Raw genomic sequence first — 922,746 nt, forward strand, 5'->3', positions numbered from 1 at the left:
AAATTAGGATTATAGGGGATAAAAGTACTACTTTTGCCCCACTGAAAAACGGAGAGTTGATTAGGTAGCGCAGAAGAGCTTTTAAGAAGAGCGGATAAATTAAAAAGAACTCCTTTATATTTAATAAGGATGCATTTAAAAGTCGGATTTAGTTCACAAATTTTTTTAAGAAAATATTTGTGAGAATAAAAAAGATTAGTATCTTTGCAGTCCCGATAAAACGGGAGCGCAGGAGTAGGTTTGACGGATGTTTGAATGGAAGTTAGGGTTATCAAAAAACTTTAAAAATTCTTTAAAAAACATTTGGTTGATAAGAAATAATTTATTACTTTTGCACTCGCAAATACGGCGTGAAACTGACAGAGAAAGTAGCGGAGTATGAAGCGGAAGATTTGAAGATCATTGACATACAATATAACAACCAAGTAAGGAAAAACTAAAGCGTTAAAAAACTTTGAGTGAGTCAAGAACAAACATACAATGGAGAGTTTGATCCTGGCTCAGGATGAACGCTAGCGGGAGGCCTAACACATGCAAGCTGAGCGGTAGAGATCTTTCGGGATCTTGAGAGCGGCGTACGGGTGCGGAACACGTGTGCAACCTGCCTTTATCAGGGGGATAGCCTTTCGAAAGGAAGATTAATACTCCATAATATAATAGATGGCATCATTTATTATTGAAAACTGAGGTGGATAGAGATGGGCACGCGCAAGATTAGATAGTTGGTGAGGTAACGGCTCACCAAGTCGATGATCTTTAGGGGGCCTGAGAGGGTGATCCCCCACACTGGTACTGAGACACGGACCAGACTCCTACGGGAGGCAGCAGTGAGGAATATTGGACAATGGGTTAGCGCCTGATCCAGCCATCCCGCGTGAAGGACGACGGCCCTATGGGTTGTAAACTTCTTTTGTACAGGGATAAACCTATCTACGTGTAGATAGCTGAAGGTACTGTACGAATAAGCACCGGCTAACTCCGTGCCAGCAGCCGCGGTAATACGGAGGGTGCAAGCGTTATCCGGATTTATTGGGTTTAAAGGGTCCGTAGGCGGATCCGTAAGTCAGTGGTGAAATCTCACAGCTTAACTGTGAAACTGCCATTGATACTGCGGGTCTTGAGTAAGGTAGAAGTGGCTGGAATAAGTAGTGTAGCGGTGAAATGCATAGATATTACTTAGAACACCAATTGCGAAGGCAGGTCACTATGTCTTAACTGACGCTGATGGACGAAAGCGTGGGGAGCGAACAGGATTAGATACCCTGGTAGTCCACGCCGTAAACGATGCTAACTCGTTTTTGGGCTTTCGGGTTCAGAGACTAAGCGAAAGTGATAAGTTAGCCACCTGGGGAGTACGTTCGCAAGAATGAAACTCAAAGGAATTGACGGGGGCCCGCACAAGCGGTGGATTATGTGGTTTAATTCGATGATACGCGAGGAACCTTACCAAGGCTTAAATGGGAATTGACAGGCTCAGAAATGGGTTTTTCTTCGGACAATTTTCAAGGTGCTGCATGGTTGTCGTCAGCTCGTGCCGTGAGGTGTTAGGTTAAGTCCTGCAACGAGCGCAACCCCTGTTACTAGTTGCTACCATTAAGTTGAGGACTCTAGTAAGACTGCCTACGCAAGTAGAGAGGAAGGTGGGGATGACGTCAAATCATCACGGCCCTTACGCCTTGGGCCACACACGTAATACAATGGCCGGTACAGAGGGCAGCTACACAGCGATGTGATGCGAATCTCGAAAGCCGGTCTCAGTTCGGATTGGAGTCTGCAACTCGACTCTATGAAGCTGGAATCGCTAGTAATCGCGCATCAGCCATGGCGCGGTGAATACGTTCCCGGGCCTTGTACACACCGCCCGTCAAGCCATGGAAGTCTGGGGTACCTGAAGTCGGTGACCGTAAAAGGAGCTGCCTAGGGTAAAACAGGTAACTAGGGCTAAGTCGTAACAAGGTAGCCGTACCGGAAGGTGCGGCTGGAACATCTCATTTTAGAGCGTCTATTGACGATAAACAAAAAAAGTATCGCAAGATACATTGTACTTACTTAAAGTAAAGCTTTAGTTTTTTATTGGTTGCTTATATTAAAAATACAAACCCACTAGAAATTAGTAAAAGGGAGGAAGAGATTTTAGATTATAAATGATAGATTTTAGATTTGAAAATTAATTTAAAATTCAAAATTTAAAATTTAAAATTAGATGAAGTCTCGTAGCTCAGCTGGTTAGAGCGCTACACTGATAATGTAGAGGTCGGCAGTTCGAGCCTGCCCGAGACTACTAATTATATAGAGGTTAGAATCTAGAAATTAGAAGTTAGTTTTAACTAATCTCTAACTTCTAACTACTAACATCTACACTAGCGGGGAATTAGCTCAGCTGGCTAGAGCGCCTGCCTTGCACGCAGGAGGTCAAGGGTTCGACTCCCTTATTCTCCACATATTATATGATGTACGTAAGTACAGAGTATAATTGTAAGAGTGTAATAAAAGAAATTGTATATCTACATAATGACGGAGCCGTCATTAGTACATTTTACTTGATTACAGGATTACAAGCATAAAGATCATTGACATTACCGGTAAAGACATCACAAAGAGAAAACCGAGCACTTATAAGTGCTTGAGTAACCTAAAAATAGGAAAGAAATCGTTAAGGGCGTATGGCGGATGCCTAGGCTTTCAGAGGCGAAGAAGGACGTGGTAAGCTGCGAAAAGCTGCGGGGATTGGCACACACGAATTGATCCGCAGATGTCCGAATGGGGCAACCCGTCAGGTTGAAGACCTGTCATCCCTTAGGGGAAGCAAACCCGGAGAACTGAAACATCTAAGTACCCGGAGGAAAAGAAATCGAAGAGATTCCGTAAGTAGTGGCGAGCGAAAGCGGATTAGCCCAAAAGTCTTTATATGTTTAGAAGAATGTTCTGGAAAGAACAGCCATAGAGGGTGATAGCCCCGTATTTGAAAGGCATATATAGATGATAAATGAGTAGGGCGGGACACGTGAAATCCTGTCTGAATATGGGGGGACCATCCTCCAAGGCTAAATACTCCTGAAAGACCGATAGTGAACAAGTACTGTGAAGGAAAGGTGAAAAGCACTTCGAATAGAAGGGTGAAATAGAACCTGAAACCGTACGCCTACAAGCGGTCGGAGCAGATTAATTCTGTGACGGCGTGCCTTTTGCATAATGAGCCTACGAGTTAATTTTACTAGCGAGGTTAAGGACTTCAGGTCCGGAGCCGGAGCGAAAGCGAGTCTGAATAGGGCGCATAGTTAGTAGGATTAGACGCGAAACCTTGTGATCTACCCATGGGCAGGTTGAAGCTTTGGTAACACAAAGTGGAGGACCGAACCGGTTGACGTTGAAAAGTCTTCGGATGACCTGTGGGTAGGGGTGAAAGGCCAATCAAACTGGGAGATAGCTCGTACTCTCCGAAATGCATTTAGGTGCAGCGTCGATTTATAGTTTATTAGAGGTAGAGCTACTGATTGGATGCGGGGGTTTCATCGCCTACCAATTCCTGACAAACTCCGAATGCTAATAAATGATGGTCGGCAGTGAGGGCATGGGTGCTAAGGTCCATGTCCGAGAGGGAAAGAACCCAGACCAACAGCTAAGGTCCCCAAATTTCTGTTAAGTTGAAGCAACGCGGTTGGACTGCATTGACAGCTAGGATGTTGGCTTGGAAGCAGCCATTCATTTAAAGAGTGCGTAACAGCTCACTAGTCGAGCGGTCCGGCATGGATAATAATCGGGCATAAACAGAATACCGAAGCTATGGATTTATAATTAATTATATCTGGTAGGAGAGCATTCTATCGGCGTAGAAGCTGAGTCGTGAGGCTTGGTGGAGCTTATAGAAAAGAAAATGTAGGCATAAGTAACGATAAAGGGGGCGAGAAACCCCCTCACCGAAAGACTAAGGTTTCCTCAGCCATGCTAATCAGCTGAGGGTTAGTCGGGACCTAACGCGCACCCGAAAGGGGAAGTGGATGGACAATGGGTTAATATTCCCATACTTGCTCACACTAAAAAGGGGACGGTTCGACGTAGCTATTGAAGACGGACGGAAGTGTCAAGGCCTAGCCTTCGGGCGAAGCTGTTATAGTGAAATCGGATCCAAGAAAAGCCGAAGTGAAGCAACCCGTACCAAAACCGACACAGGTGGTCGAGGAGAGAATCCTAAGGTGCTCGAGTGAGTCGTGGCTAAGGAACTAGGCAAAATAGTCTCGTAACTTCGGAAGAAGAGACGCCAACAGCAATGTTGGCCGCAGTGAAGAGGCCCAGGCGACTGTTTATCAAAAACACAGGACTCTGCTAAATCGAAAGATGCTGTATAGGGTCTGACACCTGCCCGGTGCTGGAAGGTTAAGGAAGGGCGTTAGCGTAAGCGAAGCGTTTGACTGAAGCCCCAGTAAACGGCGGCCGTAACTATAACGGTCCTAAGGTAGCGAAATTCCTTGTCGGGTAAGTTCCGACCTGCACGAATGGTGTAACGATCTGGGCACTGTCTCAGCCACGAGCTCGGTGAAATTGTAGTATCGGTGAAGATGCCGATTACCCGCAATGGGACGAAAAGACCCTGTGAACCTTTACTATAACTTCGTATTGACTTTGAGTAAGTAATGTGTAGGATAGGTGGGAGGCTTTGAAGCCGGCACGCTAGTGTTGGTGGAGCCGACGTTGAAATACCACCCTTTACTTACTTGGAGCCTAACTTCTTTCAGAAGGACATTGCGTGGTGGGTAGTTTGACTGGGGTGGTCGCCTCCAAAAGAGTAACGGAGGCTTTCAAAGGTACCCTCAGCACGCTTGGTAACCGTGCGTAGAGTGTAATGGCATAAGGGTGCTTGACTGTGAGACCAACAAGTCGATCAGGTGCGAAAGCAGGACATAGTGATCCGGTGGTTCCGTATGGAAGGGCCATCGCTCATAGGATAAAAGGTACTCCGGGGATAACAGGCTAGTCTCCCCCAAGAGCTCACATCGACGGGGAGGTTCGGCACCTCGATGTCGGCTCGTCACATCCTGGGGCTGGAGAAGGTCCCAAGGGTTGGGCTGTTCGCCCATTAAAGTGGCACGCGAGCTGGGTTCAGAACGTCGTGAGACAGTTCGGTCTCTATCTATTGCGGGCGTTAGATGTTTGAGAGGGCTTGATTCTAGTACGAGAGGACCGAATTGAACAAACCTCTGGTGTATCAGTTGTACCGCCAGGTGCACCGCTGAGTAGCTATGTTTGGAAGAGATAAACACTGAAAGCATATAAGTGTGAAACTCGCCTCAAGATGAGACATCTTTTAAGGGTCGTGGGAGATGACCACGTTGATAGGCTACAGGTGTAAAGACAGTAATGTCATAGCCGAGTAGTACTAATTACCCGTAGATTTATAGCCTATAAGGTTGCAGTAAGCTTAAAGCAATATGCTGTAAGCCAAGCCTTATAAGTGCGAATACTGGTTTTGCCTTTGTGATGAAATTTACCGATAAAAAGCAGTATGCTTTACGCTGTAAGCCTAAAGCTTATAGCCTACTGCCTACAGCTATATACAACTTTTAGGGTGGTTTTAGCGGTGGGGCTCACCTGTTCCCATTCCGAACACAGAAGTTAAGCCCACCAGCGCCGATGGTACTGCTAACGCGGGAGAGTAGGTCGCCGCCAGTTTTTATTTAAAGTCTCACAGAATACTCTGTGAGACTTTTTTGTTTTTACCATACTCTAAAATATCATATATCCCCAAAAAGCCTTCTCCTTTTTTAGAACAAGACTCCCACACCCCGATACCCACAATCCTGTATTCCCTATATCCCATCATCTTCAACCTCACACCTCTACATTCTGCATCTTAACGCGCTCTACTCCCTTTATTCTGCTAACACACAATGCGAATCTGAATAAAACGATCCTGAACTGAACCAAAGATGATAGTTGAATAAACTAAACTATAGCTATAAGCGAAAAAAGCTACAGAAAAATGTCGGATTTATTTGCTGAATGAAATGGTCAGCGCCTAAAAAGCTGATTGTTTTTTCTTAAGGAAATCAATATTTATAGTTTACGGACTGCCACCCTAGCCTCGATAGAAGCGGTTACCCCGCAACGGGTAGCGAAGGCCGTTGGATCAGGTGTCGGAAAGCATCGGCGTGAGGAGTATAAGCGGATAGCGAGAGTAAGCTCCTGAAAAAAATTAAAGTTAGTTGCAGCTGGTATATAGCAATATTTCAGCTATTGAGAAATAGGTTTTATATTCATGATTATTTTATCCGAATATTTATCATTTTTTACCAAGTGTATGGTTGGATATAATGTTTATTCAAATAAAAACCTCCGGCAGATAGCCAGAGGTTGAATTTTTTCATTAATTAGAATATCCTATTAATTCTTCTTTTTTTGAATTATAAATTCTGTATTCTAAATATTTAAAAGAGTCTCTTGGGACAACGGTTACCCATTTTTTGTATTTCATGAACCATTTCATCTGAATACTGTTGACACCTTTGGTAAGATATGCTTCAACAAACGGATGTACATGAAGGTAAAGCTTCCCTTTTTCCTTTTGCATAATGGTTCTGAGGGTTTCACCCATTCTTTCCACGATAACGATAGGAGCGACGATTTCTCCGTCTTTATTAGGGTTTTCTTCTTTGGTATCGATCTGTTTTTCCGGGCGGTTTCTTTGTCTGGTGATCTGTATCAGCCCGAATTTGCTTGGAGGAAGTATTTTGTGACGAGCTTTGTCACGTTTCATTTCTTCTTTCAGATGTTCGTACAGATCTCTTCTGTGTTCGGGATTTGTCATGTCGATAAAATCGATTACAATGATCCCGCCCATATCACGGAGACGCAACTGCCTTGCGATCTCTGTTGCTGCCATCTTATTTACATTTAAGGCATGTTCTTTATTTACGGCAGCTCCTGTTGTGATATTATTACCGGAGTTTACGTCGACTACGTGCAGGGCTTCGGTATGTTCTATGACAAGATAGGCGCCTTTTGAGCTTGGAATATTGACGTGTTTTCCAAAGCTTTGCTTGAGCTGTTTTTCAACGTTATAATATTCCAGAAGAGGAATATGAGCATTGTGAAAATGAACAATATTTTTTCTTTCCGGAGCAATTACTTCCAGGTAGTTTTTCATTTCATCAACCATTTGTTCATCATCACAGGTGATGCTTACAAAATCCTGGTTGAAATTGTCTCTCAAAATAGCTGAAGCTTTATCGTCTTCACTTAATACTCTGGACGGAACTTTATTTTTCTGAAGATTTTTAAATGTGGTTTCCCATTTCTGAATCAGCTGATTCATATCGTTGTGAAGATCTGCAACTTTTTTTCCTTCTGCTACAGTTCTTATAATGACTCCGAAACCTTCCGGCTTAATACTTTCTATGAGTGTTCTCAGCCTTTCTTTTTCTTCAAAGCTTTTCACTTTTTTTGAAACTGACACTTTATTGTCGAAAGGTATAAGCACCAGAAAGCGGCCTGTAAGCGAAATCTGAGTAGATATTCGCGGTCCTTTTGTAGAAATGGGCTCTTTGGTAATCTGCAGTAAAATAACGTCATCTTTTGCGATGACTTTGTCTACGGTTCCGTTTTTATCTATTTCGCGCTGTATTTCGAAATTTTTTAAGCTTGAAGTGCTTTGTGCTTTGGAAATAGTATCCTTCAAAAATTTTCTGTAGGTAAGATATTGTGGCCCAAGATCCTGATAATGGAGAAAGGCATCTTTTTCATAGCCAATATTTACAAATGCGGCATTCAGATTGGGAGCCAGCTTTTTTACTTTTCCGATAAACAGATCTCCAACTATAAAGTCACTTTTGTCCTCTTGCTCATGAAGTTCACATAGTCTTCCGTCTTCCAGCAGTGCAATCTTTGTAAGATCATCCTCATGCGAAACTATTAGTTCTTTCTTCATTTTGATGTAAGATAAAAATTGTTAAGAAGGTAGAAAACAGATATATATATCATCATATAAATTTATCCTTAAGTTAAGAATTAGTATTGAATGAATAACAATTTTTTTGATAAAATATAAAATCCTTTCATTGCCATCTTAATAGTTACAAAACAAAATATAGTCGGTGAATTTTTAAAAATTTAAAATCACCAACTATATTGTATATTATAAATCTCAGGAATGAGATTATTTTTTCTTATGTCTGTTTGCTCTTCTTCTTTTCTTTCTTTTGTGAGTTGCAACCTTGTGTCTTTTTCTTTTCTTTCCGCTTGGCATAATTATAATTTTTTAGTAACTAGTTAATATTCAGTTATTATTTCGTTTTAACTTTTGTTTTTACTTTCTCCACAAAAGATTTTGATGGTTTGAAAGCAGGAATGTTGTGAGCAGGAATTACAATTGCAGTGTTCTTAGAGATGTTTCTTCCCGTTTTAGCCGCCCTTGTTTTAATGATAAAAGATCCAAAACCTCTCAAATAAACATTATCTCCATTATACATAGAAGTTCTGATTTCCTGCATAAAAGCTTCTACAACTTTCTGTGTTTCATTCTTTTCGGTTCCCAACTTATTTGAGATGGTGTTTACCAATTCTGCCTTTGTCATTTCCTTTTTAAATTTTAAATTTTAGGTGTGCAAATTTAGTTAAAAAAATTGAATATTAGCAAATTAGTGGCAAAATATTTTTCGTTAAGAGATTGAAAATTGAATGTTTAGTCTGTATTATGGAGTTATTAAATCAACATTACATACTGGAATTGTAATATCCGTTCTCTACGCAAAAGCGTATCAGGTGAAGTTTTGTTTTCAATCCGAGCTTTTCCGTGAGGCGATTGATATAGGTATCTATGGTTCTTGTACTGAGATTCAGCTTTTCACCGATTTCCTTGTTGCTGAAGCCTTCGTAGCAGAATTTCATGAGCTGGATTTCTGTTGGAGAAAGTTCTTCCTGGCTTTTTTTCTGTCTGTCCATGTACTCCATTACCGCGAGCGGCTGCTGTTCCCATTGTTTTGTATAATTGCTGTAATCGAAAGTATCGGATGTGATTTTTCCTTTGATAATATCTTTGATGACGTTACTCTTTTTCTGACAGTAATAAACATTCGGTATTTTGGAAAGGATCTCTGCCATATCCTCCTGATAGGTCCCGGAATAGGTAATGATGGGGGTTTCAGTATTGCTTTTCCGTATGTATTTTATGGCTTCAAGCCCGCTAAGTACCGGCATGAATAGCTCTACAATAAAAACATCTTCCTGCCTTCTGTAATTTCTGCTGATCAGCTCATGACCATTGTTGCAGTCATTAAGAAGCATATAGAATGGGTTTTCGGTAAGCATTTTGATTAATATTTTTTTAAAATAAAAATCACTGTCTGCAATGGAAAACCGCACAGTATTGGTCAATAATTTGCTCACTTTAATATCGATTTGGTGTGTGATGATTAAAAAATCAGATCACTAAATTATGAAAATAAGATGAAAGTGAAAATTAATCTTAATTTAATTGAAAAAATAATATTACATCAACATAATATTTAAATTTTGTGAATAAATTATTTTTTTATAATTTCACATTCCAAACAAATCACATTATATGTCTTCGAACCGGGAGAAAAAACTAAACAAGGCAGACGTCAGGATAGGCATTTGGAAATTTGTTCTATCGTTCATCGTTTTATCAGGTGTTTCTTTCATCTGTGTATTTTTCTTTTTTAAAAGCTACGACATCCAAAGAGAAGGGATAAAGAATGAAGCGGACAAGTACCGGGATCTGCTTACCAGAAGCAATGTCCTGAAAGATCATATCGGCAGCATATTTTACCGCATGGATCAGCTTGACATCAACAGGGTACAAAATGATATTTTCCTGAGAAACGCCATCATGGAGGATGTCAGGAACGCAAGAGGTGCCATGGGTACAGACAGTGCGGGTAATTTTAAGCACTATTCCATCCTGATGAAACAGATTGAGCCGATGCTGGCCTTAAAAAAACAGATCATTGACGTTTCTTATAAGGAGCAGGTAGCGCTGAGAAATCTCAACGAATGCAAAGGGAAAATAGGAATTATCAATAGTGAACTTAAGGTAGATCCTACCAGGAAATTTTCAGGAATGCGAAGAAGAAGATAAAACGAACACTATGCAAGCACAAGTTACCTTATCAAAAAAAGAAAGGCGTTACCAGTTTTTATATTTAATTCTGATGCTCTTTACGGCGCTTATTTTTATGGGAATCATTTTCTTAAGAGGTTTTCAGTCTCCTTTTTCGGATAACGATATCGTATCAGTCCAGATGCTGGAGGAAAAGGCGAAATTTGACCAGAAGCAAAAATTGTCTTATAAAGTACTGGACAGTACTTTTTCAATGATTAATAAGCTTACCGACGAAGCTCCGCAGCCTTTTGTGGAAAACAACATTATGTATGGGATCAATGATGTAGCCGGCTATTACCAGAACGGTGAAAATATCAATGACATCAGAAAAGAGGCATATCCGCAGATCGCGGAATTTTATAAAATGTATTTCAACGACAAAAAAATTATTTCAAGCAAAACTGAGAATATCAAAAATTTTGAAAAACAATTTGAAGAATGCTCCATTGGTTTTAAGGAAAAGAAAAGTCAGCTTTTCCAGCGCGAAACAGCTTTGAATTCAAGGTCTCAGTAAGCTTTTTACACTAAGGAAAATTATTACACAAACACAATACACACATCACACAATCATTAACTATGAATTACTTTCAGAAAAACAAGAAGAACATTATTATCGGTGTTATTGCAACATTGTTAATAGCGGCATTGGTTGCATTATGGCTGCAGAAGAAAGTGATACACTCTTCCGACGATATTGTCGGACTCGTCTATCCGTCTACCCTGAAAGAGGGAGATACGCTTTCATTCGAAGACAAAACACAGTTTGCCAAAACCAAAAGATGGAATTTCGGAGACGGAACCACCAGCGATAAAAGCAAGGGCATTCACTTTTACAACAAACCGGGATATTATCAGGTAACATTGATTATCGATAATAAATATTCCAAATCTTTTCCCATCATTGTTTCTTCAAGAACAGTTCCGAAAAAGGACAGTGTAAAAACGGTAACACTCATTGACGCCCCTTCTCAGGCCATGCAGTTCGAAAATGTGCAGTTCCGTGCCATTTCAGACGGTAAACAGTTTACCTGGAAATTCGGGGAAACCGGGAGAATTGATTCTAAAGACAAACTGGCGATCTATTCCTATCAGAAGCCAGGTGATTATGTGGTAAGTCTTATCACCGATGAAACAGCAGAACCGGTTCTTCACCAGATCAAAATTCTTCCTTACTATGATGCATTGGAAGATGAAGTAAGTGTAGAAGACACTTATGCTAAAATTGATAATGATTTTAAATATCATCTTCAGCAGATTGCCTACGGAAACAATTTCAACATGCATTACAATTATCTGTTGAGAACGTATCTCTGCAACAACGAAAATACAGTAGTGAAAGTAAACGACAGCAAAGTAAATAACTTTTACATGTATTGCGCAGGACTGCAGTTTGATAAGAATAATGTCATTCAGACCGTTAAAGTAAATTTTGATGATGCACAAAACTGCGTTACCAAAGTAGATATCAACCAAAGCAAATAATATCCGTCTCATTTCGGGATTCACACTCACACTATCATAAAATATTAATAAGGATGAAAAATAAACTTCCTCTAGCAGCATATTATATCGGAATTTCGGTATTACTGACAGCCTGTCAGGTAAAATTACCGTCTAAAAGAACGCCCGAGCCGGCACATTACGGACAAGTTGATAATTCACCTGTCGTTAATGGTTTTCCGAAAAAAGCAGTTCCATGGATTGCTATTTCAGACCGATCCAGAAATACGGCCTATCTGGATAAAAGTGATGAAAAATCTTATAAAGAAGTTAAGTTTCTGGAACCGTTGATGGTTTTAAAGCACCGCGACGGTATGGTAAAGGTAGCAGAATACATTCCTGATGCTTTAATGAAAAAAGTTTCATCTAAACAGGTGAAAACCTATGGCTGGATCCCGGAATCTGACCTCCTCTTGTGGAGCAACTCCCTTAAAAGCGAAAAAACAGGTTTTCCGGTGAGAGTTGCCGTGGTGCCAAGCAACAGCGAAGTCATCAGAAACTCCGAAAGATATTATAAAAATGATTCGATTATGGTGTTCAATTCACCGAGTCTTATTGAGCAGGCGAATGTGAAAATCCCGAACGGCCAGATGGTTTACGTTTACAAACAGGCAGAAAATAATAAAAGATTTCTCGTAGGGAAAAGTCCGACTATTGATATCGACAGTATAGGGACAAGTCTTTACGGGTGGGTAAGTTCCAATGTTATTTCCAGCTGGGGTGAACGTTCTGCCGTCAAAATGAAAAATACTACAGGAATCACGGATACCACTTTAGGCATTCATGAAGGTGCTCCCGGAGGAAATGACTCTGAAAACAAAACGGCCATTTTGCTGACGGATGTTAACAAAAGAACACCACTCGAAAATATTTTCCCGGTGACTTTACCTTTAAATGAAACACCAGCTCCGGATTCTAAAACCAAATATTTTACGAACATTCTGGATTACAGCAAAAATTATGTTTTCAATGTTTTAGGTGAACCTATTGACTTTGAAAGATATAGAGAAATAACAGATAAAGATAAGAAAATAAACATTGTATTTACACTGGATATCAGCGCTCCGAATGCGCCGTATGCTCCCATTGTAAAATCCCTTTTGCAGGATTTACAGCTAAGGTTTGAAAAGCCTTCCTATTTTAATCAGGTGAAATATGGCGTAGTTTTGTATAAAAATAATCCGTGCGGTGATAATGTGGCGGTTTCTCCTCTGAATTCTGATTACAGCAAGATCACAACATTCATCGATCAGAAAACCAATGAGATGAACTGTGCAAGCAACAGCGGATATCAGCCGGTAAACGAAGGCCTGATGGCAGCAGGAAATCTGTTGTCTAATTTTCCGGACGAAACAAACATTGTGGTTACCGTAGGAACATCAGCAGCCCAGAATGGAAATATGTATGGGGTGATCAATTCTCTTACTCAGGCCCAGGCAAGAATGATTATGTTCCAGACAAGCGCAAGATCATCAGATACATACAATGATTTTGTTTTGATGGCTGAAAACGTAGTAACGAATACGGCTAAAAATATTGCAGAGCTTAAAAAACAGAAAATCATCAATCAGAATGATGTTTTAACGAAAAATAATTTTAATCTTGTAGAAGGTGACGAAGGCTTTTTCTCATTGGATTATCCGAAGCAGAGTATGTCTCAGGGATTCGTTATTTTCCCTAAAAAAGGAGACATTGCAACCCCGGGATATCTTAAAAAATCTGTAGACAGCCTGATATCGCAGGTTACCCTGGATAATATGACTTTAGATAAATCTTTAAACGATTATTTCCATTCATCGGTGGGAGCCGGAAGAACGGATGTTGATCTGAAATACAAATATCTGTATCCGGGACTTACCAATCCTGTTCCTGCGGGCATTGCGGCGCAGCTCATCAATTATGGAAACCCGTTTTTGGTAAAAGGATATATTCCGAAAGATCTTAAAGATTATAAGCCCGGACTTGAAAAAGGAATCTTAATTTCTGAAACCGAATATGATAATTTAAAATTATTCTATACTGAAGTTTATCAGAAAACCGGTGCTGAGAGATCAGATTTCAGCCAGGCGAGGGCGGTAAGAGAATTTGTGAAACTTTTAAAAAAATACAATCCGACGCTACAGTTCCTGGATAAAGGTGAGCTATACAAAAAGCCGATGTCTTATGCGGTAGGAGTAAGCACAGGTTTTGATAATTCTGAAGAAGAGATGATGTCAAAATATATGCTGAAAGGCTGGAAAAAATCTAAAATTGTAACCAATGAAACGGCAAGAACTTACTTCCGTCACTACAAAGATTTAGCTGAGAGAATGCTTTCTCACAGAAATGATCCGGCGGTAAAAATTCAGCAGAACGGGCAGACTTTCTATTGGCTGAATGAATACTTTATGCCGACAATGCTACCCACCGAACAACCGGAATATACTAAACATTAACAACTTAATCATACGAAAAGCGGAATTAATTTCCGCTTTTTTTATTTTTTTAATGTAAATTTTTTATCTTTGATAGTATCCAAACCAAAATATTATGTCACAGCAATCATCTCCCCATGACGGCAAACACTTTGTCGTACAGAAAGGTAAAGCCCAGTGCAACCAGGGTGATCAGTTTCCTCAGTATAAAGTTACCTCTCATCAGCATCACTTCTGGAATGATTCAGACGGAAACGCAGATTTTCTGGCCGTTACCGAAGACGATCTTCAGTTCAATCCTTCCGGGCCCAGTTTTGGAAAATGTAAATTAAAACCTTCTTCAGGCGGAAATTTACCCTGCTCTTATGCACCTTCCGGAAAATGGCAGAAAACCTATGAAAAGGTGAAAATATTAGGTAAAAAGATCGTTACAGAGGCCTCTGAGCTACAATGTACGGTAGGAGGAAAAATTACCATTAAAGATCACGGACAACGCGGACAAATGAGTAAACAAAATGTGAAAAGTGCTGATAGTAAAACATTGCGGCACATCAATCCGCTGGTAAATATACAGAACTATAAAGAAACTGTTCTGGAAAGTGAAATTGACGCGTACTAATTAATCTTAAAAACACTTTCTATGTCTAAAAAAGGAGTTTCAAAAATTTCAGGAAATCCTACCCCTACAGTAGGTGAAAAGACCACTTATATGGTTACAGACTGGTATCCTGCAACGCCGGCGGACGAAAGAAATCCTGCTGAAGTAATCTGGGAGCTTTTTAAGAAACGTGACAATGGAAGCTTTACAACGACTAATATCAAAAAGAAAGGTGACGGAAGTTTTACATTTGGTGAAGTGGCAGCTAAAAATACCTATCGCCTGGAAGCTTATCTTCATGAGCCTGAAGGGCAGGGGCCCACAACGCTTGATATTACACCACAACCTGCAGGAGTTCCACAGATCACGAAAGTTGATCTGAGGTATGTCGATGATTCTCCCGGAACTGTTTTCAGCTATACCGAAAAACTTGTAGCTAAAGCCCAATGTGTGAATCTTACGGGAAAGAAGTTGCTGTTTACCCTTTGGGAAGATGATGCTCCCGGCGAAGGACATAATAATGCCAACAATCAGTTTGTTGAAAGTCGTGAAGCTATAGTAGACAGAACGGGAACGGCTACTGCGGAATTTGTTTTAACGAAAGCTTTAATGCAGAAGGCTTCCCAAGGAGAAAGAGATCCGAAGGAATTAGAATTCTATGTGACAGTAGAATATTATAAAGATAAAAAACATGCTACAGAAAACCGGGAAGTAAAAAATCCTGATTACAAACCGCCTGTGCCACAGTCAGGAGCAAGTACGCCAAAGGCGAAAACTCCAACTGCTACTCCTACAGCTCCGCCAAAAGCAGCCGGTTCTCCTGCCGCCCAAAAACCTCAGTCTAAAAAGGAGGAAAAAGGGATCATGGATAAAGCGGCAGAATGGTGGGATGAGCTTTGGGACTGGGCAGAATCAAAAGGTACGGTAAAACCGGATAAGAAACCTACACCACAAAAACCGGAAGGAAAAACGACAAGCGTTGTAAAAAATGAAGATGCACAAAGTACCGATTGCGGCGAAAAATACTGCATCAAAAAAGGGGATAAAAATGAGGTTATCAGGGAGATCAATATCCGATTGGCAGGATTCGGAGGAAATGTACCGACAGATGAGTTTACAGACCGCACCGAGAAAATGATAAAACAGTTTCAGAGAGACTATATGAAAGTTCCCGAAACCGGTAAAGTATGTGGAAATGTTTTGAGAGCAATCGACGAATTTTCTACAAATTTTGATCTGTCTGCTACTGTCTGGAACCAGCTTAGTTGTTCCTGTACGACCAAAGGCAAGGAAGTGACAAGTAAACTGAGAGGTATAAAAGAACTTAATAAATGTGATAAATTCGGAGATAAAACAGGAGATAATACCGAACCTGAAAAGTCAAACCGTTATGAATATCCGGGGATTCACAGATCGCTTTTGTTTGGACTTAAGGCTGTTAAGTTTTATTTAAGCAAACAGGCAACATATAGTTTGGGGAAAATAAGCTCAGGCTACAGATGTCGGTTCAAAAATTTCAGAACGACCAATCATCAGGGGAAGGCAATTGATATTCAGTTTGATAAGGGAACATGGCAGATTCGTGGGCAGCTCTATAAAAATATTGCTGAGCTTAAAAAAATAAGAGAGGATATTTTTTATAAATATCTTAATGCAAAAACCAGCTGGACAGAAAAGAATAACTTTAGTTTAGAGCCTATTGGATTGAATACCGATAATTCATTGGTTGATTCCAATCATACTTATAGCTGGATACATATGGATGTAAGGGAGTTTGATAAGAAGTATCTTGATGATAAATATTTTGCCAAAAACTCATCCTCTCTGAATGGCAAAAGCATTATGCAGCTTGCTCTTGAAGCAGGATTTAGCAATACATGCAAATGTATTAAGAAATTTGAATCTCAGCAGAAAGATACAACTACATCGCCTGCTGCGGATTGCGATACGAAATTTAAGAAAGTAGCACCAATTATTCTTGCTCACGAAGGAGGATTTGTAGATCACCCTTCAGACAAAGGCGGAGCAACTAATAAAGGCATTACATTTGCTACATGGAAAAAATATGCAAAGGAAGACGTAGATGTAGAACCAACGCTGGAAAATTTAAAGACAATAACCGACGAACAGGCTACTACAATTTACCGCAAAAGATATTGGGAACCAAAAGGATTCTGTAAAGTGGAAGATGAAAGAGTAGGACTGATGGTGTATGACTGGACGATTACTTCAGGTGGTGCCGGAAAACAGGTACAGAGGCTGCTGAAGAATGAATTTGAACAGGATATTAAAGACGACGGAACAATAGGCTCCAAAACCATTGAAGCGATCAATAACGTTCATGATCAGGACAAGCTGCTCACAAGGATAGCCGAAATAAGAAAGCAATATTATACAGATCTTACTTTTACAAATGGTAAAAAGAACGATCAGGATGTTTTCCTTAAAGGCTGGCTGAACAGAGTAGATGATTGTCTGAATTTTAAACCTTAAGTAAGCATATGAGATTTTTAATATTAATTTTTTTACTGATTGTAAGCTGTAAAGAAAATAAGGCTAAAGCAACCGATACAAAATCTGTCATCAGTTCCCCTGCAGAAAACAACAATAATGCATCAGCACACAATTGGTCAGGCGAATGGATCTATCAGAAAAGACAGGCTAATGCAGATGTTCCCGAAGAGCAGTTTACACTTACCATTATTCAGGAAGGAAATAGTATCAAAGCACAGTATTGTGCCATTGCCAACAGCGGTGGGAAAATAGACTGCGAAAGTGAGCAGAAATATAACGTAATAGGAAACATTAAAGATGATAAAATCGTCGGTGAGTTCTTCAGCTTTTTTGGCGCTCCATCAGACAAAGGCGAATTTGAAATCTCTTTAATTGATCATAAAATCCATTGGAAAGTAATCAAGGCTCCCAAGGGAACGTTTTATGCCCCGGATGACTGTGTACTTACCAAAAAAGAACATAATTACACCGCTACAAAACCTGTTAGCTCTTCCGGTAACGAAGCTGTAGATCTTTTGCCAGTAGACTATAAAGATCTTGAAAATCAGAATAAAATAAAATTCACAGATCATCCTGAAGACTGGCTAAAGAAGGCTTTTATGGATAAGTTTGATCTTACTGCCGATGCAAGTGCGAAAATCCTCTCAAAAGACGGCTATGATCTTTATATTGTAAATAATGTGGGCGGAGACAGCGAACTGATCTATTTAGTTTCAGCAAAAGGGAATGCAATGTTAAACGGAATAAATGTAGCAGACAGCAATGGCGACAGCGAAACAACAAAAACATTTTCTATAGATGCAAAGAATACGATTAATATCTTCAGCGAAACCAGAGGCAGGAGAAGCTTGATTGAAAAATATGTCTATAATCTTGGTAAATTTGAGAAAAAATAAAGTTTAAAACTATTTTGAAACTTTAAAGAGGTTGTGCTGATGCATGGCTTTTTTAAATTTTATTATAATTAAAAATAAAAATATTTTTTGATAGAAATTTATGGTATTTTTGATTAATCAATCACATAAGAAGTAAACTTTTATGATTAAACAAAACTTTATCGGCCTATGTCTTTTCACAGGACTCACTGTTATTTCATGTAAGAAAAATGAGGCTAAACAGGAAAAGAATATTCAGGATTCATCAGCTGTTTCCGGCGTGATAAAACACGATTCAAATCCGGCTTCGGAACAACAAAAGGCAATAATAGATTCTGCAGACACAGGCATCAATGATAATGATAAAGTAAACTCGGCAGTTTCTAAAAAAATAGTTGAAGGAACCTTTGTCGCTAATAACTGTGACGGTGGCAGGTTTTCAATTGAATTTAAAAATAACGACGGGAAGCCAACTTTTAAAATCTTTGATAAGAAGAAAATTATTGCTGCCGGCAATGTGTCTTCTGAAACCGATGAAAAAACGGGCGAAATAACAGGTCTTGTCATGGGGGAAATCGGCGGATTGTTTGATGGAGATAAAATTACCATTCAGAACTATGGAAATTCCATGAATGAATTTGATCATTTTACACAATGCGGCGATAAGTATTTAGAATTTACAAAAGAAAAATAATGCTCAATAAGTATTTTTCGCCTTCTTAAAAATACCTTTATAAACATTTTTGTAAAATAATTTTTTACACTACATTAGGGTAAGTCAAAAATCGGAATATATGATCGTTCATTTTATACTTTCCGGAGAAACGCTGGAAAGCATATCTGAAGAAATTCAACTCGAAAATCCGGAATATCTTAAAGAATTTCACAATAAGCATTGTGCAAGAGAAGATTTTATTTACGATAATCTTATTCCACGGAAAAAACTACTGATTCCTGATATTGATAAAATTCGTGAGTACAACAGCCGGAACGATGCTTATTTCAAAAATCCCAGACTTAATCCCGTATTGCCTTTCAGGCCAGAAAATTTCAGCAAAATTTATGCTGTTACCAATAAAGAAATTGAAGAAAATCTGTTGGATAGGCAGCAAAATGCTCTTACATACACCGTTTCTGTAAAATGGATCAGAAATGAAGATGACTCTCATATTTTTCACCTTTTTAAAAATAATTTTTCAGACGAACAGGGAAGCATGATGGCAGATCTGGCCTCAGAATCCGTCCGCTCGCTTAACCCCTTGGAGATAAAAACAGATCGTAAAGGGAATATCATCAATGTGAGCCTTACTCAGCATACAATGGATCAATTTAAAAAGATAAAAGAGCGCCTGAACGATCTTTTTCCTGATCAATACGCGAAAATTTATCTCGATGAATTTGAATTCGCCATTCTTAACAAAGAAATTTTTGCTGAAAGAATGAGGGAAGATGTCTTTATTAAAAACTATTTTGCTTCTTTACGGAATACATTTATCAATGGAAAATCGTTTTTGCAGCAATCAATAGGAGAGGAAAATACACCTGTTGATCTCCAGCAGAAAATAGAAAATACTGATTATGATGAAGAAATTATTCTGCTTCAAACTCCGATATCATCTGGCAGTGAGATGAGTTTTTCCGGAAAATACACCCTGAATACTCATACCGGAATGATTAAAAATATCGATATTCAATACAGTATTTTCCAGTTCGGAGTTAAAAATTTCAGTTTTTTTACTCTTGCAGAATTGGTGTAAATCCTCATTAATAAAGGATTTTATAGTTTAAATATATTCAATGTCGTAAAACTACTACACGAAATCGTAGTATTACTACAAAAAGTCACATTTGCGTGTAAAAGTTTTTCTAAGAAATTTGTTGCCTATATCTTTGTAACACAATCACCGAATCACAAAATATTATTAACGATTAAAATTTACCATCATGGCAGCAAATTCAAGAGGAATTCTAAAATTCAACGGAGGCGAAGGTCAAAAATTATTAAAGCTGAACTACAGCGTGTCAAGATCTACTGACGTATCGGGCAGAGTAGCTTCAGATCCTTCCAACGCAATCATCAAAGTAACCGTAGAAGCAACTGAAAAATCAGATATTCTGGAAAGCTTACTGAACGGAAAATACAAACCTACAACAGGTGAAATCACTTTCAACAAATCTCACGAAGAAGGCACATTAATTACTTTAAACTGGGAAAACGGTTATGTCATCCAGCACGAAGTAGATTTCGATGCCGTAGACGAAAACAGCATGCTGATCAGCTTTATCATCAGTGCTGAAACCATCGACTACGGAAATTCTAAGTTTGAAGGACTATGGCCTTCAAGCTAGAAAACTGAACGTAATTTAATATTCATATGAAAAAGACTGTCATCACGAGGCGGTCTTTTTTTACCATTATAATAGCGAAATTTGCTATGCTTAAGATAATATTATTGAATGCTTAGCGAATTGATATTTTATCCTCTCAAAAAAAACGGATATATTAGTAAAAGGTAAAAGATTCAGATCATTATGGATTAATTTTTGCTGCACTTCAGCAAAAACATAATTGGTGAGAATCTCACACCACAATAGAATATAAATTTGAAAAATACACAATGGGAGTACTAGTAACCAACGAGACCGTAAAACAGCTGTTTCATATTGCTCAGTCTATCGCTAGGGAAAATTATAATGCAACTTTTGGCGGGCCGCACATTCTTCAGGCATTAATGCATAAAGATATTGGTCTTTCAGATTTCCTGAAAAGCATTGATAAAGATCCGGGATATTTTTACGAGTGGGCAGACGTGCGAATTGAAGATTATCCTAAAACCACCCATCTTCCCGATGAGGTAAAAGAAGACGAATCGGTAGATACTATCGTTGAGGAAGCCGATGATATCCGTTTAAAGCTTGGTTTGGACGAGATTACGCCAATCTGCATCCTTACGGCTATTGTAAAGCCTCAGGTAGCTTTTTCGCTTCAGCAGCTGAAATCACTTCCTCTCAGAGAACACGAAATTTTCAATCTCTACAGAAAAGATACGCCTTACGAAAGCTTAGGAAACCAGGAATTTTCTTCCATTTTTTCAAACGGATCAGATTATTCCGATAATTCCTTTCCTTCCATTAAAAATTATTGTGTAGACCGAACGGCGCAGGCCAGAAAAGGCGAGTTGGAAAATATCATTGGCAGAGATAAAGAACTGAGAATGCTGGTAGAAATACTTTGCAGAAGAAGTAAGCCCAATGTAATTATCATCGGTGAGCCGGGAGTCGGAAAAACAGCTTTGGTAGAAGGTTTTGCTATTGAAATTACCAAAGGAAATGTTCCTGAAATGCTTAAAAACGGAACATTACTGGAGCTTGATACAGGTGCTTTATTAGCCGGAACTTCTTATAAAGGCGAAATTGAAGACCGTCTTAAAAAAGTAATTAATGAATGCAAAAAAATAGAAAAAGCCATTCTGTTTATTGATGAAATTCATACGCTCTTAGACCCGAAAGGCAGCATCGGAAATGTTGCCAATTTATTAAAACCTGAACTGGCAAGAGGTGAAATTACCGTAATCGGAGCAACCACACAGGAAGAATACAGAAAAATTATCGAGCCTGAACAGGCTTTTAACAGACGTTTTGAAGTACTTACCGTCAACGAGCCGGACGAAAAAACCTGTGTTAAAATGATCGACGTTTTGCTCGAAGGTTACAAAAAGCACCACGGAATTGAAGTAGAAAAAACAGCACTTCCCGAATGTGTACGTCTCGCAAAAAGATATTCTAAAGGCAAAAAATTACCGGATGCGGCGATCGATTTATTAGACAGGACGATGGCAGCTATTAAAATGCTTGATGAGCTTTCAGAAAAAGAACTGGAAAGCTGGAAAAACAGATATGATGAAATTCTTAAAGAAGAATTTTTTGATGATAAAGATAAAGCTGATGAATTGATCTGGACCTACAATTTGCTTAGAGACAAGATAAGCCCAATTTTATGGGGATCTCTGAGCGAACAACCTCAGATTGACAATTCAATGCCGGTAGAGCAGATTCAGAAAACAATTGAAGATACTTATGCTGAACTTTTGGAGCATGCGGCGAAGAAAAGAGAAAAGGTTGACCGTCTGGAACTGGCGGCAGTAATGGCTGCTAAAACAAATATCCCGATAGGAAAAATTCAGGCGCAGGAAAAAGAAAAGCTTCTTAATATGGAATCTCTTCTAATGAACAGAGTTGTCGGGCAGGATCATGCGTTGAAAATTCTTTCTGATGCTATTGTTGAAAACCGAAGCGGACTGAATAAACCGGGACAGCCAATCGGGTCTTTCTTCCTTTTGGGACCAACCGGAACCGGAAAAACAGAGTTGGCAAAATCAATGGCGGAGCTTCTTTTCAATGATGAGAAAGCAATGGTCCGTTTCGATATGTCAGAATTTAAAGAAGAACATTCTGCAGCACTTTTGTATGGCGCTCCCCCGGGATATGTGGGTTATGAAGAAGGAGGAATGTTGGTCAATAAAATCAGACAGCAGCCTTACACGGTGGTTTTATTTGATGAAATTGAAAAAGCACACCATTCGGTTTTTGATGTGTTTTTACAAATTATGGATGAAGGAAAAGTGCATGATAAGCTTGGGAAAGAAGGAGATTTCAGCAATGCTTTGATATTATTTACCTCAAATATCGGAAGTGAAGAAATCGTAAAACAATTTGAAGAAGGTAAAATTCCGGAATCATCATCTTTAATGCAAATTATGTCGAATTCCGGAAGATTCAGACCGGAATTCCTGGCGAGAATTACAGAGATTATTCCTTTTGCTCCGATCACCGAATCTATTGCAGAAAGAATTTTTAATATTCAGTTAAAATCGCTTCACACGTCACTGACAAGACTCGGAATTGCGCTTAAAATTTCTGATGAAGCGGTGAAAAACCTTGCATTAGGCGGCTTCAGTAGTAAATATGGAGCAAGACAGATCTCAGGAGTCATCAGATCTCAGCTCGCAAGGCCAATCTCCAAAATGATTGTTCGCGAGGAAGTAAAATCCGGGCAGATCATTCATGTAGACTGGAATACAGAAGAGGAAAAATTAAATTGGAAAGTGGAATAAATAAAACGATATACGTTAAATTTTTAATTTACGTTAATAATATATGAAACCAAATCTCAAAAATATTGTCCTTACAGGAATGTTGCTGTTGTGTTCACATTTGATGAATGCACAGTTTCTGGCGGCTTCTGATACGTCAGAAAGCAGTGTGAGACGATATAAGAGTATTATCAGCGCAAATAAGGATATTGTTGATTTCATCGAATATTCTCTTGCAGAAAAAGGTTTGCCCAAACACCTCAGAAACCTGGCCTTAATTGAATCTCATTTTAACAGAAATATTACTTCGGGAGCAGGAGCGGTAGGTGTATGGCAGTTTATGACTTCACATGCCAATCAGTACGGGCTCACCCAACAAAACCGGAACGATCTTTATAAAAGTACCAAAACAGCGGTAATCTCTCTGGCTAATTTATATAAAAAATACAATAACTGGGTGACGGTAGTAGCTGCCTACAATTGTGGCGAGGGAAATATTGCCAAAGCCATGGCGGCTGCCAATTCTTCTCAATACCATGTATTTTATAAATTTTTACCGGAAGAAACCATCAACCATGTCAAAAAATATCTGAATGCGTGCTATGCTACCGGAGAACTTCAAAATGTTTTAAGCAACTACAATTCTTCCAGAATGAATACCGTATTTTTCGTGAATGGGGGAAGCGGTAAAAATAATGAGTCACTCGCGGAAACGGATATCAATGCAGGATTTAATTTAAATGTCATTGCCGATGAGCTTGATGTAGATGTTGCCAAACTTCTATCCTGGAACCCTGGAATTTCACAGGAGCTTCAGGATAAAGGAGAAGGAATCCTGTATCTTCCGAAAGATCTTATGCCGGATTTTTTATTAAGGAAAAACAAAATTCTTTCAAGATCAATAAAAGAAAGTAATACGATTAACACCAAACAGTAAAGAACTTAGCGATAATGTTTAACCTATCCAAATCACAGGTCATATGAAAACAGAATCACCAAACATACCGAAAACCCCTTCATTCCGTCCTTCCCAGAATGCCGACGGAATTTCTGAAAATCATCATGCGGGAATTAACAGATTAGTAAAGCTTTCCCTCGTTATTGAAGGAAAAGTAATAAAATACTACAAGCATTTTAAGCTGACTCAAAGTGCGAGAAAACACCACGAATTCAGCGTAACGTTAGCACATGATGCATTGGGTGACCGCCAGACCCATACTCTCGAAGAAGCCAATAAGTTTTTGGGAAAACGTCTTACTGTTGTCATTTCGTACAAAGACATCGACAACAGCCCTGAAAGAACTTTTGTAGGAGTCATCACCGGGGTTGGATTTAGTCAGGAAAGAATGAGCCTTGGCAATATTGTTTTAACGGGCTACAGTCCGACCATTTTATTGGATGGCGCGCCTCATATTCAGAGCTTTGGCGGAACATCACCTGTGAATATGGGAATTATTGCCAATGAAGTGATTAAACAGGGCATCGATACCGGTCGTTTTGATGTAAGGGTTGATACCAATGATTATTCACAAATTATTTACAGCAGCCAATACGACGAAACGCATTATAATTATCTTGCAAGAATGGCTGAAGCCTATGGCGAGCAGTTTTACTATGACGGAGAAGTTCTTCATTTCGGTAAACTGCCTCCTCAGAATAAACCCATTAAATTAACATACGGAAGCAGCGCAAACAATATTAAAGTTGAATTAAAAGCTGTTCATACAAAACCTCAGTTTTATGGTTATAACAGCAGTAAAAATGAGAAGTTAACTTCAGGAGACACACCAATCCAGCATGTGGGAGATTTAGCCAAAACGGCTTATGCACACAACGAAAAAATTTATAAAACTCCTGCGCTTCAGATTGCCCCGATTAAAGCAACCACCCATCTTGATGTAGAATATTCGCAGAAAAGTACATCGGGAAGTCAGGCTGTCAATGTATTTTCTTTATCAGGTAATACTACAGTGCCATTTTTACATCCAGGCTGTGTTGTTGACGTTCAGATGCGGAAAATTGATACCAACGAATCTTCTTATTTTACCAGAATTATGGTGACAGAAGTTTCACACGAAGTCGACACCATTGGGCATTATACAGGAAGTTTTGAAGGAATTGCTTCCGATACGGGATTTTTGCCTAAGCCTGAGTTTAAAACCCCTAAAGCAGAACCACAAATCGCTACCGTTATCTCCAATACAGATCCGGAAGGACAGGGAAGAGTGCAGGTAAGATTTGACTGGCAAACGAACGATACTACTCATTTTATAAGAATGATGAGTCCTGATGCCGGAGGAACCGACCAAATTACTCAAAACAGAGGATATGTGGCCATTCCGGAAGTAGGCGATCAGGTGATGGTGAATTTCGTTCACAGCCATCCCGACAGGCCATTCGTCATGGGAGGAATGTTCCATGGAGGGATAGGACTTGGCGGAGGTGTGGATAACAGGGTGAAATCTATCCAGACCAGGAGCGGTCACAGAATTGTTTTTACGGAAGATGAAAGCATTATTATTACCGATAAATCAGGGAACGAAATTCATTTGGATACAACGGGAAGCAATATTACCATGACCGCTCCGGAAACGATGACGCTCAACTGTAAGAATATGAACATCAATGTTGGTGAAAATATGAATACGAATGTCGGAATGAATATTTCTGAAATTGCCGGAATGAACAGGAACAGCAGCATCGGAATGCTTAATATGATGAGCGTTGGAACTGATTTCATTACCAATGTGACGGGAGAAATGATAGAATATATTCAGGGGAATAAAGAATCGCATACCGACAAAGACAGGGTAAGCACGAGCAACGGAAAAATTACTACGCAAAGTGTAGGAAACCACGAACAGCATTCTGATAAAGAAGTACAAAACAATTCCGGAGAGAAATCTAAAAACTATTAATGCGCTATGAAACAGACATTCGTAGGAGGAAATATTTTGGAAACAACCGGAGGAAACAATCTTTCCTACGCCAAAGATGTTATTGAAAATGTCGGCAGTCAGGTTATACAGAAAGGTCAGGAAAGTGGTGTAAGCTACGGAAAACAGGGTGCTCCACCAAAAAATGAAAAAATTTACGATGTGGTCATGTTTGTGGCAGGAACAACAGATCCTGTCAACACAACAGGACTAAAACATCAAGCCAATACAGATTACTGGCAAAGCAGCAAAGACAACTTCTGGAACAAAATAAAAGCATTAAAGCCGCAATTTCTGAATCTTCATATCGAAGGAAGTTTTTTCAGCTGGTCCGGAGATAACGATACCAAAGAAAGAAATCTGGCAGCAAACAGACTGTTGGATCTGTTTTTAAGGGTTTATAAATTCTGGAAAAATCAGGAAGTTCATCTGCATCTTATCGGGCATTCGCATGGCGGAAATGTCATCAACCAGTTTACCGAGCTTATTGCGACAGATCCGAAATTTCCCAAAGCCTGGAAGGTAAAAAGCATCACTTATTTATCAACGCCATTTTTTCAGCACAAGCACCAGCTCAATCATTCTAAATTGCATAAGCAGTGTCAGATTATTAATGTACACAATGAATATGATTTAACACAACAATTGATTGCAGATTTCAGCCTAGTGAATCTTGAAGGACTCATCAAGCAGTTCCAGATGGAAAAGTTTGACAACGGAATCACAACGCTGAAAAGTGTAAATAAGGAAGCAATTACAAAATACCTTAAAGGATTTCCAACCAGGAAAACGGCAACCGCCGCATGGGCAGAAATGGCAAAAGGCTTTTTAGGGATCGGTATGATTACGACAGAATTTATTATCTATATTAATTCATTAAAACTCGAAAATTCTAACCTTACCGCAGAAAAAAATACATTTGTAAATCTTCTGAATAATTTCCTGCAATGGACCAATGATGTTCGCAGAAACTATGAAAACGGCGGAAGCTACGATAAAATAACCTGGGCGAAAAACCTGAACCTTACTCAGGGAATGAGAGTTTTAAATATCCTTTTCGACATAAGAAGCGGAGTGAATGACAGCTATATTTTGAGCTTACTGGCAAAACTATTCAGGGCTCAGGCAGGAATTACAGATACTATCGAAGTAACCTCCTGGAATCCATCAAAGCAAACCAAAAGTTTACCGCTGACACATGTTCCGATCTATGATAAAGATCCTTATCACAGCAGAAACAAGAGAAATCAGTGCAAAAACTTCATTGCAGGCGCTTCTGCTGCGGTACACAATAATAATCTGGAAGAAGTTTTAATGAGGCTGCTCAGCCAGTTTATAAAACCGGATCAACTGGCAGATTATATTGACTATATCAACTACGCTGAATTTGTTTTTACCGGAAATCTCGACGCAGAATTAAAAATATTAAGAGGAAATTTTGAGAGATATCATACACTGGTAGAAAGATATTATGCAGATCTTGTAACTCCTAAAGATGAAGCAGAAATAAAAGATATGATGCACAGACCAGGAACCGTTCCGTATCTGGCAATGGCATCTCATAGTCTCAGCCATACGCAATTCTGGCCGGAAGTAGAAGCAGGTCTGAAAAAATCTTTCAGCTCGGGCAGAAATCCGGGATATATGAAAAAGTAATATGAAAAACCAAAAAAAGCTGGCGCTGTTCAGTGTTATTGTATTTATTATATCCACGGCAGCCGCGTCGTATTGGTATATTTTATTGCATTATACCAGAGAACATGATCTTGAGAATATTTCTACCATAATTAGTCAGGTTGGTTTAGTCTCAGGAGCAATTACGACGTTCATATTCTTTATTATTAATCTGTGCATAAAGAAGATAAAAGATAAAGGATTACGGTCTTTTCTGGTAGTTATTTTAGTGATATTTTTTATTGTTTTTGTATATCATCTCACGTTAAATATGGTTTTTTACCATACGGACAGTCCTCAGTCTTTTATAGAATCCTTAATTGAATTTTGATGAGGTTTTCTGTTAATCAAGTAATAGCATTATGAAAAAAACAGCTTTTTTATTCTTCATCAGTTTATCTTTATCGGCTTTCGGGCAGTCTGTTCAGGAAATGGTAAAAGATCTGGACGGAGATTCCGTAAAAGATACGGTTCGTATTGACAGCGATTCCAAGACAATAGTATGCATGCTGTCCACCCAGAAATTTAAAAAAATAAAAAGCGGGAAAATTCAGAAACTCAACTTTGGAAATACACTTGTTGCGACGAAAAAAGGATTTGAATTCTGGAATGATTTTGACAGATCCGGCTTCAGATGTGTTTTTGAATATGATCCGAAGGCAAAAAAAATGCAGCTCGTACAGATGAGAAGAATTGATGATATTTTAAGTTATGATTACGGTGAAAAAGCTAAAGGAAAATCAAGTATTAATCTTCTTACCAACCAGTATGTTGGTGATTTCTATAAAGTCAATCATGGAAAACTACAGAAAATTCCAACGATTAAAGCAAAAATGACATTTCCAAAAACTTACCTGGAAACATTTACGGATTCTGTTTGTTTTGATTATGAAGCAAAATGCCTGGCTTTGTATAAAAAGTTTGAAATTTGATAAGTTGTTTTTTATATAGAAATCCGATAAGTTATTTTTCCTTGTCGGATTTTTTTAGGTTAAAATTAAAAAAAGAGATAGGTTAAAATAAGTTTAATTCTACCTTAAATTAATCTTACTATTTCCCTGGTTTGTGTAATTATATATTGAAAATATAGAGTGTATTTTCATTTTAAAGTGCTGTATTGTAGATGTTTGATGTAAGTTGTATTTCTTTTGTCGTAGAATTACGACATGAAATCGTAGAATTACGACAAAAAATAAAATTAATATTCCAAAGCTTTTAAAATAAAAATTTGTGATCTATCTTTGACTCAACAAATCAGACAAACCAACCAAATCACAAAATATTATTAACGATTAAAATTTACGAATCATGGCAACAAATTCAAGAGGAATTTTAAAATTCAACGGAGGCGAAGGTCAAAAATTATTAAAGCTTAACTACAGCGTTTCAAGATCCACTGACGTATCTGGTAGAGTAGCTTCAGACCCTTCAAACGCATTGATTAAAGTTACAGTGGAAGCTACTGAAAAATCAGACATTCTTGAAAGCTTACTCAACGGAAAGTACAAGCCTACAACAGGTGAAATCACTTTCAACAAATCTCACGAAGAAGGAACTCTAATCACGCTTAACTGGGAAAACGGTTATGTGATCCAGCATGAAGTAGATTTTGATGCCGTAGATGAAAACAGCATGCTGATCAGCTTTGTGGTAAGCGCTGAAACCATCGACTACGGAAATTCCAAATACGAAGGTCTGTGGCCGAGTAGCGGTAACTAATACCTACAATCATCTTAGTAAAATAAAATTGGTTACAGAATAGCTCAGCTCACCCGAGTCGCTATTCTGTTTTTTGTTTTTTTGGAATGAAATTAACCTGAATTCAGTTTAATGGTTAATTACTTATCAGCATTATATCAATCTGATAATGAATTTATTCGATTTTTGTATTGGATAAATTTCAGCATTTTTAAAATTAATATACACCATCAATCAAAATTGTAAGGCTATGTTTCAAGATGATAAAACACCGAAAGTATCTTCTGCAGGAGTACCTTCCAAGGTAGAACCTATGGGAGAAATCAGAAAAATGGCGGAAGATCAGGCGGTAAATAAAGCTACGGAAAAACTTCAGCAAAAAACAGACGGGACCGTTCAGAAAACGACACAAAAACTGGCGCAGGCACAAGCTTACACCGGAGTTGTCGCAGGAGCTTCCGGAATGCTGATGAATCAAAAATTACAGCCGAATACGCCGTCTTTAGTTGAAGATAAAGTCTGGTCCCAGCAGCCTACTTCAAAAATACATAATGCGCAGGCAATTCCTGAAAGCCAGATTTTGGGCATCAATCGTGTCGTAAAGCTGGATATTGTGGTGGAAGGAAAATCGGTAAAACATTTTAAACATTTCCAGCTGAAACAAAGTGCAACCAGACATCATGAATTCAGCTTAATGCTGGCTCACGATTCTTTGGGAAATGCAGAAAATCATAATCTTGAAGAAGCTCAAAGTTTTTTAGGAAAAAGAATCACGGTTATTTTTAAATATAAAGATGTTGAAGAGGGTCCTGAAAGAAGTTTCGTAGGCGTTATCACAGAAGTAGGCTTCAGTCAGGAAAAAGGCAGTCTGGGAAATATTGTACTTACCGGTTACAGTCCCACAGTGCTCCTTGACGCCGCTCCACACATTCAGAGTTTTGGCGGTGGCCAGGAGATAAGCCTCAACAGTATTGCAGATCAGGTTATTAAAGAAGGCCTTGGAAATGGAAAATTTGATTTCAGAGTAGATGCCCGGCATGGAAATGTGTCTTACAGTTCTCAATATGAAGAAACTCATTACAATTATCTTGCAAGGATAGCAGAAGCGTATGGCGAACAGTTCTATTATGACGGCGAAGTCCTCCATTTCGGGAAACTTCCGCCTCAGGAAAAGCCGGTGAAGCTCACCTATGGAAGCAGCGTAAGTGATGTTAAAATCAAAATGAAAGCTCAGCATGTCAATCCAAGTTTTTACGGATACAACAGCAGCAAAAATGAAAAATTAACCACAGGAAACTCCAAAATTACCCATACCTCAGATATTGCTAAACGCGCTTACGAAATTTCAGAAAAAACATTTACAACTCCTTCACTCAGAGTAGCACCCATTAAAGCTGCCTCCTTCATGGATGTGGAAACTTCACAGAAAGGAACGGCCGGCAGCAAGGCATCAGATGTATTTGTAACCTCGGGCAATACTACGGTTCCGTTTTTATACCCAGGCTGTATTGCAGACATCGAAATGCGTAAAACCGACAGCAACGAAACTTCTTTCTTTACCAAATTAATGATTACCGAAGTACGTCATGAAGTGGATGCGCGAGGATATTACACAGGAACCTTCGATGCGATTGCTTCCGATACAGGTTTTATTCCTCGTCCTGAATTTCAGTTTCCAAAAGCAGATGCCCAGTTTGCCAAAGTAATTTCCAATACAGATCCTTTAAATCAGGGAAGAGTACAGGTGCAGTTTGACTGGCAGAACGGATCAACAACTACAGAATATATCCGCGTGATGACTCCAGACGGTGGTGGCAGCGAAAAGGTAAGTAAAAACCGTGGATTTGTAGCCATTCCCGAAGTCGGGGATCAGGTGGTGGTTAATTTCGCCCATCAGCATCCGGACAGACCTTTCGTCATGGGCGGAATGTTCCATGGTGGAGTCGGTGGTGGTGGCGGTGCAGGAAATAATGTTAAAAGCCTAAGCAGTAAAAGCGGGCATATCATCAGTCTTGACGACGGTGGCGGAATGACCGTGAGAGACAAAGATCAGAATTCGGTTTTTCTTGATGGTGCGGGGAATATCAGTGTTGACAGCAAAGAAACGATTACTTTAAAATGTGGAGAAAGCTCCATTTTTATGGATAAAGCAGGAAATATTATCATTAAAGGAAAAGAAATCATGGTTCAGGGTGATAATATCGGTGTCGGTGGAACATCCAGTATAGGAATCGGAGTCGGACAGGAAGGCGGAAGCCCCACATCCGGAATCGGTATTGAAGCAACAACATTGGATGTCGGAACGACAACTCTTTCTATGGGTGCAAAAACCGAAGCAAACCTGAGCAGTAAAAAAATCAACATCGGTGGTGGAGATGAAACCAATATCGTAAGCGGAACGGTAAAACTGAATTAATCACAGACAGGACAACTGAAATATTTGTGTTTTTCACTGAAAATAAATAGTAAACTAAAGCTAATGAATCCGGTAGATTTGGAACTGGTAAAATTAAAGAGACAATGGCAGAATATCGTTAAAAATAACGTAGAAAAACCCATGCTCATTGCTTTAGGTGAAAAACATGAAACTGATCTTTTTGACGGATTTATAAAATCCAGGTTATCCGAAGATTACGATGGTGAAGATGTTTTTTTACCACATTATCAGGAGTTTAACGGAATGAGTTCTTTCGGGGAAATTTTGTTTCAGGAATGGAAAGAATATTATGAAATGCTTGAGAAAAGCGAAGAAAATATTCCGGAATGGAAACTTGCGATTTCTGAAAATCATTTCAAAACCGATGCTTATAAAGCATTTTTTCCTTTACTGGAATTAAAGAAAAAATTTTCCAATATTAAAAATTCAAAGATCTTTCTCTACATCGCTCCGGTCAGGATCAGTGAGATCGGGGAATTGTCGATATGGGTGAAAGAATGGTGTGAAATCTGCAAAAAATCAGGAAACCAAGATATTAAGCTGGTTTGGGCAGAGCATCATTTACATAAGACTTTACCGGAAAATTCTTCTGCACACGGTTTCAGGGTTGAGGTTGATATTCACCAATTGATGCAGAATACCGCAGTGCATACCAACAGAACGAAAAACAGTCCGGATACGGATTTTCAGCAACAGATTCTCACGGCAAGCAATCATCTAAGCAAAGGAAGATGTAAAGAAGCTGAATTTGCATTAAAAAATGCCGTAAAACTGGCGAAAGAGCAAAAGAATAAATCAGGAGAAATCTCAGCCTATTTCATGCTGACACAGGCTTATATGGCAGATAAGAAAAAGGAAAAGGCAGAAGATACTTATCAAAAAATATTTGAAGAAGTGGAATCAGATTCTCCTTTGGAAGTGCAAATGTATATGAATTACGGAACTCATTTGCTGGGTAATTCCAAAAAGTCGAAAGCAGAAACAGCCTTTGAAAAGGCTGCAGAAACAGCAAAGAGAATAGGAGAATATGCGATGGCTATTGAGTGTTACAGAATTATCGGAACACTGAATGATACGGCTCTTACCAGAGATAAGATGATCCGCCATTTCGAAAAATGTCTGGAAATCGCAAAATCGATGGAGCCTTCGGCAAGAGAGTCAAGCAGTCTCAAATTTGTAGCATCCATGCTGATGATAAAATATGAAAATGACACAGAAAAGAAAGATGCTTTAGATAAAGAAATGAAAAATTATTTTGGGGAAGACTGGAAAGTAAGTGTGGAAAAACCAAAATATGATTAAAATATTTTAACAGGTAAGGTCTAAAATTTTAGATCAACCAAAAACAAAATCACAAATTACAATATCATGGCAGATCAAAATAAAATTAAAAAGATTAAGGTTGCAAAGCCAGATATGAATCCGGACCGGTCATGGAAAGTGAATGCGGATGTTACTTCATTCAGCAAAGAAAAAACCACACAAGGCTGGAAAAACGGGATGAAAAATAATTTCGATTCACTCAATCCTGTTTCTATGGTGAAGTCTGTAGCCGGTAAAGACAGCGGGCAGTCACAATCATCAGTAAGTGGTGGCGGAGAAACATCCGTAACGGCAAAAAATGCAGCACCACAAAGCAAGGTGAAATTAATTAAAGTTAATACACCTGCTATTACTCCAACTGCAGTTCAGCATACGAGCAAACATTTTGATATTGTTCTGGCGATTGATATTCACTGGACTTTAATTCCGCCGCCGCCGTCATTCATGCTGATACCTTTGCCTTTGCCGCATCCGTTTGTAGGAATTGTTTTCGATGTGATGGATTATCTTACCTTCACCATACCGATACCGCAGTTTATCCGAAACATAAAACCTGATCTGCCAGAAGGAATTCCAATGGGAGGATCAATATTCGTTCACGGAAGACACAAGGCAACTACAACAACCAGTGTGATGGGCGTTTTGATTCCTTTCAGGCATATTACTTCGTTGATTCCTGTTTACATGATTCCTTTTCCGCAGGAAGCGCCGCACGAAGGAGAAGTATATTACGGTGCACAAACTGTGTTGGGACAGGGAAGTAAAATGAGCGGAAATCAGCCTCAACAGGTTCTTACCTGTATGGGATTGCCTTTCGGAATGACGATGTTGCCTGCAATGCCCGATAAACCGAAGAAAAATCCGTTGGCTTATTTTGCCTTTTATAATAATTTTTCAAGTTTATATATTCAGATCAATACAGGAGGCCCTGTGTTGGTTGGTGGAGCTTTTGTTCCGCACGTTTACACACCGGGTGAAATGTTGATGCGTTTTGCAGGTATGGCTTTGATGAGAGGTTTAACGAAAAGCCTGGGTAAAGGAGTTACGAAATTCAATCATTTTTTGCAGGGTAAATTCGGGAAAACCAATCCTATTTCGAAAGCTTTGTGTAAAGTTGGTTTAGAGCCTATAAATTTTGCATCAGGAGCGATGTTGTTTGAATGGGATGATTTTGAAATCGAAGCAGGGACATCCTTAACATGGACAAATGTTTGGTACAGCGACAGACCTTACACCAAAGGAATGCTTGGAAACGGAATTTTTAATTCTCATGATCTTTATATTGTTCCTGACGAAGAAGATGATGTTGCTGCATGGGTTCATCCCGAAGAACTGCAACCGATGCCGATTCCTGTTCCGCCAGTTGGAGAAGAATTAACCTATTATAGAAGTCAGAAAATCTGGCAGTACCATCCAAACGAAAACACCTGGATCATCAGAAAAGGAACAGATGTTTATACTTACAAACGTTTCTCTCATGTCACGGAAGGAAATATTTTTAAAGTAATTTACATCGAATATGGTGACGGAACGGTGAGAGAATACGAATATGAAGGAAGAAATATTGTTTTAAAAAGTATTAAAGATGTTAAAAGCGATTTTACCATAGAAACAACAATTCATCCTGAACTTAAAAAAATTACCGAAGTTTATTATTGTTTTAAAAATAAAAAAGAGCTGCAGGTTCGCTATACCTACGATGAACGTGGAAATCTCACACATGTCTGGGATATTCATAAAAAGGCGATCGTTTTCGAGTTTGATGATCACAACAGAGTAGTCAGACGAACCAACAGGAACGGAATGAGCTACCACTGGGAATATGATAAAAAAAGCAGGGTGGTTCATACAAAAGGCTTGGAAGGTTTTATGGAAGGATTTTTAAACTATAATGAAGATGAAGGCTATACGGAAGTTATCTATCCAAGACAAAATAATAAAACCGAAAAATATTATTACGATGAAGACTTCTTAATATATAAACAAGTCGACGGTGAAGGCGGAGAAACCTGGTACGATTATACTTCCCACAACGAATTAAAAATGATCGGAACGCCGGAAGGAAGAGTTCATGGTTATACCTATGATGAGTTTGGAAATATTAAAATTTTCCATACGCCGGACGGAGAAGAATATCATTATCAGTATAATGAATTCGGACAGATTACTGCGCGCTTTTCCCCTGCAGGAATTTCAGAAATTTGGAATTATGATGAAGAAGGAAGGCTGATAAGTTATACTGATCCTACAGAAGAAACATTGAGCTATCAATATGAAAATGACGAAAAACTTCCTGAAAGCAGCAAAAAACAAAATATTGAAACGCGTTACGAGTACAATGACAGAAACCAGATCATAAGGCTTACGAATAATATTGGTGCCGAACAATACTGGAAGTATGATGATTATGGAAGACTTTTAATTTTTAGCCCGAAACCTTTAAACAGAACCGTCTGGAACCGCGATAAAATGGGACGTGTCGTTGAGGTGAACGAACCCGGACAATTACCGCTGAGACTTCGCTACGATGCTTACGATCTTCCGGTTTACGCTACAGACGGAAGAGCAGAATGGCTCATGAGTTACACGCCAATGGGAAGCCTGAAACGGCAGGTTCGAAGAAATGCTTTGACCTTTAAAAAAGAAGAAACTTTAATTTTCGGCTACAATGCTTATGAAAATTTAATGAGCATCACCAACGAAAAAGGAGAAATATACCATTTTGAAAGGAACAACAATGATGAGATCATCGGGGAAACCGGTTTCGACGGACAACAGAAATTCTTCGTAAGAGATAAGGACGGACTGGTAACTCAAACCCGAAATTCGCACGGAAAAAATATATTTTATGAATACGATTTAGGAGGAAGATTAACACAGGCACACTATCCCGACGGAACTTGGGAAGCCTATCAGTACGACACTTCAGGATTGCTGATAAGAGCAGATAATGCAAACAGCAGCGTAGTTTTTCAACGGAACAAATTAGGATTGGTGACCAGTGAAAAACAGGGCGAACATTCCATTAATTATGAGTATGATGATCAGGGAAATCTGATAAGCTTAAAAAGCAGTCTGGGCGCTGAAATAGACTATGCTTACAATGATATCGGTCAGCTTAAAAGAGTAACAGCAGCTGCAAAAGATATTCATCAGCCTTGGCAAATGAGTTTAGGCATTGGTCAGGACGGTCAGATATTCTCCCGTGAAATGACAGGAGGTGTAGAAAGTATATTTGAATTTGATCATTCCGGAATGCCGGTAAGCCAGAAAGTAATGGTCAATAAAACCCAAATGGCTTTTCATAAAGAGTATCAGTGGGGATCAGGTAGTCGTTTGATGCAGGTTTTGGATCGCGTAACAGGAGGCAGAACAAGATTCGATTATGATGCTTTCGGAAGTCTGGTGGTTGCAGAATATCCGAATGGAGAAATTCAGTACAAAAATCCGGATGCAACGGGCTGTTTATACGAAAGCACCAAACAAACCGACCGTATTTACGATAAAGGCGGAAAATTGATGCGCGACAAAAACTGGTTTTACCATTATGATGAAGAAGGAAATTTATTGTTAAAAAGTAAAAGACCTGTTAATAATGTAAGATCAGATAAGAAAGATAAACAAGAAAATACACATCCTTATTATAAATCCATAGCAGAAGATTGGCTTAATAAGCCTAAGCACAACGAAAATAATTTACCGGACGTTCGTGAAAATTCTCCGGAACAAATTCAAAATCCTGAATGGGAACCCGGCGACTGGGCCTATTCCTGGAATGCCAATGGAATGCTGGCCAAAGTAAAACGTCCCGACGGGAAAGAAATAAGCTTTGAGTACGATGCGCTGGGAAGAAGAATTTCAAAAATTGGAAACAAGAAAATAACTCGGTATATTTGGGATGGCAACGTTCTTTTACATGAATGGAGTTATGATATAGATGATGAACCGAAAACTTCAGTCAATGATGATGGAAATTTTATTGTTGAGAAGGAGAAGGTTGAGAATGTTGTGACGTGGGTGTATGAGAAAGGTGAATATGTTCCGTGTGCTAAAATTATTGACGGAAAAAAATTCAGTATTATTAGTGATTATTTGGGAAGACCTTCTCAGTCTTTTGATGAAAATGGCAATTTGCTTTGGTCTGCAGAATATGATATATTTGGAATATCAAGCAATTTAAAAGGAGAAAAGAATTTTATTCCTTTCAGGCAGTTGGGGCAATATGAAGATGAAGAATTGGGAGGTATTTATTATAACCGATTTAGATATTACGATAGTGAGCAGGGAAGTTATATTTCTAAAGATCCGATTGGTTTAAAAGGAAATAATCCCAATTTATATGCATTTGTTTTTAATAGTAATACCTGGACAGATATTTTTGGTTTAAATCCTAGGAATTTACCTGGTATTGCTACAGGAAACGGAGTAAATACAGGTGCTGGAAAATGGCTAAAAGGTACGCATGGTAATGCAGGATTATTTCCTAAAGAAATTGCCGATAATTTAAGAGGAAAAACATTTAAGTCGTTTGATGATTTTAGAGAGGCATTTTGGCAAGAAGTGAGCAATCATCCGCAATTATCAAAACAGTTTAGTAAATCCAATATTACCAGAATGAAAGGAGGAAACGCTCCAATAGCACATGCAACACAGTGGGATGGGAAAGTAGGATCATATGTTTTACATCATAAAACTCCAATTCATGCTGGAGGAGGAGTATTTGATATGGATAATCTCATGATTCTTACACCACGTTATCATAAAGAAGTTTTGGATCCCGATTATCATTACAAAAAAGGATCATATCATTAAATAAATTTATTATGAATAAAGAAGAATTAATTCAGCTGGCAAAAGATATAATGAATGCCATTGGAAAGACTGAAGAAGAAAATGACGCAATGTTACAGAGGTTTTTGGATAATGTTCCTGATCCCAACGCATCTGATCTTTTCTTTTCCCAAGACTACGAAGATTTAACTGCTGAAGAAATTGTTGAAAAAGCTCTTTCTTATAAATCTATTCAATTGTAGAACATAAATATTGAATATCATTAACATTCTTTCCACAAAAGTTAATAAATGTTATAAAATATCACCCAAGCTCAAAATTTATTATCTTTAATATCATTTAAAAATAATAAAGTATGGAAGCGTACAATTTTGAAACGGCGATTAAACCCTTTTTTTGGGTGGCCTCAGAAAAGACTTTTTCAGTATGTTTAAATGCAGGAACCTACAAACCTGAAATTTTCGAATGGCGGAAAGATGAAGGCTTCGAAGGCAATGGTTACGATTGGGCGTCACTCGCGAAGATTTTCGTGGAAGAAAAAAGACCCGACCTGGCAGATGAGATCAAATTCGATCCGGAAGCAGATATGTTCTGCGCCTATTCCGAGAATCCTGAACACCTAAAGGACTTCATTACCGAATTCAAAAAAACCTGTGAAGACGAAATTCAGATCCAGGATCTCTTCCTCAAAGCAGAAATAGATTAACCATAAAAGGCCTCGATGAGGTCTTTTTTAATATATATCTTTAACAGTAAGATTTAAAAATCCGATATCAAATGGGTTTGTACATTCCTTTCAATCATCAAAATTATTTGCATACATCCCGAATAAATTCAATAAGTTTGCAACAGCTTTTCCTAAAAATACGACCATGTCTGGAAACATTCTCATCATCGATGACGAGATCAAACTCCTGAAACTCTTAGGAATGATCCTCTCCCAGGAAAATTTTACTGTAAAAGAAGCGTCTACCGCAAGATCGGCGATGAATATGCTTGAGCAGTACGAATTCGATGTCGTGTTAAGCGATGTCAGGCTTCCGGATGCCTTCGGTGTCGATCTGGTAAAGACGATCAAGACTAAATATCCCCATCTGGAAATTATTCTCATGACTGCCTTCGGGAACATTACGGATGCCGTTCAGGCTATGAAAAATGGGGCGTATGATTATCTGGTTAAAGGGGACGATAATGAGAAAATTATCCCGCTCGTGTACAAAGCATTGGAAAAAGCCAAAGATAATGCAACAAGGAAAGCCCAGAAAAATACGGTTCAGAAAGGTTTTGAAGCTATTATCGGAACTTCACCGCTTATTCTCCAGGCTAAAAAACTTGCAGAAAAGGTGGCCATTACCGATGCTACAGTTCTGCTGACGGGCGAAACAGGAACCGGCAAAGAAGTTTTTGCCAACGCCATTCATCACAGCAGTGACCGTAAAAAGAATAATTTTGTTGCGATCAACTGTTCGGCATTTAGTAAAGAAATACTGGAAAGCGAACTTTTCGGATATAAAGCAGGGGCATTTACGGGAGCGGCAAAAGATAAAAAAGGATTGATAGAAGAAGCCAATAACGGTACTTTGTTCCTGGATGAAATTGGTGAAATGCCGATTGAACTTCAGGCCAAGTTACTCAGAGTTCTTGAAACCAAAGAATTCATCAAAATGGGTGAAACAAAAATTTCAAAATCAGATTTCCGACTGATTGCCGCAACCAACCGCGACCTTGAAGAAGAAATCAGACAGGGAAATTTCCGTGAAGATCTTTATTTTAGGCTGAATATTTTTGAAATCAGGCTTCCTGCGCTTCGTGAAAGAAAAGAAGACCTGAAGGCTTTGGCTAAAAATTTTATTGCCGTTTTCTCCCAAAAACTACATATTTCCGATATTCAGGTGGCTCCGGATTATTTTAAAGCTTTAGAAAAAAACGACTGGAAAGGAAACATCCGCGAACTGCGAAATACGGTGGAACGAAGCCTGATCCTGATGAATGACCATATCCTTGATGCAGAAATTCTGCCTCATTATAGCGAAAAAAATTCGTCAGAAAAAGATTCTTTAAGTATAAAATCCCTTGAAAAAGAACACATCCAGAAAGTTCTACAATACACGAAAGGCAACAAAGCAGAGGCCGCAAGATTGCTGGAAATCGGCATCGCAACATTATACCGTAAGCTTGAGGAATACAGCTTAAGATAAATTTCACATATTATTTCAAAAAGATTCGGCATTGAGGTAAAAAGGCTGAATGACGAGTGTAAAAGGTTCAACGGTGAGCCTAAAAGCTTCAACGACCAGGCAAAAAGGCTCGTCAACGAGTATAAAAGATTCAACGACGAGTATAAAAGGTTCAAAAATCAACCTAAAAGGGTCAAAAACCAGCCTAAAAGGTTCAAATTTGAGACAAAAAGGGTGGTTTTAAAATATTAAATAATCAGATTACATTCATTAAGATCTCCTGTTAATCCTTCCCATATTTCAACATAAAAAGAACACTTTTTCTTATATTTGTTCCTTATGGATACTATGGACGCAACACAGGATAAAAGATTATTTCTCATCGATGCTTATGCAATGATTTTCAGAGGCTATTACGCACTGATCAGGAATCCGAGGCTTACCAGTAAAGGCCTGGATACTTCTGCTATTTTCGGATTTACCAATTCCCTGATCGAACTGATCAGAAGGGAAAAACCGACTCATCTGGCAGTGGTTTTTGATGTGGGCGAAGCAAGTATCAGAACGGGAGATTTTTCAGAATATAAAGCCAACAGAAGCGAAACGCCTGAAGCGATCAAGAATGCGATCCCGTACATTCACAGAATTCTGCAGGCCATGCATATTCCTATTTTAGGCGTTCCGGGTTACGAAGCAGATGACGTTATCGGAACAATTGCCTGCAAAGCGGAAAAAGAAGGTTATACTACGTTCATGGTAACTCCGGATAAAGATTTTGCACAACTCGTTACCGATAAAATTAAAATCTATAAACCCGGTCTGAAAGGTGGAGATATTGAAATTTTAGGCGTAGAAGAAGTTAAGGCCAAATATGAAATTGAAGATCCCAAGCAGGTCATTGATTTCCTGGCGATGATGGGCGATTCTGTCGACAATATTCCCGGGCTTGAAGGGGTGGGTGAAAAAACAGCCATGAAATTCCTGAAAGAATTCGGAAATATTGAAACTCTCTTGGCCAACACAGACAAACTGAAAGGTAAACTAAAAGAAAAAGTGGAAGCTTCAGCGGAACGGGGAATTTTGTCTAAAAAGCTGGCGACCATTATTTGTGATGCGCCGGTCGAATTCCACCAGGAGCAATACGATCTTGAGACACCCGATTTTGAAAAAGTAAAGGAGGTTTTTGACGAAATAGAATTCAGAAGACTCTATGAAAATCTTTACCGTGCGTTTGCTCCTTCAACTACTGGAGCTGTTGTGGTTGCCGAAGTGGATATCACCATTGCCGAAACCCCACAGCAGAAAGTCGCGCAGGCAGTAGGACAGCTTGATCTTTTTGCTACGTATGAAGAGTTGGATCAGGCCACTTCCACCAAATCGACCATCGAACAGAACGATCATCTGTATCAGTTTATTGATAATCCTAAAGCCCAAAAGATCCTTGTCCAAAATCTTCTGAAGCGGAAAGTCGTGTGTTTCGATACCGAAACCACTTCTCTGAACGAACTGGAAGCCGAGCTTGTGGGAATGAGTTTCAGTTATAAAAAAGGACTGGCCTACTACATTCCTCTATCGGAAGATCAGGGTAAAGTGCTTCAGACCCTGGAAATTTTCAGGCCGTTCTTCGAAAAAGAAGACCTTGTGAAAGTAGCGCATAATTTAAAATTTGATTATAAAATTCTTAAAAAATATAATATCACCGTAAAAGGCGCCATGTTCGATACGATGATCGCCCATTATCTTTTAAACCCAGACGGCAGACACGGGATGGATTATCTTTCTGAAATGTATCTGGGGTACAAACCTGTTTCCATCGAAACCATTATCGGAAAAAAAGGTAAAAACCAGGGTAATTTCAGGGATGCTGATCTCAGAACTCAAACGGATTATGCTGCGGAAGATGCTGATGTTACCTTTCAGTTGTATGAACTTTTTGCGCCACAGTTAAAAAAAGAAAACTTAGAAGATTTGTTCTTCAGTATAGAAATGCCTCTCATGGAAGTATTGGCTAAAATGGAACTGGCCGGAATTTCTCTTGATGAAAAATGGCTTGCCCAGGAAAGTATTGATCTGGAAAACGATCTGAAACAACTGGAAGCCAAAATTTTCGAACTTTCTGGAGAGGAATTTAACGTCAATTCACCCAAGCAGCTTGGAGATATTCTTTTTGAAAAACTTCAGCTTGATCCGAAAGCCAAGAAAACCAAAACAGGACAGTACGCCACTTCGGAAGATATTCTCCAAAAGCTGGCTTCCAAACATGAGATCATTCAGCATATTCTTGAATACAGGACGTATCAGAAATTAAAATCAACCTATGTGGATGCATTGCCATCACAGATTGAAAAAACGGATAATCGTGTTCATACCAATTTCTCACAGACAACAGCAGCAACCGGACGTCTGGCAAGTGTAAATCCAAATCTTCAGAACATTCCGATCCGAACGTTGAGAGGTCAGCAGATCCGTGGAGCATTTGTCTCCGGAGAAGGGAAAAAGATCATTTCTGCCGATTATTCACAAATTGAGCTGCGTCTGATCGCCGAAATTTCCGGGGAAGATAATATGATCAAAGCTTTTCAGAACGGGGAAGATATTCACGCTTCTACAGCGGCAAGACTATTTGATATTCCGCTTGAAGAGGTTTCGAAAATCCAGCGAAGCCAGGCTAAAACCGTAAACTTCGGAATTTTATACGGACAGGGAGCATTTGCCCTTGCCGAGCAGACCGGATTATCCAGAAGCGAGGCTAAACAGATGATCGATGCCTATTATGCTACCTATCCGAAACTGAAGGAATATATGGCAGAGCAGGTAAAAAGAGCTCGTGAAATCGGTTATGTGGAAACCATTTTGGGAAGAAAACGTCATTTAAAGGATATCAATTCCAATAATTTCGTAGTTCGCGGTCATGCTGAAAGAAATGCCGTGAATGCCCCGATTCAGGGAAGTGCCGCCGATGTGGTGAAAATGGCGATGATTAAAATTCAAAAAGAATTGGAAAAGGAAAAGCTACAGACCAGAATGCTGTTGCAGGTACACGACGAATTGGTTTTTGAATCGCCGATCGATGAAGTCGAAGTTGCGACCAACATTATTAAAACCGAAATGGAAAATGCCATTGAAACAGAAGTTCCGTTATTGGTAGAAGTAGGGGTTGGTAATAACTGGCTGGAAGCGCATTAAATATTTTAAATCATACGGATGCTTCGACAAGCTCAGCATGACATCGTTACAAATTCACTGTTAAAATTATTGCAGTTGGTATTAGGGTTGTCATGCTGAGCCTGTCGAAGCATTTTTATTTATCTCTAGTTGATAGTAGATCTTTTTATTTTATTGCGTTATTGATTTCCCTATTCATTTTTTCTTCCCAGCCTTTTCCGTTTCTTTTTTCGAGGTAAGGTTTTACGGTTTCTTCATATTTTTGTTGTCCTTCAATATCAATGAGATCGACGTAGCCTGTACATTTAGAAACCATAATTTTAAACTTAAGATAAAGCTAAGGTAAAAAATGCGGCAAACATTATTCCGCTGATCAGCAAAATAAAAATCGCAAATTTTTTAATGTCTTCCAGATCTCTGCCCTCTTTTAGAATAAGTTTTCTGAATCCACCGGAAACGAGCGTCATCAAAGCCATCAGGAAAAGTAAACCTAACGCGCTGCAAACTCCGAATCCAAATGGTCTACCGGAATCTTTCTGTAAGAAAAAAGGAACAAAATCATATAAAAGAAGACCGTTCCAAAGCAAAATAAAGACAACTGGCAGAAAAGGCTTCAATGGAAATCCGCCCTGTCTTTGCTGACGGATGATCTCCTGATCTTTCTCAGTTAAAGGAAAGTTGGCTTTTTCCAAAAATCCGGTCTGTTTAATCTCGCTGATCACAAACTGAGGATCTTTCATTGTCCAGAAAATCACATTCTGTTTGTAATTGTCTACTCTGTGTAAAATTTTAATCCCTTGCCCGATAAGAGGAATGGCAGAGTAAGGTTTAATCATAATAATATCCTGTGGCTGAAAAATAAGACTGCCGACAAGCGAAGCATTTATTTTCAGGATATTTTCATCTACGTAAAGATCTGCAAAAGGATAGGTAGCGTTGGCTCTTCCGATTCTCGCGCCACCAGTGAGCTTGAATTGTTTCATGGTTAGTTGTTACTTTGTAATTCTAATAATAGCCAATTATCAGTAGGTTTTTCCATAATGATATTATAGTCTTTTAACTGCTGCAAATGAAGTAATTCCGCCTGTTGCTATAGAAACGTATTCAATTTAAATGTTTTAAAATTAATTTATGCAGAATACTCAATCTCACCCACATACGTCAGCGAAAAAAAGTCATTTTCCACGGAAACCGGTTTCGGAACCTGACCTTTATTCAGGAAAATAATGGCATTGACTTCAAACTTAAGATTGATCTCATTGAGCCTGTTGACGAGGATCGGAAGCCATTGTTCGGCAAAAGAATATTCCGCAAACTTTTCATAGATTGTTCTGTTTCCGCCTTCAAAACCGTATTCTACAAAATCGTGATCAAGCCAAACTGTATCCTGTGATTCCGCGAATTTTGAAATATGGATGTCATCAGATTCTTCAAGGAGATAATAGTTTTCGTCTTCCTCTACAAAATCATAAAAATCCTCTTCACTGTTGAAATTTCCTACCCAAAAATCTAATATATCTGTGTTCATTATTAACTTTTTTTTAAAAGCCAAAGGTAAAATAATATTGTCAAGTATCAGAATGCGGGTAGTCTTTTTTCCAACCTCAATAGATCTTCTCACGCCGTCAATCCAACCGAAGCATAAAGCCTGATCCACCGATTCCGGTCAGGTCATGAACGGTTTTCCGGATCCGACTTCATAAAACCTACCAGCAGTTCTTTTTCTGTCTGATGGTTTTCTTCAAGCCATTGACGGAATTCCTTTGGTATAGGGAAGAAGGTTGGTTTCATTTTTCTACAATATAAGTATTACTATTTTTCAAATATGAATTTAGGATTATGATTAATTTTTTAGTTTTAACATTTAATAGATTAGATTGTATTGCATATTGCACATTTTCAAATTGCGGGAAAATAGTTTTGACAATTTTATTTTTTTTCAGCTTTGCATTTTTCATCACAATATTTATTTGATGTGTCTTAATTCCTCTATGAGAAGTTGAACTTATAAAGAAACTTTCTATATCCTCAAGAGGTATCAATACTTTTTTTCTGAGAGGATCGAAAATAATAATTTCATTATCATTAATAGTAAGCAATGGTTTTCTACGAAAAAAAAGGATTATAGAATATATAATACCAAAAGAAAAAATTATAAATACAAAATGACTCATCATTATTATAAAATAACTTTTATACTTAAGTTCTTCATAGGAATAAATAAAAAAGTAAACAAAAACAAAGGATATAATGAGTAGAATTATACTTTTTATTTTGCTTGAATAGAAATGGATTTCATTCATGATATTTTAATGCAAACAGTATTTTGACCTCAAAAATATAGAAATAATCTAAACCAACGGCAGCAAAAAATAAAAAGTACTCCCTTGATTCAGTGAGCTTTTTACGCCGATTTCACCATGTTGTTTTTCAATGAAATTCTTTGAAATGGCCAGTCCGAGTCCGGTACCGTTTTGATGTTCGCCCGGAACCTGAAAATAGCGGTCGAATATCTGGCGGTGATACTTTTCATCGATTCCTTTTCCGCTATCGGTAATGCTGAATTTTATTGATGTTTCGTATTTTTCAACCTGTACGGAAATGCTTTCATCCTGAAAAGAATGCTTTATGGCGTTGCTTAGGAAGTTATTCATCACCCAGACCGTTTTGTCAAAATCAGCGGCTACAAGATCCGAATCTTCAACTTCAAACTGGGTTTTAATGGAAATATTCTTCTGTTCCGCCAATTTTTCAACATTTTTAATAGCAGTCTGAACCATCTCTTTCGGAGAGCAATGTTCGATATTTAATCTGATGTTTCCTGTTTCAACCTGTGATAGATTCAAAAGTTCTCCGGTAATATCCAGAAGTCGCTGTCCGTCTTCATTAATCCCTTTCACAAGTTCTTTCTGCTGGTCATTAAGTTCACCGAATTTTTGATTTTCCAATAATTGTACACCCATTTTAATAGCCGAAATAGGTGTTTTGAGTTCATGGGAAATGGTAGCGATAAAATTGGTTTTGGCGAAATCAAGCTCCTTAAAAGGCGTGATATTTCTCAAAAGAATAACTCTTCCGATGTATTTTTTCTCCTTTTCTCCGGTTTTTACAATATTGATCGGAATAACATCCTGCTCAAAATAATTTTCTTTATGATCGGAAACGATTTTGATCGGATCTTTTTGAGGGTGATCCATATTTTTCAACAGTTCCCTGACCAGATCGTTGTTTACTGCCACTTCATGCACGGTTTTCCCGATAATTTCTTCTTTATTTAAATTCGTAATTTTTAAAGCTTCATCGTTAATCATGTAGATAAAATGGTTTTCATCCAGACCAATAACTGCATCGTGCATATTATTGACAAGAGTTTCGATGCGCTTTTTATCCATCAGCTGTTTAGAAAGCGTACTGCTTTCATATTCCTGAAGCTTTTCAGCCATAACGTTGAAGGATTGTGCCAGGTCATTAAATTCTTCACTTCCTTTAAAATGAACTCTTTCGTTGTAATTTTTATTCGCAATCTGCCGGATACTGAAAGTAAGCTGACTGATAGGCTCCGCAATCGTCTGTGGAAGATTAAAAAGCAACACAAAAGCAATCAGGAAACAGACGGTTCCTAGGCTGACGATCCAGAATGTTGCGTTTTCTGCAGTGATGATCGCTATATCACTTTTCCGCTCAATCCCTTTCATATTAAGGGTCATGATCTTAACAAGATCTTCACGGATTAGTTTCTGCTTTTCATTATCAGGATACTTCAGGTAGCTGTTGAAATGTAAGTTAAGGCTTTGGGTGGCTTCTTTTTCCCCGAATTCCGTGAGGTTTTTTTCCTGGAGCTGGTTGTTTTTCTTAAAAGTCTGTATAGCCACAGCGCTGTCGGTTCCGATTCTGTCCAGCGCCAGAAGCATATTCTTGGAAAATTCAATACTGTTGTAATTGGCATTAAGAATTTTTTCGGTATCTGATTTCAGCTTATTGATATAAACGGAACCCATGACTGAAAGCAGGACAATCAGTAAAAAGAGGAGACCGACACCTAAGGTAAGTTTTGTTTTTAGTTTCATCTATTTCAGGATAAAATAATAATATCGATCTGCCGTTCATTCAGACGGTTCATCAGGGTGTAGATCCAGCTGTACCCGAAAATCCTCTGCCATAATCTTGCGTGCGGTTTTCCCATGCATACTGTGGTGATATTATGCTCCACAACATATTCCAGAATGCCTTTGTGTAAACTGTTGTTTTTCATACGAATCACTTTGGCACCCAATTCCTGTGCTAAATTAAAATTATTAATTAAATAACGCTGTTTATCCAGTGCAATTTTTTCAAGGCTTTCTGATGGTCTCTGAATATAAAGAACCGTCCACGGACTGTTGTAATAACTTGCAAGTCTTGCTGTCTTCCGGATGATATTTTTGGCCACCTTTCCGTTGCTGCTGATGCAGGCGAGAAATTTTACAGGCTTAAAATTTTCAGTTCTGATTTCGGTTTCTACCTTTTTTTCGACATGGGTAGCAACTTCCTTTAATGCAAGCTCACGAAGCTGAAGGATATGCCCGCTCTGAAAGAAATTCTGTAAAGCTGTCTGGATTTTTTCTTTTTTATAAATTTTCCCTTCTTTCAGACGTGTCAAAAGCTCATCTGCCGTAAGGTCGATGTTCACCAATTCATCTGCAAGCCCTAGAATTTTGTCGGGAATACGTTCTGAAACTTCAATTCCGGTGATCTTTCTTATTTCTTCATTTAAACTTTCAATATGCTGGATATTCACAGCACTGATCACGTTGATGCCATTATCCAGAATTTCCAGCACATCCTGCCATCTTTTTTTATTCTTAGAACCTTCAATATTGGAATGCGCCAGCTCGTCTACAAGAATGACTTCGGGATGACTGTTAATGATGGACTGAAGATCCATTTCTTCCAGATTTTTACCTTTATAAAATGACGATCTTCTCGGAATTTCGGGAATACCTTCCACCAGCGCTTGGGTTTCTTCCCTTCCGTGGGTTTCTATGTATCCTATCTTTACATCAATTCCGTTTCGCAAGAGCGCATGCGCTTCCTGGAGCATCCGAAACGTTTTTCCTACACCCGCACTCATTCCGATGTAAATTTTAAATTTCCCTTTCCTGGATTTCTGAATAAGTTCTAAAAAATCTTTCGCTGACGACATGGGTTTTATTTTTTTTAATTTAAATTTTGTAATCATACATTTTCAAACCTAACCGATTTTTGAAACCTGGTAGGTTTAACTATTTCTTACAATAATTCATCTATTCCTTAAAACCAGGCAGAAAGACTTGACGTAATAAAAAAATCTCCTTTTTTAAATTCATCATTCTTTATGAAAATGGCATCTTTAGAACTGAAACTTCTTGCTTCCGTCCGGAAAACGACATTTTTAGAAATTGCATAATCGAGATTCAGAGAATAGCCGAAAGTCTGAAAACCGTTTGGTGTCTGGGTATTAATGATAACTCCGTTTTTATCACTGTAATATTCGATTCTGCCGGCTAGTGCCCATTGATTGTTTAATTGGTATTTCAATAAAATATTCGGGGAATACCACAGGTTATAACCTTCACTTCCTTTCTCTTTCTGCTCGGCCCCGACATCAAATCCCAATGTTGTTGAAAACTGATTGGTGAGCTGAAAATTTCCGTAAAGATCATGAAAATACCTCATCCTCTTCTCACTTTTGGCTTTATCATTTCCGATGAAAGAGTTGCTGCTCAGGGTAATTTTTTCATTCGGTTTGTAGGTAAGCTGATGGCCGAATGAAATCGTTTGGTTTCCTTCCGGTTTGGCAATACGCTGCCAGCCGTTCAGTACCAGTGCGCTAAGAAACCATTTTCCACTATCTGAAGTATAGGAGATCTTGGCTCCGGTTTCAAAATACGGTGAATTTTCAGCGGCAAGGCTTCTGGTAAGGTTGATATTGTCTTTCCCGATTGCGCTTTCCCATCCAATGTGAGATGGCATAATTCCGGCATCGATCCATAAATCTTGAGTTTTTGAAATTTTAACTCCGATATTGGCTTCATTGACGTATCGTAGTGCATCCTGTTCCGCAGCCATATTATCTTGGACATATGTTCCAGCCATCAATGCCAGATTTGCTCTGAAATTTTCGTCCTGATAAGAACCTTTTACTAAGCCCAGATTCAGATTCACTTCATTATGACGGTTGTAGGAGTATAAAAAATTCTGACGGATATGATTGGATGGCTCGTTAAAATCATAAGTATAGAATAATTCTGCATATGCAGAAAAATTGATTTTATTATTCGTCTTTACAGAATCTGCCGACTGTGCTTTTGGGAAAAATATTCCTAAAATAAAACTGGCAATAATATATTTTTTCATGGATTTATACAAAATTAGTGTAATTCGTTAAGTGCAATATTCAGTTTCAGAACATTTACTTTAGACGGTCCGAAAAGCGATTTTTCTGTTTGATTGTTAATAAGATTTTTAATTTTTTCAATTGAAATATTTCTTTCTTTGGCAATTTTTTTTGCCTGATAAAAAGCACCTTCGGGAGAAATGTCAGGATCCAGTCCGCTTCCGCTGGCAGTTACAAGCTCTACCGGAACTTTTACATCATGCATTTCCGGATTCTGCATTTTTAAGGTGTCAATTCTTTTCTGAACCATTTGCAGATACTCTTCATTGCTCGGGCCTTTATTGCTTCCGGCGCTTCCGGCCGCATTATAGTTTACCGCAGACGGGCGGCCGTGAAAATATTTCGGAGATTTAAATTCCTGCCCGATATTGGCGTAAAATTTCTGCCCTTTATAATGGATGATTTCCGCATTTCCCTGAGTCGGTAAAACTTTGGAACCTGCGTAAACGATGCCTAAATAAATTCCGACAATCACAAGCATGACAAGAGTCAGTCTTAATGCGGATATAATATGATTTTTCATTTTGATTTAAATTTTTGAATTAATTGTTTGAAGATGGAAGAGGGATGATGGAAGTTAAAACGGAATTGTATTCACTTCCAGCCTCCTGCTTCAGGCTTCCGGCCTAAAAGAAAAGGCTGATTCCTAAATCGATGAGCTTGATCCCTATAAATGGTGCAATAATTCCTCCCAGTCCATAGATTAAAAGATTTCTTCTTAATAAAGCACTTGCCCCAATCGGTTTATAAGCCACCCCTTTTAAAGCCAACGGAATAAGGATCGGAATGATGATCGCATTAAAAATAATGGCCGATAAAATCGCCGATTCAGGGCTGTGGAGGTTCATAACATTCAGCTTCTGAAGAGCCGGAATGAAAGTGATAAATAACGCAGGAATAATCGCAAAGTATTTGGCAACATCATTCGCAATACTGAAGGTTGTAAGCGTTCCTCTGGTCATCAATAATTGTTTTCCAATTTCCACAATTTCGATTAGTTTCGTGGGATCATTATCGAGATCTACCATATTACCGGCTTCTTTGGCTGCCTGTGTTCCACTGTTCATCGCAACACCTACGTCGGCCTGGGCAAGGGCGGGTGCGTCATTCGTTCCGTCTCCCATCATGGCGACCAGCTTTCCTTCCTGTTGTTCTTTTTTGATGTAGTTCATCTTATCTTCCGGTTTTGCCTCGGCAATAAAATCATCAACGCCGGCTTTTTCAGCAATAAACTTCGCGGTTAAAGGATTATCTCCTGTTACCATTACGGTTTTTACACCCATTTTTCTCAACCGTTGGAAACGTTCCTGAATTCCTGTTTTGATGATGTCCTGAAGTTCAATCACTCCCCATACTTTTTCATTGACTGAAACTACCAGAGGCGTTCCTCCGTTTTCAGAAATTTTGGTCACGGCTTCCTGAGTTTCCTGCGGGAAATTATTTCCTGCTTTTTCAGTGATCTTTTTAATGGTATCGTAAGCACCTTTACGGATTCTTGTGTTTTCAAAATCAATTCCTGACGTTCTTGTTTCTGCTGTGAAATCGATGTACACAGGATTCGGAACAAGGAGTTCTTCAGGCTTCAGCTGACTTAATTCAATGATCGATTTCCCTTCAGGCGTTTCATCAGCTACTGAGCTTAATGCAGAAGCTTTGATAAATTCATTCAACTCGATATTATTTGAAGGATGAAATTGTGTTGCCTTACGGTTACCGATAGTGATCGTTCCGGTTTTATCTAAAAGGAGAACATCAATATCTCCGGCAGTTTCCACGGCTTTTCCGCTTTTGGTGATGACGTTGGCTCTTAAGGCCCTGTCCATTCCCGCAATACCGATAGCAGACAGCAGACCGCCGATCGTTGTAGGAATCAGGCAAACGAAAAGTGAAATAAATGCCGCAATCGTGATCGGCGTCTGCGCATAATCTGCAAAAGGTTTCAGGGTAACGGTAACGATGATGAAGGTCAGCGTAAACCCGGCCAATAATATAGTGAGTGCGATTTCGTTCGGTGTTTTCTGTCTTGAAGCGCCTTCTACCAGGGCAATCATTTTGTCAAGAAAAGATTCTCCCGGTTTGGTGGTTACTTTTACTTTGATCCTGTCGGAAAGTACTTTTGTGCCACCTGTTACTGAACTTTTATCTCCTCCTGCCTCGCGGATTACAGGAGCACTTTCCCCGGTAATAGCCGATTCGTCGATGGTAGCAAGTCCTTCAATAATCTCTCCGTCCATCGGGATTTGGTCGCCGGATTCGCATAGGAAAATATCTCCCAGTTTCATCTCGGCTGATTTTTTAAGGACAGTTTCTACCTGGAATCCCTGTTTGTTATTCATGACCACTTTGGCAGGGGTTTCTTCACGGGTTTTTCTTAAAGTATCTGCCTGGGCTTTTCCCCTTGCTTCGGCAATGGCTTCAGCAAAGTTGGCAAACAGGACGGTGAAAAATAAGATGATAAACACTAAGAAATTATAACTGAAACTGCCTTGCGACCGATCACCGGTTAAGCTGAACAAGCTTACGATGAGCATCACCACTGTTCCTATTTCCACCAGGAACATGACAGGATTTTTTACCATGATTTTCGGATTCAGCTTAACGAAAGACTGTTGGATGGCTTCGTTAACCAGATCTTTCTGAAATAATGTCTGTGACTGATTTTTCATTGCTTTTGAATGATTTTATTTTTTATTTGAACCATTAAGATTTATTAAGGAGTTAAGTTTGAATTAAGAAAATATTCTTTGAATATTTTAAAGCTTAATGAGTTATGAACTTACTATTCTTATAAGATCTTAATGGTTGAATTAATTATTTAGAAAAATATTGTAACTGTTCTGCGATTGGTCCCAAAGTCAATGCCGGGAAGAAAGATAATGCTGCAATCAGCAAGATAACGGCTAAGGTCATGAATCCGAAGGTAGCGGTATCTGTTTTCAGGGTTCCGGCACTCTCAGGAATGTATTTCTTCTGAGCAAGGAGTCCTGCAATAGCAATAGGACCGATGATCGGGATGAATCTTGACAGGAGCAAAACGATTCCTGTAGAAATATTCCACCATGGCGTATTGTCGCCCAAGCCTTCAAATCCGGATCCGTTGTTTGCGGAAGAGGAAGTAAATTCATACAGCATTTCACTAAAGCCATGAAATCCCGGATTGTTCAGTGTTTTTGCTCCGAATTCCGGCAGATAGGCGGTTAAAGCTGTTCCCATTAAAATTAAAAACGGATGGAATAAAGCGACAATCATGGCAATTTTCATTTCTTTGGCTTCGATTTTCTTTCCTAAAAATTCCGGGGTTCTTCCTACCATCAGTCCGCTGATAAATACGGCAAGAATGATGAAAATAAAGTAGTTCAGAATCCCTACGCCGCAGCCTCCGTAGAAGCAATTGATCATCATGGCCAGCAGCTCATTCATTCCCGATAAAGGCATGGTGCTGTCGTGCATGGCATTGACGGAGCCTGTGGAAATGACCGTTGTCGCAATACTCCAGTAGGCCGAAGACGCACTTCCAAAACGGATTTCCTTACCTTCCATGGCCCCGAGATGAGGATCGGTTCCCATTTGGGTAATCAGAGGATTTCCGTTGGTTTCGTTTATAATGTTCGGAATGGTTAAGGCCAGAAAACCGATCGTCATTACGGTAAAAATAGTCCATGACAGTTTTCTTTTATTTAGATAAAAACCTAATGCAAAGACCAAAGCGAAAGGAATAATCATTTGTACAATCATTTCAGTCATATTGGTAAGGTAATTAGGATTCTCAAGTGGATGTGCGGAGTTGGCCCCGAAAAATCCACCACCGTTGGTTCCCAAATGTTTGATGGCGATAAATGCTGCCGCCGGACCTCTGGAAACCTCAGCTTTCTGACCTTCCAGCGTAGTGATATGGTCTTTTCCTTCGAAGGTCATCGGACTTCCGTTAGCAGAAAGAATGAACGCTACAACAATACTTAGCGGAATTAAAATCCGGATGACTGATCTTGTAAAAAAGTCATAGAAATTACCTAATTCTGTAGTCGTTTTGTCTTTAAAAGCTTTGAATAGAACAGCCATGGCAGCCATTCCTGTTGCTGCCGTTACAAACTGCAGGAACATTAAATATAACTGACTTAAATAACTGACCCCGGTTTCTCCGGAATAATGCTGAAGATTGCAGTTGACCAAAAAGGATATGGCGGTATTGAAAGAAAGATCGGGAGACATATCCGGGTTTCCGTCGGGATTCAGGGGAAGCCAGGACTGATTCAGCAAAATAAAAAATCCGATAACGAACCAAACTGCATTAATGGTGAGCATGGCAAACATATTCTGTTTCCAGGTCATCTGCTTATTTGGATTGATGCCTGAAATTTTATAGATCACATTTTCAACGGGCTGAAAGATTTTATCTAAGAAAGTTTTTTTATAGCCATAGACATCAGCAATATATTTTCCTAAAAAAATACCGATAACTAATGTAATGGCAAACATGACAATAATGCCTAAGATTTCTGTATTCATTGTTTCAGATTAAAATTTTTCAGGTTTCATTAAGACATAGCAAATGTACCCGAAGGCAAGGATGGAAAGGAAAAATAAACTCCACATAATTTATATTTTATCAAAAAATTCAACGGTACGGTACAAGATCCAGAAGAGGACCACACACAGGATGATTAAACTGATCAGCATCATAGCGCAACAATAAGGGTTAGAAGGGTGAATACTGCATACGAAACGATCAGCAGGCTCAGTGCCGAATGTTCTCGTTCTTTTACGATTTTTCTTGAATTTGACATTGTTTAGTATTTTATTCTTTATCCTTAATGCCAAAAGAAATTCCATTTAAGAAATAATCAATTCAAGTAACTGAAAGGTAGTGTGTTATTGTATTTAAAGCCAATGCCGAAAAAGAGGGAAACCTATCAAAATGATAGGCTCATTATTAAAATGATAAATTACGGCGCATAGATTTTTAGTGTAGTTATGGATATCTTTAGTTCAGTTATGAAGATCTTCAGTTCAGTTACAAGGATTTTAGTGTAGTTACAAAGGTTTTCGGTCTGATGTAAAAGAATTTTATGCTGGTTGGGATAAATCTATTTGTGAAGATCAAGATAAAACCGACTAAAGTCTGCTGGCTGATTTTTAAAATAAATAATGAAATGTAAAACCATGATTTTTAAGAACCATTGCTAATATGGATAAAACACGCAGAGTTCCTTTTCTATTGCTTACATTTGTATAGCATTCTGGTTTTTTAGAATGAAAATGATTTTATATGACAGATAAAGAATACAGCGAAACAATTTATAAAGATAAAAATTACGAATACTTTACAGTTCCCAATGACGAAAACAAGGTAAGGATTTACACCTTGAAAAACGGTTTAAAGGTTTTTCTTGCCCAGAATTTTGATGCTCCCAGAATCCAGACGTATATTCCGGTAAGAACGGGTAGCAATAATGATCCTTCTGACAATACAGGCCTTGCTCATTATCTTGAACACATGATGTTTAAAGGAACTTCAAAGCTCGGTACCTGGAATTGGGAAAAAGAAAGCGTGTTACTGGATAAAATCTCGGATTTGTACGAAGAACACAAAGCGGAACCTGATCCGGAGAAAAAGAAAGTTATTTACCGGAAAATAGATGAGCTTTCTCAGGAAGCAAGTCGGTATGCTATTGCTAATGAGTACGACAAAGCTATTTCTTCATTAGGAGCAACGGGTACCAATGCCCACACATGGTTTGATGAAACGGTGTACAAAAACAATATTCCGAATAATGAGCTGGAGAAATGGCTTAAAATTGAAAAGGAAAGATTTTCAGAGTTGGTTTTACGACTTTTCCATACAGAGCTGGAGTCGGTGTATGAAGAATTCAACAGGGCGCAGGATAATGATTCCAGGCTGGTTCAGTATGAATTGATGGATGCTCTTTTCCCGACACACCCCAACGGTCAGCAAACCACTTTAGGAAAGGCGGAGCATCTTAGAAATCCTTCCATGAAAACGATTCATACTTATTTTGATGAATATTACGTACCCAATAATTATGCAATAGTAATGGTCGGTGATCTTGATTTTGATAAAACGATCCGGCTTATTGATCAGTATTTTGGAACAATTCCTTACAAAGAGCTGCCGAAAAAGACTCCTGTTATTGAGCAACCCATTACGGGAATTATTGAAAGAACCGTCAAAAGTCCGACGACTCCAAGAGTTCAGCTGGCCTGGAGAACGGAAAGCTACGGAACCAATGAGGTTATGCTTGCTGATATCGTAGCCAATATTTTAAGCAACAGGGGAGAAGCGGGGTTATTGGATTTAAATATCAATCAGACTCAGAAATTGCTTTGGGCGCAGGCTTATTCCATAGGTTTAAAACAATATGGCTATTTTTCTATTGTTGCCGTTCCGAAGGAAACACAGACCTTAGAGGAAGCAAAAAATCTCGTGTTGCAGCAGCTTGAGCTGGTAAAGAAAGGAGAATTTCCTGACTGGATGCTGACAGCAATCATTAATGATTTTAAAGTTCAGAGAATGAAAGCCCTGGAAACGGCTGATGGGTTGGCCACCAACCTTTACGAAGCTTACATCAAAGACAGAACCTGGGAGCAGGAGCTAAACGAAATGGATGAATATGCGAAATTTACAAAGGAAGATGTTGTGAATTTTGCCAACGAATTTTTTAAAGAAAACTATGTGATCATTAATAAAGAAAAAGGAATTAATGATAAACTGATTCGTGTTGAAAATCCAGGAATTACGCCGGTGAAGATTAACCGTGAGGCACAATCTGAATTTCTACGGGAGATTTTGGCGGAAAAGACAGCAGATATTCAGCCGGAATTTATTGATTATGACAAAGAAATTCTTACGGATGTCATTAAAGATAAAAAACTGAGTTTCGTAAAAAACAGATACAATGATATTGCTCAGGTACATTTTATTTTTCCTTTCGGAAGCGACCATGACCGTGATCTCGGGATGTCTACGCAGGTTCTTCAATATTTGGGAACTGAAAAATTTTCGCCGGATGATCTTAAAAAAGAGTTTTTTAAAATCGGAATTACGAATGATTTTAAAACAACAAACGATCAGCTTACGATCTCACTGAACGGTCTTGAAGAAAACATCAGGAAAGGTATCGAACTTTTGCAGCACTGGATGAAGGAAGTGAAACCTGATCAGGATATCTACAACCAGTTTGTGGAAACAGTGCTTGAAAACCGTGCGGCAGTAAAGAAAGACAGGGCCCGCATTATGACGGCCTTAACGAATTATACAAAGCTGGGTGAGTTTTCCAGATACACGGATATTATATCAAAAGAAGAGCTTGAAAGCAGTGATGTTGAGATTTTCACGGAAAGAATAAAGAAATTGTTCAGTTTTCCGTACCAGATATTCTTTTATGGAAGGGATCTTGAAGCTTTTAAAGGCTATATCGGGAAATATATTGAAACCGAAAGTATGATTATTCCTGAACCTAAAAATTACCCTGAACCGGAAACCAGCGGAAACGTTTATTTCACAAGTTATGACATGGTTCAGATGGAAATGAGCAGAGTAGGAAGGGGACAAATGGTAAATACTGAAAATTTCGGGAAGATTAATGTGTTCAACGAATATTTCGGAAGAGGGTTGTCATCGATTGTTTTCCAGGAAATCCGCGAGAGTAAGAGTCTTGCTTATTCTGCGTACGTTTCTTATGCAGCCAATTCGGAATTGAATCATCCTGATTATATCACCACTTATATCGGTACGCAGCCGGATAAATTACAGATTGCAGTAGATACAATGACTGAATTGATGGCTGATCTTCCTGAAGTTCCGGCACAGTTTGAAAACGCGAGAAATGCAGCTTTAAAGCAGATTGCTTCTACAAGAATTACCAGAACGAATATTTTCTTTAATACCTTAAGGCTTAAAAAACTGAATATTCATTATGATTTCAGGAAAGATATTTATCAGCAGATCGAAAGCCTGAAGTTTGAGGATCTGAAAGACTTTTATAACAATTATATCAAATCAGTTCATTTTAATACAGCCATTATCGGTAAAAAAGAAAATCTCAATATGGATGCTGTGAATCAGATGGGGAATTTTAAAGAAGTAAGTTTGAAAGATATTTTCGGACATTAATTTAAATGATATTAAATGCTTCGCCAGGTTCAGCACGACACCGCTACAATTGATTTTTAAATAAAATTTAAACACATAGTATCAGAAATGTCATGTTGAGCTTGTAGAAGCATCTCCAAAAATAAACCCCGAAAGAAGAACTTTCGGGGTTTATTATTGTTTTGGTTAAAACTATTTTACAATTTTCATTTCATTAATAAGCCATTTCGAATCGGCAAATTTATCAATGATAAAAAGGATATATTTAGTATCCACCATAATATTTCTGCTGAAACGCGGATCATAATTAATATCACTCATGGTCCCTTCCCACTGTCTGTCGAAGTTTAATCCGACAAGATTTCCGTTAGCGTCCAGAGCAGGACTTCCTGAGTTTCCCCCTGTCGTATGGTTGGTAGCTGTAAATCCTACCGGAACGTCACCTGTTTTGTCCTTATATTGTCCGAAATCTTTTTTACTGTAAAGGTCGATCAGTTTTTTAGGAACATCAAATTCATAATCTCCCGGAACATATTTTTCCATTACCCCGGCAAGATGCGTCTGATAATTGTAGGAAACGGCATCTCTTGGTGAAGAGCCTTTCACTTTTCCGTACGTAACGCGCATTGTCGAGTTGGCATCCGGGAAGAATTTTCTGTCTTTATCCGCAGCCATTTGTTGAGCCATGTAAGTTTTTTGCAAGGCATCAATTTTCGTTTGCAGAGAAGTAAACTGAGGATCAGCTTTCGTCATATAAGCATCCCTCATAGCCGTATAGATCTGAAAAACAGGATCCTTTTTCAGGGTCTTAATTAATTTATCCTGATTAGAAAATGCTTTTTCAATGTCTTTGCTTAAAAAAGCACCGTTCACATCACTTCTTCCCGTAATGATCGAATTTTTAGAGGCATCCTCAATCGTCTGGATGTTTTGAGCTTCATTTTTGTACTTTTCAAATCCTGCAGGCAGGAATTGAGCGTCTGTTTTATTGGCGTACAATGCCAGTAATTTGGCTGTTACTTTTGCATCAAGTTCTGCATTGTAATCTTTGTAGAAAGAAGTCAGTCTGTTTTTTAATGCTGCTGTACTTTTTTCATCCATTCTTCCAGCTTCTACCGAGGTGATAAAATTGTAATAAAGACTGGCTAGCATCAGTGTTTCTGCATTTCTGATCGTTTCAGAATAATAGGCATTATTTAAGGCATACGGAGCCTGATCGTTGTAAAGCTTGTTTAATTGATCTAATGTCGTTTTGATCTCGTGATTTTTAGCAACAAGAGAACCTTCGTACATTACTTTTTTCTCTACAGCATTCGATTTTTTCAGTCCTTCGACTTCGCCGATCCATTTTTTCCAGTAATTGGCTACTGAAGCATATTTAGAAGCATACTGAATACGCGTGGCATCATCGGTACGCATTTTTTCATCCAGCGTTTTCAGTGCAACATCTCTCACTGCGATTCTTGCAGGATCAATCTCTTTCATGATTTTTTCAACTGCAATGGCAGGAAGATATTCCGTAGTTCTACCCGGAAATCCGAAAACGAAGGTGAAATCATTTTCATTTTTATCCTTAATGGAAACCGGAAGGTAATGTTTCGGAACGTAAGGAACGTTGTCTTTGGAATATTCTGCCGGTTTGTTGTTTTTATCAGCATAGATCCTGAACATAGAGAAATCTCCGGTGTGTCTTGGCCAGACCCAGTTGTCGGTGTCGGAACCAAATTTTCCGATACTTTGTGGTGGTGCACCTACCAGTCGGATGTCTTTGTAAGTTTCAATAGTATAGGCGTAGAATTTATTTCCGTAATACATTGGCTTTACGGAAATCGACTGATACGGCTCAGTTTTCTGTGAGTTTTTATAAATCTCAATGTTTTTGGCAATCTGTTTGGAAAGCTCAGAATCTGTAAGATTATCCGTTCCCTGAAGAATCTGATTGGTCACTTCTTTAATGTCAACAATAAAATCAACAGTCACACCCGGATTCGGAAGTTCACCTTCGGTATTTTTGGCCCAGAATCCATTAGACAAAAGGTCATTCTGAACGGTTGAATGTGCCTGAATTTGCCCGTAACCACAGTGATGATTGGTCAGCAAAAGACCTTTGGGAGAAATGATTTCCGCAGTACATCCGCCGTTGAACTGTACTACCGCATCTTTTATGCTTGCTTTCTGAGGATTGAAGATGTCTTTGGCAGAGATTTTCATTCCCAGATCTTTCATTTCCTTTTCATTCAGCTCTGTCGGTATCCACATTCCTCCGTATTGCTGTGCAAATGTCATTACAGCCGGCAAAAGAAATACGGATAAGAGTATCTTTTTTGTCATAATCAAAATTTTGCTCCAATTTACGAAGAAATTGTGAGTTTGACATTTTGGGAGATATGGTTATTTTAATTATTGAAAATGAATTTATTATGTTTTTATTTGTCAAATTTAAAAACACATTATTCAAACATGATTAGTGAAATAATTTAACCTTATATTAAAAAAAAATTAAATTAGTTTTTTGTCAAAACTGATAGGCAATAATACGCTCATCCTCCATCAGGCTTTTCATCAAAGCTTCATGATTGATATTTTTTCCTGTGATGATCCAGGAAGTAGCGAGGTTTCCCTGTGTATATTGCTGTTTTGAAATTGCAAACTTCAGATGGTGTGCTCTGAAAAGTTCCTCACAATAAGGAACATCGTGATAATTAACGACAGCAATTTTATATTCCCTGATTTTGTGTTCTCGGTCGATAAGCTTTTCAAATTGATTTAAAGAACTTAATATCAACAATACCAAAACGGTACCCATGAAAGCAAGGTAAACATATCCGGAACCGACTGCCATTCCGATTGAGGCTGTTGCCCATATGGTGGTTGCGGTAGTGATTCCGTCTATTTTATTATCCCCTTTAAAAATAACGCCGGCTCCCAGAAAACCGATTCCTGTGATGATATTGGCAGCAATGCGGTCGGGATCATCTACCCCGATTTTTATGGACAGAATCGTGAAAAGACTGGAACCGAAGCATATCAGGATGAAGGTTCGTAAACCAGCCGATTTGTTTCGGTATTCGCGTTCCGCACCGATCAGTAATCCAAGGATAACCGAAATGAAAATCAGCAATAATTCATTTTGAATAGAGTGATCTTTTAGAAATTCCATTTTTTTATACTTTAGGCACAATAAAGTTACAATAAAAAAGAAATGATAATTATGATCTCGGTTATAGTCATAAAAAAAGACTGCCCGGAAGACAGTCTTACTTATTTATTTGTAATTTAATTAGTTTTTGATGATTTTCTGAGTGAAGGTTTTATCTTTTGTAAATAATTTGATGATGTAATTTCCTTTTGGAAGCTCAGAAACATTGATTGAATTTCCTTTTACCGAAGCTGAGATTAAAATTCTTCCCGCTGCATCGTAAATTTCTGCTTTTACAATTTCATTTTTCGACTGAATATTTAAAACATCTTTTACAGGGTTCGGATAAATTGAAACAGTATTGTTTTCTTTGTTGATTTCCGAAGCAGCCAAGGTGTTTTGAACAGTTGTCGTAAAGTTGTTGGTAATAATCGGAGCATTATAATCAAAGTAGATTCCCGCTTTGTTGCTGAAGCTGTCGCCGATATTCAGTGTAGATTTTGTTTTAATTTTAAATGAAACATATCCGTCATTATTGGCATCATCAAAAGGAAGCTGGATGTTTTCAAAAATAAATTCTACTGTATTTCCTGTAATTCTTGTGATGAAATTATGGCTTCCGTTCATGGCAACCAGGCTGGATATATCGTATTTCAAAATATCTATATCATCTTTCACGACAATATTCTGTGCATTTGCCGTTCCTGTATTTTCAAAACGGATCAGGTAATGAACATAATCTCCCACTTTTGCCTGGGTAATTGTTGTTCCCTCTAAACATGTTTTATCATTCGGGTCAAAAGAGTTTACGACAGTTTGGTTTAAAGTAAATGTATTATCCAAAGGAGTTTCGTCTGTTCCGGCATTTACCTGAGCTGTATAATGAAGGATGTCTCCTGCAGTTAATGGTGGTGTCTGGGTAGGTGTATTCAAGGTGAACGATACCGTTATCTCCTTTAGTTCCAAAGGGGCAAGATTCGTGAAATTCCAGTTCAGAACTCCTGTTGACTGAGATGCAGGAATCACTGATGCGGTAAGATAGTTCATCAAATTATCATTATAATTAAATGATAAACTTCCAGACTGTGTGGTTGTTCCTTTATTTTTGTAAATGATCTTGTATCTTGCATCAAAACCAGGTCTTGCTGCAGTAATTGGGATAATGACAACTTCCAGATCATTGTGCGCTCCGTTTGCAGACAGGCAAAAGTTTTGGGTAAGAGGGCTTGTCTGTGCAGGAAAACTTGCAGTTACACTTGTAGGCGAAACCGTGAAGTATGTCGGATTTTCCAGTACAGGTGTAATGACATGATTACCAGCCTGAACAGGAATTGAGTAATTTCCTGAAGCGTTCGTTATAATATTACCGGAATTAGCGGAATTTGTTATTAAGAATTTTTGAAATGCTTTTGCAGGATCATTAGCGTCACAACCATTGTTATTGATATCATACTTTGTGTTTCCCTGAATCGTGTAAAAATTTCCTCCGGGAGTGAAGGAGCAGTATGCGTTTATTACAACATTAGGTTGATTGTACCAGTTTATCAGCGCACCGATCATTGCCTTTTCAAAATCATCAGCACAGATATAGCTTAAGCTTGGTGTATTTGAAAACATCGGAGTAGCTCCTTGTGCATAATTATCTTTTCCGTTCTTAATATTAAAGCTGATAAGATTAGGATTGTTGGAAAAATCGAAATTGTTTAGTCCTGTCAGCTGTCCGGCGTCAATTGTAGTAAAAAGATTATTTTTAAGATACAGATTACTCAGGTTAGGAGCTTCCTCAAAAGCAACAGTTGTAAGCTTATTATTTGCTGCTTGGATGTTTAATAAACTATTATTGTTGTTTAAAATTATTGTTGTTAATAAATTATTGTTGCATTCTAAGGTTACCAAATTTGGGAGTCCGGAAATATCGATTGATTCCAGTTGATTATTTACGATATCCAAAGTATGTATACTGTTTAAATTACTGACAGAGAGATATGTAAGACTATTGTTACGCACGCTTAAAGACTGGAGATAAGATAATCCTGTAATTTGCAGATTGGTTAAAGCATTAGAAGAAGCATTTAAAAGTACAAGATTAGTAAACTCATTAATTCCTGTAAGATCGGTGATCATGTTGCCTGGCTGCCCGGAAACATTTAATCTGGACACATTCAACGCTTCTGAAACCTGAATTTCAAGATCTCCGTTGGTGTCAATTACCATATTTTGGTTACTGCTGTTCGTTGCGATGCCGTTGCTTGTATTTGCTGACATAAGTTTTGCCTTAAAATTTGCATCAGGAATATTCACAATCTGTGCCTGAAACGCAGCAAACATAATCAGAGAGATGATCAGGTAAATTTTTCTCATGGTTATTATAATTATCAATTTTAAATTTCGGGCAAAAATAAACCATTAAGAAAGAATCTCAATGGCTTATTATGTTAAATATTTTAGAATATCATTGCTTTTCTATCAAATCCAAAAACTGCTGTTCATCAAGGATACCGATTGTTCCGATATCCTGAGCCTTTTTCAGTTTGCTACCCGCTTTTTCACCGACCACCAGATAATTTAGGTTCTTGGAAACTGCGGAAATATTTTTACCGCCGTGCTTTTCTACCATTTCCTCCGCTGCTTCTCTCGTAAACAACGATAGTTTTCCGGTGAAAAGAAAGGTTTTTCCTTCTAAAACGTTCGATAGAACTTCATTGGTACTTTCGCCTTTTTCCAACTGAACACCATAAGATTTTAATCGTTCCAGCATCAGAACATTTTCAGGATTGGCGAAAAAATCCACGATGCTGACGGCAATTTTAGTTCCGATATCTTCTACCTGGCAAAGCTCTTCTACCGTAGCGCGTTTAAGTTCTTCTATGGTTGGAAAATTTTTGACTAATTTCTTGGCAACCGTTTCTCCCACGTGCTTTATACCAATTCCATACAATACTTTTTCAAATGGAATTTCTTTTGACTTTTCAATTCCGGAGATGATATTCTGGGCAGATTTTTCCGCCATTCTTTCCAAAGGAAGAAGTTGCTCTTTGGTTAAAGTATAAAAATCGGCAGGGTTTTCAATCAGTCGTTCCCTGTAAAGCTGTTCGATGGTTTCGCTTCCCAGATTTTCAATATTTAACGCCTTTCTGGATACATAATGAATCATTCTTCCGACAACCTGTGGCGGACAGTGCAAATCATTAGGGCAAAAATGTATCGCCTGATCTTCGATTTTCACAAGCTCGGTTCCGCATTCAGGACAGTGTTTGATATATTCTATTTCTTTGCTTTCGGAAGTTCTTTTTTCTGTATTTACGCCAACGATTTTAGGAATAATTTCGCCACCTTTTTCTACATACACAAAATCATGTTCGTGAAGATCAAGCTTTTTAATAATATCTTCATTATGCAAAGAAGCTCTTTTAACAATAGTTCCGGCCAATAAAACAGGTTTTAAATTCGCCACCGGAGTGATTGCTCCCGTTCTTCCCACCTGATAAGAAACACTCTGTAACTCAGTTTCCACTTTTTCGGCTTTAAATTTATAAGCCATTGCCCATCGCGGAGATTTTGCGGTGTATCCAAGCTGTCGCTGCTGTTTTAATGAATTGACCTTCAATACGATGCCGTCAATCTCAAAAGGAAGATTGTGTCTTTCGATATCCCAATAGTTAATAAATTCTTTTACCTCATCCAACGTCGTACACAATTTGGCCTGCTGTGATGTTTTGAAACCCCAGGATTTTGCTTTTTCCAGAAGCTCCCAATGCGATTCAGCAGGGATTTCTTCTGAAATAAACTGGTACAGAACCGATGAAAGTCCGCGCTTTCTTACTTCGCCGCTGTCCTGCATTTTCAGGCTTCCGCTTGCTGTATTTCTTGGATTCATAAACGGATCGAGGCCATCTTCTTCACGCTGTTTATTGATTTTATCGAAATTTTTCCGGGTTAAATAAATCTCGCCGCGCATAAAAAAATGTTCAGGAAAATCGCCTTTCAGCTTTAAAGGAATATCGGAAATGGTACGTACATTAGATGTGATTTCATCTCCCTGAAAACCATCGCCCCGTGTTACTGCCTGAGCAAGTTTTCCTTTTTCATACAGAATGGAGATAGAAGCACCGTCATATTTTAATTCAGCCACAAACTCTACAGGATCATCGATAGTTTTAATAATTCTTTTTTCCCAGTCTTCAAGATCGTCAAAATCATAAGAATTGTCCAGAGAGTACATTCTGAATTTATGCTGAACACTAGGGAAGACCTTTGTAATTCCGCCACCCACTCTCATCGTAGGAGAGTTTTCATCGTAGAATTCGGGATATTTGGCTTCCAGATCCTGAAGTTCTTCCAGCAGCATATCAAAGTCATAATCTGAAATTGTAGGGGTATCAAGAAGATAATAATTTTCATTATGCTGATGAAGTTCTTTACGGAGATCTTCGATTTTCTGTTGAATGTTTTCGGACATCGGGTTTCTATCTTTTTAGCAAAAATAATTAAATACAATTTAAAAAATAAGAGAATTAAATATTCCGGGAAAATTAAAAAGACGTAACATATTTCAATGGACTGACTATCTATCAGATAAATTAAGTGTTTAAGATTATTTAACATCGTGTTCCGAAATAATTAAAAAAATGTTAAAGCTCCCTTAAACAGACAGGTCTCAAAGTCAGGATACATTTGCATGCAGCTAATTTGAAAAAATGAGAAAAGTAAAGATTGTATTGGGATTATTGTTCCTGAGTTTCGGAACACTGGCATATGCGCAAACCACGCAGGCTTCTATTGTAGGAAAAGTGACCGGAGTCGGGAAAGCACCTCAGGAAAAAGTAAAGGTGACGATTATTAATGAATCGACAGGTTTCAAAACAGAAACGGAAACCAACTCAAAGGGAGAGTATATATTTAAAGAAATTCCTTTAGGAGGGCCTTATACCGTTGTGGTGAATGATGAAAAAAGAGAAGGCTACAATGTGAACTTTGGTGATCAGGTGACGGTAAATATGGATCTGGCAAGCGAGAAATCGATCGAGGAAGTCGTAGTAACAGGAAATCTTAAAAACAAGATAGGAAATTTAGGAGCTGCTACGGCAATTACTACCAAAAACATCGGAATATTGCCTGTGAACGGAAGAAACTTCACCAATTTGGCGGAGCTTTCTCCTCTAAGTGGTAAAAACGGAAGTATTTCCGGACAGTTGAGTTCTTCTACCAATTTTACCATTGACGGGATGACAGCTAAAAACCCGACTTCTGCAGGTTCTACGACAAGCCGAAGCGGTGCCCCGTTTTCAATCTCGATTGAAGCAGTTCGTGAGTTTAAGGTAACAACTAACCAGTATGATGTAACATTGGGAAGAAGCGGTGGGGGAACAGTAAGTGCTGTTACAAAGTCAGGAACCAACAAATTTTCCGGAAGTGCATGGGAATATCTGAGAACAAACTGGCTTTCCAGCAAGTATGATATCAGAGGAAATGAGATTCATAATGATTTTTCTACTTCTCAGTTCGGTTTTTCACTGGGCGGGCCAATTATCAAGAATAAACTGCATTTCTTCGTGGCATGGGATCATCAGCTGGATTCGAGACCGTTGCAGATTGCAGATATCAAGTCGCATGATGATGAATTGAGACTTAACACGACTACTGCTACTTTGAATAAATTTTTAGATATTGCTAGAGCGAAATACGGCGTAGGAAATACACCACAGTTCGGAAGCTTCGATAAAGTAAGGAATTCTGACGCAGCATTTTTACGTTTAGACTGGCAGATTAATGATAAAAACTTATTGACTTTAAGAAATAACTTCACGTACGATTTAAATAAAAACGGACTGGGAGACAATACGGCAATCAATGCTTTTGAATCTTATGGTAATGATAAAAATCTGGATAACAGTTTGCTATTAACTTTAAGATCAAACTTAAAGCCGAATATGACGAACGAACTGAAGGCGCAATATCTTTATACGTTTCAGGACAGTTATCAGAACGATCAGCTTGGTCATCCTGTTCCGAGAGCCATTGTCGAAAATATCGTAACCAGCATTGACGGAAAAGACAAGGCAACCAATATTCAGATCGGAGGACATCGTTTTGCACAGGAAAGTTTCAGAAATAATGTTTTCCAGATTGTAGATAATTTATATTACAATACCGATAAAATCAAATATACATTCGGAGCAGATCTGATGTACACGATGGCGAAATCGATCTACGGAAGTGAAGTGAACGGAAGATTCCATTTCAGGGAAAATCCTGCAGCAAATGGTGGTGATAATTTATTTAATTTTAATAACCTCATCGCGTACAGATTTTACAGAGAAGTTCCTTTAATGGAAGATCCTTCGGTGAAATCCAATATTTACAATTTAGGAGTTTACGGACAGATTCAAACTAAAATTGCCAGAGGTCTGGATTTAATGGCAGGTTTACGATTGGATTACAGCGGGTATCCGAAAGCAGGATTCAATCAGAAATTATTTGATGAAATGGGAATCCGTACGGATAATCAGATCAAATCATTTATTATCCAGCCAAGATTTCAGTTTGATTGGAATATTAATGAAGGAAATAAGGATTTCTTAAAATTCGGGGCCGGTATTTTCTCGTCTGATATTAATAATTATATGATTATCAATAACCTGGTGTTCGACGGAAGACATTTGGCTACGGTTGATGTCAATCCTTCACAGATCGGTCTGGTACCTGATTTTAACAGTTACAGAAATGATTACGGAACTGTTCCTACATTATCTCAATATCAGCTTCCTACCATCAATTATACAGGAAAAGATGCGAAAATCCCGATCGTTTACAAGGCAAATATTTCTTATACTCATTTCTTCAACGAGAGATTCAGAGCGGGAGTGGCTGCTTATATGGCTTTAGGCAGAAACAACTATTTCTATTATGACAGAAATATGGTAGCTAATCCTTATTTCACGCTGGATAATGAAGGCGGAAGAGGAGTTTATGTTCCTGCTGCTTCAATTGCTGCCAATGGAACGATGAACTGGAAAGATGGAAGAATTAATAAAAACTTCGGTAGAGTTCTTGAGCTGGTAAGCGATGGAAAGGTAAATCAATTCTCATTCGTGGCAGATACAAGTTACCGTTACTGGAGAGATGGGGAAATTACAGCAAGTTATACCTGGGCGGATATTAAAGATAACACTTCTTACAACGGAAATGTTGCCAATTCTGCGACATTGTCTACGATGGTTAGCGGGTGATCCAAGAAACCTGAGAATGACATATTCTGACAATCAGTTCAGAAATAAAGTGGTAATCTATGGTAATTCGCCGACGATCGCAGGGTTTACTTTAGGAATCCGATACGCAGGAATGGGAGGAACGCGTTTCTCTGTAACTGCAGGAGGAAACGTAAACGGAGATTTCGTTGATACTAATGATCTTGCCTATATTTTCCCGAATCTTACCCAGACTTTAATTGACAATCCTGAAGTAGGAACGGCTTTAAAGAACTATATTTCAGATTATAATAACAAAATCGCGGAAAGAAACGGCGGAAAAAACGGATTCTACGGAGTTTGGGATATTCGTGTGGCGAAGAAGATCAAGTTTGAAAAGATTGGCGGTTTTGAGCTTTCTGTGGATATTTTCAACGTAGCCAACTTACTTAACAAAGAAAAAGGGATCAACAAGTCTTACGGAAATACAGCACTTTACAGAATCACAGGATTTGATCAGGCTACAAAGCAGCTTAAATACAGTCTGAATACAAGTGGTCTTGAACCATTATCCGGAAATCCTTATCAAATTCAGATCGGAGCAAAATATACGTTCTAGAATATTGTAAAATGTGAATGGTCAGTTGTGAATTTTCATCATTTAAATAAACGGAATCTGTTTAAATAATTGACGATTGACTGGCGAAGCAAAATTGACCATTCACTTTAATTTAATTACCTTTATCTCAAAGTTGAAAGGCTTTTAGTTTAATATTTTAATTTATATTATGAAAAAACTTATCTTAGGGTTAGCAGTAGCAAGCACAGTTTTCATGAAGGCACAAACCCAGATTATTGCCCACAGAGGGTATTGGCAGACACAGCCACCGACGACGGAAAATTCTTTGAAGTCCTTGGAAAATGCTCAAAATTTGAAGATTTACGGATCTGAATTCGATGTAAGAATGACCAAAGATGGCGTTTTGGTAGTAAACCACGATGAGCATCATGCAAAAATGGAAATCTCTGAAACCGATTTTAAAGAACTTGAAAAAGTAAAATTATCCAACGGCGAAGATTTTCCAACCCTGAAAGATTATTTAAAACAGGGAAAAAAAGATAAGGCTCTCAAACTTATTGTTGAAATAAAGCCTGATAAAACCAAAGAAAAAGAAGATGAACTGACGGCGAAAACCATTAAAATGATTAAAAACATGAAGTTGGGAGCTCAATGTGAGTTTATTTCTTTCAGTTTGAATATCTGTAAAGAAATTAAAAAACTGGAACCTACATTCAAAGTACAGTATTTAAGAGGGGAGCTTTCTCCGCAGCAGATCAAAGATGAAGGGTTAGACGGAATTGATTACCATTACAGTGTTTTCCAGAAAAACCCAACCTGGATTGCTGAAGCCAAAACTTTAGGATTAATCACGAATGCATGGACGGTAAATGATGTTGCTATTTCAGACGAATTGAAAAAACAAGGAATCGGATTTATTACGACCAATATTCCGGATCAGCTTAAGGATAAATAATCTTCAGAAAATAATGAAATGAAGTCTGTCTTTTTGAGGCAGACTTTTTATTTTACTACCTATAATGATAATTTTATTACTATTTATTATATATGGTAGGCGTGTGGTATGTATTATTGTCTCCGGAAAAGACATTAAAGATACGCAAATAATGGAGGTAATTTATATTAAAAATCCTTAATTGTTTTAACCTCTTGCTGCTCAAACGTCTATAAGATATTGTTAAAAATAAGTTAATATAGTGTTTAATAATTCTTTAATAAATGTTAAAATCAAGTTAAAATTTTAACCATAATGTCGGATTAATTTTGCGCAAACAAATAAGGATATGCGTAAAGAGACACAAAAACTGATAATATTATCATTATTAGGACTGGTCAGTGTGAACTTGGCGGCTCAGCAAAAGGTAAAAAGAGACACCATTAAAAACATTGACGAAGTTGTAGTAACGGCTTTAGGGATCAAAAGACAAAACAAGGCTCTTGGGTATTCTACGGAAACCGTCAATTCAGACCAGCTTTTAAGGACACAGAATAATCACTGGACGAGCGCTCTGGAAGGTAAAGTAGCAGGACTTAAAATTCAGACTGCCGGTGCAGGGCCTTTGGCAACACCGAGAATTACCTTAAGAGGCGATGTTTCTATGAGCAGCATGGGTGATAATCAGGCACTCATTGTTTTGGATGGTGTTCCGCTAAATTCAAGAACGGTAGGAACTGGAACTCCTGCTTACGGTGCGGGCGCAGGAGGTGATATCCCGATCGATTACGGAAATGACCTCAGCAGCATTAACCCTGATGATATCGAAAGCATCACGGTTCTGAAAGGGCCAAGTGCATCTGCTTTATATGGCTCAAGAGGAGCACTTGGAGCCATTATGATTACGACGAAATCCGGAAAAACTAAAAATGGTAAAATCCAGGTATCTCTAAACTCTTATACCAGTTTTGAATCTGTTTTAAAATGGCCGGATTATCAGTATGAATATGGCCAGGGAACAATGCAGAAAGATAAAAACGGAAATTACTACTACTCATACGGATTGTCACCGGACGGGGTAAATACAGGATCTACCAGTAGTGCATTCGGACCAAAGTTTGACGGACAGTCTTTTTTTCAGTATGACCCGAACGAACAGGGACAAAGCAAAGAAAGACAGCTTTGGAGACCCTACAAGAATAACATAAAAGATTTCTGGGAAGTAGGAACTACATTTTCAAACAATCTTGCGATAGAAAGTTCCAATGACAAGACGGCATTCAGAGCATCGCTTTCTTATCTGAAAAATGAATGGATGATGCCAAACACAGGCCTCGAAAAATGGGGAGCGGCTATATCTGTCGATCATAAAATTAATGAAAGGTTTAAAGCCAATATCAAGTTGTCTTACAATCAGATGAAGAGTGATAATCTTCCTGCAACGGGATACAATAACCAGTCGATTTCCTATTTCATGATCTTCCAGAATCCAAACGTTGACCTCGCATGGTACAAACCCATCTGGAAAGCAGGGCAGGATCAGGTTGATCAGATCCATCCTTTCAGCTCGTACATTGACAATCCTTATCTGATTGCCTATGAAATGACCAATAGCTTAGATAAAAAAAATATCGTGGGAAATGTGAGTTTAAGCTATCAGATCGACAAACATTTTGATGTCCTGTTACGATCAGGAATGGCAATAAATGACGAACTCCGTACCCAGAAAAGACCATGGAGTTCTGCCAACTTCCTACAGGGATATTACCGGGAGCAATATGTAAACGGATTTAATTTTAATAATGACTTAATGGTCAATTATAAAAATACATTCGGAGCATTCAACTTTTCGGCAACAGCAGGTGGATCTACGCAGTATTTTGAGCAGCTTACCAAAGATTACTATGCTTTAGGATTAAAAAAAGCAGGAGTGTATAGTCTTACCAATGCGGTAGCACAGCGTTTTGATCTTCCGCAGCCTTATGATAAAATGGTAAGCAGTGTGTATGGCTTGGCATCATTTAGTTATAAAGACAAAATCTTTTTGGATATCACGGCCAGAAATGACTGGAGCAGCACCCTGCCAAAGGCAAACCGCTCTTATTTTTACCCATCGGTTTCCTCTTCATTTATTCTTTCCGATATTTTCGGGTTGAAGGGTAAGAAATTTAATTTCTGGAAACTAAGAGCTTCCTGGTCACAGACCGGAAACGATACAGAGCCTTATCAGCTGTTGAATTATTATAATCCTAGCCTCTCATTTCCGGGATCCGTTGAGGTATCTAACCGATATCTTAATCCGAATCTGAGACCTGAAATGATTACCAACATCGAAGGGGGAATGGATTTCAGCCTATTCAATAACAGATTAACGTATAATATTACGGCTTATCAGAGTAATTCTGTGGATCAGATTATCAGAAACGTGCCGGTTTTATGGGAAACGGGATATACACAAAGGGTAATCAATTCCGGAGAGATCAGAAACAGAGGAATTGAAATGATGATGAATGCATATCCTGTGAAAAATAAAAACTTCTCATGGAATGTATCGGCAAACTGGTCTATGAACAGAAATAAAATCTTATCGCTTCCTGAAGAATTTAAAGGTGAACCCTATACTTATGCAAGCGTTGGCGGAGCAGTTTACTATAATGCAGTTGTGGGAGGATCACTTGGAGATCTTTATGGGTACGGACTCGTATATTCGCCGGACGGACAGGTTGTATTTGGAAGTGACGGACTGACTGCCAAACCTGCCCAGATGAAAAAGATCGGAAATGCGTATCCGAAATGGAGAGCCGGAATCCAGAATGAGTTCAGGTATAAGAATATTTCCATCAGCTTCTCGTTCGACGGACAGTACAAAGGAATGGCTTACTCACAGTCTCACCATAAAATGACTGAGCAAGGCAAGCTTGGCCACACTCTGGAAGGAAGAGATAATCCCGGCGGCCTGATCGTTGGCCAGGGTGTCGTACAGAATGCAGACGGTTCTTATTCTGCCAATACAAAAGGAATTCAGGTATCTGCTTACTACGCCGATTACTACAGGAGAGCCAATGTAGAAACCAATACATTTGATACTTCCTTTATTAAACTTAGAGATGCAAGAATCGCTTATTCTTTCCCCAAATCGGTTACAGCTCCTTTAAAAATAACAGAGCTTACCCTTGCGCTTTTCGGAAAAAATCTCTGGATGTGGACCAAGTTTCCGCTGTTTGATCCTGAAGCGGCTACTTTAGATAATGCAACCATTACTCCCGGTGTTGAAATGGGTCAATTGCCTGCTTCACGCACGATCGGTTTTCAGCTAAATGTAAAATTTTAAATCTTAAAACATGAGAAAAACAATATTTAAATATATCTTATTGGCGGGGCTTGCATTTACGGTGGCTTCCTGCGACAGAAGTTTTGATGAAATAAACGTAGATGACAGTAAAATCTACGAACCTGAAGTGTCCAGTTTTTTAGCGCCTCTTCAATACAATCTTGCTTCTGTAGGATATTTAAGGGCCAATGATTTCACGTTTGATATCATGCAGGTTTCTCTGGATTTTCCGAATGAGGGAAATACGCTGAGCCGTTATAACATCACTGAAAATACAGGAGCCGGCTATTGGAACAACAGCTACAAATGGATCAAGCAGATCTATGAAATGAAAAAAGCGGCGGTAAGCAGCAATGATAAAAACTACGAAGCGATTGCTCTTGTTCTGAATGCGTGGGCGTATTCCAATCTTACCGATACGTATGGAGATGTTCCCTTTACGGAAGCTTCAAGGCTGGATGAAGGAATCAGTCAGCCAAAGTTTGATCAGCAAAAAAATATTTATATCCAGATGCTGGATGATCTGAAGAGGGCGAATTCTCTTTTTGTAACCACTAAAACATTGACAGGAACAGATCTTTTCTATAATGCAAACAATGACGTAAACGGAATAACCAGCTGGAAAAAGTTCTGTAACTCACTTTCTTTAAGACTTTTGACGAGAATTTTAAAGAGAAACGATGAGGTGAATGTCTACGAAAGAATTCAGGAAATTGTCAATAATCCGACTATTTATCCTATTTTCCAAAGCAATTCAGAAACGGTAAAGTTAAATGTTACTGGTGTAGCTCCATTGATGCCGCCTATTGCAAGACCTCAGGATTTTACCACAGGACGTGCTGCTTCAGCGTTCTTCGTTGAAACATTAAAAGGAAATAATGATCCTAGAATGTCTATGTTTTTCAGTCAGGCAAAAAATCTTTCAGGCACAAACATCGGATATAAAGGAGCGCCTTCAGGGTATGCTTACGGAACAGTTTTCGATTATCAGCCTTCCAATATGAACCAGAATCTGGCGAAAGCACCCTTAAATATGCTGGTGTATCCCTATGCCGAATTGCAGTTTATCTTATCAGAACTTGCTTTTAAAGGAGTTATTTCAGGTAATGCACAGACCTTCTACGAAAATGGGGTAAAAGCTACGATCGAACAATGGGGGGCAACACTACCGGCTAATTACTTTTCCAATCCTAAAGTAGCTTACAACGGAACTCTGGAAAGGATTATGCTTCAGAAATATGTGGCTTTATTCTTCGTAGATCAGCAACAGTGGTTTGAAAAAAGAAGAACAGGCTTTCCTGTACTTCCCAATAACGGAGGTCTTTTGAATAATGCAGAAATGCCGTCAAGACTAATGTATCCGCCAAACCCAAGAGTTTTGAATACCAACAACTACCAGACTGCCGTACAGCAGATGGGCGGAGACAACATCAACGTAAAAATGTGGTGGAATAAGCCTTAGAATTTATCAGTGGGATCGGGCTTTAGCCCGATTCTTAGAAAAAATAGACAAATTGGCTTCAGCCAAAACTTAAATTTAAATATCAATACAATGAATATAAAACTTTTAATGCCATGCATGCTCATTTCAGCAATGGCATTCTCACAGGCTTCTGTTTCGGGATATGTATATGAAGATCTCAATAAAAATCAAAAAAAAGAGAACAGGGAAAAAGGAATTGAAGGCGTAGCGGTATCCAATGGAGCGCAAGTAGTTCTTACCGATAAAAGTGGGAGATACAGCCTGCCAATCATGGAAGGACAGTCGATTTTTGTAATCAAGCCTTCAGGATATATGACCCCGGTAAACGCAAATAATTTACCGCAGTACTACTATCAGTACAAACCGAAAGGTTCACCCGCAGATTTTAAATACAAAGGTTCTGCACCGACAGGCGAGCTTCCCAAAGAGATCAATTTTGCTTTAAATAAACAGAATGAAAGCAAAAACTTCGATATTCTCGTGTTCGGAGATCCTCAGCCTTATACAGAAAAGCAGCTGGATTATTTTAAAAGAGCTATCGTGAATGAAGTAAAAAACACCAGGAAAAATGCCGTACTGGGAATCAGTCTTGGAGATCTGGTGGGAGATAATTTGAGCCTTCAAAAGCCTTATGCAGATGTAATGAAAGAGATCGGATTGCCTTGGTACAACGTAATGGGAAACCACGACATGAACTATGATGCAAAAGAAGATATGCTTTCCGACGAGACTTTTGAGTCCAATTTCGGTCCGGCCAACTATTCCTTTAATTATGGAAATGTTCACTTCATTGTGCTGGATGATATTCTGTATCCGGATCCGAGAGACGGAAAAGGATATTGGGGAGGTTTCCGTGAAGATCAGCTCAAATTTATCGAGAATGACCTGAAGCTGGTGGATAAAAATAAACTGATTGTTGTTTCTTTCCACATTCCGCTGGAACATAAGAATGAAGATAATTTCAGGAATTCTGACCGTCAGAAGCTATTTGACTTTTTAACGCCTTTCAAAAATGCTTTGGTTTTATCGGCTCACACGCATATTCAGCAACAGCTTTTCTATGGAAAAGAAGCGGGTTGGAATGGCTCAAAAGATCTTCACGAATACAATGTCGGAACAACTTGTGGCGACTGGTGGTCCGGAACATCGGATGATCTGGGATTGCCTACCTCAACCATGAGAGACGGTACTGCCAAAGGATACTCTTTTATCAGTTTTAATGATAATGAATATAAAGTTAAATATAAAACAGCAGGAAAACCGGAAGATTACCAAATCAACTTATACGTTCCGAAAGTGATTCCGTTCCCTTCAAAAACATCGGCAAAAGTGTTGGCCAATTTCTTTATGGGAAGCAAGAAAGACAAAGTAGAATACAGAATAGACGATGACAAATGGGAAGAAATGCAGTACGACGAAACCGTAGATCCGAGTTTTGCCATGTCGGTTTTCAAATGGGATACAACGAAGAATCTTTTCCCGGGAAGAAGGCCTTCAAACCCTGAAATATCAAAACATATCTGGACGGGAGATTTTTCCAAAAAACTCTCTCTGGGAAAGCATAAGGTTGAGGTGCGGGCAGTAGACATGTATGGAAACAAGTTTTCAGCATCAGAAGAATTTGAAGTTCAAAATCAGATCCTTATACCTTAATTTTTCATTTATTACTATACTTTCAAAGAAACCGGCTTCCTGTGAAGTCGGTTTTATTTTATACAAACGTTTCTGTTATTTTTAATGTCTATGCTTACAATATCATTATTCATCAATGCTATGCAAATCATGTTTCGTAAATTTGTATCAATAATAAAATAATTACAATGAACATCAACGGAAAAAATGCCATCATCACTGGTGGAGGAAGAGGTTTGGGTAAAGCGGTTGCCCTCGTATTGGCCAATGAAGGCGTGAATATCGGAATCACGGGAAGAAATGAAGAGAACCTGAAAATGGCAGTTGACGAAATCCAGAAGCTTGGGGTAAAGGCGGCATATGCGGTTTTTAGCGTTGATAATGAAATACATGTAAAAGCCGGGATTGAGCATTTGGCAGAACAGTTAGGAGGAATTGATATCCTTATTAACAATGCAGGAATTGGTGATTTCGGGTCTATTGAAGAAATGCCTTCCGAAATATGGGAGCAGGTGATTAAAACCAATCTTTTCGGTGTGTATTATGCTGCAAAAGCGGTTTATCCTTATATGAAGTCTAAAGGAGAGGGCGATATTATTAACGTGGCATCAACTGCCGGTTTAAAAGGCGGTCCGAATATGTCAGCGTATGCGGCCTCGAAAGCAGCGGTTGTTTCCCTTTCACAATCCATGATGGCAGAATGGAGAAAGCAGAATATCCGTGTGATTACGCTTACCCCAAGCACTATTGCCTCGGATATGTCTATTCAGGGAGGTCTTACGGACGGAAATCCGGATAAAGTTCTTCAGCCGGAAGATTTTGCAGAATGGGTGAGAGATATTCTCAAAATGAACCGAAGAGCATTGATTGCCAACGGATCGATTTTTTCTACAAATCCATAATAGAGAAGTTAGAAACTAGGTATTAGAAATTAGTTTTTTACTTGTTGTTATATATAAAGCGGACTTCGGTTCGCTTTTTTTATGAGTAGTATTTGTCATTCAGAGCGAAGCAAAGCGGAGTGAAGAATCTACAATTTATCATTCATCATTTTTTTATAGCTATTTCCCGCTTTCCATTACAATCTTTTTTTTCAAAAAAGGATTTTCATTGCAATCGGGGCTAGGATTTTTGTCTTTCTTTTCATTATTGAATGTAACTTACAATCATTCTATTTATCATTCTAAATGAAACATGATGTAATGAAATAAAAATAGATTCTTCCTTCGTTCAGAATGACATACTTTTTGCTGAGTGAAACGCCTTTGCCTCAATTTTATGATTGATTCATTGGAATCGGCGAAACTTCGTTTTGCGAACGAAGGATATTCTCAATAATTTCAAAAAACTTAGCCACTTTGCGCTAAAACACTTCTACATCGCTCAGTGTGACATCTCTAATACTAACAGCCAAGATTCTAATGTTAATTCTTTATTTTTGCAACAAATTATTGACATGCAAAATTATTTAGAATTCAATTTCAAGATTTCTCCGCTTCAGCCATGGAACGAAATATTGATGGCAGAACTTATTGAGATCGGTTTCGACAGCTTTACGGAAGAAATTGACGGTATTTTAGGATATATTCAGAAAGATTTATTGAATGAAGAAGATTTAAAAACACTTCCGCTTTTTCAGAATGAGGAGGTTAAGATCGATTATACTTTCCAGGAAATGCCGAATATCAATTGGAATGAAGAATGGGAGAAAAACTTCGAACCAATCAACATTGATGATAAAGTGCTGATCCGTGCAGAATTTCACGAGTCAGTTCCGGGAATGCATGAAATTGTTATTCAGCCGAAAATGTCTTTTGGAACGGGACATCACCCGACTACCCATCTTATGATCCAGCAGATGATGGATATGGATTTTAAAGGGAAAAAAGTTCTGGATATGGGTTGTGGAACTTCAGTACTCGCTATTTATGCAAAACAAATCGGCGCCGGTGATACAAAGGCGATCGATATCGACGAATGGTCAGTAGAAAATTCAAAAGAAAATGCAGCAAGAAATCATGTGGAGCTGGATATTGAGTTGGGAACTGCAGAAAATCTCGGAAAAGAAAATTTTGATATTATTCTGGCGAATATTAACAGAAATATTCTTATTTCAGATATTCCAACATACGTTTCGGTACTGAATAACGGCGGAAAATTACTGCTTTCGGGATTGTGTTTCTTTGATGTGGATGATATTCTGGAAGTATGCAAAGAAAATGGTCTGCAGCTTAAAAAACAGCTTCAGCGGGAAGAATGGGTAAGTCTTCTGCTTGAGAAATAAGTAATTTAAGTTCGAATCCTCTTATTAGTTTTATTAAGCTTTCTGACTCTTTCGGATAATCAAAACACGTATTTTTTAGATTGGAGTTGATAATAAATCAACTCCAATTTAGTTTATAAAAAAGAATGTGTTTGAAATATTTCATAATTAGCCATCTTTGGCTATACTAGTCTGCCGGAAGGTTTTCCTCACTTCCCTTAAAAGACAATTCAATATAACATTTGATGTTTCTTCTTCACTCTTTCCCTATTTGGATCGATACACTTAACTATTAAACCGGCAGATTTGTAATCCGTATTCACAAATCTTATGAAGATTATAGCATTATCAATCGTCGATTTAAACCTTGGGCGACATCATCATACCACTCTCAATCTATATAGTCAATGTTTCAATGTATTTCTCTCTTGAAAAATTTAAGCACAAATTTCTTTATTTAAATCTGGATTTGTGAAGTTCATGGCTATGTGTGATAGGTGTAAGTATTTTTGGTTGGTTTGTAAGGTTTTGATTTCTAATAGGATGTACCTTTACACTATTGAAACAATGAAGTTTCGAGTAAATCACTACAAAATGAAAACAAATGCACAATTACAAAAAGATGTTCAGGACGCTATAAAATGGGAGCCCCTATTACATTCAGCGGAAATTGGTGTTACGGCTAAAGATGGCGTTGTTTCTTTAACAGGTGTTGTGGATAGCTTTTCAAAAAAAGCCGAGGCTGAAGCAGCTGCTAAAAGCATAAAAGGAGTAAAAGCCATTGTTGAAAATATTGAAGTAAACTTTCCCAATTCATATACGAAAAGTGATTTGGAAATTGCCAATGAGGTTTTGTCAGCATTAAAAACAAATTATTCTGTTCCCGATGATAAAGTGAGTGTTAAAGTTGAAAACGGGCGGGTTACATTAGATGGGGAAGTCCATTGGAATTATGAAAAAGAAGCGGCGAAAAATGCTGTACACCTTCTTCCCGGCGTAAAAGCTATCATCAATAATATTAAAGTAAAGTCAGAATTCCATGACCGCATTGAGCAGACCGATATTGAGAATGCTTTAAGAAGGAGCGTTATTGATGATGAAGATATTGAGGTATCGGTTGCAGGAACAGTTGTTATCTTAACCGGAACGGTCAATTCATGGTACGCTAAAGAAGAAGCTGCGCGTATCGCATGGAAAACACCTGGCATCTGGGAAGTGAAAAATGAGCTTACCGTTGATTATGAATATGCTTTTTGATCAAAAATAAAGTAAACTTAAAAGCATAGTGGAAAGTGCTTGTAAGTTTTATTTCAAAAAAAATTTAATAATTAAAAAAATTTATTACCGCTACTACGCAGGTGATTGATGGTGGAATGTGTTTCCAATCATTACGATTGATCTGCTTTTGTAGGATTCAGACGAAAATTTTAAAGACGATAAGAAATAGGCTTTCGATTAATAAACTATTATACAATTACTATTATCATCGTTGAGACTATTCTGCCTCAACATAATTTAGAAAAAATGAAAAATAAAACAGTAAGATTATTTGCAATAGCGGTCATGTCTATTGCATGTACAGGAAGTGTCTTTGGGCAGAGGCATACAAGCCCTCCACAGAGAGCAGAAAATGAAAACGGAGCCCAATCAAGGATTCCGAATTTAGTAAGTCAGAATTTTGTTAATGAATATCCAAAGGTAACAGATGCCGTGTGGCGTGGTTATCCTCAGCAAAGTTTCATTACAGAATGGTATGATGATAATCCTTCAGCACAATCCTCACAGCCTGCTGAATACTATACAGCAAGATTTACAAGCGGTAAATCTCATCTTAAAGCAATATATACCAAAGACGGAGAGAAAATTTCAGTTCGTCAAATGATCACTTCAGAGCTTCCAAAGCCTGTTTTATACGCTATAACAAATGGTGATTACAGCGACTGGAAAATTGCGAATGAAAAAGAAGTTATATTTAAAAATAATCCTAGAGACGCGATGAAAGTCTATAAGATTAAGGTAGAAAAAGGGCCGTCCAAACATGATTTGTTCTATTCTTCGGAAGGAGTTTTGCTAAAAGATAAAACCATTCGATAATATTCATTTGAATTCCATTACGAATATACCTTTGCCCTAATTATTGAAGGAAAAGCAGACCGGATTATCTGGAAGACCTGATGAATGTCCTTAAAAAAAATAAACTATTTAGTTTAATTAAATTCTAAATGGAAGTGGAAAAATTCTTGATATTACAGATCATTTAAAGCCGATTGCGGTTTGCTGTTCAATAATTACTACTAAAATCGGTATTCAGATAACGTCGTAATCATTCATAGTTGTTGCAAAATAATGCTCAATCGTATGCTTGGTATTTTGACACATCGCTAACAGATCGTCTCCGGTCTTATCCTCAAAAATAAAATCATCGTGAACTTCAATGATGAACTCAGTTACTTTTTCCGTATTCATCAAATCAAAAGTCATTAAATCGTTTAAACTGTCTAATCTATGCTCCTCCTTAAAAAAGGGGATCTTCCTTGAAATGGAATTCTTGAACTGAAAAAGGTGTATTGTTTTCATGACTTTCTGGGTTGGGTTAATACTAAGAGAAAACTGATAAATAAAGAAATACCCGCTTCTTTAATTAAAACTTCTGAGAAAGATCTGGTATTTTACAGGATTTTAGTCATTTCCAAGTATAAATTCCCGATTTTATAATACAAATATGACCGTTTCAGTATATACTAAGCTATATATATCTAAAATAATCTTACATATATCATACCTTTTATAAATCTTCCAGATTTCCAAGGCGTTTTTGTTTCAACTGCTTATAAAATGAAGGGGAAAGCCCTGTGATCTTTTTAAACTGGTTGGAGAGATGAGCTACACTGCTGTAATTTAGTTTATAAGAGATCTCTGTAAGATTCAGCTCATCATACAACAGCAATTCTTTTACCTTTTCTACTTTATTGATAATAATAAAATGCTGGAGCGTCATTCCTTTCACTTCTGAAAATGTATTCGCCAGGTAGGTGTAATCATATCCTAATTTTTTACTGATATAATCTGAGAAATTTTCTGTGGGAAGAGCATCTGAATAATGAATCATTTCTGTGACTATATTTTTTATTTTTTCGATCAGGATACTTTTTTTATCATCCAGTACTTCAAGTCCCGTTTTAAGTAAGTTTTCTTTCAGAGCCTGTCTTTGTCCGGCGCTGATATCATCCATTAACTCTACAGTACCCAAATCTACCACAGCATTTTTAATACCCAATCTTTCCAGTTCCTGATGGACAACCATTTTGCAGCGCAAACTTACCATATATTTTACATACAACTTCATTGTCCTTACTGTTTTTTAACTATCAATTGTTTCATTAACAGTTATTTATCCAAATTTAGTGTATTAAATCGGAAATATCTATGATTTATACAACAAATCGAAAGACAATTGCAAAGCTTTCGTTTTTTAATAATTGAAATTTACAGTTAACAAAAAAAAAATTTCACAATGTCAAAAGAAAAGGACGTAAAAAGAAAATCAGACAAAACTCCTGCCGCAAAATCAGCAAAAGAAAAGCGGGAAGATAAGATAAACAAACGAAAAAGCAGGGAAGACGAAGCCCGAAATACCGGTAACTAAATGATACCTGTCAAAAAAGAAGGAATTTTACTTAGAAAAACTGCATTATCCTTTGAAAACGAGGGCGTTTTAAATCCCGCAGTCATTAAGGACAACGGAAAGATACATTTATTTTACAGAGCTGTTGCAAAGAATAATTTATCCAGTATCGGATATTGTATGCTATCAGATTATAAGACTATTGAAACCAGATTAAGCAGTCCGGTTATCATACCCGAGTCTGAATATGAAAAGCAAGGCGTTGAAGATCCAAGAATCGTAAAAATTGATCGTTTATTTTACCTTACATATACCAGTTATGACGGAATCAATGCAGTGGGGGCCCTTGCAACATCCAGTGATCTTAAATCATGGGAAAAACGGGGAATCATTGTTCCGAAAATTCCTTATGAAAAGTTTAAAGTCTTATCAGAAGCAGAAGGTTTAATCCCGGAAAAATATAAAAGATACAACGAATTTCAGGTGAGTCATACAGACAGCGGTCCTGTTTTTTTATGGAACAAAAATCTGATATTCTTTCCAAGAAAAATCAACGGTAAATTTTATTTCCTGTATAGAATAAAGCCTGATATTCAGATTGTAAGCGTAGAGAATATTGAAGATTTAAACGCGGAGTTCTGGGATGATTATTTTTTTCATTTTAAAAATAATATCGTTTTATCTCCGAAATATGATCATGAATCCAGCTATATCGGAGGCGGTTGCCCTCCTATAGAAACAGAATACGGTTGGCTGATGATCTATCACGGTGTTCACGATACCGTTAACGGATATATTTACAGTGCCTGTGTGGCTTTACTGGATACTAAAAATCCCGGAAAAGAAATTTCCAGACTTCCTTACCCGCTTTTTAAACCGGAAGAAGAATGGGAACTGAAAGGCGAAGTTAATAATGTCTGCTTCCCAACCGGAGCTATAGTAGAAAATGATAAGCTGTATATTTATTATGGAGCCGCAGACGAAAGAATTGCTGTTGCATCACTAAGCATTTCAAAGTTACTGAAAGAACTGATGATTTATTCTGTATAATACAATCATTCAATACGAATAATCAGTTTAAAAACGGAATATATATATATGAGTAAATATACTAAATCAGACGTGGAGAAAAAGATAGAAAAGCGATCTGCCCAAAATGAAAGAGACAGTACTAATGATAAACCTGAAATTATCTTTATAAGTAGTTTTCCTCCAAAGGTCTGTGGAATTGCCACTTATACGCAGGACCTTATTAGATCGCTTCGGTCAAAATTCGGGGGTTCATTCAATGTCCTCATCTGCCCGATGGAAACGGAAGAGGAGAATTATGAGTATGAAGAGCAAATTCAGTACAAATTAAATATCTCGGATTCCTTTTCCTATCTGGAGCTGGCTTCAGAAATCAATTTGAATGATAGTGTACGTCTTGTGATGATCCAGCACGAGTTTGGTTTTTTTAATGAAACAAAGAATGGTCTATATCTTCTCCTCAAAAACTTAAAAAAGGAAATCATTGTAACCTTTCATACAGTTTTGCCTGGTCCTGATAAAGAGCTAAAGCGAAAGGTAAAAGAAATTGCGGATTTTGCGAAATCAATTATTGTAATGACAGGTATATCAGCAGAAATTTTAGCAAATGAGTATGATATCGCTTACGACAAAATTACGATCATTCCGCATGGTACGCATCTTCTGCCTTTCACAGACATTCTTGCTTTGAAAGAAAAATATGGACTTAAAGATAAAAAGGTCTTGTCTACGTTCGGGTTGTTAGGTTCGGGAAAAAATATTGAAACTACCTTAAAAGCGTTGCCAAATATCATTAAACTGAATCCGGATGTCATTTTCCTTATCCTTGGTAAGACACATCCTGCAATCGTGAGGAGTGAAGGTGAAAAATATCGCGAATTTCTGGAAGATCTTGTGTGGAAGCTCCATCTGGAAGATAATGTCCGTTTTATTAATGAATATTTACCATTACCGGAATTACTTGAATATCTTCAGCTCAGTGATATTTATCTTTTTACTTCAAAGGACAGGAATCAGGCCGTGAGCGGGACTTTTTCCTACGCCATCAGCAGTGGATGTGCGATCGTTTCAACACCTATTCCGCACGCTGTGGAAGTTCTGAAAGAAGAGACAGGGATTATTATTGATTTTGAAGCCCCTGAACAATTGGCTTCTGCTGTTAATAATTTACTTAGCAGTGAAAAAAGCAGAAAACTTCTGCATGTAAAATCATTGGAAAAGATGGCTCCGACAGCTTGGGAAAATTCGGCCATTTTGCACGCCTTATTATTTCAGCAATACAACAGAGATAAAATGACATTACATTATACTTTACCCCAAATTAATCTTAGCCATATTAAAAATATGACGACAGATTTTGGAATGATTCAGTTTTCAAAAATCAATAAGCCTGATATAGATTCCGGATATACTTTGGATGATAATGCCCGGGCTATGATTGTAGCCTGCAGACATTATGAACTTAGCGGAGATGAATCTGATCTTGCACTCATTTCAACGTACCTTAGTGTAATCAAGTTTTGCCAACAATCAGACGGAAGTTTTCTCAATTATGTCAATCGTCGAAAGGAATTCGCGCAACAGAATTATGAGACCAATCTTGAAGATTCCAACGGGAGAGCCATCTGGGCATTAGGATATTTACTTTCAATAAAAGAGATCTTACCTCAGCACTATTGTAATAAAGCAGAATCAATCATTGAAAAAAGTTTTTCCTCTATAGAAAAAATTCACTCTACCAGAGCTATGGCTTTTATTATAAAGGGTTTGCATTATCAAAATTCCGAAAACAATATTCCATTACTGGAAAAACTGGCCAATCGGCTGGTAAAAATGTATCAGCATGAAAAACATGGCGAATGGCATTGGTTTGAAAGCTATCTTACCTATGGAAACAGCCTGCTGCCTGAAGCTTTATTGTGTGCATGGATGACCACCAAAGTCGAAACCTATAAGCAAATTGCCGATGAATCTTTCCGGTTTCTGCTTTCTAAAATATTTATTGAGGGAAACATTAAAGTAATATCGAACAAGGGATGGCTGCAAAAAGAGATTATTAAAAATACTACATCAATTGGTGGTGAACAGCCCATTGATGTAGCTTATACAATTCTCGCATTATCTACCTTTTACAAGGTTTTTAAGGATGAAAAATATTTACATATGATGCAGAATGCTTTTAATTGGTTTTTAGGGAAGAACCATTTGCATCAAATAATTTATAACCCTGCAACAGGTGGCTGTTATGACGGACTTGAAGAAGAAAATGTTAATCTCAATCAGGGAGCGGAATCTACCGTCAGCTATCTTATGGCAAGGCTTTGCTTTCCTAAATAACAAACCTTTTTACATATTTCATCTATGAATTCCCAAGGTATGTCTTAAGGGATTTTATATATTTAAAAACATAATAATTTAAGGTACTATGGTAATGAAAAGGTAAATTAAAAATATAGCGATAAGTACAATTCCCTGCATGATATTGGTTCTGCCTGTTGCCAGTGAAACGGTAATAATAAAAAGTGATAATCCCAAAAGTATAGTCGATTTAATATCTATTCCTAATGTCATTCTTATACCAGTTATTACAGATATAATGGCTATGGCAGGAATGCTGAGTCCGAGACTTGCCAAAGCAGAACCAAAAGCCAGGTTTAACGAGGTTTGAATCTCATCACTTTTTGCAGCTCTGAATGCAGTCAGTCCTTCGGGAAGAAGAACAATACCGGCAATAATGATACCTACAAGAGACTTGGGAGCACCCACTGAAACCACTATATGCTCTACATCCTTTGAAAGAAGTTTGGCCAGTAAAACGACTATTCCCAGGGATAAAATTAATAATATGCAACTGATATACAATTGTTTTTGGGAAATTATTTCATTGTCATCCTGTAAAGGCTGGTTGCCGGATAGTTTGTTTTGTGGAGAAATGAAAAAACTCCGGTGTCTAATCGTCTGAATCATGGTAAATCCCAGGTAAAGTCCTAAAGAAATTAAAGCGATAAAAAGGAGCTGAAAGGAAGTGTACTCACCCCCCAGATGACTTATCGTATAATTGGGTAGGATAAGTACAAAAATAATAACAGATGTAAGGGTAATCAGTGCAGTGCTTACTCCCTGCAGTGTAAAGCTTTGTTCTCTGTATCTTAAAGATCCGATCACAATACAGCTGCCAATGATTCCTGTAAGGATTATCATGACTGCAGCAAAGACAGTATCTCTGGCAAGAGTGACGGTTTCTAAACCTTTCGCTCCCATCATGATGGAAATAATCAACCCTACTTCTATTACAGTAATAGCAAATGCCAGTAGTAACGTTCCAAATGGCTCGCCTAAGCGATGGGCAATAACCTCAGAGTGATAGACCGCGGCCAAAATACTTCCCATTAAAAAGAAGGCGAGAAGAACAGAGTAATATCCGGAAGAAAAAACAAAACTTCCCATATAAGAGAGCCACGCAAGAATGGGAACCGAAAACGCCCACATCCCTAAATATTTTTTTATGTTCATAACTTATTAATAATTTGGTGATTATATATCATTTAATATTGTTTTACGAAGCTTATTACATTCAGATGATGCAGCAAAATAAAACAGGTGAAAATGTATATATTCACTTATTTTTGTATAATTGAATTGGTCTCTGGAGAAAATCAGCAGATTAATATTCCTTCTTTCAACATATTTTATAGAAATAATTATAAGCATACTGATAATGCCATACCGGAAATAGTAATGATGAATGGAAGTAAAACTATAGGAATCCAGAGCCTCGCCGGCCAGTTCAATTTGGTTACTGAGCAAGATACAAATAATCAATTACTTATATTGTAATTATATAACATTATTTAATATAAGTAGAGGATACGGATGAAAATTGATAAAACTATATTTATCAATTAATAGAATTGTACTGTAGCCCTTATCATAAGAATTAATAAATTCCCATCTCCAGCGAGACGTTTAATGATAATTATATCTTAAATAGAAAAGAACCCGAAATTATTGTAAAGTGTGATATCTGCAACATTAAAAAAACAATCTGTAATGCAATAGATTATAAAATATCCACCTTTGTACTGTAACAATTACGTTACGCTAAAATTCACCTTATGGACATAAATCACAACAAAGGCGACAAATCTTTCAAAATTCCGGAAAATTGGGATGAACAATCAAAACAATTGAAAGAAAAATTTTCAATATTAACGGATCATGACCTGAAACTTCAAGAAGGTAAAGAAAAGGAAATGCTTGAAAGAATAGGAAACAGGCTAAGAAAAAACCGTGAAGAGGTTCTCAATATTATCAAAGAAATTAATCTTTCATAAATTGTTTTCAGGGACAGTTAAAACCTATGAAAATAATATTTATCAAAAGTTGTAACTGAAAAAAGGGACGGAATTTTATACAGTTCTGTCCCTTTTATTCAAAATAACTCGTAAGCTATATTAATAACCAGATTGTAATATCCAGATGCAGAATCTGTTATATGCAAAAAAATCGAAAACTAGCTGTATAGCAAAAATATTTTGCAAATTATAATAAAAACTTTAATGAAAAAACTTAATAAACATCAGAATAGGCTAAAAATCAGAGATGAAAAAAATATTTTAAGAAAAACCTATTACTCTCAGTTTGTTGCTTTGTTCTATATCAGGAGTACCAATATCAAGATGGAAAAGGATGTGACAGAAGTTCTTAGAATGTTAAAAGAATTACAGCAGCTTACTAACGGGTCAAGATTGGTATTTAGCACTCACAGCAGCTTAAGTAAACGTAATTTGTGGCAGCCTGTTTTGGGAGATTTGATTGATCATATAAAATATCTTAGAATTCAGTTTGAATATATAAGAGAAAATTCTACTAAAAAAAATAGAATCAATTCACTGATGTTCTGGCAACAGAACGAGATCTATGTTCATCAACTTGAAGAAATTTATAAAAAACTCATTCAATTGGCTTTTCAGATTCTGCCCAAAGAAGAAAGGTTATCATGGAAAACAACTATTTGTAACTTTTATGATGAAATTTTTTCTTTACTTATTCCACTTACCGTTATATGCAGGCTCGAATCAGACTTTCTCGAAAAATATTCGCCTAAAATCTTTGACAAAGCTGTCCTGGATATTATTAAACGTATTCCTGAAGATTATACATTACAGGAAGCACGGGAATACGAGCATGAATATTTAAAATTAACAAAATACAGCCAAGAATCTGGTAAAAAAAATAATTTTTGGGACAGCTTATTGTATATACTTTCAGGCGGTTTGTCCCCGTTACCACCAAAACTTAGCCCTTCCAAAAGATCGATCAGTAGAAAAATGAAAGATAAGTTGACCCAATGAATTCCAAACTGAAATTTTCATGTTATTACATATTCTTTTCCGGTATCAGACCGGTTATCGGCTTGGATGAGATAACCAAATTTTCTTTTATGGCTTCTAACATCAAAAAATAAGATATTTGTTTTTTAAAGAAGAAATTCTGTTTTAGAAAAAAAGAAAACAAAGAAAAGAATGAAAAATACTTTAAATAGGCTGAATAGGAAGTATTTATAAATAAAATGACACCATTTGGCCTAAATTGTCCTAATGGTGTCATTAAGTGAGCGCGAAAGGATTCGAACCTTTGACCGTCTGCTTAGAAGGCAGATGCTCTATCCAGCTGAGCTACGCACCCTAAAGTTTTTTTTGAATAAAGTCGGGGCGGCAGGATTCGAACCTGCGACCTCCTGGTCCCAAACCAGGCGCGATGACCGGACTACGCTACGCCCCGATTGAAGCCATCTTGTAACAAGAATTACCTTGTTTTTTGTGGGTGCAAATATAGAATGTTTTTTTTAATTATAAAAATAAAATTTGTAAAAATTTAAATTATTGTGAAATAAAAAACTTCAGTACACGTTAGTATTCTCAGATTCAATATTCTGGAGCAGCATGACAAATTTCTGATTAATTTGAAATAGTTTATTAGTTGAACATTTTTTACTTCATTATTGCATCACACGATCATGGGTGTAATTTTAAAAAATAATCCAATATTAACCATGAAAATGAAAGGGAAATTATTTATTTCATTTATTGTAGCTGTCTTTTTATCATTTAATGCAAATGCACAACAACGGGAAAGTAATGGAAAAACTATGATCTCATATGTGCAGAAAAAAGAGATGTCTGCAGAAGATTTTTTTCAGAAGAGAATGAGGCAGTCGAAGATGTATAAAGTTACAGGCAAAAAGCTTGAAATATTCTTTGAAAAAGATAATACCTTCTTTCTGGGAAGAAACTTGCTTGCCGGAACTGATAAAACAAGTATAAAAGTAGATACGCTGTATATAATCTCTCAAAAGATTCTTGTAAATTATTTTTCTGATTATCAGTTGGAAGGGGAGGATGTAAGAGATGTTGTTTATAAATATTTGTATAAAAATATTCCGGGATTCAGTGGGAATATTAGCAGTAAATTTACCTATAAAATTGATAAAAATATTATCGATGTTGATTATAAGAATATTACTCGTAAATATATTGCTAAAAAAAGTGCTATTTATCACTTTAAAATCAATACTGAAAATTTAAAAATTTTAGAGTTTAAAAAAGATTAGAAGACGCATGATCAGAAGCTGGCTTTATCAGACAGATATAAAAAAAACTCACAAGAAATTGTGAGTTTTTTGTGAGCGCGAAAGGATTCGAACCTTTGACCGTCTGCTTAGAAGGCAGATGCTCTATCCAGCTGAGCTACGCACCCTAAAGTTTTTTTTGAATAAAGTCGGGGCGGCAGGATTCGAACCTGCGACCTCCTGGTCCCAAACCAGGCGCGATGACCGGACTACGCTACGCCCCGAAAAAAGATATATAGAAAAGCGGAGGGTAAGGGATTCGAACCCTTGCGACACTTTCGCGTCGACAGTTTAGCAAACTGCTCCGTTAACCACTCCGGCAACCCTCCTGTTTATCTTCGTTTATTAATGATCGTTACTGCTTTATTGCGAGTGCAAATATAGAATAGATTTCTTTATTTACCAAATATTTTTCAAGAAAAATTTGCGTATTTTTGAGCTGATAAACTGAGAAAAAAAGTAACAAATGCGTAAAACATTATATATCATCGGATTAAGTATGGTCGTTTTTTCCTGTACTTCGCAGCGAAATGCAAAAAACAGACAGTATATCCCCAAAACCCCTTCAGTACAGCCAAAAACGGCAGTGAAAACCCCTTCTGAAAAGCCGAAACCAAAGGTTACTTCTGAACACGGGGTAGAATTTTTTACTACTAATATTGCAGATCCTGCCAAGAATGATAATACCGCAAGTTACGGATCCATTGTTTCCGCAAAACCGGCTGGCTACAAAGTGGTTAAAACCTATTTCCCGGCTATTGCCCAGAATTTCAGACAGAGATATCTCATTCTGCATTATACAGCACTGCCGGATGATAAATCGATTACCGTTCTTACCCAGCAGGCTGTAAGCTCACATTATTTGGTAAATAACACTGGAGATAACGAAATTTATCAGCTGGTAGACGAAAACAAACGTGCTTATCATGCAGGAGTGAGTGCATGGAGAGCAGATAAGAATCTTAATGATACTTCTATTGGGATAGAAATCGTAAATACAGGTTATACAACAGATTCTACAGGAAATAAAGTATTTGCTCCTTTTGATGATGCCCAGATAAAAAAGGTGGCTGCTTTGGTAAAAGATATTGTAAGCAGATATCAGATTCCGGCAACAAATATTCTGGCGCATTCTGATATTGCCCCTACTAGAAAGCAGGATCCGGGACCATTATTTCCATGGAAAAAATTATATGATGAATATCAGATCGGGATGTGGTATGATGAAGCGCAGAAGCAAAGTTTCTATGATCTTGCGACATCTACAGATTTTCAGTCGAAATATAACGATCCTGCATTTATTTTTAACGTTCAGACCCAATTGCAGAAATTTGGTTACGGACTGAATCTTAGCGGAAAATGGGATGATGCTACCAAGAAAACCATTGAAGCTTTTCAGTATCATTTCCGTCCGCAGAATTATAATGGAATCATGGATGCCGAGACATTCTCGATATTACAGGCATTGCTACTCAAGTATCCGGTGAAGTAGAATGTAACAATATAAAAATCTAGCAGTGTAACAATGTATAATTTAATTGTTAAATTGGTACATGGTTAAATTGTTACATTAATTTATAACGTAAATTATGGAAAATTTCAGAAAAGAGAGCGATTTACTGGGCGAACTGGATGTGCCTGTAAATGCTTATTATGGAGTGCAGACACAAAGAGCGATTAATAATTTTAAAATTTCAGGTCAGCTTTTATCTTCATACCCGCAGTTCATCAGGGGGTTGGCTTTTGTGAAAAAAGCGGCTGCCAAAACAAATTATGAATTGGGTCTTCTTGATGAGAATCTGTATTTCAATATCGCTGAGGTCTGTGATGAAATTATCAACGGCGAACTTCACGAGCAGTTTCCTGTAGATATGATACAGGGAGGAGCAGGAACTTCAATCAATATGAATGCTAACGAAGTGATTGCCAACAGGGTTTTAGAGAAATTAGAAAAAAATAAAGGACAATACGAATTTTGTTCACCCAATGACCATATCAATCTTTCACAATCTACCAACGATGCGTATCCTACCGCAATAAAAATGGGATTGCTGCAGATGAATGCTACACTGGTAGAAAAATTGGAAAAAATCGTTGAAGCTTTCAGAGAAAAAGGAAGAGAATTTCACGATGTGATCAAAATGGGACGTACACAGCTTCAGGATGCCGTTCCGATGACTTTGGGACAGGAGTTTGAAGCATTTGCCGCAACACTGGAAGAAGATATTTCTAAATTAAATAACAACGCAAGCCTTTTTGTAGAAGTAAATATGGGGGCAACGGCCATCGGAACCGGACTGAATGCTCCCGTTGGATATGCTACACTTTGCGCGAAGAATCTGGCTCAGATTACTGGATTTCCGGTAGTTTCTGCGCCCGATCTTGTGGAAGCAACCCCTGATACTGGTTCTTACGTGATTTACTCTTCTGCAATGAAGCGTCTTGCTGTAAAGCTGTCGAAAATTTGTAATGATCTGAGACTGCTTTCTTCGGGACCAAGAGCCGGACTTTCTGAAATCAACCTTCCGCCGATGCAGCCGGGATCTTCCATCATGCCGGGTAAAGTGAATCCTGTTATTCCGGAAGTTGTTAATCAGGTTTGCTTTAAAGTTTTCGGGAACGATCTTACGGTGACTTTTGCCGCCGAAGCAGGACAGTTACAGCTTAATGTCATGGAGCCGGTACTTTCCCACGCCATCATGGAAAATATTCACTTTCTTTGCAATGCGTTGGATACGCTTCGTGAAAAATGTGTAATGGGAATTACCGCCAACCGTGAAGTTTGTTTAAACATGGTAAAGCACAGCATAGGAATTGTAACGGCACTCAATCCGTATATTGGATATAAACATTCGACAGAAATTGCAAAAGAAGCCCTGGAAACAGGAAAAAGTGTGTATAATCTGGTATTGGAAAAAGGTATTTTATCACAGGAAAAGCTGGACGAAATCCTTGATCCCAGAAATATGCTGAAACCACATAACAAATAAAATAAGTGATAATCTTAAAGTGAGGTTTTTAATCATAATTCCTGCACATAACGAAGGAAATAATCTTCCCTTTACTCTGGATTCTTTACAGCAACAAAGCTTTAAGGAATTCAAAGCAGTAATCGTGAACGACGGTTCTACTGACAATACAGCCGAAGTAATCCGAAAATATACGGATCTTGATTTGCGTTTTGAAACGGTTGATCTTCAAAAATCTGCACATCAGCCCGGATCAAAAGTTGTAAATGCTTTTAAGAACGGCTTAAAAACTCAGGATTTAAATGAATTTGACATTATATGTAAATTTGATTCGGATGTTATTTTTCCTGAAAATTACCTTGAAAAAATAGAAGAATCATTCCGGAGTAATCCTGATTATGGTTTGGTAGGTGGTCTTTTGTACGTTGAAAAAAATGGAGGCTGGGTGTATGAAGGTAATTCAAATAAATATCATGTTCGTGGGCCTTTAAAGGCTTACCGTAAAGAAAGTTATCTGCAAATGAACGGAATCAGAGAAACGTTAGGCTGGGATAATATCGACTCGGTTCTTCTTCAAAATCTCGGTTGGAAAGAGGTTGTTCTTTCCGAGCTTCATGTAAAGCTAATCAAAGTGAAAGGAGCGGATTATACCATAAAGCCAGCCGAATATTATGGAAAATATTTTTATTTTTTAGGGTTAAACAGATTTTTGGCTTACATTGCTTCATTTAAAGAAGCTGTAAAAATCAGATCTGTGTCTTTTTTCTTTACAATAATCAGATCGTATGAAAAGTGTCGCGCAGGAAAATTGGAATTAAAAATATCCGAAGAAGAACAAAAGGTCATCAACAGGCAACGCTGGCAAATGCTGAAGAAAAAATGGCTTAAAATATAAAAATGAACTTAATTGTTTAAATAAAACCAAAACAAGTTGGCTTTAGCTAAAATATAAAACTTGAAGAAAATAGCCTACATAGAAATTGATACTCACGCAGAAATTGCACAATCTTTCATGGAAATCATGAACGGTGCAGACTCATTTTCAGTGGATTATTATTTTTCGGAAAAGATTAAAAATCAGGTTGTTGAAAACGGAGAGTCAATTTTTATTTCTGACAGTTCAATGATTTTGGATCAGCTAAAATCAAAAAGATATGATCTTATTATTGTCGGGACTGTTCATCGTTATTTTAATACATTCAGGATAATTGCTGAAAAATATAATACTTCAGTTATTGTTCATAATATAAATTTCGTCAATATTTCTGCCTTAAGTTTATTCAAAAGTATTTTCAAAGCAGATTTGATGTACCGGCTGAAACTATGGTGGAAAGAAGGTTTATTTTATTCATCAAAAGCTTATCAGAAAGCGAAAAATCTTCTGGTTCTGGATGATGAACTGAGTTCTGAACGTTTCAGGTTTTTACCCCTTTTTTACACGAAATATGCAGAAAAACGGGACCGTAAACTTCTGACAATCGTTATTCCGGGAGGGGTTTCTCAGCAACGGAGAGACTATAAAAAAGTATTTTCAGTCATAAAAAAACTGGAGGAATTATATAATTCAGATCTTCAGAAAAAACTGATAGAGTTTGTTTTTTTAGGAAAAGCAAAGAATGATGAATTGAAGCAAATTATTGATCTCGAAAGGTATTTAAAATATATAAATATTACGTATTTTTCCGAAAGAGTTTCGCAGGCAGATTTTGATAAATGGATGCTGAAAGCTGATGTCTTATGGTGCCCGATTCAGCAGGAAACAGTTTTTTTCAGTCAGAAGGAAATATACGGAAAAACAAAAATGACCGGAAATTTAGGTGATGCCATAAAATTCGGAAAGCCGGCTGTTTTCCCAAAAAATTATCATTCTCATTTAGGATTTATTTTCCCTGAGCAGTCTGATATTATCACACAATTTCAAGAACTTAAAAGTTTTCACTTTGATTTTCAGAAGGATTACAATAAAATAACAGTTCAGCAAAAGCTACAGAAAGTTCTCGGTGATCTGATTTCTATTTAAATTTAAAAATACTTTTAATAAAATTTTTGTTTACATAATCTTCAATCGGGAAAACCTTTGTAAAATAATTCCCTATGAAAATTAAAATCAGAACAACCGCAGGTTTGTAAATCAGATTGATGAAATTATTACTGAAATTCGGTAAAACAATCGCCACGGTAATTGCCAGCGTACAGATAATCGAAACAAAGATCATCTCAATCGTGAGTGGAGAGACTTTAAATACAATATAATTGAAAACAATTTTCACAACGTTGTAGGTCGTTAGTGAAATCGCTGTAGACAATGCAATACCGATCAGCTTTAAATCTGTATTTTTCAGAAAATAGAAATTCAAACTTATGGTTAATCCGGCAAGCAGAAGCATTACCAGAATATTGAATTTATAATACTTTGAAAGTGAAATAATATTACCGTTGAATCCTGTAGCAAGATCAATTAATACTGCTGATCCCCAGATCCAGACTACCGGTTCGTATTCCCTGAGCAATACCCCGTTTTTTGGCATGAAATACGTGAGATAAGGAAATCCGATCATAATACATGAAAACAGAACGGCTCCCAAAAAATACAATGTCAGCGATGTTTTTTTATGAAACTTATCCAATCCTTCCATGTCACCATCTGCCAGGTTTTTGCTGATAATCGGTGCTGAAATATTAAATAAGCCCAGCTGTGGGATTGAGATTAAAGAAATCAACGCATACAAGGTAGAGTAGATCCCATTTTCTTCCATTCCCATGTATTCGCCGATCATAAAGCTATTAATGGCCAGGTAATTCCCGAAAGTACCTAAAAAGCCGAAGAAACTGTAATTGGTAAATTCCTTCCAGAATCCGTCCTTCTTAAAGTAATCAGTACTGAAATCAAGATTGATTTTTTCCAGCTTATTCGTGTAATAGATGTACCCGAAGAGCATCAGTGCAAAGATCCCGAAGAAAAATGCCAGTGCAACTCGTTGTGAAAATGCAAAATAAAAAAAAAGGCAAAAAGCGCCAAGATTGGCTATCTTAGGAAAAAGATTATCAAAAATATTGGAAACTACAATTCTTTTAAAGTTTGATACATATTTATTGAATATAGCGCAGAGCGATAAGACCAAAATGAGCGGAAGGACAATTTCTTTTAAATTCCATGCTTTTGTATTCAGAAATCTAGGATAAAAGTGGGGTAATATAAAAAATATGCCACAAAAAATGAGAAAATTGATCAGAATGGTAAGCAATGACAGGGAAAGCATATTCTGGTTTTTTCCGTCTTTCTGCACACTATGATAAAATTTTACATTGGCGTAAGAAATTCCAAATACCACAAACGGAACCAGCATCTCTGCGGTCTGCATGCTATATCTGAGTGTGCCATAAAACACAAAATCGTTCGGAAAAATAAAAATTGCGGAAACGGTACCGAGCAGAAAACCTACATAGCCAATGATAGAATATTTAAAGCCTTGTCTTGCTACTACACTCATTTTATTGGCTTTTAGGGATGAAAATGATATTGTTGATGTATTCTTTTTTGTTTTTTTCGTCGCTTATGTTTTTTAACAGTATTTCTTCCGTTAGTTTTTCTAGATTAAAAGTGGTTCTGTTCAGATATTTTGCATCATAGCCCCAGGATTCTACTTCAGATATTTCCTGCCAAATTGGGGTTTCATGATGTCTTTGCTCCATTTCCACCATCAAAACCGGTAGGAACCTGCGGATAACTTCCCTGGCTCCATAAAGTGTTTTCATTTCATTGCCTTCAACATCTATTTTGATGAAATCCATTTTGCTGAAGTTTTCAATAGCAGCCCAGTCATCAAGTCGTATTACTTTTACCTTTTCGGTATAGCTTTTTTCTTCGCCTTTTTCCTTGTAAGATGTATTCAGGGTTCCTCTGGACGCAATTGTTTTCCCGTTGATAACAGGGACTTTAAATTCTGCCGTCGTATTTTCATCAGAAAGAGCTAACGGAAAAACCCTCATCGCGGGGAAAATTCTTTTCAGTCTTCTGTACAATTTTTTGTTGGGTTCAAAAGCATAAATATTTTCATGATTAAGCTTTTTTTCCAGCTGATACAAAAATGTACCTACATTGGCGCCGATATCGAGAATTACAGCGTTTTTGGGCAAGAACTCTTTGATCCAAACCAATTCCGGTTCAACATTTCTCACGGAGAAATTGTCTTTGTTAAGATTATTTAAACTTTTAAAAAATCTTTTCTTATAAAAACCAGGACTGATATATTGTAGATTTTCAGCAATTCTTTGGTATAGAGACATTCTTTCGCTTTTGACAACAACAAAGATACATAAAAATGTTAAATAAGTGTTAAAACGATGTGTTTGTAAGCGATTGATTATCAGTGTTAAAAATTTAAGCTAATAAAAAGATGCGTTAAGGAAATCATTCAGAGGTTTCATTACTTTGAAAATTTTTGAAAGGTTTTCAGCCGCGTTTTTATCTGTGATTTCATCATCTTTAAGATCGTAAACAACAATAAAACTCTTTAGTTTCAGGTATTCTGCCATAGGATCTTCCTTTTCGAATCCCTGTGGTACTTTTTTAAGTTTGTCATCCTGATCCAGTTCCGGAAAATATTTTTTAAACTCTTTATCATTTAAAATTTTAATAAAATCCTGTCCATACACTGAAATTTCTTTTCTCAATGTTTTCAGGACAGAAGATTCCGGCATATAAATTCCCCCGGCAATAAAAGATTTCCCGGGTTCCAGGTGAAGGTAATATCCGCCTTTCTGGCTTCCTTTTCCCATGCCCAGCGAAGCTCCGAAATTGGTTTTGTAAGGGGTTTTGTCTTTTGAAAACCGGGTGTCACGGTAAATTCTGAATAAGGATTTTTTAGCATCAATTTTTCCAAGCTCAGCATCGAATTCCGACATTTCTTTAATAAGCTCTTCCATGAATGATATGATGTTTTCCTGAGCTTCCGTATAAAGATTTTTATTTTCCGTAAACCATTCCCGGTTGTTATTTTTGGTCAGTTTTTTTAAGAAATCAAAAATTTTCGGAGAAATTGCTGCTGACATATTTTTTTATTTTCAATCAAATTTAATTAAAATTGATCAAATCGGAAAAACATTTTTTGTAGTATCAGGAGCAGCTGCGGAAAGAATAGTTATTAAATTAAAATTAAAAATAATGCGTTTTTTCTGCGGAAACTACAAAAGCATTATATGTTTTAAATATTAAATTATTGTTTCTGTAATAATAGTTAAAATGTAATTCAAATAATAATTGTATCTTTGCAAAAATTTTAAAATATTTAATGAATTTATTTACGGAAACCAATTTAAGTCCTGATATTCTTAAGGCAATTGGCGAACTGGGCTACGAAAGCCCGACAGAAATCCAAAAACAGACTATCCCTTTCATTCTTTCAGATATTCGCGACTTGATCGCACTTGCGCAGACTGGGACAGGCAAAACAGCAGCATTTTCGCTTCCGATTTTGGATATGATTGACGATACGAGTCGCAAAATCCAACTTTTGGTGCTTTGTCCGACACGGGAATTATGTCTTCAGATTACGAAAGACATTAAAAACTACTCCAAATACATGAAAGACATCAAAACGACAGCCGTTTATGGTGGAAGCAGTATTATGGATCAAATCAGATCTCTTAAGGATAAACCGCAGATTATCGTGGGAACTCCGGGTAGAGTAATCGACCTTATCAACAGAAAAGCATTAGATTTCTCCGCTATCCACTGGCTGGTTTTGGATGAAGCCGATGAAATGCTTTCCATGGGTTTCAAGGACGAACTGGAAACTATTCTCAGCGAAACGCCTGAAACCAAGCAGACTTTTCTTTTCTCTGCCACAATGAGCAAAGAAGTGGAAAGGATCTCTAAAAATTATTTAACAAAACCGCACAGAATTTCAGTGGGTTCTATTAACGAGGTTAAAAAGAACATCAAACATGAATATTATGTAATCGGTTATCGCCAGAAAAAAGAGGCCTTGAAGCGTCTTATTGATTCCAACCCGAATCAGTATTCCATTATTTTCTGCAGAACGAGAATGGAAACCCAGGAGATTGCTGATTTCCTGATGCAAAATGGATACGCAGCAGATGCTCTTCACGGAGATCTTTCTCAGGCACAGAGGGATACGGTAATGAAAAAATTCAGGTTAAAGAATATTGATATCCTGGTAGCGACAGATGTAGCTGCAAGAGGACTTGATGTAAATTCCCTGACACACGTTATTCATTATTCTTTACCTGATGATCCGGAAGTGTTTGTTCACCGAAGCGGAAGAACAGGAAGAGCCGGAAAAGACGGTATTTCCATTGCCCTGATCAAACCTGAAGAAAGCAGAAAGCTGAAGCAGATAAAATCGGTGACGAAGATCGAAATGCACGAAGGCAAAATTCCTACAGGAGAAGATATTATCAAAGCTCAGGTTGGAGGTGTTTTCGAAAGTCTTTTTGAGATTCACGAAGATTTCTTTGAATTTGACGATTCTCTGATTCCTGACTTGTCAGCATTTACGAAGGAGGAACTTGCTCATAAATTACTTCAGTTCCAGCTGAAAGATCTTGCGCTTTATTACAAAGACAGACATGATCTGATGGATCAGAAACTGACCAGCAGAGATGATGATGGTTCAAGAAGGGACAGAAGAGATCGCGACAGAGACAGAGGAAGAGATCGTGACAGAGGCGAAAGAAGCGAAAGAAGTGAACGTAGCAGTAAACCGAGAAGAAAAAATGAAGATATGGTAAGATTCTTCTTTAATCTTGGTAAAAAAGATCAATTGAAGAAGCTTGACGTATTGGATATCATCAATAAAGCGACTTCAGGTAAGAGCAAAAAAAGAGCAGAAATCGGCGATATTGAAATTCTTGAGAAATTCTCATTCTTTGAAGTTGAAAAATCATTTAAAGACAATGTATTGAGCAACATCGGATCAATGAAATTTAAAGGAAAGGAAATGAGAGCCGAAGTAGCAAACTAAGCTTCTCAAAATATACTGAAAACCGGCCGTAGCGCCGGTTTTTTTAGCTGATAATCAGTTTGTAGCACAATGTTAACAAAACTTAACCTAGTATTGTTTCACGTAAGGTCCTTTTTTAAGAAATTTGCACACGAATTATAAATACTTAAAAATGGGAATTGGTAATATTTTCCACGCTTTTCAACCAAAAGATAAAATCTTCTTTGTACTTTTCGAAAAAGTAACTGAAAACCTAGTTGCAATGTCTGAAGATTTCAATACAGGAATCAAAGACTTTGATCTTAATGATGATTCCATGCTGAAAAAAATGAGCGACTTCGAGCATAAAAATGACGAATTGACTCACGAGATTTTTGTGGAACTGGGGAAAAATTTCATCACTCCTTTCGACAGAGAAGATATTCACACACTGGCAACGGGATTAGATGATATTGCTGATTACATTTATGCTTCCACGAAGTATATTTTCCTGTACAAATCACCAGAGATGAAAGCTTATTCAGATTTCTCATTACTGATCCACAAGGCATGTCTTGAAATTCAGAATGCAATGAAAAACCTGAAAGGATTCAAAAATATGGAACAGGTAAAAGAAGCTTGTATTAAAGTAAATTCTATCGAAAATATTGCAGACGACCTTCTTTCCAATTCAATGGTAGAACTGTTCGAAACAAATGATGCCATTAATATCATTAAAGTTTCTTCTGTACTTAATTATCTTGAGATCGTAACTGATAAAGCAGAAGATGTTGCCAATACGATTGAGAACATTATGATTAAATACGCTTAATTAATAATTATAATTAAACAATGGAATTTCCGATTTTACTTATAGTTATTATTGTCTTGGCATTAATATTTGATTATATCAACGGTTTTCATGATGCAGCCAATTCAATTGCGACTATTGTTTCTACAAAAGTTTTAACCCCTTTCCAGGCTGTACTTTGGGCAGCGCTCTGGAATTTTGCAGCATTTTTTCTAGCTGCCTATATTTTTCAGGATTTTAAGATTGGTAATACAATTGCCAAGACCGTCAACGAAAATTTTATTACGCTGGAAGTAATATTCTCAGGTCTTATTGCAGCAATTGCCTGGAACCTTTTGACATGGTGGTTTGGGATCCCTTCGTCATCTTCCCATACACTGATCGGAGGATTTTTAGGAGCAGCTCTGATGCATGCTTTTATGATGGACTATCATGATGTGGCAGCTGCGCAGCCTGCCCTTGGATTCTGGGACACTTGTAAAGAAGCTTTCAATCAGGTAATGCACCAGAGCGTAGTGAAATTTAATAAGGTAATTCCTATTTTCCTGTTCATTTTCATGGCGCCGATCATAGGAATGATTATTTCAATCATTATAACTTTGATTATTGTTCACCTCTACAAAAGATCAAATCCTCACAAAGCAGATAAGTCATTCAAAAGATTACAGTTGGGGTCTTCAGCGCTTTTCAGTTTGGGGCATGGTCTTAATGATGCTCAAAAAGTAATGGGTATCATTGGTGCAGCTTTGATTTATTATCATGTTGAAATGCTTCGGGATCCTGTATATTTAAACATACCAAGTGCCGATCGTTTCAAATTTTTCTCGGAACATTATCTTTGGGTACCATTGGTTTCTTTTGTTGCAATTGCATTAGGTACCATGAGCGGTGGATGGAAGATCATCAAAACGATGGGAACCAAAATCACAAAAGTTACTTCTTTAGAAGGCGTAAGTGCTGAAACAGCGGGAGCGATTACTTTATTTATCACCGATCACTTCGGAATTCCGGTTTCAACGACGCACACAATTACCGGTTCGATTATTGGGGTAGGTCTTACGAAAAGAATTTCTGCGGTAAGATGGGGGATAACGGTAAGCCTTCTTTGGGCCTGGGTTCTTACCATTCCTATTTCAGCAATCGTAGCAGGAATTACATATCTTGTCGTAACATTTTTATCTTAAATTTCAGAATTAATTTAAATAATAATACAACTTTGCTCATTTGGGCAAAGTTTTTTTGTTTTATTGAATTGATATTTAGTTTTTTTAAGTATGTTATTAGCTAATGATAGAGATGAATTTTGTTTATTTTAATCAAATGAATTTAACACAAACTCTTTAATATTATTGATAAAACAGTGAGGATTTTTACTTTAAAAAGCCCCGAAAAATTGTATTTTTGCTTAAACTATTAGAATTTATGGAATTTTTAGACAGATACCAGCAGATTGTTGCGGACGCTATTGCTAAATATACTTTCAAAGACAAACCTGAAGAATTATATGAGCCGATGAATTACATTATTTCACACGGCGGAAAACGTCTTCGTCCGATTATGGTTCTTATGGCTTGTGATCTTTTCGGGGGCAATTTGAAAGAAGCGATCAAACCTGCCTTGGCAATCGAGTTTTTCCATAACTTCACGCTGATTCATGATGATATTATGGATGAAGCGCCGTTAAGAAGAAATAAGCCCACTATTCATACCTTACACGGAATTAACGTTGGTATTCTATCCGGAGACGGCTTGATGCTGAAAGCCTACAAATTCTTTGAAGACCTTGAACCTGAAATTTTCAAGGCATGTGTAAGGATATTTACCCATACGGGATTACTGTTGTGTGAAGGACAACAATATGACATTAATTTTGAGACTCAGGAAAACGTGACTTTTGATGATTATATCAGAATGATTACCTACAAAACCGGTGTCCTGAGCGCTTCATCATTTGAAATCGGCGCATTGATTGCAAAAGCGAACTTTAAAGACGCAAAAGCGGTCTTCAATTTCGGAAAACATATCGGAATCGCATTCCAGATTATGGATGATTATCTTGATGTATTCGGAGACCAGGCTCAATTCGGGAAAAAGCACGCCGGAGATATTTATGAAAATAAAAAAACGGTTCTTTATCTGATGGCAAGAGAACATGCAACCGAAGAGGAAAGGAAAGAACTGGATTACTGGTATTCTAAAAAAACCGACAATATTGATAAAGTCTATGGAGTAGAAAAAATATTCAGAAGAACCAAAGTAGACGAGAAAGCATTACGATTAATTGAAAAACACAATGAAATCGGCCAGAGCTATCTTCAAAAAATTGATATTCCGGAAGAAAAGAAAAAACCGTTTGCGGAACTTGCCAATTATTTATTACGAAGAGAAAGCTAAAAGAGGTAGTAGATTTTAGGTTGCAGCTAGCAGTTTTGCCTGCAACCTAAGACCTTCAACCTATCATCTATACAATGAAATTCAGAACAGAAGTTAATATCAAAGAATCGAAGAAAAAAATAGATCTTGAGGATAGAATATTTTCAATAGGCTCCTGTTTTGCATCTGAAATGTCTGATCTTTTTCGGCAGGGACAACTCCAGGCTTTGAATAATCCTTTTGGAACTGTTTTTAACCCCTTTTCCATCAGTAATTCTGTGAAAAGGCTCCATGATGCAGATTTTTATCATGAAGAGGAATTAATCACCTTTGAAGATGAATTTATCTCTCTGGATCATCATACAAGTTTTGATACACGATACATTCATCAGACATTAGAGCGAATTAATACTAATATTGAAGAAGGAAATTCTTTTCTTCAGGAAACGGACTGGGTAATCATTACTTACGGAACATCCTTTATTTACGAGTTTCTTCCGAAACAGAAGCTGGTAGCCAACTGTCACAAGATTCCGCAAAAATTCTTTGAGAAAAGATTACTAAGCCATCAGGAACTTACGGATTCCATTTGTAATACCGTACTGAACCTGAAAGATATCTGTAAAGATGATGTTCAGATTCTCTTTACCGTTTCACCCGTTCGCCATACAAAAGACGGAATGATTGAGAATCAATTAAGTAAATCTAAACTGATTACGGCTGTTCATGAAAGTATTCTGCAATTTGAAAACTGCCATTATCTTCCTGTATATGAAATTTTGATGGATGATCTCAGGGATTATCGTTTTTATAAAGAAGATATGATTCATCCTAATAACCAGGCGGTTAATTATATTTTTGAAAAATTCGGGAATGCTTATTTTTCTGATGCAACCAAAGAGTTTATCAAAGAAAACTTTAAAATTAATAAAGCATTAGAACACAGAACTAACGATGAAAAAGATCCTAAATATATCGAGTTTAAAGAAAAATTAAACGAGAAAATCGAAAATCAGCGGCAAAAAGTAAAGCATAAAATCTTTCAAAATGATTGATTTTACGACAATTAATTATCTGAAAACAGGAAATCAGAAACAAAAAAGAGCTTATGAAGTTCTAACGAAATACAGGATTTTTGAGAAATTAAAAGATTTTTCTCCACTTTTAGCCGGAACTGTTCCTATTGAAATTGATACTGAAGAGAGTGATCTTGATATTATTTGTGAGGTTGATCTCAGATTTGAAGAAGATTTTTTGGATGAGTTGATGTTCAGTAAATTGATTCCTTTTGATGGAGATGTCAAAGTTTCATATCCCATTTTGAATGGCGAAAAATGTATGACTTTAAATTTCATGTTAGAAGGATTTTCTATTGAAATTTTCGGACAAAATAAACCGACATTGTTGCAAAATGCTTATCGTCATATGCTTGCCGAATATAGGATATTACAGGAAAAAGGAGAAGAATTTAAACAAAAAATAATAGAATTAAAGAAAAAAGGAATCAAAACAGAACCGGCTTTCGGAATGTTGCTGGGACTGAAAAACCCTTATGAAGATCTATTAAAATTTTAAGAAAATGATTGATACACATACACATCTGTACGCAGAAGAATTTGATGAAGATAGAAAAGAAGCTATTGAAAGAGCTTTAAATAAAGGGATTGACAAATTTTATCTTCCCGCCATTGATTCAGAATCTCATGGGAAAATGCTTCAGCTTGAAGCAGAATACCCTGATCATATTTTCTCTATGATGGGACTGCATCCTTGTTACGTAAAACCCGAGACTTGGGAAAATGAGCTTGAAATTGTTAAAAATTATCTCGGCGAAAGAAAATTCCCGGCAATCGGTGAGATCGGTATTGATCTGTATTGGGATAAAACAACGCTTGATATCCAGGTAAAAGCTTTTGAACAGCAGATTGACTGGGCGATAGAAAAAGATCTTCCGATTGTGATCCACACCAGGGAAAGTTTTGATGAAACATTTGAGGTGCTGGAACGGAAAAAACATCCAAAACTGAGAGGAATTTTTCACTGCTTTTCAGGGAATCTCGAACAGGCAAAACATGCCATTGATCTTAATTTCATCCTGGGAATCGGTGGAGTAGTGACCTTTAAAAATGGTAAAATCGATCAGTTCCTGAATGAAATTCCTTTAGATAAAATCGTTCTGGAAACAGATTCTCCATATCTCGCGCCTGTTCCGCACAGAGGAAAAAGGAATGAAAGCGCTTATCTTGATCTGGTTGCCGGAAAACTCGTGAATATCTACGGAAAAGATTTTTCAGAAATCGACAGGATCACGACAGAAAATGCAAGCAAAATTTTTAATCATTAAATATAAAAGTCTTCCGATTTGGAAGACTTTCTTTTATTTTTTTCGTGTAAAGTTTTTGTTCTTAGGCTTCTTAAATCCAACAGGTGCAGATGAAGATTCATTATTCCTGTTTTTGGGTCTCGGAGGATTTGATCTTGGAGGTCTTGGTTTGTCGGCTCCGGCTGTAAAAGGTTTGTTATTAGAATCTCTTTTCTGCGCGACAAGATTGTCTGTGTGGAAAGGATGATCTTTAATCACAGGGATCTTTTTTCCGATCAGCTTTTCAGTATTTTTAAGATTTAATAAATCCAATCCGTCCACAAAAGAAATAGAGGTTCCTTCCGCACCGGCTCTTCCCGTTCTTCCGATTCGGTGAACATAGGTTTCAGAAACGTCAGAAAGCTCGAAATTAATGACGAATTTAAGCTCATCAATATCAATTCCTCTTGCAGCAATATCAGTGGCTACCAAAACCCTTGTCTTGCCGGATTTGAAATTGTTTAAAGCATTCTGACGCGCATTCTGGGATTTATTTCCGTGAATAGCTTCCGTCGTAATATGATCTTTCTGCAGTTTTCGGGCAATCTTGTCGGCGCCGTGTTTAGTTCTTGAAAAAACCAGTACGGAATCCGAAATATCATTCTTTAAAATATGGGTCAAAAGGTCCAGCTTATTGTCTTTTTCCACAAAATAAACCGATTGCTTTATCGTATCCGCAGTTGAAGAAACCGGTGTTACTTCTACCTTCACAGGATTGTTGAGAATAGAATCTGCAAGTTTCTGAATCTCTGCCGGCATGGTAGCCGAGAAAAATAAAGTCTGTCTTTTCTGAGGTAATAGCTTGATAACTCTTTTTACATCATGCACAAAACCCATGTCAAGCATCCTGTCAGCTTCGTCCAATACGAAGATTTCAATATTTTTTAGACTGATGATACCCTGTGAGATAAAATCCAGTAATCTTCCGGGAGTTGCTACCAATATATCAACACCTTTTTTCAATGCATTTTCCTGATTTCCCTGCTTTACACCTCCGAAAATAACGAGATGTCTTAACGGTAAATATTTTCCGTAGGCTTTAATATTTTCTTCAATCTGGATTGCCAGTTCTCTGGTAGGTGTCAGGATTAAAGCTTTGATATGATTAGTGGGCTTATTTCTGGAAAGATTCTGTAAAATAGGAATAGCAAATGCCGCCGTTTTTCCAGTCCCTGTCTGCGCGCATCCCAGGAAATCTCTTCCTTTCGTAATTTCAGGAATAGATTTTTCCTGAATGGGCGTAGGGTTGGTATATCCTTGTTCCTTAATTGCTTTTGCAATAGGCTCGATTAAGTTTAAATCTGTAAAATTCAAATGAATTGTTTTTATAATTACAACAAAAATTCCTTCATCTTGAAGGAATTGTATTTTGCAAAGGTAGTTTAAATATTTTTAAATAAGTTAATTCACTTTTGTCCACTGCTGATTCTTTCTCAGATCCTCAAAAAACTTGTACAATTCTGATAATTTTTCACTTCCGCGTTTACCGTAATCTTCAATGTGTTTTGTGGTTCCGTCTGCAAACTGGATCCTTAGATGTGAGGAAGGAAGATCAGTTACATTCTTTTCTCCGTAATTATCATTAAGGTTTTTTACGTCAAGTCCGTCCAAAAGGGCAATCAGTTTATTGTAATCTTCCTGTTTAATGGTACCTTTAAAAGTTCCTTCGCGAGGTTTTGAAAATTCATCTTTGGAAGGTTTGTCACTGAAATTAAAATGTTCTGCTTCAAAAACTGCAGTTCTGTCAGGATTAATGGTCAATTTAAAAACCGGGCAGAATCCAAAGCAAGGTGTCGCTTCATACTCAATTTTAGAGTATTTTGAATCCAATTTCTGAGAAGTGCATGAAAATAAAAAGATGAAGGCACAAATGCCAAGTAAATATTTCATAGTATAAATTTGTTTTTGGTCTTTCAAGAACCGTTCCAAAGGGAGATGTAAGAAAATATTACAGAGAAATTTAATGTAGCAAAGGGCTTTTCAGATAATTTTTTGTTATTTTGAGGCTTGTAATTTCATGCCTTTTATTCATGTATAATTTTTTTAAATCAATTGCTAAAGTTTTAATTCCCCAGCAAGTACTGATCAATAATGAAGAAAACTTCAGAAAATTAATGATTCCTTTTTATAGAGGAAATAATAATGAATGTAATGTTTGCGGAACAAAACTGAAAGGCTTCGCGGAATTGCCTAATGGAGAAAAAATATGTCCGATATGTGGCAGTCTTCCCAGGGCGAGAAGGCTCTATGATCTTTTGGAGACAGAATTTCTGAAGCCAGGGATTTCCTTTCTGGATTTTTCTCCCTTCAGAATTTTATATAAAAAATTAAAAAGTAAAAAAAACATCCAGTATTTTTCATCAGATTATGAAGACGATTTTCTGGCAGATTATCATTTCGATATCAGAAATATAGATGTTGAAGATAATAAATTTGATCTTATCACGTGCTATCACATTCTGGAACACGTTATTGAAGATATAGATGCCATGAAAGATTTGTACAGGGTATTGAAACCCGGCGGTAGTTTGTTGGTGCAGACTCCGTTTAAAGATGGCGATATTTATGAAGATTACAGCATTACGACTCCTGAGGACAGATTAAAATATTTCGGACAGGATAATCATGTAAGGATATATTCCGTTGAAGGTTTAAAAGAAAGACTCGAAGGCGCAGGTTTTAATGTTGAAATAAGAAATTTTTCGGCTGACCGTTACTATGGATTGTCGGATCAGGAAAAAATACTGGTCTGCACAAAATAAAAATTATTAATTGAATAAAAAAGGAGAGACTCGTAAGTTTCTCCTTTGTTTTTTTTGAATGTTTTATTTAAATCTGTATCCTACGCCGGCCTGTAGAAAACCAATTTTAGTTTCAATTCCTCCTTTATTAATTTTAATAAAATTAAAATTATATCTGGCATCTACGAAAAACTTGTCGTTAATTTTATATTCTGCACCTAAAAATGGAAATAGGTTAAGTGTTTTGGCATTAGAATTAGTACTAAAAACATTGTCACCGGAATCTGTACGCTTTATTTTATCTGAAATATTAAAGCCAAAATTCATTCCTGCAGAAGCTGAAAGTTTAGGGATAAAATAATATTTTAGAGAAACAGGAACCTGAATCTGATTAAACTGGTGGTCATATTCAGCATCGTCCATTTCTACCACATTATTATTGACGATCTTTACCCATGGATAGCTTTCTTTTCCACCAATTTGGGTATAAAGAATTTCTGCCTGAACACTGAACGTAGAAGAGATAGACTGTTCTCCCAAAATTCCGACATAAAAATAAGATTTAGGATCTATTTGACTGCCGAAAAATTTCATATTGGATAATGAATATCCTGCCTTTACTCCAAAATTAATTTTTGAATCTGATTTGGAATTTGCATTTTCCTGAGCATTTGCAAATGCTGATAATGATAGTAACAAAGCGAGTGCAAGGTTCTTTTTCATGTTTTAAAATGTTATGGTTTTAATTTTTAATTAGCATAAAAAAGTACACGGTAAGGTGTACTTGTATTTTGGGCAAATTATTGAAAATTATCCATGCAATTGCTTCCAGATGGCATCTTTCAACTCAATAAGACCTTCTCCGGTAACGCCCGAGAAAAATAACGGTTGTTTGTTTTCCGGAAATTCTGCGGCGATTTCCTTTTTCAGTTCGTCATCCAGAAGATCAGATTTTGAAATGGAGATAATGAAATCTTTATCCATTAATTCAGGATTGTACTCTTTCAGCTCATTTTCCAATATTTTAAACTCCTGGAAATGATCTTCAGAATCAGCCGGAATTAAAAACAAAAGGATGGAATTTCTTTCGATATGTCTTAAGAATCTGTGTCCTAGTCCTTTACCTTCCGCTGCTCCTTCGATAATTCCCGGAATATCTGCCATTACAAAAGATTTATAATTTCTGTAATCAACAATTCCTAAATTGGGTGTTAAAGTGGTAAATGCATAATCGGCAATTTTCGGTTTAGCCGCAGAAACAGATGCCAATAAGGTAGACTTTCCGGCATTCGGGAAACCGACAAGACCTACATCTGCAAGAATTTTAAGCTCAAATACGACATAACCTTCCTGACCATCCATTCCGGGTTGCGCAAATCGGGGAGTCTGGTTGGTAGAAGATTTAAAATGTTCGTTTCCTTTTCCTCCCATTCCTCCTTCCATCAGGATGATTTCCTGACCGTCTTCCATGATTTCTCCGATGATCTCTCCGTCTTCATTTTTGGCAATTGTCCCGATCGGAACTTCGATATATACATCGGCTCCGTAAGCTCCTGTTAATTGGTTTTTTCCTCCGTTTTCACCACGTTCCGCTTTTACGTGACGGGTATAACGAAGAGGGAGTAAAGTCCATTCGTTGGCATTTCCTTTCATGATGACGTGACCGCCGCGGCCTCCGTCGCCACCGTCAGGTCCACCTTTAGGAATGTATTTTTCACGGCGAAGATGTGCAGAACCTGCACCTCCATGACCGCTTTTACAATGAATCTTTACGTAATCTACAAAATTTGACATAATTTTTAATCGTCAGTTAATGGTTGACAGTTGATGATGATGACAATCAACTGTCAACGATCAACTTTAATCTATTTTACTTTTTCTACTTCAGCGAAAAGTTTTTCGGAGATTTCGTTGATGTCTCCGACACCATTGATCTCTACATATTTGCCTTGCTGCTTGTACAGTTCGGCCACTTCTGCTGTTTTTGCGTAGTATTCTTTTATTCTGTTTTCGATGATCTCTACATTGCTGTCGTCTGATCTTCCGCTGATTTCTCCTCTTTTCAAAAGTCTTTCAACTAAAATCTTATCTTCAACGACCAATGAAAGGCAGATGTCGATCTCATCATTCAATTCTTCTTTTACGATTTTTTCCAGCGCTTCTGTCTGAACAGCAGTTCTCGGATAACCGTCGAAAATAAATCCTGCAGTATCGGTCGGTTTTCTGATCTCGTCTACCAGCATATCAGTTGTTACCTGATCCGGAACGAGTTCTCCCTTATCGATATAAGATTTTGCAAGTTTCCCCAATTCTGTATCATTTTTCATGTTGAATCTGAAAAGGTCACCTGTTGAGATCTGCTTCAAATTGAATTTCTCGATTAAGTTTTGCGCTTGTGTACCTTTTCCACTTCCCGGAGGGCCGAACAGAACAATGTTTATCATAATGTTGAAGGGCTTCTGGCGATTGGCATATGGCTTTTGGTTTTTACCATTCGCATATTTGCTTCCTGCCTTTAGCATTTTTAAGTTATTATTAAATTTATTTCTTTATTTTACTTTTTAAGCTAAAAGCTATCAGCTAATAGCCAACAGCGTTTAATGATTGATTTGTCCTTCTTCCAGTTGGTACAAATTGGGTAGATTTCTTCCCAGTTCATCGTAATCCAGTCCGTATCCTAAGACAAATTTATTGGGGATTTCCTTTCCGATATAATCCAGCTTGAAATCTTTTTTATACACTTCGGGTTTCAATAAGAAAGAAGCTATTTTTACCGATTTCGGGCGCTGTGTTTCATTGAAATATTTAAAAAGACTTTCAACGGTATTTCCTGTATCTACAATATCTTCTACAAGAATGATATGGCGATCTTTTACATCTTTCGTAAGTTCCATTTTCTGGTAAACAATTCCTGTAGATTCTGTTCCTGCATAAGAGCTCATCTGGATAAAAGCAATCTCACAGTTTCCGGGATAATGCTTCAGAAGGTCCGAAAAGAACATGATCACCCCATTCAGAACTCCGATGAAAACCGGAACTTCATCCTTATAATCTTCATAAATTTTTAGAGCCGTAGCTTTTACAATCTCCTGAATTTCGGCATCCTCCAGATAAGGAACGAAAGTTTTGTCGTGAACTTGAATACTTTCCATAAAATTTTTAGTAGTCTGCAAAGTTAAGGATTTTTGATGAAAGTATTTTATGAGTTTGAATAGGATTGTTTTAGGGTAAATGAATTCTGTGCATTCTGAACAAAGTAAGGAAAGTAATTTACCATGAATAGTATTTAAATCTTATAAAATACTCTCAGGGGTCCTTTAGTTATTCTTGCCATTTTTTACATTTTTTTAAATTAACAGAACTAAAATAGAATGAAATTTTCCATTTTCAAGCACTTGTGAAAACTATGACGGGAATTGACGGCTTTTGACCGGTTTCCGAGGTACTATCCTTAAGCGACTACCTTTTGAGAGAGTGTATAGGCGTTCATAATGCATTCTGAACTCTGAAAATAATGTGTCTTTGCGAAAAGTTTTCAAAACAATATTGAGCTATCATACTTTGAATCTATCACCCATGTCAATAATTATATTTTGTTCATATTATTTTAAACAATCTTTCTAACATTTTCAATCTTTCTGAAAAAACATGATTTTCAAACTAATACTACAATATTTTCTTTTTCTTGGGATTATTTTTGTAAAAAAAATTTAAAAACTAATTAAAATCATGGAAACAATCTTTCCGTACATTTTTGATGTATATACTTTTATTTTCCCAGATCACAGTTTTCGGTAGTATTCCCGGACTTTCTTTTCGTGAGAATAATGTAAAAGACAGTATTTATACAACAGATTCTTTAACAATAGACTAATGAACTATCACCTCGTTAAAAATCCTGCAGCAAGAATCAAAGAATTCGGAAGATGAGCATATAATTATATTTATCACGTCAAGTTCTGCCGCTTACGGTTCTGATTTTTGCCTTAAGGAAGAACAATAAAAATAATAAAGACTTAAACCTTTTCACTTTGATGATTAAAAATTAATGGTGGAATATTTAAAGTTAATTAATATAATAAACCATAATGATGTTTTATTAGTAAATTCTTAATAATATTTAAATTATTTATTGATTTTAGTGTTTTATGGATTGATATATATTAATAATCGTCATAATATTATTTTTTATTATATTTTTAGTAAAACTAATTTTTTAAATTTAATAACCATAATCCCGGATACTTTTTTCATAACAGTAGCAAAAAAATTAACCGTTTATAAAAACGGAATACTCAAATAACATAACCCAAACAAAATTACAAATGGCAGAAAATGAAATCACTGCAGATTCGATTGCAGAGAACACCCCGACCCAAACACTTTTTAGATTTGTGAGCTTACGAAGTCCTCAGCTTTCTGATGAAAAGAATCAGGAGAAGAGATTTATTCTTTTCCCTGAAGCGATGAAAACCGATACTGTTTTTTATAAGCCTGTAACTGAAGGTACTGGATCTAAGCAAAAACTCCTACATGAGAGAGCTGAGGTCTTTAAAACAAATGCAGACCGAATTGAGAATTTAAATGATTTTAAAAATGAATTTAATGATCTCTGTATGTTTGCTTCCTGGCTTGCCGTAAATAAGGCGACTTGTACTTATGAAGAATTTCAAGCCAAAAAAACGGAGATATTGCCTCCTATCTATCCGACTCCGGAACTTCATGTTTTATGGAATAATTTAATTTACCAGGTAGTTACACAAGAAAATTTCTATCTCAAGGAGACACTTTTACAAATGCTTTTGGCACTACATACTCTTGCTGTTACAGATGAGGACGATGTTTTGCTGGCTCTTGCAGCGAAAGTTGTTCTTCCAAAAGAACTGATATTGGATGATAATAACATAACAGCTATAACTTCCGGTTCTAGAGCGCTGTCTAATGAGGTTGTGCAAACCCTTCCTACTGATGATATGAAAAAACAGCAGGAAATTTCTGCTGCAAAAACAAAACTCAGTAGAATTGAACTGTTGAACAGGAATCTTTCTGCCATCATAAAGCAATACAAAAAGGATTATGAGATAGAAATTAAGATTCAGAAGCAAGCACATCAGGAAATGATAATTCCGCTTCTTGAAGAATATGAGAGAGCTGTTGCCGCAGCTAAACAAGAATATTGCAGCACGCGTCCACCCGGAACAGAATATAATCCTGAAGATCCATGCCAGCAGCTTCCAATAGTTCCTTTTCCAAGACTGCCGGAGTTTGAGTTTAATTTTAGGGATGAAGTAAGTGCAGAATCGTTGGTAACAGATCTAAAACCGGAAAATTTAGAAGCTTTACTCGACGTATTAGGATATAAGTTTGATCCAGAAAGAGAACAGTCTTCACGTTCCGTAGAAGAAAATATTAGTGATCTTGAATCTGTTTTAGAAGGGAGGGATACATTTGGAGAAATCAGCACTGCAGTTGATAAAAATGTAGAAGAGCTAAATAATCTGATCGTTCAGAATTTTCAGGGAAATGAAGAAGTTTATAAAAGTATAGGAGGTATTCTTATTCCTGTATCAAAGACTGTTTCGGTTCCTTTTACTTTCCAGATTTGTCCAAATTTCATATACAAAGGATATACCCTTAATTTGGCTCTGAATGTACCCGATTCCTCGTGGGATGTAAATTTATTATCTTATGCCCTTACTCCCAATGGAACGCCATCTTCAATTGATGGGGGTTATTTTGTAAAAACCAGAACAGGGAATACCATTTTCTTAAATGATTTATACAACCCAGGTTTGGATTTTTATACTATTCAGGATTCCACATTAAGGATTAAAGTGGTATTTACTAATGGTAGGGTTGCCGAATTCACCGTTCCTGGGATTACGGCAAGGGCATGCAGCTCGGGAGACTTTGTCCTTCAGATGGAAGAAGGAGAGCCTCCTGTAGTTATTGAAGATGAGAATAACTTTATTCCATCCGGATTTGGCTTTAAAAATATTGGTATTGCAGATTATCTAAAGGTTGAGCAAAGTACCCATGCATATGTAGAAGGAGAAGTAGCCCATATAGAAAATGTAATGGCCAGGGAATACAGGGAGAAATCTACCAGAAGATTAAGAAGAAGCGAAAATACAACTACTACATCTTCTGATACCGAAAGAGAACAGCTTACAGATACCACTACAGCTAATCGTTTTGAAATGCAGAGTGAGATCTCGAAAATGGCACAGGAAGCTTCCGATAATAGTACACAATTTGGTGTAAATGCTGGCTATAGTAAGGGCGGTTTTTATGCTAATGCAAGTTTAGGTTTAAGTAATGCTCATCATTCCTCAAAAGAAGAAAGTACTAGGCAGGCAACAACCCTGGCGCAGGATATTACCTCCAGAGCAATGGACAGAATTGTTTCCAAAGTTCATGAGGAAAGAATTGAAAAAATTATTGATGAATTTGAAGAAAACAATTCTCACGGTTTAGATAACAGGAAAGGAGACAAACACGTTGTAGGGGTCTATAGATGGGTTGATAAATTAATGAAAAACCAGATCTATAATTACGGCAAAAGAATGATGTTTGAATTTATGATTCCTGAACCTGCAAAGCTTCATTTGCTGGGAATGAAAGAAGTGAAAGATCCTGATCAGATGGATTTAATAAAGCCTGTAGACCCAAGAGCTGAAGGTGGTATGCAAATCAGTGATTACAGTGCTTTGAACAATGAGATAAAATTAAAATACTGGCTGGGTAAGTACAATGCTGAGATTGATGAGAAGCCGAGAGAACTTTTTTCCGTTACCAAAGCTTTTGCAGGTCGGGACTCTGCATTTACCGGTAAAGATGACGGAAATATTCAAGTCGTAAATGGAAACGGTGAAGTTATTATTCCGGAAGGGTATATTGCTACTAGTGTTGAGTATGTATTTAATACCTGGCCTCATGGTTTTAATGGGAATCATGCCGCTTTTATGTCTATAGCAGGTAAAAGTTCATCATGGATTACAGATGCCGGAAGTACCCAGATAGACGGTACCATTGATGGATTGAATGTAAAGGATAGGCTGGAATTTTCTTTTGGAACCGGAGAAAGCCCGATTATACAAGGGGCTTTAAATATCACCTGTGAACTTACTGTGGAAGCCAGAAATGCATGGCTGCAAAAGACGTTCAATGCTATTATTAATGCCTATGAAGATGCGCTTACAGCTTACAATAATGCTAAGGCAGAAGCGGATAATAAAGCTGTAGTCATTAAAGATTCAAATCCTAATTTCTACAGACAAATTGAAAATACGATTTTGCGTAAAAACTGTATCTCCTACATGTCAGACAGAACAGCGGATTCTACGCGTGGATATGGCTTGTCCGGATTAACACAAGGCAATTCATTTAATGATTATGAAACCGTTCTTTCATCAAAACTGGATCAATACACTGCTTTTGTCAAGTTTATGGAGCAGGCTTTTGAATGGGATAATCTTTCTTATTACCTGTATCCTTATTACTGGGGAAATAAGAAAAACTGGATAGATCTATATCAATCGGAAAATACAGACCCATTATTCAGAAACTTCCTGCAAAGTGGTATGGCACGGGTGATTGTGACGGTGCGCCCTGGCTTCGAAGATGCAGTCCAATTCTATCTGGCAACCGGTAAAATCTGGAATGGCGGTGAGGTTCCTGTTATTGGAGACGAACTTTATTTATCGATAGTGGATGAAATGAAACAGCCAAAAGGAGAAAAACAAGGAAAAGCTTGGCTCACGAGACTTCCTACGACATTAAATATCCTTCAGGCAGAAAGTATTGGGCTAAAAGTGGCACACGCTTTACCATTTACCACAGAAAATCCTGATGACTTTGAAGTACCATCGGAAGTAATTACTCCGGAGAAATTCAATTTTGAAAAGAATAATAACCTTTTGGGTATTCAACCCGGAGAAGAAGAAAAAATCATTACGGGAGACTGGCTTTAAGAAAACTATTAAATTAAAAAACAAGATTATGTCCAATATAGGAAAAATTATAAGAGTAAATGCTTTGCCACCAATAGGAGAAAGGGAGACTAACGTTATTTACCAGGTAGCGGTACCGGGTGGGGCTACTTACACGGATTATGCGGTTGACGAAAGCGGTGATTTAAAGACCCATGCCGTTGTAGACGGATCAATTCCTGTGGAACTTTCAGACAATCATGTAAGCATTACTGATCCTGACCTAATAGCAGAAGGCATCGCGAGCCAGGCCAATTACAATACAAATATCCGCGAAAGAGTAACCTTAAAATTAGATATTCCTTCAGTAGACGGCAACGCTCAGGATTATCCTAAAATTATAGGGATGAATGATAACGGAGAAGTGGCAAAACTTCCTGCAGGTGATTTAGGAAAAAATATGATGAATGCAAACCTTTCAAATAGTTCAGCAAGAAGCCATACCCTTAATGCTTCATTTTCGATCAATACTTTAGGAAATCCCTATGTATTATCCGGTTTGCCGAATAAAAATTCTGATACCGCTAATTTTCAAAAAGTTGTAGTTCAAAATACAAGTGGGCTAAATGCTGTGATAGACAGCAAAAATCTACTCCTGGAAATGCCAAACCAATTGACAGAAGCAGAAAGAGCATTATGGAAGACTAAAATGAATGGGGGTTGGAATACAGGAACCATGAGTGTAGCTTTAATATCCCCGCCCGTTGTGGATAAAACAGATCAATCTTTCTGGGTCAATCTTAAAGGAGCAAATTTAAATCTCCCTTCTACCAGCTTTAAAATTGAGTTATGTACTCATGATAGTGTTTCTGCTGATACTGCTACTGTCATTAAAGAAATACCGGGTGCACAGGTTCAGCTCTATACCAATGGTATTGATCTGACATTTTATTACAACTTTAAAGATATTCCGGTTGGACAGTATAAAATAAGGTTATGGAATGGTGTTGCATGGTATTTAACAAGTTTTACCATCAATGTGGTCAATCAAATTCAGCGAATAGCGTTAAATAACATTGTCTGGCAAAAGAAAATATACAATGATGCCGTATCACCTGCCATCATACAGTCCGGATCATCGGTGAGTTATAATTCCGATAGTACTATAAAAACTCCCGCAGATGACTCTTCTTTTATTGCAGCCAGGATGACCAACGAGTTGATTGGTGCTGACGAAGATTTTTATATGAATGTTGAAATTACAGGCAAAACAGCGAAAATTAATATAGGCAACACAGGTATGACTCACTTTGTCGGGCTCTTAAATCCGGCGAATACTGTGGCACTTATAAACCAAACCATTGTTAACGTAAGGTTGCAACAATCATACTGGTACCCAATGGCTATAATGTTTGCTGATAATTCGGCAGAAGCCTTATCTACCAGTGATCCGACTTATGCCCTTAATGCAGTATTTGTAAGACGTGGCGTAAACTGGACTGTTATTGTAAATTTTAATAATAAAACGGTTATCCATACCAAAACAGGCTATACAGGCCCCATCGCTTTTGGAATGTATAATATGAATACACTGGGAAATACCGGTGTAATCGCCAATATCGTTGAAATATATAAACTATAATATATACCCAACTTTTGAGATAACTCAGTATTAAAAAAGGCAGAGCCTGAAAAACTCTGCCTTTTTATTTTAGATGTAACAGACAACTAGCTAAAAAAAGATTTTATGGGAAATATTTTAGATGGCATTGATGATTTTGACGAAGAAAGTAAACGAATGCTTCGTGGAAGTCGTATCATCCAATTTGCAGAACTCGAAAAAGGAATTTATGGAAGTGCTAAAGCCCCTTTTGAAGGAATAAGAACCAATAAAACATTTGATGAAATTTCTAATGAAATTGCATTAAGTACACCTTTTGGGAAAGAAAGCGTGTTCTATAGAGAATTAAGAGAAATAATAACAGGTCAAATACCGAAACTGTAAGTTATGGGCTATTGGAAATATGAAATCGTACATGATTACAATGCTACGAAACTCATCAAAGAATTCGAGGAAGAAAACTTGACACTCAAAAATTCAATAGGAGCCGAAGATGATGAGACAGACTTTATTGTGTATGCAGAAAAAGACGATCACACCATTAATCTGGGAAGAGTATTGCTCATAAAGATGAGCGATGCAATGGTAAAGTATCATCATGAGTATAAAGGTACGGAGGATCTGTCGAAATATTGGGCAAAATATATTTATGAACAATGCAAAAGCAATAAAACATTCTGGTTTACAGAGGATGAAATTGCCGGAGCTTTTTTAGAATCTGTAAAACGGCAGACGAAATTAATTTCTAATGTCTCGGCTTTAGATATCGAAAACTTTATCAAGAAAATAACAGAAAGTATTTCGGATTCTTTCCGCAAGGATGAACGGTTTTCCAGGGAGCAGTGGGATCCTACACTGAAATCTGATGAATATCTATTTGCACAGCCTGAGAAGGCAGTAAATATCTTTATACAGAGATGTGATTCCTTAAAAAGAATGCTTAAAAAAGTTACGGATCAATTAGAAATTTTAAATTCTTTTAAATTATTTGGTAAGGAAGTTAAAATACAGCCCCTGGACGATATCATAAAAGGAATTGACGAGCAAATAAAAAGCGTTGAAGAATTTAAAAAATGGCTAATTGAAAAAAGGGATGATATTAAGCTGACGATCCCGTTCCTTTGTGGAGTATGGAATGGTTTGGTAGAATTTGTTGGCGGATTTTTGGATCTCGCTTTGTTAGCGGTTAATATTACCGTTAGCGATCTGGCGGGAGGAGAAACTAATCTGGAATTTTTAGAAATAAGAGAAGGAGTGGAAGAAGCTTTGGGAGCTGTTCTTAAAGACCCTACCAAAGTTTTTAAAGATGCAATAGAAGGCATTAAAAATTATAAAAATTCCCGTTACGACGATCCTAAATTAAATGAATACCAAATACAGCATAATGAAGGAGAGGATCTTATTTTGGCAATAGATCTTATTGTAACGATCATTACTATAATAAAAGGTATTGCGAAACTTGCTCGACTTTTATCTAATTTTACGAAGTGGATTGATGATGTTTTGGCGAGAGGAGGAAAAGGGGCTATAAAAGTTGAAGAAGCTTTGCAAAAAGCCAAACGGATTGAATTATTTTCTAAAATTGTAGGAAAACCTATAAGCAAAGAATTACTTAGAGAATTACAAGATGAATTTAAAAAACTCGGCGGAGATTTAGTATATGATAAAAATTCTTTTGAGTATATAGCATCACGAGAGAAGGTCTATAATGAAGAAATTGAAGCACTTACATTTAATGAAGAACTTATATATCTTAATAAAAATGCAACAACTTCAGCTGTATATGAGGAATTAATTCATGCTGAACAATTTAGAAGTGGAAAGTATAATGATTGGGTAAACAAATATAATAATATTATTGCTGAAAACTTAATGGAAAAAGAAGCGGCAGAAGAACTGTTGGAAAATGCAACAAAATGGAATTTACCAAAAGAAGAAGTAAAATTAATAAAAGAAAGATTAGAATATTTTACAAACGAATTAAATAGATTAGATTATGACAAATAAAATAGAAGTGCTTGAAGTATTTAATTTATCGAACAAAATAATTTTTGTAGTAAAAGTTGAGGGAAAATATTTGATAAATGATAAATATCAAAACTCTGAAAATAATTTAGTATTTATTTTAAAAGGAGTAGGAATGGAGAATAATCCTAATAGTGAAAGTAAGTCTATTTTAGTAGAGATCTTAAACGAAAATTATTCATTAGAAGATTTTAAAGATAAAATTTTCATCAAGAAAGATTAATTCCGCAAAGAAGCTGTCCAAAAAGGGCAGTCTTTTTTTATTTACTCAAAAAGTATATTGATGATGCTATTAAAATATGTAAAGAAAGAGGAATTAACCTTGAAATAAAATGATAGATAATACACATCCTCGCTTTAATGAACCAGACTATTTAGGAGGATTCAGAATCACAAATGAAAAAAATAAGGTAATTTTAAGTTTAAGGCCAGAATGTCCAAAGATAACCTGGCATCATGAGAGAAGACATTTGGAAGATTTTTTAGAACTAGGCTGGAAAAGATATAGTAAAATTTCTAAAACAACTCCTTGGAAACATGAAGAATCTGTATGGAATTATATTCTTAAAAACAGAAACAAATGGAGCGAGCCTGAATTGGTAGATGCGTATTTGTATTATCAAGACTATGTAAGAAGAAAAACTTTAAGCAAAATAAAAATTGAAATTAAAGAAATGGAAGATTTAGGAAAAAAATTAGGTTTAATAAAATAATTTTAAAAATGAAATTAACAGAAGATCAAGTAAAAGAAATAACAGCAAAAGTTCATAAAGATTTAAATTTAACACACAGCAATAAGTATCCAATTGAATTTATCTACATTTATAAGAATGATGAGCATAACAGATTTGGGATTGACTATTGGTCGACAGGTTATGACTACCGAGACCCGGAAGCAGTTGGAGATGAGATTAACTATGGAGAATTTCCAGAATACATAATTTCTATTGATGATGAAAAAGGTGAAGCTTTTGCGTATCATTATTACACTGGGCATATCCGAATAAAACTAAATGAACAGGGAAATTATGAAGTTGTGGGAAAATTATACGATTACAAAGAAAAATAATTAAATCTATAAACCTCTGAAGCGACAGGCTTCAGAGGTTTTGTTTAGCTGAGTTTTTATCTAATTTTACGAAATGGGTTGAAGAGGTTTTAGTAAGAGGAGGAAAGGGTGCAAAGAGAGTTGAAATTGCACTACTAAGAAGAGGGAAATATTTGGGGCAGATTCTTGATGATGCAGATTTTATAAAGATAGAAAGTTATCTGAAACAGTTAAAAGTAGAATTGCAAATTGGAAAAGGAGCCGGAGCTTTTGAAATAGAAGGATTCTTCCTTAAATCAGGAAATCCTTTAATGTTGGAAGCTCATAATGCAGCAATGTTCGTTACAGATGGAATAAAAATGAAATTGATTTTACGTGAAAATGCTACAATTTACGAAACATTACATGAATTAATGCATATGCGAGATTGCCAGAAGACAGGGATGAAAGAATTTATGTATACATCTCCGGTAAAGCGGGAGAAATTTGTGTATGATAAAATGATAGAACACTATAAGTATTTGAATAGAGAAGAATTAAAGCACGCTGAATGGTATATTAATGAAAAGTATAGACAATTTGGAGTAACAGATAATGCGGGTGTAAGCTACCCAATTTTGTGACCATTCTAAATGATAGATTCTTTCATTTTTTGTTTATATTTTTTAGGGCTTATATTTCCTAATGCTTCGTGCGGTCTGTTGTAATTATATTCTATCCACCACTGATTTGCTTTTTCTTCGGCATCCTGTAGATTTTTAAAGACATACATATTGAGAAGCTCATTTCTACAGCTTTTATTCAGTCTTTCAATAAGGCTGTTTTGTGTAGGTTTCCCTGGTTGTATATAATGGATCTCTATTTTATTTTCCTGAGCCCATAGCTGAAGATTTTTAGATATAAACTCAGGGCCATTGTCAACTCTTATGCGTTTAGGCTTACGCCCTTGTTGTTTTAACTGTTCTAAAACTCTCACTACTCTTGCAGAACAGATACTTGTATCAATTTCCATAGACAGTAATTCCCGGTTATAATCATCAGCAATATTTAATATTCTGAATCTTCTCCCGTCATATAAACTGTCGCTCATAAAATCCATACTCCAACATTCATCAGGCTCCAGAGGAATATTGATGTTTTCTTTGATTCTGGTGGGAAGTCTTTTTCTTACCCTTCTGCGAATGCTCATTTTTAAGGCCACATAAACCCTATGAACCCGTTTATGATTCCAAATATATCCCAAATTCCTAAGTTTATGATATAGCTTCCAAAAACCATAACCTGGATGCTCTTGCGAAAGTCTGGTCAGAGCATCAATTAATTCATCGTCGTTCTTTCTGCTTTTGTACCGATAGCTGCGCCTGCTGATACCAATTGTTAAACAACTTTTCCTCTCACTGAAATTATATTTCTCCCGGATAAAGTTGACAATTTCACGCCGTCCAGAAGGCTTTACCACTTTTTTGACAGAACATCTTTTAAAGCTTCAATCTCTAAACATCTTTCTGCATAAAGTTTTTTAAGTTTAGAATTTTCGGATTCCAGATCCCGCATCTTTTGAATATCCGAACTTTCCATCCCAGAATATTTACTCTTCCAACGATAAAATGTACCTTGTGTAATACCATGAGTACGGCATATTTCTATCACACTCTTCCCAAGTTCTTGTTCTTTCAAAATTCCAAAAACCTGACTCTCTGAATACTTACTCTTTTTCATATTTAAATTTAAAGTTTTTTAAAGCAAAAACTCTATCTTTAAATGGATACATTTTCAGGGAAGTTTACACGGGAAATCCTATTAAAGAAAATTTACCATTTGATTTAAAAGATATTCCAAAGAAAAGACAGGAAGTTAATATTAATGTAATTTTAAATTTAAAGTAAATGATAACAAAAGAAAAAGCATTAGAAAATGTAAAAGAATATCTTAAAGAAAGAAAAAGAAACTTTAAAAATATCAATGAAAACTTAGATGAAATTTTTTTTGATATTGCTAGAGAAATACCATATCCATACAGTAAATACTACGAACAAAAAAGGGATATTTATACTATAGCATATTATTGTGAAGGTTATTACGAAGATGAATCTCTTTTTGTAATAGTTGATGCAGAAACGGGAGAAGTCTTATTTACTATGACAGAACACGGTTATGTCGAAGACTGGGAAGAGTAAATCATTCATTTTTAATATATCACTTCAGACTTTTTAATTTCGGAGTTTTTTATACGGGCCATATTCGTATTAAACTCAATGAAAAAAGCAATTATGAAGTTGCAGGGAAATTATACGATTACAAGGAAAAGTAATAAAATTTATAAGTCTTTGAAGCCTTTCATTTCAGAGATTTTGTTTAGCCAACTTGTATCCAATTTTACAAAGTGGATTGAAGAGGTTTTAGTAAGAGGAGGAAAGGGTGCAAAGAGAGTTGAAATTGCACTACTAAGAAGAGGGAAATATTTGGGGCAGATTCTTGATGATGCAGATTTTATAAAGATAGAAAGTGATCTGAAACAGTTAAAAGTAAAATTGCAAATTGGAAAAGGAGCCGGAGCTTTTGAAATAGAAGGATTCTTTCTTAAATCAGGAAATCCTTTAATGTTGGAAGCTCATAATGCAGCAATGTTCGTTACAGATGGAATAAAAATGAAATTGATTTTACGTGAAAACGCCACTGTTTACGAAACCCTCCACGAATTGATGCATATGCGGGATTGCCAGAAGATAGGGATGAAAGCATTTATGCAAAAATCTTTTGTGGAGAGAGAAAAATTTGTGTATGATAAAATGGTGGAATATCAAGAATATCTGAATAGAAAAGAACTTAAGCATGCAGAAGATTACATTAATTGGCATTATGGAAAAGTAGGAAAAACAGATAATCTTGGTAACCCTATTAAAGAAATTTTACCGTTTGATCTGAAAAGTATACCAAGAAAAAGACAGGGCATAAATATTAATACAATAATAAATTTAAAATAACAAAAATGATAACAAAAGAACAAGCATTAGAAAATGCCATTGAATACATTAAAAAACGAAATAGGAATTATGTATATATTGTTACAAAAGAAAAAATTATATATGAAGAAAAAAAATATATAAATTATGGAAAATATGAAGAACAAGAACGGAATATTTATGTAATTAATTATGATATAGAAGGCTATACTGAACCTATTCCACATTTTATTGCAGTAGACGCAGAAACTGGCGAAGTCTTATTTACAGCCACTCCACACGGTTACGTTGAAGATTGGGAGGATTAAAATAAAGTGAATGTAAAAACTTTGAATATGAATAATCATTTTATTCTACAATATAAGAAACGTGATGAAAATGGAGCTTTTATTTTGAACGATAAATACTTTATGGTATATTCCCATAAAATATTGGAAGAATTGGACAAAGCAGAAAATTCTTAATATTTTTGAACCGCTCTTTGCTAAGCGGTTTCACTTTTTGAAAAATTAATATATATTACTTTAACAAATCTACAATTCATAAAAACACAATGATAATATTATCAATTTTGCTTCATATTTTAGGAAACTCTTTCCCCCAAATGGGTTTTGCCAAAAAACAAACAAAATAATCCATTCCTGAAATTATCAGGATTGATTTTTGATTTTTTTATAGCATTTTTACTACTTTTTTTAATTCATTTATTAGCTCCAAAAACTTATTATATTGATAATAAAGATGCAATTTATGGGTTAGAATTTAGCAATACTATGCAGGAATTAGGATTTGAAAATGGTGATAAAATTATTTCAATTAATAATCAGCCTGTCAAAAAAATATCTGAAATTACTAATATGATTTTATTGAATCCCAATTCTATCATAAAAATAAAAAGACAAAATACGGATAAAGAAATAAAAATAACGGATATTGATGTTATGAAAATTATTCAGTCCAAAGGAACTCCAATAAAAGTGAAATTTACACCTAGTATAGAAGAAGGTAAAATTCAGAATATAAAACAAACCAAAGAAAAATTTAGTTTCACAAAAGTTTTAGAAAATTACCAAACTTATACTAAAGGAGCCTATGATTTTATTAATCCAAAGAAAGATTACAAAAAAGTCGGTAGAATTCGTACTGTTCCTAAAGATTTTAGTGGACAGTTGTCACTATTACCTTTTTGCTGTCTCGTTGTCGGAATTATGAATTTATTACCATTACCTGGATTCAGTTTAGGCAATTTTGTTATTTCAATTATAGAATTAAAAAGAGATGAAAAATTTAATCTCAAAAAGAAAAATATTGTGGGTTGATGTTTGATTTTCATTGTAATTCTATTTATTTTCTTGCTTAATATTTAAAAACTATTGAAAAAGTATATTTACAACTATGCAGAAGTTCTTGTAGGAATTTCAATAAAATAAATTCAATGTTCCTCTCAACCACATGATTTCCACCCATCCCAAAAATAAAATCCACCACAAATTTGCGCACCCAATTTTTTAAAAGTAATTTTGCATGAATCTAAAATAAAAGTAAAATATGTCAACTTACGTAGTTGTAGGTCTTCAGTATGGAGATGAAGGTAAAGGAAAAATCACGGATGTTTTATCGGCAAAATCGGATTATGTGGTGCGTTTCCAGGGTGGAGACAACGCAGGTCACACGGTGTATGTCGGGGATGAAAAATTCGTTTTACACCTTCTTCCATCGGGAGTTCTTCAGTGCAAAGGGAAATGTATCATTGCTAACGGAGTAGTGGTAAACCCTAAATCTTTCATTAAGGAGGTTAATCAGATAGAAAATAAAGGGCTGAGAACAGACCATATTTTTATCAGCAGAAGAGCGCATGTCATCATGCCTTACCATATTCTTTTGGATACATACCGTGAGGAAGAACATGGAGGAACGCAGATCGGAACCACCAAAAAAGGGATCGGACCTTGTTACGAAGATAAAATCGCAAGAGTAGGAATCAGAATGGTAGATCTTCTGAATCCTGAGATTTTAAGAGAAAAAATCGAGAAAAACTTAAAAATTAAGAATTCTCTTTTCGAAAAATATTTCGGAAAACCGACATTGGACGTTGAAGAAATGTACAACGAATATGTAGAGATCGGAAAACAGCTTCAGGACAGAATTGTTGATACGGAATTAGAATTAAACGAAGCGATTCAGGAAGGTAAAAATGTTTTATTTGAAGGAGCGCAGGCTTTGATGCTTGATATCGACTTCGGAACGTATCCGTACGTAACTTCATCTTCTCCGTCAACAGGCGGTGTCTGTACAGGAGCTGGAGTTCCGCCAACTTCCCTTCAGAATCTGATTGGTGTTGCAAAAGCATACTGTACAAGAGTGGGTAACGGACCTTTCCCATCTGAATTAGACAATGAATTAGGAGAGAAAATCAGACAGATCGGTGGTGAGTTCGGAGCGACAACAGGTAGACCTAGAAGAACAGGTTGGTTGGATCTTGTTTCTTTGAAACATGCTTGTATGATCAATGGTATCAATAACTTAGTAATTACTAAACTGGATGTTCTTACCGGAATCGATACCATTAAAATCGCTACCCATTATAAAACGGAAGATGGAAAAATTATTGATTATTTCACTTCTTCTACTACAAAATTGTACGATTACGAAGCAATTTACGAAGAGCTTCCGGGCTGGACAGAAGATATCACGAAAGCAAGAAGCTACGATGAGCTTCCTGACAATGCTCAGAAATACATTGAGTTTATCGAAAAATATCTGGGAATCAATGTTTATTTAGTTTCTGTTGGTCCTGAAAGAAGTCAGAACATTATCAGAAAAGAATTATTCTAAAATATTTTTTATTAAGAATTATCATTAAGGCTGTCGTCAGACAGTCTTTTTTTTGAATTAGTTGATAATTAAATAAATGATACTAGATAATAAAATTTTATGAACATTCTTTTATTTTGAATCTGATTATGGTTTCATAAATTTATTATTTCGAACATAGTTAAATTTTAATATTATCATATAAATTTTTAAAATGGTATAATTTTAACAAATTTATGGCAAATATTTTGATGTTAAATTAGTAACCATGGATTAAAAGTGATAAACTGATAATCTGAATTTAACAATTAAATATTTATAAGGATGAAACACATGCATCAGAATCAGGAATTTCGTTTTAATGAAGTTCTTTTTGAGCACCGCAACAAAGAATACGGTGCCTACGTACTAAGAAATGAATCGGATAAAATTTTAACAAAAGCACTTTTTATAGGAGTAAGCTTTTTGGCTGCGGTTTCTTTGACGCCACTTGTAATTAATTTATTTAAAAGTGAACCTGTTATTGATCGTAATATTCATGGCGGAGAGCATATCTTTAAGCCGGTTGATATACCGGAAAAAGATCCTCTTGCAAAAGTGAAACCACAACCAGCTCCTGAAAAAATAAAAACAATTGATAAAACTGTACCGGAGCCTAAGGCGATTGTGACTAATGAGAAAAAAATAATAACTCCTAAAGATGAGCAAAATGCGGTGGCTGGTGTACAAACGTCAGAAGGAAAAGAAGTTCCTACTGTAAAATACGTTCCAATTGCGCCACCTGTTACTCATGGAGGAGGTGTACAGCAGGTAGAACCACCTGGCACACAGCCAAAAGAAGATAATTCTCCTAGAGTTTCTGTCGATGTAGAGGCAAATTTTGTCGGAGGACTTGATTCATTCAGAAATAAGGTAATGAACAATTTCGATGGATCAGGATTTGAATCCGGTGATGTAATGAAAACGACAATTACTTTTATTGTTGAGAAAGACGGTACAATTTCAGGCATCAAAGCCGATGGAAAAAACGCTGATTTTAACAGCGAAGCGATGAGAACAATCAGAAGTATTAAAGGAAAATGGGTACCTGCCAAAGTGAACGGACAACCCGTAAGAAGCTACTTCAAATTCCCGATATCTATGAAGTTCGATAATTAAAAATAAAATTAGATCTAAACAGTTATCCACAAATATTTTTTTTTGTGGATAATTTTTTTTATTGTTAAAAGGCTTATTAACAATATTTTAACTCATTTTTCGTTTTATCGGTTCATTAATAGCAAGGAAAAATGTGTATTTTTGAAACTTAAAGTTCTAAGAATGGCAAAAATCATAGGTATCGCTAATCAGAAAGGAGGTGTTGGAAAAACAACAACAGCTGTTAATTTAGCCGCGGCATTAGGGGTATTGGAAAAGAAAATATTAATCATTGATGCTGATCCTCAAGCTAATGCAACTTCAGGTTTAGGAGTTGATGACGTTCAGTATTCTACATACAACCTTTTGGAGCACAGTGTTGATACAAAAAACTGTATCAAACAGACCGCAACTCCTAATCTGGACATTGTTCCGTCTCATATTGACCTTGTAGCGGCAGAAATCGAGTTGGTTGACAAGGAAGACAGGGAATATATGCTGAAAAAAGCGCTGCAGCCCGTAAGAGATGATTATGACTATATTATTATCGACTGTGCGCCGAGTTTAGGACTTATTACAGTGAATGCACTTACCGCTGCAGATTCTGTGATCATCCCGATTCAATGTGAATACTTCGCACTGGAAGGACTTGGAAAGCTTCTCAATACCATCAAAAACGTACAGAAAATCCACAATAAAGATCTTGATATCGAAGGTTTACTGCTTACAATGTACGACAGCAGACTGAGATTGTCTAATCAGGTTGTAGAAGAAGTAAATGCGCACTTCCCAGAGATGGTTTTTGAAACGATTATCAGCAGAAATGTACGATTAAGTGAAGCGCCAAGTTTTGGTGAAAGTATTCTGAACTACGATGCGGAAAGTAAAGGTGCGGTTCAGTATATTCAGCTTGCAGAGGAAGTTTTGTTGAAAAATGAAAAATTAGTAAAGAATTAAAAGCCGATAGCGATACGCTACATGCTATAAAAATATGAAGGATAAAAAAAGAGCGATGGGACGTGGTTTGGGTGCTATTCTGAGTGCTGAATCCAAAGCAACGATCAATTCTGCAACCGATGAAGGAGCAGACAAGTTTGTAGGGAATATCGTGGAAATTTCCTTGGAAGATATTTATCCAAACCCAACCCAGCCAAGAACTTATTTTGACGAAAAAGCATTGAATGAGCTAGCTCAGTCTATCAAAAACTTAGGGGTAATACAACCTGTTACTTTAAGAAAAGATGGCGAGAAGTTTGAAATCATATCAGGGGAAAGACGATACAGGGCGAGTAAAATAGCTGGTCTTGAGACGATTCCTGCCTATATCCGTCTGGTAAATGACCAAGAGCTTCTCGAGATGGCGCTTGTTGAAAATATCCAGAGGGAAGATCTTGATGCGATTGAAATTGCGCTTACTTATCAGCGATTGATGGATGAGATTGGTCTTACTCAGGAAAACCTCAGCCAAAGAGTAGGGAAAGACAGAAGTACGATCACCAATTCAATCAGGCTGTTAAGATTAAATCCGGATATTCAAAACGCGATCAGAAGCGGAGAGATTTCTGCGGGACACGGAAGAGCGATTATCAGTCTTGAAAATGAAGAACATCAGCAAATTCTTTTTGATCTCATCATTAAGGAAAAACTGAATGTCCGTCAGACCGAACAGGCTGCTACAGCGTTGAAAAATCCGAAATCTGCAGCGGCAAAAAGAGCAAAAGCCGAGCTTTCCAATAATTATAAAAGAGCTCAGAAAACAATCGCGGATTTACTGGATGTAAAAGTAGAAATCAAAACCTCCGGAAACGGTAAAAAAGGTAAAATTGTTCTGGACTTCAAGAATGAAGACGAGCTGGAATATATTTTATCTCATATTAAATAAATGAAAAAATTACTTTTCACATTTTTTCTGTGTCTTTCCGTAATTGCCTTTTCTCAGGTGAATCCCAATGACACAATCCGGGTAGAACATCATCCGAAGGATAGCGTGTCTGTAGAAAAAAATAATACGAAGACAACGGAAAATGTAGTTTCGGACCTGGAAGGAGCGAACGGACCGACCAATAAAACGCTTAAGCTTAATCCTACAAAAGCAGGACTTTATTCTGCCGTTCTGCCGGGATTAGGACAATTCTACAATAAAAAATACTGGAAAGTTCCCATCGTATGGGGTGCGGTGGGTGCCGGTGTAGGTATCGCTGTATGGAATGATAATCAATACAAAAAATACAGGGAATATTATATTGCTAAACTCAACGGAACTCCTAATCAGTTTGTAGATGAACATCCGTGGCTTGATAAAGTTGCCTTGGGAAATGCCCAGGACAGAGCCAAAAGGCAGCGGGATTATGCGATCGCCATTACAGGATTAATCTATATTTTAAATATTGTGGATGCTGTTGTGGATGCGCATCTCTACGAAAGCCGTCACGACCCGGATCTGTCATTCAGTCCGGCTGTCATTCAGGATCATTATGGAATTACTCCTCCGAAAACTGGTATCAGTTTAAGTTATAAATTTTAATAAAAAAATATAAAACTGCTTTAATTAAATATGCCTTTGCTGAGTGAAACGCCTTTGCGAACGAAAATATGAAGGATGATTTTGAACAAAAACTTTGCGATCTTTGCGTTAAAAATATAAGCAGACAAACAAATAAAATATGAAAATAGCACTTGTTGGATACGGCAAAATGGGCAAAATCATCGATGAAATTGCCACTAAAAGAGGTCATGAAGTGGTTGCCAGACTCAAAGAAACTCCAACTGCTGAAAATCTTAATAATGCGGATGTTGTCATTGAATTTTCGCTTCCGGAAGTGGCTTACGAAAACATTAAAGCCTGCCTTGAAAATAAAATTCCTGTCATCTGCGGAACAACCGGCTGGCTTGAGAAAAAGCCTGAAATTGAGCAATTGGCCGTTGAAAATGAGACGGCTTTCTTATATGGTTCTAATTTCAGTTTAGGCGTTAATTTGTTTTTTGCTTTAAATGAAAAGCTTGCAGATTTGATGAAAAATAGGGATGAATACTCTTGTCAGCTAGAAGAAATTCATCACATTCACAAGAAAGATGCCCCGAGTGGAACAGCAATTTCTATTGCGGAAGGCATTTTTAAAAACAATCCGAAATTTGATTCGTGGAAACTAGAAGAAACTCAGGGGAATCAGCTTGGGATTTTTGCCATCCGTGAAGATGAGGTTCCGGGAACGCACAGTGTGTTTTACAGAAGTGATGTAGATGAAATTGAAATTAAACATAAGGCGTTCAATAGAAATGGTTTTGCATTAGGAGCGGTAGTCGCCGCAGAATGGATTAAAGATAAAAAAGGAAATTTCACAATGCAGGATGTTTTGGGACTTTAGTTTGTAACAAAATTCCTACATTGCAAACTAATTAGCAGTAAATGATCAGCAATACAGAATTACTCATTGCCCATTACTCATTACTTATATTATAGATTAGGCACAAAAATTTATGAATTATTTTTTAACTTATACAGTTTACGTTCTCATTTTGTCTGTACTGATGGGGATTTCTACCTGGAAACTGTTCAAAAAGCTTGGGTACAATCCTTTGTTTGCTTTTATTCCTTTTTACAATTATTTTATTGTTTTAAAAGAAACCAAACATCCGAAATGGTGGGCGATTTTGTCTTATTTACCAATCGTAGGACCCATCATGATGTCGGTGTTTCATTTATATTTAATGAAAAAATTCGGGAAAATACTTTTTAAAGACAAACTTCTTACGGTAATTCTCCCGTTTATTTATATGGCAACGGTGAACTACAGCAAAGATGTTGAGCTGGAAGATGAAAATGAATTATTCCTGACAGATGAAGAAAAGAGTGAAAAAAAGAAAGACTCTTTCATCGGATCTGTTACTTTTGCCGTAGTCTTTGCAACGATCATCCACGTTTTTGTAACGCAGCCTTTCGGAATTCCTACAGGATCTATGGAAAGAACTTTATTGGTGGGTGACTTCCTTTTTGTGAATAAATGGAGCTATGGTTACAGACTACCGATGCGTCCTTTAGCTATACCATTCCTGCAGGGAACCATTATGGATACCGGTGAAAAAGGTAATCCTAAAGACGATCCGAAATCTTATGTAGACGCTGTAAAACTGCCTTATGAAAGAATTTTGCAGTTTAATAAACCGCAGAGACATGACGTAGTTGTTTTCAATTATCCTCAGGACTCCGTGCATACGGCAATTGACAGAAAAGATCCTTACGTAAAGAGATGTGTTGCCGTTGCTGGTGATACTTTCGAGATGAGAGCCGGAAGACTTTACGTGAATGGAAAACCGGAAACTATTTTAGGGGATCAGGAAATTCAGCATGCTTATACCGTTAATACAGGAACTCAGTTAGATATTCCAAGTTTATACAATACTTATGGATTCTTACCTGTAAGAGAAATGCAGGATGAAAAAAACGGCGGATTTGTTTATATATTCCAAGGTCTTACAGATAAGACAGCTAAAGATATTAAAGCCCTTCCGAATGTAATCAGCATGGAAGAAAACATTTATCCTAAAGATTCTGCTACAATTTCTTATAAATTAAATGCTGACAAAACAGCTTATACAAAAAGTATTGATACTACCCAGTCAATTTTTCCAATCAACAAACCTTGGAATCAGGATTGGTATGGACCTCTAAGGATTCCTAAAAAAGGTGATGTTGTCACACTTAATCAGGAGACTTTGCCAGAATACAAATGGATTATTTCTAAATATGAGCACAACAGCTTAGAAAATAAAAACGGAAAAATTTTCGTCAACGGAAAAGAAACGAATCAATATACCATTCAGCAGGATTATTATATGATGATCGGGGACAACAGAGATGCTTCTTTAGATGCGAGATTCTTTGGTTTCGTTCCTGAAGAAAATATTGTAGGAAAACCAATGTTTACATGGATGAGTTTGCAGGGTGCTTTTGCAGATAATTCTTCATCCTATCAGGCGCCATTCAAAATCCGTTGGGACAGAATGTTTAAAGCAACCAATACAGGTGAAGCCAATAAAACTTCGTACTGGTGGATTGCAGCGATGATTCTTATTTTATTCTTTGGGTGGGAATATTTCGTTAAATTATTTAAAAAGAAAAAAACAGAAGACGATTTATAATATCTGATGTTTAGAAATAAAATATTTAATAGAGTTCTCCTTACAGGAAGCTTTGTTGTAACGCTTTTAATTATTGCAAAACTCTCCGGGGTTTTGCAATATGCTTATGTACCACAGGCTGGTGGTGAACCTAATATCAAAAAAGGCTCATTTGTAATAATTACTAATATCCTTCCTTATGAAAAATTTAAATTACTGACCTACAATCAGGATAGACAAGAATTTGGTAAAGGTGTTTATGTCCAAAGGTTAGTGGGAACGGAAGGAGATAAGGTTGAGATTAAAAATGGAAATCTTTTGGTAAATAATAAGTTAGCAAGAACGGGAATTAATTTAAAACATTTATATAAAATTGACAGAGCTTTTGTCAATGATTTGATGTTAAAAGGAATATCAGAAAATGAATTCTATCAGTTTGATAATGATTATTTCCTGACTAACCTAAGTGAAAACGAATTGAATGATAATTTCTTTTATGAGAGGTTTATTAATCCCAATCCTGATCCGGAGATTGCTAAAATGTATCATAAAAACTGGAATGCAGACAATTTCGGGCCAGTAACAATTCCTCCGGGAAAAGTCTTTTTTCTTGGCGACAATCGAAATGCAAGTTTAGATTCAAGATATGTGGGATTTATTGATGAAAATGAAATAACCGGAAGAATTATTTATCCTAAAAATTAAGTTATGAACAATATATTATTACCGGCATTTTATTTACCGCCGGTTTCATGGTTTTCGGTATTCCTGAATCCGGAAAACGAAATTTTATTTGAGCAGTTTGAAAGCTTTCCGAAACAAACTTATAGAAACAGAGCCAATATATATGGTGCAAACGGAAAATTGTCTTTAATAATACCTATTTCCCATAACGGTAAAAGGGAATTTAAAGATATTGAAATTTCTTACCGCGAAGACTGGAGAAACCTTCACTGGAAGTCTATTAAAACAGCCTATCAGAGTTCTCCCTATTTTGAATTTTATGAAGATAAAATCAGAAAAATATTTGAGATAAAGGAACAAAATCTGATTAATTTTAATCTTAAAGCACTGGAAATTATCCAAAATATCCTTAAAACTGAAAAGGCATGGTCTTTGAATACAGAATACATCAGAAATCCCGAAGAAATTAGTTTCAGAGAAAAGTTTTCAGCAAAAAATCCTTCGGAATTTGAAATGGAAGAATATTATCAGACATTTTCAGATAAATTAGGTTTTTTAGGAGATTTGTCAATTTTAGACCTGATCTGTAACAAAGGTCCTGAATCTCTTACTTATATTAAAAATATTAAACAATCATACTAACATGAAAAAGGTATTATTAGCCGCTATTTTTTTAGTGGGATTTGGCTTCTCGCATGCGCAGGAAGCTAAAGCAGGCACTGATCCGATGAAGGATAAAGATCTTATGACATGGTATCATAAAGATTTCGCTGCTACAAAAGTTTATGGAGTTAATACTGGAAACGCGTATAAATATTTAGAATCGAAAGGTCTTAAACCTAAAACGGTTGTTGTAGGTGTTCTGGACAGTGGTGTTCAGGTAGATCATCCTGGGTTGGTTAGCAATATCTGGTCAAATCCTAATGAAGTTCCGGGCAATGGTAAAGATGACGATGGAAACGGATACATCGACGATGTTCACGGATGGAATTTCATCGGTGGAAAAAACGGAGATATAGACATTGACAACATGGAGGTAACGCGTGTTGTTGCTAAATACAAGCCTGTTTTTGAAGGAGATGATTCTGCCAAAAACAAAGTAAACCAGGCTAAAATGCCGGAAGAATTTGCGATGTATATGAAATCTAAAGAGCTTTTCACTAAGAAAAGTGTAGAAGCAAAACAAGGTTTGCAGACTTATACAATGATTAACGATGCGATTCCGACAATGGTAAAATTGTTAAACGGAAAAGCCGTTACTCCTGAAAATATTGCTTCAATAAAACCTGCAGACCAAACAGAAGCTATGGCTGCACAGGTTCTTGGCAGGGTTGCTCAGAGTCCTGAATTTAAAGGAAAATCTGCTGCTGAATTTGAAAAAATGATGCGTGATCAAATGAAGGAGGCATTAGATTATTTTGGACCGCAGGAAAAGCAGTATAATCTTGATTATGATCCGAGAAAAGAAATCGTAGGTGATAATTATGACGATTATTCAGAAAAAAAATACGGAAACAACCATTACGAAGGTCCTGATGCCATGCACGGAACACACGTTGCGGGAATTATTGCAGGACTTCCAAACGGAACTGAAATACAATATGGTGTCGCTTCAAAAGTAGCCAAGATCATGTCTGTAAGAACTGTTCCTAATGGTGATGAAAGAGATAAGGATGTTGCCAATGCAATCCGCTATGCTGTAGACAACGGAGCTAAAATTCTTAATATGAGTTTTGGAAAACCCGTTTCACCCGGGAAAAATGTAGTTTGGGATGCTTTCAAATATGCACAGGATAAAGGAGTTTTACTCGTGAAAGCAGCGGGTAATGAGAATGAAGATGTGGCTGAACATTTAGCTTATCCTACAAACTTCAAAAATGTAACTGACGAAAAACCATTTGTAAACAATGTTTTGGTGGTGGGAGCAAGTACTAATGATAACAACGCCTTAAGAGCAAGCTTTTCCAATTACAATAAAAAAATGGTAAATGTATTTGCTCCGGGTGATGAAATTTATTCTACCGTTCCTCACAATGAATATAAATATCTTCAGGGGACCTCTATGGCTTCTCCTGTTGTTGCGGGTGCAGCGGCTATTCTATTGGCCTATATGCCAACTCTTACACCTGCTCAGATTATTGAATCTTTAGTGAAATCAAGCAATCCGAGTACCGCAGAAGGATTTGGAGATTTCTCTCAGGCCGGGGGAGTTATTGATGTTAAAAAAGCTGCGGAGTACGCTTATACTAACTTTTATAACGGAAAATCACCTGCTGTAAAAAAGGTTCAAAAATCCGTAAAAAAGACTGTTAAAAAATAGCATATCCACCTGTAATTAAGGTTGAATCATACAAAGTCCGAAATTTTCGGACTTTTTTTATTTTTATCTTTCAATTTTGGCACGGTTTTTTGTAATTTTATATTAACAAATAATAATAAACTACAAAATGAAAAAGTTACTATTTACAGGGATGTTAGGAGCATCACTTTTTGCGGTGTCTTGTTCCGGAGTGAAAAATGCCCAAACGGCTCAAAGTCAAAGATCAGAATTTCTTAAAATGAAAGGTGACTGGCAGATTGTCAGCATTAACTATGATAAACAATTTAAAATTAAACCATTTGATGATGGAATTGATGCGCAGTGTTTCGTAGGAAGCCACTGGAGACTGATTCCTAATAACTGGACTGGTGCTTATACGGTAAGTGGAGGAGGAACATGTGGCGGAGGTTATACGCAGCCAATTAAAATAGATGTTGTAAGCGGAAATACTTTTAACTTTAAAAAAATAGCGGACGGTACGAAGGCAAAGCAAAATACTGCAGGTTATACACTTACCCTTACAAATCAGATGACAGATCAGTTTTCACTGGAACAGAATATTCCTTTTGACGGAGAAAATGTAAGAGTTGTTTATAACTTTGAAAGAACAGGAATGAAATAATTAACTTAAAAATTAAATAAAATGAAATTTACAAAAACATATATAGGAGGATTATTTTTATCTTCAGTTTTATTACTTACAAGCTGTGAAGCTGTACAGAATTCTAACCACCAGCAAAGAGGTACTGCAGTAGGAGTTGCATCCGGAGCAGTAATTGGAGGGATTTTAGGAAATAATGTAGGAAGAGGTGGAAACGGAGCAATTGGCGCTGTTTTAGGAGGTGTTATCGGTGGTGTTGCAGGTAATGTAATCGGTTCTAAAATGGACAAGCAGGCTAGAGAAATTAAAGAAACTTTACCGGGTGCTGAAGTGGAAAGAGTAGGTGACGGTATTAAGATTACATTAAATGAAAGCATTGTAAACTTTGACTTCGATTCTTCTGCGCTTACCAGTACTGCTCAAAATAATCTTGATAAACTGGCTCAGGTTCTTATCAATAATCCTGATACCAATATCAATATCTATGGTCATACCGACAGCAAGGGTAGCGATTCTTACAATATGTCTCTTTCAGAAAGAAGAGCAAATGCTGTAAAAACTTATCTTACAGGTAAAGGGATTGCTTCAGGAAGAATGTTTGCAAAAGGTGAAGGCGAAAGCATGCCTGTAGCTTCAAACGACACGGATGCAGGAAGAGCAAAAAACAGAAGAGTAGAGTTCGCGATCACAGCGAATGAAAAAATGATCAATGATGCTAAGAACGCACAATAGTAATTAACATATAAATATTTTCATCAATAACCGCATTTGCGGTTATTTTTGTATTTTTATCGTAATATTCTTTGAAAATTATTATTTTTGTATCTGAAATAACATAGATGAAGAAATATTTGAAACTGCTCCGTGTCGAGCAATGGGTAAAAAACCTGTTTGTTTTTGTTCCATTATTTTTCTCCGGAAATATAAAAAACCTCGATTTACTTACTAAAAGTATTTTCGCTTTCATTATTTTCTCTTTGGCAGCAAGTGTCGTTTATATTCTGAATGATTATAATGATATCGAAGCAGATCGTAAACATCCCGAAAAAAGAAGAAGGCCTTTGGCGAGTGGTGAGATCTCGAAATCTCAGGCAATAGGTATTTTCATAGGGCTTATTGCTGCTGATATCGCACTTGTATTTTTTGCACAGGCTTATTTTCATGAAAATCTCTGGAAATTTGCTACCATCGTAGGATCTTATTTTTTAATGAATCTCGCCTATACATTCAGATTAAAGCATGTTCCGATTATTGACATTTCCATTATCGCCCTGGGATTCGTTCTCAGAGTGTTGGCCGGGGGGTATATGACGGGTATTACTATTTCTCAATGGGCTATTTTACTTACATTTGTTCTTGCTTTGGTACTGGCAATCGGTAAAAGGAGAGGAGAACTTATCAATGCACAGGTTTCGGGGAAAACGAGAAAAGCGCTGGACGGATACAATGTGCAGTTTGCCGATATTGCTCTTTCCATTTCTGTAACGCTGGCCATTGTCTGCTACATCATGTTTACCCTGTCGCCGGAAGTTCAGGCAAAATTTCACCAACGTGTTTTTTATACGGTAATTTTTGTTGTATTTGCTTTTTTAAGGTATTTGCAACAGACTCTGGTGTACAACAGAACGGAATCTCCTACCAAAATTGTTTATCGTGACAGATATATTCAGATTACTTTGCTGTTGTGGGTTGCTACATTTTTAATTCAAATTTATTTTAAAAAATGAAGCCGAATTTTATACAGAAAGTGACCAACTGGGGAAATTATCCCATTGTAGAAAAGGAAATGAGATCTGAAGACAGTTTCCTTAAAATAAAAGAATTTGTATTAAACCATAATGAAGTTATAGCAAGAGGAAATGGAAGATGCTATGGTGATGCATCGTTGGGAGAGCATATATTTTCTACAAAAAAACTAAATAAATTCATAAGTTTTGACCGTCTGAACGGAATCATCGAATGCGAATCCGGTGTTTTGCTTTCAGATATTCTTGAAATTACAGTTCCGCAGGGTTATTTTTTATACGTTACTCCCGGTACGAAATTCGTGTCTGTAGGAGGCGCTATTGCTTCCGATGTTCATGGCAAAAATCACCATATGGAAGGCTGTTTTTCAGAATACGTGATTGAGTTTAAATTAATGATTGAAACTGGTGATATTATTACCTGTTCGAGAGAAGAAAACTCAGATAAGTTCTGGGCTACAATTGGAGGAATGGGGCTTACAGGAATTATTCTTACTGCAAAATTTAAGCTGAAAAATATCCAGACGGCATATATCCGGCAGGAAAGCATAAAAGCTGAAAATCTCGATGAAATTTTCAGTTTGTTTGAAGAAAGCGAAAACTGGACTTATACCGTTGCGTGGATTGACTGTCTTCAAAAAGGAAAAAATATAGGCAGAAGTATTTTAATGAGAGGGGAACATGCTTTTCAGCACGAGCTTCCGCAAAATTTAAAAGAAAATCCCTTACGTTTAAAGAAAAAGTTTGAACCTACCGTGCCGTTTTATTTTCCCGGGTTTGTTTTAAATGCTTTAACGGTGAAGATTTTTAATTTCTTCTATTTTAAAAAGCAGTCTAAAAAAGAAGTGACGAGTTTTATTGATTACGAAACGTTCTTTTATCCTTTGGATTTCGTTAAAGACTGGAATAAAATTTACGGAAAATCAGGATTTATCCAGTATCAGATGATGATCCCGAAAGAAACAGGCAAAGAAGGAATGAGAAAAATCCTTGAAACAATTGCCAATAGTGGAAACGGATCTTTTCTGGCTGTTTTAAAGCTGTATGGAAAAGAAAATCCGCAGGCTTACAATTCTTTTCCTTTTGAAGGATATTCACTGGCCCTGGATTTTAAAGTAAATTCAAAGCTGAAAAAATTGATTGACAGGCTGGATGATATTGTTCAGGAATACAACGGAAGAATTTATCTTACCAAAGACAGCGTGAGCAGATCTTCTCTTACGAATTATCTCAAAAATGTTCAAAGTTCAAAATTTGTGTCTTTGCAGCATAAAAGAATCATAAATAATATCTAGCCAATGATCATTATAGGAAGCACATCGGAAGTGGCACAGGCTTTTGTAGAAGAAGCTTTGAGGGAAGGAGAGAGGTTTGAGAAAATTTATCTCATCACTTCCAGCAAGGAAACCTCCGAAAGATTTGCAAGACATATTGACGTGAAGTTTCTTCAGCTGGCTGAAGTCATAGAACTTGATCTTATGAAAGAAACAGATTACAGCAAGTTTGAAAACATCAATTCAAATCTTTTGTTTTGTGCAGCAGGATATTTAGGCGAAGGGACAGAAGATGGATTGTATGACAATAAAAATACGGAAAGAATAATTGACATCAATTATGCGAAACTGGTGCCGGTTTTGAATTATTTTGTGCAGAAATTTGAAAGCAGAAGATCAGGAACGATTATCGGTCTTTCGTCTGTAGCGGGAGATCGCGGCAGACAGAGCAATTTTATCTATGGAAGTGCAAAGGCTGCTTTTACAGCTTATTTAAGTGGCTTGAGAAATTATCTCTCTGATAAAAAAGTTCATGTTCTTACTGTGAAACCTGGGTTTATGGCTACAAAAATGACGGAAGGTCTGCCTTTGAATCCGAAACTTACGGCAACACCCAATCAGGCTGCAAGGCATATTTTTAAAGCTTTCAGGAAGAAGAAAAATGTTGTATATGTACTGCCGGTTTGGGGATTAATTATGTTAATTATCAGAAATATTCCGGAATTTATATTTAAAAAGTTAAAGCTGTAAATGTTTATAGTGAATGAAAATTTACAATAATAAAAATATCTTTACGACATTTGCGTTAAGATAAATTAAACGAAAATTCCAATGAAGAAATTGTATTGTTTTGATTTTGACGGAACTCTGACTTATAAAGATACTATGTTTATGTATCTTAAGTTTTATGATCCCGTAAAATTCAGATTACAGTTTTTAAAGCATGTTCCGCTTTTCGTTTTATTAAAATTAAAACTCGCTGAAACCGAAAAAGTAAAAAAAAGTTTCATTGGCTCTATTCTTAAAGGGCAAACGCAGGAAAAAATAGAAAAAAAATCCAAACAGTTCTTTGAACAGCATTATCCGAAGATTGTGCGGGAAAATGCATTAGACTTTATTCAGAATATTGATCGTGAAAATACACACAGCCTTTTGGTGACAGCCTCGCTTGATATTTGGGCAAAACCCTTTGCTGATGCATTTCAGATGCAGCTTGTTGCGACAAGAGCAGAGTTTAAAAATGGTGTTTTTACGGGTAATTTTATAGGGAAAAACTGCAACGGAAAAGAGAAACTGATCCGCATTCAGGCAGAAATTATCAATAAAAAATACGATAAAATCATTGCTTTCGGAGATACTTCCGGAGATAGGCCAATGCTTAAATGGGCAAATGAAGGACATTATCAATTTTTTCACTAATTTTGGGTACTGAAAATGAATGTATAGAATTGAGCTTTTTTAAGTTGAAATAATTCTTTATACTTTGTTTTCAGGTATAAAACTGTATTCCGTAGAAATAAAATCTTCAAAGTAAAATGAATAAAATATACTTAGATAACGCTGCTACAACCCCTCTTTCAGAAGAAGTTATCGAAGCCATGGTAGATACCATGAAAATGAATTTTGGAAATCCGTCTTCAACACATAGTTTTGGACAGGAAGCAAAAATTCTTATCGAAAATGTAAGGAGACAGGTTGCAGATTATCTTCACGTTACCCCTGCCGAGATCATCTTTACCTCTTGCGGTACAGAATCCAACAACATGATTATCAAATCGGCTGTTGAGCATCTTGGCGTACAGAGAATTATAAGCTCACCTCTGGAGCATAAATGTGTTTCTGAAAGTATTCTCGACATGAAAAACAGAAAGGGAGTAGAGGTAAATTATATTCGTCCCAACGGAAAAGGAGATATTGATCTTGTAAAACTTGAAGAATTATTGAAGTCTTCAGATAAAAAAACATTGGTAAGTTTAATGCATGCCAATAATGAAATCGGAAATCTTACGGATATAAAGAAAGTGGCGGAATTATGCAAAGCTAATCAGGCGATTTTCCATTCAGATACGGTACAGACCATGGCCCATATGAAACTTGATTTTTCTGATATTCAAGTCGATTTTGCATCTTGCAGTGCCCATAAGTTTCATGGGCCTAAAGGAATTGGTTTTGCTTTTATAAGAAAATCAAGCGGGTTAAAAGGAATTATTACCGGAGGGCCCCAAGAGAGAAGCTTGCGAGCGGGAACAGAGAATGTAGCAGGAATTGTTGGTTTAGGAAAAGCTCTGGAGATTTCTCTTAACAACCTGGAAGCATATACCAACCATATGCAGGATATCAAAAGCTATACTGTAGAAAAACTTATGGAAGCTGTTCCCGGAATTAAATTTAACGGAAGAAGTGCAGAAAAAAGCGGGAGTCTTTATACGGTTTTAAGTGCTTTGTTACCATATAAAAATTCTTTAATAGGTCTTCAGCTAGATATGAAGGGAATTGCGATTTCACAGGGAAGCGCATGTTCTTCGGGTGCATCTAAACCTTCTATGGTAATGATGATGGTTCTTTCAGAAGATGAAATGGATCACTGTACGCCTTTAAGAATTTCGTTCAGTCATCTGACTACCAGACAGGATATTGATGCTTTAGCTGATGCCTTACATGAGATTTCTAAAGATTTTGTTATAGAAAATACAAATGTTGAGCATAGATAATTCTATTACCCAAATGGCGTAATTTTGGAGTTGTATTTAGCGATAGATAAAAGAAGATAATATTAATTTAAATAAAGAAACAAAATGGCTTTAGAAATTACAGACAGCTCATTTCAGGAAACGGTTTTAAAATCAGATAAGCCGGTATTGGTAGATTTTTGGGCGGTATGGTGTGGACCTTGCAGAACGTTAGGGCCAATCATCGAAGAAGTTGCAACAGATTTTGAAGGAAAAGCAGTAGTAGGAAAAGTAGATGTAGACAACAACCAGGATATTTCGATGCAATATGGTATCAGAAATATTCCTACGGTTCTTATCTTTAAGAATGGTGAGGTTGTAGATAAATTAGTTGGGGTAACTCCAAAACATGTGATCGCTGAAAAATTAAGCGCACACTTGTAAAATAATAAGTTTGATAATGAATGCCTTCCATTTTTGGGAGGCTTTTTTTTAGGAAATAATTTGTACGTAAGGAAAAAAGTTGTACTTTTGCAATCACAAAAAAGAAACAAGCTCTTTATAAAATTTGATCCGGTAGTTCAGCTGGTTAGAATGCCGCCCTGTCACGGCGGAGGTCGCGGGTTCGAGTCCCGTCCGGATCGCAACTATTAAATCAAAATAGTGCAAAACGCTTTAAAACGTATGTTTTAAAGCATTTTTTGGGTAATGGTACAGATGTGGAGTTTTTAATTAACTTCATTGATTATCAATACCATATAAAGATATAATAAAAAAAACGATGTACTATAGTTCATCGTTTTTTATTTTTGCCGACTAAAAAAGCAAAATAGCGACTCCGGAATGCATTAGTCCAAAAGCTGATGGTTCAGATGTGGAGTTACTAATTTACTTTAAATCATTATGAATAAACGGCGGAATCAATGTATTCACTGTAATTACAGCTACTGTATCAAGGCAGGAATAACATCTCAAAATAAACAGCGCTATCAGTGCAAAAAATGTAAAAAGAAGTTCATAGGGAACTATTCTTATCGTGCATACCATAAAAATACTAATCACAATATTCAACAGCTGATAAAAGAAGGAGTTGGTATTAGAGGAATTAGCAGATTACTTGATGTCAGCAAGACGACAGTACTAAAAAAGATTTTAAAAATCGCTTCTAAGGTTGTTAAGCCACCAATCCCTCAGAATATTACAATCGAAATTGATGAGTTAAAAACATACACTCAAAGTAAAACCAATGAACGGTGGGTAGTTGCAGCCTATTGCAGGGAGACAAAGAGAGTAATTGACTATAAGCTTGGCAGAAGAACGACTAAAACGCTACAATGTATTATAGATACTTTGCTTTTTGCGAATCCTAAAAAGATATACAGTGATCGCTTGAATATCTATCCTAAATTAATTCCTAAGCATCTTCATAGCACAAAACGAAGAGAAACCAATCATATTGAGCGAAAATTCCTTGATTTACGAACTCATATAAAGCGATTGGGAAGAAAGAGTATCAATAAAGCTCAAAAGGATAAATACACGGACGCTATATTGAAAATCTATTTTTGGGGAATTTCTTTTAATGAAAATAAGGAATCAAAGAGTTTATTAAGTCGAACTAATCATTTAATAAAGGGATAATATGAACTTGTAATTTTACATATATACCTCAACAAGTGAATTTACAAAATGACTTTTTCCAACTCCCGGCTTGCCTTCAATTAATAATAGTTTATCAAATTCAACAAGTGTATGAAGGATTTTTATCGATTCTTGCTGTAAAGCCGTACTATACGTTTTTAAGCTTGGAAGATCAAATCTGTTAATAAGCCAAACTCTGTTATCTAGTGTTTTACTTAGATAATAATTTCAATTTCCTATTTAAGTTTCCATTGTATAACTCATCAATAAAGACGTCTACATCAGTACGATTCATTGATATGATATGTAAATTGTCGTTTTTAAAACAATCAAAATCCAAGACTTTTGAATTTGGAATAATATCGATATGCTAAAAAAAAGAATATTTTTGCTTTTTGACAGTTTGGAGTATTCTCTTATTATAAATAAAACTAACTAACTTTTATGGATACAAGATCAACAATCTATACTTTATTTGATTATCATCTGTACTACGGTACCGAAAAAACAATTGAGGATGCCGAGGAATTAATCAGTAATATTTCTTCGGTTGCATTATTAGATTACATTTCGGAATGCATCGTGAATTTATATTTGTCTAATAATGGTAATGAAACCGGAAAAATTCAGTTTAAACTGGTCAGCCGACTGCTTGACAAATGCGATGTCACGGCTAAGAAAAAATGGAAAGATGAGGTTCTAAAACAAGGAAAAAATGGTAATTCTCCCATAATGTTATGGGATTATTCCTGCCTGTTGTTTTACGGGTTGATTTTCAAAAATTTCAATAATTCTGCTGAAAGAAATCTGTCAAGCGATGAAGCAAAAAGAGTATTTGATGCATTGCTTATTGTGAATGGCATTGCTAATGGCAAAGTTGATTTCGATGAGGATGATCTTCAGAATACTCAGGAAGAAGATAAAATGAACGAGTTTTTAATAACTAATCTTATCTATCAAAAAGATTATGCCTCCTCCCTTGATTTTAACAATCAAGTCGCCCGAGGTGCATCTTTTTTTAAATATTTGGAAAATAATGCTAAGTATAGGGATTTGGTTATAGAATATTATGAGAATAAAAATGTGAGTGGTTATCTGAGAATGTTTAGAAACTTAATGGTTCTGTTTACGGAAGTTAATATTGGACATCCTACAGAAGAGCGCAGTCATCAAATTAATCTACAGACCAGTAATGGGTTTGGAGAGATTGATCTTGATTATATCGAATCTTTCTGTATAAATTCTGAAATTTCAAATTACAGGGCAGATGACAGTTTTGGAATGATTAGAAATAAATTTCTTTTTAAAATAAGTCAATTTGAATTTTTGGTTTTGAATATAAATTTTCTTCTGGATCAATTTTACAAGGCACAAGTATTCTCATTTATGGCATTTCTCAAAACAAAAGGTATAGAAACTAATTTTCTTTCTGAAAAGGGCAAAGATTTTTCGGAAGAAATATATCTGCGAGAAGTATTAGATTTATGCTTTCCAGGCTTGATAAAATTCTATGGTAGCGAGTGTATCAATTCAAAGAGGGAAGAGCTGTGTGATGTTTATATGCGGGATTCTAATAAAATATGTCTGATAGAATTTAAAGATGTTTTATTGAGCGCATCAGCAAAAAACAGTGGTAATCAAGAGAGATTATTCAAAGCACTGGAAGAAAAGTTTTTAAAAAACAAGAAGAATAAATCTAAAGGTATAACACAGCTTCTTAATGCTGTTGAAGATGTTGACAATCATTCTGTCTCGTTTGATACTTCAGTTCCCGATATTGATTTGGAAATTTTCCCGGTAATTGTTTACACGGATAATACATTTGGTGTAGAAGGATTCAATTACCATTTTAAAAAATTATTTACCAAAGAAATAGAAAATCTTGATATTAAAAACGTTAAAGTAAGGGATGTTGTATTTATTAATTTAAATTATTTTGAAATGCACCAAGATTATCTGAACCATAACTATCTGGATATTTTTGTGATTATTGATCAATACTTGCAACATATAGAAAATACAAACTTTAGCTTAACACCATTTGAAGTATTTTCTCGTTTTTATATGAACAAATATGTTCCCGAAGAATTGGGAATTCTTTCTTCATTTACCGAAATTATGAACAATATAATTTCTGCGGAATAGAAGGGAGGCAAATGATACTTTATCGGAATGATTGGTATTGTCAAGATATTGTAGATCAAAAACTAGGAATCAGATTAATCTGTATATTTCTGGTTTTTGAAAACATCAATTAATTGCTTTAATTTTTTAGAGCATTGTATACTTCAAAAGAATTTCTTTCAAGTGATTTCTATTCCCTTGTCAGCGATAACTAACTGGTAGATAAATTATAATACTGCCCATAAATATGGATTTAGTTTTTAAAATATTGCTACAAACTATGTGTTTTTTAAACTAAAATTATGAATTTAATGTTAGTAAATATTTAAGTTAATAATTTCAACGAAAGAATTGATTTGACTTTTAAGTTGATACATTGACTGATGCTAATATTCATCAGGGTCTCTCGTGTAAATTGGGTCTCCAACGATTTCTATTGTTCTAGAACTCTTAGAAATTTTTATGGTAATGGTCATAGATTGGTCTTCGTCTGTTGAATCTAGATCTTTGCATCCACTATAGTACTGTACATCATAAATAAAGTCACATTTTACAATAATTTCAGAAAGAGCATCTGTTACTTTATAGTCATCATCAACCTTGAAAAGATTTATAGTTCCTCGATCTATAGACGAATAATATTGGTTGATAAAAGCAACGATTCCGATTGGAATTCTATTTCCAAAATTTCTTTCAATGCTTCAAAATCTATTGGTGTTTTTGTAAATAAAGTTGAATGGTTCAAACTCGATAATTCAAATTCCTGAGTATTGGAGTAGTACATTTTATAGTCTTTTTGTAAAATTACAAATTTTACATACAACATATTTACAGTGTATTATTTAAAAAAAGTTGCAAACAAAAGCGTTTTGCTTTTGTTTGCAACTTTAAATTTATGTTATTAAGAATGAGCTTCGAGCCTTTAATAGATAAAAACCCAATTTTAGTTTTAGTTCTTTCTTTTATTAATCCAATCAAACATTGCTTTTATATGATCTATATCTTCCAGATATTTATCATTATCCTGTTCCCAAGGGTAAAGGTTTAGATGAAATGTTTTTTCTTCTTCAAATTTATTATTTAATTTATCCAAGACATCTGAAATATCATTGATTGGGCAAGGTAAGAATACTCCAAATTTTCTTAAACTATTACCTGTATCAAGGTTGAAAAGTACTAATATGGACTCAAGTCCCTTATCGCAAACAAAATAAACGCCTTCCAGCTCTTTAGGATAGGGAGGAGTAAACCAAAATTTCTCAGGAAAAATTCTTTCATCAGGATTATTCAATTGTTCTCTAACGATATTGAAACAGTCATCAAAAATCAGAGAGTTGCCTAGCTTTTGAAATGCCAAAATATAGGCAGTCTTCAAAAGTGCATATTCTAGTTTTTCTGGTATTACCCTTGTTTTCAAAAAATTAAAATCTACAATTTGGCCACCTTTTAAGCCAATCATTTTTTCTTCAAGCTTTACAGGATGATTATTTTTTTTAGTATTAAACATAGAAATGTTACCCTCAGAATCCACATTTAACGTTCCGTTAAACACTTCTTCTCCTAGTTTAATTTTTACTTTTGTCTCTGTATCAGGAAGAAATTTTGCACTATCAAGCTCTCGGAGTCTTTCTGTCAAATGAAAATCTATTAGATGTCCCGCTTTGTTATTACAAGATTTACAAGTTAAAACATTAGATTGGCCTCCTAATGATTTTGGCGGTGCATCTTCTAAAGATAAAGGATTATCGCTTTCTATAGAAGTGTAAGATTCGAGACACATCGGGCAAATGTATATGTCTTTTTCTCCTTCAAGTAATTCATTATCAATAAGAAGATTTCTATTTGCTACGTATTTATCAAAGATTCTTTGTCTTTTTTCGTCTCCTTTAGTCATAGGTTAATGTATTAAGGTTTATAAATTGCCAATTACTTACACTTTCCATCAATACTTCCAACTTGTGCATTTTCTGCAATTTGCAAAATATATCCACCATTAGATTTATATACAGAATTGGTTTCTTTTTCAACTTTGTAGTTAAGATTTACGCCAAAATCTACCTCTAATCCTTGCATTTGCAGGTTTTTCATAGATGCATCAATGTCCATCACGATAGAGTTTACAACATTGGTTACTTTAGTTTTATCAAATTTATACGAGATATATTGCATATGTGTAATTAAAAAAACTCTGTAAACATCCATATATCTCTTGTAAAAATCCTTTTCAAAATTACTTAGCTCCAGACTTTTATTCTTTTTTTCGCATATATTTTCCGCAAACTTATTTACCAAATTATAAAATGTACCATTCAGTTTTACCCTATAGTATTTGATTTCAATATTGTTATTATTTTTCAATTTTTTATCAATACTTATCTGAGCTTCTGCTTTGATTGTATTTGCTTTTTGATTGTCAGCAGATATGCTTTTTAGGTATTTATCCAAATCCGCTCTAATATCAGCCTCTATTTTAAGGTTCATTTTTATTTCTTTTTTAGTTTTTTGAGAATATTCTGCAGTATTTTCCTCGTCTAAAAATTTGCTAAAGAACAAATCTTTGATTGCTTTGTTTTCAGGCTTCATCAGTAATTCCCGTTTCATTTGAGTAGATGAAAATTGTGAAGAATTCCACTTTTGCATAAACTCTTCAGGTATGTCGTCAGAATGATCTGTGAAATAATTAAAAATAAGCTTGTCCCAATTTTCATCACTTCTTTTTGTTGAGTACAATGGCAAAAACTCACTGGGAGATTTATAGTCAATTACATTCAAACCTCTATCAGCTTCCGGACATAAGTACCCTAAAACAGAATATGCTACTTCAGTTAAAGAGCTTTCTTTTAATTTAATTGGGTTTTCTTGTCCGAAAAAGGGAGATATATACAAATTATCTCTATTGTATGCCATTCGATTAAAATAATTTCCATCGTCTGCTAAAAAATCCTTTGTCAAAATTCTCTCCCCATTAATTTTAATAGAGTTTTGTGCGGATAAATCTATTGGAATGCTCAAAAGTAAAAGCAATGTTAATGCATAAAATAAATTTTTCATAGTATTAGTTTTTTTTAAGGTTATTTATCTTATAAAAATACAATTTGTACGGAATATAAATTTGAATCATTAATTAATTTTTTAACAAATATTACAGACACACCCATATATGTATTATGTAAAAATTTTGTGTGGGATAATCTAAAATACTATCATTTAATTTTCATTAGTAAAGTGATTACCAAATATATGATTCAGAATTTGTACACTGTGGCGTCGGTATAATATGATTTTTATGCTGAACTAACATCTGAAGAATCACTGCTTAATTGCAATTACAAGATGCAAAAAGATCAGAAGATGGTGAAATGTTTAATTTTATATTGATATTACAAGTGAAATTCTAGTTGATTCAGATTAAAATGGAGTAAATTTGCATCTATAAAAATTGTACTTTTAAGATAGATTTTTATAGATGTAAAATTATAAAATAGCTGATGGATATACTTAAATTTCTTGATCTAGAAAGGTCAAAATCCATTCATTCCGATGAAGAGAAATCATTGGGGAATGAGGCTGTTATTATACAAGAATTAAAGGAAAAGGAGTTTGGTGTTGACTTAGTTTATTTTAACAGAGACGAAAATACCAACAGTAGTTTTCCTGCTGTATTTTTAAAAAAAGTTTCGAACTTCAGTAGTGAAGAGATATTAAAAGATATTGCTGAAACTCAGCGTAAGATTTGGAACTACAAAAAAGTCCTTTTTTTATACGTTTACTCTGATAATGAAATTAGAATTACAATTGTTCCGAAAAACCACTTCTTTTAAGTAAAGATGCTTTTAATTACAAAAGTGAACTTCAAACTATTGAAATACAATCCTATCTATATTCGGATAAGATTAGGTTACAAGAGCTTAATCAGCTGTTTTCGAGAATAGCAATTGATACTGGGATTATCTGGACTTTGGATGAAGCACAATTTATTAGAGATAAAGTCAATTTACAAAAACGAGTAGATAGTTTTTTAGTAAAAAGTTTTGTCAATACGAGTTCTTTTATACAGAGTCAGGGATTAGGAATTGAACTGATTCATAAAATTATACTTCGTTCATTATTTCTTTTGTATCTTGAAGACAGAGGCGCAGCTGAAAAAGATTTTTACAATCAAATAAAGGAAGGTGCAGAATCATATTTTGATATTTTAGATGATGTTGATGCTACTTATACTCTTTTTACAAAGTTGGCTACACATTTTAACGGCAATGTATTTACTATAGATGATTCGGAGCAGCGTCTAAGCCAAGAACAGTTACTTATTATTAAGACTTGTTTTATCAGAGGAAGAGAAAAGAATGATACAAAACAATTATTTGATGATGATTGGAAACATTTCAGACTTTTTAACTTTAAGATAATTCAAATTGAATTATTAAGTGAAATATATGAAAATTTCTTATCGGAAACCGATCCTATTTTTAAGGAGGATTCTGGAACCTACTATACGCCACCTTCTTTGGTGGAGTTTATTTTAAACGAAAAACTCCCTGTTAATTCTGGGGAAAAAGAATATAAATTAAAAGTTTTAGATCCCAGCTGCGGGTCTGGGATTTTCTTGGTAGAAAGTTTCAAACGGTTAGTAAAGAGGTATGAAAATGCACATAGTCTATCATCTCTTTCTGATTTTGACACTTTGGTTCAAATTTTAAAAGATAATATTTTCGGCATCGAGATTCATCCGCAAGCTATTAAAGTTGCTGCTTTTAGTTTGTACATGGCTTTAGTCGATAAACTAGATCCTAAAAATCTTTGGAAGGACAGGAAATACAGGTTACCCTATCTGATTGATGACTCAAATGAAGCGAACGAAGAAAAAAAGGGGAAAAACCTTTTTTGTAGAGATACCATTTCTGATTTATCTGCGATAGACGAATTAAAAGATTTTCAACTGGTTGTGGGGAATCCGCCTTTCGGAACAGATCAATTATCTGAAACTATTAGATATTACTGTGATAAAGAAAAGTTTGCTAAAGAAAAGGTTTTACCTTTTCTTCATAAAGCAACCACATTTGCACCTAAAGGGGAAATTGTATTGATTTTTAATACAAAAGTACTTACTAATACAGGTACAACTTACCAAAACTTTAGAAATTGGCTTTTTAATAAGTGTTATGTTGAAAAGGTATTTAATTTTTCGATTTTACGCAAAGCAAAAAAAGGTTTCGGAGGTCAATTATTTGGAGATGCGACAGGTCCAATTAGTATCGTTTGTTATAAAAATGAAATACCAGATCATCAAAGCGATACCATTACTTACTACGCGCCAAAAACGTATGTCAAATCTAATGTTATTGAGGGTTTAAGTATTGATTGGACGGACATAAAATACTTACCTAGGGAGGAATGTAAGCAGCCTGATACCAAAATATGGAAAGTTGCGATGTGGGGAGGGTTAAACGACTGGGAGTTGATAAAACGTCTCAGTTCTCCTAAGTTGGACACAATCGAACAATTTATAAATAAAACAAATATAAGCTCCGGAGTAGGGTTTCAAATTCTTACACAAGAAAAAGATGCCCCAAAGTATTCAGAAGTTTTAACAAAATTAGATTATTTAGATACTGATTTTATTAAAAAGTATTATACTCCTAAAGAGGATTTGGCACCAGTGGTCAATGTTATAAAAACACAAAAAGCAAAAAAATTCTATAAAGAGTTTTATAGTGTAAATCACGTTGATGAAATTGAAGAGCTTACAGCATTCCGACGATTAGGTGATATCGATGCATTTATTAATCCACACATTATTGTAAAAAAAGGATTAGAAAATAATAGCGTTTGCGCATCCTATATTGAACAAAAATGTTCATTTAGAGATGGTGTATATGGTTTTTATACCGATGGTAGCAATGATGATAATTTGTTTGTTTTATTAAGTTATTTCAATTCAAAGCTAAGTTCTTATTATCTATTTATGACAATTTCTTCTTATGGAATAGAAAGGGAGCAGATAATGAAAAACGAGTATTTATCTATTCCAATTAATTTAGATGAAGAACAAAGCGCAAATATTAAGGACTCAACAAAAAACATTTTGTCCCAAATTAAATCTAAGATATTCTTAGAAGATGATTTTGAGAATCAAGAAATTGATTATTTTATAAGTCTAAATATAGATAATGTAATATATGAAAGTTTTGATTTTGATGAGTATGAAAGAGCACTTATAAGTGACAGTATAATCTACAATATTGATCTATTTCATAAACAGGAAAGTTCCATCGCACTGCGGACAACTTTAAAAGAGCAACCCTATGAATATGCGCAAATAATTGTTGCAAAATTAAATGAATTTCTGGAGGGTCAAGATGTTTTTGTAAATGCAACAGTTTACAAAGTAAGAAGCTTAAAATCTTCTCCATTGATGATAATAAAGCTTTCGCACGACACTGTAAAAAAGGATATTTTAGTCTCTGAAGAAATGGTTGATGATGAATTAGAAGAGTTGGACAGGAATCTGTGGGAGAAAAAAGCTACAAATATCTATTTTAGAAAGAAACTTAATTTCAAACTAGATAACGATATCTATATGGTTCGTCCCAATCAACGAAGGTTTTGGTCTCAATCAATGGCCTTGGAAGATTCTTCTGAGTTAATCGTGGAAATATTAAATGGAATTCACGATGAAGCTTAGTGATGTTTACATAAAAGCTTTTGCTGAAGATTGTATTGTACTAATTGTTAATGCGTATAATACTGTAATTGCTGAAAAAAAATATCAAACTGATTGGCTTGAGAATGATTTCTCAGAATTGCTAGGGCATTATGTTAATGAGAATGAACTTTCCTTGAAAAAAGGTATTACCTGTAAAACTGAAAAAAAGTTAATTAAAGAGGTAGACAGTCAGTTGAAAGGGTTTGCAGATAAACTTCCAAGAATCGATTTTGTGTATTTTAAAGTCTGGAAGATGCAGAGATTTGAATGTTATATGGAGGCCAAAAGACTAAAAGAAAATGATTCTGCTCTAAAACGAGCTTACATAAATGAAGGGATGGACAGATATATATCTGAAAAATATCCAATAGGATGCATGCTGGGGTATAATCTTGAAGGAGATATAGAAAAAACAATTGATGGTGTAAATTCTTTAATAATAAAAGATAAGAGAAATTCTGAAACCTTAAAACTTATTTCAAACAAACTCCATAAATCTTATTACGAGTCTAACCATACGGCAATTGGTGTTTTGAAGCACATAATATTTCAATTTCCAACTATTTGAAAAATTAGTTCCTTCTAGTAGTAGTGGTTCATATGGAGTTTTATACAAGATTTTTAATAATCATAATAATAGAAAAATATATTGCAAGATAAAATGATGACTAAAGAATGTACTAGCTTATACAAGATGGTACAGATATGGAACTGTTAATTTGGTTTAAATTACTATGAATGAATTTCAGAATCAATATATTTTAATTGAGTAGTACAAATATTTAAGAATTTTATATTTGAGACTCTGATATTTACAATGATTTTTCGTGAGATTTAGTAAAATAATTTGCAAAAAATAAAAAAAGACCTATATTTGCACCAGTAAAAACAAACAATCTTAATCTTGTTTAAAAAAAGTGACCTATTCGGTGACCTAAAAACAAGAGAACGATATAAAGCTTATGGATAGGGAGTTTTTCAAATAAGAACAAGTCCCGTCCGGATCGCTGAAGTTTTATCAATTTCTTTAAAAAATTGATCCGGTAGTTCAGCTGGTTAGAATGCCGCCCTGTCACGGCGGAGGTCGCGGGTTCGAGTCCCGTCCGGATCGCAACTATTACATCAAAATAGTACAAAACGCTTTAAAATGTATGTTTTAAAGCGTTTTTTGTTTTATAGCTGTTCAAGCAGGGTTAAAAATTAACAATATAAAAGTGACCTATTCGGTGACCAGACGAATCTGCTAAAAATAGGTCACTGAGAAATTTGAATATTCAATTCGGTTTTTTTCAAAAGTAATAATGGAAAAAGTGACCTCGGTCAGTGACCTATAGATTTGGTTAAAAAGGGTCACTAAAGAATTAGAACAGTCGACGAAATGGTTATCGGTTTATTAATGCAAAGCGACTCATAATAGTGTCCTTCTTCAATTGATCTAGCGGGGTCACTAAATCTCTGGAAATGACTTCTGATAAGCCAGTTTACAAATGTATTTCAAGTAGCTACTTAAGACAATCTTATCCTATGTAATAAAAGCGCCATCTAAAATGTCTTTTAATAGTAGTTACTTATAAATTTTATGATTAAAAAAACATAAAATAAAAATATTTTAAAAGTATCACCTATTATAGAAAATAGCAATGAAAAAAATCTTAATCCTCTTTTTAATGATCCATATATATTCATTTGGTCAAAAAAATATTACTGTAAAAATAGATCATAGAATTGAAGCAGTCAGTATTTTCTATACCTTGGCAACAATGGATACGTTAGATACCAAACCTACTCCATCAATTTATTACAAACAGTTCAATCAGTACTTTGCAGATTGTAAGAACCATAAATCACTGGATTGGTATAGAAATCTTAAAGTATGGGACGGCTATGATCTTTCGAGTATAGGTTTATATTTATCTGATAAATATCCATTCAAATTGAAAATCCCATACTCAGGTAGTCAATTACGCAGCTCAGAGATCAATATTTTTTTAGAAAAATTTAATGCTTTTTATAAAGATTGTAAAGTAGATGCTTTCTTGAAAGCCCACAAGGCAGATTATGCCGAAATTGTAAAATATACTAAAGATAAAATTATTGCAAGCAACCTATTAGTTGATGCTGAAAAGTATTATAATAAACCTACCAAAGGAGAAATAATCATTTTTGTAGATATTCTAAACAACCTGGGGAGTAATGCAATTTCAATTCAAGACAAAAGTTTTAAAGGGAAAAAAATATTTAAGCTGGCCTACCTAAAAGATAACAATATTGTTCAGACCAATGATTCGAAAGTGACATTCATACCATTACCAAATGTCGTAATTCACGAAGTATCCCATTTATATCTCCGTGATTTTATTCCGCTGTATAGGCAAAGATTAATTAAGAAAAAAAATATTTTCTTAGTTACGGCAAAAGGGGAAAAGCTTAAAGAAGCAGAATGGGAAAATGAACTCGATGAATTAATTGTTAGGGTTTGTGTGTCTAAAATAATGGGTGAAAAATATGGCCCTGCAACAGAAATGAAGGAAGTTCAAAATCAGTCCATACATTTTAAATACTTTAAAGAGTTAAATTCCTTTTTTAACAATTATACTCAGCATAAGAGCAAGTATAAAAGTATATTAGATTTTTATCCGGAACTAATTAATTATTTGGAAACACTGAATTAATTAGTGGAGTATCCTTTTGTGAGAGTAATCAATTATATATTAAGAACAATTTCCATTGCGGTTAAAAGTTAAAATTTTATCAAATTTATAATTTTCACCATTATTGATTTTATTTGTGCATTTTACGAATTTGAGTTTTCGTAAAAATACTCTGCGTCATCAATAAGAAATGAATTATCCAAAGATATATATTAGCAAATCTTTACAATTATTCCTCTTCAGTCAAGATGTAGATTTGTTCCTTTCCACACAAAGCCAAATGGTGCCAAGTGTCTTCAATTGGCACCATTTTTTATATTCTTGCTAATTTATTTTAATGATTGTTAATTTGTCTATGTTTTGTGCAATAGATTTACGTCTTAAAGATTAGATGATAATTTTAAAACTATTTTTTATAATATACATCCTATAAAAGCACCGGCAGCTCTCCAGTCCCGATTAAGATCCTTAATTACGTTGCTGCCTACAATTTCCAGAGCAATACATCCACTAATCGCATTTGCCACAACCATTTCTTTTAATTTATCTGAAGGAAGATTAGCGATATAATTGTCCGACATTACAGATAACTGTCCTGAATTTGAAGGATTATCATTCAATACAATACTAAAAATTTCCTGAAAATAATGGGCAATTAATTTAGATCCCTGAAATTCCAACTCTCTTTTTAATTCTACTATTTCACTTGTAGTCACCAGATCGGCAATCGCATTAACGTCAACATCATGAACAGAATACAAAGCTTCTCCCATATTGGATGCCGTAATGGTAAGATCCATTTTAAGAATGCAGTTAGATTTTTCAAGATTTACTGTTAGAAGCCTTGATTCGGATTCCGTTACTGCAATGTCACTTAATGTAGAAAGAGGTAAAATTCTAACATTACAAAAGAATGTCTGCTGCTCTTCTAATTTAATCATGATAACTGCAATACCTGTGGATTTATCTTTTGGCTCGATCACAAAAGACTGATAGCCGTTGTATCTTTTGTTTTTATTGAGACAAATCACGTTTCTTACTTGCGGTTTAATATTTATATCTGATGTTTGCAGACTAAATAAGACACGATCATTGTTATTTTCAGTTTTCTTAACGTTGAAATAAATAGTATCGTTAGTTCTTATTAAATTAAGGTTCTCACAAACTTCCTCAAGAGAGCTAAGGTTTAAAATTTTTGCAGGTTTTGTTTCATTTGAATAATTCATCTTTTATTTTTTAATTGATTAAATATTTTGTCTGTAAATTTCGTAAACCAAAACATATTATCATTAAGGGAAAAAACTGAATTTTAGAAAATAGAGAAATTCTCACAGTTTCTGAAAATCGAGAGTTATCCAATAAGACAGGGATTTAGAAGATACAAAAGAATATTATTTGATGAATATAAAACAACAAGATGATATTCTAAATGACTTCATATACTTCAAATTTGATTCTTCCCATTTTTTTTAAACTAAATCATTTTTTTATGTAACATAAGCCATTTTATTAAGAGTATATTTGAGGAAGAACTAAACTTTATGTTTAAAACTTTTCTTTCATCGTCCTCAATAAAATCTTCCGTCTCTGAAGTGGGAGATATAGGTCTATTTGCCGGACGTTTTTTTCGGGAAGTTTTCATACCGCCCTTTGAATTTAAAGAACTTATTCGGCAATGTTACAATATTGGCAACCGTTCATTGCTCTTGGTCATGGTTACAGGATTTATATTAGGTTTGGTCTTTACCCTGCAATCCCGCCCGACACTGGAGCAATTCGGTGCTGAATCTTGGATTCCATCGATGATCAGTATTTCGATCATCCGTGAAATTGGACCCGTGATCATCGCCCTGATCTGTGCCGGAAGAGTTGGTTCTGGGATTGGAGCAGAGTTAGGTTCCATGCGAGTGACAGAGCAGATAGATGCCATGGAAGTTTCCGGTACCAATCCATTCAAATACTTGGTTGTCACGCGCATCGTTGCCAGCACATTAATGCTTCCACTCTTAATTATCGTAGGTGACAGCATTTCGCTTGTAGGTTCGGCGATTGTTGAAAATTTAAAGTCTGATGTTTCATTCACACTTTATTTTAATAAGGTTTTTACTTCTATAAAATTTGGTGATATTATTCCTGCGACCATAAAATCGATATTTTTTGGTTTTGCCATAGGTTTAATAGGCTGTTATAAGGGTTATAATTGTGAGAAAGGAACTGTAGGAGTAGGCGATGCCTCCAACGCTGCGGTCGTCTATACCTCGATGTTGATCTTTATCATAGATTTCATAGCCGTATTTGTAACCGATATTATTTTTAATGTATAATGGAAACAGATCATAACATACAGGCGGTTTTAGAACTAAAAAATATTACTAAAAATTTTGGTGAGAACCATGTTTTGAAAGGGTTTAATCTAAAACTACTGGAGGGGGAAAGTTTGGTGATCATGGGCAAATCCGGCTCCGGAAAATCAGTCATGGTAAAATGTCTTGTTGGTTTAATAAAGCCGGATGGGGGAACCATTACGATCAAAGGGGAGGATATTACAAAAATGGGTCAACGAGAACTGGATATACTTAGAACGGAAATTGGCTTTCTTTTTCAGGGAAGTGCTTTGTATGATTCAATGACTGTTAGGGAAAATTTAGAATTTCCTCTTAGACGGAATATCGATAAAATTAAGAATTTCACAGGGACCGAAGTTTTAGTGAAAGAAGCTTTAAAAGATGTCGGTCTTTCACAAACCATCGACATGATGCCTTCTGAACTTTCAGGGGGAATGCAAAGAAGGGTTGCATTGGCGAGGGCTCTGATCCTGAAGCCTAAAATCATGATCTATGATGAACCTACAACAGGTTTAGATCCGATCACTTCAAAAGAAATTATAGAATTACTGCGAAGTATTCAACTAAAGTACAAAACATCGTCTATCATTATTACCCATGATGTAGATTGCGCCAGAGTTATCTCAAGCCGCATGATCCTTTTGGTAGACGGTACTAATTATGCCGAAGGAACTTTTCAGGAACTATCAAATTCTGACGATCCTCAGGTAAAGGCATTCTTTAAAAATTAAAATTATGGAAAACGCTACCTCAAAAAAAATAAGTGTCGGTATTTTTATTATCGTTGGGACCATGCTTCTGATTACAGCACTTTATTCAGTAGGGAAAAGACAGCATCTCTTCAGCAAGAATATTCAGTTGTACGCTGTTTTTACTGATGTAAGCGGTTTACAGGTTGGAAACAATGTCCGCTATTCCGGTGTCGATGTGGGAACTGTTGGCAAAATACAGATGACAGCAGAAGGTAAAATAACGGTAGAAATGTCCGTGGATGAAAAAGCGGCTAAATTCATCAAAAAAAATGCGGTGGCAAGCATTGCTTCAGACGGGTTGGTAGGGAGTATGGTTGTCAACATTATACCAGGAGAAAACAAAACAGGAAAAATGGTCGTTTCAGGAGACTACATCCAGGTGAAGACGAAAATCACTATCGATGAAATTATGGAGACCTTTAGCAAAACCAACGAAAGTGCTGTTTTGATCACTGCTGATCTTGCTAAAATCACGCATAAGATTGTTGAGGGCAAAGGTTCTTTGGGCGCCATATTAAGTGATACTTTGCTTGAAAATGATCTACGTTATTCCGTATCCGGAATGAAGAGAACGGCAGAAGGTGCTTCTGATGCTGTGGCCAAAGTAAATGCCATTATTTCAAAAATAAACTACGACGAAAGTGCAGCAGCAGTTCTTCTAAGTGATCCGAAATCGCGCGCACAAATTCAAAATGTTTTTTCTAATTTGGAAAAATCCAGTAAAGACATCAACAAGATCTCTCAAAGTTTGGACGATTATGTCGATGAGATCAAGTCTGGAAAAGGTTCTTTAAATTATATAACAAAAGATGAAACATTGGTGAAAAATATCGATTCGACAATCATCAGTGTGAAAGGGGCTGCGGAAAAATTAAATGAAAACATGGAAGCGCTGAAGCATAATTTTCTATTCCGTGGTTATTTCAGAAAAGCAGAACGCAAGCAGGAAAAAGAACTCAAGAAAAAGGAAATAAAACCATAATCGCTAGTTTTTAATTTTTTGGTAATTTCTTTAAAACTAATTATCTACTTTACCGAACCGGGTTTTTAATCGACATGTCTTTGTCGGAAAATTCATTGCACTAAACTTACAGCAGATTTTCAAGACATGTGAATCAACATGGGAAAGACCTCCCCGAGATCCTAAACTGGAAATGGAAGGCAACAGACACTAAAAAATAAAATTTTAATTACAGATAAATTCAACAATAATGGAAACAGAAAGAAAAACAGGTATTTGCATGGATCATTCACATGCCCATTTGATAGAATATGGTGAACCTATGGTTACCAAAGTCGTGATCTCAAAATTCACTGATGCCGAAAGGGAGAGATCGCTGGTAAAAAGTGAAAAAATGATGCACAAAAAAAAGCAGCACGATGATTACGAATATTACAAAGAAATAGGCAAATACATCAGAAACTATGATGATGTGTTATTGTTTGGTCCTACGGAAGCTAAAACTGAACTTCTGAATGTTTTAGAAAAAGATCATCTTTTTTCAAAAATAAAATTTGAGATAAAACATACAGATAAGATGACGGAGGGCCAGGAGCACGCCTTTGTTCGCGATCATTTTAGTGTGGAGAACTTACACTAAAAATATTAATCACATGAATCACAGATATTAAAAAAGACGATTGCGCAACTTTTTGCCAACGGAAAGGATATTCTTGCAATGGATGAAAGCAGTATAACCTGTGACACGCGTTTTGAAGCATTTAATGATGGCAACTTTGGCAATATCCAATAAGCTATCTAATAATCTGGCCATCTCCTGATCTACAGATGATTTGCTAAGAGCCAAAGTGCCGTCCAGATCAAAAATAATGAGCTTTTTCATTTACTGATTTTTATCGAATGGATATCTTCAATGGAATTGATAGTTGTTGAGTCGCATAACATAGTCAGAATATTTTTCTTTTCGTCAGCATTTTTTTTAAACAGATATTCTCAATGGTCTTAAATGAAAATGAATTAAATAATTGGTTTTCTCATCATCTGCCTTTTATAGAAAACACAGGCTACGATTAACTAAAATTAAGCAGTCGGCATTTGCCCATTTTTTCACTGTACAAAGATTGTACTTTTTTCTGCACAGAAGTTGTATGTTTCTGTGGGAAAATAACAGATTTCACACCTTTATTTTTGACTGTAAAATGTGGATTTTTGGAAGTGCCATTTTAATATCTTATATCATGTCAGCTATTTTTCACGAACATTATGTATTATCCGTGTGGTGTTTTTTTTCAGCGATCATCGGTTTATCTATTTATTTGATAATAAGATATATTACAGGTTCCGAACAAAGAAAGATGAATGTTGGTGTATCTGGATAATAATAGTCTACCTTTGATAGCAACGATAAGATAATCATAAAGATCCCCGAATTTTCATTAAGGAAAAGCCTTTCTTACTATCCGTTTAATATCATAAATCATCATCATACGATGCAAATACTTAGAAATGCTTATGAAATTATACATCAAATATATGGTAAGCCTTCGCTGCAAAATGGTAGTTAAGGATGCTTTGGATAGTTTAAATATAAAATATCTGAGTATAGAGCTGGGTTTGGTAGAAACCCCTGAAAAAACAAGTGAAGAGCATAGGTTACAGCTTTCTGAGATTTTATCAAAATCCGGATTGCAGCTGCTTGATGACAAGAAAAGTATTTTAATCGAAAAAATAAAAAGTGTCATCATCGAAATGGTGCATTACGCAGATGAACTGCCAAAACAAAACTTCTCCGACTATCTCAGTGAAAAACTGGGTTATGACTATACCTATCTCGCCAATACATTTTCAGAGGTGAAAGGGATCACCATCCAGCATTACATTATTAATCACAAGATAGAAAAAGCTAAAGAATTACTGCTTTATGATGAGCTGAACCTTACAGAGATTGCTTATAAACTCAATTACAGCAGTGTTGCTCATTTGTCCAATCAGTTCAAAAAAGTAACAGGACTAAGTCCATCATACTACAAGCAGCTAGGTCAAAAAAGAAAGCAAAATCTTGAAGATATTTAGCGTCTTCTTGTTCTTTACTGTATCAATTTAATAGAAGAAATAAGATACTTACTTTTTAATATTCATCAGAACAACTATATTATGGATAATAACGAACTCGAAAAATCAACAGCCTATATCACGGTAGAAATCATCGAATATATTCCCAATTCAGTCGTCATCAAAACGATTTTGAAAAAATCTACGGGCAATATCAGCGTGATGTCCTTTGACAGCGGCGAAGGCATAACTGAAAAAATATCGCCATTTGACACCTTTGCCCAGATTATAGAAGGTAAAGCTGAGATCGCCATTGACGGAAAATCCTTTGTTTTAGACACTGGACAATCGATCATCATTCCTGCGCATAAACCGAATGTTGTCAAAGCCAATGAACGCTTTAAAATGATCTTGACCATTATAAAAAACGGTTATGAATGATCATAATAGAACACAGGTTTTGGAAGTAGAAATCTTTGATGGTACTTCTGAAACGCAAACACAGTTTGTGGAATTATATATTCTTTCAGATGAAAAACCACAGCTTAAAGCCGGAACAAAAGATATATTATTTGTCAGTGATCTGGAATATCCCCGCAATTCAGTGATAAGACAATTAAAAAATTTTCAGGAATGGAAATTAAGATTGACCGATAAAAATTCATTACATTTTGGTATTTCATTTTTTATATGAATAGAATGAAACTCCTGTGTAACAATAATTCTGCTAATTTAAAAGTAAATCTGTTACAATGGAAACAAGTTACCTCAGTCATCAGGAAATTCGGGAAGGAGAAGAAGTGAAGGGAGAAGATCTCCGGGAAGGAATTTTCGATCTCATCAACAGAAAATTTCCTGAGTTCGGTAAAAAAGATTTTATTTCTATCACTGAACTTAATCAGTACCGTAGATTATACCTGACCTCATTGATTGTCGAAGAAAGGGGAGAACTGGAGATCATAGATCTGGATGTCATGGATGCCATTAAAAACAATTCCATTCTTTCTGAGAATATCCAGAACGAAATCGAGGCAGATCTTACCACAGGAGAAAAGCTAGCAGACAAGGTGGCGTCTTTTGGCGGAAGCTGGTCATTTATTATTGTATTCTTCTCTTTTATCCTGATCTGGATCTTCATCAATATCTTATTTATATCAACGAAGCCCTTTGATCCATATCCATTCATTTTACTGAATTTAATTCTTTCCTGTCTGGCAGCGATCCAGGCCCCCATCATTATGATGAGCCAGAACCGTCAGGAGCAAAAAGACAGAATAAGAGGCGAACACGATTACAAGATCAATCTGAAAGCCGAGCTGGAGATCAAACTTCTGAGTGAGAAAATAGACCATCTACTGGTCAACCAAAATAAAAAACTACTGGAAATTCAGGAACTACAGACCGATTATCTGGAAGACCTGATGAATGTCCTCAAAAAGAAATAAGCGATTCAGTTTAATTAAATTCTAAAAAATAGAATTATCAAACCATACAAATTCTAAAAAAAGTGGAAAAAATTCTTGTTACAACGGATTTTTCGGATCATTCGAAATCCGGATTGCGGTTTGCTATTCAGTTAGCTGCCCAGAATGCCTGTCACCTTACCTTTCTCAATGTCCACCATCTGCAGACGCCTTCCGCCTGGGATGCTGTGAGGATGGATGAATATGAGGATGAACAAAAGGAATTGATTCATGCTAAACTCGTTCGTTTTGTAGAAAAAATATACGCTGCCATGCATATCAAGCCACAACATATCCAGTATGCTGTAGAGTTGTCTGTCTTGCCCGAATCGAGTATCTTAGAATATGCCGAGAAACATACCTATGACTACATTTGTATAAGCACCAGAGGTACGGGAATCTTCAAAAAAGTCTTGGGAACCATCACATCAAATTTGATTCATGACTCCAAAGTTCCTGTTATAGTGGTACCTCACGATTATAAACCAAGTAAAATTAGATCTTTTATCTATGCATCCGATCTTGATGATTATGAACATGAAATCATCAGGGTCGTGTCATTTGCCAGAGAACTTGGGGCTTCTGTTGAGTTGCTGAATTTCACCTCTATGTCTTTGAAGGAAGAAAACAGAAAAATTGTAGAAAAAAGGATAGAACAAATAGCAAACTATCCTGTGAGTATCTATATTAGCGATAAAAGGGAAGAGGATGACCTGATCAAAGCTATAGAATCTGCTGTTCAAAAAGTGGAACCTTCCGTATTGGTCATGTTTACACAACAAAACAGAAACTGGTTTGAGAATATATTCTATACCGGCAATTCAGAAGAGTATTCATTTCACACCAAAGTTCCTTTGTTGGTGTTTAGAAAACTATAGATAATTTTTCACCAAAAGGAAACTTGAAAAATGTCGAATGACAGTTTTTAAATTTAAATAAACGGGTTTGAAAAGATTAATGAACTGTTATGGATAGGAGAAATTTTATAAAGTATACCACTGCAACAATTGTTATTGCTGGTACCACTTATTATTTGACGAGTGATACATCCAATTTTGAAAGAGCCGATCTGGAAACAGATCTAAAAACTAAAATCCCGATGCAAAGTGATGAAAAGGAGATTTTGATGCTGGCATCACTCGCTCCCAGTGGTCACAACACACAACCTTGGTTTGTCAAATATCACGAACCTTTCCATTGGACTGTTTGTAATGACAGGACGAGATGGCTTGATGGCGTGGATCCGACACAACGCGAAACCATTCTATCGATCGGGGCTTTTCTTCAAAATTTAGAATATGCAGCCAATAATTTAGGGTACAGCTGTGCATTCGACATACTGGCGTCGAGTAATGAGGATGAAGAAATTGTAACCGTAAAATTATCCATATCATTACCTGTTCAAAAATTTGACATCAAAAAAATACAGGACAGAAGAACACTGAGATCGAATTATCTGAATGACATTATTAACAAGAAAGATCTGTACTATTTACTAGAAAATGAAACAGACTTTATAACATACTTCCCTAATACATCAAAGGCGCATTTGTATTTAAATGAGCAAACAATAGAAGCCAATAGAATACAATCCTATCGGGATGTTGCCCAAAAAGAATTGGCAGATTGGATTCGGTTTTCCAATGAAGATGCAGAAAAATACAGGGACGGGCTTACGCCTGCGAGTATGGAAATTGAAGGATTTTCAGGCTGGATTGTTCGTAATTTTTATGATAAGCAAAACGTAATGAAGCAGGAATTTAGGGAAAAGAGCATTGCTAAAGTTGTAGAACAGGTTTCGCAATCTGCAGGCTGGCTGGTGATCTCAAGTCCTGATCATTCGGTATTATCATTATTAGAGGCGGGCAGAAGACTACAGCGCGTCTGGTTGAAAGCCCGTGACAGAAAGATTGCCATTCATCCGATGACGCAGATCTTAGAAGAAGAAAAAACCAGGACAACGGTTAATAAAGCTATTGGGATAAAAGAGAGTATCCAATTCTTACTGAAGGTCGGCTATGTGGAAAATTATCCCGATCCGGTCACGCTCCGACGTCCCATTAACTGGTTTATCAGGAACTGATTTTATAATATGCAACAATAAGATAACGTTATGAAAAAGACAGTTCATTCCATATACATTTCACTTCTCCTGTTTCTGGGAATAAGTGCAATTTTTGGTGGTGGAGCATTGATCATTTGTGGTTATGATTTTGGATTCTTTTTATTGAAATCAGATTTAATCTGTCCAAAACAAATATTTGAACAGGTTAAAACAATGATTGTTATAATTTTCATGGTTAGTTATTTAAACCTTCAATTTAAGGAAATAATATCCGATTTCATCCTATTGATTTGGTATAATGATGTTTGACTAAGAATTTTAAATTATGGTGGCAATATACTTGATTGTACCAAAATTTAATTTTACTTATAAATTAATGCAATGAATGGGATTACAAAATGAGTAATGTTTTAATTTTTTGATGCCGTTTATGGCCACTTTTATTAAAGCGATCATTATTGTAGAAATAAAAATAGAGAGAGTGATTTTTGTCTTTGATAGTCTGTGTTTTAGTAAAAATTTGTAGTCAAAAGGAGTCTTTTTTTTGGAAAAACTAAAAAAAGACATATATTTGCACCAGTAAAAACAAACGCTCTTAATCTTGTTTTAAAAAGTGACCTGTTCAGTTACCTAAAAAAAAGAGAACGACATAAAGCCTATGGATAAGGAGTTTTTTTAATAAGAACAAGTCCCGTCCGAATCGCTGAAGTTTCATCAGTTTGTTTAAAAATTGATCCGGTAGTTCAGCTGGTTAGAATGCCGCCCTGTCACGGCGGAGGTCGCGGGTTCGAGTCCCGTCCGGATCGCTGAAAATGGTTAGACTTGTATTGTAATAATACAGGTCTTTTTTATTTCTAATCTTCAGTAAATTTAATTCCAAATCAGACAGGCCTTGAATGTTGAACAGAACTTACTTGTGGGTCTTCTTATTCTTATTGTTTCCACCTTACATGATAAATTTTCCTTAAATTTATCATCTATTGTTTTTTACAGAAATTTTATGGAAGTTGTATGTCATATTTAAACATTCAATAATGAAAAAAATAAAAATTATCCTGTTCTCATTAACTGCTGTTTTAGTCGCTGCTCAAAGCAATCCAAAGAGAGATATTTTTATAAAAAACCTGATGAGCAAAATGACCCTGGAAGAAAAAATAGGTCAGCTCAATCTCATTTCGCCGCCGGGAGACGTGAAAACTGGCGCAGCAGTAAGCGCTGATGCAGAGCAATATATTAAAGAAGGAAAGCTGGGTGCTGTTCTAAATATGACAACATTGAGCCGGATAAAGAAAACACAGGAAATTGCAGTAAACGAATCTCGGCTTAAAATTCCACTTATTTTCGGGCTGGATGTGATTCATGGCTACAAAACGGGATTTCCTATTCCTTTGGCATTATCAGCATCATGGAAACCGGCACTGGTTCAGAAAGCGGCCTTTATTGCAGCAAAGGAAGCTTCTGCGGATGGAATTAACTGGACGTATTCTCCAATGGCAGACATCAGCCGGGATCCGCGGTGGGGAAGAGCAGCTGAAGGTGCGGGCGAGGATCCGTTTCTTGCTTCCAGAATCACGGAAGCTTTTGTTAAGGGGTATCAGGGAGATGACTTGTCGAAGAACTATACCATCCTGGCCTGCCTTAAACATTTTGCATTATACGGAGCTGCTGAAGCGGGAAGGGATTATAATTCTGTGGACATGAGCAAAAACCGTATGTACAATGAATATTTTCCTCCTTATAAAGCGGCAATAGACGCCGGGGCTGCTACAGTAATGACTTCATTCAATGATATCAATGGGGTGCCTGCTACGGCCAACAAATGGCTGCTTACAGATGTACTACGAAAGGAGTGGGGATTTAAAGGATTTGTAGTGACTGATTTTACTGCAATTAAAGAACTTAAGGCACATGGGCTGGGAGATGAGCAAAAAGTTGCAGCCAGAGCTTTAAAAGCCGGAACCGATATGGATATGGTAGGGGAAGATTACCTTAAAACATTAAAAAAATCAGTTCAGGAAAATATAGTCTCTGAGGAAGAAGTAAACAAGGCCTGCCAAAGAGTTTTGGAAATGAAATATAATTTAGGATTATTTGATGATCCATACCGTTATTTGGATGAGAAAAGATTAAAAACAGATATTCTTACTCCCGAAAACAGAAAAACAGCCAGAGAAATTGCTTCCCAGACTTTTGTGCTGATGAAAAATAATAATCAGGCTTTACCTTTAAAGAAAACGGATAAGATTGCTTTCATCGGGCCATTGCTTGATGATAAAGCAAATATGCCGGGAACATGGTCTGTTGTGGTAGATTATAAGGAATCAGTTACCTTAAAAAATGCACTGGAGGAGCTTTCAGAGAAAAAGAACTTTTCGTATGCAAGAGGATGCAATATTACCGAAAATCGTAATCTCGAAAAGAATTCATTTATAGAATTTACGAAAGAGCAGCCCAGAATATCAGCAGAAATTCTTTTAAAGGAAGCTCTGGAAAAGGCAAAAACTGCGGATAAGATCGTTCTTGTATTAGGCGAGGCTTCGGAAATGACAGGTGAATCTTCCAGCAAAACAGACATCCGTTTTCCTGAAAATCAATTGTTACTGCTTAAGGAGATGAAAAGATTAAATAAACCTGTAGTCGTTGTATTGTTTACGGGAAGGCCTTTAGATCTGTCGCAGATGATTGATATTCCGGATTCCGTTATCAACGTTTGGTTTCCGGGGATTGAAGCAGGACATGCTATTGCGGATGTGCTGTTTGGAAGTGTAAATCCTTCGGGAAAACTTCCGATGACTTTCCCACGTTCCGCAGGACAGATTCCGATTTATTATAATCATAAAAATACAGGTCGACCGTTGGAATTCAATGACGGTCGGTTTGAGAAATATAAATCTAATTATCTTGATGAAAGTAATGATCCCTTATTTCCTTTTGGGTTCGGATTGAGCTATACACATTTTAAATATGGAAATCTACAGCTTTCCAACAATCAATTAAAAGGAAATGAAACTTTAAAAGTAAGCATTGATATTACCAATTCAGGACATTATGATGGCGAAGAGGTGGTACAGCTTTATATTCGTGATAAAGTGGCCAGTATTACCCGACCGGTAAAAGAGCTTAAAGGATTTGAAAAGATTTTTATTAAGACAGGAGAAACAAAAAATATAGTTTTTAATATTACGCCTGAACTCTTGAAATTTTATAATGAAGACCTTGTTTTTGATTGGGAAGAAGGTGAATTTGAAATAATGATAGGTGCAGATTCCCACAATTTAAAATCCAAAACAGTAATGTGGAGTAAATAGTTTTTTAATTTTTAACAAATACATAAAATATCTAAGTAATCACCGTATTGTAAGTATCCCCGGTTTTTTACGGTATTTTATGTATTGATTTTTATTATTCGGATTTAGGTCTGATATTTGTACTGAGTAGCAAAACTATTCCGGTAATTTTATTTATGAAAAACATATCTGTAAAAAAATCATTTCTCTACACATTATTTATCGCTTTAACACTGGTTTCCTGTAAAAAGGACATTGAGAAAATAAGTGACAAAATCGATGATACAGTTTCATCTGTTACGGAAAATTCTGAAGAAAAAGATTCTTCAACAATAGAAAAAGATTCTGTAGTTCAAAAGGAATCACTGCCGCCTGCCGTTCAGGAATACGGCTTCTACAATGCCTATATTTTTCCTAAAGATAAAAAAGTCAGAGACTCTCTGTTTGCTTCATTCAACAAAAAATTTACGGAGAAAGAACGCTATGTAATTCTGGCTCTAAATAGGCTTGATTCCAAAAACAAATGGAACGCAGACACCTTGGTGGTTCCTGCCAAAATTGATACTACATTAATGGAATATTCACCATTTCCCATGCAGATTGATGTGCTGAGTCCTGTAAAAAAATTCGTTGTATTCTCATATCCTATCCAGGCATATGGAGTTTATTCAAACGGAACTTTGGTTAAATGGGGCCCGACAAGCATGGGTAAAAAATCTGCCAAGACAAAAACCGGACTTACTTTTGCAAACTGGAAAAAACAGCTTGCCATTTCTACGGTAAGCAGTGAATGGAAATTACCTTATAATTTCAATATTTTCAATCTTGATGGGATCGGATGGCATCAGTATGACCTTCCGGGCTATCCTGCCTCGCATTCTTGCTTACGATTGCTCATGAATGATGCAAAATGGCTTTACGGCTACGCTGATACATGGGTTCTGAATCCGGGAGGTGCGACTACGAAAGCAAAAGGAACACCCGTGCTGGTGTATGGAGATTATCCGTGGGGAAAACGTAAGCCCTGGAGAAAATTACTTAATGACCCGAATTCCAACAATGTTTCTGTTGAACAGATGACCCAAATGATTGAACCGAATATTCAGAAAATCCTGAAAGAACAGGATAATAGAGAAAGGGTAGTGGATTCCATCAAAGCGGCAAAAGCCGTTGTGGAACAAATGCCACAGACTACAAAAACGGTTGAACCTTAAGTGAATTCTGATTAAAATTTTATACAAATATTTTCAGCATCACAAGATGATGCTTTGAAGTACTATAAAAGGTGCGCAGGTTTTATAGTAAACCTGCGCACCTTTTGATCAAAACCTAAGCACCTTTCACCTAAAACCTGCGCAGCTTTTTTACGGATGCTGGGAGCATTATTTCTATAAGGTTTTCTTATTGCTTCAGATTTCAGTTTTAACTATTAATTTATCTTTTCAAATTGTAAAGTAGATTCTTCGGCAAATCTTCTGAGCTTCAGCATTTCATCTTTGGCTTTATGTTGCCCGAATCTTGCTGCGGCATAGGTAATCGCTATACAAAAAAGCATGGCAAAGGAAGCGTTGAGCGCCCACGGAAAATCATGGCTCTTAATCTGTTTTTCAACATAATACATAGAGAAAAATACCATCCAGAGGATAGAAAAGGAGAAATAAAGAAACATAAAAAATGTCCATACCGCAGAGCTGGGCCCGAAAATACCTCGTATTGCGATCTGGTCATCTTCGATCTCTATCCGCAGAGAAAGTCTTGGTTTCCAGTAGCCTTCATATTCGGTTTCTACACAAATGGTAGCAACCTCTTTATTAATGTTTCCGGAAAACTCATCTTTATGCTCTGCAAGATATTTCTTGAGATTTTCTGCATACTCCTCTTTGGTAAGATGCGTGAACATCTTAAACCTTGGTCTTGTTCTTATTTTGTCGAGTGTTGTTTCTTCTGTATTCATATTATTCTTGATAAGGGATGGGGTCTTCCAAAGTAAACCGTAGAGACATCTGCCTGTTTTTTCTTTCAATAAGCATTTCTATGGTTCTTCCTTCTTCAGATTTCATAAGTTCCATTATTTTCTGTAAAGTCATATCAGCGGTTTTCTTGCCATTAATGCTGATCAGCCGGTCATCTTTCTGCAATCCGGCTTTTGCTCCGGGAGAATCTTTACGTACACCGGCAATTGAAAATATAGGCTTTAAAATAAAATTGTACTGCAGGTTATTATTTAATACCTCAACTCCTCCGGATAAATTGCCCTGGTTTTTAGCCGGAAGATTCACCATGTCTTTGGTCCATTCCATCCCGTCCTGTTTGAAATCCAGTCCGCTCATATTGAAATGAAAAGGATCGTCATAATTCCTGTTTTTTCTTATATATATTTTTTCGTGAGGATAATCAAAAACCACCGTAAAACGTCGCATAATGTCTCCGCCTAAAGATCCTTTTCTGTTTTCAACAAGATTGACATGCTGGATAGAATACTCGTCAGGCATTGCTGTGAGTGGCTTTTCAAATCTGAAATTACCTAAATAAAAGTTATGAATTCTGCTTCTCTTGCCATAAATGTCGCCATTAAAACCTCTTCCGAGAAAATCATCAATATTCGGACGGTTATAAACGAAGTCTTTAATAAGTTTAGGAAAGAGCCATATCGGGTCGCTGTTTCCGAGATCAATAAGTAGTTTTGAACTTTTTCGTTCGTTCGTCATTTCCACGTCAGCAATAATGTAAGGCTTACTTTTTTCAATGCTTATATCAAGTTCGCTGAAATTCTTAACCTTTTTTCTGAATAAATTTTCGTCGTTATAAATGATGATCTTTTTTGAAGTATAGTCGATCAGGACAGGGTGGTTCTTGAAAAAATGATAGCCAATAATGCCGTTAACAGGAATTCCGACGTGGGAAGAGATATTAAAATCCTGATCGGTAATAATAAATATCGTCATGGAATCATTCACATAATTCTTGCCTATCTTTCCAATATTATCGTCAGATCGGAAGCCATCAATACTTTTTTCGCCACCTAGCCCGGAAAATTTTATTTTTTCAACATTGGTAAGTTTTACTTCTTTGTTTTCGAGACTGAAAATGGATGTTTCCGCGACACCCGTATCCAGTAAAAAGGTGAGATCGGCACCGTTAATATTTACCGGAATAAATATTAAATTATTGATGAGTTTAAAGGGAATCACCGTTTTTTTTCCTTCCTGAACTTTAAAGGAATTTTGGGCATTCGTGAAAATACCAAAGAAAAATATCCAGAGAAAGTAGTTCAGTTTCATGTATTGAATTTACTCATTTTATCTTTATAAAATGAAAAAAGCATTCTCTGTTTCAAGAATGCTTGTCTATTTTTTAATGAATAAATAAAATATCTGAACTTTTATAAATCTTATTTTGAAAAGAATTCCATCAGATCCATATAATTTTTCTGGTTCACGCCGTGTCCGCTCATGTATTCTCTGAAACTAAAATAACAGCTGAGGTCATACAGCAGATCAGCTGCTTTTCTTCCCCATTCAATGGGAATCACCGCATCATCGGTACCGTGAGAAATGAAGAAGCGCAGTTTTTCAAGTTTTTTCTTGTCTTTTACAATGCCAGTTAATAATTTTTCTTCAGGATAACTGCTCAGACACGCCACCAAATTAAACATTTCAGGATATTTAAGAGCTAGGGCATAACATAGAATTCCACCCTGGCTGAAGCCGCAAAGATGGGTTTTCCCTTCTGTAATTCCATAATGATTGATGATTTTAAGAATGCTTTCCAAAACACTGTTTAGTGATTCTGTAGCCTGTTCGGTGTCCACAAAACGGTCAGGATTGTTAAAATCGATATCATACCAGGAATATCCTTCAAACTGTGTTGCTCTTGGTGCCCGGAAACTTACGATAATCCAGTCTTCAGGAAGCGTTTCCCTAAAGCTGAAAAGATCCTGCTCATTACTTCCGTATCCGTGAAGCATAAAAAGAACGGAGGTTTGTGGAGTGATATTTTCAGGTTCTCTTACGATGTAATCTAAATTCATGAAGCAAAGATAATTAATAAAGATTTATACTATAAAAATAACGCCATCTGAAATGTTGTGACAATCTGTCTTCCTCTTTCGATTAATATCGAAATATAATAAAATGCAGTTTTGAATATTTATTAATTTGACAGTATTTGCAAATCTTCGTTGGAAATTTTTCATAAAAGGTATTTTTATATTGATAAAAAACCTATATTTGGAACATTAAAAATCTATTTGGAAAAATGAAGCAATTCTACAAATCAAAAAGTTTACTTAGGCTTTCCTTTTTATTCGCCGTATTATTATCGGTAATTTCTGTAGTAAATTCGTGTAAGGACGATGATGATGACGACGAATTCACGGATCACATTGTTCAGCTTGAAGCAAGAATAAATGTGAAAGGCCCGACTCCTGCGCCGACTACACCTCCTACAGTTAATTTTAAAGCTGTTGTTACTCAGATAGGAACCAGTCCCCAAACGACTTTCAATCCAACAGGATTAGTTTGGACTTCAGGAGACCAGTTTGTCAATTCAAGTCAGTCTCAATTAAATATTGCTGCCAATGCGGTTCTTCCTTATGCAGATTCAGAATTGATCGTTAATATTTACGTTGACGGAGAACTGGTAAAAACAAATAAAGTAGTAGGATCCGGCGAGCAAAATACGGCCACTTTCTACAGTTTCTTAGGTTTATAAGAATAATTAATTAAATATATAATAAAAAAGACCGCTTTAGCGGTCTTTTTTTATTGAAATAAGAGCTAAAAGATCGGCGCGGAATTGAAAATTCCGCGCCGATCCTGTTTTTTATTAATGATAAGATTTAAATAACTTTTACAATAAAATAATTTTTCTTTCCTTTTTGAAGTAACAAAAATTTACCGTCAATAAGATCAGTTTCATTAGCTATAAAAGTATCGTTTACCTTTTGCTTATTCACAGAAATTGCATTGCCTTTGATTTCTCTTGAAGCTTCACTTTTAGATTTTAAAAAACCTGATTTTTCCGAAAGAAGATCAATAATATTTATTCCCAAAGCATCAGCTTTTGCGATCTCTTTCTGTGGAACTCCGTCAAAAAGTTCAAGGAAAATTTCTTCATCCAGACTCATCATATCTTCAGCAGTTGAACGTCCAAAAAGAATTTCAGAAGCTTTCAGGGCTTTTTCATATTCTTCTTTTCCATGAACCCAAACCGTTACTTCTTCTGCCAGTTTTTTCTGAAGTTTTCTTTCGTTTGGAGCGGTTTTATGTTCTTCAATTAAAGCTTCAATCTCTTCTTTTCCTAAGAAAGTGTAGAATTTGATAAACCTTTCAGCATCATCATCTGTAGCATTCAGCCAGAATTGGTAGAATTTGTAAGGCGAAGTTTTCTTTTTATCCAGCCAGTAGTTTTCCCCGCTTTCTGATTTTCCGAATTTAGAGCCATCAGCTTTAGTAATTAAAGGAACAGTTAATGCAAATGCTTCTCCCTGAGCTTTTCTGCGGATTAATTCTGTACCTGTGGTGATATTTCCCCATTGATCAGAACCCCCCATCTGAAGCTTTACATTATTGTTTTGATATAAATGCAGGAAATCATATCCCTGGATAAGCTGGTAGGTAAATTCTGTAAAGCTCATTCCATCTGCTCCGGATTCTCCTGAAAATCTCTTTTTCACAGAATCTTTAGCCATCATATAGTTCACGGTAATATTTTTTCCTACGTTTTTTGCAAAATCAAGGAAAGAAATATTTTTCATCCAGTCGTAGTTGTTCACCAATTCTGCCTTATTAGGCTCGCTTCCTGAAAAATCAAGAAATCTTGACAATTGATTTTTTAAACAGTCAACATAATGAAGTAGCGTTTGTTCATCAAGAAGATTTCTCTCTGAAGATTTTCCTGAAGGATCACCGATCATTCCTGTTGCCCCGCCTACCAATGCGATAGGTTTATGACCATGCTGCTGAAAATGAGCAAGAATTTTTATCTGAATAAGACTTCCGATATGTAAAGAATCTGCGGTAGGATCAAAACCGATATAGGCAGTTGTCATTTCCTTATCCAGTTGTTCATCCGTTCCGGGCATCATGTCTGCAAAAAGACCGCGCCATTTCAATTCTTCAATAAAAGAGTTCATTATTTTTAACTTTAAAATTTAGTGTGCAAAGATAATCATTTCAGGGAAATAAGGACTAAAGGAACATCTGTCATTTATAACTCATGTAAACTGCAATTTCTTTTTTAGGAGCTTTTTCCTGCTCTCCGCACTCGCTATTTTTTGATTTCGGCGCGGCAGCGAAGCTGCCGCGCCGAAATCAAAAAATGAGCTCAGACAAAATGCTTCGATCAAGGCTAAACTTCAGTCAGTAATACAACTTTACAGAAAAATTCATTTAATGTCATGCTTTGTATTTTCAGCTGAAAACGATTATATTTGTTATTAATGAACGACGAACAATTATTCCAGCTTATTGCTAAGGCAAAGGAAAAAGACCAGAAAGCTCAAACCAGGCTCATCAACGTTTTTTGGGTTAATGTTTTTTCTTTTGTAATGAAAAAAGTTCATGATGAAAATGATGCAGACGAAATCACGGTGAATGTTTTTTCTAAAGTTTTATCAAAGCTGGATATGTATGATCCTCATTTTCAGTTCAAAACTTGGGTGCTTACCATTGCCCAAAATACCATTATTGATTTCTGGAGAAGAAAAAGCCGCGAAAACCAGGATCCTACCGAAAATCTGGAAGAAGTAAAAAACCAATACGCAAAATCACCGGAAGAACTCATGATTTCCGATGAAGAACAGAAAAAGATCATTAAAACCATTGAGTCTTTGGATGTCAATTACCAGGATATCATCAGGCTGCGATTCTTTGAAGAAAAAAGCATTAAAGAAATTGCTGAAGAATTAGGAATTTCTGTTGCGAATACAAAAGTTCGTGTTATGCGAGCCAAGAAAGTGTTGGCAGAATTGTTGAAAAACAATGAATTTAATGATAATTAACTGATTTTTAAGTTTACAGATAAATCGTTTCCTTCGTTTTTGGCAAAATAATTTTTCTTCGGTCCTTTAGATTTCTGTTTTGAAGATTGATTTTTAATCCTTTCTTTACAAAAATTTCCTTTTTGGATTTTCCGTATTCCTTGGTATTTTCAACTTCTTTTACAAAGGTTAATTGGCCTGTAGACAGATTAAAATCAACATCTGTCGAGTACTCTTCAGGCTTTCCGCTAATGGATGAATAACCTATTAATTCAAAATGACCATTCTGAAATCTGTATTTATCCGTATATCCCCATTTCCAACTGCTTCCGCCAGCCTGAGTAATCATTAATATCCCATTTTTAATCTCCGTTGTCTGGTATGGATCGCCCATCATTCCGCCGTCTCCGCTGCTGAGTATTGCATTTCTTGATTTTTCAAGAATGGCCCATTTCCCATTAACCTTTTTTAATATCTGTATTTCTCGGATATTTCCAAAATCGGTGCTGTCTTTTGTATTGTAAATAATGACTTTTTCCGGAATCTTGTCTCCATCAAGATCGCCATCCACGGTTTCAATGATGGTTGAACCTTCAGGCTGAAGTTCTTTTTGCGCAAAAGAAAATATGCTGAATAAGAATAATGAGAAGCAGAACAGATTTTTCATAAATAAAATTTGGATTCTTAAAATTACAAAATTATATGTTTCATCAATCTCTGTCTTTGATTGTTTCGATAAAAAAATCACTAACTTTGACCCTCAATTTGAGAGTACATGGAGGATTTAATTCAAAATACAACTGTTCAGAAACCAAAATGGATCCGTGTAAAACTTCCTACCGGTAAGAATTACAGAGAACTGCGAACTTTGGTTGATAAATATAAATTAAATACAATCTGTCAGAGCGGGAGTTGCCCGAATATGGGAGAATGTTGGGGAGAAGGGACAGCAACTTTCATGATTTTAGGAAATATCTGTACCAGAAGCTGTGGATTTTGTGGTGTAAAAACCGGAAAACCGCTTGATGTAAACTGGGATGAACCTGAAAAAGTGGCCCGTTCAATAAAATTAATGAAAATCAAACATGCTGTTTTAACCTCGGTTGACCGTGATGATTTGAAAGATATGGGTTCAATTCTTTGGGCTGAAACTGTAAATGCAGTTAGAAGAATCTCCCCGGGAACAACAATGGAAACATTAATTCCGGATTTCCAAGGAATTACAAAACATATCGACAGATTAGTTGATGTAGCCCCGGAAGTGATTTCACACAATATGGAAACGGTAAAACGCCTTACGAGAGAAGTAAGAATCCAGGCAAAATATGAAAGAAGTCTTGAAGTTTTAAGATATCTGAAAGAAGCCGGACAAAGAAGAACGAAAACCGGTGTAATGCTCGGTCTTGGTGAAACAAAAGATGAAGTTTTTCAGACTATTGAAGACATCAGAAATGCAAATGTGGACATTATTACTTTAGGACAATATCTGCAGCCTACAAAGAAGCATCTTCCTGTAAAGAAATTTATCACCCCTGAGGAATTTGATGAATTCGGAGATTTTGCAAGAAGTCTGGGATTCAGGCATGTGGAGAGTTCGCCCTTGGTGAGAAGTTCTTATCACGCAGAAAAACATATTCACTAAAATATAAATCGCTTCATTTAAGAAGCGATTTTTTTAACACATAAAAGTTGAAATCATAGCAGACCAGTTAATGGCTGCTTGATTATTAATTGGATTAAGTGTTTATCTAAAGATTCACTTTTATCTGAAAATTAACTTTATGTTCTTTCTTGATTTATATTGAGTTTAAATTTAATGCAAAAGGTTAATATAGTGGAGATTTAAATCATTTTGGTTAAAGTATAAATGATTATCTCTGCCGAATTTTGCACCTCTAAGAAAAGATAATGAAAATAGATAAAAAAATATTACCTCTGGCGATCGGCGGGCTTGGAATAGGCACAACAGAGTTTACTATAATGGGGCTGCTTCCTGATATGGCAAAAACATTACAGATAAGCATTCCCGAAGCGGGACACCTGATTTCTGCCTATGCTTTCGGTGTTGTGGTCGGTGCGCCTTTACTGATCGGATATTCGGTAAAGTTTCCTCCAAAAAAAGTATTAATGGCTTTGATGATCATTTTTACTTTATTCAATGCGCTGTCTGCAATGGCACCCGACTATACAACGATGATGATCATCCGTTTTCTTTCCGGTCTTCCGCATGGAGCATTTTTCGGAGTAGGAACAGTGGTTGCTGCCAGAATGGCGACAAAAGGCAAAGAAGCTTTTAATATTTCATTAATGTTTACCGGACTTACGGTTGCCAATCTTGCGATGGTTCCCTTAGCAACCTATATTGGTCACACTTTTCATTGGAGATGGTATTTTGTTATTGTTTCTGTGATAGGATTACTGGCTTTGCTATTTCTAAAACTCTGGCTTCCCGCTATGGAAGCCAATAAAGACACTCATTTTATGGAAGAGCTTAAGTTTCTTAATAAAAGACAGGCATGGATGGTATTAATGATTACTGCGATTGGCTTTGGCGGCTTATTTACCTGGTTTAGTTATATTACGCCGCTTATGACTATTGTTTCAGGAATAAAAGAAAGCTATATGGCCTATGTAATGATTCTTGCCGGAGCCGGAATGGTGGTCGGTAATCTTGTCGGTGGCTATTTATCGGACAGGCTGAGCCCTGAAAAAACATGTTCTTTGCTGTTGTTCTTGATGTTGATTTCATTGGCCGGAGTCTTTTTTCTTTCGGAGTATCGTAATGTTTCGCTTGCTCTTACCTTTGTCTGTGGAGCATTATCAATGTCCGTTGCTGCGCCGATTAATATTATGATGATGAAAGCCGCCCCGAAAAGCGAAATGATGGCTGCTGCTTTTATGCAGGCGGCATTCAATATTGCCAATGCGATGGGAGCATTTCTTGGAGGAATTCCTTTAGAAAAAGGTTATAGTTACAACTATCCTTCACTTGTTGGAGTATTCATGACGATTATAGGTTTGGTAATCAGTATAAGATATAAATATCTCTACGCCTCAAAAACAAATAGTGAAACTTTACCTGAATGTGTTTCCTGCGAAAAATAAAACAAAAAGTACCATCTCTAAAGACGGTACTTTTTTACTTTTATAATAGCGTGCTTATGCTTCTACTTCATTTCCGTTTTTGCACCAGTAAAGCGCATTGTAAAGATTTCCTTTGGGGAAAGACTTAAATTCTCCCGGCATCATTACACTGAAAATATCAGTAAAGTTCTGCACGCCCTCTTTGTCTGTAACAATAGCGGTTCTGTTCCACTTTGTTAAATTCTTTAATCCTAAAAGCGCATCCTGCAGCCAGGCTCCCATGGTAAAATTATCCAGATCAGTATCGAGATACAATAAATAGTTGAGTTCATTGAACTGATCTACTTTTTGCTTTACCCTCGGAATCACCAGGTTTTCAAAATCTTCTTTCGTTACTTCTCCCGTTGCATTAAAAGCCGCAACATTTTCCGGAGCTTCTGGAATAATCGTTATCATATTGTAATATTTTATTGTGGTTTAGATTTTAGGTTGATAACAAAAAGTAAACCATTATTAATATTGAGTTAACAAAAGATTTAAATCTCTGAAATAGGTGGTATGTTATCCGTCTAAATTCAGTACAGGAATTATTAATATGAGTTTAAGGCATTATTTTTGAAGTTTTAGGATACCACATAAATTTTTCTATTATGAAAACTCTTCAGAAAATTGCCATTCCCGTTTCGTTGGGAATTATAGGATTGCTTATCTTAAACTCATGTTCCGTAGGAATTCCCAAAGGGGCAACAGCGGTTAAAAACTTTAATGCCGATAAATATCTGGGAAAATGGTACGAAATTGCCAGATTCGATTATAAATTTGAAAAAGATATGGACAACGTTACCGCAACATATTCTAAAAATCCGGACGGAACCATCAAAGTTGATAATAAAGGGTACAACTATGTAAAAAAAGAATGGAAAGAATCAATCGGTGAGGCCAGATTTGTGAATGAAGAAACAGAAGCCCGTTTAAAAGTTTCATTTTTTAAACCGATTTGGGCTGGTTATAATGTTGTCGATATTGATGATGACTATCAATATGCACTGGTGATGGGAAACAGCTTAAAATATCTTTGGATCCTTTCCCGAACCAAAGAAATCCCTGAAAGTATCAGACAAAGATTCTTAGAGAAAGCCAAAAAAGTTGGATATAATACAGATGAACTCATCTGGGTAAGACATAATTAATTACCATTATTCATAAAGTTTGTCATTCTGAACGAAATGAAATGAAGCGAATAATCTACTTTAATGTATGATTCTTCCTTCGTCAGAATGACAAACCCAATGAATTTAATTTAAACCCTTATACTCCTTCCATTCCTCAAAACGATAATCGATGATCTGTTTCATCAGGTCATAATTTTCGTATGTATCTTCAATATGATAGAATGTTTCGTATTCGTAATCATTTTCTTCTGCCTTAGTATCAAAAAGATTCACGTAATCATCGGCAAATGAACTGAATTTGTTGCCAAAATCCGTTTCATCTTTATAGTAATCTTCAGCAAAAGCATTCCCCATAGAATTGAGATATGATGAGAACTTCCCATCCATTGAATCTATTACAAATTCTGCACCGGTGATATCTCGACGTTTTAAGCGTTCGATTTCCTCTTGTGAATCTTCAAGCAGTTCCTGTGATACCAAACCTTTATCAATACACCAGTTGAGAAACATTCCGGTGTGGGTTGCCCCGTTTTTTTCAGGCAGACCTTCCGGAAAATCTCCGCCGTAGTGCCATGAAGCATCATCATATTTAGACATATCTTTAATTATAGTTGTAAACAATTTTAGCCAAAAATAGAAAAAATCAATTTATATTGCCGGTCATGGAGAATTTTCCGTCATTTGTGAAGAATTTTTTTCAATATTAATATATGAAAGATGCTGTTCTGATTACTATTGGTGACGAAATCCTTTCGGGAAATACCGTAGACACCAATTCCAACTTTATCGCGAACGAATTAAAAAATATAGGCGTAAGAGTTTCGCAGATAATTACAATCTCAGATGAAATTGAAATCATTAAAAATACCATTAAATCTGCCTTTGAAATTGGTGATTTAATCATCACAACCGGAGGCTTGGGACCTACAAGAGATGATAAAACCAAAAAAGCCATCGCTGAATTTTTCAATGACGAAATTACCCTCGATGATGCAACCTTCAATCACCTCAAAGCGTATATGGAGCGACGCGGGCGTATAGAAATCCTGGAAAGGAACCGCGAGCAGGCTTTTGTTCCTACAAAATCAAAAGTTTTTCAGAATCATTACGGAACGGCGCCCTGCATGATGATGGAGCAGGACGGAAAACTGCTGTTCAGCCTTCCGGGAGTTCCCTATGAAGTAAAACCACTCATCAGGGATCAGATTATCCCTTATCTTCAACAAAAGTTCAGCCTGAATTATATTTCTTCAAGAATCGTTTCCGTAGTGGGAATTCCCGAAAGTATTCTGGCTGACACCATCGAAGACTGGGAGCTGGCTTTGCCACAGAATCTGTCACTGTCGTATCTTCCTGTCGGAACCCGCGTTAAACTGCGTCTCACCGCAACCGGCGAAAATGAAACGCTTTTACAGCAACAGCTTGAAGAGGAAATTCAGAAAGTAATGCCTTTAATTAAAGATAACGTTATTGCCACTTCAGAAGATAAAATTGAGAAAATACTGGCTGAGATCTTATCGGAGCGAAAACTGACAGTTTCAACGGCAGAAAGCTGTACGGGCGGTGAGCTCGCGAAAATGATAACCTCAAATTCAGGAAGCTCTGCTTATTTTCTTGGAGGAATTGTTGCGTACGCAACAGAAAAGAAAATTGAAATTTTAAAGGTAAAAAAAGAAACGGTAGAAGAATTTACGGTTGTTAGTGAACAGGTCGCTGCCGAAATGGTGGAAGGTTGCCAGAAATTATTCAACACTGATATTGCATTGTCTACAACGGGTGTTGCCGGTCCGGGAAAAGGGGAAGATGGTAAAGAGGTGGGAACTGTTTTTTATACCATTAAAGTTAACGAAAAAGTGGTAACCTCAAAACTCTATATGCCGCATCTGGATCGTCTGGATTTTATGTATTTTGTATCGCAGAAAGTAATTCAGGATCTTGTCGGGATTTTAATCTCTGAGAAAAAAATTAAATAAAATATTTTAAAAACAGAAAAATTTTAAAGTAACAAAAGTTAAATAAAACATACATATTGTATAAATTGTAATTATAATGAAAAAATTAACGCTTTCTCTGCTTTTGGCAGCAGGGATTTGTTCACAGAACGTGAACGCGCAAACTTCAGACAAAGGATTGGATCTTAGTCTGATGGATAAAACCGTTCGTCCTCAGGATGATTTCTATAACTACGTGAGCGGAACATGGATGAAAACGGCTAAAATTCCTTCTGATAAACCGACTTGGGGAAGTTTCAACAAGCTGGCGGAAGATACGGATAACCATTCCATGACCATTCTGAATTCTTTACTTAAAGATAAATTTGCTGATGGTACGGAAGGTAAAAAAATCCAGGATCTATACGCTACCTACATGAATATGCAGAAGAGAAATGCAGACGGAATCAAGCCGATTCAGGCAAATATCAATAAGATCGACGCCATCAAAAATCTTACGGATCTACAGAATTACCTTACTTCCGTTACAAAAGACGGAGAAAACGTTTTCTATGGCTGGGGCGTAGATGCAGATCTTAAAGATTCTAAAATGAATGCGGTGTATTTAGGAAATGCAACGTTAGGTTTAGGAAGAGATTATTACCAGAAAGTAAACGATAAAAATACAGAAGCTATCGCAGAATACACAAAGTATGTAGCTTCTATGCTGAAAGAATTAGGATACAAAAATGCCGATGCAGCAGCAAAAGGTATTGTAGATTACGAAAAAAGCATTGCTCAGACCTATCTTACCAACGAGCAAAGCCGTGACAATACGCTTCAGTACAATCCTAAAACAATGCCTGAGCTTTCTGCTTTGGTGAAGAATATAGATCTTCCGGGATACCTTAAGAAAGTAGGAGTAACAACTGACAAAGCGATTATCGGGGAATTGGGATACTACAAAAACTTGGATAAATTTATCAGCACTCAGAATCTTCCTGTGATCAAGGATTATCTTAAATTCCACATGATCAACGGAAGCGCTTCTTACCTAAGCGAAAAACTGGGTGATATGAGATTTGCTTTTTATGGTAAATATTTAAGAGGGCAACAGGAGCAGAGAGCTTTGAACAAGAGAGGGTACGAATTAATCAACGGAACGTTGGGAGAAGCTTTCGGAAAATTATATGTTGAAAAATATTTCCCTGCAGAAGCCAAAGCACAGATGGTGGAGCTGATTGATTATTTAAAGAAAAGCTTTGCCGTACACATCAATAACCTGGCTTGGATGTCTTCTACAACAAAGGAAAAAGCAATGCAGAAATTAAATAAATTCACTGTAAAAGTTGCATATCCTGATAAATGGAAAGATTATTCTAAATTAACGATCGTTCCTGAATCTAAGGGAGGAAATCTGTATTCAAACCTTCAGAATATTACAGAATGGCAGTACAATAAAGATTTGGCTAAAATCGGAAAACCGGTGGATAAATCGGAATGGGGAATGACACCACAAACGGTGAATGCCTATTACAACCCGGTAAACAACGAGATTGTATTCCCTGCCGCTATTCTTCAACCGCCTTTCTTTAATCCTAAAGCTGATGCCGCAGTGAATTTCGGTGGAATCGGTGCTGTTATCGGTCACGAAATGAGCCACGGATTTGATGATTCCGGTGCACAGTTCGATGCAGACGGAAACCTTGTAGACTGGTGGACTCCGGAAGATAAAGCCAATTTTGAAAAAGCAACAAAAGCGCTGGCAGCTCAATACGACAAATACGAGCCGGTAAAAGGAACTTTTGTAAACGGAACTTTTACAAATGGAGAAAATATTGCTGACTTAGGTGGTGTAAACATCGCTTACGATGCTCTTCAGATGTATTTGAAAGATAAAGGAAACCCTGGAACTATCAGCGGATACACACAGGACCAAAGATTCTTCCTAAGCTGGGCAACCGTTTGGAGAACGATGTCTAGTGAAAAATACATGATCAACCAGGTGAAAACAGATCCACACTCTCCGGGATATTTCAGAAGTTTCGGACCTATCATTAATGTTGATGCTTTCTATAAAGCATTCGACGTGAAGCCGGGAGATAAATTGTATAAAGCTCCTGCAGACAGAATTAAAATCTGGTAATCATTACCGAAAATGCCAAAACCGTTCAGCAATGAGCGGTTTTTTGTTTCTCTTATTTTTCAGCTTACGCTGGCAACGAAATTTCTGTAACGCTATTCATCACATCAATAGGAACGGGCTTTAGCCCGTTTACAAGAGATGAAATCTACATATGGGCTTCAGCCAAAACTTATTTCCTGTGTATCATTAAATCTCTTCGGTAGCATCCGTTAAATTTAAATATTGGTCAGTTAAGTTTAATGAAGAAGATCTTTTTATATCACATTCTTTCTACGCCTATTGAATAAATAATCGGTCTACCTTGGCTTTGTCTTGCAGGATTTTATCATTTACGGTTTATGGTTAATCACTTATCATCAAAATTTGTATATTTGATAAGTTTGTGTAAAAATCAAAAATATTTTTAATGAAAAAGTTAAATATCGGAATACTGGCCTTCACCGGGCTTGTATTTTTAAGTTCATGTGGTACAGCAAAAACAGCAGATACGCAAAAACCGGAAACCGTGAAAGAAGTTGTTGCAGAGCCGGCAAAAGAGGAAATGAAAGAAGAAGGGATCAATTTATCTTATATGGATAAATCTGTACGTCCGCAGGATGATTTTTTTAGCTATGTAAACGGAAATTGGGTGAAAACCACTCAGATTCCATCAGATAAAGCGAGCTGGGGATCTTTCAATGCACTGAGAGAAAATGTAGATGATGCTTCTTTGGACATTTTAAATAAAATTTTATCCGAATCTTATCCTGCAGGTTCCGAAGGACAGAAAATCCAGAATCTTTATGCCTCATTTATGGATACAGGTAAAAGAAATGCAGAAGGCCTGGCACCTATTAAAGGTGATTTGGCTAAAATTGATGCCATCAAAAACCTTAATGATCTTCAAAAGTATCTGCTTGAAGCGACTAAATTGGGCGACAATTCTTTCTACGGATGGAGAGTAGGCGCAGATATGAAGAATTCTAAAATGAATGCAGTATATCTTGGCGGTCCGGATCTTGGTTTGGGAAGAGATTATTACCAGAAAGTAAACGAAGCCAATACCAAAACCTTAGCAGAATACCAGTCTTATATAGGAAAGCTCTTTGGCGTTTTAGGATATAAAAATACTGAAGCTTCAGCAAAAAATGTAGTGGATTTTGAAAAGCAGCTGGCTAATTATTTATTAACGCTTGAACAAAACAGAGATGCCAATTTAAGATACAATCCGAAAAATGTCTCTGAATTGCCGGCTTTGGTGAAAAATGTGAATCTTCAAAAATATCTTAAGGATGCAGGGGTAAATACAGATAGGGTAATCATCGGAGAACTGAAGTATTATCAGAATATGGACTCTTTCCTTACCCAGAAAAATCTTCCGTTGCTAAAGGATTATCTTAAATATCATTTAATTAATGGTAATGCAAGTAATCTGGACGAAAATCTTGAACAGATCAGATTTGATTTCTATTCTAAATATCTGCAGGGACAAAAAGAGCAGCGTCCGATGAACAAGAGAGGACTTTCCCTTGTGAACGGAGTTCTTGGTGAAGCTTTCGGTAAACTGTATGTAGAAAAATATTTCACTCCCGAAGCCAAAGCACAGATGGAAACGTATATTGATTATATCTTAAAATCATTTAAACAGCACATCAATGATATGGACTGGATGTCTCCTGCCACGAAGGTGAAAGCTCAGGAAAAATTATCCAAATTCACGGTAAAAATCGCTTATCCGGATAAATGGAAAGACTATACTCAATTAAAAGTAGAATCTCCGAAAGCCGGTGCCACATTATACTCGAATCTTCAGAATGTTTCTGCCTGGCAGTACCAGAGAAGCCTTGATAAAATAGGAAAACCAGTCGACAAAACAGAATGGGGAATGACTCCGCAGACGGTAAATGCATATTACAATGGATCCAACAATGAGATTGTATTTCCTGCGGCGATTCTTCAGCCTCCGTTCTATAATCCTAAGGCAGATGCAGCGGTAAACTTTGGCGGAATTGGCGCGGTAATCGGTCATGAGATTTCTCATGGGTTCGACGACAGTGGTTCCAGATTTGATGGTGACGGAAACCTAAATAACTGGTGGACAGATGAAGACCGTAAGAACTTCGATGCTAAAGTAGGTGAGCTTGCGGCGCAGTACAGCGCTTATGAGCCTGTGAAAGGAAGTTTCGTTAACGGTAAATTTACCAGTGGTGAAAACATCGGAGATTTAGGTGGAGTAGCGGTTGCTTACGATGCACTTCAGATGTATCTTAAAGATCACGGAAATCCGGGGTTAATAAGCGGTTTCACGCAGGATCAGAGATTCTTTATGAGCTGGGCAACGGTTTGGAGAACAAAATCTACGGATCAATATATGACCAACCAGGTGAAAACAGACCCACATTCTCCTGGAGTATTCAGGGCATTCGGTCCGTTAGTGAATCAGGATGCATTTATTAAAGCATTTGATATCAAACCTGGCGACAAAATGTACAAAGCTCCTGAAGACAGAATAAAAATTTGGTAAACAAGCCAAAAATTGTTAGAAACGAAAAACGCATCAGAAATGGTGCGTTTTTTTATTTAATTTTTCCTAGTTTAGTAATCGTAAAATGTTGATTTTTGATTAATATTTGTCATTTAAATTAAATATTTCAAGAAAAATCTTAACAAAATTTTGTATGTTACAGTTTTTTTTTAAATTTAAACATTGGATTGGTCAGTTATTTGATGCTGATAAATACAATTCACACCAAGATAGAAAATCTCAAAATAACAATAATATGGCAATGTTTAATTATGGCGTTGGCGGAAACGAAGTGAAAGTAGACGCTAATGAAGCTATTCAGAGCATACAGGAAAATAAGTCGCTGATCGTGAGCCAGCTTACTACAGACGAGTCTTATGTTCCTGAAATTGTAACCGGTCTAAAGACTGTGGATGACGTCTTCAAACATTTCCAGCCTTCTGTGAGTGTTCAGCACCAGACGGAAGATGGCAGTGTAGTAGAAGAGGAATTCCGTTTTCAGAATCTTGCGGACTTCACCCCAAAAAATCTTACCCAGAAATCAGCGTATCTTCAGCAGCTCAGCATGGAGCAGGAACAATACAATAAAATTGTACGTCAGCTGAAAACCAATAAAATTCTGCGCAATATGCTGGAAAACGATCAGACGAGAGCTGCGTTTATCGAAGTATTAAAGGAAGTGGCCCAAGAACTTGAAAAATAATCTAAAGACTTACATTAATCATGGATAGTAAATTACAGGCAGCTGAAAACCAACAACAGGGACAACAGCAACACGCAGGGCAACCGAAGGGCAACCCGCTTGCCGAACTCAATAAAATAGGTGGTTTCGGTTTTGTAGAATCCGTTGTAGACGGTATCGCAAACATGAACCCTACAAGAAAAGCCAGGAAAGAGATATTCCTTAATGATGGTAATAAAGAAGAAGAGAGAAAAGAGCTTCTTCAAAAAATAAATCTTTGGATGAACCTCCTGGAAGGCAATGATTCGGCAGATAAAATGGCTGAAACGTGCAAATCTAAAGCTCAGGCAGCAGACCAGAGTTTAAAATCAAATCTTAAGAATACATTAGATGCGGTACGTCAGCTGGAAACTAACTACAGAACTGTAGCTCAGTTTTATAAGAATACAGAACTTGATAAAGTAGACAACGTAAGTATCGTTAATGCAAGCCTGGATCAGGTTTCGGATCTTGATAATCCATTATTTATTGACGCGATTGCAGAAGAATTTAAAAACTATTACGACCGTCTTGATCTTAGGGATAACTATTCGATTTTAGCAATTCCGGGGTATCTTGGATCAAATAAAGTCATCGAAAAATGGGCGAAGATCTGTAACGAAAACAAAGTAATGATGGTTACCGACTTTGCCAATCTTGATAAGCCGGATGATGTTGTCGATCTGTTTCACTCTGCAAATCTTACAGGTGGTGAACTACACAGAAGTAATGTTATTATGACGTGTAACTGGTTGGTTGGCCGTGGAAGAGCTGAAGAAGTGGGAGAGGAAGAGAATGTAGAGCTTCCGCCATCAACTTCACTGGCTGGAAAAATCCATAAAACACTGATGTCTCAGGTGGCAGCAGGTAAAAAGCATGGTAATATTAATGAAGTTGACGCTGTAAAATTCGAATTAAAGAAAAGCGAAATTTCACAACTGGAAAAAATGGGACTTGTTCCGATGGTGAATGAATACGGTAAGATCATGGCATTTTCAGCAAAAACATTGTTTACGGGTGATAATATCGGTCTGCAGACATATTCTGTTGTCCGTGTATTTGATTATGTAACAAAAGTTTTATTGGATTTCCTAAACAGAAGAGCTTTCGAAAACTGGAATGCAAAGAACGAGGATGATCTTAGAAGACAGATTGTTCAGTTCCTGGACAATATCAAAGGTCCGGATAAACTGATCGAGAAATTTAAAATTGTTCGATTTGAACAGGACAGAGTCAACAAAGACAGAGTATGGCTTGACATCCGTCTGACACCGTACTTCCCGACAAAGAGTTTCGTGATTAAACTTGACGGTCACAAAGGAGACGATGGAAATGAGTGGGATGCAGAATACGCACAGGAATAAAATATATCATTAATAAAAGCCGATGCATTTTTACATCGGTTTTTTTCTATCAAATCACTAAATATTTTAATATGAAAGGCAGATTATTATACTTTTTGCCATTACTTATTTTTGTTTCCGGTTGCGAGGAAAAAAAACTTCAGCAGGAACACAAAATCGATCTTTTTGCAGACGAACGACAGGAAGGTAAAGCATATATTATGAACGAACAGGAATGTTTTGATGCGAGTGATCTTGTTATTTCTACTTCAGATATTAAGCTGTCCGATAGCTCTAAAGGCCGTGGACGTGCAGTTTTTATCTATAAAATAAAATCCGGTGAAGTGCTAAAAACAACCAGAGATTCTATTGTTAATTTTCCTTTGCAGATTTTGTCAAATCAAAGACTGAAACTGAAATCTCCCATGTACGCTTATCTTAAAAAACTTGAAGGCTACCGATTTATTGCAAAAGACAAACATCTGAAATATCAATGGCTTAAGGCTGCTCCTGTCTATCCGGTGAAACAGGAAAATTAAATTATCTTTGCAGCATTAATGAAGAAGAACTTTTGGAAAAAATAAAAAATTCAGATTTCAGACCTATCGGCGATAAACTTTTGGCCTGGTATAAAACCAACGCCAGAGATCTTCCGTTCCGGCAGACAAAAGATCCGTATAAAATATGGATTTGTGAGATTGTTTTTCAGCAGACAAGAATCAATCAAGGTCTGAATCACTACAATAATTTTATTGCAAGATTTCCGGATGTTAAAACACTGGCGGAAGCTGAAGAAAATGAAGTTTTACTCTATTGGAAAGGATTAGGATATTATTCAAGGGCCATAAATGTTCATAAAGCGGCGCAGCAGATCATGAACGATTATCATGGAGTTTTTCCTCATGAATATGAAGAGATTCTGAAGCTGAAAGGTGTCGGAAAATATACAGCCGCAGCAGTTTTCAGTATTTGTTTTGAAGGTAAAATTCCTGCGGTGGACGGAAATTTCTACCGTGTTCTCAGCCGTATTTTTGCAGATGATTTTGATATTTCCAATTCACGGGCTTTCAGTTATTTTTCTGAGCTGGCACATTTAATATTACCGGATAATGTTGGAGATTTCAATCAGGCGATGATGGATCTGGGATCAGAGATCTGTAAACCGAAAAATCCGCTATGCAGAGAATGTCCGTTAAATAGCGATTGTCTGGCTTTTTCAATGAATAGGGTTTCCGAATTTCCGGTTAAAACAAAAAAAGTAAAGGCAGCAGATTTAGATTTAAAATATTATTTCGTTCACCGAAACGGACAGTTTTTAATTCAGCAGAGAAAAGATGATTTCATCTGGAAAAAGTTGTTTGAATTTCCGCCTGAAATTTCCGATGAGCTTATTCCTTTTATTAAAAGTGTGAAAATGATCAGCCATAAATTAACCCATAAGAATTTGAGCATAGAAATTTTTAACGTTGAGGTAGATTCTGAAGAAGTTTGGGTAAAATTTATTAAAGAAAATCAATACATTACAGCAGATGTTGAAGGTTCACATGAAATGTCTTTCCCAAAACCTTTGGAAAATTATATTGAAAGTTATAATTCAGCATACAGAATCTTGTAAAATAAAAGAAATATTTATCATATTTCTTTGCTGAGTGAAACGCGTTTGCGAACTCAGAATATGCATAACAATTGCAACAAAATCTTTGCGAGCTATGCGTTAAAAACAAATTTCCCAAACAAAATTTAATTCCAATTTCAAAACTCATTGAAATCCTGAAATTTGTCTTCCTAAATCTAAAATCTAATTTGTACTTTTGCAAAATGTTTAAAAACGCCTTTTTTATTTTTGCGGCCTTACTTTTGGTATCTTGCGGAAAAGATCCTGTCCCGAAGCCGTATGGTGAGCTTCGCCTGGAATATCCTGCACCGAAGTATCAGAAGTTTGAAAACAATTGTGCCTACACATTTGAATACTCTGATTTTGCAAAAATAACAGATGCCAAAAGACCTTGCTGGTATTATCTGAACTACCCGAAAATGAAAGCAAAAGTCTTTGTGACGTACTATCCGATTAAAAACGATTTCGCGGCACACATCCAGGAAGCTGAAAAAATGGTTTACGAACATACAATCAAAGCAAGCTCAATCGATACCAAGTCATTTGAATATCCTGACAGGAAAGTCTATGGAAATTTTTATGAACTTAAAGGGCAAAGTGCTTCAAACCTTCAATTCTACATTACAGACAGCACGAGACATTTTGTAACGGCTTATTTATATTTTAACACAAGACCAAAGCCTGATTCTTTGGCTCCTGCAGTAGATTATATCAAAAAAGATATGAAACATCTGCTGGACACATTTGAATGGAAAAATTAATTTACTTTAATATACTTTGAAAATAATATGAAACTTTTAGTTGTAGGAAGTGTTGCATTCGATGCAATCGAAACACCATTTGGGAAAACAGATAAAATTTTGGGAGGTGCAGCAACATATATCGGGATCACTTCATCTATTTTGGGTGTGAAATCCGGGATTGTTTCCGTAGTGGGAGGCGATTTTCCTCAGGAGCATCTGGATATGTTTACCGATAGAGACATAAATATCGAAGGGATCGAGATCGTAAAAGAAGGCAAAACCTTTTTCTGGTCTGGTAAATATCACAATGACCTTAATACAAGAGATACACTGGCAACAGAAGTGAACGTCCTGGAAAACTTCGATCCTAAAATTCCTGATTCTATGCAGGATGCAGAGATTCTATTATTAGGAAATCTTCACCCGGGCGTACAGCTTTCAGTTCTTGAAAAAATGCATAACCGTCCGAAATTAGTTATTCTTGATACTATGAATTTCTGGATGGATAGTGCCTGGGATATTTTAATGGATATGATTGCCAAAACAGACGTTATCACCATTAATGATGAAGAAGCAAGACAGCTTTCCGGAGAATATTCTTTGGTAAAAGCAGCCAAAAAGATTCACGAAATGGGTCCTGAATATGTCATTATCAAAAAAGGAGAGCACGGGGCTTTGCTTTTCCATGACAGTAAAGTATTTGCGATTCCTGCATTGCCATTGGAAGATGTATTTGATCCTACCGGAGCGGGAGATACTTTCGCCGGTGGTTTTGCGGCTTATCTGGCTAAAAAAGGTAAGATTGATTTTGAAACCATGAAGTCTGCATTGATCGTAGGTTCTGCAATGGCTTCTTTCACCGTTGAAAAATTCGGAACAGAAAGAATTCAGGAAGTAAATGAAGCAGATATGTTCGCAAGATTAAAACAATTTAAAGAATTAACGACTTTTGATGTCGAACTACAGTAAATACGTCTTTTTTAAGAAATATTTATAATAAAAAATTTAGTGTAATTCGTTAAGAATTCTAAATTTGCAACTTGTTTAAAATAGTAAAATGATAAATAAACTTAAGATCACTTTTCTTTTTGGAATTTTCATCATGTTGTTCGGTGCAAATACAATGAATGCGCAGTTGAAACAAGGAGATTTAGTGGATGGTATTTCTGCTGTAATTGGTGATGAAATTGTTTTGGAATCTGATGTGAACGAACAGATGAACTACGCAAAACAGCAGGGAGCTTCTAATATAGATAAGTGTGAGTTTCTGGAAAACCTTCTCAACAACAAACTTCTCGTTTACGAAGCAAAAAAAGATACATTAATTGATAATCGTTCTGCGGCAATCAAGGAGCAGGCCAATGCAAAATATCAGCAGTTGCTTTCCCAGTTTCCAGATGAAAAAACCATGTTGGCTGCCTATAAGTTCAGAAACGGATACGAAATGAAAAATGCGATTGAAAAAATCGATACGGATCAATATTACGGACAGGCAAAATATCAGAGAATCACTGAGAAGGCAGACGTTACTCCTAATGAGGTAACTGATTTCTACAATATGTACAAAACTCAGCTTCCTGAAGTGAAAGATGAGGTTTCACTGTCGCAGATCATGATGTTTCCTAAACTTACGGAAGCGCATAAAGAGGATCTGATCAACCGACTGAAAAAAATAAAGAAAGATATCGAAGGAGGAGAAAGCTTCGAAAGCCAGGCTAGAATTTATTCTGAAGATCCGGGGTCAGCATCAAACGGAGGTCTGATGAAAAATATTTCTAAAGGCCAGATGGTAAAACCTTTTGAAGCAGCAGCTCTGAATCTTCAGGAAGGTGAAATTTCCGATCCGATAGAATCCGAATTCGGATATCATATCATCCAGCTGGTAAAAAAATCAGGGAAGATCTATGATGCAAGGCATATTCTTTTAATGGCAACGCCTACCGATGATGAAATAAAAACGGCAAAAGTGAAATTAGACAGTATCAGAGGATTAATTATTGATGGTAAAATAAGTTTTAAAGATGCTGCTTTTAAGTTTTCTGATGATAAAAGAACAAAATTTAACGCAGGGGTAATTGCTGGTGCAGACGGTTCCAGTAAAATAGAAAGGGAAACCGTTCCGGGAACCATCAGCTATGAATTGGCAGGTCTTAATAAAGGTGATATTACCAATGCTTTTGATGATAAAGATGAAAGAGAGAGAAAGGTTGTAAAGATCATTAAAATGGAAGACGTAATCCCTGCACACAAGATTACGCTGGAAACTGATTATGACAGAATCAAGCAATTGGCACTCAACAAAACAAGAAATGAAATGCTGGAAAAGTTTGTAAATTCAAAACTTCCGACAACATTTATTTCGATTGACAGCCGCTATGACAACTGCGCTTTCAAAGGGAGATGGAAGAAAGATTCAATGAAAAAATAATACACGACCTTCAGATTTTTCTGAAGGTTTTTTTTGTTTAAAACTTATATAAAATCCCAGGTTTTAGTATTTTTACCATATGAGCAATTTTATAGATTTTAATTCAGCAAAAAAGCTTCACGAAATGCAATCCCAGCAAAATAAAATTACGGAACTATTTAATATACAATATCCAATCATTCAAGGTGGGATGATTTGGCATTCCGGATGGAAATTAGCTTCAGCGGTTTCCAACTGCGGTGGTCTTGGCCTGATCGGGGCCGGAAGTATGTATCCTGATGTTTTAAGGGAAAATATTCAGAAATGTAAACAAGCCACTGATAAACCTTTTGGCGTGAATGTTCCGATGCTTTACCCGAATATTGATGAGATCATACAGATCATTTTAGAGGAAGGTGTGAAGATTGTTTTTACCTCGGCAGGCAATCCTAAAACGTACACCGAAACTCTTCAGAAAGAAGGATTAAAGGTGGCGCACGTTGTTTCATCTACAAAATTTGCCATGAAATGTGAAGATGCCGGAGTGGACGCTATTGTAGCTGAAGGCTTCGAAGCAGGAGGTCACAACGGACGAGATGAAACCACAACGTTCTGCCTTATTCCCAATGTAAAAAAACATATTTCAAAACCATTGATCGCAGCAGGAGGGATTGCCTTAGGGGCCCAGATAAAAGCTGCCATGATCCTTGGGGCCGACGGTGTACAGATCGGTTCGCGTTTTGCCGCTACGACAGAGGCAAGTGCGCATGACAACTGGAAGAAAAAAATAACGGAACTTCAGGAAGGGGATACTCATCTTACTTTGAAAGAGCTTGCCCCCGTAAGAATGGTGAAAAATAAATTTTTCAATGAACTGGAAGAGATTTATAATATAGGAAGAAATAAAGAGTCGCTTATTGCTTCTTTAGGGCGCGCAAGAGCTAAACGCGGAATGTTTGAAGGTGACATGGAAGAGGGCGAACTGGAAATAGGACAGGTTTCGGCATTGATTGATGAAGTACTTCCCGTAAAAACAGTTTTTAAGAATTTATTACAAGAATTTGAGGCGGCCAAAATACCTTCATTTTGATGCTGATAAAGTCAAAGGGTCTTATTCTGAGTAAAAAGGCTCTACGTTTATCCTAAAAGGTTTAATGACGAAGTAAAAAGGTCCGTGATCCGAGCAAAAAGGTTAGAAATTTAAGCAAAAAGGTTCGGTGATGGTGCAAAAAGCTTCGTGATCCGAGTAAAATGGTCGGTGATCTGAGTGAAATGCTCAAAATTAGATCTGGAAATGCTTATTAAGGAAGAATATTTATCGTCACATTTACATAAAAAAAGGGAACTTAAAAAGTTCCCTGATTTGCTTCTATAGCCTGTTTCAGTTCTGCCCAGCCACCGCCGTTGTACCCTTCTTTCAGACCTTGTGCGTTAAGATATTCCAAAGCTTTTCCGCTTCTGTTTCCGCTTCTACAGAAAATGATCACTGGTTTTTCGATAGAAAGAACCTCATCTTGTCTGTCCTCCACTTCACCTAAAGGAATATTTTTAGCACCGTCTATACTTCCGTCCATTTCAAGCTCCATTGGCTCCCGAACGTCAATTAATTCATAATTTCCTGATTTTAAAACTTCTGATAAAGACATAATTGTATTAATATTTTAGAGTTAATTTTTTGAAAATAAATTATTGTAGAATGTTATACAGCAATTCAATCCCAAAGCTCAAACAAATTTATAAAATAATCTTAGTTTTGCAATGTAAAAATCATGAATTCAAACGCGGAAAAATATTCACAGTTGATAAAAGCCAGGGCAAAAAGTTTTGGCTTTCAAAGCTGTGGTATTTCCAGAGCTGATTTTTTGGAAGAAGATGCAAGACCATTGGAAGAATGGCTGAAGAATAATTTTCATGGCGAAATGAAGTACATGGAAAATCATTTTGATAAAAGACTGGATCCCAGATTGCTGGTAGAAGGTTCAAAGTCCGTGATTTCCCTTTCTTACAATTATTTCCCCGAGGAAAAGATTTCAACGCTAGACAACTTTAAAATTTCCAAATATGCTTACGCTGAAGATTATCATGAAGTGATAAAAGAGATTCTGAGAGACATGGTTTCGGGGTTGCAGGAAGAGATCGGCGAATTCGGATTTCGGGTTTTTGTAGATTCTGCACCTGTTTTGGAAAGAAGCTGGGCGAGAAAATCAGGGATTGGATGGGTCGGTAAAAATGCCAATCTGATTACGAAACAGAATGGTTCATTTTATTTTCTGGCGGAGATCATCTGCGATCTTGAATTGATTCCCGATCATGAAACAACAGATCATTGCGGAACATGCCGAAAATGTATCGATGCATGCCCGACAAGTGCCATTGTTTCTGAAAAGCTGATCGATGGGAGTAAATGCATTTCTTACGCAACAATAGAGCTGAAAAATGATATTCCCGATTATTTTAAAGATAAAATGGATGACTGGATGTTCGGGTGTGATGTTTGCCAGGATGTCTGCCCATGGAACAGGTTTTCTGCACCTCATCACCAGAGTAAATTTAAACCTAATGAAACATTGAAAAATTTTAAAAAAGGAGAGTGGAAAGAACTTACTCAGGAGTTATTTTCAGAGATATTCAGAAAATCACCCGTAAAAAGAACGAAGTTTGCAGGGTTGAAAAGGAATATTGAATTTATTGAAAAGACGTCAGATAAACTCTGATTTTTTTTGGGGATAAAATCCTGTCTGGAACTTTTCAATTTCCAAAATAAAAAGGGTAAACAGCCATTCCTTAAATTTAATATTTAAAGAGGTTAAGATTTTAAAAGGTAAAGGTCAAAAAAAAAGACTTTCAGGAGATTATATCTCACCAAAAATCAACGTTTTTTCTGTACTCTTTTTGGAGCCACTTTTACTCTTATTTTAAATCTTTTGTTTGATTTGGAGTTTTTCTGCATATTTGTGAACATTTTGTACTTAAATTTAAATAAAAATTAGTTTAAAACAAATACTTTTGAGAAAATTAATATTAAATTTTATTAACTATCATTAAAAAGCTGGCTGTGAAAAAAATGTTGTTTATCATTCTTAAAACTTTAGGAGTCATTGTAGGAATTGTTGTATTGTATGTAGCTTTGGGATATCTGCTGCCTTTTATTGAAGTTTCGGCGAAAGATGATGGTCAGAAGAAAGAAGTTCCGGTTTATATCTACACCAATGGGGTGCATACGGACATTGTGATGCCTGTGAAAAATGACCTTCACGACTGGAGCGCTGAAGTTCCGTTTTCTAATACAAGATCTCAAAAGACTGACTACCAATATGTCGGGATAGGGTGGGGCGATAAAGGGTTTTATCTTGATACGCCTACGTGGGCAGATCTTAAATTCTCAACCGCTTTCAAAGCAGCCTTCTGGCTTAGTGAATCTGCTATGCATTGTACATACTATGAAACGATGAAGGAAGGTGACGACTGTAAAATGATCATGATCAGCAGAAATCAGTATACAAAACTGGTAGAATTTGTAGAAAATAAATTTGATAAAGACCAAAACGGAAATTTTATTCTGATTCCCACAAATGCTGTCTATGGAAATAATGACGCATTTTATGATGCCAAGGGGAAATACAGTTTTCTTGATACCTGTAATACCTGGGCCAATAATGCTCTGAAGGCAGCCGGACAAAAAGCAGCACTCTGGACTCCTACAGATACCGGAATATTTCTACATTATAAATAATGCGGAGAATATTTTGTACTGATTGCTTTTCTTTCTGTGTTGATTTCCTGTAGGGAAATATAATTACTTACAATATTTTGGTACTTAATAAGAACTTTCCCTGCTGGTTCTCCGGATGGATGGGGTTGCCTGCCGTTTCAGACAAAGCAATGAAAGAAATCGACCCAATGCTTCAGGAAACTTCAAAACCTGTTCTGATGTGATATACCATTAAACTTTCAATGTTTAATAGATAAAAAATAATATTCTATCATTGTGATAATTACATGGAATTTTCACATTGAAATTTTTTAAATAATGAAAATTTAATATTTAATTTTTATTTTTGTATTCTTTTATTAATAGGGGTTTATGTAAAATAACTCTACTTTTAAGAATTAGAATTATTAATTAAAATTTAAAATTAAATCAATGAAGAAATTTCTACATTTTGCAATGGTGTGTGGTGGACTTATGTTTTCAAAAGCACAGACTTCCGTGACGGCGAGTAATTATGCTACAGGCCAGAATGCCACTTATACTTTTAATTACACCACGACACAAGCGATAGGTACAGGGACTGCTAATCCCAATGTGTTTTATTTCTCGAAACCCGGAGCGTATCCTTCTTTAACGACAGTTTCAGGAGGAAATAATCTAGGTTCGCATATTACTTTTAAAGTGAATGGGGTTACTTATCCTTGTAATATAACATTTGGAAGCGTTGGCGGATCATGGAGCAGTGGCATACAGCTTTCAACAGGTGGTGCAACAATGGGAATTGCCATTCCTGCCGGTGCCCAGATACAGGTTACCGTAACGGGACTTTTGAAAAATCCTTCTACTTCAGGAACTTATAATCTGAATTGGATTACTGCCAAAGCTAATGGAGCCATAGTGGAAAGCTTCAGCTTCCCGGTTACTATTGCATCCACTCTTGCAGCTACAGAAGTTTCTGATAAAAAAGATGAAGCGAAAATTTATCCGAATCCTGCTTCTGAGTTTATAAAAGTTTCTGGTTTAAAGAAAAATGAGAAGTACACGATCTTTAGCGTTTCAGGAGAAAAGATAAGTGAAGGATCAGTTTCGGTAAATGAGCAGATCAATATCCAGCATCTTAATAAAGGATTATTTTTACTGAAGCTTGAAAACGGACAGGTAAGTAAATTTATCAAAAAATAATACACAAGGCCACTTTTTATAAAGTGGTTTTTATTTTAATGCTGTAAGCCTGGAATGTGGTATTTTTATTGCATTTCCAAATAAAAAAATAATGAAACACAGACTCTTTCGCGAACAGCAATTGAATTGCAACATCGATACGGCCTGGAAGTTTTTCTCTTCTGCGGGCAACCTCTCCAAAATTACTCCGGAAGATATGAATTTTGTTGTACTGACGAAATTTGAGAATGATGAAATCTATAAAGGTATGACCATTGATTATTTTGTCTCGCCACTGTTCGGAATTAAAATGAAATGGAAAACTGAGATTATACAGGTTGATTTCAGAAAGAGCTTTACCGATTTTCAGAAAAAAGGTCCTTATAAACTTTGGCATCATCATCATGAATTCATAGAAAATGAAAATGGTGTTTTGATGAAAGATACGGTTGATTATGAACTGCCATTCGGCTTTTTAGGCGAGATTGCCCATAAGCTTATTGTTAAAGATAAGCTTCAGCATATTTTTGATTATCGGTTTAAAGTATTGGAGGAACGTTTCAATCAACACAAATAAGGATGCCTGAAAGTAAAGATAAAATAAATGTCTTCTGGTTTCGCAGAGATTTGCGTTTGGAAGATAATTGTGCGCTACATAACGCTTTAAAACAGCATAGGGACGTTCTGCCTGTTTTTATTTTTGATAAAGGAATTTTAAGTAAGCTGGAAGATAAATCTGATAGGAGAGTAGATTATTTTCATCAGGCTCTCAAAGAAATTCATCAGGAATTAAAAGAGAATAAAAGCGGAATCACTGTTTTTCATGAAAAACCTTTGGATGCATTCAAAAAACTGGTTCAGCAATATGATATTGATATGGTTTTCTGCAATTCAGATTATGAACCGGAGGCGATTCAGCGAGATTTGGAAATTGAAAAATTTCTTCAAAGCAATAGAATCGTATTTAAAAGTTTTAAAGACCAGGTAATTTTTGAAAAAGATGAAGTTTTAAAAAAAGACGGTACGCCTTATACAGTTTATACGCCTTATTCCAAAAAGTGGAAAGAGTTTCTCCACGAAAGTAAAATTGAACATTTCAGCACAAATTTTTCAAGTCTTTTAAAATATAACCTTCCTGAATTTCCCGAACTTGAAGATATTGGATTTAAGAAAACGGATATAAAATTCATTAAACCGATTCTTAAAAAATCAATTATTGATGATTATGATAAATACAGGGATTTCCCGGCTATGGATCATACGACACATTTGGGTGTTGCTTTGCGCTTTGGTACAATCTCTGTTCGCCGATGCGTCCAGTTTGCTTCAGAACATAATGAAACCTGGCTTAATGAGTTGATATGGAGAGAGTTTTTCATGCAGATTCTTTATCATTTTCCGAAAGTGGTAAAGCATTCATTCAAAGAAAAATATGAAAATATCGAATGGCGAAATAATGAAAAAGAATTTGAACTTTGGTGCAAAGGACAAACCGGCTACCCTATTGTAGATGCAGGAATGCGCCAGCTGAATGCCACAGGCTTCATGCATAACAGAGTGAGAATGATCGTGGCGAGTTTCCTGACGAAACATTTGTTGATCGACTGGCGGTGGGGAGAATCTTATTTTGCAAAAAAGCTATTGGATTATGAACTTTCATCCAACAACGGAAACTGGCAATGGGCGGCGGGGTGCGGATGTGATGCGGCACCATATTTCAGGGTTTTCAATCCTTCTGAGCAGACTAAAAAATTTGACAGCGACCAAAAATATATCAAAAAATGGATTCCTGGAAAAGAGATACAAATTAAGCCAATCGTAGAACATGTTTTTGCAAGGAAAAGAGCACTTGAAGTCTACGGAAAAGCCGTAAAGGAAAAATAAAAATTGATTTTTAAGAATCTTTAAATTAACTTATAGTATTTATTGCTAAATTTAAAGTATGCATTATCAGTTAGAAAAACATTACGTCAATAGAGTGGGCTGGCTGAGAGCGGCTGTTTTAGGAGCTAACGATGGGTTGCTTTCCACCACAAGTATTGTGATTGGAGTTGCGGCGGCGACTCCGGACCGTAATACGATTATTCTTGCTGCTTTGGCTGGGATGATAGCCGGAGCAATGTCCATGGCTGCAGGAGAATATGTCTCTGTGAGTTCGCAGGAAGATACCGAAAAGGCAGATCTTCTTCGCGAAAAAAAGGAATTAGAGGAAATGCCTGAAATCGAATTGCTGGAACTTGCCAAAATCTACGAAAAAAGAGGGGTAAGTAAAGAAACTGCCCTGAAAGTTGCTACCGAACTTACCGAGCATGATGCATTAGCAGCGCATGCTCATGATGAACTTGGAATTAATGAAATTACTCAGGCAAAACCTTTGCAGGCTGCTATTGCTTCTTTTGGTTCTTTCGCTTTGGGAGCATTGCTTCCGTTTGCTGTTTCATTGTTGGCACCGATTACTTCCATGGTGTATTTTCAGTATGGATTTTCTATTGTTTTTCTGATTATTTTGGGAGCTCTTTCGGCAAAAACCGGCGGCTCAAATATCGGGATGGCGATATTAAGAATAAGCTTCTGGGGAACTGTTGCTATGGGAGTTACGGCTTTGATAGGCCATCTTTTCGGGGTAAGTGTTTCTTAAAAACGATTTATCATTAAAAGATGTACGGACATTTTATTTGCGAAGGCCTAATTTTTTGAGCGCATTGGCATTTAAATATATTTCATCAAAATGATTCAGTGATTCTACATCTTTGAATTTCTGAAATGCCATTTCACTTTTATTAAATGAAAGCTCGATAGATTCATCGTATGTTGTCGTGATTCTGACTACAGAATAGCCATTGTAAGCGATCCTGAAACCTTCAAAAAGACATTTTCTTTCAGCCTTCTGGTATATTTTATATTCTTCAAATGCGGTGCTGTCAATCTTGTTATCAGTTCCTTTTCTGTTATGTTCCAGCGATTTCCAGGAGGTATAATTTTTCGGCTCTTTCAGAATGTTTCCTTTTGCATCTACCGGGACAAACATTCCTAAGCTTAATGGCTTTTTAAGAAATGTAGCATAATTATTCATCAGTTTTAAGGTCTGAAGATCAGCATATCCTTCATGTGAATAATATTCTATCACGAAATCCGTCATCGGAATCAGTTTATGAGAGGAGCTGACTGGCATATTTACTATTTCTTGAGGCAAAATTATCTGTAATTAGTTTAAAAAACGAAGATAAATAAATTGTGAAAAACGATAAAATTATTTTAGCATTAATCTTTACGGTTGGCTGATAAAAAACAAACCTCTCACATTGTGAGAGGCTGATGACATATATAAATGTCTGTAAAGACAAAATATTTAGATATTTAAAAAGGATAAATACAGATCGTATAAAAGGATTTGGCTTATTGAGAAAATCTCAAATGAAGATCCGTATCTTACCTGTCAATACATTGATCGATTGGTCTTATGCCAATTTTACGTTCACAGCATTTAAGCCTTTTTCGCTTTGCTGTACCTCATAAACTACTTTGTCGTTCTCGCGGATAGATCTTGAAATCAATCCTGAAGAATGTACAAAAACGTCTCTGCTTCCGTCTGCAGGTGAGATGAATCCGAAGCCTTTTGCTTCGTTAAAAAATTTTACTGTGCCTTCTTGCATTGTAATGGTATTAAAAAAATTATTGTTAAGTCTAAAGCCTTGTGCTATGACTTATTGTTTAAAAATAAAATGACTGCTGAAAACTAATCTGAAAAAAATGCAAGCATATTCTATAGAATAGAAAAGACAGATGTCTGTTTTATGGGACAAATATACAACAAAAATAGTATAATAAATTCAATTTAAGTGATTGATTGTCCAAAATATATTTGTATATTCCGAGCCGGCGTATAAAATAAGAGTTTTGTCATTCTTAAAATTTATAAACAAGTGCATTGATATTCATTCCGGCTCCTACCGATGCGAAGAGAATAATATCGTCTTTTTTTATTGTATGCGATTCCAGTTCGTTCTTTAGAATCATGGTAAGTAAAGTAGGTATCGTTGCCACACTGCTGTTTCCTAATTTGCTGATTACCATGGGCATTATTCCGGATGGAACACTCGTGTTATACAGTTGATAGAATCTTTCCACAATAGCCTCATCCATCTTTTCATTAGCCTGATGAATAATTATTTTATTAAGATCGTTAATAGAATATCCACTATGGTCAAGGCACTTTTTCATGGCATCCGGAACATTGGAAAGGGCAAATTCATAAATTTTCCGGCCTTCCATTTTGATATATTTCGTATCCGGACAGCTTTCGTTATTATAGGATTTTCCAAAATACAGAAAATCTTTTTCGTTAAGTGTATAAGATGCCGACAAATGAGATTTTATCCCCGAATCATCAGAATTATTGGCTTCGAGAATCACTGCACCGGCCCCGTCTGCATAAATCATGCTGTCTCTGTCATGAATGTCTACTACCCTCGAGAGAGTTTCGCCACCAATAACCAGACATCTTTTTGCAATTCCTGACCGGATAAATGCATTCGCCTGTATTACTCCTTCGATCCATCCGGGGCATCCGAAAAGCACATCGTAGGCCACACAGAAGTTATTTTTGATCTTTAATAAATGTTTAACCCTGGAAGCCAGACTCGGAACCGTGTCAGACTGAATTGTTCCGAAACGCACGTCTCCAAAATTATGCGCAAATATAATATAGTCCAGCGTTTCCGGATCTATCCCGGAATCCTGTATCGCCGATTGAGCTGCAATGAAACCCAGATCCGATGTCACCTGCGAACTATTAGCATATCTTCTTTCTTCAATACCTGTGATTTTTTGTAATTTTTTTGTAATCGAGGCATTGGTATCATTCAATAATATTCCTTCTTCATTCAGGAAAACGTGATTATCGAAAAATAAATTGTTGATGGTTTCTGATGGTATGTAATTTCCTACCCCTATGATTTTGCTTGTCATATCTAAAAATAGATTCTAATCTTAACTAAAATGAAATAGCTGAACAATTGTTCAGCTTGCTGACTTCCTGATTTATCATGAAGTGCATAACATAATCTGCGGATTTATCCGCTTAATTGATAAAGGTAGTTGATTAAAAATAAATAATGCTATAAAATGGTCTAAATCGTTAAAAATTAACAATTTTGTCATTTTTATAATCTTTGATTCTGGTCTTTATTATTTAGAGTTCATTTTCTAGTACCCGAAGCAGCTCAGTCTGCTGCACAACATCGTTTTTGCTGTTTATTAAATTATAATTAGCCTGCAGCCAGTTATTTCTCACCAGGAAAAAAGTGTAGGCATCCATCAGGCCTTCCTTATACTTTTCTTCAGATTTTTGAAAGGATAATTTTTGGTTTTCAAAATTGGCTTCCAGAAGGTTATACTTTTCCTGTGCATTCAGAAACTGTGCTTTGATGGAATTAATACTTTTCGTTAAATCATTAATGATAATATCTTTATCATAATTAGAATTGATGACATTCAGTTTGGCAATCTCCACATTGTTTTTTACCTGTAATTTATTGAAGACCGGAATATTGAGCCCGAAAGATAATTGCTGGTTTTTATTCAGCTTTATCTGTTCCGAAAAGTCGGCGGCAGGCTGCCCTAAAATTTTATTGTAAAAACTTGACCACGTATAAGCGCCGTTCAGTGTAGGCAAATATCCTGATCTTGCAATGTCTACATTTTTCTGCTGTGCCTGTATTTGTTTTAAAACCGCTTGATAGGCCGGATTTTTTTCTAAAAGATTCTGAACAAAATTACTGTCGTTAAAGTTTGAATCGATAAGGTGTTCTTCAGGCATAATAAAATCAAGCGTATCTTTTGTGATGGCCAATGCATTCAGAAGATTAATTTTGGAGAGATCTCTGAGATTTTTAGCAGAAACCAACTGTTCCTGCATCGTTCCCAGATTGGCTTTGATATCGTAGACATCACTTTTCGGGCGGTTTCCGATTTCCACTTCTTTTTCTGTACGTTTGATCTGGTCTTCGATTCCTGAGATCTGTGTTTGCAGCACCTCCAGCCAGCTTTTGCTGTTCTGATAGGTGAAAAACATCATAATAACATTCATTTTGACCTCATTCTGTGCCAGCTTCATCTTATAAACTGAGCTTTCTTTATTGATTTTAGAAAGAGAAATGGTAAGATAATTTTTCCAGTTCACCAGTTCCCAGTTGGCCTGTACGTAGATCTGGTCATACTGAGTGTTGATCGCTTCTCTCTGATTGGTATTCTGGTTGATAGACGATCCGAAGCCATAGTTATGGCTTACCCCGGCATTCACAGAGGGAAGCAGCATTCCTTTGGCAGCAGAAATCTCTCTCTCATTTTTCCGGATATTCACTGTCGATTGTTTTATCAGGGGATGATTTGCAGCGGCATAATCAAGGCATTGTTTGAGTGTCCAGCTCTCCTGGGCCGGAAAAAGATTGATTAATAATATGAAGAATAGCTTTTTCATAATTAGTTGTCGATTGATAGTTGACAGTTGATGGTCTTACGGATAAATTTTTCTATTAACTAAATACCAACAACGATCAACCAATTACTCGTATTTAAGATATTTAACCAGATTGATTTTTGTGGCACGGTATGCTTTGAAACTGACTACAATAAAAGTGAGTAACAATAATAAAATAAGACTTAAAACATACGGCCAGACCGGCATATCTATTCTGTAAGCGAAATCTTTGAGCCATTCATTCATAGCATAATATCCGAACGGAATGCTGATGAAAACAGCGATCACACAAATCAGCAAAAATCTTTTGGTCAAATCCCAAACAATTGTTCTTTCGTCAGCGCCCAGCGTTTTTTTGATGGCAACGTCTTTTAATTTCTGTTCTATTAATAATGATGACAAAGCAAATAATCCTAATAATGCAATAACAAGAACTACGACATTTAAAGTGGTAAAAAGTGTCTGCTGCTTTTGAAACTTCTCAAATGTTTTCGCAAACTGTTTATCCACAAATTCAAAATCGTAAGGATAACCTGGTTCGGCTTTGGCAGTCCAGAATTCTTTGATTCGTTCCAAAGTTCCGTTGATGTCATCTCCGGAAAGTTTGATCTGAAGGTTACTCATATTATTTTTCACCCAGTTTCTATCATAATTGAAATAAACAATGGGTTCAATAAGTTGGTTCACACCGCTGTAATTGATATCCTTTACGACACCAAGAATTTTATACTTTTTCTTTCCGTCCCAGCCCGTGAAAAATTCTTTATCTAAAGCTGTTTTTGGATTATACCCCAGTTTTCCGGCAAAAGTTTCGTTAACCACAGCGCCGTTGATGGTGTCGGAAGCTTTTTTCCAATTCAGGTCGCGTCCGGAGACGAATTTTATTTTGTAAAACCTTAAAAAATTCTCGTCGATACCGCCCAGCATCGTCTGTATGCTTTTAGTGGTGTCCGTCGCTAATTTTACGATTGATGCATTAGCAGTGCCGCTTCCTATAGAATTAACAGAACCTGTGACATCCGTTACCCCGGGGATTTTCGCTAATTCAACTTTCAGCCTTTTGTATTTATTGACATTAAAGCTGTTTTCCCAGTTTGATTTTTTGAAATTAATCTGAATCGCCTGGTCGCCCTTAAAGCCCAGATCCTTATTCATCATATAGCTGACCTGGGTATGAATAATCAATGAGCAGATGATGAAAAATGAAGAAATAATCAACTGCAAAGTCAAAATTCCGTTTCTCAGCCAGACCCCATTTTTGCTTCTGGCAAAATTACCTTTCAAGGTATTGATTGGTTTGAAATTCGACAGATAAAGTGCCGGAATCAATCCTGAAATCAATGAAAAAACAATCAGCAATAATCCTGTGTAGATGAACAGTGTAAAGTCATTCAGTCTGATTTCTTTGTTGAGGAATTTGTTGTATGAAGGCAAAAGCAGTTCTACCATTGCAAACGCAATGATGTATGCTGCCATACAAATCATAAAAGTCTCAAGCAGAAACTGTAAAACCAGTTTTGATTTTGAACTTCCCACCACTTTTCTCACACCGACTTCCTTAGCTCTTTGAGAAGACTGTGCGGTTTTAAGATTAATCAGATTAATTCCCGACAAGGATAAAATCAAAACAGATAATCCCAGCAAAATCATGATGGACTTTTTGTCTCCCTTGGAAATACCTTCACTTTTAGCATCCAGTTTCATTGTACTGATTGGCGTCAAATAAACCATTGCCGGACTTTTCTTATCAACGGTGTAGCCCCATTTTTTTGATTCAATCTCGTCCTGCTGCTGCATCTGTTTCGACAATTTATTTTCCAGGACTTTAATATCTGTACCAGGTTTAAGCTTAAAAAAACCGTTATAATTAAAATTCGTCCATTTGTCTTTAGATTCTTCCAGATAGGGGTTTCTATGAAGAAAACCAGGTTTGAAAACAGTATTGCCTGCAGGAATTTTATAAATCGCAGTTACTACATAATTCTTTTCATCCGAATCAGTTTTAACCGTTTTTCCAATGGCATTGGGATAATCATCGCCGAAAAGCAGACGGGCTGTTTCCAGTGATAAGGCTATTTTTCCATCATCGGATAAAGCATTTTGGAAATTTCCTGCTACTTTCTCGAAAGCAAAAAACCTGAAAAAAGAATCTACCGTCGCCGTCCCCGAGACATAAGCCGAATTATTGCCAAAGCTGAGTTTCTGCTTTCCCCAATCGTTGAGAACCGTACAATCTTCTATCTCGGAAAATTTTTCTTTCGAGACAAATATTTCAGGATAGCTGGAGCTTGACATTATTCCAAAAGCTGCATTGCGATTTTCCACAAAATAAATATTCTCTTTATCCGGGATCCATTGCTCATAAGACTTTTCGTCCTGCCAATGGATAAATATCAATAAGAAAACACATAACCCAACACTTAATCCCAAAATATTGATGATCGTGGAAAGCCAGTTTTTTCGGTAATTGATGAATGCTATCTTGAGCCAGTTTTTTAACATAGTTGTTGGTTGTTAGTTGTCAGTTGTTGGATGTCGGAAAAGTTTCTATCAACTTTCAACCGACAACCACCAACAAATTTTTACTCGTATTTCAGATGTTTTACCAGATTCCATAGGTTTTACCTACGGCTATTTACATTGAACCCTTCGGGTTCGTTTATTCATACTTCAGATATTTAACTAAATTCACTTTAGTTGCCTGATACGCTTTGATACTTACAACAGCGAAGGTTAGAATCAATAATAAAATCAAACTCAGAATGAATGGAAAAATAGGCAAATCAATTCTGTAGGCGAAATCTTTCAGCCATTCGTTCATCAGGTAATAACTGATTGGCATACTGATGAGAACTGCAATCAAAGTAATCCAAAGGAATTGTTTTGTTAAACCTATAATTAAAGTTCCGTCTGATGCGCCTAAAGTTTTTTTAATGGCTACATCTTTTAATTTTTGCTCAATCATTAATGAAGACAACGCGAATAATCCAAGCAGGGCAACCATCAGAACCATTGCATTCAGAATTGTGAATAAGGTCTGCTGTTTCTGATATACCTCGAAAGTTTTTGCGAACTGCTTGTCGATGAAATACGATTCAAAAGGATAACCAGGCTCTACATTGCTTTCCCAATACTTTTTAATTCTTTTTACGGTCGCCGGTATATCATCAGGTTTCAGTTTCAGCTGGATGTTGTAGACATTATATCGCTTCCAGGATGTTGCGCGGTAATGAAAGAAAACCATTGGTTCAATTTCAGATTTTAAACTTTTAACATTAAAATCTTTCACAATACCTACAATTTTGTATGGTTTTTCATCAAAACCCGGCCGGAATTCATTCTTAAAAGCCTGCTTATCTGTCCATCCAAACTGTTTCACAAAAGTTTCATTTACCAACACATTATTGATGGTATCCGAAGCTAATTTCGGATTCAGCCAGCGTCCTTTGAGAAGTTTGACACCCATAAACTGGAGATAATCATAATCCATCGAGCCATGCTGTGCATAGATGGTTTTGTTCATGTAGTCCATATTGGAATTGCTGTAACGATAGCTTCCGGCAACAGCCTCTCCGTAAGAAACAGCCTCGACCCCTTGTATTTTTCGCATTTCGTTTTTAATGCGTTCATACTTCAGCCAGGGTTGTGGACTATTTTCGCTGAAAGAAACCAGAAAAATCTGTTTTCCATTAAAGCCGAGGTCCTTGCTCATCATATATCTGACCTGAGAATTCACAATAAGACCGCCTATGATAAAGAAAGATGAAATAATCAACTGTAAGATCAGAATTCCGTTTCTGAGCCAGACACCGTGTCTGCTTCTGGCGAAATTTCCTTTCAGCGTTTCAATGGCTTTGAAGTTGGCCAGATAAGCTGCAGGAATCAATCCGGAAATCAAAGTAACGGCTAAAACCATTGCAAATGAATACAGGTAAATATGCCAATTGTTCATCACGATTTCTTTATCAAAGAATTTATTAAAACTCGGTAAAAGAAGCTCAGTCAATGCCAGCGACAAAATATAGGATGCAAAACAAATTAAAAAAGTTTCTAATAAAAACTGTAAGACAAGCTCAGACTTTGTGCTTCCGATTGCTTTTCTCACCCCGATTTCCTTAGCCCGTTGAGAAGCCTGCGCGGTTTTCAGGTTAATAAAATTGATGGCTGATAAAATAACAATTAATACAGAAAGGCTAAACAGAATCATCATTGTTTTAAAATCTCCGGTTCCAAACCAATAGGCTTTTGCATGCAACTTCAGTTGATCGAGTGGGGTGAGTAAACTTCCTTGCGGACCGTACAATTCAAGATATTTTTGAGGGGTAACTCCTGCTCCCTGCGCATTCATTTTCGCCCGATACTCAAAAACATCTTTCAATAATTTTTCCTGAACAATTTCTGTATCTGCATTTTTATCGAGCATAAAAAAACATCCGTAATTAAAATTACCCCATCCTTCCTTATCGTTCTTTAATTGGTTATAAGCCAACATTACAAATTCCGGATTTATCAAACTATTACCTTTTGGCAATTCATAAACCGCAGTAATGATGTAATTCTTATTGTCAAATTTCACACTCTCTCCCGCAACATCTGTTTTGCCGAATAAATTTTTTGCTGCTTTGGTGGAAATTGCAAGTGAATTTTCATTTTTTAAAGCATCTTTGAAACTTCCGGCTACCAGTTTAAATGGAAAGAAATTGAAGAAATTTTCAGAAACGCTCATTCCATCTTTCTGATAAATGGTTTTCTTTTTGGATGTCATTTTAAAACCCATTCCGGAATTACTGAACAAAACATAATCCTTAATTTCAGGAATCATTTTTACGGCACGGTCTGCAATGGGATAAGAAATACTTGGGCTGTAGGTATTTTCTTTTTTGTTATGCTGTTGAAATCCATAGATATTATCCTTCTTCGGATTCCATTTTTCGTAAGATTCTTCATCATTCCAATGCATAAGGATGAGCATGAAGCCTGTCAGGCCAACTGTGAGTCCGAACAAATTAATCAATGTGGAAAGCCAGTTCTTTTTATAATTGATGAAGGCGATTTTGAGCCAGTTGTTTAGCATAATTGATAGTTTTGGGTTGAGGGTTGAAAGTTGTCGGTTGACGGATTTAAAACCAGACGTTTTGAAATAATACTTCTGTTAGCTGACTTTCCATCAACTAACAACCGACAACTAACAACAAATTTTTACTCAAAGTTTTTAGAATCTGCTTTTTCAAAAACATCTTTTCTCTGGGAAGAATGTTCTTCGGAGAAAATCTCGCCGTCTTTCATATTCACAATTCTTGATGCGTATCCGGCGTCGTAAGAAGAGTGAGTCACCATCGCAATGGTAGAGCCTTCTCTGTGAAGTTCGGCAAGAAGATTCATCACCTCGTTTCCGTTGGAGCTGTCGAGATTTCCGGTGGGCTCATCGGCAAGAATTAATTTTGGTCTTGTTACCAACGCTCTTGCAACGGCTGCTCTCTGTTGCTGACCACCTGAAAGCTGTTGTGGATAATGCTTGGCCCTGTGAGCGATATTGATTTTTTCCATGATCTCTTCCACGCGTCTTTTTCTTTCTGAAGAAGAAACGCCGTTATAAATTAATGGAAGCTCGATATTTTCATAAACGGTCAACTCATCAATCAGGTTGAAATTCTGGAAGATGAAACCGATATTTTTCTTTCTGATGTCCGATTTTTTCTTTTCACCAAGGCCTACTGTTTCTGTACCGGTGAACTGGTAAGAACCCGAAGAAGCGTTGTCCAGCAATCCAAGAATATTCAGGAACGTAGATTTTCCGCAGCCGGAAGGCCCCATAATAGCTACAAATTCACCTTCTTTGATGTGTAAACTTACATCGTTAAGCGCATTGGTCTGAACATCTTCAGTTTTATAGATTTTGGAAAGGTTTTTAATATTGATCATTTTTAATTTAGTTTAAAGTTCTATGCTTAAGGTTTTGGAAATTATTTATCGATTATCAGTTATATTTAAAGCATATCAATCGTTCCGCCGGAATCTCGTGTTGCAGAGAATTTAATTCCAGACAATGTCTTATACCTTATGGTTGCCAGAGAACTTGCAGAAGCAATTAACTGTTTTGAAACACTTAAAGTTACGGATGATGCCGATTCTGCCTTGACAGTAGCTACAGATATATCCGTTTTGGTTGCAGTGATTTTCGAGGCTTCTTCCGAAGAAATGGTTGCCGTTCCGATTTTCCCCTGAATATTGATTGAACTTCCGGATTCTGCGTTGATTACCAGATGATCCGTATTCAACTTCCCGAAAACAGAACCTCCGGATTGTGTGCTGATGGAAACATTTTTAGCATTAGAATCTCCAAAGATTTTTCCGCCACTTTCCGTGCTGAATTTCTGAATATTAAATACATTTTTTATTTTCACAACTGATGCGGTACTTGCGCTTACAGATTTCACATCTTTTGCAAAGATTACAATTCTGGTGTTCACATTTTCCATCGACTGGTTTCTTTTATAGCCTATATGAAGTGTGTTATTTTTCACGCTGATGTTTACGAACTGCATGTAATTGCTTGTAATCACTGCTTTTTCTTCGTTAGATTTCACCACTTCTACATTAAAGATCATATCAGAATCGATGTTTTCAAAGTGGCTTAGCAGAACGGTTTTCGTTTCAGTGATGTTATCAATCGTTCTGCCTTTCAATGTCGCAAGAGACATTATAAGTCCAATAATTGTTGTTATCAGTAGTAATAATAGTTTTTGCATAGTTATATTTTTAAATTTATTTTTGAATATCAAGTATTTCATATTTTTTTAGTTCAGAATAATCCGAAGTAATGACCGATTCTCCTTGTTTCAATCCGGAAACCACTTCATAATATAAAGGATTTTCTCTTCCAAGACTGATATTTCTTTTTTCGGCTTTATTACCTTTCACCACAAAGATCCATTTTCCGTTGGTGTCTTTATAGAAATTTCCTTTCGGAATCATCAGGCTCTGCGTGTCGGCAGATAATTTAAGCTTTACTCCGAATGTCATCCCGATTTTCAGTGTTGAAATTGTTACATCCATAAAATTCAGTTCCACCGAAAACTGTCCGTCTTTCACTTCCGGAAGAATTTTGGTGATGATGACTTCATATTCTTTTCCGTTATTATCCAGCGTTCCTTTGATTCCGGTTGTTAGTTTGTTGATGTAATATTCGTCCACTTTAGCCACCAGCTTGTAGCCGCCCATCAGATCAATTTTTCCTATACTTTCCCCGGTTGTAAGATTCTGCCCGAGCGAAATCGTAAAAGACGAGAGCCTTCCCGAAGCCGGCGACATAATAAGGAAATTGTTTTTATTTAAGCGAAGAATATTTAAACTTTTTTCCATCTGACTGATAGAGCTGGTGATGGCCGCCATCTGGGAATTTCTGGAAGCCTTTTCATTGGTTGCCCCTTTTTCTACAATGAATTTTCTTTGTTTCTGATAATTGAGATTTTGTAGGGCAACATCGTAATCCGTTTTCTTTCCGATTTCTGCATCATACAATCTTTTCTGAAGATTAAAAGTCTGCAAAGCGGTATTGTAATCATTCTGAGACTGCAACAGCTCTTTATCCTGATTGAATTCCTGATTTTTAAGCTCAAGAATCGAATTTCTCATCTGGCTGATCTGCTGCATGATTCCCGTTTCCTGATTCAGATAATTGAATTCCGTATTCGGATTGTAAACTCTGGCGATGGGCTGGCCTTTCGTCAACATTTGCCCGTCCTCTGCAAAAATTTCTTTCACTGCGCCTCCTTCTACGACATTCACCAATGAAGAATTCAGTGATTGTGTCTGTGCTGTCACCATCAACATATCCTCGAATTTTCCTTTGGTAACGTCATCAATGGTAATGTCTTCGGATTTTACGTTATATGTTTTTTTCTGATTCAGGAAATACCATCCGAAAAACAAAACTGCCAGAATCAGAACAATAATTATAATGACAAATTTCAGTTTAGATTTCTTTTTTACTATTTTCGTATCCATAATGGAGATAAGTCTTTTGCTTACAGGATATTACACAATGCAAGTGCCACAGATTTATAATGCTGTAACTCTCTGTAAATAAGGAAGAATTATATTTAATTTGTTTTAAAACTGTTCATTACCGGACACTTTTTGTGCGTAAACGGACAAATTTAGTGGATGGTTGCCTGTTGTTAGTTGATTGTTTTTAAATCCTTTCTAAAATTTTGCAATCACATCGTCAACTAAAAACGATCAACTGACAACCAAATAAAAGAAATGCGAAAAAAAGAAGCTCATATATTAATTGTTGATGACGACGAAGATATTTTGTTTTCGGCGAGAGTCTGGCTTAAGAAATTCTTTACGGAAGTAAGTTGCCTCAGCCAGCCGAAGAATATCCTGAAACTAATGTCGGAATACCAGATTGATGTTGTTTTGCTGGATATGAATTTCCGGAAAGGTTTTGAGAACGGACAGGACGGATTGTACTGGATGCAGGAAATCAAAACGCTTGAGCCTGAGCTTCCGATTATTCTGATGACGGCGTATGGTGAAGTCGAACTGGCGGTAGAAGCTCTGAAAAACGGCGCCTCCGATTTTATCCTGAAGCCATGGAATAATGAAAAACTTTACGCTTCTGTTAATCTTGCCGTCGATATTTCCCGGAAAAACAAGAAATTGAACCAATGGGAGAATATCAGAGTGAAAACCAATCAGTATCAGTTGGAAACGAAATCGACTGTTATGGAAGAAGTGATGGATCAGATTACCCGGGTTTCTCCAACAGATGCGAATGTCCTTCTTTTGGGAGAAAACGGAACAGGAAAATATGTTCTGGCAGAACGTATTCATGAGCTGTCTGAGCGGAAAGGCCAGCCTTTTGTACACATTGATCTGGGAAGTCTTTCTGAAAACCTTTTTGAGGCGGAATTGTTCGGGTATAAAAAAGGGGCGTTTACCGATGCACATCAGGATTACGCCGGAAAAATTGAAAATGCACAGAACGGAACGGTTTTCCTGGATGAGATCGGAAATCTTCCGCTTCATCTTCAGACCAAATTGCTGAGCCTGATTCAAAATAGAAAATTATCCAGAATAGGGGAGAGTAAGGAACGTTTACTTGACGTGAGATTTATTTTTGCCACCAACGAAAATCTTAAAAAAGCGGTTGCAGAAAACCGTTTCCGAAAAGATCTTTATTACAGGATTAATACGGTGGAACTTCAGATTCCGGCTTTAAGGGAACGATCGGAAGATATTCCCGCTCTTGCGGATTATTTTCTTGAAAAATACAGCCAGAAGTACCACAAACCTGAATTGTTTTTAAATGAAAACCTGGTTTTCCAATTGATACATTATTCCTGGCCGGGAAATATCCGGGAACTTGATCACTGCATTGAGAGAAGCGTGATTCTTTCCAATGAGAAAAATATGAAGTTGCTGATGCCGCAAGACGAAGAACCGGAGAAAACAATGGTAAATCTCAATCTTGAGGAAATGGAAGAATTCCTGATTAAAAAAGCGTTGAAAAAACATCGCGGAAATATTTCTCTTGCAGCGGAAGATCTGGGATTGTCGAGAGCGGCGTTGTACAGAAGAATGGAAAAATTTGAGTTGTAATTGGTTGTTGGTTCATAGTTTCTGGTTGATGGATTTAAATCACAAAGTATAAAGCCCCTTCAACAAGCTGTCTGTGACAATTCTAATACTAAATGTCTAATTTAAGCGATGTCAGGCTGAGCTTGTCGAAGCCTCTTTTACTATGAAAAAGCAAAAAATATTTTGGTTAATCTTCATTTTGCTGGCCATTGTCAGTGGAATTTTTGCATTTGATTTTTACTCTCAGAACAAATGGATCAATTGCATCTTATTTTCGTTGGTAAGCAGTATTTGCATTATTTTGGCGCAGACATCGGCTTCATTTTATATTCAGAAAACGGAAAAGTTGCTTTTAGCCATTCAGAAAAAAGATTTTTCGCTGTTTCCTAAGACGGAAGAAAATAATCTGGTTGATAATGCTGTAAAGCTTTATTACCAAAGCAAGGAAGAATATCTTTCACACTCGTCTTACAAGCTACTTTATGAGGAAATCCTGGGACAGCTGGAAATAGGTCTTATGATTCTTTCTGAAAAAAATAATGATTGGGATGTTTTTTATGTCAATCCTGTTTTTCTTGAAATTCTTCAGATTCCAAAATATAATTCCTGGAGCCTTTATGAGAATAAAGCATCGGCTTTCTATAAAGTCATCGAACAAACCCAATATGAAAATTCTCAGGAATTTTTTGATATTTCGATTAATGAAAATGTCAGACAATCTTATTCTCTCAGGACCAAAAAAATACAGAATGCCCGGCACCGGTTCTGCATCATCAGTCTCGAATCTGTTCAGAAAATTATTGAGCAAAAAGAAAAACTGGCCTGGAATAACCTGATGAAAGTAATTTCTCACGAGCTTTTGAATACCCTTACGCCTGTCAACAGCCTGATACAGAATATGGAATATATTGCCAATCAGGAAACGATAGAAAAAGAAGATCAGCAGGATATGAAGGAAAGCCTGATGATTATCAATTCAAAATCGAAACAGCTGCTTGATTTTGTTGATGATTACCGGCAGGTTGCGGAACTGCCAAAACCTGTTTTTAAAACAATTTCATTAAAAGATACTGTAGAATCTGCCCTTCATTTCCTGAAATCTGAATTCGAAAAAAAGAATATCACGATCATCAATTCACTGGAAAATTATACTATTTCTGCGGATGAAAAAATGATTCAGCGGTGTTTGATTAATCTTTATCTCAATGCTATTTATGCCGTTTCCGAAAGTGATGAAAAAATGATAAGAACAGAAATAAAAACACTGAATAAACGAATCATTCTGAGTGTGGAAGACAGTGGTGTCGGGATTCAGAAGGAAATTCAGGATAAGATTTTTCTTCCATTTTTCACGACAAGAAATGGCGGTTCCGGGATCGGCCTTACACTCAGCAAAAGCATTGTCGAAGCACATCAGGGATACCTGAATTATAAACCTCTGGAACACGGCAGCCGTTTTGAAATCTGGTTTGTAAATTAGAATTCAAATACCTGTAAGATCAACTATAAGCGGAAAAGCATACAAATGCAGCTTTTCCGATGCATGAATTCTTTTAAAAGTTCAGCGAAATTATCTGTTTTGCAAGATTTCAAGATTTATAACTCTTCTTCCAGGATACTGATGATCCGGTCAATAACATGCTGTTTTCTGTATTTTTTATGATATTCAGCTCTTGGTTCCGAAACAATCTGGTCATGTTCTTTGCTGAAAAGTGCATACAGGTCTATTTCCGGGTGTCTCTCAACGTACCATACTAAGAAATTGAGGGGCATTGCATTTTTCCCGGAAAAATATAACTGAATCGACTGTGGCGTTACTCCGTAATCCTTTGCGATTTCTGTCATCGTTTCTCCTTTTCCCCTGCTGTAGTCACGGATCTTCTCGTAAATTTTCATATTGTGTAGCTTCTTTGTATTAAATTTAACAATAAAAAGATGTAATTTTTTAAATAATTTATTGTTTTTTAAATATATAATTGTATATTTGCTCTTAAATTGTCTTTTAGACAAGCACAAAACTACGAAAAAAGGTTAAATAAAATTTATTCATTTATATGGGCAAATCGATGTATCTCTGCCATCAGAAAATAATTGATGAAAAATTTGATTTCATTGACCAATGGCTACCGGCGCGTTATACAGGTTCAGTGAATATCTTTCTAAAAAAGGAATCAAAAAATGCAGCCTATATCAGGCAGGTGAGGAGAAGGAAAATAAATGACGAGAAAGTGGCAGATGCATTGTATAAAGTTTCTCTGATCAATAAATTACAGGTAGAGATAGAGACATAATTAAAAAAAATAAGTACATTTGATTTTTAGAAAATATAATTTCATTTAAGAGTCAATCATTTATACAACTCAATGAGAGTTTTTAACAATAAAAATAACACAATAACTATGGAAAAAAAAGCAGCGGTAATCACCGAATGTTTAAAATGCAAAACACGATACAAAAATTATTTCAACGTATCTCCATGCTGTCAGTCAATTGTTTTAAAAGTAGACGAAAACGGAAACAGTACCACAATTACTTTTCTCAGCGCATTATCAAAACCCCGTCCTCATATAATAAAGAAAATAATTACAGAATAAGAATTTAGGACATTTGTTTTTTAAATCCCGCAAACTTCATCTGAAAATTGCGGGATCTTTTATTTATGAAAATTAAAATAAAATAGCTCTACAAAGACAGCTGACTTGGTGACAAACCATATTTCTTCTTGAAAGCAAATGAAAAATGGGAGAGATCTTCAAAGCCGACTTCCAGATAAACTTCCGTTGGTTTTTTCTTCTTTTCGGATAATTGATAGTACGCCAGTTGAAGCCTTTTTTCAGTCAGCCATTTCTGTGGAGTACTGTTGAAATATTTTTTAAAATCTCTGTTAAATGTTGATAGACTGCGCCCCGTGAGATAGCCTAATCTTTCCATAGGCATATTAAACATAAAGTTTCGCTCCATGAAGCTGATGAGGTCTACCTTTCCCGGTTCATCAAAATTGGCCAGAATATTGTCTACACTTTTATCAATTTCCCGTAGAATACTTATGGCTTCAGTAATTTTCAAAGAAGCAATATTTTCCGGAAAAGTTCCTTCAAGGTCGAAATAAGGCACCACTGATGCCATACAGCTCTCCAATAGCGGATGGTTGCTGAAACTGTATATCTTAGGCTCGGGTTGACGTTTTTTATCTATTTCGATTTTCTCATAGAATTTCTTCAGGCGTTCCATAGAAAGATGCATTACTACCGTTTTGTGGGGCTGGCCGTTCCTGGGATAATTTACAATTGTGGCAAGAAGATTTCTGGGAATCAGGAATATATCGCCTGTTTTAAAATAACAAGTAGAGTCTGCCTGTATGATTTTTGTTTCCCCGGAAATGAACCATATGAGCATATGGTCATCAAACATAAGATCTGATTTAAACAGCTTGTCGTCATAGCTGGAAAGCTTAATTTCAGGGGTCAGATATTTTGATATATGATCCATTTGAATACTTTTAATTATATGAAAAATAATACAATTCTACATTGTTGTATCAGTTGTTAAAAATAGTAGATTGTCAAATGTAGTGAAATCATTCTTTGTCGAAGACTTGCAGTCAATAGCTTTAAAATTTTAAATTAAATAATCAGTAGGCCAGCAAGTGACTTGTATTTGATTTTTAATAAACTCAGCTAAACAGTTTGCCCGCCGTCAATTAAAAAGTCTGATCCGGTGATGAAAAGAGCTTGATCTCCCAACAGGTAAGAAATTAAGCTGGCCACCTCATCTGGTTTTCCGAAGCGCATGAGTGGTATGCTGTTGACCATTTTGCTTTCAAGATCCTTATTCATTCCCATTTTATCCATGATTTCTGTAGATACAGGTCCCGGACTTACCGCATTGACACGGATTTTCCTTGGCGCCAGCTCAATCGCTGCGATTTTCATAATCGCGTTTACCGCGGCTTTGCTTGCTGCATATACTGATGCATTCGGAGGCGAAATTCTGGCTGATGTGGATGACAGAAATACCACGGATGCACCGTTATTCAGAAATGGAATGAACGTACTTAAAGTAAAAAAAGCTCCTTTCAGATTAACATTCATTACTTCATCAAACATTTCTTCTGAGGTAGTTTCTATAGAAGCGATTTTGGTGATCCCGGCATTGATCAGAAGCATATCTATCTTTCCATATTTATTGTGTACTGATGTAGCCAGCCGATTGATATCTGTAAGGTTCGACTGATCTGCAACTATGCCGGTAATATCCAATTCTGTAGCTGCATTTTCCACCGCATCTTTTCTTCGGCCTGTGATGATAACTTCAGTACCGGTTTCTTTAAGCCTGCGGGCTGTTGCATATCCTATTCCGCTGTTGCCTCCTGTAATAACTGCAATTTTTGTATCTGTATTTTTCATTTTTAAAATTTAAAATTAAATAGTAAATGATACGCCTGTCATTTTCTCACTCAGGTCCCATAATCTGTTGGCATTAACCTCGTCCAAAGAATATCTTTTAACGCCATATGAACCATAGCTTTCTTCATCTTCTGCCAGCCTTGCAATGTCGCCATCTTCACAATATACTCCTCCTATATTATTAAGCTGTGGATTGACAGCACACCAAACGGTAGTGGCCGCTCCCTGTGGAACTGATTTTAATGTAGCCGCCACTTCAGGGAGCATGTTTCCGTCTGCATCCACAAAACCCATTTTTTGAAACAATTCCAATGGTGCTTCTCTTCCCAGCTCGGTACCTGCTATTGAACCCGGATGTACAGAATAAGCTCTTATGTTGTATTCTTTTGCGCGGTTGTCAAGCTCAAGGGCAAACAGATTACTTGCTGTTTTCGACTGACCGTAAGCTTGTAACGTTTCATATTCCCTGTGTAAAAAATTAGGATCTTCAAAATTGAAAGGTGCCATTTGATGTCCTAAAGAAGATACATTAATGACCCGGGCTCCATTAGCCTTTTTAAGTGCCGGGAACAATCTGGCAGTAAGATGAAACTGTCCGAGGTAATTGGTTGCCAGTTGTGATTCTATTCCTCTGCTGTCTCTTCGAAGGGGAACCCACATGATTCCGGCATTGTTAATAAGCAGATGCAATGGTCTCTGTGACGAAAGAAATTTGTTGGCAAATGCATCAATAGACTGAGGATCCATAATATCCATCACCTCAATTTCTACATTTTCAATACCTTCAAGATTTTTTTTAGCTTTATCAATATCTCTTGCGGGTACGATAACAGTGGCACCTGCGGCAGCAAGTGTTTTTGTGGTTTCAAGTCCGATGCCGGCATTTCCTCCGGTTACAATTACGATCTTACCTGTCAGGTCTATTCCATTGATGATTTCATTTGTTGTTGACTGTGCGTTAAATCCTGATCCGATTGGTTGTTGTAACGCTCCTTGATAATTGGTTGTTTCCATTTTTTAAATTATTTAAAAGTTATAGGACAAAATTATCAGGAATAGACTTGCGTGACTTTGTTGATAACGTCAAATTACTTTGTTTAGAATGTCATGATTAATGATAAAAAAACTATCTGACAAAAAAGTTTTAGAGGAAATAAATAATAGCTGCTGACAGGCTGTTGTCAGACTATCAGATAATTTTGCAGGATAATTTTAAATTTATACAACATGAACTTATTATCTGTAAGAATCATCACTTCCAATATTGATGGTCTGATAAAATTTTACGAAAAAATCACAGGATTATCCTTTGTACGGTACACACCAGAGTTTGCAGAACTCAATACGGATCGTGCAACATTGGCAATTGGCAGTATTAATACAATGAAAGCTTTTTCTGAAAAAGATATTGTAACTGCTATTCAAAATACAAGTGTCATTATCGAATTTATGGTTGATGACGTAGACAAATTATACGAAAAAATAAGGACTGTAGTAGACGCTTCCATAGTTCAAAAACCAACACTGATGCCTTGGGGGAACAAATCTCTTCTCTTTCGTGATCCTGATGGAAATCTGGTTAATTTATTTACCCCTGTTTCAGAACAGGCAATGAAAAAGTTTAAGCTAAATCATTCGTAAACTTTAATTTAAAATATCTTATTCGGATAGAAATTGAAGACCATACCCTAAAATAAAAAACCTACTCTTACCTATAAATTGTAGAGTAGGTCATTTTTCATTTTAGTTTAAACCGACCTGGCGAAACAAAACAAAAACTTATTTTAATTTAAACTGATCTGCGGAACTAAAACAAGAAACTGTTTTAGTCTAAACTGACTTGGGAAACAAAAATAGTTCCTGCAAATCTTACATTATTTAATAAACTCTAAAATATCTTTATTAATGGTCGCAGCTTCTGTAGTCGGCATACCGTGAGGGAAACCAGGGTATGTTTTCAGAGTTCCGTTTTTCAATAATTTAATAGATTTCAAAGCCGCATTTTGGTAAGGGACAATCTGGTCATCTTCACCATGAAGAACCAAAACCGGAATGTCTGTATTTTTCAAATCTTCAGTTTGATCGGTCTCAGAAAACGCTTTGATCCCGTCGTAATGAGCCACGATTCCGCCCATCATTCCTTGTCTCCACCAGTTTCTCTGAACACCTTCTTTTACGTCGGCACCTTCTCTGTTGTAACCGTAGAATGGGAAAGTCAAATCGATATAAAATTGACTTCTATTATTCAAAGTCTGGTCTCTGATATTATCAAAAACAGACATCGGAACGCCATCAGGATTATTGTCACTTGCCACCATAATCGGCGGAACTGCACTGATTAAAACAGCTTTTTTCGCTCTTCCGTTCGCATATTTTGCTACGTAACGGATTACTTCACCACCACCAGTTGAGTGTCCGATGTGCACTACATCTTTCAGGTCTAAGAATTCAACCAGTTCAGCGGCATCAGAAGCATATTGTTCGATCGTATGATTGTAGATATCCTGGCTGGAACGTCCGTGACCTCGTCTGTCATGCGTTACAACTCTGTATCCTTTCTGCAGGAAGAAAATAACCTGTGCATCCCAGTCGTCTGAAGATAAAGGCCATCCGTGGTGAAACATCAAAACCGGTCCTTTTCCCTGGTCTTTGTAAAAAATCTCTGTTCCGTCTTTTAATTTTAGTGTACTCATTGTTGTAAATTTTTAATGTTGTAATTATTGTATTGTAATATTTTGTTGTTTTATTTCTTTAGCAAATGTAGGACAGTGAAATCTGATAGAAATTAATCTGGTTTAATATCGCTCATTTTTGATAAAAAAAACTGGAATTTATTTGGGCATCTATTTCCACCTGTAGTTTAATTCGCTGTTTTTAGACAGTAAGACCATTAGCTTACATTTTCGCCGATCAGTTCAAGCAGATCCTCAGCACCGCCATTGAATTTATTTCCATTGATGAAGAAAGAGGGCGTTCCGTTGACACCGCTCATAATTCCGCTTTCAAAATCTGAATCTACTTTTTCTTCCAGTTCGGCTTTCTGAATATCTTCTTTAAATTGAGCAATGTTTAACCCTATATTTTCTGCCAGCCTGAATAAATATAGCTCATCCAGATTCCGCTGATTTTCGTAGATAGCATCATGCATCTCCCAGAATTTCCCCTGCAGATCGGCAGCTTCTGCAGCAATTGCCGCAACTCTGGCATATTGATGCATTTCCGAAAGCGGAAAATTCCTGAATACAAATTTCACCTGACTTCCGTATTCTTTCATTAATTCTTTAAGAACCGGATAGGCGGCTCCACAGTAAGGACATTGATAATCGCCGTATTCTACGATCACCAAATCGGCTTTTACGTTGCCTTGGGCGTGGTCAGTAGTACTGACTGATGGTTTTAGTGACATAATTATTTTGTGTTAAGTGTTTCTAAAGCGTCTAAAATTCCGTCTGCACCAGGATTAATGGCCGTTGGTGACAGATAGCTCCATTCGATGATACCTTCTTTGTTGATGACAAACAAAGCTCGTTTACACTCGCCTTCTTCTTCGTCATAAACGCCGTATTTTTTAGCAGTTTCTCCTTTGGCTTCAAAATCTGCCAGTAACGGAAAATGTAAATTCCGAGATTGCGAAAATGCCAGATGGCACCATTTACTATCCACAGAGATTCCGAAAATCTCAGCGTCATACTTCTTGAAAAACTTCAGGGTTTCGTTATATAAAGCCATCTGATCACTGCAAACCGGACTCCAGTCGGCGGGATAGAAAGCGAGAATAACGTTTTTTCCTTTAAACTCTGAAAGTGTAATTTTTTGATCAGGTGTTGCATACAATGTAAAATCGGGTGCAGCGGTTCCTTTTTGTAACATAATATTTAGTGTTTAGTGGTTGTAATATTGGTAATTAATCTACTACAAGTTAATAATAAAACTGCAGGTAAAAGCAATGTCAGGTTTTTTAAAGCATCAAGCAGGAACGGAGCGACCGCAGCGCCGGACAAAAATCCAATCCACACTAATAAAAGATGAATCGCATTAGATCGGTATTTCTTTTTTTCTGCTTTATCTTCAGTCATACTGAGCATTGCGGTGTTTCGTGCCAGGCTGTTTAATGTGCCGGTAACAAAATCAGTATTCACTTTTTGGTTTCCGACTGTCGTTATAATCGTATTCATCAATCCCATCGAAAAACCAATAACAGCAATAGAAAAAATGTTTGCAATTGGATAATAGTAATGTATTGCTGTATAAAGAATCAGAATTCCCGAAACAATATAAAAAGTAATAGTTTTAATCCTGCATTTCTTCAATAATGACAAACAGGTGCCCGCATAAATTCCGGTTAAAAAACCTGCAATGACTGTAATAGATGTAATGATAATTCCGAATTTATCACTGAAAAAAGCTGCTCCCAACTGCGTGGTATTCCCACTCATAAAGGAAACATAGGTTTTCCATTGTATCAATCCTGTGGCATCAATATATCCTGCGATGAAAGCTAAGAATATGGCTAGTTTCTCTTGTACTCTGATTTGCTCAGGGGATAAAAGAGAAGGCGTTTCCGATAGCAAAATACTTATTTTGCAGGTTGAATAAATACTTTTTTGGCCGGGAATTTTTCAATTTCACCTTCCTTCAAACCAAAATTCGTTTCTACGACATCTTTCGGATTGCCCGCCAGCCATTCGCTTAAGTCAATAGATTCATAAACACCGCTGTTAAATCCGATCAATACTTTACAAACCGTATCTCCTGTATTTTTAATGTAATGTCCGGCGCCCATCGGAACGTAGCCTACATCTCCTGCATTAAACTGTTCCGTAACAATCGTTCCTTCGGCTAAGAAAACCGACATTTCAGCCTGCCCGGAAATGAAATACTGCCATTCATCTGCATTCGGATGCCAGTGCATTTCCCTTAACGCACCTGGCTGTAATTCCAGAACAGAACCTGCCATTGTTGTGCTGATCGGGAATTCTTTGCTCGTTACCAATCTTTGTAAACCACCTCCGGGAATAATTCTAGGCTGTTGGGAATGCAAAGGATAACGGTGAAGATTGGTTAATTCAATATCAGATTCTTCAGGCCTTGCTGTTGCAGCAAATGACATTTCGTCCGGAACAACTCCTGCGGCAAAATACGCTTCTTTCTGTGGTAATGCTGCAACTTCTTCAAGGGTTAAACCCAAATTTTGCGCAACAATTTCAGGGGGAACGCTGGAAACAAAATCGGTAACGCTGAATGTATGATCCTCAGAAAAATTACCGTTATCAAAGATCAGAATAAAATGACATTCTTCCGTTCCTGTTGCCTGAATTGAATGACCATAACCTTTTGGAAAATACCATACATCTCCAGGTTCAAAATTATCAGTATAGCTTTTTCCGTCAGGATGAATAATCGTTGTGCGCACCGTTCCGGAAATTACATAAGCCCATTCTGCGGCGTTGGCATGCCAGTGCAATTCTCTCATGCTACCAGGCTGCAATCTCATAGAAACTCCGGCAATACCGATAGAAGCTGGAAAATCTTTAACAGAAGCACCTCTTGTTGTTCCACCGTCGTTGGTACGCGGTTCTTTTTTTTCTAACTCGTATTTGAAGCTTAAGTTTTCAGTATTCATAATATTAATTTTTTTAGTGGTTACTTATTTGTTGTTCTTAATTCTATTGTAAAGCTACCTCGGAATCATCCGGTTTTGAAGTCATTTTCGGTGAATGGGCAAAATGAGTCGTTGAGTTTTACAGGGGAGCAGATGTATGACGGAATTGTTTAATTCAAAATCAATTGTTTAGAAAAAACAGTAGGATAAACCGAAATTAAGATTCCGGGAATTAACATTGAAACTAAACCGAAATGAAATGAAATTAAAGCTCCTAAGATACAGCCTGACAAAAATCCTGTCAGAAGAACTAAAGATTTTTTTAATTCAATCAGTTTTTCAAAACTGTGTTGTGTGGAAATATAGGAGGAAAAATCTAATATCGCTTTGGTCACATTTCCTGTCATTACAGTGGTTGAACCGAAGGTTGAGTCGGGGTATAATCTGTTAACTGTATTTTGTACTCCCATTGAAAATACAATCAACATGAGCATCGAATGATATATAAAACCTGTTTTGATATGATCTTGTTCTAAAATAAAGGCGGCGCAACCCGCTATTATAAGAAATACTCCGATTGAGATGAAGATGGCTTTTTCATTTTTACACATATTATTGACTTTCCTCGTCAGAATTACAGCTGATACAAAAACAGGAAAACTTATAAGGTTGGTAAAATCGCTCAACGTATGATAATGAGACAATTTGTAGGCGAAAACTACAAAGTTCCCTGTGATGTGTGCCGAAAACAAACCATCCGCAACAGTGAAGGTACTTGTATCAACAAAGCCTGCACTGAAAGCCATTATCAATGATAAATAAAAAACGGCATCTCTTTTCATTTCTGATGAATGTAAATTTATCTTACCAAAATAATTTTACCGGTGTGGGTACCTTTTTCCAGCAATCTGTGCGCTTCGGAAGCTTCTGAAAATGGGAAAGTGTGAAATATCACAGGCTTGAACTTTTTAGATTCTATCAATGGCCAAACATATTTTTGAACTTCTTTTGCCAATTGTTTTTTGAATTTGTATTCTCTGCTTCGGAGCGTGCTTCCTGTGATCGTTAAGCGTTTTGTCATCACTTTCCCGATGTCGAGATTGGTCTGGCTTCCGTCTACTGCGTTGATATGAATGAGTCTTCCTTCAGGTTTCAGGATATTGATGTTTTTGGCTAAATAATCGCCGCCAATCATATCCAGAATAACATCCACACCTTCGTTTTGTAATTCGTCTTCAAAATTCTGCGTTTTATAATTGATATATGAATCTGCCCCCAACTCAAGACAAATTTTGCCTTTTTCATTAGAACCAACGGTCACAATCACTTTTGAACCTAATGCGTGCGCAATCTGAATACCGGTAATTCCGATGCCGCTGTTTCCGCCATGAAGTAAAAGGGTTTCTCCAGGTTGAAGATTTCCTCTCTGAAAAATATTGGACCAGACGGTAAATACTGTTTCAGGTAAGCTTGTTGCTTCGGTAAAACTAAGACCTTCAGGAATCGGGAGACATTGACCTTCTCTTACGCTTGCATATTCTGCATAACCGCCACCCGCCAAAAGCGCGCAAACATGATCACCCACTTTAAAATCGGTAACATCAGGTCCGCACTTGACTATTGTGCCGGCAACTTCCAACCCTAAAATATCAGCCGTAACACCAGCCGGAGCGGGATAATTTCCCTCACGCTGAAAAACGTCTGAACGGTTAAGCCCTGCCGCTTTTACTTCTATTAATACTTCGTCACCTGAGATTTCGGGAGTTGGATATTCTTTTAATTCTAAAACATTTGGTCCTCCAAATTTTGTGATAACTATTGCTTTCATTTTTTTAATTTTAATATTAGATTAATTGCAAACTTTTTTCCAAATCAGTTGATGAGTGACCAATCGGGAATTGCTTATAAATGGTTTTTCACTTTCAAGATGTAGAAATCCGTCTTTGAAAGTCACAATCCGTTTTTGTGTCTGGCCCGTCCAGTTCGGAAAAAGCGAAACATCCATTGTGTGGCTCACCATCTGTTTCTCATCATCCGTTTCAAACGGCCCGGAATAGGCCAGATAAGTCGAGGCTTCCTGCGTATATTCTTCTGCTGTTGCACTAGTCCAATGTTCCTGCCGAAAATTACTTCGGTTAAGATTCATAATTTGTGCCGACATATAGCCGTCCGGATTATAAATGATCAACCCTTTGGGATTTTTGCCCATGGGACGGGTAATTTCTCCACCGTTTACGGGAACTTCAATTAACTCGACTAAAGTCCACGTTCCTACGAGCTTTTCAAATAATGTGGTTTCCATAATCATTAATAAATAAAATGAGCGTACCGAAATACGCTCACTATTTTTTGTTTGTTTAAATTAAAAAGGCTGATTGTATTTACCTGTCAACGCTTTGTTTTCGATACTTTTTGCGAAATTGGGCGTTTCTTCGTGGTTGTGTGCATCAGAGGCTGCCTGTCTTGAAGCTGCCGCATCAGCAAGATTTAAGTTGTGTTCTTTCAGATATTCAAACATTTCCGGCGTTGCCGTTGCGTGAATTTCATTGGTGTAAAGGGTGGTAGTGTCATCGATTTTTGTCGCTTTAAGCTCCCATAAAACCTGAACTTTTGTACGACCGCCTTTGGTAATAGAATCTGAGATTGACAGCATTCTGCAGTAATCAGGACGGTGTTCCACGGCCACATAATGTTGTACCATCAAAGCATCACCGATTGTTTCGACGTTTAAAGAAACCGGCTGTCCGTCATATGTTGTAGAGATTGCCGCTCCGATGTGTTGTGTAGAACATCTTTGATATTCTGCATCGGGAAGGTTTAATAACCAGTCTGCGATGTTTACTTTTTCGATGGGTGCATTGATGATGGCTGTTACTGTAGAGTGAGACAATGCGTTTTCTGGTGTTTGTAGGATTTCCATAATGTTTTGGTTTTAAATGTTTGTATTAATTGATGATGTAAAGCTACAGGGATCCCGTCGGAAAATTAATCAACGTTCGATGAACAGGCAAAATGAGTCGTTGGATTTTGTAAAATTAAAAGTTGTTTGATCTCAAACAAGTTGCGGGAAACAAACGTAGAAGTCAGTTGGTTACAAACAGGGTTGTTTCAAACCAACGGAGATTGTATTTGGTTCCAAACAGATTGTTTTAAGTAAAATTAAATTGTAAAACCCTGTGAATGTTTAAACTAATATTGAATTTAACCGCAAAAGTTACAAAAGACAAGTTTAAAAAGTTTTTATGAGCTAATCAAAGTTTTCAAAAGACAAAAATCAAAGATTTTTAAAACTATTGTCAGCTTTTTTCTTTTATAAAAAATTGCTTATGATAGGAATTTTTTATCTTTTGTAACTTTTGCGGTTAAATAAAAAAGTTTATCACAAGCTTGTAGTTTAAAAAATTTAAATCAAAAAAAATCACCGGAAATCTCCAGTGATTTAAATTATTTGAAAACTATTTTTATCTGAACAGCCATTTCCTGATCAGCTTTGTATAATTCGGCATTACCGCAAAAACCATCAGAAAAACGATACAACCGGAAATTAAAAGTCCGTCAAAATAATGATTGACAGGGATTTTTAATAATCTTAAAAAGGGTAGCAGCAATAATGGAATGAGTAAGGATAATGGATAAATTGCCGACCAGGTTACCAGAAATTGCTTCCAGCGAACGGGAACTTTGGTTTCATTTTCGGTTTCAAAAAGGAAATCCAGTCCGGATTTTATTTTATAATTATCGTTTTTTCTGAAATAAGGATTGGCTTTTTCAATGAGTTTTTTCCGGGCATCAGATTCCATCCATTTTTTGAGATTTTCAATCGTATCAAAACGGATGATTACCGTGTAAATAAACGTAAGATGAGGAATCGGGCGCACAATCTGATGGTCTATAAAACCTTCCGAATGTCTGGTGAGCGGAACAATCTGCTCCAGCCATTTTTCGTATTCAGCCTGTTTGTCTTCTAAAACGTGATGGGTAATTACGACTGATGCGCCTTGCGTTTCCATACTTTTGATTTTAAAAATGATTATCTTTAAAAAGCTCTTTTATACTGCCACGGAATTTCGGTTTCCACTTCCAATTCTTTTGCTGAATGTAATGCAAAATAAGGGTCACGCAAATGCTCTCTGGCGATGAAAACCAAATCCGCTTCATCATTCACGATAATATCATTGGCCTGAACAGCTTCGGTAATCATCCCGACCGCACCCGTTGCAATCCCGGTCTGTTGCCTGATAATGGAGGAGAACGGAACCTGATAATTAGGAAAAACACGGTCTTTGCTGACGTTGGCAAATCCACCGCCTGAAGCCGTGATGAGGTCGACGCCATTTTCTCTGAGAATTTTTGCGAGAATGATGCTGTCATCCAACGTCCACGCATCAGGCGTTTCCAAATAATCGACGGCAGAGATTCTTACCAAAAGCGGCATTCCGTCGGGAATTGATCTTCGTACTTCGCCAACAGTTTCTACCAGAAAACGGATTCTGTTTTGCAGGCTTCCACCATATTCGTCGTTTCTTTTGTTGATGACCGCGGAGTAGAATTGATGGAAAAGATAGCCGTGACCGGCATGAAGTTCTATAGTGTCGAAACCTGCTTTCACCGCTCTGTGCGCAGCTTCTACAAATTTCACTTTCAAATCCTGAATTTCATCAATCGTTAGTTCCTCCGGAATAACACCATTCATTTCCGTGGGCGAAGAGGATTTTACCGTCCAGCCACCTTCTTCTTTGGTGAGGGGCTTCATTCTTTCGTTGGGATGCTTCAGGCTTCCTTTTCCACCGGAATGCCACAGTTGCATTCCTATTTTTGTGTCCTGCTCGTGAACAAAATCGACGATGGTTTTCCATGCATTTTTCTGCTCGTCATTCCAGATTCCGACGTCGCTCAAAGTGGCTAGACCTTCGGGAGAAACGGCGGTACATTCGGTCATTATCAAACCTGCTCCGCCAACGGCTCGGCTACCGAGATGGACAAGATGCCAGTTTCCGGGGATCCCATCTTTTGCGCTATATTGCTGCATTGGCGATACCACGATTCTGTTTTTAAGGACCAGTTGGCGCAGGGTTAAAGGTGAAAATAAATTCATTTTTAAATTAATATTAAAGTGATGTTAGAAATATTTTTGCTTCTGAAACAGCTTGTAGAAGAATAGTTTTTACCTCTTCCAACGTTTGTTTTGAGGCTGAATTTTCTTCAGAAGTCATTTCAAGACTATCCAGTTTTTCCTGTAATAATGGAAGTAGCCCCATAATGGAAACGCTTGATTTCAGATCGTGCGCTCTTAGCTTTACAAGGACGAAATCCTGATTTTCGTAAGCTGAATTCAATTGTTCAAGATGTTGCGGAATATTTTCGATAAACTGTTGTGTAATGATTTGCTCAAAGCTTTTATCACCGCCACTTACAGACTGCATATACGTTAAATTAATATGTTTAAAATCTGGAGTTTCTTCTTCAGTTTCAACCTGATTGCGGTTCTGATTGGCCAGTCCGAAATTAGAAATTAATTTAAATAATTCTTCTTCTTTTATCGGTTTAGAAATATATTCATTCATTCCACGGCTCAGGCATTTTTCTCTTTCTCCTGCCAATGCGTGCGCGGTCATTGCAATGATTGGGATATTTAAATTCAACTCTTCCCGAATCTTTTGCGTGGCAACATAACCGTCCATTTGGGGCATCTGAATATCCATTAAAACCAAATCAGAAGTATTATTTCGAAGATATTCCACGGCTTCCAAACCATTTGAAACGATCTCGAAATCAATATTCCATTGAGATAACAGATGTTTCATCAGGCTTTGATTGATGGTGTTATCATCTACCACCAAAACTTTCAAAGGAGCATTAGATTTATCTTTAAAGTATTGAGTATTGATTGATGGAATTGTGGTAATCTGTTCTTTCGCAATACCGTAAGGAATGTAGAAATGAAAAGTTGTTCCTTTTCCCTGCTCGCTTGAGACTTCAATATTTCCGTTTTGCAATTGAATCAAACTTCTCACAATGGACAGGCCAAGTCCGGTTCCGCCGTAATTTCTGGTGGTGGAATCTTCGCCCTGATTAAATCTTTCGAAAACTTCGTTCAGTTTATCTTTATCGATTCCAATTCCGGTGTCGGAAATTTTGAAACCAATTACAACTTCGTTCTCGCTTTGCTGTTTATTATAAACCTCAATATTGATGCTTCCCTGATGGGTAAATTTGATGGCATTTCCGATGAGGTTGACCAGAATCTGCGTCAATCTTGTGGCATCACCATTCAAAGTATCAGGAATTGAAGAATCTATTTTACTTGAAAGTGTCAATCCTTTTTCTTTGGCTCGTTCTACAAAAAATGTTTCCACAGAATTGACTAATCCATTGATGCTGAAAATTCCGGGTGTAATGCGCATCATTCCGGCTTCGATTTTTGAGAGGTCTAAAATATCATTGATAATCGCCATCAGGTTTTCTCCCGAACGCTGAATTGATGAAACAAATTCTGCAGATGTTTTATCTAAAGGTCGTTTTTGCAACAGATTGGTAAACCCTAAAATTCCACTCAAAGGCGTTCTGATTTCGTGGCTCATATTGGCAAGGAAATTCTCTTTGGTCTGTGCTGCGGCTGACGCTTTTTTCTCAGCAATATCAAGCTTCTCAATAAGTAAACGCTGTCTTTTGAACTGACGGAGAATGTGAAAACCAACAATGCCTCCGCTTAAAACAAGCAAAACCAGAATTGAAATATCATATAATCTCGCTTTTCTGCCCATTTTCTCGCTTTGTTTACTCAATTTGACCATATCTATGCGTCGGGTTTCGTAAATTTTGGCGGTAATGTCTGTGATTTCGTTGGAAATTTTTCTGGCTCTGGGATTGGCGATTGAACTCTGATCATCCATATTTCCCAAGGTATTGTATCGCAACAACAATTTTTCTTTCACGAGTTTTTTCTCCATTGCCAGAATGCTGAGCCTGTGAATCAACTTTTCAAGTTCGGGATCTTTGTTATCTTTCGAAATCGAATCCAGAAAGTTTTCTACTTCATCAATTTTTTGATCAACACCATTCAGGTGAGTCGTGTCGTTTGTCGCAATGGATGCCCGGATTCTGCTTTCAACACCCAAAATGTCACGGTCGATTTGCCGTAAATGATTGCTGGAACGAAGCTCATTCAGCAACATATTGTTATTCTGAATAAGCGATTTTGTATTGTTGGCAGAATTGATCTGAACTGCTATCAACAACAAAGAACCCGCAATAAATGTGAGGATAATGAAATAGCTGAATCGCTTGTTGCCCATTATTGAGGATATTGTTTTCATAAGTATGTTGTACTTAATTTCAAATTGTGATAAACCACCCCGTCAAAAATTCTTTGAATTTTCACCGCCGATCCAAGAGAGGGGAATATCCCATTCACATAAAAATAGCGAATTATTGCAGCCCGACTTGAGGGCAAGCTCAGGATAAACTACAGGCGGATTAAGCTGCCCAAATAATTATTAAAATATTGATAAATCTAAAAAACATTCATTCTTGTGTTGAGTGTCTTCCGGTATGCATCTGCAACGGGAATGAATTTTCCGTTAATCATAATTCCACCGTCTTGCAGCGTATCTATCTTACCGACAGAAACGATGTAAGAACGGTGAACTCTTATGAAGTTTTCCTTTGGCAAGCGTTCTTCGGCAGTTTTCATTTTACCGTGTATGGCAAACATTTTTTCCAGGGTGTAGAATTTTACATAATCGCCCATTGCCTCTGCATACAGAATGTCGTCGAGCTTCAAACGCCTTGTAATATTGGAGTCTCTTACAAAAAGGAATTCATCTCTGGTTACTTCTACATTTTCTTTTCGACTGTCTATAATTGCCTGAGCCTTACTTACCGCCTGTAAAAATCTGGCAGGCATCACCGGTTTCAGGATATAATCTGCGATATTGAGTTCGAATGCTTCGAGTGCATATTCTTTATTAGACGTTGTGAAAATGATAAGTGTGTCTTTCCCGGCAAGGTTTTTCGTGAGTTCGATGCCTGTCATTTCGGGCATCTCAATATCAAGAAAAATCAGATCGACGTGATTGGATTGCAAGTGCGTGTAGGCTTCTATGGCATTGTTGAACTCTTTTTCAATTGTAAGATTAGGAACCTGTTTTGCCAGATGTGCCAGCGTTGTTCTTGCAATGTCATTGTCATCGACGATGAGAGCTTTCATGGGATAATTCTTTTATGGGTTACACAAATATAATTATTCCTTTTCTGAATTTCAAATTATCTGAAGTAAGAACGGATCATCCAGGCCATTTCTTCGTGGGTTTCCATTAATCCGGTGATATAGTCACTGGTTCCGTAATCTTTGAATTCTTCGGCGAAAGGGGTAATGTTTCCTCTTAGGAATTCGATGATGCTTTCGTGGTCAGCCAATAGATCTTTCATATACCCTAAACCATCGTTGGATCTGTCGCTGTATTCTGTAAGATGGGTCAATTCAAGATAAATTTTCATTGTTGCGGGTGCAAAATGTCCGATTTTTCTCATTCGTTCGGCAACGCTGTCAATCATTTCATCCAGTTGTTTGTATTGCTCTTCGAAGAAGATGTGGTTGGCGTGGAAATTATCTCCCGTCACGTTCCAGTGTGCATTTCTCGTTTTGATGTAAAGAAGTGTTTCGTCAGCTAAAAGTTTTGCCAATTGATCTGCTACAGCTTCTGTGTTTTTTTCTGTGATTCCGATTTTTGTTTTCATAATAATAGGATTTAATTTAAGAGCGTTATTGCTCTTTTGCTGATGTAAAGGTCAGTGAAAATCCTGTTATTTTGAGAGATTTTTCGTTGAATAGGCAAAATGAATCGTTGAAACCGGTAATTAAAAAATATAGCCTGACTGAAAGCAGACAATGATGTTTTTATTGGATTAGCAAAATTTTTAAAATTATTGCAGAAGAGAATAAATCGCCACACCAATGCCGGCATAAGCAACAATGGTTATAATATCGGCTATGGGTTGTGAAAAGCGTTTTTCAGCAATTTTTTCGCCATTGATCTGATTCTTATGGAATTTCAGTGTCCTTTTAGGATTATGAACCTGGTGTGCGACGAGACTGTCATTTTCCCATTTGTCTACTATTATTTTATATTTTTTTCCATCAACGTCAATTTTAACATTTTTACCGGCTGTAAGTTTTTCCTGAATATTGATGAGAACAGGTGCTTGTTGTACATTCAGATTCGGAGCGGAATTATTGGCTAGAGTTGCATTTTTTTTTAATTCCTGCTTATTATCGGGCGTTGTATCCGCTTGCTTTTTAACCTGATAAGTATAGCAGCTGGTAAGAGAAAATAATATGATGATAAGATAAAGATTTCTTTGCATGTGTCTAATTTAAGAATTAAACGGAATATTCAGAAATTTCTTTTGATAGATTTTGTTTTTTTAGATTTTACTTTTATCAATTTCAATCCATACCGGTGCATGGTCGCTTGATTTTACCCAGCCCCTGACATGCTTATCCACACCGGCACTTTTTAAACTGTTTTTCAAATATGGACTTAATAAAATATGATCTAATCTGATGCCTGCATTGCGATCATAAGCTTTAAAAAGATAATCCCAAAATGTATATATTGTGTCCTCCGGATAAAGCGTTCTCAAAGAATCTGTCCATCCCAATTTAATCAATGATTGATAGGCTGTGCGCATTTCAATTCTATAGAGCGCATCATCTTTCCATTTCTCAGGTTTATAAACATCTTTAGCAGTTGGAATAATATTAAAGTCACCGATAATAATCGCCGGTAGTTCCATCGTAATAAATTCTCTTGTTCTTTTCTTCAATCGTTTCAGCCATGCCTGTTTATAATCATATTTTGGTCCCGGATAAGGGTTGCCATTGGGTATATAAACACAACATATGACCATTTGATCAATAATTGCTTCCAGATAACGGCTTTGCAGATCTTCAGGATCTCCGGGAAGCTGGCGTTGAACTTCTGTAATTTCCAGATCTTTAGACAGAATTGCCACACCATTCCATTGCTTTTGTCCATTCCATATCGCCTGATAACCAGCTTTGTTGATTTCTTTGATTGGAAACTTCTCCTGCGTTGCCTTTAATTCCTGAAGGCAAACGATATCAGGATTTGTTTCTTCCAGCCATTTAAGCAAAACCGGAAGACGGCCATTAACACCATTGACATTGTAAGTAGCTATTTTCATGTTTATTCAGCATTATTTGATAAAGTTATTCGTTTTTTCAAAAGAGAAAGTCTAATTTTTAAAGATTCTTTTCTGTTACCATAATTCAATTAATTGTAAAAATTACATTTAATTTTATATATTTATCATTTAATCCGATATGCTGCGTCTGAAACGGCAGCAGAAATTCCACAACGATCAATTATGTTTAAACAATTAGCTTTTTTCGCTTTACTATTTATTGGCTTAATAACAAATGCACAAACAGCTCATAATACGCTAAGTTTACTCCCGGATTATGTACAGCATACCGCTGAAAAAGGTGCTTTTCAGATTGCAGCAAAGGGAATTGCGACAAAGATAGTTGTAGATCCTGATGACTGGAAAGGTGTTATACGCGCAGCCAATGATTTGGGTAACGATGTCCATAAAGTGACAGATGCAGCTTCACCAGTAGTTACAGATACAAAACTTTTACCTGGAGCAATCATTGTAGGCACTATTGGTAAAAGTAAATTGATAGATCAGCTGGTAGCTGGCGGTAAGCTGAACGTAGATGCTATAAAAAATAAATGGGAATCTTTCGTGATCCAAACCATTGGAGACAATCTTGTCATTGCCGGTAGTGATAAGCGTGGAACGATCTACGGAATTTATGATGTTTCTGAAAAAATTGGGGTATCTCCGTGGTATTATTGGGCTGATGCTCCTGTAAAGAAAAGTACAAATCTTTATGTTAAAGCAGGTCGTTATTTACAGGAATCACCGAAAGTCAAATACCGGGGCATTTTCATCAACGACGAAAGTCCTTCATTTTCCGGCTGGGCCAATAAACATTTTGGCGGAATAAATTCAAAAGTATATACTCATATTTTTGAATTGTTACTTCGTTTAAAAGCCAATTACTTGTGGCCTGCGATGTGGGGAAATGCTTTTAATGAAGATGATCCGATGAGTCCTGTTCTTGCCGATGAATATGGGATTGTGATGGGTACCTCTCACCATGAGCCGATGATGCGATCACAGAAAGAATATACCAAACGTAAAGATCAGATCGGTGCATGGGATTATGTGACGAATGCAGAAAATCTAAAGAAATTCTGGACCGAGGGCTTGGAACGGAATAAAAATTACGATAACCTCATCACGATGAGTATGCGTGGTGATGGCGATGTAGCGATGGGTAAGGGTGATGATGCGGAGAATATCAAGACCCTGAAGCAGGTAATTTCCGATCAGCGTGAGATTATCGGGAAAGTGTATGGTAAAAATCCTGCAGAAGTTCCTCAGCTCTGGGCTATTTTCACAGAAGTTCAACGTTATTATGATGCCGGAATGAACGTTCCTGATGATGTGACATTGCTTTTTTGTGATAATAACTGGGGCTATATCAGACGTACCGCACCTGAAAATGAATTAAAACGTAAAGGCGGTATGGGATTATATTATCATATTGATATGAATGGTGGCCCGTGGAATGACCGCTGGATCAACACGACTACTGTACCAAAATTGCGTGAACAGTTCAGTCTTGCGTATAAAAGCGGTATCGACCGTATCTGGATCGTTAATGTGGGTGACCTTAAGCCGAAGGAAATGCCAATCGATTTTATCATGCGCTACGCCTGGAATCCCGATGCGATCTCAGCTAATCAAACTTCTGATTACATAACTGATTGGGCAACTGGAATTTTCGGAAAAGAGCATGCATCTGAAATTGCAGATCTCGTGTCAAAGTACTCCAAATACAACCTGATGCGTAAACCGGAAGTACAGGATCCGAATATTTTCAGTTTTGTTAATTACCACGAAGCCGAAAAGGTACAAAAGCGTTGGCAAGATCTTACCGCAAAAGCAGAAGCACTGGAAAAGAAAATGCCTAAAGAGGCTTTGGATGCTTATTATCAGCTAGTGCTCTATCCGGTTAAAGCATCTGCTGGTGTTGCAGAGATTTATCTGGCAGCAGGCCGTAATAATTTGTATGCCAAACAAGGTCGCGTAAGTGCTAATATTTATGCTGATCGTGCCCGCGAACTTTTTGAACTGGATAAAAAACTAAGCGCCCATTACAATGATTCTATTGCTGACGGCAAGTGGAAAAATATGATGAGCGATGTTCATTTGGGTTACAAACAATGGTCGATGCCGAAGGAAAATAGTTTGCCTGTACTTAATGAGGTTATACCGTTGGACTCACCTTCATTGGGTGTTGCAGTGGAAGGTAGTACAGATGCTTGGCCAGGAACAGAAGGAAAAGCGGAGCTTCCTCAATTTGACATTATTGACAAACAGCGTTATTATATTGACATTTTTAACCGTGGAAAAGGACTGCTGAAATTTACAGCCAAAGCGGACAAACCTTGGATCAGGTTAAGTGCTACTAAAGGAACCACGGAAACTGAACAACGCATATATATTGACATTGACTGGAAAAAAGCTCCAGAAGGCAAAGGAAGCGGCTTAATTGAAATTAATCAAAATAATACTAAAGTACCGGTAGTTATAAATACGTTGAAGAAAGCGGCGCCTGCCAGCAAAGAAAATTTTTATGGTGGATATTCCGGCGAGTTTTCTATCCCCGCAAATAAATTCAGTGCTAATATAGAAGGGAAAGAAGCCAAATGGATGGTTTTACCGGGATTGGGAAGGGATGAGGCGTGTATGGGTATTTATCCTACAACAGCACCAGGCTCAACTCCTGAAAACGCTCCTCGATTGGAGTATAAGATTTTTCTTCCGGAGGCAGGCCCTGCAAAATTATTGCTTGGAATCCTTCCAACCCAGGATGTTAACCCGGGTCGCGGATTAAGAATTGCAGTTTCCATTGACAACGGCGAACCCATTATCATCGATGCCAGAAAAGGGTATCATGATGAATTTAAAGAATATACCCCGGAAAATCTTGATCGTTCAAAGATATTGAAACCTCTTCCTGATCCCGGACCGAACTATGCCTTGATTTCCCGTGGAAAACCCCGACGTACCGAAGTGTTTGATAACCAGCGCTGGCTGGATGCTACGTTAGATGTCAGAACACCTGGTCTACATACCCTGAAAATTTACATGGTGGATCCGGAAGTGGTGTTAGAACGTATTATAGTAAACCCCAATGATCAATATCCAAGTTATCTCGGTGCACCGGAGAGACAGGATTAGACTGGGATTGCACTTATCAGTACATAGAGAATATGATTAAAATATAAAAATAATTTCTTTTAAATTGATAATTTTTCGCGCTACTTTTGTATAAAGCCTAAAATTATATATGAGAGGATCTCATCAGTTTTTTCGTCTGTTAAAAAGAATTTTATCCCATACAGGGCTGGTTTTGTTGTTGTTGTCAATCCCGATCGTTTCTTCACCGGATTTTGACGGTACTTTATCTGTTTTCAGAGTTTCACCATTTCAAAGGGAATTTATCCGATTCGTACTTGTTATTTTCTTCTTTTATTTAAACCTGAATATTTTCCTTCCTAAATTTTACAACAAAAAAAGATTTTCGGTATATACGATCTGTATCATGATCAGTTTTAGTTTGGTAGTGATCATTCCCAATCTTTTGACTTCAGGGAATTTTTTTTCGCAAAATCCACCACCAATGAAAATGGGAAATCCTGTTCCTCCGGGAAATATGCCGCCCTCACCAATGGATGGAAAACAGCCTTTGCCGGGATTTGGTCATCAAAATGATACTTCCTATTATCAGATGATTTTTTCTTCGCTTTTACCATTTTTGTTTTCATTTCTTTCTTCGCTTTTCATTTTTAAAAATATCGAGAAAAAAGAACTCGAACGGTCGAAAGCAAAAGCAGAATTATTAAACTTAAAATATCAGCTTCAGCCTCATTTTCTTTTTAATATTCTCAATTCTATCTATTCTTTGGCTTTGTTAAAATCTGACGATGCACCCAACGGAATTTTAAAACTCTCCAATGTTATGCGATATGTTGTTCAGGAAAGCAGTAAAGATTTTGTGGATTTAACCAAAGAAATTGAATACATTAAAGATTATATTGCCCTTCAGCTGATCCGTACAGACAGCAGTCTCGACTTCACTTACACTGAAATCGGCGATTTGAAAAATCTGAAAATCGTACCTTTCCTATTAATTAATTTTATTGAGAATGCTTTTAAATATGGTTTTAATGCCGAAGAAAATTCAAAAATATCCGTAAAAATTGTTATTCAGGAAGGAGTTCTGAATTTTGTGGTCTTTAATAAAATTGTCAACACTGCTGTTCATGAAGAAAACAGTTTTAAAATCGGTTTGAAAAATACTTTTGAACACCTTAAGCAGGCTTATCCTGAAAAGCATTCAATTAAAATCAATGAAACAAAGGAAATATATGAAGTTGATTTAAAAATCAGTTTAATCTAAAATAGGCAAATATGATCAGAGCCATTGCTTTGGATGACGAAATTCTTGCGCTCAGAATTATTGAAAATTATGCTGATAAAATTGAAAATTTGAGCTTGGAAAAAATTTTCAATAAGCAAAGTGATGCCCAGAAACACCTCAACAAGTTTCCGGTTGACCTTATTTTTCTGGATATCGAAATGCCTGTAAAAAACGGTCTGGATTTTTATAAAAATATCTCTCAAAATACCAAGGTCATTTTTACGACTGCTTATTCGGATTATGCCGTGGACGCATTCAGTGTAAACGCAGTCGATTATCTTCTGAAACCATTTTCGTTTGAAAGATTTAAAACGGCTGTCGAAAAAGTGAAAGATAATTCTGAAGCCCATGAAGCCAAACATCTTTTGATTCGTGCAGATTACAAGCTTCACAAAATTAATTTCGATACCATTCAACTGATTGAAGGTTTGGATGATTATATCAGAATTCACCTGAAAGATTCCACAAAAATCACAGCCCGTTCTTCCATGAAAAGTATTATGGAAAAACTGTCAGAGAAAGATTTTATCCGTGTTCATCGTTCTTTCATCGTTCCTGTGAGTGATATCAAAACGATTGTCAACAAAAATATCCACATCGCTGAATTCATTATTCCGATTGGCGAAACGTATAAAGATGAGGTGATGAAGATTTTAAATAAATAGATTTTTCAGGAGCTTTTTCCAGCTTTCACTACTCGCTATTTTTTGGTTTTCGGGGCGGCGGCGGAGCCGCCGCCCCGAAAACCAAAAAATGAGCTCAAACAAACCGTTCAATCTGGGCTATGAAAGTCCACCTTCTCAACAAAAAAACGTTTTCACCGACACATTTTTTCTGTTTACCTCATAAATTTCTTATGCTCTTATTTTAAAAATACATTTGATCTAAGAAAATGAGAAAGTATGAAAACAATTGACAGAAAAGGCTTTTTGAAAAGCTTAGGTTTAGCAGGCGTAACCGCTTTGGCAGCTCCTGTTTTTATTCATTGTAGAAATGATGATGATAAAGATTCTGAAACCACTGGGGTGATCGATAATACAATCTCAACCGCCTGTTCCGTAACCAATTCGGAAACTGAGGGTCCGTTTCCGACAAAATCTCCATCAACTTTGGTTCAATCCAATATTGTAAGTGACAGAACCGGGGTTCCTTTTACCATTGCTATTACTGTTCAGAACACAAATGCCAGTTGTGCCAGTTTACAGGGAGCCATTGTAGACATTTGGCATTGCGATAAAGATGGAAATTACTCAGAATATGGCGGAACAGGAATGCAGTCGGCCAATTATACTTCAGTGCATTTTTTAAGAGGAAGACAAACGACTGATTCCAACGGAAAAGTAAATTTCACCTCTATTTTCCCGGGTTGGTACAACGGAAGAGCCACTCATATTCACGTTCATATTTATAATTCTGCCGGTCAGTCTTTGTTGGTTACACAGATTGCATTTCCTGAAGGAAGTGACAGTGCGGTTGTCCAGGTTGCGGCAAGTACAGGTTATAAAGGAATGAGCGGTTATACTTACAATTCGAATGACAATGTTTTCAGTGATGGAACCTCCAATGAAATGTCCAGTATTTCCGGAAGCGTAAGCGAAGGCTTCGCACTAACTCATACGATAAAAGTTTCAGCTTAAAATAATAGTTTTTAATTTTTAATACGCGGTAAATGACGATGAGACTGATCACGGAGGAGTAATCATTTATCGCTTTTTTTATTTAATGATAAGATGATGTTAGTTCAAACGCCCTCTCAAATATTTAAAGCCGATTTTGCATTCTGGAAAAAAGAAAGCAAATCAGTGCTTAACCAGATTATCAGTAATCAAAATAATGCCGGCCATATAAAATCGGTAACCGAAATTATTTTAGATGAAAACGGAAGTTTTGAATTTGAATCACAGGAAAATTCAACGTTAATTATTCTGACACTCTACGGAAAAATTCAGCTGAATAGTTTTCGGAAAGTAATTTCTCCGGAAGAAGTTTTTACGCTAAAATCAAAAGAAAAATTGACGGTTACCATCAGGAACTACCTGAATGACGAGAAAACCGACATTTTAATCATTGAACTGCAATCTCTTCAACCAGAAAATGCATTTTTCTTCGAAGACCTTCATATTGAAAAGAAAAACACGTTGATTCCGGTTTCAAAAAAATTAGAATTTCCAAACTTCATCGGACTTTACGAAGGGAGGAAAGAAGAAATGTACTCTTTATATAATTCCAGTAAAATGATCTTTGGAATGGTTATTAACGGGGCTTTTGAATTTCAAAACAGATTACTTGAAACCCGGGATTCAATTCTGTTGCGAGATATTCAAACTTTAGAATTTGAAGCTTTAAGCGAAAATGCACTGATCATTTTCTTCGAGATTTAAACTTAAAATTTAGAAAATATGGATAGAAAAAACTTTTTAAAAAATTCTTTAGGTTTAGCCGGAATTGCCGTTGCTGCACCAAGTTTGTTCCGCTCAGAACTTATTTCTGATGAATTAAACATCAACAATTCAACGAAAAATATTTTAAGCTGCAGCGTTACCAATTCGGAAACAGAAGGGCCTTTTCCAACGCATACTCCGTCAAGCCTTGTTCAGACCAATATTGTGGGAGACAGAACCGGTGTTGCATTTACAATGAATATTTACATCAAAAATACCAATGCGAATTGCGGAGCTTATCAAGGGGTTTTGGTGGATGTATGGCATTGTGACAAAGACGGAAATTATTCTGAATACGGAGGTACACAAATGCAGCAGGCCAATTACACCAACAATCATTTTCTTCGCGGAAGACAGACTACGGATGCAAATGGCCTGGTTACTTTTACAAGTATTTTTCCGGGATGGTACCAAAGTCGGGCGACACATATTCACGTTCATATTTACAAACCTGATGGAACTTCTTTGCTGGTAACGCAGATTGCATTTCCGGAAGGAACAACCAGTGCCGTTTATAACGTTAATGCCAACGGAACTTCATATGGCTATACCAAAGGAATGACAGGTTATACTTATAACGCCAATGACAATGTATTTTCAGACGGAACGAGTAATGAAATGAGTACTGTAACCGGTTCTTTGTCGGCTGGTTATATGTTAACGCATACTATTTATGTTGCAGGAACATCAAATCTTGGAACACTAGAAACTTCAAATAACAAAAATTTTAAAGTGGGTCAGAATTGTCCAAATCCATTCAGGGATGAAACGGTATTTCCGATTGTTTTGAACGAAAAATCAACGGTAAACATTGAATTGTTTGATTGCAGCGGAAGAAAACTGGCAACAGTGATCAATCAACAAAAACTTTCTGCAGGAAGACAGGAAATAAAGATGAGCAGAAACCAACTAAAATCAGGAATGTACGTAGTAGAAATTACTATTGTAAACTCGCAGGGAACATGTAAAGAAGACCTGAAAGTTTTGGTAAATTAAATACACTTATTACTTTAAGTGCAGATGTTTTTCATATTAATTTGTTTTGGTTCAGGGCAGAATCATGATGCTGCCCTGTTTTTTATTCATTAAAACTAAAAATGATGAGAGCAAAGATAAAACTAGCATTCCGAATCGTGATCGACCATAATTCTGAAATGGTCTGGGATCAATATATTTTTGAAGATACTTATTTTGAATATAAAATTCAACATCAGGTTTTTGATGATCCGGAAAATCCGGTGAGAAATTATTGGGAGCTTTTGGCGAAAAATTCTCAAGCCGAAAAAATGCCTTTTTTGCTGAGTTCGGCGGTTGTGAATTACGTTTCACAATTGAAGGGCGAAATCAAAAGTCTTCCCGATGTTTTGGGGAATACTTTTTTTCCTTTTGAAAGTTTTAAACTTGATTTGATCAGCTCAAATATCGAAGACCCTTCAAAACATAAAATCGGACTTACATTTTATACTCCTGAATTGCTTTTGATCGATATTATCGACAATAAATACCTCTTGAGCAGCAATACAGATCGCAAAAATTCTTTTGAAACTTTTATGTTTGCTTTTCATCCGCAAGTTGCAATATCCTCTTACAATCTTCTGGAATAACTCCTTCATAAAATCTTAATGGTTTAAATTAGTTCATTAATTCAACCTGGCTTTTTAATCTTTCCGAAAGTATCGCGATGATCCTTTATAAGGCTTCGTATCCGAAAGATATATTTTCATTTCATCGGAAGTCAGCATTCCGATGGTCATTCCTATGAATGTGTTTCTTAATACATTATCCTTCTGCAGGCTCTGTTCAATAAAATTGAGTTTCTTGTCTGTTGTTAAAGAAGTGAAATCTGAAATTTTCCGCGATGCATAATCATTAAATAACAAAAGATAAATTTCATTCTGTAATTTCATAACGGACCGAAGTACCTGGTTTTGAAAGTTTTCGGTGTCGCTGCTGTTTTCAAATATTGGAAGGGAGAGATTCTCCCGAAGGTCTGTTTTGTCTGGCATGATTTATTGTATTAAGTTTTACCCCACCGTCTTTGTATCTTCTTCTTTCAGAATTTTTTTCTCCTTCATTGAAAGCATCATCCGTTCGTATTTGTACTTTTGCCAGTCGAAATTACTGAGGAAATCGAGAGCGGCCTGAAATCCGCGGTTGAAGAGTTCTTCTTTTTCTTCCCTTTTCATAAAGAAATTCAGCCAGCTGCTGCTTCCGCAATTAACCGTCTGAATGCTGAACAAATGATAAAAAGTATGTTTGGTAAGAAAGGTTTTATCGTTAAATCCTTTCAGGGTGCTGATGATATTTCCGGCATAGGTGAGGGGAGATTTCAGGATTTGCGCACTCGTTTTTCTTTTATCGGGAAGCAGATCGGAATCGCTGGTGAGCTGTACGCCAAATAACGGCATCCTCGGATAAAAAATATCAGCGGCATGGAAAAGATCGATAGGAAAATTTGAAATGCTTCCGCCATCTATGAAAACTCCGGCAGGATTGATATCTTCAGGTTGGGTATTCATCCAGAATTTCCAGGCATATTTTACAGAATCATCATCTTTATTGATTGCTTTTTGCATAGGTTCAAAAAAGAAAGGAACCGACATGGAAGCACGCACGAATTCTGCAGGGCTGGCGTGTTTCAGTTCTTCTTCAGACCAGTACAGATTGGCCATCGTAGGGAGTTCAACTTTTATTTTAGCATTGATATCTGTGGTTACTACAATGTATTCGGATTTCAGCAGGTAGAAAGGATCTTTTTTGTAGTACTCATTATTCACGGTACTGTCGTAGAAAATTTTATACCTGATTTCATCAATATGTTCACTATTATTGACTCTTATTTGCTCAATGCTCTTTAATGCCATTTGATAATACTGCATTTCGTTTCCATAGCGGTAGTTAAGGTTGAGATCTTTACCTGTTTTCACGAACTTTTCATTGAGATTAGCCACGGTCTTTATTCCAAAACTGTCTAAAGCTTTTTTCATGGCTGTTAAAAAAGTATTTCCCGGATTCAGTCCTGAATTTCTCTTTTTAAGGTCTGTATAAATTTTTGCCAGGCATAAAACACCAACGATCATTAACAGTAAGGGGATTGAAAAAAGAATCTTCGTCTGCCATATTTTTTCTGTAGGATATACAAATGACAATATTCCAAAAAATACCAGAATCCCAATGGCAATATATGAGTTGATTTTCAGGAAATTTTTATTGTTCAGCATGGCATGGATGGTGGTTCTTACATAAGGTTTTCCGTCCATAAAATCGGCAAAGTTCCAATTGAAAAGTATTTCTTTAATGATTTCGCTTTTGGGTTCTTCTTTGGTTTTGCAGGCAGCGATCAGCAGGGTATTGATGGCACCGGCACTGGTTCCTGCCACTTTCAGAAAACGGATCCCGAAGATTTCAAGACCATAGAGATAGCCTACCAGTGCAGTTCCCCAAACACCACCACCTTCCTGTACAAACTCTACATATTGATTTCCTGCGGCATCTAAGAGATCGGAAAATTCTTTTGCCGAAATGAGATCGTGCAAAGCAGCTAGCTTTTCCTTAGATTCTTTGGAAAGAATATCTTCTTCCAGAATTTTCTTGAGGTTTTCCGGTTTCATGGGTGATTTGGTTATGTTATTTTGGTTTAACGAAGATATTTAATTCTTGTTTTACAAAAACACCCCAGCGGAAATTTTTTCAGTCTTTGCTACGATTCCAGAATAGGGTAACAGATTTATTTTAACACTACCACTGTTTTCTTCGGGCATAAATAAAGGTACAGATGACAACCAAAGCCATCAATCCGAGGGTAAAGAAGTAGCCGTATTTGGTGTGCAGCTCCGGCATATTATCAAAGTTCATCCCGTAAACACCGGCAATAAAAGTAATTGGTAAAAAATAAACAGAATAGATCGCCAGTACTTTCATAACCTGGTTGGCCTTCTGGTCAGATAACGCCAGAAACATTGAAATAAGGTTGGTAATCTGGATGTTCAGATGTTCAAAATCTGCCACTACATCTTTATGCTTATCTTTTAAATCAAAAGTTTCAGAGTCCTGTAAATCTAAAAGTTTAAATTTATCGATGGCATCAGTGGAAATAGTAAGAACCCTTGAATTTAATCCCGATTTCCGTTTCAGCTTATACAATCTTTTGATCTGGTTGGTATGATTGGTATTTTTAAGGAAGATTTCGTTTTCGATATTATCCATTGTTTCAAACAGACTTATGGATTCGTCATCAAAGCTTTTCATAATCAGCAGGGCGATCTTAAGGGCGATTTTTTCGGAAGTGATTTCAGTGGTAAGCTGAGAAACCTGTTTCTTGGTTTCGGAAAGGCTTTTGGTTTTCATCCGGTGAATGGTAATAATGGTTTTTCCCAATAAAAAAATTCCGATTTTGGTGCTGATGTCGCTTATCGTGTTTAGGTTTTTACGTTCCAGCTCGGTACTTTCGCGCAAAAGGAAAAATTTTACATCTCCGTCTTGCTCATACTTCGGCAGGTGGTTCGGATCCAGGGTGTCTTCCAGGAGAAGATTATTGATCTCATATCTTTCATGTAAAAATTTCAGGTCCTCCGCTGACGGAGCTTCCACATCTACCCATTCGCACTGGGAGTCTCTGTAAATGGTCTCAATTGGCATATAGTAAAAATAGTGTATTTTAAAAAACTATGTATCAAATAAGCTTTATATTTGTCAAAATTAGAAAACTATATGATTAAAAGTACAATAAAAGGCATCGGATTCCATGTTCCGGATAACATTGTTACGAATGATGATCTAGCAAAATTAATGAGCACCAATGACGAATGGATTACAGAAAGAACCGGTATAAAAGAGAGAAGGCACCGAAAAAACAGAAATGATTCTCAGGAAACGACGGCTTATCTGGCTTTTAAAGCTTCAGAAAAAGCAATTGCCAATGCAGGATTTACCTCAAAAGATATAGATTATATTGTTTTTGCTACACTTTCTCCGGATTATTATTTTCCGGGCTGTGGGGTTTTGCTTCAGGATATGTTAGGTTGTGATACAATCGGAGCATTGGATGTAAGAAACCAATGTTCAGGATTTGTGTATGCGATGAGTGTTGCCAATGCTTTCATTAAATCAGGAACGTATAAAAATATATTAGTGGTAGGTGCTGAAATTCATTCTTTCGGATTGGATTTTACGGATGAAGGGAGAGGCGTGTCGGTGATTTTTGGCGATGGGGCAGGAGCAATTGTACTCTCTGCAACAGAAGATGAAAATGCAGGAGATATTCTGGCGGTAAACATGCATTCTGAAGGGAAATTTGCAGACGAATTGTGTACGCAGTTTCCGGGTTCCAAGTTCGGATGGAGCGACAGGATGAGAAAAGAGCCTGAAAATGTGACTAACAAGGAAGTGTACCCGATTATGAATGGAAATTTCGTTTTCAAACATGCGGTAACAAGATTTCCTGAAACGATGCAGGAAGCTTTAGATAAGGCAGGTAAAACCATTGAGGATCTGGATATGTTTATTCCGCATCAGGCTAACCTTAGGATTGCCCAGTTTGTTCAGCAGAAATTCGGACTTCCGGATGAAAAAATCCATAATAATATCCAGAAATACGGAAATACTACAGCAGCTTCTATTCCTATCGCATTAAGCGAAGCGATTGAGGAAGGAAAGATCAAAAGAGGTGATCTTGTATTGCTTTCTGCGTTCGGAAGTGGCTTTACGTGGGGAAGTGTTCTTTTTGAATACTAAATTAAAAGCATTAAATAAAAAATCCGCAGACTTGTTACAGACTGCGGATTTTGTTTTTTACTGAATGTTTAAGCTTTTCAGTAGTTTTTCAGTATCAGAATAATCTTCTCCTGTTTTCTTCGCAAGCTCGATTGCTTTTTCGGCCCAAAGCTTGGCGTTTTTCTTATCTCCTAATTTATTGTAAAGGTTTGCCAGCGTATCTGTATTGGCAGAATTTTCATCTTTCTTTACCGATTCCTGTGCCCAGTTCAATGCTTTTTCCAATGCAGGTTTATTGGTCACGTTTTCAAAGAAATTCCATGCAATAGAATTGAGTTCTTCCGACCCTAAAGCTGATGTATCTTTGTAAAGCTCCATGGTCAGTTTCTCGTAAGTTGCGATATCTTTATCCTTTAAAGCTCTGTTGGCTTTGGCTCTCGTTAAGATTTTTACTGCTTCGTCTTTTGTTAAAAACTTCTGTGTTTCGGTCATGAAATAGCTGTCATTCCATTTTTTTGTATCGGCATTGTAAGATTTTTTAACAATTGTATTAAGCTTAATATTTTTGTCAAAAGCATCATATCTTTCAGCAGGAAGAACTTTGGTAATTTCAGCTTTCTTCGCCAGGAAAGTTTTATACAGCGGGCTGTCAGTACTCTGCGTCGCAGAAAGAAGCATCTGAATATCTTCTCTGTCAAGTTCTGTTTTTCCACTGAAATAACGTTCCAGAACTCTTGCAGCAAATTCGGAATCGCTATACATTGTGAGACCGGCAAGATTTTTCAGGAACGCAGGATCTTTTTCTCCGTCTTCGAATTTTTTCTTTAAAGTTCCCAGTCTTTTGCTCGGATCTCCGGCGTCTTTAGCAAACTGGATAAAATCTTTTTCTTCAACATATCCCAGCGTTCTGTGTACCAGCTCACCATTTCCGTCTACAAAAAGATAGGTCGGGAAAGCTTTTACATTGTACTTTTTGGCGATATCAATACCTTCTCCTTTTTCCATGTCGATTTTAGCATTGATAAAATTGGCATTGTAGTAATCTCCCACGTTCTTTTGTGGAAATACGTTTTTTGCCATCAGCTTACAAGGTCCGCACCATGTGGTGTAAGCGTCGATGAATACAAGTTTATTTTCTTTTTTAGCTTTCGCGAGAATAGTGTTGAAGTTAGTTTCTTCGAATTTGATTCCCTGTGCCAATGCAAATGCTCCGATGAAAAGAGCCGAGAATATTGATAGTTTTTTCATGATATTTATTATTGATTGCAAATGTAATAATTATGTTCACAAATCAGTCTTTATAATATAAAAATTGTTACAACTTTGGTTGGATTAATTTTTAAGGTTTAGGTTAAAGTTTTAAATAGCCAATATTATAATAATTCAATTGCTTTTAAACATAAAAAACCGCAGAATTTCTGCGGTTATATCATTTTTTCATAGCTGAATCTGATTTCATTTTTACGCTGTCAGCCGTAGCAGATTCCGAGTGTGAGGCAGCGGTGTCACCCATACTATTTCTCATATAATCCTTGTTTCTTTCTTCTTTAAATTCTTCTCTTTTTTCTTTGTTCTGTGCGCAGCTTCCTAAAAAAAGTGAAGCCAATACCGCACCTGTCAATAATTTTTTCATAGAAATATTTTTTAATGTTAGTGTAATCAAATATAGTATTAAAAGACAAAAAATAAAAGATATAAATTGCCTGGACATAAAAAATCCTCAGAATTAATCCGAGGACCTTTCAAGTTAAGTTAAACTATTATTATTTAACAGTAGTTGCTGAATCAGCTTTCATTTTCATGCTGTCAGGAGCAGTAGTTGTTGTAGTCACCGTATCAGTAGTAGTCGGTGCTACACTTGTCGTTGTATTGTCTACTGCTGTCGAATCTGTGCTACTATTTGACATTGATGATTCCTTTGTTCCGCAACTTACCGCTATTACTCCTAGTGCTGCGATTAACATTAATTTTTTCATAATACTTTGTTTAGTGTGAGTAAAACACTATTCAATAATTATTCCGAATTGATGGGATAATTACTAAATATTTAATAAAATAATTTAAAATATTGTTAATTAATTCATCAATAAAAAAGCTCCGGAATTAAATCCCGAAGCTGTATGTATGATAAGTAATAAGATTAATTAATACTCATTGCTGATTACTTTACTTATAAAATTACCCTAAATAAGGATATTTATAATCTTTAGGTGAAACAAAAGTTTCTTTAACAGATCTTACGGATGTCCATCTTAATAAGTTCATTTTTGATCCCGCTTTATCATTGGTTCCAGAAGCTCTTCCTCCTCCGAAAGGCTGTTGGCCAACAACTGCGCCTGTAGGTTTGTCGTTGATATAGAAGTTTCCGGAAGCATTTTCTAATGCCTTGAACGCTTGATTAATTGCATAACGATCCTGTGCAAAAACTGAACCCGTCAATGAATAAGGAGATGAAGAATCTACCAATTCTAAAGTTTCAGCCCATTTTGCATCGTCATAAACGTAAACAGATAAGATTGGCCCGAAGATTTCCTCAACCATACTTTCGTATTGAGGGTTTGTCGTTTTAATAACTGTCGGATGTACAAACCATCCTTTAGAATCGTCAGTTTTTCCTCCGATTACTACATTGGCTTCGTTTGAATAATTGGCTCTGTCGATATAGCCTTTACATTTTTCAAAAGAATTTTTGTCAATTACGGCATTTACAAAGTTGGAAGGATCTTCAGGAGAACCAATTTTAATAGAATTGATTTGATTTTCCATTACTTTTTTCACATCTGCCCAAAGAGACTGAGGAATATAAGCTCTTGAAGCCGCGGAACATTTTTGCCCCTGATATTCGAAAGCTCCTCTTACCAAAGCAGTTGCTACAGCTTCTACATTGGCTGAAGGGTGAGCAATCACAAAGTCTTTTCCTCCTGTTTCCCCCACGATTCTTGGGTATGTTCTGTAGTTATGAATATTGTCGCCGATCATTTTCCACATTCCCTGGAAAACTTTTGTGGATCCTGTAAAATGAAGTCCTGCAAAATCTCTGTGTGCCATTACTTTTTCTGCAGTTTCTTTTCCGTCTGTGAAAATCATGTTGATGACTCCCGCAGGAAGTCCGGCTTCCGTTAAAACATCCATGATTACTTTTGCAGAATAGATTTGCTTGTCAGATGGTTTCCAAACGACTACGTTTCCAAGCATCGCCATACAGGTAGGTAAATTTCCTGAAATGGCTGTAAAGTTGAATGGAGTAACCGCAAAACAGAATCCTTCTAATGGTCTGTATTCAACTCTGTTCCAGATTCCTGCATCGGATACGGGTTGTTCAGAATACATTTCCGTCATAAATTCTACATTGAATCTTAAGAAATCGATGAACTCACAGGCAGCATCAATTTCAGCCTGGTGAACATTTTTAGACTGTCCGATCATCGTTGCTGCGTTGATTACATCTCTGTAAGGCCCCGCTAAAAGATCAGCAGCTTTTAAGAAAATTGCCGCGCGATGTTCCCAACCCAGCTCGTTCCATTCTTTTTTTGCAGCTAATGCAGCATTAATCGCATCATCCACATGTTGCATAGTTCCTCTGTGATAAAAACCAAAGTCATGGGCATGATCCTGAGGCGACTGAAGCTGAACTTTATCATCCGTTCTTACTTCTTTACCGTTAATAAACATTGGGATTTCTATCTTCTCAGCCCACATTTTTTTGTATTGAGCGATAAGGCTTTTTACTTCCGGAGTTCCCGGTGCGTAAGAATTTACCGGTTCGTTTACCGCAAATGGTACTTGCGAAATTGCTTTAGACATATTAGTTGTATATTTTTTTATTTGCTAATGATACAAATTTACAACAATTATTTGGGTAGATTATAATATGTGAATGGTCAATTTTGCTTTGCCAGTGAATGGTGAATTTTTAAAAGATTATTAAAATTGACCAGCGAAGCGGATTGACAATTCACTATTCATTCCTTATATCTTTTCGTTTTCCAGGATTTTCAGGACGAGTTTTTCTTCCTGGGTGAGATCTGCCTTACCGTCATTCTCCTCTATTTTTTCAAGTTCGTCGAGGTATTTCCTGATGGTGTTATTTTCATATAGATTAATGACTAAAGGATGGACGTAATATTTCCTGCATACTGTGCTTGTGTTTCCCAGGTGGGACGCTACAATTTCTAACGCTTCTTTTACTTTTTTTTTGTATTGAGTATTATTTTCTGCGTAGCCGATTTCTTTAAAAGCAATCAGTGCACTTACCGTTCCGGACCAGGTTCTGAAATCTTTTGCCGTAAAATCTTCACCGCTGATCTCTTTAATGTAATCATTCACCATTCCCGAATCAATGGAATGTCGGTTTCCTTCATCATCAATATACTGAAAAAGTTCTCTTCCCGGAATGTCTTTGCATTTCTGAACCAATCGAGCCAATCTTTTGCTTTTGAGATCGATATCATGCATTACTCCTTTTTTACCTTTGAAATGAAAGGAAATCTTCTGTCCCTGAATTTGAACATGCTTCCCTTTTAGTGTTGTTAAACCGAAAGAACCATATAATTTTTCATAAGCATTATTTCCTATCCTGATGTTGGTACGTTGCATAAGGCTTACAATCAATGCAAGGATTTTTCTCTTTTCGAAATTTCTTAAAGCCAGATCTTTTTCTACCTGAAGACGAATATCTGGTAGTGCATATCCGAACTGCAGCATTCTGTAAAACTTCGTATGATTTCGCAATGCACTCCAAAGCGGATGATAGCGATATTGCTTTCTCTTTTTTACATCAAAACCAGTTGCCTGAAGATGGCCGTTATCAAGCGCACATATCCATACATTTTCCCAGGCCGGTGGAATAACCAGCTTGTTGATTCTAGTAATTTCATCTTTATCCCTGATTTTTTCGCCGTCTCTGTAATAAGAATATTTTTTTCCGGTTTTTTTGCGTGTGATCCCGGCTGTCTCTGCATCGGAGGTATAAATGAGATGTACCGCCTTTGCAGATGCTACCGGATCTTTCATAATTTTGACAATCTTTGAGGGCTTCAGATGGGAAATGATTTCTAAGTCTGAATTTTCCATAAGATCGGTTAAGAGTTCCTACCCCTTGAAAATAGCCATAAAATAATAGCTATAACGCCAACTACTAATATGATCCCCCACCACATTCCGGCCTTGAAGATTGTTTCTACTGCTTCGCAGCTTGTAAGTGTCAGTAATGTTAATATTGCAATACTGTAAAAGCTCCATTTTTTCATAATAATATTATTTTATTGTTTATTATTTTCAAACTCTGTGAAGATCGGCTCTCCATTTGATGATGGATTTTTTGATCTCGTCTCCTTTCATGTTTTCTTTCAGTGCTTTTTCGAGAAAAACTTTGAATTCATCATCGTAAGCGAATCTCAAAGCGGCGATCTGGCCAAAGGAAAGTTTTTCCTCCACGTCATCGGATCTCAATCCGAAAAGTTCAAAATACCGCTGGCGGAATTCAAGCCTCACGATACGATTCTGAAGGACCAGTGCATAATGTTGCCTCAGCATGATGGCCAGGTAAAAAATCAGGAAAATCACTATTGAAAATAAAACCCACACAAGCTGATTTTGTTGGTCACTGAAAATCTTATATATTCCGATTCCTTCTAAAATGATTAATAACGGAAGAAAAACGAAATGATGAGGAGCATAAAATCGTACGTGATTTTTATAATTCTGACTTTCCATTTCTCGTATATTGCAATTATCTTTCCAAAATTCTTTAATTTCTGATCTAAATTTAATTTTGGCTGAAGAAATACGGAATTAGAGGCTTAAATATGATGTATGATACCATGTTGTGATAAAATATGAATTTAATTCACCTGTACATTGCTATATTTGAGTATATTAACACTTTAATTCAAATATCTGTACAAAATGATCAAGAAGATAATATTTATATTCACTATTTTGATTTCACTGTTTGGTTTTAGTCAAAAATACAATTTTACTTATCAGTACACCTTTAAACCCGACTCATTACATTTAGATAAAACCGAAACCGAGCTGATGGGCCTGTTTATAGATAAAAACGGATCAACTTACTTCAGCCTGGCAAAAGTAAAAAGAGATTCTGCAATCGCACAGAACATGAATTCAGATGGAATATCCTCAAATATGCCCGTTTCATTAAATACCTTTCCACAAGGAAAAGTTCGTGGTATAATTCAGAAAGACTGGCGATCCAATGAAGTAATATCTTACCTGTCTGTGAACACTGATCGATTTAAAATCATTCAGCACATTGCCTTCAATTGGCACATCGAAACAGAAACTGCTCTGATACAAGGTAAGAAATGCCAGTTGGCAACGGTAGAATATAAAGGCAGAAAGTATAACGCGTGGTTTACTAATGAAATTCCCATTTCTGAAGGACCATATAAATTTGGCGGACTTCCGGGATTGATCGTCAAGATCGAAGACACAAAAAAACAACATATCTGGGAATTAAAAGGAATTGAAAAGTTTAGACATATAAAACTTAATTTGTCTGCCTATATTCCTGTGACGGAAAGCCAATATAAAAAAGCTGTTGAAGATTACATCAGAGATCCGATGAACAGAATGAGAGAGCTTAAGCGAAGATATGGAATTACCAGCCTTACGTCAACTTCGCCTGATGGGACTTCATACTCAGATGCTGAGTATGAAAAAATGAAAACTAAGAAAATACAGGAGAGTTTTAAGGAAAACAATAATTCCATCGAGCTTCATTAGACATTTTAGAATTATGCCAGGATCTGATTAATTACGGTTTATCTAAAAAAAATCCTTATTTTAATGAATATATTATTGCAATTATGGACAAACAATTAAAAAAATTTCTAATCAAATCTGTTATTGTTTTAAGCGTAATACATTTGGGCTATTTTATCTATGGATATTTCAAGTTTGAAGGGATCAATAAAATCGATATTTATACAGAGTTTTACAGATTCAAATTTTACGATGACGTTTCTATTTCCCACTTTTTTATTACCGGTCTGTTCCTGTTTTGCTTTTTTGTTTTATTATTGAGAAATCATTCCAAAAAAAGATATAGCGTTGCCAATACTGTAAAAATTGGCGCTTCTTTATTACTTATTTCCTTTCTCTCGTTGACTTTTTTTATGAGCTACAGTTTTGGGTTAAATGCCAAAATGAGACAGGAGCTTCCTGAAAAGGATTTTAATAAAGACAAAACTTTGCTCAATGTCTTAAATCCGTTTTTGTACAATTATACTTCCTATAGTTCTGAGAAATTATTTAATCCTGAAAATATTTTATATCCTAAACCTTATCCGGTGATAGCGGAGAAAGACACCATTTATTATGATCCTAATGATAAGGAAAATTATTCCGTTGAAACAAGCTATTACAGTATAGATACGTTAAAAATACTAAGTTCCGATTATAAAAATATAAGTTCTAAAATGATTTCAGGAATGGATTATTTAGGACTTGAACCCAAGGAATTTACAAAAAGAATTATTTCCAAAAAAGCGATCGGAGACAGTACGGAAATCATATTCAAAGGTGTTGAGGTAGATCCGGAATATGATGAGGATATCTGTATCTTTTTGGAAAATAAGATTTTATATAGTCCTGTCCATAACGTTTCTCAAACTACACAACAATATCAGAATGCCGTAACGAGATATAAATTGCTCTATAAATATGATCAGGATTCGCTGCTTCATTCGTTTCAGCGGCTGGACACTTTGTTTAAGAAATATAATATAGAATCACAGATCGTTCCCAAAGATTTGAGTCATGATGTCTTTTATTTCCGTGATCATAGCAGGGAACCTCTCAATGAGATTCGGAATACTTTTGATCGGGCTAGATTGAGGGAAACAGTTAATACGCTTGAACGTCTATTTTACAAACCCAATTATCTTCATCCGTCAATACAGATTATTTTCATGGTGGTCGTCCTAAGTGTTTGGATCGCTCTATTTCTGCTGTATCTGATCTGGAATTATGTTAAAACAAGAAATCATCGATTATCTACAGAAAATAAATAAAGCAAAACAACAGTTTAACGAATTGTGCATCGCAATAAATTGTTGTGAATTAAATTTTATTGAAAAAAGCGTTGTTAAGTTTCATATTCAAAATCTTAACAACGCTGAACGCAAAAGCGAAATAAATTTTGAAATATTATCTGCGGATCGTTACACCGCCATCAACCGACAGATATGAACCTGAAATATAAGAAGCTTCGTCTGAAGCCAGGAACACAATGGCATTTGCTATTTCTTCTGCTTCCCCGATTCGTTTCAGCGGAACCGCTGCGGCGATAGCATTTTTAATGTCTTCCGGCGTCTGTTGATTCATTGGGGTATCGGTTAATCCGGGAGCAACAGTATTTACCCGAATTTTTCTGTCTGCCAATTCTATTGCTGCCGTCCGTGCTATTGCATCAACTGCACTTTTTGTTGCAGCGTAAGCTCCCATTTGTGCATATCCGCTCACTGAAACTCCGGACGAAATAAGAACAATGGAGGCTCCTTCTGCTAAATGCGGAATCAGTTTTTGTAATGTGAAGAACAATCCTTTCACATTGATGTTGAACAAATCATCAAACACTTCTTCTGTTGTTTCTTCTATTGAAAATTGTTTTGCAATTCCTGCATTCAAAACAAGCACGTCAACTTTGTTTCCGCTTTCTGCTATTTCTTTCTCCAATGTTGCAATATCTGCCAATTTGGAAATATCAGAAGCTAAGGTCTTCAATTTTGGGCTGTTAATTTTTACTGATGCTGTCTGCAAACTATCAGTATTTCTTCCTGTTATCAAAACGTTTGCTCCTTTTGCAATAAACGTTTTTGCGGTTGCTAGTCCAATTCCTGCACTTCCGCCTGTAATGATTACATTTTTATCTGTGAAATTCATTTTTTTAAATTTTAAATGATGAAAATTAATTTTTAGTCTAAGACTTTTGAATTTATTTGTTTTTGAAATCGATTTCTTTAACGATGCAAATGTAAAATGAATAAATTTATTTTAGTAACTTTGTAACTAAAAGTAACAGTAACTTTTGAGTAACAAAGTAACTTATGGAGGAAATAAAATGTTCGGATAACGACACTAACAAAAAACAGATTATGGCTGTTCATGATGCAATGGATGTATTGAATGGCAAATGGAAAATCTCAATAATTTCATCGGTTTGCTATTACAACAAACGGCGCTTTTCTGATATTCTGAACGATGTAAAAGGTATTTCCAATAAAATGCTCAGCAAAGAACTGAAAGAACTGGAAATGAACCAACTCGTAAAACGAATAGTCCTGGACACACAACCCGTAACGGTACAATATCAGCTGACAGAATACGGTTTGACTTTAAAAAAAATCATCGATACTTTGGCTGATTGGGGAACTGAACATCGGAAAGTAATTGTCGGGAAGTGAAAATAAGGCTATGACTTACTTAGATTTACCAGCTAAATTATTAAGATGGTATTTATTTGATCATTTATTATGCCGGATGAAATATCCCCTAAAACACAATTTAACGCTGCCAGGTAACCTTTAAATTCGTAACTTCACATCTTTAAAAATTATTCAAAAAATGACTTCAAAGGAAAAAATAGCTGCACTTCGGGAAGAAATGCAGAACAATAATGTTGATGCATTTATCGTATATTCTGCAGATCCGCATATGAGCGAGTACCTTCCGGAAGAATGGCAGGAAAGAGCTTGGCTTTCAGGTTTTTTAGGTTCTGCGGGTTTTGTGGTAGTCACTAAAGATAAAGCAGGATTGTGGACAGACGGAAGGTATTTTACCCAGGCTGCCATTGAACTGGAAGGATCCGGCATCGATCTTTTCAAAGAAGGAATGGAAGGAACGCCTAATTATATCGACTGGATCATCTCTGAAATCCCTGCAGAAGGAAGGGTTGCAGTAAATGCTTTGGCAACTTCCCATGCCAATTGGGAACTTCTGACTGAGAAATTAAATGCTAAAAATAAAACCCTACTGGATCTGCCTCTTCTGGATCAGATCTGGAAAGAGAGAGGAACTCCCTCTAAAAATCCGATTTTCGTACATCCGATAGAAAGAGCCGGTAAGTCTGTTGCAGAAAAAATAGCAGCCATCCGCCAGAAAATGGAATCTATGGAGGCGACGGTTCATGTAATTTCAAGTCTTGATGATGTTGCCTGGACGCTCAATCTCCGAGGAAGTGATGTGCAGAGCAATCCTGTATTTTTAGGATATATCATCATTACTAAAAATGATGCAAAGCTTTTTACAGATCTTGAAAAGCTTGAAGTAGAAGCCAGAAAACAGATGGATGAAGCCTGGGTAAAAATGATGCCTTACGAAGAATTCTATAACTGCCTGAAAGAATTTAAAAATGAAAAGGTTTTGGTATCGCCCAACAGCAATCAGTCTGTTTTTGAAGCATTAAAATCCGAAAATCAATTTATCAAAGCTCCTGTTCCGGGGAATTTAATGAAGGCCCAGAAAAACGAAACTGAGCTGGAAGGATTCAGGAAAGTAATGGTAAGAGATGGTGTAGCTATGGTGAAATTTCTCTACTGGCTTACACACAACGCCGGAAAGGAAGCGATGACCGAATATTCTATCGGCGAAAAGCTGAGAGGTTTCCGTGCTGAAGGAGAAAATTTTGTTGGGGAAAGCTTCGGAAGTATTGTCGGATATAAAGATAATGGTGCAATCATGCACTATTCCGCGAAAAGTGAAGGTAGTAAGGACGTGACTAATGATGCGAGCATTTTGGTCGATTCCGGAGGGCAGTATCTTGAAGGAACTACGGATATCACAAGAACTTTTGCATTAGGAACTGTTTCTGATGAGTTTAAAAGAAACTCTACATTGGTTTTACAGGGAATGATCCGCCTTTCTATGGTGAAATTTCCTAAAGGAACACGAGGGGTACAGCTTGATGCGATTGCCAGACTTCCGCTTTGGATGGAAGGAAAAGATTTTAATCACGGAACGGGACATGGCGTGGGAAGTTTCATGAATGTTCACGAAGGCCCTCAGAATATCAGAAAAGATATGAATCCTCAGGAGCTTCTTCCGGGCATGGTATGCTCCAACGAGCCTGGATATTATGTTGAAGGTCAATATGGAATCCGTCACGAAAATCTGATCGCCGTAAAAGAATCTGAAACAACTGATTCAGGAACTTTTTACGAGTTTGAAACACTAACGTTCTGTCCGTTCTTTAAAGACACGATCGTTAAGGAAATCCTTTCTGAAGAAGAAATTGCATGGCTGAACAGGTACCATCAAATCTGTGCGGAGAAAATTGGGCCTCATTTGGAAGGTGATATAAAAGAATGGTTTACACAATTGGTAAGTCCGCTTTAAAATAGACGACAACTTTTTATCTTCGAATTGAAAGATTTTCAATAGTAAGACTAAAATAAATATTAACCCCGCCCGGCAGGAACTGCCGGGCGGGGTTGTTCTGTGCAACCGTATTTTTACGGTAATAATTTTAGGGATTATCCTGAGGTTGCGGAAAACGAATGATTCTATCTTTGTGACAACAAACAAACATCATTCATCTTCATATAACTTAGTAAATTCAAAGCGGTAATCACTTCAGTTTCTGGAGTGATTTTTATTTTTAAACTATATTGATTTCCAGCTTTCCAGAATTCCATCTTTTTATCGATAAACAGTGAATATGAGATAGTAAACCCTAGCCCGGGTAGTAGCGGATACCCCACAGCAGGCGCAAGGAGAGGTGAGGGGCGAGGAGTATGAGCGGATAACCGGAAATAGCTTCTTAAAAATTAATTTGAGAGTTGGAGTATGGTTATTTGATTTTGGCGAATCACTGCAATAGACAAAGGATATTTTTGTTTGTGGTGAAAAAACGTAAATTTGCAGTATGAATAATGATACCATTTGTGCGCTGGCTACGGCCAATGGAGTGGGAGCTTTGGGGATTATCCGGATTTCCGGAGATGATGCTTTACCTGTAGTTCAGAAGAGTTTTCCCGGTAAAAACCTGGCAAAACAGAAGTCTCACACGATTCATTACGGGTATTTTATGGATGGAGAAGAGGCAATTGATGAGGTGATGATTTCTATTTTTCTGGCTCCGAAAAGCTTTACAACCGAAAATTCGGTGGAAATTGCGTTTCACGGCTCTCCGCACATCGGTAAGCGTATTCTGGAAACACTGATCAAAAACGGTGCAAGAATGGCAAAAGCGGGAGAATTTACGCTTCGTGCTTTTATTAATGGAAGAATTGATCTTTCTCAGGCCGAAGCGATCGCAGATGTGATTGCTTCCGAAAATGAAGCGTCCCGAAAAGTAGCGATCAGTCAGCTAAAAGGTGGAATTACCAATGAAATTTCTCTACTCAGAACTGATCTTCTGAATTTCGTTTCTCTGATCGAACTTGAACTTGATTTTGCGGAAGAAGATGTAGAATTTGCAGACAGAACTGCGCTTACCCAATTACTCAATAAAATCGAAATAAAACTTAACTCGCTTATCGAAAGTTTTCAGTACGGAAACGCTATTAAAAACGGAACTGCTGTTGCGATTATCGGAAAACCTAATGCAGGAAAATCGACTTTATTAAATGCTTTATTGAAGGAAGAACGTGCGATCGTTAGCAATATTGCCGGAACAACGAGAGATACCATTGAGGAAATTCTGCATATTAAGGGACATGCTTTCCGCCTGATCGATACAGCCGGACTTCGCGAAACGGTTGACGAAATTGAAGCCATTGGAGTAAAAAAAGCAAAAGAAAAAGTGGAGAATGCCAATATTCTGGTGTATTTGACTGATGTGGGAACTGAAGATTTTTCCGAAGATATTGAAATGATTCGTTCTTTGTTAAGGAATGACCTGAAACTGATTATCTGCGCAACAAAAATTGATGAAGTCATGCCACATCATTATGAAAAACTGGAAGATGTTTTCAGAAAGGAAATTTCTCATGAGTTTGATTTTATTAAAATTTCTGCAGTTGAGAACCAGAATATTCAGGATCTTAAAAATGAGCTGTCCTCGTATGTTGAGCAGCTAAAAGCATCAGAAAATAATGTGGTAATCACCAACCAGCGTCATTTTGAAGCGTTACAAAAATCCCTAAGCGCAGTGCATAAAGTAAATGAAGCGATATCATTCCGGATTTCTACCGAACTGCTGGCTTATGAATTGAGAAATGCATTGGAGCATCTAGGGGAAATATCCGGTGAAGTGACGAATGATGAGGTATTGGGTAATATTTTTTCTAAGTTTTGTATCGGGAAATAATTTAGCTTTTCTTTGATTTCTTTTTCTTTCTTTTGTTTGATTATCAATTATTTATAAAAATTTTATTTTCTCTTTTTGGAGTTTATTTATATATTTGTACACCTGTTGTACACCTCGAACTACAAAAAGTAGTACAAAGGTGTACAAATGTACACCTAAAATAAAAGATATGAATATTACTTTAAAACAGAAAAATTTAGCTGATGGAAGGATTAGTCTTTTCATTGAGTATTACAAAGGTTCTTCTACTAATGCACAAGGAAGAAGAGTTCACCTGCGAAATTTTGAGTATTTGAAACTGTATTTGCATCCCGACCCAAAGTCGGTTAAGGAAAAAAAAGAGAATAAAGAAACTATGGCTCTTGCCGAAAGTATTCTGGCAATCAAAAAAGCTGAATATGTCCAAGGTCGCTACGATTTGAAAGATACCGTAAAAAGTAAAAGAACTTTTTTAACATACTTTGAGGAGCTGACAGAAGAAAAACAAAAGGAAGACACTTCTAATAATTACGGTAACTGGTTTTCTACACTGCAACATCTCAAAAAGATTGTTCCAAAAAATATGACTTTCGATGAAATTGATGAAAAGTTTGTCAAAAAAGTTCATCGGTACTTTGATAGTGATGCTCGCACTAAAAGTAATCTCCCACTTTCCCAGAATTCAAAGCATTCTTATTTCAATAAGTTTAAAGCTGCACTCCGAAATGCCTTCGATAATGGATATTTAACGATAAATTATGCTGCAAAAGTAAAATCATTTGAACAAGCTGAGAGCCAAAGAGAATATCTGATTTTTGATGAACTACAACGATTAGCAAAAGCAGAATGTAAATATCCGGTTTTGAAAAAGGCTTTTCTTTTTTCGTGCTTATCGGGATTACGTTGGTCGGATATTAATACTTTGATTTGGAAAGAAGTTCGTGATGAAGGTGATATTTCAAGAGTCAATTTCCGACAAGAAAAAACAGAGGGTGTAGAATATCTTTATATTTCAAAACAAGCCAGAGAATTGTTGGGCGAAAGACAAGATCCGCAAGAAAGAGTTTTCAAAGGTTTAAAATATGGAATGACCTACAATACTGAAATTATCCGTTGGTGCAATCGTGCTGCAGTTCCGAAACATATTACTTTTCACTCAGCCAGACATACGAATGCAGTTCTGTTGTTGGAAAATGGTGCAGATATTTACACAGTTTCCAAAAGATTAGGACATAGAGAATTGAGAACTACACAGATTTATGCAAAAATAGTGGATAGCAAAATGAAAGAAGCCGCTGAGATTATTCCAGAATTAAATATCGAGTTATGAAAATTCCGTTTTCAATTTTTAAACTCAATAAAAATCACTTTCTAATCCAGTTGAATCCAGATTAATCTTTTTTAACCTTTTGGCAGATAAAATCAATCCAGAGTATTCTTATTTAGCCCACAAGCTATTGGTAGTCTTTTATTTATGGTTTTTATTGTTGACTTTTGTTTCGTTAAATCAATTAAAAGAAACAGATGGAAAATAACGAAATCATTATTCATAAGCTCAACCGAATTGAAAAACATATTTTCGGGCTCAAAGCAATTCTTAATGTAGAAGAGCTTTCAGATTACACAGGGTTCAAGAAATCCTATATCTACAAATTGGTTCATACCAACTCTATCCCATTTTCAAAACCTTCTGGAAAAATTCTATTCTTTGAACGGAAAAAAATTGACGAATGGTTGCTGAAAAACAGTCATAAATCAAATGACGAGATCCAACAGGAAGCAATAGAATTTTCTTTACGCAAAAAATAAAACCTAACTACTGCCATAGTTAGGTTTAAATGTTTGTTTTACTGGAAGTGAAAAGCAAATATAAAAATTATTTGTGACTCCTTCCAAAATCAAAAATGCTTTATGGAAGAGAATAAAATTCTGTATCAAATCGAGACAGAAACGAAAACCATATTCGACAGAGCGATTAATTATTTGAATTCAAAATATTCAATAAGATTTAATACAATCTCTCTTGAGCTTGAAATTAAATTTGTGTCAGATAAAAAATGGTCAGCACTCAATTTGAACTCATTATTTATAGAACTTGTCAGATCAGGAATTGATATTCCGATTAATAAGTTGGAGATTCTGGTCAGAAGTCATTTGATTCAGCAGTACAATCCGATTCGGGAATATTTCGAAAACTTGGAAAATTGGGACAACGATAACCATATCAGTAAGCTTTGCAGTTATGTAAAGACCACGGATGATAAATCTTTCCAAAAATATTTTGAAAAATGGCTGACCAGGACTGTAATATGTGCGTTAAGACCTGGCTACATTAACAAACAGTGTTTTGTCCTATTCAACACTAAGCAGAATAGTGGAAAGACGAGTTTTCTGCGATTTCTCATTCCTGCAAATCTTGAACAATATTATACAGAAGACATTGGTGTTGATAAAGACGGCTTAATTTCCTTATGTAAAAACCTTCTGGTCAATATTGATGAGCTTTCGGTAATGTCAAAAACGGATGTCAATATTCTTAAGTCTTTCATTTCAAAAAATACCGTCAATGCGCGATTGCCTTACGATCGCAAATCTTCATTGATGCACCGGACAGCTTCATTTTGTGGCTCCACCAACCGATCGGATTTTTTAACCGATGAAACCGGAAGTGTACGTTGGCAGATTTTTGAAGTTTTGGAGATTGATTTCAATTATTCAAAGGAAATCAATATTGAAAAAGTTTGGTCTCAGGCATACTATAATGCTTTTGAAAGGAAAAATTACAATCCGGAACTCACGGCTGAAGATATCCAGGAAAATGAAAAGCGGAATGAAAAATTCAAACAGGTGTCCCTGGAACAGGAAATTATCCTTAGTCATTTTGAAAAATCAAAACTACAAAGTGAATTTCTGACGCCTTCGGACATTATGCTTGCTATGAACAATGCTCTTGGTGTACGTCTGAACATTATAAAAATTGGTAAAGCCTTGACCACAATGAACTACGAAAGAATAAAACATCCCAAAAGACAAGTCTATGGATATTTGATTCGAAGAAAAATTGACGAATGACATAATCTAAAATTACTTACCACTTACCTGAAAATTTTGCAAACTACCATTAACAAAAAGTTTACGATAAGGTAACTGAATAAAAATAAACTTACCTAATTACCTGAAATAAATGAAGGTAACCAGGTAATGAGAGGTAGGACGCAAAATCTATAGAAACCTCGATGAATAAAGGTATAGGTAATAAGGTAGGCGAACTTAAAAAAAACTTTATAAGCAAAACACAAAAATAAATTCTATGAACTGCAGACAATTCAACAGCATATCGTTGGAAGAAGTCCTCCTTTCTCTCGGACACCTTCCCACGAAACAAAATGAAAAAGAAGCCTGGTATCTTAACCCCTTTGCCAGCGAATCCCAGGCATCTTTTAAACTCGATAAAAGAATTAACGCCTGGTATCTTCATTCAGAAGGTGTCGGTGGTAACAATACCGATTTTATGAGGAAATATTTGAACGCTTCCGTTAAAGGAGTTCTGGAGTGGGCAGAAAATCATAGTTTTTCTTCTTTTCAAAATCAAAATGTTTATAATCAGAAATTTGAGAATCTTCCGAAAACTTACGAAATAATTGAAATTAAAAATATCCAGCATCCGGCACTCCTGGAATATTTGAAAGAAAGAAAAGTTGAAAGCCAAACCGAATTCTTAAAGGAAATTCATTACCGGATGAATGACAAAAATTATTTCGGAATTGGTTTTAAAAATGATTCAGGAGGATACGAAATCCGCAATAAATATTCAAAAATATGCCTGGGTAAAAAAGATGTCTCAACCATCAAAAACGGTTCTGATTCACTTAGGGTTTTTGAAGGTTTTTTTGATTTTCTTTCTTTTAAAACTCTCGAAAATGAATTGGAAAAGCAACCTTCCGATTATCTTATTTTGAATTCTGTTTCGATGATTCATAATATTAAAAATTCACTTGGAAAATATGATAAAGTGGAGCTTTATTTTGATAATGATGAAGCAGGAAATCGCGCTGTAGAAATCGTTCGAAATGAAACAAAAAAAATAGAAGATTGCCGGGTTATGTATTCAGATTTCAAGGACTTGAATGAATATCTTAGTAAGAAAACCGAAGAAGTTCAAAAACAATATAAATCTGCATTTAAGAGATGAGAAATTCAAAAACTTTTGATGTGAACTTATTTGAGAAGATGTTTGATTTAAATTCAAAAAATAAAATCGGCGCAAATACTATAGCTGTTTTTACTTTCATCCTCTACAAATGTGAAGATCCACAAAAAGAGATTGTTCTGTCAGACTATCAAATGGCAAGAGAGCTTGGTCTTTCCAGGCAAACGGTCATTACTGCAAAAAATAAGCTCAAACTTTTAGGACTTTTAGATTACAATAGAAATCCGGGTTTTCCAAATCGTTTTATTTTAAATGGAAATCCAATGCCAAAAATAACACCAAATAAGCCGATTGATGAATTAAAAACCATTGTGGAATCGGAAATTAATACCAAAAGTTCATTTTCAAAATATCCGAACTTAAAACAGTTTATGGATTTTGCAAAAACTTTAAAAGATTATTCAGAAAAGCTGGATGATTTATTGATTCAAAAATTTCAAAAATGGGAAGAAGCCGATTGGAAAAATTCAATGGGAAGACCCATTTTGAATTGGCAAGCTACTCTTGAAAAAAATATGAATACGCTTGATGTTTCACACTTTAATGGTAATTCTTCGTTATCTAATCTTCCAAAAATTAAAAGACCGAAACTAGATTAAAATCAACTACTCCGACTGGTCTAAATTAAGGTAGACTAAATAAAATTTCTGACTTATGAAAACTCTATAGCAAGATGTGTCTTTGTATATACAAAATTTTCATTTTGTACCTCCAAAGACTCTCTTGCCTTTTCTGCGAAAAGGGTTAAAAAAACTTCGGAACTCGTTTTTTTTGTTTTGGAAACACTTTTCTTTAATGGATAAAGAACTATGAATTGTGCACAGATATATAAGAAGCAATTGCTGGTGAAAAGAAAAAATATATGGATAGAATTAAATGAAAACATTGAATAAAAATGCTAATTTGATGTAACTTTTGTATTACAAATCATTGGACACAGAGGAAGGCTTTTTGAGATTTAAGTATGACATTAAGAATGATGTTTGATTGTAGATTTGCTGTAGGTGGGTTATTTGAGGTTCTGTTTTACAAGTGGATTTTACTCTATCTGCATTTTTTTTACCAAAAAACAAAACATTCTTCGATTTACAGAGACTGAAGATAAAAAATGTAAGTATCTAACAATCAAATCATCAAAATAAACTTTATATTAGCGGTTGAAATAGCTTTACGAAAGTTATATAAGTCAGATTAACGCAATGCGTAAATTTAGAATTTACCTTCAAGCATTTTATCAGAAAACGCTAATATAAGATTAATAATGAGTACTGAATTAGAATTAGATTTTTCCAATTATAACAAATTAGAAATTCATTATTGGCTTAGGAATAATATTCACTCAATAGATGCATTTACAGAAAATAAATGCACTTATGAAATTCTAAATATTATACGTGAAATAGCAAAATTAAATGAGCTAGAAATTCTTATTGAAACCGAAGCTTTAGGAGAAGGCGGAGTGAAAAAGTGGCTTAGAATTGTATCAAAAGATGAAAACAAAAAAGGTACGATAACTTCTGCAGTAATAATTGCTGTTGTAGTTGCAATTCTACAAATTCCTTTTACTAAAATTCCCGAAAAACTAATCGACAAAATTTTTGAAGACACAGAACTTACTGAATTACAAAAAGATAAACTAAGGAAAGAAATAGAAGGTATTGATATCGACAATCAAATCAAGCTTTTAGAAAATCCTACTATTAGAAAAAAAGGTCTAATTTTTATGAAAACTTAGACAAAAATCCTCAAGTTGAAAGTGTGTCGTTTGAAATTCAAGATGAAACTGGTAAAACTATTAATAATGAGAAGAAAATAAATAGACAAGAATTTAAATCTTTTATAATAACAACTGATGATTTAGAACCTCAGGAAATTGAAGAGGCGATTATTGAAATAATATCACCTGTATTAAAAAAGGGTAAATACAAATGGTCTGGTTACTATAATGGCGAACCAATTTTTTTCAATATGAAATCAAATGAATTTAAATCTCTTGTTCAAAACGGTAATGTTGAATTTAAAAATGGTTTTACAATAAATTGTGCAATAACAATCAAGAAAAAAGTTGATAACGAGGGTCATATTAAAATTTCTGGGTATGAAGTAATACGTGTCAACGAATATTTCATAAATGATAAACCTATCCAAACTCGAGAAGGACGAAAATATAAAAGTGATAAAAATAATAATTCTGAGCAGCTAAATCTATTTAGTTCATTAGACGACCAATGATGTTTTCAGGATCTAAAATATCTCAAAAGGCTAGGCTGAACTGCTTCGAATGGGCATTTTACAAGGTATAATATTTTTATTTGATTCAGCTTTTGTGCTAAAAACCCCGCCTCCTGCACTTTCGATTCACAAAAAATAGATTTAAAAGATTTAAAAAAAACTGGGTTGAATGTAAATAGAAATTTAATGCAAAAAATAGAAATTTCATCAAACAGAATTTCATCTTTTCGTCTTTAGCTATTTCTCTTTTCTTACCAGTCTTTGAGAAAAAAAGAAGCCCACGCCGTTGTATATACTACCAGAGTATTTAGTGAGAGTTCAAGACCTCACCCTGCGGGTGTACAGGCACCCTCATTTTTTTACCTAGCCGATGATCAATTCTATTCCGGCCTTTTCAGCTTTGTATTTTATTTTGGTCTGCAATTCATAATAACTCCAGTTTCGAAGTACAAATTCCTGTTCTTTTACAATGCCGATTTTGTCTTCTTGATTTTTAAGAATTAGTGTGCCTGCTTGCTGCTGGATACAGAAATCAATAAGCTTCCGGCTATACAGGTGAAGCCGATGACTTACATATCTGCTTTCCAGATTCTCTGTTTTATACAAAGCCTTTTGTTTTCGTTTAGCTCCATTTCCGGAACGTGCGTAAGCAATACCGTCTTGAATCCTCTTTTGACTTGCCTGAATCGCCAACCTGCGATACAAAAACTCTTCTTTTGATCCAATATTGATTCTTACATTGTTGGCTTTTACGACTATCGGATGTTCCAAAGATAGAGAAGCTTCTGCAATGACTTTTGGTTTTAAATTGTGTTCTTCTTTTTCAAATTCAAAAACTGCGAGCCAGAATATTTTTCTGTCTTTAAGCTGGATTTGTGAAGTACAAAGTTTGATCTCTCCTTTTAGCAGGCGTTCCATAATCAATCGCTTATCAGTGTAGTCTTTTCCTAAGTATGTTTTAACAGGTATCGCAAACATATTGAAGCAAAAGGCTTTCTTATCAGGATCATATTTCATTTTTCTGATGCATTTAACCGGAAGCGGTATCGGAATGTCTTTTTTAAAATTTCGCAGTGACTTTGTTCCCTGCCAATAATCGACTTTGTTTTTAGAGAAGGTTGATTGAATCGTATTGTTCAGGCTTCCCAGAATGTCGGTCGGAATCTCCCCTTTGAAACGGTCAAAGACCATTCGTGCGGTGGTTCCTGTTTTCGAGCGGTTAAATATTCCCATTTGATCTTTGTTTGCATCAGCCAGCTTGTATTGAATTTCTTCGGTAAAATAAAAGAAATCCTTAACCATTTCCTGAACATATAGATGAGAAACAATGAAATTAGCCGCCCGGAAACATCGGTTCTGATAACGATACAGTTTTTCCCACATCTCATTTTTTTGATCTGGTGGAACATCTATCAGCAACTGGATTTTTCGGGTAAGTGTCATCGTGGATTTTTCCATTTTAAAGGGATATTTCAGAAGTGTTTTGATTTTGTAAGTATTCATAAGCGTATAGAAACTCCCGATGGACTTCCTTTTCAGAAAGTTTGAGTTCCCGGGCAATAACTGTGAAAGAAGATTTTTGTTCAATCCTTCTTTTCATAATCTCAAGCTGTTGACTGCTGAGTTCATTCTGGTGAACCTCGTTCTTCTGATATTTTACAGGCAGCTCTACATTAGAGTTTATTTTCAAGATTTGCCTTAGGTCATCTATTGCCTTAGTTACCTCATTGCTAATGTCTTTTACACTGCTTCCCATTGCTTCTGCAATTGGTTTATACCGGAAACCATATTCAAGACAGAGCTGTATAAGGTGTTTTCTTTTGGGATTAATCACCTTTAAGACCTTATTGACTTCATCAAAATCTTTCTGATCGGATTCCTGCTGAAGAAGATGTTCTTTGTCTTGCAGAGGATCATAACCAACAAGATAATCCTGATAGTTCTCAAAACTTTCAAGTGATGTAGTTAATCGTGCGAATTTATTTTTGGGAGTGCTGAAATACGTTATACAGTCTCTTTTCAAAACGAATCGTAAAAAGCCAAGAATATGATTTGGAGTTTCAATGGAATCACGGTGTAACCAGAGTTTAAGGAATGTATCCTGCACAAGGGTTTCCACGACAAAATCATCCTCAAGCATTTGTTTTCCAATCCAGAAAAGAAGTCTTTTGTACCGTAAATGAATATATTCTAATGAGGTGGGATTACCTATTTTCAGCAGTTCATATAATTCATGATCCTTGAATTTTCGGGGCAGAAGCTTTGTTTTTTTCATAAGCAGTATATTTTCTGATTTACTGTTGAGATGAAATGATAAAAGTATGACATAGAGCTGAAGTTTTCCAGCAAGTTATCTAAACAAACACTGGTTTCGAACCAATATCAGGAGTATAGTACAAAACGAGAAATGTAAAAAACAGAACTGGGAGGATATCTTATAATTTTATATCTTTGTTTTAAATCATTATCCATGGCAGCTACAGCACACAAACATATTGGTAGGAATATCGCAAGAATAAGGGAAATGCGCGGCATGAAGCAAGAAACTTTGGCAGATCTATTAGGCGTGAGCCAACAAAAAGTATCCTTACTAGAAAATGCCGAAGAACTCGAAGATACCAAACTTGAGCCCATTGCCAAAGCTCTTGAAATCCCATTGGAAGCACTGAAAAATTTTTCTGAAGATGCTTTCTTTAATATTATTGCTAATACTTATAACAATACCAGTAATGATAATTCGACATTGATAGCTAGTTCATTAAACTATCAGCCCACATTCAATCCAATTGATAAATTGATTGAATCTTATGAAGAAAACAGAAAGCTTTATGAACGGCTGTTGGAAACAGAGAAGGAGAAGAGTAAGTTAATTGAGGAGCTAGTGAGGAAGGTGATAAAGGAATAAAGAATTTTTCAATTAATAAAAAGTAAGTAGTTCTGAATGTGTTGTTAAACTGAGATTTACATCAGTAAGAATATTAACTATATAAGAAAAGTATTCTTATTATCGGCTTTATTATACTCCTTACAATCTTAGATTTATATATGCTGATATGAATAAATTAGTTTCAGCAGAATGTGTTAATGACGATAATTATTATTTAATTAAGCTTTAAAAAGTTAAAACTATAATGAATAGAAATTGCTTAATACTTACTCAATACAGAGATGGAGATACTTATAATGATTTTATAGGTAAATTCTACCATTTTCCGGCTAATGATAATAAAAATTATTTATCTCAATTTAATAATCTTCCGATTGAATTCATTTATTACGAACCGTCAAAGGGAAAGGGAGAGTTTTATGGATATGGAAAAATAATAAAGCCCCCTTTTGAAGACAAAAGGGAACCTGGACATTACTTTGTTGAGGTTGAAGAATATAAACCTTTTTCTAGTCCTGTAAGTTATAAAGATAGAGATGGAAACATTATAGAAAAACAATATTCTTCTGAGACTTATAACTCGCAAAATGCTGTTAGAAGAACAACAAGTAAATTTATTGATGAAATATGTCTTGACGGCGGAATACTTCTTAATTTCAAAGCAGATGCACATTTAATAAAAATCCTTGGAGAGCAATTAATTGGGTCGGAGAAAGTGGGTATCTTAGAGTTGATTAAAAACTCTATAGACGCAGGCGCTAGCTATTGTAAAATTAGAATGGAAAAGCTCATAGAATTACCTGAAATTAATTCATTAGAATATGAGTTTAACGAATTTCCCGGACCAGTTATTGTAATTGAAGACGATGGCAAAGGTATGGACTGGCATACCATCGAAAATGGTTGGTTAAGACCTGCTTCTACTTTAAAGACCAACATAAAAGAAAAGTTAAGAATAGAAAAGGAAAAAGCGGAAAAGGAAGGGAAATTAGGAAGCTACAATACAATTGTAACACAATTAAAGAAAGAAAACGGAGGTAGAATACCTCTTGGTGAGAAAGGTGTTGGTAGATTTGCTACACACAGACTTGGACGAAAATTAATAATTAGAACCAAAACAAAAGATGTTCCTTATGAATATGTATTATCTGTTGACTGGGACGAATTCGATAAGCTAGATAAGCAACATAATAATCTTGATTCTATTGGGGTAAAATTAACAAGACAAGATCCAGTAAGAAATTATGGAGAAAAGGAATCAGGAACACAAATAATAATTTATGGTGGTAGAGATGGTTTTACTCTCGATAGAAATAAAATAGAAGATATTAATAAATCTATTTTAAGACTTAATTCCCCAAATCCTAGCCCTAATCAGGTAAAATCAATTTTCAAAGCTTCTTTGGTATGTCCTCAGATTCCAGATTTAGAAAAAGATGAAGTCTACGAAAAATTTATTCCTAATTTTTCACTAGATGCACTAATAAATAGTGAGGGGGTTATAGAAGAATATAGCATGACCTTTAATCCTCCTAAATCAGTTCCATTGCCCCAGGAAGAATGGAAGGATAAAAATTATGACTTAAAATTACCAAACCCTTATTGGCGTGATGATAGTGGAAATATAAGAACTCCCGTATGTGGCTCATTTTTTATTCATCTAGATGCTTGGTATAGAGTTAAACCATGGATTGATGGGCCTGATGCAAAATTAATGTTAGAATATCTTTCTGATTATGGAGGGATTTCTATTTACAGGGATGATATAATAATATTTCCGGCAGAATCTGGAGCTAAAAATGACTGGATACATTTATCTCAACGTCATATAAAACAAGGCTTTAGAATGTCATATTATAATATGATTGGAAATATAGAAATCGAACAATCCGAAAATTTAGATTTGATTGATAAGACAAATCGTGAAGGAATGATTGAGAATAAAGCCTTTAAAGATTTGGCAGAGCTTACAGAAACATTAATTCAAAATATAATTGAACCAAGATATATAGCCAAAAGAGATGAGTATACTAATTTAACCAAGGGAATCATACGTGATCCGAAAAAATTGGCAGATGCGGCTAAGAGTAGTTCTTTAATTGTTGAAGGAATTAAGGACAATTATCCTATAGAGGATGATCCTTGGCATATATTACATCAATTAGGTAAAACAGTAGATGAGAGAAAAGAAGGATTAGTGAATCTTGATAACTCATTGAAAAATCTAAAAAAAAGTATAACTATTATAGAAGATGTTCAAGAACGATTAGTTGAACATGCCGGTTTTGGTATTGCAGCGGCAGTATCTTTGCATGAATTGGCCAAAATTACTGCTAATTTTTATTCGGGTATTTCAGAACTTATTAAATCTGGAAATGTTGACAAATTCAAATTAGAAGATTTACAATCCGCATCTGCTTCATTAAAGTCAGAACTAAAAAGATTGAGTCCTCTAAGAGCAATTCGTAATGAAAACCGTAGAGAATTTTATGTATCTCAATCTATTAAATATGCTTATGAGGTTTTCAGGTCAAAAATGAAACAGAGTCAAATTGAATTCGAGTTTAATATAGACGAAGATTTTCAAGTTTATGCTCGTTATTCAACTTTAAATCAGATTTTAGCAAATCTATTCGACAATAGTATACATTGGTTAAATCTTGCTAATAAACCAAATAAGAAAATCCTTATTAGATTAAGCAGTAAATATAGGGCTTTGGTGTTTGCAGACAATGGGCCTGGTATTGATAATGTGATACGTCCATATTTATTCGAACCAGGATATAGCATGAAAATACCTCCAAGTGGATTAGGATTATATATTAGTAAATCTTATATGCATTCAATGAATGGTGATATACACGAAACTCATAATAGAGAAAAAATTGAAGAATTAAATGGTGCTCAATTCACCTTAGAGTTTGATACAGTGCCAAAATCTAAAGAGTTAGCTAAATGAGAAAAAACATTTGTATAATTGACGATCAATGGCCAGCAGAGCATTATCCAGGTTTTATTGATGAAACAAAAAAAATTGAAGAGTCAGCTCTAAAATATTTATATCAAAGCCATTCAGATTGGCCAGAACAAGAACTATTTAAACTGGCTAAAGAAATCATAGACAACCATAGCAATGAATGGACTATCTCTGCATTTAAAAATCCTAATCTTTATTTTAATCACATTGAAGAGGAAATTTTTAGTCCTGATATTATTATTTTTGATTGGGATTATGGAATTCCATTTGATACTGATGAAGCATTACTGAAAATATTGGAGTCATCATATTCTATCATTGCTGTTTATACTGGCGCAGATAAAGAAAATGAAGTCACAGACATAGTTAATGATGCTAAGTTTGATTTATATCGAGATAGGGTAAGAATTATTAAAAAGGGCGATACAGATGCCGTTAAACAAGTTATTGAATACTGTAATCAAAAATTTAAAGATAACTTTTCCTATAAATTTGGTCAAGAACTAAAATATAATTCTGTCAAGTCTTTAGATGAAATTTTAGTCTCCATCTCTAAATTATCTTATGATGAATTTATATGTGCCTTTGGACACAAGAGGGAGGATGGCAAAACAGATATTTCTATAAAGGAATTTGTAGAAATTATTTCTGAAAAGTTTAAAAATCATCTTACTAATATTGAATTTACAGAGGAAATCAAACCTGTTGATTGTTCTAATGTACCTATAGATGATATTAGTAAATTATGGTCTTATCGAATGTATTATTCTCCAAATGACGATTTAGTTAGAACCGGTGATATTATTACTTTAAAAGATTCTGATAAATACACAAAGTATCTTGTTATATCAGCTAATTGTCACTTACAGCAATTTTGGAAAAAAAATTTTGGTAATTTAGCTCTTGTGCCTCTACATGAAAAATGTGATGAAAATGAAAATCTTAAAATTAAATTGACTTTATTTACTTCATTGGGGAATTATAACAATGCAAAGGCAACTTCAATTAGTAATTTATGGGCACATGATGCATTAAGTATTGTTGCATCTGTACCAGTACCGAATGAACAGAGTCAGATAGAATATAAAGACTATATTATCTTCCCAAAAGAAATAGTAACAATTAACATTCCTCCTCCTATAGAAATAAAAGACGAAAATTTAGGAAAAATAAGAATTTTAAAATTAAACTATTCGGATTCGGACATGCTTATTTCAATGAATCGGATAAATATTAATGAACCTTTTCGAACTCCATTAATACAATTTGCCCTTAACAACATAACAGGGTATGGAGCACCTGATTATCCTGTTAGCTTACAAGAGATTATTAAATCGAAGAAACTTGAAAAATGAAATATAACGCAATAGATCTTTTCTCTGGTTGCGGAGGCCAAACTGAAGGTCTTCACCAAGCGGGTTTTGATACTAAAGTCGCAATAGAAATAGTCGATGATGCTGTCTTAGCATTTAAAATGAATCATAAAAAAACGGAAGTTATCAAAAGAGACATAAGATTGATCTCTGCTGACGAAATTCGTGAAAAATTAAAGGGCGAACCTCTACATTTACTTGCTGGTTGCCCACCTTGTCAGGGTTTTTCTTCCATTAGAAGATTAAATAGAAAAGAAAGTATAGGTGATGATAGAAATTCCCTAGTTTTAGAATACTTACGTTTAGTGGAAGAATTGCAACCATTAACAATTATGATGGAGAACGTACCTGGGCTAATAGACTATGATCTTTTTAAACAAGTATTTGCACGCTTAAAAGAATTAGGCTACAATCCTAAGGTGGAAGTGGTTAATGTAAAAGATTATGGTGTACCGCAAAAGAGAAGAAGGATGATTATGGTAGGTTCTTTACTGGGAAACATCAATGTCGCAAAACCTACAGGACAAAAAGTAACCGTAAAAGATGTTATTGGTAGTTTAAAATCGGTTCAAGAAACAAATGACCCTGTTCATCAAATCGTGGCCTCACATACTCCTAAAGTTATGGAACGTATAATCTTGACACCCAAAGATGGTGGTAGCTGGAAAGATTTGCCTAAACAGTATCAATTAAAATGTCATACTGGTAAAAATGTGGGATTTAATGATGTTTACGGTAGACTGAGGTGGAATGACTATTCGACAACAATAACTGGAGGCTGTCTAAATCCTTCCAAAGGTAGATTTTTACATCCGGAGGAGGATCGCTGCATCACAGCAAGAGAAGCTGCATTGCTGCAATCTTTTCCAAAAGATTATAAGTTTCCAACAAATATATCAAAAACCGCATTAGCATTACTAATAGGGAACGCTTTACCTCCTAAATTTAGTTATCATCAATCAAAAAATATTTATGATCATTTAGCAGAATATCTTGATGACTGATATTTTTAGTAAAAAGAAGCGATCGGAAATCATGTCTAGGATTGCTAGTAAAGAAACTAAGCCTGAGGTTCAAATTAGAAAGGCCTTATTTAAAAAAGGGTTTAGGTATAGAAAAAATGTGAAAACGTTATCCGGAACACCGGATATAGTTTTAGCAAAATACAAAACAGTTATCTTTATAAATGGTTGCTTTTGGCATGGGCACAATTGCAAAAAAGGAGCCTTACCTACAACAAGAGTAGAATTTTGGATTGAAAAGATAGGTAAGAATAAGGATAGAGATCTAAGAAACATCATAGATCTAAAAAATGAAGGTTGGAAAGTTATAACAGTTTGGCAATGTGAAATAAGTAATAAAAAGTTGTTGGATTTAAAAATTGAGGAATTGTCAAATTCTATAAAAAAGATATCTAATATATAGGTCTCTATTTTTCTTTGGTGAATGAGAACTAACATCTTTGTATATCAGAACTTTGTATAAGATGTTAATTAAGATTATTTACCAAACTTTTCAATCGCGAATACACTTATTATCAATTAAGTTATAAATAGTATAAAATCTTAGTTTATTACTGATATACTTTTAGCGAAATATTATATTTATATTCTCATAAATCTGATAATACCTAGTATTTGATTAGCAGTTTATTTTTGCAATATCAAACTTAAAAAATTCTGCAGACTTATAATATAATAATATTTTATTTATTATCATATCATTACACTAAATACTACTATTATGTTATTTGTTTATTTGTTCAAAACTCAGAAAAAACTAGTGGATAATTTCCGTGAAAGGCGACTGTAAATGAATCTTAAGAATATATAAAAATTGAGGTGTACAGGCGAAATGTATCAATTATCACTGGCGCATTCGGGAAATGTTAATTATCTAATTTACAGGAATTTATAAGGTTGGAGGTGTACAAAAGTAGTACAAATGAATTTTTAAATTTATCACCAAATATTTTAAAGAGTTGGTTTACAAATGTTTAATGTGACGAGATTCGTGCGGAAAAGTAGAAAAAAAAGATGTTGCAGCATCTAAATACTGTACCACTTTTGTACACCTCGATCTACATAAACCGCCATCAATAAAGACTTCTTTAGATACTGTATCGGGAAATAAAATTTACAAATTATTGATATTTAAATAGTTATATTTTTAACTGTGACTTTAATACCCATTTATTGAATGTAACCTATATGATTTTACCGTTTTTAGTTGTAATTTTTTGTCCCTTTTTTTGCCCCTATATCATTGAAACACAAAAAAATTAACAAATGAAAATTGGATTGTTATAAATAAGTTATAATATTTCATACAGGCCAAAATCCGGAGAATAAAGATAATCCTTTTTCCCAATCTTTATTGATTTCGGATATACCATATCTTCACATTTAAATTTCAAACCATCAAGTTGGTAGTAAGAAAGATAAACGGGAGTAGCTATTTTACCATTTCTCCATTCAATCAAAACATCATCATCAAATTTTGGAACGTCTTTTTTAGTTTTCCGGAAGTCGACTTTAAACAATTCGTTTTGCCTTACAATTAATGCATCATTTTTAATCTTGAAAACATCACAGCTTTCAGTATTTACGACCTGGTACTCGCACGGCACTAAACCATAGGACTTTAAAAGATTTTTCTCATACTCATCAACAGCTTTTGAACGCAGGCTATCACTTAAATGGCTCAAATTTGCCCACTTATTTTCAATGCTGTCCCGAAAAACAATCGTTTTGAATTCCTGCATCTTTGAGTATGATGGATGAAAATATTTTTTGCGGTTGAAATATAGGTCACCATGATCATCAATATAAAAAGGCAGTTTCCAATCATACTTAGCTTTAAAAATCAGCTTATTGTCAACATCGATTATCCTAAATTCAAATTGGCTCTTGTTAGGTTTAAGCAGAATATGGTCATCCTTTAAGACGATGATTTCGCTTAGATCGGTCATGTCATTCACCTTCCTAAATTTTGTTTTGTCTTTCAACAAATCGCTAATCATCAGAACCTCTGGATGTGCATCTTTTTCCGGGAAAGGATTACATCCGAATAAAAATGGCAGGCATAAATAGAGTAGTACTGATATATTATTTTTCATATCAAATAATGTAAGTTAAAAATCTGATTATCTGGACAAAAACTTCATTTATAGATTCTTACAGAAATCACAAAACTGGAAGGTTTGTTTAAATTGAATTCGTCATAGGTTGATCATGTGAATAGACAATTAATTACTAGCCGTTTCATTACTTACTAGCTGTTTTCTATTTCTATCAACTACGAAACATGCCTGCTGGGTCTTTATAAGTTATTGCTTGTTTTGTTTAATCAATCTTTCCAGCTCATCATCCAGGCTTTTGGTTTTCCCCCCACATCCGTTGAGGATGACTTTTCCATCAGGTCCGATTAGTATCTTAGCCGGCGTGCAAACAACATTTTCCTTTAGCTTGATTTCTTTATTCACTCCTTCGGTATTATCGATTTGTTTAAACCGTAACTTAGACTCCTTGAAAAGCTTTTGCGTTTCCTGCTCATTTTCCGAAAATCCTTCGGCTATGCCAATCATTTGGAACTTATTTCCAAAACGCTGATAAGTCTCATTTAATTCTGCCACCATATCGTAGTTTTCAGAATTTTTAAGATCATCAATTTGGTAGACAAAGATTACCCAATATTTGCCTTTATTTACTTCGGAGTTAAATATACTTCCATCAATAGTCTTCGCGGAAAAATATTTTGGACTACTCCCGATATTGAAGTCTATATCGGCTTTGTGAGCAGCGATGAATTGTTTCGAGCGCTCTTCTTTATCCTGGCCCTTGCAATTTAGAACTAACAGAATGCCGGCAAAAAGAAGCAATGTTATTTTTTTCATGGTGGTTGTATTAAATTTTGCTAAATAATTGAATCAGGTTATTGCTAATTTACTAAATTTATATTTAGCCAATTTCCGTTTTTGACTGTTTAAAGCTAATATCAAAATGGAGTAAATATTGATGAATAGTTGCCATCACATTGTTGCAGAATATCCAGATAAACCATATGAAAACAATTATTATACTTCTTATCCTTTTTTCCAATTGCGCTTTCGCCCAGCAGCAAATACCTGTTAAGGAAGCAATTCCAAAAGGCGGTCTACTAAACCAAAAAATAAAGCAGACGAAATGGTATTTTGATACCGATGAAATCAGTAATAATAAACTCGATCTGAACAACAATACAACTCAACCCGATGTACTTAATTTTGTGGATGCCAGTCAATTCCTTATTACATTGCAGGATGGTACAAAACTTAGTGGGACATACCAGATCTTTGACCTAGGGGATATGGGAACTCATACTGCGCCGAAAAACTATAAGACCTTCAAGGTTCATAAAACTCAAAATTTAAACAGTCGTGCGACGAAACTAGCCACATTTTTGCAGCAAGATCTAAATGTGCATTATGATCTGGAACGAAAGACTATGGATTTTATAAGTAATGACAACGGGTCAATTGTTCCGTCAAATTAACGTTCCTATATAGATTTTGTTTACTTAGCCTAAATCAATGAATTCTAAGTTTATTAATCATTTTGGTGGAGTAGTGAAAACTTTCTATAAGAAGGAATCTTTTATTCTGAGTTCTTTCTTGAATATATAAGCAAAGACACTGAACAATTTCAAAAGAGGCTTATTGTATTCGGAGAAGGAGAGGAAGTTCGGAAGAATTATTTAAGACTCACAGATGTTTTATGTTCTTAATGAGTTACAAAGTATGGCCGCTGCAAAATGTGAATCACGATTAGTTAAAAAAGCTGGTTTATTTTCCGCATTAACAGGTTTTCGTTTTTCCGATATTAAAAAACTTGTATGGGGTGAAATACAAGGTTCTAAGTGGAGTTGCTAACTTTGTTAGAACACAATTCTTATACTTTTTTGTCTTTAAGATTATGAAAACGATCAGAAAAATTCAGTTTAGAATTATTTTTTGACGAAATGTTTGCTGAAAAGTAATGTATATATTACCATAAATGTCGTCTCTTCTTTTAGAGTCATTTAAAGATTTTCTTAGAACCAAAAATTCAGATATAAAACTGCTTATTTTAACCCCTCAAAAATTTTATTTACCTTTTTTTGTGTAAGTTAGATGAATTAGAGAGCTAATTTGTCGGTTTGGGATGTTATGATGCTTTTAGTCCCTATTTCTTCCTCATTTTGATTAACTAATTAATAATCAAACAGCTTGAAGTTCTGTATCGATAAATCACTGAGTTTTTCAACTTCTTCATGAAGTAATAAATATTAAAATGCGATAAAAAGTTTTTAGATTCTATTTTTATCACTCCACTTCTTTGGTTTTAATCCAAAGTGTTTTTCGAATAACCTTCCGAAATAACTCAAATTGCTAAATCCTAATTGATAGCCGACTTCTGAAACTGAGAGGTCTTCTTGCCTTAACAGTCTTGCCGCCTTTTGCATACGCAGATGATTGTAATATTCGTAAATTCCTTTGCCAAAAACTTGTGTAAATATCCTTCTTAGTTTCAGCTCATTCATACCACTTAGTTTTACCAGTTCATCTTTTGTAAGTGGTTTTTCGAGATTTGTTTCTATCGTATTTCGAACCAAATAAACCGCATCAATTTCAGCATTGCTAAGATGGTGATGTTGCGTTTTTTCTCTTTTTAATAAATTGCTGAAAAGCAAATAAATAAGTTCAAGTGCTTTTAATCGATAAAAGGCTTGCGATAAAATGTTTTCTGTTGAAAGATTAGCCAATTGAGCAACCAAATCAGACATTTCAGGTGACATAAATTCTTCTATCCAAAAGGTTTTTTCTACATCAAAAAGATAAGACAATTTATTTGCATCATTGCCTATAAAACGTTTCAGGTATTCCAGTTCGACTAATACGGTGATTTGCTGTACGTGAACATCTCCAGGAAATAGCACTTCGCTCTCTAAATGCGAAGGCATAATGCGAACATGTGGCTGATTGTTCAATGCTCTTTTACCAATTGCTTTACCCTTTTCTTCCGTAATAAAAATATTTTGAAACGAAATGAGCAATCCTTTTTCTATGGCCCCGATTGGTTTTCTTTTATAAGCAAAAGTCTGGCTGGCAATTAAGGAACGAACCATTAGTAACATCTCGGGCATCAAGTCCACAATGTTCAATTGGTTGAAATGCAAAAGTTTTATTTCTTCTTCAATAGAAGATAGGGAGAGGCCGAGTTTTTCAGCAAGTCGCCTCATTTTAAGTTTTTCATCAAACATAATTTATTGGACTATTATTTGTTTAATTTGGACTATTTTATCTGTAAATATATAAAGAGATTTGCGGTATAAAATTAAAATCTTAGAAACAATGAAAAAAAATATTGTGATTTCAGGAGGAGGCATCGCCGGATTAACTGCTGCAAAACTATTGAGCAAACAAGGTCATAAAGTGACTGTTTTGGAAAGAGCTGCATCATTCAGTAAATCTGGGTTTCTTATTTCGCTCAAGAGTTTTGGGGTTCGTATTATGGACGAATTAGGATTAGCAGGACAATTGCAGCAAGCATCATCACCATCGGAATTTGTAAATTTCAGGGAATCAAACGATACAATTATACAAGGTCTTAGCTATGAGAAAATGAACGAGAACATTGAACGTTCCGTATTGATAACACGAGGCGGACTGCATCACGTTTTATACAACGACCTAAAGGATGAAGTGAATATTCTTTTTTCATCTTCTGTTGAAAAACTAACGTATGATGAAAACAAAGTCAAAATCTTACTCAACAACGGAGCCGTGTTGGAAGCCGACCTGCTTATCGTTTCAGAAGGCTTACGCTCTACAACAAGACAAAATTATTTTCCGGAAAGTACGCTGGAGGATTTTAATGTGCTTTATATGGGCGGACGATTGAAAGAGCATCATTCTTATGAGGTCGGCAAATTCAATATATATATTGATGTGAATAAGATGCTGTCTATTTATCCCATTGCTTCCGATGAAATAGCCATTCAGTGCTATATACACGACAAAGGAGGTTTAGCATCCATTCAAAATAAGGCCAATGAAATACTCAGAACATCTTTTACCGGATACAATGAAGATATACAGCATTTGTTAGATCGTTTCGTAAATAATGGCCTTATGTTTCTTGATAAAATGGGTATGATAAATTCACCCACTTTAGTAAACCGCAATGTGGTTTTATTGGGAGATGCGGGCTATTGTCCTACAGCACTATCAGGAATGGGAGCATCGTTATCTATTTACGGAGCAAAGGCCCTGGCTCATTTTATTTACGAAAATCCCAATGATTTAAAAACGGCTTGTGCTAACTATGATACGATCATGCGACCTGTGATTCAGAAATTTCAGGGAAATGCAAAAAATAATTCGGCATCATTTATCCCTGATAATGAAGAAAAATTAAAACGGTTTGTCAATTCATTCAGAGCTGCATCTGATATCGATGTGCAAAAAATAATGATTGATCCAATTGTATTAACAGAAGACCAGTTAAATTTTAAAATTAGTTAAATAATGAATTTTAGGAAGATACTTTCCGTGATAGTAGGATTCGGAACGATAGGACTATTGAGCTCTGTTTTTGCTAAGATACAAGGGATGTTGTTCGCATCATCTTTGGAAATATTTACCAATCAGGAATTAGCCGCCACCAATATTTCTCAATTTGTCATCAAACTTATCTGTGTGTGGATCAGCTGTTTTTTAGGAGGATTAACTACCACAAAGATTGGAGGAAAAGCAAGAGAAAATCTGATAGTTGGCAGTTTAATAATGCTGGTTGTGGGTTGGCTATGGTTGTCGGCTGTGAACCCTATCTGGTTTTGGGTATTAATGATTTCAGGTGTTTTACCCTGCGTATTTTTAGGATATAAAGTAACTTCTGCCATGTCTAAAACAAAAACACTATTTTAACTAAGTATCGAATAAAGAATAAAATCACATCTACCAGTTTCCGATTGCCATTTTTTTATAATTATATTAATTTCTTAGTATATAAATGTTGCTTTCCTTTCTACTGAAACCCAGCTTTTCATATAAACTTATTGCCGGAGTTCGGTGCTCTTCTGTAAAGAGCAATACTTCATTCAGTTGTTTCTCGTTTGAGATAGACAGCAATTTTTCTATAAGCTTCAACCCAATTCCCATTCCACGATAATTCTCATCAACGATCACATCTTCAATCCAGCCTTTGTTTCCCGAAATCACCTTGTAGATTGCCATGGAGGCAATTCCCACGATTCGATTCCCTATGAAACATCCAACCAATGTCACTGGGTTGGTCTCAATTAAAATCTCGTCGAGTTTCACCTGTTTTTTGTTAGGGCTTAGTTGCTTAAATAGCGTACAAACCTGATCCTGTAAATTTGCAGTGAGACTGCTTTTGTTTAAAACTTCAATTCGCATTATTCTATATCTTTTAATTTAACAACCGCTTCTGCTTGCAGGTCCTCTGTTAAGTTCAGTGTTTTCCCGAGCTTTTGCGACGCATTTACGAAGGAAATAAAAACACATAATTCCGAAATTTCTTCATCCGAAAAATATTCCCGAAGCATGTCAAAATGTGCATCCGAGATAGAACGGTGGTCTAAGCAAAATAATTCTGCAAAAGAAGCCGCTGTAGAGATTTTCATCTGCGATTCGTCAAAATCAGGTTTTCCGCCTTTTACCATACAATATTCGCAACCATTTCCAAAAGCCATTGTTCTGCGGACCTGCTCCAACAAATCTTGGTCCAGCAAGGTTTCCCTCCATAAAGTTTCCTCCAGATCATTCCACTTTTTAAGAAGATCGGTATTGTGTCCTATAAGTTTTTCGAATGGAGTATTTCCATTGTTTGAAAATTTGATTCGTGTCATATTTTTTTATTTACTTCACAAATTTCAATATTTAAAAAGATTTGTTGAAACGGAATTAATGGAATTATTTATTAATTTTGTCTGATTTAACTGCTAATATTTAATTTTTAAATGAAAATAACTTTAGACGACTTTGACCAGAAGATTCTTAAGATCTTAAGCCAGAATTCCAGGCTTAGCTATGCCGAAATAGGAAGAATTATTTCGCTGTCACAATCTGCGACCAAAGAGCGCGTGATGAATTTGGTGGATAATGGAATAATACGTCAGTTCAGCGTGGAAATAGACTATCAGAAATTAGGTTATGATCTGAAGGTGCTGATCAGTATGAAATTTAAAAATGATGATTTCAGAAAATTCATTGCTGATCTGGAAAAATTTCCTGAAGTTGTAAACTGCAAAAGAGTAACGGGTGAATATTGTCTGATTACCGAATGTATCTTACGGGACAGTTCTCATCTTGAAAAGCTCATAGACAGGCTAATTCCGTATGGAATCCCAACGACATCCATTCAGCTTTCAGAAATAAACCGGCAGAAAATTTAAAGCCGCGGAAAAATATTAAAAAGGTAGTATATAAGAAGTATCGCTCAACCTTTTAATGATTTTCTTGCCACTTGACTTTCGGTATAGGAAAGAAACACCACCACCGACACCAGACAAGTCAATATCATTGAGCATTTCCGGATCTAGGCCTAACCACATCATATTAAAGATGCTCAGGCTATCGCCGTGAGAAACAATGATGATATTTTCATTATCATTTGACATGATTTCATTGTAGAAAGGCAGTAATCTGTTCCAGACATCAAATCTGGACTCTGCGTCGCTGAAGCACTTGTCGTAGATTGTTTTTTCTTCGTTTTCAATATTTTCTTTCAGCCATCGAACAGATTTTCCGATAGCCTTCCCAAGGCTTCTCTCTTTTAGAGCATCTGTCAGGTTGGGAGTGCTATGTAATTCTTTCCCAAGAATCTCAGCGGTTTGTCTTGCCCTTTTGAGAGGTGATGAATATATTGCAAACCTGATGCCCTGAAATTCTTTCCTGACATTGCGTGCGATGTTTTCCGCCTGCAGAATTCCGTTTTTAGTGAGTTCCCAGTCAGTCCATGAACCGATCATACCATTTGTATGATGAATGGATTCAGGGTGTTGGACCGTGATTACATTTTTATTTAAAAGCATTGACCTATTGTCGTTTTTAAAAAGCTATAAATTATACACAAATATAAGCAACTTGTCATTTTCTGATTAATCTAAGAACGGTAACAACATTACTGATAAGATTTTCTGGTCGATACGCTCAAAAAAGTTATCAGATAATCAATGTCTAATTTGGTTATTGCTATTTCTATTTTACCTGGTGGTTCAATATAAAATTGATCTTCAAGAAACGTTAAATACATTCAATCAATTGATTTTCAATAAGGTATATTGCCTTTTCTTAATCTCAAAACAACGTTTTGAATTTGAGGTAGGAAGAGTAAAATAACAATTACGAAAATCACACCTGTTAACATCAAGTCATAATAATCTCTGGTAGCACGAGCCAATATCTGATGACCTACCATTTGATTAAAATAGCCTGTGGATACTGCTTTTGAAGTATAGATATCGCTTCCTGCGTTCATATATTGATTTTGAATATCCAGTAAAGTAGCTTGCAATTGAGGGTTGGTTTCCGTAAGTGATTCACGAATCTTTTCCCGAACTCCTGATTTTGCAAATAATTGAAGTTCGTTGCTAAATGCTAAGCTGGCGGTAAAACCTGTGAACCTTGCTAATATACCGACCAGTGATGCATTGATCGCAATTTTGGGAGGCGCTGATGAAGCGGTAAATGAAACAATCGGAACAAATAAGACTCCTGTTGCTACACCATAAACAAACATCGGTAGAATGAAATCAATTGTTTCGCCCTGCACAGAAACAAATAGTATCATATAAGCATAATAGATCGCCATTATTCCAAAGCCAACAATAATCATCCTTATCAAGTTGTAACCCATTAAGACAAATCTGGAAGTAACGAACATACTCAGTGTAGTTCCAAAAATTACAGCCGTCCATATAGGAATGGTGCTCAGTGGGTCATTTCCTAAAATTATTTCAAGATAGCCGTAAGCAAGTCCTGTACTTCCTTTAAAAATATAAAATGTAAAAAGTAGTAATAGCCCAATGACAAAATTCCTTGTCCTGAAAATCTGTAAGTTGATCAATGGCCGTTTAAGTTTTAATTGTCTAATGATGAAAAGTGAAAGAATAATTAGATTAACGACACTAAGAGTCGCAATTAATGAACTACCAAACCATCCCAATTGTCGCCCGTACACAAGGATGTATCCTAATGTCAAGGTAAAAGATACATAAAACAGATAACCTATCCAATCCACCTGATAAAGTGGAATCTTTTTGGTAAATCGGGCTTTACTGTTCATGGTTAGCAATACGGTAATTGTCAGAATGAAGAGTATGATAATAAATCCGTAGAATAGCCAGTTGAAATCAAAGAAATGAATGACCACACTGGTAAAAATAGAATAAAAAGGAACGGCAATCTGTATGCTGCCATACAGTAGGCTAAAGGCAATCACACGGGCACGTACAGACTGTAATCTTGGAAAAATCAGTTGTAAGACGATGCCTGAAATCAATGCACAGGTAATCCCTTGAAAAAACTGGCAAATAACAAACAATGTCCAATCTTTGAAATGAAAACATATTACAGAACATATTGCATTTACGGTAAGAGCAACTAGTAAATATTTCCTGGGTGCAAAATATTTTACGATCCGAAGATCAAGTGCCAGGAAAGCTACGGTAGAACCATAAATAACGACCATACCATATTGTACATCGGTAGGCTGTATGCCGTAAAAGCCCATCGTTGCAACCGGACTGCTGTAAAAAGCGAAGCTAAACAGACAGGTCATCAGAATAGCAAATATGATAGATCTCACCAACCATTCAGATACCCAGGATTTAAAAATAGGTATTTTAAGTGCTTGCATCATTAATCTTTTAAAACATAAACATTGGCATTCATTCCGGCAGAGAGTTTTCCTAACTTTTCAGGCGTATCGGTCAGTTTAATTCTTACAGGAATCCGTTGGATGATCTTCACAAAATTACCTGTAGCATTATCTGGTGGAAGTAAGGAATAACGTGAGCCTGTGGTGGGCGACAGTGATTCGATAGTGCCATTGAATTTTTCATTCGGGAAAGCATCAACTTCTATGGATACAGCTTGCCCGATCTTAAAGTTGCTGATTTGTGTTTCTTTAAAATTGGCCATTACCCATTTTTCCTCGGCCTTGTTCACCAAAAAAGCCAATGTTTGCCCGGGTTGTATCAGTTGACCTTCCTGAATGGTCTTTTTACCGATTTGTCCATCAAAAGGTGCAGTGATAACCGTATATCGAATATCCAATTCCTGTCTTTGGAGAAGTGCTTCCTTGATTTTTATCTCCGCCTGTATAGCATGATGTTGTGCTCTAAAATCATTCAATTTGGATTCTGCTACTTGTAAAGAAGCTTTAGCCTGGTCATAATCTGACTGTGCAATGGATAAAGAAGCACTGATATTGTCAAATTTTTGTTGTGTGGTAGATTCATCTGCCAATAGATTTTTATAACGGTCAAATTCTTTTTGCTGCTGGTTCAATCTTGCTTTAGCTCCTGCCAATTGTGCTCTAATAACCTCAATACTTTTAAGTTGCGTTTCTTCGTTCGCCGCCAAGATCGGTAATTTGGCGTGTGAACTCATGAGTTCTGCTGATGCAGCCTCTTTTTTCAGTCCATACTCGTCCAATTCAATGACAACAAGTGTATCCCCTTTTTTAACCAGCTGATTGTCTTTATAATATATTTTTTTAATATAGCCGCCAACTTTTGCGTTTATCGGAGACAGGTAGGCATCTATTTGAGCGTCGTTGGTCTGCTCATAGCGATATCCCTTTAAGAAATAGGTAATTCCCCAAATAATAATTCCTACGAATAATGCAATTCCTAACCACTTAGTTAGGCTTACAACAATTTTATCTGTTTTATTTTTGTTCATAATAGTTGTATTAAAGAATTCCTACAATTGCCAATAGTCTGATATGGCTTACTTTTACGTTTGTCTGTGCTATTGTCAGATTGAATTTTGCTTCCAGTAAAGCATTTTCTGCTTCCAAAAGATCGGTCAACAGTGATTCCTGGTTTAAGTAGCTACTTCTGATGACACGAACGGTCTCGGTGGTTTTAATGATATTTTGTTCAGCCGTTTCCACGCTCTCCAAAGCCTGTTGTTGCTGTAAATAAGCTTCTTTTACCTGAAGGGAGATTTCGTCCTTTTTCATTTCTGCTTTTTCTTTAGCCATATTGCTGACAACCTGGGCACGAGCGACCGTATGTTTGCTTTTGTACAGATTATCAATAGAATACTGTACTTTAATTCCTGCCTGACCAAATCCCCACAAGTCATTTGAATACGGATAAAAGGAGATCTGTGGATAGTTGTAATTATAGTTAGCGTACAAGGAAACTCTTGGTAATCGTGTCGCCTTAATCTGCTTTATATTCAGTTCGCTCCATTTGATGTCGCTATTGACCATTTTGTATTCCGGAGATTTGTCGAAAGCAATGTCTACATAATCATTGTAGTCACCATCTGTAATGGCGTTTATTTCAATTACATCTTCGTGCTGTATTGCTAATTCAGTATCATTTTCACGCCCCATCAGAATATTGAGCCTTTGTTTAGCGATTTCAATCTTCTTCGTAACGTCAGAAAGATTAAGTTCCAGTTGAGATAATTTCACAGAGGTTCTTAATACATCACTCTTCAGTACGATGCCGTTTTTATGCAGACTTTCTATCGATCTCAATTGCTTTTTTTCTGCTTCAATCTCTGCATCAAGAAAATCATAGAAATGCAAAAACTTATATAGATCAAAATAAGCAACTGCGACATTATATTTTACACTATGCTTTTGCAAATCCACCTCATATTGTTTTCGTGTTTCTTCTTCCTTTTTCATGGCGATGTTCCTTTTGTCTTTACCACCATTATAAAGATTAAAGTTTAAGTTGTAGCCCACTCCGTAACTGTAACCTTTTACCGGCACATCCTGTGGAGAAGAGAATAATCCATTGTCGTAAATCAGAAATTTGGAGTTGAGTTTTACGTCTCCACCTACCGAAAGTTCCGGTAATAAACGGTCTTTTGCTTCCAATATTTCTATTTTACTTTGCTGATGATTTAGGTCAGATAGTTTCAGTTGTCGATTATTCATTTCTGCAACTTTCCATATTTCTTCCAAACTTAAAGGTTGGACTTTTCCTGTATGCTGAGCGTAAATATAGGGTGCAAATAACAGCAACAGTATGCCCAAAATCGGAACTGTTTTATATTGTCTCATTAGTTTTGTTTTTATAAATGATTGGTTTCTTTCTCTTTTCTAACCATTGGTTTAATATCTTTTTCAACCCATCAAAAGCAAAGCTTAAATCGCTCATTGGCATGAAAGGACTAGAATAGGCGCAAACCAGCCAGTAGATGTAGACCTGGTCAATTTCTTCATCAAGATGAGGAAATTGATGTTCTGATTTTTTGGCTTGTATTTCAAGTTCAAAATCTTTATCGGGTTCTATGATTTTATGTTCCATCATGATTCTACTATTATTAACACAGCAAAATTATCCATCACAGAAAGCGTTGTTTTTATATAATTAGCCTAATATTTACTAAATTTGGCCATATGGAAATTCTTAGCCAATTAATAAATAGTGTGGATAAAAATCCCGATTCCATCCTCGTGATGCGACAGCAGACGGAACAACGGTTGCCTGCTCATCAGCACGATAAGGCTCAGTTGTTATTGGTATATGGCGGGATTGCTTACTTACAGACAGACGAAAAGGATTTCTATATTCCGTCCAATCATTATATCTGGATACCAAAAAACTATCCGCACAATCTGATGTTCAACACACAGGATTTATACATTATCAATATTTACTTTCCAGAAAAAAAAGTGAGAGGTTTTTATGATGAACTGGGTATTTATCCCGTGAGTAAGTTGCTGGCAGAGATGCTCTCATTTAGCGAGAAATGGCAGGGTGATTATTTTAAAGGTTCATGGGAATTTGAATTTTTGACCATGCTTAAAGGCGTATTATCAAGAGAAAACCTCAAAAAATTCTCCATCCAACTTCCTACAACGGACGATCAACGGCTCAACGCCATCATCGACAGTTTTAGAAATCGGTTAAATGAAGATCTAAGCTTAGCTATTATTGCTCAGCAATCGGGAATGAGTGTACGTAGTTTGACCAGACTATTCCAAACCAAACTGCACATTACTTTTGTTCAATACTTAAAAATGCTGCGGATTATCCGGGCGATGGAATTGATAAAAGATACAGATCTGAACATGACCGAGATAGCCTATGAAATAGGATATTCGAATATAGCTGCATTTAGCAATAATTTTCAGCAACTGACCAATATGAGACCTACGGAATTTAAAATAAAATAAGCAGTAAGATTATAGTTAAAACAACTATAATCTTACGCTAAAATAGCTTATAGTAAAGCTATATTATCCAATATTATCTATAAATGGATCAACACTTATTTCCATCATCAATTTTTCAAAAAAGAAATAGAAACCAAACGTATCCCTGATTTTTTTTGGTTCGCTCTCAAATTGTAAGTCAGCTTCTGTTTTTAACTTTTCATAGATTTCCCAAACGGCTTGCTCATCCTTCTGATAAAATCCGATGTGGAAATTCTCAGGATATTCAGGCGTATTTTCCTTGTGGTTCAATTCCTGTCCCCAAATAACTAAGGCAAAATTATAGCCATTTTCCAATACTGCCATTTTGCTTTTGCGGTTTATGATTAAATTAAAACCTAAATGGCTTTCAAATAAATGGACAGCTCTATTTACGTCTTTAACGACCAAATTGATGTGATTTAAATTCATTTTCTTGTTGATTTGAAAACAAAATTACTTTTCAGGCATCAGACTTAATTGGATAAATCGGTCATTTTCGTTTTTGTTTAAGATAGTTGGTTTTACTCCTGCAAACTTTTTCACCTCTCTGATAAAATGAGATTGGTCTCCATAATTCAGTTCCGGGTAGAAAGCCCCGTTTTTTAACTGCTTCAGCGAATTTGAGAACCGGACGATATTAATATAGGACTTCAGCGTTATTCCAAACCATTTATCGAAATAACGGTTCATTTGCCTGCTGCTCCAAAGCACTTGCTCACTTAATGTTTTTACACTCTCTTCACCTTTTGATTGATATACTAATTCAAATAATTTGCGTTTCCGCTCGTCAATTTCATCGACCCATTTGGAGGCGATAATTTTACTGGCTTTGTTATAAAAATGCTCAAAATCATTCAAATCATTTGGAGAAAAATCCCAATAGTCTGCAGGAAGTATTTGTTTATTATTTTTTAAATTGGCGAAAGAATTTTTAAAAATGTACTCTGCCGCTAGTGGGTGAAAGCTGATGGCAAACATGGTTGATTTAGGAAATGGAGGTTTTATAATTGGAGCTGTACAAATACCGGCTATAAAAATTTCGAACCTCTTATGTTCCCCTTCTAACAAGAATAAGTCTATCTTTCCGTCAGGAACAACGATGCCTTCTTTTTTCTCGTCAGAATGATTTTTTACCATCCAGATGCTCTCTACAATATCGGTTAACGAATTATCGGGCTTACGCGAAATATATTCTAATTGATTTTCGGAAGAATTCATTTTTACTATTAATAATGACCATTTACATCGAAACTTAGCTTAAAATTAGTTATTTTTTTAAGGACATATACCTGGTTGAGTCGATTTTAATAGAAACATTTCGGAACATTATGCACAGCGGCAGTATATGCTCAACAAACTTGTCAGAAAAAAGCTAAAGGAAAATTAGCTGTCACAGAATGGAAAGTAGGTGAAATTGTTGATGACCTAAGTCTCTAATATTTGTAGTTAATAGTAAATTTGTTTAAAATAAAAAAATCCTTCATAAACTTAAACATTAAAATATGGAAGCATTATTTAAAGCGTGGAAAACAAGCCGAAAACTTTTATCGGATTTTTATGACCGCTATTCTTTAGAGCAGCTCAATAAAATTCCGGACGGTTTTAACAATAACCTTATTTGGAATATCGGACATATCATTGTTACCCAACAAAAACTGATTTATAAAGGTTCCGATCTCTCCGGATATATTTCTGACGATTTGTTAGCTAAATATCAATCGGGAACCAAACCGGATGCATTTGTTCCTCAAAAAGAAGCTGACGAACTGAAAACACTCTTGACTTCTCTCATTGAGCCCACAATAGATGATTTTCTAAAAGGTATTTTTATAAATTACAACGAAAGGACGACAGGAACAGGATTCCATTTAGCGTCAATCAATGATGCTTTTGAATGTAATAACTATCACGAAGGCCTGCATTTGGGATATATGATGAGTATCAAAAAATTTGTTTAACTCCAAGCAGATACTGATTTTGTAATTTACAGAGCCTGTTCGGGCGTGAATTTAAGGCTCTACATATCGGCTATAAGATTGTGGTATTCAAGGGCAACGCGTGGTGTTGTTTGGCTGATTGTTATATCTTGCAAACCGAAATTTCTTTACCGTCTGCATACGTTTTGCCCCAATTGCAAAGACTTCCCAAAATCGGAACTAAATCCAACCCTTTATTCGTTAAAATATATTCAACACCAACAGGAACAGTTTCAGGGATTTCTTGCTTAACAAGTATGGCGTGCGTTTCCAGCTCTTTGAGTTGCCTGCCTAAAACCTGTTCCGAAATATTTGGCAATTCCCTTTTCAATAAGTGAAAACGATTATTTCCCTGTGAAATAGAATACACAATTTGCGATTTCCAACGTCCGCTAATCATTGCAATCGCTGAATTTAATTCACAAACCTGAAACAAAAATTGTTCATTTATCGAATTGGTGGAATTTTCTTTTCGCATAACTATTTCTTTTTGCCACTCACAATTTTGTTCGTTATTGCACATTACAAAATGCTTACGGAATTTTGTCATAACAAAAATACAAAATATGTTTAAGGCGATATTACTGATGGTTGGACTATTCACAACACACTCTATACAAGCACAGGAAAAATGGACTTTTCAATCCGAATATTTGGCACAGCCCGATACAGTTTTAGTTTTCAGGCCAAAAGCATACAGTGAAAATGAAAAATTTCCTTTGGTTTATTTACTCCACGGATATAGTGAAAACTATAAACAATGGTCGCAGACAACAGACTTGCAAAAGTTGGCAGACCAATACAATTTTATCATTGTAACGCCGGATGGTTTCACTTCTTTTTACATGAACAGTCCGGTAAACAAAGGCTCACGATACGAAGATTTTTTCTTCAGAGAGTTAGTTCCCAAAGTGCATCAGTCTTTTAATATTGATGAAAAAAATATTTTTATCAGCGGTTTGAGTATGGGCGGTTATGGCGCGTTGCGGTATTTTATTTTATACCCTGACTACTTTAATACGGCGGGTTCTACAAGCGGAGCTTTAGAAATCAATTACCCAAATTTTAAGAAAGTAAGCCAACTGTTTTGGCAGACAAACAGAATGACTGAAGACCTGGCAAAAAATATAGGCAACCCGAAAACAGAAAATTGGAACGCATACAGCATATCAACACTTCTCAAACAAAATCCCGATTTTAAGAAACCATTCCTGTTTGACTGCGGAACGGAAGATATTTTGTACTCCAATTCGGTAGTATTAAAAGCACAAGCGGACCGTTTAAAAATCCCGGTAACCTTCATCAGCCAGCCGGGCAGCCATAACACGGAATATTGGAATAAATCCATTGCACATCATTTTGTGTATTTTCAACAACATATTAAATGAGTTCGATTCAGACCGCTTTCTCAGACATTTTCTCTTACTTTATACCTGTTTTGTTTTTTTTTGAATACTATTGTACCTTATTTGTATCTTGAAAATATAACTTACTGATTTTCAGTTTTTAGTTATGTTTTGTATCGGGAAATAAATTAGCTTTTCTTTGATTTCTTTTTCTTATTTGATTATCAGATTATTATAGTAAAAACCGGAATCTTAAAAGAATTAAGAAGTTTGGATAAAAAAGATATCTCTGATTCGTATTTTTGCGCTGTAAAAATGAAAAGAAGTAAAATTTACCGTAACTTTAGACAAATGAAATCGATAATGTTGCATCTTTAGAATTTAATATTATAATGCCGTAGTTGATGCATCATCTTGTTTTACAATCATTACCTCCGGTATTTTATCTGGCAGGGATCTTTATCGCTTTTTTTTCATCTTTTCTTATTTTGGGAAAAGCCAAGAAGATAATGGCAGACTATGTTTTGGCATTTTGGTTTATGGTCATAGGAATACATCTTATCTTCTTTATGTTGCTTTGGTCAGAAACATATCTGAAATTTCCTTACTTCCTGGGAATTGAAATACCATTTCCCCTTATCCACGGCCCCATGCTTTATTTGTATGTTCTATGCCTTACCGGCAGTGCCCCCAAAAGACATATTTGGGTTTTTCATATGATCCCGGTTTTCAGTATCTATTTGATGCTAATCAATTTTTTTCTGTTGTCCTCAGAAGAAAAAATCAATATCTATCAACAGGGAGGAGGTGTTTACAAAATGTTGAGGACCTATATAAAGGTCTTGATCGTATTGTCAGGAATTGTTTATGTAGGTCTGAGTATTAACGCAGTTAGGAAATATAGAACTAAGATCTCAGGATTATATTCCAATACCGAGAAAATTAACCTGAACTGGGTCTATTACCTAATTGCAGGGATTGCACTGATATGGTTTGCTGTTATTTTAAAAAATGATTTTCTGATCTTTTCGTTGGTCACTGTCTTCATCGTAGTGGCTGCGTATTTTGGGATCAGCAGGGTAAGAATTCTTGATTATCAAATTCCGGAAACGTCGGAAATTACGGAAAATCCAATGGACACATTTCCTGTGGCAATTTCAAAATATGAAAAAAACTTTGCGGGCGAAGAGACAATTCAGAATATCCATACAAGATTGGTTATTCTGATGGATGCAGAAAAGCTCTATAAAAATCCGGAATTAAATCTGAATTATGTCGCAAAGCTTCTAGATGTGCACCCCAATACACTTTCGCAGACCATCAATTTTATTGAAAATAAAAACTTTTACGACTTTATTAATAGCCGGCGGATTGAAGAATTCAAAAGGATCGCACTATTGCCCGAAAATGCGAAATATACGATTTTATCACTCGCATTGGAAAGTGGATTTAATTCAAAAACATCGTTTAACAGGAATTTTAAAAAGTTCATGCACTCTTCACCCAGAGAATTCCTAAAAAGTCACAAGGTCGATATAGAATATTAAGAACCAATTTCAATTTAAGTTCGTAATTGCTTTCAGTACAGTCGTTAAGGGGTTTGTACCACCTTTCATTATGGGACGATTGGAAGCTTTTTAATCCTCATTTTTACAAAAAAAATTAATCAGCTCACAATGAGAAAATTATTATTTGTAATTATTGCTGTGTTGGCATTGCTTATAAGTGCCTATCCATTTTTGTATGCCTTAGTGGAAGCTAAAGATACTTTCCTGAATTCTAAGTCACCAGAAATACTTCACAATATGTTGTGGAAAACGGCATTTTGGGCCCATATTATTTTTGGAGGACTGGCATTATTTATTGGCTGGCGTCAGTTTGGAAGTTCATTTCGAAGCAAGTATATCGGGATACACCGGATTTTAGGAAGGATCTATGCAATTGCTGTGGTCATTAGTTCGGTTTTCGCAATATATCTGGGGTTTTATGCCAATGGAGGGCTAATATCAGCAATAGGGTTTGTATCTCTGGGGTCTATCTGGCTGATAACGACGCTATGTGGAGTTATGCAGGCAAGAAATGCCAATGTCATATTGCATCAACAATTGATGACCTACAGTTATGCCTGTACATTTGCGGCCGTTACTCTGAGACTCTGGTATCCGATATTGAAAATCATCACAGGAGACCCCGCCGATTCTTACATTGCCGTAGCCTGGTTATGCTGGGTTCCTAATCTGCTCATTGCTTATTTTTTCAATAGAAGATCATCGCAGGTAGCGTTCAAATGACCTGAACACTTTTCAAATCAATCTGAAATTTTTGAGAAAATGAAAACAGATCGAAAGATGGTTACAGTATTCAAAAAGATGAGGCAGGTAAGAGTTACAAATTAAAAAAGGAAATTAAAAACTAGGAAATATAAAAATTATGGCTCAATTGTATTTAGATCAAAAAATGATGAAACGGGTTTTTAAATCGGTGAAACGGATAGGACTAGGTTTGGTCGTGTTGGTTATATTACTGCTCATCGCAGGATTTATTTTTGAGAGAATATCCCGAAATCAAGCTGATAAGATCAAACCTGATGGCAACTTTGCAGAGGTTGAAGACCATCTCCTGCATTATTATAAGAAAGGAAACGGAGGGCCGACCGTTGTCTTTGAAACTGCATTTGACCCCGCTGGACATCTGCAGTGGTACAACATCCAACAACAATTACCAATTTCCTGCACGAGCATTTCATATGACAGGTCAGGAATTTTGTGGAGCGAGAGAGGTGAAAATCTAAAATCCGGTGAAGAAATGGCCGAAGAACTGCATCTTTTATTGGAAAAAGTTAATGTACCTAAACCTTACATCCTTGTGGGGCATTCGTTTGGAGGTACACTGGTGCATTTTTTTGTCAACCGTTATCCCGAAGACGTCGGAGGCGTGATCCTTGTGGACAGTCAATATCCTGACGATAAAAGATACTTGTCTCCCGAATTATACAAAATGGTCAATCAAGGACTGCCTGGCGGCTTTCTCAAATTTGCCAATACTTTCGGAATTGTGAGACTGATGTTCAAAGGGATGTTCCCGAATGAAAAACAATATACCTATCAGAATTCCGTAATGCCGGCCTTACTTTTCAAAAGTGCAGATGCGGTGTTGGAAGAACAGGACGAGATGAGCTCCATTAAAAAAGAGGCGTCGAAAATAAGATCCTTCGGCAATATCCCTCTTCTGGTTTTGACTGCAGCAGATGAAAAACGCTATGATGCAGCCATCAAGGACAAAAAATTAAAAATAGAGATGCTCAATGCCTGGACTAAAATGCAAAAAGACCTTTTGCATCTTTCAACTGACAGTAAACAAATTCTGGTGCCCAAAAGTGGTCACTATATTAATCAGGAGCAGCCGAAGGTCATTGAAGATGCAATTAATGAAATTGTGGACAAAGTTAAAAAGAGTAATAAGCCAGCAAGTTTTTGAGCTTGATCTAGTTTGTTTACTGTCAATATTTTACGCAAATCAAGAAATCTCAGATTTTTTTTCGAAATTTGTAAAGAACCCAAGTTTATAAAATTACCAACATATGAAAAGAATGATCGTTCTGCTTCTAGCATCAGTTACTATTCTTGCCTGCAATAAATCCCAAAAGGAAGATCAAGGCCACGAAATTTCCAACAATCAAACAGTACAGCCAGCCAATGATGCAGGATCGGAGAACAAGTTTGACATTGAACATATTCCCTATTCAACTGCTGATCTGGGCAATTTCCCTTTCATCATCTTGCCAAAAGGATTGAAAGAAATGAATAAACCTTTGAAGAAGAGTTTTGATGTGTGCTTTTTTCCGATAAATGGCAAGATGACTGCATTTGAAGGGCAGCTTTACAAAGCAAATATCAGTGCAGAACAGGGACAGGAATTTTCTCAGCATTATTTTGAAAAAAGTATGGAAGATCTCTTGAGATCTGTAGGTGCTGTAAAGGTTTTTGACGGGGAAATAACCCAGAAGGAATATGACAGTTACAATAAGCAGGACCCAAATAAGGGTGAGGAAGGAGATATGGGCTACCCTGGGGAGGCCATCAAATTCTACGTTATTCGCAGCAAGGAAATGGGGGATATTTATGTTCAATACACGGCTAATAATGCGGCTGGCAAATTAAATATTTTACAGTCGAAAAATGCTCATAATTAATTTGCTGAAATACTTTTAAACGGATTTTAAAATAATAGCAGAAAATAAATTTACCGGATGAGGTTGGAGATTCTATTGTTACACTAAATAATACAAGTTCTTTTGTGAATCTGCATTAAAAAACGAAAGGCTATTCTCTAAACTGTATAAAATAACAAAAGGACGATTTTGAATCTGCTTTTAATAATGCAGTTCACATTCAATTAAGTTTGCCTTTATTTCAATTTTGCAACCTCAATCCGATTAGTATCTCCAGAAATGATCTTCTGCATATCATAGGGTTGTAATTTATTTTTCATTCAGCAACCTAATCGTATAGCCGTAACTGTATTTTTTGTCGAGTAAACGATATTCCTCATGCGGATATGCACCCCAGCTGTCATCACCGCCTAGTCCGCGTTGCTTAAGGTCAATGTTTAAAAATACCTGATGTCTTGGCGGCAAATCAACAGGATGCTGCTGCTTTTTGGTCAGACCCGGATCAAGGTCTTCAACACTATGGTTAATGGCTGTAAAAGCAATTGGTTGTTTGCCTTCCACTTTTATTCCGTTGCCCAGTTCATCGGTCAGAGTGAACCAACGGACATCCGTTTTATTGCCGCTCTCTTGTGGACGGATGTATCCGTTATAGTATTGATTCTCTACTTTATCCTGATAGATACCGATAAATGACGCACTATTCCGGTCAATATAGTTTTCGTACGGACCTCTTCCATAATAGCTGAGGTTATTATAGCTTCCAGGCAATGTAGTACGCATACCGAAGCGCGGCAGTTCAGGGAGCTCTTTTCCGGTCATATCCATTGTTGCAGTGATTTGTATGTCGCCATTATTATGGATGAAATAGTTAATTTGGTAAGGTACATCGATGCCGGCCAGTTGCCATTCGACCTGAATTACTATTCCGTTTTCAGTTTGCTCCGCAACCGTTATTTTTTTTAATTTTTTCTGATCATGAGCAGAACGCCATAAGCCCAATCTTGAAGGCATGCGGTTTCCAAAATCATTATCGGTAGGCGCCCTCCAGAAATAAGGTTCCGGGAAATTATTGAAATTGCTGTTGTTTTTGCTGTATCGTGTGAACTTTCCTGCTTGCAGATCAAACTCACCCTTTACATCACCAGCAGTGAAAATCAGCTTCTTATCATCTTTTGTGATCGCTAATTTTGGTGCTGTATCCGACTCTTTTTCAAAATAAGATCCTGCATAACCAAATTGCTCCTTGGCGATTTCCGTTCCTGCAGGCAGCATTTCTGTCGTTGTTTTAGTATATACATAGAGGTTTAGGAAATACTCGGTTCCTGCAGCAGACTTATATTTGGGAAGCTCAAGCTTTAGGTCTTTTGACTGATGAGGAGCAAGCTGAACATCAAATTTACCTTCATTTACTTTTTCACCATTTCTCAATAGCTCCCATTTAAATTCATGTTGGTTCAGGTTGGTAAAATCAAAGATATTTTCGATATTAATTAAACCTTTACCCAAGTCTTTTGCGGTAAAGATCACATTCTGATAAACCTTCTTCACTTCATAAGCACCAGGATCAGGTGTACGGTCAGAACTGATGATCCCATCGGCTACACCATTCTCATCATTCTGCCAGTAAAAAGCACCCAGATCACCACCATAAGCCCAGAATGGCTTGCCGTTAGCGTCTTTGGTTTTAATACCCTGATCTACCCAATCCCAAATAAATCCGCCCTGCATATTTTTGCTTTTCCGGATAATGTCAAAATAAGTCTGCATATTACCATTGCTGTTACCCATGGCGTGTGAATATTCGCACATAATGTAAGGTCTTTTTTTAGTCGTATCGGCAGCATATTTTTTCATATCGGCGATGCGTGGGTACATAGGAGCTACAATGTCCGTATCCCAGTCTTGTCCGGCCTGCTCAAACTGTACCGGTCTGGAAGTGTCCCGGCTTTTGATCCATTTATAATTATCGTGAAATACTGGTCCGTTACCACATTCATTGCCCATGGACCAGATAATAATAGAGGCGTGGTTTTTGTCGCGTTCCACCATTCTTACAATCCTGTCTGTGTGTGCGGGTGCCCATTCCGGAAGGTAGGCTGGGTGTACAGTTGTGTCGAACCCGCCCTGTAGTTCTGCACCCATACCGTGGGTTTCAATGTTCGCTTCATCTACAAGATACAACCCATATTGATCGCATAATTTATACCATAGCGGATTATTTGGATAATGTGAAAGTCTTACAGCATTGATGTTCAGTTCCTTCATTAATCTGATATCTTTCAGCATCAATGCTTTAGTTGTGGTGTGACCTGTTACATCATCATGTTCATGCCTGTTTACACCGTGTACGGAGATTGGCATTCCATTAACCAACAGTCTTGCATTTTTGATTTCAATTTTACGAAAACCTACCTTCGAAGCAATAATGCTGATTACTGTTCCTTTTTGATCTTTTAGCGTGAGCACACAATCATACAGGTTGGGTGTTTCGGCATTCCATTTCAATGGATTTTTAATGGTTGTCTGGAATTTCAAAGTTTGAATGCTATCTGCATTTACACTGAAATTTTCCTGTTCGTTATAAATGGCTTTTCCTGATTTGTCCAGCAGGCTGATAGACAAGCTTCCGTTTTTAAGATCATTCCCTTTGAATTTGCGAAGATCTACATCAGCACTGAACAATCCATTTTTGTATTTAGTATCAAGATCTGCTTTGAGGAAGAAATCCCATATAGCCAATTTTGGAAGAGCATACAAATAAACATCCCTTTCCAGCCCACTTAAGCGCCAAAAATCCTGATCTTCCAGGTAGCTGCCATCGTGCCAGCGGAATACCTGTACAGCGAGCAGGTTCTGACCTTTTTTCAGGTATTTGCTGATGTTAAATTCTGCAGGAGTCTTGGAAGCTTTAGTCATCCCGACTTTCTCACCGTTTACATAAATAAAAGCACATCCTGAAATAGAGCCAAAATGAAGCAATATTTCTTTCTGATCCCAATTTTCAGGAATGGTAAACGTTTTTCTGTAGGTACCTACAGGATTATTCGGACCGATAAATGGCGGGGTTCTTGGATGAGGATAGGTGACATTGGTATAGATGGGAATACCGAAACCGTTCAGTTCCCAATTAGAAGGTACTGTTAAATTTGCCCATCCCGAATCGTCCAATATAGTTTTGTGAAAATCTGTAGGCCTTTCTTTATATCGATCTGTATAGCTAAACTTCCACTGCCCGTTAAGGGATTTATAATTATCGGATTTAGTGTAATCATCGGAAAGTGCATCTTGCTGATAATCAAAGGATACGAAGGTGACGTGTGGCTTTTCTTTTCCCTGGTCAACAATTTTGGGGTTTTCCCAATCGTTGTTTTGTGCAGCTGCAGAAAAAAAGAATAAGGATAATAATATTGAGGTTACTATTTTTAAGTTCATAAAAGACGTTTTCGTGGTTAACTGATAAACAAATTTATATAAAAAATATGTTCTGACATGTCAAGTTTCAAACTTTCACATACGAAGATGCCATTTGCTTTGAGGGGGGATTTACCGTACTAATACATTACACCAACTTCCCGGTAGGTGGAAACATTTCGGAAAACATCCGGATATATCTTCAAACATAATGGTGGGTAGGCCATTATGCAGGCTGCTTTGTGATCCATTGAGCTATACATAGTACAACTGTGTGTTTAAATTTGTTTGTAAAAAAGATAACAACTTTATTTTTATATGCTTGCGAGGACGATATTCTTGAAAAAATATAAGAAAAAAAGATGTTGCAGCACCTTAATTCTGTAACACTTTTATACACCCGCATTACTAAAGAAAAAATAGAAAGTGTTCAGGAAAAATTATTTTAAAACTTTTTTTGATAAAAGTGTTCTGTTTTTCAATTTATGAAGCAGAAAAAAATCAATGGTGAAATGGTTTTTAATGCTTAAGAGAAAAATATTATTTTTTAAGAATAGAAGTAAATATTTTTAATTGAAGTAACTGTTTTTGGAGGAAAATATCATTAGGAAACACTTGCAGTTATTGGATTTGCAGGAGGAAAAACTGAACATGAAAGGATGATACCGTTTAAATCATAATTTAAGTTTTGGATAAAAAAGAGTCCTTCTCACAACTCGTGAAACGGACTCTTTTAATAATTTTCTTGACTCCCATTCAGAGAATAGTTTTCAAATAAACGTTTCTCACACTACATCATCTGGTTTTGAGAGATTCTTTTGTTTTTCTTAATCTGTCACTTTTAAATGCTGAATTTTTCCTTCCGCAATATCAAAATGAAATTTTAAAATAATCGGACTGCCCGGAAATGATCCTGTAACTTTTGCCGACAATATGTCTTCTTTTTCGTCATAATCTACTGGCTCCATGGTCGCTTTATATTCTTTATTGGATTTGTCAATCCACTTTTCAATTTCTGCTTTTCCGTTATGGGTTTTGCCTTCATCAAATACTTCTGCATTTTCGGCAAAACAATTGGTGTACGCTGCACTGTCAAATTCGTTTTGTGCTTTTACTAATTCTGAGATAATGTTTGGTAAATTCATTGTATTATATTTTAAGATGATTAAATGGTTGGCACGGTACCACCGTCGATTACATATTCAGTTCCTGTTAAATAGCTTGCTCTTGGTGAAACAAGGAAGCCAACCAATTCAGCTACTTCTGCAGGTTCTGCAGGTCTTCCGAAAGGGATTCCACCCAAGGCATCCATTACACCTTGTTGCGCTTCTTCTACAGTACTGTTCGCGTTTCTTGCAATTTCGCCCAGCCAGGCTTCCGATGCAGTTGTATTAATCCATCCAGGCGAAACAGTCAGCACGCGGACGCCTTTAGGGGTAACTTCGTTTGATAAGCTTTTACTGTAATTTCTCAATCCTGCTTTTGCAGCTGCATAAGGCAAAGTGGAATCATAAAGAGGCAGTTTACCCTGAATTGATGCGATGTGAATAATAACACCGGTTTTGCGTTCTATCATTTGTGGTAAAAACCCTCTGTCCAGTCGAACCGGCGCGAGCAAATTAGCCTGTAGGGTTGACTCCCAGTCTGCATCAGTTAATACAGCAAATCCACCGGCAGGTGTTGATGAAGCACCAAGGTTGTTTACCAGGATATCCAGTCTCCCATAGTTCGCAAGTACTTCGCTGACCACTTTTTGTGCTCCTTCTGTTGTACTCAAATCGGAAGCAATGAAATGCAGGCTGCTGTTTTCTTTTTCAGGGGCATTTCTTGCGGTAATGATAACTGTTGTGCCAGCTTGCAGCAGTCTTTCAGCAATTGCTTCTCCTGCTCCTTTTGTACCTCCTGTCACCAACGCAATTTTGCCAGATAACTCATTGTTGAAATTAAATTGTTCCATTTTTTTAATTATTTATAGGACAAAATTGGGGTATAAAAACAGTTTGCACAAGTACGGAATTACGATTCATATAGGGATAAATTATTCACCTATTGTACAAATCGGAACATAGGCTTACTTTTACATTATGTATGCGAGAAAAATAATACCCAACCTGAATTGCGGTCTTGATCTGATCGGTGAAGTACTTTACGGCAAATGGAAAATACGTTTGCTTTGGTTTATTCATCAAGGGCATCAGAGACCGAGCGAACTGCAGCGTAAAATACCGGATGCAACACGAAGAGTCTTAAATATTCAGTTAAAAGAATTAGAAGACCATGAATTGATCACAAAGAAAATCTATCCTGTTGTACCCCCAAAAGTTGAGTACTCTCTTACAGATTTTGGGAATACCTTAATTCCCGTAATTTCCGTATTAGGGCAGTGGAGTGATCAAAATGAAGACAGGCTGAGGAACGTGATTCTGAAAAGAATGGGGGATGAAACTATTGGTAGTGCTACCCATGAGGAAGAACTTCAAATAGCGGACAGCCTTTTGAAGCAGGAAAACGAACAGACTGATTAAAATGTAAGTCCTAAAAACGGTATAATTTAAAATATTAACTACCAAAATAGTACTCCTTAATAGCCAGCTACAGACTACGCAAATCCTGACAAAGAAGATTCTGATGCTGAAACTTCAGAAAATATAAAGAAAAGAATCATTACGTATCATAAAGATGAACTGATTTCTCTGGAAGCCACCGAAATCGCATACTTTTTCCTTGAAAATAATATCGTTTATATCAAAACCCATTCAGGAAACCCCATTTTCTATCAATTCAAGTCTGGGCGAATTGCCCGGAATATTAGATCAATTTAAATTTTACAGAGCGGATCGGCAGTATATCATCAACATCAGTGCTGTAAGCAAATCCTGGCGTATGAAAAAACCAGCTCAAAATTGTTACTCCAAAAAGTGAAGACGATATTCTGATCAGCAAAAATAAAGTGGCGGAATTTAGGAAATGCCTTGAGCAGTGATGTAATTGGAATTTTGGTTCCAAATTAGTTTCCTTTTAAGCTATTTGAGCAATATGTCTAAGCAGAGGTTCTGTGATTTTCTGGAATCCAATAAGATTTATTTTTTACTTTTCAGCTGAAATACATTTCCTTCAGGATCAATTCCATCGCATAGCCAAAAGTCGTAGTTTTCAAAGGTTTTAATCTCCCGCATCTGAATATTTCTTTGCATAAACTCATCTCTTACGGTCTCGATATTACTGTCGATATTGAAGATGATTTTTACATTATTATCAAATTTATGATTCGGATTAATGCTTTCCAGGTACTTTTTTCCGATTTTATGGAAAGCGATATTAATATTTCCTCCATTTAATAAAACCCAGATATCATCTTCCTCAATGATTATAAGGTTGAAATTTTTGACATAAAAATCTCTTAAAGTTTTAATGTCCTGAACATAGAACATTATCGTATCAAGTTTTGCGTTCATTGATAGAAAATTAGAATTATTTCATTAAAAATAAGAATTTCTGGAGAGATTATCTCATTGAAAGCATTATTTTTCAGGATAAAATTCCGCCAGTTCATATGAAAAAACGACACTGATTATTTTCCATTCTCCGTCGGTCCTGATCAGATGCCAGAATTCTTTTCCGTAATTTTTCATCTGATTATCAATCCAGAAAGAATAATCGAATGTCACACTTCCAATAGTATAGTCATTTTCAATACGAGAAGTTTTATCTCTGTTTATGTAACTTTTTATTTTCATTATTTATATAGTAACACTCGTACTTACGGATATTAAATAAATGTACATCTTTTAAGTTTTTTAAAATAAGCATCAGGCTTTTCATCTTTTCTTACTTATTAAAACGTTGATTTCGACAAGATAAAAATAAAGATCGGATTACTTAAATAATGTTAGCGTTTATTATGATTAAAAGCATAAGCTATAGAATTCTTACGATGTATATTGCTAAAACATCGCTGAAAAACAAAATTAACACATTGTTATTAAAATTTAATTAAGTACTTAACATAATTAAGTATAAATACTGAATCACAAAACTGGTGGAATTATATTTTTGTTTTGTTAAAAACTGCCTATTGACAAGACAAAAAATAGTTTTAAAGTTCCTTATTAAGGATATTTGCAAAAACACTAACATGACAAAATTTATTTTTTTTCTATTGTTTTTTTTTACTAAACAATTATTTAGTCAAGAAAGATATGAGAAATTAGCCAATGAGTCGCCATCAAAGTTTATAGAAAGAAGTAAGGATTATTTTGAGCAAGCTTCCGTAGATGATAGGCCCTATATTTTATTATATACTGCGGAATGCTGGTATGAGCTAAAACAAATTAGCAGAATGGGCAATTGCCTTTTAGAATTAGAGAAACTACTTATTAAAAATCCAAACAAATTAATTTCTTGCAGGATTTATGGCAGAATGGCTTTTCTTTATACCATTACAGGATATAAATTTAAATCCAAGGCAATGCTTCAAAATTGTCAACAGAATATTAAAAAGTATTTAAAAAATGAAGAATATTTTGAAGGAAGATGTTACTTCTTTTTTTATAGTGCTATGATCAGTTCAAAGCAAGGCAGAAAAGAAGAAGCTCTAATTTATTATACTAAAGCTAATAATGAATACAATAAATTATTTTCAAAATACAAAAATGTCAACCGTCTTATTGGGCACAGTATAGCAACTAATTTAAGTGATGCCTATTTTGACCGAAAAGAATTTAAAAAGTCTTTATATTATGCACAGCTAGCTATAAGGAGATATAATAATGATCAGTACACAGGAGCCGCATATATTAATATTGCTAATGCCTATTCTAAGCTGGGCCAGGAAGATAGCGCCCTCGTCTACTATGATAGAAGTATTATCCCTCTTCAGAATGAAAGGAATGTTGAATACCTGAATTTGTCTTTCGATAGCATAAGATCTATTTATCTTCAAAAGAAAAATGTAATAATGGGCAATTATTATTCATCTTTTCAGAGCAAAACATTAGCACAGCTAGAGGATATTGATAATACTGCGATTCAACAGAAAAATGATAGTTTTGGGTACTACACTGACCTCGGTATTATATATGCTATTATTTTAATACTTATTGTTGCTTCTGTTCTATTCTTTAAATTAAAGTTAAGTATAACATATGCTTTTCAAAAAAGAAATTCTGACGATAGTGTTGAAGAAATAAAAAATCCTCCTCAACAAATAGCAGCCACTCCTCAAAGAAATCCTCCCAATATTATCCCGGAACCCAAAATTAAGAAAGATTTGTACCAGCATCTTAGGGAACAATTAGATGAATATGAAAAAACAGAATTCTATCTTAATCCCAATACAACCTTAGCAAAAGTGGCGGTTTATTTGAATACAAGCCCTCAAAATATTTCTGAAATGATCAACAAAAATAAGGAAATGAATTTCAGTACTTATATCAGTTCATTAAGAATCGATTATATAGCAAGGCTTTTAAAGGAAGATGAAAAGTACAGAACCTATAAAATTTCTTATCTGGCAACCGTAGCGGGTTTCGTTTCACATAGTACTTTTACGAAAGTTTTTAAAAATATTAAAGGAATTTCCCCATCAGAATATATCGACATGCTGAATGCTTTAAATGATAAATCTTTGAATTAATATATAAACAAAACATCTCGTAATTTCACCATCTCCACACTTCTTACAGCTTTATTGTCAGATATTTTTACAATATTGTCTGTAAACCAATCTTTTAATTTATCCCCGGATCTTTTTTGGCGCTCTGGTCAAAATCCTTACCCTTTCTGTTTTATTTGGCTTTTCCAATTTGTTTATTTGTCTAATTGAGCAAAAAGGAAACAGCAACAAATACACTATACAATTATTTACTTCCACTAATAGTAGTTTTATCAAATCAAAAAACACCCTACTATAACTTGGAAACCACAAACCAATACACTTTGTATCTCACCTCTTTCATGATGAAAAGAGGCTGTTTCCTGACAATTCTATTCGTCCTTACCTATGGGAAAGTTCCTGCTGCAGACTATAAGAACAGCAGCTCTAGCGTGACGGATAGTATTTCTGGCAGCAACCTTAATGTTTACGAAGATGCCTATGTATATGGTCTTACAGAAGAATCCAAGGCAAAAGTGGTTTATTCTTATAAAAAAGATAAAAACAGGCTAAAGCCAATATCAAATAAAAAATTAAGTCTTGCCGGTAAAAAGAAGAGCAAAAACATTCGGCAGAAACCAATTAAGGGTACTATCGAAGAAATAAAAAGCAGCACAGCAGGAGAGAATGTTTATTTTTCGCAACTGCAAAGTTTCGGTGCATTCTCTTTTTTACCTACAAAATTGTCAGAAATAGCTGGTTTAATAAAGATTGAAGAATTCCGGGCATTATTTCTCTACGATAATACAGGAAAAATAATACAATCAGCTATTTTATTTTCACATGGTCTGCGCACTTTTCGCTTTTGCAGGCCACCTCCATCTTATGTAGAAAATGATAATGCATAAAAACTTAAAAACATTAATCTTTAATAAGTTCTTAAAATACCTGTGATTTTATTTTTTTAATATAAAAACCAAATATTCTCAGGTAACAAAATATAATTATACAATAAGATGAAAAAACAAACAACTTTTATAATAGCTCTTGTAACATCTCAATTTGCCTTTTCTCAGGTAGGTGTAAATAACACCTCACCTCAGGCCACTTTGGATGTTACGGCAAAAACAACAAATGGGAGTAAACCCGAGGGATTTATTGCTCCCCGTCTTACCGGAGATCAAATTAAATCGGCAGATACACGATATGGAACAGCACAGACAGGTACTATCATTTATGCTACATCAGCGGTATCGTCACCTGTAGTAGGAAGCAAAACCGAATTTATTACTGCAGCAGGGTACTATTTTTATGATGGAAGCAAATGGCAGAAATTATCAGGCTCGGGTTCAGGTGGAGGATATTTGGGTTCAACTTCAGTAACTCTTAACGGTACTTCGTTCGAACGTGCTGCTTTGACAGGTGATGTTACGGCTTCTGCAAACAGTAATGCTACAACGGTGGCTAAAATCCAGGGCAAATCGGTAGCTTCTACGGCACCCACGAATGGCCAGGTATTAAAGTACAACACGACAACCAGTGCTTGGGAACCTTCTTCGGATGCGGGTCTTACCAGTGAAGTAGACGGTGTTGTTGGGAATGAGGTAACATCAGCCACCACGAATGGAGGATTATCTGTATCAGGATCAGGAACTGCTGCCAGCCCATACACTTTGGGCTTGCCCACTACAGGCGTTACCAGCGGGCAGATTATGAAATGGGATGGCACGAAATGGGCGCTGGCCAGTGATACGGATACCAACACGACTTATACCGGTTCCACCTCTGTCACTTTGAATGGGACTTCATTTGAAAGACCAGCTTTAACAGGAGATGTTACGGCTTCTGCAAACAGTAATGCTACAACAGTAGCTAAGATCCAGGGCAAATCAGTATCTACCACGGCACCCACGAATGGTCAGGTGTTAAAGTACAATACGACAACCAGTGCTTGGGAGCCAGCGGCTGATACGGATACTAATACAACATACACCGCCGGCGGTGGCCTTACCTTAACGGGAACTGCTTTTTCGGCAAATGATGCTACTACCACAGCTAAAGGAATTGTTCAGTTGGCGGGTGACTTAGGAGGTACATCAGGATCTCCTACGGTAACGAAGATCCAGAACAAATCGGTAGCCTCTACAGCACCCACCAATGGTCAGGTATTGAAGTATAATACAACAACCAGTGCCTGGGAACCAGCAGCAGATGTTGGCACCACTTACACCGGTTCCACTTCTGTCACTTTGAATGGGACTTCATTTGAAAGACCTGCTCTAACAGGAGATGTTACGGCTTCTGCAAACAGTAATGCAACAACGGTGGCTAAGATCCAGGGCAAATCGGTAGCTTCTACGGCACCCACGAATGGTCAGGTTTTGAAGTATAATACGACAACCAGTTCTTGGGAACCAGCGGCTGATACGGATACCAATACAACATACACCGCCGGTGGTGGCCTTACCTTAACGGGAACTGCTTTTTCGGCAAATGATGCCACTACCACAGCTAAAGGAATTGTTCAGTTGGCAGGTGACTTAGGAGGTACATCAGGATCTCCTACGGTAACGAAGATCCAGAACAAATCGGTAGCCTCTACAGCACCCACGAATGGTCAGGTGTTAAAGTATAATACAACAACCAGCGCTTGGGAACCAGCCGCAGATGTTGGCACCACTTATACCGGTTCCACTTCTGTCACTTTGAATGGGACTTCATTTGAAAGACCAGCTTTAACAGGTGATGTTACGGCTTCTGCAAACAGTAATGCTACAACGGTCGCCAAGATCCAGGGCAAATCAGTATCCACCACGGCTCCCACGAATGGTCAGGTGTTAAAGTATAATACGACAACCAGCGCTTGGGAACCAGCAGCGGATACCGATACCAACACGACTTACACCGGTTCCACCTCTGTCACTTTGAATGGGACTTCATTTGAAAGACCAGCTTTGACAGGAGATGTTACGGCTTCTGCAAACAGTAATGCTACAACGGTCGCCAAGATCCAGGGCAAATCAGTCTCTTCGACAGCACCCACGAATGGTCAGGTATTGAAGTACAATACGACAACCAGTTCTTGGGAACCCTCTTCGGATGCGGGTCTTACCAGTGAAGTAGATGGTATTATCGGAAATGAGGTAACATCAGCCACCACGAATGGAGGATTATCTGTATCAGGATCGGGTACTGCTGCCAGCCCATACACTTTGGGTTTGCCCACTACAGGAGTAACCAGCGGACAGATTATGAAATGGGATGGCACAAAATGGGCGCTGGCCAGCGATACGGATACCAACACGACTTATACCGGTTCCACCTCTGTCACTTTGAATGGGACTTCATTTGAAAGACCAGCTTTAACAGGAGATGTTACGGCTTCTGCAAACAGTAATGCTACAACGGTCGCCAAGATCCAGGGCAAATCAGTATCCACCACGGCTCCCACGAATGGTCAGGTGTTAAAGTATAATACGGCAACCAGTGCCTGGGAACCAGCAGCAGATGTTGGCACCACTTATACCGGTTCCACTTCTGTCACTTTGAATGGGACTTCATTTGAAAGACCAGCTTTAACAGGAGATGTTACGGCTTCTGCAAACAGTAATGCTACAACGGTCGCTAAGATCCAGGGCAAATCAGTATCTACCACGGCTCCCACGAATGGTCAGGTGTTAAAGTACAATACGACAACCAGTGCCTGGGAACCAGCAGCAGATGTTGGCACCACTTACACCGGTTCCACTTCTGTAACTTTGAATGGAACAGCCTTTGAAAGACCAGCTTTGACAGGAGATGTTACGGCTTCTGCAAACAGTAATGCTACAACAGTAGCTAAGATCCAGGGCAAATCAGTATCTACCACGGCTCCCACCAATGGCCAGGTATTAAAGTACAACACGACAACCAGTGCTTGGGAACCTTCTTCGGATGCGGGTCTTACCAGTGAAGTAGATGGTATTATCGGAAATGAGGTAACATCAGCCACCACGAATGGAGGATTATCTGTATCAGGATCGGGTACTGCTTCCAGCCCATACACATTGGGTTTGCCCACAACAGGAGTTACTACCGGACAGATTATGAAATGGGATGGCACGAAATGGGCGCTGGCCAGCGATACGGATACCAACACGACTTATACCGGTTCCACTTCTGTAACTTTGAATGGAACAGCCTTTGAAAGACCAGCTTTGACAGGAGATGTTACGGCTTCTGCAAACAGTAATGCTACAACAGTAGCTAAGATCCAAGGCAAATCAGTATCTACCACGGCTCCCACGAATGGTCAGGTGTTGAAGTACAATACGACAACCAGTGCCTGGGAACCAGCAGCGGATACCGATACCAACACGACTTATACCGGTTCCACTTCTGTAACTTTGAATGGAACAGCCTTTGAAAGACCAGCTTTAACAGGAGATGTTACGGCTTCTGCAAACAGTAATGCCACAACGGTAGCGAAGATCCAGGGCAAATCGGTAGCTTCTACAGCACCCACGAATGGTCAGGTGTTAAAGTATAATACGGCAACCAGTGCCTGGGAACCAGCAGCAGATGTTGGCACCACTTATACCGGTTCCACTTCTGTCACTTTGAATGGGACTTCATTTGAAAGACCAGCTTTGACAGGAGATGTTACGGCTTCTGCAAACAGTAATGCTACAACAGTAGCTAAGATCCAAGGCAAATCAGTATCTACCACGGCTCCCACGAATGGTCAGGTGTTGAAGTACAATACGACAACCAGTGCCTGGGAACCAGCAGCGGATACCGATACCAACACGACTTATACCGGTTCCACTTCTGTAACTTTGAATGGAACAGCCTTTGAAAGACCAGCTTTAACAGGAGATGTTACGGCTTCTGCAAACAGTAATGCCACAACGGTCGCCAAGATCCAGGGCAAATCAGTGTCTACCACGGCACCCACGAATGGTCAGGTGTTAAAGTATAATACGACAACCAGCGCTTGGGAACCAGCAGCGGATACCGATACCAACACGACTTACACCGGTTCCACCTCTGTCACTTTGAATGGGACTTCATTTGAAAGACCAGCTTTAACAGGAGATGTTACGGCTTCTGCAAACAGTAATGCCACAACGGTCGCTAAGATCCAGGGCAAATCAGTATCTACCACGGCACCCACGAATGGTCAGGTATTGAAGTACAATACGACAACCAGTGCCTGGGAACCAGCAGCAGATGTTGGCACCACTTATACCGGTTCCACTTCTGTCACTTTGAATGGGACTTCATTTGAAAGACCAGCTTTGACAGGAGATGTTACGGCTTCTGCAAACAGTAATGCTACAACGGTAGCCAAGATCCAGGGAACAGCGGTGAGTTCTTCGGCACCTACTACGGCTGGGGAGTCATTAATCTATAATGGAACATCCTGGGGACCTTCATCTAATACGTTAACAGTATCTCCTGAAGTTACAACAGGTACCTATACTGTAAAGGCTACAGATTTTTTTCTACGTCTAAATCCAACGGCAGCAATAATCTATATTAATCTTCCTTCAACAGGTATTCCCGTAGGCAAGGTCATTCACATTGTCAATAAGGGTAATAAACAAGCTAATTTTTTATGGGACAATGTTGCGCCATCCGGAACTCTGTTTTATGATCAGGCGCGTCCTGCGGTGTTAGGTGGTGGATATTCTGGTACGCTCGTTTATCTGGGAGGTACCGGTCAGGGAGCATGGAGTTTTGTAGTAACATATTAATCACTTTATAATACAATTCAATATGAATAAAAAATATATCAATGCATTTTTATTATGCTCTTTGGTCGCAATATCGGTAGGGGTAAAAGCCCAGGTCCGTATTGTTAACAGTACTACCAATTCGGCTATAGCAAACAGTTCCTCATTTATTGATGCTTCATCCAATACTATTACGAACACCACTCCTAATGAAGGAAAAGGATTGTTATTCCCCAGAACGGATCTTACCCTTTTTACTACATTTGGTGGAAGCCCTATTGGGACTCCTGCTTCTTTTCCATATTATTATGACGGTCTTATTGTGTATAATACAGCAACATCAGGCGTTGCGGGTGTTGGAAGTACTCAGGGGACTTTAACTGCAGGATACTGGTATTACGATAATAAATCAGGAGCCATAAACGGAGGAACCTGGAAACCGGTGTCACCCGTTTCGTCATCCTATACCGGTTCTACATCAGTAACTCTGAATGGCTCATCTTTTGAGCGTGCTGCATTAACGGGTGATGTTACGGCTTCTGCAAACAGTAATGCTACAACGGTAGCCAAGATCCAGGGCAAATCGGTGTCTACCACTGCTCCCACCAATGGGCAGGTACTGAAATACAATACTACAACCAGTGCCTGGGAACCTGCTGCAGATACTGGTACTACCTATACAGGTTCTACCTCTGTCACTTTAAATGGAACTTCATTTGAAAGACCAGCTTTGACAGGTGATGTTACGGCTTCTGCAAACAGTAATGTAACGACAGTCGCAAAGATTCAGGGGAAATCAGTCTCTTCGACAGCACCCACGAATGGTCAGGTATTGAAGTACAATACGACAACCAGTGCCTGGGAACCTGCTGCAGATACTGGTACTACCTATACTGGTTCCACCTCTGTAACTTTGAATGGAACTTCATTTGAAAGACCAGCTTTGACAGGTGATGTTACGGCTTCTGCAAACAGTAATGCTACAACCATTGCTAATAACGCAGTAACTTCGGCTAAAATTGCTGACGGAGCTATTGCTACAGCTGATATTGCTGCCAATGCAGTAACCGTTGCTAAATTACCTACAGGAGCTACTGCAACTACTTTCTTGCGTGGAGACGGAACTTGGGTAACTCCAACCGATACCAACACTACCTATACAGCGGACAACGGATTAACGTTATCTGGCAGCAGCTTATCACTGGGTGGCACACTTACAGCCAATACAAGTATAAACTCTAATGGTAAAACATTCTCATTTGATAACAATTCTGCTACCACAGGTACAACTTTAAGGGTAAATACAGGTACAGGAACAACGGGATATTCTCAAAGCTCCAACGGAAGATTTGATGTAGATGCAGCTAGTGTTATCGGAGGACGTTTTACGATTCTTGAAAATGGGAATGTCGGCATTGGAGCTAGTGCGCCCGGTACAAAACTGGAAGTAGGCGGGCAAGTAAAAATAACAGGAGGTACTCCTGGAACAGGCAAAGTACTGACCTCTGATGCTAATGGTCTTGCGAGTTGGGTTGCAGTTCCGAGTGATAATCTGGGGAACCATACCGCCACATTGGACCTGAATATGAGCGGCAAAAATATTACTAACGCTTTTTCTCTTGGCACGACAGTGAATGCGGGGTCAGGAGGTTCAACACACTGGTATCTTAGAAATGCTGCGGGTTCGCAACGGTGGGGGATAGGGACTCAGCTGGTAGAAGCCACAGGAAATGTGGGTGAAGATTTTACGATCTGGAATTATTCAAATACAGGAGGATGGCTAGGCACTCCTTTATTAATCAAACGTTCTACAGGAAATGTAACTTTTGGAAGCCAGATTCAAATTTCCGGAGGTTCTCCGGGAGCAGGGAAAGTATTGACCTCTGATGCCAACGGTCTGGCAAGCTGGGCTACTCCTGCAAATAGTACCTACACCACCTCTAACGGACTTACAGTGTCAGCTAATGACATTAAACTTGGTGGAGCTCTTACAGTTGCTACCACCATCAGTAATATTACCAGTACCAATACCTTATCCTTTACCAGCCCTGATGCGGCAAGTGCGGCAATCACAGTAGGAAGCACTTCGGCAGGATCGGGAGGAGTGTATTTCGGAAATACAAATCATGGGGTAAAAAGAGGATTTCCCACCACGGGTGCGGATAATAATGTAGGATTATATACCACTGCAGGAAATTTATATCTTTCCACTAACGGTACCGCAACAGATCGTTTTGTCCTCAACAGCGATGGAAATATAGGAATTGGCACATCTAGTCCAACCACTAAATTGAGTGTTGCCGGAAGTGCAATTTTCAAACCGAACACTTCTAATAATGGTACTGGAGATCCTGTAAGTATACAGATGTATGGAACCAATGGTTCAGACTATACAGCTGTAGGAGGAATCAAGATGAGATGGCATGATCAGAATCCAGTTTCCATTAATATTGTAAAAGGTGTTGCAAATAACGACGGTGCTGCTATGGGATTTAATGTTTCCTCAGATGCTACAAATGAATTTGAAGCAATGAGAATTCAAAAATCAGGAAATATAGGAATTGGTCTTGATGATCCTCAATCAAAACTACATGTAAATGGCATTATCACTTCAGGGCCTTTTTCGGGTGTAGGAGGGGGGCTAAACCTTGGCAATGGTAACCATGGAATCCGACGGGGTTTTCCTAGTGAGGTAGGCTCCAATAATAATGTGGGATTGTATACGACGGGAGGAAATATATATCTTTCTACTAATGGTAATGCGGATGCAGGTCAGTTCGCAATGGTAGACGGAAATGTGGGTATTGGGACAGGTTCGCCAGGTTCAAAATTGCATGTAAATGGTACTATAAAAGCATCACGTATAGAAGGAACATCAGACATTCGTTTCAAGAAAGACATTCATAAGATTTATGGCGCTACAGAGAAGCTAAATCAGCTTAATGGCTATACCTATACATGGCGGGATAAGACCGAATTTCCGGGACAGACCTTAGGAGAAGGTAAGGATGTAGGAGTAATTGCACAGGAGGTGGAACAAGTTTTCCCGGATGCAGTAAGCACCAATAAGGATGGTTACAAATCTGTGAACTACAATGCGCTGATTCCGGTTCTGATAGAAGCATTGAAAGAATCAAATAGTAAAATCGACCGCCTGGAGCAGCAGATCAAAGCACTGGAGTCTGTAAAAGCTAAATAACTGAAAGATGACTGCATATATATTATTTTCGGCTTATAAAATGAGAGAAAAAATTCATTTTCTCATTTTAGGGACATTTTGCCGATATACGCTTCTGATAGCAGGTATAGTGATGCCTGTGCTGCTCCTGTCTCAGAATACAGCCGTTACTTCTGGAGACATTAATAATTGCGGTACATGGGGAAACCCCACTGCAATTTTCAGGAATACCAGTGATACCAAAACCATAAACAATGGAGTCACCGTTGCCGCCAATGAGAACTGGAGTACAGGAGCGGTTGTGTTAAATGGGAACGGAGCGGTTAATTTTAACAATGGGATTGTTCTGGATTTTACTAACGATCAGGGAGCAGATAAGGCGTGTAGTATGACAATTCATTGTGAAGAAGGTACTTTTACTATCAGTAAGAATATATGGTATCTAAATCATCCCGTATCAATTCATTATGAAAATGGTGATGGCAGAACGATGCCCTCAGGTTCTCAGACCAATAATAGTGTTAAATTATCCTGGGGAGGGGGAACCTTTCCTGTAGGAACTAATGGCACGATACCTTTTATTATTGAAACAGATTATCTATGTGGTAGTTGTAGTACACCCACGGGGACACGTACGTTTAACGTTAATATGGGGGGAGGTACTTATTGCAATATAAAAGTTGTCGTACAATAACTGACTAAAGTTTTTTGAAAAATGTTCATCCGCAATTAAAAGACATGTAAGCCGGGTACAGTTTGTATACAGAGTTTTGTTTCATTGATCCTGATTCTTGGAGTATGATTTTTTCCGGTGTTATTTATTGTCTTGTTCTTGGGGCATAGCCTCCGTCTATAAAAGGATTATCCTGAACACTTTCAGAAAGGCACATACATAAAAAGAAATAATGATTGAGTTTATTATTAAGCGATCAATTATTGTAAGATAACGGAAAAATGAGACTGTCATATGGCTGATAATGAAACAAATTATCAACCTGCAAAAATGACCAAATGATTAAATTAAAATAGATTCTAACACACGCAAATGATTGTAAGCCAGGGAGACCGTTCAGGAAACATCCTTTAGTCTCCCGGTTTTTTTGAAAGAATTCAAAAACATAATGATACAACAAATAGAACAATGCTTCCTTGTGAGGATAGAAAACAATGACAGAACTATCAATCTTTTAAAGAGCTGTTTTTTAGATGATAATCGAAGTCAAATAATAATTTTTACATTCTTCATTCAGGTCAAAGCTCTGATAGTAATTATTATCAATGATTATATAAGTTTTTAATCTGTAATGGTGTCAAAAGGAATTTCAATTTAAAAAAAATTAAGTAAGAAAGCAGAAGATTGATGCTGGATGGCTCATTGCTTAGTATTTATGTTGTGTTTCCGGGGAAGGTAAAGCTTATAAAACTGATTTCATAATGATGTCCTTTCCCGGTTTTATTCCAAAAAATTAATAATTAATGTGAGCTCAATATAAAATAAATTCTCAGCGCTCGGAGCGCGACATGCATTGATAAACGAATAAGAAATATTGAACTCGAATTTTAAGATTAAAATTTCAGAAGAAGAATATATGAAAAAAATTAAATGATAAAACCAGAATAAGAATCAGTCGACATAATCCTTTTTTTGATTTATACGTTCCTGAGATCACGGCAAATTCCCTTTTGTCCTCAGTAATGTATAACGTTTACAAAAAAAACGGATTTTCTAAAAACGCAGATGTTTTTATATAGCTGCCCGGATATTTTAGGATAATAACTGGTTATCCGGGCGCTTTTTTAAAGAAAAAATTTAAAGAAAAATTTATGACCCCACAAATGAAAGAAATTCACATCGGCGAGATGCTTTTTCGGGCGGTTACCGAAAGAGATATCCATGAAGAGCGTATCTGTAAATTTTTTGGATGCAGTTCTTCAGAAATTTCAGGAATGTACACCTGTAAGAGTATGGATACAATACTTCTTTTAAAATGGAGTAAACTTCTGGAATACGATTTTTTCAGGATTTACAGCCAACATCTTATTCTTTATTCGCCCCCGATTAAAGCAATCGGTAAAGCAAACAGCTATCATAGTCTTCCGAAGTTCCGGAAAAATATATACACCAATGAAGCGATTAATTTCTTTTTGGAACTCATTGCTAGCGGTGAGAAAACAATAGCACAAATATTAGTGGAATATGGGGTGCCGAAAAGTACCATGTACCGATGGCTCAGCAAAAGGGGATTTTAGGACAAACGGTAAAAGGCAAAAGTATTTTCACAAAATATCCAACCGAATGTCGAATTCCCTTGTTGCTTATTTTGAAAGAATAATGTAGTATAAGTAATTATGATAAGTGTATGAAAATGAAGGAATTATTTTGCTTTATAAAAAATCACATTATAAGTAAAGAATTTTTAGTATCAGAATTTAAAAACGAATATTGGCGGAATGTAACCCGGAGAAAATTTTATGTTAAGAATATTATTGAAAATTCACTGCTTATAGGAAAAACCAAATCCGAGATAGAAGCATCCTTTGGAAAAAACGAGAGCAAGCATGATTATGTGAACAGATGGACCTATTTTGTACAGAAAAAAGGAAAAAGAAAATATGTTCTGGCTCTTTACTTTGAAGATGATGTACTGGTTGATGTCAGGTACGAATACAGATATATTGATTGAAATTTAGAAAACTTATGATGTCCTGATGAAGACCACGGAAAACAATAGCAGCACTTTAATAACAGTAGGCGCTTTCGCCGGAAATATCAAACAAATCGATCAAATTTTTTTAGAAATTATATGAAAAATACCCCTAATTACCGAAAAATATACGAGGATATGATTGCAAAGAAATATCCTGATAAGGCAGAGGCCTGCAAAAGTATTTTAACCAAAAAAAAGATTAAAACCATCGATGTGGTGATGCTGAACAATATCATTGTGGGCTTTGATTCGCACTACATTGAAAACAACCAGAAGCTCAAGTCGTATGACAAGGATACTGTTTTTGAAGTGTTGATGTATCAGAAAAAACATCACCTGAATAATATTCAGACGGCAAAGCATTTCAACATCAGCCGCAATACGCTGAGCAGCTGGAAAAAAAAGTTTATTGTTGAGTTTAAAAATCAGTTACCGGAATCATAGAATTATAATTATTGCAGGGTAGAATTGAATTCAATTTCATAGACAATTTCCATATTATGGTAAACCTAAGCTTCACTAAATGTTGATAGTTTCAACAACTCTTTACTCAAAGATAAAAGCTAATCAGATTAATTGCAAGATTCTTATTTATATCAAATTATTATTATAAAATTAATAATTCCATTATGTCCTTTTTAACCGCCCGAAAACAATATATTTTTCGGGATTTCTTCGGAAGCTCTTCGGAAAAATCACTGTTTTTCCGAAGCCGACCCGAAGGTGATCCGAAGAACACCCGAAGAAAAAGGTAATAAAGCCGGTCAAAACCGGTCAAAACACATTATTACCGGTCGTTGTTTTCAAAATTGATAAAAAGCAAAAAAAACGCTATATCTTTATTTTGTTAATTTTAAAATATATGAAAAATCATGCAGATGAAAGTTAATTACTTGTCAGGATAGAATTCCGCCAGCTCATATGAAAAAACGACACTGATTATTTTCCATTCTCCGTCAGTCTTGATCAGATGCCAGAATTCTTTTCCGTAATTTTTCATCTGATTATCGACCCAGAAAGAATAATCGAATGTCACACTTCCAATAGCATCGTCATTTTCGATACGTACACTTTTAAACAATTCCTTTTTTTCTTCTTTTCTGAGGATATAGCTAAAGAAACTTTTATAAGTATCCCGGAAATAGTTTTTGACGTTTTTAGGATCACTTTCCGATAACTTTAGTTGTGTTTTTGTTCGGTTTACACCAATCCAGCTCACGGCTTCCGTATGAAACAAGCTGTAAAAAGCAGATGAATCTTTGCTGATAATGCTTTCTTTAAATTGATTTACAATACTTTCGATAGCCTTTTTTTCTGAAGCAATGTTCTGGGCAGATAATACGCTGCAAGCAATTACAAAAAATAACAAGCTAAATTTTTTCATGAGATATGATGTTTAAGGATTTTATTTTTAAGATAGGAAGAAGGCTTTTCGATACAGTATAAATACAATATTCCGGCAAAGAGACAGGCTGCGAGGCAGACAAGGAAAACAAATGTATCCGGTAATGAAATAGTAAATTGATCCAGAAATAACTGTATAAGATGAATTACGCCTTTATGCGAAAGATAGACAGAGTAGGAAAGTAGAGCAATTTTGGATGTTATAAAGCTTTTTCTTTTGTTTAAAAAAGAAGATGCTGAAATGGCTCCAAGCAATAAAATTCCATAGCTTGCTGCTACGAATGAAAATCCTAAAATCGAAGCACCCTCAGAATATTGGTCCCTGCAAAAGTATAGGGAAAGAGCTGTTGATAGTAACCCGCTGAGAAGTATTACATTTCCATTTTTATCAATAAATAGTTTAAATTTTTCAGAAAACTGGAAAAAATAACCGGTCAGAACGCCAATGGCCAGTCCATCAAATCTCGTATAAGTAGGATAATAGATCTTCATATACCATTCTTTCCAGAAGTCAGAATGGGCAATATGGGTAACAATATATTCATTCCATGAGAAATACCGCAGGAATATCGATACAATAATGAGTAAAACGATACTGTATGTAAGATAGCGAATAGATTTCATTTTGTAGAATAACAAAAGAATGGCAGGAAGCATCAGGTAAAACTGCTCTTCAATGCAGAGAGACCATGCGTGGGAAAAAGTTCCTTTTTGAATAACATTCAAACTGTAATTTTGTGTAAATGTGATGAATTTCCAGATAGACGGCAGCGCTTCCCGCTCCCTGAATACCGGAATGCAGAAATAAAGAAATAATGTAAATAAATAGGGAGGAATAATCCGGAAAAATCTCTTGATGTAAAAGGTTTTCAAATCAATAGTGTGTTTTTCTTTCATATCGCTGAATAGCTGATTAGAGATTAAAAATCCGCTTATAACGAAAAACAGATCTACGCCGGTCCATCCGATCCATCCTACAGTATCGATCCAGGAAGGATGCTCGAACATTCGGTAATGGTAAATAAATACGAGTACAATCGCAAGAGCACGGAGGTGGTCCAGTCCGTTAAATTTTTTAATAGGCTGCATATTTTTTTAGCGAAATTGAGATTAATCTCAGTAGCTTTCATGTACTGGATTCATACAGCATTAATTTGAATGTATTGAATGCTTTTCCACTTTCAGATGCAGAAAATGGTCGTCTGCATGATAATGTAGGTCTTCCAGCTTTCTTTTTCTTATGAAAAGTTTTTAATGACTATTTTTGACAGTAATGGATACAACTCTCAACATGAAATACAAAAAACAGATTGGCTATCAGATACTATTCTGGATTGCTCTATTTCTGCTTGGGTTGGCGAGGAATTACGGAGAGCATGAAAATCCGGGTTTTAAAGAATTCCTATATTATGATCTGTGCCATTGGATATTTCAGATCATGGGAGCCAATTTTATCTATTTTGTTCTGATCAGAAAGTTTTTCGATACCAAAAAGTATCTCTTATTTACGCTGTATCTTGTGTTGAGTTTATATTGTTTAGGCGTACTAAACCGTCTGTTTATCGTTTATCTGGCAGAACCTTTTTTTGCCACTTATCCCAAAGAAAGCTTTACTGAAATTTTTTCAGATATTCGATACCTTTTGTTCCATTACATTTTTCCGATTCTTTCAGGAGCATTTATTTTCATATCGGTTATGTTCATTCTGCGTTATCAGGATGAGAAAAATAATCGTTTACAGCTACAGAAAGAGAAATCTGAATTGGAACTGATGTTATTAAAATCACAGCTTAATCCACATTTTTTATTTAACACACTCAACAATATTTACTCATTGTCCGTTTCAGGTTCCGCGGCAACGGCGCAGTCAATCGAACGGCTCTCTGATATTCTGGATTATATTCTCAGTAAGGGACAGCATAAAATGGTGGATATCAATGAAGAATTAAAAATTATTGACGATTATATCGAACTTGAAAAATTACGCTACGACGAACGGCTGATTATGAATAAATCTGAAAATATAGGATCTCAGGCCCATATTCCGCCATTATTATACCTTTCTCTGGTTGAGAATGCTTTTAAGCACGGTGCAGAAAAAACGAGCGGAAATGTTGAAATCAATATATCTGTAATAACTGATTTTGATTTTGCTATATTTAAAGTGGAAAATAATTTCTCTGAAACCTCAACCGATGACAGAATAGGAATCGGACTGAATAATATCAGAAAGCAGCTTGAATTATATTATTCCGATAAATATCTATTGAAAATTGAAAAAAATGAAAATTGGTTTTCTGTAAAAGTGACCACTCCTTTGTATGACAATTAATTGTGTAATTATAGACGACGAACCGCTGGCAGTTAAGCTTCTCGAAAACCATATCTCTAAGATCGAAGAGATGAAGGTAGTGGGAACCGGAAAAAATGCCATGGAAGCTTATCGAATTTTGCAGGATCGACAGGTTGACCTTTTGTTTCTTGATATCCAGATGCCTGATCTCAGCGGAATTGAATTTCTAAGGTCATTGAACCATAAACCCAAAACCATTTTCACCACCGCCTACCGTGATTACGCCGTCGAAGGATTCGAGCTGGAAGCCGTCGACTATTTATTGAAACCCATTACCTTCGACCGTTTTTTCAAATCTGTGCAGCGTATATTAACTACAGTGGCCAAAGATACCGGTGAAGAATTTCTCATTTTTAAGTCGGATGGATTTAATAAAAAAATTCTGCTGAAAGATATCCTTTATCTTGAGGGTTCCGGAAATGATATAAAAGTCTTCCTAATCAATGAGTGCATCACAGTTTCCAAAATGACACTTTCCGAGCTTGCTACACAACTGCTGAAAAAAGGTTTTATCAGAATTCATCGCTCGTTTATGATAAATGTCTCCTACGTTACCGCCATCGGAAGCCAGGAAATACTGGTCGGAAAAAAAGGAATTCCCATAGGAAGAAGCTATAAAAATGAGTTTGATGCTTTTAAAAAAGCATTTCTGGGAAAGCATTCTTTTAATTAAACTTGTTTGAATTAATATTAAATTTAACCACAAAATTCACAAAAGGCAAGTTTAAAAAGTTTTATTAGCTAATCAAAGTTTTAAAAGAATAAAAATCAAAGATTTTTAAAAACCATTGTTAGCTTTTCTTTTATAAAAATTGCTTAAGATAGAAATTTCTAATCTTTTGTAACTTTTGTGGTTAAATAAAATATTTAAATAAGCTTATCGTAAAAACTAATGTCTGATAAGGTGAATCATTGATTTTAAATTTTAGCCTAAAACTTTTATCGTATCATGTAATTTCGACAACTTTTATCTCGTGATTCTGCCATTTTTTCAGTTCTAAAATGACAAAATTTCATATTTTGGCACTGGCATACTGCTTGTAATGAATAAGTTACGATCATTGAATATATTGTTTAACCTTTAAAAACTCGTAATTATGTCAATCGTTAAAAGAAACAATGGCAGTTTGCTCCCTGCAAATCCACGTGCACTGTTCGATGACTTTTTCAGCCGCGAACTTTTTAATTGGGGTAACAACAACTTTTCGTCAACCCTTACTACACTTCCTTCGGTGAATATCCGGGAAAGTGAAGACAATTTTGAAGTGGAACTTGCCGCTCCGGGAATGGAGAAACAGGATTTCGAAATTACCCTGGAAGGAAATATGCTTACCATTTCATCTTCCCGAAAAAACCAGAAAGAAGAGAAGGAAGACAATTACATCCGCAGGGAATTCAGCTATCAGTCTTTCCGTAGAAGTATCGAGCTTGCAGAAAATGTAGTAGATGATGAGAACATTGAAGCCAGATATGAAAATGGTGTTCTGAAGCTTACTATTCCAAAATCTGAAAAAGCCAAAAAACAGGCACCCCGTATGATCGAAGTGCATTAACAAACCTGATCAGGGAATTATTGCAAATCTGAATAATGTTGTACAATTTGCTGTTGAAACATTGTTTTAATAAGTGCTGACAGCCTTGTTCAGCCCTGCAGTAAATCCCAAATTTGAATGAATCATTTACATTGGTTTTCCGCAAGGGAAACCAATTTTAGTAATCTTATATTTAAAACAACAAACGATGAACGGATTACTTTGGTCAGTATGCATCTTATGCCTTACTACGCTGGGAATGATGTTTATTCTGAAAAAATTCAATCAGCCTTACCTCATCGCTTATATTATGGTGGGCATTATTCTGGGACCGCATATTTCGGGGGTTTTCACAGATCCCGCACAGACGGAAACAATAGGGGAGGTCGGAATTCTGCTGCTCATGTTTTTCCTGGGAATGGAAATCAATGTTCCCGATAACCGGAGTATGCTCATAAAACCTGTTGTCGCACAGTCAATCAAGATTATCCTGAGCATAGGCTGTGCTTTTCTGATAGGATATTTCATGGAACTTTCATTAAACAGCATTATTCTCATTGCTGTTTTATTTATCTTTAACAGTACGGCGGTGGTCAGTGAGTTTCTGACCAGGCATAAAACCCTGAAAACAGCATTCGGAATAACAGTGCTGAATATGCTCATCTTTCAGGATCTTCTTCTAGCACCCGTCCTTACAATGCTGAAAGCATGGAATAAACCTGAATTTGACATTCTTACCCTTCTTTTTCCGGCAGTTCTGTGTTGTGTGATGTTCTTTGTCCTGAAAAAGATCAGAAATGTGCAGGAGATCCGGCTGCCGGAATTTTTCAGATCGATTGAGAAAGATCACGACCTTCAGGTGTTTTCCGGACTTTTCATCTGTCTTATTTCCGGGTTGTTGGCAGAGATAGCGGGGATGAGCAGCGCTTTGGGAAGTTTTATGGCAGGTGTGGTCGTGGGAAGGGTAAGAACTTTCAGCTGGCTGGAGCATTCTCTGATCCCATTTAAAGTATTCTTTGTTACGCTGTTTTTTGTTTCCATTGGGCTGCGTTTGGACATCTCTTATCTCTTTTCCAATTTCGGAATCATCCTTTTGGGGACATTTTTCGTGTTGGCAAGTAACAGCCTGATGTCTGCCATCGCTTTCAGACTATTAAAATACAGCTGGAAAGACAGTTGGTACGGTGGCGCTTTGCTATCACAGACAGGTGAGTTCGGAATTCTGGCATTATCGGTTGCCTATAAATCAGGAATAATAGAGTACAGCCTGTACAAGGCCGGATTGGGAATTACCTGCCTGTCACTCCTGCTATCCACAATTTGGATAACCTTCCTCAACAGCACTACGGCAAAGAGATCATTAATAAGAATAATGAAACGTAATTGAGCCTGGGTTTGGGTTTAGTGCCTGAGAGTTTTTAAGATGGATGTGGGATTTATATTTTTTGATTTAAAATTCCCATGCTCGTCTTGTTCTACCGGAATTTCTTGTCCACTGCTTTCTGAAAATAAGAAAGTCTGCACAAAAAGGCAGACTTTCTTTGACTTATAACCGTATTACACGGTGTATAATGTTATGCTAATTTTACATTAATTGCATTCAATCCTTTTTTTCCCTGCTCTACATCATAGGTTACCATATCGTTTTCACGGATGCTTCTGCTGTTTAAACCTGTAGAGTGTACGAAAATGTCTCCTCCTCCGTTTGCCGGAGAAATAAATCCGAAGCCTTTTGCTTCATTGTAAAATTTTACTGTGCCTTGTTGCATTGTAATTGTATTAAAAATTATTATTGTATTGTTCGACGATCAGTGATAGAAACCTCCATTCATATTTTCATAAAGATCTCCACTACTAAAAAAAGTCTGTTTTTTCTATTTGGTATTATTGAAATAAATGATGCTGTGCCATTACAGGAACTGTAAAACCTATAAGTTTCTGTATATTTTTCAGATCAGAGCGTTCTTCCTGATCGCAGAATGAAACTGCTTTGCCTTCCATACCTGCTCTGCCTGTTCTTCCGATACGGTGTACATACGTCTCGGGTACGTTGGGAAGCTCGTAGTTTACAACGTAAGACAGCTCATCAATATCAATTCCTCTTGCTGCAATATCAGTAGCGATCAGTACGCGGATTTTGCTGTTCCTGAAATCTTCCAGAGCCTTCTGTCTTGCATTCTGAGACTTGTTCCCATGGATCGCTGCGGCAAATATTCCTGTCCGTTCCAGTTGTTTTACAAGCTTATCGGCTCCGTGTTTTGTTCTGGTAAATACCAGAGAACGGAGAATAGAAGGGTCTTCAAGAAGGCTGATCAGAAGCCCGGTTTTATTGTCTTTTTCAACAAAATATACCGACTGTTTTACCGTTTTTGCTGTTGATGAAACAGGGGTTACGGTGATTTCAACAGGGTTTTTCAGGATTGTATCTGCAAATTTTCGGATAGTATGAGGCATCGTGGCCGAGAAAAAAAGCGTCTGTCTTTTCTGAGGAACAAGCGTCAGTACTTTTTTAACGTCATTCACAAAACCCATATCCAGCATACGGTCTGCTTCGTCCAGTACCAGGACTTCGATTTTAGAAAGATTGATATGGCCCTGGCTGCAGAGATCCAGAAGTCTTCCCGGAGTTGCTACAAGGATATCCACCCTTTTTCTTAATGAAGAGATCTGGTTGCCCTGAGATACGCCACCAAAGATGGAAAGCTGTGATAAAGGCAGATATTTGCTGTACAGTTTAAAATTTTCCTCAATCTGTAAAGCGAGTTCACGGGTGGGAGTAAGGATCAGGGTGCGGATCATCTGATGGTCGGGACTGTGCTTTTTTAAAAGCTGAAGAACCGGCATGGCAAATGCTGCTGTTTTTCCTGTTCCGGTCTGTGCGCAACCGATAATATCTCTACCTTCCAGAATATGCGGAATCGCTTTGCTCTGGATTTCGGTAGGTTTAGAGTATCCCGCTTCCGTTACGGCGCGGATAATAGGGTTTATTAAATTAAGATTTTTGAAATTCATTGTTTTTGAAAGCCTCTGAGGCATTAGTGAGTCAGGGTTTATCTGAAATCCTGAGAAAAAGTAACTGTCAGAATATGTTTTCTAAACATTTCTTGCCAGTCGTGTTATTGGGTACCTGCTTTGTCTTTTTAGGACATCTTTAGCGGATTGCATCCGGGATATGATTTCTTCTGATTATTAAAAAAGAAATATTTTCCTTATCTATGTTAGTTTTTGTTTTCCGTTGGTCTGATGGTTCAGCTGGCCAGTGTAAATATTCATCTGTAAAAGATTTAAGGTTAAAAATTGGCGGCTGGAAAAGCAGAGACTGTAAAAGAAAAAAATAGTATTCTAAACTGTGACAGAAAGCAAAGGCAGAGGCCTGTTTGTTGATCTTGGTGCAAACCTACAACAATTTTTCGGGATATTGGTAAATATAATTAATTGATTATCAAAAATATAATCGTAGCTTACGCACCCTAGAAACAAATTGTTTGCACATTGCGGATAATTTTTAGTCCAAAAGAAATGCAAGCATATACTCCCGACACCCAGGTTCAGGCAGAATCCCAGGTAATACCGGCAGGATTACCGGTAAGAATTGCCTACTTTATCATGGTGCATCATCAGCCTGACAAATTCAAAAGCCTTTTTCAGAAGATTTACACACGTGATCAGGTATATCTTATCCATATCGACCGAAAGGCGAAAGACGGATTTACTGAAGAAATTCAGCAGTTCATCATACAATTTCCTAATGCATATATTCTGGAAAGTATGAATATCAATTCGGGAGGTTTCAGCATTATCCAAACACAGATCAATGCCATGGAGTTTCTTTTAAATGTAAATGAAGGGTGGGATTTTTTCATCAACCTCAGCGGTGAAGATCAGCCACTGAAATCTCAGAGTATTATCCGTAAATTCCTTGGAAAGAACAGGAATAAGAACTATCTGTTTTATTACGATCAGAAATTTTACAGACCCGATACCCTGCAAAGGATTCACAATCACTTCACGGAGCTTGCCTACAGAATATCATCTCTTATTTACAAAAGAGAATTTATGAAGGATGTGGTGCCTTATATCGGTGGCAAATGGGTAATTTTTACCCGGGAAACCTGCAGGTTTTTCAGTACGAATGAGAAAGTAATGCTGTTTGAAGACTTTTATCTGCATACTTTTCTGCCGGGAGATTCCTTTTTTCAGACTGTTCTCATGAATACCGCTTTCAGGGAAATTATCGTGAATGATGACAAAAGGGCTGTGTCAGGTTCCTGCCGTAATACCGGCGAATTGATTCAGGAACTTAAAAATAACAGTCAGCTATTTATCAGAAAGCTGGATCCGGCAGCAGATAAAGACGTTTTCACATATATTGAGGAAAGCTATGGTCTTCCGCTTCCGGAAATTGATGAAGTTGCCCGGGAACTGAAAATAGATCGTCATCAGGACAACTGACGCTGGGACAGATGTAAGATCTATGAAAATTGGGAAAGATTTCTTCGTATTAATAGTCACCTTTTCGTCCCGAACATAGCGTAGCGAAGTGAATGATCTCCACTCATGAAATGACATTCTTTTATTCCGTTGTAGACTTTAATTGCAGTAGCTTTCCACGGTGTCAGGCTGAGCCTGTCGAAGCCTTAGTTATTATGATATGAGTATTGTACTGGCCCTTCGACAAGCTCAAGGTGACAAGAGTGTAGCACCAACTTCGCTCAGCCATCTTTCCTTCATTGTAATGTGGGCCTTCGAGTGGCCTCAGGCCCCACCATTTTATAACTCTTTGTCATCCCGAAGGAACCTCAACATAGCTGGTAAAAGATGAAATAGAAAGATTCGGGCTTAGATCCCTACGGGATGACAATTGGGATGGTTAGAATGAAGGTCGTTGTGTAGGAAGTATTCTTGAACCACCCCGTCAAAAATTCTTTGAATTTTCGCCACCCCTCCGTAGGAGTGGAATTTTTAAGTTGTCTGTATTATCAATTGCAGCCAGCCATTACAATAGGGGCTTTGTGTTCTCTTTTAAGTGAAATCGAAGATTCGACGTAGTCAAACGGCTTTGTGAAACTAAATACACGTAATGCTTTCAAAAAACCTTAGTGAGCTTGGTGTTCAAAAAGAAAACTCAAAAACTCTAAAACCTCAACGAGCTCTTCTAAGTGAAACGGCTTTGTGAAACTAAATATGCGCAATAATTCCAAAAAACCTTAGTGCGCTTGGTGTTCAAAAAGAAAACTCAAAAACCCTATAACTCTCAAACTCTATTACCTATTTAAGGATGAGGCTAAGAATTACCTTAACTCTACAACTCTAAGACACTCCCACACTCATACTCTAAAACCCACTCACTCAAAACGTAGTATAAGTTCTACAAATTGTAGTTTTAATTTAACTGCAATGTCAGAATAGTTGTACAATTTTATTTTCACAACTAAAATATCTTTGCCACGTGGTCATGATATGCGCAATCATCAGATATTTTCTCATGTTGAAATGAAGCAAAAGTAGGGATTGAGAAAACGGTGAAAATCATCATCACATCCAGCCAGGGAGGTAAGCATAGATCACCCAAAGCCATAAACAGCATAAAAGATGAAAGTTAAAACAGCAGTACTGAGCAGGCATGCCTTCCATTATATGGTGAGGGCGCTTTTGCTTGTACTTTGGTTTAACGGTATGGCAGTTAAGGCGCAGGCCCTTTCACAGGAACATCCGGATATCTATGTCAGTACCGGGACTTTTATTTTTTCTGAAGATTCAAAGTCATTCATAAAAGGACAGAATTCTAAAGCAGGCCTTAGCAGGCACAAGACAAAAAACAGAAGCACTCAGAAAAAGAAATCTAAAGAACATAAAGACCAGGTTCAAAAAAAACACCAGGAAACTGTTTCCCACCTGTCTATAACAGGCCAGCGGAGCAGACATAACTGGAGCGTTTCCGGAAGCAGCCGTTGGATGGGGGTCTTATGCGACAGCCAGAACTCCGTATCCGGAGTGGCGGTGGGCTTTTTCTATGAAGCCATATTTCTATTGTTGGCGATCATACGTCTGCTGTTGTTTTTCTACAGCAGCTTTTCATTAAATAAAATCTGCATATTATTTTGTTGTCGTCCCCCGCCCGGCTTCACTTCGGGTGCCGGGAGACGGCGGTTTGCTGAAATGGGATAAAGCCTGCTTCAGATACAGATCATAGGGCGCTCAGGAAAATCTGGGGGTCGCCATGATTCTGTATCGCAGATACGCCTGTTCCTGGTCGTTAAACACAAACGACTTTTTTAAACTTTTATAAAATAATATGAATAAATATACAATCTATGAGCCCCCTCAAAAAGGGAAGGCTCTCATTAAGATGTTCTTAGCGCGGGCGGTAAGCATGATGCTGCTGCTCACGGTAAGTTTCATATATGCGCAAAGCCCCGGTGGGGTCAGTACCAATCTGGGACTTTGGGTAAGCGCAGATAGTGGCGGTGCTTCATGGACAGATCGCTCACCATTGGGTACTACTGTAACGCCGATGGGTAATCCTACACTTTCGGTGACATCTAACAATAATCAGGTAAACTTTAATCCTGCTGTTACGTTTAATAATGCAACCAGTTATTATGATACTGGTCTTTCTATTGCAAGAGGTACCTATGCTAATGTAACAGTATTTACAGTGGCTAATGGCAGGGGAGAAAATGGAAGAACGATGTTTTCCTCAAGTTCTGCAAATAACCACAGGGCTTTAACATCTAATGCTTTTGCTTGCGGTAATGTTCCAACTTATACAGCAAAGAACGGATATGGAATATATAGGGCCAGTTTTGTAACGGGTACTACTAATGCTTCTACATTATCCTTCAACGGAACACAGCTTGTGACAACTACTGATAATAACGGTTCGCCAATAACTTTGAAGATTGGAGGAGGATATTATTCATCCAATTCTTCTGACATTGCAGAAGCTATCGTATACCGTGGTACGCTTACACCTGATCAGATAGCAAAAATTCAGTCTTATTTGGCCGTTAAATACGGTGTTACACTAGGTACAAGCACAGCCCCGGTTGACTATACCAATGCTTATGATGTGATTGTTTGGACTGGTGGTACTTCTAACCCTTACCAGAACAACATCGCCGGTATCGGGAGAGATAATGCTCTTTCTGGTTTGTACCAGAAGCAGTCTCAGTCGATGAACGGAGGTTTCCAACCCATCATTGGGAATGTAGATATTGCCGCTACCAATGCTGATAACAACAGTAGCATTAGCCATGACGGTGACTTCCTGGTTTGGGGATCCGATACAGGCAGCACGGCGTTTTCTACGGCTTTTGCATTTGGAAACCTTAATTACAGAATGGCCCGCACCTGGAAAGTGCAGGAAACCGGAACCATAGGGAAGGTAAAAGTGGCCATACCGGTAAGCATGTGGCCGGGTGCGGTTACACAGCCTACTTTATTGATCAGTGATGATGCTACTTTTGATGGCAATGATACCCGTATCGAAATGGAGCTGAAAACGATTGGAGGCGTGCAGTATTATGTAACAAAAGACGATGTAATTAATACTGTTAACTTTACTTCAGGACAGTTCTTCAGTTTTGCGGGATTTGTAACGGCACCGGGGGGAATCCTGGGAACGAACTTATGGTATAAAGCAGATCAGGGAGTTACTGTGTCAACTGGCGTATCGCAATGGAATAACGCCGTAGGAACATACAATCTTACACAGGCTACTTCTGCAAATCAACCTGCTTATAATACTGCAAATAATATCATTAACTTTAATCCTTCGGTTAGATTTGATGGGTCTAATGATCTATTATTGGCAGCCAATGTACCTATAAGTGAAGTAGCCTCAGGCAGTAGTCCCTACTCTTCATCTCACTATATAGTATATCGAGGATTGTCGACAACTAGTAAGGTATTATATGTAAGTGCTACAAATTCTCCCTCCAGCTGGAATGTTGCACAGACCGACGGAGGCTTGGCGTATATTACCAATCGGGGTATTTCTTCTTCTGCGGTGGCAGCTAATGAAATAAGGCTTCAGGAGTTTGATGGAACCTCCAATGCCGCTAGTTCCTACATTAACGGTTTGGTAAAATCGTCTACGTTAGGAGCTGCTACTGGACCGTCAGGAGCAAACCCTTTCTTTTCAGTTGGTGCAACTCCGGAAGGGGCTAACTATACAAACTCTGATATAGCAGAGGTTATCGTATATAATACGGCACAACCTTCCGGAAGGCAAAAAATAGAATCTTATTTAGCAATTAAATATGGTCTAACTCTTGGAAATACAACAAACTTTATTGATTATCTCCATAGTGCAGGTGGTGTCATCTGGACAGGAAATAATACCTACCAAAGTAACATCGCCGGTATCGGTCGGGATGATGCCTCAGCATTGAACCAGAAGCAGTCACAATCTACAAACACTGGCATCCAGCCGGTAATCGGAAATATGGACATCGCAGACACCAATGCCAATAACAGCAATGATTTTGGTGCCGATAAAACCTTCATGATGTGGGGTTCAGATACAGGCAGCACCAATTTTGCCACGGCATTTGCTTTTGGCGGGCTGAACAGCAGAATGGCCAGAATCTGGAAAGTACAGGAAACCGGAACCGTAGGAAAGGTAAGAGTAGCGTTAAAAGTAAGCGATCTTCCGGGAAGTGTAACTAAACCTACACTCTTGGTAAGTGGAGATACTACATTTGATGGTTCTGATACCAGAATTGAAATGATTAAGCAAACCATCGGAGGAGTAGACTACTATGTTACGAAAAATGATCCAAGCATCAATCTTGATTTCTCTTCAGGACAGTACTTCAGCTTTGCGGCTTTTGTGACAGCACCGGGGGGAGTCTTAGGAGAGTCACTTTGGTTAAAAGCTGATAACGGAACTTCTACGACTACGGATAATTCAGGAATTTCCTCATGGGCGGATCAAAGTACTAATGGTACTAATGCATTACAGGCTACATCCGGAAATCGACCATTATACCGTTCTGTGAATTCTCAACTAATGAATTTTAATCCAACTGTTTATTTTGATGGCACAGATGATTATATTGATGCGAGTAGCTTTATCAATGGTTCTACCAATACATTATTTTCTGCAATAAGGCCTAATATAGCTGATAACAATAACAGAGATATTATAGGTTTTGGAGGGTTAAATGCTGGAAATGGAGGAGAACTTAGATTAATTAATGGAACGATGGAATATGGTCAAAGGGATGGTAGCTGGACTTCGATAATAAGCGGTTCTGTTTATGGTGCAAATGAAACGATGTTATTTGGTTCTTCTATGAACAATATAGCAAATGGTGCAAAGCTCTATAAAAATAATTCAATGGTAAAAGCAGGAACAATTGATAAGTTTCCTACAGCTGCAAATTTGGTAAGTATAGGATCTCGAACTATTCTTAGTCGTGCACATTATTTTAATGGAGCAATTCCTGAAGTTATTACTCATAATACTGTTCTTTCAGATATAGAACGATTAAGAATTAATTCGTATTTGGCTCTTAAATATGGTATTACTTTATCCAGAGATTCTAATGGCGATAATACTCCTGGACAAGAAATAGTACCTTCAAGTGGTATTTATGAAGGAGATTATATGTCTTCCAATGGCTCTACAAAATTCTGGAGTACTGATGCTACGTACCAGAACGACATCGCCGGTATCGGAAGAGACGATGCCTCAGCATTGAACCAGAAACAGTCTCAGTCGGTAAATGCAGGTATCCAGCCGGTTATTGGGAATGTAGATATTGCAGACACCAATGCAAATAATGGCAATGACTTTGCGGTAGACAAGAGCTTCCTGGTATGGGGTTCTGATACAGGAAGCACTTCTTTTGCCACACCGTTTGCTTATGGCAGTTCCAATTTCAGAATGACCAGAATCTGGAAAATACAGAAAACCGGGACTATAGGTACGGTAAAAGTGGCCATACCGGTTTCGCAATTGCCTTTGGTTGTTTCTCAACCATCATTATTGATCAGTGCAGATGCGACATTTGATGGCAGTGATACGAGAAAGTCTATGACCCAGGTATCATTAGGAGGCGTACAGTATTATGTAGCAGATGTAGATGGGTTTACGTCAGGACACTTCTTCAGCTTTGCAGGATTTGTAACGGCTCCGGGAGGGGTTGCCGGGGTTTCATTATGGTTAAAAGCTGATGCAGGAACCAATACGACAGCTAATGACGGAACAATCACAAGCTGGATTGATCAGAGCGGAAATAATCGAAACTTCGGTGCAGGAAGTGGAGCAGTTTTGTTTAAAACTCCTATTGGCACTCCGGGATTTAATTTCAATCCATCAATAAATTTCAGCAATACATCGGTGGCACTTTACAGCGGTAGTTCATTGTTTCCTTCTCCACCAGCATCAAGCGCAACTTTATTTGGAGTAAGTAACGCCAATGGGCTTTCACTGCTTAAGGTAAATAATAGTAGTGAACCAAATGGATACGCATATTATGACTATCCTCATTTCGGCAGTAATGGTTTATTTGCTAGACCTTCTTCTAACTCCGCTGTAAGTGTGACAAATAATAACTTTACATCTAGCATCAGTCGTATTTCTATGGGTACAATGTCTGGTGGTACATCCGTAGGGCTTACTATCAATGGAGGCAGTTTTAGCACAGCTACTGGTAGTTATAGTACCAATACGGGGGCTATGATTATTGGATCCAATAGATGGGCTGGTGGTGACGATTACAATGGAGCGGTTGGAAACGTACCAGAAATAATTGCTTACACAAATTTATTAAATGCAGCCGACCAGAAGCGGGTTAATTCTTATCTCGCAATAAAATATGGTATTACGATTTCCAATGATACTAACAGTAACGGTACTTTAAATGAAATTGTTTCAGGAGCAGTAAGAGAAGGAGATTATACATCCAGTGGTAATAATGCTATATGGGATGGTCTAAATAACATTACTTATCACAACAACATCGCCGGAATAGGTAGAGACGATGCTTCAGCATTATTCCAAAAGCAATCTCAGTCGGTAAACACAGGTGATCAGCTTATTGTGGGTCTTTCCTCAGTAGCTGCTACCAATGCAGCCAATACCGGAACGCTTAATAATCTGCAGTTCCTGATGTGGGGGGATAATAACCTGGCCAATACGATGCCGTTTTCAGGAATTGCCGGTTACAACATCAGGTTAAGCAGGGTATGGAAAGTACAGAATACCAATAATGTGAACCAGGATGTTCAGATATTGGTTCCGGTGACTACCAGTACGGTACCCGGTTTAGTACCGGCTAACAGCAGCCTGTTGTATAGTACAGATGAAAATTTTGGAAGTTACCAGAAGCGCAATCCTATCGGTACGGTAACGATCAACTCAAAAGAGTACCTGGTGTTCAGCCTCCTTGCTTCCGCAGTTAACCAGGCTTCATTCTATATGACGTTTGCTTTCTACGAGCAGTCACCAGGAGGGGTAAGAGATAACATAGCCCTGTGGCTTCGGGGAGATGCAGGGCTTACCAGTACTACACGTTGGGTAGATCAAAGTTCTAATCATAAGGATCTTAAATGGGATATTAGTGATTGCGCAGGGACATCTCGTGGGCAGATGACCTTAGGAAATACATTAAACTTCAACACGGTAGCAAGGTTTGGACCTACTACTGCCTTAAACGAATGGACCTGGGGCTTTAGCCAAACCAGTATTAAACGTACAGACTCTGATGGTAAAGCAGATGTGGCTATCATATACAAAGCAGATGAAGTAAAAGTACAGGATGTGTGGGGAACAGATCTTGGAGGAATCTTTGATGAGAGATCAATAACAACTACTCAGGTTGCCAATGACAATACAGGGATTGGTTATAGCGGTGGTAATTCCGCAAATGCAACGATAAATATCGCATCATTCAGGAGTACCGAAAACCAAGGATCAAATATGCTCATCAACGGAAATAATGTATTGAATTTTACAGGTAATACCAGATATATCGGATGTGAAACAATACGTTTAGGAGATGTAGCGGGTGGAGGTTCTGGTGACTTTAATCCATTCAAGGGATTAATCGGTGAATTCGTCGTGTACAAAAAGAACATGAGTGCTATCGAACGTATGCAGCTCAACAGCTACCTGGCGCTGAAGTATGGAATTACACTCGGCAGAAACAACGACGGAAAACTGCCTGTTGGCGATGTGGTATCTGCTTCACCAGTACAAATATTTGAAGGTGACTATCTGGCCAGTGACGGTACCACCAAAACCTGGTCATCCGATGCGGTGTATCAGAACAATGTAGTAGGGATCGGAAGGGATGATATCTCAGCCTTCCATCAGCGCATCACCACCAGCCAGTCGGCAACACCGGATATCATTACCCTGAGTACCGACAGCAACTTTACAAATAACAATCAGAGCGGTGCCAGCGGACACGCCGATATTGTGAACGACAAGTTTTTCTTTGTCACCGGAAACAATAACGGAGCGCTTACCTACAGCGTAAAATCAGGGCTGAGCAATGATCTGAATGCGCTGATGAACCGCGTATGGAAAGTAAAGAAAACCGGAACGGCTCAGAATGTGTACATCAAAACGAGTAATACCAAGGCAACTTACCTGGTGTACAGTGCAGATCCTACATTCTCTTCAGGATCAATAGGATATGCTGCGCTTTCAGGAGGGGCTACAACTTTAGGAGTTAATATTCCGGATGGCAATTACTTTACGTTTGCGACATTCCTGGAAGCTCCGGGAGGAGTGATCTCCACATTCTGGCTGCGTGCAGGAGATAATTTTGTACCAGGTTCGTGGACAGATTATAATGGTAACGGATACCAGTTTACGCAAGGAGATCCTACATACAGGCCTGCGTACACCGCCAATTCGATGAACTTTAACCCTACGGCTTACTTCAATGGAAACAACTTTATGAGCATGACCACGTTCAACGGTTTCCTAAATAATGATATGAGAAATCCGCATTCTTTTGCTACTGCATTAAGAACGTCGACCAACAATTCTACCATTATTAATTTTGAAGGAACCCAGACAGTAACAAGACAGGGAGACTGGGATTATCTGGACAATGGAGGGTATTCAATAGATGACCAGTGCCGTTGTTCACAGCCTACCTACGGAGGGGCTAATCTTACGGATTATAATTATAGTATGATCGGTACATTAACCTTTAGCGGTGGAATATCTGCCACTTCAGGCTCTATCAAGTATTACAGAGATGGAAAAAGATTATCTACTGCTTCCATCAATCCAAGCTCACAGGCGTATGGTCTTACTTCCAACACCAGATTGGGATACCGATATGGAGGGGTAGGAGGATTTCTGAACGGATACCTTGCAGAGCAGGTGGTGTTCGCCAAATCGCTTTCTGATTTGGAAGTTACCGCTGTTAACAGCTACATGGCGCTCAAATATGGTAATACCTTATCAAGAGACCAGGACGGAGATGGAACATCTGGCGAGCCGGTGAGTGGACTTATTAATGAAGGAGATTATATCGCTTCAGACCATACGACCAAGGTATGGAGCAGCGATCTGACGTATCAGAACAACATCATCGGTCTTGCGAAAGACAGAACCTCTACGCTTCACCAGCGTATTGCCAGAAGCCAGATGCCGGTATCGGATATTATCACGCTGAGTACGGATAATAATTTTACCAACGCTAATGAGAGCGGGGCAAGTGGCCATACGGATATCGCCAACGATATGTACTTCTTTATCACGGGACACAACGGGCAGCCTGTTACCTTTACTTTAAAGTCAGGGTTAAGCAACAGCTTGAGTTCCATTATGAGCCGGGTTTGGAAAGTACAGCAGACCGGTACTGCACAGAATCTGTATGTCAAGGTTAATAATGTAAGAGCCAAATACCTGATCTACAGCCCGGACCCTACGTTCTCTTCAGGTGTTGGGTATGCGAAGCTGGATAATGATGCCGCTTCTGGAACAAGCGTTACCCATGATGCAGTTCAGATCCCGTCCGGAAATTACTTCACCTTTGCGGCGCCGCTTAACGGTCCCGGAGGAGTAAATGATAACCTGGTAAGATGGTACCGTGCCGACAGAGATGTTGTCAACGGTTCTACCCTTACCTGGAAAGACCAGACCGTTACTGAAGATGCCAAGCAGGATACGGCGGCCAACCAGCCGGTGTACAATACATCGGGAGCATCCCTGCTGAATTTCAACCCATCGTTCAGCTTCGATGCGGGGCAGTCGAAGTTTATGTTCTTCAAAGATACCGGATTGGCAAGCAGCAACTCTGCAAGATCAGTATTCGGTGTAGGAACCACTTCAAGCACTACGGCTCAATGGCTGACAAGCTATGGAACAAGCAGTGCGGGCAAAAACTTTGGGCTTATAAGTTCGGGCAGTAACGTTATGGCGTCTACGTATGGTACAGGTAATGAGATTACCGCGTCCGGCACCTCTCCGTATTTATACAATACACCGGTGGTCTCTTATGGAGCCGTAGCCGGAAGTACGCTGTACGGAGCATTTAACGCCTTCACCCCGCAGAATATGACAGCTTCCAGCGTGAGTACAGCGCTAAGCAGCAATTCCGGAAGAATTGGTACCGACCAGTCGGGAAGCAATTACTGGAACGGAACCATCGGGGAAGTCGTGTATTACAACAAGATCCCTACTCTTACTGAAAAGGCTCGTATTGATTCCTATTTAGGATTGAAATATGGAGTTACCCTGGGCAATAACAGTTCTCCGTTCTCGTATGTGGGTTCAGACGGCAATACTGTATGGACCGGTAGCACTGCCTATCAGAACAATATTGCGGGAATCGGAAGAGATGACATCAGTGATCTCGCTCAAAAGCAGAGCCAGAGCCAGGATCAGACCAAGACTCAGACATTGGCGGCACCGCTTACCAGCGTTCCTCAGGTCATCATTGGTCTTGGAAACGTGGCAGCAGCTAATGAAGCCAATACTTCCGAATTTGAGAATAACCTTCAGTTCCTGGTATGGGGAGACAACAACGCAGGTTTGGAAGGTAGTACCACTTCATTCACTGCCGTATATCCTTATCAGGAAAGACTGAGCAGAGTATGGAGGGTACAGAATACCAAGAGTCTTGCGAAAGACATCCAGGTATTGATACCGGCAGCGTATATCAAAGACCTTAAAGTGTCTTCACTGCTGTACAGTACATCTGCTACTTTCCCTGCCGGAAGCAGCGTACTCAGCAGCAGCAGTACCAGTATGGTAACGATCAATTCGGTAGACTATAAGGCCTTTACGATTCCTGCGACGCAGGTGAATCAGTCGGTATTCTACTTTACGATGGCGTACTATAAAAAGTCGCCGGGAGGAGTAGCAGGCGAGAACCTGTGGCTGCGTGCCGATGATGATGAGATAATGGCCAACGCAGATGATACATCAGTAGCGACATGGAAGGATCAGAGTGGTAACAACAGCCACGGTACACAGGCAACCAGTGGTCAACAGCCTAAGTACAGAAACAATGCGACGGATAATATGAACTTCAACCCGGTGCTTAAGTTTACAGGTAATTCCACTGTCAAACAAAGCTTTGACATCACAGGAACGCTGGGTATCGATGGACAGAAGAACGTAGCTGTTTTCGCAGTATCCGATGTATTGGGAGCGCATTATTTCCTTCAGCCAAAATTGGCAGGAGGTAATCTACTGCAGTTCAGCTCTGCCGGTGCAGGGTATGTTACCCTTACATTAGGCGGATCTTCAGCGACCAATACGACTGCCGTACCTTCAGGAGGTTCTGCCGAACTGTACGCAGGATGGAGAACAGCAGCAGGAGACGTTTTGTACAGCGGTATCAATGCCAAACAGCTTAACACTGCAGCGAATACTACGGTATGGACAGGTGGAAACCTTGTCTTAGGTATTGATGCTTCGGGGAATTACACCAACGGTAAAATTCCGGAAATAGTAGAATACTCTTCGTCACTGGATGCTACACAGCTACAGAAAGTGAACAGCTATCTTGCCCTGAAATACGGAATCACGATCAATCAGTCAACGACAGGTCAGGATTATCTGGCATCAGATGGCAATAAGAGCTGGACAGCTGATGCGACGTATAAGTATAATATCGCAGGGATTGGAAGGGATGACCTTACGGCACTCAACCAGAAGCAGAGTCAGAGTGTGAATGCCGACAGCCAGATGGTGGTAGCACTGGGATCTGCCGAAGCAGGCAATTCAGCGAATACCAATACCTTCAGCGCAGATATGCAGTACCTGGTATGGGGAGATGATAACGGATCCTTAACCACTAAGGTGGCAACAGGAAATGTAACAGCCAACGGTCTTACCTATACCAAGCGTTTCAGCCGTGTATGGAAAGCCCAGAATAAAGGAAGTTTTGCTTCTGATATCAAGGTGTACTTCCCGGTTTCAGCATTCGGAACTTCATGGCCAAGCTCTGTCGGGCTGATCTATGCTTCCACGGCTGCCAAGCTGAATGACGGTACAGCTTCGGTAATTATGAACAATGGAACGCAGACCATCAATGGCGTAAGCTATTATGCGTTCCCTGTGGAGGCTTCCAAGGTATCTTCACTGAACTATCTGTCCTTTACCACGGCGACTTCGGTATGCTATAAGCCTGCGGTAACTGCCGGAACGGCATTAGGAACCAAAGCAGGAATCACGGCCCTCGGAAGAGCCGGTGTAAATGCAGACAACTGGCCGATGGTAAGAAAAGGTGGCTGGATGGCTCTTGAAGCGAAGACCAAAGGAATGATCATCAACAGGGTGAGATTTAAGAATTTTGGTAGCGATACCACCCCTGACTGGAGACCGGTAGCAGATAATGACACGACTCCTATTCTGACCTCTCCGGTGGAAGGGATGATCGTGATGGACCTTACCAACAGGATGCTGAAAGTCTATACTGTGAAGAACGGAGTTTCCGGATGGTATGAGATCGGTCAGCAGACCTGTCCTGATTAAATAATGAGATGCATCAGCTCTTTCCCGCACGGCATCTAGTTGTGCCGTGCGGAAAGGCTGATCTTTTTAACAACTTAATAATACAAAAGACAATGAAATCAATATTAATTGCAGGGTGCCTGCTGGTCTCATCCGTCTGCTTTTCCCAGGTAGCCATAGGCAAAACTTCGGTCACCAACGACGGGGTATCCCTCGAATTCGGGAATACGGAAAACCGTGGACTGATCCTGCCCTGGGTAAAAGTAGATCCTGATACGAAAACCATCCCCGATATGGTAGATGGCATGATCATTTTTGATCCGGCCGATGCCCAGGTGAAAGCCGTAGTGGCGGGAACCTGGCAGACGCTGAGCGCCGCCGATCCCAATGCAGGGACACTTGCGTCGGTGGATACTTCGCTGCAGGAAACCAAGACGGAAGTTTCATCGGCGATGGTACGGATAGGAGATACTGAGAATCCTGATCTTAAAGGGATTCTGGTACTTTCCGATACCGATAAAGCGATGGTGCTTCCCAAAGTGGCAAGCCCTCACCTGAATATTATAGATCCCGCCCCGGGATTGGTGGTGTACGACACCACTGCTCACCAGATAGCCGTCTTCAATGGTCAGGGATGGAGCTTCTGGGGACCAAAGTAATCTTCACGAGGGTATTTAATGATCGGCCGGGTATCATACGGCCCGGCCGGTTTTTTTAATAGCAAGAATGTTTAAAATTAATTTAACCGCAAAAGGTGCAAAAGGTAAGTTTAAAAAGTTTTATGAGCTATTCAAAGCTTTCAAAAGAACAAACATCAAAGCTTTTTTAAGGCTATTGTTAGCTTCTTTTTATAGAAATTACCTAAGATAAATTTCTGATCTTTTGTGACTCGTGGTTGAATAAAAAAGTGTAAACAAACTCTTATAATTAAAAAATAAAACAATGGCAAACATCTACACAGAATCAAAGCGTATCTCCATGATAATGTTTTAACCCGCGCTGATAAGGATCATTCATCAATTGATGTTTCCTGAAAACCGATTTTGAACATACCCTGAAAGCGGATGATGTATTTTCTTTTTGAGATAATAAAATCTGCTTGACCTAATTTAAAAACAAACCAAATTTTTTTAAACATGAAAAACATTCTGACAACAGCAGCAGTTTTATTTGGTATGACTGCATTTGCGCAAGTAGGGATAAATAATACTTCTCCCAAATCAACACTAGACATTACCGCCAAAACAGGCGGAACCAGACCCGAAGGATTGATCATCCCGCAATTAACCGGAGATCAGATCCGTGCAGCCACCACCGCTACACCCACACCGGTGTACGGATCAGACCAGAAGGGACTCATCATTTATGCAACCACCGCCGATTCGGCTCCCGCAGGGCCTACTGCCAATATTACAGCACCGGGATATTACTATTTCGACGGCAGTATTTGGCAGATGATCTTGGGAAGCTCTTCAGGAGACACCACCAATGATTCCTGGACTAATGATACGACCAATGCTATGGTAAAAATTGGGACAAAAGCGGATGGCACGGCAAGAGATGCAGGAACAGATGTTGTAGTAACGGATACCGGAAATGTGGGAATAGGGACAGCTACACCGAAAGAAAAATTAAACATAAGTTATAATAATGCTACTTCTGCTTTAACAAGTTCGTCGCTAAAACCTGGAATCCTTTTGACCGGGCAATCAGGCACAGTAGGCGACGGTCCGGGACTATATTTTGAAGGACAAAATAACAATACTGGAACTCGGGTTTTTAAATTCAACCTAATTAAAGACAGTTCAGGAGATGGAATTCTTAATTTTCGTTCTATTTCTGATGATGGTGTCTGGCTCGTAAAATCCATAATGAGTCTTACTTCTAAAGGCTATGTTGGAATAGGAACAGAAGTTCCAAAATCTATTCTTCATGCCAATACGCCTACATCAGGAGGCTTGGTTGATGCCGGAATCTTTTCCATAGACAATTGTGGCAGTGGATGCAGTCAGGCTACTGCAAGAAATATTGTTCTTAGTAATAAGAACCTCACCAGCGGTACATTCGCATATCTTGACTTTGTACCCAGCGCGGATCCGACAGCAGCATCCGGTGCTTCAATACGAGGAATTGACAGGGATGCCACAAACAATTATGCAGGGCTGTCGTTTTATACAAGAAATGCAACCGATTTTAATCCACGTCTAGCCATAAAGTCTTCCGGTAGAGTGGGGATAGGTGCAGGGGCAGAAAGTCCAAATGCCACATTAGATGTTAAAGCCGCAAGCGACGGGAGTACTCCCGAAGGGATTATTGCCCCAAGGCTTTCGTTGGCTGCACTTCAGGGCTACACGTACAACTCTGCGCAAACCGGTGCGATTGTTTATGTGACGCCTGCCACTGGAACGCCCACAGGACAGACGGCTAACGTTACCGCAGTAGGCTATTACTATTTTGATGGCAGTGCCTGGCAGAAAATCTTAAATACCTCTTCAGGAGACACCACCAATGATGCATGGACTAATGATACAACCAATACTATGGTAAAACTAGGGACAAAAGCGGATGGTACGGCAAGAGCTGCGGGGACAGATTTTGTCGTAAAGGATACTGGAAATGTGGGAATAGGGACAAGCTCTCCGTCTGCGAAGTTGGAACTTAATTCTGGTACAACAAATACTTCAGGGCTTAAATTTACTAATCTAAATTCTTCAACTCCTACAAGTAGTGGCACAACTTTAGGGGTAGATGCTTCAGGGAATATAGTAACTGTTCAAGGGAGTGCATTCGTACCTGCTACTGGTAAATCAGTACTAACCGCAACGACGAATATTGCAGCAAACGGAGCTAATTACAATCTTACAAGTATTACCCTTCCAACCGCAGGGACATATCTTGTTACTTATACAGTACGCGGTGAAATTCAGGTAACAGGAGGAAATGGTTGGCTAACAGGTTTTTTAAGTACACTCCCTAGTGCTGGCAATATTGTTACTGATACAGAAATCCTTATTACAACTTCGACAGATGCTAGTAGAGCAGTAATTGGAGGTACGGCGACAGGCACATATATAGCAACTGTTACAAATCCTACAACATATTATTTAGGTATTAAAGCAGTTAATATAGCTGGTGTTGTCTTTAACAATAGTGATGGAAGAACTTTTGTAAGTTATGTAAAAGTGACACCATAAATAATATTAGTTTTTAAATACCCCACTGTCGCTAGCGTCTCGCTCGTGCCGGTTTAAAATTAATGAATCCTAACCTTAACAGGATTCTTAACCTTGTTAAGGTTTCAAAATAAATATTTAACAACCATTAAAAAAATTAACAATGGCAAACATCTTACACAGAATCAAAGCGTATCTCTACGATAACGTTTTAACAAAAGACAATCCTAATGATTTCATCGCGCGCACCGCAAGCGAGCGAAGCCTCAATGTACAACAGATCTGCCAGGCAGCCGTAAGCCGCGGTGGGGCGGATATCTCGGCCTCTTCGATGGAGCATGCCACAGAGCTGTTCCTTAAAGAAATGGCGTACCAGCTTTGCGATGGCTTTTCGGTGAATACCGGATACTTTACGGCCAATACCACCATCCGAGGCGTATTCGATAGCCCATCGGAAACTTTTAATAAAGATAAGCACAGCATTATCTTCCAGTTCAATCAGGGAGAAAAGCTGAGGGCAGAGATCCCGAATATTGAGGTTAATATTCTTGGGGTAGCAGAATCTTCTGCGGTAATCTTACAGGTAACGGATGTAAAGAGCGGTTCGGTCAATGATCTTCTCACGCCGGGAAGAAACCTGAAAATTGTCGGAAGTAAAATCAAAGTAGCCGGTGATGATCCTTCGGTAGGCGTATTTTTCGCAGACACCACGACACAGGCAAGGACCAAAGTAGATCCTTCTGATATTGTGACCAATAATCCTTCAGAGGTCATGGTGATAATCCCTGCATTACCGGCCGGAACTTATACGATTGAAGTGCTGACGCAGTATTCAGGCAGCCAAACTTTAAAAGAGGCACGTACTGCTACCCTGGATAAGCAATTGACGGTAGAGTAGAATAAGAGGATTGCTTCGGTGCAAGCAAGAGTCTTGTGAGGGAGCAAGCAAAGGTCTTACTACGTGGCTAACAAGATGCTTGTTTGGGAGCAAGCAATCGGCTTGTGATGAAAAGCAATGATTTCTGTTACGAATAATTTGCTAGAATTATGAAAGGGAATCGTTTTAGTCAGTGAAAATGTTCCTTTAATGAAAGAAGCTGACAAATATTTCTTGAAGTATAATGGTACTCCGGCTTTGTGAGTAAATTGATCGTTTCATGGTATTATCGATTGCTTTGCAGAGCAGGCCGGAGTTTTGGCTTCGGCTCCGCTCAGCCACCGTTGGGTTGGAGTGTTTTAGGGCTGGAGTGCTGAAGAGTTTAAAGCGGTACAAGATTCCCCTCGTTGGAGGGGTGTCGAAAATTCAAGGAATTTTTGACGGGGTGGTTCTAAATATTTTCACTCAACAAACCCCATCTTACCACTCCGATTGTCATCCCGCAGGGATCTAAGCTCGAATCTCTCTATGCTAACGTTAAGAGGGTTGGAGTGTTTTTGAGTATGAGAGTGGGAGTGTATTAGGGTTGTAGAGTTAAGTTAATTCTTAGCCTCAACCTAAAATAGGTAATAGAGTTTTAGAGTGGGAGTGTTTTAGGGTTTTAGAGTTTTCTTTTTGAACACGAAGCACACTAAGGTTTTTTTGAAAGTATAGCACATATTTAGTTTCACAAAGCCGTTGACTTATAAGAGAACGCAAAGCCAGCTATTGTAAGAATCGACTGCAAGTGATAACAGGTGCTGTCAAAAATTCCCATCCTCCGGAGGGGAGGGGTGGCAAAAATTCAAAGAATTTTTGACGGGGTGGTTCTAAATATTTTCACTCAATCATCATTCTACCACTCCGATTGTCATCCTGTATGGATCTAAGCTCGAATCTCTCTATGCTAACGTTAAGAGGGTTGGAGTGTTTGAGAGTTTTTAGGGTATGAGTGTGGGAGTGTCCTAGAGTTAAGTTAATTCTTAACCTCAACCTCAACCTAAACCTTAAATAGGTGATAGAGTTTTAGTGTTTGAGAGCTTAACAATGTTTTATTATATCATTAATAGTTGCTGTCATTTGCTGAGCAGAGCGCCTTTGCGAACGGAAAATATACACAATCTTTTAAAATAAAACATTGCGAAATCGTTGCGTTAATAAGTATAGTAGCTAATAGAGAGGACGTGAGTGAGTGTTTTAGGGTTATAGGGTTAAATTAATTCTTATCCTCAACCTCAACCTTCAACTTCAAAATAAGTACAATATAAATATATTCAGTTTAAAATGTCAGAAAACAAACACAGAATCAAAGCATATCTTTATGAGAATGGATTAACCAAAGACAACGCCAACGACTTTATGGCAAAACCTGTCAGCGAACGTACAGTTTCCATATCGCAGATCTGTCAGTCTGCGGTAAGCCGTGGAAGAGCAGACCTCTCTGCTGCTGTCATAGAGCATGCTACAGAAATTTTTCTCGAGGAAATGGCGTATCTGCTGTGTGAAGGCTACTCGGTAAACACCGGATATTTTACGGCCAATGCTGGCATTCATGGGTTTTTTGGAAGTGCTTCGGAGACTTTCAGTAAAGACAGGCAGAACGTTATATTCCACTTTCATCAGGGAGAAAAGTTACGGGCAGTGATTCCGGATATAGAGGTCGATATCCTGGGATTGGCGACTCCGGCATCAGCCATTCTGCAGGTAACCGACGTTAAGAGTGGTTCGGTCAATGATCTTCTCACTCCGAGCAGAAATCTTAGCATCATCGGAACCCAAATCAAAATTATGGGAGATGATCCTGCAAGGGGAATTTACTTCATCGATACGGCTACGCAGGCAAAAACGATGGTGCCGGCATTCGACATCGTGAGCAATAATACTTCTGAACTCATCGTCGTGATTCCTGCATTGCCCGCAGGGAAATACCATCTGGAGGTGATCACCCGGGACGGCGAAGGTACTCTGCTGAAAAAGTCGCAAACGGTAGCATTTGATCACATTCTGACGGTAGAATAGTATGAGTGAAGGCATTGTGCGTTTAATTGTAGTGGTTGTTTGCAATTTATCATAATTGAAACATTGTTTTCTTTGCTGAGTATAAACTGAAGGTTTACCACGTAGTTCAGTCTTTATAAGCGTAAAAAGCGGTTAGTACAGTATGAAGCTTCCTCCCATAAGTGTACTTACCGGCATAAAAAACGGATAATTCCCATCTTGAAATAATGTTCTCTAAATGTTGATCTGATATTGTACTGTTTTCCCGACAGAAACGGATCTGAGTAAAAGAGCTTAAATAAACACAACCTGCATTATGAAAAAGAATAATAATAAAAAAGCAAATATTATCATCCCCGATCTGCGCCGGATGAACAGACAGGAGGTTCTTGTTACGCTGGAACCTTACAGACTACTGATGGATAAAGAAGAAGCGCTGGTATTCCTTCTCTATAAAACCTGGTATGGGGAAAATACCCTACTCCTTGTGTTCTTCAACGAAGAGAAAGTGGAGTGGTACACTCAAAGGATAAGATACTGGTTTGAAAAGATCTCTATCCATCAGTTGTAGTTTGCTGCCGGCCTAAAACTGGTATTTAAATAGTTTGGATGTACCTGTTGTGCATTTTTGATTCACTTTCGTCACTTCGAGTAGATTTGAAAAAGCGTATCGAGAAGTTTGTGATTTTGAGGATGAATATCATTCTCGATACATTTTTCTCCACTGCGCTGCGAAAAACACTCGAATAGACGAATCCGATACAAAAAAATTGCACAATGCACAACTGGTTTTTAGATATAAAACTTGTGATAAACTAATTCCAGAATTAACCGCAAAAGTCGCAAAAGATAATCTTAACGCAATGATTAAAACAATCAAAGTTCTCAAAAGAATAAAAATCGAAGATTTTTAAAACTATTGTGCCCTTTTTTTATTTATAGTCATCAACTTTAGATAAAATTGAGCTTAGCTTTTGTCCTTTTGTAGTTATATAAAAAGTTTAAACAGCTTTATATATAAATGTAAGAACTGTTTTAATTTCTCGGCAATGATCTGCGGGAAAGATTCTTAACCGTAAAAAAATCGACAGCTCTGTGTGTCTGTCGATTTTTCATTGATCTGTTTATATAGAATAAACTTTAAGGGAAATCAGCCTTTTTAGAATAGCAGTGAAATTAAAAACTATCAACCAAAACTAATCCTGATAAAATATGTATTGATATTTTATATTCTACTGTCATGATGGGATCTTATGAAATTAAGAAGGTACTAATAGCTGTCTGACGAGATAGAATCTATTCTGAAAAAGGCTGTTATTGATGGGTTGCTTGTTCGCAGTTGTTATGATAAAGTTATTGTAGACATTGGCTTTACAATTAACAGGAAAATGTTTTTCTCCATCTGCTGACTGTGCTTCGGCTGAGGTTGAAATGTCTTGAGACCTCTACATTGCTAAGCCCTTTTTCTTTCTGATATTCCAGAATTCTGATGATGGAATGGTAGTCATAGTTTTTATGCTTGCGGTTATTGATTTCCGTCTCCGGACTTGTCCCGAAAATGATCTCATTAAGCTTTAAGACATCCATGGCCATGATTTCATTTTTGTTAAGAAGGTATGCGCATGCGTTATATTTCTCCGGACATTTTCTGCTGATGATGTCCTCGTAGATTTTTCTGTAGTTAGGTACTGATCTTTCCATAATGTTTTTTTATACTGATCCCGGTTACCACACCTTCCGTAAAATGCAGGATAAGCGTTGTTTTCCGGAAATAAAATGTAACGTTAAGTTCGTAATACCAGACATCGGCCGGATAGTAATTATACTCAAGCCCCAGTTCTCCGGAAATTTCCTTTTTGGTTTTCCCCAGAAGAAACTGATACTGAAGCTTTAGTTTCTTACTCATTGCGATATCTGATTATATTGTACTGTTTTTCCTTTCAGATCTTGTTCTGTATGATAGTATTAGTTTTTATTTCTTCTTATTTTATCCACCAGCCGGATTTTTAAAAGTATTGCAGAGGGTATTCCCTGCAATACTAGCTCAACATTATCATTTTACACGCTTTATCTCTGGGATACTTTTGGTTTTGAGCTGCGGAAAGGAGTCTTTCATCAATGTCGATGGGATGACCGCCGTTCCGCAATTAATGTATTTCACTAATTTTAAAAACGCATTAAACTGTTTGAAATACCATCCTCAAAACCGGGTAATTAAAACACTTTTGGTGTAAAGGGGATTTTCCGAAATAATATTTATCATATCTGTGCCTGATTTTTATAATTGAATTTGTGTTGTCTTTTCGGTTTCAGAACTGCAGAGATTTACTCTCTGCAAGATCTGAATCCTACTAATCATAATGTGTTTTTAGAATCCTTCATGGGCCTCAGCATTAATTTTCATATGTATTAACTTAGTTTTCGTTATTTGTTTCTTCGTTTTTTTCTTGTGGCTGTTGTAGCGGGTTTCTTTGTGTTGAGCGGATCTTTCTTGTATTGTTTATCGGAAATCTGTAATACAATGGTAAACATCATACAGTTCCGTCTCAGATCGCATAATACTTTCATAGTATTTCTGGCTTTAGCGATTTCCGTGTTGGGATCCGTTTATTTGTACATCTGTACCGGTCTTTTTTGTGCTGCCTTTTTTTAATGACCTGTCAGACCTTCCATGTTCTTAACAGGTTCTTGGCAAGATCCGGATGAAAGCTTTAATTTTTTCTCATTATTTGTTTATTTTTCAGGCTTTAGTTTTTTTGTTTTTTATATTGAGCTGTAGAAGGCAGATTAATATCATGCTGATTTTGTAGCTGATATTTTTCAGTATTGCATACGATGTATCGTAAAAAGACGTATTTTTGAGTAAGTTTTATGGTAATCATTGGTTAAGTTTTTATCGTAAGACTACAGGCACAAAGTTATTTCTATGAAATTTTAGAGTATGTAATACTATTTTAAAATTTAATAAGTATTTGTACTACTTGCTGTAGTATTAGTATTACAAAATTTAACTATTTTATTATAACACAATATGAAAAACTTTTTGCCATTATTTCTTGTTCTCCTATTCGTACAGCTCAATGCACAGCATGAGAATTACTACGAAAAATGGTATAATGCTGATGACAGCAACCTTCCACAGAATACTGTAAAATCTATTGTAAAAGACAAATACGGTTTTCTCTGGCTTTCTACAGAAAATGGCATTGTGCGGTTTGACGGAAAAAACTTCATTACTTACGACATACAGCTGTCCACCATTGAAAACAGGACATTACTGATCGACGGTTCCGCTGAAGACAACTGGCTTTTCACATTCTATAACCCGGGTACGATCCCCGCTATGATCCGCAGCAGGAATTTCTCCATTGTCAATAAAAAGGATACCGCTACTTTACGGGAGCTTAAAGTTTATGGAGATGAGAATCTTTATAAGCTTGTAAAAGGCAATTCTGAGAGGGTATTAAAGAAAAAATATCATTATTTCATTAACAGGAATGAAAACTATTGCCTGAATAATTATCGTCTTTTTTACAACAAAGGAAAAAAGTCACGGTTTATAAAAGATTGTAAAGATTGCTTTTTCTCAGCTTTTTTCATTCTTGGCGATCAGCTTTTTTATTTAAGAAACAGCACTGTTATTGAAAGAATTGATAAAAATGGCTTAATAAAGGAATACCCAACCGGTATCAGAGCCAAAGCAGCCGATTTTGACTACTTCGTAAATAATGCCAACAAACAACTTTTAATAAGAAATAATGGCAGAATATATCTTGTGGAATATATCAACGGTTCTGTAACGTGCAGCCTCATCTGTGACAGTGAAACGCTCAAATGGCTTTCTATAACCTGTATGTATTATGATAAGTCTACAGGAACCCTCTTTGTAGGTACTTTCTCGAAGGGTATGCTTGTGATCAGGAAAAAGTTTATTAAGGCCCATCATGCACTAAACGGAAAAACAATTTTTCATGCCCTTACCGATTACAACGACCGTGAAGTGATAACAGCAGACGGAGATATTTTCAGTGCTGATGGTTATAAACGGAGTTTACCTTTTAAAAACAATAATACTTATGGTATTGTTAAACTTCAAAAGCCCGGTGAATTTGTTTTTAAAAACGAACATCATATTAATCTGTGGTCTCAAAATAAAAATACGATCCTTATGAACTTCGGTATTCAGTCTTCAGTTTATACCATAAGCGGTTCGTCTGGTGATAAGATATGGATTGCTCTTGATCTGAAAGGACAAAAACTGATAGGCTACATCATTATCAAAGAGGGTAAGGTAATAAAAGAAAAGTTTTATAATATTAAAATTTCCGTGAAAGGGATTGGTGAGGTGAGCGATCAGGAAGTCCTTCTGGCAACGGAAAGAGGGCTTTACCTGTTTAATGAAAAGAAAATGATCCGTAAAATGATGATGCCCAATGTGAATTTCAGGAGCATCAACAATAACGGAGATGATCTTTTCTGGATACAGTCTTACGGTAAAGGGCTTTATCTTTATAAAAAAGGCAGAATGTACAGTCTGCCGCAGAAAAATAGCCTGTTGTCATCGGTACACAGTGTAATCGATGACGGTCTCGGGTATTACTGGCTTTCTTCAAATACCGGTCTTTTTCAGGTGAAAAAACAACAGTTTGAAGATGCCTATCTGCATGGGAATCCTGATGTTTATATTCATAAATACACCTTAACAGACGGGCTTCTGACATCTGAGTTTAATGGAGGAAGTAATATTAACGGCCTTAGAAAAAATGGTTTTGTTATATTTCCTTCCATGGACGGGCTTCTTTATATTAATACTGTAAAAGCTTTTCCTGTTGTTTCCAGTGAAGATTATTATATAGACCGTGTAAGCATTAATGAAAAGCAGAAAATAGTTCATGGTATTTTAAATCTCGAAAGGAACTTCGGATACGTAAAAATTTTTGTAGATTATGCCAACTTCGGAAACTCAGGGAATGAGTATGTTGATTATAAAATAGATGATGGGAGATGGCTTCCACTGCCTGATAACGGGATTATCAATATCAATTCCCTTACAAAAGGTAAGCATGGGATTCATGTAAGAAAACTTAATAACTTTTCGTCCGTATTTAGTTATAAAACTTTAGAAATCAATGTTCAGCCTGCGTTCTGGGATACAGCTGTGTTTAAATTATTTTTAGTGATTATAGTACTGTTGATTTTTTATACAGTTTATAAAATAAGGCTGATAAGAATACAAAAAGAGACCGTAATTCTTAATGCCAGGATAGAAAAACGTACTACGGAACTTAAAGATACGATAAAATCTCTTTCTAAAACCAGGGAAGAATTATATGCCCAGCTCTACAGACAGAAGAAGTTTGTAGCCGCTATAAGCCATGATATTAAGAGTCCGCTGAAGTTTATCAATCTCAGCGCAGGGATTCTCTTAGAAAATATGCAGGAAGATTCTCATGAAAAAAGAGCGATCCATTCTATCAATGAATCATCGGCACAGATATTAGAGTTCATAGAATCCACCATTAATTATAATAAAATATTTATCTACGATAATTATCAAACAAAAGAAAGTATTAAACTCCGGGAGTTTATCAGCCAGCGCTTTGTCATATTTAAAAATACGGCAGCCTTTAAGTCTCTGCAGATTCATAATAACATAGGCCAGGATGATAAGGTTGTCAGTAATCCGGATGTGCTGAGTATCGTGATCCACAATATTCTGGATAATGCCATCAAATATACAGATCATGGTGCTATTTTTATTTATACTTCTGAAAGTGACGGCAAGCGTAGGCTTGTGATTGAAGATACGGGAAAAGGTATGTCGGAGGAAGAAGTGTCAAAAATTAATGCTTCTGAAGAATCTTCCGGCTCAAGAATGGGAATGAAGATCATCAGAGACCTCCTGCCTCTTATAGATGTTTCTATGGAAGTGCTAAGTGTAGTTGGGAGAGGAACGAAAGTAATCCTGATTTTTAATGCTAATTGAGGCTGAAAAAATTCAGCAGAGCAGGGATGTTGGTAATTCCAAGCTTATCAAAGATCCTTGTCTTATAGGTGCTTACTGTAGATTTGTGAATGTAAAGTTTAGAAGCAATTTCGTTATTAGACAATCCTGCTGCCAGAAGCCTGGCAATTTCCAGCTCACGGATAGACAGAAGTTCGATAGGGGTAATGCTATTTTTTCGTATCATGTTGTCCAGCAGTTTTTCCTTAAGATCTTCGCTCATATATTTACCGGATTCGAAGAACTTACCGAACGCTCTTATAATGTCATCAGGCTCACAGAGTTTGCTTAAATAACCGCTGGCCCCGGCTTTAATGAATTTAAATGCATAAATACCTTCATCCAACGCCGAGAACATGAGGATTCTTATATCTCCGTCATATTCTAATGAAAGGTTTTCAACAAAATTCAGACTGTTGCCTTCAGGGAAATTAATGTCAAGTATGATGAAATTTATATTTTCTCTTTTAATGATCGTTCTGCCTTCATTCAGAGTAGAGGCTTCAAAAATAGTTATATTGGCAAAATGTTTTTTGAGGAGCAGGTAAACACCTTGTCTTACAATGCTATGATCATCAATAACAAGTACGCTTTTTTTATCGATTTCCATTATATAATTTTCATCCGGTTTTATATAATTCAAATATATTAATAATTTTTTGAAAACAAATATGTTAAATCATTGTATTTTATTATTAAAGAACACTTTTTTGATAATAGTTTACATGTAGAATTAAAGAATCTGCATACTCTCTTTAATGCTGTTCATCACAAAAATACTTTTGGTCTGCCCGATTCCTTCTATTTCAGATAATTTATTTACAAAAAATTCGTGAAACTCATCCATATTCGGGGCTAAAATCTTCAGCATAAAGTCAAAATCTCCGCTTATATTATAAAATTCAACAACTTCCTTCAGCTTTCCCACCTCTTCAATAAATTTCCCTGCCGTTTTTTTATGATGAACATTAAGGGCAATCATACAGATTACCATCATTCCTTTATTCACTTTTTTACGGTCGACGACGGTGGTGTATTCTCTGATGATTCCCAGTTTCTCCATTCTCTTAATACGTTCGTGAGTAGGCGTGGGACTCAGGTTGATTCTATTGGCAATGTCGCGGATACTCAGTTTGGCATCTTTCTGTAAAATTCTGAGGATCGCAAGATCTTTTTCGTCCGGTTTGTATCTTTCTGTTGTCATTTGTTCTGTTTTTTATCATTAAAATATGGATAAAAGAATAATTGTTCCTTTAAATTACTCATATATTTAAATATGTTCCAAATTTAGTATATAATTTTTACATACGTTCTGTTAATGGTAATTTTGCAGCATAAATGAACTTTATGAGCAGAAAGAATATCATACTCATCCTGGCATCTGTAGGAACCTTTGTAGAAGCGCTGGATATTGCGATTGTGAATCTTAGTATTCCCTCTATCCAGGAACAGTTCGGTATTGGTACCGAGACCGTACAGTGGCTTCAGACATTGTATGTGCTTTTCTTTGGAGGTTTTCTCATCGTCGGGGGTAAGTTGTCTGATCAGATGGGACGTAAAAAAATCTTTCTGTCTGGGTCCCTTATCTTTATGGTAGCTTCTTTAGGAGCTGGATTATCTTCAGGATTTGAAACGTTGGCAATATTCCGGGCTTTACAGGGTTTGGGGGCAGCATTCATCATGCCTTCCGCAATGTCGATTGTTACCAATACTTTTACAGGCGACCAGGAAAGAAACCGTGCAGTCGGGATTTTCAGTTCGTTTGCAGCCATCGGTTCCGGGAGCGGACTTTCCTTGGGAGGAATTATCAGTACATACCTAAGCTGGCACTGGGTTTTTCTCATCAATGTTCCGGTTCTTGCAATAAGTTTAATATTTGGATATTATTATCTTCCCAAAGATGAGATATCAGAAAAATCTTACAAAACAGACTTTTTATCAGGGGTTTTGCTGGTATTGGGACTGTTGAGCCTTACTTACGGAACGCATGAATTAATCCATATTAAAGAATATCCATTAATGATCATATCTTCTCTGCTCATCGCTGTTTTATTGTTAACCACGGTGTTTTACCATCTAAAGTCGATTTCCCAGCCATTAATCGATTTATCGCTCATGAAACATAGATCATTAAAGATTTCCAGTATTTGTTTTGTTGCTTTAGGAGCATTTTTTATTGGTTTTCTGTTTCTTATTTCATTGATGCTGCAGAAAGATATGAATTATAATGCAGCTACAGCAGGATTGCTGTTGGTACCGTTCAGTGTAATGTCTGCATTGGTGGCAAAGTTCATTCTTCCTTACATTTCTAAAAAGCTTAATTCCCCTCAGATGGCAATTTTAGGATGGTTTTCTATGTTGACAGGTTCGTTGTCTCTCCTGATTTCAGTATATATCGGACATCCGCTGGCGTTGGTTTTAATAGGTGCAGCCTGTATTTCAGGAATAGGAATGACATTTTGTTTTACGGCGTTGTCGGTGTTGGGAATTCAGGATGTAGGATCTTCAGATTACGGGGTGGCCGCAAGTCTGGGTTCTACAAGTTACTTTCTAGGGGCGGGAATCGGGCTGTCATTCATGACTTTAATGAGTCAGCTTTTTCCTTCTGTGTTGGCAGTCGGAAATTTAAGCGTAATCATTCTGACGAGCTATTCATTATTTGCATTGGGTGCCTTGTTTTATTTTGTTATTAAAAATATAAAAGTCAGAAAAACAGAAATGCTTATAGAGTAGGTGATTCAGTTTATTCTATAAAGTAATAATTTCTTTTTAAAATTAAATTATTAAGCTTCATAAGCAATACAATTGTTTAATCAGACTTAATGTAAATGATTATTGATTCTAAATAAAAAATGCCCGAACTAAAATTCAGGCATTCACGTTTAAGAAATATAAATAAGTAAAACTACTTGAGTGTAAATTTCACCTTTGTTTTGATGGCATCAGAAGAGTTTCCGATGAGTGCTTCGAAATCTCCGGGTTCTGCCACCCAATCGTGTTTATCGGCATCAAAGAAGCTTAAAGCGGTTTTATCAATCGTAAATGTCACTTCTTTTTCTTCTCCCGGATTCAGGAATACTTTTTCAAAACCTTTCAGCTCTTTTGTAGGTCGTTGAACAGAGGATTTCAGATCACTGATGTATAATTGTGCCACTTCGGCTCCTGCTCTTTTACCGGTATTTTTAACGGTTACGGTAAAAGTGATTTTGTCGTCCTGAGACATCTCCTTTTTATCTGCTTTTGCTTTCCCGAATTCAAAAGTGGTGTAGCTCAAACCGTGTCCGAAGCTGAATAAAGGCTTAATTTTTTTAGTGTCATGCCATCTGTAACCCACCAGAATACCTTCGTTATACTTTATATTGATAGGATTTTTCTGATCTTTTCCTTTTCCGGCTGCCAGTTCTTCTTTATTTCCGGGATATTCACCCATTTGGTGAGCGGCATTATCTTCAAGCTTTACAGGAAAAGTAAAAGGAAGTTTTCCGGAAGGGTTTGCGTCACCGGCCAACACTGCGGCAAGAGAATTTCCGGCTTCAGAACCCAGATACCATGCCTGAACAATGGTAGGAACCTCTTTTACCCATGGCATTGCCACCGCATTTCCGGAAACGAGTACCACTGCCAGATTTTTATTGGCTTTTGCCAACGCTGAGATTACATTATCCTGATTATACGGCAGTCCATAGCTTTTTCTGTCGTTTCCTTCACTGTCCTGAAAATCAGCTTTATTTAGTCCACCCACAAAAATTACATAATCTGAAGACTTTGCCAGTGCTACAGCTTCATTTAAAAGTGCTTCAGGAGAGCGCTCTTCCTTCAGGTTCTGTCCGGATTTCACACCGTTGTATTCGCCGCCGATATCTCCCACATATCCTCTTGCATATTGTACATCAGCTTCTTTTCCAAATCTCGTTTTGATTCCTTCCAGAGGAAGAGTCTCATATTTAACCTTTAAAGAAGAAGAACCTCCGCCTACGGTCATGATTTTGATGGCATTTTCACCGATAACAGCAATTTTTTTAGCTTTATTAATATCAATCGGAAGTACATTTCCCTGATTTTTCAATAATACAATTCCTTCTTCACCGATTTCTTTAGCGACTGCTTTATGTTCTTCAGAAGCAATGTTTCCAAAAGGCTTATTTCTGTTCATTGTCGTTTTATAGGCAAGACGCAGAAGTCGTGTAACTTTATCGTCAAGTTCCTTGGTTCCAACTTTTCCTTCTTTAATTAATTTTAAATAAGGCTGTGCCAGATAATAACTGTCATACGCATTGGAATGTCCTTCTGATAAACCATTGGTCCAGCTTCCGAATTCAAGGTCAAGACCGTTGTGGATCGCCTGCTCCGTATTATTTACTGCGCCCCAGTCTGATAGCACAACACCTTTGTAGTTCCATTCTTTTTTAAGAATATCATTAAGAAGATACTGGTTCTGGCTGGCATACTGTCCTTTATACATATCGTATGCGCCCATAATCGTCCATGAATCTCCTTCTGTTACCGCTGCTTTGAATGGCGGAAGATAGATTTCATATAATGTCCTGTCATTAATAATAACATTACTCGTATGGCGAAACATTTCCTGATTGTTTAAAGCGTAATGCTTTACCGATGTGGCCACGCCATTTGATTGTACTCCTTTGATATAAGGCACCACCATCTTTGACGTTAAAAAAGGATCTTCGCCCATGTATTCGAAATTTCTTCCGTTTAGGGGTGTTCTGTAAATATTGACGCCAGGTCCCAAAAGAATGTCTTTTTTTCTGTAGCGTGCTTCTTCGCCCAAGGCTTTACCGTAATTCCATGACATATTTTTGTTCCATGTCGCTGAAAGCGCGGTCAGCGCCGGATATGCAATAATAGAGTCGTTGGTCCAGCCGGCTTGGTCCCATTCATCCCATTTCACTTCAGAACGAACACCGTGAGGGCCATCGGTCGTCCAGAATTCAGGGATTCCTAACCTTGGTACACCCGGAGAACTGAATTTTGACTGTGCGTGAAGCATCGCAATTTTTTCCTCAAGTGTCATTTTGGAAAGAGCATCCTGAATACGCTGTTCAACAGGTTTTGATTCGTCTAAATAAACGGGAATTGCAGTGGTATTTTGAGCCATATACGAAGCGGAAATAAGAGTAAATAAACTTACAATGGCGGTTTTCTTTAACATAAAAAGCCTTTTTTGATTAAAAACAAAAGTAGGAAATTTTTTTATTATCTCAAATTGAGAAAATGTAATTTTAACAAAATGGTTATTTCTGACTATTTTTTGAAATAAAAGACACCATTTCAATTTTGAAATGATGCCCAAAACATATATAAATAACAGAATCTCTTAAATCAATAGTAACATTATATTTTCAGTTCCATCCTTTGATAGCGCCACCTTTAAATATTTCTTCAGCCTTTTTCGCCACTTCATCAGACTCATACGCTTTGACGAATTTTTTCACTTTTTCAGAATTTTTATTATCCTCTCTTGAAACAATGACGTTTACATAGGGAGAGTTTTTGTCTTCCTTTAAAATTCCCTGCTTTTCGGTGTCAAGTCCGGCCTGTGCAGCAAAATTGTTATTAATAATCGCCAGTACGACTTCTTTATCATCAAGCACTCTGGGCAGTTGCGGAGCCTCGATTTCAAGAATCTTCAACTGTTTCGGATTGTCGACAATATCGGTAACTTTAGGTAATAAGCCTATGCCGTCTTTTAGTTTGAGCAAACCATTTTTCTGCAACAGCAATAATGAACGGCCGCCGTTCGTCGGGTCATTAGGAATCACTATGGTACTGCCGTTCTGCAGTTCACTGATATTTTTTATTTTTTTGGAATAAGCCACGATAGGGTAGACAAATGTATTTCCTACAACGGCCAGCTTATATCCTCGCTGTTTTGACTGTTCATTAAGATAAGGAATATGCTGAAAGGCATTGGCATCAATATCTCCGTTATGTAGCGCTTCATTGGGGACTACATAATCATTAAAGGCAACAAGCTCCACTTCCAGGTTGTATTTTTCTTTTGCCACCTTTTTCGCGGTTTCTGCAATTTGCTGTTCCGGTCCTGAAGTGATGCCGACCTTAATGTAATTCGGATCCTCTTTTTTTCCTGAATTGCAGGATGATAATATTATTCCCACGGCTAGTAAGCCAAAAAATTTTATTTTTTTCATTGTTAATTTTTTCTTATTTAATGGTAAAAAAGCGAAAATCACAGAAGGTTTTAATCTCAGGGTATTTCCGGAAATTCGCCCTTTACCACAGGTGACAAAGGATAACAAAGTCACCACACTATTTCACATTCACATTATATTTTTAAGAATGATTGACTCTTATGATTACTTCCCTGTAAATTCAACGGTGATCAAATCTTTTAGCCAGACGGTCACCGGAAAACTGAATGATAAATACAATTCCCACAAGTAATGCCAGGACGAGATTCATAATGACCGAATCATAGCCGATATAGCCGTACTGATAGCCGATCTGACCCAGTCCGCCTGCTCCCACAGCGCCTCCCATTGCCGAATAGCCCACTAATGTGATCAGGGTGATCGTTGCATTGTTTATTAAAGAGGGAAGTGCTTCGGGAAGTAAAATTTTCCGGATGATCTGCATCGGATTTGCGCCCAGTGCCCTGGCAGTCTCGATAAGACCGGAAGGAACTTCCAACAGACTGTTCTCAACCAGCCTTGCAATAAAAGGCGTGGCCCCGATACTGAGCGGAACCAAAGCTGCATTCACACCGATAGATGTTCCCACCAGGCTTCGTGTAAAAGGGATCATCCAGACGATCAGAATAATAAAAGGAATAGAGCGGAAAATATTAACCAGTACAGATAATATTCTGTGATAAGTCACATTTTCCAGTAGCTGTCCTTTTCTCGTCAAAAACAAGAGAATCCCGACCGGCAAACCTAAAGCAAATCCGAAAAAACCGGATGCAAATGTCATGAAAACCGTCTCCCAGACTCCTTTTGATAAAAGAGAAATTACCGTATCACTAAGCATAACCCCTTACTGTGTTTTGAATTTTATTCTGGTTGAAATAATAAATAGCCTGCTGATTTTTCTCCTGCTCACCCTGCAGCTGCAAGAGAAGCTTACCAAAATTGGCTTCTCCCAGATACTCGACATCTGCCTTCAATAGTTTGTAGGGAATTTTATATTTGTCGTAGACAATGGAGAGCAGCGCTTCAACAGAGATCTCTTCATTTACTTCGACTTCTACGAGAGGGAATAATCCGTCCTGTGGTTCTTTCTGTAGTTTTTTATTCAGTTCTTGCGGTATATTCATAGCTCCTGAGTTTAAAAATTGTTTGATAATGGGGTGATCCTTTTGTGAGATAATCTCTTGTAAAGTCCCTTTTGTAATAAGTTTACCTTTGTCGATAACAGCAACATGGTTGCACACTGTACGTATGACTTCCATCTCATGCGTTATGAGCAGTATCGTAATGCCAAGCCTCTGGTTAATATCTCTCAACAGCTGTAAAATCGATAGTGTTGTAGCCGGATCCAGTGCACTTGTTGCTTCGTCACAAAGAAGAAGATAAGGATCATTGGCGAGCGCCCTAGCGATCGCCACTCTTTGTTTCTGTCCTCCTGAAAGACTTTTCGGATAATCGCCGGCTTTGTCTTCAAGGCCAACAATTTTAAGGAGTTCACTCACTTTTTTGTGGATCGCTGTTTTATTTACACCATCCAGTTCCAGGGGAAGAGCAATGTTTTCAGAAACGGTTCTTGAAGAAAGAAGGTTAAAATGCTGAAAGATCATCCCTATTTTTTTTCGTTCTTTAGCCAATTCTCTGGATTTTAATTGGGTAAAATCTTTTCCGTTGATGATAATTTTTCCCTCATCAGGTCTTTCAAGCAGATTTACCGTTCGGATCAACGTGCTTTTTCCTGCTCCGGAAAAGCCTATAATTCCTACGATATCACCTTTCTCAACGCTCAGGCTGATCTGATCCAGTGCTTTAAAAGACTGCTTTTTCTGATGAAAAGTTTTTGAAATATTTTTTATCTCTATCATTTTTAAGATTCTTCATTAAATAAAAAAAGGCTTTACAACGTGGTAAAGCCTTTAAAATATGTCATATAAAAGTAAGGTCAGTCACCACAATGCGCTATTTCAGGCATACAGCAATACATCATCATATGATTGATGGTATGGTTAGTGATTGTAATATTTTTCAAACCTGTATTCATTGTTTTTATATTCTGATTACGGTTGCAAATATAGGATATAAATTTTCATTAGTCCACTAAAAAAGTAGACTTTTGTGAAATAATTTTAAATTTGTTTTTAATAGGCTGATTTTTAGATTTTTATTTTTTTACTAAATGAAACATTTTCGTAAGCTATTTCCAAAAATTAAAAATTCACTTTCAAAAACATCATTTATTAAACTAGTTAAATGTGCAGGATTTTATAACGGTCTACATTTGTCATATAAAAATTAAACAAAATGAATAATAGAATTTTAGGCCTGCACCATATCACAGCGATTGCAGACAACGCAAAAAGAAACTTAGATTTTTATACCCGCGTTTTGGGAGTAAGACTGGTAAAGAAAACCGTCAACTTTGATGATCCCGGAACGTACCACTTTTATTTCGGAAATGAAGAAGGAGCACCGGGAACTATTTTAACATTCTTTCCATGGGAAGGAATAGGGAAGGGTACCAACGGGACAGGATTGGCAACACATATCGGCTACTCAGTCCCAAAAGGAAGTCTTGATTTCTGGAAAAACAGACTGCAACAATTTAACGTAAATGTAGAAGAAAGTGAAATATTCGGTGAAAAACTGATTTCATTTAAAGATCCGGATGGTCTGCAGCTTCAGTTCATCGAATCTTCTACAGACGATAGGAAAGTATGGACAACAGATGACATCAAAGAAGAAAATGCATTGAAAGGATTTCATAATGTAACACTTACATTGAAAAAGGCAGAACCTACGATGAAAGTTTTAACAGATATTTTCGGCTATGAATTAAATAAGCAGGAAGGTGAAAGATATCGTTTTGCAACGGATGCAATAGAAACCGCCAATATCGTTGACATTATTGAGAATGATAAACTATTAGCAGGAAGAAACGCTGCGGGAACCAATCACCATGTTGCTTTCAGAGTGAAAGATGATACTGTGTTAATGGAATTCCGTGAAAAAGTTCTTTCGGCAGGCTTGAACATTACTCCGAAAATCGACAGAGATTATTTTTATTCACTCTATTTCCGTGAACCGGGTGGTGTTTTGTTCGAAATTGCAACCGATAATCCTGGATTCACTGTAGATGAACCATTAAACGAATTGGGAACAAGCTTAAAACTTCCAAAACAACACGAAGGCCTACGCGAAAAAATAGAAGAAGTGTTGCCGAAGTTATCATAGATCATCAGCCATTTTCAGCAAACGCAGTAATTTAGCAGTAAGCAGTAAGCAGTAAGCAGTAAGCAGTAAGCAGTAAGCAGTAAGCAGTAAGCAGTAAGCAGTAAGCAGTAAGCAGAAGCGGTTTGCTATTTAACCATCAACCAACAACAAAGAAAAAACATTATGGAAACAACGAAAGTAATTTTAGGAAACGTACGAGGAGAAATACAGCTTTTTTCAGACGACAACAAAGCCGGAAAAATGGATATTTCGGTAATGGGAAACAAACTAACGGTTTATCACACCGAGGTTAACGAAAAATACGCAGGAAAAGGCTTTGCCAAAATATTATTGGATAAACTGGTTTCTTATGCAAGAGAAAATGAACTTAAAATTGTTCCGTTGTGTCCCTATGTTCATGCCCAGTTCAAAAGAAACCCGGAATTGTACAACGATGTCTGGTTCAAAGAAGAAAACTAAACATTTCTTAAACCTCAGCCTCAACCTTAACCTTCAATCCAAAACCATGACACTGATCACAGGACTTCACCACGTTACAGCCATTACAGGCGACGCACAGGAAAATATCGACTTTTATACCGGAGTTTTAGGACTTCGGCTGGTAAAAAGAACCGTAAATTTCGACTACTCCGATGTCTATCATTTTTACTTCGGCGACGAATTCGGAACTCCGGGAACAATTATGACGACTTTTCCCTACGGAAAAGGACTCGTCAACGGGAGACACGGTAAAGGAATGCTCAATACAACAGCATTTTCAATATCAATGGATGGGCTTGACTATTGGATGAACCGCCTGAATCAGTTTAATATCCCTTTTAAGCATCCTCAACAAAGATTCTCGGGGGAAGTATTCATTTACCTCGAAGATTTTGACGGACTGGGATTGGAGCTGGTTTTTAATGATAAAGACGAACGTAAAGGGTACAACAATCATTTTATCCCGAAAGATTTTGCCATTAAAGGAATTCATCATGTGGAAATCTGGCTGGATGCCTATGAAAGAACGGCAGCTTTGCTGACTACCCAGATGAATCATAAGCTCATTGCTGAAAGTTCAGACCGCTTCAGATATGCCGCTGAGGATGCACCCGGAAAATATGTAGATCTCCTTTGCACTCCGAATGCTTTGAAAGGACTTGCAGGAAGAGGTACCGTACACCACGTTGCCTTTGCGACTCCGGACGCACAAACCCAACTTGAAATGATCGAAAAACTGAATAAATTCGGACTGGAACATACCGAAGTGAAAGACCGGAAATATTTTACTTCGGTATATTTTAGAGAGCCAGGGGGTGTTTTGTTTGAAATTGCCACTTCAGGACCCGGGTTTGATGTTGATGAAGAATTGGCATCCTTAGGTGAACATTTAAATCTTCCTCAACAGTTTGAAGAGAAAAGAGAACACTTGTTGGAAGTTCTCCCTAAATTTAATTATCCAACAGAAAAATACAGATAAATTATGGCCCATATTTTAGATATAAAAACAGCAGGAAAACCATTAAATGAAGCTGAAAAAGCTTTAATTATGATTCATGGAAGAGGCGGAAGCGCACAGGATATTTTGAGTTTATCACAACATTTAAACGTAAAAGATTATGCATTGATGGCCCCTCAAGCCACAAACGGAAGTTGGTATCCGTTCTCCTTTATTGCTCCGGTTGAACAAAATGAACCCGGGCTTTCCTCAGCATTGCAAACGATCGGTAAAACCGTTGAAAAGGCTTTAGTTGAAGGAATTAGACCTGAAAACATTTACTTCTTCGGATTCTCACAGGGTGCCTGTCTGACGCTTGAGTTTTTGGCAAGGAATGCACAGAAATTCGGAGGAGCTGCAGCCATTATCGGTGGTGTAATAGGCGAAAAAATCAACCGCGAAAACTATCGTGGAGACTTTGCGCAAACCCCGATTTTCCTGGGGACCAGCAATCCTGATTTTCATGTTCCGGTAGAAAGAGTATATGCCACGGCAAATATTTTCAAAGAAATGAATGCCGATGTTACTGAGAAAGTTTATCAAAATTTCGGACATTCCATCAATCAGGAAGAAATTGAACTGGCAAATTCACTGATTTTTGTATAGATAAACAAAACGTACTATTAGTTTTTTATTAATTTAAAACATCATGAAAATCACAAAAATATGTAGCGACGAAAAAGGCGAATCTTATTTTGAAGATCTTGAAATTCCTTTAATCGATCAAGGCGAAATAGGATTTTTATCCGAAGATGTAGAAGTTAAAAAGTTGCAGTTCAGGAAAGTTTCCGCAGATTACGATTACGATTTTCATCATGCTCCGCAGAAACAGTACATCGTGCTTTTGGATGGAGGTGTGGAAATAGAAACGTCCCTCGGAGAAATCCGTCAGTTCCGGACCGGAGAAATTCTCCTGGTGGAAGACACAACAGGAAAAGGCCATAAAACCAAAAACCTGGAAAAGAGAGAAAGAACCTCATTATTCATACATTTGTAATAAGACAGCAAGATAATAGACGGATAGAGGATAGACATTGTAGTCGATTATTTTACATTAATCATCTATTTTCTATTCGTCTATCATCTATTTATCTCTTGTTTACAAGACAAAAGAAAATGACTAAATAAAAAACCATGCACGAACAACTACTTCTTATACTAGGTCTCCTCCTCATCGTCATGATGCTCGTTATGCTGGCACAACGCATCAAAATTGCCTATCCCATATTTCTGGTGTTGGCCGGATTGGGGATTAGTCTTATTCCCGGAGTTCCTGTCTTAAAATTAGATCCGGATATTATATTCCTGATTTTCCTTCCGCCGCTTTTATACGAAGCCGCATGGTACACCTCATGGAATGACTTCTGGAAATGGAAAAGAACCATCGGACTCTTGGCATTCGGGTTGGTTTTCCTGACATCACTGGTGGTGGCATTTGCTTCACAGGCTTTAATTCCGGGCTTTACGCTGGCTATGGGGTTTTTGTTGGGTGGTATTGTTTCACCTCCCGATGCCGTTGCAGCAACTACTGTTTTAAAAGGATTGAAAGTTCCCAAACGTACCGTTGCGATACTGGAAGGAGAAAGTCTGATCAACGACGCTTCATCACTGATTGTTTTCAGGTTTGCTCTGGCGGCGGTTATGACCGGCGTTTTTTCTATGCAGGAAGCTACCGGACAGTTCTTTCTCGTCGCAGGAATGGGCGTCGTCGTAGGAATTGCCGGAGCCCATATTTTCTATGCCATTCACAGATTTCTGCCGACTACACCGGCGATTGATGCAGCACTGACAGTGATTACGCCATACATTTTATTCCTGTCTGCAGAACATTTTCATTATTCGGGGGTGATGGCAGTGGTGAGTGGCGGGCTATTCATGTCATTCCGTTCCCATGAAATCTTCAAAACAGGAACAACAAGAGTCAATATGCTTGGTGTCTGGAATACCCTGATTTTTGTAATGAATGCACTGGTATTTGTACTCATAGGTCTCGAACTTCCTGACATCATCGGCGGACTGGGAAAAACCTCTTTAATGGAAGGAATAAAATACGGGCTCATCATCAGCGCTATTGTCATCGTCGTAAGAATGCTTTGGATCTATCCTGTAGCACATATTCCGAGATGGCTCAGTAAAAACATCCGTAAAGATCCCACTCCGGGCTGGAAAAATCCCCTGATCATAGGCTGGGCGGGAATGAGAGGAGTTGTTTCCCTGGCAACGGCACTTTCGATTCCTGTCATGATGAATGAACAGTCGGAATTTCCAATGAGGAATTTAATTATTTTCATAACATTTGTCGTGATCTTTGTAACGCTCGTTTTTCAGGGACTTACCCTTCCTTTGATTATTAAGCTCATTAAAATCGGTGAGATCGATCATATTCAGCCCTCGCATGAACAGCAGGCGGGAATTCAGATTCGGCTCGATAATCTGGCACTCGGCAGACTCCATGAAAAATATCAGCCGAATATCAATGCCAACAGCCTTGTCGAAAACTTTAAAAATACAATTGAAAACGATATCAAGCTTCACAAAAATCACTTGAACTCTATTGAGATGTGTACCAACAGGAGAAACGATCTTAACGAGTATCATCAGATCATGCTGGATATTTTTGCCTTACAGCGAAAAGAACTCTTTAAAATGAAAAGGGAAAAACAATTCAGTGATGATGAAATCCGGAAAGCAGAATCACAATTGGATTTGAATGAATTAAAAATAACAGGAAGTAAACATTTATAAAGCAAAATCGAAGGTTAAGGCTGAGGTTAAGATGTAGATTGAGGTTGAAGGTATTTGGTAGCTTTAATTCAGAAATCTCTTCCAGCTCTTATAAGTGAAACGGCTTTGTGAACCTTAAAAACAGAAAGTATTAAAAAAAAATCTTAGCGTCCTCTGCGTTCAAACCAACATAAAATAAACAAATCAAAATGAACACCCTAAATTTTTTAGTCATCGGTAAAAATCAGGAAATCCTCGATACCCTGAAAAGAGTCATTGAAAATAATGACGGCTGGAAAGCATACATTCAGACCGATGAAAATGCCAGCTATAATGACATTCAAAATAAGCAGCTCGATATCGTTCTCCTGAGTTCCGGTTTGGAAGAACAGTTCGAGAAAGACATTAAAGAATTTTGTGAAAAGCTGGATAAAAATATAAAGATAATCGACCATTACGGCGGAGGAAGCGGATTATTAAAGAACGAAGTTTACACACTTTTTCCTAATTTGCAGCCCTAAACTGCAAACTATGTCTGAAAACATCATCGGAAACGTAACACGATTCATCAATCTCGACTCTAAAGAAGAACAATTTTTCACAGATCTGCTTACTCTGCAAACTTTTCCCAAAAAGACCGTTTTGCTGCGTGAAGGTGAGATCTGTCAGTTTGAAGGATATATCCAGAAAGGTTGTGTTAGAGTGTACTATCTTGATGATAACGGATTTGAAGTCACCATTCTGTTTGCCATTGAAGACTGGTGGATCAGTGATATTGCTTCCTTTCAGGATCAGAAACCCTCCAATTTATATATTGAAACACTGGAAGATTCCGAGATCTATATGCTGAATCCGGCAACCAAAGAAAAATTATTAACTGAAATTCCGAAATTTGAAAGAGTTTTCAGAATGCTTGTTCAGCGAAACCTTTCCACGCTCCAGAACCGGCTCGTAAATACCATCTCAAAAAGCGCCTCAGACCGCTATCTGGAATTCATTAAAGTCTATCCATCCATCCCGCAAAGAGTAGCACAATACTACATTGCTTCTTACCTCGGTGTTTCCAAGGAATTTGTAAGCACCATCAGAAAACGCCTAGCTACCAGAGAAAAATAACAGTTGTTTTCACCAACATCCATTACATTTCACCCACAAAAATTCCCCTCCCTTGGAGGGGTGGCGAAAATTCTGAAAGAATTTTTGATGGGGTGGTTCGAGAAGTTCTATTATTCAATCACGTCATCTCATTGTCCTGTCTTTATCAGCAGTCATCAAACGAAGAACCCAATAATAACATACATAAACCGACCTAGGAAACTGAAGCGTTAAGAAAAATAATTTTATGAACGTTAAGAAAATCCCACTGTCTGAGTGCGACACAAATATTAAGTCGAAGAACAAATTCCCAATTCGCACGAGTTTTGGGATTTTTAGAGAATAAAAGTATTTTTAGCCTTAAGGTTCCAAGTCTTGAAATAGCATTCGCCGACTTTATAGAGACAATTTTTCTTTCTTTTGTTTGACTACGTCGAAATAACATTCATCGACTAAAAGGAGATAATCTTCGATTTCAAGACAAAAGAAAATCAATTTATTAAACTAGTTAAATGTACAGCAACTCCAATCATCCTAAATTTGCTTTATCAAAACAAATAAACAAACACCAGATATGGACAGAAAAGATTTTTTAAAGAAAGGATTATTGGGAACAGGAATGTTCGTGGCATCAGCATCCCTGGGAAATACCATGAAAAATGAAATCGATGAAATAGAACCCCTCGAACCGATAGGCTACAACCATCTTCCCAACCCCGAATCAAAAATAAAAGACAATTCCGTTATTCACGAAGCAGATTCCAGAGGAAAGGCTGACCATGGCTGGCTGGTAAGCAATCATACCTTCAGCTTTGCCAATTACCACAATCCGGAAAGAATGCACTTTGGAGTGTTAAGAGTTTTAAATGATGATAAAGTAGAAGCGGGCAGAGGCTTCGGAACCCATCCGCATGACAATATGGAAATCATCAGCATTCCGTTGGAAGGTGACCTCGAACATAAAGACAGCATGGGGAATTCTGCTATTATTAAAAGTGGAGATATCCAGGTGATGAGTGCCGGAACAGGAATCATGCACAGTGAATTCAACAAAAATGATGATCAGCTGGTGAAATTCCTTCAGATCTGGGTATATCCGAACAAAAGAAACGTTACCCCGAGATACGATCAGATCACGCTTGACAAAACAAAAAGCAAAAATAAATTCCAGCAGATCCTTTCTCCTAATCCCGATGACGAAGGCGTGTGGATTCATCAGGATGCATGGTTCCATTTGGGGAATTTTGAGAATACTACCGAAGTAAATTATCAGATTAAGAAAAAAGGAAACGGTGTCTATGCCTTCATTATTAAAGGAAGTGCGGAAATCGAAGGGCAACCGTTAGCAGAAAGAGATGGCTTCGGAGTTTGGAATGTTGAGAATCTTCAGATCAAAGCTACCTCAGAAAATACAGAAATTCTCTTGATGGATGTTCCTATGACGATGTAAATAAAATTAAAATTCATGAACTGGTTTCATAATTATTGTTGGTAAGCTCTCTTTTTTAAGGGAGCTTTTTTGAATTATAATTTAATTCTATTGGACTTTCACCATCCTTATTTTTCTCTCTTTCCTTTTGTCTATTCCTTATGATTTCCTGTCCCTGGATGATATTGGTATCAGAATTTGCAAGTACACCGAGCGGATTGTCAGTTGCATTTTTCAAAGTTTCTTCAAACTTCGGTTGAGTTGTTTCAACTGCATTTGTATAACGGTTTTCATATATGTTTACTAATTTTCCTTTTAATTTTGAACTTGGTGTTGATTTTACAAGTTCAAAATCATAATCCCCTTTATCTTCTGTTATTTTTACTATTAATCCAGGTAAACCACTAAATTTATAAGGACCATACGGAAATGGAATCTCAGTTGAATACCATACAATCCAGTTCCTTCCTTTGTAAGTAACTTTAGCCTTTTTACAATTAATTGTATTAATTATTTTTGTTTCATTAATAAGTTCCCAATCTTTTATTATGGACTCTTTATAAGTAAGTAGTGACAGTGCAACCCTTTGAAAAAATTGTAAGCTTTCACCGGACTGTATTATCGTATAAGGAAATTTTGTTTTTGGTGCCGATACTCCTTTTGAGCTTAAAAGACGATCACCGTTTTCTAAAGTTTTTATTGGAATTGCCTGAAATATAGAATCTCTTTTCAATGATTGAATACTCGCAAAAAAAGCATAATTATCACTTATCTGCAATGAGAAAAATTCTTCGTGTTTATTATCAGGATTTAATGTATTCAATTTAGCTTTTAATACATAGATAAACTCTCCGCGCAGACTATCTTTTTTATTTAATTGAGAAAAATGTAAAGTACTAAAAAAGAACGCTAATAGCTGAAATGTTTTTTTACAGTAATACATAATTTATGATAAATTGCACTTATAATGCAAACATTGTATTATAAGTGCACAATTTCTTATTTACAATAGTTAGATTCAAGTGCTTCAAGCCAGGCATTTGCTTGTGCTGGTGTCCAGTCCTGAGTTGTTGTAGCAATCATACCGCAAGAAGTTTCAGCAATCCACACCTGTCGCTTTAAAAGTTTCACAGATGCTTTAAAAGTCTTTTGAGACTTTGAATTTTTAAAAACCTTCAGTTCCTTTTTAATGGAAGTTGTTTGTGATTTTTTTACTGGGTTTGTTTTAGCATTTGCCATACCAGCTACTACGATTGCCATAGTTAGCATTAAATTTTTCATCATAATTTAATAATTGTCATGTTTTTCCTACTTTTTTTATTAAAATTTCAACGGAGAAATTCCAATTTTCCTTTCGGAGGTAGGTTTTCGGATTAATCCTGCCTTATGTATATTGTGCAATATCATTACACGGGCTATTTCTATATTAATGGAAATTATTCTTAGTTTTTCAAAACTAAAATTATTTTTTCAACAAACAATGATTAATTTTAATTATTATATTGTGTTAATAATTTGCTTTATTTGTTATTGTTTTTAAATTAAAATACATAATCGATATAAAATGATAATTTTTTAAATATAGTCATTTAGCGCACAATTTTAATTTATAAAATGGATATTATGATGTATATAATTATTTTCAGAAAATGATGTATTCAAGCGAAAAATGCCAATAATGAAAAAATAACTGTAAAATGGATTTTCACAATTTCAATCACAAATGGGTAACTCCAAACATGATTTTAGCAACTGCGAAAATAAACGAGCAACTCTAAATAGGATATGAAGAACTTCGGTCATACTTCTAGTAACTTCGGCGATACTTCTAGCAACTCTGGATAATATTTTTACGACTGCATTTATAATTTGAGCGTGTTGGAATTATATTCTTACACCTGCGAGTTACATTCTTGCGACTTAAAGTAATATTCTTGCTCCTGCAAACCATATTGCGGCGCCTGCAAATGCAATCCTCATAAGTTTGCTCAATCTCAAAATCTATCACCCACACGCTCAACCATCAACCAACAACTCTCAACCAACAACCCACAACAAATTAGCAGAATCCAAAAAAAATCCCGATTTTTGTCCTTCTTCAAAATCCCCGAACATTCATGAAACTTTGTATTGCAGAAAAGCCAAGTGTTGCCAGAGATATCGCCAAAGTCTTGGGAGCCACCACTCCTAAACAGGGCTATATGGAAGGAAACGGCTATTGCGTAACATGGACTTTCGGTCATCTCTGCACCCTCAAAGAACCCCACGACTACGGTCCGCAGTACAAATCCTGGAATCTGTTTCTGCTGCCGATTATTCCCCAGAATTTCGGAATTAAATTAATTCCCAACAAAGGCGTTGAAAGCCAGTTTAAAGTTATTGAAAGATTAGTAGCCGAATGTGATGAGGTCATCAACTGCGGGGATGCCGGGCAGGAGGGAGAACTTATTCAGCGATGGGTATTACAGAAAGCAAAATGCAATAAACCTGTTCAGCGTCTCTGGATTTCATCACTTACCGAAGAAGCAATTAAAGAAGGTTTTGACAGCTTAAAGCCTGCCGAAGATTATAAAAATCTTTATCTCGCAGGAAATGCAAGAGCCGTGGGTGACTGGCTCTTAGGAATCAATGCGACAAGGCTTTTTACCAAAAAGTTCGGCGGAAATAAGGCTGTTCTTTCTATTGGAAGGGTGCAGACCCCAACTTTAGCCATGCTGGTGCAGCGTCAGAAAGAGATCGACGCATTTACCGTAGAAGAATACTGGGAACTGAAAACCCGATACAGAGAGGTGATCTTCAACGCTGCCATTGATCGTTTAAAAACCCTGGAACGCGCCGAAAAAGGTCTTGAATATTTAAAAGAAAATATTTTTGAGATCGTTTCCTTCGAAATTAAAGAAGGAAGAGAAAAAAATCCGAGACTTTTTGATCTTACTGGTCTTCAGGTAGAAGCCAATAAAAAGTACGGCTACTCGGCAGAGAATACATTAAACTATATTCAGAGTCTGTACGAAAAAAAACATGTCACCTATCCGCGTGTAGATACCACTTACTTATCAGAAAGCTTATATCCGAAAATAGAAGGCGTCCTCAGGAAAATGACGTTCTATCAAGAGCTTGTTTCCCCTTTACTGGAAGCTCCTATTCCAAAATCCAAAACGGTTTTTGATGATACCAAAGTAACCGATCACCACGCGATTATTCCTACGGAAGTACCACCTTCCCAGAATCTCAGCCGCGAAGAAAAACTTATTTATGATTTAATTGCTAAAAGGTTTATCTCTGTTTTTTATCCTGAATGTAAAATTTCCAATACCTTGGTTGAGGGTAAAGTAGGAACGATTCCTTTTAAAACCAGCGGAAAGCAGATTCTGGAACCTGGCTGGAGAGCAGTGTATGCCAAAGAGCCTAAAGATGAAACCGAGAAAGAAAAAGATAAAGAGGAAGAACAAACCATCCCTGAATTTATCGTCGGAGAAACCGGGCCGCACGATCCTATGATTCATCAGGGCAAAACGTCACCACCTAAACCCTACACCGAAGCAACGCTGCTCCGCGCTATGGAAACCGCCGGGAAACAGGTGGAAGACGAAGAACTTCGTGAATTGCTTAAGAACAACGGAATCGGAAGGCCATCTACCCGAGCCAATATCATTGAAACTCTTTTCAAAAGAAAATACATCGAAAAGAAAAGGAAAAACCTCATCGCTACCCAAACCGGAATTCAGCTCATTGATACCATTGAAGACGAACTTCTGAAAAGCCCCGAGCTTACCGGAGAGTGGGAACTCAAACTCCGAAAAATAGAAAAAGGTGAATATGAAGCCAATCATTTTAAGGAAGAACTCATCCGGATGGTAACAGAGCTTACCGAAAAAGTAGTCTACGGAAAAGGAAAAGTGATCAATCTCGAAGAAGAAAAAGCAGTTAAAGAAAAGAAAAAACGTGAACCTGCCGCAAAAAAAGAGCAGCAGTCCTGGGAAGAAATTAAATGCCCGAAATGTAAAGAACATCATCTCATGAAAGGGAAAACAGCCGTCGGATGTTCAGATTTTAAAAACTGTGGTTTTAAAGTTTCATTCGAAATCTTTGGTAAAAAACTTTCCGATAAACAGCTGATGGATTTAGTAATAAAAGGAAAAACCTCAAAGCTGAAAGGGTTTAGCAGTCATCCTGAAAGTCTGGCAGAAGGTATTTTATCCTTTGACAACCTGTTTAATGTAATCATTGTATAATTATAGGCTGGTTTAAATATAAAAAAGGAGGATCGTTCTAAAATGATCCTCCTTTTTACTTAACTATTCCTGAGCTGTCCTGAAAAAGTTCAGCATATTTTCAAGAGCATTTTCAGCATGCATTAATTCTCCGTTGTCGAGAGATTCTTTTGCAACCGTTGACGCTCTTTTCCGCATTTGAATTTCATACACAGAAATAGCTTCCTGTAAAGTCTCGTATTGATCAGAAACCAAACATTCACTCAATTCCAAAGCATCCAGCATCGCCATATTAACTCCTTCTCCCGCAAATGGAGGCATTACGTGAGCGGCATCCCCAATCATAGTTAGATTAGGCTGTGCTTCCCAGGTCTGATCAAAAGGAATACAGTAAATAGGTCGTGGAATAAAAGGAGTTTCTGCATTTTCAAACAATTCAAGCCAGATGCTGTCCCATTCAGGGTAAGTTGTTTTGTACCAATCTAATATTTGAGTTTTATTAGTATAATCCAGGCCGCTTCCTGATGCCCAGTTTTCATTTGTTCTAAAACTGGCGTAAAAACCGATATCACCGTTTCCTTTTTGTCCCATCAAAAGATTTTTATTGTTCCCGAAAGCCATTATTTTTCCGCCTTTCAATAAAGCATTAACTTTTGGGGCGGCTTCTTCTGCCTGTTGAATATTTCCTTCAAGCATGGTGATCCCGGTGTAAAAAGCTTTGCTGTCAGTAATGTACGGACGGATTTTAGAATTGGCACCATCACAGGCTATGACAATATCTGCGTAAGCTGTTGTGTTGTTTTTGAAATGCAAAAGCCATCCTTCACCCTGTTTTTTCATAGAAACGAAATGGCTGTTCCAGACTACCGTTTCCGGTTGTAAAGATTCCAGTAAAATTTTCCGTAATGTACCACGATCTATTTCCGGACGAAAATGCCCTTTTCCGAAATCTTCTTCAGGTTTGGAATCATGATCACTAAAGAATACTTCTGCATTTTCGTTCATGATAAGTTCCCTGTCGGCACCAATAAGATAGTTTTGTTTGAATTCTTCCAGTAAACCAGCCTTACGAATCGCAGCTAACCCGGAATCATCATGAAGGTCAAGAGGAGAACCCTGAACGCGGGCATTTTTATTAAGATCTCTTTCAAATACTTTTACTTCGGCACCTTTTAATTGTAACAATCTTGCCAGTGTTAATCCGCCCGGGCCACCGCCAACGATGGCAATTGATTTATTGTTGATCAGCATAATTTTAAATTTTATGCTGCAAAATTATCAGGTATGGTAAACCAAAAATTGTAAAAATCGGTCGTTTTGATTTTTAAAAAGTTCCTTAGGCGAAACCCCGGAAAGCTTTTTGATTTCCTTGATGAAGTGAGACTGATCAGTAAAATTAAGCTGAGGAAAAAGATTTCCGTCTTTAATATGATAAAGAGAAGCCTGAAAACGTAAAATCTTGCAATAATATTTTAACGAAATTCCCAGTTGTTTATTGAAATAACGGTTAATCTGGCGCTCATTCCAAAAAATTTGTTCTGAAAGATCCTTAACATTGATTTCTCCATGAGTGGTAAAAATAAGTTCAAACAATTTTCTTTTTCTTTCATCAATTTTCTGAGGCAATAAGGATTTAATTTTTTCTGAAGCTTTTTCACAGAACTTATCAAAATCGTTGAGATCATCAATGCTGAAATCCCAAAAATTATCGGGCAGTTCTTTTCCGCTGTCTACAAACCCGGCAATAGACTGATGCAGGATGTATTCCAGGGCAAGCGGATTAAAGCTAATGGCAAAGAAATGGGAAAATTCCGTTTCAGGCATCGGTTTCGGCTTGGTTTCCAGTCCCATTAAAACAATTTGAAACTTGTTTCCGGTGGTTTTACAGAAAAGCAGATCAATTTTTCCGTTGGGAATGATCACACCCTCTTTGAATGTTGACAGGTTTTGCAACGAAGAATAGCCATATACGAAATCGGTAAGCGATTTTTCCGGTTTGATGAACGTATATATTAAATCGTTGCTCATGATATGCCTTTGGCTATTTTGGATAAACGAATTTACAGTTTCTCTTTTTATAATGAATAGCAAATGAAAATTTTCACGTTTTTTCAGGTTATATTACATTTGCTTTAAATTAAAAATAATGACTCCGGAGAAAAAACAACTGATCACTGACAGCTTTAGCCGTTCAGAAACATTAAAATTCTACAAAGCCGAACTTTTGGAAGTCGAAACCGACTTCATTTCCATGAAAATTCCTAAAATGGATTTGATGACCAGAAAAGCCGGAATGTTCAATGGAGCGATGATTGCTTCGCTTGTAGATGTTTCTTCAGGATATGCTGCCGTGAGCCATTATGATGAAGACTGTTACGTAGTGACGGTAGAATTGAAAGTCAATTATTTAAGGCCTGCGATTGGTGATGCGCTGGTTTCAAAGTCGTATGTCATAAAAGGTGGCGCGAAGATCAGTGTCATCCGTACAGAAATTTACACTATAGACGAAAACGGTGAATCTGAAAGTCATGTGGCTACTTCATTGGTAACGATGATGAAAATAAAGTAAACTTTTAAGGAATTTATAGTATATTTAATGTAGCAAGTTTTAAACAAATTAATGAACTAAAAAAAATAAAATTATGAACTTAATTATTCGTCTGCTGGTAACAGCAATTGTTGCTTATCTTCTCACTATGATTTTACCGGGTGTTCACTTTTCAGGATTTGGAGGTGCGATTATTTTTTCCATCGTCTTGGGAATTTTAAACCTGATTGTAAAACCCATCCTTAATCTTTTAGGTTTACCTTTAACGATTATTACACTGGGATTATTTGCCCTTGTGATTAACGCAGTCATTATTCTTATTGCAGATTATTTTATTGACAGTATGGTAGTCGACGGCTTCTGGTGGGCACTGATATTCAGTATTCTTCTTTCATTGGTAACTTCTCTTGCCAATTCGATGTTCTCCGACAAAGATTAAATCAAATACATACTAAAGGTTGAAAAGAGTGAATTTCGGTTCACTCTTTTTATTTAAATGATACATGAAATCTTAAAAATAATTAACTTTGGAACCTTTGAATTAAACAAGATTATGGAATTCTATAGCATAATCAAAAAACGAAATCAATATGAAATTTAAGTACAGTCTGCTGGCTTTGGCAGCGCCGCTCTTAATGAATGCACAAAAAGTAATGACACCTGAAATTCTCTGGACTTTAAAAAAAGTAGGAGTACAGGCAGTTTCACCCGATCAGTCTTCGCTTATTTACAAAGTAGGACAGGTAGATCTTAAAACAGAAAAAACCAAAAGCGAAAACTATTTTCTGAATGTAATTAATAACCAGTCTGCTAAAGTCGATTTAGGTAAAAAAGCATTGATTCAATGGGATAAAAACGGACTTTATGCACAGGAAGGCGACAAAATTTTCTTGTCAAAAGACAGCGGAAAAACATGGGCAGAATTCTATACCATTGGTGAAGCTGATAATATAGTGATATCTCCGGATGGTAAAAAAATAGCATTCAGCAAACAGGTTTTGGTGGAAAAAGTAATGGGGAAAGATAAATATTCTGATACCCCGAAAACTACCGCACAAGTCTACACAGACCTGAATCACAGACACTGGGACTATTTTAACGAAGGGAAATACAACCATGTTTTTGTGGTAAATGTTTCGGATAAAGCAGATGTCGCAAAAGATCTTCTGGAAGGCAAAATGTGGGATTCTCCGCAGCGACCTTTCGGTGGTGCCGAAGACTTTATCTGGAGCCCGGATTCTTCCCAGCTTTTATATGTTACAAAACCTAAAAGCGGAAAAGAATATTCTACAAGTACCAATACAGATATCTTCGCATATGATCTTGCTACAGGGGCTACTAAGAGCTTAACGGAATCTAATAAAGGATATGACGTTAATCCTAAATTCAGTCCGGACGGTAAAGCCCTGATCTGGCAGAGTATGGTAAGAGACGGATATGAAGCTGATAAAAATGACGTGAAAATCCTTGATTGGAAAACCGGTAAAACAACAAATCTCACTGCCGGCTGGGACGAAAGCGTTTCCGGAGATGTGTTCTGGAGCGCAGATTCAAAAATGATTTATTTCACGGCAGCTTTCAGAGGGACAAAACAGCTTTTTTCTTTAGATCCGAAAAATATTAAAGTTCAGCAGATCACAAAAGGTGATTTTGATGTCAATGAAATTTTTGCCGACCAGAAAAAATCGCTTTTAGTAGGAAGAACAGACATCAACCATGCGACAGAATTGTTTTCTGTAAACATAAAAAACGGAGAAATGCAACAGGTGACAGACGTTAATAAAGATACCTACGCAAGTCTTTCTCAGGGAAAATCTGAACTTAAAATGGTGAAAACCACTGATGGTAAAGAAATGGGAGTGTGGTTTCATTACCCACCAAATTTCGATCCGAATAAAAAATATCCGACATTGGTCTATTGTCAGGGCGGACCACAATCTGCATTAACTCAATTCTTCAGCACAAGATGGAACTTTGCTTTAATGGCAGCCAACGGATACATCGTCGTCGCGCCAAACAGACGAGGAATGCCGGGCTGGGGAACAAAATGGAATGAAGAAATTTCCAAAGACTGGGGCGGGCAGCCTATGAAGGATTATCTTGCCGCAACCGATTATGCGAAAACCTTACCTTATGTTGATGGTGAAAGAGTAGCAGCGGTAGGTGCAAGCTACGGTGGCTACAGTGTATTTATGCTTGCAGGAATCCATGAAAACAGATTCAAAACCTTTATTGCTCATGACGGTTTGTTTGATATGAAATCTTGGTATTTGACTACAGAAGAACTTTGGTTTGCCAACTGGGATCTTGGTTCGCCATGGGAAAAACCACTTCCAAAAGCTTATACGGAATTTAATCCAAGTAATTTTGTTGATAAATGGAATAAACCAATCATGATTGTTCAGGGCGGAATCGACTACAGAGTTCCTTACGAGCAGGGACAGGAAGCATTTCAGGCTGCAAAACTGAGAGGGTTGAAATCCAAATTAGTATATTTCCCTAACGAAAATCACTGGGTGCTTCATCCACAAAATGGTTTGGTTTGGCAGAGAGAATTCTTTGACTGGCTGAAAGAAACATTGTAAAAATATCAATAGAAACGGGCTTTAGCCCGTTTTTTGTTTAAGCAAAACAATAAGGGCTTTAGCCAAAATCTATAATTCATGCAAAACAGAATTTCTTCTTTCCCTCCGATTATTGATAATAATTCTAAAATTCTGATTTTAGGATCAATTCCCGGAGTAAAATCATTGGAAAAACAACAATATTACGCCCATCCTCAAAACAAATTCTGGAAAATCATTTTTGAATTATTTCATGAAAAATTTACAGAAGATTATGCGAAAAGAATTGATATGCTGAAGAAAAACCATATTGCACTTTGGGATGTCATTGATTCTTGTGAAAGAAAAGGAAGTCTGGATTCTGAAATTAAAAATGAAGAAGCCAATCAAATTGAAGAACTTCTGGAAAATCATCCGAATATCCGGGCAATCTTTTGTAACGGAGGAAAATCTTTTAAAAATTTACAGAAAATTTTAGGTAAGAATTTCAGTATCCCTATATTTTTACTGCCATCTACAAGTCCGCTTCATACAGTTTCTTTTGAAAAAAAGCTCGAAGAGTGGAAGAAGATCAAGTTATACCTATGAAAAAACTAATATTATCATTTCTTATTTTATTCTTTTCTAATATTTTTTCTCAGGAGTATCATTTTGATTACTCCATTGAAAGTGAGATGAATCAATCCAAACCGTATAAAGAAAAATCAATTTCTACAAGTTTTTATGATATAAAAGATAATATTCATTTACACATAGATAAATATAATGATAAATTAAGGGGTGTAATTTATGATAAGAATAAAAATTTAAGGCACTCTTTTAAAGTAACTCAATCTAAAGGCTTCGTAACATTTGAATATACCCATACCAACGATTTTAGTAAGTATAAAAGTAAAAATATTGAAAGTAATGATATTTTGGAAGTAAAGAAAATAGATTCCCTTCAATATCGGCTTATTGCCTATAAAAATGAAAAGAAAACTAAGAAAAGATATACTGCATTGGTAACATTGGAAAAGTCAAAATTTAATTATCTTAAATTAGGAATTGATCACAGTGGAAATGAGAAAATGCAAAACAAACTAGAAGAGTTTTTGAATCCTAATATAAATTATATCATAAAAACAATGCAAGTTGACTATTTCACGGGATATTTTTACGACAGTTTATTGAAAATTACAAATGTGGATTTTTCATTGAAGCTTCCTGAAAAACTAGTCATAAAAGATTATGATTACTTTGGGGAATTTCAGGAATGATTATTCCCCAAAGCTATTATGTATTTTATCTCTCAATCCTGTAAACTTCCTCATATGGCTGAATCAAAACCCATCCGTTTCCGGAAAACTTCATTTGAAATTCTTCGCCACTACCTCTTCCGATAAGACTTTTAAATGAAACGTTGGTTTTTAAATCCGGGGTTAAATTTCCCGACCAGGCTACGGTTGCATTAGGATCTGTGAAAACCGGTGCGTCAGGGGTAACCATTAAAGTCAGAGGTTCGCCGTGCGTTGTGATTGCAATATGCCCTGTCCCGGACAATCGTACCTGGAACAGTCCGCCAGACATAACTCCTGCAATACTTTTTAACATCGTGATGTCGCTTTTTATGCTCTGTTCATGAGCCAGTACATCGTTTCCGTTTACACAAACCGATTCATTATTTAAATAAAGAATTCGTACTTTTTTACCCTCGTCGGCAACATATAATTTTCCGGTGCCTTCAGCTTTCATGAGTCTTGCGCCTTCACCGCTTATTGCTTTTTTCAACAAGTTTCCCAAACCACCGGAAAGCATTCCCTGTCTTTCGAAATTGATATTTCCGACATAGCCAACCATACTTCCGGTCTTCGTCCAAACCGACTGATTATTGAGGTTGATTTCCAGAAGAGCAGGTTTTTCCAGCTCAAAATAGTCCCTCTGTTCAGGCTTTTCTTTCGTTTCGTTAACGAAAGATTCAATTGAATATTTGCTCATAGGTGTAAAAATTAAATTGCAAAATACAATTTTAATGTTTAATATTCACCGTAAAATCACGGTTTTTTGTTTCATTGTAAATAAAACTTGACAAAGGGGTATCTAATGTCGTATATTTGCAGTCCGAAAATTACACCTTGTAATTTGATAATTTTTAAACCGTAATTTAAAAAATGAAAACATCAGATTTTAATTTTGATCTTCCTGCAGAATTATTGGCAGAACACCCATCCGAACACAGAGACGAAGCGAGATTAATGGTTTTGGACAGAAAAACACAAACCATCGAACACAAACTCTTTAAGGATGTTGTTGATTATTTTGATGAAGGAGATCTTTTTATCTTTAATAATACTAAGGTTTTCCCGGCGCGCCTTTATGGAAATAAAGAAAAAACAGGAGCAAAAATTGAAGTTTTCCTATTGAGAGAGCTTGATAAAGAAACCCGTGTTTGGGACGTTTTGGTAGATCCTGCCAGAAAAATCAGAATCGGAAATAAATTATTCTTTACTGAAGACGAATCTTTGGTAGCGGAAGTTATTGATAATACGACTTCAAGAGGAAGAACATTAAGATTTTTATTTGACGGTTCTTACGAAGAATTCAGATCAAAATTGAAAGAATTGGGAGAAACTCCGCTTCCGAAATATATTAAAAGAGAAGTTGAGCCGGAAGATGCTGAAAGATACCAGACGATCTACGCCAAAGTAGAAGGAGCTGTTGCTGCACCTACTGCAGGTCTTCACTTTTCAAGACATCTTATGAAGAGACTGGAAATCAAAGGAATCGATTTTGCTGAGGTGACACTTCACGTTGGTTTGGGAACTTTCAACCCGATTGAAGTAGAAGATCTTTCGAAGCACAAAATGGAATCTGAAGAAATTTTTATTGATGAGAAAAATGCTCAGATCATCAATAATGCAGTAGATTCTCATAGAAGAGTTTGTGCTGTAGGAACAACAACAATGAGAACACTGGAAACTTCAGTTTCTTCAAATAAGAAAATATCAGCATTCCACGGATGGACAAATAAGTTCATTTATCCGCCGCACGATTTTGGAGTTGCTAATTGTATGATTACGAATTTCCATACGCCAAAATCTACATTAATTATGATGATCGCGGCATTTGCAGGAAGAGATTTTATCATGCACGCCTATGAAGAAGCCGTAAAAGAGAAGTATAAATTTTACTCGTACGGTGATGCAATGCTAATTTTATAATAATAAGTAAAAAGAGCCAAGTTAAAGGTAAAAAGTTAAAGAACACAATATGAAACAAAATGATTTACTTACAAGAACTTTTTTGTTTGGAGTGAGCTGTCTTAAGTTTTTAAGGACACTGCCGAATGATCCTGAAAGTAAATTAATTAGGTTTCAACTTGGAAAATCAGCCACTTCGATAGGGGCAAATTATGAAGAATCACAAGCCGGATCTTCGAAGGCTGATTTTAAAAATAAGGTGAAAATTGCCTTAAGAGAAGCTCGGGAAAGCAATTTCTGGCTTCGGATTTTAAAAAATTTAGACGGTTATAATTCAGAAGAATTTCAATTATTATTAAATGAAAGCGCTGAATTAAAAAATATTTTAGCAGCAATAGTTAACAACACAAAGTTGTAAAACTTTTGAATTTTTACTTTTAACTTGGCTCTTACCTATATGAAAGACATCAGAACTTTATCACTCGATCAGCTCAAAGATTATTTTGCTTCTTTGGGAGAAAAGCCTTTCCGTGCGAAACAGGTGTACGACTGGCTTTGGAGTAAAAACCTCCATTCGATTGATGAGATGACGAATCTTTCGAAAACTCTTCGCGAAAGAATCTCTGAAGAGTACACCATCAATCCGGTTTCCGTAGATCAGCTCCAAAAAAGTACAGACGGAACTATTAAAAATGGCGTTAAACTGCACGACGGTTTATTGGTTGAATCAGTTTTAATTCCAACAGAAACCAGAACGACAGCTTGTGTTTCTTCGCAGGTTGGCTGTTCATTAAACTGTGAATTCTGCGCAACCGCAAGACTCAAAAGAATGAGAAATCTTGAAGTTGCCGAGATTGTGGATCAGGTTGCCCTAATCGACAGCCAGAGTAAAATGTATTTCAACAGACCGCTTTCCAATATTGTTTTTATGGGAATGGGAGAGCCGATGATGAACTATAAAAATGTTGTGGAAGCGATCAGGAAAATCACCCAGCCTGAAGGTTTGGGGATGTCTCCGAGAAGAATTACTGTTTCCACGTCAGGAATTCCCAAAATGATCAAGATGCTTGCTGATGATGATTTGAGGGTAAAACTTGCGCTATCACTTCACTCTGCCATCGAATCAAAACGCAATGAGATTATGCCTTTCTCTGATAAGTTTCCTTTAACGGATATTATGGAAGCACTTCAATATTGGTATCAGAAAACAGGTTCAGTCATTACTTTTGAATATTGTGTCTGGAAAGGAATCAACGATGGTGATGAAGATATTAAAGCGTTGATAAAATATTGCAAGCAGGTTCCTTCTAAAGTTAATTTAATTCAATATAATCCTATTGGTGACGGCAAGTACGATCAGTGCAATAAACAGGCAGAAGAAAACTATATTCGTCAGCTTGAAAATGCAGGAATTGTCTGTATGGTAAGAAAAAGCCGTGGAGGAGATATTGATGCAGCTTGCGGCCAGCTCGCCAATAAAACTGTGGATTAAAATTTCATTAAAAAAATCAAAAAAAATCCTTAACATTTTCTTAAAATCCTACCTTTGTACAAAATCAAGTGACAATGATGGATTATTTTATGGGTAAAGACGGTCTTGAAAACGTCTATGCCTGGTCAATTCCGGTTCACGCTACAATTATTCTCGCAGAGATGATTTACAGTCATGTCGCAGAAGCCAAACTCTACAATGGTAAAGATGTGGCAACAAGTGCCTACCTTGCTTTGCTCAACTTTGGCCTGGACCTTGTCATGAAGGCCTTTGCGATGGGTGTCATGTTTTTCTTTTTCAATCACAGGCTTTTTTCATGGGAGTTTACGGGCTGGTATTGGTTGATCTGTTTTGTGGTAACGGATTTCGCTTACTATGTTCTTCATTACGTCGATCATCATTCAAGAGCATTCTGGGCTGTTCATATTACGCATCATAATTCAGAATATTTCAATCTGACGACAGGCTTCAGAAGTCCTGTTCTGCAGCCTCTTTACAGATATTTATATTTTTCTCCGTTAGCTTTTTTAGGATTTAATCCCTGGCATATTATGGTTGTTTATGCGATCGGACAGGTCTACGGAACCTGGGTTCATACCCAGACGGTAAAGAGTATGGGAATTCTTGAGTATATCCTTGTTACACCCTCTCATCATCGTGTTCATCATGCCTGCAATATTAAGTATCTGGACAGAAACATGGGGATGTGCCTGATTATCTGGGATAAAGTTTTCGGAACTTTTGAAAAAGAAGATCCAAATGTGCCTGTGAAATACGGAATTTACCCAAAAATGCCTGACAATAAACCGGATACCGTTCTTTTGTACGAATGGAGAAAAATCTGGAAAGATATTAAACAACCTGGTTTAAAATTCTCGGACAGAATCAATTATATTTTTAATTCTCCCGGATGGCGGCATGACGGAACAGGAAAAACAGTGAGACAATATCAAAAGGACTACTGGACAAAGAAGAATAAGAAAAATCCAAAACCACATAAAAAAACAGCCTAATTTTTTATATCATTAATTAATTTTCAATGAAATCTATATAATCAATTCAGGCGGATTTTGTCAGTATTTTTATTGGCTTATGCATATCAATCCTTCAAAACTTTATTGAGTGAACACCGCTTATTAAAAAGACAAATTATAATTTAATATTAGATTTTGCTATCATTTGCTGAGTGTTAACGCTTTTGCGAACGAAAAATACACAGAATTATTTAAGATAAAGTCTTTGTGCACATTGCGTTAAAAAAAGATTCTTTGTTATATAAATTTGAATTAACAAAAAAAATGAGGTCATTTATAATATTTTTACAAAATGAAAAAAATATTTCTGGTTTTTATCATTACAATTTCCACTGTTCTGTCTGCTCAGCAGTCTGCTATTTTTAAAATTAGGAAATATAGAGTCAGTTATTTAGATGAAAAAATTCAGGAAACGTCGGGATTAAGTATTTTAAACGGGAAACTTTACACCCTGAACGATAGTGGAAATGCTCCCGAGCTTTTTGAACTGGATAAAACAACAGGAGCAATTATAAGTACAATAAAAATCAACGGTAAAAATAAAGACTGGGAAGCTTTAACCAATGACGGGCAGAGTTTTTATATCGGAGATTTCGGAAATAACAGCGGAACACGAAAAGATCTTGAAATCTACAAGATACCTTTTAATGAAAATTTATCTGAAAATGCCTCAATGAGCTTGATTTCCTTTGAATATCCTGAGCAGAAAGAGTTTGTTTCCAAGAATACTTTTACTGATTTTGATGCCGAAGCGATGATCTATCTGAATGGAAAAATCCACCTTTTTACCAAGGAATGGAATTCAAAATCTACTACGCATTATATTATTAATCCCGACCGTCCGAATAAGCAGGAAGCTCAGAAAACAGAAGTTTTCAAAACGAATTTTGTGGTTACTGATGCTTCTTATTTCGATAAAAAACTATACCTCATAGGCTATACAAAGAAAACAGAAGTTTTTTTAAATATTTTTAATGAAACCGCTCCCGGAATCTTTTTCAATGAGGCTCCCAAAAGATATTATTTAGGAAGCGCTTTATCCATTGGCCAGATTGAAGGAATTGCTGTGGATGACAGCGGAATTTATATCTCCGGTGAAAAGTTTCATTCGCCATTAGGGGGATCAAAACAGAGTCTTTATTTTATTCCCAAAGATAAACTTAAATAATAATTAATTTTTTTCGCTTTTTTATCTAAAATTGAGATTATTGATGAATCATATTCATATTAATTTCTATTAAATTGGCTGAAAAAAATTATCTTTGTGGGAATTAATAATTTATCCATCATCCAAAGATTGTGGCGAACACTGTAGAAGAAATCAAGCGACCGATCAATGAGGAAATGAAACTTTTCGAACAAAAGTTTTATGAATCCATGCAGAGTAAAGTACCTTTATTAGATAAAGTCACGCGTTTTATCGTTACTACAAAAGGGAAACAGATGCGCCCCATGTTCGTTTTTCTTTGCGCGAAACTTGTAGGAGATGTTAATGAAAAAACGTATCGCGGTGCTTCTATGATCGAACTTATTCATACGGCAACTTTGGTTCATGATGATGTGGTGGATGAAAGTTTTAAACGACGTAACTTCTTTTCAATCAATGCGTTGTGGAAAAATAAAATAGCGGTCTTGGTGGGAGATTATCTTTTGTCAAAATCTGTTTTACTGTCTACCGACCATAAAGATTATGATTTGCTGGGTGTGATTTCAAGAACGATTCGTGAAATGTCGGAAGGCGAACTTTTACAGCTTGAAAAAGCGAGAAAATTGGATATTACGGAAGAGGTGTATTATGAAATTATCCGTCAGAAAACAGCTACTTTAATCGCTGCCTGCTGTGAGATCGGTATTTTATCCAATAATGCTGATGCAGATTTGGCTAAAAAAATGATGGATTTCGGAACCTATACCGGAATGGCTTTTCAGATCAAAGACGACCTTTTCGATTACCTGACTTCAAATGTCATTGGAAAACCGGTAGGAATTGATATTAAAGAAAAGAAGATGACGTTACCGTTGATTTTTACATTAAAAATGGCGAGTGAGAAAGACCGAAAATACTATTTCGATACGATAAAACGGTATAATGACGATCAGAAACGGGTAAAAGAACTGATCAGTTTCGTTAAAAATTCCGGCGGCCTTGATTATGCAATTTCTGTCATGAAAAATTTTCAGCAAAAAGCCAAAGATATTCTCAACGAATTTCCAGATTCTGAAGCCAAAAAATCTTTACATATTATGCTGGATTATGTGATTGAGCGAAAATTTTAAATTAAATTATTTCCATCGTCACAATAATTACAGCTAGAACTATACAAAATAAAGCGATTAAAAATAAATAATCCGCAATAGTTTCAAATCTGAACCCCTGCTTTTCTCGCTGAGTTCTTATCGCCAGAAAAGAGAAAAAACAGCTGAACGCAAAAAACAGGCAGGCGATACCTGCAAATTCATCCAAATGCGTACTGTGACTGATCTTAGTGATCTTTAGGGAAGTAATAATGACCAGTGAAAACCCCAAAAGATTGCTCGAAGCGTTCAGAATATGCGTGGACTTCTTTTCCATCTTTACAATTTTTTTTCAATATAAATACAATTTTTTTTATTATCAAATTTTTAAAAAAGATTATTAAAAATTAAAATTAATTTAAAAAGTGTATATTAGCAAAATACTTCAAGAATTATAAAATTTTTTATCGGGCTATGCAGACAACCTATATTGAAACACAGCAAATTTCCTTTCAAGACTTTAAAAATCAAATACTTGGAGATTATAAGTTAGGAAGGGTTTCTCGCGAAATGTCTTATCTAGGCAGAAGAGAAGTTCTTACGGGAAAAGCTAAATTTGGTATTTTTGGGGATGGTAAGGAACTTCCTCAGCTTGCAATGGCGAAAGTTTTCAAAAATGGAGACTTCCGTTCGGGATATTACAGAGATCAGACCTTTGCATTAGCTGTTAATGCATTAACTGTTGAAAGTTTCTTTGCTCAGCTGTATGCTGATACAAGTGTTGAAAGAGAGCCTGCTTCTGCGGGAAGACAGATGAATGGACACTTCGCAACAAGAAGTTTAAATGAAGACGGAAGCTGGAAAGATTTAACGGCCCAGAAAAATATTTCTTCAGATATTTCTCCGACTGCCGGGCAAATGCCAAGGTTATTAGGATTGGCACAAGCTTCCAAAATATACAAAACCGTAAAATTTGACGGTTCAGAAAAATTCTCAAAAGAAGGTAGTGAAATTGCTTTCGGAACGATTGGTGATGCTTCTACTGCGGAAGGTCACTTCTGGGAAACATTGAATGCCGCCTGCGCGCTTCAGGTTCCGATGATTGTTTCAATCTGGGATGATGGCTACGGAATTTCAGTTCCTACCATGAAGCAAAGAGCCAAAGCCGATATTGCAGAAATGCTGAGCGGTTTCCAGAGAAAGGAAGGTGAATTCCAGGGATGTGAAATTATTCAGGTTAAGGCTTGGGATTATCCTTCATTGCTGGATGCCTACGCCAGAGCAGAGCAGTTTGCGAGAGTTGAAAGTGTTCCAGTAGTGGTACACGTTATAGAAGTTACACAGCCTCAGGGGCATTCTACTTCAGGATCTCACGAGAGATATAAAAATGAAGAACGTCTCGCCTGGGAATCTCAATTCGATGGTTTGCTTAAATTCAAAGAATGGATTTTAAATTATTCTATTGAAATTGACGGTCATGAAGAAGTTCTGGCAACTGCTGAAGAACTTGACGCGATCGATGAAGAGGCTAAAAGAACGGTGAAAGCCGGGCAGAAAGCTGCCTGGGAAAATTATCAGAAAACAATTACAGATTTAGTTCATGTCGTTTTACCTTTAGTTGAAAATCTTAAAGGTCAGCATACTGAAATTGAACAATATATCAGTCAGTTTAATAAATTGGTTTCTAAAGCGAAGAAAGATGTTTTTCATCTGGTGAGAAGGTCTTTATTGGCAACTAGAGGTACAAATTCAGTGGAAAGAAATGAACTGATGCAGAAATACAACGAGATTTTTGAGGTGGAAAAGGATAATTACTCATCTCATTTGTATTCTCAGTCTCAGTGGAAAGCTGAAAACGTAAAAGAAATCAAACCAATCTATTCTGAAAATTCTGAAGATGTAGACGGAAGAGTAGTGGTACGAAATAATTTCGACAAGATTTTCGAAAAATATCCTGAAACCTTAGTATTTGGTGAAGATGCCGGAAATATCGGTGACGTAAACCAGGGGCTTGAAGGAATGCAGGAAAAATACGGTGATGTTCGTGTTGCCGATACGGGAATCCGTGAAGCGACGATCTTAGGACAGGGAATCGGTATGGCGATGAGAGGTTTAAGACCGATCGCCGAAATCCAATATTTAGATTATATCTTGTACTGTTTACAAGGAATGAGCGATGATCTGGCAACGGTTCAATACAGAACAAAAGGAGGTCAGAAAGCGCCTGTTATCATCAGAACGAGAGGTCACAGGCTGGAAGGGGTATGGCATTCAGGGTCTCCGATGGCGGGGATTCTAAATCTTTCTAAAGGAATTCTAGTATTGGTTCCGAGAAACCTTACAAAAGCTGCCGGATTCTACAATACCATGCTTCAGAGCGACGATCCTGCGGTAATTGTTGAATGTTTAAATGGTTACCGATTAAAAGAAAAACAACCTGATAATTTAGGTGAATTCACAGTTCCTGTAGGAAAAATCGAGGTGACAAAAGAAGGAAAAGATGTTACTTTGGTGACGTACGGTTCTACCTGGAGAATTGTCATGGAAGCAGCAGAAGAATTGGAAAAACTGGGAATTTCTGCGGAAGTTATTGATGTTCAGTCATTAATTCCTTTTGATTTGACCCATGAAATCGCTGAATCTGTACAGAAAACCAACCGATTGGTTGTCATTGATGAAGATGTGGAAGGCGGAACTTCAGCATTTATTCTTCAGCAGATTTTAGAAAAACAAAAAGCATTCAGATTTTTAGATTCTGATCCGTTGACGATTTCTGCCAATGATCACAGACCGGCGTACGCCAGTGATGGAGATTATTTCAGTAAGCCGTCTGCAGATGATATGGTAGAGAAAATCTACGCCCTGTTTAATGAAACAAATCCTCAGAAATATCCTGCGATATTTTAACTGGAACTTTTAGATAAATTTTGAAACCGCTTCTTTGGAGGCGGTTTTTTTACTAAATTAGTTCTTACAACAATTGGAGTTTATGAGATTAATATCAGTTTTGACAATTTTATTTACCCTGATTTTTTATAATAAGCAAACCAGAGAATCTCAGATGATTTATACTGAAAATGAAATTTTAAAACAATTAGATTTAGCTTATAAGCAAGAACCTAGTGAATATTATCCTAAAGTTCGGTCACAAGATATTAAATATAATTTTTTTCTCGATTTGGAACACGGATATTTCGAAACCGCAGGAAGCAGAATTCACTTATATGCTGATGAAAATCGATGGGCAATTGTTTTTGAAAAGAGCGGTTATCAAAATAGAGCAACGAGGGCCGAGATCGAACTTGACTATATTGGTAATTGCATTGATTATCCCGTAGACGAATTTCCGGATAGGAATTATATTTCAAATGCAAGTAATATTATATTGATCGATAGTAATGAGTATGAAAGGATTGAAAATAAAAATGGTTCTAGTGATGCAGAAAATTTTGAACTCATTGCAAATAATGTCAAAGAAATAAGAGTTCGCGGTAAATTAGTTCCATTTAATAAAAATTATAAAGATTATGAAAAAGTTGGAATAAATATAAAAGATTATAACAATCCAAAAAAATTAATTGGTTTTGGAGATTTAATAAGGTTTTACCACGAAACAAATCCTATTTTAGTTTCAGCATCAGAAGATGAAATCAAAAAACATATTCCTAAAGATCTTAAAAAATTAATGGTGATTGATGAATTTCATTATAATCCAAATCTTTTACCAAGTAAACAAGAAATTTATGTGCTTATTTCTAAAATTTTGGTAACAAAAGACACTTCTTATTGGAAACCAACTCTGAAATCTAATAATAGCTGGAAAAATTGGGAATCTGGAAATTTATAAAATTTAAACAATCGCCTTTTTTACCTTTTTCTTTTCCAAAATCGTTTTACAAGCCTTCTCTTTTTCCGGATCATAAACATGATATTTCATTTCCCATTCTTCCAATTGATACAAAATGGGTAACAATGCCAAGCCTTTCTCCGTAAGTGAATATTCTACCCTAGGTGGGATTTCTTTAAATTCTTCACGAATTACCAGTCCGTCGGATTCCATTTCCCGGAGCTGATCGGTAAGAACTTTTCTGGAAATAACATTAATGCGTACTGCAAGCTCACCGAAACGTAATTTCCGGTCTTTAATAACCAAAACAATGATCGGTTTCCATTTGCTTCCCAAGGCAGACATTGCTTTGCCCAACGGACAGCTGTATTGCATTAATTCGTTCTTTTTCATAAAGGTTTATTTCTATTTTTGCTCGTCTTTTTCTGAACACGAAGTTCACAAGGATTTTTTAACTACTGACTGTTTTTAAGTTTCACAAAGTCGTTCTACTTATAAGAGGGTACTATAAGCCTCTCAACCTCTACCTCAGCCTTACCGTTACCTCCACGTTACCATCATCAGTTACCGCAAAGTTACCACTTTTTTTCTTTTAGAGATACAAATGCGAACTATTATTAGTTACTTTGTGTAACAATTATAAAATAGTAAGTTAAAGATGAGCACAGAATCATTATTTGAACCTTTTAAATACAAGAATTTAGAACTAAAAAATAGAATCGTAATGGCTCCGATGACGAGAGCACAATCGGATAACGGAGTTCCAACGCAGCAGATTGCAGATTATTATGCAAGAAGAGCAGCTGCTGAAGTTGGATTAATTATTTCTGAAGGAACAGTCATCAACAGGCCGGCTTCAAAAAATATGCAGAATATCCCTGATTTTTATGGCACTGAAGCATTGAACGGATGGAAAAATGTGATTGATGCTGTACATGAAAATGGTGGAAAAATGGGACCCCAGATCTGGCATGTAGGAGATACGAGAAGTACGCCAGATTATCCTTTGGAGGATATGGAAAAAGCTTCAACGATGACATTGGAAGATATTCAGGATACGATTGCTCAGTTTGCAGCTTCTGCAAAATCGGCTAAAGATCTTGGATTTGATGTGCTGGAAATTCACGGAGCGCATGGGTATCTTATTGATCAGTTTTTCTGGGAGGTTACCAATACCAGAACAGATGAATACGGTGGAAAAACCATTAAGGAAAGAAGCCGGTTTGCTGTAGATGTTGTAAAAGCCATCAGAGCTTCAGTAGAAGCGGATTTTACGATCATTATCCGTCTTTCTCAATGGAAACAACAGGACTATTCGACAAAATTGGCGAGTACTCCGGAAGAAATGGAAGAGTGGCTATTGCCGTTAAAAGAAGCAGGTGTTGATATTTTCCACTGTTCGCAGCGAAGATTCTGGGAAGCGGAATTTGAAGGCTCTGATCTGAATTTCGCAGGCTGGGCAAAAAAAATAACAGGACAGCCTACGATTACAGTAGGATCTGTCGGTCTTAAAGGAGATGTCACAGGTTCCTTTTCAGGACAGGGAACTGAAAAAGAGGATCTAACAGAACTAACACGCAGACTGGAAAGGGGTGACTTTGATCTCGTTGCGGTTGGCCGCGCCATCCTTCAGGATCCGGAATGGGTAAAGAAAATTAAAGAGCAAAATACCGAAGCATTGCTTGATTTTTCAGCAGAAAGTCTTGGGGTATTATATTAAAAGTTAATGGTCAATAATGAAGCTGCTTTGCTGTCGATTTTATTTCTGAACTGACAATCAACTATTCACTGCAAAGTAAAATTCACTGTTGATTATTTACATATCTTGATTACCTATTTAAATTTTTTCACAAAACCGCTTCAGAGATTTTCTGAGGCGGTTTTTCATTGTTTGCAAAAGCTGCAATATTCTGGTTAAAAAATAAAACCGTTTTCAAATTTGAAAACGGTTTTTTTAACAGATTAAAATATCTAAAATTGTCATTTAAACATGACAAAAGTGGATCATTTACAAGCCAATATTTTTGGTTGGTTTTAATTGTTTTTTGATGCTTTTTGGAAGCGCATCTTTATGAACCAGAATTGCTGTTGATTTATACTCAACATAAGGTCTTGTCACATAGATATACCCTTCGAAATCATTCGTTACGCCCCATGAGTTTTTCACCATATAATATTCTTTTCCGCTTTGGTCTTTTGCCAGACCTACGATGTGCATTCCATGGTCGTCGGTAGTAGAAAGATTATTCAAAGCCTGCTGACGCATATCTTCCGTGATGGTTTTATCTTTTTTAGGCTCCGTGAATAGGGTTCCTTTGTTGTCTTTGTTGATCTCATCCAGATTCATGTCAGGAACATAGGCAACACCGTTTTTGTAAGAGAAATACGGCTCAGAAACATCGGTAGCCCAACCAACGGAATATCCTTTATTTACGGCATTATCAACAATGGCAGTCAGGTCTTTCATCGGTACATTCCAGTCAGAATCATGGCTCCAGTTGTCAGGAATTGGCACTACGAATTTCTGATAATATGGATAATCTTTGTAAGAAGAAATTTCTACATAATCTTCAGGATTAATTCCTACGACTTCTTTTGCAAATGTTTGAGGAGTGTAAGATTTTCCTTCATAGGTAAAATTGGAAGGAACTTTTCCTAAATATTGATCCAGAATAGCATCTACGGAAGACATCCAGTTGTCGGTAAGCTTTCCTTTAGCTCCAGCCTGAACAAGACTGTCTAAAACAGGTTTTAATTTACCCTGCATTTCAGAGAAATTATTCGTTGTCTGTCCCTGCTTCAATCCTGTATAGGCATCCTGAGGAACGGCTCCGTATTTTTTGTACATATTGATCACATCATGCAATTCTCCACCGTCGCCCCAGCTGATCGCTCCGTTGTTTAAAACATATAATTTCGCTTTATCGTGGTAAGAATTTCTCGCAGTAAAAATTTCAGCGAGATCAACAGGTTTTTTACCCATTCTCTGCATTTCAGATTCAAGGAAAGAGTTTCCCGAATAGCTCCAGCACGTTCCTGAAGAACCCTGGTTTTTAACTGAAGTAGCTCCAACGTCTTTCAACGTGGTGAACTGGAAATTGGCATTTTGAGACTGATTGTTTTTTAACTTGTTGATTAAGTCATCCTGAGCAAACATCATACTTCCTGCAGACAAAACAAAAAGTAATGATACAAATCTGGTATTTTTCATTACTGTAAAAAGATTATTTATACGAATAGTCGTTCATAGTAAAGATTTGTTACAGGCGAAAAGGTTAAATCTGTTTATGGTTTTTTATGAAAAGATAAAGAGATTGGTAAAATTTTCATTGCCGATGTTATATCTATTTTTTCCGATGCTTTATATACTTTGGCGGAAGGCTCATATATTTTAGAGGATGCTTTATATACTTTTGACAAAGCCATAAATATTTCGGACAAAGCATTGTTTTTTTTAATGTAAATGATATTCTATCTTAAGCAGTTTTTATAAAGAAAAAGCTAACAATAGTTTTTAAAAATCTTTGATTTTTGTTCTTTTGAAAGCTTTGATAAGCGCATAAAACTTTTTATTAGTTTAAACATTCTATTTATTAAAATAAAACCAGCTGGAAAAGACTTACAATAAATCTGTTATCTTTCAACTTAATAATATTAACGCAAAGTTTGATCATCATTCTGTTTATTTTTAAGAAAGTAAAGTATGGCGGCAAAGCCGCTGATTAAGCATACGTATGATGCATACGCTTAATCAGATCAGCTTGCTAATCCTTTCTTTGCTCCTATCATATGCATAAGGGATAGCAACTTTGCGTTAAAAAAAGCACAAACCAGCTTGAAAGGACTTTTTTCTTTTGCTTCCTCTCATTATCATAAAAAGATAAGAAACTTTGATTATAAAAAGCATAAAAGAAAGTTGAGTAATGCATCAAATTTTAGTTTAAATAGGTTTATTTTTAAAAAAAGTTTACTATGTTTCCAACCTTTTTACAATCTTCTGCATCTATGTAGATATAAATCCTGATGTATGGAACGAGAGCTATTATTGGAATGTCAGCGGAATGACCGCAATGCGCAGCGGAAAGTCTACGAAAAGATGGCAGGAAAACTGTACTCGGTTTGCAAACGCTATCTGAAAAACGACGAAGATATCGAAGAAGTTCTGGCCGACACTTTTTATAAGATCTTTACTAAAATAGATCAGCTTCATCAGCCGGATGTTTTTGAAGCGTGGGCCAGAAAAATTGCCGTCAATGAATGTCTGCAGAAGCTTAGGGCTACGAAAAAGCTGCATATTTCGCTGGAAGAGAATCATGTAAGTTTTACCGATACGGCAATTGAAAATATTTCTTTTGAAAAGGATATCCTCAGTCTCCTGAACTTTCTGCCGGAAGGGTGCAGGGCTATCTTTAATCTTTTTGCCATCGAAGGCTATCCTCACAAAGAAATTGCAGTGATGCTTTCTATCAGTGAAGGAACCTCAAAATCACAGCTCAATTTCGCAAGAAAAAAACTTCAGGAACTTCTGGTGAATCAAAACATTTAAACTTGACAACAATGGAAAATAATCACGATATCGATAAAACTTTTAATGAAGCTTCTAAGAATTTGGAAGAACCTGCGACTTTTCCCGGGTTTGACAAAGTTTGGGCGAAGGTTGAGGAAAGACTGGACAAAAAGGAAGAGAAGAAACGGAAAATTATTCCGGTTTGGATCCCTTACGGGATTGCTGCCAGCTTATTGATGGTATCCGGGATTTTCTATTTTACTCATGAAAAGGAAAATAAGGAAACGGAACATGAGGTAATCACAACCAATACGAGTATTCGGGAGGATATTTCCGCTGAACCTTCAGCATCTGTGCAGAAGATTGACAGTATGGTAAAGATGAATATTAAAAACAAAACCTTACCTGCATCTTCAGAAAAAATAATAGCGTATCAGGCATCTCCAAAAAAGACAGCTCTTTCGTATTCTCCGATGTCTGAAATGAGCACTCCCATAGCATCTCATCAGGAGGTTGCACAGGCTGCGGAACAAAAGATAATGGCGATGGATAGTTTAAGACGTCAGAATATCGAAGAAGTGATTGCCATAGGGATAAAAAAAGAAAAAGCTTCGATGAATGCCATGGCTTCAAGCCAGAAAGTTTCCGGTTTTAATACGGTGGGAGATACTGCAGAATCCTCTTATTCAAATCTTGCATTCAATCTTAAAGAAAAAGAAACGGAAATTAAATCTTATAATAAAGTCTACACAAAAGCACAAAAACCGTTAGCATTTAATCCTGTTACAGAAAACCGCTTAGCTGAAAAAGCAGATACGAGTAGGTTTAAAATCACTCCGGGATTACATACCAATGTTGAATCGGAAAGATCAAATAAGGCAGAGGGCTCCATTAGTATCCGGGGAACAGCTCAGACGAATCAGAACCCGATGGTTGTTATTGACGGTAAGGTTTCTGATATGGAAACTTTCAGAACTTTAGATTCCAAAAAGATTGATGAGGTAATTGTCTTGAAAGGTGATAGGGCAGCATTTTTATTTTCCGGAGAGAAAACCCGTAATGGTGTAATTGTGGTCATTACCCAATCTATTTCCAGAAAAGAAAAGAAAAAACTGAAAAAACTTCTTAATGAGAATATAACTGAAAATAAACCTTAACCATTTGAAAACTAATATTCTTTCAATATAAATCTTATAAGAAACTTCTACGGAAGTTTCTTTTTTTCTTCTGATAAAGTGCAACCTTCTCGATAAAATGAATCTTTTGTATAAGAAGTTTAAATTTAAAGTAACAATATGAAAAAAATAGGTGCAACGATATTTGCAATAGCTTTATTGGCAGGATGTAAAACAAAAACTATTTCAGCATCAAAGGAAATAAAAAAGTTCAGCGTTGAAAAAGATAAGGATCAGGATGGTATCAGAAACAGCCGCGACAAATGTCCTGACACAGCAGGACCTATTGAAAATAAAGGCTGTCCGTGGCCGGATATGGATAATGACGGTATTCCAGATAAGGATGACCAGTGTAAAGATGTTGCAGGGCCTGTTGAAAATAAAGGTTGTCCGTGGCCGGATACAGACGGAGACGGTGTTACAGATAAAGACGATGCCTGCCCGACTGTTGCAGGACCCGCAGAAAATAACGGCTGCCCGTGGCCGGATACAGATGGCGACGGTATTCTGGATAAAGATGATGCCTGTCCTACCGTTCCCGGACTTCCGGAATATAATGGCTGTCCGAAACCGAAAACGATGGTGGCCATGGAAATTGAATCTTCATTCAGACCGTATGTAGGAAAGTCATATAACAATAAACGGTTTAGTAAGAAAACAGTAAAAAAAGCGGCAAAGAAATATATTGATTATGATCATGAAGAGTATGATGCATTGGTGGAGAATCCTTTTGAGCTGACTAAGAACCAACCGTTGTCAACATTTTCTATTGATGTGGACAACGCTTCCTATTCCAATGTCAGAAGAATGATTGGATATGGAGAGGTTGATAAAAATGCTGTGAGAATCGAGGAAATGATTAATTACTTTAAGTATAATTATCCTCAGCCCAAAAGTAACCGACCTTTTTCTATCAATACCGAACTGGATCAGGCACCCTGGAATCCCAATCATAAACTGCTTAAAATAGGATTGAAAGGAAAAAATATTCCTATGAATAATCTCCCTCCATCCAATATTGTATTTCTGATTGATACCTCGGGTTCTATGGAAGAAGAAAATAAGCTTCCGCTGCTAAGATCTTCATTAAAGATTTTGCTGGATCAGCTAAGACCCATAGATAACGTTGCGATCGTTGTGTATGCGGGAAGCGCAGGTGTTGTTTTGTCTCCGACTTCCGTTGCTGAAAAAGGAAAAATAATAAAAGCGCTTGATCAGCTGCAGGCAGGAGGAAGTACTGCCGGCGGAGCGGGGATCGAGCTGGCTTACAAACTGGCTCAGGAAAATTTTATAAAAGCAGGAAATAACCGTGTCGTTTTGGCTACAGATGGAGATTTCAATGTTGGGGTGTCTTCCAAAGGAGATCTTGAAAGTTTAATTGAAGAGAAAAGAAAATCGGGAGTTTTCCTTACCTGTCTTGGCTACGGAATGGGAAATTATAAAGACAACAGAATGGAAACCCTGGCGGATAAAGGGAACGGGAATTATGCCTACATCGACAATCTGCAGGAGGCCAATAAGTTTCTGGGAAGAGAGTTTGCAGGAAATATTTATACGATTGCAAAAGATGTAAAAATTCAGATTGAATTTAATCCTAAATATGTAAAATCTTACCGGTTAATAGGATATGAAAACAGGAAATTAAGAAATGAAGATTTTGAAAATGATAAAATCGATGCCGGAGAATTGGGTAGCGGGCATACTGTAACGGCATTGTATGAAATCATTCCGGCAGATATTCATTCCGGATTTTCACCAAAGCAGAGTAAACTTAAGTATTCGGCAACTTCGACTACACAAAAATTTGGTGATGAATTGGGAACGATAAAGTTCAGATATAAGAAACCGAGGGGATCGAAAAGTTCGGAAATTGTTGAGACTATAAAGCATTCAGATACTCCGAATGTAAGCACCGATTTTAAATTTGCTTCCGCTGTAGCATGGTTTGGCCTGGTGTTAAGAGATTCAAAATTAATTAAGAAAAAAAGTTTAACAGATATCGAAAGTCTTGCAAAACAGAATACGGGAAAAGATACGGAAGGTTACAGAGCAGAATTTGTCGATATGGTTCATAAGTATAGAGGTTTTCATAAGTAAATATAAGTTAGGTGGAGCAGGCGTTGTAAAAAATGTCTGCTTTTTTTTAAGAACAGTATTTGTAGAATCATTCGGGAAAAATGTATCTTTTTTATCTGTGATAGGGTAGGTTTTTGTACTTTTAAGGGTGTTAAAAACATATCATGAAAAATTTCAGTTATCTGTTCAGGCTTATAATTCCGGCATTTGCATTTATTGGTCCGGGACTCAGTGCCGGAACTCCGGAAAACACACTTAAAGTTTTCAGAAAATTTTCTGAAAAATTACAATTTGTAAAGACAATCTCCTATCACTATACAAGAGAATTTATCTATCCTGCAGAAGATTATCACAGCAAATCGGAGGGTGAAATGTATATTGATTTCAGCAAAGAAAATGATCTTACAGGATTCCGGTATCAGTATAAGGACGAAACCGGCTTTTCCGTATTCAATAATGCTGAACTTTTTGAAACGTCTGAAGAAGACCGGACCATTCAGATTAGTACCAAACTTAAGATTTCGGATTTTGAGGGGCTGTCTGCACTGTACAACTCCATGATTACAATGAGGAATATGCTACCGACCGTTATTGCAGACAGAAATATGGTGAAGCAGGTTAAAGATACTTTAATCGGAAAAAAAACATTTTACCTTCTTAGCTTTCAAACCCAGAATATGTATCCTGATTACCTTGGGTTGGCGTTTAAAAAAACTACGCAAAAAATAATATTTCATAATAAGATAATTGTTGATAAGAAAAGTTTCCTGCCGGTGAGTTATATTCAGCTTAAAGAAGGAAGCAGGGACATCAACAGGACGGATTTCTCCGATATTAAGCTTGATCCGGTGACTCCAGAAGAGAAAAGCTGGTATTATTCAACCTACCTGAAAGACTACAAAGAAGTGAAAAAGGAATTGGTAACGCCTATTAGTGTCGGCTCACCCGCCCCGGATTTCACCCTGATCCAAAATGATACCGGAGAAAAAGTAAGCCTGAGTAACTTCCGGGGACATCCGGTATTGCTGGAATTCTGGATCAAGAACTGCAGCTACTGTATTAATGCTGTTCCTGAACTCAATACACTAAATACGAAGTACAGGCTTTCAGGCTTAAAAATATGGGGTATCAATACAACGGACAGTCAGCAGGCCATCAATCAGTTTGTACATCGGCAGAAAGTAAACTATACGGTTTTGCTTGGCGATGCAGCCGTAGGTAAAAACTACGGGATATCCGCATTTCCACAGGTCGTACTCATTGATAAACAGGGTAGTGTGATTTATTCCGGAGGTTTGGATATGTCGGTTCTGGATGCTTTGATTCGTAAAAATTTATAAGTATTGTTTTTACTGATAGAAATTAATTATTTAATTTTCAAAAATTATTGAAAGTTCAAAATATTTAATTATATTTGTATCAGAAATTAAAAAGTAACAAAATGCAACTTTCAGAAGCAAAAGAAAAATATATTCAGACCTGGGGAACGTTGGCAACCAATTGGGGAATCAACAGAACGATGGCACAAGTTCATGCTTTGCTTTTAGCTGAAGGAAAACCGCTTTCTACAGATGAAGTGATGGAGAAACTTTCTGTCTCAAGAGGGAATGTCAATATGAATATCCGGAATTTAATGGATTGGGGGTTGGTAAGAAAAGAGCTTGTGAAGGGTGACCGGAAGGAATATTTTGTAGCGGAAAGAGATATGTGGTATTTGTTTAAACAGCTGGTAAAAGAGCGTAAGAAAAGAGAAATCGAACCGGTTTTAAATTCAATCTCCGAATTGAAAAATATTGATGAAAAAACAGAAGATGCACAGAAGTTTACTGCTTTATTGGAAGAAATGGAGAGCGTAACCGGGAAAGTATTTAGCATTATGGATCTGGCCATAAAAAGCGACGATCACTGGCTGGTCGGCAAAATTACCAGCTTATTGAAATAGAAAGGGACAATGATCCTTTTTTATTTCAGTTAAACTTTCAAAAATTACTGAAAATATAAAAATTACAAGATGTTTAATATTGTTTCATATATCATCTTTCTGGCAGCCAGCTTTTATATTACCATAGATGTCGGAAGAAGATGCTATCATGCAGGAAAGCCGTATCTGGAATATCTTATTCATGATACAGATCTTTGTCTCACGATCAACAGAATACTTTTAGGTTGCTATTATCTGATCAATCTTGGGTATATCGCGATCAGCCTTACGAGCTGGAACAGGGTAGAATCTATTGAGCAGTTGCTTACGGTAACGGCAATTCGTGTTGGAAATATTATGCTGATTCTTTGTGTTCTGCATTACCTCAACATTTTTACTCTCTATGTTTTAAGAAAAAATTTAACTCTAAAATAAACTATTATGACAGCAACCATCTTAACCACCGCAACGTACAATTTTTCAGCTTACATGATTTATTTACCTATCGTAATAACGCTTACTGTTTTTGTATCGCAGTTTCTATTTAGGAATTCAAAAACTTTTATGATTGACATTTTTCATCAGAAAGAGGACATTGCCATGGCAACGAATTCATTGTTCAAAATAGGGTTTTATCTCCTGAATATAGGCTTTGCGCTCTGCATTATTGAGTTTTACAGAATAGAAACTCTTGAAAGTCTCGTAGTAGATATGAGCGAAAAGATTGGTAAATTTTCAATTTATCTCGGAATAATGATGCTTCTCAATCTTCTTCTTTTTCTAAAAGGCCGCAAACATGCCATCAACAAAGAAAAACAAATCAGAAATGAAAACACTCATATTTAAAATCTGGATGTATTTCACATTCAAACTACAAAACAAAAGAACAAGAGGAGATTTTTTAAACCTTTAAACTAGTAGCCATGAAAATTTTACTAAAATATGATTTACGGATCCAGCAGACGGTAATCCTTCTTTTTATAGCAACATTATTAATGGCATTAATAATTGAAATTGATTCTGGTTTTACGGTGATACTAATTGAATTTTTTCTTATCGCGTTCGTTCAGTACACTTTGAATCTGTTAAAATTTTACAAGAAACATTATCCTCGAACGCAATCCAGAACAGTTTATATTTTTGTTTCCAGTTATGTGGTTATTACTTTTCTGTTTTTCGTTCTGCGCCGTTTTTTAAATTTAGATTTTTATTGTGATTTTATTGACTGGATGCCGCTTTCATGGATCATTCTATCACCTGTCCTGATCTTACAATCTTTGATTATCAGTTTTTATGATAAAGAAAAACTAGAATTAAAAGACAATTGATATGGTAACAATTTATTTAGAAACAATAATCAAAGCTGATATCTATAAAGTTTTTGATTTGGCAAGAGACATTGATTTGCATCAGAAATCAACTTCCAAAACTAATGAGACAGCAATTGCAGGAAGAATTTCGGGACTTATTGAAGAAGGAGAATCTGTGACATGGAAGGCAGAACATTTGGGTGTTTATCAGACTTTAACCATAAAAATTGTTAGTATGGAAAAACCGTATCAATTTACTGATGTTATGCAGAAAGGGGCTTTTAAATCAATGAAACATCAGCATATTTTTAAACACAAAGATAAAAATATACTCATGATTGATATTTTTGAATTCGAATCACCTCTTGGAATTATAGGCAGAATTTTTAATAGATTATTTCTTAAAAATTATATGAGGAATTTTCTTTTAGATCGAAATAAATTAATTAAGGAAACCGCAGAAATTAATTAAATAGTCTACTATCAGCTGAAATTTGTATTATTTAATACGATCAAGTTGAACAAACAATTATCAACCATCAACAGTTAACCATTAACCATCAACCATAATATCATGAAAATAATCATCGCTGCCGGAACCGGATTTCTCGGGAAAAATCTTGAAACATATTTTGCAAATAAAGGTCATGAGGTTATTATCCTCACCCGAAATCCAAATCGATCAAATGAATATCATTGGGATGGCAACACTTTAGGAGAATGGAAAAATCTTTTTGAAAATGCAGATGTTTTAATCAACCTGGCAGGAAAGTCAGTCGATTGCAGATATACTGACAAAAACAAAAAGGAAATTTATGATTCAAGAGTCAACAGTACAAAAATTCTTCAAAAAGCTGTTGATCAATGCATCAATAAACCTAAAGTTTGGCTGAATGCCAGTTCGGCAACAATTTATATTCACTCGGAAACTCATCTGAATACTGAGGAAAATGGAATTATAGGCGATGATTTTTCGATGAATATCTGTAAAAGCTGGGAAAAAGAATTTTTCAAACAGGAAATAGAAAATGTAAGAAAAGTTACTTTGCGGACTTCCATCGTATTAGGAAATAACGGCGGGGCCTTTCCAAAACTTAAAATGATTACGAGGTTAGGTCTGGGCGGAAAGCAGGGTAGAGGAAACCAAAATGTAAGCTGGATCCATATTCATGATTTCTGTAAGGTTGTTGAGTTTATCATTGACCACGAAAATATTTCAGGTTGTATAAATGTCACTGCGCCTAATCCTTTATCGAATGATGCTTTCATGAAAAAAATGAGGAAAGCAATGAAGATTCCATTTGGATTAAATGTTCCTGTCTGGCAGTTGGAATTTGCTTCCCTATTTTTGAAAACCGAAACCGAATTATTATTAAAAAGCAGAAATGTTTATCCGGAAAAGTTAATGCAAAATGGTTTTAGGTTTTCGTATCCGGATATTGAAAGAGTTTTTAGGGATTTATTATCACCCAGAAGTATTAATTGATTTCCGAAATGTTTATTTTATCAACATTTACCAGGTTATTATTATAGCAAGTCTGACCAAGTATGTCAACTATATTCTGTGGCAGTTTTTTTAATTTTAATGGAATCTCTGGACTCGCCACTAAGTGGTAATGTGGATCTGAGAAATTATTTGGATACGTTTTATCAAAAGAATATAGTCCTTTTTTTGTCATAAATACATAGTCTTCTAAATATCTTTTATTAACCCCTGAACCAAATATTTTAATCAATATACTGTCTAATTTTGGATTGATCACTACTTCGGATATTTCAGGCAAACTTCTAAAAAATCCATATAAAATTTCATTGTTTTCTTTAGATCTGGCAACAGATTCTGGTAATTTACCACCTGCTGAAGCCATAAATCCTATATGTTCACTATCAGTGATAAACCAATCTACATCCATGGTTTGTTGTTCGATTTCTGTTATTATCATGATTTAATTTTTTTGTAAATTGACTGATGCTGGAAGTTTAATCTAAAGGATTTCACTACATCAACCTTGCATGAGATACCTTGGTTTATATTTAATTATTTGTTATTCAGTATCTTAGCTTCCCTTGTGTTCCAATCTAAAAAGGATAGTAATTGTTTTATTCAAGAACTTCTATGCTGCTGCCATTATGAAAATAACTCAACCTTGTATTTCCCAAATGATCTACATAATTGTAAATATACTTATTATTTTCAAAATTTTTAAACCCACCGCATTGCAGTGGGTTCTTTATTATTGCTCACAGATTAAAAAGCCGAGAGATCAGCATTTATTGCATCCTTTCTAAAATGAAGTTTTCTTCGATAGAACCTTTTTCGATAAATTCTTGAAACACCCTTATTGATAAGTCTAATTTACTAGCATCTCCTGCAATATAGAAGATATTGTCTTCAAACTTATATCCTAACCAATTGTCATCAGAAATTTCAAATAACCTCCATTCAATTGGGATGATGTCGCTTTTCATTAAATCAATTTCTATACTCCATCCTGGATTATCTATAGATTCGATTTTTATAATAACTTCATGTTCCCAATTACCATCAGTTTGCTCTTTAAACCATTTTTGTAACCAATCTATCATATTATTATGGATTTTTTTTAGGCATATCTACTCCTGGGATAGCTGGGCGAACCCCTCCATTCTCCTGTACATGTGGAGTTTCTGTTTTGACACCTGTTTTTTTATCAATATGTGCGGCTCCTTTATAATCAACTCTTTTAACTGTTTCAAAGCCAACACCTTTACTATTTTTATTTGGATTATTTTGATTAACCCTATAAGTAGTTGAACCTCTCTCATTAATAACTGTATGGTCACCAATTGCAGTAACCCACCGCAATTGCGTTGGGTTCTTTATTACTGTCACAGATTACAAATACGCGAGATCGAGGTTCTTAAGTATTGTTATAGAGATATATTGTAGCAAGTGCATATAGTAAAACATTTACTATTAAATGAAAAATATTTAAATCTTTAAAATTTCTTTTTATTATTATTCCAGCTAAAATAAAATGTAATAGAATAGTTGTGAAATAAAGCATCCAAATTTTAAACTGGTGCTTTTGACTATTACTTGCATATCCTAATAAAAAACAGGAAAAATACCAAATAATTATAAAGATCAATAATAACAATATATTTAAAAGATAAAATTTTAATAGTGATTTCATATTAATTATTGACTAACAGTTACAGTTATATTATACTTTTTCTTCATTTCTTGTACAAAATTATTAATAATTTGTTGATTTGTGCCTCCTTGTAAAACCGCTGATGTAAATGCTTTTAAATCTTTTTGAAATGAAGATATATCATGTGCCCCAAAAAAACCATTAACCCTTTCATTGGAACTGAAAGCACCTTTCGCACCTTTCATATCATTTCCGGATAATCCATCGTGATTGTGATCTAATGTATAGGTATCCACTCCATCAACAGCTTTCAACCTTCCAGATTGATGAGGAGCCATATTATATGAGAATTCAACTTCATTATCAGGATCTGCAAATAAAGCTGCATTTTCTTTTATCATTTGAACTAAACGCTCTGTATAACCTTGACCAAAGGCAGCTCCTCTGCTGTGAGTGTATATCTGAATTTTTTCTATGATTTTACCTGTTTTAGGATCTTTTGCAAGTTTAGATAAAATACTTTGGAATTCAGTATTATTCATAGCCATTCTACCTGCTTGTATTCTATTTTCAGGCGTGTTTCCTAAAAAATAATTTCCCTTTTGTATACTCCAATTTCCAGAAAAATCTTGTTGAGCATATCTATCTCCGTCTACAAAATGAAATTGACCTCCAGGATTAGGGATTCCAGAACCTTTTATTGTATTGATTATAGCTTGAGTCCAATAACTTGGACTTGCTCTATCTATATCTCCCTCTGAAACTCTACCATTAATTAATATTGGAAGTTCACCATCTTTGTCTATATAAAGGATAGGACTATTAAGAGCATAAACATAAGGGGATGAACTTTCTAATAATTCTGCTTTTGGATCCACAACACCCCATCTTCCTAAGTCCGGCATATAAAACCTTGCTCCATAATCATACATTCCGGTTTCTGTCTGAAGTTCCTTGCCATTGTACTTGTATTGATACGCAGAATTTCCTGCCAACGCATTATACCCTTCATGCTTCAACCCAAACGGATAATAATTGTTTTCTTCAAGAACTTCTATGCTGCTTCCATTGTTGAAATAACTTAAACGCACATTTCCTAAATGGTCAACATAGTTGTAAATATACTTATTTTTCACAAAATCATAATACCCCTCCGAAGTTGGTACAAATTGAAGCTCCTGCACAGGCGGTGGTGGCGGACAGTCTAAACATATAAAAAAAGAATCATTTTTAAGATACTGAAATCCATCCAGATAGTCTGTTGTTGCAGATGTAACAAGATTAGTTGACGATTTTCTTATTTTAGTTCCATCGGCTCTGTAAAGATAATTAACTTCAGAACCTACTTTTTTACTTCCACTTGTAATTCTTGAAGGAAGATTGAGATAATTATAAGTAATTGCACTGATTCCTTTATCCGGGTGAATTGTCATATTTCCATTGAGATCATAGGTAATGGTGTTTTGTAGTGCATTATAACCCGAGGAATTATTAATAACTCCCGAAGGTAGGGTGATCTTATCCAGTCGATTGCCTGTATAATTGTACACCAAATTATCAATCTCCTCAGGAATGGTACCTGAACTTGGCTTTGAAAACCTGTTAAGTGTCGTTATATTACCATTTAGATCATAATGATAATATTCATTATAATAGCCAGTCCAAATAACTGTCGAATTAGGTTCCTGATAATACCCCCCTGTAAGACGATTAAGAGCATCATACATATACACATATCTGCGCTGTGTCCCATCCTGAGATGTTTGCCAATCGACTTCAGAAATATTTCCGTTGTATCTTGGTGTCCAGCCGGTAGTCTGTGGCTGTTCATATTTAATACTATATCCGAACAGTTTTCCATTAAGATTAGCCGGATCATTAATCTTAGTCATCCAGCCTCTTATATTATAGCTGTAGCTGATATCCTGAAGCGGTGTGGAAGGAGAGCTACCACCAACTTTTTTATTAGAAAGCTGTGAGAGGTCATTATATGTATTCTGTGCCAATATTTCAGCAGTTGCTGAACCTACTTGATGAGTATGGGTTAATAATCGATTCTGCTGATCATAGGTGAAGTTTTCGGTGATGACTTTATCAGTATCGGTATCAAGTCTCTTATGAGTAGTAATGCTTTGCTGAACTACTCCTGCAAAATCCAGCCTGGATTCTACTTTTGTTCGACCTCCCAAATGGTTGATTGAGTAGCTTCCAATACTTCTTCCTTTTTTATCGTAATAGGTGTAGTTTTTCGTCCAGTTATTGTCCTCAATATTTTTAACAAGGCTCATTACCGAAAGGCTTTTGGTACTTAATCCTTCTGTGGTCGGAGTATCAGTTATCGTTGCTTCTCCTAAAATCGTTGTTGGAAAAGCAGGATTGAAGCTATACCCTGGATAAGTGTCGTAATAATTAATACTTAAAAGCTTGGTAATAGTATTGGGATAACTGCCGGAAGCAGCATTATCATAATACACATCTACGCCACTGTTGTTAAAACCAATCGCTGTAGTACGCATTACATTATTGCTTCCCTTAGAATCGACATTCGCCTGTTCCGATGCTCTTCCCGCACTTCCATAATTTTGAGTGCTTGTATAAAACCCCGTATATGCTACCCTGCCAAACTGATCGTATTTGGTGAAAAGCCACTGCTTTGAACTTCCCATATTGGCATCCTGAGTCATCACCAGCCGGTCCTGTTTATCATACACCATATATTCCCAGCCTTTTCCCGGAAGTTTCTTTTCCACTAACCGATTTCTGCCATCGTACTTATACTGGTAGCAAAGATCCGAAAGGATCGTATTGGGATTAGCGGCAAGAGATGCCAGAGGAGGAATAACAAAAGCCAGCTGGTTGTATTCATTGTACACATAATACGTATCGGCTTTTTCTGTGGCACTAAGCATTTTTCTGACTAACAATACCTGCCCCTCTCCATTTTTAAATTCAATAGTCTGGTTGCCATCTTCATCTGTAATGGTGTTTTTATACAGCTTGGATACATCATACATTCCTGCAACGGATAAGCTGGATTGAGCGTTTGAGTAATCGAATGTCGCGATATATTTTTTTACATCCTGTGCATCATTTACACCATATTCGTATCCTATATTATGCCCCTGCCAGGACGTTCCAGGTTGCGCCTGTGACAAAACACGGTCTAATGGAGAAGCCTCCAATACTTTATGCGAAAAAGTAATATTATCTCCATAAAAAGATTGTGCAGCACTATTAACACCTTGTTGAATAGCGCCGTTCAGGGTCGGCATCGGAGTCGGGAGCCATGAATCGGTCTGTCTTCCAAACTGATCATAGGGAATTATAGTGACTAGATCTTTTCCGGATGGAGACGCTTTAATATTTATGGTCTGATTAGGTCTTCCCAGTCCATCAAAATATTGAACAGTTTCAGAAGTTTTTGCTGTTCCAGGGAGCGAAGGATCTGATAAATAAGTTTTGCTATAAATGTAGTTTTCTGTAGAAGTGGGGGATGTCTGGGCAGTTAAAACACCTGCTATAAACGATGCACTGACAGGAATGATTATTTTCTTCATAATTTGGTTTTATGGCTTATAGTGATAATTAGTAGTTCTAACCGTTTTCTTTACATTTCCTTCTATAATGTAAACCTCCTTAAGTCTTCCAAAGGCATCATAATCATAGTATTCGGTTTGACCGTTGGGTTTCATGATACTGGTTTGTCCCTTATGAAATAGATCATACGTATATGTGGTCATTAGCGCACCAACAGGATATACCCTAACCTCATCTATATAAGCGAAATTTGATCCTATTAAATAATTCTGTCCATTTCCTAAAGTAACGGTATTTTCAACGTATTGCCAAGGTGTAGAAGCTCCTGATTTTCCCCAATACGAAACAATTACTTTATCATAACCAAGACTATTTGATGGTAAGTTGACTACATACTCTCCTGTGTGGGAAACTTTTCCGGTAAGAGCATAAGTATTGCTGATGTTGACGGTTTCTTCTTCAAAACTGGTATGAAAAGGTATCGAGGCTTCAACAGTACTTTCAACACTAAAATTAAAATTGTTTTCGATCTGTCCCTGATAGCCATTATAGCCGATATTTGTAAGTTTAACTTTATATGTACCAGGCTTAAGATTAATTGAAGGCGTTGTAAACGTATAAAAGTTTCCATTAGAAGGTGTTGAATCGGTAAAGGATACTGTACCGCTACTGTTATTGATGTTTTCAAATGTAATTTGGTACATAACAGATGTATTCTCTGGGTACCTTTCATATGTCCTGGCTATTTTATAGTTTTTTTGTTCTGTAATAGTAAAACTTCCCAACTCATACACTGTACTACCCATTGGTATCACCAAGGCTGAATAAGAGACATTTTTGTTATCACTTAGTATTGCTGATACATATTTAGCATTTTCTACTGCTGCGATAGGCAATGATTTATTGTATCCCCACAGGTAAGTCAGCGGGTCGCCATCTTCTTTTTTTATCGTTAACGGATTGGCTTTATCATCATACGACAGATATCGGATCCTATTTTCCAGAGGAGTTGTCACATCCATTTGTCCTTTTATAGTTTCAGGCTCTATGATGTTATTTCCCCAATCTTTATAGGAGGTCTGGGCTTTCTGGATTTGCTTGTTTAAAGTGGTATTGCTGATATTCTGTTCAACCACCGGCGATAATATATTCTTAGCTAACATACTCTGATAGGGCTGGGAAGAAGAAAAATCATAAGGATATTTATACTGAATCAGTATGTTTTCACCTTTGCTATTGATCGTTGTTACTTCTTTAATTTTTAAATTATGTTGATTATAAGCATAGTGTATAGAATCTGCAACAAATTTATTAGGATTCAATCTGTCATAAGTTCTTTTTTTCGATGAATCTAACAGGCGGGCTTTCTGATGAGCAAGTGTATTACTTGCTTTGATAGATTGAATATAATGGTCTATACAACCAATACATCCCCAAGTGCTTAGATCAACATTTTTATACCATGCTAAATCAGTAAGAGTTCTGGTCACATTGATTCCGGTTTTAAAGTTTTTAATAAAGTGATCTGAATAATTATACCATTCTTCACTTACTTTATTTCCTGCGTTATCTTTTACTACCTTATACTCCAGCTTAGGTTCATAATTCCCTACATCTTCCTGGAAGGGATGAAGCTCCCTTATAAAAGTTGTATAGGAATAATTATCCGGATTAGAATAAGAATATTCTGTATAACCTGTATTATTATTCACCATACCTCTATATTCATAAACCTTTCCATAAGCAATAGGCATTCCCGGTGTTAAATCATGGGGGACAACAGGACTTGAATTGACAATAATTCGATTATAATATTCCCAACATGCAAAAATACAGTTTCCATTTACCATTAAGTCTCCTTCATTATCTAAATACCATTGCAGATAACTGTAAAATTCTGTATCTATTTTATTAAATTTTGGCGATTCATATTGGTAAGATTTGATTTCCGCTATTTCATCATCTTTTGAATAGTTAGTAATTTTGGAAACTCTTAACCCTCCTATAAATCCTGAAGTGTTAGAGGAGCCGGAATACAAGCCATCTACATAAGCCCTGTCAAATTCAAATTTAGTTTTTCCACCAGTAGGATATTTAATTTCTTTAAGCATACATGCTTTTGCAAAAGTGCCATTGTCAGCCATTCTGTTTCCTCCGTATCCATGGCCCTGATAATTTGAAGGAAGCATATTTTCAGGGATTGCTGTACCATTATTGCTGCCATTATAATATCCCCAAAAATCATATGATCTTGAAAGATATGGTGGCAACATTTGGCTTTCTTCATAAGTAAATGTGTGAGTTTGCGGATCTGAGCCATTTTCACCGAATATGCTCATAGAATTTAATTTCAACCTTTTATCAGCTTCCATTCCCCAACCAATACCTTTGGTCCCCAAATAAGATTGATTAAAAGTTACTTTTTTTCTGATTACATTAGGTTCTTTTTTAGAAGCTATTTTTATTTCAGTTAGTTTTTTTAGTCCTTGAAAGTCTTCACGATCGGCATACGAAAAAGTTATAATTTCATCATCGCTTTCTATTGAAGATAATGCTACTGTATAAGTTCCGCCAGCAGTACCGCCAGCATGATCAGTTGGATATGCATCATGTCCCTGTGGATAACAATTATTTCCACTGACAAATTGCTGAGGTGTTTGAAGCACATTAATAGAGGATCCGTTAGTAGCTCCTTGTTGGGGTATATAATTTAATTTTATATTTTCAGTGCCATCCGCAGAACTTACTTCAATAAGAAACCACTCAGAAGACCCATAGCTTGAATCCTGAAATCTTTTAAAAGTATACAAAATACCATTATCATCTGTTATTTTAAATTGATCGTTAACTGTTCGTTCAATTTTGAATGGCTTGTAAGGCAGTGTTATTAGAGTATCTCTGGCCGGGTAATTATAACGAAAAATTCCTGAGGTCCCATCGGACAATTTGTAAAAGTACCGGTCACTCATCAAATCTTCATTGTTGAACTTCGTATTTAGAATCATTTCCATTGTATGCGAGCCTCCAGCTGAATTACAACCCGGATTATAATTACTCCAAACAATATTGGGAACAGCACTAAGAAATTGTTCAGCGCTGGCATAGGTTTTAACAGAACTTCCCTCTTCATCTAAAACATCAAGCATTGAACGGCTGACCAACCCTCCTGCATTCAGCACCCAACCTATACCTACTTCAGAAGATACATCTGAAACTTTAATTCCCGATGCGTGATAAGAAATAGAAATCGGTAAGTTAACATTCTTATTACCAATCGTATAAACCGGTATTTCAATTTTAGGAACTCCTGTACTCATATCCACTGGTATTTCACCATACCGCATAAAATTCTGTGCTGTTGGAGACGCTGGAACAATTGACGGCAATTGATAATTCATCTGACTTTGCCCATTAATAACAATAGCAAACAGTATGAAGAAAATTCGCAGACTCATTTGATTAAATATATTTTGTTTAAAATGGGATAATATTTTTTTAACTTTCATAGTTATTTCTTAATCAGTTTAGCACTCGCTGTTTTATTATCATTAGTTTTCACGCTCACCAGGTACGCTCCCTGCACCAGCGCCTGTGTATTAATTTTGGTCACTTTATTTTTGGTTTTCAGGCTCTGTAATTGTCTTCCACCCATGTCATACAACACAATATCCGCTTCTTTAAAGTCAAATCCAATTTCTACGTACGCATAATCACTCACCGGATTAGGGTAGATCTTAATATCCTGCTTTTCGATCAGCTGGTCAATCTGCTTGTCTCCCAGCTTCACAATCTTCCAGTTCTCTTTCCCCAGTTCTTCAGCACTCGTTCCGGCCAGTACAATCGATCCGTCACGGTTCAGTTTTATGTCGGATAATCTCTCCTCTTTTTTCCTTGATTCCCCCTTCACATGCTTTCTCCACTGCTCATTTCCGTTCTGATCTAAATACAGCATCCAGAATGTTTCATCGTCACTTTCAATCCTTCCTTCTGCTTGAGTATAACCGCCCAGTAAAATGCCTTTGGTTGATGGTTGATGGTTGTCGGTTGATCGATTGTAAACGACGTTCATCCCCATCAGCACATCCCTGTTCTTGAAATTGTAAGATTTCTGCCAGATTTCTTCTCCTCTTTCATCCAGTGAAATCAGCCAAAGATCTGTTCCTTCTTCAATGCCTACAGTTTTATTTCCTGATCTTTCCGATCTTGATTCTCCTCCAATTAAGTATCCTGTAGAAGTTAAAGCCAATGTTCTTAAATGATCATCACCTTTTCCACCGAAATTCTTTTCCCACTCAACTTTCCCATCTTTATTCAGCTTGATGATCCAATAATCGCCTTCACCGAAATTTTCGGTAGACTTTGCATAACCGGAAAGTGATTTTGAATTTTGGGTTGAAGCGTTTTGCTCCCCTCCTTTGGAGGGGCTGGGGGAGGATGCGCTTCTGGAATACACGCCCAGCAAAGCTCCGCCGTCTTTTGTCGGAATCATTTTCTCCACCTCATCCAATCCTTTTCCGCCCAAAACCAGGTGTGATAATTCCTTCCCGTTTTTATCCAACCGTACCACCAGAACATCTTTAGAACCATAGCCTGCTGTTCCCTTCCCTTCGGCTCCGCTCAGGGAACGCGGATCCGTTGATTGGCCTGTTGCCTGAGCGGAGCCGAAGGCAACATTCCCCGCCACAAAAAATCCCATATCCGTAGTTTGGATTACCGCTCTGGCCTCTTCATCTGAAGCGCCGCCAATCGTTTTCTGCCACAATTCATCCCCGAATTCATTAATCCTGATCAGCCAGATATCAGATCCTCCTTTGGAATCCTCTTTCTTATCCAGGCCTTTTCCGGAAAAAGAAGTTCCAGCCAGCAAAAAACCACCTTCCTGGGTATTTACCGTAGCCGAGAGAAAATCATGATTCTGTCCCGAGAAATACTTTTCCCAGACCTCTTCACCCTGCTGATTCAGTTTTATCAAATGGAAATCGTAACCGTTATTTTGTTTTTGGTTGATGGTTGACGGTTGGTTGTTGTTGGACTTAATACCGCTTCCGGTTATCAGATATTGCTGATCGATGGTGGTGGTAATCTGGGAAAGGAAATCCTGTGTGGAGGATTTGATGTCTTTCTGCCAGATGACTTCCTGAGCGGAAACGCTCAGAAACGTGCATATAAACAATGCACCGGAGTAGAATCTTTTCATACGTAGTGTTTTGAAAGAGTTAAAGATTATTGTTTTGTGTGATGAAGTTATTTTAAGAATTAAAAAAAATGTTTATTCTTAAAAAAGGAGAGCAATTCTTAGAAATTGCCTGAATGGAAATGGTTGTTATCATGGTTTGTTTTTATTAATTTTTTTCAGGTCTTGGATCAAATAGTAACCTGTTATGCAAAACTAATTCTCTTAAACGACAAATCATGTCGTGTTATTATCATAGATGCATTTTTTGTTGGTAAGGTTGTATAATCCTTTACATCCGAAGCGAAATTATAAAAAAATATGATATCAGAATCATAGATTACAAAGAATTTACAGTAATAAAAAAATGCTTAGAAAAGCTTTTGTGAATAATATTTACAGCTTAATATCAGCAGATTATTTTTATTCTTGCTTAAGTGATTTTTAACAAAAATTAATCTCCCATAATGCCAATTAAATGAAAATGGACCACAGAAAAAAAATTATAATAATTTTCAAAAAGATGATCAGATTTGTTCGACAATCCTTCGGGTGTTCTTCGGAAGTTCTTCGGAAAAAGTACCGTTTTCCCGAAGCCGACCCGAAGGTGATCCGAAGAAGACCCGAAGAAAGTACCTTGGAAACCGGTCAAAACGCGTCAAAACCGGTCATAGCTTTCATAAATCATCAACAACTTGTGGATTCATCAAAGGATGATTAAATTAGCAAAAACTAAACTTCATGTTCATCAGCCTTAAAATTAAAACCGTATTGCTCTGGTCTTTACTCATTTCATCTGCTTTTTTTTCTCAGGCTCATAATGTTTCCGAAGGCTATCAGAAACCTACGGATCCGCTGGTAGTTCAAAATCTCGAAAACTGGCAGGACCTGAAATTCGGGCTTTTCATGCATTGGGGAACCTACAGTCAGTGGGGAATTGTCGAAAGCTGGAGTCTTTGTCCCGAAGATGAATCATGGACCCAAAGAAAGGCGGAACATGGAAAATCGTACTATGAGTATGTGAAAAATTATGAAAATCTTCAGACGACTTTTAATCCGGTTCAGTTTAATCCTCAAAAATGGGCAGACGCTGTAAAAAAAGCGGGAATGAAATACGTGGTTTTTACCACGAAACATCACGATGGTTTTGCTATGTTTGATACGCAACAATCTGATTATAAAATTACTTCTACGAAAACACCTTTTTCCAAAAATCCGAAAGCAGATGTTACGAAAGAGATTTTTAGTACCTTCAGAAAAGAGGGTTTTAAAATTGGAGCTTATTTTTCAAAACCAGACTGGCATTCTGATGATTACTGGTGGTCTTATTTTCCGCCGAAAGACCGTAACGTAAATTATGATCCGAAAAAATATCCTGAGAAATGGAACAGTTTTAAGAATTTTACTTTTAATCAGCTGAATGAAATCACTTCAAACTATGGTAAAATAGATATTCTCTGGCTGGATGGCGGTTGGGTTCGCCCATTTCATACCATTGATCCGAATGTCGAATGGCAACGTACGATTAAAGTCGAACAGGATATTGATATGGACAAAATCGGCACAATGGCCCGAAAAAATCAACCCGGAATTATCATTGTAGACCGTACCGTTCCAGGAAAATGGGAAAATTATGTAACGCCCGAACAAGCTGTTCCTGAAAAAGCACTTTCAATCCCCTGGGAAAGCTGTATCACAATGGGAGACTCGTTTTCATACGTTCCAAATGACAATTATAAATCATCTCAGAAAATCATTGAAACATTGGTGAAAATTATTTCAGGAGGCGGTAATTATCTGATGAATATTGCTCCCGGACCCAACGGAGATTACGATCCGGTTGTTTATGAAAGGTTAAAAGAGATTTCCGGTTGGATGGATCAGAATCAGTCTGCGGTTTTTGCCACGAGAAGTGTTGCGCCTTATCGTGATGGGAATTTTTATTATACCCAAAGCAAAGACGGAAAAACACTGAATATTTTTCACTTGGATGAAAAAACGCATTATGGATCTCCATCAACGTTAAATTTTACCATTCCGGAGAATTTTAAACCAAAATCATTAAAAGTTTTAGGATTACCAAATAAAATTCAGTGGAAAAGATCAGGAAATACAATTAAAGTTGATGTACCGGAAGAAAGGATTCAGCTAAAATATTCAACTGTAATTCAAATTACACAATAACGATAAATTGTTTTTAAAACGACCTAGGAAATCGAAGCGTTAAGAAAATTAAAACTTAATCCGTTAGAAATTCCCATTGTTTGAAGCGCGACAAAAGTATTGAACCGAAGAACGAATATTGAATTCGCGCTAGTTTTGGGAATTTTAGGATTGAATTTTAATTTTTAGTGGAGAGTTTCAAGTCTTGAATTTTTGGTTCTTTTGCTTCAAGGTAAAAGAACAAATCTTAAATTAAATTATTCTTAAAATGCATTTTAAACTCCGATTTAAAATTATAGGAATTTCATTATTGGGTTCTATAATGATCTCAGCTCAAAAACCATTATACAAAAACCCGAAGCAGCCTGTTGAAGCAAGGATTCAGGATTTATTAAAAAGAATGACTCCTGAAGAAAAATTCTGGCAGTGTTTTATGATTCCCGGAGATTTGGATCATGTCCCAAAAGGTCAATATGCACATGGAATTTTCGGATTGCAGGTGAGCGCCGGAAACCAGGGAGGCGGAGCAGCGGGACAAATGCTGACTTATAATGCCAATGAAGATGCAGAAAGATTAGCTAAAAAGATCAATGCAATCCAGAAATATTTTGTGGAAGAGTCACGGTTGGGAATTCCTATTATTCCTTTTGATGAGGCACTACATGGCTTAATGCGGGAAGGTGCAACGGCTTTTCCGCAAGCGATCGGTTTATCTGCCACATTTAATCCCGAACTGATGAAAGAGGTTTCTACGGCGATTGCCAAAGAATCAAAATTGAGAGGAATACGCCAGATTTTAACACCGGTTGTCAATTTAGCAAATGATGTCCGTTGGGGAAGAACCGAAGAAACCTATGGCGAAGATCCGTTCCTGACTTCTGTGATGGGCGTAAGTTTTGTCAGTTCCTTTGAAAAGAACGGCATTATTACTACCCCAAAACATTTTCTGGCCAATGTAGGAGAAGGAGGAAGAGATTCGTATCCTATCCACTGGAGCAAAAGGTATCTGGAGGAAACTCATTTAATTCCATTTGAAAAAGCCTTTCATCAGGGGAAAAGCCGTTCGGTAATGACTTCGTATAATCTGCTGGATGGAAGACCTTCAACGGCTAATCACTGGCTGCTGACCGATAAATTGAAAAAAGAATGGAATTTTAAAGGCTTTGTCATCAGTGATGCCAGTGCGGTAGGAGGAGCCAATGTCCTGCATTTTACGGCAAAAGATTATGATGATGCTTCTGCACAGGCCATTAATGCAGGTCTTGATGTAATTTTTCAAACCGAATATCAACATTATAAATTGTTCATTCCGCCGTTTCTGGATGGTAGAATTTCAAAGGAAAGAATTGATGATGCGGTGGCAAGGGTTTTACGGGCGAAATTTGAGTTAGGCTTATTTGAAAATCCTTATGTTTCCGATAAAGATATTGAAGAATTAAAGAGAATTAATCATAAACCTTTGGCTGAAAAAGCAGCTCTTGAATCGTTTGTTTTGCTTCAGAATAACAATAAAACGCTTCCGATTTCTGAAAATTACAAAAAGATTTTGGTAGTAGGAACCGATGCTGCTGATGCAAGATTAGGTGGTTATTCAGGGCCGGGAAATAAAAAAGTGAGTATTTTGGATGGAATTAAAAATTTCGTTAAAAATAAAAATATTGAAATAACGTATTCAAAAGGAATCGACTGGAACCTGAAGAAGTTTGTAACCATTCCTGCTGAGTTTTTATCCTCTGAAAATCAAAAAGGATTAAAAGGAATGTATTTTTCTAATCCTGATTTAAAAGGTAATTCCGTTTTTGAAAAACAAGACGAACAGTTGAGTTTTAAATGGACTTTATATTCCCCGGATCCTGAAAAGCTACAGACTGATAACTACAGCGTCCGCTGGACAGGAAAACTGAAAGCACCAAATTCCGGAAAATATCAGTTGGGATTACGCGGGAATGATGGTTTCAGATTGTTTTTAAATGGAAAATTACTGATCGACAACTGGGGAAAGTTGAGCTATTCAACCAAAACAATTGACATGGATTTTGTGAAAGATCAACAATATGATATTACCGTAGAATTTTATGAAAACAAGGGAGAGGCGAATATTGAACTGATCTGGAATTTCGGACTGAATGACGGGCAAAAAGATTTTAATGATGCTTTAAAACTCGCTCAAGATGCAGATTACATCATTGTAACCGCTGGAATTCACGAAGGGGAATTTCAGGACCGGTCTTCGCTCAGCCTTCCCGGAAATCAGGAACAATTTATTCATGAAGTTTCAAAACTAAATAAACCGGCAACCGTGATTTTAGTAGGGGGTTCTGCTATAAAAACGACCGATTGGAAAGATAAAGTCGGAGCAATTTTAGACGTCTGGTATCCGGGAGAAGAGGGCGGAAATGCGGTGGCCAAAGTTCTTTTCGGGGCAGAAAATCCGTCCGGGAAATTGCCCGTTACATTTCCAATTGAAGAAGGGCAGTTGCCTTTAGCTTACAATCATCATCCGACCGGAAGAGGAAACGATTATTATGATCTGAGTGGTGAGCCTCTGTACCCTTTTGGTTTCGGACTGAGCTATACGACTTTCGAAATTTCTGATTTATATTTGAACAAAGCAAAATTTACCGCTAAGGACACAATCATTGCCAAAGTAACTATAAAAAATACAGGTATAAAAGCGGGAAGCGAAGTCGTTCAGCTGTATGTGAAAGACTTGCTGGCCTCGGTTTCCAGACCGGTTATCGAGTTGAAAGGTTTCCAGAAAGTGTACTTAAAGCCGGGAGAATCGAAGCAGATAACCATTGAAGTTCCTGTGAAAGAATTACAATTTTTAGACGAGAAAATGAACTGGATTGTTGAAAAGGGAACGTACAGAATTTTTGTCGGGAATTCTTCAAAAAATCTTCCTTTGAAACAGAATGTTGAGGTTGAGTGATAATTAACTTCAAAAAAGTAATCAGCAACGTCATTTAATATTCATTATTATCAACAGGATTTTTTTAAGATCAATGAGTCTGTAAAAATGTATTTTTCTAAGGAATGGTTTTTGCAAGCCTGTTACAAACCATTATCACTAAAATCTATGAAAAATTATCTTCTACCTGCTTTTGCACTGATCTTCTTCAGTTGTAAAGAAAATAAAAAGGAAAGCACCACAACCGGAAAAGAGATTGTTACAGAAACAGACACATTGAAATTGCCCGCTCCGGACGAGAAAAATTCTAAGAATAAATTCAGCAATGTCATCGGGTGGCCGCAGGGAAAAACTCCTGTTGCCCCGGAAGGGTTTATCGTGACGCGTTTTGCTGATAATATAAAAAGCCCGAGAAATATGATTCAGGCTGAAAACGGTGATATTTTTGTCGTTCTTTCCAATTCAGAACGTTCCACAACGGAAAAAATAAAAAATGATATCAGCGGAAAAAGCGATGCTGAGGTCGGCGGCAAGTCGGCCAACAGAATTATCTTGTACCGCGATGCTAATAAAGACGGCATTCCCGAGTCATCTTCCGTATTTCTGGATAAGCTTAATCAACCTTATGGAATGCTTATTATTAAAGACAAATTTTACGTAGCCAATACCGACGGACTTTGGGTGTATCCTTATAAAGCCGGTCAGACAAAAATTACGGAATCGGGAAAGAAAATCGTCAGCCTTCCTGCAGGAGGGTATAATAATCACTGGACAAGAAATTTAATTGCCAATAAAGATCAGTCTAAAATTTATATCAGTGTGGGATCTGGAAGTAACGTCGGCGAAAACGGAATGGAAAATGAAGTACGCAGAGCCAATATTCTTGAAATTAATCCTGACGGAAGCGGAGAGAAGATCTACGCTGCAGGTTTGAGAAATCCGGTAGGTATGAGCTGGAACCCGGTGACAGGTGAACTCTGGACCGTTGTGAATGAAAGGGATGAACTTGGTGATGAGCTGGTTCCCGATTATCTTACCAGTGTAAAACAGAATGCCTTTTATGGATGGCCTTACGCCTATTTTGGGGAAAATGAAGATCCGAGAAGAAAGGGTGAAAAACCGGATCTTGTTTCAAAGACAATTGTCCCTGATGTACCGCTGGGAAGTCATACAGCTTCTTTAGGACTTACATTTTATACCGGCAGTCAGTTTCCGGAAAAATATAAAAACGGAGCCTTTATCGGACAGCACGGATCCTGGAACCGCTCCTCACTGGTCGGTTATCAGGTAGCATTCGTTCCTTTTGCCAACGGTAAGGCTTCAGGACCCTATCAGCCATTTCTTACGGGATTTATTGCTAATGAAGCTAAAGGAGATGTGTACGGAAGACCTGTGGGTGTTCTGCAGATTGCCGACGGATCATTGCTGGTGGCGGATGATGTAAGTGGAGTCGTATGGAGAGTGGCTTACCATAAAAAGTGATTTATATCTGAAAGCCGCTGATTTATCTTTGGTATGAAATATGCAAATATTCATATAAACCAGAATGATTCAGATCATTCACAAAATAAAATGTCATGAAAAAGTTTTTTATATCAGCAATTTTAATAGTAGGATTATATTCAACTGCATTTTCCCAAAAACGTCCGCCGGCTCCGCCGCATCCTTCAAAAACACAGTTATATAATGATAAAGCCAGGGAACTTGAAAGGAAATACAATCAGGAAAAAAAGTTGATTCTTAACCATCCGCTGGCAACCAAAAGAATGAAAAATGATCAGTTGAAAGCTTTGAATGAAAGGTACAGAAATGAAAAAAGGCTGTTAAGAGCGGCCAGATAGAATTTATGAATAGAAAGGAAGGGATTTCTTTATTCCTTAATTTAAAAAAGACAGTAAAAACAGGAGAATGCTTCGGCGTTCTCCTTTCATTTTACCAACAGCCGATCTCATCAGTTGTCGTGCAAGAAATGATGAACATCCAATATTTTTCCTTAAATTCGCATAAAAATTTTAAGCTAATGAATTACGATATTATTGTCATCGGAAGTGGTCCTGGTGGATATGTTACTGCAATCAGAGCAGCACAATTGGGTTTCAAAACTGCAATTATCGAAAAAGAAAGTTTGGGAGGGATCTGCCTTAACTGGGGATGTATTCCTACGAAGGCTTTGCTGAAATCTGCTCAGGTTTTTCATTATATTAATCATGCTGAAGATTATGGTTTGAATAAAGTGGAAGGAAGTTTTGAATTTCCGAACGTAATTCAGAGAAGCCGTGGCGTAGCCAATAAAATGAGTAAAGGAATTGAGTTCCTGATGAAGAAGAACAAAATCGATGTCATTTTAGGAACTGCAAAAGTACAAAAAGGTAAAAAAGTTTCCGTTACTGATACAGACGGAAAAGTGACTGAATATACAGGAACGCACATTATCATCGCTACAGGTGCACGTTCAAGAGAATTGCCAAACCTTCCTCAGGATGGTAAAAAAGTAATCGGATACAGACAGGCATTATCTCTTCCTGAGCAGCCAAAATCTATGATCGTTGTAGGTTCCGGAGCGATCGGGGTAGAATTTGCCGATTTCTATAATACCATGGGAACAAAAGTAACGGTTGTAGAATTTATGCCTAATATCGTTCCTGTAGAGGATGAAGAAATCTCTAAACACCTGGAGAAATCTCTTAAAAAATCAGGGATTGAGATCATGACGAACGCTTCTGTAGAAAGCGTTGATACAAGCGGAGAAGGCGTAAAAGCTACCGTAAAAACAGCTAAAGGAGACATTACGCTGGAAGCTGATATCTTATTATCTGCAGTTGGTATTGCTGCAAACATTGAGAACATCGGTCTTGAAGAAGTAGGAATCCAGACGGATAAAGGCAGAGTTTTGGTGAACGAATGGTACGAAACTTCAGTTCCGGGATACTATGCTATCGGAGACATCATTCCTACTCAGGCTCTGGCGCACGTTGCTTCTGCCGAAGGAATTACTTGTGTTGAAAAGATCAAAGGATTGCATGTTGAAAAAATAGACTATGGCAATATTCCGGGATGTACTTACTGCCACCCTGAAGTTGCTTCTGTTGGTCTTACTGAAAAACAGGCCAAAGAGAAAGGATACGAAATTAAAGTGGGTAAATTCCCTCTTTCGGCAAGTGGAAAAGCTACGGCCAACGGAAATACGGATGGTTTCATTAAAGTAATTTTCGATGCTAAATACGGCGAATGGCTAGGTTGTCACATGATTGGAGAAGGCGTTACGGATATGGTTGCTGAAGCAGTTGTTGCCAGAAAACTGGAAACTACCGGTCACGAGATCATCAAATCCATTCACCCGCATCCAACGGTATCTGAAGCTATTATGGAGGCTGCCGCCGCTGCTTACGGAGAAGTGATTCATATTTAATTTGATAATCAATTTTAAATATTGTTAAACCACAGATTCTGTCTGTGGTTTTTCTTTTCTTACATAATTTGTGTTACTTATTTTCTTATTTTTATTCAGTAATAAATAATACAAATTAAAATAAATTATGTTCAAAAAATTAGCTGCAGAAGCTTTAGGATTAGGGGATATTGGTAAAATTATTCCTTCTCAAGATTATGACAAAGTAGACTCTGATGATTATATTTTATCGGAAGACAATGAAAAAATTTTCTTCCTCATCAAATCCAAAAGAGATGAATACTGTTTCACCAACCGGGCATTGATCCATATTGACGGTGCAAGTGCCCTGGATAAAAAAAGAGTACTGAGAAGATACGAATATTATCAGTTTCCTTTCTCAAATATTGCTTTGCAGACGGCAGGAACTATTGATCTGGATGTTGAGATTTCATTTAATATCGGGAATGTTCCGTTAATGATCAGTGTTACAAAAAGTCAGATTGATCAGCTGAAAGATCTTTATAAAGCTCTTTTGGCAATTCAGCAGGTCGTGCATCACAACCAGTCTCTGCTTAATTTTTCGAATGACAGTCTGCAGAAAGCAATTACTACCGTAGCATCAGGAAAACAGGAAAATGTGTCGAAAAGTCAGGAATTAAGAACAATTACTGAATATATTTTTGCATGGAATACCACCAGTTTTGATAAGTATAATCAGAAAGACTTTTCAAAGGTTTTTGAGAAATATATCAATAACTAAACGAAGATAAAGTATAAAAGCCTGGTAGTGGCAGGCTTTTTTTATGATAAAGTTTTTTAACAATTACATCTTTGTTTATCGCTATTTAACAAAAATTTAGTAAAAACAAACATTCTAATTTGTGGTATTTTCTTACATTTATTCAATGAATTCTGAAAAGATAGGACTTGTTTTATCAGGCGGCGGAACAAAAGGCATTGCACATGCAGGCGTTTTAAAATTTCTGAAGGAAAAGAATATCGAAATTGATGTTCTTTCATGCTGCAGCGCCGGCTCAATCGTTGGCTCTATGTATGCGGTAGGAAAAACTCCGGAAGAAATTCTGGAATTCTTCAATTCGGTATATTTTTTCAACTGGAAGCATTTTGCATTTAACCAGCCCGGATTGGTTTCTTCGGTAATTTTCAGGAATTATCTCAATCCTATTTTCGGTGACATGAAGATTAAAGATCTCGATAAAGACGTGAGAATTGTTGCTACAGAACTGGTGAACGGAACCGAAAAGATTTTTGATCCGGATTTTAAAGTGGTGGATGCCATTATTGCTTCATGCTCAATACCGGGAATTACAACTCCGTATATCATTAATGACGAAATGTACTGCGACGGAGGAGTGTTAAACAATTTTCCGGCTGATATCATAAGAAATGACTGTGATAAGCTGATTGGCGTTTTTGTTTCCCCTCCTCATGATATTAAAATTGATGACCTCAAATCTATCAAGTCGATTGTTTCCCGTTCTTACGATTTACTTTCATATAGAATAGAAAAAGTAAAATTCGATTACTGCGATTGGTTTATATCCTCACAGGAACTCTCTACCTACGGGACTTTTGAAAGAAGAAAAGACCGGTTGGAAAAAATATTTCAGATCGGATATGAAGCCGCCAGGGAAAGCTTTGATGAAAGTAATTTCTATTTGGCAAAACAGGCAGGAACATAAAAAACTCTCACACGAAGCGAGAGTTTTTTTATTAGTTCTTTACAACTATGCCGTCTTGTTTTACAACTGTTTTTGCATCCTGATCCTGTACAGTTAGCGTATAAGGAGCTTTTTTGGGAGAATCGGTAAGATAATTTCTCCAGACTTTGTAGGTGTATCCTTCATTATTAAATTCAATATAATAATTTCCACCGGATCCGTCCGGAATAAGTTCTCCATCACTGATAATCATGCTTGGCTTTGAGGTAATTTTTCCATTCGCCGGCCATGACTGATAGAGATAATTCCCATTGGGCTGTTTGTCAATTCTTACTTTAAATTTCTTGGTTTTAAAAATAACAGATTTCGGTAATTTTTCCTGCTGATAGCGGATCTTTGAAGCCGGATTTTCATTAAAAGCTGTTGCCTGTATGAATGAAATCTGAGCTAAGCAGAATGTTCCAAGTAAGATTTTTCTGATCATTTTTAAAGGTATTTATAGAATGAAATTCATCAAATTTAAAGCCAATGTGCAGGATAAGGATTATTCTCAGATATAAATCACTATCTGGAACTATCTATTTTGAGTAAGCATTAAGATAATCTGAAAAATAATTATTCTGATTTTCAATAGATTAATAAATTTTTATAAAAAACTTAATTTTTTCGAAACAACTGAATATTTTTCTTGCGTACATTTGTATGGTCAAAGGGATCTTGTTCCTTTCTTATCAAAATGAAACTAATTAACTTTAAGTTTTTTCTTTTAAAAGTATCAGAAATTATCTTCACGATTTTTAATACTTCTCCTCCGGCACTTTCTTAATTTTTTTCGAAAGAATTATTTTTTAATTCGTACTCTGTTTTTCTTTTCTGAAAAAATAGAGCACCATCGATGTTTTCAAATTTAATCAAAACAAAAACAAATAAACAAACTATGGAATTAAGTTTTCATGGCTGGATGATTCCGGCCGTAATTGCACTGTTGTGCCTTATTTTTTACAAATTTATTTTAAGAATTTTCTTCGGGCTGGTTATTGTTCCACAGGATAGAATAGGATTGGTTACCAAGAAATTCGTATTGGTCGGTAAACAGGAACTTCCTGAAGGAAGAATTATTGCAACCAGCGGAGAAGCCGGTTTTCAGGCACAAACACTGGCTCCGGGAGTGTATTTTGGAAAATGGATCTGGCAATATTCTATTGATTTTCAGCCTTTCACTGTTATTCCGACCGGAAAAATAGGATTGCTTTTGGCCAAGGACGGTATAGAGCTGGAAACCGGGAGGATTTTAGGACGAAAAGTAGACTGTGATTCTTTTCAGGATGCGGAAGCTTTTTTGAAGAACGGAGGAAGAAAAGGTCGTCAAACCGCTATTATTGCTCCGGGATCCTATAGAATTAATACTTTATTGTTTGAAATTGAACTTACTGATATGACGCAGATTCCGGACAATGCGGTAGGAATTATCACTACTATGGAAGGAAGTCCTCTGGAAGAAGGCCAGATTGCAGGAAAAATCATCAAAGATCACAACAAATTTCAGGATGTAGATACATTTTTAAATAACGAAGGTTACAAAGGTCTTCAGGAGCAGGTGATTTTGGCCGGTTCATATTTCTTAAATCCATGGTTTACAAAAGTTGAAATGGTAAAAATGACGGAAATTCCTATCGGTCATGTTGGAGTGATTATCAGTTATGTTGGAGAAGAAGGACAGGATTTAAGTGGAGTTGATTTTAAGCACGGAAATATCGTAGAGAAAGGTCATAAAGGAGTTTGGGCAGAACCGATCGGTCCCGGGAAATACCCAATTAATCCTTACATTATGAAAGTAGAACTTGTTCCTACAACAAATTTAGTCTTAAACTGGGCTTACGAAAGAAGTGAATCCCATCAGCTCGATAAAAATCTTTCAACCATCACGGTGCGAAGTAAAGACGGTTTTCCTTTCAATCTTGATGTTTCACAAATTATTCATATTCCAACTTATGAAGCGCCGAAAGTAATTGCGCGTTTCGGGAACATGATTAATCTTGTAAGCCAGGTTTTGGAACCTACGATTGGGAATTATTTCAGAAACTCTGCACAGGACAGCGATGTGATTGCCTTTCTGGGAACACGTAAAGAGAGACAGCAGTCTGCAAAAGATCACATCAGCAACGTTTTGGAACAATATAATGTTAATGCAGTCGATACGCTGATTGGGGATATTGTTCCTCCTGAAAGTCTGATGAAAACTTTAACTGACAGAAAGCTGGCAGAAGAGCAGAAAATTACTTATGAAACTGAAATGCTCGCTCAGGAAACACGACAAGCATTAGAAAAAGAAACCGCCGTTGCTGATATGCAGAAGGAAATTGTAAAAGCAGATCAGGGTGTTGTAATCGCTGAAAGAATTGCTGATGCATCTGTAAAAAAAGCTACCGGAGATGCGAATTCTGTGAGACTGCAGGCAACTGCGGAAGGAGATAGATTAAAGCTTTTAGCAACCGGTGAAGCTGAAAAAACAAGACTTCTCGCAAAAGCTGAAGCAGAAAAAATTGAATTACTGGCAAAAGCAAGTGCAGAGCAAATCTCGCTGACAGGTAATGCTGAAGCTGAAAAAATTCTGGCTATCGGTAAATCCAACGCGGAATCTTATAAATTATCCGTGGAAGCGATGGGAGGAAATAATTTCACACAGTTAAAGATCATGGAAAATATTGCGAGTCAAAATGTGAGAATCATGCCTGAAGTTTTGATTGGCGGTAACGGAGATTCGGCAAATGGCGGAATCAGTGGACTTTTGGGATTGCAGCTTTTGGAACAGGTTCAGAAGAAAAACCAGGAAACAGCTACTGTGATTGCAGAAAAAAGCAATGATAAGTCTTAATTTTTTAACTGAAAGAAGATTTAAAAACTTTTAACCATCTATATATATCTTTTGTCAAAAGTTTCGGTACAAAAGAGAAAAGCTCCAATTTGGAGCTTTTTCGTTTTATGCGGTATAGCTGGCAAAAGCTTCTTCCAGGCTTCCGAATTTACCTTTGAACTCCCCAATCGGACAATCCTGAAGAATATTTCCCTTATGAATAAGGATGACGCGTGAGCAAAGTGCTTCTACTTCCTGCATGATATGGGTGGAAAGCAATACTGTTTTTTGCTGTCCAATTTCCTTTATTACATTTCTGATTTCGATAATCTGATTAGGATCCAGACCATTCGTTGGTTCATCCAGGATCAGCAGATCCGGTTGGTGGATGATAGCCTGGGCAAGCCCGACTCTTTGTTTGTACCCTTTGGAGAGCTGTCCTATTTTCTTTGATCTTTCAGGAGTTATCCCTACAAGTTCAATAACTTCATCTACTCTGGAAGCGGGAATTTTATGAATATCGGCAACAAAATGCAGATATTCCTTCACAAACATCTCAAGATAAAGCGGATTGTTTTCAGGAAGAAAGCCTATGTTTTTTTTGCTTTCTATTTCAGATTCAGTAATATTTTTATCGTTAAAAATTATTTCTCCTTCATCAATTTTCAGAGCTCCGACAATAGATTTCATCAGAGTAGATTTTCCGGCTCCGTTAGGGCCCAGAAGTCCGATGATTTCGTTTCTGTCGATGGAAATATTAATGTTGTTCAGTGCGGTCTGATCACCGAATTTTTTGGTTAAATTGTTTATCTGAAGAGACATAATTAGTAATGATCTTTTTTACAAAAATAAAAATAAAAAAGCTCATTATGATGAATGAGCCTGTTTAATCTTATTAAAATTGATTATTTCTTTGTTTTCCTGTCCTTACTGGTATTGGAAGCTCCTCCGTTGGTTGAGCCTGATGTTGAATTCATATTTGCTGGTGCAGGTTTTTCATACATTGCCGATTTTCCGTTTTGCCTGCCGAAAATCTTATCGATCTGTTTTTTGTTCAGAAACTGAGATTTACCGACGTATTTTTTATTCTTATTGATATATTGTATAAACTGAACGGTTGGCTGTCCGAAGTTTTTTTCGAAGTGAAGCTCAATAATATCATTAGGGAGTTCCAGGACAATATTGCTGGAAGGAGCATCAATGAAGCCATTTGTGATAAGCTCATAAAGTCCGGATACATCTTTATTAAGATTCTGGAAAGAAAAAGATCTGAATGTATTCAGATTAGCTGTGTTCAGATCCTGATAATTTATGGTAAATTTATCTTCTTTTTTATATAAACCTACGGAATTATCTTTACCAATTTCCACCACACTTTCGTTTTTCAGCACTTTAATCTGTGAGAAAGCCGAAATACCGAACAAACATGTAAATAGTAGAATTATTTTTCTCATAAGGTAATTTTTCTGTCTTATAATCTGGTACATCTATCAAAAATAAATAATAAAAAACAATTTTTATATTTCCTCCTAGCAAATGTAAAGAAAAAATTTAACATCTCTCGTTAAGTTTTAGCCTTATAGTTTATTCATTATATATTGATATATTTTAATATGTTGTAAACTAATACTTTATTTTAATTTCAAAAATATTCGCAATTAGAGATTGGTTCCGGATTTTTTCGTTTTACTGTTTCACATCATTAATTGAGAATTAACATATATTAATATGATATGAGTGAATATATATTAAATAAATGTTAACGATTTATTCGGCAAAAAGTGTATATATTTTTGATAAAAACTTGATGTAATATTTTAGAGTTATCTTGAATTGGTTAAAATTAAACTTAAAAAACTATCATTAATAGTTCAATTTTCGCTTTAAATAGAAATTAAATTTAAATTTTTTTTAAATATTATGTTTGGCATATTAAAAGCTTATAAATGGCTGATATGCAAGTTTATGGATACCATATTTTTTTATTTCAAATACGTTTTAAGTGACTCTTATCCTTCTGAAATACGGCTTTTAGATAGTTATGGTATAATAATTGAATAATGATGACCACGAGCTGAAACTCTAAAATTAAGGTGATTTTGTTTTATGCTTATATAAAACTCGAACCGCCTTTTTGTTAAGGAAACATTAAAAAATATCATATGAAATCAAAACTATCAATCTTGTCGTTGGCAATTGCATTACCCACATGCTTATTTGCACAAGATTCACTTCAGGTAGCAAACAATGTAGAATATCCTAATACTTTCTCGTCAGGATCTTCTAATGTACAACCATTCACTAATTCTTCAAAGAGATTTAATGATTGGTCGATTTCCTTCGGGGCAGGGGTTCCTTTAATGCAGTCTGCAGACCTTATTTCTATCAAAACAAATAAAGGGACTGGTAAAGATTTGTTTGGGTACTCAGCATATTTCAGTGTTGATAAAGCAATCACCCATGCATTTGGTTTAAAATTACAATATGACCGTGGTGAAACAAGACAGGGATATTTCAATACAAAAGATGCAGCGCCTGCAAATGCAGCGGCTAATATGCAGGTAGGAGCAAGGACTCAATACGATGCGATCTCTATTTTGGGTGATATCAACTTCTCAAATCTTTTAAGAAGAGTTGATAATAAATCTCCTTACAGATGGGCTTTACATGGGTATGCAGGTATAGGAACTCTGGCTTACAGAGCATATCAAAAGGATGAATTTGGACAAAGATTAATGACAGAGGTTAAACCATTCAAATTCAGTTCACTATTCGGACAAGCTGGAGCAGGTTTGAAATATAAAATCAGCAACCGCTTAGATCTTGAGGGAAGAGTAATGTATGTTGTAACTACTGATGATGCATTTGATGGTGGAGGTAGAAGCAACAGTGCAATTAACAGTAAAAATAATAAAAGCTCTGATAACTTCATCAACACAACTTTAGGTCTTACCGTAAATCTAGGGAAGCACGAGTCTCATCTGATGTGGCATGATCCTTTGCAGGAAATGTATTACAGAATGGATGTCTTAGAATCAAAGACAACTGATATTGTGGTTTGTAAAAACGGAGATGCCGACAACGATGGAGTTTGCGACGATTGGGACAGACAGCTTGATACTCCTGCAGGAGCAAGAGTTGACGGATCTGGTGTTGCTTTGGATGTAGATTTAGATGGAGTAATCGACCTTTACGACAAATGTGTAACAGTTCCTGGAAGCGTAGAAAATAACGGATGTCCAGACCAAACTCAGGGGCAGGGAGCTGTAGCAGAAACAGAAACTAAATTGGAAGGTATTGAGTTTGATCTTAATTCAGACAGAATTTTACCATCAAATACTCCGATCCTGAATAATGCAGTGAGCTATATCAATTCATCTGACGGTTCTTACACTGTGGTAGGTGCTACTGATACAAGAGGAACTGAAGCTTACAACAAAAGATTATCTGAGAAAAGAGCAAGCAATGTAAAAAATTATCTTATTCAGAACGGCGTTCAGTCTTCAAAATTGGATGCTCAGGGAAATGGGAAAACAGATCTGAAATACCCGGAATGTGATCCTGCTTCAAAATGTCCTGAATGGAAAAACAGAGCTAATAGAAGAGTATATTTTAAAGCAAAATAAATAAATAACTTCTAATTTCTGAGACTGTCATCATAATGGCAGTCTCTTTTTTTGTAACAATGAAAGTTAAAATGTTTAGATTCTATCAAATATCGTGTAAGTTTTAATACTTTGCAGTCTTGGTTTTTAAATGCTTATTACGAGCCGCTTTACTCATCTTTTTAAGACAATAGTCTTCCGGAATTCCTGATAAAGAAGAATATTCAGAAGCAATAATGGCGAGTACTTCTGTATCGCTTGTCAGTTTTGAAAGATTTTTGAGACGTTTTTTGGTTCCGATTTTGTCATGAAAATTCATTTTATCAAGATCCACGAGATAGATCTGATAGTCCCTTTTTATTCTTTTTATCAGGAAGTTTTCTGGAGAATTATCAACAAACTCTATCCCATTATTATGAAGTTCATGCATTAGGGAAGCATATTGTCTGATGATCTTTTCTCTGTCTACAAATGATTTGTCATCAAGAATATCAGTAAATACAGTTGAATTATCGATTTGCTCGCTGATATAAAAACAGGAAGTTAATCCTGTAAAATTGTATCTTTCAATATAAGCAACAGGTTTAGGAGTCCTGAAATTTTTACTGATCAGAAGCTGTGCATGTTCAAAAGACAATTTGGCTTTCGATTTACGGTAAAACTTATATGTGTGCCTGCTGAGAATATTCCGCTGCCTGAATAGTTTGAAATTTAATACCGCCCCATTTAGGTAGAAATATTTAACAATATTTCTGTTTTCATCTCCTATCAGAATTCCCTCATTATGAAATTTCTTTAAAGTAAAGATTATTTCTTCTTTATAGTAAGAAAGACCTTCGGCAAGAATCATTTTCATATGTATTGGTTTAAAGTTTAAAGATGGTCTGGTTGTATTAAATTTAGGTTTGAAAGATATATAGTGTGCTATTTTGTGATATATGCAAAGATAAATATTTATTAGGTTATTCATGTGAAATTATTTAACTATTTTTATGTGAAATTATTAACATATGATTAATGTATTTTATTTGGAACTAATCATCTTTGATAAAATTTACGAGATCATAAAAGATTATATTTGTTATAAATAAATTAAAATAACATGAAACTGAAATTGATAACCCTATTTCTAACGACAACTATTTTTTGTATAAATATTGGGGGACAGTCTTTAAATAAAGCAAAATCTACAATAGATAGTTTTATTGAAAAAAAAATGAATGAAGCAGGAATAGTAGGAATCGGAGCATCAATTATCATTGATAAAAAAGTTGCCTGGACAAATGCTTACGGATATGCCGACAGACAAACGAAAATACCATTTACCTCATCAACCATTATGAATATTGCTTCCATCAGTAAGACTTTTACAGGCGTATGTATGATGAAAGCGCTTGAAGAAGGAAAAGTTTCATTGGATGAGGATATTAATCATTACTTACCTTTCAAAATAAGTAATCCCAATTTTCCTGATGAAAAAATAACACTGAGACATTTGGCCACCCATACTTCCGGATTAGCAGACAGATACCCATTTTATACAGACAGCACCTATTACTATGCAGGGCGTAAACCGGAACCATTAGGGGATTTCTTGAAAAATTACTTTGTACCGGGCGGAAAACACTATTCAAAAGATAATTTCTTAAACGCAAAACCAGGAACAAACCGCGATTATTCTAATATCGGAGCCGGATTGGCAGGTTACATTATAGAGCTGAGAACCGGTCAAAAGCTTAATGATTATGCCAGAAAAAATATCTTTAAACCTTTAAAAATGCAAAATTCCGGCTGGGCTTTAAGTGAAATTGATAGTAAGAAACATTCTAAACTCTATGAGAAAAAGGGAGATAGTGTTGTACAAATCCAGCTCTATGAAGGAGTAACTTATCCTGATGGAGGTGTAAGAACTTCCGTACAGGAATTGTCTCATTTTTTTATTAGTCTCCTTCATGACGGTAAATATCAGAAAACAACAATTTTAAAGAAAGAAACCGTCGATGAAATGCTGCGTTTTGAATATACCGATACTAATAAACCTGTCAACGTCAATATATCTAAAATAAACCAGGGCATTTTTTGGTCTACTAAATTGGGGGCCACAAGAATCGGGCAAAATGGTTCTGATCCGGGTGTGAGAACTTTTATGCTCTCTGATCTGAATAAAGAAATTGCCGTAATTGTGTTTTTTAATACTTCCCTTACTGAAGAGGATGAAGGGAAATTCTTTGATATTTATGAGGAACTTTACAAATACGGAAAAGAATTAAAAATGAAACAGACAGCGGGCCATTAATTGGAAACTCTGCAGATAAAAAAGCATTACGGTTTCTAAAAGTTATATTCAGTGATAAGTGTTTAATTGATTGATATTTATAGTAAATAAAAACCGACATTGAAGACCAAGGTCTCAAATGTCGGTTTTATTCTAAAATAGTTTACATTAAATATTGTCTTAATAGATAAATAATTGGTTTAAATTTACTAATGAATAAACACAATTTCCGGTCATATATTCATTTCCTACGCATTCATATCTGTGATATTCTTATAATACAATAATACATTTTTAAGCTCTATCAGTGGCAGCTTACTTTCGCTGAGCGATGAAAATACTGCTATATCGATCTGGAACCAGGCCCCTTTGTTTATAGGATTATGCTGGCTATACCAAGTTTTAAGAGCATTGGAAAGACGGCAAACAAACGGATCGGATTCGCTGAAAGACGGCTGACATCCCCCGGCAGGAATCTCATAATCTGCAGGTATTTCAAATGTAAATGGTGCTGCCAGTAAAACGGGCAATTCGATGGCCGGCATCAGGTTGCCTGATGTGGCCAATAAAGGGTAATTCCATGATACGCTTAGTTTTATCAATTGCTCTGCCAGTTCATCATAAGTGAAGAAAGTGCTTAGGAAGTTGGCTAATTGCTGTGCGAGCGGCAGATTGATCCCTGCTTCATTATTAATTTTGGCAATATCAAAAGTATCGTCGCTGCTCAACAACGGAATCAGTTTATTAGAAAATCTTACCAGTGGTGTACGGTAAATAAAATCATTCACGGTCGGGTTGTACGGAACGAGGTCTTCGTTACGGATAACGGACAAACCGGCCCATGCATACTGGAACTGTAAGACATTCAGTGCATCTACGTTGACATTACGGGATGGGATATTAAAGGATTCCTCCCATGACAGATAGGTTTTATCTGCCGCCTGATACCAATACGAATTAGGAATTGGCTCACCATTCTTATCGGTGGCATTCACTTTTGTATAGTTATCAATAGTCACGTAAGGTGTCTGCGGCAATTCTGCTTCAAATACATCTTTATTTCCACGGTAAAGTGACAGATCATCGGAAGACATATCGGCTGCCGGAACAATGGTTATGAGCAGACGATTATTGAAATCGGTATCGTCTGTCTGCTGGATAATGAAATCATAAGCGCGTGCAGTACCATTGTCATTAGGGTTATTGAAAAGCATTCCGTTGAATTGGCTCCATGCAATAGCAAGATTATTCGTTAAGGTCACCATGGTCTGCAATGCATAGTAGGCATTGGTAAGATTAGGATCACTGCTGTCTGATTGAGCGGTAATCAGTTTTAAATAAAGGTTAAAATCATCGAGTACCTGCGGCCACACCGTCACAAACTGAGCCAGGTCACTGAACAGATCACGGCTAGGAGCTCCTAACATTCTTGCGGAAAGATTGGGCACCATATTGAACTCAATATCAGAGAATATTTTATCCTGTGCCGCCTGATCTTCGGTATAGGAATACATGAAATTCCATTCTGAGGCTTTTGCCAGCCGTGTTTTGGTAGTATCTCCTGATACAGCAACACCTTGGCCTGTCTGGGTAGTCAATGTAGGTGGAGTAGGATAATTTCGAAGTACTACCGGTATATCCACTATACCTAAGCTTTGTTGCAAAGAGGCCCCGACAGCTGTGTTGCTGTTATTGCTACTTACGTCGGCCGGTATAATGAAGGTCAGCCAGTTGGAACCCTGATACCCGTTGATACCTGAAACATCACTGATGTCGCATTCCACATGCGTTACTACATAAGTCATATCCAGATCCACACTGGTGAATTCTTTTGCATTTTTAGTGGTAAAACTGAACGTAAGGAAGGAATCATTATTGGTTGCATCTTTTTCGTTCAGCTGTATCTTGGAGGTGGAGATGCTGTATTCTTTTGTATCGCCGTCTGCTTTGTTATTGATCACCGGTGTGCCATACAGACGCGGTGGTGTTTTGTAGTTGCCGTCTGCCGTAAAATCTGATTCAGCTGTTACCTCAAATTGAACCAAGGCATTTACGGTATAGGCATTGCCTAATTGGTTGAGCAATTGCTGCTCAAATTTTTCCCTGGCATTGCCGAGACTTGTATTGTCACCTGTTTCAGATGAAACATACGGCGCTTTAAGTATAGGTTCAACTTCTGAAGCGATGGCTCCGGCGAGTGTGGTTTTAGCATTAGTGATAGCCTGTAAATAAGTTGTAGCATCAATACCCTGTGTTGCCAGCCATTCTTGTTCTTCCTCAGCGTTTAATTGATCCACGAGGAAAGCAGGTATGGCATAGTCTGCACTCAGGAATACATCAATGGCATTGAGAGACTGTGCTCCCCAGGTATCCATATCTATGCCGGTAAACGTTTGTACTTCTCCTTTGCTGCAATCCAGACCCTGGCCTGTGATATATTGGCATATAGGTACTCCGCTTTTGGAAACAAGACTTGTAGCCAATGGTTTAGGTGCATAGAATATGGCATTCAGCAGGCTGTAAGTATAGATGTTGATACGGTATTGGGTAAACTGTGTTTCATTCAGTTGTTGTTGCAATGCGGCATCAAACTCATCCCTGCTTTCATACAGAGTACCAACCAAAGTATTGATGGCTGTGGTAATGTCCGCAGGAACGCCGTCTGCTGTAAGCTGTGTAATGGATTCTGTAGTTAATTGATAAGTGCCTGCCTGATTAACCTGCCAGTAAATTCCCTGTCCGGATTTTAATCCCATCCGTAAAACGAACACTGCCTGGTTATTGACACCACCTGCGGTTGCAGCATTGGTACCAATGGCAATTTTAAGTTCATAGTTACCAGCACTTAAGAAAGCAGCTTCAAATAAGGCAGCAAATTCATTCAGACTATATTGCGGATCTGTGCCGTTCTCCACTGTTGTAGACATTGTTTTCGGTTTCACCTGAGTAAGGGCACGAGTTACCAGATCACTGTCTTTAAAATCGGTATTAACATATTGCAGGTCACGGTAAAAATCGAGATTGACGGTGAGCTGAAGAATAGAATGGGTGTCGATATCAGCGATATTGACAGGGCTGGTAAGAGGGTTCATGACAGGTGCTGTAGCCTCGTTACCCTGGCTGCGTGCTGATAGATAAGTATAAATGTCTTTTACAAACTGCAACATCTGGTTAAATTGCTCACCAGACAGATCGGTAGTTTTGCCCGGAGTAAGAGATGTGCTGAGGGTAATGGTTAAGGTATTCTTACCATCTATCGGATTTAATTGTGTTAACTGATAATATATGTTCGTATAGGTCAGCAGATCATTGGCGGCATTCTGTTTCCAGTCCTGCTGCTGGTCTGCCGGTACATCAGGCAGTTCATTATAACGCTGAATATTAAAGTTAAATTCTAACTTAAGTTCCGGTTGATTATTATTATCAAGATCAAATAAATAACTTAATTCCACACTTGGCCATTTACCCAACCCTTTCAGCTCGTCCACATAGCCGGTTTGTATCGGCGGATTGTTAACCGGTGTAGAAGGATCCAATTCAGGATCGCTGAATGGAGTTACTGTTACGTTACCATAATAATCTACCCAGTCAAAATGCACCTGTACCTGATGACCAATACCACGATACGGATTGTCATCTTCCTGCGGATACCCGGCCGGATAAGTCATAAATGAATTGGTTTTGGCAAATTTGGCAATAGGTACGACCTGGTTGTAATACCATATCAGATCATCCTGATCGTCGCTGTTGTCTGTTTTACCCAACACATCATCTTGCGTTTGTGGTTTGGCAGGGCCTGCAGGCAAGCCGACCACACTTTCGCTAAACCAGCTGTTTTCTACAATCTGATAGCTAAGAAGATTGTACATATTGTTGAGGTACACCTCAGCATAATCAGGATCAGTAATTTTAGGCTGATTGTTGGGATCAGGATTTGGATTGGTTCTGTTCAGATCGAAACCAGCAGTACCTTGTTGAACAGCCGTTACTTTATGCAAAATCTGATCGTTGATAGTAAGAGTGGTCGGAATCACAAAAATATTAACTACATCTCTTGCAGCCCAGGCCATGGTAGCCATATCTATAAAATAATAAGCTGCTATAGTTTCAAATGTGAACCCCGCTTTACCTTCCGTACTGATGGTATATTGCACCTGTGGCAATAGTACAAGCTGCCAAAGCGGCAGATTGTTCCAATCAGTGATGCCAGGATTGAGCTGCTGTATTGCTGCTGAATCAACATTATAGTAAGTAGCAATAGAGGTCAGAGTATTGCCAGGACCGTTAGCTCCAACTTCGCAAACTAATCCATCAAAACTGATTGTAGGAGCAGGATATTTTGCAGGATCATTTGCATTTGCCTTGGTATTGAGTGTTACATTTTTATTCAGATCCACCATTTCGGCAGGCAATATGTTGAAGCGGGCAGTTACAGTATCAATGGTATCATCGGGTGAGCTTACATAGTAGGATAACCCCTCCTGCATTTCACTTTGTGCATAGACCACACAAGAGTTGGCATCAATCTTATCACCGGTTATCGCACAGTTCATGTAATCTGTAGGCTTGTTATTGTACTGACTGCTATAGGTAACGAGCAGGCGTACATTGGCATTATCCCCTTTACCAAATATACTGGAAGGGAATCCTGTATTACTTTCCGTTTCATTATACATAAGGTAATAGCCTCCTGAACGGGTAATGCTGCACTCCCATAGCATACGTATGAAATCATAAATACTGTTCAGTATTCCTGTATTGGGTGCTTCTTCTGTTTCTTCCAATGCCATCATTCTCATGGCAGAAGTATCAGGATTTGTTTCTGTGGAAAGATTAGCCTGAACGATAAAGGTCTTCATATGTTCCATTCCTACGGATAGCAAACCGTCTGAGCCTTCATACAACCATTGTATATCAACTATTTTATCCAGATTATTGTTTGCAGATTTTGGATTTAATGCTAATAACAATCTCTGCAGAATATTAGCACCTGCTTCGCCTGCGCCTAACAGTTCATAACTGTAAGCATTGACAGGAGCTGTAGAATCGGTATCAAGAAGTTTGAGTTCAATATCTACCATGGTACTCCAGCCGTAATAAGATGACGGCCAGTAATCCATTACACCTTTGGCTGCATCATATTGACCTATCTGTATGCTGAATGCAGAACCTTCCTCTTTAGGCAGTGCCAGTTGGCTGAGCAGGCCTGAAGGGAATTGCCATATAAGTGGTGATACATTACTTTGACCGTCGGGAGAGCCGTAAGGTAAATTCAATGCTCCGGAAGTCTGCCACTGCGTGGTCGTCTGGAATGTATATTGTACAGGTTGCAGGTTAAAAGGCTGCATCGGTGCCAGCTCCAAAACATCCGGTTTTATACCTTTTGTCTGCGCATAAGTAAGCAGCGAGCTGATTTGGTTAATATCTTCAGGTGTTAGTTTGATATCCAATATATTACCACCTTCTTCCTGCATTGATTTTCCATTGAATTGAAGCCAGCCTAATGAATTGTTGATGAGCTGTATGGAGAAGTCGGCAGGTATCGTGGCAGGCAGCGCAAACTCCTGACCCGTTAGTGCATACAGGGCACAATTGTTTCCTGTACAAGGTGAATTTGCAGAAAGAGTAAGTCCCGGCAGATTGGTAGGCAGGCGCATACCATGTAACTGATAGCGTGATGCCATACCGGATAGCTGTCCGTAAGAGTTATTATCAGTAAAGTATTCCAAAATGCTGCCTACAGTTAAATATTGCAAGCCTGGAATATTGGCATTGGTGAATCCTTCGCCGTTGTAGAAGAAGTTATTTTGCTGCTGGTTGGCATAGTTGGTAGCCAATAAAGCTGCTGTAGTATTGTATTGCTGTGCCAATGCATCCAGCGTATCGGCATTTGCCGCATCGGTAAATACAGTAGTTGTGTGTATGAAAGGCTGTATCAGTACCTGACCAAGCGGTTGCACCTGTTGTGCCTGTACCTGAGCATTGCCTGCAAGATCCTGCGGTGTAACCGTAGTGCCTGCTAATACTGAAATAGCTGTTGCCATGCTGGTAAGCGTGTCACCCGGTACGATTACATACTTAATACTGTTATATTCAAAACTGTTTCCCGCAATGAAAAGGCCGGGAGTTATTTGGTTCTGCATCAGTAAGGCACTTACATCAAGATTGTTGTAGATGATGGTGCTGATGCTGTTAAAGGTATCTTCGTTTTTAGCCGTATAAATTGCCGCTCCAATAATTAGCCAGTTACCTGTTGTGAGGATTGCCGTATTTTGGAAATTACTATCAGCTGCGAGATCACTCAGTGTGGTCTTTAAGCCTGTAGCAACTGAATTAATGGTATCTGTAGGCTGTACATTATAGGTATTACCATCATAGATAAGTGTTTGCGGAGCCAACAAGCCAGGAACAGCTGCGTTCTCTGTAATGAGCATTGTAGCGGTGATGGCATATATAGCAGCTACTGAAGTAAAGGTATCACTGTCCAAAATGTTGTACATCACTCCTGTAATAGCTACCGGATTATTGCCATTAATCGGATGCGTTTGATTGGCTGTAGCAATATCCTGTATATTTACGTTGTTGCTGGTTCCATCTACGCTAATGCTGTTGGCCCAGGTTACCATGGCTGCTAAGCTATTGCCATTGCTGAGACGATAGGTGAAATTATCCATAGCATCGGATGCATAGCCTGCCAATTGCTTACCAAGCAGTACAAAATAGTCTTCAAATACAAAGGTCGACATACTCCATTGCTGAGGATCGGCCAAAGTCGCAAATCTTGCAGCAGAAGAAGTTTCTTCCTGTACTTTTACGGCAAGTTCATTAAACCATTCTTTTACGGCCGACAGGTATTCCTGTGAAGCCATATTATAATTATTAAATTGGATATCTAATCCTATATCCGGCACTTTTAATTCAAGGTCAAAAAACATCGGGAAGATGGCTGCTGCTGCAAGGTCTTCTTGTAAAACCTGTACGTTTAATGCCTGAAAACTGTTTTGCAGAAAACTAAGCAAATCATTGGTAGGAATAGGGAACGGATTTTCTTCGCTGGAAAGGAATGCAATCAATGCATCAAGGTCAGCTTTTGAAATACCTTCTGTTGCTACTTCTGCACGGGAAGATTGCGAAGGAATCTGGTCAATATAGTTCAATATCAGCCAACTGAAAAAAGCAGAGCATAAATATTCAAAAGAAGTGGTAGTTCCGTTATTATCACCTGACGGGTCGGGTGCATCAATGAATAAAGTAGCTACATATTGTGCAGACTGATCTCCCAGATTACCGTTTTCAGGTCCTGCCACGGTTAAATGCGGCACAAAATAAAGGTTCAATGTAGGGAGACTGTCTGAATCCGTTGTCATCAATACAGAACTGTAGTTTATTGGTATGTTTGGCGAACGGCGAATGACCATTACATCAGATGCGCTTTGCTCTGTGCCTTCAAATGAATCTATTGATGCAAAAGATGCAAAAGAAACAGGCTTGGCTCCCTCAAGTGGTGTTGCTTGTCGGGCGGGTGCAATCCGTACTGTTGCCGCCGGTGAAGATAGGCGAGCTGCAGCGTTTGGTGCCTGAAGATTATTGTTCCATGGTGCTTTGGCGGTCTGGTCTGTACCAATAGTAAGATCAAACCGTATTCTGGCGGTAAACGTAAAGTGAATGGTAATGGAAAAGATTCCTAAATTTAATTTAGCAGAAACCCTGACATCCACCGAAGCTACAATAGCCAACGGTATTTTGTTATAAGCTTCAAAGGTTGCCTGCGCATACACCATCACGGTAATATTTACACTTGCCGATATGATACCGAAATCTATAGAACCGTATAATTTGCCGATAATCCCAATGGTTCCTTGCAGATAATAGTAATAAGAGGTTTCTACCTGTTCTTTATTGCTTTCCTGCAAAGTGCCGCTGTAAGGATAATAGGCGGCTATTACACCCTCAATGACTCCAAACATCGTAACGCTGAAGCCGGCGCTGAGCAAACCGTAGTTCACACTGTATCCTACGCCTACCTGCAGGCCAATACCGAATACAATCACCGGGTTAAAATTCCCATAATTGGTTTTAGGTACTTTATTGGTAGTAGCACTGCTGAGTTTTCCGAAATAGATCCCTCCTGAACCCATTGCCGGGATACCCGGTGGCACAATGGCCTGTACGGTAAAGGAACGGGAAAAATCCATATTATAAGGAAAGCCAATGTCTACCGTAAAATCACCATTAGTATAAATTTCGACACCAATGGAAGGTAAAGTGATGTTGACTGCGCCAAACTGTAGGTAACGTAATGCATTAGGAAGCGTAAGATCCATTTGATAAACACCAATGGATTCGGAGATTTTTTTATACATGATCTCAAAATCAAGTCCTTCAAAGACTTTGGCTTTGCCACCTGCCATAGCGATGCGCAGACCATAGAGGTTAGGATCATTAAATACCACCTGCATATCCAGAGTCCATACAGGTTTGTCTTTGGTTCCTGCATTCAATATCCCGAAATTGGTGGCGATGAGCCAGTTGCTGTCTTCATTGAATCGAAGAAGTAGATTGCCTGAATCTGGACCTATAGGGATAGTACCAGGTACTGGTTCGGTAAAGGCTTCCTGCATTGCCTTTGTTACATCCTTGATAGAATTATACTGAGCAGGATTTACCAATTCTACGTGCTGACCCATTGCCAGCAGTCGCAAATCGAAATACTGGGTACCTTGTCCCGGAACCTCAGGCATTTTCTGAATGTCCTGTCCGCCACTTTCAGGTTTAAATAAATTACTCTCGTTGATAGAAGGCACAACGGAATTCCCATCAAATGTTATAAATACCCCTTTCTGATTTTTGGTAAGGTTAATCCCATTGATGTTAATGAATATAAGGTCTAATGTTTTAGGTAATTTGTAGGTAACCTTAATATCTTTTGTATCGAGGTTGTACGTAACCGAGAAGCCATCCAGGCTTATTTTGTTCAGTATATCCCACGGTGCATCGAGTTCAAATGTCGGGTTGAACAACATCTTCATAAAGGAAGTAATCAGTCCGCCCAATGTCCAGTTTTTAATGGAGAAAACAATCGTACGGCTTTGTTCGCTTACATTATACGTAGCGGTAAAGCCTTCCCAGGTGATTGCCAGCATTTGATTGTTTTCTGCGAAATTGTAGCTGATATAAACAGTCGCATTGAAATATTCTAATGTCACACTGCCCAGCACACCGCCAGAGTATTTGCCGGTACCCCCGGGAGTGGTAGAACTTTCATATTTGATGCGAAGGTCGGCTAGTATATTGATAGGCTGGTTAATAATCGGAAAGGTGAATTCCCACTGCAGACCTGTTTTTACCTCGTAAGTACTTGATTGATTACCACTAGGTATGATAGCAGTAGTAGAGAATTGTGTAATATTAAGGGTATCTGGTAAGAAGCTTGCAGGAAGGCTGATGGCTTCAAACATCTGTTTCATAAGATCGCCCAATCTGATAATCTGCCCGGGTAATGTTGATACACTAAGGTTCCATAAAGAATCATTATCAGTAGAGGTATAATCAACTTTAACATCCAGATAAAACTGCGCAAGCATAAAGGTTCCTGCAATATTGGCTGCAAATTTAGAAGGCCCTTTGCCATCCGCAGGCGCTGAGCTGCTGATTGTAAAGGTGGTGTTTTTAATAGCAATATTGGTAATGATATTCAATTCTATATCTGTGGTGGCTCCCAAGCGGTAGGTTTTGTTGGGAACGTCCATATAGAGGAAAAAATTAGAAAATGCCACACTGGCTATATCGGTAGGTATCTCTATGGCACCGTTTGTGATACCGGAAACCAAATCATTTAGTAATACAGATCCCTCATAATTTCCCCAGAACTGAAGCTGATTATTGATTTTAATATAAAAAAGTCCCGGTGTACCGTCAGCATTTTTAAATACAGTGGGGAAGAACTCAAATTCGCTTTCGAAGTAATACAGCGAGCCGTTTAGGCTACTCGGGTTATTAAGTGTCCATACAAAATTAAATTCATTGATGGTAAAATCTGAAAATAGTTGCCAGGTGCCTGTTGAACCAATAGTAGCACTTAGGCGCATAATACTCATGTCATTCAATGAAAGAGTAGTGGTAAATACCTTAAATGTAAATACCTGTAAAAACTGCTGTAAGGTGGGAGGAATGAATGCCAGATAGTTTTGTCCCGCCATGAGATTGATAAGGTTCATGGCAGTTAATGGTTTATCAGGAGATGAAGTAGTTGCAATCGTAAGTGTGCTGCTGTTTTTTGACCATATCGTTGAGAAGTCAAGTTGTATATCAGTACCTGCCGTTAATGACATGCCAAAATAGAGATTCGGTGTCTGTTCTATAGCAGGTTCATCATTTTCATCATTATTGTCTATATTTTCATCAGGTTCTTCTTTGCTGGGGTCTGTGTCACGAAGCTGTTTTACTTCATACTCATCAAAATCTTCAGTGGTTCCATCATCTTTTAAAGTTTCTACTACCAATCGCAAAAAAGGACTGCCTACCGTTAGAAAAGATAGAGGCTGCATTTTCCAGTCAATAATGCCTTTCCAGTCAAGATCCGGAAGTAAGATTACTTCATTATCTACTTCATTCAATGTAATGGGACCAAAAAAAGGTATTTTTGTACTGCTGCTCCAGCCCGGTGCTAAAAAAGAAATGATAGGTTGCAGATAACTGGTGAGGGTAAGATTAGAGGCAAAGTTTTGTCCTTCTTTTAAATGTATTTTTTGAGTATTCCACGAATAGTCTGCTGTATCTTCTGTAGCAAATACAAAATAAGGATCTGTATAAGGTAGAGTAGAGAAAGGATAGCCATTCATGTAAGGGAAGCTGGTGGTGAATTGCCAGTTAATCAGCTTTGTTTGCACCACAAATGAAATTGCAGTACCCTCTTCTGTGAAAACAGCTGTTACGGATGTATTGGCTTCAGTAATAGAAATTTTACCAATACTAATGGTACCGGTAATCGTGAGCGTATTACCTACGGGATCGGGAATGCTTTGTCCACTGGTATTTATTTGAAAATCAGCATTGTTTTCCAAACAAAAAGAGGCTGTAAGCAAAACATCCAGATCATCTTGTGGTAAAAAACCAGCATTTGTAAGAACTGTACTGTCAAGAGTAATATATCCATCTGACGAAGCTGCTTGCGTGCGAAAAATATCGGCTAACGTGGTAAGGCTCATAACTGAAATGGTATTAAATGTCAATAATTAATGCGAGGTGGTCACTGGTGCTTCTGATGCGGCGGTAATTGTACCACCCCTGAAACGTGTTTTTAATGCCGATATTGGGCGCTGCCACTCCATTAGGAACAGGCATACAGTAAGCATTGTTCAAGTACTGTGGATATGCCAATGCTCCTCCTGTACCTGCAGGTACGCCTACAGGTAAAGCGGGTAAGCCTATCCCTACGTATGGTGAGCCTGCTATTCTGTTGACAATTGTCATATTAGCAGCCGGCCCGCCTGCGTTATTAGGTGCAGGTGGATATCGGACAAAAATATTATCTATAGCATCATAACGGCCCAATATTTCGGGCTCGGTCATATATCCAAATGCCGGATATCCATCATCGTCGTAAGGGGTCGAATTGTCGGCAGGCTTTATATGGGTAATTCGATAAGCTTTATCTGGAAAATTGTTAGGTACCTGCTGTAATTGTTGCTGATACCCGAGTGCTGTGATAGGAGTATAGGCCACTGTAGGCAACATTACTCCACCGTAGTTCCAAAGCGGTACGTTGAAATCGCCTACGATCACATTGACCTGATTAGGAGCCAACGCTTGGTTCATTTCAAAAATATTAGCAATTTCGGCTGTGCCTGTGGCTGCAGGTCCGGCTTCTCGAAGCCCCGTTATGGGATTTGTCTGAAACTGATAAGGAGATGCATGAAATGACATTAACCGGATTTCCCGATGTGTTGAGCCATTTACTGCCACGGATGTGTCATAAAATGTTGTGAGAAAAGGCCTTCGGTTGCCGGCAGCAGGAAAATTCAATTGAGCATTCAGAGGATTTCCTCCTGTGTGATAATTCCACTGCCCGGCTACCTGATATTCAAATCTGCCAGGATTAATGGTGCTGTCATTAGGAATTGGCCGGTTGGGCAATGAATTATCCGGATCAGCAGGATTGGGAAGATTGCCGGGGCCCGGATTGGCATCAGGATTTTGTCTCCAAGTATAAGGCTGGTTATAAAAACGCATTTGATTGTCGGGAATGTCAGCTGCAGAACCTGCCGGTCCAAAGCCTCCGGGCCATCTCCAGGGACCGGTAAATATCAGATTGGCTGAATTGTAGAAAACGGCAATGCCTTCTGCCCGCCCCTGTGTGCCGGATACGAGAGGTGGTACCAGATACCAATTATTATTGCCGGTTCGCTGTCTGATCTCCATCATTAAATCATAACTTGATCTTTCGTCGATGACTTCTCCTTCCGGTAGACCATCCGTACCTGTTGTTACTTCTACAACGACCAGTATATCAGGTAAGTTTCGTATGATATTATCACATAAACAATCTAATCTGGTCGAAGCTGCGTCAATATCCGACATACCCCCCTGATTCAGTTTACGGCGCTTCGCCTTACGATATTGAGCGCAAAAAAAACGTTCATTTCCAAAATTATTAACGTTCCAATACATTATCCTTGTCATGGCAGCTTTTGTTTTTAATTTTACAGTTATTATATATCTTTATTGTAAGCAGCGTACCAGCCCAGACTTTTAGCCGTAGCACCCTGATTAGGATTACCAAACAATAAGAAATTGGTATTTCCTCCGGGTGGTAATTTTAATATACCCAGTAATTTCAAGGCAATATTAGATAGGGTAAGCAAGTAAGAGTTTTGGTCTGTTACGTATTGTAAACTCAGCTTATCAATGGATAGTTTTAATACACCCTGTATGCTCAGAAGTTTAGCGTTGCTGGAGGTGCCGGGCAGCTTAATACCTACAAAGGCGTTGTATCCTGGAGCGGCACTTTTAGAACCTGGACTCCATGCGATCAGGAGACTGGCGTTAAAACCTGCACTGCTGGCCAATTCGCCGGGTGAACCCATATTAAGTGTCATCTGCAAACCGTACCAATTGCCTGTAATTCCTGTTGCATTGATGCCGGGTAGAGCTAGTTTTAAATAGCCCTGACCAGATGGGGGCGAATCATCATTGCCACTCAACAGTTTATTGATCTGTAAGGCAAAATTGGGATAAAGGCTATTGGTCCTTGCATTACTTTGTGATGAATTGAAAGCAATTTGAGAGGCATCAAACCCAAATGTAGTAACAGATGGCGTATTAAGATTAAATGCCATATTTACATACAGATTGCTGTAATTAAGTCCTTGTTGTAACGGATCATTGTTCTTCGAGGCAATACCAAAAGAAAAAGCATCCAATGAATAGTCTGTATCTCCTTCGTTCACAGCCGGAGCTATCATGGTGCCGAAGTTGAGGTAGCCCCACATGGTAAATCTTGACTGTATATCTAATGCTGTGGGATCAGTAGTCAGCGTATTAAATTGTATCTTGGTGATCTCCACATTGGTCAGAAGATTACTGTCGAAGAAAAAAAGATTATCGTCTTTATTGTCGAAAACATATACTGGTGTGCCGTTATGATCCTGGTAAGTACCGTTCAGTACTACCGTATTTAAACTATTTGAACCGTACGGATTGTTTGTCCCGATTACTTCATCGGAGAACATATTATTCATAGTCAGCTGAATCTTGCTCGCAAAATCCTTGATCGCCGTATTTTCAAACAATACCTGAAGGAACAATACTTTAAAATCATAAGTAGCTCCTGCTACAGGCTGTACCGGCTTATTAGGATTCAACCCCTGTGAGATTTGCTGAGCATAAGCAGGATCAACATAATTGATTAATCCAAATAATGAACTGACCGGATCCATGGTAATGATATCGCTGGCATCTACACGATTCACCTCTATGCCAAAATGATGGGCGTAGAAATTCTTAAGATTAATACCGCTGATCAAACCTTTTAATTGCTGCGGAAATTCTTGTAAATCGATGGTTGCTTTCAAAGCAAGGATCCCGTTCCAGTTGGGATCATTGATGATCGTGTGAAACTTCTGATAATATTCCAGCTGCCCGGACGAAGGATCTGATAATGCAGTATTATACGCGTCCTCAGCCGATTGTAAATAGTCCTGAAGCCATGATGATACGGCAACCAGCTGATTGTAGGCAGTACCGGGATCAGTGTTGTCTTTATCAATATTAAATGCATTGGCCTGTGTCCATTCTTTCGGATTTTTTACCCTGTCGATGATGGTACCTTTACAAAATTTAAATATTAGAACATTGTTATAGTCGGCATAGGTGTTACTTGTACCTACGTTCAGATCGAACGGCCAGTCTTCGATGGACATTTTATTGTTGAACACAGATTCACTGCTGACACCGCCGCCAGGTGTATTCATTGTTGAAAACAAATTACCAAGATATTGGTTATTGGTTACCACCAGAAATTGCTGATTGGTGAGGAAGGCACTTTGCATTTGCGGCATCAGATTAATAAAGCTGAGCTGGTATTGCGGAGGTGTTGCCGGGATTTGTCCTTGCGGACTAAGGTATTCGGGCAAACCATTGTTTACGGTATTTTGCGCCAGATTCAGTAAACTCCAGCTACCGTCATTATTCACATTAGCTACCATACCCTGCGGTGTTGCAGAGGCTGTGTACTCCATAGCTCCTGTTTCTGTCATCACTCTCTTTGCCTGGCTTTTACTGGCACGTGGTGTAGTGAAGGCTGCTGAGATCAATGCTTTTCTTTCGGCACTTAATACCTTAGATTCAAAAGTATCGATACCTTCGGTGCTGGGCGGTGGTACAGGATTTACGCCAAGATAAGGCGCTATGGGTACAGCAAAACCACTGGCTTGTGGCATATCTACTGAGGGTTCGTAAAAACCCAGAAATCCTGTAATATTATTACCGGGAGAAGCTACACCATGATCTTTGGCAAATAAAGAAGCACCCTGTGGTTGCGAAGCATATTGTACATTGCCCGGTGTGGCGGTTACGATATTGGCCCAAGCCGTAAGATAAGTACTTTCAAGTATGGGATTATCCGTACCGGGATTGGCCAGGGAAACTTCCTGTCCTGGGAAATTGGCAGCGAAGGCAGCCTGTTTTGATGTAAATCGTATAGTATCACCGGTGATCGTTCCTGCGTTATTTTTATAAGGGGTAAATGTAATTATTTCTGTGCCGGAAAGTCCGGGAAGTAAACTGTATTGTCCGTTTTCATCGGCAAAGGCAGCCTGTGAGGCGCCGGGATCCATGTAAAAATCACCTTCAGGCGAAAGGTAGTATGGCTTGATCCCTGCAGCATCCTGCGGCGATATGACAAAGCGTGCGCTGTTGTATTCCGGAAATAAATTGTTCACCGGTGCTCCGGAATCCACCATATTTACCAAAGGCCATAAAGTAAGAGGATAGCCGGTATTGATGGCATAGTAACTAGGCAGTGATGCTGCTCTTGTCTGGCCGGTAATAACATTGTAGATCTGACCGGTAATGGCAAAATAGGTATTCAGTCCGTCACTATTTGCTATATCAAGCAGGTCGATTTCTGTCTGGGTAAGGAGAAAATCATTGGTATTACCTATTTGCAGTATAGGATAGGCAAAATAAGAAGGTGCCGTGCTGTCGCCGTAATAGTAATTATTTTGCAAACCATATCCTTTAAAGTCAAGCTTCATGTTCAGGCCCAGTGAAAAACGAAAAGACCCAGTACCCGGGCCGCTGAAAGGAATCGTAATATCGCTGGTGAACATAGAATTGGTACCAAACACTTTATTGGCAAAACTCATGTTGGGATTTCCGGGTGTCCAGATAAGCCGTAAAGCATCTGGAGTTACGTCCGGCTGCAGTGTCATTGTAGTATTATTCTGGATGGTAAGCGTTGCAAAACCATTTCCAATAGTAACGTTAAACGTCTGTCCTACCACAAAAGGTTTGTTGGTACCGTATTGGGCAAAGTTCAGGACGGTCGTATTTTTAGAAGAAGGGGTGTCATCTGGATTGCTCAGCCATGCTGTTGTAAGGTTGGCAGTTACATTCTGACGGAATGTGAGAAGATAAGGCCGATAATTATCAATAAAAGTCTTTGGATCAGCAGGAGCTGTTTTGGCAAACAGAAAATAGACCTGTTGCTGTACCGCAACCTGAAGGCTGATGTCTGGGTCGGTATAAGATGACCCGTCCGGAAGCAATAAAGCGGTCCAATGTTGCCCTGTTTGATTGTGTATATAAAGCGCAGGGTTTCCGGAATTTTCATTGCTGAATATAGTTTCTGTTTCGGATTGTACCATAAGAATAATATTTTTTATCTGAATAGGATAAATGTGAATTCTTAACCAGGGCAGAATAGCATAACGACAATCACAACATTCAACAGTGACAGATTTAATACTGTAATTGTTTTTCCGGCAAAGTTGCCTACAGCAATTGCCTGTTGACCTGGTTTTAGATAATGTATACCATTGAACGTTACCGGGCTATCCAGCTGGATAGTACTGGTATCGGGTGCACCGGTTAGTACGATCGTAGCTATATTTGCCTGACTGTTATTGGTAACCGAGCAGATACAATCACTCCCATTGTTGGTCTGTTTTTCTGCAAATTCAAAACGGGAAAGCCAAACAGTGTCTGCTTTAGACCTGACCATACCCTGAGCCATTGCCAGGGTATGACCAAGAATAAATAATAAGAGGATTTGTAAGCGTAGTTTACTGCTACGATTGGCTGGTCTGGCACTGAATAGCTGCCTCAGCATCATTTTGAGCATTGGTAATATTGGTGATCGTAACTGTTGTTCCGAGAAAATCACCTGTGGCAATAAGTACCATTGATGGCGAGTTAGGCGGCAACGTCCAAATACCGTCAACGCTTGAAACCATAGCACCGTTCACCTGTACGATAAGACCACTTGCAGGAGCACCTGTAATAGCTACTGTGAGATTATTAGCAAGGCTTGCATTAGCGATGTTAAGAGTTGAGGAAGTACCATTTGCTGTTTTCCAGGTACAATATTGACCTGATTTAATACTTGCACTTCCACTTTGATTGATTACTGGATTTTGTGACATAATTATTAGTTTTAAGGTTAAAAAAAATTTAAATTATTTATTATTTCAAAAAAAACTTAATTGTTAAGATCATATTACAATCGGGCTTTTCAAAATTGCCGTTGTTGATATAATAGAAGTTTCATTAAAGAACATTTCAAAGTAACGTAAATAAAATATTACACTATTAAGTGAAAATACTTAAATTTCATATTAGGTATTTATACTTAGTTGATTATAAGTGTATTAAAATTGGGTAATAGTGAAAAAACATGCTTTGCAGCAGTGAATATGAACGGTAATATGTTTTGAAATAATGAAAAATTAACGAAATTTATTTCCAATTTAAAAATTAACCGTTAATACAAACAAGGTTACAAGAAGGGCCGGTATCATAATGACAGTACCCAGCTTAAGAAAATCCCAGGCAGTCATGTCGTATCCGTTTCTTCTGAGTTCTTTAAGCCAAAGGATAGTTGCCAGAGATCCGGTGATTGATAGATTTGGGCCAAGATCAACTCCGATAAGGACGCCGCTTCTGACCGTTTCCGGTAAATGAATATCTGAAATTGTGGTTCCGGCAATAAGCCCGGCCGGTAAATTATTGATGAGATTACTTCCAAATGCAATGATAAGACTCGCCGACCATGTCGTGGTTCCGGCTGAAGCATTGGCTGCTTCTGAAAGTTTTTGAGATAAAATATTGATGAGTCCTGTTTGCTGCACTGCCTCCACAAGGATAAACAGGCCGGCAACCAACGGAATGACAGACCAGGAGATATGGCGCATAAATGTTACAGGGTTTTTTCTGCCGGCTATAGAAATAAAAAACGCTGTACCCACCCCCGTGATAGCGGTCGGAAGTCCGAGATCCCAGTGTTGAAACGAGGCCAGCAACAATACCAGGGTCGTAAATATGATTCCTGCCAAGGCCATTTTTCCTCCTGTATTTAAGATATGTTCTGCATTATCTGCTACTACCGGAACATTCAGAAACTTTTTCTGAGTCATGAAAAGCATAAGGAATGTTATGGCGACAGAACATAATGAGGGTAAAAGATAAGTATTCAACCATATGGTTAAAGAAGGCATATCAGATCCATAGATAACCAGGTTGGCAGGGTTGGAGATGGGCAATACAAAGGATGCTGCATTTGCTATAAAAGCGCAGATGAGTAGGTAGGGCAGCGGATTTTTAACTTTTGCTCTTGCTACCGCTGCTGCAACTGCCGGCGTAAGGACCACAGCTGTAGCATCATTAGACATAAAAACTGTTACGAAAATCCCTATCAGATAAATTAATACAAAAAGCCTGATAGAAGATCCTGCAGCAAGTCTGATGGCATGCGAGGCCAGCCAGTCAAATAAGCCTTCTCTGCGGGCAGATTCGGCAAGGGCCATCATCCCTGTCAGGAAAAGATATACATCCATCCCTTTATTGATGCCTATCCATGCATCCTGAAAAGATATCAGTCTGAAAACTAATAAAATCACTGCGCCGCCGACAGCCCACACGGCTTCCTGTATTTTATATGGTCTGATGATTACTCCGGCAGTAGCCATTACAGTAATCAGGAAAATAAAAAAATCAGCACTCATTTTGGGTTCAGTATGAAAATTTTATCGGATGTTAGCTGGTACATATTTTTTAATCATGATCTTAAAATTAAAGAACATTAGGTAATTTTTGTATGAACAGAGTATATTATTTTGACTTCTGCCAAAAACTGTTCCAATAGTTTGCGTGAAACTTACCATTGATAATCAATTGAATTTTTAACAATCATAACATTTAAAACTTTATTTTTAATAAAATTTTATCCATGCCCACACCCCGACAGATTCAGGAAATTTTTAATCCTTACTATAATGCAGAAAGTAATATCTGGGAGCGCTTTTCAGAAAAAATAATTGTAAGAGAATTTCAGAAAAATGATGTCATAAAAGATTATGAGAGTGTAGAAAAATATCTGAATATTGTTGCTGCCGGCTCCGTAGGATTATTTATCTGGAACGGAAAAAAAGATATCTGCATCAATCTTTTGTATGAACAGAGCTTTATGAGTGATTATTTTTCTTTCCTCAAACAAAAGCCTTCCGGTATTAAAACATTGGCGTTGGAAGACTGCACGCTTTGGTCGATCAGCTATCCTGACCTCAATGAACTGTATGCAAGAAATGAAACCGGACTGAGAATCGGAAAGGCGATCTCTGAGATTTTATTTTTACGAAAACAGCAGGAGCAGATCAATCTGCTGACCTTAAGTCCGAAGGAACGTTATCTTAACCTCATCAGTCAGCGCCCTGAAATTTTCCAGCGTACGCCGTTGAAAATAATTGCTTCTTACCTTGGATTGACTGCAGAAAGCTTAAGTCGCCTGAGAAAAAGAGTTACCGAGAAGTAAAACTTACCCATCGTCAATTTTATTTTGCGTTCTAATTGTTAGTTTTGGATAATCTAATTTATAAAACAAAAATCCATGAAAAGAAAACAAATATTGAGTATTATTGTTTTTTATGCTATTGCAGTTGTATTCCGCTTTTTGGCTGTTAAAACCAATCTGTTTCATTTTGCCGACAACGAATTTATACAAATTCTGCTGCGTGGAATTGGTCCGGCGACAGGTGCTTTTGTTTCCATTGCATTATTCAATATTCCGTTAAAGCTTTCTCTAAAAGGGAATTACTGGAATTTATTTTTACCATTACTAATTTTCTGGATTTTTCCTGTTATTCTGATAGGAACAGTTTCTTATATTCAGCATGAAAAATTTCCATTTATACTTCTTTTCACGGTCTTGGTGTACGGATTATTGGAAGAAATAGGATGGCGTGGTTTTTTGCAGGAACAGCTGAAAAACCTGCCTAAACTTCAAAGCATAATTATCATCGCTGTTTTATGGTTTGTCTGGCACCTGAACTTTGAATTTACCACTTCCAATATGATCTTTCTTGGTGTTTTGTTTCTTGGAACCTGGGGAATTGGAAAAGTGTACAGCAGTACATATTCATTACTGGCAGTGGCGGGATTTCATTCGCTGAATAATTTTTTCAGAAATGGGCTTCATGAGACAGAGCTGGTATTAATTGGTATATTACTGATCATTTGGATTGGGTTTATGGTTTTATATAAAAGAAAATTAAATACTCATTCTCAGACTTCGGAACTTACAAATGATTAGTTATCTTACTGTTTAAAAACTTTAAATCATGAAAAAATATATTTGCTTTACGATAATTATTTTATTTTTTGGCAGTTGCCATCTTCACAGGAAAGCAGAAAGCAGTGAGACGTCTGGGATAAAAGCCGACACCATTACTTTTTCAGATCAGGCCAGAAACAGAAAAATTCCCGTGGCATTATATAATCCCGGATCGGGAAATCATGAGATTGTTATTTTCAGCCATGGCTATGGACAAAATAAAGGTGGAGATTATTTAGCTTATTCATACCTGACCAATTTTCTGGCTTCGAAAGGATATTTTGTGGCCAGCATACAGCATGAACTGCCGACGGATGAATTGATCCCATCAACAGGAGTTCCTCAAATTGTAAGGAGACCTTTCTGGGAACGGGGTGCAGACAATATTTTATTTGTTATCAATCAGTTAAAGAAAAATTATCCCAATCTTAACTTTAATAAGATTACATTAATAGGGCATTCCAACGGTGCAGATATGACGGCATTGTTTCCTCAGAAATATCCTAATGTTGTCCATAAAATTATCACTTTAGACAATCGCAGGATGGTTTTTCCAAGAGATAATAATCTTAAAATATATACATTACGGTCGAGCGATCAGCCTGCTGATGACGGGGTAATACCAACAGGTCCGGACAACAAAAAGTCTGGGATAACTATCATAAAACTATCAGATGTAAAGCATGATGATATGGACGATCACGCTAATGCTGAACAAAGGAAAGAAATTCAAGAATATGTATTGAGATTTTTGAATGATTAAAAACTAATGATAACCATTAAAATATTAAAAATGAAACATCTATGGACTTTATTAATTGCAGTATTCGTATTGACTCATTGCAGTGATCAAAAAAGTACGGCAGCGACCGAAAATGAGAAATTGATTCAACAGTATTTTAAGCATTTCAATAACCACGACTGGAGAAAAATGGCAGATATGTACACCGAAACTGCCGAATTTAAGGATCCAAGCCTGGGAAAGAGTATTGTGAAACAATCAAGACAACAGATTATTGATAAATATACAGCTTTAAGCCAGATGTTTCCTGATGTGAAAGATAAAGTGTTACAAACATACAATTCGGGAGATAATCATATTATTGTTGAATTTATTTCAACCGGTACAGCACCGGATAACACGAAATTTGAATTGCCGATCTGTACAATTTTCACTATTGAAAATGGAAAAATCACAAAGGACTTTACCTATTTTGATAATTTCGAATAAATAAAAATAAGATAGTTTTCATTTAAACAGATTATATAGGCCCTCGAGAATCTTTCTCGGGGGATTTTTATTAATAATAAATTTTAAAAAAAGCTTGATGTTCATTTAAAACGCTGTTTCGTTCATTTCATTTTGTCAATAGCCCATTTGCACAAGTTTCTATGGTTGTTGCCTCATCTGCTTATTGATATTTGCAGAAGAAAAAGGACTGAGTCGTTTTTTTATGAAAGGTTGATTTGCATTTAGATTTAAAATTAAAATACAATTAATAAAAAACGATTCGCAACCAAAATCTATCCATAGTTTCTAATTATTAAAATTTAAAATATGAAAAATTTTTTTAAAAAAGCAAGGGTTATTTTTCCTTTGGTTTTTATACTTCTGGGAATGAATATGAAAGCGCAAACCTCTGAAGACAAACTTCTTGGCAAATGGACCAACGAAGAAAAAACGAGAGTTGTAGAATTCGTTAAGAACGGGAATTATTATGATGGCATAATCCGAAAAGCAGAAGATGCAAGTTTAATCGGTAAAAAACAGATAAGCGGGCTGAAACCTTCAGGAAAAGGCAGCTATACAAATGGAACGGTCTATATCATAAAAAAAGGAAAAACGGCTTCGTGTTCCGCTCAGATTGTAAAAGATGGGCTGCTAAGCATTAAAGCTTCTTACGGTATGATGTCAAAAACTCAGGCGTGGACGAGATTATAGATCAATGAAAAAGTCGCTTTTAATACTATTTGTTGTACTGTCTTGCCTTTCTGTCAAAAGCCAGATCGTATTTAACTCTTTTCAGGAAGTACGGGATTATGCCGACAAGCACAGTGCTTCTATACGTATTTCTGAAGCGCAGCAGGAAGTAAATGCCATTCGGGAGAAACAGTCAAGGTCGTTTCTGTATCCATCTGTCAATGCATCGGCTGGATTTAATGACAATATTACTTTGCAGCCTACGCTGGTTCCCGCAAGACTTTTTAATCCCAATGCTCCGGAAGGAAGCTTTGAAGAAATGAAATTTGGTAAAACTTATCTTTACACCACTTCAATACAGGCCCAATGGAATGTTCTTGACTTTCAAAAGATCTTTGCCATTAAAACATCAGAATTTCAGTCAGAAGCGGGAAAACTGAATACGGAAATCAATCGGTTCAACACCTACAATCAGCTGGCTTCCGTGTATTATTCTATATTACTGGCTCAGAAATCGCTTGAAATTGATGAAAAAAATGCGAATGTTACTAAAATAATGCTGCACAATGCCTCGGAAAAATACCAGAAAGGCATCATCAGCGAATCTGATCTCAACCGTGTTTCAATACAACACCTGCAAAATGAAAAGAAAATTAAAACTACAGAAAGCAACCTGGATCAACTTTACCGCCAATTGCAGGGCATTCTCGACCTCCGCGAAGAAATTCAGATATCAGATTTCGGAACTGATGAGGATCATATTATTAATCCTGATTTTCAAGCTGTTCATCCGGAAATCCTTTTTCAGGAAAAACAGATCGATATTTCAAAGTCACTTGTAAAACAGAGCGAAGCAATGCGATACCCGACGTTGGGATTGGTTTATCAGTATAATTATAATTGGGCGACGGATCATTTTATGGATTTCTCAAATGTTAATAGTCTTCCTCAACAATTTTTTGGAGTTAAACTAAATCTGCCTCTTTTCAATGGATTTTCTATAAACCGGAAAATTAAAGAATCACAAACTGAACTGAAAATCCAGCAGATGCAACTGGAAAACACGAAGATTGTAAAAGATAAAGAAGATGAGATACTTAAGATTCAGTACGATCAGTCTGTCGCGGATCTTGAAAAAACTACGGAGATATTGCAATTGCAGGAGCAAAACGATATTCACACGCAAAATAAATATGAAAGCGGAATCATCAGTCTGGATGAACGTCTTGACCGGTATTCTGATCTTCTGTCTGCGCAGTATGATTATCTCCGGAGCCTTTCTGATTTTTCTTTAGCAAAATATAAGATCTACCTGCGTACAATAGATTTTCATAAACCATAGCACACATTATGATAAACAAAATAAAAATAACAAGCCTTTTCTTATTCGCAGTGATGCTTGTTTCCTGTACCAAAACAGAAAAAACTTCAGCGGTAAGAAAGAATATTGAAGATGCGGTTTTTGCAAGCGGATACATAGAAAAGGAAGATGAATATATGATTTCGGCCAGGATCAGTGGAAATATAGTAAACATTCCGATCAAAGAAGGTCAAATACTGACTGACAATAGCCTGATTGCAACTATTGAAAGCAATGTGCAGACAGAGCAGCTGAAAGATGCAGAAGCGGTTTACTCACAATCTAAGGAAAATGCATCCGGAAGTTCCCCGCAGCTGCTTCAGATTCAATCACAGATCGACCAGGCTCAACATCAGGTGGCTCAGGATAGAATAAACTTTCAGCGATACCGGGAACTCAGAGTAAAAAATTCTGTTTCACAGCTGGATCTTGAAAAGGCGCAGCTTCAGTATCAGTCTTCACAGAATAATTTAGTTTCACTTCAAAAAAATTATCTGGATACAAAAAACGCTCTTGATCTTTCGAAGAGAAGAAGTGCAATAGGCGTAAATCAGCAACAGGATATTTTAAAAGATTATACCATCCGTTCCGCAGGAAATGGTGAAGTCCTGAATGTTTTTAAAAAGAAAGGTGAACTGGTAAAACAGGGTGAGAATATTGCAAGGATCGGCCGTGGGGATTTTAAACTAAAGCTCTATGTTTCGGAAGATGATATTGCTAAAGTGAAAACAGGACAAAAAGCAGCCATTCATCTCAACACATATCCAGATCAGGATTTTACGGCAACAATCGTTAAAATCTTACCAGCTTTTGATGAGACAGAACAATCATACATTGTGGAAGCAAAATTTGACAAAACCCCGGAAACTGTTTTTTCCGGTACCCAGCTTCAGGCAAATATAGAAACATCAAAACGAAAGAATGTATTGGTGATTCCCACTTCATATATTTCCAAAGGAAAATTTGTGACCCTGGAGAATAATGAGCAAAGACAGGTCATTACCGGTTCAAAAGATAACGAGTGGACAGAGATTCGCAGCGGCATATCTGAAAATGATATTCTTATAAAACCTAAAGATTAAACGTGATGAATACGAATAGGAAAATATCCTGGGTACATCTCTCATCCAAGGTCAAACAGCTTCTTGTAGCTGTGCTGAGCGTGACGTTCGGGATATCGATGTACATTTTTATGAACAGCTTTATGTCCGGTGTCAATAGTGCCCAGACAGAAATCACTTTTACTTCCATGTCGCATATCAGGATCTACAATGACCTTCCGACTGATGTGCGTCAGATCCTGCAGACAAAAGATAAGAGCACTTTAGTGATCGTAAATAACGCCAAAAATATACGATATACGGAAGGGATAAAAAACACGGAGCCTATCAAAGAATCTGTTTCCGGGCTGAAAGAAATCTCCGCAATAACGGAACAGCTCAACCAGAATATTTTTATCAGAAATGGGGTTACGAAGATTAATGCATCTCTTTCCGGAGTAGATGTGGAAAATGAAGATCGGCTGTTCCATACATCGGACTATATGCAACAGGGCAGTTTTTATGACCTTGAAAAACGTGCTGACGGAATTATTCTGGGTTATAAGCTGGCTCAAAATCTTGGAGTGGGAATGGACGATAATATCACAGTGCTTACTTCCGATGGGATCTCCAGAATTTTTAAGATCATCGGGATTATGGAGACAGGATCTGCCAGTGTGGATAAAACCAGAGCAATCATTTCCATCCGCACAGCGAGACAGCTTTTCTCAAAGAACAGAAGCTATGCGACAGATATTCTCATCAATATTGATGATTACAACAAGTCTAAAGAAACTTCAAAAAAAATAGCGGCAATGACCGAATATAAAGTTGAGGCATGGCAGGAAGGCAATGCACAGCTGGATTCTGCAAATGTTCTCCGTAATATTCTGGCAGTTGCGGTTTCTTTCACCATCTTAATTGTAGCGGGCTTCGGAATTTATAATATTATGAATATGACGGTTAATGAAAAGATTAAAGAAATCGCTATTCTGAAAGCAATGGGTTTTAATGGTAGCGATATCGTCGAGATCTTTTTAACGCAATCCATTATTATAGGCCTTATCGGTGGGTTTACAGGTCTTGCCTTCGGATATGTTGTTTCTATGATCGTGGATCAGATTCCTTTCAAAATTGGCTCTTTCACGACTTTGCCGATAGATTACAGCCCAACGGATTATGTTTTGGCTTTTTTATTCGGTCTGTTGATAACAGCTATTGCCGGATATCTGCCCGCCAGAAACGCATCGAAAATAGATCCTGTAGCAATTTTAAGAGGATGATGAAAACAAATAATCAGAAAGATAATGAGAACGGCAGTTTAGTTTACATCAAACTATTTGTGATTGTATTGATCCTGATTTTTTACGCAGAACTATATCGGGAATATTATAACTGCAAAACATATTGGCAGGAGACGTTTTGCTACTATTGCTATCTGTTTCATAATTAATCCCAAAAACTTTGCCGGGTTACTTAAATCAACATAATTTTTATGAGTACACGAAATTTCAAAAACTTTACAAACAGGCCGTCCAGAAACAGCAAAAGGATTAGTAATACGACTACTGAAAATACCATTAAAAATCTATTGATAATCATTAAACTACTGATACTGTTTATTGTTATTACGATCACCGAGATTTTGATTATCACATTTTTTTTATGAATGGAAAATTCAAAATGACACATTAATCTTTTAATTATGAAAGCACTATCAGTTAACCACATCAATAAATATTTTTACGAGCCGGAAAAATTCAAGGTTTTAAAGGACGTCACTTTTAACGTTGAAAAGGGCGAATTTGTTGCTGTGGTAGGAAAATCAGGTTCGGGAAAATCTACCTTACTATATCTTCTTTCCACGATGGATACAGATTATGAAGGCCAGATTTCAATAAATAATACTTTAGTGACGGGGCTGAAGCAGAATCAGCTTTCCGCTTTCCGTAATGAGCATATAGGCTTTGTTTTTCAGTTCCATTATCTTTTGCCTGAATTTTCGGTGCTGGATAATGTGATGCTTCCCGCACTGAAACTGAAAAAACATTCAAAGCAAGAAATTGAACACAAAGCGATGGAACTTCTCAGTTTACTGGATATAAAAGGGCACGAACATAAAAAGGCTTCAAAAATATCAGGCGGGCAGCAACAGCGCGTGGCAATTGCAAGAGCATTGATCAATGATCCGGCGATTATCATGGGTGATGAGCCAACCGGAAATCTGGATTCTAAAAACACAAAAATTGTTTTCGAAATATTCCGGGAACTCGCAAAAGAAAAAGGACAGACAATCATAGCAGTGACCCATGATGATGAGTTTGCGGCCAATTGCGACCGTATTATAGAAATGGCGGACGGAAAAATTATCATTTAATAATCACATAGGGAAGTCTGTAAGGGTAGCAATTTTTAAACAAAAAAGAAAAAGATGAATCATAGTAGAATATATAAAGGATTATTACTATTGCTGGCCGTATTTTTTAATGATAAAATTTACGCTCAGGAAGGAAAGCCGGATCTCTTTGGAATAAGTTATGGTTCTGATAAAATAAAGAATGATTCTGCCAAAGGAAAAATAAAAGATATTGATGCTTTTTTGAATTTTCCGATTTACCGTGATGAGAAAAGAACAGTCGGCGGAAGGCTTCAATTCAAATCGAGAAGCATTTCCGGTCTTGATCCGGCACTCTCTAAAGATCTTTACGGTGCAGATATTTTCGTTTTCTGGCAGTTAAAAATAAAACAAAAATATAAGCTTTATCTCTTCGCACAGGTTGGCGCTTATTCTGATTTTAAGGATGTCAGTGAAGAAGATTTCCGTTATTCTTTTGGTGCAAGATATACCATTCAGCATAATGACCATCTTAAGACAGGGTGGGGGATTTCCTACAACAGGCAGTTCTACGGACATCAATTGAATCCGTTTATATCCGTTGATTATCAAATTACACCAAAGTTACAGCTCGCAGGCCTTCTTCCGATCCGTCCAAAGCTGATCTATACCATTAATGATCAACTTTCGTGGACCAACGAAATAGTTGCGGGCGCAGGAAGTTACAGGCTTTCGGCAAACGAAGAAAGCAGCCGTTTTATAAGGATAAACAATTGGTATGGAATGAGCAGTCTGGAATATAAATTGGCAGGACATCATACGTTGTCACTGGGAATTGGATATGATTTTATCAATAACCTCAAGCTTTATGAAGATACCGCTGATAATAACTGGAGTATTTTCACTTTCGATCTTCGTCAAAAGTCAGAACCCATTCGGGAAATCAGATCCAGGGGATTGAGATTTAATATCGGATATAGCTTTGGGCTGTAGATAAATGTTATAACAAGCTTAATCTTCAGTAAATCTTTACTAGATTTGAATAGAAATTAAGATGATTAAATGTCCATGATCAGATAAATTTAAAAAATCTTTTGCATGAAAAAAAGGATACATATCATACTGCCTGTAGCACTGGCCATCATTTTGCCGGGTCTTAATTTCTTTTCCATTTCGGAGACTTCTAATGTTCAGCCTGACGGATTTGCAGAGAAATGGCTGTATGCATCTATTGTATTGTATATTCTCTGGTATATTTTACAGGCAGTTTCCAATATCAAAACCAAATATAGAAATCTGGTCACTACAGGAATTGTTGCATCCTTTGTCGTCATTGTTTATGCCGTTTTTGCTTTGTTAATATTTAAAATTCCCAATGCCATTAAATGGGTATTTATTGTTAAATTATTTTTTGCCGCGGTATTGTTTTTCATCATTCAATTTGCTCTGAAGGCCAATGAGAGCATTTCAAAACTTCAGCTGGAAAAAGAGCAGATCCTGCTTGAAAACTACAAAGTACAGCTTCAGGAACTCAGGACAAAGGTAGATCCTCATTTTCTTTTCAATTCTTTCAATACCTTGCGTACAATGATCAGGAATCATCATCCTTCATCAGAAAAGTTTGTCATGAGCCTTTCCAATTTTTACAGGCTGACACTTTCTTTAAACAATACCTCAACCACATCGCTTAAAGATGAGATTGATGTCCTGAAATCCTATTTTTTCTTGATGCAGACCAGAAATGAAGGTGCCATCAAAGTATCGATCGATGTTGAAGAAAGTCTTTTGCAGAAACAGATTCCTACACTAAGCCTTCAGATCCTGGCAGAAAATTGTTTTAAACATAACAGGATTTCTTCATCAAAGCCGCTGGAAATCAATATTTATACCGATAATAATTATATTTTTATCAAAAATAACAGATTGCCGAAACTTACAGTTGCCGAAGTTTCCGGATTCGGACTTGAAAATATAGCACAGCGTTATGCCTTATTAAAAATTTCTGATGGAATTTTGAAAAGCTCGGATGAAGAGAAATTTGAAGTAAAATTAAAACTGATTTAATTATGAATGTTTTGTTGGTGGAAGACGAGCATCATACTGCCCGATTGTTGCAGGAAGTCATAGAAAGTGACAGGGATTTTATTGTTATTAAGACTTTGGAATCTATTTCCGAAACAGTTTCATATCTTTCAAAGTATGCTCAGAATATAGATCTGATGTTTCTTGACATCCATTTGTCAGACGGACACAGCTTTGAAATATTCCGGCATATCGATATCAATATCCCGGTTATATTCTGTACAGCATACGATGAATATGCGCTTAAGGCCATCAGAAACAACGGAATAGAGTATATTCTTAAGCCTTTTGAAGATGAGGAAATACTGAATGCGCTTCATAAATTCCGGCAACTGGCCGGACGTTTCAAAACACAATTGTCCTTTGAAATTCCGGGAGAAAAGCCCAAAACCCAAGTTTATCAGGAAAGTTTTCTCGCACAACAGAAAGACCGGACAATTGTGGTTTTAACGGAAAATATTGCGATGTTTGCCATAGAGGAAGATATTGTTTATCTATACACATTCGATAGAAAACGATACCCTGTTTTCAAAAATATGGAATACATCGCCAACGTCTGTGATCCTCATGTTTTTTTCAGGATCAACCGGCAAATGCTCATCAACAGAAATACGATTCTTACCATTCAGCCTTACTTTAACAGGAAAGTTATTTTGGAGCTTACCATTAAACCTGAAAATCAAATAATAGTCAGCCGCCTTAAGGTAACGGCCTTCAAAGAGTGGCTTGAAAGTGGAAGATGATTTATTTGAAATAAGAAAACAGTATCATTATCAGTTTGATATTTATTAATTCAATACCTTTGATTTGATGGATATTTTAAATTAAAAAGCTGCCCGCAATCGTGGACAGCTCATTCGTTATGAAGTGTAATGCCAAATACCTTCTAAAAATAGCATATATCTTCCCGGTTGATATTCTCCATATGAAAATAGATAAATGGAATCATTGTTTTTTAAATAATGAATTTCTAAACCTTCTTCGGATGTATATTTTTCAATAAATCCTGTGTTTACGTTAAATTTGTTTTCTTTAACGATGATATCAAAACTTTCTTCATCTATTTCTTTTTTTAAATCCCTCAACGGGTTATTGTAAAAATCAATCAATTTGATTTTATGATTTTCAATTTCAAAAACTTCCTGTAAACATTTTTCCTCATCACCATCAAACAGTTTTTGTCTGGTTATTTCGATTTTTTTAATCATATTTTTTTAGTTAGATTTAATTTATAATTACTAAAAGGTGGTGTTCCTTAAATCTCTGTTTAAAATTATTGTGCTTCTGAAATCAATTTTTCTATTAATTTCCAATCTACATTTTCATCAAAATGGTCCCAATCTAAAATTTGATTTGGTCTGTTTTCTGGAGCTAAAGGAGATACATAAAATATACATCTATAAGCTGTTTCCCTAATACCAACATCAGTGTCTTTATCTTCAAGAATTGAATAGAGTTTTTTCATAACTGATGCTTTATTCTCTTTACGATATGTATTTGACCAACTCATCAGAGCATCAGATCTTACCTCATCATCTTCATCGTTGGAAAACATTCCCCATGCTTTATCTCTAAATTCTTCCATTCTCCAATAGAAACATAAAACTCTGATGGATGCGCTACGTGCTTGTTCGCTTGGATGGTCACATAATTTTACAATGATATTCTTTAGCTCATTTTTCTCCTGAAGTGTCCAGGGATATTTTTTTCCGCAATCTATTAGCAAATCATATAATTCATTTCCGTCTGATTCATTTTCTAGTAATTGCTGCATTTCTTTTACGTTCGACCGATTCATGTGTTTTTGTGCAGTAGTTAAGTTTTATTAATCTTTTTTTAGTTTTGAAACCAATTTATATAATTCATTTTTTACCGTAAGTAGTTCTTCGGGATTTAATACCGTTTTTTTATTGTTAGCTCGGCTACAAAACTATCAAATGTAACAATTCCTTTTTTTTTCTAAAATAAAAAACGGTTAACTAAAAAAGTTATCCGTTTTTGTAATTCATTCTGTAAGCTACCCAATTTTGTGACCATTCTAAATGATAGATTCTTTCATTTTTTGTTTATATTTTTTAGGGCTTATATTTCCTAATGCTTCGTGCGGTCTGTTGTAATTATATTCTATCCACCACTGATTTGCTTTTTCTTCGGCATCCTGTAGATTTTTAAAGACATACATATTGAGAAGCTCATTTCTACAGCTTTTATTCAGTCTTTCAATAAGGCTGTTTTGTGTAGGTTTCCCTGGTTGTATATAATGGATCTCTATTTTATTTTCCTGAGCCCATAGCTGAAGATTTTTAGATATAAACTCAGGGCCATTGTCAACTCTTATGCGTTTAGGCTTACGCCCTTGTTGTTTTAACTGTTCTAAAACTCTCACTACTCTTGCAGAACAGATACTTGTATCAATTTCCATAGACAGTAATTCCCGGTTATAATCATCAGCAATATTTAATATTCTGAATCTTCTCCCGTCATATAAACTGTCGCTCATAAAATCCATACTCCAACATTCATCAGGCTCCAGAGGAATATTGATGTTTTCTTTGATTCTGGTGGGAAGTCTTTTTCTTACCCTTCTGCGAATGCTCATTTTTAAGGCCACATAAACCCTATGAACCCGTTTATGATTCCAAATATATCCCAAATTCCTAAGTTTATGATATAGCTTCCAAAAACCATAACCTGGATGCTCTTGCGAAAGTCTGGTCAGAGCATCAATTAATTCATCGTCGTTCTTTCTGCTTTTGTACCGATAGCTGCGCCTGCTGATACCAATTGTTAAACAACTTTTCCTCTCACTGAAATTATATTTCTCCCGGATAAAGTTGACAATTTCACGCCGTCCAGAAGGCTTTACCACTTTTTTGACAGAACATCTTTTAAAGCTTCAATCTCTAAACATCTTTCTGCATAAAGTTTTTTAAGTTTAGAATTTTCGGATTCCAGATCCCGCATCTTTTGAATATCCGAACTTTCCATCCCAGAATATTTACTCTTCCAACGATAAAATGTACCTTGTGTAATACCATGAGTACGGCATATTTCTATCACACTCTTCCCAAGTTCTTGTTCTTTCAAAATTCCAAAAACCTGACTCTCTGAATACTTACTCTTTTTCATATTTAAATTTAAAGTTTTTTAAAGCAAAAACTCTATCTTTAAATGGATACATTTTCAGGGAAGTTTACATTCTTGTACATTAAGAAGTATAATCTTATGATGGTGATACTTCCATTAGCAAATAGTGACTATTCAAATATATAGGTATAATCAACTAAACTTTCTAAAAACTCAGTAAAAGATGAAGCTAAAAATTCTAATTCTGCTTCTGAATAATACACAAAAATATTTCCATAATCTTTTTCATCTAGAGACATTGCTAAATAACCGGTTTCTATATAACCAATACTTAGATAATTTTTTGGTAAATAGTCTTGTTTTTCGAAAAGAGAAGTGTCATATTTAATAGATTTAAAACTGGATAACAGTATGCCGTCATCAGGCTCTCCAAAATAAGTATAGTAACTCAATGGAGATCCTCCATTATATTTTAACATATGTTCTTTATAATTTTGAGGTAGTGGTAGCCCTATTTCTTTTTCAAATTCACTTAATTCTTTTTATTTTCTATTTCAAAATCAATCATATTCTTATCTTTAAAATTAGTTTATACATAAAACAACTATCTCGATATTTTCTCCCGAAATATTATTTAATGCTTTTACAAATTCAGAATATTTATTAAATCCTATAATCTCTTTATCTTTTAGTTCTAATAACTTTACTTGTATGATGATTTTATTTTTTTATTTAATTAACTTTTATTTCGATATTGCAATTTTATTCTTGTTCTGGAGGAAAAGGATAATCTGCCAATGGTAACCAATCCTCACCCTTTTTTGCTAAATAATGCTGAATTACTCCTAATTCATAAGAATATTTAAACACTAAATCTTGGCTAGTATTTTTAAAGTCAATCGTTACAAAGCAAGAACCGTCTATTACTTCATCTTTATTTTCAATATTTGTATTATTTTCTTTATTGAAATTGTATGTAAATTGTGTAACTGCTGTTGGAGCATACATTATTTTTTTTACTTTCATTTATTAGTATTTTAAGTTATCTGTAAGTTAATTTTTACATTCAGACATATTCAAGTAAATGAAAGAAAATAAACTAAAGATATACTATTCAGTTTTGGTAGTGGTTATTAAGTCATAATAAATACAAGAATATTTTACCAGTCTATTTCACCATTTTCACGCATATTATGTTCTATTACAGATAACCTGTGACCTAAGTTAAATAAATCTGAAGTTGTATATTTAGAAACTCCTATTTTGCAAAATATTACTTCATCATCTATAACTTCTACAATTCTAAAATCAGTCTCATTAAAATTGTTATGTTGTTCAATTGCTTTTTCTAAAACTTCTGAATACATTACCATTACTTCAAAAGTTATTTCATTTTTATTTGGCTCCATTTATCAATATTATTTTTATGTTTGGAAACATTTCGTTAAACTGTTGTATTATTCCTGTACAAGAGATACAATATGGGTTTTCTGATACTATTTTTATTTCCCCTACTATTTCAAGGTATTTACCTCCTTTTTTTGCGCCTAAATCTTTGGCTAATTTATTTAACATTCTATACTCACTATCAGTAATTCGTAACCATTCTTTTCCTTTATTACCTTCTACTTTTATTGCATTAAAGATGTGAATTTCATTTTCAGCAACATCTAAAGGTACACTTCTCCATAACCGATTATCTACTACTTTACCATTTATTTGGCCCTCTATATATCCATAATTACCTCCTCTTAAGTTATTAGCAGCTCTATGGTCTTTTATTCTTTTTGCTGCTTGTAAGATTTCTTCTTCGGTCCCTTGAGTCACGAGTCCTATATCCTCTGTTTCCCCCAGTAAACTCTTTACCTTCGCCACATCATTCTCCGCAATTGCTTTTTCAAGTTCAGCGACTAGTTTTTCATCTTTGGCTAAAGTTCTTGCTTCTTCAAAAGCATTTTTCACCGCAAGCAGTTCTTCGGGGTTTAATCCCGTTTCTTTTATTACTTTAGCTAATTTTAGCTCGGCTATAAAGCTATCAAATGTAACAATTCCTTTCCGAATAGCAAATACTGCTCTGGCTAACAATTCGCCTGCCTGAGGAAGCCCGGGGATTGTAGCATAAGTAAGCTGTCGGGCTTTTACAAAACCGTCCAATATTTTTTTCTCCTGAGCCTGTATTTTGGCCTGTCTTACAATATTTTGCTGCACTCTTTCCTCAAGACCTTCAATTTTAGCCAAATCACTTTCAAGTCTGTTTATTGCTTTTGTGGCATCCTCTGCTTCATTAAAAGCTTTTCCGGCTGCGGCAATGGGTTTTGCAGATTTTAATACAGCTCCCAATGCTGCTGCATCTAACGCAACTCCTGCAATGGCAACGACTACCCAAACCAAACTCGGATCATCGGAGAGTAAACCTACATCATGAAATTCTTTATTGTCTTTATATTCTTTTATTGTGTCGTAAGCAACATCAATACTGACTGCTAAAGACAACGCACCACCCGCAATGACTACCGGAGTAGCTGCACCCCAGGTCACCACGATAAGCGCAAGTGCAAAAATACCTTCACAAATAGCCAACAGTATTTCTAAACTTTTTAAACGGTCATATTTTGCAGTAATAATACGATCATAAATACTTCCTTTTTCAATATGTTGCTTTTCGTAAGAAGCTTTAAATAAATTATCAAGCTCATAAATATGCTCGGGATTCTCTGTGATATTATTGATTACACTATTTACTTTTTCGTTTTGTGAAGTGATGTATTCATTCAAAAATGCTTTTAAATCCGTTTTATTACTAATTTCTGCAAACTCTTCTTTATCGAAATCAGGGTCATTAACCAATGGTGTCTGACTGGAAAGTAAGCTTATCGATTTATTAGCATTGTTTATTTTAGATTGTCCAAGACTATATTCCTGTTGATCAGTATAAGATATTCCATGTTCAAGAACCTTTTTCGAATTACTTTTGATTGATTTTCCTGTTTCATAATCTTCCTGAGCCCCCGACTTTATAATGCTTTGTGACAGATGGTCCAAGAAAGTAATGTTACTTAATTTTTTTTCTTCCTGGTACAAAGTATGTTTGTAATGTTGTAGCATTTCAATACCAATGCGAACGGTTTCGGTTTCAAAGGCACTTTCGTAACGTCTAATATAATCTTCAAATTCTTTAATACTGTCAAAACCATTGGCCTTCATTGCTTCAGTAAGCTCCTTTTCTTTAAATGAATACATTGGATTGTCTACAATAAGAGGTTCTTTAATAGTACCTACATTGGTAGTCGGAGAAATACCGAGATATTTAATATATTGATCATACAATTTTTCTAAACCATAAAGTTTAGTTTTCACAGTTTCTAATTCATCGCGGTTTTTAAGGTTTTTGTCCCGTTCTTTGATATATGCTTTCAGCGACTCTTCAATAGCCGTTAAATCGCTTGTTTCCTGTGAAACTTTACTTTTATAATCGGCCATTTCTTCCTCCGATAATTGCTTTAACAAATCAAGGATACGGGTATTTTGAATGTAATCTGCAGTACTTGCCGGATTCCGGATAAATTCTTTTTTATCAGGTGATAATGCTTCTGTTTCTTTTTCTATGGTATGTTCTTTAGACGATATTCTGTAATTTACAGATCCTCCTTTGGCAACTATATCTTTCACCTTTTCATCAGTAAATTTTGGCTCCCACTTTAGATGGCGGGTCAACTTCATTTGTTGCTCTGCAAAGTGGTTGAGATCTTCATCGGTCTGAATGAGTTTCCCATTAAATTTCTGATTTTTTGCTACAACAATAGGATAAATAACAGAGTCATCATCTATAGAATTATTGGTTTTAAGTTTTTCTGCTGCTGCTGATAAGACAACATCATCCTTTTTAGGTTTTTCATCTTTAATTTTACTCAACACCTCATCCATTTTCAACAAAGTCTCCCTGTTGAAAATTCCTGTTGCAATAATGCCATTTTTCTGTTGGAAGTTGATTATTGCCATCTTCGTTTCCTTCCAAAAAGAAGATCCGTTTCCCACCGCTTTATAGCCTAATATATTGAGTGCCTTATTGAGAATTAAAACATGTGGGCCTTTTTCTAAAAACTTTATAGTGACTGAACCATTCTCTACCTTTTTAAATGCTCTGTTTCTAAAAAGACCGTACGTTATTTGGGTAACTTCTGTTTTGGCGAGGGAGATGGTAACATCCTGACTGGTAATTTTCTCTTGATTTTCTTCATCCTCTTTATGATGGATATTTTGCGACCCGGACCGGTTGGCCCTCGGTGCAAATGTTTTTTTATGTCTGCTCATGTTGTTGGTTATTAGGTAAATTCATTATGCTGTACTGAAGCTTATTCTGTTCTCTGGACAAACGGACTGAGTCGGGACTGGTTTTTCCCGAAAGCTTTTTCGTTTTCGATAGTTAAATAAGTACTTAATAATGAATAGGTAATAATAGTCTCATCGCGGTCGTGTAAAGCCATAGCAATGTTTTTCATAATGTTGCGGATATTAGCACCGGTATAAGAATATTCTTTAGCTAAATGTTTTAAAAGATCATCACTTTCAAAGGTTATGTTTTTAGGTAAATAATGCTTCCAAAGCGATTCTCTCGTATTTTCTGCAGGTCTTATTACATTAATAGAAACATCTATCCGGCGCTTAAAAGCATCATCCATATTGTTCTCGAAATTGGAGGCCAGAATAGTTAATCCGTCAAATTTTTCTATTCGTTGCAATAAGTAAGACACTTCCTGGTTGGCATAGCGGTCATGGGCATCTTTTACATCAGAACGTTTTCCAAACAAGGCATCCGCTTCATCAAAAAACAACATACAATTTTTTCCCTGTAGTCTGTTGAACAACACTTCAAGATTTTTCTCCGTTTCACCAATGTATTTGCTGACTACCTGCGAGAGATCTACATGATACATATCGATTCCGTAGGTATTGGCAAGAATTCCTGCCAGCATCGTTTTTCCTGTTCCCGGCGCACCGTAGAATAAAGCAATAAAACCTGGTTTAAAGCCGTGTTCACTGTTTTTAAAAAAGCCATTTTCCAAGGCTTTTATATAATTTCCGATGGGTTTTATCTGTTCTCTGACATTATTTTCCAAAATAATATCATCCATCGTTAAATCTGATTTGTAAAGCTTTCCCGGAAAGTAAGAACCGTGATCCAGTTGCGGTTTCTTGCCTGATAAAAAATAGTTCAGATAAGCGGTATCCAACTCAATTTTTCCATGAATGAACTCTGCTGAAGAGCGGTTATAAACGATGTCGTTTTGTAAAAGTACACTTCCGTTGATGAGTTGCGCGCTGTAGTGTGACCACAAGGATAAATCTTTCCCGGCCAGCAAAAAAAGTGCGGTCTGGAAAGTTGGTTTAAAACTTCTGTTAAATTTATTGTATTCGCCACCGGCTTCAATCGCAAAAGCATTACTGCTTTCCTCTATCTGTACAAATGTTTTTAATATCGACGGATAATGAGCCGAAGCAATCGCCAGTGCTAAAATGACTCTGTCTATTGCTGTAAGTTGGTGGATTTTGATGGTGTTTGAGTAGGGAGATTCATCATCGAAAGTTGGCATTTCGGGTATTTCGTAAGCAATCTTCAACTCTTCATCTTCTAAAAACAGTTCTTTGCATCGCATTTCAACAAGCGATTCCAGCCATTTCATTTCTTCATGTAAAGAGTGGTGATTTAGATCATCGACCTGAAATGAATGATTAATTTTCTCTGTTTTTTCATTAATTTTTGTTTTCATTAATGATTTTTCATAGTTAATAGAAGACTTCATAATTTTATTTTAAGTGGTGCTGTTGAAATGATATTATAGTGCGGGAGGAATACTCCGTAAATTGTGTTTTTGAAATATAAAAACCTGGCCGCATAATAGATTTTATAAGGCGCGATAGTTTGATAAGTAGTTAATTACCAATTGACGAACATGAATTTTTCTTTCCAGGGCAATTTTACGAGGCCAATTCCCCAGCCCAGTTTTTCAAGTAAAATATCCTGTGTTTTTCGTTCCACGGTGAGCGTATAATCATGGTCTGTTACGACGAGTTTACCGGAGCGCTGGAAAAACTCATTCTGTAATAATGCTGCGGACGACTTCTTCATTGGATTCCAGTTGTACTGAACACTTTCTATGACATTTTGGGCTTGCGTTTTATGCTTGCGTGAAAGTTTAATATGCCTGTTAATCGTTTGATTCATCGGAATATTACATAAGAATTTTTCAAAAGCCATGTCATATTCGGGAGCATTTGTTGTTCCGGTCGCAATATAATGTAACAAATGTGCACACAATTCAGGATCAGTAAGTTGCTGAGTTTCCGGATCGAAAAGTTCACAATGTTCAAAAAAGGTTTTCATGAACGGATGTATTAAAATAAGTCCTGCGTTCCGGATATATTGACCGTCATTCGCGATGGCATCATCATGGATCGCTGCATTATTCTGATTACTTATTTCTTCAGGAGTTCTTGGGTTTCCATTGTGATCAGGTGTATTCTTTTTACTGCTTTGAATACTTTGAATGCTCTCAAAAATTTCATTTTCTTTTATAAAAGGAAATATCGCGACAACAGTTTTCCAATTTTGATGGTTGTCTTTTACCTTTGACAATCCTGCCAGCTTGGCTTTTAAAATTTGATGTAAAAGATATTCCTGAAGATCGCTGTTTGATGAGCGCAAATATTCCGTTAACATATTTAAAACCAGTTGCCAAACCATGATTCTGTCCGGATGATTTAGTTTTGATATACGGCGAATAATATCAGCTTTCAAATTGATCTTTAATTCCTTATTTTCTAAAACAGCCAGACATACCCGGGCAATCTGCTCATCAGAAAGCTGATTAATGATCCGATTCTGAACATGCTGTTTAAACAAAACAGAAATTATACTTTTTGAGAAGTTTGCAGCTGAAATAAGCGTGTCGAATGTCTGCGTTTCTAAAAAACCAATGCTTTTCTTATCCGAATTCCACCAGGGCATATATCCGTTTTCTAAAAAATAAATAAAGGTTTGCACCATTTTTTCCTGATTTTCAACCCAATATGCTTTAGGATCATTTTCTGTTTCCTGTCTGGATGTTTCACCACGTTGAACTGTTTCTGACAATTTTTCTTTAAAAAGCTGAGCAATTTTATCTTTTAATTCGGTATTCAGCGAGCTGTTTTTTACTTCCAGATTCAGTTCCATCCGGGGGATTTGCAGCGTATGGCCTGCTAATTTCTGCTCTATACCATTGATGTATTTTTCTATTTCCGGGAAAACATCAATAGACAAAAAGCTGTTGATATCATCTTTTATGCGATATGCTTTTTCTTTGTTGTTGACTGTAATTTCAACAAAAACTTTCTGAATGATATGATCTTGCTTCACTTCAAAATAGATTTAATTATGCAATGCTGATAGTTTTATTTCTTGTCAAATTCTCCGCCCCAAAAACCGGCAGGACAAAGGCTTAACTTCGATCTTTGTTTTGCGCTCAATCTGCATCCGCAACCTCTGATGAAGCCATCTTTTGGAGAATCTACCACTTCCAGTGTTTCAGGATTCATCCATTTCATGGCGTTGCAGTTGTTGCCGTTTTTTAGAGGACAGGCATTACAGATCTCTTCCCGTAAAGAGAAAATAGCTTCTTCATCCTGGTTCGCCATGCCCATTTTTGAACGTAACTCATTGAAATGGCCGCCAATGATTTCATTGCGCTTGCCAAAAAGTGTTTTAATATTCATACGATTTAAGTTTTAAGATTATTGGGGTCAAAATTAGAGGAAGAAAATCCATCTGACTAATTATGAGAGCTCTCCGTTCTGTCTTTGCAGTAAAAACCAAAATCATCTTTTAAGGATTCAGAGCTATAATCTTTAGAAATTGTCTGATTAAAAAAGCAATACTTCTTCGTAAAAATTGCAATTGGATTTACTAATACATTTATCGGGAAAAAAAATTTTTTTTCCTGATAAAATTATACTGTATCATTTCACCATGACTAGAATAAGAAAACTTTTTGTTGGAATTATTGTTTTTATTTGAATATTTAAAGTTTTGATTTGTAATATTTTATAAATTTTATTTTTTTAAATTTTTATAAAGTGTTAAAATTTTATTTACTGCAAAGACAGGTTTGAGGCCCCAAAATATTTGTCTTTTGATGGCGTGTGATTGTATGTTTGCAGCATAATAATAAAGAGCAAAAAATTATGATTGATAATGTACTAACGGTTTTAAAAGATACGCTGAACGTTGCAACTGATTTACATGATATTGTAGTGGTGGATAACATCGGGAAGCACGAAGACGATACCTCAGGTCTTGACAATAAAGTTGTAATCACTTTAGTAAGTGTTGAGGAAGAATCTACAATGAAAAACGCCTCAAGATATAATCAGGTAAAAGTAGGCAACGTACCGGTTCGCTATGAATTGGAAAGTGCGCCGGCTTATTTGAATTTATATGTAATGATCGCTGCAAACAGGACAAGATATTCAAATGCTTTAATAAATATTTCAAAAATTATCGAGATATTTCAGACAAACAATGTGCTGCAATACAATGATTTAAAGTTCAGAATCGAATTGCATTCCATTCCTTTTGAGCAACTAAGCTATGTCTGGGGGCTGCTGGGCGGAAAAGTAATGCCTTCTGCATTCTATAAAATCAGTGTGATAAAAATTGCAGCGGATACACCACCAATCGATATTGAATTAATAGATGAAGTAGATGTTAAAAGCATCAAAGTCGATTGATCATAAAAACAAAAATAAAAACTAATAACCTTTAACTTAAATTTTTAAAACATGGCAAATCCAACGACGCCAGGCGTTTCCATTGAAGAAATCACTAAGCTTCCCAATTCAGTTACATTGGTAGATACAGCGAAACCGGTATTTATCGGGTACACTGAGCGAATACCTGAAGGCTATAATATTAATGATAATAATAATGAAAAGCTTACAATCAGCTCTCTTTTGGAATATGAAGATAAGTTTGGAAAAGCAAAAAAGGAAAGTATCCGACTGAAAGATGTAAAAGATAAAGGAACAACCCTTATAGCGCCGGATGCTCAATTTTTAATGTACTATTCGCTTCAGATGTATTTTGCCAATGGCGGAGGCCCATGTTATATTGTTTCAGTAGGAACTTATGATTCGGCATCAGCAGGAGTAGAGTTATCTTCCCTAAAAAACGGACTGAATGTGACTGAAACCATAAAAGCTATTAAAGATCCTGTTCTTATCGTTTTTCCTGATGCAGTATCATTAACAGAATCAGATTTTTATAATCTTTACAAATATACCATAGGAAAATTAGAGACTCAAAACAGATTTGCCATTTTTGATACTTATGAGGGAAATTCTTCAATACTATCAAACAATCTTAACACCATCGGCAACTTTAGAAAAGAAGTAGAGCTCAGCACTCACGCCGCAGCTTATTTTCCTCACTTAACAACCATTCTGAATTATACGTTTGATGAAACGGTGACCCCGATAGTACATACAGGTTTACAAGAACAGGGAGAAACCAGCGCAAGTTTTTATGCAGGTGAAATTGCTGCTTTAGACGAATTAAAAAGGCTGGCCGGTGAAGAGATCTCAAGCCATTCCGCAAATGCTATGGTATTGGCAGATTTATTAAGCCAGGCGATTGCCATCGCAGAAGAAGTTAATGAAAATGCTGACGAAGCATCTGATCAGACAGATCATGCAAAAGCTGATTTAGCAGAGGCAATTGAAGAAGCAAAAGCCGTACTGGAAGCAATATATGACGGCACAATTGATGATTTTGTGATACCTGATGATTTAGATGAAGATGCGCCTGTTTTTAGTGGAGAGTTTGAAGCATTAAAAACTGCAATTCTTGCCGTAAAAGATAAAGTAGGAGCAGCAGATGGTTTAACCCTGAAAAATTTACAATCGACCAATTCGGAATTATATAACCAAATTAAAAAAGAACTCATGTCATCGAAAGTTGTCTTACCTCCATCATCAGCAATGGCAGGAGTATATGGCAGAATAGACAGCACAAGAGGAGTTTGGAAAGCACCTGCCAATGTCAGTCTTAATTATGTTATCGCCCCGACAGAAAAAGTTTCGGATAAAGAGCAATCAGATTTGAATATAAATGATTCAGGATCAATCAATGCCATCAGAGCTTTTATCGGAAAAGGAACTTTAGTCTGGGGAGCCAGAACTCTTGATGGAAGAGACAAAATAGAGACTGAAGATAATGTATGGAAATATGTGCATGTACGTCGCTATTGTGATATGATTGAACAGTCGATAAACATTGCCTTGCAAACATTTATCGATGAACCTACCATTCCTTCCACGTATTTACGTGCGAAAACTATGTTGGAAAATTTTCTCAACCAACAATGGATCGAGGGCGCATTAGCTGGAAGTACTCCGAAAGAAGCTTACAAAGTAGAGGTTGACGGAACCAAAGATGAAACTACTGATCATAATATTTTGAATGCAAAAATCGAAATAGCATTAGTACGCCCGGCAGAGTTTATCGTATTAAATTTCTCGCACAAACTACAACAATCCTAAAACAATATAATCAATCACGAGTAAACATTCGAAGTTAAACTTCGAGGTATATTAATCTTAATTTAAAAATTTTAACAAATGAATTACAAAACCCCTGGAGTCTATGTGGAGGAACTGGAAAAATTTCCACCTTCCGTAGCGCAAGTTGAAACAGCTATTCCGGCTTTTATCGGATATACCGAAAAAGGACCAAAAAATGAGCCGACAAGAATCAGTTCTATGCTGGAGTATGAACAACTTTTTGGAAAAGCAAATCCGGAAATGTTTGCTGTCGCTTTCAAAGATGGCGTTGCAACCGCAGCACAACTTAAGGTAAGCGATTTTAAAATGTATTATGCCATGCAGATGTATTTTGCCAATGGCGGAGGGCCTTGCTATATCGTTTCAGTAGGAAGTTACTCAGATCCTGTACTGGTAGAGTCTACGACATCGGATAAAACGTTATTAAAAGGTCTTGAATCACTTAAAAAAGAAGACGAACCTACGCTTATCGTTTTCCCGGATCTTCAAGGCTTGGTTCCGACTGCTGCGGATGTTGATGCAGCTACTGCTACAGCCCAGACTGCAACAGATAACAAGACTGCGGCTACAGATGCTAAGGCTGCGGCTAAAGATGTTTCAGACGCTGTTCAGGCTGCTGCTGATTTACAAGCTGCCTTAGATGTTGTTGCTACTAAAGTGAATAGCTATTCTACTGCTACAACCGTTATTCCTGCTAAAGTTGCTGCTGCTCAAGCTGTTGCTGTTGCTGTTATGGCGGCTGCTAATCTAGTTGCTGCTAAGGCAGCTGCTCAGGCTGTTAGTGCTGCTTTTGATACCGATTTTACGACTGCAACCACAATTTCTACGGCTGCCTCTGGTAATGCTACGGCTGTTGCTGCTAAATCTAATGCCACTGCTATTACGAAAGTTTACTCTTTATATAACAGTGCTTTGAATCAGGCAGAAGCGATGAAGGACAGATTTGTCATTATGGATGTACTGGATAATGATATTAACTTCAGAGACAAAGTCAATGCATCGGGTCTAAAATATGGCGCTGCATATCATCCAAAATTAAAGACCGTTTTAAGCTACGCTTTCAAGGAGGCTGATGTTTTGGTTACGGGCGCATCGGGTATCACCAATCTGGCTGATTTAAAATCTGCAAGTTCAGAACTGTACAATCTGGCTAAAAAAGAAATTGAATCTAAACAGGTTGTTTTGGCTCCTTCATCCTCAATGGCAGGGGTGTATGCCAAAGTAGACAGCACTTCCGGAGTGTGGAAATCACCGGCTAATGTAGGACTGAACTTCGTAGCAGCACCAACAGAAAAGATCTCCGACAGACAACAAGATGCACTTAACGTAGATCCTCAATTTGGAAAATCGATCAACGCAATCAGAGCATTTACAGGAAAAGGAATCATGGTTTGGGGCGCCAGAACCTTAGACGGAAACAGCAACGAGTGGAGATACATCTCTGTACGCCGTTTCTTCAACATGGTAGAAGAATCTGTGAAAAAAGCAACGGAACGTTTTGTTTTTGAACCGAATACGGCCAATACATGGATCAGAGTACAGACGATGATCGAGAATTTCCTTAATCAGCAGTGGCAAGACGGCGCATTAGCCGGAAGCAAGCCTGAAGAAGCGTATTATGTAAGCGTTGGATTAAACAAAACCATGTCAGCACAGGATATCCTTGAAGGAAGAATGAACATCGAGATCGGTATGGCTGCTGTACGTCCTGCAGAATTTATCGTGCTTCGTTTTTCACACAAATTACAGGAAGCATAAAAATTAAACTAAATAATAATTAAATATACATAAAAAATTATGAGTACATATCCATTAGTAAAGTTTGCCTTTGAAGTAGATTGGGGCGGAACAAAAGTAGGTTTTCAGGAAGTATCGGGTTTAAATATTGAAGCTGGTCTTATTGAATACCGACATGGAGCAAGCCCTGATTTCAGCAAAATCAAGATGCCGGGATTGAAAGTTTTCAATAACATCACGTTGAAAAGAGGAACTTTCAAAGCTGATAATGAGTTTTTTGCATGGTTTCAATCCATTCAATTGAATACGGTGGAGAGAAGATCAATCACGATTTCTCTTTTGGACGAGAACGGTGAGCCTGCAGTTACCTGGAAAGTGAAAAATGCCTTCCCGTTAAAAATGCAGTCAACAGATCTGAAAGCTGAAGGAAACGAGGTAGCAATCGAAACTCTGGAATTGGCACACGAGGGATTAACTATTGAAAATAACTAATTAATAATTTAAAAATCTAAAAAAATGAATTACAAAACACCTGGAGTCTACGTAGAGGAAATCGCAAAATTCCCACCATCTGTAGCACAAGTAGAAACGGCTATTCCTGCTTTTGTTGGATATACTGAAAAAGGGCCGAAAAATGAGCCGACAAGAATCTCATCTATACTGGAATACGAAACGCTTTTCGGAAAAGCAAAAAATGAAGCTTTTACATTTAATATTGTTGCAGCAACTTCAGATACACCCAGAAGTGTTACTGCAACTTTAGCCAGTCCAAGTCCTTTCAAAATGTATTATGCGATGCAAATGTATTTTGCCAATGGCGGAGGGCCATGTTATATTGTTTCTGTAGCATCAGCCTATCCATCAGCAGGCGTAAAATTAGTTGACTTAAAAGCAGGTCTTGATACATTAGAAAAAGAAGACGAGCCTACACTTATTGTTTTCCCGGATGCTGAAGGTTTAAGCTTAGATGATGCTTATAGTCTATACGGCTTAGCTTTAGATCAGGCAGAATCAATGAAGGACAGATTCGTTATTATGGATGTTATTGGAAATACTGATAATGCAGTTAGTGATTTTAGAGAAAAGGTAACTTCCGGACCAAGTGGAGAACGTTTAAAATATGGAGCTGCCTACCATCCAAAATTAGAAACGGTTTTGACTTACAGTTTCGATTCAGCTATTACAGTTGGAGGTCAGACTCTTGAGTATTGGAAAACACATGATTCTGAATTGTATAACCTTGCAAAAAATGCAATGGAATCTAAAAAAGTAGTAATGGCTCCATCTTCATCAATGGCGGGAGTATATGCTAAGGTAGACAGTACTTCAGGAGTATTTAAAGCGCCTGCGAATGTAGGACTGAACTATGTAGTAGCACCAAGCGCAAAAATTTCTCATGAAGATCAGGAAAGTCTTAATGTAGATCCTGAAGCTGGAAAATCGATCAACGCGATCAGAGCGTTTACAGGAAAAGGAATCATGGTTTGGGGCGCCAGAACATTAGACGGAAACAGCAACGAGTGGAGATATATCTCTGTACGTCGTTTCTTCAACATGGTGGAAGAATCTGTGAAAAAAGCAACAGAACGTTTTGTTTTTGAACCGAATACCGCCAACACATGGATCAGAGTACAGACGATGATCGAGAATTTCCTTAACCAGCAGTGGCAAGACGGCGCATTAGCCGGAAGCAAGCCTGAAGAAGCGTATTATGTAAGCGTTGGATTAAACAAAACCATGTCAGCACAGGATATCCTTGAAGGAAGAATGAATATCGAGATCGGTATGGCTGCCGTACGTCCTGCAGAATTTATCGTGCTTCGTTTTTCACACAAATTACAGGAAGCATAAAAAAATTAAATAACAATTAAATATAAATAATTATGAGTACATATCCATTAGTAAAGTTTGCCTTTGAAGTAGATTGGGGCGGAACAAAAGTAGGTTTTCAGGAAGTATCGGGTTTAAATATTGAAGCTGGTCTTATTGAATACCGACATGGAGCAAGTCCGGATTTCAGCAAGATCAAGATGCCGGGATTGAAAGTTTTCAATAACATTACGTTGAAAAGAGGAACTTTCAAAGCTGATAATGAATTTTTTGCATGGTTTCAATCCATTCAATTAAATACAGTAGAAAGAAGATCAATCACGATTTCTCTTTTGGACGAGAATGGTGAGCCTGCAGTTACCTGGAAAGTGAAAAATGCTTTCCCGCTAAAAATGCAGTCAACAGATCTGAAAGCTGAAGGAAACGAGGTAGCAATCGAAACTCTGGAATTGGCACACGAGGGATTAACTATTGAAAATAACTAATCATGGCTCTTTTATATCCTCCAACCAGTTTCTCTTTTATTGTTAACGGGATTTCAACAACAGAGGGTATTGATTCCAGATTTCAGTCTATATCCGGTTTATCAACAGACATTGCAACCGAAGAATATGCCGAAGGAGGCGAAAACAGATTTACTCATCAGCTTCCTTTAAGACCAAAATATCCCAATTTAGTTCTTAAGCGTGGCTTGATCGTAAGTTCCGGATTGATAAGCTGGTGCAGAAATGCCATGGAAAACTTCGAATTTGAACCCAGAAACCTCATCGTTTCTCTTTATGGTGGGCTGCAGTCTACAGCGCCTTTAATGGTTTGGAATGTAGTGGGAGCATACCCGGTACGGTGGGAGGTTTCAGAATTCAATGCAGAAGAAAGCAAATTGGCGATTGAAACGATAGAACTGAAATACAGATATTTCACCATACCCACATCGTTAGCAAGTTTAGGCTTGTAATTTCTAAATCTAATCTAGGCACCTGAAAGTGTGTTTGCCTCAGGATAACTTTTAGCAAAATAATTTTTTCATGAAAAACACGGATTGGTCTATCCCAGGACTGAACGCACTCTTTATGTGCTTAGATTTTTTTAAATAAATAGGTTAAATCATTGATTTTTAATTATTTAAAATTAAAAATTGATTAAAAACAAACGAAATGCCAATAGAAATAAAAGAGCTTCACATTAAAATAAATGTGGACGAGAAAACAGCAGCATCAACTAATGCTACATCAATTGATGAGGCAAAAATTATGCGGGCAGTGAGCGAAAGTGTAGAGCAGGCAGTAAATATTCAACAACGTAAAAAAGAAAGATAATGGGAGGAGCATTACAAAAATTAACTATAAAAGCCTATAAAGACTCTAATTACAGTAGTCAGATGGGTAAAAATTTTTCTATACTGATTAATCCCTCAGGTTTTTCTTTCTCTCGTAAGAATGAATTGAATCAGGATTCTGAAATGGGAACAAGTGATAGTAATCTAAAATATGTTAGAACACTTCCTTCAGAACTGAAGCTGGAATTTTTATTTGATGGTACAGGCGTAACGAAAGATAATTCAGGTAATAAGCTCATCAACAAAATAAAGGAAGGCTTGGGAAAAAGAGATCCTTTTAGTAAGAAAGCTGTAGACGACCAAATTGCAGAATTTTATGTAGCAACGGGGAATTATAATGGGTCCATTCATAAGCCTTATAATGTTATTGTTATTTGGGGAGAATTTGAGTATAAAGGAATGCTCTCCGAATTTACAGTTGATTATAAAATGTTTAATAACGATGGAACACCTCTGAGAGCTATTGGAAAAGCTACATTCTCAGGAGCTATCAGTAAAGAGCTTGCAGAAAAAACTGTAAAAACATCTTCCCCGGATCTTACCCACAAAAGAACAGTACAGGCCGGAGACACTTTACCACTAATGACCGAAAAAATCTATGGCGATTCCAAATACTATCTGGAAGTTGCTAAAATAAACGGTCTTATCAATTTCAGACAATTAATTCCCGGGCAGGAATTATTCTTTCCGCCATTAGAAAAAACATCATAAAATGAATAACAGCGGATACATACAAACAGCAAAAACCCCGGATTTAATAACTTTTAAAGTGATGTCCGGAGACACGGAACTGCCCGGAAAATATGGGGTAAAAAGCATTGTCGTAGAAAAAGAAGTCAACAGAATTCCTTATGCCCGCATTGTCATTTTGGACGGAAGTGTTCCGGAACAGGATTTTAAATTAAGCAATGAAGAATTATTAATTCCCGGAAAAGAAATTGAGATCACAGCAGGCTACCATTCTAAAGAAGAAACCATTTTTAAAGGTGTTGTTGTAAAGCATAATATAAAAGTGAGAAACGGATCTTCTTACCTCATCATCGAATGCAGGGATAAAGCGGTAAAAATGACTTTGGGAAGAAAAAGCAAATATTTCTACGACAGCAAAGACAGCGACATCATCGAAGAACTGATTGGTAATAGCGGTGCCACTGCCGATGTAGAAGCTACTTCAAATTCCCATAAAGAACTGGTGCAGTATCAGGCTTCCGATTGGGATTTTATGCTGACCAGGGCGCAGGCCAACGGAAAGCTTTGTTTTGTTGAAGACGGAAAGATCAAAGTAGCGAAACCTGATTTCAGTGGTGAAACGGTAGAAACCGTTGTCTACGGATCATCGGTACATGAATTTGACGGGGAAATTGACGCAAGAGATCAGTTCAGTAAAATTACCGCCAAAACATGGAACTATACCGATCAGGAACTGACGGAAGTTGAAGCGCAGGATCCGGCCATCAGTCTCAATGGAAATCTTTCATCCGGTGATCTGGCAAAAGTGTTCGGAATCGAAGACTTACAATTGAAGCACGGCGGAAATCTTACTCAGGGTGAGCTGCAGGAATGGGGCGATGCAAAAGCAACTTTCCAACAGTTAGCCAAAACCAGAGGAAGAGTGAAATTCCAGGGAATTCCATCGGTGAAACCAGGGGTTACATTAACACTTCAGGGAGTTGGAAACCGGTTCAACGGGAAGATATACGTAACAGGTGTCCGTCATGAAATTGTTGATGGAAACTGGCTGGTAGATGCACAGTTCGGGCTTTCCCCAACGTGGTTCTCTGAAACTTATGATGTAAGTGAAATGCCGGGTTCAGGAATTATGCCTGCCATCAGCGGACTGCATGTCGGAATTGTATCACAACTGGAATCTGATCCGGATGGAGAAGACAGAATTTTAGTACAGATTCCGATCATTAACAATGAAGAAGAGGGAATCTGGGCAAGAATAGCCACTCTGGATGCCGGAGAAAACAGAGGATCTTTTTTCAGACCGGAAATCGGTGATGAAGTGATTATCGGATTTATTAATGACGATCCAAATGACGCCGTGGTTTTGGGAATGCTGAACAGCAGTACAAAACCGGCTCCTATCGTAGCCTCAGATGATAATCATGAAAAAGGATTTGTAACCCGGAGTGAAATGAAAATGATCTTTAATGACGACAAAATTTCCTACACCCTGGAAACCCCGAAAGGGAAGAAAGTGGTCGTAGACGAAGACGCAGATGTCATTAAAATAGAAGATGAACATTCTAATATGCTGACACTTAATAAAGACGGGATCAGTATCGAAAGTTCAAAAGACATTAAGATCAAGGCAAAAGGTGACATCAATATGGAAGGCGTCAACATCAATGTAAAAGCCAGCGCCCAATTCAAAGCTGAAGGAAGCTCAGGTTCTGAACTTAAATCAGGAGCAGTGACAGTAGTAAAAGGATCTCAGGTTAAAATCAATTAATCATCATGAAACCGGCAGCAAGAATTACAGATATGCACACCTGTCCCATGGTGACAGGAAATGTTCCGCATGTAGGCGGACCCATTATTCCGGCAGGAGAACCTACGGTACTGATCGGCGGAAAACCTGCCGCAAGAGTAGGGGACAAAGCGGTATGCACAGGTCCGATGGACACCATTGCATCAGGATCGTCAAGCGTTTTGATCGGCGGAAAACCTGCCGCAAGAATGGGCGATTCCACCGCGCATGGAGGCGTAATATCCGCAGGGGAAGCTACTGTCTTGATAGGCGGATGATATTTAAAAAATCACCTACAATTAAGAACGTAAAACATCAATAACAAAAAGGTTATCACAACTCAAACTCTATGTTACAGATGCAAGATGTTACCATTAAATATAACAAATAACGTATGAAAATAAATACAGATTTTTTAGGAATAGGCTGGAGTTTTCCGCCTGAGTTTAATCAGACTGAAGGAAAGTTGGCAATGACCACCGATGTAGAAGACATCAATAACAGTCTTATGATTCTGTTGTCAACACGTCCCGGCGAGCGTGTCATGTTCCCGAATTACGGGTGCGACCTGCAGGAAATGCTCTTTAAGCCACTGGACTTAACGTTGATCACCCAGATGAAAGGAATCATTGAGCGCGCTATTTTATATCACGAACCCAGAATCAACATTCTGAGTATCGAAATTGATGCTCAGGAAGAACTTGAAGGTGAAGTTTTGATACAAATTGACTACGAAGTAAGAAATACCAATACAAGAAGCAATATGGTTTTTCCTTTTTACAAAGGGGAAGCTACCGAAATATAATGAATTACGGGATGTCTGTAGCCATTTTTAAATACTACCAAACACTACATGAAGTATTGCATCTGACCATAGAAAGATAAATATAAACAAATGAAAAAAACAGATACATTTTCACATTATCGTGAAGGAAAATCACAAATGCAGCGCTTTTTAGCAGAATTAGATCCGGGCAATCTTGAATTAAACGATTTCGATTTGTTTGATTGGCTATTATTCGCAAACAATTTTGCACAGCGTGTCAACTATTTCGGTAAAGATGATCATACAACACCGGATGGAAACTGGGGAAATTTCTTCCTGGGTGATGATGCCAATGCCGTTCCGCGTAGAGAAAGCGTTGAGTATAAGAGTATGAAAAAACAGGTTACAGATCTTATTTCCCAGTTTGAACAAGACAGCAGCCTGACACCTCACCTGACATTATTCGTTTGCTTTTTAAAATTGTTGGATTTCTCGAAAAAAGCTTTCAATAATTTAACTAAAAGGCATTTGGATTTCTATTATAACGAAATTCTGCAAATTGAAAAAAATGATGCGAAAGCAGATAAAGTTTATGTGATTTTCGAATTGGCCAAAAAAGCAATTCAGGAAAAAATTCCGGGCGGAACACTGCTGGATGGCGGTAAAGATACCAATGGAAAGAAACGCATTTACAAGACAGGTGAAGAGCTTATTGCCAATCAGGCAAAAATTGTTGAAATCAAAAGTTTCCTGAACGATGTTAAAAAACGAGAACTGAAGATGGCTCCGGTTGCCAATTCTGCTGATGGTGTGGGAGATAAACTTCCTGCAGAAAGCAATTACTGGTGGCCGTTCGGATATAATGCTGATGAAACAGTTTCGGATACATCAATCTACAAAGAACTTCCGAAAGCAAAACTCGGTTTTTCAGTGGCTTCCTCATTATTTGATTTAAAAGAAGGTGAGAGAACGATTACTGTGAAAATCGATTTTATCAAAAATTCGACGCAGAAATTACAAAATTTATCAAACACGGATATTGAAAATAATATCAAAGTGTTTTGCAGCGGAGAAAAAGAATGGTTATCCGGAATCGTTTTAAAATGTATGAAAAATGACGACAGTCAATTGGAACTTTCTTTTACATTATCCAAAGATTTCCCTGCAGTGGTACAATACAACAAGGAAGTTTTACTGCAAACATTTCAGACCGATTTTCCTGTCGTAAGATTCATGATCGAAGGAGAAAAATACTATGATGTCTATGAAGCTCTTTCAGAAAAACTAATCAAAAATGTTGAAATAACGGTTGATGTAAAAGGAGTAAAATTTGTTCAGATAGAAAACGACAGCAGTACACTGAATGCCGAAAAACCTTATTATCCATTCACTGCACAGCCTATTAAAGGATCTAATTTTTACATTAAAAGTACTGAAATGTTTTCCAAAAAATGGCAGAATGCAGACATTATTATCAATTGGAAAAATACGCCTGATTCAATAAAAGATTTGTACAGCGGATATGTTATTCAGCCGAATCAAAATATCAGCCTGGTAGATTTTGAAGAGTTGAAAAGCTCATCAATCGTTCGGTCAGATGCTTATTTTACCGCTGATGTGGCACTTCTGGACAAAGAAATATGGCGTGAGAAAGGCAATGATATTGAGTTGTTTAAAAAAGTAGAAAACGGTTACACAACCCAATTTTCTATTTATAATACGAGCAATGATTCGGGGACAAGCGAGGCTATCAGATTGACGCTGAACCAGTCGGCATTACAGGATGTGTATCCTAAATTATATACCTTGGCATTATCCAGCAGCTCTGCAAGTGAAAAGCTTATTCCAAACGAACCCTATATTCCTTTTGCGGAAGATATCGAGCTGAATTACAGCGCAAAGGAAAATGCATACTCTTATTTAAGCAAAGATTCCAGCGGACAAGCTTCAAAAAGTGCAGACGTACAGGTATATCATGAAGATGCATTCGGGCAATACGAGAAAGAAGTGGAAACAAAGAGCATCGTTCCCGTACACCAAAATGGTGGTGAATTATACATCGGCCTGGAAGCCATGCCACAATCTACGGTTTCTCTGTTGATCCAGATGCTTGAAGGAAGCGAAAACCCTTTGGTGGATACTTTCGATGAAAAAGAGTTTATCGAATGGCATATCCTTTCAAACAATATGTGGATTGATCTGTCGAAAAACCTGCTGAAAAATGAAACGAGAAAATTTCTGGAATCAGGAATTGTTAAATTTAAAATTCCCAAAGAGATCAATACAAGCCATACAAGGCTTACCGACGGATTGGTCTGGATCAGAGCCAAATCAAAAAGAAGTTATGATGCCGTTTGCAAAATCCAGGGGATTTATACACAGGCTGTTTTAGCGACATTCCAGAATCAGGACAATGATCTGGCGCATCTGAATAACGGTTTGGAAGCCAATACCATTTCAAAACTGATTACCAGAGTTCCTCAGGTAAAATCTGTCAATCAGCCTTACAATTCATTCGATGGTAAATATAAAGAGGCAGACACGGAATTTTACAGACGGGTAAGTGAAAGATTAAGACACAAGCACAGAGCGATTACACAATGGGATTATGAAAGTCTGGTATTGCAGGAATTTCCGGAAGTTTTTAAGGTGAAATGTTTAAACCATACTTCTGAAAATTCATATATGGCTCCGGGACATGTCACATTGATGGTGGTGCCGAATATTAGAAATAAAAATGCATTTGATGTCTATCAGCCGAGAGTGAGCAGGGCCAGCCTGAATAAAATTCAGAATTATGTAAATGAATTAAATACGATGCATGTTACAGCTCAGGTAATCAACCCCAATTATAAAGAAGCAAAAGTACAGACTAAGGTAAAGTTCTTTGAGCAGTACGACGAAACATTTTACATGAGACAACTGGATGAAGATATTAAAAAATACATATCGCCGTGGGCTTTTACAGATTCCAAAGATATTGATTTTAATGTGGAACTGAATGTTAACCAGCTGATTAATTACCTGGAGCAACTGTATTATGTCGATTACATTGATGAGATCAGGATATTGGTGAATGATGTTGTACAAAAGAAAACTCTGATAGAAGTAGATCCGAAATCCATTCTGGTATCTGCCAAACAACACCAAATTACTATTGCAGAACAAGTATGTATTTAATAATAAACAGAAGAAAACATAACCATGTCAGAAAATAAGCACATTAGTATATCGAAAAATATAGAAACCGGAGATCAGACCGATTTTCACTTTCTACGCAAAACAGGTATTGAATACATAGAAAAGTTAGGAGGAAAACTTTGGACAGATTACAATTCTCATGATCCGGGAATTACCACGCTGGAAGTTCTAAGCTATGCCATCACGGATCTCGGGATGAGAATGAATATGAATATGGAGGATATCCTAACCTCTAAAGACACAGATACAGATATTCATACGCAGTTTTTAAAAGCTACAGAAATTCTTCCTTCAAGGCCATTAACCGAGCTTGATTACAGAAAGCTATTCATCGATATCAACTTTACAGCCGGTCATAAAAGGCCGATCCGCAACTGTTGGCTGGTTCCCAACAATGAAAAATTGTATGTTGATTGTAAAACGGGTCAGTTAGATTTTAAACCTATCGGAGATAAAACACAAAGCTTTAATATAAAGGGATTGTATGATCTTTATGTAGATTATGCCGAGGATGTCGAAGATGAAAATAACGGATGCGGAAAGTCCAGTGTAAACCTTCAGATATTAGAACGTTACCATTCCAATAGAAGTCTTTGTGAAGATTTGGCGGAAATTAAAGAGATCGAAATCCAGAAAGTGGCGGTATGCGCGCGTATCGGATTGGTAAACAAAGCCGATGAAGAACTAGTGCATGCTAAAGTTTTAAAAGCAATTAATAATTACCTGTCTCCTGAAGTCCATTTTTATTCATTACAACAGATGCTCGAAAAAGGTCTGACAACGGATCAGATTTTTGAAGGTCCGCTTTTAGATAATGGTTTTATTGATACCGAAGAATTGAGAAACAGCCAGTTGAGAAGAGAAGTCCGTCTTTCTGATATCATCAGTGAAGTTATGAAAATTGACGGCGTGAAAGAAATTCACGAAATTTCTATTGCAGGTTGTGATCAAGTGATCAAGCAGACCAACGACTGGCTGATCTGTATTGAAAAAGGCAGAAAACCGGAACTTTGCGAGCTGAGTTCATTCAGCTACAGTAAAGGGTCGCTTCCGTTAAATATAAACGATAAAAAGGTTCAGGAATACCTAGAGACTCTTAAAAGAGAAGAAGAGGCACTAAGAGATGATGCAAGGCAGAATAAAGAACTGGCTTTACCACACGGAACGTCCTATGACATTGCAGAATATGCAACTATTCTCAATGAATTTCCTGATACTTACGGAGTTGGGATTTCCGGGATTATAGGAAATAAAACCCCGGAAAGAGAAGCGTTGGCAAAACAGATGAAAGGATATTTGTTGTTTTTTGATCAGATTTTAGCCAGTTATTTTAAACACCTTGAAAAAGTAAAAGAAGTATTAAGCGTAAATGGTGATTTAAAAAGAACCTATTTCACGCAGGCACTTAAAAATATTAAAGGATTTGACGAATTGGTTTCCAATTATCCTGCCGGAAATGATGATGATCTCACAGATTCTTTGTATGAAGAACTGGACAACAGCGTTGAACGCCGAAATGAGGTGTTGGATCATTTGATTTCCCGATTTGCAGAAACTTTCAGTGACTACACTTTCCTGATGAAATCATTGTACGGAAAATCTGCTGACGAAATTGTCTTAAGCAATAAGCAAAATTTCCTGAATGAATATGCATCCATAAGTAAAGACCGCGGTTTAGGCTACAATTATACATTGTTTGGCGATTCAGATATCTGGAATACAAATAATATTTCCGGAGCGCAGAAAAGAATTGCCCGTTTGCTGGGAATTAAAAACTATACACAGAGAAGTGTATCCCAATCACCTGTTTTAATTACTAAAACATTAAACGGCGATAAAGCAACCTATACCTGGAAAATAAAAGATGCTGCAAACAATATCATCTTATCATCTGTAAAAAGCTATGAGATTGAATATGCTGCCACTAAAAACCTGAATGAAGCCATTTATCAGATTATCCAGATCGATCAGGAAGACCTTGAAAATGCACTGGAAAAATTGGGTGTGTGCGAAGATAATACCTGTATGATTGGAAACATGAGAATCCGTTTTTCGGGTGGAGGTAATTATTATTTTGATGTTATAGATGATTCGCAAGACCAAAATGTGATTGCTACCCACAAAAGAACCAATCCTTATCCTGATCTGGAAGCATTGAAAATCGGAATCAGGGAAACGGTAAGGTACTTCAGGGATGATTTTACGGAAGAAGGTATTTTCTTCGTCGATAATTTATTGCTAAAGCCCACCGTTAAAGATTACCAGCTTATGGGCGGTATCGGGTGTATGGAAATAGACCGCACTTTTAAAGTCATGTATGATATTGAAGATGTGGCTTCAGAGGATCCGGTGGAGTATTCGGAAACCTTTATGCATTCCTGTGAAGAAGATTGTGAAACCGATGTTTTTGATCCTTATTCTTACCGTATAAGTGTTGTTCTTCCGGGATACGCCTATCGTTTCCAGGATCCCGATTTCAGACGCTATGCGGAAACCGTCATCAGACAGGAAATTCCGGCGCATGTTTTAGCCAAAATTTGCTGGGTAGGAGACCGTCTGACAGAAACGCAGACCGCTAAAAGTGATCTGTCTGAATTTGAGGTTGCTCTTAAACAATTCCTTTCAGATAAATCAAAAAATAACACAGCGAATTTAGGCAACAGCATCCGGGATTTACTCACTGCTCTTACGAATCTGAATAATATTTACCGACCGGGAAGACTCCTGGACTGTGCAAAGGATGATAATGACAGCTTAGACGGGAAAATCATATTAGGACAATCAAACTTATAAAAATTGACAAACAATGAATACTAAATTAGATAATGTAACAACCCAGTATAGAAAGTTCAACGAAAACCAGGCGTTAACGGACGGGCAATTAAACGAATTCATAGACTATTTCGAAGACCAGGACAGATTATCAAGAACCCGCCTGAGTGGTGTGGGGGTAGTATGTGGTTTTAAATCGGAATCTTTAGATTTAGACGCAACCCTTGTTATTACACAGGGAGCCGGTGTTACTACAGACGGTGATTTAATAACACTCCGCCAGAAATTAGATAAAACATCAGATGTTGCTATCGATTTTGATACCAGAAGCTACAAATATTACAGAAATTACATTGATGAGGTGGAATACAAACATTTTCGCATCGGCGGAAATCAGGTGCCTCTTGTAGAAGTAATTACACAAGATGAATACGACAAATTAACGAATGTCGAAGGCTTCAGGCCTCTAAAAGAAATTGGCAGTGCGATCTACGATAAAGTTGTGGTTCTCTATTTAGAAAGCTATTCTAATGAGGAAACTCCATGTCAGGATGCAGATTGTGACAACACCGGCGCTGAGCAGGTGTCCAATCTTAAAGTGCTTTTGGCAGATTCACAAAGCGTTTCGGATCTTATTTCCGGAGGTGATGCAAAAGATTCCATTTATAAAGCCCATAATGCATATGAAGAGCTTTTTGATCAATTACCTAAAATAAAGGCTAAAAGAGTGATTCTGGATACAACCATTGCAAAAGCATCAGATTTAAAAACAAGATTTCAGAATGCCAACACTGCTATTGCAGACCTGAGTAAAGGTTTTGGTGCCATTGCCGGCATTTTTAATGTGAATATCAACTTTGGCGGGCAAAATCTCAATGATAAACTGACTTCTTTATTAAATCCGGTACCGGGAAGTTCAAGACTGGATGATTATCAATACCGTTATGATCTCCTGAAAGATTTAATTGATACCTACAATGAAATAAAAGAACTGATCCTGCATCTTAATGCCGAATGCTGTCCGGGTATAAATTCATTTCCGAAACACCTGCTGCTGGGCCGTGTAGGAGCTTCGCTTGAATTAGGAGAATATACTCCTTACCGTCACAGTTTTTATCATTCACCTGTAACTACCGGCGATGATGAAAATTACGAAAGAGTGGTAATGCTTGCCAATCGTTTTGTGCAGAAAATCAACGGATTTCAGTCGTATATCGGGCCTATCAAAATTACGCCTTCCAATCTTGATGTAAGATTAGGTGATAAAGCCATTCCTTACTATTATAATGTAGATCAATTATTATTGAATAAATGGAATTATGAAAAAACAAAAACGGACAGGGAAACTTACAATTTAAGCTATCACACCGGTAATTTGGCGTCGGATGACTTTATTCAGAATCCATTGAACTATAACATTGATGATAACGACTTCTACAGAATTGAAGGTCACCTGGGGCTGCCTTATAAAACAGCGTTACAAAATATTAATGATCTTAAAGCAAAATACGGATTAGCTTTTGACGTCGTTGCATTGGTTCTCCAAAAAGGAGAAAAACCTACTGAACCGACTAAAGATGATGTTGTATCAATAGACGATTTAAGAAAACAACTGGTATCGATTTCCAGTGATATCAGCAACCAAAGGACTAATTCACAAAGTACTTTATTCAATATCTCAAAATTAGACGAAAAATTAAGATTACTGAACAAAGCTGAATTTTCTAAAGAAGGTGAAGGCGTTACCGTTGTAAAACAAGATCCTAAAAAAGATGATGTTATAAGTGAACTTTTAAGCGAATTTTTAGAACGGAAATCAGGTGCAGAGCACATAGCAGGTGTAGAACGCGGCGGAACCTTTCTGGTAATTTACGATTCAGAAACAAATAATCAGGTTCTCGCAGATTTCTCGCTGCCTTACCTGTGCTGTTCTAAGAAAGATCCTGTATTCTTGTCGTTACCGAAAACCCAACTATGTCAGAAAGATGCTCCGATGGCTATGTCAATCGTTCCGGCAGATGGTGAAGTGAAAGCATTTGTAAACGGTACTCAAATTTCTGCAATTACCCAGTCCGGAGGACAAAGTTACTTTAATCCTGGTATGGTAGGCGCTGCTTACCTTGGGCAGACAATTACCTTTACAGTTAATGATGATCCTGTGGATGTAGAATTGATTGTTTATGCAGAGCCTGTTATTTCTGTTACTGCCGGTAATGTTTCCTATGGTGAAGATACATCAGATCCTGATGCTACTGTTGACTTCCATGTTACCCCAAGTAATAATCCTGGATTTACTTATACATTTAATTTCGGAGATGGTTCACCACTGCTGACGTTAACGACATTACCGAGTAACGGAATTGTTCAGCATACCTATACGCTTGTTGCGGGAAGAGAAGATATCTTTAATCCTACCCTTACGGTAACCAACAGAAACGGCTGTAGTACCACCTTTGCTGTTGCTCCGCTGAAACTGACCGGACAAATGACAGTGGTTTGTCTCAACGGAATGCGGGTTGTAATTCAGTATAGAGACGGTATAGATACGTATCACGCTTGTAATGATGCCAGTTTTAATTTATTAGGAAACGGCCATATCATCATCGGGTCCAATCCACCACCTGCAGATCCGAGAGGATTGAGAAAAGGAAATGTGCATTTGAGTAATACCGGTGGAGATCAGGATAGGCTTAACCGTCCTAATGGTGTTACGAGTGGACTCAGCAGATATAATGAAATCATTATAACACAGGACGAAGCTGAACAATTGGCAGCAGGCGCTAATGAAGGTTTTGTGAAATTCTCTCTTGTGTGTGCATTAGGCTACTGCCATACCGGTGTAGCATATACGCAACTGTTCCTGGCAAATGACCCGACACCAATTTATTCTGGTTATCCGGTTGGCAATTTCTTAGAAATCAACCCTTGTACGGGAGAGAGAAGATAATAATTCTAAGAAAGAGTATAATAGCTTCATAGGCAGGCATACTGTCTATGAAGTTTATTAATCTTAATCAATCATTAAAAAATTAACAATAATGAATAATCAATTAAGTGATATATCAACTCAATACCGAAAATTCAGTAAAGGGCAATATATAGAATACACCCAGTTCAACGAGTTTCTGGATTTTTTTGAAGATCAGGACCGTTTGTCGAGGGTGATGCTTCAGGGAGTAGGTATTGTATGTGGCTTTAAACCCAATCTTATTTATACCAATAGGATTCTGAGCAGCTTACGGCTTTCTCAGGGAGTAGCGGTAACAACTGATGGTGATTTGCTGACCCTAAATAATACCAATAAGGTGAGCGAAGATTTATATGTAAGTGACCTGAAAACCATCGATATAGAAAGTAAGGACTATACGCATTTTAAAGTATATGACGATTTCAAAGCTAAATATCAGGCATTTCGCAACGGTGCAGGTAAGCAAATTGAACTTTGGGAGTTGGCAACAGCACAGGAAGCGGGTGATGATTTTCAACCGATTAATAATCTTACAAAATTAGAAGACAACTACCTGTTACTGTATTTGGAAAGCTATGAAAAAGAAGTAAAGCCCTGCAGGGGAGTTGATTGTGATAATCATGGGGTCCAGCAAATCCGAAATCTTAAAGTATTAGTCACTACAGCAGAAGGAATTGCTAATATTCTTGGGGAAGATCGTATTCAGCCTCATCCTTTGTTTATAGATGATATCATGGGGTACGGGAAGCAGGAACGGGTGATTATAGAGCGACTTATTGAAGGGCAGGGAATTGATAAAAAATTCTTGTCTTCTGATGTAAAAAGCCTCTATTCTACAGTTTTAAAAAACAATGATTACGGTAGGATTATTTTTGAAAAAATCAATGCAATCGCTCAATTAATCGGACTTCCGACTGCTTATTATCAAGATTTTAAAAATACATTGGAAAGCTTTCTTACGCAAAGCGCAGGGTTTCAGTATGCTTATGATGTAGTGAAAGATTTAGCAGATACATATTATGAAATTATAAAATTACTGCCTAAAGCATTTACTGTAAATCTTCCGGATGTAGATTCTTTTCCTAAACACATTATGTTGGGGAAATTAATTCCGAGCACTCAACTGGACTTTTCAAGACATCAGTTTTATAATTCAGCTGTTTTAGATGATGAAAAATCAACACAAAAGGTAAAATTGCTGATCAATCGTTTTGTTCAGCAGGCGCAGAATTTCCGGAATTTTCCGGTTACTGATAACGGTAATGCACAAATTAAAATTACACCATCACAAAAACTGAATCTTAGCAATAAAGCAGTTCCTTTTTATTACACCGTCAATGACGAATTCTTGAAATCCTGGAATTTTGATAAAACGAGCAATCGGTCATTCAGGGATAATTTAGGATATAACAATTGGCTTTCATCAGATGCCTATGTAATAAAACCTTTAGATTTTAATATAGATAAAAATTCATTTTATAATATAGAAGGCCATCAGGGTATGCACTACCAGCAGGCTTTTGATCTGTTGAATCAAATCAAAAATGAAGAACAGCTGGGCTTTGATGTGATGATTTTGTCTCTAGAAGAATTAGTGGATAATAAGGACATGTTTAAAGCTTATTTCAATGAGTATGTAGAAAAACATCCTGGATTGGAACATAAACGTGGAGTGGAACGCGGCGGCACATTTATCATTGTCCATGAGTCATTGGAAAATCCAACCGTTTTTGCAGATTTCTCACTTCCATATATTTGTTGTACGCCAAAAGTTAAAATCGGTTTAAGTTTGCCAAATACCGTTATTTGTTCTGAAGCCAGCAGGATACCTTTCACCGTAATTCCTGTAAATGGAGTGGTAAAAGCCACCGTTGGTTCAGATCCGAATGGAGTGGAACTCGACAACGGAAAATATTTCTTTAATCCTAAATTAGTAAACCCGCAACTATATGGCCAGGCCATTGGCTTTACGGTAAACGGAAAACCAACCAATTGCAGTATTAAAGTTATTGCAGAGCCAAAAGTAAAAGTTGCCATTGCTTCTGTTGTTTATGCAGATGGTGATTCTACAACTGCTACGGTAGACTTTACTGTTTCCGGACAGGATTTTGCAAATTATGCCTACGGTTGGGACTTCTGGGACAATGGAGGTTGGGTTACGATGAATCCAAATGCAAGAGGATTTGTGAGTTATACTTTCCACAATTTGAATCCGAAAACAATTCCGACGATAAGGATTAGGGTAGGTAATAACGGATGTACGCAGGAAATAGCGATCGGAAACTGGTATAATGTACCTGCTGCTCCGACTGTCGTGGTGGATAATATCAACTTTTCAGATGGAATAAACTGCTGTGAAGGAAGTGTTCCCGTGATTAAAGCGGAGGCAACAGGTCCTGAAACAGTTTTTATAAGAGACGGATCCTTTATGGTACAAGGGCAGGGTGATGGGCCTTCAACGCTTCTGTATTCCTGGACGAAAATAAGCGGTCCGACAGCAACGCTGAGCGGAGTCAATAGTCCTGAACTGGAGGTTAAAGATCTGGCTGCAGGAGAATATATATTCCAGCTTACCGTGGTAGATGTCGACAGTGGTTTATTTGCCAAATCTCAAGAAGTGGTCGTTAATGTAATCTATGAAGGCTAATAAAGGGATGATCAAATCATCCCTTAGATGCTAACTAATATAAAAATAACAATAAAAAATAATATAATGGCAATAGCAGCATGCAAAATTTCATTTAAGATAAAATACACATCTTCCTTGCCGATCACCAAAGCGACAGCGTTTTACCGGATCAAAAATTCGCCAACATTTACGGAATATGTGATACCGTCGCCGATACCGGTAAGTGATGTTACTTTGGTAGAGCTTCCTGAAATTCTGACGTCGGGGGAATATGATTTAATGGTAGAATTAGGGGTAAACGGAGTTACTGCCACGCAGACAAGCTCTTTTCAAATAGGGAAGTGTAATCCTTTGGCGTGTAATGCTCCGTCTATTAAGAATGTATATTTGGGGGAGAATGATCAGATTATCATGGATTATTCTTTAGATACCACGAATCTTTATGCGGTACAATACCAGATCGCAACAGACAGTGACTTTAAGAATATTGTTCAGCTAAAGGTAATCATGGCAAGTGATTATAATTCAATACAGTATATTGAAATGAACGATGGAACGATTAAAAATAACACTCAGTTATACATCAGGGTAAGAAAATACTGTTCTTTATCTGACATTTCGGATTGGTCAAATATAAAGATGTTCGTATCCGGAACTTGGGTAGTCCAAAAAAATCTTTATCCTTTTGATGCCTACTGTGTGTCGGATACATTCAATGGTGTTGATCCTACAGATATCAGAGAATTTAAGGCAAGTATATGTATTAAAGATGGTAATCCATTAATGAAAAAGGTAAATCTTACTACAAGTATTCCACAGGAAGGGAGCTTTATTTATACTAATGGTTTAACACCCGAAAAACCTGCAATACCAGGAAGTTTAGCAAGTTTTGATGACGCTCAGGGAGGCGTAAGTACGGGATTCAATCAAACTGGAATAAGATGGATCAGATTTGAAAATAATCCGGCTCTGATTTATGATGTCAATCCGAAAACCGGTCAGATTGCTGGTGTTTCCGGTTATAAGTGTAATTACTAATTGTGTTTTTTAAAAGACTGATAAAATCCTCATTGGTGAGGATTTTATTAAGTCAACAAGTTTTTTTAATTATCTTCTGTTGTTTTTACGTCTTGTACTGATGATATTGAAAAGTTTTGCAACATCCTGAAGATGAATGTCGAAATCGTCGTAATATTCATTTAAGGAATGAAGAGTAATAATGCCTTTCTCAACATCGTGATTGATGATTCTTTTTATCAGGATCCCTTTCTCTTTGTGAACAATTACAAAATCCCATTTGTCATAATGCAGCTTACTCATCCAGTAATCCTGTCTTACATTGCGGCATAAAATAATATCACCTTCCAGGTAGCTTTCGTAGGACCCGTCGTCCATACTGTCTCCTCTCACTTCAAAACACATGTATTCACCTCTGTGCTCTATATCATCTGTAAAAGGAATGGTGGGTAAGGTTTCTATATATTCTTCATCTGCAAATCTGCTCAGGTAGCCGGCTTGTGCATATTGGTTGGCAAGCGGAACATTCATTATTTTCATATCTGAAAAAACAACAGGTGAGGCACTGTCTTCATGTTGTTGCTTTTGCTGCTCCAGAAGCAGGTTGGTTACGAAATAAGCTGTTGTTTCAGGTATTTTACGTTCGCCTTTTTCCCAGTACTGTACGGCTCTTGTGCCGACACCTATGGATTTTGCTATATCAGCCTGCTTCATGTTCAGCTTCTTTCTGATTTCTTTAAATTCTAAATAGTTCATTTTGATGTTTTTACGGTATTTGTGGAAAAAAATATGAAAAATATTCATAATTATTTTCAAAAAAGCGAACAATGTTCGTATATTTGTTTCGAAGTTAAGATGAAACATTGCAAATATACAAAATTATATTAATGATTTAATTTTTATTTAATGATTAAAAACATTGTTAAAATTAAATTTTTGTTCGTAATCAATGGCTTATAGGCGGCTTTCAGACTTAATGACCTTTATGATTAGATTTTCTCTTCTTTTCGTTTTATCTGGCGCTGATAAGAACAAAATGAATATTTCTAATCTTTAAAATGTAAATAGTGCGCTTTTTTTGTTTTTTAAAAATATTCGAACACATAAGGGTGATTAAAATGCGTTTTTTCTATTTGTTTAGAAAATTGACATTGACTATTTGTTGCTTGTCAAAATAAAAGACAAATCAATAAAATGTAACAAAGATTACTGTTTAACATATAAAATATCGATTAATTATAGTTATCAGTAAATTGTGGTACATGTTAAAAAAAAGCGAACAAAACATTGTAAAACAAAATCACCCGTCTGTCAGATAGAATCTTGCGCTCTTTTTAAAATCAAATACTGTCAGTAAACGAAGCTATTTAACTGCTTACGAAATTTTGATTCTTGATAAGCAGTAATAGACGATTTTTGAAAAATAAAATCTAAACGGAAAGGTTGGGATGTGTTCTATTGGAGAGTGTCCATTGTCAACTTTCTAAAAATCAAAAAACTAAATAGTGTAATTAGACATGTGTTCAAAGGCTTATTACTGGTCTTTAGAGTTTCTTATGTACTTAATCAACCATTGAAAATTAAGAAGCACAAACATTCGTTTAATTCAAAAAATAAAAACTTTTAACATAAAAACTTAACCAAACAATGAAACGTAGCAAAGAATTAGTAGAGAAAAGAAAAGATTTCGTCATCGATTATGTAAAACGTAATCAGGATAAACAGATGAAAGTGATCGTAACCGAATTGACGGAAATGCTGTTTTTGTCTGAAAGAACAATATATAACATTATTCTTCAGGGCTAGATCTTAATTATATCCCTGGAAAAGGTAAAATATTAAGGTAGAACGGCTTTGCTTTTCAATTCTATTGTTTAGAATAAAGTATAAGCTTAAAAATGAGCCGATTGTCCGTAAGATTAAATCAATTTAAATATTAAAAACGATTGTTTAATTAAAAAAATCAGAAACCATGAATAAGAAGAGAAGAAAAAAAATAAAACGAAACAGAAACAAAGTACAGAATCCCAGAAAAAACATTAGTGATCTTATCGATGAATTAGCCTATGCAGACGAAAACGAGAATATGCAGAAAAGCAAAAGATTTTTAGATGATATGTACATTCTGGATCTGGAATAATGACACACATAAAGTTGTGGAAAAAATAAAATTTTAATACATAAATATATAAGGGAAAGAATGAATTTGGATAGTATAAAAGCTCTATTAATCGGGACTGCCATTGCATTTTCAGGAGGATTATTAAGAGTCTTGATCTCGATACAGAATAGAGAGAAAAAAAAGATGTGGGAACACCTTATCACATTGATGATCGTTGTTATAGTCGGTTTCACCATGAGTTATTTAATGAACAGAGCCGAACTGCATGATAAATGGTATTCGACAGGAGTATTATTTGTGCTTGGCTATGGTTATGATAAATTCTTAAAGATGATCACCACAAATCTGCCGAACTGGATTGATAAAGCTGTGAATCTTTTCATTGAAGATCGATATGGCGTCAGAACAGACAGAAGACCTGACGAAAAGGAAGAACCGGCAATGAACATTCCTGAGGATCAGGTGAAAAAGTAGCTGCACAGTGGTTTTTGAAAACTCATTACTGCAACTACAGAATCCATCGCTTAAAAAGAGAGGTATTCTCCCCAAAAAATGTGATTTTTGAACCAGATAACCTGAAAACTCAAAAAAACAAAAGGAAGCAAAAAACCTGAAGTGGTTACACCATTACCTGTTTCTCATTACAACGTTAAATGCCACTTCTGATTACTTACATTTCTTTAAAAATCTCCCACACCGGGACTGATTTTTCACATTCAACAGGTATATAAAACGCAATTCATACGATTGCGTTTTGTATGCCTTTCAAACCAATATGAAATTAAAAAACTAAGTCAATGAAAACAGCAAAACCTGTAGAAATAGACCACAAAGCCCACCAAAACCACCAAAAAAAACAAAAGCCGAAAGATCCTTTGGTTGTACCCCTTTCCGGGACAGAAGTGGACAATGTACAGACCCAAAAGTCAGGAGACTTGATCATTAAGTCAGCATCAGCAAATTCTGATGCCGGCAAACTCGGTTTAAATGGTACAATGGCTGTTCATGGTTCGCAAACCATTTATGACCAAGGTTCAGAGGTGATGTATGGAAGATTTCAGGAAAGCCTGAAAGAAACGGGTAATCTCAACCATCCTGATACTAAGGATATGGAAAAAGGTTACATGACAACCCTGAATCCGGATCAGGTGCAGGATTACCATAATATTAAATCCGGAAATGATGTTCCGAAGACAGTGCAGGAGCAGGCAGCGATTGCTCAGAATGTAAAAAGCAATTCAGAAACAACCGGTTCACAAGCTTCAGAAGCTGTTACTCCAGCTGGGGTACAACCTGTTCAGGATCCTGCTGCAACATCAGAAATAAGTACAGAGTTAATTTTACCTGGAGAGCAGGAAGAAACTGCGGTGAGAACTACACCGGCAGACGCACACAGTGACCCTCAATTCAATGAAACGATAGGCTTGGTGAAAAATACTGCTAAAACAAAACGTGCCCACACCACTAAAGATAAAGCCGAAACGCATGCCAGCGCAGCAGCAGCAGTACCAGCCGGAGAGCGTAAATCAAAAGCACGCGGTCAGCAGGTGGAAAAACTTGACCAGCAAAAGGCAAATCCTTTTAAACCTTCAGATTTCAAGGCGAAATTAACTGAGAGGATTAAAAAAATGGAATTGCCTAAAAATGAAAAGCAGGTCGAAGATTTTGAAAACCATAATAACATTTCCCAGGTCAATCAGTTGGCGGGAGCAGATGTCGTGGCTTCCAAGAGAAATGTAACAGGTGGCATCGAAGCTGTGGCTAAGCAAGAACCAAACGAATCGAAAATTCAACAGCGTACAGCAACAGCATTGCCTGATCCGAAAATAGGTTCAAAAGTTAATATAAAAGCTACTGTACCGGCTAAAAGAGGCGATGCAGAAGTTAGCACACCTATTACGAAAAATTATAAAGCGGTTGAACAGCAATTTGAAAAAAATAACATCACCGATGAACAGTTGGCGAGCTCGAACGAGCCAGCTTTCATAAATGCTCTTAATGCTAAAAAAGCAGCCAAGGAGAATGCTGAAAATGCACCTGCAGAATTTAAGGCAGCTGAAAACAAAAAGCTGGAATCTTCTAAACAGGATGCACAGGGAAAAACCAACAGTACAATGGAAGGTATGCATCACAGCAGAAAAGAAATGCTCGGCGGTGTAACCCAAAACCAACGCAAAGCCGGTGAAAAAAATACAGGCAAACATCAGGAAGTCGTAGCACAGCTTAATCAAATTTATACCGATACTAAAAAATCTGTCGATGGTGAACTGAATGATCTGGAAACTAAAGTAACCCAATTATTTGATGCCGGAGCCAAAATTGCCAAAGATGCTTTCGAAAAGTATGTGACTAAAAAAACAGATGAGTACAAAGAAAAACGATATGGCAGCTGGTATGATGTCACTAAATATGGTAAACGCTTAAAAGATGCATGGAATGGAAAATTACCAGACGAAGTAAACGTGTTTTTTACTAAAGGACGTGAAATCTTCCTTGAAAAACTGGATGGTACAATCAACACAATTGCCAATTTAGTAACCGATCGTTTGAATAAGGCTAAATCTGCCATTACCTCCGGCCGTCAGAAGGTGACAAATTTCATTAAAAACCTCCCGGCTGATGTTAAAAAAGCCATTAAAGGTGATATTGATGCTATTCAGGGACAATTCAAAGAACTTGAAAAATCGATCACCGATAAAGAATCTTCATTAATTGATTCTTTGGCGACCAAATACAACAACACGCTAAAAGAAGTTGACGAACTTGCCGATGAGATAAAGAAAAGAAATCAGGGATTCCTGAGTGCTTTAAAAGAAGCGTCCCTGGGGGTTTGGGAAACCATTCAGAACATCCGGAAAACACTTACCGATTTACTTTCGGGTGCCATAGATGTTATTTTGTCAATTATTGCACACCCTATAGACTTCTTATCAAACCTTATTGACGGAGTATCACAAGGATTTACCAATTTCGGAGCTAATATCTGGACGCATCTTAAAACAGGATTCTTTACATGGCTTACCGGAGCTACAAAAGGAATTTCTATTACCATGCCGGAAGACATATTCTCTTTAAAAGGAATTTTCTCCATCAGTATGCAGATGCTTAGTTTGACTTGGGATAACATCAGATCTATCGGAACTAAAGTGGTGGGAGAACCCGTAATGAAAGTTCTTGAAACAGGTTTTGAAATGGTGCAGATCGTTCGTAAAGACGGCATTGCCGGACTTTGGGAATACCTGAAAGATCAATTTGCCGACCTGAAAGAAACTGTGATGGATACCATTATGGAGATTATCCAAACGGAAGTGATAAAGGCGGGTATCAAAACTATTATGAGTATGCTTACTCCTGTGGGAGCGTTTGTCAAAGCTGCCATGGCGATTATAGATCTGGTGAAATTCTTCATCCAGAAAGCCGCGCAAATCATGGAACTGGTAAGAGCTTTTACCGCAAGTATAAAAGCGATCGCCAGCGGAAATGTAGGCGCAGTAGCCCAATCTATAGAAAATGCATTAGGCAAAGCTATTCCTGTATTGATAGGCTTTTTAGCTTCATTGTTAGGAATCAGTGGACTGGCAGAAAAAGTGAAAGGAGTCATCGAAAAAATACGGGGCCGTATCGAAAAAGCCATTACCAAATTCTGGAAATTTGTGAAAGGGAAGGCGAAAGGATTGTTAGGGAAAATTGGTGTTGGGAAACTTAGGTCGGATAAAAAAGAGGATGTAGATAATATCCCCGATGGAAGAGAAAAATTATTTGCCAAACTTAGAAATAATGAAGAAAAAATCAACGTTGATGGAGGACATAGATTGAAGTTTGAAAATGAAGGAGAATTAGCTGTTTATAGCACAAGAATAGGTTTTAATGAATTGTTAAGACAGAAGCAAGAAGAAATTCATGCAAATAAGACATCGAGTGATTATTCTAAAAAACAAGATGCACTCAATAAACTCAATATCGATAAAAAGAATTTTGGGAAAGAACTTTCCAAGTATAGAGGCAAACAGGATAAAAACTATAGCGCTAATGTAAAAGAGGAGTATAATGCTATGAAAGATATATTGGTTTCTGTAGCATCATCACTTGAAATTATAGGTGTTACCAGCCTAGAAACAACTTCTTTATTACCTACTAACGTTACTCATACAACACAGGGGAAAAAGGCAAAACAAGTTATTGCCCAGCCTTTAACAAAGATACCGGGCAATACACACGGTTCTTCACCGGGAAGTAGTGTTCCTGTTGGATGGGAACAAATCGATCCTGACCAGCGTTCGAATTTTTGGGTAAGAGCCCATTTACTTAACCATCATTTACATGGGCCGGGTGTTGAATGGAATTTATTCCCCGCTCATAAAGACATAAACAAAGGGATGGAACTAGCAGTTGAAAACCCTGCAAAAAAAGCAGTTGCAGGGAAAGACAATAAATCTTATTTTTATGAAACCAATTTAACATACGGTGCTGGTGATTTCCCAACACATATAAAAGTTGAATTTGGAGAATATGATGTAAAAACAGGTAAAAGAACACCAAGCCCATACGGATTTGATAAACCTCTTGAAATTCCAGAATCTTACACTGTAAACATTAATACGGCTACTGCAGCACGTTTACAGCAGGTTGCTAAAGCTAATGAGATTAAAGGAATGACAGGATTCTTTAAAGACTTAGTGAATGAGCGTAATAAAAATGGAGTTTTTAATGATATTGGGGAGATAAGAGCTAGACTAGATCCTAAAATGAGAGAAAAAATTATGGAATTAATAAATTTAGTTAATAATGGTAAGTTAAATATATGAAAGATTTATATGATTTAATTTGGGAAAAATTATACTTTGATGAGATATGTGAGAGTAAGAATAATGGTTGTACTTTGCATGCTCCAGGACCAGTTATGGGAAAAGGTATTCTCAATGCAGAAATTTTGGATATTGCAAGCCAAAACAATTTAACACTTCCTTTTGCATTAGTAGAATTTTATAAACAGGCTTCTAAGTTAAATGTGCGGTGGGATATATCTGAAAATGTTGATCCTGAAAAAAAAGATACGTCTTTGCAATTCAAAGAAGATCCATGGATAAAGAAAGAGTATATAGATAATGGATACAGCTGGGAAGCCGTAAAAATACTGCTCAGTGGTAATCTAAATATAACTCAACTTACAAATGTTGTAGATTTAGAGAATGTAAAATCAACCGGAATGTATGATGCTGCAATAAGTGTAGGATTAAATGGAGGAGATTTACGACCTATTGATACGAATGAATTTGCTGTTGCCTGCATGAAGGTTGAAAACGGGAAGTTAATAGACAATATGTATCTGTATACAGGTTTTGGCGGTTTTCCGGAAGCATTGTATGACATGAAAGTTACATTTGAACAATATTTAGAATTGGCTTATAAAGCTAAATGCTTCAATTATTGGAATCTAACTTATTGTTTAAAAGAAAAATCACCGAGTTACCACCTGATGAAAAGATTTTTTCCTGTAATCTTTCCTCATTTGGAACCTGATTTATCAGAATTTGGCATAGTTTACTAGTCTGTAAGCGAATTTATAAAGCGAAACCTCTAAAAAGAGGTTTCGCTTTTTCATTTATATTTAATGATCGGTTTCATTTTAAAACAAAAAATTTTTCTTTAATGACCGAAATATTTGTAAAACCTGTAGTGCTGATCATAAACATAATAAGGTTGTGAATTATTTAATGTGAAAAACATACTCTATAGTCAACATCACCTTGACCGCACTGTCAATAGTATGTTGACCGTACTGTCTAGAAGGTGTTGACCACCCGAGTGTGAGGTCATTGACAGTACGATACAAAAGACATTGAATATGAAGTCGTGAAGTTCATTCAAATTTTTAAAAACTTCTGTTCTAAAAATCCTCTTTTTTATTTAAGAAATTTCGTCATATATTAGTATTGCCAAAGAATTAAATCTTAATCTATGAAAAAAATACTATTCATTTGTTTCCTACTATTCAATTTGTCCGTTCTAAGTGCACAAACTATAGAATCCGGAAATCATAATACTACTGCATACATCAAAAGCGACGGCACCATCGAAGACAGAAGCCATGCAACCGTTGGTTATATTAAAAGCGACGGAACCATCGAAAATAAAAGTCACGGCACCATCGGTTATATCAAAAGTGACGGTACAATAGAAAACAGAAGTCATTCTACGGTCGGTTATATTAAAAAAGACGGAACGGTGGAAAACAGCAGCCATTCAACAATTGGATACATTAAGGATGATGGAACGGTAGAAAATAGCAGTCACGGTACGCTCGGCTATGCTAAAGGAGTGAAGAAAGAGTGGGCAGCGGTAGTATTCTTCTTCTTTAATCTCGATTAGTAGAAGATATTTCTTAATAAACTTACATTAAAAAATAAGGCTCGGATAATAATCCGAGCCTTTGTTGTTTTTAACGTAAAAAGTAAGTGGGTGCCGGAAGTTATATGCAGATCCCAATCATAACTTCTTGCTTCCATCATCCCGCTTCCAGATTTTATCTCATTCCGTTAATTCCTGCAACTACAGAACCTGCAAGGCAAAAAACTTTCGGCAGAACAAAAAAAGGATGAATTTTGGACTGTAAAATCATAAGTAGTAAAGAATAGCAATACATGGAAAATAACGAAATAACCACGAAAGAAAAATTAAAAACCTATTTTGAAACAGGAAAATATCCCACAGAAAGCCAATTTGCAGAATGGATCGATTCTTATTGGCATAAAGAGGAAAATATAACTTCCCCGGAAACTCTCGCAACGGTTGTTGGCAGAGATAATCAGGTGCCCGAGCAGGGAATTAAATTCGTGCAAAGTAAATCAACACCTTCTAGTAAAATTGAATTAAGAATCAATAAGACAACATGGTCGCAATGGTTTGGAAACATGAATCCTGATCATACAGGAATTTACAATAGTTCCTTTGGTTACGGAGCCTTGCAGAATGTTACCACAGGAGATGGGAATGTGGCTTTTGGAAGTCACGCGTTATGGCAACTCACAACCGGCATCAGAAATACTGTAATTGGATCGAGCTCAATGATTGCTCTAAAGGAAGGATACTGGAATGTTGTCGTGGGACAGGCCGCGCTGTATTATTTTGCTACAGGTCATAATAACACAGCCGTTGGCAGAGTGGCTATGTGTAACTTTATAGGAGGATACGGTAATACAGCTTTGGGAAGCCATTCCGGATTTGTTGATGGTGGAACAATGCATACTCAGGAATATAATTTTAATACTTTTTTAGGGTTCAGATCGGGATATACTACAGATCTTCCCAATAACCTGAAGGGGAATAATAATGTTACCATTGGGGCCAATGCTCCGATTGGCGGTAATACCAATAATAAATTAGTCATACATTCATCAGAAAACGTACTCAACCATAATGTAACACTTCCTCTTATAGGTGGAGACTTTGTAGAAAGAACGCTGGATTTTGATTCTTCATTAAAAGTTCACCGACTTCCGAAAGCAGATTCTGGTTTTACCCAAAACGTAGTTGCAAAGCCCGATGGGACATTCGGAATAGAAGAAAAAACAAATTTTAATCATTATTTCAAAGAAACCCGTACAGGAAGTTATTTTCAGATTGATAATGAATTTAAAAAGCCTCTTTACAGATGTGTAGTCATAGAAAATATTTCAGAAACAGAACCTGGAAAATCAATAGAATTATCATCATTAAATATAGAGCATATCTTTATAAACGGTACAGCAAGAATCGGTTCCAGAAGCTATCCTATTGCAAACGCCGAAACTTTATCTGTTAACTTTTTTCATGACGATTCTTACCTGGATTTTACACAAATAAATGGGCAAAAAGCTGATTGGTCACTTCACATAATCCTTGAATACACCAAAACTACAGACACTCCATTATCATTATAAACATCAGGTCAAATAAAGACTCACTGCAACTACAGAATCCACAGGGCAAAAAACTTTTATGGGAAGAAAAAAAACAGGAATTTTGAACTGTAAATCATAAGTAGTAAAGAACAATAAAGTACATGGAAAAAAACGAAATAACCACGAGAGAAAAATTAAAAACCTATTTTGAAACAGGTAAATACCCAACAGAAAGCCAATTTGCAGAATTGATCGATTTTTTGAGCCTTAAAGATGATGTACTGACTAATAAAGAACTGGTTGATCTTTCAAACCGTCTGGCATCTCTTGATAATGGATATATTGCTTATAGTACCGTGAGTATTGAAGATGAGGTGTTTCCAATCGTTGTAAGTTCAAAAGAGGAGGAAGATCAAATGTTTTTAATAAGCAATACCGGCAAAGAAGAAAAAAGGTATTTTCAGGGCAGTGCACCTTACACAATCAGGACACAAAAATTTTCGGTGGAAGATTTAGGAGAAAATAAATATTACTATTTGTATAGCCTGATCGATGACAGCTATGCTACGAACAGACTGTTCGGAAATAATCTTACGGCTTTTCCTGACGAATTTGAATTGGGAACGGTGGAAAACAAAAAGTTTTATATACAAATAAGCAAACAGGATTTTGAAAAGAAAATAAGCAATTTACATACACGGTTTACGCTTGTTAATAAAACTGAAATACCTGTTCAATACGCATTATATGGAAATTACTGGTCTAATAAATATACCTCTGAAGATATGATTACAGATCATTACGACTTGTCGGATTCTTTGGCTTGTTTTTATAAAGCAGATCTTACTGAAATCGATAAGTCCATAGAATGCAGGCTTTATGATGCAGATGGTGATAAACTTTTAATGACGGCTCATTTGTTGCCGGGACAAAAAAATCAAAATGTTTGGGCAGGAAGCATCATAACGGGCGTCAGAAATGTAAGAATCGAATGTGATTATGAAAATATCGCAAAATAAATTATCTGATCGCTAATAACAAGACTCACTGCAACTACAGAATGAACAAGGTAAAAAACTTTTATAGTAACAAAAAAAGGATGAACTTTGAACTCTCAAACTAAGTGATAAATCATTCGAATCTAAAAGAATATAAGCCACTGCAACTACAGAACAGACAAGGCAAAAAACTTTTATAAGAATAAAAAAAGAATGAACTTTGAACTTTATTCATAAAAAGAAAAATACACGCCGCAGCGAATTACTATTGAATTATCTGAAGATCGCGAGACCGGCGTAATGTAAGCAATTACATATTCAATTCATAAAAAATAAATCCTCAGTCGAGTAAGATACTCAATAGCAGGACCCCTTTTACTCTTGAAATACTGGAATTTTCTGATGCTTATCTATCAGAATCTCATCCGGGAAGTAAAATAACAGAAAAATCTTTACTGGCAAATCTGTTGTTTTCTTTCAAGAGCAGATTAACTTCTTTAAAAAGTAGGAAATCCGGTGATGGAAAGACTTTTAAAAAAACAACTGTCACACGGCAGTTGGTAAGACTCTCAAATGAGGGCAGCTTTTCGATTGAGGTTTATTTTTAACAACATATTAAAACTTTTCAAAAAAATTCAGACAAAATAAAAAACATCAGGCTGAACCATAATCATCAATGCTAAATGAGCAGCCGGAAAAATTATACGAAGGACATACGTAAACATTACAAATATTATGGAAGAAATAAATAAATTAACCCAAAGAGAAGAACTGAAAACCTATTTTGAAACGGGTAAATATCCTACACAAAGTCAATTTGGTAGATTCATAGATAATTATGTCCATCTGAATGAGTTCAATTTTGGACTGGAAATAAAACCAACAGGAGATCATAAGAGAAAACATTATCATTTCTATGTAGCGGAAAAGCTTGCAGATACCAACAGAGGGCATCTCAATATTGAAAGTGCAAAAGACAGTACACCTGACGTAATAGACCGTTACACGCATATTCTGTCACGCGATATTAGCTACAAATCTTTGAACATAAAATTATCAGGCGAATTAGATATTGATAAACATCAGCCAAAGATCATCATAAAACGTTACAAACAAAAAAAGATACTCAGAAGCGGCTACATAAAACCGTCAGGTTTTTATCAGGAACTTCCGGAAGACGCGAAATCCTGGGACAGACAGTCAGAATATCCTGTGAAGTCTCATGAAATGGTTCTTGATATTAATCCGATCAGCTATTTCAGGCCGGGTAAAGACTACAGGGATTTTTATCCCGCCGGTACTTTCAACAGACCCGGGTCATTCAGATATTCAGTACATCATAGAAAGCCGTTTTCTCTTATTCAGATGCTTTTGGAAATTGATGTTAACGGAACAAAATTCAGATCAAATCCTGTTACTATAAAAATTATTCTGGGACGGGACGAAAATGATCTGATCAATTATATTATCAATTAAAAATTAACCTCAACCGGGTAAGATACTCAATGACAGGATCCCTTTTACTCTTGAAATACTGGAATTTTCTGAGGCTTACTTGTCAGAATCTCATCCAGGATGTGAAATGACAGAAAATCTATATTGAGATCTGTTGTTTTCTTTCAGGAGCAGATTGATTTCTTTAAAAAGTAGGAAATCCGGTAATGGGGAGGCTTTCTAAAAACAATTGCCACGGCAGTTGGGTAAGACTCTCAAATGTGAATACTTTCCGGTTGGGGTTACTTTTTAACCAATAAATATTGAAAAATTTATAAAAATACAAAAGGCGGAACAAAAAATTAATAACCATGAAAACAAAATATTACAACAATTATTTATACTCTTTTGTGGGTAGCTTTTCGGTTTGAGGTTTGCTAAAAACAAACCAAAAAATAAAGTGGAAACATCTTAAGATGTACTACATTTTATTTTAAAAACCGGGTAAGATACTCTGAAACAGGATCCCTTTTACTTTTGAAATGTTGGAATTTTTTGATGTCAGACATTAAAATCTCATCCATAATATAAATAACAGATCATCAGATCTTTTGTCTTCTTTCAAGAGCAAGATTAATTCTTTAAAAAGTAGGAATTCCGGTAAGAGAAAGACTTTCAAAAATAACGGCTACGGCAGTTTGGGTAAGACTTTTCCATAGAGTTACTTTAAATCTATTGTAACTGAGTGATGGATGTTTTCAAAAATTTTAAATCAAAAAAAAGCTTTAATCGCTGAACTAAAAAACAGAATTTATTTGAGAAATCAAGTGAAAAATAAAACTAATAACCAATGGAGGCAGAAAAAATACAGAAATTATTTACTCATTTAGAAAACGTTATTACTTGGCGTATAAGCAATGCTGCAGAAGATTTTAATATAAGCGCTCCTGGATTTAAAACTGATAACCATGAAGGCTTTCAATTAGGAAACTATATTTCAGGAAAAGCACTTGCCCATCAGGAAGTGATCATTCTATTAATGGCTTTACTGCCAAGACTGGATCCGGCTTTGCTGAAACGCATTTACCTTGAGTTTCCCAATAATGTACTGTTTGATTTTTGTTCAGTGAATGATAATGGCAGGCTCTTTTATCCGACCATTCAGACGGCTCAGTATATTTTGGGGGGTGACAGCATCTCAGAAAGACTGAAAGTGCTGGATTATTTCGGTTCAGATTCTGTTTTGGTTAAAGATGGAGTTATTGTTTTTTCTGGTTCAGCACAAGATCATATCGCTGTAAATAATCAGATAAGTGTTCATCACGAAGCTTTTAACGCTATCGTTTTAGGATCAGAAGTATTGCCGAAAATGAGCAATGATTTCCCGGCAGAACAATTGCACACCCGCCGGTCATGGAACGATTTAATACTGCCTCAGAATACACTTCACGAACTTAAAAGTATTGAAGACTGGTACAACAGCAGCCAGATTCTGATGGAAGACTGGGATATGCAGAAAAAACTTAAACCGGGATTCAGGGTGCTGTTTTACGGAGATCCGGGTACCGGGAAAACACTTGCGGCCAGCCTTCTGGGTAAATACACAAAACGCCCTGTTTTCAGGGTTGATGTTTCTATGCTGGTTTCAAAATACATCGGAGAAACTGAAAAGCAACTGTCAAAATTATTTGACAAGGCAGAAAATAAAAACTGGATCTTATTTTTCGACGAAGCAGATGCTATTTTCGGAAAACGGACCAATGTAAGAGATGCTCATGATAAATACGCCAATCAGGAAGTCTCTTATCTGTTACAGAGAATAGAAACGTTTTCGGGGCTTATTATTCTGGCATCCAATTTCAAAAATAATATGGACAAAGCCTTTACGCGACGCTTTCATAGCTGCATCCAATTTAATAATCCCAAGCAAGAGGAGCGTCTGCGTATCTGGCAACAGAATCTACCTGAACAATTACAGCTTGAGGGTATTGATTTAGAACAGATTGCCAGACGATACGAGCTTACCGGATCCAATATTATGAACGTCATACAGGATGTAAGCTTAAAAGCGATCGCATTAAAAGATCCCGATTACAAAGTAAGTCTCGAGATGCTGCTAGAAAGCATCAGAAAAGAATATATAAAAGAAGATAAAATTTTCTCATAGAAAATTATATGATACAAGGAATTGGTTCCCTTGTTTTTAAAAGTGCTGTAAGTTATTGAAATGTAACAAATTGTACTTGATCGCCTCTTCGGACTGGTTGATCGCCTCTTCGGACTGGTTGATTGCTTCTTCGGAGTGGTTGATCGGCTCTTCGGAATGCTTGATTGCCTCTTCTAAACGGTTGATTAGCTATTCGGAACACTTGATTGCTTTATCGAAATGCCTGATCGCCTGTTCTAAATACTTAAAGGGTTCATCGAAGGGGTTGATCGTCTCAACTGAATGCCTGAATGCTGTTTCCAACAGACTGAAACCGCTAAAGAAAACATAAATCAGGTTTTTTAAACCGAAACAATATTTCAAAGGAACTCTTTTAGAAGATTTAAAAAATCAAGACTAAAGATTTTCATCCATTTAATCATTAAAATAAAGCTCATGAAAGCAAAAATCCTGCTACTGATCATATTCAGTGGCCTTATGTTAGGCTGCTGCAGAAGCAAACAGAAAATTACCACCGTTTCCAAAGAAAATAAACTGGAAACTGAAAAAGTGAAGGTTGATTCCTTGAGCCTGAAGAACATAGAATCTGCTCAAAGTACATCTGCCGAGGTTTCGTCTGGAGAAAAGAAAAACGAAATATCCGGTGACCTCTTGATTACAGGAAAATCTGATATAGCCAATCCCTTTGTATTTCACAATGTTGTTGGAAGTGATACCATCCAAAGTATTTCTATTATGGGAAATGCAGAATATTCAATCAGTAATCATTATGTAAAGGCATCAAACAAAAAGACTGACAATAAAAAAGAAGAATTTACCAATGTTTTTAAAGAGATGGCTCAGAATGCAGTCTCGAAAGAAACAGTGAAAGAAAAGACTTCGACAGTTTCTCAAGAAACAAAAAAAGTAAAAATAACCGGATTTGAAATCTCCGCCTGGATTTTCATGACCATCCTGGGAATCACTTTAATACTCATCTTTTTCACCTATAGATATTTTAAGAAATGAAAACATCACAAAAAGGAATAAATCTCATTTTATCATTCGAGGGATTCAGCTCCAAACCTTATCTGGATTCAGCAGGAATTCCAACAATAGGTTATGGAAACACCTATTATCCCGGTGGTAAAAAAGTTACGATGAGCGATGCTGCGATCAGCAGAGAAAGAGGTGTTGAATTATTTTCATCCGTTTTGCCAACTTACGAAAAGATCGTTAACAGTAAAATTAAAATTGCCCTTACACAAAATCAGTTTGATGCACTGGTTTCACATACTTACAATACGGGAGGATCTGACACTTTATTTTCTTTAATCAATAAAAAAGCAGATTCAGATACTATCAGAAAATGGTTTACGGAAAAATATATTACTGCCGGCGGTAAAGTTCTGAACGGATTAATAAGACGTCGAAAAGCAGAAGCGGATTTGTTCTTCTCGAAATAAGTCTTTCAATCCTATACTCGCAAAATCAGTAAACGGAATTTAAATCAGTATTAACTTAAAAAATAGCTTAAAATGGGAGAAAATTAAACAAATGAAAAAAATAGACAATTAATTAATCAAAAAATAAAATTGATACAATGAAGAACTCAAACCTAATTTCCAATCATCATGGCAGTACCATTATCAACAATATTTAGCTGGTTTGAAAAGGGCGATACTCCTACACAAGATCAGTTTCAGCAAACCTTTTCTTCATTCCGTCATTTAGAGGAAAAAATCAAAATAGATGAGGTGGCGGGCTTACCTGAAGCTTTTCAAAAAACTTTATCTACCGAAACTTTTACAAATCATTTAAATGATGACCAGGCACACAGTTCAGTGCTGGCAAAACTTAATGCATCCAACCTTACGCCTGCCAACATCGATCAGTGGAAAGAAAAATTAAAAATCAATCTGGCAGCCACTATAGACGGGATTGAGGAAACCGGAAATGTTTATACAAAACAGCAGATCGGTGAAATTGTGAATATGTTCCAGGCGAAAGATAACGAGATGCTTGAAGCTATTGAGAAAATCAATGAGCTGCTGGCTTCTGATGACGCGAATCTTGATAAAATCCAGGAAATCGTTGATTATATCAAAGAAAACAGACAGCAGATAGAATTGATTAAAGAGACTCTTAGCAGCGGAAGTTCAGATGATAAAATCAGACTGCTCGGAAGTTATTCAAACTGGAGTGCAGTAACCTATCAAAATCAGTTTAATGATGTAGTGTATGGTAAAATTCAAAATATTGAAAATGCAGCCGCTTCCGAAAAAATTAAATATGAACAAAGGGTCAGGGGCGACTCTGTCATAAAACATGACCTTGATACATTAAGCTTTGTGATTGATGCCTACGACATCGTTACCATGTTTACAATACCTCTTAAGGTGAGAAGAATAGACACAAATAGCATTGAAGTGCTGTTTGATTCAATACCACCAAATATAATTCAGTTAACAATTAAAAAAATATAATTATGGACATTAAATATGCTTATTACAGAAGTTCTGTTGGATACAAAATCGAAGGAAAAACAGACAACGACATTTTAACAGCCGGCGGTGGCACGAGATCAATCAGTTCTTTCTGGCATGACGGAAACTTTAATCCGTTAGATTATGTGCCGAAGACACGAACGTTAACCATCAACGGGACAGCTTATGACCTGTCGGCAAACAGATCGTTTACGACACCTGATACGATTACCCGTTTAAAAGGTGGTGCATCCGGTTCTCTGGTATCCGGTGATGTTACCCTTGCAGCAGGTTCCAATATGGCGATCAGTCAATCCGGAAGTACAATCACATTGTCTTCTACAGATACAACGTATAGCGCAGGTAATGGTTTAACATTGTCAGGAACTACCTTTTCTTTACCGGTTACAACTTCAGGGAGTGGGAACGTAGTTACAGGAGTCGTTCAGACTGCCAACGGAATAACAGTGAATCTGGGTTCTATGCCCACTTCATCGGATTTGGCTAATTATATTCCATTGTCTCAAAAAGGCGCTGCAAATGGAGTTGCCGGACTTGATGCATCAGGACTGGTGCCAGCATCTCAATTACCTTCTTATGTGGATGATGTTTTGGAAGGATATTACAGATCTGCTGACGGGAAGTTTTACAAAGAAGCTTCATATACTAATCTTATCGCTGGAGAAACGGGTAAAATCTATGTATCACTTGATACCAACAAAACATACCGATGGACAGGAACAACGTTCGTTTATATCACTTCAGGAGCGGTAGATTCCGTTAACGGACAGACGGGTGTGGTGGTTCTTAATAAATCCCATGTCGGTTTAGCTAATGTTGATAATACTGCCGATTCAGCAAAAAGTGTTCTTTCCGCTACAAAATGGACTGCAGCAAGAACCATCAGTCTTTCCGGAGTCACCGCAACGGCACAGACCATTGACGGTTCCGGAAATGTCGCAATCCCTGTTACTGCTGTTCCCGCAACATTACTGACTGGAACTGCAGCAATCAATACAACAGGATCAGCCGCAAAACTAACAACAGCGAGAACAATTTCTGCAACAGGTGACGGAACATGGGCTGTGAGCTTTGACGGTTCTGCAAATGCCGCCTCAGCATTAACATTGGCTGCAACAGGAGTAGCTGCCGGTACTTACGACCAGGTTACAGTTGATGCTAAAGGTAGAGTAGTAGCCGGAAATAATCTTGTAAGATCATACACGACTTCAATTTCCGGAACTGCAACAATAGGGCACAACTTAGGGACCAGAAACGTCGATGTTTCTATGTATGATACCGTAACTTTATACAGAATCGATGGTAGAATAAAATTAACAGATCCGAACAAATTAGATATTGAATTTGATTCTAATTTACCAAATCCGGTATCAGTTACCGTAACCAGCAAAGATTTGTAATATGAGCGATATCAAATATGCACTTTATACCTCTTCAAAGGGCTTTAAAGTCGTAGGAGGTACAGCGGCTCAGTTTTTAAAGGGGGATGGAAGTATTGACAGTACTTTATATATTCCATTGTCACAAAAAAATGCGGCGGGAGGTGTTCCGTCGCTTGATTCAACAGGTAAGATTTCCAATAGTCAAATCCCTGATAGACTGGTCAACAAAGTTATAGCCATAGGTGGTGAAGCAGCTGATAAAAGCTTCACTGGATTATACGACCGTAATCAATTGGCATTGGCAGATAAGGAACACAATGTATCTGTTGTGATTAACGGTAGCGGCAGTATCACCGGGACGGAAGATAGTTTTAAGAGCGGGCTTTTTAACCAAAAGCCGGGGCTTGTATCGCTTGCTAATTGTGATGCAACAACAGAATTAATTGTGACAGTTACTCTTAATTCGATCCTTTCAAACTATTCCAGGGCATTATGGCAACCTTTTGTTCAGACGAGATTTAATACGGAACGTTATTTCAGAAATATAACCGTAGAAGTAATGGATAACAATAATGTGTGGTATAGTCCTGCTAACTTTATAGCCACGGATATTACTAATATTGGAAGTTCCGGTCTTTTCCTTTTCCCTGAATCTTCGGTTGGAACAATCTCTGTACGTGGAGTTAGATTTAAACTGTCAAACCCCACAACAACGGATGGAGTAGTTTATTTGTGTCAGATAGGCTTTAGACACGTGACTCACACGTTTGCTCCTCAATTTCCGCACAGAGGTGATGATAACACATTTTTTGGGATCAACAATTTTACAAAATCTCCAACAGTTCCGATAGCAACTCAGAGCAACCAGGCTGTTAACTTTGGTCAGCTTTCCAATTATTACACACAGATTGAAGCTTCAAACTTATTCGTCAAAAAAAGTGGAGCTGAAACAATAAGCGACACCAAAACCTTCACCCATAGCCCTTTTATTCCCAATGGAACGATCGGAACCCATGCCGTAAACAAAAACCAGATTGAATTAAGCACTACTCAGGAAGGGGAAGGCGGACAGCAATTAAACATAAGCGGGAATAATTCTGTCAGTCTCACAAATTTTTATGTGACATCGCAAGACGGAACAAGAAACCCTGATGATATTGCTCCCAATTCAACACCTAGAAGGGTGAGATTTGATTTTGCAAAATCAAACAGTGCAAAATTAAAGGCGACCGGAAATTATGCAGGAATAATGACTTATTCACCTTGGGATGGTACTTCAGCCTCTACAGGAGATTCGTCGTATCAGTTGGCATTTGCCAATCAGACCGGTATTAACGGGGAGGGTCTCCCAATGCTCAAGATCAGAAAAGGGATTGATGGAAATTGGACGACGCCATGGTACAAATTGTGGACAGAAGGAGATTTTACTTCGTCCAATATTCAGCAATGGAATTATGCTTATCAGTATGGATTAAAGCTAAATCAAGAATTTACCTCTAACCTGAATACAGGATTAGTAATTGCTGATAATTATTTTGGAGATGAATCCGGAATTATAGATAATCAACGGGGCAGGTCTCTGGTAACGAAAATAAAAGAGTATTATTTTTATGGTTCTATGAACGGTGGATTTGATGGCTTAAATTTTAATTCCGAAAGTGAACTCTTCGGAATGGGAACAGAGGCCAATGACACTGATAAACTAACAGTACAAGGATCTGTAAAAGCCACTAAGAATTTTAAATCAGAAGAGGAAAGGGCAGATACCGTATTTATTCCTAATGGTAATGTAGCTAATTTAAGAGATGAAATTATTAACGATGAATCTGAATATGCAATTAGATTAGACCCGCATGAATATGTAATGGATTCGTATTCTGAACTTGTCGTTGATGATCGGAACAGACTTATTCATATTATTGGGGAATATACCAAAATGTTTGTTGATTTTAAAAACATTTATCCGAAGCAGCAGATCGTTATTTACAATTTTGATCAAAATGATGGTTCGATGGAGGTAAAGATACAAGGCAAACCCATATATTATATTGAGCCGCGTTGTTTCATTAGATTGTATGTTACAAGATCATTAAGAGTAATTGTTGAAAGATTACAGCCATGTCAGGTTGTTTGGTAAAATATAAGAAGTAACCAACTTAAAAATTTTCAGGACAGTTACAAAGTCACAGTCAGAAGACAAAAGTCTTCCGATTGTGGCTTTTTTCTTTTGTGTTCATTAAAAATTTGCTTTTTTACTCTTGAATTGCACAAGACGTCATCTGTTGAAAAAAATCAGTAAAAATACTAATCCCGGATTGATCCGAATAGATTAATTTTGGTATGAAATAATAATGATATTTATCATGTGTTATATTAAAAAAACTTAACCAGAAAACGTAATGAAATGATACTATTTCTCAAGAAAGATACAGGATATTATGCTTACAGTAAGCACGGTATCCCAATAAAGATCTTTATGATTTTTAATGTCTTCTCAGAATAATATCCAGGTTTTACTTAATACCAAATTAAAAAAAAATGATTATCAACAAAATCCTCAACGTCGATGATTATTATTACGACGTATTTATGGCGATTTCGGAATCCCTCACAGGATTTTCCGTGAACGAACTTCAATCCACGGGCTTAGCCGAGACTTATTACCAACACATTCTTAGCCAGCTTGAAACAGCAACTTTCATTGATTTTCTGAATGTTTCTAAAAATGTTCTTGACAATGCTGAAAATCAGGATCAGCTGAAAAATGCCATTTCAATTCAAATTATGGCTAACCCTGCAACTCAGCAAATTGCGCAAAGTGTGATCACGCTTTGGTATTTGGGAACCTGGGAAGGCGCTTACGTCAACGACAGATCTTACAAAGAAGGACTCGTGTGGAATGTAATGCATGCACATCCTCCGGGAGCCAAACAACCAGGCTTTAAATCCTGGGAAACAAAACCTGTAAACAGCAACTCATGAATCAGAAAGAAAATATACAGCCAAAGAAAGATGTCATCATCGTAGGAACAGGAATTGCCGGATCTTTAATTGCCAAGCTTTTAACAGACCATGTTTTTGATACAGGCACAAAAAAGATGATTCATCGTTCTGAAATGAACGACCCCAAAACATACAGGGAATTATCAATTCTGATGTATGAAGCAGGACTGGAAGCCGGTATAGAACTGGACTCTGCATCCTCAATGGTTACTTACAACGATTACATCCGTAAGTTCTACATGGAAGAAGCAAAAGTTCCTAATTCACCTTACCCCGATTTAAAGCAGGCGCCTTCTCCAAATGTTTTGGATATAGAACCGATCGTTCAGCCATTTCCGGATAAAAAAGGCTATCTGGTACAATTGGGCCCAATGCCTTTTGCGAGTGATGCAATCCGTGTTGGAGGAGGAACTACGCTTCACTGGCTGGGAACAACACCAAGAATGCTTCCGAACGATTTCAGATTAAAGGAAAAATACGGAAGAGCAATGAACTGGCCGATTGATTACGATACGTTAAAGCCTTACTACGAAATGGCAGAATATGAGATTGGCGTTTCAGGGAATGTTGCAGCACAGGAATATCCTATTAAAGAAAGCATGGAAGAATATTACGGTAAAGATTATGTTTTTCCGATGGAAGAAATTCCGCAGAGTTATATGGATCATCAGATCATTAATGGGCTGTCGGGAACTTCGGTTCAGATCAATTCGGAAGAACTTCCGTTAATGCTTGTTCCATCGCCACAGGGGAGAAATTCTACTCCTAATATTGCTTACGGAACATCAAAATTGATCAAAGCTGAAATTTCAGAATCCGGATATACCTTATCTTTAAATAATATCGAAAGCGAAGAATACAAAGCTTTAGGCGCAGTCTGGAATCCTTATCAGGGAGAACGTTGCGAAGGAAATGCTTCCTGTGTTCCGATTTGTCCGGTTCAGGCAAAATACAATGCTTTGAAAACATTGAAGAAAGCTTTATATAAAGTCAATAAACATCAGAATCTTCAGAGAAATCATAATATTCAGGTTCAGTCGCAGAGTGTAGTTTACAAATTAAGTGTAGATGTTGCAGATCAGGAAAAAATCTCCAAAGTTCATATCAGAAGATATATTTCAAAGGAAAAAACAAGTTTTGTTGAAGAAGTTATTGATACCAAAGAATCAATCGTGATTCTTGCAGCCAATGCTTTTGAAAATCCAAAAATTCTTTTAAATTCAAAATATACCGTTGTTGAAAACGGGCAAAAGGTTGAAAAAACCGTTGCCAACAGAAGCGATCAGGTGGGAAGAAACCTTATGGATCATATGGTGATGCTTACTTGGGGATTATTCCCTGAGCCTGTTTATCCTTACAGAGGTCCGGGTTCCACAACAAATATTTCGTCTTTTCGTGATGGAAATTTCAGAAGCGAATTCTCTGCATGGATCTCTCCGCTCGACAACTGGGGTTGGAGCTGGCCGGCTTTTTCTCCAGGATCAGACCTTTCGGAATTTTTGGCACAGGGGCTTTTTGGAAAAGATCTGAAAGAGGCTTTAAAGTACAGGCTTTCAAGACAGGTTTTGTTCCATTTTGAAGTCGAACAGCTTCCGAATCCTAATAACAGAGTCACCATTAATGATCAGTATCTCGATGTTCTGGGAATTCCGCGGCCTGTCATTAATTATGACCTGACAGAGTATGAAATGAAAGCCATGGAACAGGCAAAACTGGCATCAGATCAGATGTTTGAAAAATTAGGCATTAAGGATTTCACAACATACAAGGCAACAGATAATAATACCTTTGTTTACAATGGCGTGAGATATTCTTATAACGGTGCCGGACATATTGTAGGGACCCACAGAATGGGCGATAATCCTGACGATTCTGTAACCAACAGCTATTGCAAAGCATGGGATCATCCGAATTTATACATTGTTGGTGCTGGAAACATGACTACTTTGGGAACTTCAAATCCTACTCTTACTTTATCCGCATTTACCATCCGTTCCGTAGAATCCATTTTGAAAGATCTGGAAACAATTTTAAAATAGAAAAAAAATGAGACAAAGACTTATCAATAAAACAGAAAATCAGGAAAACAGCAGTCTTTCAAACAATACTTTTGCCAAAAATACCATCGTTGCAGAAGCAATTTCTTTACGGTCGTTGTTACTTGATTCTACAATCAGTAAAGAAAGCTGGATTGAGGGACTGAAATATCACAGCAAAACACTCACAAACCTATTGTTAAATAATCAGATTGATGAATTTAATCAATATTTACAATCTCAGTTTGGGGGAGAAATCTCTGAAATACATCCTGCAGCTCAGCTTTCCAGAACAGGTATTTCCGGGATTAAAAAAGGCTTGGCTGAACTGGATTATCGCCCTGTTTTACAGGATCTTTTGCAAACTGCAATTCTGATTGAACATTCTACAATTCCTCCGTATCTAACCGCTTTATATTCTATTAAAGACGGAACGAATATTTTAGCTTCCCAGATTATCAGAAGCGTTGCCGTAGAAGAAATGCTTCACATGATTATGGTTTGCAACGTGATGAATGCCGTGAGCCTTCAGCCTTCAGTAAACAGACCTGAAAATTATCCTGTTTATCCTACGAAATTACCACTGAATGTTGATTTCTATGTAGGCTTGGAAACATTTTCATCCAACAGTATTGCCACTTTTATCGCGATCGAAAGCCCTAGTAATCCTTTGGTAAAAGCACCAAAACACGATTATAACACAAAAGAGAACGCCATACTTTCAAAAGCCGCAGTTCAGGAAAATGATTTATGGACCTTGGAAAACATGAAGGATTTCATCATGAAAAATGTTCATACCATCGGGGAATATTATGATGTCGTATTTTTTTACATGGTTGTTTTTCAGATTATTGCTTATTACAAAACGAATGGAAAGCTGCCGCAGACTTTTGAAGAATTAAACAAAGGCGGAATTTTTACAGGAGATCCTGCCAAACAGATTCGTCCGGAACAGTATTACGGAAGTGGCGGTAAATTATATCCGGTAGATGCTCTCGAAGGGGTAATTCTTGTTTTCCAGGAAATTAAAGGACAGGGCGAAGGAGCCGATGATTCTATTTTTGATGTAGATGCTTCACAATTTGAAGAAGGGGCGGAATTAGCACATTATTTCAGATTTAAAGAAGTTTTCCATGAACACTTTTATTTAGGTGGAGACTATACGCCTTTCACCGACGAAAACGGAATGATGCCTGTGACAACCCCACCTGTCGGAAAACCACTCCCTGTTGACTGGAATGCGGCATATCCGATGAAACCTAATCCTAAAATGGCAGATTACCAATCGAATCCACAATTATTTGCGCAGGGAAAAGCATTTAATGAGACCTATAAAAAATTATTAGATGCCATTCAGGCAGCTGTAGAAGGAAATGTTGAAGAATTATCAAAATCTATCATGTATATGTATGCCCTAAAAGAGCAGGCGATCGGACTGATGAGCCAGCCATTGGATTCTCAGTACAATGCAGGTCCAACTTTTGAATTTCCTTCAGGTTACTAATAACGATAAAACTAATATACCATGTTAAAAAGAAAAAAAGAGATCATCCAGGATCTTGATGCAAGATTATTTAAGGCCGCACCTGAAGAACAAAAAGGCTATTTAGCTCAATTGATGGACGGATATTCAAAACTGTTAATCGATGATCCTGTAAGGCCTTTCAGAGAAGAGAACTTACAGGAAATTGCCAATAATGTTGATTACGGAATTCTGGCGGCTCTTGAAGGAACTTGGGTAAGTTATAATGCCAATTATAATAAAAACATTACCAAGCCTTCTTTAGGAAGTGGAATTCACACCACAATCATGCCTTCTCCAGGTACAAATCCCGGAACAATTCCCGGCAAATTCAGTTTTGATACTGAAGAATATATTGAAAAATTAACATTTGAGATCGTTCCTGGCGGTGTACGTAACCGTGGTGGTGCAACTGAATTGTTTTGTGGTGCGGTAAAATACGATCAAACCATTAAAAGTGTCAATAAAGTAGAAGGAAAATCAGAGTTAGAATATGCCGGAATTCACGAAGAAAACGGAATGTATCTTTGGTTAAGTGATGTCTACAATTATGCCGCCACCAAAGAAACCATCGAAAAAGACCGTGGAATTCACGCTTTTTCTGAAGAGGATTACAAAAACTACGGCTATAAGGGTGAATACAGGAACGAACCTTTGGTTGAGGTGAGAGATGAAAACGGGAATTCTTCATATATTCTTTTAAGCCAGCTGAAAGAAGGACAGAAATATTATGAAATCATTCCTGCGCAGGAAATAAAACCTCTTGACGGTATTACCGGACCTTATTTTATTCCGGATTATTCTATTTCAAGAAGTGGAGTTATCCCTCACGGAAGTACTATTACATTATTGGGAGACATTGCACCGAGCGGCCCGAATTATTTAATTAAAGGAGCTCCGCAGTTTCCTTACGGTGATGCGACCTGGCAACCCGATCATCTTTCCATTTCACCGACAATGGGAGGTGCGGGAGCAAGTGTTAAAAATCCGATTAACCTCGATGAGCCTGCTCCGGCCTGGGTTCATGAAAAACTGACGGATGAAAACGATCCCGGTTCAAACAAGATCTATACGCAAAGAATTCTTGCAGACGATTTATACCCTTATTGCGTAAGGCCTGATATGAGGTTGAGAGATGCATTAAGCGGGCAAAATGTTGCCAATTATGTTCTTATCCAGATGTCGTCAAGAATGCAAACCGGTGCTCAGGGAGGAATTTTAAATGTTCCTTTTGTCAACCGTTTTGTGCCTACTGTAGAAGTAGATTTCCGCCTGTGGATCGAAACTGTGATTGAAGATGGAAAAGAAATCCTTCAGCTGCAATATGAACAGATTATATTTTTCGAATTTGATTTCGGGAATGATGGTGGTACAACGAGCTGGCCGCACATTCAGGTGAATACACTTCGTAAAATAGAAGATATTCCTGCAGACCAGAGAAAAATTATTGAGGAGCAGTTTTTTAATGCACCTTCCGGCATGAGTATGACTACACCAGCTTCTAATGCTGAACGTGCAGTAAATCCTCCCTCAGGATGCCCGTATCATAAAGGGTAAAGTCAATTTAAAAATTTTAATGGTAAGAATATTATGTGCCTTTAAATTTTATCTAATAATTTTATGGACTTACACTTAATAGGCTTTATCCAAATTAAACAAAGTTTATTATTAACATTAAGAAATTCAGTTTATTAAGTGGCGAAATTAAGAAATCAATTGATTGATTTAAAATAAGAGTTAATTAAGAAATTACACCTTAATTCTTAATGTTAAAAATATATTTAGAATTTAAACACGCTCTATACCTTTAAAATAATTAGTCATAAAAATGGCGTCACTTAGCACAGTGGCGCCATTTGTCTGTTTTTAATCAAGATGGATGATTTAAAAATATCATTAATTATTTCCAGCCCACATTATTTCTCCAAAGCACATAGTCCGGATTTTCGTTCTCAATACGTTCGATCTCTTCAATGGTAGCAATACGGCCCAAATTTTCCTGAGATACCGGAGGAAGATCATATTGCAATCTTAATGTATTCAGGTTTTCCGGATCGGTAACAGGGTAGATGCTTCCATCTGCATTCATCTGGGTCCCAAAGCGCTGAGGTTTTCCCTGAAAATACTGGATCCTGTCATAGAGATATGCTAAATGCTTTTTATTGATATCCATTTCATTTTCTTTCATCAGTCCATAAAAAGCCATCATGAATTCAGGTTCTGCAATGGAATGCTGAACAATCAGCCATGCTGCCTCGTTCGCTTCTTCGCCCACTTTTGAAATACCAGGAAAACCAATATCCTTGATGATATTCCGGAGTGATTCTGCATTTTTGCGATGGATTTGTTCCATCTCAGGATGATAGCCACCACCCATTTGATTTTCCCTCAAAAGCTTTTCTCTGACTGACAGATCCTTTTTTGCCAGCTGAATTAATATTTTAGCATATTCAGGTTTTTCCATGATTTCAATGTATCTATTGACTCAAAATTAAAAAAATCATCGGAACTTTTGCCTGAATTTTTACCGGTTTTGTTAATTGTATTTCAGATGGTTCATACAATTTCTTATTCAATAATGAAAATAGTTTGTATCAGATTTAATTTCTATTTCATTTTTTAAAAAGCCCTGCTTTTAAGTTTAAACCTGTAGAACCCTCTGCCAATTGGAGGTAATTACGTTTACTCTGATCTTTTTCGATGACTACAGTTCCGGTGGTCTGTACATTTTTCATTTCCAGAAAATCTGTTGAGGTGGCATCACTGTCGCTTAATGGTCCGCTTCCATATCCTGCCAGTTTATTATAATTCACAAAAATGCAGTCAGAAGCCTTATAGCGTCGTGTACTTCCTTTTTCTCTTATCCAAATGGTACTCGTATTGGCGATGATGTTATGATGAAAGTCGAAATCGTCTCCGTTGGTACCTTGTGTAGTCCAGACACCGCAAAAATAGCCGCCATATACCAACGAATGTCGCATGGCACTACGGCTACCGGTCTTTCCATCGTTTTTCCAGAAGACAACAGGGATTTTACAGTTGAAAAAAACACAATGATCGATCACCAAACCATAGCCATTTGCTATAACTCCGACATGTAATGGTAATACATCTACATTCCCGGCAAACAGGCATTGTGTCACAAGCAAATCATCCAGGTTTTTTCCGTCACGCCAGATGGGGTAAGATCGGCGTAAATTATTACTATCGAGATAAGTATAATCAGGACTGCCTGTAAACCGCAGACCTTCAATGGTCACATGGCTTACTTCAGGTTGTATGCCTTTAGCTTCTTCTCCGCCTACCCCCGGTTCGAGGGGAGCAACGGTTATTACAACAGGCATTTTTTTTGGTGTCCAGTCTGGATCATCAGGCATGACTTCCGCGCGAATAATAAGGCGGTCGGTAAAAGTATATTTATCATTGGTAAATAGGACAGTTTGGGTTAACAGGTGAACACCTTCAGAAAGGATGATTGTTGTTTCTCCCTGCTCTTTGTTTACATTAACGCGCCTGGCTGCCTCTGAAAGAGTTTTTAGTGGCTGGGACTTTATTCCGGAATTGGTGTCGTTTCCGGTCTGGGGATTAACATATAATTGTTCTGCCTTTACCCAAAGCATACTCATCACGCAAAATAAAAGACTAAGTGTTGTAGATTTTATCATGTTCCTTTTTTTCTGTAAAATTAGGAACATTCACATCCTTGGAAAAGGTCATTTTATCTTTAAAATTGTCATTTTAAATTTTCTTTCGGTATTGCTGGGGAGTTATATTGGTGAACTTTTTAAAGAACCGGTTAAAATTGGATGGATCTGAGAATCCAAATTCATAGCAAATCTCTTTTGCGGATTTATTTTGATGCAATTGTCTCTTTATTTCTGAAATCAGCTTGTGATGAATCATTTGCTGTGCTGATAATCCACTGAACTGTCTGCAGATTTTATTAAGGAATCCGGAGCTGATATTAAGTAATTTGGTATAGGCTTCGACGGTCTGATCCTCCAAAAATCTCTGTTCCAGTAAAGACCGGAATCTATAGAAATCTGAATGGATATAGGTGTCCCGCTGAACATTGTAAACACCTGCATAATAACGGTTGAGAACTATAAGCAGCTGATATAGTAGCGATCTGATCAAATGATTGCTGTCATTCTGAATCTGTTCAAATTCCCGTTCTATTTCATGTAAAAGCTCCAGACATTTCCCGAATGATGTTTCACATATCTGCATTTCGGAGGGATGTGAATACTGATGAAAGTATTGAAACCGGTACAGAAATAGTTCATCCGAAAAAAAAAGATGGAGAAAATCTTTTTCAAAGAACAGGGTATAGCCTTTTACCTCTTGTTCAATCTCCCAGCGGCGAATTTGTCCGGGGCTGGTGAAAATAATTGTTCGTGGTTGTATTGATATTGTATTTTCGTCCAATACAAAGGTTCCTAATCCCTCTTGAATAAAAATAATTTCGTAAAAACTAAGTTGATGCAATGTGCCGTCTAATACATAGTTTTTCAATGTTTCAATACGTCCGATATCTAATAACAGCTCTGAACCATATTTACAGGGCAGAAAATGATAGGTTTTAATTTTGGGGACTGATGCCATTTCTTTACAATCTCTTGCTGATCAAATGAATTTGATAAAAGTACAAATTTTGATTGTCTTTTGTTCAAACAATACAGGAATTTCAATCGATCTAAATACCTTGTATAGACATGATTTTAAATAACTGTATTTCAGCATCAGAGAATTATCAGGTTGCTCCGGCATTCTGTTTTTTTGTTTTCCCGATATCTTAGGATTTAAAAATTTTATCGAATGCGTTTCATTGGGAAGTATCTTTGGTCTTTCTTTCCATTTTTCAGTCCGGAAACTGCTAAACCAAAAATCTTTTCAGTACTGTGAAAAATATAGTGTTTTATAAAAAACAATTTTCAATTTACATTCGGGAATTTAATAATTAGAGAAGATGGGAATCGTTTTTTTCTTATTTTAGACGGGTCAAAATATTTAAATGACCTTTCGTATGACTAAAAAGCTGTTATTTATTTTGGTGTTTAGTTTAGTGTTTGGTTCAAAATCCAAAGCACAGCATAGCACCATATTACCATCTGATGTACTGCCATTTCAGGTAACTGCCAAGAAATCTGTCTATAAAGGTAAAAATGCCCTTGCCTTGGAAATGCCGGGTCAGGCCGTTGGAGACAACACACTAGCGATTCTCAGGAATGTTGATTTTCATAACGGCGTTATTGAAGCTACAATTAGTGGCCAGCCCATGGCCAACGCCGGAGAGACAGCCCGCGGGTTTGTGGGTATTGCATTCAGGGCAGCTTTAGATGCTTCTAAAATGGAAGTTTTTTATTTACGCCCTACTAATGGCCGTGCAGATGATCAGATTCGCAGAAACCACTCCAGCCAATATATTTCTATTCCGGGATTTCCTTGGGAAAAACTAAGAAAGGAAACACCTGAAAAGTATGAATCATATGTAGATATAGTGCCTGCGGAATGGATCAAAATAAAAATCGTAGTAAAGGATGAAACGGCAAGGCTGTATGTTAACGGTTCTTCTCAGCCTACTTTGATCGTCAACGATCTGAAACAGGGTAAAGATGTTCGGGGAAGTATCGGATTATGGATAGGCCCCGGAACGTTAGGACACTTTACTGATGTTAAGGTGACCAAGGAAGATTGAGACATATGAACTTCAAATTATTTAGAGTTTGAAATATTCATCGGAAAAATCCCCGCAATGATAAAAGTGCAGGGATTTTTTCCATTTATTAAAATGTGACTGGCGATGATCTGGATGATATATACAGGTTTTAAAGTTATTCAGAACTGAATGAATTATAGATTTTCTTCTTAACCTTTTCATCAGGACTTACTTTATAAAACTCACTAAGCAGATCCAAAGTGGTGGGTTTTTTAGGATATTGATTATGCAAAAGAAAATTTTTAAGCGATTTATTTACATTATCTTCTCCAATCAGTTCGCTTAATTTTACCATAATCACCGCACCTTTTGAATAAGATATATGAGTATTTTCACCACTCACTTTGTACAGTGGCTGATTTTCAGATAAACCTTTTTCATTGTCAAATATCTGTTGATGCACTTTCAATTTTTCCAGCATTTTTTCTTTATCGTGCATTTTTTTGTAGATCATCATTTCTGTGTACATGGCCAATGTTTCAGTTAACATTGTCGCGCCTTCTCTGTCGTCCGGATCGATCTGGCTGTTTCCCCACCAGAGGTGCGAAAGTTCATGTCCCGCAAGTTCATTGATGACATCCTGATTTTGATCTGCATGCATATTAGCATGGAAAAGCATATCTTCTGTCATAAAGATGGATGATGGATAAGCAGTAGCTGCAAAACCTTTGGTAAAAGAAGAAACTTCTGCAAAACTGATGGTTTTGAACGGATATTTCCCAAAATTCTGTGTACAGTAATCCAATGTGATTTTTGCATTTTCAAGTAAATGATCTACGTTCTCCGAATGTTTTTTGTTATAAAAAATATTGATTGTTATCCCTTTATAAACGATGCTTTTTACCTGATACCTGGCAGAAGAAACCGCAAAACGAAACGGAATTCTATTCGATCGATAATGAAAGTAATTTCTTTTATCTTTACTGTAATGTTGAATTAAATCTCCGGTTCCTATAGCAGTCTGGTCCTTTTCTGTGGAGACGGTCATATCCAGATTAATGAAATCTTTTTTAAATACTTCAGGAGTTTCTAATTTTTTTAATTCAGACTGTTTTCCAAGCTTAAATTCTGCCCGTTTTTCTTCATCTTCAATTTCGTTATTGGCCTGGTATCCGAAAGTTGGGAAATATCGGCTGATTCTTATAAAAGAACCGTTTTCTATGATTGAATTGAATGAATCGTGACCATTGACAGCTGACCATTGATAGGAAATTTTAAAATTTAAATTGGCTTTTTCTCCAGGCTGTAAAGGTTGTTTTAAATCAATTTCAGTCACCGTCTGATTGATTTTTTTTGATTCGGAATCCGTGTTGAAATGGGCTGATTCTATTTGGAGATCGGGATTGAAATTAATCAAAATCTTGTCAATAGGTTTGTCAGTTTGATTCAACAAACTATATGTTCCGTTTATCTTATACGAATTTTCAGATGGATAAAGCTGTATTTGAGTGGTCACGTCTGTAATGTTCGGTTCTGCAAGATTTTTATAGTGTTTGAATTTCTGTTCGTATTGAGCCGACTGTATCATCTTTTCATCTTCATTTTGAGGAATATAGCCTTTCAGAAAGAGATTTCCGGCAAAAGCTCCGATAGATAATACAATGACAGTGAAAATGATTTGTTTCATATTTCCTTTTTTTGTTTTGAAACATTTATTAATCAACCAAAAACAAGCAACCACACCTAATCCGAATAGCAATCGTTCTGCAAAAGCTGAAGCGTAGGGTCCATATCCGTTAAAATCGCTGTAAACGCCCTTATAATCAGAAAATATTCTCAATAATGGATTGGGCAGGATTTTTTTTGAAACTGGTCCGGCAAATGTAAAACCTGCAAGCACGGAAACTCCCAACGCTATGAATCGATTTTTGATATTGTCATTGATCAGCAAAATAAAGGCTGAGAAAAGGATCAGTGGAAAGGTATTAAACAAAACTGTTCCTGAATACGCATTCCAATCGATGTGAAAATAACTGTAAAATAACTGAAATATCAATCCTTCAATAATTAAAATACCGGTAAGAAAGAAAAATAAAATACTGATGGACAGAAAATGACCGTTCAGTTTATTTTTAGAAAAAAGGTGCTTTTCTCAATCAGTGAAAACCCCGATGAATGGCTTCTCCAGTACAGGTCGTTAATAAAATAAATGGCGATCAGCATCCCAAAAAGATGAAAATTTTCCGAAATGGTGGTCGACATCAATCCTGAGCTTGCATATTGCTGGGGAAGACGAATTCCCTTTTCTATTTCGGCATACATTTCCATTCCCACAAAAAATAAGAGCAAAATAGAAACGGCGGCAATGGTGATGCTTTTAAAAAGGTAAATGAGGTCGATTTTTGCAAATGACAAGACGGATTTTATATCAGAAATAAATCCAAAAGCAGATCTAGCGGTTCTAAAAGGTTCTGAATTTTTAGTAAAGGAAACACTTGCCCCCTGCTTTTTGCGCTTGCTTTTATTTTTGTTTTGAGAACGGGGAGAGAATGAAAACAGCCTGTAGGTCAACACTAAGAATAACGCTGAAATGAGAAGAAAAACAATTCTGTTGATCGATAAATATCCGGAAAATGGTACAACTAAACCATTCTTTTGCTGAGCCGATAATGTTCTTGCTTCAAAAAAATAGGATGAAATCCCGAAAGGATCGATTAATGCAGATAATTGCTGTGTTTCCAGGGATTGTGGTAAACTTCCTGCCATAAAAGGAGAATTGGAAAACACAAGGATGACCATGTAAAGAACATAAAGAAACAGTCCGCCGACAACAACCAGAAGTTTTTTCTTTGTAGTAAATGAAATGAAAAACAAAAAGCTGCAGACTACAATGCAATTGATTCCTCCAAAAATTAAAAGAGGGTAGAGGTAATACCAAAAATGAAAAGAGTGTTGAATTTCACTTCCCGTTCTTAGATTTTGTCCAATTATAAATCCGATCATCAAAAATCCGAAACTCAAAAAAGTCTGCACAAAAAAAGTAAGAAACTTCCCCTGCAGATACATTCGTTTTGAAAACGGATATGAGAAAATAAGAATATCAAATTTCGAATCCCAATCTTTAAAAAGCACCTGAATGGCAAAAATTATCGCAAAAAAAATGATGACCAAACTCAGTAAGCCTGTCATAAAACCTGTAGTGTAAGGGGAATTTAAATAAATTCCTTCCCCAACCGTAAGATTGAACCGGTTTCCACAGAAAATACCGATCAATAGTAGAATTAAGACAATAAGATATGCAGGCCAACGCTTGATTGTACGTTTGACCTCAAATAAAAATAAAGTATTCATAACTATGAGTTTTGGGTAAGTGTGTTGAAATAGACGTGTTCCAACAAAGGATGTACTGATGTAAAATCAGCAAGCGACTGTTCTGAGAAGGCAGTGATATACAATTCTCTTTCGATCAATTGCTGGCTGATGATCCTGTAGTTGGATTGATAATTTTCCAGCTGATCTTTTTCGATGGGTTTTGACCAGATCTTATTTTCCAAACCTGCAATCAATTCGTTTGGATTTCCCTTTGCGAGAAGCTTTCCCTGATTGATAATGGCTACTTTTGAACACAGATTCCGGACATCTTCAACCAAATGCGTAGAAAGGATTACGATCACATCATTGCTGATCTCGCTGAGTAAAGAATTGAAACGGTTTCGTTCCTCGGGATCCAGTCCGGCGGTCGGTTCGTCAACAATAATGATCTTAGGGTTTCCCAGCAATGCCTGAGCAATACCAAAACGCTGCCGCATTCCACCGGAAAATGTATGGACTTCCTTGTTTTTAAAATCAGAAAGATTGACTTTCTCCAACAGACTTAAAATTTGGTTATTCCTCTCTGTATTGTTACTGATCCCTTTTAATAAAGCAATGTGCTGTAAAAGATCATACGCAGAAACTTTGGGATAAACGCCAAAATCCTGAGGAAGAAATCCTAGATTTTGTTTGATATGATCCGGATTTTTGGAAACATCTGCTCCGTTGAAGATTATTGCTCCCGAACTTGGTTTCTGCAGTCCAACTATGGTTTTCATTAATGATGATTTTCCTGCACCATTGGGCCCTAATAAACCGAACATTCCGTTTTCTATTTTTAAAGAAATGTCTTTAATAGCTTGAAAACCATTTTTGTAGGTGAGGCTTAGATTGTTAATTGTTAAAGTATTCATAGGATTGATTTTAGGTCATAGAATTCCTGGCAACGTTTCCATTGCTTTTCAAATTGTTCGTAAAAGTGTTGATGATAAAGCTTAATTGACTAAAGGTCACGAAGCTTTTGATTTGTTTTAATTATTCTTCTTTATACTCAAGAATATCCCCGGGTTGGCATTCCAAAGCTTTGCAGATTGCTTCCAGCGTATCGAAACGCACGCCTTTAGCTTTTCCTGTTTTAAGAACAGAAAGATTCACATTACTAATTCCTATTTTGTCTGCCAATTCTTTACTCTGCATTTTTCGTTTGGCAAGCATGACGTCTAAGTTGATGATGATTGGCATTTTATATAAATAGATCTTGTTCGTTTTGTAAATGTAGGCCCTGTTTAAAAATATTAGCAAGGAAGAAACAGAAAATTCCCAGCATGAAATGGATAAAGACCAGCCCCCAAATGAAACTTTCCACTTCTACAAAAAAACTTGCTATAATGACTATTGGTAAAGGGAAGAAAATGTTGTAGCTATAAAATCTTTTGAGGTGTACGATGTTTTCTTCGGTAAATAATTTTGACTGAAAGAAGACCTTAAACACCTTTGCCGACAACCAGAAAAAGATTCCGTAAGTTAAGAGAACCATCAAAAAAGACAGGACGATATAAGAATAATTATTTTCGATGTTGAGAAATGGTTGCTCTGTAAATGGATAATTAATATGCAGGTATAGATCTTCTTTGTAAGGCATTACGGAAAAACCGGTCAACAGGCAAAATACCGAATAGAGAAACGTAAGGAGATAGCCTGCGGACAATACAATGCACAGGTAATACAGTATTTTTGAAATATTTTTACTCTGATTCATAGGGTAATTAATTAATTTGTTAATGCAAATATATAATTAATTATCGTAAAACATTAATTAATTAAAAAATATTTTTAGTTGATGTCTATTGAAGGTTTATGATTAATGCATTAACAATCAGATTTATCACTATTTCATAAAATTTCTATAAAGTTCTAATTTCAGTTTTTCGTAAAAGGAATATTGTTGTAAAATCCTATCTGAATCTGTCCGCGGTTTTTATTTTCCTGGAGTTGATTCATATAACCCGCCTCAATCCTCATGTTCTTGTTGATTACATATCCCAAAGCCCCATAAACTCTGTTTCTGTCGAAAACCGGACTGTCAAAGTGCAGGAAAATTTCATTGTAAGCCGATGCATAAAAAGTTTTCGGCGTAAGTTCTTTATTATTGATCGGAATATTAAATCCTAAAAAGTACCTGAACCTCATCCTGAAATCATCTTCCAGAAATCTCTCTTCCAGACGATACCGATGCTGAATATTGAAACGTCCGAATTTTTGTTTTGTAATATACTGTTGAAATATGCGGTGTTCAATATTTTCAGTCTTTTCGCCATTAAGATAAGGCTGACTTAAAATAAATCCATACCCTAGTAAAATATTATTATTGTTTTCCGTAAGGTCATATCCAATTCCCGTACGGATAAGAAGTTGTTCAAGATCACCTACTGCATCAAAATTTCTATATTGAATTTCATTATGCCAGTTTAGTTTTTTACTGATCTTATTGTTTCCAAAATACATATACCAAGCGCCCAGATCGTTTTTTTGAGCCTGTACCATCGAAGTTCCTAAAATAAAAACGCTTACTGCAAATGCTTTTATAACTTTCATACCGTTTTATATTTATTATTAAAATCTATTAAATTATTAAAATCAATGCTGATTATCAATAATAGGGAAAATATTTATAATAACAAACCTGATTTTATCCCATAAAAAAAACCGGCTGTTTATGGCCGGCTTGTATTTTTATATGAACTGTACTAAGGATGCTGCTGTGCTTTTGCAGGATCATCATAATTCACCATCCAGTTAATCCCGAATTTATCGCTGAACATCCCGAAATAGGCTCCCCAGAAAGTATCAGCCATTGGCATCGTAATGTTTCCGCCTTCGGAAAGGCCATTAAATAATTTATCAGCTTCTTCTTTAGATTCTGCGTTAATAGAAACTGAGAAATTATTTCCTTCCTTGAAGTGAGAGGCCCACTCACCGCCTGTATCACTACCCATCAGGACAGTTTCTTTAGAGATTGGAAGAGTGACGTGCATGATCTTGTCTTTGTCTTCTTCGGGAGTTTCTTTGCCCTCCATTGGAGGCATTTCTCCAAAAGTTCCGATGTAGGGAAATTCTCCTCCGAAAACTGATTTGTAAAATTCAAAAGCCTGCCTGCAGTTTCCATTGAATGTTAAGTAAACATTTACTGTTGCCATAATTGTGTTATTTTTATTGTTAAATCTATCTGTGCTGATCTATAAGAATCATATTTCCGTCGGGATCTTTAAGGTAAATATGCTCCGGCCCGGAAGTATTTTCATCGGCTTCTTTCTGAAGCTCAACGCCCTGTTCTTTCAGATGTTTCTGGATATCCCGAACGTCATCAAAACTGTCAAGATTCTGAGCATTCTGGTCCCAGCCGGGATTAAAAGTAAGCATATTACCATCAAACATCGCCTGAAAAAGTCCGATAATATGATCTCCGTTTTTCATGATAAGATAATTATGATCCATTTCCCCCGCCATATGACTGAATCCTAATTTTTCATAAAACGCTTTGGATTTCTGAAGATCCTTTACGCTTAAACTTATTGAGAAAGCTCCTAGTTCCACTTGTATTTTATCTTTTAATTATTATTTAAAAACGACTTTTGAAATATCGGTAGACACAAAAATTTTTAAACGCCAAATTGTGCCAGGTGATGATTCAGGTGTTTGGCAAACATATTACTCCATTCCTGAGCCTTTAGTTTTCCGAAAGAAAAAGATTCTTTACCATCGAAAGCCGATGCTCCAAGCTGTTGTGTTTTCTGTATAAAGCCGATCAGTCTTTTCTTTTCTTCCTCGAAATTCTTTCTTTCTGTAATAATAAACTGTGGTGCGGTAGGACTGTTTTTCGGATAAGATTTCTCTCCGGTAACTTTAGGTTTTAAAAATGTTTTCAGGATAAATTTGGCAATGCTTCCGGGCTTTTTATGTTTCTCGGGTTCATAAACCATTTCATACGATACGGAGCAGTGCGCCAGCATCTGATCAACGGTCATTTTTCCCCATTGCGGCTGTGTCTCCGGGGTTAGCTTGTTGATTCTGTCAATATAATTCTGAGCTACTTTGGCATCAAAAACGTTTTCCATAGTTTAGTAAAATGTTAAAAACAAATATATCAGTTTTTCAGATTATTTTTTAAACCATTTATAAAAAAGAATATTACCGTTTATTTGATTTATAAAAAATACCCTTGAAAATCAGGGTTTCAAGGGTATTTTAGGTTAGTGAAAAATTTATTTGAAATTATTCCGAAATCTGCACTTCAGTTCCTTTAGTATGCGCATTCATTTGCGGCGCATAATAATTCTGAATGGTTGTAATTCCGTTTGAGAATTTTCCTGAAGCATTGGCCAAATAATCATATTCAAACACATATTTTCCTTTCGGCAGATACTGAATGTAAAAATTCGTGGACGCATCTTTGGTTGACTGGTAATATCCCAGACTATTTTTCCATTGGTAACCAGATAATACATCTACAGGCTCAAATCCTGCCGCTCTCATGTCTTTGATATGGATAAATTCCATCGGACGATCCGTATTCAGAACCATTCTTACGGTTACTTTATCTCCAACTTTTAATGGAGTTTCCGGAGATATCTTCTGTAATTCTTCACCGTTCACTGTTTTTATTTTTCTGTAAAGTTCTTTGGTTACGGAAATATAATTTTCAGAGGATTTTATTTTATCCAGATCTTCGTAGTACTGCCAGAACAATCCACCCTGCACAATTCCCGGACCAGGTTTTGAAACAGTAACCTGAGCAAGATTTTTATTCAAAATATCTGATTTTACAGTTGATTTTACATATCCTGTGGCCTGAGTTTCAGGTTTTAATTCTTTTCCGCCCCAAACAATTTTTGCTTTATCGCTTTCTGCAGACGTCCAGGACTTTCCGGAATTTAAAATGGTAAAAATTACTTCTGCCGTTCCTCTTGAACTGCCCCACGAATTAACTTCTTTTTGGGTAATCAGCCAGATTTTCATTTCTTCAATGAATTTCTGATCATTGGGCTGCAATCTGTTAAACGCTTCCAACGCACCGGCCTGGTTTACCACTTTGGAACTGAACCAGCCCCAGCCATCAAGATTCTGTTTCCAGTAAGCTCCCTGAGTTTTGGTTTCTACAGAGGTTTCTTTTAAATATCTCATCAGCTTATCTGAAACATCTTTCAGCCCATAATCATTCATCAATAATGCCGCACGGTGAAGCCCGAAGAATGTGAAATCAGTAAGCTTTGCCGTTTTTGCTTTTTGCTTTACCAAAGATTTTAAAGTAGCCGCGTTACCTTTTAAAGGATATTCTTTCTCCCAATAATTTCTGGCATCCAGATAGTCGAGTGCCCAGTTGGTCCAGACATCTTGTGTTTTTGCATCATAATAGGTATTGATCTCATTATCAACATAAGTAATTAGATTTTTCACCAGTTCTTTTTGCGTTGCATTTTGATACTCTTTAGCCTGATCTTTTAACCATACATTGATTTTGCCTAAGTTTTTCAGGATGTACAATGATGTTGAGTAAGAACTCGGATATCCCTGATACCATGAGAAACCACCATCCGGATTCTGAAGTTTTTTGAGTTCTTCCCAATCCTGACTGATAGAATTTTTCATCGTATTGACATCAAAAAGTAATGCGAGCTTTTGCATTTGTTCCTGTTCGTTATTACTTTCCAGCACCCACGGTGTCTCATCCAATAACAATTGTTTCAGTTCCTGATTTTTTTCAAGATTTGAATTCAGTAAACCTTTATTCTGATACTCTTCAAATACGGTTTTCATCTTTGGATTGGCTTTAAAAACCTCTGATGCCAAAACATCGGCAAACCATTTGTTAAAGATTACATCCGCAGAATTATTGGGATCATTTTTAAGGCTCGGAAGAGCAAACATAATTTCCCAAATCGGATTGGTCGTCAGTTCCAGTGTATTGGAAATATTCGAAATCGTGTTTGAATTTGCATTTTTGAGATTTTCAAGTTCAAATGTTTTGGTTTCGCCTTCTTTTACAAAAACCGGCACCGCATCGGTAACCAGCATTCTGTTCGGAAGAACGGCAATGGCCTGCTGTTCTCCATCGGAATATGCTCCTGCTTTAGCGATAACTTTGATGATGACAGAAGAAACATTTTCAGGAACTTTTAATTTCCAGGTTAATGCAGAATTTCCATTTTCGCCAATTTCAAAATTCTGAGGAGCAGTGCTTACTCCGAATTTTGAAGATATTTCTTCATTGGTAAACGCATCCAGAATCTGCAATATTGCTGAACCATTCAGCTTTTTATTCGTTAAATTCGAAAGTTTCGACTGTAAATTTAATTCATCCCCTTCTCTCAAAAATCTAGGATAATTCGGCGTTACGGAAAATTCTTTCTGCGTGATGACCTCTTTTTCCAACACCGCTGCTCTGGCATCTTTGGTGTGAGCAAGGAACATCAGTTTCCATTTGGTTAAGGCTTCAGGAGAAGTAAATTCAAAATTAACATTTCCTTCAGCATCGGTTTTCAGGTCAGGATAAAAGAATGCTGTTTCGTTAAGATTTTGGCGAACGGAAACTTTTTCTAAATCTTCTTTATCTAAGACTTTATCATCAGCAATAACTTCCGAAGCTGTAGCAGCAACTTCTCTCTTTTTAGCATAGCCACCAATCATTAGAACTTCTTCAACATTTTGACTAATTGCACTGTCGGGCGGCGCAGGACTGGCAACTCCTCTAATATTAACTCCGGATGCTCTTCCCTGTAATACCATCAAACCATTTCTGTCGAACCAGTTAAACTGAGGAACTTCCACATAATTTCCGTTGAAGAATTTTATTCTCTGTTGATAATATTTCGTTAAAAGATTGTCTCTGAAATCATACATGGTCACCAAAGAATAAGGTCTGTACAATTTTTCCCATGTAAAACTATTGACCGCAAACTGATCCAGCGACATATCATACATATTGGCCAGCACCTCAGCATTGATTTTTTCTTTATCACTTCCTGAAACTTTCACCGACCATTTTTCTTTTACGTTAGGCTCAAGTTTGTCTCTGAAAGTTGTAGTCTCAATTTTTAACGGCTGTTCGGAGTCTTTAATTTTTAAATTTACCGTTGCCGTCTGAACATCATTGTACGCCACAACCTGGAATTGAATATTAACTGCCGATACAGCTTTATCTTTAGGAATATCAACAGCATATTCCAGTTTGCCGTTTTTAATTTTCTGAATATCGTAAACGGTTTTCCCGGAACCATCCTGAATATAGATGTTTACCAAAGCATTCGGAACCGCAGAGTACACATAAATTTTAGCTTTTTCTCCTCTTGAAAATTCTGTTTTTGGCTGTAAAGTGGTAAGGAATGTTTTCTGGTTGGCTTTCAGGCTATTTTTATCCCAAACACTGAAATACTGGGACGTTTTAATGGTATCTCTTCCTTCGATATTGTATAATTCAAGCTGGTAATCACCGGCATCCAATTTACCTAAATCAAGATCGGTTGTTGGAGTTTGGTTGCCAGTTGACGGTTGTTGTATTTTTTCAAAAACTAATGTTGATTTCCAATTCTCAGGTTGATCATTTTTATCAAAAAGATCATGAGGGAATTTTCTGATAAATTCTTCTTTTGAAAATGACGGAAGATTCTGTACTGCATCTTTAAAATTACTCCTGAAAATCCTGTCCGGAGCCTGAAGTTTTAAAAGTTTTACCTGATAAGATTTTTTTAAATTCTGCTCATTATAATTCTTGGTTTCAACCTTTAATTTCACATTTTCGTCAGAAAAAATATCTTTTATTTCATCTGCTTTGATGTAATGAGATACTGAAGCGACTTTCAACTGCGTTTCTGCAGACTGTGTCTCACCATTAATATCGGTAACGGAAGCATTGATTTCATAATTATCAATCTGAATTCCTTCCAGCTGTTCATCTTTTTTTAGTTCCAGGAGGATGACAAATTCACCTTTTTCATTAGTCTTAGTTTCTCCAAGAATAGAATTCTCGTTATCATTCCCCTGTGGATACCACCAAAAATATCTCCAGCGAATATTACGTTTTTTAATTTCATAATTCACTTTCGTATTGTTTAAAGCAATTCCTGAAAAGGTTGTTGCCTTACCTTTCAGCTCAATAGTCTGGCCGTATTTATATTCGTCTTTTACAGGTTCGAAACTTACTTCAAACTTTGGTCTTTTATATTCTTCTACACTGAATCCTTTGAATACAGGCGTTTCACCATCGGTGCTCAAATAAAACTCACCATTCAGTTTGCCTTTAGGAAGTACAAAACTTCCATGATAGGAACCAAACTCATTGGTCGTAAAGTTTTGAGATGAGACTTCTTTACCATTGGCATCACCTAAAGTAATTTTTTGCTTTAATCCTGCGTCTACAGACTCTACATCTTTATTGATTTTTGTATTGATAACTTTAAAGTAAACAGTCTGCCCCGGTCTGTAAATGGCTCTGTCCGTGAAAATCTGAGTCTTTGTATGTAATTCATCATCAATATCAAATTCATCATTATAATTATTTCCATAGACTTGCATGATTTGAAAATCATTCGTTTTTGGCTGTTGAATCAGGAATACTCTGTAATATTCTTTATTTGAAGAAGAAGGAAACCTGAAAACCCCGTTGCCATCAGTTTTGCCGGTAGTCTTATTTAAAACAGAATTTCCGGAAAATTCATAAAACGCAAGACTTTCATTGGATATTGGCTCACCGTTTTCGCTGCTGACTAATTTCAGTTCGTTAGCAGAAAAATTTCCGTCGATTTTATTTTTATAAATGATTTTGTGATCAGACACAAAGAAATAAAAATTCTGATTTTTGTCGTTGGTTCCGTCATTTACTATATATTCTGCCACATAAATTCCTGATGGAAGCGGTTTTATTTCGAGAGAAGTTTTGTGTAACTGATAATCTTTAGGATCAGAAAGCTGATACGTTTCTTTTTTTACGAGATCTTTTTTTACTTTCTCAAACATTTCAGGATAAGGATTTCTTGAATACTGTAAAAATGATTTAAGATCATCTGTTACTTTGTAAATATTCAGAGAAAAATTGCTTAGATTTTTATATTCGGCAACAAAATGAATAGCTTTATTGCTCTGTGTTTGCTGTTCGTATTTTATGTTTAAAGAAATGAGTTTGATCTGCTCTTCCTTATTTTTAATATTTTCGATAAACGGCGATTGAGGATATTGGGATCTGGCTTTTGCGGCAATTTCGAGTGCTTCTTTCTCCTGCTTTTTGGCCAGTAATTCATTCATGATATCGTCCATGATGAGTACTTTATAATCACCTTTGGTATCAGAATTCAAAAGAGTATTGAGCTGCTGAAGTTTATCTTTACATTGATTGTAGTTACAGTTCTCCTGCAATTTCTGATGCATAAAATATAACTTGGAGTTACCATTGTTCTGTGCAATTAATTCATTGAAAATGTCATTAATCTGTTTATGGTTGTCTGCCAATTCGTTTTTAGTAAAAAGTCCGTTATTGGACAAGAAATCTACTTTTTTGAGCGCATACCAGTCTGCCAGTGTCGGGAAAAAGGAAATTGACAGAATATTGGTAAACAGTGATTGATAAGGTACCAGTTCAATCTTCTTCATTTCAGTTTTCTGCTGATCAAGTTCTTTAAAGCTTTTGGTAATGTAATTTTTAAAATCCATTTTGCTCCAGGTTTCGATCTGCGTAATATCCTGAGAATTTATATTTGTCCTGCCATTGATTTTCCAGCTGTTATGACTGTAATAATCGATAATAAAACCATTTATTAAAACTTTATAAATAATTTTTTCTTCACCTTTCAACTGTTTTTCGATATCCGACAGTTTGCTGAAAAACTTTGACACAGCATTATTCTGTTCATCTTCTCTCGTTTGGTTTACAATGGAGAATTCTGCTTTTAAGGAACGAATAAGTTGAAGGGTATTGTTATCTTTCATGGCGTGATTTTGGATATCCAGAATAGTAGGAAGATTGGATTTTAAGGTTCCTTTTTTGCTACTCTCTTCAATTTTTTTCCATTGTTCATCGTAATATTTCTGTGCATAGAACATCGTTGAACCCAACAACAGAAGGAAAAATATAAAACCCTTGGATAATCTTTTCATAAATGTTATTTTTGATCTAATGAATTTATTAAAAATACTGAAAAAAACCATTATAGACAGTCAATTGTATGTGTCTTTAATGGGAACTCTATTCGCAGTATTCTTTATGCAAGAGCAAAACACGTTCCGATGGCCTACTGTGGTATTTATTTTTATTACTTATTTTAGCGGGTATCTTTATACCAAATATCAGAACACCAGACATTTCCCTGTCATATTACTTATTAATGCCATCGCAGGAATTGTCTGTGCTTTTCTTATCATCCATAACCATAACAGCATCAGGCTTTTAAAATGGCTCGTAATTGTCGTTTTGGGACTGCTCTACAACAGCTTTTTCCTGGATGTTTATATCCGTAAAATTCCTTTGTTAAAGATCTTTTATGTGGGACTTGTTTGGGCTTTGGTAAATTGCTGGCTGACATTGCCGGAATTCAGTATTCCTATATTTCTGATCAGTTTCTTTTTCATTACCGCATTGGTTCTGCCTTTTGACATCCGTGATATGAAAATCGATACTGTAAAAACATTTCCGACGATTATCGGAGTTCAGAATACAAAATATATCGCTTATGTATTGATTTTCCTAAGCAATATACTTGCTGCTCAGTATCTCGCATTCAATTATTCTCTATCGTTTTTTCTTTCAGGCATCATTACTTATATTTTAATTTATTTTTCTGAAAATGAAAGAGATGACGCCTATTTTTCATTTGGAGTGGAAACCTGTTCTGCACTTCCTTTTTTATTTTCAGTAATAATGAAGTATTTTTGACGAATGATTATCAAGAAACTTTCGCTGTATAATTTCAAGAACCATTCCGAGAAAAAATTTGAGTTTTCCCCGCAGATCAATTGTTTTGTAGGAAACAACGGCGTGGGAAAAACCAATATTCTTGATGCCCTGCATTATCTGTCGGTCGGGAAAAGTTTTTTGGGAAATACTGACCTCAACAATATTCGGCATGATGAAGATTTTTTCACGATCGATGCAGAAATCATGAATGAAGAGAGTGAAGATATCATCAAAATTTCACAGCCGAAAGAAGCGAAAAAAATCATTAAAAAGAACGATAAAAGCTACGACAGACTTGCAGATCACATCGGTTATCTTCCCAGTGTGATGATTTCTCCCTATGATTCTAATTTAATTTCAGATTCCGGAGAGAGCAGGAGAAAATTTCTGGATGCCATGATTTCACAGACGGATTCGGAATATCTTTTTGATCTCATTCAGTACCAGAAAGTGGTTCAGCAAAGAAATGCATTATTAAAATATTTTGCCAAAAACAGAGTTTGGGACAAAGATTCATTGGAAATTTATGATGATCCTATTACAAAATTAGGGACGAAAATATTTATTAAAAGAAGAGATTTCGTAGAAAAACTAAACCCGATTGTTCAGAGTTTTTACAAGATTATTTCCGGAGGCATGGAAAATGTCTCTGTCATTTACGAATCACATTTGTTGGAAAATTCTTTTGAAAATCTGCTGAAAGAAAGTATTGAACGTGACAGAATGCTTACTTATACTTCAAAAGGTATTCACAAAGATGATCTTCTTTTTGAGATGAATTCTGTTCTGATCAAAAAGGTTGGTTCTCAGGGACAGCAAAAATCTTTCCTTATTTCTCTAAAACTTGCGCAGATGAGCCTGGTAAAGGAATTAACAAAGAAAACACCGATTCTTCTTCTGGATGATATTTTCGACAAGCTTGATGACAACAGGGTTTCCCAGCTGATTGAGCTGGTAAATCAGGAAAATTTCGGACAGATTTTCATTACAGATACCCACAAGGAACGTACGGAAAGTGTTGTCAAAAAAATCAATGAAGAAAGTATTATTTTTGAATTATAATCCGTTCCTGAAAGTCAATAAAAATCTTAAAGTTAAGCTCTATTCATCATGAAAAGAAATAAAAAACGAGAATATCAGTCATCAGAGCTTGTAAAATCTTTCGCAAGAATTTATGGTTTTGAACATAAACTCATCGCCTTTGAAATCAAGGATTTTCTAGAAGAATATCTTGATGAAAGCCTTTTCTGTGAAATCAAGAGCGTGAATATTGAAGATCAGACAGTTATTATAAAAATTAATTCTCCTATTTTAAAACACGATTTTCAGATGCGTAAAAGTTTCTATCTTAAAAAATTCAAAGATAAATTCGGGGCTGATAAATTTAATGATCTTCAGATTTTGTAGGAATCGTACTGTTCATAAGATCATCAGTCTTTTTGTCCAGACCGGATCGTAAAGGAATAAAAAACCTCAACGGATTCTTTAAAAAATATTTAAAAATTCCTTTATAAATTTCACTTACCTGTCCAAAATTCAGTTTTCTCGATCTGAAGGCCAAAAACATGGAAAGACTAAAACTCACGGCAAAGTTGAAAAATCCGATCAGAAAGACTGTAACCAGGGAAATACAGAACGTATAAGTATCGATTGAAAAATCTTTTCCATACAATCCTAAAGCGAAATTTCCAGCTGCGAAAGTGATGTGCCTGATATCAAGATCAAGCCCTAAAAATAAACCGACAGGAGCGGTTGCACCCAGAAAAACACCAAACCAGAAATTTGAAACAATTCCCGGCCAGTTTTTAGCATAATATTTTGAAAGCCCTTTCGCGAAATTTTTCCCAAAAAGTCTTCTTATGGAGAGATTTTTAGATATTCTTTCAGGAATTTGATAAAACACGGAATTGTTTCCAATATTCCCTGAAATAATCCCTGAAATAAAAAGGTAAAAACCTGCAATACAAGCATGTAAAATAGCTTTAGACTTAAACGGATCAAGATCCATGAGTAATTTATCCGATCTTTCAACGGCAAGGTTTTGTGAAAAGAAAACATCCAGACCATAAATGATAATTAAAGCAATGGGAAAAGATAAAAGTACATTTCCTACAAACGCAATAAACTGACTTCTAAAGAGTTTTGAAACCAAATGCGCAAATTCTTTACTGTCGCTTTTAATATTTCCTTCTTCTGACAAAACTTTCGTCATCGTTGCGGCCGTCATAGCCGGTTGTTTTGTTGCCAGCGTAAAGCCCATCAGATAAATCATCACAAAACCCATCGCATAATTCATGGAATATAAAAATGCATGCGAAAAATCACTTCCCGGTACATAACCATACAGCATTTTTAAAACACATAAAGCACCAACGATTATTCCACCACCGCTGGCTTTATAGAACATCGTCATATATTCCTTACGCGTTGAGGTGATATAATGCGCACCGGTTTCTGCAGTATGATTGGTGATAAGATGTGAGATCAGCCTTGTGCTGTCGTTAATCAGCTCTGAAATATTATTTCTGTGAGATTTATAGCTTAAAATATTAAATACCAATTGCTTGGAATTGATTAAAACATCTTTTTCTCCGTCAATAACTAAAAGCTGAACGGTTTCGTAAATTCTCTGAATCTGCTGACGGATCTTTAGTAAAGACTGGTTAATTTTTCCTGAAATTCCGTATTTTGAAGAGTTTTTAAATGAAATATTAACAAACTCAAGACATTGCTCGATATAAATTTTAATCTGCTTGTACCTGCTGTCTTTGGAATTCAGCTGAAGCTCGGGATTTTTTTCAAATTCTGCAGCAAGCTCTTCAAGCTCGTTCTGTAAAGCAAGGAAAGGATTGTCAAAATTACGGTACTGGGGAGCCATCCTTACAACCTCAACTTCCATCGCGGAACCGGTAACACGCCATGAAAGGATATTCATGGAGAAAAGAAGTTCTTTTTTTACTTCAGGTCTTACAATAAAATCGGATATACCCAGAATAATAAAGAGTTCATCAATTTCATTTTCAGGGAGATTCTGGAGAAATTTAAGGTCTTTTTTCGGTGTAAAGCTCACATTATCGATCATATACCAGATCGTTTGCTCATTAACGACCGGAGGAAGTATCTTATTCAGAATACGCTTTTTCAACTCAGGAATAAATGCGTTTTCCGACAGAATATTCGCTTCCGTTACAGAAAGATTAAATGTTTTGTTGCTGAAAATATGATGAATATACTTTCTGAAGTTTTCAGAAATCTGAATATTACTTCTGAAAAAGTTAAGAACATCTGTGAAATCCGCATTTTTAATACTCTCCAGAAATTCCGCAAAGGGTTCCAGAGAATGCGTCTGATTCTTAAAAGAAAAATATTTCTTAAGAACAGACTCAAAATTTGTGCTGGAATTAAAGAGTTTCATTAGTACAAAGATACTATTTCAAACTCACATTCCTCATTTGTCTCATGATCCAATTGTGTTTCTTTCTTAAATATGCCGATGGATTTTTAGGATCATACTTTTTAGGGTTGGGTAAAACGGCTGCAATCCATGCTGCTTCAGACACCGTAAGATCTTTTGAAGGCTTTCCGAAATAATATTGAGCTGCAGCTTCAACACCGAAAACACCTTGTCCCATTTCGATAGAATTGAGGTATCTTTCAAGAATAATATCTTTGCTCCATACTTTTTCAATGATGAACGTGTAGACTGCTTCAAGACCTTTTCTGATCCAGCTTCGTCCTTGCCAAAGGAAAATATTTTTTGCGGTTTGTTGTGAAATGGTACTTCCCCCTCTCAGTTTTTTACCTTTTTCATTGTTTTTCATGGCTTTTTCGATAGCCTTATAATCAAAGCCGTCGTGCATAAAGAACTTCTGATCTTCGGAAGCAATTACGGCTTTCTTTACATTATTCCCCATCTCATCATAAGAAATGTAATCTCTGTGCAGTTTTCCGTATTCAAAAAAACCTCCGATCTGTGTGATGGTTATGGGCGGATTAAAAAATCTACCCCAAACGATAAATAATACATTCAGAATGAGAATGATAAATATAATGCGTTTAATTGTTTTCCACATAATGTATAAAAAAGAAACCCAAAAATAAGCAAATAGTCTGAGTTATTGCAACTCTTTCATATAGGTAAGCTGATAATCAGGTAAAAGTTCCGGATGGAAAATTTTAATATAATCCTTTAAAACAAGATCAGATCTTACTACTCCGCTTTCAAAAAAGTCATTGGCTTTGGCTTTTTCTTTTCCGGTAATAACATACATCTTTCCTTTATTAAAAACACTTAATTTACTGTAAACAGGATTCATTCCCAGCATTTCTTTTTTTGACGTATGGTTTCCGGCATTGACCCAGTACTGAACCTGATCTGCCTTTGCAAAAACTTCCTCAAAGCTCATGGTAACAGCTTTTTCATCTGTATTATTTTTTAAAATATAGTTTGCGTTGGCATCATTAATAAAGTTGGCCACAGCTGTTTTTCCTCCGGGAAGATACCAGACATCGCCGTACATCTCGTTGGCCAAAACCGTTGGTCGGGCTTTTGCCTTTAAAGCCATTTGTTTTAATTGATTATAATTTTCTTCAATCTCATTGTATTTGGCCACCGCCTCTTTTTCTTTTCCGAAAAGTTTTCCGAAAAGCTTGATGTAAGCCGTTTTTTCCAACGGTTTCTGCTCCATGTATTCGTCCAGGAAAACGACCTGAATTCCGTTGTCTTTTAATAGTTTATAGGTATTGTCAAAACTTGCGATGTGATTGGTAAAAATGGCATCCGGTTGTAAAGAAAGGATTTTTTCGACATCGTATTTCTGCTCATTCCCTACATTCTGAATTTTTCCTTCTTTTAATAAATTCTGAATTTTGTCGGAATAAATATATTCGGGACTTGCAACGCCGATGACCAGATTTTCAACCCCGAGTGCCGATATATATCCCGCCATACTTGCATTCAGCAGGATAATTCTTTTAAAAGGAAGCTGATTTTGTTTAAAATCATAACTAAAATTTCCTGATTGAATGTGAACATTTCCATTTTCTTCCTTGTATTGTACAAGATTTGATATGGAAACAGATTCTGCAGGTATTTTTTTTTGTTCTCTTTTACAAGCCGTTAGCGTCAAAAATGCGATTAATAATAAAATTCTTGGTTTCATCTTTCAAAGAAAGTAAAAAAGTGCTATATTTGCAAACCATTTAACAATGGCCTCGTGGCGCAACTGAATAGCGCATCTGATTACGGCTCAGAAGGTTACAGGTTTGAATCCTGTCGAGGTCACAAACATCCAAAGGCACCACTTATAGTTAAGTGGTGCTATTTTTTTATAGTTTAATCATTGGAGTCTATTTTTGTAAATTCTAAAAGACTTATGTTGAGGATCAGTTCTAATATATTACAATTTGATCAACATATTACGGAAATTAGCAGGGAGTAATAAATTTTGCTAATTTTGGAGAAATTTATTTAGAAATCAATGAAAAAAAATATCATAGCCGGCTTTGCGGCGATCATGTTGCTGGCGTCTTGTAAGAACGATAAGAAAATCCTGGATTCGCTTGCAGATTACAACAACTCAATGGAGCAGAAAGGATATCATTTCGGAGATAAACTTGCTTTGCCAAGTGAAGTGACTGACGATGCAGAAAGTATCTCTATCAGTTTCGGAGACAAAGAAACATCCGATTTAACGATAAATCCGAAATTTTTTACTTTAGGTGACAATCCGGTTACTTTCAATATCAAAACAAAGGGTGGCGAAACACTTACTCAGGACGCTACTATCAATGTTTTTGCCAAAAATCCGGAAAAAAAGATCTCTTACGAAATTGTAGCAGAATACCCTCATGATCCTAAAAACTTTGTTCAGGGTTTTCAGATTGAAGGAAATACGATTTATGAAAGTGACGGACAAAACGGATCTTCGCAAATCTTAAAATATACATTAGGAACTACCACACCATTGGCTTCAACCAAGCAGCCGCAGGAAGATTTTTCTGAAGGAAGTACGATTGTCGGAGATAAAGTGTATCAGCTTACATGGCAAAGTAAAAAAGGATATATTTATGATAAAAGTTCATTAAAATTATTATCTGAATTTGCCTATCCGAATGTTTTGGGAGAAGGTTGGGGACTTACGTATGACGGTAAAAACCTTATTGCATCAGATGGAAGCAAACTTCTGTATTTCCTGGATCCTGCTAATCCTTCTAAGCTGGTAAGATATATTGCTGTTGCGGGAAGTTCTCAGGCTTACGATCAGCTGAACGAACTTGAATATCATAACGGATTTATCTACGCAAATGTTTGGCAAAAATCGATCATTTTAAAAATTAATCCTGAAAACGGAGAGGTAGTAGGAACATTTGATTTTACAGATATTGCAAAACAAAATACCAAAGGGAGTGACGACGTTTTGAACGGAATTGCTTTTAAAGGAGAAAATATGCTGGTTACCGGAAAAAACTGGCCGAAAATCTATGAAGTTGCAGTTAAATAATTATTGAATATTGAAAGCTGTAAAGAAAAGTCTGATTTCAGGTTTTACACTGATTCTTTTATTAACCTCTTGCAGGAATGACAGGGAAATTTTGAATTCTCTTGCGGATTACAATTATTCGATGGAAGAGAAAGGGTATCGCTTTGGTGACCGCCTGAAGCTTCCGGCTGAGGTGGCAGAGTATGCAGAAGCTGTTTCAATAAGCTTTGGAAATAAAGAGACTTCCAATCTGGTTATTGATCCGAAATTCTTTGGATACGGAGAGAATGAGGTAACCTTTATTGTCAAAACGAAAGGTGGTGAAACGCTGAATCAGGATGCAACGATTAATGTTTTTTCAAAATCTCCCGAAAAGAATATTATTTACAGCATTGTAGCGGAATATCCGCATGATCCCAACAATTTTCTGGAAGGTTTTCTTCTCGAAGGGAATACGGTATATGAAAGCGACGGTCTGAAAAATTCTTCCCAGCTTATTAAGTATGTTTTAGGAACTACTAAACCAATTATAACAGAGAAGCAGCCCGGTCATATTTTTTCCGAGGGATGTGCCATTGCTGGTGACAAAATTTATCAGTTGACCTATCAGAATAAAGTAGGATTTATTTATGATAAAAATACACTCAAGAAGCTTTCGGAATTTCCTCTGCCCAATGAAATCGGTGAAGGCTGGGGACTCACTTATGACGGCCGGAATCTCATTGCAACAGATGGTTCAAATAACCTGTACTTTCTTGATACTAATAATCCGTCGAAAGTAGTGAAAAAACTTTCGGTTGGAGGTTATAAGGATATTTACAATCAACTCAATGAACTTGAATATCACGAAGGTTTTATTTATGCTAACATCTGGCATCAACCTTTTATTCTTAAAATAAGTCCGAGAACCGGGGAAACTGTAGGGAAATTTGACTTCACAAAAATTACGGAGGAAAATACGAAAGACAATAAAGAACATGTTCTCAACGGAATTGCTTTCAGGGGTGAAAATATGTTGGTTACCGGTAAAAACTGGCCAAAGATTTATGAAGTTGCTATTCAATAGTTATATTTTAAATACAAAATAAAATAGTAAATTGGCAGCGTTCCTTTTGGGGCGCTACTTCAGTAGAATAATTTGAGAGTATTATATTTGATATTTATGTTTGTTTTCTGTTCGCTGTTTGCACAGAAATCTCTTCCTTTAGACACTTTGAAACTCAAGGAAGCTAAAGATATGCTTGCCGACGACTATGGAAATCTCTACATCTACAAAAACAAGGATTTTAGCCTTACCAAATATGATTCACTGGGAAAGCAGATCGGTAAAATGATGCTTGCGGTTCCCTATAAAGTGCAGACTGTTCAGAATCCGCTGAGTGTTCCACTTTTTTCGGAAAATGCTCAGGAACTGAAATTTTTTGATCAGAATATGAATGAAATCCAGCGGGTGGATTTCAAACAGAAATTTGGTTTTATCAAAATGGCTTATGCGGAAGATCTTCAGCAGCTGTGGTTGCTGGACGAGAGTACCAAAAGGCTTATCCAGTACAATTTCAGAAATGAAACAATTATTAATTCTTATCCTTTTGATGCAAGTTTTGATGATCTTATGGATCTTCTGGTGTATGAAAATAAGATCTATATTCTCACGAGAAACAATATAAGAGTATATACTTTTAAGTTTGAAAAAATATTTGAGGCGACCGTTGAAAACGGAAAACGGTTCAGAAGGGAAAATGAATTTATTTTAGTGATTACTCCAAACTCTATTTTAAAATACATTCCGGAAAAAGAAATGGTTAAAATTTTTCAGGATCCTGATGCGCAGATTGTGGATAAAAATACGCTTTCTTATTTTGAAATCAAGGCCAACAAACTTTATCTTTACAGCCTTGAAAAAAATAAGGAAACCGAGCCGCAGACTGAACCGGATTTACAGCCAAAAGCTCAGGAGAAAGAGATAAAACAATCAGAAGAGAAAATTGCAGAACCTGACAGCCAGGAAGAAAAACTGGAGAAAAAAACTCAGGAAATAGAAGATAAAAATCCTGGGGAAAGCTCTCTGCAAAAGCTGATCGAGGAAATTTCCACGCTGGAGTCTGCAGGGGATTAGTCGGATAAATCATTTAACATAAGGATAAAATATGCATATTGCAGTTACAGGAAATATTGGAGCAGGAAAAACAACTTTAACGACTATGCTTTCAAAGCATTACGGATGGGATGCGCAGTTTGAAGATGTTGATCACAATCCTTATCTCGAAGATTTTTATGCAGATATGAGCAAATGGAGCTTTGCGCTGCAGATTTACTTTTTAGGAAGCAGATTCCGGCAGGTAAAAGAGATCCGGGATAGTGGTAAAAATATTATTCAGGATCGAACGATCTATGAGGATGCCCACATTTTTGCAGAAAACCTTAACGATATGAACCTGCTTTCGGACAGGGATTTTAAAAACTATGATTCAGTTTTCAATTTGATGAAATCTTTTGTTTCTGCACCTGATTTATTAATTTACCTTAAATCTGATGTTCCGAATCTGGTAAAAAAAATCTATAAACGAGGAAGAGAATACGAAGCATCAATCAGTATTGAATATCTTTCTAAACTGAATCAGAAGTACGAAAAATGGATATCCAATTACACCGAGGGAAAATTATTGATTATAGAGGTTGATGATCTTGATTTTGTAGAAAAGCCGGAAGATTTCGGATTCATCCTTGAAAAGATCGAAGCGGAACTTTATGGATTGTTTTAACAAAGATTTAGTATAAATTAATGTGTTTTCATTCTGTTTCTTTCTAAATTTGTTGAGTATTAAATACATTTAAAAATGTTAGTGAAAGTTTTACATAACGGAAATTGCTCAAAATCCAACGCGGTTTTGGAGTACCTTGATGAAAATGGCGTTCCGTTTGAAATCATTAATATTATTGAAGAGCCATTAAGTCCTCTGGAAATTAAAACTGTTTTAAAAAAATTGAATCAGAGTGTGTTTGATATCATCAGGAAGAACGAAAAATTATATCTTGAAAAGTTTGCAGACAAAAACCTGACGGAGGAGGAATGGATTAATATCTTAGCAGAAAATCCATCACTGATTCAAAGGCCTATTTTAATTAAAGGTTCTGTAGCAATGATTGGGAGACCTGTAGAAAATGTTAAGTATTTTATCGAGAAATAAATAAAAACATATTAAGAATGTAAACAGAAAAGTCAGCAATTACGCTGACTTTTTTCTTATAATAGAATTACGCCTTCTATTTTTGCGACTTCTTTATAAATTTTCACAACCTGATCGGCGTCCAAAACAAATGCATTAATGTTACATGCTGTATATTTTCCGTTTTTGCTTTCTCTGTTGCCCAGTGTAAATTTAATTCCGTCAAAAACTCTGTAAATCTCTGTTAATTTTGCCTGATCCGTAGGAATGATAAATTTAAATAAATAATCTTCCGGAAAATCGTGATGATCTTCCAGTTTTGTCTTTAGTGAGTTGTAAAAATCCTCAGGACTTGCATGTTGATTTCCTTGTAAAATATCCATTTACCAATTTTAATTATATATAAATTTAGCAAAATTTTTTCTATTTTCCAAGGGGTCCGAGAAGTGACTTAGAGTTTTGGATTTCATAATCTTCAATAATATTGAACATTCCGTTTACCAGCTGTTCTGAAGCTAATTGGCTTAAACCACCTGCATTTACCGTACTTTTATTGCCTCCAAGAAGACTTCCCAAAAGATTACTTCCGGATAAAGCGGTATTAATGCTTCTCACAATACCGTATTGGTTCAGCTGTTCCTCAACTTTAGGAGTGATCGCTGCAATAAGCTGCTGTGATGTTTTTTCTTTAAGAATGAGGGTGGCAGTCCCTTTCTCTCCCTGAATAATTCTTGTGACATCCTGCGCATTCAGGCTGTTTACGGCACTTACAAGAATTGGTTTTGAAATGTTGACGGTATATACAGCGGCATCTGCAATATATGCTCTTTCTTTTTCAACCAGTGAAGGAGCCACTTTTTCAAGCATAGAATTGATTTCTCTCAATTGCTTCGGAAGGGCTTTATCTACCATATTATTTTGTAGAAAGGCTTCTCTGTTGCTGTAGATGTTTACCCCTTTATCAATCCCGCTTAAAAGAAACCTTTTAATAATTGAAAGACCTAAGTCTGATGTTGCAAGAGTAGTGCAAGATTGAACTGCTGTATTAATAATAGCTCCTGTACCCATAATAAGAACAGCAGCAATGATGTATTTTTTCATTGTTGACGATTAAATATTATATATTTTCAAATAATGAACCAAATTTAACTACAATTATTGTTTTAACAAATTTTATAGTAGTTAATGATAAGACTATTTAACAAATCAACTCAAAATATTTAGTAAAAGAAATAAATGTTAATGAGCTTATTAAATTTTTTTATTAATATATCTCAATTATTAACTTAAAATAAATCGATTTATTCTAAATTTTACATATTATTTTCAAATGTAAAGCAATATTGTTGTTTTAAAGAAAATTTACACTTTAACAGAAAAATAAAAACATTAAGTAAAATTAACATTGTTCAAGATATTTTTATAATTTTGACTAATGTCTTTTTATGAGAATAAGGTTTTATTCACATGATAAGCAGTAAAAAGACGTTTGTCTTTTTGTTAATATGATTGTACGAATAAAATTTAACTATATGAAACAAAGTGATTTAAAGTATTCATGTCTCATTGCTGTTTTATACTTTGGTATGAATGTCAATGCACAGACCGCTCCAAGAGATACTGTTGCCAAGGAACAGAAAATTGAGGAGGTGGTGATGATCGGGTATGGATCTCAGAAAAAAGAAAATGTTACAGGAAGTATTGGTGTAATTTCAGCAAAAGACTTAGCTGATAAACCCAATGCAAATCCGTTGAGTTCTGTACAGGGAAAAGCTTCTGGGGTTCAAATATTTAACTCAGCTACACCAGGTGGTTCTCCACGGGTAGATATTCGTGGTATCGGATCTCTTACGGGTAGTACGGTTTATATTGTAGACGGTTCTATTACTACAGATATTTCCTATCTAAATCCGCAGGATATTGAATCCATGAGTATTTTAAAAGATCCTGCAAGTTTGGCTATATTTGGAGCTCAAGCTGGAAATGGTGCTGTTATAATCAAGACTAAGACAGGGAGAGGGAAAAAGCCAACCTTTAATGTAAATTCATATTTAGGAATAAAATCTGTGACTAACGTTCCTAAAATGGTTAATTCTGATCAATATATAGAATTGTACAATGAAAAACTGATAAATGATAATGGTTCCAGTGCGGGATCAATAAGTAGAAGTCAGTTTCCTGCAGATACAAATTGGTTTAAAGAAGTCCTAAGACCGAGCACTATTAATTCTAATGATTTTTCCGCATCGGGTTCTCTTGGTAAACTTTCTTATTATGGTAGTGTAGGTTATCTTCAGGATGAAGGAAATCTTGATGCAAATAAAGGGATTAATTCAGGAAGTAATTTTAAGAGATTTACAGCTAAAGGTAATTTGAGTTATAAAATTACAGACAATATAACAATTGGAGATAATTTTACTTTTTCTAAAATGCTAACTAATATTGCAAGCAATCCTCTATTAAATGCTTACAATGCGCCACCTGTATATTTTCCTATAAATCCTTCAACAGATAATTATCAGTATTTTACTTTAGTTACCGTAAATAATCCGAGAGCTCAACTTGATTTATTCAGATCACAAAACCGACAGCAAAGATTACTTAATAATGTTTGGGCAGAAGTGAAATTTCTGAAAGATTTTACTTTTAGGAGTAGCTTGACGAATGATAATCTTAATTCTAGTTTGTATGAATATACTCCGGTAATGAATTACGTTCCACAGCCAGGAAAATCTTCTTTAATTACAAGAGATTCTAGAAATAGAGATTATGTTTGGGATAATACATTGACTTGGAAAAAGAAATTTGGAAGTCATAATTTAGATATACTTGGTGGATTTTCAAGAACCCAAAATTATTATACACAATCATATTGGAATGCTACCAATGTAAATTATGATGGAACAAATGGCTCCCTTGATATTTCTAATGGTACAGATATTTTTGGATATGAATATAAACCAAGCTTAAATGTTGTACCATATAAAAACAGAATTGAATCTTTTTTCGGAAGAGTTAATTATGATTATGCAGGAAAATATTTAGTAAATGCCTCTATTCGTAGAGATGCCTCGTCTAATTTTTCTTCTGATGATAGAGTAGAAATATTTCCATCCGTAAGTGCAGGTTGGGTAGTTTCTAAAGAAGGATTTATGAGCAATCAAAATATTTTTAATCTTTTAAAATTAAGGGGAAGTTGGGGAAGAACAGGTAACCCAAATGTTGTAAGATCGTATGATAATATAACAAGTATTCTTAATTCGGGAGCGTATTATGGTAATACCGGATATCCTGCGCAAACTATCGACTTATTGATTGATCCAACGATAGGTTGGGAAATTACTACAGGAAAAGATTTAGGGGTAGAAATGGCCTTTCTTAACAATAAGTTAAAATTTGAAGCTACTTACTTTGATAAAGATACAAAGGATGTAGTATATGGGATTGTACAGGGAACTGTTTCAGGGGCAAGTAACTGGAATAATTATGTAACTAATGCATTTTCATTTAATAATAAAGGGCTTGAACTGTCTATAAACTATGACACAAAATTATCAGAAAAAGTAAGAATTGGTTTCTATGGTAATTTCACAACATTAAAAAATGAAATCACATCCGTTTATGGTGATTCATACTTAAATACCGGTGCAAGTTTATTTGGAAATTCTATAGTTAGATTGCAAGCTGGTCAATCAGTAGGATCATATTATGGATATCAAGTTGGTGGAGTTTTTCAAACAGATGCAGAAGCTGCAGCATCGGGTCAAACTGGAGCAAAGGCCGGTTGGTTTAAATTTGTAGATCAGGATGGTAATGGGGTTATAGATGAAAGAGATAAAACCTTTTTAGGAAGTCCTGTTCCAAAAGGCACTTACGGTTTTGGATTTAATATGAACATTTCTGATTTTGATTTTGCGATAGACTTCCAAGGTGTATTCGGAAATAAGATTTACAATTATAACCGGGAGCAAAGGTATGGTAATGAGAGTTGGGATTTAGATTTTTACAATAACAGATGGCACGGAGCCGGTACTTCAAATTCTTATCCTATGGTTACCAATAATCAATCTGTAATTTTACCAAGTAGTTTTTACGTAGAGAACGGTAGCTATTTTAGAATTAGAAATATTCAAATCGGATATACGTTGCCAAAAGGATTTGCAAAATTGCCAAACTTCAGTAGAGTAAGACTTTACATCAGCGCACAAAACCCTTGGACTACTTTTAAGTACCATGGTTTTTCTCCTGAAATTAATAATTCCGATAGGGTACAAATGGGTATTGATAATAATATTTATCCTTTATCTGCAATTTATACGTTTGGTACTAACATAACTTTTTAATTAGAAATCATGAAAAAAATATTTTTATCAGCCATTTTGTTTTCATTAATAGTAAGCTGTAAAGATGATTATTTAGATACTGAAAGAGTAGGAGCAACGGATGCTTCTTCATTTTTCAAAACTCAGGAAGATGCGATGCAGGCAACTAATGCAATATATGCGGCATTAAGAAGTTGGGAAAATTCTGCATTTCCTTCTCAATTCGTTTTTGGCGTTCCTGCTGATGACGTAGAAAAAGGATCAAACCCAGGAGATGCTTCTTTCATCAATGCCTACGATCAGTTTACATATACAGCTAGTGATTCTGGAGTAGAGGGATATTGGATAGGACAATGGCAGTTTGTAAATAGGTGCAATCAGGTAATTACCAATGTGCCTAATATAAATATGGATGCAACTCTTAAAAATCGTTTAGTTGCTGAAGCAAAAATGCTCAGAGCATATTTTTATTTTAATCTGGTGAGAATTTATGGAGGGGTACCAATCTTTGATGGTGTACAAACAAATTACAATATTCCAAGAAATTCTATTGATGAAGTTTATAATTTTATTATTTCTGATCTTACAAGTGCTGCAGCCATTTTACCACAATCTTATTCTGCTTCAGATTTAGGAAGAATGACTAAAGGCGGTGCTTTGGGGCTTCTATCAAAAGTTTATTTATATAAGAAAGATTGGCAAAAGGCCTATGATACATCAAACCAAGTTATAGCTATGGGATATAATTTGGATCCTGATTTTAATCGTTTATTCCGTCCTGCGGGCGAATTTGGTTCAGAATCAGTTATTGAAGTGAATTGCCAATGTTCTACAGACTTTGGAGGTAGCCAGTATGCAGAAGTACAAGGCGTTAGGAATCAATTTGGATGGGGCTTTTTTACACCCACAACAGCTTTAGAATCAGCATTTGAAAGCGGAGATATTCGTAAAGAATTAACTATTTTAAGAGAAGGTGAAACTACTATAGAAGGTGATCTAATTCATAAAGGAGATCCTCAGGCAGGAGATATGTGGAATCAAAAAGTTTACGTACCAAAAGCTTTAAATAATAATGCGTGTGGGTATGGTTCAATACAGAATATCAGAATTTTGAGATTTGCTGAAATTCTGTTAATTAACGCGGAAGCAGCTAACGAATTGGGAAATACAGCTACTGCTATCATTAATCTTAATAAAGTAAGAACAAGAGCTGGTTTAGCTGGGACAACTGCGACTACACAGACAGCATTAAGAAGTGCTATTTGGCATGAGAGAAGAGTGGAGCTAGCCTTAGAAGGTGACCGTTTTGTAGATTTAGTAAGAACGGGACAAGCTACAACTGTTTTAGCGCCATACGGATTTAAAGCAGGAAAAAATGAGGTATTCCCAATTCCTCTAAATTCGATTAACCAAAGTAGTGGAGTTTTAACTCAAAACCCGGGCTATTAAAATTTAGCCATATAAAACTTAGAGGAGAATGAAAGTTCTCCTCTTCTTTTAGAATAACCTCAAAGAATTTAATAATGAAAAGGATCATAATGTCAGTGACTTTAATATCATTACTCACTGTTTCCTGCAAAAATTCACAGGTTTCCCAAAAAGAGCCTTTGACAGTGCAGACGGTGAAAAATGATATTACTGATCAGCAACTAATGGACAAAGTACAGAAAGATGCCCTGAAATACTTCTGGGATTATGCTGAACCAAATTCTTTACTTGGAAGAGAACGCTACCATGAGGATAATATCTATCCTGATAATGACAAACATGTTGTTACAACAGGTGGTTCCGGATTTGGTCTTGCAACTGTTCTGGTAGGAGTTGAAAGAGGTTTTGTACCCAGAAAAGAAGCGGTGAAGCGTTTGACAACAATGATGGATTTTCTCGCAAAGGCTGATCGTCACAAAGGAGCCTGGTCTCACTGGATTAATGGAGAAACAGGCAAAACAGTTCCTTTCGGGAAAAAAGATAATGGCGGAGATTTAGTGGAAACTGCATTTTTGACTTCAGGGATTTTAATGGTTCGTGAATATTTTAAAAACGGAAATGCTGAAGAAAAAGCATTAGCCAAAAAATGTGACGAACTTTGGAAAGGCATCCAATGGAACTGGTACACAAAAGGCGGTGAGAAAGTATTGTATTGGCATTGGTCACCGGACTACCAATGGGAAATGAATTTTCCATTGGAGGGATACAACGAATGCCTGATAACTTATATTTTAGCGGCATCTTCACCAACTTATCCAATCGATGCTGAAACATATTATAAAGGCTGGACAAGGAACGGAAGCTATCTTTCCGACAAAACAAAATACGATCTTCCATTATATGTTAAACACAACGGTGCGGAAGAATATGGAGGTCCTTTATTCTGGGCGCATTATTCGTACATCGGTCTTGATCCTACAAATCTTTCAGATAAATTAATCAAGAATTATTTTGATTTAAATAAAAATCAGGTGCTTATTGACTATAAATATTGTGTTGAAAATCCCAAAAATTGGAAAGGTTACGGATCAAATTACTGGGGTTTAACAGCAAGTTATTCAAGAAACAGCGACGGAAGTGTTGGTTATGATGCCCATTTTCCGCAAAATGACAGAGGAGTCATTACACCTACAGCAGCTTTGAGCAGTTTTCCTTACACGCCTAAAGAATCAATGAGCTTTTTAAGATTTTTATATACTCAGAAACCTGAATTTATAGGATCTGCAGGCCCTTATGATGCCAATTCGATTAATTATGATAATTGGACAACCCCAAGATACCTTGCCATAGATCAGGGAACAATTGCCCCAATGATCGAAAATTACAGAACCGGATTTTTATGGAAACTTTTTATGAATGCGCCTGAAATTCAACAAGGATTAAAGAAGCTGAGTTTCCAATCTCCAAAGTATGGAATAAAATAATCTGACTTATTATTAAGCAGGAATGGTTTTTAATCCATTGTAAACACATTTAATAGGCTTTAGCCAAAACTTAAAAAAGTAAAATGAAATTAAAACTAAAGCATTTACCATTTATTTTCCTGCCTTTTTCATTAAGCTTACATGCACAGGAGATAAAGGCGGAGTTGAATAAAGAAGTTAAACGAACGGAAAAAATTTCCTATATTCTGGATTATCCCCAAAATGCCAAAGGCAATGTTCCGCTTATCGTTTTTCTTCACGGGTCCGGGGAGAGAGGCAATAACCTTGAAATAGTTAAGGCACACAGTCCGTTCACATATAAAAATCTGATTAAGGAACCTGTAGCCATTCTGGCTCCGCAATGTCCTGAAAATATGTGGTGGGATACGGTTACCGTTTATGCTCTGATCAAAGAAATTCAGGCAAAATATAAGATTGATCCTTCGCGGATTTACCTTACAGGACTTTCGATGGGAGGATGGGGAACCCTGAAACTGGCGATGGAACATCCCGAAATGTTTGCAGCCGTGGTTTCCGTATGTGCTCCTACTGACAGAGTGATGTACGCAAACATTGATCAATACAAAAATCTGAATATGAAGATTTTCCATGGCGGAATGGACGACGTGGTTTTACCGGAAAATGCATTTAATTTTTACCAAAACTTACATCCCGTAAATCCTTCAGCAGAACTGAAAATTTTCCCGAATGACAATCACAACTCTTGGGATTCGACCTATTCTGATCCTAAATTATATGAATGGATGCTGTCAAAAAGGAAAGAAAAATAATTTTAGTAATTTTAAAAAGTTGCTATTATTTGTTGAGTGAAATCGAAAATTCGACGAAGTCAAACGCCTTGTGCCCTAAAATAAGTTTGTCAGAAAAACTTTGCATCTTTGCGTTTAATCAACAAAAAACAAAAAAAATTAGAACTATAATTAAAGAAGATAGATTTTATGAAAAAGTTAATTGTAATGGCCACTTTAGCACTGGCGCCTGTGTTTTCGGCACAGGAAATGGTATCGAAGCCTGTTCAATCCTATCAGACGGCTCAGTATCAGGCTAAAAAGAAAGCATTCGTAGACAATCTTTTGTCGAAAATGACATTGGATGAGAAAATCGGACAGCTGAACTTACCTAGTTCCGGCGATTTTACAACCGGTTTGGCTAAAAGCTCAGACATCGGAAAGAAAGTAGAACAGGGCTTAGTGGGTGGACTATTCAATATAAAAGGTGCTGATAAAATCAAGGCCGTTCAGAAAGTAGCCGTTGAAAACAGCCGTCTCAAAATTCCGTTGATTTTTGGTATGGATGTGATCCACGGATATGAAACAACTTTCCCTATTCCATTGGGACTGGCTTCATCGTGGGATATGAATCTTATTCAGCAATCGGCGCGTGTTGCGGCAAAAGAAGCTTCAGCTGACGGAATCAACTGGACGTTCTCTCCAATGGTTGATATTTCCCGTGAGCCAAGATGGGGAAGAGTTTCGGAAGGTTCAGGAGAAGATCCGTATTTAGGAAGCGAGATTGCTAAAAATATGGTGTACGGATATCAGGGTAAAGATCTTTCAGCCGGAAATACTATTTTAGCTTGTGTAAAACATTTTGCATTATACGGCGCCGGTGAAGCAGGAAGAGATTACAACACCGTTGATATGAGTCACATCAGAATGTTCAACGAGTATTTTCCACCTTATAAAGCTGCTGTCGATGCAGGAGTAGCTTCTGTAATGGCTTCTTTCAATGAAGTGGACGGAGTTCCTGCTACCGGAAACAGATGGCTCCAGACGGAAGTATTAAGAAATCAATGGAAATTCAAAGGATTTGTAGTTACTGATTATACAGGAATCAATGAAATGGTAGATCATGGTATGGGGGATCTTCAGCAGGTTTCTGCGTTGGCTCTGAAAGCGGGGGTTGATATGGATATGGTGGGTGAAGGCTTTTTGACAACCCTTAAAAAATCTTTATCTGAAGGAAAAGTGACCCAGGCTGAAATCGATATGGCAGCGAGAAGAATTCTTGAGGCAAAATATGACCTCGGATTATTCGATAACCCCTACAAACACGGAGATGCAAAACTAGCGGCAAAAGAAGTTTTCAGTCAGGAAAACAGAAATGTTGCCAGAAATATTGCCGCTCAATCTATGGTTTTATTGAAAAATGAAAATCAGATACTTCCTTTAAAAGCCTCCGGAACAGTAGCGGTTATCGGTCCTTTGGTGAATAATTCCATTAATATGACCGGAACGTGGAGTGTTGCAGCCAAGCACGACAAATCAATAAATCTGGTGCAGGGACTTGAAGCTAACTATGGTAAAAACGTAAAGTTTATCTCTGCAAAAGGAGCTAATATTGATGATGATGCAAAATTGGAAGAGATTTATGCAGCTCACGGTAAGAAAACAGACCGAGATAATCGTTCAAAAGAAGCATTATTAAAAGAAGCCGTTGAGGTAGCCGGTAAAGCAGATGTTATCATTCTTGCCATAGGAGAATCTGCTGAAATGAGTGGTGAATCTTCTTCTAGAACGGAAATTACCATTCCTCAGTCTCAGGTAGATTTATTAAACGAATTGAAAAAAACGGGAAAACCAATTGCTATGGTATTATTCACAGGTCGTCCGTTGGCACTTACCAATGTTAAAGACGCTCCTGATGCTATTTTGAATGCATGGTTCCCGGGTTCGGAAGCTGGAAATGCAATCGCAGATGTTCTTTTTGGAAAAGTAAATCCTTCCGGAAAACTTCCGATGACATTCCCAAGAAGTTTAGGACAGGTTCCAATTTATTATAACGAGAAAAATACGGGAAGACCATTGGATCAGAAGCTTGTTGATAAATGTGAATATCAGAGATTCCGTTCCAATTATATGGATGAGTGTAATACACCGCTTTATCCGTTCGGATATGGTTTAAGCTATACTAACTTCAACTATTCTGATGTTACCGTTTCTAATGCAAATCCGAAAGGAAACCAGACTATTCAGGCTTCGGTAACGGTTACAAATTCCGGAAATTACGATGGTGCAGAAGTGGTTCAGCTTTATATCAGAGATTTGGTAGGAACTATCACAAGACCTGTAAAAGAATTGAAAGGCTTCCAAAAGGTAATGTTGAAAAAAGGAGAATCTAAAAAGGTTACCTTTAATATTACTCCTGAAGATCTTAAATTTTATAATGGAAATCTAAAATTTGACTGGGAACCGGGAGAATTTGATATCATGATCGGAACAAGTTCTGCAGACGTGAAACATTCAAAGATTAACTGGACAAAATAAAATTTAAGTCACTCAATTTGAGTGACTTTTTTGTATCTTAGAGTAAGATTAAACCACCAGAAAACTTTAAAAATAAACATATGAAAAAAACAATCTTATTCAGTTTGATGTTTCTGAGTTCCTTGATGTTGTCTCAAAAAAAGACTCCGGTTGTAGGGAACGATAGAGATGTTCATGGGTGTATTGGCTCTGCGGGCTATACGTATTCCCAGATAAAAAATGAATGTGTGCGGGTTTTTGAACAAAAAATCAAGCTCAAAGAAGTGGATTCAGATAAAGGTTATGCTTCAATGACGGCAGTTATTTTCAGCAAAAACATGAAAAAAGCAGAAATATTTATTCCGGACGGTGCTGCAAAAAGTATTATCCTTGAAAGACAAGGCAAAAGCAGAGTGTGGAAAAGCGGAAAGGCAATCAAAGATAGTTACGTATTGGTTCCTTATAAGAAAAAAGGGTATCAGATTAAAAAAGATGATGTAATAATTTATCAATAATGAACACAAAGCCATTCTCAGGAGTGGCTTTTTATCATTTAACTCTCATTCATCAGTTATCTTTGAAACCGATTCAGTCGCGAAAAACGATTTTCAACTCTCACGGAAAAACCCTATTTTTGCATAGCTAAAAAGTAAAAGAAAGAATGAATTCCTACAAAAATCCATTGGAAGAACGCTATTCAAGCGAAGAAATGTTGTTTAACTTTTCTCATAACAATAAATTCCAGAACTGGAGAAAGCTTTGGATTGCCCTTGCTGAAATCGAAAAAGACCTTGGCCTTGACATCACGGACGAGCAAATTGCTGAGCTGAAAGCCAATGCAGAAAACATCGATTACGAAAAAGCAGCTGAATATGAGAAAAAATTCAGACATGATGTAATGGCTCACGTTCACGCTTACGGTGATGTGGCGCCTTCTGCAAAAGGAATTATTCACTTGGGAGCAACTTCGGCGTTTGTAGGAGATAATACAGATTTAATTCAGATTCGTGACGGACTTTTAATTTTAAAGAAAAAGTTGGTTAACGTGATGAAAAATTTGGCAGATTTTGCCATTGAATATAAAGATCTTCCAACTTTAGGATTTACTCATTTTCAACCGGCTCAGTTAACAACTGTCGGAAAAAGAGCAACACTTTGGTTACAGAGTTTAGTGTTGGACATCGAAGAACTTGATTTTTTCTTAGAAACATTAAGATTCCGAGGGGTGAAAGGAACGACCGGAACTGCTGCAAGTTTCCTTGAACTTTTCAACGGTGATTACTCTAAAGTTAAACATTTAGATAAAGAATTATCCAAAAGATTTGGGTTCGAAAAAGTTTTTGGCGTTTCCGGACAGACTTACGACAGGAAAATTGATGCTAAAGTTGTGGCCTTATTAGGAAATATTGCACAGTCTGCCCATAAATTTACCAACGATTTACGTTTGCTTCAAAACCTGAAAGAAATTGAAGAGCCATTCGAGAAAAACCAGATCGGTTCATCGGCTATGGCTTACAAACGTAATCCAATGAGAAGCGAAAGAATCGGAGCTTTGGCAAAATATGTAATGTCTCTGACAACAAGTTCTGCGATGGTGGCTTCAACACAATGGTTTGAAAGAACACTGGATGATTCTGCTAACAAGAGATTAACCATTCCCCAGGCGTTTTTGGCTGTTGATGCTATTCTATTGATTTGGAACAACATCATGAACGGAATCGTTGTATATCCGAACAGAATCAACAAACATATTATGGAAGAACTTCCTTTCATGGCGACAGAATATATTATTATGGAAGAAGTGAAAGCAGGAGGTGACCGTCAGGAAATCCACGAAGTAATCAGGGTCCATTCCATGGAAGCTTCTAAACAGGTAAAAGTAGAAGGTAAAGAAAACGATCTTATCGAAAGAATCCTGAATGACGATTCATTAAAACTGGATAAGTCGAAATTAAAAGAAGTGCTTGATCCTAAGAATTTTATCGGTTTTGCGCCAATCCAAACGGAAGAGTTTATCAAAAACGAAGTACAGCCGATTATCGATCAGAATAAAGATCTGATCGGACTGGAGGCTGATCTTAAAGTATAATACAGTATGCAGTCTTTTGGGCTGCATATTTTATTTAATCATACCAAATCCATATGAAAAAAGTACTTTTAATCATTTTATTAATGCCTATGCTTTCTTTTTCTCAGAAAAAGGAAGTTCTGAAGTATTTTAAATCAAAAGATTCTTTGGTTGGTGTTAGAAATCAAGACGGTAAGATCATTATTCCGGCCCAGTTCAAAATTTTTTCTTACTTGAAAGACGGAGAATTGGTAAAAGGAGAAACCATTTATTTTGATGGTGATAAAAACAATGAAAAACCAGGAAAAAATGAATGGGGATACGTCTATGACAGGAAAGGGAATTTTCTTTACAGACCTTTCTTTTATGACAACGGTGCTGATTATTTCTCCGAAGGCATAAGAAGATTTGTTAAAAACCGGAAGGTCGGGTTTGTAGACAGAAACGGAATGGTTGTCATCATGCCTGAACATGATTTTGTGTCGCCGTTTAATTATGGATATGCTACTTTTTGTGACGGCTGCGACTGGGAAAAAACGGAAGACGAACACAAAGCAATGGTAGGAGGAACATGGGGCGTTATGAATTTCAAAGGAGAAATTGTGAAGCCCATTTCAAAATCTGAAAATGCAATTGAAGTTGATGGAAAATATTATCCGAATCCATTCAAATACAATGAAAAAGAGAAAAGTATTCTTCAGTTTTTCGAAAAGCAGAACAAAAAACTTTCAGAACTATATTATGTTAATCATTACACAAAATTATCTGAAAATGAAAAGAAGTTATTCTTCGAGATCGTAGAGAGGCCAAAGGAAAATTTCCCGTTTTATCAGGTAAATACCTATGATTACAGAAAAGTGGAAGCAGGATTGATGTATGATTTCAAGTTCTTGGTCTCAGAAAACGGCAAAAGTGTTTTTGCAATAGATGATGATAATGAAACGATTCCTTTTGAGAAATGGCTGATCAAAGAAATAAAAGAAGCCAAAGATTTTCAGAAAGAACATCCTGATCATCCGAATAAATTAAGTAAATGAAAAATAGTGAAAATGTTTATTCCGTAGGAATGAAATCTGTGTAGGAAATAAGATTTAAACGAGACATGCATTCCGTAGGAATGCTATCTTTGTAAAAATGATGAAAAAAAATATGCCGAATACCTATACACAGATTTATATTCAGGTTGTTTTTGCTACAAAAGGAAGAAATATTAAAATCAAATCTGAAGTCAGAGTTGAAATTGAAAAATATATTTGTGGAATATTTAACAATAAGAAACAAAAGGTATTAGCGATTTATGCAAATCCTGATCATCTTCATGTTTTCTTTAGCTATAAAAATTTACAGATAACAATTTCGGAATTAATTAAAACGGTTAAAATTGAGTCTACAAATTTTATTAATGAAAAGAAGTTGTGTTTGGGTAAATTTTCCTGGCAAGAAGGTTACGGAGCTTTTTCTTATGCAAAAAGTCAGAAAGACAAGGTTGTTAATTATGTGCTAAACCAGGAAAAACATCATTCAAAAAAAAGTTTCAGAGAAGAATATATTGAAATGCTGAATGTTTTTGAAATTGAATTTAAGAATGAATATTTATTTGAATTCTATGATGAAGAAAAATAATTTTGTGATTGCAGTATTATTTGCTATTTCAATGAAAATAGCAGTCCTACGGACTGCACCTTTAATTCAAACAGGTTTTCTACACAGCTATGATTCCTGACGGAATCGCATTAGAAAATTATATCATTCTGTAGGAATGAAATCTGTGTAGAAATAAAATTAAATAAGAAATGCATTCCGTAGGAATGCTATCTTTGTAACCGGAAAAATATGGCGCTTGCCAGAAAAATTTAAATAAAATAAATCTAATAAATCTGACATCTAATGTCTCAAAACAAAAGAATTTTCGTAGAAAAAAGAGGAATTTTCGATGTGGAAAGTCCGCAACTATTTGATGAAGTAAAAGCGGTGGTTCCGTCTATCCAAAGTGTAAAAGTGTATAACGTTTATGATATTTTTGGATTAAATGACGGCGAATTTGAAAAGGTTGTAAACAGTACTTTCGTTGATCCGATTACCGATATTTTAATCGAAGAAAATCCCGCAAAAGGAATCTTTTTCGCATTAGAATTTTTACCAGGACAGTATGATCAACGTGCTGATTCTGCTCAACAATGTATCGCTTTATTAACTGGAAATGAGAAATCTAAAGTGAGAAGCGGTAAACTCATTGAATTTGAAGGCGTTTCCGAATCAGATTTAGTTAAAATCAAAGACCTTTTAATCAATAAAGTAGAGTCTCAGGAAAAAGATTTATCCATTTTAGACATTCCTGCAGAAGAAAAACCATCAAAAGTTATCGTTCACGAAAATTTTATCAATTTTGATGACGCTCAGCTGGAAGAATTCTTCAACAATCATGGTTTTGCATTGGGCCTGGACGATCTGAAATTCATCCAGGAATATTTTAAATCGGAACAGAGAGATCCTACGGAAACTGAACTTAAAGTTTTAGATACCTACTGGAGCGACCACTGTCGTCACACAACATTTGAAACAGAATTGTCAAATATTGAGTTTGAAGGACAGTTTAAACATACATTGGAAACGATTTTCAATGATTATATCGAAAAAAGAAAATTCTTAGGACGCGAATTAAAACCAATCTCCTTAATGGATCTGGCGACCGTTTGCGGAAGATATTTTCATAAAACAGGTAATTTGGAAAACCTGGTGGTTTCTGATGAAATTAACGCCTGTACTATCCAGATCGAAGCTGAATACGATGGTAAAAAAGAACCGTGGTATTTATTATTCAAAAACGAAACACACAATCACCCGACGGAAATTGAACCTTTCGGAGGTGCTTCTACTTGCTTAGGTGGCGCGATTAGAGATCCTTTGTCCGGGCGTTCTTTCGTGTTCCAGGCGATGAGATTAACAGGTGCGGCAGACGTTTTGGAACCGGTTGATAAAACGTTACCGGGAAAATTACCTCAAAAAACAATCACAAAACAGGCTGCAAACGGATATTCTTCTTACGGTAACCAAATCGGTTTGGCGACTACAATGGTTTCCGAAATCTATGATGAAGGCTACAAAGCAAAAAGAATGGAAGTTGGTTTCGTTGCCGGAGCGGTTCCTGTAGATTGGGTAAGACGTGAGAAGCCTGAAGCTGGTGATTCTATTATCATTTTAGGTGGTGCAACAGGTCGTGACGGCGTTGGTGGAGCAAGCGGAAGTTCGAAAGAACAGGACGAAACTTCGATCCACACGATGAGTTCTGAAGTTCAGAAAGGAAATGCAGTTGAAGAACGTAAAATCCAGAGATTATTCAGAAATCCTGAAGTGACGAAATTGATTAAAAAATCTAATGACTTCGGAGCTGGAGGTGTTTCTGTAGCAATCGGTGAAATTGCTGATTCTTTGGAAGTTAATCTAGATGTTTTACCTTTAAAATATGAAGGTCTGAACGGAACTGAATTGGCTATTTCTGAATCTCAGGAAAGAATGGCGGTTGTAGTTGAACCAAAAGATAAAGAGCAGTTCATCAAATTCTGTGAAGCTGAAAACATTGTTGCCGTTGAGGTTGCAAAAGTGACAGATTCAGGAAGAATGCAGATGTTCTGGAAAGGTGATAAAATTGTTGACCTTTCAAGAGAATTTTTAGATACAAATGGCTGTTCCAAAAGTCAGGAAGTTAAAATTACGCATCTTAATGAAGTAAAAGAAGAAACTCAATCATTCAATGAAGAGAATTTATTAAAAATATTAGGTGATAAAAACGTTGCTTCTCAAAAAGGTTTGTTAGAGATGTTCGATTCTTCTATTGGTGCGACTACGGTTGCGATGCCTTTAGGTGGTAAATATCAGCAGACATTGATGGAAGGAAGTGTTCAGACATTGCCGATTATCGGAGCAAAAAATATTGAAACAGTTTCTTTGGCAAGTTGGGGATTCGATGCGGAGATTTCTAAGCAGAATTCTTTGTTGGGAGCATCTTACGCTGTGGTTGAAAGTGTTGCGAAAATCGTTGCAATGGGTGGCGATTATAAAAATATTAGATTTAGTTTTCAGGAATATTTTGAGAAATTAGGTCAGAATCCTGAGAAATGGGGGAAGCCACTGGCTTCTTTACTTGGAGCTTATGATGCTCAGATCAATTTTGGTTTGGCAGCAATTGGGGGTAAAGATTCAATGAGTGGGACTTATCAGGATCTGAATGTTCCGCCAACGTTGATTTCTTTCGCTTGTGCGAACGGAGAAAAGTCAAATATTATCTCTCCTGAATTTAAAAACGTAGGAAATAAAATATATTTCTTCAATCATATCGCTCAGGAAAACGAACTTCCGAATTATGATGCGTTAAAAGCTGTTTTTGAATTGATTTTTGAAAACATTAAGGCTGGAAAAATCGTTTCTGTGAAAACTATTAAAGAAGGCGGAGTTGCGGTTGCTTTAGCTAAAATGAGTTTCGGAAACAGGTTAGGCGCTGAAATTACGGTTGACGAAAATGTTTTATTAACGAAAAATATCGGAAGCTTAATCATCGAATCTAAAGAGGAATTAAGCTCTGTTAATCTCCAGTTAATCGGACAAGTTGTTGCTGATGAGGTTCTAACCATCAACCAACAACCAACAACCATCAGCAAATTATTAGCGGCAAACACAAACACATTTGAAAATCTTTTTCCAACAATTGAAAAAGAGAAAATCACGGTTCAAATTGATGAAAAACTAAACTCAATCAACCCAAGAAATATCATCATCAAAAAACATGGAATCGCTCAGCCAAAAGTATTTGCACCGGTTTTCCCGGGAACCAATTGTGAGTATGATACGTTGAACGCTTTCGCTAAAGAAGGTGCAATTGTAAGCAGTTTACCTTTAATTAATATCAATCACCAATTATTGGATGAAAGTATTGATGCGTGGGTGGAAGAAATCAAAACTTCTCAGATTTTAGCATTCTCAGGAGGTTTCTCTGCGGGTGACGAGCCGGACGGTTCTGCGAAATTCATCGTTAATGTGTTGAAAAATGAGAAGATGAGAAACGCCGTTCACGAATTGTTGGACAGAGACGGTATGATTATCGGGATCTGTAATGGTTTCCAGGCGCTGGTTAAATCAGGCTTGTTGCCTTACGGAAGAATTAAGGATTTGGATGAAAACTCTCCGACGTTAGCTCATAATGCGATCAGAAGACACATTTCTCAGATGGTCAATGTAAAGGTTCTGAATGATGAATCGCCTTGGTTAAAAGGAATGAAAGATCAGGTTTTCACAATTCCGATTTCTCACGGTGAAGGGCGTTTTATGGCTTCGGAAGCAGAAATTCAGAAGTTGTATGAAAACGGACAGATTGCGACTCAGTACTTGGATTTAGAAGGAAACATCGCTCACGGAATGCCGTTCAATCCAAATAATTCATTATTCGGAATTGAAGGAATTACAAGTCCGGATGGGAAAATATTCGGTAGAATGGGACATCCTGAACGTTTTGCAGATGGTCTGTTTAAAAATATTCCGACGGCGAATTACCACAATATATTTAAAAATGGAGTGGAATACTTTAAATAGTCTGCTGGCTTTTAGCAATGAGCTTTTGGCTTTAAATGTTAGAAATAAATGAATAATAATTCAAATAAACAAATGACTGTCATCAATGGCAGTCATTTTTCAAATCTGGAAGGTTTCTACGAAGAGATTTCCCTGCTTTTTTTAAAGGATGAAGATTGGAAAGTCGGAACGTTGGATGGCTTTGATGATGTTTTATATGGATTTCAGGGTGAAATCACCTGGAAAAATTCTCAAAAATCTAAAGAAGAATTAGGTTTTGATTTAACCAAGGAATTTTATGAAGCTAAAATCAGACAAGGAAAACCTTTTAACATAGAATTAATTCAACAAAAATTAAATGAACTTATGGAAGGAAACGGACAAACTTTGTTTGAAATTTTAATTGAAATTATAGAGTCACACAAGAATATTAAATTGATTTTAGATTAATATTTTGAACTTTCTTATCAAATGGTAGAGCTTAAAAGACATATTTCCAATAAATCAGAACTCCTGCAATAACTGATACAATTGTCATCAGAAGAACTGCACCGGCAGAAATGTCTTTGATAAAACCAATTCTTTTGTCAAATTCCGGGTGGATGATATCACAGATCTTCTCAATGGCCGTATTAAAAATCTCAGCAGCTAAAACTCCGAAACAGACGATCAGAATGAGAGCTGTATCAGTCGTTGTCAGTTTTAAATAAAAAATCAGAAAAAGGTTAATAAGGAAAGCCATTATTTCAATCTGAAAATTTCTTTCCCATTTAATCATCAGGAAAATACCACGTAAAGCATTGAAAAAACTTTTATGAACAGGCGGTTTTCGCATAATGAAAAGATATTTGCAAATATAGTTATTTGCTCAAAGAAAATCCTTATCTTTAGTCGTTGTCATTTTGACAGCTTTTCATCTAAAAATTAAGGAGAAGAAACAGGCTAAAATCTTTTGATGGTTGTTAGTAACTCTAAGGATTATTCTTTTCAATCTGTTTTCTATTTATTATATTTGTAAAAATTTATTTTTAAATCTATGAAATTTATTATTTCAAGTGGTGAACTGCAGAAGGCTTTGCAAACTGTAAGTGGTGTGATATCAAGCTCTCAGTCGAGACCGATTTTAGAAAATTATCTTTTTGAATTAGACGGAACTCAGGTTACCATTACAGCATCTGATGGCGAGACAACTCTTGTCACTTCTCTGGATGCAAAATCCGATGATACCGGAAAATTTGCTGTTCCTGCTAAGATTTTTCAGGATTTTATCAAGACTTACGGAGAACAGCCGTTGACATTGGTTGTAAAAGATAATGCAGAAGGAACAGGAAGTCAGCTTGAAATTTTAGATGAAAAAGATAACTTCGCAGTAGCGCTGGACAATGCAGACGACTATCCGGAGTTACCGGAATTTGATGCCTCACAAAGTGTAACCATGTCGGCAGGAGTTTTGTCTGAAGCACTTACCAATACACTTTTTGCGACAAGCAATGATTCACTTCGTCCTGTAATGACGGGAGTTTTGTTCCAGTTTGGTGAAAATGAAACCAATTTTGTATCTACAGACTCTCACAGATTGGTTGTTTATAAAAGAACGGATTTAATGAATGCCGAACCAATGGAATTCATTATGCCGAAAAAACCTTTGAATATCTTTAAAAATATTTTAGCAAGCTCAAACGATGATGTTACCATCGACTTCAATGAGAATATGGCTAAATTTACTTTCGGTAAGCATATCTGGATCTGTAGATTAATTGATGGGAAATATCCTAATTATACTGCGGTGATTCCTAAAGAAAACCCAAATGTATTGACAATCAATAGAAACCTGTTGTTAGGAGCTATTAAAAGAGCTTCAATTATGTCGAATAAATCGACCAACCAGGTGAGATTCAAATTATCGGCAAATATCCTCCATCTTCATGCAGAAGACACAGAATACGCAAATAAGGCAGATATGCAGATCCCTTGCGATTATAATGGAGAAGATATCAATATCGGATTCAGCTCTAAATTCTTAACTGAAATGTTGACGATTCTAGGCTCAGATGATATTACAATGAAAATGTCCCAGCCCAACAGACCGGGAATCATTGAACCTCTTGACGGTCTTGAAGAAAACGAAAATATCTTAATGCTGTCAATGCCGGTGATCGGATTGTAATTGTATTATATAAAATATTTAAAGAGGTTTTGATTTTCAGAGCCTCTTTTTTTGAGAGTTTTTTTGACTCTATCGGATGTATTTATTGTTTTTGGGCAATTTGATTACATCAAAAAGCAATATATATTTTTTATTTGAAGCTTTTTGACTTCGTCGAATTGTATTTACTTATTTATTTTTTAAAGGAGCAATTTCCCGCTTTCCGCACTCGCTATTTTTTTGTTTTCGGCGCGGCGGCAGAGTAGTCATGGTCGGAAGATTTTTTCTTCCGATTTTTTTATGTTAAATTAAGGAATATTCAAACTGAAAAAAGATATAACTTTTTGTCTTCCAGTTAATTGTGTTTTTTTTGAATTTCCGTATCTTTAAATCTGATAATCAATATTTTATGTCAGTTTTTAACGATCACAAAATCTCTCTTAAGCAAGTTTTGGAATTTATTCCAAAAGCCTTATTGCAGCATCTTTCGGCAACTACAAATGTAGATTACTACAGCAAGGTTTTACATGGTGAAAAAATGTTTTATCTTTTATTATTCTGTATTTTCGATAACGAAAGACTGAGCCAAAGAACTCTGGAAGATACTTTCAACGCAAGTGGATTTAAGGCTTTATTCGGCTTGGGCGAAGAAGAAAAAATAAGACGAAGTTCTATTTCTGAAAGATTATCAAAAATTGATCCCAATTATTTTAGAGAGATTTATGAGCATATGTATAATCGGTTTCGGGAGTATTATTCCGGTTCTGAAATCGAGGGGTACAATCTTATTCGTGTAGACAGTACTATTGTCTCGGATACCTGCGTAAAACTAAAAGAAGGAATAGACCAAAAAAGCGGTAAAAAACTAGTGAAATTTAGTTTTTCATTTGATGGAATTTTACCCTCGGGCGTGAAAGTTTTTAATACTCAAACCTATTCTTCTGAAGATATGGCTCTTCCAGAAGCAATTTTAAACCATACCCTGAAAGAAAAAGACCATGATAATATTTACGTTATGGACAGAGGCGTACAATCTGCTCGAACGATGAAAAACTTTGATGAAAATGGAGTAAAATTTATTGTTCGTTTAAAGGAAAACAGGAAATTTGAGGAGGTAGCGTCTTTTTTAAATTCCGAATATGAACAAAAATGGGATGATTGGCATGTTGCTAAAGATTCTAAAGTAAAGCTTTATACAAAAGCAACCCCTGAAAACAACCCTAAAAATATACATTATCATAATGGGAAGGTAGAAACAGAGTTTCGTTTAGTGGTGATAAGAAACCGAAAAACGAATAAAGAGCTATGGTTTTCAACAAATGAATTTGAGTTGACCCCTAAAGAGATTGCTGATTACTATCGTAAAAGATGGGACATTGAGGTTTTCTTCAGGTTTATGAAGCAAGAGCTTAATCTTAGTCATTTGGTATCACTCAACAAAAATGGTATTGAGGTAATGCTTTACATGACTATGATTGCGGCAATGCTGCTTTTAATCTATAAAAAAGCGAACAACCTGGGTTACAAAACTGCTAAAAGGCGTATTAAGATGGAGCTTGGAGAAATGATTACAGTAATTTTAATAATCTTTGCCGGTGGAGATCCAAAGAAAGTTTTTAAAACTTAAAAATGGCCGGAATTTTCTTCCGACCATGACTAGGCGGCAGAGCCGCCGCGCCGAAAACAAAAAAATGAGCTCAAACAATTGCTGCAATCGGGGCTAAGAGACAGTCTTTTGATAAACAGTAGAAAATTACCCACGACTAGTGTCATACTGAAAAATAATATTAGAAAAGATTCTATAAAAATTATGTTCATATGCTTTAAGCAAGATAATTTTAAATAAAACTATTCTTAAATGCTTGTCACATTAAATCTGCGAAATCAGCGGGAGAAAAAAAATAGATTCAATAAAACTGAAATTAAAAATAAATTCTGCTCAATTTTTAAAATGTACGATAAAAAAGACAATAAAAACAGATGAAATTAAACTCTTAAAATCTGTTATAAATTTCTCTATTTCTCAAAAAAACACGACATTTGTAGACTTAAAATTTAACTAAAAATTTTTCAAAATATACCAGATGAAACCGTAAGATTCATCTGGCTTTAGAAAAAATAAAAATTATCAGATGAAAATATCAAACAATTGGCTTAAAGACTTTATCAAAACGGAATTGAAAACTGAAAGAATCGGTGAATTCCTTACAGATATCGGTCTTGAAGTTGAAGGGATAGAAAAATTTGAAAGCATAAAAGGCAGCCTGGAAGGAATTGTTGTAGGTAAAGTTCTGACCTGCGAAAAACATCCGAATGCAGATAAACTGAAAAAAACAACCGTAGATGTCGGAAACGGAAAAATTCTGAATATCGTTTGCGGTGCTCCGAATGTAGAAGCCGGACAAACAGTTCCTGTAGCAGTAGTCGGCACAAAAATTTATGATAAATCCGGAAGTTTTTTTGAAATTAAAGAAGCTAAAATCAGGGGAGAAGTTTCTCAGGGAATGATCTGTGCAGAAGATGAACTTGGCCTTAGTGACGACCACGGAGGAATTATGGTTCTGGATGAAGAAAAGTTTGAACTAGGAAAAAATTTCGCTGATTATTTTGAAATTGCCAATGATGAGGTTATAGAAATTGGATTAACACCCAACAGAACCGATGCCATGTCTCACTACGGAGTAGCAAGAGATCTGCATGCTTACCTTTCTACCAACAAGCAGAAATCTGAGTTTGAGAAGGTTTCTTCAGTAGTTTTGAGTAATGAAGGAACTCATGATTTCAAGTTAGTTGTGGAAGATGCTGAGCTTTGTCCAAGATATATCGGAGCAGTTATTGAAGATGTGAAAGTAGCAGATTCTCCGGCGTGGCTTAAAGACAGGCTGAAAGCCATCGGACTAAACCCAATCAATAATATTGTAGATATTACCAATTATATTCTCCATGGTTTTGGTCAGCCCCTTCATGCTTTTGATGCGGATAAAATCACGGATAAAACGGTAAAGGTCGGAACGGTAAAAGAAGGTACTAAATTCACAACTTTAGATGGGGTGGAAAGAACTTTAAACGGTTCTGAAATCGTGATCAAAGACGGAAAAGACAATCCGATGTGTATTGCCGGAGTTTTCGGCGGAGCCAATTCTGGTGTTTCCGCTGAAACTAAAACGATCTTCCTGGAAAGTGCTTATTTTAATCCTGTTGCGATAAGAAAAGGAGCGAAATTCCATGGTTTGAATACTGATGCATCTTTCAGATTTGAAAGAGGTGTGGATCCTAATATTACAAGAACAGCAATCACGCATGCTATCAAATTAATTCAGGAATTAGCTGAAGGAAAATTAGTAGGTGATCTGTTGGAGGAATATCCGAAGAAAATTGAAGATAACTATGTGATTCTAAGGTTTTCAAAAATCGAGCAGATTTTAGGAACTAAAATTCACAGAGAAAAAGTAAAAGAAATTTTAAAAGCATTGGATATTCAGGTTTTAAATGAAATTCAAAATGGTCTTGAGATTTCCGTTCCTGCTTACAGAGCAGATGTTACGAGAGAGATTGACGTTATCGAAGAGATTTTGAGAATCTACGGATACAATAAAATCGATGCTCCTCAGAAAATATCGTTTACTCCTGTAAAATTAAATGCAAAAGATCAGGATGAGCTTGAAAATAGCTGGGCGAGAACATTACAAAGCCTTGGTTTCAACGAAGTAATGAATAATTCACTTACTTCAGTGAAAGACGAAACGGATGCGGTAAAGCTGCTAAATCCATTAAGCAATGATCTTGCATTCATGAGAAAGTCTTTGCTGGAAGGTCTTTTGCAGAATACCATCTACAATATTAACAGAAAAAACCAGGATGTCAAATTCTTCGAATTCGGGAAAATTTATCATAAAAAAGAAAAATACGAAGAGAGAAAACAGTTGGCGATTCTTGTTTCCGGAAGAGAGGTGGCAGAAAACTGGCTGCAGCCAAAATCTGCAACGAGTTTTTATTATTTAAAAGCTTATGTGAAAGTTTTATTGGAAAAGCTGGTGATTGATTATAAGGAAGTCGCTTTGTCTGATGAAAGATTTTCTGACGCGCTTGCCTATGAGGTTGACGGTAAAACTTTGGTGAAAATCGGTAAAGTAAGTACTCAGATGCTTAAAGATTTTGATATTGATCAGGAATGTTTCTATGCAGAAATCGAATTGGAATTTGCTCAGAAACTGCGTGCTGAAAATGAGCTTACATTTAAAGATATTCCTAAATTCAACAAAATCAGAAGAGATTTAGCTTTACTCATTGACAAGACGGTGAATTATGAAGATCTTTATCAGGCTGTTAAAAAGAATAAATCTCCATATATTAAAAATATTAATCTTTTTGATGTATATGAAGGGAAAAATCTTCCTGAAGGCAAGAAATCCTATGCAATGAGTTTCGAGCTTTTAAATGAAGAGAAAACGCTCGAGGAAAAGGAAATTACAGCAGTAATGGATTCTTTGGTAAAATCTTTCCAAAAAGAATTCAATGCAGAATTAAGAGGATAATTAAATATCAACTATTTATACAAATAAGAAACGGACTTTTGTCCGTTTTTTTTCATTTATGTCACGTTTAAAGCAAAGAAAAATAGCATTGAAAAAGTAATAAAAATAGTATGAAAACCGTTTAAATAATAATATTTACGTAAATTTGATTTAAATCAAAAGGAAAAAAATGAAAAATCTTTTTTTAAGTATATGCACGGCAACGGTTTTGGTTTCATGTGGAGCGATGGCTGGTTCTGCTTCCAAAGTAGGTAAGGCTCAGCCCTCACTGGCAGGAACAAAATGGGCTTTAGCTGACAATGTGAAAGGAAAAATTCCTACCCTGAATATTGAAGGAGAAAAAATTAACGGGAATACAGGATGCAACAATTACTTCGGAACAGCTAAGGTAGAGCCTTCTACAGGTACTTTTTCTGCCGGTCAGATGGGATCTACGAAAATGGCTTGCGAAAATATGAGTGTGGAAAAAAACTTTATGGATATGATGTCAAAAGCTAATAAATATGTCATCACCGGAAATGTTCTCGAATTGTACCAGGACAATCTTCTCCTATTAAAATTCAATAAAGCTGAATAGAACAAATAAGAAAAGGAACTCATTTGAGTTCCTTTTTATGTTTAAATCGTTATTAATCTTCCTCTTCTTCGTCGTACTTAGCCAACTCTTCATCACACCATTTAAACGCAGCCTCCACTACTTTTGTAGCCTCATCTGCCATTGTTTCCTCATCGTCACCTTCAAGATCATCCAGCCATTCAACTTCTTCTTCCTCAACATTCAGGATAAATCTTGGATATTCTGTATGAACTACGAACAAATCTTCTGGAAATTCCGAATTATCTGCTAATAAAAACTTTGGTAATTTCATTTTTTTAATGTTTTAACTTTAAAATCAAAGATAATAAAATTATTGGTATTTGTTCTTGTCAATCTTCATTTTTTGCAAAACTTTATACCTCGTTAAAGTTGTTTTCTGTAAAGTATCTTTTGGTTTAAAACTTAGTATTACATAGGGATTTACGGTACTGATGAGCTCAGCGACCTGAATATATTCAAGATCTTCAATATCTTCTACATAAAATTTTACCGGACCTTTATCCAGATTTTCAGACTGTAAAAACTGCTTCATTTCTTTTCTGTTTTCTAGATAATTGCCTTTTGACAACCACGTAAAAGCCATTCCTGAAAGAAGACTTAAAAAACCTATGGCATATACTTTATCATTAAAAATCAAAAATAATTTTCGGAAATAAACGAGCCATATCGGGAAGCTGAATGGTGCCATCAGACGGTAATCGATCGGATTTACAGAGTAGAAATATTGGATAAAATAAGAGCAGATTATTCCGGCAATACTTACAAATATAAAGAAATACTCAGTCTCCGAGAGTTTATATTTAATAAACAGATACACCATTAAAAGAATATTGAGAAAACCGATTCCATAGATTGCATAATTGATGATTCCTCCCGCCGGATTGGCAATGTGAATAAATGGATTAAAAGTAGTACACAGCCCCAGGAATAATTCTTTTAAAAGTTTTGATGTTGGATGAAGGCCAATTTCTAAAAACTCATTTACATAATTTTCATTAAAATAATCGATAAATAAAAATTTATACAAAACAACAAAAATTCCTCCGATCAATCCTGAAATAATAAATGCTTTTGCATATTGCTTTTTCCAGAAAACTAATCCAAAAAGTCCGGTGCCGGCCATGATGAATAGGGAACTGTAACGGACATTATAAAGTGTAATCAAAGTCAATGAAAGATAAAAAATGGCTTTTCCGCCAGTAATTTTTCCCTCAATGATCAGTGAAGAAATATAAAGAAATAATAATACAAAAGGTAATATCAGAGCTTCACTCATTGTATAGGAAAATATCGAAAGAAAACTGAATAACGCACATAAAACAACGGTCTCCTTAAAGAAGAATTTCTTTTTCCATGCAAAAAATAGTATAAAAAGAAATACTCCAATTCCTACAATTTTACTGCTCCAGAATTCATCAGGACCAAAAAAAGTAAAAAACTTAATACTTAAAGGATATCCTAACGGGGTCGTCGTATTATCAATCGTCGGAAAAACATGGGCAAAGCGCATATAACGTATGGAATCCGGACTTGTTCTTCCTTTCTCGTTGAGTAAAAAACGTAAAATGATCATCATTAAAGTAATGATGATCATTGATATTTGAATTGTTCTTTCTTTAAATTTTATCAAGGTTGCAGTTATTAGGTTGCAGGTTGCAAGGTTTCGCACCAAATTTATAACTTATATCTAACAACTCATAATTAAAAATTACTTTGAAAACATTTTTGCCACTTTTTCTGCTTTTTTGCTTTCTGAGTAATCGTAGAACCCTTCTCCTGATTTTACGCCCAGTTTCCCGGCCATTACCATATTGACCAATAATGGATTCGGAGCATATTTAGGGTTTTTGAAACCATCATACATTACATTTAAGATCGCTAAACAAACATCAAGTCCGATAAAATCGGCCAGCTGAAGCGGTCCCATCGGATGAGCCATTCCCAGTTTCATTACGGTATCAATTTCCTCAACACCTGCAACACCGTTGTAAAGTGTTTCAATCGATTCATTAATCATCGGCATTAAAATTCTATTGGCAACAAAACCTGGATAATCATTTACTTCTACCGGAACTTTCCCTAATGTTTTGCTCATTTCGTAGATCGCACCAAATGTCTCCTTCGAGGTCGAATATCCTTTGATGATTTCAACTAATTTCATGATCGGAACCGGATTCATAAAATGCATTCCGATTACTTTATCTGCTCTTTTGGTGGCAGCCGCAATTTTCGTGATGGAAATAGAAGAGGTATTGGTCGCCAGAATACAGTTTTCAGGTGCAAATTCGTCCATCTGTCCGAAAATTTTCAGTTTCAATTCCTGATTTTCCGTTGCGGCTTCAACGATAAGATCTGCGTTTCCGACAGCATCTTTAAGTGCTGTAAAAGTGGTAATGTTTCCTAAAGTTTCAGCTTTTTGTTCTTCAGTAAGGTTTCCTTTTGCAATTATTCTGTCAAGATTAGTGGTGATAGTTTTCAGGCCTTTATCTAAAGCTTCCTGTGATACATCTACAAGATTTACTTTAAAACCGCTTTGTGCAAATGTATGCGCAATACCATTCCCCATGGTTCCGGCTCCGATAACTACAATGTTTTTGATCATTTTCCTTATTTAGTTTTATTATTTTATTTTTTAATTGGCGTTACATTTCTTGCCTTGGAAAGGTCCGCTTTTGTTATAATTTCTGATTCATTAAAATTGACTATTCCGTCACTGTTTTTGCTTCGTGCATTATTCTGGCTGTCAACCGCAGCTTTTAATCCTTTAATGAAATTATTCTTCTGAGTTTTTGAAAGTCCGTCGGTCCCAATATACAGGTTGTATTCGCCTTCTCTTCCCAATCCGCTCTGTTTATAAATTTCAAGATTTTTAACCTTGCTTTGCTTTTGGAACTTTGCCAAATAATCCATGACAGGCTTATCAGAAGGAGTTCCGCAACATACACTTGCGTATCCGATCTGGAGATAGTTGTCACTTTTCTGTGCAAAGAATAATGTGCATCCGAAAATTGCTATTGTTAATACTACTTTTTTCATTTTGATGGTTTTAAAATTAAGCTTAAATTTTTACTTATTAAAATAATCCCAGACCGACTTTGAAATATCTGAAATCATTTTGCAGTTCACTGCATCCGTTTCCATTGAGTTACTGACAAATACAGCTATTGCATAATGCTTGCCATTGGGTAAAGTAATGATACCGATTTCGTTTTCTGCACCCGTCAGACCCGCATTATTCTTTCCGGAAGCTCCCGTTTTTCTTGCCACGGGCGTATTTTCCGGAAGTTGCTCAATTAATTTATTTTTTCCTGTAGAAGTGGACCATAGAACTTTCATCAGATAATCTGTAGATTTTTTAGAAAGTAATTTTCCGTCATAAAATTTTTTGAGGACGTCGGTAGCAGAACATGCTGTGCTGTAATTTTGATACTGAATATTCCAGTCTTTATGCATTTCCGCTTCGTTGTATTTAATCTGGAACCCTTTTACTCCCTTTACATCCATAAACTTCTGAACGGTTTGCGTTCCGCCCAATAATTTCAGCATAATATCGCAGCCGTTGTTATCACTTTTGGCAACGGTATATTCAAGAATTTCACTCAAAGGAATTTCTACGCCTCCGTTGGGATATTTCTCTCGAAGCGGCGACCATGTGTTTTCTAATAAATTGGTTTTGTCTAATAAAACTTTTTGATGCAAAGAAAGTTTCCCTTTATCGACATAATCAAGAACAGTTGCTGCAATATGAAATTTAAAGACACTCTGCATCGGAAGTTTCTTGTCTGCATTTTTATTGTATTTAAAACCATTTTCAAAGCCCAGAACGGAAATTCCGACTGTTGCATTTTTATCTTTGATGATTGAATTGATTTTTTTATCTAAAATTGATTCCTGTGCAAATGTGAATGCTGAGATCAAAAGAAATAGTAACCCTGTTTTTTTCATAATATTTTTTAATTTCTTGACTGAAGATAAACCTGCTTAATCTTTTTTACCGCAAAAGAAAGAAAAGTTTTGAGTAGTATAATTTAAAGCTTATCATTAAATAAGGTTAAAAAGAACCCTTAAGTTTTAAAAATCTTTGATTTTTATTCTTTTGAAAGTTTTATTTTTTTTCTCTTTTGCGGTTAAATAAAGTTAAAAAGAAATCCCTCTTAGAAGCTAAAAGGGATTTGCAATTTAAGATTTTTTCTTATTTCAATTCTAAATATTTAAGATTCACACCGTCGTTTTCAAAATAAATACGGATTTTGTTCTCTCCTTTTTTAAGATTAATTCCTTTTGCAGAAACGGTTTTCCAGTTTTCATTTCCTCCTGTCGAAGGTAATGGAACTGTCGCGAGCTCTTTTCCGGAAGCATCTTCAATCCTAATTTTTGCCGGAGAATTACTCGCATAATTAATGTCTAAAGTATAAGATTTTTCAGTTTTAGCATTGATCGTGTACTTAAGCCATTCTCCGGTTTCTGTTTTTCCTACGTAATATTGATTGTCTGCGGTTTTATAGATGTCAACGCCATCATTTCTCAGCTGATTTCCGGAATTCCATTCAGATCTTTTTTCCGGGTCACTTACCCAGAGATTGACAAAATCTTTATCAAGATAGGCTGAGCCTATTCTCCCTAAATCATAATCTGTTGCAGCAATTTTTCCGGGAGCCTGAAGATTTTTAAAAGGTTTTGTTGAAGAATCGTTTGTCTGCCTGAACATCGCATCAATAACATCATTTTTTATCTCCACATTACTGAACTTATAATTGTCTGCAATCTGCATTAAAGCTTTTCGTACGAATTCTTTTGATGGTTTTTCGCCACCATTTTTCCAGTAATCCAAGAGCTTCTGATATTCCGGAGTGATTTTTACGTTGGTAATTCCTGCAATATTGTCGATTTTTTTCATCGGCCAGAATGCGTAACCAATGTTGTGCTTATCCAAAAGCTGAATAAGTTCCGTGAACCAAACGTTTGAATTTTCTCCCGTTTCTCCCAACCAGATCGGAATATTATGTTTTTCACGAAGATCCAATGCAAACTTAATAGTGGCATCATCCGTATAATTCCAGTATTTATGAAAGCTGAAGACCATATTGTCATCCCAAAGTGGAGTCAGTCCGTTATAATTATTTCCCCAGCCGTTTCCTTCAAGAATAATGATGTGCTTTTTGTCAACGGTACGGATGGCATCCGTGATATCTTTCTGTAGTTTCCATAAAGGAGCGTTCGACATTTCATCGGTTCCGTTCGGATTTTTTCCTGTGAAATTAATGTTAGGTTCGTTAATGAGATCATACCCTCCGATCCATGGCTCATCTTTATACCTTTCTGCTAATTTTTTCCAGAGAGCGATGGTTTTCTTTTGATTTTCCTCACTTTCCCAAAGAGATGGCTTGGACTTGTCGTTGTCGGAAATATTCACATCATTTCCCTGCCCGCCGGGGGCTGCGTGCAAGTCGAGGATCAGATACATTTCGTTGTCGGCACACCATTTTAGGAGGTCGTCTGTCATTTCAAATCCTTCTTCCAGCCACGTATTTTGTCCTTTCTTAGGTTCTTTTTCGATAGGTAACGTATAAAGATTGTAGTGCATTGGAAGCCTGATTGAATTGAATCCTGCTTTCTTCAGAAAATCAATATCCTGTTTGGTGATTCCATTTTTGAGATAAGCTTTATAAAACTCGTTCATTCCGTCTTCACCGGTAAGCTCAGCAATTTTTTCTTTGATTTTATATTGCGGACCTGCAAAATCTGCCGTTTTCAGCATATATCCTTCCTGAAGCATCCATCCTCCAAGACCGAGGCCTCTTAATTGTATATTTTCACCTTTGTCATTAACGATCTTTTGTCCGTTCGTTTTTAAAAGCTGTGATGTCCCAAATTGAGACAATAAAAAAGCGGATAATAGGATGGCTCGTTTCATACTTATTTTAATTATTTAAATATTATGGGATTATTTGAGAATCGTTATTTGATAATGACAAATATATTTAAAATTTATTGAATAGAATTCAAAAAGTTCCGCAGGATGAAAATTCTGGATTGCACCAAAATAAAAAGAGACTGTTTAGATGTAAACAGTCTCTTTTCGTATTATTGTTGTCTGAATTATTTCTTCTTGTAAGCAGCGTCTTTAATTCTCGCTTTTTTACCTCTAAGATCTCTGAAGTAGTAGATTCTTGATCTTCTAACTTTACCTCTTCTGTCAACTTCAATTTTCTGAAGAGCCGGCATGTTAATAGGGAATACTCTTTCTACACCCACATCACCAGACATTTTTCTGATCGTGAAAGTTTTTGTAGAACCAGTACCTCTTAATTGGATAACTGTTCCTTTGAAGAACTGAGTTCTTGTTTTTTGACCTTCTTTAATCTCGTAGTAAACAGTGATTGTATCACCCGCTTTGAATTCAGGGAATTCTTTTTTTGTAATGTACTTGTCTTGTACGTACTTTAATAAATCCATTATTAATTAAAATAAAATGTTTAAAAGCTAAGCAACTTACACGGACTTCGTCAGAGGTTGAATAACAGGCTGCAAATATACAAATCATTTTTCAAATATTCCAAATAAATTAATATTAAATATAATGAAACAGTAAAGAAAATTTCCGGGATAAAATTAATATTTCCTTGAAGTTATCATCAGATACAGTTTACATGAGTATTCTACTTTTGCGCGGTGATAAAGCTCTTCATAAGCTTTTTAATTATCAAATATAATTTAAAACATTTACTATAAAACTGTACTACTCATGAAAAAACTGCTATTCTTTTTTTGCTTTGCCGTCCAGATGGCATTCGGGCAGAGTCTGTATCCTTATTTACAGAATCCGACACCCACCTCAATGATTGTTAATTGGAAAACTTCATCCAATAACGAAACGACTGTTTTTTACGGAACAAATCCGGTCAATCTTAACGTGACATTTACCGGAACTACCAATATCTTCTCGGATACGGGATACAACAACAATTATTATTACCACACAGCGAAGATCACCAATCTGCAGCCGAACACAAAATATTACTATAAAATAAAAACCGGCAGCAGCGAATCTGCAGTTTACAATTTCAGAACACTTCCGTTACCGGGCCAGCCGGTCACTGCTAACGGTAAAATACGTTTTCTGATCATGGGAGATAACCAGATCAAAGCAGAACCAAGATATGATACTTTAACTTTAAACGCTTACAAAAAGCTGAAAGAAAAGTTCGGCCCGGATTCGGATCCTTCTGATAATATTGCGCTCACTTTCATGGTGGGAGATCAGGTGGATGTAGGAACACTTGACCATTATGAAAATGTGCATTTTAAAAAGAATATTAATTTATCTCCTTATCTGCCGATACAGACCACGGTCGGAAATCATGAAACTTATGGGACCCTCGGAATGAATTCATATTACGCTCATTTTTATATTGATGAGATAAAATACAAAAACATCACTTCGGGGAATGAGAATTATTATGCTCAACAGGCGGGAAATGTTCTATTTATAAGCTTAAGCTCAGAGCATACAGGATCAGCGCAGATGACCTGGCTTCAGCAGATTCTTAACGAAGCCAATAATGATTCTACCGTAGACTGGATCATTTCTTTGAGTCACAGGCCCTATCAGGCTGAGCAATATGTTGGCGATATTTCAACCTGGGTGAGAAATAATGCAGTTCCGCTTCTGACGACTTCTTCAAAATATTTAATGCATGTAGGAGCGCATCATCATTTATATCACAGAGGTCAGCTGAAAAATACCCCGAACTATCAGATCATTTCCGGTGGTGTTGCCTGGGATCAGTATTGGGGAATGTCTACGGAGCAGGATTTTGATGATGTTCAGAAAACATTAACGGATTGGACCTACCAGATTGTTGAAGTTGATGTGAATACAGGAAAGGTGGATGTAGAATCCTATTCAATCGGAGGCGTTTATCATAAAAAATATAATGAACTCATTGATACTTTCCACAGATATAAAAATCAGCCGAAACCTGCAAAGCCTTTGATTTCAAATACATTTACCGCGCCGGTTACTTTACCTTTGACATTGAACGGAAGCGCATTTTCAAGCACAAACGGAGAATTGTTAAATACAACGCAGTTCCTTATTAGTAAAGCGGCAGATTTTTCTGTAATTGAAAAAGAATTGTACAGAGATTACGAAAACTGGTTTGGCAAAGACGGAAACGGAACTCCTGATCTCACAAAGAATCTTAATGCAGGTGTTGATATCACAAAAGCAACCATTGCTGCAAATTCAATTACAAACGGAACGTATTACGTGAAAGTTCGTTACAGAGACAGAAATTTAGAGTGGAGCGACTGGAGCGATCCGAAACAATTCGAGGTTACAGGAAGTGTTGTATCGAATCCAACATTTACACTGGATAAAACCGAATACACACAAAATGAACCAATCGTTGCAACGTTCACAGACGGGCCTGGGAACAATCAGGATTGGGTAGGAATTTACAAAAAAGGTCAGAATCCCACTGCAGTAACTTCCCAGGCGTATGTTTATACCAACGGGCAGACGGCAGGAACAGCAACTTTCCCGAACGGAATCGCCACTAAAGGTCAGTATTTTGCAGGTTTTTTTGCCAATAACGGCTATACGGAAATTACACCAAGAAAAAGTTTTTATGTAGGCCCGAAAGTCGTATTAACTACTACGGCTGATATTTATCCTGTGGGTGGAACGGTGACTGTTAATTTCTCAAATGGGCCAAATTTGACAAAAGACTGGATCGGCATCTACAAAATGGGACATACTCCCGGAAATGTAAATTCTACACAATGGAGCTATGTGACAACAGCTTCCGGAAGCCTTAATTTCACAGGTCTTGCGAAAGGATATTATTATGCACAGTATTTTCTGGAAGACGGATATACCACGGTAGGAGAGAAAGTTTTCTTCAAAGTCGGAGATATTGTAACAGAACTCTGGACCAATAAACCGGTATATACTTTAGGAGAAAATATTACCGCGTCATGGACGGATTCTCCGGGAATCATCAAAGACTGGCTGGGAATTTACCCTCAAAGCGTTACGGTTCCGGATGATAATTTTGTTTCTTATACTTATTTTGATGGCGTTACTCAGGGAACAAAAACTATTCAGGGAACGGCAGTTCCGGCAACACCGGGGAATTATTACATGGTGATGTTTACCAATGATTCTTATACTGAAGTTTCAAACAGGGTTCAGTTTCAGGTAACCGGATCAACATTAGGAACAGAAGAAACAAAAAGTACAGAGAAAAATGTAGTATTGTATCCGAATCCAACAAAACCGGGCGAGCCGACATTTATTAAAAGTGATTATCCTATTGAAAAAATAGAATTGCTTTCAGCAAACGGAGATTTGCTATATGAATCAAAAAATGTTAATAACCAACGTTTTTCTTTGGTTAATGAAAATCTTCCGAAAGGAATCTATTTTGTAAAAGTTCATACCCGTAAATTATTTACATTAAAATTGATTATTCAATAATCGAGAGATTCCCGAGACGATTAGTTAGGATTGAATGCAAATTTACCATATTAAAAGTATCCGGAAAGAGTCCCGCAGGGACGGTCTATATCAGGATTGGATGTCAGTCCAATCTTATATGTATTAAAGAAATTAATTTCACATTTAATCAAAAAAGAAGCGGCAAAAATTTTTAATTTTTGCCGCTTTATATTATTCATCCGTAGATTTCAATGCCCACGCAATAAGCGGAGCCTGCATGAAAAGCCTTGCAAATCGCTGATTATCCGTATTCAGTCCGAAAGAATCTCTTCTGTTTTTATATTGTGCGATATTTCCGGGAAGAACGGCAGCAAAGAATCCGGCTATAATTTTCCCCATTGTTTTGCGGTATTTCTTGGGTGTTGCAATGACTGCTGTTCCTAATGCTATTTCAGCAATTCCTGAATAAACAACCGTATCATCTTTGTCCAGAGGAACCCATTCAGGGACCTGGGCCTGAAACTCTTTCCTCGCAAAAGTGAGATGTCCTATTCCTGCTGTTATAAGAAATGCACCTAAGGCAATTCTTGAAATGTTTTTAGCTTCCATAATAATAAATTTAATATGATAAAAAGGTGTAGCATATCTTAACCAAAATTCAGACCATGATAAATCATTGTCTGATAAGACGTATTAATGCAGTATGCTAAATCCTTGGCTGTTTCTTTCTGATATGAGAAAAAGTATTAAATTTAGGCCAACAGAAAAATCTAATATTTCATGATAGATAAAAGAGTAAAAAATGCAAAGGAAGCCATTGATGGCATTACAGATGGAATGACATTGATGCTGGGCGGGTTTGGGCTTTGCGGTATTCCTGAGAATTCAATTAATGCCTTGGTAGAGAGTAATGTAAAAGATCTTACATGTATTTCAAACAATGCCGGAGTAGACGATTTTGGATTGGGATTGCTGTTGAAAAAACGACAGATCAAAAAAATGATTTCTTCTTACGTTGGAGAAAATGCAGAGTTTGAAAGACAGATGCTTTCCGGCGAACTTGAAGTTGAGCTTACTCCACAGGGAACTTTAGCGGAAAAATGCAGAGCAGCACAGGCGGGAATTCCTGCTTTCTATACACCGGCAGGTTTCGGAACTGAAGTGGCAGAAGGAAAGGAAGTAAAAGATTTTGACGGGAAACCTCATATCCTGGAGCATGCATTCAAAGCAGATTTTTCCATTGTAAAAGCCTGGAAAGGGGATCATGCAGGTAACCTTATCTTTAAAGGATCGGCAAGGAATTTTAATCATCCAATGGCTGGTGCAGGAAAAATCACCATTGCAGAAGTGGAAGAATTGGTTGAACCGGGAGAGCTGGATCCTAATCAGATACACATTCCGGGAATTATGATCCAGAGAATTTTCAAGGGTGAAAAATTTGAAAAAAGAATAGAACAGCGTACCGTAAGAAAGAGAGATCATTAATAAAGATGATAATTGCTGAAAAATTTGCCTTTTAAATGTAAAGCAATTTACTATTTACATCTTACGTATTTTGGGTTAAAAAAAACAGGTCAATTCCAGATTGACTCATTAAACAAATTTTCAAATTATTACCATGTTAAGTAAAGAAGATATAGCAAAACGTATTTCAAAAGAAGTGAAAGACGGATATTATGTAAACCTTGGAATCGGAATCCCGACTTTAGTTGCCAATTACGTCCCGGAAAATCTCAACGTAGAATTCCAGAGTGAAAACGGAGTGTTGGGAATGGGGCCATTTCCCTACGAAGGCGAAGAAGACGCGGATATTATCAATGCCGGAAAACAGACAATTACTATATTAGATGGAGGGTCGTTCTTCGATTCTGCATTCAGTTTCGGGATGATCAGAAGCAAAAAAGTAGACCTTACCATTCTCGGAGCCATGGAAGTTTCCGAAAACGGAGATATTGCCAACTGGAAAATACCCGGAAAAATGGTGAAAGGAATGGGCGGCGCGATGGATCTCGTAGCTTCTGCGGAAAATATTATCGTTGCCATGATGCACGTTAACAAAGCCGGAGAAAGCAAAATTCTGAAAAAGTGTACGCTTCCTTTAACGGGGGTCAACTGCGTAAAAAGAGTGGTAACGGAACTGGCGGTATTGGATGTCACTCCTTCCGGATTCAAACTGGTTGAAAGAGCTCCGGGAGTTTCCGTAGAACATATTATAAAATCAACAGAAGCTGATCTGATTATTGAAGGAGAAATTCCTGAAATGCAGTTTTAAATAAAAACAAAAGCTGTTTCAAAGAAAAATTGAAACAGCTTTTTTTAGAAAAAGTATTATATTCTTAAAGTTCAATCATGAAGATGTGATATTCAATGTGTTTTTAGAATAGAAATTTAAACCCGAAAGATAATGTAGAAATTGCATTTCCGTTGGGTCCGAGTACTGCCTTGTTGTAATCCGGCGTTACCGTAGCTACGTGGGCTAATGAAAAATCTGTTGTTTTAATATCTTTTGTTGTTCCCGGATAATTTTTAATCGTTGTATAAGAGAGATTGGCCAGATTATAAGAGAATTCTACCGTAAAATGTTTTGTCAGCACATAATCTAAACCTCCTGATAAAGCCAGTCCGATCTGGTTTACTTTGATATCGCTGTCCGGTACGGATTGTCCATTTGCTGTTACTTTTGTTTTCCCTGAAATGATGGGAACCGCAAGTTGTCCGAAGAAAAATAACCCCCCATGGATGTTCCAGTATTTTCTTGCGAGAGGCTCCACTACTAGCAGATTGGTTTTTAAAGTAACATTGTCGGCAAACTGATTGGTCGATTTTACTCCAATATTCCCTACAGCAACTCCTACAGCAGTAGACGGACCTATAAAATACCCGGCAAGAGGCAAAATTGTTGTGCTGGACGATTTACCGTTTTCTGAGCCGTCATTTGTACTTTGATAACCGATTTGAGCTGTAGCAAACCAGGTCCCTTTTAAACCTTCCTGTTTTGTTTGAGCGTTGCATAATCCCATTATTACCACAAAACTGGTTAATAATAATTTTCTCATAGTTCCTAGATTTTGTTTGTTTAACGAGATCAAATTTACTTTGGTTTAACATTTTTTGTGATGGTTTTTCAATGACATTTGTCACTTTTGATATTTATCATTTCTGTTAAAAAATAAAAATTTTGTTTTTAAATTTACAGTAGATTAGGTGTGTGTTTTAGTAAATATTAAAATTATACTATTGTATTTTGAATTATTTTCATTGGTTTGTTTGTATAGTGAACCAAAGATTTTCCATATCCGGATTTCTAAATGCAGATTAATGTTTTTACAAAATTTTCTATGAATATTAAATCATTTTTAACTTTTCAGAAATTAGTATATTAGCCCTAATATTAAACTCATAAAATGCAGCGGTTTTTACTGATATTTTCTATATTATTTTCGGCATTCTTTTGCTCTCAGACCAGATTAAACCTTATTCCTTATCCACAAAAGGTTGAATTTCTGAAAGGAGAATTTATTATTCCTCAAAATTTTAAGCTTGATGAAAAGCTTCCTAAAAAAGAAACAGAATACTTTAAAAAGCGGGTTGGAGGAACCTATAAATTCAGTTCCGTAAAAAAAGATGCTCATATCGTTAATACTCTGCTTCTTTCACAGCAAGGTGCCGATCAGCAAAAAGAAAAATATTCAATTAATATTTCACCAAAAAGAATTGAAATAAGATCAAACAGCGATCAGGGATATTTTCTGGCTTTGCAAACTCTCATTCAGTTAATAGAACAGTATAAAATCGCCGGAAAAATTCCCGCCATGAATATTGAAGACGAACCAAAATTCGCCTGGCGTGGAATGCACCTCGATGTTTGCCGTCATTTTTTCACAGTGGATGAGGTTAAACAATATATTGATTATCTGGCGATGTATAAATTGAATACGTTTCACTGGCATTTGACAGATGATCAGGGTTGGAGAATTGAAATTAAAAAGTACCCGAAATTAACGCAAATTGGTTCAAAACGTAAAGAATCCATGATCGGAGCGTATGTTGACAATACCTTCGACGGAAAATCTTACGGACCTTATTTTTATACTCAGGAACAGATAAAAGATGTTGTGAAATATGCTACGGAAAGGCATGTAATCATTGTTCCGGAAATCGAAATGCCGGGCCATGCATTGGCTGCGCTTTCTGCTTATCCTCAGCTTGCTTGTACAAAAGGACCATTCGAGCCAGCTACGAAATGGGGCGTTTTTGATGATGTTTTTTGTCCGAAGGACGAAACTTTTCAGTTTTTAGAAAATGTTTTAGATGAAGTCATCGCACTTTTTCCTTCAAAATATATTCACATCGGAGGCGACGAATGTCCCAAAACAAGATGGAAAGAATGTCTTCACTGTCAGGAATTAATAAAGAAAAATAATCTCAAGGATGAACATGGTTTACAAAGCTATTTTATTCACAGGATTGAAAAATATGTCAATTCAAAAGGAAGAAAAATCATCGGCTGGGACGAAATTCTGGAAGGTGGTTTGGCACCAAATGCAGCGGTCATGAGCTGGACGGGAATTAAAGGCGGGGTTGAAGCTGCAAAATCAAGCCATTTTGCCGTAATGACCCCCGGGTCTTACTGTTATTTCGATCATTATCAGGGAGATCCTGCGACTGAACCCAATGCTTTCGGAGGTTTTACACCTTTGGATAAAGTATATTCTTACAACCCAATTCCTGAAGAATTAAATGCTGATGAGGCAAAATATATTTTAGGCGTTCAGGCTAATCTCTGGACAGAATATATTCTTGATTTTAAACAGGTTCAGTATATGATTTTTCCCAGATTATTTGCACTTTCGGAAGTAGGATGGGGAACCTCGGATCCTAAAAATTATAAAGAATTTGAAGGCAGGGTCATCAACGAATTCAAAACGTTGGATAAAATGGGCGTGAAGTATGCGAAAAGTATTTATAATGTTTCAGGGAAAGTAATTTCCGGTAATAATGGTGTTGCTTATGAGCTTTCCACTTCTCAAGATCCAAATGGAATCCGTTATACGTTGGACGGAACTGATCCTACGGTAAATTCTCCGTCTTATCAAAAACCTGTTCCTGTTTCAAAATCATTAACGATAAAATCTGCTTATTTTGAAAATGGAGAACTGAAAAGTGCCATTTCATCACAGACTTTTACGATATCAAAAACCACTGGAAAAAAGATAATACTTGAAGAGCAGCCAAGCGAAAATTATTCTTTCGGAGGAGCTTTTACTTTAATTGATGGGATTATCGGAAACCCAAGACAACTAGGGAAAACCTGGCTGGGCTTTCAGGGAAAAGACGTTGTGGCTACGATTGATTTTGGACAGAAAATTTCTTTTTCAGAGGTTTATTTTAATACGTTGGATAATAAAGGAAGCTGGATTCATTTTGCAAAATCCGCTCAGGTTTTTGTTTCAGATAACGGAACTGATTTTAAGATGGTAAAAGAAATCGGAAAAGGTGAAATCCTTTCTGCCAAGGGAAAAATCAGGTTAAATGCAGGAAATCAGAATTCAAAATATGTAAAAATAAAAATCGAAAATGCAGGAATTATTCCGGCCGGAAATCCCGGTGCCGATTCAAAAGCCTGGCTTTTTGTCGATGAAATCGGAGCAAACTAAATAACCTCAACCTTAAAGACATATGAACTCACGCAGAAAATTTATAAAAAATACAGCCATCGCATCGTCCGCATTATTGTTGAATCCTCTCGATCTTTTCGGCAAAAAATCACCTGAAAACGACAACAAAATAATCAATAAGCCTATTGTTATTTCTACCTGGAATTTCGGATTGAAAGCCAATGAAGAAGCCTGGACCATTTTAGGAAAAGGAGGCAGAGCTTTAGACGCAGTGGAAAAAGGTGTACGGCTTGTAGAAGATGATCCTAATGAAAGAAGTGTTGGGTACGGCGGGCGTCCTGACAGAGACGGAAGAGTAACGCTGGATGCCTGCATCATGGATGAAAATTACAACATTGGTTCAGTAGCCTGCCTGGAAAATATTAAAAATCCGATTTCTGTAGCCAGAGCAGTAATGGAAAAAACACCGCATGTAATGCTGGTTGGGGATGGAGCTTTGCAGTTTGCGGTTTCCCAGGGTTTTAAAAAAGAAAATCTTCTGACTCCAGAATCAGAAAAAGAATGGAAAGATTGGCTTAAAGACAGTAAATATCAGCCGATTGTCAATATTGAAAATCACGATACTATCGGCATGATCGCAATGGATGCTCAGGGAAATCTTTCCGGGGCATGCACCACCAGCGGAATGGCATTCAAAATGCACGGAAGAGTAGGAGATTCGCCAATCATCGGAGCTGGATTATTTGTGGATAATGAAGTCGGAGCGGCAACGGCTACAGGTCATGGGGAAGAAGTGATCAGAACTGTCGGAACCCATTTAGTAGTGGAATTAATGAGACAGGGCAGAAACCCGCAGCAGGCTTGTAAAGAAGCGGTGGAAAGAATTGTACAGATTACCAAAAGAAGAAACAAAAATCTGAAAGATATTCAGGTGGGTTTTATTGCGATTAATAAAAAAGGGGAATATGGCTCGTATTGTATTCAGGACGGATTCAATTTTGCCGTTTACGACCAGAAAGGTAACCGTCTGGAAAAACCCGGATTTGCTCTAAAATAATTTTATAGAAATTAGAAATTAGAAATTAGAAATTAGAAATTAGAAATTAGAAATTAGAAATTAATTTTGCTAAACCTAAACCTAAACCTAAACCTAAACCTAAAATGTCCAACATAGAAATAGCCTGCTTTAACCCGGAATCAGCCATCATTGCATTTGAAAACGGGGCCGACCGCATAGAATTGTGCGACGGATTAAGCGAAGGCGGAACTACTCCAAATTTTGAAACGGTAAGGCAACTTCGGGAAAAGATCAACATTCCTATTTTTGTGATGATACGTCCTCGTGGCGGAAACTTTACGTATTCGGGGATAGAATTTGAGGAAATGAAATCAGATTTGATTCAATTAAAATCTTTACATGTTGACGGTTTCGTTTTTGGAATTTTAAATGGAAATGATGAGGTCAATGTAGAGCAGAATAAGGAATTGGTTGAACTGGCAAAACCTTACCCCTGCACGTTTCACCGCGCATTCGACAGAGCCAGAGATCTGGAAGATTCATTAGAAAAAGTGATCGAATGTGGATTTAAAACAATCCTTACTTCCGGGCAGAAACCGAATGTTTCGGAAGGGAAAGAAAACCTGAAAAAATTGGTGGAGTTGTCAGATGGAAGAATCGAAATTCTTATTGGTGGCGGGCTTCGATCCACAAATATTGAAAAAATTAGAAATTTCACCAAAGCAAATTATTTTCATTCTTCTGCGATTACTGATGGTGGTGCTTTTGCCAGTGCGGACGAGATTATTGCTTTAAAAAGTAAATAAGTATATTATACAGATTGTCATTCTGAAAGAATCTAAACAATAGTATTAAAAGATTTATTTTCTGAGAAGCCTTACAGTCTGTGAAAATAGTTTAAAAAACGAAAAAGTAATTTCAATAAAAAAATAAGCTTTCTTTCAACCATTTAGATCCTTCCAGGATGACAAATTCAACGTTTAAAAATTTCATTAAATTAAATACACCCATTAATGAACAAAATTCTACTTTTTTCCTTCCTATTTATTCAGCTTTTCATTAGCGCACAATTTTCTGAGCGAAATTTATCGTCTGAAAAATGGCAATTTAAAAATGCAAAAGAAACAAAATGGATGTCCGCAACGGTGCCGGGAACTGTTCATTTGGATTTAATGAAGAACAGCGTGATTCCCGATCCGTATAAAGACGAAAATGAGAAAAAAGTGCAGTGGGTAGAAAATGAAGACTGGGATTATCAGACGAAATTTACAATTTCTTCAAAAGAACTGCAGAACGAAAATATTGATCTTATATTTCTTGGTTTAGATACATTTTCCGAAATATATTTAAATGGAAAGCTGTTGAAAAAGACAGACAATATGTTCCGGAAATGGACTATTCCGGTTAAGAAATATGTAAAAACAGGCGAAAATTTTTTACAGATTAAATTCAAATCTTCCGTAAATGCCGGAAAAGAATTAGCACAAAAAGTTCCTTTTATTACACCCGAATCACCAAGAAGTTTTGTGAGAAAAGCACAATATCAATTCGGTTGGGACTGGGGACCAAGACTGGTAACAGCAGGAATCTGGAAGGATGTAAAACTGGAATATTGGAATCTGGTGAAATTTGAAAACATTAAAATAGAACAGAAAAAACTAACGTCAACAAGAGCGGATTTAAATATTTATACAGAAATTTTTGTTGATGGAGAAGGTAAATACAACATTTCAGTCAACGGTAAATCTCAGGAATTTACTTTAAAAAAAGGATTAAATACCCTATCAATTCCTTATCATATCAACAACCCAAAACTTTGGCAGCCTAATGGATGGGGAGAACAAAATTTGTATGATGTGAAAATTTCTTTACAGAAAAATTCAAAAATCATTGACGAAAAATCAGAATATATTGGGCTGAGAACCGTTGAACTGATTCAGGAAAAAGATGCCAAAGGAAAGTCTTTTTATTTTAAAGTGAATGGAAAACCAATGTACGCCAAAGGAACGAATTGGATTCCTGGTGACAGTTTTTACCCGAGAATGACAAAAGAAAAATACAGGAAACTCATCAAAGACTGTAAAGATGCCAATATGAATATGATTCGCGTTTGGGGAGGTGGGATTTATGAAGATGATGAATTCTACAAAGCTTGCGATGAAAATGGAATTTTGGTCTGGCAGGATTTTATGTTTGCAGGAAGCTTCTATCCGGCTGATGAAGACTTTCAGGAAAACGTTGAACTGGAAGTGAAAGATCAGATTGAAAGACTTCAGAATCATCCATCGTTGGCTTTATGGTGCGGAAACAATGAAGTCGATGAAGCAATTGTCAACTGGGGATATCAGAAACAATTTAAGTATTCAAAAGAAGACTCGGTGCAGGTTTGGAAAGATTATAAGAAAATTTTTCATGAAGTCATTCCGAATGCGATTAAAAAATATGCTGCAAAAGGTAAAGATATTTACTGGCCCAGCTCACCGTCTATCGGTTGGGGACACACAGAAAGTTTAACCGAGGGAGATTCCCACTACTGGGGAGTCTGGTGGGGCGAGCAGCCGTTTGAAATATATAATGAAAAAGTTCCGCGCTTCGCTTCTGAATATGGTTTTCAGGGAATGCCGACCCTGGAAACTATGAAATCCATGTTTTCAGGTAAGCCTGATTTGAATGTACAGAACGGAACCATCAAAGCACACGAAAAACATGTAAGAGGTTGGGAAATTATCGACAATTATATGAAACGGGATTATAAAGTTCCGACAGATTTTGTGGAATACAATTATGTCTCTCAACTGCTGCAAGCTCGCGGAATGCAGATTGCTATTGAAGCTCACCGTCGTGCAAAACCTTACAATATGGGAACTTTGTACTGGCAGCTGAATGATTGCTGGCCGGTGGTATCATGGTCGTCGATTGATTACCTGGGAAGTTGGAAAGCCTTGCATTACCAAGTGAAAAGAAGCTTTGAAAATCAGGTGATTTTACCGGAGGAGAAAGACGAGGTTTTAAACATTTATGTAATTAATGATAAATTGAAAACATTCGAGAATGCATCATTAGATTTTGATATCATGACCTTGAATGGTGAGAAAAAAGGTTCAGGAGGAAAGGCAGATACCAAAACTTTGGAATCCAACGGAGTGCTGAAATTTGATTCTTTTTCGTTGGAAGAAATCATAGGAGATGCAGACAGAAATGAAATTTTTTTACATTTAATGTTAAAAGACAAAGAAAATAATATTATAACAGAAAGCAATTATTTCTTCTCAAAGCCAAAAGATTTAAAGCTTACAAAGCCAAATATTAAGATTAAGAAAATCTCGGTTACTGAAATCGAAGTTTCCACGGATGTGTTGGCGAAAGATGTGTATTTGATTGGTGATGTACATTTCAGCGACAATTTTTTTGATTTACTTCCCGGAACTTCAAAGAGAATTAAACTTTCAAAACCTCTGGAAAAAATTGAGGTAATGAGCCTCTGGGATACAATGAATCCGTAAATTTGCATCATAATTTCAAATTATGATAAATTTTGTTCTGATTGCGATTTGTATTGTAGCAGGAATGGTTCTAAAAGCAACAAAATCTATCCATCCGGATGCCCATAAAGGAATCAATACCTGGATTCTCTATCTGGCACTTCCCGCGGTATCTTTCAAATATCTTCCTTACATACACTGGACGGTCGAAATGCTTTTTCCTATTGTAGCGACTTTTCTGATATCGGTTTTTGGATTTCTGTTTATCATGTTTTACAGCAGAGCAAAAGGCTATTCCAGACGGTCGAGAAGTACGATGGAATTGATAAGCAGTTACAGCAATACCTCATTCATCGGTTTTCCGCTGGTCACTGCTTTTTATGGAGAGAGTTTACTGAGTATTGCAGTAATCTGCGATCAGACGATGTTTTTTGCACTGTCCACACTGGGAATTATTGCGGCTGTAAAAGGAGGAAGCACATCCGGAAAAGTGAGTGCGAAATTTATCCTGAAAAGGCTGATCACTTTTCCTCCGTTAATAGGTTGTGTTTCGGCATTAGTATTATCTCAGTTCATCGATTTCAGCTGGGCAGAACCGGTTTTTGATAAACTTGCGGCTACCGTAAGTCCGCTGGCGTTGTTTTCAGTGGGATTACAATTGAAATTCAACGGGTGGAAAAAGCTTATCCCCCAAATGTCTGTTTCAATGCTCTACAAACTCGTTCTGGCGCCGGCCATCACGCTTGGTTTTGCACTTTTAATAGGCATAAAAGGCGATATCGTCAGAATCACTATTTTTGAAGCAGCCATGCCTACCGTTCTTACCTCCAGCATTATCGCTGAGCAGTTCAGGTTAAATACAAAACTCACCAATCTCACGATAGGTTTCAGTATTATCATTGGACTTTTCACTTCTGCAATATGGTATGAAATTATTGAATATTTTTTCTAAATCAATATTACCATTACCAACTGCTCATTATTATATTTTTAGGAAGCTATGTTGGAATGAATCCAAGAGGTAAATTTTCATGTCTTCGCTTAGTGAAACGCCTTTGCGAACGAAAAATATCCAGTAAAAATATCAAAAAATTTGCGTTTCTCTGCGTTAAAAAAAATTGCTTAATCACTTTCATTCATCGTAATGACCTGATAAAAAAATTGCAGTTCACAAAAGAAAAAATTAATTTTACAGTTTAAATATTTCCCTTGAATTACGCCCAAATTGTTTTACCATTAAATTTAAAAGGATCTTTCACCTATAAAGTTCCTGAAGACCTGATTCCTCAGATCGAAGTTGGAATGCGCGTCCTGGTGCCCTTTGGAGGAAAGAAAATTTATACGGGAATCGTTTTTGAGCTTCACGATCTGGCTCCCGAAAATTTTGTAGCAAAAGAAGTCATCAGTATTCTTGATGAAAAACCCATTGTTCCGGAAGGGCAGATCAGATTCTGGAACTGGCTTTCAGACTATTATTTGTGCGGACTTGGAGAAATTTACCGTTTTGCTTTTCCGTCTTCCTTAAAGCTGGAAAGTGAAACTTATTTAAAGCTGAAACCCAATATTGCGGTTGATTTTGAAATTCTGGATGTCAATGAAATGTACCTTATCCAGGCTTTGGAAGTACGCCAGCTCATCAATTTAACGGATATTGAAGCTTTCATTCCGAAAAAAGATATTATAAAAACCATCAATTCGCTGATTGATCTTCAGTACATTGAGATCGATGAAAAAATCGCGGAAAAGTATAAGGCAAAAGAAGTGGCCTATGTTAAAATTAATGATGAGGTTTTAAAGAATCAACATTTAACTGAAATACTTTTACAATTAAGCAGAGCCAAAAAGCAGAAAGATCTTTTCTTACATATTCTCGAAAAGCAGACCGAGCATCCGGATATTCTCATTAAAAAATCAGAACTTTTTGAAGATGGTTATTTTGGAAGTTCTCATTTTAAAGCTTTGTTGGATAAAAATCTTGTTGAAGAATATTATGTTCAGAAAGACCGCCTTCAAAGCTACGAAGGAGAAATTGAAGAGATTGAGGAACTTTCCGAAGCACAGAAAGCGGCAAAAGAAGAGATTGATGAAGCCTTTGAAGAAGGAAAAAATGTGCTGCTGCATGGAGTGACTTCTTCTGGAAAAACTCATATTTATTTAGAGAAAATAGAAGAGTGCATTAACGAAGGAAGAAACGTACTGTTTTTACTTCCGGAAATTTCTCTGACCAAACAAATCACCCAACGATTAGAAAAGAAATACGGACGAAAGCTTGGTTTTTATCATCAGAAATTAACTGATTTTGAAAGGGTTGAAGTGTGGAGGAGAATCAGGCAAAATGATATCAGCATCCTTGTCGGAACAAGAAATGCTTTGTTTTTACCGTTTCAGAATCTGGGGCTGATCGTGGTTGATGAGGAACATGACTCGGCGTACAGGCCGCGTGAAGTTTCACCTTATTTTAATGCGAAAGATGCAGCACTTGTTCTTGGGAGTTTTTATGGGGCTAACGTCATTTTAGGTTCTGCGACGCCTTCTGTCGAAAGTTATTACAATGCAAGGAAAGATAAAATGGCCTATGTTTTTCTTGAAGAACGTTTCGGGAATGTCAATCTTCCGGAATACGAACTAATCAATTTTAAGGAAGCTCAGGATTCCAAAAAAGTTTCCGGAAATTTTTCTTTACAAGTAATCGATGAAATTAAAAAAGTTTTAGAAGATAAAAATCAGGTTATTGTTCTTCACAATCGCCGTGGTTATGCCAATGTTGTAGAATGTGAAACCTGCGGATATGTGAATTACTGTTCCAATTGTGATGTAGTGATGACGTATCATAAGGCTGCCAATGAAATGAAATGCCATTACTGTGGTCAAAGAGCTTCCAAACCGAAAACCTGTCCGAAATGTTATTCCGAAAATTTGAATGAACGGGGCGTAGGCGTAGAGCAGATCCATGAAGAGGTTTCAAAATTATTTCCTGATCATGAAGTTGATCGGATGGATGTCGATTCGATGAGAAAGAAATTTGCCTACGAAAGATTATATGAAAAAATAGAAGATCGTGAAACCGATATTGTTGTAGGAACTCAGATGATTTCCAAAGGACTGGATTTTAACCATATCGAGCTTGTTGCTATCCCGAAAGCAGATTCTTTGCTGTATGTTCAGGATTTCAGGGCGGAAGAACGTGCATATCAGCTGATTACACAGGTTTCCGGAAGAGCGGGAAGAGTGTCGGGAAAAGGGAAAATTATTATTCAGACTTATAATCCGGATCATTCTGTTTTTCAATTGATTAAAATAAATAATCCAGCAAAAATTTATAAATACATTTTAACGGAACGTCAGAAATTTCATTATCCGCCATTTACAAAGCTTATCATGATCGAGCTTAAACACAGAAAAGAAGATAAAACAAGCAGGGCTTCGCAGTTTCTGGGATCTATTCTAAGAAAATATCTTCCCGAAGACTGTGTTTTGGGTCCTGAAAAATCTCCGATTAGCCGGTTAAACAATCTCTATCAGTTTCAGATTATGCTTAAGCTTCCAAGAGGAAAAAAATATGATGAATACAAAAAACTGGTGTTAGCAAGTCTGAGAGAATTTGACGAAATTACTGCATACCAAAGCATTAAAAAAGATGTTTTTGTAGATTTTTAACAAATTTTAACAAATTTTATAGGGTTTTATAAGAAGCCTTAACACTAACTTTTAGCAATATTTTCTACATTTGATCGTTGATTATATGTTTGGGAGTTTAATTTTCAATTTAACCCATTGATTTTTAATTTATCCAAACTGTAGCAAAATGAAAAATAGATGGTAAATTTCAGAAAGTATATTTCAAGTGTTGCGGTGTTGGCCTCAGGATTTTTTCTTGCCCAGTCTACCGTTTCTACAGTTCTGTATTCTCCGGCTTATGACAATTCGAACAGTGGTTTAAACTTACCCTCCCCGATAACATCGATGGTGGAAAAAGCAGTTCTGTCGCCCAAAGAGCTTGTAGATATTAATGTAAACACAATGATGACCGATCCGGTGCTGAAAAATGCAACCTGGGGATTCGTAGTGTACGACCCGAAAACGAAGAAAGTAATCTCTTCGTATAATGAAAATACGCCTTTAGTTCCTGCTTCCACGACAAAATTACTCACCACCGAAACAGCAATGAGCATGCTGGGTGAAAATTACCGTTGGAATACGCAGTTAGAATACTCAGGAAGTGTTGATGAGAATGGAGTTCTGAACGGAAATCTTTATATCATTGGAAGTGGTGATCCGTCTTTAGGGACCAATAAAGGAGGCGCATGGACATATAAAGAAATTGTTTCAGATTTTAAAGAAGGTCTTTCCCGTGAAGGAATCAAAAAGGTAAATGGTGATATTATCATCCAGACAGCGCTTTTCAAAGGCAATATTTCAAGGCTTCCGGAAAATGTTGTTTGGCTGGAGAACAATAATTATTATCTGCCTGTCGGTACTACCCGCGAGATCAATCCGGCAAATGAAAAGCTGATCGTTAAAAAAACAAGCAATTTCTCTACAGAAAAAAAGTTCTTCTACGTTTCTCCTTACAACCATCAGATGGTATATGCTGATAAGTACGAAGGGGATCCAATTTTGACCACAAAGTTACCCGACGCTCCGGCTTATCTTGCCAATACCTTCAGAACAACATTGGTGAAAACAGGAATTCCGGTTACCGGAAAAGTAACTCCAAAAATGACAGATGCCAATCCTGAAGGCAGAAAGCTGATTTCAACCTATAAATCTCCTACTTTAAGCGATATCATTTATTATACCAATCAGCACAGTGATAATGGTCTGGCTGAAGCGCTTTTAAAAACAGTAGGATTTCAGAGTTTAGGAGATCAGACAACTGAGTCAGGAAGAAAAGTTGTAACGGAACACCTTAAAAATGAGGGTTTTGATATGATCGGTTTAAATTATATCGACGGTAGCGGACTTTCAAGAAGTAATAACGTAACGCCGATTGCTCAGGCAAAGTTTTTAACATCCTTAATGGATGAAAAATTTTATAAAACATATCTGAATTCTTTGCCGGTTGGAGGTCAGTCAGGAACATTGAAAAGAATGTTTAACGGCCTTGGAAACGGACAGGTTTTTGCAAAAACAGGAACTTTAAATAAAGTAAAAACTTTGGCAGGATACATGAAAACCAACACTGGGAAAACTTTAGTTTTCTCTTTGATGGTCAACAATTACGCAGGATCGGTAGATATGGTTAAGAAGAGAATGGAGAAAATTCTTGAACCTGCTTTAGATTTATAGAATTATTAAAATTTAATTAAGATATAAACCTTTTGATCAATGATTGAAAGGTTTTTTTATATCTTTGACATAATTTTTGTTACATATGAGAAAATTTTATTTTTTGCTTTTGAGTGTACTTGCATTTCAGCATTCTTACGCTCAAAACGATAATGTTGAAAAGAAAGGCTTGATTGCCAAAGAAATGAAGTCATTTGCCAATAAAATGGCTGTGGGAAATACCAACCCTAACACTCTTAATTATGATCTGCAATATCAGAGAATGGATGTTTCTATAGATCCTGCTGTTTATAATATTTCCGGATCTGTGACCTCTCATTTTAAGCCGAACCAGAATATGAATAGTATTTATTTTGATCTGGATGATGAGATGACGGTTTCGCAAGTTGTTTATCACGGGAATAGTCTCAATTTTCAACAACTGAGTACCAAAGAGGTAAGAATTGATTTTGCTTCTTCAATTGCGGCCAATGTTTTGGACTCTCTTACCATCAATTATTCAGGGCAGCCGACTGCAGCAAATAATGCATTTTTTAACGGAACTCAAAGCGGAACAGCTGTTTTATCAACGCTGAGCGAACCCTATGGTGCTCAGGACTGGTTTCCGACCAAGCAGAGCTTAAATGATAAAATTGAAAGATTTGATATAAAAGTTACTACACCTTCTCAGTACAATGTTGCTGCCAACGGAAAATTAATGTCTGAAACAGTTCTTGGAAACGGACAAAAACGAACATTCTGGAGAACAGAATATCCTACGGCTGCGTATCTCATTGCTCTTTCAGTGACCAATTTCGTTAAACTGAACGATACGATGGGAAATCCACCTTTTCCTTTTATAAACTATGTTTTTCCTTCAACAGCATCTAATACCACCAATATGAGTAATATAAACTGGACCAAAACGGTGATGGATACTTTTGAAACCTATTTCGGGCCTTATCCTTTCCGGAATGAAAAATACGGACACATGGAGTTTCAGGCCGGCGGCGGAATGGAGCACCAGACTATGTCTTCTTTGGGATCATGGGGCAGAGGGCTTATTGCTCACGAACTTGCCCATCAGTGGTTTGGTGATAAAGTAACCTGTGGTGCCTGGAATGACATCTGGCTCAATGAAGGTTTTGCAACATTCGGGGAGCATTTAGCCAATGAAAAGCTTTTGATGACGAATAATGAGTTTAGAAATTATCTTTTAGGCCAAAAAGATTACATTACAAGTTCACCGGGCGGAAGTGTATATGTGGCAGATGCTAATTTAGGAAGTGTCGGAATGATATTTAGTGGGAGATTATCTTATGCCAAAGGAGCGTATGTATTAAGAATGCTAAAATGGATTTTGGGAGATACAGCTTTTTATCAGGCTATTAAAGAATATCATGCAAGACCCGCGCTGGCATATAATTATGTGAGAACGCAGGATTTTAATGCTTCTTTATTAACTTCCACAGGTCAGGATTTTACAGAGTTTTTTAATGACTGGATCTACGGACAAGGGTATCCTACCTACGACATCCGCTGGAAACAAACTGGAAATACATTGACATTTAAGGCTTCTCAAATTCAAAGCAGTCCAACAGTAAGCTTTTTTGAATTGCCTTTGCCGATAAAAGTAAACGGAACCGCAGGACAGGTTGCTTATTTTGCATTAAATAATACTTCGAATAATCAGTATTTCACCCAAACCGTCAATTTTCCGGTGGCAAGTGTGGAATTTAATTATGATTATCAGATTGTTGAGAAAAGTTCTACCGTTACTCAGGATAGCAGTTTGGGAACGGGCGATGTCAATAAGGACGAATTTGCATTATATCCGAATCCTGCCAAAAGTGAAATACATCTTAAAGGAGTTAATAAGGCAACAGATTTCACAATTTATTTTATAGATGGAAAGCTTGTAAAAAAAGGAACTTACCAGCCGGAAAAATCAATCAGTATTTCAGAATTGGTTCCGGGGACTTACATTTTCAAAATTAATGATAAGAATGTGAAGTTTTTAAAGAAATAAATCTTTAAAATCTAATGTAACTTCAAAAACCTTTAGAATTTCTGAAGGTTTTTTTATTATTGTTTTAAATTAATCAAAAAAAAATGATATTTGTCTGGAGTTTTAAATTATTTTTTCATAACTTGTTCATTACTAATTACATTATTATGAAAAAAGTTCTATTTTCTCTAGGGACATTTATGTCATTGAGTGTACTGTCGGTCAGTGCACAAACTTCAAAAATTTCATTTGAAGCGTCGGAAGGTTATACTGTCGGAAATCTTGGCGGTCAACAGGGTTGGACAGCTTGGGGAGGTATTCCTATTACTAATCCTACAGTGGCTGCTTCCAATGCAACGGATGGAGTAAACTCATTTACGATGTTAAGTGAAGGCGACGTTTTAAGCTCTTGCGGTATTGAAAAAAATATTTCCAGCCTGGTTACGGCAAGTAATGATGTTGAAATTTCCTTTGACTACAGATTTGACGGTCTGGATGGTTCAGATTATGAAATTGCTGTTTATAATGATAATGTAGATTATTATTATACCGCCGCATTACGCATCGATTATGAAACCGGTACAATGGCCTACAGAACTGCAACTGCATTTGTTGATGGTCCTGTATTAAATCCTAATCAATGGTATAATATTAAAATAGGAATTAAAAAATCTACCAATATATTACAGTATTGGGTGAATGGAACTCAGGTTTACAGCGGAGCGTTGGGTACTTATAAAAATGCACATACAATTGACTTTGTCTATGATGATTTCGGAACAGGATTTAAGGTTGATAATGTTCTTGTAGCTAATGTCAGCTCGCTCGCTACGGGTGAAGTCTCCAAAAAAGAAAATATCACTATTTCCCCAAATCCGGTAACTGATATATTGAATATTGAAACTGATGCCAAAATTGTTTCCGTTTCCGTTTTTGATACAAAAGGAAGTTTGGTAAAAACCATTTCAAATGCTGGTAAAACAGTTAATGTATCTGAACTGAGTACAGGAAATTACCTCATTAAAGTAAAAACCGACAAATCTGAATTTACTAAAAAAATCATTAAGAAATAAGATCTTCAGATCTTTCCCACTTAAGATTATATAAATAAGAAAGCTGTTTCATCCTTGTGAAACGGCTTTTTTTATTAAATTAGCGAATCTTAAAAATTATAAGAAATGATCTCTGAAAAATATCTTGAAAATCTACAGAACGAACTGCAAAACATTGAAAAAGAAGGGCTTTATAAAAGAGAAAGAATCATTACTTCTCAGCAAAGTGCGGAAATAGAAGCGAATGGAAAAAAACTGCTAAATTTTTGTGCTAATAATTATCTGGGATTATCTAATAATCAGGAAGTGATGAAAGCTTCTCAGGATATGATAGAATCCCATGGGTATGGGATGTCTTCGGTTCGTTTCATCTGCGGAACTCAGGATATTCACAAGCAACTGGAGCAGAAAATCGCTGACTTTTTGGGTCTTGAAGATACTATTTTGTATGCTGCCTGTTTTGATGCCAACGGTGGTGTTTTTGAACCATTATTTACAGAAGAAGATGCAATTATTTCCGATGAATTGAACCATGCTTCCATTATCGATGGGGTACGTCTTTGTAAGGCGGCGAGATACCGTTATAAAAATAACAATATGGAAGATCTTGAAGCGCAGTTAATTGCTGCTTCTGAAAAAAATCACCGTTTCAAAATTATTGTTACTGATGGTGTATTTTCTATGGATGGAATTGTTGCAGACCTGAAAGGCGTTTGTGATCTGGCAGATAAATATGATGCATTGGTAATGGTTGACGATTCTCATGCGACAGGTTTCATAGGAAAAACAGGCCGTGGAACGCATGAAGCAAACGATGTAATGGGTAGAGTAGATATTATTACTTCTACATTAGGTAAAGCTTTAGGTGGTGCTTTGGGAGGATTTACTTCCGGGAAAAAAGAGATCATCGACATGTTGAGACAGCGTTCCAGACCTTATTTATTCTCAAACTCACTGGCTCCCGGAATTGTTGGTGCAGCGTTGAAAGTTTTGGATATGATTTCTGAAGATACTTCTCTTCGTGATAAAGTCATGGAAAATGCAGAATATTTCAGAACGGAGATGAAAGCCAGAGGTTTTGATATTCCTGATGGTGATGCGGCGATCGTTCCGGTAATGTTGTATGATGCTCCTTTAGCTCAGAAAATGGCAGAAAAACTGATGGATGAAGGAATTTACGTAATCGGGTTCTTCTATCCGGTTGTGCCGAAAGGAAAAGCGAGAATCAGAGTTCAGCTTTCCGCAGCTCATACGAGAGAACATCTGGATAAAGCGATTACTGCTTTTGAAAAAGTAGGAAAAGAATTAGCGGTGATTTCTTAAAATAAAAAATAGCTCTACGTTTGTAGAATTAAAAACAGAATTTCTTATATTTACAGAAATTCTGTTTTTTTATGCAAAAATTATCCTTTTTACTGATCTTTTTGGTGTTTGTTTCCTGTAAAACAAAGATGAATCAGTATGTTAAAGATGAAAAGAAAGTAAGCAAACGAGACGGCAAATGGAAAGAAGAATATTCTTCAGATGAGGGGACACTAAACGCTATCGGAAAATATAGAATGGGAGAAAAAGTGGGCGTGTGGAAGATGACTTTAAATGGCCATAAATATCAAAAAGATGTTATCAGAAAAGGAATTACCAAAACCAAAAGATATTTTCCAAACGGAAAACTGATGGAAAGAGGTCAGTCTAAAATAGATATTTCTGAAAATGAACGCCATTGGTATTACTTCGGTGACTGGAAATATTATGATGAAAAAGGAAATCTTCGTTACATAAAAAAATATGCAGATGGTAAAAAGGTGGATAGTATCTCATTCGAAAAATAATATGCTCAAACTTCTTAGTATAAAATAATGAACATAACAGAATAAAAGCAATATTTATTCTGTTTTCTATCAAATATTTTTGTCATTAACATTATATTTGCCATTATTTTTTTTAAATGCTTTACACTATAATAAAAGCACTGCACATTATCTTTATGGTAAGTTATTTTGCAGGAATTTTTTATCTCGTAAGAATTTTTGTGTACTATAAAGACACCGACGAATTTGCAGAAGATAAAAAGAAAATCTTAAGGGAGCAATATACTTTCATGGCACGAAGGCTTTGGAATATTATTACCGTTCCCGCCGGCGTGATCATGACGGTGTGCGGATTAATCATGATTTTTTTGAATACAGGATTGATGAAAATACCCTGGTTTCATTTAAAACTGACGTTCCTTGTAGGCTTAGCGATCTATCATTACTGGTGCTGGAAGAAAGTTTTAAGGCTAAAAGAATTAAACGGGAATACTCTCGAAACAGCCAATATCAAATTAAGACAGGCTAATGAAATCGCTACTTTTATTTTATTCCTGGTGGTATTTACCGTGATTCTCAAATCTCAGGTTATTGAATACTGGTGGCAATTAATCTCAGGATTTTTCGTTCTGGTATTTTTAATTATGATGACCGTAAAACTGGTTAATAAAAAAAGAAAAAATAAAGGCTTTAGGCTACAGGCAATAAGCGATAAGCTTTTGCCTACTGCTTATAGCATATTGCTTACTGCAAATTAAAAAAACTATGATTGCAATTTTAAAAAAAGAACTTTGGAGTTATTTCGGAAACTGGAGTGCGTGGGTGATTATCGCGGCTTTCAGTCTGATCGCGACGCTGTTTCTGTTTTTTTTCGACAACGATTCTAATATCTTTGAAATCGGGATGGCTTCTTTACAGAGTTATTTCGTTTTGGTACCGTGGTTATTGATGTTTATCATTCCGGCACTTTCCATGAAGACTTTTGCGGAAGAACAGCAGACGGGAACGTTGAATTGGCTATTTTCCCAACCTTTGAAAGTTTCGGATCTGGTATTCGGGAAATTTCTTTCTGTGTGGATTGTTGGAATTTTATGTTTAATTCCATCGTTGATTTACCTGTACACCGTCTATGTTTTGGGTGTTCCTGAAGGAAATATTGATTTAGGAATGACCTTCGGAAGTTATATTGGGTTAATTATTTTAATTGCAGCATTTTCAGGGGTGGGAATTTTAGCATCCTCGCTTTCACAGAATCAGATTATGGCTTATCTGCTGGGTGTTTTCATGTGTTTCATCATGTATTTCGGAATTGAACAATTAGCAAGCTATAAACTGTTGGGAGGTGCCGATTTTATTTTGCAGAATATCGGTTTTTACCAGCATTTTTTAGGTTTTACAAGAGGTCTTATTGATTTTAAGGATGTTGCCTATTTTGCTTTAATTATCGGTATTACATTAGTTTTATCCAATCATTTTATAAATAAAAAGAAGTAGAATTATGAAGAAGATACAATTTAAGTCTCCATTAGGAATTTTACTTTTTGTGATATTGCCATTAGTCATTATTCTTGCAATTTCAGGAATCAGATTGGATTTAACCAAAGAAAAAAGATACACCCTTTCTGAAAATACAATTAAAGTTCTCGAATCTGTCCATAAACCTTTAACGGTTGATGTCTATCTGGAAGGTGATTTTCCGGCAAGCTTCAAGCAGCTTCAGAGCGAAACGAAATTCATGCTGGAAGAATTCAGAAAAATTAATCCGCAAATCGATTTTAAATTTATCGACCCTATCAAAACCAAAATATCTAAAGACACATTGATGGCGATGGGTATGCAGCCTTCCATGCTTCCGGATATCAAAGACGGGAAAGTCTCGCAGATCATGCTTTTCCCTTATGCGGTGGTGAAGTACGATAAAAGAGGAGTTTCCATTCCTTTGGTGGTACAGCAGACGGGAATTGATGCTGACCAGCAGTTGACAAAATCAATTGAAAACTTAGAATATAATCTTGTTTCAAACATTAAAAATATTGCAGCAAGCAAAAGAAAGAAAATAGGAATTCTGGTGAATCAGGATGAATTGAATCCAAGAGAATTTCAGGGGTTCATGCAATTGGCAACCGAAAGTTATGATGCAGGACCTATTATTCCTAAAAATCAGACTGAACTTAGCCTGGCTGACGTCCCAATGCTGAAGCAAATGAGTGCTTTGGTGATTGCAAAACCAAGAAAAGCCTTCACCGACGGTGAAAAAGTTATTCTTGATCAATACATCATGAACGGTGGGAAAACGTTGTGGATGATCGATGCCGTAAACGCAGAAATGGATACGCTGATGAGATCGCAGAAAGTAATGCCTTTCCCTGTAGATATCAATATGACGGACTTTTTCTTCAATTACGGAATCAGGATCAATCCGGCGTTGGTGAAGGATGTGAAGAAATTTGCCTTGTTGAGATTAGTTACCGGAGAAGTAAGCGGAAATCCTCAGTACACCAGTCTTCCGTGGCCGTATTTCCCGTTAGGAATTGCCGAAAATAACAATCCGATTACCAAAAATATCAATCCTGTAAAATTTGAATTCCCGACTTCCATCGATACATTGGGCGGAAGAAAAAATATTAAAACCAATGTTCTTTTTGAATCGAGTGAAAGAACTTTATTAAAGCAGGTTCCCAACTATGTCGATTTAAAAGAAATTTCCAGTGTCGACAGCCTTGGGCAAATGGAAAAACCAAGCACTCCGAAAATTTATGCCGTGGCTTTGGAAGGGAAATTTAATTCTGCCTATGCTTCAAGGATTGAAAGAAAATCGTACCCGAATTTTAAAACTTCAAGTCCTGAAAATAAAATGATCGTCATTGCCGACGGAGACGTAGGAAGAAACAAAGTGTTGAAAGGAGAAGCACTGCCTTTAGGGGTAGATCTCCTGACCAACGAACAGTTTGGAAACGAACAGTTCCTGAGAAATGGATTAGACTATCTTCTCGATGACAGCAATCTTATGGAGCTGAGAAACCGAAACATCGAAGAAAGGCTTCTTGACCGGCAAAGAATAACCGAAGAGAAAAGCAACTGGCAATGGTTCAATTTGCTGCTGCCATTAGCCATTATCGGACTTTTAGGAGGATTATTCTTCTGGTTGAGGAAGAAGAAGTTTGGATAAAATAAAAAAAGAGAAGCCCAAAACTTCTCTTTTTTGTTTATTATTATTGTCTTTCTTCTATTTTAATAGGATTTTGTCTTGCGTCAAAAACATCAGTAATTTCAATTCGGTTTTTTTCTTGATTAAACCAATAAATGATTTTATAATTTTTATAAACCAAATATCTGAAGTTTTCTTTTCTGGATAAGAGCAATTCTTCTTTTTGTCCTATTTCTTTTTGAAAATCAAGAGTATTGACTTTATTTACAATTCCAACAACAAGCTTGTTTGCAACTTTCAGGCTGGCTTTTAGTTTATAATAATCAAAAATATTTCTTAGTTGTTTCTTTCCAAAATTTGTCCAGAATATTTTTACTGCCATTGTTTTATTTCTGAAAGTAGATCATTAGACTCAATAATTCTGTCGTTTTTTGAATCTTCTAATGATTGATCAATTCGTTTATTTAGCTCTTCAATTGAAAAAGGTCTGGTATGATCCTCCTTTTCTAATTTTGATAAAATATATTCTTCGATTTTCTCAAAGAAACTCTCATCCTGAAGCTGAGCCAAATATGTGATTAAGTTTAATTTTCTTGTTTGAATATCCATAACTGATATATTTAAATCAAAAGTACAAATTAATTTTTAAAGCTTACACATTTCAATTAAACGCCCTCCTAAACTCCCCCGGCGACTGCTTCACCTTCTGCTTAAACAACTTACTGAAAGACTGCGGATGCTCAAAACCAAGCTCATAAGCAATTTCACTTACTGAAAGATTGGTCGTGCTCAGACGTTCTTTAGCGTGATCGATCAGCTTATTCTGGATGTGCTGCTGTGTATTTTGCTGCGTGTGAATGCGAAGTAAGCTTCCCAGATAATTAGGGGAAATATTCAGTTGCTCGGCGATGGATTTCACAGAAGGAATTCCTTTTTCCAGCAGGTTTCCGTTGTTGAAATGCTGTGAAAGAACATCTTCAAACTTCTCCAGCAATTCGTGGCTGGATTTTTTGCGGGTAAAGAACTGACGTTCATAAAATCGCTCGGCATAGATCAGGAACAGTTCAAGCTGGGCAACAATCAATTCCTGAGTGAATTTATCAATATTGTTCTGGTATTCTTTTTCAATGTTTTTAAAAAGATCAACAATAATTTTTTCTTCCTTATCCGAAAGAAAAAGCGCTTCATTGATCTGGTAACTGAAAAATTCATACGACTTTATTTTCTTGATAAGCGAAGTTCCCCAAAGGAAATCCGGGTGGATGAGCAGCAGATATCCCGTCGGTTCCACTTCCACATCAGGTTTCATTTCAAGACTCAGAAACTGAAGTGGCGAGACAAAGCACAAAACCCCGGAATCAAAATCATATTCCTGCTGGCCATAATTGAATTTAGCACTGACATTCCGTTTCAGTCCGACCGAATAGAAATTCTGGATCCACTTAATCTCCGTATCATTCACAGGATATTTTACTTTGCTGTAATCAATAAGGCTGATTAGCGGATGTTCCGGGTTGGGAAGGTTACAGAACGCATGAAATTCTGAAATTGAATTAAATCTAAAGGTCTGTTTCATAACGCTAAATTATTAATTATTTTCAATGGTTGAGCATCAGGAATTTATATATTTACCTCTTTGTGCATTTTGCTAAATTTTGGTATTGAATTCGTCAATTCGAGTGTTTTTTCGTAACAAGGTGAAGAAAAAATGTATCGAGAATGAAATTTATCCTCAAACTCACAAACTTCTCGATATGATTTTTTCAAAATCTACTCGAAGTGACGAGAATGAATCAAAATGTACAATGGGTTTATCTTAAACCTATTTGAAAAAGTTTCAACCTCACGGTTAGTATTAGTGGTGTCATCCTGAGCCTGCCGAAGGATCTCGTTACAAACTCTATTATTACAAGGAGTTCTGTAACTGTTTCAACAAAATATAAAATTATCTTCACCATTTCCCATAAAAATTCTATTTTTAAACCACTAAAAACATTGCCTGATGATCAGTAAAGCCCTGGAAATCTGTTACGAATTTCCGTTTTTCCTGTCCGAAGAACTGGAAGAAATATACAATGCGCACGAAAAGGTTACTTTCCACAAAGGAGATTTTATCCTGAAAGAAGGAAAGACCGCCAATGAGTATTATATCATGGAAAAAGGTCTTGCCCGGTCATTTGTCAATGATTTTAACGGAAATGATGTGACAATCAATTTTTTCGTAGATAATGAAATCATCATTGAAGTTTCATCCCTTTTTCAGCGAATTCCCACACAGGAAAATATTGTCTGTATTACCGACTGTGAGTGCTGGAAAATGGATTTCGATACCTTTCAGGAACTGTTTCACAAAATCCCGAATCTCAGGGAATGGGGAAGGGCATGGATGTCCCAGCAGCTTTTCATCGGAAAACAGCGCTCTGTTGAGATGTTCACCCTTTCTGCGACCAAACGGTATCTCAATCTTCTGGAGCAGAAACCTTACGTCATACAATTTGCGCCGCTAAAGCAGATTGCTTCCTATCTTGGTGTTACAGATACTTCCTTGAGCCGCATCCGTAAAGAGCTTGTCTCACATCCCAGGAAAATTTAAATCTTGTCTTATGGCAAGTTGACTTTCACTGTAACTCGGTAATTTTGGTTAAAGCTTAACATAAAAAATTACAGTATGAAAGTCAATCAAATTTACGTTAATCTTCCGGTAAAAGATATTCAGAAAACAAAAGAATTCTGGACGAATCTGGGATTTTCCATCAATGAGCAAATTTCTGATGAAAGAGCAGTTTGCATCATCATGAGTGACCATATTTCTGTCATGTTTCTCACAGAAGAATTTTTCGAAACCTTTTCTGAAAGGCCGGTCCCGAAAGGCGATACAACGCAGGTTTTGGTAGCCATTGGCTTAGACAGCCGCGAAGAAGTCGACCAGGTAGTAAACGCCGCGGTTGCCAACGGAGCGACACAGCACGAAGAACCCCAGGATCATGGATGGATGTATCAGAATTCTTTCTGGGATATCAATGGTCATGGCTGGAATGTCATCTTTGCAGACCCTTCTCAGATTCCTTCATAATCTTATTTCAACTTTAAACTCTAAAAGTTATGGACACACCAACATCAAATAAACTGGACATTATTATTCCTGCATTTCGTGGTCACAGCCAAAATTTCCTGATGGTTCTTGATGGAATTTCAGAGGAAGATGCTTTAAAAAGAATTGAAGGCAGAACCAATCATATCATCTGGATGGCCGGAAATTTTCTTGATATGCGGTACGCATTAGGGAGCGTTCTCGGGGTTCAGGAAGAATTTGAATTCAAAGATTTTTTCTTTCAGGGAAAAGCGTTGGATGAAAATTTTAAATATCCCTCTTTACAACAGCTGAAAGATGCTTTCCACAAAATTTCACCACTCGTTTATCAGAAATTGCTGGAAGTATCGGACGAAAATCTGGACCAGGCTTTTCCGATGGGAATGAACATCGATTTCTTTCCGGAAACCGTTCTGAATTTTGTCGGAATGTGCATTGGGCGCGAAGATTACCTTTGTGGACAAATCGGATTAATGCGACGAATACTAGGTTACGAAGGAATGAAATATGACTTTGATAAAGATCTGAAATATTAAATCAACCCGGTTGAAAAGGACATCGGGCGTCAACTACTTTGTCCTTCGTACTAGGGACCGTGTGTCCTCCGCCCGAGAGGTGGTGTACGGACAGTACGATAGAGGGAACGTTGACAGACAGCTCCCGATATATAAAAGAAAATCGGGTATCATTCAAAATAACATCAATTAAAATAAAAAATCATGGCTAAATTAAATTCTTATTTAAACTTTGATGGTAAAGCTGAAGAAGCTTTCAACTTTTACAAATCTGTTTTCGGCGGCGAATTTGTCGGGGAAATCTACAGAATGGGAAATGCTCCCGGAACTGAAAACTTATCCGAAGAAGAAAAAAACAGGGTGATGCATATTGCGCTTCCTGTAGGTAATGATCTTCTCATGGCTTCCGATATTGTCCCAAGTTTCGGTCAGAGTCTTACTTTAGGAAACAGTAATTATGTTTCAATTTTCCCGGAATCAAGAGAGGAGGCCGACAGGTTTTTCAAAGGACTTTCAGAAGGCGGTCAGGTAGAAATGCCGATTGAAGATCAGTTCTGGGGCGATTATTTTGGAAGTTTTCAGGATAAATATGGCATTTATTGGATGGTGAATTATAACGAGGAATATGTAAAATAGCTTATCTTTAGGTTGTTTTTTAACACCAAATATAAAATTATATGGAACCTATCAAAATTGATATTACGATTCTGTCGCCTGTTGACAAAGTGTGGGATTATTTTAACGGTCCGGAACATATTACCCAATGGAACTTTGCCAGCGATACCTGGGAATGCCCCTCTGCTGAAGTAGATTTAAAGCCGGGAGGAAGATTTAAAACCAGAATGCAGGCTAAAGATGGAAGTTTCGGATTTGATTTTATCGGAATTTATGATGAAATAATTCCTGAAAGAAGTATCACCTATCATACCGAAGACAACAGGAAAGTACAGGTAATGTTTGATAAAATAGATGAAAACACCACAAAAGTAACAGAGATTTTCGATCCTGAAAAGCAAAATCCTGTGGAAATGCAGAGGGATGGCTGGTATGCTATTTTGAATAATTTTCATAAATATGTAGAAAACAATTAATTATTTTCTTTCAGCATCATGATCAATTTAGTAATAATGGCAAAATGCTTAAGTTCCATTTGCGCTGTGAGTCATGCTGCGCATGGGAATTTCCTGCAGGGTATTATTCCCTTACCGGCCAGAAGAACTCTTGAAAAAGAAAAAATCGATTCCCTGGAAAAACTGTCGGATTATTCTGAAAAAGAAATCCTTCAGATGCACGGTTTTAGTAAAAATGCAGTGCAAAAACTGAAAGTTTACATGATGGAAAATGATATTTATTTTAAAAATAATGAAAGCCGGCTACCGTTAAATAATAATTAAATGACATTCAGGTAATCTTTACAAAACTATCGGGCCACTATCATTTGCTGAGTAAAACGCCCTTGCGAACGAAAAATCAGCTGTTTAGATATCAAATAAAATCCTTGCGTCTTTTGCGTTAAAAAGAAAAAGCACAGGTTTTTATACTTTAGAATGCATTTAAATGTTAAGCATCTATCATTTGCTGAATGAAATGCCCTTGCGCCCGGAAATCAACATGATGATTTAAAAAAAATCCTTGCGCCATTTGCGTTAAAAAAGATGTACAAAACTTAAAGCTAATATTCAGAATGAATTATTATCAACATTTAAATTAAAACTATGAACAATGATATTTTTCCGTGCCTGTGGTACGATGAAAATGCCAAAGAATCTGCAGAATTTTACTGTAAAATATTTAACGGAAACATTACTGCAGATACTCCTGTTGTGATGAATATAGAACTTTTCGGACAGAAATTGATGCTCCTCAATGGTGGACCTCAATTCAAAAAAAACGCATCTGTTTCTTTCATGGTCATCTGCGAAACGGAAGATGAAGTTGATAAATACTGGAATGAACTCATGGATGGCGGAATGGCTCTAATGCCGTTGGATTCTTATTCATGGAGCAAAAAATACGGTTGGCTTAAGGACAAATATGATGTAACATGGCAGATATTCCTTGGAGAAAATCAGACAGGGCAGAAAATTGTTCCCACGCTGATGTTTATCCATGAAAACAACGGAAAAGCAATCACCGCCATGGAATTTTACACAAAAGCGTTTCCAAATTCCAGGATTGGGAATATTCTGAGATATGGGGACGGAAGTGAAGGGCATCCTGCCGCAGAGCCTCCACAAAATATTCAGCATGCCCATTTTGTCATTGATGATTACAGTTTATTCTGTATGGATAATTCTTACGACCACCAGTTTGATTTTAATGAAGCCATATCCATGGTTGTCATGACTGATGATCAGGAGCAGACGGATCATTATTGGAACACTTTAGCTTCCAATGGAGGCAGAGAAAGCATGTGCGGCTGGCTGAAAGATCAGTTTGGATTCAGCTGGCAGATTGTTCCTAAAAGATTAATCCAGCTGATGAGTGATCCGGATCCGATGAAAGCTCAGAAAGTCGTTCAGGCCATGATGAAAATGCAGAAAATTATCATAGAAGATCTGGAAAAGGCTTATAATTCTTAAAAGGTGTTAAAAGTTTTTTAAATATAATTCGTCTTTTTACGGGATACCATATTTTTTAAGCTTCGGCTTGCTGTTTGATGATGATTAGAAAAAGATTTGCTTATGAAAACACAGAACAAGTCAGATTCTAAATCAAAAGTTCCTCAGGAAGGACTGTATCCCGAGATTATTCGTGAAAATTACAAAGGCAGTGAAAAGCTTTTAGGTAAAAAGGCTTTGATCTCAGGAGGTGACAGTGGTATCGGTCAGGCAGTGGCTGTTCATTATGCCCGCGAGGGTGCTGAGGTAGCTATTATTTACAAAGAAAGTGATGATGATGCCAGGGAAACTCAAAAGCTGGTAGAAAAAGAAGGTCAGAAATGTATTTTGCTGAAAGGAGATATCTCAAAAAAAGATTTCCGGAAAAAATGCCTTCAGCAGATCAAAAAAGAATGGAAGTCCCTGGATATCTTGGTCAATAATGCTGGAATACAGTTTCCTAAAGATGATATTGAAAATATTTCTGATGAACAGATTCAGGAAACGTTTAATACCAATATTATCTCTATGATTTCATTGACCAGAGATTGTCTGGAACTGATGGACAGCGGTTCCCGCATTATATGTACAACCTCTGTAACAGCTTATCGCGGCAGCGATCATTTGATTGATTATTCTTCAACGAAAGGGGCTATTGCCACATTTATACGCTCTCTGGCCACCAATATCGCTGAAAAGAATATTTTGGTTAATGGGGTAGCTCCGGGTCCGATCTGGACACCTTTAGTAAAAGAAACTTTTGATGATGTTTCAGATTTCGGAAAAGACAATCCGATGAAAAGAGCAGGGCAGCCTTCTGAAGTGGCTCCGGCATATGTTTTTTTGGCATCGCAGGATTCCAGTTTTATTACCGGTGAGATTATCCATATCAATGGAGGAGATTTTGTAGGTGGATAATATTTACACAGATTAACAGCTAGTTTTATATAAATTATGGAAAAATTGAATTTTGATATTGAGATTAATGCAGAAGCAATAAAGGTTTGGAGCGTTCTCTGGGATGATTTTTCTTTCAGACAGTGGACTTCAGCTTTTACGGAAGGATCTTTTTATCAGGGAAATTTAGAAGAAGGAAGCATTATAAAATTTCTTGATCCGAAAAATAACGGAATGTACAGTGAAATTATAAGTCTGATTCCCAATGAGGAAATAACGTTCCTGCACTTGGGGGAGATTTATGAAGGTGTTGAAGCTCCTCGTGACTGGGGTGATGCTACTGAAAAATATGTTCTTACCGAAAACGAAAATATTACACACTTACATGTAGAAATTAATACATCAGAAGAGTTCAAGTCATTCTTTGAAGAAAAATTTCCGAATGCTCTGGCGAATGTAAAACATCTCTCTGAAAATCAACTTTAAATCAATTTAAACAATGGAAACCTTATCGTACGAAATTATCATTAATGCTCCCAGACAAAAAGTTTGGGACGTTTTGTGGAATGAAAACACTTACAGCGAATGGACAAAGTTTTTCAGTCCCGGCTCTGTCATGAAATCCGATTGGAAGGTGGGAGGAAAAACCTATTTTGTAAATGCCGAAGGTGAAGGAATGGTGTCGACAATCGATAATATTGAGGAGCCTAACCAGATTATTTTTAAGCATTTGGGAATGGTCGACAAAAATGGAAACGAAGATACAGAAAGCATGCAGGTAAAACAGTGGAGCGGCTGTTTTGAAAAATATATTTTAATAGACTTCGATGGAAAAACCAAACTGCATGTTGAGGTTCAAACCGAAAAAGAATGGCAGGATCACATCAATAAAGGTTTTATACAAGGATTAGAAGTCATTAAAAATCTTGCTGAAGGTACGGTGTAAGAATTCACCACAGATTTTCCTTTATTCTCGCTGGTGGATTTGGTTGATTTTATTTTTATCTTGATCAGCATAATCTGCGAGAGTTTTTTTTACACTCGCAGACTTAGCGGATTGAGCAGATTTTTTTCTTATATTCTGATTTATGAAAATCTGTGTATTCTGTGGTTTAAAATTTAAACACATTAGAAACATAAGATAGAAGATGAATACTTTGAAAACATTTCAGAACATATGAGTTAAAAAAAATCTTTGATTTTTATCTAATGTGCTCTAAAATATTTTCAGCCTATCTAAAAATTCTTCTGTGACTTATGTGTTATATAATCTGTGTATTTTGTGGTTGAAAATCATGAAGGATCAACAGCAGGTAAAAAACTATGAGACAAATATATTATCTCCGATTACTTGTAAAAAACTTCTTTAATTTGCGTAATTTCGGTTATCTTAATAAAAGTAAACATGAAACTATTAACAATTCTTTTCGCCGGCTTTATAGTAGGCTTATTGGCAACAAAGATTTTTCAGGGTGACTGGAATTTTTTATTTTCCGGAAATCTGGGAATGACCGTTTTTATCATATTTGTAGGCTTTTCACATTTTAAATTTCAGAAAGGAATGGCGATGATGATTCCCGATTTTATTCCCGGAAAGATGTTCTGGGTGTATGCTACCGGAATTATAGAAATTGCTGCCGGAATCGGTTTGATGATCCCTTCGATCCGTGAACTGACGGCTGTTCTGTTAATTATTTTTTATGTTTTGGTTTTCATTGCCAATATCAATTCAGCAAAGAAAAAGATCAATATTTTTAAAGCTGATTTTACAGGTCCGGGAATGGATTATCTTTATAAACAGAGAATCCCGATGCAAATTATTTTAATCGCCTGGACATGGTATTTCGGAATTTATCTGAATTAATATATTGGAAGGCTTAGCTTTCCATTTTTTATTTAAATCATATTTCTTCGCTTACATGTAACAATTCTTACGATTAAAGCGTCTTATTCTATATACACTTAATCCAAACCATGAAATATGAATATTAATGCTAAAATTTTCGGGATAACACAAGTTGTAATATCCGCCGTAATGATGAATGCACAGACCAACACCACCAAATTGCCGGGAGATCCTACCCTGGTTTCTACAAAAGCCACATTCGACCAATTAATTTCTTACGATAAAGGAAACTTCAAATATAAAGTGGAGGATTACTTTGCAAGGCCAAAAGCTTCCCAGTTCAAAATTTCTCCGGACGGTCAATACCTTTCCTATAAAGAAAAAGACAAGGACAGTAAAAATCATGTCTATGTAAAAAACCTTAAAACAGGAGTAATCACCAAAGCGCTGGAAGAAAAGGATGATCTCATCAGAAGTTATGGCTGGCTGGATAAAAAGAGGCTATATTATACCCAGGACCGTGGAGGAAATGAAAATATTCATTTGTACGCAGCAGATACGGATGGTAAAAATTTGAAAGATCTTACCCCTTTTGAAGGAACCAAATTAGGAACCGTAAGACCTATCAAAGACACCCCTTTTGTTGTTGTCACACTGAACAAAAATAACAAGCAGATTTTTGAGCCTTACAAGATAAACTTTAATACGGGGGAAATGACTCAGTTGTACGAAAACAAAGATGTCAACAGCCCGATTGATGATTATATTTTTGATAAAGACGGAAACCTTCGCGGATATGTTGTTCTTGAGAACGGCTTAACTTCAAAACTGTATTATAAAGATCTGCAAACCGGGAAATTCAATCTCCTGAAATCTACGGACTGGAAAGACAGCTTTTATATTATCAGTTTTAATGAAAATTCAAAAAATAAGAATGAAGCATATGTTGTGACAAATCTTGACGGTGATAAATCAAGAATTGTTCTGTATGACCTGAAAAAAGATGTGGTCATTAAGGAAGTATATTCCAATCCGACGTTTGATGTAAGTTCTATCAGCCTGGCGGGGAAGAATAGAAATTATGAACTGGATTACATCAGCTATAACGGAATTAAAAATGAAACGATTCCGGTAAGTAAATTCTATAAAGAAGTTCATGATAAACTGGCTTCAGAATTTGGAGACAAACAATTCTACGTTGTTTCCTCAGATGATAAAGAAGACAAGCTTCTGGTGGTGGTAGACAGCGATAAACTGTATGGTAAATACTATGAATATGACACTAAATCTAAAACAACCAAGCTTCTATTTGACCTGATGCCACAGCTTAAAGAAGAAGATATGGCGGAAATGCGTCCTATCGAATTTAAAAGCAGAGACGGGCTTACCATCCATGGATATGTTACATTGCCAAAAGAAGCGTTGCAGGGTAAGAAAGTTCCTTTAATCGTAAACCCTCATGGCGGACCGCAAGGAATTCGTGACGATTGGGGCTTTAATCCAGAGTCACAGTTGTTTGCAAGCAGAGGATATGCGACATTACAGGTTAACTTCAGAATATCCGGTGGTTATGGAAAGGAATTCCAGAAATCCGGTTATAAGCAAATCGGAAGAAAAGCAATGGATGATGTGGAAGACGGAGTGAAATACGCCATAGAACAGGGTTGGATCGATAAAAATAAAGTAGCCATCTATGGAGGAAGCCATGGTGGGTATGCTACTTTAATGGGACTGATCAAAACACCGGATCTCTATTCCTGCGGGGTAGATTATGTCGGGGTATCCAATATTTTCACCTTTTTTGATTCCTTTCCGGAATACTGGAAGCCCTATAAAGAAATGGTAAAGCAGATCTGGTATGATCTTGACAATCCGGAAGAAGCCAAAATTGCCAAAGAAGTATCGCCTGTTTTCCAGATCGATAAGATTAAAAAACCTTTGTTTGTCGTTCAGGGAGCGAATGATCCGAGAGTAAATATCAACGAGTCTGATCAGATTGTAAAAGCGTTAAGAGCGAAAGGCTTTGAAGTTCCTTATATGGTAAAATATGACGAAGGCCACGGATTCGGAAAAGAGCCTAACAGGATAGAATTCTACAAAACAATGCTGGGCTTCTTTGCTGAAAATTTTAATAAGTAAATCCAACTAATTTTTATAATTATCCAACGGAAAGTCAGTCTGGCTTTCCGTTTTTTGTCTAAAATTTCTTATTCTGATTCATCTTAGCCCGCTTTTCGTTGCAATCCTTTTTCCTCACCCTAAATCCCTCTCCTCGGGAGAGGGATTTAGGGTGAGGAAAAAGGATTGCAACGAAAAGCGGGAAATAGCTTCTAAAAATAAATTACATTAATTTACAAACAGAACCTATATCTGAAAAACACGATTAATAAAAGAAAATCCTGAATTCCCGAAAAATATTTTAAATTTATTAAAGTAAAACAAAAATTTCAATCGTCATAGCAATATGGAGATTGTCGAAAAAATAACAATGCCACAGAAGGAGAAGGAAAATATCATCTCACAAACCGTTTCAAAGTACGGAGGAAAGCTGATGTCATACATTCGCCCGAAAGTGAAAAATACGGAAGATGCGGAGGATATTCTGCAGGAAGTGTGGTATCAGTTCAGCAGTATTACCAATCTTTCTGAAATTGTAAATGTGGGTGGGTGGTTATACAGAGTGACAGCCAATAAGATCACCGACAAATACCGTAAAAAGAAAACGGAGAATCTGGAAGATTTTGTCTATGAAGATGAAGACGGAGATTTTTCCATAAAAGATATTTTGCTGATGGATGAAAGTGCAGGTCCTGAAGTGAAAATGTTTCAGGATGAAATCTGGAAAAAGTTATTTGAAGCACTGGATGAACTCCCTGAAAAACAAAGACTTGTCTATGTTGAGAATGAACTCAATGACAAAACGCTTCAGGAAATTGCCGATGAACACGGTGAAAATATCAAAACAATCATCAGCCGGAAGAATTATGCGGTTAAGCATTTAAGAAACAGGCTGAGAAAATTATACGAAGATTTAAATAGTTAGTAAAAAAGAAAGATATGAATCATAAACATAAAAAAGGCTGGATTTTTTTAATTCTTTGTCCGCCGTTGATTATTTTAGGAATCACATGGATTGTGATGGCACTTTGGAACTGTCTTCTTCCGGAAATTTTGGGAGTAAAATCCATCTCTTACTGGCAGGCCATGGGAATTCTGATACTATGTAAAATCCTTTTCGGAGGATTCCATTTCGGAAAAGGAATGAAAGACTTCAAAGAAAGAAAAATGAGAGAAAAAATGATGCACCTTTCTCCGGAAGAAAGAGAAAAATTTAAAGAGGTTTGGAAAAGCAAATGCGAAAACAGTTTTTTCAACAGAAACAGAAAAACAAACGAATAGCAAACATTTTAGAAGTAGTAAAGTAAAATTAAAAAGTTATTCGTCTATATAAAAAAGCAGTAAAATTTAAAATTTTGAAAAATGAAAAACTCAGTATTAAAAGGCGCTCTAGGAGCACTTGCCGTGGCTGGAATTGCCATGATCGCTAAAAAAGCAATGGAAAGAAAAAGATTTGTAAAAGGTATTTTCGAAGAATACGGAATCAAAGAAAAATCACCTTTCGGACTGGCTGATAAAATCAGAGAAATGAACGATGAACAGTATCAGGAGCTTAAAGGAAAATTCAAAAAAGAATTCGCTTCCAGATGTCACAGAAGAAATACCGAAAAGGAAAATATTGCAGAAGCATAATAGAAAGTAACTAAATTGAGATTGTTAATTCCGGATCGGGAAGCTTCGCTTCCCGATCCGGAATTTTTCTATAATTATTGCGATAAGCGAAGCGAAGAAGCAATCTCAAAAAAATAGTATCAATATCTAATATTAAACTTTCCACTTCTGGCGAATTGTAAGGAGCTGTTTCCAGCTTTCCGCACTCGCTATTTCAGGGATTTGTTTCGGCGGCGGAGCCGCCGAAACAAATCCCTGAAAATGAGCTCAGACAAACGCTCCAATCTGGGCTAGGGTGGCAGTCGTTCCTTTCAATATTAAAATATCATTTAACGCATTCAGCCTTTGCTGAGTGATAGTTTATGCTGAGCTTGTCGAAGTACCTTTGCGAACGAAAAATATTCTCAATCATTACAAAAAAACTTAGCGTCCCTTTGCGTTAAAATACATTGCTTTGTTGAGATGCTTCCAGCATAACAAACTTAAGGCAAACTTTTTGACTCATGATGCAAATAATACGCTCTGTCTTTGCTGAGTGAAATCGAAGATTCGACGGAGTCAAACGCCTTTGCGAATAAAAAATATTCTCAACCATTTCAAAAAATCTTCTGGACTTCGCGTTAAAAAAAATTCCCTCGCTTTGCCCGCAATCACAAATTCCTTATTTTTGTGCAGTTCAATGAAAGATTACTACTATTTTCTCGGAATTTCTCATGATGCTTCGGAAGAGGACATCAAAAAAGCGTACAGAAAACTATCTTTAAAATATCATCCGGACAAAAATCAAAATGATGATTTCTTCGCCGATCGTTTTCGTGAAATTCAGGAGGCATATGAAACACTGAGTGATAAAAGCAGAAGATATTCTTACGATCAGAATTTAGAAAGTCATCAGAAAAGTTTCAGATACAACGTTCCGCCTTCGATAAAAACCTTTACGGCGAATAAAATTCATGCAACGAAAGGAGAAGAAATTATTATTACATGGCAGACACAAAATGCTGATGTTGTAAAAGTTTTACCTTTCGGACTGGAAAAACCTTATGGGGAGAGAATTTTTAAAATAACAGAATTTAAAGACGGAAAATTTCAGATTTTGCTGCATGCTACCAATTCTTTATTGCATAAAACAGCAGTTCAGGGGATTACCATTACAGAAGTTTTTGAAAACAATACGGAAAAATTCAAAGATAAAGCGGAAGAATTGTTCAGATCGCAACCGAGAACAGTCGCCAATCCATATGGACAGCCAAAAGTTATAAGAATCATAGTGGCTGTTGTATTAATTGTTTTAGCAATTTATTTTTTAATAAGTAGCTTTGTTGATTAAGCTAATTTTTTGTTTCCCGGACATTTTTTACACCTTTTTCCTTTTTTGAACTTTTTACAGCAGGATTTCTTGTCACCACAATATATTTCCTGGGTATTCATTGAAAAGGCTGGCGCTAAAGGTGGAACTTTAAAAGGGATAATCATATTCATGTTGCAAATATATTAATTTAGAATAAATACAGATAATAAAATTCATAAATTTTATGAGTTTGAATGTTAAATAATTAGAATTTAAAAACAGAGCTTTCAAAAAGTTGTTTTTATAAAGAATTGCGATATGTGAAATTGATTCATTGCTAGCGTTCTTTAAGTCGATTTTTAAAGAATTTTCAAAAATAAGACATTATAAAAATTTATCTTAAAATATAATTTTACCTGATTTTACGTTTAAAATGATAATAAAAATCCATTAATTATGAATAACATAGAATGTATTAGGTGATTTTAGTGTGATTTCAATTTACTTGTACAATTTTCTAAAAATCCGTAATTTTACGAATCTTTTTTACAAACAAAATCTAATAAATAAAAATGAATACAGAACAGTTTGTGAGCCGCCACATTTCCATGAATGAAGCCGATAAACAGGCAATGCTGGAAAAAATTGGCGTTTCAAGTGTTGAAGAGCTCATCTCTCAAACCATTCCTTCTTCTATCCGCTTAGAAAAAGATCTTGATATCTCAGAACCGCTTTCAGAATATGAAATGCTGAACCATTCCAAAGAGCTGGCAGCAAAGAATACTGATTATACAAGCTACATCGGTTTTGGATATCACAATACCTTACTGCCGTCGGCTATTCAGAGGAATATCTTTGAAAACCCGAGCTGGTACACCGCTTACACGCCTTACCAGGCGGAAATAGCACAGGGAAGACTTGAGGCTCTTCTGAACTTCCAGACTGTTGTGTGCGATCTTACAGGCTTTGGCCTGGCCAATGCTTCTTTATTGGATGAATCTACAGCGGCTGCAGAAGCAATGCATATGTTCTTCAACAACAGAACGAAAGATCAGAAAAAAAGCGGAGCCAAAAAATTCTTCGTTTCCGACCTTGTATTACCTCAGACCGTTTCTGTATTAAAAACAAAAGCTGAAGGTCTTGAGATCGAAATCGTAGAAGGAGATCATGCTACTCATGAATTCGATGGTTCTTACTTCGGAGTGTTATTGCAGTATCCTGGTAAAAACGGAATCGTTTTAGATTATACAGAAAATATTGTTGACTATAAAAAATCAGATCTTCAGGTGGTTGTTGCCTGCGATCCGATGGCTTTAGTTAAATTAAAATCTCCGGCATCCATGGGTGCTGACTGTGCCGTAGGTACAACGCAGAGATTCGGTATTCCGTTGGGGTACGGTGGCCCTCACGCGGCGTTCTTCTCTTGTAAGGAAGACTATAAGAGAGATATTCCGGGAAGAATCATCGGGGTTTCCCAGGATGCTTACGGAAAACGTGCGTTAAGAATGGCTTTGCAGACCAGAGAGCAGCACATTAAAAGAGAAAGAGCGACTTCCAACATCTGTACGGCTCAGGTTCTTCTGGCGGTGATGGCAGGAATGTATGCCGTTTACCATGGTCCAAAAGGATTAAATTATATTGCTGATCAGATTCACTTTAAGGCAAATGCTTTAAAAGGCGGGCTTAAAGCATTAGGATATGACATCGTTGAAGAACCGATCTTTGATACGGTAAAAATCAATCTTAATGAAGATGAAAAGGGAAGACTGATGAGAATGATGCTTGATCATAAACTGAATCTGAACTATTTCACAGAAGGGGTGGTAAGTATTGCGATCAACGAAAGTACGACTTTAGATAAACTGAATATTCTGATGGCTTCTTTTGCTCAGTTTAAAGACAAGCAGACTTTCAAATTAGAAATTAAAGAAGGATACAGCATTCCGGAAGAGAATTTAAGAAAAGACGAAATTCTTACGGAAGAAGTATTCAACAAATACCATACGGAAACAGAATTGATGCGTTACATCAAGCGTCTGGAAAGAAAAGATTTATCATTGACGCACTCAATGATTTCTTTGGGTTCTTGTACGATGAAGCTGAACGCTGCAACTCAGATGCTTCCTCTTTCATGGGAAAACTGGGGAGCTATTCACCCGTTTGTACCGGTAAATCAGGCAGAAGGTTACCAGGAAATGATCCGTGAACTTGAAAAAGATTTAGCGGAAATCACCGGTTTTGCGGGAACTTCTCTTCAGCCGAACTCGGGAGCACAGGGAGAATACGCAGGATTAATGGTGATCAGAGAATATCACATTTCAAGAGGTGAAGGCCACAGAAATGTAGTGTTGATTCCTCAGTCTGCGCACGGAACAAACCCGGCTTCTGCAGCTATGGCGGGAATGAAGATCGTTGTGGTGAAAAACCTTGAAAGCGGAGAAATCGATTTTGAAGATTTAAAATCTAAAACAGAACAGCATTCTGAAAACCTTTCTTGTGTGATGATCACATATCCGTCAACTTACGGATTCTTCGATGCCAACATTAAAGAAATTACCGCATTGATCCACGAGCATGGCGGACAGGTTTATATGGATGGTGCTAATATGAACGCTCAGGTAGGCTATACAAGTCCGGGAAATATTGGGGCGGACGTTTGCCACTTAAATCTTCACAAAACGTTTGCGATTCCTCACGGAGGAGGAGGTCCAGGAGTTGGCCCGATTTGTGTGGCTAAGCATTTAGTTCCATTCTTACCTTCCAATGCCAATATCAAAATTGGTTCTAAAGATTCTATCGAAGGTATTTCTGCAGCACCTTACGGTTCAGGATTAATCCTTAATATTTCTTACGCTTACATTAAAATGTTAGGAACTTCAGGATTGAAAAAATCGACTGAACATGCTATTTTAAATGCTAATTATTTAAAAGAGATTTTAGCGGAACATTTCCCTATTTTATATTCAAATAAAAACGGAAAAGTAGCGCACGAATGTATCGTAGATTTCAGACAGTTCAAATCGTTAGGAATTGAAGTTGCTGACGTAGCAAAAAGATTAATGGACTATGGTTTCCATGCTCCGACTGTTTCTTTCCCTGTGGCAGGAACATTGATGATCGAGCCTACAGAATCTGAAAGCAAAGCAGAAATCGACCGTTTCGCAGAAGCACTCATCGCGATTAAACATGAAATTGATGAGATCGCCAACGGTGAAGCGGATGCAACAAATAATGTGTTGAAAAATGCCCCTCATACTGAACAGGTAGTTATCTCAGATTCATGGGATAAACCATACAGCAGAGAGAAAGCAGCATATCCATTGGAGTGGGTGAGAGATCATAAATTCTTTGCTTCTGTTTCAAGAATTGATGAAGCTTACGGAGACAGAAACTTAGTTTGTACTTGTGAGCCGATTGAAGCTTATATGTAATTAAAGTTTTTAAATAGATAATGAAGAGGCTGTCCAAAAAGTTTGGATAGCCTCTTTTTTTACGCCTGAAAATTGAACAAGTAATTTTTTATGCTCCGAAGGAGTAATATCTGTGTAGTAGAAAAAAACAATACAATATCGCAAGCACGCCGGAGGTGTGCTATGATAAGATAGAACTCCTACGGAGTTCTGGTACAAGATGCTGATATGGATCTACACAGATATTGCTCCGAAGGAGCAAATCCTATGCTGTGCTATAAAATCATTATTTAAATCAGATAAAGTAGTGGCAATTACAAAAAAGGTCTATCCAGACTTTTAGGACCGCTTCTTTCTTTGCGTTAAAAACTTCATGCAAAGAAATCTGCATAATCTGCAAAATCTGCGCGAGACTATTTTAACGCAATGGGTAATTTGCTATTCCGTTGACTTTAGCAAAGGCAATAAATTGCTACGCAAAGTGAAACACAAGCTTTATCAAATCAGCTTGCTGATTCATTCTTAGCCTTCTTTAATCATACGCCGTAAAAAAATCTTTGTGTTAAAAGCTTGCAGACTGAGGAGCACTCTAAAACCCTCCGACCCTAAAACCCTAAAACTTTCCAACCCTTCCACAAAAAAAGACTGCCCTTCCGGACAGCCTTTCTACTAAAATCTCTACGTTTTTGTAAATACAGCATTCTTTTGCTATATGATCGTTTCGTTCTTAAGTGAATACCACTTAGCCTCGTATGGGGAGATCACTTAGCACCCTAAGGGTATCCCACTTAGCTGCCTAAGTGGAGAACACTTAGGAATGAAATAAGCGGAACGCTTTTACTGAACCGTTAACTCACGCTCGAAAACAGCCGTGCGGGGTTCTTTCAGCAGGTAGCTGCCGGTGAACTGGGTTACGATTTCTAAATGATAACTTCCTGACGATAATGCAGGTATCACAACGATAAGCTCTGAAGGATTGTTCATTACGATATCGCTTTCTTCTACCATCGTTCTGACATTAGTAGCAGTGTTGATGAAGAATATCCCGACAAACGGATCATTACCTTCTACTTTAATCTTGCTCCCGGAAATCTTAAGGTTTCTTCCAGGGGTCATAAGATCGTTGACCGAACCGCTCTTCACATCGGTTACCTGCATAATGGCGGAGGAGGTTACCGCAAGACCGAGGATATCGACTTCAATGTTTGGAATCTCTGCCCTCAGCTTCTCTCCCTGGTTGAACTGGAAAATAATGCTGTGCTTATCTTTATTAAAAGTCTCTGACGGACTGTCGAAGACCCCACGGATGGTGGTATTGGCTGTAAAGTAGCCGGTATTAATGGAGTACCCGTCACACAATTGATACGCCATTTCTTTCAGGAAAAGCTCTGTGGCGTGCTCCATTGCTGAAGCAGAGATATCTGCACCACCACGACCTACGGCTGACTGGCAGATCTGCTGTACATTGAGACTTCTCTCGCTGGCCGTTCTGGCGGTGAAATCATTAGGATTATCTTTCGTTAAAACGTTATCATACAGATACGCTTTGATTCTGTGAAGAATTGTTGCCATTGTTGTATATTTTAAATGGTTGTTATTAAAACCTCACAGGTTTTCAAACCTATGAGGATTAAGATTAATTAATGTAGTTGTTGTCGGATTGCTAGCACTCGCGCCAGCGGAGATCGGATATTTACTTTACTTTCTCAACAAAATAAAAGGCACGATTATTACTGCTATCGATCATAAGGGTAATTCTATATATATAACCATTTGTCAAATTTACAACGGTTATAGTTCTTCTACCGCTACCCATAACTGTACCCGACCCCTGAGTTATTGCAGTAAACGAAGTACCTACAGTAGTGGTATCTTTTCCTTTCCAATACCATCCACCATTACTTTCTTCGCTGCCTGCAGTACTAATTAAATTGGTACCACTGGTAACGCTTGCATAATCTATATATGCAATACCACCACCAGCTAATGTTGATCGAAAACTAATACCATCTTCAACAGATGTAATTGTTCCTGTATAATTGTTTCCTGTGTTTGAGCCAGACCACGACCCAATTACTCCCGTCCCAGTAACTGTATTTTGACTAACTACTTTTGTCCACGAAGGAGAAGTAGGAGTACCATTGTTAACCATAAGATTAGGTGTTACATCGTAGGGTGCTGTTCCTGCTGTAGCTGTATTATATATCATTAGACCGGTAGCTGGATTAGATATTGTTGTTTGATCTGTCGTACTTGTCAAAGCTACTCTAGGAATTAATAATCCTTTATTAGTAGCTGTAATATCCAAGACTGCACTGGCATCCGGGCTGCTTGTTCCAATTCCGATCTGGCCATTATCTTTGGATACAAAATCCGTCCCCGCGGCTCTGGCTGTACCGTCAGCTTTGGTTCCCAATTTTACCATGCCATTGGTAGTGTCATTGATCCACGCATCGTTGGTAGTGTCACCCGATGCTGCGCCGTTCATTTTCTGCCATGCACTGCCATCGAAGTAATAGTAACCTTCTGTAGTGACATTAACGGTTTTGGTATCCGTGGGACTTGCTGCCGATTTGGCATAAACAATCACTCCTTTTTGGGCTGTTCCGTACGCCGCAGTTTTGAGTGAATTTCCGTCCAATTGCGGAATAAGAAGTCCTTCCGGCTTGCTGCCGTCAGTGGTTTTAGGAGTAATGTCTAGAGTGGCTTTGGGAGAAGTATTGTTAATCCCCACTTGAGCGAATGTTGTGATGCTGAAAAGCAGAACAGCTGTTGTAATTAATTGTTTCATTGTTTTGTATTTATGTTTGTTTATTTTTTGATGACATTGTTATTTGAACACGAAGTGCGCTAAGATTTTTTTTATCTATGATGTGTTTTTTAGTTTCACAAAGGTGTTGCACTTATAAGGGCTCGCAGAGCTTTTAGAGTTGGAGAGTTTTAGAGTTTGAGTGTGGGAGAGTCCTGGTGGCTGAGCGGAGCCGAAGCCACTATTTCCCCTCTCAAACCATCCCATATTCCACTCCGACCCTAAAACGCTCCCACTCTCAAACCCTCCGACTCAATAATAGCTTCGACAGGCTCGTCACTTCGAGTAGATTTTGAAGAATCGTATCGAGAAGTTTGTGAGTTTGAGGATAAATTCATTCTCGATATATTTTTTCTTCACCTTGTTACGAAAAAACACTCGAATTGACGAAACACGAATGGCACTAATGGTTGAACACTAATTTCACAGATGTTATGTGGAATTCTTTGCTGAGATCCCTACGGGATGACAAATAGAGTGAATAGTGAATGACCATTTGTTGCAAAGGAAAATCAAAGATTTTCAAAACTTATGTGTTCTTTTTGTTTTCAAAGTTGTAACCTAACTTCTTATGTGACTGATGTGTTAAAAAAACTCTTGTGCCTTAAGATTGAAGCACAGGCGGAGGACGCCCGAAATGATTGATGGTAATAGGTGTAAGCTGAAAAGGATGAGAAGTGATATGAATATGTTTTTTCTCATCCCTTCTTGCGCATATAAATAGAAGAAAAAAAGATTGTATTAATTTCTGATGAAGCTTTACTGGGGAAGAAGTTCCGATAACAGCCATTGAAGATGAATTAGAAAACAGTCCAAGACTGTGTTTGCCTGTCGGACAGCTTTTATAACACAAACTATCCGTTGGGCTACCTGTGGAATTCTTATTAGAAACTGTAGAAGAGGTTCTTTTGATAATAGTTTTAGACCACTTCTTAAAAGATGCTTTTCTCAGGTTTTGACTGGAAATATATACTGGAGATTCTGCATAGAGATAGGAGTCTTTGGATACAAAGACTACAGAATCGGAGGATACAAAAGTTTGAGCGCTCAATAATGATGATATCAAGACCACCAAAAAGCACAACAATACCACGCTTTTGCGTGTGAGGGAGAGGGCTTTAGAGGGAAATATCATTTGTAGTCTCATGTTTTGTAAGAAAGTAGTCTATCGTAGACTACTTTTTTACATACAAGGCTCACCACTGCAAAACTTCTTAAAAACAGGTGTAAAATGAGGTGTAAAATTGCGCCTGTTTTGCTACAAATTTTTCTTTAAGACTTTATGATGAACAAAACTAAGAAATTAGAAAACAATTTGTTGTGTTTGGAAGTAAAAAGAATTTGTTTACATTTGTAGCTGAGAAAAGTAGTCTACGATAGACTACTTTTTTTGGGGGGTGTTATTATGAGGTAAACAGGATGGATTCAATTGCCTCCCAAAGATTTGACAGATAATTCCATATAATCATGAGTCACCCCTTCGACAGGAAACCAGGACCCATACTCTAAAACAATCAAACTATCCGAAACTCCCACTAATAAAGCTATCATCAGTTCCCGATACATTTTTTCTTCACTTTGTTACGAAAAAACACTCGAATAGACGAACCCGTCTGCTATTGAAATAATGCAGGTTCATGATTGAAAAAGAAGAAATTTATCTATTAATCAGTATTCTATTTTATTTTCCAACTTTTGAATGAGTTTCGCCTTCACGACCGTAAAAGCATAATCTTTCGCCTCGGCAAAAGAAATATCATATTTCCTCTCAATATTCCTTAAATCTGAGGGAAATTTTAAGAGCATATTGTCATAAAACTGATCCAGAAATTCCTTGGATGGCATTTCGTAATTAATTTTCAGCTGAAAACGTCTGATCAGAGCGGTATCAATAATTTCAGGATGATTGGTGGCACAAAGTAACAGTGCATTTTCAGGATAATAATCAATCAGCTGGATCAGGGTATTCACCAGCCTTCTCATTTCGCCTACATCTTTGTCGTCACTTCCTCTGGCTTTCCCGATCTGGTCGAGCTCATCCAGAAAAAGGACGGATCTTTCTCTCGCCGCTTTATCGAAGATCATCTTAATATTTTGTGAAGTCTCGCCAATTCTTGACGAAACGATATTGCTGAGGTTAAGAATAATAATGTTTTTTCCTAATGCATTGGCGATGGCCTTTGCCGTCATCGTTTTTCCGCATCCCGAACTGCCCTGAAGAAGGACTTTATTGTTTACAGGAAGTCCGTATTTCTGCAATTCCGTGGCGTAGGTATTTTCTTTGATAAGCTGCATCAGCTGTTCCTTATTATAGGGTTCAAGGAATACATCGTTGAGAGTTACTTCTTCTTTGTCCTGAATAATAAGGTTGTAGAGATTCATGTGCGGAAAATTTATTGGCAAAGATAAAAGTTTATTCAACAAAAAAGCCGAACAAAAAGCTGTTCGACTCTATCGGCTATTATAAAAATTAAAAATTGTCCTTAGTGTAGATTGTCCTTTGTCTTTGTTGCCCTTTTACTCGCTGTGAGTAAAAGAGCATTCAATCTTTCGAAGATTGAAAACATAAACAATACATTTCATTTGTGTATTCTCAGGCTAAAAAATCCAAGCCATGGAATTGAGATTAATCTCTCTGTTCTCTTTTTACTGTTGCAAAATAAGAAGTAAAAACTACTAAACATGTTGCGATTCCGATGTAAGCGATCATTTTATTGTATTTTTAATTATTTGATTAATTATTGTTAATTTGATATTGCAATATTACGACAATAAAATGATACCTCAAAGAAATAAATATGATGTATATCAGTGTTATAAGTGTGTTAAATTAACTTTTGGGCTAAAATATGTTTACGTAAAATTAATATAAACATGAAAAATTATTTGTGAATTTGTTAATTTTTATTCAAAATTTTACTAATCTTTCAAAGGATGCTGTTTTGTGTTTAATACTTAATAATCAAAATGTGTTGCATAAGATGAAACAGGACCTGATTTATATCACCTTTTTTTGATTAAAGAAGCTGAATATTAACAAAATTTAATTTTTAATCCTTCGGAAGTGAAAAAGAATGTGAAATATGAAGGGTAGATCTTGTTGGAAATCTATAAGTTATGCCGTGAAGTAAAGGGTTTAAGAAGGAGTAGTGAATTTATTGAATTTTCATATTTTAGCACCGTGGATTTTCAGTTTATTCAATAATGATCGTATTTACTGATATAATTCCTGATCGGTTTCACAATAGAAACTTCTTCTTTTTCCTTTACCAGTTTGTTTTTTGATGAGTTTTTGTCCGCATTTCGGACAGATCTTTTTCGTGTGAGCCAGCCAATGTTTCTTCAGGGTGAAATCTCTTTTCCATTCGAGAAAATCAAAACTGTAGTTTCTGGCTTCTTTCATTAATTCTTTTATTTTTTTTGGTGGCATTTTACCCAAAAGGCTTTCAGGCTGCACGCCGATTCTGAAGAGAACTTCGTTTTTAATGATATTTCCCACTCCTGAAAAGATATTCTGGTCCATTAATGCATCGCAGACCATCATATCCGGATTTGATTTTAATTTTTTCTCTGCTTTTGAAGGATTCCAGTCATCGCTCATGACATCTGCTTCCCAGTCGATGTTTGCTAAAAAGTCTGCATCTACCATTTTTACATGACAGGTGTAAAAATACATTCCGCCGTTTGAAAATAATAAAGCTAATCTGAGCTGTTGGTCAGGTTTTGTTTGTTCGTCGACGCTGTGTGAGCCAAACATCAATAGATGAATTCTTATGGCTACGTCATCGAATACCAGATAAGTCTGCTTTCCGAAAGTCTTTATTTGCTGTAAGGTCTTCCCAAGCAGAATATCCTTATCTATTTTAGCATTTCCGGAAGCTTCTGTGATTTTTTTGCCTTCAAATTTTTGAATGCTTTCTTTCATTAATATGATGGAAGGACCTTCTGGCATAATCTTGTTTTATAGGCGAGATAACAATAATTCTGCCACAATAAAGTTTTAAAAGAAGGACGATAGATGAGTTTCTGAGAAAAACTGACACGATTTGTTTAAAAAAAATAAAATTTGAAGTAATTTTGAAAAATGATGAACTTAAACCAGATTTTCACGAATCAGCGTACAGGAAACAATCCGCATACAAAAGCTTCAAGAACGGATTTTCAGAGAGATTTTGACAGAATTATTTTTTCATCGGCTTTCAGGAGACTTCAGAACAAAACACAGGTTTTTCCGTTGCCGGGAAGTGTTTTTGTGCATAATCGACTTACGCATTCTCTGGAAGTTTCATCAGTTGGAAGAAGTCTTGGCAGCGTAATGGGTGAGTATATCTACGATCAGTATAAAAATGACCTTACGGAAGATGCCGGAAATTTTTACCTGCATAATCTGGGAAACGTGATCGCGGCGGCATGTCTTTGTCATGACGTGGGAAATCCTGCTTTCGGACATTCCGGGGAAGATGCGATTGCCAGTTATTTTGAAAGAAATGAATCTGATCTGAAACCTAAATTTAATGAAAAAGAATGGGCAGACCTGATGAACTTTGAGGGAAATGCCAATGCGATCAGGGTTCTGGCTCAGCAGCAGCAAGGGAAAGATGCAGGAGGAATTCAGCTGACGTTTTCTACACTGGCAAGCATTGCCAAATATCCTTGTGAGGCGATTGCTAAAGAGAAAGGGATTATTCACCGGAAAAAGTTTGGCTTCTTTCAGAATGAAAAAGATATTTTTCTGGAAATTGCCAGAGAAACGAATATGATTTCAGAAAGCGAGGAGCCGCATATTTTTAAAAGACATCCTTTTGTATGGCTTGTGGAAGCAGCTGATGATATCTGCTATAATATTATTGATATGGAAGATGCACATCGCCTCGGAATCGTATCTACCGCAGATTGTAAAAATTTATTTTTTGAACTGGTAAAATCTGAAACGGATGATGTGCAAAGAATAGAAACTAAACTGAACTCCATTTCCAACGAAAATGAGCAGATTTCTTATCTGCGGGCAAAAGTGATCAATGCCCTGATCAATAAATCACTGGAAATGTATAAGCAGAACTTTGACAAAATTCTGGAAGGTAATCTGGATAAAGCGCTTCTTGATCTTTACAAGTCTGAAAATACTACTTTACAGGATATTGAAAGTTTCTCCATTGAAAAAATATATAATCATAAAGCAGTCGTTGAAATTGAAAATGCCGGCTACAATGTAATGTATGAACTTCTGGATCACTTCATCCCCTCCATTCTGAAGCATGAGGATGAAAGAAAATCTTATGATAAAAAAGCTCTGAAACTCATTCCGCAACAATTTGTGTATAAGGATGGTACCGATTATCAGAAAGTTCTGGGTGTTATCGACTTCGTTTCCGGAATGACGGATAACTATGCAACGGATCTTTACCGGAAAATAAAAGGGATTGATATCGGAATGACCATGTAAAATATGATTTGAACTGTTGAATATTCAGCCGGTTTTCTTCTTAAAACTAAAAACCATATCTTTATGAAGAATACAAATTCATATTAAAAATTAAAACTATGAGTCTTTTTTTAGTACCCATTATTTTTATCGGGTTAATTATTTTATTTGCTTCTTTTTTTGTTGTAAAGCAGGAAACAGCAGTAATCATTGAACGTTTCGGGAAATTTCAGGGTGTAAAGCATTCAGGGCTTCATCTGAAATGGCCCATCATTGATCAGATCGCCAAAAGACTGAACCTGAGAATTCAGCAGCTGGACGTGATGATCGATACCAAAACACTGGATAATGTTTTTATTAAAATGAAAATATCTGTTCAGTATCAGGTAATCAGAACGCAGGTGGGAGATGCCTATTACCGTCTTGAAAATCCGGAAAACCAGATCACTTCTTATGTTTTTGATGTGGTAAGAGCGGAAGTTCCCAAGCTTAAACTGGATGATGTTTTCGTAAAGAAAGATGATATTGCGATTGCGGTAAAAGGAGAATTGCAGGAAGCCATGCAGAGCTATGGCTATGATATCATAAAAGCGCTGGTGACGGATATTGATCCGGATGAGCAGGTAAAACATGCCATGAACAGGATCAACGCCGCTGAAAGAGAAAAAACCGCTGCGGAATACGAATCTGAGGCTCAGAGAATAAGGATTGTTGCTGTCGCAAAAGCAGAAGCAGAGTCTAAAAAACTTCAGGGACAAGGAATTGCCGACCAGAGAAGAGAAATCGCCAAAGGTCTTGAAGAATCCGTACGAATGCTGAATAATGTTGAAATCAATTCTCATGAAGCATCTGCACTGATTGTCGTTACGCAGCATTATGATACGTTGCATTCCGTAGGATCGAGTAACAGAAGTAATCTGGTACTGTTGCCAAATTCACCAACCGCTGCAAGTAATATGCTGAATGATCTTGTCGTCGCAATGACTGCTGCCAATACGGTAGGAGAGGTTTCCAAAGGAAATTACCCAAAGCCTCCTAAAGATCATAATCATAACACGAATACAGATCTGTAAACTTAAAACCTCAATTTTTCTGAGGTTATTTTTTTCTTAAAACGTAACATATCAGATTGTTGTTTTGCAAAAGGTGTGGGAATAAATTGAGTCAATTCAATTTGGTATTTTTTATGCTAATACTTCTCACGAGGTCAATTTATGATATAGTTTTAAGGTATCTTAACATCTTCACTCTTGTTTTATATTTTAAAAATACCTAATTTGACTTTTCTTTTTACACCGAATAACACACACAATAGTAAAATTATATGGACAATCAGCTTGAAATTGAAAATTACAGAATTCGTCAATCGGAAGAATGGGCGGGAAATATTGATGATCAGGAATTGATAAACAGGATACAGGATTCTGATTTCGCAAGACAGCAAAACAGTGACGGTAAAGATTTCTGTTATTTTCTAGATAAAAAATACCATACGAGCAATACGGAAAATAGTGAATATGTTTGCATGGCCTATACTTTAAATGAGCCTGCCAATCTTGAAAGAGCTTCTGTTTCCGATATTGTTGTTGAAGAAAATGAAGTGTATAATATTCACCGAATCAGTGTTTTGAGAGATGGTGTTTTAATTGATAAAATTCCGGATACGAAAATTAAAGTTTTAGACAGCGAAAACCACAGCAGCGGCGGAATCTTAAGCAGCAATAAAAAAATTAATATCACCATAAAGGATCTGCGTCTGTATGATATTCTGATCCTTGAAGATTCACGGGTAAAACCATTTACCGACCGCGATTTCTTAAGAAAGGAATTCTCTAAATACGTTTGGGTGAGTCCGGATAATTACTGGGCATATGGCAGCTATAAATTTACCTTTATTAATGAAAGAAATCAAAAGGTAGCCTACAAAAAAACTTTTTTCAGAGATAAGAATGGTAATGTTTTAGAGCCTGAAGTACACTATCTGGAAAAGGGTGAAAAATTCATTTTTGAAGAGACCAACTATATAAATCCGGTAGATGCCAACCGTGAGATTTTTCCTTTTATAGATTTTGCGACTGACAACAACTGGATCGAACTTTCCAATTATATTGCGCCTATTTATAATGAGATTTTCAACCAGGCTTCGTTGAAGGATTTTGCTTCGAGTCTCGTAGAAAAGCTTGATTCTATTGCAGATCAGGATGAGAAAATTCAGTTTGCCATTGAATATGTTCAGAATAATATTTATTATGTTTTCAATGCTGATGAGATGAACGGCCATAAGCCACAGGAACCTGCGATAACTTACGAAAATAAGCAAGGCGACTGTAAGGCTAAATCGGTTTTGCTAAAAGTAATTCTGGATTATATCGGTGTTGACGCTTCTATTGTTCTGGTGAATTTCCATACAGATTTTTATATTAAATATTATCTGCCATCTTTGTTGACGTTCAATCATGCGATTGTGAAAATCAACCATAAAGGTGAAGAATTTTTTGTAGATGCTACGATTCGGGATGAATTCGGTTTGCTTGAGAATCGTGGATTTATTTACTTTATGCATTATCTTGAAGTGAAACCAAACCAGGAATTAAAGGAGAGAAAGGCGTACCGGTATCCTTATTTCTGTGTAGATGAAAAAGTTGATTTTAACGTAAAGGATTCTACAGGAAAGTTAATGTTAACGACGACCTATAGAGGAAATCGTGCCAATGCCATGAGAAGATATTTCAAAAATACCAATAAAAGGGAAGTTATTGACAGCTGGAATAATTTCCTTTTCTACAGCCTGAATTATTCAAATGACAGAAACGGAACAGATATCAGGAATATTTTCAAAGATGCCGCAATTGATATTATCAGCGATGATAAAAAGCTGAATGAATTCAGGATTCAGTATAATGCGACGATTGAAAATCCTTATTTCGTAGATCCTCAGAAAAACCGTTTTCTGATGTATTTTGACCGAAATGTTGTAAAAGCAAGTGCAAGAGATTTTATGCACAAAGATCTTCCGTTCTGGCATAACTTCGACAGTGAAAAGTATGAGATTAATTTATACACCGATCAGAAGATCGATACGGAAGAAAAATATACGGTTCAGGAAAGTACGATCGCTAATCCCTATTTTGATTTTAAAAGCCGCAAGAAAGTAAGCAAAAATGGGGCGACAGTTTATATTGAATTTAATCCTCTTGTGAATCTTGAAATTCCACAGGATGAATTTGAAAAGTTCCGTGCCGATCATCATACGGTTGCTGACAGTAATTTCGGTTTGGGAATAGATATTATTGAACCGGGACTGATGAATATGCTGAAGTTTAATTTTAAGAAAAGGTTTAAATAATAGAATCTGAAAAAAAGAAAAATGATAATACAATTACGGCGGGTTTGCAAAGCAAACCCGCCGTAATTATTAAATATGTATAAAATCTAAACCTCTTTTGTTGTTTTCCGGGAAGGAATTCCTGTAAATTTCTGTTTTCCGATGAGCAATTCAAAGAAGAGCCTGAAATCTGAAATCAGAGACCAGAGCGGATAGCGAAATGTCGCAGGCTTATTTTTTTCAATCACCGCATGACTAAACCATGCAAAACCATACCCAAATATCGGGACGTACCATAAAAACCGCTCTTTCCCGGAACTGATTACATAACCAATTACAAAAAACACCAATAAAGTTCCAAGGAAATGAAAAATCCGGGTTCCCATTTTACTGTGTTCAGTAAGGTAAAACTGGTAAAACTCTTTAAATGTTTTTATTCTTTCAGACATGGCATTTGTAGTTTACATTATAAAAAAACCTAAGCAATAAGTTCGCCAATCTGAAGTTCTGTAAAATAGAAAAAGCCGGATTCAATATTGAGATCCGGCTTTATATCGTTTAAATTAAGCTTTTCTGAGCTTACTGTTTTTATATCCGTAGCAGAAATAAATGATCAGTCCTATCGCAAACCACAGTCCGAACCAAAACCAATTGTCGTGGCTCATTCCTGTCAAAAGATACAGACATGAACTCAATCCGACCAAAGGGATTAAGGAAAAGTTTTTAATAAAGGTTAGAACACAAAGAACGAAATTAATCAGAATAAAAAATACGATAGACGCTCTGAATTCTCCTTCTTTTGGATCTTTCCAGTCCATGAGTTTCCCGAAAAATTCAGGTTGCCATAAATAGAATCCGATCAGTCCACCGATAAAAATAACCGGGAAAATGATTTTGCCATTAATATAGGGAAGATGGAATCTGCCCTTTAATTTTTCTTTTGCAGGAAGCATTAAAACACCAGCACATACCAATACAAAAGCGAAAATAGTTCCGATACTTGTAAAATCCAGGATGAAACTTTTATCTGTGAATAAAATGGGAACGCCTACTACAATTCCTGTAATAATCGTTGCAAATGAGGGGGTTTTGTATTTAGGATGTACTGTCTGAAACTTTTGGGGCATCAGCCCGTCGCGACTCATGGCGTACCATATTCTCGGCTGTCCCATCTGGAATACCAATAAAACTGTCGTGATCGCAACAATAGCAACGAAAGAAACGACAAGCTCCATCCAGGCAACATTGGCATTCGATTTTTCAAAAATAAATGAAAGCGGATCCCCGACACCGTCAAATTTCCTGTAATCTACCATTCCTGTCAACACCAAAGTTAAAGCGATATAAATAACAGTACACAGCACCAGGGAAATGATCATTCCTTTCGGTAATGTTCGTTGCGGATCTTTAGTTTCTTCGGAAAGTACGCTTAATGCATCAAACCCGATGTAGGCAAAGAATACTCCTGAAACTGCGCTCATCACCCCTGCGAAACCGTTCGGCATAAAAGAGGCTACCTGTGTTTCAGGATTTACAGGTGTCCAGTTATCTGTATTAATGTAAGCAAATCCAACTAATATCACTAAAACAATGACTGCCAATTTTAGAATTACCAAAACGTTATTGAAGTTTTTACTTTCTTTAACGCCGACATAGCACAGCCACGTGATTAGTCCGTTAATAACTAAAGCGGGAATGTCAACAATAAACTTCAAACTTCCAATTAATGGTGAATTTTTCCATGCGTTAATGAGTTCTTTATTTTCGGAGCCGTTCATGAAAGCTTTTTTAGCTTCTGTATAGCTGCAGGTAAGGTAATCAGGAATGTGCATCCCCATCCTTTCCAGAAAACTGGTAAAATAATCTGACCATGAAAAAGCCACATAAATATTACCAAAAGAATATTCCATAATCAATGCCCAGCCGATAATCCAGGCTATAAGTTCTCCAAAACTGGCGTAAGCATAGGTATAGGCAGATCCTGCCGTGGGAATTCTGCTGGCAAACTCGGCGTAGCAGAGTGCTGTAAATCCGCAGGCAAAACCACAAATCAAATATAAGAGAATCACTCCCGGGCCTCCTCGGAAAACAGCCTCTCCCAAACTGCTGAAACTTCCTGCGCCAATAATCGCCGCAATACCAAAAAACACAATGTCCCAAACACCCAAAACTCTGTGCAGGCTCGTGGATGTATCTGAATCTGAATAGATTTTTCTTCTAAAAAGCTGACTCATTCAATTCTTTTATTTGATTTGAAAAAAGCAAATGTAATTATTTATCTGAAATAATTCAGATTTTCTTAAGGTTTCTTACGGAAAAGTTAAGAAGTCTTAAAAAATTATCCACTTATTAACAATGTGTTAAAACGCTTGTATATACAATATCTTTTCAATATTTTCGTTGATGGATTGTGGATAATTTTTCCGCAGAATTTTAAATATCCTAGACCTGATTTTCAGTCTTAAACGTTTTAAAATTTAAAATTAATGAAATCAAAAAAAATACTTTTAGCGGCTGCGGTGTTCTATTTCGGGATCTCCGATGCACAGCAGTCTCAGTACTTTACTCAAAAAGAAGACTACAGATTCAATCTCGCTGAAAATCTTTATCAGACCAAAATATACAACGCTTCTCAATATGAATATGCCAGACAATATTTCTACAATCAGAATTTGTCGAGGTCAAGACAGGAAGCGGCGCAGTTTTTTGATAACGTAATCGGGGTGATTCTCCAGAAAAATCATGCGGAAGAAGGCTTAACGGCTTTTATCAAAGAATATCCGAACTCTGCCTATTTTGCTCAGGCAAATTTGCCGTTGGCAGATTATTATCTCGCTAAAAAAGATTTTCAAAAAGCGCTTGAAACACTTAAAAAAGTTAATCAATATCAGCTTTCTAAAGAAGAAAATACGCAATATGTCTTAAAATTAGGATATGCTAAGTTTATGATGGGTGATTCTAAAGGAGCAACCGATGCGCTGGAAGAAGCTTATAAAACGGCAGATGAATCTCAAAAAGGCGATATTGCCTATATGCTCGGGCATTTATACTATTCCGACAGGCAGAATGATAAAGCCTTCCAGTATTTTGACTCGGTAAAAGATCAGCCGAAATATTCAAAGCTCGTACGTCCATATTATGTACAGATGTATTATAACGATAAGGATTACGACAAGGCGATTTCTGAAGGTACAGCTTTACTGAATGAAGATATTTCTGATGCGTACAAAGCCGAAGTTCATAAGATCATCGGAGAAAGTTACTTTATGAAAGGCGATTACACGTCAGCGTATCCTCATCTTAAAGATTATCTGAGTGTTCAGCAGAATCCTTCTGAAAATGATTTGTACGAAATGGGATTTGTGGCAGCACAGCTCAAGAAATATGATGAAGCAGTTTCTTATTATAACCAATTATTGAACAGCAATTCTGCATTAGCTCAAAACGCATACTATCAGTTGGGAAATGCTTATCTTGCTGTTGACAAAAAGCAGGAAGCACTTTCAGCATTCCGTTCGTCTTATCAGATGAATTATGATCCGAAAGTGAAAAAGCTGGCTCATGAACAGTATGCCAAATTAAGTTACGATATCGGAAACCCGTTTGAAAGTTCTTCAACGGTAATTCAGAATTATATCAACGAAAACCCGAATACCAACGCTTCAGAGATGAGATCGCTTCTCGTGAAATCTTATCTGTATTCAGGAAATTATAAAGAAACGCTGAATGCGATCGACAGACTTCAGAATTCATCTCCTGAGATTGATAAAATTGACCAGGAAGTTTCTTATTTATTGGGAACAGAAGAATTCAACAAAGGAAACTATGACGAAGCAGAACAGTATTTCCTGAGAAGCCTAGGATTTAACATCAATAAAGAATTTAATAACAGAGCCTTATACTGGCTGGGACAGGTTTACTATCAGAAAGGAAATTACCCATCTGCAATCGTACGTTACGAAAAGCTTTTAAATGAAAATTTCCCGGAGAAGCAGCAGTTACCTTATGATCTGGGCTATGCTTATTTTAAGTCTAAGAAATTTGATCAGGCAGAACAGTATTTTACACAATACCTGAAAAACCCGAAACCTGAATTTAAAAATGATGCGGAACTTCGTCTTGCAGATATCAATTACGCCAACAATAATCTGAATGAGGCCATCGCGATCTACGATAAAAACGAAGATGCGACGGACTATACGCTATATCAGAAAGCAATGGCGTTAGGATTTAAAGGTGATACGCAGGCAAAGATCACGAACCTGAAGAGCCTTTTGTCCAAATATCCTGGGTCCGATTATTATGATGATGCTCAGTACGAAATCGGAACAGCTTATGCAGCGCAGGATGATTTTACCAATTCCAATGATTTCTTTGCTAAAGTGATCAAAAATTCGTCTGACAAAGACCTTGTTGCAAATGCTTCAATTTACAGGGCTCAGAATTATATCGACCAAAACCAGAGCGATAAAGCTTTAGCTGAATTAAAATCTCTTGGAGAGCAGTACAGAAATACAGCTTATGCTGAAAAAATAGCGCAGGCTGCGAAGCCAATTTTCACTAAAAACGGAGATGTTGCTGGCTATCAGAATTTCGCTAAAAATATCGGCGTTAATGTTGATGCTGCTGAAATTGACGAGATTAATCTTTCCACAGCGAAACAGTATTTTGCCAAAAAAGATTATAAAAATGCTATTTCGTACTACGAAAAATATTTAACGCAAAACCCTACTGGTGAAGGACTTTATCAGGCTAAATATGAGCTTGGGGAGAGTTATTATCAGACTAAAAATACTACCAAAGCATTATTAGTTTTACAGGAAGTCGGCAACATACAGAATGATTATCAGGATGATGCACAGACTCGGTTAGCTCAGATTTATATGGTGCAAGGCGATACGGCAGAAGCCAGAAAATATTTAGAAAATATTAAAAACTCTTCAGACATTAACGTTAAAAATTACGCAAATGTAGAGTTGATGAAATTATATGCTGATGAAAAGAACTTTGCCCAGGCAGAAAAACTTGCAGATGCAGTAATTGCCAACAGTAAAAATTCTGCTGCCGTGATCGAGACTGCCAAAGTAATCAAGGCTAGAAGTCTTATGAATTCCGGAAAAGATAAAGATGCACAAACTTCTTACGCTGCTCTTGAAAAATCTTCCAATACGGAAGTTGCTGCGGAATCTTTGTATGCGAAAGCCTTCTATCAGAATAAGGCGAAAGCTTTTAAATCTTCCAACGAAACGATTTTCAAGATTGCCAATAATTATTCTTCAGAAGAATACTGGGGTGCAAAAGCCCTTGTATTAATGGCTAAAAACTATGTTGGTTTAAAAGATAATTACCAGGCAAGCTATACATGCGATCAGATTATTGAGAATTATAAAGATTTCCCTGAAATTGTAGCGGAAGCGAAAGAGGTTAAAAAACAGATTAAAAAGTAAAATATTATAGTTTGCCAATTTACCAGTTTGCCAATTCGAGCTGAATTACATTGTTAGATTGCTAATTATTACATTGTTACATTAATACAGAAAAATAATGAACAAAAGAATTCAATTATTATCCATTATATTTTTAGGGTTTTCGTCGGTGGCGTTCTCTCAGATCAAGGAAGAAAAACTGATTCTTAATAAAAAAAGAGAACCGGAAGTAAAGAAAATCGAAAAAAAGAAAACTTCGGTGGAAACGATTAAAAATTATCCTCCGGAAGAAAAGTCCCAGAATCCTGTACAGTACAAAATTACAGATGTTCCTGCTGTTTCGGATTTTAAAACCTCTACGATTCAGGGACAGGATGTGACGCCGAAATTTGAAGGATCGGCACAAAATAACTATATCCAGTTCGGAATGGGGAATTACGGGAAAATTCTCGGCGACGCCAATATTTCCAAAACCCTTGAAAATAAAATTGAAGTCGGTGTCGACGCGCATTTTCTTTCCACACAAGGCCTGAAAAAGGAATATGACTGGGATTCCAAGCAAAGTTCTACAACGTTGGGAGCTTTTCTTAATTCCTACGGAGACAAAGGGAAATTCAATCTGAATGCTCAATATGGGTTAGACAGCTATAACTATTACGGAATTTACGCAATGCAGCCGGGAGATGTCGATCTGGATCAAAGAGTAAATCAGTTTAAAGTAAATGGGTATTACGATTTTTATTCCAATGAAATTTTGAATGATGTACGGGTAAAATCATCTTTTTTGAAAGATCATTTTGATGCACAGGAGAATCAGGTTTCTATTTTGGCAAATCTGTCAAAACATGCGGTGGAAATCGGAAAATCAGGTATTAATTTAAATGCTGATCTTGGTGTAGGCCTTGAAGCGGTAAAAAGTGAATTTGCGATTCTGAATCAAAATTCATCCAATTTTGTTAATCTGAATCTTGCTCCTAAAGTGACTTTCAGAAAAGGAGAATCTTATTTGACATTAGGTTCATCATTTGCTTTTCTGAACTCAAAAAATCAGAATGCGATGATGGCCGAGCAAATGAAAAACAATAAGACCTATTGGTTTCCGCAGGCTGAATTTCAGTACGCCGCAGCCGAAGAATTTAAATTCTATGGTGGGGTAGATGGTGGCCTGAAACTGAATACCTATTCAGACTTATTGCAGCAAAATCCATTCATTGTATCTGATCAGTATTTGAGACCGACAGAAACCAAATATCATTTTTATGTGGGTTTGAGAGGTGATATCGATGAAATGTTTAAATATGACGTTTCTGCCGGCTATGGAAAAATGAGAGATATGATGTTCTTCAGAGCAAATGATTTGTTTGATTATACTTCGGTTAACCGTTCTGCCTACAACTATGCCAATACTTTTTCAGCAGTTTACGATAACGGAAATGTTGGAGATATCAAAGGAAGCCTGCAATATTTTCCTTTAGCCAATCTTGTGCTGGATACGGAAGTGAAATTCACCAAATTTGACCTTGATAACTACTCGGATATCTATAATGTACCACTTGTTACAGCGTCAATTGGTGCAAAATATACGATGTTAGATCAAAAATTAATGCTTGGTTTTAAAGGTATTTTTGCTAGCGACAGAACGACGAATTCATTTGTGCTTGAGGGAGTTGGAAGTCCTACGGTTTATCAGTCTACCGAAGATACCAATGATAAAGTTGGAGGGTATGCAGATTTAAACTTGTCTGCAGAGTATAAAATTCACAAAAATTTCAGTATTTTCGCACTCGGAAATAATCTTCTGAACTCAAAATACCAGACGTATAAAGGCTATAAAGTTCTTGGCGCACAAATTTTGGGAGGAGTAAAGATTACTTTCTAAATATAATTGATAGATGATGATTGATGAGTGATTACATCATTTATAATTCATCGATTATCATTTATAAAATGGCTCCGTAGTTCAACTGGATAGAATATTGGATTTCGGCTCCAACGGTTGGGGGTTCGAATCCCTCCGGGGTCACTTAAGGAGACAACTGTTTAGTAGTTGTCTCTTTTTATTAACCATAAATATCTCTTTGTCAGAATTTTGTAATTTGACTTTTAGTGTTTGATATTTTAAACGTAAAATACTTAGTCTGTTTGAAATAAACAGTCTTAAAGCGCCAAAGAAGGCTTATAATCTACAATCATTAAGAGTTCGAAATCTCCTTAAGGTTAGAGCTTTTTCTCTCTTTTGACTTATTGAAATTCTTTGATATTAAATATAGCAATTCCAATATATTTTTAGCTTCTTTCTCATCTACCTGAATTCCTGTCTTGGCTAGAATAATAATTGCTTGTTCTACTGAAACATTCTTATCAATGAAATTCATTTTTTTTAATGGTTTTGTGGTTATTTTTATTTGACAATATTTTTAAAAATGATGGATTTAAATCTAAAGAAAAATTACCTGTTTTATAGTCAATATCGATCGGTGGAATAAGATTCACGAGATGTTTTTTATCTGAGGTGTCAAACCCTGAAAATTTTTGGAAAATTTCGGTTAATGCTTTGTCTTTAATATTGAAGTTGTTTAAACTTATTTAGGAAAAAAGAGTTCCGAGAAAATTAGCAATTTTGGATTGCAATTTAAAAGACTAATGATCTGGAACACATCAGCAAAGATAAAATAGAGAAATGGATTTTACCCCATTTAAGCAAAGGAAAAAGAGGATTTTCTACAAAGTTTGACTTGGTAAAAATAATTCAGACCATTATAAAACGTTTGAAAACTGGTTGTCAGTGGCGTGAAATTTCGATAAAAGACTATTTCGGGGAAGAAAAAATAAGCTGGCAAAATGTGTATTATTTTTTTAATAAATGGATCAAGGACGGCAGTTTCAGGAATATTTGGGTTCATCTTTTGAATCGTAACAAGAGGTTTTTGGATATGTCGTGTGTTCAATTGGACGGAAGCCAAACTCGGTGCAGAATGGGCGGAGAATCAACAGGGTATCAAAGCAGGAAATCTGCGAAAACCAGCAATATGATTTTTCTTTGCGACAATCGTGGTCAAATGCTTTCGATGGGAAATCCCAGAAGCGGCAATCATCACGATTTATATGAAATAGAAGATGTTATGGGCGAGATTATTGAAATTTTGTCCGAAGCTGAGATCTCTCATAAAGGTCTTTTTTTGAATGCAGATTCGGGATTTGACAGTGAAAATTTAAGGCAGAAATTAGAACTGGAGAAAATAGTGGGTAACATCAAAACCAATCCCCGAAATGGAAAAATAACAGATAATGATCACTATTTTGATGAAAAACTGTACGAAAGCAGATTTAAAATAGAGCAGGCAAATGCTTGGTTAGATGGCTTCAAGACTTTGCTGATAAGATTTGAAACGCTGGATATTACCTGGAAGAACCTGCATTTTTTGGCGTTTTCATTAAGACTAATCAAAAAAATAAAAGTTTAAACAACTTCATTACTTTTTTTATCTATAGCCTTTAATTTAGACCTAATATCATAAGCCCCCTTCTTAACATTTTTTATATTAACTTGATTTTCTTTTTTTCAAACTGTTGTGATCATCTACTTTTAGTACGCCAATTATAAATAACTTTCTTCCTAGAGAAGAATTAAGTTTTCCTCCTTTATTTTTCTTTCTATTAGATGTTGAGCATACAAATAACTTACTTTCTGAGTCTTTATGTTCTGATCTTGCAAAATAGTCTTAAACAATTCAATAGTATTGTCTGAAAGTACTAATTCTTGAAGCTTATTTTGATAGCAATTATTAAGGAATACAGCATTTATCCTTGTTTACATCTATCATAGCAGTGATATTATGGGTATTTTTTTGCTCGTCCTTGCGAAACACTTCCGCTGAGTTTTCTATTACAAACAGGACATATTAAAAAGCTTCTAAGGAAAAATATTTCTTTTAAATCCTCTCTCTTAACAGTGGTTTTTCTTTTTGTATTGATGACAGACTGAACTTGATAAAATAAAGATTCCGATATCAAGGGTTGGTGCAAACCTCTTATCATTTGCTTTTCAGTATATTAGCCCACAATAAATTGGTTGCGCAAAATCCTTAAAAAGTGCGACCTTGAACATATAAGACCTTTATCATTAGCAATTTTATTGATCACAGATAATTTATGATCATTTTGAGCAACTTTATCGAAAGCCCATTTTATAACTTCGGCTTCAGGCTCTTTTGGGACAATTGCTTTTTTACCATCCATTAATGTCACATTTATATATCCTATGGGGGCTTTATTAGGATATCTACCCATCAGCTTCGCTCGACGAATACCATTAGAGGTATTTTGTGCTCTCCGGGTGTTTTCCGCTTATGGAACAGCTAAGTATATAGCCAGCATAACTGTACTTTCCGGCACGGAGAAATCAATAGGCTGATCAATAACGTACATCACTGGTATTGCCTTTGAAAAAATATTAATTTTGATTGAAAATTCAACTTAACAGTTGATTGATATTCTCTTTATAGGTTTGTCCAATTGGTATTTTGTGCACATCAATTAAAATCCTATTACCTTCAATTTGTTTAATTTTATTTTTGGCAACAATAAATGATTTATGGGTTCTTATAAACTCTAATTTAGGAAGCAATTTTTCAAAATCTGAAATTTTTTGAGGGCTAACAATCATCTCATTCTTTAAATAAACTTTGATAAAATGCCCGAAAGCTTCTATAAATAATACGTCTTCAAAATGAATTTGATGGTGCTTTTTATCACCTTTTAAAAAAATACTACCGGCATCTGCTTTGGTTTCGGTTGTTGATAAGGTCGGTATATCTTTCTTATTTTGAACAGTAGAAATAGTTTTGTTAATCGCTTTTACAAATCGCTCAAAACTAAATGGCTTCAATAAATAATCAGAAATATTGAGTTCATACCCTTCTAAAGCAAATTCTTTGTAAGCTGTGGTCACAATTATTTTGGGTGGATTGGGCAATGTTTTTAAAAAATCGAAACCAGATAGTTTGGGCATATTAATATCCAAAAACAACAAATCGACCGAATTTTCATTTAAAAACTGAATCGCTTCAAAGGCATTATAGCAATTACCTTTCTTTTGCAGATGTGGTAAATTTTCACAATAGTTTTCAATAATATGATGTGCAATTGGCTCGTCATCAATGATTAAATAATAAATCATACTGTTTCTATTTTTAGCGTTAATTTATATATACCATCCTTAACCTCAATTTGAATTTGGTGTTTATTGGAATATAATAGCTTTAAGCGCTGTTTTAAATTGTCTATTCCAATACCAACTGTCGCAATGGCTTCTCGTATTTCAAAATTATTTTCTATTTCAAAATTAATAATGTTGTTCTCAATTCTCATATTAATATGGATAAAAGCATCTTCTGTCAAACTTTCTACGCCGTGTTTAAATGCATTTTCTAAAGGAATAATAAACATCAATGGAGCAATTTGATAACTTGTGTCCTGAGAATGATTAAAGATAATATCTACCTTTTTTTGATACCGTATTTTATGTAATTCGATGTAATTCTTTAGATATTCTATTTCATCCTTTAATGGCACCAAATCTTCTTTTCCCATGTAAATGGTATAACGCATAATGTCAGATAATCTTAAAACAACATTTGGTGCGTCATCCGATTTTTCGATTATTAAACCATACAAATTATTGAGGGTATTGAAAAAAAAGTGTGGATTAATCTGGCTTTTTAATAACGATAATTCTGCTTTTGATTTTCTTGCTTCCAACGTTTTCAACCATTTCCATTGCTGATAAAACCACATTAATAGCATCCCAAAAAAAGGAATGGTCAATATGATTTTAATTTCTTTTTCTTGCTGGAAGTAAAGGTTTACATCATCAATATAAACTCTGATGTAATAGAAATAGCCAAAAGCTAAAATGTAAAATCCAATGATAATCAATGCGTATTTTTTGAAATAGGAAGGTGCTATAATTGAGAAAAAATAGAGCCCAATACTTATTAATCCTGCAAAGGTTATAGGATTATCAGCTATTTTGGAATTTATATCATTTATAATTATAGCTAAAAAAATAAAAATCAGTACAATTAACTTTAAACTAATAGTTTTATGCTGTTTTAAAAACGAAAAATAATGAATTGGAAGCGAAATCAACATCCAACTAAAAAGAAAACTCAATGTGTTTGCCAATACGTCTGAATTGTCAATATATATAAAATTAAAATGCAATAAAATAATACCTAATACCCGATGAATTAATAATCCATATACGAAGGCTCTATATTTTTTAATAAATTTAATCACAGGTCAAAATTAACTACAATTGGTCTTTTTTTTATTGCAATATGCACCAACTTTCCCTAAAATAGCGCAAACATTATTTTTTTCTGCATCAACTTAATTTGTGCACACCAATCAATTGTCTGTGATGATTGTTAATGTGTTTATGATAAATACTTTACATCGTTTTCGTTTACCTATATGTTTGCTCAAAATTTAAACATTAAAATATTATGAGAGGCTATTTTAAAATGACGCTATTAATGCTATCGGTAACCCTACAAAATGTAGTAGCACAAGAAAAAAACTCATTGCAAACAAAAGAAAAACGTGAGATTATAACTTCAATAAAAACGCATCTTGCGGAATCCTATATCGATTTAGATTTATCAAAGAAAATGATAACTGCGCTGGATAAAAATTTAAAATCAAATACGTATGACAAAGTCATCAATTCAACTGAATTTTCTAAAAAACTAACCGAAGATTTGCAAAGTGTAAGTAAAGACTTGCACCTTAAAGTTCGATTTGAACCAGAGCGTATTGCTCAAGAAAAGCGTGTTGTTTCGGAAGAAAAGAAATTAGAAGCGGAGAAAAAAATGGCGATGCAAATGACAGAAATTAATTATGGATTTACGGAAGCAAAAATATTAGATGGAAATATTGGTTATTTGAATTTACGCACATTTACAGATATAAAATATGCCGAAGAAACTGCGACAGCTACGATGAATTTTTTAAGCAATACCAATGCAATTATTATTGATTTGCGTACAAATGGGGGAGGTGTTCCAAGTATGATGCAATTATTATCAAGTTATTTCTTTGATGAAACACCAGTTTTATTAAGCGATTTTTATGAAAGAAAAACAGATACGAAAACTCAGCTTTATTCTTTTGCAAAAGTAGCCGGTAAACGAAGTGCCAACAAGCCAATTTACATTTTAACGAGCAAGCAAACATTTTCTGCGGCTGAGGCATTTGCCTATACTTTAAAACATTTAGATAAAGCTGTTATAGTGGGCGAAATTACTAAAGGCGGTGCCAACCGAACCAAACGAATTAATCTGAACGACAAGTTTACAATTTCGGTTCCGTATATCAAGTCTATTCATCCGATAACAAAAACAAACTGGGAAGGAAAAGGTGTACAGCCAAATATTGAAACAAATGAAAAAGAAGCCTTTGTATATGCTTATATAGACGCCATTAATAAAACTGTTAAGAGCAATAAGAATGATTTTTTGAATAAAATTGGTTACGCCTTTTTGAAAGGGAAATCCGTTGATAATGCGATAATCGTATTTCAGGAAAACGTAAAATTATTTCCAGACAACTCTAATACTTGGGATAGTTTAGGTGAAGCTTATTTTATAAACGGCGATAAAGAAAATGCATTAAAATCGTACAGGAAAGCTTTAGCGCTAGACCCAAATTCAGAATCGGCAAAAGCAATGATTCAGAAATTAGAAACCATTAAATAAAAAAATGGGTAGTAGTTTAGTTTCCGTTGCGTGCTACGAATGCAACGGAAACTCATTTTAAGGTTTAACTGGTCCAAGATAAATCAATGCCAATAACAAAAACACCTGCAATGCAAGCACATTTAGATTAAATAGTGCTTTTGGTGATTTAATATAAAAAAGTTCATTCTATATCTCTTTCTTTTCTCCATTATGCAAAACTCTGTAATATTTACTTCCTTCAATCAACAGACCTTCTGATTTTTGGTTGGGAAGACTTTTAGAGTAATCTTTTGGGTGTTTTACATCAATTCCTATTACTTTTTCCTTGTATTTTCTATTGACTTTTGATTGTAGTGTATGCCCAACAACGATTGATTTTGCACTGAATTTATTTAATCCTCGTTCTACTTCTTCCTGGGTCAACTTATCTTTAAAATAGCCTCTGTACCATGCAATTCCTTTGTGAGAAGAAATTAACAATTGCTCCAAATTTTTCTGCGGATTCGGATAGTAAGGCTTATAATAATTGCTACGGATAATTTGATTGATTTCGTCCAAATTTGTTTCGTAACTTGCTAAATCTGGATGTATTCCGCCATGTGCAAATAGAATTTTGTTAATTTTTTCAATTGAATTTTTGCTCGACATCCATCTTCCAAGAAATGAATTGGTACTATACAATTCGGTTTGTTGCTTTTTTAAAATAGACGCAACGTGATAATATTTGAGCGAAGTATTTTCAAAATTTCCCTGCATATTTTTCAATTCGTGGTTTCCCAAAATGTAATGAACATTTCCGCCTTTTTCTTTTGCTTCTTGCTCCAGTTTGTAAATAAACCAAAGTACTTGCGTAGTTGAAAAATCTCTATCTACAAAATCTCCGAGTAAAACAAGATGCCCATTTCCAAATGTCCAATTTAGCTTATTGTCAACGACTTTATTGGTAATCAAAAAATCACGAAAAGTTTTAAAACCGCTTTCAATATCAGAAATAGCTAAAATTTTAGAATTGTCGTTATAGGTATTTTTAGGAATTGCGATTTTGTTATTTAAGGTAAATTCAAATCGTGTTGAATCTAATGGAAAATAGCAATAGGTTGAGATTTTTGAATCCAAAGGATACTCTTTTTGGTCTAAATAGAACCCATCATTCTGATTTCCCCTGATGTAATTTACACTAACAATGCTATCATTTTTAGTTAAAACATAAGGACCGTCTTTGTCCCAATTCATCATTTCAGGATTTTCTGCATACCGAAAACTGGCTCCGTGATACAATCCGAATGAAACAGCAATAACTCCTATTACTACAAATGTGATAATGATATGTTTTGCATATCTCAAAAATCTCTTTTTCATTTTTCAATTAATTTCTGTAAACCTATTAATGCTTGTTCCGTTTCAAAGACAATTGTGACAAACAACCTCTGTAAATACATAAACAGTATTTGCATAAGTTCAAAGTGTTTTCATCACTCATTTTCATCATTTCAAAAAGCTTTGGCTGTCGTTTGTCAACACGCTTGCAGAGGCTTGTTTATAATCGTAATATTGCAGTATGATGGCTCTGAAAAGAAATATAAAATGGATTGTGATTGCATTATTGGCAATAGCAGTTGTTCCTGTAATGATTACGGCTTATGAAGTAATCTTTACGGAAAACAAATCCGTCGTATTTTTAGGAAATTACCACCCGAAAGTTGCCATCATTGTAATTTGCTACTACGTTTTGCTTTTTTGTTTGGGTGTAGTTTGGTTAGTTCGGGAAATTATTTTTATCACCAAACTGAAAAACGAAAAAATGATAGCCGAATTGATGCTTTTGAAAAGCCAAGTCAGTCCGCATTTCTTTTTCAATACGCTCAATAATTTATATGGTTTGGTGGCAAAAGACCCCAAAAAAGCACAAGAATTGATACTGAAACTTTCAGATATGATGCGTTACAGCATTTATGAAGGCGAAAAAGAAACAGTAAAGATTCAGGAAGAAATTGATTTTTTGAAAAACTATGTCGAACTCCACAAAATGCGTTACCATAAACTGATAAGCGTTGATTTTTATTGTAATATTGATGAAAACCGAAAAGTTGCTCCCTTGTTGTTTATCATCCTTTTAGAAAATGCTTTTAAGCACGGAGTTGAAAATTTGAGAGAGAATGCATATATAAAAATGAGTTTGATAACTTCACAAAACGAAATCTGTTTCGCCATTGAAAACAATTTTGAAAAAACTAAAAATCAATTCGGGATTGGCTTAAAAAATCTGAAAAGAAGATTAGAATTAATTTATCCCAATCAACACGAATTGACTTTTTCGGTAAATGAAAATATTTATAAAGCTCAACTAATTTTAAAACAATTATGATAAGCTATTTAATCATCGATGATGAACATATTGCCCACGATATCATTAAAGGATATTGCGATTTGATACCAAATATGCAGTTGATGAAAAACTGTTATGATGCTTTGGAAGCTTTTGAATACCTGAACAAAAATGAAGTGGATTTAATTTTTTTGGATTTGAATATGCCTGTTTTAAAAGGGTTTGAATTTCTGAAAACCTTGCAAAACCCACCCAAGATAATCGTAACAACTGCTTATCAGGAATTCGCTCTGGAAGGATATGAACACAACATTTCGGATTACCTGCTAAAACCTTTTGGTTTTGAACGGTTTTTAAAAGCTGTAAATAAATCGATTAGTTCGGTAGGTCAAAAGACTGTTCCTTCTGAAAAAAATAACGTTCCAAACCGAATCTTTGTTCAAAGCAATAAAAAACACATTCAACTGGAAACAGAAAACATTTTATACATCGAAGCAACAGGCAACTACACCAAAATAATAACCACGACTGAAACCATTACCATTCGTGAAAAATTCTCTGCTTTTTTAGAACAATTGCCTAAAAACGATTTTGTGCAAGTTCATAAATCATTTGCAGTTGCTCCAAAGCAGATTAATAGTGTTGAAGGAAATATTATATTTATTTTAAATTACCAAATTCCAATTGGCAAAATTTATAAGATGAATATTGTAAAATTGTTAAAGTAGTTTATCTTTTACATTCTTGATCTCGCCAGAATAGATACAAAAAAGCTTCTTAATTCATATTTCAAATGATAATTGAAATAGTAGTATAACAAGTAAGTAACTAAATAAAGACAAAAGTGCAGCGCAAAGGGGAGATTATCCATTGTAGAGCGGTTAAAATTAGATCAGTTTTGTAATATCAATTAATAACAAATAACAACTTCAAATTTAATTACAAGATTATGAAAAATTTAATTTTAACAATCGGATTATTCACAACATTCTCTACTTTAGCCCATGCGCAACAAACAAGCGTTAAGCGAATTGACCTTCAAAGACATACCATTGAAGCAGAAGGGTATGAAACTATCCAGGCACGTATTGAGCTACAAGAGGGTGCAGCGGTCGGAATGCACGAACATCCTGGAGAGGAGGTGATCTATGTGCTGGAAGGTGTTTTTGAATACCAGATAGAAGGAGAAGAACCTGTTATTCTCAAGGCTGGTGAAGTGCTTTTTGTTCCGGCCAGAAAGTATCATTCTGCAAAGAATATCGGAAAAGGTAAGGCTTCAGAGCTGGCAACGTATATTGTTAAAAAAGATCAACCCCTGCTAAAATTTAAAGAATAAGCAAAAAATAGTAAAATAATACCACTTTAAGCCCTTACAATGATCAAAGAATTTTCTTATAAACAATTTGGCAACGTAGAATTCAGCAGATCTTCCTTACATGATCATTTGCTGAGCTCAATAGAAGGACATATCAAAATCCTTTTCATCCCTGAAAATGCAATTATTCAGGTTGATTTTGAGGAAATTGAATTAAAAACCGACGCTCTGCTATTTATTAATCCCAATGTTGTCTTAAAACCATGTGAGACCGTCAGCGGCCAGCTGATGCATTTTAACAAAGATTTTTACTGCATAGAGATTCATGATAAGGAAGTGGCCTGTGACGGCATTTTATACAATAATGTCTTTGAAATTCCTTTTATTAATTTGAACACTGAACAGTCAGCTGAAATTCAAAGGATCATTACGGAAATCAAAACAGAAATGAATGATGAAGATTCAACAACCGAGGAAATGTTGAGGATACTCGTAAAAATGATCATTTTAAAATCTACAAGGATCTGGAAACAGCAGCATCAATTGGCCGATATTGAGCAGCAGGAAGATGTACAGTTTTTAAGAAAATTCAGTAAACTGGTCGAAATGCATTATAAAAAACTTCATACAGTCGCTGATTATGCAGATCTGCTCTTCATTACTCCGAAAAACTTAAGTAAAAAAATAGGGCTGGTCAGCAAAGAGACTCCAAACGAAATTATTAAAAACCGAATTATACTAGAGAGTAAGCGGCTTTTGGCTCATACATCTATGACCGTGAAAGAAATTGCCTATAGTCTACATTACGAGGATGATGCATATTTTATCCGTTTTTTTACAAAAAATACAGGAATTTCACCCATTACTTTTAGGAAACAGTTCAAGTAAGGATATTTCACCCGAATCAGAAAGCACAATCGACAGATTGTGCTTTTTTTATATATAAAATGTTCAAGATAACAGTTCTAAATCTATACTTATCCCAAAAAACTTAGTCTTTTACGTAAGAAGAGAAAAAAGTGCAATCCAAGGGGGAAACCGTCCATTGTAAACCGGTTGAAATTGGGCCAACTTTGCCATATCAAAATAACAATAACAATAACAATATCAAAAATTATGAAAAATTTAATCTTAGCATTCGCACTGTTCATTATCTCAATTTCAAGCTCGTTATTCGCACAAACTAAAAGAACTCCGGCATCATTCGGTCGCGAAGAATATATCGAAGTAGAAAAAAATGTCCGTCTGCATATAACGGATCTTGGTGAAGGCCAGTCCATTGTTCTGATCCACGGTTGGCCGTTGAGTGATGCGATGTATGAATACCAGTATGCATATCTCATACAGAAAGGGTACAGGGTGATCGGCATCACATTAAGAGGATTTGGCCTCTCTGATAAACCAGCCGGAAAATATAATTATGATGTTTTTGCGGATGATATCAAAGTTGTACTGGACAAATTAAAAATAGAGAACGCGACAATAGGTGGGTTCTCCATGGGTGGCGCAACCGTGATTCATTATGTAGCTAAATATAATGCAGCGCACGTTTCAAAAATGGCTCTTTTCGGAGCTGCGGCACCAACCTGGACAAAACTTGATGATTTTAACTATAGCTTCTGGACAAAGGAAGATGTGAATGGATTGATCGATCTAAACAATACTAACCGCCCCAAACTATTCGCTACATTCGGTAAGATATTTCCGGCCAACGAAAGCAGCGTATCTCCCGGACATGGCGCTTGGTTGGGAAATATTCAGGCTCAGGCTTCACCTTATGCAATGGCAGAGGCACTAAAAACATTACGTGACAGTGATTTGCGTGGTGACCTGAAAAAAATTACAATTCCTACATTGATACTTCACGGAAAACAGGATAAAATTTGTTCTTATGATCTTGCCGAGCAGATGAACATTTTACTTAAAAACTCAACATTGGTTCCATTTGAAAAAAGCGGTCATGCGCTCTTCATCGAAGAACTGGAAAAATTCAACACTGAACTATTCAATTTCATTAAAAAATAAATAAAAATTAAAAGAGGTTGGTTGACAAAAACTAACCTCTTTTTTATTAATACCGTCATGAATAAAACTATAATATTCCTGTTTTTATTATTATTGGCCTCTTGCAGTATAAAAAAGGACATCATAATAATAAATCATTCCAATTTGCCAAAGTCAATAGGACCCTATAGCCATTCAACGAGCTATGGAAACCTGATATTTATTTCGGGTCAGATAGGGCTGGATCCAAAAAGCAACGATCTGAAAAAGGGAATTGAAGAGCAGACCGTTCAGATTTTTGAAAACTTAAAGATCATTCTTGAAAATAATCATTCTGATTTAAAACATATCACCAAGACAACTATTTTTATAACAGATATAAGGCAATTTGAAACAGTAAATAGAATCTACAGTAAATATTTTAATAATAATTTTCCGGCGAGAAGTACGATCCAGGTTGTATCACTCCCTAAAAATGCCAGTATAGAAATTGAATGTATAGCCGTACAAAGGTGAATGAAGTTATATGCCCACTAAGCCACATTAATATTTAAAAAAAAATGTTTTATTTAACGCAAGTGTCCCGACAGTGCCCTGAGTAAAAAACAAGGCAATGTGTCAAGAGTCATTTTTTTTGTAAATCGTCAGCAAAAGTGTACTGATTTAGGCTCTAACTTAAGAAGTGTTTCATGAATGATTAAAGTGAATTAGTCAATACTTAATCTGTTTTAAAGTTATTCAATTTGATTGTAACTGTCAGATTAAGTATTGAGTAATTCAAGTCAGTGGAGCGAAATAACGGTTTCTGTTTAAATATTATAAGTGGTATACAACATTGGCTATTAACTACCTGTCAAAAATTTATTTTTGAGTCATAATAAGTTGTAGTTTGGTACTAAGTACTTCAATATATTATTTTCGAAAGTTCTGCAAGTTTATTCAAATCTTCTATAAAAGTGTTCGAAAAATGCACCTCCGCGTCACTGTTAAAAGAAAAAGCTTTAAAATCATTGATTTTAAAGCTTTTTTGGTTCTGTTCATTTTCTATAGTCAAGCCTTTATATAAGTTAAATGACTTCATAATTCTAAAGATAAAAAGTCGCTTTTTCAGAAAGTTCCTTTTAAGGTTGAAAGAAAAACGATTTACTTATATTTGCCTCGCAAAGCAAATTCAAATGTTCAAAAAAGTAATCATTGTATTTATCCTTGTTTTTTTTACGGTTTTTTGCCCGGCCCAACAGGTTCGGCCCTCAAAATCATCTGAAATTTACCGCGAACTCAAAACCCTTAAGTACCTGCCTAAAGTTTTATACCTTGCGGCTCATCCCGACGATGAAAATACAGGATTACTCTCCTGGTTAATCAACGACCAAAATGTAGAAACAGGCTATTTATCTTTAACCAGAGGCGATGGAGGACAGAATTTATTGGGTACAGAGCAAGGTGCTGCACTGGGTTTAATCAGAACGCATGAACTTTTAGAAGCAAGAAAGTTAGACGGTGCCCAACAGTTTTTTACCCGGGCGATCGATTTTGGGTTCTCTAAAAATACGACCGACACCTTTAAACAATGGGATACAGATATCATTACAGCGGATGTAGTTTGGGTAATCCGTACATTCCGACCTGATATTATCATTTGTCGTTTTCCGCCTACTGCTGCGGCAGGCCACGGACAACATGCGGCTTCGGCTGTAGTTGCTGAAAAAGCTTTTAAGCTGGCAGGCGATAAAACGGCTTTTCCAAATCAACTAAAATATGTTAATATATGGCAGCCAAAACGCTTATTGTGGAATACTTTCCGTTTTGGCGGGGTCAATACGACTGCTGAAAACCAACTGAAAATCACGGTTGGGCAATATGATGCGCAACTGGGTATGGGCTATGGTGAATTGGCAGGATTAAGCAGAAGTTTACATAAAAGCCAGGGTGCAGGAACACAGTCTGTAGCCGGCATTAAAACGGAATATTTCAGCCACGTTCTTGGCGAGCCGGCGAAAACAACGCTTTTTGATGGAGTAGCTAAAGCCTGGACCGCAAAAGGTAACGCTGATATTGACCAGGCATTAGATAAAATTGTTTCCGCTTTTAATTTCAATCATCCTGATCTCAGCTTACCTGATTTACTTGCTTTGCGAAAAAAAATAATGGAACTGAAAGATTCAGATTTAAAAAATGATAAAATTAAATCTCTCGACAACATCATTTTAAGCTGTGCCGGATTCATGGGCGAGGTAGTGACCAATCAGGCTGAAGCTGTTGCCGGAGATAACTACAATTTCAGGTTAAACCTCATTTCAAGAGCTGAAAATCCTGTCGTTCTGGAAAATGTAAAATGGGTGAGTAAGTCTGAAGATTTTAATAGAAAGCTATCAAAAGATTCTTTAATTACAATTGAACATAAAATTCAGATTCCTGCTGATGCAGCACTCACAGAACCTTACTGGTTGGTAAAACCAGCCAAGGACGCGGCAACTTTCTCTGTTCCCAATGATACTTTAATCGGTTTGCCTGAGGCAGAATCACCCCTGAATGTTTTGGTTGGTTTAAAAATCGGTTCAGAAAAGTTTCAGGTTAAACTTCCTTTATCTTTCAAGAAATTAGACCCGGTGCGTGGTGATGTTGTCGAAGCACTGCGCATTGTTCCAGCCTTGGAACTGAAATTTACACAACCACTTTATCTGGTTAAAGAAAATGAAGACCTACATTTGAGTCTAAATGTTAAGGTCAATGCCAACAAACAGTTCAGCAATGGTAAGATGAGCCTGATGTATAATGGAGAACGATTAGGCGGTGCTGATGTAAGTTTTATCAATGGGAAAGATTTTACCTTTGATTATGTTATTCCAAAAAATAAGCTTGCCTTAATTAACTCCTCTCGTTTGCAGTTGGAAGCCAATTTTGTTGCAGATGGAGTAGCTTACAATAAAAAACAGGTATTGATCCAGTATCCGCATTTACCCTCCTTACAATATTTTGCGCCTGCAACGGTAATTGTGATGAAAGGCGATATTCAGGCGAAGGTTAAAAAAGTGGGTTACATAGAAGGTGCGGGCGATTTCATTCCTGAGTTCCTGCGTATTGCAGGTATTCAGGTAGATGTCTTGAAAGACGAAGATTTTTATGGCAACATCGATGAATCCGCCGGAAACGGCAGTCAAAACAAGCTGTCACAATATGATGCCATCGTACTGGGGGTGCGTGCCAATAATACAGAGAAAAAGCTGGGTCGCTGGATGCCTTTTTTATGGTCTTATGTAAAAGCCGGAGGTAATTTGGTGATGCAGTATAACACCAATCAGGATACCACCGTTGACCAATTGGGAATGTATAGTTTCAGTATTGCCAATAAGAGGGTTACCGAAGAAAACGCTGAGGTTAAATTTTTAAATCCCAATCATAAATTACTGAACTTTCCGAATAAAATTACTGCGGATGATTTTAACGGTTGGGTACAGGAGCGTGGCGCCTATTTCCCTGATCAATGGGATGCAGCGTATGAACCGCTTTTTGAAATGCACGATACCGGTGAAGAGCCTTTGCAGGGATCAACTTTATATGCCAAATACGGGAAGGGTAATTTTATTTATACACCATTGTCGTTTTTCAGACAGTTGCCTGCGGGAAATGTCGGTGCGGGACGTTTATTTTTAAACTTTTTATCTGCACAAAAAAACTGATGAACAAACAACTTAAAAACTGGAATACCTGGTATATATTATTAGCAGCTGCATTGGTGCTTCAGATTACATTTTATTATGTGTTTACTAAATTCTGGGCATGAGTACTATAGATTGGACAGTTCTTATTTTTACATTGGTTGCTGTGGTTGTTTATGGCGTATTCATCGGTCGTGGACAAAAAAGCAACGAATCCTACCTGAAAGCAGATAATAAAATGCCCTGGTACATTGTGTTGATCGGTATTATGGCGACACAGGCAAGTGCCATTACTTTTCTTTCGGCACCGGGTCAGGCTTATACGGATGGTATGCGTTTCGTTCAGTATTACTTTGGTTTGCCATTGGCGATGATCGTTATCTGTATCACTTTCATCCCGATTTTTCAGCGTTTAAATGTGTACACCGCCTATGAATATCTGGAAAACCGTTTTGATAAAAAAACAAGGGTACTCACTTCACTGCTTTTTCTTTTTTCCAGAGGCTTATCAACAGGAATCAGCATTTACGCTCCAAGTATCATCTTATCAAGCGTTTTAAACTGGAATATTTATTTGACGAATGTTTTGACAGGTGGAATTCTGTTGATTTATACCTATGTTGGCGGAGCAAAAGCGATTGCGCACACCCAAAAATTGCAGTTTCTCATTATTCTGGGAACCATGGCATTTGCGGGGTATTTACTTATTCAGAATATGCCGAATGGAATTGGTTTTAAGGATGCACTTTATCTGGCGGGGAAATCAGGAAAGCTCAATGTAATCACCACAGAATTCGACTGGAAGGATAAATACAATATCTGGAGCGGGCTGATTGGCGGTTTTTTTCTGGCACTTTCTTACTTCGGGACTGACCAGAGTCAGGTTGGGAGGTACATTACAGCGAAAGACAATACCAATGCAAAGATGGGCTTGCTGCTGAACGGATTGGTTAAAATCCCAATGCAATTTGCCATTCTTCTGATTGGTGCTTTGCTTTTCGCTTTCTTTTCTCTAAAACCGGCTCCTATTTATTTTAACGAACGCTCTTACCAATATTTAAAGGAAACAAAACCGGAACAGGCTGCAGTATTTGAAAAAGAGCATCAGAATTTGCAGACAAAATTTAATGCAGAATCGAAAGAAATTTTAAAGCTGAAGGAAATTCAATCTCCCCGACTTAATAAAACAATTCAGGATTTTAAAAGCACACAAACCCAGGTAAAAGCGCTTCACGGCAGGGTAGAGGAAGCGATCAATCATTCAAACTATAATGCGGAAAAAACGGATACGAATTACATTTTTCTGTATTTCGTAAAGAATACTCTGCCTGTCGGGATGATCGGTTTACTGTTTGCCGTCATTTTTCTGGCCAGCTGGGGTTCCATTTCGGCAGCGCTGAATTCCCTCGCTGCCTGCTCATTAAAGGATGTTCATTTACTATTTAAAAAAGAAATTCCTGATGATGTAACCGAACTCAAGTATAGCCGCCTACACACTTTAGCCTGGGGGATCTTCTCAATCGGTGTAGCCATGTTTGCTACTCAAATGGGTTCGCTTATTGAAGCGGTTAATGTATTGGGTTCACTTTTCTACGGCCCGATATTGGGGATTTTTCTGGTTGCATTTTATTATAAAAAAATTACAGGGTCCAATGTATTTATTTCTGCAATTTTATCTGAAATTGCGGTTATTGCCGTTTATCAGTTTGATATCGTTTCTTTCCTTTGGCTTAACGTCATCGGGGCAGCGGCGGTAATTATATTTTCTGCTATCGGGTTGCTGTTTTATAAGCCGAAAGCAGTAAATTCGTAAACAAATAACAAACAGACAAATAAAAATATTATGAAAACAATGATTAAATCTGCCACCATGCTTTTTGCTGCAATGACGATTTCAGTAAATGCCTTTGCCCAGGAAGCTAAAAAACCTGCCAGCCCGCCGGCTACTGCTACGGGAAAAATTAAAGATGCAACCATTACAATTGCCTATAGCAGTCCTTCTGTTAAAGGGCGTACCATCTGGGGTGGTCTGGAAGCTTATGATAAAGTTTGGCGTGCGGGTGCCAATGAAGCCACTACTTTTGAAACGGATAAGGACATTACTGTGCAGGGTAAAAAACTTCCTGCAGGTAAATACAGCTTTTTCTTAATCCCTAAAGAAAGCGGAACCTGGACTGCGATTTTTAACAAAGAGGCAAAACAATGGGGCGCCTATAAATACGAAGAGGCAAAAGATGCTTTACGTGTTGATGTAAAAACAAAAGCTTTACAAGCAAGACAGGAAAATTTAGTTTATAAAATAAACAAAAATGGATTCACAATGGATTGGGACAAAATCTCAGTTCCTGTAGAAATAAAATAAACTTAAGCAATACCTTTTAATAGGTATTGATGAGAGTTTTAAATCTTCTACGAAAGTATTCAAAAATAGCCTCGGGGTCAAAAAGAGACAATATTGCTTTTATGCGATATTGTCTCTTTTTATTTATAAATATTTATATTATCTTCAAATTTTATAAATTTTCTTTTATTAATCGCTCGTAGATAAGAAGAAAAAGCAAAATAATTTATTTCAAATTCAACGGTAAATAATAATACTTAACGGTGTATTTTATATTTTTATCGTGAAAATGCTACATCTTGTCGATTTAAATTGATTAAAAAGGTCTATCCTGATACTTTTGAGTTATAATTTTTATGGCGATGAAAAAATCAGTTTTTATTATTGCGGCATTTTTTTTAGGGTATGGATTTCTACACGGACAGACAACCGTAACAGGGCGTGTGACGGATAATGAAGGTAAGCCTTTATCTTTTGCTTCTTTAAAATTCTATAATGTAAAGGATCCACAGTCTTTTACCGAAAAAATAGCTGATGAGAATGGTAAATTTCAGATTTTGTTTCCAGAAAGTGGAACTTATAAAGTAGTTACTTCTTATAAAAATTTAGCTCCTTTCTCTCAGCAGTATAATTTCAATGATCCTGAAGTTTCTGTTTCTATAGCATTGCCAAAAGAAAAAGTAACGGATATTCAGGAGGTGGTAGTAAGTAAGAGAGCAAAATCTACCATAGTAAGAAAGATCGACAGGATCGTGATGAATGTATCTGATAATCCTATTGCTGCAGGAAAATCTTCTTTAGATTTATTCAGACTTGCTCCGGGAGTTTTCGTGAACAACGGTAAAATTTCCATCAACGGTGTATGGGGCACCAGAGTAATGGTAGACGGAAAAATGCTGAACATAAGTGGTATCGATCTGAAGAATTATCTGCAGAATTTAAGATCAAACGAAATACAGTCGATTGAAGTAATCGCGCATCCTCCGGCAGAATTTGATGCTGAAGGTTCCGGCGGAATTATCAATATTATTCTGAAAAAGAATACCAAAGAGGGAATCAACGGATATATCGGAACTGATTATTCAATTGGTTTGGGAAAATATCCGAGCTACAATCCATATGCCGCCATTAACTACAAAAAAGGAAAATTTGGTTTAAGTTCAAGTTATTCTTATACAAATAGTAAAAGCTATGAAGAGCTTACTCAAAAAAGAGATTTTCCTAATGGCGGAAAATATGAACAATCTTCAACAGATATTCAGAAAAATAAAAGTAACCGAATAAAAATTGGTTCAACGTATGATTTTTCGGATAAGCAATCTATAGGTCTGCAATATACGGGGCAGTTCAGTAACTTTTCAAGCAATTCTGTTGCAGATTCTTATATTTCTTATCCTAATGCAAGTAATAATCTTAGATCTTTAGGAAGCTTTCCTACGGAGTCCAAAACGAATTATCACAATGGAGGTCTTAATTACAGTATAAAAACGGATACACTGGGTTCAAAATTCAGTTTCGTGACAGATTATACCTACAACAAAAGAACAGGAAACAGCATCAGCGACAGCAGGGATCTGGATGTAAACAATATGATAGTAAGAGATACTTTGTTCAGATTTTCATATCCCAGCACGGCAAAAATTTTTACGGCAGATGCGAAATATAACTGGAATTTTAAATCCGGAAATAACTTAAGTTTCGGAGCTAAGGCAACAAGTACTGATATCGATAATGAGAACAGTTATGAAATATTTCAAAACTCCTGGTATAACGTTCCTGAAAATAATTTCAATTTTAAATACAGAGAAAGAATATATGCTGCTTTTGCAAGCTATAGCGGTGAATGGAAAAAAATTGAATATAAATTAGGAATCAGAGGGGAACAGTCGGATGTATCCGGTAACCTTTCAGGGAGCCAGGAAGGGGAGGTTTCTCAAAATTATTTCAACTGGTTTCCGTCATTATTCCTGAAGAGAAATTTAGATACAGAGGGAAATAACTTTTTAGCATTTTCATATAACAGAAGAATAAAAAGACCTTCTTATTTTGATCTGAATCCGTATAAATATTATATTGATAATTATTCGGTAACTACAGGAAATCCTTATCTGAAACCTCAGTTTACCAATTCGTTCGAGGTAAGCGGAATGTGGAGTGGAAAATATTATACGGCATTAAGCTATAATTATACCACCGATATTATCGCTCAGATCATCGAAAATTATCCGGGGCAGGAATTGATGACGGTAATTAAGTCTAATGCAGGAACAAGTAAAGTGCTGACGGCTACAGTAAGTGCACCGGTAAATATTGCAAAATGGTGGACGACCAACAATAATTTACTCTTAACCTATACTGTATCAAAATCGCCGTACTTCTTGATAGAAAAACCATCGTTTATCTTGCAGTCTGAGCAGGAAATTTCATTAGGAAAAGGATATACGTTTACATTAAACGGGTTTTATACACCACAGATGGTAACCGGAAATATCGTCACCAAAGGTATCGCCGGAGTAGATTTGGGATTACAGAAGAAGTTTTTCAAGAATCAGCTTACGGCGAGGGCATCTGTGAGTGATCTTTTCTACACTAATAACTATAAAGCGACGAGCTACTTTAATGATACAGAAATTCATATCAGTCATAAAGAGCAATCCAGGGTACTTTCACTTTCTCTGATCTACAATTTCAAAAGCGGAGAAAGCTTTAAGGCAAAGAGGATCGAATCCAGCAGTGCTGATGAAAAAGGAAGACTTTAATATTATACAGGGCTAAAAACTAATAACCATAAAAACTAAATCAACATGAAAGAAAAGAATTTAAAAAAAACAAAAAAACGAGGTCCATTAATAAATAATCCAATGGAAATCGAAAAAGTGAATGAAGATGAATCCGGACAATTATCAGGTGGCTTTTCAGATGCTGTTTCGGAAGAACCTATACGGGAAGATGGAGAGATTACCGGAAACTTTTTTAAATGCAAGTGTGTGGTACATCCTGACACAGGAACAAATCCATAATTTCTCAAATATAAATAAGATATAATAAAGCTGTCCTAAAAAAGACACGCTCTAAAGATATTGTTGCAACAACACGGGGAAAACTGAAAACCGGTATAAAAGAGTAAGTAATAACCATAAATTAAATTAAATTAAAATGTCTAAAGATTTAAACAACTCAAACGACAAGGCTCTTGAGCACTTATCAAAATCATTACAATTCGAAGCTGTAAACGAAAACGAAGCCGGACAATTAGCTGGAGGTTTCTCAGATGCTGTTTCAGAAGAACAATTAGAAGATATCAATATTAACATCTTCAAATGTAAGTGTTCTGTAAAGCCGACTGAGCCTACTACTAGTACCAACTAAGCCTTAATTTTAAATTTTAAGTCAGCCTATTTTTTTAGGCTGACTTCTCTAAAAAACTAATTATGAAAACAAGCCAATTTAATCACAATATTTTTCATAATAACAAGAACTATATTTATAATTCTTTCAGTAATAAGTTTATAGCCATCGATGCAACGATATTAGACCTTTTCAAAGCATTGAGAACAGAAGAAGATATTCAGGATCTTTCCGGCTATCATCCTACTTTTTACCAATCTCTATATAAAAATGGTTTTATTGTGGAAAAAGAGGTCGATGAGGTTGATAAGGTGCGTACACTGAGCAAGAAAATCGACAGTGATGAAACTCATTATTCCCTGATCGTAAATCCTACGATGAACTGCAACTTTAAATGCTGGTACTGCTATGAATCTCACGTGAAAGGGTCGAAGATGAACAACGAGACTGTCACTAAAACCTGTCTACTCATCAACAATATCATTACTACAAAAAAGGAGTTGAAAACTTTTCATATTTCCTGGTTTGGAGGAGAACCTTTGATGTACTACAAAGAAGTAATAGCACCTATTATGGCCTTCGCAGACAAGATCTGTAAAGAATACGGGGTGGAATTCGATACCCAGTTTACTACCAATGGCTTCCTTTTCACAGACGAAATGATCGAAGAGCTGAAAGCATATACCGTAAACGGATTTCAGATCACACTTGACGGTAATAAAGCATCACATGATACTGTAAGATATGTAAACGCAAAGCGTGGCTCATATGATGTGATTATGCAAAATGTGAAAAAACTTTGTGAGAATGACTTCAGTGTTGGGATAAGAGTAAATTTCACCAATGACAATCTTGATGATTTCGAAGAAGTGTACAAAGATCTTCAAAAGATCGATGTGGAAAAGAGAGATTATGCTTCCATTGCCTTTCATAAGGTTTGGCAGGTTGTAGAAGATGCGCAGACTACAGAAAGAGTAAATGAGCTCATTAGAAAGGTAAAAGAACTTGGATTTGCGGCCCATGAAGGAGCTGTTCCGGACAATGTAAAGCACTCGTGCTATGCCGACAAAATCAATAATGCCACGATCAATTACAACGGAGATGTATTTAAATGTACCGCCAGAGATTTTTCCGGAGGTTCTAAAGAAGGTGTTTTAAAAGATAACGGTGAAATAAACTGGAATGATAAATTCGAAGAAAGAATGAACATTAAGTTTAAAAATAAGCCTTGTCTTTCATGCTCCATTCTTCCTTTATGCAATGGAGGTTGCTCGCAGCACGCATTAGAAAATAAAGACAAAGATTATTGTGTTTATGATTTTGATGAAAACCAGAAAAAGGAAATCGTAAGGAAGAAACTGATAAGAATAGCCGGCTAAGTTATGCAGAAAAATATTTCCTCTATTATCAATGATGATCTCTTCACAGGTATCTATACCAGAGAATTTATAAATAAGAGATCTTTGGATGACATGGCTCTGTACAATAGCCTGGAGAATACGTTTTTCGAAGCTTTCAGTTTTATTAAAGAAGACAAAATTGAAGAAAGCGTTTCTCAGTTTGAGTATGGTGAAAAACTGTTTCCTACGGAAAATAAAGATGAAACTTTTAAGTTGATTTTAAAAGATACACTTTATCCCAAAAAAGCCTATTTGTATTATAAAACGGGAAATATAAAATTAGCGGCCTATCTTACCTTAAAATCAATTGTTACCAATCAGAAAATTAAAGAGAATACGAAGATAGATTTACCCGTTTTTGTTCAGATACAGCAATATCAGAATATAGCAAGGATTTGTTTCAGAACCAACTATTTTTCTGAAGGAATTAAGCTGAACTGCAAGCTCTTACTGTTTATTATCACTAAAAAAAATGTTGGAATAAGATATCTTTCCGAATTTGAGTTTGATGACAAAACAGAAGAATCTGCGTTGAAATGCACGATGATTTACCAGATCGTTTTCGACACGGTTAAGATTCTTTACAAATTGAAAAATAAAAGATATCTGCAATCTTTCCTGGATTTTATATCAAATATTCTTCCCCAGTTTGTTCCTGTTTCTGATGGTGAATCTATTCTGAAAGAATTTTTAGAACTGATCTCAAAACCCGGTTCAGAAGTTCAGTCGGAAGAAATGGATCATTTCATTGAAAAAAACAATGAGGTATTATTTCCCGGAACAATATCTATACTCACTTTAATCAAAAAAATATACGAAAATGAAAAAGTTGTTTCAGAAATTAAAGATTTCGAAAGCTAAAAATAAAAACATAGACAGCTGCAAGCAAAAACTGGATATCCAGGACCAGGCAGAATCTGATAGTTTTTTCGGAGGCTTCAGAGAATACAAACCACCTATCTACACCCAAAATCACATCGAAAATATCGAACTTAAAATCAAAAACCTTTTTTCGGATAGTAACGCCTAATAAACTTTAATGAGATGAAAAATACAGATAAAAAAAATAAAAACCAGACTGCAAAAGATAATAAAACATTGGTAGACAAGCAGAAAATAAAATTTCTGGGAATTACTAAAGAATTGCCGACAGACATCGAGCCTGTAGATGGAGAAGCCATTACAGGAGGTAAAAAAACTGATCCTACAGTGCTGACTCAATGGCCTACCTCTAATTTGTAATACCATCATCAATGTCAATTCTTAGTAAAAAATATAAATTTTATAAACAGTTGGACTACATGGATTGTGGTCCGACCTGTTTGCGGATGATATCTTCATTCTACGGAGAAGAATATTCACTCGACTATTTAAGAGCCAATTCCTATATTACTAAGAATGGTGTAAGTCTTCTTGGGCTAAGTGAGGCGGCAGAAAAAATAGGATTTAAAACGCTGACTGCAAAACTAGACTATGAGCAGCTAGCTAATGATGTTCCGCTTCCATGTGTGCTGCATTGGAATCAGGAGCATTTTATTGTACTTTACGATATCAAAAAAAAGAATCTTTTCCGTAAAAAAGAACAGATTGTCATCGCCGACCCCGGTCACACAATGGTAAGAGTAGAAAAGGATGTATTCGAAAAATGCTGGCTTTCTACTGCCAACAAAAAAGGAGTTGCTCTTTTATTAGAACCTACACCTGATTTTTATCGGAATGAAGAAGGTATAGAAAAGAACAAAAGCGGTTTTGGTTTTTTGCTGGGATACCTGAAACCATACAAAAAATACTTTGCGCAGCTGGTTTTGGGGATGGTTCTGGCAAGTTTGATCAGTATGTGTTTTCCGTTTCTTACGCAAAGTTTGGTAGACTTTGGGATTAACAGGAAAAATTTAAACTTTATTCATCTTATTTTATTTTCACAGTTGCTTTTATTTCTGGGAAGTGTGGCGATAGATATGCTGAGAAACTGGATCTTACTGCACATAAGTACAAGAATAAGCATCAGTATAATTTCCAATTTCTTAATAAAACTGATGAAGCTTCCTGTCAATTTTTTTGAATCTAAAAATGTCGGCGATATTACACAGAGAATAAATGATCATCACCGAATTGAAACATTTTTAACAGGGTCTACCTTAAATACACTCTTTTCGATTATCAATTTATTTGTATTCTCATTTATTCTGGGAATTTACAATATGCAGCTTTTAGGTGTCTTTGCCATAGGAAGCTTGCTTTCAATAGGATGGATATTACTTTTCCTGAAAAGAAGAAAAAATATCGATTATAACAGGTTCCAAAGATCAAGGGAAAATCAGAACAGCCTGTACGAAATTATTACCGGTATGCAGGAAATCAAGCTCTACAACAGCCAGAAAAGCCGGCGCTGGGAGTGGGAGAGAATTCAGGCCAAACTGTTTAGGGTAAACATTAAAAGCCTTTCTCTTGAGCAATATCAGGAAATGGGAGCGACATTTTTCACCCAGCTGAAAAATATTTTTATCAGTTATCTTGCGGCAAGTCTTGTTGTCAATCAGCAGATTTCACTGGGTGTTATGCTGAGTATTTCCTACATCGTAGGACAGATGAACAGCCCTCTTACCCAGATTATTTCATTTATAAAAAGCATTCAGGATGCGCAGATAAGTCTGGACAGATTAAATGAAATTCATAACAGAAAAGAAGAAGAAAGCGATGAAGATTTAATCGGTTTTAATGACAGTAAATATCCGATTCGTCCTGAACACGATTCAGATTCACTATACCTAAGCCATGAATTATTCACCAAAAGATTAAAGGAAAACACGGGTTCCGGCATCGAAATTTCAAATTTATCTTTTCGGTATGGTTCTCCCAAAAGCCCTCTGGTATTGAAGGATATTAATTTATTTATTCCTAAAGGAAAGATTACGGCAATCGTAGGAGCCAGCGGAAGCGGAAAAACAACATTACTGAAATTGCTTCTTAAATTTTACGCACCAAGTGAAGGAAATATATCAGTGGATGGAGTTTCGCTTCAGGATATTTCTGCTCAGCTTTGGAGAAACAATGTAGGAACTGTCATGCAGGAGGGATACATTTTTTCTGATTCCATAGCCAGAAATATTGCGATGAAAGGAGAAAGAATAGACGAAGAAAAACTTTTCGAATCTGTGAGAATAGCCAATCTGCATCCATACATTTCAAAACTTCCGTTAGGATTTACGACACGTATAGGAAATAGCGGCTCAGGACTGAGCGGAGGGCAGAAACAGAGACTGTTTATTGCGAGAGCTGTATATAAAAATCCTAAGTATTTATTCTTTGATGAAGCTACAAGTGCACTGGATGCCAATAATGAAAAAATTATTATGGAAAACCTTAATGAATTTTATGAAGGCAGAACGGTAGTGGTAATCGCTCACAGATTAAGTACGGTAAAGCACGCAGATCAGATTATTGTCATGAAAGACGGCGAAATTGTAGAACAGGGAAATCATAATGAGCTTGCCAAAAATAAAGGATATTATTTTGAATTAGTAAAAAACCAATTAGAACTTGGTGCCGCGTAATTATGTCAGAATTAGATCAAATATTAGAGGAGAGAAGTGCCGAGATGGAAGAAATTGTCGGCATTATACCAAGTTGGATCACACGTTGGGGGCTTACATGCCTTTTTATCATTGCGATGATGGGATTATTTGTCTCTTTTTTTATAAAGTATCCCGAGACACTTCAGACTACAGTGATTGTACAATCTGAAAATCAGCCGGGAAAGGTTACCGTAAAAAGAGATGATGCCAATCAGATTTTTAATTTTTTAGTAAAAAACGGAGATGTGGTAAAGCCGGGAGATACGCTTCTTGTACATATTGATAAAAATACCGGTAAGGAATACTCCACAGTAACTCCAATGACGGGTAAAATTTATCTCTCCAACGGAACAGATGAAAAAAACACGTTAGATAAAATCATATGGGTAGTTCCTGAATCTACCGGCTCTGAAATTAAAATAAAATTTCCGGTAAAAGGGTCTGGTAACGTAAAGACAGGACAAATAGTGAAATTCAGCTTACACGGCTTTCCAAGCCATGAATACGGATTTATAGAAGGAAAAATTTCTTCCATACTGCCCATAGAGATAGATGGAATGCATCAGGCATATGTAAAGCTCCCCGGAAAAAAAATATTGACCTCCGAACGAAAAGAAATTCCCATAATGCCGGTAATGCAGGGCGAAGGAGAAATTTTATTAAGTGATAAAAGCATTTTTTATCGCATCTTTGGGAGTGTTTTTTAGAACTGATTAAAATATTTATGCTAAAAGAAAATTCATTTAGAAATTATCGGAGATATATCATAAGAAAGCCTTCTTTTTCTTATGATATTCTTTTTTTGGAAAATAACAAAACAAAGCCTCTGGATGAGGTTGTACACAATTTATTAGAGAATCCTCTTTTTACAACATCCATTTTTTGGAGTTCTCCGGATCTTTATGAAACTATTCAGTTATATAAAGCAGGAACATTAAAAAAATTGAAGGAAGAAAAACTATTCAGCACCTTAAAAAAATATGCACTCAGAGCCAGTACGAGAGCAACACCCTACGGAACTTTTGCCGGGCTGGGAATCATGGATCTGGATAAAGAACATCAACATCAAAGCAGACGTGTTGCCAGGATAGATCTGGCATTTTTAGATGAACTAAAAAATACAATCGCAAACGATGAAAAAATAAAACCGTGGCTGAAATACAAGATTAATAATTCGGCCTACGAGATAGCAGATAATTACAGATTTACAGAACCCGTTTTATCAGAGAAAGAAAATAAGGTAGAATATCAGCTTAGCTCATTAGAAAAAACAGAATTTATAGATCTTATTTATGATACGCTGGGGCAGAAAGGTAATGCTACTTTGCAAGAAATCAGATCAATTCTTCCTGACAGCTTTACAGACGAAGAAATAAATGAATTCATTGTTGATTTGATTGATTCAGGATTTTTGGTATGCGAAATTTCAGATGTAAAAAGCCTTGACAGCTTAAATTCAATAATCAGTACCATCGAAGATCAGTGTTTTTCCGCCGGCAAGCCGTATTCAGTTTTAATGAAAAAATTAATGGATTGTATTTCTCTCATAAACAGTACGGAACCGGATTATTTACCATTGAAAGAAATCAATGAACTTGAAAATCTTGCGGATCAGCATGAAATTACTTCCAGACATTTTTTTCATATAGATTTTATAAACAGCGACAAACACAATTTAAAATATAAGGAACTCTTCGACACATACGCTTCTGATATATCGTCAGCTATACATTTTGTTGGAAAAATTTCGAATAATGAATCAAGCATTGATAAACAGATAAAAAATTTTATTAATGTTTTCAGAGTTAAATACGAAAATCAGGAATTACCGCTTCTAAAGGTTTTAGACAATGAATTTGGTATAGGATTCCCTGCCGAGAAATCGCTGGGAAATGTACCATACGATGATTATTTTTCAGAAACTGAGAAAAATAATAGTAGCGAAAGTAAAATAATCACTCAACAACCAAGAGCAGACTGGCTGTATGATAAAATAGAAAACTCCGGACAGGCTTACACATTGGAAATAAAAGACTCGGATATCCCGAATAATCCTGTTGCTAATAAGAAAATTCCTGAAAATATTACGTTAATGGGAAGTTTTCATCAGGATCAATTCTTCATCCAGAATATTGGAGGCGCGAATGCTTCTCTTATTGGAAGGTTTGCTTATTTGGATCACGAAATAGAAAAATTGTGTTTTGATATTCGTAATAATGAAAAAATTAATAATCCGGATATCATTTTTGCCGATATTCGCCATATTCCTGCCGGGAAAATAGGTAATGTTACGCGTAATAATTCATTTTCAGATTATGAAATATGCTTTCTTACAGAAGGTTCTGTGAAAGAAGAAAACCAGATTTTATTAAACGATTTAATGATTTCTATTGAAAATGATGAGGTGATTATAAGATCAAAAAGCCTGGATAAAAGAATTATTCCAAGGCTGTCGAATGCATATAATTTCAGCAGCAGCACAATTCCTGCCTTTAGATTTTTATGCTCACTGCAATATCAGAATGTATCGGGATTAAGCTTTAGTTTAGATTACAATTTTGGTCATAAAAGATTTTTCCCGAGAATCGTTTATAAAAAAATCATTTTACACAGGGCAAGCTGGATTCTTAGAGAACAAGATGTTGCAGAAATTTTAAGACAAAACTCACCTGTAAATGCGCTGAAAGATCATCTGGAAGATATTCAGATACAGCAATTTGTTTCGCTGATAGATGGTGACAACGAATTGTTTTTAGATCTTCATAATGACTCATATCTCATTCTGCTTCTGGAGGAAATCCGCAAAAAAAATAAAGTTGTCCTGGCAGAATGGTTGATGCCTTTGGAAGATCTGAAATCGGCAGACCAGGTGATTATTCCATATAGAAATAGCAGTTCTTATCAATTTGGTTTACCTGCGGGAAAAAAGCATAAAGAAGGTATTCCGAGGGATTTCATACCCGGTTCGGAATGGTTTTATACCAAAATATATTGCAGTTCACCTTTTTCAGATGTTTTAATAAAAGATGTATTGGAGCCGTTATTATCTGCCTGGAAATCAAGCGGACTGATCAGGTCATTCTTTTTTATCAGATATACAGATCCGCATTATCATATCAGATTAAGATTAAATTTAAAAGATAATTCCTGCTTTTCTGAGATTTTGCAGAGCTTTTATAAGGCTGTTGATCCGTTTATGAAAAATCATGCGATCTGGAATATCCAGTTAGATACATACAAACGCGAGATTGAAAGGTATGGTGAAGACAACATGGAAGATACGGAACTGTTATTTTATTATGACAGCAGTTTTTTTATTAATTGCCTTGCTGCGGGATATTTTGATGAAGATGAAGATCACAGAGTTTTTTCAGCTATAAAAAATATAGACAGCTATCTATCTTCTTTTGATCTTTGTCTGAATGACAAATTTTATTTTTGTAAAGAAATGGAATCTGCATTCGAATCGGAATTTGATCAGAATATGAAAAAATCATTATATTCAAAATATAGATCATATTCAAAGTCTTTGTATAATTACATGAAAAGCGCAGAACTGAATGATGCCTTTGCACAAAGAGAAAGAGAAATAAAAAAACTGAATCTCAGCAGAGAAAACCTGCCCAGCTTTATTCATATGAGCATCAACAGGTGGTTTGATTCCAGCCAGAGATTATTTGAATATATGTGCTATATTTTTTTAAAGAATTATTATAACAGACTGTTAAACAATTAATACTAATGAGCTTTTCTAAAAAAGAGAATGGTTTTCTCACGTTTGCCGGATTTATAAATTTTATAAAACACAAAGAACAATATAATGTAGGCATTAGGATTTTATCGCATGTTTTTATGTGGCTGTCGTTCACGCTTTTGCTTTTTTTCGATTACTATCTTGCTCTTAATATCTCCTTTGGGCAGTCTATGTTTTTGGCTGTAAGAGTATTAGTAAGCAGTGCTGTTGTTTTTTATCTGTTTTTTTACGGCTTTTTACCCTATGCAAAGAAGAGTAATAGCTTATGGACAATCATTATCGTTGCCCCGTTGCTTATCCTTACATGGCTGTTTATAAACAATTCTTTCTATGTCGCGGCAGTTTATTTAAAATACGATATATCCAACCTTTATCCGATCATGGGGAAAGATAAGAATTACCGCCCAAATCTGATGGAAGTATTTAAGCTGAAATTTATTATTCTCAACACATTATCGGTTATTTATTCGCTGTCTCCTTTCTTTTTTACGAAAATCATTGTAGATGTTACAAGGCTCAATGAAGCAAAATTGCGTATCCAGAAACAAAAGTCAGACCTGGAGATCAACAACATCAATATTGAGAAAGATTTCTTAAAAGCACAGCTTAATCCTCACTTTTTATTCAATACCCTTAACAATTTATACGCACTAACTGTAAAAAAAGATGATAAAGCTCCTGAAATTGTGTTAAATTTGTCGGATATAATGGCATATACCTTATATGAATCAAATACAGAGAAGGTTTCTTTACAGAAAGAGTTAGAATTTATTTCAAATTATTTTGCATTAGAAAGAATGCGTTATCCTGAAGGTAAAAAAATAACGCTTACTGTAAATGAGGAACATCCGGGAAAGGATTACCAAATTGCACCATTACTCACGTTTGTATTCATAGAAAATGCCTTTAAATATGGTTTAAAAAGCACAAAAGAACAATTTGTAAACGTTATTATCGATATCCGGGACAATGCATTTTTCTTTGTCATAGAAAACGATACTGAAAATGCGAATATATCTGACAGAAGCAATAAATATTTTGGAGGCATCGGCCTTCTGAATGCCAAAAAGCGCCTGTTCCTATTATATCCAAATAGGCATGAGCTGTCTGTGGAAGATAAAAACGGAGTTTACAAAGTTTCTTTAAATATTAGTTTGAATGAGCAAAGTACTACGTTGTATAGTGATCGATGACGAACCTTTAGGAAGAGAAGTCATAGAAAGTTTTATTGAAAAAATACCGTTTATCACCTTATCATCTTCATTTGGGGATCCGCTTGAAGCATTAGACTATCTGCAGAAGGCTGAGGTCGATATTGTACTGACTGATATTCAGATGCCCAAAATAAACGGTCTTGAGCTCATACAATCTTTACAGAATCCTCCCGCCGTAATTTTCATCACTGCACACCGCGATTTTGCTCTGGATGGTTTCGATACAGGTGCTACAGACTATCTGGTGAAGCCCGTTCGGTTTGATCGTTTTTTAAAAGCCGTAAATCGCGCAAAAGATTATATCGAAAATACAAAGAAGCCTAAGAAAGAAGCTTTAACCGACAGAATTTTTATTAAAACAGAAGGAAAATTAGTCAAAATTCTGCTCAAAGATATTTTATATGTCGAAGCTCAGGGTGACTATTTAAAGATTGCCACCGAAAAAAAATCTTACACCACACTTTCTACCATGAAATCTATGGATGGGGCGCTTAAACTTCCGGATTTTTTCAGAGTACAGCGTTCTTTTATTGTTAATGTATCCGCTGTGCAGGCCATAAACGGAAATATGGTGGAACTTAATAATGGTAAAGTCATTTCTTTGGCAGTAAGCAAAAAAGAAGAGCTATTCAATTTACTTGGCTTATGATCTATAAGATTTTCTAATCCTTTTAATCCTTAATTTAATAAATCAGTAATCAAAGTTTTTTAATCTTTGACCATTGTGCTGTTACATAATATCTTCTCTAAAGGAACGAAGATATTTCAATTTTCATCAATGTTTCTTATCTCTTTTTTAAAAATTTAACGGTTTTCTCTAATAATCAATTTTTTTTAAACCTTCATTTTCATCTTTCTGTCGGACTTATTTGAGTTTTCGGCGAACGATTTTGTTTTCGGTTGTGTTCTGATACATTTTTGTATCAAAATTAATAGCCATGAAAACTGAAACTAAAAAACAAGAACTTAATAAGTTAAGAGTGAAAAAGAAAGTTGTGAAAAAATCTGGAAGTTCAAAAGATATTACAACGATGGAATCTACAACACCTACAATAACCTGGACAATTTTTTGAGTACTGCAATTAAATGCTTCATGGTAAGCAGCAATGATTTGATGATTAACAAGCTAACAACGTTTGTTGAGAAAACCTATTTTTTAGAAATTTTTGATGACGAAGAGCTTGTTTTCGAAGATGGATATCCGATGTTCATGTTTTTCGATATGGATTCCTGGAAAATTGGAGTTCAGAATATGAAAAAAATTCTTTCGCTGCCTTTCCTGCCCGTTTTCATTTCATCGGTATATTCCCGTGATATTGTTAACCAGATTATGGGACCAGGTTTTTCATGCTTTGGCTTTTTAAATAAAAAATCAAGCTATGACGATTTTATTAAAGAGATAAGCGGGATCATTGATGAAAGATATAAATGAAAAATCACCTATCCATCATAAATGTAAAAAACACTTTTATAATATTGCTTCTATCATAAATACGTCAAATGCTACTGTTCATTTGACGTATTTTTTTTATTTTCAATGGTAAAAACTTCTCTTATTTAGATGAATTTTTTGTTTCAAATCAATCAATTTCCAGGTAATTTTTATAATAAATACTTTACTTTTTATATTTAAAGATGAATTTCGTTACAAATAATACTGGATAAAACACAATTTTAGGCATCGTAGTTTTCTTAAGTTGTGCAACCTGAAAATCAGTGCTTTATAAGATATTTTCGTTTTGTTGAATATCGTGAAAAAATCAATAATCATTATGGTTTTCATATTTAAGAGCTGAATTTTTTACCTTTCCCTTAATAAAGTTTATATATTTGTATCGTTAAACAAAACAGATGAACAATTCAGTAATTATTATTGTCATTTCTATTATTATCGGATTTCCGGTGATGAGTATTGGCTTGTGATAATTATTGAAATTGAAATAATACAGACCATTCTCATCTCGAGAATGGTTTTTTTTTGAAAAACAGATAAAAATAAATTATAAAGAATGTATTACAATGACGACAGTGTCCTCTTTTTTGATGGGGAATATGTAAAAGCGAAAGACGCCAAAACCGACTTATACGGGCAATCACTACACTACGGATATGCTGTTTTCGAGGGAATCAAATCTTATAAAACTGCCCATGGAACCAAAATTTTCAAAGCAGAAGAACATTACGACAGACTCAGAAGGTCTGCGAAGACGATGATGATGCCTTTCGATTATTCAACTGAAGAAATGGTGGAAACTACTTACAAGCTTTTGAAAATGAATAATTTGAGTAACGCTTACATCCGTCCGTTGGTCATTTGTTCTCCCAATATGGCACTGTCAAAAGGTCAGAAAAGTTATCTTGTTATTGAGGCTTGGAATTGGGACAATGGCTATATGGCCAATCAAATGAGAATTATGACGTCTTCATTTGAGCGCCCGAATCCCAAAGCTTTTAAAGTGGAAGCAAAAGTGAGCGGTCATTATGTGAATTCAATTTTAGCCTGTCAGGAAGCAAAAGATAAAGGTTTTGATGAAGCTTTGGTTTTGGATGCAGATGGAAACGTGGCAGAAAGTTCCGGTGCCAATATCTTCTTCGAAAAAGACGGAAAACTTTTCACGCCTGCAAAAGGAAGCATTCTTCCAGGAATTACAAGAGCTACAGTTTTCGAAATCTGTGACCAACTGGGAATTCCTTACGAAGAAAAATTCTTCAAACCAGAAGAGATGAAGGGCGCAGATGCAGGTTTTTTCTGTGGAACAGCTGCCGAGATCGTAGCATTGGATTCTCTTGATAATGTTCCTTTCAAACTGAATTGGGAAGATAGTTTATCATCCAAAATTCAACAAGCTTACCGTCATCTTGTGTTAGAAGAAGATTATTCATATTTGAAATCGAACCTGCAATATGTGTAATACAGAACTGAACAAATATTCCAAAACATTAACTAAAGACCCAACGCAACCCGCAACTCAGGCGATGTATTACGGGATTGGTTTTCAAGAGGAAGATTTTGACAAAGCGCAGATCGGGATTGCAAGTATGGGCTATGACGGCAATACTTGTAATATGCACCTAAACGGTTTGGCGGAAATCGTAAAAAAAGGCGTCAAAGAACAAAACTTAGTTGGATTAATGTTCCACACCATCGGAATCAGTGATGGAATGACCAATGGAACAGATGGTATGCGTTACTCGCTCGTCAGTCGCGATATTATTGCAGATTCTATCGAGGCTGTTTGTGCGGGTCAATATTACGACGGATTGATTACCGTTCCGGGTTGCGACAAAAATATGCCGGGTTCTTTGATGGCGATGGCAAGATTGGACCGTCCTTCGATAATGGTTTATGGCGGAAGCATTGCGCCGGGACATTACAAAGGTCAGGATTTGAATATTGTTTCGGCTTTCGAAGCTTTAGGAAACAAAATTGCCGGAAAACTTTCCGAAGAAGATTTTCAAGGTGTGATAAAAAATTCCTGTCCGAGTGCAGGTGCATGCGGCGGAATGTACACAGCCAATACAATGGCTTCCGCAATCGAAGCATTAGGAATGAGTCTGCCTTATTCATCCTCTTATCCTGCATTGAGTAAAGAGAAAAAAGAAGAATGTCAGTTCGCCGGACATTATGTGAAAATCCTTTTGGAGAAAGACATCAAACCTTCCGATATAATGACACCAAAAGCATTTGAAAATGCTTTAAGATTGATTATGATTTTAGGCGGAAGTACAAATGCAGTTATCCATTTTATAGCAATTGCAAAATCTATCGGATATGATTTGACTTTGGATGATTTCCAAAAAATCAGCGATGAAACACCATTTTTAGCCGACCTTAAACCAAGTGGAAAATACCTGATGGAAGACCTTCATAATGTCGGCGGCGTTCCAGCGGTGATGAAATATCTATTGGATCTGGGTTTGCTTCACGGCGATTGTTTGACGGTAACTGGAAAAACGATAGCTGAAAATCTTGAGCACGTGACTTCGATTATTGACAGACAACAAAATATCATTCACGATATCAAAGACCCAATCAAAGCGACAGGACATATCAGAATCCTGTACGGAAATCTTGCTGAGAAAGGTTCTGTTGCAAAAATTACGGGTAAAGAAGGTGATTACTTCAAAGGAACAGCCATCGTTTTTGACGGCGAAAAGGAATTCATAAAAGGCATCGAAGATAAAAAAATCAAAGAAGGAAATGTAGTTGTCATCAAAAACGAAGGACCAAAAGGTGCGCCCGGAATGCCGGAAATGCTGAAACCAACTTCCGCTTTGATGGGTTCTGGTCTCGGTAAAAATGTAGCCTTGATTACAGATGGAAGATTTTCTGGAGGAACACACGGTTTTGTTGTCGGTCATATTACGCCGGAAGCATTTGCCGGAGGATTGATTGGATTAATAAAAGATGGCGATTTGATTGAATTAGATGCTGAAAAAAATACCATCAATGCACTTTTATCAGATGAAGAAATTGCCAAAAGAAAAGCAGAGTTCCAACAACCAGAATACAAAGTGAAGCGAGGCGTGCTGTACAAATATGCAAAGTCTGTAGCAGATGCATCACAAGGTTGTGTAACTGATTTGTAAATCAATAGGAATGGGCTTTAGCCCATTTTTGTAAGAAAAAATTATTAGGCTTTAGCCAAAAATTAAAATAATTAGTATGAATAATACCATTTCACAAGTAGAAAATACAGAACTGGAACAGCCAAAATCGATAGAAATCTCCGGTTCAAAAGCCGTTTTAGAAGCTTTGTTGCAGGAAAATGTACATACAGTTTTCGGTTATCCTGGTGGCGCAATTATGCCAATCTACGACGCTTTGTACGACTATTCCGACAAACTGAAACATATTTTGGTTCGTCACGAGCAAGGCGCAATCCACGCAGCGCAGGGATTTGCGAGAACTTCCGGAAAAACTGGAGTCGTGTTCGCAACAAGTGGCCCGGGTGCAACCAATTTGGTAACAGGTTTGGCAGATGCAATGATAGACAGCAATCCGATTGTCTGCATTACAGGTCAGGTTTTCGCCTCACTTTTGGGAACGGATGCTTTTCAGGAAACAGATGTCATCAACATTACAACGCCAGTCACAAAATGGAATTATCAAGTAACTGACGCAACCGAAATTCCGGAAGCAATTGCCAAGGCTTTTCATATCGCAAGCACAGGTCGTCCAGGACCAGTTTTGATTGACATTACTAAAAATGCTCAAATACAATTATTCGAATATTTGGGTTACAAAAAGTGCAACCACATCCGAAGTTACCGGCCCGAACCGGAAATCAGAAATGAATATATCGAGCAGGCTGCAGAACTCATCAACCAAGCTAAAAAACCATTTGTCGTTTTTGGCCAAGGAGTGATTTTAGGAAAAGCTGAAGAGGAATTCAAAGCTTTTATTGAGAAGGTTAATCTTCCTGCAGCAGCAACTGTAATGGGATTAAGTGCTTTGGAAACGAATCATCCTTTACACGTCGGAATGTTGGGAATGCACGGCAATTATGCACCAAACGTTATGACCAATGAATGTGATGTTCTGATTGCAGTCGGAATGCGTTTCGATGACAGAGTTACTGGGCGTTTGGACAAATATGCGAAGCAAGCAAAGATTATTCATCTTGATATTGACCCCGCCGAAATCGATAAAAATGTGAAAACCACAGTTCCGGTTTGGGGAAATTGCAAAAAAACTTTACCAATGTTAACGGCTCTTCTCAAAGAAAATGACCATTCTGCTTGGTTAAATGAATTCCGTGAATTGGAAAAAGAAGAAATCAAAGAAGTCATCCAGGAAGAACTCAATCCAACAACTGAAGTTTTGACAATGGGAGAAGTCATCAAAGTTTTGAATGATTTGACAAATGGCGAGGCAATCATCGCAACAGACGTTGGCCAGCATCAGATGGTTACTTGCCGATATGCGAAATTCAATAATTCTAAATCCAGCGTCACATCGGGCGGATTGGGAACGATGGGATTTGGTTTGCCAGCTGCGATTGGAGCCTGGTATGGCGCACCGGAAAAAACAGTTGTCGCCATTATTGGAGACGGCGGATTCCAAATGACGTTGCAGGAATTGGGAACAATTATGCAGTTCGGAGCGAAAGTCAAAATTATGATTCTCAACAACGAATTTCTTGGAATGGTAAGACAGTGGCAGCAATTGTTCAATGAGAGGCGCTATTCTTTTGTTAATATCACAAGTCCGGATTTCGTTGCAGTTGCAAAAGCTTATTACATCGATGGACAAAGGATTTCCGAGAGAAAAGATTTAAAAAACGCTTTGGAAACAATGCTAAATCACGATGGCGCTTATCTTCTGGAAGTAATGGTTGGGAAAGAAAATAACGTATTCCCAATGGTAACGCAAGGTTCATCGGTTTCCGAGATTCGTTTAAAATAAAAAGACTAAAATGGAAAAACAAGAATTTACCATCACATTATATACAGAAAATTCTGTTGGCTTAATTGGCAGAATATCAGGGATTTTCTCCCGAAGAAAAATCAATATCGAGAGTTTGAACACGTCGCCTTCAGAAGTGGAAGGTATTCACAGATTCACAATTCTCATTAATGAAACCGAGGAAGTTGTAAGGAAACTTTGCCGTCAATTAGAAAAACAAATCGATATTCTAAAAGCTTATTTCAATACAGACGATGAGATTGTTTGGCAGGAACAAGCACTTTACAAAGTTCCCGCAAATGTCGTGACAGAGAAGGTTTATGTGGAAAGATTACTTCGCCAATATGGCGCATCCACGGTTGTGATTCGTCAGGATTATATCGTTTTCGAAACAGCAGGACATCGTGAAGAAATCGATCGATTAACGGAAGAACTAAACAAATACGGTCTCATCGAATTTGTAAGAGGCGCAAGAATAGCCATCATCAAAAACAGCAAGGGAATCCACGACAAAGTCCTCGAATTTGAAAGAAGAGAACCTTCCGCCGAAATCGTAGAAAACGAATTTCTGGACAAACGAGACGACGTTTTCACAATGTAATTAAAAAAAATCATTTATCAATAATCATTTATCAATTATAATATAATGGCAAATTATTTCAATACCTTATCACTCAGAGACCAGTTACACCAGTTAGGACAGGCAGATTTTATGGACAGTTCAGAGTTTTCTGACGGCATTTCTGCGTTGAAAGGAAAGAAAATCGTAGTTGTAGGATGCGGAGCTCAAGGTCTTAATCAAGGTCTTAATCTGAGAGACAGCGGACTGGATGTTTCTTACGCATTGCGTCAGGAAGCAATCGATCAGAAAAGAGATTCCTGGAAGAACGCAACCGAAAATAACTTCAGAGTCGGGACTTACGAAGAACTGATTCCCACAGCGGATTTGGTCATCAATCTCACGCCGGATAAGCAGCATGCTTCTGTTATCAATGCTGTGCAGCCTTTGATGAAAGAAGGCGCAACGTTGTCCTATTCTCACGGTTTCAATATCGTGGAAGAAGGAATGCAGATCCGTAAAGATTTGACGGTAATTATGGTCGCTCCAAAATGTCCGGGTTCCGAAGTTCGTGCCGAATATCTGCGTGGTTTCGGTGTTCCGACTTTGATTGCCGTTCATCCGGAAAATGATCCGCAAGGCAAAGGCTGGGCAGAAGCAAAAGCTTATTGCGTGGGAACTGGCGGACATAAAGCCGGCGTTTTGAAATCGTCTTTCGTTGCAGAAGTAAAATCAGATCTGATGGGAGAACAGACCATTTTGTGTGGGCTTTTACAAACAGGTTCTATACTTTCTTTTGATAAAATGGTGGAGAAAGGTATCGATCCGGGTTACGCTTCCAAATTGGTTCAATACGGCGTTGAGGTCATCACAGAAGCCTTGAAACACGGAGGAGTTAGCGGAATGTTGGACAGACTATCAAATCCTGCAAAACTGAAAGCTTTCGAATTGTCCGAAGAACTAAAGGACATTATGCGTCCGCTTTTCCAAAAACATCAGGATGATATTATCTCCGGAGAATTCTCCAAAACAATGATGGAAGACTGGGCAAACGGCGACGCCAATCTGTTGAAATGGCGTGCTGAAACAGGAGAAACGGCTTTCGAAAAAACACCTGCAGGCGATGTGAAAATCGATGAACAGGAATATTTTGACAACTATCTTTTGATGTCGGCGTTCATCAGAGCCGGCGTTGAATTGGCTTTCGAAACGATGGTTGAAGCGGGCATCAAACCAGAATCTGCTTATTACGAATCATTGCATGAAACACCGTTGATTGCCAACACCATTGCAAGAAAAAAACTTTTCGAGATGAACCGTGTGATTTCTGACACCGCAGAATACGGCTGTTACCTTTTCGACCAGGCTTGCAAGCCTTTGCTGGCGGATTTTATGAAAAGCGTAGAGGCCGATCTGGCTGGTAAAGATTTTAATGACGGAAAAAATGCCTCGGTCGATAATGCGAAATTGGTTTATGTAAATGATATTTTGAGAAATCATCCGGTGGAAATTGTCGGTAGAAGATTACGTAAAGCCATGACAGCGATGAAATCTATCAAAACGGAATAATATACAGGTAGATGAATGAAACCTTAACATTTCCAACTTTGGAAGCGGTGAAAAGAGCCAGGAAGAGTATAGAAAACGTTGTAAACTATACCCCCTTGCAATATAATGCCCAATTATCAGAAAAATTTGAAGCCAGTATCTTTCTTAAAAGAGAAGACCTGCAGCCGGTGAGATCTTACAAGTTAAGAGGGGCCTATAATAAAATCAAAAGTCTCTTTGAGCAGGACGAAATTTCTGACGGAATTGTCTGTGCCAGTGCCGGAAACCATGCTCAGGGTGTAGCTTTTTCGTGCAAACAGCTCCAGATTAAAGGAACTATTTTTATGCCGGTGACCACTCCAAAACAAAAACTGGAGCAGGTAGAAATGTTTGGGGGAAGGTTCGTTGAAATCAGGCTGGTTGGAGATAGTTTTGACGCCTCAAAAACTGCAGCTTTTCATTTTGCGGAATCTTCAGGTGCGGCATTTATTCATCCTTTTGACGATGTTCAGATTATTGAAGGGCAGGGAACACTGGCACTGGAAATTTTAGAGCAGAAAGATGCAATTGATTTTATATTTATGCCGATTGGCGGCGGTGGCTTAGCTTCGGGAGTTGCTACGGTTTTTAAAGCATTATCAAAAGAAACCCGATTGATCGGAGCAGAACCGAAAGGTGCATCTTCCATGAAAACTTCGATTGATAATAATCTCAATACAGAATTGTCTGAAGTTGATGGATTTGTAGACGGTGCCGCAGTGAAAAGAGTAGGGGATCTGACTTTTGAGATTTGCAAAAATGCGCTTAATGACTGTATCCCTGTAGATGAAGGTAAAATTTGTGATACGATTCTTCAGCTGTATAATAAAGATGCTATTGTTTTGGAGCCGGCCGGAGCTTTGTCTATTTCAGCTTTGGAACAATACCGAGAGCAGATTAAAGGGAAAAATGTGGTTTGTATTGTCAGCGGAAGCAATAATGATATTACCAGGATGGAAGAAATCAAGGAGCGTGCTTTGCTATACAATGGGCTGAAGCACTATTTTATGGTGAAATTTCCCCAGCGGCCCGGTTCTCTGAAAGATTTTGTCCTCAATGTATTGGGCCCGAATGATGATATTACCCATTTCGAATATACCAAAAAAAACTCCAGAGAAACGGCTTTGGCAATTGTTGGAATAGAGTTGTCCCATCCATCCGAATTTTCCGGTTTAAGGTTAAGAATGCAGCAATTGGGCTATTTTAAATCTTACCTTAATGATAATCCTGATATTTTGAATATGATGGTTTGAAAACCATATTTTTATTAGTACTAATATGAAAGATTTTCAACATTATATCCTTCATGCTTCAACCCAAACGGATAGTAGTTGTTTTCTTCAAGAACTAATACGCTGCCATTTGAGTTTTTAAAGTAGCTTAAACGAACTGAACTTTGTTCGTAGTCTTCGTAAAAGCTTCTCTTTTACTCGTCTATCCAAATAGTCTGTATTGTATAGCTGTAAATATATAGATTTTTTTAAGGTTTTTATATTAACATAAAATAAAACAGATGATCTAAATGACCATCTGTTTTTTATTAATTTATTTAAGATTTTCTCCTTAATGTTGATCAAAATCAACACATCTGAAACATGATCATTAATACATAAATAAATATACTTTTTAATGTAACTTTATTTTATGCTTCTTGTAGTAATCTCTTCAATGATCCATTTATTAGGAGTAAATTCACTAAGAAAAGGATAAAAGCATAATGCTGTAACGCTATCTTGATTCCACATTACAACGAAGGCCAAATTATCGTTAATGATAACTTTTTTTACTAAAAAATTATAACCATCCTTCTTTTCTGGAGCAATTAATATTTTTAAATCTTTATTGTTATAAATTGACTCTTTATTAATTAGATAATTATTAGGGTCAATAATTAATATCTTATTATTTTTTGAATATGGTTTAAGTTTATAATAAACATTTTTATCCATAAAGAATTGCTTTATGAAATTTTCTTTAGTAGAATCAAGTTTATGCTGGGAAAAGCAAAATGGACTAATAAATAATAATAAATAGGTATATAAGTTAATTGTCTTCATGTTTTATTTATATATATTCGATAATATTTTTTGATTTTTTTTGACATAATATTTTAAATAATCTGAAATGTTACTTCCGTAATTACCGCTATCTATTCCCCATCTAGGTTTTTCGTTGACAGAAGGGCCTAAATTTAGGATGTACATTCTAGCTTCAAAAGCTTTACCATGTTCTGAAACTCCATCTATTGGGTTACAAAATTTATTTAAAATACTCAAAAATCCTGCATTTTTAATATTACTTCCCCAATGCGCACCTTCATGCCCTATTACTGATGACATATAAAATAGATTTGTAAGACCAGTTATTGTATTTGGATTTCTATCTGCATTTTCAAACCATACTAGTACCTCTTTACTTAACCACCGACTGTATTTCTTAAATAGCTCAGGCGTACATTTCCCAAATGGTCTGTATAGCTGTAAATATACCGACTTTTTATGAAATCATAATAGCTTTCTGAAGTAGAAAACAAGCCGTGATTGCATTTTTACAATATTTTTAGAATAGCAATTAGTACAAATTCCTGCATCACTAACTTTGATACACGAGGAATGATCTTCAATCATTTAAGAGTGTTTTTACCGACAAAAATAAACAAGAGTAGGGAATGCCTACTCTTATTTTCTATTAATATATTTTTAATTTTTATTGATTTTCAATAGTTTAATGATTGGGAATTATGCCATCACTAACTTTGATACACTACCCAGATGATCCAAATGACCATCTGTTTTTCACTAAATTTATTTAAACTTTTTCCGTTAATTTCGATCAATAAAGAAAACCAATACATTTGGAAGATAATTCAAACGTAAAAATATTAGAAATTATCATAAAAAATTATTCCGATAATAATACTAAAATCTTCATTGCTAAAAATAGAACAACTTTTTTTCTCTCCATCAATTACTGATAATTGTATATTTTCTAAATCTGACTCTTGCATCTGTTTTACTACCTCTGCGTGTCCCTTAAAATGATTTTTTGTGTAAATACTCAAATCTAAACGATCATTATAAATCTCATATAAATGCTGTCTTGTTTGAATAAAATTTGTTGTAAAAATTTCTTTTTTAGTTTTAATTTTATCTATATAACTTTTGACTTGATCTAAATTATTTCTTATTTCATAGAGATCATTTATTATTTTATCGTTCATAATTAAATCATTCATATTTATCAATTATTTTATATATGGTGTCCAGGTTCCTCCATTCCAAGGGTTAATTTTTTGTGCTCCGAATACAGGACCAAAGACTTGCACTTCTCCTTCACCATGACGATCAAAAAAAGAAAGTCTTGATAAAGGGAAAGATTGTTTTAATATTATTCCTCCAGGCCCTCTTCTAGATGCAGAAAAATTTGCGACATCAATACTTGTACTCCAAGAAGTAAACATACTATTGTTATCACCTCTATTGTGTTGTAATGCCGTGGCACTTCCTCCCCATGGTATAACTATTCCCATATAAGCATTCGCTAAATCAGGATGCTTTCCATGAACCCCTCTATATAATGTAATCATTTCCTCAGGTTCACTATCAGTTGTCGTAGCTGGTATATCTATTGTTCCGGTGATAGGCTTTGAGTTAGGTGCAAATTGACTGTCACCATTTAACATTAATGGTATTGCAAATTGACCTGCTCTGGCAATTACTCCTATAGTTACAGCAATTTGTTCCCAAGCCGCAATCGATTCTGCTGCTGCAGATGATTCGGCAGCAACTCCTTCAGGAATTAAGGCAATATCTATTATTTCTGCTTTTACTGTATGCCCACCAGCAGTACTTTTCTTTCTTCCAAATAGATTTCTAAAGAAATTCCCAATACTTTTCCATATACTTTTCTTTGGGGTTGGATCAGTAGCGGTACTTCCTCCACCTTTACCTAAAATTGGTAGGATAGAAGAAATTTGATCATTACTCACTCCTAAGAAACCTAATACATCCGCAGAAACGCCTGTACCACCACTTCCATAATATTGCATCAATCCTCCGGTTAAGGTAAGACTTTCCATAGGAGCTTGTGCAGCTGCTGCTTTTCTTCCATCAGGATCAATAAACATCACAGGATTATTTAATGCATAGTTGTAAGGCGTGAACCTTCTGGAAGTCTCCGACAACGGATCAATGACACCCCATCTTGCGATATCAGCCATGTACATTCTGGCTCCATAGTCGTTCCATCCGGTTTCCGTCTGTAATTCTTTCCCATTGTATTGGTATTTATAGGAAGAATTGTTGACGGAAAGAATATTGGTATCATGCCGTAATCCAAACGGATAGTAGCTGTTTTCCTCAAGAACTTCTGCGCTGCCACTGGTTGTATTTCTGGCGTAACTCAGACGTACAGAACTGCGTTCGTAGCCTTCGTAAAAGCTTCTCTTTTACTCGTCTATCCAAATGGTCTGTATAGGTGTAAATATACTTATTTTTTTCAAAATCGTAATAGCCTTCAGAAGTGTGAACAAACTTTAAAACGGGGCTTGAGAGACTTCCTGTATATTTCTCTTCATACTGAAAACCATCAAGATAATCAGTAATGGTGCTTGCTTCGAGATTGGCTCTACCTATCCCATAATTGTATATTTTCCTCAGCTTTACGCCGTCTGCCCTGTACAGGTATTTAGTTTTAACATTATAATCCAATTCCATTCCGGTAAACCTGGGTACGTAGGTCTTGTCAAATTTTATCAGATCCGGCAAATCAAGAATGTTGTAATCGATCTGCAAAATTCCTTTGTCCATATGATCTTTCATATTTCCATTGGTATCATAAGAGATTTCGGTTCCTGAAGTATCAGGATATTCCTGCATCACTAACTTTGATACACGAGGAATGATCTTCAATCATTTAAGAATGTTTTTATCGACAAAAATAAACAAGAGTAGGGAATACCTACTCTTATTTTCTATTAATGTATTTTTAATTTTTATTGATTTTCAATGGGTTAATGATTGGGGATTATGCCATCACTAACTTTGATACACGACTGGGCTTTTTCAGCGACCTCGCAATGCGGTGGGGTTTTGTTATTTAAAGGAAAGAGCGAGAAGCTTTATATCAGCGCGTTTTCCTAATAGAATAATCAAAAAATATCCATTTTCCTCCTTTCTTTGCAAAAGTGAAAGATATGGCATCAATATTCCCCCAAAGTGAAACATATGCCAAATCTGGATTTAAAATATAATACTGTACAAATAAATCAGCATCAGACATTTTGTTATCAATAGCAAGTTTTATTCTTTCACTAGAATAATTTAAAGGTTTGTCAGTAATAAGACTATCCTTATCTAAAATCGTGATTTTATTTTTTTTAAGATAGTCTTTTAAAATATAATGAACACGTTTATTTGAAAAGAACTCATTTGTAAATATTTCCTTTGAATCTGTTTGTGTCTGTTGCTGACTAGAAACGGATATAAATATAAATAAGAAAAAAAGGCATAATACCTGAATTTTAAACTTATTTAGGTTGGAAAATATTTGATAACATTTGAAAGTTTTTAGATACATAATTATTTAGATATTTAGATAAGTTATTAGGTTGTCCAATATGTAAAATTCCATTTCCAATAGTTGCTTTAGGATATAATCCATTAAATAGTTTAAATTCAAAAGCTTCCCCATGCTCTGGCCGTCCAGCTGTATTACTGAACTTTTTCAAAAAAACCAAATTATCTCCTGCTGGTCCTTTTACTTGATTTCCCCAGTGTGCTGATTCATGTCCGACTAGAGCTACCATATAAAATATATTTGCGACTCCTTGTATTGTATTAGGATCTCTGTCTGCATTCTCATACCAATTTAATACTTTAGTAATATCAATGGAAATGGAATTTAGATCTTCTTTTGCAAAACTTCCAGAATAGTCATAAAATGCATTTGCCCAAATATCATCAGCATGCAAAATTGGTCCCTCTCCATATTCAAATGCTTTTTTTAAGGATTCCTCACTCATACCAGTAACATCCATAAGAGCTTTCAAGAAGTTAGTATCCTTAAGCATATTAGGTAAAATATTTTTCACCAAATCATAAAAAGCAGGATAATTCTTTTTATAATATTCTTCTGTTCCTTTTGGAAACTGGAAGGTAGGTGAACTTCCTCCACCAGCACTACCACGTTCTTTTTCTTTACTTGAAGTAAGTTTAATAAACTCTTCAAAATGTCCAAAGTTCCTCCTTTCATTAAACCAACCGCTGCTGGTAGGGACATTCCAGGACCAGCCTTCATCGACTGCCATAGCCTTCATCCCATCCGGATCCACAAAGCTTATGGGGTTATTATAAGCATAGTTGTAAGGCGTGAACCTTCTGGAACTCTCCGATAATGGATCAATAACACCCCATCTTGCGATGTCAGACATGTACATTCTGGCTCCATAGTCGTTCCATCCGGTTTCGGTCTGTAATTCTTTCCCATTGTATTGGTATTTATAGGAAGAATTATTGACGGAAAGAATATTGGTATCATGCCGTAATCCAAACGGATAGTAGCTGTTTTCCTCAAGAACTTCTGCGCTGCCACTGGTTGTATTTCTGGCGTAACTCAGACGTACATTTCCTAAATGGTCGGTATAGGTGTAAATATACTTATTTTTTTCAAAATCGTAATAGCCTTCAGAAGTGTGAACAAACTTTAAAACGGGGCTTGAGAGACTTCCTGTATATTTCTCTTCATACTGAAAACCATCAAGATAATCAGTAATGGTGCTTGCTTCGAGATTGGCTCTACCTATCCCATAATTGTATATTTTCCTCAGCTTTACGCCGTCTGCCCTGTACAGGTATTTAGTTTTAACATTATAATCCAATTCCATTCCGGTAAACCTGGGTACGTAGGTCTTGTCAAATTTGACCAGATCCGGCAAATTGAGGATGTTGTAATCGATCTGCAAAATTCCTTTGTCCATATGATCTTTCATATTTCCATTGGCGTCATAAGAGATTGCAGTTCCTGAAGTATCAGGATAACCACCGTAGTTTCCGGACTCATCTTTTACGTAATCAAGCCTGTTTCCGGTATAGCTGTAAACAAGCTCATCGATGAGTTCCGCTGTGGCAGAAAAGCCTTGTGCATTTCTCTGTAATGACAGGATATTAGAGTTGAGGTCATAGGTTACCGATTCATTATAAAAATTATTTTCCGGGACAGAAGCATTGGGTTCAGCATAGATTCCTTTGGTGAGCCTGTTGAGGTTGTCATACTGGTAACTGTATTTTTTCAGCACATTATCCAGTGCAGATTTCCAGCTTACTTCGGAAACATTCCCACTATATTTTCCGGTAGAATTATTGGAAGGATCAAAGTAAGAAAGTGAGTACCCGAAAAGATCAGTTCCCAGGTTGGCAGGATCATTTACTTTAGTTACCGATCCCCTGATGTTGTACGTATAATCTATGGTCTGCAGGTTGTTTCCCACTTTTTTATTGGTGATCTGCGAGAGTTCGTTGTAGGTATTCTCTGAAAGCAGTTCCTGCACATTACCATCTACCTGGTGCCACTGTTTTCTCAAACGATTCTGAGCATCATATTCAAAAACCTGGGTGATTGTTTTCGGCGTATCTGAAGATAGCCTGGCGTGAGTGATCCTGGTCTGCAATACAACCCCTGCAAAATCCAGTGAAGATTCTGTTTTGGTAAAGCCACCCATATAGTTAATCGAATGGGTGCCGATTGCCCTTGCTTTGTTGTCGTACCAGATATAGCTTTTGGTCCAGTTGTCATCTTCGATGTTCTTTACATACGAAGCGGTGGGAAGGCTTTTGGTATTCACGGCAACGCTCATATTGTCTCCTATGGTGCTGTTAGAGAATATTTGTGAGGGCCTATCAGGACTTCCGGCAGGATAGGTATCGAAATAATGTACACTTAGGATTTTGGTAAAAGCCGTAGGATATACGCTATTCGTGTAATAAGCCGTCACGCCGGTAGCATCAAAACCTGTTATACTTCTGCTTTCATTCTGTGCTGTTGCAGCGCTGTTGGCATTATTCTGCTCTGCCTGCCGGCCTTCACTTCCATAGTTGTACGAGCTGGTAAAGATTCCGGTATAGACGGTTCTGCCAAATTTATCGTATTTGGTGAAAAGCCATTGCTTAGAGGCTCCCATATTGGTATCCTGAGACATCAGTATACGGTCCTGCTTATCATAGACGATATATTCCCAGCCTTTCCCGGGAAGCTTTTTTTCTACCTGCCTTCCTTTGCTGTCGTATCGGTACTGATAGCAAAGGTCGTTGAGAAGAGTAGTGGTCAATGCCTGTGAAACCGCCAGGGGAGGAATGACGTAGGCCAGCTGTCCATACTTGTTATAGACATAATACGTTTCCGTATTCTCTTTCCGTACAAGAATGGTTTGTCCTTTTCCGTTTTTAAACTCCGTGGTGGTATGACCGTCTTCATCGGTTACGGAAGTTTTCACCAGCTGTCCGGCGCTGTAGTTTCCGGATAGGGCAATAGCATTATCGGTGGCACCGTTCACCCATGAGGTATTCGTCACGGTATATTTCTTCACCTCAGTGGCGGTATTCATTTCGTACCCGTAATTGATGGAATGTCCGTGGTAATCTGTTCCGGGTTTTGTGACGGAAAGAAGCTTTGCGGCAGGTGAATTTTCCATCACCGATTCGGAATAGAAATAAAGATCCGAACCGTAGGTTTGGGAAACATTAGACTTCGGATTGCTGTAGATGGCGCCGTTTTGTGTTCCCGGCTGTGGAATGGGTAGATAAGAGCGTAGCTGTCTTCCAAACGGGTCGTATTCAATGGGTACGGCCATATCTTTCCCTGTTGGTGAGCTTTTGATGCTGATGGTCTGCTTCAGCCTGCCCAGTCCGTCGGAATATTGTATGGCCTCTGCTTTTTTACTGCAGTCTTCATTCAGGCAGTTTTTGGTGTAGATATAGTTTTCGCTTGTAGAGAGATTGGTGGTCTGTGCAGAAACAACAATCCCAAACAAAAGGCTTATTAGTGAAAATATGTTTTTCATGGTTTTGTTAAGGTTTGTAGTTATACTGATTTTCTTTGATGACCTGTCCGCTGGCATTTTTCACTCTGAATAATCTTCCTGAAGCATCATATTCATAGCTCTGTTTGATCCCGTTGGAGGAAACAGTATGGGTGACGCCAACCAATGGGTCATAAGCAGATACGGATATCGAATATTGCTGCAAGGCAGGGTCAAGACGTAAGTTTTCCAAAGCAGTAAGCAATGCGGCTTCATTGGCCGGGTTGTCCGCATCTGCATTGGAAGCGGTAATGGCAGCAGCAATGGTGGAGAAAGAAGCTATATCGCTATATTTTGCTCCGGTAATCTGTGCGATAGGAAGGGTCTGGTAATATCCCCAAATGGTCGTTACAGAGTTCCCTGCTTTGTCCGTTATCTGCACCAGATTTCCTTTGCTGTCATATACATCAAAGGTCATCTGGGTTTCAGGATTCTGAGCCAGATCTGTTATGATGACCGAAGTGGGGTAAAAATGACTGGTATCTCCGAAAAGCGTTTTACTGGTTGCAAGGATACTTCCGTTTTCTTTGGTCACGGTTTCCAGCGGTACGGAAATCATATTGGCATTGATCAGTCTTGTATCTGCAAGATCCAAAGCATATTTTGTAAATGTTTCCTGGATATCTCCGTTATGTGTGGTCAGTTTTGAGGAGATCTGCTGGAAGTTATTCGGGCTTATGGTAATCTCATTGCTGGTTACTTGGCTGGATGCTCCATATTTTACCGTATTCGTTTCTTTAGTATATTGCACAAATCCGGGAATGTATGAATAATTAGATGATAAAGCATGTCCGGATGCTCCGGGTATTTCACTGATTGTATATTCATACTCTGTTTTTTCCTGAAGCTGTCCACTGCTGTTCAGTACTTCTTTCTTCTGCATCAGGGCCTGGCTGGTAAGATTGAAGAAAAGGTAATTTCCCGTAGCATTTTTATAGTCTTCAGGTATTTTAAAGCTGTATTGGATTGATCCGTTATTTTGAGTTCCGGACACTTCGGTTTCCTTTACATTTTTGTACAATATAAAACTTGATGCTAATGACAGGGAGGTAGGATCTGTGAGCTCGGATTCATACATGAAACCGGTACCATCCAGTGGATTGGTAAAAGAGTTATATTCATAGTTTTTTGTCTTTACCAGTGTTCCGTCGGAATCATAAGAACGTATCGCCTTTATTCTCGCACCAGTCCATTCAACATACCTGTTGTTATAAGGGGTGGGTAATGATTGGAGCTGCTTTAATACAAAATTCCCGTCATCAGGCGGATTATTTGTCGTTATGGTGTACGTTCCGGGATAAAGTTTATAATTTGGGGTGTTGCAATCGGTCGTATTGGTTCTGGTCATTATGGTGCCGGAAGCATTTTTAACGGTAAAAGTTAAAAGCGGTGGAGGATTGTCAAGATCTATAATACCGTCATGATTTGATCCGCTTTCAAGATAAACAGGATATTGTAACCCGGAATTTCCATTGACCTGAAATGTATAAGTTAACGAATTCGCAGTATTATAAGGAATAATCGTTTGTCCATAATATTGAACAGTTGGGGCAATCATAAAATTATAACCAGAATAGTTAGCATTGCTTCTGTCTCCATATACTTCGTTGGCTTCAAATTCGTATATAATATATCCTTTCGTAGGGAAGGTTATTTTTTTTAAAAGATTTTTAATATAGCTGTTAGAGGCTCCTACCTTACTGCAAAATCCCCCGGCTTGTGCCGCGTAATCTGTATTATAGATATCATTATATTCAAAATCGGTTTGTTCACTGACAGTAAGGTTCCTGTCCATTTTTTTTAGCGAGGCAAGGGATCTATTTGTGGATTCAAGCATTCCATATACAAATTCATATTTGGAGATCGTCGCCCCTTGTTTATCTGTTAAAACAACGTTTTTTACCGAATAAGGATCATTCGTCGGGTTCAGGCTGTTATTGTCATACGATGAATTATAATCGAAGGCAAACGTCATTTTTCCTTTGGAGGTAATGATATCTTTTACTTTGCAATACTGATATTTTAAAGTCGTGGAAGTGCCAATATACTTTACTTTTTTATCATAGGTGAAGTTGACAATTTCATGATTACCGGCATCCTTCACCTGATTAAGCTCAAACCCCGTTTTATAATTTTTTGTTCCTGCATTTGTAGAATACGTTCCGATATTATAATCATTAAAGAAATATTGATAGCCTTTGTCATCCGTGATCTTAAAAGAATTAATAATTAATTTGGTACTGGCGAGATCTCTTGTATATTCAATTTTTAACTTTGTTCCCGAGATATTATTAATCACAAGATCGCTGCCCGAACTGCTTTTATGGATATTGAATTTTCCTGAATATCCGGGAATCGTATAATAAAAAATATCGGCTTCGCTTTCGGTAATATCGCTGATATTTTTCGATTCATCGACACTCCCTATAACCGCTCTATTAATGCTTCCTCCCTTAAATAAGGACCATCCCAATCCTACCTCACTCGTAGGATTACCGTCAAGAGCACTGTACGGATGATAAGATAACGCGACCGATATCGGAAAATTTGTATCTGAACTTTCTAAATTATAAATAGGAATATTGATGGAAGGAATTCCTGTTGCCGGAGAAACTCCTGCATTTACATAATTTTGAAAGGAGGCTGCCATGGGCAAAGAAGAATTTGTTTGCCCGGACATTTTTCCTGTCAATCCAATGGTTGTGATTGTTAACAGGCTAAAAAATATGTTCTTCATCTTAGTTTATTTCTTAATCAGTTTAGCACTTGCTGTTTTATTATCATTAGTTTTCACGGTTACCAGATACGCCCCCTGCACCAGCGCCTGCGTATTAATTTTGGTCACTTTATTTTTGGTTTTCAGGCTTTGCAGCTGCCTTCCACCCATATCATACACCGTGATTTCCGCTTCGAACGGAGGCTCCCCTCCTTTGGAGGGGCTGGGGGAGGTTCCAATCTCCACATAAGCATACTCACTCACCGGATTCGGATAGATCTTAATATCCTGTTTCTCAATCAGCTGGTCAATCTGCTTATCTCCAAGCTTCACAATTTTCCAGTTCTCTTTTCCTAATTCCTCTGCGCTTGTTCCGGCTAGTACAATCGAACCGTCCCGATTCAGCTTAATATCCGAAAGTCTCTCTTCTCTTTGTCTCTTGTCTCCAATGACATGCTTTCTCCACTGCTCATTTCCGTTCTGGTCCAGGTACAGCATCCAGAACGTTTCATCATCACTTTCGATCCGTCCTTCAGCCTGGGTGTAGCCGCCCAGCAAAATGCCTTTAGTCAGGTTGCCGGGTTCCCCTCCTTTGGAGGGGTTAGGGGAGGATATCACACTCATTCCCATCAGCACATCCCTGTTTTTAAAGTTGTATGATTTCTGCCAGATCTCTTCTCCTCTTTCATTCAGTGAAATCAACCACAGATCCGTTCCTTCTTCAATGCCGACGGTTTTATTGCCTGATCTTTCCGATCTCGATTCACCCCCGATCAAATATCCTGTAGAAGTTAAAGCCAATGTTCTCAAATGATCATCTCCTTTACCTCCAAAGTTCTTTTCCCATTCTACTTTTCCGTCTTTGGAAAGCTTAATGATCCAATAATCGCCTTCACCGAAATTTTCGGTAGACTTTGCATAACCGGAAAGTGATTTTGAATTTTGGGTTGAAGCGTCTTGCTCCCCTCCTTTGGAGGGGCTGGGGGAGGATGCACTTCTCGAATACACGCCTAACAACGCCCCGCCATCTTTCGTCGGAATCATTTTCTCCACCTCATCCAATCCTTTTCCGCCTAACACCAATTGTGATAATTCTTTTCCGTTTTTATCCAACCGTACCACCAGAACATCTTTAGAACCATAACCAACCGTTCCCTGAGGCTCTCGAAGGGAATTTTTTCCCGTTGCCTGAGCAGAGCCGAAGGCAACATTCCCCGCCACAAAAAATCCCATATCCGTGGTCTGAATCACCGCTCTGGCTTCTTCATCTGAAGCGCCGCCAATCGTTTTCTGCCACAATTCATCGCCGAATTCATTGATCCGAATCAGCCAGATATCAGATCCGCCCTTGGAATCGTCTTTTTTATCCAGGCCTTTCGAACTGAAACTCGTTCCAGCAAGAAGAAACCCTCCTTCCTGCGTATTCACCGTAGCAGAGAGAAAATCATGATTCTGTCCCGAGAAATACTTTTCCCAGACTTCTTCTCCCTGCTGATTCAGTTTTATCAAATGAAAATCGTAACCGTTATTTTGTTGCTGGCTGTTGGCTGCTGGCAGCTGGCTTTTGCCTGCGGCTCTCGAAGGAGTGGTCCCTGAGCCTGTCGAAGGGATAGAACTCCCGGTTATCAGATACTGCTGATCGATGGTTGTGGTGATCTGGGAAAGAAAATCCTGTGTTGAAGATTGGATGTCTTTCTGCCAGATGACTTCCTGAGCAGAAACGCTCAGGAATGTGCATAAGATGAACGCACTGGAATAGAGTCTTTTCATACGTAGTGTTGAATGGTTAAACTGTTATGATCTTTTTGGCGAAATTAGAAAGGTTTTTTCTTAAGAAAATAAGGAAAACCTCATCCTTAAAGAATAATTGTTTGCAAGAATACTTTTGTAATAAGGAAGAATGGCCCTGTGATGAATGGTTGTTATCATGGTTTTTTGTTTATTATTTTAGATTCAAAAACATCATTTTTCAATCAGATATACAAAACTATTCCTCAGAGACGACAAGCCGTGTCGTATGATCATGAATATTCAGTTCTTTGTTCAGAAGTGAAAATCTTATTCTTTAAATCCGGGGCGAAATTAGAGAAAAAAAATCATAAAACAATGATACATTGTTAAAAATTAATCTTGGTAAAAAACTTTAAAAAATGACGTTGAATAAAATTTTATTACTTCAGTTATTGAGATGATTTTGAGATGAAATAGGGGCGTTGTAACGAATAATATTCTACCATAAAGCAGAAGCGGTTAAATGAAAAAAATGAAACTTTAATGCCGGTATTTTTTGTAGTAAAACCTGAACAATAATTTTATATCCCTTACGTTTGAGTTAAAAAATAACGATCATTATTCTTGTTTAATTTTAAAAAACACAACATGAGAAATAAACCCAATGTTCCGTTGTATGACGACCATCTGATGCGTTTTGTTTTGGATGTTTTTTCAGAAATTCTGGTCAATCTTCAAAAACCGCATGGGAAGGATTCCTTGTATTACGACAGTGCGGATGTCAAAAGAATGCTGAATATCAGCGACAGTACTTTGTTCCGGATCAGGAAATCACAGAGTATTCCACATGTCCGGATCGGACGGAAAATATTTTATCCGAAATCGTTTTTCAACAGTGCCCTCAAAAAATGAGGGTATTTTTTTTATTTGAATGGCAGGTGAGGGTTCGTAAGTCACCGGTCAAAACCCGTCATATTTTCCTGCAATCCTTCGGGCGTTCTTCGGAAGCTCTTCGGAAAAAGTACCGTTTTTCCGAAGCCGACCCGAAGGTGATCCGAAGAAGACCCGAAGAAAGTACCTCGGAAACCGGTCAAAACCGGTCAAAAAGCGTCAAAACCGGTCATCGCTTTCACAAGTGCTTGAAAATGTGAAATTCCGTTCTATCTTCGTTTCACTAATCTTAAAAATACAAAAAGATGGCAAGAATAACCAAAGGAATCCTGGGAGGATTTTCAGGCAAAGTAGGAACAATTGTAGGCGCTAACTGGCGCGGACAGGATATCATCAGGAGTATCCCCAAACCCAGCAACAGACCACCGAGTGAGAAGCAGCAGCTTCAGCAGGAGAAATTCAAAATGGTCATCGCCTTTCTCCAGCCGCTCAAAAGTATTCAGACGAAATATTTCGGATCGGGGAGCGGATCAAAATCCAGAGTGAATATGGCGGTATCCTACACCATCAGTGAGGCGGTACAGATGGCAGGCGATGTTCCCGAACTGGTGTACAACAAGGTGCTGATCACCAAAGGCGACCTTACCGGTTTTCAGAACATCACCGCCCAGCCGCAAACAGGCCATGTCATCCGGCTGACGTGGGAGAATAATTCCACCCAGGGCAACGCTTCGGAAACCGACACTGTCAACGTGATCTGCTACTGCGAGGAACTGGACCGTTTTGAAATCTTTGAATCCGTAGCCGTTCGCACCGATCTGACGAAAGAGGTCACACTTCCCACAGCGTATGCCGGGAAAGAGGTCCAGGTATGGAGCTATCTTCATAATCTCAAAGGGACTTCGGCTTCTAATAGTCTCCACCTCGGCGCCCTTACCATGATCTGATCACAAGCCATCTCCACCCATACGGGTGGAGATTTTTGGCTTCGAGAGCCTCAGCCACCTTTGAGATATTAGTATGACATAACCGTTGCATCAAACGATGCCTGAGGTTCTCGAAGGCGGAGTAACCCAATATTCCAAAAAGTTTTTATCTTTAAAATTAAAATACCACAATGATGAAAGGATGGATGTATATTCTCCTCTGCTCCGACGGCAGCTATTACACCGGAAGCACCAACGATCTCGAACGCAGAATACAACAGCACCAGTCCGGCGAAGGATCCAACCATACTAAAAAGCGATTGCCTGTACAGCTGATTTATTATGAAGAGTATGAACGGATTGATGTTGCTTTCTACCGTGAAAAACAAATCCAGGGCTGGAGCCGGAAAAAGAAGGAAGCGTTGATTGGCGGCTGGGATGAAGAACTTAAAAAAGCAGCAGAATGTATAAATGAAACCCATTGGCGGTTCTTAAAAAAAGAACCTTAGGGCTGCTTGCGGGGAGTGTGGCTTCGGCTCCGCTCAGCCACCGTGACCGCTTAACCAGTGTACTTTTGATTGCTACGGTTATCGTTTATGGTTGTCGCTGTTAAAGGTTTTGACGTTTCTATGTAGGTTCATTGAAAATGTAAATGAGGATTGGTGGCTGAGCGGAGCCGAAGTCATCAATCCAAAACCACCCGCCGCAACAATGCTGCAACAGGTGGTTTTTATATGAAATCAATATATCTGAAGTTGTTTTACACTTCCATGGCGGGTTTCATGGCCGTCAAGGCGCGGGACGAAATCCAGCTGATGATCTGAACAATAATTCTGGCGATCATTTCATCTTTGGTAATTTTGGATACCCCTTTTACCAGTCCGTCTAACTTTGTTTGAGGTAAAGGCTGCGGCAGGATAAGTCCGGTCACGGCAGGAGTCGATTCGTTGGCCGGAATCCCGGAATATATTTCCACATGCTGGATGAACAATTGTTCTACATAATCCTGCATCGACTGCGGCGGGACATTAATAGTGGATTTTCCATTCGAATGCTGAAGGGTTCCCGGTAACGAAGCATTTTGAACTCTCGTATAAGGGGCACCTGATTTTGCAGCATCGTAAACCGCAAAAGTCTGGAGGGCACTTAATGCAAAAGCGGTCCAGCGGTCCGGGGAGTGACCATAAAGGTTGGCTACCATTTGAAGATCCTGTTTTTGCCATGCGTGAGGCACGACGTCAAGGTCATTCCAGTGCATGGTGTTCCAGCTTTGATAAGGGAGAGATTGTGGCTTCCAGCCGGATGGTAAAGCTGGAAAAGTCTGATTGAAAAGATTGGCAAAGTTCACTTCTCCCGGTGTTGGTCCTGCGGTAGGATATACCAGGGTAAGATCGAAAGCATCCAGTTTTTTCTGCTCCTTGAGGTAGAGCGCAAGGGTAGGAGACAAGGCTCCGGCAAGGCTGTGACCACAGAAAATAATGGCGGTATTCGGATCAGGTTTCAGGTTGCTCAGGAAGTTTTCGAGCGACGTGTTTGGTGCTGCGGCGGTTGCCGGAGTGATCAGTCCCATCAGGTTGCTGATCCCTGTTGCAGTGCCTTTAGAAATAAACGGTACTGTATTTTTATACGGCTCTGTTGTAAAGCTTGATGGATTATAGGTAGTCCAATTCACGACTTCAGAAACGGCAAAGTCTTCCGATTCCCAGTCGTATAGCGAGTCCGGGTTGGTGGCGGCAATGGCTACCACATACGCAGGCATCACAGGTCCTCCCGGAAATGACACGGCATCACATTGTACTACGAATACAGCATTGTCGGCAACGCCATCCTGGTTCATTTCCACTAGAGCCGGTCCCCAAACCAGTTTCCAGTTTCCTAATACGGGCGTAACAGATGGATCAGCGGTTGATGGAACGGTCTGTTTCATACTCGTTACAGGCGGAACATTACTCAGATAGAAAGAAAGGTCATACTGCAGCTGTTCCTGCAATTCACTGGCGGTCCCTTTGTACCCGCCGGCACGGCCTACAAGGCAGGCCATCCCGAATACCTGCTGGTAAGCGTCTAAACTTGGATTGTTCATGGTGTATTTGGTTTTAGTCGTTGTTCTTGGTTATGGGTGTGTTTTTGCAGGAAGATGGCTGATTGCTTATCCCTTCAAAAACAAAGTAAAGTTCGGGATAAATGGTGATGGTGAAGTCCGTGGAAATGACTAAAATGGGGGTTAGGTGTTTGTACGGATGGAACAATGTTCAGTCACCGTCTATAGAATTACGGTTTTCCTTGTCGTATGAATGGCTTTTTATTTATATTTGACAAAACTTTCAACCATGAAAAAACTGTTCTTATTAAGCACCGTCTGCTGTGCGCTTTCATTTTATGCACAGGTTACTCCCAAATTCGTTTATGTTGAAATTGTCGGTAAATCGAGATATCTCAGATTTGAATAAAAGCTAAAAATATAACAATAAATTCAATAAACTTTTAATCTATGGGTAATAGAAATGCTACCGCAAGCTGGAGCGGATATTCTCACCAAGGATATGTTGGGATTCTTGTTGCTCTTCGAGATATGCGTAAGCTAATATTGGCAGGAAAACGAAATGAATTTAATATTCACTATTTAGAATATGAAAATAATGAGGATGTTGCTATTTCAAAACAAATAGCAGGCGCAACCAAAGAATTAATCTCTGTTCATCAAGTTAAAGCATATTATTCACAAGGGCATTTATTAAGTACTTACAAATCAGTTTTTACTGGTGTTCCGATTTATGAACTTGACGCCAGTGGAAAAATATTAAAAGATGCTAACGGAAAAAAGATTGAAACAGGAACTTATGAACCTGGTCAGTGGTGTGATTCCGACAATTTTTTGCATACTGTAGAAAATATAGGCAATTGGCCTACAGATAATGATTTCTCATCTGTAGGTGGAAATCCTAAAAGTATCAAAAGATATGAATATAATCACAATATTTTTTTCTGTGGTGCAGATCAAATTTCGAACTTAATAATTGCAGAATTAGTTAGTGACGATTTTCTTGCTGGAAATAATGGTTCCGCAAATATGTCATTAAAACGATTGACCTTCGAACTTGACTTAAAAATAAGAACTGAACATGCTACTAAAGATTCTAAAAATGAATATGAGATTCAATTCAGTTTTAAAGATATATTTGATATAATCAATGATTCGAAAGATATATCACAAAATGAAAGCTATATATGCAGAAACATGTTTTATGAGCTTTATTATGAGGCTTTAAAAAAATCATCATTATCAGATGATGAAATATCAGATATTGATTTATTGATTGATCAGATTTATCATAGTTTTTCAGATACTGATTTTTTACTATTTATCCGCCGTTTAAGTTTAAATCGAAATCCCAAAAACCAACATATTACCCACTCTACATACAATGAAGATGGTTTAAAGCAGGTTTTCTTCAAATTGTTGCTTGGTATACCGAATATTTATCCAGACCTTGTTAAGGAAGACTTTACTGTTTTATACTCTTCGGTAAGATATATTTTATCTACTATTATTGACGAAAAGGAAGAGGCAAAAGACGTTGTTAAGAACATTCTTACTAATCTTGATTCACATAAGTTACTTTGGGAAAAGACATCTATAATAAACAAGGAAATAAATGGAACGTTTTATGAATTGAATCCTGATTTCTTTGACATCAGAAAAAAAGAAGATAAGGAAAAAGATTTCACAGCGTTTATGCAATATAATGGTTCTACAGCATTGGTCTGTAGAGAAACAGCAAAAACTAATTTAACCAATGAAGACACTAATTGAAAATATTTTAACTAATAATGATTTTGTTTTTAATGAAGATATCAATGGATTTCATCAAGAAAATAAATCGTACTTTTTTATCAAAGAGATTAATTCTGATACATTAGAAACAATAAAAAGTAGAGAGTCATTAAATGAGAGTGAATGGTACCGAGCATTTTTAGCACAGTTTAATGAATTGTGCTCTACAGAGAACTTTTCTGCGGTAGAAAAAAATAGTTCTCTTATAATCCTTGTTAATGCTGTTGACATAAAAGTGATTGAACAATTACAGTCACAAATTTTATTGATTGAGGAAGATCAGTTTTATGTTAAAAAATATGTAATTGTTTATACTGAAAACGCTTTAGAAAAAAACTCAGATTTTGTAACAAACGAACAGTTACAAAAAGCAGTAAATAAAAAAACGATTTTTCAAGATATTTTAACTAAAGGTTTTACTCAAGAAAACGAAGACTATATTTTGCTATTGCAAATATTTATTAAACTGCCATTTTTAGCCTTAAAATTTAATGAAGAAGAGTTTATTACTTTAGACGAAAAGCTTAAAATAAAGCTTGAAGATCATTATAATACATATCAAGAATTACTAAGCTCTTATGAGCAAATTGAAAATCTTGATTTTTTATCAGAAGAGAGTGAATCTGAAATTAATAACCTATTTACATTACTTACAAATGATCCGAATTAAAAAACTTTTAATAAATAATTTTAAGGGTATTAAAAATCAAATAATAGTAGATTTTCAGAAAAATGGAAACCGTAATCAAATTCTATCTGGTCCTAATGGTTTCGGAAAAACGACAATTTTTGAGGCACTAGAACTTTGTATTACTGGTAAATTTGACAGGATTCAAACATTTAAAGATGTACAGATAAAAAATAGGAGTAGGAATAAACCATTTTTTCAGAACACTGATGGAGAAAATGTAATGATTAAATTACTTCTTGAAAAAAATGGGCAAGAAATTATTATAACAAAATTATATGATGATGTAAATTCTCCTAAAAGGGGAAACACTATTGCAAAAGATTTTATTCCTGAGGATTCTCATAGTTTTTTCTTCACTTATCTTGAAGAGAATAATGATAATTTTGAATCTTTAGCTTTTGACGAAAATAACTTAGTCGATCAATTAAGTATTAATCAGTTATTTCTTGGTGATGAAGCTCATGTAGAATTAAACTCCATATATTATCTTTTCAATTACATCCAACAAGAAGAAAGTATACGTTTTCTAAAACAAAGAGAAGATATTAAAGGTTCTTCACTCGCTTTTCTTTTTAATATAGAAAAAGAAGAAAATCAACAAATGCAACTTGAAAAAATAGTTGAAAATTTCAGAAAGCAAAAAAATACTATTGATGAAGAGATCGAAATATTAGAATCTTCTCAATTTGGCCTTCAAAGCATAGAATATCAAAATTTATTTGAACTGAAGGAGATTAATTTTGATAAAATTGAACCCTTTGAAGATCTTAAAGAAGCAAATACTTTTTTTCCTTCATATATAGAGCAGGTAGATCGACTAATTACCTTTATTAACGTTTTTGATACTAGTGAGTATAATAATTCAATAATTTTTAATGAGATTAATAATGAAATTTTAGTAAATGATTTTCTACTAAATTCATTACTTATTTCTAACATCTATACTGGAAGCCTATTAGATCAGGTTAGCAGTAACAATCAGAAAATACTGCGATATCAGAAAATTTTAGATTTAGAAGATGATCAATTCATTACAAAGGAAAATATCCAAGAGTTTTTTGATGACGATCAAAAAGAAAAATATGAAATGTTGGAAAACCAAATTACTGATATTAATACTGAACTAGGGGAAATCGGTGTAATCATTTCTAATTTAATCTCAGCAAATCAGATGGTTTGGAGCCATTATAATAACGCATTAGATAATAATCATCTTTCAGACCATCAATGCCCCCTTTGTAATTCTGATTTCTCAAATTTTGAACAACTTATTCAAGCATACGAGAAGCAGTTAGAAAATTTAACAAAGTTTAATCAAAATAAGATCGATGAAAAACAGAAATTACTTGAAACATTAAAGTTATTTCATCGAACTATTAAAAATGATGTTGAAAAATTCTTAAAAGAAAATTTACAGATAAACCAAAATATTATTGAACTTATACGTAATTATCCTAATTTACAAAATTCTATTAATAGTATTAAAGAGCGTTTTTTCAAATTAGATTTGGGATTTTCGGATGGTATCTACCTTAGTATTTTACCAAGTGAAATATCGGAATTTGATGTTAAAAAGAAGGAGTTGAAGAATTTTCTTGAAAACGATTTGTTAAATAGATATAGATACGATTCTCAAAAGATCAATAACAAAGAATTTTATTCTATGTATTTCGATAGTGATGAAGAAAGAATTAAATTAATTTCTGCTGATTTACTTGAGCAGAAAAAACAATATCTGCAATTGAAGTTTCAATTGTTATCTAATGAAAGACTTTCTTTTTTAAAAGAAAGAGGCGAAAAACTTACCTCTGTGTATAATCATATAGAGTCCCTTAATACAACTATATTTTCCACTATCAAGAATCATAAAGTGGAAATGATTGAAAAAATTAAGATTCCTTTTTTTATATATTCAGGAAAGATATTACAAAACTATCAGCAAGGATTTGGAATTTTCATTGATATTCTGGCAACTGGACAACGAAATAATGTTGTATTAAAAACCGGAAAAGATTCAGATCACGATATTGTATTTCATTTAAGTGCAGGACAGATGGCTGTTGTGTCTTTAGCATTTTGCTTATCTTTAAATAAGGTTTATAATACTAATGAGAACTTTAAGTTTTTAGCGATCGACGATCCTATTCAAACTATGGATAATCTGAATGTACACTCTTTTGTGGAACTGCTTAGAAATGAATTTGCAGATTATCAAATAATACTTTCGACACATGATGATTTTATCTCAAGATATATGAGCTATAAATTTGAAAAGTATAATATGAGAGCTTCAATTCAGAATGTTCAAGATCTAGTTTTAGAACAAACATTTAGCTAAAAAATGAACTATAATTTTTCAACACTAAATTAAAGTATAGACGTTTATAACGGCTAAAAATAAATTTTAATTATGAATTATGCGTATTTAGGATATGAATTTGAAAAACTTCTTCAAGATGTTTTTATTAAATTTGATTTTGAAGCTGATATCGAGGTTGTCATTCAACATGACTCATCTCTTGAAGTTGATCTTATTTGTATAAAAAATGGTTTATCAACATGGGCTGAAGTAAAATTTTATCGTGATGATAGAGTTAGTATAAGTAATATAAAAAACGCTATTTTAAGACTATTTGATAAACTTCAAATATATTCTGATGAAAACACAACCGGATTACTTATAGTATCATCTTACTTAACCCAGGAATTTAAAAAAGTAATAAGTGAAGATTATGGAATATCAATTTGGGATAGATCAGACATTTATTATTTAATAAAAAAAGTACTAAAGGATGATTTGCTTTTAGAACGTTTCGAGAAGCTATTATTAAAAGCAAAACAAGGAGTAGATATTGAAAACGTTTTTGATAAGGTTATTCAGAGTGAAAAAACTGCTGAAGATTTTCTAAACCTATTTAATTTTCCTAATTTGCAAAATACTGTAATCGATATAAAAACTGCCGGAAAAACTTTGTATACTGAACTAGTTGAAATTCCTACAGGAAAAAAAGGCTGGAGACCATACGAACTTAAATGTATTGAAATTTTAAAATATCTGTTTGAAGATGAACTTAGTAATTGGAATACACAAAAAGCTACTGATGATGAATTAAGCCGTTTTGATATGATTTGCAGAATTATTGGGCAAAGCTCATTTTGGTCAAGTCTAGTTCAATCATTTCAAACGCGATACATACTTTTTGAATTCAAAAATTATAATGATCCGATTGGACAAGACCAAATTTATACAACAGAACGATATCTTTATCTGCGTGGTCTTAGGTCAGTTGCTTTTATCATAAGTCGCGAAGGTGGACAACCTCAAGCTTTAAAAGCATCAAAAGGAGCATTAAAAGAACATGGTAAATTAATTATAATTCTTAATAATAAAGACCTTGATAGAATGTTGCAAATGAAAGATTCTGGTGACAATCCAAGTGATTATCTTTCTGATATTCTTGATGATTTCTTAATTTCTTTATCGAGATAATCATTTATAAATAAGAATAAGAGCAATCACAAACTATTCTCTAAACTATGAAATTATAATAATCATTCAATTTAAATCCTGAGACCACTCTCAGGATTTATCTATTTATCTTGTAATAACTTCTCCATCAATTTAATCTGCTCATCTTTAGCCTTCAGCAACTCCACATTCAGCCGTTTAATCTCTTCCAAAGCTTCAATCCATTTTTCAATAGGATTTACGGTAGGATAGTAGCTGAATAAAGAATTTCCGGAAGCATGGTCGCTGTTATTAACGGTATTTGAAATGATATTAATCGCCTGCTCCTCATCAAAATTCTGAAAGGCTTCCACAGGGATTTTCAGGACTTCGGATATTTTTTGAAGGAGGGGATCTTCGATGACCTCCTTTTGTTCGAGGAGGGATATTTTCTTTTGGTTCCAGTCTTCGCCGAGGTCGAAGGCTAAGGCTTCCTGCTTGATGCCAAGCATTTCTCTGAAGCGTTTGACGTTGCGTCCCTGATGTATTTTTTGTTCCATGTGTTTTTATTTTTGATGTGCTGTAAAGATACGGCGGTTAAGTGATAAATCGAAAGGGTAAAGCTAACAATTATCCGGTAAAAATCCTAATCCCGTAACTATAATATTCACCGCACGAATAGAATATCTGGCCGCACTTGCGGTACTTCGCATCGAAAACCAACTGCTATGAAAAAAAAGAAAACAGATTTTGAAGCCTCATTCTGGGCGGGAACTACCGGAAGTTGCCCGCTGCAATTGTTTGGAGTGTTCTTCAGCAAATATTCTCTGAGCGAGGCGAAAGAACGGCTCTCTTCCATGATAGTGTATGCGGTGAAACGGAAGGTGCTTTCTGAGAAGGACCCTTCTGTGGTCTTTCACTTCTATCTTTCACTTCGGTCTTTTATCCGGGCGGCTCATCACCTCAGCAGGACGACAGAAAAATATACGCTCAGCCATCTGCCGGAACGTCTTTCGCCCATCATGCAGGGCGCTTTGTCAGATGAGGAATATGCAGATCCATTTCTGGTATTCCGGAGAGCGTTTGAGGATTGTCGCCTGGCAGCATTCGATCATTTCATCACCGGGATTACCTATTTTTCTTTAGGACCTTACGGAGATTACCCGGAAGGGAACCGTATTAAACCCTTCCTGCGCCTGCAGAAAATGCTGGATGCGGCACAAGTTATTTTGGAAAGGGGAGAGGCTGGATGATGGGAGATAGGAGATGGAAGTTTTTTTGCCCATATTACTGCTGTAGTCTTTACTGTCAACGAATAGTCTGCTCTTATAGTAATGCAATCCATGTGGTGATGAGAATATCAATTTTCCAGTACAATTTTTCAAAAAATATTTAAACGTGACCAGGTTGGGTGATGGAGGCGGGCGGTTGGAAATTCGTGTACCGATACAAGGGGCTATCAGAATTTCACAGGTTCTCGATACAAAATTCTTTCAGAATTTTACTCGAACTGACGGACAGATGCTTGTATTTTGTAAATCAAAACGTCACTTCGAGTAGCTTTGAAAAAGCGTATCGAGAAGTTGTGCTACTATTCGGCCGTACTCAGAAGTTATCGATAAATTTTTCTCCGCTGTGCTGCAAAAATCCAACTGACGACTGTGATAGCATTGATTGACACAAAAAACATCTGCAAAATCTACGTGAGACTATTTAACGCAAAAAGTTTTGTTTAAACCTGCATATGTTGAGAGAGCAAAGAATGAATCAGTAAGCTGAATGATGAAGCATACATATGAGCTTCGCAGAGCAAATTTATTTGCCTTTACCTCCTAAAAATCAGCGGCATAAAAATTCATCTTTGCTTTCATACAAAAAGATCTGCGCAATCTGCGTGATACTTTTGGATGAAGATTCGGCAACATTTTTTAAACTGATCGCCGCCTTTATACTTCTCGATACAATTTTTGTTCGAAAAATCACTCGAAGTGACGGCTAAGATTTATCTGTCTGAGGAGATTTGTTGCTCTGGTCCTAACTGACCATTAAACTTTTAGCGTTAAACAAATTAAAATGCGAAGGCCACCAAAAAAGTTTTCTGTTTGAAGCGCGACACCCATACTGAATCGGAGAACCTCACATGGAATTCGCGCAAGTTTAAACTTTTTAGCACGGCTTAATTTGTAGCGTTAAAAAAGTTTTGAGGTCTTGAATTTTTGATTCTTTTGTTTGACTACGTCGAATCTTCGATTTCAGGACAAAAGAATATTACGGTGAATCAATTCAAAAACTCCGCACCTCGAATCCTTACACAGTACTCACTCCCCAGAAACCTCGGATCTCCATGCTTCTCAGACCAGAAGCCATCCAGCACATCCGGACTGATCCAGCGGTAGACGGCAACGCCTTTATAGACCTCCTGATCTCCGCCTTCATACCGGAAGTTAATCACCAGAATGCCATCTTTATAAAATCCGGTGCCATGCTGCTCATGATCGCCGATCAGCCATTCGGCGATGATACGCTGGTTTTCGTCAAGGGACAGGGTGAGGAAGCCGTGATAGGAAACGGTATCGGTCGCTTCCTGATTGCTGCCCTGTATGGTATAAGTTCCGACAATATCGTGTATGGTCATGGTCTGATTTTTTTAAAGGGTAAAGATAAAAATTATTGACGGCACGGTAAAACGGGTAAATTACCGGGACAAACATCAATTTTCGTAATTTTTTTTCACAAGCTATTGATTGGAATATGCATGTAAAGTGTTGTAATATAGGGATTCGTAAAAAGTAATTAATTCAATAAAAAATGAATTACTTTTCGTGAAAATATTTTTTGTGTAATTTTTTTTCATACATTTATCACTTAAACCATAAATAATAAATCATGAAAAATTTGAAAAAAGTTTCAAGAGGTGAGATGAAAACCATTCAGGGTGGAATCGTAAGAGGAATGGTAAGATGCAAAAACCCGGAAACGTGTGTAGTGCAGTGGGGTTGGGCTACAGGCTCATCAACCAACTGCGGTGAGTTTGATTTTATATGTGGTGAACCACCTGTTGAAGATCCTTGCCAGTACAATGCGTGTGTGTGAAATTAAGGAAGAGGGTGTAAAAGCTCTCTTTTTTATTTTAGATTTGCAGGAATGTTTTATATTGTGCTACTCTTCAACATCTTTAGCTTTATCCTCTTCGGGATTGATAAACGTAAGGCTGTAAAACACCAGCGAAGAATTTCAGAATTCACTTTGTTATCGGTTACGTTTTTAGGTGGCACTGTCGGAGCTTTGCTGGGAATGGCTGTATTCAGGCACAAAATATCAAAGAAATCTTTTTTATTAAAATTAGGAATAATCGTTATTGTGCAGATCCTTGTAATCTCTATGTACAAAAAAATCCTCATCGGGTGATGAGGATGTATTATATTAGGCATCTGTTCCGTCAGCTTTTACCCATTTAACGCCTTGCCAGAAAATAGGTTTTCCAAGAGTAGAATCAAAATAGTGCTGTCCTTTATACAGATTTACCGTTGGTCTTTCTGAAGTTGAGCCAAAGGTTTTATCGATAATGAACCTTCTTTCGGCATCAATAAACTGTTCATTGGCTCCGGTACAGGTAAATTTAGGAGCATTCTGGGTTAATCCTAGTGTCCTGAATTCTGTAAACTCAGCAGCGTTTTGAGAAATAAAGGAATCAAGATGGTCTTTCATCGTAAGCTCAAATACATTGCCCTTAGAAGAATCTTTCTGAAAAACAAAAAATGTAAATGCAGGATATAATGACGTATTGGAACTCAAATAGTGATTGTTAGCAAATTTATTGTAGGATGAATTGCTGCCGTAAAACCAGGTAACATACGTATTAGCATTATTGCTGGAAGGTGATAAGAAACTATTGCAGAAAACATTACTGTGAGAATTATCCAGAACTACACCAACGATATGATTCTCTATATAGCATCCGTCGAAACTAATACTTTTACAATTATTCATCAGAACACCGATTCCTGACGAAATATACGGTGATCTGTTAATATCCAGCAGTCGAAGATAGTTGGCAATATTACTCTCAATAATAGTATTTGTAATACTGCAGCCGTAAGAACTGGAAAATGACAATCCTACAGAATTAAGTCTGAATACGGAATGGGAAACTTCCATGGTCGTTGAAACTCCATCAGCAAGTAAGCCAATTTTATTATTGAAAAATGTTGAATTTTCTATATTGATATAATAAGAGTTATTCACTTGAATTGCCGCATTTTCAAAACCTTCAATATGAAGATTCTGAAGGATGAATTTATCCGTATTCTGAATAATAATCCCGTTGCTGAAATTATTAAGAACTCCTCTCTCTATGGAAGGATTGATTCCGTAATTCGGTCCGGCAATTGTTAAATCCGAAATATTAGTAAACTCTTCTCCGGTATTGGAATAGACAAAATCAGGTGCTTCGGAGTCCTGATGCCAGTGATCATTGGCCGTAGTTCCTTTTTCAGTCGGGAATATCACGGAGATATTAGCATTCTCTGTAAAGAGTACGGTTCCGTGCTTAGATTCTCCTTTTAAGGTGCAGGATTTAGGAAACAATAAAGTACTTGTGATCTTATATCGGCCATCAGGAATAAGACAACACAGTTGATGATAAGAATCAGGTTCAAGACGGTATTTGCACATGTCAATAAGATAGTTAAATGCATGCTGAATGCTTGCCGTAGCATCACTGCCATCACCTTTTGCTCCAAACCATTTTACATTGATATGATCTTCAATATATCTTATATAATAATCATAATCGTCTGTTGTTTCTCCTTTAAAATAAAGAATATCGTCTACATAGGTATCAGACATATCGTCTCCATTATACCAATGCGTAACAGGAACCAACGTAATAAACTCTCCGGTTTGAGGATCTTGAATTTGTTTTGACATTTTTTTAATTTTTAAATAGTTAATAATGAATTAAATATTCCTTGCAAGAAATCTATACGGCTAAGGTACAAGTGAAAAGCGACAGAACTTGACGTATAAAATTTTATATTTAAACTTTCAAATAATTTAATTTTCTCATTATGAATTTGTTAATTAACAAAACTAATTAGCAAGTATTTCATTAAAAATCACTACTTTTGCACCCGTAAAAATCTTTTATGCAAAACATTAGAAATATTGCGATCATCGCACACGTTGACCACGGTAAGACGACTCTGGTTGACAAGATTATTCACGCTACCAATATTTTCAGAGAAAATCAGGAGAGTGGAGAGTTAATTATGGATAACAACGATCTTGAAAGAGAAAGAGGGATCACGATTTTATCCAAGAATATTTCTGTTACTTATAAAGACACGAAAATTAACGTAATTGATACACCGGGTCACGCCGATTTCGGTGGGGAAGTAGAAAGAGTATTGAAAATGGCAGACGGGGTAATCCTTTTGGTGGATGCCTTTGAAGGACCAATGCCACAGACCAGATTCGTACTTCAGAAAGCTTTAGAATTAGGACTGAGACCTTTAGTTGTAATTAATAAAGTAGACAAACCAAACTGTCGTCCGGATGAAGTTCATGATCAGGTATTTGATTTGTTCTTCAACCTTGAAGCGACTGAAGAGCAGCTGGATTTCCCTACGTTCTATGGTTCTTCTAAACAGGGTTGGTTCAACACTTCATTAGAACAGACTGAAGATATCTTACCATTATTGGATGGGATTTTACAGTATGTACCTGCTCCGAAAGTAAGCGAAGGTAACCTTCAGATGCAGATTACCTCCCTTGATTATTCTTCTTTCTTAGGAAGAATCGCCATCGGAAAAGTAACGAGAGGGGAGCTTAAAGAATCTCAGTGGATCGGACTTGCCCAGGCAGACGGTAAAATTGTAAAAGGAAAAGTAAAGGAATTATACGTATTTGAAGGATTAGGAAAGAAAAAAGTGACTGAAGTTCAGGCAGGTGATATCTGTGCTGTCGTAGGTTTCGATGCTTTCCAGATCGGTGATTCTTTCGTAGACCTTGAAAATCCTGAACCATTGGAAAGAACGGCAATTGATGAGCCTACCCTGAATATGACGTTCTCTATCAACAATTCACCTTTCTTCGGAAAAGATGGTAAGTATGTGACTTCCAATCACCTGAAAGAAAGATTGACAAAAGAATTGGAAAAGAACTTAGCATTAAGAGTTCAGCAGACAGATGATGCCAATACATTCCTTGTGTTTGGTAGAGGGATTCTTCACTTGTCGGTTTTAATTGAAACAATGAGAAGAGAAGGATACGAAATGACGATCGGTCAGCCACAGGTAATCTTAAGAGAAATCGACGGCGTGAATTGTGAACCTTATGAATCTCTAGTGGTAGACGTTCCTGAAGAATATGCTTCAAGAGTAATCGATTTGGCTACACAGAGAAAAGGTGACCTTCACATCATGGAAACCAAAGGAGAAATGCAGCATATGGAGTTCGAGATTCCTTCGAGAGGTCTTATCGGATTGCGTTCTCAGATGTTGACAGCAACTGCCGGAGAAGCCATCATGGCACACCGTTTCACAGAATATAAGCCTTTCAAAGGAGCTATTCCGGGAAGAAACAACGGGGTATTGATCAGTAAAACTCAGGGACCTGCAACAGAATATTCCATTGCTAAATTACAGGACAGAGGTAAATTCTTCGTAGATCCGGGTGAGGAAATCTATGCTGGAATGATCATCGGTGAACAAAACAAGCCTGGAGATCTTGTGGTAAATATTGTAGAAGCAAAACAGCTGAACAACATGAGAGCTTCCGGTAAAGATAAAGATACAGGCGTTGCACCAAAAATCCTTTTCTCTCTTGAAGAATGCATGGAATACATCCAGGGTGATGAAGCGATCGAGGTAACTCCGAATTTCATCCGTATGAGAAAGAAAATCCTTTCCGAAGAAGAAAGAAAAAGAGTGGAAAGATCAGCAAAAGCTTAATCAACCATTTAATAATACATTAAAGTCCCGCATTGCCGGGACTTTTTTAGTTTAATTTTTCCAACAGAAGCTAATTTTATAAATAATTAGAACATAAACATCTGAGAGATCCGTGTAATCCGTGGGAAAATTAAAAAATAGTTAGTATTCAAAAAAATCTCTACCCTTTACGTTAAACAATAATAATTTAAATCCATATCTGTGAAATAATTCATTTTATTATTGTAATTTAAATCAACAAAATAAATTAATGTAGTTTTGCAGATATGAGAATAAATTACTTAAAACTAATCATATTATTTGGGGCTTTTACATCATTTGTCGCCTGTTCAACTCAAAATAATGCGGTAAAAGCTTCAACACCAACCAAAAATACTAAAAATAATACAACACCATCACCTGGTCCAAAACCTGTCACTATGATTCCGCCTGAAGAAACTTTCAGAACAGTTCTTCCCGAGATCAAAAGAGAATTCCGGGCGGCATGGATTGCCAGTGTTGCCAATATCAACTGGCCTTCAAGAAACAACCTATCCGTAGACCAACAAAAAGCCGAAGCCATCAGTATGCTGGATATGCTGAAAGATAATAATTTCAATGCGGTCATCTTTCAGGTAAGACCTTCTGCAGATGCTTTATATACAAGTACTTTGGAGCCGTGGTCTTATTTCCTGACAGGGCAGACGGGGACTGCTCCCTATCCCAATTATGATCCGTTACAGTTCTGGATCGAAGAATCCCACAAAAGAGGACTGGAACTCCACGTATGGCTGAATCCTTACCGTGCCCATCATTCCAACGGAGGTTCGCCGAACAGCCTGTCGATGGTGAATAAGCTTTCGGATATTGTGGTAAGGTTAAAAAACGGGATGTACTGGTTTGATCCTGCCAGCCCGAAAACACAGGGACACGTCTCTAACGTTGTAAAGGATATTGTAAAGCGCTATGATATTGATGCAGTACATTTTGATGATTATTTTTATCCGTATGCTACCTACAATAAAGGCGCTGATTTCCCCGATAATGCCACTTGGAGTGAATATGTAAGAAACGGAGGAACACTTTCCAGAGCCGACTGGCGAAGAGATAATGTGAATAAATTTGTGGAAAGAATCTATAAAGAAATCCACGCAGAGAAAAATTATGTACGTTTTGGTATCAGTCCGTTTGGAATCTGGAAACCTGGTTACCCGCAAGGAATTGTAGGATCTTCACAGTATGATGAACTGTACGCCGATGCTAAGTTATGGTTAAATAAAGGCTGGGTAGATTATTTTTCGCCTCAGCTATACTGGCCTGTGGAATCTAAAGGACAACCTTTTGAAGCGCTTTTAAGATGGTGGAAGTCTGAAAATACCTTAAACCGTCATTTGTGGCCGGGATTAAATACGGTTGAAATAAGAGCGTCAGACCGTCCGGCAGAAATCCGGAATCAGATTGAAATTTCGAGACAGCTATTAGGAAATAATGCAGGAGAAGTACATTGGAGCATTGCCGGACTGACGAAAAATGCAGCCATGCTTCCGACACTAAAAAACGGACCTTATAAAGAAAAAGCTTTAATACCAAAATCACCTTGGTTAAAGGCTGTTCCCCTGCAGACTCCAACCCTGTTTATGAATGATAACGGAAGTTTCGTAAAGACAAGCTGGAGTACAAAAAATATTGGAGATGTCTTCCAATGGGTGCTTTTCACTCAATATAATGGGGTCTGGGAAACTGAAATTCTGACACTGGATCAGCTTTCAAAAGAAATTCCGAAATCTAAAGACGGAAAAACCCTGAATGCCGTTGCCATCAAAGCCATCGACAGATTAGGAAATGAAAGTGATTATATGGCAAAAAAAGTGAAGTAATCAATACTGGCTATCTCCTAAGTCAAAACAATTTGATTTTTGTTAATGGCTCAATGGCTGCGCCTGGCTTCAATTTCTAAGGAACGAAGAATCTCATGAAAATTAATTCTTGAGATTCTTCATTTTAGTTCATTGCAATCCATTCTCAATAGAATACAATGCAATCATCCGTGGCTATCTGAGAAATCTGTGGGAGAGAAAAAAGGATTCTTTTCTTTAAGATTTATAGCTAATGAATGAAAGACTGCCGCCCTAGCCCCGATTGCAGTGAAAATCCTTTTTTGCGATGAAAGTCCCTCTCCTCGGGAGAGGGATTTAGGGTGAGGAAAAAAGATTGCAACGGAAAGCGGGAAAAAGCTTCCGAAAAATTGAAAAATATTTCTGATTAAAACTACCGTTCAATGAGGGCAGAAGTTTAGAATAACTATAAATTATATTTGTAAAACAAAGTATTTCAGAGTGTTATAAATGCCATGAATGCAATAATTGCTGATCAAATCTTCTCGGAATCATTTTTGCATCTTATTCAACCATAATCACTAAAAAATATGAATTATGAATACTAAAAGACTTTCCGAAGCTATGGAAAAAGCGCTTAGTGATCAAATGAACAAAGAGATCCATGCGGCACATGTTTTCTTATCTTACGGAATCTGGGCAGATGATAAAGGATATCAGGGAATTGCCAACTTTTTGTACCGACACGCTCAGGAAGAAAGAAACCATTCTATTAAATTTATGGAATATGTCCTGAACAGAGGAGGGAAACCAAAGGTGGAAGCCATACCGGCCCCGCCGGCCGATCCTGAATCTTTGACTGCGTGTTTTGAAGGAGTATTTAAACATGAAGTGGATAATACGACCGCGATTTACAGACTAGTAGATATGGCATTACAAGAAAAAGACTGGGCAACTTGGAATTTCATGCAATGGTTCGTTCAGGAACAGATTGAGGAAGAAACATTGGCCATGAATCTGATGGACAAACTGAAAATTGCCGGAGGTGACAGAGCAACTGACGAGTCGTTATTTACTTTAGATAAAACATTGGAAAAAGCACCTAACGATGTTCCGTTGGCGCAGGAAGCCACGGGAGACAATCCTTAAAAGCCAAATTTTTGAATTAAATTATTGAAATCTGCCACACTTGATGGCAGATTTTTTTATTATGAAACTCTCTTTAAAATCACTATCTTTGCACGCTGAAAGTTCAGGGTTTTGAATACATCAGACTTTGAACAATAAACATTAAACTTTGAATCTAACGTTATGAAATGTGGAATCGTAGGCTTACCGAATGTAGGTAAATCAACTCTTTTTAACTGCCTGAGCAACGCAAAAGCACAGTCGGCCAACTATCCTTTCTGTACCATCGAACCCAATCTGGGAACAGTTTCCGTACCGGACCAAAGATTGTTTGAACTGGAAAAAATAGTAAAACCGGAGAGAGTTTTGCCGGCGGTTGTAGAGATTGTTGACATTGCAGGTCTTGTAAAAGGAGCAAGCAAGGGTGAAGGCCTGGGAAACCAGTTTTTAGCCAATATTCGTGAGTGTGAAGCTATTATTCATGTTTTAAGATGTTTTGAAAATGGAAATATCATTCACGTTGAAGGTTCTGTAGATCCGTTAAGAGATAAAGAAATTATTGATATTGAACTTCAGTTAAAAGATCTGGAAACTGTAGGAAAAGCAGTGGAAAAAGCGAAGAAATTCATTAAATCAGGAAAAAAAGAAGATGTTTTAACGTATGAAACGCTTCAGAATCTTCAGAAATTTTTGGAAGACGGTAAGAATGCAAGAGAATTTGCCACAGATGATACAACGAAATCTATTATCAGTGATGTTCAGCTGTTGACCAATAAGCCGGTACTTTATGTGTGTAATGTTGATGAAAACTCCATTAAAAACGGAAATGGATGGATTGCTAAAATAGAGGAAATGGCTAAAAATGAAGGTGCTGAAGTCGTTGTTTTAGCCGCTCAGATTGAAGCTGATATCAATGAGCTTGAAACTTTTGAAGAAAGAGAAATTTTCCTTGAAGAGCTTGGGCTTACTGAACCCGGAGTAAACCGTCTGATCAGAAAAGCGTATGACCTTTTGAAACTTCAGACGTATTTTACGGCTGGTGTAAAAGAAGTAAGAGCATGGACGATCGGGCAGGGATGGACAGCGCCGCAGGCTGCAGGTGTTATTCACACTGACTTTGAAAAAGGATTTATCCGTGCTGAGGTAATTAAATATGACGATTACATCCATTACGGATCTGAAGTAAAAGTAAAAGAAGCAGGAAAACTTTCTGTAGAAGGTAAAGAATATGTAGTGAAAGATGGTGACATCATGCACTTCAGATTCAACGTATAAAGAAATATTAAAGTTAGTTATAATAGAAAAACGCTCCCGATTGATTTTGGGAGCGTTTTTTGCATTCATGTCCGAAACTTTTTAATCATGAAAATTTTATATTTCCTTACATTTATATCGCTTATTTCCTGTTCAGAAAATACAGAAAACAGATGTTTTGCCAATATTGGGTCTGAGATTTTCCGGGCATATACCGAAGAAAAGCCATTTACCGTACAGCAAATCCTGGATAATAAGCCTGATTATCTTGAAATTATAAATCTTAAAAAATATAGGACCTTTAAAAACGATAGTATTGAGTCAATACATCGATATGATTCCGATGAGATCTTAGAGAAAAGATGGGAAGCACATCAGGAGGAGTATAAGGTTTTTAAAGAGAAATTTTCAGATCAATTTTCTATTTCACATAAACAGCAGGTTGGAAACAGGCTTTATGCGTTGGGAACTAACGATCTCGGTTTCTGGTTACTTACCATTGAGAATGATAAGCCTTCTGCCTATTTCTTAGGCCTGAGTTTTAATCATTATTATGTTAATAATATTCAGCAAAAACCAATCATTAACGGTAATTTTATTGAATTGGAAGGCAGTCTCGTAAAAATTGTGAAGGTTCCCGGATTGCCCGGGTATGATGATTATTCAGCGATAAGTGATGGTAAATTGTTTAAAATCAATCTGAAAGATCTGACAAAAGATTCTGATCACGACGGCTACAATGACATCTTTGAAAAAAGTTTTGGTCTCAACCCAGAATGTAAGGATACTGATGGAGACGGGATCACCGATTTTGATGATCTTAATCCCATGTTTAAATCTTCGAAAAATAAGTTTACAGAACTTTATGAATTATTGCTGCCCCAATATGCAGACACAGAAGGTAGTTTGAAGAAACAGCATTATACGTTCATGGTTTTTGAAAATGATTGTGATTATTTCCATGAGGTCAGTCCCGATTATAGGATATTATTTATTCCGGAAAGTGATAAAAAGAAAACATATTATGTAAAAATGACAGATGTTACAAGAGAAAGTATTTCTAAAATGAAGAAAGATAAAAAAGATCCGGATAAATTTTATATCTCAAAATCAGGCAGCAGTTATGAGCGTGATTATTCCGCCGAATACAAAAACGGTAAATGGTCGCTGGAAACAATCGGAGGGATTGACGTTTAATTTTAATATATAATATTTCGTACATTTGAATTATACAAATTGTAAGCATGGAAAAAACAGCACATACCTCCTATGCATCCCTGGATGATTTTTACCGGGAAATGACCTCCAAATTAGGAACGGATATTGAAAGTATATTTCCAAAAGGTCTTCACAAAGAAATCGGACACTTCAATGTTTTTGATATTGCTCAAACCATAGAAAAGGTAAAACTGACTTCCGAAATGCCTTACAACAGAAGGAAATATTATAAAATAAGCCTGATCAGAGGAAGAAACAGGGCGGAATATGCAGATAAAATTATTCAGATAAAAAACAATGCATTGTTGTTTGCTACTCCTAAAGTTCCTTATCATTGGATCCCGGAAGATTCTAATCAGTCGGGAAGCTTTTGTGTATTCACTGAAGATTTTTTAATTAAGGATAAATCATATAATACTCTTGAAGACCTCCCGATCTTTCAGCCAGGAAATATTCCTCTGTTTGAGATTGATGATGAACTTGCGGATGAAATAGAGCAGCTCTTCCGAAAGATCAAAAAAGAAATCGATTCAGACTATATTTTTAAATATGATCTCATCCGGAATTATGTTCTGGAGCTCATCCACTACGGTCAAAAGCTGCAGCCGGCATCGAAACTTTCGACCTCAAATGATGCTTCTTTACGAGTGGTTTCGTTATTTATCGAATTGTTGGAACGTCAGTTCCCGATCGAATCTTACGATCAGAGACTGCAGCTGAAAACAGCAAAGGACTATGCCGACCGGTTGGCGGTTCATGTGAATTATTTAAACAAGAAATTAAAGGAAAGTACCGGGAAAACAACCACTGAGATTATCGCTGAAAGAATTGTTCAGGAGGCGAAAATACTGCTCAAGCAGACCAAATGGAATGTTTCTGAAATATCTTATGCCTTAGGATTTGAAGAGATCGCTCATTTTTCTAATTTTTTCAAAAAAAAGACATCCTTGGCTCCGCTGGAATTTCGGTCATGATTTGAATTTTGCAAATTTCAGTTTGATTAAAGCAAACAATTGCGTTCTGAAATAGCTGAACTTTGTTTCATCAAAAAAATTAAAATAATGGAAGCAAGAACAAAAATTGCATTAATTACAGGCGGAAGCCGTGGTTTGGGAAGAAATTCAGCAGTGAAAATTGCACAGAAAGGCCTTGACGTGATCATCACCTACAACAGCAACAAGGAAGAAGCTGATAAAGTAGTAAGTGAAATTCAGGCACTAGGCAGAAAAGCAATTGCCTATCAGCTTAATACAAAAGACACGAAAAGTTTTGATGCTTTTGTAAAAACGGTGGGAGATCATCTTGAAGAGAATACAGGAAGCAGAAATATTGATTATCTCATCAATAATGCAGGAACCGCTTTATATGCACCAATTCCTGACGTAACGGAAGAGCAGCTGGATGATGTGGTGGATATTCATTTTAAAGGGGTGTTTTTCCTGACTCAGAAGTTTTTACCCTTCATCAATGACAATGGCGGAATCATCAATATTTCTTCAGGATTGGCAAGATTTGCATTACCGGGATCTTCAGTGTACGGATCGATCAAAGCAGGAGTTGAGATGTTGACCAAGTATATGGCGAAAGAATTGGGTTCAAGAAAAATCAGGGTTAATGTTGTGGCTCCCGGAGCAATCGAAACGGATTTCGGCGGCGGAAGAACCAGAGACGATGAGCATATCAATGCGATGGTTGCCAATAATACGGCATTAGGAAGAGCCGGTCTTCCGGATGATATTGGAGGAGTGGTTGCTTTCCTTTGTACAGAAGATGCCGGCTGGATCAACGGACAAAGAATTGAAGCATCAGGCGGAATGTTTTTATAATAAATGACTTCAAACCAGTGATTTCGAGAGCCTCAATCACCGGTTTGAAATGATAAAAATCACTGATATTGTAAAAGGTGGCTGAGGCTCTCGAAGCCACCTCTTACTTATATTTTAGACAAATTTTCTAAAGCTTTTTCCAAAGTTTCCTTTTTCTTTGCAAAACACAGTCGGATTACATTTTCATTGAGCTTATTTTTATAGAAAGAAGAAAAAGGAACACTTGCGACTTTATGAGAAATGGTAAGTTCACGCGCAAAATCAAAATCGTTTTTGTCCGATATCTTATCGTATTTTAATGCCTGAAAATAAGTGCCCTCACAATCCAGCAATTCAAAAGAAGTATTTAGCAGCCCCTGTCTTAAAAAATCTCTCTTTTCCTGGAAAAACGAGTTTAGATCATTGTAGTGATCAGGGTTTTTCATGTATTCTGCCAGCGCAAGCTGCATTGGTGTATTAACGGAAAAAACATTGAACTGATGAATTTTTCTGAATTCATTTGTTAAATGTTCAGGAGCAGCGCAATAGCCCACCTTCCAGCCGGTCACATGAAACAATTTCCCGAAGGATGCTACCATGATGCTTCTTTCTTTTAATTCGGGGTATTTGCAGACACTTAAATGCTCTTTTCCGTCAAAAACAATATTTTCATATACTTCGTCGCTCAAAATCAGGATGGAAGTTCCTTTGACAATCTTAATCAGCTCCTGAATGTCATTTTCCTTTAAAATCTTTCCGGCAGGATTATTCGGATTGTTAAGAATGATCATTTTGGTTTTGTCTGAAACTAAATTCTTTACCGTATTCCAGTCGATTTCATAGTGGGGAGCTTTCATTTCAAAACGCTTTACGATTCCGCCAAAGAGCTCTACGGTCGGCTCGTAGCAATCGTAAGCAGGTTCAAAAATAATCACTTCATCGTCTTTTCTTATAAAACTTGCAATCGTTGTGAAAATAGCCTGTGTACCACCTGCAGTTACTGTTATTTCAGAATCCGGATGATATATTGCGCGATGTGAATTTTCTATTTTTGTGGCGATTTGTTCCTTTAAGGGGATCATTCCGGCCATCGGAGCGTATTGGTTAAATCCTTTTTTAATGAAATGATCAACATGATCCAGCAATTCAGAATCCGGCATGAAATCAGGGAATCCCTGCGAAAGGTTGATCGCTTCATTTTCATTGGCCAGCTGCGTCATCTGGCTGAAAATGGTTGTTCCCACATTGGAAAGCTTCGACAAAGGAAGTTGTATCATAAAGGTATTTTTGGAATATCGAATTTAAATTAAATTTTTTAAATTAAATTCAAGAGCGAGACAAAAGATCAGCATAAATCTATTATCAAAGCTAAAAACTATATGAGATTAATATTAAAGTCGATGAAGGTAGATTTTCCGGATTAAAGTGATTAAATACTTGCCATATTCAATACCCGATTTTTTGATAAGAATTCATGAATTTAAATTAAATTTTAGCGAAAAATAATGTAAAAATTCCGGTTATTTTTTTTCAAATTCGTATTTTTGTATGTTTGCTGAAATAACATATGTCACAAGAAATAAATCCAATCTATTCCGAAGATAATATCAGAACCCTTGATTGGCAGGAACACATCCGTTTGCGGCCCGGAATGTACATCGGGAAGCTGGGAGACGGATCTTCTGCTGATGACGGAATCTATATTTTACTGAAAGAAATTCTGGACAACTCCATTGATGAGTTCAGAATGAAATCCGGTAAAAGAATTGAAATAAAACTAGATGACGGCAAAGTTACGATCCGTGATTTTGGCCGTGGTATCCCGCTTGGAAAAGTGGTGGATGCTGTTTCGAAAATGAATACCGGTGGGAAGTACGACAGTAAGGCGTTTAAAAAATCCGTAGGTCTGAACGGGGTTGGTACGAAGGCTGTTAATGCGCTTTCAGAGTATTTCCGTGTACGTTCGTTTCGTGACGGAAGGATGAAAATTGCAGAATTTTCCAGAGGTATCATTACAGAAAACTATGATGAAAAGGAAACTTCAGACAGAAACGGAACCGAAATTTCTTTTATTCCGGATGGCGATATATTTCTCAATTTTAAATTCAGAAAAGAGTATATCGAAAGAATGCTCCGCAATTATGCATATCTGAATCCCGGGCTGAAAATCTTTTTTAACGGTGAAACTTTCTTTTCCGAAAACGGATTAAAGGATTTACTTGATGAAGAGCTTGAAAATGAAACCTTATATCCCATTGTTCATTTAAAGGATAACGACATCGAAGTCGCGATAACGCATACGGATAAATCTCAGACTGAAACGTATTTTTCTTTCGTTAACGGACAAAATACCACACAGGGTGGAACCCACTTAAATGCCTTTCGTGAAGCGTATGTAAAAACAATTCGTGAATTTTTTAATAAAAGTTTTGATGCATCAGACGTAAGAAAATCGATTGTTGCAGCAATTTCCATTAATGTAGAAGAACCTGTTTTCGAATCTCAGACGAAGACCAAATTGGGTTCAAATGATATGGGACCAAACGGACCGACGGTAAGAACTTTTATCATTGATTTCTTAAAAAGTAAATTAGATAATTTCCTTCACAAAAATCCTGAAGTTGCTGAAGCCATTCAGAGAAAGATTTTAATTTCGGAAAGAGAAAGAAAAGAGCTTTCCGGAATCCAGAAGCTGGCAAGAGAAAGAGCTAAAAAAGTTTCTCTTCACAACAAAAAGCTGCGTGACTGCAGGCAGCATTACAACGATCAGAAAAACGAAAGAAAAGGAGAAACGCAGATATTTATTACAGAGGGAGATTCTGCATCCGGATCTATCACGAAGTCGAGGGATGTGGAAACGCAGGCTGTATTTTCATTAAAAGGTAAGCCTTTGAACTGCTACGGATTAACAAAGAAAGTAGTGTATGAAAATGAAGAGTTTAACCTCCTTCAGGCTGCCCTGAATATCGAAGAAAGTCTTGAAGATCTCAGATATAATCAGGTGATTATCGCGACAGATGCCGATGTTGACGGAATGCACATCCGCCTGTTGATGATTACGTTCTTCTTACAGTTTTTCCCGGATCTGATCAAGAACGGGCATCTTTATATTCTTCAGACTCCTTTGTTTAGGGTAAGAAATAAAAAAGAAACCAGATACTGCTATTCGGAAGCTGAAAGAATAAAAGCTCTGAATGAACTGGGAAAAAATCCTGAGATTACCCGATTTAAAGGGTTGGGAGAGATCTCGCCTGATGAATTTAAACATTTCATTGGTAAGGATATCCGCCTGGAGCCCGTGGTGGTGGGGAAAGATCAGACCATTGATCAGTTGCTGGAGTTTTATATGGGCAAAAACACTCCGGACCGCCAGGTATTTATTCTTGAAAATCTTGTAGTAGAAGATCCTGATATCAATAAAAAAGAAGTTTTGAGTGAGGTTGAAGATGAAAATTAATTAAATTAAAAAAACACAATAAAAAAAAATTATGAGACTTAGCAACCGTAATAAAACTTCGGTTTACGGGTTTATCAATACCTTGCTTATCTTTTTTCTGATAGCAGGTTTTGGAGCCTATTTTTTAGAGAAATACAGATTCAATGTTTTAGGAAAAGAAAGCTTTCTGTTGATTGCAGTACCTGTTTTTTTGATACTGCTGTTTTATTTTAACGGAAGGCAGATTTTTGAATACGACAGCGATGGGGAAGCCCTTCATTTCAGAAACAGGAATATTATTCCGTTTTTGCAGAAACCGCTGAGTGATGAATTTCCAAAATACAAACTGCTGAAATTTGAGATCATTAATATGGTTTTTATGAAAAGACTGTATATAAAGATCTCCAGCAAAAATAATGGTACCACGATGCTGAAATATGAAATTTCCTACCTTACAAGAAAAGAACTCAAAGATTTGAGATTTTCCTTACATAAAGTGATTAAAACTAATAAAGAGAAAAGCGTTAATATATAAATGATAACAGAAGAACACCCGCATGAAGGTGAGAGCTTAAAGAAAGTTTCCGGGCTTTACAAAGACTGGTTCCTGGATTATGCTTCTTATGTAATTTTAGACCGGGCGATTCCGTCGGTTTACGATGGCTTCAAACCCGTTCAGCGAAGAATCATGCACTCTATGCGAGAGCTGGAGGACGGACGTTACAATAAAGTAGCCAACATTGTAGGGAATACGATGAAATATCACCCGCACGGTGATGCTTCCATTACCGACGCCATGGTGGGAATCGGGCAGAGAGAGCTGCTGATAGACACTCAGGGAAACTGGGGGAATATCTATACCGGCGACTCTGCAGCGGCCGCCAGATATATCGAGGCACGTCTGACTCCCTTTGCACTCGAAGTAGTTTTTAATCCGAAAACAACAGAATGGGCAAAATCGTATGACGGAAGAAATAACGAACCAATCGATCTTCCTGTTAAATTTCCTTTACTGCTTGCTCAGGGAGTGGAAGGAATCGGAGTCGGGCTTTCTACAAAGATTCTGCCACATAATTTTAATGAACTTATTAATGCTTCTGTTGCTTATCTTAAAGGGAAAAGGTTTGAACTATTCCCTGATTTTCTAACGGCGGGATTTCTCGACGTATCCGAATATAATGACGGACATAGAGGGGGAAAAGTAAGAGCCAGAGCAAAAATTTCTCCACTGGATAAGCATACGCTGATTATCACAGAGCTGCCTTATTCGAAGACGACAAGTGATCTTATTGATTCGATCCTGAAAGCGAACGAAAAAGGAAAGATCAAGATTAAAAAAATTGAAGACAATACATCGGATAAGGTTGAAATTCTTATTCATCTTCATAATGATGTTTCTCCGGACAAAACTATTGATGCTTTGTATGCATTTACCGATTGCCAGGTAACCATTTCGCCGAATGCATGTGTAATCGTTGGTGACAAGCCAATGTTCATGAATGTTTCTGATATTCTAAGGATGAATACCGATCATACGGTGTCACTGCTTAAGAAGGAACTGGAAATTGAACTTCATGAGCTGCAGGAAAGCTGGCATTTTTCTTCATTGGAAAGAATTTTTATTGAAAACAGAATTTACCACGACATTGAAGAGGTAAAAACCTGGGGAGATGTTCTGAAAACGATTGATAAAGGCTTAAAACCTCATACCGGCCATCTTTTAAGAGCTGTAACGGAAGAGGATATTTTAAAATTGACAGAGATCAGAATCAAGAGGATTTCAAGATTTGATTTAGATAAATTTAAAGAAAATATCGCCGCATTAGAAGGCAAAATCGAACAGGTAAAGCATCATCTTGCGAATCTTGTTCAATATGCGATTGATTATTATCTGAATATTCAGAAAAAATACGGAAAAGACCGACAGAGAAAGACGGAACTAAGAATTTTCGATACGATTGATGCTACAAAAGTTGCTGTGGCGAATGAGAAATTCTATGCCAACTTCGAGGAAGGCTTTATCGGAACTTCTCTCAGAAAAGATCAGTATTTATTCGATTGTTCGGATATTGATGATATTATCACCTTCAGAAAAGACGGAAGCATGAAGGTTGTAAAGGTAGAAGCCAAAACTTTTATCGGAAAAGACATTCTTCACGTTGCCATATGGAAGAAAAATGATAAAAGAACGGTTTATAATATGATTTATCGGGAAGGTAGAGACGGACCTTATTACATGAAACGCTTCTCAGTGACTGGTGTTACAAGAAATACCGATTATCCATTGGCTTCTGACAAAAAAGGTTCTGAAGTGCTTTATTTCTCTGCAAATCCTAACGGTGAAGCGGAAACGGTAAGTGTTCTTTTAAAACCGAATCCAAGAATTAGAAAGAATAAAATGGATGTTGATTTCTCTGAATTGGCCATCAAAGGCCGGGATTCCAAAGGAAATCTGGTGACAAAATATTCTGTAAAGAAAGTAGATTTGAAGGAAGAAGGTGTTTCTACGCTTGCGCCAAGAAAAATCTGGTTCGATGATACGGTACGAAGACTGAATGCTGATGCGCGCGGAACGTTGCTGGGGAATTTTAAAGGAGATGATAAGATATTAACCATCAACACAAACGGTGAAGCAAAGCTCGTTTCTTTTGATCTTGGAAACAGATTTGATGACGAGTATCTTGTGCTGGAAAAATGGCGGCCGAATCAGCCGGTAACCTGTATTTATTACGATGGCGAAAAGGATATTTATTTCATTAAAAGATTCTTGTTCGAAAATACTCCGAATCTGCAGACATTCATGCCTTCGGAACATCCGAAATCATTTATTGAAAATGTCATTGTTGCCAACGGAGCTTCTGCCGAGATTATCTTTGCTAAAGATAAAGGGAAAGAACGTGATCCGGAAACCGTTAATATTGATGAATTTATCACGGTAAAAGGTATTAAAGCCATCGGAAATCAGTTTACAAAATTTAAGGTAAAAACGATTAATATTACCGTCCCTGAACCTGAAGAAGAACCTGAAGTGTATGAAGAACCGGAAACATCTGTCGGAATGGATGAAGATGGCATGATTGGTGATTTGTTTCTGAATGATAACGATTCCGACAATTAAAGATTGAAAATATGAACATTTTAATATTGGTAATAGCCATTACTGCAGTCATAAGTTTTGTAGCACCGAATGGCAGCAGTAATTTTGAAAAATATAAATTCAATGTCGGAGCGATTCGCAACAGAAACGAATATATTCGTCTGCTCTCTGCAGGATTTCTGCACGCGGATATTTTCCATTTGGTGTTCAATATGCTGACGCTCTATTTTTTTGGCCCTGTAGTTATTCAGGGTTTTGGAAATCTTGGCTTTATCCTGATATATTTCGGATCGATCTTATTAGGAAATATATTTTCACTTTTCGTATATCAGAGACAGCCGTGGTATTCTGCAATTGGAGCGAGCGGCGGTGTTTCAGGGATTTTATTTGCTTCTATTGCGATGATCCCGCATTTGGAAATTTATATGTTCTTTATTCCGATAGGAATCCCGGGATTCATATTCGGACTGGTATATTTCAGCTATTCCGTTTATATGATGCTGAATCCCAACCACAATGATAACATAGGACATGCAGCGCATTTAGGAGGTGCGTTTTTCGGGTTGGTGTACGCCGTTGCCATTCAGCCACAGGCAGCGATGACCAATTCTCTTTATCTTGGAATTATGGCGCTTCCGCTGATTTATCTGGCGTATGAAATTTTTGTAAGGAAAAGGATAGGATAAAAATATTTTTGAAAACCAGTGGTAGCTCACTGGTTTTATTTTATCCCAAAAACGAAACGATCATTTCCTGATAAATCCTTTAATAAATAGGTTTCAGAGAAATCTTTAATATATAATTCTAAAGTTTCAGGACCTAATTTCTGATTAATCTCCAGAAACAATAGTCCATTGTCTGATAAATGCTTTTTAGCATCTTCCGCTATTTTCCTGTAAAAGATTAAAGCATCTGAAGTAGGAGAGAAGAGCGCCATTGTCGGTTCAAAGCCTTTTACGGAATTTTCAATTTCATCTTGTTCATCAATTCCAATATAAGGCGGGTTTGAGATAATAATATCAAACTTTTCTTTTAAATCAAAATTAAGATAATCAGCATGAATGAAATTGATCGTAAGTTTGTGGAAATCTGCATTCTTTTTCGCGACTTCCAGTGCTTTTTCAGAATAATCAATCGAGGAAATTTCAGTATCCGGAAAATGTTTTTTTAATACTAAAGGTATAATTCCGCTTCCCGTTCCGATATCAAGGATTGTAAGCTTGTCAATCGTGAGTGCCGAATTTTGAATTTTATTTATCGCTAATTCCAGTAATTCCTCCGTTTCCGGACGAGGTATTAATACATTTTCATTGACGAAAAAAGACATTCCATAAAAATCTGTTTCGCCGAGAATATGTTGATAAGGCTTGTTAGTTTTAAGTTGTAAAATAACATCTACGAGTTTTTGTTCATCATTCATCAGCAATTCCTGATTTGAGAACTGTCGCTGATGAAACGAATTAAATCCTGTAATTTTTTCAACGAAAACTGAAGCTAAAAAAGTACTTTCCGAATCGGTATATAATTCGCAAAGCTCTGTTTTAAAATATTTTTTAAATTCTGAAATTGTCATTTATCTTGTAAAAACCAGTTTTGTATCCGTAGATTTTTCCTCATCAATTCTGTAGCCTTCATAATTGAATGCTTTTACATCATTCAGAGTCTGTGCGTTCGTTTCTGCGCAAAACCTCACTACAAGACCCCTCGCGTGCTTTGTATAGACAACAATAGTTTTTGGTTTTCCATCTTTTAATTCATAAAAATCAAAGTCAATGATCTTATGATTGATTTTTTTTCGGTCGACTACTTTAAAATATTCGTTGCTTGCGAGATTAAGAAGAATTTCATTCTTTTTCAGTTCGAAATTCAGCTGGTCCGTAATCTTTTCTTTCCAGAATTCATAAAGATTTTTATAATGCTCAAACTCGAACGGCCGACCCATTTCCAAGCGGTAAAGCATCACTTTATCCGAAGGTCTCAATAGACCATACAATCCGGAAAGTATTCTGTGGTTCTTCTGCAGATAATCCACGGCATTTTTGTCAAGTGCCTTTGCATCAATACCTCTGTAGACTTCACCGGTAAATGCGAACAATGCCGGAGCAGATTCTTTTGCGGAAGGTTTTGCTTTCCATTTCTGATTTCTTTCCCAGTTTTCATCTGCTAATTTGGTGGAAATTTCCATCAGCCCAGAAAGATATTTCGGAGATTTTTCTTTTAAATAAGATTGTATAAAAGCTGCTTCCTCAATGAACTTCGGAACTGTCGTTTTCAGAAGATCCGTAGAATTTTCCGTATTCATTAATTTAGCAGGCGAGGTAAGTATTTTCATAATGTTAAAATACAGATAAGTAAATATCAGTAAATAGTTTATCGAATGTTTAAACTTATAATTAGGTAAATATTCTTAAATTATTCCTTTTCCCTGGCGGATCACTTCTGGTTCTCCCGAAGTAAGATCGACAATAGTGGAAGCGACATTGTCTCCGTAACCTGAATCAATAACGATATCTACAAGATGGTCGTATTTTTCTGCGATCAGTTCAGGATCTGTGGAGTATTCAATGATTTCGTCATCATCTTTTATGGAGGTCGAAGCGATAGGATGTCCCAGCTTTTCAACAATAAGTTGCGGGATCGGATGATCCGGAACACGGATACCTATGGTTTTGTGCCCTTTATAAGCGAGCGGTAAGCTTTTATTAGCATCCAGAATAAATGTGAACGGCCCCGGAAGATGGCTTTTAAGAAACCTGAAAACAGAAGTGTCAATAGGTCTGGTGAAATCCGAGAGATGGCTTAGATCATTGCAAATAATGGAGAATTGGGCTTTTTCAAGTTTTATCTTTTTAAACTGTGCGAGCTTTTCCATTGCTTTGATGTCAAAAATATTGCAGCCCAAAGCATACACTGTATCAGATGGGTAAATAATTAATCCACCATTATTTAAAGTTTTAATGACCTCATTAATAAGATTTTCCTGAGGGTTTTCCGGATATATTTTTAATATTTTTGCCATATCCAAAGATACAAATATTAAAATAGTTTTCGTAAAATCCCTTTATTTAAAAGAAAAATTAGGAATTTAAAAATATTGTCGTATATTTGCAATCCAATATCGCGGGATGGAGCAGTAGGTAGCTCGTCGGGCTCATAACCCGAAGGTCATCGGTTCGAGTCCGGTTCCCGCTACTAAGAAAACGTTTGTCGGTAACGTTTTAAAAATATACCGCGGGATGGAGCAGTAGGTAGCTCGTCGGGCTCATAACCCGAAGGTCATCGGTTCGAGTCCGGTTCCCGCTACTAAGATAACGCTTTCGGTAAGCGTTCTAAAAATATACCGCGGGATGGAGCAGTAGGTAGCTCGTCGGGCTCATAACCCGAAGGTCATCGGTTCGAGTCCGGTTCCCGCTACTACAGAGAGTATTGTCTAAGGGCAATACTCTTTTTTATTTTCAGATGTGGTATCAATTGTATTTTCTATGGCTTAATTTGTGCAGATAAATTAATAACACTTTTAAATTACAATATTATGTACAAAAAAATCCTGGCAGGTATGGGCGGCGCTGTTGCACTTAGTCTCCTGCATGAAGTTATCAGAAAGAATTTTGACAATGTTCCCGAGATTAATAAAGTGGGAGAAGAAGCCTTAAACAAAGCACTGGATAAGGTCGATGCGAAAGTCACCAATCATGATCAGCTGTATGCTGCAACATTGGCGGGCGATGTTATTGGAAACGGAATGTATTATGCTGCTACGGCAACAACGGGCTTTAATGTTGCATCCGGGCTTTTAATGGGGCTTGGAGCGGTTGTGCTTCCCGAAAAACTGGGACTTGATGACAAGCCGGTCGCCGAGAATAACCAAAAGAAAATAATGACGGTTGCCTATTATCTTTTTGGAGCAGTCGTTACTAAGCTTATTTATGATAAAATAAAGTAGATTAATTGCCGCAGAATTCTGTGGCAATTACATTTTCTTTAAGGCAGATGCTTTGTGTACTGCAGATTTTCCTGTCTTTTCGCTCATGACCTCATATTGCGGATTTTCTTCTGAAGCTCTTCTCTGCCTATTCATGAATACAAAATCTTTAGTATGCACTTTGGTAATAATCCCGTGAGTTTCACCATTGCTGAATCTCCATTTTACCATATCTCCTTTTTTTAAAGAATTCATTTTTATAATTTAAATAAGATAATGGTAATAATTATTATGCCAATAAAAATCCCGCCTGAAAAAGCGGGATTGGTATGTTTTTAATAAAGGATAGATTATTGTGCCAACTGATTGAAAGGCTTAAGCGCGTTATCGTCAGCCATTGTCTGTCCTAAAAAGTCTTTTTTCTGCATTCCTTTCATTCTTTTTGCAGCATCATTTCCGTTGAAGTAAGATTCATTCAGTTTTGTTGTAATTTCAGATGGGTTGAAATCGAATTTTGTATCACCTTCCACACCAAGGTATCCATTTTTTCTGGTAAGGTTTGTGATATAATTGTTGTAGTTAATAAGAGTACCTCTGAACATTGAATTGTGATATTCCATACATTTTTTTGCTTTTTTGGAAGAATTGTTCAGGATGCAGTTATTCATATTTCCTCTGTAAAGACGCCATTCAAGTTCTACTTTTGCGTATTCTTTCGATAGAGCAGTGGTTCCGTTGGTCAGAATATTAGGATCATTTTCTTTTTCGCTGATCTCCTTTAAATGCTTAATAGCCAATGGAACGGTATTTTCAATCTTGGTTTTAGCTTCACCTATTGCACTGAAATCTGCTGCAGGAGAGCCTTTTTTCTGAGCGGTAGTTACATTAAAAATCAGTAATAATAGTACAATTAACAAGTTATATCTTTTCATGAGAAATTTTTAAAGCACTAAAATAAATATATTTTCTGAGTTAAGACAAATTCATTTTAATTTTATTTAATAAAATTTAACAAGTTTTAAGAATTTCAGCGGGAATCATTCTTTTTTCTGAATATTATTACGGCAATAATTTCACAATAATAAAAATTTAACAAATTTTAATAAAATTTATTCCACTGAATTTCAGCTTGTTATATAAAAACATTCTTTATCACTAAAAAAATAGTTGTTTGGATGGATTTTATTTCTACATTTGTATAACTAATTTCTTAGTGATATTGAATTGTGAATGAATATCACGATTAATGATAAAATGAAAGTGTATGAAAATTCAGACGTTAACGAAAGCAGAGGAGCAGGTAATGCAGTACTTATGGAAACTGGAAAAAGGATTTCTGAAAGATGTTCTTGATCTTTTTCCTGAACCGAAACCTCATACCAATACGGTTTCAACCATTCTGAAGGTCTTGAAGGAAAAGGAATTTGTAGATTACAACGTGTATGGAAGACAGCATGAATATTTTCCGTTAGTTTCCAAGGAGCAGTATTCCGGGAAAACCATGAAAAGCCTGGTGAAAAATTATTTCAAAGGCTCTTATAAAAGTGCAGTTTCATTTCTGGTAGAAAAAAATGAAATGACGGTAGAAGATCTGGAAATCCTTTTGGACGAACTTAAAAAGAAAAACTAATAACCCATGGAAACTGTACTTCTATATTTCGGGAAAGTTATTTTATGTTCTGGTGTAATGTTTTTGTACTATAAATTGTCTTTAAAAGACAAGACATTTCATCATTACAATAGATTTTACCTTTTGTCTGCGATGCTGATATCGTTGCTGCTTCCTTTGATAAAGGTTGAAGATTTTACCATTGAGGTAAGCAATGATATTTATAAATTAATAGATACGGTACAGAATTTTAATAATAAAAACTCAACCAATGATTACACTTATTTTAGAATTATTTTTTCAGCTCTGGGACTGGTTTCTTTCTATTGTTTAGGAAGATTTATCTATGGGATTTTCAGAATCCAGCAGCTTAAAAAGCAGTTCCGGAAGGAAAGCTTTGATGGAATTAATTTCTACAGCACCAACCTCACCGAAGCGCCATTTTCTTACTTTAAAAATCTTTTCTGGAAGAGTTCCATTACATTAAATTCGGAGGTCGGAAAGCAGATTTTAAAGCATGAAATGGTACATATTGAGCAGAAACATTCATTCGATAAAATTTTTATTGAGATCATTACGTCTGTTTTCTGGTTCAATCCTTTTTTTCATATCATTAAAAAAGAAATCAGTTTAATTCACGAGTATCTGGCTGATAAAAAAGCCGTTAAAAAATCGGACACGAAAGCATTTGCGCAGATGCTTTTAGCAAGCCACTTTTCCGGAAACCAGTTGCCTGCTACCAGTCCGTTTCTAAGTTCCAATTTAAAAAAACGATTAAAAATGTTACAAAAACCTAAAACTAAATTCGGGTATGCGCGTAGAATTTTTGCATTACCGGTAGTATTTTCAGTAGCTTTTGCTTATTTGGTGAATGCTAAAAATCAGGAAATTAAAGCCACCAATATGGAGATTGAGAAAGCCGTTTCTCAAATCAAAAAAGAAGAAAAAACTGTCATTAAAAAAGATACTATTACTCCACAATCGAAAGATAATAACGTAATAAGTCCTAAAGTTTACAACAGAGCTCTTGATGATAAAAAGATTGCTGATCTCAGCAAAAAAATAAACGAAAAAACTGAAGCGTTAAAGATACTTAAACCTGAAAGTAAAGAATACAATAAAAATCTTGAAGAAATCGGAAAGCTGTCCGGTGAAATCGGAAAAATTGCAAGCTCAAAAGATTTTCTCAATTCAGCAATGGTCATACATATGGATGGCAAAGATGTGAAAATTGATGAGTATTTCGACTCAAAAGAATGGAAAGATAAAGTGAGGGATATTCAGAATATAAAGTTTGATATGCCTGAAATGCCAGAAATGCCAGAGATGCCTGAAATGAACTTTGATTCTCCCGATGCTCCGCCACCTCCACCAAATGCTCCAAATGTAAAAGTTTACACCTTTAGAGATGTAAAAGACATGAAATTTTCTCCTGATATGGAAAATACTTTCAGATTATCAGCAACAAATGCAAAGGAATCTGCTGCAACAGCTAAGAAAAGAGCTAAGCTTGATAAAGAAAGAGCAAAACTAGACGAAAAAAGAGCAAAGCTTGATGGAGAAAGAGCAAAACTGGAAGTAGAAAGAAGAGCACTGGAAGGTAACAGAAGAGCTTATGTTTATAGCAATACATTCAAAAGTTTTCCTGATATTAATAACTTAAAAGTAAAGACTGATAATGTCAGGATCAACGCCAATGGTCAGTCTGTTATTGTATCCGGGATTAAAAATGCAAGCGACGCTGATACGGTATTTTATATCGATGGAAAAGCTTCTTCAAAAAATCAGGCGCAGGGATTAGATCCGCGATATATCAAAAGTATAAACGTGAATAAAAAAACGGTAGACGGAAAAACCACAGGAGAAGTAAGAATTGAAACAAAATAATAAAGTTAAAGAAAGCTCTGTTGCATGATTTTAAAAATATGGGCAGAGCTGTTTTTAGAAATAAGCAATAAACTATGAAAAATATTATCCTACTTTTTCTATTCTTCACTACTGGGGCGAATGCACAAATCAACCGCTTCTTTTACGAATATAAATTCATTCCCGACTCCAATAATAAAGAGGATATTAGAAAAGAAATGATGCTGCTCGACATTGATAAAAACGGATCAAACTATTACAGCCGTGACAAATTTGTAGCCGATTCCACATCAATGGCCGAAGTGCAAAAACAGATCAAAAGCGGATCAGGAAACATCAATATTAGCAAGAGAAACAGTTCAGGGCAGGTGGATTATAAAGTGACAAAATCATATCCTGATTTTAAGACCTTTCTTTTCACGCGTGTTTCCATGGATCAGTATAAAGTGAAAGAAGACAGGAAGCCTGAATGGAAAATTCTTCCAGAAAAACAAAAGGTAGGAGAGTACAATGCACAGAAGGCAACTACAAATTATGGAGGAAGAGAATGGATTGCATGGTTCAGTACGGATATTCCTTTTCAGGACGGACCTTATAAATTCTACGGACTTCCCGGTCTTATCGTAAAACTTGAAGACACTACAGGATCTCACATTATGACGCTTGTAGGAAATAAAAAAATGGAATCTACGGTGGCAGCAGATGAAATGGATATGCCAGGGAACGTAAGAATTATGGGAATTGGAGGAAAGGAAATAGAAGTTTCCAGAGAACAGTACAGAAAACTATGGAAAGATTATGTCAATGATCCTTCCAAAAATATGAGAGAAATGATGATGAGAAACGGAGGAAGTGATAATACAAGAGTAAGTTTTAAGGTAAGAACACAGGACGGTAAAGAAATCTCAGATCCGAATCAGGTATTCAGGGAAATGGAAAAAAGAACTAAGGAATCTTTAGCAAAAAATAACAATCCTATCGAACCGGATTTGGTAAAATAAATGCGGTAAGGATAGTAAAATTACATGCAAAATAAATTATGTTAAAGAAATATTTTACTCTATTTCTTTATTTCATCTGCAATATGACTGTTTGGGGGCAGGAAAAGCAACCTGTTGATCCTGCTTTTATTTCACGTTATTTTAAAGAAATTAAAAAAGCTACCGAACAGGGATTTGGAGTTTGGAACAGAGATCTGTACGGTAATATTCTTCTTGTTGATCCGACGACCCGTCAATTATACAGTAATAATCCCGATCTAAAGAATGTTTTGAAACCTAATCATGATATTTACCAGGGAAGCCTTCCTGATGATATTAACATTGCTAATACTTCGGTTCAATGGGGAGGCAAAGTTTGGGCAATGATCATGCTGCCTCTTCCTGATGACAAATATGAAAGGGTTAATCTTTCGGTTCATGAGCTTTTTCATACGGCTCAGGCATCATTAGGCTTTGCTCAAAACAATAAGGAAAGCAAACATCTTGACCAGAAAGAAGGCAGAATTTTTCTTCGGTTGGAACTGGAGGCTCTCAAAAAAGCAATTCTTGCGGCGACATCAAATGAACAGAAAAAGCATTTAAGCAATGCGTTGATGTTCAGAAAACACAGAAATGTACTTTTTCCGGGATCGGATGATATTGAGAACCAGCTTGAGCTCAACGAAGGTATTGCAGAATATACAGGCTTTGCAATGAGTGGCAGAAATAAAGAACAGATAAAGCAACATTTTATAAGCGATCTGGACAATTTTATTGCAAACCCAACTTATGTAAGATCTTTTGCTTATGTTACAACGCCGATATACGGATATTTTGTAAGCTTTAAAAATAAAAATTGGAACCGGGAGATATCAGCTAAAACAAACTTAACGGATTTCTTCATCGAAAAACTGAATATCAAAATACCTGATGATGTAAAATCTATTCCTGATAAGGTAATTGAAGAATACGATGGACTTTCGATTATTGCTCAGGAAAAATTAAGAGACGAAAAAATACAGGCGAAAATAGCAGAGTATAAGGCGAGATTTGTTGAAAAACCTCATTTCGAAATCACTTTTGAAAAGATGAATATTTCCTTTGATCCCAGAAATATACTTTCGCTAGAAGATGAAGGAACCGTCTATCCGAACGTCCGGATCACTGATAACTGGGGTATTCTTGAAGTAAGCAAAGCCGCTTTGATTTCTCCTGACTGGAGCAGAATATCAATTGATATTCCTGAAAAGATCAATGGCTCTACAATCGAAGGAGATGGCTGGATCTTAAAGCTAAAGGGAAATTATAAGGTAGGCAAGGATGAAAAAGACCGCAATTACATTCTTATTAAACAATAATTTATATTTAATGTGAGATTGATCTAAATAAAATCAGGATGAAAGTAATTTTTCATCCTGCTTTCTTTTTGCTATATTTAAAATTAAATCAACCCATCACAATAAGAATATGACAGAAAAGGAAAAATGTGCGAACGGTCTTTTATACAATGCCAACTACGATCAGGAGCTGATCGATGAAAGAATTAGTGCTAAAGATCTCTGCCATGAGTACAACCAACTGATAAATTCAGATTCGGAAGGACGAGAATTTTTACTGAAGAAAATTTTAGGAAAAACAGGACAGAATATCTGTATCGAGCCCAGCTTTTGGTGTGACTACGGCTACAATACTGAAGTAGGAGAAAACTTCTATTCCAATCATAATCTCGTAATTCTGGATTGTGCAAAAGTGACTTTCGGAAGCAATGTATTTATCGGTCCCAATTGCGGATTCTATACGGCCAATCATCCCATCGATGCGAAACAACGGAATGAAGGCCTTGAAACGGCTCATCCGATAACAGTCGGGGACAACGTCTGGTTCGGCGGAAACGTAGTTGTACTTCCGGGTGTTTCCATTGGAAATAATTCCGTGATCGGTGCCGGAAGCGTGGTGACCAGAGATATCCCCGAATATGTGGTAGCCGTAGGCAATCCCTGTAAAATTGTAAAAAATATAGATCGGTAAATTCAAAGGCGCGGAAACGAAGTTTCCGCGCCTTTGAATTATTATATTAAAATAAATTAAGCCAGTTTCTGAGAATCTGCAATAAACTGAGCCAATCCGTTATCTGTCAATGGATGCTTAAGAAGGCTCAAGATCGGAGGAAGTGGTGAAGTGATCACATCGGCACCAATCTTCGCACAGTCGATAATATGCATTCCGTGACGGATAGAAGCTGCTAAAATCTCAGTTTCATACATATAGTTGTCAAAAATCAATCTGATCTCCCGGATTAAGTTTAATCCGTCAGTTGAAATATCATCAAGTCTTCCAAGGAAAGGAGAAACATACGTTGCACCTGCCTTAGCAGCCAAAAGAGCTTGCCCCGGAGAGAAAATCAATGTACAGTTGGTTCTGATTCCTTTATCTGAAAAATATTTTAAAGCCTTGATTCCGTCTTTGATCATTGGGATTTTTACCACGATATTCGGGTGGATTGCTGCCAATTCTTCACCTTCTTTGATCATTTCTTCATACGTTGTAGAAAGAACCTCAGCAGAAATATCTCCGTCTACGATGTCGCAAATCGCTTTGTAATGATTTTTGATCGCTTCAGCACCCTGAATTCCTTCTTTAGCCATTAATGATGGATTGGTGGTAACACCGTCAAGGATTCCAAGATCTTTAGCTTCTTTAATTTGCTCTAAATTAGCAGTGTCAATAAAAAATTTCATGTTTTACAGATTTATGTATTACAAAGATAAACATTCCTTTTTGGAGGGAGAAATTTAAATGAGGAAGATTAAGAGTCAGGTTAAAGGTTTAAAGTTGAAAGTTTGAGGGTAAGGCTAAGGTTGAGGTTGAATTGACCGTAAGCGAGGATATTTGGTAAAATCTGAATCATTTTATCAATAGGGGCGGACTTTTAGTCCACCTGTCAGCATCAAATGTAATGGAAAACGGCTTTTTTAGCCAAAACATATATTAAATAGGATTTCTCACTGATTTGCTGGATTAATTAACGAATAATTATCTGCTAAATCAGCAAAATCTGTGCGCATATAAATAAATTATTATAAACTCTGAGTATTTCATTCAAATGGTAACCAAATTATTTAACCCGAAAGTCTGTCGCACCCTTGCAACAGGTTTTCGGGAACACCCGAAAAGCCGTTGCACCCTTGCAATGAACTTTCGGGAAAGTCCGAAAACCTCCTGCAACCTGCAGCAAACTTTCTGGAACCCCCGAAACCTTCCTGCAGGTTGCAGTGAGTTTTCTGATCACTATACATAAAAAAAGATCCGGAAATTTCCGGATCTTTTTAAATATGAATTCATTTATTTTATGAATTCAATGCCTTACTCAGTTTTACAGCATCCTGGTTGGTTGGGTCATACTGCAAAGATTTTGCGATATGCTCCTTAGCCTTGTCAGGATTAGATTGTTGTTCCGAGAAAGCTATGTAAAAATAGGCATATGCCAGATTTTTCTTATTCTGTTCCACCTCTTCAGGTTTTACAGTGGCTATATATTTTTCATAAGCTATCTTAGCATTAGCATCATCTTTAGCATTTTGGTAGGCATACGCCTGGCTATAGTAAGATGGAGCCCAGTCTGGTAATAAAACCGATATTTTTTTCCACGTCTCAACAGCATTAGTCCAGTCTGAAGAATCCTGATAAGCACCTGCCAATTTTGCTAATGCCTCTGTATCTTTAGGATTGGCTTCTATCTGTTTTTTAAGAGCATCAATAGTAGGATTTGATGACTGGCTTGCTGTAGCAGTACTTGTCGTATTAGCCGTAGTTGCTGCACTGTCTGTCTGAGTGGTTTGTGCGCTCACAAAACCTGCACTTCCTACTAACATTAGACCTAAAAATAGGTTTCTGATATTCATTTTAGTCATTTTCATAATTCTAATATTTTTCAATTGTATAGAATAAAATTCAATAATAATTCCATAAAAGTTAATAATTTAGAATCTTTAAGTTTTTTTTGAAAAAATTAACGGCTTTTATATGTCTTTTATATTAATTTTAGATTCAGAGCGCTTTGAACTATCTTTGTCAGCAAACAATTTTAAAGGCATTTATACCAATGAATATTATATTAGCTTCCACTTCCACACTTTTCGGTGGAGAATATCTTGAATATCTAAAAGATGAACTGATCAAACTATATACAGGTGTCGATGAAATCATTTTTATTCCTTACGCAAGGCCGGGCGGTATTTCTTATGATGAATACACTGCAAAAGCATGTTCTTTCTTTCAGAAAATCAATATAGAAGTAAAAGGTCTCCACGAATTTGATGATAAAGCAGAAGCATTAAACAATGCAAAAGGTTACTTTACAGGTGGCGGAAATACCTTTTTACTGGTTAAGACCTTACACGAAGAAAATCTGATGACCGTTTTAAAAAGTAATGTTGAAAGTGGAAAACCTTACCTGGGATGCAGTGCCGGAAGTAATATCGGAGGACAGAATATGAAAACCACCAACGATATGCCGATCGTTTATCCTCCGAGCTTTGACTGTATGGGGCTGGTTCCGTTCAATATCAATCCGCATTACCTGGATCCGAATCCGGATTTACAGCATAATGGAGAAACCCGCGAAACCAGAATCAAAGAGTTTTTAACACAGAATGACCTTAAGGTAGTCGGACTTCGGGAAGGAAACTGGATCAGAAAAAAAGGTGATCGGATCACTGTTGAAGGTACAGAGCTTACCAGGATTTTTGAAAAAGATAAGGAGCCTTACGAGATAGAACCCGGAACTGAACTGTAATTTTATTTTTAATTATATTTGAATTGAAGAATGATAGCGGTGTCAGGCTGAGCTTGTCGAAGCATTTGTAATCATTATTTTACTTTTCGCAGATTTAAAATAAGCTTAAAGAATGAGAAAAATAGTAACAGTCCTTACTTTATCAACGCAGATTATTTTTGCCCAGAATGTATCCCAAAAGCTGGACGAAGCTACCAAAAATCTGATGAATTCTTCAGGGGCTATTTCGTCAAACCTGTCATTTTACGTTTCGGATGAAAGTGGAAATCTCGTGTACGAATATCAGGGAAACAAAGGATTTTCCACTGCTTCCACGCAAAAGATATTCACGGCAGCGGCAGCTCTGGAAGTTTTAGGTAAAAACTATACATACAAAACCAGTTCCGGCTATTCAGGGACGATTTCTTCAGGTGCTTTAAAGGGAAATTTAATAATAAGTTCTACCGGTGATCCTACATTAGGCAGCTGGCGGTATGATGGGTACAAGCCGGAAAACTTTAAAAAGAAATTAATAGAAGCTGTAAAAAAAGCGGGAATCAATAAAATTTCAGGAGATCTTATCATCGACGATTCTTATTTCGACCATCAGACTATTCCCGGCGGCTGGCCGTGGGATGATCTCGGCAATTATTACGGAGCGGGAATCTGGGGCGTGAACTGGCGCGAAAACCAGTTTGATATCAATATCAACGGAAATGAATTTAAAAGTTTTTCTTATCCGTTAGAAGGGGTAAGATGGCTTAATGAGGTAAAGGTTGGTGGTAATTCAGACCAGAGTCTTATTTTCACAGCGCCTCATTCAAATGTTGCTTTAATCAATGGAACTTTACCTGCAAAAACAGTTACCGTTTCCGGCGCTACTCCAAATCCGCCGTTGCAATTGGGCGTTGAAGTAAAGCAGTGGTTGAAAGATTCCGGAATCGATTTTTCAGGAAAAGTAATGACCAATTCTCAACTGGAAATTGAAGGAAAACAAACCCAGCAGCTCTCTAAGAATAATGTAATCTTTACCTACGAATCTCCGACTCTGGATAAAATTGTGTATTGGTTTTTAAGAAAAAGCATTAATCTGTACGGGGAAACTTTAATCAAAACATTAGCGAAAGAAAAGAAAGGAAATCCGTATTTTAAAACCGGAGTCGCTTTCTTAAAGGAATTCTGGAAGTCAAAAGGTATCAATCCGAATATGATCAATTTCGCCGACGGAAGCGGTCTTTCTCCCCAAAATTATGTTTCTGCCAAAGCCGAAGTGCAAGCATTGCTGTATGCAAAAAAACAGCCCTGGTTCGAATCTTATTATGAAGGTTTCCCCACCCAGGACAACGGCATGAAAATGAAAAGCGGAACCATGAGAGATACTAAATCTTTCGCAGGTTTTCATACAGCCAAAGACGGAAAAAAATATGTGTTTTCAATCATTATCAACAATTACCAGGGAAGTGGAAGTACTGAGCTGCAGAAAATCCTGAGTGTTTTAAAATAAATTTACTTTGAGAAAATCAATATTTGCAAGGCTGAATAACTGGATCATATTTGTACTGATGACGATCGTTGTCCTTACGATTGTGATTGCTTCTACCATTCTGATCAATTTTCTCCGTAAAGAAGAGATTAAAAGGGTGGATATTTTAGTAACTGCCCTTAAATTTCAACAGGAAGTAGACAATCCAAATCTGGAAGTCCAGGCATTGCTTTTACAGATTTACAGCTCAAATACTACAGTTCCGGTTATCATCTTAGACGAAAAAGACAATGTGATTGAGCATAAAAATCTTCCGAAAGATATAGAAAGCAATCCTGATGAAATTGTCGCTTTGGCAAAGAAGATGGCTAAAAGCTATCCTCCAATCGAGATTGAAATTACAAAAGGAGATAAACAGATCGTTTTTTACGACAATTCCCCATTGCTTAATAATCTAAGATATTCTCCTTATATACTCGGTTTTTTCATTTTGTGCTATTTTCTGTTTTCATTCTGGTTTTTCAGAACGATTAAAAAAACGGACGAAGGGTATCTTTGGGCCGGGTTGGCGAAAGAAACGGCACACCAGATCGGAACTCCTTTATCATCCATGATCGGCTGGATGGAAATTATGAAGCTGGATGATCCCGATTCCGAAGGTGTTCATGAAATAGAGAAAGACATTGAAAGATTAAAAACCATCTCTGAAAGATTCTCTAAAATAGGTTCGGTTCCGGAGCTGAATGATATGGATCTCAATAAGACCATCAGCGATAATTATGATTATTTGAAAACACGTATTTCGAAAAAAATCAATTTCGGATTACATCTTCCCGGTTACACCATTAAAGTTCCCCACAACAGAATTTTAATGAGCTGGGTGATCGAAAATCTGGTTAAAAATGCGGTAGACGCAATGAAAGGTGAGGGATCTATTTCAATGTCCGTTGGTGAGCGTAATAAAAACATCATCATTGAGATTCAGGACAACGGAAGCGGAATGACAAAACAACAGGCCCTAAATGCTTTCAAACCGGGATATTCTACAAAAAAACGGGGTTGGGGATTAGGATTATCACTGGCAAAAAGAGTTGTGCAGGAATATCACAACGGGGATATTAAAATTGCGCAGACAGAGGTAGGAAAGGGAACAACATTCAGAATAATGATAAGGAAAGCTTGATGAAATCACGAAAAAAGCGGAGAAAATTCCCCGCTTCATTATTAATTCTTTAGTGAAAGTTATTTCTTTCCTGTCAGCCACTGATCCTGAAGCTTTTTTTCTTCCGGCGTCGGATTAGCTTTAAACTGAAGTGTTTCTATCGTCATTTTATCAAGAACAGCTTTTCCTTTAAGTTCCATTTTTGCATTGTCTCTTAAAATGGTTACGGTTACATTTTGTCCTTCTTTAATGGTTTTAGAATAATTGATGAAGTCCTGAATATTCTGGATGTTAATGGTTTTCCCGTCTAATGCTACGATCTTATCCGTAATCTTAAATCCGATACTTTTGGCAAACGGAGACAGTGCAGAGCTTTCATCAAATATAAAGGCATTCGCTTTATCATCATATCCTGTCTGGTTCGGATCTTTGATGAACCAGAAAATTGGCGGAGTCTCCTTCGTTTTCATTTCTACACCTACCATATTAAGGTATTGTGCATATGGAGTAGGCTGGCTTCCTGCAATATACTTATTATAAAAATCTTTCACCTGAGGATAGCCTGTTACAGTAACCAGTTCATCAATCAGTTTATCATCCTTGAAAGGCTTGTTTTCACCGAATCTCTGAGACAGTTTTCTGATCATATCACGATAACCCATTTCACCATTGGAAAGTTTTCTGAGTTCAATATCCAGACACATGGCCAAAAGCGCGCCTTTCTCGTACACGTTTCTGTACTGATCCTTATATTCGTCAAGAAGAACATTTTTACTCATCACCGTGAAAGGCATGGTATCATTGTAGTTCTTCGAATTGGTGATTTTTTCATTCATTCTCTGAAGAAACTCTTCCTTAGTAATTAATCCTTCCTGGATCTGGAAAAGATTGGCAAAGTATTCCGTACCGCCTTCATACATCCACAGATGCTGAGACATTTTCGGATCTGCATAATCAAAATAGTGAATCTCTTCAGAATGTGTTTTCAACGGATTTACCGTGTGGAAGAACTCGTGAGAAACAACGTCGGTAATGGTTTTGTCGATGGCTTCCTTCGGCATCATTTCAGGAAGTACAACGCTCGTTGACTCGTGATGTTCCAAGGCGCCGAAACCTTTGATCTGCGGTCCATCTCCTCCCGCAAGATACAGCATGATTGCGTATTTTTTATTGGTATTCATATCTCCCAGGAATTTCTTCTGGGCCACGACCATTTTTTCCAGATTATCCTTAAAATCTGCAGCTTTATATTTTCCTGAAGGTGAATAAACGCCAAGCACAAGATCCATCCCACCTGCATTGAAGGTAATATAATCTGGCTTGGTGTACATCAGCGGAGAATCTGTCACCTTTGCATAATTAGCCAGTGTGAAAGTATCTGTCGCTTCAGATTTGTCCTGATCTACCAGAGCTGTCGTTCCGTAAAAATCTGTTGGCTTCTGGATCACCAGCTGATAAGGAACATCCTGCATATTGTCGATATAGCCTATGAATCCGTGGGTGTTGATAAGATAAACTTTCCCGGCTTCGATATCCGTTCCGGACGGGGAGAATACGGCTTTATGCTTTGAAGTATCCATTTCATCATCAAAACTGTCGTTGACCAGGTAAGTAATTTTAGATAAATCCTTAGCATTTTTAAGGGAATAGGTATTGTCATTAACTTTCGTGAATGCAAGCTCTTTTCCTTTAGTATCTAAAAATTTAATGCCTTCCACAAATCTTCCGTAATCATCAATAGAATACGTTCCCGGAACGGTTTTCGGAAAATGGAATTTCACATCTCCGGATTTCATTTTAGGAAAGTCCATGGTAACAGCCACCTTATCATCTTTCACGTTGACAAGATCAATCGTTGTTTTAATAGATTGGGCATTCACCAGAAACGCTGTTAAAACGCCTAAGCTAAGTGCTATTTTTTTCATTGAGTTTAAAATTATAGTTAAATAGTTGCTGAAAAACTGATTTTGTTACTAAATGTTGTAATAATTTTTGATAAAAAAGATTAGTAAAAAGCAAAAATAAGCAAAACGGTTAAAACCGTTGCTATGCAGGGTTTTATAAAGCAGTAGTCTTAGTTCGGAACTCGGTGTCTGATAGGTTTTGGTCATGAAAATACAAAGTTAGGTTACTAATTCATTACCGATTTACAAAGTAACCTTGCAGTATAACTGATTATATTTCAGTGTTTTGCGCTATTTTTTATATTCCCTTGTAACTCAATGTAATTTAATTTTAAACATTAAACATTTGAGTTATGGAACAGACAAAAAAATCCACGTTCAAGCTACTTTTCTATTTAAAAAAGAACGAGCCGAAAAAGAATGGTAATGCTCCAATTATGGCACGCATTACCATTGATGGGACACCTAAGACTTTGGGAACTAAGTTAGAAATCAACCTCAATAATTGGGATTTAAAGTACGGAAGAGTTGAAGGCAAGAGTGCAAAAGCACTAGGTATTAATCAAAAATTGGATAATATACGGGCACGTATCGATACCCTTTATGAAGATATGCTGAAACACGAGGGTTTTGTAACGGCACAAAAGCTGAAGCTTGCATTTCTCGGTGTTGGTGTAATGGAAGATTCCTTGCTGAAAGTATTTAAAAAGAACAATGATGATTTTGGTAAAATGGTAGTACAAGGAGAACGCTCCGAAAGTACCTACTATAAGTACAAAATTGTCTATAACCATGTTGCTGAATTTATTAAAAGCAGGTATCATCGTGATGACATGGCGTTCAGGGAATTGACGTGTGATTTTATCAGAGAGTTTGATTTCTTCCTTAGAATAGACAAAAAGTGCACACACAATACTGTTTGGGTATATACGATGCCACTCTATCGTGTTGCGGAAATAGCTGTCAAAAACGGTCTTATCAGGAAAAATCCTTTTGAAGATTACGAAATCTCCATGAAGGAAAATGATCGCAGTTACTTGCTAAAGGAACATGTCGAAGCTCTTTTAATGCATTGCCCTTCAAAAAACTATTATGAACTTGTAAAGGATCTTTTTGTATTTAGCTGTTTTACGGGCTTATCTTACATAGATATCAAACAACTTAGAAACACTAACATACAGTCCTTTTTTGATGGTCATGACTGGATTATAAGCCGAAGACAAAAATCTGAAGTTGCTTCTAATGTAAGACTGATGGAAATACCTAAAAGAATCATTGAAAAATATAGAAGTGCTACCCGAAAAGATTTTATTTTTCCCGTTCCTACAAACAAAGTTTGCAACAGTTATATAGACAAACTTATTCAGGAATTAGGGATTGTTACCGAACAAAAAGTAACCTTTCACACCGCAAGACACACATTTGGAACAATGTTTTTGACTGAAGGCGTACCACTTGAAAGCCTTAGTAAAATGATGGGGCATAAAAATATTTCTACCACACAGATTTATGCTAAAATTACAAGCCAGAAAATAAGTAAAGATATGGATTTGGTATCGCATAAATTTGCTGGAATGGAAGCATCATTTGCAGAAATGGAGAAAGAAGTTCTCGTTTAGAATTATTGCTTACTAAACAAAGCAGGATGATTTCCTGCTTTGTTTGTTTCGAGAAGCTGGGTACTTTTAATAAAATTCTTTTTTTAAATTTACTTACAACAATTCTTTAAACAAAAAAACTATGTCTTTATGTAAACTGTGTCTTGAACGCGAAGCAAACAAAAAGAATACTCACTATCTTACTGATGCAATTATCCGCACCTGTCTTAACATAGAAGGTAGTAATGAACGCGAGAAAGGATTATATTTTGCTCTGGATAATACCAATCCGTTTATAGACTTTAATTTCCAACGTCTTGATGAGCTGACCCTCGAGACTACAATTGGAAGAAAACCAACGGAGGAAGAAATTGAAAATGCGAAATCCATTCCGTTTTCAGTGGATTACGTATTTTGTAGTGATTGCGAAAACCTGTTTACAGATATTGAAACACCATTTATTCAAAACATACTACCACACTTCCGACAAGCAGATCTTTCAGGTCTCAAAATAGTGAGCGAAGCTGATGTTGTTACAATTCGTAACTTCTTTCACATACAGTTGTACAGAAGTGCAGTCTGTGAAGATATTTTGGCGTTTTCACCTGAGTTTAAGGAGAAGTTACGTCACAGTATCCTCCAAAAAAATGGTGACACATCCATCCCCCTTTCGGTGACATATCTCCAAACTCTTGGAGGAAACGCGATATATACAGAAAATTACATTGGATTTACTGATGATAAAAACCCTTTTATTGTCTTCATGAATGATTTTGTTATACAGGTTTACGAGAATGAAGAAGCAATAAAATTTCTACCTTTCCATGGACTAAATGAACAAGAAACTTTTGTCTCTGCTATAAACATCAACGAAGAATCTTTTGCTTTTAAAATATTTGACAATGCAGAAAGAATGGTTTTTCTCAATACGGTAATCGTCAATGAAAAGGTTAAGAAAACAATACAATACTACCGAGATATGTTTGATATGTTCTGGAGAAAGCTATTTGGTGTCGACGCTCCGGTGCTACAAAAAGAAAGGTATATCCAGAGTCTTATCAATGGTGATGACAATAACTTAATTAAATACTCAAAACAGCAGGTTTTTGAATTTACCGTAGCTTATATGGCTAAACTTTTCAATGTCACCAAATAATTGCATATAATATTATAAGAAAGCCGAGGTAAATAATCCTCGGTTTTTTTTTTAGCCTATACTAATCTTCAAAGCACATTTATTCCTCCAGTGCCCATCCAACGCAATAAAAAAGCTTTGGCAGGATGTGTTAATAAACCATCCAGAAAAACTACCCAATCTTATCCCTCAACAAATATTTTCAGTATCGTTTACGTGGCTTCCAAAGCCACAATACTTTAAGATACTAAAATAAATTCTGCTAAATGTAATTGCAGATTTTGTAATCATAAGGCCATTTCCTCAATGCCTTTTTCACGTGCTTCCACATGTTTTTTTATTCAAGAACCGATATGCTTTTTTGTTCCATTTCAAGAGCAAAGGTATTTCCGTGTTCTTAACGCAGGAACAAGGTCGTGCCCTCCTGGTTTGCAAAAAAATCTCCACCCATTCGGGTCGTATTTTTTTGACAAAACCTTGTTCCTGCTAAACACTAACCTTTTTATGCTCATGAAACGAAACAAAGCATACTCCGGCTCTTTAGACGAATAAAAAAAATGTCAGAAATGAAAAAATACAGCATTGGAAATGGCAAAAGAGTGAAACGAAACTTCAGCACCTCCTCTCATTGCCGAATAAATCAAGGGAAATTAAATCAGAACAAAATTAATAACGCAAAAAAGTAGAAATCATGAACATCACAGGAAGACTGACAAGAGATGCGGAAGTACGCACAACGTCACAGGACAAACAAGTAGTAAACTTTTCAGTAGCGACCAACGACAGCTACCGTACCAAACAAGGCGAGCGTGTAGAGCAAACAACCTATTTCGACTGCTCCTATTGGATAACACCGAATGTAGCCAAGCTACTTACAAAAGGCACATTGGTTGAACTATCGGGGCGAGTAAGTACAAGAGCGTGGACAGGTAATGACGGAGAGCCAAGAGCAGGACTGAATTTCCATACCTCTCAAATCAAATTGCACGGAGGTAGCAAAAAAACGGAAACGGTACAAGCTACTACAGGTGCAAACAATAGCAAAACAGAAGACGACCTCCCATTTTAACAACAAGTATTCAATCATTTTTTAACATCAAATTTTTAAGCATTATGGCACATAATATCAATTTCAACGAGAGAACAGGACGTTATTCATTTTTTAGCGTTCAGCAAAAAGCGTGGCACAACTTGGGGCAAATCGTGGAGCAATACCCGACAAGCGAGGAAGCTATCAAACACGCAGGTTTAGATTACGAAGTCGTAAAATCTCCACTATTTACAAAAGGTTCGGGCATTATCGAAACGGCTAACGGCATAGAAATAGGCAGTAGCGAATTAGAAGTACCTAATTATTTCGCCAACATACGCACCGATAACAATGCAGTATTGGGAGTAGTCGGCAAGGATTACCACATAGTACAAAACCGTGAAGCATTTAATTTCTTTGATGCTATTGTAGGCGGTGGCGAGGGCATTCTCTATGAAACAGCAGGAGCATTAGGTAATGGAGAACGCATTTTTATCACAGCCAAATTGCCCAACTATATCCGTGTAGGCAATGGCGATGATGTTACGGAAAAGTACATTTTTCTAACCACTTCGCACGATGGTAGCGGAAGTATTACAGCCGCATTTACGCCTATCAGGATTGTATGTCAAAACACGTTGAATGCTTCGTTAAGGAGCATGACCAATGTAGTCCGCATCAAGCACACTTCGGGAGCAAAAGGGCGTATTGAGAATGCTCACAAGATTATGGGACTTGCCAACACATTGAGCAACCAATTAGAGGGCATTTTTAACGAGTGGACGAAAGTAAAAGTAACTGACCGAGAAGTACGGAAGCTAATCCAATTGGCACTTTGCCCAAATAAAGAAACGCTTGACCTAATCAAAAAAGGTGCGGATGATGAAATTTCCACCGTGTTCAAAAACACCGTTGAGGATGCTTTTGCTTATGCGATGATAAGCGATACACAGCAAATGGACACTACCAAAGGCACGTTGTTCGGAGCGTACAATGCTGTGACAGGGTACTATCAGAACGTGAGAAATTACAAGAACGACGAAGCTAAGTTGCAGAGCATTGTATTGGGTGGTACTGCCCAACTCAAATCACAGAAAGCATTTGAATTGTGTACTGGCTTTGCCTTAGATGGTGCGGAAATCCTAAACCTTAATTAAATAACCACAGGCTACCGCCTTAAACGGTGGTAGCCTACTATAAACAAAAGATATGAAAGCAAAATCAATAGACGAAGCGAAAAGTTTAGCTAAATCACAAAGCCTTGAAACGAAATACAAAGACGAAGCTATATATATCATTTACTGTAATAGAACGGAATTTTTCTATGTAGATACAAATAGCTTGATACGGCTTTGGGAACAGCTATTTGGTTACTATGAAAATGGAGTTTATACCGCTGAAAAATCACATTCATAAAGCTATGCAAGTAACAGATTTGAACGGTTGTCCTATTGAGATAACAAACCTTAAAGAAGCCATAAAAATGGCAAGGCAATACAAAGAATACCGCCACGAAGACAAAAGTTTTTCGGAGTTCGACAAAAGACAAAAAGCCTATTGGATAGATATGTACGAGAAACTGACAGTAATCAAAAAGCAATCTTCAACAATTAAAATTTCAGAACGATGAACACAAATTTTTTCAATCAAATACAGCAGTTGGACTTTACAGGAGTATTGCAACTGAACATTTCAAAAGGAATAGAAAGCAACCTAATTGTAACGGTATTGCTTAACAACGAACAATGCGGAGATAGTGCCAAAAACGGTATTCCCCCATTGACATTTAACGCCACGCCCCAAGAGTTTGACGAGGGATTTTTTGAACAGATAACAACACCTATACAAAAAGTATCGGGCTTAATGGTGGATATGGAAAAATTCTTAAAGCAATTGGAAGAGGTTAAAAAACAGTCCGCAATTGAGAAAGAAAAAAGCGAAAAAGAGAAAAAAGAAAAAGAAGCCAAAGACAAGAAGTTTAAAGATGCTATGGCAAAGGCTGACGAGTTGGAGAAAGAGGGCAAATTCCGTGAAGCGTGGATGAAAGTACCCGATATGACGGAGTTTCCCGAAAAAGCGGACGAGATACGCAAACGCAAAACATCATTATCCGACAAGTTTGCCACACCGAGCCTTTTCGGAGCAATGGAAGAAGTAACACCCGAAACGCCAGAGGAAGCAGTTATTGGCGATTATCCTATTGATGAAGCGGACGAAGAAGAACAGTATTAATAATTAAAACGAGCAATATGTTATTAGCAACCCAATTAGAGCGAGTGTTTATACTCAAAGATAAAGGACAGGACATCAGACTGACCGACCCCGAACCACGTTGGAGCGTGGAAGCAGTAATGAATTTTTACGCCAATATGTACCCGATTTTGACAACAGCAAAAGCATCTGCACCGCAAATTAAAGATGATGCAGTAGAATACAAATTTGAGAGCGTAATGGGTACGAAAGGTTAAACCAAAATTATAAAACGATGAATTATGCAACGCAACATCATATCGGGAACTATCAGCATACCCGAACAGAAACGACAACGGCAATTGCACCGACAGTTGGGCGAGTTCGCCAATTGGCTACAAAGACCAAAAGATGCAAACCAAGTGCAGAAAGACAAGCAGAAATCCGTACCAATAGCAATGCTACCAATGGTATTCTAAAGTGTACGTTTCTGCCAAAACTGAAAACAGCACAATCCGTACAGGCTTGTCAGAAAACGGAGAGGGATTTTTACAAGTCCCTTTCCAAACTTGCCGAGCATTACAGCATTGAGCCAATGCAGACCAAGGATTTTGAGTTTCCATACAATATAACATTGGCTATGTGGGATATGGAAACCAAAGTAAAACGTACCAATATCAATTGGGATAGCTTCAAATTGGTACAGGACAGTAAGAAAACCTATTTCACAAGTGAGGAACGATACAATACAGGTACAACCTTGTATTACATTCCTATTATACCGCTTTTTAAGATGCTCAAAGACCCGAAACGTAAAAAGACTGCACAGCTTTTAATATCAGTATGTAGTTATCTGTACCATATTGCCGATGTGCCGTATTACAGGCAAGAAGATAGCTATCTGTATTGGCAATATGAAATGCACAAAGATTGGGTAGAACAGGACGAGGAAACGGACGAAACCGAAGCTTATAAAAGGGAGTTGAGAAATGCTGAATACATTGGCGATAAGATAGAACAAAAGCTATTCAACCGTAGCAATCTAAAGGTATTTGAACAGCGCTTGAACCGATTTATAAGCGTTGATATGTTCGACAGGGAATTCCATGAGGTGTCTTGTAATGCGTTTGCCCTTTTTACTGAATATCCGAACGCAAGCATTTTCCGAAACGCACCAATATCCGAAGAAGACCCTTACAATGATGATTACGAAAACGAAGCAATCGGAATGGAAAAGTACATTTCATTTGTCGCAGATACAAAAGGCTGGTTATTTGAAAGCCTTAAAGAAAACATCAACAACGAGTTTAACGAATGTGGAGTATTGGAAGAACCTACCATTGGTAAAGCCTTTGACGGGAGCAAAATAAAAACGAACAACCTTGATTTTGAGAACCGCCTGTTTGCCTTATTGGACGACCTCTGCACACTATTAGACGACTTATAAAACAAAAGAAAATGAACAACGTAAACGACATAACCAACGATTTTGGCACATTGTACCACCCAAAATCCGCATTGGTTTTCTATGAAACCATGGGCACAAATACCGATATGTATGTGGAGCATTTCGATATGGACAGCAACGGAACGCCTATCAATGCCCACCCTTTGACGGTAAAAGAAGCCAACTTATTGGCAAAGGCGTTAAAGACTGATGAAGAAAAGAGCAAAGCATTTTTAAAACCAAAGGGGATTTTGCCGACCAATATTCTGCATATCAATCCGAGCGAAAAAGGTACGGTGCTATGGTACACCAAAGCACAGCAAAGACAGCTATATTTTGTGGATAGTTTAGATATTTCCAATGGCAAGGCACAAGTTCCGCCAATGCTCTGGTTTGCCAATAAAAACAGCCTTTCGGTATTTGCTTTGGCAAACGACAGAAGACCCACCGAGAAAACGCCATTGCATTATGCACCTTTCTTCAATATCTATGAAAAGGGCAATGTATGTATGGGTACTGTTAGTATTGACATTAAAAATTCGGCTTCGGTTGAGGAATTTATACAGGCGTGGGAACATTATTTCTTCAATTCTTATTTCAGTCATTCATTATGTGAAAACTTAACGAAAAAAAATATTGTAACCCTTTGGAAAGCCCTTATCAATACGGATAAACCCTTTCCTAAAGAGGTATTGAAAAAGAATAATAAAACCCTTAAAAATCTATTGTGATGAATACGACAAAAACAGCAGTTCATTTTACGGACAACTATTTACTCAATCCTACCAATCCAATTTCGGTAAACCTTATCGGAGCAGGTGGTACAGGCTCAAAAGTATTGACCGCCTTAATGGAAATAAACGAAAGTTTGATAGCATTGGGACACGCAGGGTTGCATGTCCGCCTTTGGGATGATGATGTTATCACCAGTGCCAATTTGGGCAGACAGCGTTTTGCAGAAAGTGAAACAGGATTATACAAATCCGTTGCTTTAATCAATCGGTGCAACCGTTGGGCAGGTACAAATTGGAAAGCCAAAACGGTAAAATTTGAAAAGGATAAATTCGGCAGATTGCTCGAAGAAACAAGGGCAATCATTACTATTACGTGCGTGGATAACGTACAGGCGAGGTTTGGCGTTGCTGAAATTCTTAAAGAAATAAGCTACCGCAGACACTACCAAGATGTGCCAAAATATTGGTTGGATTTTGGCAACAGCCAAGATACAGGACAAGTAATACTATCTACTATCGGAGAGATAAAGCAACCCAATTCTGAAAAGTATGAAACGGTGACAAGCCTGCCATTTGTTACCGATGAATTTGGCGAATTACTGAAGCAATCCGAACAAGAGGACAACACGCCAAGTTGCTCACTTGCAGAAGCATTGGAACACCAAGATTTGTTTATCAATTCATCATTGACCCAAATGGGTTGCTCCTTATTGTGGAACTTGTTCCGCAGGGGAATGACTGAATACAAAGGATTTTTTCACAATCTGAAAGATTTTCGCACCCAACCGATAAAAGTCGCTTAAATATCGAAATCGGCGGGCAAAAATGCAATTCCTCACTTCGGTCGGAAACGCCTTTTTGCTTTTGAAAGGTGCAACCACTTTGCTAAAATGAACCGCCCGCATATTCCCTTTCCTTACATTTTACCAAACAGGTTGCGACATTATTGCGTGGGATATTCTTTATCCCATTTTTTGTTTAAACCAACTTCTTTTCTTGCCAGACTGCGACCAAAGAAAAGAAGCAAAAGAACGTCGCTTGTTAGTTATGGTTTTAATATCTGTTAAAGCAAGGTTTTATTTTATTAAATTTGATAACAGTCAACGATCTTAAATCCATCGAAAAGAGCCATTGATGATTGGTAAAAAATAGTTGAATTATAATAATCCAAATTAAGAATAGACTATAAATGATTGAAAAAGAATTTGTACAACAAAGGCGTAAAGAAATTGCAGAGATTAGACATGCGGATAGTGTATATAGAGATATCCAGGCAAGGGAAGAAGAAAGAGAAGAATATGAAAAGCGCTGGTTCTGGGAACTACTCCAAAATGCAAAAGATTCTATTGAAGAAAATCAAAGTATCAGGGTTAAGATAGAGATAACTGATAAACAGATTTCTTTTTCGCATACTGGAAATCCATTCGAACTTGACGATATTCTGAGTCTAATTATACAAGGGTCATCGAAGAGTAATAAAGAAGGTAAAACTGGTAGATTTGGAACAGGTTTTATGACTACTTATCTTCTCTCAAAAAGGGTACGCATCACTGGAAAACTTATGGAAAATCAGGGTTGTTTTAGTTTTCTGTTAAATCGTGATGCTACAGATAACGATCATTTTTATAGATTACAATTAGAATCAAATAAAGAGTTCGACGATTCAATCCGGGAAGAAAGCTATCTCGACACAGGCGAATTTCAGACATTATTCACTTATGAGCTAGATTCCAATGGAAAGGAAACTGCAAAAATAGGCCTCCTTTGCCTTGATGAGCTTATCCCTATTACACAGCTCTTTAATGAACAGATAGAATCTGTTACGGTAATTGAGAGCGGAACTATCAAAACTTTCTCAAAAGTTCTACTCGATACACACGAGGAAGTAGGCATTGTAGAATGGCAGATCAGTACTGTTGTGGATAGTGTTGAATGTGTCAGCTTAAAGGCGTACATTCAAAAAGATGATAAATTTGAAGCCTGCATAATTACAGAATTACAGAAAAATAAAGAATTTATTTTTCCACTAACATCCAATTACCCTCGATTATATTACACGTTCCCACTTATTGGAACTGAAGAAATTGGAATACCGCTCATTATCAATTCAACTAATTTTGACCCTCGTGTTGAAAGAGATGGTATTTACTTGAAAAAAATATCCGAAGACGGAAGTGAGTCTTCCAATAAAGAAATCATAAACAAAGCATTAACCAAAAGTATGCTATCCTTTGCCAATCTCTTCAAAAGCAAAAACATAAAAGGTTTATATGAGTTATTCAGCTTTGATCTCTCCAAAGACCTTAAGTGGATAGATCACGAATGGTTCACTGCTGTCAAGGACAAAGCTATCGAGCTTCTAGCGTCTGAAGAGTTTATACGTTATAACGATGTAGATGAAAAATACAGCAGACTGAAGGATCTGACAATATCCTTCTCCGATAAAAAAGAACACATTACAGAGTTATGGAACCTTCTTTCAGAAATCAAAGACCTTCGAATTCCATTACACGTGGAGCTTTTTGATTGGATTAGAGTAGCTGAAAAAATTGCAATCATCAAGCAGAATGTAGAGAATACTTATGATCTCGATTTTGTCTGGGGCATGAATGAACTCATTGAGACAATTGAAGAAAAAGAGTCTCTTTCTGAACTTGATGATTCGTTGAATATAAAAGGTCACATTTGGTTGAACCGATTTTATCCTTTGGTAGTTAAAATAAAGGGACAGTTTCCACTGGGTAACAATATATCACTCAACCAAAGAGATATTTTTAGAAAAGCCGAGGGTATGAGTTGGGATATATCTAAAGATGACGAACTTGTTGCTATTTCTGATTTAATTGAACTGAACTTTGGGAGACATTTATTTTCGAGACAGATCACTGAATTCAGCATCAGTAGTGTAGAGCGATTTTCGATCCAGAATGCGATATCTGAACTGAAATCAGAATTAAATGATTTGACGGAAACAGATTTAGCACATGTAAAAAACCAAGAAGCAAGTGCGAGATTCCTGAAATGGCTTATTGTAAAAGAAAATAAAGATACTGTTAAAGACCTTAAAGTATTGACAGGAGCAAATAAAAAGAATGAGGAAAGTTTTGGATATGACCATTTCCCAAAGACAGACCATCTTTTGTTGACTCCCAAAGCTTACTTTGAAGCCGAATTTCCACTGTATGCCAATCTCATCAGAGATAAAGATTGTCTTAATGAGATATACAATACTTTTTTAGAAACTCACGATTATGTTTATCTAAGCAACAATGGGTTTGTACATTTGACTCCAATAGTCATAAAAACTGAGAATGCCACGGTTAAGTTGTTAGAGCATCTTCTTGTCCATGAAAATGACCTAAATTTACTGAGGGATGCGGACGGACAGCTTAAATACAAATTTGAAGTTTCCTTTTTAGATTTCGCCTATCTAACTGCATCTGATGGACATATATATAGCCGTAACACAACACAGAAGTCAAGTCTAGAACGACTTAAATTTATGCTGACAGAAGCAGTAGACAAGGACAGACTGTTTGATGAGGATAAACAGGAAATCATACTAGAAGGATTAGAGAATCCTATCTATTTGAGACAAAGTCTTTGGGTATACCGTGCCCGAAATCTAAACTGGATCAATGTAAAGACACAAAGTGAAGGAAGCGAAGCAAAATTTGTCAGTGAAACCCCTTCTTCAAAAAATCTCTCCGAACTTCTAAAGAATGATGAGGGATTGATAAAGACTATACGTGGTGCCAGACAACAGAGCTTTCTGAATAAATTGGGTGTCGGTGTATCTGATCTAATACGCAACACTCTTCCTTCAGATGAACTTCGATTAAGCTGGGATAAGGCCATAACCAATATGATCACAAGTGATGCAGATCCAGAATTGGTACAGGAGATTTTTAGTGATCCAGGAATAAAGAAAGAATATGAAAGAAGACTGAATGAGAGAAAACTCATCGGCAGAAACCAATCTATAGGCAAATTAATCGAAATACTTTTTAAAGAGTACATAGATAATCTACGGGCTAAGGGAGCTTCCCTAAATATAGAGCGAAGACCTTTTGGTAGTGATTATATACTTACGGAGGAATCATCTGATCTTGTCAATGCAAATAGAGAGCGTGAAGGTTTCAAAATCAATAATTGGTTGATAGAACTTAAAGCTACCGGAAAAGAACATGCAGCCATGACACCCTTACAAGCACAAAAAGCAACAGAAGAAAAAGATAACTACGCATTGGTCGTAGTTCCTCTTAATGGGACTGACCCCGATATTGAATACCTAAGACTACACGCCAAAGTAATAAGTAATATAGGCCACAGGATAAACAAAATTTATCCCGACTATAATGAAGTAGAAATAAGAAAAGGCAATCTCAATAGTGGAAAAGATGGCATTTCGGTCAACATTGAAGATCAGAATATACGGTTTAATGTCAATTCTGAAATATGGATATCAGAACATACCACTATCGAAGCTTTTGTTAAACTTATTTTTAAGGGAACAACAAATTAAATACAATCTTTACAGAACTTGCCTGCTGTAGAGTTTGGTTATATACACCCATGAGGAATTTGCTGCTCTTAAACTAAAATATTTTTCAGCCATTGGCAGCCTTAGCCTTGTCAATGGCTTTTCTAAAATCATCCGCATCGCTACCAACCAATAAATAGCTCGAAAAACCAATATCTAAAAGATCTTTCCCAACTTTTTCGTCATCAATATCACTATGGGCAATCAGTTTTATGGTGGGATATTGTCTTTTTAATTTTTGAAATTGCTTCAGGATATGGTTATCGTAAAAATCTAGGTCAATGATGCAAGCTTCGGGAAGTTCATTTAATGAAAACAATTTCGATAGTCCGTCATCAATTCTTTCAAAACGAGATAACACTTCAATTCCTGAAGCAATGAGGTCATTGCAAATCAAATCTAAAATAGGGCTTTTATCGTTGATAAATGCGAGAGTGATTTTTTGTTGTGATGTACAAGTTTCCATAATATTGTCAGATTTTGAGTTAATGGAGCTTCCTGCACAAAAAAAGAAAGCGCAGGCAACTACACTTACCGCACATTGAGGTACTGGTATACCCGACAACGAATAAGCGAGCGCCCACGCCTATGGCATGAGCGTTCTTCCTTATTGTCCCGTTGTCTAAAAATTACCAGTTTTCAATGTGGGACTTAAAGTAAAAACACTTTAAGATTTCTATATTTTACATAGCAAAGATACTAAAGTCGTTCCGATAGAAACATAGTCAAAACAAAATTAATTACAAGCATTGCCTATGATTAGTCACATAATTTTGTTCCAAGACGGTTAGAATATCACTTTCTTTATAAATTATCTTACCCCCAATTTGTATAAATGGCAGGATATTATCATCACGATATTGCTGTAAAGTCCTTTTGCTGATATGTAGCAGCCTACACACATTTTCGCCCGACAAGTATATTTCTCCATTCATTACAGGACGATAGTTTTTCAATATTTCTTCAACTCGATTTCTCAACTGCATTATCATTTGCTGTTGTTCTATTAATTCTTCAGCTTCATTCGTCAGTAAATCCATTGTCATTGGTATTTGTAGGGTTGTCCGGCTTCGAGCAAAGACTGCACATCCGAAAGTTTATAATAATTCTTGCGGTTCAGTTTGGAATATGGCAGAAGCTCTTTGTCCTTATAGGTCTGCAAAGTCCGTTTGGTAATATTCATCATCAGGCACACTTCCTGGTTATCGAGCCACTTTTCTTCTTTGAAAATCGGTGTGTATTTTTTCGTTGCGTTTTCGGTCATTTCCAAAAGTTCCTTCAACTCATTTTTCATTCCGTCCAATGCGGATTTTTGTATTGCGATAACTTCCATAATCTGCTCAATTTTTCTGTGGAAGTCTAAATTAAAGACGCTTAATGCAGTGTTGGAGATTGTTGTAGAGTTTGGCTTCGAGAGGTAGTATTTGTCGTCACGATATAAATCTCACGATAGTTTATTTTGTAAATTTGAAAAATATAGGTTACTGATAAATTAATTTTTAAATGGCAGTGTTACAAAAAGGCAATTCAAATTATCCGTTTTGGGGAGCATCAATAAATCTAATCACTGGACTTGACCCGTTAGGACTTCAAACAACATCAGAGGCCACCTATGCTACTATGTTGCCAGGTATTTCTAATTTGACAAACCGACTTCGTTATTATGGTTTTTATTGCTGGCTGTTAGATTTTTATTTCAAAAATGAAAAGCAAGGAAACTCAAAACAACAATACCGTTTTATCCGCAGAGCTGAATTGATGATTGCCATAATTATGCAAAGCGAGCGTAAAGGAGTTCAACAGATAACAGGAAGTAACTTTGCTTCAAACCTAATAAATACAGCTGAGGAAACTTATTTTGACTTAGCCGACGGAGCAGACAAGGACAACACCGATAAAAATGTTTATTGGAAATATCCGTCTGGTGCATTCGGACAATATTATTACGGAGCAATGCAGGCACTTTCCTTAATTATTACAGCAATAAATGATGATGGTGATGTTATTTACAACATTAGTAAACCACACCCAAGACAAAAAGTTTCTGGGAAACAATTAGCCGAGGCTTTTGAAGTTTCATTGTCACCACAAATAAAAGAATTGTTTTACAGTAACATCAAAAAAGGGAAACTTTACCAATCTGATATTTCAGAACTTATAAAATATTTTGCGATTGAGACGATAGAAACAGGAAATGCTGAATGGCAACTATATGTGGAAATGCTTTTGGACAAAGACGAACCAAGTCAAGAAATGGAAGAACGTTTTACTTTTCACAGAAGGGAAACAATTTTATCACTCTTAAATACAGCTGTTAAAAATGAAAATAATTACGACTGGTATAGATTTCTATTGGAAAGTTACCGAAAGAAATTGGGAACAAATAGTTATCCTGAAACGGAAACTAATATTGGTTGGTACTGCTATCAATTAAATGAGTATTGGCAGTACAGTTGCGGAACAATATTTTGGGCTGTATTACAACATCTTTACAATTTTCAACAAGACCAATATCTGCCATTGTTTGTAAAGAAATTTTCAAGCAGTATTACAAATGAAATATGCAAAGAGCTAAAGCAAGCCATAGAGCCAACAAGTTCACTTGCAGAAATTTTGGTGTTAATCACTGATACAGAAGACGAAGAAAACATCAAAAGGGAAATTGATGCAACAAACAACCCTGTTATGGCAGCAAAATATGGCTTTATGCTTTTGCTTCAAATATTCAAGAATAATAGAGAGCAACTTCATCCATTGAAAGAATTTATGAGCAGAAAAAAGATAGAAAGGGATGGGAATATGGTTGATGGCATCTTGACAGTTCACACAGCAGAAAATGATACACTTCAAGATTTTGTTGAACAATTTATTTTACGCAAAATTATTTACAGGCACTCAATGGTTGCACTCAGAAAAATGGGCAACGGCTCACAGGCTACCCACAAATTTTTTATTGAGGAACAATACATCCGTTTCATAGATACATTTCCACCAAGAAACACATCGCCAAGAATGAACGCCTTGCAAAACATAATGTTTGATTTACAGGTAATCAACGACCAAAGGGTTTTATCGCCATTACATAAGAAACTTTTGATTGACTGATGATACTAGAAAGAGAAAACATACTAACATTGATAGGAAGCAGAAGATATCATTCTGCAATTCTTACTACCTTCAGCTTTGACTTTTATTTTTTTGAAATGAAAGCAATGAAATGGTTGCGTTCTTGTGGCGTGAGAAACATCAACGTTTTTATTGACGGACATTATTATTCAGAGTTAATGCAACAAGCTACAGGAGAAGAAATGCAACTTTCTGCCGGTTATTCACTTTATCCTGTTTTCCAAAAGTCAGTATTCCATCCAAAAATTTGGATGTTGTTTGGTGAAAAAGAAGGGTTGCTTATTGTTGGTTCTGGAAACCTTACAAATTCTGGAAATGGTAACAATGATGAGATTTGGGGAGCATTTCATTTTGATATTCGTTCAACCGAAAATTCATCAATCTTTTCGTCAGCTTGGGATTATCTATCAACTCTTTCATCGTCAGTTAAGGGACAGATGAATGAAAAAACTACAAAATGGATACTTGAACATTCTAAATGGCTGAATGAATTGCCAAAGACAAAACCATTTCAATTTTTCGAAACGTCGCAAAAAGAGAAGGTTGCTTTCCTGTTTAATACTGAAACAACTTCTATTTGGAACGAACTTTTAAAACATCTTAGCAATGAGAAAGTAGTAGAAATAACTACCATTTCTCCATATTATGACAAGAATGGGAAAGTATTACAAGAACTCAATTCTCTTTTTCCTTCAGCCACAGTAAAAGTTATATTGGATGAAAGTGGGTTAATCCCTTCTACAATGCAAGTGAGCAAAGCTTTTACATTTTACGATTGGTGTGATGCCGGCGTAAGCAAAGTGCAATATGCAAAATCTGGAAACTCAAAATCAAAACTTCACGGGAAGATCATTCATTTCAAGACAAAAAATGGAAAAGAGTTTTGCTTGTTCGGCAGTGCCAATATTACACCTGCAGGGTTGGGATTATTGGGCAAAAATTCAAATGCAGAAGTTTCACTTCTTATTCAGTCAGAAAAAGGTGGATTGTTAAATCAATTAGGCATAAAACTGAAAATAAGCAATAGTAAAACCCTTGATGAATTTACAACGACTACAAGTAAATCAATTTATGAAACTATAGTCGAGAATAATCAATTCAAACTGCAACTGCTATCGGCAGAGTTGATTTATGATGAATTTATACTTCATTCCAGTGGTACTTATACCGATGAATTCAGGATTGTCTTCTTCGATAAACAAAACCGATTTTTGTATTCCAAAACATTCTCAAATTATGAGAAAGAACTAAAAACAAAACTCAATTTAGAATTAGGCACTTTCCAATATGTGCAATTGACAAATATTAATGACGAGATTATCTCTAATAAACTTTTGATTTCAGATTATTTCCTCTTGGCAAAAACGCATCCTAATCCAAAGACAGAGGAAATTGAAAAAATTTATAGCGAAATCCAAAATGGAGAGCTGAGCAAAGTTCTCGACTTGTTGCATTATGCAATCTTTGATGAAACAGAAAATGAAACAGGAGCCAGCTTTTTAGATAGTAGGAGAAGCACGTTTACAAAGCTGAATGATGACAAAGAACCTGAAAAACTTTACGATCTCTCTTCCTATAAAACAATAGAAAATTCTGGATTTGAAAAAAACCTTCTACTCTCTTCTCTTTCCCTACGTGTTTTAGATGTTTTGAAGTTCATCAATTTAAATGGACTTTCAACGAATAAGCAAGAAGATATAAGTGTTGATGAGCAAGAAGACGATTTAGGTAACATAAATGGAAATGAGGAAGGAGAAGTGGCAACTGTTCGTAACCTCTCTTTTGTCATGCTTAAATCTGAAAAAAGAAAGTTGACGAACTACTTTAATAATCTTTACAATTACCAACAAGAAATTCTTTATGGGTATAATCGACCAAAAACATATAGGCCTACACTTACAGATTTGACTAAATATCTAATTGCCCTTGAGTTGATAACTGAATATGGGGGAAAATCTGCAAAGTATGACGAACAAGACGCACAGCATTTTTTTAGTTATTTGCCCTTTGTAGATAACTATGATAATAACAATATAAAAGGTTGTTGTTTAAACTTAATTGGCGACTTTTTGATGCTGGCTAGAAGCGGATTTAAAGCGTATGAATTTGACTATACCAAAAAGAAAATTGAGGAACTAAAAAAAGAGGCGCTCATAAGCACAATTGTTTGCTTGGTAAACAATCGCTGGAAAGATAATGAATTACATTACTTTTTTACGATGGTTTTAAATGCACTTCATTATTTAGGTTGCAAAAATGTAGATGATTTCAATAACAACTTCGCGGAATTGAAAACCAAAATTAATATTAGAATTTCTGAGTTGAAAAACAGGACAAAAGGATTTGAACAAAACTTAGAGATATTTTACAGAAAACTTTGTCCATCGTTTATAAAAGTAATTAAACAGATTGAAGATAAGAACTTTGATACATCAGCAGTTCAGGGGCAAATTATTTACAAATCGCCTTGGGGCTATAGCTACGTTCAGACCGTAACAAAAACAAATGATTTCAGTTTAATCAGACCAGGGTTTATGTGGGACGATTATAAGGAAGATTACATAAAACATAGCCCAGACGAAATTTATTTACCGCTAAAGCTTACATCTTTTATATGTACTGATTTGTAGGTTTAGCAGAAATCGAACTACCTTTGGACTATCTGCCTTTTGGTTACTTAAGTCCTGTCCTATAAGTGTTATCGAGTTTATTATGGATTATTGTTGCTACAACTAAAACTTCTGTCATTTGTGAAAGTTGGGTATCTTCCAATATTTTTGGATTGTGTGCTTTTGGATTTCTGTACATAGAAAAAAAACCTTTACAGAAGTTTCCAAAGCCCTTATGTTCACTTTCCTCGCTTTGATTATTCAGAGTGTTAAAAGCAAGCATAGGTCTTCTGTCTTTTCCCAACGCAAAACAATCATCAACTAAATCTGCTCCGTCTGAAGTATAGCCGCTTTTTTGCCTAAGCCTTTCTGCTACACTTTTCGTAATTTCAAGTATAGCATGAAAATAATTTTCCTTTAACCATTCAGCTTCACAATAAGGCAAAATTTCTGAATTAATTCCAATACCGTGTACTTTTTCTTTGATTTTAAGTGACCTGCTTTTAGCTTCTGAAATGGTTTTAGCCCTATCAACTTGTCGGGCTTGCCCAGTTTTATCAATTTCTATCCCTTCATAAAGGAATTTCTCATTGATAGTCGTTCTATCTTTTTCAAATTCATCTTCTGAATTATATCTTTTTGGGTTTAATAACCTGACAACAAATGCCAATATATTATTTCCGCACCTGTCTTGTACTTGTCTTTCTTTTAACGCATAAAACAGTCTATCTGTTTTGTTTGTACCGTATTGAGATTGAGAAATACCAGCACCAGATAAATGTTCTGTAATTTTGGTATGGGTCAGCATATTTGAAATTATATCAGATATATTTCGCAGGGTTATGTCATCAAAGGATTTTGTCATTTAATAATTGTTCTATTTTAAAATTAGTTATTTAGGTTTTTGTATCTCCACATTTTGTTTTTCTTTATCTTTTTTTTCACGAGAATAAACCCAAAGCGATAACAGCCCAAAAATAATCAGTGCATAAGCTACCCACTTTCCAAATTTTTCAAGCAGTTTAATGATAACCGAACTTTCATAAGATGAAAATCCTTCTGCTCCCATAGGACCACGCCTGTAAAACTTTCGCCGGTTAATCCAGTAGCGAAGTCCCAAGCCTGCAACCAAAAATATGATGCCTATTACCAATGATGCGATCATAACAAAAACACTTTAAATTCACCTTTTAAATTTACAAAAATTTAGCTTCAATCACTCCAAAAAAAGAAATCCTGCTTTTGCGGCAGGACTTCTTTTTGCTACTATACTAATCATTACTGTTAAACTGAAAACTTATTTGCTTTTCATTCCCGAAGCTGTCTGAAATCCAAACATCAAAAGATTGTGATACGGCAGATGTTGAAGTGTAATACAACCTAAATTGTTCAGTTGGTAATGAATACAAATCATTCGGCAGGTACGGCGCTTCGTCATAATACCGCAGCGTTCCCTGTCCGTCAAATTGAAAGTAGCGGAGAAAATACTGCGTGTTGCTGTAATTACCCGTACGCTGTACGGTAATGCGTATTTCTACCGTTTGCCCGTTGGCTACATCTTTGGGTACTGGCATCACGTTTACCTCGAATGGAAAATCGTTCTGTACTTCGAGTTCATCGTCTTTGCTACAAGATACCAGAGTTACCGAAGCTGTGAGGATTGCCAGCAAGACATATATCGGCAGTAATCCCATCCTGAATTTATTGAATATTGCTATCATCTTTTTACGTTTTAAAAATTAAACCTTAATCCTATACCTGCGGATGGACGGAATTGCTTCAAGTCCGTACCCCAAATGACTTTTGTACGTCCGTGCAGGACTAATACAAAATGGTCTGACAAGTACGTTTCAAATGTGAGTCGTCCACCAGCTCCATAGATGAAATTATCGTCGCTCACTATCCTTGCTCCGTCATACAACATTGCTTCGCCACGGTTAATACTTTCATAACCAACTACACCTGTTATTGCAGCATTTAACGTAATGTTCTTACTGGCATCACCCAACAAAAAGAAGCTGTAACCGCCTTCGGCAGTATAGGTTTCCTGCGGAATGCGGAGGTCTTTGTAGTCGTGATATTGATGTGTATATTCCAAAGCCCAAAGCTGGTAGTTCCCATTTTTCCCGTTTACGGTCATTCCGATATTGATGTAATAATCATTACCTATTTTATCATCAGACAGTGCACCAACATTTACTTCCAATCCTTTTTGCTTAGGCAACATCCGTTGTGCCTGGCTTGTCGTGATTCCTATCAATATGAGTATCACGGTATATATATACTTTTTCATTTTATTACTATTATTTTAAAGGGTTATTAAAATTTCAGGTGCATATCGTTAATCAATCGGGCTTTTATCAAATCCGAATTTTCAACCTGAAGCGTTTGATGCCTGCCTCCGTTTTTCTCGAAAATTTCAATCAACAGTACCTTGTCATCAGCAATGGTAAACTGGTCTAACAGGAACACGTTCTGTTCGGTGGTTTGTCCTGAAATTTCAGTAAGCGGTTTATAAGTACGAAGTGGTATCATCGGGCGTTCCTGAACCACAGTGCGTTTGGCTACTTTTTTATCTACCACTTTGAAATTGATAAAATCAATCTGGAAGGGTACATTGGTACGGTTTCTCAATTCCGTATGGAAATAGTATTTGCCTTTATGTATGTAAATACCTTTGAGGATAAATTGAATACCGAAACTCTTAGCCCCAATATGTTTTACAATACGCTTGTCCTTTTTGTAAATGGTTTCTAAAAGCAAACCAGCCAATGACGGCGAATTGTTGCCCAATTCTTCAAAAAGAACATCGTTACCGTTGGCTTTATCTACTGCCTTTTGCATCGTGAGCAGGTCATAGCTCATTGCCTCCGGATAGGAACTGTAATAGACATTGAAGCTATAAAAACGCCCGTCATTGGTAATGACTGAAAAATTGGTTTCGGGTTCAAAATCCCTTACCGATGCTTTTACACGCAATACGTTTTCCGCATCTTCTGCTTTTCCGGCAATAAGGTATTCACTCCCCAAATCCACATAACGAATGGCGGTAGGGAAAATCAGATGCGAAGTTTTATCGTAGGTAACTTCCATTTTATACGGTTCTATCTTGCCCAATGCAAGTTTCGTTCTCACACTGTCCTGTGCGTAAGATTGTAAGGCAAAGCCTAGTATAAGGGCAATTGCCCAAAAGGTTTTTAAATGATTTTTCATTGTTCTATTTATTTGAGTTCAATATTATTGTTTGGAAACAAGGAAGACCTGATGTCCCGCTTTGAGTGAGACCTTCGGCGTTTTTATTTTTTTGGCGAAATAGCCCGAAATACCCTGTACTGCACCACGGCTAAGGTCTGCGGCTACCTGCTGTCCGGCAGACTGCGTAAGCATTATGCTTGTTCCCGAAGTCTGGCTCATATTACCAGCCATTTCGGTAAGGGCATTCATCTCCGGGGAGTATGGAACATACAGACCTTGCTGTCCGTCCAAATCATAAATGGTTATATCCACCGGAATAATGCTTCCCTCCAGTTCTATGGAAATAATTTTTAGCTGCAAACGCCCGCCCTGAAACTTTGCATTAGCGGTTACAATCGTCCCCTGCGGAATGGTACGGTTAGGTGTTTTGGCTGGCTCTAATAAACGCAAGCGTACACCTGTTTCGCCAATAAACGTCTGTGTTTCATGTACGCTTGCTTTGATACTATTTTTCGGTTGTACCGCTTGCTCGGTAGAACCTGCCGTATAAAACCCTCGGTTTCTTGTTTCGCTCCAATTGGCTAAAAAAGCACTATCGGTAGGCTCACGGTACAACGCAGATACGGTGTTCTTTCTTGTCGGCGTGAAAGCCACAAAATGTTCTTTTTGAGTTGAACCAGTGGTAGCCGTACTTGCCTCCTTAACGGGTGCAACTTCCGCTGAATTTGTATTCGTTGGCAGATACTTTGCCGCCATCTGGTATGATTTCTCCATCAGAGCAAGCTGGTCATCAACGGTTACAGATTTAGGTACATCTTTGTCAGCCAGCTTTTCTTTCATCTCTTCCATTTGCCTACGGAGTTCTGTTGTTTCCGAATTGTTGTCCTGATAAAATGAACCTAACGTGTTTTGTGCATTGCGGTAACTGTTCAATGTAGGATTACCGTTTCTTCCCGAACTTCTGCTACCTCCATAACTGTTGCTTTGACCTTCTTCAGGAAGTTGTTCATCAATCGATTCTTCTTTGTCTTCGGTATTCCAATAGTCAGAAAGCGTAGTTAAAGCACTGCGTTTTTCCTGCTCTTTGCGTTCGAGCATTTCCTGCTCATACGCCTTGCCTTTGTCGGCAGGCATTCCGGCTCCGGTAGCCTCTGGTACTGCATCATTCAATCCGATATTTTCAATTTCCTTTTTATCGGAAGACGGTTTAAATATCAGATACATACAACCGAGAAATACAACGCCCATCAAAACAAATATGAGTGGCTTTTTGAGTTTTTCGGTTTTATTACGTGTACCATCTTGCAGTACATCAGTGGTTTCGTTCGGGACACCTTCTGTCACCCGAACAACCGATTTTTTGTTCTCATTTTCTTTCATAAATCTGATTTTTTAGAATTGTTGATAATGTGTCCTGCAATCTTGCAGGGCTTTCACTTTTTTTGAGGACAGGATTTTCTATATGCTCAATGACCATATGGTTATCGGACTTTGAGGTATCGTACCATACTTTGCCAATGACACCTGCGGTAAGCATCAGGTAACCCACAAAGAAGTACAGCGTATATCGGTGCTGTTTCTGTAGGGGCAATGCCCGCCAACGTTCGTCCAGTTTGTCAAAGTACCTGTCCATATTTGCTCTTAATTTTTTCATAGCCTCACTATTTCTATTGTTATAGCTTGAAACGTTTAGGGCTTTTAACCGCCTTTTGCTTCGCTTCATCATTGACCAAAGCGACTGCCTCTAACGCTTTGGGTGCGGATATTACAGACAGGTTTGTCAGTTCCGATTTTTTGAGTAATTGCCCAAAGCCATCTTTCTTCGCTACTTCCATACGGCTAAGTGAGAACTTGCCATTCAGGTACTTTACCCACATACTGCATTCTACACTTGGCTTGTCATCGCCCGACCATTGTAGGTAGCCCGTCAGTAGTAAGTCCTGCTTAGGCAAACTGTCTGCACCTTTTTGACAGTTTTCGAGGTATTCCCCGATGCTTTCTTTCAACTTTCCGGCATACGCACCCTGCGTATGGAAATAGCCGTTATATCCTTTGTCGGTAAGGATTTTTGCGAACGTGTTTAAATCTGATAATGCTTCCATAAAATTGTTTTTTAGCGTTCGATGACTTCTATATCCCTGTTTTCAATCACTGCAAATTTTTCAATATTGAAGCCCTGCGGATTGTTATCGGAACGAACGGAGTTTACGAGATAGCAGGAGGTAATCAGATTACGCCTGGTCACATTGCTCGAACGGATGATGAACTGTTTGGCGTAGGTACGCACCGCATAAGGATAGGTGTCGAAATTGCACACCACACTATCAACCTCAATGCGTTGTTGTACGTTTCCCGAAATGATCCTGCTGTAATAACCCTTTTCGGACAAGTCTTTGTAATAATCAAAAGCACTTTTGTCGGCAAGGTTGAATGCCCTGCTCATATTGCTTTCGATAGCATTCTTGTCGGGAGCAAGGGTAAAGAAAAGCTCGTGAAACCGTCTGACGTGTTCCCTTGCTTCCACAGGTCGATTGATGCTGGCATCTTGCGATAAGGCAAGCATCAAAGATTTGCCGTTATCCAATACATAGATTTTTTGGCGTTGTTCTTCTGCAAAGCGGTAGGAATGCCATACGGCATATCCTACCACGCCAATGCAGAGAACGGCAAACACAATGGCATACAAACGTATCTGCCGAAAGCTGTTTTCTATATTTCTTAGCGTTTTAAATTCCATTTTTTGAATGATTAATTGTTTATTTATTCATCAGTTTGCCGCCGATGTTTCCAACTGTGGAACCTGCACCTGCTCCGGCAATGTTTCCGGTTTTCATTGCAGCTTGATTTACGTTACGGGTAAAGTTTCCTGCACCTCCGGCTTGGATTACCCAGCCTGTTACTGTCGGTATTGTGAAGTATCCGATAATGCCGATAATCATAAAAATTATATATACCGTATTGCTGGTATCAGGTATGTAGGTCGGGTCAGCCAACATTGCTATATCCCTTTCCAATATGAGGGATTGTATCCTTGCCAGCATTGAGCTGAATAAATCTGAAACAGGAAGCCATAGATATACGCTGACATACCTCGTGAGCCATTGCGTGAGCGTGGATTGAAAACCATCCCATACGCTTATCGCAAAGGCTATAGGCCCGAGGATGGACAGGACTATCAGGAAAAATGTTCGTATCGTATCAATAACCAAAGCCGCAGCCTGAAAAAGTATTTCCAGTAAATTGCGGAACCAATCTTTTATGGCTTTTTCTATCTTGTAGGCTTGCCTGTCCATATACATCCCTGCCATTGTCCCGATGTCGGATGGCGACCAACCCAATTCGTCCAGCTTCTTATCGAACTCTTCGTCCGATACCATATAGGCGGTTTCAGGATTTCGTACCATTGCCTCATATTCCAATTGATCTTTCTGCTGTTGGAGCTTGTTAAGGTCAAGTACCTGGTCTTCGAGTATGGCGTGGGTTCCCGTAACCACAGGACTTAGTACCGCATTGATGGTTCCAAGCACGATGGTTGGGAAGAACATAATGCAAAGCCCCAAAGCAAACGGGCGTAACAATGGAAACATATCAATAGGTTCGGCACGGCTTAAAGCCTGCCAAACCTTTAATGCCACATAGAACAATGCACCCAATCCCGCCAGACCTTTAGCTACAGCAGCCATATCGCCTGCAAGCGGCATCATATCGTCGTAAAGCGAACGCAGTAGTTCGTGAAGATTATCCCATTCCATAGCTTACCAGTATTTTTGGTTATCATTTCCGTAGAGTTCAAGCACTCTCTTGGCATCGTTTTTCTTTTTCGCTCTCAGGTAGCTGACAGAAATATTCTTATTTGTGTAGTAGCGAACAAGGCTGTGGTAATCCTTAACCTCTTTGTACACACGGTCAATAATATCCATACGTTCTTTGTCGTTCAGAGAAAGGCTGCTAGCGCTTACGATCTGTTTGAGTTCTTTCAACAGTTCGGTACTTTCATTAAGCAGTGCTGAATAACCATTGCCGATGGCGACTAATTCCTGCGGTTTAAAATTTGGGTCGTTCATCATCTTACCAAAATTGGTAACATACATTTCCGATACATCACCAACGAGAAGTACAGTTTGCTGTACCTTACGGGCATCCTTCACAAGGTTGTTTATGGCTTGGAGTTTATCATAGTATTCCTTGCCCTGTTTATAAACCTTTTCCACTTCCTTGAAATTTTTCACTACGTTGCTCACGGTAGATGAGGTCTGTACGATTTCATTCGCACTGTTGAGAATACCCGATGCCAGGTTTGTAGGGTCGGTTACTACCCATTGTGCTTTAGCTGATGGTGCAACGGCGAGCATTAGTGCCGTACACACCAGAAACAATACTTTTTTCATTGTTCTTAAATTTTAAAATGTTAATGACTATTGAATTGCTTTGTCCCGCCTTTGCATTGCGATATGTTTGATGGCGAGTTCAACGTTACCGTCCAGTTCGGAAGCGAGCTGCATCACTTCCATTTTTTCGGTTTCTTCGGTCGTGTATGCGAGGTATTCCTCCAAACTAACTTCGGTGGCATAGACTGCCGAGTTCGTACCACCTAAGCCTATCCAAACCTCTTTGTAAAGTCGGCTTGCATCGTTGTTCATATTGATAGAAAGTACCTGTCCTTTCTCTTTATCTGTAAGCCCTAACATCGCCTGTATATCATCGAATTTGTTCATATACTTGCGTTGGTCTAAAAGGATTTTACAGTCAGAGTTATTGATGATACTTTCTTTCACAATGGGCGACTGGATAATATCATCGACCTCTTGCGTTACCACAATCGCTTCTCCGAAAAATTTGCGGACGGTCTTAAACAAATACTTGATGTATTCTGCCATTCCCTCTTTCGCTATCGCTTTCCAGGCTTCTTCAATCAGGATGAGTTTGCGGATACCTTTGAGCCTCCGCATCTTGTTAATGAAGACCTCCATAATGATAATTGTGACTATGGGAAAGAGGATTTTATGGTCTTTAATCGCATCAATTTCAAACACGATAAAGCGTTTAGAAAGCAGATCTAATTGTTTATCAGAATTGAGCAAATAATCATATTCGCCACCTTTGTAATAAGGTTCGAGAACGTTGAGGAAATTGGCGATATCAAAGTCTTTCTCCCTTACTTGTTTTTCTTCCAATACCTTACGGTAATCGCCTTTTACATACTCATAAAAGCCATTGAAAGATGGATAAACATCATTCTGTTTAATGCGTTCGATGTAACCACTTACGGCATTAGAAAGGGCAACCTCCTCTGAACGGGTTGGCGGTTCATCATCACGTTTCCAAAGCGTCAGTATCAAAGTCTTGACACTTTCACGCTTCTCAATGTCGAACACGCCATCATCGGTGTAAAAAGGATTAAAGGCAATCGGGTTGTCTTCGGTGTACGTGAAATAAACACCGTCTTCGCCTTTGGTTTTACCTTTAATAAGTTCGCACAATCCTTGATAAGAATTACCAGTATCTACAAGTAAAACATGAGCGCCTTGCTCGTAATACTGCCGTACCATATGGTTTGTGAAGAACGATTTACCACTTCCCGATGGACCAAGTATGAACTTGTTCCTGTTCGTGATAATTCCACGCTTCATCGGTAAATCTGAAATATCTAAATGGATAGGCTTTCCGGTCAAACGGTCGGCCATCTTGATACCAAATGGTGATGGTGAATTGTGGTAATTGGTTTCTTCCGTGAATAAACACAAAGCTGGCTCGATAAACGTGTAAAAACTTTCCTCACTCGGAAAATCACCTGCATTGCCCGGCATTCCCGCCCAATACAATGTGGCTACATCCATAGTATTATGGCGGGGCTTACACTCCATCAATGCCAATGCACTACCGCAATCGTTCTTTAGCTGTTTCAGCTCCACAGGGTCTTCCGACCACGCCATAATGTTGAAGTGTGCACGGATGGAGGATAGCCCGAAGCTGTGGGCTTCATTCAGGTACTTTTCTATCCACTCTTTGTTGATTTGGTTAGCACGGCTGTACCTTGCAAGTGAGTGCATATTCCTTGCGGACTTTTCAAACTTTTGCAGGTTGTCTTCGCTGTTATCCAAAAACAAATACTGATTGTAAATGTGATTGCAACTTAACAGCAAACCCACAGGTGCGGCGAATGACAAACGGCAGTCGCTCCGGTCGGTAGATAGTTTTTCAAAACGGGTATCAGCCGATACCGTTCCGGGTAAATCGTCCGTATCGGACAAGGTGTGCAGGCTCAACCTTTTGTTCCCGATACGGACTTCTTCAGTTCCGAGAGCGATGTCCTGCATCGGTGTTCCGGCTTCCCTTGATAGCGTTAGGTACTGTTCCAGTAATCCCTGCTTTTCTTCTGTTCCGATGATGTCATCTTCGGTAAGGCGTTGCAGGGTTATAAAACCGCTATCGTTCACGATACGCTCAAACTGTGTTACCGCTTCCATAAAGCGGTGTATCGTTTCCTTGTTCCTGATTTCCTTTGGTATCAATGAACCCTTGCAAAGCGAGCTGAAATTGCTTTGCATTCTCATTCTTTCCTTACTAGTCTTGGTTAGGAACAGGTAACAATAATGGTTTAGGAACGGTCGCTCATTAAAATGACGTTGATAGGATTTAGCCAAAAAACTTTGGTCTTCCTTCGCCAAATCGGGAGCGTAGCTTTCTTTAATGTACCAATCCTGTTTGTGAACGACTGTAAAATCCGGTAAAGTTTTGATAGCCTTATGCCAGGCGGAATGAATGGCTTCATATTCCGCCGAAGCGACCGTAAACAGTTCCGGCAAACGAACCTCATAACAGGCGGTAATGTCTGCATCTTTGGAAAGAATGCAGTTGTTTTCTACTGCCAGCAAAGGAAACTTGCTTTCCAATGTGGTGGTCTTTGCTATATTTCTCATACGGCATTCTGTTTTGAAGTGAATTTTAAATAGCGATGTACAGGCTTGCGGCAGATGATGTAGCGGGGATGCCTTTTATTGGCGGCTATCTTCATCAATCCGTGTTCGCCATATTTCCTGTTCAGTGAAAAGGTTTGCCATACAATGAGCGAAGCTCCGCCTGCTCCGAGGAATAGGCAGATGTAAGAGTTCACGCCTGCCATATACAGTATCATCACGAGGATAAGCGTACCGAGCAGCCCACCTGCGAAAATGAACAGGTATTGTGCTTTCAACCCTTTAAATTCTACTGTCCTGCCAATACCTTTGTTTATGTTATAACTGTTCATAAAGCAAAGGATTAAAGGAAGAATGAACGCAGGATGGTAGCCGCCACGATTAAGAAGATACACGCACCGAACCAGCTCGCCGCAGTTTTCGATGTGTCGGGATCGCCTGAACTGAATTTGTTGTACACCTTAACGCCTCCGATGAGCCCAACCACCGCACCGATGGCGTAGATTAGTTGGGTTGCGGGGTCGAAATAGCTTGTTACCATTTGGGTAGCCTCGTTGATACCTGCCGAACCGTTTCCCTGTGCGAACGCACCAATTCCTGACAACATTGCCATTGCTGCCAGCAAAACTTTTTTTCTCTGTTTTTCCATAATTGAAACACATTAATTTGTTACTGTTTTCCCGCACCTTGCGGGCTTTCGGGACAAAGGTGTTTCAGAAATCAGGGCGTGATAACAAAGTGGCAGTCAGAGGTATTGTTTGGCTTTGAGTGGCGGTGAAAAACGAAAAGAGGCTGTTCCTAAAAATAGAAACAGCCTCTTTTTTACTGTAATTTATTAAACTTAAATTTAGGTCAAAGATTCTCTAATTGTTCTGAAATTTGCCAACGCACTCTCAATATTTTCAATAATATCGTCAATTAGTACTTCAGGATCTGGCAGATTATCCAAATCAATCAAATTATCATCTTTAAGCCAGACAATATCCAAATTTGTTTTATCTCTTTCAGTAATCTCCTCAATAGAATATTTACGCCAACGGCCCCTAGGGTTATCAACTGACCACGATTCTTCACGTTCTTTTTCAGAACCTATTTTATAATCGTTTATGAAATCTGCCAAATGCCTAAATGTTATTGGATTATTTTTTGGAGTATGATGAATGTTTGTACGGTAATCATAAAACCAAATTTCCTTTGTTCCTATCTCACCAGATTGATTCTTATTGTCAAAAAATAAAACATTCGACTTCACTCCCTGGGCATAGAATATCCCTGTTGGCAATCTTAAAATGGTATGCAAATTTGTTTCTTCGAGTAATTTTTTTCTAATTATCTCACCAGCTCCACCCTCAAACAAAACATTATCAGGAAGCACTACAGCAGCTCTTCCATCTTTTTCTAACATAGATACTATATGTTGTAAAAAAGCTAACTGTTTATTGCTTGTTGTAACCCAAAAATCCTTGCGTAAAAAATACCCATCCTTTTTAGCTTGGCTTTCATCTGTTGTTGGTATATCACTGCTACTTTTTCCAAATGGGGGATTCGCTAATACAATTTTTACTTTTGAAACCTCTTTATTTATTTTCTTAGGATTCAAACTATCCGAAACATGTATATCTGGTGTTTTTTGTAAATCACCAATGCCGTGTAAATATAAATTCATTAAACATAACCTTGCGGTAGCTTTTTCAATTTCCCAACCGTGAAAAGTGTCAAATTTCAAGAAATTTTCCTGATTTTTTGTAAGCTTATTATTCTGATGAATATGATTTAATGCACCTAAGAAAAATCCACCCGTCCCACATGATGGATCTGCGATGGTTTCGCCTGGGATTGGATTCATACACTCTACCATGGCTTGAATTACTGGTCTGGGAGTGAAATACTGACCCGCTCCACTATTTTCTGCATTCTTTTGTAATAACGTTTCATATATCTCCCCTTTAACATCAGAATCTGTTGAAGACCAATCGTCCTCATCAATTAGGTGGAGTAACTTTTTTAATTTTACTGAATCGTATATTTTATTTTGGGCACTTGCAAATATTTTTTCTAACATTCCACCTGATTCTGCAAGTGTTTTTAATATTTGTTCATATTGTTCCAGAAGCGGACCTCCAGAAATAGCTACTAGTTCTTTCCAATTACATATATCTGGTAAGCTATATTTACTCTTGTTTTCATCTGCCATTTTAAGAAATAGGAGATACGTTAATTGTTCCAAATAATCATTATACCCTAAACCGTCATCACGTAAGGTGTCACAATATGACCAAATTTTTTGTGCTATGTTGGATGTTGACATATTCTTAATTTTTATGCTGCAATTTTAGATGCCCATGGCAAACCCATACTATCCAAACAAGCTTTAACAGTTGCGGTAAACTCTGCAGTTGGTTTTACTAAATCTTTTAATTGTTTTAATTTCTCCTTTATCTGACCTCTCCTTAAGACACTAGGATTTGCGTCATTCAAATCCATTAAATTTTGAGTCTCTGAAACAAGTGTTGAAACTTTAACCCAAATATCTTGTCGAGCTTCTTTCAATTTCTTGAAATTCAAATTCAGACCCTTTATTGTATAATCAGCTCTTTCAAAATCCCATCCACTTGATTTAATAGGAGTGACTTCTCCTTTTGGATTAAATGTTATTTTCAGAACATCCTCTTCTTCACAAGGGTCTAAAAAATACACCAACTCATCTTCAATTGGAGTATTGGGAGCATCAGATTTATGACTTCTTACTGCAAATTTGTCCCGTTTTCTTACATTCCCGGCACCTCCACAAACTCTATAATTAGTCCAAGTAAATGCCAACCACCAATAACCCCCTTTATCTTTTTTATCAATACCCAAAGCTATTTTTTTTGGTCTGAAATGATCCACGTGTAAATGATTATATTTATCTTTTGCTTCGGAATACCAGCACTTTTCATTTGATATGGATAATAAAAAATCTTTTAATTCCCCCCAAACAACCTGATTGTCATCTATAATCTGATTTCTAGTAGGTACATCTTGAGCATTAATAAGTTGTTGCGTCAAAGCATCCGCCTTATTTATCCACTCAGTATCTGGTTCAAATCCGGTTCTATCTATGTGAATCATTTTCTTCTTCTTTTGACAGTTCTTCAAGAATTTCCATAGCCAAAGCATTTTGCTTATCTAATTCTTCCTTTGTAAAGCTGTTTTTTCCATGCTGCTTTACGCGATTTTTATAGGCCACTATAAACTTTTGGTATAAAGGATCTCTAAATGTATTTCCAAAACCTAACTCTTCTAACCCTATAAAAAGTAATCGTAGTTCTTCTTGTTCTTGTTCAGAAAGTTGAGCCGCTTGCTGTTTTACTAAAAGTTCATTCCTCTTGTCTAACTTTTCCTGAGTAAAATCATCTATTGTTGTTGGTAATCCAAAGAATTCACTCGTTAATATCCCTTCCACACCCAGTCCTCGTGGGTCTACCTCTGGTTCTTCCACTATAATTTTTCCGTCAGATGTTGTTCTAAACAATCGAACTTCTTCTTTAGTGAGATTCCCAATTACCAATGGATCGTGGGTATTCAGTATTATTTGAGTACTTGCAGGACGATCAACTACTTTATCTAAAAACTCTAAATATCTCCATTTCCAAATTGGGTTGAGATGTGTGTCAGGCTCGTCGAGTAAAATTAATGAATCCTCATCTTTTGTGAATTTTAGCAATCCCAGTACGGTTAGCAATTGCTGCTCTCCCTCACTTAATTCCTTAAATGTTATACTACCGTCGACATTTTTCTTTTTAACTTTAATCCTAACTTCCGCAATCAGTTTTGAAATGTATGTACTCTCTAATGCTTTAAATAAGGCTGTATTATTCGTATAAGTTTTAGCTAATTCCTGAAGTTTGTCTTTGCCTTTTAAATATAAATAAAGCCGTTTTTGATCTTCAGTTTCAGCAAAATCAGTTCTTATTTTCTCGTCATTATATATTGGAGCTAGAGATAATTCCCAAAGCTTTTCTAAGAAAGGTCTAACTAATCCTTTTGCTGTCCAAAAAATATCATCTGGATTATTTTTAATCCTGCTTTCAGCCCATTTGGGCATTTTAAGGACAAATAAAATAGATTCAATATCTTCTATATTCAATACGTCGTTTAAGAAATTTAAACTCTCTTCTTCCTCATGAGTGAAATAAGCCAGTAAAACAAAATATGAATGAACTAATTGTACATAGAATAGTTTCCTTAAAGAATCAAGTTCGGTATCTTTGAAATCCTCGTCGATTATCTTGTTATAGAAATTGTTTTGATGATCCCAAAAAATCTCTTTCAATTTATTACTTAAACCCGAATAGTAAGTAAATACATATTTTGGTTGATACTTCGTTTTAGCTTCATCTGAAAAGAAAGACTTAAACGTTTGCTTTTCATCATTTACCAGAATGGCATAGTTTCCTTCTTGACATGTTACATTAATTACTTCATTCTGTATTTTGTAAACAATGTTATAGTCAAAATTTGGCGATTGTCTTTTTGTATCAGTGCTTAGATCAAGATATTTGAAAATTAAAATTAATGCCTCAATAAAATTTGATTTACCCGAAGCATTTTGTCCAAGTAAAACCGTTTTCATCTTATTTTCATCAAGATTAATCGTGAACTGATTTAGGTTTTTGTAATCTTCTATATAAACCTTGTCTATTCTCATGATTTGCCAGCTAATTTTAAAAATGAATCTTTACCATCTCTTGGTAATTCAATAATATCTCCAGATTCAATGTGCTTTTTTAACTCAGCATAAAACTCTTCAATATCGTCTTTTTTATCAGAAGATAACCATAGCTGTTTTGAGGGAATTGGATCTATATTCTCATTCAATATTTCGAGAATTGACTTTGTCGTTTCCATAATTTTCACTTTTAGCGGAGCATTCTTTTGTTCTTTTTCTCTAATTAGATACTCATCTTTTTCAACTTTAACCCTCCCCAGTAAAATAATGGCCGATTCATCTGTAATGTCCTGATCCAACAAATTCCCGGTAAAAGCTTTATTTAATAAACTCTTTTTGGTCAATTCTATGGACAACAAGCTTTCTTTAATTGATAAACTCATGTAATCACAGATCGACATAATACTGTCTAAACTTTTTACAATTTGATCTTGTTCTTTTTTTAATGGGCATGGAATAATTAAATTAGACAATTTTGTTCCATTAACATTTGGTTGGGCTACCCCAGATTTATTTTCAACTATTTGCTCCCAATATAAGTCACTTTGAAAAAAATATGAGACATACCTTTTATTTACATCTTCACCCAATCTTACTCTTATCAAATAAGATGCGAATATAGATTCATGCGGAGTAGATGTTATAAGATAACTTTTACCGACAGTTGCTCCTGTTCGTGCAAATAACAAATCTCCCTCTTTTAGTAAGAACTTTGATTTTCTCTCGTTCGATATTTTGCTATGAGGTACAGAATTCCAATTAACTTTATTATCTTGAATATCTGTTATTCGTAATAGTTTAGGACCAACAATTTCATTCGATGACTTGCCGGAATATCCGTAATCTATATGTAATGCAATATCTCGTAAGCGCACCCATCCCCAATATTGCGGTAATTCTTTTAAATTAGAAATTTCTTTTCGCAGAACATTATCCAACGAAGCGAGATTTTCCTTTTGTTCTTTTTCTTTAGTAGTTAAATTTCTAGTTAAGTCATTTTTGACTTTATATTTAAGCTGTCCAGCAAATGCTATATTTAAAGCTAGCTTTCTATAAACTTTTAACTTATCTAGAGATAACTCCAACAGTTCTTTGCTTTTTTCAAGACAGCTTAATTTTTCTTCAAGCATTAATACAATTCTATTTTGTTCATTAATGCCACATAATGGTAGTACAATGTTAGAAAGAGAATTTGCATTAACATTGGGTTGTCCGCTTCCAATAGCTTTTGTGCTAATTTGTCTCCAATAATTAGCACTTTGAAAGAAGTAATATATATATTTTGAGCTTAGCTGTTTTGATAAGTTAATACGTATTAAATATGACGCGAATACAGCTTTGGGTATACTTTTAGTTATCAAAAAACTTTTACCAACGGTGGCCCCTGTTCGTGCAAAAACAATATCATTCTCCTTTAACCTGAATTTTTCAATATTATCAGTTTGGATTTCACAAAAAGGAACAGTTTCCCAATTAACCTTATTATTTTGTATATCAGTAATCCTCAAAAGCTTTATACCAGTGTTATTTTGAGTAGCGCTAGCTGTATACCCATAGTGAACCCTCAAAGAAATGTCTTCTATTTTTGCCCAAACCCAACCTTCAGGTAGCATATTATTTTCTTGATGTTCTTTCATGTTAAATCTTTTCCAAAAGATTTGTATCTATTAAATTCGTTTATGCATATTATCCCAGAGATTTGTTTGAGATAATAATTAATTTAGCTTGGTGGAGTTCAATAACTCTTTGATATCCACCTGTAAAAGCAATGCTATTTGAGCTAATGTTTCGACAGACGGCTGGATTTCATTAGTACACCATCGAGACACTGTACTTTCACTTTTACCCAATTCTTTAGCCAACCATTTACTTGTTTTTGATTGCTCAACTAATATACTTTTCAGTCGATTGATTTTCATTTCACGCTATTTAATACGCATTCTATGCGAATTTAAGGTTATTAATAACATTAACAAAGGATATAGCGGAGATTTATAAAATTAGGTACCTAGTGTCGTAAGATTGAGAAGATTAAAAAAGGAAGTTTGCTCACACAAACTCCCAAAAATCACTTTTCCGCAAGGTGGAAGAGCTGGTTCCGTTTTAGTGAAAAGTATTGTGGAACAGCTTAGCTATTCTTTTACATAGTGGATTTACATTCTTCGACCTTTTCTTTTACTGATTGCACTTTCCTCTGGCTTTGTACTAATGGCTGGTTTTTGCTCTGCCATTACCTCTTGTCCATTGTTACGCTTTACAGTTTCCGCAAAACGGGTTTGATGCCAAGGGATTGTCTTGGCTTCAAAATGCAGATGTACTCCTTGTTTTTTAAGATAGTCCGAACTATTTAAGTCACCCGTCTTGTTCTGGCCAATTGGGTCAAGGGTACGCTTGCTGGGAATTTGTACAACAATAAGGTCTTTGGGGATCTCCTTGACATTGAGGCTCACTTCCTGAAAGGTATGTGCTCTTTGATTGTAAGGAATGGTGTAGGTGTTGTCTTTATGCGAATAATAATGTTTGAGTTCGGAGAAGATGATGCCCCTTGACCAGATATCATCTTTGGGGTGTAATTTATCATTAAACAAGTCAATATAGAAGGTATGCCCCACAATATCTATCGTTGGGATAATTCGTTTGTAAGCAATTTTATCAAATGCATCTTGATCAACCATCAGCTTGAAATCGTCGATAGCATTGATTTTGTCTTCTGAAATGTTATGCTTTTTTGCCATTCCGATCGGGTCAAGTTTTACAAAGTCAGGTATCTCTGCCAATTTTGCTCCCGGTTCGGCGTACGTCGTCAAGCCCTTAGTTTTTGGGCTATACCAAAATCTGTAACCTTGTACTGCTTTTTCTTCCATATCGGATAGAGAAATTACATTTTTCGGATTGGCTTTTTCACGGAGTTCCAATTGATTTACATCCACTATAAATTCTGTTCCGAATACTTTATGCGTCGGAAGTGCCCTTTGTGTATCGGTAGGTATCTTATACAGATTATCCTTTGGTTCGTTTACAATATATTCCTCTTTTGGTTGTAGCTGTTCGGCAACATTAAGTTTTATATGCTCAATCACATTGGTGTCAACCCATGGCAGGGTACGAGCTTCAAAGTGCATTTGCTTCACATCTTGATCAGTAATGCTATTTCCATACTTTCTATTCCATCCCACTATATCCAACTCATACTGATTTGGAAACTGCACTATAATAATATCAGTTGGCAGTTCGGTCATTTTAGAAACATCGTCCTGTTGAAATTCACGTTTATTGGGGTTGTAGGGAATGACATAAGCCCGTCTATCACGGTCATAGTAGTCTTTTATTTCAGTAAAGTTTATGCCTTTGGATATAAAGTCGTCCTTTGGCCTTAGTTTGTCCATGCGTAAATCCACATAGAATGTGTGACCTGCAATATCAAGTGTAGGTAGCATGCCTTTATTCAAGCGAAGGTCAAGCAAACTGCCCGGTTCTATATTGGTATTCGGCAATCCATTTTCCATATTTTCTTATTTTAAAAGACAAAGGGAAGTCTATACAAACTTCCCAATGTCAAAATCACCAAAATCACTTTTCCGCAAGGTGGAAGAGCCAGCTTCTGTTTCAGATGTGAGAGTACTATCCAAAAGCTCGGCAATTTTTCGGGAAGCACCCTCAACGGAATTTTCCAGCAGGCTGAATAATTCAGTTCCCTGCAATTTTTGAACTATCGCAACCGCTGTTTCCTTTTGAGATTGTTCCAAATTTTCTTTTTGGAGCAATGCCCCTACGGAGCTTAGTTCGTCATAGGTAACCCCTTGGGCCAGACTGTCATCGCCACCGGATATTCCGTACCTGTTCCATTCTTCTTCCTCTTCCTCCAAATCAGGCATATTACTGAAAACTTCGTCCAGCTCTTCCTGCGGAATTTGAATACCTACGTTTTCATTTTCGTCGTATTCAATGTCTAAATTATCAAGGTTTATCTCATGTTCCTCTATTTGGCTTTCATTGGTAGCGTTTGGCACTGAAAGGCTTCTTACAGGCTTGGGCTGACCCATAATATCGGGCAGGTTCGGATTAACCTTTTCCTGCATTGGCTTATGCTCCGACCTTTTTTTAATGACAATCTTGTCCTGCACCAGTAGGACAATGACTATGAGAAGGCATATCACAATTACTGTTTCCATAGCTTATAAAATAGGTTTGTACTTATCATTGAAACTCTTGGTAATCTGCTCGCCAAATTCCTGGAAATGATAATCCAGCAAATTGTCCAGATAGCCGTATATGGTTATCTTGTCTTCGCCTATAACCTGTACAATGCGTGACATCTTTTCGTGAAAATCCGGTCGGATATAAACCGTTTTCCCGTCACGGGCATTGGTATCAGGTTTTTTGAAAAAGATACTTTCGTAGTCTGCTTCGTTTGTCCTTTTGGTTCTGCTCTTTTCTTTAATCGCAGGTTTTTCCTGTGCCAGTTCTTTAGGCTTAATCTCTTCCTTTTCGGGTTCTTCAGCAGGCGGTTCAGGTGGAAGCTGTAGGCCCTCTTTTTTTACGCCATCTACCATCAGGTTCATCATCAGTTCCTCGTTAATATCAGGCGTGGCTTTCTTTTTATTATCTTTCTCCATAGGGCTATAATTGAACGATTTTTAAAAATTCGTCTATGAACAAGTCTAACTGACTGGCTTTCATCAAACGTTCATCGGGAGGCATTACGGTAGAACGGAAAACGGTTTTGCTGTCCGTTTCGCTTTCTTTGCGGAAACGGGTGCTGTTCTTAATTTGGCTTTGCATCAGGCTTAATCCTAATTGCGCAATAAGCTGGTTATACACGCCATATAGGGGTGTGCTTTCCCTGCCATCCACCTGGTTCCAAAACAGGTTAATGGTTTCTATGGAAGTTTCCCCTTTTTTCATAATCACATCCTGCAAAAGCTGCGTGAAGATGAGCGTACTTTCCATTACCACACGGTCTGCCGTGATAGGCGTAAAAATGTGGTGCATTCCTGCCAATGCTTTCAGAATGCCGGGCGTATTCACGGTTCCGGGCAGGTCAAAGAATACCACATCAACCGGAACGGAAGATGTGTTTACAAATTCGTGAGCCGCATCCAATACGCTATCTGCTTTGTGTTGCATAATTGGATAGGCTTTTTTGTTGATAGTGGTAAATTGTTTGTACGCCAGCCTTTTCAAAGCCTCGTTTTCCATTACCATTGCCAAATCCCTTGTCTTCATTTTCATTAGGCTATGCTGCGGAAAATCCGCATCAAATACGGCTACGTTATAGCCCAACCGATAGTGCATCGTACTCGCAACAAGCGTTGTAAAAGTGCTTTTGCCGACACCGCCTTTTTGTGATGAAAAAGCGATAAATACTGTTTTGTGTTTTGCGTTCATATTGCTGCTGTTTTTAATTATTTATATATCCATTTACTTATGTCCGTATATCCGCAGTTATCTACTTCTGTATTGCTATATGTATGCTTGTCGCTCTGTACATACTTTTATAGCTAAGCGGGTAATTACCCACCAAGCTGTCTATGTACCTGAATACACGCTTATAGCTGTATGCAGACAAGTATGTTTGTACCAGCAGACCAGCTTTCTTATGTGCGTGAATACGCCCATACTCAACCGCATAATCAGGTATCACAATAGGTACTTTTCTACATAGCTGATTGAGTACTTCTGTTGTTACCTGCATACTTAACTATGCCCTTATATCTGTTTGTAGGCACAAAGAAATGTAGATATATAAGTGCTTTTGTTATCGTGGCATTGTTTGGCGTTCAAAGGCAGAGTTTGTCCAGGTATTGCATTGCAATACTCTTAAAGGCAGGGCTTTACTTTGTACAATGATTATTATTAACGGATTTATGCAAATGACTTTTGACAAATCGGAGGGTAACGGGAACGGCATCGAGCCGTTTTTCCCTGTTACATTTAATCCATCCCGCAGGGCGGATTTTTGTGTTCAACAGAACACGGCAAGTTGTGTTTTGAGGCACTCGAAACCGAGTTAGTGCCTCAAAACAACTTGCCCTGCCGGGAGCTTAAAAAACCACTCCGAAGTCGAGGTTTTGTGTGAATTTAAAATGGATTAGTGATGAATGAGAATAATAACAGAAAACAAAATAAAGGCGGACGGAAGGCAAAAACCGACCCAAGTATCCACCGCCACGTCTTTCGTCTTACTGATGAAGAAAATGCCAAACTTTTATCGCTTTTTGAAGCATCGGGAATGCCTAACAAAGCAAAGTTTATCATTTTCCTGTTGTTTGGCAAGGAAATGAAATCGGTTAAAATTGATAAAGGAACAGTTGATTTTTATATGAGATTAACCTCGTTTCATAGTCAGTTTCGTTCTGTGGGTGTCAATTACAACCAAATAGTGAAGCTTTTGTACAAGAATTTTTCCGAGAAAAAAGCCGCAGCATTCCTCTATAAATTAGAAAAACAAACGGCTGAAATGGCGATGCTATGCCAAAAAATCATTCAGTTAACCGAAGAATTTGAAGCAAAACATTTGAAAAAACAGCTGTAAAAATGATAGCAAAAATCGGAAGAAGCGGGAATTTATACGGTGCATTGGCGTACAATCAGCTCAAAGTAGAGAATGAAAACGGGAAAATTCTGTTCGCAAATAAGATAATCGAAACGCCAACTGGAGCATATACTGTTGCACAATTAGCACAATCTTTTGCACCTTACCTGATTGCCAACCGCAATACGGAAAAGCATACGTTGCATATTTCGCTCAACCCCGACCCGAAAGATAAGGTTAGCGATGACAGGTTTCGGCAAATGGCGGAAGAATATATGCAGGAAATGGGCTACGGCGAACAGCCTTTTGTAGTCTTTAAGCATACCGATATTGACCGTTCGCATATTCATATCGTATCGGTTTGTGTGGACGAGAACGGTAAAAAAATCTCTGACAAGTTTGAAAAAATGCGGTCTATGAATGTGTGCCGTGAACTCGAAAGGAAACACGGATTGATACCCGCGACCGATAAAGAACATAAGCAGAACGTCAAGATTTTCTGTCCGGTAGATTACAAAGCAGGCGATGTGAAAAGTCAGATTGCTGCGGTTGTCCGTCACCTGCCGAATTATTATAAATTTCAGACTTTGGGCGAATACAATGCCTTGCTTTCCCTGTTTAATGTTACCACCGAAAAAGTGGAGGGCGAATTGCAGGGACAGCTACGGCAGGGTTTACTTTACATTCCTTTAAATGAAAAAGGCGAAAGAGCCGGGCATCCGTTCAAGGCTTCGTTGTTTGGTAAAAATGCAGGGCTTCCGGCTTTGGAACTGCATTTTGCAAAATGCAAAGAGGATTTAAAAGACCACCCGACAAAACCTACCATTAAAGCTGCTGTTACCATTGCCCTGCAATCAACAAATGATGAGCAGGGTTTTAAAAAGCAGTTAGGCGAACAGGGCATTAATGTAGTGGTGCGTAGAAATGATACAGGACGTATTTACGGAATAACTTTTATAGACCACAATTCTAAAACGGTTTGGAACGGTTCACGCTTAGACAAGGAACTTTCTGCCAATACCTTTAATGATTATTGGAATAATAATATCAAACCGGGGATTAAAGAGCCAGTTGAATTAAAACCGAAAATATCCACATCAAATGATGCGGATCTTCCTGCGGAAGAACCACATCATTTGTTCGACTTCCTGAATACTAATGAAAAACACGAAGATGGTTTGATTGAAGCATTGGGAGGTTTACTGCCCGAAGCACAGGGCGAAGATTACGAGGAACAGGATTTTGCCAACAAAATGAAGAAGAAAAAAAGAAGACTGTAATGGAAGATTTTTAATTCTACTTGTTGTATTTAAGTAGTTGCTTAAATAAGCGAATTAACTACCTTTGCATTATGGACAATAATTCTTGCATACGACAACAAGCTGACATTAAACAAATAAATCGCTGTAAAGACAGAGTTTCAAAACTCAATGGTTCGTTTGACTATTTATCGAACGGACTTGAATTGGCGGGAAACAATGTAAGGCTGAAAATCCTCTTTCTGCTTTATGAAGAAAAGCGGCTTTGCGTTTGTGACATAAGCGACATTCTTGGTATGACTATTTCAGCAGTTTCGCAGCACTTACGAAAACTCAAAGACAGAAAACTCATTGAAACAGAACGAGAAGCTCAAACCATTTTTTACTCATTGACTAAAGAGTATGAAAAAATGCTGAAGCCGTTTTTCCAAATCCTTGACGAAAACAAAATCTTAGAAGCGATATGAAAACAGACAAAAAATTAATTGGTGCAGGACTTTTGACTACAATTGCAGCTTCCCTTTGTTGCATCACGCCAGTTTTGGCTCTTATTGCAGGAACAAGCGGGCTTGCTTCAACCTTTTCGTGGCTTGAACCTTTCCGACCGTATTTTATCGGTTTGACAATTTTAGTGCTTGGTTTTGCTTGGTATCAAAAGTTGAAACCCAAAATGCAAATTGACTGCAACTGTGAAACGGAAGAAAAACCAAAATTCATTCAGTCCAAAATGTTTTTAGGAATTGTAACGGCATTTGCAATCGTAATGCTTGCTTTCCCATATTATGCACATATTTTTTATACCAAAACAGAAAAACAAGTCATTGTGGTTGACAAGTCAAATGTTCAGACGGTCAAGTTTTCTATTAGCGGAATGACTTGTGCAAGTTGTGAAGAACACGTAAATCACGAAGTGAGTAAATTGACAGGAATAATCAGTTCAAAAGCTTCTTACGAAAATGGAAATGCAATCGTAGAGTTTGACAACTCAAAAACCAACAGTTCTGAAATTGAAAAAGCAATTAACAAAACAGGATATGTTGTAACTGATAAAAAATAAAAATAAAATGAAAATTATGTTGCAATCAACAATCACTTGCCCCAACTGCGGACACAAGAAAGAAGAAACAATGCCGACAGATGCTTGCCAATATTTTTACGAATGTGAAAAGTGCAAACAAGTTCTTAAACCAAAGCAAGGCGACTGTTGTGTTTATTGCAGTTACGGAAATGTTCCTTGTCCACCCATCCAGCAAGACAAAAAATGTTGCTAACGGATAGAAAACAAAAGAGGTTAGCAACTAAAAGTGTCTTTTATTTTGATGCTCGATAAATGTTACTATACAAAGTGGTCATAGAAGCTATACCTCTTATTTCTCCGCCAAACACCGCCACGCGCAGCCATTGACTGCCACATTCTTAAAGGCTCTATATAGAGCCTTTAAATTCACGCCCGAACATTAAAACTAAAAAATAATGCAGGGAGAAGACGATTTAAGAGGTTTAGCCAAAATAATGGCTTTTATGAGGGCAGTAAGTATTCTTTTGGTACTGATGCACCTTTATTGGTTCTGCTACGGTTTCTTTTTAGAACGAGGCTGGACGTTGGAAGTAATCAACAAGATATTAGGCAATTTCGACAGAACGGCGGGTTTGTTTTCACATTCCCTTTACACCAAAGCATTCGCTTTGATTTTACTTGCTTTGAGTTGCTTAGGAACAAAGGGCGTAAAGAATGAGAAGATAACCTGGTCTAAAATATACGTAGCTTTGGGCATTGGTTTTGTGCTGTTCTTTTTGAACAGACCGTTGCTAAAGCTATCTCCGGTAATAGGTACATTCCTGTATATTCTTACTATATCGTTAGGTTATATCGCCTTGCTGATGGCGGGCGTATGGATGAGCCGATTGCTTCGTACTAATTTGATGGATGATGTATTCAATAATGAAAACGAAAGTTTTCAGCAGGAAACAAAGTTGATGGAAAATGAATATTCCGTAAACCTACCTACCAAATTTTACTACAAGGGAAAATGGAACAACGGTTGGATAAACATTGTAAATCCTTTCAGGGCATCAATCGTGTTGGGTACTCCAGGTTCGGGTAAATCGTATGCTATCGTAAACAACTACATTAAGCAGCAGATTGAGAAAGGCTTTAGTATGTACATCTATGATTTCAAGTTTGACGACCTTTCTACCATTGCCTACAATCACTTACTGAAGCATCGGGACAAGTACAAAGTTCAGCCGAAATTTTACGTGATAAATTTCGACGACCCACGCAAGAGCCACCGTTGTAACCCGCTTAATCCCGACTTTATGACGGACATTTCTGATGCTTACGAAGCGGCTTATACCATAATGCTGAACCTCAATCGAAGCTGGATACAGAAGCAAGGAGATTTTTTCGTGGAAAGCCCAATTATCCTATTGGCTGCCATTATTTGGTATCTGAAAATCTATGAGAACGGTAAGTATTGTACATTTCCACACGCCATTGAATTGCTGAATAAAAAGTATTCGGACGTATTTACCATTCTGACCTCATATTCCGATTTGGAAAACTATCTTTCTCCGTTTATGGATGCCTGGCAAGGTGGCGCACAAGACCAATTGCAGGGGCAGATTGCATCGGCAAAAATTCCTTTGTCAAGAATGATTAGCCCGCAATTGTATTGGGTAATGACCGGGGATGATTTTACGCTTGACATCAACAATCCGAAAGAACCTAAAATTTTGTGTGTAGGTAACAATCCCGACCGTCAAAATATCTACTCCGCAGCTTTGGGATTGTACAATTCGAGAATTGTTAAGCTCATCAACAAAAAAGGGCAATTAAAGAGTTCAGTAATCATTGATGAGCTGCCGACAATTTACTTCAGAGGATTGGATAATTTGATTGCAACAGCAAGAAGTAATAAAGTGGCGGTTTGTTTAGGTTTTCAAGATTTCTCGCAATTAACCCGTGATTACGGCGACAAGGAAAGTAAGGTAATTCAAAATACGGTAGGCAATATTTTCAGCGGTCAAGTGGTTGGCGAAACGGCAAAAAGTCTTTCGGAACGCTTCGGAAAAGTATTGCAGAAACGCCAAAGTATGACGATTAACAGGAATGATAAATCTACATCTATTTCCACACAGTTAGACAGCCTTATTCCGGCATCGAAAATTTCAACACTTACACAGGGTATGTTTGTGGGTTCAGTTTCGGACAACTTTGATGAACGTATCGACCAAAAGATTTTCCACGCTGAAATTGTAGTGGACAATGAAAAAGTTGCCGCAGAAACTAAAGTATATCAGAAGATACCGGAAATCCTATCCTTTGTTGATGAACACGGAGAAGACAAAATGAAACAGGAAATTGAAAGCAATTACCGTCAGATAAAACAGGATATTGTACAGATTATCGAAACGGAATTGGAGCGTATTAAAAACGACCCAAACTTACAGCATTTGGTGAAATAAGAATAGATACAGAATGTAGGTAGCGTTTTAAAAAATAAATAGAGTGTTGTGTTCAGTAAGTTTTGTTTAATTTATTTTACTATACTTTTTAGGTTTCATTCCAATATGTTTTTCAAACAATCGTGTGAAATGACTAAGGTTTGAAAATCCAAGTTGATAGCCGACTTCCGCAACAGATAGTTTTTCTTCACGAAGTAAAAATGCCGCTTTCTGCATTCTTAATTTTTGATAATAATTGTAAATGCTATCCCCAAAAATTTGCTTGAAGATTTTCCCCAACTTACTTACGCTCATGTTGGCTTTTGTCGCCAAAATATCCAATTGGGGAGGCTCATTTATATTGTCCAACATTTCTTCTCGCAATTTATAAACCGCTTTTATATCTTTTGGATGAATGGAGTATTTCGGTAATTCATCACGTTGTAGTAAGTTTTCAAAAAACAAAAAAATTAATTCCTCAGCTTTTATTTTATAGTAAAAGTTTGCAAGAGGATGCGAAACCGCTATTTCGAAAATATCAGCAGCTACCGATTGTATTTTTGGTGAAACAAATTCTTCATACAAATAGGATTGCTCTTTTTGTACTACTAATTCCGTCAGTCGGGCATTGTTATCTTTTTCTAACAACTGCCTTAAAAAATTGGCTTCAATGCGTATAATAATATTGCTTGTTTCAAATAAGTTCGGCACTTCAATGTCTAATGCCACATCAGCAGTGGATACCTGAACAGAAGGCATAAATTTAAAAGATGATTTTTTTTGCGTATTCTGTTCTCCTGTTATTATATTTCTGAAACTAAAAATCAACACGCTTTTACTATCGTTATGCTTACTACGTTTTATGAAAAGACTTTTTTTTAGCTCATAATGCTGAAGCATAATACTGAGCTGAGGCAAAGGCTCTATCATTTTCAAATAGCCTGTTCCCAAACTTTCGGGGAAGTTCAAGTAACCGTTTTTATCAGTCAAACCACCCGACTTTTTGATGTATTCAGGTATGTTGTTTATCTCAATTGCTTTTTCCATTTTAACAAAAATACCATATTGGACTATTTTCACATCAAAAGTAACTATTTTATCCGTATGTAACTCCCGAAATTTGCAACGTAAATTATTTAAACAAAATAAAAATGGACAGTATAGAAAAGTTATACGATGTAATTGTAGCAGGTGCAGGACCTACAGGTTTGATGTTGGCTTGCGAATTAAAACTGATGGGGGCAAATGTTGCAATAGTAGAACGCAGAGCTCAAGGTACTACGGGAGAATCCCGTGCTCCTGGCATTAATGCCAGATCAATGGAGAATTTTAGAATGAGAGGTCTGGCAGAAGAGTTTGAAAAGCATGGAAATCCTCTAAAGGCAGTTCTTTTTTCGGGCATGCTAATGATGCCTAAGGCATTAGATCCTGATTTTCCGGATGCATTAATACTACCTCAACATCAAACAGAACGAATTTTGACAAAGCGGGCTACCGAATTAGGAGTAGATATTCATTGGGCTACCGAATTAATTTATTTTACTCAAGATGAAAATCAAGCAAATGTTTTTGTTCAGCAAAACGGGAATATAAAACAGTTAAGTGCCAAATATCTTGCAGGTTGCGACGGCGGAAACAGTGTAGTTAGAAGATTATGTGGTGAAAGTTTTACAGGAGAAGACCCGATTTCTCATTGGATTGTAGCGGATGTGCTGTTGAACACTCCACCGGCAGAAAATGAAAGATTTGGCCGTAACCTTAAAATAGGAACTTATCAGGTTTCAAATGTTGAAGAAGATTGGTTTAGAGTAAGTCTGATGAAAGTTACACCGCCGATAGACAGAAGCCAACCTGTTACTTTAGAAGAATTGCGGCAGGCTATGATAGAAGGAATTGGTACAGATTTCGGGTTGCGTTCCGCCCGTTGGATGTCAAGATTTGGCGATGGTTTTAGACAAGTAAAAAAATATCGTTACAGGCGTGTATTCCTCCTTGGCGATGCCGCACATACACATTCACCTATTGGTGGTCAGGGTTTAAATCTTGGTGTTCAGGATGCGGTGAATTTAGGCTGGAAATTGGGCATGGTTGCCACAGGCAAAGCTTCTGTTTCTTTACTCGATAGTTTTGAAGAAGAGCGACATCCGGTAGGTGCCAAAGTACTTCAAATGGCCAAAGCACAAACTGCACTTATCAAACCGGGTGCACAAATAGAAGCCCTGAGAGAGATTGTAAATACGATGGTGGAAGTACCCGAAGTAACACTTCATTTATCTAGAATATTAAGTGGTTTGGGTATTCGATATGATTGGGGAGAAGGATTTCACACAATGCTAGGACAAAGGATACCTAATATAAAATTATTAATAAATGGTGTAGAAAAAGATTTGTTTTCTCTCATGCACAAAGCAAGACCATTGTTGCTGAATTTTAATGAAGAAAACAATTTAGAAATTCCCAATGCATATCAGTCAAGCATTGATATTATTAAGGCAGTTCCAATAGTGAAAGGAAATAGTTCTGTATGGAACTTACCTGCAATCGGAGAAGTGCCTGCTATCAATAGTGTTTTCATAAGACCAGACGGATTTGTGTGCTGGGTTCAAACGGCAGAAGAACAGTTTAACAGCGAAAGACTAAATGAAGCTATAAATAAATGGTTGAAGTAAAAGATAAAACATAACAAACACCAGATGGCAGAAAGCCACTTGCCTGTACCCTGCATTTGTAACATTTCGTTTTTTACCAACAGCGAATTCGTAGACTCCAGCTCTTTAAGTGCTTAATTAAAACAGGCGAAGTTTAATGGAAAACTTCGCCTGTTTTATGTTTAACTAATTTAGAGGTCATTTCCTGAAAAATGCTCAGTAGAAAACTCAAAGAGCTTGAGTTGAATCAACTCATCACTGTAAAATATCAACTTAGCCAATACGGCGAAACGCTAAAAATATCTTACCCTCACTATTGGGGTTGAATCACCGAAAGCAGATAATTGGGTAGGTTTAGTTCTATTGTGGGTCGCAGAGTAGAATTGTCTGGATTCATACAGTTCAAGTTCTTTAATTAATCTACAACAACTACTTCATCGGACACAAGCGTTACCACGTCATTCAAATCAATGAAATTACTTTCATCAGGGTGGACTTTTTGTTTGTAGTTTTCACTTGCAAAGAAGCTGTTAAAGTCGTTCATTGAGGCAAAATAAATATCAGTTATACCGTCATACGCTGGTAGTGGAAAACCTTCAATTATTTTAGGATGAGAAACAACATACTTTTTCACATATTGCTTTGATTCGGGAATAGACATAAACAAAGGTGCGTGATGATTTCTATGATAATCAATAAAATCTTCTTTGCTCATTCCTGTGGTTTTTCGGATTAAAAACGTAAACTTTAGCATATTTGTAATTTTAATTTCTACAAAGGTAGAACGCTTCATTTTTTTAGACAATTACGCATAAATTTATGCGTATTCTATCTGGTTACAGAGACATAGAAAACTGTGTAACTTTGCAGAAGTAAAATAGTTTATATGTATCAAAAGAAAACACCTGTTCAACTTGACTGCGGTTTACATTTTTTCAAAGAACTTCTAAATGGCAAATGGAAACTGATGCTTGTTTATTATATTTCCAAAAACCTCAAACGTCCAAGTGAACTGCAGCGTAAAATTCCAAACGCTGACAGAAGAGTTATGGACAAACAACTGCAAGAATTAGTATTGCACGGATTTATCCATAAAAAGACTTTCAACACCAAAGTTCCTAAAGTTGAATATGAACTTACAGAACTTGGCGAAAAACTTTTACCATTGATTTTAACTATTGAACAATGGGGCGAAGAAAACCGATTTGTACTTACCAAAGCATTAGAAAAAGACCCTAAATTTCAAAACGTAGTCTGATTTTAATGGAAATTGCTATATTATGCAAAGTTACTTTTCCTATACGTTACATACGATACAACAAGTATTGCCAAAATGAACAATGGATATATAATATTGAATATAGGGTCGCCAACAACCGTGTGTGCAATAAATGCCGATATAAAACTAATTGACAAACCAATATAAGCTGTTTCTTTCGCAAAACGGAAAGGAAGCCAAAGTGCAATGGCGGCAAGACCTTTTGCAATTGCTAATTCAATCCGGAAATAATCCGGGAAACCCAAATGCTGAAACGCTTCTTTTAAAGCAGGATTTGTCAAATACGCAAATGTTGAAAATGCCATTGCTAACGACATCAACCCCGTCGTAATGTAATAAGTGATTTTTATTGACTTCATTTTTCTCTTTTTAATTTTTAATGCTGTAAAATTACTTATATTTGCTTACTAATAGTTAGTAGTAAACAAAAGGTTAGTACTAACTATTAGGTTACTTTCAATAAATTATGAAGCAAAAAGTAATGTATTCAGAAGTACAATGCACTAAGCACATCAACTCGGTAGAAGATGCATTGTATGTATTGGGTGGTAAGTGGAAATTACGAATTATTATCGCAATGTTTAGCGGGCATAGACGTTTTAACGAATTGCAACGAATAATTAACGGCATTTCAGCAAGAGTGCTTTCAAATGAATTAAAACAATTAGAATTGAACGGATTGCTCGAAAGAACCGTGCAGACAGACAAATTCCCTGTTATTGTAGAATATATTCCTACGGAATACGCAGCAACACTTAAAGACGTAGTTTCTGTATTAGCAGACTGGGGACAAAAACATAAAAGGAGAATTACAACTAAGCAATAATATTTAATCATGGAATGACAAAAACTTTTTGTCAAATAGGCTAAAAATGCTCTGTTGGATTTTTTTCGCTATATTAGATATATTAGCTTCGCCAAGTATGCTGGCTGTTAGCTGTCACATCTAATAGAAACGAGCTTTAATACAGCTCCTAAACATAAAAAAATCAAGAAATGGACAGCGATTGGGATAAATTCGACCATCTTTTTAAACGACAGGAAGTTCCTGCCAAAACAATTCTGTTACAGGAAGGGCAAATTTCTAGAACAATGTTCTTTATTGAGAAAGGCTGTTTGCGGACCTGGGTTAATAATGATGGAAAAGAAATTACCACTCAATTTTTCTTTGAAGGCGACAAGGTTTCTTCTATTGAAAGTTTTAGAACAAATCAAGCGAGTTTATACAGCATTGAAAGTTTAGAACCTTGTATTTTACAGACGATTTCGCAACAAGACTTTCAAAACGCATTAGAAAATTTGCCAGAAATCAAAGAAGAGATGCAGGAACATTTATTCAGACGACTTTTGCAATCTCAAAAAATTTTCTATTCCTATCTTAAAAATACGCCTCAACAACGCTACCAAGAGCTTATTGAAGAATATCCCCATATTATCCAGCGTATTCCGCAACATTATATCGCATCCTATTTAGGCATCACTTCTGTTTCATTAAGCCGAATACGAAACAGGCGATAAGTCCATTTTCCTTCAAATTTATTTGTGACGTGAAATACCATACAAATAAAATCCATTGGCTATCTCTTTGCCATTTCTTTACAATTGTTATCGTCAAAGCATTTGCTACTTCTCAACTTTGCAGAATAAAATCAAGTAAAGTAAAAAATGAGAGTAGCAATAGTACTTTGAAAATTATCACAGACACTCTACATTAAGGTTTACAGCCCAAAAAACTCATTTTGGTTACAACGTAACTCAATTTGGCAACAAATAACTTTTGGCTTCTTCTGACTTTTGCATTATCAAATTTTAAAGAATAAGAATATGCAAAAAACAATTTTCATTACAGGAGCTTCCGCAGGTTTGGGAAAAGCAACTGCCAAGCTGTTTCAGTCAAAAGGTTGGAATGTCATCGCTACTATGCGAAATCCTGAAAGAGAAACAGAGCTAACTACATTACACAATGTTTGGGTTACCCACCTCGATGTACTGGATTTGGAGTCCATCAAAAAAGCAGTAAACCTAGGTATCCAAAGTTTTGGGAAAATTGATGTGTTGCTTAACAATGCTGGTTATGGTGCTTACGGAACATTGGAATCTTTCACAAGGGAAAGAATCATTCGTCAATTTAACACTAATGTAATTGGGCTGTTGGATGTTACCAAAGCATTACTTCCGCACTTTCGCCAGAACAAAGATGGCGTTATCATTAATATTTCCTCTATCGGAGGTAAAATGGCATTTCCATTAGGCTCTTTATATCATGGAACTAAATTTGCTATTGAAGGTATTTCGGAAGCTTTGAACTATGAGGTGGAACAATTTGGCGGAAAAGTAAAAATCATTGAACCTGGCGCCATTGCCACCGACTTTGCAAGCCGTTCATTAGATTTTTCAAATGACGAAACGATGGCAGAATATCAACCATTAGTTGGTAAAGTATTGGAAGGAATGCCCGCCTTATATAAAAATGCGTCATCAGGGACTTTGATTGCCAATGCAATTTATGAAGCAGCTACCGATAACAAAAATCAATTGAGATATATTGCGGGGGAAGACGCTAAAATGTTTATAGCAAACCGTCAACAAATAGATGATGAAATTTTTATTGGAGGAGTAAAATCACAATTTGGATTGTAAACAATTAAAAAAAATATACAGCCATTGGTAATACAATAATTCTATATTTATAACGACTTTAACCAATAATTTATGGGTGCATTTGTCCATTTAAAAACTGTTTCGGATTTATTCAAATTATTTTATTCGAATAAAAACATCCAGCACCCTTTGGTTGCTGTTGTAGATTTCAGCAAGGTAGATGAACATATACGTGATGACATAAGGATTTCAGCTGGTTTTTATTCGATGATGTTCAAAAACTATTCTAAAAACAATATCAAATATGGTCGCAAGGTTGTTGATTTTCAGGATGGAAATTTGATTTGTATGGCACCAAATCAAATCATTGAAATGGATAATGATGTTGAGGTGTCAGAGAATATGTTAGGGTGGGGTTTGTTCTTTCACCCTGACTTGATAAGAACTACTTCTTTGGGACATAAAATAAAAGGGTATAACTTCTTTTCTTATGAAATATCCGAAGGCCTTCATCTATCGGAAAAGGAAAAGCAGATTTTATACGATTGTGTGTTAAAAATCCAAACGGAATTAAAGGAAAACATAGATGAGCACAGTCAAAACATAATAGTATCAACCCTTGAATTGTTGTTAAACTATTGTTCGAGATTTTACGGACGACAATTCATTACAAGAAAAACCGTGAACCACGATTTGCTTACACGGATGGAACAGTTATTAAATACGTATTTTGAACAAGAAGAAGCCTTACAAAGGGGATTGCCAACAGTTGAGTATTTGGCAGGGGAGCTAAATCTTTCCCCTCGTTATTTAGGTGACCTACTTCGGTCACTCACAGGACATAATGCACAACAACACATTCACGAAAAATTAATTGAAAAAGCAAAAGATTATTTAACAGAAACCCATTTATCGGTATCGGAAATTGCTTATCAATTAGGATTTGAACATCCGCAATCCTTTAGCAAACTATTTAAAGCAAAAACACAGCTCTCACCTTTGGAATTTAAACAATCGTTTAATTGACGAACGACAAACAATGAAAGGCAATCTCTTTGCCATTTCTTTACAATTGTTATCGTCAAAACATTTGCTACTTCTCAACTTTGCAGAATAAAATAAAGTAAAAAATGAGAGTAGCAATAGTATTTAATCATCCTTACGAGGGAAGTTATAACAATGCCATATTAGATGCCGTAACAAAAGGGCTAAAAAATGCAGATCACGAAGTTGACCTGATGCATCTTGACAATGACGGATTTAATCCTGTAATGTCAAAGGCCGATTTAAAAGCCTTTGTAGAACACAAACCCATTGACCCGCAGGTAATAGATTACAGCGAACGTCTAAAAAAGGCAGACCATCTGATTTTTATCTTTCCTATTTGGTGGGATTTAATGCCTGCAATGACAAAAGGATTTATTGACCGTGTTTTAAGTCCCGGAATTGTATATGACCATCATCCAAGAGGTTTTGGATTAGTCCCACTTTTGGAAAACCTAAAAAGCGTGACTATCATCACTACAATGAATAAACCCAAAATAATGTATTCCCTGCTTATTGGAAATTTAATCAGGAAAGCAATGCTAAAAAGTGTTTTTAAAACTATGGGTTACAAAAATCTTAATTGGATAAGCTTTGCTTCAGTAAAATCTGTAAGTCAGGAAAAGAGAAGCAATTGGCTGATTAACCTTGAAAACAGATTTTCAAAATTCAACTAAACAACCCTTTGTATTATGAAACTGAACAGAAATTATATTACCCCTTTTATTTCCTTGGTTTTTCTTGTTGTGGGACTTTCGGGGTTACTGATGTTTTTCCATTTGTTTGACGGCTATACCGAAGTTGTCCACGAGTTCCTTGGTGTTTTTTTTGTTGTTTGTGCCGTTTTCCATATCATACTTAATTGGAAAGCATTAAGGATTCATTTCAAAAAGGGTGTCTTCATTCCTACGGCATTAGCTGTTATAGTCGTATCTGTACTATTCATCGTTCAGCAACATTTCAATCCGAAAGTGGATACCATACTTTTGGATAGAATAATAAAAGCACCTATCAATGATGCTTTTAAGGCGTTGGGGGTTGATTATTCCGAAGCCGTAAAAAGATTAGATACAAAAGGAATATCAGTTGAAGGAGCTACAACAATAGAAGCTATTTGGATTAACAATAGTGCTGACCCTGAAGAAGTGATTGATTTGATTGTTGAATAATTACCTGTAATAAAAAAAACATGAACGATAAAATCTTATTATATATTCAGGATATTGTGCAGGAAACTGCGGATACCATAACGATGCATATTGTCCAGCCAGAACAACAATTGAGCTATCTATCAGGACAATTTTTAACTCTTATTTCTGAAATTGAAGGAAAGGAAGAAAGACGTTCTTACTCGCTCTGTTCTTCGCCATATATAGATAAAAACTTGTCTGTAACGGTAAAAAGAGTAAAAGGAGGGAAAATGTCAAATCATCTTAGCAATAATGTCAAGGCTGGAGATACGATAACTGCATTGCCACCTATGGGTAATTTTAAATTTAAACCCGAAAATAACCAACGTCATATTGTGCTTGTTGGAGGCGGAAGTGGAATTACTCCTTTGTTTTCTATTATCAAGTCGGTTCTTATAAAAGAGCCTGGATCAATGGTATCTTTGATATATGTAAATTCAAACAGAGAAAATACTATCTTTTATCATCAGCTTGAACAATGGTCTTCCGAGTTTTCATCACGTTTCCGTATCGTCTATTATTGGAGCGATGTAATAAAGAATGAACAGCTGAAATCAGGTTTTTTATCAAGACTTTTTAGAAGTGTAAATGAAAATTCCCACAGAATAAATACTATGCGACTGGAAACAATTCTTACTGATTTACAACTTAAAAATGACACAAACACCGAGTTTTATATTTGCGGTCCGCAGGAGCTGATGGAAATGGCAACAGGCACTATACAAAAAATAGGGTTTTCTAAAGAAGTTATTCATAAAGAAAGTTTTTATACTGCCACAAAAACAACGCATAAACCAGCTGAAGCGCAACAAGAATATCAAATAAAAATACTTTTAAAAGGTAAAGAACACAAAGTAAACATACCTGCGGGTAAGTCTATTTTATTTGCAGGACTTGAATCAGGACTTGATATGCCTTATTCCTGTCAAAGTGGAAATTGCATAAGCTGTGCGGGCAAATGTCTGTCAGGAAAAGTAGAAATGTTAGTAGCCGAAGGACTTACGAAAGAGCAAATTAAAGACGGATATGTGCTTACTTGTGTAGGATATCCCAAATCTGATGATGTGGTAATCGAATTTAATAGGGTAATTTAAAATGAAATATTTAGTAATAGAAAATGAAGAGCAAGAAATAGGTGAATTTCTTTTCGATATTGCAGATTTCTTCTGGAATAATGGAAACGAAGTTTATATCAGTGACAATTATAATGATGAAATTGACTATCATGATATTGTGAAAAAATGTGATTGTATAGTTTTGTTGATTAATAACGATTGTTCAGCAGAATCGTTTTTTGAAAATGAACAAGAAAAGTTTCAAAAAAATTTTGACATAAAGAAAGGCAATACTAAAAAATTAATGCTGGTTTTCTCAATGAATGGTGTTTATTCTAATGCTATTCCATTTCCCCATAAAATTTTTCATTTTAATAAGTTAAATAAAAATGAATTGAAACGCTTTTTTAATTGGTCTAGGAAATTAAATCTGTTTGACAAACAAAGTTAGTCCAAGCAAAATCTTAACCAAGTATAATTAAGCTTTTGCAAGATAGCAAGCGTTAGTGTTAACATAAATTTCTTAACTACCATGGATTAGGATTTAAAAGTAACTGAATGGATAAATTTTACAATGAAACGCTATATAAGCTAGAATCCGAGATAAAGGAATTAGAGATTGAAACTGCTTGTCCAATACAACGGATTGAAAAGGTTATACCCATTATCGTACTATGTCTTTCCGAAGTAAAAGAATATGTTTTAAAAAACGGATTTAAAAATATTGATAAAGAAATTCATTTTTTCAAAAACCAAAAACCGATCATTGTTTCAAAACTAATTTACTATAATGCCATTTACAAAATTGAAACGAAGAAACCTAATGATGCAAAGGCTATCAAGAAATACCTCAAGGAAGAATTAGGAAAACTCAAAAAGTATTTTGACAACAATCTCGAATTTTATAAATACTATCGGACAAACAATTCATTTATTGACGAAAAGCTATTTGTTCGAGGGGAACACGATATAAAATTGAGTTTGGATACTATTTATTTTGAAACGGACCATAGATTTTCTACCTCACACGATTATAAAGTGGCAAAGGTTATTGCCAATGACCTAATACAACTCTATCTCGAAGATCAGCTAAATAATAATAAGAAAAAAATTAACAGTTTTACTCTTAATTGGACAGGTAACAAAACAGCATTAACCGAATTGATTTATGCACTATATTCACAAGGTGTATTTGGTAATGCAGACATAAAAGTTATCGCCAAAACATTTGAAAGCACATTCAATATTAATTTAGGAGACTTCTATCATACGTTTATGGAAATTAAATCTCGGAAAATAAACCGAACTAAATTCCTTGACAGCTTGCGTGATGCCCTGATTAAGAAAATGGACGAGCAGGACGAGAAGTAACAGAACTTGTTTACAATACACCACGAGGTAAATGAATACCTTTTGTTTGTACAAAGGTTTCCGAAATACTTGGAGTTTCTTGCTGTTTTTCGGTCTGTTCAGCAGGTTCTTCTTTAGGCTCAGGCGTGATAGTGATAGATAACAGTATCTTCCGTTCTACGCCAGCCAGTTCCGTTTTGAGTTCGCTTAATCGACTTTCTTTAGACCACGTACCGTTTACCACTTCCTGAAGAATTGGCAGGTCTTTTTGTATCTCCGCAATTTTCTTTTGCTCCTGCTCGATATAGCCGGGCAATTTCTCCAGTGCATTAAGGAAGTTCATAGCCGCCAGCTTTTCATCTTTGGCGATTAGACCGTTGTTGTAGGTATATTTGATATTGCCCTCTCCTTGTACCAAAAAACGGTTTACCTTTATATCCACGCCCTCTTTTTCAGACATTTCGGTTTTGACCAATAAGGTAAAACCGTACAGGCTTCCTATTTCTTCGTACTGACCTCCGGTACGGGCTTTGTCCGCAAGCTGGTTGAGCTTTGCACCGATTTGTTTAATATCCGCATTGGGCGGTAAACCGTCCAACTGTACAGGATTTGCAATTGTGCCGTCCGAACGTTTTTGGATACGCCCTTGCAAATTATTCCAATCAAGGCTCATACGGTCAAAGCGGGATTTGGCTTTGTCAAGTTCAGCCGTATAATCTTCCAATTTGTACTTCGCACTATACTTTGAACGGCTGAATGCCTGCTTTTCGCTTTCCAATCCGGCAATCTGTTTTTCCAATTTCGCTTTATCCAACAGGTCTGTATTTCCTGACAGGATAGCTACATACTCCGAAAAGTTCATTCCTGATTTTTCGTCCATACTGCCCTCATCAATAGTTCGCTTGCCGAGATTGTTGTTTTTCAATTGGTCTATGAATAGTTGTTTATTGTATAGTAGGTTAAACTTATAACTATCCAATGATTTTTCTACGGCATAAATGATTACATCTACTTTGTTATTGGCAAAGAACTTGGCAATTTCATTGCCTTTGCGAACAGCTCTACCATCACGTTGAGCAAGGTCACTTGGTCGCCACGGTGTATCCAAATGGTGAACAGCAACGGCTCTTTTTTGTGCGTTAACTCCTGTGCCCAACATACTTGTAGAACCAAAAAGTATGCGGATTTTACCTTCATTCATTCCTTTGATAAGTTCTTTGCGCTGCTTGTCATTTTTTGCTTCCTGTATGAAACGGACTTCGTGTGCAGGCAAACCGTGGTCTTCTACAAGTTTGTGTTTAATTTCGGAATAAACATTCCATTCGTTGGGTTTATAAGTTCCCAAATCAGAAAAAACGAACTGCGTTCCTTTCTGTGCATTGTATTGGTTGTAGTACTTAGCAATGTTTACTGCACAATGAGAAGCTTTATTGTCGGGGTGGTCATCATACGTACCGCTTACCATACGCATATCCAACGACATTTTACGGGCGTAATCCGTAGCAATGAGCATTTTTGCTTTTTCTTCACTTTGCGATAAAGGTGTTCTTCCTAATAAGGTAGCATTTCCTGTTTTGGCAAACTCCATTAGCTTTTTGATAAAATCTTCCTGGTCTGGAGTAGGCGGTATGTTATACAATACCTCGTTCTTGTTGGGGCGGTCAATGCCTATATCTTTTGCCGTTCGGTAATCTGTGATTTCCGAGTAGAATTGCGCCAGCTCCGGCACTTTGATAAAGTAGCGGAAACGCTCTTTTGCCACAATGTTGTTAGCAACCGAAAATTCATAATCGGTTGTTTTCCTTGCATAGATAGCCGCCCACGCATCAAAAGAATGAATGCCCTGTTTTTCCAATGCCTGTGGTCGCAGGTATTTAAACAGTAGGTACAGTTCCGTTAGTGAGTTGCTGATGGTAGTACCTGAAAGAAAGGTCGCTCCCATATCCGCATTTGTGCGTTCCTGAATGGTACGGATAGCAAAGAGCAGGTTCAATGCCTTTTGGCTGCCATCCACATTGCCCAATCCGGCAACCCTTGTATGCCTTGTATTGAACATCAGGTTTTTGAATTGGTGGCTTTCGTCCACAAACAAATGGTCGATGCCCATCATCTTAAAATCCACCACATCATCTTTGCGGTTCTCAATATCGTGTTGCAGGGTTTTGAGTTTTACTTCGAGATTTTCTTTCCGCTTGATTACTCCGGCAAGCATCCCTCTGGTAACTTCCTTGCCTTGCGATTGCAGGGCATCAAGGTTACGCTCTACGCTGTCTAATTCTATTTGGAGTATTTCTTTTTGAATTTCGGGCGATTGCGGTATCATTCCGAATTGGTCGTGTGTCAGTATCACACAATCCCAATCGTTGTTTTTAATGTCGCCAAAAATCCGCAGGCGTTTTTGGGGCGTAAAATCTTCTTTGCCCGGAAACAGGATTTTTGCGTGTGGGTAAGCAGTGCGGTAGGCTTCAGCAATTTCGTGAACATTACTTTTCAGCCCAATAATCATAGGCTTATGGGCTAACCCCAAACGCTTCATTTCCTGTGCAGCCGTACACATTACCAACGTTTTTCCTGCACCTACTTCGTGGTCGCAGATAGCACCGTTGTTCAGCTTTATCATCCAAACGGTGTCCTTTTGGCTTGAATACAGGTCTTCAATGCCCAATGCCTTACGGTCTAATCCCGGAAAGTCCTGATGGCTGCCGTTATAGTTCGGACGGACGAAGCAGTTAAACGTATCGTTATATTGGTCAGTCAACCTGTTTTTAAACTCATCGTTTTGGGCGTGAAGCCAATCGGTAAAGGCGGTACGGATTTCATCAATCTTGGTGTTCGCCATTTGTATGGCTTCCATATCCCGTACCTTGACCTCTTGGTCGCCAACCATCACTTTTTTGGTAATATCAGGCGTGGTATTGACAAGGGCGTGTTTGAGCAGGGCAATCCCGTCAAACGTCCGGCTTTCGGCTTTGACGGCGTATTTCTCCCAAATGTGCATATTCCCCTGATGGCACTTTACGGAAAAGTCATCGGAGCTTTCGGAATAATGAACGAGTACATCTGCATCGAACAGGTGTGAAGCAAAACGGGCGTAAATGCCTGTGGGTATCCAGCGTTCGCCCAAATTAAAATCGAGTTCCTCAAACTCAATTCGTCTTGGGCGGGCTTCTTCCAAAACCGTAAGGCTTGCTTTGGCTTCGGTATCATCGGGATTGCGTTCGAGGTAGGTTCGTACCTCTTCGGCTTTCTCCACCACGTTGCCAGCAATCCAGCGTTCGGATATTTCATATTCCCTTTGTAAAGGATTGTAGAAAATACGACCGTGTAAATCTTCTTTCAAAGCATCATCGGTCATACCACTGATTTCGGACATATAGCCCAAATCCACGCTTCCGTATTTGTTCAGCGAAGCCGCTAATGCTTCTTCGGGATTGTCCGTTGCTATTGTTAAGGTGGAGAAACTTACAGGACGGCTGAATATATCCGCTTTGTGTACCACGCCACCAATGACACGTTCCAAATAAGGGATTTCCTTACCGGAGCTATCCGTTTTGATGAGCTTGATATTATCGGCACTGTTGAGATTTCCGTACCTTTTGACAAAGGCATCGTAAAGGCGGTTAAGGGTTTCCCTTTCTTCCTTGTATTCGGTCTGAAACTTTGCCTCTTTATTGTAAAGGTCTTGGTAAACATCACGTACAGCAATGTACGCTTCGGCTCTTGCTTTCTGTAAGGTCGGTAACTGCAAAGGGTGGAAAACTGCTGTACCGTCTGATGTATCTACATCTTGCAGATGACCGACCCAACCATTATCCACAACAAGACAATCGTTACGGTGGTACGATTGCAGTTCGCCACTATAAGGAGCAGGTTCGGGAATGGTATTGGGAACGGCTGGCTTATCAGCTTGGCCATTCCCGTTTATTTGTGAAAACAGGTCGCCGATAGCTTCCTGTTTTTTACCATTAGTAGATGTATTTCCATTGGTAGCTCTATTAGTAACAGGGGGCGTATAAGGTTGCCGCATCACACTGCTGAACAGGTCAGGTTGGCGACCTATTGCACCTCTTCTTTTGTTGGTGCTTTGCCTTTTAACTTGTGTCGTTTTTTTGGGTGGAGCAGCAACCATTACAGGCTCGTCCACATTTTCAAACAAGTCGAAAATGCTTAGTTGCTTTAATTCCTGCGGACTTTCCCGATTGATTATAGGAACAGATAAAGATTGTATTTCCGGTTGAATGGTTACAGGTTCGATAACCGGAGGTGTAACCGTTGGTTCAATCGGAATTTGTATTAATGGCTCATCGTTTCGTTCGCCTTTGTATAAATTCAAATTCAGGTGCCTGCCAAAATCTTCGGAAAGCATTTGTTTGAGGTCTTTGGAAATCCCTTCAACGCCGCCTTTATGCGTATAGATTAGGGCAGGTTGCCCGTAAGGGTCGGTATCTAATTTACGGTCGGTATGCACAATTCTTGTGCTGTCCTGAAAGAGTGCATTGCCCGGTGTATTGTATTCTGTTTGGCTGCTTCGGCAAAACAGTTCTTCGGCTTCGGTCAAGTTTTGTTTTGCCGTATTCTTTTGCAGGATAATAAGGTCGCTGCCGACTTCCGTTCCTGCATATTCCGTAAACAAGTTGTTGGGTAAGCGGACAACCGAAACCAAATTATTACCCTGCATCAACGCCCTGCGTATCGGTTCGTTCTTCGGGCTGTTCAGAATGCCCTGTGAAGTAATGTAAGCCAGCAAACCGCCCTCACGGAGCATATCAGCACCTTTCAGGAAAAAGTAATTGTGTATGCTTCGGGATGCCTGTACTTTTGCACTGTCCTTGCTTCGGGAATAGGAAAGGTCGAAAACGGAAGTATCGCCAAATGGAATATTACTGGCGATTACATCAAAGCTGTTTTGTTCCTTTTCGGAGATTTCCTCAAAACCGCTTATGCGGATAGTGCTTTCGGGATACAGCTGTTTTAAAATCTTGCCTGTGAGCAAATCCTTTTCATAAGCAGTAACACTGGCTTTTTGATTTTCTGAAAAGGATTGTATGAAAGACCCGATACCAGCGGAGGGTTCGAGGAATTTATCAATGTTCAGACCGCTTTCACGCAAAGTTGCAGAAATCGCATCTATGACCTGTGGCGGTGTATAAAAAGCCGTCAGAACAGAGCTTTTCATACTATCCACATACCTGCAGTATTGCTTTTCGTCTTCGGAATTTTCTTTGAGTAGCTGGTGGAGCTCCTGCGTAATCGGGAAAAGGTCGTGTTCAGTCTTTCTCCAATTGTTGATGTCTATTTCGTTCGCTATGGGGTTCAATACGAATTTAAGACCGCCAAATCCGCTGTATTGCATCATTAGCAGTCTTTCGCCTACGGTGGCTTGCCGTTTCTCCTTTTCCAGTTTAAAAGCAATTCGCAGGGCATCAATGTTCTGTTGGAGATGTTGCTTTTTACTGAAGCCCATTTTCCTCTATCCATATTGCGATGGTTCCGGTTATTTCGGTATAGAGCAGGTCAAACTCATAACCGTATGCGAAATCATCGGTTAGTTCATAGCCGGAGAAAACAGGCTCGCAAACAGGAAACATTTTAAGGGAGAACGGTCGCAGTTCCTCATCTGCCATTATGGTATCAAACTCATTGCATACCACCTGAAACACGGTATCGAATTTGGAGAAATGCAAGCCCTCAAAAAGTATGTAATTGGCTATTTCGTTGCATTGCTCAATAGCGTTTCCCGAACTAAAAGCCCCCTCGTAGGCATTGGCAGCCCACGAAGAACGTTGCTCAACAAATTTTTGGTCGTTTGCTTTTTCGGGGAAGCTGGTATTTAATAATTCTTGTAATCGTAACCTGAAATACGATAGGTCTTTTTGCTGTGTATCCATACTATAATTTTGTTTAGAATTTTACTTGAAGCCTAAAATTATAGCAGTAGATAAGTGCCTTTGAAGATGTGGCAGGATTTGGCGTTGAGAGGCAGGATTTGGCGTTAAAAGATATAATGCCAAAGATTAATTTGTACCTTTGTTAAGGTCGTAAAAAGGTATATATGAATACACTCTTTATTAAAAATATGGTTTGCAACCGCTGTATTATGGTGGTGCAAAATGAATTGGATAAATTAGGTTTGACTGTAAAAAAAATCAAACTTGGAGAGGTAACATTGGATAAAGAGATTACACCAGAAGAAAAAAATAATTTAGATAAGGTTTTAATTCCATTGGGCTTTGAACTCATTGACGATAAAAAAAGCCGCATCATTGAAAAGATAAAAAATATAATTATTGACCTTGTGCATCATCAGGACAATGACACCAAATCCAATCTTTCAGATGTATTAAGTAGTCAATTGCACCACGATTATAATTACCTATCCAATCTCTTTTCGGAGGTGGAGGGTATTACTATTGAAAAATACTTTATTGCCCAAAAAGTAGAAAAAGTAAAAGAGCTGTTGGTATATGATGAACTGTCTTTGAGTGAAATTGCCTTTCGTCTGAACTATTCGAGTGTAGCCTATTTAAGCAACCAGTTCAAAAAAGTAACAGGACTGACACCGAGCTATTTCAAACAAATAAAAGAAGGTAAAAGAAAGCCGTTGGATAAATTGTAAATCTTACAAATCATTCCCAAAATTTCACAATAGCGTCCATTAATATAATAGCCAATTTTGTATTGTTAATTAAAGCAAGCAATTATGGCAACGAATAATAAAGAAACCATTTATCTTCCTTTGGAAGATGTAGAAAGTGAACATTGTGCATTAATCGTTGAAAAAGGATTAGCACAGGTTAAAGGTATCGCAACCCACAAAGTAGAGCTGAATAACCGCAGGGCAGCTATCACGGTAGATAATAGCGAAGCAATAGGCGAAGCGGTTAAAGCTATCAAAGACTTAGGTTATGGTGTTTCCACCATAAAAAATACATTTCCAGTAATAGGTATGACCTGTGCCTCTTGTGCGAGCAGTGCCGAAAGCATTGTAAAGCATCAGGAGGGCGTTATAAATGCCTCCGTAAACTTTGCTACGGGAAACCTTACCGTTGAATACCTGCCTAATATGACCGATGCTTCAAAATTGCAAAAGGCGGTACAGTCAATTGGGTACGATTTGTTGATTGAGGAAGAAAATAAGCAGCAGGAAACATTAGAAACTATCCACGCTGAAAAGTTCCAAAAGCTAAAGACCAAAACCGTATGGGCTATTACCCTGTCATTGCCTGTTGTAGTGATAGCAATGTTCTTTATGGATATACCTTATGCCAATCAAATTATGTGGGCATTTTCTACACCTGTTGTATTGTGGTTGGGCAGGGATTTTTTTATCAATGCCTGGAAGCAGACAAAACATCGTTCAGCCAATATGGATACATTGGTAGCATTGAGTACAGGTATCGCCTACCTGTTCAGTGTATTCAATATGTTGTTTGCCGACTTTTGGCATCAAAGAGGATTACACGCCCACGTATATTTTGAAGCAGCAGCCGTAATTGTCGCATTTATTCTGTTAGGAAAATTACTGGAAGAAAAAGCCAAAGGCAATACCTCTTCAGCAATAAAAAAACTAATGGGCTTACAACCTAAAACCGTTATTGTGATACAAACGGACGGAACGGAAAAACAGACCGCTATTGAGGATGTAAACGCAGGCGACGTTATCCTTGTAAAGCCGGGCGAGAAAATTGCCGTTGATGGTATGGTTACTTCGGGCAGTTCTTACGTGGATGAAAGTATGTTGAGTGGCGAGCCTGTACCTGTACTGAAAAAAGAAAACGAAAAAGTATTTGCAGGAACTATTAACCAAAAAGGAAGTTTCCAGTTCAAAGCGGTTAAAGTGGGAAAAGAAACAATGCTTGCCCATATCATCAAAATGGTGCAGGACGCACAAGGAAGCAAAGCACCTGTACAAAAATTGGTGGATAAGATTGCGGGTATCTTTGTTCCGGTTGTGATAGGGATTGCCATTCTCGCATTTATCCTATGGTTTGTTTTAGGAGGCGATAACGGGATTGTTCAGGGGCTATTGGCAGCCGTTACGGTATTGGTTATTGCTTGTCCCTGTGCTTTGGGATTGGCTACACCTACGGCTATAATGGTTGGCGTTGGCAAAGGTGCTGAAAAAGGTATTTTGATAAAAGATGCCGAAAGTTTAGAATTAGCCAAAAAAGTTGATGCCATTATTTTAGATAAAACAGGAACAATTACAGAGGGTAGACCAGAGGTAACAGGCGTTCAATGGCTGAATAATGATGATGCGTCCAAAGACATTTTATTAAGCATTGAAAAGCAATCCGAACACCCATTGGCAGAAGCAGTAGTAAAACACTTGGACGGAGCAGCAATCATAACCTTAGCACAATTTGACAGTATCACAGGTAAAGGAGCAAAAGCCGACCATAATAATGAAACATATTTTGTAGGCAATAAAAAACTGTTGGCAGAAAATAACATTACTATTGCGGAACAATTACAAAAGCAAGCCAATGAATGGGGCAAACAATCAAAAACTGTTATTTGGTTTGCCGACAGCAAACAGGCACTTTCCGTATTAGCCATATCAGACAAGATTAAAGAAACATCGGTAGAAGCCATCCGCCAAATGCAGGAAATGGGCATTGACCTGTATATGCTGACAGGCGACAACGAAGCTACAGCCAAAGCCATTGCGGAGCAAACAGGCATTAAGCATTACAAAGCAGAAGTATTGCCACAGCACAAAGCAGATTTTGTAAAAGAATTACAAAGTAAAGGTAAAGTAGTGGCAATGGTTGGGGACGGTATTAATGACAGTACCGCTTTGGCAACAGCCGATGTGAGTATAGCAATGGGCAAAGGTTCGGACATTGCAATGGACGTCGCCAAAATGACCATCATTTCATCAGACCTGACTAAAATACCGCAGGCAATAAAATTGTCAAAACAAACCGTAGCCACCATTAAGCAAAATCTGTTTTGGGCATTTATCTATAATTTAATAGGTATTCCCATTGCGGCAGGTATTCTCTATCCGATAAACGGTTTCCTATTAAACCCGATGATTGCAGGTGCAGCAATGGCATTGAGTAGCGTGAGTGTAGTAACTAACAGCTTGCGGTTGAAGTGGAAAAAGTAAAACAGTAAATCTCACAAATCAAATAAGAAATTCCACAATAATACAGAATGGCATCGTACCGAAATTTGTATCAATAAATAACATTCTAAAACAGTAAAAAAATGGAAAATAAAAATCTTCAATTCAAAACAAATATTAATTGTGGTGGTTGCGTAGCATCAGTAAAACCACATTTGGATAATGCTGATGGCATCTGTCATTGGGAAGTGGACACAACAAATAAAGACAAAGTATTGACCGTGAAATCGGAAGGAATGACCGAACAGGAAATTATAGATACGGTTAAGAAAGCAGGCTTTACAATAGAACCACTAATCAAAAAATAATTTTAACCTATAAATACCTGTTTGATTAGATAGTGTATAACAATTACAACAGATAATTAAATAGGTATTTACTCAAGGAGCATAAAAATGACAATAGAAATATGTCATTTAAACATTTTTATCTGAAATTTTATATTTGAAGTTTATGAAATGCAAAAGATAGCAATTAAAAGAAATAATTTCATAATTTTGTAGTGTTGAAAAATTTGAGTAAACATATCAGCTTTGTCATCTTATTGTGTTTGGGCTTTTTCCTAATGCCAAGCATAAGCTATGCTTGTGCAAAAAAAACAGCTAAGACAGAACAAAAAAGTTGCTCAAAAGAAAAATCTGAAAAATCTCACCATAAAGACAGTTGCAAGGACAAGTCTTGTAAAAAATGTAAGGATGGTCACGACTGCGACGGCAATTGTAAACACGGCTCTTGTGGATGTAGTACTTCTTCATCTTCTGTTAGTTTACAAATACCAATAGATTTAAAAGTAACAACCCCTTTTGCCGAAACTAAAAAGCAAAAATTCGGGTTCAAACAAGCCTACTATTCTTCGGGCTACTCTTCCATTTGGCAACCGCCTAAAATAAGCTAAAACGGTGGCTTGATAGCCACAAATATGTCTTGTCGAAAGCTATTTAGTTTTCGCACAATCTTTGTTTATCTTACTAAATTAAAAATTTTCAAAATGAAATCATTATCAAAAATAGTGATGGTAATCGTTGTATTACTATCGTCAGTAAACAGTTTCGCACAAATCAAGAATGCGAAAACAGAAACCGTAAAAGTTTATGGCAATTGCGGTATGTGTAAAGCCACTATCGAAAAAGCAGGAAACGTGAATAAGGTAGCCAGTGTAGAATGGAATAAAGACACTAAAATGGCTACGCTCACTTATGATAGCGATAAGACCAATCAGGACGAAATATTGAAACGTATAGCTTTGGCAGGGTACGACAGCGAAAAATTCTTAGCACCTGATGATGTATATGCAAAATTGCCGGGATGTTGCCAGTACAGCAGAGAATTAAAGCCAGCCGCAAAATCCAATGATGCGGGTATGGATATGAAAAACGAACACGCCAACCATAACCACAACGAAATGGCTGCAACAAATACTGCCGATGCCCAAAATGCACCACAACTGAAAGCTGTGTTCGACAATTATTTTTCCGTGAAAGATGCTTTGGTAAAAACTGATGCAGGTACTTCATCTGCAAAAGCTGCCGAATTGGTAAAAGCCATCAAAGCGGTAGAAATGGCAAAACTTTCTACTGAAGAACATACAGCTTGGATGAAAGTAATGAAAGACCTGACGGCAAATGCCGAACAGATTGCTGCTTCCAAAGATGTTGCCAAACAAAGGGAAACTTTCGCTTTGCTTTCTAAGAATATGTATGAATTGGCTAAGGTATCAAAACAGGAAACACCTGTTTATTATCAGCATTGCCCAATGTACAATAACGGGAAAGGTGCAAATTGGTTAAGCAAGGAAGAAGCCGTTAAAAATCCATATTACGGTTCTCAAATGCTAACCTGTGGCAGTGTACAGGAAACAATTAATAATAAATAAAATATTCTGTTATGGAAAATATAGAAAACAAACTCGATATGCACCACCACGGGGCAAATGACGGGCATAACGGCAAACATTCTTCAGCAATGTACAAACGGTTTGCTATAATGGCTGTTGCAATGTTCGCAGCAATGTACTTCCTAATGTATGCTATGATAGACAGATTGGATAATCTTATCCCGAACATCAATAATTTATATATGACCCTGCTGATGGTTTCGGCAATGTTGGTCATTGAATTATGGATAATGAAAGGAATGTATCAAAACAAAAAAATCAACTGGGCAATCATTACATTTTCCCTTGCAATTGGCATTTTCTCTTGGTTTGGCATTAGGGAGCAAATAAATGTGGGCGACAAACAATTTGTAAAAGGAATGATACCGCACCACGCAGCAGCAGTGCTGATGTCTGAAAAAGCAAAGCTAACCGACCCCGAACTGATAGAGTTGCAAAAAAACATACTCGAAACACAGGCAAAGGAAATCGAATTTATGAAGCGAAAGCTGAAAGAATTTGAAAATAAGTAACCCGCAAAAATTTCTTTAACAACATTAAATAGCATTGAAATGAAAAATATATTTTTCTCCATCATCGCACTGGCAACGGTTGCAGCAATTACAGTTTCTTGCAATCAGTCTTCTAACAAAAATAGCGACCAGCAAGCCAATGACAGTACAACAATATCCGGAACTCAAAACTTGCCATCATCAACACAAAATGATACGGATAGTACAATGGCATCAATAGATACCACAGCAAAAAAAATTGAACAACAAGAAGTAAAAGAGGTAGCGCAAAACTTCTCTATTGCACCTATTGTTAAGGATTATTTGGCTTTAAAAAATGCACTTGTATCAGATAACGACAAAGCTGCTGCTAACGCAGGAAAGCAATTATATACTACCTTAAAAAATGTAGATATGAAAGCTATCCCGGCGAATAAACATAAACAATATATGGAGATAGCAGAAGATGCACAGGAAAACGCAGAGCATATTGGCGACAATGCCGGAAAGATAGCACACCAAAGAGAACATTTAGCATCGCTAAGCAAAGACGTTTCCGACCTTATTGCACTGTTCGGAACAACCCAAAAATTATATCAGGACTATTGCCCGATGTACAATGATGGCAAAGGTGCTGTTTGGATTAGCGAAGCTAAAGCAATAAAAAATCCATATTACGGCAGTCAGATGCTTACCTGCGGTTCTGTAAAAAAAGAATTTTAAAATGAAGAAAGTACTAAAGATAATATTGGCAATAGTGCTGTTTATTTTTATTGCAATTCAATTTTACCAGCCTGCCCTTAATGTAGATAAAGGGCAGGTTTACACAACCGATTTTACCCAATTCTATAAAATGCCTGTTCAGATAAAAGCGATGTTTCAAACCTCTTGCTACGATTGCCATAGCAACAATACCAAATACGTTTGGTACGATTACGTACAGCCCGCAAGAGCATTGGTAGAAAACCACATCAAAAACGCAAAAGAAGATTTGAATTTCAATGAATGGGGTACATACTCAAACAGGAAACAAGAAAGATTATTAAACTCAATCAAAGAACAAATAGAAACGAAGCAAATGCCCCTGTCCTCATATACATTGATGCATACTGATGCAAAACTGAATGACGAGCAAATCAAAACATTAACCGACTGGCTAAAAGAACAGGAATGAGTTTCATTAATAAAATATCAAAATGAATATACCCATAAATAGTAAAATGAGGTTGCTGCAAGCGGTATTTATACTGCTGTGTTCGCAATCCGTTTTTGCACAAAAAGTAGTGAGATATGAGCTGTATGTAAAAGATACGCTTGTAAACTACGCAGGAAAAGAAAAAAGGGCTATTGCGGTAAACGGTCAGATACCGATGCCAACGCTCACATTTACAGAGGGCGATACAGCGGAGATTGTAGTGCATAACCAGTTAAAAGAAAGTACATCGCTGCATTGGCACGGCGTGTTTTTACCCAACAAAGAAGATGGTGTGCCCTGGCTTACGCAAAAGCCTATTGAAGCAGGAGCAACATACACCTATCGTTTTCCGATTATCCAACACGGAACGCATTGGTATCATTCCCATTCAGGTTTGCAGGAGCAGATTGGAATGTATGGCAGTTTTGTGATGAAAAAGCGTGATGACGATAAAACCTTTAGAAAAGGAATTGATGATTTACCTACCGTACCCATCATTTTAAGCGAATGGACAAACCTAAATCCCGATAACATTAACCGTATGTTGCACAACGCCAATGATTGGGCAGCGATAAAAAAGAACGCTACACAGTCCTATGCGGAAGCCATCAGAGAGGGAAATTTCAAAACCAAATTGACCAACGAATGGAAACGTATGTTGGCAATGGACGTAAGCGATGTGTATTATGACAAAATATTAATCAACGGAAATCATACTACCGATTTAAAAACAGTTGATGGCAAAACACTAAAAGCAGGAGATAAAGTAAGATTAAGAGTATCAAACGGCGGAGCATCATCCTATTTTTGGTTACGATATGCAGGCGGTAAAATTACAGTAGTAGCCAATGATGGTAATGATGTAGAGCCAGTAGAGGTAGATAGATTAATCATTGCGGTTTCCGAAACTTATGATATTGTGGTAACAATTCCTGACGATGGAGTTGCCTACGAGTTTTTAGCCACAACCGAAGACAGAACACAATCGGCAAGCTATTTTGTAGGCAATGGTATCAAACAGTTAATATCGCCACTCCCAAGATTGAAATATTTTGAGGGGATGAAGATGATGAACGATATGATGAAGATGAATGGAGATTTGGACGATATGGGTATGAAAATGAGCCTGAACCAAATGGATATGAATGTGGTAATGTATCCCGAAATTACTGGAGAGGCTAAACCTAAAGAAGACCATAGCCAACACAATATGAATATGGATAATGAACCCAACCGTTACAATGCAAATGCTTTGGGAGAAATAAAAACGCTGAATTATGCAATGTTACAATCTCCTTACAATACGGAACTCCCTAAAGATGCTCCGGTCAAAGAATTGAAGTTTACCCTTACAGGAAATATGAACCGATATGTATGGAGTATGGATAATAAAATACTTTCTGAAACCGATAAAATACCTGTAAAAAAAGGAGAAATTTTACGCATCACCATTTACAATAATTCGATGATGCGCCACCCGATGCACCTGCACGGTTTTGATTTCAGGGTAATCAACGGTAAAGGCGAAAAATCACCACTTAAAAATGTTTTGGATATAATGCCAATGGAAACAGATACCATCGAATTTTTAGCAAATGAAGAGGGAGATTGGTTTTTCCATTGTCATATACTTTACCATATGATGTCGGGGATGAACAGGGTATTTGCTGTTGACGATTATCAAAATCCGTATTTGCCCAATAAAAAGCAAGCCTACAATAAATTACAGCGAGAAAGCAATATGCCGCACTTTATGGCACAGAATGATTTTGCAACCAATGGTAACGATGGCGAAGCAATGTTTCAAAATGCAAGATGGTCTTTGGGTACAGAATGGCGTTTAGGCTACAACGATATGCACGGCTATGAAGTAGAAACACATTTAGGAAGATACATCGGAAAAATGCAGTGGCTTATGCCCTTTATAGGTTTTGACTGGCGTTACCGTAAAATGGGAATGGACGAACACGAAACCAATTTATTCGGACAAAAGAATGAAAAAGACACACGAAGAGCCTTTAGCTTAGGGTTTATGTACACCTTGCCAATGCTCGTTAATTTTCAGGCAGAAGTTTATCACGATGGAATTGTACGATTGTCGTTGATGCGTGAGGATATTCCGATTTCAAAAAGATTGAGAGCGGGCTTTATGGTCAATACTGATATGGAATATATGGGAGAGCTTAAGTATATTATCAATAAAAACATTGGTATTCGTACTCACTACGATAGCGATATGGGTTTTGGTGTAGGGCTTGCGTTGACTTATTAGACCTTATAAACTAACCCCTCCGAAATTTCAGAGGGGTTTATTTTTCACTTGTTTAAAATTTGAAGCATCCTACCGATTTCAATATCCATTCTCGAAAAGGCAAACCATTTTTTGCCCAGGTCTTTCAGTGATGCTCCGATATGGTACAGTTCCGTACTGTCAATAATCAAAAATCGGTCGTGTGCATCGGAGAAAATCTCTACTTCGATAGACGGATATTGACTATTGTAGCGTTGCAGGTCTAACCGTAACTGATTGCTGATGCTTTTTGTGTAGATAGTAGCGGTTACATTGGTATTGCGTTTTCCCAATAAGGTCAGCACCGTATCGTCCACATAATTATCAAGCAGGGTAATGGAGCTTTTGGCACTTCGGATAATATCGGAAACAAAGGTATAGGCATCAAATACCTGCCCATTGTAGAAAATACCTTTTTCGGCGTGGAGCTTGTCGCTTTCAAGAGCCTTAAATATTTCCTCAAATTTTTGGTCGGCTTGTAATTGTTTCAGTTCTATATTGTCCAAACGATGGAACAGCGAAGCATTGCTGATGAGCATTTTTCGCATTTCTACAAAGGCTTCCATAATTTCAACACTGACTTTAACCGCTATATCTGAGCGGAGTATGGCAGAAGCCATTGCGACCCCTTGTTCAGTAAAAACATAGGGCAAATACCGTCTTCCACCGTAGCTTAAACTTGAGGTTCCAAATTGGAACCTCAAGTTTTCAACTTCCTCTTCGGTCAGTTGAAAGCAAAAAGAAACGGGAAACCTTTCAATATTTCTTTTTACGGCTTTGTTGAGGTTTTTTGTTTCCACTTGATATAAGGAAGCGAGGTCGCTATCCAGCATCACTTGCCTTCCACGTATGGAATAAATCAGATTTCTGATTTCCTTTGTGCTAATGGTAGGCTTATTTTCCATTACTTTTTGTAGCTTTTATTTTTGGCAAACTCAAAAGAGGTTTTGCAATCCTCATTCAACACGATATAAGCATCGAATTTCTTTCCGGCTTTGCTTTTCATTCCTTTGATAAGTGAAGTTTTCTTTTTATTGACAAGGTTTTCAATATCGGCTAAGCCGATTTGTACGCCACACACATTGCGGAACTGTACCCAATTACAAACTTCATCAGGACACTTCACTATTTTATCACGGATAATGAGTTGCTGGCTTTTGCATTTCGGGCAAACCAATTTAGGCAGGTTGTTTTGGGCAATGGAAGCTTGTAACAATTCATTGGTAATAGATGAGGCGTAAGTTTCCATTTCTTTTTGAAATGCCTCTGCATCTGTTTCGTTATTTTCGATTTTTTGCAAAGCCAATTCCCATTCGGCGGTCATTGCCACATCCGCAATTTTACGGTCTTTGACCAATTCGTACACCTGCAATCCTTTTTCGGTAGGGATTAAGGATTTCTTTTCCCGTTGGATATAATTGCGGGTAAACAAGGTTTCAATTATTGCGGCTCTTGTAGCCGGAGTGCCAATACCGATATTTTGCAAAGCTTTCCGTTCGTCTTCATTTTCGATTTCCTTTCCTGCACTTTCCATAGCCGACAAAAGCCCTGCTTCGGTATATAATACAGGCGGTTTCGTTTTCTTTTCCAAAACGGAGGCTTCTTTTATTTTAAGTTCATCGCCTTTTTTTATTTCGGGCAAATCCTGTACAGGTTCGGTATCATCATCGGAGAAACTGCCTTTGATGGAACGCCAGCCTGCTTCGATAACCTTACAACCCTTTACTGTAAAATCATAATGCAACGCTTGTAAACCTACATCGGTTATCTCTTTGATGCAGGCTTGTGAAAGGGCTTCGAGCAATCGAAAGGCAATCATATCATAAACGGAGTTTTCCTTTGCGTTCAGGGCTGATGGGATTTTATCAGTAATCAATAATCCGTGGTGGTCGGTAACACGCAAATCGTTTACAATACGTTTATTGAACCGTCCCCATTTCAATTTCCCTACGGCTTGCTTGCAGGTTTCGCTGTCCTGCAAAGCCCTTACGAGGTTGGGGATTTCTGCCCACACATCTTCAGGAATGTACTTGCTTCCGGTGCGTGGGTATGTGATAAACTTCTTTTCGTAAAGGCTTTGGGCAATATTGAGCGTTTCTTCCGCAGAAAGGTTCAGCTTTTTGTTGGCTTCTTTTTGCAAGCCAGTAAGGTCGAACAATAGAGGCGGTTGCTCTATAATTCTTTTGGTTTCCACCGATGTAACCGTTGCCGTTTTACTTCGCTGAACGGATTTCAGCGTATCATCGGCAAGTTTTTGGTCTTCCCATTTGGTTTTGGAAATGCTTTTAAAATCTATCAGTTCTTTGTTGTGCGATAACTGTATCTGCCAGTATTTCTTTACCGAGAAATTTTTATTTTCCAAATAGCGTTTGCATATCAAAACCAGTGTAGGCGTTTGCACTCTTCCGAGCGAATAAATGCCATTTCCTGCGGCTATGCTCAACGCCTGTGTAGCATTGATGCCCACGAGCCAATCGGCACGGCTTCTGCCTTGTGCCGCCTGATACAATCCATCAAATTCTTTTCCGTCTTTGAGATTATCAAACCCCTGCTTAATGGCTTTTTCGGTAAGCGAACTAATCCAAAGCCGCTCAAAAGGCTTGTTGCATTTTAGGTATTCATAAATGTACCTGAAAATGAGTTCGCCCTCACGTCCTGCATCGGTGGCTACAATGATGCTGTTACTACGGTTAAAAAGCTGTTCGATGACTTTCAGTTGCTTTAATGCACCCGTATCCGCTGTATAACCTTTGTCTTTTTTGACCTTTCGGACGGTCAGCAAAAACGGGTTTGGGAGTATTGGCAAAGCTGTTTTGTCAAACCCCGAAATGCCGTAATCTTCGGGCATTCCCAATCCGATTAAATGACCGAATGCCCACGTAACAAAATAGCCGTTACCTGTCAAGTAGCCGTCCTTTTTATCGGATGCTCCCACAAGTCCGGCTATTTCCCTTGCTACGCTTGGTTTTTCTGCAATTATTGTTTTCATATTTTACATTTTTCTGCCTTTGGATTTTGCAGGAGCTTGTGGCTTTTCCTGTTGCTCCTGCTGTTGTTTGTTTTTCGGTCTTTGTTGCCCCGACCTCAAAGGCTCATTGATATTTTTGGTCGCTTCGTTGGTCTTGCCCTCCGAATTGACGGCAGTTTGAGTTTTATGAGCTTCGGCAGGTTTTGCCTGTGCTTTAACTTGGCTTGGAAATTGGAAGTTCGTTTTTCCTGTTTCTGCATTGAAAGTGATATAACCCTGATACGGTTGCCCTTTTTTATCCCTCAATCCGTCAATATAGACGGTTTGCCCGGCTTTGAAATCCTTGTGCTGCTCATCGGTCAGTTCTTTGCCCCTAAATGTTTTTGGAGCTTCCTGCGGTTGGGTTTGCTGATTACTTTGTCCGTTGTTTTGAGTTTGCCCATTGCTTTGGGTCTGCCTGTTGGAGTTATTGCGGTCAAACAGGAACTCAACATAACGCTTGTCTGCATTGAACTGTACCGTTGCCGAAAACTCCGTTCCTTTGGTGGAAATCATACCCTCTAACTTTAGCGGTTTACCCTCCATTAAAGTTTGCTTTTGCTCATCGTTCAGTTTCACGCCTTTAATTTCATCGGGAATTTTTATGTATTCTATTTTCAGTGCAATCAGTTCATTGGTTAACCTATCCACACTAATAATTGACGGAATGGTTTCGCCTGTTTTGGGGTTTTTCAAATCAACCACACGTCCCATATTTCCTGCATCGAGTAAGTTTTTCTTGTCTTCATCAGTAAACTTGTGTCCAAAAAACTCAAAGTTTAAGTTCGGTTCTTTACGAATACCGTGAATGGCGACCACTACTTTACCTTCATCATTATGTTGCAAAGAAAGTCTGGCATCCATTCGGGTAACGGCAGTGCCGAGATTTAGGCTTACGGGTACAAGTTCATTGGTTTTAAAACCTTTCAATAAAGGTTCAAGTAGGTTCATTTTTTCAAGGCGTTCTTTGCCTAATCCAAGATTGTTCATTGTTTCCCAATCAATTTGTTCCGGCTTGTAACGGTATTCGTTATTTTCCGGTGCTTTTTGTGTTGTTTCCATATTATTTTGATTTTCTTGTTTATGTTCAGGCTCAACTTTTACTTCGTCTTTTTTCATTTGTTTTTCGCCTCGTGGCGTAGGATGATCTACCTGTTTTTGAAATTCTTTTGCTTTTTCTAAGGCTTTATCGGCTGGTACTTTGAAGAATGTAAATTTGGTGGGATCTTTTAGCTGTCTGTAAAAGTTTGAGAAGAAATTAGAAATCAAATCACCCTGTTTGTCCACCCGCATAAACTGGTTTTGGTTTTTCTTAGTGGGGTCAACGGTTTCCATTTTCCCGTTCTCGTCAATACTCTTTACGGCTTGGATTTTCATTTTTTCTTTATCCAGCACTAATAATATGTCCGATAATTGTTCGGGCATTTCCTGCTTATTTGTTGTTTCTTCGCTCATAATCTGAAAAATTTAAAGTTTACCGCCGAATGTAAATTAAGCGTTGGCTGTATTGCCCAATGTGGCACTCAAAAGCAGTCTTTGTCTTTCATTGGCGTTCATTTTGAGGGTGGATTAAAACTCTCTCTAATGAACTGATGTACATCGGATAGCTTGTAATACAATTTTCCGCTTATGGTATAATAGGGCAGCTTACCGATGGAGCGATACCGTTGCAGGGAGCGGTTGCTGATTTTAAGCATTTGAAGCAAATCCTGATTATCCAGCAATTCCTCGCCGTCTATGCTGTTGCGTTTCTTTTGCAGTTCATCTATATTGTCGCCCAGCATATCCAAGCGACCCATTAAGCGTTCCATCCACGCCAAAAATTCCATCCTGTCAATATTCATAGGGATATACTTTTAAGGGTTCATACCTATTTTTTATCTGTCTTTAGTTTCCTGCCTTTTTCGATATAGCTTTTGCCTGTTGCTATAAGTTCCTTTACATACTCATCACTGCTTTGAACAGCATTGGCATTGAGCATATCTTTGATAGCACCAATCGTGTAGAAGTATTGTCCATAGATTTTTGAATAAGCAATCTCACCTTTGGTACGCATACGCCAAAGCGTTTTTTCGCTAATGTGCAGGTATTGACATACCTCGTGATTGTTGAGCCACAGGTCATCATAATTGGTCACTTCCAATCTTTTCAGATAATCAGCGATAGCAGTGATACGATTGTTTAGCTGATCCCACGCTTCTTCTTCAATGGTTATTATTTTCATTGCATAACTTTTAAAGTTTACTATGCAAAGTTGAAAAGAGTGGCAGAGTTTGTCTGCCAAGCCTTGCCAATTGGTTTGGCGGTTTTTTGAAAATTTTTACAATTAGGGGAACCTCTTGTTTAGTAAGGGTTTTGGAGCATTGAGGATATTTTATAATAGAGTTTTGCCAACATTTGCCAATTGGCAGATATGGGTAAATAAAAAAGCAGTACGTTTTAGGTACTGCTTTAAATTTATTGTGTTGATATGGCTAAAGGTCTTTATCCATATATTCTTCAAGGGATATTTTGAGCTGGTCTAAAAAAGCCGTCCGGGAACCTGCCCTTGTTTTCATTCGATGGAAAGAGTGATGTATGTCGTTTAATGGTGTTCGGAATAGCACCTGAAAAATCAAAGCTAATTTTCGGATGCCTATTTTTCCGAATGCGATAGAATTTGAAGCATAGAGAGCATATACCAGTTCGATAAGTGCATTTTGAGAATTTGTCCACGAAATATCCTTGTTTGCTTCTCCATTTAATAAAATTAAATCTGGATTTTCTTCGGGACTGATTTTAGTAAGCATATAAGTATAAAGTAATTCGTTCGCTATAATATGGGCTATTTTGTTATCATAATATGTAGAAAAACTAAGGTCAATTTCAAATACGCCACTCTTTAATCCATCGTGGTAATTGACTTGTCCGAGCCTGAAATAAGTATGGTCACGGTCTGTCCTGCCAGCACGGTAGTATCTGTAAAAATCCTCATTGCAAATACTTTCTTTATATTCTGATTTGAGGTTTTTTAGTAGGTTCTCATAATAACTTTGATGTATTTTGCCATTACTTACAGGGCAGGTTGTTTCAATGCGGAATATTTTGTTATAGTATATGAGCTTCCCTAAAATTTGCGGTTTAATGTTCTTGAAAAAGTCAATCTCTTGCTGTTCATCTGCAAAACTATCCTGCAATACTCTTGCTTTTATGATAGACAGCATTTCTTTCAGGAACAAGGTCATTTCAAAAGCCTCATCCGCCGTTCGCATCATTTGAGAAGACAGTTTATCTTCCTGATGATGAATTTGGGTTATTATTTTATTCAACACGATTTCCATAGCATAGCCGTTTTAGAAGTTCTCACAATTTGTTTCGGAGTTGCATCTATTGTTGATATGCCAAAATTTGGGAATAATATTGAAATCATTATCACAGTTTCCCCCCATTGGGGAGATTTTATTGATATTGCAAGTAGAAAAGAGAAGACAAAATAAAGGGTAAAGCACTAATGCACTTTACCCTTTATTTTTTATATTTGCATTATTGATTTACAAGGTAATCAAATGAAAGCAAGTGCAGTAGGCACCATTACTAAATCGTTACCGATAGAGTTTTCCACTCTTGTAAACTACTCTTTAATAACCACTTCGGTCTATACTAATCTTTTTTTCATAAAAAAAGCAAATCCACTTTTAAATGAATCTGCTTCTTTTCAATTACTGTACTTTTTTATACCTAATGTAATAATTTTTATTGAATTCTATAGGGCCTCCTTTCTTCAGTTTCACGGTTTGCCACTGTTCGGTAGGATTTATGGTTTGCTCACTGTCGATTCTTATCGGGAGCTTCAGGTTTTTTATAGTATTCGTGTACCGGAATTTTAGCTCTTCTCCTTTTTGAGAATATTCTAAGGTCGGAACATTTGTTGTTCTTAAATATTGATTAAATACGCTTGAAAAATCAATTCCGGATTTTTTTGAAATATAATCTTCAATCTGTTGAGTAGTGACCGTCTGATGATAAAAATCTTTATTGATACCTCTCAGGATCTCCCTGAATTTATCATCATTATTAATCACCTGGCGGATCGTGTGAAGCATGCTGGCCCCCTTAGAATACATATCGCCGCTTCCTTCATTTCTCACACCATATTTTCCGATAATCGGAATATCGTTGCTGATCGTTCTATGAATTCCTTGCATATAAATGTCCGCCGATTTTTTATCCATGAATTTTTCTGTGAAAAGCACTTCTGAATACATGGTAAATCCTTCATGAACCCACATATCCGCCTGGTCTTTTGCCGTAATATTATTGGCAAACCATTCGTGTCCACTTTCGTGAATGATAATATAATCCCATTTCAGACCGACACCCGTTCCTGAAAGATCATTTCCCAGATATCCGTTCTGATAATGATTTCCGTAAGCTACGCTGCTTTGATGCTCCATTCCAAGATAAGGAGATTCTACTAATTTGTAAGAATCTTCGTAAAAAGGATACGGTCCGAACCAATATTCAAAAGCGGAAAGCATCGGCTTTACCTGTTGGAACTGTTTTTTCGCCTTATCAAGATTGTAATCTATTACCCAATAATCGAGATCCAGCTTTCCTCTTTCCCCGCTAAAAGTATCTTTAAAATTCACATATTTTCCAATATTGGGAATGATAGAATAAGCGTTGATAGGGTTTTTAACTTCCCATGTATAGGTGGTTTTTTCGCCTTCATTTTTCTTGCTGATCAGCCTTCCGTTTCCTACACCGACAAGATCTTTCGGAGTAATAATTTTCATGATGATGCCATTGTCAGGCTCATCACTCCAGATATCTTTGGTTGGAAGCCATATTGAAGCTCCGATTCCTTCGTCGGCAACACTCATCCAGGGATTCCCTTTTTCGTCTTTTGAGAAAACCCAGCCGCCGTCCCAGGGAGCATTTTTTGCAATAACAGGGTTTCCGGAATAAGTAACATCAATGGTACATTTTTCTCCTTTTTTAAAAGTTTTGCTTGTCTTGATCCAGATAAAATCTCCGTCCTGCTTATAATCTGACATGGGAAAACTTGCTTCCACCTTATCCGCTTTCATGGGCTGCTGGAGATCGATCTGAAAAGTAGGGTTTGTCACATCCTTACTAATCTCAAAACTGATTTTATTGTTTCCTTTAATGCTTTTCGAAGCAAAATCGGGCTCTACGGAAAGATCATATTTCTTTACATCCCAAAAATTTCTAAATGCTGTATTAGAGCCTTTTAAAGTATCCTGTTTTGTAAAGGTTTTTCCTTTCTCAAAGAACTGACCGAAAACCAATCCCGAAACAAATAAAAGCGTACATGAAAGTTTTTTCATCTGAATTAAATTAATCTTCCAAAAATAGAAAATAAATTGATTGTAAACAGTAAAACGTAAATTGATTGTAAGTTTTCGTTTAAAATTATTCTGTGATGAATTATCCGTTGTCTTGTTTCAGATTACAATGATATATTTTTTTGGTAAGGCTGAAAGTCCCTCTCCTTGGGAGAGGGATTTAGGGTGAGGAAAGATAATATACTTCGATTTATCTTTTTATTATTTCTGAACAGCCGGTAAATTTCCAGCCGCTTTCTGTACTTTCTTATACGTGTAAGAACACATAATAATACTGAATTCGTAGAGCAGTAGCAGCGGAAACGCAGCCATCATCATGCTCAGAACGTCTGCCGGGGTAATGATTGCCGCAACAACCATGATGAGAACGATTGCGTGACGACGATACGTTTTCATAAATTTTGGAGTAAGAATTCCGATCGTTGTCAGGAAATAAATGAGAACGGGAAAGAGGAAAATAACACCCATTCCCAAGACTACCTGCAAAAACAGTGTCGTATAATCACTCAGGTCGTAAAGCGGAATAATAATATCCGAAATTTTGAATATAACCCCGAAATTAACGGCAAAAGGAAGGATCAGGAAATATCCGCATAAAACTCCAGTCATAAAAAGAATCCAAACCGAATTGATAATAAATATGGAGTTTTTTCTTTCTTTAGGATGCAGGGCAGGACTGATGAAACGCCACAATTCCCAAACGATATAGGGAAAAGCAAGCACGATGCCGCCAAAAATAGAAACAGCCATCATTACATTAAACTGCTGATACAATTTGCTGGCACGTACCGGAAAATCTTTCGGAAGGTGAATACTGTCTTCTCCCAAAATCATTTTGGAAAAGTGATTGACTATTTCAAAGGTGGCAAAATCGTTTCTGGTAGGACCGAAAAATATATGATCCATAATCCAGTTGATATTAAAACCGATAATGACCGCTGCAATGATGATTGCAAGAATACAACGGATGAGGTGACCTCTTAGTTCTCCAATATGTCCAAGAAAAGACATGTCTTTAGCATCACTCACAGAATATTTTTTTTAAGATTTCAAATTTAGGAAAAAAGTTTCAGTAAAGCAGAAGTTGGGAGAGGGAAGATGGAAGTTTAAAATTAGTACGATTATTTTTATTCCTCTTATTGTATATTCTTCGAATATTAGCGCTTTGAGAATGATCTTCCAGCCTCCGGCTTCAGTCTTCTGAACTAATTGATCCCTTCATCCAGTAACTTGTGAAGGTCAATAATTCCAAAGTATTTTCCATTTTCGGTGACTACAAGCTGCCCGATATTGTTATCTTTTAAAATTTTCATAGCCTCTTTCGCCAGTGCAGTTCTTTCAACCGTTTTCGGGTTGGCAGACATAATATCCTTAGCCAGTACCTTTGAAATATCATCACCTTTCAGCAACATTCTTCGTAAATCTCCATCGGTAATTACTCCCATAATCTCACCGTTATTGGTCACAACGGTAATTCCGTGTCTGGAACCGCTGATCGAAATGATAACATCTTTTACTGTATCATTTTCAGTAACCTGAGGTTTTTGTGAAGACAGAAAATCATCCACTTTTGAAATTAAGTTTTTACCCAGACTTCCACCCGGATGGAACTTAGCAAAATCATTGGCCTTAAAATCATTCATTTCCATTAAAGCAATGGCTAAAGCGTCTCCCAAAGCCATTTGTAGTGTTGTTGAGCTTGTCGGGGCAAGTTTATTCGGGCAGGCTTCCATATCGACATGGGTATCCAGAATAATTTCAGAAAATTCTGCCAGCTTGCTTGTTTTATTGCCTGTCATTCCGATCAGTGCAGAAGAATAGTCTTTCAGGTAAGGAACGATATTAACGATTTCAGGCGAGTTTCCTGAGTTAGAAATACACAAAACGACATCCTGTTTCTGAATGACTCCCAAATCCCCGTGAATGGCTTCTGAAGCGTGTAAAAACTGCGAAGGAGTTCCCGTAGAATTTAAAGTTGCTACGATTTTATTACCGACATGCGCTGATTTACCTATTCCCACAACGATCAGTTTTCCTTCAGCAGAATGGATGATTTCCACTGCTTTTGCAAAATCGTCATTCAATCTGTTAATAAGTTTTTCAAGTTCTGAAATTTCTATTTCTAAAGTGCTTTTCGCTATTGAAATAATATCGGCTCTTTCCATTATATTTTTATGAGGTATATAAAAATAACTTAAAAAAATGTTATATTCTTAAAAGGATTTTTAATATAAATTTTATTTTTTATAAATTCGTTCGCTTTTATTTTAAGCGAAAAATTCATAACTTTGGATTAGATGCAAATTTAGCAATAAAATTAGATGAGCGCAAAAAAAGCCAATTTATCAGGCGAATTGAAAAGATATTTCGGATTCTCTACTTTTAAAGGGCAGCAGGAACAAATTATAGATAATCTTCTGAATGGAAAAGATATATTTGTTTTAATGCCTACCGGAGGTGGTAAGTCCTTATGCTACCAGCTTCCGGCACTTATTTCCGAAGGTACTGCTATTGTGGTTTCACCATTGATAGCTTTAATGAAAAATCAGGTGGATGCGGTGAACGGACTTTCATCTGATAACGGAGTGGCCCATGTTTTAAATTCATCATTAAATAAAACACAGACCAAGCAGGTTTTTGATGATATAAAAAGCGGTAAAACAAAACTTCTCTATGTCGCTCCGGAATCTCTTATCAAAGAAGATTATCTTGAATTTCTCAAAGACGTAAAAATATCATTTTTTGCGATTGACGAAGCCCACTGTATTTCAGAATGGGGACATGATTTCAGACCGGAATACCGAAACCTGAAATCCATTATCGATAAAATTGCCGATGTTCCGGTTATTGCTCTTACAGCAACAGCAACACCCAAAGTGCAGGATGATATTCAGAAAACACTTGGGATGACGAATGCTTTGGTTTTCAAAGAAAGCTTTAACAGACCGAATCTTTATTATGAAGTACGTCCGAAAGTGAACGTAGATAAAGAAATCGTAAAATTTATCAACCATAATAAAGGGAAATCAGGAATTGTATATTGCCTGAGCAGAAGGAAAGTTGAGGAATTTGCCCAGCTGCTTCAGGTAAATGGAATTAATGCCTTGCCTTATCACGCAGGTCTTGATCAGAAAGTGAGGGTAGCAAATCAGGATAAATTTCTGATGGAAGAGGTCGATGTGATTGTTGCCACTATCGCATTTGGGATGGGCATAGACAAGCCGGATGTGCGGTTTGTTATTCATTATGACTTCCCGAAATCTTTGGAAAGCTATTATCAGGAAACGGGAAGAGCAGGCCGTGACGGAGGAGAAGGGTATTGCCTGGCATTTTATGATCCTAAAGATATTGAAAAATTAGAGAAATTTCTGGCACAAAAGCCTGTTTCGGAAAGAGAAATCGGCTTACAGCTTCTTAACGAGGTCGTAGGTTATGCGGAAACTTCAATGAGCAGAAGGCAATATATTTTATATTATTTTGGAGAAAATTTTGATCCTGTGAATGGTGACGGAGCCAATATGTGCGATAATTCATCGAATCCTCCAAAATTAAAGGATGCGACCGACGATTTGAAGAAAACCCTTGAATTAATAAGAGATACAGGTGAAAAGTTCAAGTCAAAAGATATAATCTCCATCATCGCAGGTAAAGAAACGGCGGTTACAAAATCCTATAAACTGGAGCAAAGTCCTTATTTTGGCTTTGGTAAAGAAGAAAAAGATAATCATTGGAAAACTGTTTTAAGACAGGCTACTGTTCAGAATTTCCTGCAAAAGGATATTGAAACCTATGGTGTTTTGAAAATTTCTGAAAAAGGCAGATTAGTTCTTGATGGAAAGCTGGAACATTCGTTCATGATTGCGGAAGACAGGGAATTTGACCTTACCCAAACCAAAGCGGAAAGTGACCAGATACAAATGCAGTCTGCCGGTGGCTTGGATCAGAATCTGTTCAGTCAGTTGAAGGAATTAAGAAAAAAAGTTGCCAAAAAGCATGGAATTCCTCCTTACACGGTTTTCATGGATCCCAGTCTTGAGGATATGACGGTTCAGTACCCGGTATGTGTAGAAGAAATTGCAAAAATATATGGTGTTGGTGAAGGTAAGGCCAAAAAGTATGGTAAAGAGTTTGCCGATTTCATCAATAAATATGTAGAAGACAATAATATCGAACGTACTCAGGATATGGTGCTGAAGCAAGTGGCCAATAAATCCAGCCATAAGGTTTTCATCATTCAGAGTACAGATAAGAAAATTGATCTCGAAGATATTGCAAGAGCCAAGAATCTTTCGATGGATGAGTTGCTTAAAGAGATGGAACGTATCGTCTACCAGGGAACCAAGCTGAATATCGATTATTATATTGAAGATAATTTTGATGAAGATATCGTAGATGGTTTTATGGAGTTTATGAACGAATCCGAAAGTGACAGCATGAAAGTTTTACTGGATGAATTCGGGGATGAGCTTTCTGATGAAGAAGTAAGAATGTTGAGGATAAAATTCATCAGTGATGTAGCCAACTAAAGATTATTTAAACTAAAATATTTAAAAGAAATTCTTCTATGGAGAGTTTCTTTTTTATTTGAAGCAATTTCTAATATTTTTGGATTTCTTCTGAATGATAAATTTAAATGCAAATGAGCTTTGTATTATTTAATTTAAAGTTAAAAATCATTAATTTCAAATTGAAATTTAAGGGTAACAAAACTTTTTATTAAATTTACATAGATGAAAAAGATTTCTGTCATATTTATCCTGCCGGATCTGGAAACAGGCGGTGCAGAAAGGATTGTTACCACCATTGCAAATCATCTTTCCCGGGATCGGTTTGAGGTCAAGATTTTGCTTTTGCGTAAACAGGGTGGTTATCTTAATTTTCTTCACAAAGACGTTGAGGTAATTGATCTCAATACCGAAAGAATCAGACATTCTTTAAAACCTATTTTATCAGAAATTTACCGCAGAAAACCAGATATTGTATTTTCGGGTTATGGTGAAGTCAATGCTTATTTGTCTCTTTTTATTAAGCTTTTTCCCAAAACAAGATTCATTGCCAGAGAAACAAATGTGGTTACGGAGCATGTGAAGAGAAAGGAGATAAGATTCTTTTATAATTTTTATAACAATTATCACAGAATCATTGCTCAAAGTGATGATATGATGAAGGATCTTATTAAAAATTTCAGGATAAAATCGGATAAGATAGTTAAAATTAACAACCCTGTTGATTTTGATTTCATTGAGGACAAACTGGCTGTTTCGCAAAAACCTGAAAGCTTTAAATATAATTATAAAAACGTTGTTGCTATAGGGAATTTATCTGCAAGGAAAGGATTTGATAATCTGCTTAAAGTATTTTCAAGGTTGAAAAACGAAAATATTTTGCTGCATATTCTTGGAGATGGAAAAGACCTTGAAATGCTACACCAAATGAAAGACTTTTTGGGTCTTGAAAACGTGATATTTCATGGTAAACAGGAAAATCCTTATCAGTTTCTGAAATATGCAGATCTTTTTATTCTCTCTTCAAGGTATGAAGGCTTTCCGAATGTTTTACTGGAAGCAGGAGCTTGTGGCACGTATTCTCTGGCTAATAATTGTCCGGGCGGGATTCATGAAATCATTCAGAATAATATCAACGGAGAAATTTCCGATATTGAAGATCATGAGGAGTTTTCCCAACATATCATGAAAATTCTTCACGGTAGTTACGATAAAGATGCTATAAAAGGCTCAATAAAATCAAGGTTTTCAAAGCATATTATTATGGATAAATATGAAAAAGTATTGTTGGATCTGGTAAGATAGTTTGTCTGATGCGATCTTAATTCCCTATTTTTGGCAGCATTAAAATTAATATTCGACTATGATTAAGATCCAAAAAATAGGATGCAGCTGCGAGAAACCTACCTCAAACTATACAGAATACAGAAGTTCCGAACTGGGTACGGATCACACCAACGGAAGGTATGCGGAAGTGAGTATTCAACAGTGCAAACTCTGTCAAAGGATATGGATTCATTATTTGGTTGAATTTGAACATTATTCCAAATCCGGAAGATGGTACAAAGGAATTGTTTCCAAAAAAGACCGACCGAATATCACCCCTGAAAATGCCGTGGAATATCTGGAAAGCCTTGAATGGTATGTGTTTGGAGGTTCTTTTTTTGATAGTATGGGTGCGTTCGGACAGGGGAAATTGAAGGTGGATTGACTTACAGCAAGTAATATTGTGGAAAGCTTGAAGCTGGAGGGCAGAAGATAATACAGTGTTTTATTTGATACCAATTAAAAATAATCGCAATGCTTTAAACTACCATCACCCATCTTCCCTCTCAAAATTTGACACATCTCACTTTCTCACTTCGTAATTAATCTGTAAATTTGTAAGAATTAAAGAGATAATAATAAACAAATTCATAAAATAACATGAGTCAATTCGATGTTACCGTAATCGGTTCCGGTCCTGGAGGTTATGTTGCTGCAATCCGTGCTGCACAATTAGGTTTCACAACAGCAATTATTGAAAAATATCCGACTTTGGGAGGAACTTGTCTTAACGTTGGTTGTATTCCTTCAAAAGCACTTCTTGACAGTTCAGAGCATTTTGAGAACGCCAAGCACAATTTTGCAGGTCACGGAATCATTATCAACGAACCTCAGGCTGATATCGCAAGAATGATCGAGCGTAAAAACGAGGTGGTAAAGCAAAATACAGATGGGATCAACTATCTGATGAATAAAAATAAGATTACTGTTTTTGAAGGCGTTGGAAGCTTCGAATCTGCAACTCAGATTAAAGTAACGAAAAACGATGGTTCCACAGAAACTATTGAGTCTAAATATACAATTATCGCTACGGGTTCAAAACCATCTTCTCTGCCTTTCATTACTTTAGATAAAGAAAGAGTAATTACTTCTACGGAAGCTTTAAATCTTAAGGAAATTCCTAAGCATCTGGTTGTGATCGGAGGTGGAGTTATCGGTCTTGAATTGGGTTCTGTTTACTTAAGATTAGGCGCTCAGGTTACTGTTGTTGAATTTATGGATAAGATCATCCCTACAATGGATGGAGCTTTAAGCAAAGAATTAACTAAAGTTTTGAAAAAACAGGGAATGAAATTCATGCTTTCTACGGCGGTTTCTGCGGTTGAAAGAAATGGAGATTCTGTGAAAGTTACTGCTAAAGATAAAAAAGGAGAAGAAGTAACTGTTGAAGGAGATTACTGTTTAGTTTCTGTAGGAAGAAGACCTTACACAGATGGTCTCGGACTTGAAAAAGCAGGTGTAGAACTTGACGAAAGAGGAAGAGTGAAAGTAAACGATCACCTTCAGACTAATGTTGCCAACATCTATGCTATCGGAGACGTTATCAAAGGAGCAATGCTTGCTCATAAAGCGGAAGAAGAAGGTGTTTTTGTCGCTGAAACATTAGCAGGTCAAAAACCTCACATCAATTATAATTTAATTCCAGGAGTTGTTTATACATGGCCTGAAGTTGCCGGAGTCGGTAAAACCGAAGAGCAATTGAAAGAGGAAGGAGTAGCTTACAAAGTAGGTTCTTTCCCGATGAGAGCTTTAGGAAGAAGCCGTGCAAGTGGCGACGTTGATGGTCTGGTTAAGATCATCGCAGACGAAAAAACGGATGAGGTTTTAGGAATGCACATCGTTGGAGCAAGAGCGGCCGACCTTATCGCAGAAGGTGTAATTGCTATGGAATTCCGTGCAAGTGCTGAAGATATCGCCAGAAGTTCTCATGCACACCCTACTTATGCGGAAGCCATTAAAGAAGCAGCATTGGATGCTACGGCAAAAAGACCCATTCATATGTAATTCTGATTATAAAATGTAATCATTTAAAAATATTTGTAAATTAGAGAGGCATTTGTCTCTCTTTTTTTGTATAAAAAGTAGAGTTGTCAAATAAAGAAATTATGAAAAGTATATTTATAAGTCTAATGTTTCTCATTGCAACAAATTCATTGGCACAGGAAGCAGGAAAGGCTGGTGAACTTCTTAAAAATGAAGCTTCCAAAACAGAAATCGGATCTGCTAATCCTAAAAAATCAGATATAAAGAACAATAATAATTCAGGTTTTAGGAATCAGGATAATAAAGGTTTCAGAACAAACGATCTGCAATATCAATGGAATCAGGAATATGGCTATTCCGAAGTTTTTCTTAGAATTCCTGAGCAGGGATTTTTTAGTGTGGAAATAGGAGATCAGTTTATATCAAATAATTCGGGAAAATTTCGGTTCTTTGATCTGCCGGCAGGAAGGATTCCGGTTTCTATCTATGAAAGTGGTTATTTATTATACAGAACTACTTTAAATGTCCGAAACAACAGCAGGCTGGTTCTCGATTTTTTCACTAATAAAGGTTTATTTTTATTAGATTCTTATCCTGTTCAAAGTCAATCTTATGGCTTTAACAGCTGGAATGATGTCTGGAATAATCCATACGGAAATGGAGGCTATGATGGGAATTTAAACTATCCTAATGTCATGGACAATCAGACTTTTCGACAGTTTATGGATACAATGAAAAACAGGGCTTGGTTTGATGATAAAAAAATGGAATTTATCAACCAGCAAGGACGTCATGCGATGTTTACCTCTGAGCAGATTAGCATTTTGGTAAAAGATCTGAGTTTTGATAAAAATAAATTAGCTTTAGCCAAATCATTATTTCCGAAATGTGTTGATAAGCAAAAATATTTTCTGGTTTATGATTCTTTTGATTTTGAAAGCAGTAGAAAAGAACTGATGGATTATATTTCTAAATTATAGTAGTGAGAGGAAAAGAATTCCTTTTTTACGCTCATAGTTTACGTTTTTGCAAGTTCATATTATATTTCCGTACCTTTACCGACTAATTTTATCATCAATGCAACTCGGAAAAACTCAGACTTTAAAAATTTCAGATAAAAATAATTCAGGATGGATCTTAACGGATGAATCGGGTGAAAAAGCTTTTTTACCAAAGATTTTCATTCAGGAAGACAAAGAAACAGATGACGAGATTGAAGTTTTTGTATTTCAGGATGATAATAAATTAAAAGCAACTACTGAAATTCCATTGGCGGAAGTTGGTGAATTTGCAGTGATGAGTTGCGTGCAGAGCCTGCCTAGTGGTGCATTTATGGATTGGGGAATTATCAAAGATCTTTTCATTCCTTACAAGCAGCAGAAAACAAAAATAGTTGAAGGTAAAAGATATCTCGTTCATATTTATGTGGATGAAGATCTCGATTTGATAACAGGAACAACAAAATTTAAAAGAAATCCTCAATATCAGGATCTGCCTTTTCAAAAAGGGGATAAAGTTGATCTTATCATGATGAATGAAAGCGAATTGGGTTGGAATGTCGTTATCAATAAAAAATACATAGGCTTGATTTATAGTTCTGATGTTTTTAAAAAATTGTATCCTCTGTCTGAAGAAACGGGCTATATCAAAGAAATCCGAGAGGATGGGAAAATAGATGTTTCATTACAACCTCAGGGCTTTGAAAATATTGACGAATTTAAAAAGAAAATCCTTGACAGATTGGAGGAAAATTACGGACTGCTGTACCTTTCGGATAAGTCTTCTCCTGAAGAAATCAAAGATGAAGTTCAAATGAGCAAAAAGAATTTTAAAAAGGCTATCGGTGGACTTTACAAAGATAAAATCATTGATATTCTGGAAGATAAAATCAAATTGTTATAAAAATGAAAAAGAGCAGAAATTTCTGCTCTTTTTTCTTATTCTCTGTTTTTAATCATCAGCCATCCTGTGTACACTCTGCCATCAGATACTTTGATGGTGTACCAGTAATTTCCTGTAGGGACTTGGCTTCCGTTGAGCTTACCATCCCATTCAAGTGACTTTTTAGTGATCACTTCTTTGAAGACAGGCAATCCTCTTCGGTCATAAACATTTACTTCAGTTCCGGGATAATTTTCTAATCCTGAGATTTTCCATTTATCATTGTATCCGTCGCCATTAGGAGTGAAAGCGTTTGGAATATTAAAAATTACAAAAGGTTTCTGACCAATAATACAGCCTTCTTTAGTTCTTACATAAACGATGTATTCACCGATATTTAAATTCGTAAAAATATTAGAGCTCTGCCAGGTGAAATTATCCAGAGAATACTCGAAATTCCCTGTTGCAGAAAGAATCACCGTTGCAGAGCTGTTGTTCACATTGATAGCAGTAATTTCAGGGAGTACCGTATAGCTTACCTCCACATTATCCGTGTTCTGACATCCGAAGCTGTTGGTTACTGTTACATAATAATTTCCCGGTGCAGAAACTGTAGTGGTTTGAGTGGTGGCTCCGGTACTCCAGAGGTATGATGAATAACCGTTTCCGGCATCCAGAGTCACCGTTTTACCTTTACAGAAATCAATCTTTTCCGGAAGATTAAGCTTTGGTTTAGGATTTAGGGTAAGACTTAATCGAACAACCGTAAAACATCCGTCTGCTGTGGCAACCTTTACATGAATAACTGTCGACCCAACATTCATAGTATAATTGGATGGGCTGCTGATAATATTTCCAAGATCATCAGTATAAGTAAACGTATAGATCCCGGGATTCATAATGAGATTGGACTGATAAGAAGTCAGATCTATCGTCATTGAATTTCCTGTTGAGCTGTTGCATATCGTGGCAGAAAAGTCATTTGCCGGAACATTATTAGTCGAAAGAGTTACTGAAATAGGCAGTTTATCCGATTCACAATTATTTAAAGTCTGTGTCACAAAATAAGTTACTCCATGAACAAGAGGGGTGGTAATTGGTAAAACATTTCCGACGGCATCATAAAACTTTATTGCAGTTCCGGTAACAATTAAATTAGTAAGGGTAGGATTTGATGAGGCACAAAAATCCTGTACAGAATTTCCTGCAGGCTTTGGAGTTTCTGTGATTGTCACCTGAATGGCAATTGTACTACTCTCACACCCGTTAATAGTTTGGGAAGCGTAATATGTTTGTCCGTTCACCAAGGTTGTTGTAACCGGTAAAATATTTCCTGTTGCATCGTACCATTTGATATTCTGACCTGTAATCTGAAGATTACTAATTGTAGGATGACCGCTTGCACAGAAAGTTTGTTGGGGGTTGGCTACCGGAATAAGTCCCTGTATTGAAAAAACTTTAAAAGGAACTTTCGTACTTTCACAGCCATTACCATATTGGGTGACATAATATTGATTTCCTGCAATAATATTTGCATAGTTACCTATTAAGTTTCCTGAAGAATCATAAAAATGAATATTTTGATTGTTATTAATATTCAGTTGATTTAAAGTCATTTGATTTACATTGCTACAGAAATAAAAATCATTTACGATTAATGGCGGCGGAGAGTCCTTAATGATTACGTTTATGGCAAGACGTCTAGGGTTAAATGGACACGATTCATCCTGGACTGATGCATAATATGTAGCATTATTTTGTAAGGGAGTATTCGTAGCTAAAGGATAAAGTGATATAGGCGAATCATACCAGGTTGTATAAGCGGTGCTTGGATGCAAGTCTTGTATTGTAGGATTTTCTGAAGAACAAAATGTTTGTATCTTATCACCGTCAGGAGTTCCATTATAACATTTTCCAAATTTTTGTATTGAACCGTTAATATCTCCATTCGTGTATTTTATAATTTTAATGTCTTGGTCAGGATCAAAATCTTGATAGTCATCATAGTACCCGGCTAAAATTATGTTTCCTTCATAATCGATATTTTGACTATATGAAAAAGAAGAGAAATCACTTTTATTGAAAATTAGTTTACCATCATTTCTGAACTTTAAATAATAAGTGTCCGCATGACGACTTAAATAGCTGTAATTGAGACCTAGATCCAGCTTTTTTATTGTTTCTTCCGTATTATTATTTCCATTAATCACTTTAATTGTATTGCCTGTATAGCATACAAAAAAATTGATGGTATTATCTGGGTTTAGTTTTATGGAAAGAAAATCATAGGCACCATCACCTTTTATTAAGGAATTCCAAACTAAATGGCCATTGCTGTTTATTTTATAAACTATTGTTCTGCCTCCAAAAGGAGCATTAATAATCATGTTTGGGAAACCTATTGTCTGTGAATCATAATATGTGCTTGCTGTGTAAATGTTGTTATCATTATCAATATCGATTTTGGAATTCGATGAATTCAAATAGAAACTGTAGGTAGAAAGATTTTGATACCACAAAAAGTTACCATCATTATTAAATTTGGCCAAAAAGTACCGGTTAGAGCCAGTGTTGCCGGCAGGGAAGGTATTATTGTCTATTTTTAGATATGCTTCAAAATTCCCTGATATGATAATATTGTTATCATTATCAACTTTTACACAGTTTATTGCCGGAGTGTTATGTGCGTGAAGCGGACGTGCCCAAGCGAAAGATCCATTGGGGTTATTTTTCATAATGAAAATTCCATTTGGAGCAGGTAAACTATAAGTGATATTAAGATCTGGGTTAAAATCTGTGATAAATAATGGTTGGTAATTAGCATAATTTCCCGTAGATATAATATTGTTATTTTCATCAATAGTGCAGGTCATATTTCCTACATAATTATATATATTACCAAATACAAAGTTGCCTGTGGGATTAAGCTTTACAAGAAAAGAGCTTGAAGATAAGATTCCGGTGTCAAAAATAGTATCAGAATTTGGATCTAATTTTAAATTTTGTCCATCCGTATTGCCTGCTATAACTATATTGTCTTGTTTATCTATGACTAGAGATGTAATAAAAGAACTATAATTTGAGCTAATTTCTTTTACCCAAATAACATTTTTGTGCTTATCTAATTTAGCAATGACAGCCCTTGATAGTTCATTTGGTGATGTTGTTTTAGTTATACTACCAAATGAAATACTATTTATACTTGGGAATGCTAACCTTCCGTACCTGCCTGCTACATATATATTTCCTTGGGAATCTGTATCACTTAAAGTAATATAATGCTGTGACTCAATAATTGGACTCGTCGTTTGGAAATCCCAAAGTAAGCTTTGAGCAAAACTAAATCCACAATAAAGAATTGTAAAAAGAAACAACAGTTTTCGCATTGGTTATTAATTTTCCGGCAAATATAATGAAACCCCTTATTTTAAAAGATTAAAAATGATTAATACAAAAGCATTATGTTAAAATATGACAGAAATCATAAAATTTTCTTTTAATTATTTTGTTTAACAATTTTGTTAAAACAATTGATTGATTTATATTTGCACAAATTTGTTTAACAAAAATGTCAAATCAAGCAAAAAAAGACCAAACACAGGAATTAATCAAGGAAACTGCGAAGAATCTATTCTTTGTGAAAGGGAAGTTTGATGCCACTACACAGGAAATTGCCGATGCTGCAGGTGTCAACAGAACGCTGATCAATTATTATTTCCGTTCGAGAGATAATTTGATCCAGATTATTTTTGACGAAGCTCAAAGAGTAGAACATGAAAAATCTGAAATAATCATGAATTCCGACCTGCCATTTAAGGAAAAAATCGGGCAGTTCATTGAGGGAAGCTTATCTACAAGTCTACAGTACCCGTACCTGGAGACCTATATCGTATCACAGATTAATAAAGGAAACTGTCATCAGAAAGATATCGAGGAAGATGAGCTGAATAAGTTATACAGAGAAGTAGAAGCTGAAATGGAGCTGGGTAACATTGAAAAAATGAAACCGATACAGTTTGTCCTCAACATGATTTCATTGTTAGTTTTCCCAAGTGCTGTTCGTCCGTTGCTGATGGAAAACCTGATGATCGAAGAAGAAGAATTTGATAAGATAATTTCAGAGAGAAAAGATATCATTTTAAATATGTTATTTAAAAATTAAAAAATGTTAAAGTATTTTAAGAAATGATTCGTCCTTTAGGAATACTATCAATAAGAAACAATTTACATTAAAAAATAAACGAAGTATAAGATTATGAAAAAACGTATAACTGCAAAAAAGCTAAAAATAGGAATAGCGGCTGCATTTATGATGTTCGGTTTTTCATCGGTGACTGCACAACAGCAGGTTTCTCTTCAGGAAGCCATTAAGCAGGCACTTCAAAATAAGGCAGAAGCCAAGAAAGCTGCTTTACAGATCAAAAAAGCCGAATATAAAATTGACGAAGCCAGGGCAGGTGCTTTACCACAGATCACTGCTACGGCGGGTTTAACCTACAATCCGGTTATTCAGGAATCATTGCTTGAATTCGGGGGAGAAAGAATCAGAGCGCAGCTGGGACAACCTTGGAGTTCTACAGCATCGGTACAGCTTCAGCAGGCGATATTTGACCAAAGAGTTTTTACGGGACTTAAAGCTGCAAAATCAACAAGAGAATTTTATGTTCTTAACGCTCAGCTTACCAATGAACAGATCATCGAGAATGTAGCAACAGCCTATTATCAGGTTTTTGTACAGGAAGAAAATCTGAAAACCGTACAGGCAAGCTACACCAATACGGAAAAAGTAAGAAATGTGATCAAAAGCCTTGTAGATAATGGCCTTGCAAAATCCATTGACTTGGACAGAACAAATGTTCAGCTTACCAATATTGGTTCCAACAGGCAAACTTTGATCAACTCGGTAGAACTTTCTAAGAATGCTTTGAAATTCTATATGGGAGTGCCGATCAGTACCGATATCGAGCTGGAAGAAAAAAGTATTGAACCTAAACCTGAACTGATTTCAAGTAACGTCAATCTGGATAATCGTACGGAAATTAAAGTGTTAAATAAAAACAGGGAACTTCTTGTTTTCAATAAAAAAGCAACCGAAGCCTATCTTTATCCTACAGTAAGTTTAGTAGCTAATTACGGCTGGGGCGGACAGGGAAGAAAATTTCCTTTAACCAATGGGATAAACAACGGAGTACTTTGGAGTGATTATTCGGCGATCGGTTTAAATATCAATATTCCAATATTCACGGGAGGAGCTACGAAAGCAAAGATTAATCAGGCAGAAATCGATATTCAGGATTTGGATCAGGATATTCAGAGTACACAGCTGAGCCTTAGTCTGGATTATAAAAATGCAATTACCAATATGGAAAATGCACTCATCAATATCGAAAGCATGAAAGATAATGTAGGGCTGGCAGAAAGAGTTCAGCAGAATACACAATCCAACTATCAATATGGCCTTGCAACCCTTACTGAAGTGCTGGATGCAGAAAATGCTCTTACGCAGGCAAAGCAGAATTATGCAAATGCTCTATTGGATTACAAGCAGGCTGAAATTAAATTAATCAAAGCGAAAGGTGAATTAAATACATTACAAAACCCATAATAAACTACAATGAAAAAAACTCTAATATATATCATAGTGGCAGCTGTACTGGTCGGTTTAGCGGCGTATAAGATTGCAAGTAATAAAGAAAAGCAGACTCAGGAAGTAAAAGAAGTAGCCAAGCAGGTAGACAAGATCAATGTAAATGTTATAAAAGTATCAAGAGAAAATATTGATACAGACTACTCGGCCAACGGAACTTTTATTCCGAAGCAGGAGTCAAACCAGTCTTCTGAGATCTCCGGAAGAATTGTAAGCGTTTTGGTAAAAGAAGGTTCCAGAGTAGGAGCAGGACAGGTTTTGGCAACGATCAAAAAAGATGCTATTGAAGTAGACGTTACCCAGGCTCAGAATAATTTGCAAAATGCGATGATTGATAATCAGCGTTATGAAAATGCCTACAAAACAGGTGGTGTTACCAAGCAGCAGCTTGACAATTCAAGATTACAGCTGAAAAACGCCCAGGCAGCCGTAAGAGCACAAGGCGTAAAAGTAAATGATACAAGTATCCGCGCGGGAATCAGTGGTACTATCAACAAAAAAATGGTGGAGCCGGGAATGGTGGTTGCTCCGGGAACAGCCTTATTTGAAATCGTAAATATCAACTCATTAAAACTTTCTGTTTTGGTGGATGAAAGCCAGATCGGTAAAATTCAATTGGGCCAGGAAGTTCCTATTAAAGTAAATGTTTTGCCTGACGAATCTTTCAGCGGCAGGATTACCTTTATCGCTCCTAAAAGTGATGCTTCGCTTAATTTCCCTGTAGAAATTGAAGTTCAGAACAGAGGAAACCTGAAAGCGGGGATGTATGCGACAGCGACTTTCAAAACTAATCATGGAGCCGAAACCCAGAATATGCTTACGGTTCCTGCAGAAGCTTTCGTAAACGGGGTAAGTTCAGGACAATTGTTTATTGTTAATAACGGAACGGCTAAATTAATTAAAGTTCAGACCGGAAAAGTATATGGCGATAAAGTTCAGATCTTAAGCGGATTAAATGGAGGCGAGCAGGTAATTACCAGCGGGCAGATCAACCTGGATAACGGTTCAAAAATCAATATCGTAAAGTAAGAGAAGATGAAGTTAGCAGAAATATCCATTAAAAGACCTTCTCTGGTGATCGTATTATTTACGATACTTACACTGGGAGGTTTATTAAGCTACTCCATGATGGGGTACGAATTGATTCCGAAGTTTGAAACCAATATGGTAACTATTTCCACGGTATATCCGGGAGCTTCACCCGCTGAGGTGGAAACTTCCGTAACCCGGAAAATAGAAGACGCCGTTGGTTCTTTGGAAAACGTTAAAAAAGTAGAATCTTCTTCTTACGAAAGTTTATCGGTAGTTATGGTTCAGCTGAACACCGGTGCCGATGTAAACTATGCTTTGAACGATGCACAGAGAAAAGTAAATGCTATTTTAGCAGACCTTCCGGATGATGCAGATCCGCCGTCTCTGCAAAAATTCTCATTGGATGATCTTCCGATCATGACACTGAGTATTTCGAGTAGTAAGCTGAATAACAAAGAGCTTTATGATCTTTTAGATAAAAAAATAGAACCGGTTTTCTCCCGTGTGAACGGTGTAGCACAGGTTACGCTTGTAGGAGGTCAAGAAAGAGAGATTCAGGTAAATTTAGATGAAAAGAAAATGCAGGGATATGGCGTTGCGATCGCAGACGTACAGCAGGCTATTCTTTCTTCCAACCTCGATTTCCCTACCGGAGCGCTGAAAACAAGAACATCAAGATCTACCATAAGGCTTTCAGGTAAATACAAAAGTGTTCAGGAAATGAACAATCTTGTGGTTTTGGATAAAAACGGTGCCCAGGTGCGTCTTTCCGATATTGCAACAGTTTTTGATACACAGAAAGATGTTGAGAAAGTAGCCAGATATAATCAGATGTCAACCATCTTACTTCAGGTGAAGAAGCAATCTGATGCGAATGCAGTGTCTGTTTCAGAAATGGTTACGAAAACGATTGCTAATGTTCAGGAAAACTATAAAACCCAAGGCGTTAAAATAAATATCGTAGATGATACTACCGACTTTACCCTTGAAGCGGCAGACCACGTGATTTTCGACTTATTCTTAGCGATTATCCTGGTAGCGGTGGTAATGTTATTGTTCCTTCACAACATCAGAAACGCATTCATCGTAATGGTTTCTATCCCGATGTCTTTGATTGCTACGGTGATCGGAATGTATTTAATGGGATATACCTTAAATTTAATGAGTTTACTGGGACTTTCACTGGTGGTAGGTATCCTTGTGGATGATGCAATTGTGGTACTGGAAAACGTGTACCGACACATGGAGATGGGGAAAAGCAGAATCCGTGCGGCGTACGATGGAGCTTCGGAAATTGGCTTTACCGTAACGGCTATTACCCTGGTAATCGTGGTGGTATTCTTACCGATTGCGATGAGTTCCGGTTTGGTGGCTGATATCCTTGCACAGTTCTGTGTAACGGTGGTTATTGCGACATTATTGTCGTTGCTGGCTTCCTTTACCATCATCCCTTGGTTGTCTTCAAGATATGGTAAATTGGTGCACCTTACCGGCAAAAATCCGTTTGAGAAATTTATCCTTTGGTTTGAAAAGCAACTGGAGAAATTCACACACTGGATTACAGGAATTCTTGAATGGTGTTTAAAAACAACCTTAAGAAGAGTTATGACGGTTGTCGTAACATTTATTATCCTGATTTCTTCCTTCATGCTTGTAGCATTCGGATTTATCGGTGGTGAATTCTTCCCTAAAATGGATAGAGGGCAGTTCCTTGTTCAGATGGAATTACCAAAAGATGCTTCGGTAGAAAAAACCAATCAGGTAACACTTGCCGTTGAAAAATATCTTAGAGAAGATAAAGATGTAGTGGATATGATTACTACGGTAGGTCAGCAGTCATCAGGTTTTGGTGGTGCTCAGGCAACGCTGTATCAATCGGAAATTCAGGTGATTTTAGTTGATAAATCTGAGCGTAATGAAAGTACGGATATTAAGTCAGCCAAAATCAAGAGAGCTTTAGAAGAGAAATTTACAGGAGTTGAATTTAAAACAGCGCCAATCGGTCTGATGGGGGCAGACAACGCTCCGATCGAACTGGTAGTAACAGCTCAGGATAATGAAACGGCAAATAAGGAAGCCAACAGAATTTTAGAACTCCTTAAAAAAGTTCCCGGTTCTGTAGATGCAGAATTGTCAACCGACTCAGGAAGCCCCGAAGTTCAGGTGAATATCGACAGAGATAAAATGGCTTCTTTAGGGTTAAATCTTTCCGGTGTAGGACAGACCATGCAGACAGCATTCAGCGGAAATACGGACGGAAAGTTTAGAGCCGGTGAATATGAATATGATATTAACATCCGTTTTGGAGATGCCAACAGACAGTCTATTGATGATGTAAGAAACCTGATGTTCATCAATTCTCAGGGACAGCAGGTAAGACTAAGCCAGTTTGCCGATGTAAAAATGGGTTCCGGGCCTAGCTTACTTGAACGTAGAGACAAAGCACCTTCTGTAAAGGTAAAATCTAAAGTAGTAGGTCGTCCTGTAGGAGACGTTGCTAATGAATGGGCTGCCATGTTTATGGAGAATGAAAAAACAAAACCTGCAGGCGTATCCTACATCTGGAGTGGTGATATGGAAAACCAGACCGAAGGTTTCGGTACATTAGGAATCGCTTTACTGGCGGCTATCGTATTGGTATATCTGGTAATGGTTTCACTGTACGACTCATTTGTGTATCCGTTTGTGGTATTGTTCTCTATTCCGTTGGCATTGATCGGGGTTATGGTGATCCTGGCCATCACAGGAAATTCACTGAACATCTTTACGATGCTCGGGATGATCATGTTGATTGGTCTGGTGGCGAAGAATGCGATTATGATCGTCGACTTTGCCAATATGAGAAAAGCAGCCGGATCCAATACACACGATGCTTTGATCCAGGCCAACCATGCACGTCTTCGTCCGATCCTGATGACAACAATTGCGATGATCTTTGGTATGATCCCGATTGCGATTGCCAAAGGAGCAGGAGCGGAAATGAACAACGGTCTGGCATGGGTAATTATCGGTGGTTTGACCTCATCACTATTCCTTACGCTGATCATTGTACCGGTAGTATATTCTCTATTCGATTCAATTTTAAGAAGAATGGGCAAACATGAAAAAGTAGACTATGAAGCTGAAATGAAAGCCGAATACAAACACAGAGATCTGAGTGAAGATGGATTTACTCCGAAACACGTAGATTAATACAACAACCTTTAATTAACCTTAAAACCGTTTTGTCATATGGCAAGACGGTTTTTTTGCCATTTATTCTAATGGCCATCTCATTCGTATAAGTTGATTCCTAATATCCGGAATCATGGTGATCATAGGTAGAAAATTCTGGATACATTTTTGTTGAGCAGGAAATGAAAATCATTCCTTTTTCTCTGAAACTCTTTATTGATGGGCTTTGGTGAGGAATGGTTGAACATCACAAAAAAAGTAGTCTATCGTAGACTACTTTTCTCAGCTACAAATGTAAACAAATTCTTTTTACTTCCAAACACAACAAATTGTTTTCTAATTTCTTAGTTTTGTTCATCATAAAGTCTTTAAAGAAAAACCTGGAGCAAAACAGCCGGAATTTACATTCTGTTTTACACCTGTTTTTTAAGAAGTTTTGCAATGGTGAGCCTTGTATGTAAAAAAGTAGTCTACGATAGACTACTTTCTTACAAAACATGAGACTACAAGTGATATTTCCCTCTAAAGCCCTCTCCCTCAAACGCTTTCGCGTGGTGTTGCTGTGCTTTTTTGTGGTCTTGGTATCATCATTGTTGAGCGCTCAAACGTTTTTACACTCCGATTCTGTAGTCTTTGTATCCGAAGACTCGTATTTGTATGCAGAATCTCCAATATATATTTCCAGTCAGAACCTGAGAAAAGCATCTTTTAAGAAGTGGTCTAGGGTTTTGATCAAAATCTCTTGTCCCAAAGTTTCTCATAAGAAGTCCACAAGTAGTCCAACGGAGAATACTTGTTATAAGAGTAGTCCAACAGGCAGACACACTTTTGGACTCCTTTCTAATTCATCTTCAATAGCTGTTATCGGAACTTCTTCTCCGTTAAAACTTCAACAGGAAACAATACCATCTTCTTTTATTTTATTTATAAGCACAAGAAGGGATCAAGAAAAATGTATTCAGATCTCTTTTCATCCTTTCCAGCTAAAACATATCACCATCAATCATTTCGGCCGCCCTCCGCCTGTGCTTCAATCATAAGGCACAAGAGTTTTTTTAACACATAAGTCACATAAGAAGTTAGGTTACAACTTTGAAAACAAAAAGAACACATCAGTTTTTGAAAATCTTATTTTCCTTTGCAGCAAATGGTCATTCACTATCCATCTCGTTTGTCATCCCGTAGGGATCTCAGCAAAGAAAATCAGACAACATTAGTGAAATTATTGTTCAACCATTAGTGCCATTCGTGTTTCGTCAATTCGAGTGTTTTTTCGTAACAAGGTGAAGAAAAAATGTATCGAGAATGACATTTATCCTCAAACTCACAAACTTCTCGATACGATTTCTTCAAAATCTACTCGAAGTGACGAGCCTGTCGAAGCTATTATTGAGTCGGAGGGTTTGAGAGTGGGAGGGTTTTAGGGTTGGAGGGGAATATGGGATGGTTTGAGAGGGTAAATAGTGGCTTCGAGTCACCTCAGCCACCAAGACTCTCCCACACTCAAACTCTAAAACTCTCCAACTCTAAAAGCTCTGCAAGCTCTTATAAGTGCAACGCCTTTGTGAAACTAAAAAACACATTATAGATAAAAAAAATCTTAGCGCACTTCGTGTTCAAATAACAAAGACTAAAAAAGTACAAACAACAAACATAAATACAAAACAATGAAACATTTAATTACAATGGCTATTCTGCTCTTCAGTTTAGCTCTCAATGCTCAAGTGGGGATCAATAATACATCTCCGAAAGTAACGCTCGATATTACCGGAAAAACGACAGACGGCAGTAGAGCAGAAGGATTGATTATTCCTCAATTAGAGGGTGATAAGATCAAAATTGCTGACACAAAATATACTCCTGATCTCAAAGGAGCGATTATTTATGCTCTTTCGGCGGTTGCCTCTCCCAGTATCAAAACAGCTAATATTACTGCTGAAGGATACTATTATTTTGACGGTAGTGTATGGCAGAAGCTTTCTAATTCTTCCGTACCGGCAGTGGTCGTGACATCATCCGCTCTCAACGGAACGTATAAAGCCGGTACTGCACTGACGGCTTCTAATACATTTACGGTTACCATAACCAATAATTCTTTCAGTACAGCTACAATTGCTTTCAGTACATCAGACCTAGCGCTTTCAGGGGTTACAGGACTTTCGGTGGCATCAGTGAGTACAGCTTCCAGTACTTTGATTGCAGGAGGAACTGTGACGGTAACCTATACCTTGTCAGGAACTCCGGCTTCTTCAGGAACATTGGTAGCAACATGGACTAAACTTAGTTTAAGCACTGTTAAAACAGCAATGGTTTCTCCCAATGTAGTCTGTGGAAGCGGACAATGGAGCGGTGTAAGCCCTGCAATAGGAACAAATGGTTTGCGTACCGGGACAACATACAGTGCAGTTTATTCAATCCCCTATACTATGGGTGCAGGAAATCTTCCTGCTGAATCTTATACGTCTAATGGATTAACATTTACCCTTACCAGCACTAGCCCGATTCCTTCATCTGGCAACCTTACCTATTCGATTTTAGGGACTTATACTGGTACGGATAAAGGAATGGTATCTTTTACCACTCAGGCAGGATGTACAGCCAAATTTGGAGTGACATATACTGCTTCCTACTCATTTAATGTGAGTACTACAAGTAGTTTTGGTAGTGGTCCATTTAATGTTTATCAGAGCTATTCGAGTAATGATCAGAGCCTTAATTATGCCAGTACAGTTCCTAAATCAGTATGGGTTCCGCTAAACGGAAATTATATAACCACAGGATCAGCATCCTGTACAGTAACAGGTTATAACCATGGTTGGGTAGATTTCTTTGGACAACATTTATTGAACGGTCAAAGTGCCAATTTTAATAACAGCTCAAATCCTTTAACCCAAAATATTTATAGTACCGATGTTCAATCTTGTAATGGTTGCTCTCCAACAACTACAACTTCTGGTTCAGGAAGTCTGACCCTTACCTATATTCACCCATAAAGATTCTAACCCTCACAGGTTTTCAAAACCTGTGAGGGTTTAATAGCAACCATTTAAAATATACAACAATGGCAACAATTCTTCACAGAATCAAAGCGTATCTCTATGACAACGTTTTAACGAAAGACAATCCTAATGATTTCACGGCACGTACGACAAGCGAGCGAAGTCTCAATGTTCAACAGATCTGCCTTTCAGCCTCCAATCGTGGTGGAGCAGATATTTCTGCTTCCGCGATGGAGCATGCGACGGAGCTGTTCCTTAAAGAAATGGCCTATCAGTTGTGTGATGGGTATTCCATTAACACGGGTTACTTTACGGCAAGCACTACTATCCGCGGGGTCTTTGACAGTCCGTCAGAGACTTTTAATAAAGATAAGCACAGCATTATTTTCCAGTTCAACCAGGGAGAGAAGCTGAGAGCAGAGATTCCCAATATTGAAGTTGAAATCCTGGGTGTGGCAGAAGCTTCTGTAATAATCTTGCAGGTGACGGACGTAAAGAGCGGTTCGGTCAATGATCTTCTTACTCCGGGCAGAAACCTCAAGATTGCCGGAAGCAAGATCAAGGTAACAGGCAATGATCCTTTTATAGGGGTATTCTTTGTCAATACCGCCTCTAATGTCAGAACAATGGTAGAAGAAAGCGATATGGTAACCAATAATCCTTCTGAGCTTATTGTAGTGATTCCTGCATTACCAGCGGAACGTATCATCTGGAAGTGGTGACCCAATATAGCAGCGGAGCTTTATTAAAAGATACAAGAACAGCAACTCTCGATAAAATACTGACGGTAGCATAAGTTTATAACATTCACTTTTTCGAGAGGTGATGATGTCGCCCGATGAGACACTGTCTCATCGGGCGTGATAAGAGGATTATCTCGAGCGTGATAAGGTGTTCTCATCGACCGATGAGAACACCTCTCGGAAACCGGCCGTTTTTAACAGGATAAGTTCATCATGTGTTTAGCTCCGGTTTGGGAAAGATTTCCCGGCCGGAGTTTTTTTGGGAGAGTTTTTGGAGTTTGAAGGTTTTAGGGTTTTAGAGTGGGAGAATTGGAGTGTTTTAGAGTATATGAATATGGAATTTTCTATGGAACGACGAAAAGTAGTCGACTGACGGGGACTGAGGGTCTCGAAGGCCCGCGTACACTGGTGGGAAAGGTGGCTTCGAGTCTCCTCAGCCACCATTGATACTGCGTGTAAGGATCGAGATTTTTAGAGCGGGAAGGTTTGAGAGTGGGAGAGTCTTGGTGTCTGTCACTGAAGCGATGCGCTCCTGTCACCCTGAGCTTGTCGAGGGGCCAGTACAATCCAAACATCCTAATAACTAAGGCTTCGACAAGCTTAGCCTGACACTGGGGAAAGCTACTGTTATTAAAGTCTACATCGGAATAAAAGAATATCATTTCACAGGTGGAGATTCTTCACTCCGCTTCGCTATGTTCAGAATGATACTGTGCAGAGGTTAATGATAATAATATTTGCTTTATACCGAAATGATGCACTGGATTCAACCATAATTTTAAAAAAAGTCTCTTCATAAAAAAAAGCTTCCGGAATCCCCGAAAGCTCTTCATTATTTTTATATGGAATTAAGCTTCCATCGCTTCACCGGCCTTTCTGTACACAAAACTTCCGTAAATATGTCTTCTTGCAAAACGGCTCGGCGAATCGGCATTCACCATTTTGATATATGTATTTCTAGGAACACCCAGGTATTCATAAATATTACCGTTCAGATGCTGGATGGTAAGAATTGATTTCTCAAGATAAAAATCCTGAATATTCGAAGTGGAAGTAGTTTCCGTATATTCTTCCTTATATTTTTCCTGTGTTTCCGGGTTGATGCTTACCAGAAAATGATAGGCTTCAATCACCGATTTACTTTTTTCTTCGGCTTCTATTTTTCCCGCTTCGTCATTGATAAATTTATCGGGATGTGTATCTTTCATCACATTTCTGTAAATGGTTTTCAGTTCCTTTAACGTAACGTTTTTTTCTACTTCCAGAAGCTTTCTGTATTCACCTAATTTTTTCATATGGTCTGATCCTTATTTCGGGGTGCAAAATTAAGGTATTTAATTGAGAAAGTGTAAGTTATTCGTTGTTAATTTATTTTATGATTATTTAGACAATCAAATCACTTATTATCTTTATAAATATTCACAGGCAATTATTAGGATCTATTCCGTCTTCTGGTAAATATGCGTTACTTTCCCATTCTTGATAAAATCCTCTACTGAAGTGTTTTTAGTGGCATTTTTGTGGGTAATTTCGATATAATAGATCATCACGTTGGGAAACTTCGGATCTCTGCAATAGATCTTAAATCTTCTTACTTTTTCATCAGTACTTAAAAAAGCGAGTTCGGAAGCATTACTGAATCTGATATTATTAACCTCAAAAGCATCTTTCCAGTTTTTTTGCAGCTTGGCAAATCTTTTCTGGGTTCTGTCGCTGTCTTCATTTTCAAACTTATCAACCTGAAAATCGGTCAGGAGCTGAGGATAGATCAGACCTTCCTGAAGAATCGCTTTGGTAATTTTATCAGATTTATCATAAAAAATAACCTTATTGTCAAACTGAACCTGACGGTCGTTGACTATGATATTTCCTGAAAACTTTTTGTAGTTTTTCTTTTTATAATCATTCTTAAAGTGTTCTATGACAGCCTTGTCTTTCGGACCTGGCTTTTCTGTTTTCTGTGCAAAAACAGGAACTGATAAAAGCAATGAAAGGCTTGCAGTATATAGTAATTTCATGATAGTTGAGTTATATTAAATATTTAGATTTAAAGAATATTTTTCAGTCTGAGATATTGTAATAACATGATGGTTTTTGCATCCTTAATATTTCCGTTATCGATCATTTGCAAAGCTTCATCAAAAGAAAGTTCAAGGACTTCAATATTTTCACCTTCGTCATCAAGCCCGCCGCCATCTGCTATTTTCATCTCTCTGGAATATTCGGCGATGAAAAAGTGCAGGATTTCCGTAACAGATCCCGGCGACATATAGGCTTCAAAGATCTTTTCAACTTTTGCTATCTTATAGCCGGTTTCTTCTTCCGTTTCTCTTCTGATGCAGTCTTCAGGATTGTCATTGTCAAGTAATCCTGCGCAGGCTTCAATCATCATTCCGCTATCATTTCCATTAATGAAAGTGGGTAGCCTGAACTGTCGCGTCAGAATCACATTTCCGTTATTTTTATCATACAGTAAAATAGTGGCGCCATTTCCCCTGTCATATGCTTCGCGGCTTTGCTGTTCAAAGCCACCGTCTTTTTTCCGGATAGTAAAGGTCACTTTCTTTAAGACATACCAGTTATCTGATAATATTTCTGTTTTTTCTATCTGAACGTTTGAATTTTGCATAGATTATACAATCTTAATTATTTTTTTAATAAATCTTCTAAAGCAATCTTTAAATCAGGGAATTCAAAATGAAAGCCCGCTTTCTGAATTTTGTCTGCAGACGCTCTGGAACCTTCCAGCAAGGCATCTGCCAGCTCGCCGAAGATAAGTTTTAATACAAACCCGGGAACGTTCGGCATGAATAAAGGTTTTTTCAATACCTCCGCAATCTTTTCCGTTAAATTTTTATTGGTAATATGCTGTGGTGAAACTGCATTGAAAGCTCCATTCATTTCAGAGTTTTGCAATGCAAACTCATAGATTGAGCAAATGTCGTTAATATGAATCCACGGCATATATTGATTTCCTCTTCCGAGAGGCGAACCCATTCCCAGTTTGATAGTCGGAAGCATTTTCTTTAAAGCGCCTTCCTTGTCCGAAAGTACCACTGCCGTACGGATCTTCACAACTCTCTCAGCGAGATTCTGTTCCTTAAACTGATCAGCAGCTCTTTCCCAAAGAATGACTACTTCACTCAAAAAATTATTTCCGGGAGCATCATTCTCGTTAAAGATTTTCTCTGTAGTTTTTGTTCCGTAATAATTTATTCCTGAAGCAGAAATAAAAGATTTTAATCTGATATTCTTTTTCCTTAAGGTTTGTAAAAGTAAGTCAGCAGAATCAACCCTGCTGGAAATCAGCTCTTTTTTTCGTTCATCCGTCCAGCGTTTTTCTGAGATATTGGCTCCTGCCAGATGGATAATATGGGAAATACCTTCCAGCGCTTTTTCGTCAATGGTTTTTTCTTTGATATTCCATTCAAATTCATTTTCATGTCTCTTCTTTCGGGTTAAGAAACGAACCGTATAGTATTTTTCGAGCCTTTTTGAAAGTTCACGGGCAATAAGTCCGCCGGCGCCTGTGATGAGTATGATTTCTTTCATGTACTGTATTTCATTTGTATTATGACTGATTTCTGACGATCAAAACAAAATCATCATCTAAAAGTTTATAACCGTAATCATATATAAACTTATATTCTGAACCATTTTTGTAAACTTTAAGATTCGTAAAATAATCAAAATCAAAACCTAAGCCATCAAGTTTTGAACGGGGAACTTTTGTTTTGCCGTCGGTATTTACTTCAGAGAGAATCCTGTAGTTTTTGCGGAGTTTGTTATTGACGTTCCGCATCAGATTGTTGGAATCCTTATTCTGTTTGTTGTTATAGGCATTTCGGCAGGCGTCGTTACAGAACTTTTTGTCGGATCTACCGATAATTTTTTCGCCGCATTCAAGACAATTCATAATCTATTTTTTCAGTTTGTGTGGATGAGCATGCTTTTTTCTTAAAAGCCTTTGAAATCTACTGTGATTAGGATAACTTCTGTTTGGCGTTATATTATTAAAAAAAAGTGCTGTTAATAATAAGATTAGGCATCCGGAAAGAACCGGTGATATCACGTACCAAAATCCCAGCTCAGGAATTTTTCCGGTAGAACTTACTGCAATCAGTGCTGTGGCACCTCCCGGAGGATGCAGGGTTTTGGTGTACTGCATCAAAACAATGGAAAAAGCAACAGCCAGCGGCGCAGAAAGCCAGATAATATCGGGAACAATCTTATATATTGTAACTCCTACCAGCGCAGAGATTACATGACCGCCAACCAGATTTCTTGGTTGTGCTAACGGACTTTGAATAGCTCCGTAAATCAAAACACTGGATGCTCCGAAAGATCCTATCAAAAAGATATTCTCGGTGGCTAATAAAGAATGTGACTGTATGAAAGCAATGATCCCGATTCCGAAGAATGCTCCCAGAAATGACCAGAAATGCTCTTTATAGTCAACCAGAGTTTCTTTGTAAATCACATATCTTGAGACTCTCAGCGTTCTTTTAATTGTTTTTTTCATATTTACCCAAAGATACATATTTATCCGTTTTCAAACGGATAAATATTTTCGACTTATGCTAATATTCGTTTTCAAACGACTACAAACGAACTTAAATAATTTCTTACCGATTTGAATTTCAGAATTACCGAATCTTTGCAACAGAGATTTGAGAAAACAGTGAACGTCTCTGATCTGAATACTAATCTTAAAAATTAAAATGATGTCACTAAGAAACAAAGTAACATTAATCGGTTACACAGGAAAAGAAGTTGAAATGGTAAGTTTTGAAAACGGAGGTTTAAAAGCAGTTGTATCCCTTGCCACCAATGATTATTATACCAATGCAAAAGGTGAAAAAGTGGAAGAAACGCAATGGCACAATCTGATTGCTTTCGGAAAAGCGGCGGAGATCTTTCAGAAATATGTTCCGAAAGGGAAAGAAATTGCAGTTGAAGGGAAACTAACCTACAGATCGTATGATGATAAAGATGGCGTAAAGCGATATATAACCGAAATAAGAGTAGATGAAGTTCTGCTTCTGGGAAGTAAATAATAAAAACACAAATGATGAAAGTAAAAGTTTTTAAAATCAGGCTGCAGCAGGAATTTTTACAAGATGACCAGCATATGCTTGACGGATTTCTGGAATCTCATCAGATCGTAAAAGTGGAAACAGCTTTTGTAAATGACGAAAATTACTGGTCGGTAGTATTATATTTTGATGAATTAAAAATGTCTGCCAATGCAGTAAAGGAACCAAGACAGACAAAATATACTTCTGAAAATGATACGTTGAGCGCCGATGAAGAAAAAATCCTTGATGCTCTTAAAGAATGGCGTTCTGAAAAAGCAAAGGAGCAGAATCTTCCGACGTATTTTATTGCAACCAATAAAGAGCTGATATCCGTGGCGAAATATAAACCTATAAAAAAAGAAGAACTCCTGGAAATCAAAGGATTTGGTAAGCATAAAATAGAAAATTACGGTGAGGAAATTCTTGAAATACTGGAAAGCATCTGATCCTTAAAAAACAAAACACAATTGATGAATGAATCATTAGCTGGAGAAGATTGCTTCTTCAGCTTTTGATGTAGTTAAAAGTCAGTTCAATTCCTTATTTTTGCAGCACTTATACATTAATCATCATTTATCAATTATAAAATGAAACCAGGTTTAGCAAAAGGGACGAGAGATTTTACAGCATCGGAAGTTGCAAGAAGAAGATTTATCATTACTATCTTACAGAAAAACTTCGAATTATTTGGATTCCAGCCATTGGAAACGCCAAGCTTTGAAAATCTTTCGACATTAACAGGAAAATACGGAGAGGAAGGTGACCGACTGATTTTTAAGATTTTAAATTCAGGGGATTACACTTCAAAAGTAAATCAGGAAGACTGGGAGAACAAAAATCATCAGAAATTAACTTCACAGATTTCCGATAAAGCCCTTCGTTACGACCTTACTGTACCTTTTGCAAGATTCGTGGCGATGAACCACAATCAGCTTACTTTTCCTTTTAAAAGATATCAGATCCAGCCGGTTTGGAGAGCAGACCGACCGCAGAAAGGAAGATTCAGAGAGTTTTATCAATGTGATGCCGATGTGGTGGGAAGTGAGAGCCTTTTGCAGGAAGTAGATTTGGTTCAATTGTATTTAAAATCATTTGCAGAGCTTGGGGTTTCTGTGACGATTCATATCAATAACCGTAAAATACTTTCCGGTCTTGCCGAATACGCAGGAATTACCGATAAGCTGATCGATTTCACAGTTGCACTGGATAAGCTTGATAAAATAGGAAAAGAAGGAGTGGTGAAGGAATTGCTGGAAAGAGGAATTGCTCAGGAATCCATTGATAAACTGGATTTCCTTTTTGTCCAATCAGATGATGCGTTGGAAAACCTTCTTCAGCTGAAAGAAAAATTTGCGGGAAACGAAACAGGACTGAAAGGCGTTGAAGAATTGGAGTTTGTCATCACGCAATCCTTGAATTTGGGTGTTGATATTCAGAATCTGGTTTTTGATATTACACTGGCGAGAGGGCTGGATTATTACACCGGAGCAATCTTCGAAGTAAAAGCAGATGAGGTTCAGATGGGATCAATCGGAGGCGGCGGTAGGTATGATAATCTAACAGAAGTTTTCGGAGTGAAAAATATTCCGGGTATCGGGATTTCTTTTGGTCTGGACAGGATTTATCTTGTCATGGAAGAATTAGGTTTATTCCCTGAAGAAGCCACATCAAAAGTGCAATATCTGTTTGCTAATTTCGGAGGTGATGAAACGCTGGAAGCTTTAAAATTAATCAAGCAATTAAGAGAAAAAGGAATTTCCGCCGAGCTTTATCCTGAATCTGCTAAAATTGGAAAACAGTTTACGTATGCTGAAAAGAAAGGAATTAAAAATCTTGTTTTCCTTGGCGAAGAAGAAATCAAAAACGGAACTGTAACGTATAAAGATCTTGAAGCCGGAGAACAGAAAACGGTTTCTCTGGAAGAATTTTTATAATTTTAGAGCTATGAAAAGCATATTATTTTTAGCACTTTTTACAGCTTGTTCTGTGTTTATTCGGGCACAAGAAAGGATGCCGGAAATCCCTAAACAGGACCTCAGTAAGGAAAGCGATCATGTAGTGCTCAGTGAGATCACTTCATTTCCGGAACATATTTTTTCATGGGATATTAAATCTCTGACGGTAAGTGAATCAGATCAGCTGACAAGCATACCCGAAAAAATTTCCAGACTAAAAAATCTTGAGTCTTTTATGCTCACAGGAGGTCATAAAATTACAGATTTTCCGAAAGAGTTTGCTTCATTAAAGCAATTGAAAAAACTGGCATTACACAATATGCTTACGGAGAAGATGTCTCCGGTAATTTTTAAACTGAAATCATTAGAGGATTTAGAATATGCTCAGTTCAGTTATTTTGATTTTTCGGAAGACATAGGAAAATTGGAAACATTGAAGAGACTTGGATTATCAAGAGGATTAGATATTAGAAGTCTAAAAAGTGTTGAAGGAAAAGCCGGTAGAAATCTTCCGTCTTCCATAAAGAATCTGAAAAGCTTGGAGACTTTGTCCGTTAGCGGAAACCTTATGTCTGAGCTGCCCGAAGAAATAGGATTTTTGAATATGGTTAATGATGTATGGCTTTCGAATAACCTGCTGAAAACGTTACCAAGTGGATTTTCCAGGCTTCAAAACTTAAAGACGCTGCATCTGGACAATAATGTATTTAAAGTGTTTCCGAAAGAGCTATACAAAATATCAAGTCTTAAAAGACTTGATATCTATAAAAATCAGATTAGCCAAATCCCTGCCGGAATAGCTGGGCTGACTGGCCTTACCGGCCTTTTTATTGATAGGAATGAACTTACAAACGAATGCTTAACGGAAATTTATAACCTTGAAAATCTCGAAGTCCTGGATATTCGTAAAAATAAAATTACATCATTCCCATCGGGTTTAGAAAAAATGAAAAAGCTGAAAATAGTATATATTTCAGGAAATAATATTCCGTATCAGGAAATTTCTCGTGCACAGGTTTTGTTGCCAAAAACAAAGTTTGTTACTCAGGAAATGCCATGAAAAATACAGAAGAATTAAAAGAAATAGCCAAACTTTTTCTTAAGCTGGGAATCATAGGTTTCGGAGGACCGGCTGCACATATTTCAATGATGCAGGATGAAGTTGTCACCAAAAGAAAATGGCTTACACAACAGCATTTTTTGGATCTGATGGGTGCAACAAATTTAATTCCAGGTCCCAACAGTACAGAAATGGCCATCCATATTGGAAGAGAAAAAGGAGGCTGGAAAGGATTAATTACTGCAGGAGTTTGTTTTATTCTTCCTGCAGTTTTTATTACAGGTATTTTTGCCTGGCTGTATAAAAAATACGGAACATTACCTGAAGTTCAGCCTTTTGTCTACGGAATTAAGCCCGCCATCATCGCTATTATTTTATCAGCAATTTTTCCGTTGGCAAAAAAGTCTTTAAAAACAGGTGGCTTGATTATTTTAGGATTGCTTGTATTGACAGGATCATTACTGGGTTTTAATGAGATTCTCCTCCTTTTTGGCGCCGGAATTATCTATGTCTTTTTATTTTTTATAAACTCCGGAAAATCAAAAGATTTAAAAAATCTTATTCCTATTATTTATTTACATGAATCAGGGAACGATTTATTATCCACATTAAATATTAAATTATTCCTGATTTTCCTCAAAGTCGGCGCTATTCTTTACGGAAGCGGCTATGTATTGTTTGCGTTTCTGGATGCTGAGCTTGTCTCTACAGGATTGATGACAAGAAAGCAACTGATAGATGCCATTGCCGTTGGACAGTTCACTCCCGGGCCGGTTTTTTCTTCGGTTACTTTTATAGGATATCAGATTAACGGATGGGCCGGAGCTGCCGTTTCAACCCTCGGGATTTTCTTACCTTCATTTCTTTTCGTGGCATTGCTGAATCCTTTGGTAAAGAAAATGAGGAAGTCAATAATTTTCTCATTATTTCTGGACGCGGTAAATGTCGCTTCTGTTGCTATTATTGTCTCCGTATGTATTACGATGGGAATGGGTACTGTTACTGACTGGAGGACGATTCTTATTGCTGTTGTCTGTCTTTTTCTAAGCTTTCTATATAAAAAAATCAATAGTGCTCTTATTGTTGTGCTGGGTTCGGGAATGGGATACCTGCTGACATTAATATAGACTCTATTTTCATTATTCTTAATAATTCCTTTGAAAATGTATTTTCACATCGTGACCATATAATTTTATAGTTTGCCAATATGCAATCACATCGCTAAAATATTGCTTTACATCGCAAGAATATCTTTTTACATCGTGCCAATGTATAATTGCAACGTTAAAATGTAAGTTTACCTTGTAAAAAAGTAAAACTATATAGAAAGAATATTAAAAAATCTTTTCTAATCTCTTTACTTTTAGATCTGAATGTAATCGCAGTTATTTTTTTTATATTTTTAGGATATAAATATAAGCCATGGAAAACTATTTAGAAATTAACAGAAACTCGTGGAATGCTAAGGTGGAACCTCATTTAAAATCGGATTTTTATTTTGTAGATGAATTTCTGAAAGGAAGGACTTCCCTTAATTCTATCGAATTGGAGCTTCTGGGAGACGTAAAAGATAAGACGATTCTGCATCTCCAATGCCATTTCGGACAGGATTCTATTTCCCTGTCAAGATTGGGAGGTAATGTGACAGGAATTGATCTGTCGGATAAAGCGATTGCCGCAGCAGAGGAATTGGCACAGAAATGTGGAACTGATACTCAATTTATCTGTACAGATTTGTATAATCTCCCTAATATTCTTGATCAGCAATTTGATATTGTCTTTACCAGTTACGGAACCATTGGCTGGCTGCCGGATCTGGAACGATGGGCAAAGGTAATCTCACATTTTCTTAAGCCTAAAGGAAAATTTATTATGGCGGAATTTCATCCTTTAGTGTGGATGTTTGATGATGATTTTGAAGGCGTGAAGTACAATTATTTTAATGAAAAAGCCATTGTTGAAATTTATGAAGGCACTTACGCAGATCAATCTGCAGATATTGTACAGGAATATGTGATGTGGAATCATTCTTTAGCGGAAGTTCTTCAGAGCCTCATTAATAATGGTCTTGATATCCTTCAGTTCAGAGAATTCGACTGGTCACCATATCCATGTTTCAGACATATAGAAGAATTTGAAAAAGGTAAATGGAGAATTTCTAAGTTTGGAAATAAAATTCCATTGGTGTTTTCAATGGAAGCACAAAAAAAGTCATCGTAATAAAAAACTACGATGACTTTCTAAATATATGAATGTTAAAATAACTAGTCTTGGTTAAATAGATTCCTGTGCTTTATTTACAGAATCCTGTGCTTTGTTTTTAAATTCATCTGCTTTATCCTGAACCTGGGAAGCAACATTATTGGCTCTGTCTTTAATTTCATTTCCCCATTTGTTTAGGTTATCCTTTGCATTATTGAATTTGTCTTTTACCATTTGTTTTTCTTCAGCGCTTGAATTTTTGTATTTCCAGTAAGCTAAAGCTCCCAAACCGACTAACGCTAATAAACCTTTTGTCTTATTTCCCATGATTTCTATTTTTTAAATGTTAATATTAAAATTTGTTATTAATAACCATGTAAAATACGTGCCAAAAAAATTGATAGAAGTATAAAATAATGTTAAATTTAATTGAAAGTTTGTAAATTATTTCCGTCAAAACTTGCAAAAATCATAGTGGGATAGGAGTCGCGGTGAAAAATATTTCCATTTTTATCAATGGCAATAGCCCCTGCAAATCCGTCAATTGTTTTCAGTTCTTCGAACGTTTTATCAAAAGCATTTTCGAGGGACATTCCGTCGGTAACTCTTGTGACAATCTTTGCGGCTGTGGCATTGCTTACAATATCTTCACCAACGCCTGTGCAGCTCACTGCACAGAAAGAATTGGCATAATTTCCCGCAACGGTAGCAGAATCGGAAATCCTTCCCGGGATCTCAAATCCCTTTCCTCCTGTGGACGTGGCAACGGCTAATTTTCCTTCTTTATCAAGGGCTACACAGCCGACAGTTCCTTTTCCTCCGTTCTTTAATTTTAATTCATATTCTTCTCTTCTTTTCGGAATTTCAGTGGAAAAGTTTTCAAAGCCATGTTCTGAAGCATATTTTTTAGCTCCGCTTCCTCCCAAGACTCTGTCGTCTTCGTTTATGAGTTCTTTTGCCACAAAAACCGGATTTTTTACATCCTGAATATTGATAACACCACTCATTTTCTGGGTTTTCCCGTCCATAATGGCAGCACTCATCCTGATAACGCCGTCACTTTGGATCTGCGAGCCTGTACCTGCATTGTACAGCTCATCATCTTCAAGCAAAGAAACCGTAAAAGCTGCAGTGTCAAAAGCTGAATTGTTCTGTAAAAATTCAAAGGCTCTTTTTACAATATGTTTCAAAGATTCCTGCTTGGCAGTTTTTACCTCGTTGCTCTGATCACTTTCGGAGAAAAATCCGCCGTGGATGATTATTTTCATATTTTAGTTCATTATTGGTGAATGACAAATGTTTTTGATGATGTTAATTTATGTAAGCTTTTTTTAACTTTTTTATTTAACCACAAAAGTCGCAAAAGATTAAAAATTTCCATTTTAAGCAATTTTTATAAAAGAAAAAAAGCTGACAATAGTTTTTAAAAATCTTTGATTTTTGTTCTTTTGAAAGCTTTGATTAACTAATAAAAACTTTTTAAACTTGTCTTTTGCGACTTTTGTGGTTAAATTTAATATTATTTTAAACAGATTTATATATTTAAATAATCATTCATCAACTATTCATCATTTATTTGTCTTGAGGAATGGGATTGAATTGAGAATTTTCGATCGTCAGCGTTTTGGTTGTGAGATCATAATGATCGTTCATCGACATGACATGAACGGTAAGATTATCAATAGAAATGGGTTCTCCGAGATTGATGTTGGTAAGATTGGTGTCTTTAATAAATCTTCCGTCGACCAGAATAACAAGTCCGGAACCTACAGCAGTCATTACATCATTGTGAATAAAAAGTCCTGTATCTTCTCCCAGACCGATTCCCAGCGTTCTCGGATTGTTGACTACGGCCTGAAAAAGTCTTCCGATTCTTCCTCTCTGTACAAAATGGGTGTCAATAATTACATTGTCGATCAGGCCCAAACCTTGTGTTGTTTTTATTTCACCTTTAAGCAATGCTTCAGAGCTGCTACCCTGATAGATCATATTTTCGGACGCGGCAGCGGCTCCGGCAGAGGTTCCTGAATAAATAAAATCCTGTTCCTGATATTTCAATAAAATGGTATCGTGGAATCTTGTCCCTCCAAGAATGGAAGTCAGTCTCAGCTGATCTCCCCCTGTAAACATAACAACATCTGCTGCGTTTGCTCTTGCGACGATCGCGTCAGAATTGGCCTCTTCACGGTTGTGAATATCAAGTATATTCACATTTTTGGCGCCTAAAAACTCAAAAGCTTTTTTATATTCGGAACCTACGATCTGCGGAATCTGTGAGGCTGTCGTAATAATTTCAATGACAGAATTTTCCTTTTGTTTAGATTCGTTGATGATTTTTCTGAGAATTCCTCTCTCAAAAAAATTAAGATTTTTTTCTATATTCTGATCAAAATCGGTTTCAGCAAAACTTCCTTTGTTTACAGCACCACCGATTACAATTAATTTTCCAACAGGTTTCGTCATAGGATGCAAATTTAAAAAATTATTAACAGCTGAAAAAATCCACAGTACATAAAATTGATTTTGAGGATTTTAGAATGATAAATAAACTGTGCTTATTTTTAATAAATATTCAAACGTGGTATAGTTTTGTTTAGGGTTTTGCATTATCTTTGATTTTAAATGCAGTTATTGGTAACTATTAAAAATGCAAATAGACTATGAAAATTGAGAAAATACAGGCACTGCGCGGCCCTAATATTTGGAGTATCAGCAGGAAGAAGCTGATACAGATGAGGTTGGATCTGGAAGAAATGGAAAATTTTCCTACCAATAAAATCGACGGTTTCAGAGAAAGAATAGAAAAATTAATGCCTTCTCTATTTTCTCACAGATGTTCCGAAGGCGTGGAAGGTGGTTTTTTTCACCGTATAGAAACAGGAACATGGATGGGACATGTGATTGAACACATCGCGCTGGAGATCCAGACTTTGGCAGGTATGGACGTGGGCTTTGGGAGAACGAGGGAAACAAAAACTCCGGGAGTTTATAATGTCGTATTTAATTATATTGAAGAAAATGCAGGGATTTTTGCAGCGGAAGAATCTGTAAGAATCGCAGAAACTTTAATCAAAGGAGAAGATTATGATCTGAATGCATGTATCCAGAAGCTTAAAGAGATTCGCGAAAGAGTGCGCCTGGGACCTTCAACAGGAAGTATTGTTGAGGAAGCCGTATCCAGAAAAATTCCCTGGATACGTTTAGGAACAAATTCTCTGGTGCAGCTTGGTTATGGAGTTAATCAGCAGAGATTTCAGGCAACGATTACCGGGAAAACAAGTTCTATTGCTGTAGATATTGCATGTAATAAAGAGTTGACAAAAAGAATGCTGCATGATGCCGCAATACCGGTACCTATAGGAGATCTGGTCATGGATGAAGAAGGTCTTGACAGTGTCGTAAGAAAAATAGGATATCCTGTCGTTATTAAACCTTTAGACGGAAACCACGGAAAAGGTTCTTCTATCAATGTTAATGATTGGGAATCAGCAAAAACGGGACTGGAATATGCTCAGAAATATTCTAAAAAAGTAATTGTTGAAAAATATATTACGGGATACGATTTCAGGGTTTTGGTTATCAATAATAAAATGGTGGCTGCTGCCAGAAGAGTTCCTGCTCACGTTGTCGGTGATGGCGAGCTGAATCTTGAACAATTAATTGAAAAAGAAAATAAAGATCCGAGAAGAGGATACGGACATGAAAATGTTTTAACCGAAATAGAAGTCGATAAAGATACGACTGAGCTCCTTGAAAAACTGAATTATACATTACAAACCGTTCCTCAGAGAGGAGAGGTGGTTTACCTGAAATCAACGGCTAATCTCTCAACGGGAGGGACTTCGATTGATGTTACGGATATGGTTCACCCGGAAAATATCACAATGGCTGAAAGAATATCAAAGATTATAGGCCTGGATGTCTGCGGAATTGATATTATGGCGGAAAACCTTACGCAGCCTTTAAAAGAAAGTGGCGGAGCAATCATTGAAGTTAATGCAGCACCGGGTTTCAGAATGCATCTTGCTCCAAGTGAAGGATTACCCAGAAACGTTGCGGCCCCGGTAGTTGATATGCTTTATCCACCGGGAAAACCTTTTACTATTCCCATTATTGCAGTAACCGGGACTAACGGAAAGACGACAACCACAAGACTGATTTCACATATTGTTAAAAGTAACGGCTACAGAGTTGGCTTTACCACTTCGGACGGAATTTATATTCAAAATACGATGCTGACGAAAGGTGATACAACGGGACCTCTTTCAGCGGAATTTGTATTAAAAGATCCAACTGTAGAATTTGCCGTTCTGGAAACTGCAAGAGGCGGAATTTTACGTTCAGGATTAGGTTTTTCTCAATGCGACATCGGTGTTTTAACTAATATTAAAGAAGATCATTTGGGATTGAATGATATTCATAACCTAAAAGATCTTACGAAAGTAAAAAGAGTGGTTCTTGACAGCGTTAAAAAGAATGGATGGAGTGTAATGAATGCCGATGACGAATATTCTATGCGAATTGTGAACGATCTCCATTGCAATGTAGCGATTTTCAGTATGGATGAAAATAATCCACACATGAAGAAATTTGCCAAAGAAGGCAAGATCACCTGCGTTTATGAAGAAGGTTTTGTAACGATTAAAAAAGGTGACTGGAAGATCAGAATCGGAAAGGCAAAAGATTTCCCAATTACGATGGAGGGTAAGGCCAGATTCATGATTGAAAATGTTTTGGCGGCAAGTTTGGCAAGTTATCTTCAAGGGTTTGAAATTGAAGATATTTCGAATTCATTAAGAACTTTCCTGCCTAGTGCACAACTTACCCCCGGAAGACTTAATGTTTTTAAGTTTAAAAACTTTAAAGTTTTAATTGATTTTGCTCATAATCCTGCAGGCTATGAAGCGATTGAAGATTATCTTAAAAATGTAGAAGCAACGAAAAAAATAGGCATTATTTCGGGAGTCGGAGACAGAAGAGATAATGACATCAGAGAATGCGGGAAAATTGCAGGAAGAATGTTCGATCATATTATTATCCGAAACGAAAAGCACCTTCGCGGAAGAACGGAAGAAGAAATAAACGGATTGATCATTGAAGGAATGCAGAATTCTGGAAAAGATGTAAGCTATGAAACGATTCCTAAAGAAATTGACGCTCTGAAACATGCGATGGGAATGGCGGAAGAAGGGACTTTTATCACCGCTTTAAGTGATGTTATTTCCAATGCGATTGATCTTGTTCAGGATTATCAGACAAGAGAATTGCTTGAAGATGACAAGATCTAATAATATATTTTGAAGTTTCGGCGGCATCGAAGATGCCGCCGAAACTTTATCCTATTTGTTAAAGTTGATCTATAAATTTTCCCAGGTCTGTTTTATCTCACGCATTTTAACCAGATAAAAATATAAAGGAATCAGCTCTAATCGTAGGGTGAAAAAATTATTATCAGGTAATATGAATGGTAGGATCATCATAATAATACAGACTGTAATACCGATGACGGCATCAATAATAGCCGCTTGCGGAGCCCATTTTGTTCGAACCAAAGTCCGTATGCTACAATTCCCTTATAAATATATGAAAAACTCACGATTAATCCCGGAACTGTATAAGGATGATGTGCATCAATTCCGTAAATTGATATTTTAAATTGTCTTACAAAAGGCCCGATCCCAAGGAACAAAGCAGAAATTGATCCTCCAATCAAAAAGAACCAAACAAATATTTTGATCCATACCGGTAGAAGATTTCTTCGTCGTGTAAAATTTGCTTTCTTTTCAAACTCTTCAAAAGCTGAAGTTTCATTCATTGTATATTAGTTTATAATTTATTCTTGTGCAAAAAAGGCATTGGAGCTTCCGATCCAGATGGCATCTTTCTTATTAAAATCTACATTTACCATATCAGCTTTGGTCATTCTTGCAAGATTCTCCAGTAGAATAGGGCGTTCATCATTTTCTCTCCAAATATACAACAAACGAATTTCTCCTTTTGAGAAATCTCCGTTGATATCTTTAAAAACGGGTTCGTAATTTACTTTTCTTTGTAAAATGTAATTTTCTTTGTCATCAATAGCATCTGTTATCTCTTTTGTCGGATTTAGATTAACACCGCTTCCCGCAAAGGAAAACAATGGTTTCAGAACAAAATTTTCAAGGTTTTCATTTTCCGGAAATTCATGCAGGAAATAACTTTTTGGCACGAACTGATGCTGTAAGAGCGGTAACAAGAATTTGGAAATTTTAAAAAACCAATTCGGATGTGTAATCCATTTTACATCAACATCTTCGCGGAAGTCAAATTCCGTTTTCAGATCCGGAATACGATCTAATTCATCAAAAATGACGCGATTATAAATTCTTTTGATTTCAACTAAATTTTCTTCATGTTCGTAATATAATTTTCTGCCGTTTTTTTTGATTTTAGTAAGGCAAACTGTTTTTATTCCCAATAATTTTTCAGTTAAAGCAAAATCAATAGCCGTTTTCTGTTTTTCGGGATAGATTTCCAGGAGAATAACGTTTTCAGGATTTTCTTCACCAACAATAAGTTCTTTTAAATAATTTTTGAATGTTGCGTCAGGCATTTTATTTCTGATTTCCGAAAGAAAAGGGTACACCTCACAAAAGGTTTCTTCAAAGACTTTCTGAAAAGCGTACAGAGAAGGGAAGGCCTGAAGCTCAATAAGCTGAGGTTCGATTTCTCCATTTACACTTCTGCAGATCCCGAAATCAATGGTGAAAAAGTGTGGTTTCTCTGTATCTCCCGGAACGTGACAGTTGTCAGGAACTGCTTTTCGTAATAGGTCGGGAGATAAAGTTTTGATCTGATCAATAATGCTTTCGCTGGCATCAATTAATTTAGACTCAAATTCTTTTGCCAGGAAAATAGGACTTTCAGAAACTCTGAATCCCGGTTCGAGCCCGCTTTTTTGTTTTAAATATTCTTTCAACAGGCTGTACTTTTCCTGTGAAAAATTCTGGTTAAACTGTTGTCTGTATTTTGGAATCATCAATCTTTCTCTTTTGTGAGTTAAAAAAATCGGACAGTCCAGCCCGATTATATATTCTTATCGAAAGTATTTCTTACATTGAAATATGAGTTCTGTTCAAAATGTTCTGTTTTGCAAAGTCTAAAAATCCCGGAAGAATCTGTGACTGTGTAAGAATGATTTTATCTTCGTCATCAATTCTGTCGATAGTTTCAAGGTATTTTTCCATTCCGAAATTCTCGATCATGGCCAATTTGTTTTTTTCATCCTTAAGATTTTCCATCATTCCCTCAGGGTTGGCTTCCGGATGAAACTGTGTTCCGAAAATTTCTTCAGAAAAACGAACCGCCATCACGGCTCTTTCAAGATCTATGTGAGGTCTGAATTTTTCAATCGCTGTGATTTTCATTCCCAGTTCTTCAAAACGTTCATGATCCGGTTCAATAAACTGGTAAGCTCGCGAATCAACGGCGTAGAAAGGATCCGGAAGATTTTTGAACAAAAATTCCTGCTCGCCTTCTTCAGTTTTATGAACCGGCATCACGCCAAAGGAATACGATTTTCTTTTATTGATTGTTCCGAGTTCCCAGTGAATGCTTGCCAGCTGGAAAGAATGGCAGATCAGGAAAAGATATTTTTTTTCAGGGCTAAACTTATTATGTTCAAAAATAGCATTTAAGAATCCACTAAATTTATCTTCCCATTCCAGTCCTTCCCGATGAGGATTTCCAGGACCTCCGGAAGAAATAAATATGTCAAATTCTTCAATGTCCGGAATTTCATTTTTAAACCTTACGTCAAATGTTTTGATGATTACATTTTCTTCCACACAGTGCTGCTGAAATGTTTCAGAAATTTCTTTTATATTTTTAAATCCCTGATTGATCTGATTATTGTTCATATCCAGCAAGGCAATTCGAATATCATTCATGCTACTTCATATTTTTTACAAATTTATCAAATATTATGAAGTGTTTCTCCGTGCGTAATGCCATATTCGGTTTCTGAAATCATATAATCAACAACTTTTGTAAGATCGCCGGTTTCATTAAAAATTTTGAGCTGTCTGTCTGCACCCGTTCCATTTTCAAGAATTTTCCAGGCATATTCCACTTCATTACGACAGCCTAAATCATCTACCACATCATCTATAAATTCTAAAAGTTCTTTTAAAAGATCAGGATAGGGAACAGATTCTTCTTTACCAAAATCGATGAGGTGAGCTTCAATGCCGCTTTTGGAGGCTCTCCATTTATTTTCATTAAGCAATAATCTTCTATAGCTTCTGAAACTTAAATTTTGCTGATGAAGCTTATAGATTTTTGCTACAAGAGACTGCATGATAGCTGCCAGACATACCGTTTCATCTATTCTTAAAGGCATATCGCAAATCCTGAATTCAATGGTAGGATAAAACGGATGAACTCTGAGATCCCACCATATTTTCTTGGCATTGTCGATTGTTCCTGTCTTTACCAAAAGGTCAACATAACTGTCAAATTCCGCGAGAGAGTTGAAAAAACTCGGGATTCCTGTTCGTGGAAATTTCACGAAAATTTCTTGCCGGTACGATTTAAAACCTGTATTTCTGCCGATCCAAAACGGTGAATTTGTTGATAATGCATACACATGCGGAAGAAAATATCTCATTACATTCTGGATTCTTACCCCTTCTTCACGGTTCGGGATTCCGATATGAACATGAAGTCCGAAAATCAAATTTCCGCGTGCCACATCGCCCATGTCGTCTACGATTTTGTTATACCGTTCTCCGTTGGTAATAGTATTATGCTCCCAGTTGGAGAAAGGATGTGTTCCGCCTCCGGAAACGCGAAGCCCCTGTTCATGAGCTGTTTTGATAAGATGCCTTCTGAGATTAGTTAGTTCAGCTTTCGCTTCCTGAATATTCTGGCAGATTCCCGTTTCCATTTCGATCATGGATTCGTGCATTTCGTGCTTTAAGTTTTCGCTTAAAACAGCTTTTCCACCTTCTATAATTTTCGAAACATGAGAGATCAGATCTCTGCTCTCAACATCAATGATCTGATATTCTTCTTCGATGCCGATAGTAAATTGATGCATTTTTTTTCGTGTTTTATGTTTTTTTATTTAATAGAATCTTTTACAAAATTTCCCCAGGCGATATTAGGTTTTCCGGGAACATATTCTTTGGCTTTTTCTACGGCTAACTTTGCAGCATGCTCCACAATCCATGCAAAATTTTCTTCGCCTACAGAATTTCTGTCGGCATCCGGTGCAGGGTTGCAGAAGTCGATCGCATAAGGAATTCCATCCCGAACAGCAAATTCCACGGTATTGAAATCATAGCCTAATGCTTCATTCATTTTAATGGTATAATAATGAATGGTTTTTAATAATTTTTCCAGTTCTTTCCCTTCTGTTTTGTGAGTCGTTTCATATCTCAGATGAGGAGCATTTCTCGGTTCATAAGGCATAATGTGAACATATTTTCTGCCCAGGCAATATACCCTGTAGTAATCATCAAAAATAATTTCTTCCTGTACCATCATTACGAGCTGCTCGGTTTCTGCGTGTTTTTCCCAGAGGTCTTGCGGATTTTCTACGCGGTACACGTTTCTCCAACCGCCGCCGTCGTGGGGTTTCATATAAGCCGGAAATTCGACATAATCAAAAATATAATCCCAGTCATGAGGGAATTTCAGATTTCTGAAAGAAGTTTCTGAAGTATTGGTTGGTCTTTCGTAAGAAGGAAGTAAAACCGTTTTCGGAAGAGGGATCCCCAGTTTTGTCATCAAAGCGTTATTAAAAAATTTTTCATCTGCACTCCACCAAAATGGATTGTTGATAACATATGTTCCGTTTAATGCTGCATTTTTAAGATAAGCTCTGTAGAAAGGAACATCCTGCGAAATTCTGTCGATAATGACGGCATATCCATAATCTATGCCCTGTTCAAGTTTGTCGATGCTTACCGGTTCAGCAATGATTTCACCTTTTCCAAGTTCATTTACCTTATCAATAAATGCCCACGGAAATGTATCTTCCATACCGAATAAAATTCCAACTTTTCTAACCATAATTGTATTTTTTTATGTTTTTTTTACTATTTATTTAAATTAAGAGAAAAATGCTCCGATAAATGTGGGGAAAACCATTCTCCAAAGCGGCCAGTCGTGATTGATCCATTTTCTTTCATCGTACCAGAAATCGATTCCTTTGGAACGTAAAATCTCTGCCATTTCGATATTTTTATCTTTACAGATATCCTGATCGGAAGTGCTTAAAACGATGTGCATATGTTTATATTTCCACGCTTCATCATTTTTTACAAATTCTCTCGGGCAATTGAAGTACACCAGATCATCAGAATATCCGTCCATAAAATTTCTGATGCTGAAAGCTCCCGAAAGACAGATGAGATGCGAAACAACATCCGGAAACCTGAAGGCAAAATTTGCTGCGTGATACCCTCCGAAACTTGCTCCTGCAAGTGCAACACGATGGGTCTTATGGATTTTCTGAATATAAGGGACAAACTCCTGAATCAGAAACTGTACATATCTTTCATAATTTTTAATTCTCTGTTGTGGCGAGATGCTTTCATCATAAAAGCTCCAGCTATCAATGGTTTGAATATTATAGAGCTTCACTTTTCCATGCTCTACAAACCAGTTGATGCTTCCGTTCAGATGAAAATCATGATTTTGCGTATAAAGACCCTGAGAAGTCGGAAACATAATGATCGGATGACCATAATGTCCTGTAACTTCTACTTTGAGGCTTGTACCCAAAATATGTGAATAATAATCTGTATGTTCTATATGTGGCATTTTTTATAATAAATGATGATTGATGAATGATAATTAATTTTGCTAGTTGTTAACTCATCGGTTTGCTTTTCGGGGGAAGGATATTCAGCATTTCAGCATGAATTTTTTCGGCTGCATGATCAAGTCTTTCCTGAATAACATCAGGATCGCTGGCTTTATAAACAACACCAACATGGTGATCAATAGGTAAAAACTTTAGTGTTTCCGGACTTTCAAATTTGCTGTAATCCGCTTTCTCATTCTTAATTAAAGCGATTATCAACCCGGAATAGTATCCGGTAGGTGTTGGAACCTGATAATCTTTCCCTTTCAGCAAAGCATTTTCAATTTTTGCCCATTCTCTCCAGATGTTGATGCTGCTTGATGCTTCCACCAGATCAGGAATGTGAGCACCTCCAACTCTTGAGGAAGTTTCCAGAAAGTAATATTTTCCGTTTTCTTTACTTCGTATAAACTCTGTATGGGTGGCGCCATTTATTAGTCCAAAATTGGAAAGAACTTTAGCATTGGCATTTTCAAGAGCCTGAAATTCATCGGAATATCTTCCCAATGTTTTCGTCCTGAAAACTCCGCCTTCATGGGAAACCTGCATCGGCGGTGCCAGATATTTTGAAGCGGAAGTAAAAACGATTTCTTTATTGAAAGTAAGGCTGTCAACATGATAAACATCACCGGGCTTAAAGCTTTCCAGTAAAAATAAGTGTCGCTCTTCTCCAAGATTATTCAATGCTTCCCAAAGCTCTTCTCTGGAATTCAATTTTTTAATTCCTGAAGCTGAAGCTTCCGAACGGGGTTTTAAAACCCATGGAGCAGGAACTTTATCAATAAAAGCATTCACCTCATCATTATTAAAAACTGCAGTGAACTCGGGAACATGGATGCCAGAATCTTTTGCTTTGTGTCTCATTGCAAGCTTATCCCTGAAATACCGGTGTGTTGTTTGTCCCATTCCGGGAATACGGAAGGTTTCTCTGATCAAAGCTGCTTTTTCAACATCATAGTCATCCAGGGCAATTACAGCATGAACTTTTCGGGTCTGCATCAGGTAAGAAAATCCCTGAATAAGGTGATCGAGATTCCAGACTGAAGGCTTTATTTCAGGCATGTAGAAAACTTCATCTATAGCATGCCACGGCCAGTTTTTCTCCTTAAGATTTTCGGATGTTACCAGAATTACTTTATTACCGAGGTTTTTCATTTCGTCCATGAAATCATAACCCTTGTAATAGCACGAAATACATACTATTGTTTTCTCCTCCATATAATGTTTTTTAGTTTTTAATGAAATTTAAAAAATGAAAGACGTGTTTTCTTAAGTATTTATTACTAAAATATTAAATAAGGTACATATTTGAAAATTTCATATCAATTATACAGAGAATTTTTGTAATAAACTAATTTTTAGTGATAATTTTCGATTAAATCTGCCAGTAACTGCACTCCAAATCCGGTTGCAGCCTTTTCTTTTGCGTATCCTACATTTCCGAAAGCGACTCCGGCAATATCAAGATGCGCCCATTTCGGATGCTCTTCTATAAACTGTTCTAAAAATTTTGCGGCTACAATGCAGTCACCAATGGGTTTCATGGATATATTTTTAATATCGGCGACATCAGACCTGATATCGTCTTTCCATACCTCCCACAGTGGTAAATTCCACACTCTCTGGTTGGTTTTATCTCCTGTTTTTATCAACATATTTTTCAGCTCTTCATTGTTTGAGAACATTGCTCCGCAGGTGTCACCGAACATTCTCACCGAGCTGCCTGTTAAGGTGGCGAGATCGATTAGAAAATCTGTTTTGAAGTTTTTTGCCATATAGGAAAGTCCGTCTGCAAGGACCATTCTGCCTTCTGCGTCGGTATTTAATACCTCGATTGTTTTTCCGTTATAAGCCGTAATGACATCGCTTGGAAGAAAAGCTTTTTCAGAAATAGCATTGTCTGTAATGGGTAAAATGGCAATAATATTTACAGGAAGCTGCATTTCTGCGGCATAAATTAAAGTTCCTAAAACAGCGGTCGCACCGCCCATATCCGACTTCATATAATGCATATTGTCCGGATTTTTTAAAGAAATTCCTCCGGTATCAAACAAAACGCATTTTCCCACGAGACCGAAGGTTTTTGCATTTTTTGCATTGCTTTTATATTCAAGGATTGTAAAGGCGGCATCATAAGCACTTCCTTGGTTTACAGAAAGATAAGCGCCCAATCCAAGTTCCTCACATTTTTTTCTATTGAAAACTGTGTATTTTAAATCATATTTTTTAGCTAAATTTTTTAAATATAAACTAAAAACATCCGGTTTTTTAAGATTAGCCGGTTTGTTCAGCCATTCCTGACAGGCAATTTGCCCGTTACTTATTGCTTCTGTTTTTTGGCTGATGAGATCTAGTTTTTTCTGACTTAAATTCTCAAAATGAAGCTCAAATTTAGCATTCCAGAAAGCGTGAGTCTTTTCAAAAGGATAATGGTAAGTGCCAATCAAAAGACCTTTTACAAACTCTTCAAATTGCTTTTCATTCATAAAATCTGCTACAATGAGCGTGGCGACAGCTGATAATTTTTCTTTATAAGCGTGTGAAAATTTAAGGGCGACCTGCTGAATTTCAAAAAAAGGCGCATCTGCTTTGCCCAAACCGATGAAGTAAGCAATTCCTTCTTCCTGCACATTGATAAAAACTTCCTGTTTTTTACCGGTGAAAAACGCAGCTATATTTTTATTAAAATTTTTGGATGTTTTTGACCATTCTTCTTCCGTGAAAAGATGGAAAATCTGAGTATAATTTTTAATTTTTTTATTGACTAATTTCATAATTTAATTTTTAATGCTTTTTTGCTGAGGTTTTACCTCTACAGGATTTTCTGTATTGTTGTAGAAAAGCCATTCGATTGCTCTTGGAAATTCCTGAGACCAGTAAAATTCATTATGTTTGCCTTCAGGATTGATGCTCGTTCTGAACTCGAAGTCAAAGAAATTTTTTTTCTCCCAGCGTTTTAAATATTGCTCGAAAATATGAATTCTTTTTACCATTTTAGATCCTTCCTGGCCTCCGCCGTATAAGTAAATTTTCATGGTAAAAGGAACTCTGAAATTCATTATGGGAAAATTATTATTAGGTTCTACCCAAAGTGACGGTGAAAAGATAAGCAGTTTAGAGTAAACTTCAGGATAAAGAAAACCACTGTAAATACTGATCAGGGCGCCCAGAGAACTTCCTCCGATTCCCGTATTGTCACGGTCTCTTTTGGTTCGGTAATGGTCGTCAACAAAGGGCTTCAATGTATCGGTAATAAAACGTATGTATTTTTTTCCTTCGGAACCATTAGCTACGTGGTCATTATCAAAAATATATTCTTTAATTCTGTCCTCGCTTCCATGTTCGATTGCAATAATAATAATGTCTCCGCGACCATATTCTGCAAGAACGGAAAGTTTTTTATCAATCTCCCAGTTTCCGTAATCACTGCCTTCATTGAACAGATTCTGGGCGTCCTGAAGATAAAGAACAGGATAACGTTTGTCGGAAATATAATAATCGTAGGGCAGAAGCGCCCAGATTTTACGGTGGCGGTCCAATTGAGGAATGTAAAATTCCTCCGAAATAACTTCCGCGATAGGGAAAAATTCTTTTTTGAATGGTCCCCAGTTCAATCGCCATTTTTCAACCAGATCTAAGGTTTTACCTGCTGATTTACTTATTTTTCTGTTAGGTGTAATATTCCCGAATTTGTCGAGTTCTACATTTTCCCAGCCCCCTTTTGTGAATTTATATTCAATGATTTCCGGCAAAAGCTGCTCGTCGATTTCTATGTAGTAATTCTGATTTTCTGTTTTGGTAAGTCTATAGCGATTGTCTCTCGGGTTCCAGCTGTTGAAGTTTCCCGTGATATAGATGCTCCTTTCATCATTTTCTTTGGTGTAGAGTTCAAATCTCATCCATGCGTGTTTAATAATTTTAAGGTTAAATTTATAATAAAATCTTTTTGTGGCAAATTATTTTTAAAATCAACGAACACTCCTGAAAAAACTCTATATTTGATAGGAACAAGTGATGATATGTATTTAACATAATAATTACTTCAATATTTATTAACAATTCTTTCTGATTTTTTTAGTAGTTTCAGAGAAATATTAAAATTTAAATCAAAACCGTGATGAATTCGGTTAAAACATACACTCTTTTTACGGATCATGATATTTATCTTTTCAAAGAAGGTAAACATTATAAGCTGTACGATAAATTCGGGGCACATTCCGTAGAAAAAGACGGAGTGAAGGGGATTTACTTTTCGGTTTGGGCGCCCAATGCAAAAAAAGTTTCTGTAATCGGAAATTTCAATATCTGGAACCATAAAGATCATATTCTATTCCCAAGATGGGACGGATCAGGAATCTGGGAAGGCTTTATTGCAGGACTTACTTTAGGTACATTATACAAATACGCCGTAGAAACAACGAGAGGTGAAATTCTGGAAAAAAGTGATCCGTATGCATTAAGCTGGGAGCAGAATATTCAGGCGGCATCATTGGTTTCTACGACCTGGTATGAATGGAATGACAAAGACTGGCTACAAAACCGCTGGAAAAAAAATAGTCTCAAAGCTCCGCTTTCAGTGTACGAACTTCATATCGGTTCCTGGATGAGAAATGAAGATGATCCTGAAAGGTTTTTGAATTACCGGGAGGTTGCTGAAAGGCTTGTTCCTTATATTAAAGAAATGGAATTCACTCATGTGGAGTTTATGCCGGTCATGGAATATCCGTATGATCCCAGCTGGGGCTACCAGATTACCGGATTTTTTGCCACAACTTCACGTTTCGGTTCACCACAGGATCTGATGTTTCTCATCGATGAGCTTCATCAGAATAATATCGGTGTGATTTTAGATTGGGTTCCTTCCCATTTTCCCGGAGATGCCAACGGTTTGCATCGATTTGACGGTTCTTATCTTTATGAGCATGAAGATCCCAGAAAAGGTTTTCATCCGGACTGGAAATCATATATTTTCAATTACGGAAGAAATGAAGTAAAATCTTTTTTAATTTCAAATGCCATGTTCTGGCTGGAGCGTTACCATGCCGACGGCCTGCGTGTAGATGCGGTTACATCTATGCTCCATCTGGATTATTCCAGAAATGAAGGAGAATGGGAACCTAATATTCATGGTGGAAATGTGAATCTTGAAGCAAAAACTTTCTTGCAGGAATTTAATACCGCTGTTTATAAAGAATTTGGTGATAATATTATTACGATTGCCGAAGAAAGTTCAGATTTTCCTTTGCTGACAAAACCCGTTCACGACGGAGGTGTCGGTTTTGGGATGAAATGGATGATGGGCTGGATGCATGATACATTGGATTATTTTAAAGTAGATCCTATCAACAGAAAATTTCATCATCACAAGCTGACTTTCGCTTCTATGTATATGTATAATGAAAATTATATGATGCCTTTGTCTCATGATGAAGTGGTGCATGGGAAAGCGAGCCTTATTTACAAGATGTTTGGTGACGAATGGCAGAAATTTGCTAATCTTCGGGCTTTATATGTGTATATGTTTACGCATCCGGGAGCTAAGCTTTTATTTATGGGCGATGAGTTCGGACAGACAAACGAATGGAACTTCAGGAAAAGTCTGGACTGGCATTTGCTTGTATATCCCATTCATAAAGGGTTGCAAAAAGTAGTTAAAGATCTTAACCATATATACAGGAACGAAACGGCTCTTTATGAAAATCAGTTTTCCGGGGAAGGCTTTGAATGGATTCAGGCCGATGATGTGGATAATTCTGTTTATATCTACCTGAGAAAAGGACAGAAAAAAGATGATGTATGCATGGTTATTCTGAATCTTACTCCAAGAGTGATTGATTATAAAATAGGTGTAAGCGCAGGCAGTCAATGGGAAGTTATTTTTAATTCCGATGATGAGCAATATGCAGGAAGTGGCGTAAAGGCAAATATTTTCGAAGAAAAAAATGAAGATTTTATGAATCATCAGAAGTCAATTAGTATCAATTTACCGCCGCTGGCAGGGATTATTTTAAAAAGAAAAGACAAAAAATACAAGCAGAATAGAATTAAAAACCACAAAAGATAAAGTAAGAAATGATAATTTACCATCTAAGTACGGAATGTTATCCGGTAGCAAAAGTAGGAGGTTTGGCAGATGTAGTAGGGGCTTTACCGAAGTATCAGAACAAAATTAAAGATATTGATGCGAAGGTTGTTATGCCCTGGTACAACAAATCTTTTGTTTACGATCATGAGTTTGACATAGTTTTTGATGGCTTCATACACCAAGGGGGAAATATGCTGCAGGTGCAGGTTTTGAAGGAAAAATCTGATGTTTTAGGCTTCGAACTGTATATGGTAAAAATTCCCGGACTTTTAGATAGAGATAATCCTTACGGTTATCAGGACGAAAATTTTCAGTTCATTGCTTTTCAGCATGGAGTTTTGCATTGGTTGACAGCCATGAACATTCGTCCGGATGTTTTGCACTGTCACGATTATCATACAGGACTAGTTCCTTTCATGATCGAAAACTGTGCGGAATTTTCATTTCTTAAAGGAGTAAAAACGGTTGGAACCATCCATAATGGAGAATATCAGGGAATGATGAGTTGGGAAATGGCAAAATATCTTCCATCTTTTGATCCCTACAAATGGGGATTGATGGATTGGAACGGTTTAATCAACCCGTTAGCTAGCATGATTAAATGTGCCAATGCCTTTACAACGGTTTCGCAAGGGTATCTTGAAGAACTTTTTGTGAGTTTCAGAGGATTGGAAAGTCTTGTTCGCAATGAGTTCGGAAAAGCCTACGGAATCATCAACGGAATCGATACAGAAGTCTGGAATCCTGAAACTGATCCGATGCTGGATTTTAATTTTAACAGTAATAATGCTGTTGAACAGAAAAAGAAAGGAAAGGAAAAACTTTGTAAAGAATATGGGCTGAAACCCGAGCTTCCATTATTTGCCTTTATAGGAAGATTTGCAACGGAAAAGGGCGCGGATCTGCTTCCTGATATTGTATGGAGAAGCATTAAGCAAAGCTATGGCGCTCTTAATATCATGGTTCTGGGATCAGGAAACGCTTACATAGAAAACAAGCTTAAGGAATATGAATATACCTACACCAATTTTGCTTTGGATTTGGGATATAAAGAACATCTTTCGCATAAAATATACGCTTCGGCGGATTTTTTGCTGATGCCTTCAAGAGTAGAACCTTGCGGACTAAACCAGATGTATTCTATGAGATACGGTACAGTTCCGATTGTACGTTATACAGGAGGTTTGAGAGATACGGTCGAAGATATTTCCACAGGCGGCGCCGGGATTAATTTCACTTATCCCGGTGTAGACGATGTGATCCATGCGATGAACAGAGCATTAATGCTGTATAATCAAAAGGATGTAATGGAAAATCTTATTCATGCGAATATGAATTTTGATTTTGCATGGGAAAAATCAGCAGAAAAATATATAGCTTTATATAATCATTAAACAAATTTATTAATAAAGATAAAAACGCAATATAATTTATGAATCGCAATGTAATTTCCATTGTTTTAGGAGGAGGTAGGGGAACGAGATTGTTCCCGCTCACATATTCAAGATCAAAACCTGCCGTGCCGATTGCAGGGAAATACAGATTGGTAGATATTCCTATTTCAAATTGTTTAAATTCCGGATTAAATAAAATCCTTGTGCTGACACAGTTTAATTCGGCTTCTTTAAATTCTCATATCAAAAATTCTTACCATTTTGATATTTTCAGCAAAGGATTTGTAGACATTCTGGCAGCAGAACAGAATGTGGAAAATGAAAACTGGTATCAGGGAACGGCTGACGCAGTACGCCAGTCGATGAAACATTTAGAAAAATATGATTATGATTATATCTTAATTCTTTCGGGAGATCAGCTTTACCAAATGGATTTCAGAGAAATGCTTGATTTTCATATCGAAAAAGGAGGTGATGTTACTATTGCTACGATTCCTGTGAATGCTAAAGATGCAACGGGTTTCGGGATTTTAAGTTCTGATGATGAAGGCAATATTACTTCTTTCGTAGAAAAACCGGGTTATGATATGCTGGCCGGTCTACAATCTGAAGTTTCCGAAGAAAACAAACGTGCGGGTAAAGAATATTTGGCTTCCATGGGTATTTATATTTTCACGAAAAGTATCCTTAAAAAGATGTTTGATGAAGGAGCCGGAGATGATTTCGGAAAAGATATTATCCCGAATTCTATTGGGAAATATACCACACTCAGCTATCAATATGAAGGATATTGGACGGATATCGGTACCATTGAATCGTTTTACGAGGCCAATATTGATCTTTGTCAGGATTTTCCTCAGTTTAATCTTTTCTCTTCTTCTCCGATCTACACGAGAGCAAGAATGCTTCCGCCGTCGAAAATCAACGGTTCTTACGTAAGCAAAGCGGTTTTTGGAGATGGATGCATCATTATGGCCGATAAAATCGAAAATTCGGTTATTGGAAACAGAACCAGAATTGATAAAGGAAGTACCATTGTTAATTCTTATGTTATGGGTTCAGATTTTTATCAGGATACTACCGAAATTGTCATGAACGACGAAAAAGGACAGCCTAATATGGGCATCGGAAAATACTGTTATATCGAAAAAGCGATTTTAGATAAAAACTGTTATATTGGCGATAATGTACGTATTATTGGGGGAAAACATTTAAGCGACGGAGATTATGGCACCTATTCTGTTCAGGACGGAATTATCGTTGTGAAAAAAGGCGCGGTAATGGCTCCGGGAACTCACATTGGGTAAACTGAATCAGGAATTTTTGAAATTAGTGAACATGATGATTTAAATTAAAATTCAATTAATTTTCATCCTTAAAATAAATTTAAACAGAGTGATCAGTATATTGGTCACTTTTGTTATTTTCAATACATTTGTACAATGCGTTTTTTTAAAATTATAGCGGTAATTGTTGTTTTGCTAATCGGGGCTTATGCGGCTTCTATGTACTATTTTGTGGATGAAAGCAAAGATTTCCGGATAGAAAAAGAAATTAATTATCCGGTGGAAAAAGTTTTTAATCAGTTTAATAATCTGCAGAATTTTACCCGCTGGAATAATTTTTTTACCAGCTCCAAATCCATTGATATCGACTATTATACTCCTTATGAAGGAAAAGGAAGCTCGATTAGTTACGCAGATCCTAAAAATGACACCGACGGAGAAATGTTTCTTCGTTATGAAAATCCAAACAAAACACTCAGATACCAGCTTTTCGAAGATAAAAATGAAAGTCCAACTTTGGTTGATGTTAAATTTAAAGCTATCGCTCCCGAAAAAACCCAAATTACCTGGATTGTCCACACTCCGAAATTATCTGTTTTAAGACGTGTCGAAAATTTCTGGACGGAAGACCGCTTTGCCGAAAATATTGATAAAAGTATGGCAACTCTTAATAATGTTTTAGGCAATAAAGTGGAAAAAGACAACCAGATGGCTGCTATAAAATATGACAGTCTAATGGTTGAAAATGAAGAAGAAAAGCTGTTGTTGGGAATCAATGTGAGCACCTCCAATAAAAAAGATGCGCTTTATAAAAATATTGTGATGAATTATAACAAAATTTATAATTACACCACGATGGATTTAGGCAAAAAAGATGATGAATTCGGATTTCCGGTTCTGATTACGGATGCCGACAACTATAAAGATAAAGAAGTTTCCTATTTTCTTGGGATTCCTTTGTCTAAAAAAATTGGATTTACGGATAATAATTTCAGTTTCAGAACACAGTCAGCCACTCAAAACTATGTGATGTATTACAAAGGGAATTATGCCGGAAGAGTGAAAGCAATACAGCAATTGATTCAGAAAGCGAGGAAAGATGAAATGCGTTTTAATGACATTCGTCAGACCTTTATCGAACGGCCGATGGACGATCAGGATGTTAATATGAAACTCTCATTATCAGTCTTTAAGTAAATTGAATGTAATTATTTATTTTATAGTTTTTTTAATAGTTTAAAGGCTGTTCCAAGTCGGTTTTTTTTATTAAATTTGAGGATTAATTCTATAAACAAATTTTAATAACAGATAAACTGTAATAATGGACAGATTTTCATTCCTAAACGCAGCTCATTCTCAGTTAATTGAGGATTTATACCAACAATACTTAAAATATCCGGACTCTTTAGAACCATCATGGAAAGCCTTCTTTCAAGGTTTCGATTTTGCTTTGGAGAACTACGGAGACGATGATAATATCCAATATGTTCAGGCTCCGGCAACTTCTGCTCCGGTAGTACAGCAGGCAGCACAGGCAGCATCAAACGGTGAAGTTCCTGAACACATAAAAAAAGAATTTAAGGTAGTAAACCTTATTGAAGCCTACAGAACGAGAGGCCATCTGTTTACAAAAACCAATCCTGTAAGAGAAAGAAGACATTACACTCCGACTTTAGATATCGAAAATTTTGGCCTTGACAAGTCAGATTTAAATACAAAATTCAATTGTGCGGTTGAAACCGGGATGAAAGGACCTGCAACTTTACAGGAATTGATCACTCATTTGGAAAACATTTACTGTGATTCTATCGGTGTGGAATACATGCACATCAACAACGTTGAGGAGAAGGATTTCATCAAGCAGTGGCTTCAGGTTAATGAAAACCATCCGAATCTTTCAGCGAACGAAAAGACTGAAATTTTATTAAAATTAAACCAGGCAGTAGCGTTTGAAAATTATCTTCATACAAAATTCGTTGGCCAGAAAAGATTCTCACTGGAAGGTGGTGAAACCTTGATTCCGGCATTGGATCAGTTGATTTCAAGATCTTCTCAGCTGGGAGTGGATGAGGTTGTTTTAGGAATGGCTCACAGAGGAAGATTGAATGTATTGACCAATATTTTCGGGAAATCTTACAAGCAGATTTTCTCTGAATTTGAAGGGAAAGAATTTGAAGAAGATGTATTCTCTGGTGATGTTAAATATCACTTAGGTTCATCTAAAAAAATTAAAACGGCCTCCGGAGAAGAAGTTGCTATCAATCTTACTCCGAACCCGTCTCACCTTGAAACGGTTGCAGCCCTTGTAGAAGGAATCTGCCGTGCAAAAGTGGATGATAAATACAAAGGAGATTATTCTAAAATTTTACCGATCGTTATCCACGGTGATGGTGCTATCGCAGGACAGGGTATTGCTTATGAAGTGGCCCAGATGATGACGCTGGAAGGATACAGAACGGGCGGTACAGTTCATATTGTTGTTAATAACCAGGTTTCATTTACAACGAATTATATGGATGCAAGATCTTCCACTTACTGTACAGACATTGCAAAAGTTACGGAATCTCCTGTAATGCATGTGAATGCAGATGATGCAGAAGCAGTGGTTCATGCGATCCATTTCGCTGCTGATTTCAGAGCAAAGTTCGGTAAAGATGTATATATCGATTTATTAGGATACAGAAAATATGGTCATAATGAAGGGGATGAGCCAAGATTCACTCAGCCAAATCTTTATAAAATTATTTCAAAACATCCGAATCCAAGAGAAATCTATAAAGATCAGTTACTAAAAGACAGCATAACTTCAAATGATGTTATTGCTAAAATGGAAACTGAATTCAAAGCATTGTTGGATAAAGATTTCGATGCATCCAAAGAGATTGAAAAAAATATAATGGATGTTTTCATGGCAGACGACTGGACAAATTACCCGATTGCTAAAAGAGGAGCTGTTCAGGAAACTGTTGATACCAAATTTAATTTAGAAAAGCTGAAAGAATTGGCGATTAAAATGTCGACACTTCCGGCTGACAAAAAGTTTTTAAATAAAATTACAAGGCTTTTCGAAAACAGAATCAAAGCTATTGAAGGAAACTCTTTAGATTGGGCTTTAGGGGAGTGGCTGGCTTATGCAACACTTCTTGTGGAAGGTCACAACATAAGAATTTCCGGTGAAGACGTGGAAAGAGGGACTTTCTCTCACCGACACGCAGTCGTAAAAACTGAAGATACTGAAGAAGAATATATCCCATTAAGACACGTTTCTGAAAGCAGATTCGATATATACAATTCTCATCTTTCCGAATATGGAGTTTTAGGATTTGATTATGGTTATGCCATGGCTTCTCCTAATACGCTTACCGTTTGGGAAGCTCAGTTCGGGGATTTTGTAAATGGTGCTCAGATTATTGTGGATCAATATTTAGCGGCGGCAGAAGAAAAATGGAAAATTCAGGATGGTTTGGTAATGTTATTGCCTCACGGTTCGGAAGGGCAGGGTGCAGAACACTCTTCTGCAAGACTGGAAAGATTCTTAACACTTTGTGCTAATGAAAATATGGTGGTTGCAAATATTACTTCCCCAGCCAATTATTTCCACTTATTGAGAAGACAGTTAAAATGGCCATTCAGAAAACCATTAATTGTTATGAGTCCAAAATCATTATTAAGGCATCCGAAAGTAGTTTCTCCACTTGAAGATTTCTCAGACAAAGGATTCCAGCCAATTTTGGACGATCCTACTGCTGATCCTTCAAAAGTTGAAAAATTAGTACTTTGTTCAGGTAAATTATACTTTGAATTATTAGCTAAGAAAGAGGAATTAAACGCTGAAAATGTTGCATTGGTGAGATTCGAGCAATTATATCCTTTACAGACTGATGTTATTGAAGCTGTTTTCAGTAAATATAACAACAGAAAAAGTTTGGTATGGGCTCAGGAAGAACCTGAAAATATGGGTGCTTGGTCTTATATTCTGAGGAATTTCAGAGATACAGGTATTCAGGTGGTATCTCCGGTTCCAAGTGGTGCTCCTGCTCCGGGAAGTCACAAAATGTTTGAGAAAAATCAGAACGCAGTAATCAACAGAGTATTTGACAGAAACGATGCTCCGGTAAAAAGACCTGTAACAGCCTAAATTTAAATAGAAATTAGAGGTTAGAAATAGTCTTTCTCCTTTTATCTTAAAGTCTAAAAAATAATAATTAAAAAAATAAAAAATACGATATGTCAGTTTTAGAAATGAAAGTTCCTTCACCGGGCGAATCCATTACAGAAGTTGAAATTGCAACCTGGCTTGTAAAAGATGGTGATTATGTAGAAAAAGATCAGCCCATCGCTGAAGTAGATTCAGACAAAGCCACTCTTGAATTGCCTGCTGAACAAAGTGGTGTAATCACTTTGAAAGCTGAAGAAGGTGATGTAGTGCAGGTAGGGCAAGTGGTTTGTTTAATCGATATGGATGCTGCAAAACCTGAAGGAAGTGCTGCTCCTGCTGCTGAAACTCCAAAACAAGAGGAAGCTCCGAAACCTGCCGCTCAACCGGCTGCAGTTGCTGCGGTTCAAACATATGCTACAGGTGCTCCATCTCCTGCAGCTAAAAAAATCCTTGACGAAAAAGGAATGGATGCCACACAGGTTTCAGGAAGTGGCAGAGACGGAAGAATCACAAAATCTGACGCAGAATTGGCGGCTGTTCCTGCATTCGGAGGAAATCCTGTAACTGCTACGGGTTCAAGATCTACAACGACTACAAAACTTTCAGTTCTTAGAAGAAAAATTGCTCAGAGATTAGTTTCTGTAAAAAATGAAACAGCAATGTTAACGACTTTCAATGAAGTTGACATGTCTGAAATTTTTAGACTGAGAAAACAATATAAAGAAGAATTTGCTCAGAGACACGGAGTAGGACTTGGTTTCATGTCTTTCTTTACAAAAGCGGTTACAAGAGCATTACAGATGTATCCTGATGTAAATGCATCTATTGACGGAGATTTCAAAGTAAACTATGATTTCTGCGATATTTCAATTGCCGTTTCAGGGCCTAAAGGATTAATGGTTCCGGTACTGAGAAACGCTGAAAATATGTCTTTTGCAAGCGTTGAAGCCAACATTAAAGATTTGGCTATCAAAGTAAGAGACGGAAAAATTACAGTTGATGAAATGACTGGAGGTACTTTCACCATTACCAACGGTGGTACTTTCGGATCGATGATGTCTACCCCGATTATCAATCCTCCTCAATCTGCAATCTTAGGGATGCACAATATTATCCAGAGACCGGTTGCGGTTGACGGACAAGTGGTGATTCGTCCGATGATGTATGTTGCGATGTCTTATGATCACAGAATTATCGACGGAAAAGAGTCTGTAGGCTTCCTTGTTGCGGTGAAAGAAGCTATTGACAATCCTGTAGGTATCTTAATGAACGGAGACGAAAGAAAAGGTCTTGGATTATAAGATTTAAGGAAATTATAATATAAATTTTAAATCTCGCCTTAAAAAAGGCGAGATTTTTGTATCCAGTAAATTAAATACTAAGATGATATTTTCAAAAATGACTTCAAATATCAAAGTTTCGGTAATACCCGAATATGATAGCAAAAACAGTTATCCGTCTGAAAACAGATATGTTTTCAAGTATAATATAACCATTGAAAATGACGGAAGTTTTCCTATAAAAGTACTTAAAAGAAAGTGGCTGATTTTTGATGTCGGCTTCGGATATACAGAAATTATCGGCGACGGAGTAATTGGCCTAACACCTGAAATTTCAACCAAAGAAAATTTTGCTTATTTTTCCAATGTAATGCTTCGTTCCGGAGTAGGAAATATGAGCGGAAAATATCTTGTAAAAAATATGGAAACTCAGGAGAACTTTGAAATAGATATTCCTAAATTTAATTTATTATCAGAAGTTTTAAGCAATTAAAGCTTCTTAATCTTAAGTTTCATATAATCTGAGATTTCTTCATTACTTGTAAGAAATAATTTTTCGAAAGCCAGTAAAGATATTTTGGCACATACTTCTGCATCATCGCCTGCCCGGTGATGATTAAACCCAATCTGATGATATTCTGCTAAATGTTTTAAACCATACCTGGGTAAATAATTCCAGGATTTTTTTGCCAGCTGAATACTGCATAAATAATTAAGTTTTGGGGTGAACATTCCGTAATGATTGAGACAGCCACGCAGGACTCCGGCATCAAAACCTGCATTATGAGCAATCATTAAAGTTCCATACATCATTTCTTCCACTTCATACCAGATTTCGTCGAAAGTAGGAGCATCTTTCACATCATCCGGAACGATTCCGTGAACATCAATATTAAATGGATTAAAATAAGGAAAACTAGGCGGTTTGATGAGCCAGGTTTTTGTCTCAACGATTTTAGAATCCTGAACAATGCATATCCCAAGTTCACACGCAGAATTTCTCTCGTGTGTAGCAGTCTCGAAATCTAATGCACAAAAATCCATTGAATTATGTTGTTATTTTGAAGAAGATCGTACTTCTGTTGGTTGCTACTTTGCTGATATCAGTGATGATATTATTGTTAAATTTCTTTTTAAGAGCTTCAAAATCAAAGTGATCGTCAGTAGTAACCGCAATAATAAAACCTGTGGTGATATTTTTTCTTTCAGCAGTATCGATTGCTTCTTTCAGTATGCTTCCGTGAGTTATCTTTTCGGTAAGATATTTATTAAGATTTTCAATATTTTTCGGATCTGCATTTTTATTAATATCCAGACGAAATCTGCCACCACGTATGCCTTCCTGAAGTTTTAATAAATAAACCGAATTCTTTTTTAGAGTCAGATTATTTTTATTCCCGACTTTGTCACGAATATCTTTAAATGTAAGATTTTTACTGGTAGCCGGCTTTTCTTTTGCCGGATCAATATTATCAATCAATTCGGGGAATGAATAAATTTCCACACTTAAAGGATCAGTATCTTTTATATTATCAGCACTTTTTTCTGCTATGGTTCTTATGCTGTAACTTTTATCAATGACAGTCCAATTGCTTTTCTGTGAAAAACCAAATTGAAATAAAAATAAAAGCAATAAAAGTAATATTGGAGTAGTTTTCATTTTGCAAAATGTTTAAAAATCAACCATTTTGATTGATAAAAGTTATGTTTTTGATATTTCTGACGACGTTTCCATGTTCCGGGTGCCTGAAGATAAAACGAAAAATGCGCTTTTCCTACCGCCCAGAAATGAGAAATTCCATACTTATAGCCAAAATATATGGCTGCCAATCCGTCCAGGCAGAGTCTTGCAAAGACAACCGCAATCATATTCGGAAATGGCAGATTCTTTAACAGCATAGAAAGATTATTTCTCATATTCAGGAAGGTTTTCTTTGCACTCTGCTTATTTAATGTTCCTCCTCCTACATGATATACTTTAGACTTTCCTGTATAAAAAATCTTTTTCCCTGAATTGATAAGCCTCCAACATAAATCAATCTCTTCCTGATGGGCGAAAAATCTTTCATCAAACCCTTTTTCCTCCCAAAAATCCTTTGAACGGATAAACAAACAGCATCCTGATGCCCAGAAAATTTCCGTTTCATCATCATACTGACCGTGATCTTCTTCCACATCATCAAAGATTCTTCCTCTGCAGTATGGATAGCCTAAATTATCAATTAAACCACCTGCAGCACCTGCAAATTCAAAGAAATTTTTTCGGTCATAAGACAAAATTTTAGGCTGTATAGCCGATATGTCCGGATTTTTATCAAAAAGATCCAAAACAGGTCCGATCCAGTTTTCGGTAACTTCTACATCAGAATTAAGGAGACAGTAAAGTTCATGGTCAATTTCTTTTAATCCTTCATTATAACCACCTGCAAATCCGTAATTTTTATCGTTTTTAACAATCTTTATTTCAGGGAAATAATTTTGTAAAAAATCAATAGAATCATCTGTAGACATATTATCTATTACATAAATATCAGCTTGTTGAGAAAATTGTACTACGCTTGGAAGAAATTTTTCAAGCCAGGATTTTCCGTTCCAGTTTAATATGACAACTGCTAATTTTTTCTTCATTAAGCTCTATGTATTTTCAGAATCAAAATTTTTAATAGAATCCTGATATTTCCATTTTCTATGTGACCAGAGATAATTGTCTGGGCTTTTATGTAATGTATTTTCCAAAAGTTTATGAAATTTTTTGATCACTTCATGTTCTACAAATTTTTCTCCGTCGGGATAAATCCGGTGATAATTGACCTGATAATATCCTCGCTTTACCTTTTTCATTTCACAATAAATAAAGACAAGATCCATTCTTGTAGCAAGCTTGTCATAGCCTGTGAATACAGGAGTTCTCTGATTGAGAAAGTTTAAACCGTAGGTAATATGTGCAAAATGGGGTGTTTGATCTGCCACAAACATATAGGCCGAACTTCCGTTGTTCTTTGACCGAAAAATATTGAGAATCACTTCTTTGGCTTCCAAGGCTTCATTGCCGAACCTGTTACGTACAATTTTCATCTGGTTTTCCCAAAAGCTGTTGTTTACTTTTCTGTACACGGGATGACAGTGGTCTTGCGGAATTACTGTTGCCAAAGCATTGATCCACTCCCAGTTGAATACATGACCTGCCAGTAAAATGATATTTTTTCCTTCTGCTTTCGCTTCATGAAAAAGTTCCTGATTGATATGTTGCATTCTCACTCTGGATTCCGTTTTGGAAATACTGAAAGATTTTATGGTTTCAACAAGATAATCTGAAAAATTCAGATAAAATTTCTTTCTTATATTTCTTATTTCTTCATCCGTCTTTTCTGGGAATGAATTTTTTAAATTTTGTGTAATAACATCCTTGCGATAGCCGACGATATAATAATTCAGAAAGAACATAATATCTGAAAAAATATATAAAACTCTCAGCGGAAGCTTGGAAATTAAGTATAATATTTTGATTAGAAAATTCATAAAACAGGCAAATTTACGGATAATAAAAATATGGTTGTATTTTTGCCTGCAAATAGTATTATTTTTTTAATTTTATACTTATGAAAAAGTTATCATTAATAGGTTTTCTGGGACTAAGCTTTTTTGCTTTCTCTCAGAATGTAAAGCCGGCAGACGACAGAACTAAGGATGAAAAGGCATTGCTGGTAAAAACTGACCAATCTGAGCTCGAAGCCAAGAAGAAAGCTGCAGAAGAAAAGGCAAGGTTACCCAAACCTTATGATCCGACTGCTGATGCGGAAAAGGATATTCAAAATCTGATCGCCAGGGCAAAAAAAGAAAATAAAAATATAATGATTCAGGCGGGCGGAAACTGGTGCATCTGGTGCCTGAGATTCAACCAGTTTGTGCAGACGACACCGGAACTGAAGAAGCTCGTTGATGCAAATTATGAGTATTATCACTTAAATTATTCGCCTGACAATAAGAATGAAAAGATTTTTGCCAAATATGGTAATCCCGGTGATAAATTCGGGTATCCAGTATTTATCGTTCTGGATAAAGATGGAAAGATGATCCATGTTCAGCAAAGCGACGTATTGGAAGAAGGAAAGGGCTACAGTCTGGAAAAAGTAAAAGAGTTTTTCAGGCAATGGACTCCAAAAAAGTCATAAGTAAAACCGGGGCAGTTTTCCCGGTTTTTTAGTTTAAAAGTTTAATAGCTTTCTTATCCATCCCAGCTTTTTCTCGGAATACGGCGGATATTTTATCTTTGGCTCACCCCAGGTGACTTTCTCCAGAATTGCTTTCTGATGTGAAAATGTATCAAACCCATACTTACCGTGATAATTTCCTATACCGGAATTTCCCACTCCACCGAACGGTAGATTTTCATTGCCTAAATGCATTATTACTTCATTAATACAACCTCCTCCGAAAGACAGTTTATTCTTAAAAACTTCTTTTTCTTCAGAATTATTGGTAAATAGATAAGCAGCAAGAGGTTTTTCCAGATCTGAAACCTGGTTTAAAGCAATATTAAAATTAGTAAATGAAATAACAGGCAAAATCGGCCCGAAAATTTCTTCCTGCATAACTTCATCTCCCCAATTAATATGAGTTAAAACAGTAGGCTCTATATAGAGTTTTTCGCGATTAAAGTTACCTCCGAAATAAATTTTATCTTTATTTATCAAGTGAGTTAGCCTTTCAAAATTCTTAACATTGATAATTCTTGTATAATGTTCAGATTCCGGTTTATAATCAAATTCTTTGATATATTTTCTTAGCGTTTCCAGAAACTGTTCCTGTACCGATTCTTCAACAAGCAGATAATCCGGTGCTACACAGGTTTGACCGGCATTCAGGAATTTTCCCCAGACAATTCTTTTTGCTGCGATTTCCAGATTGGCATCTTTTGTAATAATGGCCGGAGACTTTCCACCAAGCTCTAAAGTAACCGGAGTAAGGTTTTTTGAAGCCGCTTCATAAACAATCTTGCCAACCTTTGTACTTCCTGTAAAAAATATTTTATCAAATCTCAATTTTAAAATCTCAGTGGTTTCATCTACGCCGCCTTCATAAGCATATAAATATTCCGGAGGAAAATTGTCGTTGATGATTTTAGTCATCACTTTCATTGTGCTTTCTGCAATCTCACTGGGTTTCACTACACAGCAGTTTCCGGCTGCGATTGCTGCTACAACAGGGGATAATGCAAGCTGATAAGGATAATTCCATGCTCCGATAACGAGAATGTTTCCCAACGGTTCCGGGTGAATTCTGCTTTTCCCGATTTGATTGATAAGGTTAGTTCTTACTTTTTTCGGTCTGGAAAGTGATTTCAGATTTTTCAGATAATAATTGATATCATTAATGATAAATGAAATTTCTGTAGTGAATGTATCAAATCTGGATTTACCAAAATCTTTCTCAATAGCTTCATATAAAAGATTTTCATTCTTGATAATAATCTCTTTCAGTTTTTCAAGATACATTCTCCGAAATTTAATATTTTTCGTCTGATGAGTTTTGAAAAATTCCTTTTGTTTTGATACGATGTCACTGATTTCCATAAAATAAATTTCCGAAACTAAAGCAAATAATTTGCCTAAGGTGAATTAAAGAATGATTAAATAGTTACTTTGAAAAAATAGATAAAAGAGACTGCTATAGAATGTAAAAAAACCATCTCGAAAGAGATGGTTTTGTATAATGAAAATTCTTTTCTGATTAAGCTTCTTCAGAAGGAGCTTCTTCTTTTTTAGCAGGAGCTGCTTTTGGAGCTTCTACCGGAGCGTCAGATACGATGTCGAATTCGAAATTGTACTCAACATTTCTGTGTAATCTGATGTTTGCAGTTACCTTACCAGTTCTCTTGATCGTATTTCCTGGGATTTTGATGTATTTTTTCTCTACAGATACTCCAGCTTTTTCAAGAGCAGCAGAAAGATCTGCATTGTTGATAGATCCGAATAATTTATCACCAGAACCTACTTTTGCAGGGATTGTGATAGAAGTTTTCTTCAATTGTTCAACTACAGCGTTTGCAGCAGAGATTAATTTAGCTTCTTCTTCTTTTCTAGCTTCTAAAGTAGCTTCTAAAGCAGCCTTATTTTTAGGTGTAGCTAAAAGTGCGTACCCTTGTGGGATTAAGAAGTTTCTTGCGTAACCAGGCTTTACACTTACTGTGTCAAATTCAAGACCTAAGTTTTCTACGTCTTTTTTTAGGATAATGTCCATTGTTGTTGTCCTTTTTTAGATGTTAGAAGTTAGAAAATCAGATATTAGACATTCTGTCTTATAATCTGAAATCTATTATCTAAAATCAAGTTAGAATTAATTATTTATTCAGCAACAAAAAGCCAAAAGCTCAAAGCTAGTGGCTAATTGCAATTTTTTTATTTCAATAAGTCTGCTACGTATGGTAGTAACGCAAGGTGTCTTGCTCTTTTGATTGCAGCAGAAACTTTTCTTTGGTATTTTAAAGAAGTTCCTGTGTATCTTCTTGGTAAGATTTTACCTTGTTCGTTTACGAATTGTAATAAGAAATCAGCATCTTTGTAATCAACGTGCTTAATCCCATATTTTTTGAATCTACAATATTTCTTTTCAGATTTTGTATTGATATCAAGCGGAGTAAGGAATTTTACTTCAGATTCTCCTCCAGCTGAGGCTTGTTTAGCCATTTCGTCTATTGCCATGTCTTGTCTTTTTTAAAAAATAGGGTTAATAATTAAGCTTTAGCTGATTTTACTTTTGCTCTTCTTGTTACAGCGTAGTCAACAGCGTGTTTGTCTAGTTTTGTAGTAAGGTAACGGATTACTCTCTCGTCACGCTTGAATGCTAATTCTAAATCAGCAACTACAGAACCTTCACCTTTAAATTCGATTAAAGTGTAGAATCCGTTCTTTTTCAATTGGATTGGGTAAGCTAATTTTTTTAATCCCCAGTTTTCTTTAGCAACGATTTCGCAGTTCTTTTCTTTGATAAGATCTACATACTTGTTCACTGCTTCCTCCACCTGTGCATCAGATAGAACGGGAGTTAAAATGAAAACAGTTTCGTAATTGTTCATAATGTAAATAAATTTGTTAATTATTTCGAGGTGCAAAAGTATTTAAATTATTTGTAATATACAAGAGATTGTGGGAGTAAATCAATAATATTAGTAAAATAAAACCGATTAGTGTCAACAGATGAAATTATATCATTTCTAAGAATTGGACTAAGGTTTAAAATAAATCAAAAAAACCTCCGGAAATCCGAAGGTTTTGTATTTATATTAGAAAAATTACCAATTACCAATTACCAATTACCAATTACTTATATTTCAGTATTCAGATCCCAATTTTGAAGGTAATCGTGAACATGTTTCAGCATCATTCCGCCTAAAGAACCGTCAACTACTCTGTGGTCGTAAGAATGAGACATAAACATTAAGTTTCTGATTGCAATTACATCTCCATCCGGAGTTTCCAGAACTGCAGGCTTTTTGACGATGGCTCCAATTGCCAGGATTGCCACCTGAGGCTGAGGAATAATTGGTGTTCCCATAAGGTTTCCAAAGCTTCCGACATTAGAAATGGTGTAAGTCGCGCCCTGAGTGTCTTCCGGTCTTAATTTTTTGTTTCTTGCTCTGTAAGCCAGATCGTTGATGGCTTTCGCCAATCCTGAAATAGATAGCTGATCCGCATTTTTGATGACAGGAACAATAAGGTTTCCATCCGGTAAAGCAGTTGCCATACCAATGTTGATGTTTTTCTTTTTGATGATATTTTCACCGTTTATAGACACGTTGATCATTGGGAAATCTTGAATTGCTTTCACCACCGCCTTTACGAAAATCGGCATGAAAGTTAGTTTTTCACCTTCTCGTTTTTCGAAAACAGCTTTATTTTTATTTCTCCATTTTACGACGTTGGTAACGTCAGTTTCAATAAAAGAAGTAACGTGAGGAGCAATCTGTTTCGCTTTTACCATATTTTCAGCAATGATCTTTCTCATTCTGTCCATAGGAATGATCTCGTCACCCGCCGCTGCTGTGATAGTAGAAGCAGGAGCAGATGTTGCTGTCGTTTGTATTGCAGGAGCAGCCTGTTGTACCGGAGCCGCTTGTGGGGCCGGCTGGCTTCCTTTGTTTTTAACGTATGCTAAAATATCTTCTTTTGTAATTCTTCCTTCCAAACCGCTTCCTTTGATAGATTTCAGCTCAGTTTCAGAAATATTTTCCTGTTGTGCGATTGATTTTACAAGCGGAGAGAGATAAAGATCTCCCGAAAACTCGGTGGAAGCAGATACTTTTAACGGCTCTTCTATCGTTTTTAAAATTTCAGTATCCGGTGCAGGAGCTTGTGTTTCTGCAGTTATTTCTTCAGAGGCAGGAATATTTCCTTCTCCTTCAATTTCTAAAATAGCAATAGCTTCGCCTACTTTTGCAACCTCGTCTTTCTGTTTTAAAATCTTTACGATTTTCCCCGAAACTGGTGTCGGAACGTCTGAATCTACTTTGTCAGTTGCAATCTCCACTACGGAATCATCTTCTTTTACAATATCGCCTTCGTTGAACAACCAAGTGATAATTGTCGCTTCCATAACACCTTCTCCCATGGAAGGAAGCAATAATTTGTACTCTGCCATTTTTAATTTTTAGATTTTGACAAATATATAAAAAAAATCGATTTTTTTATGAAATATTAAATTTTAGAAAAATTCAATGTAAATATTCTCTCCGACATTAAGACCGAACAGAGATTTTGCGCCATTTTTTCTGCTCCCTTTATAGATCGTTAGCTCCAAAAGCTGACTGTCATTGAAAATAGCTGCAGATTGCCCATGGAATTCCGTTTCTCTTTCCCAGTCAGAAACTACTTCTGTGTGGCTCTGGAATATTCTTGAAAGACTTAAATTTCTGAATTTTATAGTGAAATTTTCATATCCTTTACCTGAACTTTCAAAAAAATCTTTGCTGATATTTGATATTATATTTCCGAAATTATCAATATAGGTTACCTCGCCGATAATCATTTTTTCAGATTCATTAAAAACAGGTTTCGGGAACAGAAGCTGCTTGGCAGTATCGATTTTTCTTCCGATTACTTCGGGCAGTCCGCCATTGGCCAGGTGTACTGCTGCAGGCACAAAAACATCGGTTGATGTAAAATTTACAATATCGTCAAATCGGTTATTTAAAGTAATTTCGTAGATCGCTTCAGGTTTAATATCAAAAAAAATTAGGCTTAAAAGTCCATTGTCGGCAGCAATAAAGTAATGTCCGTCTGCTTTATACACAATATTTTTTCTTGATTTGTTGTGGAAACTGTCCACAGAAATTATATGAATTGTGCCTTTCGGAAAATGTTTATAGGCATTTCTGACAATGTACGATGTCTGCACAAGGTTGAAAGCCTGGATGCCATGAGTGATATCAATAATATTAACTTTCTGATTCAGAGAAAGAATACTGCCTTTCACAGCGGCAACTCTGTAATCCAAATTTCCGAAATCTGAAGTAAGTGTAATAATTGACATTGATTGTTTATAGAATAGTAGAAATGCAAATTTATTTAAAATAAAAAGAATGCCCGAAAGATTGTGGAAAAGAATTTGATTTAAATTTCCAAAAAAAGTTTTACATTTAAGTTCTAAATTAATAAAAATACTGCATGTTTGAATTAACATATGATTTGGAGGATATCGATGCGAAAATCTTCTATGGAGTTAATAACCAATATTTCAATTTAATAAAATCTACTTTTCCTACCCTTAAAATCACAGGTAGAGACCATTATATCTTTGCAATGGGAAATCAGGAAGCGCTTGATATTTTTAAACTAAAACTGGATGACATTGTAAAATTTATCTCAAAAAATAATTCTATTGATCTTAAAGATGTTGAAAATATTCTCAATATTAAAGATGAACATGAAAAACAGCTTGTCTTTGATCAGGATATCATCGTAAAAGGGGTAAATGGTAAAATCATTAAAGCCAAAACCACGAATCTTAAAAAACTGGTTAAAGAAACTGAGAAAAAAGATATGGTTTTCGCAATCGGGCCTGCGGGAACGGGTAAAACGTACACCAGTGTGGCTCTTGCGGCGAGAGCTTTGAGAGATAAAGCTGTAAAAAGAATTGTTTTGACGAGACCTGCCGTAGAAGCAGGGGAGAGTCTTGGATTTTTGCCGGGTGACCTTAAAGAAAAGCTGGATCCGTATTTGCAGCCGTTATATGATGCGCTACGCGATATGATTCCTCATGAGAAGCTGGAAGGATTCATTGAAAAGAAAGTGATTGAAGTAGCGCCGTTGGCGTTCATGAGAGGAAGGACACTGGATGATGCTTTTGTTATTCTGGATGAAGCGCAGAACACCACGCATTCTCAGATGAAAATGTTTCTGACCAGAATGGGTATGAATGCTAAGTTTATCATAACAGGAGATCCGAGCCAGGTTGATCTTCCGCCCAAACAGCAATCCGGTCTGAAAGAAGCCATGAGGATTCTGAAAGATGTGAAAGAAATAGGATTTGTACACCTTAATGAAGAAGATGTTGTAAGGCATCCGGTGGTCAAAAAGATCATTCTGGCGTACAACGATGAGGAAAAAAAGCATAGAAATGATTAAGAATATATCTTATAAGTATATTACAATACAGGAAGTTATACTATCCTGTATTTTTTTTAATATAAAATAAAACTCACAGTTGTTTGAATTTTGAAAAAAAAGTTTATTTTTGCCATCGAACTATTTAAAAAACTTTTATATCATGAAGAAATTTTTACTTCTGGCATCAGTTGCCATCATGGGAATGAGCGTGAATGCTCAGGAATTCAGATTCGGACCTAAAGCAGGATATTCACTTTCAACACTTAAAGCTAAAGATAATACAGGATCTGAAAGCTCCGATCCTTTGCATACTTTCTACGTAGGGGGTATGGCTGAATACAAAATCAGCGATAAATTTGGTGTTCAAGCCGAAGCTTTGTACTCTTCATTAGGAGGTAAAGTAGATGAGACAGGAGCATTTGAGGGAGATTTTAGCGGAGATGTTCGTGTTAAAGCTAAAACTACTTTTGGAACATTATTGATTCCTATTTCTGCTAAATATTTTATTACTGAAAATTTATCTGTTTCTGCAGGAGCGAGCTTTGGGGTTATTTTATCGGCAAAGACTAAATATGAGCTAACAGGTAATGTGTCAAATTCAGAACTAGGATCAGAATTTGCACTTGGAGATAAAGTTGATGTTAAAGATCAGACGAATACTTTGAATATTGCCCCTTTCATTGGTGCGGAATATATGCTCGAAAACGGATTATTCTTTGATGCAAGGTACAATTTAGGTGTTTCTAATCTTATCAAGAACCCAGAAGATAGTGAAAAATTAACCAACAGCTTCTTACAAGTTGGTGTAGGCTTCAAATTCGGAGGAAACTAAGAATTTTATTTTTCAAAAAAATCAAAGCGGTACAAAATTTGTTCCGCTTTTTTTGTGGTTTTCAGATACCACATTTTCGTGAATAACAATTCAGATAATTTAACTATTTAAACTATTTAAAAATGAAAAAATTATTATTACTGGGTGCTTTTGCACTTTTAGGTGGTGTTGCGCAGGCGCAGGAGGGTTTCAGGCTTGGTGGGCATATTGGTGCTCCACTTGGTGATGCAGCTGATGCGGCCAGTGTAACTTTAGGCATTGATGCTGCTTATATGTGGAACATCACTAAAGGGCTGGATATCGGTGCAACTACAGGATATTCTCATTTTTTTGGAAAAGACAACGTAGATGATTTTGGTTTTGTGCCTATTGCAGTTTCCGGAAAATATACATTTAACAAGCTTCCTCTTTTCGTAGGATTGGATCTGGGAGCAGCTATTTCCACAAGAAATTATATTAACAGCGGATTGTATGTGGCTCCAAGGGTAGGATATCAGATGAAAAATGTAGAACTTTATCTTGGGTTCCAGAATATTGGCAGCAAATATAAGGATCATTACTGGCGCGGTGACGACCGATTTAATTTCGGGGCGATCAACTTTGGGGCAAATTTCTTCCTTAAGTAAAATTTTTAAAAATCAATCATATTCAACTCCAATTGAAAAATTGGAGTTTTTTTATTCAAAAAATTGTGAAAAAATCAAAGCCTATATTTTAATAAACATTATTCCCGGAAAATGCTAATATTAGTCAATGATATTAATCACATTAACAAATTTTAATATTCAGAGGTACCACTGTAAATTTGCCGCCAGAAAGTATTAAATTTTTAATAAAATGAAAAAAGTATTATTAGCAGGTGCTGTTGCACTTTTCGGATTATCTAATGCTCAGATCGCTAAAGGAACTACTTATTTATCAGGACAGGTAGGTTATTCTTCAACTCAGAATAACAATACTGATGCTAAAGTAGAAGATTTTACAATTGTACCTACTGTTGGATATTTCGTAGGAAATAATGTTGCTGTTGGTTTAGGTGTAGGTTATGCAAACAGCTCCACAACTTCAACAAGTGCGTTAACGAATGTTGAAACTAAACTTTCAACTGATGCAATTGTAGTAGCTCCTTTCGTAAGAAAATACTGGACTGTAGGAGAGAAGTTCTATATCTTCGGACAATTGGAAGTTCCAATGGCATTTGGTAAAGATAAAGCTGAATACAGTGGTACTGCTTCTCAGTTCAATACTGAATCTAAATTCACTTCAATCGGTGTAAACGTAAAACCAGGGTTAGATTATTTCTTAAACAAAAACTGGTCTATCGAAGCTACGATCGGAGAATTCGGATACAATAACTTCAAATACAAAGATCTTGATAAAAGCACTGACAACTTCAACTTTGGATTAAACTTATCTTCAGTTACTTTCGGTGTTAAATATGTTTTTGCTAAATAATGAACAAAACATACAAAGATAAAGTCCTAAGTTTTTGCTTAGGACTTTTCCACTTTTAACTATTGTAATTAAAACCATGAAAAAAATATTGCTTGCAACTGCTGTCGCATTTTTCGGGCTTTCTAATGCCCAGATTAAAACAGGTACCGTTTATCTATCAGGACAGGTAGGTTATTCTCAGGAAAAAGATAACAATACAGATAGTAAAGATCAGAACTTCAGTGTTGTGCCAACTGTCGGTATTTTTATTGCTCCTAATTTGGCTGTCGGTACAGGAATCGGTTATACCGGAAGCAGAGCAGATCATAAAGATATTACTAATATCGGATCTGGTATTGAAACGGTGCAAACAATCATTAAAACAAATGCTTTTACAGCACAACCATTCATCAGAAAATACTGGACGCTTTCAGATAAATTATATATTTTCGGACAGCTTGAAGTTCCCATTGAAATTGGAAAACGTACGGCAGATTTACAATTAAATTATTTTGATATTAATGGATACACATATTTTCAGAGTATGTCTATCGAACAGAAATATACTTCTTTTGGTGTAAATGTGAAGCCGGGATTAGATTATTTTATCAATAAAAACTGGACGATTGAGGCTACAATTGGAGAGTTTGGTTATAAAAACACAAAAATTAAAGATCAGGATAACGGAACTGATACATTCAATTTTGGACTTAATTTATCTTCGGTGATGTTCGGAGTAAAATATGTTTTTGCTAAATAATTAATAATAAACTTTTATAAATAAAAAATCATGAAAAAACTATTACTAGCAGGTGCTGTTGCACTTTTTGGATTATCAAATGCCCAAATGACTAAAGGTGACTGGGTAATCAGTGGAGATACCGGAGTAGGTTTCAACAACGTTACAACTACAGTTAAAGTTGGAGATCAGTCTGTAGACGGACCTAAAGTAAACACATTCTCTGTTTCTCCTTCAGTAGGGTATTTCGTTATCGACAGATTAGCTGTAGGTATCGAACTTGGATACATCAACGCTACAACGAAGTATGAAGGCCTTAAATCTAAAACAAGCAGCTTCTCTGTAATGCCAACTGCTACTTATTATTTTACGAATTCTAGCAAATTGGTTCCTTTCTTAGGTGCAGGAATCGGGTATGCTTCTGTAAAAAACAGCGGAGAAACTAATTTCATGGGTATGATTGCATCAAATGAAACAACTACTGATGGTCTTGCATGGAAAGTAAAAGGAGGGGTAACTTATATGGCTACTCAGTCTTTAGGGCTTAACCTGGGAGTTTCTTATGACCAATTCTCTAATAAAGAAACGATCATGAACACAGATGTAAAAACAAATGTGAAAACTTTCGGAGTAAACGTAGGTTTCTCTTATTTCATCAAAGGAAAAGCTCAAAAATCTGATAAATAATTAATTTTATTTAAGATAAAAACGAAAAAATCCGACTCAATACTGAGTCGGATTTTATATTTAATTTAATAAGAACATGGTCTTTAGAACCATTCTTTTTGATTCTGAACATAGGTTCTGTCGAAATCCTCATCTGATTTTGTAAGATAAATAATGCCTTCAATCAAACCGATAAGTCCTCCAACGGTACCGCAGGTTACAAGACTTAGAATTAACTGAATAATTCCAGTTTTAGTATATCCTAAATAAAATTTATGAATGGCTAGTCCACCCAAAAGAATAGCGAGGATACCGGCTGCTACTTTTTTCTCTGATTTGTAAGGTTGATTGTAATTTCCTTGTTTTTCGTAAACTTCCATAGTAATATTTTTTTAATTGTTTTTGGTGTGTTTATTTACCGAACATTCCGCCCATTCCCGGCATATTTGGCATTTTGCTCATCATCTGCATCATTTGTTTACCCTGAGGCCCCTGCATCATTTTCATCATTTTTCCCATCTGGTCAAACTGCTTCATCAATTGATTTACATCTTCAATTTTTCTTCCTGCTCCTTTGGCAATTCTGTTTTTTCTCTGAGTATTGATGATGGAGGGTCTTCTTCTTTCTTCAGGAGTCATTGAATAAATGATCGCTTCGATATGTTTGAATGCATCATCGCTGATTTCCACATCTTTGATCGCTTTTCCAACTCCCGGGATCATCCCCATTAGATCCTTCATATTACCCATCTTTTTGATCTGGTTGATCTGCTTTAAGAAATCATCAAAACCAAATTCGTTTTTAGCAATCTTCTTATGAAGTTTTTTGGCTTCCTCTTCGTCAAATTGTTCCTGAGCTCTTTCTACCAGGGAAACAACGTCTCCCATTCCCAGGATTCTGTCTGCCATCCTTTCCGGGTAGAAAACGTCTAAAGCTTCCATTTTCTCACCGGTAGAAATGAATTTGATAGGTTTTTCTACTACCGAACGAATGGTTAAAGCAGCTCCACCACGGGTATCGCCGTCTAATTTAGTTAAAACCACCCCATCAAAATTTAAAGCATCATTAAACGCTTTTGCTGTATTTACAGCATCCTGACCCGTCATTGAGTCAACAACGAATAATGTTTCGTTTGGTTTAATGGTAGAATGAACCGTTTTGATCTCATTCATCATCTGCTCGTCAATCGCCAGACGACCTGCGGTATCCACAATGACGATATCGTGACCATTAGATTTAGCAAAATTAATCGCGTTTTCAGCAATCGTAGAAGGATTTGTAGAACCTTCTTCGGTGAAAACGGGAACTCCAATTTGTCCGCCTAATACTTTAAGCTGATCAATCGCGGCCGGACGATAAACGTCACATGCCACCAAAAGAGGTTTTTTATTTCTTTTTGTTTGTAAATAATTAGCTAATTTTCCTGAAAATGTAGTCTTACCGGAACCCTGAAGACCTGCAATAAGAATTACAGAAGGTTTTCCTGAAAGGTTGATTCCTTCCTGGGAGCCTCCCATTAAATCTACCAATTCATCATGAACGATTTTCGTCATCAGCTGTCCCGGAGTAAGCGATGTAAGAACGTCTTGTCCTAAAGCTTTATCCTGAACTCTTTTGGTAAGATCTTTTGCAACTTTATAATTAACATCGGCATCCACCAATGCTCTACGAATTTCTTTTACGGTTTCCGCAACATTGATTTCCGTGATTTTTCCACGTCCTGAAATATTATGAAGCGCTTTGTCTAATTTATCCTGTAAACTGTTAAACATATTTATTGTAAATTATAGGTTTGCAAAAATAAGGAAATTTTTAGTATATATTATATATTAAGAATAGAGATTTGTGATACTTCAAAATTATAATTCTATTTTTGCCAGATGAATTTTATGGATAGTTTGATCGTTATATTGCTGATCCTTATATTAAATGTTTTTGTATTCATGCTATTTAAGAGATATATTCACGGTAAAGCAAATGCAGCAATGAAGTTCTTATCACTTAATATATCAAAAGATATTATCTGGCTTATAATTTCTTTAATGATAATTGATAAAACAAAAGAAAATTTTCTATTAATAGTGATATGTTTTATAGTCGCATCACTCTTTATATATATACCTATAATAAAACTCATTAATAAATCCTGATTTTTTTGATGATAAAAATCAATTTTTAGTATTGGTAAAGTTTAATAAAATCGATATATTTGCACACGATTAAAAAAGAGATATGAATAGAAAGATTTCTTCATTGTTTTTCGCATTTTTACTTGTGTTTGTGAGCAGTTTAGCTATTGCTCAGCATGCTTCTAATGGCGAAGAGCCGGCAGAAAAGATAGAGCAGAAAGAAGGTTTTAATGCTACGAAAATGATCATGGAACACATCGGTGATTCAAATGAATGGCACTTATGGACTACAAAAGATGACAGTGGTGAAGAGCATCATGTTTCTGTTCCGTTGCCTGTTATTATTAAGGATAATGAGGGGTGGCACACTTTTCTTTCTAAAAGTATCGCTCATGGCCACGAACATGACGGATATACTTTAGAAGACGGACAGGTAGTTTCTACTAAAGGAATTCAAAAAGCAACATTGTTTTCAATAATCAGCGGAAAACAAAAAGCAAATGAAGTTTTCTTTGATCTTTCAATAACTAAAAATGCAGCATCAATGTTTCTGTCAGTAATTTTTATGGCATTTATTTTCATAGGAATGGCAAGAAACTATAAAAAATCTCAGTTACCAAAAGGCGCAGGGAAATTATTGGAACCTGTGATTGTATTCATAAGAGATGAAGTGGCAATTCCAAATATCGGATCTGTTAAATACAAAAGATATATGCCTTATTTATTAACAGCATTTTTCTTTATCTGGTTTAATAACTTATTCGGATTAATTCCTTTCTTTCCTTTTGGAGCAAACCTTACAGGTAATATCGCGATTACGGCTGTTTTAGCAATCATAACTTTATTAATTACACTATTCAGTGCCAATAAAGATTACTGGAAACACATCTTTATGCCACCAGTGCCAATTCTGTTGTATCCTATCATGGTTCCAATTGAGATTATCGGGATTTTTACAAAGCCTTTTGCTTTAATGATGCGACTTTTCGCTAACGTTACAGCGGGGCACATTATGATCTTGGCGATTATTTCGTTAATCTTCATTTTCAAGTCTCCATTCTTAGGATTTGCGTCTGTGCCTTTAGCATTATTTGTTTCCGTATTGGAATTATTAGTAGCAGCATTGCAAGCGTATATCTTTACTGTATTATCTGCTTTGTTTATCGGTATCGCAGTAGCAGAACACGAGCATGAGCATGGACATGAAGAACACGCTCACTAATTAAAAGAAAATATTAAAAAAATAATTTTTAACTAATATAATTTATTTATTATGGATTTATCAACTGGAGCAGGATTAATTTACGTAGGTATCGGTTTAGCAGTACTAGGAGTAGGTCTTGGTATCGGAAAAATCGGAGGTCATGCAATGGACGCTATCGCTAGACAGCCTGAGCAAGCTGGTAAGATTCAAGGAGCAATGCTTATTGCTGCTGGTCTTATCGAAGGAGCTGGTCTTATCGCGATTATCTTTGGTGCTTTCATCAAGTAATTATCCTCACAAAAAGCATTCTTAGCAGTAAAGCGGTTGGCTGCTGCTAAGAATTTTAAAAAATCCATAAAATAACACTAAAAAGAAATCTACAGATATGGGAATTATAGAACCTGGAATTGGGCTTTTGTTTTGGATGACCCTTACTTTTGTTATCCTATTATTTCTTCTAGCTAAATTCGCTTGGAAACCGATTGTTAATGCGATTAACGACAGAGAAACTTCTATTGTTGATGCTCTTAACCAGGCTACATTGGCAAGAAAAGAAATGGAAACTTTAAAAGAGGATAACGAAAGAATCATTCGTGAAGCAAAAATCGAAAGAGATGCTATCCTTAAAGAGGCAAGAGAAATTAAAGATAGAATCGTAGGTGAGGCTAAAGATGTGGCTAAAGCTGAAGGTGATAAATTAATCGAAGCCGCTAAACAAACGATCAATGCTGAAAAAAATGCTGCAATGGCAGATATCAAAACTCAGATTGGTGCTTTATCAGTAAACATCGCAGAATCTATTCTTAAGCAAAAGCTTGATAACAGCGAGGCTCAGAATGAATTAGTTCAAAATTATTTAAACAAATCAAATCTTAACTAATAATGCTTACATCTAAAGTAGCTAAAAGATACGCACAAGGTTTACTTGATTTCACAAACGAATCAGGGCAGACGGCTACTGTATTTTCTGAAATGAAAGATGTAGTGAAGATCATGAAAGAGTCTGCGGACCTAAACAAATTCTTCATGACTCCTTACATCGATTCTAAAAAGAAAGTAGAAGTAGCAAATGAGATTTTCAAAGGTTTATCAGTTTCTTCAAAGAATTTGATCACCTTGGTTATCAGACACGGAAGAGAAAAACAACTGAAGAATATTGCTCAGGAATTCATCAATAAAGTTGAAGATATCAACGGAGTACAACGAGTGACTCTTACGATAGCTACTCAGCTTTCCAATGAAAATATCGAACAGATCCTGAAATCTACCGATTTGGTAAATAATTCAAATTTTGATTTAGCAGTAAATGTAAAGCCTGAAATTTTAGGTGGATACATTTTAAGAGTTGGCGATCAGCAGGTAGATGCATCGGTAAGATCAAAATTGAACCATGTGAAAAAAGATTTTCAATTAAATTAAAGAAAAAACAACCATACAATGGCAGAAATAAATCCGGCAGAAGTATCTGCGATCTTAAAACAGCAATTGGCCAACTTCGATACTCAATCAAACGTTGAGGAAGTAGGTACAGTTTTAACCATCGGTGATGGTATTGCTCGTGTATACGGGTTAGAAAACGTACAATACGGAGAGTTGGTGAAATTTTCTAGTGATGTAGAAGGTATTGTACTAAACCTTGAAGAAGACAACGTGGGGGTTGCTCTACTTGGTGAAAGTAAATTAGTAAGAGAAGGAGATACCGTAAAAAGAACAAACAGAATCTCTTCTATTAAAGTAGGAGAAGGAATGTTAGGAAGAGTAGTGGATACTCTTGGTAACCCTATCGATGGTAAAGGTCCTATCGCAGGAGATTTATACGAAATGCCATTGGAAAGAAAAGCTCCCGGAGTAATTTTCAGACAGCCGGTAACTGAGCCTTTACAGACAGGTATTGTTGCAATCGACTCTATGATTCCTGTAGGAAGAGGGCAGAGAGAGCTGATCATCGGTGACAGACAGACAGGTAAAACTACTGTTGCGATCGATACGATCATCAACCAAAAAGAATTCTTTGAAGCAGGTAATCCTGTATATTGTATATATGTTGCTATCGGACAAAAAGCGTCTACTGTAGCACAAATCGTCAAAACATTATCAGATAAAGGAGCTTTAGCTTATACAGTAATTGTTGCGGCTAATGCATCAGATCCGGTTCCAATGCAGGTATATTCTGCAATGGCAGGTGCTGCGATCGGTGAGTTCTTCAGAGATTCCGGTAGACCGGCATTGATCGTTTATGATGATTTATCTAAACAAGCGGTTGCTTACCGTGAGCTTTCTCTACTTTTGAGAAGACCACCGGGCCGTGAAGCTTATCCTGGAGACGTTTTCTATCTTCACTCAAGATTACTGGAAAGAGCTGCGAAAGTTATCGCTGATGACCAAATCGCTAGCCAGATGAACGATTTACCTGAGTCTTTAAGACCAATCGTAAAAGGTGGTGGTTCATTAACTGCTCTTCCAATTATCGAAACACAAGCGGGTGACGTTTCTGCGTATATTCCAACAAACGTAATCTCTATTACAGACGGACAGATCTTCCTGGAGTCTGATCTATTCAACTCAGGGGTTCGTCCTGCGATTAACGTAGGTATCTCTGTATCGAGAGTTGGAGGTAATGCGCAGATCAAATCAATGAAAAAAGTTTCTGGTACACTTAAATTAGACCAGGCTCAATATAAAGAATTAGAGGCGTTTGCTAAGTTCGGTTCTGACCTTGATGCTGCTACACTAGCGGTAATCTCTAAAGGAGAAAGAAACGTGGAAATCCTTAAGCAGCCGGTAAACTCTCCACTTCCTGTAGACAGCCAGGTGGCGATGATCTACGCCGGAACAGAGAATTTATTGAGAAATGTTCCTATCAGAAAAGTAAAAGAATTCCAGATCGAGTACATCGAGTTCCTAAGATCTAAGCATCCTGATACAATGGCTGCTATCAAAGCTGGAAAAATCGATGATTCAATCACTGGTGTTCTTAAGCAGGCAGCTAATGATTTAGCTTCTAAATATAACTAAAAATTAGTTGATGGTTTTTGGTTGATAGTTGACAGAATTTTCTAAAACTAGCAACCAACAACCGACAACCAACAACTAACCCAATATGGCAAACTTAAAAGAGATACGAGGTAGAATTACGTCAATTTCATCTACGATGCAGATTACACGTGCTATGAAAATGGTTTCCGCTGCGAAACTGAAAAAAGCACAAGACGCTATCGTAATGTTAAGACCTTATTCTGAAAAATTACAGGAGCTTATCCAGAATGTAAATTCCAGCTCAGATCCTGATCAGATTTCTGTTTATGCTCAGAAAAGAGAAGTGAAAAGAGTTCTTTTCATCGCTGTTACTTCAAACAGAGGTTTGGCAGGTGCTTTCAACTCTTCTATTGTAAAAGAGCTTAATCTACAGTTTCAGAATAATTCTCAATATGAAATTGAGGTTCTTCCTGTTGGTAAAAAGGCTTTTGATGCTGTAAGAAGAAATCGTACAGTGTACACTAATGCAAGCTCTGTATATGATAACCTGAACTTTGATGTGGTGGCAAACGTTACAGAAGGAGTGATGACGAGTTTCAGAGAAGGTAAGTTTGATGAAGTTTACCTTATTTACAATAAATTCGTTAATGCAGCGACTCAGGAAGTAACTACAGAGCAGCTTCTTCCGATCTCTATGCCTGAAACGAGCGAACCTCAAACAGAGACAGACTATATTTTTGAACCAAACAGAACGGAAATTCTTGATAATCTGATTCCTAAATCGATAAAAACACAGGTTTTCAAAGCTGTTCTGGATTCTGTGGCATCAGAGCACGGTGCAAGAATGACCGCAATGCATAAAGCAACTGACAATGCTGAAGCTTTGAGAAATGATCTGAAGATCTTCTACAACAAAGCAAGACAGGCTGCTATTACGAACGAAATCCTTGAAATCGTCTCAGGAGCAGAAGCCTTGAAAAATTCTTAAATAAGTATTTTCTACAATATTAAAGCATCGTATATACCACGATGCTTTTTTTGTTATTTTTATTTTGTATATATTTGTATCAATAAATTATATACAACTTCTAAATGGACTCGGACATAGTCAGGCTTTTGCTAGCCTTATTACTTGTTTTACTTAATGGCTTTTTCGTAGCCGCAGAATTTTCAATCGTTAAAGTTCGTTATTCACAAATCCAAATAAAAGCTGCAGAAGGAAATTCTATGGCAAAGCAGGCGGAGCATATCATCAAACATCTTGATGAATACCTGTCTGCAACACAGCTAGGTATTACTTTGGCCTCTCTTGCCCTAGGTTGGGTAGGAGAAAGTGCATTGCATCATATTGTTGAAAATATTTTCAGTTCACTTAATATTAATCTTACTGAAACTACGGTCACCTCAATTTCCGTAATTACAAGTTTTGTTTTAATTACTATTATGCATATTGTTTTCGGAGAACTTATTCCGAAGTCGATTGCAATCAGAAAATCAGAGGCTACCACGATGGCAACTGCCATTCCGCTGAGGGTTTTTTATACTGTTTTTAAACCTTTTATATGGTTGATGAATTTAATGTCTAATACATTTTTAAGATTGGTAAAAATTCATCCAGCTTCAGAACATGAGATTCACTCTACGGAAGAGCTTCAGCTTTTGGTAAAACAAAGTGCAGACAGCGGCGAAATTGAGGAAGAAAACTACGAAATCATCAAAAATGCATTTGATTTTACGGATCATTCTGCCAAACAGATCATGGTTCCCCGACAAAATATTACATCTATCGATTTTGAAGAAGATGTCAATGAAATTATCAACAAAATCATGGATAGCGGATATTCCAGAATTCCGGTATATGTAGATTCTATTGATAACGTTATTGGTATTCTTTATACCAAGGAGATCATCAGAGAATTTGTTAAAAGGAAAGGAGAGCTGAGTCATGAAGATCTAAAAGAACTAATGCGTGATGCATTTTTTGTTGTGGGAAGCAAAAAAATATCAGACCTCCTGAAAATTTTCCAACAGAAAAAACAGCACCTAGCGATTGTCATAGACGAATTTGGAGGAACAGAAGGAATTATTACTCTTGAAGATATTCTTGAAGAGCTGGTAGGTGAGATTCAGGATGAAGAAGATGACGAGGAGAAAGTTGTAGATAAGATTGCTGAGAATACATTTTGGGTTCAGGCGACTCAGCCTTTAGACGAAATTAATGAGTTTATCCCTAAAAAACTGCCTCTTTCAGAAGAGAGCGAGTATAATACGTTGGCAGGTTTCATTCTTCATGCCTTAGAAGATATTCCGGAAGAAAATCAGGAGTTTGACCTTGATAATTATCATTTTAAAATATTAAAAATGAATAATAAAAGTGTTGAACTTGTTGAGCTTGTATATGAAGCACCAAACAATATCAATGATTTGGCAGAAAAAATAGGAGAGGTTTAATTTTTAAACAAATTATAATGATTTTTTATAACAGTATAAAAGATTACGACGATCCGAAACGTAAATATGAAGAAGAGGTTCTTGTGCTCGACGATACGGATGAAGTTTATAAATTGGTTTTACATAATGATGATGTTCATACCTTCGACTATGTGATCGATTGCCTTATAGAAATCTGTAAACATACGCTGGAACAGGCAGAGCAATGTACGATATTAGTTCATTTTAAAGGTAAATGCACCGTGAAAACGGGTTCTTTGGATATTCTGAAGCCGATGCACGAAAAACTGCTTTCAAGAGAATTAACAAGCGAAATAGTATAAATTATCCGGTATCACTACCGGATTTTTTTGTATTAACTTAAAACGAAATGGAAATTATATTGATAGGCTGGAAGTTTTCCTTGCTGAAAATAGAGTAAATATTATCAAATTCAAGTTAAGCTCAAAAGAATAATTTTAAAATCTTCATAATCAGCCAAATCTGCTTGAGACCTAATTTCAGATAAATTAAGCCTTTTCGTCTTTCAACATAAAAAACTTTATCTTCCTTCATCCTTCTTCCAGCTTTTAAATAAAATAGTATATTTGTAACAACTATAAAGAAACAAAAAAGAATGCTTGTAATAGGAATTGCAGGAGGTACAGGATCCGGCAAAACTACGGTTGTTGACAAGATTATACAACAGCTTGATATTGAAGGAATGAATATCCTTTCCCAGGATAATTATTATCATGATAATCATAATCTTACGTTGGTGGAAAGAGAAGCTTTAAATTATGATCATCCGAAATCCATCGATTTTGATTTATTGATAAAACACGTAAAAGCGTTAAAGAATAATGAACCTATCGAGCAGCCGATTTACAGCTTTGTTACCCATTCAAGAACCGGTGACCATGTTACAGTGGAACCTAAAAATGTATTGGTGGTAGAGGGAATTTTAGTTCTCACCAACAAAGAACTTTTAAAGGAATTTGATCTTAAAGTTTTTGTACATGCAGATTCGGATGAAAGACTTATAAGAAGAATACGTAGAGACACACAGGAAAGAGGAAGGGATCTGAATGAAGTATTACACCGCTATCAGACCACTTTGAAACCGATGCATCAGGAATTTATTGAGCCTTCAAAAAATGAAGCAGATCTTATCATTCCGAATATGAAGCAAAATTCCGTAGCGATTGATTTTTTAACAACTGTCATTAAAAACTCTTTGAGAAAACATTAAAATGAAAGAAAACAAATTGATCAGAGATATTCAGCCAAAGTCTGAGATGTTAAAATTTATTCAGAAATATATTTTGAATAAATATACGATTACGATATGTCTGTTTCTGGTCTGGATGATTTTTTTTGATAAAACATCGTTTTTGGTAATTAATGAGCTGAATGGTGAAATTAATAAATATGAAGAACAACTTCAGTATTATAAAACCGAATATGAAAAAAATGATGCTTTTTATAAAAAGCTGATGAACAACAAATCTGAAAAAGAAAAATACGCAAGAGAAAATTATTTTATGAAAAAGCCAAATGAAGAAATTTTTATTCTTGTAGTAGACAGTACAAAAGTCGCGAAAAAATAATTCTAAAAAGTTAAATGTCAATGGTGAATTTGCTTTGCAAGTGAATATAAACGGATAAGCAGAGTGAATTGGCAATTCACACTTCACACTTTAAAACAAACCTATGTCAAACACAGCTTGGGAAAATTTAGTTAAAAAACAACTTAAAACCGAAGATATTTATCCTGTTCTCACTAAAGAAAATTTAGAAGGAATTGTTGTAAAACCTTTCTATGACGAAGTTCAGGATCAATTGGTGAATCTTCCGAAAGTAGAAGAAAATACACATCTGGTGGCAAGATATCACGAAAGTCTTGAAGAAGATGTTTTCGCTTTTCTTCTGGATGAAAATGTTGAAAATCTTTTGGATAAAACTATTTTCGTTGACAATGTTGATCTGGCAGGTCATATAAGTCCAAAGCAGGAAGATCAGTATTTTTCGTTAATTGATGTTTTTGATGAAAAAGAAACTATAATAAATGACCAGTTGGTTAAAGAATTATTGGCAAAGCAATTCAAGAGAAATATCTGTGTTGATATTTCCCTTCATCAGAACGCCGGTGCAGCCATTTATCAGCAATTGGGAATTGCATTGGCTAAAACTAAAGAAATAGCTGAAGTATATGGTGAGAAAATTTTAAATAAATTAATTTTCAGAATTGCCATCGGTGGAAATTATTTCTTTGAAATGGCAAAATTAAGAGCTTTTAAACTGGTTTTTAACCAATTGTCAAAAGAGTATAATTTAGATGAAATTCCATATATTTTTGCGGAAACATCACTTAGAAATAAATCGGCATCAGATCATGAAAATAATCTGATCCGTTCAACATTAGAATTGGCTTCTGCAATGATCGGAGGTGTTGATGCGGTTTTCAGTAATGATTATCTGGTTGGGAAAACAACGGAAAATTCGGAAGAAATATCCTTTAAGCAACAGATTGTCTTAGCTTATGAAAGTATCATCAATGTTTTTGAAGATGCTTCCAACGGAAGTTATCTTGTAGAAGACCTTACCCGTCAGATTGCTGAAAAAGCGTGGACTTATTTTGTTGAAATCGAAGAAAATGGAGGCTATCTGGCTCTAATGAAGCAAGGAATCATCCAGAAACAGATTTATGAACATGCTGTAGAAGAACAGAAATGGGTAGAAGAAGGTAAAATAAAGCTGATTGGCGTTAATTTATATCCAAAATTGGAAGTGAAAAAATCTGTTGAAGATTTGTATAACGAAAAGGATATTAAAGCGGTTCGTTGGGCCGAAATGTTTGAATGATGAAAGAAAAGCTGATTGATTTGTTAGAATATACATATCATTTTAACAAAGAAATGATTAAGGTTATTTCTGAAAATATTTCCAAAACTGACAAAAAAACAATCAGTTTAATTAATCATACCCTTAACGCTCAGCAGATTTGGAATTCCCGGATTTTAGGGGAAGCGACTTTTGAAGTCTGGCAGATTAATCCGTTTGAAGATCTTCAGGAAATCAATCGGCAAAATTTTAATAAAAGTATTGAAATTGTAGAAAAATTTGATTTTAATCAAAAAGCTGAATATCAAAATTCAAAAGGAACCCAATTTGAAAATAAAATTTTTGAAATGCTTTTTCAGGCTATCAATCATTCTACCTACCATCGCGGACAAATCAATTCTTTATTAAAACAAAGCGGAATTGAACCGGTTTTAACGGATTATATTTTTTATAAAAGATGAAATTGATCTAATCTGTGGTTAATAAATTATTAGATCAAAACGTACAACATTACATTAATGCCAATCTAAATACAGATTTGCATGCTTTATTATTGAAAAAATCTCCTTTTCCTGACGTTTCCATGCAGGAAATCGTTCAGCAGATCAAAGGAAAGCAGGTAGCACAGAAAAAATTTCCTTTTTTACTGAATGACGGAATCATTTTCCCGCCGCAGCTTAATTTAGAACAATCTTCTTCGCAAAAAACAGCACTTTATAAATCCGAAATTTTGAAAGGGGAAAAATTTATTGACCTTACAGCAGGATTTGGAATTGATGCTTATTATTTATCCAAAAATTTTGATGAAGTTACTTTGGTAGAGCAAAATTCAGATCTTCTCAAGATTGTTGAACATAATTGGTCTGTTTTAGGAAAAAAAGCCAGATTTATCAATCAGAAGCTTGAAGATTTTCTTAATGAAAATAAAGAGAATTTTGATGTAATTTATCTTGATCCGGCCAGAAGGGATCAACACAAAAATAAGGTTTTTCTTTTGGAAGATTTATCGCCCGATATTCTTGAAATTCAGGAAAAATTACTCTCCTTTTCTAAGGAAATTATGATAAAACTTTCACCGCTTATTGATTTAAAATATCTTATCACGGTTTTACCGGGTATTTTCAGGATCGATATTATTGCGGTGAAAAATGATGTAAAAGAAGTAGTTATCTTTTTATCTAAGATAAATTCGGAAGAGATCATCTGCAATGTTGTAAACCTTGAGAGCGAAGAACCAATTTGTGTTTTCAGGTTTGGAGAAGAAGAAAAATCAATCGCAGAATTTGGAGAGCCGGAGAAGTATATTTACATTCCGAATAATTCGGTGTTAAAAGCAGGAATATTTAATTTGATTTCTGAAAGATTCGGATTAAAAAAACTTCATCCGAATACACATCTTTACACGTCAGATCAAATAATAAACGATTTTCCGGGAAGAATTTTTGAGATGGAACTCATTGAAGCTAAACAGATTCAAAAGAAAAGCCAGTTTAATGTTATTTCAAAAAATTATCCTTTAAAACCCGAGGAAATAAAGAAAAAATACAATCTGAGAGATGGCGGTGAAAATTATCTTATTTTTACACAGTCCAAAAAAGGAAAAATAATTTTAAAATCAGTATAAAAATGTTGCTGTAAAATGTAGGATTTCTTAATTTTGGACAAATTAAAAATCTGAGTACAAATTGCTTTCCTTATAAAAACAATCGCAATTCGTATTACCTTAAAAAAATAAATTTTCAATATGAAAAAACTAGTTATATGTTTAGCGCTTGCTACTGTTGCGGTAAGCTGTAAGAAAATCCAGGCCGGCGGAAATAAAGACGTTATTAAACTTGAAGAGGGTGCGGAAAGATATTCTGATGACGAACAGACAAGCGGTGAGCAGGACAACCTTTCTGAATACAGAGGCGACGCACATGATGGTCATGAAACTCCTGCAAAAACAGATACTGCCGGAGCTATAAAACATGAAGAAGAAAAATCACATTCTGAAGCTCCATTACCGGAAGGCTCTCAGACTCCTAAAGCTGAACACTAATTGTATTAGTCGAAATATAATGATGTCCTACAGAAATGTGGGGCATTTTTTTTGAAGCTTTATCCTGCTTTCCGCACTCGCTATTTTTTTGTTTTTGGTTGCGGCGGCGGAGCCGCCGCAACCAAAAACAAAAAAATGAGCTCAGACAAATGCTTCAATCAGGGCTATAGATTCGGTGATTTTATCAATTTATCACATTTTAATCAAACCATATATCATAAACCTGAAGAAAATTATATGTTTTTGTTTGTTCCTGCGTGGCAATTTTTTTACTTTTAACAAAATAATATTTTACAATGCAAGAGACATTAAATTACATCAACGAAAACAAACAGCGTTTCGTAGATGAATTATTTGAGTTACTGAGAATTCCTTCCATTTCTGCTGATCCGGCATATAAAGAAGATGTTTTGAAATGTGCCGATATCGTAGCTGAACATTTAAAAAATGCGGGTGCCGACAACGTAGAAGTTTGCCAGACAAAAGGATATCCTATCGTTTTTGGAGAGAAAATTTTAGATAAAAATTTACCAACGGTTTTGGTGTATGGTCACTATGATGTTCAACCTGCCGACCCATTAGAATTGTGGACAAAACCACCTTTCGAACCCTATATCGAAAAAACAGAACTCCATCCTGAAGGAGCAATATTTGCCAGAGGCTCGGCGGATGACAAAGGCCAGTTTTTCATGCATTTAAAAGCTTTTGAAGCCATGATGAAAACGCAAACTCTTCCTTGTAATGTTAAATTTATTTTAGAAGGAGAAGAAGAAGTGGGATCAGTAAGCCTGGGAGATTTTGTCAATGAAAATAAGGAGAAATTATCTTGTGACTGTATTTTAATTTCCGATACTCATATTTACAGCAACGAGCAACCAACGGTTACGACGGGTTTGAGAGGTTTAAGTTATGTAGAAGTAGAGGTGGAAGGGCCAAACAGAGATCTGCATTCAGGACTTTACGGAGGAGCAGTTCCGAATCCTATTCATGTTCTTTCCAGAATGATTGCCAAGCTTATTGATGAAGATGGTCATATTACTATTGACGGATTCTATGATAATGTGGAAACGGTTTCTGAGTTCGACAGAGCAGATATGAATAAATTGAAGGACAATCCTGAAGAGTTCAAAAAATCCATCGGATTAAACGGAGTAGAAGGTGAAAAAGGATATACAACATTGGAAAGAACATCTATCCGTCCGACCCTTGACTGCAACGGAATTTGGGGTGGCTATACCGGCGAAGGTGCAAAAACAGTGATTCCTTCTAAAGCTTTTGCTAAAATTTCAATGAGATTGGTCCCTTATCAGACGCCTGAAGAGATTACAGAAAAATTCACGAAATATTTTGAAAAAATCGCTCCTCAAAATGTAAAAGTGAAAATTACACCGCATCACGGAGGAATGCCATACGTTTTACCAACGGATACAAAAGAATTCGTAGCCGCAAAAAAGGCTATGGAATCTGCTTTCGGAAAAGAAGTTTTACCTTATAGAGGAGGCGGAAGTATTCCTATTACATCAATGTTTGAGCAGGTTTTAGGCGCTAAATCTGTGTTAATGGGATTCGGCTTGGATTCTGATGCAATCCATTCTCCAAATGAACATTACGGATTGTTTAATTTTTATAAAGGGATTGAAAGTATTCCGATGTTTTTTGAAAATTATGTGAAATGAACTTGAAATGAAATATTATTATTTTTAGAGTAACTTTTATAGGTTTTTTTTATATATTAGCTAAAAATAAATAATTACTATGAAAAAAGTTCTATTTTCTTTTCTGGCTTTTGCTACAGCAGGTTTTATGAATGCACAAGTTATTACACAGAATGCAACGCCTAACACAGTTGCTGCAACAGGCTCAGTTTCTTGTGCAAGTGGTGCTACAAGTACTAATTATTATACAGCTGATAATTCTTATATGAGATTGTTTAAGTTGTCAGATTATGGGATTAATTATAACTACAGAATTACTAATATTGCTTTTGGTGTGCAACTGGCATCAAGAACAGTTGCAGGAAGTTCTACAGATATAGGGGGAACTTTTCCTGTTGAAGTTTGGCTTTATACCACATCGGGTACTACACCAAGTACATCCATGACTTCGGTTTCTGGAACTAATCCACTTACTACTGTAAATGTTTCTTCTGCTAATAATGCGGCGATGGTAAATACAGGTACAAGTGTAAACCAAGTTATTCCTGCAGGGTCTAATTTTGTGGTTGAGATCTGGCATGATGGTTTCGCAGAACATGAGGGTACTACTGCGGATCCATTTGAACGATTTTATATGGGAACAAATGCTACTGCACAAACAGGTGCTTCTTATCTTTCTTCTGAAACTTGTGGGCTTACAACTCCTATAGCCACCGGTACAGGTGCATTGGCTGGTTTTGCTTCAGCAAGATGGGTAATGACAATTACAGGTCAAAATGCTACTTTGGGGACTACAGAAGTGATTAATTCTCCAGATCTTCAGATTTATCCTAATCCTGTTAAAGATATTCTTAAGTTCAAATTCTTTAATAACTTAAAATCTGAATCTATTGATATTTATGATCTTAGCGGAAGAGTAATTACTTCTATCAGCAACAGCAAAAATGTTAATGAAGTAAATATGTCTTCCTATGCAAAAGGAAATTATGTCTTAAGAGTGAAAGCCAGCGACGGTAAAGTTTACATTCAAAAGCTAATTAAAGACTAAATTTTATTTTAAGCGAATCTTTTCATTAAGGAAAAATATTCAAATACTTAAAGCGCTTCATTAAGGAGCGCTTTATTTTGTTATATTGAAACTACTGACAAATGTTAGTTAATAAACAAACTTAATTTAGATCGTTTTTTCTTATTTTTAAGAACTAAATCCAAAATTATGATAAAAGATAAAGTAGCTTATATTACCGGAGGAACGAAGGGTATAGGTTTCGGAGTTGCAAAGGTATTGCTGGAAAATGGAGTTTCAGTTGCGTTTTCAGGAAGGAAAAGAGATGATGTAGAAAAAGCTGAACAAGAGTTAAAACAATATTCAGCAAATGTTTTAGGAATTGTTTCGGATGTAAGAAGCCTGGAGAGCGAACAGGAAGCTGTAAAATATATTATGGAAAAATTCGGGAGACTCGATTTTGTTATTGCTAATGCCGGATTAGGAGTTTTTAAGCCTGTTGACGAATTATCTGCTGAAGAGTGGAACGATATGATCGAAACAAATCTGACAGGCGTTTTCTATACTTTAAAAGCTTCTGTGGAAGAACTGAAAAAAACGGAAGGATATTACATTACAGTTTCAAGCTTGGCTGGTGCCAATTTTTTTGAGAAAGGAGCAGGTTATAATGCTTCAAAGTTTGGTGTAGTTGGCTTTACGCAGGCTGCCATGACTGATCTGAGAAAATACAATATCAAATCTACGGTTATCATGCCTGGCTCGGTGGCAACGAATTTTAATGGAAATATCCCATCCGAAAAAGATGCCTGGAAGATTCAGCCTGAAGATATGGGAAACCTTATTCTGGATATTTTAAAAATGAATCCAAGAGTTTTGCCTAGCAAGATTGAATTCAGGGCAACAAAGCCAGCCAATTAAATACATCTAATGCGCTGAATAATAAATTAATAAGTATTATGCATGCATAATATATTTTTTATTTATATTAGCGAATGAAACTTTAGGCTTTTAAAGCAATAAAATTAAAACAACATATGAAAATATTAGTTTGTATAAGTAGTGTTCCTGATACTACTTCAAAAATTAACTTTACTGCGGATAAGTCCGCATTCGACAAAAATGGAATTCAGTGGGTAATCAACCCTTTGGATGAGTTTGCATTAACAAAAGCAATTAAATTGCAGGAATCTCAGGGAGCTGTCGTAACGGTAATCAATGTAGGTGATGCTTCTACAGAGCCTGTGATAAGAAAAGCGCTTGCTATCGGTGCTAATGATGCCGTGAGAGTAAATCTTGATCCTAAAGACAGTTTTTCAACAGCTAAAGAAATCGCTGCTGTTGCACAAAACGGAGGTTATGACCTGATCCTTTGCGGTAAAGAATCTATCGACTATAATGGTGGTTCTGTTCCGGGAATGGTTGCTCAGTTATTGAATCAGCCTTTCGTAAATGCATCTGTAGGTTTGGATGTTAACGGAAGTGAAGCAACTGCTGTAAGAGAAATTGAAGGCGGTAAAGAAACTATTTCTGTAAAATTACCTGCTGTAATTGCAGGTCAGAAAGGATTGGTAGATGAAAAAGATTTAATTATCCCAAATATGAGAGGAATTATGTCTGCAAGAACAAAACCTTTGCAGGTGATAGAACCAACTTCTTCTGAAGTGAAAGTACAGGGCGTTTCTTACGACAGCGTGCCGCCAAGAGCAGCTGTAAAAATGGTTTCTCCCGATAATCTGGATGAATTGGTAAGATTACTTCACGAAGAGGCAAAAGTGATTTAATCTTTTAATCATTAAATTTTTTAATCTTTTAATTTAAAAAAAAATGGCAGTATTCGTATACGCAGAAAATATAAACGGAGTTTACAAAAAAGCAGCTTTTGAAGCAGTTTCTTATGCTAAAGCTGTTGCAGATCAAGCCGGAGATACCGTGACAGCGATCTCTGTAAACCCGACAGATGCTTCAGATGTATTATATAAATATGGAGCATCAAACGTAATCAATATTAAAGACGAGGGTCTTAAAAATTTCTCGGCTAAAGCTTATGCTCAGGCAGTAAGTGAAGTGGCAAACGGAAATATCATCGTTTTCCCACACACTACAGATGCTTCTTCCATCGCTCCAATGTTGGCAGTGATGAACGGACATTCTTTAATCACTAACGTACTGGCTGCTCCTGAAAGTCTTTCTCCATTTCAGGTGAAAAGAAGAGCTTTTTCAGGAAAAGGTTTTATGCATGCAAAAGCTGAATCAGCAGGAGTTATTATCACGGTTTCTCAAAATGCTTTCGGAGTTAAAGAAAATGCAGTTTCAGGATCAGAAGAAGTGAAAAATTTATCCGTTGCGAATGAAGATACGAAAGTGATCTCTCACGAGCAAAGTTCAGGAAAATTAGATCTTAAAGAAGCTGAAATCGTAGTTTCTGCAGGTAGAGGAATGAAAGGTCCTGAAAACTGGGGAATGATCGAAGATCTTGCCAATGTTTTAGGAGCGGCTACGGCATGTTCCAAGCCGGTTTCAGACATCGGATGGAGACCTCACACAGAACACGTTGGACAAACCGGTAAAGCGATTTCTCCGAACTTATATATTGCAGTAGGTATTTCAGGAGCAATTCAGCATCTTGCCGGAGTAAACTCTTCAAAAACTATTGTTGTAATCAACAGCGATGCAGAAGCACCGTTCTTCAAATCAGCTGATTATGGCGTAGTAGGAGATGCTTTCCAGATTATTCCTGCATTAACAGAGAAAATTAAAGCTATTAAAGGATAAGGAAGGTCAATTGTGAATGGTCAATTCGCTTCGCTTGTCAATTTTAGAATTATTTAAATTAAAATTCACTGGCAAAGCAAAATTGACTTATAAGATAAAATTTACAATTCACCATCATGATAATTCACCTATAAAAGCTCGGCTTCCGGGCTTTTATTTTTGTCTAAAAAGTAAAAAAAACTTTCAAAAATTAATCTATATTTGTAGCTATGGATTATAAACAGCTAATTATTCGCGGAATATCGTACAGCCAGACCCAATCAGGGGCGTACGCATTATTATTGGAACATGAAGAAACACACATAAAATTACCTGTTGTTATAGGAAACTTCGAGGCGCAATCCATTTCTCTTGGTCTTGAAAAAGATATACATCCTCCTCGCCCTCTTACGCATGATTTATTTACAAAATTTATAGTTTCTGCCAATTATGAACTGGTTTCTGTTATCATCTATCAGATTGTAGATGGTGTTTTCTTTTCAAATATTAATTTCAAAAACAAAGCGACAGAAGAAGAGTTGATTCTTGATGCGAGAACTTCAGATGCAGTGGCGATGGCCGTGAGATTTGATGCTCCGATCTTTACTACTCAGCAGGTTCTGAATGAAGCCGGAATTCTTCTGGAGCTGGAAGATGTTGCCAAAGAGGAAGAAACATTTTCAGAAACCATTAATACAGAAGACAGTCTCAGATCCGTTTCCATGGAAGAGCTTCAGAAATTACTGGATGAAGCCGTAAAAGAAGAAGATTATGATACTGCGCTGGAAATTCAGGAGGAAATTAAAAGGAGGAAAAAGAAAATTGATTAAGAGATATTACTGATATGAATTTAAAATTACGACTTACCATCCTTAGTTTTCTTCAGTTCTTCGTTTGGGGAGCATGGCTGATCACGATGGCTAATTTTTGGTTCGGAACAAAACACTGGGACGGTGCCCAATTCGGAGCTGTTTTTGGAACGATGGGGATTGCTTCCATATTTATGCCGACCATTACCGGTATTATCGCTGACCGTTGGGTGAATGCAGAACGGATATTCTCGATATTACATATTCTTTACGGAATTGTTCTTTTCTTTTTGCCACATTCAGCAGACCCCGATTCTTTCTTTTATGTGATGCTTTTGGCCATGTGCTTTTACATGCCTACTATTGCCCTTGCTAATTCAATTTCTTATACTATTCTAAAAAACAGTGATCTGGATGTCGTTAAAGATTTTCCACCCATCCGTGTCTGGGGAACCATCGGTTTTATTGTTGCGATGTGGATTACCAATCTTACAGGAAATAAAGCTACGGAAGGACAATTTTATATCGCAGGAGGTGTTGCCGTTTTCCTGGGAATTTACGCATTAACATTACCGAAATGCCCTCCACAAAAGCTTATTGATGAAGAGGCACCACTCACAGAACAGCTGGGTCTTAATGCATTTAAATTATTTAAAGATTACAAAACCGCACTGTTTTTCTTATTCTCAATGTTGTTGGGAGCCGCCTTACAGCTTACCAATGCTTATGGAGATGTATTTTTAAGTGAATTTGAACATTTTCCAAAATATGCAGATTCTTTTGTTGTTCAGAGGTCGACCATCATTATGTCGATTTCACAGGTGTCTGAAACATTGTTTATCCTTGCAATTCCTTTCTTCTTAAAAAAATTCGGAATTAAAAAAGTAATGCTGATGTCTATGATTGCATGGGTTTTGAGATTTGCATTCTTTGCTTACGGAGTTCCTGAAGGATTTGGTTTAAGCTTAATCATCCTTTCCTGTATCGTTTACGGAATGGCATTTGACTTTTTCAATATCTCAGGATCACTTTTCGTGGAAACGACAACAGACAAAAAAATCCGTTCTTCTGCACAGGGGTTATTCATGATGATGACGAATGGTTTCGGGGCCGTATTCGGAAGTTATGCGGCTGGTTGGGCTATCGACCGATTCTTTACTCATAAGTTTACGACAGTTTCATCTTTGTCGGCGTATCTTGAAACAACTCCCGAAAACACTACATTTTTAAAAATTTTAAAGAAAAGTTTTAATTCTGCAGTAAATCCGGACGGAACATTATCATCCGTTGTTATGATAAAAGACTGGCATAATATCTGGCTTACTTTTGCGGCGTATGCTTTGATATTGGCAATATTGTTTGCTGTATTATTCAGACACAAGCACAATCCTGCAGAAATTTCGAAAATTAATCATTAATAAATACATTGATAATTAATATATTAAATTGCACTTTCAAAAAAAGTGCAATTTTTTTGTTTTTGCAGGCAACCATCTGAAAATTTTATCGTCTTATATATAGAAACAGATACATGAAGCATTTAGAAGAGAATTTTAAACTGGCAAAAAAGCAGAACCGTAAAGGGCAGAAAGCACTTTACGAAATGTTTTCGACAAAAATGCTGGCCATTGCAAATTCTTATGTAAATAATATTCATGATGCTGAAGATATCATAATGAATTCTTTTTTTGTCTGTTTTTCAAAGATTGAAGAATGCAGAGAATGGAAAAGCTTCCCGTTTTGGCTGAGAAAAATTGTAGTTAATAATTCCATAAATTTTATCAGAAAAAGCAAAAATATTCTTTATTCGGATGTTGAAATGAATGATCTTGAATATCCGGAAGAACAATGGGAAGAGGAAATGGAAGAAATTAACCTCGAGGAAATTTTTTCTAAAATGCCGGATGGTTACAGACTCATTTTCAATCTATATGTTTTTGAAGAAAGAAAACATCATGAGATAGCAGAAATCCTCAATATTTCTGAAGGCACAAGCAAAAGCCAGCTGAGTAAATCCAAAAAATGGATCACAGATTTTTTAAAACAAAAAAAGGATGAAAAACAATATGCTAAATAAATTAAAATCCGGGTACGAAGAGCTCGAAATTAAGCCCTCCTCTGAGCTTTGGAGTAAACTGGAGCAGAAGCTTGAGGAAAAGCCGGAAATAATTTCAGAAAAACCTTTTGAATGGTGGAAATATGCCGCAGTTGTTTTACTTTTTATCTCTTTAGGAGCGATATTTTATTTTAATTCATTAAGTAATAATTTCAATTATAAAGAAACGGATTACGCTGTCAGGAAAGTTTTACATAAAACGGTTAACCCTATTAATCCCGAATTTCAAAATCGCATGGGAGTAAAGGAAATTGATCTTACAGAAAGTAATAAAAAAGTTGTTGTTCAACATCAGAAAATTTCTACTGATCCGGTTTTGCTTCACGAAAGCGATGATAAAATAACCATTACGAAATCTTTAGATATTAAAACACAAAATGTTACAGTAAGTCAGGATGAAAAGATGACAATAAAACCTCCGAAAATAGAAAATCAGATCCCGGTAATTGCGGAAGTGGAAGTGAAAAAAACAAGACCAACATATATCAATTCCAGTGAGCTTCTTTTGGGAAGAGAGTTTGACAAGGCATCTGGGAATTATGATAAAAAAGATATAAAAATAGGTATTCTCAATTTTGATAAACCGGTTCCTGATGTAGAAAATGTGACCGTCTTGGGCGTAACAGTGTACGTAGAATCCAAGTAAATTATTAATTCTTCAATATTGAAACATTGTTCAGAAAACGGACATTGCTATCAGTATTGTTTAAAAAAAAATAAACATACATGAAAACAAAAATTGCGTTAATGAGTGCATTCATGGCTTTTTCATATTCATTTGCACAGCAAACTTCGGATATGAATATTTCTATGAAGAATTATTCCAAAATGATTGACAGCATCGTAGTTTCTGAAAAGATAAAAATGAATAAGGAACTCGATGGTGTTGATCACGATTTTAAGCAAAACAAAATTACCAGTGATGAGAAACAGAAGCTCAGAGCAGATATTGCCTCAAAATATGAAGAGACAATCAATGAAAAAATAGATGCTCATAAGACAGATTTTGAGGAATTTACAAGACAGGCGGTAAAAGACGCCGTTTTAAAGCCCCTGGATTCGCTGCATAAAGATAAAAATCAGATCGTTTTCGGGCTGGGTGGTGTATCAATACGTATGGATGAAGATAAAACTAAACCGGCTGACTATCTTCGCAGGTGGCAATACGTCGTAGCATTGGTGGGGACGAGCTATACGACTAAAGATAAACCTTTGGCATTTTTAAATAATAATTCAGAATTTAAAAATACAGTATTCAATTCCGCAGTGTATATGGTAAGATATGAAAGTCAGCTCGGAAGTTTTACAAGCCCATTTTTTTACAGGTTAGGACTGGGCTACCGCTGGGATCAGTCGAAGGCTAAATACGGAAAAACTTTTACCCAGGAGAATCTGACACTGGATACCAAAGAATTCACAAAAGGTAACCTGAAAGACACTCATATTAATAACCATTATCTTTTTGTCCCTGTCGAAGTGAAATTTGTTCTGAACCCTAAATATATTGAACACAATGGTGTAAAATATTTAAACAACAGAGTAAGCCAGTTTACTATTGTCGCCGGTGTGTATGGAGGCGTAAGAATTGCCAGTAATATCTATAACAGGTATTCTAATGACTATAGTAAGAGAATTGTAGAAAGAGAAACGATCAATCACGGAGTGAACGATATTATTTTCGGAGGAAAACTGGGGGTAGGATATGCAGGATTCAATCTGTACGTTCAGAAAGATTTTACACCGGCGTTTAACAATAATGCGAATCTCAGAAGCAAATACGGACTTCAGATCGGAATAGAATTGTTGAATGCAAGTTTTTAATTACCTAATGATTTTCATTTTATATTATATAATAATTAAATTTTTATTAATTCTATTATCATTCATAAATGATTGTTGAATAAAATTTAGTTTTCAGACACACTTATTGTAAGTGTGTTTTTTTTTGTATTTTGGCACTTTAGGATTTATGAAAAATATTCAGTTATTAGGTTTAATATTGGTTGTTGCAGGAAGTTTTCTGCCACTGGTTCATGTACCCATAATCGGAAACTGGAACTACTGGAAACTCGACCATTTTCTTGCGATTGCATGCTGGGTTCTTGCCGCAGGAGCTCTGTTTGGGATTGTCAACAACAGTGTAAAAACGGTTAAGGTTTTTGGTGTTTTGCTGGTGATTTTATTTGTTTTTACCTTATTTGCCATAAAGTTTCAGGCTTCTGAATATTTCAGTTTTATGCCTTTTAAATCATGGCAGAATAAACTGGCAGGAATTGTAAAATTAAAATGGGGTTGGATCGTTGAGTTTCTGGGTGCTTTCATCATCATTTTTGCAGCGAACAGAAAAAATGATCGATTCTTAAAATGATTGCAATTAATACAAACAGACAAATATTTTGTGAAATCAATAATCTGAAAGGTATATTTAAATAAAAAATAGAATTATAAAAATGAAAGAAGTATTCATCGTTTCAGCAGTGAGAACTCCAATGGGGAGTTTTTTGGGAAGTTTAGCAACTGTACCGGCTACAAAGTTGGGCGCTGTTGCCGTAAAAGGTGCATTAGACAAAATTAATCTTGATCCGAAGCAGGTTCAGGAAATCTATATGGGGAATGTTTTGCAGGCCGGAGAAGGGCAGGCTCCTGCACGTCAGGTTGCACTGGGAGCGGGACTTTCAAATGAAACGCCTTCTACAACCGTGAATAAAGTTTGTGCTTCAGGAATGAAAGCCGTTACAATGGCTGCACAGGCTATAAAAGCAGGCGATGCTGATGTGATCATTGCCGGAGGTATGGAAAATATGTCTTCCGTTCCCCACTATTACAATGCTAGAAATGCTACAAAATTAGGCGATGTAAAGATGCAGGACGGAATGGTTTTAGATGGCCTTACAGATGTTTACAACAAAGTACATATGGGCGTTTGTGCAGAAAAATGTGCAACGGACTACAGTATTTCCAGAGAAGATCAGGATAATTTCGCGATAGAATCTTATACAAGAGCAGCTAAAGCATGGAATGAAGGAAAATTTGCCAATGAGGTGGTGCCAGTAGAAATTCCGCAGAGAAAAGGAGAGCCGATTGTTTTTGCTGAAGATGAAGAATATAAAACGGTAAATTTCGACAGAATTCCAACGCTTCCTACCGTTTTCAAAAAAGAAGAAGGAACGGTAACAGCTGCAAATGCGTCTACACTTAATGACGGAGCTTCTGCATTGATCCTTGTTTCTAAAGAGAAAATGGAAGAATTAGGTCTTAAACCTCTGGCAAGAATAGTTTCTTATGCTGATGCTGCACAGGCTCCGGAAGACTTTACGACAGCTCCTTCAAAAGCGCTTCCTATTGCGCTTAAAAAGGCTGGTTTAGCACTTACTGATATTGATTTCTTTGAATTCAATGAAGCATTTTCAGTAGTTGGCCTGGCCAATAATAAGATTTTAGGATTAGATGCCTCTAAAGTGAATGTAAACGGTGGTGCAGTAGCTATCGGACATCCGCTGGGAAGTTCAGGTTCAAGAATTATTGTTACTCTGATCAATGTGTTGAAGCAAAATAATGGTAAATACGGTGCGGCAGCTATATGTAATGGCGGCGGCGGCGCTTCGGCAATCGTTATAGAAAATATGCAATAATTTATTTTTAAATACTTTAAATCCGGAGGTTTTATACTTCCGGATTTTTTGTTTTATTTTTATTAGAAGCTTAATCCCGTTTGGAATTTATGCTGAGCCTGTCGAAGTGCTATATCTTTTTGTTTACGGGCGGAGCAAAGCGGAGCTCTTAACCAAAACCAATTTTAACCAAATAATAAAATTTCTCCCAAACAAAATAAAAACCTTAGAATATTCATTCGTTTTCCTATTTTTGTGCTACTAATATTATTTGAAATGTCTGAAATTGAGAATCTGCAAACTCAAAACATAAAGAATAATCCAAAGATCATGAAAGCATGGGCTGTTTATGACTGGGCCAATTCGGTGTATTCTTTGGTGATTACTTCTACTATCTTCCCAATTTATTATTCTATTCTTACCACTGCGTACGAAAAGAAAGAATATGTTCAGGAAACAAAATCCTATATCGACGTTCCTGTGCGGCACATGATTACCATTTTCGGTAAAGAATACCAGCCGGACGCTGTCTACGGATACTCACTCACAATCTCTTTCTTTATCGTGGTGTTATTATCACCTTTTCTGTCTTCATTAGCAGATACGATCGGAAATAAGAAATCTTTCTTACAGTTTTTCTGTTATCTGGGTGCAACTTCATGTATGGGATTAGCAATGTTTACAGGGATGCATAACGTTTTCTTAGGATTACTCTTCAGTATCACAGCAAGTGTCGGATTCTGGGGAAGTCTGGTATTTTACAACTCATTCCTGCCGGATATAGCTACCCGTGATAAGCAGGATGCCCTTTCCGCAAAAGGCTATGTTTACGGATATATCGGTTCTGTAGTTTTGGTGATTATCTGCCTGGTATTAATTCAGGTAGTAGCTAAAGGAGATCCTGAAAAACAGCTTATATTCACAAGAGTCAGCTTCTTGTTGACGGGAGCATGGTGGTTTGGCTTTTCACAATATACCTTCAAGCATTTGCCTCAGTTTGGGGATGTTAAAGAAAAACTTCCGAAAGATCTTGTATTGTTGAATTATAAAAATATCTTCAAAAAACACGAAGAGCAGGGTGGTTTTTTCGAGGTTTTAAAAGACAACCTTTGTTTCTATAAAGATATCGGTAAAGAAAGTTTCAATGAACTGTTTAAAGTAGGTAAAGAGCTTTTCAAACACAGAAACCTGAAATTTTTCTTGTCAAGTTTCTTTTTTTATAGCGTGGGAATGCAGACTATTTTCCTGATGGCTACTTTATTCGGGAAGAGTGAAATCAATCTTCCGCAGGATAAATTAATAGGAACTCTTTTGATTATCCAGATCGAAGCGATCATCGGAGCTGTTATTTTCTCAAGATTATCAAGAAAAATTGGAAATAAAAATGTAATCTCAATTGCTGTTGTGTTATGGATTGTAGCCTGCATCTGGGCGTATTTCCTTAATAAAGAAAATCCTACGGTTGAATATCAGTTTTATGGGGTTGCTGCGGTTGTGGGGCTTGTGATGGGTGGTCTTCAGGCAATGTCAAGATCTACTTACTCCAAGCTTTTACCAGAAAATTCAATGGAAAATACAACTTTTTTCAGCTTTTATGATGTGTTGGAAAAAATTGCAATTATTGTAGGTACCTTTGTTTTTGCTTTATTCATTGATAAATATGATTCTTTAAGAGAAATTTTTGCT

Annotated in this window: 790 protein-coding genes, 15 tRNA genes, 3 rRNA genes and 5 pseudogenes (1 of these 813 only partly in view); 520 read left to right on the forward strand and 293 right to left on the reverse strand. The window is 36.8% G+C overall.

Going from position 1 to position 922,746, the window contains the following annotated elements; genetic code table 11:
* Positions 1-477: 477 nt before the first annotated feature.
* The 5 genes from ACWNCI_RS00005 (at position 478) to rrf (ending at position 5,667) form a co-directional block, all read left to right on the forward strand.
* Positions 478-1,994, forward strand: a 16S ribosomal RNA gene (locus ACWNCI_RS00005).
* 213 nt (positions 1,995-2,207) lie between these two features.
* Positions 2,208-2,281: transfer RNA gene (locus tag ACWNCI_RS00010), tRNA-Ile, on the forward strand.
* An 84-nt stretch (positions 2,282-2,365) separates the two neighbouring features.
* Positions 2,366-2,439, forward strand: a tRNA-Ala gene (locus ACWNCI_RS00015).
* A 204-nt stretch (positions 2,440-2,643) separates the two neighbouring features.
* Positions 2,644-5,398 (forward strand): 23S ribosomal RNA (locus ACWNCI_RS00020).
* A gap of 161 nt (positions 5,399-5,559) precedes the next feature.
* Positions 5,560-5,667 (forward strand): 5S ribosomal RNA (rrf, locus tag ACWNCI_RS00025).
* Together the 16S, 23S and 5S rRNA genes with 2 tRNA genes alongside form the textbook arrangement of a ribosomal RNA operon.
* A gap of 694 nt (positions 5,668-6,361) precedes the next feature.
* Here rrf and ACWNCI_RS00030 read toward each other — a convergent pair.
* The 3 genes from ACWNCI_RS00030 to ACWNCI_RS00040 form a co-directional block, all read right to left on the reverse strand.
* Positions 6,362-7,921 carry an Rne/Rng family ribonuclease gene (locus tag ACWNCI_RS00030; protein WP_449386664.1) on the reverse strand — a complete coding sequence of 520 codons (1,560 nt, stop codon included), beginning with the start codon at positions 7,919-7,921 and terminating at the stop codon, positions 6,362-6,364.
* Between the two features lie 355 nt (positions 7,922-8,276).
* Positions 8,277-8,567: an HU family DNA-binding protein gene (locus tag ACWNCI_RS00035; protein WP_042720843.1), complete on the reverse strand. Its 291-nt coding sequence runs from the start codon at positions 8,565-8,567 to the stop codon at positions 8,277-8,279.
* A 139-nt stretch (positions 8,568-8,706) separates the two neighbouring features.
* Positions 8,707-9,378, reverse strand: coding sequence for a response regulator transcription factor (locus tag ACWNCI_RS00040; RefSeq protein WP_346986278.1), 672 nt, complete (start codon positions 9,376-9,378; stop codon positions 8,707-8,709).
* Between the two features lie 178 nt (positions 9,379-9,556).
* Here ACWNCI_RS00040 and tssO point away from each other — a divergent pair, with 178 nt between their 5' ends.
* The 24 genes from tssO to polA all read left to right on the forward strand — a co-directional run bounded on the left by tssO (position 9,557) and on the right by polA (position 43,333).
* Positions 9,557-10,093 carry a type VI secretion system TssO gene (gene tssO, locus ACWNCI_RS00045; RefSeq protein ID WP_449386665.1) on the forward strand — a complete coding sequence of 179 codons (537 nt, stop codon included), beginning with the start codon at positions 9,557-9,559 and terminating at the stop codon, positions 10,091-10,093.
* Positions 10,094-10,103: 10 nt separating this feature from the next.
* Complete coding sequence (locus tag ACWNCI_RS00050) at positions 10,104-10,631, forward strand: type VI secretion system transmembrane protein TssO (protein WP_346986276.1); 528 nt, start codon at positions 10,104-10,106, stop codon at positions 10,629-10,631.
* Between the two features lie 62 nt (positions 10,632-10,693).
* The gene (locus tag ACWNCI_RS00055) at positions 10,694-11,599 is read left to right on the forward strand and encodes a PKD domain-containing protein (RefSeq protein WP_346986275.1); all 906 of its coding nucleotides are present in this window, start codon (positions 10,694-10,696) and stop codon (positions 11,597-11,599) included.
* A gap of 53 nt (positions 11,600-11,652) precedes the next feature.
* Positions 11,653-14,052 carry a type VI secretion system protein TssR domain-containing protein gene (gene tssR / locus ACWNCI_RS00060; protein ID WP_449386666.1) on the forward strand — a complete coding sequence of 800 codons (2,400 nt, stop codon included), beginning with the start codon at positions 11,653-11,655 and terminating at the stop codon, positions 14,050-14,052.
* Positions 14,053-14,146: 94 nt separating this feature from the next.
* Positions 14,147-14,650 carry a DUF4280 domain-containing protein gene (locus ACWNCI_RS00065; protein WP_346986271.1) on the forward strand — a complete coding sequence of 168 codons (504 nt, stop codon included), beginning with the start codon at positions 14,147-14,149 and terminating at the stop codon, positions 14,648-14,650.
* 21 nt (positions 14,651-14,671) lie between these two features.
* Positions 14,672-17,122 carry a glycosyl hydrolase 108 family protein gene (locus ACWNCI_RS00070; RefSeq protein WP_449386667.1) on the forward strand — a complete coding sequence of 817 codons (2,451 nt, stop codon included), beginning with the start codon at positions 14,672-14,674 and terminating at the stop codon, positions 17,120-17,122.
* Between the two features lie 8 nt (positions 17,123-17,130).
* On the forward strand, positions 17,131-18,039 hold the full coding sequence (locus tag ACWNCI_RS00075) for a hypothetical protein (protein ID WP_449386668.1): 909 nt from the start codon (positions 17,131-17,133) through the stop codon (positions 18,037-18,039).
* Between the two features lie 142 nt (positions 18,040-18,181).
* Entirely contained in the window at positions 18,182-18,712 is a 531-nt protein-coding gene (locus ACWNCI_RS00080) for a hypothetical protein (RefSeq protein WP_449386669.1), read from the forward strand.
* Positions 18,713-18,812: 100 nt separating this feature from the next.
* Entirely contained in the window at positions 18,813-19,775 is a 963-nt protein-coding gene (locus ACWNCI_RS00085; RefSeq protein WP_449386670.1) for a hypothetical protein, read from the forward strand.
* Positions 19,776-19,962: 187 nt separating this feature from the next.
* On the forward strand, positions 19,963-20,367 hold the full coding sequence (gene tssD, locus ACWNCI_RS00090) for a type VI secretion system tube protein TssD (RefSeq protein ID WP_449386671.1): 405 nt from the start codon (positions 19,963-19,965) through the stop codon (positions 20,365-20,367).
* A 269-nt stretch (positions 20,368-20,636) separates the two neighbouring features.
* Positions 20,637-23,132 (forward strand): ATP-dependent Clp protease ATP-binding subunit, encoded by a 2,496-nt coding sequence (locus ACWNCI_RS00095; RefSeq protein ID WP_449386672.1) that lies wholly within the window; start codon positions 20,637-20,639, stop codon positions 23,130-23,132.
* Between the two features lie 43 nt (positions 23,133-23,175).
* Positions 23,176-24,048, forward strand: coding sequence for a lytic transglycosylase domain-containing protein (locus tag ACWNCI_RS00100; protein ID WP_449386673.1), 873 nt, complete (start codon positions 23,176-23,178; stop codon positions 24,046-24,048).
* Between the two features lie 43 nt (positions 24,049-24,091).
* Complete coding sequence (locus tag ACWNCI_RS00105; RefSeq protein ID WP_449386674.1) at positions 24,092-26,029, forward strand: type VI secretion system Vgr family protein; 1,938 nt, start codon at positions 24,092-24,094, stop codon at positions 26,027-26,029.
* A gap of 6 nt (positions 26,030-26,035) precedes the next feature.
* Positions 26,036-27,703 (forward strand): hypothetical protein, encoded by a 1,668-nt coding sequence (locus ACWNCI_RS00110; RefSeq protein WP_449386675.1) that lies wholly within the window; start codon positions 26,036-26,038, stop codon positions 27,701-27,703.
* Position 27,704: 1 nt separating this feature from the next.
* On the forward strand, positions 27,705-28,052 hold the full coding sequence (locus ACWNCI_RS00115; RefSeq protein ID WP_449386676.1) for a hypothetical protein: 348 nt from the start codon (positions 27,705-27,707) through the stop codon (positions 28,050-28,052).
* A 31-nt stretch (positions 28,053-28,083) separates the two neighbouring features.
* Complete coding sequence (locus ACWNCI_RS00120; protein WP_449386677.1) at positions 28,084-28,653, forward strand: hypothetical protein; 570 nt, start codon at positions 28,084-28,086, stop codon at positions 28,651-28,653.
* A 376-nt stretch (positions 28,654-29,029) separates the two neighbouring features.
* Positions 29,030-29,440 (forward strand): type VI secretion system tube protein TssD, encoded by a 411-nt coding sequence (gene tssD / locus ACWNCI_RS00125; RefSeq protein ID WP_029296847.1) that lies wholly within the window; start codon positions 29,030-29,032, stop codon positions 29,438-29,440.
* A 229-nt stretch (positions 29,441-29,669) separates the two neighbouring features.
* A complete protein-coding gene (locus ACWNCI_RS00130; RefSeq protein ID WP_449386678.1) occupies positions 29,670-31,835 on the forward strand; it encodes a type VI secretion system Vgr family protein in 2,166 nt (721 codons plus the stop codon).
* 63 nt (positions 31,836-31,898) lie between these two features.
* Positions 31,899-33,158, forward strand: coding sequence for a tetratricopeptide repeat protein (locus tag ACWNCI_RS00135; protein ID WP_449386679.1), 1,260 nt, complete (start codon positions 31,899-31,901; stop codon positions 33,156-33,158).
* A 66-nt stretch (positions 33,159-33,224) separates the two neighbouring features.
* Positions 33,225-37,991 carry an RHS repeat-associated core domain-containing protein gene (locus tag ACWNCI_RS00140; protein WP_449386680.1) on the forward strand — a complete coding sequence of 1,589 codons (4,767 nt, stop codon included), beginning with the start codon at positions 33,225-33,227 and terminating at the stop codon, positions 37,989-37,991.
* Between the two features lie 11 nt (positions 37,992-38,002).
* Positions 38,003-38,212, forward strand: coding sequence for a hypothetical protein (locus ACWNCI_RS00145; protein ID WP_449386681.1), 210 nt, complete (start codon positions 38,003-38,005; stop codon positions 38,210-38,212).
* A gap of 113 nt (positions 38,213-38,325) precedes the next feature.
* Complete coding sequence (locus ACWNCI_RS00150; protein ID WP_346986254.1) at positions 38,326-38,676, forward strand: immunity 51 family protein; 351 nt, start codon at positions 38,326-38,328, stop codon at positions 38,674-38,676.
* Positions 38,677-38,842: 166 nt separating this feature from the next.
* Entirely contained in the window at positions 38,843-40,168 is a 1,326-nt protein-coding gene (locus tag ACWNCI_RS00155; protein WP_449386682.1) for a sigma-54-dependent transcriptional regulator, read from the forward strand.
* A gap of 327 nt (positions 40,169-40,495) precedes the next feature.
* Positions 40,496-43,333, forward strand: coding sequence for a DNA polymerase I (gene polA, locus ACWNCI_RS00160; protein WP_449389472.1), 2,838 nt, complete (start codon positions 40,496-40,498; stop codon positions 43,331-43,333).
* A gap of 145 nt (positions 43,334-43,478) precedes the next feature.
* Here polA and ACWNCI_RS00165 read toward each other — a convergent pair whose 3' ends face one another.
* The 10 genes from ACWNCI_RS00165 to kdpA all read right to left on the reverse strand — a co-directional run bounded on the left by ACWNCI_RS00165 (position 43,479) and on the right by kdpA (position 54,233).
* Positions 43,479-43,628, reverse strand: coding sequence for an FEKKY domain-containing protein (locus ACWNCI_RS00165; protein ID WP_346986252.1), 150 nt, complete (start codon positions 43,626-43,628; stop codon positions 43,479-43,481).
* A 10-nt stretch (positions 43,629-43,638) separates the two neighbouring features.
* Complete coding sequence (locus ACWNCI_RS00170; protein ID WP_449386683.1) at positions 43,639-44,295, reverse strand: hypothetical protein; 657 nt, start codon at positions 44,293-44,295, stop codon at positions 43,639-43,641.
* 146 nt (positions 44,296-44,441) lie between these two features.
* Positions 44,442-44,840, reverse strand: a complete 399-nt coding sequence (locus ACWNCI_RS00175; protein WP_346986250.1) for an immunity 22 family protein — start codon at positions 44,838-44,840, stop codon at positions 44,442-44,444.
* A 259-nt stretch (positions 44,841-45,099) separates the two neighbouring features.
* Positions 45,100-45,615 (reverse strand): STM3941 family protein, encoded by a 516-nt coding sequence (locus tag ACWNCI_RS00180; RefSeq protein ID WP_449386684.1) that lies wholly within the window; start codon positions 45,613-45,615, stop codon positions 45,100-45,102.
* A gap of 48 nt (positions 45,616-45,663) precedes the next feature.
* Positions 45,664-47,379, reverse strand: a complete 1,716-nt coding sequence (locus ACWNCI_RS00185) for an ATP-binding protein (protein ID WP_346986249.1) — start codon at positions 47,377-47,379, stop codon at positions 45,664-45,666.
* Positions 47,380-47,384: 5 nt separating this feature from the next.
* Positions 47,385-48,494, reverse strand: a complete 1,110-nt coding sequence (locus tag ACWNCI_RS00190) for a sensor protein KdpD (protein ID WP_449386685.1) — start codon at positions 48,492-48,494, stop codon at positions 47,385-47,387.
* A 107-nt stretch (positions 48,495-48,601) separates the two neighbouring features.
* Positions 48,602-49,687, reverse strand: a complete 1,086-nt coding sequence (locus ACWNCI_RS00195; RefSeq protein WP_449386686.1) for a porin — start codon at positions 49,685-49,687, stop codon at positions 48,602-48,604.
* Between the two features lie 14 nt (positions 49,688-49,701).
* Positions 49,702-50,250 carry a K(+)-transporting ATPase subunit C gene (gene kdpC / locus ACWNCI_RS00200; RefSeq protein WP_449386687.1) on the reverse strand — a complete coding sequence of 183 codons (549 nt, stop codon included), beginning with the start codon at positions 50,248-50,250 and terminating at the stop codon, positions 49,702-49,704.
* A 103-nt stretch (positions 50,251-50,353) separates the two neighbouring features.
* The gene (gene kdpB, locus ACWNCI_RS00205; protein ID WP_449386688.1) at positions 50,354-52,393 is read right to left on the reverse strand and encodes a potassium-transporting ATPase subunit KdpB; all 2,040 of its coding nucleotides are present in this window, start codon (positions 52,391-52,393) and stop codon (positions 50,354-50,356) included.
* Between the two features lie 145 nt (positions 52,394-52,538).
* Positions 52,539-54,233, reverse strand: coding sequence for a potassium-transporting ATPase subunit KdpA (gene kdpA, locus ACWNCI_RS00210; RefSeq protein WP_449386689.1), 1,695 nt, complete (start codon positions 54,231-54,233; stop codon positions 52,539-52,541).
* Between the two features lie 760 nt (positions 54,234-54,993).
* On the opposite strand from kdpA, the gene ACWNCI_RS00215 reads away from it, so the two are divergent.
* On the forward strand, positions 54,994-57,858 hold the full coding sequence (locus ACWNCI_RS00215; protein WP_449386690.1) for a M16 family metallopeptidase: 2,865 nt from the start codon (positions 54,994-54,996) through the stop codon (positions 57,856-57,858).
* Between the two features lie 171 nt (positions 57,859-58,029).
* Here the strand turns inward: ACWNCI_RS00215 and ACWNCI_RS00220 are convergent, their stop codons facing one another.
* The 4 genes from ACWNCI_RS00220 to ligA form a co-directional block, all read right to left on the reverse strand.
* A complete protein-coding gene (locus tag ACWNCI_RS00220; protein WP_449386691.1) occupies positions 58,030-60,168 on the reverse strand; it encodes a S46 family peptidase in 2,139 nt (712 codons plus the stop codon).
* A 184-nt stretch (positions 60,169-60,352) separates the two neighbouring features.
* Positions 60,353-60,997 (reverse strand): MgtC/SapB family protein, encoded by a 645-nt coding sequence (locus ACWNCI_RS00225; protein ID WP_449386692.1) that lies wholly within the window; start codon positions 60,995-60,997, stop codon positions 60,353-60,355.
* Positions 60,998-61,117: 120 nt separating this feature from the next.
* Positions 61,118-63,337 (reverse strand): DUF7619 domain-containing protein, encoded by a 2,220-nt coding sequence (locus ACWNCI_RS00230; RefSeq protein WP_449386693.1) that lies wholly within the window; start codon positions 63,335-63,337, stop codon positions 61,118-61,120.
* A gap of 91 nt (positions 63,338-63,428) precedes the next feature.
* Entirely contained in the window at positions 63,429-65,435 is a 2,007-nt protein-coding gene (ligA, locus tag ACWNCI_RS00235) for an NAD-dependent DNA ligase LigA (protein ID WP_449386694.1), read from the reverse strand.
* A gap of 238 nt (positions 65,436-65,673) precedes the next feature.
* Between ligA and ACWNCI_RS00240 the strand changes: the two are divergent.
* From ACWNCI_RS00240 to ACWNCI_RS00280, 9 genes and pseudogenes are all read left to right on the forward strand, one after another.
* Positions 65,674-68,782, forward strand: a pseudogene (locus tag ACWNCI_RS00240) (carboxypeptidase regulatory-like domain-containing protein).
* A 169-nt stretch (positions 68,783-68,951) separates the two neighbouring features.
* Complete coding sequence (locus ACWNCI_RS00245) at positions 68,952-69,698, forward strand: glycerophosphodiester phosphodiesterase family protein (protein WP_449386695.1); 747 nt, start codon at positions 68,952-68,954, stop codon at positions 69,696-69,698.
* Positions 69,699-70,026: 328 nt separating this feature from the next.
* Positions 70,027-73,008, forward strand: a complete 2,982-nt coding sequence (locus ACWNCI_RS00250) for a SusC/RagA family TonB-linked outer membrane protein (protein WP_449386696.1) — start codon at positions 70,027-70,029, stop codon at positions 73,006-73,008.
* A gap of 10 nt (positions 73,009-73,018) precedes the next feature.
* Complete coding sequence (locus ACWNCI_RS00255; protein ID WP_449386697.1) at positions 73,019-74,470, forward strand: SusD/RagB family nutrient-binding outer membrane lipoprotein; 1,452 nt, start codon at positions 73,019-73,021, stop codon at positions 74,468-74,470.
* Between the two features lie 90 nt (positions 74,471-74,560).
* On the forward strand, positions 74,561-76,144 hold the full coding sequence (locus ACWNCI_RS00260) for a calcineurin-like phosphoesterase C-terminal domain-containing protein (RefSeq protein WP_449386698.1): 1,584 nt from the start codon (positions 74,561-74,563) through the stop codon (positions 76,142-76,144).
* A gap of 167 nt (positions 76,145-76,311) precedes the next feature.
* Entirely contained in the window at positions 76,312-77,025 is a 714-nt protein-coding gene (locus ACWNCI_RS00265) for a 3-ketoacyl-ACP reductase (protein ID WP_449386699.1), read from the forward strand.
* 554 nt (positions 77,026-77,579) lie between these two features.
* Positions 77,580-78,407: a 50S ribosomal protein L11 methyltransferase gene (gene prmA / locus ACWNCI_RS00270; protein WP_449386700.1), complete on the forward strand. Its 828-nt coding sequence runs from the start codon at positions 77,580-77,582 to the stop codon at positions 78,405-78,407.
* 573 nt (positions 78,408-78,980) lie between these two features.
* Positions 78,981-79,643, forward strand: a complete 663-nt coding sequence (locus ACWNCI_RS00275) for a BON domain-containing protein (RefSeq protein WP_346986232.1) — start codon at positions 78,981-78,983, stop codon at positions 79,641-79,643.
* A 267-nt stretch (positions 79,644-79,910) separates the two neighbouring features.
* On the forward strand, positions 79,911-80,480 hold the full coding sequence (locus ACWNCI_RS00280) for a hypothetical protein (RefSeq protein ID WP_449386701.1): 570 nt from the start codon (positions 79,911-79,913) through the stop codon (positions 80,478-80,480).
* A gap of 213 nt (positions 80,481-80,693) precedes the next feature.
* On the opposite strand, the gene ACWNCI_RS00285 is transcribed toward ACWNCI_RS00280, so the two are convergent.
* Positions 80,694-80,963, reverse strand: coding sequence for a heme oxygenase (locus ACWNCI_RS00285; protein WP_449386702.1), 270 nt, complete (start codon positions 80,961-80,963; stop codon positions 80,694-80,696).
* Between the two features lie 208 nt (positions 80,964-81,171).
* Positions 81,172-81,732 carry a helix-turn-helix domain-containing protein gene (locus ACWNCI_RS00290; RefSeq protein WP_449386703.1) on the reverse strand — a complete coding sequence of 187 codons (561 nt, stop codon included), beginning with the start codon at positions 81,730-81,732 and terminating at the stop codon, positions 81,172-81,174.
* Positions 81,733-81,900: 168 nt separating this feature from the next.
* Between ACWNCI_RS00290 and ACWNCI_RS00295 the strand changes: the two genes are divergently transcribed.
* The 3 genes from ACWNCI_RS00295 to ACWNCI_RS00305 are packed head-to-tail and all read left to right on the forward strand — an operon-like array spanning position 81,901 to position 85,377.
* A complete protein-coding gene (locus ACWNCI_RS00295; RefSeq protein ID WP_449386704.1) occupies positions 81,901-82,032 on the forward strand; it encodes a hypothetical protein in 132 nt (43 codons plus the stop codon).
* Complete coding sequence (locus tag ACWNCI_RS00300; protein ID WP_449386705.1) at positions 82,033-83,061, forward strand: glycoside hydrolase family 130 protein; 1,029 nt, start codon at positions 82,033-82,035, stop codon at positions 83,059-83,061.
* A gap of 48 nt (positions 83,062-83,109) precedes the next feature.
* Positions 83,110-85,377, forward strand: coding sequence for a glycosyltransferase (locus ACWNCI_RS00305; RefSeq protein WP_449386706.1), 2,268 nt, complete (start codon positions 83,110-83,112; stop codon positions 85,375-85,377).
* A 78-nt stretch (positions 85,378-85,455) separates the two neighbouring features.
* Here ACWNCI_RS00305 and ACWNCI_RS00310 read toward each other — a convergent pair whose 3' ends face one another.
* Complete coding sequence (locus tag ACWNCI_RS00310; protein WP_449386707.1) at positions 85,456-86,553, reverse strand: calcium:proton antiporter; 1,098 nt, start codon at positions 86,551-86,553, stop codon at positions 85,456-85,458.
* Positions 86,554-87,155: 602 nt separating this feature from the next.
* Between ACWNCI_RS00310 and ACWNCI_RS00315 the strand changes: the two genes are divergently transcribed.
* On the forward strand, positions 87,156-87,374 hold the full coding sequence (locus tag ACWNCI_RS00315) for a hypothetical protein (RefSeq protein WP_346986223.1): 219 nt from the start codon (positions 87,156-87,158) through the stop codon (positions 87,372-87,374).
* Positions 87,375-87,599: 225 nt separating this feature from the next.
* A complete protein-coding gene (locus tag ACWNCI_RS00320; RefSeq protein ID WP_449386708.1) occupies positions 87,600-88,394 on the forward strand; it encodes a hypothetical protein in 795 nt (264 codons plus the stop codon).
* A gap of 260 nt (positions 88,395-88,654) precedes the next feature.
* Here ACWNCI_RS00320 and ACWNCI_RS00325 read toward each other — a convergent pair.
* Together ACWNCI_RS00325 and ACWNCI_RS00330 are read right to left on the reverse strand one after the other, a co-directional pair.
* Positions 88,655-88,728, reverse strand: a tRNA-Arg gene (locus ACWNCI_RS00325).
* A 21-nt stretch (positions 88,729-88,749) separates the two neighbouring features.
* Positions 88,750-88,824, reverse strand: a tRNA-Pro gene (locus ACWNCI_RS00330).
* A 277-nt stretch (positions 88,825-89,101) separates the two neighbouring features.
* On the opposite strand from ACWNCI_RS00330, the gene ACWNCI_RS00335 reads away from it, so the two are divergent.
* A complete protein-coding gene (locus tag ACWNCI_RS00335) occupies positions 89,102-89,653 on the forward strand; it encodes a hypothetical protein (RefSeq protein WP_449386709.1) in 552 nt (183 codons plus the stop codon).
* Between the two features lie 72 nt (positions 89,654-89,725).
* Here ACWNCI_RS00335 and ACWNCI_RS00340 read toward each other — a convergent pair.
* The 3 genes from ACWNCI_RS00340 to ACWNCI_RS00350 all read right to left on the reverse strand — a co-directional run bounded on the left by ACWNCI_RS00340 (position 89,726) and on the right by ACWNCI_RS00350 (position 90,000).
* Positions 89,726-89,799 (reverse strand) — tRNA-Arg (locus tag ACWNCI_RS00340).
* Between the two features lie 21 nt (positions 89,800-89,820).
* Positions 89,821-89,895, reverse strand: a tRNA-Pro gene (locus ACWNCI_RS00345).
* Positions 89,896-89,915: 20 nt separating this feature from the next.
* A tRNA-Ser gene (locus tag ACWNCI_RS00350) sits at positions 89,916-90,000 on the reverse strand.
* A 137-nt stretch (positions 90,001-90,137) separates the two neighbouring features.
* Here ACWNCI_RS00350 and ACWNCI_RS00355 point away from each other — a divergent pair.
* From ACWNCI_RS00355 to ACWNCI_RS00370, 4 genes are all read left to right on the forward strand, one after another.
* Complete coding sequence (locus ACWNCI_RS00355) at positions 90,138-91,163, forward strand: N-acetylmuramoyl-L-alanine amidase (protein WP_449386710.1); 1,026 nt, start codon at positions 90,138-90,140, stop codon at positions 91,161-91,163.
* Between the two features lie 97 nt (positions 91,164-91,260).
* Positions 91,261-92,661 carry an aspartate ammonia-lyase gene (gene aspA / locus ACWNCI_RS00360; RefSeq protein ID WP_346986198.1) on the forward strand — a complete coding sequence of 467 codons (1,401 nt, stop codon included), beginning with the start codon at positions 91,261-91,263 and terminating at the stop codon, positions 92,659-92,661.
* Positions 92,662-92,680: 19 nt separating this feature from the next.
* Positions 92,681-93,535 carry a glycosyltransferase gene (locus tag ACWNCI_RS00365; RefSeq protein ID WP_449386711.1) on the forward strand — a complete coding sequence of 285 codons (855 nt, stop codon included), beginning with the start codon at positions 92,681-92,683 and terminating at the stop codon, positions 93,533-93,535.
* Between the two features lie 60 nt (positions 93,536-93,595).
* The gene (locus ACWNCI_RS00370; RefSeq protein WP_449386712.1) at positions 93,596-94,660 is read left to right on the forward strand and encodes a hypothetical protein; all 1,065 of its coding nucleotides are present in this window, start codon (positions 93,596-93,598) and stop codon (positions 94,658-94,660) included.
* On the opposite strand, the gene ACWNCI_RS00375 is transcribed toward ACWNCI_RS00370, so the two are convergent.
* The 3 genes from ACWNCI_RS00375 to ACWNCI_RS00385 all read right to left on the reverse strand — a co-directional run bounded on the left by ACWNCI_RS00375 (position 94,653) and on the right by ACWNCI_RS00385 (position 97,692).
* The gene (locus ACWNCI_RS00375) at positions 94,653-96,131 is read right to left on the reverse strand and encodes a lipopolysaccharide biosynthesis protein (protein ID WP_449386713.1); all 1,479 of its coding nucleotides are present in this window, start codon (positions 96,129-96,131) and stop codon (positions 94,653-94,655) included. The two genes, ACWNCI_RS00370 and ACWNCI_RS00375, sit on opposite strands and share 8 nt — an antisense overlap.
* 1 nt (position 96,132) lies before the next feature.
* Positions 96,133-96,927 (reverse strand): FkbM family methyltransferase, encoded by a 795-nt coding sequence (locus ACWNCI_RS00380; protein ID WP_449386714.1) that lies wholly within the window; start codon positions 96,925-96,927, stop codon positions 96,133-96,135.
* Between the two features lie 99 nt (positions 96,928-97,026).
* Positions 97,027-97,692 (reverse strand): DUF2461 domain-containing protein, encoded by a 666-nt coding sequence (locus tag ACWNCI_RS00385; RefSeq protein ID WP_449386715.1) that lies wholly within the window; start codon positions 97,690-97,692, stop codon positions 97,027-97,029.
* A gap of 239 nt (positions 97,693-97,931) precedes the next feature.
* On the opposite strand from ACWNCI_RS00385, the gene ACWNCI_RS00390 reads away from it, so the two are divergent.
* The 7 genes from ACWNCI_RS00390 to ACWNCI_RS00420 all read left to right on the forward strand — a co-directional run bounded on the left by ACWNCI_RS00390 (position 97,932) and on the right by ACWNCI_RS00420 (position 105,112).
* Positions 97,932-99,626 carry a DEAD/DEAH box helicase gene (locus ACWNCI_RS00390; RefSeq protein WP_449386716.1) on the forward strand — a complete coding sequence of 565 codons (1,695 nt, stop codon included), beginning with the start codon at positions 97,932-97,934 and terminating at the stop codon, positions 99,624-99,626.
* Between the two features lie 151 nt (positions 99,627-99,777).
* The gene (locus ACWNCI_RS00395) at positions 99,778-100,416 is read left to right on the forward strand and encodes a DUF47 domain-containing protein (protein ID WP_042723220.1); all 639 of its coding nucleotides are present in this window, start codon (positions 99,778-99,780) and stop codon (positions 100,414-100,416) included.
* Between the two features lie 20 nt (positions 100,417-100,436).
* Positions 100,437-101,579: an anion permease gene (locus ACWNCI_RS00400; RefSeq protein ID WP_449386717.1), complete on the forward strand. Its 1,143-nt coding sequence runs from the start codon at positions 100,437-100,439 to the stop codon at positions 101,577-101,579.
* A 238-nt stretch (positions 101,580-101,817) separates the two neighbouring features.
* The gene (locus tag ACWNCI_RS00405) at positions 101,818-102,789 is read left to right on the forward strand and encodes a polyprenyl synthetase family protein (RefSeq protein ID WP_042723222.1); all 972 of its coding nucleotides are present in this window, start codon (positions 101,818-101,820) and stop codon (positions 102,787-102,789) included.
* Between the two features lie 74 nt (positions 102,790-102,863).
* Positions 102,864-103,823: a GSCFA domain-containing protein gene (locus ACWNCI_RS00410; protein ID WP_449386718.1), complete on the forward strand. Its 960-nt coding sequence runs from the start codon at positions 102,864-102,866 to the stop codon at positions 103,821-103,823.
* Positions 103,816-104,343 (forward strand): DUF4269 domain-containing protein, encoded by a 528-nt coding sequence (locus ACWNCI_RS00415; protein ID WP_449386719.1) that lies wholly within the window; start codon positions 103,816-103,818, stop codon positions 104,341-104,343. The genes ACWNCI_RS00410 and ACWNCI_RS00415 overlap by 8 nt, the downstream gene beginning before the upstream one ends.
* Before the next feature lie 4 nt (positions 104,344-104,347).
* Positions 104,348-105,112 (forward strand): TatD family hydrolase, encoded by a 765-nt coding sequence (locus ACWNCI_RS00420; protein ID WP_449386720.1) that lies wholly within the window; start codon positions 104,348-104,350, stop codon positions 105,110-105,112.
* Positions 105,113-105,145: 33 nt separating this feature from the next.
* Here the strand turns inward: ACWNCI_RS00420 and ACWNCI_RS00425 are convergent, their stop codons facing one another.
* Together ACWNCI_RS00425 and ACWNCI_RS00430 are read right to left on the reverse strand one after the other, a co-directional pair.
* Positions 105,146-106,444 carry a DEAD/DEAH box helicase gene (locus ACWNCI_RS00425; RefSeq protein WP_449386721.1) on the reverse strand — a complete coding sequence of 433 codons (1,299 nt, stop codon included), beginning with the start codon at positions 106,442-106,444 and terminating at the stop codon, positions 105,146-105,148.
* Positions 106,445-106,531: 87 nt separating this feature from the next.
* Entirely contained in the window at positions 106,532-107,020 is a 489-nt protein-coding gene (locus tag ACWNCI_RS00430; RefSeq protein ID WP_346986187.1) for a DUF6438 domain-containing protein, read from the reverse strand.
* Positions 107,021-107,160: 140 nt separating this feature from the next.
* Between ACWNCI_RS00430 and ACWNCI_RS00435 the strand changes: the two genes are divergently transcribed.
* Positions 107,161-107,892, forward strand: a complete 732-nt coding sequence (locus ACWNCI_RS00435) for a class I SAM-dependent methyltransferase (RefSeq protein WP_449386722.1) — start codon at positions 107,161-107,163, stop codon at positions 107,890-107,892.
* Between the two features lie 63 nt (positions 107,893-107,955).
* Here ACWNCI_RS00435 and ACWNCI_RS00440 read toward each other — a convergent pair whose 3' ends face one another.
* From ACWNCI_RS00440 to hpt, 4 genes are all read right to left on the reverse strand, one after another.
* The gene (locus ACWNCI_RS00440) at positions 107,956-108,594 is read right to left on the reverse strand and encodes a porin family protein (protein ID WP_449386723.1); all 639 of its coding nucleotides are present in this window, start codon (positions 108,592-108,594) and stop codon (positions 107,956-107,958) included.
* Between the two features lie 87 nt (positions 108,595-108,681).
* A complete protein-coding gene (gene obgE / locus ACWNCI_RS00445) occupies positions 108,682-109,665 on the reverse strand; it encodes a GTPase ObgE (RefSeq protein ID WP_346986185.1) in 984 nt (327 codons plus the stop codon).
* A 71-nt stretch (positions 109,666-109,736) separates the two neighbouring features.
* Positions 109,737-110,315, reverse strand: coding sequence for an adenylate kinase (locus ACWNCI_RS00450; protein ID WP_449389473.1), 579 nt, complete (start codon positions 110,313-110,315; stop codon positions 109,737-109,739).
* Positions 110,316-110,468: 153 nt separating this feature from the next.
* Positions 110,469-111,023, reverse strand: a complete 555-nt coding sequence (gene hpt, locus ACWNCI_RS00455) for a hypoxanthine phosphoribosyltransferase (RefSeq protein ID WP_042721800.1) — start codon at positions 111,021-111,023, stop codon at positions 110,469-110,471.
* Positions 111,024-112,196: 1,173 nt separating this feature from the next.
* Between hpt and ACWNCI_RS00460 the strand changes: the two genes are divergently transcribed.
* The 8 genes from ACWNCI_RS00460 to ACWNCI_RS00495 all read left to right on the forward strand — a co-directional run bounded on the left by ACWNCI_RS00460 (position 112,197) and on the right by ACWNCI_RS00495 (position 121,119).
* The gene (locus ACWNCI_RS00460; protein WP_449386724.1) at positions 112,197-115,844 is read left to right on the forward strand and encodes a hypothetical protein; all 3,648 of its coding nucleotides are present in this window, start codon (positions 112,197-112,199) and stop codon (positions 115,842-115,844) included.
* Positions 115,845-115,872: 28 nt separating this feature from the next.
* Positions 115,873-117,444 carry a hypothetical protein gene (locus tag ACWNCI_RS00465; protein WP_449386725.1) on the forward strand — a complete coding sequence of 524 codons (1,572 nt, stop codon included), beginning with the start codon at positions 115,873-115,875 and terminating at the stop codon, positions 117,442-117,444.
* A 105-nt stretch (positions 117,445-117,549) separates the two neighbouring features.
* Entirely contained in the window at positions 117,550-117,807 is a 258-nt protein-coding gene (locus ACWNCI_RS00470) for a hypothetical protein (RefSeq protein ID WP_449386726.1), read from the forward strand.
* Between the two features lie 3 nt (positions 117,808-117,810).
* Positions 117,811-119,430 carry a hypothetical protein gene (locus tag ACWNCI_RS00475; protein ID WP_449386727.1) on the forward strand — a complete coding sequence of 540 codons (1,620 nt, stop codon included), beginning with the start codon at positions 117,811-117,813 and terminating at the stop codon, positions 119,428-119,430.
* Entirely contained in the window at positions 119,420-119,671 is a 252-nt protein-coding gene (locus tag ACWNCI_RS00480; RefSeq protein WP_449386728.1) for a hypothetical protein, read from the forward strand. Before ACWNCI_RS00475 ends, ACWNCI_RS00480 begins: the two co-directional genes overlap by 11 nt.
* Before the next feature lie 109 nt (positions 119,672-119,780).
* Positions 119,781-120,161, forward strand: a complete 381-nt coding sequence (locus tag ACWNCI_RS00485) for a zincin-like metallopeptidase toxin domain-containing protein (RefSeq protein ID WP_449386729.1) — start codon at positions 119,781-119,783, stop codon at positions 120,159-120,161.
* 8 nt (positions 120,162-120,169) lie between these two features.
* Positions 120,170-120,517, forward strand: a complete 348-nt coding sequence (locus ACWNCI_RS00490; protein WP_449386730.1) for a hypothetical protein — start codon at positions 120,170-120,172, stop codon at positions 120,515-120,517.
* A 152-nt stretch (positions 120,518-120,669) separates the two neighbouring features.
* Positions 120,670-121,119: a zincin-like metallopeptidase toxin domain-containing protein gene (locus tag ACWNCI_RS00495; protein ID WP_449386731.1), complete on the forward strand. Its 450-nt coding sequence runs from the start codon at positions 120,670-120,672 to the stop codon at positions 121,117-121,119.
* 5 nt (positions 121,120-121,124) lie between these two features.
* Here ACWNCI_RS00495 and ACWNCI_RS00500 read toward each other — a convergent pair.
* A protein-coding gene (locus tag ACWNCI_RS00500; protein ID WP_449386732.1) for an IS3 family transposase occupies positions 121,125-122,215 on the reverse strand; the annotation gives its coding sequence in 2 pieces (ribosomal slippage) (positions 121,125-121,963 and positions 121,963-122,215; 1,092 coding nt in all).
* A 167-nt stretch (positions 122,216-122,382) separates the two neighbouring features.
* Between ACWNCI_RS00500 and ACWNCI_RS00505 the strand changes: the two genes are divergently transcribed.
* The 25 genes from ACWNCI_RS00505 (at position 122,383) to ACWNCI_RS00625 (ending at position 145,607) form a co-directional block, all read left to right on the forward strand.
* The gene (locus tag ACWNCI_RS00505; protein WP_449386733.1) at positions 122,383-122,673 is read left to right on the forward strand and encodes a hypothetical protein; all 291 of its coding nucleotides are present in this window, start codon (positions 122,383-122,385) and stop codon (positions 122,671-122,673) included.
* Between the two features lie 150 nt (positions 122,674-122,823).
* On the forward strand, positions 122,824-123,480 hold the full coding sequence (locus ACWNCI_RS00510; RefSeq protein ID WP_449386734.1) for a zincin-like metallopeptidase toxin domain-containing protein: 657 nt from the start codon (positions 122,824-122,826) through the stop codon (positions 123,478-123,480).
* 5 nt (positions 123,481-123,485) lie between these two features.
* Complete coding sequence (locus ACWNCI_RS00515; protein WP_089999615.1) at positions 123,486-123,767, forward strand: hypothetical protein; 282 nt, start codon at positions 123,486-123,488, stop codon at positions 123,765-123,767.
* Positions 123,768-124,070: 303 nt separating this feature from the next.
* Positions 124,071-124,778, forward strand: coding sequence for a hypothetical protein (locus ACWNCI_RS00520; RefSeq protein WP_449386735.1), 708 nt, complete (start codon positions 124,071-124,073; stop codon positions 124,776-124,778).
* A 229-nt stretch (positions 124,779-125,007) separates the two neighbouring features.
* Positions 125,008-126,294 (forward strand): adenylosuccinate synthase, encoded by a 1,287-nt coding sequence (locus ACWNCI_RS00525; RefSeq protein WP_346986173.1) that lies wholly within the window; start codon positions 125,008-125,010, stop codon positions 126,292-126,294.
* A 303-nt stretch (positions 126,295-126,597) separates the two neighbouring features.
* A complete protein-coding gene (locus ACWNCI_RS00530; RefSeq protein WP_449386736.1) occupies positions 126,598-127,431 on the forward strand; it encodes an energy transducer TonB in 834 nt (277 codons plus the stop codon).
* A 162-nt stretch (positions 127,432-127,593) separates the two neighbouring features.
* The gene (locus ACWNCI_RS00535) at positions 127,594-128,367 is read left to right on the forward strand and encodes a ParA family protein (protein WP_449386737.1); all 774 of its coding nucleotides are present in this window, start codon (positions 127,594-127,596) and stop codon (positions 128,365-128,367) included.
* A 34-nt stretch (positions 128,368-128,401) separates the two neighbouring features.
* Positions 128,402-129,292, forward strand: coding sequence for a ParB/RepB/Spo0J family partition protein (locus ACWNCI_RS00540; RefSeq protein WP_042721810.1), 891 nt, complete (start codon positions 128,402-128,404; stop codon positions 129,290-129,292).
* Positions 129,293-129,934, forward strand: a complete 642-nt coding sequence (locus ACWNCI_RS00545; RefSeq protein WP_449386738.1) for a DUF5683 domain-containing protein — start codon at positions 129,293-129,295, stop codon at positions 129,932-129,934. It abuts the gene before it with no gap.
* 139 nt (positions 129,935-130,073) lie between these two features.
* Positions 130,074-130,775 (forward strand): 4-hydroxy-tetrahydrodipicolinate reductase, encoded by a 702-nt coding sequence (dapB, locus tag ACWNCI_RS00550; protein ID WP_449386739.1) that lies wholly within the window; start codon positions 130,074-130,076, stop codon positions 130,773-130,775.
* A 112-nt stretch (positions 130,776-130,887) separates the two neighbouring features.
* Complete coding sequence (gene lepB / locus ACWNCI_RS00555) at positions 130,888-132,549, forward strand: signal peptidase I (RefSeq protein WP_449386740.1); 1,662 nt, start codon at positions 130,888-130,890, stop codon at positions 132,547-132,549.
* 6 nt (positions 132,550-132,555) lie between these two features.
* Entirely contained in the window at positions 132,556-133,233 is a 678-nt protein-coding gene (gene lepB / locus ACWNCI_RS00560; RefSeq protein WP_449386741.1) for a signal peptidase I, read from the forward strand.
* Between the two features lie 3 nt (positions 133,234-133,236).
* On the forward strand, positions 133,237-133,854 hold the full coding sequence (locus ACWNCI_RS00565) for a WbqC family protein (protein WP_449386742.1): 618 nt from the start codon (positions 133,237-133,239) through the stop codon (positions 133,852-133,854).
* 1 nt (position 133,855) lies between these two features.
* Positions 133,856-135,532, forward strand: coding sequence for a S8 family serine peptidase (locus tag ACWNCI_RS00570; RefSeq protein ID WP_449386743.1), 1,677 nt, complete (start codon positions 133,856-133,858; stop codon positions 135,530-135,532).
* 127 nt (positions 135,533-135,659) lie between these two features.
* On the forward strand, positions 135,660-136,154 hold the full coding sequence (locus tag ACWNCI_RS00575) for a hypothetical protein (RefSeq protein ID WP_346986165.1): 495 nt from the start codon (positions 135,660-135,662) through the stop codon (positions 136,152-136,154).
* A gap of 21 nt (positions 136,155-136,175) precedes the next feature.
* Positions 136,176-136,865, forward strand: a complete 690-nt coding sequence (locus tag ACWNCI_RS00580; RefSeq protein WP_346986164.1) for an OmpA family protein — start codon at positions 136,176-136,178, stop codon at positions 136,863-136,865.
* A gap of 107 nt (positions 136,866-136,972) precedes the next feature.
* Positions 136,973-137,860, forward strand: coding sequence for a decaprenyl-phosphate phosphoribosyltransferase (locus ACWNCI_RS00585; RefSeq protein WP_449386744.1), 888 nt, complete (start codon positions 136,973-136,975; stop codon positions 137,858-137,860).
* The gene (locus ACWNCI_RS00590) at positions 137,857-139,173 is read left to right on the forward strand and encodes an FAD-binding protein (protein WP_449386745.1); all 1,317 of its coding nucleotides are present in this window, start codon (positions 137,857-137,859) and stop codon (positions 139,171-139,173) included. Before ACWNCI_RS00585 ends, ACWNCI_RS00590 begins: the two co-directional genes overlap by 4 nt.
* A gap of 3 nt (positions 139,174-139,176) precedes the next feature.
* On the forward strand, positions 139,177-139,902 hold the full coding sequence (locus ACWNCI_RS00595) for an SDR family NAD(P)-dependent oxidoreductase (protein ID WP_449386746.1): 726 nt from the start codon (positions 139,177-139,179) through the stop codon (positions 139,900-139,902).
* Positions 139,903-139,983: 81 nt separating this feature from the next.
* Complete coding sequence (locus ACWNCI_RS00600; protein WP_449386747.1) at positions 139,984-140,571, forward strand: HAD family hydrolase; 588 nt, start codon at positions 139,984-139,986, stop codon at positions 140,569-140,571.
* Positions 140,572-140,687: 116 nt separating this feature from the next.
* Positions 140,688-141,863 carry a cysteine desulfurase family protein gene (locus ACWNCI_RS00605; RefSeq protein WP_449386748.1) on the forward strand — a complete coding sequence of 392 codons (1,176 nt, stop codon included), beginning with the start codon at positions 140,688-140,690 and terminating at the stop codon, positions 141,861-141,863.
* An 84-nt stretch (positions 141,864-141,947) separates the two neighbouring features.
* Positions 141,948-142,265: a thioredoxin gene (gene trxA, locus ACWNCI_RS00610; protein WP_042721093.1), complete on the forward strand. Its 318-nt coding sequence runs from the start codon at positions 141,948-141,950 to the stop codon at positions 142,263-142,265.
* Between the two features lie 126 nt (positions 142,266-142,391).
* Positions 142,392-142,465, forward strand: a tRNA-Asp gene (locus tag ACWNCI_RS00615).
* Between the two features lie 259 nt (positions 142,466-142,724).
* On the forward strand, positions 142,725-143,462 hold the full coding sequence (locus tag ACWNCI_RS00620; RefSeq protein ID WP_449386749.1) for an IS1 family transposase: 738 nt from the start codon (positions 142,725-142,727) through the stop codon (positions 143,460-143,462).
* A 582-nt stretch (positions 143,463-144,044) separates the two neighbouring features.
* A complete protein-coding gene (locus ACWNCI_RS00625; RefSeq protein WP_449386750.1) occupies positions 144,045-145,607 on the forward strand; it encodes a hypothetical protein in 1,563 nt (520 codons plus the stop codon).
* A gap of 928 nt (positions 145,608-146,535) precedes the next feature.
* On the opposite strand, the gene ACWNCI_RS00630 is transcribed toward ACWNCI_RS00625, so the two are convergent.
* Both ACWNCI_RS00630 and ACWNCI_RS00635 read right to left on the reverse strand, forming a co-directional pair.
* Complete coding sequence (locus ACWNCI_RS00630; RefSeq protein ID WP_449386751.1) at positions 146,536-147,480, reverse strand: hypothetical protein; 945 nt, start codon at positions 147,478-147,480, stop codon at positions 146,536-146,538.
* 32 nt (positions 147,481-147,512) lie between these two features.
* Positions 147,513-148,637 carry a hypothetical protein gene (locus ACWNCI_RS00635; protein WP_449386752.1) on the reverse strand — a complete coding sequence of 375 codons (1,125 nt, stop codon included), beginning with the start codon at positions 148,635-148,637 and terminating at the stop codon, positions 147,513-147,515.
* Positions 148,638-149,074: 437 nt separating this feature from the next.
* Between ACWNCI_RS00635 and ACWNCI_RS00640 the strand changes: the two genes are divergently transcribed.
* The 5 genes from ACWNCI_RS00640 to ACWNCI_RS00660 all read left to right on the forward strand — a co-directional run bounded on the left by ACWNCI_RS00640 (position 149,075) and on the right by ACWNCI_RS00660 (position 154,964).
* The gene (locus ACWNCI_RS00640) at positions 149,075-149,407 is read left to right on the forward strand and encodes a hypothetical protein (protein ID WP_449386753.1); all 333 of its coding nucleotides are present in this window, start codon (positions 149,075-149,077) and stop codon (positions 149,405-149,407) included.
* 137 nt (positions 149,408-149,544) lie between these two features.
* Entirely contained in the window at positions 149,545-152,271 is a 2,727-nt protein-coding gene (locus ACWNCI_RS00645) for an HsdM family class I SAM-dependent methyltransferase (RefSeq protein ID WP_449386754.1), read from the forward strand.
* The gene (locus tag ACWNCI_RS00650) at positions 152,261-152,860 is read left to right on the forward strand and encodes a hypothetical protein (protein WP_449386755.1); all 600 of its coding nucleotides are present in this window, start codon (positions 152,261-152,263) and stop codon (positions 152,858-152,860) included. Before ACWNCI_RS00645 ends, ACWNCI_RS00650 begins: the two co-directional genes overlap by 11 nt.
* A gap of 469 nt (positions 152,861-153,329) precedes the next feature.
* Positions 153,330-153,403 (forward strand) — tRNA-Asp (locus ACWNCI_RS00655).
* A gap of 529 nt (positions 153,404-153,932) precedes the next feature.
* On the forward strand, positions 153,933-154,964 hold the full coding sequence (locus tag ACWNCI_RS00660) for a DUF4932 domain-containing protein (RefSeq protein WP_449386756.1): 1,032 nt from the start codon (positions 153,933-153,935) through the stop codon (positions 154,962-154,964).
* A gap of 392 nt (positions 154,965-155,356) precedes the next feature.
* Here the strand turns inward: ACWNCI_RS00660 and ACWNCI_RS00665 are convergent, their stop codons facing one another.
* Positions 155,357-156,169, reverse strand: coding sequence for a hypothetical protein (locus tag ACWNCI_RS00665; protein WP_449386757.1), 813 nt, complete (start codon positions 156,167-156,169; stop codon positions 155,357-155,359).
* A 315-nt stretch (positions 156,170-156,484) separates the two neighbouring features.
* On the opposite strand from ACWNCI_RS00665, the gene ACWNCI_RS00670 reads away from it, so the two are divergent.
* The 4 genes from ACWNCI_RS00670 (at position 156,485) to ACWNCI_RS00685 (ending at position 159,641) form a co-directional block, all read left to right on the forward strand.
* Complete coding sequence (locus ACWNCI_RS00670; protein ID WP_449386758.1) at positions 156,485-157,267, forward strand: MlaE family ABC transporter permease; 783 nt, start codon at positions 156,485-156,487, stop codon at positions 157,265-157,267.
* Positions 157,267-158,019 (forward strand): ABC transporter ATP-binding protein, encoded by a 753-nt coding sequence (locus ACWNCI_RS00675; protein WP_449386759.1) that lies wholly within the window; start codon positions 157,267-157,269, stop codon positions 158,017-158,019. The genes ACWNCI_RS00670 and ACWNCI_RS00675 overlap by 1 nt, the downstream gene beginning before the upstream one ends.
* 4 nt (positions 158,020-158,023) lie before the next feature.
* Entirely contained in the window at positions 158,024-159,022 is a 999-nt protein-coding gene (locus ACWNCI_RS00680) for an MlaD family protein (protein WP_449386760.1), read from the forward strand.
* Between the two features lie 229 nt (positions 159,023-159,251).
* Complete coding sequence (locus ACWNCI_RS00685; RefSeq protein WP_449386761.1) at positions 159,252-159,641, forward strand: hypothetical protein; 390 nt, start codon at positions 159,252-159,254, stop codon at positions 159,639-159,641.
* Positions 159,642-159,668: 27 nt separating this feature from the next.
* On the opposite strand, the gene ACWNCI_RS00690 is transcribed toward ACWNCI_RS00685, so the two are convergent.
* Positions 159,669-159,884 (reverse strand): hypothetical protein, encoded by a 216-nt coding sequence (locus tag ACWNCI_RS00690; RefSeq protein ID WP_449386762.1) that lies wholly within the window; start codon positions 159,882-159,884, stop codon positions 159,669-159,671.
* 629 nt (positions 159,885-160,513) lie between these two features.
* On the opposite strand from ACWNCI_RS00690, the gene ACWNCI_RS00695 reads away from it, so the two are divergent.
* The 10 genes from ACWNCI_RS00695 (at position 160,514) to ACWNCI_RS00740 (ending at position 169,082) form a co-directional block, all read left to right on the forward strand.
* A complete protein-coding gene (locus ACWNCI_RS00695) occupies positions 160,514-161,074 on the forward strand; it encodes a helix-turn-helix domain-containing protein (protein WP_449386763.1) in 561 nt (186 codons plus the stop codon).
* An 81-nt stretch (positions 161,075-161,155) separates the two neighbouring features.
* The gene (locus ACWNCI_RS00700; RefSeq protein ID WP_449386764.1) at positions 161,156-161,494 is read left to right on the forward strand and encodes a cupin domain-containing protein; all 339 of its coding nucleotides are present in this window, start codon (positions 161,156-161,158) and stop codon (positions 161,492-161,494) included.
* Positions 161,487-161,747: a hypothetical protein gene (locus ACWNCI_RS00705; RefSeq protein ID WP_449386765.1), complete on the forward strand. Its 261-nt coding sequence runs from the start codon at positions 161,487-161,489 to the stop codon at positions 161,745-161,747. Before ACWNCI_RS00700 ends, ACWNCI_RS00705 begins: the two co-directional genes overlap by 8 nt.
* Before the next feature lie 58 nt (positions 161,748-161,805).
* Positions 161,806-162,498, forward strand: coding sequence for a DUF1003 domain-containing protein (locus tag ACWNCI_RS00710; RefSeq protein WP_449386766.1), 693 nt, complete (start codon positions 161,806-161,808; stop codon positions 162,496-162,498).
* A 62-nt stretch (positions 162,499-162,560) separates the two neighbouring features.
* Positions 162,561-163,394, forward strand: a complete 834-nt coding sequence (locus tag ACWNCI_RS00715; protein ID WP_449386767.1) for a universal stress protein — start codon at positions 162,561-162,563, stop codon at positions 163,392-163,394.
* Between the two features lie 89 nt (positions 163,395-163,483).
* Positions 163,484-164,599 (forward strand): Acg family FMN-binding oxidoreductase, encoded by a 1,116-nt coding sequence (locus ACWNCI_RS00720; protein ID WP_449386768.1) that lies wholly within the window; start codon positions 163,484-163,486, stop codon positions 164,597-164,599.
* Between the two features lie 30 nt (positions 164,600-164,629).
* Positions 164,630-164,890 (forward strand): hypothetical protein, encoded by a 261-nt coding sequence (locus ACWNCI_RS00725; RefSeq protein ID WP_449386769.1) that lies wholly within the window; start codon positions 164,630-164,632, stop codon positions 164,888-164,890.
* 423 nt (positions 164,891-165,313) lie between these two features.
* A tRNA-Asp gene (locus ACWNCI_RS00730) sits at positions 165,314-165,387 on the forward strand.
* 228 nt (positions 165,388-165,615) lie between these two features.
* Positions 165,616-167,889 (forward strand): beta-glucosidase BglX, encoded by a 2,274-nt coding sequence (bglX, locus tag ACWNCI_RS00735; RefSeq protein WP_449386770.1) that lies wholly within the window; start codon positions 165,616-165,618, stop codon positions 167,887-167,889.
* Positions 167,890-168,044: 155 nt separating this feature from the next.
* Positions 168,045-169,082: a L,D-transpeptidase gene (locus ACWNCI_RS00740; protein ID WP_449386771.1), complete on the forward strand. Its 1,038-nt coding sequence runs from the start codon at positions 168,045-168,047 to the stop codon at positions 169,080-169,082.
* A gap of 215 nt (positions 169,083-169,297) precedes the next feature.
* Here ACWNCI_RS00740 and ACWNCI_RS00745 read toward each other — a convergent pair whose 3' ends face one another.
* From ACWNCI_RS00745 to ACWNCI_RS00755, 3 genes are all read right to left on the reverse strand, one after another.
* Positions 169,298-169,822 (reverse strand): hypothetical protein, encoded by a 525-nt coding sequence (locus ACWNCI_RS00745; protein ID WP_346986106.1) that lies wholly within the window; start codon positions 169,820-169,822, stop codon positions 169,298-169,300.
* Between the two features lies 1 nt (position 169,823).
* The gene (locus tag ACWNCI_RS00750; protein WP_449386772.1) at positions 169,824-171,149 is read right to left on the reverse strand and encodes a PDZ domain-containing protein; all 1,326 of its coding nucleotides are present in this window, start codon (positions 171,147-171,149) and stop codon (positions 169,824-169,826) included.
* Between the two features lie 110 nt (positions 171,150-171,259).
* Positions 171,260-171,898, reverse strand: a complete 639-nt coding sequence (locus ACWNCI_RS00755; protein WP_449386773.1) for an alpha/beta hydrolase — start codon at positions 171,896-171,898, stop codon at positions 171,260-171,262.
* 227 nt (positions 171,899-172,125) lie between these two features.
* Here ACWNCI_RS00755 and ACWNCI_RS00760 point away from each other — a divergent pair, with 227 nt between their 5' ends.
* Positions 172,126-172,581: a hypothetical protein gene (locus ACWNCI_RS00760; protein WP_346986102.1), complete on the forward strand. Its 456-nt coding sequence runs from the start codon at positions 172,126-172,128 to the stop codon at positions 172,579-172,581.
* Between the two features lie 127 nt (positions 172,582-172,708).
* Here the strand turns inward: ACWNCI_RS00760 and tyrS are convergent, their stop codons facing one another.
* Positions 172,709-174,004 (reverse strand): tyrosine--tRNA ligase, encoded by a 1,296-nt coding sequence (tyrS, locus tag ACWNCI_RS00765; RefSeq protein ID WP_449386774.1) that lies wholly within the window; start codon positions 174,002-174,004, stop codon positions 172,709-172,711.
* A 306-nt stretch (positions 174,005-174,310) separates the two neighbouring features.
* Between tyrS and ACWNCI_RS00770 the strand changes: the two genes are divergently transcribed.
* Positions 174,311-174,871: an RNA polymerase sigma factor gene (locus ACWNCI_RS00770; protein ID WP_449386775.1), complete on the forward strand. Its 561-nt coding sequence runs from the start codon at positions 174,311-174,313 to the stop codon at positions 174,869-174,871.
* A 13-nt stretch (positions 174,872-174,884) separates the two neighbouring features.
* Here the strand turns inward: ACWNCI_RS00770 and ACWNCI_RS00775 are convergent, their stop codons facing one another.
* A complete protein-coding gene (locus ACWNCI_RS00775; RefSeq protein ID WP_449386776.1) occupies positions 174,885-175,517 on the reverse strand; it encodes a hypothetical protein in 633 nt (210 codons plus the stop codon).
* A 108-nt stretch (positions 175,518-175,625) separates the two neighbouring features.
* On the opposite strand from ACWNCI_RS00775, the gene lipA reads away from it, so the two are divergent.
* Positions 175,626-176,492 carry a lipoyl synthase gene (lipA, locus tag ACWNCI_RS00780; RefSeq protein WP_346986098.1) on the forward strand — a complete coding sequence of 289 codons (867 nt, stop codon included), beginning with the start codon at positions 175,626-175,628 and terminating at the stop codon, positions 176,490-176,492.
* 266 nt (positions 176,493-176,758) lie between these two features.
* Positions 176,759-177,955 carry an MFS transporter gene (locus ACWNCI_RS00785; protein ID WP_449386777.1) on the forward strand — a complete coding sequence of 399 codons (1,197 nt, stop codon included), beginning with the start codon at positions 176,759-176,761 and terminating at the stop codon, positions 177,953-177,955.
* Between the two features lie 54 nt (positions 177,956-178,009).
* Here the strand turns inward: ACWNCI_RS00785 and ACWNCI_RS00790 are convergent, their stop codons facing one another.
* Positions 178,010-178,390 carry a SpoIIAA family protein gene (locus ACWNCI_RS00790; RefSeq protein ID WP_346986096.1) on the reverse strand — a complete coding sequence of 127 codons (381 nt, stop codon included), beginning with the start codon at positions 178,388-178,390 and terminating at the stop codon, positions 178,010-178,012.
* A 194-nt stretch (positions 178,391-178,584) separates the two neighbouring features.
* Between ACWNCI_RS00790 and ACWNCI_RS00795 the strand changes: the two genes are divergently transcribed.
* On the forward strand, positions 178,585-179,124 hold the full coding sequence (locus ACWNCI_RS00795) for a lipocalin family protein (protein WP_346986095.1): 540 nt from the start codon (positions 178,585-178,587) through the stop codon (positions 179,122-179,124).
* A 105-nt stretch (positions 179,125-179,229) separates the two neighbouring features.
* On the opposite strand, the gene ACWNCI_RS00800 is transcribed toward ACWNCI_RS00795, so the two are convergent.
* Positions 179,230-179,703, reverse strand: a complete 474-nt coding sequence (locus ACWNCI_RS00800) for a DUF7832 domain-containing protein (RefSeq protein ID WP_449386778.1) — start codon at positions 179,701-179,703, stop codon at positions 179,230-179,232.
* 113 nt (positions 179,704-179,816) lie between these two features.
* Here ACWNCI_RS00800 and ACWNCI_RS00805 point away from each other — a divergent pair, with 113 nt between their 5' ends.
* The 11 genes from ACWNCI_RS00805 to ACWNCI_RS00855 all read left to right on the forward strand — a co-directional run bounded on the left by ACWNCI_RS00805 (position 179,817) and on the right by ACWNCI_RS00855 (position 193,605).
* Entirely contained in the window at positions 179,817-181,079 is a 1,263-nt protein-coding gene (locus ACWNCI_RS00805) for a CinA family nicotinamide mononucleotide deamidase-related protein (protein WP_449386779.1), read from the forward strand.
* Between the two features lie 76 nt (positions 181,080-181,155).
* Positions 181,156-183,183: a M13 family metallopeptidase gene (locus tag ACWNCI_RS00810; RefSeq protein WP_346986093.1), complete on the forward strand. Its 2,028-nt coding sequence runs from the start codon at positions 181,156-181,158 to the stop codon at positions 183,181-183,183.
* Between the two features lie 406 nt (positions 183,184-183,589).
* A complete protein-coding gene (locus tag ACWNCI_RS00815) occupies positions 183,590-185,686 on the forward strand; it encodes a M13 family metallopeptidase (protein WP_449386780.1) in 2,097 nt (698 codons plus the stop codon).
* 256 nt (positions 185,687-185,942) lie between these two features.
* Positions 185,943-186,389, forward strand: coding sequence for a type VI secretion system contractile sheath small subunit (locus tag ACWNCI_RS00820; protein ID WP_449386781.1), 447 nt, complete (start codon positions 185,943-185,945; stop codon positions 186,387-186,389).
* 20 nt (positions 186,390-186,409) lie between these two features.
* On the forward strand, positions 186,410-187,771 hold the full coding sequence (locus tag ACWNCI_RS00825) for a DUF5458 family protein (protein WP_346986090.1): 1,362 nt from the start codon (positions 186,410-186,412) through the stop codon (positions 187,769-187,771).
* Between the two features lie 71 nt (positions 187,772-187,842).
* Complete coding sequence (locus tag ACWNCI_RS00830; protein ID WP_449386782.1) at positions 187,843-188,289, forward strand: hypothetical protein; 447 nt, start codon at positions 187,843-187,845, stop codon at positions 188,287-188,289.
* Positions 188,290-188,321: 32 nt separating this feature from the next.
* The gene (gene mutY / locus ACWNCI_RS00835; protein ID WP_449386783.1) at positions 188,322-189,365 is read left to right on the forward strand and encodes an A/G-specific adenine glycosylase; all 1,044 of its coding nucleotides are present in this window, start codon (positions 188,322-188,324) and stop codon (positions 189,363-189,365) included.
* A 203-nt stretch (positions 189,366-189,568) separates the two neighbouring features.
* Positions 189,569-190,126 (forward strand): gliding motility lipoprotein GldD, encoded by a 558-nt coding sequence (gene gldD / locus ACWNCI_RS00840; RefSeq protein WP_449386784.1) that lies wholly within the window; start codon positions 189,569-189,571, stop codon positions 190,124-190,126.
* Between the two features lie 27 nt (positions 190,127-190,153).
* Entirely contained in the window at positions 190,154-191,077 is a 924-nt protein-coding gene (locus ACWNCI_RS00845; RefSeq protein WP_449386785.1) for a PfkB family carbohydrate kinase, read from the forward strand.
* 88 nt (positions 191,078-191,165) lie between these two features.
* Positions 191,166-192,536, forward strand: coding sequence for a peptidylprolyl isomerase (locus ACWNCI_RS00850; RefSeq protein WP_346986086.1), 1,371 nt, complete (start codon positions 191,166-191,168; stop codon positions 192,534-192,536).
* Positions 192,537-192,615: 79 nt separating this feature from the next.
* Positions 192,616-193,605, forward strand: a complete 990-nt coding sequence (locus tag ACWNCI_RS00855; protein WP_449386786.1) for an NAD(P)H-dependent flavin oxidoreductase — start codon at positions 192,616-192,618, stop codon at positions 193,603-193,605.
* 256 nt (positions 193,606-193,861) lie between these two features.
* Here ACWNCI_RS00855 and ACWNCI_RS00860 read toward each other — a convergent pair whose 3' ends face one another.
* Entirely contained in the window at positions 193,862-194,161 is a 300-nt protein-coding gene (locus ACWNCI_RS00860; RefSeq protein WP_449386787.1) for a rhodanese-like domain-containing protein, read from the reverse strand.
* Positions 194,162-194,284: 123 nt separating this feature from the next.
* Here ACWNCI_RS00860 and queG point away from each other — a divergent pair, with 123 nt between their 5' ends.
* The 7 genes from queG (at position 194,285) to ACWNCI_RS00895 (ending at position 200,026) form a co-directional block, all read left to right on the forward strand.
* Positions 194,285-195,229 (forward strand): tRNA epoxyqueuosine(34) reductase QueG, encoded by a 945-nt coding sequence (queG, locus tag ACWNCI_RS00865; protein WP_449386788.1) that lies wholly within the window; start codon positions 194,285-194,287, stop codon positions 195,227-195,229.
* Between the two features lie 341 nt (positions 195,230-195,570).
* Positions 195,571-196,248, forward strand: a complete 678-nt coding sequence (locus ACWNCI_RS00870; RefSeq protein ID WP_449386789.1) for a TIGR02117 family protein — start codon at positions 195,571-195,573, stop codon at positions 196,246-196,248.
* Between the two features lie 77 nt (positions 196,249-196,325).
* The gene (locus tag ACWNCI_RS00875) at positions 196,326-196,451 is read left to right on the forward strand and encodes a hypothetical protein (RefSeq protein ID WP_449386790.1); all 126 of its coding nucleotides are present in this window, start codon (positions 196,326-196,328) and stop codon (positions 196,449-196,451) included.
* A gap of 208 nt (positions 196,452-196,659) precedes the next feature.
* On the forward strand, positions 196,660-197,409 hold the full coding sequence (locus ACWNCI_RS00880) for a T9SS type A sorting domain-containing protein (protein WP_449386791.1): 750 nt from the start codon (positions 196,660-196,662) through the stop codon (positions 197,407-197,409).
* 91 nt (positions 197,410-197,500) lie between these two features.
* On the forward strand, positions 197,501-197,965 hold the full coding sequence (locus ACWNCI_RS00885; protein WP_449386792.1) for an SRPBCC family protein: 465 nt from the start codon (positions 197,501-197,503) through the stop codon (positions 197,963-197,965).
* 2 nt (positions 197,966-197,967) lie between these two features.
* The gene (locus ACWNCI_RS00890; RefSeq protein WP_449386793.1) at positions 197,968-199,272 is read left to right on the forward strand and encodes a cryptochrome/photolyase family protein; all 1,305 of its coding nucleotides are present in this window, start codon (positions 197,968-197,970) and stop codon (positions 199,270-199,272) included.
* A 58-nt stretch (positions 199,273-199,330) separates the two neighbouring features.
* Positions 199,331-200,026, forward strand: a complete 696-nt coding sequence (locus tag ACWNCI_RS00895; RefSeq protein ID WP_346986078.1) for a VIT1/CCC1 transporter family protein — start codon at positions 199,331-199,333, stop codon at positions 200,024-200,026.
* A 33-nt stretch (positions 200,027-200,059) separates the two neighbouring features.
* Here the strand turns inward: ACWNCI_RS00895 and ACWNCI_RS00900 are convergent, their stop codons facing one another.
* The 9 genes from ACWNCI_RS00900 to ACWNCI_RS00940 all read right to left on the reverse strand — a co-directional run bounded on the left by ACWNCI_RS00900 (position 200,060) and on the right by ACWNCI_RS00940 (position 211,873).
* The gene (locus ACWNCI_RS00900; RefSeq protein WP_346986077.1) at positions 200,060-200,560 is read right to left on the reverse strand and encodes a hypothetical protein; all 501 of its coding nucleotides are present in this window, start codon (positions 200,558-200,560) and stop codon (positions 200,060-200,062) included.
* Between the two features lie 286 nt (positions 200,561-200,846).
* Positions 200,847-201,041, reverse strand: coding sequence for a cold-shock protein (locus ACWNCI_RS00905; RefSeq protein WP_042721939.1), 195 nt, complete (start codon positions 201,039-201,041; stop codon positions 200,847-200,849).
* Between the two features lie 253 nt (positions 201,042-201,294).
* Positions 201,295-202,356 (reverse strand): 3-oxoacyl-ACP synthase III family protein, encoded by a 1,062-nt coding sequence (locus tag ACWNCI_RS00910; RefSeq protein WP_346986076.1) that lies wholly within the window; start codon positions 202,354-202,356, stop codon positions 201,295-201,297.
* Between the two features lie 223 nt (positions 202,357-202,579).
* Entirely contained in the window at positions 202,580-203,866 is a 1,287-nt protein-coding gene (locus tag ACWNCI_RS00915; RefSeq protein WP_449386794.1) for a TolC family protein, read from the reverse strand.
* An 84-nt stretch (positions 203,867-203,950) separates the two neighbouring features.
* Positions 203,951-206,368, reverse strand: coding sequence for an FtsX-like permease family protein (locus tag ACWNCI_RS00920; RefSeq protein WP_449386795.1), 2,418 nt, complete (start codon positions 206,366-206,368; stop codon positions 203,951-203,953).
* A 157-nt stretch (positions 206,369-206,525) separates the two neighbouring features.
* Positions 206,526-208,940, reverse strand: a complete 2,415-nt coding sequence (locus ACWNCI_RS00925) for an ABC transporter permease (protein WP_449386796.1) — start codon at positions 208,938-208,940, stop codon at positions 206,526-206,528.
* Positions 208,941-209,065: 125 nt separating this feature from the next.
* Positions 209,066-209,788, reverse strand: a complete 723-nt coding sequence (locus ACWNCI_RS00930) for an ABC transporter ATP-binding protein (RefSeq protein ID WP_449386797.1) — start codon at positions 209,786-209,788, stop codon at positions 209,066-209,068.
* Between the two features lie 65 nt (positions 209,789-209,853).
* Complete coding sequence (locus tag ACWNCI_RS00935; RefSeq protein WP_449386798.1) at positions 209,854-210,615, reverse strand: GIN domain-containing protein; 762 nt, start codon at positions 210,613-210,615, stop codon at positions 209,854-209,856.
* A gap of 16 nt (positions 210,616-210,631) precedes the next feature.
* The gene (locus ACWNCI_RS00940) at positions 210,632-211,873 is read right to left on the reverse strand and encodes an efflux RND transporter periplasmic adaptor subunit (RefSeq protein ID WP_449386799.1); all 1,242 of its coding nucleotides are present in this window, start codon (positions 211,871-211,873) and stop codon (positions 210,632-210,634) included.
* 258 nt (positions 211,874-212,131) lie between these two features.
* On the opposite strand from ACWNCI_RS00940, the gene ACWNCI_RS00945 reads away from it, so the two are divergent.
* Both ACWNCI_RS00945 and ACWNCI_RS00950 read left to right on the forward strand, forming a co-directional pair.
* Positions 212,132-213,475 (forward strand): sigma-54-dependent transcriptional regulator, encoded by a 1,344-nt coding sequence (locus ACWNCI_RS00945; protein WP_449386800.1) that lies wholly within the window; start codon positions 212,132-212,134, stop codon positions 213,473-213,475.
* 142 nt (positions 213,476-213,617) lie between these two features.
* On the forward strand, positions 213,618-214,934 hold the full coding sequence (locus ACWNCI_RS00950) for a sensor histidine kinase (protein WP_449386801.1): 1,317 nt from the start codon (positions 213,618-213,620) through the stop codon (positions 214,932-214,934).
* A gap of 116 nt (positions 214,935-215,050) precedes the next feature.
* Here ACWNCI_RS00950 and ACWNCI_RS00955 read toward each other — a convergent pair whose 3' ends face one another.
* Positions 215,051-215,350 (reverse strand): hypothetical protein, encoded by a 300-nt coding sequence (locus ACWNCI_RS00955; RefSeq protein ID WP_449386802.1) that lies wholly within the window; start codon positions 215,348-215,350, stop codon positions 215,051-215,053.
* Between the two features lie 158 nt (positions 215,351-215,508).
* Here ACWNCI_RS00955 and ACWNCI_RS00960 point away from each other — a divergent pair, with 158 nt between their 5' ends.
* Both ACWNCI_RS00960 and ACWNCI_RS00965 read left to right on the forward strand, forming a co-directional pair.
* Complete coding sequence (locus ACWNCI_RS00960; protein WP_346986066.1) at positions 215,509-215,745, forward strand: hypothetical protein; 237 nt, start codon at positions 215,509-215,511, stop codon at positions 215,743-215,745.
* A gap of 108 nt (positions 215,746-215,853) precedes the next feature.
* Positions 215,854-216,048: a hypothetical protein gene (locus ACWNCI_RS00965; protein WP_346986065.1), complete on the forward strand. Its 195-nt coding sequence runs from the start codon at positions 215,854-215,856 to the stop codon at positions 216,046-216,048.
* Between the two features lie 88 nt (positions 216,049-216,136).
* Here ACWNCI_RS00965 and ACWNCI_RS00970 read toward each other — a convergent pair whose 3' ends face one another.
* The 3 genes from ACWNCI_RS00970 to ACWNCI_RS00980 all read right to left on the reverse strand — a co-directional run bounded on the left by ACWNCI_RS00970 (position 216,137) and on the right by ACWNCI_RS00980 (position 218,874).
* Complete coding sequence (locus ACWNCI_RS00970; protein ID WP_449386803.1) at positions 216,137-216,943, reverse strand: helix-turn-helix domain-containing protein; 807 nt, start codon at positions 216,941-216,943, stop codon at positions 216,137-216,139.
* A 188-nt stretch (positions 216,944-217,131) separates the two neighbouring features.
* Complete coding sequence (locus ACWNCI_RS00975) at positions 217,132-217,860, reverse strand: SDR family oxidoreductase (protein WP_449386804.1); 729 nt, start codon at positions 217,858-217,860, stop codon at positions 217,132-217,134.
* 15 nt (positions 217,861-217,875) lie between these two features.
* Positions 217,876-218,874, reverse strand: coding sequence for an SDR family NAD(P)-dependent oxidoreductase (locus ACWNCI_RS00980; protein ID WP_449386805.1), 999 nt, complete (start codon positions 218,872-218,874; stop codon positions 217,876-217,878).
* Positions 218,875-219,087: 213 nt separating this feature from the next.
* On the opposite strand from ACWNCI_RS00980, the gene ACWNCI_RS00985 reads away from it, so the two are divergent.
* Positions 219,088-219,501, forward strand: a complete 414-nt coding sequence (locus tag ACWNCI_RS00985) for a VOC family protein (protein WP_449386806.1) — start codon at positions 219,088-219,090, stop codon at positions 219,499-219,501.
* Between the two features lie 233 nt (positions 219,502-219,734).
* Here ACWNCI_RS00985 and ACWNCI_RS00990 read toward each other — a convergent pair whose 3' ends face one another.
* The 16 genes from ACWNCI_RS00990 to xth all read right to left on the reverse strand — a co-directional run bounded on the left by ACWNCI_RS00990 (position 219,735) and on the right by xth (position 233,671).
* Complete coding sequence (locus ACWNCI_RS00990; protein WP_449386807.1) at positions 219,735-220,553, reverse strand: alpha/beta fold hydrolase; 819 nt, start codon at positions 220,551-220,553, stop codon at positions 219,735-219,737.
* A 197-nt stretch (positions 220,554-220,750) separates the two neighbouring features.
* Entirely contained in the window at positions 220,751-221,266 is a 516-nt protein-coding gene (locus ACWNCI_RS00995) for a DsbA family protein (RefSeq protein ID WP_449386808.1), read from the reverse strand.
* 2 nt (positions 221,267-221,268) lie between these two features.
* Entirely contained in the window at positions 221,269-221,730 is a 462-nt protein-coding gene (locus ACWNCI_RS01000) for a redoxin domain-containing protein (RefSeq protein ID WP_346986058.1), read from the reverse strand.
* A gap of 5 nt (positions 221,731-221,735) precedes the next feature.
* The gene (locus ACWNCI_RS01005; protein ID WP_449386809.1) at positions 221,736-222,431 is read right to left on the reverse strand and encodes a YoaK family protein; all 696 of its coding nucleotides are present in this window, start codon (positions 222,429-222,431) and stop codon (positions 221,736-221,738) included.
* A 5-nt stretch (positions 222,432-222,436) separates the two neighbouring features.
* Positions 222,437-223,483, reverse strand: a complete 1,047-nt coding sequence (locus ACWNCI_RS01010; protein WP_449386810.1) for a cupin domain-containing protein — start codon at positions 223,481-223,483, stop codon at positions 222,437-222,439.
* 149 nt (positions 223,484-223,632) lie between these two features.
* On the reverse strand, positions 223,633-224,304 hold the full coding sequence (locus tag ACWNCI_RS01015) for a YoaK family protein (protein ID WP_346986054.1): 672 nt from the start codon (positions 224,302-224,304) through the stop codon (positions 223,633-223,635).
* 17 nt (positions 224,305-224,321) lie between these two features.
* A complete protein-coding gene (locus ACWNCI_RS01020) occupies positions 224,322-225,290 on the reverse strand; it encodes an NAD(P)H-quinone oxidoreductase (RefSeq protein WP_449386811.1) in 969 nt (322 codons plus the stop codon).
* A gap of 21 nt (positions 225,291-225,311) precedes the next feature.
* Positions 225,312-225,764, reverse strand: coding sequence for a lipocalin-like domain-containing protein (locus ACWNCI_RS01025; RefSeq protein ID WP_449386812.1), 453 nt, complete (start codon positions 225,762-225,764; stop codon positions 225,312-225,314).
* A gap of 60 nt (positions 225,765-225,824) precedes the next feature.
* Entirely contained in the window at positions 225,825-226,382 is a 558-nt protein-coding gene (locus ACWNCI_RS01030) for a hypothetical protein (RefSeq protein ID WP_346986051.1), read from the reverse strand.
* A 541-nt stretch (positions 226,383-226,923) separates the two neighbouring features.
* The gene (locus ACWNCI_RS01035) at positions 226,924-227,472 is read right to left on the reverse strand and encodes an antibiotic biosynthesis monooxygenase (protein WP_449386813.1); all 549 of its coding nucleotides are present in this window, start codon (positions 227,470-227,472) and stop codon (positions 226,924-226,926) included.
* A gap of 26 nt (positions 227,473-227,498) precedes the next feature.
* Positions 227,499-228,557, reverse strand: a complete 1,059-nt coding sequence (locus ACWNCI_RS01040) for an NADH:flavin oxidoreductase/NADH oxidase (protein WP_346986049.1) — start codon at positions 228,555-228,557, stop codon at positions 227,499-227,501.
* 13 nt (positions 228,558-228,570) lie between these two features.
* Complete coding sequence (locus ACWNCI_RS01045; protein WP_449386814.1) at positions 228,571-230,778, reverse strand: ATP-binding protein; 2,208 nt, start codon at positions 230,776-230,778, stop codon at positions 228,571-228,573.
* 197 nt (positions 230,779-230,975) lie between these two features.
* A complete protein-coding gene (locus ACWNCI_RS01050; RefSeq protein ID WP_346986047.1) occupies positions 230,976-231,671 on the reverse strand; it encodes a LytR/AlgR family response regulator transcription factor in 696 nt (231 codons plus the stop codon).
* A 56-nt stretch (positions 231,672-231,727) separates the two neighbouring features.
* On the reverse strand, positions 231,728-232,201 hold the full coding sequence (locus ACWNCI_RS01055; RefSeq protein WP_346986046.1) for a Dps family protein: 474 nt from the start codon (positions 232,199-232,201) through the stop codon (positions 231,728-231,730).
* A gap of 186 nt (positions 232,202-232,387) precedes the next feature.
* Positions 232,388-232,828, reverse strand: coding sequence for a hypothetical protein (locus ACWNCI_RS01060; RefSeq protein ID WP_449386815.1), 441 nt, complete (start codon positions 232,826-232,828; stop codon positions 232,388-232,390).
* A gap of 60 nt (positions 232,829-232,888) precedes the next feature.
* On the reverse strand, positions 232,889-233,671 hold the full coding sequence (gene xth, locus ACWNCI_RS01065; protein ID WP_449386816.1) for an exodeoxyribonuclease III: 783 nt from the start codon (positions 233,669-233,671) through the stop codon (positions 232,889-232,891).
* Between the two features lie 183 nt (positions 233,672-233,854).
* Between xth and ACWNCI_RS01070 the strand changes: the two genes are divergently transcribed.
* The 7 genes from ACWNCI_RS01070 to ACWNCI_RS01100 all read left to right on the forward strand — a co-directional run bounded on the left by ACWNCI_RS01070 (position 233,855) and on the right by ACWNCI_RS01100 (position 242,094).
* Positions 233,855-236,806 (forward strand): glycosyl hydrolase 115 family protein, encoded by a 2,952-nt coding sequence (locus ACWNCI_RS01070; RefSeq protein ID WP_449386817.1) that lies wholly within the window; start codon positions 233,855-233,857, stop codon positions 236,804-236,806.
* A 109-nt stretch (positions 236,807-236,915) separates the two neighbouring features.
* Complete coding sequence (locus tag ACWNCI_RS01075) at positions 236,916-238,028, forward strand: sensor histidine kinase (protein WP_449386818.1); 1,113 nt, start codon at positions 236,916-236,918, stop codon at positions 238,026-238,028.
* Between the two features lie 11 nt (positions 238,029-238,039).
* Positions 238,040-238,714 (forward strand): LytR/AlgR family response regulator transcription factor, encoded by a 675-nt coding sequence (locus tag ACWNCI_RS01080; protein ID WP_449386819.1) that lies wholly within the window; start codon positions 238,040-238,042, stop codon positions 238,712-238,714.
* 237 nt (positions 238,715-238,951) lie between these two features.
* Complete coding sequence (locus ACWNCI_RS01085) at positions 238,952-239,686, forward strand: dioxygenase family protein (protein ID WP_449386820.1); 735 nt, start codon at positions 238,952-238,954, stop codon at positions 239,684-239,686.
* Between the two features lie 93 nt (positions 239,687-239,779).
* Positions 239,780-240,430 carry a hypothetical protein gene (locus tag ACWNCI_RS01090; RefSeq protein ID WP_449386821.1) on the forward strand — a complete coding sequence of 217 codons (651 nt, stop codon included), beginning with the start codon at positions 239,780-239,782 and terminating at the stop codon, positions 240,428-240,430.
* Positions 240,431-240,448: 18 nt separating this feature from the next.
* On the forward strand, positions 240,449-241,486 hold the full coding sequence (locus ACWNCI_RS01095; protein ID WP_449386822.1) for a dioxygenase family protein: 1,038 nt from the start codon (positions 240,449-240,451) through the stop codon (positions 241,484-241,486).
* 101 nt (positions 241,487-241,587) lie between these two features.
* A complete protein-coding gene (locus ACWNCI_RS01100) occupies positions 241,588-242,094 on the forward strand; it encodes a hypothetical protein (RefSeq protein WP_449386823.1) in 507 nt (168 codons plus the stop codon).
* A 54-nt stretch (positions 242,095-242,148) separates the two neighbouring features.
* Here ACWNCI_RS01100 and ACWNCI_RS01105 read toward each other — a convergent pair whose 3' ends face one another.
* The 3 genes from ACWNCI_RS01105 to ACWNCI_RS01115 all read right to left on the reverse strand — a co-directional run bounded on the left by ACWNCI_RS01105 (position 242,149) and on the right by ACWNCI_RS01115 (position 245,128).
* Positions 242,149-242,496, reverse strand: a complete 348-nt coding sequence (locus ACWNCI_RS01105; protein ID WP_449386824.1) for a hypothetical protein — start codon at positions 242,494-242,496, stop codon at positions 242,149-242,151.
* Between the two features lie 18 nt (positions 242,497-242,514).
* Positions 242,515-244,101, reverse strand: a complete 1,587-nt coding sequence (locus tag ACWNCI_RS01110; protein ID WP_449386825.1) for a patatin-like phospholipase family protein — start codon at positions 244,099-244,101, stop codon at positions 242,515-242,517.
* A 127-nt stretch (positions 244,102-244,228) separates the two neighbouring features.
* The gene (locus ACWNCI_RS01115; RefSeq protein ID WP_449386826.1) at positions 244,229-245,128 is read right to left on the reverse strand and encodes a magnesium transporter CorA family protein; all 900 of its coding nucleotides are present in this window, start codon (positions 245,126-245,128) and stop codon (positions 244,229-244,231) included.
* Between the two features lie 72 nt (positions 245,129-245,200).
* Here ACWNCI_RS01115 and ACWNCI_RS01120 point away from each other — a divergent pair, with 72 nt between their 5' ends.
* Positions 245,201-246,223 (forward strand): 3-oxoacyl-ACP synthase III family protein, encoded by a 1,023-nt coding sequence (locus ACWNCI_RS01120; RefSeq protein WP_449386827.1) that lies wholly within the window; start codon positions 245,201-245,203, stop codon positions 246,221-246,223.
* A gap of 57 nt (positions 246,224-246,280) precedes the next feature.
* Here the strand turns inward: ACWNCI_RS01120 and ACWNCI_RS01125 are convergent, their stop codons facing one another.
* The 7 genes from ACWNCI_RS01125 to ACWNCI_RS01155 all read right to left on the reverse strand — a co-directional run bounded on the left by ACWNCI_RS01125 (position 246,281) and on the right by ACWNCI_RS01155 (position 251,917).
* The gene (locus ACWNCI_RS01125; RefSeq protein WP_449386828.1) at positions 246,281-247,450 is read right to left on the reverse strand and encodes a thioredoxin family protein; all 1,170 of its coding nucleotides are present in this window, start codon (positions 247,448-247,450) and stop codon (positions 246,281-246,283) included.
* Positions 247,451-247,631: 181 nt separating this feature from the next.
* Positions 247,632-247,835: a hypothetical protein gene (locus tag ACWNCI_RS01130; RefSeq protein ID WP_449386829.1), complete on the reverse strand. Its 204-nt coding sequence runs from the start codon at positions 247,833-247,835 to the stop codon at positions 247,632-247,634.
* Between the two features lie 130 nt (positions 247,836-247,965).
* Positions 247,966-248,166: a cytochrome C551 gene (locus tag ACWNCI_RS01135; RefSeq protein ID WP_346986027.1), complete on the reverse strand. Its 201-nt coding sequence runs from the start codon at positions 248,164-248,166 to the stop codon at positions 247,966-247,968.
* A gap of 214 nt (positions 248,167-248,380) precedes the next feature.
* A complete protein-coding gene (pruA, locus tag ACWNCI_RS01140) occupies positions 248,381-250,006 on the reverse strand; it encodes an L-glutamate gamma-semialdehyde dehydrogenase (RefSeq protein ID WP_449386830.1) in 1,626 nt (541 codons plus the stop codon).
* Between the two features lie 165 nt (positions 250,007-250,171).
* Positions 250,172-251,275, reverse strand: a complete 1,104-nt coding sequence (locus ACWNCI_RS01145; RefSeq protein ID WP_449386831.1) for a DNA topoisomerase IB — start codon at positions 251,273-251,275, stop codon at positions 250,172-250,174.
* 8 nt (positions 251,276-251,283) lie between these two features.
* Positions 251,284-251,451, reverse strand: coding sequence for a hypothetical protein (locus tag ACWNCI_RS01150; RefSeq protein WP_029296925.1), 168 nt, complete (start codon positions 251,449-251,451; stop codon positions 251,284-251,286).
* A 28-nt stretch (positions 251,452-251,479) separates the two neighbouring features.
* Entirely contained in the window at positions 251,480-251,917 is a 438-nt protein-coding gene (locus ACWNCI_RS01155) for a DUF6526 family protein (RefSeq protein ID WP_449386832.1), read from the reverse strand.
* Between the two features lie 192 nt (positions 251,918-252,109).
* Here ACWNCI_RS01155 and ACWNCI_RS01160 point away from each other — a divergent pair, with 192 nt between their 5' ends.
* Complete coding sequence (locus ACWNCI_RS01160) at positions 252,110-252,949, forward strand: GLPGLI family protein (RefSeq protein ID WP_449386833.1); 840 nt, start codon at positions 252,110-252,112, stop codon at positions 252,947-252,949.
* 83 nt (positions 252,950-253,032) lie between these two features.
* On the forward strand, positions 253,033-254,238 hold the full coding sequence (locus tag ACWNCI_RS01165) for a hypothetical protein (protein ID WP_449386834.1): 1,206 nt from the start codon (positions 253,033-253,035) through the stop codon (positions 254,236-254,238).
* Between the two features lie 136 nt (positions 254,239-254,374).
* On the opposite strand, the gene ACWNCI_RS01170 is transcribed toward ACWNCI_RS01165, so the two are convergent.
* Entirely contained in the window at positions 254,375-255,109 is a 735-nt protein-coding gene (locus ACWNCI_RS01170; RefSeq protein ID WP_449386835.1) for an SDR family NAD(P)-dependent oxidoreductase, read from the reverse strand.
* A 164-nt stretch (positions 255,110-255,273) separates the two neighbouring features.
* Here ACWNCI_RS01170 and ACWNCI_RS01175 point away from each other — a divergent pair, with 164 nt between their 5' ends.
* From ACWNCI_RS01175 to ACWNCI_RS01220, 10 genes are all read left to right on the forward strand, one after another.
* Positions 255,274-255,630, forward strand: coding sequence for a winged helix-turn-helix transcriptional regulator (locus tag ACWNCI_RS01175; RefSeq protein ID WP_346986018.1), 357 nt, complete (start codon positions 255,274-255,276; stop codon positions 255,628-255,630).
* A gap of 160 nt (positions 255,631-255,790) precedes the next feature.
* Positions 255,791-257,560, forward strand: coding sequence for an aminopeptidase P family protein (locus ACWNCI_RS01180; protein ID WP_449386836.1), 1,770 nt, complete (start codon positions 255,791-255,793; stop codon positions 257,558-257,560).
* Between the two features lie 529 nt (positions 257,561-258,089).
* Positions 258,090-259,475, forward strand: coding sequence for a tRNA uridine-5-carboxymethylaminomethyl(34) synthesis GTPase MnmE (gene mnmE, locus ACWNCI_RS01185; RefSeq protein WP_449386837.1), 1,386 nt, complete (start codon positions 258,090-258,092; stop codon positions 259,473-259,475).
* A gap of 169 nt (positions 259,476-259,644) precedes the next feature.
* Positions 259,645-260,784, forward strand: coding sequence for a site-specific integrase (locus ACWNCI_RS01190; protein WP_449386838.1), 1,140 nt, complete (start codon positions 259,645-259,647; stop codon positions 260,782-260,784).
* 194 nt (positions 260,785-260,978) lie between these two features.
* The gene (locus ACWNCI_RS01195; RefSeq protein WP_027374281.1) at positions 260,979-261,263 is read left to right on the forward strand and encodes a helix-turn-helix transcriptional regulator; all 285 of its coding nucleotides are present in this window, start codon (positions 260,979-260,981) and stop codon (positions 261,261-261,263) included.
* A 102-nt stretch (positions 261,264-261,365) separates the two neighbouring features.
* The gene (locus tag ACWNCI_RS01200) at positions 261,366-262,526 is read left to right on the forward strand and encodes a VapE domain-containing protein (protein WP_449386839.1); all 1,161 of its coding nucleotides are present in this window, start codon (positions 261,366-261,368) and stop codon (positions 262,524-262,526) included.
* 238 nt (positions 262,527-262,764) lie between these two features.
* A complete protein-coding gene (locus tag ACWNCI_RS01205; RefSeq protein WP_449386840.1) occupies positions 262,765-263,646 on the forward strand; it encodes a toprim domain-containing protein in 882 nt (293 codons plus the stop codon).
* Positions 263,643-264,263, forward strand: coding sequence for a hypothetical protein (locus tag ACWNCI_RS01210; protein ID WP_449386841.1), 621 nt, complete (start codon positions 263,643-263,645; stop codon positions 264,261-264,263). Before ACWNCI_RS01205 ends, ACWNCI_RS01210 begins: the two co-directional genes overlap by 4 nt.
* Positions 264,264-264,925: 662 nt before the next feature.
* Complete coding sequence (locus tag ACWNCI_RS01215) at positions 264,926-265,399, forward strand: hypothetical protein (RefSeq protein WP_449386842.1); 474 nt, start codon at positions 264,926-264,928, stop codon at positions 265,397-265,399.
* A 23-nt stretch (positions 265,400-265,422) separates the two neighbouring features.
* Positions 265,423-265,896: a hypothetical protein gene (locus ACWNCI_RS01220; protein ID WP_449386843.1), complete on the forward strand. Its 474-nt coding sequence runs from the start codon at positions 265,423-265,425 to the stop codon at positions 265,894-265,896.
* A gap of 363 nt (positions 265,897-266,259) precedes the next feature.
* Here ACWNCI_RS01220 and ACWNCI_RS01225 read toward each other — a convergent pair whose 3' ends face one another.
* Together ACWNCI_RS01225 and ACWNCI_RS01230 are read right to left on the reverse strand one after the other, a co-directional pair.
* The gene (locus ACWNCI_RS01225) at positions 266,260-267,354 is read right to left on the reverse strand and encodes a hypothetical protein (RefSeq protein ID WP_449386844.1); all 1,095 of its coding nucleotides are present in this window, start codon (positions 267,352-267,354) and stop codon (positions 266,260-266,262) included.
* A gap of 1 nt (position 267,355) precedes the next feature.
* Entirely contained in the window at positions 267,356-268,171 is an 816-nt protein-coding gene (locus ACWNCI_RS01230) for an RNA polymerase sigma factor (RefSeq protein WP_449386845.1), read from the reverse strand.
* 195 nt (positions 268,172-268,366) lie between these two features.
* Here ACWNCI_RS01230 and ACWNCI_RS01235 point away from each other — a divergent pair, with 195 nt between their 5' ends.
* From ACWNCI_RS01235 to ACWNCI_RS01255, 5 genes are all read left to right on the forward strand, one after another.
* Positions 268,367-268,801 (forward strand): helix-turn-helix domain-containing protein, encoded by a 435-nt coding sequence (locus ACWNCI_RS01235; RefSeq protein WP_449386846.1) that lies wholly within the window; start codon positions 268,367-268,369, stop codon positions 268,799-268,801.
* A gap of 226 nt (positions 268,802-269,027) precedes the next feature.
* A complete protein-coding gene (locus ACWNCI_RS01240) occupies positions 269,028-271,742 on the forward strand; it encodes a sensor histidine kinase (RefSeq protein WP_449386847.1) in 2,715 nt (904 codons plus the stop codon).
* Entirely contained in the window at positions 271,739-273,115 is a 1,377-nt protein-coding gene (locus ACWNCI_RS01245; RefSeq protein ID WP_449386848.1) for a hypothetical protein, read from the forward strand. The genes ACWNCI_RS01240 and ACWNCI_RS01245 overlap by 4 nt, the downstream gene beginning before the upstream one ends.
* Positions 273,112-274,137, forward strand: a complete 1,026-nt coding sequence (locus ACWNCI_RS01250; RefSeq protein WP_449386849.1) for a DNA cytosine methyltransferase — start codon at positions 273,112-273,114, stop codon at positions 274,135-274,137. Before ACWNCI_RS01245 ends, ACWNCI_RS01250 begins: the two co-directional genes overlap by 4 nt.
* A gap of 31 nt (positions 274,138-274,168) precedes the next feature.
* Complete coding sequence (locus ACWNCI_RS01255) at positions 274,169-274,558, forward strand: very short patch repair endonuclease (RefSeq protein WP_449386850.1); 390 nt, start codon at positions 274,169-274,171, stop codon at positions 274,556-274,558.
* Between the two features lie 889 nt (positions 274,559-275,447).
* Here ACWNCI_RS01255 and ACWNCI_RS01260 read toward each other — a convergent pair.
* Both ACWNCI_RS01260 and ACWNCI_RS01265 read right to left on the reverse strand, forming a co-directional pair.
* Complete coding sequence (locus ACWNCI_RS01260; protein ID WP_449386851.1) at positions 275,448-276,251, reverse strand: hypothetical protein; 804 nt, start codon at positions 276,249-276,251, stop codon at positions 275,448-275,450.
* 210 nt (positions 276,252-276,461) lie between these two features.
* Entirely contained in the window at positions 276,462-277,028 is a 567-nt protein-coding gene (locus ACWNCI_RS01265; protein WP_449386852.1) for a TlpA family protein disulfide reductase, read from the reverse strand.
* 167 nt (positions 277,029-277,195) lie between these two features.
* Between ACWNCI_RS01265 and ACWNCI_RS01270 the strand changes: the two genes are divergently transcribed.
* Positions 277,196-277,666 (forward strand): hypothetical protein, encoded by a 471-nt coding sequence (locus ACWNCI_RS01270; RefSeq protein ID WP_449386853.1) that lies wholly within the window; start codon positions 277,196-277,198, stop codon positions 277,664-277,666.
* A 792-nt stretch (positions 277,667-278,458) separates the two neighbouring features.
* Here the strand turns inward: ACWNCI_RS01270 and ACWNCI_RS01275 are convergent.
* Complete coding sequence (locus ACWNCI_RS01275; RefSeq protein ID WP_449386854.1) at positions 278,459-279,412, reverse strand: helix-turn-helix transcriptional regulator; 954 nt, start codon at positions 279,410-279,412, stop codon at positions 278,459-278,461.
* 61 nt (positions 279,413-279,473) lie between these two features.
* Between ACWNCI_RS01275 and ACWNCI_RS01280 the strand changes: the two genes are divergently transcribed.
* Both ACWNCI_RS01280 and ACWNCI_RS01285 read left to right on the forward strand, forming a co-directional pair.
* On the forward strand, positions 279,474-280,676 hold the full coding sequence (locus tag ACWNCI_RS01280; RefSeq protein ID WP_449386855.1) for an FAD-dependent monooxygenase: 1,203 nt from the start codon (positions 279,474-279,476) through the stop codon (positions 280,674-280,676).
* Between the two features lie 3 nt (positions 280,677-280,679).
* Positions 280,680-281,078 (forward strand): hypothetical protein, encoded by a 399-nt coding sequence (locus tag ACWNCI_RS01285; protein ID WP_449386856.1) that lies wholly within the window; start codon positions 280,680-280,682, stop codon positions 281,076-281,078.
* A 66-nt stretch (positions 281,079-281,144) separates the two neighbouring features.
* On the opposite strand, the gene ACWNCI_RS01290 is transcribed toward ACWNCI_RS01285, so the two are convergent.
* Both ACWNCI_RS01290 and ACWNCI_RS01295 read right to left on the reverse strand, forming a co-directional pair.
* Positions 281,145-281,570 carry a GNAT family N-acetyltransferase gene (locus ACWNCI_RS01290; protein ID WP_449386857.1) on the reverse strand — a complete coding sequence of 142 codons (426 nt, stop codon included), beginning with the start codon at positions 281,568-281,570 and terminating at the stop codon, positions 281,145-281,147.
* Positions 281,570-282,022, reverse strand: a complete 453-nt coding sequence (locus ACWNCI_RS01295; RefSeq protein ID WP_449386858.1) for a carboxymuconolactone decarboxylase family protein — start codon at positions 282,020-282,022, stop codon at positions 281,570-281,572. Before ACWNCI_RS01295 ends, ACWNCI_RS01290 begins: the two co-directional genes overlap by 1 nt.
* Before the next feature lie 111 nt (positions 282,023-282,133).
* Here ACWNCI_RS01295 and ACWNCI_RS01300 point away from each other — a divergent pair, with 111 nt between their 5' ends.
* On the forward strand, positions 282,134-282,568 hold the full coding sequence (locus ACWNCI_RS01300; RefSeq protein WP_449386859.1) for an Lrp/AsnC family transcriptional regulator: 435 nt from the start codon (positions 282,134-282,136) through the stop codon (positions 282,566-282,568).
* A gap of 15 nt (positions 282,569-282,583) precedes the next feature.
* Here ACWNCI_RS01300 and ACWNCI_RS01305 read toward each other — a convergent pair whose 3' ends face one another.
* The 5 genes from ACWNCI_RS01305 to ACWNCI_RS01325 all read right to left on the reverse strand — a co-directional run bounded on the left by ACWNCI_RS01305 (position 282,584) and on the right by ACWNCI_RS01325 (position 287,677).
* Entirely contained in the window at positions 282,584-283,207 is a 624-nt protein-coding gene (locus ACWNCI_RS01305) for a histidine phosphatase family protein (protein ID WP_449386860.1), read from the reverse strand.
* A 236-nt stretch (positions 283,208-283,443) separates the two neighbouring features.
* Entirely contained in the window at positions 283,444-285,036 is a 1,593-nt protein-coding gene (locus ACWNCI_RS01310; protein WP_449386861.1) for an MFS transporter, read from the reverse strand.
* The gene (locus ACWNCI_RS01315) at positions 285,036-286,082 is read right to left on the reverse strand and encodes an HlyD family secretion protein (protein ID WP_449386862.1); all 1,047 of its coding nucleotides are present in this window, start codon (positions 286,080-286,082) and stop codon (positions 285,036-285,038) included. Before ACWNCI_RS01315 ends, ACWNCI_RS01310 begins: the two co-directional genes overlap by 1 nt.
* Positions 286,083-286,092: 10 nt before the next feature.
* Positions 286,093-287,427 (reverse strand): TolC family protein, encoded by a 1,335-nt coding sequence (locus ACWNCI_RS01320; protein ID WP_449386863.1) that lies wholly within the window; start codon positions 287,425-287,427, stop codon positions 286,093-286,095.
* The gene (locus ACWNCI_RS01325; RefSeq protein WP_449386864.1) at positions 287,414-287,677 is read right to left on the reverse strand and encodes a hypothetical protein; all 264 of its coding nucleotides are present in this window, start codon (positions 287,675-287,677) and stop codon (positions 287,414-287,416) included. Before ACWNCI_RS01325 ends, ACWNCI_RS01320 begins: the two co-directional genes overlap by 14 nt.
* An 89-nt stretch (positions 287,678-287,766) precedes the next feature.
* Here ACWNCI_RS01325 and ACWNCI_RS01330 point away from each other — a divergent pair, with 89 nt between their 5' ends.
* On the forward strand, positions 287,767-288,546 hold the full coding sequence (locus ACWNCI_RS01330; RefSeq protein WP_449386865.1) for a helix-turn-helix domain-containing protein: 780 nt from the start codon (positions 287,767-287,769) through the stop codon (positions 288,544-288,546).
* A 63-nt stretch (positions 288,547-288,609) separates the two neighbouring features.
* Here ACWNCI_RS01330 and ACWNCI_RS01335 read toward each other — a convergent pair whose 3' ends face one another.
* Positions 288,610-288,996: a VOC family protein gene (locus ACWNCI_RS01335; RefSeq protein WP_449386866.1), complete on the reverse strand. Its 387-nt coding sequence runs from the start codon at positions 288,994-288,996 to the stop codon at positions 288,610-288,612.
* 24 nt (positions 288,997-289,020) lie between these two features.
* The gene (locus tag ACWNCI_RS01340) at positions 289,021-289,785 is read right to left on the reverse strand and encodes a DUF6597 domain-containing transcriptional factor (protein WP_449386867.1); all 765 of its coding nucleotides are present in this window, start codon (positions 289,783-289,785) and stop codon (positions 289,021-289,023) included.
* A gap of 284 nt (positions 289,786-290,069) precedes the next feature.
* On the opposite strand from ACWNCI_RS01340, the gene ACWNCI_RS01345 reads away from it, so the two are divergent.
* Positions 290,070-290,525 (forward strand): DinB family protein, encoded by a 456-nt coding sequence (locus ACWNCI_RS01345; RefSeq protein WP_449386868.1) that lies wholly within the window; start codon positions 290,070-290,072, stop codon positions 290,523-290,525.
* A gap of 121 nt (positions 290,526-290,646) precedes the next feature.
* Here the strand turns inward: ACWNCI_RS01345 and ACWNCI_RS01350 are convergent, their stop codons facing one another.
* Entirely contained in the window at positions 290,647-291,021 is a 375-nt protein-coding gene (locus tag ACWNCI_RS01350; protein WP_346985903.1) for a winged helix-turn-helix transcriptional regulator, read from the reverse strand.
* Positions 291,022-291,109: 88 nt separating this feature from the next.
* Between ACWNCI_RS01350 and ACWNCI_RS01355 the strand changes: the two genes are divergently transcribed.
* The 5 genes from ACWNCI_RS01355 to ACWNCI_RS01375 all read left to right on the forward strand — a co-directional run bounded on the left by ACWNCI_RS01355 (position 291,110) and on the right by ACWNCI_RS01375 (position 296,081).
* Positions 291,110-291,931 carry an alpha/beta hydrolase gene (locus ACWNCI_RS01355; protein ID WP_449386869.1) on the forward strand — a complete coding sequence of 274 codons (822 nt, stop codon included), beginning with the start codon at positions 291,110-291,112 and terminating at the stop codon, positions 291,929-291,931.
* 362 nt (positions 291,932-292,293) lie between these two features.
* Positions 292,294-293,436, forward strand: coding sequence for a helix-turn-helix domain-containing protein (locus ACWNCI_RS01360; protein WP_449386870.1), 1,143 nt, complete (start codon positions 292,294-292,296; stop codon positions 293,434-293,436).
* Between the two features lie 129 nt (positions 293,437-293,565).
* Entirely contained in the window at positions 293,566-294,180 is a 615-nt protein-coding gene (locus ACWNCI_RS01365) for a DUF2306 domain-containing protein (protein WP_449386871.1), read from the forward strand.
* A 166-nt stretch (positions 294,181-294,346) separates the two neighbouring features.
* Entirely contained in the window at positions 294,347-295,366 is a 1,020-nt protein-coding gene (locus ACWNCI_RS01370; RefSeq protein ID WP_449386872.1) for an alpha/beta fold hydrolase, read from the forward strand.
* Positions 295,367-295,469: 103 nt separating this feature from the next.
* Positions 295,470-296,081 (forward strand): hypothetical protein, encoded by a 612-nt coding sequence (locus ACWNCI_RS01375; RefSeq protein ID WP_449386873.1) that lies wholly within the window; start codon positions 295,470-295,472, stop codon positions 296,079-296,081.
* A gap of 288 nt (positions 296,082-296,369) precedes the next feature.
* Here ACWNCI_RS01375 and ACWNCI_RS01380 read toward each other — a convergent pair whose 3' ends face one another.
* The 3 genes from ACWNCI_RS01380 to ACWNCI_RS01390 all read right to left on the reverse strand — a co-directional run bounded on the left by ACWNCI_RS01380 (position 296,370) and on the right by ACWNCI_RS01390 (position 301,428).
* Positions 296,370-299,492 carry a glycoside hydrolase family 2 TIM barrel-domain containing protein gene (locus ACWNCI_RS01380; protein WP_449386874.1) on the reverse strand — a complete coding sequence of 1,041 codons (3,123 nt, stop codon included), beginning with the start codon at positions 299,490-299,492 and terminating at the stop codon, positions 296,370-296,372.
* Positions 299,493-300,298: 806 nt separating this feature from the next.
* The gene (locus ACWNCI_RS01385; protein WP_449386875.1) at positions 300,299-300,616 is read right to left on the reverse strand and encodes a nuclear transport factor 2 family protein; all 318 of its coding nucleotides are present in this window, start codon (positions 300,614-300,616) and stop codon (positions 300,299-300,301) included.
* A 20-nt stretch (positions 300,617-300,636) separates the two neighbouring features.
* Complete coding sequence (locus tag ACWNCI_RS01390) at positions 300,637-301,428, reverse strand: SDR family oxidoreductase (protein WP_449386876.1); 792 nt, start codon at positions 301,426-301,428, stop codon at positions 300,637-300,639.
* Between the two features lie 127 nt (positions 301,429-301,555).
* Between ACWNCI_RS01390 and ACWNCI_RS01395 the strand changes: the two genes are divergently transcribed.
* Both ACWNCI_RS01395 and ACWNCI_RS01400 read left to right on the forward strand, forming a co-directional pair.
* Positions 301,556-301,996, forward strand: coding sequence for a winged helix-turn-helix transcriptional regulator (locus ACWNCI_RS01395; RefSeq protein ID WP_449386877.1), 441 nt, complete (start codon positions 301,556-301,558; stop codon positions 301,994-301,996).
* Between the two features lie 199 nt (positions 301,997-302,195).
* Positions 302,196-302,393 (forward strand): LytTR family transcriptional regulator DNA-binding domain-containing protein, encoded by a 198-nt coding sequence (locus ACWNCI_RS01400; RefSeq protein WP_449386878.1) that lies wholly within the window; start codon positions 302,196-302,198, stop codon positions 302,391-302,393.
* A 158-nt stretch (positions 302,394-302,551) separates the two neighbouring features.
* Here the strand turns inward: ACWNCI_RS01400 and ACWNCI_RS01405 are convergent, their stop codons facing one another.
* Both ACWNCI_RS01405 and ACWNCI_RS01410 read right to left on the reverse strand, forming a co-directional pair.
* Positions 302,552-302,926, reverse strand: a complete 375-nt coding sequence (locus ACWNCI_RS01405; protein WP_346985890.1) for a VOC family protein — start codon at positions 302,924-302,926, stop codon at positions 302,552-302,554.
* A gap of 66 nt (positions 302,927-302,992) precedes the next feature.
* Positions 302,993-303,208: a hypothetical protein gene (locus tag ACWNCI_RS01410; protein ID WP_449386879.1), complete on the reverse strand. Its 216-nt coding sequence runs from the start codon at positions 303,206-303,208 to the stop codon at positions 302,993-302,995.
* A 398-nt stretch (positions 303,209-303,606) separates the two neighbouring features.
* Here ACWNCI_RS01410 and ACWNCI_RS01415 point away from each other — a divergent pair, with 398 nt between their 5' ends.
* From ACWNCI_RS01415 to ACWNCI_RS01450, 8 genes are all read left to right on the forward strand, one after another.
* Positions 303,607-305,106, forward strand: coding sequence for a helix-turn-helix domain-containing protein (locus ACWNCI_RS01415; protein ID WP_449386880.1), 1,500 nt, complete (start codon positions 303,607-303,609; stop codon positions 305,104-305,106).
* Positions 305,107-305,291: 185 nt separating this feature from the next.
* Positions 305,292-305,972, forward strand: coding sequence for a hypothetical protein (locus tag ACWNCI_RS01420; RefSeq protein WP_449386881.1), 681 nt, complete (start codon positions 305,292-305,294; stop codon positions 305,970-305,972).
* Positions 305,973-306,080: 108 nt separating this feature from the next.
* Positions 306,081-310,802, forward strand: coding sequence for a beta strand repeat-containing protein (locus ACWNCI_RS01425; protein WP_449386882.1), 4,722 nt, complete (start codon positions 306,081-306,083; stop codon positions 310,800-310,802).
* 22 nt (positions 310,803-310,824) lie between these two features.
* The gene (locus tag ACWNCI_RS01430; RefSeq protein WP_449386883.1) at positions 310,825-313,980 is read left to right on the forward strand and encodes a tail fiber domain-containing protein; all 3,156 of its coding nucleotides are present in this window, start codon (positions 310,825-310,827) and stop codon (positions 313,978-313,980) included.
* A 40-nt stretch (positions 313,981-314,020) separates the two neighbouring features.
* Positions 314,021-314,653, forward strand: a complete 633-nt coding sequence (locus ACWNCI_RS01435; protein WP_449386884.1) for a hypothetical protein — start codon at positions 314,021-314,023, stop codon at positions 314,651-314,653.
* A gap of 1,142 nt (positions 314,654-315,795) precedes the next feature.
* Positions 315,796-316,209: a transposase gene (locus tag ACWNCI_RS01440; RefSeq protein ID WP_449386885.1), complete on the forward strand. Its 414-nt coding sequence runs from the start codon at positions 315,796-315,798 to the stop codon at positions 316,207-316,209.
* 116 nt (positions 316,210-316,325) lie between these two features.
* On the forward strand, positions 316,326-316,643 hold the full coding sequence (locus tag ACWNCI_RS01445) for a hypothetical protein (protein WP_346985882.1): 318 nt from the start codon (positions 316,326-316,328) through the stop codon (positions 316,641-316,643).
* 159 nt (positions 316,644-316,802) lie between these two features.
* Complete coding sequence (locus ACWNCI_RS01450; protein ID WP_449386886.1) at positions 316,803-317,111, forward strand: helix-turn-helix domain-containing protein; 309 nt, start codon at positions 316,803-316,805, stop codon at positions 317,109-317,111.
* 445 nt (positions 317,112-317,556) lie between these two features.
* Here ACWNCI_RS01450 and ACWNCI_RS01455 read toward each other — a convergent pair whose 3' ends face one another.
* A complete protein-coding gene (locus tag ACWNCI_RS01455; RefSeq protein ID WP_449386887.1) occupies positions 317,557-318,051 on the reverse strand; it encodes a nuclear transport factor 2 family protein in 495 nt (164 codons plus the stop codon).
* On the reverse strand, positions 318,048-319,160 hold the full coding sequence (locus tag ACWNCI_RS01460; RefSeq protein ID WP_449386888.1) for an acyltransferase family protein: 1,113 nt from the start codon (positions 319,158-319,160) through the stop codon (positions 318,048-318,050). The genes ACWNCI_RS01455 and ACWNCI_RS01460 overlap by 4 nt, the downstream gene beginning before the upstream one ends.
* Before the next feature lie 202 nt (positions 319,161-319,362).
* Here ACWNCI_RS01460 and ACWNCI_RS01465 point away from each other — a divergent pair, with 202 nt between their 5' ends.
* From ACWNCI_RS01465 to ACWNCI_RS01480, 4 genes are all read left to right on the forward strand, one after another.
* On the forward strand, positions 319,363-320,403 hold the full coding sequence (locus ACWNCI_RS01465) for a sensor histidine kinase (protein ID WP_449386889.1): 1,041 nt from the start codon (positions 319,363-319,365) through the stop codon (positions 320,401-320,403).
* On the forward strand, positions 320,393-321,097 hold the full coding sequence (locus tag ACWNCI_RS01470; RefSeq protein ID WP_449386890.1) for a LytR/AlgR family response regulator transcription factor: 705 nt from the start codon (positions 320,393-320,395) through the stop codon (positions 321,095-321,097). Before ACWNCI_RS01465 ends, ACWNCI_RS01470 begins: the two co-directional genes overlap by 11 nt.
* 424 nt (positions 321,098-321,521) lie before the next feature.
* Entirely contained in the window at positions 321,522-321,977 is a 456-nt protein-coding gene (locus ACWNCI_RS01475) for an Hsp20/alpha crystallin family protein (protein ID WP_449386891.1), read from the forward strand.
* A 187-nt stretch (positions 321,978-322,164) separates the two neighbouring features.
* The gene (locus ACWNCI_RS01480; protein ID WP_449386892.1) at positions 322,165-323,343 is read left to right on the forward strand and encodes a cation:proton antiporter domain-containing protein; all 1,179 of its coding nucleotides are present in this window, start codon (positions 322,165-322,167) and stop codon (positions 323,341-323,343) included.
* 187 nt (positions 323,344-323,530) lie between these two features.
* Here the strand turns inward: ACWNCI_RS01480 and ACWNCI_RS01485 are convergent, their stop codons facing one another.
* Positions 323,531-323,725 (reverse strand): cold-shock protein, encoded by a 195-nt coding sequence (locus tag ACWNCI_RS01485; protein WP_346985874.1) that lies wholly within the window; start codon positions 323,723-323,725, stop codon positions 323,531-323,533.
* A 115-nt stretch (positions 323,726-323,840) separates the two neighbouring features.
* Positions 323,841-324,968: a DEAD/DEAH box helicase gene (locus tag ACWNCI_RS01490; protein WP_346985873.1), complete on the reverse strand. Its 1,128-nt coding sequence runs from the start codon at positions 324,966-324,968 to the stop codon at positions 323,841-323,843.
* A gap of 507 nt (positions 324,969-325,475) precedes the next feature.
* On the opposite strand from ACWNCI_RS01490, the gene ACWNCI_RS01495 reads away from it, so the two are divergent.
* The 8 genes from ACWNCI_RS01495 to ACWNCI_RS01530 all read left to right on the forward strand — a co-directional run bounded on the left by ACWNCI_RS01495 (position 325,476) and on the right by ACWNCI_RS01530 (position 345,553).
* Positions 325,476-326,408, forward strand: coding sequence for a beta-1,6-N-acetylglucosaminyltransferase (locus ACWNCI_RS01495; RefSeq protein WP_449386893.1), 933 nt, complete (start codon positions 325,476-325,478; stop codon positions 326,406-326,408).
* A gap of 1,140 nt (positions 326,409-327,548) precedes the next feature.
* On the forward strand, positions 327,549-328,124 hold the full coding sequence (locus tag ACWNCI_RS01500) for a hypothetical protein (protein ID WP_449386894.1): 576 nt from the start codon (positions 327,549-327,551) through the stop codon (positions 328,122-328,124).
* A gap of 127 nt (positions 328,125-328,251) precedes the next feature.
* Positions 328,252-338,916 (forward strand): hypothetical protein, encoded by a 10,665-nt coding sequence (locus tag ACWNCI_RS01505; protein ID WP_449386895.1) that lies wholly within the window; start codon positions 328,252-328,254, stop codon positions 338,914-338,916.
* Between the two features lie 92 nt (positions 338,917-339,008).
* Positions 339,009-339,554, forward strand: coding sequence for a hypothetical protein (locus ACWNCI_RS01510; protein WP_449386896.1), 546 nt, complete (start codon positions 339,009-339,011; stop codon positions 339,552-339,554).
* A 477-nt stretch (positions 339,555-340,031) separates the two neighbouring features.
* Entirely contained in the window at positions 340,032-342,089 is a 2,058-nt protein-coding gene (locus tag ACWNCI_RS01515) for a hypothetical protein (RefSeq protein ID WP_449386897.1), read from the forward strand.
* 142 nt (positions 342,090-342,231) lie between these two features.
* A complete protein-coding gene (locus tag ACWNCI_RS01520) occupies positions 342,232-342,966 on the forward strand; it encodes a DNA-binding domain-containing protein (protein ID WP_449386898.1) in 735 nt (244 codons plus the stop codon).
* Positions 342,967-344,268: 1,302 nt separating this feature from the next.
* Positions 344,269-345,003: a DNA-binding domain-containing protein gene (locus ACWNCI_RS01525; RefSeq protein ID WP_449386899.1), complete on the forward strand. Its 735-nt coding sequence runs from the start codon at positions 344,269-344,271 to the stop codon at positions 345,001-345,003.
* Between the two features lie 295 nt (positions 345,004-345,298).
* Positions 345,299-345,553, forward strand: coding sequence for a hypothetical protein (locus ACWNCI_RS01530; RefSeq protein WP_449386900.1), 255 nt, complete (start codon positions 345,299-345,301; stop codon positions 345,551-345,553).
* 806 nt (positions 345,554-346,359) lie between these two features.
* Here the strand turns inward: ACWNCI_RS01530 and ACWNCI_RS01535 are convergent.
* The 3 genes from ACWNCI_RS01535 to ACWNCI_RS01545 form a co-directional block, all read right to left on the reverse strand.
* Positions 346,360-346,683: a helix-turn-helix domain-containing protein gene (locus ACWNCI_RS01535; protein WP_449386901.1), complete on the reverse strand. Its 324-nt coding sequence runs from the start codon at positions 346,681-346,683 to the stop codon at positions 346,360-346,362.
* Positions 346,664-346,888, reverse strand: a complete 225-nt coding sequence (locus tag ACWNCI_RS01540) for a hypothetical protein (RefSeq protein ID WP_042722242.1) — start codon at positions 346,886-346,888, stop codon at positions 346,664-346,666. Before ACWNCI_RS01540 ends, ACWNCI_RS01535 begins: the two co-directional genes overlap by 20 nt.
* A 518-nt stretch (positions 346,889-347,406) precedes the next feature.
* On the reverse strand, positions 347,407-347,550 hold the full coding sequence (locus tag ACWNCI_RS01545; protein WP_449386902.1) for a hypothetical protein: 144 nt from the start codon (positions 347,548-347,550) through the stop codon (positions 347,407-347,409).
* A 463-nt stretch (positions 347,551-348,013) separates the two neighbouring features.
* On the opposite strand from ACWNCI_RS01545, the gene ACWNCI_RS01550 reads away from it, so the two are divergent.
* Positions 348,014-350,968, forward strand: a complete 2,955-nt coding sequence (locus ACWNCI_RS01550) for a sensor histidine kinase (RefSeq protein WP_449386903.1) — start codon at positions 348,014-348,016, stop codon at positions 350,966-350,968.
* On the opposite strand, the gene ACWNCI_RS01555 is transcribed toward ACWNCI_RS01550, so the two are convergent.
* Positions 350,961-351,596: a response regulator transcription factor gene (locus tag ACWNCI_RS01555; RefSeq protein ID WP_346985857.1), complete on the reverse strand. Its 636-nt coding sequence runs from the start codon at positions 351,594-351,596 to the stop codon at positions 350,961-350,963. The two genes, ACWNCI_RS01550 and ACWNCI_RS01555, sit on opposite strands and share 8 nt — an antisense overlap.
* A 123-nt stretch (positions 351,597-351,719) precedes the next feature.
* Positions 351,720-352,190 (reverse strand): Lrp/AsnC family transcriptional regulator, encoded by a 471-nt coding sequence (locus ACWNCI_RS01560; protein ID WP_449386904.1) that lies wholly within the window; start codon positions 352,188-352,190, stop codon positions 351,720-351,722.
* Between the two features lie 143 nt (positions 352,191-352,333).
* Between ACWNCI_RS01560 and ACWNCI_RS01565 the strand changes: the two genes are divergently transcribed.
* A complete protein-coding gene (locus ACWNCI_RS01565) occupies positions 352,334-353,719 on the forward strand; it encodes an MFS transporter (protein WP_449386905.1) in 1,386 nt (461 codons plus the stop codon).
* Positions 353,720-353,891: 172 nt separating this feature from the next.
* On the opposite strand, the gene ACWNCI_RS01570 is transcribed toward ACWNCI_RS01565, so the two are convergent.
* From ACWNCI_RS01570 to ACWNCI_RS01585, 4 genes are all read right to left on the reverse strand, one after another.
* Positions 353,892-356,156: a glycoside hydrolase family 3 C-terminal domain-containing protein gene (locus tag ACWNCI_RS01570; RefSeq protein WP_449386906.1), complete on the reverse strand. Its 2,265-nt coding sequence runs from the start codon at positions 356,154-356,156 to the stop codon at positions 353,892-353,894.
* 190 nt (positions 356,157-356,346) lie between these two features.
* Positions 356,347-357,156, reverse strand: coding sequence for a methionine ABC transporter substrate-binding lipoprotein MetQ (metQ, locus tag ACWNCI_RS01575; protein WP_449386907.1), 810 nt, complete (start codon positions 357,154-357,156; stop codon positions 356,347-356,349).
* A 181-nt stretch (positions 357,157-357,337) separates the two neighbouring features.
* On the reverse strand, positions 357,338-357,994 hold the full coding sequence (gene metI / locus ACWNCI_RS01580; protein WP_346985853.1) for a methionine ABC transporter permease MetI: 657 nt from the start codon (positions 357,992-357,994) through the stop codon (positions 357,338-357,340).
* Positions 357,987-359,015 carry a methionine ABC transporter ATP-binding protein gene (locus tag ACWNCI_RS01585; RefSeq protein ID WP_449386908.1) on the reverse strand — a complete coding sequence of 343 codons (1,029 nt, stop codon included), beginning with the start codon at positions 359,013-359,015 and terminating at the stop codon, positions 357,987-357,989. The genes metI and ACWNCI_RS01585 overlap by 8 nt, the downstream gene beginning before the upstream one ends.
* A gap of 436 nt (positions 359,016-359,451) precedes the next feature.
* Here ACWNCI_RS01585 and ACWNCI_RS01590 point away from each other — a divergent pair, with 436 nt between their 5' ends.
* The 9 genes from ACWNCI_RS01590 to ACWNCI_RS01630 all read left to right on the forward strand — a co-directional run bounded on the left by ACWNCI_RS01590 (position 359,452) and on the right by ACWNCI_RS01630 (position 367,127).
* Positions 359,452-360,381: a ring-cleaving dioxygenase gene (locus ACWNCI_RS01590; protein ID WP_449386909.1), complete on the forward strand. Its 930-nt coding sequence runs from the start codon at positions 359,452-359,454 to the stop codon at positions 360,379-360,381.
* A 162-nt stretch (positions 360,382-360,543) separates the two neighbouring features.
* The gene (locus ACWNCI_RS01595) at positions 360,544-360,840 is read left to right on the forward strand and encodes a GNAT family N-acetyltransferase (RefSeq protein ID WP_449386910.1); all 297 of its coding nucleotides are present in this window, start codon (positions 360,544-360,546) and stop codon (positions 360,838-360,840) included.
* Between the two features lie 46 nt (positions 360,841-360,886).
* The gene (locus ACWNCI_RS01600) at positions 360,887-361,840 is read left to right on the forward strand and encodes a ring-cleaving dioxygenase (protein WP_449386911.1); all 954 of its coding nucleotides are present in this window, start codon (positions 360,887-360,889) and stop codon (positions 361,838-361,840) included.
* A 3-nt stretch (positions 361,841-361,843) separates the two neighbouring features.
* Complete coding sequence (locus ACWNCI_RS01605) at positions 361,844-362,464, forward strand: alpha/beta hydrolase (RefSeq protein ID WP_449386912.1); 621 nt, start codon at positions 361,844-361,846, stop codon at positions 362,462-362,464.
* A 43-nt stretch (positions 362,465-362,507) separates the two neighbouring features.
* Positions 362,508-362,855, forward strand: a complete 348-nt coding sequence (locus ACWNCI_RS01610) for a hypothetical protein (RefSeq protein ID WP_449386913.1) — start codon at positions 362,508-362,510, stop codon at positions 362,853-362,855.
* 137 nt (positions 362,856-362,992) lie between these two features.
* Positions 362,993-364,603 carry a Na+/H+ antiporter gene (locus ACWNCI_RS01615; RefSeq protein ID WP_449386914.1) on the forward strand — a complete coding sequence of 537 codons (1,611 nt, stop codon included), beginning with the start codon at positions 362,993-362,995 and terminating at the stop codon, positions 364,601-364,603.
* Between the two features lie 188 nt (positions 364,604-364,791).
* Positions 364,792-365,103, forward strand: a complete 312-nt coding sequence (locus tag ACWNCI_RS01620) for a hypothetical protein (RefSeq protein ID WP_449386915.1) — start codon at positions 364,792-364,794, stop codon at positions 365,101-365,103.
* 10 nt (positions 365,104-365,113) lie between these two features.
* Positions 365,114-365,698 carry a Crp/Fnr family transcriptional regulator gene (locus ACWNCI_RS01625; protein WP_449386916.1) on the forward strand — a complete coding sequence of 195 codons (585 nt, stop codon included), beginning with the start codon at positions 365,114-365,116 and terminating at the stop codon, positions 365,696-365,698.
* A gap of 553 nt (positions 365,699-366,251) precedes the next feature.
* Positions 366,252-367,127, forward strand: coding sequence for a pirin family protein (locus ACWNCI_RS01630; RefSeq protein WP_449386917.1), 876 nt, complete (start codon positions 366,252-366,254; stop codon positions 367,125-367,127).
* 55 nt (positions 367,128-367,182) lie between these two features.
* Here ACWNCI_RS01630 and ACWNCI_RS01635 read toward each other — a convergent pair whose 3' ends face one another.
* On the reverse strand, positions 367,183-368,049 hold the full coding sequence (locus tag ACWNCI_RS01635; RefSeq protein ID WP_449386918.1) for a GLPGLI family protein: 867 nt from the start codon (positions 368,047-368,049) through the stop codon (positions 367,183-367,185).
* Positions 368,050-368,105: 56 nt separating this feature from the next.
* On the reverse strand, positions 368,106-368,390 hold the full coding sequence (locus ACWNCI_RS01640) for a hypothetical protein (protein WP_449386919.1): 285 nt from the start codon (positions 368,388-368,390) through the stop codon (positions 368,106-368,108).
* Between the two features lie 833 nt (positions 368,391-369,223).
* Between ACWNCI_RS01640 and ACWNCI_RS01645 the strand changes: the two genes are divergently transcribed.
* Entirely contained in the window at positions 369,224-371,341 is a 2,118-nt protein-coding gene (locus ACWNCI_RS01645) for a DNA topoisomerase 3 (RefSeq protein ID WP_449386920.1), read from the forward strand.
* Positions 371,342-371,404: 63 nt separating this feature from the next.
* Here ACWNCI_RS01645 and ACWNCI_RS01650 read toward each other — a convergent pair whose 3' ends face one another.
* Both ACWNCI_RS01650 and ACWNCI_RS01655 read right to left on the reverse strand, forming a co-directional pair.
* The gene (locus tag ACWNCI_RS01650) at positions 371,405-372,571 is read right to left on the reverse strand and encodes an FAD-dependent oxidoreductase (RefSeq protein WP_449386921.1); all 1,167 of its coding nucleotides are present in this window, start codon (positions 372,569-372,571) and stop codon (positions 371,405-371,407) included.
* A gap of 27 nt (positions 372,572-372,598) precedes the next feature.
* Positions 372,599-373,348, reverse strand: coding sequence for a helix-turn-helix domain-containing protein (locus ACWNCI_RS01655; RefSeq protein ID WP_449386922.1), 750 nt, complete (start codon positions 373,346-373,348; stop codon positions 372,599-372,601).
* A gap of 118 nt (positions 373,349-373,466) precedes the next feature.
* On the opposite strand from ACWNCI_RS01655, the gene ACWNCI_RS01660 reads away from it, so the two are divergent.
* The 5 genes from ACWNCI_RS01660 (at position 373,467) to ACWNCI_RS01680 (ending at position 377,691) form a co-directional block, all read left to right on the forward strand.
* Positions 373,467-373,889: a PaaI family thioesterase gene (locus ACWNCI_RS01660; protein ID WP_042722213.1), complete on the forward strand. Its 423-nt coding sequence runs from the start codon at positions 373,467-373,469 to the stop codon at positions 373,887-373,889.
* Positions 373,890-373,962: 73 nt separating this feature from the next.
* On the forward strand, positions 373,963-374,307 hold the full coding sequence (locus ACWNCI_RS01665) for a phage holin family protein (RefSeq protein ID WP_346985835.1): 345 nt from the start codon (positions 373,963-373,965) through the stop codon (positions 374,305-374,307).
* Positions 374,308-374,458: 151 nt separating this feature from the next.
* Positions 374,459-376,453: a prolyl oligopeptidase family serine peptidase gene (locus tag ACWNCI_RS01670; RefSeq protein ID WP_449386923.1), complete on the forward strand. Its 1,995-nt coding sequence runs from the start codon at positions 374,459-374,461 to the stop codon at positions 376,451-376,453.
* Between the two features lie 78 nt (positions 376,454-376,531).
* The gene (locus ACWNCI_RS01675) at positions 376,532-377,020 is read left to right on the forward strand and encodes a DNA-deoxyinosine glycosylase (protein ID WP_449386924.1); all 489 of its coding nucleotides are present in this window, start codon (positions 376,532-376,534) and stop codon (positions 377,018-377,020) included.
* Positions 376,993-377,691, forward strand: a complete 699-nt coding sequence (locus tag ACWNCI_RS01680) for a hypothetical protein (RefSeq protein ID WP_449386925.1) — start codon at positions 376,993-376,995, stop codon at positions 377,689-377,691. The genes ACWNCI_RS01675 and ACWNCI_RS01680 overlap by 28 nt, the downstream gene beginning before the upstream one ends.
* A gap of 25 nt (positions 377,692-377,716) precedes the next feature.
* Here ACWNCI_RS01680 and ACWNCI_RS01685 read toward each other — a convergent pair whose 3' ends face one another.
* Positions 377,717-378,409 carry an AIM24 family protein gene (locus ACWNCI_RS01685; RefSeq protein ID WP_346985831.1) on the reverse strand — a complete coding sequence of 231 codons (693 nt, stop codon included), beginning with the start codon at positions 378,407-378,409 and terminating at the stop codon, positions 377,717-377,719.
* A 173-nt stretch (positions 378,410-378,582) separates the two neighbouring features.
* Between ACWNCI_RS01685 and queA the strand changes: the two genes are divergently transcribed.
* The 6 genes from queA (at position 378,583) to ACWNCI_RS01715 (ending at position 384,414) form a co-directional block, all read left to right on the forward strand.
* Entirely contained in the window at positions 378,583-379,632 is a 1,050-nt protein-coding gene (gene queA / locus ACWNCI_RS01690) for a tRNA preQ1(34) S-adenosylmethionine ribosyltransferase-isomerase QueA (protein WP_346985830.1), read from the forward strand.
* A gap of 49 nt (positions 379,633-379,681) precedes the next feature.
* Positions 379,682-380,029 carry a four helix bundle protein gene (locus ACWNCI_RS01695; protein ID WP_449386926.1) on the forward strand — a complete coding sequence of 116 codons (348 nt, stop codon included), beginning with the start codon at positions 379,682-379,684 and terminating at the stop codon, positions 380,027-380,029.
* A gap of 39 nt (positions 380,030-380,068) precedes the next feature.
* Entirely contained in the window at positions 380,069-381,103 is a 1,035-nt protein-coding gene (gene rlmN, locus ACWNCI_RS01700) for a 23S rRNA (adenine(2503)-C(2))-methyltransferase RlmN (protein WP_449386927.1), read from the forward strand.
* Positions 381,104-381,177: 74 nt separating this feature from the next.
* Positions 381,178-382,116, forward strand: coding sequence for a sterol desaturase family protein (locus tag ACWNCI_RS01705; protein ID WP_449386928.1), 939 nt, complete (start codon positions 381,178-381,180; stop codon positions 382,114-382,116).
* 313 nt (positions 382,117-382,429) lie between these two features.
* On the forward strand, positions 382,430-383,305 hold the full coding sequence (locus ACWNCI_RS01710) for a hypothetical protein (protein ID WP_449386929.1): 876 nt from the start codon (positions 382,430-382,432) through the stop codon (positions 383,303-383,305).
* A 131-nt stretch (positions 383,306-383,436) separates the two neighbouring features.
* A complete protein-coding gene (locus ACWNCI_RS01715; RefSeq protein WP_449386930.1) occupies positions 383,437-384,414 on the forward strand; it encodes a polyprenyl synthetase family protein in 978 nt (325 codons plus the stop codon).
* Between the two features lies 1 nt (position 384,415).
* On the opposite strand, the gene ACWNCI_RS01720 is transcribed toward ACWNCI_RS01715, so the two are convergent.
* Positions 384,416-384,709, reverse strand: coding sequence for a hypothetical protein (locus ACWNCI_RS01720; RefSeq protein WP_449386931.1), 294 nt, complete (start codon positions 384,707-384,709; stop codon positions 384,416-384,418).
* 137 nt (positions 384,710-384,846) lie between these two features.
* Here ACWNCI_RS01720 and ACWNCI_RS01725 point away from each other — a divergent pair, with 137 nt between their 5' ends.
* Positions 384,847-387,279, forward strand: coding sequence for an alpha-ketoacid dehydrogenase subunit alpha/beta (locus tag ACWNCI_RS01725; protein WP_449386932.1), 2,433 nt, complete (start codon positions 384,847-384,849; stop codon positions 387,277-387,279).
* Between the two features lie 82 nt (positions 387,280-387,361).
* Positions 387,362-388,219, forward strand: coding sequence for a DUF7003 family protein (locus tag ACWNCI_RS01730; protein WP_449386933.1), 858 nt, complete (start codon positions 387,362-387,364; stop codon positions 388,217-388,219).
* Positions 388,220-388,222: 3 nt separating this feature from the next.
* Here the strand turns inward: ACWNCI_RS01730 and ACWNCI_RS01735 are convergent, their stop codons facing one another.
* Positions 388,223-388,612, reverse strand: coding sequence for a winged helix-turn-helix transcriptional regulator (locus tag ACWNCI_RS01735; protein ID WP_449386934.1), 390 nt, complete (start codon positions 388,610-388,612; stop codon positions 388,223-388,225).
* A 265-nt stretch (positions 388,613-388,877) separates the two neighbouring features.
* Here ACWNCI_RS01735 and ACWNCI_RS01740 point away from each other — a divergent pair, with 265 nt between their 5' ends.
* On the forward strand, positions 388,878-389,939 hold the full coding sequence (locus tag ACWNCI_RS01740) for an NADH:flavin oxidoreductase (RefSeq protein WP_449386935.1): 1,062 nt from the start codon (positions 388,878-388,880) through the stop codon (positions 389,937-389,939).
* A 288-nt stretch (positions 389,940-390,227) separates the two neighbouring features.
* Here the strand turns inward: ACWNCI_RS01740 and ACWNCI_RS01745 are convergent, their stop codons facing one another.
* A complete protein-coding gene (locus ACWNCI_RS01745; protein WP_449386936.1) occupies positions 390,228-391,430 on the reverse strand; it encodes an aminopeptidase C in 1,203 nt (400 codons plus the stop codon).
* Positions 391,431-392,246: 816 nt separating this feature from the next.
* Here ACWNCI_RS01745 and ACWNCI_RS01750 point away from each other — a divergent pair.
* From ACWNCI_RS01750 to ACWNCI_RS01795, 10 genes are all read left to right on the forward strand, one after another.
* A complete protein-coding gene (locus ACWNCI_RS01750) occupies positions 392,247-392,765 on the forward strand; it encodes an RNA polymerase sigma factor (protein ID WP_346985819.1) in 519 nt (172 codons plus the stop codon).
* Positions 392,766-392,776: 11 nt separating this feature from the next.
* The gene (locus ACWNCI_RS01755; protein ID WP_449386937.1) at positions 392,777-393,883 is read left to right on the forward strand and encodes a hypothetical protein; all 1,107 of its coding nucleotides are present in this window, start codon (positions 392,777-392,779) and stop codon (positions 393,881-393,883) included.
* Positions 393,884-394,021: 138 nt separating this feature from the next.
* Positions 394,022-395,998 (forward strand): YfbK domain-containing protein, encoded by a 1,977-nt coding sequence (locus ACWNCI_RS01760; RefSeq protein WP_449386938.1) that lies wholly within the window; start codon positions 394,022-394,024, stop codon positions 395,996-395,998.
* 143 nt (positions 395,999-396,141) lie between these two features.
* Positions 396,142-397,317: a TlpA family protein disulfide reductase gene (locus ACWNCI_RS01765; protein WP_449386939.1), complete on the forward strand. Its 1,176-nt coding sequence runs from the start codon at positions 396,142-396,144 to the stop codon at positions 397,315-397,317.
* Between the two features lie 101 nt (positions 397,318-397,418).
* A complete protein-coding gene (locus tag ACWNCI_RS01770; protein WP_449386940.1) occupies positions 397,419-397,919 on the forward strand; it encodes a GbsR/MarR family transcriptional regulator in 501 nt (166 codons plus the stop codon).
* A 69-nt stretch (positions 397,920-397,988) separates the two neighbouring features.
* Positions 397,989-398,333: a hypothetical protein gene (locus ACWNCI_RS01775; protein ID WP_346985813.1), complete on the forward strand. Its 345-nt coding sequence runs from the start codon at positions 397,989-397,991 to the stop codon at positions 398,331-398,333.
* Positions 398,334-398,339: 6 nt separating this feature from the next.
* Positions 398,340-398,744, forward strand: a complete 405-nt coding sequence (locus tag ACWNCI_RS01780; protein ID WP_346985812.1) for a hypothetical protein — start codon at positions 398,340-398,342, stop codon at positions 398,742-398,744.
* Between the two features lie 77 nt (positions 398,745-398,821).
* Complete coding sequence (locus ACWNCI_RS01785; protein ID WP_449386941.1) at positions 398,822-399,226, forward strand: hypothetical protein; 405 nt, start codon at positions 398,822-398,824, stop codon at positions 399,224-399,226.
* 1 nt (position 399,227) lies between these two features.
* Positions 399,228-399,680, forward strand: coding sequence for an SRPBCC family protein (locus tag ACWNCI_RS01790; protein ID WP_449386942.1), 453 nt, complete (start codon positions 399,228-399,230; stop codon positions 399,678-399,680).
* Positions 399,681-399,782: 102 nt separating this feature from the next.
* Complete coding sequence (locus ACWNCI_RS01795) at positions 399,783-400,694, forward strand: TIGR01777 family oxidoreductase (RefSeq protein WP_449386943.1); 912 nt, start codon at positions 399,783-399,785, stop codon at positions 400,692-400,694.
* Here the strand turns inward: ACWNCI_RS01795 and ACWNCI_RS01800 are convergent.
* From ACWNCI_RS01800 to ACWNCI_RS01825, 6 genes are all read right to left on the reverse strand, one after another.
* On the reverse strand, positions 400,687-401,151 hold the full coding sequence (locus ACWNCI_RS01800) for a hypothetical protein (RefSeq protein ID WP_449386944.1): 465 nt from the start codon (positions 401,149-401,151) through the stop codon (positions 400,687-400,689). The genes ACWNCI_RS01795 and ACWNCI_RS01800 overlap by 8 nt on opposite strands.
* 328 nt (positions 401,152-401,479) lie before the next feature.
* Positions 401,480-401,794 carry an Imm53 family immunity protein gene (locus ACWNCI_RS01805; RefSeq protein ID WP_449386945.1) on the reverse strand — a complete coding sequence of 105 codons (315 nt, stop codon included), beginning with the start codon at positions 401,792-401,794 and terminating at the stop codon, positions 401,480-401,482.
* A 4-nt stretch (positions 401,795-401,798) separates the two neighbouring features.
* Positions 401,799-402,080, reverse strand: coding sequence for a hypothetical protein (locus ACWNCI_RS01810; RefSeq protein WP_449386946.1), 282 nt, complete (start codon positions 402,078-402,080; stop codon positions 401,799-401,801).
* 309 nt (positions 402,081-402,389) lie between these two features.
* The gene (locus ACWNCI_RS01815) at positions 402,390-405,902 is read right to left on the reverse strand and encodes a DUF6443 domain-containing protein (protein ID WP_449386947.1); all 3,513 of its coding nucleotides are present in this window, start codon (positions 405,900-405,902) and stop codon (positions 402,390-402,392) included.
* A 9-nt stretch (positions 405,903-405,911) separates the two neighbouring features.
* Positions 405,912-409,337: a hypothetical protein gene (locus ACWNCI_RS01820; RefSeq protein ID WP_449386948.1), complete on the reverse strand. Its 3,426-nt coding sequence runs from the start codon at positions 409,335-409,337 to the stop codon at positions 405,912-405,914.
* Between the two features lie 53 nt (positions 409,338-409,390).
* Positions 409,391-411,079, reverse strand: a complete 1,689-nt coding sequence (locus tag ACWNCI_RS01825) for a T9SS type A sorting domain-containing protein (RefSeq protein WP_449386949.1) — start codon at positions 411,077-411,079, stop codon at positions 409,391-409,393.
* A gap of 499 nt (positions 411,080-411,578) precedes the next feature.
* Here ACWNCI_RS01825 and ACWNCI_RS01830 point away from each other — a divergent pair, with 499 nt between their 5' ends.
* The 8 genes from ACWNCI_RS01830 (at position 411,579) to ACWNCI_RS01865 (ending at position 421,223) form a co-directional block, all read left to right on the forward strand.
* Entirely contained in the window at positions 411,579-411,776 is a 198-nt protein-coding gene (locus ACWNCI_RS01830) for a hypothetical protein (RefSeq protein WP_449386950.1), read from the forward strand.
* A gap of 20 nt (positions 411,777-411,796) precedes the next feature.
* Positions 411,797-413,239, forward strand: coding sequence for an alpha-L-fucosidase (locus ACWNCI_RS01835; RefSeq protein WP_449386951.1), 1,443 nt, complete (start codon positions 411,797-411,799; stop codon positions 413,237-413,239).
* A gap of 247 nt (positions 413,240-413,486) precedes the next feature.
* Entirely contained in the window at positions 413,487-416,150 is a 2,664-nt protein-coding gene (locus ACWNCI_RS01840) for a glycoside hydrolase family 3 N-terminal domain-containing protein (protein WP_449386952.1), read from the forward strand.
* 147 nt (positions 416,151-416,297) lie between these two features.
* Positions 416,298-417,611 (forward strand): PQQ-dependent sugar dehydrogenase, encoded by a 1,314-nt coding sequence (locus tag ACWNCI_RS01845; protein ID WP_449386953.1) that lies wholly within the window; start codon positions 416,298-416,300, stop codon positions 417,609-417,611.
* 95 nt (positions 417,612-417,706) lie between these two features.
* Positions 417,707-417,970, forward strand: a complete 264-nt coding sequence (locus tag ACWNCI_RS01850; RefSeq protein ID WP_449386954.1) for a hypothetical protein — start codon at positions 417,707-417,709, stop codon at positions 417,968-417,970.
* Positions 417,971-418,149: 179 nt separating this feature from the next.
* Complete coding sequence (lpdA, locus tag ACWNCI_RS01855; protein ID WP_449386955.1) at positions 418,150-419,538, forward strand: dihydrolipoyl dehydrogenase; 1,389 nt, start codon at positions 418,150-418,152, stop codon at positions 419,536-419,538.
* 127 nt (positions 419,539-419,665) lie between these two features.
* Complete coding sequence (locus ACWNCI_RS01860; RefSeq protein ID WP_346985796.1) at positions 419,666-420,280, forward strand: PH domain-containing protein; 615 nt, start codon at positions 419,666-419,668, stop codon at positions 420,278-420,280.
* 145 nt (positions 420,281-420,425) lie between these two features.
* The gene (locus ACWNCI_RS01865; RefSeq protein ID WP_449386956.1) at positions 420,426-421,223 is read left to right on the forward strand and encodes a patatin-like phospholipase family protein; all 798 of its coding nucleotides are present in this window, start codon (positions 420,426-420,428) and stop codon (positions 421,221-421,223) included.
* A gap of 31 nt (positions 421,224-421,254) precedes the next feature.
* Here the strand turns inward: ACWNCI_RS01865 and ACWNCI_RS01870 are convergent, their stop codons facing one another.
* A complete protein-coding gene (locus ACWNCI_RS01870) occupies positions 421,255-421,686 on the reverse strand; it encodes a hypothetical protein (RefSeq protein ID WP_449386957.1) in 432 nt (143 codons plus the stop codon).
* A gap of 453 nt (positions 421,687-422,139) precedes the next feature.
* Here ACWNCI_RS01870 and ACWNCI_RS01875 point away from each other — a divergent pair, with 453 nt between their 5' ends.
* Positions 422,140-424,077: an SPFH domain-containing protein gene (locus ACWNCI_RS01875; RefSeq protein WP_449386958.1), complete on the forward strand. Its 1,938-nt coding sequence runs from the start codon at positions 422,140-422,142 to the stop codon at positions 424,075-424,077.
* A gap of 105 nt (positions 424,078-424,182) precedes the next feature.
* Here the strand turns inward: ACWNCI_RS01875 and ACWNCI_RS01880 are convergent, their stop codons facing one another.
* Together ACWNCI_RS01880 and ACWNCI_RS01885 are read right to left on the reverse strand one after the other, a co-directional pair.
* Entirely contained in the window at positions 424,183-424,878 is a 696-nt protein-coding gene (locus ACWNCI_RS01880) for an ABC transporter ATP-binding protein (protein ID WP_449386959.1), read from the reverse strand.
* An 83-nt stretch (positions 424,879-424,961) separates the two neighbouring features.
* Positions 424,962-425,510: a hypothetical protein gene (locus ACWNCI_RS01885; RefSeq protein ID WP_449386960.1), complete on the reverse strand. Its 549-nt coding sequence runs from the start codon at positions 425,508-425,510 to the stop codon at positions 424,962-424,964.
* Positions 425,511-426,218: 708 nt separating this feature from the next.
* On the opposite strand from ACWNCI_RS01885, the gene ACWNCI_RS01890 reads away from it, so the two are divergent.
* Positions 426,219-427,682 (forward strand): OmpA family protein, encoded by a 1,464-nt coding sequence (locus tag ACWNCI_RS01890; protein WP_449386961.1) that lies wholly within the window; start codon positions 426,219-426,221, stop codon positions 427,680-427,682.
* A gap of 103 nt (positions 427,683-427,785) precedes the next feature.
* Here the strand turns inward: ACWNCI_RS01890 and ACWNCI_RS01895 are convergent, their stop codons facing one another.
* On the reverse strand, positions 427,786-428,517 hold the full coding sequence (locus tag ACWNCI_RS01895) for a lipopolysaccharide kinase InaA family protein (RefSeq protein WP_449386962.1): 732 nt from the start codon (positions 428,515-428,517) through the stop codon (positions 427,786-427,788).
* Between the two features lie 246 nt (positions 428,518-428,763).
* Between ACWNCI_RS01895 and ACWNCI_RS01900 the strand changes: the two genes are divergently transcribed.
* On the forward strand, positions 428,764-429,957 hold the full coding sequence (locus ACWNCI_RS01900) for a serine hydrolase domain-containing protein (RefSeq protein ID WP_449386963.1): 1,194 nt from the start codon (positions 428,764-428,766) through the stop codon (positions 429,955-429,957).
* Between the two features lie 227 nt (positions 429,958-430,184).
* Here ACWNCI_RS01900 and ACWNCI_RS01905 read toward each other — a convergent pair whose 3' ends face one another.
* The 6 genes from ACWNCI_RS01905 to ACWNCI_RS01930 all read right to left on the reverse strand — a co-directional run bounded on the left by ACWNCI_RS01905 (position 430,185) and on the right by ACWNCI_RS01930 (position 448,658).
* Positions 430,185-441,143: a LysM peptidoglycan-binding domain-containing protein gene (locus ACWNCI_RS01905; RefSeq protein WP_449386964.1), complete on the reverse strand. Its 10,959-nt coding sequence runs from the start codon at positions 441,141-441,143 to the stop codon at positions 430,185-430,187.
* Positions 441,144-441,156: 13 nt separating this feature from the next.
* Positions 441,157-442,515 carry a hypothetical protein gene (locus ACWNCI_RS01910; protein ID WP_346985785.1) on the reverse strand — a complete coding sequence of 453 codons (1,359 nt, stop codon included), beginning with the start codon at positions 442,513-442,515 and terminating at the stop codon, positions 441,157-441,159.
* A 131-nt stretch (positions 442,516-442,646) separates the two neighbouring features.
* On the reverse strand, positions 442,647-446,303 hold the full coding sequence (locus tag ACWNCI_RS01915; protein WP_449386965.1) for a hypothetical protein: 3,657 nt from the start codon (positions 446,301-446,303) through the stop codon (positions 442,647-442,649).
* Between the two features lie 41 nt (positions 446,304-446,344).
* A complete protein-coding gene (locus tag ACWNCI_RS01920) occupies positions 446,345-446,767 on the reverse strand; it encodes a hypothetical protein (RefSeq protein WP_449386966.1) in 423 nt (140 codons plus the stop codon).
* The gene (locus tag ACWNCI_RS01925) at positions 446,727-447,080 is read right to left on the reverse strand and encodes a hypothetical protein (protein WP_346985782.1); all 354 of its coding nucleotides are present in this window, start codon (positions 447,078-447,080) and stop codon (positions 446,727-446,729) included. The genes ACWNCI_RS01920 and ACWNCI_RS01925 overlap by 41 nt, the downstream gene beginning before the upstream one ends.
* Positions 447,081-447,404: 324 nt before the next feature.
* Positions 447,405-448,658: an arsenic transporter gene (locus tag ACWNCI_RS01930; protein ID WP_449386967.1), complete on the reverse strand. Its 1,254-nt coding sequence runs from the start codon at positions 448,656-448,658 to the stop codon at positions 447,405-447,407.
* A 224-nt stretch (positions 448,659-448,882) separates the two neighbouring features.
* Between ACWNCI_RS01930 and ACWNCI_RS01935 the strand changes: the two genes are divergently transcribed.
* The 12 genes from ACWNCI_RS01935 to ACWNCI_RS01990 all read left to right on the forward strand — a co-directional run bounded on the left by ACWNCI_RS01935 (position 448,883) and on the right by ACWNCI_RS01990 (position 459,743).
* Positions 448,883-449,464, forward strand: a complete 582-nt coding sequence (locus ACWNCI_RS01935) for a Crp/Fnr family transcriptional regulator (protein WP_449386968.1) — start codon at positions 448,883-448,885, stop codon at positions 449,462-449,464.
* 75 nt (positions 449,465-449,539) lie between these two features.
* A complete protein-coding gene (locus ACWNCI_RS01940) occupies positions 449,540-450,241 on the forward strand; it encodes a CPBP family intramembrane glutamic endopeptidase (protein WP_449386969.1) in 702 nt (233 codons plus the stop codon).
* Between the two features lie 28 nt (positions 450,242-450,269).
* The gene (locus tag ACWNCI_RS01945) at positions 450,270-451,025 is read left to right on the forward strand and encodes an alpha/beta hydrolase family protein (protein WP_449386970.1); all 756 of its coding nucleotides are present in this window, start codon (positions 450,270-450,272) and stop codon (positions 451,023-451,025) included.
* 30 nt (positions 451,026-451,055) lie between these two features.
* Positions 451,056-451,493, forward strand: coding sequence for a nuclear transport factor 2 family protein (locus ACWNCI_RS01950; protein WP_449386971.1), 438 nt, complete (start codon positions 451,056-451,058; stop codon positions 451,491-451,493).
* A 327-nt stretch (positions 451,494-451,820) separates the two neighbouring features.
* A complete protein-coding gene (locus tag ACWNCI_RS01955) occupies positions 451,821-452,204 on the forward strand; it encodes a DUF2147 domain-containing protein (protein ID WP_449386972.1) in 384 nt (127 codons plus the stop codon).
* Positions 452,205-452,208: 4 nt separating this feature from the next.
* A complete protein-coding gene (locus ACWNCI_RS01960; RefSeq protein WP_449386973.1) occupies positions 452,209-453,525 on the forward strand; it encodes a TolC family protein in 1,317 nt (438 codons plus the stop codon).
* A gap of 8 nt (positions 453,526-453,533) precedes the next feature.
* Positions 453,534-454,625, forward strand: a complete 1,092-nt coding sequence (locus ACWNCI_RS01965; RefSeq protein WP_449386974.1) for an efflux RND transporter periplasmic adaptor subunit — start codon at positions 453,534-453,536, stop codon at positions 454,623-454,625.
* A gap of 5 nt (positions 454,626-454,630) precedes the next feature.
* Complete coding sequence (locus ACWNCI_RS01970; protein ID WP_449386975.1) at positions 454,631-455,866, forward strand: ABC transporter permease; 1,236 nt, start codon at positions 454,631-454,633, stop codon at positions 455,864-455,866.
* A gap of 422 nt (positions 455,867-456,288) precedes the next feature.
* Positions 456,289-456,960, forward strand: a complete 672-nt coding sequence (locus tag ACWNCI_RS01975) for an ABC transporter ATP-binding protein (RefSeq protein WP_449386976.1) — start codon at positions 456,289-456,291, stop codon at positions 456,958-456,960.
* A gap of 54 nt (positions 456,961-457,014) precedes the next feature.
* Complete coding sequence (locus ACWNCI_RS01980) at positions 457,015-457,911, forward strand: DUF6268 family outer membrane beta-barrel protein (RefSeq protein ID WP_449386977.1); 897 nt, start codon at positions 457,015-457,017, stop codon at positions 457,909-457,911.
* 105 nt (positions 457,912-458,016) lie between these two features.
* Entirely contained in the window at positions 458,017-458,982 is a 966-nt protein-coding gene (locus ACWNCI_RS01985) for a sensor histidine kinase (protein WP_449386978.1), read from the forward strand.
* Positions 458,983-458,984: 2 nt separating this feature from the next.
* Positions 458,985-459,743, forward strand: a complete 759-nt coding sequence (locus tag ACWNCI_RS01990; protein ID WP_449386979.1) for a LytR/AlgR family response regulator transcription factor — start codon at positions 458,985-458,987, stop codon at positions 459,741-459,743.
* Positions 459,744-459,860: 117 nt separating this feature from the next.
* On the opposite strand, the gene ACWNCI_RS01995 is transcribed toward ACWNCI_RS01990, so the two are convergent.
* From ACWNCI_RS01995 to ACWNCI_RS02040, 10 genes and pseudogenes are all read right to left on the reverse strand, one after another.
* Entirely contained in the window at positions 459,861-460,208 is a 348-nt protein-coding gene (locus ACWNCI_RS01995; RefSeq protein WP_449386980.1) for a hypothetical protein, read from the reverse strand.
* A 65-nt stretch (positions 460,209-460,273) separates the two neighbouring features.
* Positions 460,274-460,774 (reverse strand): hypothetical protein, encoded by a 501-nt coding sequence (locus ACWNCI_RS02000; RefSeq protein ID WP_449386981.1) that lies wholly within the window; start codon positions 460,772-460,774, stop codon positions 460,274-460,276.
* A 264-nt stretch (positions 460,775-461,038) separates the two neighbouring features.
* Positions 461,039-462,129 (reverse strand): IS3 family transposase gene (locus ACWNCI_RS02005; protein ID WP_449386732.1). Its coding sequence is split into 2 segments (ribosomal slippage): positions 461,039-461,877 and positions 461,877-462,129, totalling 1,092 coding nucleotides; the frame shifts between segments, so codons are not numbered across the junction.
* Between the two features lie 128 nt (positions 462,130-462,257).
* Positions 462,258-462,617, reverse strand: a pseudogene (locus tag ACWNCI_RS02010) (SMI1/KNR4 family protein); the annotation flags it as partial.
* A gap of 232 nt (positions 462,618-462,849) precedes the next feature.
* Positions 462,850-463,113 carry a hypothetical protein gene (locus ACWNCI_RS02015; protein WP_449386982.1) on the reverse strand — a complete coding sequence of 88 codons (264 nt, stop codon included), beginning with the start codon at positions 463,111-463,113 and terminating at the stop codon, positions 462,850-462,852.
* Between the two features lie 134 nt (positions 463,114-463,247).
* Positions 463,248-463,496, reverse strand: a complete 249-nt coding sequence (locus ACWNCI_RS02020; RefSeq protein ID WP_346985763.1) for a hypothetical protein — start codon at positions 463,494-463,496, stop codon at positions 463,248-463,250.
* Entirely contained in the window at positions 463,483-466,398 is a 2,916-nt protein-coding gene (locus ACWNCI_RS02025) for a deaminase domain-containing protein (RefSeq protein WP_449386983.1), read from the reverse strand. Before ACWNCI_RS02025 ends, ACWNCI_RS02020 begins: the two co-directional genes overlap by 14 nt.
* A 41-nt stretch (positions 466,399-466,439) precedes the next feature.
* Positions 466,440-467,855 (reverse strand): ATP-binding protein, encoded by a 1,416-nt coding sequence (locus ACWNCI_RS02030; protein ID WP_449386984.1) that lies wholly within the window; start codon positions 467,853-467,855, stop codon positions 466,440-466,442.
* Positions 467,856-468,022: 167 nt separating this feature from the next.
* Positions 468,023-469,483: a contractile injection system tape measure protein gene (locus ACWNCI_RS02035; RefSeq protein ID WP_449386985.1), complete on the reverse strand. Its 1,461-nt coding sequence runs from the start codon at positions 469,481-469,483 to the stop codon at positions 468,023-468,025.
* A gap of 35 nt (positions 469,484-469,518) precedes the next feature.
* Complete coding sequence (locus tag ACWNCI_RS02040) at positions 469,519-469,839, reverse strand: hypothetical protein (RefSeq protein WP_449386986.1); 321 nt, start codon at positions 469,837-469,839, stop codon at positions 469,519-469,521.
* Between the two features lie 468 nt (positions 469,840-470,307).
* Between ACWNCI_RS02040 and ACWNCI_RS02045 the strand changes: the two genes are divergently transcribed.
* The 17 genes from ACWNCI_RS02045 to ACWNCI_RS02125 all read left to right on the forward strand — a co-directional run bounded on the left by ACWNCI_RS02045 (position 470,308) and on the right by ACWNCI_RS02125 (position 493,436).
* Positions 470,308-470,853 (forward strand): DUF4255 domain-containing protein, encoded by a 546-nt coding sequence (locus ACWNCI_RS02045; protein WP_346985757.1) that lies wholly within the window; start codon positions 470,308-470,310, stop codon positions 470,851-470,853.
* A gap of 51 nt (positions 470,854-470,904) precedes the next feature.
* Positions 470,905-472,662 carry a phage tail sheath family protein gene (locus tag ACWNCI_RS02050; protein ID WP_449386987.1) on the forward strand — a complete coding sequence of 586 codons (1,758 nt, stop codon included), beginning with the start codon at positions 470,905-470,907 and terminating at the stop codon, positions 472,660-472,662.
* Positions 472,663-472,740: 78 nt separating this feature from the next.
* A complete protein-coding gene (locus tag ACWNCI_RS02055) occupies positions 472,741-474,441 on the forward strand; it encodes a phage tail sheath family protein (RefSeq protein ID WP_449386988.1) in 1,701 nt (566 codons plus the stop codon).
* A gap of 39 nt (positions 474,442-474,480) precedes the next feature.
* Positions 474,481-474,912, forward strand: a complete 432-nt coding sequence (locus ACWNCI_RS02060) for a phage tail protein (RefSeq protein ID WP_346985751.1) — start codon at positions 474,481-474,483, stop codon at positions 474,910-474,912.
* 24 nt (positions 474,913-474,936) lie between these two features.
* On the forward strand, positions 474,937-476,271 hold the full coding sequence (locus tag ACWNCI_RS02065; protein ID WP_449386989.1) for a phage tail sheath family protein: 1,335 nt from the start codon (positions 474,937-474,939) through the stop codon (positions 476,269-476,271).
* A gap of 32 nt (positions 476,272-476,303) precedes the next feature.
* Complete coding sequence (locus ACWNCI_RS02070) at positions 476,304-476,735, forward strand: phage tail protein (RefSeq protein ID WP_346985751.1); 432 nt, start codon at positions 476,304-476,306, stop codon at positions 476,733-476,735.
* Positions 476,736-476,737: 2 nt separating this feature from the next.
* Positions 476,738-477,205 carry a phage tail protein gene (locus tag ACWNCI_RS02075; RefSeq protein ID WP_449386990.1) on the forward strand — a complete coding sequence of 156 codons (468 nt, stop codon included), beginning with the start codon at positions 476,738-476,740 and terminating at the stop codon, positions 477,203-477,205.
* Positions 477,206-477,404: 199 nt separating this feature from the next.
* Positions 477,405-477,566 (forward strand): DUF5908 family protein, encoded by a 162-nt coding sequence (locus ACWNCI_RS02080; RefSeq protein WP_185116181.1) that lies wholly within the window; start codon positions 477,405-477,407, stop codon positions 477,564-477,566.
* Positions 477,566-478,297 (forward strand): CIS tube protein, encoded by a 732-nt coding sequence (locus ACWNCI_RS02085; protein ID WP_449386991.1) that lies wholly within the window; start codon positions 477,566-477,568, stop codon positions 478,295-478,297. Before ACWNCI_RS02080 ends, ACWNCI_RS02085 begins: the two co-directional genes overlap by 1 nt.
* A 1-nt stretch (position 478,298) precedes the next feature.
* Positions 478,299-480,044: a type VI secretion system tip protein VgrG gene (vgrG, locus tag ACWNCI_RS02090; protein WP_449386992.1), complete on the forward strand. Its 1,746-nt coding sequence runs from the start codon at positions 478,299-478,301 to the stop codon at positions 480,042-480,044.
* 5 nt (positions 480,045-480,049) lie between these two features.
* The gene (locus tag ACWNCI_RS02095) at positions 480,050-480,340 is read left to right on the forward strand and encodes a PAAR domain-containing protein (protein WP_042722688.1); all 291 of its coding nucleotides are present in this window, start codon (positions 480,050-480,052) and stop codon (positions 480,338-480,340) included.
* 116 nt (positions 480,341-480,456) lie between these two features.
* Entirely contained in the window at positions 480,457-480,867 is a 411-nt protein-coding gene (locus ACWNCI_RS02100; protein ID WP_042722687.1) for a GPW/gp25 family protein, read from the forward strand.
* Between the two features lie 90 nt (positions 480,868-480,957).
* Positions 480,958-484,008 carry a baseplate J/gp47 family protein gene (locus ACWNCI_RS02105; RefSeq protein ID WP_449386993.1) on the forward strand — a complete coding sequence of 1,017 codons (3,051 nt, stop codon included), beginning with the start codon at positions 480,958-480,960 and terminating at the stop codon, positions 484,006-484,008.
* A gap of 24 nt (positions 484,009-484,032) precedes the next feature.
* Complete coding sequence (locus tag ACWNCI_RS02110; RefSeq protein WP_449386994.1) at positions 484,033-486,822, forward strand: hypothetical protein; 2,790 nt, start codon at positions 484,033-484,035, stop codon at positions 486,820-486,822.
* A gap of 13 nt (positions 486,823-486,835) precedes the next feature.
* Positions 486,836-489,748 (forward strand): PKD domain-containing protein, encoded by a 2,913-nt coding sequence (locus tag ACWNCI_RS02115; protein WP_449386995.1) that lies wholly within the window; start codon positions 486,836-486,838, stop codon positions 489,746-489,748.
* Between the two features lie 91 nt (positions 489,749-489,839).
* Complete coding sequence (locus ACWNCI_RS02120; protein ID WP_449386996.1) at positions 489,840-492,416, forward strand: PKD domain-containing protein; 2,577 nt, start codon at positions 489,840-489,842, stop codon at positions 492,414-492,416.
* A gap of 66 nt (positions 492,417-492,482) precedes the next feature.
* Positions 492,483-493,436, forward strand: coding sequence for a hypothetical protein (locus ACWNCI_RS02125; protein WP_449386997.1), 954 nt, complete (start codon positions 492,483-492,485; stop codon positions 493,434-493,436).
* A 69-nt stretch (positions 493,437-493,505) separates the two neighbouring features.
* Here the strand turns inward: ACWNCI_RS02125 and ACWNCI_RS02130 are convergent, their stop codons facing one another.
* Positions 493,506-494,171, reverse strand: a complete 666-nt coding sequence (locus tag ACWNCI_RS02130) for a S24 family peptidase (RefSeq protein ID WP_346985739.1) — start codon at positions 494,169-494,171, stop codon at positions 493,506-493,508.
* An 891-nt stretch (positions 494,172-495,062) separates the two neighbouring features.
* On the opposite strand from ACWNCI_RS02130, the gene ACWNCI_RS02135 reads away from it, so the two are divergent.
* The 19 genes from ACWNCI_RS02135 (at position 495,063) to ACWNCI_RS02225 (ending at position 520,002) form a co-directional block, all read left to right on the forward strand.
* Positions 495,063-495,221, forward strand: a complete 159-nt coding sequence (locus ACWNCI_RS02135) for a hypothetical protein (RefSeq protein ID WP_169231035.1) — start codon at positions 495,063-495,065, stop codon at positions 495,219-495,221.
* A 166-nt stretch (positions 495,222-495,387) separates the two neighbouring features.
* Positions 495,388-495,555, forward strand: coding sequence for a hypothetical protein (locus ACWNCI_RS02140; RefSeq protein ID WP_449386998.1), 168 nt, complete (start codon positions 495,388-495,390; stop codon positions 495,553-495,555).
* A gap of 60 nt (positions 495,556-495,615) precedes the next feature.
* Positions 495,616-496,011 (forward strand): hypothetical protein, encoded by a 396-nt coding sequence (locus tag ACWNCI_RS02145; RefSeq protein ID WP_346985738.1) that lies wholly within the window; start codon positions 495,616-495,618, stop codon positions 496,009-496,011.
* 323 nt (positions 496,012-496,334) lie between these two features.
* Complete coding sequence (locus tag ACWNCI_RS02150) at positions 496,335-500,342, forward strand: hypothetical protein (RefSeq protein ID WP_449386999.1); 4,008 nt, start codon at positions 496,335-496,337, stop codon at positions 500,340-500,342.
* Positions 500,339-501,085, forward strand: a complete 747-nt coding sequence (locus ACWNCI_RS02155) for a hypothetical protein (RefSeq protein WP_449387000.1) — start codon at positions 500,339-500,341, stop codon at positions 501,083-501,085. The genes ACWNCI_RS02150 and ACWNCI_RS02155 overlap by 4 nt, the downstream gene beginning before the upstream one ends.
* A gap of 410 nt (positions 501,086-501,495) precedes the next feature.
* Positions 501,496-501,906, forward strand: coding sequence for a 5-fold beta-flower protein (locus ACWNCI_RS02160; protein ID WP_449387001.1), 411 nt, complete (start codon positions 501,496-501,498; stop codon positions 501,904-501,906).
* Positions 501,907-502,178: 272 nt separating this feature from the next.
* Positions 502,179-503,456: a hypothetical protein gene (locus ACWNCI_RS02165; RefSeq protein ID WP_449387002.1), complete on the forward strand. Its 1,278-nt coding sequence runs from the start codon at positions 502,179-502,181 to the stop codon at positions 503,454-503,456.
* 122 nt (positions 503,457-503,578) lie between these two features.
* On the forward strand, positions 503,579-504,436 hold the full coding sequence (locus ACWNCI_RS02170) for a hypothetical protein (RefSeq protein ID WP_449387003.1): 858 nt from the start codon (positions 503,579-503,581) through the stop codon (positions 504,434-504,436).
* Between the two features lie 714 nt (positions 504,437-505,150).
* Positions 505,151-505,891 (forward strand): hypothetical protein, encoded by a 741-nt coding sequence (locus tag ACWNCI_RS02175; protein WP_449387004.1) that lies wholly within the window; start codon positions 505,151-505,153, stop codon positions 505,889-505,891.
* Positions 505,892-506,699: 808 nt separating this feature from the next.
* Positions 506,700-508,016: an ATP-binding protein gene (locus tag ACWNCI_RS02180; RefSeq protein WP_449387005.1), complete on the forward strand. Its 1,317-nt coding sequence runs from the start codon at positions 506,700-506,702 to the stop codon at positions 508,014-508,016.
* A gap of 435 nt (positions 508,017-508,451) precedes the next feature.
* Positions 508,452-509,024, forward strand: a complete 573-nt coding sequence (locus tag ACWNCI_RS02185) for a hypothetical protein (protein ID WP_449387006.1) — start codon at positions 508,452-508,454, stop codon at positions 509,022-509,024.
* Entirely contained in the window at positions 509,021-509,461 is a 441-nt protein-coding gene (locus ACWNCI_RS02190) for a lysozyme (RefSeq protein WP_449387007.1), read from the forward strand. The genes ACWNCI_RS02185 and ACWNCI_RS02190 overlap by 4 nt, the downstream gene beginning before the upstream one ends.
* A gap of 168 nt (positions 509,462-509,629) precedes the next feature.
* Positions 509,630-510,481, forward strand: coding sequence for a hypothetical protein (locus ACWNCI_RS02195; RefSeq protein ID WP_449387008.1), 852 nt, complete (start codon positions 509,630-509,632; stop codon positions 510,479-510,481).
* A gap of 2 nt (positions 510,482-510,483) precedes the next feature.
* Positions 510,484-511,902, forward strand: coding sequence for a hypothetical protein (locus ACWNCI_RS02200; RefSeq protein ID WP_449387009.1), 1,419 nt, complete (start codon positions 510,484-510,486; stop codon positions 511,900-511,902).
* Position 511,903: 1 nt separating this feature from the next.
* On the forward strand, positions 511,904-514,021 hold the full coding sequence (locus ACWNCI_RS02205; protein ID WP_449387010.1) for a hypothetical protein: 2,118 nt from the start codon (positions 511,904-511,906) through the stop codon (positions 514,019-514,021).
* A gap of 401 nt (positions 514,022-514,422) precedes the next feature.
* Complete coding sequence (locus ACWNCI_RS02210; protein ID WP_449387011.1) at positions 514,423-514,866, forward strand: sugar dehydrogenase complex small subunit; 444 nt, start codon at positions 514,423-514,425, stop codon at positions 514,864-514,866.
* Complete coding sequence (locus ACWNCI_RS02215) at positions 514,863-516,926, forward strand: GMC oxidoreductase (protein WP_449387012.1); 2,064 nt, start codon at positions 514,863-514,865, stop codon at positions 516,924-516,926. The genes ACWNCI_RS02210 and ACWNCI_RS02215 overlap by 4 nt, the downstream gene beginning before the upstream one ends.
* Positions 516,927-516,933: 7 nt before the next feature.
* Positions 516,934-518,427, forward strand: coding sequence for a ferritin-like domain-containing protein (locus ACWNCI_RS02220; protein ID WP_449387013.1), 1,494 nt, complete (start codon positions 516,934-516,936; stop codon positions 518,425-518,427).
* A 21-nt stretch (positions 518,428-518,448) separates the two neighbouring features.
* On the forward strand, positions 518,449-520,002 hold the full coding sequence (locus ACWNCI_RS02225; RefSeq protein WP_449387014.1) for a peroxidase, FMP-type: 1,554 nt from the start codon (positions 518,449-518,451) through the stop codon (positions 520,000-520,002).
* Between the two features lie 343 nt (positions 520,003-520,345).
* Here ACWNCI_RS02225 and ACWNCI_RS02230 read toward each other — a convergent pair whose 3' ends face one another.
* From ACWNCI_RS02230 to ACWNCI_RS02240, 3 genes are all read right to left on the reverse strand, one after another.
* On the reverse strand, positions 520,346-520,909 hold the full coding sequence (locus tag ACWNCI_RS02230; protein WP_449387015.1) for a DUF6624 domain-containing protein: 564 nt from the start codon (positions 520,907-520,909) through the stop codon (positions 520,346-520,348).
* A gap of 148 nt (positions 520,910-521,057) precedes the next feature.
* Positions 521,058-522,110: a hypothetical protein gene (locus ACWNCI_RS02235; RefSeq protein WP_449387016.1), complete on the reverse strand. Its 1,053-nt coding sequence runs from the start codon at positions 522,108-522,110 to the stop codon at positions 521,058-521,060.
* A gap of 73 nt (positions 522,111-522,183) precedes the next feature.
* Positions 522,184-523,050 (reverse strand): helix-turn-helix domain-containing protein, encoded by an 867-nt coding sequence (locus tag ACWNCI_RS02240; protein ID WP_449387017.1) that lies wholly within the window; start codon positions 523,048-523,050, stop codon positions 522,184-522,186.
* A 421-nt stretch (positions 523,051-523,471) separates the two neighbouring features.
* Between ACWNCI_RS02240 and ACWNCI_RS02245 the strand changes: the two genes are divergently transcribed.
* A complete protein-coding gene (locus ACWNCI_RS02245) occupies positions 523,472-524,143 on the forward strand; it encodes a hypothetical protein (RefSeq protein ID WP_449387018.1) in 672 nt (223 codons plus the stop codon).
* A 136-nt stretch (positions 524,144-524,279) separates the two neighbouring features.
* Here ACWNCI_RS02245 and ACWNCI_RS02250 read toward each other — a convergent pair whose 3' ends face one another.
* The 10 genes from ACWNCI_RS02250 to ACWNCI_RS02295 form a co-directional block, all read right to left on the reverse strand.
* Positions 524,280-526,160, reverse strand: coding sequence for a M1 family aminopeptidase (locus ACWNCI_RS02250; RefSeq protein ID WP_449387019.1), 1,881 nt, complete (start codon positions 526,158-526,160; stop codon positions 524,280-524,282).
* A gap of 65 nt (positions 526,161-526,225) precedes the next feature.
* Entirely contained in the window at positions 526,226-527,455 is a 1,230-nt protein-coding gene (locus ACWNCI_RS02255; RefSeq protein WP_449387020.1) for a hypothetical protein, read from the reverse strand.
* 2 nt (positions 527,456-527,457) lie between these two features.
* Positions 527,458-528,330: an ABC transporter ATP-binding protein gene (locus ACWNCI_RS02260; RefSeq protein WP_449387021.1), complete on the reverse strand. Its 873-nt coding sequence runs from the start codon at positions 528,328-528,330 to the stop codon at positions 527,458-527,460.
* 121 nt (positions 528,331-528,451) lie between these two features.
* Positions 528,452-528,658, reverse strand: a complete 207-nt coding sequence (locus ACWNCI_RS02265) for a helix-turn-helix domain-containing protein (RefSeq protein ID WP_346985715.1) — start codon at positions 528,656-528,658, stop codon at positions 528,452-528,454.
* 1 nt (position 528,659) lies between these two features.
* Positions 528,660-529,175: a DUF2975 domain-containing protein gene (locus ACWNCI_RS02270; RefSeq protein ID WP_449387022.1), complete on the reverse strand. Its 516-nt coding sequence runs from the start codon at positions 529,173-529,175 to the stop codon at positions 528,660-528,662.
* Positions 529,176-529,336: 161 nt separating this feature from the next.
* Complete coding sequence (locus ACWNCI_RS02275; RefSeq protein WP_449387023.1) at positions 529,337-530,011, reverse strand: DUF2490 domain-containing protein; 675 nt, start codon at positions 530,009-530,011, stop codon at positions 529,337-529,339.
* A 152-nt stretch (positions 530,012-530,163) separates the two neighbouring features.
* On the reverse strand, positions 530,164-530,613 hold the full coding sequence (locus ACWNCI_RS02280) for a VOC family protein (protein ID WP_449387024.1): 450 nt from the start codon (positions 530,611-530,613) through the stop codon (positions 530,164-530,166).
* A 25-nt stretch (positions 530,614-530,638) separates the two neighbouring features.
* Entirely contained in the window at positions 530,639-531,010 is a 372-nt protein-coding gene (locus tag ACWNCI_RS02285) for a VOC family protein (RefSeq protein ID WP_449387025.1), read from the reverse strand.
* Between the two features lie 65 nt (positions 531,011-531,075).
* Positions 531,076-531,531 carry a DinB family protein gene (locus tag ACWNCI_RS02290; RefSeq protein WP_449387026.1) on the reverse strand — a complete coding sequence of 152 codons (456 nt, stop codon included), beginning with the start codon at positions 531,529-531,531 and terminating at the stop codon, positions 531,076-531,078.
* Positions 531,532-531,688: 157 nt separating this feature from the next.
* Positions 531,689-537,559 carry an alpha-2-macroglobulin family protein gene (locus tag ACWNCI_RS02295; protein WP_449387027.1) on the reverse strand — a complete coding sequence of 1,957 codons (5,871 nt, stop codon included), beginning with the start codon at positions 537,557-537,559 and terminating at the stop codon, positions 531,689-531,691.
* 19 nt (positions 537,560-537,578) lie between these two features.
* Here ACWNCI_RS02295 and ACWNCI_RS02300 point away from each other — a divergent pair, with 19 nt between their 5' ends.
* Genes ACWNCI_RS02300 through ACWNCI_RS02310 form a run of 3 tightly spaced genes read left to right on the forward strand, consistent with a single transcriptional unit; the run spans position 537,579 to position 539,762 of the window.
* Positions 537,579-538,334: a hypothetical protein gene (locus ACWNCI_RS02300; protein WP_449387028.1), complete on the forward strand. Its 756-nt coding sequence runs from the start codon at positions 537,579-537,581 to the stop codon at positions 538,332-538,334.
* Between the two features lie 3 nt (positions 538,335-538,337).
* The gene (gene recF, locus ACWNCI_RS02305) at positions 538,338-539,417 is read left to right on the forward strand and encodes a DNA replication/repair protein RecF (protein ID WP_449387029.1); all 1,080 of its coding nucleotides are present in this window, start codon (positions 538,338-538,340) and stop codon (positions 539,415-539,417) included.
* 48 nt (positions 539,418-539,465) lie between these two features.
* The gene (locus ACWNCI_RS02310; protein ID WP_449387030.1) at positions 539,466-539,762 is read left to right on the forward strand and encodes a hypothetical protein; all 297 of its coding nucleotides are present in this window, start codon (positions 539,466-539,468) and stop codon (positions 539,760-539,762) included.
* On the opposite strand, the gene ACWNCI_RS02315 is transcribed toward ACWNCI_RS02310, so the two are convergent.
* The 3 genes from ACWNCI_RS02315 to ACWNCI_RS02325 are packed head-to-tail and all read right to left on the reverse strand — an operon-like array spanning position 539,740 to position 543,517.
* Positions 539,740-541,770 (reverse strand): recombinase, encoded by a 2,031-nt coding sequence (locus tag ACWNCI_RS02315; protein WP_449387031.1) that lies wholly within the window; start codon positions 541,768-541,770, stop codon positions 539,740-539,742. The two genes, ACWNCI_RS02310 and ACWNCI_RS02315, sit on opposite strands and share 23 nt — an antisense overlap.
* A 13-nt stretch (positions 541,771-541,783) precedes the next feature.
* Positions 541,784-542,428: a monofunctional biosynthetic peptidoglycan transglycosylase gene (gene mtgA, locus ACWNCI_RS02320; protein ID WP_449387032.1), complete on the reverse strand. Its 645-nt coding sequence runs from the start codon at positions 542,426-542,428 to the stop codon at positions 541,784-541,786.
* A 42-nt stretch (positions 542,429-542,470) separates the two neighbouring features.
* Complete coding sequence (locus ACWNCI_RS02325; protein ID WP_449387033.1) at positions 542,471-543,517, reverse strand: ABC transporter substrate-binding protein; 1,047 nt, start codon at positions 543,515-543,517, stop codon at positions 542,471-542,473.
* A gap of 48 nt (positions 543,518-543,565) precedes the next feature.
* On the opposite strand from ACWNCI_RS02325, the gene ACWNCI_RS02330 reads away from it, so the two are divergent.
* The 6 genes from ACWNCI_RS02330 to ACWNCI_RS02355 all read left to right on the forward strand — a co-directional run bounded on the left by ACWNCI_RS02330 (position 543,566) and on the right by ACWNCI_RS02355 (position 548,025).
* Positions 543,566-543,639 (forward strand) — tRNA-Arg (locus ACWNCI_RS02330).
* 196 nt (positions 543,640-543,835) lie between these two features.
* Complete coding sequence (locus ACWNCI_RS02335; RefSeq protein WP_449387034.1) at positions 543,836-544,858, forward strand: glutaminyl-peptide cyclotransferase; 1,023 nt, start codon at positions 543,836-543,838, stop codon at positions 544,856-544,858.
* A 10-nt stretch (positions 544,859-544,868) separates the two neighbouring features.
* Positions 544,869-545,903, forward strand: coding sequence for a glutaminyl-peptide cyclotransferase (locus tag ACWNCI_RS02340; RefSeq protein WP_449387035.1), 1,035 nt, complete (start codon positions 544,869-544,871; stop codon positions 545,901-545,903).
* Between the two features lie 96 nt (positions 545,904-545,999).
* Positions 546,000-546,953: a hypothetical protein gene (locus tag ACWNCI_RS02345; RefSeq protein WP_449387036.1), complete on the forward strand. Its 954-nt coding sequence runs from the start codon at positions 546,000-546,002 to the stop codon at positions 546,951-546,953.
* A 31-nt stretch (positions 546,954-546,984) separates the two neighbouring features.
* Positions 546,985-547,599 (forward strand): deoxynucleoside kinase, encoded by a 615-nt coding sequence (locus ACWNCI_RS02350; protein ID WP_346985697.1) that lies wholly within the window; start codon positions 546,985-546,987, stop codon positions 547,597-547,599.
* Positions 547,600-547,674: 75 nt separating this feature from the next.
* Positions 547,675-548,025: an ArsC/Spx/MgsR family protein gene (locus ACWNCI_RS02355; RefSeq protein ID WP_449387037.1), complete on the forward strand. Its 351-nt coding sequence runs from the start codon at positions 547,675-547,677 to the stop codon at positions 548,023-548,025.
* A 56-nt stretch (positions 548,026-548,081) separates the two neighbouring features.
* Here the strand turns inward: ACWNCI_RS02355 and ACWNCI_RS02360 are convergent, their stop codons facing one another.
* Positions 548,082-548,387, reverse strand: a complete 306-nt coding sequence (locus ACWNCI_RS02360) for a DUF493 family protein (RefSeq protein WP_042721409.1) — start codon at positions 548,385-548,387, stop codon at positions 548,082-548,084.
* Positions 548,388-548,427: 40 nt separating this feature from the next.
* Entirely contained in the window at positions 548,428-549,105 is a 678-nt protein-coding gene (locus tag ACWNCI_RS02365; protein ID WP_346985695.1) for a DUF4197 family protein, read from the reverse strand.
* A gap of 431 nt (positions 549,106-549,536) precedes the next feature.
* Here ACWNCI_RS02365 and ACWNCI_RS02370 point away from each other — a divergent pair, with 431 nt between their 5' ends.
* The 11 genes from ACWNCI_RS02370 (at position 549,537) to ACWNCI_RS02420 (ending at position 566,584) form a co-directional block, all read left to right on the forward strand.
* Positions 549,537-552,347 carry a SusC/RagA family TonB-linked outer membrane protein gene (locus tag ACWNCI_RS02370; RefSeq protein ID WP_449387038.1) on the forward strand — a complete coding sequence of 937 codons (2,811 nt, stop codon included), beginning with the start codon at positions 549,537-549,539 and terminating at the stop codon, positions 552,345-552,347.
* Positions 552,348-552,356: 9 nt separating this feature from the next.
* Positions 552,357-553,775, forward strand: a complete 1,419-nt coding sequence (locus ACWNCI_RS02375; protein ID WP_449387039.1) for a RagB/SusD family nutrient uptake outer membrane protein — start codon at positions 552,357-552,359, stop codon at positions 553,773-553,775.
* An 89-nt stretch (positions 553,776-553,864) separates the two neighbouring features.
* A complete protein-coding gene (locus ACWNCI_RS02380) occupies positions 553,865-555,238 on the forward strand; it encodes a glucoamylase family protein (RefSeq protein WP_449387040.1) in 1,374 nt (457 codons plus the stop codon).
* An 83-nt stretch (positions 555,239-555,321) separates the two neighbouring features.
* The gene (locus ACWNCI_RS02385; RefSeq protein ID WP_346985689.1) at positions 555,322-556,029 is read left to right on the forward strand and encodes a carboxylesterase family protein; all 708 of its coding nucleotides are present in this window, start codon (positions 555,322-555,324) and stop codon (positions 556,027-556,029) included.
* Positions 556,030-556,197: 168 nt separating this feature from the next.
* Positions 556,198-558,525, forward strand: a complete 2,328-nt coding sequence (gene bglX, locus ACWNCI_RS02390) for a beta-glucosidase BglX (RefSeq protein ID WP_449387041.1) — start codon at positions 556,198-556,200, stop codon at positions 558,523-558,525.
* 80 nt (positions 558,526-558,605) lie between these two features.
* Entirely contained in the window at positions 558,606-559,019 is a 414-nt protein-coding gene (locus tag ACWNCI_RS02395; protein WP_449387042.1) for a hypothetical protein, read from the forward strand.
* 146 nt (positions 559,020-559,165) lie between these two features.
* Entirely contained in the window at positions 559,166-560,593 is a 1,428-nt protein-coding gene (gene purB, locus ACWNCI_RS02400; RefSeq protein ID WP_449387043.1) for an adenylosuccinate lyase, read from the forward strand.
* 53 nt (positions 560,594-560,646) lie between these two features.
* Positions 560,647-561,609, forward strand: coding sequence for a WG repeat-containing protein (locus ACWNCI_RS02405; RefSeq protein ID WP_449387044.1), 963 nt, complete (start codon positions 560,647-560,649; stop codon positions 561,607-561,609).
* A gap of 112 nt (positions 561,610-561,721) precedes the next feature.
* Complete coding sequence (locus tag ACWNCI_RS02410) at positions 561,722-562,195, forward strand: IS200/IS605 family transposase (RefSeq protein ID WP_449389474.1); 474 nt, start codon at positions 561,722-561,724, stop codon at positions 562,193-562,195.
* Between the two features lie 264 nt (positions 562,196-562,459).
* Positions 562,460-566,155, forward strand: a complete 3,696-nt coding sequence (locus ACWNCI_RS02415) for a phosphoribosylformylglycinamidine synthase (RefSeq protein WP_449387045.1) — start codon at positions 562,460-562,462, stop codon at positions 566,153-566,155.
* 48 nt (positions 566,156-566,203) lie between these two features.
* A complete protein-coding gene (locus tag ACWNCI_RS02420; protein ID WP_449387046.1) occupies positions 566,204-566,584 on the forward strand; it encodes a ribonuclease inhibitor in 381 nt (126 codons plus the stop codon).
* 31 nt (positions 566,585-566,615) lie between these two features.
* Here the strand turns inward: ACWNCI_RS02420 and ACWNCI_RS02425 are convergent, their stop codons facing one another.
* Positions 566,616-566,969 (reverse strand): diacylglycerol kinase family protein, encoded by a 354-nt coding sequence (locus ACWNCI_RS02425; RefSeq protein ID WP_449387047.1) that lies wholly within the window; start codon positions 566,967-566,969, stop codon positions 566,616-566,618.
* Positions 566,970-567,170: 201 nt separating this feature from the next.
* Here ACWNCI_RS02425 and dnaN point away from each other — a divergent pair, with 201 nt between their 5' ends.
* The 4 genes from dnaN (at position 567,171) to ACWNCI_RS02445 (ending at position 573,392) form a co-directional block, all read left to right on the forward strand.
* Complete coding sequence (dnaN, locus tag ACWNCI_RS02430; RefSeq protein ID WP_042721423.1) at positions 567,171-568,301, forward strand: DNA polymerase III subunit beta; 1,131 nt, start codon at positions 567,171-567,173, stop codon at positions 568,299-568,301.
* A 388-nt stretch (positions 568,302-568,689) separates the two neighbouring features.
* Positions 568,690-569,907 (forward strand): IS4 family transposase, encoded by a 1,218-nt coding sequence (locus ACWNCI_RS02435; RefSeq protein ID WP_449387048.1) that lies wholly within the window; start codon positions 568,690-568,692, stop codon positions 569,905-569,907.
* A gap of 505 nt (positions 569,908-570,412) precedes the next feature.
* Positions 570,413-572,815, forward strand: coding sequence for a phenylalanine--tRNA ligase subunit beta (gene pheT / locus ACWNCI_RS02440; protein WP_449387049.1), 2,403 nt, complete (start codon positions 570,413-570,415; stop codon positions 572,813-572,815).
* A gap of 169 nt (positions 572,816-572,984) precedes the next feature.
* The gene (locus ACWNCI_RS02445; protein ID WP_449387050.1) at positions 572,985-573,392 is read left to right on the forward strand and encodes an META domain-containing protein; all 408 of its coding nucleotides are present in this window, start codon (positions 572,985-572,987) and stop codon (positions 573,390-573,392) included.
* A 52-nt stretch (positions 573,393-573,444) separates the two neighbouring features.
* Here ACWNCI_RS02445 and ACWNCI_RS02450 read toward each other — a convergent pair whose 3' ends face one another.
* The 7 genes from ACWNCI_RS02450 to rplS form a co-directional block, all read right to left on the reverse strand.
* Positions 573,445-573,684: a hypothetical protein gene (locus ACWNCI_RS02450; RefSeq protein WP_002977986.1), complete on the reverse strand. Its 240-nt coding sequence runs from the start codon at positions 573,682-573,684 to the stop codon at positions 573,445-573,447.
* Positions 573,685-573,723: 39 nt separating this feature from the next.
* Positions 573,724-575,007: a hypothetical protein gene (locus ACWNCI_RS02455; protein ID WP_449387051.1), complete on the reverse strand. Its 1,284-nt coding sequence runs from the start codon at positions 575,005-575,007 to the stop codon at positions 573,724-573,726.
* Positions 575,008-575,121: 114 nt separating this feature from the next.
* Positions 575,122-576,012, reverse strand: coding sequence for a 3-hydroxybutyryl-CoA dehydrogenase (locus ACWNCI_RS02460; protein ID WP_449389475.1), 891 nt, complete (start codon positions 576,010-576,012; stop codon positions 575,122-575,124).
* A 26-nt stretch (positions 576,013-576,038) separates the two neighbouring features.
* A complete protein-coding gene (locus tag ACWNCI_RS02465) occupies positions 576,039-576,449 on the reverse strand; it encodes a hypothetical protein (protein WP_449387052.1) in 411 nt (136 codons plus the stop codon).
* 30 nt (positions 576,450-576,479) lie between these two features.
* Positions 576,480-577,358, reverse strand: coding sequence for a CGA/CIA family class A beta-lactamase (bla-A, locus tag ACWNCI_RS02470; RefSeq protein WP_449387053.1), 879 nt, complete (start codon positions 577,356-577,358; stop codon positions 576,480-576,482).
* A 247-nt stretch (positions 577,359-577,605) separates the two neighbouring features.
* Complete coding sequence (locus ACWNCI_RS02475) at positions 577,606-579,327, reverse strand: cellulase family glycosylhydrolase (RefSeq protein ID WP_449387054.1); 1,722 nt, start codon at positions 579,325-579,327, stop codon at positions 577,606-577,608.
* A gap of 185 nt (positions 579,328-579,512) precedes the next feature.
* A complete protein-coding gene (gene rplS, locus ACWNCI_RS02480) occupies positions 579,513-579,869 on the reverse strand; it encodes a 50S ribosomal protein L19 (protein ID WP_007846341.1) in 357 nt (118 codons plus the stop codon).
* A gap of 289 nt (positions 579,870-580,158) precedes the next feature.
* Here rplS and ACWNCI_RS02485 point away from each other — a divergent pair, with 289 nt between their 5' ends.
* Positions 580,159-582,897: a fibronectin type III domain-containing protein gene (locus ACWNCI_RS02485; protein WP_449387055.1), complete on the forward strand. Its 2,739-nt coding sequence runs from the start codon at positions 580,159-580,161 to the stop codon at positions 582,895-582,897.
* A gap of 192 nt (positions 582,898-583,089) precedes the next feature.
* Here the strand turns inward: ACWNCI_RS02485 and ACWNCI_RS02490 are convergent, their stop codons facing one another.
* A complete protein-coding gene (locus ACWNCI_RS02490; protein WP_346985673.1) occupies positions 583,090-583,467 on the reverse strand; it encodes a DoxX family protein in 378 nt (125 codons plus the stop codon).
* 171 nt (positions 583,468-583,638) lie between these two features.
* Here ACWNCI_RS02490 and ACWNCI_RS02495 point away from each other — a divergent pair, with 171 nt between their 5' ends.
* Both ACWNCI_RS02495 and ACWNCI_RS02500 read left to right on the forward strand, forming a co-directional pair.
* On the forward strand, positions 583,639-584,343 hold the full coding sequence (locus ACWNCI_RS02495) for a CoA transferase subunit A (RefSeq protein ID WP_449387056.1): 705 nt from the start codon (positions 583,639-583,641) through the stop codon (positions 584,341-584,343).
* Positions 584,344-584,476: 133 nt separating this feature from the next.
* Complete coding sequence (locus ACWNCI_RS02500; RefSeq protein WP_449387057.1) at positions 584,477-585,130, forward strand: CoA transferase subunit B; 654 nt, start codon at positions 584,477-584,479, stop codon at positions 585,128-585,130.
* 103 nt (positions 585,131-585,233) lie between these two features.
* Here ACWNCI_RS02500 and ACWNCI_RS02505 read toward each other — a convergent pair whose 3' ends face one another.
* Positions 585,234-585,914, reverse strand: a complete 681-nt coding sequence (locus tag ACWNCI_RS02505; RefSeq protein ID WP_346985671.1) for an outer membrane beta-barrel protein — start codon at positions 585,912-585,914, stop codon at positions 585,234-585,236.
* A gap of 348 nt (positions 585,915-586,262) precedes the next feature.
* Between ACWNCI_RS02505 and ACWNCI_RS02510 the strand changes: the two genes are divergently transcribed.
* The 14 genes from ACWNCI_RS02510 (at position 586,263) to gldG (ending at position 606,281) form a co-directional block, all read left to right on the forward strand.
* Positions 586,263-588,515 (forward strand): family 20 glycosylhydrolase, encoded by a 2,253-nt coding sequence (locus ACWNCI_RS02510; RefSeq protein WP_449387058.1) that lies wholly within the window; start codon positions 586,263-586,265, stop codon positions 588,513-588,515.
* A 22-nt stretch (positions 588,516-588,537) separates the two neighbouring features.
* A complete protein-coding gene (locus tag ACWNCI_RS02515; RefSeq protein ID WP_449387059.1) occupies positions 588,538-589,533 on the forward strand; it encodes an isoaspartyl peptidase/L-asparaginase family protein in 996 nt (331 codons plus the stop codon).
* 104 nt (positions 589,534-589,637) lie between these two features.
* Positions 589,638-590,300, forward strand: coding sequence for a copper homeostasis protein CutC (locus ACWNCI_RS02520; RefSeq protein WP_449387060.1), 663 nt, complete (start codon positions 589,638-589,640; stop codon positions 590,298-590,300).
* 207 nt (positions 590,301-590,507) lie between these two features.
* Positions 590,508-592,997, forward strand: coding sequence for a beta-mannosidase (locus ACWNCI_RS02525; protein ID WP_449387061.1), 2,490 nt, complete (start codon positions 590,508-590,510; stop codon positions 592,995-592,997).
* A gap of 22 nt (positions 592,998-593,019) precedes the next feature.
* On the forward strand, positions 593,020-593,928 hold the full coding sequence (locus tag ACWNCI_RS02530; RefSeq protein ID WP_449387062.1) for an AEC family transporter: 909 nt from the start codon (positions 593,020-593,022) through the stop codon (positions 593,926-593,928).
* 257 nt (positions 593,929-594,185) lie between these two features.
* Positions 594,186-596,633, forward strand: a complete 2,448-nt coding sequence (priA, locus tag ACWNCI_RS02535) for a replication restart helicase PriA (RefSeq protein WP_449387063.1) — start codon at positions 594,186-594,188, stop codon at positions 596,631-596,633.
* A 159-nt stretch (positions 596,634-596,792) separates the two neighbouring features.
* Complete coding sequence (dacB, locus tag ACWNCI_RS02540) at positions 596,793-598,265, forward strand: D-alanyl-D-alanine carboxypeptidase/D-alanyl-D-alanine endopeptidase (RefSeq protein ID WP_449387064.1); 1,473 nt, start codon at positions 596,793-596,795, stop codon at positions 598,263-598,265.
* Between the two features lie 85 nt (positions 598,266-598,350).
* Positions 598,351-600,273 (forward strand): M1 family aminopeptidase, encoded by a 1,923-nt coding sequence (locus tag ACWNCI_RS02545; RefSeq protein WP_449387065.1) that lies wholly within the window; start codon positions 598,351-598,353, stop codon positions 600,271-600,273.
* A 146-nt stretch (positions 600,274-600,419) separates the two neighbouring features.
* On the forward strand, positions 600,420-601,325 hold the full coding sequence (locus tag ACWNCI_RS02550) for a T9SS type A sorting domain-containing protein (RefSeq protein WP_449387066.1): 906 nt from the start codon (positions 600,420-600,422) through the stop codon (positions 601,323-601,325).
* A 105-nt stretch (positions 601,326-601,430) separates the two neighbouring features.
* Positions 601,431-602,627: a glycine C-acetyltransferase gene (kbl, locus tag ACWNCI_RS02555; RefSeq protein ID WP_449387067.1), complete on the forward strand. Its 1,197-nt coding sequence runs from the start codon at positions 601,431-601,433 to the stop codon at positions 602,625-602,627.
* Positions 602,628-602,698: 71 nt separating this feature from the next.
* Positions 602,699-603,133 (forward strand): hypothetical protein, encoded by a 435-nt coding sequence (locus ACWNCI_RS02560; protein WP_449387068.1) that lies wholly within the window; start codon positions 602,699-602,701, stop codon positions 603,131-603,133.
* Between the two features lie 116 nt (positions 603,134-603,249).
* Positions 603,250-603,870, forward strand: a complete 621-nt coding sequence (locus ACWNCI_RS02565; protein WP_449387069.1) for a CopD family protein — start codon at positions 603,250-603,252, stop codon at positions 603,868-603,870.
* Positions 603,871-603,877: 7 nt separating this feature from the next.
* A complete protein-coding gene (locus tag ACWNCI_RS02570; protein ID WP_449387070.1) occupies positions 603,878-604,606 on the forward strand; it encodes an ABC transporter permease in 729 nt (242 codons plus the stop codon).
* A gap of 4 nt (positions 604,607-604,610) precedes the next feature.
* Positions 604,611-606,281, forward strand: coding sequence for a gliding motility-associated ABC transporter substrate-binding protein GldG (gene gldG, locus ACWNCI_RS02575; RefSeq protein ID WP_449387071.1), 1,671 nt, complete (start codon positions 604,611-604,613; stop codon positions 606,279-606,281).
* Positions 606,282-606,324: 43 nt separating this feature from the next.
* Here gldG and ACWNCI_RS02580 read toward each other — a convergent pair whose 3' ends face one another.
* The 3 genes from ACWNCI_RS02580 to ACWNCI_RS02590 are packed head-to-tail and all read right to left on the reverse strand — an operon-like array spanning position 606,325 to position 607,836.
* On the reverse strand, positions 606,325-606,642 hold the full coding sequence (locus ACWNCI_RS02580; RefSeq protein WP_449387072.1) for a type II toxin-antitoxin system RelE/ParE family toxin: 318 nt from the start codon (positions 606,640-606,642) through the stop codon (positions 606,325-606,327).
* Entirely contained in the window at positions 606,633-606,869 is a 237-nt protein-coding gene (locus ACWNCI_RS02585; RefSeq protein WP_346985655.1) for a hypothetical protein, read from the reverse strand. Before ACWNCI_RS02585 ends, ACWNCI_RS02580 begins: the two co-directional genes overlap by 10 nt.
* A gap of 52 nt (positions 606,870-606,921) precedes the next feature.
* Positions 606,922-607,836, reverse strand: a complete 915-nt coding sequence (locus tag ACWNCI_RS02590; protein WP_346985654.1) for a helix-turn-helix domain-containing protein — start codon at positions 607,834-607,836, stop codon at positions 606,922-606,924.
* A gap of 426 nt (positions 607,837-608,262) precedes the next feature.
* Between ACWNCI_RS02590 and ACWNCI_RS02595 the strand changes: the two genes are divergently transcribed.
* The 17 genes from ACWNCI_RS02595 to gcvP all read left to right on the forward strand — a co-directional run bounded on the left by ACWNCI_RS02595 (position 608,263) and on the right by gcvP (position 623,660).
* Complete coding sequence (locus tag ACWNCI_RS02595; protein ID WP_449387073.1) at positions 608,263-608,853, forward strand: Crp/Fnr family transcriptional regulator; 591 nt, start codon at positions 608,263-608,265, stop codon at positions 608,851-608,853.
* A gap of 75 nt (positions 608,854-608,928) precedes the next feature.
* Positions 608,929-609,333: a VOC family protein gene (locus ACWNCI_RS02600; RefSeq protein WP_346985652.1), complete on the forward strand. Its 405-nt coding sequence runs from the start codon at positions 608,929-608,931 to the stop codon at positions 609,331-609,333.
* Positions 609,334-609,362: 29 nt separating this feature from the next.
* The gene (locus ACWNCI_RS02605; protein ID WP_449387074.1) at positions 609,363-609,887 is read left to right on the forward strand and encodes a DinB family protein; all 525 of its coding nucleotides are present in this window, start codon (positions 609,363-609,365) and stop codon (positions 609,885-609,887) included.
* A 183-nt stretch (positions 609,888-610,070) separates the two neighbouring features.
* Complete coding sequence (locus tag ACWNCI_RS02610; RefSeq protein ID WP_449387075.1) at positions 610,071-610,502, forward strand: VOC family protein; 432 nt, start codon at positions 610,071-610,073, stop codon at positions 610,500-610,502.
* A 41-nt stretch (positions 610,503-610,543) separates the two neighbouring features.
* Positions 610,544-610,957, forward strand: a complete 414-nt coding sequence (locus ACWNCI_RS02615; RefSeq protein ID WP_449387076.1) for an SRPBCC family protein — start codon at positions 610,544-610,546, stop codon at positions 610,955-610,957.
* A gap of 36 nt (positions 610,958-610,993) precedes the next feature.
* A complete protein-coding gene (locus ACWNCI_RS02620) occupies positions 610,994-611,260 on the forward strand; it encodes a hypothetical protein (protein WP_449387077.1) in 267 nt (88 codons plus the stop codon).
* A gap of 321 nt (positions 611,261-611,581) precedes the next feature.
* Positions 611,582-612,448, forward strand: a complete 867-nt coding sequence (locus ACWNCI_RS02625; protein ID WP_449387078.1) for a VOC family protein — start codon at positions 611,582-611,584, stop codon at positions 612,446-612,448.
* Between the two features lie 102 nt (positions 612,449-612,550).
* The gene (locus ACWNCI_RS02630) at positions 612,551-613,384 is read left to right on the forward strand and encodes an SDR family oxidoreductase (RefSeq protein WP_449387079.1); all 834 of its coding nucleotides are present in this window, start codon (positions 612,551-612,553) and stop codon (positions 613,382-613,384) included.
* 36 nt (positions 613,385-613,420) lie between these two features.
* Positions 613,421-613,849, forward strand: coding sequence for an SRPBCC family protein (locus ACWNCI_RS02635; RefSeq protein ID WP_346985645.1), 429 nt, complete (start codon positions 613,421-613,423; stop codon positions 613,847-613,849).
* A gap of 13 nt (positions 613,850-613,862) precedes the next feature.
* Positions 613,863-614,309, forward strand: a complete 447-nt coding sequence (locus ACWNCI_RS02640; protein ID WP_449387080.1) for an SRPBCC family protein — start codon at positions 613,863-613,865, stop codon at positions 614,307-614,309.
* Positions 614,310-614,768: 459 nt separating this feature from the next.
* Positions 614,769-615,227: a DoxX family protein gene (locus tag ACWNCI_RS02645; RefSeq protein WP_449387081.1), complete on the forward strand. Its 459-nt coding sequence runs from the start codon at positions 614,769-614,771 to the stop codon at positions 615,225-615,227.
* A 117-nt stretch (positions 615,228-615,344) separates the two neighbouring features.
* Positions 615,345-617,348: a S9 family peptidase gene (locus ACWNCI_RS02650; protein WP_449387082.1), complete on the forward strand. Its 2,004-nt coding sequence runs from the start codon at positions 615,345-615,347 to the stop codon at positions 617,346-617,348.
* A 325-nt stretch (positions 617,349-617,673) separates the two neighbouring features.
* The gene (locus tag ACWNCI_RS02655) at positions 617,674-618,252 is read left to right on the forward strand and encodes an RNA polymerase sigma factor (RefSeq protein ID WP_449387083.1); all 579 of its coding nucleotides are present in this window, start codon (positions 617,674-617,676) and stop codon (positions 618,250-618,252) included.
* Positions 618,253-618,266: 14 nt separating this feature from the next.
* The gene (locus ACWNCI_RS02660; protein ID WP_346985641.1) at positions 618,267-618,608 is read left to right on the forward strand and encodes a hypothetical protein; all 342 of its coding nucleotides are present in this window, start codon (positions 618,267-618,269) and stop codon (positions 618,606-618,608) included.
* A gap of 81 nt (positions 618,609-618,689) precedes the next feature.
* Entirely contained in the window at positions 618,690-618,959 is a 270-nt protein-coding gene (locus tag ACWNCI_RS02665; RefSeq protein WP_346985640.1) for a hypothetical protein, read from the forward strand.
* Positions 618,960-619,617: 658 nt separating this feature from the next.
* Entirely contained in the window at positions 619,618-620,268 is a 651-nt protein-coding gene (locus tag ACWNCI_RS02670) for a J domain-containing protein (protein ID WP_449387084.1), read from the forward strand.
* A gap of 533 nt (positions 620,269-620,801) precedes the next feature.
* Positions 620,802-623,660 (forward strand): aminomethyl-transferring glycine dehydrogenase, encoded by a 2,859-nt coding sequence (gene gcvP, locus ACWNCI_RS02675; RefSeq protein WP_449387085.1) that lies wholly within the window; start codon positions 620,802-620,804, stop codon positions 623,658-623,660.
* An 816-nt stretch (positions 623,661-624,476) separates the two neighbouring features.
* On the opposite strand, the gene ACWNCI_RS02680 is transcribed toward gcvP, so the two are convergent.
* The 5 genes from ACWNCI_RS02680 to ACWNCI_RS02700 form a co-directional block, all read right to left on the reverse strand.
* Positions 624,477-625,211 carry a DNA-binding domain-containing protein gene (locus ACWNCI_RS02680; protein WP_449387086.1) on the reverse strand — a complete coding sequence of 245 codons (735 nt, stop codon included), beginning with the start codon at positions 625,209-625,211 and terminating at the stop codon, positions 624,477-624,479.
* A gap of 121 nt (positions 625,212-625,332) precedes the next feature.
* The gene (locus tag ACWNCI_RS02685) at positions 625,333-626,430 is read right to left on the reverse strand and encodes a hypothetical protein (RefSeq protein WP_449387087.1); all 1,098 of its coding nucleotides are present in this window, start codon (positions 626,428-626,430) and stop codon (positions 625,333-625,335) included.
* Positions 626,431-627,052: 622 nt separating this feature from the next.
* Complete coding sequence (locus ACWNCI_RS02690) at positions 627,053-627,499, reverse strand: hypothetical protein (RefSeq protein ID WP_449387088.1); 447 nt, start codon at positions 627,497-627,499, stop codon at positions 627,053-627,055.
* 617 nt (positions 627,500-628,116) lie between these two features.
* Positions 628,117-628,830 (reverse strand): AAA family ATPase, encoded by a 714-nt coding sequence (locus tag ACWNCI_RS02695; RefSeq protein ID WP_449387089.1) that lies wholly within the window; start codon positions 628,828-628,830, stop codon positions 628,117-628,119.
* Between the two features lie 832 nt (positions 628,831-629,662).
* Positions 629,663-630,400 carry a DNA-formamidopyrimidine glycosylase family protein gene (locus ACWNCI_RS02700; RefSeq protein ID WP_449387090.1) on the reverse strand — a complete coding sequence of 246 codons (738 nt, stop codon included), beginning with the start codon at positions 630,398-630,400 and terminating at the stop codon, positions 629,663-629,665.
* 135 nt (positions 630,401-630,535) lie between these two features.
* Between ACWNCI_RS02700 and ACWNCI_RS02705 the strand changes: the two genes are divergently transcribed.
* The 3 genes from ACWNCI_RS02705 (at position 630,536) to ACWNCI_RS02715 (ending at position 635,216) form a co-directional block, all read left to right on the forward strand.
* Positions 630,536-631,891 carry a deoxyguanosinetriphosphate triphosphohydrolase gene (locus tag ACWNCI_RS02705; RefSeq protein WP_449389476.1) on the forward strand — a complete coding sequence of 452 codons (1,356 nt, stop codon included), beginning with the start codon at positions 630,536-630,538 and terminating at the stop codon, positions 631,889-631,891.
* Positions 631,892-631,989: 98 nt separating this feature from the next.
* Positions 631,990-632,943 carry an SPFH domain-containing protein gene (locus tag ACWNCI_RS02710; protein ID WP_346985632.1) on the forward strand — a complete coding sequence of 318 codons (954 nt, stop codon included), beginning with the start codon at positions 631,990-631,992 and terminating at the stop codon, positions 632,941-632,943.
* A 251-nt stretch (positions 632,944-633,194) separates the two neighbouring features.
* Complete coding sequence (locus ACWNCI_RS02715; protein WP_449387091.1) at positions 633,195-635,216, forward strand: DUF3857 domain-containing protein; 2,022 nt, start codon at positions 633,195-633,197, stop codon at positions 635,214-635,216.
* An 86-nt stretch (positions 635,217-635,302) separates the two neighbouring features.
* Here ACWNCI_RS02715 and ACWNCI_RS02720 read toward each other — a convergent pair whose 3' ends face one another.
* Positions 635,303-635,644: an Mpo1-like protein gene (locus ACWNCI_RS02720; RefSeq protein ID WP_449387092.1), complete on the reverse strand. Its 342-nt coding sequence runs from the start codon at positions 635,642-635,644 to the stop codon at positions 635,303-635,305.
* A 114-nt stretch (positions 635,645-635,758) separates the two neighbouring features.
* Positions 635,759-637,429: an APC family permease gene (locus ACWNCI_RS02725; protein ID WP_449387093.1), complete on the reverse strand. Its 1,671-nt coding sequence runs from the start codon at positions 637,427-637,429 to the stop codon at positions 635,759-635,761.
* A 252-nt stretch (positions 637,430-637,681) separates the two neighbouring features.
* On the opposite strand from ACWNCI_RS02725, the gene ACWNCI_RS02730 reads away from it, so the two are divergent.
* The 3 genes from ACWNCI_RS02730 (at position 637,682) to ACWNCI_RS02740 (ending at position 642,644) form a co-directional block, all read left to right on the forward strand.
* A complete protein-coding gene (locus ACWNCI_RS02730) occupies positions 637,682-640,642 on the forward strand; it encodes a tetratricopeptide repeat protein (protein WP_449387094.1) in 2,961 nt (986 codons plus the stop codon).
* A 97-nt stretch (positions 640,643-640,739) separates the two neighbouring features.
* Positions 640,740-642,500: a TonB-dependent receptor gene (locus tag ACWNCI_RS02735; protein ID WP_449387095.1), complete on the forward strand. Its 1,761-nt coding sequence runs from the start codon at positions 640,740-640,742 to the stop codon at positions 642,498-642,500.
* Between the two features lie 70 nt (positions 642,501-642,570).
* Positions 642,571-642,644: transfer RNA gene (locus ACWNCI_RS02740), tRNA-Arg, on the forward strand.
* Positions 642,645-642,813: 169 nt separating this feature from the next.
* Here ACWNCI_RS02740 and ACWNCI_RS02745 read toward each other — a convergent pair.
* A complete protein-coding gene (locus ACWNCI_RS02745; RefSeq protein ID WP_449387096.1) occupies positions 642,814-642,996 on the reverse strand; it encodes a PTS sugar transporter subunit IIBC in 183 nt (60 codons plus the stop codon).
* Positions 642,997-643,305: 309 nt separating this feature from the next.
* Here ACWNCI_RS02745 and ACWNCI_RS02750 point away from each other — a divergent pair, with 309 nt between their 5' ends.
* Positions 643,306-644,085, forward strand: a complete 780-nt coding sequence (locus ACWNCI_RS02750; protein ID WP_449389477.1) for a transposase — start codon at positions 643,306-643,308, stop codon at positions 644,083-644,085.
* 589 nt (positions 644,086-644,674) lie between these two features.
* Here the strand turns inward: ACWNCI_RS02750 and ACWNCI_RS02755 are convergent.
* The 3 genes from ACWNCI_RS02755 to ACWNCI_RS02765 form a co-directional block, all read right to left on the reverse strand.
* Positions 644,675-644,860, reverse strand: a complete 186-nt coding sequence (locus tag ACWNCI_RS02755; RefSeq protein ID WP_449387097.1) for a hypothetical protein — start codon at positions 644,858-644,860, stop codon at positions 644,675-644,677.
* A 232-nt stretch (positions 644,861-645,092) separates the two neighbouring features.
* A complete protein-coding gene (locus tag ACWNCI_RS02760; RefSeq protein ID WP_449387098.1) occupies positions 645,093-645,800 on the reverse strand; it encodes a LytR/AlgR family response regulator transcription factor in 708 nt (235 codons plus the stop codon).
* Positions 645,797-646,921, reverse strand: a complete 1,125-nt coding sequence (locus ACWNCI_RS02765; RefSeq protein ID WP_449387099.1) for a sensor histidine kinase — start codon at positions 646,919-646,921, stop codon at positions 645,797-645,799. The genes ACWNCI_RS02760 and ACWNCI_RS02765 overlap by 4 nt, the downstream gene beginning before the upstream one ends.
* Before the next feature lie 209 nt (positions 646,922-647,130).
* On the opposite strand from ACWNCI_RS02765, the gene ACWNCI_RS02770 reads away from it, so the two are divergent.
* Positions 647,131-648,381, forward strand: coding sequence for a S41 family peptidase (locus tag ACWNCI_RS02770; protein WP_449387100.1), 1,251 nt, complete (start codon positions 647,131-647,133; stop codon positions 648,379-648,381).
* Positions 648,382-648,549: 168 nt separating this feature from the next.
* On the opposite strand, the gene ACWNCI_RS02775 is transcribed toward ACWNCI_RS02770, so the two are convergent.
* Positions 648,550-649,722, reverse strand: a complete 1,173-nt coding sequence (locus ACWNCI_RS02775) for a metallophosphoesterase (protein WP_449387101.1) — start codon at positions 649,720-649,722, stop codon at positions 648,550-648,552.
* Between the two features lie 199 nt (positions 649,723-649,921).
* On the opposite strand from ACWNCI_RS02775, the gene ACWNCI_RS02780 reads away from it, so the two are divergent.
* The 29 genes from ACWNCI_RS02780 to ilvA all read left to right on the forward strand — a co-directional run bounded on the left by ACWNCI_RS02780 (position 649,922) and on the right by ilvA (position 683,107).
* On the forward strand, positions 649,922-650,728 hold the full coding sequence (locus ACWNCI_RS02780) for a sensor histidine kinase (RefSeq protein ID WP_449387102.1): 807 nt from the start codon (positions 649,922-649,924) through the stop codon (positions 650,726-650,728).
* Positions 650,725-651,417: a LytR/AlgR family response regulator transcription factor gene (locus ACWNCI_RS02785; protein WP_449387103.1), complete on the forward strand. Its 693-nt coding sequence runs from the start codon at positions 650,725-650,727 to the stop codon at positions 651,415-651,417. The genes ACWNCI_RS02780 and ACWNCI_RS02785 overlap by 4 nt, the downstream gene beginning before the upstream one ends.
* Before the next feature lie 221 nt (positions 651,418-651,638).
* The gene (locus ACWNCI_RS02790) at positions 651,639-652,025 is read left to right on the forward strand and encodes a cupin domain-containing protein (RefSeq protein ID WP_449387104.1); all 387 of its coding nucleotides are present in this window, start codon (positions 651,639-651,641) and stop codon (positions 652,023-652,025) included.
* Positions 652,026-652,064: 39 nt separating this feature from the next.
* Positions 652,065-652,892 carry a helix-turn-helix domain-containing protein gene (locus tag ACWNCI_RS02795; protein WP_449387105.1) on the forward strand — a complete coding sequence of 276 codons (828 nt, stop codon included), beginning with the start codon at positions 652,065-652,067 and terminating at the stop codon, positions 652,890-652,892.
* A gap of 228 nt (positions 652,893-653,120) precedes the next feature.
* Complete coding sequence (locus tag ACWNCI_RS02800; RefSeq protein WP_449387106.1) at positions 653,121-654,029, forward strand: alpha/beta fold hydrolase; 909 nt, start codon at positions 653,121-653,123, stop codon at positions 654,027-654,029.
* A gap of 57 nt (positions 654,030-654,086) precedes the next feature.
* Complete coding sequence (locus ACWNCI_RS02805; RefSeq protein WP_449387107.1) at positions 654,087-654,524, forward strand: Rid family detoxifying hydrolase; 438 nt, start codon at positions 654,087-654,089, stop codon at positions 654,522-654,524.
* Positions 654,525-655,183: 659 nt separating this feature from the next.
* On the forward strand, positions 655,184-657,688 hold the full coding sequence (locus ACWNCI_RS02810) for a PIG-L family deacetylase (protein WP_449387108.1): 2,505 nt from the start codon (positions 655,184-655,186) through the stop codon (positions 657,686-657,688).
* A 100-nt stretch (positions 657,689-657,788) separates the two neighbouring features.
* Positions 657,789-659,480 carry a sodium:solute symporter gene (locus ACWNCI_RS02815; RefSeq protein WP_449387109.1) on the forward strand — a complete coding sequence of 564 codons (1,692 nt, stop codon included), beginning with the start codon at positions 657,789-657,791 and terminating at the stop codon, positions 659,478-659,480.
* A 30-nt stretch (positions 659,481-659,510) separates the two neighbouring features.
* On the forward strand, positions 659,511-660,029 hold the full coding sequence (locus ACWNCI_RS02820) for a DUF2911 domain-containing protein (protein ID WP_346985627.1): 519 nt from the start codon (positions 659,511-659,513) through the stop codon (positions 660,027-660,029).
* Between the two features lie 341 nt (positions 660,030-660,370).
* On the forward strand, positions 660,371-662,767 hold the full coding sequence (locus ACWNCI_RS02825; protein WP_449387110.1) for an outer membrane beta-barrel protein: 2,397 nt from the start codon (positions 660,371-660,373) through the stop codon (positions 662,765-662,767).
* 45 nt (positions 662,768-662,812) lie between these two features.
* On the forward strand, positions 662,813-663,028 hold the full coding sequence (locus ACWNCI_RS02830) for a hypothetical protein (protein WP_346985624.1): 216 nt from the start codon (positions 662,813-662,815) through the stop codon (positions 663,026-663,028).
* Between the two features lie 136 nt (positions 663,029-663,164).
* Positions 663,165-663,377: a hypothetical protein gene (locus tag ACWNCI_RS02835; RefSeq protein ID WP_346985623.1), complete on the forward strand. Its 213-nt coding sequence runs from the start codon at positions 663,165-663,167 to the stop codon at positions 663,375-663,377.
* 62 nt (positions 663,378-663,439) lie between these two features.
* Positions 663,440-664,735 carry a radical SAM protein gene (locus tag ACWNCI_RS02840; RefSeq protein ID WP_449387111.1) on the forward strand — a complete coding sequence of 432 codons (1,296 nt, stop codon included), beginning with the start codon at positions 663,440-663,442 and terminating at the stop codon, positions 664,733-664,735.
* Positions 664,736-664,738: 3 nt separating this feature from the next.
* The gene (locus ACWNCI_RS02845; RefSeq protein WP_449387112.1) at positions 664,739-665,617 is read left to right on the forward strand and encodes a hypothetical protein; all 879 of its coding nucleotides are present in this window, start codon (positions 664,739-664,741) and stop codon (positions 665,615-665,617) included.
* Positions 665,577-665,786, forward strand: a complete 210-nt coding sequence (locus tag ACWNCI_RS02850) for a hypothetical protein (RefSeq protein WP_346985620.1) — start codon at positions 665,577-665,579, stop codon at positions 665,784-665,786. The genes ACWNCI_RS02845 and ACWNCI_RS02850 overlap by 41 nt, the downstream gene beginning before the upstream one ends.
* 14 nt (positions 665,787-665,800) lie before the next feature.
* Positions 665,801-665,998, forward strand: coding sequence for a hypothetical protein (locus tag ACWNCI_RS02855; protein WP_449387113.1), 198 nt, complete (start codon positions 665,801-665,803; stop codon positions 665,996-665,998).
* An 11-nt stretch (positions 665,999-666,009) separates the two neighbouring features.
* Complete coding sequence (locus ACWNCI_RS02860) at positions 666,010-668,310, forward strand: peptidase domain-containing ABC transporter (RefSeq protein WP_449387114.1); 2,301 nt, start codon at positions 666,010-666,012, stop codon at positions 668,308-668,310.
* Positions 668,311-668,312: 2 nt separating this feature from the next.
* On the forward strand, positions 668,313-669,038 hold the full coding sequence (locus ACWNCI_RS02865; RefSeq protein WP_346985617.1) for a hypothetical protein: 726 nt from the start codon (positions 668,313-668,315) through the stop codon (positions 669,036-669,038).
* A 17-nt stretch (positions 669,039-669,055) separates the two neighbouring features.
* Positions 669,056-672,067 carry a lantibiotic dehydratase gene (locus ACWNCI_RS02870; RefSeq protein WP_449387115.1) on the forward strand — a complete coding sequence of 1,004 codons (3,012 nt, stop codon included), beginning with the start codon at positions 669,056-669,058 and terminating at the stop codon, positions 672,065-672,067.
* Positions 672,068-672,072: 5 nt separating this feature from the next.
* A complete protein-coding gene (locus ACWNCI_RS02875; RefSeq protein WP_449387116.1) occupies positions 672,073-673,278 on the forward strand; it encodes a sensor histidine kinase in 1,206 nt (401 codons plus the stop codon).
* Positions 673,244-673,948, forward strand: coding sequence for a LytR/AlgR family response regulator transcription factor (locus ACWNCI_RS02880; protein WP_449387117.1), 705 nt, complete (start codon positions 673,244-673,246; stop codon positions 673,946-673,948). Before ACWNCI_RS02875 ends, ACWNCI_RS02880 begins: the two co-directional genes overlap by 35 nt.
* A 289-nt stretch (positions 673,949-674,237) precedes the next feature.
* Positions 674,238-674,372, forward strand: coding sequence for a hypothetical protein (locus tag ACWNCI_RS02885; RefSeq protein ID WP_346985613.1), 135 nt, complete (start codon positions 674,238-674,240; stop codon positions 674,370-674,372).
* 20 nt (positions 674,373-674,392) lie between these two features.
* Positions 674,393-674,731 carry a hypothetical protein gene (locus tag ACWNCI_RS02890; protein ID WP_449387118.1) on the forward strand — a complete coding sequence of 113 codons (339 nt, stop codon included), beginning with the start codon at positions 674,393-674,395 and terminating at the stop codon, positions 674,729-674,731.
* Positions 674,732-675,308: 577 nt separating this feature from the next.
* Positions 675,309-676,211, forward strand: a complete 903-nt coding sequence (locus ACWNCI_RS02895; protein ID WP_449387119.1) for a branched-chain amino acid transaminase — start codon at positions 675,309-675,311, stop codon at positions 676,209-676,211.
* Positions 676,204-677,889: a dihydroxy-acid dehydratase gene (gene ilvD, locus ACWNCI_RS02900; RefSeq protein ID WP_449387120.1), complete on the forward strand. Its 1,686-nt coding sequence runs from the start codon at positions 676,204-676,206 to the stop codon at positions 677,887-677,889. The genes ACWNCI_RS02895 and ilvD overlap by 8 nt, the downstream gene beginning before the upstream one ends.
* A 76-nt stretch (positions 677,890-677,965) precedes the next feature.
* Complete coding sequence (gene ilvB / locus ACWNCI_RS02905; protein WP_449387121.1) at positions 677,966-679,708, forward strand: biosynthetic-type acetolactate synthase large subunit; 1,743 nt, start codon at positions 677,966-677,968, stop codon at positions 679,706-679,708.
* A gap of 10 nt (positions 679,709-679,718) precedes the next feature.
* Positions 679,719-680,309 carry an acetolactate synthase small subunit gene (gene ilvN / locus ACWNCI_RS02910; protein ID WP_449387122.1) on the forward strand — a complete coding sequence of 197 codons (591 nt, stop codon included), beginning with the start codon at positions 679,719-679,721 and terminating at the stop codon, positions 680,307-680,309.
* Between the two features lie 45 nt (positions 680,310-680,354).
* Positions 680,355-681,836: a ketol-acid reductoisomerase gene (ilvC, locus tag ACWNCI_RS02915; RefSeq protein WP_449387123.1), complete on the forward strand. Its 1,482-nt coding sequence runs from the start codon at positions 680,355-680,357 to the stop codon at positions 681,834-681,836.
* An 11-nt stretch (positions 681,837-681,847) separates the two neighbouring features.
* Complete coding sequence (gene ilvA / locus ACWNCI_RS02920; protein WP_449387124.1) at positions 681,848-683,107, forward strand: threonine ammonia-lyase; 1,260 nt, start codon at positions 681,848-681,850, stop codon at positions 683,105-683,107.
* Positions 683,108-683,491: 384 nt separating this feature from the next.
* On the opposite strand, the gene ACWNCI_RS02925 is transcribed toward ilvA, so the two are convergent.
* The 11 genes and pseudogenes from ACWNCI_RS02925 to ACWNCI_RS02975 all read right to left on the reverse strand — a co-directional run bounded on the left by ACWNCI_RS02925 (position 683,492) and on the right by ACWNCI_RS02975 (position 695,413).
* Positions 683,492-683,911 (reverse strand): hypothetical protein, encoded by a 420-nt coding sequence (locus tag ACWNCI_RS02925; protein ID WP_449387125.1) that lies wholly within the window; start codon positions 683,909-683,911, stop codon positions 683,492-683,494.
* A 3-nt stretch (positions 683,912-683,914) separates the two neighbouring features.
* Positions 683,915-684,193, reverse strand: a complete 279-nt coding sequence (locus tag ACWNCI_RS02930) for a hypothetical protein (RefSeq protein WP_449387126.1) — start codon at positions 684,191-684,193, stop codon at positions 683,915-683,917.
* 207 nt (positions 684,194-684,400) lie between these two features.
* Positions 684,401-684,481: pseudogene (locus tag ACWNCI_RS02935) on the reverse strand (IS1 family transposase); the annotation flags it as partial.
* A 254-nt stretch (positions 684,482-684,735) separates the two neighbouring features.
* Positions 684,736-685,089 carry a hypothetical protein gene (locus tag ACWNCI_RS02940; RefSeq protein ID WP_449387127.1) on the reverse strand — a complete coding sequence of 118 codons (354 nt, stop codon included), beginning with the start codon at positions 685,087-685,089 and terminating at the stop codon, positions 684,736-684,738.
* Positions 685,090-685,098: 9 nt separating this feature from the next.
* Complete coding sequence (locus ACWNCI_RS02945) at positions 685,099-685,980, reverse strand: hypothetical protein (RefSeq protein ID WP_449387128.1); 882 nt, start codon at positions 685,978-685,980, stop codon at positions 685,099-685,101.
* Positions 685,981-686,019: 39 nt separating this feature from the next.
* Positions 686,020-686,259: pseudogene (locus tag ACWNCI_RS02950) on the reverse strand (RHS repeat-associated core domain-containing protein); the annotation flags it as partial.
* Positions 686,213-686,764 carry a hypothetical protein gene (locus ACWNCI_RS02955; protein ID WP_449387129.1) on the reverse strand — a complete coding sequence of 184 codons (552 nt, stop codon included), beginning with the start codon at positions 686,762-686,764 and terminating at the stop codon, positions 686,213-686,215. The pseudogene ACWNCI_RS02950 and the gene ACWNCI_RS02955, both read right to left, overlap by 47 nt.
* Before the next feature lie 214 nt (positions 686,765-686,978).
* A complete protein-coding gene (locus ACWNCI_RS02960) occupies positions 686,979-687,431 on the reverse strand; it encodes a hypothetical protein (protein WP_449387130.1) in 453 nt (150 codons plus the stop codon).
* Positions 687,382-690,909, reverse strand: coding sequence for a DUF6443 domain-containing protein (locus ACWNCI_RS02965; protein ID WP_449387131.1), 3,528 nt, complete (start codon positions 690,907-690,909; stop codon positions 687,382-687,384). The genes ACWNCI_RS02960 and ACWNCI_RS02965 overlap by 50 nt, the downstream gene beginning before the upstream one ends.
* 7 nt (positions 690,910-690,916) lie before the next feature.
* Positions 690,917-693,664, reverse strand: coding sequence for a hypothetical protein (locus ACWNCI_RS02970; RefSeq protein WP_449387132.1), 2,748 nt, complete (start codon positions 693,662-693,664; stop codon positions 690,917-690,919).
* Positions 693,665-693,670: 6 nt separating this feature from the next.
* On the reverse strand, positions 693,671-695,413 hold the full coding sequence (locus tag ACWNCI_RS02975) for a T9SS type A sorting domain-containing protein (RefSeq protein WP_449387133.1): 1,743 nt from the start codon (positions 695,411-695,413) through the stop codon (positions 693,671-693,673).
* Positions 695,414-696,022: 609 nt separating this feature from the next.
* On the opposite strand from ACWNCI_RS02975, the gene ACWNCI_RS02980 reads away from it, so the two are divergent.
* The 3 genes from ACWNCI_RS02980 (at position 696,023) to ACWNCI_RS02990 (ending at position 697,700) form a co-directional block, all read left to right on the forward strand.
* The gene (locus tag ACWNCI_RS02980) at positions 696,023-696,286 is read left to right on the forward strand and encodes a helix-turn-helix domain-containing protein (protein WP_449387134.1); all 264 of its coding nucleotides are present in this window, start codon (positions 696,023-696,025) and stop codon (positions 696,284-696,286) included.
* Between the two features lie 284 nt (positions 696,287-696,570).
* Entirely contained in the window at positions 696,571-697,212 is a 642-nt protein-coding gene (locus ACWNCI_RS02985; protein WP_449387135.1) for a DUF6266 family protein, read from the forward strand.
* Positions 697,213-697,382: 170 nt separating this feature from the next.
* On the forward strand, positions 697,383-697,700 hold the full coding sequence (locus ACWNCI_RS02990; protein WP_449387136.1) for a GIY-YIG nuclease family protein: 318 nt from the start codon (positions 697,383-697,385) through the stop codon (positions 697,698-697,700).
* A 251-nt stretch (positions 697,701-697,951) separates the two neighbouring features.
* Here the strand turns inward: ACWNCI_RS02990 and ACWNCI_RS02995 are convergent, their stop codons facing one another.
* Positions 697,952-699,274, reverse strand: a complete 1,323-nt coding sequence (locus ACWNCI_RS02995; protein ID WP_449387137.1) for a lipase family protein — start codon at positions 699,272-699,274, stop codon at positions 697,952-697,954.
* Here ACWNCI_RS02995 and ACWNCI_RS03000 point away from each other — a divergent pair.
* The 5 genes from ACWNCI_RS03000 to ACWNCI_RS03020 all read left to right on the forward strand — a co-directional run bounded on the left by ACWNCI_RS03000 (position 699,273) and on the right by ACWNCI_RS03020 (position 705,207).
* Positions 699,273-699,407 carry a hypothetical protein gene (locus ACWNCI_RS03000; RefSeq protein ID WP_449387138.1) on the forward strand — a complete coding sequence of 45 codons (135 nt, stop codon included), beginning with the start codon at positions 699,273-699,275 and terminating at the stop codon, positions 699,405-699,407. The two genes, ACWNCI_RS02995 and ACWNCI_RS03000, sit on opposite strands and share 2 nt — an antisense overlap.
* A gap of 275 nt (positions 699,408-699,682) precedes the next feature.
* Complete coding sequence (locus tag ACWNCI_RS03005; RefSeq protein WP_449387139.1) at positions 699,683-701,005, forward strand: ABC-three component system protein; 1,323 nt, start codon at positions 699,683-699,685, stop codon at positions 701,003-701,005.
* Entirely contained in the window at positions 700,989-701,696 is a 708-nt protein-coding gene (locus tag ACWNCI_RS03010) for an ABC-three component system middle component 1 (RefSeq protein ID WP_449387140.1), read from the forward strand. The genes ACWNCI_RS03005 and ACWNCI_RS03010 overlap by 17 nt, the downstream gene beginning before the upstream one ends.
* Entirely contained in the window at positions 701,683-704,055 is a 2,373-nt protein-coding gene (locus ACWNCI_RS03015; RefSeq protein WP_449387141.1) for an AAA family ATPase, read from the forward strand. Before ACWNCI_RS03010 ends, ACWNCI_RS03015 begins: the two co-directional genes overlap by 14 nt.
* 72 nt (positions 704,056-704,127) lie before the next feature.
* Entirely contained in the window at positions 704,128-705,207 is a 1,080-nt protein-coding gene (locus tag ACWNCI_RS03020; RefSeq protein WP_449387142.1) for a hypothetical protein, read from the forward strand.
* Positions 705,208-705,308: 101 nt separating this feature from the next.
* Here ACWNCI_RS03020 and ACWNCI_RS03025 read toward each other — a convergent pair whose 3' ends face one another.
* The gene (locus tag ACWNCI_RS03025; protein ID WP_449387143.1) at positions 705,309-705,725 is read right to left on the reverse strand and encodes a helix-turn-helix domain-containing protein; all 417 of its coding nucleotides are present in this window, start codon (positions 705,723-705,725) and stop codon (positions 705,309-705,311) included.
* Between the two features lie 168 nt (positions 705,726-705,893).
* On the opposite strand from ACWNCI_RS03025, the gene ACWNCI_RS03030 reads away from it, so the two are divergent.
* Positions 705,894-706,418 (forward strand): hypothetical protein, encoded by a 525-nt coding sequence (locus ACWNCI_RS03030; RefSeq protein ID WP_449387144.1) that lies wholly within the window; start codon positions 705,894-705,896, stop codon positions 706,416-706,418.
* Positions 706,419-707,443: 1,025 nt separating this feature from the next.
* Here ACWNCI_RS03030 and ACWNCI_RS03035 read toward each other — a convergent pair.
* Complete coding sequence (locus tag ACWNCI_RS03035; RefSeq protein WP_449387145.1) at positions 707,444-707,800, reverse strand: hypothetical protein; 357 nt, start codon at positions 707,798-707,800, stop codon at positions 707,444-707,446.
* 251 nt (positions 707,801-708,051) lie between these two features.
* On the opposite strand from ACWNCI_RS03035, the gene ACWNCI_RS03040 reads away from it, so the two are divergent.
* Together ACWNCI_RS03040 and ACWNCI_RS03045 are read left to right on the forward strand one after the other, a co-directional pair.
* Positions 708,052-708,258 carry a bacteriocin-like protein gene (locus ACWNCI_RS03040; RefSeq protein WP_449387146.1) on the forward strand — a complete coding sequence of 69 codons (207 nt, stop codon included), beginning with the start codon at positions 708,052-708,054 and terminating at the stop codon, positions 708,256-708,258.
* 51 nt (positions 708,259-708,309) lie between these two features.
* Positions 708,310-708,573 (forward strand): DUF1294 domain-containing protein, encoded by a 264-nt coding sequence (locus tag ACWNCI_RS03045; protein WP_449387147.1) that lies wholly within the window; start codon positions 708,310-708,312, stop codon positions 708,571-708,573.
* Positions 708,574-708,588: 15 nt separating this feature from the next.
* Here ACWNCI_RS03045 and ACWNCI_RS03050 read toward each other — a convergent pair whose 3' ends face one another.
* Complete coding sequence (locus ACWNCI_RS03050; protein ID WP_449387148.1) at positions 708,589-710,094, reverse strand: glycosyl hydrolase family 28-related protein; 1,506 nt, start codon at positions 710,092-710,094, stop codon at positions 708,589-708,591.
* A 218-nt stretch (positions 710,095-710,312) separates the two neighbouring features.
* Between ACWNCI_RS03050 and typA the strand changes: the two genes are divergently transcribed.
* From typA to ACWNCI_RS03085, 7 genes are all read left to right on the forward strand, one after another.
* Entirely contained in the window at positions 710,313-712,118 is a 1,806-nt protein-coding gene (gene typA, locus ACWNCI_RS03055; RefSeq protein ID WP_346985605.1) for a translational GTPase TypA, read from the forward strand.
* A gap of 266 nt (positions 712,119-712,384) precedes the next feature.
* Positions 712,385-713,974: a glycoside hydrolase family 10 protein gene (locus tag ACWNCI_RS03060; RefSeq protein WP_449387149.1), complete on the forward strand. Its 1,590-nt coding sequence runs from the start codon at positions 712,385-712,387 to the stop codon at positions 713,972-713,974.
* A 555-nt stretch (positions 713,975-714,529) separates the two neighbouring features.
* The gene (locus ACWNCI_RS03065; protein WP_346985601.1) at positions 714,530-715,081 is read left to right on the forward strand and encodes a ferritin; all 552 of its coding nucleotides are present in this window, start codon (positions 714,530-714,532) and stop codon (positions 715,079-715,081) included.
* A gap of 162 nt (positions 715,082-715,243) precedes the next feature.
* A complete protein-coding gene (gene ychF, locus ACWNCI_RS03070; RefSeq protein ID WP_449387150.1) occupies positions 715,244-716,335 on the forward strand; it encodes a redox-regulated ATPase YchF in 1,092 nt (363 codons plus the stop codon).
* Positions 716,336-716,422: 87 nt separating this feature from the next.
* On the forward strand, positions 716,423-717,511 hold the full coding sequence (locus ACWNCI_RS03075) for a hypothetical protein (protein ID WP_449387151.1): 1,089 nt from the start codon (positions 716,423-716,425) through the stop codon (positions 717,509-717,511).
* Positions 717,512-717,558: 47 nt separating this feature from the next.
* Positions 717,559-718,506, forward strand: coding sequence for a helix-turn-helix domain-containing protein (locus ACWNCI_RS03080; RefSeq protein WP_449387152.1), 948 nt, complete (start codon positions 717,559-717,561; stop codon positions 718,504-718,506).
* 87 nt (positions 718,507-718,593) lie between these two features.
* The gene (locus tag ACWNCI_RS03085) at positions 718,594-719,358 is read left to right on the forward strand and encodes an SDR family NAD(P)-dependent oxidoreductase (protein ID WP_449387153.1); all 765 of its coding nucleotides are present in this window, start codon (positions 718,594-718,596) and stop codon (positions 719,356-719,358) included.
* A 107-nt stretch (positions 719,359-719,465) separates the two neighbouring features.
* Here the strand turns inward: ACWNCI_RS03085 and ACWNCI_RS03090 are convergent, their stop codons facing one another.
* On the reverse strand, positions 719,466-720,614 hold the full coding sequence (locus ACWNCI_RS03090) for a methionine aminotransferase (protein WP_449387154.1): 1,149 nt from the start codon (positions 720,612-720,614) through the stop codon (positions 719,466-719,468).
* A gap of 290 nt (positions 720,615-720,904) precedes the next feature.
* Between ACWNCI_RS03090 and ACWNCI_RS03095 the strand changes: the two genes are divergently transcribed.
* Genes ACWNCI_RS03095 through ACWNCI_RS03110 form a run of 4 tightly spaced genes read left to right on the forward strand, consistent with a single transcriptional unit; the run spans position 720,905 to position 726,556 of the window.
* Positions 720,905-722,794, forward strand: a complete 1,890-nt coding sequence (locus ACWNCI_RS03095) for a DNA topoisomerase IV subunit B (RefSeq protein ID WP_449387155.1) — start codon at positions 720,905-720,907, stop codon at positions 722,792-722,794.
* Positions 722,795-722,825: 31 nt separating this feature from the next.
* Positions 722,826-723,308 carry a hypothetical protein gene (locus tag ACWNCI_RS03100; RefSeq protein ID WP_346985594.1) on the forward strand — a complete coding sequence of 161 codons (483 nt, stop codon included), beginning with the start codon at positions 722,826-722,828 and terminating at the stop codon, positions 723,306-723,308.
* The gene (locus ACWNCI_RS03105; RefSeq protein WP_449387156.1) at positions 723,309-725,891 is read left to right on the forward strand and encodes a DNA gyrase/topoisomerase IV subunit A; all 2,583 of its coding nucleotides are present in this window, start codon (positions 723,309-723,311) and stop codon (positions 725,889-725,891) included. It abuts the gene before it with no gap.
* A gap of 11 nt (positions 725,892-725,902) precedes the next feature.
* Positions 725,903-726,556, forward strand: a complete 654-nt coding sequence (locus ACWNCI_RS03110; RefSeq protein ID WP_449387157.1) for a rhomboid family intramembrane serine protease — start codon at positions 725,903-725,905, stop codon at positions 726,554-726,556.
* 35 nt (positions 726,557-726,591) lie between these two features.
* Here the strand turns inward: ACWNCI_RS03110 and prmC are convergent, their stop codons facing one another.
* The 3 genes from prmC to ACWNCI_RS03125 form a co-directional block, all read right to left on the reverse strand.
* Entirely contained in the window at positions 726,592-727,443 is an 852-nt protein-coding gene (prmC, locus tag ACWNCI_RS03115; protein WP_449387158.1) for a peptide chain release factor N(5)-glutamine methyltransferase, read from the reverse strand.
* On the reverse strand, positions 727,444-728,202 hold the full coding sequence (gene yaaA / locus ACWNCI_RS03120; RefSeq protein WP_449387159.1) for a peroxide stress protein YaaA: 759 nt from the start codon (positions 728,200-728,202) through the stop codon (positions 727,444-727,446).
* 75 nt (positions 728,203-728,277) lie between these two features.
* Positions 728,278-728,889 (reverse strand): L-threonylcarbamoyladenylate synthase, encoded by a 612-nt coding sequence (locus ACWNCI_RS03125; RefSeq protein ID WP_346985590.1) that lies wholly within the window; start codon positions 728,887-728,889, stop codon positions 728,278-728,280.
* Positions 728,890-728,989: 100 nt separating this feature from the next.
* Here ACWNCI_RS03125 and ACWNCI_RS03130 point away from each other — a divergent pair.
* From ACWNCI_RS03130 to ACWNCI_RS03145, 4 genes are all read left to right on the forward strand, one after another.
* Positions 728,990-729,062 (forward strand) — tRNA-Met (locus tag ACWNCI_RS03130).
* Between the two features lie 38 nt (positions 729,063-729,100).
* Positions 729,101-729,173: transfer RNA gene (locus ACWNCI_RS03135), tRNA-Met, on the forward strand.
* A 38-nt stretch (positions 729,174-729,211) separates the two neighbouring features.
* Positions 729,212-729,284 (forward strand) — tRNA-Met (locus ACWNCI_RS03140).
* 118 nt (positions 729,285-729,402) lie between these two features.
* Positions 729,403-729,813, forward strand: a complete 411-nt coding sequence (locus ACWNCI_RS03145; RefSeq protein WP_449387160.1) for a hypothetical protein — start codon at positions 729,403-729,405, stop codon at positions 729,811-729,813.
* Between the two features lie 27 nt (positions 729,814-729,840).
* On the opposite strand, the gene ACWNCI_RS03150 is transcribed toward ACWNCI_RS03145, so the two are convergent.
* Together ACWNCI_RS03150 and ACWNCI_RS03155 are read right to left on the reverse strand one after the other, a co-directional pair.
* On the reverse strand, positions 729,841-730,047 hold the full coding sequence (locus tag ACWNCI_RS03150; protein ID WP_449387161.1) for a DUF2945 domain-containing protein: 207 nt from the start codon (positions 730,045-730,047) through the stop codon (positions 729,841-729,843).
* A gap of 95 nt (positions 730,048-730,142) precedes the next feature.
* Positions 730,143-730,724, reverse strand: coding sequence for a hypothetical protein (locus ACWNCI_RS03155; RefSeq protein WP_449387162.1), 582 nt, complete (start codon positions 730,722-730,724; stop codon positions 730,143-730,145).
* A gap of 332 nt (positions 730,725-731,056) precedes the next feature.
* Between ACWNCI_RS03155 and ACWNCI_RS03160 the strand changes: the two genes are divergently transcribed.
* The 5 genes from ACWNCI_RS03160 (at position 731,057) to ACWNCI_RS03180 (ending at position 736,275) form a co-directional block, all read left to right on the forward strand.
* The gene (locus tag ACWNCI_RS03160) at positions 731,057-731,422 is read left to right on the forward strand and encodes a BlaI/MecI/CopY family transcriptional regulator (protein ID WP_042720646.1); all 366 of its coding nucleotides are present in this window, start codon (positions 731,057-731,059) and stop codon (positions 731,420-731,422) included.
* A gap of 6 nt (positions 731,423-731,428) precedes the next feature.
* Positions 731,429-733,288: a M56 family metallopeptidase gene (locus ACWNCI_RS03165; protein WP_449387163.1), complete on the forward strand. Its 1,860-nt coding sequence runs from the start codon at positions 731,429-731,431 to the stop codon at positions 733,286-733,288.
* Between the two features lie 74 nt (positions 733,289-733,362).
* Positions 733,363-734,268, forward strand: coding sequence for a GLPGLI family protein (locus ACWNCI_RS03170; protein WP_449387164.1), 906 nt, complete (start codon positions 733,363-733,365; stop codon positions 734,266-734,268).
* Between the two features lie 38 nt (positions 734,269-734,306).
* Positions 734,307-735,605, forward strand: a complete 1,299-nt coding sequence (locus ACWNCI_RS03175; RefSeq protein WP_449387165.1) for a hypothetical protein — start codon at positions 734,307-734,309, stop codon at positions 735,603-735,605.
* A 109-nt stretch (positions 735,606-735,714) separates the two neighbouring features.
* Positions 735,715-736,275 (forward strand): sugar O-acetyltransferase, encoded by a 561-nt coding sequence (locus ACWNCI_RS03180; RefSeq protein ID WP_449387166.1) that lies wholly within the window; start codon positions 735,715-735,717, stop codon positions 736,273-736,275.
* Between the two features lie 56 nt (positions 736,276-736,331).
* On the opposite strand, the gene fsa is transcribed toward ACWNCI_RS03180, so the two are convergent.
* Together fsa and ACWNCI_RS03190 are read right to left on the reverse strand one after the other, a co-directional pair.
* Positions 736,332-736,985: a fructose-6-phosphate aldolase gene (gene fsa, locus ACWNCI_RS03185; protein WP_346985580.1), complete on the reverse strand. Its 654-nt coding sequence runs from the start codon at positions 736,983-736,985 to the stop codon at positions 736,332-736,334.
* Between the two features lie 609 nt (positions 736,986-737,594).
* A complete protein-coding gene (locus tag ACWNCI_RS03190; RefSeq protein ID WP_449387167.1) occupies positions 737,595-738,149 on the reverse strand; it encodes a tetratricopeptide repeat protein in 555 nt (184 codons plus the stop codon).
* A gap of 200 nt (positions 738,150-738,349) precedes the next feature.
* Here ACWNCI_RS03190 and pepE point away from each other — a divergent pair, with 200 nt between their 5' ends.
* From pepE to ACWNCI_RS03205, 3 genes are all read left to right on the forward strand, one after another.
* Positions 738,350-739,042 (forward strand): dipeptidase PepE, encoded by a 693-nt coding sequence (gene pepE, locus ACWNCI_RS03195; RefSeq protein ID WP_449387168.1) that lies wholly within the window; start codon positions 738,350-738,352, stop codon positions 739,040-739,042.
* A gap of 112 nt (positions 739,043-739,154) precedes the next feature.
* Positions 739,155-740,525, forward strand: coding sequence for a D-alanyl-D-alanine carboxypeptidase/D-alanyl-D-alanine endopeptidase (gene dacB, locus ACWNCI_RS03200; RefSeq protein ID WP_449387169.1), 1,371 nt, complete (start codon positions 739,155-739,157; stop codon positions 740,523-740,525).
* Between the two features lie 7 nt (positions 740,526-740,532).
* A complete protein-coding gene (locus ACWNCI_RS03205) occupies positions 740,533-741,687 on the forward strand; it encodes a sensor histidine kinase (RefSeq protein ID WP_449387170.1) in 1,155 nt (384 codons plus the stop codon).
* A gap of 59 nt (positions 741,688-741,746) precedes the next feature.
* On the opposite strand, the gene ACWNCI_RS03210 is transcribed toward ACWNCI_RS03205, so the two are convergent.
* Positions 741,747-743,591, reverse strand: coding sequence for a M61 family metallopeptidase (locus ACWNCI_RS03210; RefSeq protein WP_449387171.1), 1,845 nt, complete (start codon positions 743,589-743,591; stop codon positions 741,747-741,749).
* 332 nt (positions 743,592-743,923) lie between these two features.
* Here ACWNCI_RS03210 and ACWNCI_RS03215 point away from each other — a divergent pair, with 332 nt between their 5' ends.
* The 12 genes from ACWNCI_RS03215 (at position 743,924) to ACWNCI_RS03270 (ending at position 756,229) form a co-directional block, all read left to right on the forward strand.
* Positions 743,924-745,189 carry a site-specific integrase gene (locus tag ACWNCI_RS03215; protein ID WP_449387172.1) on the forward strand — a complete coding sequence of 422 codons (1,266 nt, stop codon included), beginning with the start codon at positions 743,924-743,926 and terminating at the stop codon, positions 745,187-745,189.
* A 121-nt stretch (positions 745,190-745,310) separates the two neighbouring features.
* Positions 745,311-746,324, forward strand: a complete 1,014-nt coding sequence (locus tag ACWNCI_RS03220; RefSeq protein WP_449387173.1) for a hypothetical protein — start codon at positions 745,311-745,313, stop codon at positions 746,322-746,324.
* Between the two features lie 670 nt (positions 746,325-746,994).
* Positions 746,995-747,372 (forward strand): single-stranded DNA-binding protein, encoded by a 378-nt coding sequence (locus ACWNCI_RS03225; protein ID WP_217199556.1) that lies wholly within the window; start codon positions 746,995-746,997, stop codon positions 747,370-747,372.
* A gap of 44 nt (positions 747,373-747,416) precedes the next feature.
* On the forward strand, positions 747,417-748,490 hold the full coding sequence (locus ACWNCI_RS03230; RefSeq protein ID WP_449387174.1) for a DUF932 domain-containing protein: 1,074 nt from the start codon (positions 747,417-747,419) through the stop codon (positions 748,488-748,490).
* A 52-nt stretch (positions 748,491-748,542) separates the two neighbouring features.
* Positions 748,543-748,749, forward strand: a complete 207-nt coding sequence (locus ACWNCI_RS03235; protein WP_449387175.1) for a DNA-binding protein — start codon at positions 748,543-748,545, stop codon at positions 748,747-748,749.
* A 4-nt stretch (positions 748,750-748,753) separates the two neighbouring features.
* Entirely contained in the window at positions 748,754-748,963 is a 210-nt protein-coding gene (locus ACWNCI_RS03240; RefSeq protein WP_112376282.1) for a hypothetical protein, read from the forward strand.
* The gene (locus tag ACWNCI_RS03245) at positions 748,960-749,565 is read left to right on the forward strand and encodes a PRTRC system protein E (RefSeq protein ID WP_449387176.1); all 606 of its coding nucleotides are present in this window, start codon (positions 748,960-748,962) and stop codon (positions 749,563-749,565) included. The genes ACWNCI_RS03240 and ACWNCI_RS03245 overlap by 4 nt, the downstream gene beginning before the upstream one ends.
* A 17-nt stretch (positions 749,566-749,582) precedes the next feature.
* Entirely contained in the window at positions 749,583-749,801 is a 219-nt protein-coding gene (locus tag ACWNCI_RS03250) for a PRTRC system protein C (protein WP_002978317.1), read from the forward strand.
* A gap of 17 nt (positions 749,802-749,818) precedes the next feature.
* The gene (locus ACWNCI_RS03255) at positions 749,819-750,970 is read left to right on the forward strand and encodes a hypothetical protein (protein WP_449387177.1); all 1,152 of its coding nucleotides are present in this window, start codon (positions 749,819-749,821) and stop codon (positions 750,968-750,970) included.
* A gap of 11 nt (positions 750,971-750,981) precedes the next feature.
* Positions 750,982-751,701 carry a PRTRC system protein B gene (locus ACWNCI_RS03260; protein ID WP_449387178.1) on the forward strand — a complete coding sequence of 240 codons (720 nt, stop codon included), beginning with the start codon at positions 750,982-750,984 and terminating at the stop codon, positions 751,699-751,701.
* On the forward strand, positions 751,701-752,507 hold the full coding sequence (locus ACWNCI_RS03265; RefSeq protein ID WP_449387179.1) for a PRTRC system ThiF family protein: 807 nt from the start codon (positions 751,701-751,703) through the stop codon (positions 752,505-752,507). The genes ACWNCI_RS03260 and ACWNCI_RS03265 overlap by 1 nt, the downstream gene beginning before the upstream one ends.
* 386 nt (positions 752,508-752,893) lie before the next feature.
* Positions 752,894-756,229 carry a sacsin N-terminal ATP-binding-like domain-containing protein gene (locus tag ACWNCI_RS03270; protein ID WP_449387180.1) on the forward strand — a complete coding sequence of 1,112 codons (3,336 nt, stop codon included), beginning with the start codon at positions 752,894-752,896 and terminating at the stop codon, positions 756,227-756,229.
* A gap of 85 nt (positions 756,230-756,314) precedes the next feature.
* Here the strand turns inward: ACWNCI_RS03270 and ACWNCI_RS03275 are convergent, their stop codons facing one another.
* From ACWNCI_RS03275 to ACWNCI_RS03285, 3 genes are all read right to left on the reverse strand, one after another.
* Complete coding sequence (locus ACWNCI_RS03275) at positions 756,315-756,713, reverse strand: DNA-binding response regulator (protein WP_449387181.1); 399 nt, start codon at positions 756,711-756,713, stop codon at positions 756,315-756,317.
* 274 nt (positions 756,714-756,987) lie between these two features.
* A complete protein-coding gene (locus ACWNCI_RS03280; RefSeq protein ID WP_133576201.1) occupies positions 756,988-757,287 on the reverse strand; it encodes a helix-turn-helix domain-containing protein in 300 nt (99 codons plus the stop codon).
* A gap of 2 nt (positions 757,288-757,289) precedes the next feature.
* Complete coding sequence (locus ACWNCI_RS03285) at positions 757,290-757,580, reverse strand: helix-turn-helix domain-containing protein (protein WP_449387182.1); 291 nt, start codon at positions 757,578-757,580, stop codon at positions 757,290-757,292.
* 170 nt (positions 757,581-757,750) lie between these two features.
* On the opposite strand from ACWNCI_RS03285, the gene ACWNCI_RS03290 reads away from it, so the two are divergent.
* Complete coding sequence (locus ACWNCI_RS03290; RefSeq protein WP_449387183.1) at positions 757,751-759,352, forward strand: hypothetical protein; 1,602 nt, start codon at positions 757,751-757,753, stop codon at positions 759,350-759,352.
* A gap of 98 nt (positions 759,353-759,450) precedes the next feature.
* Positions 759,451-762,003 (forward strand): hypothetical protein, encoded by a 2,553-nt coding sequence (locus ACWNCI_RS03295; RefSeq protein ID WP_449387184.1) that lies wholly within the window; start codon positions 759,451-759,453, stop codon positions 762,001-762,003.
* A 43-nt stretch (positions 762,004-762,046) separates the two neighbouring features.
* On the opposite strand, the gene ACWNCI_RS03300 is transcribed toward ACWNCI_RS03295, so the two are convergent.
* The 23 genes from ACWNCI_RS03300 to ACWNCI_RS03410 form a co-directional block, all read right to left on the reverse strand.
* Complete coding sequence (locus ACWNCI_RS03300; protein WP_133576204.1) at positions 762,047-762,847, reverse strand: TIGR02391 family protein; 801 nt, start codon at positions 762,845-762,847, stop codon at positions 762,047-762,049.
* A gap of 27 nt (positions 762,848-762,874) precedes the next feature.
* Positions 762,875-763,147, reverse strand: coding sequence for a molybdenum ABC transporter permease (locus ACWNCI_RS03305; protein ID WP_449387185.1), 273 nt, complete (start codon positions 763,145-763,147; stop codon positions 762,875-762,877).
* A gap of 106 nt (positions 763,148-763,253) precedes the next feature.
* The gene (locus ACWNCI_RS03310; protein WP_449387186.1) at positions 763,254-763,703 is read right to left on the reverse strand and encodes a DUF3872 domain-containing protein; all 450 of its coding nucleotides are present in this window, start codon (positions 763,701-763,703) and stop codon (positions 763,254-763,256) included.
* A gap of 11 nt (positions 763,704-763,714) precedes the next feature.
* Positions 763,715-764,275 (reverse strand): conjugal transfer protein TraO, encoded by a 561-nt coding sequence (locus ACWNCI_RS03315; RefSeq protein ID WP_133576206.1) that lies wholly within the window; start codon positions 764,273-764,275, stop codon positions 763,715-763,717.
* 26 nt (positions 764,276-764,301) lie between these two features.
* On the reverse strand, positions 764,302-765,195 hold the full coding sequence (traN, locus tag ACWNCI_RS03320; RefSeq protein ID WP_449387187.1) for a conjugative transposon protein TraN: 894 nt from the start codon (positions 765,193-765,195) through the stop codon (positions 764,302-764,304).
* 24 nt (positions 765,196-765,219) lie between these two features.
* Positions 765,220-766,557, reverse strand: coding sequence for a conjugative transposon protein TraM (traM, locus tag ACWNCI_RS03325; protein WP_449387188.1), 1,338 nt, complete (start codon positions 766,555-766,557; stop codon positions 765,220-765,222).
* Entirely contained in the window at positions 766,544-766,831 is a 288-nt protein-coding gene (locus ACWNCI_RS03330; RefSeq protein ID WP_133576209.1) for a nitrogen regulatory IIA protein, read from the reverse strand. The genes traM and ACWNCI_RS03330 overlap by 14 nt, the downstream gene beginning before the upstream one ends.
* Before the next feature lie 19 nt (positions 766,832-766,850).
* Complete coding sequence (locus ACWNCI_RS03335) at positions 766,851-767,279, reverse strand: hypothetical protein (protein WP_133576210.1); 429 nt, start codon at positions 767,277-767,279, stop codon at positions 766,851-766,853.
* 11 nt (positions 767,280-767,290) lie between these two features.
* Entirely contained in the window at positions 767,291-767,914 is a 624-nt protein-coding gene (gene traK / locus ACWNCI_RS03340) for a conjugative transposon protein TraK (RefSeq protein WP_133576211.1), read from the reverse strand.
* A 19-nt stretch (positions 767,915-767,933) separates the two neighbouring features.
* Positions 767,934-768,929, reverse strand: coding sequence for a conjugative transposon protein TraJ (gene traJ / locus ACWNCI_RS03345; protein ID WP_449387189.1), 996 nt, complete (start codon positions 768,927-768,929; stop codon positions 767,934-767,936).
* A gap of 3 nt (positions 768,930-768,932) precedes the next feature.
* On the reverse strand, positions 768,933-769,565 hold the full coding sequence (locus tag ACWNCI_RS03350) for a DUF4141 domain-containing protein (RefSeq protein WP_449387190.1): 633 nt from the start codon (positions 769,563-769,565) through the stop codon (positions 768,933-768,935).
* 27 nt (positions 769,566-769,592) lie between these two features.
* Positions 769,593-772,097: a TraG family conjugative transposon ATPase gene (locus tag ACWNCI_RS03355; RefSeq protein WP_449387191.1), complete on the reverse strand. Its 2,505-nt coding sequence runs from the start codon at positions 772,095-772,097 to the stop codon at positions 769,593-769,595.
* A complete protein-coding gene (locus ACWNCI_RS03360; RefSeq protein WP_133576215.1) occupies positions 772,094-772,426 on the reverse strand; it encodes a DUF4133 domain-containing protein in 333 nt (110 codons plus the stop codon). Before ACWNCI_RS03360 ends, ACWNCI_RS03355 begins: the two co-directional genes overlap by 4 nt.
* 11 nt (positions 772,427-772,437) lie before the next feature.
* Positions 772,438-772,743, reverse strand: coding sequence for a DUF4134 domain-containing protein (locus tag ACWNCI_RS03365; RefSeq protein WP_086949882.1), 306 nt, complete (start codon positions 772,741-772,743; stop codon positions 772,438-772,440).
* A 198-nt stretch (positions 772,744-772,941) separates the two neighbouring features.
* Positions 772,942-774,402, reverse strand: coding sequence for an N-6 DNA methylase (locus ACWNCI_RS03370; protein WP_449387192.1), 1,461 nt, complete (start codon positions 774,400-774,402; stop codon positions 772,942-772,944).
* A gap of 11 nt (positions 774,403-774,413) precedes the next feature.
* A complete protein-coding gene (locus tag ACWNCI_RS03375) occupies positions 774,414-775,205 on the reverse strand; it encodes a hypothetical protein (protein ID WP_449387193.1) in 792 nt (263 codons plus the stop codon).
* The gene (locus ACWNCI_RS03380) at positions 775,189-776,784 is read right to left on the reverse strand and encodes an AAA family ATPase (protein WP_449387194.1); all 1,596 of its coding nucleotides are present in this window, start codon (positions 776,782-776,784) and stop codon (positions 775,189-775,191) included. Before ACWNCI_RS03380 ends, ACWNCI_RS03375 begins: the two co-directional genes overlap by 17 nt.
* The gene (locus tag ACWNCI_RS03385; RefSeq protein ID WP_449387195.1) at positions 776,781-778,442 is read right to left on the reverse strand and encodes a restriction endonuclease subunit S; all 1,662 of its coding nucleotides are present in this window, start codon (positions 778,440-778,442) and stop codon (positions 776,781-776,783) included. The genes ACWNCI_RS03380 and ACWNCI_RS03385 overlap by 4 nt, the downstream gene beginning before the upstream one ends.
* Positions 778,443-778,520: 78 nt before the next feature.
* Positions 778,521-778,724: a helix-turn-helix transcriptional regulator gene (locus ACWNCI_RS03390; protein ID WP_133576220.1), complete on the reverse strand. Its 204-nt coding sequence runs from the start codon at positions 778,722-778,724 to the stop codon at positions 778,521-778,523.
* A 234-nt stretch (positions 778,725-778,958) separates the two neighbouring features.
* The gene (locus ACWNCI_RS03395; RefSeq protein WP_449387196.1) at positions 778,959-780,311 is read right to left on the reverse strand and encodes a hypothetical protein; all 1,353 of its coding nucleotides are present in this window, start codon (positions 780,309-780,311) and stop codon (positions 778,959-778,961) included.
* Positions 780,312-780,341: 30 nt separating this feature from the next.
* Complete coding sequence (locus ACWNCI_RS03400; protein WP_449387197.1) at positions 780,342-780,977, reverse strand: conjugal transfer protein TraD; 636 nt, start codon at positions 780,975-780,977, stop codon at positions 780,342-780,344.
* 3 nt (positions 780,978-780,980) lie between these two features.
* On the reverse strand, positions 780,981-781,421 hold the full coding sequence (locus ACWNCI_RS03405; protein WP_449387198.1) for a DUF3408 domain-containing protein: 441 nt from the start codon (positions 781,419-781,421) through the stop codon (positions 780,981-780,983).
* A gap of 4 nt (positions 781,422-781,425) precedes the next feature.
* Complete coding sequence (locus ACWNCI_RS03410; protein WP_449387199.1) at positions 781,426-782,193, reverse strand: ParA family protein; 768 nt, start codon at positions 782,191-782,193, stop codon at positions 781,426-781,428.
* 709 nt (positions 782,194-782,902) lie between these two features.
* On the opposite strand from ACWNCI_RS03410, the gene mobA reads away from it, so the two are divergent.
* The 6 genes from mobA to mobC all read left to right on the forward strand — a co-directional run bounded on the left by mobA (position 782,903) and on the right by mobC (position 788,067).
* Positions 782,903-783,340, forward strand: a complete 438-nt coding sequence (gene mobA / locus ACWNCI_RS03415; protein ID WP_068944905.1) for a conjugal transfer protein MobA — start codon at positions 782,903-782,905, stop codon at positions 783,338-783,340.
* Between the two features lie 2 nt (positions 783,341-783,342).
* On the forward strand, positions 783,343-784,620 hold the full coding sequence (gene mobB, locus ACWNCI_RS03420; protein WP_449387200.1) for a conjugal transfer protein MobB: 1,278 nt from the start codon (positions 783,343-783,345) through the stop codon (positions 784,618-784,620).
* A 71-nt stretch (positions 784,621-784,691) separates the two neighbouring features.
* A complete protein-coding gene (locus ACWNCI_RS03425; RefSeq protein ID WP_449387201.1) occupies positions 784,692-785,066 on the forward strand; it encodes an ArsR/SmtB family transcription factor in 375 nt (124 codons plus the stop codon).
* Entirely contained in the window at positions 785,063-785,656 is a 594-nt protein-coding gene (gene merTP / locus ACWNCI_RS03430) for a mercuric transport protein MerTP (protein WP_449387202.1), read from the forward strand. The genes ACWNCI_RS03425 and merTP overlap by 4 nt, the downstream gene beginning before the upstream one ends.
* 7 nt (positions 785,657-785,663) lie before the next feature.
* On the forward strand, positions 785,664-785,870 hold the full coding sequence (locus tag ACWNCI_RS03435; protein ID WP_449387203.1) for a GDCCVxC domain-containing (seleno)protein: 207 nt from the start codon (positions 785,664-785,666) through the stop codon (positions 785,868-785,870).
* Positions 785,871-786,072: 202 nt separating this feature from the next.
* Positions 786,073-788,067 (forward strand): conjugal transfer protein MobC, encoded by a 1,995-nt coding sequence (gene mobC / locus ACWNCI_RS03440; RefSeq protein ID WP_449387204.1) that lies wholly within the window; start codon positions 786,073-786,075, stop codon positions 788,065-788,067.
* A gap of 66 nt (positions 788,068-788,133) precedes the next feature.
* On the opposite strand, the gene ACWNCI_RS03445 is transcribed toward mobC, so the two are convergent.
* The gene (locus ACWNCI_RS03445; protein WP_449387205.1) at positions 788,134-789,093 is read right to left on the reverse strand and encodes a helix-turn-helix domain-containing protein; all 960 of its coding nucleotides are present in this window, start codon (positions 789,091-789,093) and stop codon (positions 788,134-788,136) included.
* 104 nt (positions 789,094-789,197) lie between these two features.
* Between ACWNCI_RS03445 and ACWNCI_RS03450 the strand changes: the two genes are divergently transcribed.
* Positions 789,198-790,715, forward strand: a complete 1,518-nt coding sequence (locus ACWNCI_RS03450) for an FAD-dependent monooxygenase (RefSeq protein WP_449387206.1) — start codon at positions 789,198-789,200, stop codon at positions 790,713-790,715.
* Between the two features lie 394 nt (positions 790,716-791,109).
* Here ACWNCI_RS03450 and ACWNCI_RS03455 read toward each other — a convergent pair whose 3' ends face one another.
* Positions 791,110-791,487, reverse strand: a complete 378-nt coding sequence (locus ACWNCI_RS03455; RefSeq protein WP_449387207.1) for an EthD domain-containing protein — start codon at positions 791,485-791,487, stop codon at positions 791,110-791,112.
* 93 nt (positions 791,488-791,580) lie between these two features.
* Here ACWNCI_RS03455 and ACWNCI_RS03460 point away from each other — a divergent pair, with 93 nt between their 5' ends.
* Positions 791,581-791,952 carry a winged helix-turn-helix transcriptional regulator gene (locus tag ACWNCI_RS03460; protein WP_449387208.1) on the forward strand — a complete coding sequence of 124 codons (372 nt, stop codon included), beginning with the start codon at positions 791,581-791,583 and terminating at the stop codon, positions 791,950-791,952.
* Positions 791,953-791,972: 20 nt separating this feature from the next.
* Here the strand turns inward: ACWNCI_RS03460 and ACWNCI_RS03465 are convergent, their stop codons facing one another.
* Complete coding sequence (locus ACWNCI_RS03465; RefSeq protein WP_449387209.1) at positions 791,973-792,332, reverse strand: DoxX family protein; 360 nt, start codon at positions 792,330-792,332, stop codon at positions 791,973-791,975.
* Between the two features lie 107 nt (positions 792,333-792,439).
* Between ACWNCI_RS03465 and ACWNCI_RS03470 the strand changes: the two genes are divergently transcribed.
* From ACWNCI_RS03470 to ACWNCI_RS03510, 9 genes are all read left to right on the forward strand, one after another.
* On the forward strand, positions 792,440-792,799 hold the full coding sequence (locus tag ACWNCI_RS03470; protein ID WP_449387210.1) for a winged helix-turn-helix transcriptional regulator: 360 nt from the start codon (positions 792,440-792,442) through the stop codon (positions 792,797-792,799).
* Between the two features lie 170 nt (positions 792,800-792,969).
* Positions 792,970-793,491 carry a Crp/Fnr family transcriptional regulator gene (locus ACWNCI_RS03475; protein WP_449387211.1) on the forward strand — a complete coding sequence of 174 codons (522 nt, stop codon included), beginning with the start codon at positions 792,970-792,972 and terminating at the stop codon, positions 793,489-793,491.
* 306 nt (positions 793,492-793,797) lie between these two features.
* Positions 793,798-794,613, forward strand: coding sequence for an SDR family oxidoreductase (locus ACWNCI_RS03480; protein WP_449387212.1), 816 nt, complete (start codon positions 793,798-793,800; stop codon positions 794,611-794,613).
* A 72-nt stretch (positions 794,614-794,685) separates the two neighbouring features.
* Positions 794,686-795,600 (forward strand): helix-turn-helix domain-containing protein, encoded by a 915-nt coding sequence (locus ACWNCI_RS03485; protein ID WP_449387213.1) that lies wholly within the window; start codon positions 794,686-794,688, stop codon positions 795,598-795,600.
* Positions 795,601-795,704: 104 nt separating this feature from the next.
* Positions 795,705-796,295: an NAD(P)H-dependent oxidoreductase gene (locus tag ACWNCI_RS03490; RefSeq protein ID WP_449387214.1), complete on the forward strand. Its 591-nt coding sequence runs from the start codon at positions 795,705-795,707 to the stop codon at positions 796,293-796,295.
* 15 nt (positions 796,296-796,310) lie between these two features.
* Positions 796,311-796,787, forward strand: a complete 477-nt coding sequence (locus ACWNCI_RS03495) for a DUF4405 domain-containing protein (protein ID WP_132773251.1) — start codon at positions 796,311-796,313, stop codon at positions 796,785-796,787.
* 20 nt (positions 796,788-796,807) lie between these two features.
* Positions 796,808-797,902, forward strand: a complete 1,095-nt coding sequence (locus ACWNCI_RS03500; RefSeq protein ID WP_449387215.1) for an FAD-binding oxidoreductase — start codon at positions 796,808-796,810, stop codon at positions 797,900-797,902.
* 1 nt (position 797,903) lies between these two features.
* Positions 797,904-798,314 (forward strand): hypothetical protein, encoded by a 411-nt coding sequence (locus ACWNCI_RS03505; protein WP_449387216.1) that lies wholly within the window; start codon positions 797,904-797,906, stop codon positions 798,312-798,314.
* Between the two features lie 107 nt (positions 798,315-798,421).
* Positions 798,422-799,234, forward strand: coding sequence for an RteC domain-containing protein (locus ACWNCI_RS03510; protein WP_449387217.1), 813 nt, complete (start codon positions 798,422-798,424; stop codon positions 799,232-799,234).
* A gap of 10 nt (positions 799,235-799,244) precedes the next feature.
* Here ACWNCI_RS03510 and ACWNCI_RS03515 read toward each other — a convergent pair whose 3' ends face one another.
* On the reverse strand, positions 799,245-804,677 hold the full coding sequence (locus ACWNCI_RS03515) for an N-6 DNA methylase (protein ID WP_449387218.1): 5,433 nt from the start codon (positions 804,675-804,677) through the stop codon (positions 799,245-799,247).
* On the reverse strand, positions 804,664-805,101 hold the full coding sequence (locus ACWNCI_RS03520; protein ID WP_028298702.1) for a DUF1896 domain-containing protein: 438 nt from the start codon (positions 805,099-805,101) through the stop codon (positions 804,664-804,666). The genes ACWNCI_RS03515 and ACWNCI_RS03520 overlap by 14 nt, the downstream gene beginning before the upstream one ends.
* Positions 805,102-805,265: 164 nt before the next feature.
* Between ACWNCI_RS03520 and ACWNCI_RS03525 the strand changes: the two genes are divergently transcribed.
* The 9 genes from ACWNCI_RS03525 to ACWNCI_RS03565 all read left to right on the forward strand — a co-directional run bounded on the left by ACWNCI_RS03525 (position 805,266) and on the right by ACWNCI_RS03565 (position 814,198).
* Complete coding sequence (locus ACWNCI_RS03525; RefSeq protein ID WP_026706441.1) at positions 805,266-805,829, forward strand: helix-turn-helix domain-containing protein; 564 nt, start codon at positions 805,266-805,268, stop codon at positions 805,827-805,829.
* An 84-nt stretch (positions 805,830-805,913) separates the two neighbouring features.
* Positions 805,914-808,328 (forward strand): heavy metal translocating P-type ATPase, encoded by a 2,415-nt coding sequence (locus ACWNCI_RS03530; protein ID WP_449387219.1) that lies wholly within the window; start codon positions 805,914-805,916, stop codon positions 808,326-808,328.
* Between the two features lie 101 nt (positions 808,329-808,429).
* The gene (locus tag ACWNCI_RS03535; protein WP_026706439.1) at positions 808,430-808,654 is read left to right on the forward strand and encodes a heavy-metal-associated domain-containing protein; all 225 of its coding nucleotides are present in this window, start codon (positions 808,430-808,432) and stop codon (positions 808,652-808,654) included.
* Positions 808,655-808,860: 206 nt separating this feature from the next.
* A complete protein-coding gene (locus tag ACWNCI_RS03540) occupies positions 808,861-809,241 on the forward strand; it encodes a hypothetical protein (RefSeq protein ID WP_157278982.1) in 381 nt (126 codons plus the stop codon).
* A 93-nt stretch (positions 809,242-809,334) separates the two neighbouring features.
* Positions 809,335-810,219 (forward strand): DUF3347 domain-containing protein, encoded by an 885-nt coding sequence (locus ACWNCI_RS03545; protein WP_026706437.1) that lies wholly within the window; start codon positions 809,335-809,337, stop codon positions 810,217-810,219.
* A gap of 11 nt (positions 810,220-810,230) precedes the next feature.
* Positions 810,231-810,752: a DUF305 domain-containing protein gene (locus ACWNCI_RS03550; protein WP_026706436.1), complete on the forward strand. Its 522-nt coding sequence runs from the start codon at positions 810,231-810,233 to the stop codon at positions 810,750-810,752.
* A 39-nt stretch (positions 810,753-810,791) separates the two neighbouring features.
* Entirely contained in the window at positions 810,792-811,454 is a 663-nt protein-coding gene (locus ACWNCI_RS03555) for a DUF3347 domain-containing protein (RefSeq protein WP_026706435.1), read from the forward strand.
* Position 811,455: 1 nt separating this feature from the next.
* A complete protein-coding gene (locus tag ACWNCI_RS03560; protein WP_026706434.1) occupies positions 811,456-811,905 on the forward strand; it encodes a heme-binding domain-containing protein in 450 nt (149 codons plus the stop codon).
* A 22-nt stretch (positions 811,906-811,927) separates the two neighbouring features.
* Positions 811,928-814,198 carry a multicopper oxidase family protein gene (locus tag ACWNCI_RS03565; protein WP_026706433.1) on the forward strand — a complete coding sequence of 757 codons (2,271 nt, stop codon included), beginning with the start codon at positions 811,928-811,930 and terminating at the stop codon, positions 814,196-814,198.
* Positions 814,199-814,242: 44 nt separating this feature from the next.
* Here ACWNCI_RS03565 and ACWNCI_RS03570 read toward each other — a convergent pair whose 3' ends face one another.
* The 9 genes from ACWNCI_RS03570 to ACWNCI_RS03610 form a co-directional block, all read right to left on the reverse strand.
* Positions 814,243-815,121 carry an ORF6N domain-containing protein gene (locus ACWNCI_RS03570; protein WP_449387220.1) on the reverse strand — a complete coding sequence of 293 codons (879 nt, stop codon included), beginning with the start codon at positions 815,119-815,121 and terminating at the stop codon, positions 814,243-814,245.
* Positions 815,121-817,205 (reverse strand): DNA topoisomerase 3, encoded by a 2,085-nt coding sequence (locus ACWNCI_RS03575; protein ID WP_449387221.1) that lies wholly within the window; start codon positions 817,203-817,205, stop codon positions 815,121-815,123. The genes ACWNCI_RS03570 and ACWNCI_RS03575 overlap by 1 nt, the downstream gene beginning before the upstream one ends.
* A 3-nt stretch (positions 817,206-817,208) precedes the next feature.
* A complete protein-coding gene (locus ACWNCI_RS03580) occupies positions 817,209-818,678 on the reverse strand; it encodes a DUF3945 domain-containing protein (protein WP_449387222.1) in 1,470 nt (489 codons plus the stop codon).
* 98 nt (positions 818,679-818,776) lie between these two features.
* On the reverse strand, positions 818,777-819,067 hold the full coding sequence (locus tag ACWNCI_RS03585; protein WP_074745793.1) for a helix-turn-helix domain-containing protein: 291 nt from the start codon (positions 819,065-819,067) through the stop codon (positions 818,777-818,779).
* Between the two features lie 26 nt (positions 819,068-819,093).
* Positions 819,094-819,447, reverse strand: coding sequence for a helix-turn-helix domain-containing protein (locus ACWNCI_RS03590; protein WP_074590587.1), 354 nt, complete (start codon positions 819,445-819,447; stop codon positions 819,094-819,096).
* A gap of 250 nt (positions 819,448-819,697) precedes the next feature.
* Positions 819,698-820,543 carry an RteC domain-containing protein gene (locus ACWNCI_RS03595; protein ID WP_449387223.1) on the reverse strand — a complete coding sequence of 282 codons (846 nt, stop codon included), beginning with the start codon at positions 820,541-820,543 and terminating at the stop codon, positions 819,698-819,700.
* A gap of 378 nt (positions 820,544-820,921) precedes the next feature.
* The gene (locus ACWNCI_RS03600) at positions 820,922-822,553 is read right to left on the reverse strand and encodes a M1 family metallopeptidase (RefSeq protein WP_449387224.1); all 1,632 of its coding nucleotides are present in this window, start codon (positions 822,551-822,553) and stop codon (positions 820,922-820,924) included.
* A 219-nt stretch (positions 822,554-822,772) separates the two neighbouring features.
* Complete coding sequence (gene tatC, locus ACWNCI_RS03605) at positions 822,773-823,600, reverse strand: twin-arginine translocase subunit TatC (RefSeq protein ID WP_199897934.1); 828 nt, start codon at positions 823,598-823,600, stop codon at positions 822,773-822,775.
* Between the two features lie 176 nt (positions 823,601-823,776).
* Complete coding sequence (locus ACWNCI_RS03610) at positions 823,777-824,736, reverse strand: KpsF/GutQ family sugar-phosphate isomerase (protein ID WP_449387225.1); 960 nt, start codon at positions 824,734-824,736, stop codon at positions 823,777-823,779.
* A gap of 156 nt (positions 824,737-824,892) precedes the next feature.
* Between ACWNCI_RS03610 and recQ the strand changes: the two genes are divergently transcribed.
* From recQ to ACWNCI_RS03640, 6 genes are all read left to right on the forward strand, one after another.
* On the forward strand, positions 824,893-827,097 hold the full coding sequence (gene recQ, locus ACWNCI_RS03615) for a DNA helicase RecQ (RefSeq protein ID WP_449387226.1): 2,205 nt from the start codon (positions 824,893-824,895) through the stop codon (positions 827,095-827,097).
* Positions 827,098-827,301: 204 nt separating this feature from the next.
* Positions 827,302-828,381, forward strand: a complete 1,080-nt coding sequence (locus ACWNCI_RS03620) for a glycosyltransferase (protein ID WP_449387227.1) — start codon at positions 827,302-827,304, stop codon at positions 828,379-828,381.
* A 58-nt stretch (positions 828,382-828,439) separates the two neighbouring features.
* Positions 828,440-828,787 (forward strand): hypothetical protein, encoded by a 348-nt coding sequence (locus ACWNCI_RS03625; RefSeq protein WP_449387228.1) that lies wholly within the window; start codon positions 828,440-828,442, stop codon positions 828,785-828,787.
* A gap of 215 nt (positions 828,788-829,002) precedes the next feature.
* The gene (lpdA, locus tag ACWNCI_RS03630; protein WP_449387229.1) at positions 829,003-830,406 is read left to right on the forward strand and encodes a dihydrolipoyl dehydrogenase; all 1,404 of its coding nucleotides are present in this window, start codon (positions 829,003-829,005) and stop codon (positions 830,404-830,406) included.
* A 101-nt stretch (positions 830,407-830,507) separates the two neighbouring features.
* Entirely contained in the window at positions 830,508-831,365 is an 858-nt protein-coding gene (locus tag ACWNCI_RS03635) for a DUF4476 domain-containing protein (protein WP_449387230.1), read from the forward strand.
* A gap of 97 nt (positions 831,366-831,462) precedes the next feature.
* Positions 831,463-832,287 carry a CvfB family protein gene (locus ACWNCI_RS03640; RefSeq protein ID WP_346985568.1) on the forward strand — a complete coding sequence of 275 codons (825 nt, stop codon included), beginning with the start codon at positions 831,463-831,465 and terminating at the stop codon, positions 832,285-832,287.
* A gap of 35 nt (positions 832,288-832,322) precedes the next feature.
* On the opposite strand, the gene ACWNCI_RS03645 is transcribed toward ACWNCI_RS03640, so the two are convergent.
* Positions 832,323-835,139 carry a T9SS type B sorting domain-containing protein gene (locus ACWNCI_RS03645; protein WP_449387231.1) on the reverse strand — a complete coding sequence of 939 codons (2,817 nt, stop codon included), beginning with the start codon at positions 835,137-835,139 and terminating at the stop codon, positions 832,323-832,325.
* A gap of 695 nt (positions 835,140-835,834) precedes the next feature.
* Here ACWNCI_RS03645 and ACWNCI_RS03650 point away from each other — a divergent pair.
* The 6 genes from ACWNCI_RS03650 (at position 835,835) to ACWNCI_RS03675 (ending at position 845,840) form a co-directional block, all read left to right on the forward strand.
* Positions 835,835-836,428: a TetR/AcrR family transcriptional regulator gene (locus tag ACWNCI_RS03650; RefSeq protein ID WP_042720671.1), complete on the forward strand. Its 594-nt coding sequence runs from the start codon at positions 835,835-835,837 to the stop codon at positions 836,426-836,428.
* Between the two features lie 90 nt (positions 836,429-836,518).
* The gene (locus tag ACWNCI_RS03655; protein ID WP_449389478.1) at positions 836,519-837,871 is read left to right on the forward strand and encodes a TolC family protein; all 1,353 of its coding nucleotides are present in this window, start codon (positions 836,519-836,521) and stop codon (positions 837,869-837,871) included.
* Between the two features lie 9 nt (positions 837,872-837,880).
* Entirely contained in the window at positions 837,881-838,942 is a 1,062-nt protein-coding gene (locus tag ACWNCI_RS03660; protein ID WP_042720673.1) for an efflux RND transporter periplasmic adaptor subunit, read from the forward strand.
* A 6-nt stretch (positions 838,943-838,948) separates the two neighbouring features.
* A complete protein-coding gene (locus ACWNCI_RS03665) occupies positions 838,949-842,137 on the forward strand; it encodes an efflux RND transporter permease subunit (protein ID WP_449387232.1) in 3,189 nt (1,062 codons plus the stop codon).
* A gap of 1,649 nt (positions 842,138-843,786) precedes the next feature.
* Positions 843,787-845,112 carry a hypothetical protein gene (locus tag ACWNCI_RS03670; protein WP_449387233.1) on the forward strand — a complete coding sequence of 442 codons (1,326 nt, stop codon included), beginning with the start codon at positions 843,787-843,789 and terminating at the stop codon, positions 845,110-845,112.
* A gap of 68 nt (positions 845,113-845,180) precedes the next feature.
* The gene (locus ACWNCI_RS03675; RefSeq protein ID WP_449387234.1) at positions 845,181-845,840 is read left to right on the forward strand and encodes a DNA-binding domain-containing protein; all 660 of its coding nucleotides are present in this window, start codon (positions 845,181-845,183) and stop codon (positions 845,838-845,840) included.
* An 869-nt stretch (positions 845,841-846,709) separates the two neighbouring features.
* On the opposite strand, the gene ACWNCI_RS03680 is transcribed toward ACWNCI_RS03675, so the two are convergent.
* The 6 genes from ACWNCI_RS03680 to ACWNCI_RS03705 all read right to left on the reverse strand — a co-directional run bounded on the left by ACWNCI_RS03680 (position 846,710) and on the right by ACWNCI_RS03705 (position 850,383).
* Positions 846,710-847,156 carry a KTSC domain-containing protein gene (locus tag ACWNCI_RS03680; RefSeq protein ID WP_346985559.1) on the reverse strand — a complete coding sequence of 149 codons (447 nt, stop codon included), beginning with the start codon at positions 847,154-847,156 and terminating at the stop codon, positions 846,710-846,712.
* A gap of 144 nt (positions 847,157-847,300) precedes the next feature.
* Positions 847,301-847,879: a hypothetical protein gene (locus ACWNCI_RS03685; RefSeq protein WP_449387235.1), complete on the reverse strand. Its 579-nt coding sequence runs from the start codon at positions 847,877-847,879 to the stop codon at positions 847,301-847,303.
* Positions 847,880-847,908: 29 nt separating this feature from the next.
* A complete protein-coding gene (gene nudK / locus ACWNCI_RS03690) occupies positions 847,909-848,490 on the reverse strand; it encodes a GDP-mannose pyrophosphatase NudK (protein WP_449387236.1) in 582 nt (193 codons plus the stop codon).
* A gap of 17 nt (positions 848,491-848,507) precedes the next feature.
* Positions 848,508-849,413 (reverse strand): TIGR01777 family oxidoreductase, encoded by a 906-nt coding sequence (locus ACWNCI_RS03695; RefSeq protein ID WP_449387237.1) that lies wholly within the window; start codon positions 849,411-849,413, stop codon positions 848,508-848,510.
* A gap of 19 nt (positions 849,414-849,432) precedes the next feature.
* A complete protein-coding gene (locus ACWNCI_RS03700; RefSeq protein WP_449387238.1) occupies positions 849,433-849,777 on the reverse strand; it encodes a hypothetical protein in 345 nt (114 codons plus the stop codon).
* Between the two features lie 3 nt (positions 849,778-849,780).
* Entirely contained in the window at positions 849,781-850,383 is a 603-nt protein-coding gene (locus ACWNCI_RS03705) for an HPP family protein (RefSeq protein WP_449387239.1), read from the reverse strand.
* A gap of 202 nt (positions 850,384-850,585) precedes the next feature.
* Between ACWNCI_RS03705 and ACWNCI_RS03710 the strand changes: the two genes are divergently transcribed.
* From ACWNCI_RS03710 to ACWNCI_RS03735, 6 genes are all read left to right on the forward strand, one after another.
* A complete protein-coding gene (locus ACWNCI_RS03710; RefSeq protein ID WP_449389479.1) occupies positions 850,586-850,918 on the forward strand; it encodes a single-stranded DNA-binding protein in 333 nt (110 codons plus the stop codon).
* A gap of 11 nt (positions 850,919-850,929) precedes the next feature.
* Positions 850,930-851,385 carry an HRDC domain-containing protein gene (locus ACWNCI_RS03715; RefSeq protein WP_449387240.1) on the forward strand — a complete coding sequence of 152 codons (456 nt, stop codon included), beginning with the start codon at positions 850,930-850,932 and terminating at the stop codon, positions 851,383-851,385.
* Between the two features lie 141 nt (positions 851,386-851,526).
* Entirely contained in the window at positions 851,527-852,873 is a 1,347-nt protein-coding gene (gene hisS / locus ACWNCI_RS03720) for a histidine--tRNA ligase (protein WP_449387241.1), read from the forward strand.
* A 10-nt stretch (positions 852,874-852,883) separates the two neighbouring features.
* Entirely contained in the window at positions 852,884-853,954 is a 1,071-nt protein-coding gene (locus tag ACWNCI_RS03725) for a leucine-rich repeat domain-containing protein (protein WP_449387242.1), read from the forward strand.
* Complete coding sequence (chrA, locus tag ACWNCI_RS03730) at positions 853,951-855,081, forward strand: chromate efflux transporter (protein ID WP_449387243.1); 1,131 nt, start codon at positions 853,951-853,953, stop codon at positions 855,079-855,081. The genes ACWNCI_RS03725 and chrA overlap by 4 nt, the downstream gene beginning before the upstream one ends.
* Before the next feature lie 295 nt (positions 855,082-855,376).
* Entirely contained in the window at positions 855,377-856,174 is a 798-nt protein-coding gene (locus ACWNCI_RS03735) for a class I SAM-dependent methyltransferase (protein WP_449387244.1), read from the forward strand.
* Positions 856,175-856,228: 54 nt separating this feature from the next.
* Here ACWNCI_RS03735 and ACWNCI_RS03740 read toward each other — a convergent pair whose 3' ends face one another.
* From ACWNCI_RS03740 to ACWNCI_RS03750, 3 genes are all read right to left on the reverse strand, one after another.
* Positions 856,229-856,483 carry a YtxH domain-containing protein gene (locus tag ACWNCI_RS03740; protein ID WP_449387245.1) on the reverse strand — a complete coding sequence of 85 codons (255 nt, stop codon included), beginning with the start codon at positions 856,481-856,483 and terminating at the stop codon, positions 856,229-856,231.
* A 98-nt stretch (positions 856,484-856,581) separates the two neighbouring features.
* Positions 856,582-857,424, reverse strand: coding sequence for an isoaspartyl peptidase/L-asparaginase (locus ACWNCI_RS03745; protein WP_449387246.1), 843 nt, complete (start codon positions 857,422-857,424; stop codon positions 856,582-856,584).
* A gap of 304 nt (positions 857,425-857,728) precedes the next feature.
* The gene (locus ACWNCI_RS03750; protein WP_346985546.1) at positions 857,729-858,619 is read right to left on the reverse strand and encodes a cyanophycinase; all 891 of its coding nucleotides are present in this window, start codon (positions 858,617-858,619) and stop codon (positions 857,729-857,731) included.
* A gap of 197 nt (positions 858,620-858,816) precedes the next feature.
* Between ACWNCI_RS03750 and cphA the strand changes: the two genes are divergently transcribed.
* Entirely contained in the window at positions 858,817-861,444 is a 2,628-nt protein-coding gene (cphA, locus tag ACWNCI_RS03755; RefSeq protein ID WP_449387247.1) for a cyanophycin synthetase, read from the forward strand.
* 188 nt (positions 861,445-861,632) lie between these two features.
* On the opposite strand, the gene ACWNCI_RS03760 is transcribed toward cphA, so the two are convergent.
* From ACWNCI_RS03760 to ACWNCI_RS03800, 9 genes are all read right to left on the reverse strand, one after another.
* Positions 861,633-861,971 (reverse strand): hypothetical protein, encoded by a 339-nt coding sequence (locus tag ACWNCI_RS03760; RefSeq protein ID WP_449387248.1) that lies wholly within the window; start codon positions 861,969-861,971, stop codon positions 861,633-861,635.
* 18 nt (positions 861,972-861,989) lie between these two features.
* Positions 861,990-863,174 (reverse strand): hypothetical protein, encoded by a 1,185-nt coding sequence (locus ACWNCI_RS03765; protein WP_449387249.1) that lies wholly within the window; start codon positions 863,172-863,174, stop codon positions 861,990-861,992.
* A 73-nt stretch (positions 863,175-863,247) separates the two neighbouring features.
* Positions 863,248-864,084 carry a type 1 glutamine amidotransferase gene (locus ACWNCI_RS03770; protein WP_449387250.1) on the reverse strand — a complete coding sequence of 279 codons (837 nt, stop codon included), beginning with the start codon at positions 864,082-864,084 and terminating at the stop codon, positions 863,248-863,250.
* A gap of 26 nt (positions 864,085-864,110) precedes the next feature.
* Positions 864,111-865,235, reverse strand: a complete 1,125-nt coding sequence (locus ACWNCI_RS03775; RefSeq protein ID WP_346985542.1) for a carboxylate-amine ligase — start codon at positions 865,233-865,235, stop codon at positions 864,111-864,113.
* A gap of 23 nt (positions 865,236-865,258) precedes the next feature.
* The gene (locus ACWNCI_RS03780; RefSeq protein ID WP_449387251.1) at positions 865,259-866,212 is read right to left on the reverse strand and encodes an ATP-grasp domain-containing protein; all 954 of its coding nucleotides are present in this window, start codon (positions 866,210-866,212) and stop codon (positions 865,259-865,261) included.
* Positions 866,213-866,251: 39 nt separating this feature from the next.
* Complete coding sequence (locus ACWNCI_RS03785) at positions 866,252-866,965, reverse strand: alpha/beta hydrolase-fold protein (RefSeq protein WP_449387252.1); 714 nt, start codon at positions 866,963-866,965, stop codon at positions 866,252-866,254.
* 49 nt (positions 866,966-867,014) lie between these two features.
* On the reverse strand, positions 867,015-868,226 hold the full coding sequence (locus tag ACWNCI_RS03790) for an ATP-grasp domain-containing protein (protein WP_449387253.1): 1,212 nt from the start codon (positions 868,224-868,226) through the stop codon (positions 867,015-867,017).
* Positions 868,227-868,366: 140 nt separating this feature from the next.
* The gene (locus ACWNCI_RS03795) at positions 868,367-869,782 is read right to left on the reverse strand and encodes a leucyl aminopeptidase family protein (protein WP_449387254.1); all 1,416 of its coding nucleotides are present in this window, start codon (positions 869,780-869,782) and stop codon (positions 868,367-868,369) included.
* 3 nt (positions 869,783-869,785) lie between these two features.
* Positions 869,786-870,907 carry an alpha/beta hydrolase gene (locus ACWNCI_RS03800; RefSeq protein ID WP_449387255.1) on the reverse strand — a complete coding sequence of 374 codons (1,122 nt, stop codon included), beginning with the start codon at positions 870,905-870,907 and terminating at the stop codon, positions 869,786-869,788.
* Positions 870,908-871,125: 218 nt separating this feature from the next.
* Here ACWNCI_RS03800 and glgB point away from each other — a divergent pair, with 218 nt between their 5' ends.
* The 7 genes from glgB (at position 871,126) to apaG (ending at position 881,705) form a co-directional block, all read left to right on the forward strand.
* Positions 871,126-873,072 (forward strand): 1,4-alpha-glucan branching protein GlgB, encoded by a 1,947-nt coding sequence (gene glgB, locus ACWNCI_RS03805; RefSeq protein ID WP_449387256.1) that lies wholly within the window; start codon positions 871,126-871,128, stop codon positions 873,070-873,072.
* A gap of 8 nt (positions 873,073-873,080) precedes the next feature.
* Positions 873,081-874,487 carry a glycogen synthase gene (locus ACWNCI_RS03810; RefSeq protein WP_346985535.1) on the forward strand — a complete coding sequence of 469 codons (1,407 nt, stop codon included), beginning with the start codon at positions 873,081-873,083 and terminating at the stop codon, positions 874,485-874,487.
* Positions 874,488-874,525: 38 nt separating this feature from the next.
* Entirely contained in the window at positions 874,526-875,794 is a 1,269-nt protein-coding gene (locus ACWNCI_RS03815) for a glucose-1-phosphate adenylyltransferase (RefSeq protein ID WP_449387257.1), read from the forward strand.
* Positions 875,795-875,929: 135 nt separating this feature from the next.
* Positions 875,930-876,970, forward strand: coding sequence for an SRPBCC domain-containing protein (locus tag ACWNCI_RS03820; protein ID WP_449387258.1), 1,041 nt, complete (start codon positions 875,930-875,932; stop codon positions 876,968-876,970).
* Between the two features lie 124 nt (positions 876,971-877,094).
* Positions 877,095-879,911 carry a 2-oxoglutarate dehydrogenase E1 component gene (locus ACWNCI_RS03825; protein ID WP_449387259.1) on the forward strand — a complete coding sequence of 939 codons (2,817 nt, stop codon included), beginning with the start codon at positions 877,095-877,097 and terminating at the stop codon, positions 879,909-879,911.
* 89 nt (positions 879,912-880,000) lie between these two features.
* Complete coding sequence (gene odhB / locus ACWNCI_RS03830) at positions 880,001-881,233, forward strand: 2-oxoglutarate dehydrogenase complex dihydrolipoyllysine-residue succinyltransferase (protein ID WP_449387260.1); 1,233 nt, start codon at positions 880,001-880,003, stop codon at positions 881,231-881,233.
* 97 nt (positions 881,234-881,330) lie between these two features.
* The gene (gene apaG, locus ACWNCI_RS03835) at positions 881,331-881,705 is read left to right on the forward strand and encodes a Co2+/Mg2+ efflux protein ApaG (protein ID WP_449387261.1); all 375 of its coding nucleotides are present in this window, start codon (positions 881,331-881,333) and stop codon (positions 881,703-881,705) included.
* Here apaG and ACWNCI_RS03840 read toward each other — a convergent pair.
* Genes ACWNCI_RS03840 through ACWNCI_RS03855 form a run of 4 tightly spaced genes read right to left on the reverse strand, consistent with a single transcriptional unit; the run spans position 881,702 to position 884,731 of the window.
* The gene (locus ACWNCI_RS03840) at positions 881,702-882,256 is read right to left on the reverse strand and encodes a 3'-5' exonuclease (RefSeq protein ID WP_346985528.1); all 555 of its coding nucleotides are present in this window, start codon (positions 882,254-882,256) and stop codon (positions 881,702-881,704) included. The two genes, apaG and ACWNCI_RS03840, sit on opposite strands and share 4 nt — an antisense overlap.
* Before the next feature lie 4 nt (positions 882,257-882,260).
* A complete protein-coding gene (locus tag ACWNCI_RS03845) occupies positions 882,261-882,872 on the reverse strand; it encodes a hypothetical protein (protein ID WP_449387262.1) in 612 nt (203 codons plus the stop codon).
* Positions 882,869-883,840, reverse strand: a complete 972-nt coding sequence (locus tag ACWNCI_RS03850; RefSeq protein ID WP_449387263.1) for a glycosyltransferase family 2 protein — start codon at positions 883,838-883,840, stop codon at positions 882,869-882,871. The genes ACWNCI_RS03845 and ACWNCI_RS03850 overlap by 4 nt, the downstream gene beginning before the upstream one ends.
* Before the next feature lie 6 nt (positions 883,841-883,846).
* Entirely contained in the window at positions 883,847-884,731 is an 885-nt protein-coding gene (locus ACWNCI_RS03855; protein WP_346985525.1) for a lysophospholipid acyltransferase family protein, read from the reverse strand.
* A gap of 80 nt (positions 884,732-884,811) precedes the next feature.
* Between ACWNCI_RS03855 and ACWNCI_RS03860 the strand changes: the two genes are divergently transcribed.
* Positions 884,812-885,384, forward strand: coding sequence for a thioredoxin family protein (locus ACWNCI_RS03860; RefSeq protein ID WP_449387264.1), 573 nt, complete (start codon positions 884,812-884,814; stop codon positions 885,382-885,384).
* A gap of 33 nt (positions 885,385-885,417) precedes the next feature.
* Here the strand turns inward: ACWNCI_RS03860 and ACWNCI_RS03865 are convergent.
* The 6 genes and pseudogenes from ACWNCI_RS03865 to ACWNCI_RS03890 form a co-directional block, all read right to left on the reverse strand.
* Positions 885,418-886,800, reverse strand: a pseudogene (locus ACWNCI_RS03865) (aldehyde dehydrogenase); the annotation flags it as partial.
* A 142-nt stretch (positions 886,801-886,942) separates the two neighbouring features.
* The gene (rplI, locus tag ACWNCI_RS03870) at positions 886,943-887,452 is read right to left on the reverse strand and encodes a 50S ribosomal protein L9 (protein ID WP_089860203.1); all 510 of its coding nucleotides are present in this window, start codon (positions 887,450-887,452) and stop codon (positions 886,943-886,945) included.
* A 158-nt stretch (positions 887,453-887,610) separates the two neighbouring features.
* Positions 887,611-887,913 (reverse strand): 30S ribosomal protein S18, encoded by a 303-nt coding sequence (rpsR, locus tag ACWNCI_RS03875; RefSeq protein ID WP_002979091.1) that lies wholly within the window; start codon positions 887,911-887,913, stop codon positions 887,611-887,613.
* Between the two features lie 32 nt (positions 887,914-887,945).
* Positions 887,946-888,287: a 30S ribosomal protein S6 gene (gene rpsF / locus ACWNCI_RS03880; RefSeq protein ID WP_042723026.1), complete on the reverse strand. Its 342-nt coding sequence runs from the start codon at positions 888,285-888,287 to the stop codon at positions 887,946-887,948.
* 248 nt (positions 888,288-888,535) lie between these two features.
* A complete protein-coding gene (locus tag ACWNCI_RS03885) occupies positions 888,536-889,849 on the reverse strand; it encodes a dihydrolipoamide acetyltransferase family protein (RefSeq protein ID WP_449387265.1) in 1,314 nt (437 codons plus the stop codon).
* Positions 889,850-889,912: 63 nt separating this feature from the next.
* On the reverse strand, positions 889,913-890,740 hold the full coding sequence (locus ACWNCI_RS03890; RefSeq protein ID WP_346985520.1) for an SAM hydrolase/SAM-dependent halogenase family protein: 828 nt from the start codon (positions 890,738-890,740) through the stop codon (positions 889,913-889,915).
* Positions 890,741-890,874: 134 nt separating this feature from the next.
* Here ACWNCI_RS03890 and ACWNCI_RS03895 point away from each other — a divergent pair, with 134 nt between their 5' ends.
* The 6 genes from ACWNCI_RS03895 (at position 890,875) to ACWNCI_RS03920 (ending at position 895,508) form a co-directional block, all read left to right on the forward strand.
* Positions 890,875-891,834 (forward strand): PhoH family protein, encoded by a 960-nt coding sequence (locus tag ACWNCI_RS03895; protein WP_346985519.1) that lies wholly within the window; start codon positions 890,875-890,877, stop codon positions 891,832-891,834.
* 142 nt (positions 891,835-891,976) lie between these two features.
* Positions 891,977-892,648: a porin family protein gene (locus ACWNCI_RS03900; RefSeq protein WP_449387266.1), complete on the forward strand. Its 672-nt coding sequence runs from the start codon at positions 891,977-891,979 to the stop codon at positions 892,646-892,648.
* 122 nt (positions 892,649-892,770) lie between these two features.
* A complete protein-coding gene (locus tag ACWNCI_RS03905) occupies positions 892,771-893,274 on the forward strand; it encodes a hypothetical protein (RefSeq protein WP_346985517.1) in 504 nt (167 codons plus the stop codon).
* A 211-nt stretch (positions 893,275-893,485) separates the two neighbouring features.
* Positions 893,486-894,103 carry an outer membrane beta-barrel protein gene (locus ACWNCI_RS03910; protein WP_346985516.1) on the forward strand — a complete coding sequence of 206 codons (618 nt, stop codon included), beginning with the start codon at positions 893,486-893,488 and terminating at the stop codon, positions 894,101-894,103.
* Positions 894,104-894,179: 76 nt separating this feature from the next.
* Positions 894,180-894,842: an outer membrane beta-barrel protein gene (locus ACWNCI_RS03915; protein ID WP_346985515.1), complete on the forward strand. Its 663-nt coding sequence runs from the start codon at positions 894,180-894,182 to the stop codon at positions 894,840-894,842.
* Between the two features lie 30 nt (positions 894,843-894,872).
* Complete coding sequence (locus ACWNCI_RS03920; protein ID WP_346985514.1) at positions 894,873-895,508, forward strand: outer membrane protein; 636 nt, start codon at positions 894,873-894,875, stop codon at positions 895,506-895,508.
* Between the two features lie 83 nt (positions 895,509-895,591).
* Here ACWNCI_RS03920 and ACWNCI_RS03925 read toward each other — a convergent pair whose 3' ends face one another.
* Complete coding sequence (locus ACWNCI_RS03925) at positions 895,592-895,867, reverse strand: TM2 domain-containing protein (protein ID WP_346985513.1); 276 nt, start codon at positions 895,865-895,867, stop codon at positions 895,592-895,594.
* Between the two features lie 31 nt (positions 895,868-895,898).
* Positions 895,899-897,260 (reverse strand): signal recognition particle protein, encoded by a 1,362-nt coding sequence (gene ffh, locus ACWNCI_RS03930; RefSeq protein ID WP_346985512.1) that lies wholly within the window; start codon positions 897,258-897,260, stop codon positions 895,899-895,901.
* Positions 897,261-897,720: 460 nt separating this feature from the next.
* On the opposite strand from ffh, the gene atpB reads away from it, so the two are divergent.
* From atpB to ACWNCI_RS04065, 27 genes are all read left to right on the forward strand, one after another.
* Positions 897,721-898,839 carry a F0F1 ATP synthase subunit A gene (atpB, locus tag ACWNCI_RS03935; RefSeq protein ID WP_346985511.1) on the forward strand — a complete coding sequence of 373 codons (1,119 nt, stop codon included), beginning with the start codon at positions 897,721-897,723 and terminating at the stop codon, positions 898,837-898,839.
* A 51-nt stretch (positions 898,840-898,890) separates the two neighbouring features.
* A complete protein-coding gene (locus ACWNCI_RS03940; RefSeq protein WP_007844726.1) occupies positions 898,891-899,109 on the forward strand; it encodes an ATP synthase F0 subunit C in 219 nt (72 codons plus the stop codon).
* Between the two features lie 97 nt (positions 899,110-899,206).
* Positions 899,207-899,701, forward strand: coding sequence for a F0F1 ATP synthase subunit B (locus tag ACWNCI_RS03945; protein ID WP_346985510.1), 495 nt, complete (start codon positions 899,207-899,209; stop codon positions 899,699-899,701).
* A 2-nt stretch (positions 899,702-899,703) separates the two neighbouring features.
* A complete protein-coding gene (gene atpH, locus ACWNCI_RS03950; protein WP_346985509.1) occupies positions 899,704-900,240 on the forward strand; it encodes an ATP synthase F1 subunit delta in 537 nt (178 codons plus the stop codon).
* A gap of 18 nt (positions 900,241-900,258) precedes the next feature.
* Positions 900,259-901,836 carry a F0F1 ATP synthase subunit alpha gene (gene atpA / locus ACWNCI_RS03955; protein ID WP_346985508.1) on the forward strand — a complete coding sequence of 526 codons (1,578 nt, stop codon included), beginning with the start codon at positions 900,259-900,261 and terminating at the stop codon, positions 901,834-901,836.
* Positions 901,837-901,921: 85 nt separating this feature from the next.
* Positions 901,922-902,785 (forward strand): ATP synthase F1 subunit gamma, encoded by an 864-nt coding sequence (atpG, locus tag ACWNCI_RS03960; RefSeq protein WP_449387267.1) that lies wholly within the window; start codon positions 901,922-901,924, stop codon positions 902,783-902,785.
* A 104-nt stretch (positions 902,786-902,889) separates the two neighbouring features.
* Positions 902,890-904,248, forward strand: a complete 1,359-nt coding sequence (locus ACWNCI_RS03965) for a hemolysin family protein (RefSeq protein WP_346985506.1) — start codon at positions 902,890-902,892, stop codon at positions 904,246-904,248.
* Positions 904,249-904,265: 17 nt separating this feature from the next.
* The gene (locus ACWNCI_RS03970; RefSeq protein WP_042720934.1) at positions 904,266-904,571 is read left to right on the forward strand and encodes an ATP-dependent Clp protease adaptor ClpS; all 306 of its coding nucleotides are present in this window, start codon (positions 904,266-904,268) and stop codon (positions 904,569-904,571) included.
* 293 nt (positions 904,572-904,864) lie between these two features.
* The gene (gene udk, locus ACWNCI_RS03975; RefSeq protein WP_042720935.1) at positions 904,865-905,479 is read left to right on the forward strand and encodes a uridine kinase; all 615 of its coding nucleotides are present in this window, start codon (positions 904,865-904,867) and stop codon (positions 905,477-905,479) included.
* A 1-nt stretch (position 905,480) separates the two neighbouring features.
* The gene (locus ACWNCI_RS03980; protein ID WP_449387268.1) at positions 905,481-905,837 is read left to right on the forward strand and encodes an FtsB family cell division protein; all 357 of its coding nucleotides are present in this window, start codon (positions 905,481-905,483) and stop codon (positions 905,835-905,837) included.
* Between the two features lie 103 nt (positions 905,838-905,940).
* A complete protein-coding gene (locus ACWNCI_RS03985; RefSeq protein ID WP_449387269.1) occupies positions 905,941-907,092 on the forward strand; it encodes a methylmalonyl-CoA mutase family protein in 1,152 nt (383 codons plus the stop codon).
* A complete protein-coding gene (locus tag ACWNCI_RS03990; protein ID WP_449387270.1) occupies positions 907,089-907,532 on the forward strand; it encodes a DinB family protein in 444 nt (147 codons plus the stop codon). The genes ACWNCI_RS03985 and ACWNCI_RS03990 overlap by 4 nt, the downstream gene beginning before the upstream one ends.
* 14 nt (positions 907,533-907,546) lie before the next feature.
* A complete protein-coding gene (locus ACWNCI_RS03995; protein ID WP_449387271.1) occupies positions 907,547-908,695 on the forward strand; it encodes an RsmD family RNA methyltransferase in 1,149 nt (382 codons plus the stop codon).
* A 120-nt stretch (positions 908,696-908,815) separates the two neighbouring features.
* Complete coding sequence (locus tag ACWNCI_RS04000; protein WP_346985500.1) at positions 908,816-909,112, forward strand: hypothetical protein; 297 nt, start codon at positions 908,816-908,818, stop codon at positions 909,110-909,112.
* A gap of 296 nt (positions 909,113-909,408) precedes the next feature.
* Positions 909,409-910,788: a dipeptidase gene (locus ACWNCI_RS04005; RefSeq protein WP_449387272.1), complete on the forward strand. Its 1,380-nt coding sequence runs from the start codon at positions 909,409-909,411 to the stop codon at positions 910,786-910,788.
* Positions 910,789-910,867: 79 nt separating this feature from the next.
* Positions 910,868-911,815 carry a T9SS type A sorting domain-containing protein gene (locus ACWNCI_RS04010; RefSeq protein ID WP_449387273.1) on the forward strand — a complete coding sequence of 316 codons (948 nt, stop codon included), beginning with the start codon at positions 910,868-910,870 and terminating at the stop codon, positions 911,813-911,815.
* Positions 911,816-911,983: 168 nt separating this feature from the next.
* Positions 911,984-912,691, forward strand: a complete 708-nt coding sequence (locus ACWNCI_RS04015) for an SDR family oxidoreductase (RefSeq protein ID WP_449387274.1) — start codon at positions 911,984-911,986, stop codon at positions 912,689-912,691.
* 116 nt (positions 912,692-912,807) lie between these two features.
* Positions 912,808-913,554, forward strand: coding sequence for an electron transfer flavoprotein subunit beta/FixA family protein (locus ACWNCI_RS04020; RefSeq protein ID WP_449387275.1), 747 nt, complete (start codon positions 912,808-912,810; stop codon positions 913,552-913,554).
* Between the two features lie 43 nt (positions 913,555-913,597).
* Positions 913,598-914,545 carry an electron transfer flavoprotein subunit alpha/FixB family protein gene (locus ACWNCI_RS04025; RefSeq protein ID WP_346985495.1) on the forward strand — a complete coding sequence of 316 codons (948 nt, stop codon included), beginning with the start codon at positions 913,598-913,600 and terminating at the stop codon, positions 914,543-914,545.
* Positions 914,546-914,754: 209 nt separating this feature from the next.
* Positions 914,755-915,354 carry a bifunctional nuclease family protein gene (locus ACWNCI_RS04030; RefSeq protein ID WP_042721998.1) on the forward strand — a complete coding sequence of 200 codons (600 nt, stop codon included), beginning with the start codon at positions 914,755-914,757 and terminating at the stop codon, positions 915,352-915,354.
* Positions 915,355-915,368: 14 nt separating this feature from the next.
* The gene (locus tag ACWNCI_RS04035; RefSeq protein WP_449387276.1) at positions 915,369-916,751 is read left to right on the forward strand and encodes a nucleoside permease; all 1,383 of its coding nucleotides are present in this window, start codon (positions 915,369-915,371) and stop codon (positions 916,749-916,751) included.
* Between the two features lie 113 nt (positions 916,752-916,864).
* Positions 916,865-917,410 (forward strand): RNA polymerase sigma factor, encoded by a 546-nt coding sequence (locus ACWNCI_RS04040; RefSeq protein WP_346985494.1) that lies wholly within the window; start codon positions 916,865-916,867, stop codon positions 917,408-917,410.
* A complete protein-coding gene (locus tag ACWNCI_RS04045; protein WP_449387277.1) occupies positions 917,388-918,095 on the forward strand; it encodes a hypothetical protein in 708 nt (235 codons plus the stop codon). Before ACWNCI_RS04040 ends, ACWNCI_RS04045 begins: the two co-directional genes overlap by 23 nt.
* 80 nt (positions 918,096-918,175) lie before the next feature.
* Entirely contained in the window at positions 918,176-919,270 is a 1,095-nt protein-coding gene (locus tag ACWNCI_RS04050; RefSeq protein WP_449387278.1) for a hypothetical protein, read from the forward strand.
* A gap of 148 nt (positions 919,271-919,418) precedes the next feature.
* Positions 919,419-919,817, forward strand: coding sequence for a hypothetical protein (locus ACWNCI_RS04055; RefSeq protein WP_449387279.1), 399 nt, complete (start codon positions 919,419-919,421; stop codon positions 919,815-919,817).
* A gap of 82 nt (positions 919,818-919,899) precedes the next feature.
* Complete coding sequence (locus ACWNCI_RS04060) at positions 919,900-921,081, forward strand: acetyl-CoA C-acyltransferase (RefSeq protein WP_449387280.1); 1,182 nt, start codon at positions 919,900-919,902, stop codon at positions 921,079-921,081.
* A gap of 255 nt (positions 921,082-921,336) precedes the next feature.
* Positions 921,337-922,746 carry the 5' portion of an MFS transporter gene (locus tag ACWNCI_RS04065; protein WP_346985489.1) on the forward strand. It continues 126 nt past the right edge of the window, so 1,410 of the gene's 1,536 nt are visible here — the first part of the coding sequence; its start codon is at positions 921,337-921,339; the stop codon falls past the right edge of the window.

It is taken from the genome of Chryseobacterium lineare (assembly GCF_977014045.1).

Bases quoted from the DNA above. Each gene is read 5' to 3' on its own strand.
- ACWNCI_RS00030 (WP_449386664.1), bottom strand. From the start codon at position 7,921: ATGAAGAAAGAACTAATAGTTTCGCATGAGGATGATCTTACAAAGATT.
- ACWNCI_RS00035 (WP_042720843.1), bottom strand. From the start codon at position 8,567: ATGACAAAGGCAGAATTGGTAAACACCATCTCAAATAAGTTGGGAACC.
- tssO (WP_449386665.1), top strand. From the start codon at position 9,557: ATGTCTTCGAACCGGGAGAAAAAACTAAACAAGGCAGACGTCAGGATA.
- ACWNCI_RS00050 (WP_346986276.1), top strand. From the start codon at position 10,104: ATGCAAGCACAAGTTACCTTATCAAAAAAAGAAAGGCGTTACCAGTTT.
- ACWNCI_RS00055 (WP_346986275.1), top strand. From the start codon at position 10,694: ATGAATTACTTTCAGAAAAACAAGAAGAACATTATTATCGGTGTTATT.
- tssR (WP_449386666.1), top strand. From the start codon at position 11,653: ATGAAAAATAAACTTCCTCTAGCAGCATATTATATCGGAATTTCGGTA.
- ACWNCI_RS00065 (WP_346986271.1), top strand. From the start codon at position 14,147: ATGTCACAGCAATCATCTCCCCATGACGGCAAACACTTTGTCGTACAG.
- ACWNCI_RS00070 (WP_449386667.1), top strand. From the start codon at position 14,672: ATGTCTAAAAAAGGAGTTTCAAAAATTTCAGGAAATCCTACCCCTACA.
- ACWNCI_RS00075 (WP_449386668.1), top strand. From the start codon at position 17,131: ATGAGATTTTTAATATTAATTTTTTTACTGATTGTAAGCTGTAAAGAA.
- ACWNCI_RS00080 (WP_449386669.1), top strand. From the start codon at position 18,182: ATGATTAAACAAAACTTTATCGGCCTATGTCTTTTCACAGGACTCACT.
- ACWNCI_RS00085 (WP_449386670.1), top strand. From the start codon at position 18,813: ATGATCGTTCATTTTATACTTTCCGGAGAAACGCTGGAAAGCATATCT.
- tssD (WP_449386671.1), top strand. From the start codon at position 19,963: ATGGCAGCAAATTCAAGAGGAATTCTAAAATTCAACGGAGGCGAAGGT.
- ACWNCI_RS00095 (WP_449386672.1), top strand. From the start codon at position 20,637: ATGGGAGTACTAGTAACCAACGAGACCGTAAAACAGCTGTTTCATATT.
- ACWNCI_RS00100 (WP_449386673.1), top strand. From the start codon at position 23,176: ATGAAACCAAATCTCAAAAATATTGTCCTTACAGGAATGTTGCTGTTG.
- ACWNCI_RS00105 (WP_449386674.1), top strand. From the start codon at position 24,092: ATGAAAACAGAATCACCAAACATACCGAAAACCCCTTCATTCCGTCCT.
- ACWNCI_RS00110 (WP_449386675.1), top strand. From the start codon at position 26,036: ATGAAACAGACATTCGTAGGAGGAAATATTTTGGAAACAACCGGAGGA.
- ACWNCI_RS00115 (WP_449386676.1), top strand. From the start codon at position 27,705: ATGAAAAACCAAAAAAAGCTGGCGCTGTTCAGTGTTATTGTATTTATT.
- ACWNCI_RS00120 (WP_449386677.1), top strand. From the start codon at position 28,084: ATGAAAAAAACAGCTTTTTTATTCTTCATCAGTTTATCTTTATCGGCT.
- tssD (WP_029296847.1), top strand. From the start codon at position 29,030: ATGGCAACAAATTCAAGAGGAATTTTAAAATTCAACGGAGGCGAAGGT.
- ACWNCI_RS00130 (WP_449386678.1), top strand. From the start codon at position 29,670: ATGTTTCAAGATGATAAAACACCGAAAGTATCTTCTGCAGGAGTACCT.
- ACWNCI_RS00135 (WP_449386679.1), top strand. From the start codon at position 31,899: ATGAATCCGGTAGATTTGGAACTGGTAAAATTAAAGAGACAATGGCAG.
- ACWNCI_RS00140 (WP_449386680.1), top strand. From the start codon at position 33,225: ATGGCAGATCAAAATAAAATTAAAAAGATTAAGGTTGCAAAGCCAGAT.
- ACWNCI_RS00145 (WP_449386681.1), top strand. From the start codon at position 38,003: ATGAATAAAGAAGAATTAATTCAGCTGGCAAAAGATATAATGAATGCC.
- ACWNCI_RS00150 (WP_346986254.1), top strand. From the start codon at position 38,326: ATGGAAGCGTACAATTTTGAAACGGCGATTAAACCCTTTTTTTGGGTG.
- ACWNCI_RS00155 (WP_449386682.1), top strand. From the start codon at position 38,843: ATGTCTGGAAACATTCTCATCATCGATGACGAGATCAAACTCCTGAAA.
- polA (WP_449389472.1), top strand. From the start codon at position 40,496: ATGGACGCAACACAGGATAAAAGATTATTTCTCATCGATGCTTATGCA.
- ACWNCI_RS00165 (WP_346986252.1), bottom strand. From the start codon at position 43,628: ATGGTTTCTAAATGTACAGGCTACGTCGATCTCATTGATATTGAAGGA.
- ACWNCI_RS00170 (WP_449386683.1), bottom strand. From the start codon at position 44,295: ATGAAACAATTCAAGCTCACTGGTGGCGCGAGAATCGGAAGAGCCAAC.
- ACWNCI_RS00175 (WP_346986250.1), bottom strand. From the start codon at position 44,840: ATGAACACAGATATATTAGATTTTTGGGTAGGAAATTTCAACAGTGAA.
- ACWNCI_RS00180 (WP_449386684.1), bottom strand. From the start codon at position 45,615: ATGAATGAAATCCATTTCTATTCAAGCAAAATAAAAAGTATAATTCTA.
- ACWNCI_RS00185 (WP_346986249.1), bottom strand. From the start codon at position 47,379: ATGAAACTAAAAACAAAACTTACCTTAGGTGTCGGTCTCCTCTTTTTA.
- ACWNCI_RS00190 (WP_449386685.1), bottom strand. From the start codon at position 48,494: ATGTCGTCAGCGAAAGATTTTTTAGAACTTATTCAGAAATCCAGGAAA.
- ACWNCI_RS00195 (WP_449386686.1), bottom strand. From the start codon at position 49,687: ATGAAAAAATATATTATTGCCAGTTTTATTTTAGGAATATTTTTCCCA.
- kdpC (WP_449386687.1), bottom strand. From the start codon at position 50,250: ATGAAAAATCATATTATATCCGCATTAAGACTGACTCTTGTCATGCTT.
- kdpB (WP_449386688.1), bottom strand. From the start codon at position 52,393: ATGAAAAATCAGTCACAGACATTATTTCAGAAAGATCTGGTTAACGAA.
- kdpA (WP_449386689.1), bottom strand. From the start codon at position 54,233: ATGAATACAGAAATCTTAGGCATTATTGTCATGTTTGCCATTACATTA.
- ACWNCI_RS00215 (WP_449386690.1), top strand. From the start codon at position 54,994: ATGACAGATAAAGAATACAGCGAAACAATTTATAAAGATAAAAATTAC.
- ACWNCI_RS00220 (WP_449386691.1), bottom strand. From the start codon at position 60,168: ATGACAAAAAAGATACTCTTATCCGTATTTCTTTTGCCGGCTGTAATG.
- ACWNCI_RS00225 (WP_449386692.1), bottom strand. From the start codon at position 60,997: ATGGAATTTCTAAAAGATCACTCTATTCAAAATGAATTATTGCTGATT.
- ACWNCI_RS00230 (WP_449386693.1), bottom strand. From the start codon at position 63,337: ATGAGAAAAATTTACCTGATCATCTCTCTGATTATGTTTGCTGCGTTT.
- ligA (WP_449386694.1), bottom strand. From the start codon at position 65,435: ATGTCCGAAAACATTCAACAGAAAATCGAAGATCTCCGTAAAGAACTT.
- ACWNCI_RS00245 (WP_449386695.1), top strand. From the start codon at position 68,952: ATGAAAAAACTTATCTTAGGGTTAGCAGTAGCAAGCACAGTTTTCATG.
- ACWNCI_RS00250 (WP_449386696.1), top strand. From the start codon at position 70,027: ATGCGTAAAGAGACACAAAAACTGATAATATTATCATTATTAGGACTG.
- ACWNCI_RS00255 (WP_449386697.1), top strand. From the start codon at position 73,019: ATGAGAAAAACAATATTTAAATATATCTTATTGGCGGGGCTTGCATTT.
- ACWNCI_RS00260 (WP_449386698.1), top strand. From the start codon at position 74,561: ATGAATATAAAACTTTTAATGCCATGCATGCTCATTTCAGCAATGGCA.
- ACWNCI_RS00265 (WP_449386699.1), top strand. From the start codon at position 76,312: ATGAACATCAACGGAAAAAATGCCATCATCACTGGTGGAGGAAGAGGT.
- prmA (WP_449386700.1), top strand. From the start codon at position 77,580: ATGCAAAATTATTTAGAATTCAATTTCAAGATTTCTCCGCTTCAGCCA.
- ACWNCI_RS00275 (WP_346986232.1), top strand. From the start codon at position 78,981: ATGAAAACAAATGCACAATTACAAAAAGATGTTCAGGACGCTATAAAA.
- ACWNCI_RS00280 (WP_449386701.1), top strand. From the start codon at position 79,911: ATGAAAAATAAAACAGTAAGATTATTTGCAATAGCGGTCATGTCTATT.
- ACWNCI_RS00285 (WP_449386702.1), bottom strand. From the start codon at position 80,963: ATGAAAACAATACACCTTTTTCAGTTCAAGAATTCCATTTCAAGGAAG.
- ACWNCI_RS00290 (WP_449386703.1), bottom strand. From the start codon at position 81,732: ATGAAGTTGTATGTAAAATATATGGTAAGTTTGCGCTGCAAAATGGTT.
- ACWNCI_RS00295 (WP_449386704.1), top strand. From the start codon at position 81,901: ATGTCAAAAGAAAAGGACGTAAAAAGAAAATCAGACAAAACTCCTGCC.
- ACWNCI_RS00300 (WP_449386705.1), top strand. From the start codon at position 82,033: ATGATACCTGTCAAAAAAGAAGGAATTTTACTTAGAAAAACTGCATTA.
- ACWNCI_RS00305 (WP_449386706.1), top strand. From the start codon at position 83,110: ATGAGTAAATATACTAAATCAGACGTGGAGAAAAAGATAGAAAAGCGA.
- ACWNCI_RS00310 (WP_449386707.1), bottom strand. From the start codon at position 86,553: ATGAACATAAAAAAATATTTAGGGATGTGGGCGTTTTCGGTTCCCATT.
- ACWNCI_RS00315 (WP_346986223.1), top strand. From the start codon at position 87,156: ATGGACATAAATCACAACAAAGGCGACAAATCTTTCAAAATTCCGGAA.
- ACWNCI_RS00320 (WP_449386708.1), top strand. From the start codon at position 87,600: ATGAAAAAACTTAATAAACATCAGAATAGGCTAAAAATCAGAGATGAA.
- ACWNCI_RS00335 (WP_449386709.1), top strand. From the start codon at position 89,102: ATGAAAGGGAAATTATTTATTTCATTTATTGTAGCTGTCTTTTTATCA.
- ACWNCI_RS00355 (WP_449386710.1), top strand. From the start codon at position 90,138: ATGCGTAAAACATTATATATCATCGGATTAAGTATGGTCGTTTTTTCC.
- aspA (WP_346986198.1), top strand. From the start codon at position 91,261: ATGGAAAATTTCAGAAAAGAGAGCGATTTACTGGGCGAACTGGATGTG.
- ACWNCI_RS00375 (WP_449386713.1), bottom strand. From the start codon at position 96,131: ATGAGTGTAGTAGCAAGACAAGGCTTTAAATATTCTATCATTGGCTAT.
- ACWNCI_RS00380 (WP_449386714.1), bottom strand. From the start codon at position 96,927: ATGTCTCTATACCAAAGAATTGCTGAAAATCTACAATATATCAGTCCT.
- ACWNCI_RS00385 (WP_449386715.1), bottom strand. From the start codon at position 97,692: ATGTCAGCAGCAATTTCTCCGAAAATTTTTGATTTCTTAAAAAAACTG.
- ACWNCI_RS00390 (WP_449386716.1), top strand. From the start codon at position 97,932: ATGAATTTATTTACGGAAACCAATTTAAGTCCTGATATTCTTAAGGCA.
- ACWNCI_RS00395 (WP_042723220.1), top strand. From the start codon at position 99,778: ATGGGAATTGGTAATATTTTCCACGCTTTTCAACCAAAAGATAAAATC.
- ACWNCI_RS00400 (WP_449386717.1), top strand. From the start codon at position 100,437: ATGGAATTTCCGATTTTACTTATAGTTATTATTGTCTTGGCATTAATA.
- ACWNCI_RS00405 (WP_042723222.1), top strand. From the start codon at position 101,818: ATGGAATTTTTAGACAGATACCAGCAGATTGTTGCGGACGCTATTGCT.
- ACWNCI_RS00410 (WP_449386718.1), top strand. From the start codon at position 102,864: ATGAAATTCAGAACAGAAGTTAATATCAAAGAATCGAAGAAAAAAATA.
- ACWNCI_RS00415 (WP_449386719.1), top strand. From the start codon at position 103,816: ATGATTGATTTTACGACAATTAATTATCTGAAAACAGGAAATCAGAAA.
- ACWNCI_RS00420 (WP_449386720.1), top strand. From the start codon at position 104,348: ATGATTGATACACATACACATCTGTACGCAGAAGAATTTGATGAAGAT.
- ACWNCI_RS00430 (WP_346986187.1), bottom strand. From the start codon at position 107,020: ATGAAATATTTACTTGGCATTTGTGCCTTCATCTTTTTATTTTCATGC.
- ACWNCI_RS00435 (WP_449386722.1), top strand. From the start codon at position 107,161: ATGTATAATTTTTTTAAATCAATTGCTAAAGTTTTAATTCCCCAGCAA.
- ACWNCI_RS00440 (WP_449386723.1), bottom strand. From the start codon at position 108,594: ATGAAAAAGAACCTTGCACTCGCTTTGTTACTATCATTATCAGCATTT.
- obgE (WP_346986185.1), bottom strand. From the start codon at position 109,665: ATGTCAAATTTTGTAGATTACGTAAAGATTCATTGTAAAAGCGGTCAT.
- ACWNCI_RS00450 (WP_449389473.1), bottom strand. From the start codon at position 110,315: ATGATAAACATTGTTCTGTTCGGCCCTCCGGGAAGTGGAAAAGGTACA.
- hpt (WP_042721800.1), bottom strand. From the start codon at position 111,023: ATGGAAAGTATTCAAGTTCACGACAAAACTTTCGTTCCTTATCTGGAG.
- ACWNCI_RS00460 (WP_449386724.1), top strand. From the start codon at position 112,197: ATGGCAGAAAATGAAATCACTGCAGATTCGATTGCAGAGAACACCCCG.
- ACWNCI_RS00465 (WP_449386725.1), top strand. From the start codon at position 115,873: ATGTCCAATATAGGAAAAATTATAAGAGTAAATGCTTTGCCACCAATA.
- ACWNCI_RS00470 (WP_449386726.1), top strand. From the start codon at position 117,550: ATGGGAAATATTTTAGATGGCATTGATGATTTTGACGAAGAAAGTAAA.
- ACWNCI_RS00475 (WP_449386727.1), top strand. From the start codon at position 117,811: ATGGGCTATTGGAAATATGAAATCGTACATGATTACAATGCTACGAAA.
- ACWNCI_RS00480 (WP_449386728.1), top strand. From the start codon at position 119,420: ATGACAAATAAAATAGAAGTGCTTGAAGTATTTAATTTATCGAACAAA.
- ACWNCI_RS00485 (WP_449386729.1), top strand. From the start codon at position 119,781: ATGATAGATAATACACATCCTCGCTTTAATGAACCAGACTATTTAGGA.
- ACWNCI_RS00490 (WP_449386730.1), top strand. From the start codon at position 120,170: ATGAAATTAACAGAAGATCAAGTAAAAGAAATAACAGCAAAAGTTCAT.
- ACWNCI_RS00505 (WP_449386733.1), top strand. From the start codon at position 122,383: ATGATAACAAAAGAAAAAGCATTAGAAAATGTAAAAGAATATCTTAAA.
- ACWNCI_RS00515 (WP_089999615.1), top strand. From the start codon at position 123,486: ATGATAACAAAAGAACAAGCATTAGAAAATGCCATTGAATACATTAAA.
- ACWNCI_RS00525 (WP_346986173.1), top strand. From the start codon at position 125,008: ATGTCAACTTACGTAGTTGTAGGTCTTCAGTATGGAGATGAAGGTAAA.
- ACWNCI_RS00530 (WP_449386736.1), top strand. From the start codon at position 126,598: ATGAAACACATGCATCAGAATCAGGAATTTCGTTTTAATGAAGTTCTT.
- ACWNCI_RS00535 (WP_449386737.1), top strand. From the start codon at position 127,594: ATGGCAAAAATCATAGGTATCGCTAATCAGAAAGGAGGTGTTGGAAAA.
- ACWNCI_RS00540 (WP_042721810.1), top strand. From the start codon at position 128,402: ATGAAGGATAAAAAAAGAGCGATGGGACGTGGTTTGGGTGCTATTCTG.
- ACWNCI_RS00545 (WP_449386738.1), top strand. From the start codon at position 129,293: ATGAAAAAATTACTTTTCACATTTTTTCTGTGTCTTTCCGTAATTGCC.
- dapB (WP_449386739.1), top strand. From the start codon at position 130,074: ATGAAAATAGCACTTGTTGGATACGGCAAAATGGGCAAAATCATCGAT.
- lepB (WP_449386740.1), top strand. From the start codon at position 130,888: ATGAATTATTTTTTAACTTATACAGTTTACGTTCTCATTTTGTCTGTA.
- lepB (WP_449386741.1), top strand. From the start codon at position 132,556: ATGTTTAGAAATAAAATATTTAATAGAGTTCTCCTTACAGGAAGCTTT.
- ACWNCI_RS00565 (WP_449386742.1), top strand. From the start codon at position 133,237: ATGAACAATATATTATTACCGGCATTTTATTTACCGCCGGTTTCATGG.
- ACWNCI_RS00570 (WP_449386743.1), top strand. From the start codon at position 133,856: ATGAAAAAGGTATTATTAGCCGCTATTTTTTTAGTGGGATTTGGCTTC.
- ACWNCI_RS00575 (WP_346986165.1), top strand. From the start codon at position 135,660: ATGAAAAAGTTACTATTTACAGGGATGTTAGGAGCATCACTTTTTGCG.
- ACWNCI_RS00580 (WP_346986164.1), top strand. From the start codon at position 136,176: ATGAAATTTACAAAAACATATATAGGAGGATTATTTTTATCTTCAGTT.
- ACWNCI_RS00585 (WP_449386744.1), top strand. From the start codon at position 136,973: ATGAAGAAATATTTGAAACTGCTCCGTGTCGAGCAATGGGTAAAAAAC.
- ACWNCI_RS00590 (WP_449386745.1), top strand. From the start codon at position 137,857: ATGAAGCCGAATTTTATACAGAAAGTGACCAACTGGGGAAATTATCCC.
- ACWNCI_RS00595 (WP_449386746.1), top strand. From the start codon at position 139,177: ATGATCATTATAGGAAGCACATCGGAAGTGGCACAGGCTTTTGTAGAA.
- ACWNCI_RS00600 (WP_449386747.1), top strand. From the start codon at position 139,984: ATGAAGAAATTGTATTGTTTTGATTTTGACGGAACTCTGACTTATAAA.
- ACWNCI_RS00605 (WP_449386748.1), top strand. From the start codon at position 140,688: ATGAATAAAATATACTTAGATAACGCTGCTACAACCCCTCTTTCAGAA.
- trxA (WP_042721093.1), top strand. From the start codon at position 141,948: ATGGCTTTAGAAATTACAGACAGCTCATTTCAGGAAACGGTTTTAAAA.
- ACWNCI_RS00620 (WP_449386749.1), top strand. From the start codon at position 142,725: ATGAATAAACGGCGGAATCAATGTATTCACTGTAATTACAGCTACTGT.
- ACWNCI_RS00630 (WP_449386751.1), bottom strand. From the start codon at position 147,480: ATGACTAAAGGAGACGAAAAAAGACAAAGAATCTTTGATAAATACGTA.
- ACWNCI_RS00635 (WP_449386752.1), bottom strand. From the start codon at position 148,637: ATGAAAAATTTATTTTATGCATTAACATTGCTTTTACTTTTGAGCATT.
- ACWNCI_RS00640 (WP_449386753.1), top strand. From the start codon at position 149,075: ATGGATATACTTAAATTTCTTGATCTAGAAAGGTCAAAATCCATTCAT.
- ACWNCI_RS00650 (WP_449386755.1), top strand. From the start codon at position 152,261: ATGAAGCTTAGTGATGTTTACATAAAAGCTTTTGCTGAAGATTGTATT.
- ACWNCI_RS00660 (WP_449386756.1), top strand. From the start codon at position 153,933: ATGAAAAAAATCTTAATCCTCTTTTTAATGATCCATATATATTCATTT.
- ACWNCI_RS00665 (WP_449386757.1), bottom strand. From the start codon at position 156,169: ATGAATTATTCAAATGAAACAAAACCTGCAAAAATTTTAAACCTTAGC.
- ACWNCI_RS00670 (WP_449386758.1), top strand. From the start codon at position 156,485: ATGTTTAAAACTTTTCTTTCATCGTCCTCAATAAAATCTTCCGTCTCT.
- ACWNCI_RS00675 (WP_449386759.1), top strand. From the start codon at position 157,267: ATGGAAACAGATCATAACATACAGGCGGTTTTAGAACTAAAAAATATT.
- ACWNCI_RS00680 (WP_449386760.1), top strand. From the start codon at position 158,024: ATGGAAAACGCTACCTCAAAAAAAATAAGTGTCGGTATTTTTATTATC.
- ACWNCI_RS00685 (WP_449386761.1), top strand. From the start codon at position 159,252: ATGGAAACAGAAAGAAAAACAGGTATTTGCATGGATCATTCACATGCC.
- ACWNCI_RS00690 (WP_449386762.1), bottom strand. From the start codon at position 159,884: ATGAAAAAGCTCATTATTTTTGATCTGGACGGCACTTTGGCTCTTAGC.
- ACWNCI_RS00695 (WP_449386763.1), top strand. From the start codon at position 160,514: ATGAAATTATACATCAAATATATGGTAAGCCTTCGCTGCAAAATGGTA.
- ACWNCI_RS00700 (WP_449386764.1), top strand. From the start codon at position 161,156: ATGGATAATAACGAACTCGAAAAATCAACAGCCTATATCACGGTAGAA.
- ACWNCI_RS00705 (WP_449386765.1), top strand. From the start codon at position 161,487: ATGAATGATCATAATAGAACACAGGTTTTGGAAGTAGAAATCTTTGAT.
- ACWNCI_RS00710 (WP_449386766.1), top strand. From the start codon at position 161,806: ATGGAAACAAGTTACCTCAGTCATCAGGAAATTCGGGAAGGAGAAGAA.
- ACWNCI_RS00720 (WP_449386768.1), top strand. From the start codon at position 163,484: ATGGATAGGAGAAATTTTATAAAGTATACCACTGCAACAATTGTTATT.
- ACWNCI_RS00725 (WP_449386769.1), top strand. From the start codon at position 164,630: ATGAAAAAGACAGTTCATTCCATATACATTTCACTTCTCCTGTTTCTG.
- bglX (WP_449386770.1), top strand. From the start codon at position 165,616: ATGAAAAAAATAAAAATTATCCTGTTCTCATTAACTGCTGTTTTAGTC.
- ACWNCI_RS00740 (WP_449386771.1), top strand. From the start codon at position 168,045: ATGAAAAACATATCTGTAAAAAAATCATTTCTCTACACATTATTTATC.
- ACWNCI_RS00745 (WP_346986106.1), bottom strand. From the start codon at position 169,822: ATGAATACAGAAGAAACAACACTCGACAAAATAAGAACAAGACCAAGG.
- ACWNCI_RS00750 (WP_449386772.1), bottom strand. From the start codon at position 171,149: ATGAAACTGAACTACTTTCTCTGGATATTTTTCTTTGGTATTTTCACG.
- ACWNCI_RS00755 (WP_449386773.1), bottom strand. From the start codon at position 171,898: ATGAATTTAGATTACATCGTAAGAGAACCTGAAAATATCACTCCACAA.
- ACWNCI_RS00760 (WP_346986102.1), top strand. From the start codon at position 172,126: ATGAAGCAATTCTACAAATCAAAAAGTTTACTTAGGCTTTCCTTTTTA.
- tyrS (WP_449386774.1), bottom strand. From the start codon at position 174,004: ATGAACTCTTTTATTGAAGAATTGAAATGGCGCGGTCTTTTTGCAGAC.
- ACWNCI_RS00770 (WP_449386775.1), top strand. From the start codon at position 174,311: ATGAACGACGAACAATTATTCCAGCTTATTGCTAAGGCAAAGGAAAAA.
- ACWNCI_RS00775 (WP_449386776.1), bottom strand. From the start codon at position 175,517: ATGAAAAATCTGTTCTGCTTCTCATTATTCTTATTCAGCATATTTTCT.
- lipA (WP_346986098.1), top strand. From the start codon at position 175,626: ATGGAGGATTTAATTCAAAATACAACTGTTCAGAAACCAAAATGGATC.
- ACWNCI_RS00785 (WP_449386777.1), top strand. From the start codon at position 176,759: ATGAAAATAGATAAAAAAATATTACCTCTGGCGATCGGCGGGCTTGGA.
- ACWNCI_RS00790 (WP_346986096.1), bottom strand. From the start codon at position 178,390: ATGATAACGATTATTCCAGAAGCTCCGGAAAATGTTGCGGCTTTTAAT.
- ACWNCI_RS00795 (WP_346986095.1), top strand. From the start codon at position 178,585: ATGAAAACTCTTCAGAAAATTGCCATTCCCGTTTCGTTGGGAATTATA.
- ACWNCI_RS00800 (WP_449386778.1), bottom strand. From the start codon at position 179,703: ATGTCTAAATATGATGATGCTTCATGGCACTACGGCGGAGATTTTCCG.
- ACWNCI_RS00805 (WP_449386779.1), top strand. From the start codon at position 179,817: ATGAAAGATGCTGTTCTGATTACTATTGGTGACGAAATCCTTTCGGGA.
- ACWNCI_RS00810 (WP_346986093.1), top strand. From the start codon at position 181,156: ATGAAAAAATTAACGCTTTCTCTGCTTTTGGCAGCAGGGATTTGTTCA.
- ACWNCI_RS00815 (WP_449386780.1), top strand. From the start codon at position 183,590: ATGAAAAAGTTAAATATCGGAATACTGGCCTTCACCGGGCTTGTATTT.
- ACWNCI_RS00820 (WP_449386781.1), top strand. From the start codon at position 185,943: ATGGCAATGTTTAATTATGGCGTTGGCGGAAACGAAGTGAAAGTAGAC.
- ACWNCI_RS00825 (WP_346986090.1), top strand. From the start codon at position 186,410: ATGGATAGTAAATTACAGGCAGCTGAAAACCAACAACAGGGACAACAG.
- ACWNCI_RS00830 (WP_449386782.1), top strand. From the start codon at position 187,843: ATGAAAGGCAGATTATTATACTTTTTGCCATTACTTATTTTTGTTTCC.
- gldD (WP_449386784.1), top strand. From the start codon at position 189,569: ATGTTTAAAAACGCCTTTTTTATTTTTGCGGCCTTACTTTTGGTATCT.
- ACWNCI_RS00845 (WP_449386785.1), top strand. From the start codon at position 190,154: ATGAAACTTTTAGTTGTAGGAAGTGTTGCATTCGATGCAATCGAAACA.
- ACWNCI_RS00850 (WP_346986086.1), top strand. From the start codon at position 191,166: ATGATAAATAAACTTAAGATCACTTTTCTTTTTGGAATTTTCATCATG.
- ACWNCI_RS00855 (WP_449386786.1), top strand. From the start codon at position 192,616: ATGAGCAATTTTATAGATTTTAATTCAGCAAAAAAGCTTCACGAAATG.
- ACWNCI_RS00860 (WP_449386787.1), bottom strand. From the start codon at position 194,161: ATGTCTTTATCAGAAGTTTTAAAATCAGGAAATTATGAATTAATTGAC.
- queG (WP_449386788.1), top strand. From the start codon at position 194,285: ATGAATTCAAACGCGGAAAAATATTCACAGTTGATAAAAGCCAGGGCA.
- ACWNCI_RS00880 (WP_449386791.1), top strand. From the start codon at position 196,660: ATGAAGAAATTTCTACATTTTGCAATGGTGTGTGGTGGACTTATGTTT.
- ACWNCI_RS00885 (WP_449386792.1), top strand. From the start codon at position 197,501: ATGAAACACAGACTCTTTCGCGAACAGCAATTGAATTGCAACATCGAT.
- ACWNCI_RS00890 (WP_449386793.1), top strand. From the start codon at position 197,968: ATGCCTGAAAGTAAAGATAAAATAAATGTCTTCTGGTTTCGCAGAGAT.
- ACWNCI_RS00895 (WP_346986078.1), top strand. From the start codon at position 199,331: ATGCATTATCAGTTAGAAAAACATTACGTCAATAGAGTGGGCTGGCTG.
- ACWNCI_RS00900 (WP_346986077.1), bottom strand. From the start codon at position 200,560: ATGCCAGTCAGCTCCTCTCATAAACTGATTCCGATGACGGATTTCGTG.
- ACWNCI_RS00905 (WP_042721939.1), bottom strand. From the start codon at position 201,041: ATGCAAGAAGGCACAGTAAAATTTTTTAACGAAGCAAAAGGCTTCGGA.
- ACWNCI_RS00910 (WP_346986076.1), bottom strand. From the start codon at position 202,356: ATGACAAGCAAAATCATAGGGGTAGGAAATTACATACCATCAGAAACC.
- ACWNCI_RS00915 (WP_449386794.1), bottom strand. From the start codon at position 203,866: ATGAAAAAGCTATTCTTCATATTATTAATCAATCTTTTTCCGGCCCAG.
- ACWNCI_RS00920 (WP_449386795.1), bottom strand. From the start codon at position 206,368: ATGTTAAAAAACTGGCTCAAGATAGCATTCATCAATTACCGAAAAAAC.
- ACWNCI_RS00925 (WP_449386796.1), bottom strand. From the start codon at position 208,940: ATGCTAAACAACTGGCTCAAAATCGCCTTCATCAATTATAAAAAGAAC.
- ACWNCI_RS00930 (WP_449386797.1), bottom strand. From the start codon at position 209,788: ATGATCAATATTAAAAACCTTTCCAAAATCTATAAAACTGAAGATGTT.
- ACWNCI_RS00935 (WP_449386798.1), bottom strand. From the start codon at position 210,615: ATGCAAAAACTATTATTACTACTGATAACAACAATTATTGGACTTATA.
- ACWNCI_RS00940 (WP_449386799.1), bottom strand. From the start codon at position 211,873: ATGGATACGAAAATAGTAAAAAAGAAATCTAAACTGAAATTTGTCATT.
- ACWNCI_RS00945 (WP_449386800.1), top strand. From the start codon at position 212,132: ATGCGAAAAAAAGAAGCTCATATATTAATTGTTGATGACGACGAAGAT.
- ACWNCI_RS00950 (WP_449386801.1), top strand. From the start codon at position 213,618: ATGAAAAAGCAAAAAATATTTTGGTTAATCTTCATTTTGCTGGCCATT.
- ACWNCI_RS00955 (WP_449386802.1), bottom strand. From the start codon at position 215,350: ATGAAAATTTACGAGAAGATCCGTGACTACAGCAGGGGAAAAGGAGAA.
- ACWNCI_RS00960 (WP_346986066.1), top strand. From the start codon at position 215,509: ATGGGCAAATCGATGTATCTCTGCCATCAGAAAATAATTGATGAAAAA.
- ACWNCI_RS00965 (WP_346986065.1), top strand. From the start codon at position 215,854: ATGGAAAAAAAAGCAGCGGTAATCACCGAATGTTTAAAATGCAAAACA.
- ACWNCI_RS00970 (WP_449386803.1), bottom strand. From the start codon at position 216,943: ATGGATCATATATCAAAATATCTGACCCCTGAAATTAAGCTTTCCAGC.
- ACWNCI_RS00975 (WP_449386804.1), bottom strand. From the start codon at position 217,860: ATGAAAAATACAGATACAAAAATTGCAGTTATTACAGGAGGCAACAGC.
- ACWNCI_RS00980 (WP_449386805.1), bottom strand. From the start codon at position 218,874: ATGGAAACAACCAATTATCAAGGAGCGTTACAACAACCAATCGGATCA.
- ACWNCI_RS00985 (WP_449386806.1), top strand. From the start codon at position 219,088: ATGAACTTATTATCTGTAAGAATCATCACTTCCAATATTGATGGTCTG.
- ACWNCI_RS00990 (WP_449386807.1), bottom strand. From the start codon at position 220,553: ATGAGTACACTAAAATTAAAAGACGGAACAGAGATTTTTTACAAAGAC.
- ACWNCI_RS00995 (WP_449386808.1), bottom strand. From the start codon at position 221,266: ATGTCACTAAAACCATCAGTCAGTACTACTGACCACGCCCAAGGCAAC.
- ACWNCI_RS01000 (WP_346986058.1), bottom strand. From the start codon at position 221,730: ATGTTACAAAAAGGAACCGCTGCACCCGATTTTACATTGTATGCAACA.
- ACWNCI_RS01010 (WP_449386810.1), bottom strand. From the start codon at position 223,483: ATGAATACTGAAAACTTAAGCTTCAAATACGAGTTAGAAAAAAAAGAA.
- ACWNCI_RS01015 (WP_346986054.1), bottom strand. From the start codon at position 224,304: ATGAAAAGAGATGCCGTTTTTTATTTATCATTGATAATGGCTTTCAGT.
- ACWNCI_RS01020 (WP_449386811.1), bottom strand. From the start codon at position 225,290: ATGAAAGCAATAGTTATCACAAAATTTGGAGGACCAAATGTTTTAGAA.
- ACWNCI_RS01025 (WP_449386812.1), bottom strand. From the start codon at position 225,764: ATGGAAACCACATTATTTGAAAAGCTCGTAGGAACGTGGACTTTAGTC.
- ACWNCI_RS01030 (WP_346986051.1), bottom strand. From the start codon at position 226,382: ATGGAAATCCTACAAACACCAGAAAACGCATTGTCTCACTCTACAGTA.
- ACWNCI_RS01035 (WP_449386813.1), bottom strand. From the start codon at position 227,472: ATGGAAACGCAAGGCGCATCAGTCGTAATTACCCATCACGTTTTAGAA.
- ACWNCI_RS01040 (WP_346986049.1), bottom strand. From the start codon at position 228,557: ATGAATTTATTTTCACCTTTAACCCTGCGCCAACTGGTCCTTAAAAAC.
- ACWNCI_RS01045 (WP_449386814.1), bottom strand. From the start codon at position 230,778: ATGAAAACAATATCCTCAATAATGGGCAACAAGCGATTCAGCTATTTC.
- ACWNCI_RS01050 (WP_346986047.1), bottom strand. From the start codon at position 231,671: ATGAAAGCTCTCATCGTCGATGACAATGACATTGCAAGAACAACGCTG.
- ACWNCI_RS01055 (WP_346986046.1), bottom strand. From the start codon at position 232,201: ATGAAAACAAAAATCGGAATCACAGAAAAAAACACAGAAGCTGTAGCA.
- ACWNCI_RS01060 (WP_449386815.1), bottom strand. From the start codon at position 232,828: ATGCAAAGAAATCTTTATCTTATCATCATATTATTTTCTCTTACCAGC.
- xth (WP_449386816.1), bottom strand. From the start codon at position 233,671: ATGAAAATAGCTACTTACAATGTCAATGGTGTTAATGGCCGTCTTCCG.
- ACWNCI_RS01070 (WP_449386817.1), top strand. From the start codon at position 233,855: ATGTTTAAACAATTAGCTTTTTTCGCTTTACTATTTATTGGCTTAATA.
- ACWNCI_RS01075 (WP_449386818.1), top strand. From the start codon at position 236,916: ATGAGAGGATCTCATCAGTTTTTTCGTCTGTTAAAAAGAATTTTATCC.
- ACWNCI_RS01080 (WP_449386819.1), top strand. From the start codon at position 238,040: ATGATCAGAGCCATTGCTTTGGATGACGAAATTCTTGCGCTCAGAATT.
- ACWNCI_RS01085 (WP_449386820.1), top strand. From the start codon at position 238,952: ATGAAAACAATTGACAGAAAAGGCTTTTTGAAAAGCTTAGGTTTAGCA.
- ACWNCI_RS01090 (WP_449386821.1), top strand. From the start codon at position 239,780: ATGATGTTAGTTCAAACGCCCTCTCAAATATTTAAAGCCGATTTTGCA.
- ACWNCI_RS01095 (WP_449386822.1), top strand. From the start codon at position 240,449: ATGGATAGAAAAAACTTTTTAAAAAATTCTTTAGGTTTAGCCGGAATT.
- ACWNCI_RS01100 (WP_449386823.1), top strand. From the start codon at position 241,588: ATGATGAGAGCAAAGATAAAACTAGCATTCCGAATCGTGATCGACCAT.
- ACWNCI_RS01105 (WP_449386824.1), bottom strand. From the start codon at position 242,496: ATGCCAGACAAAACAGACCTTCGGGAGAATCTCTCCCTTCCAATATTT.
- ACWNCI_RS01110 (WP_449386825.1), bottom strand. From the start codon at position 244,101: ATGAAACCGGAAAACCTCAAGAAAATTCTGGAAGAAGATATTCTTTCC.
- ACWNCI_RS01115 (WP_449386826.1), bottom strand. From the start codon at position 245,128: ATGCCAATTGAGACCATTTACAGAGACTCCCAGTGCGAATGGGTAGAT.
- ACWNCI_RS01120 (WP_449386827.1), top strand. From the start codon at position 245,201: ATGATTAAAAGTACAATAAAAGGCATCGGATTCCATGTTCCGGATAAC.
- ACWNCI_RS01125 (WP_449386828.1), bottom strand. From the start codon at position 247,450: ATGAAAAAACTATCAATATTCTCGGCTCTTTTCATCGGAGCATTTGCA.
- ACWNCI_RS01130 (WP_449386829.1), bottom strand. From the start codon at position 247,835: ATGAAAAAATTATTGACAGGTGCGGTATTGGCTTCACTTTTTTTAGGA.
- ACWNCI_RS01135 (WP_346986027.1), bottom strand. From the start codon at position 248,166: ATGTTAATCGCAGCACTAGGAGTAATAGCGGTAAGTTGCGGAACAAAG.
- pruA (WP_449386830.1), bottom strand. From the start codon at position 250,006: ATGTCTAAAGCAATTTCGCAAGTACCATTTGCGGTAAACGAACCGGTA.
- ACWNCI_RS01145 (WP_449386831.1), bottom strand. From the start codon at position 251,275: ATGGAAAATTCAGACTTAGAAATCATTTCCCATCTGAAGCCCTCAAAG.
- ACWNCI_RS01150 (WP_029296925.1), bottom strand. From the start codon at position 251,451: ATGAAAAAATGGAGCTTTTACAGTATTGCAATATTAACATTACTGACA.
- ACWNCI_RS01155 (WP_449386832.1), bottom strand. From the start codon at position 251,917: ATGGAAAGTCAGAATTATAAAAATCACGTACGATTTTATGCTCCTCAT.
- ACWNCI_RS01160 (WP_449386833.1), top strand. From the start codon at position 252,110: ATGATCAAGAAGATAATATTTATATTCACTATTTTGATTTCACTGTTT.
- ACWNCI_RS01165 (WP_449386834.1), top strand. From the start codon at position 253,033: ATGGACAAACAATTAAAAAAATTTCTAATCAAATCTGTTATTGTTTTA.
- ACWNCI_RS01170 (WP_449386835.1), bottom strand. From the start codon at position 255,109: ATGAATTTCACAGATAAAAATGTAATCATTACAGGCGGAAGTGCAGGA.
- ACWNCI_RS01175 (WP_346986018.1), top strand. From the start codon at position 255,274: ATGGAGGAAATAAAATGTTCGGATAACGACACTAACAAAAAACAGATT.
- ACWNCI_RS01180 (WP_449386836.1), top strand. From the start codon at position 255,791: ATGACTTCAAAGGAAAAAATAGCTGCACTTCGGGAAGAAATGCAGAAC.
- mnmE (WP_449386837.1), top strand. From the start codon at position 258,090: ATGAATAATGATACCATTTGTGCGCTGGCTACGGCCAATGGAGTGGGA.
- ACWNCI_RS01190 (WP_449386838.1), top strand. From the start codon at position 259,645: ATGAATATTACTTTAAAACAGAAAAATTTAGCTGATGGAAGGATTAGT.
- ACWNCI_RS01195 (WP_027374281.1), top strand. From the start codon at position 260,979: ATGGAAAATAACGAAATCATTATTCATAAGCTCAACCGAATTGAAAAA.
- ACWNCI_RS01200 (WP_449386839.1), top strand. From the start codon at position 261,366: ATGGAAGAGAATAAAATTCTGTATCAAATCGAGACAGAAACGAAAACC.
- ACWNCI_RS01205 (WP_449386840.1), top strand. From the start codon at position 262,765: ATGAACTGCAGACAATTCAACAGCATATCGTTGGAAGAAGTCCTCCTT.
- ACWNCI_RS01210 (WP_449386841.1), top strand. From the start codon at position 263,643: ATGAGAAATTCAAAAACTTTTGATGTGAACTTATTTGAGAAGATGTTT.
- ACWNCI_RS01215 (WP_449386842.1), top strand. From the start codon at position 264,926: ATGAGTACTGAATTAGAATTAGATTTTTCCAATTATAACAAATTAGAA.
- ACWNCI_RS01225 (WP_449386844.1), bottom strand. From the start codon at position 267,354: ATGGAAAAATCCACGATGACACTTACCCGAAAAATCCAGTTGCTGATA.
- ACWNCI_RS01230 (WP_449386845.1), bottom strand. From the start codon at position 268,171: ATGAAAAAAACAAAGCTTCTGCCCCGAAAATTCAAGGATCATGAATTA.
- ACWNCI_RS01235 (WP_449386846.1), top strand. From the start codon at position 268,367: ATGGCAGCTACAGCACACAAACATATTGGTAGGAATATCGCAAGAATA.
- ACWNCI_RS01240 (WP_449386847.1), top strand. From the start codon at position 269,028: ATGAATAGAAATTGCTTAATACTTACTCAATACAGAGATGGAGATACT.
- ACWNCI_RS01245 (WP_449386848.1), top strand. From the start codon at position 271,739: ATGAGAAAAAACATTTGTATAATTGACGATCAATGGCCAGCAGAGCAT.
- ACWNCI_RS01250 (WP_449386849.1), top strand. From the start codon at position 273,112: ATGAAATATAACGCAATAGATCTTTTCTCTGGTTGCGGAGGCCAAACT.
- ACWNCI_RS01255 (WP_449386850.1), top strand. From the start codon at position 274,169: ATGTCTAGGATTGCTAGTAAAGAAACTAAGCCTGAGGTTCAAATTAGA.
- ACWNCI_RS01260 (WP_449386851.1), bottom strand. From the start codon at position 276,251: ATGAAAAATAATATATCAGTACTACTCTATTTATGCCTGCCATTTTTA.
- ACWNCI_RS01265 (WP_449386852.1), bottom strand. From the start codon at position 277,028: ATGAAAAAAATAACATTGCTTCTTTTTGCCGGCATTCTGTTAGTTCTA.
- ACWNCI_RS01270 (WP_449386853.1), top strand. From the start codon at position 277,196: ATGAAAACAATTATTATACTTCTTATCCTTTTTTCCAATTGCGCTTTC.
- ACWNCI_RS01275 (WP_449386854.1), bottom strand. From the start codon at position 279,412: ATGTTTGATGAAAAACTTAAAATGAGGCGACTTGCTGAAAAACTCGGC.
- ACWNCI_RS01285 (WP_449386856.1), top strand. From the start codon at position 280,680: ATGAATTTTAGGAAGATACTTTCCGTGATAGTAGGATTCGGAACGATA.
- ACWNCI_RS01290 (WP_449386857.1), bottom strand. From the start codon at position 281,570: ATGCGAATTGAAGTTTTAAACAAAAGCAGTCTCACTGCAAATTTACAG.
- ACWNCI_RS01295 (WP_449386858.1), bottom strand. From the start codon at position 282,022: ATGACACGAATCAAATTTTCAAACAATGGAAATACTCCATTCGAAAAA.
- ACWNCI_RS01300 (WP_449386859.1), top strand. From the start codon at position 282,134: ATGAAAATAACTTTAGACGACTTTGACCAGAAGATTCTTAAGATCTTA.
- ACWNCI_RS01305 (WP_449386860.1), bottom strand. From the start codon at position 283,207: ATGCTTTTAAATAAAAATGTAATCACGGTCCAACACCCTGAATCCATT.
- ACWNCI_RS01310 (WP_449386861.1), bottom strand. From the start codon at position 285,036: ATGATGCAAGCACTTAAAATACCTATTTTTAAATCCTGGGTATCTGAA.
- ACWNCI_RS01315 (WP_449386862.1), bottom strand. From the start codon at position 286,082: ATGAACAAAAATAAAACAGATAAAATTGTTGTAAGCCTAACTAAGTGG.
- ACWNCI_RS01320 (WP_449386863.1), bottom strand. From the start codon at position 287,427: ATGAGACAATATAAAACAGTTCCGATTTTGGGCATACTGTTGCTGTTA.
- ACWNCI_RS01325 (WP_449386864.1), bottom strand. From the start codon at position 287,677: ATGATGGAACATAAAATCATAGAACCCGATAAAGATTTTGAACTTGAA.
- ACWNCI_RS01330 (WP_449386865.1), top strand. From the start codon at position 287,767: ATGGAAATTCTTAGCCAATTAATAAATAGTGTGGATAAAAATCCCGAT.
- ACWNCI_RS01335 (WP_449386866.1), bottom strand. From the start codon at position 288,996: ATGAATTTAAATCACATCAATTTGGTCGTTAAAGACGTAAATAGAGCT.
- ACWNCI_RS01340 (WP_449386867.1), bottom strand. From the start codon at position 289,785: ATGAATTCTTCCGAAAATCAATTAGAATATATTTCGCGTAAGCCCGAT.
- ACWNCI_RS01345 (WP_449386868.1), top strand. From the start codon at position 290,070: ATGGAAGCATTATTTAAAGCGTGGAAAACAAGCCGAAAACTTTTATCG.
- ACWNCI_RS01350 (WP_346985903.1), bottom strand. From the start codon at position 291,021: ATGCGAAAAGAAAATTCCACCAATTCGATAAATGAACAATTTTTGTTT.
- ACWNCI_RS01355 (WP_449386869.1), top strand. From the start codon at position 291,110: ATGTTTAAGGCGATATTACTGATGGTTGGACTATTCACAACACACTCT.
- ACWNCI_RS01360 (WP_449386870.1), top strand. From the start codon at position 292,294: ATGCATCATCTTGTTTTACAATCATTACCTCCGGTATTTTATCTGGCA.
- ACWNCI_RS01365 (WP_449386871.1), top strand. From the start codon at position 293,566: ATGAGAAAATTATTATTTGTAATTATTGCTGTGTTGGCATTGCTTATA.
- ACWNCI_RS01370 (WP_449386872.1), top strand. From the start codon at position 294,347: ATGATGAAACGGGTTTTTAAATCGGTGAAACGGATAGGACTAGGTTTG.
- ACWNCI_RS01375 (WP_449386873.1), top strand. From the start codon at position 295,470: ATGAAAAGAATGATCGTTCTGCTTCTAGCATCAGTTACTATTCTTGCC.
- ACWNCI_RS01380 (WP_449386874.1), bottom strand. From the start codon at position 299,492: ATGAACTTAAAAATAGTAACCTCAATATTATTATCCTTATTCTTTTTT.
- ACWNCI_RS01385 (WP_449386875.1), bottom strand. From the start codon at position 300,616: ATGAATTTACCAAACATTATCTCAGAATTAGTAAAAGCACAAAACGAA.
- ACWNCI_RS01390 (WP_449386876.1), bottom strand. From the start codon at position 301,428: ATGGAACAATTTAATTTCAACAATGAGTTATCTGGCAAAATTGCGTTG.
- ACWNCI_RS01395 (WP_449386877.1), top strand. From the start codon at position 301,556: ATGTATGCGAGAAAAATAATACCCAACCTGAATTGCGGTCTTGATCTG.
- ACWNCI_RS01405 (WP_346985890.1), bottom strand. From the start codon at position 302,926: ATGAACGCAAAACTTGATACGATAATGTTCTATGTTCAGGACATTAAA.
- ACWNCI_RS01410 (WP_449386879.1), bottom strand. From the start codon at position 303,208: ATGAAAATAAAAAGTTACATAAACAGAGATAAAACTTCTCGTATTGAA.
- ACWNCI_RS01415 (WP_449386880.1), top strand. From the start codon at position 303,607: ATGACAAAATTTATTTTTTTTCTATTGTTTTTTTTTACTAAACAATTA.
- ACWNCI_RS01425 (WP_449386882.1), top strand. From the start codon at position 306,081: ATGAAAAAACAAACAACTTTTATAATAGCTCTTGTAACATCTCAATTT.
- ACWNCI_RS01430 (WP_449386883.1), top strand. From the start codon at position 310,825: ATGAATAAAAAATATATCAATGCATTTTTATTATGCTCTTTGGTCGCA.
- ACWNCI_RS01435 (WP_449386884.1), top strand. From the start codon at position 314,021: ATGAGAGAAAAAATTCATTTTCTCATTTTAGGGACATTTTGCCGATAT.
- ACWNCI_RS01440 (WP_449386885.1), top strand. From the start codon at position 315,796: ATGAAAGAAATTCACATCGGCGAGATGCTTTTTCGGGCGGTTACCGAA.
- ACWNCI_RS01445 (WP_346985882.1), top strand. From the start codon at position 316,326: ATGAAGGAATTATTTTGCTTTATAAAAAATCACATTATAAGTAAAGAA.
- ACWNCI_RS01450 (WP_449386886.1), top strand. From the start codon at position 316,803: ATGATTGCAAAGAAATATCCTGATAAGGCAGAGGCCTGCAAAAGTATT.
- ACWNCI_RS01455 (WP_449386887.1), bottom strand. From the start codon at position 318,051: ATGAAAAAATTTAGCTTGTTATTTTTTGTAATTGCTTGCAGCGTATTA.
- ACWNCI_RS01460 (WP_449386888.1), bottom strand. From the start codon at position 319,160: ATGCAGCCTATTAAAAAATTTAACGGACTGGACCACCTCCGTGCTCTT.
- ACWNCI_RS01465 (WP_449386889.1), top strand. From the start codon at position 319,363: ATGAAATACAAAAAACAGATTGGCTATCAGATACTATTCTGGATTGCT.
- ACWNCI_RS01470 (WP_449386890.1), top strand. From the start codon at position 320,393: ATGACAATTAATTGTGTAATTATAGACGACGAACCGCTGGCAGTTAAG.
- ACWNCI_RS01475 (WP_449386891.1), top strand. From the start codon at position 321,522: ATGTCAATCGTTAAAAGAAACAATGGCAGTTTGCTCCCTGCAAATCCA.
- ACWNCI_RS01480 (WP_449386892.1), top strand. From the start codon at position 322,165: ATGAACGGATTACTTTGGTCAGTATGCATCTTATGCCTTACTACGCTG.
- ACWNCI_RS01485 (WP_346985874.1), bottom strand. From the start codon at position 323,725: ATGCAACAAGGCACAGTAAAATTTTACAATGAAGCAAAAGGCTTCGGA.
- ACWNCI_RS01490 (WP_346985873.1), bottom strand. From the start codon at position 324,968: ATGAATTTCAAAAATCTTAATTTAATAAACCCTATTATCCGCGCCGTA.
- ACWNCI_RS01495 (WP_449386893.1), top strand. From the start codon at position 325,476: ATGCAAGCATATACTCCCGACACCCAGGTTCAGGCAGAATCCCAGGTA.
- ACWNCI_RS01500 (WP_449386894.1), top strand. From the start codon at position 327,549: ATGAAAGTTAAAACAGCAGTACTGAGCAGGCATGCCTTCCATTATATG.
- ACWNCI_RS01505 (WP_449386895.1), top strand. From the start codon at position 328,252: ATGAATAAATATACAATCTATGAGCCCCCTCAAAAAGGGAAGGCTCTC.
- ACWNCI_RS01510 (WP_449386896.1), top strand. From the start codon at position 339,009: ATGAAATCAATATTAATTGCAGGGTGCCTGCTGGTCTCATCCGTCTGC.
- ACWNCI_RS01515 (WP_449386897.1), top strand. From the start codon at position 340,032: ATGAAAAACATTCTGACAACAGCAGCAGTTTTATTTGGTATGACTGCA.
- ACWNCI_RS01520 (WP_449386898.1), top strand. From the start codon at position 342,232: ATGGCAAACATCTTACACAGAATCAAAGCGTATCTCTACGATAACGTT.
- ACWNCI_RS01525 (WP_449386899.1), top strand. From the start codon at position 344,269: ATGTCAGAAAACAAACACAGAATCAAAGCATATCTTTATGAGAATGGA.
- ACWNCI_RS01530 (WP_449386900.1), top strand. From the start codon at position 345,299: ATGAAAAAGAATAATAATAAAAAAGCAAATATTATCATCCCCGATCTG.
- ACWNCI_RS01535 (WP_449386901.1), bottom strand. From the start codon at position 346,683: ATGGAAAGATCAGTACCTAACTACAGAAAAATCTACGAGGACATCATC.
- ACWNCI_RS01540 (WP_042722242.1), bottom strand. From the start codon at position 346,888: ATGAGTAAGAAACTAAAGCTTCAGTATCAGTTTCTTCTGGGGAAAACC.
- ACWNCI_RS01545 (WP_449386902.1), bottom strand. From the start codon at position 347,550: ATGAAAGTATTATGCGATCTGAGACGGAACTGTATGATGTTTACCATT.
- ACWNCI_RS01550 (WP_449386903.1), top strand. From the start codon at position 348,014: ATGAAAAACTTTTTGCCATTATTTCTTGTTCTCCTATTCGTACAGCTC.
- ACWNCI_RS01555 (WP_346985857.1), bottom strand. From the start codon at position 351,596: ATGGAAATCGATAAAAAAAGCGTACTTGTTATTGATGATCATAGCATT.
- ACWNCI_RS01560 (WP_449386904.1), bottom strand. From the start codon at position 352,190: ATGACAACAGAAAGATACAAACCGGACGAAAAAGATCTTGCGATCCTC.
- ACWNCI_RS01565 (WP_449386905.1), top strand. From the start codon at position 352,334: ATGAGCAGAAAGAATATCATACTCATCCTGGCATCTGTAGGAACCTTT.
- ACWNCI_RS01570 (WP_449386906.1), bottom strand. From the start codon at position 356,156: ATGTTAAAGAAAACCGCCATTGTAAGTTTATTTACTCTTATTTCCGCT.
- metQ (WP_449386907.1), bottom strand. From the start codon at position 357,156: ATGAAAAAAATAAAATTTTTTGGCTTACTAGCCGTGGGAATAATATTA.
- metI (WP_346985853.1), bottom strand. From the start codon at position 357,994: ATGCTTAGTGATACGGTAATTTCTCTTTTATCAAAAGGAGTCTGGGAG.
- ACWNCI_RS01585 (WP_449386908.1), bottom strand. From the start codon at position 359,015: ATGATAGAGATAAAAAATATTTCAAAAACTTTTCATCAGAAAAAGCAG.
- ACWNCI_RS01590 (WP_449386909.1), top strand. From the start codon at position 359,452: ATGAATAATAGAATTTTAGGCCTGCACCATATCACAGCGATTGCAGAC.
- ACWNCI_RS01595 (WP_449386910.1), top strand. From the start codon at position 360,544: ATGGAAACAACGAAAGTAATTTTAGGAAACGTACGAGGAGAAATACAG.
- ACWNCI_RS01600 (WP_449386911.1), top strand. From the start codon at position 360,887: ATGACACTGATCACAGGACTTCACCACGTTACAGCCATTACAGGCGAC.
- ACWNCI_RS01605 (WP_449386912.1), top strand. From the start codon at position 361,844: ATGGCCCATATTTTAGATATAAAAACAGCAGGAAAACCATTAAATGAA.
- ACWNCI_RS01610 (WP_449386913.1), top strand. From the start codon at position 362,508: ATGAAAATCACAAAAATATGTAGCGACGAAAAAGGCGAATCTTATTTT.
- ACWNCI_RS01615 (WP_449386914.1), top strand. From the start codon at position 362,993: ATGCACGAACAACTACTTCTTATACTAGGTCTCCTCCTCATCGTCATG.
- ACWNCI_RS01620 (WP_449386915.1), top strand. From the start codon at position 364,792: ATGAACACCCTAAATTTTTTAGTCATCGGTAAAAATCAGGAAATCCTC.
- ACWNCI_RS01625 (WP_449386916.1), top strand. From the start codon at position 365,114: ATGTCTGAAAACATCATCGGAAACGTAACACGATTCATCAATCTCGAC.
- ACWNCI_RS01630 (WP_449386917.1), top strand. From the start codon at position 366,252: ATGGACAGAAAAGATTTTTTAAAGAAAGGATTATTGGGAACAGGAATG.
- ACWNCI_RS01635 (WP_449386918.1), bottom strand. From the start codon at position 368,049: ATGTATTACTGTAAAAAAACATTTCAGCTATTAGCGTTCTTTTTTAGT.
- ACWNCI_RS01640 (WP_449386919.1), bottom strand. From the start codon at position 368,390: ATGATGAAAAATTTAATGCTAACTATGGCAATCGTAGTAGCTGGTATG.
- ACWNCI_RS01645 (WP_449386920.1), top strand. From the start codon at position 369,224: ATGAAACTTTGTATTGCAGAAAAGCCAAGTGTTGCCAGAGATATCGCC.
- ACWNCI_RS01650 (WP_449386921.1), bottom strand. From the start codon at position 372,571: ATGCTGATCAACAATAAATCAATTGCCATCGTTGGCGGTGGCCCGGGC.
- ACWNCI_RS01655 (WP_449386922.1), bottom strand. From the start codon at position 373,348: ATGAGCAACGATTTAATATATACGTTCATCAAACCGGAAAAATCGCTT.
- ACWNCI_RS01660 (WP_042722213.1), top strand. From the start codon at position 373,467: ATGACTCCGGAGAAAAAACAACTGATCACTGACAGCTTTAGCCGTTCA.
- ACWNCI_RS01665 (WP_346985835.1), top strand. From the start codon at position 373,963: ATGAACTTAATTATTCGTCTGCTGGTAACAGCAATTGTTGCTTATCTT.
- ACWNCI_RS01670 (WP_449386923.1), top strand. From the start codon at position 374,459: ATGAAATTTAAGTACAGTCTGCTGGCTTTGGCAGCGCCGCTCTTAATG.
- ACWNCI_RS01675 (WP_449386924.1), top strand. From the start codon at position 376,532: ATGCAAAACAGAATTTCTTCTTTCCCTCCGATTATTGATAATAATTCT.
- ACWNCI_RS01685 (WP_346985831.1), bottom strand. From the start codon at position 378,409: ATGAGCAAATATTCAATTGAATCTTTCGTTAACGAAACGAAAGAAAAG.
- queA (WP_346985830.1), top strand. From the start codon at position 378,583: ATGAAAACATCAGATTTTAATTTTGATCTTCCTGCAGAATTATTGGCA.
- ACWNCI_RS01695 (WP_449386926.1), top strand. From the start codon at position 379,682: ATGAAACAAAATGATTTACTTACAAGAACTTTTTTGTTTGGAGTGAGC.
- rlmN (WP_449386927.1), top strand. From the start codon at position 380,069: ATGAAAGACATCAGAACTTTATCACTCGATCAGCTCAAAGATTATTTT.
- ACWNCI_RS01705 (WP_449386928.1), top strand. From the start codon at position 381,178: ATGATGGATTATTTTATGGGTAAAGACGGTCTTGAAAACGTCTATGCC.
- ACWNCI_RS01710 (WP_449386929.1), top strand. From the start codon at position 382,430: ATGAAAAAAATATTTCTGGTTTTTATCATTACAATTTCCACTGTTCTG.
- ACWNCI_RS01720 (WP_449386931.1), bottom strand. From the start codon at position 384,709: ATGGAAAAGAAGTCCACGCATATTCTGAACGCTTCGAGCAATCTTTTG.
- ACWNCI_RS01725 (WP_449386932.1), top strand. From the start codon at position 384,847: ATGCAGACAACCTATATTGAAACACAGCAAATTTCCTTTCAAGACTTT.
- ACWNCI_RS01730 (WP_449386933.1), top strand. From the start codon at position 387,362: ATGAGATTAATATCAGTTTTGACAATTTTATTTACCCTGATTTTTTAT.
- ACWNCI_RS01735 (WP_449386934.1), bottom strand. From the start codon at position 388,612: ATGAAAAAGAACGAATTAATGCAATACAGCTGTCCGTTGGGCAAAGCA.
- ACWNCI_RS01740 (WP_449386935.1), top strand. From the start codon at position 388,878: ATGAGCACAGAATCATTATTTGAACCTTTTAAATACAAGAATTTAGAA.
- ACWNCI_RS01745 (WP_449386936.1), bottom strand. From the start codon at position 391,430: ATGAAAAATACCAGATTTGTATCATTACTTTTTGTTTTGTCTGCAGGA.
- ACWNCI_RS01750 (WP_346985819.1), top strand. From the start codon at position 392,247: ATGGAACGAGAGCTATTATTGGAATGTCAGCGGAATGACCGCAATGCG.
- ACWNCI_RS01755 (WP_449386937.1), top strand. From the start codon at position 392,777: ATGGAAAATAATCACGATATCGATAAAACTTTTAATGAAGCTTCTAAG.
- ACWNCI_RS01760 (WP_449386938.1), top strand. From the start codon at position 394,022: ATGAAAAAAATAGGTGCAACGATATTTGCAATAGCTTTATTGGCAGGA.
- ACWNCI_RS01765 (WP_449386939.1), top strand. From the start codon at position 396,142: ATGAAAAATTTCAGTTATCTGTTCAGGCTTATAATTCCGGCATTTGCA.
- ACWNCI_RS01770 (WP_449386940.1), top strand. From the start codon at position 397,419: ATGCAACTTTCAGAAGCAAAAGAAAAATATATTCAGACCTGGGGAACG.
- ACWNCI_RS01775 (WP_346985813.1), top strand. From the start codon at position 397,989: ATGTTTAATATTGTTTCATATATCATCTTTCTGGCAGCCAGCTTTTAT.
- ACWNCI_RS01780 (WP_346985812.1), top strand. From the start codon at position 398,340: ATGACAGCAACCATCTTAACCACCGCAACGTACAATTTTTCAGCTTAC.
- ACWNCI_RS01785 (WP_449386941.1), top strand. From the start codon at position 398,822: ATGAAAATTTTACTAAAATATGATTTACGGATCCAGCAGACGGTAATC.
- ACWNCI_RS01790 (WP_449386942.1), top strand. From the start codon at position 399,228: ATGGTAACAATTTATTTAGAAACAATAATCAAAGCTGATATCTATAAA.
- ACWNCI_RS01795 (WP_449386943.1), top strand. From the start codon at position 399,783: ATGAAAATAATCATCGCTGCCGGAACCGGATTTCTCGGGAAAAATCTT.
- ACWNCI_RS01800 (WP_449386944.1), bottom strand. From the start codon at position 401,151: ATGATAATAACAGAAATCGAACAACAAACCATGGATGTAGATTGGTTT.
- ACWNCI_RS01805 (WP_449386945.1), bottom strand. From the start codon at position 401,794: ATGATAGATTGGTTACAAAAATGGTTTAAAGAGCAAACTGATGGTAAT.
- ACWNCI_RS01815 (WP_449386947.1), bottom strand. From the start codon at position 405,902: ATGAAGAAAATAATCATTCCTGTCAGTGCATCGTTTATAGCAGGTGTT.
- ACWNCI_RS01820 (WP_449386948.1), bottom strand. From the start codon at position 409,337: ATGAGTCTGCGAATTTTCTTCATACTGTTTGCTATTGTTATTAATGGG.
- ACWNCI_RS01825 (WP_449386949.1), bottom strand. From the start codon at position 411,079: ATGAAAAGATTCTACTCCGGTGCATTGTTTATATGCACGTTTCTGAGC.
- ACWNCI_RS01830 (WP_449386950.1), top strand. From the start codon at position 411,579: ATGATCAGATTTGTTCGACAATCCTTCGGGTGTTCTTCGGAAGTTCTT.
- ACWNCI_RS01835 (WP_449386951.1), top strand. From the start codon at position 411,797: ATGTTCATCAGCCTTAAAATTAAAACCGTATTGCTCTGGTCTTTACTC.
- ACWNCI_RS01840 (WP_449386952.1), top strand. From the start codon at position 413,487: ATGCATTTTAAACTCCGATTTAAAATTATAGGAATTTCATTATTGGGT.
- ACWNCI_RS01845 (WP_449386953.1), top strand. From the start codon at position 416,298: ATGAAAAATTATCTTCTACCTGCTTTTGCACTGATCTTCTTCAGTTGT.
- ACWNCI_RS01850 (WP_449386954.1), top strand. From the start codon at position 417,707: ATGAAAAAGTTTTTTATATCAGCAATTTTAATAGTAGGATTATATTCA.
- lpdA (WP_449386955.1), top strand. From the start codon at position 418,150: ATGAATTACGATATTATTGTCATCGGAAGTGGTCCTGGTGGATATGTT.
- ACWNCI_RS01860 (WP_346985796.1), top strand. From the start codon at position 419,666: ATGTTCAAAAAATTAGCTGCAGAAGCTTTAGGATTAGGGGATATTGGT.
- ACWNCI_RS01865 (WP_449386956.1), top strand. From the start codon at position 420,426: ATGAATTCTGAAAAGATAGGACTTGTTTTATCAGGCGGCGGAACAAAA.
- ACWNCI_RS01870 (WP_449386957.1), bottom strand. From the start codon at position 421,686: ATGATCAGAAAAATCTTACTTGGAACATTCTGCTTAGCTCAGATTTCA.
- ACWNCI_RS01875 (WP_449386958.1), top strand. From the start codon at position 422,140: ATGGAATTAAGTTTTCATGGCTGGATGATTCCGGCCGTAATTGCACTG.
- ACWNCI_RS01880 (WP_449386959.1), bottom strand. From the start codon at position 424,878: ATGTCTCTTCAGATAAACAATTTAACCAAAAAATTCGGTGATCAGACC.
- ACWNCI_RS01885 (WP_449386960.1), bottom strand. From the start codon at position 425,510: ATGAGAAAAATAATTCTACTATTTACATGTTTGTTCGGTATTTCGGCT.
- ACWNCI_RS01890 (WP_449386961.1), top strand. From the start codon at position 426,219: ATGAAATCAAAACTATCAATCTTGTCGTTGGCAATTGCATTACCCACA.
- ACWNCI_RS01895 (WP_449386962.1), bottom strand. From the start codon at position 428,517: ATGAAAATGATTCTTGCCGAAGGTCTTTCTTACTATAAAGAAGAAATA.
- ACWNCI_RS01900 (WP_449386963.1), top strand. From the start codon at position 428,764: ATGAAACTGAAATTGATAACCCTATTTCTAACGACAACTATTTTTTGT.
- ACWNCI_RS01905 (WP_449386964.1), bottom strand. From the start codon at position 441,143: ATGAGCCTTACCACGTTAGCCGATATTTTTCGCACGCAAGCAGCTTCG.
- ACWNCI_RS01910 (WP_346985785.1), bottom strand. From the start codon at position 442,515: ATGTCGGATATTGACGCAGCTTCGACCAGATTAGATTGTTTATGTGAT.
- ACWNCI_RS01915 (WP_449386965.1), bottom strand. From the start codon at position 446,303: ATGGTACAATCCGAAACAGAAACTATATTCAGCAATGAAAATTCCGGA.
- ACWNCI_RS01920 (WP_449386966.1), bottom strand. From the start codon at position 446,767: ATGCTGAGGCAGCTATTCAGTGCCAGACCAGCCAATCGTAGCAGTAAA.
- ACWNCI_RS01925 (WP_346985782.1), bottom strand. From the start codon at position 447,080: ATGTCACAAAATCCAGTAATCAATCAAAGTGGAAGTGCAAGTATTAAA.
- ACWNCI_RS01930 (WP_449386967.1), bottom strand. From the start codon at position 448,658: ATGAGTGCTGATTTTTTTATTTTCCTGATTACTGTAATGGCTACTGCC.
- ACWNCI_RS01935 (WP_449386968.1), top strand. From the start codon at position 448,883: ATGCCCACACCCCGACAGATTCAGGAAATTTTTAATCCTTACTATAAT.
- ACWNCI_RS01940 (WP_449386969.1), top strand. From the start codon at position 449,540: ATGAAAAGAAAACAAATATTGAGTATTATTGTTTTTTATGCTATTGCA.
- ACWNCI_RS01945 (WP_449386970.1), top strand. From the start codon at position 450,270: ATGAAAAAATATATTTGCTTTACGATAATTATTTTATTTTTTGGCAGT.
- ACWNCI_RS01950 (WP_449386971.1), top strand. From the start codon at position 451,056: ATGAAACATCTATGGACTTTATTAATTGCAGTATTCGTATTGACTCAT.
- ACWNCI_RS01955 (WP_449386972.1), top strand. From the start codon at position 451,821: ATGAAAAATTTTTTTAAAAAAGCAAGGGTTATTTTTCCTTTGGTTTTT.
- ACWNCI_RS01960 (WP_449386973.1), top strand. From the start codon at position 452,209: ATGAAAAAGTCGCTTTTAATACTATTTGTTGTACTGTCTTGCCTTTCT.
- ACWNCI_RS01965 (WP_449386974.1), top strand. From the start codon at position 453,534: ATGATAAACAAAATAAAAATAACAAGCCTTTTCTTATTCGCAGTGATG.
- ACWNCI_RS01970 (WP_449386975.1), top strand. From the start codon at position 454,631: ATGAATACGAATAGGAAAATATCCTGGGTACATCTCTCATCCAAGGTC.
- ACWNCI_RS01975 (WP_449386976.1), top strand. From the start codon at position 456,289: ATGAAAGCACTATCAGTTAACCACATCAATAAATATTTTTACGAGCCG.
- ACWNCI_RS01980 (WP_449386977.1), top strand. From the start codon at position 457,015: ATGAATCATAGTAGAATATATAAAGGATTATTACTATTGCTGGCCGTA.
- ACWNCI_RS01985 (WP_449386978.1), top strand. From the start codon at position 458,017: ATGAAAAAAAGGATACATATCATACTGCCTGTAGCACTGGCCATCATT.
- ACWNCI_RS01990 (WP_449386979.1), top strand. From the start codon at position 458,985: ATGAATGTTTTGTTGGTGGAAGACGAGCATCATACTGCCCGATTGTTG.
- ACWNCI_RS01995 (WP_449386980.1), bottom strand. From the start codon at position 460,208: ATGATTAAAAAAATCGAAATAACCAGACAAAAACTGTTTGATGGTGAT.
- ACWNCI_RS02000 (WP_449386981.1), bottom strand. From the start codon at position 460,774: ATGCAGCAATTACTAGAAAATGAATCAGACGGAAATGAATTATATGAT.
- ACWNCI_RS02015 (WP_449386982.1), bottom strand. From the start codon at position 463,113: ATGAAAGTAAAAAAAATAATGTATGCTCCAACAGCAGTTACACAATTT.
- ACWNCI_RS02020 (WP_346985763.1), bottom strand. From the start codon at position 463,496: ATGGAGCCAAATAAAAATGAAATAACTTTTGAAGTAATGGTAATGTAT.
- ACWNCI_RS02025 (WP_449386983.1), bottom strand. From the start codon at position 466,398: ATGAGCAGACATAAAAAAACATTTGCACCGAGGGCCAACCGGTCCGGG.
- ACWNCI_RS02030 (WP_449386984.1), bottom strand. From the start codon at position 467,855: ATGAAAACAAAAATTAATGAAAAAACAGAGAAAATTAATCATTCATTT.
- ACWNCI_RS02040 (WP_449386986.1), bottom strand. From the start codon at position 469,839: ATGAATATTAAAACACTTTTTGGCAAGCGCAATGAAATCATTGGCGGC.
- ACWNCI_RS02045 (WP_346985757.1), top strand. From the start codon at position 470,308: ATGATTGATAATGTACTAACGGTTTTAAAAGATACGCTGAACGTTGCA.
- ACWNCI_RS02050 (WP_449386987.1), top strand. From the start codon at position 470,905: ATGGCAAATCCAACGACGCCAGGCGTTTCCATTGAAGAAATCACTAAG.
- ACWNCI_RS02055 (WP_449386988.1), top strand. From the start codon at position 472,741: ATGAATTACAAAACCCCTGGAGTCTATGTGGAGGAACTGGAAAAATTT.
- ACWNCI_RS02060 (WP_346985751.1), top strand. From the start codon at position 474,481: ATGAGTACATATCCATTAGTAAAGTTTGCCTTTGAAGTAGATTGGGGC.
- ACWNCI_RS02065 (WP_449386989.1), top strand. From the start codon at position 474,937: ATGAATTACAAAACACCTGGAGTCTACGTAGAGGAAATCGCAAAATTC.
- ACWNCI_RS02070 (WP_346985751.1), top strand. From the start codon at position 476,304: ATGAGTACATATCCATTAGTAAAGTTTGCCTTTGAAGTAGATTGGGGC.
- ACWNCI_RS02075 (WP_449386990.1), top strand. From the start codon at position 476,738: ATGGCTCTTTTATATCCTCCAACCAGTTTCTCTTTTATTGTTAACGGG.
- ACWNCI_RS02080 (WP_185116181.1), top strand. From the start codon at position 477,405: ATGCCAATAGAAATAAAAGAGCTTCACATTAAAATAAATGTGGACGAG.
- ACWNCI_RS02085 (WP_449386991.1), top strand. From the start codon at position 477,566: ATGGGAGGAGCATTACAAAAATTAACTATAAAAGCCTATAAAGACTCT.
- vgrG (WP_449386992.1), top strand. From the start codon at position 478,299: ATGAATAACAGCGGATACATACAAACAGCAAAAACCCCGGATTTAATA.
- ACWNCI_RS02095 (WP_042722688.1), top strand. From the start codon at position 480,050: ATGAAACCGGCAGCAAGAATTACAGATATGCACACCTGTCCCATGGTG.
- ACWNCI_RS02100 (WP_042722687.1), top strand. From the start codon at position 480,457: ATGAAAATAAATACAGATTTTTTAGGAATAGGCTGGAGTTTTCCGCCT.
- ACWNCI_RS02105 (WP_449386993.1), top strand. From the start codon at position 480,958: ATGAAAAAAACAGATACATTTTCACATTATCGTGAAGGAAAATCACAA.
- ACWNCI_RS02110 (WP_449386994.1), top strand. From the start codon at position 484,033: ATGTCAGAAAATAAGCACATTAGTATATCGAAAAATATAGAAACCGGA.
- ACWNCI_RS02115 (WP_449386995.1), top strand. From the start codon at position 486,836: ATGAATACTAAATTAGATAATGTAACAACCCAGTATAGAAAGTTCAAC.
- ACWNCI_RS02120 (WP_449386996.1), top strand. From the start codon at position 489,840: ATGAATAATCAATTAAGTGATATATCAACTCAATACCGAAAATTCAGT.
- ACWNCI_RS02125 (WP_449386997.1), top strand. From the start codon at position 492,483: ATGGCAATAGCAGCATGCAAAATTTCATTTAAGATAAAATACACATCT.
- ACWNCI_RS02130 (WP_346985739.1), bottom strand. From the start codon at position 494,171: ATGAACTATTTAGAATTTAAAGAAATCAGAAAGAAGCTGAACATGAAG.
- ACWNCI_RS02135 (WP_169231035.1), top strand. From the start codon at position 495,063: ATGAAACGTAGCAAAGAATTAGTAGAGAAAAGAAAAGATTTCGTCATC.
- ACWNCI_RS02140 (WP_449386998.1), top strand. From the start codon at position 495,388: ATGAATAAGAAGAGAAGAAAAAAAATAAAACGAAACAGAAACAAAGTA.
- ACWNCI_RS02145 (WP_346985738.1), top strand. From the start codon at position 495,616: ATGAATTTGGATAGTATAAAAGCTCTATTAATCGGGACTGCCATTGCA.
- ACWNCI_RS02150 (WP_449386999.1), top strand. From the start codon at position 496,335: ATGAAAACAGCAAAACCTGTAGAAATAGACCACAAAGCCCACCAAAAC.
- ACWNCI_RS02155 (WP_449387000.1), top strand. From the start codon at position 500,339: ATGAAAGATTTATATGATTTAATTTGGGAAAAATTATACTTTGATGAG.
- ACWNCI_RS02160 (WP_449387001.1), top strand. From the start codon at position 501,496: ATGAAAAAAATACTATTCATTTGTTTCCTACTATTCAATTTGTCCGTT.
- ACWNCI_RS02165 (WP_449387002.1), top strand. From the start codon at position 502,179: ATGGAAAATAACGAAATAACCACGAAAGAAAAATTAAAAACCTATTTT.
- ACWNCI_RS02170 (WP_449387003.1), top strand. From the start codon at position 503,579: ATGGAAAAAAACGAAATAACCACGAGAGAAAAATTAAAAACCTATTTT.
- ACWNCI_RS02175 (WP_449387004.1), top strand. From the start codon at position 505,151: ATGGAAGAAATAAATAAATTAACCCAAAGAGAAGAACTGAAAACCTAT.
- ACWNCI_RS02180 (WP_449387005.1), top strand. From the start codon at position 506,700: ATGGAGGCAGAAAAAATACAGAAATTATTTACTCATTTAGAAAACGTT.
- ACWNCI_RS02185 (WP_449387006.1), top strand. From the start codon at position 508,452: ATGAAAGCAAAAATCCTGCTACTGATCATATTCAGTGGCCTTATGTTA.
- ACWNCI_RS02190 (WP_449387007.1), top strand. From the start codon at position 509,021: ATGAAAACATCACAAAAAGGAATAAATCTCATTTTATCATTCGAGGGA.
- ACWNCI_RS02195 (WP_449387008.1), top strand. From the start codon at position 509,630: ATGGCAGTACCATTATCAACAATATTTAGCTGGTTTGAAAAGGGCGAT.
- ACWNCI_RS02200 (WP_449387009.1), top strand. From the start codon at position 510,484: ATGGACATTAAATATGCTTATTACAGAAGTTCTGTTGGATACAAAATC.
- ACWNCI_RS02205 (WP_449387010.1), top strand. From the start codon at position 511,904: ATGAGCGATATCAAATATGCACTTTATACCTCTTCAAAGGGCTTTAAA.
- ACWNCI_RS02210 (WP_449387011.1), top strand. From the start codon at position 514,423: ATGATTATCAACAAAATCCTCAACGTCGATGATTATTATTACGACGTA.
- ACWNCI_RS02215 (WP_449387012.1), top strand. From the start codon at position 514,863: ATGAATCAGAAAGAAAATATACAGCCAAAGAAAGATGTCATCATCGTA.
- ACWNCI_RS02220 (WP_449387013.1), top strand. From the start codon at position 516,934: ATGAGACAAAGACTTATCAATAAAACAGAAAATCAGGAAAACAGCAGT.
- ACWNCI_RS02225 (WP_449387014.1), top strand. From the start codon at position 518,449: ATGTTAAAAAGAAAAAAAGAGATCATCCAGGATCTTGATGCAAGATTA.
- ACWNCI_RS02230 (WP_449387015.1), bottom strand. From the start codon at position 520,909: ATGGAAAAACCTGAATATGCTAAAATATTAATTCAGCTGGCAAAAAAG.
- ACWNCI_RS02235 (WP_449387016.1), bottom strand. From the start codon at position 522,110: ATGATAAAATCTACAACACTTAGTCTTTTATTTTGCGTGATGAGTATG.
- ACWNCI_RS02240 (WP_449387017.1), bottom strand. From the start codon at position 523,050: ATGGCATCAGTCCCCAAAATTAAAACCTATCATTTTCTGCCCTGTAAA.
- ACWNCI_RS02245 (WP_449387018.1), top strand. From the start codon at position 523,472: ATGACTAAAAAGCTGTTATTTATTTTGGTGTTTAGTTTAGTGTTTGGT.
- ACWNCI_RS02255 (WP_449387020.1), bottom strand. From the start codon at position 527,455: ATGAATACTTTATTTTTATTTGAGGTCAAACGTACAATCAAGCGTTGG.
- ACWNCI_RS02260 (WP_449387021.1), bottom strand. From the start codon at position 528,330: ATGAATACTTTAACAATTAACAATCTAAGCCTCACCTACAAAAATGGT.
- ACWNCI_RS02265 (WP_346985715.1), bottom strand. From the start codon at position 528,658: ATGCCAATCATCATCAACTTAGACGTCATGCTTGCCAAACGAAAAATG.
- ACWNCI_RS02270 (WP_449387022.1), bottom strand. From the start codon at position 529,175: ATGAATCAGAGTAAAAATATTTCAAAAATACTGTATTACCTGTGCATT.
- ACWNCI_RS02275 (WP_449387023.1), bottom strand. From the start codon at position 530,011: ATGAAAGTTATAAAAGCATTTGCAGTAAGCGTTTTTATTTTAGGAACT.
- ACWNCI_RS02280 (WP_449387024.1), bottom strand. From the start codon at position 530,613: ATGGCAACAGTAAATGTTTACTTAACATTCAATGGAAACTGCAGGCAG.
- ACWNCI_RS02290 (WP_449387026.1), bottom strand. From the start codon at position 531,531: ATGGAAAACGTTTTTGATGCCAAAGTAGCTCAGAATTATATTGACAGA.
- ACWNCI_RS02295 (WP_449387027.1), bottom strand. From the start codon at position 537,559: ATGAAAAGATTATCCAAGGGTTTTATATTTTTCCTTCTGTTGTTGGGT.
- ACWNCI_RS02300 (WP_449387028.1), top strand. From the start codon at position 537,579: ATGAATTTATTAAAAATACTGAAAAAAACCATTATAGACAGTCAATTG.
- recF (WP_449387029.1), top strand. From the start codon at position 538,338: ATGATTATCAAGAAACTTTCGCTGTATAATTTCAAGAACCATTCCGAG.
- ACWNCI_RS02310 (WP_449387030.1), top strand. From the start codon at position 539,466: ATGAAAAGAAATAAAAAACGAGAATATCAGTCATCAGAGCTTGTAAAA.
- ACWNCI_RS02315 (WP_449387031.1), bottom strand. From the start codon at position 541,770: ATGAAACTCTTTAATTCCAGCACAAATTTTGAGTCTGTTCTTAAGAAA.
- mtgA (WP_449387032.1), bottom strand. From the start codon at position 542,428: ATGTGGAAAACAATTAAACGCATTATATTTATCATTCTCATTCTGAAT.
- ACWNCI_RS02325 (WP_449387033.1), bottom strand. From the start codon at position 543,517: ATGAAACCAAGAATTTTATTATTAATCGCATTTTTGACGCTAACGGCT.
- ACWNCI_RS02335 (WP_449387034.1), top strand. From the start codon at position 543,836: ATGAAAAAAAATATCATAGCCGGCTTTGCGGCGATCATGTTGCTGGCG.
- ACWNCI_RS02345 (WP_449387036.1), top strand. From the start codon at position 546,000: ATGTTTGTTTTCTGTTCGCTGTTTGCACAGAAATCTCTTCCTTTAGAC.
- ACWNCI_RS02350 (WP_346985697.1), top strand. From the start codon at position 546,985: ATGCATATTGCAGTTACAGGAAATATTGGAGCAGGAAAAACAACTTTA.
- ACWNCI_RS02355 (WP_449387037.1), top strand. From the start codon at position 547,675: ATGTTAGTGAAAGTTTTACATAACGGAAATTGCTCAAAATCCAACGCG.
- ACWNCI_RS02360 (WP_042721409.1), bottom strand. From the start codon at position 548,387: ATGGATATTTTACAAGGAAATCAACATGCAAGTCCTGAGGATTTTTAC.
- ACWNCI_RS02365 (WP_346985695.1), bottom strand. From the start codon at position 549,105: ATGAAAAAATACATCATTGCTGCTGTTCTTATTATGGGTACAGGAGCT.
- ACWNCI_RS02370 (WP_449387038.1), top strand. From the start codon at position 549,537: ATGAAACAAAGTGATTTAAAGTATTCATGTCTCATTGCTGTTTTATAC.
- ACWNCI_RS02375 (WP_449387039.1), top strand. From the start codon at position 552,357: ATGAAAAAAATATTTTTATCAGCCATTTTGTTTTCATTAATAGTAAGC.
- ACWNCI_RS02380 (WP_449387040.1), top strand. From the start codon at position 553,865: ATGTCAGTGACTTTAATATCATTACTCACTGTTTCCTGCAAAAATTCA.
- ACWNCI_RS02385 (WP_346985689.1), top strand. From the start codon at position 555,322: ATGAAATTAAAACTAAAGCATTTACCATTTATTTTCCTGCCTTTTTCA.
- bglX (WP_449387041.1), top strand. From the start codon at position 556,198: ATGAAAAAGTTAATTGTAATGGCCACTTTAGCACTGGCGCCTGTGTTT.
- ACWNCI_RS02395 (WP_449387042.1), top strand. From the start codon at position 558,606: ATGAAAAAAACAATCTTATTCAGTTTGATGTTTCTGAGTTCCTTGATG.
- purB (WP_449387043.1), top strand. From the start codon at position 559,166: ATGAATTCCTACAAAAATCCATTGGAAGAACGCTATTCAAGCGAAGAA.
- ACWNCI_RS02405 (WP_449387044.1), top strand. From the start codon at position 560,647: ATGAAAAAAGTACTTTTAATCATTTTATTAATGCCTATGCTTTCTTTT.
- ACWNCI_RS02410 (WP_449389474.1), top strand. From the start codon at position 561,722: ATGCCGAATACCTATACACAGATTTATATTCAGGTTGTTTTTGCTACA.
- ACWNCI_RS02415 (WP_449387045.1), top strand. From the start codon at position 562,460: ATGTCTCAAAACAAAAGAATTTTCGTAGAAAAAAGAGGAATTTTCGAT.
- ACWNCI_RS02420 (WP_449387046.1), top strand. From the start codon at position 566,204: ATGAATAATAATTCAAATAAACAAATGACTGTCATCAATGGCAGTCAT.
- ACWNCI_RS02425 (WP_449387047.1), bottom strand. From the start codon at position 566,969: ATGCGAAAACCGCCTGTTCATAAAAGTTTTTTCAATGCTTTACGTGGT.
- dnaN (WP_042721423.1), top strand. From the start codon at position 567,171: ATGAAATTTATTATTTCAAGTGGTGAACTGCAGAAGGCTTTGCAAACT.
- ACWNCI_RS02435 (WP_449387048.1), top strand. From the start codon at position 568,690: ATGTCAGTTTTTAACGATCACAAAATCTCTCTTAAGCAAGTTTTGGAA.
- pheT (WP_449387049.1), top strand. From the start codon at position 570,413: ATGAAAATATCAAACAATTGGCTTAAAGACTTTATCAAAACGGAATTG.
- ACWNCI_RS02445 (WP_449387050.1), top strand. From the start codon at position 572,985: ATGAAAAATCTTTTTTTAAGTATATGCACGGCAACGGTTTTGGTTTCA.
- ACWNCI_RS02450 (WP_002977986.1), bottom strand. From the start codon at position 573,684: ATGAAATTACCAAAGTTTTTATTAGCAGATAATTCGGAATTTCCAGAA.
- ACWNCI_RS02455 (WP_449387051.1), bottom strand. From the start codon at position 575,007: ATGATCATCATTACTTTAATGATGATCATTTTACGTTTTTTACTCAAC.
- ACWNCI_RS02465 (WP_449387052.1), bottom strand. From the start codon at position 576,449: ATGAAAAAAGTAGTATTAACAATAGCAATTTTCGGATGCACATTATTC.
- bla-A (WP_449387053.1), bottom strand. From the start codon at position 577,358: ATGAAAAAAACAGGGTTACTATTTCTTTTGATCTCAGCATTCACATTT.
- ACWNCI_RS02475 (WP_449387054.1), bottom strand. From the start codon at position 579,327: ATGAAACGAGCCATCCTATTATCCGCTTTTTTATTGTCTCAATTTGGG.
- rplS (WP_007846341.1), bottom strand. From the start codon at position 579,869: ATGGATTTATTAAAGTACGTACAAGACAAGTACATTACAAAAAAAGAA.
- ACWNCI_RS02485 (WP_449387055.1), top strand. From the start codon at position 580,159: ATGAAAAAACTGCTATTCTTTTTTTGCTTTGCCGTCCAGATGGCATTC.
- ACWNCI_RS02490 (WP_346985673.1), bottom strand. From the start codon at position 583,467: ATGGAAGCTAAAAACATTTCAAGAATTGCCTTAGGTGCATTTCTTATA.
- ACWNCI_RS02495 (WP_449387056.1), top strand. From the start codon at position 583,639: ATGATAGATAAAAGAGTAAAAAATGCAAAGGAAGCCATTGATGGCATT.
- ACWNCI_RS02500 (WP_449387057.1), top strand. From the start codon at position 584,477: ATGTTAAGTAAAGAAGATATAGCAAAACGTATTTCAAAAGAAGTGAAA.
- ACWNCI_RS02505 (WP_346985671.1), bottom strand. From the start codon at position 585,914: ATGAGAAAATTATTATTAACCAGTTTTGTGGTAATAATGGGATTATGC.
- ACWNCI_RS02510 (WP_449387058.1), top strand. From the start codon at position 586,263: ATGCAGCGGTTTTTACTGATATTTTCTATATTATTTTCGGCATTCTTT.
- ACWNCI_RS02515 (WP_449387059.1), top strand. From the start codon at position 588,538: ATGAACTCACGCAGAAAATTTATAAAAAATACAGCCATCGCATCGTCC.
- ACWNCI_RS02520 (WP_449387060.1), top strand. From the start codon at position 589,638: ATGTCCAACATAGAAATAGCCTGCTTTAACCCGGAATCAGCCATCATT.
- ACWNCI_RS02525 (WP_449387061.1), top strand. From the start codon at position 590,508: ATGAACAAAATTCTACTTTTTTCCTTCCTATTTATTCAGCTTTTCATT.
- ACWNCI_RS02530 (WP_449387062.1), top strand. From the start codon at position 593,020: ATGATAAATTTTGTTCTGATTGCGATTTGTATTGTAGCAGGAATGGTT.
- dacB (WP_449387064.1), top strand. From the start codon at position 596,793: ATGGTAAATTTCAGAAAGTATATTTCAAGTGTTGCGGTGTTGGCCTCA.
- ACWNCI_RS02545 (WP_449387065.1), top strand. From the start codon at position 598,351: ATGAGAAAATTTTATTTTTTGCTTTTGAGTGTACTTGCATTTCAGCAT.
- ACWNCI_RS02550 (WP_449387066.1), top strand. From the start codon at position 600,420: ATGAAAAAAGTTCTATTTTCTCTAGGGACATTTATGTCATTGAGTGTA.
- kbl (WP_449387067.1), top strand. From the start codon at position 601,431: ATGATCTCTGAAAAATATCTTGAAAATCTACAGAACGAACTGCAAAAC.
- ACWNCI_RS02560 (WP_449387068.1), top strand. From the start codon at position 602,699: ATGCAAAAATTATCCTTTTTACTGATCTTTTTGGTGTTTGTTTCCTGT.
- ACWNCI_RS02565 (WP_449387069.1), top strand. From the start codon at position 603,250: ATGCTTTACACTATAATAAAAGCACTGCACATTATCTTTATGGTAAGT.
- ACWNCI_RS02570 (WP_449387070.1), top strand. From the start codon at position 603,878: ATGATTGCAATTTTAAAAAAAGAACTTTGGAGTTATTTCGGAAACTGG.
- gldG (WP_449387071.1), top strand. From the start codon at position 604,611: ATGAAGAAGATACAATTTAAGTCTCCATTAGGAATTTTACTTTTTGTG.
- ACWNCI_RS02580 (WP_449387072.1), bottom strand. From the start codon at position 606,642: ATGGCAGTAAAAATATTCTGGACAAATTTTGGAAAGAAACAACTAAGA.
- ACWNCI_RS02585 (WP_346985655.1), bottom strand. From the start codon at position 606,869: ATGGATATTCAAACAAGAAAATTAAACTTAATCACATATTTGGCTCAG.
- ACWNCI_RS02590 (WP_346985654.1), bottom strand. From the start codon at position 607,836: ATGAAACAGACCTTTAGATTTAATTCAATTTCAGAATTTCATGCGTTC.
- ACWNCI_RS02595 (WP_449387073.1), top strand. From the start codon at position 608,263: ATGATCAGTAAAGCCCTGGAAATCTGTTACGAATTTCCGTTTTTCCTG.
- ACWNCI_RS02600 (WP_346985652.1), top strand. From the start codon at position 608,929: ATGAAAGTCAATCAAATTTACGTTAATCTTCCGGTAAAAGATATTCAG.
- ACWNCI_RS02605 (WP_449387074.1), top strand. From the start codon at position 609,363: ATGGACACACCAACATCAAATAAACTGGACATTATTATTCCTGCATTT.
- ACWNCI_RS02610 (WP_449387075.1), top strand. From the start codon at position 610,071: ATGGCTAAATTAAATTCTTATTTAAACTTTGATGGTAAAGCTGAAGAA.
- ACWNCI_RS02615 (WP_449387076.1), top strand. From the start codon at position 610,544: ATGGAACCTATCAAAATTGATATTACGATTCTGTCGCCTGTTGACAAA.
- ACWNCI_RS02620 (WP_449387077.1), top strand. From the start codon at position 610,994: ATGGCAAAATGCTTAAGTTCCATTTGCGCTGTGAGTCATGCTGCGCAT.
- ACWNCI_RS02625 (WP_449387078.1), top strand. From the start codon at position 611,582: ATGAACAATGATATTTTTCCGTGCCTGTGGTACGATGAAAATGCCAAA.
- ACWNCI_RS02630 (WP_449387079.1), top strand. From the start codon at position 612,551: ATGAAAACACAGAACAAGTCAGATTCTAAATCAAAAGTTCCTCAGGAA.
- ACWNCI_RS02635 (WP_346985645.1), top strand. From the start codon at position 613,421: ATGGAAAAATTGAATTTTGATATTGAGATTAATGCAGAAGCAATAAAG.
- ACWNCI_RS02640 (WP_449387080.1), top strand. From the start codon at position 613,863: ATGGAAACCTTATCGTACGAAATTATCATTAATGCTCCCAGACAAAAA.
- ACWNCI_RS02645 (WP_449387081.1), top strand. From the start codon at position 614,769: ATGAAACTATTAACAATTCTTTTCGCCGGCTTTATAGTAGGCTTATTG.
- ACWNCI_RS02650 (WP_449387082.1), top strand. From the start codon at position 615,345: ATGAATATTAATGCTAAAATTTTCGGGATAACACAAGTTGTAATATCC.
- ACWNCI_RS02655 (WP_449387083.1), top strand. From the start codon at position 617,674: ATGGAGATTGTCGAAAAAATAACAATGCCACAGAAGGAGAAGGAAAAT.
- ACWNCI_RS02660 (WP_346985641.1), top strand. From the start codon at position 618,267: ATGAATCATAAACATAAAAAAGGCTGGATTTTTTTAATTCTTTGTCCG.
- ACWNCI_RS02665 (WP_346985640.1), top strand. From the start codon at position 618,690: ATGAAAAACTCAGTATTAAAAGGCGCTCTAGGAGCACTTGCCGTGGCT.
- ACWNCI_RS02670 (WP_449387084.1), top strand. From the start codon at position 619,618: ATGAAAGATTACTACTATTTTCTCGGAATTTCTCATGATGCTTCGGAA.
- gcvP (WP_449387085.1), top strand. From the start codon at position 620,802: ATGAATACAGAACAGTTTGTGAGCCGCCACATTTCCATGAATGAAGCC.
- ACWNCI_RS02680 (WP_449387086.1), bottom strand. From the start codon at position 625,211: ATGGCAACAATTCTTCACAGAATCAAAGCGTATCTGTATGATAACGTT.
- ACWNCI_RS02685 (WP_449387087.1), bottom strand. From the start codon at position 626,430: ATGAAACAATTAATTACAACAGCTGTTCTGCTTTTCAGCATCACAACA.
- ACWNCI_RS02695 (WP_449387089.1), bottom strand. From the start codon at position 628,830: ATGAATCTCTACAACCTTATTATTCAGGACAAAGAAGAAGTAACTCTC.
- ACWNCI_RS02700 (WP_449387090.1), bottom strand. From the start codon at position 630,400: ATGCCAGAAGGTCCTTCCATCATATTAATGAAAGAAAGCATTCAAAAA.
- ACWNCI_RS02705 (WP_449389476.1), top strand. From the start codon at position 630,536: ATGAACTTAAACCAGATTTTCACGAATCAGCGTACAGGAAACAATCCG.
- ACWNCI_RS02710 (WP_346985632.1), top strand. From the start codon at position 631,990: ATGAGTCTTTTTTTAGTACCCATTATTTTTATCGGGTTAATTATTTTA.
- ACWNCI_RS02715 (WP_449387091.1), top strand. From the start codon at position 633,195: ATGGACAATCAGCTTGAAATTGAAAATTACAGAATTCGTCAATCGGAA.
- ACWNCI_RS02720 (WP_449387092.1), bottom strand. From the start codon at position 635,644: ATGTCTGAAAGAATAAAAACATTTAAAGAGTTTTACCAGTTTTACCTT.
- ACWNCI_RS02725 (WP_449387093.1), bottom strand. From the start codon at position 637,429: ATGAGTCAGCTTTTTAGAAGAAAAATCTATTCAGATTCAGATACATCC.
- ACWNCI_RS02730 (WP_449387094.1), top strand. From the start codon at position 637,682: ATGAAATCAAAAAAAATACTTTTAGCGGCTGCGGTGTTCTATTTCGGG.
- ACWNCI_RS02735 (WP_449387095.1), top strand. From the start codon at position 640,740: ATGAACAAAAGAATTCAATTATTATCCATTATATTTTTAGGGTTTTCG.
- ACWNCI_RS02745 (WP_449387096.1), bottom strand. From the start codon at position 642,996: ATGAATTTCATTGATAAGAATGTTTCAGTAGAACAAGCAATTATTATT.
- ACWNCI_RS02755 (WP_449387097.1), bottom strand. From the start codon at position 644,860: ATGGATGGTAAAAAAGCAATTGTCCCAAAAGAGCCTGAAGCCGAAGTT.
- ACWNCI_RS02760 (WP_449387098.1), bottom strand. From the start codon at position 645,800: ATGATTTATTATTTAATCATTGATGACGAGCCAATTGCACATCATATT.
- ACWNCI_RS02770 (WP_449387100.1), top strand. From the start codon at position 647,131: ATGAGAGGCTATTTTAAAATGACGCTATTAATGCTATCGGTAACCCTA.
- ACWNCI_RS02775 (WP_449387101.1), bottom strand. From the start codon at position 649,722: ATGAAAAAGAGATTTTTGAGATATGCAAAACATATCATTATCACATTT.
- ACWNCI_RS02780 (WP_449387102.1), top strand. From the start codon at position 649,922: ATGATGGCTCTGAAAAGAAATATAAAATGGATTGTGATTGCATTATTG.
- ACWNCI_RS02785 (WP_449387103.1), top strand. From the start codon at position 650,725: ATGATAAGCTATTTAATCATCGATGATGAACATATTGCCCACGATATC.
- ACWNCI_RS02790 (WP_449387104.1), top strand. From the start codon at position 651,639: ATGAAAAATTTAATTTTAACAATCGGATTATTCACAACATTCTCTACT.
- ACWNCI_RS02795 (WP_449387105.1), top strand. From the start codon at position 652,065: ATGATCAAAGAATTTTCTTATAAACAATTTGGCAACGTAGAATTCAGC.
- ACWNCI_RS02800 (WP_449387106.1), top strand. From the start codon at position 653,121: ATGAAAAATTTAATCTTAGCATTCGCACTGTTCATTATCTCAATTTCA.
- ACWNCI_RS02805 (WP_449387107.1), top strand. From the start codon at position 654,087: ATGAATAAAACTATAATATTCCTGTTTTTATTATTATTGGCCTCTTGC.
- ACWNCI_RS02810 (WP_449387108.1), top strand. From the start codon at position 655,184: ATGTTCAAAAAAGTAATCATTGTATTTATCCTTGTTTTTTTTACGGTT.
- ACWNCI_RS02815 (WP_449387109.1), top strand. From the start codon at position 657,789: ATGAGTACTATAGATTGGACAGTTCTTATTTTTACATTGGTTGCTGTG.
- ACWNCI_RS02820 (WP_346985627.1), top strand. From the start codon at position 659,511: ATGAAAACAATGATTAAATCTGCCACCATGCTTTTTGCTGCAATGACG.
- ACWNCI_RS02825 (WP_449387110.1), top strand. From the start codon at position 660,371: ATGAAAAAATCAGTTTTTATTATTGCGGCATTTTTTTTAGGGTATGGA.
- ACWNCI_RS02830 (WP_346985624.1), top strand. From the start codon at position 662,813: ATGAAAGAAAAGAATTTAAAAAAAACAAAAAAACGAGGTCCATTAATA.
- ACWNCI_RS02835 (WP_346985623.1), top strand. From the start codon at position 663,165: ATGTCTAAAGATTTAAACAACTCAAACGACAAGGCTCTTGAGCACTTA.
- ACWNCI_RS02840 (WP_449387111.1), top strand. From the start codon at position 663,440: ATGAAAACAAGCCAATTTAATCACAATATTTTTCATAATAACAAGAAC.
- ACWNCI_RS02845 (WP_449387112.1), top strand. From the start codon at position 664,739: ATGCAGAAAAATATTTCCTCTATTATCAATGATGATCTCTTCACAGGT.
- ACWNCI_RS02850 (WP_346985620.1), top strand. From the start codon at position 665,577: ATGAAAAAGTTGTTTCAGAAATTAAAGATTTCGAAAGCTAAAAATAAA.
- ACWNCI_RS02855 (WP_449387113.1), top strand. From the start codon at position 665,801: ATGAAAAATACAGATAAAAAAAATAAAAACCAGACTGCAAAAGATAAT.
- ACWNCI_RS02860 (WP_449387114.1), top strand. From the start codon at position 666,010: ATGTCAATTCTTAGTAAAAAATATAAATTTTATAAACAGTTGGACTAC.
- ACWNCI_RS02865 (WP_346985617.1), top strand. From the start codon at position 668,313: ATGTCAGAATTAGATCAAATATTAGAGGAGAGAAGTGCCGAGATGGAA.
- ACWNCI_RS02870 (WP_449387115.1), top strand. From the start codon at position 669,056: ATGCTAAAAGAAAATTCATTTAGAAATTATCGGAGATATATCATAAGA.
- ACWNCI_RS02875 (WP_449387116.1), top strand. From the start codon at position 672,073: ATGAGCTTTTCTAAAAAAGAGAATGGTTTTCTCACGTTTGCCGGATTT.
- ACWNCI_RS02880 (WP_449387117.1), top strand. From the start codon at position 673,244: ATGAGCAAAGTACTACGTTGTATAGTGATCGATGACGAACCTTTAGGA.
- ACWNCI_RS02885 (WP_346985613.1), top strand. From the start codon at position 674,238: ATGAAAACTGAAACTAAAAAACAAGAACTTAATAAGTTAAGAGTGAAA.
- ACWNCI_RS02890 (WP_449387118.1), top strand. From the start codon at position 674,393: ATGGTAAGCAGCAATGATTTGATGATTAACAAGCTAACAACGTTTGTT.
- ACWNCI_RS02895 (WP_449387119.1), top strand. From the start codon at position 675,309: ATGTATTACAATGACGACAGTGTCCTCTTTTTTGATGGGGAATATGTA.
- ilvD (WP_449387120.1), top strand. From the start codon at position 676,204: ATGTGTAATACAGAACTGAACAAATATTCCAAAACATTAACTAAAGAC.
- ilvB (WP_449387121.1), top strand. From the start codon at position 677,966: ATGAATAATACCATTTCACAAGTAGAAAATACAGAACTGGAACAGCCA.
- ilvN (WP_449387122.1), top strand. From the start codon at position 679,719: ATGGAAAAACAAGAATTTACCATCACATTATATACAGAAAATTCTGTT.
- ilvC (WP_449387123.1), top strand. From the start codon at position 680,355: ATGGCAAATTATTTCAATACCTTATCACTCAGAGACCAGTTACACCAG.
- ilvA (WP_449387124.1), top strand. From the start codon at position 681,848: ATGAATGAAACCTTAACATTTCCAACTTTGGAAGCGGTGAAAAGAGCC.
- ACWNCI_RS02925 (WP_449387125.1), bottom strand. From the start codon at position 683,911: ATGAAGACAATTAACTTATATACCTATTTATTATTATTTATTAGTCCA.
- ACWNCI_RS02930 (WP_449387126.1), bottom strand. From the start codon at position 684,193: ATGTCATCAGTAATAGGGCATGAAGGTGCGCATTGGGGAAGTAATATT.
- ACWNCI_RS02940 (WP_449387127.1), bottom strand. From the start codon at position 685,089: ATGAATGATTTAATTATGAACGATAAAATAATAAATGATCTCTATGAA.
- ACWNCI_RS02945 (WP_449387128.1), bottom strand. From the start codon at position 685,980: ATGTTTATTGATCCTGATGGAAGAAAAGCAGCAGCTGCACAAGCTCCT.
- ACWNCI_RS02960 (WP_449387130.1), bottom strand. From the start codon at position 687,431: ATGTATCTAAAAACTTTCAAATGTTATCAAATATTTTCCAACCTAAAT.
- ACWNCI_RS02965 (WP_449387131.1), bottom strand. From the start codon at position 690,909: ATGAAAAACATATTTTCACTAATAAGCCTTTTGTTTGGGATTGTTGTT.
- ACWNCI_RS02970 (WP_449387132.1), bottom strand. From the start codon at position 693,664: ATGAAGAACATATTTTTTAGCCTGTTAACAATCACAACCATTGGATTG.
- ACWNCI_RS02975 (WP_449387133.1), bottom strand. From the start codon at position 695,413: ATGAAAAGACTCTATTCCAGTGCGTTCATCTTATGCACATTCCTGAGC.
- ACWNCI_RS02980 (WP_449387134.1), top strand. From the start codon at position 696,023: ATGAGAAATAAACCCAATGTTCCGTTGTATGACGACCATCTGATGCGT.
- ACWNCI_RS02985 (WP_449387135.1), top strand. From the start codon at position 696,571: ATGGCAAGAATAACCAAAGGAATCCTGGGAGGATTTTCAGGCAAAGTA.
- ACWNCI_RS02990 (WP_449387136.1), top strand. From the start codon at position 697,383: ATGATGAAAGGATGGATGTATATTCTCCTCTGCTCCGACGGCAGCTAT.
- ACWNCI_RS03000 (WP_449387138.1), top strand. From the start codon at position 699,273: ATGGTGTATTTGGTTTTAGTCGTTGTTCTTGGTTATGGGTGTGTTTTT.
- ACWNCI_RS02995 (WP_449387137.1), bottom strand. From the start codon at position 699,274: ATGAACAATCCAAGTTTAGACGCTTACCAGCAGGTATTCGGGATGGCC.
- ACWNCI_RS03005 (WP_449387139.1), top strand. From the start codon at position 699,683: ATGGGTAATAGAAATGCTACCGCAAGCTGGAGCGGATATTCTCACCAA.
- ACWNCI_RS03010 (WP_449387140.1), top strand. From the start codon at position 700,989: ATGAAGACACTAATTGAAAATATTTTAACTAATAATGATTTTGTTTTT.
- ACWNCI_RS03015 (WP_449387141.1), top strand. From the start codon at position 701,683: ATGATCCGAATTAAAAAACTTTTAATAAATAATTTTAAGGGTATTAAA.
- ACWNCI_RS03020 (WP_449387142.1), top strand. From the start codon at position 704,128: ATGAATTATGCGTATTTAGGATATGAATTTGAAAAACTTCTTCAAGAT.
- ACWNCI_RS03025 (WP_449387143.1), bottom strand. From the start codon at position 705,725: ATGGAACAAAAAATACATCAGGGACGCAACGTCAAACGCTTCAGAGAA.
- ACWNCI_RS03030 (WP_449387144.1), top strand. From the start codon at position 705,894: ATGAAAAAAAAGAAAACAGATTTTGAAGCCTCATTCTGGGCGGGAACT.
- ACWNCI_RS03035 (WP_449387145.1), bottom strand. From the start codon at position 707,800: ATGACCATACACGATATTGTCGGAACTTATACCATACAGGGCAGCAAT.
- ACWNCI_RS03040 (WP_449387146.1), top strand. From the start codon at position 708,052: ATGAAAAATTTGAAAAAAGTTTCAAGAGGTGAGATGAAAACCATTCAG.
- ACWNCI_RS03045 (WP_449387147.1), top strand. From the start codon at position 708,310: ATGTTTTATATTGTGCTACTCTTCAACATCTTTAGCTTTATCCTCTTC.
- ACWNCI_RS03050 (WP_449387148.1), bottom strand. From the start codon at position 710,094: ATGTCAAAACAAATTCAAGATCCTCAAACCGGAGAGTTTATTACGTTG.
- typA (WP_346985605.1), top strand. From the start codon at position 710,313: ATGCAAAACATTAGAAATATTGCGATCATCGCACACGTTGACCACGGT.
- ACWNCI_RS03060 (WP_449387149.1), top strand. From the start codon at position 712,385: ATGAGAATAAATTACTTAAAACTAATCATATTATTTGGGGCTTTTACA.
- ACWNCI_RS03065 (WP_346985601.1), top strand. From the start codon at position 714,530: ATGAATACTAAAAGACTTTCCGAAGCTATGGAAAAAGCGCTTAGTGAT.
- ychF (WP_449387150.1), top strand. From the start codon at position 715,244: ATGAAATGTGGAATCGTAGGCTTACCGAATGTAGGTAAATCAACTCTT.
- ACWNCI_RS03075 (WP_449387151.1), top strand. From the start codon at position 716,423: ATGAAAATTTTATATTTCCTTACATTTATATCGCTTATTTCCTGTTCA.
- ACWNCI_RS03080 (WP_449387152.1), top strand. From the start codon at position 717,559: ATGGAAAAAACAGCACATACCTCCTATGCATCCCTGGATGATTTTTAC.
- ACWNCI_RS03085 (WP_449387153.1), top strand. From the start codon at position 718,594: ATGGAAGCAAGAACAAAAATTGCATTAATTACAGGCGGAAGCCGTGGT.
- ACWNCI_RS03090 (WP_449387154.1), bottom strand. From the start codon at position 720,614: ATGATACAACTTCCTTTGTCGAAGCTTTCCAATGTGGGAACAACCATT.
- ACWNCI_RS03095 (WP_449387155.1), top strand. From the start codon at position 720,905: ATGTCACAAGAAATAAATCCAATCTATTCCGAAGATAATATCAGAACC.
- ACWNCI_RS03100 (WP_346985594.1), top strand. From the start codon at position 722,826: ATGAGACTTAGCAACCGTAATAAAACTTCGGTTTACGGGTTTATCAAT.
- ACWNCI_RS03105 (WP_449387156.1), top strand. From the start codon at position 723,309: ATGATAACAGAAGAACACCCGCATGAAGGTGAGAGCTTAAAGAAAGTT.
- ACWNCI_RS03110 (WP_449387157.1), top strand. From the start codon at position 725,903: ATGAACATTTTAATATTGGTAATAGCCATTACTGCAGTCATAAGTTTT.
- prmC (WP_449387158.1), bottom strand. From the start codon at position 727,443: ATGACAATTTCAGAATTTAAAAAATATTTTAAAACAGAGCTTTGCGAA.
- yaaA (WP_449387159.1), bottom strand. From the start codon at position 728,202: ATGAAAATACTTACCTCGCCTGCTAAATTAATGAATACGGAAAATTCT.
- ACWNCI_RS03125 (WP_346985590.1), bottom strand. From the start codon at position 728,889: ATGGCAAAAATATTAAAAATATATCCGGAAAACCCTCAGGAAAATCTT.
- ACWNCI_RS03145 (WP_449387160.1), top strand. From the start codon at position 729,403: ATGTACAAAAAAATCCTGGCAGGTATGGGCGGCGCTGTTGCACTTAGT.
- ACWNCI_RS03150 (WP_449387161.1), bottom strand. From the start codon at position 730,047: ATGAATTCTTTAAAAAAAGGAGATATGGTAAAATGGAGATTCAGCAAT.
- ACWNCI_RS03155 (WP_449387162.1), bottom strand. From the start codon at position 730,724: ATGAAAAGATATAACTTGTTAATTGTACTATTATTACTGATTTTTAAT.
- ACWNCI_RS03160 (WP_042720646.1), top strand. From the start codon at position 731,057: ATGAAAATTCAGACGTTAACGAAAGCAGAGGAGCAGGTAATGCAGTAC.
- ACWNCI_RS03165 (WP_449387163.1), top strand. From the start codon at position 731,429: ATGGAAACTGTACTTCTATATTTCGGGAAAGTTATTTTATGTTCTGGT.
- ACWNCI_RS03170 (WP_449387164.1), top strand. From the start codon at position 733,363: ATGAAAAATATTATCCTACTTTTTCTATTCTTCACTACTGGGGCGAAT.
- ACWNCI_RS03175 (WP_449387165.1), top strand. From the start codon at position 734,307: ATGTTAAAGAAATATTTTACTCTATTTCTTTATTTCATCTGCAATATG.
- ACWNCI_RS03180 (WP_449387166.1), top strand. From the start codon at position 735,715: ATGACAGAAAAGGAAAAATGTGCGAACGGTCTTTTATACAATGCCAAC.
- fsa (WP_346985580.1), bottom strand. From the start codon at position 736,985: ATGAAATTTTTTATTGACACTGCTAATTTAGAGCAAATTAAAGAAGCT.
- ACWNCI_RS03190 (WP_449387167.1), bottom strand. From the start codon at position 738,149: ATGAATATCAGAAACCTATTTTTAGGTCTAATGTTAGTAGGAAGTGCA.
- pepE (WP_449387168.1), top strand. From the start codon at position 738,350: ATGAATATTATATTAGCTTCCACTTCCACACTTTTCGGTGGAGAATAT.
- dacB (WP_449387169.1), top strand. From the start codon at position 739,155: ATGAGAAAAATAGTAACAGTCCTTACTTTATCAACGCAGATTATTTTT.
- ACWNCI_RS03210 (WP_449387171.1), bottom strand. From the start codon at position 743,591: ATGAAAAAAATAGCACTTAGCTTAGGCGTTTTAACAGCGTTTCTGGTG.
- ACWNCI_RS03215 (WP_449387172.1), top strand. From the start codon at position 743,924: ATGGAACAGACAAAAAAATCCACGTTCAAGCTACTTTTCTATTTAAAA.
- ACWNCI_RS03220 (WP_449387173.1), top strand. From the start codon at position 745,311: ATGTCTTTATGTAAACTGTGTCTTGAACGCGAAGCAAACAAAAAGAAT.
- ACWNCI_RS03225 (WP_217199556.1), top strand. From the start codon at position 746,995: ATGAACATCACAGGAAGACTGACAAGAGATGCGGAAGTACGCACAACG.
- ACWNCI_RS03230 (WP_449387174.1), top strand. From the start codon at position 747,417: ATGGCACATAATATCAATTTCAACGAGAGAACAGGACGTTATTCATTT.
- ACWNCI_RS03235 (WP_449387175.1), top strand. From the start codon at position 748,543: ATGAAAGCAAAATCAATAGACGAAGCGAAAAGTTTAGCTAAATCACAA.
- ACWNCI_RS03240 (WP_112376282.1), top strand. From the start codon at position 748,754: ATGCAAGTAACAGATTTGAACGGTTGTCCTATTGAGATAACAAACCTT.
- ACWNCI_RS03245 (WP_449387176.1), top strand. From the start codon at position 748,960: ATGAACACAAATTTTTTCAATCAAATACAGCAGTTGGACTTTACAGGA.
- ACWNCI_RS03250 (WP_002978317.1), top strand. From the start codon at position 749,583: ATGTTATTAGCAACCCAATTAGAGCGAGTGTTTATACTCAAAGATAAA.
- ACWNCI_RS03255 (WP_449387177.1), top strand. From the start codon at position 749,819: ATGAATTATGCAACGCAACATCATATCGGGAACTATCAGCATACCCGA.
- ACWNCI_RS03260 (WP_449387178.1), top strand. From the start codon at position 750,982: ATGAACAACGTAAACGACATAACCAACGATTTTGGCACATTGTACCAC.
- ACWNCI_RS03265 (WP_449387179.1), top strand. From the start codon at position 751,701: ATGAATACGACAAAAACAGCAGTTCATTTTACGGACAACTATTTACTC.
- ACWNCI_RS03270 (WP_449387180.1), top strand. From the start codon at position 752,894: ATGATTGAAAAAGAATTTGTACAACAAAGGCGTAAAGAAATTGCAGAG.
- ACWNCI_RS03275 (WP_449387181.1), bottom strand. From the start codon at position 756,713: ATGGAAACTTGTACATCACAACAAAAAATCACTCTCGCATTTATCAAC.
- ACWNCI_RS03280 (WP_133576201.1), bottom strand. From the start codon at position 757,287: ATGGATTTACTGACGAATGAAGCTGAAGAATTAATAGAACAACAGCAA.
- ACWNCI_RS03285 (WP_449387182.1), bottom strand. From the start codon at position 757,580: ATGGAAGTTATCGCAATACAAAAATCCGCATTGGACGGAATGAAAAAT.
- ACWNCI_RS03290 (WP_449387183.1), top strand. From the start codon at position 757,751: ATGGCAGTGTTACAAAAAGGCAATTCAAATTATCCGTTTTGGGGAGCA.
- ACWNCI_RS03295 (WP_449387184.1), top strand. From the start codon at position 759,451: ATGAAAGCAATGAAATGGTTGCGTTCTTGTGGCGTGAGAAACATCAAC.
- ACWNCI_RS03300 (WP_133576204.1), bottom strand. From the start codon at position 762,847: ATGACAAAATCCTTTGATGACATAACCCTGCGAAATATATCTGATATA.
- ACWNCI_RS03305 (WP_449387185.1), bottom strand. From the start codon at position 763,147: ATGATCGCATCATTGGTAATAGGCATCATATTTTTGGTTGCAGGCTTG.
- ACWNCI_RS03310 (WP_449387186.1), bottom strand. From the start codon at position 763,703: ATGATAGCAATATTCAATAAATTCAGGATGGGATTACTGCCGATATAT.
- ACWNCI_RS03315 (WP_133576206.1), bottom strand. From the start codon at position 764,275: ATGAAAAAGTATATATATACCGTGATACTCATATTGATAGGAATCACG.
- traN (WP_449387187.1), bottom strand. From the start codon at position 765,195: ATGAAAAATCATTTAAAAACCTTTTGGGCAATTGCCCTTATACTAGGC.
- traM (WP_449387188.1), bottom strand. From the start codon at position 766,557: ATGAAAGAAAATGAGAACAAAAAATCGGTTGTTCGGGTGACAGAAGGT.
- ACWNCI_RS03330 (WP_133576209.1), bottom strand. From the start codon at position 766,831: ATGAAAAAATTAAGAGCAAATATGGACAGGTACTTTGACAAACTGGAC.
- ACWNCI_RS03335 (WP_133576210.1), bottom strand. From the start codon at position 767,279: ATGGAAGCATTATCAGATTTAAACACGTTCGCAAAAATCCTTACCGAC.
- traK (WP_133576211.1), bottom strand. From the start codon at position 767,914: ATGGAATTTAAAACGCTAAGAAATATAGAAAACAGCTTTCGGCAGATA.
- traJ (WP_449387189.1), bottom strand. From the start codon at position 768,929: ATGGAATGGGATAATCTTCACGAACTACTGCGTTCGCTTTACGACGAT.
- ACWNCI_RS03350 (WP_449387190.1), bottom strand. From the start codon at position 769,565: ATGAAAAAAGTATTGTTTCTGGTGTGTACGGCACTAATGCTCGCCGTT.
- ACWNCI_RS03355 (WP_449387191.1), bottom strand. From the start codon at position 772,097: ATGAGAAATATAGCAAAGACCACCACATTGGAAAGCAAGTTTCCTTTG.
- ACWNCI_RS03360 (WP_133576215.1), bottom strand. From the start codon at position 772,426: ATGAACAGTTATAACATAAACAAAGGTATTGGCAGGACAGTAGAATTT.
- ACWNCI_RS03365 (WP_086949882.1), bottom strand. From the start codon at position 772,743: ATGGAAAAACAGAGAAAAAAAGTTTTGCTGGCAGCAATGGCAATGTTG.
- ACWNCI_RS03370 (WP_449387192.1), bottom strand. From the start codon at position 774,402: ATGTCAACATCCAACATAGCACAAAAAATTTGGTCATATTGTGACACC.
- ACWNCI_RS03375 (WP_449387193.1), bottom strand. From the start codon at position 775,205: ATGATTCACATAGATAGAACCGGATTTGAACCAGATACTGAGTGGATA.
- ACWNCI_RS03380 (WP_449387194.1), bottom strand. From the start codon at position 776,784: ATGAGAATAGACAAGGTTTATATAGAAGATTACAAAAACCTAAATCAG.
- ACWNCI_RS03385 (WP_449387195.1), bottom strand. From the start codon at position 778,442: ATGAAAGAACATCAAGAAAATAATATGCTACCTGAAGGTTGGGTTTGG.
- ACWNCI_RS03390 (WP_133576220.1), bottom strand. From the start codon at position 778,724: ATGAAAATCAATCGACTGAAAAGTATATTAGTTGAGCAATCAAAAACA.
- ACWNCI_RS03395 (WP_449387196.1), bottom strand. From the start codon at position 780,311: ATGGAAAATGGATTGCCGAATACCAATATAGAACCGGGCAGTTTGCTT.
- ACWNCI_RS03400 (WP_449387197.1), bottom strand. From the start codon at position 780,977: ATGGAAACAGTAATTGTGATATGCCTTCTCATAGTCATTGTCCTACTG.
- ACWNCI_RS03405 (WP_449387198.1), bottom strand. From the start codon at position 781,421: ATGGAGAAAGATAATAAAAAGAAAGCCACGCCTGATATTAACGAGGAA.
- ACWNCI_RS03410 (WP_449387199.1), bottom strand. From the start codon at position 782,193: ATGAACGCAAAACACAAAACAGTATTTATCGCTTTTTCATCACAAAAA.
- mobA (WP_068944905.1), top strand. From the start codon at position 782,903: ATGAATGAGAATAATAACAGAAAACAAAATAAAGGCGGACGGAAGGCA.
- mobB (WP_449387200.1), top strand. From the start codon at position 783,343: ATGATAGCAAAAATCGGAAGAAGCGGGAATTTATACGGTGCATTGGCG.
- ACWNCI_RS03425 (WP_449387201.1), top strand. From the start codon at position 784,692: ATGGACAATAATTCTTGCATACGACAACAAGCTGACATTAAACAAATA.
- merTP (WP_449387202.1), top strand. From the start codon at position 785,063: ATGAAAACAGACAAAAAATTAATTGGTGCAGGACTTTTGACTACAATT.
- ACWNCI_RS03435 (WP_449387203.1), top strand. From the start codon at position 785,664: ATGAAAATTATGTTGCAATCAACAATCACTTGCCCCAACTGCGGACAC.
- mobC (WP_449387204.1), top strand. From the start codon at position 786,073: ATGCAGGGAGAAGACGATTTAAGAGGTTTAGCCAAAATAATGGCTTTT.
- ACWNCI_RS03445 (WP_449387205.1), bottom strand. From the start codon at position 789,093: ATGGAAAAAGCAATTGAGATAAACAACATACCTGAATACATCAAAAAG.
- ACWNCI_RS03450 (WP_449387206.1), top strand. From the start codon at position 789,198: ATGGACAGTATAGAAAAGTTATACGATGTAATTGTAGCAGGTGCAGGA.
- ACWNCI_RS03455 (WP_449387207.1), bottom strand. From the start codon at position 791,487: ATGAAGCGTTCTACCTTTGTAGAAATTAAAATTACAAATATGCTAAAG.
- ACWNCI_RS03460 (WP_449387208.1), top strand. From the start codon at position 791,581: ATGTATCAAAAGAAAACACCTGTTCAACTTGACTGCGGTTTACATTTT.
- ACWNCI_RS03465 (WP_449387209.1), bottom strand. From the start codon at position 792,332: ATGAAGTCAATAAAAATCACTTATTACATTACGACGGGGTTGATGTCG.
- ACWNCI_RS03470 (WP_449387210.1), top strand. From the start codon at position 792,440: ATGAAGCAAAAAGTAATGTATTCAGAAGTACAATGCACTAAGCACATC.
- ACWNCI_RS03475 (WP_449387211.1), top strand. From the start codon at position 792,970: ATGGACAGCGATTGGGATAAATTCGACCATCTTTTTAAACGACAGGAA.
- ACWNCI_RS03480 (WP_449387212.1), top strand. From the start codon at position 793,798: ATGCAAAAAACAATTTTCATTACAGGAGCTTCCGCAGGTTTGGGAAAA.
- ACWNCI_RS03485 (WP_449387213.1), top strand. From the start codon at position 794,686: ATGGGTGCATTTGTCCATTTAAAAACTGTTTCGGATTTATTCAAATTA.
- ACWNCI_RS03490 (WP_449387214.1), top strand. From the start codon at position 795,705: ATGAGAGTAGCAATAGTATTTAATCATCCTTACGAGGGAAGTTATAAC.
- ACWNCI_RS03495 (WP_132773251.1), top strand. From the start codon at position 796,311: ATGAAACTGAACAGAAATTATATTACCCCTTTTATTTCCTTGGTTTTT.
- ACWNCI_RS03500 (WP_449387215.1), top strand. From the start codon at position 796,808: ATGAACGATAAAATCTTATTATATATTCAGGATATTGTGCAGGAAACT.
- ACWNCI_RS03505 (WP_449387216.1), top strand. From the start codon at position 797,904: ATGAAATATTTAGTAATAGAAAATGAAGAGCAAGAAATAGGTGAATTT.
- ACWNCI_RS03510 (WP_449387217.1), top strand. From the start codon at position 798,422: ATGGATAAATTTTACAATGAAACGCTATATAAGCTAGAATCCGAGATA.
- ACWNCI_RS03515 (WP_449387218.1), bottom strand. From the start codon at position 804,677: ATGGGCTTCAGTAAAAAGCAACATCTCCAACAGAACATTGATGCCCTG.
- ACWNCI_RS03520 (WP_028298702.1), bottom strand. From the start codon at position 805,101: ATGGATACACAGCAAAAAGACCTATCGTATTTCAGGTTACGATTACAA.
- ACWNCI_RS03525 (WP_026706441.1), top strand. From the start codon at position 805,266: ATGAATACACTCTTTATTAAAAATATGGTTTGCAACCGCTGTATTATG.
- ACWNCI_RS03530 (WP_449387219.1), top strand. From the start codon at position 805,914: ATGGCAACGAATAATAAAGAAACCATTTATCTTCCTTTGGAAGATGTA.
- ACWNCI_RS03535 (WP_026706439.1), top strand. From the start codon at position 808,430: ATGGAAAATAAAAATCTTCAATTCAAAACAAATATTAATTGTGGTGGT.
- ACWNCI_RS03545 (WP_026706437.1), top strand. From the start codon at position 809,335: ATGAAATCATTATCAAAAATAGTGATGGTAATCGTTGTATTACTATCG.
- ACWNCI_RS03550 (WP_026706436.1), top strand. From the start codon at position 810,231: ATGGAAAATATAGAAAACAAACTCGATATGCACCACCACGGGGCAAAT.
- ACWNCI_RS03555 (WP_026706435.1), top strand. From the start codon at position 810,792: ATGAAAAATATATTTTTCTCCATCATCGCACTGGCAACGGTTGCAGCA.
- ACWNCI_RS03560 (WP_026706434.1), top strand. From the start codon at position 811,456: ATGAAGAAAGTACTAAAGATAATATTGGCAATAGTGCTGTTTATTTTT.
- ACWNCI_RS03565 (WP_026706433.1), top strand. From the start codon at position 811,928: ATGAATATACCCATAAATAGTAAAATGAGGTTGCTGCAAGCGGTATTT.
- ACWNCI_RS03570 (WP_449387220.1), bottom strand. From the start codon at position 815,121: ATGGAAAATAAGCCTACCATTAGCACAAAGGAAATCAGAAATCTGATT.
- ACWNCI_RS03575 (WP_449387221.1), bottom strand. From the start codon at position 817,205: ATGAAAACAATAATTGCAGAAAAACCAAGCGTAGCAAGGGAAATAGCC.
- ACWNCI_RS03580 (WP_449387222.1), bottom strand. From the start codon at position 818,678: ATGAGCGAAGAAACAACAAATAAGCAGGAAATGCCCGAACAATTATCG.
- ACWNCI_RS03585 (WP_074745793.1), bottom strand. From the start codon at position 819,067: ATGAATATTGACAGGATGGAATTTTTGGCGTGGATGGAACGCTTAATG.
- ACWNCI_RS03590 (WP_074590587.1), bottom strand. From the start codon at position 819,447: ATGAAAATAATAACCATTGAAGAAGAAGCGTGGGATCAGCTAAACAAT.
- ACWNCI_RS03595 (WP_449387223.1), bottom strand. From the start codon at position 820,543: ATGGAAATCGTGTTGAATAAAATAATAACCCAAATTCATCATCAGGAA.
- ACWNCI_RS03600 (WP_449387224.1), bottom strand. From the start codon at position 822,553: ATGAAAAAACTTTCATGTACGCTTTTATTTGTTTCGGGATTGGTTTTC.
- ACWNCI_RS03610 (WP_449387225.1), bottom strand. From the start codon at position 824,736: ATGGAAAGAGCCGATATTATTTCAATAGCGAAAAGCACTTTAGAAATA.
- recQ (WP_449387226.1), top strand. From the start codon at position 824,893: ATGAGCGCAAAAAAAGCCAATTTATCAGGCGAATTGAAAAGATATTTC.
- ACWNCI_RS03620 (WP_449387227.1), top strand. From the start codon at position 827,302: ATGAAAAAGATTTCTGTCATATTTATCCTGCCGGATCTGGAAACAGGC.
- ACWNCI_RS03625 (WP_449387228.1), top strand. From the start codon at position 828,440: ATGATTAAGATCCAAAAAATAGGATGCAGCTGCGAGAAACCTACCTCA.
- lpdA (WP_449387229.1), top strand. From the start codon at position 829,003: ATGAGTCAATTCGATGTTACCGTAATCGGTTCCGGTCCTGGAGGTTAT.
- ACWNCI_RS03635 (WP_449387230.1), top strand. From the start codon at position 830,508: ATGAAAAGTATATTTATAAGTCTAATGTTTCTCATTGCAACAAATTCA.
- ACWNCI_RS03640 (WP_346985568.1), top strand. From the start codon at position 831,463: ATGCAACTCGGAAAAACTCAGACTTTAAAAATTTCAGATAAAAATAAT.
- ACWNCI_RS03645 (WP_449387231.1), bottom strand. From the start codon at position 835,139: ATGACCTGCACTATTGATGAAAATAACAATATTATATCTACGGGAAAT.
- ACWNCI_RS03650 (WP_042720671.1), top strand. From the start codon at position 835,835: ATGTCAAATCAAGCAAAAAAAGACCAAACACAGGAATTAATCAAGGAA.
- ACWNCI_RS03660 (WP_042720673.1), top strand. From the start codon at position 837,881: ATGAAAAAAACTCTAATATATATCATAGTGGCAGCTGTACTGGTCGGT.
- ACWNCI_RS03665 (WP_449387232.1), top strand. From the start codon at position 838,949: ATGAAGTTAGCAGAAATATCCATTAAAAGACCTTCTCTGGTGATCGTA.
- ACWNCI_RS03670 (WP_449387233.1), top strand. From the start codon at position 843,787: ATGAAACATTTAATTACAATGGCTATTCTGCTCTTCAGTTTAGCTCTC.
- ACWNCI_RS03675 (WP_449387234.1), top strand. From the start codon at position 845,181: ATGGCAACAATTCTTCACAGAATCAAAGCGTATCTCTATGACAACGTT.
- ACWNCI_RS03680 (WP_346985559.1), bottom strand. From the start codon at position 847,156: ATGAAAAAATTAGGTGAATACAGAAAGCTTCTGGAAGTAGAAAAAAAC.
- ACWNCI_RS03685 (WP_449387235.1), bottom strand. From the start codon at position 847,879: ATGAAATTACTATATACTGCAAGCCTTTCATTGCTTTTATCAGTTCCT.
- nudK (WP_449387236.1), bottom strand. From the start codon at position 848,490: ATGCAAAATTCAAACGTTCAGATAGAAAAAACAGAAATATTATCAGAT.
- ACWNCI_RS03695 (WP_449387237.1), bottom strand. From the start codon at position 849,413: ATGAAAGAAATCATACTCATCACAGGCGCCGGCGGACTTATTGCCCGT.
- ACWNCI_RS03700 (WP_449387238.1), bottom strand. From the start codon at position 849,777: ATGAATTGTCTTGAATGCGGCGAAAAAATTATCGGTAGATCCGACAAA.
- ACWNCI_RS03705 (WP_449387239.1), bottom strand. From the start codon at position 850,383: ATGAAAAAAACAATTAAAAGAACGCTGAGAGTCTCAAGATATGTGATT.
- ACWNCI_RS03710 (WP_449389479.1), top strand. From the start codon at position 850,586: ATGTCACTAAGAAACAAAGTAACATTAATCGGTTACACAGGAAAAGAA.
- ACWNCI_RS03715 (WP_449387240.1), top strand. From the start codon at position 850,930: ATGATGAAAGTAAAAGTTTTTAAAATCAGGCTGCAGCAGGAATTTTTA.
- hisS (WP_449387241.1), top strand. From the start codon at position 851,527: ATGAAACCAGGTTTAGCAAAAGGGACGAGAGATTTTACAGCATCGGAA.
- ACWNCI_RS03725 (WP_449387242.1), top strand. From the start codon at position 852,884: ATGAAAAGCATATTATTTTTAGCACTTTTTACAGCTTGTTCTGTGTTT.
- chrA (WP_449387243.1), top strand. From the start codon at position 853,951: ATGAAAAATACAGAAGAATTAAAAGAAATAGCCAAACTTTTTCTTAAG.
- ACWNCI_RS03735 (WP_449387244.1), top strand. From the start codon at position 855,377: ATGGAAAACTATTTAGAAATTAACAGAAACTCGTGGAATGCTAAGGTG.
- ACWNCI_RS03740 (WP_449387245.1), bottom strand. From the start codon at position 856,483: ATGGGAAATAAGACAAAAGGTTTATTAGCGTTAGTCGGTTTGGGAGCT.
- ACWNCI_RS03745 (WP_449387246.1), bottom strand. From the start codon at position 857,424: ATGAAAATAATCATCCACGGCGGATTTTTCTCCGAAAGTGATCAGAGC.
- ACWNCI_RS03750 (WP_346985546.1), bottom strand. From the start codon at position 858,619: ATGACGAAACCTGTTGGAAAATTAATTGTAATCGGTGGTGCTGTAAAC.
- cphA (WP_449387247.1), top strand. From the start codon at position 858,817: ATGAAAATTGAGAAAATACAGGCACTGCGCGGCCCTAATATTTGGAGT.
- ACWNCI_RS03760 (WP_449387248.1), bottom strand. From the start codon at position 861,971: ATGAATGAAACTTCAGCTTTTGAAGAGTTTGAAAAGAAAGCAAATTTT.
- ACWNCI_RS03765 (WP_449387249.1), bottom strand. From the start codon at position 863,174: ATGATTCCAAAATACAGACAACAGTTTAACCAGAATTTTTCACAGGAA.
- ACWNCI_RS03770 (WP_449387250.1), bottom strand. From the start codon at position 864,084: ATGAATGATATTCGAATTGCCTTGCTGGATATGAACAATAATCAGATC.
- ACWNCI_RS03775 (WP_346985542.1), bottom strand. From the start codon at position 865,235: ATGCATCAATTTACTATCGGCATCGAAGAAGAATATCAGATCATTGAT.
- ACWNCI_RS03780 (WP_449387251.1), bottom strand. From the start codon at position 866,212: ATGGTTAGAAAAGTTGGAATTTTATTCGGTATGGAAGATACATTTCCG.
- ACWNCI_RS03785 (WP_449387252.1), bottom strand. From the start codon at position 866,965: ATGCCACATATAGAACATACAGATTATTATTCACATATTTTGGGTACA.
- ACWNCI_RS03790 (WP_449387253.1), bottom strand. From the start codon at position 868,226: ATGGAGGAGAAAACAATAGTATGTATTTCGTGCTATTACAAGGGTTAT.
- ACWNCI_RS03795 (WP_449387254.1), bottom strand. From the start codon at position 869,782: ATGAAATTAGTCAATAAAAAAATTAAAAATTATACTCAGATTTTCCAT.
- ACWNCI_RS03800 (WP_449387255.1), bottom strand. From the start codon at position 870,907: ATGAGATTTGAACTCTACACCAAAGAAAATGATGAAAGGAGCATCTAT.
- glgB (WP_449387256.1), top strand. From the start codon at position 871,126: ATGAATTCGGTTAAAACATACACTCTTTTTACGGATCATGATATTTAT.
- ACWNCI_RS03810 (WP_346985535.1), top strand. From the start codon at position 873,081: ATGATAATTTACCATCTAAGTACGGAATGTTATCCGGTAGCAAAAGTA.
- ACWNCI_RS03815 (WP_449387257.1), top strand. From the start codon at position 874,526: ATGAATCGCAATGTAATTTCCATTGTTTTAGGAGGAGGTAGGGGAACG.
- ACWNCI_RS03820 (WP_449387258.1), top strand. From the start codon at position 875,930: ATGCGTTTTTTTAAAATTATAGCGGTAATTGTTGTTTTGCTAATCGGG.
- ACWNCI_RS03825 (WP_449387259.1), top strand. From the start codon at position 877,095: ATGGACAGATTTTCATTCCTAAACGCAGCTCATTCTCAGTTAATTGAG.
- odhB (WP_449387260.1), top strand. From the start codon at position 880,001: ATGTCAGTTTTAGAAATGAAAGTTCCTTCACCGGGCGAATCCATTACA.
- apaG (WP_449387261.1), top strand. From the start codon at position 881,331: ATGACTTCAAATATCAAAGTTTCGGTAATACCCGAATATGATAGCAAA.
- ACWNCI_RS03840 (WP_346985528.1), bottom strand. From the start codon at position 882,256: ATGGATTTTTGTGCATTAGATTTCGAGACTGCTACACACGAGAGAAAT.
- ACWNCI_RS03845 (WP_449387262.1), bottom strand. From the start codon at position 882,872: ATGAAAACTACTCCAATATTACTTTTATTGCTTTTATTTTTATTTCAA.
- ACWNCI_RS03850 (WP_449387263.1), bottom strand. From the start codon at position 883,840: ATGAAGAAAAAATTAGCAGTTGTCATATTAAACTGGAACGGAAAATCC.
- ACWNCI_RS03855 (WP_346985525.1), bottom strand. From the start codon at position 884,731: ATGAATTTTCTAATCAAAATATTATACTTAATTTCCAAGCTTCCGCTG.
- ACWNCI_RS03860 (WP_449387264.1), top strand. From the start codon at position 884,812: ATGAAAAAGTTATCATTAATAGGTTTTCTGGGACTAAGCTTTTTTGCT.
- rplI (WP_089860203.1), bottom strand. From the start codon at position 887,452: ATGGACATTATCCTAAAAAAAGACGTAGAAAACTTAGGTCTTGAATTT.
- rpsR (WP_002979091.1), bottom strand. From the start codon at position 887,913: ATGGCAATAGACGAAATGGCTAAACAAGCCTCAGCTGGAGGAGAATCT.
- rpsF (WP_042723026.1), bottom strand. From the start codon at position 888,287: ATGAACAATTACGAAACTGTTTTCATTTTAACTCCCGTTCTATCTGAT.
- ACWNCI_RS03885 (WP_449387265.1), bottom strand. From the start codon at position 889,849: ATGGCAGAGTACAAATTATTGCTTCCTTCCATGGGAGAAGGTGTTATG.
- ACWNCI_RS03890 (WP_346985520.1), bottom strand. From the start codon at position 890,740: ATGTCAATTATTACACTTACTTCAGATTTCGGAAATTTGGATTACAGA.
- ACWNCI_RS03895 (WP_346985519.1), top strand. From the start codon at position 890,875: ATGTTTGAATTAACATATGATTTGGAGGATATCGATGCGAAAATCTTC.
- ACWNCI_RS03900 (WP_449387266.1), top strand. From the start codon at position 891,977: ATGAAGAAATTTTTACTTCTGGCATCAGTTGCCATCATGGGAATGAGC.
- ACWNCI_RS03905 (WP_346985517.1), top strand. From the start codon at position 892,771: ATGAAAAAATTATTATTACTGGGTGCTTTTGCACTTTTAGGTGGTGTT.
- ACWNCI_RS03910 (WP_346985516.1), top strand. From the start codon at position 893,486: ATGAAAAAAGTATTATTAGCAGGTGCTGTTGCACTTTTCGGATTATCT.
- ACWNCI_RS03915 (WP_346985515.1), top strand. From the start codon at position 894,180: ATGAAAAAAATATTGCTTGCAACTGCTGTCGCATTTTTCGGGCTTTCT.
- ACWNCI_RS03920 (WP_346985514.1), top strand. From the start codon at position 894,873: ATGAAAAAACTATTACTAGCAGGTGCTGTTGCACTTTTTGGATTATCA.
- ACWNCI_RS03925 (WP_346985513.1), bottom strand. From the start codon at position 895,867: ATGGAAGTTTACGAAAAACAAGGAAATTACAATCAACCTTACAAATCA.
- ffh (WP_346985512.1), bottom strand. From the start codon at position 897,260: ATGTTTAACAGTTTACAGGATAAATTAGACAAAGCGCTTCATAATATT.
- atpB (WP_346985511.1), top strand. From the start codon at position 897,721: ATGAATAGAAAGATTTCTTCATTGTTTTTCGCATTTTTACTTGTGTTT.
- ACWNCI_RS03940 (WP_007844726.1), top strand. From the start codon at position 898,891: ATGGATTTATCAACTGGAGCAGGATTAATTTACGTAGGTATCGGTTTA.
- ACWNCI_RS03945 (WP_346985510.1), top strand. From the start codon at position 899,207: ATGGGAATTATAGAACCTGGAATTGGGCTTTTGTTTTGGATGACCCTT.
- atpH (WP_346985509.1), top strand. From the start codon at position 899,704: ATGCTTACATCTAAAGTAGCTAAAAGATACGCACAAGGTTTACTTGAT.
- atpA (WP_346985508.1), top strand. From the start codon at position 900,259: ATGGCAGAAATAAATCCGGCAGAAGTATCTGCGATCTTAAAACAGCAA.
- atpG (WP_449387267.1), top strand. From the start codon at position 901,922: ATGGCAAACTTAAAAGAGATACGAGGTAGAATTACGTCAATTTCATCT.
- ACWNCI_RS03965 (WP_346985506.1), top strand. From the start codon at position 902,890: ATGGACTCGGACATAGTCAGGCTTTTGCTAGCCTTATTACTTGTTTTA.
- ACWNCI_RS03970 (WP_042720934.1), top strand. From the start codon at position 904,266: ATGATTTTTTATAACAGTATAAAAGATTACGACGATCCGAAACGTAAA.
- udk (WP_042720935.1), top strand. From the start codon at position 904,865: ATGCTTGTAATAGGAATTGCAGGAGGTACAGGATCCGGCAAAACTACG.
- ACWNCI_RS03980 (WP_449387268.1), top strand. From the start codon at position 905,481: ATGAAAGAAAACAAATTGATCAGAGATATTCAGCCAAAGTCTGAGATG.
- ACWNCI_RS03985 (WP_449387269.1), top strand. From the start codon at position 905,941: ATGTCAAACACAGCTTGGGAAAATTTAGTTAAAAAACAACTTAAAACC.
- ACWNCI_RS03990 (WP_449387270.1), top strand. From the start codon at position 907,089: ATGATGAAAGAAAAGCTGATTGATTTGTTAGAATATACATATCATTTT.
- ACWNCI_RS04000 (WP_346985500.1), top strand. From the start codon at position 908,816: ATGAAAAAACTAGTTATATGTTTAGCGCTTGCTACTGTTGCGGTAAGC.
- ACWNCI_RS04005 (WP_449387272.1), top strand. From the start codon at position 909,409: ATGCAAGAGACATTAAATTACATCAACGAAAACAAACAGCGTTTCGTA.
- ACWNCI_RS04010 (WP_449387273.1), top strand. From the start codon at position 910,868: ATGAAAAAAGTTCTATTTTCTTTTCTGGCTTTTGCTACAGCAGGTTTT.
- ACWNCI_RS04015 (WP_449387274.1), top strand. From the start codon at position 911,984: ATGATAAAAGATAAAGTAGCTTATATTACCGGAGGAACGAAGGGTATA.
- ACWNCI_RS04020 (WP_449387275.1), top strand. From the start codon at position 912,808: ATGAAAATATTAGTTTGTATAAGTAGTGTTCCTGATACTACTTCAAAA.
- ACWNCI_RS04025 (WP_346985495.1), top strand. From the start codon at position 913,598: ATGGCAGTATTCGTATACGCAGAAAATATAAACGGAGTTTACAAAAAA.
- ACWNCI_RS04030 (WP_042721998.1), top strand. From the start codon at position 914,755: ATGGATTATAAACAGCTAATTATTCGCGGAATATCGTACAGCCAGACC.
- ACWNCI_RS04035 (WP_449387276.1), top strand. From the start codon at position 915,369: ATGAATTTAAAATTACGACTTACCATCCTTAGTTTTCTTCAGTTCTTC.
- ACWNCI_RS04040 (WP_346985494.1), top strand. From the start codon at position 916,865: ATGAAGCATTTAGAAGAGAATTTTAAACTGGCAAAAAAGCAGAACCGT.
- ACWNCI_RS04045 (WP_449387277.1), top strand. From the start codon at position 917,388: ATGAAAAACAATATGCTAAATAAATTAAAATCCGGGTACGAAGAGCTC.
- ACWNCI_RS04050 (WP_449387278.1), top strand. From the start codon at position 918,176: ATGAAAACAAAAATTGCGTTAATGAGTGCATTCATGGCTTTTTCATAT.
- ACWNCI_RS04055 (WP_449387279.1), top strand. From the start codon at position 919,419: ATGAAAAATATTCAGTTATTAGGTTTAATATTGGTTGTTGCAGGAAGT.
- ACWNCI_RS04060 (WP_449387280.1), top strand. From the start codon at position 919,900: ATGAAAGAAGTATTCATCGTTTCAGCAGTGAGAACTCCAATGGGGAGT.